The organism is Thermococcus nautili, assembly GCF_000585495.1.
In the GTDB taxonomy this organism is placed as follows: Archaea; Methanobacteriota_B; Thermococci; order Thermococcales; family Thermococcaceae; genus Thermococcus; species Thermococcus nautili.
Window position 1 is genome coordinate 380,300 of record NZ_CP007264.1, and the last position, 871,780, is coordinate 1,252,079.

Below are 871,780 nucleotides of genomic sequence, written 5' to 3' on the forward strand. Positions count from 1 at the left end.
GCTCCGATGATTACGTGGGGCTTAACAGTTCTGCCGAGGAAGAGTATCGCCCACAGGATTGCCCACAGCGGATATGTTGAGGTTATGGGCACGGTTCTTGACACGCCCATTCTCTTCAGGGCGTTGAAGTAGAAGTAGTCGCCGATAACGAAGCCGAACTGGGCGGATATGAAGGCCAAGATGAGCAACCTCGCGGGGAGCTTAAAGACGCTCAGGTTTCCGGTGAGCGCGAAGATGAGCAGGAAGAGAGTTGAGGCAACGTAGAGTCTGAATATGTTGGCGCCGATGGGGGAGAGTCTTCTAAGCCCTACCCTGACGAGTATGGTTGATGAAGCCCATGAGAAGGCCGATGCGAGTGCCAGTGCAACTCCGAGGATTAGCGTTTGCATGGTTCCCGCTCCGGGTGAAGCCTTAAAAAATTAGCGCTTTAACGTTTAGATGAAAGTATGAAAAAGGCCTTAATAATCACGCGCCAACTATCGGCGATGATGACCTCGGCAGGGCTGACGTCAGGATGATGACGATCTTGAGTGCTGAAAATGGAAAGGTCAGCGGAGGATTACGTTTATCTTCTTTGGCCTTATTGCAACGCTGTACTCGCTTGAGACGTCGCGGATGATTCTGTTTATCGTTTCCGTGATATCCCTCTTTATCCTCTCGTCCGAAACACCCGAGTACGCACCGAAGAGACCGCCAACGCTCTCCTTGACGAAAGAGGCTTCGATATCAACGTAAACCGTCGAGCCCTGAATCTCGTGGTTGAGCTTGAGCCACTTGAAGGTAACCCTCGGTATAAGCTTGAGCTCGGCGTGGATTCTGTTCTTGAGGGTTTCTATTGCCGGCTCGATTCTGCTCCTCAGCAGGGTCTCCTCGGCTTCTTTCTTCTTTTCCTCGGTGAGCGGGGCGAGCTCCTCTATTCCCGCTTCCTTCAGAAGCCTCTCGACTTCCTTCTCAAGCAGTTCCTTCTTGGCAAGTATCTCCGCCGCTTTTCCGCTCGTTACCGTCTTCTTCGCCGGCGCTGGTCTCTTGAGGGACCTCTCCACGAGCTCAACTTCAACGTTGTGGACGGTTATGTAGCGGTTTATTGAGCTTGAGAGCTCCTTGGCGTGCCTGCTGAGAATCGTTCTGATGGTTTTCTCCGTAGTCGCCTTGTCAAAGGGACCCTCGACGGCAATGGAAAGGTTTATCTCGAGCTCCCTCCTGCCCTTTATGTCAAAGTACGCCTTTGTGACCTTCATTCCGGCCGTTTCAAGCTCTTTGACGACGGTTCTCGCGAAGTTGCTGAAGTACGGCCAGACGTCTTCGAGAACCGAAAGCTGAATCCTTCCGTCCTTCGTTACGGCTCCGGTCTTCTTCTTGTCCTTCTCAACTATCTCCTGGGGTCTAGCCTCCTCGCCGTTGAGAACGACGCTTATGTCCCTGAGTATGGGCTTGTACTCGGCCTCCCTGAGGATTATCGGCGCGTGCTTGCTGACGATGTGGAACAGCCTCTTCTCGGCTATCTCAAGGCTTCTCTTGTCCGTGCTCTCGGAGCTTCCGTAGACGTGAACGTTGAGGTAAACGACTCCCTCACCTACGTTTGCGTCAAACTCTATCCTGTTTATTGAAACGCCCCTTATCCTACTCGCCTCTTTGATGATGTTCTCAGCGTACTTCTTGAAGGCTTCCTCTGGGATTCTTCCTCCGGTGAAGTTAACCACTATCTCTGGCTTTCCTCCAGCGGGTTTCGGAGCGGGTTTGGGGGCCGGTTTGGGGGTGGCGGTTGGAGCAGGTTTTTCCTCAATCGTGGGTTTCTCTTTGGGCTTTTCCTCTGGAATCTGTGTCGGTTGTGGTCTGGGAACCTCAATTTTCGGTGGCTGAACTGGCCCACCGGAGAAGAGCTCCTCCAGAGGTATCTTGGGGGTCTCAGAGTAAACGTCAAGGTTCTCAGCGATTGAAAGCTTCATTTCAATCTCGTCGAGGGAGTAAACGTCAACGACCATTGGCCTGCCGAGCAGAGATTTGAGAAGGTTGACTGCATCCTCTCCAATCAGCGTTTGCTTATTGTCAACTATAAGGCATTCCACCGCCAAAACCTTTGAGCTATCGAAGAGCACCGTTATGTAGTACTTCGCGTTCTTGTCCTTGGCGAATATCTTGAGGAAGGCTCCCTTGCCCTCACTGAGGGCTTTTTTGATGAGTTCATTGAGCTCGCCCGCCGACGTTACCACGACGTTCTCGACGAGCGGTGCCTTGTCCGGTAACTGCATCTCCACCACCATTAGCTATATATATCTCTATCCGCTTAAAGAACTCGGAAGGAATTCACGGCTTAGTATATCAAAGCCCCTATTTAAACATTGTTGTGCAGAAAACGGGTGATGCTGATGAGAATCCTCATCCTCGGTGGAGGGGCCCTCGGACGCTCGATAGCCGAGGCACTCAAGGGAGAGTTTGACATAGTCATCGTTGAGAAGGACGAAATCCGCGCGCGAGCCCTGGAAGAGAGCGGTTTCCACGTCGTCCAGGGCGATTTCTCCTACACCGCTACCCTCCTGAAAGCTGGAGTTGAGAAGTCGGAACTCGTAATAATCACAACCATGGACGTTGATACAATCAAGAAAACTGTCTACGTAATCCGGACCAACAACAAGGAGGTTCCCATTCTCACCGTTCTCCCTGATGAAATCAGCCTTGAGGAGCTCACCGAGAGCATAAAGGAGAGCTTTGAAGCCGACGTCAAAGTTGATTACGCCATCTCCCCGAGAACCGCCCTGAGGGATGCGCTCATCGGTATGGTGAAGCACATCGGCGAGCGGAAGAACGTCAACCTTCTCGTGAAGAAGCTCCGCGAGTTAAAGAACGAGAGCGATTCCCTTCTCATAGTCATGCACGACAACCCCGACCCGGATTCCCTTGCGAGCGCCGCCGCACTGAGCGTCATAGCCCAAACGCTCGGCTTCAAGACAAAGATAGTCCACGGGGGAGAGATAACCCACCACGAGAACCGGGCTTTCGTAAATCTCCTTGGAATCGAAGTTACACGCGTCTCAAGGGGTTCCTACGAGCTGAAGCGCTATCCCTTCATAGCACTCGTTGACTGTCAGCCCAACGGAAACCTAACAATCCTTGAAAGCTCCGACTACGGCAGGATTAAAATCGTCATAGACCACCACCAGGTTCTCCAGCATCTCTCGGACGTCATCCCCGAGGACGCGTTCCTTGACATCAGGCCGGACGTTAACTCCGCTTCGTCCATCCTGGTCGAGTACCTCAGGGGACTCAACATCTCGGTTTCGCCACCGCTCGCAACTGCCCTCTTCTACGGAATCTACATAGACACGAAGAAGTTCTCGAAGCTGAGCCCCGTTGACCTGAAGGCGATAGAGTTCCTGGCCGGTAAAGTTGACTACGAGCTCCTCGACAAGATTGAGCACCCAGACATCAGCACGGAAACTGCCGAAATCCTTGCGAGGGCCATAATGCACAGGAGGATTTACAAGAACGTCATAATAAGCAACGTGGGCTTCATAACGAACCGTGACGCCCTCGCGGAAGCCGCTGACTTCCTTCTTCGCCTTGAGGGGATAACAACGGTTCTCGTCTTCGGCATAGTGGACGACAAGATTGAGATTTCCGCGAGGACGAGGGACGTCAGGGTAAACATCGGTGCGGTGATGAAAGAGGCCTTCGGCGAGATGGGAAGCGGTGGCGGTCACGCCAGGGCCGGCGGTGCGAGGATAAGCCTCGGAATCTTCAAGCTCGCCAAGGACAAGAACTCCCTGCTGAAGCTCGTGGAAGAGGCTGTCACAGAAAGGTTCTTGGAAGCGTTAAAGGTGAAAGAGGGTTAATCCTCCTTCGCTTTCACGAGAACGATGTCGCCGATGGCCGTGACGCGGTCGTAGGGAACTCCGACCTTTTCACCGGGCAGGACGAGCGCGAGAACCTTTCCCCTTCCCTGGTCAATATCGATTAGAACCTCATCAACGTAACCAACGTAGTAGCCCTTTGTGTTGTAAATCTGCTTGCCGTAAAGCTTTGAGAGCCTCATCACCATTTCAATCACCGCCTTAGGTTATCAATGAGCATATTTAAGCGTTGCTACTTGCCTTTCTTGCCGAAGTTCCTGAACTTCTCGAAGCCCCACCTGCCGAGCGCTCCAAAGAAGGTGAGCGCCATCGCACTGCCGGTGACGATGAGTATCGCGGTAACTCCGTGCTCCACCGACTGCAGGGGGCCGTAGTCTTTCAGGAGGAGCAACACCGCAGACGCCCCTCCAAGGTACGTCGCGGGGCTTAAAAGGGCGTCCGTGAAGTTCGTGGGCTTGATGAAGAGGCTCGTTCCGAGGACGATTCCAAGCATTACGTTGGCGAAGGTCGCGTTTATTCCCCTGTTCGCCCACCAGAGGGCGAGGGCGAGCGTCACAACCGCGCCGAGGACGAAAGAAACGGCCGAAGTCCTGAATTCCCATTCTTCGTCGGCCCTCAGGCCGAGAACGGCTCCAATGATGAGACCCACGTAAATTCCGTATGCGAAGAGCTGGTTTTCGTAGGGCCCGTAGGCGAAGACCGCCAGGAGAAAACCGAAGAACGCACCAACCCCTGCAAACGTTAGAGTTGCCCCTACGTTGACCTTCATTCTACCACCTCAATCCTAATCCTGTCGCCGTCGTTGAGGCCGAGCTTTTTCCTCAGGTTTACCGGTGCCACTATCTCGGCAATCTTTGGGGGATGAACCGTTCTCGAGGGTACCACAATCGCCCCCTCAACGCCGTCAATCCTCACGCGGTAAGCCTTGACGTCGCCGAAGGTCCTTCCCTCCTTGGTAAAACCGGGGATTATAACGGGCCTCGCGTTGCAGAGGGCATCGAAGACCGTCTTCGGAAAGAGAACTCGGACGTTCAGCGTTCCGGGATAGGGCTCAAATCCAAGGTACTCCCTAATCAGAGGCGCGTACTGCCTGACGTAGTAGGCACCCTCCCCGAGGCCTGAAACAACCTCCCCGACAATTACGCCGGTCGAAAGGGCCTTTGAAATCTCGTCGCAGAGCCTCTGAAGGAAGCTTGCCCCCTCCGGTGTTACCTCTATGAGTGTCTTTTTACCCTCCACGTTTCTCTCGATTAATCCCTCTTCCTCCATCTCCCTGAGGAGCCTCAAAACGGTTTGAGGTGAGACCTCAAGCTCGTCCGCGAGCTCCCTTACAGTAACCCTTGTCATCTTTCCTACCGCTCCCCTTCTCGCGAGGGAAACGAGGAGTTTTATGTTCTTCATCTTCTCACCTTCGAGAGCTTATCGGCAATCCTGAGCGGTTTTGGATAGCCTTCACCAAGTGCCTTCACGACTTCAACCGCCGACCTCAAATCGACCAGATGTCCGACGCTTACATAAGCTTTTCCTACCCTTTCGTAGAGGTTCTCCGGCACACCGCGGAGCGGTCTCTTCGCCACGCCAATGACGGGCCTTCTGAGGATTAGTCCGATGTGGGAGGCCAGCCCGTAGCCCCTCGGGTGCGCCCTCCCGTGGCCCTCAACAAGAAGAACGTCGAAGTCCGCGTTTTTGACGACCCTCAAAACGGGCATCGTCTCCCTGAGGAAGAAATAAGTGGGGATGTAAGGAAAAGCTACCCTGACCCTAACCGTTCTCGTCTCGATTGGCTCGCACTCTGGAAAGGTGCATATTACGAGGGCCGAGACCGCATCATCTTCCCTGTAGGAGACGTCAACCGCCCCGACGGTCTTCACCCTGCTGAGGTCGAGTGGTCTCTCGACTATCCTTCTTGAGAGCCTCCTCTGGAGCTCGGCTATCTTTTTGAGTTTTTCGGTAATTAGGTAATCCTTTAATTCAGTCATTCTTTAGGGCCTTCTCAAGTTTCTCCTCAAGGCTCCTGTTGAGCTTGGCCCTCGTGAGGTCCTCAAGGGTTCTCTCCAGGGCGTAGCGGGCCTGGTCTTGCTTCTGTCTCACGTTAACAAGCCCCTTTGGATACTCAAGCGTTATGAGGGCGTTGTAAACCCTCTCCATCTCGCGGTAAACCGTCTCCGCGGTGTCGAGGTCTCCCTCAAGGAGCCTGTGGAGGAAGTACCTCCTGAGCTCACCTATGAAGTCCCCAACGCCGAGAACGTAGTCCGCCTCGGGAACACCGAGCTCACCTGGAGTTGGATAGGGCCTTCCGCGAACGTAGCTGAGGAGGAGGGACGCTTCAACGAACTCCTGGTGGGCGGTCTGAACGTAGCCGGAGTAGTAGAGGTCCGGGTGGTTTTTCAGCGTCTCCCTCAGCAAGTTCACCCGCTTTCCGGCTTCGCTCAACCGTTCCTCCGCAAGGTTTAAGTCGTTCCGGTGGACGGCTTTGACGGCGTCCCCGCTGAGTCTCACTATTTCCCTCGTGACCTTGAGCGCCTCTTCCCTCAGGGAATCCTTCTCATCAAGAACCTTTCTAACTGACTCGATTATCGCCTCTATCTCCATGTTCCCACCAGAGGAAGTTGGAGAACGGACTTAAAAATGTGGGCCCGACCCATCCCCCACCATCATCGAAGGCGTCGCCAGTCTCCGGCGGTCCGGAGGAGGCGGGCCCTGTCCGCCCGGCATCGTCCACGGGACTTCATCGAAGGCTCAGCCCACTCCGTCCGGCGGGCCAACCGGGCGGGACCGTCGTAGAAAATTCTTCGGCCAAAATTTTAAGACTTTCGAAGTTAATAACTCTCAGGAATGTTAGTTTTCCTAATTCATGCCGAAAATTATATAAGTAGTTCACCTGACCCGGCTTTGCTAAAAGGAAAGGTGGTGACGCTCATGGCTGAGAAGGTTAGGAACATCGTCGTTGAGGAGCTCGTCAGGACTCCGGTCGAGATGCAGGAGGTCGAGCTCGTCGAGAGGAAGGGCATCGGCCACCCCGACAGCATAGCCGATGGTATAGCCGAGGCCGTCAGCAGGGCCCTCAGCAGGGAGTACATCAAGAGATACGGCATAATCCTCCACCACAACACCGACCAGGTCGAGGTCGTTGGAGGTAGGGCCTACCCGCAGTTCGGCGGCGGTGAGGTCATCAAGCCGATTTACATCCTCCTCTCCGGAAGGGCCGTCGAGATGGTTGACCGTGAGTTCTTCCCGGTTCACGAGATAGCGATAAAGGCCGCGAAGGACTACCTCAAGAAGGCCGTCAGGCACCTCGACGTCGAGAACCACGTCATTATTGACTCCCGCATAGGACAGGGTAGCGTTGACCTCGTTGGAGTCTTCAACAAGGCCAAGGAGAACCCGATTCCGCTCGCCAACGACACCAGCTTCGGTGTCGGCTACGCCCCGCTCAGCGAGACCGAGAAGATAGTCCTCGAGACCGAGAAGGTTCTCAACAGCGACGAGTTCAAGAAGGAGTGGCCGGCCGTCGGCGAGGACATCAAGGTCATGGGCCTTAGGAAGGGCGACGAGATTGACCTCACCATAGCGGCAGCAATAGTTGACAGCGAGGTCGCGAACCCCGACGAGTACATGGCCGTTAAGGAGGCCATCTACCAGAAGGCCAAGGAGATAGTTGAGGCCCACACTGAGAGGAAGGTCAACATCTACGTCAACACCGCCGACGACCCGAAGAACGGAATCTACTACATCACCGTCACCGGAACGAGCGCCGAGGCAGGCGACGACGGTAGCGTTGGTAGAGGAAACCGCGTCAACGGCCTCATCACCCCGAACAGGCACATGAGCATGGAGGCCGCGGCCGGTAAGAATCCCGTCAGCCACGTTGGAAAGATTTACAACCTCCTCTCGATGCTCATAGCCAACGACATCGCCGAGCAGGTCGAGGGCGTCGAGGAGGTCTACGTCAGGATTCTGAGCCAGATAGGAAAGCCCATTGACGAGCCCCTCGTCGCCAGCGTCCAGATAATCCCGAAGAAGGGCTACTCAATTGACGTTCTCCAGAAGCCGGCCTACGAGATTGCCGACGAGTGGCTCGCCAACATAACCAAGATACAGAAGATGATTCTCGACGACAAGCTGAACGTTTTCTGAATTCCTCTTTTCTTCTACTGTTCTGGAGTCCAAAAGTTTAGAAGTCAGTAGGGAGCGCTCTGCTTCAGGGCTCTGAGAAGTCTGGCTTCCTCTTCCATTATGGCGAGCTTCTCGCTCTTAACTTTCGCGAGCTTAACGGCAACGTTCTTCTTCTGTTTGGCCATCCTGACGAGCCTTGCCTCCTCAAGGACGAGGAGCTCCTTCCTCTTCTTAACGACCTCAAGCCTCCTCTGGAGGATTGACTTAACCCTCTCCATGGTATCACCTACTCCATTAGGGGGCCCTAAACCTTATAAGGTTTTCGGTGAACGCCAAAGTTCATTTCGTCAATCAGCGAAGTAAAGCTTAAGCGCATTCAGTCTTCCCGGTTACGGGGGTGAAGGGGATGAGGCTCGTCGCGATAACAGACCTTCACGGCAATGTGAAGATGAGCCGAAAGCTCGCCGAGCTAATTGCAGAGGAGAAGCCGGATATCCTCCTAGTAGCGGGCGACATAACTCACTTTTCGGGAGCCGAAACTGCCAGGAAGGTTCTCCAGCCCCTCCTTGAGACGGGCGTTCCGATACTCTCGGTTCACGGCAACTGCGACGGCAGGGACGTTCCGGAGTTGCTCGACGAACTCGGAATCTGGGTTCACGACAGGAGGAGAGAGCTCAACGGAGTTGGCTTCGTCGGAGTTGGGGGTTCAAACATAACGCCCTTCAACACAATCTGGGAGCTCACTGAGGATGAAATTCGAGAAATCCTGCTGAGGAACTACCGCCCCGGCGATATAATTCTCTCCCACGTTCCGCCGAGGGACACGAAGGCTGACCTCGTCCATTCCGGCCTTCACGTCGGAAGCAGGGCCCTCAGAGAGTTCATCGAGGAGAACCAGCCGCCGCTTGTCATCACGGGCCACATCCACGAGGCGAGGAGCGTTGACCATGTTGGGAAAACGGTAATCGTGAACCCAGGCCCGCTCTTCAGAGGGTACTATGCAGAAATAATCTTGGCCGATAATGTCATTAACGTTGAACTGAAGTCCCTCTGAAGTGTTCGTCATTCTTCCCATTTACTTTGGGTCCTGTTTAGTGGTAATTTGGAAACTACCACTTGATAATCATAAAGTCTGTCGCCCGTTCAACACCTACATAAAGAAAGGTTATAACAAATTACCTCAACCCCCACGCGGTGGTAGTTGTGGAAGCGATGAGGGTGAAGCTGCCCGAGGAGACGGTTAAGCGCCTCAGGGCTGATTTGAGAGAGCTAAGAAGGGACATTCAGCGCCTGATGGTGGTTGATAACTATCCTCTCCTTCAAAGGCTTGAAAAAGGCCCCAGTCCCGCCGATTGGGCAACATTCAGTGCCTACCTGCGGATGATTCACCTCAGTGATGATGTAATTCCCCGTGAGGTCAGGGAGCGGATTTCGAGGCACAGAAAGAAGTTTTTAGATGAAATAAACAAACGTCTTGCTAAGACCGGTGGGGGCTACTGGGTGACGATTGAGAACGGTGATACCTTGCTCAACTATTACGATGAGGGGGGCGGTCTCCAGAAGGTCAAGCTTGGCTACGTTGACGTCATGAACATACTCGGTGCGAGAAACGTTGACAGAGTCGTTGAGATAATAATAAAGAGAAGCAGGGGGATTTTTGGAGATTAAACGAGCTTTTTCTCCCTCAAAACCTTCTCCATCCTGTCCATCGCTTCCTCAAGCTGCTCGTAAGCTGTTGCGTAGCTTATCCTTATGTACCCCTCACCGGCCTTTCCGAAGGCCGAGCCCGGAACGACCGCGACCCTGGCTTCCTTCAGCATCAGCTCGCTGAACTCCTTGTCAGTTAAGCCCGTGTCCCTAATCCTCGGGAATATGTAGAACGCTCCCTTGGGCTTAACCGTCGGAAGGCCCATCTCGTTGAGGCGCTTCCAGACGAGGTTCCTCCTCCTGTCGTACTCCTTCCTCATCTCTTCGACCGCCTTCCAGCTCCTCTCGTCCTCGAGGGCCTTCGCGGCGGCGTACTGGACGAAGGTAACCGGACAGGTGGCGTTGTACATCTGGAAGCGGGTCATCTTCTCGATTATCCAAGCCGGGGCCGCGACGAAGCCGAGGCGCCAGCCGGTCATGGCGAAGGTCTTGGAGAATCCGTTTATGGTTATCGTGCGCTCGAACATGCCGTCGAGAGATGCTATGCTGTGGTTCTTGACGCCGTCGTAGACGAAGTGCTCGTAAACTTCATCGCTGAAGACGATGAGGTCGTGCTCAACCGCGAAGTCTGCAATCTCCTCAACGTCCTTCTTGGTCAGAACCGCGCCGGTCGGGTTGTTGGGGGTGTTTATGATGAGCGCCCTGGTTTTGTCGCTCACGTGCTTCTCAAGGTCGTCAACGGAAAGGCGGAACTCGTTCTCCTCGTAGGTCGGGACCTCAACCGGTTTTCCTCCGGCGAGAATAACGGCCGGAGCGTAGCTGACGAACATGGGACTCGGGATGAGGACTTCTTCCCCGTCCTTGAGGAACGTTGCAAGGCCCATAATAAAAGCCTGGTTCGCCCCAACGAGCACCATTATCTCGCTCTTCGGGTCGGCCTCGATGCCGTTCTGCTCCTTGAGCTTCCTCGCTATAGCCTCGCGGAGCATCGGCAGGCCTGCGTTCGGGCCGTAGTGCGTCATGCCCTTGTCAAGGGCCTCCTTGGCGTACTCCTTTATATGCTCCGGCGTGTCAAAGTCCGGTTCGCCGATTCCAAGTGATATGAGACCCTCAACGCCCTGGGCAAGGTCGAAGAGCTTTCTAATCTCAGAAGGGTTGACGAGTTCGAGTCTGTCGCTCAGCGCCATGAACCTCACCGCTCTTCCTTCTCGCCAATGTTTATAACCTTACCTGGACGAAAAGATGAACATCGAAGTGCTGATATGGACGTTGAGGTATATCTAGGGGGTTGGAGTTTTCTCCTCGCTGGGAAACTTCCAGTTCTTGGTAATCTTCGCGACGTTTCTAACGATTGCTCTCTCCTCGCGGTTTCTCTCGACGAGCTTCTCGAGGAATGAAATTAGGTCGTCGTAGGTTCCCCTCTCGACCGGGAACGGAACGCGGTCCTTTCCGCCAACGGCGTAGGTGAACTTGAAGGGGTCCGGCGGGTGCGTCACCCTGTCCTTCCAGCTCGGGGGCGTCTCGTAGACCAGCTCGACCACGAGCGAAAGTGCCCTCAGCGTGCTCGGCCCGAGCCCCTTGAGGAGAAGAAGTTCCTCGTAGTTCCCGACGCCCAGCTCCCTCGCGAATTCAAGGGCTCTCGCGTTGAGCTCCAGCTTCCCAAGGCTCTCGTAGCGCTTTAAAATGACCCTCTCATCGACGTCCCTCGGGCGGTAGTACACCAGCGGGCGGTAGCCCTTTGCGATGGCCTTTATCGTCTCAACCTCGCGCGCCACCTTCTCCGGCCCCTCGCTCACGAGGTCGAGGAGCGTCTTCTGAAACTCCCTGGAGTCATTTGAAACCGTGTTGAGGGCCAACTCGGCGCGGATTCCCGCTATCGCCTTGTGGGGGTCGAGGGTGAATGTTTCGGCGTCAAACCAGTGGTAGCGCCTCGCGAGTTTGGCTTTCTCGTTCATTCCCTGCTGTACCACCGCCCAGTTGCCCTCTTCATCGAGAAAGAAGGCGTGGTGGTAGAGCTGATAACCTGCCTGAAAGGCAACGGTGTCAACCTTCGCGACGAGCCGGGACGTTCGGATGTAGGGTTCCGGGTCGAGTTCGTAGCGCTCCGCTATGGTTTTCAGCTCCTCCGGCGTTCTTCTGCTTGCTTTCCCTTTGCCACCTGCCACCTTAACGCCAAGCTCCTCCCGCGAGAGGGCCTCCTTTATCATGCCCACCGTCACCGTCGTCGAGCCCGAGGAGTCCCAGTCCATGCCGATGAGGTTGTTGAAGGCCTGGAACCAGACCGGGTCGGAGAGCCTCTCGAGGAGGCCTTTCGTGCCGTACTCGTCAACGGCGAGTATTAGAACTAGTCTCGTCAGCTTCCTCATCCTCTGAGCGAGCCACGCGGGAACATGGCCGCCGTGGAGGGGCAGTTCGGCAACGTTCCGCATTGAAGTTGAATAAGCCTTCGGGGTTTTAACCCTTATCCCGATAGATTTTTCGAGTTTTTCGGATGAGTCCTACGAATCTCCATAAAAGTGTTGGAGTTTTCAACGGAAAGCCTTTTTATTGAGCGGTTCGATTCTCATCTGCATAGTCATGGGGGGTTTGAGAATGGGAGTTGAAAAGGTTCCGAAGTACGACATCCCGACGGTCAAGGTGGACTACGTTTTTATCGAGCTTGACAAGATGAAGCCCCACGAGCAGCTCGTCCAGAAGGAGCTTGAGGCCTTCATCGAGAGCGTCACGGGAAGTGGCCTCTTCTGGAAGCCGATGCTCCTCGCGAAGATTCCGGGAACGGACGAGTACCTTATCGTTGACGGCCACCACCGCTGGGCCGGCCTTCAGAAGCTCGGCGCGAAGAGGGCTCCTTCAGTCATACTCGACTACTTCAGCGACGACGTTAAAGTCTACACCTGGTACCCGGCCTTCAAGGGCGACCTCAATGAGGTCATCGAGAGGCTCAAGAGGGAGGGCCTTGAGGTCGTTGAGGACCCCGAGGCCGAGGAAAAGGCCGAGCGCGGTGAGATTGCCTTCGCCATCGTCGGCGAGAAGGTTTTCGCGATTCCCGGAGGTCTTGAAGAGCAGAAGAAGGTCAGCAAGGTCCTCGATGAGATGAGCGTTGAGGGCAAAATTGAGCTCATCTACTACGGCCTCAAGGAGGACGCAAGGGAAGACATGGCCAAGGGCGAGATTGACTACGTCTTCATCAGGAAGGCCCCGACGAAAGAGGACGTCATGGAGCTCGTCAAACGCGGTGAGGTCTTCTCGCCGAAGACGACCAGGCACGTTCTGCCGTTCAACCCGGACAAGATTGACGTCAAGCTCGAGGAGCTCTTCTGAGTTCCAACAGGTTTTTAAATTTTGCATCTTTTATTCATTAGCTCCGATGACGATGGATTAACCGGCTGACGCGTGATGACATCGGCCTTGACTGAGGGCGCACCTACATAACCACTTACAAAAAAGGGATATAAACTCCAGCTCCCAAAACTGGACGGTGGGAAAATGCTGAAGGCGCTCGCTCCCCTTCTCGCGGGGGCCCTCGTGGACAGGCCCGGAATCGGCCATTTTAAAATAGTCCGCTCCATCAAAGAAGTTCCAGAGGAGAGGGCCGTCGTCGTTGGCAGGGCTGGCTCAAGGGTTCCTCGGGGATGGGAGCTCGTGACCGTGAGCGCCGCGAGGGGCTTCTTTGGCCCAAGGGAGCTCCACAGAATCCTTGAGGGCATCGTGGCAAGCCTTAAAGGTGACCCCGATAAGGCAATTGTCATAGCCTGTCCCGAGTACCTAGCGCTCCACAACGGTTTCAACGCGCTGATAAAGTTCCTAAACGACGTTCGCGACTACGCGATTCTCATGGGGGGCAGGGTTTACCTCGTCACCGACGAGCTCGCCTGGGACCCGAGGGAGTTTGCCCTTCTAAAGAGGCTCGAGGATTAGGCCTTTAAACCCTCTCTTCCAACTTCTCTGGGGGTCGTGATGCTTCGAGGTCTAATCTTTGATGTTGACGAGACTCTCGTCTACTATGAGGGTTACAACCTGAGACGTTGGTATGAGGAGGTCGGAAGACCTGCGATGGAAAAACTCGGCGTGGTTCTCGACTGGGAGACATTCAGGCGGATTGTTAAGGGCGAACTCTCGCGAACCTACGTTGAGCGCTTTGGAATAGGCCACGTCGAGTTCTGGAAGGCCATGGACAGAGCCAACAGGGCTTACCGTGAGAGGCTCCTTCGTGAGGGGAAAATCAAGCCGTTTCCGGACGTTGGGGCCCTTGAGGAGCTGAGAAAACTCGGACTGAAGATGGGGGCGGTCAGCAACGCCTCCCAGGACAACACTGAGCTCGTTCTGAAAGCTTTTGGCCTCGATAAGTATTTCGACGTAATCTTTGGAAAGGATTACCGCTATCTCGACGGCGTTAAGCCCAACCCGTACCTAATCAAAAAGGCCCTCAATGCCCTTGGCCTGAAGCCGGAGGAGGTTCTAATCGTTGGCGACAGCTCCAACGACGTTTTGGCTGGAAAAAACGCGGGTATAAAGACGGTGAACGTCGTCCGCTTTGAAAAAGTCCCGGGAGCGGACTACTACGTAAAAGACCTGTGGGAGCTCGTTGAAATGGTGAAAAATTGGAGCTCACATGCCCCCGCTGACCGCTAGCTCTATTATCTTCCTTATCTCGACGAGGAACTCCATCGGGATGTCCTTGAGCATCGGTTCGAGGAAGCCCTTGACTATGAGCTGTGTCGCCTTCTCCTCGTCGAGTCCCCTGCTCATGAGGTAGAACAGCTCCTCCTCGCGTATCTTGCCTATCGCTGCCTCGTGGCTCAGCTCGGCGTCGTCAACCTTGCTGACCAGCCCGGGATAGGTCTCCATCGTGGCCTTGTCGCTGAGGAGCAGGGCATCACAGCTTATGTGGCCCTTCGTCTTTGGTGCTTCTGCCCTTATAATTCCGCGCGTTATCACCGTGCTCTCGTCCATTATGACGGCCTTGCTCGCGTTTATTCCCCCGGCGCCTTTGCCCTGGAGGTACATCTCGCCCCCAAGGTCCACGAACCAGTCCTTCTGGCCGAGCAAGATACCGTTCAGCTCGACGTAGCCGTTCTCCTCCACCCAGTACTTCGGATTTGCGACGTTGCTCTTGCCGGTTCCGAGGCCGACGGTGGTGTTTATGAAGCGCGCCCCCTTTCCTATCTTTGCCCTCGTCATGGGCCTCGTGTGGACGTACTCCGGCCAGTTCTGCAGAACGGTCAGCTGGCCCTTCGCTCCCTCGTGGAAGTACGCCTCCGTCATGTCGAGGTGGAGCGAGTGCTTGACGAGAATTGGAGCGGTACAGCCCTCTATGAGGTGGAACTCCGTGTTCTTCTCGGCGATTATGATTATGTGCGGTGCCTGGGCCAGTGCGCTCTCCTGAATCAGGAAGAACAGGTGGAGCGGAAACGGAACCTTGAGGCCCTCCTTGACGTAGAGGAAGATTCCACCGTTCCACACGGCAGTGTGATAGGCCGTAAGCTTGCTCTCGTCAACGCGGAAGAGCTTGAGGAAGTGCTCCTTGACGAGGTCGGGATACTTTCTCACCGCCTCCTCGGTCGGAAGGACTATCAAGCCCTTCTTGGCCCACTCCTGGAGGAACTGGTTGTAGATGACCCCGGTGTCGGTCTGAACCGCTAAGCCGGCTATGTACTTCTGCTCGACCTCGCTGATTCCAAGCCTGTCGAGGAGAGCCTTCATCTCCGGTGGTAGGTCGTCGAGGCTCTCGATGTTCTCTGACAGGCCCTCGACTTCCGGTTTTGCTATGAACTGGAGCAGTTCCTCCTCGCTTATGACCGGGTCGTTCAGCGGGGCCCTCTCGAACGCTTCTAACGCCTTGTACCTTATCCTCGTCATCCACTCCGGTTCCCTGTTCCTCTTCGCGAGCTCCTCAATCTGGTTCTCGATTATAGCCTTGGCATCGCTCATGGTTATCGTTTCCGTCATGCTCCCACCTCCTCGAAGATTCCGGCGAAGCCTTCTCTGTCTATCCTGTCAACGAGCTCTCCCCCGCCGGTCCTCACAATCCTGCCGTCCTTCATGACGTGGGCGGTGATTCTGTTTTTGTCGATGTGCTCGAGGATTCTGCCGTAGTGGGTAATCAGGAGTATCGCGGTTCCCCTCTCGTGGAGCTCCTCAATCTTCCTGCTGATTACGCTGAGCGAGTCAACGTCAACACCGCTGTCGGGCTCGTCCAGAATCAGGAGCTTCGGCTCAATGAGAACCGCCTGGAGGAGCTCAAGCCTCTTCCTCTCGCCGCCGGAGAAGCCGACGTTCACGTAGCGGTGCAAATCCTCCTCTTTGAACCACAGCTCCTTCGCCTTCTCAACTATAAGGTCGTAGGCCTCCACCGGGTCGAGTCCCTTGAGCTCAACCAGAACCTGCTGGAGGAAGTCAATTATCCTAACGCCCTCGACCTCGGGCGGAACCTGAAAGGCCAGCAGAATCCCGCGCTTGGCCCTCTCGTCCGGGCCGAGTTCGGTTATGTCCTCGCCCTCGAAGAGAATCCTTCCGTTCCTGACCTCGTACTTTGGGTGACCCGATATCGTCAGGGCGAGAGTTGATTTACCGCTCCCGTTGGGCCCCATTATGACGTGGAATTCGCCGGGTTTGACCTCGAGGTTGACCCCCTTGAGTATCTCCTTGTCCTCAACGTTCACGTGAAGGTTCTCAACTTTGAGCATTAGCTCACCCCCGTGGGTAACGTAGATGGGACGTTTTTTAAGCATTACTGGACACGGATGTGAATTCCAAGAGGGGGAGAAACGAAAAGTAGAAAAGACCGCTCAGTGGGCGAGTGGAAGGGTCTCGCGAATCTTTCTGAGGAGCTCGTCCTTGGCCGGCGAGTCCTCGAGGGCTATCTCAAGCACCTCGTCAATCCGCTCGACCGGGTAAATCTCTATTTTCTCGGCCTTGTCCGGGCTCAGGAAGACGTCCTTCTCGTTGGCCTTGGGGATTATGACCTTCTTTATGCCGGCCTCTATGGCAGCTTCAATCTTCGGCGTCGCACCGCCTATCGGCAGGACCTCACCGCGAACGCTGAGCGAGCCCGTCATTGCAACGTCCTGCCTTATCGGAATGTTCTCAAGGGCCGAGATGACGGCGGTGGCAACGCTTATGCTCGCCGAATCACCTTCGACGCCCTCGTAGGTCTGGAGGAACTGGACGTGAATATCGTACCTGCTGATGTCCTCGCCCTTGTAGCGCTTGATTATGGCCGAGACGTTCTGAACGGCCTCCTTCGCTATCTCTCCGAGCTTTCCTGTGACGATTATCTTTCCTTCTTCCTTGCTCGCGGCGGGAGCAACAACCGCTTCAATCGGCAGGACGATACCGCTCTCCTCGCCGATAACTGCCAAGCCGTTGACGCGACCGATTTCGCTCCCCTCGCTCTTTATGACCTGGTACTCCTTCTTCCTCTCGATGTACCAGTCCGCGAGTTGCTTTTCAAGGGGCTTGGCGAGCTTGAGGGCCTCAAGAACGTCTTCCCGCTCGACAATCTTCTTGCCCTTCTTTATCGCGATGTCTCCGGCGGCCCTCACTATACCGCCGAGGTCGCGGAGGCGTAGCGTTAGGTGGCCCTTCCTGCCGGCCCTCTTCTGAGCTTCGCGAACGATTTCCTCAACGGCCTCGCGGGTGAAGTGCGGAATCTTGCCGTCGCGCTTTACCTCCTGGGCAACGAACTGGACGAGCTTTCTCCTGTTCTCTATCGTGTCCGGCATCGTGGTTCTCATGTAAACCTCGTAACCGTAGCCCCTAATCCTCGAGCGGAGCGCGGGGTGCATCTTCTCTATCGTGTCGAGGTTTCCGGCGGCAACCAGTATGAAGTCACAGGGAACCGGCTCGGTCCTCACCATGGCACCGCTTGAGAGCTCGCTCTGACCAGTAATCGGGAACTTCTTCTCCTGCATCGCGGTGAGAAGGCTCTGCTGCATCTTGAGGGTCAGCGTGGCTATCTCATCTATGAACAGGACGCCCTTGTGGGCGCGGTGTATCATTCCCGGCTCAACGCGCTCGTGGGCCGGGGTTCCAAGGCCTCCGGAGTTCTTGACGAAGAGGCCGTTGGCTATTAGGTTGCCCTTCTCCGTCGTCAGGTTGTAAGTTACCTCAACTTCCTCCCACGTCTCGATGAAGGCCCTCCTCTCGCCCTTCTTCACGCGCTCGAACCATTTCCTGAGCTCGTCGAGCCTGTCGGCGTGTCTCGAATCGCCCGCTTCGTTCAGGTACTTTTCAACTTCGGCGATGAACTTCTCCCTCTTCGCTGGGGAGAGGCTTATCGGAACAAACTCAAGGAACGTGAGAACGTTGTCTATGGACTGCGACAGGATGAGCCTGACCTTGTGCTTGCCCCTTGCTTCATCAACCCTGACCTTGGCGTCTATTCCAAGGAGGCCGAGGTGCCACGCGAGCTCCTCGAAGAACGGCAGCTTGTTGTCGAGCTCCTCCGTAAGCTGTGCCACTTCAAGCGTTCCGTTGAACTTTATGCCGTCCTTGTAGCGGGCGAACCTCGGAACGCTGCCGTCGCCACTGTAAAAGCCGTCGAAGAAGGCCAAAAACAGCGATGGCCTGAGCTTGACCCACCACGGGAGTTCAAGCCTGACCCTTGTCTTGTTGCCGACTGGAGCACCGAGGGCCACGAAGAACCGTATAATCCTTCTGTCCCAAGTCCTGAAGAGAACGCTACTGCCCTTTGCCTCCCTGTTCTCCTTGATTTCGTAGTCGAATTCGCCAAAGAGCTCCTTGAGTGCCCCAACAAACCTCTCAACGGCCTCTTTCTCGCTTGAGATGAAGCTCAACGTATTGAGGTTCCTGTCGATGTTGCCGTCGCTGAAGAGCGCCCCCATCAGGAGGGCGACCTTCTCAAGCCTCTCGTCGTCGCTTCTTAGGGGTAGGAGGCCGAGCCCCTTGAGCTCCTCCGCCATCTTGAGGGATTTTGGCTTTGCCCCCTTCTCCCACCAGCGGAGGGTGCTCGCCTTTATTCCGAGCTCCTTCGAGGCCCTCTTGTAGCCGTGGCCTGTCCTCTCGCGGTGCTCCATCCAGCGGAAGTAGTCCCTCAGCTTGTCCTCCTCACCGTAGGTTCTGGCTATCCCGAACTCGTCGAGCACCACAACAGGAACACTGATGAGCTCGTCCCTTTCTGTGAGCTCCCCGACTTCTTTGAGCCCGCTGGGGGTGTAGACCCTGTGGTCGGGGGTTAGGGCGAGCCAGTAGTCCTTCTCAAGGTTGACTATCCTCCTCAGCCTCTGCTTTCCAACCCTCTTGTTGGCGTAGAGGAGCTTTGTGAAGCCTTCTCTGGTGAGGACTTCAACGTTCTCATCCCTGAAGTCGTGGTAGATTACCCTGACGTCTCCGTCCATTCCTTCACCCGACGGGTTTTTCAGGGCATTCTCGACGAAGTTCCTGAGCTTTACGGCCCTGACCTTGCCGTTTTCCCTGATAACAACGCTCTCATTTCCGCTAAAGCACTGGAACGGGTCATGTCTTACGTCTCCAAGCAGTGCACCTGCGTGCGCTCCCGTTGCGTCTATGAACGGGGCCTTGGTTCTTCCGCAGTTGTCAACGAGGAGCTTGGGAACGAGGACGGTGTTCCTGAAGCGCATGTTCGAGAGCGCCATCATGGTGAGGATTATGACGAAGATTCCCATGAGGAGCGTCGTTGCCGTGAACTGCAGGAAGAGGGCGAACATGACGGTGAACATGACGAAGAGCAGTATGTAGGACTTCATGCTCTCCTGGCTCTTTGCCTTCTCGCGGTACTTCTCGACTATCCTCCTACCCTGGCACGCCGGAACAGTTTTGATTTTGGGCATGTTCTCGTCTTCTGGATTCGGGAAAACGAGAATGTCTTCGAGGTTCTCTGTTGGAAGGAGCTCCGCCATCGCCTGGCCGAGCATGGACTTGCCCGTTCCCGGTTCGCCGATTAGGAGGACATGCCTCCTCTGGGTTGCGGCGGTTTTTATGACCTCAACCGCGTGGTCCTGCCCGATGACCTGGTCTATGAGCTTCTCGGGAACCTTGATTTCCTCGGTCGTCTCAAACTCGACGCCAAGGTCCAGTTTTTCCCCGTACTCGCGCGGGAGGGGTTTTTCCTTAACCATCTCCTCCTCGCCCATCTCCTTTCCCTCTCTCATCTCTAAGACCCAATGAACCGGGCGATTTATAACCTTTTTCGACGGCGGTGGAAAAAGATAAAAGCCTGGACGAGAACTCAACTCAGGTGAGAGTATGAAGGTTGAGGAGCACGTTGCGTTCACGGCCAAACACGGGGACTGGAGCGTCGCCAAAAAGCTGACCGACATGGAGAACGAGGGGATAGCGCACTTTTTGGCCGGAGTTTCAAACACGGTCAACGCGAGGATTGGCGGCTACCTGAGCGATGCAGTAGACGTTGAAGGCATAAGGAAGCTCGCCGAGGAGCTCAGGAAGAGCTCACTGGCCGATACCGTCGTTGCCCTCAAGTCCCCCGGAACCGCGAGGAAGCTCGGCAACCTTGTGAACGAGACCGACAAGAAGCTCAGGAAGCTCCTCGTGGATGTTGCCAAGGCCTACCTCGTCAGGGAAACGCTCAGGCCCCTTGTCCCCATTGATTACCCTGAAGGAATCCTCGAAGGCGTTGACGTGGAGTTCCCCTTCGAGGATGAGCACGTCAACTTTACAGCCAAGCACGGACGCTGGATAGTCGTCAAGAGGCTCATCATAGACGAGAAGACCCCGATGCTCGACGTGGCGAGACTGCTCGCGAGCATAAACGAAACCGTTACCCTCAAGCTCCCCGTTTACGCGGACATAGACGTAGGGGGAATCGAGGAGGAGTTCTCGGCCTTCAAGAAGGTCAAGAAATCGGACATTCCAAAGGTCATAGAGGTTTACGAGGCGTTCGAGCCTTCACTCTACGCGGACGAGCCCTTCGAGGAGCACGCGAGGGTTTACGCCCTCAGGGTGGCGCTCGATAAAATCGGCCTCAACCTTGACGTTCCCGCCAAATCCCTCGAAAAGTACCTCGAAAAGAAAGGATGATGAGGCCGAGGACACCCGAGGAAACGATGAGGAATCTTCGCTTCGCTGACGGAGGTGATTGAGATGGAGAAGAGGGTTGTCTACACGGAGAAGGCCCCCAAGCCGATAGGGCCCTACAGCCAGGCGATACTGGTCGAGGGCGGAAAGTTCCTGTTCGTTTCCGGCCAGATACCGATTGACCCAGAGACCGGAGAGATAGTCGGCGAAACCATCGAGGAGCAGGCCGAGAGGGCCATAAGGAACATGCTGGCGATAGTTGAAGAAGCAGGGGGAAACGCTGAGAACGTGGTCAAGGTTACCGCCTTCCTCAGCGACATCAACGACTATCCAAAGTTCAATGAGGTCTACGAGAGGTTCTTCTCAAAGGCGAAGCCCGCCAGGGCTGTCGTTGAAGTGGCCAACCTGCCCAAGGGCGTTAAGGTCGAGATTGAGTGCATCGCCGTCCTCTGATTCTTTCCCTTTTGAGGTGGAAGCATGAAGGTAAGGATTAGACGCGAGCTCCTCGAGTACCTTCTCCAGCTCGCGAGAAACGCCTACCCAAACGAGTTCGCGGGTTTCCTGAGGGAGAAGGATGGAATCTTCGAGGAGGTCTTGATAGCCCCGAACCCGCATGCTGGGCCGAGGAGCATATTCTTCGACACGTGGATGCTCCCCTACGACGAGAGCATTAAAGGAACGGTTCACTCGCACCCGAGCCCGGCTCCTTGGCCGTCCGAGGGCGATTTGGAATTCTTCTCGAAGTTCGGCGGGGTTCATCTCATAATAGCCTGGCCCTTCACGGAAGATAGTGTAAGGGCCTACTCGAGCGACGGCGTTGAGTTGCCCATTGAGGTTGTGGATTAAGTTTCATATGAAAAGTTTTATTAATCCCCCTGGCGTTATTCTTTCTCGGTGATGCACGTGAAGGTCAGGGAGCTCTTTGAGAGGCTCGACGAAAGGCAGAAGAAGACCGTTATGCGGTGCGTCGAGAGGTGTGGAATCCCGGAACTGGAGGCTGAGATAGAGCCAAAAGTTAACGAGGATGCCGTTAAGTTCCTCAAGGTTCTATCGAACCCGCTCAGGCTTGCGATTCTGAAGCTCCTTCGCGACCAGTGGCTCTGCGTCTGCCTCATCTCCGAGGCGCTTCAGCAGGACCAGACCCTCATAAGCCACCACCTGAGGACGCTCAAGTCCCTCGGACTCGTTGAGGAGCGGAAAGAGGGAAGGATGCGCTTCTACAGGGCGAAGCGTGACGTTATCGAGGAGTACCTTGCCAAGGTCAGGGGGGAGCTCTTGGGTGAATGAATGGCAGAAGCTCGTGGATGAGCTAATCCAGGAGCTCGGCGGATACTGGGGTCCCTTTGAGATGCTCGCGGCCCTAATGGAGGAGCTGGGAGAGCTGGCAGACGCAATGCTTGGCTACGAGGGAATCAAGGGAAAGGCTGACGAGGAAAAACTCCGCGAGGAGCTCGGCGATGTTCTGTTCGCCATCCTCTGCATAGCCAACCACTACGGGATAGACGCGGGGGAAGCCCTCAAGCTGAGCGTTAAGAAATACCGGTTCAGAGATTCCAAATCAGTAGGTTCGAAAACTCGGTAATTACCAGGGAGTAAACGCCCTTCATTTTAACATCCTGTTCTACATTTTTCCTCAGGATTACCCCAGCTTTGGCGCTTTAGAATAACCGAATGACCCGAAAAAGTTTTTGAGAACGAAATATTTTTATAGGTGTTGGCAAACTTTCCCAGTAACTAAAACGGAGGTGAGCGGATGAGCGATAAAATAACCGCTGTTGACCTTCGGATTTTGAAGTTGCTCGCCAAGAACGCCCGTCTCACTTACAAGGAGCTTGCCGAGCTTCTCGGCACGACCAGGCAGAGGATTTCGAGGAGGATGAACAGGCTTGAGCAGAACGGGGTTATACTCAAGTACACCGTCATACCGAACTACGATGCCCTCGGTTACATTCATGTTATCCTTGGTGTTACCGTTAGACCTGACGTGGACGTCGGTGAGCTCATCGCGACCCTCAAGGAGGACGAGAACGTCAAGATAATCCAGCGCGCCCTCGGTTCCCACAACTTGGTTCTGCACATAATCGGCCCGAAGGACATGAGGGAGCTTGAGAAGATTATCGCCGAGGTCACCAAGAAGATACCGGGCATAGAGCACCTCGACATAACCTTTGTCACTGAGACCGTCAAGTTTGAAGCCCTCTGATTTTTCTTCCACTTCGTAAGGGGAAAGCGTAATAAACCCCATCCATAATTCAGCCCAGGTGTCAGGGATGCTCGAAAGGCTCATCACCGACGTTGCAGTCGTTGCAGTGCTCGGCGTTGGTTCCTACAAACTCGGCGCCCTCGACGGAAAGGGTGCCCTTTCAGCTGCACTTCTCGGACTGGCTGTCATTGAACTCGGTGGCATCTACCCGTTCCTCGCGCTCCTGACGTTCGTCGTCCTCGGTGTTTTGGCGACCAAATACCGCTACGATGAAAAGCGGAAGAAGGGCGTTGCCCAGTCCAACGGCGGGGTGAGGAGCTGGGGCAACGTGATTGGCAACGGTCTCGCGGTGGTTCTCTTCCTCGTCCTTGAGAAGCTCTCAATGATGGACACATTCTGGGCAGCGACCTTCTCGGCGATAGCGACCGTTAACGGCGACACACTCGCGAGCGAGCTAGGAAAGGTCTTTGGAAAAAGGCCGAGGCTGATAACTAACCTCAGGCCGGCGAAGCCGGGAACCAACGGCGCAATCTCGCTCGCCGGCGAGCTCTTCGCCCTCCTCGGTTGCCTGGTGATAGTGCTCTTCGCCCTTCCCTTAACCCAGCACAAACTTCAGATGTTCGTGGCGGTTCTTATAGGGGGCTTCATAGGGGTCAACCTCGACAGCCTTATCGGGGCGACGCTTGAGAACCGGGGAATCACCGACAACAACTCGACGAACTTCCTCGCGAGCCTGCTCGGTGGCCTCGCCGGAGCGGGGATATTCTACATCCTTTCGTGAGTTTTAAGAACTTCTTCTCTGAACCCTAGACGGCGGATGATGACTACGGCGGATTCCCGAGCGGTGAGGACGACCTTAGGGTCTGACGCCAGAAAAAAGGAAAGGGGTCACTCCCCCTTCTCGTTCTCCCTCAGAAACTCTTCGTAAACCTCCCAGAGGGAAACGAGCGTCGCCGGAATGCCGTGCTCGGTGGCAAAGGTCATGTACGGGGCCAAGTCGACGACGTAGTCAGCGAACCGGAACAGACCGCGCGGGATTCCCTCACGCGAGCCGATGAAGACAACCACCTCCCTCGCGTGGTGCATGTCCCTGGCGAGCTTATCTTTGACCTCAGCCAGGGTCGGCCCCTTCGGGTCTGTGATTATAAGCAGTCTCTTGTTCCTCCTCTTGTCGCGAATCACCTGGTAGATGTCCCAGAGCGAGACGGGAACCTTCTCAACCTTCCAGGGGTACGCCTCGCGCTGTATCTTGTAGCGGCTCTCCTGGCCGGCCTTGACGCCCCTCAGGAACTCCATCAGCTCAAAGGCGTCCATCTTCTCCTTGGGTGCTATTATGAGCTCCTTGACCTCGAAGGCCTGTGCCGCTCTGCCAATCTTCTCTCCGAACTTCCTGCAGGCCTTGTAGTCGCCCCAGTAGGGCATCTGGACTATCGTCAGCTTCCTGAAGAGCTTCCTCGCGTCAATCTTATCGGGAGTGTACTTCCTGTACTCCTCTCCCGGAAGGACGGAGATGTAGGCTTTGTCGCCAATTATCTCGACCTGAACGACCTTGTCGGGCCAGCTGAGGTTCACGTCGGCGTTGGTGAGCTCCTTGATTTTGGCCCCGAGAACCCGGTTCACGTCTATGCTTGAGAAGTCGTGCTTCCCGCGCCTCTTGGTTTTGACGGCATAAGTTTCATTCTCGCCGATGAGGTGTGCAATCTTCTCGGCGCTCTCGGCTATCCTATCGAGGTCGGCCTCGGTCTCGACCAGAACCGGGATTACCCTCTCGACCTCGGGAATCTCAAGAAGCTTTTCAAGGGCATTTTCATCAGCCTCGACCAGAACCAATCCCGTGTAGCCCATCGGTGCAATCCAGACCTCTGCCTCTGGGATTGCCTCCCTGATGTAGTTGCCGGCAACGGCCTCCATGTCGCGCTGGGTCTTGACGAGGAACTTCATTCTCTCACCCCCTCTGGAGTTGGAAGGGCTTTTAAAAAGGTTCTCGATTTCAAAGCTCCCTGAAAACCCTCTCAAGAACCGGGTCTGGGATTCTATACCCTCCCCCCGTCTTCTCGACGTAGCCGGACTTGACGAGGTTCTCTAGGAGCGCCGAGAAGTTGGAGTCATTTATGTAGCCGAGCTTCATCGTCACGTAGTCCTTGATGTCCCTCCAGCGGGAATAGCCGAGTGCCACCGCCTTCAGAATCACCCGATAGCGCGGGCTGTACGAGAACAGCCTTGAGAGCTCCCTGCCGACTACCGCCTTAGCTTCCTTCAGAACCTCCGCGATGGCATCGTCATGGCCAAGGTTGCGGGTTGTTCTGATGTAGCCGTAGAGGGCAAGCCAGCCGGGTATGCCGTCGAGTTCCCCCACGGCCATTCTGAGCTCGTCGTCTCCCACGGGGACACCTGCTTCCTCAAAGCCCTTTCTGAGGAATTCCTCACTCAGCTCGGGCGAGAACCTCTTGAGCTCGATGTCGTGGTGGTACCTGCCGAAGAGAGGTGCCTCAGGGTCGTGAAACTTCAGAAAGTCGAAGAGCAGACCGACCTCTGAACCGGTAAGTACGAAGGTCAGGTTCTCAAGGTTGTCCACGGCGTAGGCTATTATACCATCGTATCTCGTCGCACCGCCGAACCTGAGGTACTGAGCCTCGTCGAAGGCTATAATCACCCGGCCTTTTCTCTCCCCATACTCGTTAAGGGCCTCGAGCAGTTCCGTGAGCGAGAAACCTTTGGGGGAAACCTCAATCCTCAAGCCCGAAACGGCTATACCGCGAATTCTTGAGAGAAAATCCTTGAGCTCCTCCAGAAGCCGACGTCTGCCTTCCAAAGACGAGACAATCGCCCTTCCTATCGCGTACCTGCTCACGGAAGAATATTCGGAGTACGTCTTCCTCACATCAACCTTCACCGAAGGATAAGGAAGCTCGTTGAGCGCGACGTTAAGGAGCGAGCTCTTGCCAAGCCTCCTGATGCCCAACAGCAGTATAAGCCTTTCCCCGCGCTCAACGGCGTGTTTAATCTCTCTCAACTCTTCATCTCTGTCAAAGAGCTCCTCCCGTTTGGTCTTGGGGTAGGGTGAGAACAGCACAACTTGCACCCCCGCAAGTTACTTGTAGGGGTGCAAGTTAATAAGCCTTTTGGAACGCGTGGGTAATTTGCCAGAGTGGGACCAGAAAAGAGATTTTTCAGGAGGCCATCAGGCCTCCGGCTCGGCGAGGACTTTAATCTTCCTAATCTCGGCGCGCTTAATCGGGTATATCTTCCTCGCTTCCTTGGCAATCTCCTGGGCAATCTGACCGTTGACGGACTGGAGAACGAAGTCGGCGAAGTTGAGCTCCTCGGCCTTCTTGTAGATGATGTCCTGCATTATCTTCCTTATGGCCCTCTCCTGGCTGGTCTGTATGCGCCTGTAGGCTATGACCATGCCCATAACACGGAGCTTGTAGCCGTCCTTGGTGGTGATGTTGAAGATTCCGTCAACGCGAGTGGTTCTCCTCCTGACGAGACTCCTTATGTAGCTCCTCGCGAGGGTGTGGCCCTTGAACTTGGTGTACGCGTTCTGACCCTTAACGTCGTAAACCTGGAAGTAGAGCTTGACGTGGCTCTTGGTGAAGTCGCCGGTGAGGTCCCTAAGGGTGGTCTCGATAACCCTTCCGACGACCTTTTCCGGCTCGTCTGCCGGGGTGAGGCCAATCTCCTTGCTTCCGAAGAACTCCGGAGCGTAAATCACGAACCACTCTTTCATCTTCCACTTATCCTTGGTAGCGGCTGCCCTACGCCTTGGGTTACCCCTTGCCATCTTAACACCTCCAATTCACACCTTTTCGGTCATTTCCTCGGCGACCTTGACCGAAAACACCAAATCATCGAGCGCTTTGATGAGTGTCTCAATCTCACCCGAGTATTTAACCTTTGTTATGACGTCTCCATCAACCCATCGGGTTCGCACATTTAAACTTTTCTTTAGCTCCGCCGGCATGGCCTCGTTGTCGACCTCTATCGCCTCCGCTACTGCCCTTGCCCTGAGCTCATCGCCGTAGTGCCACCGTATCTCAACGTTCGCCTCAATCTTCATTGCTCTTCACCTGCTTCGCCAGAGCTTCATTGAACAGCTTTATGAACTCGTCTATCCTGCCCTTTGGGAATCTAATGCCCGCGGCAATGGCGTGGCCGCCTCCCTCGCCTCCAAGCTTCTCGGCGACCTCCTTCAGGGCCTCACCGAGGTGGTAGCCCTTTTTGAGCGCTTTCTCGGTTGTCCTTGCTGAGGCCTTAACGAGGTTCTCGTCCTCCTCGCTGTCAGCTATGACGACGACGGGCTTCTCGGGGTTGGCCAGGCCAGCGTTGATGGCCATGTTTGCCACTATGCCCACGAGCGTGTCGCGGATGTTCTTGCCGGCGTAGAAGACGTAGGCGTGCTCGCCTTCCTCGGCCATGCTCCAGTTCTGAATCAGGAACTTTCTCGCCTCTATCTGCTCCCTCTTGTAGTCCTCGAGCATCTTCCTGGCCTTCTTGTAGGCGTCTTCATCGCCGAGGCATATTGCCACTCCAAGCGTTCCCGCGTTCAAGCGACCGGTCGCGTTGAGGAGCGTCGCGAATTCCCTCGCCTCGTGCCTGACGTCGCCCTCGGGATAGAGCGGGCTGACGACGACGTCACCGATGAGCCTGTCGATGGCCTCTTTCGGCGCGGAGTGCTTTATCATGTGGACGAGAAGGGCCTCGTGGAGCTTCCGTTTTTCCTCCTCGCGGAGCTGCCAGTAGTGGACTTCCGGGTCGAAGCCCCTCGCGCGGAGCCATTCGATTGCCTTCCTCTCGTCGCCGGTAATCTCCGGTATTTCGGGATTGGTCGCGTAGGCGAGCATCTGGTAGAGTGGTCTGCTCTCCCTGCCGAAGAGCCTTAACTCCTTCCTGACCTCAAGGATGCCGAGCTTCTTGCCGTCCTCGAGGATTTCGAGGTTGAGGCCGTGGAAGGTGCCGTCTATCTCCTGCATGTCGCCGACCGCGCCAACGGTCGCTATGTAGGCCAAATCCCTGTTCTTCTCGTTCATCTCCCTTGCGACGAAGTAGGCGACGCCGGAACCGCTCAAATCGCGGACGCTGTTGGCCCCGAAGGGAACCGGGTTTACGAGGACCTTGGACTCGCTCGAAAAGTCGCCCTCCGGCGGGTGATGGTCGGCAACGACAACCGTTCCGTCGAGCTTCTTCTCAATGAGCTCTATGGAACCGCTTCCGAGGTCGCTGAAGACGTATATCTCCCTGTTCTCCCGCGCGAGCTCGTCGATGAGCTCTTCACTGACCTGCTTGACGATGCTGAGCTGAAAACTTCCGCCTTCCCTCGCCACCGCTTTGGCCAGAATAGCGCCGGCGGTAATCCCGTCCGCGTCGCGGTGCGAGATTAGCCTTATGGTGTGACCTAACTCGATGTGCATCTTAATAAGCTCGGCTCCCTCGCGAACCCTCTCCAGAAAGGCTTCCCTGTCCACGGGGCATCACCAAGGAAGAAGAAGGAGAGGGTCAGCGAACGAGGAGCTTTGCCTGCTCCGGGTCGTAGCGCCACTTCGCCGGAAGTTTTCCGGTTCTCCTGTAGTACTTGACGAGGCGCCTAATCTTGCTCTCGATGAGCTGGAGACCGCGCCTTGAGTGCTTGTCCTTCGGGTGCTGTTCGAGGTGCTTCCTGAGGTTGACCGCGCGCCTGATGAGGAACATCAAGTCCTCGGGAATCTCGGGCGCGAGGCCGTTCTCCTCGAGAATCTTGGTTATCTTCTTGCCGGTGACGAGCTTGACGCTCGGTATGCCGTACTGGTCGCGGAGAATCGTTCCTATCATGGCGGTGCTGTAGCCCTCTTTCCTGAGCTTGACAACGAGAGCCTCAACCTCCTCGGCGGTGTACTCCACCCAGGTCGGCGGAGCGGTCCTCGGAGGCCTCTTTGAGCCTGACTTACCCCTCTTTCTCGCGTGCATCCTTGCCATACAACCACCTCCCGGTGACGGCCAGCTCCCGCCAGCCGCCCCTTCGCGTTGGGAATTGAGGAGGGATTTAAAAACCTTTGCCCGTAAAAGCTCTGTCCGAATCATTCTGAAGAACAATTGAGAGGAGTTCAAAAATTAAAAAGAACCTCTAAAAAATCCAAATCCTCGCCTCGCGGTACTCCCTGAAGGGCAGGGCCTGGAGCGTGGGCTTTATCTTCTCAAACGTCTCCGTGGGGACGTAGAACTTCACCGAGCCGTTGGGGGCTTTAAGCTCGACCGGGGTCTGACCGTTGGCCTCGTTGCCAAGGAAGCCCTTTCCGCGCTTTACGGAGGTCTCTTCAATCCTCGCCACGAAGCTTTTCTCGCTCTCCCTCGCGTAGTCATCGGCGCGCTCTATGAAGTCCGGCGGAAGCTCAAGGGAGGAGAGGTACCTCTCAACGGCCTCCTGGTACTCCTGACCCGCCTGGAAGGCGACGTACATTGAGAGGTTCGCCCCTCCGTACATGAGTCCCCTGTTCAGGGCGTCGCCCCATGTTCCCTCCTTCATTCTGATGTAGTAGACCTTATCCCCCACAACGGCCCATATTCCAAACTTGGGCCTTCCCCTCGCTATCTCCTGAACGGGAACTATCAGCTGTGGCTCCATGGGTCTCACCCTTCACCTCTGTTTGAACGGCGTAAAAAAAGAAAGGACCGCGTCAGTCAACGTCGTAGGCGTAGCCCCTGACGGAGAAGCTGTAAACCCTACAGCCGAAGTCGTTGCAGGCTCTAACAGTCACGTGGTAGGTCGTTTCGTGCCTTCTGGCCTCGAGCTCGCTCTCATCCGCGTATTGCACGGCCTTCTCGGTGACGTAGTCGAAGGTTGCATCGACGAGCTTCTCCTTGACCCAGTCAAGCAGGCCCTCCTTGAAGGCCTTCTTCGAGAACTTCTTGGAGTCGCGCGCGTCGATACCCTCTTCCGCCGGCGCGTCCTCGTCCTCGGGAATGAAGGCCTCAACACCTCCAACGATTGTTTTTACCCCCTTGGCCGTTGCGACCATGCCGTAGACTATCTTCGAGCCTATGCTCCTCGCCTCGACCATCTTCGCCGTCAGGACGCCGATGTCCTTCCCGGTCTTCATTACCTCCACGCTGTCCTCATATTTCGTGTAAACGGTTCCAACGTCGCCCTCACCGGGGACGGTGTAGCGGTGGGGCACTATCCTCGCGTAGAAGAACCGCAGGCTTCCCGTGGTTCCGAAATTGATTGTCCTCTTCTCCTGTCCGTTGACGAGGGCCCCGGGGACGGTTATCGTCACGTTCTTGCAGAACCGGCACTCGAACCGTAGCTTTCCGACGTCGAGGTTTTCGTCCCACGTCGCGTTGAGGAGCTTTACCACGGGCTCTGTCCGGTACTTCGCCTCGATGTTGAAGGTGTAGAAATATCTTTTCCAGTCGCCGTAGTTCAGCTCAACACGGAAGGAAACGAAGGAGAAGCCTATTTCGGTCAGGTTCGTGAAGGTTATCGTGTACGTGCCGTTGGCTCCCTTAACGCGGTCATCGTCGTTGCCGTAAATGCCTATGTAGCTGAGATTGTACCGCTCTTCCCGCCCTTCCGGGTAGATGACCGTAACCGGGGGAGCTTCAATCCGGAACTCCGCCGTGTCGCCGTCAAGAACCACAGTTATGAACTCATTGGGCTCTATCTCTTTTCCGTTCAGCAAGAACTTCACTTCACGCTTCACCCTGGGCTTAGGGGGCTCAGTTAGCTTTTCTTGGACTTCTCCGTACTTCGGCACCTCTATCGCGGGCGGGGCCTTCGGGTGGGACAGCGGGTTGGTCGGGTCCGTTCCTTCCTTCCACTCCACGAAGTCCGAGAACCCGTCTCCGTCGGTGTCTGGTTTCGTTGGGTCCGTTCTTATCGAAATCTCCTCGAAGTCGGTTAATCCATCGCCGTCGGTGTCGGGCTTTCTCATGTCGGTGTGCCACCACGTAACTTCGGCGTTATCGCTTATCCCGTCCCCGTCGCAGTCCTGGAAGTAGGCGCAGGAGTCGCCCTCTATTATGCCGTCGGAGTCAAGGTCCTGCGCGCTCGATGAACCTGTGGAGGACCTGTAAACCTCGGTAACTCCCTCCGGGACTACCGGAACAACGTCAATCGAGTCCAGAAGTCCATCACCGTCCGTGTCCGGGTTTGCAGGGTTTAGATGAGTAATACGCGTCTCCGTGATGTTCGCGAAGAAATAGGCGTATTCAAAGTTCACCTCCTCGCCGTCGCTCAAGCCGTCCCCGTCGGTGTCGGGGGAGAGCGGGTTCGTTGCCGGCGGGATAAAGCAGACCTGGCCTTGGTACTCGAAGTATGAATCGTCCACGATGGGTTTGGGATAGGCTGAGAGCAGGTAGTCATAGTTCTGGGCACAGACCATGCTCCACGTCAGGCTGTAATCGAGTGTCCAGTTGTAGTAATATGCGAGTGCATCGGTTATAACGACCCAGTCTGGAGTTGCGTTGTGGTAGGCGTAATACGCGAGCTCCGGGAGGACTTCCTCAAGGTCGCTCAGTCCATCGCCGTCGGTATCACCTGCCAGCGGATTCGTGCCGAGCCTGACCTCCCAGCCGTCGTAGAGGCCGTCATCGTCGGAGTCTATCTCCACCGGGTTCGTCCCGGCTTCCAGCTCGTCCCTGTCGTTCAGCCCGTCCCCATCGCAGTCCGGGCTCGTGAAGCAGATGTAGAACTTCTGACCGTTGAGGAGGGGGCTCGGGTGAGAATCGCCGTCCCATTCATCTGCCGAATACGGGTAGACCGTTGGGTGATACGAGTCATCGTAGGGCAGAATCTCGTTGCCGTCAACTATTCCGTCGCCGTCCCAGTCGGGATTTAGGTAGAAAGGTCTCTCTTCAGCTCCGTTCCAGCTCAGGGACATTCGAACCTCGAAGTAGTCGTCTATCCCGTCGCCGTCAGTGTCCCAGGAAGTTGGGTCCGACGGGGGCAACTTGACTCCGAAATCGCCGTAGACCTCGAACTTGTCTCTCAGGTGGTCACCGTCTGTGTCCGGGCTCCTCGGGTTCGTCCCGTAGAAGGCCTCGATGGCATCACCCAGGCCATCGAAATCGGTGTCGCTCAGAAACGGACTGCTCCCGAACTTAAGCTCGAAGCCGTCTGAGAGGCCGTCGCCGTCGCTGTCGGGGCTGGCCGGGTTGAGGTGGTAAACTATACCGTAGTGGGTCTCGTTGTAGGCCAGCTCAAAGGCGTCGCTCAGGCCGTCCCCGTCGGTATCGAGGTAGGCCGAATAATCGGCGGTTGCTGGCACCGACCGGGCCAGTGAAGCCAGTAGGAGGAAGATGAGAAGGAGCGCTCTCTTCATTTTCCTTCCTCCGTCCAGACGATTTTGCAGGAGTCACCGGCGAGGAACGTTACGTAGTCCCGCTCTATGGTCTTCTCCTGGCCGTCTTTGACGAGAACGGCGCTGTAATGGTAGGAGCAGGCCACGAGGTTCGTGCTGACGACGGAGCAGTTGGGCTCGCTTACGCTCAGCTCCCTGAAGTCAACCGCCCGGTAGAGGGCCTCGTGGAGCTCGACGAGAGACCCTTCGTCCACGACGCTCAGGTCGAAGAAACCGCTGACGTTCTTCTCGTCCTTAACCGCCGAGTAGTAGGCCTTTATCAACCCGGGTCCCTTCGAGAGGCAGTCGAAGGTTGAATCCGGGACGAGGGAGGCGTTCACGGCGAGTGTTCTGTTGAAGACCTCCGCCGTCACGACCCTGCTGGGCTTTTCCTCGACTCCGGCGGGCGTTCCCCCTGTCTGCGTCTGTCCGCCGGTCTCGGTTGAAATGGAAGAGGTGCTCGATGAGCCCGTTCCAGTCGCGCCCTGCCCCTCGCCGGGGGTTCCGGTTGTCGGGCTCTGACCAGTGCAACCGCTCGCGATGAGAACGCCGGCGACGAGGAGCACGAGCAGAAGCCTTACCGCCCTCACTTCAGAATCTCCCCCTCGCGCTCAAGCATCTTCTCGTAGTTGGCGAGCGTCAGCCGTATTTCCACCTTGTCGTTGGGGTCCTTGTCCATCTTCACGATGTCGCTCTCGCGCCTGTACTCAAACCAACCGCGCTCTTCCTCCTCGTCCTCGTCGTAGTAGTCCTCGTAGCGCTCGATGTACTCGATGAAGACCCTCTTCACCTTCGACCTGCGTATGAGGCCGACCTCTTTCTCCGCCACGTAGACCCTTGAAATCTCCCACCACCAGTCCTGGTTGCCAGTCCGTATCTTAATCTCCGGCCGGTACCTGCTCAGGACGTTCCACTTCTCCGCGAGCTCGCCGGCCCTGAGCTTGAACTCCTTGTGCCGTATGTTTTTCACGATTGTTGATGTTGCCTTCTTCAGGGAATCCATAAATCCCATTTCAGCTCACCTTCCGAGTCTTGAAATTTGAAAAAAGAAAGCTCACCATCTCCTGTGGTTCGGTCCAAGGAGGACGTAGAAGTCGTTTCCGGCCCAGGCGTAGTAGTAGTTCGCGTGAAAGCTGACGTGGCAGTAGCACTCGTCCTCGCCGTAGACGTAGTCTGGCGTGAAGGGAACGCTGAAGGACTGGTCGAGCGTCAGGTTGAGGTAGTACACCCGGTTGTCGTTCTCGTCGTAGTAGTAGCCAGTCGTTACATTGTAGAGAGCTATCCTCCCGTCGAAGCCAACCGCCAGCTGGGTGTCGTAGGTGTTGAACATTATCGAGAACGTTTTGGCCCCTGGAACCGTGACCGTCGCCGGATAAACTCTGGCCACCGGGACGTAGATGTCGTTGGAATCGTATTTCCCAGTCAGCTCAATCCAGGTGAAGCGGTTGCCGTTGTATATCACCGCGTCCTCGGTGTAGTGCTGGTAGGCGAACCTTCCGGGGACGTTGGTGAGCAGAGTGTAGAGCTTTCCGGCCCCGTACTTGTAGTAGCCTGCGACGTCGTAGAGGTAGAGGCCGGTCTCGGTTCTTATCAGCAGACCTTCCCCGTACTTCATCGGGTAGACCGCCACGATGTCCTCGGGGAGCGTTATTGACTTGGGCGTGACCGCGGGCAGGCCGTCATGGCGGGCGTTGTAGAGCTGGTCGCTCGTGTAGGTAATCACGTAGAGCGTTTTACCCTTCCAGGCCGTGTAGTAATAGTTGCCCTTCCTCGCGAGGGCGGTCACGCCGTCGGCGTCTATGTTCCAGCTCACGTAGCCGGTGGTCTCATAATAACGGATTTTGCCCTTCGGCGTGTCCTCGCTCTTCAGTTCGTTGTCGTAAATCAGGTAGAGCTTTCCGTCGGTTCCCGCGAAGAAGGGCTCGTCGGAGTCGTAGATGTTGATGGAGATGTCCTTTGGCGTCGCGGGGAGAACGTAGACGGCACTCAGGCTGTACTTGTTGATGTCCTCACCGCTGTAATACAGGTTCTTTATCTCACCGCCCCTGACCCTGACGAGGTAATTCCCGAAGGAGAAGTAGACGTCGGGAAGCCCCGCCGCCGCGTACGAGGCCCAGCCCATCCAGTCGTGGACGTTCCGGTAGTCGGGGCTCTTCAGCAGGTGAATCCTCACGCCCTTGAGGTCTCCGAAGTTAACCTCCTCGAAGGTGAACGATTCGAGAACGCCCTCAAGGTTCAGCTCCCCAGGCGCGGAGGTAGAGGTGCCCGTCTCGCCTGCCGTCTCCGTTCCCGTGCTCTCGCTCAGCTCCTTTCCAACGCTGAAGGTGTGCTCACCTTTGAGCTCTGAAACGGGAACGACGATGTGGGCGAAGCCCCTGCTCCACGCCACTCCGATTTCAAGCGTGTTGTCGTCGGGCTGAACGAGTTTGACGTCGAGAACGAGGTCGGGGAAGGTTATGGTCCCAACGTAGTGATACGCGCTGTCTTCCCCAAGCTCGTAGAGGTAGAGCTTGTTCCCGTACGCGAGCGCGAGGTAGAACCAGCTGAGCGATGCCGATGACGGCCGTTTCTCGACCTTCAGGGGTTCGCTCACGTAAACCGCGTCGTCGTCCCAGTCGTAGTAGGCTGTGACCACCGAATTGGAGTCGCTTGAGTACAGAACCACGCTTCCAACTTCGTCGTGGTCGTTCGAGACAATCTGCCAGCTGTCATCGCCGAGGCCGGAATCGTGGACGTTGAGGTCGGGGTCAACGTAGTAGAACCCGCAGGTGGTCCCCATGTAGAAGCCCGCGATGGTTCCATCTCCAAAGGCCGGGTGCATCGAGAGGATGGTGCAGTCAAAGGTGTAATCCTCACTCTCGGCGTTGCCACCCTCAAAGGTCGTGACGGTGAGGTTGTCCTCGAAGGACGTCACTATCGCGAGCTTTCCGCCTATCACCGTGGTCGCGTAGGCCAGTACACCCTTCTTTTCGCGGTACTTGTTGAGGGAGCGCAGGTAAACGCGAACGACCCCGTTCTCCCAGCCGATGTACTTGTCATCGTCAAGTCGTATGAAGTCGAAGAGGTCGCCAACCACCCTTCCGGCCTCAGTGTAAACCCCATTGCCCCTGAGCTCGAAGTAGTAGACGTTCTTTCCGACCTGAAAGACCACGTTGTTGGCGGAAACCTCGTCCGGCGATGCCTCCCAGTTGGCGCTCGTCTTCGCGAAGTCCGCGGGCTTGTCAATGACTATGACCTCCACCTCGGCGTTCGTGCCCGACAGCGAACCCGTGTGAAGGGAATAGCCGAGCTCTTCCGTCGGCTCAAGGTTGAGGCTCTGGTATGCCCAGGGCTCCGCCTTTACGCTTTCCTCTGGCGTGGCCGTTGAACTGGTCGTGGGGCTCTCTCCCTGGTTGCCTATCGAGCTTGAGGTAGCGGATTGGCTCTCGGTGGTTGGCGTATTGGTTCCGCCCATACAGCCGGCGGATAGAACCACAAAAACGAGAAGGATTGCAATCAAAACCCTCTTCATGACACCACCCCAAGAAAACGCGGTCCGGAGGGTAATCCCACGGGAAGGTCAGAAGTGGCGGTCTCGGATTGTTGATGTCGTTTATCCCCCGCGCATTTCAGGGAAGCTGGAGGCGATGCGGAGGTATCCGGAGTCGCAAAGACATTGAGAACCGCAGGGTGCCCGGCTGGAAAGCCGGTAACCACTTCCGCCCATCCATCGTCGGGTGGAACCTGCAACGGGTCAGAGGATGGCCTTTCAATGAACTTCAGAAGAACGGATTCGGGGTCAGGACTATCCCCGTCGTTTCTTGGAGCCACCTCACGCCCCGGTTCCCGCGAATATCCGACGTAGACCGTCCCGGCGACGGCCCCGAGAACAATCAAAAGGGCGACCGCCACCACGACTACCTTCCTCATGGGAAGCCCTCCAAAGAACTAAACGGTACCAGCGCCGGTATTAAACTAACTTGGCCGAGGGGATATATTATCCTTTCCTTAGGTTGCCCTAATTCTCAAATCAGAAAGCGCAGGGCGATGAAAAGCCCGATGACGAGGAGCGTGAGCACGAAGGTTACGCTTATCGCTTCCTCAGCCTTTAGCCGGTATTGAGCCAGAATCGCGTTGGCCGCTATTGCCGGGGGCATGCTCGCCTCGACGAGAACCGAGTAGAAGACTTCAGGTCTGGCCCAGCGGAGGGTGAGGAAGACGAAGGCGAAGGGAATCGCAATCCTGAAGGTTCCAACCTCCAGGAGCTTTCTGACGTCGAAGGCCCTCAGCGTTATCCTCGAGCCGAAGTAGATAAGGAGGAGAGGTATACTGAGCCAGCCGATTGTTTTTATCGGCTCAATGATTCCGGCTGGGAGCTTTATCCCTGCGATAACGAGTGCCAGAGCGATTAAATTGGCCAGCGTCGGCGGGAACTTGAGGGCCTTTAGAAAGCTCTCCCTGACGCTCGCGCCCCCGCTGGAGTAGTGTGCCGCTATGAAAGTCACAATCGGTATGACTATCATCGAGTTGGTCGTCGAGTAGAGTATCGCAGGTGTTATGTCGCTGAGGAAGAGGCTCGCTATCGGGAAGCCCAGCGCGGCGGTGTTCGGGTAGATAGAGAGCACCATCAACGCGCCGGCCCAGGGGTCGTCCTTGAGCTTGAAGCGACCGTAGAGGTATGACGTTGACAGGCTTATGCCGATGACGAGGAAGACGTAGAGGAAAACGGTCTTTATGCTGAGGAGATAGGCCAAATCCTTGCTCGAGACGTTGCCGAAGATGAACAGGGCGAGCAGAACGTCGTTGACGAGAATCCGAAGGTAGTCGAAGGGCTTCTCCGATTTAATCAGCCTTTTGAGAACGTAGCCCAGAGCGATGAGCGCGAGCATCTCGGCGATGTTCATGGTTAGAACTAAAGCTCAGCGTTTAAAAGGGTGTCGAAGCCGTAACTTAAAATCCTCCAAGGATTGTGCTGAGCCTGTTTCGAGATTTTCTACAGGGACTGGAGGTATTCAGCGGGTGTGGTTATTCTGCATTTGGGAATCTCGCCGTTTAGCCTAAGGATGTCTGAGTCCCACGTTAAAAGAGCATCAAGTCCCATTTCAATGCAGTTGGCCAGTATTATGGCGTCTCCGGGAAGGAGACCATAACTCTCAATGAGTCCCTCCGCCTCCCACAAAGTGTGTTCGCTTATAGGGGAGTAATTGAGAACCTCAAACAGCCTGAGAGCTGGCTTTAGAGCAGGTGATGATTTAACAACAAGCTCCGGCTTCTTTTTGAGTGTGAACGGCCTTTCACCGGTCTCATTTCGAATGATTAGGTACAAAACCTCGGAATAAACGATGTCGTTGTAATACGGCTCCGTGAGGGCGAGAAGCTCTGAGATATTCCACTCACCGAAAAGATGCTTCAGTATAACGTTAGAATCTATCATCACGCGGTCCATGCCTCATCGGCCTCGGCGATAAGCTCGTCGGCGTTTCTCTTCGGCTTGAGGGTCCCAAAGGTCTCGTTGGCAACCTTCAGCCTCTTTAGTGCTCGTTCTATAGCGAGCTTTGCGAGCCTTTCATCTACTCCGTCAGGTATTTTCACAACTATCTCACTCATATGTGGGAGTAATCTCCAGATGATAATAAACCTTTCGCGTGGAGTCTTGCCAAACGCCTGTTCACGAAACAAAACGAGAAACGGAATGGGCAAAACCAAAAAGAAAAGAAGTGGGGGGGTCACTTCTTTTCCTTTTTCTCGGCCTTGTGAAGTGGCCACCAGGCCTTCTCGCCGAAGAGGCTCATCATGGCCGGGCCGAGGAAGTACACGGCGAGCGTTGCCGTTATGAGCACTCCAGCGGCCAGCGCGAATCCTATCTCCCTCGTTCCCCAGGTCGAACTGGTCATCAGCGCCCCGTAGGTCGTCGCCAGCACCGCCGCGAGACCGATGACGACGAGGTCCATGCTTCCGGCAGCGACTATGAGGGCCTCCTTCGGCGAACGGCGCTCGAACTCATCGCGGGCTTTGACGAGGTAGAAGCTGTTGTAGTCTATGCCGACTCCCATGAGCACTACGAAGACCATCAGTGGCAGGAACCACATTATCTCCTGGCCAAAGACCTTCTGGAAGAGCCACGTGGATATCGCTATGCTGAGGAGCACTCCGGTGCCGATGGTGGCCATCGTCGAGATGACCGCTGGAATGCCCCTGAGCGTCGGTATGAGGGACAGGAACATCAGCACGAGCGCCACTGGGAAGATTCTGTGCCAGAATATGTTGTTGATGAGGTTGCTGAGGTCGAGGTCCAAAGCGGCTCCACCGCCGACCATGCCCTTGGCTATCTTTCCGCTGGATTCGTAGCCCTTCATGAGGTCCCTAATCCCCTCGACCATCTGGTGGGCGGGCTTCGTCGTGGCCTCGTACTTGCTGACGACCTCGATGAGCACCATGTTTCCAGTGGTCGAGATGTACTTGTCCCCGCCGATGGCCTTGAGCTCCTCAAGGCTCGCGTTGACCGGCTTTCCGAAGGGCTGGGTAACGGTGTAGACGTACTTGACACCGTCAATCTTCTCGATGTCCCTGACAATCTGGTTGATGGTCGCGAGGTCCTTATCGGTAACCGGGTGGTTGAACTTGATGAGGACGTAGGTTGCGCCCATGACATCAGCACCAAGCTTGCTCTGGCTCACCTTAAGGAAGTGGTAGGTCTCGCTGTCCTTCGGGAGGAAGAGCTTGACGTCGTGGGTTCCGTTGAAGTTGGCGAAGGCGTAAACGGCCGGCGCGAGCAGGAGCAGGAATATGAGTATGACCGCCTTGGCGTGCTTGATTGACCACTTGGCGATTCTGCTCTCCTCGTGCACGTTGGTCTCCTGAACGTGCCTGATGTGCCTCGGCCACCAGAATATCGGCTTGTCGCCTATGAGTGCCGTAATGGCGGGTATGAAGGTCAGGCTCGCGAGGAGGACGACTATGACCGCTATGGGCGCAATGATACCCATCTGCTTGAATATCGGGAACTCCCAGGCAAGTATGAAGCTCGCGAAGGCTATGATGTCCGTTGACGCGCTCGCGAGGACTGCATCCTTAGCCCTCTTCAAAGCCTCGCTCGCGGCCCTGTCGTGGTCGTAGCCTTCAGCCAGGTACTCCTTGAAGCGGTGCAGGTAGTAGGTCGAGTAGTCTATACCGAGACCTAACGCGGTCGTCACGGTAATCATCTGGGCCCAGCTTCCGACGTTGATGATGTCCCCCTTGGCGAGCAGGTAGAGAATTCCGAGGGCTGTTAGCGTTGCCGTTGCGACGCCGGTGAACGGCAGGAGCGTTGCGAGGAGGGCAACCCCGAGGATTATGAGGAGCACTATCAGCGCACCGATGAAGCTGAACTTGGTCGTCTTGTTGTTGTCCTCCTTACCGTAGTGTATCATCTCGTAGGTCTGAACCGGCGTTCCGCTGATGTAGGCCTTTGCATCTGGGAAGTACTTCTTCATCTCCTTCAGGAGGACTTCCTTCGCCTTGAGGGTGTTCTCGTACTGGAACTTGCTCTGCTCCTCGAGATTGGTCGTGTTGAGGCTCTTCGGAACCATCGTTATCAGCATCGTCGTGTTGTCCGGGCTCTTGAGCATGCCGATGTAGCTTTCAGCGAGGCTGTAGATGGACGGATAAATCTGCTCCTCTATCGGCTTAACGTCCTCCCTGGTTATCTTTTCTGGGTCGTCCCTGAACTGGAAGGCAATATCCACGAGCTCTTTGGCGTCTATGTTGAGCTCAACTCCGAGGTTTATCTCCTTCACGAACTTCTCGACGAGCTTCGCCGTCTTCTCCTTGACGAGGGCCTCGATATCGGAGTCGCTCATCGGATAGTTCTTCGCGACCGCGAGCATTATCTCCTTCAGCGTCTCCTTGACGTCCTCGGGGGCCGTCACGTTGGCGAGCTTCTCGTTGACGCCCTGCTCAAAGAGCTCGTAGGCTATCGTGTAGGCGTCCTTTCCGGCATAAATGTCGTCAACGACCTTTCCAATGTCTATCGGCGCGTTCCCGGCGAGGCTCGTGATAATCTCCTTGACGGCTTCCTTCACGCCGACTCCCCTGGCGAGCTCCTCAGGGTTCTTGACGACGGCGTTGACCATAACCGTGGCTACATTCTCGTTGCGGAGCTTCTCCGCGGTCTTCTGAATTAAGATTTCCTTCGCTATCGGCGCGACGTTTCCGTTTGAGTCGTAGACCTCGCTTATGACGCTCTCCGGAAGCTCAACGCCTTTCTCCTTCACGAGCTCGGTGAGCAGTGAAACCGTTGCCTTTTTCAGCGCCTCAGGGTTCTTCGCCAGAACGCCGGTTGCGTTGGCGTCGAAGGTAACGACCGTCTTCGCTATCGGCTTGGCTAACGGCTTCTGTTCTGCTGGAAGCTTCTCGGCCAGCGCCCCTGCGAGGAGGTTCTCCTCAAGCTCCCTGGTCGGACCGTAGATGAGGAGCGTCCTCAGTACCTCGTCGGCGTTGGGCATCTGGAGGAGCGGACTGCCGGCCATAAGAGCCTTCGCGACCTCGATTGTGGCGTCCTCAACGGCCAGAGCGCTCGGGTCCCTTCCGAGGCTTATCGAGACGTTGACGATGTAGGCGAGAGTCTTCGCGGGAACCTCACCGAAGCCCGGAACGGTGTAGCTACCACCGGCCATCTCGATGACCGCCGGTAGGTTCTTGAGAGCGTTGCTCGCTATCTCCTCAACGGGTTCTACCGCGTTCTCGCCAAGCTGAATGAGGGCGTAATCGCTTCCAGCCTGCTCGTCAAACGCAAGAACTCCCTGGTAGAACGCAACCGAGTAAGCCTCCGCGAGGTTCTTCTGCATCGGGTCGGCTATCTGGGTCAGAACCATAGCCTTCGTGACGTTGGCCAGGAACGCGTCGGTTATGGCCGTCGCCCCGTAAGCAGTGTAGGCAGGATAGGTCGCGTTGTAGACCGCGTAGACGAATTCAACCGGAACGCCGAGCTGAGTCGCTATCGCCTGTGCCGTCATTTCGCTGAGTCCGCTCTGGTAAGCTCCTGCCTGGACGAGGGCCCCGTAGGTTCCGAGGATGCCGAGGTAGGTCTTGGCGTAGCCGTCGCTCAGGTTGTAGAGGCCGAGGTTGAGGCTCGCTATCGTTGCGTTCAGCGTTCTCAACTGCTCGCTTGCATTGGTGAGGTTCTGGTGAAGCTCAACGTAGGCCAAATCCGTCTGGTTAAGCGCCTCCCTGAGGGCGAGGCTCTGGTTGTAGAGGGTCGTCAGGTTGGCTTCGAGCGCGAGATAAGCCCTTGCCAAATCTGGAACGGTTTCGTTGAGAACCTTTACCTGGTTGGTCAGGTTCTCAATCTGGATTAGCGTCATTCTGTAAGCCATGCTGGCGTTGAGGGCCGAGGTGTAGAGAATACCCGTGAGATTTGCGGTTGTCTTCGTGAGGTTGAGGGCTATCTCGTAGGACTTGTTGTGGAGCAGTTCAACGGCATCGTAGTAGGAGGTAAAGTTGCTCCCGTAGGGTTTCGCTTCTGCTTTAAAGCGCTCATAGGCTTCTTTAGCCTGGGGACTGTTAACGTTGATTCCCGTGATGATTATGTACGTCATGTTGTCGTTCTGGGAGAAGCCCGGAAAGTACTCGCTCATGTTGTTCTGAACCTCAACGCTCTCCACGTGCTTGGGCATGAACTGGCTCATGCTGTAGTTGGTGACATCGCTCAGCTTCATCGCCAGCGGCGTTGCGAGCACTATGACCACTATCCACACCGCGACGATGAGCTTTGCGTGCTTCACAATCCAGTCGTTCCACGCCATCGTTCATCACCTATGTTGCCCTTCAACACTTCTCTTTTAAACATGTCTATTTCCGACATGTCGTCACAGGGAATAGTTTATAAAGGTTTTTGGTCATCCACATGTCAGGGGTGGTTGCGACGGAGTTCGAGAGGAAAATCATAAAGGGCCTCTTCACGGTCCCTTTGAAGAACATAATCCTCGTCATCGTCGGATTAAAGGGAGAAACACACGGCTACGAGATACTCAAGGAGCTGGAGAAGTTCACGGTTGGAATCTGGAAACCGAGCCACAGCAACCTCTACACGCTCCTCAACAAGATGGTGGAGGAAGGTCTCCTAGAACCGAGGGAGGAGTACCGCGGTAAGGTGAGGCGCGTAAAGTACAGGCTCACAGACAAGGGGTGGGAGTACCTGAGGACGTCGAACGACTTAGCTTTGCGCTCGCTCTACACCGCGATAAGCTACCATGAGAGGCTCAAGAAAAAGATTGAGGAAATGGGTCGCGAGAGGAAAATTGACAAGGAAACATTGAGAGAGTACCTTGAGCTCCTCAGGCAGATTAGGGACCTTCTTGACGACGAAATTAAGGCCATAGAATCCAGGCTCGGATGAATCCAGATATCTTTGGCTTTTTGGCCTTTTCTGACTTTGTTACTCCGTACCTCTTCAGTTTCTTCGATTCATAATTGAGCCGACAAACCGATAAACTTTTATATACCTTCAGCACCAGTTAAGTACAGAAAATTGTACTACAAAAGTCTGTACCTGGTGGTAGCATGGACGAGCTAAAGGCCCAGCTTGAGGAACTGAGGAGGAAGCTGGCCCTGCTTGAGGAGAGCGTTGACCCCGTTGACGAGGTCATGCTCTCCATAAAGGAGAGGCTCAGGAAGAAGCTGAGCGACGGCCAGCTCCCGGAACTCGACGAGGAGAAGGCCGCGAGGACCCTCAAAGCTCTGGCAAACCCGGACAGGATTAGAATCCTCAAAATGCTATCCAAACGGCCGATGGGCTTCAAGGAGATTAAAGAGGCCCTCGGCGTTGAAAGTCCAACCGTTTCTCACCATCTCAAGCTCCTTCTCAAGACGAGAATGGTCAGGAAGGGCGACAAGTACGAAATCTCGCCCGACGGACGTTTGTTTTTGCGCCTGCTTGAAATCATAACCGCACTTGAGGAGGTGGAAGAATGAGCTATCCGTTTTATACTGAAGAAAGCCCGCGCTTCAAGGTCGCGGAGTACCTGAAGAAGATAACGGCCGTTCTGCTGATAGTCTGGCTCTTCAAAGGTTATCTCGGCCTTGAGCCCTACAACCGCTACCTCGTTTACTCGATAATCGCGCTGATATTCGCCTTCGAGCTGCTGAGCGTTGGCAAATGGGTTGGGGTGACCGTTACGGGAATCGTCTTCGCGCTCGCCAAGGGCTTCCTGTGGACGAGCGTTTTTCTCTACTTCGGCGGCTGGCTCGGTATGCCGGATGACCTGCACGACTTAGCTGGAAGGGCCTTTGCCTACGCCGTCGTCCTCTCAATAGCGGGACTGCTCATCGGAAAGGGCGAAGAAAAGCGGTTCACTTGGAAGGTCGAGAAGAAGACTTACGAGTTCAGCGGTGCTGAGTTCGGGGACGTGAGGCTGAAGGGACGCGGGAAGGCATATCCCATCAAGTTCGGGAACAGGCGGGTTGGCTGGGCCATAGACGGCGAGGTGGAGGTTAAGGCCGAGACACCCCTCGGGACTATAAAAAAGGCCCTCTCAAGCCCCGTCGTGGTCTGGGGTGAGCTGACCGTCGGGAAGAAGACGAAGGCGGATGAGGGCTTTGTCGCTGAAGTGAGCAGGCTAATCAACCCGGACAGGCTCTACAAGAACAAAAAGGGCTCAACGGCCGTGGACCTCGGCATCGTCAAGGTCTACGAGGGCGAGGACTTTGAGTATGTCAAGGTTCCCTTCGTGGAGGTCATCGAGACACCCCACGGAGAAGAAGTGAAGATAGGACCCTTCAGAATCCGCGATGGGAACCCTAGAAAGCCGAAGGAAATGCTCACCATCAGGGAGCTCCGCAACGGCTTCCAGCTCACCAAGGTCGGCGACCGGCTGAAGATAGAGACGGAGGAGTTCTCGATTGAGGTCGAAGGGGGTAGAGTCGTTTACAGGAGCGGAAACGAAACGCTCAGCCTCGGCGATGCCGTCTCGCTCCGCTCCGGAGATATCTCCGTCACCGTCGGCAAGGGGCGGGCGAAGATACGCATCGAGGACGTTGTAATCTCCGCCAGGGACGGGGTCGTCAAGATTAGGGCGGGCGGAAGGACCCACACCATAGAGAACGAGGAAGCCTACCGCCTCGTGGTTAGGAAGGCGAAGGAAATCGTTGAGGAGCAGAGCGCGGGCCTCATCGAGGGCTTCGGCGTTGACAGGACCATGCTCACGCGGCGCGTTAAGGAGCTCCTAGACGAGCTGATGAACTACGTGGGGTGAGGGTATGGAGCCGGAGAAGCGTCTCAATGGTGCCGAGGAGGCCCTCTTCGACTTCCAGCCCGGGCCTCTGGAGGGATGGCTGTGAGGTTTGAGAACGTCGAAAGGGTCTGGATGAAGCTCGTCGATGCAGATGTGGAGATACTACCTTCGCCCAACGGAGCGGTTCACATTGAAGCCGCCCCGGAATCGGCGTTTTCCCTGAAGGAACGCTCCGGGAAGCTCAGCATCCTTACATCCACGGAATGGAAGCTCAAAAATCTTCCAAGGAAAGACAAAGAGCGCGCCCGGCTAGTCATGAGGGTCCCAAAGGGCGTAGAAATAGCAGGGGGAATGAAGCGGACCTCTCTGCACGCTGAGGCGGTGAGCTTCGACTCCCTCGCGATTGGAGAAGCCACCGCGGAGCTCTCGGAATGTTCCGTCAGAGACCTCGCGGTCGGTCCTGCAAGGCTTAATGGCTCTCTCTACGTTTGGAAGAAGACGAAGATAGCTCTCTCCATGGGGAGCCTTGAGCTCAAGGTGCTTGAACTGGAGGCACCAATCGACGCCTCGGTCGTCATGGGCTCCCTCAGACTGTCCCTGCCCGAGGACTGCGATGCAACTGTGGAGGTCGCGGGAAACGCTGACGGGGTCATCCTGAATTCGGGACGGCTCCTCGGGAGTGGCGAGCACAGGATTCGGCTCTCAAGCGCGAAAGGTGTCGTTGTGGTTGATACTTGGGGTGAGTTCGATGATGTTTGAAAACGTCCGGGAAGTTGACCTGAAGGCCACGAACGGCCGGGTTGAGATTGAGGGCTGGGAAAACGACTACGTTGAGGTTAACTACACGACACACGGCGAGGTGGAGGTGATAATCGAGAACGAAAACGGGAAGCTCGTCATAAGGGAGGAGCCGAAGAGAAGGTTCCGGTTCGCGGGCGTCCTCAAAGCGGAGGAAGGCTGGGCCGAGATAGAGCTTAAAGTGCCAAAGGGCGTCCCGGTGAAGGCCAAAAACGTGAACGGGGAGATTATAGCTGAAGGCGTCCGCTTCACCGGCGTGACCACGGTGAACGGTGAGATAACGCTCAGAAACTGCGAGGCCGAGCTGATAAAGAGCGTGAACGGCGAGATAGAGGCTCACCTTCCCGTTGCCGGCCCTCTAGAGGTTTCCACTGTGAACGGGGACATAGAGGTGACCCTCGAAGAGCTCGACGGTGACGTCTCGGTGAGCTGTGTCAACGGCGACATAACGCTCCGCCTCACCGAGTTCTGCGACGCGAGGGTTGAGGCAAGGAAAGTGAACGGGGACGTGAAGCTCATCGGAATCCAGGACAGGGTCATCGGCACCGGGGACTTCATAATCCGGGTGAAGACCGTGAACGGCGACGTTCGGGTTGAGCTGATTTGATTCTTTAATTCCATAATTATCTAATCCTGCAATTCAATGATTGTTGATGGCAAGGGGGTTAGCGGACATGCTCGACTCGAGAATGGGCCGGAACTTCTGGCTCTACGCGGTGGGCAGGTGGATTTCGCGGGCCGGATGGGTGGTTCAGGATGTCGCGGTCCCACTCTACGTGCTCGATAAGACGGGAAGCGGGGCAATGATGAGCCTCTTCGTGATGGCCGAGCTGATTCCGGGTCTTGTAGTCAACCCGATTGCGGGCGTTGTGGGCGACCGCTACGACAGGAAGAAGCTCATGTACGGTCTCGATATAGCTAGGGGGATTCTGCTCTTCGCCGTTATCGCCTTCAACCTTCTCGGCATCTATCAGCTCCTCGCGGTTCAGGTGGTCATGAGCGTCATGGGGGCCTTCTTCTCGGCGGGCATAGTGGGAATGTTCCCGGATTTGGTGGAGAGGGAGCAGCTGGCGAGAGCGAACTCGATACTGCAGAGCGGGGGACAGGTCATCAGGATACTCGGCCCGATTCTTGGAGGTCTAATCTACGCCCTCGGCGGAATTAAGCTTGCAATCCTGATAAACGCGGTCAGCTTCTTCGGCTCCGGCCTCTTCGAAGTTCTAATTGACTACCGCCGGGAGACGCGGGAGCTTTCAAGCCTGCGCGAGGTCTGGTCGGAGATGCTTGACGGCTTCCGCTTCATAAAGGGCTCAAAGAACCTGATGGTCTTCGTGAGCTTTGGCGTCCTTCTCAACACGCTCCTCAACCCTGTCCTCGTCGTGGTCATTCCCTACCTCACGAGGGTCGAGCTCGGCCTCTCCTCCGTTCAGTTCGGGAGCGTCGAGACGGTTGCAACGCTCGGCGCCCTCGCTGGGAACCTGCTCATCGCTTTGAAGCTCGGCCAGCGGTCGGAGGGTATGCTCTTCAGGGCCCTGTTTACAGAGCTCGCCTGTCTCACCGCCCTCGCCTTCGTGACGCGCTCCATACTTGGTGAACTTGCGTATCCGGCCCTCCTCGTGACTATCTGCCTCATAGGGTTCTTCAACACCCTTGTGAACGTTCCGCTGTTCACAAAGCTCCAGAAGGCGGTCCCGGACGATTTTCGCTCCCGCTTTTTCACGGCCCTTGAGACTGTCATGATGGCGACTACGCCGCTCGGCATGGCCCTCGTCGGTCCCCTGCTCGACGCCGCGGGAGTAACGCCGGTGGTCCTCGCGCTCACGATTCCGAGCGTGCTCATAGCGTTATACTACTACCTCCGCTTCGGGAGAATCGTTATAAGCATCGGTTCGGAAAAGCTGGAGGTGGTACCGTGAGCCTCGGCAGGAACTTCTGGCTCTTCGCCATCGGCCGCTTTATTTCCCAGCTCGGCTGGGCAGTTCAGGACGTCGCTCTGCCGCTCTACGTGCTGGACAAAACGCACAGCGGCTCAATGATGACGCTCTTCATCTTGGCGGAGATAATCCCCTCAATAATTGTCATGCCCTTCGCCGGCGTCGTCGGCGACAGGTATAACAGAAAGTGGCTCATGGTCGGCTTCGACCTGCTCAGGGGAGTTCTTCTCTTCGGCGTCATAGCCTTCAACTTCCTCGGAATCTACCAGCTCCTGGCGGTTCAAATCGTGATGGCAATCCTCGGTTCCTTCTTCTCCGCGGGAACCGGGGCGATGTTCCCGGATTTGGTTGATAAGGAGCTCCTTGAAAAGGCCAACTCGACGGTCGCCTCTCTGACCATAATAGCGCGCCTCCTTGGGCCGGCCCTTGGCGGTTTAATCTATGGAATCGGCGGGATTAAGCTCGCGATGCTGATAAACGCGGTCAGTTTCTTCGGCTCGGGCCTGTTTGAGATGCTAATTCGCTATGAGTGGAAGGCGAAGCCGATTGAGGGGCTCGGCCAGGTATTGAGCGACATAAAGGAAGGCGTCCGCTTCATTTTCAGACACAGCTACCTTAAGACTCTGATGACCTTCGCGATATTCATGGGAATCTTCGGTGCGCCCTTCGGTGCCGTCTTGCTCCCCTACGCGATGAGGGAAGTGCTCAAGTTCACGAGCGTCCAGTTTGGCCTCATGGAGAGCTTCTTCATGGGCGGGGCCCTGCTCGGAAACATCCTCATAGCAGTTAAGTTCGGTAAGAACGCCGGAAGGTTCCTGTTCAGGGCGATGTTCATAAACGGCTTCGTCATGGTGGTCTTCATTTGGCTCATATCCCCTGCTTCTGGCCTGGGAAGGAACGAAGCCTTCGCCCTTTTGATGGCCGTTTCAATCATCATGGGAGTGGCCGAGGCCTTCATAGACATTCCGATACAGTCGAAGATTCAGCGTGCCGTCCCGAGCGAGGTTCGCGGCAGGGTCTTCTCTGCCCTCGGAATCCTCACGAGGATTGCCACGCCCCTCGGTCTCGTCCTCGTCGGTCCCCTCCTGAACATCTACCCCGCGTGGCTCGTGGCGTTTGGGATGTGGTTTGGCATGGCAGTCGTGGTGGTCTACTACTGGGTGAAATACCGGGATGTCCTTCTAAAAGACGTTGACGGGCCACCAGCGGCAGAAGTGGAGAATCCGAGGCCGTAAAACTTTTAAATACTTTTTGTAACTTTTGTTGACGAGCTCGTGGGGGTGGTAAAATGAGCGCGGTGGACCTCGTGATGGGTAAAATACTCACGGACATGCTGGAAATAGACGGGGTCATAGGGACGATAGTGGTCGACAAGGACGGCCTCGTCATCGAGTCGGCGATGAAGAAGAACCTCGACCGCGAGGCCATCGCCGGGGTCCTCCACGAGCTCGTTTCTGCCATAAAGCTGATGGGCGACCAGTTCGGGGCAGGAGAACTCAAGGAGGCCATTCTTGAGTTCAAGAACGCCAGGATGTTCACCAACCCGATAGGAAGCGACTACTACCTGATAGTCATCGGCGACGCCGACCTCAACCTCGGCAGGATGAAGCTTGAGCTCAGGAAGGTCCTCCCGAAGCTCGAGGAGATGCTCTACTGAGGTGGTCGCCATGCCCATCCGTCTCCTTTCCTTTTTGTGGAGGGAGAAACCGGAAATCTACGAGATGGTCATCACCCAGGACGGCCTCAGCCTTGAGGGCAACGAGAGGCTCGGGGCGCACATAGAGGACGTTCTCCACTACATCGAGAAGAAGGCTGGAGAGCTGGGCCTTGAGGGGAGCGTAGAGGTCTTCATCCGCAACGGGAAGAAGGTGATAGCGATAAAGCGAATCGGCGGGCTCGGAGTTGCCGTCGTCAGCCCGAGCCTTGAAGAGGCCGAGAAGGCATTGAAAGACGTGGAAAGCAGGGCAAACGAACTCCTCAGCGACCGCTACGAGGAGGCAATGGAGGAGTACCGGCGCTCTATTTGACCTCCTTCAGCTTCCCCTCGCGCTTTTCTATGAGCCTCGCCATCACGAAGAGCAGGTCACTGAGCCTGTTGAGGTAGACGAGTGCCTTCTCCCCTATGCCGACCTCAAGGTAGAGCTTCGCGACCTTCCGCTCTGCCCTTCGCGCTATAGTCCTGCAGACGTCGAGCTTCGCACTTGCAATCGTTGAGCCCGGCAGGACGAAGGCCCTGAGCTGGAGCTCGTCCTCGTACTTCCTCGTTAGCTCCTCAAGCCAGCGAATCTCATTATCCCCGACCTTCACGTACTTTCCCTTGCTCGCGAGTTCTGCCATCAGGTCGTAGAGCTGGACTTGAACCCTCTCAAGAATTCCGGCCATTTCGTCCGGCACGTAGTGCTTTGCCTCGCCGATGAAGCTGTCGAGTTCGTCAATCGTTCCGTTGGCTTCCATTATCGGGGAGTTTTTGGCGACTCTTTCGCCCGTGAAGAGGCCGGTTAAACCTTTATCGCCAGTCTTGGTGGTTATCGGCATTCGCATCACCAGCGTTTTTAACATCTCCATGTTTATTAGGCTTCCGGAAAGCTTTTTAGGGTGACCGTGAAAGAACTGCGGGTGATGCTATGAAGCGCCTGGCGGTTGCAATCGTATTACTATTCTTGGTAGGGCTGATTCCGACGTCGTTTTCTGTCGGGGCAAGCACTACCCACGTTACAAAGACCGTTTCAATAGAACCGACCGATGATACGTGGATAGCGGAAAGCGGTTACGTGGACTACAAAACTTACAGACTCGCCGTCGGTACCTATTATGGCAAGGAGGAGAGAGCCTACCTTAAGTTCAACCTCAACGGGGTCATCCCCAAGGGCGCCGTTATAGTCAGCGCAACCCTCTGGTTGCACGCTTATAACCACTACGGTTACCGCACCCATAACATCTCTGTCTACGGCGTCCTCGATGACAACTGGAGCGAGGATACCCTTAGGTGGTACAATCAGCCCACCGATGCCGTCGGTCCCCTCGACTGGAGAGTCATCTCGCTTCCGGACGGCAACGTCAACGCCGATTTCACCTGGAACGTTACCGAGTTCGTCAGGGAGCAGTTTGAGACCGATGGCGTCGTCAGCTTCTACCTCCACTCGAACCTCAGCCACGTGGACGTCAAGGACTACATATACTTCACCTCCAAGGACAGCAAGTACATTGACGAGCACCCCAAGCTTATAATCGAGTACTACGTTCCCGTCGCCGTTAAGTCCCTCGAAATAAACGAGCCCCTCTACTCTGGAATCCCGGGCAAGGTTTATGTCAGCATTACCAACAGCGGAGACGCGGAGACCAACGTCACCTTCTACCTCAAGATAAACGGCGTTCCGCTCTACACCGAGAACATAACCCTCGGACCCAAGAGCACCGAGACCCTTGAGAAGACCTGGATTCCGATGGCCAAAGGAGAATACAACGTCACCGCAGAGGTCGTCGGCGATGGAATCAACGACTTCATCACCAAGCAGGTTCAGGTTTACGTTAACCCCTACAGGCTGTTCTACGGCCTCACATACCTCTACGAGAACGGCTACAACAGGATTGCACCCCAGCTCGATGAGCTCTACGAGAACCTGACCGCCACCGTTCAGGAGCTCCAGAAGTGCGGTGTGAACCTCGGCGACCTCTCCGACGACGTCAAGTGGATTGAGACCAACTACAACCTCACCAAGGCCGAGTACGCTAAGTTCCTTGAGATGAAGAACAGAACGGCGCTCTTCCTTTCGGGGAACAGGCTTTACACGTACTCCGTCATGGTTCACATAAGGAAGGCCCGCTTCCTTGCGCAGGACGTTGTTGAGAGAATCGAAAAGGTTCTCCCAATACTCCAAGAGACGCTCGTCAAGGTCGAGCCCCTCTGCCACCCGCCGGTGAACGAGACCAACCAGACCCAGACGAACCAGACGGCCGGAAACGTGACCGCGCCCTCGAACGGAACCGTGACAAACCAGACGATGGCCAACTACACGATTCACATCACCAAGGCCCTCATAGACCTCTCGCACGGCCAGTACTACTTCACCAAATACGGCTTCACCGGCCTCCAGGAGAACATCGAGAACCTCGGCTGGGAGGTTAACGTCACTTACGCCCCGCTCACCTACGACGAGCTGAAGAAGTACGACGTCGTCATACTCACCAACCCCAAGACGAAGCTGAGCGACGAGGAGATAAGCGCCCTCAGAAAGTACGTTGAGGAGGGAGGAGCACTCTTCGTGGCCGGTGACTGGTACAAGTACCTCAGCGAGGGCCTCAACGTACTCCTCGAAGGCACCGGCGTCCAGTTCGAGAAGACCGAACTCATGGACGATGACAGGAACAGTGGAAAGCCCTACTATCCGTTCATCGGAATCTACAACAGGAACTGCGCCATCACCAAGTACATCCCCGAGAACTGGACGATGTACTACAACGGCGACACCCTCAAGATTACCGGCGACGCGAAGTGGGTAATTAGGGGCTACGAGAGCGCCTACGCAGTTGACGCCGAGGGCAACACCGTCTACGAGAAGGGAAGCGAGCCCGTCGTTGCCGCGGCGGTAACCTTCGGAAAGGGCAGGATAGTCGTCTACGGCTCAAGCAAGGCCCTGAGTGACGCCTACTACAGCAAGTACATCAAGAGCAACTGGCCCTTCATCAAGGGCGCTCTCCTCTGGCTCGTCGGTGAGGAGAGCTGATTTCCTTCCTTTTCTTAAATTTCCCTCGGCGGGACGAGAATCCCGAGTTCCGTTATTATGCCCCGGATGTATTTCCAGGGCGTGATGTCGAAGAGGAAGTTCCTCACGCGGTAGCCCTGCCTTGCGTAAGGTCTCTCGAGTATTTCAACCTCGTCGCTCTTGAGTTCTGGGTGGAGCTTGAAGCTCTCGGTTGCAACGTAGAAGGGAACGCCGTTGTCGTGGCACGCAAGAGCGAGGAGGTAGGTGCCGGCTTTGTTCACAACCGCCCCATCGCGCGTTACGTTGTCCGCTCCCACAAGGGCTATCGTGGCGTTCCGGGCGAAGAGGCCGAGCTGAGCATCGGTTATGACCTCGAAGCGGATTCCTTCCCGTTCGAGGGCGCTCGCCAGCGCTATTCCCTCATAGTCCGGGGCGCTCTCGGTGAGGATTACCTTGAAGTTCGCCCCCTTGGCCTTTGCTGTCCTGAGTATCTCAAAGACCGCCGACGAGAAGGAGTGTGTTATAACCGTGTCGCCGTCCTCTATGAGCTCGCTTCCGATGTTGCCGATTGTCTTCTTCGCCTCGTCAATCAGACGGAGGAACTCTTCCGCCCGGGACTTGACGAGAAGGGGGTTGTCCGTTACGGGAATGAAGCGCGAGAGGTTGTAGAGCGAAGCCATCGTTGGGTTTATCCTTGGAAGCTCGTGCCTGAGCTCGATGAGGGCCTTCCTCAGCTCGTCGCCCTCAAGAAGGTCTGCCAGAATCAGGTAAGCTTCCGCTCCCCGTCTGGCCATCCAGCTTGCACCGCGTATCCTCTCGGCGCGGAGTTCTTCAAGAACGGATTTGACCTCGGGGGGAAGCATTTCGAACCCTCACGGCACGGTTCTGTCGGGGTGAACCACCATGCCGGTCTCGGTTATCTCGTAGGGTCTTATGACGTTGTCGAAGCCGCTTCCGCGGAACTTGGTGACCTTGATGGCCCTCATCAGCTTTCCATCGCGCTCGAGGAGTTTCATCTCGATGACACCGCTCACAAGGTACTCCTCGATGTCGGTCCTCTCGAGTTCAGACGTTATGAGAACCGTTACCTTGAGACGCATCATGCTCTTGACGAACGTCAGAAACGCCCTGCGGTAGTCAATCTCGTCCTTTGTGGCCAGCTTGAGCATCGTTATCGGGTCAACGACCACCCTCGAGTAGCGCCTGACCCTGAACTGCTCCTTTATTGATTCGGTGAGCTTGTTGAGGTTCTTGGCGAAGGTCTCGAAGAAGTCTTCAACCAAAACGTAGTGCTCGGTTGTTGGGGTAGCGTCAATTAGGGTGAAATCCTCGTGGTAAACGTCGAAGCCCATCCTCCCGAAGTCCTCTCTTATGTTCTCGGCGGGCTCTTCAAGGGTTATATACAGTACACTCTCCCCGTTTGCAACCCCCGCCATCGCAAAGTGCATGGCCAGGGTCGTCTTTCCGGTTCCGGGCGAACCCTTGACGAGGTAAACCCTTCCGGGAATCAATCCACCGTGAAGCATTACGTCAAGCCCAGGGACCCCGGTTGAAATCCTTCCTGCGACCATCGCCTCTCAGCCATAACTTTTAACGACGTTCCCAATATAAGCTTATCTCTTCCCGTGGACACCGAATACCCTTCGAAAGAACTTTGAAAAAGGGAAGGGACGGGAAAGTCCCAACTAACCTCGGTGGGAATCACGAAAGCGCCTTTAGGACGAAGGCGAGCAAATCGGCAAGCTCCCTCGCCCTCGTCTCAGGTGAAGCACCCATGTGCCCGCTCTTTGTCTCGACGCGGAGATAAACCGGTGCTCCTACCTCTTTCAGCTTCAGGAAGAACTTTATTGCATGGGCCGGGTGCACGCGGTCGTCGTGGAGGCCAGTGTAGATGAGCGTCGGCGGGTATTCTGCCGGCCTGACGTTGTGGTATGGAGAGTATCTCAGCAGGAACTCCCTGTCCCTCGGGTCGTCGGGGTTGCCGTACTCCGGAATCCAGACGCTACCGATGTAGAGTTTGTGGAAGCGCATCATGTCTATGACGGGGTAGCCTATCAGCGCCGAGTCCATTACGTCCGGCCTCTGGACGAGGGTTGCCGAGACCAGAAGACCGCCGTTGCTCCTGCCCCACGCCGCTACCCTGTATCCTTCGCCCTTCAGCTTCTCAAGGACGGCTATGAAGTCGTCGAAGACGTTCTGCTTATTTTCTCTCATCCCAGCCCTGTGCCACTCCTCGCCGTACTCGCTTCCGCCGCGCAGGTTGGCCATTCCGAAGGTTCCCCCGCGCTTTATGAAGGGAATCGCCTGCGGGAAAAAGCGTGGCGTCAGCGAGATGTTGAAGCCACCGTATCCGAAGACCCAGGCTTTCTTCTCGTCCCTCTCGCCCTTAACAAGGAAGTAGTGAACCCTCGTCCCATCCTTCGAGACCGCGAAGTCCTCTTCGACCCTGAAGTTCCCCTCGATTTCTTGTCCCTCGACGAGCTTGAGCTCTCCGTCGAACTCGTAGAGCCTGTAGGGAACGGTGAAGCTCTCGTAGCGGAGCAAAACCTTCTTTCCGTCGGCGTCGAGCGGGTAAACGCTCCCAGGGAGGTCGAAGGTCATCTCGTCGAGCTTTTCTCCGTCGAGCGAGTAAACCTCAAGCCTGTGGCTCGCGTGCACGAGCCTGCCCGCGAGGATTTTGTCCCCAACTAAGACGGCCCACTCAAGGGGGAACTCGCCCTCGGGAATTACCTCCTCGACTTTTCCGTCCTTGACCGCGATGAGCTTTCCCAATCCTTTCCCTTCCCTCGTCAGGAGGTAGAGCTTTCCGTTGATTACGTCAATCGGTTCAACCGGAACGTCCGCCGAGTAAACCTTCTCCCACTTCTCGGGCTCGTCTATCGGGCCGGCGTAGATTTCCGCACTGTTCCAGCCGAAGGTAACGGTAACCATCGCCCACTTTCCGTCGGTGCTCTTCCTCAGCGAAATGAAGTAGCCGGAGCCGAGGCCCTCTCCAAAGACCATCTTCTCCCCGTTTGCATCCTTTCGGAAGAACCTCTCGGCCGGCGCTTTAACTCCGTCAGGCGTTTCCCCGTGCCTGTAGAAGCGGGCGAAGTAGTAGCCGTCTTCAAGGAAGGTGACGTTCCACACCGACGGCCTGAACTCCTCGATTAGCTCGCCGGTTTCGAGGTCGACGATTCTCGTTATTCCCTCGTCGGCACCGCCTATCGAGAAGCTGTAGGCCAGAAACCTGCCCTTTCCGTCCGCAGTGAATCCCTGAAGGAGAACCTCATCGTTAAGCTCCTTTTCAAGCTCCTTCGAGTCAACTATATCCTCTCCGCCGAGCCACCTGATAATTTGCCTGTCCCTCTCGCGGTACATCGCTATAACGCCCTTCTCCGTCAGCTTCGCACCTGTTAAGACTGGAATCGAGTAGTACTCCCAGACCTCGGGAAAGAGTTCGTCGCTCAGCTCTCCTATGAACTCTCTAAACCTCCTGTTCTCCTCCTCGACGAGCTTTAGAACGCGCTCGTCCTTCAGGTTCTCGGCCCAGATGTAGGGGTCTTCCATGAAAATCACCGTCTTAACGTTCGGCCCGGGCCATAAAAATCTTTCGTTGTTCCAAGTAAGGAACAAAAAATTTAAAATTTTGGAACAAATGTCCAACCATGAGCAGTGAAGATGAGAGATTCATGCGCTTGGCACTCGAGCTGGCGAAGCACGGTGAGGGCTGGGTCAATCCAAACCCAATGGTAGGGGCAGTTATCGTCAAGGACGGGAAGATAATAGGCGTCGGCTGGCACCGGCGCTTCGGCGAGAAGCACGCGGAGATCAATGCCATAGAGGACGCGAAGAGCAAGGGGCACGACGTGCGGGACGCAACTATGTACGTGACCCTCGAGCCCTGCTCCCACTGGGGGAAGCAGCCGCCTTGCGCCGACAGGATAATCAGGGAAGGCCTCAGGCGCGTCGTCGTCGCGATGATGGACCCCAATCCGCTCGTCTCCGGAAGGGGAATCGAGAAGATGAGAAAGGCTGGAATCGAGGTCGAGGTTGGCGTTCTCGAAGACGATGCAAGAAGGCTCAACGAGATTTTCATCAAGTATGTGACTACCAAGATGCCCTTCGTTTCAATCAAGCTCGCCCTGACCCTTGACGGCTTCATCGCGACGGAGACAGGTTCCTCCCAGTGGATTACCGGCGAGAGGGCGAGGCTCAAAGTTCAGGAGCTCAGGAGGAGGCACATGGCGATAATGGTCGGCGCGGGGACCGTCTTAGCTGACAACCCGAGGCTCAACTGCAGGCTGGAGAACTGCCCCGAGAAGGTCAAGGTAGTCCTCGACCGCTCTGGCAGAGTCGCTGGGGCGGTGAAATCATGGAAGAAGTTCAGACTGTTTGAGGACGGCAGGGTCATCTTCTTCACCGAGAGGCCCGAGCTCTTCGAGGGAATAGCGGAAGCCTACCCTATAACCGAGCCCGGGGAAATCCTCAGGAAGCTCGGAGAACTTGGCATCGACAGCGTCCTGATTGAGGGTGGGAGGATAGCCTGCCAGTTTTTAAGCTACGCGGACAAGTTCTACCTCTTCTACGGCCCCAAGCTCTTTGGGAGGGGAATAAAGCCCTTCGAGTGCCTGAATGTTGAGAACGCGAACGAGGTGCCGCTACTGAGGATTGACTCAATCGAGAGGCTCGGTGAGAGCTTCCTCGTAACGGCTTACCCCGGTGGTGGAGATGTTCAGCGGAATCGTTGAGGGAACAGGCAAAGCCCGCTACTCGGCGGGAAAGCTATATGTTGAGCTCCCGTTCGAGGTCAAACCGGGCGACAGCGTCGCGGTGAACGGGGCCTGTTTAACCGTCGTCGAGTTCGATGGAAAAACGGCCGTCTTCGACGTCGGCGAGGAGACCCTGAGGAGGACCAACCTGCGCGAGGCAAAGCTAGTGAACCTCGAGAGGGCCTTAAAGCTCGGGGACAGGCTCGACGGCCACATAGTTACCGGCCACGTGGACGGGACGGTTCGCTTCATCACCGCGCGGAGGAGCGGGAACACGACCTGGATGGCCTTCGAGATGCCCAGCGAGAGGTGGGGAATAGCTGAGAAGGGCTCGATAGCGCTCAACGGCGTTTCTCTAACCGTCGCGAGGGTCGAGGCGAACCGCTTCTGGATTCAGGTTATCCCCTACACGCTCGAGGTGACGAACCTCGGCTCCCTGAGGCCCGGAGACAGGGTGAACTACGAGATTGACGTTTTGGCAAGGTACGTAAAGCGCATCATGGAGGCGGGAGTATGAACCTTGAAGAAATCCGGAGGGCGATCCTTGAGGGAAAACCCGTCGTGCTGATAGATGACAGAAGGGAATTCGAGGCCGATTTGATTTACCCGGCCGAGATTGCCTCTGCCGAGGTTGTGAACTTCATGCTCTCGGCCAAAGGCCTCCTCTGCCTCACGATGGATATGGATGAGGCCTCAAAGAAGGGCTTCTTCCGCCTGCCGAGCAAGGAAGGGGAGACGAACTTCCTCGTCCCCGTTGATTACCAAGAAACCTTCACGGGAATAACCGCGGAGGAGAGGGCTTTAACAGCTAAAAAGCTCGCCGAGGGGCTGGGGGTTGAAGCCTTCCGCTACCCCGGGCATCTGCACCTCCTCGGCGGGATAGGGCTCAACAGGCGCCGCGGCCACACGGAGAGCTCGCTCGAGCTCATGGAGTTCCTTGGATTCAGGCGCTACGCCCTGATAATCGAGATTCTCGACAAGAAAGGCGACTCCCACAACCGCGAGTACGCCCTCAAGTTCGCCGAGGAGCACGGCCTGCCGGTTATCACGACAGACGACGTCTGGAAGGAGTTCGTGAAGAGGAAGCAGCTCATTAGAGTTTACGTCAACGCGAGACTGCCGACAAGGTACGGGGAGTTCAGGATAATAGCCTTCGAGAACGAGCTGGACTTCAAGGAGCATGTCGCGATAGTCAAGGAACCATACGGCGACGTTCCTCTCGTCAGGGTGCACTCGAAGTGCCTAACCGGAGACACTCTTGCTTCCCTCAAGTGCGACTGCGGCAGTCAGCTGGCCAATTCGCTGAGGATGATAGCGCAGGAGGGCGGAATACTGCTCTACATGGACCAGGAGGGTAGGGGAATTGGCTTAAAGGAGAAGATTAAGGCCTACGAGCTCCAGGATAAGGGCTTAGATACCGTTGAGGCCAACGAAGCCTTGGGCTTTAAGGCCGACGAAAGGACCTACGAGGCGGCCTTCCAGATGCTTCGCGCCTTAGGCATTTCCAAAATCAGGCTCATAACGAACAACCCGGCGAAGGCCAAAGCCCTGGCGGAGTTCGGGGTTGAGGTGGTTGAGGTTATCCCCGCTCCGGGGGAGGTCACCGAGCACAACAGGCCCTATCTTAGGGTCAAGGCCAAAAAGCTCGGCCACAAGCTTCCCTTCGAGGTTTAGGGGGTGTGGTGATGGAGGTAAGAACAGTTGAGGGCGGTTTTATCGGAACCGGCCTGAGGATGGGAATAGTGGTTGCCCGCTTCAACGATTTGCTCACGGAGGGGCTCCTGAAGGGGGCACTCGACTGCTTCGAGAGGCACGGCGTTGAGAGGGTTGACGTCGTCAGGGTTCCCGGTTCCTTTGAGATTCCGCTGGTAGCCAAGAAAATGGCCGAGAGTGGAAACTACGACGCGGTTTTAGCCCTGGGAGCTGTCGTGAGGGGAGAAACCAAGCACTTCGACCTGGTCGCCGGTGAGGTTGCCAAGGGCGTTGCGAAGGTCTCGCTCGACACGGGCGTTCCAGTCATCTTCGGCGTCATAACCGTCGAGGACGAACTCCAGGGCTTCAACAGGGCGGGAGTGAAGAGCAACAAGGGCTTCGAGTACGCGATGGCCGCGCTCGAGATGGCGAACCTTATGAAAAAGTTATAAACCGCTTGTTTTTCGAAATATATTCAAATTTTTTCAAACATTTTTAGACAAATAGAAAAATTTAAGAGTTTGAATCCGAAAAAAAACGGTGAGATAATGAATTATTCCCCATTAAAGTTGTATCTTGAGGTAGTCAAGCTAGTTGCCGTTACGCTTATGTTGGGCCTAGTTGTTAAGAGGCATGAAGCTTTTACTTATTTGGTGCCCAAAAAGGTCGTGAAAAAAGCATTTTTCTTTCTTACTGTGTTTTGGCTTGGATTCGTGGCAGATGTTTCTAACGATATTTATCCCACTGAGTTTACAAAAGTTCTTGATGACATAATTATTTCTGTAGCACTCGTTTTCGGAGCATACTTAATGTGGTCAGCATCCTCACCGCTCAGAGAATCAGTTACGCCCAAGAAGCTTGGAACTCTAAATGGCGAGCCCAGAATTCAGAGGGGTGCCTATTTAGTTTATGCATCAACTTTAAAGGACGTGCTGGATATAGTTCGCGGTAGGAAAGTGCTTTTTGTTACACGACATCCAGAATTGTTGCAAGGTTCAAACTTGCCATATATATGGGTAAGCAAAATTCCGAGCAGGTACTCAGTGAATCCAACAAACTTACACATTCTCCTCCATGAAATCAGTAAGAGCGTTGACAGGAACACAGTTATTGTTTTAGATGCACTGGAATATCTGATATTAGAAAATGGCTTCAAATCAGTAATGAAATTTTTGACAACACTTAAGGACATCGTTATTGAGAAAAACGCGACATTGTTGCTTGTTGTTGAGAAAAATGCTCTTGACGAAAAAGAGAGAGCAATGCTGGAGAGCGAGTTTCAAGTTCTAGTTCTTTAAGGTCTATTAGATATTGCATAAAGCTAACTTCCACTTTTTATCGCTCATAACCCCAATGGCGAGCACCTTCTTTTCGAAGGGAAGCTCCAAAGCCTTTCTCGCGAGTTCTTCAGCACTCTCGAAAGCCGGGAACTCAAGCTCGGTGAAGCCAAGGTTGTACGTTGCCGTGACGAAGGCCTTTCCTTCCCTCAGTTCCAGCTCTCTCACCCAGAACTCCTCTTTTCCGGCGAAGCCGAGCCAGCCTTTACCGTCGGTTCCGATTATCCCGGCTATCCTTGGCGTGCTGTATTCATCTCTCTCGTAGTCAAGGGCATCAAGAACGTGGATTAGGGCCTTCTTCGGGCTTTCCCACTCGAGGGCCTGAGCTATGAAGTCCGTCTGGAGGCCGTTCGTGATTACGGCGTATTCGCTGAGGAGCCTCACCACCGGGTAGCTCACGTAGGGGTTGTCCGTCTTCGTTAGGTTCTCGATGTAGACGGCGTTTCCCCTTACGATTGCCCTCCTCCTCGGAAAGGAGCGGGAGCAGAGGAGGTAGAAGGCGAAGGGCTTCCCCCTCATCAGCCCGACCCCAAGGGTTCTGCCAGTGTAGGTCACGTTACCACCTCCCCGAGCCGGTCTTCATCGATTGCCAGCCTGATTTCCCTCGCTATCCTCCTTCCGACGCTCATGGGCTCGTTCCAGTAGAGCCTTCCGTACCAGTGGAGGGCGTTCGAACCGCCGTCGATGCGCGAGGCGAAGCCTATCGCCCTAAAGCTACCGTCGTAGGCGAAGTGGAGCGCGAAGGGGCCGATGATTCCGGGCGGTTCGAGCTTCTTCATGGCTTCCACGAATGCCAGACCGTAGTCGTAGAGCCTCGGAAGGAGCGACTCCCTCAAAGCGACGCCAACGTTCCCCGCTATCGTGTAGGGGAGCGGTTTCACCGGCCAGCGGGCGTTTCCATCGGCGATAACTACCCTCTCGTCGACGCCGAGGAGCTCGAGCCTTCCCAGAATCGGCGAGTAGAAGAAGTGGACGTAGAGGTAAACGCCTGGGATGAACTCCTCTATCCTGTGGGGTTCCTTAAGCTCCCCTAACTTCTCATCAAGCTCCTCCCCGCGCGCTATGAAGTGCCCGCTCCCTCCTCTCGGCCCCTCAAGGCGGACGAAGTAGAGCTTCTCCGGCTCAACCTCATCGGGCTCGATGACCCGAATCCTCGGAATTCCTGCCCCGTCGAGGGCTTTATCCTGGAGTTCAAAGGTAGTTTCCCACTTGAGGAAGCGCCTGTTGCCGAAGAACTTTGCTTTAGCTCTCTCTATCCCCTCAAGGCCGAGGTAGGCCACGAAGGAGCCGTGGGGGATTACTATTCCTTCGTCTTCGAGAATCGCGCCCATGTCTTCCGTGACGACAAGCTCGTCCGCGAGCCTCGTGGAGGCGTAGAATGCCTTCCTCTCGGGCTTCACGTAGAGTCTCGTCCTGAACACCTCGTCTTTGGCCCCGAGGAGAATCTGAAGGGAGGAATGAGACGCTATCGTCGAGATTATCATCCAACCACCTCCGAGAGTTCCTCGAGCGTCAGAATCTTCCCGTCCCTCGCGACGCGCATGGTATCTCCGCTCAGCTCGTCTATGACGATTAGCTCGCCGTCAAGCCTGCCGAACTCCAGCTTAAAATCAACGAGCTGAAGGCCCTTCGAGGAAAAGAACTCCCGCAGGATTCCCGCGACCTTTCTGGTGGTTTTCTTCATCGCCTCGACCTCTTCTCTGTTCGAGATTCCGAGGGCAATAACGGCTTCCTCCGCTATGAGGGGGTCGTCGAGCGAGTCGTCCTTCAGGGTGAATTCCACTATCCCGAGCCTCTGGAACGGCCTCACCCAGCCTTTGTAGCGCCGAAGGAAGCTCCCGTAGGCCAGCTCGCGGTAGATGACCTCCAGCGGAATCCTCTCTGCCTTCAGAAAACGGGCTTTTCTATCGTCAATCCTCTCCACAAAGTGCGTCTTCACGCCGTTTTCCTCAAGCAACCTGAAGAAGAACTCGGTCTGCTTCAAAACGAGGCTTCCCTTTCCTGCTTTCTCGCCGATTACCTCGTTGCCCCCGCTGTCTTCCCTGCCTTCCCTCCCGAGAACGTTGTCCTTGAAGTGGAAGACGAGATAGGGGCCGTCCTCGTAAACGTCCTTCGTCTTGCCGGAGTAGACGAGCCTCAAGCTCTCACCCCTTCCTCAGCATGTCGTTGATGAGCTTTATCGCGCATAAATCACCGCACATCGAGCAGGCCTCGGTTTTCGTCGGCCTCTCCTTCCGTATCTCGATGAACTTCTCCCTGTCCTGGCTCAGCTCGTACTGCTTCGCCCAGTCGAGTTTACCGCGCGCGAGGCTCATGAGGTAGTCCTTTTTAAAGTCGGCCTCGAAGCGGGTCAAATTGACCGCGTGGGCGGCTATCTTCGCCGCTATAACTCCCTCGCGGACGTGCTCAACAGTCGGCAGTCCGAGGTGCTCGGCTGGAGTAACGTAGCACAGGAAGTCCGCGCCGTTCAAAGCCGCTATCGCTCCCCCTATGGCAGACGTGATGTGGTCGTAGCCCGGAAAGATGTCCGTGACGATTGGGCCGAGGACGTAGAAGGGCGCGTTGTCAGTTGCAACCTTCGCGAGCTTTATCTGGGCCGGAATCTGGTCGATGGGCACGTGGCCTGGACCCTCGACCATCGTCTGGACTCCGGCTTCCCTCGCCCTCCTGACGAGCCTCCCGAGGGTGTAAAGCTCGGCTATCTGAAGCTCGTCGCCAGCATCTGGAAGGCCGCCGGGCCTAAGTCCATCGCCGAGGCTCAGAACAACGTCGTACTCCCTGGCGAGTTCAAGCAGGTAGTCGTAGTCCCTGTAGAACGGGTTCTCCTCGCCCCAGTGGAGTATCCACGCCGCGAGGAAGGTTCCTCCGCGCGAGACCATGCCAACGACTCTTTTCACCCTCTTCATCTTCTCGACGACTTCTTTAGTAACTCCGACGTGAATCGTCGTGTAGTCAACGCCGTCCCTGAAGTGCTTCTCAACGGCCTTCCACATGTCGTCCTCGGTCATCTCGATGATGGCCTTTCCCTTAGCCAGCATCTCCTCGGCGGCCTGGTAGATTGGAACTGTGCCAATGGGCACGTCAACGGCGTGCATGATGGCCTTCCTTATTGAATCGAGGTCACCCCCTGTGGAGAGGTCCATTATCGTGTCGGCGCCGTACTTGACGGCGACCTTCGCCTTCTCTATCTCCGCCTTAACGTCCACTATGTCGCGCGACGTTCCAATGTTGGCGTTGACCTTAACGCGGACGACGTTGCCCACCGCGACCGGCTTAACCCAGTCGTGGCGGACGTTCCTGAATATCACCGTGTGCCCCTTTGCCACGCTCCTCCTGAGCTTTTCGGCGCTTATCCCCTCTCGCTCGGCGATAAACTTCATCTCCTCGGTGATTACCCCGCGCCTTGCCTCTTCCAGCTGGGTCATTCCAATCACCCGGTTTTAAAACCTGCTTATAACAAAGTTTTTAAATTTCAAAACTCAGTTTTGAGCGGGACTTAAAAGGTTTTGGGTGGTCGTGATGCTGAGGGAGATAGAGATAAGCAGGGCGATAATAGAGGCCTACACCGCCGAGCTTCTCGAAAGCCTGAGCCTCGACGTCGCTATTGTAGGTGCCGGCCCCTCGGGGATGGTAGCAGGCTACTACCTCGCGAAGAACGGTGCGAAGGTGGTAATCTTCGAGAAGAAGCTCTCAACCGGGGGCGGAATCTGGGGCGGTGCGATGGGCTTCAATAAAATCGTCGTTCAGGAGGAAGCTAGAGAAATTCTCGACGAGTTCGGAATAAACTACAGACCCTTCAAGAACGGCCTCTACGTTGCCGACGCCATCGAGACGGCAACGACGATAGCGAGCAGGGCCGTAAAGACCGGCGTGAGGTTCTTCAACATGGTTGAGGTTGAGGATTTGGTTCTCAAGGAGAACCGCGTCGCAGGAATCGTAATCAACTGGACGCCGGTGATGATGACGGGCCTTCACGTGGACCCGCTCACGGTCGAGGCGCGCTTTGTTGTTGATTCAACGGGTCACGGGGCGCAGGTTACGCAACACCTTGTCAGGCGCGGTCTCCTCCAGGTTCCGGGGGAGGGGCCGATGTGGGCCGAGAGAGGCGAGGAGCTCACCGTAAAGCACACGAAAGAAATCTTTCCGGGCCTCTACGTTACGGGAATGGCCGCCAATGCCATCGCTGGAGCGCCGAGGATGGGGCCTATATTCGGCGGGATGTTCCTGAGCGGAAGGAAAGCGGCCCTCGAAATCCTTGAGAAGCTGAGGTGATGGGATGGCCGTCCTGATTGTGGCGGGCCTCGACACTGGTGGCGGGGCCGGTTTAAAGGCCGACATCGAGACGGTCTCTGCTCTGGGCGAGCACCCGCTCCCGGTTCTGACGGCGGTAACCTACCAGAACCCCTCGGAGGTGAGGGGCTACCACACCCTTCCGCCCGAGGTTGTAAGGGAGCAGATACGGGCCGTTAAGGACGGCTTTGAGGTTAAAGCTGTCAAAATTGGGATGCTCGGGAGCGGTGGGGTCGCCCGGGTCGTGAGGGAAGAGACGGAAGGCTTTACCCGGGTTTTCGACCCGGTGATTGCCTCAAGCACCGGAAAAAAGCTCATTGACGACGGCAAAATTCTCAAGACCCTCGTTCCCGGCTCGATAGTCACTCCCAACGTCCCGGAGGCCGAAGCGCTCACTGGAGTTAAAATTCGCTCGGTTGAGGATATGGGAAAAGCCGCGAAGGCCCTCGTGGAGGACCTCGGCGCCGAGGGTGCGGTCGTAACTGGGGGACACCTTAACCTCACCGACGTCCTCTACTGGCGCGGGAGATTCTACGAGTTCCCTGGAGAGAAGGCCGAGGGTTTCACCCACGGAACCGGCTGTGCCTTCTCCTCGGCTCTGGCGACGTTCCTCGCCAAGGGGCTTGAGCTTCCCGAGGCAGTTGAGAAAGCAAAACGCTTCGTTGAAAACTCCATCAGGTTTTCGAAGGAGGAAGCTAAGGCAGTTAATCCACTCTGGGAGCTGGAGAGGGACTTTTATCGCTGGAAAGCTGAGAAAGAGCTTGAAGGGGCCATTGAAGAGCTGGTAGCCTTTGGAGAAAGGCTCAACCCGCACGTTCCGGAGGTGGGAACAAACTTCGTCCTCGCGACGCCCTTTGGAGAAGTCTTCGCCGTCAAGGGCAGAATCGTCCGCTATGGGGAGACCGTAAAGCCCGTCGGTCCCGTTGAGCTCAACGCCAGCGACCACCTGAGAAGGGCCCTCCTCAGGATGCGCGAGTTCTATCCGGAGATTAAAGCGGTTCTGAACCTCCGCTACTCGGAGGAGCTGATAGAGAAGGCGAAGGAACTCGGCCTCGTCGTTTCGTTCTACGACCGCAGGGAAGAGCCTGAAGAGGTGAAGAGGGCAGAGAGGGGGACTATGGAGTGGGGCATCGAGAGGGCGGTGAAAAGGGCCGGAAAAAGGCCCGACGTGGTTTACCACCTCGGCGACTGGGGCAAGGAGCCGATGGTTCTGGTCTTCGGGAGGGACGCGGGGGAGGTCGTGGAGAGGGTGCGGAAGCTCTTGGGCTAACGTTTTAACTCCCTCTTCCCTATTTATCCCGGTGATTCTATGCTCATAAGGGGAAAGGTTACGGGTAGCGAAATCCCGCGCTTCAAGCACCGCTGGTTCGGAATCCTCGAAGTTGAAGCTGATGGCGAAAAGTATCGCCTCTACATGACGGGCAACGTTGCCCAGTGGTTTCTGAACGGCGATGAGGTTGAGGTTGAAATCCTCCACAAGCCAAAGGAGAAGGACGGCGTCAAGGTTCTCGACTTCGACGATTATAGGCTGTGGAAGTTCTACGAGGGCGATAGAATTCCAGTGTGGCCCCTCTTCGAGAAGGAAGTCGAGGCCAAGCGCTACTCGCCTTTGACCGGCGAGCTCCTCTACACCTACAAAATCAGGGCGAGGGAGGCGAAATACGAGTCCGACTTCGAGGCGATAGCAGAGCTGGAGCAGTACCACTACGCGAGCCAGAAGGAGAAAGTGGCGTTATGGCGCTGTGAGAACGGCCACATCTTCGAGGCCAACACCAAGCAGAAGTGCCCAATCTGCGGGGCTGAAAGCCACATACTCGAGATAAAGGGCTCAACTCCAGCGTCGCGCTTCCTTATCTTCGAGCTCGTCGAGAGGGAAGAATACGAGCCGAGGATTCTCAGCTACGTCCGCGTTGACCCGCCGATACCGCTCATGCACCGTCGCTTGCCGAACGGCGAGGTTGAGAAGAACATCCGCGAGAAGGTCTTTCCCGAGGACTGGTTCCATCCGGCCTTCTGGCCGGAGCGCATAATGAAGGAGCTCTACGAGGAGCTGAAGAGGAAGTACGGGAAGAGGAGAATAGCCCGCTCCTACCTCTGGGAGCAGGCCAAGTGGAAAGCTTTAGCGGAGACCAACACCGCTGGAGCGAGGATTGCGAGGGTTGTGGTTCACCCCGACTACCGCTCCGACGGGCTGGGGCAGTTGAGTGTCAAGTCGGCCCTCGAGTGGATAGCCGAGCGTAGGATTCCCGAGATGCGGAAGAGGAAGCACATAGTGGAAACCATAGCGCAGATGGCCCGTTACAACCCGTTCTTCGAGAAAGTTGGCTTCAAGTTCCTCTGGGAGACCGCGAGCGGAAGGCCGGTCCTCTTCTACCCTCTGACCGAGGAGGCAAAAGAGTACATCGAGCGCTTTTTGAATGAAGACCCCTATGCTCCAAAGGACGGAAGGCTCTGGAAGCCGAGCTACGGAAAGGTTGAGCCCTTAGCCGGGCCGATAGTCTTCAAGAACGTCAGCAAGGTCTTCGAGAGCGAGCTCGACATCAAGGGCCTGCCCGAGGAGATTCAGGAACTGCTCAAGGCCTTTGGAGTGAGACACCGCGTTATCCAGAGGCCCGTTTTACGGAATTTGAACTTCGAAATCCAGCCGGGCGAGCTCATAGCTGTTGTCGGCGCGAGCGGGGCGGGGAAGACGACACTGCTGAGGCTCATCCTCGGCTCTGCCAACGGCTGGTGGGAGGAGCGCTTCAGGCCGACGGAGGGTGAGATTGAGGTTCCGGACAACGCCAAGGTCTCGGTGATGATTCCCGGTGAGTTCGAGCCGACCTTTGGAACCGAGAGCATCTTGGAGCACGTTTACAGGAAGATAGGCGACCTCAACGCCGCCGTGGAGATACTCAACAAGGCGGGTTTGAGCGACGCCGTCCTCTACAGGGCGAAGTACGGCGAGCTGAGCACGGGCCAGAAGGAGAGGGCGAGGATAGCGTCCCTTTTGGCAGAGAAGCCCAACCTGCTCCTCATTGACGAGTTCGCGGCTCACCTCGACACGCTGACGGCGATGCGCGTCGCCAAGAAGGTCGCCCAGATAATCCGCGAGGCGGGGATAACGGCCCTGATAATTACCCACAGGCCCGAAGTGCTGAAGGCCCTCGACCCAGACAGGGTGCTCTTCGTGGGCTACGGAACGGCGAGGCTAAAGAACGCAAAGGATGTCGAAAAACGCTGAGCCGAGCCAGTGAAGGAGGAAGCTTGGGGCAAAGCTCTCCCCTTCCAAATCCATTTTTGCAAAGATGATTCCGGCCACCAACGCGTAGGGCACCTCTATTCCGGGCTTCCCTATGTGAACGAGCGTGTAGGGGATGTCCTGGAGGACTATTGCCAGCCACTCGTTCTTTCTGGCGAGGGGGAAGAGGAGGAAGCCCCTGTAAAAGGCCTCGTGGGCGAGCATTATCAACCCCATGCCGAGCTCCCCGAGGAGGAAGCTTCCCGGGCCGGAGTAGGGAAAGACCGGGTAGTAGTTTCGCATCGAGGGAATCGTAGCCCCGTAGAGGCTGAGCGGAATTGAGAGGGCGAAGAGCAGGAGGAACAGCTTGACGCCCTTACGGTTTGGGGGTTTGAGTCCCAGCTCCTCCGGCCTGAAGCCGAGGGCCATCGAGATTGCCAGGGGAACGAGCAGGTAGGCAACGAGAACAATCAGAACGTGCCCCCAGAAAGAGGCAGGGATTAGCCAGGGGACGAAGCTCAGGGGAAAGAGAAGGACGTAAAGAAGCGAAGCTCTGTCCATTCTTCACACCATAAAGCTTATCTGGACGGTGTTGGCATAGCGCCTGACCTCGATTCCGCGGTTTGTGAAGGCTATGCCTATCTCAAGGGGCCTCTTGGGGTTCGCCCTCCTGATGACGCGGATTCCGACCTCGTCGCCGATTCTGTCCTTGTTGAGCCTGTTGATGTGGTCGTAGAGCAGTCTAAGGAAGTTCCGGTAATCCTGCATCTCCTCCAGGAACTCCCTCTGTTCCGGGTTTAGTTTGGGGTATAGGTAGCGGTGGAAGAACCAGTCGAAGGAGCTGTAGGTCTCGGAGGCGTGGGCGAAGAGGAGCTTGTAAAAGTCTATGTTCTTGTTGCCGAATGCAGAGTCCATGTACTCAATGGCCTTGCCGAGGTAGTTCGCGGCCTCGCTGAGCTTCATCCTTATGAGCCTCACGTCAAGGTCGTTGCCCCTGAGGAGGAGCTGGATGTACCTTCCTCCACCGTAGTCCATGTAAATCGTGTTGTAGAACAGCACGAGCCTTGACGGGCGAACCGTCATGTACTGGGCGAGCCTCCGTATGACGTCCGAGAGCCTGTTAAGCCCACGCGGGTCCCCGATTAGGAGGGCCTCCATTCCGTAGAGGTTTTCCTGGATGACCACGTCGTTGTCGAGCCAGAACTCCACTTCCCTCCTCCAGCCCGGCATGTTGTAGCGGTTCAGGATTCTGAGGTCGAGTATCGAAACGGGAACCTCCTTCTGAACCCTGCCAAAGCGCTTCTTGAAGATGACGACGGGATGATAACCGCTTGAGGGGTTGAGGTACGATACTGGAATCTCCATAACGCGCCTGAGGGCTAAAAGGGCATCCTTAATCTTGGGTATGTCATCCTGAGTGAACCTGCTTCCCAAGTCCTGAAGGAGAATTTCAAAGCGACTCGCCATGCGCACCCCCTAAGAAAAAAGATGAGAGTTGGGGGTTAAAAACTTCACTCAGACTTCTCTTCCTTCTCCTCTGCGGCCTTGGTCTTCTTCTTGCTGGTGGTCTTCTTGGTGGTCGTTCTCCTGGTCTTCCTGCCCTTAGTGCTCTTCCTGGTTCTCTTCTTGGGCTTCTCTTCCTCCTCGGCCTTCCCGGCTTCTTCCTTTGGCTCCTCAGTCTCATTAGTTTCCTCGTCCTCTGCCTTCTCCTCGGCAGGCTTCTCCTCCTGAGTGGTCTCGGTGGTCTCCTCGGTGGCTTCGGCAGTCTCAGCAGGCTCGGCCTCTTCAACCTTTTCCTCAATGACCTCTTCCTCGGCTTCGGCCTCTTCCTCCGGAGGCTTGAGGAGCTCCTCCACGTTCGGCTTGAAGGTTATCTCCTCGTAGCCAAGGAACTTGAGGTCGCTCTCAAGGAGTATCTCACCGAGGGCAAGGGTTCCCCTGTCAACCTCGTCGAGAACCGGGGTGAAGTCAACTACGACGTCCTTCTCTCCGACCTCGATGATGACCTTGTTGGCGTCGACCCTTGGAAGGCGGAGCTCAATCATGCCCTTGACCTTCTCTATTGGGTCCTCGACCTTCTCGACTATCTCGACCTCATAGATAAGGTGCTTGCCGGCGTAGGGGTGGTTGAAGTCGACCCTGACGCGACCTCCGCTGACGGTGAGGACCCTTCCCTTTAGCTTCCTTCCGCCCTCGGTCTCAATCTCGACCGGCATTCCTGGGAACGGGATTATGCCCTGCCTCCTGAACTGGCCGAGGGTGAAGGTCTTGATGAGCTTCCTGTCGCGCTTTCCAAAGCCCTTCTCGGGCGGAATCTCAATCTCGTACTTCTTACCGACCTCAAGGCCCTCAAGGGCTTCGTCGAGACCCTGAAGGACGTGGCCTGCCCCAACCGCTATCGGAACGGGGCCATAAACGCCGTTTTCCTTGTAAATACCAGCCTGCTTGGCTATCTCCTCATCGGTAGTGTCGAAAATCTCGCCGGTTTCCTTAATCTTTCCGGTGTAGCGGAGCTTTATGACGTCTCCCTTCTCAACCTTGACCATCTTTACAACCCCCTTTTTCAGGCTCTAACCGGAGTTGTGGAGTTGGTTTTTAAGCTTTCCCGCAACGATAAGCTAATAAAAAGGCCCTCCCAAAAGGCCCCGGTGGTGGGAATGGCGATTAGGATATACAACACCCTCACGAGGCAGAAGGAGGAGTTCAAGCCCCTTCGCGAAGGCGAGGTTAGAATGTACGTCTGCGGTCCGACGGTTTACGATTACCCGCACCTCGGCCACGCGAGGACTTACATTGCCTTCGACGTCATAAGGCGCTACTTCGAGCACAGGGGTTACACCGTTCTCATGGTGATGAACTTCACCGACATAGACGACAAAATCATCAAGCGTGCCAACGAGACCGGCGAGGACCCGAAGGAACTGGCGGAGCGCTTTTTGAGGATTTTCCTTGAGGACATGAAGGCCCTGAAGGTCAAGCCGGCCGACGTCTACCCGCGCGTCACCGAGCACATGGAGGACATAATTAACTTCGTGAAGAAGCTCCAGGAGAAGGGCTACGCCTACGAAGGTAGCGACGGCGTTTACTTTGAGGTCAGAAAGTTCAAGGACTACGGAAAGCTGAGCAAGATAAAGCTCGAGGACCTCGTTAAAGGCGCGCGCGTCGAGCCCGGTGAAGGCAAGAGGAACCCCGAGGACTTCGCGCTCTGGAAGAAGGCGAAACCCGGCGAACCGAAGTGGGAAAGTCCCTGGGGCGAGGGAAGGCCCGGCTGGCACATAGAGTGCTCCACGATGAGCAGTAAGTACCTCGGTGAGAGCTTCGACATCCACGGCGGAGGAAACGACCTCATCTTCCCGCACCACGAGAACGAGATAGCCCAGAGCGAGGCCTGCTTCGGCCACGAGTGGGTTCACTACTGGATGCACACGGGTTTTCTGATGGTGAACGGCGAGAAGATGAGCAAGAGCCTCGGCAACTTCGTAACCGTTAGAGAGCTCCTCAAGCGCTACGACCCGGAGGTTATAAGGCTCTTCGTCCTCCAGAGGCACTACCGCTCGCCCCTCGACTACAGCGAAGAGGGCATAGAGCACGCCAAGAACAACCTCGAGAGGCTCTACAACACCCTTGAGAACATCCGCGTGGCGATGGAGAGGGCGGAGATTTCCTTCCGCTGGGACGAGCCCGAGTTCAGGGCCTACGAAGCCATAAGGGATGCGAGGAGAAAGTTCTACGAGGCCATGGACGACGACTTCAACACGGCCGAGGCCTTGAAGGCGGTCTTCGAGGTCAGCAACGCTATCAATAGATACCTCACCGAGGTGGAAAAGCCGAAGGAGAGCATCCTCAGGAAGGCCTGGGAGTTCTTCAAGGACGTCGGCGAGGTCTTCGGCCTGTTTGAGGACTACTTCAAGGAGCAGAAGGCCGGAAACGAGGAGGAACTCATAAACCTGCTCGTTGAGGTAAGGAGCCAGCTCAGGAAGGAGAGGAAGTTCGATTTGGCCGACAAAATCAGGGACGAGCTGAGAAAGCTTGGAATCCAGCTGGAGGACACACCGCAGGGAACGGTCTGGAAGAGAATTAAGGTTTGAGGGTTCCTTCTCCTTGAATGTCCTATTTTTTGTTCTGAGAACCCTTTGGTCTTATTGTAGCGTTTAACTTGATACCGCAAGCGAGGAATTCAAACTTCTTTCAATTCTCTTCGAGTCTTATTGCAACGTGAGCGCCATGGGTACAGGAGCCAGCCTGGTAATAGCTTTCAATTCTCTTCGAGTCTTATTGCAACCTTCTATTTACCGGCACCACCAAGACCAAGACAGAAACTTTCAATTCTCTTCGAGTCTTATTGCAACGCTCCTCTCTTAGCCAAGTGCTCTATCCTGCTCCTCCACTTTCAATTCTCTTCGAGTCTTATTGCAACTATAGGACGACGGTAACACTATCAGAGGTCCACGTGCTTTCAATTCTCTTCGAGTCTTATTGCAACTTCCCTGGCGGACGTGGCCATCGAGCTTGAGCTTCTCTTTCAATTCTCTTCGAGTCTTATTGCAACATACACGCCAACAAGTGTTGATACAACTTCAAACACTCTTTCAATTCTCTTCGAGTCTTATTGCAACGCTGGCGACAGGCTCTGAGGACGTTGAGAAGGTTTCTTTCAATTCTCTTCGAGTCTTATTGCAACAAGAAAAGTGGGGTCGTGAAGGGTAAGGAGTGGCTTACTTTCAATTCTCTTCGAGTCTTATTGCAACCCAGCTGTGGAGCTTCGCCCTCCAACCGCCTTTCTTGCTTTCAATTCTCTTCGAGTCTTATTGCAACGCGGACAACGCGCCTTCCAAGGCGCGCCTTGAGATACCTTTCAATTCTCTTCGAGTCTTATTGCAACAAAGGCGAGGTCTGGCTGGCTGAGCGTTTAGGCCCTGCTTTCAATTCTCTTCGAGTCTTATTGCAACCTATTTTCTTTGATTCTCCACCCTTGAGGTAGATGCCTTTCAATTCTCTTCGAGTCTTATTGCAACTTGTTCGCCGGGCATCCGCCTGACACTGACGGGACGACTTTCAATTCTCTTCGAGTCTTATTGCAACACTCAGTTCTGTTTTTATAGTATCCCTTCTCGACGACTCTTTCAATTCTCTTCGAGTCTTATTGCAACGTTATTTCAAGGACTTCGCCATGAACTTGCCCTACATTCCTTTCAATTCTCTTCGAGTCTTATTGCAACAGGCACATGTTTCGGTATTTTGTGAAGGCTCAACAACCTTTCAATTCTCTTCGAGTCTTATTGCAACACGCCACCACCATAACCGTAACTCTCTCAGATAACGACTTTCAATTCTCTTCGAGTCTTATTGCAACATAGCTCCCTCACCCGAGTAGGACCATCAGCACCTGCTTTCAATTCTCTTCGAGTCTTATTGCAACCTCTTTCAAGAAGTCAAGGACTGGGGAGCGGATCCCCCTTTCAATTCTCTTCGAGTCTTATTGCAACACCTCGGGAGGCTTCATAGACCTTAAGAAGTATTTCGCTTTCAATTCTCTTCGAGTCTTATTGCAACCCTCGACCGCGAGGCGCGAGAGATTGTTGATAAGGTGCTTTCAATTCTCTTCGAGTCTTATTGCAACGGATGGCCACCGCTCCCATGCCCAGAGCATCCTCCGCTTTCAATTCTCTTCGAGTCTTATTGCAACTCTGCATTGTGAGCGCTGATAGTGCTCCAGGTTTTTGCTTTCAATTCTCTTCGAGTCTTATTGCAACCTGTATGAGGGTGCTCATACACTCACTTTCGAGAAAAGCTTTCAATTCTCTTCGAGTCTTATTGCAACCCAGAGACTTAGAGCGGATCCTGATAATGTAGCTCCCTTTCAATTCTCTTCGAGTCTTATTGCAACTGGGTTTTGCTGGGTTCTCCTACGTGGACAGAAAAACCTTTCAATTCTCTTCGAGTCTTATTGCAACGTGGAGTGGCTGGTGGATATATAGGTGGAGCGATCCTCTTTCAATTCTCTTCGAGTCTTATTGCAACCATCACAATACGCTCGTTCGGCAAAACTGAGACCTTCTTTCAATTCTCTTCGAGTCTTATTGCAACCAGAGAAGGCCGTTCCAATTGGGTGAACATCATCAGCTTTCAATTCTCTTCGAGTCTTATTGCAACGCACAGCTGAAAGAGAAGCTGAGGAGTCAGCAGGACATCTTTCAATTCTCTTCGAGTCTTATTGCAACCTACTGAAGTCATTGCGTCGCTGAAATGGAAAATGCAGCTTTCAATTCTCTTCGAGTCTTATTGCAACTTTACGAGCCGAAGCAGAGGGTCATCATCTGGTTCAACTTTCAATTCTCTTCGAGTCTTATTGCAACTGCAATAAGCCCGTACTCTAATAACACCCGCTCTGCCACTTTCAATTCTCTTCGAGTCTTATTGCAACCGCGGTAATCAGCTTCCTGTTCAGTTTTGCTTTAGGGAGCTTTCAATTCTCTTCGAGTCTTATTGCAACATTTTCTCATTCAGCCCCTCCACAATCGTTTGAATATCTTTCAATTCTCTTCGAGTCTTATTGCAACCACTTTCAGCGCAGGGTATGCTTCGGCCTGGAGCCTCTTTCAATTCTCTTCGAGTCTTATTGCAACTTTTTCTCCCACTCGTAGCCGAAGCGTTCAAGCTCGTCTTTCAATTCTCTTCGAGTCTTATTGCAACCTCATTGATGAGGTTCAGAACCTCCTCCAGCACCCCGACTTTCAATTCTCTTCGAGTCTTATTGCAACACGCATGGCGTTGGAGATAGAAGGGGAAGCGAAACGCCTTTCAATTCTCTTCGAGTCTTATTGCAACAATCAACCGTGTAATACCTCAATCCCACGAAATGGACTTTCAATTCTCTTCGAGTCTTATTGCAACCAGGCCAAGGGACGAAAGCCTTGGGGTGAGTTCGTTCTTTCAATTCTCTTCGAGTCTTATTGCAACCCAGTTCTCGCTCTATGACGTTGACTCAGTCATCTTCCTTTCAATTCTCTTCGAGTCTTATTGCAACTCGAAGTCATCAACTTCATACAGGGCAGAGCAGAACGCTTTCAATTCTCTTCGAGTCTTATTGCAACTGGTCTCGTTAAAGAGAGTCGCCACGTTGCCGCTACTTTCAATTCTCTTCGAGTCTTATTGCAACTCTCCACATTGAGGCAAAGAAGTTAGATAATACGCCTTTCAATTCTCTTCGAGTCTTATTGCAACACGAACCTTCCTACTCCTGGCCTCCTGATAATAGAAGCTTTCAATTCTCTTCGAGTCTTATTGCAACAAAGGTTAAGGCCCTGGTCGAAAAGGGCCTCTTAATCCTTTCAATTCTCTTCGAGTCTTATTGCAACGGTAGCAATATTGCATTTTTCACTGCAAATGAGCACTTTCAATTCTCTTCGAGTCTTATTGCAACGCGGTTAAGGTGGGGTTGAGATGGGCGACATAACGCTTTCAATTCTCTTCGAGTCTTATTGCAACGAGGTTAAGGTAGGCTCGATGAGTCAGGAGAACATGACTTTCAATTCTCTTCGAGTCTTATTGCAACACGGGTCAGGGACGAGATGAAGGCTTTTTGCGTTGCTCTTTCAATTCTCTTCGAGTCTTATTGCAACTATTAGAATTTCCTTATCCTGTGCTGTGGCGTTGAACCTTTCAATTCTCTTCGAGTCTTATTGCAACGAGCGTTAAGGAGCTGGAGATAAACAGGGAACTAAACCTTTCAATTCTCTTCGAGTCTTATTGCAACAGGGGGTGGTTTGTTTGGTTAAGGTGCGTAACATCTTCTTTCAATTCTCTTCGAGTCTTATTGCAACAGGGCGCAAAACTCGTCCTTCCGCCCAACGAAGAGAAGAGAACACCAGAACATTTAAGCCTTTCTGGAAACCTGCGTTTACCCGGGGTCGGTCGTGCTGACCGTCACGTTGTCTCTCGCGGGGATTGGGTATCGTTCTCATGCCTGGCCCGGGGCACCGGTGGGATTTCTAGACTCACGAGAGCGTTTTAATGTCGGTTTTGAGGCAGTTTTGGTTTTGTCTGGCGGAATAATCGAACCTCATCAGGGTTCCAGTGGAAAGCTCCCCGCTCGTATCCAATCTGTTCGCTTCGAAAAAAACTTCGTAACATTCCACCTGGAATCTGGAACACTATGTCGCATTTAAGGATTTGTAAAATCCGATTTCCAACCGCCTCTTCCGCCCGCTTGTTTTGAATTTTCCTCTCTACCGGGGCCCTTCTGGTCTCGGCCCTTTCTCACCGTGATACTCCCCTGAGAAAAGTGCCGGCTGATTTTATATCAAACCATGCATATTTAGTGGACAACTTAATAACCCACCGTAATGTTTAAAACCCGCAGGTCTTATAAGCGCCAGAAACAACGGCCAACGGTGGTTGAAATGGTGCGCTACATGGTAACCTCGGCACTCCCTTACGCGAACGGGCCGATTCACGCGGGCCACCTGGCGGGAGCGTATCTCCCGGCAGATATATTCGTTCGCTATCTCAGACTGAAGGGCGAGGAAGTGCTCTTCATCTGCGGAACCGACGAGCACGGGACGCCGATAACCTTCCGCGCGCTCAAGGAAGGCAGAAGCCCGAGGGAAATCGTCGACGAGTTCCACGAGCACATAAAAACGACCTTCGAGAGGGCTAAAATCAGCTTCGACTACTTCGGGAGAACAGAGCTACCGGTGCACTACAGGATAAGTCAGGAGTTCTTCCTCAAGGCCCTTGAAAACGGCCACCTCGTCAAGAAGGTCACCAAGCAGGCCTACTGCGAGCACGACAAGATGTTTCTGCCGGACCGCTACGTCATCGGAACCTGCCCCTACTGTGGCGCCGAAAACCAGCGCGGAGACCAGTGTGAGGTCTGCGGGAGGCCCTTAACTCCGGAAATCCTAATCAACCCGCGCTGTAACATCTGCGGAAACCCGATAACATTCAAGGATTCAGCTCATTACTACATCAAAATGCAGGACTTCGAGGAGAGGCTCAAGAAGTGGGTCGAAAGCCAGCACTGGAAGCCCAACGTCAAGAACACCGTCCTCGGCTGGATTAACGAGGGCCTGGAGGAGAGAGCCATAACGCGCGACCTCGACTGGGGAATCCCGGTTCCGCTCGACGACGAGGACGTCAAGGGCAAGGTCCTCTACGTCTGGTTTGAGGCACCGATAGGCTACATCTCCATCACCATCGAGGCCCTCAAGCGCGCCGGAAAGGAGAAGGAGTGGAAGAAGTTCTGGCTCAACCTCGACGGCGAGACGAAGGTTATACACTTCATCGGCAAGGACAACATACCCTTCCACGCGATATTCTGGCCGGCGTTCCTGATGGCCTACGGCAAGTATAAGGACGAAGAAGTCGAAGCCGAGTGGAACCTCCCATATGACATTCCCGCCAACGAGTACCTCAATCTGGAAGGCAAGAAGTTCTCCACCAGCAGGAACTGGGCCATCTGGGTTCACGAGTTCTTAGATGCATTCCCGGCCGACTACCTGAGGTATTACCTCACCGCGATAATGCCCGAAACTCGCGACAGCGACTTCAGCTTCGCCGACTTCAAGGTGAAGATAAACGAGGAGCTGGTGAACAACCTCGGCAACTTCGTTCACCGCGCGCTTACCTTCGTGAACCGCTACTTCGATGGAATTGTCCCTGAGAGGGGCGAGCTAAACGAGCTGGACAAGGAAGCCTTTGAGGAAATCCAGAAGGCCTTCGAGGAGGTCGGCGAGCTTATAAGCCAGTACCGCTTCAAGGACGCGCTCAGAAGGGTAATGGAGCTGGCCATCTTCGGCAACCGCTACTTCGACCACCAGAGGCCCTGGAAGACGGCAAAGACCGACCGCGAGAGGACAGCCACCACTGTAAACGTCTCGCTCCAGATAGTCAAGGCCCTTGGAATCCTCCTTGAGCCGTTCTTACCGGATGCCAGCGAGAAGATATGGCACCTGCTCAACCTCGAGGAGCTCAAGCGCTGGGAGTTCACCGAGATTCCAGCTGGCCATCGCGTCAGGAAAGCAACGCCGATGTTCAGGAAGGTCACCGACGAGGACATCATCTACTTCATCCTCAACTACATCGCCAGAGGAAACCCGGAGAGCGCGAGGGTGCTCCTCGACAAGTACTACAAGCGCGACGATGTTGTGAAGGTCGCCCTGGAGCGCTTCAAGAACAAAGAGGAGGCGAGGGCAATACTTAAGAGCGTCTACGGCGAGGAACTCGAGGTCAAGTCCGAAAAGCCTGGAAAGGCCTCGAAGAAGGAGAAGGTGAAGAAAAAGGAGGGTGGAAAGATGGACTACGTCAGCTTTGACGACTTCGCGAAGCTCGACCTCCGCGTTGGAAAGATAATCGAGGTCAAGGACCACCCGAACGCCGACAGGCTCTACGTGGTCAAGGTTGATTTGGGCGACGAGGTCAGACAGCTGGTGGCTGGCCTTAAGAAGTACTACAAGCCGGAAGAGCTCCTCAACAAGACCGTCGTCATCATAGCGAACCTCGAGCCCAAGAAGCTCCGCGGTGTCGAGAGCCAGGGAATGCTTCTGGCCGCTGATGACGGAGAGAACGTCGCCCTGCTCATGCCCGACAAGGAGGTAAAGCTCGGCGCGAGGATTAGGTGAGGCCCTTTTCGAAACCCTTTTCTCTTCCTCCGTTCCTGTACGTGGGGCGTGGTGTTCCCTAAGGGAAGAAAAGCCAAAGAGGTTTCTCTCCAGACTCGGTCGAGAGACTAAGGGAGCTATAGGGCGAACAGGTCATCGAGTTCAAAGACTAAGAAACCATCCTCCCTGAGCTTTTCCGCGTTTTCCACTCTTTTACCAACGAGACCCAGCTTAATCTCTTCCGCCTTGAGCTTAACGAGGCCGCTCTTCCGCTCCAGCTCGGCCAGTATCCTCTCGGCGTCGCGTTTCCTCAAATCGCTCCACTTGACCTCGAAGAAGTATGCCCTGCCCCTTTTCAGCCCCACGAAGTCTATCTCTTCGCTCTTACTCCACCACCTCCCGCCCCTCTCGAAGGCAAACTTCCTCCAGAGAAAATCGGCAACGGCCCTCTCAAAGACCCGCCCCATGTGGTGGTCGAAGTTTGCTTTGACCTCCTCAAGAACCTCGCCGTAGAGCTCCCGCTCAATCCTCTCCCTGTTCGGATAGACGAAGCGGAACCAGAAGCGGAAGTAGTTATCGGCGAACTCGTAGCGGGTGTTTCTCCTCTTCTCTGGCTCAAAGGCTGGGTGAACCTTGGCTATCACCCTTATCCTCGCGAGGTTGTCGAGGTAGCGCGAGACGGTTCCCCTGTCGAAGCCGGTGAAGTTCACTATCTCCCCGAAGCTCGTCTTCCCGAAGGCTATCGCCTTTAGTATCGCGAAGTAGCGCGCCGGCTCCCGGAATTCCTGCCTGAGAAGGAACTCCGCCTCGGTGTAGAGGGGGCTCTCCTTCCGAAGGAAGAGCCTTTCAACGTTCTCCCAGAATGATAACTTTCCATCAAACTGCCTCAGATATGCCGGAATCCCGTCGGCCACTCCATAGACCCTCAGCCAGTCCTCCGGAGAGTAGCCCGGAAGGAACTCCCTAACGTGCCAATACATCAGCGGCTTCACGTCGAGCTGCATAGTTCTTCTCCCGTAGAGCGGGCTCTTATGACCAAGGAGTCTCTCCATCATGCCTATCGATGAACCCACGAGCACGAGCTTGACCTTTGAGTTCTGAATGTGTAAATCCCAGGCCTTCTGCAGGAGCGAGGGAAATGCTGGGTTCGAGGAGACAAGATAGGGAAGCTCGTCAATCGTTACGACGACTTTTTCTCCCCTCCTGGCTATGTACTCAAAGAGCTCGACCCAGCCGAGGTCGGAGCGGGCGAGGGGGAAGTCATCGAAGAACTCCCCGACCTTTCGTCTGAACTCCGCGAGGTTCTCCCGCTCGCTCCTCTCGTCGGCGAGGAAGTAAATCAGGGGAACGTTTTGGAATGCCTTAAGAACGAGTGCTGTTTTCCCAACTCTTCTCCTCCCATAAACTACTATCAACTCCGCTTTCTCACTCTCAAAGGCTCCCTTCAACGCCTCAATCTCGTGCTCCCTGTTCACAAATTGTTGTATCATGATTAGACTAATCACGTTGCAACTATTTAAGAGTTTCGATGGGTTGTCCCGTTTGCGGGGTCAGGTTTGTCAGAAAGTCGGCTCAAGCGCCGTTGAGAGTGAATGTCAATTAAGGAGAAGTTCTCACTATCTCGTCCACTATGTACTAGAACTCTCTGAGAACCTTTTATCCGACTGAATAAGGCAGGGAAACTCGTCTATCATAACAACGACCTTTCCCTTCTCGGCAAGATACCTGAAAACATCGGAAAAGCTTGAGAAAGAAGCCTCGCTGAGGAAAGCCGGGCTTGTGGGTCTTGACAGCTGGGGGAAGAGTTACGGCCTCATCGCCAAGAGTGTTAATGGAAAAGAAGGGCTGAGAAACGAGGGTTGCCTCGTCTGGGACTTGAGAGACTTCAATATCCCAACTAAGGGCCTCTAAAACACCAGCTCCACCCAGTTCTCCTTTCCCCTCTTATAGACACGCACGAGTCCCTTCTCCTCAAGGCGCTTGAACATCCTCCAGGCGGTCGTCTTCGGAATCCCGAGGGCTTTCCTGACGTCGGCCTGCTTGGCCCTTCCGCCCTGGTCGTAGACGTAGAGGAGCGCGTTGATTTCCTCGTCGGTGAGACCCATCGCTTCAAGCTTTTCCTTGAATTCCTCCCTTGAGAGGGGCAGGTTCCCAGGGTTTCCTCTCTTCTTGGCCCAGTATGCGACTGCTGGGATGCCAATGACCGCCAGAATGCCGAGTATGGGGAACAAGTCTCTCCCGCCGGACGCTGCTGAGGTGCCCGGTTCCTGGGGTGAGGTGTTTTCAGGGATTGTTGCCGGGGAAGTTGACGTGGATGCGGTTGAAACCGTGCTGGATGTTGTGGACTGCGTGTTTGAGATTGAGGTTGTCGTAGTGGAAGTTGTGGTGGTTGAGGGGGGCGAAGTAGTGGTGGTTGGGAGGGGCAGGATGTAGGAAACGCTCTGGTTTCCCGGCGGCATGGTTATCGTGTCGGAGGTTATTTTGAGGGGAACGTCGCTCAAATCAACGACCACCGCTCCGGGGGGGAGCTTTATCGTCACGGGGTATGGGAAGCTGTAGGTTAGGTTCCAGACTTCCCCTTCCTTTGATGTCAACGAAGCCGTAAAGTACGTGACAGTGATTTTAGTCGTCGAATTGAGGACGTAAACAGTTAGAACGCTCCCGTTCTTCTCGAAGAGGAGAGGGTTTCCGTTCTCGTCAAGCACAGCGAGGCCGGTGATGTCTTCGCTCAAAAGGGGAATTTCAACTGCCACTGAGTAGTTCGAGGGAACCACTACCTCAGTCACCTTAACGTATCCGCTGCCGTAAACTTCGACCGAGACGCTCTCAAAGGTACCCTGACCGAGGATTGGGGGTAGGGTTAAGAGCAGGAGCACTACTGCCAGGGCTTTTTTCACGGCTCTCCCTCCGGAGTTTATCTTTTATCCCCTGAGCCCTCTCCTGGAGTCTTCTTTGGGGGTGTACTTGGAGAGCCTTCAGTGGAACTTCCGGGGAACGAGGGATGTCCAGGGGTTGTGTGGGTGATTCCCCGTATCTTGCCCCTTCTTTCCAGTTCCACCAGAATCCTGGGAATTTCTTTGAGCAGTCTAAGAACCTCCTCGCTGTTTCCGCTCTTGATGGCGTTCTCAAGTTCTGCCCTTATGGTAAGGAGTTCGGTTGCGTTGGCCCCGCCTTTGATGAGCGCATCAATTCTGCGGAGCTGGGCCTGCCCCATAAGTCTAGCCTTCATCGTAACCGAGTTACGAACCGCCAAGTTCAGGGCCTCCTCAAGCTTCAGCCTAGATGTCTGGAGGAACGCCACCTTGTGAACTATGTCCTGGGTATCGTTCTCCTCAAGGGATTTTTTCAGTCCCTCGTAGACCCATAGCGTTTGGTTGTACTCGGCTTCGAGCTCCCTCAGCTCCTCTCCGCTCAGCTCGCCCGATTCAATTAGCTTCCTAGCATATTCCAGAACGTTCCCAGCGATGGCCACTTCTGTTTTGGCAATTGAAATCCAGTCGGTTTTCTCCGTCAATTCTTCCCCTCCAAACCGGCAGAACGTTATGGCCGAGTGATAAAGGTTCATCGCCTTTAGGGCCTCCTTAACGCTCTCGTTGTATTTTCCGTCCCTGTACAGCCCCCAGGCCTTTTCGCGAAGGGCGTCAGCCTGCTCGGAGGTGCAGTTGACGGAATGGGTGTAGTTGGCAAGCCTGTCCAGTGCAAGGAGCAGTCCGTTTGCTCTCGTTGACGCAGAGACGGTCTCGGAACTAACCCCGCCGACTGCCGGAACAAGTGAGACGAGGAGTATCCCGATAATCATGAACGCGATTTCCCTCACGGTTATCACCGCTTTAAGTTACGGCTCATCCCTAATTAGGGAAGCGGTGGAACAAAGGACTTAAAACGTTTCCGCAAGTTCCTTTCGATTTCAGGCGGATAGAATTAGGGGCGAGGGGGATATAACGTTTTCTCTAACGCTTCAACTCCACCCAGTTCTCTTTCCTCCCCCGGATGATTCTCACGAGTCCCTTCTCCTCAAGGCGCTTGAACATCCTCCACGCGGTCGTCTTCGGAATGCCAAGCGCGTCCCTTATCTCGGCCTGACTGGCCCGTCCGCCGTGCTCCAGCAGGTATTTCAGCGCAAGCTTTTCCTCCTCCCTCAGCTCGTCGCTTTTAAGGGCATCTTCAATGGGGTCAGCTTTGGTCTCACCGCCATCGTTTCCGGACCGTTTCCTCCACCATATGAAAAACACTCCTCCGACGAGAACAGCCCCGCCAAAGGCCAGGAGAACTTCAAGGGCACCGCTTTTCTGGTTCTTGCCCGTTGGGGGGTTTTCAATGATGTATGAGACGCTCTGGTTGCCCGGAGGCATCGTTATGGAGGTTCCGTTTATTCGAAGGGGGATATCGCTCAAATCAACGATGACGGCACCATCGGGGAGGACAACCTCAAAGGGGACCTCGGAGGAGAAGTTAACCGTCCAGACTATTCCCCTCTTGGAGGTGAGGTCGGGGGTGTAGTAGGAAATCCTAACGAGCTCGGCGCTTCCGGGGTAAATCAAGAGAGACCCGTTGGTTTCCTGGAAATCGATGGGGTTTCCCCGGGAGTCCTCAACGATGATGTCTTGGGCGTGTTCGGTAACCGGCACGATTAGCGGTTCGGTGTAGTTATCGGGCACTATCGAAATTTCCACCTTGACGTAACCGTCCTCGTAAACGAAGAGCTTTACTGTCTCCTGGGCGAGGACCGGGGAAGCCAGCAGAAGCAGTGCAAAGACGAGCGCCGTGCATCGGAGCCTTCTCATTCCTCCACCTCCAAAATGAAAGGGTCAGGAGTGCGCGTTGATGAAGGCCTCCACCTCCTTCAGGAGGGTGACGGCGGCCTCGAAGTGTTCTTTCGCCTTCTCAGGCTGTCCGGTGCGGAGCAGGCGGATTCCGAGCTTGTATTCGTTCATGGCGCTCTTAAGCTGGACTTCCGCCTTCGAGACGTCAACGCCCTCGCGCTTGAGCTTCATGAGCTCCCTGCCGTCGCGGACTATTCTCTCGCGGAGCTCCTTGAGCTTCTCGAAGTTTCCGTCCCACTTGAAGTGGCCCCTTGCCATGGTCCTTCCCCTTGTGAGCGTCATCTGGAACTCCTTGACCACGTCCCTCTTCTCGATTATGAGGTTAAGGGCTTCGTCCCACTTGCCCTCGTCCGCGAGGGTCTTGACGCTCGTGTAGAGCTCAAGGAACGCGGTGTAGGTCTCGTTCAGCTCCGGGTTCGGGTTCTCGCTCAGGGTCCTGTTGGCGAGCTGGATTGCCCTCTCGCCCTTTGCAAGGAAGCGCTCAACCACTTGCTCCGCATTCTGGTGGAGCATCTGGAGCCTCAGTTCCTTCAACGCGGAGTCGAGCTCGGCCTTCTTCTGGAGGGCAACCTCGTAGTCCCCCCTTGCCTTCGTCATGTTTCCAGAGCGTACGTCCTCCATCACGAGCTTGAACGCCTCAAGGGTCTCGTTGTAGAGTTCCCTCGCTTCGGTGACGTTTAGTCCCTTCTCACCGGCAACGTTGATGAGCCTCTCAGCGTAGCGCAGGTAGGCCCTGGTTCTCTCAACCTGTGCCCTGAACTGGGCTTCCACGTTGGCACCGGCTCCCTTCATCGGTGCCCTAATCTCCGACAGCACGAGCCGGTAGTAGTGCATCGCCATCAGCGCGTCCACCATGGAGGCGTTGTAGTTCCCCTCCTGGAACTCGCTCAGGGCTTTGTTGTAGTGTTCCTCAGCTAAGGCGAGGTACGTCGAGTTCGTCATGTTCTCAGGAACCTTCGCCTCGGTGAACTCGGCGAGCCTCTTGAGGTTGTCTATCAGCTTTTCAGCAACTACCTTCTCCTGCGGAACCTCGTTTGTCCCGGTGGAGTTCTCTGACCCGCTCGCGAGGGCGAAGGGCACCAAGCTCCCCACGAGCAGGGCCGTCAATATTACCACGAGCAACTTCCTCACGGCCATCACCGTTCCCCTCTTGGGGCCCAAATATTTTAGGGTCGCGGTGGAACGCGCGTTTCAAATCGTTCCTTTTTCCTCAAGCTCCTTAGCCAGGAGCGCAACTGTCAAGATGCCCTCAAAGATGCTCCCAAAGTTCGGGACCTCCCCGAACTGGGCAAAGAGAGTTCCGTAGCGCGGGTGCCACGCATCGACCTGCTTCCTGTTTTTGGCGGTTATGATGTAGACAACCCACTCCCTCTCCTCGAGCCACTCAACGAGCTTCCAAGCGTCGGCCATGTCTTTGACCTCAAGGCCAAACTTCTCGCGGACCTTCCCGGTGAGCTCCTCCATAGTCTCCACCGATTGAGCTTTGCATTGTGATTAATAAACCTTCACAGGAGCATCTTGAGCGCGACGAGGATTAAAACCCCAGCAAATGCCCTTCTAAGGGTCTCTGGATGGGCCCTGTGGGCCGCTAAAGCGCCGAGCCTGCCGCCGATTATGAGCCCCGGAGCAAGGAGGAGGGCCATGTGTAAATCAACCTGCCCAAGGCGGTAGTGCTCGAAGGCTCCAGCCAAGGCCGTGAAAAAGAGGGCAAAGCTCGAGGTTCCAACGGCGTACCTCATAGGTATGCCCACGAAGGTGTGAAAGAGCGGGACGTTGAGAACGCCGCCGCTTATGCCCAAAAGCCCGCTCACGAGGCCCGAGAGGATGCCCACAAGGGGAACGCGGGAGTAGTGGACGGTGCCGTCTTCGTCGTGCGGGTTGCCCTTTCCGCTCGCCATCGTGTAGGCAAGGTAAAAGAGGAGCAGCGCAAAGGCCAGTTTGAGTTCCTTTCCAGGGAGTTTAGAAGATAAGTAGGCGCCGATAACTGCGAATGGGACGGAAAAGACCTCCTTCAGGAGAACGACGCGGTAAAGGACCGCCCCCCTTCGAATGTGGGTCAGCGAGGCGGAGAGCGAGCTGAGGACTATGCATGTCAAACTCGTGCCGATGGCGAGGTGTATCGGCTCTCCGAGGAGGACGAGGGTCGGCACTATCAGAAAACCGCCGCCGACACCGAGGAGGCCCGCTATAAACCCAATGCCGAGGCCGATGATGAAGTCGAGGAGATACTGAAGCATGGAAACCCTTTTTAGGAGTCCGTTAAAAACCCTGTGGTGGTTTCGTGAAGACGTCGGAGTTGAAGTTCCTGCTCCTCGTACTTCTTGTACCCATCGTGACGTTCCCTGGCTCCATAACGTTTGCCAACTGGGACGCTCCCTACGGTTTTTACAAGGACGTATCTGCTTGGCTCGGCTCTATAGTGGGGGGCTGGCTTTTTCTCATCGTTTATGGAGCGTGGAACTGGAGAAAGGGGAGAATACGGGCGCTATGTCCTGTTGTCCTGGCCCTCCTCATCGTTGCGGCCTCAATTGTCGGCTACCGGGCGGAGCTCTCACTCCATGGAGAGAAAGGGTTTGGAAGCGAAAGCATTGTCAGTTACGTAGCGGGTGGAATCCTCGGCTTCCTCCTGTCTCTGATGCTTTTGCCTTCAATTGTCCACGTAATAGCGGGGGACATCTATCCCTACGATAGACCCCTGCTCTTTGTCTGGCTGGCAATGATAGTTGCAACGCTCCTCCTTGGGGCGGTGTATATGAAGGAAAGAAGAAAAGGGCTCAAGGAACCGCGAAGCCGAGGCCCTTGAGAATCATTCTCAGGGCCAGGAGGAACATCACAACGGCGAATGCCTTTTTCAGGGAGGAAGCCTTAGTTCTCTTGGCTATTCTGGCCCCCATCTGCGCCCCCAGTATGAGGCCCGGCACGAGGAGAACGAGCCACTGCGTTTCCACGTTTCCCATCATGTAGTGCTTGAGCGCTCCGGCCGTTGCGGTGAAGACTATGGCAAAGCTTGAGGTTGCGACAGCGTAATGAATCGGCAGTCCAAGGTAGGTCAGGAAGGGCACGTTGATGATTCCTCCGCCGACGCCGAGCAGACCGCTCGCGATTCCCGCGAAGAAGCCGCCGACCGGGACGAGCTTGTAGTTCACCTTAACGTCCTCAAGCCTGACCTCGCCCGGCTCTGCCGTTTTCTTTCTGTATATCCTCACTGCAACGACGATTAGCGCCAACCCGAAGATGACCTTCAGTCCGGAGGCGCTGATGAACGATGTGAGCCATGCCCCTATGTAGGCGCCTATAACGGCAGTTGAGGCCAGCAGAAGTCCGACCCTGTAGTGTATCCTCCTCTGCCTTGAGTAGGCTATCGCCGAGCTGAGCGACGTGAAAACCACAGCGGCGCTCGAAGTTCCGACCGCGTGGTGCATCTCGACGCCGAGTAAATTGAGGACGGGCACTATCAGGAAGCCTCCTCCGAGGCCAAACAGTGCCGCGAGGACTCCGATGAAGACACCGACCGCGAAGTAGCCGAGGTATTTCAGCATTAATCATCCCTCAAAATGCGTCGTATGGCGTCGCTTATGCTCCATACTTCAATAATACCCGCACGGGAAACCTTCTCAAAGTGCCTGTCGTTGGTCACGAGGATTGCCCCGCTTTTCAGGCACGTCGCCGCGTGGACGGCATCCGCAAGCTGGGTTTCAGGGAAATACGGAAGAACGCGGAGCACTTCCTCCCTGCTTGGGTTCACAATCGTAACCCTCCTTCTAATGAACTCATAGAAGTCCAGCGCGTTGAGCTTTTCGGCGTATTTTCGGTATTCGGCCATCAAGACGTCGTTTGCCACCAGAACGTAGCGTTTGCTGGTTAAAAAATAGAGTAAAAGCTCGGTAGTGTCAGTCCAGCCCCGTTTAACCGCCGCTATGAAGACGTTCGTGTCGAGCAGAAATTTACAGTCTGTAGAGCTCCTTCGCAACTCTGTTCCCCTCTTCCCTGGTTTCAGCCTCAAGCTCCTCTAAATTCACTTCTCTTGAGTTCCTGACGAGTTTTTCGAGCATTTTCTTGACGTTGAAGCGCCTCAAGACTATCGTATCGCCGTCTATCTCCGTAACGAGGAACTCTTCACCGGGCTTGATGTTAAGCTTTCTCCGAACGTCCTTTGGGATTACGACCCTGCCTTTGGAGTCTATCTTCGTTACTCCCACTTTTCCCACCATTCCCATGTTAAGCCGACGGTATTTAAAGGTTTACCACTCGAAGGCAACGGCCTCCACGAGCTTTACCAGGGCCTCAAAGTCCTCCTCCGTGAAGTCCTTCGGAAGGCCAAGCCCTTCCCCCTCTCCCCGCTGATACCTGAGTCCGTTGCGCTCCGCTATCTTCACGACCTTTTCGGGAACGTCCCCGATTACCGGCCCCTCTCCAGGTCTTCCGTCGAAGAGGCGGAGCCTGATGAGCGTTCCCTCAAAGTCCGGCCCGAAGCCGAAGGCAAAGACGTTTCTCCCCGGGACGTCGTGGTCGGTTAAATCGGCTATCGCTTTTACCGCAACTTCCACTAATGGCCACTCCTCGGGCTCCTCGATGACGAAGGAAAGCCTGTCAGAGAAGTCCCCCTCGTCATCGCCGAACTCGAAGATTAACCTCTTCCCGGTCTCAATAACTTCGCCGTAAGGTTCGAGAAGGCCCTTCAGCCTTTCCCTCCACTCCATTCAAACCACCTCAGAGCATCTTTACCTCCTCGGGCGGACGAACCTTAAGGACTTCGCGGTTCACAAGCGTCTCCGGAACCTCACCGCGCAGAACTGCTAAGAGGTTTCTAACCGCCTGAAAGCCCATGTCCTCCATAGCCTCCTTTGAGAGGCCGGCGTAGTGGGGCGTTAAAACAGTCTCCCACTCGTAGTCGAAAAGCTCGTGCTCCTGAACCGGCTCGTTCTCGAAGACGTCGCTCGCGTAGCCCTTCAGTTTATCCTCTTTGAGGGCTTTAACGAGGGCCTCTTCATCGACAAGGGTTCCGCGTCCGATGTTGACTAAATATTTGCCCTCAAGGAGCTTCAATCGCTCTTCGTTGATGATGTGATAGGTTTCCCTCGTCGCCGGGAGGGCGAGGATTACGATGTCGCTCTCCCTCAGCACGTCGTCGAGGGGAAGGTACCTCGCGCCAACTTCCTCCTCGATATCGGGCTTCCGCGAGCGAGACCAGTAGAGTATCTCCGTCCCCATCGCCTTCATTCTCCGCGCTATTGCCTTTCCTATCGCCCCCATGCCGAGGATTCCAACCTTTTTGCCGTAAACCGTCTCGATGCCCTTGAAACCGCTCCAGACCGTCCTGTGGGAGTCCCACTTTCCAGAGCGAATGAACCTGTCGGCGTAGGCGATTTTTCTCAGAAGAGCTACCGTTAAGCCGACGGCGAACTCCGCCACCGCCTCGCTGAGAACGCCTGCCACTTTGGTGACGTAGATTCCCTTCTTGGTTGCGGTCTCGATGTCAACGTGGTCGTAGCCTGCTGAATGACAGCTTATAACCTTCAGCCTTTCAGCTTTCTCAAGGACTTCACCTGAAACCGGATTGAGAGGGGAAACTATCAGCCCGTCGTACTTCCCGATGACCTCTTTAAGCTCCTCAACGCTCGGATAGAGGATAACGTCAACGTCCGCCCATTTCTTGAGTTCCTCAAGGGGTTTGCTCTTCATCTTGAAGAGGACGGCCACCTTCGGTCTCATGCTACCACCTTAAGACCCCTATCGAAACGAACCTAATAAGGTTTCTCCCGACGAAGTGGCGAATCTCACCTGAGAAAGCTTAAAAACTCCTTCCAGTTCTCCCTTTAGGTGGTGCAGATGGGGAAGGTAAAGCGTGAGAAGTGGAGCAACGAGTTCAGCGAGTGGTACAACGAACTCCTCGAAACGGCTGGAATTATCGACAAGCGCTACCCGGTCAAGGGAATGAACGTCTGGCTTCCGTACGGGCTGAAAATCATGCGCAACATCGAGGCCTTCATAAGGGCCGAGATGGACAGGACCGGTCACGAGGAAGTTCTGTTTCCGGCGCTCATCCCTGAAACCGAGTTCCAGAAGGAGGCCGAACACATAAAGGGCTTTGAGGACGAGGTTTACTGGGTAACGCATGCAGGTCTCGACCCCCTCGACGTCAGGCTCATTCTGAGGCCCACGAGCGAAACTGCCATGTATTCCATGTTCTCCCTCTGGATTCGCTCCCACGCGGATTTACCCTTCAAGGTCTACCAGATAGTCAACGTCTACCGCTACGAAACCAAGCACACGAGGCCCCTCATTCGCGTTAGGGAAATCAGCAGGTTCTTCGAGGCCCACACGGCTCATGCCGACTTCGAAGATGCCGAGAGGCAGATAAAGGAGGACCTTGAGATATTCGACCGCCTCGCGAAGTTCTTAGCTTTGCCCTACATAATCTCAAAGAGACCCGATTGGGACAAGTTCCCCGGCGCCTTTTACTCGCTCGGCGCCGAGATAATGATGCCCGACGGGAGGACGCTCCAGATAGGCACGATGCACAACTACAAGCAGAACTTCGCCAAGGCCTACAACATCCAGTACGAGACCGAGACGGGCGACCACGAGTTCGTTCACCAGACGACCTTTGGAATGAGCGAGCGCCTTTTAGCGGCGGTAATAGCGGTTCACGGCGACGACAGCGGAATGGTTCTCCCGCCGACGATAGCGCCGATTCAGGTCGTTATCGTGCCCATTCCGAAGAAAGACGCAAACGTTGACGTCTTCGCCTACGCGAGGGAGATAGCCGAGGAGCTGAGGAAGGCCGGCTTCAGGGTGCATGTGGACGAGCGCGACATAAGGCCGGGCAGGAAGTACTACGACTGGGAGCTGAAGGGCGTTCCCCTCCGCATAGAGGTCGGCCCGAGGGACGTCGAAGGAAGGAAAGCCGTCCTCGCGAGGCGCGACACCTTCGAGAAGGTAACCGTCGAGCGCGATGCCATCGTCGAGGAGGTGAAGAAGACCCTCGACGCGATTCACGAAAACCTCTACAACCGCGCCAAGGAGTTCCTTGAGAGCCACATCAAGCGCGTTGACACGATTGAGGAAGCCAAGGCCGTCTTCGAGGACAGACGTGGCATAGTCGAGATTCCCTGGTGCGGTGACGAGGAGTGCGGGCTTAAAATGGAAGAGGAGCTTGACGCGAAGATGCTCGGAACGCCCTACCCGGAGGAGAAGGCCAGAGAGGGCATCGAAGGCAAGAAGTGCCCGGTCTGCGGCAGGGAGGCGAAGTTCGTGGCGAGGTTTGCGAGGACCTACTGATTCTTTTTCCCTCCGCTATCCTTTTAAACAATTTACTGCAAAGTAAATTACTGGTGGGTAAATTGTCTCACAGGTTCATAGACAGGGAGCGGGAAATCGGGCTCCTTGAGAAGAGGCTTGAGAGCGGGAGTACGGAGTTCGTGGTAATCTACGGAAGGAGAAGGGTCGGGAAGACCGCCTTAATAACTGAGTTTTTAAGGAGACACGGGGGGATATACCTCCTTGCGAGGGAAACGAGCGAGCTTGAGAACCTCAGGCGGTTCTCGGAGAGGATTGCCTCTTACTTCAGGGACGACGTCCTTCTCAAAAATCCCTTCCGCAACTGGGATGCCCTATTTGAGTACCTCCATCAAAAAAGCAGGAAAGAAAGGCTAATCGTGGCAATAGACGAGTTCCCATACCTCGTCCTTTCGAACAAAAGCCTTCCATCTGTTCTTCAGGACTACTGGGATACCAAGTTCTCGGAGGGAAAGCTTTACCTTATAATAAGCGGCTCAAGCGTTTCGATGATGGAAGGCCTTTTAGGATACAAGAGCCCGCTTTACGGCAGGAGAACCGGCCAGCTGAGGGTAAAACCCCTCGACTTCTTCAGCGCGAGGGACTTCCTCCCCCGTTTTTCGATGGAGGACTTTGTGAGAGTTTATTCCATTCTCGGCGGGACCCCCGCGTACCTTCTTGAGTTCGACGACGGGCTCAGCGTTGAGGAGAACCTCACCGAGAACTACTTCAGACAGGACAGTCTCCTCTACGGAGATGCTGAGTTCGTCCTGAGGGAGGAGCTTGAGAGGCCAAGGCTCTACTTTGCCGTTCTTGAAGCGATTGCGCGGGGAAGAACGACCCTTGGCGAGATAATGAACGAGACCGGCCTCGAGAGGGGAACCGTCGGGAAGTACCTGTCGGTTCTTATGAACCTCGGAATAGTGAGGCGGGAAATTCCGGTAACGGAGAGCAAAAAGAGCAGAAAGGGACGGTACTACATCGACGACCCCTACTTTTCGTTCTGGTTCAGGTACGTTCACCCCAACGCCGATTTAATCGAGACCGGAAACGGCGGCATGCTCACGAGGCTCGTTATGAAGGATTTGGACGAACACGTCGGGAGGATTTTTGAAGACGTTGCCAGACAGTTTCTGCTGAAAATTAAGGACAAACTTCCGCTGAAGCCGACGAGGGTTGGCAGGTGGTGGCGGAAGGGCGAGGAGATTGACCTCGTTGCGATGGATGAGGTTGAGAAGAAGGTCCTCCTGATAGAGGTTAAATGGAGAGACCTGAGTGAGAGGGACGCCAGAAAGGTCTTTGATGGGCTCGATAGGAAGTCAAAGCTTATGGGCCTGGACGGATGGGAGTTCCACTTCGGGATAATCGCCAGGAAAGTGGAATCCAAAGGGAAGTTGAGGGAACTCGGCTTTGTATGGGACCTTGAGGATATGGAGGTGCTAAAATGATTCTTGGAGTCCACGACGGCCACGACGCCGGGGCCGTTCTGATAGACGGCGAGAGGATTTTCGCGGTGAATGAGGAGCGCTTGAACCGGGTCAAGAAGTACAGGGGCTTCCCCGAGCTGAGCATCAAGGCCGTTCTCGAGATGGCAAACGCTGACCCGGAGGACGTTGAGGTGATAGCCGTCGCCGGGATTTTCAGAAAGCAGAAGCGCCTCATCGAGCTTGAAAGAAGGTTGAAGGCCATCTTCGGCCCGGAGTTCAAGAGGAAGGTCCTCTTCGTCGAGCACCACTTAGCGCACTCGGCGAGCGCCTACTACACCTCGGGCTGGCGCGAGGCTTTAGCTGTTAGCATAGATGCGGCGGGAGACGGCCTGAGTTCCTCGATTTACGTGGCGAGGGACGGCGAGATGATTAGGATGGCGCAGAGCACCTACATTGACTCCCTCGGCGACTTCTACGCCTCGGTTACGGAGCTTTTAGGATTTAAGCCAATGCGCCACGAGGGAAAGGTGATGAGCCTCGCCTCATACGGACGGCCGACCTACGATTTGAGCGCGATAATCGAGCTCAGCGGGCTGACCTTTGACAACCACCTCAAGGTCATCGGCGTCGAGGCGACCAAGAAGCTGGCCGAGTTCTTTGGTTACCCCCTCTCAAAGGCGAAAGAAATTGCCAACCAGATGAAGCGCGGAAAGCTCGACGGCGAGCTCCAGAGGAAGGCCATCGAGATAGCGGCGAGCGCTCAGAGACACCTTGAAAAGCTCCTCGAGGAGCTCGGCGTTAAGCTGAGTTCGAAGGGCCTTCCCTTGGCCTACGCCGGTGGTGTGGCTCAGAACGTCAAGGCCAACGCGGTTTTGAGAAAAATCTTCGGGGACGACAATCTCTGGGTCTTCCCCGCGATGGACGACGGGGGGCTGGCCTTTGGTGCGGCAATCTTTGTAAAGGCCCAGCTCGAGAGGCTCGACGGAAGATGGAAGCCCTTCAAGCTCGAGCACGTCTACCTCGGCCCGTCCTACGGGAGGGCTTACGTTGAGGAGTTCCTGAGAAAAGAGGGGCTCGAGTTTGAGGAAGTCAACGAAAAGTTCGTTGCCGATATTCTTAGCGAGGGGAAGCTCGTCGGCTTCTTCCAGGGGGCGATGGAGTTCGGACCGAGGGCCCTTGGCAACCGCTCGATTCTGGCCAACCCCTCCGACGAGAATGTTAAGGGGAGGCTCAACTTAGCGCTCAAAAGGGACGTCTTCCAGCCCTTCGCGCCCTCCCTCCTCTGGGAGAAGGCCGGGGAATACCTTGAAGACCTTGAAGGCAGGCCGAACGAGTTCATGACGATGAGCTACACCGCGAGCGAAGAGTTCCAAAAGCTCGCTCCGGCGGTCGTTCACGTGGACGGCACGACGAGGCCTCAAGCAGTGAGGAAAGAGGTGAACCCGAGCTACTACGAAGTCATTAAGGCCTTCGAGAGGAGAACCGGCATCGGGGCCGTTCTGAACACGAGCTTCAACATGCACGGCGAACCGATAGTCTGCTCACCGGAGGACGCGTTGAGGACATTTAGAAAGGCCGGACTGGACGTTCTGGTAGTTGAGGGGTTCGCAGTGTGGAAAAAAGAATGAAATCACCCGCTCGCTACATCTATCAGCTTCCGCATATGGATTTCAACGGTGTCAAAGACTTCCGCCTTAACGTCGCCAGGCTTTATTATGAGGGGAAGCTCGGTGCAGCCGAGGATTACGCCCTCAATTCCTTCCATTTCTATGTAGCGGTTGATTAGCTCGACCACCCAGTCCCTGCTGGCGAAGTTCTCGAACATGAGCTCCTCCTTGATAATCCTGTCGAGCTCGTTCATCTCGTCCTCGCTCGGAGTGACCACGTCAAAGCCCGCCTCGCGGAGGGCGTTCTTGTAGAAGTCCGCGGTCATGGTTGTCTTCGTTCCGAGGAGGAGAACCTTCTTAACTCCCCTCTTCCTCATCTCCTCGATGAGGGCGTCTATTATGCTGACCATTGGGACGTTTACCGCTTTCTGGACGTCGGGAAAGACTATGTGGGGAGTGTTTGCCGTCAGGGCTATTATCTCCGCCCCGGCCCGCTCAAGGGCCTTCGCCGCTTTTATGAGTATCTCCTTTCTCCCCTCCCAGCCGTTCGGGTTGTGGATGAACTCCTTGAAGTTTATCGAGTAGATTATCAGCTCCGGGTAAACATAGGGTTCGAACTTTTCGCGGCTTATCTCAAGGTATTTCTTGTAGTAGTAGAGCGTTGATTCCGGGCTCGTTCCGCCGACGAGGCCTATCCTCCTCATGGCAATCACCGGGTGTAGTAGGTCGGCCCCGCTATCAACCTTTTGGTTAAAAACGAAAGGTTAGTGAAAGAAAAAGTTTACAAAAACGTGGAAAACGGGTGAGAACCCGAAAATCATTCGTTCTTCAGGTGGACGTCGAGCTGCGGGAACGGAATCTCTATGCCCTCCCGGGTGTAGAGCTCGTAGATTCCCCTCGTGAGGTCGCCCTTGACGGCCCAGTAGTCCTCGGTCTTCGCCCATGCCCTGAGCTGGAGGTTTATAGAGGAGTCCGCGAGGGCCGTTATGACGACGCTCGGTTCCGGCTCATTGAGAACCTTCGGGTGGCCCCTCATGAGGTCCATCGCGAGCTTTATAGCCCTGTCAAGGTCGGTTCCGTAGGCGACGCCTATGTCAACGTCCACCCTCCTCGTGGGCATCCGTGTGTAGTTGGTTATGACACTTCCCCAGACGAGCTTGTTGGGAATCGTTATCAGCTTGTTGTCCGGCATTAGGAGTTCGGTTCCCATCAGGCCGATGTTGTTTACTTTGCCCGTTTTGCCCGCGACTTCCACTACCTCTCCTATATCAACGGGCCTCAGCGCGGCGAGCCAGACGCCGGCCGCGAGGTTCGTAAGCGTGTCCTGCAGGCCGAAGCCGAGGATTAGGCCTACCACCGCCGACAGGCCGAGGATTACCGGCGACACCGAGATTCCAACGGCCCCAAGGGCCACGATGAGGACTATCAGGTAGAGGCCAATGGCCAGAAACCTGCCGAGGAACTCGACGACCAGCGGCGGGAGCTTGGTCTTTCTGAGGGCCCGTTTGAAGGCCCCAACGACGGCTCTCGCAATGACGTAACCCACGATGAGAATTGCGAGGGCAGAAATCAGCTGAAACGGCGTCACCCCAACGTAGGGGAGCGCCTGGTTTAGGTTCACCATACCAACAACCTCCATACGAAGTTTTATCAAGAAAGGTGGGAAAAAGGACTTAAAAAGGTTCGGGTTAGATAAGGCGCTCAACCTCGTCCCAGAGCCGCTCAGCAAGCTCGCGCTTGTCCATTCTCGGGAGCTTCTTAACACCATCGCGGGTGACGAGAAATACCTCATTCTCCTCGCTTCCGAACGCTTTGAGGGTGTTGGCAACGACTAAATCACTTCCCGCGCGCTCAATCTGCTTCCTGGCCTCCTCGATGAGCTTATCCTCGCTCGTCTCGGCCTTGAAGCCCACGAGGAAAACCTCCGGTTGGAGTTCCTTAACGCGGTCTATTACCTTCGGCGTCGGCTCGAGTTCGAGGGTTAAACTCCTACCGCTCTTGATTTTTTCGCTCGCCCTGTTCTTGACGCGGAAATCGCTTACGGCGGCGGCCAAGACGACAACGTCGTATTTCTTCGCCTTCAGCTCGTTTTCTATCGCCTCCATCATCTCCTCAACGGTTTCCACCTCAATCTGGTTCTCGACGAAGCTCGGGACGCTTCCCTTCGTCCTGATGAGCGTAACCTCCGCCCCCCTGAAGTCCGCCTCTTCGGCTATGGCAACTCCCATTCTGCCGCTGCTCGCGTTGGTGATGTAGCGAATCGGGTCTATGTACTCCCTCGTCGCGCCTGCCGTAACTAAAACGCGCTTCCCCGCGAGGCTCTTGGGGTGGAGCTTCCTGATGACGCGGTAGACTATCTCGTCTATCGAAGCTACCTTCGCTTTGCCCTCCTCGAAGCGGGGGCCGATAAACTCGACGCCCAGCTTTTTGAGCTTCTCGATGTTCTCAACGACTATCGGATGCTCGTACATGCTGGAGTGCATTGCGGGGGCTATCATAATCGGTGTGTGGGCAAAGGCTGTGGTAACAACGGTCGTGACGGGTGTGTCGTCTATGCCGCAGGCTATCTTGCCTATGGTGTTCGCAGTTGCCGGACAGACGAGAATCAGGTCGGCCTTGTTCTCGTGGTCTCCGGCCAGCTCGACGTGCTCTATGAATCCCGTAATCTCGGTCACGACAGGGTTCCCGGTGGCGAACTCCATCGCGTAGGGGTGGATTATTTTTTGAGCGTTCTCGCTCATCACCGCGTGAACCTCGGCGCCGTGCCTTATGAGCTCCCTTGCCAGCTTGACGCACTCGACAGCGGCTATGCTCCCGGGAATCGCGAGAACGATTTTCTTGCCGACGAGCTTCCGGCTCTTCGTGGCGTAAATCAGCTTGACGTGGTGAAGCATCGAGACCACCGAGAATAGTTGGAGAGAGGGGTTAAGAAGCTTCTGACTTAACCAATGGCTCAGACAAGGACTATCTCTTTGTCGGAGGTGCTGGGAACGTTTGCCCTGAGCTGGATGAAGAGCCCACCATCAACGATTGAGCTCCTAACCTTCTCGGTTTCAAGGAGGTTGACCTTACCGATTGTCAATTTAAGCACGGTGTCAACGAGTTCCTGAGGGGCGTCGGAGGAGGTGCCGACTATTATCGTATCCGGGTAAAACTTGCTGACGTTGTAGAGGAGCAGTATGACCACGGGATAAGAGCCCTCTGAAACGTCCACCCTGAGGAGAAATGCCTCATGGATTGCCCTGCCCGTTTCTCGCTCATCCACTATTGTGACTTCCACTGGCACATCCACAGCGGAGGCTAACCTCAGCAGGAACGTCTGAAGGGCGTTCTTTGATACCGTCGTCCGGACGACGACGCTCTGCGTATCCTCGCGGTAGTAGACCCACTGGAGCTTGGAGTCCTCCCTAAGTATGACGCCCATAACGTTGTTGAGCCTCTTCACGGGGACCTCGAACTCCAGCGACATCATAGTTAATCCCCTCGCAGGGGTAAGTGTAACTTTAGTTTGTGGGTGAGTCGTTTTGAGCCCTTATTAAGTTATTGGATGTCGGCCTGACTATTCCTCACGGACGGCATCTTCCTCAAATTTTTTGACCTCTTCCTCGGTTCCAACCCACACGACGAGCGTTGGTTCAACGGTTATCATCCCGTCCTTAATCATGGGCTTGATTTCGCATATCGCTTTCTCTATCTTGAAGCCCCTGTCAACTACCTCAATCACGATTGGCAAATCCGTTGAAAGCCTCATGATATCACTTGAGTGAATCCTGCTCTTCTTTCCAAAGCCGTAGATTCCCCGGTAAACGGTTGCACCGGCTATGTCCATCTCGCGGAGCTTCTCAACTATCGCCTTATACAGTGGCTTTCCGTTCCAGCGGTCGTTCTCGCCGATGTAGATTCTAAGCCTGAGCGTGTTCCAGTGTTCGACTTCAACCATACCCTCACCTCCTCGCCATTATAAACCCAAGAAACACTAGGCTTATGGTTACAAAAACGTTTGCCAGCACGTTGAGGCCCGCTATGAGGTACTCCCTCTCGCGGAGGAGCGAAAACGTCTCATAAGAGAAGGTTGAGAACGTGCTCAGAGCACCGCAGAAGCCCGTTCCAAGGAAGAGCCTCCACTCCGGCGTAACGTCAACGCCCCAGAAGAGCAGGCCGTAGAGGTAGCCGAGAATAAAGCTGGCCACGCTGTTCACGAGGAGCGTTCCAACTGGGAAATCCCGGTAAGTGGGGAGCAGTCCTGAGAGGTAGAACCTTGCGAGAGCTCCCAAGGCGCCGCCGAGTGCTATCAGCCCCATCAATCTCGCGTTCATTCCATCACCCCTGCCCTTTGCCTGTTAAATGTCTTCTTCAGCGAGAAAAACGTTCATCCCCAGGCGATTAGGAACCTTTAAAATCTTTTGGTTTTCGTCCAGGGCCATTCTTGTTCCCAAAGGCATAGGAGAGGTAGTAGTGTATCAGCTCCTCCACCTTCGAGAAGTCCCGCTCCTCAAGGCCCAGCATCTTCCTGAGGCGCCTGTTCTCGGCTATCAGCCCTGAAAGGGTTATGGCAAGGTTCTGGTTGTCCAGGGCGGAGTAGTACGTCCTGAACTTCAGGGGAGACCAGTGCCCCTCAAGTTCGTAAAGCCTCTCTTCGAGCCCCTTTATCTCCTCCTCCAGTCTCGCAAGTTCTTCCTCGTCAACTTCCTCATCAAGGTAGCCGTCAAGGAGTATTATCCTAAGGGCCTCCTCCGCTCGGAAACCGTTCCTCCTGCAGGTCTCCTCGATTCTCTTCCAAAGCTCGTCGGGGACGTTGAAATGAACCTTCCTCCACCTGCCCTTGGCCCATACCGTGACCTTCATCGCATATCCCCCAGGCGCTTTCTGAGCTCCGCGTTTTCCCTGCTCAGCTCGCTTCTCAGCTCAAGCATGTAACTCCGGTCCTCTTTCGCCTTCTTCTCGAACTCAACGAGTTCCCTGTAGTTGGTTTCCATCTCTTCAAGCTTCCTGAGCAGTCTTTCCCTCCTCTCGAGGAGGAGCCTGAGCTTTAGGGCCTTCAGTGTTCTTTCAAGGCCTTCTACATCCCTCAGCCTCTCTTCAATCTCCTTCCGGTTTCGCCTGATTCTATCAAGTTCTTCACCACTCACCTCAATCTCAACGGCCAACGTTTCTCCCTCCTCTCCCTCCGCCCGCGTTCTGGGCCGACTTCCCTACCTGCAAGGAATTCCACTGCTTCAAGTATCGCCTTCCTCTCTGCCTCCGTGGGTTTTCTTCCGGCCCGGTAGTCAAAGCTCTTTATGAGTCCTTCAAGCCTCTTCCTCAGCCCTTCGAGCTTTCTCTTCTGAACCTCTGAGAACCTTCTCCTCAGGCTTTCGTCGGTAATCTCCCTTAGAACTTCCCCGTAATGTCTCCTGCAGAGGATTGCGGGCGAGTTCTCGTAAGCCTCGATGAGATTTGGAAGCCTGTCGGCGAGGGATTCGATTAGGATTCGCTCCTTCTCTGCCGTGAGCCTGCAGAGGAGACACTCCTCGGTTTCATTCTCCCCGCGCAGGTAGCTCTCAAGAACGTCCTCGTAAATGACGGAAACCCCGTGGGGGCCAAGAAGGGGATTGGAGAGGGCCAGCCGGAGGACCTTCCAGGCGTGCCTCCTGCAGAGGCCCCCGCTCCTTCGAAAGGCCCTCCTGACGGCCGGGTCATTGGGGTGCTCGTAGAGTATGGTCTCAATCTCTTCATCCTCGAACTTCTCGACTAACCTGCAGACCGGACAGCCCGGTTCTTCCATTGCCCTTCGGAGTTCGGCCTCTATAACGTCCATAGGCTCCACTAAAGGTAACGCATCATCGAGTCAACGACCGCCAGCGCGCGGTAGGTGTTCTGGAAGTTGGATATTCCCAGTTCAAGGCTCCTCCTGAAGCCGCCGTTGGGGTTCTGGAGCTGGCGGATGAACCAGACGTGCCTCCTCGGACAGGTGGGGGTCTCGTTCTGAAGCTCAAGGCCTCTCGTTGCGTAGAACGTCGGCTCAAGGTACGGTGGAAGGCTGTAAGGCACCTCGGTGAACCCACCCCAGTCACCGCAGAGCTCACAGTTCCTGAAGTGGGGGCTCTTGGGCGGGCGGTAGCCGAGGGTGTAGAGCGTGAAGAGGGCCTGGTAGGTCATGGTCGTGGTTGGTTGCTTGACGCCGTAGCCGTTTCCGTTGCGGAACTTCATCACGAAGGCCCTAATCGCGTCCTTTTCTGTGGAATCGAACTTTAAGCCAATCTGGTTGAAGGCTTTGGTGACCCAGTAGGTGGCTTCGAGCGGTGTCGCCGTTCCGAACTCCTCGCTTCCTCCGAGTCCGACCGCGAACTTGCCTTCCGCGGGGTTGTACTTAGTGAAAACGATGTCGCTCTTCTCCCTTGCGACGTCCTTGGCCCCGAGCAGGGCGAGGCCTTCGAGCGCCATCGCTATTGCCACGACTGCAGTCTGGGGCTGGATGGCGTTGCTCAGGAACTCAATGGTTTTCTCAGGCTCGGGGAACTCAATGCCGAGGAGGTTGTAGATTTTAATCGCGTAGTAGGTATCGTTCACGTTGGTATCGTCGAGAACGCTAACGAAGCAGTAACCTCCATCTTCGTGTCGCCTGTCCGTGACGTATCGCAGGACGGCATCAACGTCAACGTAACGTCCGATTTCGTAAAGCTTCGAGCCCATTCTCTCACCTCCCGTGGAGAACAGGCGTCATCAGCCCCTTTCGGGCGGTTCGGGCTCGAAGCCCCGGGCGGACGCCATCGCCCGTATTCACTCGGAGTGGTGCCTTAAAAGCGTCGTGGTTCAACGCTCTAAAGAACGCTTATAAATCCAACCCTCCCTAGGTCTGAGCGAGGGTAGAATATGGAGTTCATAGGCTTCACCTACGTCACCAACTTCCTTGAAAACACCCTGAAGGACGCGATGTTCGAGGTCGTTGACGAGGCCAACAGGCTCTTCGCGGACTGGGGCCTGCGGGTGAGGTTCATCTACCTCGACAGCCTGACCCTCGAGCCGGGCTACCTGATAAACGTCAAAACCCCAGAGGGCACGGTAAGGCTTTACCCGCTCGAAGTCCTCGTTGATTTCCTCGACTACCGCCTCAAGGTTGAACTTGAGAAGGATGATGAAATCGCCATGAACAAAATCCTCGGCCTGATAAGCTTCCCGCTCGCGTCGAGGAACCGCTACTTCGACTTCTACGAGAGCTTCTTGGGATTCCAGGCAGAGAGACTCGGCAGGAGGATAATGGTGCTCTCCATGAGGCCCTTCGAGTCGGACGTTCTGAGAATGACTCTGAGAACCCTTGAGAACCCCCACGTGGAGGAGGAAGTTAAGCGTCTCGCAAGGAGAATTCTCTCGCGCGAGCTCGAGACCTTCAAGGGGCGCCTCCTCAAGGGCATCCTTCACGAGGTCGGTCACGCCTTCGGCCTTGAACACTGCTCCAACCCCTGCGTCATGAATCCTCCGGCAACGATGGAGGAGTGGGACTCCCGGCCGGCGGTCTTCTGTGATTCCTGCATGGAAAAACTGAACGAGAGCTTGGGGAGCTTCACCCTTTGAGTTCCCTGACAACCTTGAGAACCCTTCCTGCGTGTCCCTTTGCCCGGACGTTGCGCTTTTCCCACACGATTTCGCCCTCGGGGTTTATGATGAACGTGCTCCTTATGACGCCCTCGTACTCCTTTCCGTAGCGCTTCTTCTTGCCCCACGCGCCGAGGGCCTTGATGAGCCGAACCTCCGGGTCGCTCAGGAGCTTTACCTTTAGCCCGTGCTTCTCCTTAAACCTGCGGTGGCTCTCCACCGAGTCCTTGGAGACCCCAATCACCTGAAAGCCGAGCTTCTCGAATTCAGGAAGCAACTCGGTGAACTCCTTTGCCTCGGTCGTACAGCCCGGCGTGTTGTCCTTTGGGTAAACGTAGAGAACCGTCCACCTGCCCTTTACGATGTCCCCGAGCCTGACCTTCCGGCCCCCTTCGTCGTAAACCTCAACCTCAAGGAACCCCATGAAACCACCGGGGCTTTTAGGGCGCCCTAATTAATAAAGCTTCCGCGGGAAACGTTTTTTAGCGGGAGCGCGTAGTCCCTTCTTAGGTGGTAGCATGAGACTTCCGGGGCAGAAGACGAAGATTATAGCAACTCTCGGCCCGGCTTCGCTCAAGGAGAAAACGGTTTCTGCGATGGTCCGCGCTGGCATGAGCGTCGCGAGGCTCAACTTCGCCCACGGCGACCTCAAACAGCATGAGAGGGCGGTAAAGCTCGTCAGGAAGATTTCAGAGAAGCTCGACAGGCCCGTCGCGATACTCGGCGACCTCCCCGGCGTCAAGATTCGCGTTGGGGAGATAGAAGGTGGTTCCGTCAACCTGAGGCGCTGGCAGACGATAACGCTGACCACGAGGGACGTCGTTGGGAACGAAGCGGTAATCCCCGTCGAGTTCAAGGACTTCCCGAGGATGGTCTCCAAGGGCGACGTGATTTACCTCAGCGACGGCTTCATAGCGCTCCGCGTTGAGGAAGTCCGGGGTCAGGACGTTATCTGTAAGGTTCTCGTTGGAGGTACGCTGTTCTCCCACAAGGGCATAAACGTCCCGAAGGCGAGGCTGGCGATAGATGCCGTGACCGAGAAGGACTTGGAGTTCGTGGAGTTCTCCCTTGAGGTCGGCATCGATGCCGTAGGAATAAGCTTCGTGGGCTCGGCCTACGACGTCCTCAAGGTCAGGCGCTTCGTTGACTCCCACCACGGAAAGCTGTTCCTCATCGCGAAGATAGAGCGCCCCGACGCGGTCAGGAACTTCGACGAAATTCTCAACGCCTCCGACGGCGTGATGATAGCAAGGGGCGACCTTGGAGTCGAGATGCCCATTGAAAAGCTCCCGATACTCCAGAAGAAGCTAATTAAGAAGGCCAACTGCGCCGGCAAGCCCGTTGTGACGGCCACCCAGATGCTCGAAAGCATGACGCACGAGAAGCTTCCTACCAGAGCAGAGGTCACCGACGTTGCCAACGCAATCCTCGACGGAACCGACGCCGTTATGCTCTCCGAGGAAACTGCGGTTGGAAAATACCCGGTTGAAGCCGTCAAGATGATGGCGAGGATTGCCAAGACCACCGAGGCCTACCGCGACAGCCTCTGGACGAGCAGAACGGTCGAGTGGAAGATGAACGAGTGGAAGGGACGCGGACCGACGAAGGGAACGATAAAGGACGCGATAGCGAGGAGCATCATAGAGGCCCTCAACTCGATTGACATCAAGTACATACTGACGCCCACCAGAACCGGCCAGACCGCGAGGCTCATAGCGAGGTTCAAGCCGAAGCAGTGGATTCTGGCCTTCGTCACCAACGAGTGGGTCGCCAACACGCTGATGTTCTCCTACGGAGTCTACCCGTTCAAGGTGGAAGAAACGAGCGAAAGGGAGATAATCCGCCTCATAACGGGCCTCGGGCTCGTGAGCGAGGGCGACACCGTTCTGCTGACCAAGGGAACGCCGATAGGGAGGACCGCGGGAACGAACACAATAAGGATTTTCAACGTCTGACCCTTTCTTTTTTGCCTTCAGTACCTCAGCCTCGGGTTGTACTCGAGGAGCATGAGCCCGTTCTTAAAAATCCTTATCGTCCCGCTCTCCGAGAGGCTAATGGCCATCGCCTTCGTCAGCTTGGTTATTCCAGCGGCCGCGATGTGCCTGCTCCCCAGGCCCGGTGGAAGCATTAAATCGATGACCTTTGGCTCGACCTCGAGGTATCTCCCTGCTGACACTATCCGCCCATCCTCCCTTATGACGAACGCACCGTCGAGCTGGGCGAACTCCTTTATTATCTCCTTGCTGTCCCTGTCAAGAACGTTTATCCGGTGTCCCTTGAAGGGGTTTGGAATCAGCTGGTGCGAGTGCTTTAGAACCCTCCTCGTGTCGCCGATGACGAATATCGTTCCGACCGGCGTTCCTTCCCTGCCCTCTATGCTGAGCTCTATGGCAATCTCAAGCATTCTCTGAAGGACGCTCTGGTTCTGGGCGAAGAAGCTCTTCATCGCCGAGATTCCCTTCTTGACGGTCTTGATGCCTATCGCGTCCTCGGTGACGTAGACGAAGGAATCACCCTCGCTGACGATGTTGTGCTCCATGAGAAACGCAGAGAGAAGGTTGAGCACGTTGTTGAGGTCGAGGTTCTGGGGGATGGATACCTTCTTGACCTTCTCATCCTCAACGTCAAAAGACGAACCGACGAGGACAACGGGCAGGTCTGTGTCGGGTATCTTCTCTTCTTCTACTTCCTCCATTATCACGAGGGCTTTGGCACCGAGTCTCTTGGCTATCTCAAGGGCGCTCTCAATGAGAACGGGATGTATCTTCATGGCACTTCGATGTTTTTCGGCCAAAAAGGTATAAAAAGATAGCGGGGAAGCGATAGCGGTGATGTCATGAGGGTAGTGGTTGCAATAACCGGTGCGAGTGGGGCAGTGTATGGAATAAGGCTCGTTGAGGTTCTTCGAGAACTCGGCCATGAAGTCATTCTTCTTGCGACGGAGACCGGGATAAAGGTTGCCCGCCACGAGCTCGGCGTTGAACTCAAGCCGGATTACCCGGAAGACAATCTCTTCGCCCCAACCGCCTCGGGTTCTTACCCGTTTGACGCGATGGTAATCGCTCCCTGCTCGATGAAGACCCTCTCGGCGATAGCCAACGGTTACGCCGACAACCTGATAACCAGAACTGCGGACGTCGCTCTGAAGGAAAGACGAAAGCTCGTGCTCCTTATACGGGAAACTCCTCTCAACGCCATCCATATCGAGAACATGCTTCGCGTGACTCGCGCGGGAGCGATTGTAATGCCCGCCTCGCCTGGATTTTACACAAAGCCGAAAACTGTGGATGATATAATAAACTTTATAATCGGCAAAATCTTAGATATTCTGGAAATTAACAACGATATTTACCAGCGCTGGGGGATTCCCCATGGTACAGTTGGATGACCTTGATAGGGCTATACTCAGACTCCTCAAGGAGGACGCTCGCCTGACCATCTCCGAGATAGCGGAGAGGTTAAATCGGCCGGAATCAACGATACACTTTAGAATCAAGAAGCTCCTGGAACGGGGTGTAATCGAGCGGTACACGATTATTCTGGGTGATTCACTTCGTCCCAAGGCGGTTGCGCTGATTTACATTCAGGCCGAGACGCCAATCATCGAGGACTTCCTTGAGAAGTACATCAGCTACATCATGAAGACCCTCTCTATTCTCCCCAACGTTCTCGCGGTCGCGAGAAGCGGTAAGGACAGCGTCGTTGCCCTCGTCGGCGAGGAGAGCGAGGACAAGCTCAACAAGTTCATTGACGAGACGATAAAGGTATTACCAACGCTGAAGCGCGTGGAAGTGATTCCCCTCCAGGACTTCGTCAAGGGCGAGGACCTCGTGGGCTTCCTCGTGAGGGTCTGACATGGAGGTTGAAGTGAAGTTCAGGGTTGATTTTGAGGAAACGAGGCGGAAAATCGAGTCCCTTGGGGCCCTCTTCGTCAGGGAGGAGCTCCAGGAGGACGTTTATTTCTCCCTACCCCTCCCAAAGCTCCTCCGCGTGAGGAAGCTCGACAACCTCGGGAAAGCTTTTCTGACCTACAAGGAAATCAAGGATTTGGGCAGGAACGAGGAGTTCGATGAGTTTGAAGTTGAGGTCTCGGACTTCGAGGCAACCGTCGAGATTCTCAAGCGCCTCGGCTTTGAGGAAGACGTTGTGGTTAGGAAGAGGAGGCTCGTCTACCGCCTGGGCGATGTCACCTTCGAACTCAACGACGTTGAAGGCCTCGGCGGTTTCCTCGACATAGAGGTCATCTCAGATGACGTTGAGAAAGCGAAGAAGAAAATCTGGGATGTTGCAAAGCTCCTCGGCCTGAGCGAAGACGATGTGGAGCCGAGGCTTTACCAGGAGCTCATAAGAGAAGCTATGAGAAACGAGAAGAAGGATGAAAAAAGCTGACCTAGGGCCCGTTTCTCACTTGGCCGTCGCGACTATCTTGATTATGTCGTTGAACTGAAGCTCGTAGTCCTCCCCGACGCGCCTCTTCGTTCTGGCGTTTACCGCGTAGAGGAACGTCTTTCCGAGGTCGGTGTGGACCTTATACGCTAAATCCCTTGGCGTCGAGCCCTTCGGGAGCAGGTAGACGTGCGGTAGGACGTTGCCGAACTGGTCGGTGAGCTTGTTCTCGTCCTGAACCGGGTAAACCGGAATGAGGTTAAGCAACTCGAAGACCGCTCTGTTTATGACCTCCTGAACGCCGGTCGAGCCAAAGCGGTCGAGGACTTTCTCCTTAATCAGCTGAAGGGCCTTCTCCTGCTTGGGGTTCATCTTCTTGACGATTTTGAAGTCGCTCGAGCCCGGAATGTATTCGATGAAGCCCGCCTTTGCCGCCTTCCTGAGGGTCAGCTCCGCGGCCGCCGAAGTTGGAACGACGAGGTAGCCCCTCTTCTTTCCCTCCTCGATGAGCCTCTTGATTTGCTCGTCTGTGGCGACATCTGCCTTGTTTGCGGCTATTATTATCGGCTTGTTGATTTTTCTCAGCTCGCGGACGAAGGCGAGCAAATCCTCGTCGCTCCACTTGGTGGGGTCGCCCGGAAGGCCCACCTTGTGAATCGCTTCCCAGACGTCCTCCTCGGTTACACCAATTCCGGAGAGGTGGTCGGCTATTGCCTGCTCTAATTTCATGTGCTGGAGTTTAATCCTCTTCGCAAACTTCTCCCAGCCCTTCTTGAGGATTCCGTAAATCCAGTAGTCTATCTCCCTCTCAAGGAACTCGATGTCCTCAACGGGGTCGTGGTAATCCGTCGGCTGACCCTCGGCGTCGGTCTTTCCGGTGGCGTCTATGACGTGGATTAAGGCAGAGGCCATCCTCAGGTCGTCGAGGAACTTGTTGCCCAGACCGCGCCCCTCATGAGCTCCGGGAACGAGACCGGCAACGTCAATCATCTTTATCGGAATCAGGGCCTTCCCCTCGCGGTACTCGTAGTTCTGGGGGTTCGGCTTACAGCCGAGCTCCTTGCAGGGGTGCTCCGCTATGGCATAGCTCACGCCGACGTTGGCATCGATGGTGGTGAAGGGGTAGTTCGCTATATCAACGTCAACGAGCGTCGCCGCTGAGAAGAAAGTTGACTTTCCGACGTTTGGCTTTCCCACAACGCCTATCTCCATTCCTCCCACCGGCCTAAATTGGGGAGAGGGTTTTAAGGGGTTTCGGCCGAAAGGCATAAACGCTCCAGTGCCCATTATACCCGGTGGTTCCCTTGAGGGTTTACGTCCTAGTCGAGGACTACTCGGGCTATGAAAGCCCGTTCTTTGCACAGCACGGCGTCAGCTTCCTCATCGAGGCCGATGGAAAGAGAATTCTCTTCGATGCAGGTCAGAGCGCCGAGCCAGTGCTCCACAACATGAAGCTCCTCAGAATCGGGCCGGACTCGATAGACCACGTCTTCCTGAGCCACTGCCACTACGACCACACCGGCGGGCTCTTGGGGATTTTACAGGCCATCGGAAGGCGCGTTCCGGTTGTAGCGCACCCCTCGATTTTCAGAAGGCACTTCATCACGAGGCCATACCTCCGCGATGTTGGCATTCCCTTTGGACGGAAGAAAGTTGAAGAGCTCGCTGACCTCTACCTCACCGCCGACCCGCTTCCAATAACGGAGAACGTCCTCTCAACCGGCGAAATAACCGCGAGGGAGGACTTTGAAAGGGCCGAGCTTGAAGTTTACACCATCGAGAACGGAAAGGTCGTGAGGGACGAACTGAGGGACGACATGAGCCTCGTTGCCAAAACGCCGGAGGGTCTCGTTGTTGTGAGCGGTTGCAGTCACGCGGGGATAGTGAGCATAGTGAAGCACGCGGTACGGCTGACGGGGGAGGAGCGCGTCAGGGCAGTCATCGGGGGCTTTCACCTGATTGAAGCGAGCGATGAGAGGATAAAGAAAACCGTCGAAGAGTTTCAGAGGCTCGGCGTTGAGGAGGTCTACACCGGGCACTGCACCGGCCTGAGGGCGGAGGCAGAGTTCCTGAAGGCCTACGGGGGGCGCTTCCACAAGCTCCACTCGGGGATGGTCATCGAGCTCTGAGCTCCTCAAGTCCGAAGGCAAGCCTTACGGACTTTTCGGCTATGACGTCCATAGGGTCAATCAGGGGAACGCCCAGGTCGTCAGGCTTGAGCGCAACGCTGACTTCGGTACAGCCGGCTATTATTCCGTCCACTCTCTTTTCGAGCTTCTTCGCGACCCGTAGGAGGAGCTCCCGCCCGTAGGCAACGTTTCCGGCTTTGACTCCCTTGTATATCCCCTCCATTACGAGCTCCTGCCCCGTCCTGTCCGGCGTCGCGATGGCTATTCCCCTCCTAAGGAGCGCGCGGTGGTAGACGAGGCCCTTTATCGTTCCGTCAGTTGCGAGAAGGCCCACCTTCCTGAGGCCCATCTCCTTCACGCGTTCTGCAGTTTCTTCGACCATGCTGACGAGCGGAATCCGTATGGCCTTCTGAATGTCCTCGGCGAAGAAGTGAGCCGTGTTGCAGGGCATTATGATAAAATCAGCGCCCCAGCTCTCGAGCTTTCTAGCGCTATTTATGAGCTCGGGCCTCGGGTCCTCGCCCCTGCCGAGGATGTAGGCTGTTCTGTCGGGGATTTTCGGGTTGTTGTAGATGATGATTCGCGGGTGCTCCTGGTCCTTTTTAGCCGGGGTTTTCTCAACTATCCTCCGGAAGAGCTCTGCCGTCGCGAGCGGGCCCATTCCGCCGAGGATTCCGATGACCCTCTCGGCCATCTTCACTCCTCCAGCCACACCGAGTCGTCGCCTTTGTAGTTGAGCTTCACAACGAAGAGCCTGAAGGGCTCGTCCTTCTCGTTGATTACCCAGTGAACGGTCTTCGGCTTGACGAGGAAGATATCACCCGGCCTCGCGAGGTACTCGGTCTCGCCGATGCCCAGCCGGGCTTCACCGCTCATTATGTAGAACAGCTCGTACTGGTGGAGGTGGTAGTGCTTCTTAACCGCCTGTCCCGGCTTGACCTCGACTATCTGGGCGTATGAACCTTCAGGGAGTTCGCCCTCGAAGAGAGGTAGTTTCCTGTAGGTGCCCCTGTCTATGAGGTTCTTGATTTCGGCCTTCACCCTCTCACCCCACTAAAATTCGCTCAGGGGTCTGAAAAAGGTTTTCCTTTCGACCCTCATCGAAAGGCTCAAAAGACTTTTATAGTTGTCCATCCCACAATGGATTGGACAAACGTCAACGGTGGTGGACATGGAGGCACTTGAAAGGGCCCTTAAGTGGGCTGAAGAAAACCTGAAGGCTGAGTACATCGAGCTGCGCTACGAGGACCTCAGGAAGACCACGCTCGGCCTCAAGGATGGCGTCTTCACGAGCTTCACGGGGAAGCTCCACAGGGGCGTTGCCATAAGGGTTCTGGCCGATGGCGCGTGGGGCTTTGCCTCGACGAGCGAGCTTGAGAACCTTGAGAAGAAGATTGAAGAGGCCTACAAGCTCGCCAGAGCGGCCGCTCAGACGAAGAAGGAGAAAATCCAGCTGGCCGAGATAAAGCCGGTCGAGGACTTCGTGGAGAGCAAGATGCGCGTCAAGCCAAGGGAAGTGGACATCGAGGAGAAGGTTTCCCATCTCAGGGAGCTTGAGAAGCTCCTCAAGGAGGACAAGGCCGTAAAGAGCGTTCAGATTCGCTACGAGGACGGCGGTGGAAGGAAAATCCTCCTCACCAACGAGGGAACGAGGATAGAGTGGGACTACAACTACCTCTACCAGGGAACATACGTCACCGGTAAGGCCGACGGAAAGCTCGCGATGGCGAGGGACAGCATTGGAGCCGTTGACTACGGCTGGGAGCTCATGACCGAGATAGAGCCGAACGAGAAGGTGAAGGATAGACTCCTCAGGAAGATGCACAGCCAGCTGAAAGGAGTAGCCCCGAAGCGCGGTGAGTGGCCGATTGTGGCCGGCCCGATAGTCGTCGGAATCATCGCCCACGAGGCTTTGGGCCACCTCGCGGAGGCAGACCTCACGATAAACTCGCCCTTCAAGGACCTCATAGGCAAGCAGATTGCACCGGAGTACGTCACGATGAGCGAGCGCTACGTTGAGGGTGGCTTCGGAAACGACAAGTACGACGACGAGGGCGTTCCGGTCAAGGACATTCACATCATCGAGAACGGAATCCTGAAGGAGATAATGCTCAACCGCGAGTACGCCCACAAGTGGGGCATGGAGCCGAATGGCCACGCGAGGGCCGAGAGCTACCGCTACCCGCCGATAATCAGGATGCGCAACACGGTCTTCGAGCCCGGCGACCACTCCTTCGAGGAGCTCATCGAGGACATCAAGTTCGGCTACTACGTCGTCGACTTCCGCGGCGGGCAGGCCCAGCTCAACAGCGCCTTCCAAGTCGGAATCCAGGAGGGCTACGTCATCAGGAACGGAGAGATAGCCGAGCCGATAAGGGACACCTCGATTACCGGCGTCGCGATAGAGGCCCTCAAGAAGATAAGCGCCGTCGGCAAGGACTTCGGCCTCGAGGTTGGCTTCTGCGGAAAGGGACAGACCGCCTTCGTCAGCTCCGGTGGCCCGCACATGAGGTTTGACGGGGGAATTCTCATCGGGTGAGGTGGTGACGATGGAGAACCTCATACGCTACGCTGAGAAGCTCTTCGATGAGGTTGAGATTGCAGTTTACCGCTCGAGGGAGGTCAGCGCTAGCGTCGAGCTGAACGAGATTTCGATGGCCTCGACGAGGAGTGGTGCCGTAACGATAATCCGCGGAATCAAGGACAAGCGCCTCGGCCTGGCCATAGTGGACAGCGACGAGGAGAAGCGCGTTAAGGAGGCGATAGAGCAGGCCGCGAAGATGGCGAAGCTCAACAGCAGGGACGAGAGGTGGGTCTCCCTGCCGGAGCCGGGGAAATACCGGGAGAAGCCCAGGCCCAACCACGAGCTGAAGGAAACATCTCCAGACGTCCTCGTTGAGATGCTCGTCAAGGCAATTAAGCTCGCCCGCGAGAGGGACGAGCACGTTGTGGTTGCGGGCGGGGAAGGTGGCGTCAGCTGGGAGGAGAGGCACATAGTGAACTCCCACGGGATTGACGTCTTCCAGGAGGGCGGCGCGGCGTTCTTCTTCGTTGAGCTGGTGGGCAGGAAGGGCGACGTTGTAACGCCGGGCATCTTCGACTTTGACGCGAAGCGTGACCTAAACCTCGACGTTGAAGGGGTTGTCGAGAGGGCCGTCCAGAAGGTCAAGTGGGCCTACAGCGTCAAGCCGAGCAGGAACGAGGAGGTTCCGATAATCCTCGGTCCATGGGCGATTGCAGGCCTCTTCAGCTACGCGCTCCTTCCGGCCTTCAGCGGTGAAAGGCTCGTCAAAGAAACCACACCCTTGGCCGGCAAGGTGGGCGAGAAGATTGCGAGCGACGTGATAACGCTCTACGACGACCCCTTCCACGAGCTGTCGCTTGAGCCCGTCATAGCGGACGGCGAGGGCGTCCCGACGAGGAAGAACGTCCTAATCGAGGGCGGAACCTTCAAGGGCTTCGTCTGGGACAACTACTGGGCGAAGGTTTACGGAACCGAGAGCACCGGAAACGGGAAGAGGGATTTAAGGAGCGGCGGAATCAACATCGGCTTCCACAACGTCGTGATTGAGAGTGGCAAGCGCTCCCTTGAGGACATGATAGCCGAAATTGAGAGGGGCTACTTCGTGGACGGCTTCCAGGGCGCGCACTCCAGCAACCCGGACAACGGAAACTTCGCCGTAACTGCCAACCCCGCCTTCCTCATCGAGGACGGCGAGGTCGTCGGCTCGAGCGTCTTCCTTATCGCCGGCAACGTCTACGAGCTCCTCAGGCAGGCGAGCGAGGTAAGCAGGGAGCAGACCGTGATGCCCTTCATGAACACCATAACGACGCCCTTCATAAGGTTCGAGAACGTGAAGATAGCGGGGAAGTGAACCGGCCCTTCTGTCATTTTCAATCTTTCCGTTTTTCTAACCTTAAGGGTGTTTTATCGGAAAAACATCCGCTTTTAAAGTCCCCATCACTTCAAAACCCGGAAGTCAATCGCGATGTTGAACTGCCTCGGAGCGTAGGGGCGGACTTTCCTCCGCTCAAGGAACTCGACCGAGAAGCCCAGCTCCCGCGCGACGGCCTTAATCCTCGCCTCGTGCTCCGAGTAGAGGTCCTCCTCCGGACCGAATCCGTAGTAGTGAACAACACCCCCGTTCCTAACGCTCAGCATGGCCTCCTTCAAAAAGCGGTCAGCGAACTTGGGCAGGTTCATTACAACGCGGTCGGCTCTGAGCTTTCCGGCAACTTTTCTCACGTCTCCGAGGATGGGAACGACGTTGCTGGCTTTGTTCAGCCTGATGTTCTCCTCGAGGTAGCGAACCGCCCATGGGTTCAGGTCACAGGCAAAGACGAGCTTCGCCTTCCTCGCGAGGAGGATTGAGTAGGGCCCGACACCGGTGAACATGTCGAAGACGACTTCCCCAGACTTCGCTTTCTTAAAAATTCTCATTCTCTCGGTGGCGAGGCGGGGTGAGAAGTAGACTTTAGCAACGTCGAGCCTGAGCCTTATCCCGTTCTCGCGGTGGAGGGTTTCAGTTCTCTTCTCCCCTGCGAGGTGTATCAGCTCCCTAACTCGGTATTCGCCCTCGACTTTACTCCCCTTGGCGAAGACTGCTTTGATGTGCCGGTGGACTTTGAGAATTGCCTCGCCGATTGCATTGCCGTAGGGTATCAGTTCGTCGGGGAGCTCGATTATCGCGATGTCGCCGATTATGTCGAAGGAGCTTGGAAGGAGCGGTCTAACATCATCGGGGACGTCAACTACCTCGCGATAGCTGTGGGGTCGCTTCTCAAGCCTTTCAAACTCGGCCTCGACCAGCTCGAGGCCCTCAACCTCTCTCGTGATGGGAAACAGAACGAACTCACCCTCCCGCCTGACGGCGTATCCTTTCGCCAGAACGCCGAGCTCGATGAGCTTCCTCCGCACTTTCTCGGCCTCTCTCTTGGGAACTTTGACGGCGAGCATGACGGTTCACCATGATGGAGTTCAACACGAACATAGTCTTAGCTTCAAAAAAACTTTCCGCTGGTTCTCAAAGTTTGTGATTCTTCTCGGGCTTCTCTGCAATGGGATTTCAAAATCGGGGCAACTGTTGAAGGTTTGAATTTCCTGAGGTTGGAGTTTTTACGCGCGGGTTCTACTTAAACCGCGCTCCAAAGGAGCGCCTAAAAGCTTGAACCCCTTTAAAAGACGCTTTCAAAGGAATTCACTCCTCAAAGGAGCAACTCAAAAAGAAATCCACTTAAAAACTGCTCCTCAAAAGGGAATCACGAATTTTGATGAAACTTTGCCCAGCAAAGTTTCGATGGTGCCCCGGCCGGGATTTGAACCCGGGGCGCGGGCTCGAAAGGCCCGCATGTTTGACCGGGCTACACCACCGGGGCTCGATATTAGGGAAGGGTGAGCGTTTAAAAATCTTTCGTCAGGTCTCGGCAAACCTTTTTAAACCTCCCCCCGAGCCTCAACCGATGGCCATGAAGACCCTCGCGGACGTTTTCAGGGATGCATTGAGGGAGAGGGGTATAGAGAGCATCGGAACGCTCTCGAAGCGCTTCCGAAAGTCCAAAAACAAACTCCAGGACATCGCGGTTGAGATAGTCCACGGAAAGGGCGCAATCTTCCGCGTCCCCGAGAAGACGGCAGTTGCATGGGACCTGAACGGGAACCGCGTTGAAGGCTCTTACTACGCCTACGCCCCACTCTGCATGGCGGACAAGTTTGAAATGATTCTCTCCCCGGAGGAGCTCCGCTCAAAACTTCCGGAGTGGCCCTACTTCATAATCGACCTCCAGCTCTGGGACAAGCACACCCAAAAGGAGAAGGGCAAGGTCTGCCTCCAGGTTAACCAGAGCTACGGCCTTCTGCGCGACTACTTTACCGGAGGAGAGCTGGCGGTAACGTGGGCCAACGAGGAGTTTCAAGAGATGTTCCACGGCCCTCTCGACAGGATTATAGCCTATGATGGCCCAACGGCCGAGTTTTTGAAGGAGAAGGAGATATCCGAGGTCGTTCTCCTCGACCCCTGGGCGGATGAGGTTTTAAGCGAAAAAGACTTCGGCGTTAAGGCCTTTGTAATCGGCGGAATCGTAGATACCGGTCACGACAAAAAGCTGACGCCGAAAATAGGCGAGGAGCTCAAAAATGCTGGAATCCGGGTCAGACGAAGGAAAATAGTCCTCAGGGGCGACGTTACCGGCGTTCCTGATAGAATAAACAGAATCCTCGGCATAATCCTCAAGATGATGGTGGAAGGAAAGCCAATGGACGAGGCCGTTTACGAGTTCCAGGAACCGCTTCACGCGCGCTGGAGACTCAGAAAGGAGCTTCCGAAGAGGGCAACCCGCTACATGGTGGACGGGAAGACCTACCGCGTCGTCGAAAAGGAGCTGTTCGACGAGTACTCGAAGTGGCTCAAAATCCGCTGGGAGGACTTCGTTAAAGTTCTCAGGGAGCTTGACTTGGTCGCGCTCGATAGAAAGAGGATTCACCACCTTAACAAGATTTCGAACGCGAGGCTCATTCGCGGAAAGCTCTACCGTGTGATTCTGCTCAAAAAGGCCGCGATGCTCTGCTACAACTGCTGAAATCGTTAGATGAATGAACCAGATGGCATTTAAACCCTGTCTTCAACTTTCTTCGGGGGTTGACATGGGAGTAAGCGCGCTGATTCTCTTCCGGAATTACAACATTGGAACCCAGCAGGTTATGGGCGGCTCTCCGTGTGAGGTCATACCAAGAATTTACTCCAAGTTTAGAAAGGCTCACTGCCCGGAGCAGGCGATTCTGAACATAATAAAGGAGAACGGCAACGTTGTCTTCGGCGAAGGGGACAACAAGATGTTTACAGGCTACGACTTTGTCTACAAGGTGTGGTACACGGGAAAGACGCTCTTCATCGAGAACGAAGACCTGCTTGAGGATGATATGATTCAGGAAGTCCTTGATGAACTGAGGAAGGAGTTCGGAGAGATAAGGGTTGAGGTAATAAAGGAGAGAGACGCGACGCTCTTTGAGATTCAGCTCAGATAATCCGCTATCTTATGTATCCCCTCAGTATACCCGCCATCAGGAGCAACCCGAATAGGCCAACGCGTATCGCGAACTTTGTCTCGGGGGGCGTCTCAGGGAGGTCGATTCCGAACTGACCTCCTCCCCGTTCTGAAGGGCGAGGGTTCAGCTCAACCCCTCGCCAACGGCGGGGAGGTTTGAGGGGTTCTCATTAAGGAACCCGTTGGAACGGGTTCTTCGAACCCCTCTGGCCGGGCCTTCGGCCAATTACCCCTCCTCTGAGCGTAAAGCCCGCTCAGATTCGGGGTTATGGTTTTTACAGCCCTCTTCAAAATATTAAACGCTCCAACCAAGTCCGCATTAAAAACAAGCCCCGTCGCGGGACACTTAAACAAACCTCTGACAAACCTCGCCCTTTCGTGGAGCTTCCCGCAAACGGGACAGGTCTTAGAAGTGAAAGCCTCATTAACAAGCTCAACCTGAATACCATACTCCTCTGCAACCTCAGTCAAGCGTTTGATAACGTAATTAAACCGCCAGACGTGAGAGAGGATAAAATTCTGCTTTTTGCCCCGGTCAGAGTTCCTCGCAATTCCCTTTGGATAACCAACGACAATCTTAGAAACGCCCAACTCGTAAAGTTTCCTCACGGTTTGCCTTACCGCCGTGTTAAGGTAGTGTTTCGCCTGAAGTTTGGACCTCCTATGCATTCTCCTGAGTTTTCTACTCGTTTTGGCTCCACTCTTATTGAGTTTAGACTGGTAATCGGCAATTTTTCTCCTCCAATAAAAATCAATACTCTTCAAAGGCCTTCCATTCACGAGGAAGCTTTCCCCGTTTTCCACGTAAACGGCCATGAGATTGTTCACTCCCAAGTCAATTCCTGCTGAAAGGCTTCCCTTTGGAGTTCTCGGGAGTTTAACCCACTCACCACCCTCAAGCTTTTCCTCGACGGTAAAGCTCAAGTGGGCATACCACTTCCTCCTAACCGGGTCATAAGTGATTTCTAAGCGTCCCTGCTTGCCCTTCAGGTGAATTCTGCCTTTGAACTGAATTTCTAAGCGTTTGAATTTGCCAATGCCTTTTAGAATGAGTTTATTACCCTCAATTTTGTATTGGTCGTTTCTGAGGACGATTAAGGGTTTTCTCCTCCCGTTTTCTTTGAGGTAGTTTGGTGGTTTAGGCTTAAGCCAGTTGGGAAGTTCTCCATTTCTCTTCTTCCGGAGGAGTGAGAAGAAACTCCTCCAGCTTTCAGCGTTCTTCCTCGCTATTTGTTGAACGGTTGCAGAGCCAATTTCCCGTTTAAACTCTTCATAAACGGTTTTTTCGGTCGAATTGAAGTCCACGATTTTGCCCTCGAAGAACTGTTGTCTTCGCAGGTAGTTTACGCGGTTCCAGACTTTGGTTCCAGTATCGGCTAATTCGAAGAGGATTTTCGCTTGCTCTTTTGAAGGTTGGAGTTTAACCATTACTGTTCGCTTCATTTTAAAGTATGGTATGAATTTTAAGCTTTAAAAGAGTATCGCTTTCCTAATTGAAGGGCCGTTGAGCAGTTTACTGCATCCCCGCCCTAAAGGGCGAGACTTTCAAAAGAAAAATGTAATACACTACCCACTTTGCCATTGCACCACCGGAGGGATTAAAAAGTCATGCCTTAAAAGAATTACGACATGATGTATTACAAAGAGGACCCGGAAGGAGAGAAAGAAAGAACTCAGAAGAACACTATAACCGCGTCCCCAACTACTGCCGTCTCGACCTCTTCCCCTTCGCTGAACACCGCCTTCCTGATGACGACGTCGTCCTTGCTCAGTTCGACCTTTTCTCCATCGACCTCGAACTCGACCTGTCCGGTCTCCTTGAGCGCCTTGGCAACCTCATCGGCGTGCTCCTTGAGGTAGGCGGTAATCTTCGGAACGAGCTTTCCGTAGCGCGGCCCGACTGTCCTGAAGTTGGGCTTTATCTCGGTTATGCGCTCCTCTAAAGCCGGCTCGCCCCTGATGACCTCAAGCCTCTCGATGTTCATCGTTCCGGCTATGTCCCTCTCGATGGCCTTGAGCTTCTCGTAGGAGTCTGTTGCGTAGATGGCCACGTGCTTGAGCTTGGCGTTGAGGGCGAGGCCGTGGGAGTTCTTGTAGCGCCTTATCGCGCCGACTATTTCCCTCGCCAGCTCACCGAGCTTCTCGGCCTCTTCGTCAAGTCTGTCCTCCCTGAACTTCGGCCAGTCGAGGAGGTGGACGCTTTTAGCGCCAACCCGCTCGCGGAAGAGGTTCTGGTAGAGCTCCTCGGTGATGTGCGGGACGAAGGGCGCCATCAGGAGCATCAGGTTGTAGAGGAGCTCGTAGAGCGCCGTCTTAGCCTTCAGCTTGCTCTCCTCGTCGTCGCCGTAGAGGCGGTACTTAATCATCTCGATGTAGTCATCTGCCACCTCGTGCCAGACGAAGGTTATCAGCTCGCGCGTGAGCAGGTTGAAGCGGTAGCGCTCCATCTCCTCCGTGGCGAACTTGATGAGCCTGTGGAGCCTGCTGAGAATCCAGCGGTCGAGTGGTTCGAGCTCCTCGGGCGCTTTGGCCGGGTCGAAGTCGGCCAAATGGCGCTCGGCGAAGCGGTAGATGTTCCAGACCTTCTGCAGGAAGCGGAAGTTGTAGTCAACGGTCTCCCACTTGAACGGGTGGTCCTCTCCGGGCGGGGCGAGGGCCGTCCAGAGCCTCAGAGCGTCGGCGCCGTACTTCGGAATGACCTCGTCAGGGGCAACGACGTTGCCGTAGCTCTTGCTCATCTTCCTTCCATCGGGTCCGGCGACCATTCCGTTAATGAGGACGTCGCGCCAGGGCTTCTGGCCGGTGAGCATGTAGGTCCTGAATATCGTGTAGAATGCCCACGTCCTTATGATGTCGGTTCCCTGGGGCCTGAGCGCGGTCGGGAAGTTGTGCTCGAACCAGCGCTTCGCTTCCTCGTCGCCCTTAATCGCGTCGTGCCACCTGCTTATTATCAGCGGGGTTATGCTCGAGTCGACCCAGCAGTCGAGAACATCAGTTACCGGCTTCGGCTCGCTTCCGTCGGAGCACTTCCTCGGAGGCTTGTCAAAGCGCGGGTCAACCGGAAGCTCCTCCTCGTCGGGCAGTATTATCTCGCCGTTATCGCAGACCCAGAAGGGAATCGGCGTTCCAAAGACCCTCTGCCTGCTTATGACCCAGTCCCAGTCCATGCTCTCGGCCCAGTCCTTGAGGCGAAGGAACATGTCCTCGGGATACCAGTTGATTTCCTTCGCGACCTTGACTATCTCGTCCGTGAAGTCCTTGACCTTGATGAACCACTGCTTCTTGGGGAGTAACTCAATCGGGGCCATACAGGAGCTCCTCTCGGTGTGTCTGAGAACGCGGTGCCTTATCTTCTCCTTCTTGTACAAGAGCCCCATCTTCTCAAGGTCTTCCGCAATCTTCTTCCTCGCTTCCTCGGTCTTGAGGCCGGCGTAAGGCCCGGCGTTCTCGTTCATGGTTCCGTCCTCGTTGATTGCTATGATGACCGGCAGGTTGTAGCGCTTCTGCCAGACGACGTCCTGCTCGTCGCCGTAGGTACAGTTGTAGACCGCTCCGGTTCCAAAGCTCGGGTCAACGTCCTCGTCAGCCAGAACTGGCACTTCCCTCTCGAATATCGGGAGCTTGACCTTCTTGCCGACGACGTCTTTGTAGCGCTCGTCCTCCGGGTGGACGAAGACGGCAACACAAGCGGGCATCAGCTCGGGCCTCGTCGTCGCTATCGGGACGTAACCGGAACCATCGGCAAGCGGGAGCTTGATGTAGTAGAGGAAGCCGTCTTCTTCAACGTAGCCGACCTCAGCCTTGGCAAGGCTCGTCCTACAGCGCGGGCACCAGTAAACGGGGTGCTCGGCCTGGTAAAGGAGGCCCTTCTTGTAGAACTCGATGAGGGACTTTTGGACTGCTGCCTTGTACCAGTCGTCCATCGTGTGATACTCTAAGTCCCAATCCGCTGAATAGCCTATTCTGATGAACTGGTTGCGCATGGCCTCGATGGCCTGCCAGGTCCACTCAACGCACTTCTGGAGGAACTTCTCTGGTTCATCTTTGCTTATTCCGAACTCCTTCTCGACCTTAAGCTCGGTAGGAAGCCCGTGGTTGTCGAAGCCCTGCGGGAAGAGCACGTTGTAGCCGGTCATTCTCTTATAGCGCGCGATGATGTCAATCCAGGTGTGGCTGAGCACGTGACCGAGGTGGAGCGTTCCGCTAGTGAACGGGGGCGGGGTGTCAATCGCGTAGCTTGGCCTCTTCTCGTCGAGCTCGTACTTGTAGATTTTCTCATCGAGCCAGAACTTCTGCCACTTGGGCTCAATCTCGTTCGGGTTGTAGTTCTTCGGGAGCATCTTATCACCTTCCACAGGGTTTTTCCATGATGTTACCCCCTTCGCCGGGGGCGCTTAAAAAGGTTAATCCCCAGATTGGCAGGGCTGAAAGGGCCCCGGTCAGGCCGGCCACGAGGTAGGCCGTGCCGAGTCCGAACTTTCCGGCGAGCAGGCCTATCGCGACGTTTGCAATTGCCGTGAACCCGCTTCCTAAGGTGCTCAGCGTTGAGCTGACCGTCGAGCGGACTTCCGAGGGAATGAGGTCGTTCCTGAGGACGGCTATCAGCGGTCCCCTTGTCCCGAGGGTAACCTCGACCGCGAAGAGGAGGGCCACGCTCCCCCAGAGGTCGGGTACGAGGCCAAGGAGAGCAACCTCAACGCCGAGCAGGGCCGATGTCAGAGCAACGGTTTTCGGAGACGGTTCGAGCTTCTTCGCCAGCAACGCGCCGAGGGAAGTCGAGAGCAGCATCGTCGCGAAGAGCGGTCCGAGGGCTTCATCCGGCAGCCCTTTGGCCTTCAGCAGGAGCATCCAGAACGTGAAGAACGCCCGTCCAGTAAAGCTCAGCAGGAACGAAGAGAGGAGGAGCAGGTGCAGTCCCCTATTTTCAAAGACCACATGCAGGCCTCTGCGCAGTATCCCAGAGTAGCCAAGTTCCGCCTTGCCCCTGTTGTCTGGCAAGAGGAGGGAGGCCATAACGCTGGAGGCCATCGCGAGAAGCCCCGCAGTAATCACTGGGACGTTCGGAGCTAATCCCGCGAGTACACCGCCGAGGAAACCGCCTGCGAACCTGACCGGTCCGGAAAGGGCCTTCAGCCTGCTCAGGACGTCCTTTACCAGCTTTCTGTCTCCAAGGGCATCGTAGAGCCAGGGAACCATCGTCCCGCTGACGAGGGCGCTTCCAAGGCCGGAGAGGGACGCACCCGCGAGGACGCCCCAGAGCCCTCTTGAAAGGCCTATGACAACCAGTCCAAGGCCGAAGAGGGAGCTTCCGATTGAGTAAACCCGGACCCTGCCGTGCCTGTCCGCGAGACCGCCGGTCGGGAAGTCCGTGAGGAGCTGGGCAATCTCTGAAACGCTCTGAACCAGCCCAATCTCAGAAAAGCTCAGGCCAACCGACTTAAGCCAGAGGCTCAGGTACGGCCCAAGAACCGCTGAGCTCAGCGAGCCCACTAAAGCCGTCGCCGTGTAGCGCCATTTCAGACCACGCTCCCGTCTTTCCGTGGACGATAGGCATCACCCGTGCACTGAAATGGGGAGGGGTTTAAAAGTTTTTGCATTGCCCCTTATTTCACTGCCACCAGCCAGTACCTCCTGTCGTTGGGCCTCAGCTCGTGAAGGTTTCCGTAGATTTTAACCTTCCTGAAGTGCCTCTCAGCTAAAAGCCTCATCTCCCTCGGCGTGTATATGTTGAGTTCGTCGTCCACCATGAAGGCCCTAACGCTCCCGTTCGGTTTGATTATCTGCACGAGCCTCTTGAAGCGGAGCTTCTGAAAAGCCGGCTCCACCTCGCGCCAGTCGGTTATGACCAGCCTTTCATCACCCCTTCTCTCATCCCATACTATTGGACTGTCCCTTCCGCCGTAGTACCAGCATGGGAAGTCCGCTATGAAGACCCCGCCCGGTTTCAGCGCCTGTTTTACAGAATTAAATAATTGTTGAATTGCGGAATCATCGAAATACATGATTGATGAGAAGAAGGTCGTTACCGCATCGAACTCCCCCTCGAAATCGAGCTCAAGTGCGTTTCCTCGAATGAACTCGACATTAAGCCCTTCCCTTTCGGCCTTTCTTCTCGCAACTGCCAGCATCTCCTCGTGGAGGTCGAGGCCCGTAACTTCGTAACCGCGCCTTGCAAGTTCGAGCGTTGGAATCCCGGTTCCGCAGGCGAGGTCGAGGATTTTCTTTACTCCCCTTTCGGCCTCTTTCCGGAACAGCTCCTCCACGAAGTCAATCTCATCCTTAACCCGCTCGGCCCTTCGCCTGTAAATCGCGTCGTAGTACTCGGCCAGAACGGTGTAGAGCTCGTGCATGGTACCACCTAAGTGAAGTCGAGTTCAATCTTAACGAGTTCAATCTTAAAATCCTTCTCCCAGCTCCCTGAACGCTCCAATAAGCCTGTCGTTCTCTTCTGGCTTCCTCACCGAGAAGCGCACGTATTCCGGCAGTCCGAAGCTCGCACAGCTTCTCACGAGGATTCCGCGCTTCTTCATGGCTTCAACGAACTTCCCAGCGTTCCCGACGCGCTTGATGAAGAAGTTTGCGTCGCTTTTAACGTTTAAGGTTTTTTCAAGCCTCTCCTTTTCGCGCCAGATTATGGGCATCGTCTTCCTGAGGTGCTCGAAGCCATCTTCAATTAGGAATTCGAGAAAGGCAACTCCCGTTGAGCCTATGCTCCATGGCATCCTAACGCTCCTGAAGGCCTCTTCAAAGCCGAGAACGTAGCCGACCCTTATTCCCGGCAAACCGTAGCTCTTGGTAAAGGTTCTGAGCTTCACGATGTTCTCTCCCTCAGGACTCTCCGGTTTTTTCACGAAGTCTATGAAGGCCTCGTCGAGGACGAGGAGCGCCCCTCTGTCTTCCACCGCATCGAGGAGTGGCTTGAGCTCCCTAACATGGTAGAACCTGCCATCAGGGTTGTTGGGGTTGCAGAAGAAAACGACCGAGCCTCTCTTGACGAGTTCTGCCAGCTTTCCCGGCTCGTTCGGGCCTTTGACGACTCTCGCTCCAAAAATTCTCGCTGTTCTCTCGTACTCGCCGTAGGTGTGCTCCGGTATTATCGCCTTCTTCCCGCGGAGCGCGAGGATTCCGAGCAAATAGAGCGCCTCAGTGATGCCGGCCGTTACGGTTAGAGGCTCGCCAACAAGCCCTTCCAGCTCTTCCTCAAGCCTCTCGTAGTAGGGGTAGCGGTTGCTGATTTCTCTCGCGCGTTTGAACATCTCGCCGAGCCACTCCGGAGGGTAGGGGTTCAGCGACGCCGAGAAGTCGAGCAAACCTTCCTCCCTCGCGCCTCCGTGATAGGTCGAGAACTTCACGGGCTCAAGCATGGGCACACCCCCGTTGCGAGGAGTAAAAGGACGATTCCGACCCATTCGGCAACGACCAGCCAGTAGACCCTCAGGGCCCTCCTTATGTCCTCGTTTTTCGGCTCGCTCCCCGGAAAGCGGTAAACGCCGGGTTTCTCAAGCCAGACTCCAAGAACGGCGCTCATAGCTGACATCGGCTTGTCGGAGTTTATCTTGAACTTTGCAAGGCGGTAGTGCCCGAGAACCTTCAAACCGCCGAGCGGGAGGTAGAGGAGGACCGTTAGCCTCGCCGGAATGAAGTTAAGTACGTCGTCCAGCCTCGCTGAAAACTTGCCGAAGAACTCGTAGCGCTCGCTCCGGTAGCCGAGCATTGCATCGAGCGTGTTCACCGCGCGGTAGAGCAGAGCTCCCGGGAGGCCGAAGAGGAGGAAGTAGAACAGCGGAGCGATTACGGAGTCGTTGAGGTTTTCAGCCAAGCTCTCTATCGAGGCGGAGTTGAGGTGAGCTTCATCGAGGGTTTCAACGTTCCTGCTCACTATCATCGAGACGGCCCTTCTCTTTGCTTCGATGTCCTCAGTTACAGTCCTCGCTATGTGCTCGTGGAGGCTCCTTACCGCGAAGGAGCTTTTCAGGAGGTAAACCGCGAGGGCGTAGTTCAGCGGGAAGGGGAGGTAGCGAGGAAGGAGCGAGAGGGCTAACGCGAAGGCAATGACGAGCAGGGCCGTTAAAGCTCCTGCGAGGAAATCGGAGAGGGGGCCTTTTCTTTTCCACTTCCTGTCGAGAAAGTCCGCTATCCTCCCGAACCAGACTACGGGATGGAGCTTAACAGGTGGTTCCCCAAGGAGGAGGTCCCAGAGGAGCGCGAGGAGAAAAACGATTAGGGAGTCCATCCCCCAAAGGCCCCCCTGATTTTAGCGTACTCGGCGAGCATCTCATCATTCGGCTCGCGGACTCCGTGACGCACGTACCAGGCCGGATGTCTCAGGTACTCCACCTCAAAGCCGAGCTCCCTCAAGGCCCTTTCGGCGGTTCTGCCGAGGGCAAAGACGGCTTCCGGCTCGAGGATTTCGAGTTCCCTCGCGAGGAGCTCGTAGGCGCCTTCTGGAACGCGGGACAGCCTGTTGCTCGGAGGGTTGCACTTCACGACGTTGGTTATGTAAACGAAGTCCGGATTAATGCCGAGGTGGAAGAGAACTTTCCTGAGTAAACTCCCGGAGGCGTCACGGTAGAAGCACACGCCGGTTTTTCCGCAACCTCTCCTCCCCGGCGCTTCGCCCACGAGGACGACCCTGGAACCCGTCCAGCCGTTGGCAAAGGGCAGTCCCTCGAACTTACCGACCTGGAGCTGGTAGCGCAGGTTCTCTCTACCACAGAAGTACTCGGGGTCCGTTAGAAGGGAGCAGTAGAGGGCCGAGAGGTCTATCGCCCGGGCCTCTGAGGACTCATCGGTCACCAAAAACCTTTCCTTAGGGTTGTAAATCGTCCGAGCGTAGGTTCCGTAGGTTTTCTCATCCAGACTCAGGAAATCGCGCCAGGTTTTCAGCGAAAGCGGCCTGGTCAGAAAGTTTCGCGGGTTAACGTAGACGTCGCCGACCCTCTGGAGTTCATCAATCCGAATCAGCATAATGGATAAAAGCTCCAAACCCTTTATAGGCTTGGTGGTTGGATGAAGGGAGTCGCCTTTTTCTCCGGCGGTAAGGACGGCCTCTACGCGGTTCACCTTGCTGAGAGGAACGGAATCGAGGTTCCCCACCTCCTCGCGCTCAAAACGACTATAGGCCTCTCGCCCCACTGGGAGAACTTCTCAGCCCTCAAAACGCTCGCCGGTGCGATGGGGAAGGAACTGCTCACCTTCGACATGAGCAGAGGGAGCAAGGCACTAGCGGAATTCATAGCTTCGCTGGACGTTGACTACCTGATAGCGGGCGACGTTCTGCTTGAGGACCACCTGAGGTGGATTGAGCGCCTCGCGGAAGAAGCCGGAGTCAAACCCCTTGAACCGCTCTGGGGGCGAAACACTAAGGAGCTCGCCGAGGAAATCTTGAATGCGGGCTTTGAGTACGCGATAATAGCCGTGAACCGCGAAAAGCTCGGCAAAGAGTGGCTCGGCTACACCTTCCGCTCGGTCGCCGACCTAGAGCTTTTCCTCGAAAGAAACCCCGATGTTGACCCGGTCGGCGAGTTCGCGGAGTTTCACACCGTTGTTTTAGCGTCTCCGCTCTTTGAGGGGCGCTTTGCCCTTGAAATCCTCTCGACCGAGGAGAGCGAGAGGTATCACTGGGTTAGGTTCGAGCTAAGAAAGGAGAAAAGGTAAATATGGGCGGGGCTAAAATATTGTGGGTGATAGAATGGGTGAGATAGTGCTCAGGATAACCGTCCCTGAGGGCTGGAGTGAGGAGATGAGAAAGGCCCTAGAGCGAAGGCTTGTCGTGGACGTTGCGCGGGAGCTCCAGAAGAGGGTTGAAGAGGCGAAGCGGTTCGAGGAAATCGTGAGGAACATCAAGATAGAGGACGAAGAAGAGGCCAAGGCGCTTGAAGCCGAGATTGCGAGGGAGATAGCCAGGCGCTACGGAGTGGTCTGAATGGAGGTCGTACTGGACTATAACGTCGTTTTTTCGGCCCTTTACAACAGAGGCGTTGCCTACAAACTTTTCATGCTGAACCACGTGACGAGGGACGTTGAATTTTTAGTTCCCGACTACTTCTGGGAGGAAGTCGAGCGAAAAAAAGACCGCCTCGCCAGATTGACTCGCCTAACAGACGAGGACTTCGAATTCATTCTCAGGATTATCAAGTCCCAGACGATAACGATGCCGGAGCACGTTGTTAAGGCGGGCATAGGAGAGGCACTCCCCCTGTCTCCCGACCCAAAAGATGTCCCTTACGTTGCCCTTGCGCTCGCACTTAATCTTCCACTTGTTACGGGTGATTTAAAGCTGAAAAACGCCATCAAAGATAGAATCGTCGTCTATTCTCCGTCGGAGCTGTTAAAACTCATGGGTGGCTCGGTATGACCCCCGAAGAACTCCTCTTTAAGCTTGAATCCAAAGGAGTAACCCTCGAAAAGATGCTCGACACCGCGTTAGAGCTCTACATCGGCGACGAGCGCGAGAAAGTCAGGAAAAGGCTGAGGGAGCTGATGCTGAGGTATCTGGGCGACATCAACGTCCAGGCTCTGCTCCTTTCGGCTCTACTGCTCGAGGAGAACTTCAAGGTTGAGGGCGACCCCGTGAACCTCGTGGCCGACGAGCTCATCGGCATAAACATCGCCGAGCTCATAGGCGGGAAGATGGCGCTCTTCAACTTCTTCTACTACGACACCAGAAAGCCCGGAATTTTAGCCGAGCTTCCGCCTTTCCTCGACGATGCGATAGGTGGCTTTATAGCGGGCTGTATGACGAGGCTGTTCGAGGAGGTGTAGCGGTGCGTAATCTTCTACCCTTCTTCACGCGGATTCCGGTCAAAGGTGACTTCGAGAGGGTTAAAAATGAGCTCTGGGCTCTCCCGCTGTTGGCGCCCCTAACGTCGGCCCTGGCGACGCTCGTTCTTTACCTGAAACTCCCACTGAGCAACGTCTTAGCCCTCCTATCCCTCTACCTCACGATAGGCCTCCTCCACCTTGACGGTTTGGCTGACTGGGCCGACGGGGTTATGGTCAAGGGAGACCGCGAGAGAAAGATTAAGGCCATGAAGGACCTCAACACAGGCATAGCCGGGATTTTCGCCGTCGTCATGGTTCTCTTCCTGCAGGTTTACTCCCTTCCCTTCCTCCCGTTCTACGCACTCTACTTGGCTGAGCTGAACTCCAAGTTCGCCATGCTCTTCGCCCTCGCAACTAAAAAGCCCCTCGGTCGGGGCCTTGGGGCGTACTTCATGGAGGGCATGAACGGAAGGCAGCTGGCCATCGGAACGGTCCTCTACCTCCTCCTGCTCCTGCCAATAGTCTATATCGAACCCCTCTCGCTCGCGTCTCTCTTAGGCCTCCTTGCGGGAGCCTACGTCGTTCACCTCTCGCTGGAGAACTTCAGCGGGCTGAACGGTGACTGCATCGGGGCTGTGGCAGAGATAACGAGGGCCGGGGCGCTCCTGGGAATGGCGGTGGTTTGGCAAGTGATTTAAAGGAAAGACACTAAAGGTTGAACGGTGGGAGAATGGAGGACATAGAGAAGATATTCACAAAACTCCCCCCAGAGGCGAGAAAAGAGCTGTTGGATTACGCCGAGTTCTTGCTCGCAAAGTACGGGGCAAGGAAAAGAAAGGGGTTCAGCTTTACTTGGGCGGGGAAGCTGAAGGACGTTAAAATGACATCAGTGGAGCTTCAGCACAGGGCCCTGGAGTGGCGGAGCGATGTATCTGATTGACACCAACGTTTTCCTTGAAATCCTGTTGGGTCAGAAAAAATCCGAGGTTGCAAAGCGGTTTTTGAGTTCGCACGTTGGAGACCTTGCAATGAGCGATTTCACGCTTCATTCCATCGGAGTGATTCTTTTCAGGCTCAAGAGGCCAGAGTTATTTTTGGAGTTCATCAACGACACACTGCCCAATATCGAAGTTGTAACGCTTCCAACTCCCGACTATCCCCGTGTTGTTGAATTTCACGAAAAGTACGGACTCGACTTCGATGATGCTTACCAGTGCGCAGTCGCAACGACTCATGGTCTAACAATCGTAACCATGGACGAAGACTTCAGAAAGGCTCCCTACGCAGTTAAAGTAATTTTTCTCTGATTCAGGGGATTGCCGATGATAATCATCATGGCCGGCGGGCGTTCGAGCAGAATGGGGCGGGAAAAGCCCGTCCTGAAAGTGGGCGGAGTGCCGATGCTACTCCGCGTTTATAGCGAGGCCAAAAAGGTCGGTGAGACAGTTGTCGCCCTCTCAAAAAATGCGCCGAAAACGAGGGAGCTATGCCTCCACGAGGGGATTCCCTTCGTTGAGACGCCGGGAAGGGACTACGTTGAGGACGTTAAGTGGCTCCTCCGCAAGTTCGGGCCATTTATCAGCGTCTCCGCGGATTTGCCCTTCGTCAAGGCGAGCGACATAGCGCGGATTTCAAAGGCCTTTGATAGAAAAACGAGCCTGACTGGAGTTTTACCGCTAAAGCTGGTTCCGAAGGATTTGAAGCCCGTCGTTTACAGGGGCTACGTGATAGTTGGCTTAAACGCCGTCGGAACCGATGGCGAGAGGTTCTTCGAGCTGAGAAACCCGTTGCTCGCTTTGAACGTCAACACGCCGGAAGAGTTAAAGCTCGCGGAGAGGATAGCGGGGCTGGTGGGAAGATGAGGGGGAGCGAGGTTAAGGGAGCGGTAGCGTTCGTCATCTTCCTGGCGCTCGCCGTGCTGTTCCTCCTTGGTTTCCTGCTCTTTGCGGTGGTTTTAATCGCGGTTGGCCTGCTGGTCTTCATCGGGTTCTACATATACATTCGCCTGAAGCTCTGGTGGGTGAGGAGGCATCCGCCGAAGGAGCTTGAGAGGCCGGAGGATTATTTTTGAAGTCCCAGCTCCCCTAAAATCCTCTCAACGTCAAGGTTCTCCTCAACAACCCTCGCGAACCTCTCGATTTCTCCCTCGATGCTCCAGCGCTCAACTGAAATCGGCTCAAGGCCCTTCTCCGCCCGCAGAAAGTTGAGGAAGCGCTCCGTGAAGGCGAAGTTGTGGAATATTCCGTGAAGGTAAGTTCCAAAGGCCCTCTCGCCTATCGCCCCCTCCGGCTCGAAGGCTCTGACGCCGTTGATTGCCTTAATCACCGAGAACGGCCTTTTTGAGGCGCTCCTTCCGAAGCGTATCTCGTAGCTCTCGACGGCCATTCCTTTAGCGGGTTCCCAGAGGACTTCCGCACTCAGGTGGTTCGTCCTCTTGGTTTTCTCGAAGACGGTCTTGGCTGGAAGAAGGCCTATTCCCTCAACGGTTCCGCGCTTGGACTCGATTGTGTCGACAATCTTCTCCCCGAGCATCTGGAAGCCGCCGCAGATTCCGACTACAAAGGAACCCTCGCGGTGGGCCTCTATTATCGCGTCCTCAAAGCCCTCCCTCCTCAGCCATAGCAAATCCTCGACCGTGTTCTTGCTTCCCGGGATTATTATCACGTCCCCCTTGATTTCCTCCGGCCTCGTCACATAGTCAACGCCGTTCGCCCAGTGCAGGGGCTCGAAGTCGGTAAAGTTGCTTATGTGGGGAAGCTTGATTATCTGTATGTGAAGCTCGCCATTCACTTTGGGGAACTCCGCTAAGGAATCTTCTTCGGGAAGGCGGTGCTCGACGTAAGGAATAACACCGAGGGTCGGCTTTCCGTAGCGCTTCCCAAGGTAATCAAAGCCCGGCCTTAGGAGAGAAGCGTCCCCGCGGAACTTGTTGAAGACGAAGCCGATTATTGCGTCCCTTTCCTCCGGTTTCAGAAGCTCCATCGTGCCGACTATTGAGGCAAAGCTTCCTCCCCGGTCTATGTCGGTAACGAGGATTCCCTTCGCCTTTGCGTGGAGCATGACGCGCGTGTTGGCTATGTCGTAGTCCCAGAGGTTAATCTCGACAGGACTGCCGGCCCCTTCAATTATGACGAGGTCGTGGTTCTCCTTCAGCTCGTCCAGAACGGCCATCACCTTCCTGAAGAGTTCCTCCTTCCGCGAGAGCATGTATTCGCGAGCTGAGACGCTCCCAATCGGCTTCCCCATGAAAACGACCTGGCTCCTCATATTTCCTTCGGGCTTGAGCAGAATCGGGTTGAACCTAACGCTCGGCTTTTTCCTGCACGCTATCGCCTGCAGATACTGTGCCCTGCTTATCTCCCCTCCTTCAATGCTCGGGGCCGAGTTCAGGCTCATGTTCTGGCTCTTGAAGGGAACGACGTCGTAGCCGAGGTTCGAGAAAATCCTGCATAAGGCAGTAACGAGGAGCGACTTGCCTGCTCCCGAGGACGTTCCGAGGACCATTAGCGCTTTTCCCATCTCCAACCCCAAAGCCTATAAGCGGGACTGGATAAAAACTCCACGGTGGTTGGAATGGAGAGCCTCTTCCTTCTCGTCCTGGGCAACACCGAGATAAGCACCGTGCCGGGGATAAGCGTTGCCGGAGCGACGCCGGAGCTGACGAAGCTGACGCCGGTGGCCGACGCGGAGTACCTCTTCCACGAGAAGCCCCTGACTATTGACGTGATTCCCATAACGCCCGAAGGCCATCCAACGCCGGCCATAATCACCAAAGCCGCGAGGGAGCTTGCGGAGTTCCCGGTCCTCGTCGTCAGGGGAGGAACATATTTAGCCCCTCTCGTCCCGCACGTCCACATCAGCGACGCCGTCGGGCGGGACTTCAGGAAGGAGCCTGCACTTCCCGAGTTCGGCGATATAATCAAGCGCGCCAAGCTCTTCGGCGAGGAACTGAACAAGACGCCGGTGAAGGAGCTCGTAATCGGAGAATCGACGCCGGGAGGGACGACAACTGCTCAGGCCGTCCTATGGGCGCTCGGCTACGAGGCGAGAACCAGCTCGGCCTCACCGGACAACCCGCAGAGCCTGAAGGAGAAGGTCATCGCCGAAGCGTTCAAAAGGGCAGGAGTTGAGAAAGGTCAGCTGAAGGACAACCCCCTCGAAGCCCTCAGGCAGTTCGGCGACCCTATGATGGCCACCGTAATCGGCATTGCGCTCGGCTTTAGGAAGGATATCGTTTTAGCGGGCGGGACGCAGATGCTGGCAGTTTCGGCGCTCCTTAAGGCCCTCGGCGAGGATTTAAGCAGGTTCATGATTGCCACGACCAGGTGGGTCGTGAATGACAAGAGCGCAACCTTCATCGAGACCGCGAAGGAAATCGGGATAGTGACATATTCGGCCGATTTGGACTTCTCGAAGAGCGAATTCAAGGGATTGAGAGACTACGAGAGGGGCTACGTCAAGGAAGGCGTTGGAGCAGGAGGGGCGACGTGGCTGGCAGTTAAGGCCGGCTTCTCACCAGAAGATGTCAGCGCGAAGGTCGAGGAGCTGTACAGAAGGCTCATGGAGATGAAGTGAGTTCCCGCAGGAGTTCAGCTTTTATTTATCCAGCTTTTCCGACTTTTGTAAGGTTAGAAACGTCAGTACTCAAACTCATAGTCTCTCTCACTCATCTCGCGGATTACCTCTGTTATATCCTTCACGTCCTCTTCGACCTTCAGTTCCTCCTCCGCGAGTCGAATTAGGTCCTCAAGGGTTACCCTGCCCTTTCGAATCTCCTTCAGCCGTATTTTCAGCAGGAGGTTCTGTGCGTCGAGGAACAGCTTCTCTACCTGAGCCTCAACGTCCTCCATTCTCTCACCGGTCCTAATAGGAACCGAAACTATTTAACCCTTCCCGCATCACGGAAGCACGGCACTTCAAACCCCCGGTTCCCCCGCGCGCTCCTTCTTCAGGGCGTCCATCGCGTGGATAAGCACGAAGGCGAGGGTAGAGACGACGGCCACACCGACGGCCGGCTGGGAGCGCTTCGCGAGGAGGGCCGCGGGAATGGCAAAGGCGTAGAGAAGGGCAACGTCGAGGAGTGCCTTCTTCAGGTGTAGCTTCCGCCCAACGAGCGCGCCGATGTTGATGAGGATGTATCCTACCGCAAGTATCGTGCCGGCGTAGAGGGGAAGCAGGGCAATGCCTCTGCTTGAGCCCACGAGGTAGTAGAAGATTGCTCCGATGGCGATTGCTCTCGCGACGTTCACCAGTAACCGCCGCAAATGTCCCCACCAACGAAGCACTACTAAATAAAGTATTTAAATCTTTCCTTAGGTAGTAGGGCTTGACGGTGAGGCCTCAACATCTCGTCCTCTCCCACTTTCTTACGCTCTCCTCAAGCGCCCCCCTGACCGCCCTGCCGATGCTTATGCCGAGCTTCGTCGCCGTTCCAGCCCACTCCGTTTCGCCCTCGAATGCGAAAACCCCGATGCCGTCGCTCGTCGTCCCTGTGGCGCTGTATCCGAGGCTCAGGAGGGTGTAGGTTTTTGCCTCAGTTGCCGTCATTATCGCGTTCGCCATCGCGCCGACCGTAAGGCCCTCCTCGATGACGAGGGCGACGTTTATCGTCCCAGGCTCCCACGGTGGTGGCTCTTCGCCTGCTATTGCCGGGTTTGTGATTCCTGCGGTAATGTAGGCTGTAACGTTCCCGCTTCTTGAAACCGAGAGCACTTTGCCGATGTCCGCGGCCGTCATGAAGCCGACGAAGTTTTTCAAACCGTTTTCGCGCTCGAAGGCGAGGCAGTCGGCTTTGTAGTCGCCGGAGTAGTTCTTTGGAACCTTCATGAAGAAGAAGCCGTTTGCTCGGGTTAGACCTCCCCTATGGGGCGCGTTGCTGAGGGAGAGCATCAGCTCATCGAAGGGCAGGATGAAGTGGTTGGGCGCCATGATAATGCCCTAAACCTTGGGAGATATAACCCTTCCTCTGGTGAGGTTAAACGCTTCCATTTGCTGAAAGGTTATTAAGCCAGGCGAAGATTTTACCCCGGTGGTAATATGGGCGTTGAGGAGCACAAGAGAAAGGCACCCAAGAAGTTCCGCTTTGCTGTCATAACTGTGAGCGACACCGCGAGCAGGGGCGAGAAGGAGGATAAAAGCGGGAAGTTCCTCATCGAGGAGCTGGAGAAGGCGGGACACGAGCGGGTTCTCTACAGGGTCGTGCCGGACGAGAAGATGGCGATAATCGGGGCGGTCGTTGAGGCCTTCGAGAGGGGAGCAGAAGTCGTCGTTACCTCCGGCGGAACGGGGATAGCGAGCAGGGACGTGACGATAGAGAGCCTGAGGCCTCTTTTCGATAAGGAGCTAACGGGCTTTGGTGAAATCTTCAGGCTGATGAGCTACGAGGAGATAGGCACGGCCGCAGTCATGACGAGGGCAACTGCGGGCGTCATCAGGAGCTCGGGAAGGGTGATGGCGGTCTTCTGCCTCCCTGGAAGCCTTGGAGCCGCGAAGACCGGAATAAAGATTATCCTCAAGGAGGCCGGCCACGTCCTCAAGCACGGGAGGGAGTAACCTTATAGCTTGTTACTCCGTATCCCCGAAGGGTGAAGCTGATGGAGAGCGTTAATGATGTTAAGAAACACGTTCCCCCGAAGGACGAGAGAGTAAAGGCCCTTCGAAAGTTGCGGGGGGCACTTGGAACGTTCGACGAGGAGACGATTCAGTGGGCCATTCGGGAGGCTGAGGAGATTTGAAGGACGTTGTCTTCATGGAGAAATATCACCTAATGCCCTCCGATGCCCAGATAGTTCTCACCTGCAAGAGCTACGGCATTGATAAGATTGCAACCTTTGATTCCGACTTTATGAGAGTTGATTTTCTCAAAGTCTTGGGGGTGTGAAAATGAGAGAATTCAAGCGCCTCACTCCCTACAGAGAGGCACTGAAGTTGCTCCTCGACGACCTGAATGAGATTGGGGAAACCGAGGAAGTTCCGCTGGAAGAGGCTCTCGGCAGAGTTCTGGCTGAGGATATAGTTTCGCCGATAGACAGCCCACCCTTTGACCGTTCGGCAGTTGACGGCTACGCCCTCCGCGCAGAGGACACCTTCCCCGCGAGGGAATACAATCCTGTGGAGTTGATGGTCGTTGACGAGATTGTCGCCGGCGAGGAAAGTAAAGCGAAAGTGGAACCCGGGACGGCGGTAAAGCTCATGACAGGCTCGAAGATGCCCGAGGGAGCGAACGCGGTTCTGATGCAGGAGATGGCAGAGCGCGAGGGAGACGTGATAAGGGTTCTCCGCCCCGTTGCTCCGGGCCAGAACGTTGCCTTCGCCGGCGAGGACGTGAAGAAGGGGGAGGTAATCCTGCGGAAGGGACAGGTTCTCAGGCCTCAAGACTTGGCACTCCTCAAGAGCGTGGGTTTCAGGACTGTTAAGGTCAGGAGGAAGCCCCGGGTTGGGATAATCGTAACCGGCGACGAGCTGATTGAGGAGTTCGACGAGGAGGCGTTGAAAGCCGGTAAAATCCTCGAGAGCAACTCGGTCATGCTGAAGGGCCTCGTGAGGCAGTACTTCGGCGAGCCGGTTTTTTACGGCGTCGTTCCCGACAACGAAGACGCGATAAGGAATGCAATCGAGAGGGCGAAGGCCGAGAACGACCTCGTGCTCGTCACCGGCGGTTCGGCCTTTGGAGACAGGGACTTCGCCCACAGGTTCGTTAACCTGCTCTTCCACGGGACGACGATAAAGCCGGGCCGGCCGATAGGCTACGGCGAGAGGGTCTTCATAATGAGCGGCTATCCCGTGGCGGTCTTTGCGCAGTTCCACCTTTACGTCAAGCACGCCCTGGCGAAGCTCGTTGGGGTGAGGAACTATGAGGTTCGCGTTAAGGCAACGCTAACCGACAGGATTCCCAGCCAGCTTGGAAGGCACGAGTTCGTCAAGGTCTGGTACGAGAACGGAAGGGCAAGGCCTATCAGGAAGAAAGGTAGCGGGATAATAAGCTCGCTCGTTGAGAGCAACGGGTACGTGGAAATCCCGGAGGACAGTGAGGGGTATCTCGAGGGAGAAGAGGTTTGGGTAACGTTGTACTAAAGGTCCCCCACCAACATCCCGCTGTCCGGGACCTTTATAATTTCTCTAACATCCTCTGGAAGTTCTTCAATAATCTCCAATTCTTTTTGGGTAATATCCTGAATTATCTCCATGACCTCGCGCTTTCTCTGTTCCAATATGTCATAGACTGGATTATCCCTAAGCCAAGGTATAATTTCTTTAACATTTTGCTCGGGAGGTTTCATAAGACCACTCTCAGTCATGGCATTATCTATTATGCGTTTCGTATTAATAACATTTTCTGTTCACTTTTTGCACATTAATTTTAGTGGTAAGCAAAAATAGAAAACAAACCAATTAGGAACAGACTTGATAACCGGAACAAGCAGCGAAATGTCGCCCGCCCGTAACGCCCGCCCTCATCGAAGGCAACGCCACACTCAGGCGGGTTAACCCAGGCGGGCGAGAACTGTGCCCGGCCTGGGTTTCCCGCGGTCATCGTGCTCCGGGACGCGGAAGGCCCTCCCGCGGGGACCTCGCTGAGGCCGGGCTGTAGCCCCCGCATCGCCCCCCGGTTCATTCTCCCCGGGGTCCTCGCGCGGGGGCATTGTTAGGTAGGGGGCGCGGTTTATAAACCCTCACTCGAGGAGTTTTCTTAACTGGTTGAAGAGGCGCTCTTCAACGCTGTTCCTGTCTATTACGAGAATTAAAGTGCCTCCTTTGACCATAACTAGGTCCCTAAGCTTGGATAGAAACTTCATGAGGGAATCCCATGAGTTATACATGCTCAGGTATTCAATGCAATCAAGAACGACAACACCAGGAATTCCCATTCTAGCGGTTTCCTCCAGATATTGGAAGGTTATTTCAGTCATTTTTGCGAGCTCTGTTGGATTAAGCGTTCCTGCTATGTTCTCCCGTCTAAATGGAACCGCCGTTACAAAGTATGTTCTCCATCCTTCGCGGGAGTACTCCAAGTCCCTTAAAAACGCCAATACTGGTGCATTTTCAAGCTTTGGTAGCAGGGTCTCAAACTCTTTTGGCTGGACTATAATCGTGCCGCTGTGTATCTCCGGGGCCTTCACATCAATGCTTCCCTCAAGGAATTCCCTCGTGGATGTAAGCCGATACATTGAGTACGCCATCATAACCGTTAGGGCCGTTGAGAGGGTAAACCCTATGGGAAGGTACCACTCGTAGAGGCCAAAAAGCGCTGCTGGAACGAGATGGAGGCCAAAAAGAAGAACGCTGAGATAGAGCACCTTTGCGGGTTTCTTGTAAATGGCCTCTATGGGTTTCAGCAGAACACCACTCGCAAAAACAAAGGCACCGCTTACACCGAGAGAAACCCCAGCAGTTAGGGCCCAGTCGGCGTTACCCGTAAACCTATACACGGCAACGACGAATCCGTAGAATATCGGCGCCATCAGGCCCATTTTTTTGAGGGTTGAGTGGGACAGCGGTATCGATTCCTCCTCAAGGAGCCTAACTGCACCAACGAACATGAGCATTGCAAAAATTGTCAGAGAAAGTTCGGCTATTGTCTGTAGAACGCGATTCGTAGATGCAGAAAGGGCAACCATTATGAAATCCGCAATCCATGCCACAGAGAAAAACAGAGCCGACCTGCGCCTGCGCTTTAGGTACACCCTCATTATCAGTGCAAAGGCCGTGAGGTCAGCTATCATGACGAGAAGCCCGCTGACAAAGGGCATTATGTCATTTACCCCCATGAACAACCCTCCTCGGGTCGGTAAAGCCGTCCCATCTAAACGGTCCGGCCGGCGGAGCCCGGACGGCGGTTTCCTCTTCAATCTTCACAACGAGCACCTCCGGTCTGGCTATAACCACGGCCAGCAAACCCCTTTCTCCGTAGTCCACCACGCGGTACCCATCCTCGGTTTTCCTGACTGGGAAAATCAGGGTGAATGGCCAGTTGGGATAGTAGGATATCCCCCTTCTCCCGGGAACCCCAACGAGGTCACCGAAGAGGTAGTAGCCGTAGAGCGGGACTGCCCTGGCGTTTGGAAACTTCTCCTCAACTTCCTTAAGAAAAACGACGTCTGTTCCAACACCGCTTAGAATAACTGCCTCTATATCCTCCGATGCGCTTTCAAAGAGCCCGATTAAAGGTGGTGCGGTTCTCGCAAGGTTTATCCTGTCCCTCCTAAGCACGCGCTCGGTGTAGCGGACGAGCGGGTTGAGAATTCTCAGGACTTCCTCAACTCCTTTCTCCTCCAAAACCCTCTTCAGCCCGTCGGTTTCCATTCCTATGAAGTACAGGTAGCCACCGTAGCTCCACACGAGCTCGCTTATCTCGTCCTGATACCAGCCGTAGGGCCCGTGCGCAAGGGCACGCATCCTGCCCGGGGGAAACGTTTCGTTCAGGCCGTAAAGTTCGTCGAGGGCAGATTTAAGGTACGAGACGAGGTATCTCACGTATTCCCTGTCCCAGTGTCCGATGGCTCTCTCGCGCGTAGTCCCTGAGGACTGATAAAAGCGAACCCTGCCGGGGTAGCCCTCTGGTAGAAAATCGGGCCAGTTGGCACGTAGGTAATCTTCTTCTACGAGAAAGCCCCTGTTGAGCATGTTTTTGACTGTCTCAATGACGGTGTTCCCCACAATTTCCTCATCGGCAACATGGAAGCTCTTCCAATAGGGTGTGTGTTTGAGGTGATAACGGATGGTTCTTTTGAGGTGGCTTAGAACTTCGTCTTCTTCGACTTTAAGGGGTTCCTCGATTAGACCTTTCGGAACATCTTCGTACGTCATGGCATGTAATTGTTCACAGGAGAATATAAGCCTTTCTTAAACGTCTTTCTAAACGAGAGTTGCATTTTGAACCCATAGGGTTAAATAAACCAACGCCCAATGTTGATGGGTGACGCCATGCCCACCGTTATATATCGCAAAACCCTGCTGGAGGGGTTTAAATACACCCTGAGCAAGGCCGTGGAAACGACTCCGTTCTGGAAAGAGAAATTCGAGGGTCTTGACCTGGACGGGATTTCTCCAGAAACCCTCGGCGAACTAACGGCCAGGGTAACAATCAAGCCCCACGACCTTTACGAGAGGTCCCGCGTTTGGCCGGACTACATACGGGAGGGCCGTCTCTTCCACGCGGTTATGCGAACCAGTGGGACGACCGGCCGGCCGAAGAGGGTGCCTTTCACCCCGGACGACAAGAGACGAACCGCACGCCAGATGGCGCCGTGGGTCAACGAGTACTTCGAGAAGGGCGAGAGAGTTGCTTCCTTCTTCCCGCCGCTGCCGTCTTCATCGGGCACCTTCGCACTGAGCGGGCTTGAGAACAACAACGCTGGAGTTGCGTACTTCCAGGTGCCGATTACTTACCTCCAGAACAGGGAACTCCTTCTCAAGGAGCTTGAGGACATAAAGCCAACCTCGATATGGGCCCTAACTGCCACCGCCTACAACCTCGGCCTCATCCTGCCGGAGAAGCTCAGAGAGGACGTTAAAACGATAGTCGTCGGCGGTGAGACGCTCACACCAGAGCTGGCCAAGGCCACCCTTGAGCTGTTCCCTAACGCCGTCGTCATAGACAACTTTGGCTCGACGGAGGACGACGTTACCGGCTTCAGGATAGTTACAAAGAAAGGCACAACACCGTTCCACTTCGGGGAGTCCGTAATAGTCCTCGAAGATACAGGCGACGAGGATTATCCTGAATACAAGAGGCTCTACATCACAAAGGTCATGAGCGAGGGCGAGCTGACTGGATTACCTCTCTTCAACTACGACATCGGCGATTTGGCGAGGCTCGAAAACGGCGAAGTCGTCAGCATAATCCGCGTTAAAGACGTCGTCGTCCTCTCCGGGGCAAAGCTCCACATAGACCAGGTCATGGAGATAGTCTACGGCCATCCCGAGCTCAAGGACTTCGTGATGCTCTACCACCCGCTCTCGCCGGACAACCCGAGGCCCAAGGTGGTCATAAGGGTTGCCTACGAGGGCGAAAAACCGGCTGGAATCGAGGATGAGGTGAGGGAGCTCATCTACGAGGCCAACAATCCGGTTCGCTACGAGGTCGAGGAAGCGAAGAGCTCGGAGCTCATAATCGAGGCAGTCCCGCTGGAAAAGCTCCGTGAGGGCCTCACAGTCAGGCCTGGGAAGACCAAGAGAATATACGTCGCCGGAAAGGACTTCTGATTTTCTTCCCTTTAACCACCTTGTCATAATGCCGAAAAGTTATTTAAGGCCTTTCTCAGATTTCCAGCCGGTGGTGGGAATGGCGAAAGCGAAGATTATCCACGACGGAATTCACGGTAGCATGAAGGTCACGGGGGTAATCCTCGAACTCGTCAAAACGCCCGAGTTCCAGAGGCTCAGGCACATAAGACAGCTCGGTCTGGCGTACCTCGTCTATCCCGGCGCCAATCACTCGCGCTTCGAGCACTCCCTTGGAACGTGGCACATAGCAAAGCGCCTCTCCGACGAGGTCGGGCTCGATGAAGACGAAAGTCTGCTCCTCCAGGTCGGCGCTCTGCTTCACGACATCGGGCACGGGCCCCTAAGCCACACCTTCGAGGGAATCTACAGGCACTACGTGAAGGAGCGCGACCACATGCGCCTCGGCCAGGACATCATAACCGGAAGGATAAACATCACCGGCGATGAGGACGGGGGGAAGATTCCGGAGATACTGGAAAACCACGGAATTGAGCCGAGGGAAGTGGCGGACCTAATCCTCGGCAGGGCGAAGAAGCCCTACCTTGGCCAGATGCTCCACGGGGGAGTTGACGTTGACCAGCTCGACTACCTCATCAGAGACGCCCACTACACCGGCGTCGCGCACGGAATAATAGACCTTGAGAGGCTCCTCAAGGTGCTCGAAATCCACGATGACGAGCTCGTCGTCGACGAGAAGGGTGTTGAAGCCGTCGAGGGAATGATGGTGGCGCGCTCGCTGATGTACTCGCGCGTTTACTTCCACCACACGGTGAAGATTGCCGAGGGCATGCTGACAAGAGCCCTGGAGTTCGCCCTTGAAGAGGACCACCTATGGGACTTCTGGAAGATGACCGACTGCCGGGTTCTGGTCGAGCTAGAGGACTTGGAAGGCCTGCCGGCGGAGCTGACGAGGCGCGTCCTTTACAGGAAGCTCTACAAGGCCGCGGTTCTCGCGAGTGCGGAGGAGCTCAGTCCTGAGGAAAAGAGGGAGTTGCTATCGGCTTACAGAAACGTCAAGAGGAGGCAGGAGCTTGAGAGGGCCCTGGCGGAAGCCGTTGGTGCAAGCGAGGGAGAGGTAATCCTCGAGTTCAGCATAGCCGACCTGATGCTCAGCGAGCCGAGGCTGAAGGAGACCGGAATAAAGGTGCTCCTTGAAAACGGCGAGGTTCAGCCCCTCTCGAAGGTAACTCCTCTGGCGAACGCCCTCAAGAGGAGGCAGACCCCTAGGTGGGCCGTTCTCATAGCCTCACCGGAGAAGTACGTCGGAAAGCTTCGCGAGAGCTGGAGAAAGGTGCTCTTCAGCTGAAGAGCTTCGCCTTTATCTCCTTTTTGAGCTCCTCAATCATCTCAATGAGCTCGTCGGCGTCCCTGACTTCCCTGAGGCTCTCCTTCGGGATTATGGGAACCTCCTTGACGACTTCGGTCTTGGTCTTCTCAAGGATGAACACGCCGTCGGAGTTGATTATCCGACCAACCTCTGCCACCATCTCGGCCCTCTTCACCGTCGAGCGGGTCTTCCTCTCGTCTATCCCCGTCAGGATTCTGAACTCGTCGCCCTTTGAAACCGCGTTGAACGGGGCCTTCTTAACCTTCACGAGGCCGAGACCGAGGCGCTTCAGCCTCTCGAAGACCTCCTTTTCAAGGGGGCTCTCGGGCTTAACGTCGAGCTTCGCCTCGACCCTCGCGTTCAGAACGTCAATCGGCTCGGCTAAAGCCTCGTCGAAGAGCTCTTCGAGCCTAATCGCCACCTCAAGTGAAACGGCCTGCTCACCGCGCTCGTAGTTGAGGAGGGTCTTTCTTGAAACCCCGAGGAGCTGTGCCAGCTCGTTGACCGAGTAACCGTGCCTCTCGCGAAGCTCCCTGAGAAGTTCGCCGTTTATCCGGACGTAAAGCCCACCGCGCTCCGCGAAGATGGCCGGTAGCTCGTTGTTGGTGAGGACGTCGTAGAGCGTTTCAGGTCTCAAAGCGTAGATTCCGAAGCGCTCGTAAACAACTCCCTCCTCAAGCTCCGCGTTCTTTGAGCGGAGGCCCACTATGAGGGGGGAGGCGTTGAAGAACTTCGCGAGCCTCTTCAAATCCTCGGCCTGCTCCTCGGTAACGGTGTCTATGTTCGCGACGACCTTGAGGAAGAGAAGAACCACTAACCGGCTCGCGACTATGTCGAAGCAGGAACCTCTAAACTCAAGGCGGGCCGTTTTGTAGCCCGCGCTCCTGAGTATTGCCTCAACGGTTTTGATGAGCTTCTCCCTTTCCATCGGGTTTAAATACTCGTAAGGGCTTAATAAAGTTAAGGTGCACCCGATGAGGCCGGTCGTTCTCAAAGGCAACCTCGTTTCGCTCGCCGTTCCGCTGAGAGACGACGTGAGGAAAGCGTGGCTCTGGTTCAACGACAGGAGCGTGAGGCTCTTCTTAACGGCCCCAGAGGAAGTCTTCTTCTTTGAGGACGAGATGGAATGGTATGAGAGGATTAGAAAGGCAAAGGAGCGCGAGAAAGTCTTTTCGATAGTGGAGAACTCAACTTCTTCCCTCGTCGGTTTCATAGGGCTCCACAGGATAGACCACCGCGACGGAAGGGCAGAGCTTGGTTACTTCCTCGGAAGGGAGCACTGGGGGAGGGGCTATGGAAGCGAGGCGGTGAAGTTGGCCCTCGATTACGCCTTCAACTGGCTCAACCTCAGGAAGGTCTACGCGAGGGTTTACGAGCCGAACGTTGCCTCGATAAAGGTCCTTGAGAAGAACGGCTTCGAACTCGTTGGGAGGCTGAGAAAACACCACCACGTTCCGGGCTACGGCTTCGTGGACGAGCTGATTTTTGAAAGGTTTAGAGAAGAATAGGGAAAGAAGCTCACTCGAGCTTCTTGTAGCAGAACCACCAGTCGTAGCACTCGATTTCGCCCTTGGCCTTGGCCTCTTCCCTGGCCTTCTTCTCCTCGATAGTGCTGGCCGGCGGGATGATGACCTTGTCGCCGATGAGCTCGTTCTCGGGCCACTTGTGCGGAAGGGCAACTCCCTTCTCGTCGCTGACCTTGAGGGCCTTGACGAGCCTGAGTATCTCGTCCCAGTCCCTGCCGACCTCGGCCGGGTAGTAGACGATGGCCCTGATGACGCCCTTATCGTCGACGATGAAGACGGCCCTGGCGGTTATCGTTGCTCCGCTCGGAATCATGCCGAGCTTCTCGGCGAGCTCACCGCGGTCGTCGGCTATGACCGGGAACTCAATCTCGACGCCGAGGTTCTCCTTTATCCACTCCATCCACTTGATGTGGCTGAAGACCTGGTCAACGCTCAGTCCAATCGGCTCGACGCCGAGCTCCCTGAACTTGTCGAGCCTCTTCTGCATGGCGTAGAACTCGGTCGTACAGACCGGGGTGAAGTCGGCCGGGTGGCTGAAGAGTATGAACCACTTGCCCTTCTCGGCGAAGTAGTCGGGGAGCTTTATCACTCCGTGGGTGGTCTTAACCTCAACCTCTGGGAACTTTTCTCCTATGACGACCATCTTTCATCACCTCTTCTTTTTGTGTGTCGTCTTCACTATAAACCTCATAGGTTCGAATATATAAGTCTTTCGGTTCGTTTTTGGGCAAAAACTTGGCGGATAAACAAAGGCCTTTTAAACCCAGTGAGGAGAAGTCCAGACTCGCTTAAAAATGGTTGTCATTGTGTAAACTGACACAAATTTCTATTGTCAAAATTGGGGTCATTGTAATATTCATTCGCCTTTAAGCTTCCTAACCTCGACCCACGTTGAATGGTACGCTGAGCCGTTCCCGTAATCCTCGACCGTCTCATCAGTCGTCAGGAAGTTGGCGTTCCAGCCGAGGAGCCTGACCCAGAAGGCCTTGTAGAGCAGGACAACTCCTCTCGGAACGTCGTCGCTGAGCTTTGCAAGGGTTTTTATCCGGCCGTAGTCATTGAAGACCTCGACCGTCTCGCCGTCTTCAATGCCCCTCTCCTCCGCGTCAACAGGGTTGATATAAAGGTTGGGGTCAATCATTCCGTAGGTGTTGTGGTACTGGCTCGTTATCGTCATTCTATAGGTTGGCGTGAGCAGGCGGAGCGGATACTTTCCTTTAAACTTCCTGTATTGGGGAAACGGACTCAGGCCCCTCTCAACGGCCCTCCGCGAAAAGAACTCGATTTTTCCGCTCGGAGTTTCCCACCTTCTCGGCTTTTCCGGAATCTTGACGAAGCCCTTTGCCTTCAGCTCCTCCCAGCTCAGCCCGTTGAGCTCAAGGACCTTTCGAATTACCTCCTCGTCGCTCTCGTAGAGGTGGGGATTTTTAATACCCAGCGCTCTTGCGAGCAGTCTCGTTACCTCGCTGTTGCTCCTGCCGTACAGCCTCGCGACCGGCTCGTTTAAAGCTACGTAGCGGTGGTAATAGCTGTCAACTATGTCAAGCCTCTCGAAGAAGGTATTGGCGGGCAAAACGACGTCCGAGTAGAGGGCCGTGTCTGTGAGAAAGATGTCGTGCGTAACGACGAAGACGTCGCTCTCGCTTAAGGCCTTTCTCAGCCGGTTCTGGTTCGGCAGGCTCGCTAGGGGGTTGGAGTTGTAGACGTAGAGGAACTTAATCTCGCCCCGCTCGATGTACTCCGCCAGCTTCATCTGGGGGATTCTCTTTGCCGGCTTCGTCCTCAGGAACGCGCCTTCTGCGTAGGACTTGTCTATCGTTTTCATGTCGTAGATGAAGCCGAAACGGTGGCCGACGAGGGCGGGAAGGACTGCTATCGCCCTCACAGCCTCCCCTCCGGCAAGGGAGCGCTGGAATCCGTAGCCGATGTGAACCACTCCCCTCTTCTCCGCGAACTCCCGCGCGAAGGCCTCTATCTCCTCGACGCTCAGCCCGGTTTCCCTGCTTACATAATCAAGCGATAGCGTTTTTACATAATTCCTGAATTCCTCAAAACCGTAAACGTTCCCGCGGACGAAGGCCCTATCGTAAAGCCCCTCCTCGATGATGACCTTCGCAACTCCCAGAGCTAAAAGGACGTCCGTGTCGGGCCTCACCTGAAAGAACCTGTCGCTTCTCCTGGCCGTTTCGGTCCTGACGACGTCAACCGTCCAGATTTCAAGGCCGTGCCTCTTGGCGAGGGCGAAGCCGTGAAGGTTCGTCCAGAAGGCGTTTATCCCCCAGTAGACGACTAACCGCTGGTCCTTAAGCTCCTCCGGGTCGAGACCGACGGCGGTTCCATAGACGTCTTTTAACGCCTCCTGCCCGGCCCTGTCGCAGATTCCGTAGTCGAGCACGGCGGTGTTGAGGTAGTGGAAGAGCCTCAGCGGAAACGCGTAGTTCACGACTCCCCTGTCGCCGGCGTACTGGTAAACGAGAACGCTCTCGCTCCCGTGCTTTTCGATGGTCTCTTTAAGCTTCTTCGCTACGAGGCCTATTGCCTCTTCCCAGCTCGCTTCTCTGAAGGAACCGCTCCCCCTCCCGCTGGTTCGGATTAGAGGGTTCTTTAGCCTGTCCTCCGAGTGGAACCACTTCGGGAGCAGAGCGCCTTTGGGACAGAGAAAGCCGGCCGTTATCGGGTGCTCCGGATTGCCCCTAACCCTGAGCCTTCCGTCTCTGAGCTCGCTCACCATCGAGCAGGTGTCGTAGCAGTCCCGCATGCAGACGGAGAAGGGCATGGCAATCACGGGGAAATCTTGACCTTGAAGGCAATGTCCCTCTCGACGAGAACCTTTCCTATCTCCTCTGGCAGAACCGCCATGTCCCAGGCCTTGAAGGGTCCGTACTCCCTCAGGTCGGGCCCGAGAATCGCTGGAAGCTCGGCGGTGACGATGTAGGCTTCCCGCAGTGGTCTTTTAGTTGGTGTTTCAGCCTCGCCCGGCTCGGGTTCGACCTCCGGAAGCTCTTCCCCGACATCTGGAAGCTCCTCGCGCTCGACGAAGGCCCTGAGAATCCTGAAAATCCTCCTCTCCTCGTCGGTCATCTCAGCTATGGTCCCCTCGACGGCGAGGTCAACAATCTTGTGGAGGCGGAGCTTGATTATCTCCTTCATCAGCTCCTCCGCTATCTTGAGCTGGGCTAAGTAAAGTCTCTCCTCGACGCTTTCTCCCCTCTCGCGGGAGCTCTCGGCGCTCAGTTTGAGGGCCTTGATTAGGCTGTCGAACTCCCTGTAAAAGTCATCGTCTAACTCCGTCAGTTCGACGCTGGAAAGCTCTTGCTCAAGCAGTTCCCTGAGCTTGACGATGTCCATGCCACCACCTCAGAGAAAAGGAAAGGGAAATCACTCCTCGACGCGCGGGGCGAGGAGGAACACGAGCCTTCCTTCGTCCCTAATCATGTACTCCATCTGGAGGGGCATCTCGTTGCCGAAGCGGAGGATTACCTCATCGGCCTTGCCGATGCCCTTTATCATGTCGCTGAGGTAGCTGATTCCGTAGGCACTCTTGGTTTCCTCCTCGACCTCGAGGTCAAGCAAGCCTTCGTCCTCAAGGGTGAGCTTAATCTCAACCTCGTTGGTCTCGCCCTCGGCCTTCATGACGAACTCGCTCTCGGTGGCGATGAACTTTATGGCGTCGCTGACGAGGGAGGCGTCCTTAACGGCCTCCTTGAGGACCTCGCCGAGGACGACGACCTTAGCGGTGAACGGGAGCTCCGGGAGGTCGAGCTCAAGCTCCTCAACGTCTATGAGCGGAAGGCGGAACGTTCTCTTTGCCGTTCCCTCGAAGGTTATCTCAAGGAAGTTCTCGTCGCCCTTCCTGAGGATGAGCGTGTCCTTGGCCTTTCCGCGCTTGAGTATCTTCTTGAACTGGTCCATGTTGATTCCAACGGTTTCCGGCTCCTCGACTTCGTACTTGGAGAATATGCTCTCCGGGAGGTTGAGGTCTATGAGAACGACCCTGCTCGGGTCCATCGCGCGCATGCTTATGCCTTCCTCGGTGAACTTGAAGGCGGCCTCGTCTATCAGGTTGCTCGCTGTCGCGATAAGGTCGGCAAACTCCTTGGCACCGTCAAAAACGACCTCGAACGGCATCTTCATCCCTCCAGTATTTTAAGCATGAGTCTAACCCTTTCTTTTCCGCGGAATAAATAAGCTTTTCCGTTGTCGGTATCGGGAACCCTGCGGTAGGCTTCCTCAAGCTCCTTCAGGGCCTTCCTCGCGAGCCTGACGAGGGTTTCGCGCTCAAGCTCGTTCACTCGTAGGCCCTCCATACGTGGCCACACTTGGTGCACTTGTAGAATATCGTGCTCGGCTCATCGCCTGCCCTCGTCTGCATCTCCCACCAGTAGGCCGTGTCGTTACCGCACTTGGGGCAGGTGACCTTGGTGGTCGGCAGGGTCTTGACGTCCTGCTCGATGACTACTATCTCCTCGTCCGGCTTGTGCTCGACCTTCTGCGTTATCCTGGTTTTATCCCTGTCCTTCTCCTCGTCAAAGGGCTCCTCGTAGCCACAGACGCGACAGACCCAGACCTTCTTCTTCCGGTCCGGGAGCATAAGGTTACCGCACTTCGGACAGAACTTCATGAGCATCCCTCCAGCCGGGGGTTGGGTATGTGGGTGGAGAATAAAAAGTTTTGCCAGAAACTCTGGAGAAGACAGGAAAAATTAAGAGGTATCAGCCTTCGACGTAGAACTCGGCGCTCACGGTGAGGGTCATTTGTTGAGTTGAAACTTTCTTCACTATCTTATAATGGCCAGATGAGAGCTTCAGCTGGGAGAGGCTGACCTTCTGGGTCCAGCTCTTCCCGGGTTCAAGCTGAACAACCGACTGAATGAACATTAGGTCAACGTTTACCTTGACCCACTCGCCGTTTTCCTCCCGGTAGAGCTCGAAGGGATAGCCAACGGTAACGGTCTCGTTGCCGTTGTTGGTAACTGTCAGGACCATCGTGTCCGTCGGCGAGTAGCGCTCCCTATCGAGGGAAAGATTAATCGGGGCCTTCTTCCCCTGTGACGCTTCGGCCGAGCCGTTGGAACCAATGAGGAAATAACCCGCCACCAGCCCAGCGATTATTAGAACCGCAAGGACTGCCCTCTTCACGGACACCACCAAGATAAACTCACCACAAGAGTAATTAACGCTTTCGTTCGTTTCAAAATGATTTGAAGGGGTTTGATTTTAGCCGTGATTTAAGCCCCTTATTTGACCCCCTGATTTTACGCGCACGGTTACGGTGCCTGGCGGGGGTGCGCGGTGAATGAAGGCCAGGCACCGCTGGAAACGCCTTGAGAAGGAAGCTTATAACTTTTTCTTCAAGAAAATCCGAGACCGTTGGAGAATCCTTGGAAGTAAACCAAGGTAAGAATGGAAAAGCTGGAGGGAGCCCAATCACTCCCTGAGCGGCAGGCCATGGTCGAAGGAGTAGTAGACCTTCTGGAACTCGGCGCGGAAGCCGTAGACGTCGCGCCTGACCTTGGCCGGGTCCTCCTTGTCGATGAGGACGCGGCGGATGAACCTGGCAATCTCCTTCATGTCGTCCTCGAACATTCCAACCCTCGTCATCTCCTGGACGCCTATGCGCAGACCGCTCGGCTCGTTGACCTTCTCAAGCGGGTCCCAGGGCAGAAGGTTCTTGTTGAGGATTATGCCGGCCTCTTCAAGGAGCGGTGCCGCCCAGCCTCCGGCAGCGGGGTGGAGGTCGCTGACGTCAACGATGACCTGGTGGCTCTCGGTGTAGCCCTTGTCCTCACCGATGACCTTGAAGCCCTCCTCTGCAAGGGCCTCGGCCAGAGCTTTCGCGTTCTTGACTATCTGGGCGGCGTACTTCTCACCGTACTCGAGCATCTCGGCCGCGGTGAGGGTCTTTCCGGCCATGTGGTGGAGGTGGTGGTTGCTAAGAACTCCAGGGAAGATGGCCCACTGGAGCTTGGCTATCTCCTCGGTCTCGCCGAAGCGCTTGTAGATTATGACACCTCCCTGAGGTCCGGGGAAGGTCTTGTGGGTCGAGGCGGTGATTATGTCGGCACCCTCGCGAAGCGGGTCCTGGAACTGCTTTCCGGCGATGAGTCCAAGGACGTGGGCGCCGTCGTACATGACGTAGGCGCCGACCTCTTTAGCTACGGGCGCGAGCTCCTTGACCGGGTGCGGGAACGGGAAGAGCGAGCCACCGAAGACGACTATCTTGGGCTCGAGCTCGCGGATGAGCTTCTCGGCCTTGTCAACGTCGATGTTGAACTCCTCGTTGTCGAAGGGCCAGGTGTGAACTTCGAGACCCCTCATTCCAGCCGCTCCGAAGGGCATGTGGCTTATGTGGCCACCGTGGCTGGTGTGGAGAACTATCGCCTTGTCTCCCGGCTGGGTGAGGCCGAAGAAGACAGCCTGGTTGGCGTTGGTTCCGGAAATCGGCCTGAGGTCGGCGAAGTCGCTCTGGAAGAGCTTGGTGAAGAGCTCGACGCCGATGAGCTCGACCTCGTCAACGTACTTACAACCCTGATAGTACCTCTGCTTTGGCCAGCCCTCGGCGTACTTGTGCATGAAACCGCTCGCGACTGCCCTGGTAACCGTCGGAGAAGTCACGTTTTCGCTTGCTATGAGGTTTATCGTGTGGGCCCTCCAGTGCTCGTGGTCCTCAATAAACCCCAAAACCTTGTCGCGGTATTCACGGTAGCTCATCGCGGACACCTCGGTTGTGCTTCGAACGACGGGGATATAAACCTTACCACACCTGTGCACACGTGCAGAGTTGTGCATTATCGGCCTCGAAGGGTTCTTAAGCGGGACACTCAAGCGAAGAACATGCCCTCTGGAAGAATCCGCAAACTCAGCGACGACGGCCTCGGGGTTCTTTGTGCGGGGAGCAAGACCGTTTACATCCCCTTCGCTTACCCCGGCGACATGGTTAGGGTCAAATCAACGAGAAGGCGCTTCGGCAGACTAATCGCGAGGGACTTCGAGCTTCTTGAGCCTTCCCCGCTGAGGGTTCTTCCGAGGTGCCGGCACTTCGGGAAGTGCGGCGGCTGTCTCTGGCAGGGGCTGAAGTACAAGGCCCAGCTCAAACTCAAGGCCGAACTCTTCGAGCGAATCACCGGAATAAGGGCCGAAATTAAGGGCTCGCCCAAAATTTGGGGCTTCCGCAACTTCAGCAACTTCATCGTGACGACCAACGGCGTTGGCCTCAAGGAATACGGAAACCCCCTTGGCGTTGTGGACCTTTCGGAGTGCCCTGTCTTCTCGAAGAGAACCCCCGAATACCTGCGCGCCCTCCGCGACTTTCTGGCGGAAACGGGGCTTGGGCCGTGGGATTTGAGGAGAAAAGCCGGCGACGTTCACTACCTCCAGGTCAGGGAGGGCAAGTTCACTGGAGAGGTCATGGTAAACCTCATAGCCCATCGCAGGCCCGCTGAAGAAACAGCCGAGGCCTTCAGGGACTACTTCTCCTTCGCGGATTCCCTTTACTGGAGCCTCAAGGCCGACGACCGGGACGACCCGCGCGGAGAACCCCTGCACGTTGCGGGGAGCCACTTCATAAGGGAGCGGATTGATGACGTGGTGTATCTCATCCACCCCAACAGCTTCTTCCAGACCAACAGCCACGCCCTTGAGCTTCTCCTCAGGGCAGTTGGGAACTTCACCGACGGCGAAAGGGTTCTCGACCTTTACTCCGGTGTTGGCACCTTCGGTGTCTGGCTGGCGAAGAGGGGCTTTGCCGTTGAAGGGGTCGAGGTTAACCCCTTTGCGGTTGAAATGGCCAACAGAAACGCCGAGCTGAACTGGGTAAACGCCCAATTCCGCGTTGGGAGGGCTGAGGAGACCCCGATAGGCGACTACGACACCGTGATAGTGGACCCACCTCGGAGGGGACTGAAGGAAGCCGGGGAACTGCTGGTGAAAAGTGGAGCTGAAAGGGTCGTTTACGTCTCCTGCAATCCAAAGGCGTTCAGGCTCGACTATGAGAACCACCTGAAAAAGGCTTACCGTGTGGAGGAAGCGGTTCTCGTGGACATGTTCCCGCACACGCCCCACGTCGAGGCGATTGTTGAGCTCACCCGGAGACGTTAGGTTTTTAAATCCCCTTTTGTACTAACAACGGTGGGATTCTATGGTTTTGGGTGGGAGGAAGAAGTTAAAATTCATAAACGGAATACATCACGGGAGTCACCTCGACACCGTCTGCACCTCCCAGAGGGTGGGGTTGAATCTTATCGAGGATGCCGTTCTCGGGAAGTACCCAGCCAGGAGCGTTGAGTTCGAAAAGAAAAAGCTCCTCGGAAAGGAAAAGCTCTCCTATGAAGTTGTGGACGTCCCCCTAGCCCGCGGCCTGGTTCTCAGAGTCGTAAAGCGCGACATGGAACCGGTCACGGCTTTTCCTGTTCTTGAGGGGGTAACGGTTGAGTTCGAGGTTGAAGAAGTCCTTGAGTGGAAGAAGTGGCCCGAAGCTAACGTCTCGGGGGCGGTTTTAAACGAATATTCCCCCGCGGTTACATTCTATGCAACCGACTACATCGAAAGGAAGAAAGCCTATCTAAACTCCGAGAAGCTCAACGTTAAGCTGGCTTTCCTTGTGTACACGGGGACGGCGGAGGAGCTCAAGAGGGAAACCACGAAACTGCCCGACGGTAAAGAGGTCGTCATCGACCTCAACGAGGCCGAGATACTTCTTCCAGCGGCGGTAAGCGTTCAGGGGGCTTTTATAGACGACTACGTCATGACCGCTCATGTCCTTGAGCTTGAGGAAGTCGAAACGCCCTGCGGGGCTGGCTACATGATGCTCCTCAGCAACGAGCCCATCGGAAAGGTCAGGGCCTTCGCGCTGAAGGAGAACCTGGAGGGAGAAATCGAGAAAGGCGCGAGCCTGAAGCTCGCCGGATGGCTTCAGGGTGGGCTTTGACTTTGCTTTTCAATCGAAGTCCCATATAGTCCTTCCTTCGTAGAACAGCATCACGTAGCCGCAGTTTTTGCATATCACAATCTTGACCTTATGGGCGGTGAAGCCCCACTTGCTGTCGAGCTTTCCCTCCTCAACCTGGAAATCAGTTCCCCCACAGAGCGGGCACTTAAGCCGTCTGCCCTCCATAGTGTTCACCACGGATGATAGGAAAGAAGAATATAAAAGTCTGTCGGAATCAAACCGCCCTCCAGAAGGGGTCCTCCTTGGCCTTGACCTTGGCGGTCATCTTGAGGGCCCTCATGTCGCTCTCATCGAGCTCGTTCTTGAGCTGTTTGAGAAGTATTATGACGTCGTTCTTGGTGAGGTCAACGTAGAGGGTCTCGCCGGGGTGGATGTGCCTGCCGACGATGGCACCTTCAATGGCTATCGCGACGGCGTCGCCCTTCTTGGCCTCCTGAACGAAGTCGTTCTTGTTCTTGATGGACTTGATGACGCCGACTTTCTCGCCCGTTTCCTTGATGAGGGTCACTCCCGGCTTTATCCTGCCCTCAAGGACCTCAACACCGACTATTGCCGGCTTGCTCCTCCTGAAGACGTAGCGCTCGTCAGGGTAGAGCCTGATGACGCCCGGGAAGGTGACGTTCTTGAGGAGCTCGCGCTTCTTCTTTTCCTCTTCCGCCTTGACCCAGGCCTCGTAGTCCTCTATGAGCTTGTAGATGATGTTCCCGACGAAAATCGGCACCCCCTTGGCCTTCGCGACCTCTTCTGCATCTTCGTTCACCTTGACGTTGAAGCCGAGAACGACGCCGTACTTCGGCTCCTCCTCCCGGACGCTCAAAGCCTCCATGACGTCGGTCTTGCTGATGTTTCCAACGTCGGCCTTCCTTATCGGAATGCCCTTCTCCTGGAGCTCCTTGCTCAAAGCTTCGAGGCTTCCGAGGGTGTCGGCCTTGACGATGACGCCTATTTTACCAGTGCTTATGACGACGCTCTGTATCTGGTTCAGGATTTCCTGCTTGGCCCTCTCCACTTCCTCCTCGCTCCTCGCCGCTATTACCGGTGAACCGGCCAGAGCCTCTTCGAGACCCGGTGCGGCTATCTTCACACCGGCAGCGGCGGTGACCTCGTCAACTTGGTCAAAGCGGAAGCGCGGGTCGCGAATCTCGTCGAGGGGCTTCGGCTTGAGCAGGGCGCGGATTTTGGTCACTATCGCCTTGTCCTTTCCGCCGACCACTATTGTGTCGTCCTTCCTCAGCGTTCCATCGTAGATTATGACGTCTATCGTTGTTCCGAGGCCCATCTCCTCCCTGACCTCGAGAATCGTTCCGCGCGCCGGTCCCTCGACCTCTATCTTGAGCTTCTGCTCGAGGTACTTCTGGCTGAGACCCGCGATGAGAACGAGAAGCTCGGGAACGCCGATGCCGTATTTGGCCGAAATCGGGACTATCGCCAGCTCGCGCGTGAAGTCCTGAACGCGGTCGAAGCGGTTTGCCTGGAAGCCGAGCTCGTAGAACTTGCCGATGAGCTCCCAGAGCTTGGTTTCGAGCTCCTGAACGGCCCTCTGGTCCTGCTTCTTAATGTTGACCAAAAACGGCTCGTCCTCCTCGACCACCCAGCCCTTTATCCTGTCTATCTTGTTTGCTGCCACTATGAAGGGCGTCCTGTACCTCCTGAGTATCTCGATGCTCTCTATGGTCTGGGGCTGAAAGCCCTCGTTTATGTCAACGACGAGGACGGCCAAATCGGCTAAGCTACCTCCCCTCGCGCGCAGGCTTGTGAAGGCTTCGTGACCGGGTGTATCGATGAAGAGCAGGCCCGGAAGCTTTATCTCGCCCTTCCAGAGCTTTATGAGCGGTCCGGCGAGCTGTTTGACGACGTCAATCGGAACCTCCGTCGCTCCGATGTGCTGGGTTATTCCGCCCGCTTCCTTGCCGGCGACGTTCGTCCGCCTAATCCTGTCGAGGAGCGTCGTGTTGTGGACGAGTATCCCGTTGGCGACGAAGTTGTGGGTCTCGGTGGTTAGGTCGTAGACGTAGCCGTCGTAGTCGAACTCCTCGACTTCCTCAACGGGGATGAAAACGAAGTTCTCGGCGAGGTTGCGGACGTAGGCGACATCGCTTGAATCGAACTCCCTGTTGCGCCAGACCTCAAGGAGCTCCCTTCCGAGTTCCGTAAGCTTTCCGTCCTTTATCAGGCCGTCCTTTTCGAGGGCTTTGAGGTAGTTGTGGTCCCCGGACTTGCCCTCAAGCACCGCGAGCTTCCTCGCGAGCGTTGGGGAGCCCCTCTCGATTGCATCGAGAATCCTCATCAGGGTCTCGTAGCTCGGCGCCTCGCTGGACTCGTACTTTGAGTAGAACGGAACGAAGGAGTTGAGCTCCGTCCTCGTGAACCCGAAGAGGAGCCTGAGGCGCTTGAGCTCCTCAAATATCGGGTAGGTTTCGCTCTTCTTGCTCCTCTCTATCACCCTTTCAAGGCGCTCGGCCTTCTCCTTCACGGTAAACCCGATGAACCGCCTGAACGCCTCAAGGTTCCTCCTGCCCGAAATCACGAGGGTTGTGTATTCCGAACGGTAGAGCTTTGAAACTATGCCGAACCTGAGAAGGACGAGTGAAAGCCCCTCAAGGAACTCCCGAGATGCACTCGTCACTTCGATTCTGACGTCCTTGAGGCTTACGTGTCCGTCGGCGTCGAAGTATCCCCTGAGGAACTCGGCAACGTATTCCCTCGGTGCGACGAAGAGAACGTTCGGAACCTTTATGCTCCTCGCCTTCTGCCTCTCTGGATAGTCAAAGAGGGCGCGGATGAGCCTTATCAGGGCGTTCTTTCCATTCCTGATTTCAATCTCCCATGAGGTTTTTCTCCTCACTCTGACGAGCTCGACGCCAAGGGCCTCCACTGCCTTGAGCCTCTCAAATACCTCAACGTCGTTGTTGGCTATCTTCTCCTGGCTCCCGTCGCCAAACATGACGCCGGCGAAGTAGAAGAGGGCCTTCCATTCATCGTCCGTTTTCGGGAGTCTGATGTAGTGGACCGGCTTGCCTGAGCGGTGAATTCTCGGTGTGAACGCTATCCTCTCAACTCTCTCCCAGAGGCCTTCAAGGTCCTCGGCGCGGAAAACGTTGGAGCGGACCTTGTACTCCTTTTCTCCTTTGAACCTGTCCCTAATCTCATTGAGAACGTCTTCCTCAAGCTTCACTATAAGTTCTGGAGTCGAGAGCTTTCTTCTCACAAAGCGCTCAAAGACGTCCCTCTTCTCGTTGGCATGGATGAACCTCGGAACCGCGACGTAGTCGCCGGGCCTGAGCTGGTCCGCCCGTTTCCATCCCATCGTCGTGAGGAACGGATGCTCCGGAGTCACAGAAACGCTGTGCCAGTTCTTCAGTCTGACTCTCACCATCTTGCCCCTGTGCCTGATGCGCCACACGTGGGTTCCTGTGTGTAGAGAAACTCTTGCATCCCCTCCTGCAGACGTTATCGGGAGTGAAAGCTCCCTGATTTCCTTTTCATCGTCGCGCTCAACAACCCTCTTTCCAATCCTGAAGAGCTCTTCGAGCGTTATCCTCCCAAGGCCCGGGACGACGACGGTCTCGCTCGGGAGCAGGCACTTGCCGTGGTCAACATGACCGAGAACCGCTATGATGGGCTGTCTAATCCTCTTTGCCATCTTCATCACCTGAGCATAACTCATGGCTGGCCTTTTAAAGGGTTCGGGGCAAGGATTAAAAAGGCTGGTGGTAACTCTCGACGGTGGTGAGATGATAGCGCTCGCACTCGGCGTGATTGTTGGCCTTGGGCTCGCGTTCCTGCTTGGAAAGGTGAAGGGCAGAAGCTACGAGCTGACGATGGCCCTCTACACTCCTCTGTTCGTCTACATAATCGCCGACGGCCTTTCAATGAACGTGAGCGGAAACATATTTGTGAGCACGCCGTTCGGTGACTTTCAGCCAGGGGAGCTTGCAGGAGTCCAAACGTTTCTTGCGCTCATTCTGACTATTATCTACGCTGGCTTCCGAGGAAAGAGAGCCCTCACCGTTGATGAGTTCCCGAGCGTCTCACTTTTGACGTGGATACTAATCGCCTTTGGAATTGGGTTGGCCGCCAGTGAAAGCCAAGTACTGCTCATCCCGGGCCTTGCGCTTTATATTCTACTCGGGGCACTATCCCGGAGAAACCCCCTCGGGTGGCTCAGGGCAACTCCGTGTCAGGGAGAACTTGCCGACATCGTCGGTTCTCGCGGTCTATCGTGTCTAACTGATGAAGACGGTCTCACTATATATCGGGTTGAGAACACCCTGGTCGTCGGCGGAAGACTCCCGCGGGAGTTTTCCCGGTGGAAGGACGTGGTGGAGTGTATGGCTGACCCTGGAACCGGCCGGACGCTCCGTGTCATATCTTACCTCGTCCCGCTGGCACTTCCTTTCATCGGGGTTCTGATGGGCCCAGGAGTCCTCACGGCACTGGTTCTCGCGGTGCTCGCAGTTCCGCTTTACTTCGGCCTGCTGATAATCTCTGTCAGGAAGACGAGGTCGGCGATGGAACGGGAATGCGAGGAGGTCATTGATGAATATGCCAAGTTTGTCCGGGAGAGAAAGAGGGGAAAGAGGGAGTTCGTTATCGGCTAATCTTTCTTTTCTCATTTATCTCTCAAGGCAGTCCATCGTGTCAAGGTACTCCTTCCTTGCCCTCGCGTGGGTGTGGTAGAACCAGTCCGCCGCTTTACAGTAGCTGTAGAGCTCCTCCGGCTTGAAGTAGAGGCTTATCTCTCTTTCGGCGCTCTCTGGGCTGTCGGAGGCGTGGATGACGTTGTATATCGCATCGCCGACGTCGAGGCCGTAGTCGCCCCTTATGCTTCCGGGCTCAGCATCCTTCGGGTCGGTGGCGCCGGCCATCTTCCTGACGACGCTTATGGCGTATCTGCCCTCCACGACCATCACGACGCTCGGGGCCTTGGTGATGTAGTCTATCAGAGCCTCGAAGAAGGGCTTGCCCCTGTGCTCCTCGTAGTGCTTTTCGGCGAGCTCGCGGTCAATCCATATCATCTTCATTCCCACTATCTTGAGGCCCCTCTTCTCAAAACGGCTTATGATTTCGCCCATGAGGCCTCTGACAACGGCGTCCGGCTTCAGAATAACGAGGGTTCTCTCTATTTGCTTGTCGGCCATCGGCAACACCGCTTATAGAATGGGGCGCGCGGTTAATAGGTTTTTTGGAGTCCTGGTAGAAACGTCAAAGTGTAAAGGATTGAAAAGAAAGAAATCACTTCCTCTTGGCCCTCTGAAGGCGAGCCTCCTGGAAGGCCTTGGTCCACTTGAGCTTCCTCGGGTTCCTGCCCATGAAGTAGTACTTCTCGCACTTGCTGGAGCAGAAGAAGAGCACTCTGCCGTCGTTCCTGACGAACATCTTGCCCGTTCCCGGCTCGAACTCCCTTCCGCAGTAGGAGCAGACGTTCCAGCGGGCCATTTTCAACGCCTCCTCCTGATTTCTCTCGCCTCACGCTCGGTCTCCCTGAGGATGACTATGTCGCCGACGCGAACGGGACCCTTAACGTTCCTCCTGATGACGCGACCCTTGTCGCGCCCCTCGAGGATTCTGACCTTGACCTGGGTAACGCCACCGGTGACGCCGGTTCTTCCAACGATTTCGATAACCTCGGCGGGGTAGCCTTCGTCGCTCATACCTCACACCTCTGAAAGACTCGCGGGATGAACCTTAAACCTTTCGTGATAAGGAAGGAAAAGGAGCTCACTTCATGAGCTCCCTAACCTTCGTGGCAATCTCCTCAACGAGCTCGCGGGCCTTGCCGGGCTCGATGATGGCGACGCTCGCGGCCGGAACCTCGATTCCAGCGGCGGCGCCGAGTTCCTTCTTGCTCGGAACGTAGATGTACGGAATCTCCTTCTCCTCACAGAGCGGCGGAAGGTGGGCAACTATCTCCTCGGGGTCAACGTCCTCGGCAATTATAACGAGCTTGGCCTGGCCCCTCTCGACGGCCTTGGTGGTCTCGTTGGTACCCTTCCTTATCCTTCCGGTGTCGCGAGCAATCTCGACGGCCTCAAGGGCCTTCTCGGCAAGCTCCTGGGGAACCTCAAACTTCACGTAGCTCGGCTTCGCCATCTTTCATCCCTCCGAAACCTCATCGTTCATCCAGTTTTGCGAGGGGAGTTTGGGCGAGAATTTAAAAGGGTTTCGCTATCTCACCTTCCTCAAAACGAACTCGCAGTGTTCTGCCCCCATCGCCTCGCACTTGGTCTCTTCTCCCTCCCAGCGCTCTCCCGTGAATTCTGTGAGGAACTGGGCAAGCGAGCCGGCGTAGTTGGGGTGGAACGGATAAGGATAACCTTTTCCGCTCGGGAACAGGTTTGTGCCCCTAATTATTATCACGGAATCCGAGAGCTCAACGAGCTCAAGTTTTCCGCCCCCACTGGCAATCGTGAACTTGAAAATATCCTCAAGGGCTTCTTCTATGCTAGTGTTATGCCTCTTCGAGTACTCGCCATAACCAATAAACTGCTTCTTGCCCCAAGTGTAGAGGAGTTCTTTCCCTTTTTCGGGTCCGAGGAAGTCGTAAACAGTTTCTATGAGGCTCCTCTCGGTCACTTCCTCCAGTATTTGAACCCTTAAATCCTTCAGCCAGATAGTTCCGTTCTCACCAGCCCTGAGCTGAGCCTTCAACCCCTCAAGGCTCTGGTAGTGCTCTTTCATTGGACTAATACCATTCCGGGTTCTCATGTAGGCGAACTTTGGCTCAACGACACGAAGGGGCTGGAGGGAGCGCTTGACTTCCACTACTCCCTTGGAAACCTCAACAACGTAGTCAAAGGGGATTAATATTGCGGCTAGGTCTGATTTTTCGAACACATCAGAACAGACCGCGACAAAAGTCGTCTTTCCGAGGGACTTGACAGAATTAACGAGCCTCACAACGGCTTTTATGTAAATCTTCGGACTGGACTGAAGGGTGTACTGGGAGGTAACATCGTCTATGACCAGAATATCGTACTCGTCCCCCTGAAGGGCCTCCCTTATGATTGCCGTCGTTATGCCCAAATCCAGCGGGTTTGGAAGGACGTTCCGCCCGCCCTGAATGCCCTGGCCGTAGAGGTTCGAGTAGCCGTCCAGTATCGTCAGAGAGTCGTCGAGAAACGGCTCGTAGTCTATACCGTGATTCCTAAGCTCCTTGAGAAGCGTGGACGGCGGCTGTCTGAAGTCGACCACTAGAACCCGCTTGCCGGCTTTGAGGGCCTCAAGGACCGCCTGATGCATTAGGATGACGTTATCGTACTCTATTGAGCCTACGAAGGCAACGCTTGAGCCCTCCTCAACACCACCCCCCAGGATGTCGTCAAGCTGTCTCACTCCCAGTGATAGCATTTTATCACCTCTGGAGCCTCTGCAGGCCTTCTTATAACCTTTGCGTGTAGTACGATGCGCATTAGAAAAGGTGCATAAAGGTTCAGAATAAACCCAAAGAGGAAGCAGACGGGACGATATCAGTAGCGGCCAAGCTCATCATCCCTGGGGTCAGAAAATAAAGAAACTCATCACGGCATCACGCGGTTAACTGTTCTCCCTATCGTAGCCCCTGTAAATCTCAAGACTCCTCCTCGCCCTCGCGCGGGGAATGTGGTGTCCCATGAGGGCGACTATTCCATCGGCTTTGGCCTTTCCGTGGTGGAGCATCTTCCTCTCTGTCTTAATCTTCTCAATCCTGAAGGTGTAGCCCCCGACTTCAACCACCTCTCCGACCGCGAACTCCTCATCCCTCGGCACCTTGACGCGGAAGGACTGCGTGAGCCCCTTCGGCATGTAGATGGACACCTTGATGACCTTTGGATACGTCAGGCTCTCGCCCCAGAGAGTCACTATCTCGCCGACCTTCGCCCGGTTCACCCTCTTTCCGCCTTCAAGCTCGATTCCGGTAATCCTCACCTCGTCTTCCTCGGTCTCGACGATGTCGCCGACCCTAATCTCCTCGCCCTCCGGGAGCTCGGCCTCGCTCTTGAAGCTCCTCTCGTGCTTGCTGACGATGAGCGGAACCTTAACGAGCTTTGGAAGCGTCACGTGCCATACGTTGCCACATTCGTTACAGCGAAGGGTAAGCTCCCTTCCGCGCTCCTTGATGACCTCAACGTCATCGCTACCGCACTCGGGACAGATGAAGTACTCCTCCATGTCTCTCACCAGAGGGGAAGAGTGGCGGGGGACTTATAAAGGTTCTTTAAATGGTCAACTCAACTTTACCAAATTCTGCAAAAATTGTAAAGTCAAGTTTGCCAAAACCTAAGAAAGGAAGCAAGAACAGGCCGGCTCAGAGCTGGCTCCCTTCCTCGGGGTTCTTAATCTTCAACAGCGGGCAGACCTCCATGCACTCCCTGCAGTGCGTACAGCGGTTCCAGTCCACCACTATCTTCCTGCTGAGCGGGTCTATGCTCAAAGCTTCCTCCGGGCACTTGCCGACGCAGACGCCACAGCCAACGCACTCGTAGGCCCTCTTGACGAGGTGGTAGGCGCTGACCGCTTCCCCCTCGTCCGGCGCCTTAGCTTTCCTCGTCCCCGTGAAGAACTCGACGTTTCCAGCCCTTACGACGTCCCCCTCAACGCTCACCTCGCCAAGTATCGGCGCGACCTGGAGGAGGCGCTTCTTGTTGAGGATTGTGTTGAACTCCAGCTCGTAGCCCTCGCCTGTCTCCCCAATTTTAACCTTAACCGGCTCCCATGAGCGCTCCTCGGGAATATCGACGCCAAGCTTTCTCGCTATGGCCTTTTCCCCTTTACTCAGCTTCTTCCAGCGCCAGAAGCCGTAGGTAATCCACTCCTCCGGAAGGGCAAAGCGCTTCCTCCAGTGCTCCAGAGCCTTCCGCCACTTCTCCCAGAGCTCGGGCTTCTCCCTCTTGAGCCTCTCGAATTCTGCTAGCGAAGCGCTCGGGCAGAGGAAACAGCCTATCCTGTCGAAGCCCCTCTCGTAGAGCGGGTTGTAGGGCAGTTTCCTGCTGAAGATGTAGAGCCACACCTCAATCGCGCGCCAGTGGAATATCGGGGAAGCTCCAATCTCGTTGGGCACCCACTCGTTCCTCCACACGCGCGGCTGCTTAAACCTCTTTATGCTCTCGTATTTCCTCTGACCGACGAACATGAGCACTCCTTTCGGATAGTTCTCCTTTATCGCCAGAGTTATCGGGCCGAGCTTCGTGACCTTACAGCACCAGCGGTAGTCGCGGCCCGGCGGTGAGAAAACGTAGAGCGCCCTCCAGAAGGCGTCTCCAGCGTCCGCAACGACGAACTTTATACCCTTCGGCTCAAGCTCTTTCCTCAGCTTCTCCACGTACTCCACAGTTTCGGGGAACTCGATTCCGGTGTTGTTGAAGAAGACGGTGAAGTCCCCACCAAACTCCTCCAGGGCCAGCCCGAGAACGGCCAAGCTGTCCTTTCCGCCGGAGAAGGCAACGGCCACCGGCAGGTCTGAATATTTGTTCGCGACCCTTCGCATGAACTCCCGGCTTTTGGCAACCTTCTCCTCGAGTGCTATCGCATTCGCCCTTAGAACGTCCTCCATCGTCGCCTTTCTTCCCTCACGGTAGTTGACGCTCTTCTGCCTCTTGGGCTTGACCCCCGTTCCGCGTTCGCCCCGGATTAAAGCGGAATAGTCCTTCTTCGCTATTCCCGTCGCGAAGACCTTGCCGTCCTCGGAGACGAGAATCACGTCGTCGTTCACCCTTATGCTCGGGTCGGCTTCAAGGACGCCGACAGCCAGGAGGTTCGCACCGTTCTTTATCGGCTCGACGGCGCCTTTATCGACTATAACCCACTTCTTCATCTTCTTTCCAAAGCGCTTCCAGAGCGCTATGGCGCCTTCAACCTTCAGGCCTGCCCTCCAGCGGAGCTCAATCGGGTCGAACTTGACGTAACCAAAGACGTAGCCGTCCACAATGATTTCATAGGCCTCGTCCTCGCTCGGGAGCTTGTTGAGGAGGACGACCTTTCCGTCAAGGACTTCACCGATGTCAACGCCAAAGTGCTCCGCGAAGACCGACTTTATGAACTCCAGGTCCTTCTCAAAGGCGAACCTCAAATCGCCTGGAGGGGTTATGTTCAGCCTGAAGACGCCCTCCTTTCCGTGAACGGCACAGCTATCGCCTATGAGCGGGACGTTGCATTTCTCGCACCAGTTTATGTACGCCTTTCCAAGGAAAACCGGTCTCCCCATGCTCTCACCTGAGCCTGAGAGGGTGAGGGGGTTTATAAACCCGGTGGCGTCCTAAGTTTTACATCTTTGTAAAACTACGGACTGTGGTGGGAAAATAAAGTCTACACTTTCAATGAAGGAGCATTCAAAGACTTATTAATCCCACGCTTTAACTGCCAAGACATTAACGCCAAATTGTGTCTATTAGGGACATTTTAAGACTAAAAATGTGACAGCAAGATTTAAGAAGGTCCATAATTACGAGGAATAGCAGGCATGGAGGTGAGCACATGAAAAGGAGCATTGGGGTAGCGCTCGTGTTGTTGGTTCTCGCGAGCGCACTTGCGGTGTCAAATCCCGTTGGGGCACAGAGTGTTCAGGGAGATAAGCTCAGAATAGTACAGCTCGCCGCCCAGGGCAGTCTCTTCATGGGCGTCTTTAACCCGTCCCCGAGCGGAATGACTGACACGTACACGAGCAGGGTCTGGTACTTCCTCAACGACCCCGCCGTTGTTACCGGTTCGGACGTTCAGTATCACAGCTACAGGTGCCAGCTCGTTGACGTTAAGTACAACGTTCAGGTTCCAAGCGGTGCCGTGGTTTGGAACGGAACCCAGAAGAAGTGGGTTTCACCCAACACCGGAAAAATAGCCAAGAGTGCCGTTACTTGGAAGTGCGGCCTTGGAACCTGGGTTGACGGCCAGAAGATAACGCTCGCCGACTACTTATTCGCCTACGCAATGGACTGGGAGTGGGCATATCAGGACGATAAGGACGACAAGTACTACAGTGAAGACTGGGCAAACGCACTTCAGAGCGTTCTCTCGAAGGTTCTTGGTCTCAAAATTGACGAAGTCACCGATGACTACATCGAGTACACTATCTATCAGGACTACGTTGTCCCCTACAGCAAATGGGGAACTGCCGTTGGAAATTACTACGTCAAGCCGGCCCTTCCGTGGGAGCTTTACAACGTTATGAGCGAGATGGTTGCCCACGGCGTTAACGGTAAGGCATTCTCCTGGAGCGAGCAGCCCCAGAACGGATTCCAGATTGACATGATTGACCCCGACCAGATGAAGTACTTCAAAGCCGAAGCCCAGGCCCTTCTGGAGAATCCGATACCTCTATGGCTCGGCGAGAAGAGCGGCATAGATGCATACCTTCAGATGTGGGGCGTTGACGCTGCTAAGGCAGGAATAACCACCGACCTCGCCAAGGAGGGCTACGAGAGCGTCATCAGCTGGGTTGACAAGTACAACAACGCACTCATCAGCGACGGTCCGTACTACGTTGAGAAGTACGACCCCAAGGCAATGACGCTCGTTCTTAAGCTCGCCAACAACAAGAGGATTGGCTATCCGGGAGAGGTTGATGGAAAGAAGCTTCCGTGGGACCCGTACTGGAAGGAGATTGACATCTACGGAACCCTCAGCGCTCAGACCGCCGTCCTGGCAGTTGCTAAGGGCGAGTACGACCTCTACTGGTACGCGGTGACCTACAACGAGTTCCAGAACATTCTTGAGCAGTACGGCAAGAGCCTTAACCCAATCAAGAGCATCGCCGTCTGGTGGAGCCTTAACGTCAACTTCGCGGGCAACCAGAGCACTGGGCTCGTGGATACCCCCAGCGGAGTGCAGTTCAACCCGTTTGCACTTCGTGAGGTCAGGTTCGCCCTTAACTGGCTCATCAACAGGCAGTACATCGTCAGCCAGATACTCCAGGGAAGCGGTGCACCCCTTTATGGCCCCGAAGTCAGCGGACAGATAGATGCCTACGCCAGAATTTCAACCGTGGCGAAGGCCATGAGCATAACCCCGCAGGGTGACGAGAACTATGCAATTGAACTCATAGACCGTGCGATGAACGCCGCCGCGGAGAAGCTCAAGGTTGAGGGCCACAAGCTTGAGAAGAAGGATGGCGTCTGGTACTTTGATGGAAAGCCTGTCACAGTCAAGATTATCGCCCGTGTTGAGGACAAGAGGCTTGATGAGGGTAAGTACATTGCTCAGATACTTCAGAAGGCCGGCTTCAAGGTTGACCTCCTCCAGTGGCAGAGAACCCAGGCCAACAAAGCAGTTTACAGCAGTGACCCAACCACCCTCCAGTGGAACATCTACACCGAGGGATGGGTTGTTAGGGGAATTCACCCGGTGACCAGCACTGCCACCGACTTCTGGTTCCTCGACTACTACGTTGCCCCGAACTTTGGAGCAGGAAGCAAGAACCCATACACCCTGCGTCAGGTCGTTGATGTCGTCTCAAACGGCGACGTCGGTAAGTTCATAACTTCCCTTGGACTGACCTACTACAACACTCCGGATAAGCTCAAGCCGCTCCTTGACTGGACCGGCTACGACTTTGACATGCTCCTATTCCAGAACAGCTGGACGAAGGGCGGTAAAACCATCAGCATTGAGAGCCTCGACCAGTTCTGGGACCTCTACAAGCTCGCCTACGCACTCCACCTCTACAACGCCCCCAGAATCTACACAGTAGAGACCTGGAGGTTCTTCCTCACCAACAGCAGGATAACCGTCGAGATGCCCGACCCAATAAGCGGTGTTGGTAGCTTTGTCTCAGCCAGGTCAGTCAAGCCAGCATCTGAAGAAAAGCAGACTTCAACCGGTGAATCGGAGACCCCAGGAGAGCAGACCAGCACTCCGACCTCAACCGCTAAGGAGAAGGGCGGAATCTGCGGACCGGCCGCGATAGTCGGACTCGCCATAGCCCCGCTCCTCCTCAGGAGGAGGCGCTGAGCTTTCTTTTCTTTTCATTCCCACCGCAACTTTTATAAAACTGCCCCGGCACCTTAGGAGCGAGGGCCCGTAGCCTAGCAGGATAGGGCGCCGGCCTTCTAAGCCGGAGGTCGCGGGTTCGAATCCCGCCGGGCCCGCCAGAACTCTTTTCGGTGGTGACCATGGAGCTCAGGGAATTCCAGAATATGATTCGGGAGATTTACTTCCACAAGGATTCAAAGAGGGGAGTAGAGAAAACCTTCCTCTGGTTCGTCGAGGAAGTTGGAGAGCTGAGCGAGGCGATAAGGAAAAACGACCGCGAGGCTATGGAGGAAGAATTTGCCGACGTTTTGGCGTGGCTCGCGAGCTTAGCCAATCTACTCGGCGTTGATTTGGAGGAAGCGGCTAAGAAGAAGTACCCCGGCGTCTGCCCCTACTGCGGGAAGAAGCCGTGTGAATGCGAGGAGTAGTTCTGACACTCCAGTCCCAGCTCTTTCCTAGCTTCTTCCCAAAGAATCCAGTTTTCAGGGGTCTCTTGCTCATTTCCACCCCCATGCTCCTATCGTCATGGGTGCTTGAATCTTCCTCCCTTTTCGACCGCCATCTGAACGAAAAGACTTTTATACTCCTCCGTGAACTATTCTATGCAGTAATCCGAGGTGATGTGCATGGAGCTTTTGGAATTCGCGGTCGAAAAGGCCCTTGAGCTTGGGGCCAGCTACGCCGAGGCCCGCTACGAGGAGAAGAGCGGGACGCACTTAGCGATGAAGAACGGTTCTCCCGAGGGAATGGACATTGAGGCCGACAGGGGAATCGGGATAAGGGTTCTCGCCAACGGCGGAATGGGATTCGCGAGCACGAACGTTCTGACAAGGGAAAGCGTTGCCGAGGCCGTTAAGAGGGCCGTCAAGCTGGCGAAAGCGGCTTCCCAGGTTAGAAACGAGCCGATTGAGTTCAGCGAGGAGGACTTCCACCGCGTTTCCTACAAGGTCAAGATGAAGAAGGACTTCAGGGACATTTCCCCTGAGGAGAAGCTCGAAATCCTCAGGAAAATCGAGGAGGAGGTTAAGGCCACAGGCGTCAACGTGCCGATGCGCTATTTAATGTACTCCGACCAGCTCTGGAAGAAGGTCTTCGTCAACAGCGAAGGCGCCTACGTGAAGAGCAAAAATCCCGCGCGTTTCCGTTGTCTACAACCTCGTCGTCTTCGAGAACGGCCAGATGGAGCAGGCGCCCTTCGTCCAGAGGGCATTCTCGGGCGGTTTTGAGCTAATCGAGAAGGACGAGCCCTGGAACTGGGCGGTGAAGGACGTCAAAGCCCTGAAAAGGCTCATAACCGAGGGCAAGAAGCCACCGGAGGGAAGGGTTGACCTCGTCATAAGCCCCGAAGTTGCTGGCATAGCGGTTCACGAGAGCGTCGGCCACCCCTACGAGTCCGACAGGATTTTTGGCAGGGAGGCCGCCCAGGCTGGAGAGAGCTTTGTCAAGCCCGACATGCTCGGCGAGAGAATCGGGAGCGATGTAGTCACTGTCATAGACGACCCGACGATTCCAAACAGCTGGGGCTTCTACCTCTACGACGACGAGGGCGTAAAGGCGAGACCGCGCTACCTGATTAGGAACGGAATCATAACCGAGTTCCTAACCAACAGGGAGTACGCGGCAAAGCTCGGCCAGCGCTCGAACGCGGCCGCGAGGGCGATAAACTACAACCGCGAGCCGATAGTGAGGATGGCCAACACCTACCTCGCGCCCGGTGACCACTCCTTCGAGGAGCTGATTGAGGACATAAAGCTCGGCGTCTACATGGTGTCCTTCAACGAGTGGAACATAGACGACAGGCGCTACCAGCAGAGGTACATCGGCAGAGAGGCCTACCTCATCGAGAACGGCGAGATAAAGCATCCGGTCAGGAGGCCAATCCTCGAGATAACCACGAGAGCCCTTTGGAGCAGTGTTGACGCCGTAGGCAAAGACGTTGAGTTCTACCCCGGAACCTGTGGCAAGGGCGAGCCGGGACAGGGCGTCCCCGTCTGGATGGGTGGAGCGCACGCGAGGCTTAGGGACATACCTCTGAGGAGGCCGTGAGGTGGTGGCGATGTTCGAGCTTAACGAGTTCATACTCAAAAAAGCTGAAGAGCTTGGCTTCGGCGACGTCGTCGTTCTGAGCTATGAAACGAACCGTAGGCAGGTGCGCTTTGCGAACAACGAGATTACCGTTGCCAAGCACTGGCACGAGAGGAAGGTGGAACTCTTCGTGGAGAAGGACAAGAGGATAGCGAGCACAACCATAACCGAGCTGAGCGAGGAGAACGTCGAGCGGGTTTTGAAGACCCTCAAGAAGAACATCGAGAACCTCTCGCCCAAGGAGGACTACTACGGCATCGCCGAGGGGCCGTTCCAGTATAAAGACATCCCCGAGACCTTCGATAAGGCGATAGTTGAGCTCGACGAGCCGAACGACTACGTCGAGATTGCCATAAACACCGCCCTGAGTGAGGGAGCGAAGCGCGTCGCTGGCGTTCTCTACACCGACCACAACAGGCTTTACCTGACCACGAGCAACGGGGTGGAGGCCTTTGACGAGGGAACGGGGATAGAGATAAGCGTCAGGGCCTTCGTGGGCGACCTTGAGAGCGGACACGGAACCTGCTCCGCGAGGGTTCTGAAGAAGTTCGACCCCGAGCTTGCCGGAAGGAAGGCCGGCGAGATTGCCCACATGGCGAAAGACCCTGTTCAGGGGCCGGAGGGAAGGTTCGACGTCATCTTCGACCCGCTCGCCTTCGCGAACCTGCTCAGCTACATGGGCTTCATGCTCTCAGCCTACGCGGCCGAGGCGGGCTTCTCGTTCCTGGCCGGAAAGCTGGGCCAGAAGGTCGCGAGCGAGCTGGTAACGCTCAAGGATATAGGCAACCTGCCCAACGGCTATGGAAGCAGGAAGTTCGACGACGAGGGCGTTCCGACGAGGGAGACCACCGTCATAGAGAACGGGACATTCAAGACGTTCCTCCTCAACACGAGCCTCGCCAAGAAGTACGGAACGGAGACAACCGCCAACGCCGGCTTGATAATGCCGAGGCCCTGGAACCTCGTCCTCGAACCGGGCGACTACTCCAAGGCCGAGCTGTTCAGCGAGGTTAAGCGGGGCATCTACATCACCAACGTCTGGTACACCAGATTCCAGAACTACGTGACCGGCGATTTCTCGACGATACCGCGCGACGGAATCTTCCTGGTCGAGAACGGCGAGTTCAAGCCGATAAGGAATATCCGCGTCAGCGACAACCTTCAGAGGATTCTGAGCAACGTAGTTGCCATAGGCAACGAGCCGTTCCAGGTGCACTGGTGGGAGGTTTCGAGGCCTGTCATTACGCCCTACGTTCTCGTCAAGGACGTTGGAATAACGAGGGCGACGAAGTGATTCTCTTTATCCTTTTTCTAGCTATACCTCAGATGCTCAATTTTTCCCTGAAGGAGCTTAAAGAAAGCCCCCGTGGAGAGGAAAAACAGTGCAAACAATAATCTCGCCCTTGAAAGCCCGAGAAAGTCCGTTGCAAAGCCGTAGGCAGTGTAGAACGCCGATGTTGCGAGGGCCAGAACCATGTTCCTGAGCGATATGACCGTTGCCCTCTTCTCGCTTGAAACCCTTCTCTGGAACTCCACCGAGAAGTTGAAGGTGAAGGCGGAGGCGAAGAGCGTCGCGGTTATTCCAAGGAGCACTATGAGGAAGGGGTTTGGATACAGAACGGAGATAACCGTTGCAAGGGGCACTCCAACGGGCGCAGACTCGTGCAGGGCTCTGCCAACCCTTCCCCTGAGCGCCACGCCGAGGTATCTCGGAAGGACCTTCACGAGCACCTCAACGACCCCAAGGATTCCGAGGGTTCCCATAATCGTCGTGCCGAGGTAGAGGGCCAGGACGTTTCCAAGGTAGGGCTCGAAGAACTTCCTGAACTGGCTGAGGGCGAGGGTGACGGAGAGGAGGTAAGCGATAAGCCACGCTATTTCCGGTTTCTTCAACTCGCGCCACGCGCCGAGAACGTGGAGCGTGTAAGATGTCTCCGGCCGTGAGAACCCCATCTCGGGTATGCTGAAGGCAACTGGAATCGCCAGGACCTGAAGGAGGGCTGTGAGGAGTATCGCAACTTTAAAGCCCAAAAACTGAGCAATGAAACCTCCAAGGATTGTTGTTGTGGAGCTCACGATAAGTGAAATTTTCTGGGCCGACCTCCAGATTTCTTTGAACTGGCCTTCCAGGCCCTCGGCCTTGAGGTTGTCAAACAACCACGCCTGAAAGCTCCCGCTCACGAAGGACGCCCCAAGGGTTCCGAGGAGCTCCGAGGCGAGGAGAACCCAGAAATTCCTGAGGAAGAGCAGTAGAAGCGTCGCAAGAGGTATTATCGAAAGCCCGACGAGAACGCTCGCCTTTCGGCTCACCTTGTCGCCGACAACACCGGTGGGAACCTCGAAGAGGAAGAAGCCCAGCCCACCCAGGGCTGTGGCCAGGCCTATCTCACCGTAGCTCAGCCCCTGGGAGAGGTAGTAGATTACCGCAATGTTTCCGAGGAATCCCGCATAAGTGAGGGCGAAAAGGAGCTTAAAGCGCTTGAGCCACATTCTCTCACCCGAACAGCCCCAGTGCCGGCAGAACAGTTACCGCCATGCTCAAAAGCCCGCCGAGGATTAAGGCAGGAACCGTCTGCTTTTTCTCGATTCCGAGGAGGTAAGCGGCCAAAGCCCCGGTCCATATCCCGGTTCCCGGCAGTGGTATGGCAACGAAGATTGTGAGGCCGATGAAGCCCCATTTCTCCACGTAGGGGTGCGCCTTTTTCCTGACCCTCTCGACGTAGTAGAGGTAGAAGTGAGCCACCTTTCTGAGGGGCGTTTTTTCGAGCCAGAGCATGATTCGGTCTATGTAGGGGAGCAGTGCCGGCAGGAGGAGCGAGAGAAGCAGAACGCCGAGGGAAGCGCTCAGGAGGGTTTCCCAGAGGGGATAACCCCGCCCGATGCCGTAGACTATCGCGTACCTCCCTTCAAACGTTGGCACGAGGGAGAGCAGGAAGACCTCAAGAAAGCTACTCAACGTCGAACGCCCCCAGCCCGAGCCTTGAGATTACCCGCCTGTAGAGCGGAAGCCACGAGTCCTGGGTGGCCTTGACGATACTATAGACCCAGGGAGCGAGGAGCAGGCTGAAGAGGACGTCGCCGAACCAGTGGACGTGGAGGAGCAACCGCGTCATCGCAACGCCGAGCGCGAAGAGAACCGCCAGGGGAGTTGCCCGCTTCCAGCGGTTCGAGGCGTAGACCGCGATTATTGCTCCTCTGTAAGTGTGGCCCGATGGAAAGGAGAAGCCCCCGTGGTTGCGGGGTCTCGGCTCGTTGATTGCGACCTTGAGAACCCCGACTATGACAAGGCCGATGACTGCCGAGACGAGGAAAACGAGCGTCTCTCGCGATAGCTTTCCGGAGTTCCTGACGTCGAGGAGTACTGTGAGGAGGGAAAAGGCGATTAGAAAGACGTCACCCCCGAATGCCGTTAGGACGCTCAGCAAACTTGGACTTGGGGATGGAAGGAGAGAATCAACTTTGGTGTTGATGCCTTTCATTAGCCCCGCGAGCTGGAGGATAAGAACGAGCGCCAGCAGCGCCGTGTTCAGCAGGAGCTTTTCCCTTAATTTGAGCATGGTTGAGGAAAAGACGCCCTCCTAAAAAGCTTTTCTAAATCAGCCCCTCGTTGTAGAGGCCGTGGTAAACCTTGAGAAGGGCCTGCTGGACTCTCTTCGGTCCGAAGGTTCTGACGGCCTTTCCGAGGCCCTCGTTGTAGATACGGCGCATTATGAAGTCCGTTTCGCGGTTGAAGTTGAGCCTGTCCTGGTTTTCGAGGTAGAGGCGCGCTATCTCCTCCGGCTCGCGGTAGTTGAGGCCCTTGAGCCACTTGAGGGGGATTCCGTCTTTAAACCGCTTCACAACTTCGAAGCCTATTATCGTAACCTCGTCGTCCCCGTAGAGCTCGCCGTAGATTTTGTTCAGCTCCCTGAGGAGCTCCTTAACGTCGGAGAAGCCGTCGAGCTTGGCGTCTTCGTTGGTGAGTTCCCTAACCTTCTTCCGCTCGACCTTTGTGATTCTGACCTTCGCTATGGCAGTGTCGCTCGGCGTTATCACGAGGTAAACCTCGCTCCCGGGCTTCGCCTCGTAGCTACCGTAGCGTATCGTCGTGACCTTGTCTCCCCTCAGGATTCTCGACTTGTAGGCGGAGTCAATCAGCATGAACTTCCGAATCTGAACGCTCTTTTTCCTCATTGTTGAGTCCCCTCACAATCTTCGGAACCTCTTCAAGGCTCTCAATCGTGAAGTCGGCGTAGTCGAGGTAGTCGAGCTCCCGGTCGCGGTATTTTCCATACCTGAACCAGACGGTTCTCATTCCCACCTGCTTGGCCCCGTAGATGTCGGAGTAGAGCCTGTCGCCGACCATTATGGCCTCTTCCGGTTTAACACCGAGCTTCTTGAGGGCCCGCTTAAAAATCTTCGGATGGGGCTTCTTGACGCCAAGGTAATCCGAGATGAAGACGTCGTCGAAGAACTCGTCCAGCTCGAGGCGGAGTATCTTCTCCCACTGCTTTATCGGGTCTCCGTCGGTGATTATCGCGAGGATGTAGCCGTCCTTCTTGAGCTCGAGGAGAACCTTCCTCGCGCCCCGGACGCTCTTCAGGTAGGCGAACTTCGTGTTGTGGTAGGCTATAACGCCTGAAGCAACCCACTTAGGGTTGTTTGGAAGTTCCAAACGCCTCAGCAGATAGTCAAAATGCCTGTTGAAGTTGCTACCGTACTCCGCTATCAGCTCAAGGAGCTCGTTGTAAGCCGTCTCGAAGTCAACGGGAAGACCGTGGCGTATCATGTTCTCTATCGCGTTTCGACGCGCCATCTCAGCCAAGCGGGTGGTGTCAACAATCGTGTCGTCAAGGTCAAACAGGACGGCCCTAATCATACCCCGACCCCTTAGGTTTATTCTCGGCGGACTATTTAACGTTGCCGATGTCGAGAAAGAGGCCTCTCTTCCCTTTGGCCTGTTTTTTCGCCTCTCTCATGGCCCTGAAGTACTCATCCTCCCGTCTCAGCTCATCAAGGAGCTCCTCCAGTGTCCACTTGAGGTTCGTCTCGGTCGTCGTCGCAAAGATTACCCTTCCCTCGGCCAGCTTCCTGACCTCATTTATAACCCTCTTGATACCCTCGTTGTCGAGGCCGTGCATTATGACGAACCTTTCACCGGCCCAGTCAAGGTTCCCGCCCTCCGTTGTCCTCTCCAGTATCTCCGCCAGGGTGAGCTTTCTGAAGTGCTCGGGAACCGGCAGAACCGGGTAACCGAGCTCTGCAATCCTCTCGATTTCATCTTCGGTAAAACCTATCAGGAGCAACTTCATTTCAACCCCCTCACGAGCTCAACGAGCTTTGGAAGCACTTCGCCCGCCTTCCCGCGCAGGAAAACGTCCGCAATCGGCGTTATTCCGCTCCTCTCAACGTTTACCTCTATGACCCTACCGCCGTGCTCCTTAACGATGTAGGGGATGTATGCGGCGGGATAAACAACTCCGCTCGTCCCGACGACGATGACCACGTCGGCCTTCTCCGCCAGCCGAAAGGCCTCTTCCAGAGCATCCCTCGGCAGGGCCTCTCCGAACCAGACCACGTCGGGCCTGAGGAGGGAACCGCAACGGGGGCACCTCGGGAGGTCCTTTGAGTCCACGAACTCATAAACCCGACCGCTTTCCTTCAGGTTCTCCCTGTAATCGCAGGAAGTACAGCGAACCCGGAAGATGTTTCCGTGGAGCTCTATGAGGTTTCTGGTTCCAGCTTCTCTATGCAAATCGTCAACGTTCTGGGTTATCACCGCCCTTAGAAGCCCCATCCGCTCAAGCTCCGCCAGAGCATAGTGGGCTGGGTTCGGCTTCGCATCCAGAATCTTGCGCATCCTCCACCGGTAGAACTCCCAGACGAGGTGGGGGTCCCGCTTGAAAGCCTCGGGTGTTGCAAGCTCTTCCGGTCGGTAGCGCTTCCACAGGCCGTTGAAGCCCCTGAACGTTGGGACACCGCTCTCCGCACTGATTCCCGCGCCGGTAAAGGCTATCGCAAAGCGCGACCTTGCCAGGATTTTAGCGGCATGGCTCAGCATGGTGGTATCTCGACCGGAAACTTAAAAATTCTATCCAACCCACCGGGCGGTCGAAGGATATTAGAAACCTCCTTCAACCTTCCGAGCGAGGGTTTAAATTGTGTTCATCGGGACATTGAGCGGGGGTGAGAGAATGCCCGTTTCGGAAGGGGTTGAGAGAAGGAAGGTTACCACCTCACACGGTCGTTATTACTCAGCCCGTATAGCGGCGCAGAGGAGGAAAAAGCTCATCCTGATTCAGAACCTCAGGAAGAGGAAGTGCGTTAGGGGTCTTAGGATAAGCACGATTCGCGTTGAGAAGAAGCGCATAACCAAAGGGGAAGCGCTGGCCATCCTCGTGGGGACGCAGATAGGCGCGGGAGTGCTGGGACTGCCTTACGCGGCGAGCAAGGTCGGCCTCATACCTGCCCTGGCAGTGCTCATCGGCGTGATGTTCCTGATGCTCTGGACAGGCTTCATCGTCCTCAAGTTCTCAGCCGGAATGGGCGGGGCGCAGATGAGTACCATAGCCCAGCGCGTCCTCGGAAAGGCCGGCGGCTGGCTGATGTACGTCAGCATATTCATCATGAGCTTCGGAGCAATCCTCGCCTACATAGCGGGAATGGGAAGCGTCTTCGCGAGCCTCTTCGGGATAAGCGAAACGGCCGGAGCGTTCATATTCTGGGTTCTCGCCTCGATAGTCGTTTACCGCGGTCTTGAGGCAAGTGGAAAGACCGAGCTGGCGATGAGCTACGTCATGCTGGCGCTCTTCATAGCGGTCACCCTCATGCTCGTTCCCCACGCGAAGCTGAGCAACGGCCTCTACACCGACCTCTCGGGAATCCTCAGCATAACCGGTGTGGCAATCTTCGCCCTTGGTTGCCACACGGTGATTCCGGACGTCTACAAGGGCCTCGGAAGCTACGAGGAGACCAAGAAGGTCCTCGTCTGGGCATTCATCATTCCCACGGCCATCTACGCGATATTCATGGTCGCCTTCCTCCTCGCCTTCGGCAGGAACACGCCCCAGATAGCAACGCAGGGCCTTGAGAGCCTCTACGGCCACCTTGGAAGAATCGTCGGCAACCTCATCCCGCTCCTGGCAATAACCACGAGCTACATCGGAATCGCCCTTGCACAGCAGAGCAACAACGAGGAGTTCGTCAAGCTCAAGAGGCCGATAGCGTGGGGCCTAACGGTCATTCCACCTGCAATCGTGTACTTTGCCGGCGTCAAGAACTTCGCTGACGTCCTGGCCTTCGCGGGGGACACCGGAGACATGATGGCCTTCATAATCCTGCCGATACTCATCTGGCTCGTTGACAGGCTGAGAAAACGCTAAAAGCGTCCCTTCTTTTCTTTATCCGGTGGTGGTCATGCCGAAGGTCTTCATCACGCGCGCCATTCCCGAGAACGGCATCGAGATGCTGAAGGAGCACTTTGAGGTCGAGGTCTGGCCGGAAGAAAGGGAAATTCCCCGGGAGGTTCTCCTCGAGAAGGTTCGCGACGTAGATGCCCTCGTCACGATGCTCAGCGAGAGGGTTGATAAAGAGGTCTTCGACAACGCGCCAAGATTAAGAATAGTTGCCAACTACGCCGTCGGCTACGACAACATAGACGTTGAAGAGGCAACGCGGAGGGGAATCTACATAACGAACACTCCAGACGTCCTCACCGACGCGACGGCGGACTTCGCGTGGACACTTTTGCTTGCAACGGCGAGGCGTTTAATCGAGGCCGATAACTTCACCCGCTCCGGCGAGTGGAAGAAGCGCAGTATTGCCTGGCATCCGCGCTGGTTCTTGGGCTATGACGTTTACGGCAAAACCATCGGAATCATCGGCTTCGGCAGAATCGGACAGGCGGTGGCGAGAAGGGCTAAGGGCTTCGGCATGAGAATCCTCTACTACTCCCGCACGAGGAAGCCAGAGGCGGAGAAGGAACTCAACGCAGAGTTCAAACCTCTCTACGAGCTCCTGAGCGAGAGCGACTTCGTGGTTCTGGCCGTTCCTCTAACGAAGGAAACCTACCACATGATAGGCGAGCGGGAGCTCAAGCTCATGAAGGAAACGGCAATTCTCGTGAACATAGCGCGCGGAAAGGTCGTTGACACCGATGCGCTCATCAGGGCCCTTAGGGAGGGCTGGATTGGCGGAGCTGGTTTAGACGTCTACGAGGAGGAGCCGTACTACAACGAAGAGCTCTTCAGCCTGAGGAACGTGGTCTTGGCGCCCCACATCGGCAGCGCGACCTTTGGAGCGAGGGAAGGAATGGCCGAGCTCGTGGCGAGGAACCTCATCGCATTCAAGAACGGCCAGATTCCGCCGACGCTCGTGAACAGAGAAGTGGTAAATGTCAGGAAGCCGGGGTTCGAGGAACGTTAGAGCGAAAAGTCCCCCAGGTCCCAGACGAGCCAGCCTTCTTTCCTCAGCTTCTCTTTCCCTTCAACGCTCTTAGCAACCAAGCCGTAATAGTGCTCCCAGTCATCAAGTCCCACAAGCTCGGCCTTCCTCTCCAGGTCCTTCAGAATTCCCCGCGCTTCCCTTTCGCTCAGTTTCTTCCACTTCACCTCAACGAAGAGCGCCCGCTTTTCCCACTCGTTCAAAGCGACCAAATCGATTTCCTCACCCTTGCGCCACCATCTACCGATTTTTGTGAAGCGGAACGGAAGCTCCCCTCTTCTGTTCAGCTCGATGAGGAACTCCCTCGCAATTTGCTCGAAAACGAAGCCGAGGTACTCGTTGAAGTTCCGCTTAATGTCGTCAACAACGTCAATCCCCATCTCGATTTCGCTCCTCCGCGGATAGACGAAGCGGAACCAGAAGTTGAAGAGGTTGTCCGCTATGCGGTAGCGTCCCCGCTTTCCTCCAGTTACGGGCAGTTCCTCGGTAACGTAGCCCATCTCCTGGAGGACGAGCAGGTACTTGCCGAGTGAGTTTTTCTCTATTCTCGCTTTGTCCGCTATCTCCCCAAAGCGGGTGTAGCCGAGCGCTATCGCCCTGAGGATTGAGAAGTAGCGCGAGACGTCGCGGAGCTCCTCCTTGAGGAGGTATTTCGGCTCGTCGTAGTACTTGGCGCCCTTCGAGAGGAGCAGGAATCTGAGGTTGTCCCAGAAGTCAAGCTCGGGATTGTAGTCGGCCCAGTACTGGGGAACCCCACCGAAGACGGAATAGACGTAAACCGCCTCTTCAGTGCTCAGCGAGTGGAACTTCCTGACCTTAAAAAAGTTCATCTCCTCGACCTTCCACGCCCCGGTTCTCCGCCCGTATATCGGCGATTTGGCTGAAAGAACGCCCTCCATGAAGGAAACCAGCGAGCCGCAGAGAACGAGCATTATCTTCGTCTTCGAAAGGTGCAAATCCCAGTACTTCTGGAGGACGCTGAGGAATTCCCTGTGGGCCTTGGCCACATACTGAACCTCGTCTACCACCACGACGAGCCTCTCCCCGCTTTTTCCCGCGAGGTAAGTGAAAAACGCTTTCCAGCTCTGGAGCGGGTTCTCCCGCAGGAACGGGTCGTTGAAGTACTCCGCCAATCTCTCCGAGAAATCCTCCAAGATGGTCTCGCTCTCCTCCGCGAGGAGATAAATTCCCCCGACCTCTGAGAGGAACCTTTGAAGGAGGTACGTCTTGCCTATCCTCCTCCTGCCGTAGAGGATTATCAGCTCCGGCTTCCCCGAGGCGTACCTCGACCTCATGAACTCGAGCTCGCTCTCGCGGTCAATGAACTTACTCATGAGTATCATACTTGTGAGTACGTTTCATGGCTTATAAAGTTTTTGAGGTTCAGGGTTTTTAGTTTCGGTGGCGATGATGACGACACCCTCGGCTGACGGTGATGAGCTGGACCCGTGCCTGAGCCTATCGAATAACAGAGAGCTCATCAACGTCATCGAAGTCGTTGTCAAAGGTTGCTATTTTCTTTATTCCATTTAGAAGGCAGGTGGCGACAATCTGGGCATCTCTTGGCATCAAACCGTATTTGACGGCATAGCTTTGGACAAGCCCCAGACTCGTTGCGTCCTCAACGAGTTCAACGTCATATTGAAAAATCAATGCAAGTACCGATGTAAAAGCCTCGTCTATCAACGCCCTGCCCTCACGCGTCTTCAGATATCTTTTTGCATCATATCTGTTGCGAATCCCAGCTTTTTCCGAGAGAAACTTTCTTAAAACGACATAAGTTGCTTCTTCCACCGTTGAAAATGACGTGGCCAGCATTCCTCGGTTTTTCTCAAGAACTTGGAACGCCCGCTCCGTTAGGGAAGTCTCAAAGAGGTAGTTGTAAAACACGTTGGAATCAACGTAAATCACCGGCCTACCTCCCCGGCGTACTCCTCAAGCTCCTCGGCGCTTGCTCTTCCAAGCATTCCGGGGCGGACTTTCTTTTTCATTGCCTTTGCGAGAAACTCTGCGTCAACTTCAAGGAATTTTTTGAGCCGTTCAATGTCAACTCCCGCCGGAACCTTTATCGTTATCTCCTCCATGCTCCCACCTAATGGGAATTCAATGGAGTTGTATAAATTCCTATCGAAGTTTCACCCTTCTTCTATAATCGCCTTGAACCTCTTCGCGTCCCAGCACATGTCGGTGTTGTTGAAGAAGACGAAGCTCTCGCCCCTGTTCCAGCCGAGGACGCGCTCCCTGATTCTTTGCAGTTCCTCATCGCTGTAGGAGTGCCGGTAGATTATCCGCCCGTTCTCGTAGCGCCCGTGAAGGCGGTAGTAGTTCGTCTCACCGCTGTGGAGCGGAATCCTCACGAGCGGGTCGGTAACGTCTATGACGTCGAAGGCCCTAACGAATCTTTTCACGCCCTTCTCGCTCCAGCCCCTCAGCTCAACGGCTATCTCGAAGCTTCCCCTGTCAATCATCTCGAAGAACCTTTCCGCGTTGGTGAAGCTCTCCTCGCTCTCCTTGAAGCTCTTTGGCAATTGAATTAGAATGAAGCGCGCGCCAAGGATTTCGGCTTTCTTCAGCGTCAGGCGCCAGAAGTGAAGGACGTCGCCCTTGGGCCTCAAAAGGCCGACGTTTTTGCTCGGCTTCACGTTGCTTCTCCGCCACGTCGGGCTGTTTGGAGGGTGTGTTACGCCCTGAAAAGCCTTCATCGCGAAGGTAAAGCCCTCGGGAGCTTCCTTCCTCCAGCGCTCGAGGGTTTTCTCCCCAAGGATTCTGTAAAAGGTCTGCTGAACCTCAACGGCATCGAAGTCCCGGAAATACTTCGCCCTTCCCTCGCAGAAGCCACACGTTCCGACCCTAATCATCTCCATCACTCCAGCGGTTCCCTTCCGTAGCGCAGGAAGTTCAGGTAAGCCTCGTCCTCGCCAACTATCGCGCTCAGGATTGCATCAACGTACGCGTCGAACTCCCTCTTCTTGATTACGACTGAGTGGTGCGCGTACTCAAGCGGAATCACGTACTCATCTTCGGCCACTGAGAGGATTTTTGCCAGCGTCTCCTCGAAGTCCTGCCCCTCCGGAACCTCGAGGAGGTAAATCAATCCCCCGTCTGCGAAGCGGACGTAGGCCGGGTTAATTCTCGCGCCCTCTATCTTCCTCCCGTCGAGGACGAGAATCTCGCGAAGGTTCTCGAAAAAGCCGTGCTCCATGAGGTCGAGGATTAGTTGAGCAAGGGCCTCCTTCTTGCCGACCTTCGACGAGAAGCGCAGGTAACCGCTCCTATCGGTCAGCGAAGCAACGACCGGCGTGTCCACCATTATTGGAACTTTCTTCAGCTTCTCCCTCTCGGCCACCGTCCCTATGACGTCGGAGCGGTAGAAGGTCTTGGCTATCGAGGCTATCTCGTTTCCCAAAAGCCTGTCGAGGGCGTGGAGGTATTCAAGGTATTCAAAGAGGACTATCAGGTTTTCGGCATCAACCACCCACCAGATTTTCCCGCGAATGCTCCGTGAGCCCTTCTCCTCCAGTATCTTGAAGATTGACTTTCCTTCCCTCCCGCGGGCGAGCAGAGATGGACCCGAGATGACGCCCTTTTTGAGCTCCCGCTTCCACTCCCTCCACTTGAGGTTCAGGGCATCAAGGAAGTCCAGCGAGGCCTCCAAAAGCGTCCTCCCGTGCCTCTCGTAGAGCTGGTTCGTGGTCGAGTTCGCGTAGCTCGGCGGTCTTATGAGGGCCCCGCTTATCGTGCCGTCCATGAGCACTAGGTCCGACATTTCCCCGACGAGGGCACCCATTCTTTTTTCTAAGGTATCCATGTGAACCCTTATCCTGTCGTCCGCGTTGCTGTAGGGGAAGAGCGCCCCGATGTCGTTCCAGTAGTAGAGGTCATCGCCGACCGCCGATGCAGAGACGGCGTAGATTATCGCCCCACTGAGCCTCTTGGCCATTCTACTGCCGTCAACGGCGTAAACCTTAGCTTTCTTCGGCTCGGGCAGGCTCTCCCAGTGGTAGTGCTTCCTCACGAGGGGAACGAGCTTTCCGAGCTCTTTCCTGCTCTCCCTGAGGAAGTGCCTGATTTCCTCGAGGTGCCTGTCGTCAATACGCTCCAAGGCTCTCCACCTCCACCCTCGCTTCACCGGCGTTGGTAACCCTTATCACGTAATCGGCCGCGTCCTTCAGCTCCTCATCGTGCGAGACGATGATTACCTGCGGTATCTTCCTCAGCTGGCTCGATATAATCTCCACGAGCTTCTTCCTCCTCTCCTCGTCGAGGAAGGGCGTCGGCTCGTCCAATATGAGGAGCTCAAGGTTGCCCACCTTGTAGAGCGAGAGGGCCAGCCTAAAGGCCAGACCGAGCGCTATTCTTTCTCCACCGCTGAGGAAGTCTATTCCCACCTCGTTGCCCGCGTAGAGGACTTTGAGCTCAATCCTCTCCTTTCCGTACTTCTTCTCGCGCCTCAGCCTTATCCCCTGATACTTGCCCTCGGTCATCTCCGAGAACAGCTCTCCGGCCAGCTTCTGCACCTCTTCAAGACCCCTCAGCTCCTCCTCCGCCTTCAGCCGGGCTATCTTCTCCCTAAAGGCCGTTATATCCGCGAGGGCCTTCTCGATGAGCTCGAGCTCCCTCTCGGCCCTTTCAATCTCCCCGAGGTTTGCCTTCAGCTCGTCTATCAGGCGAGCTATCTCGTCCCTTAGGCTCTCCGCTCCCTCAAGCTCGGCCCTCGCCCTCTCGAGGGCTCTCGATTTCTCAAGGTATTCCCTCTCGGCCCTCTCAAATTCCTCCTCCGAGAAGTCCTTTTTGGCTTCCTCCAGCTCTTCTCTCGCCTTTCCGAGCTCGGCCTTCAGGCACTCCATGTTCTCCCTTGACTCGTCGGCCTTCCTCCGCTCGATGTCGAGCTTCTTCTCGAGGGCTTCAATCCGTCTCGGAACGTCCTTCAGCGAGAGGAACTCCCGGTAGGGCTTCTCAAGCTCCCCAATCCTCTCCTCGACCTCTTCAAAGGAGCCGAATCCCCTCTCGGAGAGCCTCTTTAGAATATCGGCCTTTCTCTCCTCGAGGGCGTGGAGTTCATTCTTTACTTCTTCCGTTTCCTTCTCAAGGCCCTCAAGCTCCTCAAGCCTCTCCCTCACGCCCCGAATTTCCTTCTTGAGACCGATGAGCTTCTCCCTCGTTTCCTCGAAGAGTTCGGCGTCCTTTTCCAGTTCTTCAACGCCAAGCTCCTCAAGCTTTTCCTCAGCTTCTCTGAGCAGGTCAGCCGTCTTCTTGAGGCGGATTAGCTTTGGCTCCCTCGCGAGAAGCTTCCTGAGCTCGAGCTCGCGCTTTTTCAGCCTTTCAAGTTCCTTCTCGAGGGTTTTAACTTCTCCCTCAATCCTTGATATCTCCGACCTGTATTCGGTCAGGATTTCGCCTTCCTCGTGCTCGTCTATGGGTCTCCTGCAGAGAGGGCAGATTTTGGCCCCCTCCAGCCTCTCCATGTTGGCCCTAAGCTCCGCCTTTTTCCCCTTCAGCGAGGCTATTTTCTCCCTGACCTTCGAAATCTCCTCCTGGAGTTTTTCAAGCTCCTCCTTGGCTTTCTCGATTTCTTTGAGTTCCCTCTCAAGCTTCTCGACGGTGTAGCCGGCCCTCTCGAGTTCCTTCCTGTGCTTCTCGGCCTCACCGAGGATTGACAGGGCACGCTGGTAGAGCCGGTGCCTCTCCTTGAGCCTCTCGTATTCCCTCCTCGTCTCGGCCTCTTTCTTCTTCAGCTCCTCAAGCTTTTTCTCCAGCTCAGCACGCTTCGCCGTTTCCCTCTCGAGGGAGCGGAGCTTTTCTTTCAGAGAGGAAAGCCCAACCTCGACCTTCGAGAGCTCGTCCTTCAGCTTCAGCAGTTTACCGAGCTCGGTGTACTCCTCGGCGAGTGGCTTCAGCTCCTCGAGTCTCGCCTTCTTCTCCTCCAGCTCCTCGAGCTCGAGCTTCAGCTCCTCAATCCTCTTCTCCCTTTCCCTGAGGAGCTTTTCCTCGCTCGCCAGCGATTTTTCGAGGAGAGCTATCTTCTTCTCGAGGCCGGCTATCAGCTCTTTCCTCTCCTTCATCTCTTGATAGAGCTTGGAAAGCTTCTCCACCTCGGCCGAAAGCTCCCTTTCCCTCTTCCTCAGCTCGCTAATCTTCCTCAGCGTCTCGGCGAACCTCTTCTCGGCATCGCGGAGGTTCCCCTCGATTTCAGCTTTCCTCTCGATGAGCCTCTTGAGGTTCTCCTTCCTCCTCTTCAGCTCGCGGATTACCTCCCCCGAGTTCCTCTCGGCGTTCTTGTAGTCCTCTATACCGAGGACCTTGCGCAGAACCTTCTCCATGACCTCGCGGTTGGTGATTATGCCCTCAATCTCGCCCTGTCGAATGTAGAGCGCGTTCGTGTAGACCTGAAGGGGGTAAACGTTCCGCTCGACCCAGCGCGCTATGTCGGAGCTCTTCTCCGCGATAAGCCTTCCGTTCTCGAGGAGCTCGCTCTTCTTCGTTGTTCGGGTTATGCGGTAGGTTTTGCCGTTGTGCTCGAACTCCAGGCTCAGGGAAAGCTCCCCGGTTCCGACGCGGGCGTTGGTAGCGAGATAACCCTTTGGGAAGCTCGGGTGCCCGAGGTAAAGCGAGGCGAAGATGGCCTCGAGGATTGAGCTCTTTCCCGCTCCATTCTGGCCGATTATCAGGTTTATGCCGTCGCTGAACTCGACAACGCTTTTCCTGTGGGCCCTGAAGTTCCGAATCTCAATTTTCCTGACCCTCATCGCCTACCACCCCTCAGCCACGCGTCGAGGCTCGACGGCTTTGCCGGCTTCGGTTTCTTTCCGGTCTTCTTCTCGGGTTTTGGCTTTTCCTGTTTCTCCCTCTTCGGAGTTGCTTTCACGTGCTTTTCCTCCTTCGGCGGTTTCTTTTCAACGTTTTCCGGTTTCCTCGGCTCTTCCGCTGGTTTACGGGCCCTTGCACTCATCTCCGCCGGAACGCCGAGGCGGTACTTCTCAAGGAGCCAGTCCATGAACTCGTCGAGCGGGAACTCCTTGGGTTCACTCCTCAGGTGGAGGAAGAGCTCCCTCTCCCACTCGGTCAGTATCTCCTCGCCCACGCGCTCCTTCGAGATTATCGCCTCGCCCGTGACCCTGCTCCTGAAGGCGTAGTAGGCTATGCCTGAATCCTTCAGCAGGTCGTTGAACTCCGCCAAACTAACGCCACCCTTCACAGTTCCCTCGAGGTAGATGATTGCAACGGCCTCTTTCGGAATCAGTCCCGCTACCTCCTCGACCTTCCACCTGAGTTCGGCCTTTGAGTTTCCCGAAACCGTAACGCGGTAGAAGGGCCTCGTTTCGACCTCAACGAACTCCGGCCGGAAGTCCTCAACGATGTAGAAGCCCTTCGGCTGGTTGTTTTCCCTGACCCTCGGCTTCTTGTCCTTCTCGCCGTAGACTATTACGTGGCTTGCCTCCCTAACGTCGGTTCTCTCGAGCGAACCGGGGTAAACGATTGGCCCGTTTAAGCCGGTCTGGTCTGGCTCGGCTATTTTCCTCACGTGGATGTGCCCGAGGGCGTAATAGGAGAAATTCTCGGGGAGTTCGTTGAGCTTGAGGTCAAAGGCATCCTGATAAGGGGTGTCCTTCGCGAGGTAGTCAACGGCCTGGTGGAGCATCAGGATGTCGCCTTTCTTGAAGAGGGCCCTCAGGACGTTGGTGTTGCCCCTTATAAGTTGCCAGCGCGTGTGGTGTCTCAGGCCGTAGATTTTGAGGTCTCCAACCTCGGCCCAGACGAGGTAGCGGTCCGCTATTTTCTTGCTCCGCAGGAACTCGTCCCTTTTTTCTTCCCTCCTGAGGCCGAGGGTCCTTAGAAGGCCCAGGTGTTCGAGCAGGTCGAAGACGGAAGCTTCCCGAATCGTCTTGTCGTGGTTGCCCTCGATGGCGAAGACCGGGATTTCCCTTCTCCTCGGGATTTCGAGTATCTCGACGGCATCGCGCAGGGCCTTCGGCGACGGCCTGCTCACGTGGAAGAGGTCTCCGGCGATGAGTATGAAGTCCACGTTCGCCTTAACGGCCTTCTCAACCGCCTCGCGGAAGGCCCTAACGTAGTCCTCGTAGCGGAAGGGCTGGTTGAACTGCTCCCTGCCGAGATGGGCATCGGCTATGTGCGCGAACCTCATCCTAACACCTCACAGCGGGAGGGACGCTATTGCCTCTTCCTCGCTAACCTCTTCCTCCTTCCCTTCAAGCCACTCCTCAACGATATCTATGTCCCTTCCTCCATAGTGGCCGTTGAAGTCCTTCTCGAAGTTATAAATCTTCACCATCGCCGGAATCGTGATGGCGTAGCCGACTATAACCGCTTCACCCACTCCTAAGGAGGCTATATCGCTCAGCAGGTCCTCGCTTATCTGCTCGCTCGCCTGCTGGACGTAGCGCTGGTCGTTGGGCTCAACCAGCTTGAGTATTATCTTGGTGTTGGTCTGGCTGAGTATGTCGTCGTCCAGCTTCTTCGGCCTCTGGGACACTATTCCAAGGCCGACGCCGAACTTCCTGCCTTCCCTGGCTATCTTGCCGAGCCACAGGGTTGCGGGGTTCTTCTCGCCCCTCGGCGCGAATATGTGTGCCTCCTCAACTATGACGAGGATTGGCTTCTTCACGGCCGGGTAAGCCTCCAGTATCTCCCTCGCGGTGAGCCTATCGTTGGTTCTGACGGCTTTGATGTACTCGATGCGGTTCTTGAGTATGCCCCTCAGAACGAAGCTCGCGAGCGTTATCATCTGCTCCTCTTCCATTCCGCTGAGGTCTATGACGTTCACCATGCCGGGTCTTATCTCGCCGAGGACATCTACCGGGCTTATGAACTCGCCGAAGTTGGCCTTCAGCTCGCCTATGTAGTCCTTCAGCCTTATCAGGGAGTCCAAATCCCTCGCCTGAATCTTCCTCGGCGTCTCTATGCCCTTCTCGTTGTAGTAGTAGATTACCTTGTCGTCGGTGTTCTCGTAAACCCTAATCCACTCCTCTATCTTGTCCTCCATCGCCTCGAGGAATGGCAGACCACCGACGACCTTTCCGTCCCTTCTCATCTCCTCCTTGACCGTCCTATAAATCAGCCCGAGGAAGCGCCTCTGAAGGCTCGCGTTCTCCGCTATTCCCAAAAGCGTTGCCAGTTCGCTCAGCCTTATTCTGCCGGGGTCTATCGTGGCCTTTATCGGGTTGACGCGCGCCCCGGGCCAGCTCAACCTCTGGTACTCGCCGTGGGGGTCGAGGATTACGACGGTCGCGTTCACGTTGTCCACAAGCTCCTTGGTGAGAACCGCTATCGTGTTGGACTTGCCGGCTCCAGTAACGGCCAGAACCGCAAAGTGCCTCGAAACGAGCCTGTTGGCGTCGAGGCGAACCTCTATACCTCCCCTCGCGATGAGCTTCCCAATCCTGAGGTGGCCGTTGGCGAAGATTCTCTCCAAATCCTCGTCTTTAGCTAGATAAACCCTCTCGCCCGGCTTTATGGGAACGCGGTTCGGTGCCGGTTTCACCAGAAACTCGCCGTCCCTCGTTCTGAGAACGCCGAGAACCTTGGCGGTAGCCAGTATCTCCTCGCTTTTGTCGAGGATTCCGCGCGAGAAAACGTTGACGGTTTTTTCAACGTAGTCGTAACTCCCTCTTCCGGCTTCCATAAGCCAGTTGAGGTTTCTGATGGACTTGAGGAGTGCCAAAACCTCGTCTCCCTCGCGGTTTTTGACGACGAGGAACTCGCCGAAGCGCGGGAGCTCGTTCCGGGGGTTGACTATGAAAGTGAAGTGGTCGGTACTCGATTCACCGAACACTATTCCAACCGAAGCGTCGCGACCCTCCATATTACCACCTTGAGTTGATTCGCCCGGCCGAAAACAAAAACCTTTCGATGCAGGTCAACCTTATAAACTCCAGGGCGTAGCTTCCGGGGATGAGGCCGAAGCTGAACCCAGAGGCGAGAACAGTTCACAGGGCAATCCTGTCTGAGATTCGGAGGAGGCTGAGCCTTCCGGGTAGCGAGGCCCATCTCGAGCGCTTTTCCCTCACGAACGACCCGGACGAGATAATGAGACGGCAGGAGTATCTCAGGGAGGGACTCTCGAAGGTAAAGCCCGAGATGAGGGGCCTAATCTCGAAGGTTAAACCGATACGGTTCCAGAGGGAGTTCCTGAACGACAGGGTTCTCCTTGTCGACGAGTCCGAGGTTGAAGAGGCCGAGTCTTTGAACCTGTGCCACGTCACGACCGAGGTCGAGGAGGCCCGCGAGTATCCGATTGTCCTGAGCACACTCGGCTACGGGGTTGACGTTGAGCTGAAACCTCAGGAAATCGCTCCTGAGCTTTACATTCTACCCCTCTGGAGGAACAGGGAGACGCTTGAGGCCCTCGCCAGAATCGGTGAGCTGACCGGCGAGGGTAGCGTTGCTCCGAGAATGCTTGAGGCCTTGAAGGAGTTCGAGGAGGTAATGGGGCGCCAAAAGGTTCTCGAATCCCTCGACGAACTGATAGCGGAGAAGGAGCGCGAGCTCAACGAGAGAATCGGCGAGAGGCTTGAGAACTTCAGTTTAACCCTCAGCGGGAAAGAACTCTTGAGTTTCCTCGCCCAGCTCCGTGAGGGGAACTACGATGCCATATTCCGGCACTTCAGCGATGTCGAGGAGGAAATCCTTGGGCTGATAAACGAGGCCGAGCGCGACCTCTCTGAGAGGCTCGGCGTTACGGTGGAGCTCTTCTCGCGGGAGGAGCTTTACCCGATTCGTGTTCCTGCAGAGAGGGTCGAAGAACTCAGAAACCTTCTCGAACGCGAGCTGGCCCTTGAACGCTACCTGAAGGCGAGGGAAATCCTTGAAGAGATAAGGGAACTCATTCCCAAGCTCAAGGAGGAACTTGAGAGGGTTCACGAGCTCGACTTTCTCTTAGCTGTGAGGGAATTCACCGAGGGCTTTTCGTTCCCGGAAATCTGGGGCGGTGGAATTGCGTTCCTTCGCGGGAGTCACCTCTTCATCGAGAACCCACAGCCGGTGAGCTACGTCGTAGGGAGGAAGCCCGAGGGCTTCAGCGCTCCCGGCGCGGAGAGGATTAACGATGAAGACGTTGTAATCCTCACCGGCGCGAACAGCGGTGGAAAGACGAGTTTGCTTGAGCTGATAACGCAGGTTGAAATCCTCTTCCACATGGGCTTTCCTGTTCCAGCGGAGAGGGCCTGGCTCGAACCCCTCGACGAGCTGTTCTTCTTCCGGCGTAAGAGGAGCGTTTACGGGGCCGGGGCTTTTGAGACCGCCCTTAAGTCCTTCGTGAGGGCCCTGCGCGGTAAGGGGAGGAAGCTAATTCTGATAGACGAGTTCGAGGCCATAACCGAGCCCGGTGCCGCTGTGAAGATAATCGGCGAGCTCCTCAAGGTGGCCCACGAGAGGGGCTTTAGGGTCGTTATTGTTTCTCACCTCGGCGAGGACCTCAAGAAAGAACTCCCCTTCGCGAGGGTTGACGGCATAGAGGCGAAGGGCCTCGACGAGAACCTTAATCTAATCGTTGACAGACAACCCGTCTTCGGAAAGCTTGGCAGGAGCACGCCTGAGTTAATAGTCGAGAGACTCGCGAGAAAGGCGAGAGGAAGGGATAGGGAAATATACGAGCGGATTCTGGCCTCTTTCGGACGGAATGTGTAGGTCCCTGTGTAGGTGGTTACTACACCTTTTTGGCGTTATGTTCTTACTTTGTTGAATTAGAAAGCTTTAAGTATTTTTAACGCGTACTCCCCTGGGGGATGAGACATGGATGAGAAGAGCGCGCTCATAGCGTCACCGGTTCTGGCCTTCGGCCTGACGATAGTGCCGGCGTTTTTAGCGGGCCCCATAGCGGGCCTGATCGGTGGTATCGTCGGAGTGGGAGCAGGGATAATGCTAACGAAGAACATAGCGGGGAAGGCAAAGATTCCTCCAGAGGTGGAGCAGTACCGCAGGGAGATAGAGGAGCAGATGAATGCCATCATTAGAATCCTCGACAGAATAGCAGAGGGAGACCTAACGGTTGAGGACGTTGAGCTCGATGGACATCTCAGGGAGATTCGGAAGGCCATAGAAAAGATGCGCCAGAACCTCCACAGAATGGTCTCATCAATCAAGGACGCGGCGGAGATTGTAAACGAGAGGAGTGCCCTCATCAAGGAGAACATAGACCAGATTAGCGAGGCCATACAGCAGGTCGCAGAGGCAATCAACCAGGTCAGCATTGAGGCACAGAGGGAGCAGGAGAACATCAACCACATGACGGAAACCATGCGCTACATTGACGAGATAGGAAAGGAGACCATAGACACAATGGAGGACTTCGAGAGGTCCATGAGCGAGGTTGTCGGACTTGCCAGGGAGGGTGGCCAGAAGGGTGAAGAGGCCGTCGGGCAGATTGAAGAGATAAGGAACATGATGCTGATGATTGAGGAGACCGTCAAGGGCGTTGCCGAGATGGGCAAGAACATAGCCAACATAACCAACGTGATTACTGGCATCGCGGAGCAGACGAATTTGCTCGCGTTGAACGCGGCTATCGAGGCGGCGAGGGCCGGTGAGGCTGGAAAGGGCTTCGCGGTCGTTGCCGAGGAGATTAGAAACCTCGCAGAGGAGAGCAAACAGGCCGCCGACGATATCAGGAACATCGTGGAGCAGATTATGGCCAAGATTGACGAGAGCGTTGAGGTCACCGGAAAGAGCGTCGAGACCGTTGCCCAGTCAACGGAAGTCCTCAAGGAGAGCGTCTCGTACCTCACCCACATAGCCGAGCTCATGGAGGAGATGGAGGTCAAGGCCAACGAGCTCAAGAACAAGGTCCTTGAGGAGGGCGAGAAGATAGACGAGGGCCTGCGCTTCCTCGAGAACCTCGCGGCATCCGCGGAGGAAACCACTGCTGCGGCAGAGGAGGTCAGCGCCGCGGCGGAGGAGCAGACCTCGGCGCTGGAGGAGGTCCGCGCAACGCTCGCGGACTTCGAAGAGGTCGTCCAGAGGCTCATGGAAGAGGTCAACAGGTTCAAGCTTTGAGCCAGCTCCGCTCCCTGTACCTTCCCCTGCTCTCTATCTCTTCTATCTTCTCCTCGATTTCCTTCCTCGCTTTCTCGCCGAGAACCTCGCCGTAGCCCTCAAGAACGGCCTTAAAGCCCTCTTCGAACCAAGTGTAGTGGGTGCTCTCCATGGCCCTTTTGAGCAGGTGTAAATCAACGCCCCTCGCCTCGAGCGTCGAATCAAAATCGGCCAAACCGAAGTCTATGAGGTAGACCTTCTCCCCGCGGAGAATCATATTGCTCGTTGTTAAGTCGCCGTGAACGATGCCGGCTTTGTGGAGCCTGCCTATCTGCCTTCCGACTTCCCGGCAGAGGTTTAAGCGTTCGTCCATCGGGACTTCCTCAAGGTGCTCCTTCAGCCGCTTTCCTTCTATGAACTCCATCACTATTACCATATCGCGCAGGTTGACCTCGTAGACGTAAGGGCAGTTCACGCCGAACTCCTTGGCCCTGTGGAGGATTCGGGCTTCCCTGACGCTCCGCTCCTTCCTAAGTTTGACGTCTATCTCCGGAATCCTGTACCTCTTAGGAACCCTGTGCTTCACGATTATCCTCTCGTTCAGCAGGTCAACGCCAAAGACTTCCTCAAAGGTTCCCTCATAGATTTTCGCCTCGGCGCCCTGAGCTATGAGCCTCATTCCACCACCCCTGCTTCCCGAAGCAACTTTTCATACTCCCCGAGCTCAACCCGAATCTCAACAACGTTCTCGACGTTTATCACGAGCGTTCCTATTCCATCTCGAACGACCAGCACGGCCTTATCAACGTTGCCCTCCTTCACCTTCTCCCGCGCGTACTTGAGCTTCTCCTCGTCCGATTTTAGCATGTCGTCGAGGAGGGAAACCCTGTTCTCGACGTCCACCGCGACAATCCCATAGCGTTCGATGTCCTCAATGGCTTTTCTCGCGAAGTCTGGGGGGAGGTTGTAGGTCTTTACGTCCATGGACTGCCCACCACCCGTCATTGTCCCCCAAGGTTTTAGCCCTTTCCATAATCGCTCCAGCTTTTTTCTGTCAATTGACCAAAATTAGACCGAAAATTTGAACAATTTGAACCAAAAATTTATATAGAGCGCTGACGAACTGATTCCGCAAAAAGGCAAAACGTTTGGAGGAATGTCAAAATGAGCATGAGCGGACAGCCCGTTATAATACTCCCGGAGGGAACCCAGAGGTACGTTGGAAAGGACGCCCAGAGGCTTAACATCCTCGCCGCGAGGATTGTCGCCGAGACGGTTAGAACCACCCTCGGCCCGAAGGGTATGGACAAAATGCTGGTTGACAGCCTCGGCGACATCGTCATCACCAACGATGGCGCGACCATTCTCGACAAGATTGACCTTCAGCACCCCGCTGCCAAGATGATGGTTGAGGTTGCCAAGACTCAGGACAAGGAGGCCGGTGATGGAACCACCACCGCCGTCGTCATTGCTGGCGAGCTTCTGAAGAAGGCTGAAGAGCTTCTCGACCAGAACATTCACCCGAGCATAATCGTCAAGGGCTACACCATGGCGGCCGAGAAGGCCCAGGAGATACTTGATGAGATAGCCATCAAGGTCAACCCCGACGACGAGGAGACCCTCCTCAAAATAGCGGGGACATCAATCACCGGAAAGAGCGCCGAGGCCCACCGCGAGCTCTTAGCTAAGCTTGCCGTTCAGGCGGTTATGCAGGTCGCCGAGAAGGAGAACGGAAAGTACAAGGTTGACATCGACAACATCAAGATAGAGAAGAAGCCCGGCGAGAGCGTTGACGAGAGCGAGCTCATTCGCGGTGTCGTCATCGACAAGGAAGTAGTCCACCCGAGGATGCCGAGGCGCGTCGAGAACGCCAAGATTGCCCTCATTGGCGACGCCCTCGAGGTCAAGAAGACCGAGACCGATGCGAAGATAAACATCACCAGCCCGGACCAGCTCTTCGAATTCATAGAGCAGGAGGAGAAGATGCTCAAGGATATGGTTGAGGCGATAGCCAAAACCGGGGCCAACGTTCTCTTCGTCCAGAAGGGCATCGACGACCTGGCTCAGCACTACCTGGCCAAGCACGGCATAATGGCCGTCAGGCGCGTTAAGAAGAGCGACATGGAGAAGCTTGCGAAAGCTACTGGCGCCAAGATAGTCACCAACGTTAAGGACTTGACTCCAGAAGACCTCGGTGAGGCTGAGCTTGTCGAGCAGAGGAAGGTTGCCGGCGAGAACATGATATTCGTTGAAGGCTGCAAGAACCCGAAGGCGGTAACCATACTCATCAGGGGTGGAACCGAGCACGTCGTTGACGAGGTCGAGAGGGCGCTTGAAGACGCCATCAAGGTCGTTAAGGACGTCATGGAGGACGGCGCAGTCCTTCCGGCCGGCGGTGCTCCTGAAATCGAGCTCAGCATCAGGCTCGACGAGTTCGCCAAGCAGGTCGGAGGTAAGGAGGCTCTGGCCATTGAGGCATTTGCAGAGGCCCTCAAGATAATCCCGAAGACCCTCGCCGAGAACGCCGGACTCGACCCGGTTGACATAATGGTCAAGGTCATCAGCGAGCACAAGAACAAGGGCCTTGGAATAGGCATCGACGTCTTCGAGGGCAAGCCGGCGGACATGCTTGAAAAGGGTATCATCGCTCCGCTCCGCGTTCCGAAGCAGGCCATCAAGAGCGCCAGCGAGGCGGCAATAATGATACTCCGCATCGACGACGTCATCGCCGCCAAGCCCAGCAAGGGCGGCGAGGGCAACGGCGGAATGGGCGGTATGGGTGGAATGGGCGGCATGGACATGGGTATGGGCATGTGATGCCCCCTTTTCTACCCAATTTTGACCAAAAAGATTTATTTTTCGCCATTGTATTCTTCTCCGGGGTGAGACCATGGGGCTCGAAATGTGGCTCCGAACGGGGCTGTTGATGGCAATCCTCACCGGACTGCTTATGGGAATCGGCTACCTCTTCGGAGGGCCCAGCTTAGCGTTCATAATGTTCCTCTTCGCCATGCTCTTCAATTTCATAACCTACTGGTACAGCGACAAAATCGTCCTGAGCTGGTACAACGCGAGGATAGTTGACGAAACCGAGGCCCCAGAGCTCTACGCGATAGTCAGGAACCTCGCCGAGAGGGCAGGGCTTCCGATGCCCAGGATAGCGATAATCCCGACCGAAACTCCAAACGCCTTCGCCACGGGAAGGGACCCGAAGCACGCGGTCGTCGCCGTAACCCAGGGACTCCTCAGAATCCTCGACAGGGACGAGCTTGAAGCAGTCCTCGGCCACGAGCTGACCCACATCAAGAACAGGGACATCCTCATCGGAACCATCGCCGCGGCCATGGCTGGGGCGATAATGCAGCTCGCCTACTGGGCGCGCTGGATAGCGATATTCGGCTCCTACGACGACAGGGAGGACGGTGGAAACATAATCGCCGCAATCCTCGTGGCCATACTCGCACCAATCGCGGCGATGCTGATTCAAGCCGCTATAAGCCGTTCAAGGGAGTTCCTTGCAGACGAAGGCGGTGCAAAGCTCAGCGGAAAGCCCTGGGCTCTGGCCAGCGCGCTCCTCAAGATTGAGCAGGCCGTTCGCTACAGGCCGATGCGCGAGGGCAACCCGGCAACTGCCCACATGTTCATCATCAACCCCTTCAGGGGAATGAGCATCGCCGAGCTGTTCTCAACGCACCCGCCGACGGAGAAGAGAATCGAGAGGCTCAGGAAGATAGCGGAGGAAATGGGCTACGTCCCCAACTTCTGATTCGATTTTTGCATAATCGTTTAATTCTTCAATCTCTTTATTTATGCAATTCTGCTGAAAACTGCAGGTTGCGCTTCTCGACGATATGCATTTAAACGTTAGCGCCCAACTCTTAACGGTGATGAACATGAAAGCCGTAAAGGCAACTCTTCTCTACGATGGCCTCGGCAACGTCCAGAGGGATGTTTACGTCGTTTTCGATAAAAACATCGTGGACGTAACGAAGGAGAAGCCAAAGGAAGCCGAGGTAATCGCCGAGGGTGTCGTTACTCCGGCCTTCATAGACGGCCACAGCCACATTGGAATGGACCGCTACGGAGAGCCCTACCAGGAGGGCGAGGCCAACGAGCAGATGGATTCGGTTCTTCCACTCGTCGATGCGCTCTACTCCATCTACATGGATGATAAGGCCTTCAAACACTCCATCGAGTTCGGCGTGCTCTACTCCTCGGTCCTGCCGGGAAGCGGTAACATCATCGGCGGAAAGGCGGTCTTCATAAAGAACTACGGGCGAGACATCGAGGACGCTTTCATCCAGTACGCGGGCGTTAAAGCTGCTTTCGGCTACAACCCGCGCTCGACCACGAGCTGGAAGGGAACGAGGCCGACCACGAGAATGGGCGCGATAGGAATCCTTCTCAACTGGCTCATCAAAACCCAGAAGACGATAGCGCTCCTCGAAAAGGGCAAGAAGGAGCCTGAGGAAGTCGAGCCGACCGTTGAAGCGCTAATCCCTGTCCTCAAGGGCGAACTCCCGCTCCGCGTCCACGTGCATAAAGAGGACGACATAGCTGCTCTGCTGATGATTAAGAGAAAGTTCGGGCTGAAGATTACCATCGAGCACGCCGGCGACGTCCACAGCAGGGAGACCTTCGAGAAGATTAAGGCCGAGGGCGTTCCGGTTATCTACGGCCCATTTGACAGCCACCCCTACAAGGTGGAACTCAAGCACGAGGACTGGAAGAACGCCAGGTACTTGCTCGAGGTCAGGCCCCTCTTCGGCCTCATGAGCGACCACCCGGTCACGCTCCAGGCGAACCTCTACCTCCAGCTCAGGCACTTCATAAGGCTCGGCATGAGCAAGGCGGAAGCTATAAAGGTAATCACCCACAACAACGCGAAGATACTCGGCGTCGACGACAGGCTCGGAAGCGTAGAGAAGGGCAAGTGGGCTTCTCTGGTAGTCTGGAACGGAGACCCGTTCAGTCTCGAGAACTACCCGACGCACGTCTTCGCTGAGGGCGAGCTTATTCACGAGGCGGACTGGTGAGTTAAGCCTTTTACCTCCTTTTTGTTATTCTGTTTCTTCAGAGGTCAACACTTCTCGTCATCGCGCCGTCTATGACGACTGTGGAGCCGAGCATGTATTCGGCATCATCGCTGAGCAGAAAGGCCACGAGCGAGCCGAGTTCGCTCCACCTCCCGGTTCTGTGGAGGGGCGTCCTGCCGAGCACCTCGCGTTCCCACGTCTCCTCGAAGGGCTCTCCTCTCGCCTCGGCAACCGCCCTGAGGTTCTCCCGCGCACCGGGCGTGTCAAAACTGCCGAGCAGAACGGAATAGGCCCGGATTCCCTTGCTTCCGTATGTCCTCGAAACGCTCTTCGCCAGCTGAACAAGTCCGGCGCGCGTTACATCGGCAAGAACGAGCGGCGGCATGGGCTCCTTTATCGAGACGGAGTTAAGGTAGACGAGAACGCCCTTCCGCTTCCTTTCGAGCCACGTTTGAACCAGGAGGGTCGTTAGATAGCCCGGCGCGACCGTGTGAAGGGCTGAAGCTTCAATCCAGTCGATATAACCCGCTTCGTGGAGGAGGCACGGCTCACAGCGGACGTTGCCGGCGTTCCAGACGAGGGCGTCAACTCCCCCAAGGAGCTCCCAGCTTTCTTTTACGAGGTTCTCAAGGTCGCGCTGGTCAAAAAGATTAGCCTCAACGGCGTAAACCTCGCCGTAGCCCGAGAGCTCGTCGAGGGCCTTTCTCAGGTTTTCCCTGTTTCTGGAGCTTATAACAACCCTCGCGTTCCTCCTCAAAAGCTCCCGCGCGACGTTGAAGCCTATCCCGCGCGAGGAAGCCGTCACTATTACGCCCATTCCCCCAAGGTCAACCTCAATCATGGTAGCGCATACGGGGGTGGGCTAATAACCTTTGTCCCCCTGACAAATTAGGCTTCCCGAATTTGGGAAATCTCCGTCACTATGGCAAAGTTTTTGAAGAAAGAAACTTAAATTGCAAAACCTTCGGTTTTCAACAGGTTTTTCGAAAAACTTTGGGGGTGATAAAGTGAGGTTCTACATCTGCAGGGAGAAGAGCGAGCCAAAGCCCTTCAAGGTCGCAATCATTGGCGCAGGCCCGGCTGGGCTGACGGCCGCCGGCTACCTTGCGTGCAGGGGCTACGAGGTTCACGTCTACGACAAGATGCCAGAGGGAGGAGGAATGGTAGCCTTTGCAATTCCAGAGGTTAGAATACCAATAAAGACAGTTAGAGAGGGCGTTAAAGACCTCGAAAAGCTCGGCGTGAACTTCCACTTCAGGGCGAAGGTCATCTACGACTCCCCGCGGGAGCTTGGAGACGAGTGGGCTGAGCACTTCGTATCGCTCGAGAGACTGCTCGGTGAGTTCGACGCCCTTCTCATTGCAACGGGCGCTTGGCGTCCGAGGAAGCTGAAGGTTCCGGGCGTTGATTTGCCAGGCGTTTACGACGCGCTTAAGCTGCTCCACCACATAAAGATGGCGAGGATAGGCTACTACCCCTGGGACCGCGTTCCCGACTTGAAGGGCAAGCACGTCGTCATAATCGGAGCGGGCTACACCGCGGTTGACGTGGCAATTGAATCGAGGCTCCTCGGTGCTGAAAAAGTCACGATGGTCTACCGCCGTTCCCTCGAGCGGAGCTACGCGAAGGCCGAAATCAGGAAGCTCATAGAGGAGGGTCTTGAGTTCATCGAGATGGCCTCACCCGTAAGAATCATCGGCGAAAGCAGGGCCGAAGGGGTTGAGTTTGCGAGGACGAAAATCGTCGAGGGAAGCGTCGTGACAACCGACGAGAGGTTCATCGTTGACGCCGATGTTGTGGCTTATGCCATCGGCCAGTTGCCAACGAGTCCGATTCGAGAAGTCGTTTGTGCGAATGAAGAAATCCTCAAGGAGGCGGGAATCTTCTTCGCAGGGGACGTCGTCGCGCCGAGGAACATCGGAACGGCGATGCGTGAAGGGAGAGCGAGGGCGAAGGAGATAGAGGAGTGGCTCACAAAGAAGGCGCCGAAAAAGGTCTTCCCCGTCCCCGTTACCGCCAGGCTGATAGGCTCCGTCCTGAGCGGGAAGTGCTGACGAAAGCTTTAAACGCCCCCTTCCCAACCCCCTTCCATGACGGAGCCGAAGGACATCGTGCTTAAGGAGAGCGAAGAGGTTGAGGGAGTTCCCGTTGAAGGGCCGTGGCTCGACGACGTTTCAAGCCTTGAGGAGGTTTTGGATTATTACGAGCGCATAGGCTTTCAGGCGACGCACCTCGGAAGGGCGATAGAAATCTGGCAGAAGGTCGAGGAGAAGAGGGCAAATGGAGAAGAAGTCCGCGTTTTCCTCGGATACACCTCGAACATCATCTCCTCCGGTTTGAGAGAGATAATCGCGTGGCTCGTAAAGGAGGGCAAGGTTGACGTCATCGTAACTACCGCCGGCGGAATCGAGGAGGACTTCATAAAGGCGCTCAAGCCCTTCATTCTCGGCGACTGGAACGTTAACGATGCCCTGATGCGCGAGAAGGGCATCAACAGGATAGGCAACATCTTCGTGCCCAACGACCGCTACATTGAGTTCGAGAAGTACATGATTCCCTTCTTCGAGCGGGTCCTTGAGATGGAGAAGGAGCGCGGAAAGCCCCTGACCGCGAGCGAGTTCATCTACGAGATGGGTCGCTACATGGACGAGAAGCTCGGAAAGGAGAAGGAGAGGAGCGTTATCTACTGGGCCTACAAGCGGAACGTCCCGATTTTCTGCCCCGCCATAACCGACGGCTCGATAGGGGACATGCTCTACTTCTTCAAGGAGGAGCGCGGGGACAGGGAGCTCATCATAGACATCGCCAACGACATAGTGAAGCTCAACAACCTCGCCGTTACCGCCAAGGAGACCGCCTCGATTATTCTCGGCGGTTCATTGCCGAAGCACGCGATAATCAACGCCAACCTCTTCAGGGGTGGAACGGACTACGCGATTTACGTGACGACGGCGATTCCGTGGGACGGCTCTCTGAGCGGTGCACCGCCGAGCGAAGGTGTCAGCTGGGGTAAGATAAGGGCGAAGGCAGACTACGTCGAGATATGGGCCGACGCGACGCTGGTCTTCCCGTTGCTGGTGTGGAAGGTGATGAAGGGATAGGGTTATATCCAGAAAAGGCAACTAAGAACTGGTGAAAGCATGGAAGAGGTCATCCTCAGAGTCAGGTTGCCCAAGGGCATTAACGAGGATACACGACGGGCTATTGAGAGGGAACTTGAACTTGAAGCGTTGAGGATATACCTTGAACTTAAATCAAAGAAAAAACGCGAGAAGCGCTCGATTGAAGAATACATGGGAGTATTTGGGCAGGCATCTCCTGAGGAGCTCGACGCCTACGCTCTGGAGGCTGAGGGCTTTGAGGACGTACATTGACGCAAACGTCATTTACAACTTTCTATTCACGACGCCTTTGACCGCGAGGGCAAAAGAGATACTGACTTTGGACGATGAGCTAATTATCTCCCCGATTTCAATCAACGAGGCAGTTTACGTCTCCTTCAGGAAGCTCGCCAAAGAGAAACATGGAATCTCCAATATCTACGATGCAAAGCGATTCTCAAGACACCAGCTGGTTCAAAACTGGTTGAAACGGCGTTTTCCATGGTCTTGGGCCTCGTTGGAGATGCGGGGATTGATATTCTACCCGATGAGGATAGGACTGAGATAATAAAGGAAGTTGCCACAATATACGGCCTCCTACCAAGCGATGCCACAATCCTTGCAACCTGCATAAAGCACGGAATTCCGAGGATAGCAACTTTTGACTCCGACTTTGAGAACATTGATGTGATTGAGGTCGTTAAATAGTTTGCATCACCACTGCAAGCTCTTTTCTCTTTGCGTAGAGAGCGCAAGTTCGAGTGTAGTGATAACTGCTATGATAATTCCGTTATCACTTTGAATTCTCCAGAGCCTCCAAAACCCTTTCCTCCCCCCCCGGCAACACCAGAGGCCTCGACAGGTGCTTCCTCGCGTCGGGGGGAACCTCGTAAATCTTCATCTCAAGCTCGCGGGGGACCTCCACCGGAATCAGCTTCTTCGGCATTCTGTAGCCACAGCGCTTGCACTTTAGGTAGTCGCCCTTGCTCTTCATCGTTCCTCCACAGCGCGGGCACTTGGGCTTTCTATACTCGATTTTCGGGACGAGCTTCACCGGGTAGAACTTCTCAAGGTTGAGGGTCAAGACGCCCTCGTGCTCCTTAACCCCTCCAGCGGCGATGATTTCATCACCGGGCAGGAGCTTCCGAACGTAGTTCCTGAACTTCTTCGTCGGCTCGAAGGCCGCCACCCTGATTTTTCCGGTCTCGTCCTCAAGCTCGAAGAAAACGTGCCTCCCACGCTCCCAGTATGGCCTGGAAACCCTTCCTCTGACGACCGCGCTGTCGTATAGCTTCAGCTCGCCGATTTTTTTGGGAGTCAGATGGTCGTCGGTGTTCTGGTTCGTCTTGTAGAGCTGGTAGAAGGCAACGGGCTCCTCAAAGCGAACCATCTCAAAGGTCTGGAGAACCCTTCCCCGGTCAATTCCCCTGATTCCGACGAGAACGGGGTCCTTGCCGTGGGGGGCTATGAGGACGGTTCTCTTGTAGGGGTCAACGTTATCGTAGGTGAAGGGATAGCTCCACCTGTCGGCCAGAAACACGCTCTCGGCGTCGACTTTTCTCTCCTTTCCCCAGTTCTCCGGCTCGCGGTAAGCTAAAAGCTCGTAGGTGAAGGTCTTTAAAGGGTAGCCGATTGAAGCAAGCGCGCCGATTATGCCCCTGCCGAGCTTGAACTTGAAGGTTTCCGCCCCAACCTCCCTCGCAACATTCTCGGCCTCCTCGATGGCAACGTGCTCCCTCAAAGCTTTGAGCGAGAACTCCCTCAGTCTTTCGGGGATTTCGCCTTCGAAAAAGGCGACGCCTGGGTTGGTGTTCTCGTGTGTGAAATCCGCAAGCTGATTAACGTAGAACAGCACGAGGTCCTTAACCTCAGGGACAATCTCCTCATCAACCTCGAAGGTCATCGCAACCGCTCCGTTCCCGCGCGTCTTGTAGGGGATGTTCGGGTTCAGCCTTATCAGCCTCGGCAGGTCAATGGGCTCGGCTAAGCGCGACAGCTCGCGGTAGAGGAGCGCGCCGAGGTAGGTCGTGCACATGCCGTTGGGTGAGTCCGTGTCGTCGAGTCCGATGTGGAGGAGCATGGTTGGAGAAAAGAGAGAGGGCTTAAAAATTAAACGCAAGGATGAGACCCGCGGAGATTACGAGGACGACGATGAAGTACGGCAGGGAGCACCTGTGGAAGTCTCTCAGCGAAACCCGTGCTATTCTAACCGCTATTAGGTTGGCAAGGGAGCCGACGACCGTGCCAGTTCCTCCCGCGTTCACACCCACAGCTAAGGGAAGCCACGCGGGTTTGGAGCCGAGGAAGACAACCGTCGCCGGGACGTTGCTTATCAGCTGACTTAATCCTGCAGACGCCAGAACGAGGCCGACCCCTCCGGTCGGGAGCGAGAGACCCGCTTTGATGAGAAGCGTCGAGAGCTCGTTGAAGTCGATAAAGATGAACGCGAAGGTGAGCACGAGCGCCCAGTCGAAGCTTAGAAGAACGTCCCGCTCAAGGAGAAGAAAGGCCAGCAGGGTGAGCGCAATCGAGAGCTCGTGCCTCCCCGTTTCGCCGAGGTAGACGTTGAGGCCGAGGAGAAGGGCCGAGACAAGAAACAGGTCCTTTCTGAAGGCAACCGGGGGAAGGGAGCGGACGGAGAGCGGTTCATCGGGAGTAAGGAAGACGATTGCCAGCAACAGGCTGAGCCAGAGGAGGACGAAGGGGAGCATACCCCTGATGAATGCAAAGAAGCCCAAACCGTACTCGCGCCAGATTATGATGTTCTGCGGGTTCCCTATCGGCGTCAGGGCGGAACCGACGTTCGCCGCTATCGCCGAGAGTGTTACCGCCCTCGCCTTGTCCATCCCGGAGAGCTCCGAGAGGGCCACGACAAGGGGAATGAAGACAAGCATTGCTGTATCGTTCATTATCAGTGCCGAGGAGAGGGCTATAGTTGGAAGCAGGAGGAGAAGCAGTCTTCTGCTCGAACCATTTGTCCGTTCAACGAGCCTCGGCGCGAGCCTGTTGAAGACTCCCGAAAGCTCGAGGCCCTTCGAGGTTATGATTAAAGCGGTGATGAGGCTCAGGCTTCCCCAGTCAACGAGGCCTGGCGTCCTTCCGGGGAGGGAGCGGTCTACCAGGACTAACCCGGCGTAGAGGAGGAGCAGAAGGCTCAGGAACCACTCCCTTTTCAGGAAGTCTTTCAGCCTACATGCCGTGTCGCCTCACCTCTTCGGTTAGATGGTAATCCGGAATCAGCTCGCTTCCGTCCGCCGAGACGCGGACGTGCAGGATTATAAAGCTTTTCCACGCCACCGGCACGACCCAGCAGTCCTCCGGCTCCCTGAACTCCGCCCCCTCGAGGACGTGGGCCTCTTTGAGAACCTCGTTTATCCTCTCGCGAGCACCATCTGCGCAGGGCTCCGCATGGGGCGGTGCGCCCTTGGGACTGGGATTGCCCGTTCGCGGGTCGTAGTGAACCCTGTCTATCGCGAAGTCGAGGTAGAGAACCGGAACGTCCACGTGGTCTGGGTGAACTATCGGCTCTCCCGCCCTGAAGAAGGGCAGTGCCTGCCTGACGAGCTCTATTGCTTTTTCAGCATCTTCCGGCTTGAGGATTCGGCTCTTCCTTTCGGGCGTTCGCCTTATCGGGGGAAACGGCGCGCTCACCTTTCACCACCTCCGGAAAGCGCAACGACGAGGGTGAAGACCATAACGAGGATAATTTCATAGGTTTCCAAGAGGGCCGTTGAGGGCCACTTGAAAAATGCCCCTATAACCGCGAGGGCAAAGAGAACGAGCGAGGCGACCCTAACGTTTCTCCTCGAGCCGAGGCCGTAAATCAAAGTCCCCAGGAAGAACTGGACGAAGAAGTACGTCGAGACGAAGACGTGGGGCTTCGTTCCCTCGTGGAATATCCCTATCAGGGCCAGGAAGATGGCCGAGACGCTTATGTAGGCTCCTCCAACGGTCTGGGCTTTGTTGAGTGCCGTTGAGATTAGATAGACCGCGAAGGCCAGCACGAAGAACGAGGTAACCACCAGGCCAGCGTTGTAAATCCAGGGCGAGTTCGCCCTAGCCCCTCCGAGGTCGCTCAGCGCGTTCCTCCAGAAGGAGAACCAGGGGTTTCGGCTTACGCTCCAGGCAACGAAGAGCCAGTAGACAAGACCGCCCGCAAAACCGCTCCATGCGAGTTTTTTCGAGACCATTTTAACCCCCTAATTCCTTCGAGCTTGTGCGTAAAAACCTTTTATGTTGGTTGAGGACTTCCGTTGGTGGTGGCATGGAGTTCTTCGAGGTTCTCAGGAAGAGGAGGAGCATCCGGAGGTTTCAGGACAGACCCGTTCCGAGGGAGCTTGTGGATAAGTTGCTCGAATCCACGTTCCTTGCTCCAAGCTCCTACAACAAAAGACCATGGCACTTCATCGTGGTTGACGACGGGGAGAAGCTCAAGGCCCTCTCGAAGGCAAAGCTCGGCGCGTCCGGCCTGGCGACGGCGCCGGTTGCGATAGTGGTTACCGCCGATGAAACGAAGAGCGACGTCTGGATTGAGGACTCGAGCATAGTTGCCGAGCACATACAGCTCTCAGCCTTCGCCCTCGGCCTCGGTGCGTTCTGGGTGCAGATAAGGAACAGGATGCACGACGAGACGAAGAGCGCGGAGGAGTACGTGCGGGAGGTCCTCAGCATTCCCGAAAACTACCGGGTTCTCTGCATAATAGGGGTTGGCTATCCGGCAGAGAAAAAGCCTCCGCACGGCGAGGAGGTCTTTGAGTGGGAGAAGGCGAGCCACAACACCTTTGGCAGGCCGTGGAAGAAACGATGAAGCCACATTCATTGAAATTTTCTCCAGAAAATCGTTTTTAAGCCTTCCCGGGTACTCACACAGGTGGCTGTGGTGAAGAAGGTTGCACTGCTCGGCCTGCTGTTGGTGTTCGCGACGGGTCTCGTGAGCGCGGGGACGGTAAAATACGGCAACCTGACCTTTTACACCGTTACCGACGAAAAGGACCTGCAGGCTCTCATCTCCCAGAACGACGGCCGTTACTTCTTCCTGTTCTACAACTCAGAGAGCTGTCCGGCCTGTAATTACATGAAAACGAGTGTGTTCCCAACTCCGACGGCAGAGGAAGCCCTAAAAAGCATGGTTCTCGTCTCGATTGACGTTTACAGGGCCCGTTCAATAACGACGCTCAAATATCGGGTTTATGGCCCCATCATCGTCATCCAGCCCGACAACGCCGGTTATTACCAACCCAAATCGCCGGGAGAGGAAATCAGCGTTGGAGTCCCGGGAACGCCGACGATGGTTATATTCAAGGCCGTCAACGGCACTATGGTGCTCCGGGGAGTGGCGGTCGGCGCCCTCAGTCCAGAAGGTCTGGCGTTCTTCGTTGACAGGGCCATCGGAAACGAAACCATCCCGGGCGCCAACGAAAACTCGGGAACGGGCCAGCAAACCGGTCAGACATCTGGGACAAATGAAACAAACCTTAGCCTCGCCGTCCTACTGCCAATATTCTCGGCCGGAATCTTGAGCGTCTTCTCACCCTGTGTGTTGCCAGTCGTGGTTGGAACCCTCTCCCTGACCTTCGCAAGGAGGAAGGTCGAGGCCATAATAGCGGGAATGGTGGCTTCCTTCGCCCTGCTCGGTGCGCTCGTTGGGAGTCTCGGCGAGTACGCCTCCCAGATACAGGGGGCGCTATATTTAATCGGCGGTGTCGGTTTCATCGTCATAGGCGCGGGATTCGTGAGCGAAAGGGTAAGCTCGAAGCTCGAAAGGTTTCTGAGCTTCTCACCCACCGACCGGGTGACGGGGAAGAGGGGTGTAATCTACGATTTCGCCCTGGGCTCTGCGTTAGGAGCTACCTGGCTCGGCTGTATAGCGCCGTACGTCGGCTTCGCGGTGATAACGGCCACCCTGAGCGGGGATACGCTGAGCGGGGTTATTGTAATGGGCACCTACGGCCTCGGGATGGGCCTTACCGTCTACCTGCTGACGGCATCGAAGGACCTCGGCGAGTGGGTTAACAGGAAGTTCCTCTCAGGAAGGTTGTCCCTGGGCGGAAAGGGCAAAGCAAGGTGGGAACAAGCCCTCGGTGTGATTTTAGTCCTGCTCGGCCTGCTGATGCTGACCGAACTCACACCGCTCAAGCTCTGGAGTTCCCTCTTCGAGTGGCTCTCACAGCTCTGAGGAGGTGGTTTGATGTACAGGTACAGGAGGAAACTCAGCCTGGGTCTCAAGGAGGCCGAGGAGAAGTTTAAAGCGAAGCTGGAGGAGAAGGGCTACAAGGTCGTGGTGGAGTTTACCCCGAGCGACGTCGTCAAGTCTAAGGTCGGCGTCGATATGGAGCCTTACAGAATTCTGTGGGTCTGCAACCCTAAGATATTCTACGAGATGACCAAGGAGGACTACGAGATAGGCTCCTTTGCCCCGTGCCCGGTGCTCTTCTACCAGAAGGACGGCGAGACCTACATCGCCATAAACACCGCCGACGACGTGCTGGAGGTCATCAAGGAGCCCCTTGAGGTCGTCAGGGAAGTCATTGAGGAGCTCTAATCCTTTCTTTTTATTTGAGAAAGCTTCCCGTAAGCTACTGGGTCATCTACTCTCAGTTCCTCTTTGAGTTATCCGGTTCGGAAAGTTAGAAATAGAAAAACTCAGTGGAGTGAGGAACTTATCACAGCCTCGCTCAGTTTCTTCACAGCCTCAACGTAACCCCCCCAGTCCATCGCCTGAACGGAAGCCGGGTGGAAAAACTTGTCGATTATCACCGGGGCGAAGAGGCCGAAAAGGACAACGAGGATTCCGAGGACTAAGTTAATTACTACGAAAAGCGGAACCTCGTGCCTCTCCGGTTCTTCATGTCCTCCGTGCTCGTGGTGGTGTCCCTCGACCGGCTTTCCGCGCCAGAGGGTTATGAAGAGCTGGAAGTAGGCCCACGCGGCTATGGCGCTCGTTATTACCACGACGGAAGCCACGAGCGGGCTCACCTGGAGGAGGGCGTTGAAAATCAGCATCTTGCTGAAGAAGACGTTGAGCGGGGGAACGCCGATGAGGCTGAGCGTCGCCAGGCCGAAGAGGAAGGTATTGAGGGGCATCTCCCTGCCGACTCCAGCTAAGTCCTCGACCTTCACCGCCCCCCTGCGGTAGATGAAAGCTCCAACCGTGAAGAACAGGAGCGTCTTCGCTATCGCGTGGTTGACGATGTGGAAGTCGATTGCCATCAGCGCGAGCTGGGTTCCGACGCCGAGGGTCATGAAGAGGTAGCCCATGTGGAGTATCGTAGAGTAAGCGATGAGCCTCTTGACGTTCTTCTGGACGAGCATCATAATCGAGCCGAGGAATGCCGTTGCAGTTCCGAGGACGAGGAAGACGAGCGAGAGGGTCCTCCAGAAGGGAAGCCCGTGGAAGAGCGTGTAGGTGTAGCGTGCGAGCAGGTAGATTCCGACGACCTCGACGAAACTGCTGAGTATCGCTCCAACGGGAATCGGCGCGCCTGAGTAGGCGCTCGGAAGCCAGTAGTGGCCGGGGAAGATTGCGCTCTTGACTACCACCATCGCCAAAGTCAGCGCGAAGAAGATGGCCAAAGCGAGCGTCGGGTCGCCAAAGAGCTTCGTCGTTACCGGGAATGAAACCCCGTGGAACTTGGCGCTTAGGTCGGCCATGTTGAGGGTTCCGAAAGATGCGTAGATGAAGCCGAGGGCAAGGAAGTAAAGACTTGTCGCTACTGCACCGCTTATTCCGTACTTGAAGGCCCCTTCAACGGCCTCGCTCCTGTTGCGGTAGAAGCCGACTATCGCGTAGGCGCTCGCGCCGATGACCTCGAGCATGACGAAGGTGTTGAAGGCATCCCCCGTCATAAAGGCTCCGAGCGTTCCTGCCTCAAGTCCGAGGAGGAAGGTGTAGTAGAACTCGAGGCCGTGCGTCCTTATGAACTTGGCGGAGTAGATTCCAGCGAGGAGGAAGCCGAATGTGGCCGTTAAAACGAGCGTCGCCGAGAGCTTGTCCACCTCGAAAACTATGCCTATCGGAGCTATCCAGTTACCGAAGGCGTAGACGAGGGGTTCATTGCTCGAATAGGCCCTATCGAACAGCCAGATTCCAGCGAGGAACGTAACGGTGAGGGCGGTGAGAGAGTAGGCTATTACAATTCCCCTTTTCCTACCGGTCATGAAGGCCACGAAGGGCAGAAAGAAGGCGAAGCCGAGCGGAATTACCGGAACGAGTCCGACCTGCATGCTATCACCTCAGTCGAAGATTTTCCTCGCGTAGTCCTCGAAGTAAGCGACGATGTTCTCTTTCACTTCCTTCTCGTCGAGCGTGGAAACGTCAATCCAGTGGACGTAGAGCCACTTTCCGTCGTCGCTTATGTCCACCACAACCGTTCCGGGCGTGTTAGTTATCGAGTTTGCAACGAGGACCTTTCCGTAGTCGCTCTCGACGTCGAGGGGAATTCGCACTATGCCGGGGTTGGCCTTGAGCGTGAAGACCCTCTTCGCCACGTCGATGTGCGTCTTGGTTTCCTCGATGAAGAAGTATCGGAGGGCGTAGACGATGGCATAAAACCACCGTCTCGGCGAGAAGAACTTGAGCTCGTTCTCCACCAGCCAGTGGCCGACGATGAAGGAAACTATGAGCGCGACTATCGAGCCCGTTATTATGTCGTACTCCGTGGCCGAGCCAGTGTAGAACAGGTACGTTGCCAGGACTATAAAGAACGTCGCCGGTGAAAACCTGAGCCTCATTCGCCCTCACCCCCCATTATCTCGGCCATGTCCCTCGCATCAACCGTCCCGTGGAGGCGGTAGAACTGTATCGCATAGGTAGCCAGCAGTATGTTCATGGCCATTCCGATGACTATCGCCGTCAGAACGAGCGCCTGCGGAACCGGGTCGACGGCCCTGCTCAGGAACTCCTCGAAGCTCAGGTGCTTCTCGTAAATCGGCGGGAAGACGGGGAAGACGAGGCGGTAGCCGATTAAGATGAAGAGCATGTTTATCGCGTCGCCCATGACGTTGAGCATGATGATTTTCTTAATCAGGTTGGAGCGAGTGGCAACTCCGTAGATTCCGAGGAGTATCATGCCGAAGAGCGTCAGCGTGATGTAGGCGAGGAGGAAGCTAATCATCGACCTCACCCCTGAGGACGGTCTTGAATATCCACTCCGAGACACCGAGCACGAGGAACACCGTCAGGAAGCCGAAGGTCACCGCTGTATACTCGCCCACGTCGAGGTTGAAGAGGCCGGTTTCCCCGGGCAGGAGGTTTATCTCAAGGACTTTGCCGCCGTAGAGGAAAACTGGAGCAAGCACCGTGGCGAGGATTAAAGCTAAGCCGAGGGCGTAGGCCGAAATCGTGTGCCTCAGGTTGAGGCCCTTTCTCTCAAGGGTGAACTTCGAAAACACCGCGAATAGCAGGAGGGAAGCAACTGCCATCGCCGAACCGCCCTGGAAGCCACCGCCCGGCGTCAGGTGGCCGTGGAGCGCTATCGAGGCAGAGATGGCGATTATCATTATCACGACGAGCTTGGTAGTTGACCTCGTGATTAAATCCATCTGCCTGTGCGGTTCCTTCGCCTCGAGCTCCCTTACAATCTTCTCCTGCTCGTCGGTGAGCCTGAGCACACTGAAGGCTCCCATTATCGCGAGGAAGAAGACGAAGGTCTCAAAGAGCGTATCGAAACCACGGTAGTTCCAGACTATGGCAGTAACGACTTCCGGGCTGTGGCTCGTGAGGCCCTCGTGGGCGAAGGCATGGCCCAGGTAGAACTCTCCGAGGGGTCTCAGCTCGGCCCCGCCGAGGCCCAGGACGTTGGCGTAGACTAAGGCGTAGGCGATGAACGCGAAGGCCCCAAGGAAGGAAACCGCGACGATAACGTCTCTCTTCATTCTCCCACCTCGTAGCGCTCCGTTTTGCTTATGGCGAGGATTACGAGGGCTGTGTAGGCACCAACCGCTATGGCGAGGTAGGCAAGGACTATGTCCGGGGCGGCCAAGATGTAGAAACCGAGGGCGAAGAACGTTGACTGGACGGAGCTCAAAGCGAGGGCCTTGAGCAGGTCGTGCTCCTTCATGGCCAGGTAGCTGAAGGCGAAACCGAAGGAAACGACTATCGCAAGTATTATCAGGTGAATCTCAATCATCTCGCCAGCCTCCTGAAGGTGAACTTGGGCTCTTCCTCCTCGCCGGGTAACTCTTCATGCTCGCGGACGAGTTCTGCAACGTCCTCTCTCGCCGGTAGGTCCTCCTCGAGCTGGTCAACGACGAGGGGCGGTTTCTTTCCGACCCTTCCGAAGTAAACCGCTGAGACGAGGGAGTGAGTTCCGGTGGGCGCTATGAGGAGGATTAAGACGCCGACGGTGAAGGCTATTCCGGCCATGAAGAACCTCTGGGCGCCGAGGGGGTGGTAGACGAGCGCCACCAAACCCGCACCGAAGACCGGCAACGCGGCGCCTCCGACGGTTCCAACGGTCGCGGCGTGGGTTCTCATGTAGAAGTCATTAAACCTGAGCAGGCCTATCGCCGCTATGAGGTCGTAGACCGCCCCAAGGAGTATCGCGACCGAGCCGATGACGAAGATGACGTCCTCGATAATCATACCTCCACCTCCCCGTAGAGGACGTACTTGGTGTAGTAGATGTCCAGCATGAAGGCCCACAGGGCCAGGATTATCGCACCGCTCGCGAGCATGATGGACTTGAAGTAGATTCCTAATATTACCATGAACGCCGCCATGTCGAAGGACAGGCAGTCAACCGCGAGGATTATGTCTGCCGTCGTCGGGCCCTTAATCGCGCGGATTCCGTAGAGCACGAAGGCGAGGGTGTAGATGACGGCCGCGAAGTAGAGGACGTTCAGGAAAACACTTTCAACGTTCATGTGAACACCCCCAGGAGGACTATGAGGATTGCCATAGCAATCGCGAAGCCACTTATGAGCGCGTTCATGTCGAGGTTCCTTGACCTGCCCCAGCGCGCGAGCCTTTCAACGGCCCTTATGAGTGGCATGAACATCGCCTCGTCAAGGTGCCTCACAGGGTAGTCGAGCGCGTCGTCGTAGTCCCTGATGAGCGGGAGCTCGTGCTTCGGAACGACCTTTATGACCGGGAGAATCCTGTTGAGGTAAAAGGTCTTGCCCAGAGAGAGGAAGTAGTCAGCCGTGAAGCGCAGTATGTCGCCCATGTTGTAGAAGATGAGCAGGAGCTCGCTGACGCGCTCCGTTGGCATCTTACCGATTCTCCAGCCGATGACCGCCATAGCCACGAGCGTGACGAGTGCAATGAGCGAACCGGGACTTCCCAGGAAGAGCTGTGACGGAGTCTCTGGCAGGGGGTAGCCGAGTTCTTCGAGTGAACCCGTCAGCCATGGGAGCAGGATGAACGGGAACACCGCCACGAGGAAGCTCGCGAGCGAGACTATTCCCGTGACGGTTCTTATCGCGAAGGGAACTTCATCCCTTTCAACTTCCCTCTTACAGATGAGCCTGTTTATCCTCCTGACCTGGATTATCGAGGCCAGCGGGAATATTCCCAGGAATGCTATCGTGACGACCATCAGCCAGAGGAGGACGTTGGTAGTGCCCATTGAAGCCGTGTAGATGAGCCACTTGCTCACGAAGGCCGAGAGGGGAGGAATTCCGGCCATCGAAAAGACGGAGAGCGACATCAGGAGCGCGATGACGTGCCCCTTGAGGAGCTTTCTCATCGAGCATATGTTCGGCTCCTCGCCGTAGTGCTCTATCGCGCCGAGGCCGAAGAAGAGGGAGCTCTTGTAGAGCACCTGATACAGGACGTGAAGCAAAGCTCCGAGGAGCGCAACGGTTCCGAGGAAGGTTCCCTGGAGCACGAGGGAGCTCCCGAGGGCGAAGTAGGCTATTCCAACGTCCATAACGCTGTGGTAGGCGAACTTGCGCTTGAGCCTGATTTCCTTGAAGGAGTAGAGCGTCGCAAAGGCCGTAACCGTGCCGATGAATGCCACAGCGTAACCGAGCGCCTCTCCAGACGGGAGAACGAAGTGGGCAACCCTGAGGAGCATGTAAACCCCAAGGGCCTCGCCGAGGAGGAAAACCGGAATGAAGGGGCTCGGAAGCGAGCGGTAAACCCTCGGAACCCAGACGTGGAAGGGGAACGCCCCGCTCCTGACGAGGGAAGCCGAGAGGAAGAGGACGAGGAGAAACGCAGGACTGACCGCGAGGTTTCCAAGGTTCTCGCGGAGGCCGTGGAAGGTCAGGTGGTGCAGGCTCCCGACGGCGCCGTAGGCCAAGCCGGTCGCCATAAGAAGAGGGATTATGCCGAAGACCTGCGTGAGGACGAGGTAACGCCATGTGGCCTTTCTCGAGCCCCTCGTCTCAGAGGCGAGCACCATTACGGCCGTAAAGACCGCGAAGAGCTCGTAAAACAGGGTGAGCCTCTCTATGTTGTTCGTTGACAGAAAGACCACCACCGAAAGGAGTGCCATGTTGGTGGCCATTGCCAGGAACCTCTCGTCCCCCTTCACCTCATAGGAGAGCAGGTAGAGCGAGAGGGTGAACGTGATGAAGGCAGTTACGAGCAGGAAGAGGGCTGAAAGGGAATCTATCCTGACGGTCGTGGGGAGGAAGGGGATTATCTCACCTGAGAGACCGTTCAACCCCTCAACGGCGCTCGCGAATAGGAAGACGGAAGAGACAAGGGTAACGTAGTAGGCCCGCTTTCCTGAGACGAGGCCAACGAGTGAAGCTATGAATAGCAGTCCGAGGGCCAGTTCCATGACGTAGAGGCTCATGGTATCACCCCGTAGAAGGTTATCTCCTCCACGAGCGGATAGGCGAGGTAAGCCGAGACCAGCGTCAGGACGATGAGGGTCACGAGCGACGCGGTTATTATCGGGTGGGTGCTGACCTTTTCGACGTTGGGCCTGCCGAAGACGTTCTTCGTTATCCACTTGAGGCCGACCCAGAGGAAGACGGCTGAATCGGTTAGAACCATGATAATCGGGAGCCAGGCCAGGGCGGAAACCTTGACGAGGCTCAGGTTGGTTATCAGCTCGGCCTTGCTGAAGGCTATTCCCATCGGAGGAAGACCTGCCAGTCCGAGGAGCGCCACCGTCCACGCGAGGCCGTTCACGGGCAGGATTTCCCTGAGACCGCTTATCCGCCTCAGGTCAAGGGTCCCGAGGGAGTACGTGAAGGTTCCGGCGGTGAGAAAGGCCAGGCCCTTCACGAAGGCGTGAGTAGTCAGCTGGAACATCGCCGCTTTGAGGCCGATGTCAAAGCCCGGTGCCTTACCCGTGAGGCCGAGGACGGCGTAGGTCAGGCCGGAGAACATTATTCCGGCCTCGGCAACCGTTGAGTAAGCGAGCAGTCTCTTCGCGTCCTTCTGAACCGGGTAGTTGAGTATCGGAATGAGGAGCGTGAGGGAGACCATGACGGCCATGAAGTAGAAGACCCAGACGGGGAGGGGGCCGATGAACTGGATAACCCTCGCTACGAGGTAAACGCCCATCTCAACCATCGCCGCGCCGTGAAGGAAAGCGCTCGCGGGGGTTGGGGCCTCCATAGCATCGGGAATCCACGAGTAGGTCGGAAACTGGGCGCTCTTGGTGTAGCCAGCTATGAGTAAAGCGAGGAACAGCCAGGGCTTTACCTCGGGGGAAACCTTTGAGAGCGAGAACAGACTCAAATCATGAAGCTGGGTGAGGCCAACGTAGATGGCCGTGTAGAAGCCTATCATCGCTCCAACGTTCGGGATTATGAAGGCCTTGAAGCCGGCCCTCCTCGCCTCCTTCGTGTTGTAATAGCTCACGACGCCCCAACAGGCAAGCCCCATCAGCTCGAAGAAGATGAGCAGGCCGAGGAACGTGGAGGAGTAGATGAATCCAAGGGTGGCACCTTCAAAGAGCGTCATCCAGGCGTAGAAGAGTCCCCTGCCCTTCCCTCCAGGATGGCCGACGTTCCTCTCGCTCATGTACTCGACTCCGTAGAACATGAATACGAAACCGGCAACGGCAACAACAGTGCCTATCAAAACGCTCATGGGGTCGATTATAAGGCCGTAAACCTCGCCGAACTGGGCGCTTTTGAGATAAGTGATGTGAATAAGCTCCTCGTGGCCGAGGAGATAGAGGACCGCAACGCCGAGCTGGGTAATCATCGCCGATATGAAGGAGGCGAGCATTATAACGTCCGCTTTTCTCTCGTCGAGCCTGAAGAGGATTAACCCGCCGATGAGAGGGACTGTGAAGGTTAGTGTTGTGAGAAGGCCTATCATGACTGACCCCCCAGTCGGGTTAAAATCCATTCGGTTTGTCTAACGAACCTTTTTAAAGTTTTTCATTGTTTTCCGAAAGATGTTCAAAAGCGGTCATTTAGTGGCGAAATTCAATTCATTGGAGGTGACGTTCTGTGGACATAATTGGGGAGCTCTCTGGGACGGCAGTTGTGGACGGGTTAAAAGGTGAGGGATGAAGGACTCACGGCCCATTCTGAGTCAGCAGATTCCTCAGTGCGGCCTTTCTCGCGCCCAGCTCCCGGTCGAGCATGAAGAGGCCGTTTGGACTGTCTCCAATTATCTTCAGCTTGTCCACTATCGCCTTTGTGCTCGCTTCTTCCTCGACCTGCTCCTCGACGAACCACTGGAGGAACTGATATGTTGCCCTGTCCTTCTCCTCCTCGGCCAAGTCAACGAGCTTGAAGATGGACTGCGTGACGCCAACCTCGTGGAGGTAAACCGCCTCAAAGGCTTTGAGCGGGCTTTCAAAGCTCTGCTTGGGCTTCTCAATCCTCTCAAGCTCAACGGTTCCTCCCCTGTTGAAGATGTAGTCGTAGAAACGCATCGCGTGTCCAAGCTCCTCCTCAGCCTGAGCTTCCATCCAGCTCGCGAAACCGTCGAGGCCCCTTTCCTTAAAGTAGGCCGCGATTCCAAGGTAGAAGTAGGCCGAGAAGAGCTCCTTGTTGAGCTGTTCGTTCAGAGCTTTAAGCATCCTTTCGCTCAGCATAATATCACCTCATTCGTTATTGTTTTCGAACCTTATAAGTTTATCTATCGAACTAAATGCGAGTTCAGCTTGTTTAGTTCTCCTTTGCTTTCCTCAATTTCCACAACCCAAGTCCCACCAAAACACCTCCAAGGGCTATCCAGTAGTACTCTAAAGAGTCTCGACTGTTTGAGGGCGCTTCACGGCAGAGTGGCAACCGCTCCCTCAGTCCCTCGGAGAGGTTGAGAACCTCAAGTGTTTTCCCATTGTAGTAGAGAATGCTGAGCTCGTTCCAGCTAAGAGGACTATCAAACCTCTCGGGATATGTGTACACTAGAACGCCCTTTCCCAGGAAAACAGCCCTAAGCGTTACGTTCGGAGGGACGGAGAGCGAAAGATTCTTGGGGAGCTGTATAGAATAGGTTGAGTTTTTTGAGGGTGGGAATTCGATTAAATCTGGGGACTCCACCCCAAGTATCTGAAGTGTGGAGCCGTTCAGAACCGCCGGATAGAATTTTGATTGAATTGAAACGTTGTCGCATGAACAGAGCTTTGGCCGGATTTCTTTGGGGATAGTGATGTTTTCTGCCATACAGAGGTTTTCCGGAGAAATCGCCCGTCCATCACTCAGGTACCAGACCCCTTTGTAGAGCTCATAGAACAGTTCATACGCTCCGGTGGTGTTTCCGAGGTAGTACAACTTTCCGTTCTTAAAATAGAAGTAGTAATCCCCGACCATACTTGGCGTCGGCAGGCCGGACATCCCTGGGCCGAGGGCACTCCAGGAGAGAACTATAATCGCATCGTTATTCCCCGCTTTCACAAACGTGGCAAAGGAGCAGTACTCACCCGGCGCGAGAACAGAGTGCGGGCCGCAGGTGACTCCTGATGCATAAGCAGGAGAGCACATAAACGATAGAACAACAAAAAGCAACAACATGTTGTCCCTTTTGTTCATCTCTGTCACCTGCAAAGGTTTGTTCCGCAGTTAATAAGTATTTCTGGTATCCGAAAACCAAAGCCCTCTTTTTCCGCGTGAAAACCTTTTTATTCGGAAAACCGAACTAAAACCGGTGATAGTTATGGTGAATGCCAGAGTTGAGCGGCTCTGCACCGACCCGGAGCTCTACATCATCAGGATTGACGATGACGAGATTAAGTACTTTGAGGCGGCCTGGTACATTCCTGAGGGAATAACCTACAACGCCTACCTGATGAAGCTGAAGGACGCGGTTGTGCTCTTCGATACGACCAAGGCGGACTACGCCAACCTGTTCCTCGAGAAGCTGAGGGAACTCGTGAACCCGGAGGAGATAACGCACATCATCGTCCACCACACCGAGCCGGACCACAGCGGGGCACTGCCGAAGGTTCTAGAGGCCAACAACTATAAAGCCCAGGTCATCGGAACGGCCTTCGCGAGGAACCTGCTCGAGGGCTTCTACGGAAAAGACGTCGTCAAGAACTTCAAGGTCGTCAAGGACGGCGAAGAGATGAGCATCGGCGGAAAGACCTTCCGCTTTATCACCGTCCCCTGGCTCCACTGGCCGGACACGATGATAACCTACGTCGTCGAGGACAGACTGATATTCAGCTGCGACGCCGGCGGTGGCTACTCGATTCCAGAGACGATAGACGACAGCGACGAGGAGGTCGTTCAGCGCTACCTGCCCCACGTGGCAAAGTACATCGTTACCGTCATCGGCCACTACCACAAGTACATCGTCCAGAACATCAAGAAGCTCAAGAACCTCGGAATAGTTGACAATGCCAGGATGATTCTGCCCGGGCACGGAATAGCGTGGTGCCACAATCCGAGGAGAATCTTCGAGTTCTACGAGCGCGTCGGGGCCGGCGTTCCCGAGAAGGACAAGGTTCTCGTCATCTACGACTCGATGTACGGCTTCGTTGAGCGGAGAATGGAGATAGTGCTCGACGAGCTCAGGAAGCTCGGAAAGAAGCCGGTAGTTTACCGCTTCACCGACAGGGAAGCTCCCGCCGTCAGCGACATCCTCGGCGAGGTTCCGAGTGCCGAAGCCATAATCATCGGTGCATCCACCTTCGAGGCAGAGATACACCCGCGCATACGCTATACGCTCTTCGAGATACTCGACAAGGCCAACTACGAGAAGCCCGTCCTTATCGTCGGAGCGTTCGGCTGGGGCGGGGTTGCAGGAAGGAAGATAGAGACGCTGATAACGAGGAGCAAGTTCGACCACGTTGCAACCGTAGAGAGCAAGGGAATGCCGACCGAGGAGGACGAGGCCAAACTGAGGGAAGCCGTCAGGAAGCTCGTCGAGTGGACCTCTTGAGTCCCTTCTATCCTTTTCCCATCTCTCTTACTCCACCCCCCTTCCCCGGAATCCCTGCAAACTTTGTTCGGCTTTTGGAACTTCCGGTTCGAAAAGTGTTATATACTTTCGCTCCCATCTTAGTACGGTGTTTTCCATGCCCGTTGAGAGAGCCATGACCAGGAAGTTTTTGGAGGACGCCTTTGCCGGCGAGAGCATGGCCCACATGAAGTACCTGATTTTTGCCGAGCAGGCCGAGAAGGAGGGTTTTCCGAAGGTTGCCAAGCTTTTTAGAGCGATAGCCTACGCGGAGTTCGTCCACGCGAAGAACCACTTCATAGCTTTGGGTAAGCTCGGGAAGACCGAGGAGAACCTGAAGGAAGCAATAGCGGGCGAGACCTTCGAGGTCGAGGAGATGTACCCCGTTTACAAGAACGCCGCCGAGTTCCAGGGTGAGAAAGAGGCCGTCAGGAGCACACACTACGCCCTTGAGGCCGAGAAGCTTCACGCCGAGCTTTATGAGAAGGCCAAAGAGAGTGTTGCTAAGGGCGAGGATATAGAGGTTGGGAAAGTCTACATCTGCCCGGTCTGTGGCTACACTGCCGTGGACGAGGCCCCGGAGCGCTGTCCCGTGTGCGGTCTGCCGGGCGAAAAGTTCGTGGTCTTTGAGTGATTCCTTCGCTTTTCCGTTTCACAAGTTTGAACCACAAACCTTATAAGGCCGAAGTGCCAACAGTAGAATGGTGAAAGAAGTGGCAAAGTGGAGATGCATAATCTGTGGATACATCTACGATGAAGACGAGGGCAACCCGGAGGACGGGATAGAGCCCGGAACCAGGTTTGAAGACCTTCCCGAGGACTGGGTCTGCCCGCTCTGCGGGGCTCCAAAGGACCAGTTTGAAAAGATAGAGTGAGGTGGTTGAGATGCTGAGCGAAACCATAAAGAGTGGAGACTGGAAGGGGGAGAAGCACGTCCCCGTTATAGAGTACGAGAAGGAGGGCGACCTCGTCAGGGTCGAGGTCAGCGTCGGCAAGGAGATACCGCACCCGAACACCCCGGAGCACCACATAGCGTGGATTGAGCTCTACTTCCACCCGGAGGGGGAGAACTTCCCGATTCTCGTCGGCAGGGTTGCCTTTACCAACCACAGCGACCCGCTGACCGAGCCGAGGGCGGTGTTCTTCTTCAGAACTCAGAAGAAGGGCAAGCTCTACGCGCTCAGCTACTGCAACATCCACGGCCTCTGGGAGAACGAGGTCGCGCTCGAGTGAGCTTTCTTTTTCCGCCCCAACCCCCGTTATTTTTCTCCCGAGAGCTGGAACGTCATGTTTGTCCAGTTCTCAACCCATTCCTGAGCGTAGCCTTCTAGGGTGTGCACGTACTTGACGTTTCGTACGCATACCATAACCGTCACGTTTTCAGGGCTCTTGAAGAGCTCCACGTGGTATCTTATAACCTCGTCGCCGGAGAGGGCGAGGAGTGACTGGAACGGGCCCCAGAATGTCATTGACTCGTACTTTTGCCCAACTTTAATGCCATCAACGTAAACCCCCGCCCCGCAGAAGTTCTCGGGAACCTTGATGAGAACGTCCACGACCGCAGGAGAGTCAGAGGTACTCCAGTAAACGGCAACGCCATTTGAGCGCGCCAAGCCATCGTAGCTTGGGAAGGGAACGTTGAAGAGAACCGGAGAGAGAAGCAGGGAAGCCACGAAAACCGCGAGGACTTTCCTCTTTGAGAAATTGAAGGGAACGTCCTTCCTGGCGGCTAGGGGCAGATTCCAATAGGAGTAGGCCTCCACGAGGCGGGCGATACTCATTAAAACGACGCCAATCAAGACGGGGAACAGCAGGGCACCGACGAGATACAGATTCCCGGCTAGGTTGAAGTTCAGCTCCCCGGTTGACTCCGCGAACAGGCCCATCCTGAGTCTATAAACGAGCGCGCTGGCAACAAAGGCAGGATACGCCGGTGCCAGTAAGTTAATGAGCTTGTAAATGTCCCACGAGGGTTTGAGGAGGACCCACTTCGGGCTCCAGCTGAGGAGGAAGACGGCAACTAGGAATAGAGCCGTCTCAAGCAGGAACAGCTTCAGAGGTCTTGAGTCAACGTCCACGCTCCAGAGGTAGAGACCAATCAGGTAAACCACGAGCCCGAGTCCAAAGGCTATAAGCGAGAAAATGCCGAAGAGATTGGACAGCACCATCAGCAGACTCCCGGCCAGCAGGTATTCTCTGCCACCAACCGGAGCAAACTTTCCTTTAACTGTCACTAATATCACCAATAAAACTTTAAGTTTTAACACTTAAAGCTTTTGGGCAAGGTTTAAAGGCTTAACGCCGTAGGTTCAATGGTTGAGAGTCATGGATTCGTATGCTCTTGTAATGTCCGTTGACGGTCCGCTCGTCTTGGTCGGCGTCTTTCTCACCTGGCACCTGACGAGGCTTGTCGAGCGGAACAGGCTTGGGAAAGAGAAGTTATCCCATTTGATACTCGCCGGAGGTTTAATGACGGCGTTCGGCTTTACGGGCCATATGATTGGCCTCAACGTCTCCTTCCTCGTAATATTTGGGCCCGCGCTTATAGTTTATGCTCTCTCTATGAGCGGCCTCGTTGGAGCAAAGCTTGAGATGCTTGCCCAAATTGCCTTGATGGTTCTTTCAATAGGTTTGAGCGAAGACCCTCGGAACTACGTTTTTTTGATGTTCTCGGATATCTCCCTTCTCCTGCTCATGGATGCGGTGGCTTTCTACTCGAACTCGCCGAAAAAACCTGCCTCAATGGCCCGCCTGTCCGCATGGCTCCTCGTGGCCTTCACGGTCGTGAACGCGATTTACTACCGCTCCCTGCCGGCGCTCCTGCTTTACACCGCCTCGGTGTCGCTGTGGATAACCTCTCTGCTCCTCTCGTATCCCTCGGCTAAAGTTCTCAACTCTGCCCAGGAAGGCTTATAACTGACCAGTCGAAGGGGGAATCGGTGAGGGAAATGAAGGTTTACAGTCCAGATAGGGAGTGGCCCGAGCCATACAGGGCCGTCATCGAGGAGCTGAAGAAAATAACCGACCCGGTTACCGGTGGCGACATCCTCGATTCTGGCGTTGTGGCGGGTCTTGAGGTCACCGACGACACGCTCAAAATCTGGCTTCGCTTCGAGAGCCACGCCGAGTACAACATCATAGGCGAGAGCCCCATAGCGTACTCCAAGATAATCGGCGACATAATGGAGCGGTTTGCACTGGTCAAGTTCGACAACGTCTACGTCTACGACCTCGGGAACAACGTTGTTGGAAAGTTCGAGAACAGGAAGGGCTACAGGCCTGAAGATATCTCGGGAGAGAGGGTTTGAATGCTCCTCCCGGACTTTTTACGGCCCAGAAAGAGACCGGAGCCGGGTCCGAGGAAGGACATCCCCGGGGAAGTCAAGCGCGTTGTGAAGTTGCTTGAGAGGGTTAAAGACCCTGAAACTGGCCTCAACATCGTCGGAGAGGGTCTCGTCTACGGCCTCACCGTTGAAGGGAAGCGCGTCGAGGTCTTTCTCCTCATGGCCCGCTCCACGCCGGAGTGTCATTTCTGCCAGATGCTGGCGATAAACGTCCAAAGGAAGATACTGGACGAGATAGTTTCGATTCTCAAAACGGAAGGGTTTAATACCGTGAAGGTGTATAACGAACTCGGACTGCTTTTAGCGGAGGGATGATGTATGGTTCCGCCCGAACTCGACGAGGGGCTTCCCCTCGAACGGATTAAGGACTTCTCGCTTGAAGAACTCCTCGGAATGGCCATAAAGGCCGAAATCGGTGCGAGGCAGTTCTACGAGAGCTTGGCCGAGAGGGTTGAGATAGGGGAGCTGAAGGAAAAGGTGAGCTGGCTCGCCGGCGAGGAGAAGAAGCACGAGGAACTGCTGAGGAAGATTTACGCTGACTTCTTCCCCGGAAAGGAAATGGTCTTTCCAAAGGAGCACATAGGACCGGAGCTCCAGCCCGTTGCCAGGAAGCTTGATAAAGTGGAAGACGTAATCGACCTAATCAGGTGGGCGATGAAGGCCGAGGAGATAGCGGCTAAGTTCTACGCCGAGCTTGAGAACATGGTCGAGGACGAGAGGAAGAAGAGGCTAATGCGCTACCTCAGCGACATGGAGTGGGGCCACTACTACAACCTCAAAGCTGAATATGAGCTCCTCCTCGACTGGGCGATGTATGACCAGATGATGCATGTGGGGCCTTGATATTTTGTTTTCCTATTTAGTAGTAAAGCATTTAAAGCCAGAAGTCGTTATTCCCATGAGTCAACATGGACTTCAGAAAGTTCGTGAGGTTGTTGGACTCGGGCAGTATTTCAGAAATCCTGCTGACCGACCACGTCAAGCTGAGATTAAAGCAGAGAAACGTTGACCCCAAACTCGTTGAGGAACTTCTACTGAAGAGGCAAAAGGCCCTTCGAGGGGTCGAACATCAAGGAGGCAACAGGTTTAAATTAACGTACGTACATCCAGAATCGAGAGGTATGGACTTGGTTATCGTCGTTGAAGCGAGGGAACGGAAGAGCAAGATGAGACTAACCGTGATTACCGCATTTCCACAGCCTGCAAGCAGACGTATCCGGGTGAGTGAAGATGGAGAGAAGTGTTAGAGGGATACAACCCATTGACTACGACCCGGTAGGGGATTCTCTGTTCGTGAGCGTTCCTAATCGGAAGTATGAGTACTCCATCATGGTCGGCGATGATTTAATCCTCGATTTTGGAAGGATTCCCCCCGGTGAAAAACAGACCATTGTGGGGTTTGAGCTGTTAAACGCTTCAGAAAAATTTGGAATTGATAGACACCTTTTGAAGAACATCAGGAGACTTCACGCGGAGATAACCATCGATGAAAAAACCGTTAAGCTAAAACTCTCGCTGGTCATCTCCCATCGTAGAAAAGAAAGAGAGCGCTCCAAGGTCTTAGAAGTGGCGAATTTAGGAGTTCCACCAATGGTTTCTTCCATCAACATCTGAGCTCAAAGCTCCACCTTTATCCCCGTTTCTTCTTCAACCTCCTCAAAGCCCTCCTTCATATACTTCGCGAGCTCCTCGTCAACGGCGAAGAGAACCGCCAGGAACTCTCCAAAGTGCTCCTTCTCCTCGTTGGCGACGTCAAGGAAGACGTGCCTAATCTTTTCGTCTTCAATGTGCTCCGCCAACTGCTCGTAGAAGCTTATCGCGTCGAGCTCGGCTTCTATGGCCCAGCGAAGGGCCTGGGCGATTTCCTTCTTGCTCAACGGCCGGTCCTTCGGCAACTCAAACGGGTATTTAGCCAGCATGGTATCACCTACCCCCACAAAACCTTCAGAATCCACAAAAGGAAAGCGTCAGTCCACCTCAAGGCTGAAGTCCTGGTAGTCCATCCAGATGCCGGTCTTCATCACCGAGTCATACTGCGCTTTGAGCAGCTCGTAGTGGGCCTTCTCTATCTTCGCCAGCTCCTCGAAGAGCCTTTTAACCGACTCGTGCATTGCTTCCTTCGCGGCCTTCTCGTAGAACTCCCACGTGAGCTTTTCCTGCTCCATTCCAATCCTCACGGCATCGACTTCGCTTTCAATCTCCCCGGCCTTGACGAGAAGCTTTTCGAGGAGCTCTTCACTTACGGCTGGCAACTTGCACTCCTCTGCGACGCGCTCAAGGAACTTCTCCTCGAACTCCGCCCAGTGGTCGGCCTCCTCCTTGGCCAGGAAAAGGAACATCTTCTTAGCTTTCTCGTCCTTAGTCCTCCCTGCGAGGTCGAGGTAAAAGCGCATCTCGGCCTTCTCAACCTCCAGGGCCAAAGCTAAAGCCTCAAGCTCGTCCATAAAACCACCACAGTTATTTTAACCCCAACCCTAATAACCTTTGGGGGACGGAGATGGGTATCGAGATGGTCAAAGACCCGCTCGCCCTGAAGGAAGAGCTTTTGAGGTTCGTCTTCGATGTTTACCGCTCAACGAACGGCGCTTATCCCGCCCTGGAGTGGGTTGAGGAGAAGCCCTCGCCTGACGACTTCGAAGGTTTCAGGCGGGTTTATGAGCCGTTTCTCGAGTTCAGACTCGGAGAGGAGTTCGACGAGCTCTACCTAATGAGGGAGGATGGAAGAATCGCCGGAACCGTGGCGCTCGTCTACAACCTCGAGGGCAAGGAAATCCACTGGGTTCCCGATGAGCTGAAGAACGAAAGAACGGGCCTAATTGAGTTCTTCATGACCGGCCCGGAATACAGGGGAAGGGGGTACGGAAAGGCCCTGCTCGATTTCGCGGTGAAGAGGCTCCTTGAGCTCGGAAAGACACCCTACGTTGTAACGTTTCCCTGGCTTGAAGCCTACAACTACTACCTCAGAAAGGGTTTCGAGAAGGTCATGGACTACGGGGAGTTCGTGGTGCTCAGGTGGGAACAACCTTAAAAACCCCTCATGGGAGGCTGGAACATGCTCTACGTTGAGATACTCGGAAACCTGCCGGAGATGGCGAGGGACGAGGTAAAGGCGATGCTCGAACTCGGGGGAGGGAAGATAGTCGGCCAGGACTACCTCTTTCTAAAGGTTGACGCTCCCGAGAGGGCCTTCCTCTTCCTCGACCGCCTCGGATTGGCTCACGAATACGGTGAGCTACTGGTGGAGGCAGAGTCCGTTGACGAGCTCCTCAGGAAGGCCAGAGAGGTGGATTGGCCGATTGAAGGCACGTTTAAGGTTGACACCGAGACGATGGCCAACTGCAGGCACGACGTCCTCGACCTGCCGAGGAAGCTCGGGGCGGTGATTCACTCCCAGGGCCACCGCGTGAACCTCTCAAGGCCTGACACGCTCGTCCGCGTTTACTGCGGTGAAAGGCTCTACGCGGGGATAAGGCTACGCTTCTTCGACCCCAAGGACTTTGAGAGGCGAAAGGCCCACCACAGGCCGTTTTTCCGGCCGATTTCGCTCCACCCGAGGGTTTCGCGCGCGCTGGTGAACCTGACGAAGGCCACCAAAGAGCTCCTCGACCCCATGATGGGAGCCGGCGGGATACTCATCGAGGCTGGCCTGCTCGGGCTCAAGGTTTACGGCGTTGACATAAAGCCCGAGATGGTTGAAGGGGCCGAGATGAACCTCCGGCACTACGGCGTGAAGGATTACGAGCTGAAGCTCGGCGACGCGACGAGGCTCGAAGAGCTCTTTCCAGGGAAGGAGTTCGAGGCGGTGGCGACGGACCCTCCCTACGGAACCGCTGCGACACTCGCGGGAAGGAGGCGGGACGAGCTCTACAGGGCGGTTTTGAGGAGCATCCACAGCGTCCTTAAACCCGGAGGAAGGCTCGCGGTAGCGTTTCCGACGAGCTTCGACGGAAAGGGTGAGGCCGAAAAGCTCGGCTTCAAAACGCTCGGACGCTACTACCAGAGGGTTCACAAGAGCCTTGAGAGATACTTCTACGTGTTCGAGAAGTGAAAGGGTGTCCTGAACTGATTACCAATCCAAAAAGTTTTTATTGTTCTTGACTACATGGGTAAATTATGAGACGCGGCGTGTTGCTCTTGGCACTCCTGCTGTCCCTTCCATGGGTTTCGGCATGGAACGCCACCTTTCAGTTTCACCCGTCACCTGGCCAGGAGCTCGACGACATTCTAATTAACTACACCTCGGAGTGCTCATCTTGGGTTTTCGGAACCTTTGATGATGGGAGTCTTGTTCAGGATTTTGCGTTTCCCGTAAACGGCAGTGGAAGCGTTGACCTCCAGGACTATCTGGATATGGGGGTTCCTTCCAACTCAACGCTCTACCTGGAATCAAACTGTGAGCTTAACGTCACCGTCCATCCACGCTACGGGATTTACATGCACCCTCCCGAAGTTAGAGCGCTCTCAACGGAGTTTCGTCTTGTTAAAATACCCTTCAAAAAGACTGGTGAAGGCAGGTTTGAGATTGAAACACCCTGGAAACTTGTTGCGGTTTACTTGGAGAGCCACACTATCTACGACAACGGAACCTATGTTTCCAACCTACCCCTAAGGGTCGAGGTCTCTTGGGAAAACCAAAGCGTTCTAAAAACACCTGAAGGGAGGGGAACGTATTACTGGGTGGATGTAAGCGATTGGAAGCCCCGTGGGAGGGTTATCCTTAAGCTATCGGGCAGGAGAGCGAAGTACATAGACAGCGCGTACGGATATGCCCTCGTTCCCCACAGGGAGAAAAGGCAGTGGTGGCTTGTCTACAACTACAAGGAAGGTTATTATTTTGGAGACGGCAGGCCGTGGAGAGAGATTCTAATCAAGCTGGAGTTTCTGTGGAAGGGCGAAGACTTCACGCTGGCCAGCTTCGTTACACAGGAGGAAGAAAAGCTAAGCCTCAAAGTGGAAGGTGGAAGGGTGTGCCTCGAAGGGCCCCATCTGAAAAAATGCGGTTCCAGAATACCCCGAGGTGCCCTAAAGCTCACTGTGGGCTTTCAAAGCGGATACCTGTGGGTTCTTGGCGGGGGAAATGTGTACTTCAACGAATACACCGGAACGGAGGCTGCCGCACTCATAAACCTCCTCTGGGGAGTACCAAAAGACGACAGATACAGCGTAGAGATTCACGCAAAGGATAGCTCCTACTGGAAGCCAAAGAAAAGGATGGAAATCGGATTGGCCGAGATTCTCGGCGGAAGTGCACTGGTGATATCGTTGCTGGCGCTTTACCTGTCGAGGAAGCATTAGTCCTCAAGCCAGATTTCGAGCCTCTGCTTTCCCTTTCCGAGGCTGGAGCGCTTGAATTTCTTCAGGTGGCCGATTTCCTTTATGTCCCTCACGTGGGTTCCCCCGCAGGGAATGACCTCGAAGTCCCTTATCTGGGTGTAGCGGGTGTCACCTTCCCACCATATTCTCATCTCTCCGCCTTCGTCAACGAGCCTGTTGAAGGTCTCGATTATTTCTTGCTTCCACTTGTTCACGTTCTCCGGGTAAACGATGTCGAGCCTGCCCTTCTCGGCGCTCATTCCGCTTCCGTAGGGCTCCCACTTCTCGGGCAGGACGACGTTGAGGACGTGCTCGAGGAGGTGCATGGCGCTGTGGATTCTCATTAGCTTGTAGCGGTAGTCCCAGTCGAGCTTGAGCTCAACCTCGTCACCGGGCTTGAACTTCTCCGGTTCCGCAACGACGTGCCAGACGTTGCCTTCATCGTCCTTGTAGACGTCCAGAACCTCAACGCCGTTTATCGTTCCCCTGTCGTGGGGCTGGCCTCCACCGGTCGGGTAGAAAATCGTCTGGTCGAGGAGCAGGGCGTCCTCCTTCACTTCGAGAACCTTCGCCTTGGCCTCCTTGAGGTAGGCGTCCTCGTAATAGAGCTTGCGGGTCATTTAAACCACCGTAGAAAAAGAGGGCACCGAGGTTTAAATGAATATCGAAAAAGGGAAGAAGGAAATCACTTCCTCCTCCTGAGGAGGAGCGGGGCTATGGCGAGTCCGACTATCGCGGCCGGTCCGCAGATTCCGCCCTTCTCTCTGGCAGTTGACGTCGGAGTAGTCGAGCCCGCGGATGGCTTGCTCTCGGCTATGTTGAGCTCCTTGGTGACGACGGCCTTGTTTCCGTAGAAGTCCTCGGCCACTATCTCAAGCTTGTACTTGCCTGCCTTGAGTCCCGGAAGCTCGACGATGTAGAAGGTGTCGCCGGGCTTTCCGCTTGAGGGCTCGGCCGGGAACTCCTCAACCTTGCCGTACTTGACGATGTTGCCGTTCGAGTCGTAGAGAACCGCGTAGAGGTCCCTGATGCCAAGGTTGTCCTGGGCGGTGAAGTAAACGGTGAACTGTGAGTCGGGCTTGGGGTGGCTGGGCTGGAGGTAGGCAATCTGAACGACCGGCTTCTCGGTGTCCTTTCCGGTGTCAACGACGAGCTGGGAGACTCCCTGTGGAATCGTCACGTTGAGGAGCATGTAGTACTGGCCGGCTATCTCCCTTGAGGCTATAACCTTGTAGGTGACGTTGGTGACGCTCGGGTCGACCTTGGCGTTGGCCGGAACCGGGATGACAATCGGGCCGGTAACGCTGTTGTTGAGCTCGTTGATGAACTTGAGGGCGGTTCCAAAGCCCGTCTGGTGCTTGAATATCATGAACTCCTGCGGAACGGGGACGCTGATGAAGTCGCTCCTGACCTTGTCGTTCTCAATCTTGACGGGGGTGTAGGGCATTTCTACGTTGCCGTTCTCATCTATGACGACCAAGTTGCTTCCGTACCAGGTCGGGCTGTGCCTCGGGTTGGCCGGTGGGTTCGGCTCCTTGTCGGGAGCACCGGTCGAGGTGAGGGTGAGGAAGTAGTGCTTGTGACCCTCCTTGTCAATGTAGAGCCAGTACATGTCGTGGTGAATGTGGCCGCTCATCGTGAGCGGGATGTTGTACTTAACGACGTCCTCAAGGAAGCGCTTCGCGACCTCCTGGTCGGCACCCCAGTAGCGACCAACGTACTCCTTAATCTGGTCCCAATCGGTGCTCGGGTCAAGGTCCTTGATAACACCGCCGAGGTAGTTCCAGCGCGGGTTGAAGAAGTACGGGTGGTGGTAGAGGACTATCGGAATGTAACCCTTGTGCTCGTCGAGAACCTTCTCCATCCACTCAATCTCGTCCATCGTCGGGTAACCGCGGTCTCCTCCGGTGTCAAGGCCGATTATGATGAACTTGCCGATGGTGACGTAGAAGTACTTGGGGCCGAGAACCTGGGTGTAAACGGTCGGCGGGTCGTCGTGGTTGCCCTTGATTCCAACGACAGGAAGGCCGGAAGCGGAGGCGAGCTTGGTTATGTTGTAGATTATCTGGTATCCGGTAACGTCACCGCTCGTGTCAACCTCATCACCGGTGTTTATCATTATGGTAGCACCGTTCATGGCCCAGTACTGGTAGGCGCTGTAAGTTGCCACAACGCTGTGGAGCGGAATCGGGTTCGAGCACATCTCCTCAAGCTTGTAGACGTTGCTCTGGAAGTACTGGTCGCAGACGAAACCGACCTTTGCACCGGTGGTGACGTGGGTGTCACTCGTCCAGGCAATCTTGAGGGTCTTCGGCCACTCCTTGAAGACCTTGAGACCGTTCGGGAGAACGAGGGTTCCCTTGTCGGTCTTTATGAGGAGGAAGTAGTCATCCGGGGCAATGTCGTCGGGGGTCTGCAGGGTGATGGACTTGTCGTCCTTCGAGACTATCTGAAGGTCGTACGGGCCGTGAAGGATTGAAACGGCAGTCACTGACTCAACCTGAAGGCCTTCCTTGGGGTAGAGCTTGAATGTGCCTCCAGGAATTGCGAAGGCCGGAACAACGGGCGCGGGCAGGTAAACGTAGTCGCTGTAGGTCGTTGAGTAGTCCTGAGCCAGCGCTGGAACCGCTCCAAGTGCAGAAAGTGCGGTCGCAAAAGCTATTAACAGAGCCAACAGCCGTCTGGCCATGGTATCACCGTTGAGAGGGGAGAGAATGCTCTTAAAACCTTTCCCGTTCGAAACCTGTCCAAAGGGACACCATTTAATGTCCCTTTTGAGTCTTCCCTGTCAAAAAAGATACCATGTGGTCGGCCGTTGCGGAGCGACCACCGAGGTGTCTATAGAGGGAGTGCATCTCCAGAATTCTGGCCCTTAGCTTCTCCTCCGGTTTCACGAGGTAGCGCGTGAAGAGGACTGCCATCTCAACGAGCAGGCAGTCGGCCCTGCTGAACGGTCGGAGTGGCGGAGTTCCCTCGATTTCGCCCTCTGGAATCAGCTCACAGAGCAGAACCTCTGTCTCGCCGAGTTCATCTTTCCAGCGCTCAACCTTCCACTCCACCCGCCCGTAGAGGCCGGGAAGGCCTTTAATCCAGCGGTGACCTTTCACCTCAACGAACTCCAGCTCGACGGGAAGGTTCAGAGCGGTTCTGACGAGCAGTTCGGGGTCGTTGGTGAGCTGAAGTGAGGCCTTACCGGTTTCAAGAACCTCGCGAAAGCTTTTCCCGGGGAAGAGCTTGAACCTCAGCCTTTCGCCCTCCCGGACGACGCCAACGGGGGTAACGTTCGAGCGCGTGACGAGAAGAACCTCGTAAACCTTCCCCTCCTCGAAAACGTCGAGCATTCCTACCACCGGGCCAAATGGAGGAGAAAAAATCAGAGGTTCTGCTTGGGGAGGACGATTATGTCGTCCCTGTCGATGTAGAAGGTAACCGGCTGGGTCGGCCTGAGGTTGGCTATCTCCTTGTCGCTTATGGCTCTGGCTATGATTCTCGTCTCGCCGAAGAGGCCGACGACCTCGGTGAAGAAGCCGTAGTACTCGATGAGGTCAACGGTTCCCTCGAGCGAGACGGTGTTCTCGCCGGGCCTGAACTTTATGCGCTCCGGCCTTATTACGAGGACGACGTTGTCGCTCTTCTCGGTGTAGTGGAGCCCGTCGAGGCGGAAGCTCTCAAACTCAACGGTGACCTTATCGCCGTTCCTCTCGACGACCTTAGCCGGAATGACGTTGGTCTTGCCCATGAAGCTCGCCACGAACTCGGTCCTCGGCCTCTCGTAGATGTCCCTTGGTGTTCCGACCTGCTCGACGGTTCCGACGTTCATGACGGCAATCCTGTCGCTTATGGCCATTGCCTCCTCCTGGTCGTGGGTGACGTAGATGACGGTGATTCCGAGCTCGCGCTGGATTCTCCTGATTTCCGAACGCATCTCAAGTCTCAACTTGGCGTCAAGGTTGCTCAACGGCTCGTCAAGGAGGAGAACCTTCGGCTCGACAACGAGCGCCCTAGCTATTGCCACACGCTGCTGCTGTCCGCCGGAAAGCTGTGTGGGATAGCGGTTCTCGAAGCCCTTGAGCTTGACGAGCTCGAGCGCCCACTCGACCTTCCTCTTGATTTCCTCCTTGGGCACCTTCCTAATCTTGAGGCCGTAGGCGACGTTGTCGAAGACCGTCATGTGGGGCCAGAGGGCGTAGTTCTGGAAGACGAGAACGGCACCGCGCTGGTAGGATGGGAGGTAGGTGACCTCCTCGTCGCCGAAGTATATGTGCCCGCTGTCGGGGTAGTCGAGGCCCGCTATAATCCTCAGGGTCGTGGACTTTCCACACCCGCTCGGGCCGAGCAGGGTGAAGAGCTCCTTGTGCTTTATGTGAAGGCTTATCCCCTTTAACGCGGTCGTTCCATCGAAGGTTTTCACGATGTTCTCAAGCTTAACGTCAACCATCTCAATCACCACCTCAGGTAAGACCGATGAACGAGTACCTCTGCTTGGTTATGATGTTGGCTATAACTATGGCCGTTATCTGCACGAGCATGAGGAAGACACCGAGGGCCGCGGCGAGGTTGGCGCTTCCAACGGCTCCGATGATGAGCTCCCTCATCTTGGCGGTTATCGGGTACCAGGTAGAGTTGATGGAACCGAGGGTGATGCCGACGCTGGTCTCGCTCATACAGTAGACGAAGCTCAGCATCGCTCCACCGAGCAGGTTGAGGGAAATCATGGGAAGGAGTATGCTGGTGAGGGCCTTCCACCTTCCGGCGCCGAGGTTCATCGCCGCCTCCTCAAGCGAAACGTGGACCTGCTGAAGGCCGGCGGAAATCGAGCGCGCCGCGAATGGCAGACGCCTGATGGAGTAGGCCAGTATGAGCGCCGCTCCCGGGAAGAAGTACAGCAGGTTGGTGGGGTCAAGGATTGTGCCCTTGAACGGCGGGACCGTCGAGAAGAAGAAGAAATAGCTCATTGCTATGACGATTCCAGGAACCGCTATTGGTATGGTGGCAAGGCTGTCGAGTATCGGGGCGAGCTTGGCCTTCTTGAACCTGCCGGAGGCGTATGATGCGGTAAGAGAGAGCAGGATGATGATGAATATGGCCACGGTCGAGTAGAGGAGGCTGTTGATGATGACGCGCTCTATGTCGGGCTGGGTGATTATGGCCTTCATGTTCTCGAGGGTGAACCCGCTCGGCCAGGTGCCGTACCAGGTTTCCGAGAAAGCGAGCAGGACGACACCAATCTGCGGGAAGATGGTTATCAGCAGGAGCGGGACGGCGACGAACGCGATGATAAGGGCCTGCCACGGCTTGGGCTTGGCAACCCTCGGCTTCCACCTGCCACCCTTGCTGAGCATGGCGTACTGCTTGAGGCCAACGTACCAGCGGACGGCGAGGAACATTATGAGGGCGATGGTGAGCATTATCAAGGCCAAAGCCGCCATCTGCGGGTTGCCGACGGCAAAGCCGGAGACGAAGGAGCTGTAAATCTGGTAGGACATGAGCTTCTTGGCTATGGCGCTTCCCTGGAAGACTATCGGCGCGGCGAGGTCCTCAAGGCTGAAGATGCCGACGAGTATCGCACCGGCCATTATTCCCGGCATCGCGAGGGGAAGCGTGACCGTTCTGAAGAGGTGGAAGCCCTTGCTGCCGAGGTTCTCGGCCTGCTCCTCGAGGCTTGGGTCGATGTTGATGAAGCTCGCGTAGGCGTTGAGGTAGACTATCGGGTAGTAGGTTATCGTCTGGGCGATGATGACACCGACGAGACCATCAATCCATATCGGCTTCGGGAAGAGGTGCAGGTGCTCGTAGAAAATCCAGTTGATGATTCCATCCGGAAGGAACATCTTCTTGACAACGACGACGTTGACGAAGGGGGTAACGAGGAGCGGGATGAACAGGAGGATTCTCATTATGTTCTTGCCCGGGAAGTCGTAGCGGGCCATTATGAAGGCGAAGAACGTTCCGAGGAGCGTGGTCAGAATCATGACGCTTATCGAGACGATTATTGAGTTGAGGATGACACCGAAGTCCCAGCCCGAGAAGTGATAGACCTCCTGCCCTCCGTAAATCGTTGTCTTGACGAGGTATCCGTCCGGGTGGAAGTTCACATAGTAGCTCGAGCTGAGGATGCTCTTGAACCAGTAGAGGGAGATGTGTCCGTTGTACTTGAAGGCCGTTCCGAGCATTACTATGACCGGAATCACGAGAAACGCCACCAGGTAGAGCAGCGGGAAGAGGAAGGAGACTATAACAACTGGGTCCGGCAACGGGGTTCCGAAGAGCTTTTCACTCCACTTGCTGACCTTCATTAGCGTTACCTCCTCGCGGTTTTTAACCACTCGCAACTACCTTAGGATTTGCGGGCTCGTTTTAAAGGTTTCTGAAAAGAGTCTGGAAAGTTTGGGGAGAGAGAATGGCTTTTCTTAACTTTGTCCTGTCAAAATGAAGAAAAGAAAGGTCAGCTTCCTTCCATCTTTTTGAGGTCGTCCATGACCTTCTGGTATTTGGCCTGGGCGGCGTTCCTCCACTCCTGGGTGAGCTGGCTCTGGAAGCCGGCGTCGGTGGCAATCTTGTCGTTTATCTTGGCCGCGTACTCCTCGGTGAAGGTGACCATCTTGCCGGTCTCGGGGTCCTTGAACTGAATCGGTGCGGTAAGCTCGTCCTTGAGCTGCTCAAACTGCTCCTTGGTTATCTTGCCGTTCTTGTAGGCGTTGACTATGGCAATCCAAGCCTGGTGGAGCGGGCCGTTGACGTCAATGAGGGTGGCCTTGAAGTAGTACTGGAGGGCGTTAACGGTCTTCAGAGCCCTGTTGTCGTCGAACGGAATGCCCTTGCTCGAGATGGAGAGTTTGTAGGCCTTGAGGAGGGTCGGGCGGGCCTTGGCAAAGGTCTCGCCGGCGTACTTGCCCTTGAAGAGAACCTTCGCCTCCTCCTCGGTGATGGTCTTGTTGAATATCTCGGCGTTAATCGGAAGCCTGTTGATGTCCGGGCTCATCCAGACGGCCTGACCCTCGGTAAGAACCCAGTAGATGAAAGCCTGAGCCGCCTCGGGGTGCTTGCTGTACTTGAGGAGCGCTATCGGGTCACCGTTGATGATACTCTCCCCCTCGGGGATAACGTAAACACAGTTCGGGTTCTGCTTCATGGCGGTGTAGCCGTAGAAGTCGATGGTGTTTCCGGCGGCAATCTCACCGTTGATGACGGCATCCCTGACGGCATCGCTCGCCTCGTAAACCTTGGAGTTGGCCGCGATGAGGGTCATAATTCTCCATCCCTCGTCCCAGCCAAAGGCCTGGAGGATAATCTGGTAAATCCTCGTGTTCGAAGTGCTCCTGGTCGGGTCGGCTATACCGTACATCGGCGGGTCGCGGGCCCAGTCGGCGGTGGCTATGTCCTCCCACTTGTGCGGGAACGGGAGCCCCTGCTTCTCGAGAACCTGCTTGTTAACGGTGAAACCGAACGATGAAAGCGCGGCGGCAATCCAGTAGACCTTACCGTCCTCCTCCCTAATCATGGGCATTCCGGCAAGCTCCTTGGGAATCTGCTTGCCGATGAGACCGAGAACCTTCTGGTCGGTTATCGGCGCGAGGTAGCCCATCTTGTACATGTCGTCGAAGAGGGTCGGGCCTCCACCCCAGCCGACGTCGGCGCCCTTCTTGATGTACTCAGGCCAGAGGGACTCGGGAACGCCTATGAACTTCAGGTCGGTGATGTGGTACTGCTTCGCAATGTCGCTCTTGAGGAAGAGCTCCTTGACCTTGTACTGGATTGTGGCATCGTGTCTGGTGACGATAACGAGGGTGATTCCACTGGTTCCACTACTGCCGCTGCTTCCTCCGCTAATACAGCCGCTGGCCACGACGCTGAGACCCAAAACGAGTATAAGGAGGATTCCAAGCATGCGCCTCATGGCAATCCCCACCCCTTTTTCGGACTCCCTTTAAAAAGCGTGTTGGTTCAAAGGTATAAAAAAGAGGGAAATCACTTCCTCCTCCTGAGGAGGAGCGGAAGGACGGCAAGACCAACGATGAAGGCCGGGCCGCAGATTCCTCCGCTGCTTCCGCTTCCGCTGCTCTCCTCGCTGGCCTTGGTCATCTCAAGGCTCCACTGGAGGATGTTCGTAATGACGGTCGGGCCGTCGAGCTTGACGCCGTAGTACTCGCTCGCCCACATGGGCTCGTAGCCGCCAATCGGGGTCTCACCGCTGACGATGATGACATCGTTCTTGCCGTTGACCTTGACAATCTGGGCGGCGACGATTGGGAACTCGCCGGTCTGACCGGCCTGGTAAGCGTTTGCAGCTGGAGCGTTGTTCTCGGTGATGTCAGAGCTTGAGTTGGAGTGGATTATAACGTAGGCGTTGTCGGGCTTGACGTCTGGCTTGAGCGGGTGCCAGTCACCGCTTCCATCCTTGCCGTCAACCCAGGCAACAACGCCCGGACCGTGAGCGAGAACCTTACCTCCGTACTTGAGGTTCTGAACGAGTATCTCCCTCTTCGGGGTGTCCTTCCAGGGGTCATCGTAGGCAACGACACGGTAGGACTTTCCACCTGCGTTGCTCTGGGCATCCTCAACAGAGGCGAGGTCAACACGAAGGTTGGTTATGTTGAGCTGGTCGAGGAGGCTGTTGACGAACTGCTGGGTCTTGGCACCGTTTCCGTAGTCGGAATCGCCGGCGACCCAAAGAACCTTGCCGCCTTCCTCAAGCCACTGCCTTATGGCCTTAATCTCCTCCGGGAGGAGCGGGCTGCTGGGCTGGCCAAGGATGAGGATGGTAACGTTGTTGTTCTTGAGCGCGTCGTAGGTGATTTTGTCACCGAGCCTCTTGATTCCAAGGTCGCTTTCGTACTTGGGGTCGCCGAAGTAAACGAAGGTGTAGTCCGTCAAGGTCTTAAGCATTCCCTGCGTCAGAACCTTGCCCTTGTAGGTAACGTCGTCGAGGCCCTTGGGGTTCTCGCCGTGGGCGAGGTCCACCGCTATAACCACCTTGCCGGTGTCAGCGGCGCTGACCGCTGGGCTGGCAACCACCCCAAAAACCGACAGCAGAACGACTGCCGCCAGGAACATTGCAACCTTCTTCATGGTATCACCGTCCCCTTTAGCGATAATGCGGTTATAAATCTTATCGCCCGAAAGTTTAACAGGGCGGAAAAACTTCCGCAAAGCCCTTAAAGCCTTCTGCCGTTTCAGGCTCAGGTGGTAGTGATGGACGTTGAGGAAAAGATTCAGCTCATAAAGCGCAAGCCGACGGAGGAGCTCCTCACCGAGGAGAATCTTAGGCACCTCTTCGAGGTTGGAATCCCGATGCAGCACTACATCGGCTTCGAAATCAGCGGTTACATTCACCTCGGAACCGGACTCATGGCCGGAGCCAAGATAGCCGACCTCCAGAAGGCCGGGATAAAGACGAGGATTTTCTTAGCCGACTGGCACAGCTGGATAAACGACAAGCTCGGCGGTGACTTGGAGACCATTCAGAAGGTCGCCCTCACCTACTTCAAGGAGGGAATGAAGCAGAGCATCAAGGTTATGGGCGGAGACCCCGACAAGGTCGAGTTCGTTTTGGCCAGCGAGATACTTGAGAAGGGCGACTACTGGCAGACGGTGATAGACATCTCCAAGAACGTCACCCTCGCGAGGATGATGCGCTCGATAACGATAATGGGGCGCCAGATGGGCGAGTCAATAGACTTCGCCAAGCTCATCTACCCGGCGATGCAGGTGGCTGACATCTTCTACCAGGGCGTCACCATAGCCCACGCCGGAATGGACCAGAGGAAGGCCCACGTCATAGCCATCGAAGTTGCCCAGAAGCTCCGCTACCACGCCCTCGAGTGGAAGGGCGAGAAGCTCAAGCCCGTTGCGTTACACCACCACCTCCTCCTTGGCCTGCAGGAACCGCCGGTCTGGCCGATAGAGAGCGAGGAGCAGTTCAAGGAACTCAAGACCCAGATGAAGATGAGCAAGAGCAAGCCCTACTCGGCAGTTTTCATTCACGACAGCCCCGAGGAGATTAAGCAGAAGCTCAGGAAGGCATTCTGCCCGGCGAGGGAAGTTAAGTACAACCCCGTCCTTGACTGGGCCGAGTACATAATCTTCCGCGAGGAGCCGACGGAGTTCACAATCCACCGCCCGGCCAAGTTCGGTGGCGACGTCACCTACACCACCTTCGAGGAGCTCAAGAGGGACTTCGCGGAAGGGAAGCTCCATCCGCTCGACCTCAAGAACGCGGTAGCGGAATACCTCATCGAGCTCCTCAAGCCGGTTCGCGAGTACTTCGAGAAGCACCCTGAGCCCCTTGAGCTGATGAGGCAGGTCAAGATTACCCGCTGATTTTCCTTTCCCTTTGCCGGTGATAAGATGCCAGGGATTGACGAAAAGGACAGGGAAATTCTGAGAACCCTCCGCTCAAACGGCAGGATTACGCTGACCGAGCTCGGAAAAAGGGTCAACCTCTCCCCAGCAAGTGTGAAGAGCAGGCTTGAGAAGCTCGAAAGGCTCGGCGCGGTTAAGGGCTACTCGGCGGTGATTGACCCGGCATTCCTCGGGAATCTCGTTACAGCCCTAATCTTCATCAGGCTCAAGGACGTTGACCCCTACACTAGGAGCATGCTCCGCGAGCTTGCCTCACTCGACAACATCGAGTTCCTCTACCTAAAAACCGGAGACCACAACGTACTGCTGAAGGGAGAATTCAGGGACATGGATGAGCTCAGGGAGTTCCTGAAGAGTCTGAAAAAGACCTTCGGCGTAAACGCGCTCTCAATCGAGGCGAACCTCGTCGTCGAGGAGCTCAAGAACTGCTGGCTCGCCGATGAGGACGCCTCCCGACTCTGAGGTGTGATGAGTGGACGGCTGGCCGAGGCGGTTAAGATGCTCTTCGTAATCAGGTCCGGAAGGAAGAAGAACGAGCTTGAGGCCTTCTTTATCGAGAACGAGCCAGAAAAGCTGAGCGAGATGAAGAACCTGAAGGCTGACAGGATATTCCGCCTCATAATGAGAGAGGGAAGGCTCTTCAAGGTCCTGGAGGGGAGCAACTACCGCAACCCAAAGGAGATTGAAAAGCTCCTTCGCCAGGCGAGAATCGTTCTCGTCAACGCGGACGAATGGGAGGACTACTTTAAGAGAAGGCTCCAGAACAAAAGAGTGGAAAAGGCCGAGCTGTGCCGTCTCTGCCTCCTTGAGGGCAGGATAACAGTCCTGACGCCCGGCAACAGGATAAAGTACCGCAACGAGTACATCTGCGAGCGCTGTGCGGAGGATGAGCTGAAGAGGGAGCTCAGGTTTAGGTTTAACAGCATAGCGATGTTCGAGCAGGCCAAGAAGCTCCTCGACAGGTTTAGAGACCTCGATAAGGTTTTGTATGCCTTCGACCCGCGCTTCGACCCGACGAAGCACCCGGAAGTTACCAAGTGGGACGAGCTGAAGGCCAAGCACGTCAAGGTCGAGAGGGTCAAGGTTGACGAGCTCCCGCTTCCGGAGAGGTTTAAGGAAGTTCTGAAGGCCGAGGGCGTGAAGGAGCTCCTCCCCGTTCAGAGCCTGGCCGTCAAGAACGGCCTCCTTGAAGGGGAGAACTTACTCGTCGTTTCCGCGACTGCGAGCGGTAAAACGCTAATCGGCGAATTAGCTGGAGTCCCCAAGGCGATGGAGGGCAAAAAGCTCCTCTTCCTGGTTCCGCTCGTGGCCCTGGCAAACCAGAAGTACGAGGACTTTAGGAGGAGGTACTCAAAGCTCGGTCTCCGCGTTGCCATTCGCGTTGGCATGAGCCGTATAAAGACCCGGGACGAGCTTGTGGTTGTGGATACCGGAATTGACGCCGACATCATAGTGGGAACCTACGAGGGAATAGACTACCTGTTGAGAGCAGGAAGGAAGATAGGCAACGTTGGAACGATTGTGGTAGACGAGATACACACGCTCGACGACGAGGAGCGCGGGCCAAGGCTGGACGGACTGATAGCCCGCTTGAGGAGGCTTTATCCAAAGGCCCAGTTCATAGGCCTGAGCGCTACCGTTGGAAACCCCGAGGAGCTCGCCAAGGAGCTTGGATTAAAGCTCGTCCTCTACGACGAGAGGCCGGTTGATTTGGAGAGACACATCATCATAGCGCGCAACGAGTCGGAAAAGTGGCGCCACATAGCCAACCTCTGCAGGGCGGAAGCGATGAGAAAATCCAAGCAGGGCTACAAGGGGCAGACGATAGTTTTCACCTTCTCAAGGAAGCGCACGCACGAGCTTTCGGCCTACCTCACGAGCAGGGGCCTCCGCGCGAAGCCCTACCACTCCGGTTTGCCCTACAAGCAGAGGAAGCTCACCGAGATGGAGTTTTTAGCCCAGAGGCTCGACGTCGTCGTCACGACCGCCGCGCTGGGAGCGGGCGTGGACTTTCCAGCGAGTCAGGTCATCTTCGAGAGCCTCGCCATGGGCAACAAGTGGCTCTCTGTTAGAGAGTTCCACCAGATGCTCGGGCGAGCTGGAAGGCCCCTCTACCACGAGAAGGGTAAGGTTTACCTCATAGTCGAGCCCGGGCGAAAGTATTCTGCCCAGATGGAGGGCACCGAGGAGGAGGTTGCCTTCAAGCTCCTTACCGCGCCGATAGAGCCCGTAACTGTGGAGTGGAGCGACGAGCTTGAGCAGGACAACGTTCTTGCTCATTCCTGCGTCTTCAACAGGCTTGACGTTATCGAGGAGGTTCAGGAGCGCTGCTTGGGGGCCAACCAGAGCGCCGAGAAGGTCTTGGAGAAGCTGGAGGAGTTTGAGCTCGTAAGGCTCAAAAAGCCCCTCGTCGAGGTCACGCCCTACGGAAGGGCCGTTAGCATGAGCTTTCTGCTTCCGAAGGAGGCTGAGTTCATAAGGAGGAACCTTCGGGAGAAGCCCGCAAGGTGGATTGCGCTCAAGCTTCACCCCTTCGAGAACCTGTATCTAAGCGGAACGCTCCAGCGGGAGCTTGAGGGGGCCGTGAGAGGCAGGATAAGCGCCAACGTCTTCTCGCCGAGCTTCGCCTCCATTCTCGAGGAGCTCGACAAGGTCATCCCGGAGCTTAGCCCGAACGCGGCCGAGAGGCTGTTCACGATTTATCAGGAGTTCTTCATGTGCGGTGAGGAAGACTGCACAGAATACGCGATGGAGCGCGTTGGGAACCTCATAATCGAGCTTCGCAGGAGCGGGAAGCACCCGACCCAGATAGCGGAGCACTTCAGGAAGGTTTACGGGCTGATAGTTTACCCGGGCGACGTCTTCACGTGGTTAGATGGCATCGTCAGGAAGCTTGAGGCTGTTGAGAGAATCGCGAGGGTCTTCCGCGTGAGGAGAGCGGAAGAAGAGGCAAAGCTCCTCAGAAGGGAAATAGAGGAGGGGAGAATTATCCGGAGTTAAAGAGGGCAAATTAAAGTGACACCCTCTTGATGAGGGCAGAAACGATTTTAGTACTTCATATCAAGGTATCCTAGGTGAGTGTAATGCGGCAGGAGATGGTCATTGTCTTGGAGCATCCTGAAAGCGGAGTACATCAAGAATTTAAAATTAGTTCAAAGAATGTTGAAGAGTTACTGCATTTTTTCAGTGTGTTTTCAGGGAAGTGCCGTAATCAGCTACCCAGTTGGAGATTTGTAGAACTCCGCCCTACACGTCCGCATCCCAACAAGTTTAAGCTACTTTTGAGACTTCTCCCAATCACGCATTATCTGATAAATCCATTTGATTTTGTTGAAAGTGTGAAAAATGCTGTTGGAAGTAAGTACCCGCCCCAGTTAATTGAGAAAATAGCCTTACTGTTCGAACCATTGTGCATGTTTGATTCCATGAGTGGAAGTTATATTATTATGCCCCCAGCACTATCTGTGAGAGAAAACGAGGGTGTCTTGGTTGTAAGCAGGGAAAAGGAGTATCTCAAACACTGCAGGAATATAGTTAAGGGGAATACGAGGGACAAAGTTGTCTGGTTTGTGCTGTATCATTGCCCCCATAGCCCTGCAATTATTCAGAAAGGAAACGTTCTAATAGAAAAGCGTGTCAGAGAACTTGGAGATAATATGAAACTTGTGGAGGTAGAAGTGTCTGAGGGGGAAAATTATATCGAGCGTTTCAGGGATGTGATTGTAGATGGCACTAGGCATGTGGATATGAGCACTCGCAAGTTACGGTTTGGTAAGAACGGAAAAATTCTAATTGATTTGAAAACCCCTCCAGAGGATGCATTCAAAATCTTGAGAACAGAACTCTCCCGTGATGTGGTGAAGCGTGACCTCAATATTGTGAAGTTGTTTAATTCTTGCCTTGTTTGGCCCAATACTGGTAAACTTTGCCTGCATACTAGAAAAATCCACGTGTGGCCAAAAGGTACCGGGGCAGTATCCCTCATAGTTGCTGAACTAATGCACATAGCTGATGCAGAAGTTCAGACGAAAGAACAATTTGTCTTTTCGCTAGTTGAGAGAGTTCCTCACAAGATTTTCAGAGATAACAGTGCAAAGGAACTCCTAAGGGTGTATTCCCAGCTGCAGGAGTTCTTTACAAGCAGGGAAGAACTGGTATTCTCCGAAAGCGTTCTTCCCCTCTCTCCTGACAAAATAATTCTTGTGATGAAACCAGTTTTCAGCAATCAGATAGTTCCAATAGTGGTCGCAGATGCTGTATTGGCAAGAGCCACATCCACATCGGTACTTCCTGGAACTGGAGAACCAATTCAGAGAGTTCAGCTTGAGTTTATACTTCCATGGGTGAATAGGAGGGTAGTCACTAACCTTCAGCTCGATGAATTTGAGTTGTTAAAATCTATATGGGACAAAACTTCAACAAGAAAAATAGGGGAGAACCTTCACACCTGAAGAATCATCTGGGCGGGGTCGCGGATTGCCGGACCGAGGCCAAGGACGTAAACGGCCAGGTACCAGAAGCGCCTCTCCTCCTCGTCCTGGACGAGCTCCTGGAGGGCGTAATAGACCACGATGAGGATTAGGGTTATCCAGGGGTAGTAGATGTAGGCCCCGAACCAGCTTACGAGATGGCTCTCAATCCAGTGGACCTCCCGGTAGCCGTAGAAGTGGATTCCAACCACAGTTGAGGCTATGTCGAAGTAGTGGGCCAGGACAGGATAGAGGTAGAGCCTGTCAAAGGGCCTCCACCTGTAGAAGGCGAGAACGACGGCCCAGCTGACGGCGGTGTGGATTAAAGTCAGCTCGTAGGGGCGCCAGTCCTTGGCGTGAGTGACGAGCACGTAGTTCGCCCAGAGGGCCAGAACCGTTCCCCAGACTATGGTGACCTTTGGGTAAGTCCTAAGCTTTGCATCGGCAACTATCGCCGGAACTATGAGGATGAACGCCGTGAAGAAGATTCCAGGGGTTAAGATTAGCGGGTTCTTCGGCAGAATGCCCCCGTCGACGAGCGCCCTGACCGTTGCTCCAAAGACCACCATCGGCGTTACCGCCCAGAACAGCCTCTCATCAACCTTGATTTTCAGGGGCTTGATTATGTAGCGGTAGGAGTAGATGACTCCGAGACCGAAGAGCAGTGCGTAGACGAAGGTGTTGACCGCGTTGTAGCCGCTCCTCGTGAACATGGGCTCCCAGAAGTAGTTGTAGAAGAAGTCCCACAGAGCCTTCTCGATGCCCATTTTAACCACCGGCTCCCGTTGGAGTCGAACCTTATAGGCCTTTTGGGACAACTTATTAAAGCAAACCACCGTAGGTTAACCGAGGTGATAGCATGTACGGTCATCCCGTTGAGCCCGCGCTTACCGGGCTTGGAACCCTTGCCCTCTTCGGATTTCTCTTCGCGCTCTTCGTCGCCGGACTAATCCTGGCCTTCAGCGCGAAGCTCGTCGGCATAAAGGACGCGTCCATAGTGGGTGCAATGGTGGCCATCGTCGGCGGTGGAATCCTCGGCGCGATAGTGGGGGGAATCGTGGCGCTTGTCTTCGCGATAGCCGGCCCAATGGGAATAGCGCTCGGCTGGCTCGCCTTCATGGTTACCTACGTCTGGGTCATCAAGGTGGTGTTCCACACGGACTGGCTCAGGGCGTTCCTGGCGTGGCTGATAGCGATAGTGGTTGAGCTCATCATAGCCGGATTCCTTGGCCTCGCGGGGGTTGCGACCCTTGGAATCCTTCACCCCTGAGTGGAAAAAGATAAATAGAACCTCCGCGAAGGATGAACGATGCCGGGCTTTTTCCAGCCAGTTGAAGAAATCAGCGGGATAAAACCCTTTGAAGGATTCCCGGTTGAATTCAGCCGGGGCTCGCTGTCGGCCCTCGTTTCGACGGACGAGTTAGCGGGTTCTATACTCGTTCACACCTTCCTCAGCGAGGCGCTCAAAGCTGGAAAGGCCTACCACGTCGGGCCCAAGAGGGCATTTTCTCCCTCAATCCTGAGGGCCCTTGAAGTCGAGCCGTCCACCCTATTATCGGCCAGCGTTTACAGCGCCGATGAACTCCTTCAGGCCCTCGATTACGTTGAAGACGGCTCAACGGTCCTCGTTTCCCAGTTTTCTGCACTAAGGGGCGTCTCCGGGGAAACCATTCTTGAGCTGAGGAGAAAAGCTGACGATGGTTCGCTCACGCTAGTCCTCCACCACGAAACCCTTACCTTCAACGAGCTCGACCTTCCGGGAGAATTTGCCCGGCTCTTCCTCCTGCCCGAGCTCTTTGATTCCCTCCTCGTCCTGAGAACCAGCTCCTACCGCGGGCACTACAAGCTGAACGCCACCGTCCTCAAGGCCCCGCCCGAGCAGATAGCGAACCTTGGAGACCACTCGATTCCCGTTGACTCGCTCGTCAAGGTCATCACCGGTAGATGACGACGTGCCCGAAGCCAAGGGCAAAGCGGAGGTACAGGAGGGACGCGAAGCAAACCAGCAGGATTCCAAGGGCCAGATAGTCCCTTCCCTTCATCGCTATGTCCTGGTAAAAGGTCCTCCTCCTGCTCGCCCCAAAGGCCCTGCTCTCAAGGGCTATGCTGAGCTCGTGGGCAGTTTTGAGCGAGGCCACGATGAGGGGAATCAGGATTGGAATCGTCTTCCGAATTCTCTCCAAAAGGTTTCCCCTGTCGAGCTCAAGCCCTCTGCTCCTCTGGGCGTCCATTATCGTGCCCGCAATGCCGTAGAGCGTCGGGATGTAGCGGAGCGCTATCGTGAGGGTTAGGCCAAGCTCGTAGGGGAGGCCGAGCCTGACGAAGCCGAGTATCAGCTCCCTCTGCCTCGTCGTCATCAGGAGCTGGAAGGTTATCAGTCCAAAACCGAGCAGGCGGAGCGAGAACGAGACGCCGAGCAGAAGGCCGGTAAGCCTCGGTTTGTAGACGAGCGGCCAGATTACGACGGTTAACGCAACGATGAAGAGGAGGGGCTTTAGGAGCCTCAACTGCTCCCCGATTCCCAGTCTTCCGAGGAGCCTGCCCGAGAGCAGGATGAGCAGGAACAGGGGGATGAGAACCTTCGGGTCGTTGAAGAGCATCAGCGAGGTTATTCCGATGAGCATACCGATTATCTTGACGCGGGGGTCGAGCGAGTGCAGGAGCGAGTCCCTTTCGACGTAGAACTGGTAAATCACTGCCTAACCCTCCCCGCAAGCTCCTCAACGCTTCTCACGAAGCCGGCGCCAAGTTTTTCCGCAAGGACGAGCAGTTCGGGCATCTCAAGCCCGTGGCGCTCAAGGTCAAGGCTGAAGAACTCCTCAACCGGGCCATCAAAGGCCTTCTTCCCGTTCTCAAGGAGAACCACGCGCTCGGCGAGCTCGAGCACCAAATCCATGTCGTGGGTTATGAGCAGAATCCCGTGACCATCCTCACGGAGCGATTTAATAGTCTCGACAACGCTCCTCTCGGCCTTCCAGTCGAGTCCCGTCGTCGGCTCGTCAAGGATTAGGTACTTCGGCCTCATCGCGAGCACACAGGCTATAGCCAACCTCTGCTTCTCCCCACCGCTCAGGGAGTACGGTGTTCTCTCCTCGAATCCCTCAAGGCCAACCGCTCCGAGGGTCCAGCGAACCCGCTCCTCGACTTCCGAATCATCCAGTCCAAGGTTCTTCGGCCCAAAGGCGACCTCCTTGAAGACGGTCTCCTCGAAAAACATGTGCTCGGGGTTCTGGAAGACGTAGCCGACTTTTCTGCTCAGCTCCGCCACTGTGTGCTCCCTCGTGTCCATCCCGTCCACGAGAACCCTTCCTCTGGTCGGCTTCAGAAGGCCGTTGAGGTGCTTGGCCAGTGTCGTCTTCCCGCTACCGTTCGGGCCAACTAACGCAAGGATTTCCTCCCCAAAGACAAGGTCTATTCCCCTGAGGACTTCCCGCCCGTTGTAGGCGAAGTGAAGGTTCTCTACCCGTATCATCCCACACCTACGGGAGCGCTAAGGCTTTTAAAGATAAGCCCCATCCCGTCAACATGAACGCGAGGGAAGTCGCTCTGACCGGTCTGTTCGTGGCGTTAACCGCTGTAAGCGCCCAGATTCAGGTTCCCCTCGGGCCCGTTCCCTTCACGCTTCAGGTCTTCGCGGTCATCCTCTCAGGCCTCTTACTCGGTTCGAGGCTCGGCTTCACAAGCCAGGCCCTCTATATCCTGGCCGGCGCCGTCGGCCTTCCAGTCTTTGCGGGCTTTACAGGCGGTTTCGCGCACCTCTACGGCCCAACCGGAGGTTACCTGCTCGCCTTCCCCATCGCCTCCCTCATGGCCGGACTCTTCGCGGAGCGCTCGGAGAGGGTAGAAGTGTGGCTCCTCGGGTCAATCCTCGGAATCGGCGTGATTTACCTCCTCGGCTGGCTTAGGCTGGGCCTCTACCTAAACGGCGACTTTGGAAAGGCCCTCGCCGTCGGAGTGCTTCCATTCATTCCCTTCGACATAGCGAAGGCGGTCCTGGCCGTTGGGGTTGCAAAGGCCGTTAAAAGGGCTCTCCCCTGGCTTTGAGCTCTTCAATCGTTTTCTCCGCGAAGGCGACGTCGAGGGAGTTCCTGACGCGGAAAAAGCTGAGCATAACCTTGGGGTTTCTCTTCGCCAGCTCTTCTATTGAGACCGGCTCGTAGTCGAGGAACTCGATAACCCTTGAAAAGCTCTTGTAACCCTCCGCGAGGGCCGATTCTATCGCATCCCTCAGCGCGTCCTGCTCGTAGACCGCGTGAAATACCTCGGCGCTCCCGTCGTTCCAGACGGGGATTAAAGCTTCCGGTTCGTTCTCGTAGAAGAGACCGACGAGATAGTTCACGAGGAAGGGCATTATCAGTGGCATGTTGCCCTCGACCAGGAAGAAGGGCTCGTCGGGGAGGGCTTTGAGGAGCGCCTCCATCTTGTTTCTCGCGGTCACCGGCACGGGGTTTGAAACGTGGAGCGAGTAAGTCTTCAGCTTGTCCCGTCTAACAATTGTGATGACCTCGTGGATTCTTTTGGCGGTTAAGAGCCTCCTCTCCGTGAGCCTGACGATGGGCTCTTCGTTTACTGGTAGGGTGTAGTTTTCCCACCTCTTCTCTGGAAACGCCAGTATAACGCCGAGCATGTTCACCGGAACGACAACGGCGTTAAAAAAGCTTTTGGCGAATTTCAACGCTTTTCCAGTTTTTCCGAGAAAATCTTAAAGTCCCAGCGGGGTTTTAATATTAGGGGGACGAATCATGCTCGCGGAGGCACTCTTCGGGTTCCTCTTCACGGTCGCCTGGGCGCTATCCTACGCCCTCGTTATCAAGCAGAAAAGCACGGTAAAGGCTCTTCTCGGAGTTTTTCTGCTTTTCGGAGCGATGCTGGCCGTCAACTCCCTCCGCTTTAGAGGAAGCCTCCTCGGATGGTTCCTCGGCATAGTCCCGGGTTTCTTCGCCGGCCTGTGGCTCGTCCAGAAGTACGGCCCGAAAAAACTCACAGAGGAGTCGGCGGTGGCTGTTCTCCTTTTCGGCCCCCTGATTATGGTCGGACTGCTCGTGGCTCTCCTGCTCCTCTGAGCGAAAGTTTTATATACTCAGAGTTACTAAAATTCACCGGCAAGAACGCGGAGGTGATGGGAAATGGCCGAGATGATAATACCCTATCCACAGCTCCAGAAGATTCTGGAGAGGACCTGTGAGCTCGCGGTCATCAAGCCGAGGGCCGAGGAGATGATGGACATCGTTGAGAAGAAGCTCAGCGACCTCTTCGAGGTTGCCTACGAGAACGCCAAGGCCGAGCGCTCGAGCACGATAAAGATGCGCCACATACCGATTACCAAGGGCTTCAAGAACAGCCTGAACCTCTTCAGGGCTGTCATCGAGGACGAGAAGGTCCAGATTGAGCCCATCAGGAAGTACGTCCTCAAGAAGATACCGGGCGACATTCCGCTCGAGGAGGACGTTGTCAACGAGCTTCCGATTATCGCGGGAACTCTCTTCGTGCTCATCGGAAGGGTCATCAAGGCTCTCCACCCGGAGATTAAGAACGTCTACCCGGAGCACATCGAGGAGGCCAAGAAGGTTCTGGACTACACACTTTAAAGTTGTAGGTCTCTTGAATTAATATTTTTATCCTGAATTAAAGAGAAAACCACACAATGTTAGACTTAGGCGAGGCATCTAAAGGGCGTATACTCTTCCTAAAAATCCGTATTTTGTTACTCTCCAAATTTACAGTAGTATTGGTGTTAGAACCTATAATAATTTGACTAATTTCTGCATGATACTCAGGATGAGAGATCTTAGAACTCTCAGAGACTAATATTTTGCGAGCTTGTTGTGGACTTATGCCGAAGAAAGCTTCAAGCTCTCTAAGAAGTTGTTCATTATTAAAATCGCCATTGGATTTAATCTCCCCTATATACATGTTAATTGCATTCTCTGATATACCCACTAGTAAGAAATCTATTTCTTGGTTTACATTATCAGTTCCATTACTTATAACTACATTGGGTGAATATATGAAAAACTTGGAAGTGTCTAGATTATGTATAATGTATTTCAGAGCTTTCTGTGAGTATTCACTCTCAATCTTTTTTGTGCCTTCAAATTGTAAAGCTTTTGCAGTAAATTTAATAAAACTGAGTGTATCATCCAAGTCGTATCTTGCAAAGAGTATTGGATAGGTTAAAAGTGACCCCTTTATAAAGTATTTCGGAAACCTTAAATCAGATCTTATTGTGGTCTTTAGAATATACTCTGCTAGTGGAGAGAACATAAAGTATGGGACATACCCTAATACAATTCTATAGTTTGGAGGAATTTCAAAAGATTTTTGACGAATGACATTATATAAATTCTCAAATATTAGCAAGGTGTTGACTATTAATTGAAAATTATTTTGGCTTTTATAGTTTTTTGGAAAAAACAGATCTACTGTACACATGTTTTTGGAAAGGTTAAACCCAACACCTCCGATAATACTAATTTTCTTAAGTTCGTGTAGTTCCCATGTAACAGGATTGGGGAAAAAGTTAGAAGGAATGTTTAATCTTACAATATTGTATTTATTTTCTATTCTTATGTGTTCTGTTTCCGATGTTTTCAGGTTCTCTAATACTTCGCGTATTTTGATATCTAACTCGTTATTTAGGAGTGCATCTATAAATACTTTGGAATCACTAAAATTAGAAAATATTTTCTGTTCAAACTCTTTTACAAGAACATGATGGTAATACATATTTTTGGGAGTTTGATATATTGTGGAAGTGTAGAATCTATGGATGCTGTTTAAGAGTTGTTTGTATTCGCGTGATACAACAAATTTTTCAATATCATGAATGACTCTTAACGGCTCAAATCTTAAATGGCTAGGAGCAAAGGATCCATCCAATATTGTAAATGCTAGCATTCTTATTGTGATAAAATAGTCAATAATCTTCTGCAATTTAAGCCGTTGTTCGGTGATTTTAACACTGTCCAGATATTTATGTCTTAAGAATATAAATGTTGTCAGTTCTCTCAATTTTTTGTAGTTTTCTTTTTCAGAGTCTTTTATTTTATCAAGAACATTTAACAACTTTAAAAGAGTGAATATTTTGTATACCCTCATTATATTCTCAGTTTTTATAATATTTTGGAGGTTACCCATTATGTTGTCTAAATATTTAAAACGGCCTCTGTTCTTGAAGTGCCGCTTTACCCTTTCTTCTACATCTTCATAAAACTCTTTGTGAAAATCGGGATTATTTAGTAAATATCTCAAAAAAGCATGCTCTGCAGTAAAAGTAGTATAAAGATGACCAAGTGAGTAAAGTAGACTCCAAGATTTTAAAAAGTCTTCAATTGAGGTATATTCCACATTGTTGTTCAATTTTATTGGGGTGCTAAATCTGGGGTTAGATACATGTTTTTTAATTTCTTGAACTAATGTCATCATTGTGATTATGTGATCATATCTTGTGTACATAGGAATTCCTAACGTTTGATGTATTATCCCTAAGTGAGGGACATTTTTGAGTCTCTCTATATCTCCCCTAAAAAGTTCATATATCATACTAGCGTCGTCATACAACTTAATCTCAACTTCTCCAAAAATCGGAAGAGAATGATAAAGTTCAAGCTCCATACTCTCACCAATAATAAAAGAAAGAAATCCAATATATAAGTTTTATTCCGTTAACTCATATCACTCCTTCAACCACCTCTCCATCCAACCGGCGATAAGCTCAAGCCTCTTAACCCTGTGCTTCGGCTTTCCGCTCCTGCTCAGGTCGTGATTCTCGCCCGGAAAGAGGGCGAGCTCAACGGTCTTGCCGAGGTATTTGAGGGCCGTGTAGAACTGCAGCGCCTCCGGGAGCCAGCAGCGGTAGTCCTCCATCGAGTGGATTATCAGGAGTGGCGTTTCCACGTTCGGCGCGTACTTCAGCGGGCTCTTCTCCCAGTAGCCGTCGGTGTTGCTCCAGGGGTCACCCCCTATCTGGTCTGGAGCAAAGAAGTAGCCGATGTCAGTCGTGCCGAAGAAGCTCACCCAATTTGAGATTGAGCGCTGGGTTACCGCAGCCTTGAAGCGCTTGGTGTGGCCAACTATCCAGTTGGTCATGAAGCCCCCGTAGGAACCGCCCGTGACGCCTATACGTTCAGGGTCGATGAAGTCGAAGCGCTTCAGAGCTTCATCAACGACCTCCATGAGGTCCTTATAATCCCTCTCCCCGTACTGGCCCCTTATATCGGCGAACTCCTCGCCGTAGCCGTCGCTACCGCGCGGGTTGGAGAATATTACCACGAAGCCTTTAGCTGTCAAAACGTGGAACTCGTGCATGAAGGCGTATCCGTAAGCCGTCTTCGGCCCGCCGTGAATCTCCAGAATGGCGGGATACTTCTTCCCGGCCTCGAAGTCAACGGGCTTCATAATCCAGGCGTCTATCTCTACTCCATCGCTGGCTTTAACCGTGAAATGCTCCGGCTTGGAGAGCTTGTAGTCCTTAATCCAGCCGTTGAAGTCCGTGATTTTCTTTTCCTTGCCGTCGCGGAGAACGTAGAGCTCCAGCGGAGTAACCGCGTCCTGGGCGGTGAAGGCTATGTAGTCGCCGATTGCAAAGCTCTCGACGCTCCTATCACCGCTGATAACGCGCTCTACCTTCCCATCGAGGTTCACCCTGAAGAGGTTCGCCCTCGGGCCGTCGGTTGCGACGTAGTAGACCCAGCCGTCCCTGAAGACCAGCTCGGCCCTCTGTGCCCCACGAACGTCACTGTTAAGGGAGTTGTAGGCCGAGCGGTCCAGGTCAGCGGTGAGCTTTCTCATCTCGCCCGTCTCGGGGTTGTAGTGGTAGATGTGCGTGTTCGTCGGAATCCCGCGCTCGCGCGTGTTGGCCTTGAGAATGAAAGTGCCGTCGTCGAGCGGAATGAAGTCGCTCACGCCCCACTCTCCGGGGGTCAGGCGCTTCGCCTTCCTGCCTTCGAGCAGGTAAAGGTCGCTCACCATCGGCTTTCTCTCGCGGTCTTCTTGAGCTATAAAGTAGAGCTTCCCGTTGTGGAAGCGGACCTGCGAGACATCGAGGTTCTTGGGCGTTACGCGCTTTTTCCTGCCGGTTTCGATGTCCACCAGATAAACAACGCTCCTCTTCCCGTAGACCCAGCCGACGCCGTTGAACCAGAAGGGAATCTCCTTGATAAGGTGAACGTCATCTTTGGGCTTCTTCTCGACGTCTATCGGCGTTATAACGGCTATGCTCTTACCGTCCTCGGTGAAGCGGAGGTTTTTAATCCCGTACTTGAACTTCGCTAAAAGCCTCGCCTCACCGCCGTCGGTTGGGATAACGTAGAGCTCGGACTCTTTGCCCTCCTTATCGCGCTTGGAAGTGAAGGCTATCAGCTTCCCGTCTGGCGAAAATCTCGGGTTTGAGTCCTTCTTTCCCGAGGTGAAGGGTTTAACCTTCCTGCCATCGTAGAGGTAGAGCCTTGAGAAGTAGTCGTCCTTCTCGACGCTTATCTCGGTGACCTGGAAGACGACCTTCCGCCTGAAGGCGTCGAGGTTGCCGACGAGCTTGAACTTTCCGAGGTCCTTCTCGGCCAGACCTTTCATAGAAACCACCGGGGTAAGTCGGTGTTTTTCGTATAAAAGCTTAGCGTTTCGATGGATATCGAGACATCTCGAAAGCTCCGAAGGTTTTTAAATTCCCCTTCTCCCCTTTAGCGGGGGAGGAGAGATGACCGTGAAGGTCAGATTTGACAAGGAAGTGAGAGACTACGCGAAGGGCGAGAAGGTTAAGGACTCAATCTTAAAGCTCACCGAGACCGCTTTAGCTCAGGCCCTTGAGAACTTCCACAGAAGAATGATTGTAATCGAGGGTGACACGCTGAGGAAAGCCGAGCTGGCCGGAATACTCGCGGGGGCCTCTGCGAGGGTTTTGAGCGAGGTTCTCGACGAGCTGATGAAGAAGCGCCTCCGCGACGAGAGCGAGGATAAAATAGAGGTTCTCTACGCCACCGACGCGCTCGGCGAGGAGACCTTTGGAAGGAAGCGCTACGAGGCCTTCAGGAAGCACTTCGACGTCTTAGCTGGCCCAAACGTCGAGGTAAAAGCCGTTACCTTCAAGCACACCCGCGACATCCTTGGAAGAACCTACGATTTGCTCATCCTCGATATGAGCTACGACTACTCGCCGAACGACCTCGGAAGGATTATCGAGACCGTTCGCGGTGGAGGGCTGATTTTCATCCTCGCTCATCCCTTCGAGAAGTGGAAGAACATGTGGACGGGCTTCCACAAGAGCCTCGTAACGCCACCTTACACGATAGACGACGTCAAGAAGCGCTTCAATAGAAGGCTCATCAGGAAGTTCACGGAGCACGAGGGCATCTACATCATCACCGAGAGCGGAAAGGCCAGGAAGAAGCCGAAGAGGAGCAAGAGCCAGGCGAGGATTAAGGCCAGAAAGGGCGTTCCCATTCCGGAGGAAACCCTCTTCCCGAAGGAGCTCTACGAGATGGCCTTAACCGAGGGTCAGGTTGAGGTTTTGAAGGCCTTCGAGGAGCTGGTAGAGGGCGGAATGCTCGTTCTTACAGCGGACAGAGGAAGGGGCAAGAGCGTTTCCGTTGGAATCGGCGCGATAGGTCTGGCCTTAGCTCTAAAGAAGAGGACGAGGATTGTCGTTACCGCCCCCGAGCTTGAGAACGTTCAGGCACTGTTCCGCTTCGCCAAGCGTGCCCTTGAGAGGCTCGGCTTCAAGCCCTACGTCGTTGAAGAGCGCGGGCTGATAAAGGAGCTCTACGCAAGGAAAATCGGCCTCCGCTATTATCCGCCGGCAGAAGGTTACAAGAAGAGCGCCGACCTCTACATTCTCGACGAAGCGGCAGGAATCCACGTCCCGATACTCCATAAGTATCTCAACAAGGATAGGGTGGTTTACTCCTCAACGATTCACGGCTACGAGGGAGCGGGAAGGGGCTTCTCGGTGAAGTTCCTCAAGAGGGCGAGGGAGAAGAGGGAGTTTAAGGAGCTCCACATGGACGAGCCGATTCGCTACGCGGAAAACGACCCGATTGAGCGGTGGCTCTTCGACGTTCTCCTGCTCGATGCCGAGCCTGTGGAGCTCACCGATGAGGACTTCGAGCTGATTGAGAAGAAGGAGGTCTATTTGGAAGAACCTGACCTCGACGACTGGTTCGAGAACGACCGGGAGGACCTCAGAAACTTCGTCGGAATCTATATCTTGGCGCACTACCGCAACAGGCCGAGCGACGTGGCGCTCTTAGCTGACGCACCCCACCACGAGGCCCGCGTGCTCAGGCTCAAGAACGGCAAGATAGTGACGGCGATACAGATTGCCAAGGAAGGAGGAATTCCGAAGAAGGTAATAGACAAGATGGCCAAGGGCTACAAGCCTCGCGGAAACATAATCCCGGACATGATGGTCAAGCACCATTATTTGAAGGAGTTCGCGAAGCTCAAGGGTTACAGAATAGTGAGGATTGCAACCCATCCGGATGCGATGGACAGGGGACTTGGAAGCAAGGCCCTGGAGCTCCTTGAGAAGGAGGCGAGGGAGAAGGGCCTCGACTGGATAGGCTCTGGCTTTGGGGCCAGTGAGGAACTCGTCCGCTTCTGGGTCAGGAACGGCTTTGCAGTAGTTCACCTCAGCCCCGCGAGAAACCCGGTCAGCGGTGAGTTTACGGCGATAGTACTCAAGCCGATAAGCGAGAAGGCCAAGAAGCTCATCAAGAAGGCCAACGACGAGTTCAGGATAAGGCTTACCGAGTGGCTCGGAGACACGCACAGGGAGCTTGAGCCCGAGATAGCGCGCTGGCTCTTCGAGACGCCTTTCGGCGAGGCCGTTGATTACCCGGTTCACCTCACGGAGATTCAGAAGAAGCGCCTCGATGCATTCACGGGCAAGGTTCTGACCTACGATACCGTGGTAGATGCCGTGAAGCCGATAGTGAAGCTCTACTTCCTCGACGGCTGGATGAAGCCCTACCTGGACGAGAGGCAGATAAAGCTCCTCATCTACCGCGTTCTCCAGGCCCACAGCTGGGAGGAGACGGCGAAGCTGATAGACAGAACAGAAACCTTTACCATGATTGAGGTGCGCGACATAATAAGGGGCCTCTGGTACTACTACAAGCGGCTCCTCTGACGAACATTTTTATATTATTGGCCCGTAAAAGGCCGTGTTGAGTTTCAGTGATTTCAACGGTGACACCTATGCCAGGCGGAAGCTGGGAAAAGATAATCTCAATGACGAAGGATGGAATCAAGAGTATAGGCATGATTAAGCGGAAGTCCAAGCGCGGGAAGAAGATAGCCCTTCTCATTGACGGGCCGAACATCCTGAGGAAGGAGTTCGGAATAAAGCTCGAAGACATCGTTGATGTTTTAGAGAGCATCGGAGACATCCGCGTTGCGAAGGTTATCCTCAACCAGTACGCCCCCCAGGGCCTCATAGAGGCGGTCTCGAATCAGGGGTTTGAGGCCGTTGTCGTTTCCGGCGAGACCGGGGTAAAGCTTGCCGTTGAGGCCATGCGCGAGATTTACAACCCCAACATAGACGTAATCGCCCTCGCGACGCGGAACGCGGAGTTTCTGCCGGTTATCCTCAAGGCCAAGGAGAAGGGGAAAGAAACGGTCGTCATCGGCGTCGAGCCCGGCTTTTCGGTTGCCCTCAAGCACGCGGCCGATTACACCATAGTTCTTGAGCCCAAGAGAGAGGGGAGGGAAGAGGAGTGAAGGAAACGCTCATCAAGGTTCTCAAGCGCGAGAAAGAACCGGAAGAGGAGATAAGCGGTAAAAGCATCGGGCTCATAATAGACGGACCGAACATCCTGAGGAAGGAGTTCGGAATAAAGCTCGAAGACATCGTTGAGGCCCTTGAGAGGCTCGGTCGGATAAGGGTCGCGAAGGTCGTTCTGAACCAGTACGCTCCCCAGGGACTCATCGAGGCGGTCGTCAACCAGGGGCTTGAGCCCGTTATAGTCGCCGGCGACACCGACGTGAGAATAGCGATAGAGGCCATGGAGCTCATCTACAACTCCGATGTTGATGTTATAGCACTGGCCACGAGGGACGCGGATTTTCTGCCCATAATCCAGGAGGCGAAACGGAAGGGGAAGGAAACCATAGTCATAGGCACCGAACCCGGCTTTTCTGTGGCCCTTCAGAACGCTGCTGACTACGTCATCAAGATGGTTAGCAAGGTAGAGGAGTGAACTCACCACTAACCAGAACTGGGAAGCAAACCTTTTTTAATCTCCCAATTATCGGGTTATGAAACGGAACAACCTGTTAATCGGGGGGGTGGTTCAATGAGGAAGGTTCTGGCATTGCTCGTGGTGACTCTGTTCGTCACCTCGCTCCTTGGGGCGAGGCCCGTTAAGGCCGAGGAAACTCTGACCGTTTACTCCTACGAGAGCATCGAGGGTTGGATGAAGGAAATCATTCCGATATTCGAGAAGGAATACGGCGTCAAGGTTCGTCTCGTGACGTTCGGCGACGCTGGAGAAGTGCTCAGCAAGCTGATAATCGAGAAGAACAACCCGCAGGCCGATGTCGTCGTTGGAATAGACAACAGCTACCTCCAGAAGGCCCTTCAGGCGGACATCTTAATCCCCTACAAGCCGGAGAACGCGAAGTACATCCCAGATTGGATTATAAAGGACTTTGACCCGACCTTCCACCTCACGCCCTACGACTATGGTGCTATAGCGATAGTCTACAAGAAGGACGTCGTGAAGAACCCGCCGAAGACCTTTGAGGACCTGACGAAGCCAGAGTGGAAGGGCAAGCTCATCGTCGAGAACCCGCTGACTAGTTCAACTGGAATGGCCTTTTTCCTCTGGACGATTGGCGTTTACGGCGACAAGTGGCCCTACTACTGGGAGAAGCTCAAGCAGAACGACGTGATAATCGTCAAGGGCTGGGGAGCCGGCTGGGAGATGTGGGACAAGAACCAGGCCCCGCTGTTCGTCAGCTACGCCACTGACCCGGCCTACGCGGCCTGCGAAGAGAACAGCACCAACATCGGTGCAATCTTCCTTAACAACACCGCCTACGTCCAGATTGAGGGAGCGGGAATCGTCAAGGGGACGAAACACCTCGAGTTAGCGAAGGAGTTCATAAACTTCCTGATAAGCAAAACCGCTCAGGAGAAGCTCCCGCTCAACCAGTGGATGTACCCGGTTAACAAAGAAGTCAAGCTCCCGGCCTGCTTCAGCTACGCCCTCAACGTCAGCTCGGCGAAGGTCATCACAATTCCCTCCGAAGAGCTCGCTAAGAACACAGACAAGTGGCTCAAGGAGTGGAGGGCTCTGATGGTTGAGGGCAAGAAGCCTGAGGAAATCTCGCCAACGCCGACTTCCACCGCTCCAAACACGAACAAAACCGAGAGCTCAAGCGGTAAGGGTTCGAGTATCTGCGGTCCTGGTTTGATAGTCGGACTTGCCATAGTGCCTCTTCTTCTCAGGAGGAGGCCTTGATTCCTCAATCCTTTTTTACTCAGCCTCAGTTTCACCAAAGTTGCCCATTCTTCTTTTTCTCCAAAATGGAGAAAACTTTAAATAGGCAACGACGCCAAATCTTAACGTTTGAGAGAACCAGGGTAGTGATGACGTATGAAGTACTTCGTCGTTGTTTCGTACGATGACGACGCCGAGCGAAAGCGCGTTGATTACCTGCTCTCCAAGTGGGCGGAAAGGGCGGACGTTGAGAAGCCCAGGGGGATGACGTTCATCATCGAAACAGAACAGGAGAAAGAGTTCTTCGAGGAGCTGTTCTCCAGGATAGAGGGCAACCCTTCAGAGAAAGTCAGGATTTACCGTGTAACCGAGGAATGGCCCGAACTCAGGAAGCGGAGCGCGACGAGGGAATATCTGCTCGCGGAGGAAGAGGGCTTCGTTCGAAGGTTTCTAGCGTACCTGTGCTCCAAGCTCGGAGGAACGTTCAGCCCAGAAGAAGGAACCTGCGAAGTCTACACAAGGAAAGGAAGGGGTGTAATCCAGTTTTCCCTTAGAGGAACACCGAGGGGAACCGTTGTCAGGGTCACGGTCTCGGGCTACGGCGAGGTCGTTGACTACCTCCTCTCGCGTGTGGATGAGGAGCTAAAACCTCTGGCGGGTGATTCCTATGGGACTCTTTGAAGAAGGAGACGCGAACTGCGTTAAGACACTCCTCCGCCCCGCTGAGCGTGTTCTGAGGCTCGGAACCGACGTTTGGCGGGAGAGCTACGGAACCAGGGCAGACCTCTGGGGAAGAATCGTTGAAGCCTACAACCGCTACCAGGAAGGCGAGTGCGGGGACTTTCTGCGCGACCTCGACAGACGCTTCAGGGCCAAGTTTGAGGGAGCACTCGCGTTGCTCGCCTGGTCCTTCGAGCGGAACGGAGAAGACTTCGAACCAGCTAAAAAGAGGTTCACCCCCGAGGAGCTGACCGCAATAGAGAGGCTCTTCCGCTACAACGTCTTCGAGATTTACTCCAAGGACGACATCATGAAGCTGATAATGCACAGGGACAACGAGGTTCTCTCACTCCTCAGGGAGTATTACTCCTTTGACAGATGGCTCCAGGAGTTCCTTCAGAGCCCAAGGCACGGCCTTGCCCTCAGGGACTTCCTGAAATCGACGTGGGACTCGTACAAGGAGAAGATAAACCTCGCGATAGCCGAAGCCACCGCACGTTTCGACTGGTTCAGAGACTTCCTCGAAGAGGCCAAAAAGGAGACAGAAGCCGTTGAGAGGATTTACAGGAAGAAGCTCGACGAGAAGGAGAAGGAAGTCGAGAAACTCAGGAAAGCGATGGAGCTCATCCGCGAGCGCTGGTACGAGGAGATAGAGAAGGCAAAGGCAGAAATCGAGTCCGCCAAGAGGGAGGAAATAGAGGCCCTCAGGAGGAAAAACGAAGAGCTCAGAAGGCGCTTTGAGGAGGAGAAGGCCAAGCTCATCGAGGAAATAGCCAGAATGAAGGACGAGGAGATGAAGGCCAGACTTGAAGAGGAGCTCAGGAAGGCAGAGGAAAGGATGAAGGCAGAGGTTAGGGCCCTTGAGGAGAAGCTGAGGAGAAGGGAGCTTGAGCTGAGGCAGAGGGAGATGGAGCTCAGGAGGAGAGAGCTTGAGCTGTCCAGGGCAGAAGAGGAAGTCCGGAAACGAATAGAGGAAGCCATGAAGATGGTCGAGAAGGCGGAGAAGGGCTCACGCTTTATCAGGAGCGATGAAGCGAGGATAATGGAGATGAACTTCGCCGGTAGGATTAGGAGCAAGCTGAGCGGCGAGCTGAAACTCCTCGGGAAGACCTTCAAGGTCGAGTCCGTTGAGGAGAGGGAAACCTTTGACCGCTCCAGGTACGCTGGAAAGCTCGACGAGGTCGCGCTCAAGAACGTTCCAACCAACGTCGTTGTTGAGGCAACGCTGAAGGAGAAGAAGCTCCTCGGAAGGAAAGAGAGCCTAACCCTGAGGGCGGTCTACCTTTCGAGGCCCGAGCGCTACGCGGAGTACGGCTTCGATACCGACCCGGTCGAGCTCGCCGAGCTGAACGCGCTCCTCGACGACGCGAGGAAAGCGAAGGAGAGGACGGTCCTGCTCGTTGCATCGCCAACCGGTTTCGAGAAGAGGATTCTCAGCTACGTTGCCTCAGATGATTTCCACAGGAACTTCGTGGCCGATAGGGTCTCTCTGCTCCTCCTCGACCTCGGTTCGGGTGAGATGATTCACAACCCCAACGACCCCTACGCGAAGGCCTTTGCCCCTCTCCTCAGGCTTGAGTTCGACGAGGAACTGCTTGAGAAGGCCAGGAGGTTCCTTCTCAACAGGCTGGCCTACAAGCACTACGTCCGCTTTGACGAGGCCATCAGCGAACTCGACCTGCCGGTTGAAATCGTGAGGAAGGCTTTCCTGTCCCTCGGGAAGGAGGGCTACGTTGCCAAGTACGTGGAGGGCGTTGGATACGTCCTCGTTTCGAAGGAGTTTGGAGGTGAATGAGATGGGAATACGCGACGTTTTTGGAAGGAAGAGCACCGTTGAGAGGCTCTCCCTTAGAGAGCTCCAAGAGGAGGAAATTAGGCTCAGGAACAGGCTTGAGAGGCTGAAGAAGGACATAAACGCCATAGAGAAGAAGAAAAAGGAGCTCTTCCAGCAGGGCATAGGCGCGGACAAGCTCAAGAAGAAGATGCTCGCTCAAGAAATCAAAAGCCTCGACATGGAGGAGAAGCTCAAGCTCAAGGAGTTCACGACGGCCCAGAAGCAGTACACCCTCATAAAGAACCTAATCGTCGTCAAGAAGTACGAGAAGGAGCTCCGCGAGGTAGGGGTCTGGGACAAGCTCAAGAAGGTCGAGCCCGGGGAGCTTGAGAAGGCCCTCATACGGATAAACCTCGACGGCAAGGAGTTCAACGAGATGGTGGAGAGCCTCAACAGGGTCTTTGAGATGGAGATAGCCGAGTTCGAGGAGGGCGAAGACGAGACCGAGAGGGAGCTCTTTGAGGCCTGGGCCCAAGTTGAAAGCGGTGAAGCGGAGCCGGACGAGGTTGTGGAGAAAGTTCTGAAGGCTGAGGCGGAGGAGGAGTGACATGGGGCTTCTCTCAAAGTTTTTTGGACCGAAGAACCCTCTAGACGTTCCCCTCAAGGACCTGCTTGAGAACCAGATGAAGCTCGAAGCCCAGATTGAGAAAATCGAGCGCGAGCTCAGGGCGATAGAGGCCGAGATAGCGGAGCTCTTTGAAAGGGCAAAGAAAGCCAAGAGCAGGAGCGAGGAGCTCACGATAGCGACGAAGATAAAGACCCTCAACAAGCGCAAGAAGAACCTCCAGGCAACGCACGCCCAGCTGAACAAGCAGTTGATGCTCGTCAGCAACCTGCTCATCATCAAGGAGAACGAGGAGCTCCTGAAGGGAACGCCAACCTGGGAGATGCTCAGGAAAATGTCTCCGAAGGAGCTTGAGGAGAAGCTAATCGAGATGGAGCTCGACGCCAGGAACTTCAACGAGAGCCTTGAGAAGATGCTCGGCATGACCGACAGGACGATAGGGGTTGAGGACTTTGAGGCCGACGAGGAGCTTGAGGAGATACTGAGCACAATAAGGGCTGTCAAAGAGGGCGAGCTTGAACCAGAAGAGGCCACGAAGAAGGTCGTCGAGGAGGAGACGGAGTGAATGCCGAGGAGGAGCCTTGAAGAGGACTTCGTTCGGAGGCTCATCATCTCGATTTTCCTGATTGCCCTTCTCCAGGGCTTCGGGTTACTCATATCGCTCTTCATATTCCTGCCGTGGATTGAGAGGTTCCTGAGGGAGACGGGCTCCTGGAAGCCCTATCCCGGGCCCGAACCGGTTCCGAGGCCGATGCCCAGGAAACCGCACAGTAGGGGTCCAAATCGTGGAATCTCCCTTACGGACGGGCTGATTTTTGAGGCGCCGAAAAAGCTAATCCAGGGAGCTGAGGCGCTGATAAAGGTCGGTTTCAGGAACAGGACAGGGAAAAGCCTTCGCGTCTCGATAGACCTGTCGGAGCTGGCCCTCTACGGAAAGCTGGAGAGGAGGACCCTCGACCTGTACCTCCTTCCGGGCGAGGAGAGGAGCGAGTACGTGCGCTTCGTGCCCTCGAAGGTTGGGAAGCACGCGCTTACCGTCCGCGTCCGCTCCGGGCCGTTTATGGGGAAGAAGGCCATTGAAATCGAGATTACCGGAGAAAAAGCCGGGGGCAACGGGTTGGAGGCCCTTCTGTCGAGATACGAGAGGGTCGAGCTAATTGGAGAGGGCGGCTTTGGCAAGGTCTACCGCGCCCTGAGGGACGGCCGGTGGGTCGCGCTCAAGGTTCCCCACGTCCTCAACGAGAGAACCGGAAAGCTCTTCCTGCGCGAGGTTTCCATATGGCGCGAGCTGAGGCACGGCAACATAGTGAAGCTCCACGACGCAAATCTGACGCCTTACCCCTACATAGAGATGGAGCTCTGCGACCGGTCGCTCGAAGACCTGGAGAAGCCCCTTCCGGCGGAGCGCGTGGCCGAGATAGCTTTTGAGGTAGCGGAAGGCCTGAAGTACGCCCACTCGAAGGGTATAATCCACCGCGACCTGAAGCCAAGCAACGTCCTCCTCAAGGGCTCCAAGCCGAAGATAAGCGACTGGGGGCTTGCGAAGGTTCTGTTCGAGAGCGGAACCACGACGGTAACGGCGATGACGCCCTACTACGCCTCGCCCGAGCAGATAAGTCCGTCGCGCTTCGGAGGGGTTGACGAGAGAACCGACGTATGGCAGCTGGGCGTTCTCATGTACGAGCTCGCGACGGGGAGGAGGCCCTTCGAGGGGAGCGACTTCGTCGAGGTCGCCGGGAGGATAATCATGGAGGAGCCGCAGAGGCCGAGCGAGCTTAATCCAGAGGCGAAGCCCCTTGAAGGAGTAATCCTCCGCTGTCTGAGTAAGGAGAAGGAGAGGCGCTACGGAAGCGTTGAAGAGCTCCAGCGGGATTTGTCGGGAATCCTCGGCGGGAAGTACCGGGAAGAGCTCAAGAAGAGCGTCGAGCCCTCGCGCTCGGCCTACTACGCGGGCCAGCTGTTCCTCCTCCACCTGCGGCTCGGGGACGCGAAGGAGGCCCTGAAGTACGCGAGGGACCTGCTGAGGTACGCGAGGGGGAGGGAGAGGGAAGAGCTGGAGAGGCTCATCGAACAGATTGAGCTGAGGGTTGAGGAGGGGCTCCCCGTTCCGAGGGAGCTCGTTGAGAAGGGGGAGGTTGTTGTTCACGGAGTTGGCGGCAATCCGTCCAATTGCTCTCATTCTTGAAGGAGGTGTATCAAATGCCCGTTGATTTGACAGGTCCGCTTATGGCGTCCTTCAGAAGGGCCAAGAAGGCCTACGAAAAGGCCCTAGCCGAGGGCGATTACGAGACCGCCAGGAGAAAGGCCCTTGAGTGCGCGAGGATTCTCAAACAGCTCGCCAAGCACGACCCCTACGGTAGGAGCTCCTACCTGGCAAAGGCAAGAAAGTGGGAAGACCTTGCTAAGGGTCTCGAAGAGGGAAGGATTCCGAAGAGGGAGGTCAAGGTAACCTCGGAGGGAACCGACGAGGATGAGCTAAGAACCTACGTCATGGGACTTATAGCAAGGTCAAACGTCAAATGGGGCGACATTGGAGGCCTTGAGGACGTCAAACGGCTCCTCATGGAAACGGTGGTCGTCTCGGCACTCCAGAGACCGGAAGCGGTTCAGCCCTGGAAGGGGGTTCTCCTCTTCGGCCCGCCGGGAACCGGGAAGACCCTGCTCGCTTCTGCTGCCGCCGGAAGTTTAAACGCAACCTTCTTCTCGGTCAAAGCCAGCAACGTCCTGAGCAAGTACTTCGGCGAGTCCGCGAAGATAATCTCGGCCCTCTACGAGGTCGCCCGCGAGAAAGCCCCGAGCATAGTCTTCGTTGATGAAGTAGATGCCCTCACAACCCGGCGCTCCGGCGAGACGAGCGAGGCCAGCAGGAGGATGCTCTCGACGTTTCTAGCGGAGCTTGACGGCTTTCAGGACAAGGGTAGCGACGTGCTCGTTCTAACCCTCGCGGCAACCAACACCCCCTGGGATTTGGACGAGGCGGTTCTCTCGCGCTTTCCGAGGAGGATTTACGTCCCGCTGCCGGACGAGAAGGCCACGAAGGAGATAATCAAAATCAACACGCGCGGGCTCGACATAAGCAGGCTTGACTTGGACGCAATAGCCGAGGAGAGCGTCAGGCGCCTGTACTCGGGGAGGGACATCAAGAACCTCTGCCAGGAGGCGGTATGGAACATGATTCGCGAGGAGAACAGAGACCTCCACAAGCTCGCCGAGCTCCCCTACGAGGAGCTCAAAAAGCGCTCGCTCAGGACGAGACCGCTTGAGATGAGGGACTTCGAGGAGGCATTCAAGAAAATTAAGAGCCCGCTAACGAGGAGAGATGTCGAGAGGTACGAGAAGTGGGCGGAGGAGTTTGGGGGATGAGAAAGGTTGAAATCGCAATTTTGCTCGTCTTCCTTCTCACGTTAAACCCTGCTTTTGCCGTTACAATCGGGATAGACCTCTTCCACGGCGAGAATCCCAAGGGACTCACACCGATGACCTATAAGAATCAGACGCTCGCCCCTGGAATGGTCGAAACGCTCAGCCAGTACACCTTCGTCTACTTTGGAAACGAGAGCTATCGGGACGAGCTGGGAATCCGCTGGCTGGGCAGGTCAATAACCCCGGGCCTGCTGGAAAACGTTGACGTCCTCATAATCGGACAGCCAACGGTCAACCTTTCAAGCGCCGAAATCTCGGCCGTGAGGGAGTGGTTCTATTCGGGAGGAAAGGTTCTGTGGGTTGCCGGTGATTCGGACTACGGAAACGGCGCCAAGACTCAAGAGATAGTGAACGGCCTGCTTGAAGCCCTCGGCGCACCCCTACGCCTTGACCTGTGCTCCGTTGAGGACCCTGTGAGCAACGCGGGAAGACCCTACCGCCCCATAGCCTACGACAGACCGAGCAACGATACCCCTTACAGGGTGCTTTTGATTCAGGGAGTGGCTTATGGCATCCTCGCGCACGGGCCCGGGCCGGTGGCGCTCTTCGCGAACGGCACTTGGAAGCCCCTGGGGGATGAAAACAAGCCTTCGGGGGTTTACATCATACTCCGGACGAGCAAAGATGCCCAAATCGTTGAGAACAGCGCACCCCCCGCGAAGGCTTACAGGGCGGGAGAAACCGGGGAATTCCCGATAGTGGCGGCATGGGTGTGGAGTTCGGGCAACAAACGGAGTGTTCTGATAGTCAGCGGCGAGACGCCCGTTGGGGGCTACGAGCCCATGTGGGTCAGTCAGTACTACGGTATCAAGCTCGACGGGCCAACCTTTGTCTCGAACGTAATCCACTGGGGCGTTACCGTTGCCTCACGTCCCCCTGAAAACAGGAGCTCACCATCAACAACGTTCACGACGGCCGCATCTCCAACGAACAACCAGGTTGTCCAGCCGTCGAGTTCCCAGCCCGCAACAACGAGTTTAGACGGCGTAGAAAAGAGCTCGCCGGTACCGGCCCTTCCTCTCGCACTCGGAGGTATTCTGGTGCTTCTCATCATTGGACTCGCCTTTCTGAAGGGCAGGAGCGGGGGTGAAAAAAGGGCCAACCTCAACGTCCCCGGATTTCCGCCGGAGCTTCTGGAGGGGTATGAGCCCCTTGAGTTCCTCGGGGAGGGCGGCTTCGCCAAGGTCTTCAAGGTCAAGCGCAAAAAGGACGGCAAAACAGTCGCCCTAAAAATCCCGCACCTAACTGAGAAGTCCAGGAAATCCTTCATTAGGGAAGTTCAGGCCTGGAACATGCTGGAGCATCCGAACATAGTAAAGCTCTACCGTGCGGAGGAGAAGCCGGCACCATACCTCGAGATGGAGTTCGTTGAGGGTGCTGAGGTTGATGGGAAGCTCGTTAGAACTCTTGAGGAACTGCCAAAGCCCGTTGATGAGAAAACTGCCCTAGAACTCATCAGAGGCATCGCAGAGGGATTGAAGCACGCGCACTCGAAGGGCATAACCCACAGGGACTTAAAACCCGGAAACATTCTCCTGAAGGCCGACTTAACGCCGAAGATAACCGACTGGGGACTCGCGAAAATCGGAACACATTCAACGACCACCACCTCGGGGGTAACGGTTCTCTACGCCGCGCCGGAGCAGCTTGACCCCGAAACCTACGGGCGCACCGACCCCAGGACTGACATTTACCAGCTCGGCCTCATCTTCTACGAACTCCTGACAGGAAAACTGCCCTACGGGGGGAAGGGCCCCGCAAGTGTAATCGCAAAGATTCTCAACCCAGAAATCAAGCCGAAACCGCCGAGTGCCGTTAGGCCAGAGCTTGCGAAGTACGATGGGCTCTTCGAGAAGTTGCTGGCGAAGAGGAAGGAAGACCGCTACGAAAGCGTCGAGGAGTTTCTGGAGGACCTTAAGCTCTTGGAGAGGCTTGAAGGAGAAAGGGCCGACCTCAGAGGGCAGATTGAGGAGCTCAAGAAAACCATCCAAGTAACGACGGACAGGTCGGAGGTTCAGAGGCTCGTCAGGAAACTCGTTGAAGGACTTGGGAGGAACGCGGTCCTTTCGGCGAGGCTCAACGACAAGGCAGGCCTGATTAGTGCGCTTGAGGAGCTCAAGGAGTTCACTCGGGAAGAAAGGGGAGAGGTTGAGCGGGCGATTGAAACCGTCGAGCTCCTCCTGAGGGAGGGTCTGCCGATTTCTCGGGAACTTGTTGAGAGAGTGGAAGTCCTTGTTGATAGGATTAAACGGGAGGTGGAGAGATGAGGCTAATACTGCCCGAAAATCCATGCGTGGACTTCAGCGGGGCCGGAACTGACTTCGTTTACGGAATAACCCACGTTGGAGGACGAAAGCACAATGAGGACGGCCTGCTCATCATGAAGCTCCCCGACGGCTACTTACTTGCCGTTGCGGATGGACTGGGCGGCCACAACGCCGGGGAAGTCGCTTCTAGGCTGGCCCTGGAAACCCTTGCAGAGGTCTTTGGGGAGGAGTACGTTGAAGGCCTTGAAGAAGACCTTCTCGCGATTCTCCTGAGGAAGGCCCACGAGATTGCCCACTCCGTTGTTAGGGAGCGCGCAAAGGGGCCACTTGAGGGAATGGGGACGACCCTCGTCTCGGCCGTAGTTAGGGGAAGAACCGTTATCGTTGCCAACACCGGCGACAGCAGGGCGTACCTGGTTTCCAGGGGGAGGCTCGTCGCGAGGACGCTCGACCACTCACCACTTCAGGAGCTCGTCCTCATGGGGCAGGTAAGTGAGGAGGAAGCCATGTACCATCCACTCAGAAACAGGGTGAGTTCTGCAATTGGGCGGCGTCTGATGGTTGACCTCTACCGCTGGGAGGTGGGGGCCAATCACATCCTCCTTCTCAGCACGGACGGCCTTCACGACTACGTTCCAAAGGAGGAAATCCTGCGGGCGCTCACCCCGGGGAAAACGGCACGTGACCTCGCCAAAACCCTCGTGGAAAGGGCCCTGCCTGCCACTGAAGACAACGTCACGGTGGTGGTGTGGAGATGGTGAGGAGATGGGCAGTATTCGTTGCGGTGTTGCTGTTAATATCACTCGTTCCACTAAGCCCGACTTTCGCCCAGTCCACTCAGGAGACCGCGCTTAGAATCGTGTACTTAACTGCCCAGGGCAGTCTCTTCACGGGCGTCTTCAACCCGTCCCCGAGCGGAATGACCGACGTTTACACCCACCGCATCTGGTACTTCCTCAACGACCCGCCCTACGTGATGGGGCCCGACGGAAGCTATCACAGCTACCGCTGTCAGCTTGTCAGTGTCAATTACAACGTTCAGGTTCCGGACGATGCTGTAATCTGGAACGACACCCTCGGCGAGTGGACCTCCCCTTACGCTGGCAGAACTGCCAAGAGTGCCGTCACCTGGAAGTGTGGCCTTGGAACCTGGGTTGACGGCCAGAAGATAACCCTCGCCGACTACCTCTTCGCCTACGCAATGGACTGGGACTGGAGTCATGAAGGGGGAGCGTACTACGACCAGAGCTGGAGCGCCAGCGTGGCCGGCAAGCTCCAAGGAATCTACGGTCTCGAGGTGAAAGCCGTCACATCCGATTACGTTGAGTTCACGGTCTACCAGGATTACGCAGTTCCATACAGCAGGTGGACCACCGCCGTTAACTACGTTCCCTACCCGGAGTTCCCCTGGCAGCTCTATTATGCAGCCTCCGAGCTCGTGGCAAAGGGATACGGTGGCAAGGTGTTCTCGTGGAGCTCAAAGCCCACCAACGGGTACCAGCTCAACCTGATAGACGGGGAGCAGATGGAGTACATTTCGGGCATGCTCTCAAGGCTAAAGGATGAAGCCCCGATTCCGGACCCCCTGTCGGAGCTTTCAAACGTTCTCGGAAAATGGGGTCTGGACTACTACCACTCCGGCCTTCAGGATGCAGAAAGCGGGTACTCAGCCCTGATAAGCTGGATTTCAAACCACAAAAATGCCCTCGTAACCAACGGGCCGTACTACGTTGATGACTACAACCCCGGTGCAATGAGGCTCGTCCTCAAGCTCGCGAACAACAGAAGGGTTGGATTCCCGGACACCGTTAATGGTAAGACCATCCCCTGGGAGCCGTACTGGAGAGAGATTGACGTTTACGGCGTTCTCAACGACTACACAGCTATCCTCTCCGTTGCTAAAGGCGAGTACGACCTGTACTGGTTCACCAGACCTTATGGTACTTTGTCCAGTGTGGTCCAGGAATACGGCAAGAACATCAACCTAATCAAGGCTATCCCCACTTGGTGGAGCATCAACCTCAACCTCGCAGGAGACCCCACGACAGGCCTCGTGGAAACCTCCAACGGAACCCGCTTCAACCCGTTCGCGCTCCGTGAGGTCAGGTACGCTATGAACTGGCTCATCAACAGGCAGTACATCGTCAGCCAGGTACTCCAGGGAAGCGGAGCACCTCTCTACGGTCCAAACCCTACAGGCCAAGTTAACGCACACGAGAATTACGTAACCGTTGCGAAGGCCATGGGCATAACCCCGCAGGGTGACGAGGCCTACGCCATCAAGATGATTGACGAGGCCATGAACAAGGCATCCTCGGAACTCTCAGACCTAGGACACACCCTTGAGAAGAGGAACGGTGTCTGGTACTTCGACGGCGAGCCGGTTACCGTGAAGGTTATCGCCCGCGTTGAGGACAAGAGACTTGACGAGGGCAAGTACATTGCTCAGATACTCCAGAAGGCGGGCTTTAAAGTGGAGCTCATCCAGTGGCAGAGAACCCAGGCCAACAAAGCAGTTTACAGCAGTGACCCAACCACCCTCCAGTGGCACGTTTACACGGAGGGATGGCTTGCAGGCGAAATTCGAGACGTTACGTCCCTTGCCCAGGACTTCTGGTTCTTCGACATCTACGTTGACCCGAACTGGGGTTCCAACTACCACAACCCGGTAACGGTCAGAGACGTTCTCAACGCTATCGCCAGCGGTGACGTTGCCAAGTTCATCAGCGAACTAAACCTCAAGTACTACAACACTCCAGATAAGCTCAAGCCGCTCCTCGACTGGACCGGCTACGACCTCGCCAGCCTGCTCGCTTACTCGAAGTGGACCAAGAACGGACTAACGGTAAGTATGTGGAACATCGACCAGTTCTGGGACCTCTACAAGCTCGCCTACGCACTCCACCTCTACAACTCCCCCAGAATCTACACGGCCGAGTTGTGGGACTTCTACATCACCAACAAGAGAGTGAAAGTTGGAATCCCCGACCCAGTTACGGGACTTGGAAGCTTCCTTGCCGTCCGTTCACTTGAACCCGCTGAAACATTGGTGTCAGGGGAAACAACGGGAACAGGAACAACGACTTCAACACCCTCACAGGTGCAGAGTGATAGGGGAACAATCGAAGTAGTCTCCGCACCTGCAGGCGCTGAGGTTTACGTTGACGGAGGCTACCAGGGAATAGCGCCAATAAACGTCAGTGTATCCCCTGGGACGCACAGGGTTCAGCTGAAGATGCCCGGCTATGAGGAGTACTCGACGACGGTCACGGTAGATGCTGGAAAAACCGTTGTTCTAAACGTAAACCTGGAACCCAAATCCGGAACCCTAGTAGTTGACTCAACACCTTCGGGAGCCAGCGTTTACGTGGACGGCACCTACCGCGGGACTACTCCCCTGACCGTTGAGCTACAGCCGGGCAAGCATACGATAAACGTGACTCTCGAAGGCTACAAGCCATACATGGGGACAGTCAATGTTCCTCCAGGCGAAACCGTAAAGATAACGGCGAAGCTTGAGAAGAAAATCGCGACGGGGACGGTTTGGATAAATTCCCAGCCCACAGGGGCGGACGTCTACGTTGACGGCACGTGGCGCGGGACAACACCGCTGACGCTCACCCTTCCACCGGGTACCCACACAATAGAAATCCGGAAGGAAGGTTATCAACCGACCAGAAAAACGGTTGACATTGCCCCAGGAGAAGAAAAGAAAATAACGCTAACCCTCTCGGTGGTGACCTCTCAGGATACCCAACCGAAAACGACCAGCGAATCCACGCCGGCCAACGCAGTTCCAAGGAAGGCCATCGCAGGTGTTCTGGCCGTGTTCATCCTTGTTGGGGCGGTGTTCCTTCTCAAGCGCTCGCGCTCTGGAGGAAAGACCCAAAATGAGCCCTCCAAGGGTTCAATTGAGGGCTTCCCGGCCGAGCTCCTAGACAGATACGAGCCCCTTGAGTTCCTCGGAGAGGGCGGTTTTGCCAAAGTCTTCAAGGTCAAACGCAAAAAGGACGGCAAAACAGTCGCCCTAAAAATCCCCAGAATCGACGAGAAAACCAGCAAGACCTTCCTCCGCGAGGTTTCAACGTGGTTCCAGCTCAACCACCCCAACGTCGTCAAGCTCTACGACGCGGACATCTTACCAGTTCCCCACCTTGAGATGGAGTTCGTTGAGGGTGCCAAGGTTGATGGGAAGCTCGTTAGAACGCTTGAAGAACTGCCAAAGCCCGTTGATGAGAAAACTGCCTTAAAACTAATCAGGGGAATAGCGGAAGGCCTAAAACACGCCCACTCGAAAGGCATCGTTCACCGCGACTTAAAGCCCGGAAACATCCTCCTCAAGTCAGACCTAACACCGAAAATAACCGACTGGGGACTCGCGAAAATAGGAACGATGAGCTCGGGAAGGAGCGTGATGGGCTACACCCCACTCTACGCCGCGCCGGAGCACCTGATGCCGAGCAAGTTCGGAAACACCGACCACAGGACAGACGTATGGCAGTTGGGGACGATTTTCTACGAGCTACTGACCGGCAGGGTTCCGTTTGAGGGCTACACCTACGAGGAGGTCTTCGGCAAGATAACTGACGAGAACTACCTCCACAAACCACCCTCAGAGTTCAACCCGGCCCTAGCGAAGTACGATGGGCTCTTCGAGAAGCTGCTGGCGAAGAGGAAGGAAAACCGGTACGGAAGCGTTGAAGAATTCCTGAGGGACCTTGAGAAGCTCGAAGAGAGCGAGAGGCGGAAGCAGGAGCTCGGGTTCCAGGTTGAGGAGCTGAAGAAAACCCTCGCAAGAAGCGTGGAGGCTCTGAAGAGGAGCAAGACCGCCGAGGAAATCAGGGAGAACAGCAGGCTCGTAGTCCAAACTCTCTCGAAGCTCGCTTTAGCCTACGCGGAGCTCAACAGGAAGGCAGAGCTTCTCAACACCCTGAGCGACCTGAAATTCTATACAACCCAGCACAGAGAGGAGCTCGGGAGGGCAATTGAAGCCCTTGAGCTCATGATTAGAGAAAACCTGCCCGTAAGAGAGGACTTCGTTGAAAGGCTCAAGGTGCTCCTTCACGAGATAGAGCGTGAAAACGGGGTGTGAACCATGAAGTTCTGGAAATCCAAAGAGGAGAAAGAGATAGAAAGGAGGATACGGGCCAAAAAGGCAAAGATGGCCCTGAAACAGTACATAAACAACCTCGAAGCCTTAAAGCGCAGGGTCTTCCTTCAGGGAAAGGAAGCGGCGAAGCTCGGCGACGAGGAACTGCTGAGAAGAAGCGCCGTAAAGTACCTTGTCCTTGAGAATCGAATAAAGCAGGCGAAGCGCCTTCTCCTCCTCATGGAGGAGGCAGAAATCCAGAGGGAACTCGTTAAGGTCTCGGCTGAGTTCCTCCGCTTCAGCAGGGACATCGTTGAGAGCATTGCGGAGGGGCCCGGAGCAGAGGACGTTGCCAAGATGCAGGTTGAGTTCGAAAAGGCGATGGCGAAGGTTGAAACCCTCGACGAGGCTCTGAGTTCCATGCTCGACGTAACGAGCGAAAGCATCCTGAGCGGAAACTTTGACGAAGAAACGATAAAAGAGGCAGAGGCGTTCTTCGACGTAGAGCCCTCCGGAGAGAGGCTCAAAGAGATTGAGAAGGCTATGAGGGCTTAGCCCAAGCCACTTTTCCATTTACCACAACCTTTTCCACGTCGCTTCCCCTCGCGGAGTAAACGAGGAGCGAGTAAACGTTTTCCAACGGCCTGAACCACGGTTTATCTGCGTTTATGAGAACCAAATCCGCGAGATAGCCGGGCTCAATGAGTCCGGCCTTTAATCCAAGGGCCCTTGCGCCTCCAACTGTCGCCATTCCGAAGAGCTCTCGAGCTGGAACCGCGTGCGCCTTTCCGGCGGTCAGGTTCGCGACGATTCCGGCTGTTCTCATCTCAATGAAGGGGTCGAGGATTCCGGTTGGATTGGGCGAGTCGTTGCCCAGGGCCACGTTGAGGCCAAGGTCAAGGAGTTTTCTCAGGTTCACGGTCCGCGCTTCAAGCTTGACGTTGCTGGTCGGGCAGTGGACGAGGGTCGAGCCGGCCCTGGCCAATCTCTCGAAGTCAGAATCGTTCAGGTAAACGCCGTGGACGCCGATTAGACTTTCGTTCAAAAGCCCGGCCCTTTCGAGAAGGCCAACGGGCGAAAGGCCGTAGCGCCTTTTAACCTCGGAAACCTCCGCCCTGCTCTGGGCGAGGTGGATGTGAACCCTCGCGCCGGTTTCCCGGGAGAGTTCTGCGAGTTCTTTCATCAGCTCAAGCGAGACGGTGTTCGTTGCGTGCGGTGCAAGTGTGGGCGTTACGAGCTCGCTCCGGTTCCGCCAGCGCTTGAAGAACCGGAAACCTTCCTCAGGACTTGCGAGAGGAAAAACAACCTCGTCCATGACCGTCTGGCCGATGAAGGCCCTTATGCCGAGCCTTTCGGCAACCTTCGCTATCTCGTCCGCGAAGAAGTAGTGGTCGTTTACCGTCGTCGAGCCGTTCATCAGGGCTTCTCTAAGACCGATTTCAGCCCACTCGCGGATTTCCTTCCGCGTCCACTCAAGTTCCATTGGCCAGATGATTTTCTCAAGCCATTCCCCCGTCGGCAGGTCCTCACCGAGACCCCTGAAGCGCGCCATCGCCACATGGGTGTGGGCGTTGATTAGGCCGGGAATCACGAGGTAGTTCTCCCCGCCGTAAACTTCGTCAACGCCCCACTCCCCCAATTCCCCCGCCGGAACGACGACCCGAATGATGTTATCCTCAACGATGACGGCCCCATCTCGAACGGAGCGGTAATCGACGAGCTTTCCGACCAGCGCAAACATCCTCCCACCGTTGAACATACGGCAGGGAAGAACTTAAACCTTTTGACGTTGTGACATTCAAATTCCCAAAGGATTTAAATCCTAAAACGAAAAACTCCGACCATGCCCCGGCTCGTTCGGATTGAGTCAAGGCTAAGGGCCCTGTCGCTCTGGCTGAATAGCCTCTTCTGATTGGGTTAGCGTTATAAACCCCGCTGAAAAGCTTTTGGAGGTGGTAAAGGTGATTGATAAGGTTTACTGTGCCGACGTTAAGCCCGAAATGGAAGGAAAGAGGGTTAAGCTCGCCGGATGGGTTTACAGAAAGAGGGAGGTCGGAAAAAAGGTCTTCATAGTGCTCAGGGACTCGAGCGGAATCGTTCAGGTGGTCTTCTCCAAGGAACTCAACGAAGAGGCCTACAGGGAGGCCAAGAAGCTCGGCATCGAGTCGAGCGTCATCATCAAGGGAACCGTTAAAGCTGACCCACGCGCTCCCACAGGGGCGGAGGTTCAAGCCGACAAGCTTGAAGTTATCCAGAACGTTGACTTCTTCCCGATAACGAAGGACGCGAGCCCGGAGTTCCTGCTCGACGTCAGGCACCTGCACCTCCGCTCGCCCAAGGTCGCGAGCATAATGAAGGTAAAGGCCACGCTCGTTCAGGCGGCGCGGGAGTGGCTCCTCCAGGACGGCTGGTACGAGGTATTTCCGCCGATACTCGTCACCGGGGCTGTTGAGGGTGGTTCGACGCTCTTCAAGCTCAAGTACTTTGACAGATACGCCTACCTAAGCCAGTCGGCCCAGCTCTACCTTGAGGCGGCAATATTTGGCCTCGAAAAGGTCTGGTCGCTCACACCGAGCTTCAGAGCCGAAAAGAGCAGGACGAGGAGGCACCTCACCGAGTTCTGGCATCTTGAGCTTGAGGGAGCCTGGATGGACCTGTGGGACATCATGAAGGTCGAAGAGGAGCTGGTAAGCTACATGGTTCAGCGCGCGCTTGAGCTCAGGAGGAGCGAGATTGAGACCTTCAGGAAGGACCTAACCACGCTCAAGAACGCCGTTCCGCCGTTCCCGAGGATAAGCTACGACGAGGCCATAGACATACTCCAGAGCAAGGGCGTCGAGATAGAGTGGGGCGAAGACATGGGTGCCGACGAGGAGAGGGTTCTTACCGAGGAGTTCGAGGCCCCGTTCTTCGTCTACGGCTATCCGAAGGGCATCAAGGCCTTCTACATGAAGGAGGACCCGGAGGACCCGAAAAAGGTTCTCGCTGCGGACATGCTCGCTCCCGAAGGCTACGGCGAGATAATCGGTGGCTCCCAGCGTGAGGACGACTACGACAAGCTCGTGCAGAGAATCCTTGAGGAGGGGATGAACCCCGAGGACTACCAGTGGTACCTCGACCTCAGGAAGTACGGCTCCGTTCCGCACAGCGGTTTCGGCCTCGGCCTTGAGAGGCTCGTCGCATGGGTTCTCAAGCTCGACCACGTGAGGTGGGCCACACTCTTCCCGAGGACACCGAGCAGGCTTTACCCGTGAGCTTAATCTTTTACTATTCTCTTCTCTGATTCCTATTTAGATTCGATAAAATTAATAGGATTAGTCCTCCAATACCTTCCAGGATAGATATTAGGAACACTACCATATTTTGTCTTGTAGACATGGCCCAATTCAGTAACTTTTCAATGTCAGTATTATTATTTGTCATCCCAAAATTAACACCCAAAATGACAAACATTCCCCCGCCAAGCACAATCAACAGCATTGAAATGACGTTCTGCAAGGTAAGGAATCTTGCAAGCATCAAATTTTCCTGACTCTCTTCCCAGAGAAGGAGAACAGATGTAAGGGTTATGCCAAGATAAAGAATGACTACACTCTGAAACTGTTGTACCAGTGTGTTGACTGTGTTGTCCGAAAGCCCCATTCCATTTGTGATAGCATAAGCAAAAATGAGAGAGCTAGGGACAATGAAAGCCCCTATAATAAGGTTGTAGAATGTATCTAAGATATCATTGCTCTCTCCTCGCCCAACAGTAGTTTTAATAAGGGCCTGAACAAATACAAGTCCATATCCCACCAGAGCCAGTAAAGCAAGGCCATAGGTAATGAAATTTATAGAAAACAGCGAAGTTACCATAGAAAGAAGAACAATGAGGAGGATACCTAGCGCCCCCAACAAAATAGTTTCCCAGCGGTTCCAGATTAAAACAAAGGTGATACCCGCCCCAAATACCATTGAGAAGACCCAGATGAGTATGGCAAAGTCTCCCGGATTAACCCCTACCCAAAGGAGAAGGGCAACATTACTAGTAAGAATAAATGTGACAATTAATGAAACAACACCTTCATAGGGAATTTCCTGTAATCCACTTAAGAGAATCAAAAAAGATACAGAAACCAGATATATAATCCAAATCCAAATTCCCATTAAAGTGCGTATATGGAAAAGTTTAGCCAAAGAGAGAGGAACAAATAGATAAACAAACACTCCACCAAAACTAAACAATGCAGTTCTCCCCTTTTCATTTAGTAAACTATCCGAGAACAGAAACGCTATCGTAGGTAATAAAATCAAAAGTAAAATCCACGTTAGAAGAAGGCCCGCTCCAACATAGCTTCGCGAGTTAGTAGAATTCGTAGAGCCTGAAGATACGTTAAATTCTTCACCATTTTCATTTGGTATAAATGTGTAGTTCTTTACTACTCTTTTGCCATCCTCAGTAAACGCAACAACTAGATGAACGGGATTTTTCTCTGGAACGAGCAGACTCATATTGGCTGAATTACTCACAAGAACTGCATATGCGTAATCAATGTATACGGTAGTGCCTGTTAAAGTTACATTTTTTAGAATAAAACCAATTTCAAGGGGGCGAGAACACATATCATTTTCGCAGAGAACTACGTTCCAGTGGTTTAAGTGGCCATAGCTGATGGTAGAATTTAAAATAATGTCTCTGGAACCTTGAGGGGAAATAACAAAAAAAGCTCTTTTGCTGTGAGGTTCATACAGAACTGCCTCAACTTTGAGAATATGTGAGGAGTTTAGAACGCCAACAGTGGCATAAATTGCAATATCGATATCTTGGGCATTTTTTGGAAAGTTAATTATTGTAACGTTGCTGATATTAAAAACAACGTACTTGCTGGTGGATACCACCGCAAATTGATTGTTACTCCTCCAGACTGTCTCAGCATTAGCATAAGAATGGGATATAGAACCTACAATTATGAATGCTAATATTATCGCTAAGATTATGATTTGTAGCTTTTTCATTTTAATCGTTGGTACATAGTATAAGCACAATTTAAAAACGTTTCGTTAGTTAATTAAAAAGTTTAATTTAAAAATTAAAAATCCTCAACGCCAGCGGCGGAAACAATATTGCAAGCCCCAATTAGCACTTTCGAAGAGGCTTTTCAAAAGTTTGTAGCTCTTGCTCAAGGCTTAAATAGAGCAGATTTTGCTCGTAAATCACATTTTCCAAAAAGAACACACCAAAAAGACTGGCGAGTTTGGAAGTAAACCCTCATGAGAACAAGCCATTCAAGAGGCATGCCAACTTTGATGAAACTTTGCGCAGGCAAAGTTTCCTAACGGGGGGCGAAGCCCCACTCCGGGGGTTTGAGAGTACAGAGCAAGCTTTAACAAAGCTTGACCAAAAGCTCGTGATTCCTCTTTATGGCTCCTCTTCAAAGGATTTTAAAATCAAGTCAACCGTTGAGAATTTGAATTCACCTTCTTAAGGACTCCTTCACACGGGTTCTACTTAAACCGCGCTCCAAAGGAGCGCTAAAGACCTGAACCCATTGTAAAAGGTACTATTAAAGGAATTCACTCATCTTTAAAGGGCAACTCAAGCAGAAATCCATTCACAGAATAGACTTTTTTCAAAAGAGAATCACAAACTTTGATGAAACTTTTGCTTGACAAAAGTTTCGATGGTGGGCCCGCGGGGATTCGAACCCCGGACCTCCACCTTGTAAGGGTGGCGTCATGACCATCTAGACCACGGGCCCGCCCACCTTCGAGGACGCTGGAAAATTTATAACGTTTTCGCATTATTCCCTTGGGGATTGGCATGGACAGGATTAAACTTCTCGCGGGACTCTCGGCGGTTCTCATCCTCATCGCAACGGGGGCAACGTGGGTCATTACAAAAGACATCAACACTACCATTGTAATTCTCACGCTTGCCTCGACCCTGGCAACCGTCATGATGGCCGTAACGATATACGAGCTGGACATAGCGCTGAAAGAGCTCAACTTCGAAGCGGTTAGTGCGGTTTACGAGATGATGGATGAGAAGGTCAAAGGCGACATTACAAAGATTAGAAAGTGGCACCAAGAGGATAGTGAAAAAGGGCTGATTTCAAAGGGAGACGAAGTGAAAGAGGAGTTCTACAGAGAGTTCTTTCGGGACAACGAAAAGGTAAAAACCGTAAGCGACGCCAGCAGGGTGCTCAATCGCATAGGATACTTCGTTTACAGGGACTTCGTGGGTGACTGGTTCATCCAGGAGCAGTACGCTGGTTTGATACTTGACTCATTTCTCGCCATGAAGCCATACCTCAAAGCCCTCAGAAACCGCAGAGAATGTGGCAATGAGGGTGAGAAAAGCGAAAAGGAAGGTTGCAAAAACGGACCCTGGTTCCTGAGGCGCTTCTACCTTCTTCTGGTCGTGATTAGCTACGACTACCTGTGCAGGGAATTTCAAGAGAACTGCAAGAAAACGTTCAGAAAGTATGGATATCCTGGGCACACAAATCCCATACCCAAAGAGTGGCTCGCAGAAGACGTTAGAAAATGGCTAAAGAAGAAAGGGTACAAAAATTACGTTTAACCAACGCCCCTCCTGACCTTCACGGCCAGGCCACTCTGGAAGACCTTCAGCTCCTCGCCGTTCAGGAGGGTCTGCCCGGTCGCGAGAAGCTCGTCTTTTTCGTTCACCACCAGAACCTCGTCGTAGGGCCTGATTGAGGGGTCGGCATCGACCACGAACTTTGCGAAGACGTTTTTTCCGCGCTTCGCGAAGGGTTCGGCATCTTCGTTGACAACGACACGCATCCTCGGGAACGGCAGGAGCGCGTGGAGTCTCTTTGCCCCTTCGATGCCGAGCGTTAACAGACCGTCCTCCGCTCTAAAGGTCGCAAGGTGCTTGCCCTTCGCCTTTACCTGCCTCGGCATTCCTGTCTTCCGGGAAAGCTCGACGAACGCATCTCTGAAAGCCTCGCCCGCCCCTTCGCCGAACTGATACTCCGCCACCGCCATGACGTACTTCCTCGCTTCCCCTTTCCTCGGCTTCTCTATCGTGAAGTCCTCCTCGCCCTCGCTCTGAGCGAAGGGGTAGCTCAAACTCAGATACTTTGGAATCTCGCCGAATATCGGGTGTTTTACCTTTTCGGGGAACTTTCTGGCAACGCGCTCGGCCCTCTCTTTGGCACGATAAACGATTGGCCATCTCATCGCCTCCTCGCTCACCTTGAAGAAGGCGCTCGCCTTGGTTACCGGCTCGTTCTTCTCAAGGTAGTCCCTGTACTCGAGCAGTCTCTTGTAAGCTGAGTAAAGCTTCGGGTGGCTCCTTGCCCTCTCGTCAACGAGGCGCCAGAGTTCCCCTTCCTTTATCGCCTGCTTGACCCTGTTTAGCTCCTCGCGTATCACCCAGAGGTTGTGGATGGCTAAAAGCCTCGTCCGCTCCTCCTTCGGCATCTCACGCAATTCCTGCGGGGTGTAGCGGGAGCAGACGGGGCAGGAGCAGGGGAAGTACTCAAGCTCTTCGAGCCTTTTCGTTCCCTCGGGTGTCAGATAGCGGTCGTCTTTAGCGTACAAAGCGTAGCTCGCCGAGTCGAATAGGTCAACGCCCATAGCGACTGCCAAAGCGAAAATCATCGGATGGCCTGCACCGAAGAGGTGAACGGGCCTGTCCGGCCTTAGACCGAGCTTGGAAGCTATAACAACGTCCACCAAATCGCGGTAGCGGTAGCTCTCCATTAGTGGGACGACCGCACCAATCGGATGTATCTCGAAGTTCATCCTGCTGAGCTCCCGCGCGGCGTAGGTTCTTAAGTCCGGATAAGTGGACCCCTGAACCGCCGCGTTCATGGCGATGTTCTTTATGCTCTCGGCTTCCTTCGCCCGCTCGAGGGTTATCCTCAGGTCCTCCTGGGCCTTCTCCCTCGGCGCGTCTGGAGGAGTCGGAATGTCGAGGAAAGTGCCTATATCAACGCCGATTTTCTCCTGGAACTCGATTATCTCGCGGTTGGTAACTTCAACCTCGCCGTAGCGCATGAGCTGGAAACTGCCAGAATCAACCTCGATTATCCCGTCGTAGTCGAGGAGCTTATGAATGCCCAGCTCAAGGGCCTTTTCCCTCAGCTCCGGCGTCTTGTAGATGATGTAGGAGTTGGTGATTATCATTCCAAAGCCCATCTCCTTGAGCTCCTTCGGCGTCACGATGAGCTGTTTCGGGTTGATGACGGGCATTATGGCGGGAGTTTCGATGCTCTTGCCGTTGACGGTGAGCTTTCCTATTCTTCCGGCCGCGTCGCGCGCCCTAACCTCGAACCTGAACTCCATGCTCTCACCTCTCAATGCCCTAACACTTCGACCTTAAAAGCCTGCCGAGAAGAGCTTGATGAGCAGGAAGGCAAGGATTCCGGCGAAGAGTGGCGCACGAACCCAGCTCTTCACGATGTCCACGAGGAGCTTTTTGTTCACGTGCTCTCCCTTGTATGCGCTCAGTCCGCTTATCGCCCCGACTATCGCCTGGCCCGAGCTGACGGGCAGACCGAAGAGGTTCGCGGTGCTGACCGCTATCGAGGCTCCGAACTGACTTGAGAAGGCCGAAGTCGGGCCGAGCGGTGCTATGTCCTTTCCTATCGTCATCATGACCTCGTAGCTGAAGGTGAGCGTTCCAAAGGCCATCACAAGGGCGAGGAGAGCATTTGGGTCGGACATTCCGCCGGCCTTTGCGAGGCCGATGACGTTCGAAACCTCGTTCGTGCCGAGGTTGAAGGCTGAAAAAGCTGAGGCGAGAAAGACGAGCCACTTCTGGGTGAGTTCGAGGTTCTTGAGGCACTTTATCCTCCTGAGGAATGGCTTGTAGAGCTTGTATATTGCTATGGCCAGGAGGGAAGCGAGGACCGGGGAGAAAAACCAAGCCGAGACGATTTTACCGATTGTCCACCAGTCGACGGGGAGACCGAGGGCGAGGGATGAACCTATGAGTGCACCGATTATTGACTGGGTCGTCGAGATTGGCCGTCCCCAGAGGCTCGCGATTGTAACCGCAGATGCCGCGCTGAAGAGCGCCAAAGCGACTTCTCCAGCCGATAAACCGCTCGCCAGTCCAGTTATCGTCCCTGACACGGCCGAGTGACCAATAACTGCACCTAACGTGGTGAAAACAGCTATTATTAGAACGGCCCGTTTGAAGCCCACTATCCCTGAACCGACCGCTGTGCCAACTGCCTTTGCGCTGTCGTTCGCTCCGACGGCCCATGCCATGAAGAACGCCGCTGCGATGAGAGCTATCATTCCCTCACCTCTCTATATTCTATATAGTCTATTTAGGCAGAGGGGCACTTTAAAAGGGTTTCGGCTTTAAAAGCGTTGCGGTGGTGGGATGGAAACCGGGGAACAAAAGCGGGATTTAGATTCGCAGTGAATCACAACCGCCCGGTGAGAAGCCTTGCGTAGCCGTAGACGTGGAGCGAGAGGTAGAAAAGCGCCCAGAACCAGACGATTAGGGGGAAGAGGAGGGCGTTGGAGAGCTTTCCGCCCTCAACGAGCGTTGGGAGGAGCATTGTGACAACCTCGAACCCCCACCAGAGGGCAAAGAGGCCAAAATTGCCGGTTGCGAGCAGTAGAACAGGAACCAGAACGTCGAGGAGGGCTACGAAGTCTCCGAGCAGGAGGAACGCCCAGTCCTTGGTAAAGCCACCGCCGAGGTTCTTGAGGTCGCCGAGGAACCAGCGCTTTCTCTGGCGCCAGAGAACTGAGAGGCTCCTCGGCATCTCCGTCCAGACCCTTGCCCTCGGCGCGTAGACCACCTTCCCGAGCCTCTTGACGGCCTTTGTGGTGGCGTAGTCCTCGACGATGTCCTCGACGAAACCCCCGATTCTTTCAAGAGCATCCCTGCGGAAGGCCGAAACCGGGCCTGGGGCGAGGCTTAAATCTTCAAGCTCCTTGGCCCTGCGGAACATCGCTATCCTAAGGTGCTCCGCGTCCTGCGCCCTCTCGAGGAAGGACTCCCCCGTGACCCTAACCTGTCCTCCAACGGCGAGCACTTCGTCGGAGTGGAAGCGCCTCACGAGCTCCCCAACCGCGGTCGGTTCGAGGTAGCTGTCGGCGTCGGTTGTTACTATTATCTCGCCAGAGGCTTTGGAAAGGCCGAAGTTCAGGGCTCTGGCTTTGCCCCCGTGCTCCTTCCGGTAAACCTTCAGGCGGGGGTTTTTCACCGATGAAGCAACCTCAAACGTGTTGTCCTCACTGCCGTCATCGACAACGATGACCTCAAAATCCGGATAATCCTGAGCAAGAGCCGAGCGTATGGCTCTAAGAACTCTCTCCCCCTCGTTGTAAGCCGGGATTATGATTGAAACCCCCGGCGTCCATTCTTTAGTTCTGTAGTTCTTGAAAAGGCTAATTATGTAATTGAAGAAGAAGTAGCCGTCCCAGAGGAAAATGAGGGCGAGCGCAACGGCGAGGAGAGGTGGGCTCATGTGTGAAAAATCTGCCCGAAGGTTTTAATTCTTACCGTCCACCGTGAGGACGGGCTTTCTCCCGAGCCTGTACCTCACGACGTAGCGACCGTGCTCGAAATCGTCTTCCTCGGCCTCGAGGACTTCGACCGGCTCAAGTTCAAGGCCCAAATCCATAGCCTCCCACTTGATGTCGTCGAAGTAGTCATACAGCCCGCAGGTGGCGCAGAAGGAACCCTCGAACTCTATGATGACCCCGTCTCCCTCGAGCTTTAGAATCCTCGCGCTGGCCTCGCTACCGTGGAGGCGGTTGAACTCCTCGAGAACCTTCCTGAGCTTCTCCTCGACCTCCATTCTCCCACCGGATTCAGTTCGCCAAGCCCACTTAAAAAGTTTGCTTAACCAACCGAATAGTTTAAAAACCGAAAGTCCAACGGGTGGCCGATGGCGAGGAAAAGGATAAGGTGGGCGAGACGGGAATACAGCGATGAGGAGATATTCTCAATCCTCAGCGAGCCGGTTAGGGAGTGGTTCAGGCGAAAGTTCGGGAGCTTCACGCCCCCACAGCGCTACGCGGTTATGGAGATTCACAAAGGCGAGAACGTGCTCATCTCCTCTCCGACCGGCTCTGGAAAAACGCTCTCCGCTTTCCTCTCGGCCATAAACGAGCTGATTCTCCTCGGAAAGGAGGGAAAGCTTGAGGATAAAATCTACGTTCTCTACGTCTCACCGCTGAGGGCTCTCAACAACGACATAAAGCGCAACCTGGAGGGACCCTTGGCCGAGATTAAGGAAGTGGCTAAGGAGCTCGGCTACGATTTACCCGAAATCCGCGTCGGCATAAGGACGAGCGACACGTCGAGCTACGAGAAGAGCAAGATGGTGAAGAAACCGCCCCACATTCTAATAACAACCCCGGAGAGCCTCGCGATAGCTCTAAACGCCCCCAAGTTCCGCGAGAGGCTGAAGACGGTTAAATACCTCATCATAGACGAGGTTCACGCTTTGGCTGAAAACAAGCGCGGTTCTCACCTGGCTTTAAGCGTTGAGAGACTTCAAGAGATGGCCGAGGAGAGGTTTGTGAGAATAGGTCTCAGTGCGACGATACACCCGCTCGAAGAGATAGCGAAGTTCGTCTTCGGCTTCGATGACGACGGGGAGCCGAGGCCGGGCCTTATCGTTGACGTCAGCTTCGCCAAGCAGACCGAAATTCAGGTCGAGAGCGTCGTCGAGGACCTAATTTATACTCCTGCCGGAGCGCTGAGCGAGGCGCTCTACAGGAGACTGGCGGAGCTTATCAGGGAGCACAGGACGACGCTAATCTTCACCAACACGAGGAGCGGTGCCGAGAGGGTCGCCTTCAACCTTAAGAAGCGCTACCCCGAGTTCGAGGGCCTCATAGAGGCGCACCACTCAAGCCTGTCGCGTGAGGTTAGGCTGGACGTTGAGGAGAAGCTGAAGAGGGGCGAGCTGAAGGCCGTTGTTACGTCAACGAGCCTCGAGCTCGGGATAGACATTGGAACGATTGATTTAGTTGTTCTAATCGGCTCGCCGAAGAGCGTGAACCGCGCTTTACAGAGAATAGGGAGGGCCGGCCACAGGCTCCACGAGGTCAGCAAAGGGGTTATTTTAGCCCTCGATAGGGATGACCTGGTCGAGGTTACCGTTCTGGCGCACAACGCGAGGAACAGGCGCTTAGACCGCGTCAGAATTCCAAGGAACCCGCTCGACGTCCTCGTCCAGCACCTCCTCGGAATGGCCCTGAACAGAGTATGGGAGGTTGATGAAGCTTACCGCGTTGTCAGAAGGGCTTATCCATTCAGGGATTTGCCCTTCGAGGACTTCATGAGCGTTTTGAGGTACTTGGCTGGAGAATACGCCGGACTGGAGGAGCGGAAGGTCTACGCCAAGATATGGCTGGAGGACGGGAAGTTCGGAAAGCGCGGAAAGATGACGAGGGCGATTTACTACATGAACGTCGGCACGATTCCCGATGAGGCCAAGATTAGGGTTTACACAATGGACAAAAAGTTAATAGGTACAGTTGAAGAGGAGTTCGCCGAGAGGCTGATGCCCGGCGACATCTTCGTCTTAGCGGGAAGAACCTACGAGTTCGTGAAGAGCAGGGGCAACAAGCTCTACGTCATTCCGCGCGAAGGTGCTAAGCCGACCATTCCGGCATGGTTCTCCGAGATGCTCCCGCTCAGCTTCGATTTGGCGGTGGATATTCAGCGCTTCAGGAGGGAGGTTAAGGGGTTACTCAGCAGGAAGGACGCCGTTAAAAGGCTCATGAGGAAGTACGGGATAGACGAGAAGGCCTCGCGCGCCATAATCGCTTACTTCCGCGAGCAGGCTAGGTATTCGGTGGTTCCCGACGACGAGACCCTTCTGGTGGAATTCGTTCCGGGAAACCGGAGGAACCGCTACTTCTTCCACACACTCATAGGAAGGCGCGCCAACGACGCTTTAAGCAGGGCCTTCGCCTACCTCGTGAGCAAGAAAAAGAACTGCAACGTCGGGATAGCGATAAACGACAATGGCTTCGCTTTGCTCCTTCCGCCGGAGGTTGAGCTGAGCGAGGAGGAAGTGATGGAGCTTTTCGAGGTTGATGACCTGAGGGAAACGCTGAAGAAAGCCTTGGACAACACGGAGCTTTTGAAAAGGCGCTTCAGGCACGTTGCCAACCGCGGGTTGCTAATTTTGAGGCGCTACGTCGGGAGGAGCAAGAGGCTCGGCAGGCAGCAGGTCATGGCGGTCTCGCTACTCAAGGTGCTCAAGGAGAACTATCCAGACTTCCCGCTCCTGAAGGAGGTCTACCGCGAGATTATGGAGGACAAGATGGACGTGGAAAACGCGGAACTGTTCCTGAGCTGGGTTCGCGAGGGGAAGATAAGGGTGGTCTTCCAGAGGAACGCCGTTCCGAGTCCCTTCGCCTTCAATCTGGAAGCTATTGGCTCGAGCGACGTGGTTCTGATGGAAGACAGAAGGGAGCTGATTAAAGCCCTGCACAGAAAGATAATGGCGATGATAGGGGAGGCTTAGATTAGCTCCCTCTCCGTCCTCGTCAGCCTCTTGGCCCCGTTTTCGGTTATGACTATCGTGTCCTCTATCCTTACCCCACCGAACTTGGGAATGTAGATGCCCGGCTCGACGGTGACGACCATACCGGGCTTGAGGACGGTCTCGTCGCTCTGGTTCACGCCGGGCCACTCGTGTATCTCAAGGCCGACACCGTGGCCGGTGGAGTGGATGAAGTAGTCGCCGTAGCCGTACTCCCTGATGACGTCCCTAACGATTGTGTCGAGCTCCTTCGCGGTTATTCCCGGCCTCGCCATCTCAACGCCCTTCATCTGGGCCTCAAGGACCGCCTGATAGATGTCCTTCTGCTTCTCGTTGGGACCGCCGACCACGATGGTCCTCGTCGTGTCGGAGTTGTAGTGCCTGTAGAGGGCGCCCTCGTCTATAACGACGAACTCACCCCGCTCGATTCTCTTGTCGCTCGCGACACCGTGGGGAAGGGCCGAGCGCCAGCCACTCGCGATTATCGTATCAAAGGCCGGCTTCTCAGCGCCGTTCATCTTCATGACGTACTCCATCTTGGCAGCTATTTCCCTCTCGCGCTTGCCCTCGCTTATCTCCTCTATGGCAACGAGCATCGCCTGGTCAGCTATCTCGCACGCGGCCTGAATGACCTCAAGCTCCTCCTTCGTCTTTATCATCCTGAGCTCCTTTATGACGTCATCAACGGTCACGAACTCCTCAACGCCGAGCTTCTCGCGGTAGCTCTGGACGGTTGAGTAGGCGGTTCTTCCCTCGATTCCGAGCTTCCTCAGCTTGAAGGACTTGAGCCTCTCGAAGAGCTCTGGCCCGCGCTTGAAGGCCTCAACGGGAACGCGCGAGGTTTCTTTGGCTTCCTCATACTCAAGCTGGGGAACGAGGAAGAGGGCCTCGTCAGCCGTTACGAGCAGGTAGCCACCAAGAACGGGGGCAGAGCCCGTGAAGTAGTAGAGGTTTGGTCTGTGGGTTATTATTACGCCGTCCAGTTCCTTTTCGGCTATGTATTCCCTGAGCCTTTCGATTCTCATGACCACCACCGGGTGAAGTTGGCCGGGCAGGATAAAACGGTTTCGGAAGGAATATAAACTCCGGGGCGAAACCCCGAACAGGTGTTAAGCGTGACGGTTTACCTCTTCGACTTCGACGGAACGCTCGTTGACAGCACCGGCGCGGTGGAGAAGGCGTTGAGGATAGCCATCGAGAAGACGATTCCAGCGGTGATTGAGAGCGACCTCTATGACGAGTATTACAAGGCGCTGTTCCTCTTTATCAAGGGCAAGCTCACCTACGGCCACCTCGGCGTCATACACGAGCTCGTGGCTCAGGGGACAATCCACGAGTACTACAAGCTCATGCCCAAGTACATCAAGGACTTCCCCTTCGCCCGTGAGGTTGTGAGGGAGCTCAGAAAGCGGGGACGGAAGGTAATAAGCTTCTCGGGCGAGCACACTTATCCGGGCGGAAAGGTCATCTTCATGAAGAAGACCAACTGGTACGACGAGTTCGACGAGGTCATAACCTTCAAGGGGACGAAGGACATGCTCAAGAAGTTCCAGACGCTGAGGGAGCTCTACCCGGATGAGCCCTTCGTGTGGGTTGACGACAGCCCGTCGCGCTTCACCTACGTCCTCGACGAGAACACGCTTCTCGTTCAGAAGGCCTCACCTTACAAGAGCGACGTTCCGCTCCTCTTTGACCGGGTGAACTTCGTGAAGATAAAATCCATCCGAGAGGTTCTCGAGATAGACGATGGCCTAAGCGAGTTCCTGGGCGATAAAACTTAAAAATCCAGCCCCTAAATCAAGGCCGGGTGAGGGCGATGGCGAGGGTGAAGGCTGTCGTCCTCTCCTACGCGGGTTCTCACGAGCACCAGGACAACCACAGAATGATTCTCAAGCCCATCGGAATCGACGACAGGGGAAGCGCGGCCCAGCTCATCGGCAGGAAGGTCGTCTGGAGGACCCCGACCGGCAGGAAGATGTTCGGCAGGGTCATCAAGACCCACGGCAACCGCGGTGAGGTCAAGGCCGTCTTCAAGCCCGGCCTTCCGGGGCAGGCCCTTGGAGACATCGTCGAGATTCTCTAAACCTTTAAAGCCCCTCAACCCTTTTCTTTAACGGGTGGGAAAATGGAGCTGATTGAGGTCAGTGAAGGTTCCGCGAGGTTCCTCGTACCGAAGGCCGAACGAATTTACGACGCACCGGTCTTCTACAACCCCGTGATGGCGCTCAACAGGGATATAAGCGTCCTCGTCGCCCGTGCTCTTGAACCCAAGAGGGTTCTCGACGCGCTCTCGGCGACGGGAATAAGGGGAATCCGCTACGCCCTCGAAAGTCCAGCGGAGGAAGTCTGGCTCAACGACATAAGCGACGAAGCCTACAGCCTGATGAAACAGAACGTCGCCCTCAACTTCGAGGGGGAGCTCTACGAAGAGGGCGACCGCTCCTACCTCTGGGGCGAGAAGCTAATAGTCATAAACAAGGGCGACGCCAACAGGCTGATGGCGGAGAACTTCCGCTACTTCGACCTGGTTGATTTGGACCCCTTCGGCTCGCCGATGGAGTTCCTTGACACCGCTCTAAGGAGTGTGAAGAGGAGGGGCGTTCTGGCCGTTACGGCAACGGATACCGGAGTTCTCTGCGGGGCCTACGCGAGGGCCTGCGTGAAGAACTACCTCGCGAGGCCGATACGGGGCGAGCTGTGCCACGAGGCCGGTTTGAGAATCCTCATCGGGACGGTGGTTAGATACTCTGCCAAATACGACCTTGGAGTTGAAGTTCTTCTCGCCTACTACCGCGACCACTACTTCAGGGCGTTCCTCCGGTTTAAGAGCGGGGCGAAGAAGGCCGAGAAGAGCCTCGCCCAGCTCGGCTACCTCTGGCAAGATGAGGACGGAAGGTTCACCTACGAGAAAGCCTTCCTCCCGGAGAAGCCCAAGGCCTTCGGCCCGATGTGGCTCGGCCCGCTGAAGGATTCGGAGTTCATGGAAAGGCTTTCAAAAGAGCTTGAGACCTTTAAACCGGCTCATAAGAAAACAAGGTCCTTTGTGGAGCTACTCGCGGGCGAGCTCGACGTTCCGTTCCACTACGACACCCACGCCCTCGCGCGGAGGAACGGCCTGGAAGTTAGGAAGGTGAGCGAGGTAATCGAAAGGCTCGAGAAACTCGGCTACAGGGCGAGCAGGACGCACTTCTCGCCGACCGCGGTAAAAACCGATGCCCCCTTCGAGGTGGTGCTCGATGTCCTCAGAGGCGATTGAGCTCGGGAAGCGCTTCTACCTCGACGAGTGGGCCGACGCGGAGCTGTACGAGAGGCTCGCCGAGTGGGAAAAGGACGAGAAGATAAAGGCGGAGTTCAAGCGTCTGGCCGAGCTTGAGCGCTGGCACGCCGAGTTCTGGAAGTCCTTCCTCGAGAGGAGGAACGAGAAACCGCCGAGGCCGAGGGTGAACCGCCTGACGGTATGGAGCGTTAAGCTCCTTCGGAAGCTCCTCGGGCCGGGTTCCGTCGCTTCTCTCCTTGAGATGGGCGAGAACAGCGCGATAGAGAAGTACTTCCGCTTCCTCAACGAATACGCCCGCGAGATGAGCGATGAGGAGCGCGAAACCCTGAGGAGGGTAATCCTCGACGAGATAGAGCACGAGAAGTTCTTCCGCGAGGAGGAGAAGGCCTTCCACGTGGAGAACATCAGGGACCTCGTCCTCGGAATGAACGACGGCCTCGTCGAGATACTCGGAGCGGTTACGGGCCTCTCGGCGGTTTACCCGAACAACCCCCAGCTCGTCGGGATAAGCGGTCTCATCGTTGGTGTAGCGGGAGCGCTCTCGATGGCGATAGGCACCTTCGTCTCGGTCCGCTCGCAGAGGCAGGTCAAGGAATCAATCCGCTCCAGGACCGAAGTCCTCTTCGAGGTCTCGCCCGAGAAAACGGCCGAGGAACTCAGGGAAAAGCTGATAGAGGGTGGAATGCCCGAGGACATGGCGAAGGAGATAGCGGAGAAGCTCAAGGGCAACCCCGATGCCGTTAAAAAGCTCCTTCTTCCAGAGGCCGAGGAGAACGAGGTTCGCGCCGCATTGTACACGGGCTTATCGTACCTTCTCGGCGTCGTCTTCCCGGTTACACCCTACTTCCTGGCCTCGAACTCGCTCACGGCGCTCGTCTTCTCGATACTCTTCGCGGGTTCGGCTCTCGCGATAGTGGCGACGCTGATTTCGCTCCTCTCGGGAATATCGGTCAAGAAGAAGGTCGCGGAGATGGTAACTACTGGCCTCGGCGCAGCGTTCCTGAGCTACCTCTTCGGAAGGGCGATGGAGGCAATCTTCCACGTCTCGGCGCTTTAGAGGTAAACCACCTCAACGCCGAGCTTTTCGGCTATTTTTCCCTGTTTCTCATCGGCCGTCGCGAGCTTTCCGTACTTGAGGGCCTGGGCGATGTAGAGGGCGTCGTAGATTGGTATGCGGTGCTCGACCGCTATTTTCCCTGCCTCCGTTAAGTAGTTGGTCCCGTCCTCGAGGAGAATGACGTTCGGGAGGAAGTCTATTACCTTTGACCGTCTCTCAAATTCCTCCCGCGATATCTCCCCGTACAGGACGTGGTGCTTCCAAAGGGCGTTGGAGACTTCCGCGAGGGCGTAGTCCAGCGAAACGGCGTCGCCCATCAGGAGTTTCTCTACTTCCTCCCAGCCCGGCTCGATGAGGACGTACTTCGCCAGAACGGAGGCGTCAATTACTATCACGGTCCTCCCTCACGTACCTTTTTGCGGTTCCTGCCTTGGCTGGCGTTCCACCCGCGAGCAGCTCGTGCATCATCTCGAGTGTCCGCTTTTTTTCCTCCTCGCTTATCCTAGTCGCTATGAACCGCCGTATCTCCTCGCTCCAGTTGATGTCGTACTTCTTCATCTTCTCCTTAAGCTCGTCGGGAACGCGGACGCTTATGACAGCCATACAACCACCGTTTACAGAAACGCATTACAAAGATATAAACGTTCCCGTCACACCTTCACGTGCTTCCACTTTCCTTTCTTGAAAATCCACCAGTACATGGCCGCGCTCGTGAAGGTCTCGAGGCTCATCGCAATCCACGCCGCTACCACGCCGAGACCTGAGAAGTGGAAGGAACCGATTGTAAAGCCGAAGCCGAGGAGGTAGGCAGGAATAATTCTGAAGAGGAGCTTGCTTATCGCGGTAACGTACATCGGGCTCTTGGTGTCGCCGGCTCCCCTTAGAGCCCCGCTGAGGACGAAGACCCACGCGAGGGGAACCTCGCTGATTCCAACGATTATAAGGTAAATCCGGGCGAGGCGGAGAACCTCTGCGTAGTTCGGGTCGTTCGGGTTGAGGAAGGGCATGACGAGGTAGCGCGGGAAGAGGATTAGCACCGCGCCCATGACACCCATAAAGAGGCCGGCCATCTTCATTGCCTCGTAAACCGTTTTCTCTGCTTCCTCAGGTTTCTTCGCCCCAAGGTTCTGGCCAACGAGGGCTGAAGTGGCGACGTTGAAGCCGAAGGCCGGCATGTAGGCGATGCTCTCAATCCTGAGGCCTATCTGGTGCGCCGCCAGAGCCACGTCGCCGAAGCGGGTGACTATGCTCATGTAGAGGAAGTTGTAGAAGCTGAAAAGGCCCCTCTCAATTAGGGCGGGAATTCCAATGCGGACTATCTTCCCCACTATCTCGGTGTCGAAGCGCCAGCTCGGCTCGAACTTAAGGATGAGCCTGTTAGAGAGAAGGAGAGCCAGGAGTACAACGAAAGCAGAACTTATGCCTATTCCAGAGGCCCATGCGGCTCCCACAGCCCCGAGCCTCGGAAAGCCGAGCTTCCCGTAAATTAGGAGGTAGTCAAAGAGGGCGTTGAGGACGTTCATCAGGATTCCTACCTTCATCGGGGTCTTCGTATCGCCCGCACCCCTGAGAGCGGAGTTAATTGTGAAGACCACGAAGCGGACGGGATAGAAAAGGAAAACAACCTTGAGGTAGGCGTAGGCGAGGCTCAAAAGCTCCCCCTTCGCACCCATAATCCTCAGCACGTCGTCGCCGAAGAACCAGCCGAAGAGCAGGACGGGGATTCCGAGGAGGAAAGAGAGGTAGAGGCTCTGCTCGAGAACGAGCTCCGCCCGTCTGAAGTCCTTCGCACCTACCGCACGCGCGACGAGGGCGAGGGTTCCGACGGAGACCGACATCATTATCGGGAACATGAACCAGCTGACCTGTCCGCCGAGGCCCACCGCGGCTATTGCCAAAGCACTCACGTGGCCGACCATCAAGGTGTCCACTAAGTTGAGAAGGGTCTGAGAGATGTTGGCGATGATAGCGGGCCACGCGAGTTGCCATATCCTGCGCTGGGTCTCGTTGCGGAGTATCATTAAGACGCCCCTCTAAACGAACAAAGGAGCGTTTTAGTTAATAAGGGTTGCGGTCTCGGGAACGAATGAACAGAATAGAACACGAGGAAACAAAAGAAAAAGGTTCAGAGGAGGTTCCTCTTCTTCTTCCACTTGTGGCTCCAGCTGTACTTCCTCATTCTCCTGCTCCTGCCGAAGCCACAGGCGGCGCAGTAGCCCTTCTTAACGTTGAAGGCCCTCCTACCACAGCGCCTGCACCTGATGTGGGTAGGAGTCCTGTTGCGCTTGCCCTTCGGCGCGGTTCCGGCTCCCATGGTATCACCCCGCTAAGCTCACTCTATCTCGACCGGGGAGATGGCCAAGACGTTGTCTCCCCTGATGACGATTTTACCGTACTTCTTAACCTCCTCGCCGTCCTGCATGAGCGAGGCGTCGGCGAGGACGACGTTCAGGTGGATGTCGTAACCGATGAGCCTTCCCCTGAACTCGCCACCCCTCTTGAGGAGCACGAGGACGTCCTTGTCAAGGGACCTGTGAATAACATCGAGTGGTCTTTCCGCCATTTTCACGCACCTCCAAACAATCAAAGCTCATAGCCTAAACGACGGGAACGGTTTATAACTCTTTCCGTTTTTGGGCTTCGTCAGAGTTCCAAATTGGGCCCCAAAACCTTTTTATGAAATTCGCCCGCTCAACTCTCAGGTGATAGAGCATGGGAGAGAAGCCCGACAAGTACGAGATTCTTCAGGATTTGATGAGGAGGCGAGGCTTCGCGTGGGGCAGCTTTGAAATCTACGGAGGTTCACGCGGATTCTACGACTACGGCCCGCTCGGCGCGACGATAAAGAGGAAGATAGAGCAGAAGATAAGGGAGGCCTTCCAGAGGGAGGGCTTTTTCGAGCTTGAAACTCCTGACATAACGCCCGAGAAGGTCTTCATAGCGAGCGGACACGTCGAGAAGTTCGTCGACCCGCTCGTCGAGTGTAAGAAGTGCGGCGCCCGCTTTAGGGCCGACCACCTCGTCGAGGAAGCCCTTGGCATGGACGTCGAGGGGTTATCCGCTGAAGAACTCACGAAGCTCATCCGAGAGCATGACATTCGCTGTCCCGAGTGCGGCGGCGAGCTGAGCGACGTCTGGTACTTCAACCTCATGTTCGAGACGAAAATCGGCCCCTACGGCGACCAGAAAGGCTACCTGAGGCCCGAGACGGCCCAGGGCATATTCGTGAACTTCAAAAGGCTGAACGCCTTCGCCCGAAACAAGCTCCCCTTCGGCGTCTTCCAGATTGGGAAGGCTTACAGAAACGAGATTTCGCCGAGGCAGGGCATGCTCCGCCTGAGGGAGTTCACGCAGGCCGAGGCGGAGATATTCTTCAACCCGAAGGAAACCGAACACCCCCACTTCGACGAGGTCAAGGACGAGGTTTTGAGGCTCTACCCGATAGAGCACCAGCTCAAGGGCCTTGGCGAGATTGAGCTCACCGCTGATGAGGCGGTAAAGAAGGGCTACATCATGAACACTTTCTTCGCCTACTACATGGTCATGGTGAAGCGCGTCCTCCTCGACATCGGCATCCCCGAGGACAAGATACGCTTCCGCCAGCAGTTGCCCGAGGAGCGCGCCCACTACTCGCGCGACACCTGGGATGCGGAAATCCACAGCGAGCGCTTCGGCTGGGTCGAGTGCGTTGGAATAGCGAACAGGGGAGACTACGACTTAAGCCGGCACATGCGCGAGAGCGGGGCCGACCTTACGGTGCTCATCCACTACGACGAGCCGAAAATCGTGAGAAAGCTGGAGGTTTCCCTCAACCTCAAGCGCGTTGGTCCGAAGCTGAGGAAAGACGCCAAGAGGATAAACGAGCTCATTAAAAGCTGGGACGAGGAGAAGAAGCGCGAGCTGATCGAAATCCTTGAGAAAGAGGGCAAAATCACGATAGAGGGCTACGAGCTGGAGAGGGACGACTTCATAATAAGGGAAGTCGAGGAGAAGATTACCGGCGAGAAAATAGTCCCGCACGTCCTCGAGCCGAGTTTTGGCATAGACCGTCCCTTCTACCTGCTCCTCGAGAACAGCCTCGTCATCGAGGAAGACAGGACGTACCTCAGGCTGAAGAAGGACATGGCGCCGATTGAAGTTGCCGTTCTCCCGCTCGTCGCCAAGGAACCGCTCAAGGGCATTGCATACAACGTTTTCAGGAAGCTCCAGAAGGCGGGCTTTATAGTCGTCTACGACGAGAAAGACACAATCGGAAAGCGCTACCTCCGCTACGACGAGATTGGAACGCCCTACTGTGTAACGATAGACAACCAGACGCCCGAGGACAACACGGTGACGATTCGCGACCGCGACACGAGGGAGCAAACGAGAGTTAGCATCGAGGAGCTACCTTCAAAGCTCAGGGAGCTGATTTTCGGGGAGGGAGTTTAACACAGGTCTTCGATTATTTTCTCCACACTTTTCTTTAGTTCTGGCAGTTGAAAGCGGATTATCGTCCAGACAATCCCCAAATCAACACCAAAATAGTGATGAACAACGACGTTTCTAAGCCCGACGACACGCCTCCATGGTACACTCGGGTAAGCACTTCTTATTTCATCGGGCACGTATCGGGAAGCCTCTCCGATTATTTCAAGGTTCCGGAGAACCGCATCCACAGTCTTTCGATCATTTATGAAGTCTTCAAAATCGTAACCCTCCGTATACTCCTCGATTCTGGAAATCGCCTCAAGCATATCGTTCAAGAAAAGACAGGGATCTCGCTCAGACATAGACAAGGTCCCCCTTTATGTGCTCCCAGAACCGTCCTCGGCTCATGGCGGCGTTTTTCGTGATTAAGTCCACCCTGACACCGAGAAGCGACTCAAGGTAGTCCTTCAAGTCCACTATCTCCCATCCGATGGGCCTCTCGAACTCCACGAGAATATCGACGTCGCTCAGCTCCGTCTGCTCTCCCCGGGCGTAGGAGCCGAAGATGGCAATTGAACTAACCCCAAACTTCTTATGAAGCTCCTCCTTGTGCGCCCTCAGAATTTCCTCAATCTCCACGAGATTCAGTTTTGCCATCATCATGATTCCGATATCAAAATATTAAAAGTTTCAGGTGTGTCAGCACTCTTGTTTTCCCCGGGGCGGATAAAAAGATATAAACCGCCTGTCAACAATGTAGCGTGAGCACTCATGCCCGTGTATGAAGTTGTGATAACTGTTGGGTTCGAAAACGATAAGATTGTATGGGAGGACGTCTTCCGGTACGTCGTCATGGCCTCCACCAGGGAGAGGGCCATCGAGCTGGGAATCGGTGCACTTCCAGACCCGTACTCCGAGATGGTTCTTGACGTTTCCAGCAGGGAACTTACCGGTGAGGGGGTCGTCTGCAAGGGGTGGCCACCGTGAGAGTCCACCTAATCTACCGCCGCCTTCCGAACCGGGTTCTCGAACGGGACGACGAGGTTGTGGCAGATTTAGGAGACATAATCGTCGCCAAAGCCAAGTTTGAGGGAATGCTCGCCCCACTGAGGGTGAACGGCGTTGAGGTCATCAGAAACTGCTACACCATGCTCTACTTCGCCTTCGTCGGAAAGAACTACGACATCTTAAAGGTCTACGATGAGCGGGGCAACTTCAAGGGGCTCTACGTCGATGTCTTAGCCTACACGAAGCGCGAGGGAAACACCTTAGAGATGCTTGACCTCTTCCTCGACGTCTTCATTTTCCCGGACGGGGGAGCGTTCCTCCTCGACGAGGACGAACTTGAGATGGCCCTCAACTACGGGCTGATTGACAGAGAGACTTTCGATTTTGCTTACTCCGTCGCGAGGGAGATACTCAAAAAGGCCGAGCGCGGTGAGTTTCCACCCGAAATCGTGTGGAAGTACGGGGAGGGTTCAAAATGAGCGCGAAATTCATAAAGGAGACGAAAGAGGGAACGCTCCTTCTCGTTTACGTCCAGCCAAAGGCAAAGAAGAACGAGATTGAGGGAATCGACGAGTGGCGTGGGAGATTGAAGGTCAAGGTGAAAGCGCCACCTGTTGGAGGAAAGGCGAACAAGGAGCTGGTTAAGTTCCTCTCAAAGGTCCTTGGGGCTGATGTCGAACTGGTTCGCGGGGAGACGAGCAGGGAGAAGGACTTGCTGGTCAGGTTGAGTGCTGAGAAGGTAAAGAAGAGGCTGGGATTTAACCAGAAGTCTTAAATACTAATCAGGATTAGTACTAATCATGATTGGTAAATTCATTGACAGGAAAGACGAACTGGGCCTGCTGGAGAGGGAATGGGAGAACACACCGTCCTTTGTCGTGGTGTACGGCAGAAGGAGAGTTGGGAAAACAAGGCTTCTGAGTGAGTTTGCAAAGGGGAAGAAGGTATTTTTCCATACGTTTACTGAGGGCACTAAAGAGGGGCAGATAGAGGCCCTCAGGAAGGAACTCGCGGAGTTTTTCGGGGATGAACTGTTCCTCAGCTTCTCGGACTGGTTCCCGCTCTTCAAGTACCTGGCCTCCAAGATACGCGGACGAACGGCGGTAATCCTTGATGAATTTACGTACGCGGTTAAATCCGACAGAGAAATCCTGAGCGCCCTCCAGAGGGCGTGGGACCATGAGCTCTCGCGGAGACCAGTAATGCTTGTTCTCTCCGGCTCGCTCCTCGGAATGATGCGAGATGAGGTTTTAAGCTATTCTTCCCCCCTCTACGGCAGAAGAACCGCGGGCTTCATGCTGAAACCGTTGAATTTCAGGCACTCCGTTGAGTTCTTTGGTGACTGGGATTACGGACTCAGGGCCTACCTGCTCCTCGGCGGTGTTCCGGCTTACCTTGCCATAGCATCGAGGAAACGGAGCATTGAGGAGCTTGTGGAAGAGGAGTTCCTCTCCCCCCTCGGCTATTTCTATGATGAGCCATACATAGTCCTCGCGGGAGAGTTGAGGGAGCTAAAGGTTTACTTTTCGATTCTCGCGACAATAGCGGGTGGAAAACACAGGCCGACGGAGATAGCAAACGGCCTCGGCATCGAGGGGAGGAGGATATACCCCTACCTCGAAACCCTAATCAGGCTGGGCTTCGTGAGGAGAGAGGTTCCCGTGGTAGGAAAGGAAAAGAGGGGCATCTACCGGATAAACGACCCGTTTCTGCTCACGTGGTTCTCGCTGGTTTACCCGAACAGAACCGCCATAGAGCTCGGTCTGGCCGATTTCGAAAGCGTTTTTGAGAACCTCCAGAGGGCCCACTCCGTGCGGTTTGAGGAACTCGCCAAAGAGTTTCTCGTCGAGCTGAGTAGGGCCGGGAAGTTGCCGTTCCGCTTTACGAAAATCGGCAGATGGTGGCGGAAGGGAGAGGAAATTGACCTCGTTGCCTTGAACGAGCGGGAGAAGAAGGTGCTCTTCGTTGAGGTGAAGTGGAAGGAGCTAAGTGAGCGGGAAACGAGAGGAATTTTGAGAGATTTGAAAAGAAAGGCAGGGCTTGTAGGGCTTGATGGCTGGGAATCGTTTTATGGTCTCGTGGCAAAGCGGGCTGAAGGAAAAGGGGAGATGAGAGAAGGTGGCTGGCTCGTCTGGGACTTGGAGGACTTTAAAAATACCATCCGCTGAGAATCACAGAAAAAGAGAAAAGCCCCTTCCGATAAAAGGCCAATCACTTCAAAATCCCCAAACTCCTGTTCGTCTTCTTTATGCTCTCCCACTTGTCTGCGAGCTCAAACATCGCCCTTATCGCGTCAATGTTCTCCGGAACGACGTCGCTCTCCTGGTGAACGGCCTGAATGTAAAAGAGCCTGTTTCCGCGGACGCTGATGCTCTCCTTCCAGACGGCAATCTCGTAGAGGTTGTTCCACTCGCGGTGCAGGTCGCGGGCGAACTCTATGAGCTGGGCGGTGCTTTCGAAGCCCTTCTCCTTCTCGAAGAGCAGAACGCGCGTGGTGTTCTCGAAGATATTGACGACGTCTTTCGCCTCGACCGGCTTCTTCAGCTCGACCATTACGCTGTGAACGTGCATGAGCGTCGTCGGAACGACGAAGGCGCTCGTCTCAATGTTAATCGGTATAACCGTCTGGACGTCCGGCCCGTGGTGCGAAGGCACCGTAACACTCGGCGTTATGGCGTTTATTGGACCGCGCTTCGTGTCGTTGGGGTCGGCCGCCCTTCTAATCATGACCGCGTAAACGTAGTCTATGTACTCCTGAATTGCGCTCAGCGTCCTTGTTAGGCCCGTCGTGTTGCAGGAGACGACGCGGACGTAGTCCTTTCCGAGGGCCTTCTCGTAGTTGGCCTGGGCCACGAAGGAAACATCGGCAACGCTTGCCTTCTCACCGCCCTGGAATACGGCTTTAACGCCGGCCTTCTCGTAGAGGGCCTTGTTCTTCGCCCCCATTCCTCCGGGGGTGGCGTCAACGATTACGTCAACCTCGTTGAGAAGGTCCTCCAGCGTTCCGGCGACCTCGAAGCCGGCCTTCTCAAACCTCGGCAGGAACTCCTCGCTCGCGGCGTAAACCGGGATTCCCAGCTCTCTCGCGCGGTAGGCCTCGAAGTCCGGCTTGGTCTTGGTTACGCCGATGAGCTTCATATCGTCCTGCTTCGTGACGGCGTAGGCGACGCGCTTTCCTATCGTGCCGTAGCCGTTGATTCCGACCTTAACCCTGGCCATGGCAACCACCGGCGGGTTTTACAGCGATAAAATACTTAAACCTTGTTTTCACTCGTGGTGAAAAGCACTTCAAGAAGTGGCCGTTTTGACATTCTCCTGCAAAATCCCTCCGCTGGCGTTATAAGTCCAGGAGTTGAAACATCTCCGGTGGTGGGAATGTTCGCGGAGATACTGACGGTAGGCGACGAGCTTCTCACAGGGAACACCGTTGACAGCAACTCCGCCTTCATAGCCCAGAGGCTCACCGAAAGGGGCTACTGGGTGCGTAGGAAGACGACTGTGGGGGACGACGTGGAGGAGATAACGACCGTCCTCAGAGAAATCCTCGGCAGAAAACCTGAGGTTCTCGTGATTTCGGGCGGTCTCGGGCCGACTCACGACGACGTTACGATGCTGGCGGTTGCGGAGGCCCTCAACAGGAAGCTCGTCCTCTGCGAGGAGTGCCTTGAGAGGATTAAAGCGTTTTACCGCGAGCTTTACGAGAAGGGTCTCATAGACGACCCCGAGTTAAACGAGGCGAGAAGAAAGATGGCCTATCTGCCGGAGGGCGCGGAACCGCTGGAGAACACCGAGGGTGCCGCGCCGGGGGCTTACATCGAGCACGGGGGTGTTAAGATATTCGTCCTTCCCGGAATGCCCCGCGAGATGAAGGCGATGCTCGAGAAGGAGGTCCTCCCGAGGCTCGGGAAGAAGAAGTTCGTCCAGAGGAAGCTTCTGGCAGAGATAACGGACGAGAGCAAGCTCGCGCCGATACTCAACGAGACGCTGGAGCGCTTTAACGTTAGAATTCACTCCTCGCCGAAGGGCTTCGGGAAGTACATCGGGATAATCCTCTTCGGCGAGAGTGAAGAGGAAATAGAGCGCGCGAAGGCCTTCATGGAGTCGAAGGGAATCCGCTTCGAGGAGGGCTGGTAACCTTTAAATCCTTCCCTCCAAGTTCGTTAGGGGTGAGAGGGTGCAGATACTCGAAGAGAAGCCCAAGGAGGGCATAGTGAAGGTAAAGGCCGAAACGCTGGACGACCTTTGGCACCTCTACCACGTCATAGACCCCGGGGATATAGTTTACGCTAAAACCCTTAGGAAGCAGGCCCAGAGAACGGACTCGCTGAGGGCCGAGAAGGTCGAGGTCATTCCCGTCTACCTTGGCGTCAAAGCTGAGAAGATAAACTTTCACAAGTTCGCGAACCAGGTCCGCGTTACCGGGCCGATAGTCTACGCGAGCAGAGAAGATGTCCCCCTCGGCAAGTACCACACGATAACGATTGAGGAAGGAACGGTCGTAACAATCCAGAAGCCCCGCTGGAAGGAGCACCACATAGAGCGCCTTAAGGAGGCGATTGAGGCCTCGAAGAGGGCCAAGGTCATGATTGTGGTGATAGACGAGGGGGAAGCCGACATAGCGCTCGTTCGCGAATACGGCGTCGAGATGGTGGCGAGCATAAGGAGAAACCTCGGCGGGAAGCGCTACAACACCGACCGCGAAAGCGAGGAGAAGCGCTTTTTCCACGACTTGGCTAAGACTATGGCCGAGCTCATGGAGAGGGAGAAGATTGAGAAGGCGATTGTAGCGGGCCCAGGCTTCGTCAAGGAGGACTTCCACAAGTTCCTGCGTGAAAACTACCCCGAGCTGGCGAAGAAGGTCGTCATCGAAGACACCAGCGTAACCGGAAGGACGGGCATCTACGAGGTCATCAAGCGCGGAACCGTTGACAGGGTCTACCATGAGAACAGGGTTGCCAAGGAAGTCCAGCTCGTTGAGAAGGTCCTTGAGAACATCGCGAGGAACACCGGGTTGGCCACCTACGGCCTCAGGGAAGTGGAGGAAGCGGTGAACTACGGGGCCGTTGAGACGCTTTTGGTTCTCGACGAGCTTTTGAAGGGCGACCTGAGGGAGAAGGTTGAAGAGCTCATGGACGCCGTAAGGTATTCAAGGGGTGAAGTTGTCATCGTCAGCTCGGAGCACGAAGGGGGAGAAAAGCTGAAGGCCCTTGGCGGCCTCGCGGCGTTGCTGAGGTTCAGGGTGAAGTGAGCCTGGAGCGCACGAAGGAGAGGGTGAGTTCGGCGAGCTTTATCGCGTTCTCCGCCTCTTCTTTATCCGGCTCGTGGAGGGTTGGATACCTCGCCTCAACGGCGTAGGCGGTTAGAACGTCAACATCATCATCGAAGAGCTTTAGGAATTCCGAATCCACTTCAGCGCACAGGAGTATGAGCTCTCCAATATCGTGGGTTCGCTTGATGGGCCTTCCTCTCGATACTAAAAACGCTTTTAGAGCTTTCTCTGCACACTGCTGGGCGTGAAAAGTTGCATAATCATAGAATTCGAGGGAAAGGCTGTTCTTGGCCAGCATAAGGTCTTTCTCGGCCTTCTGGAGCCACTCTCTGAAGCTCAAATTTTCACACCCTCCCTGAGGGCGTAGTAGTAGATGAAGCCGGTATCGTCTTTGACCTTCTCCAGCTCGTCCCTTGAGATGAAGAGGATATCCGCCTTGATTCCCTTCAACAGGAGCTCCCTGTGCATTCGTTTGTAGGCTTCGAGTTCCATTTTCCGTTCTACGGGCTCTGACAGAACAACCAAAACGTCCCAGTCGCTGTTGGCTCTAAAATCTCCCCTAGCCCGGGAGCCGAAGAGGATTATCTCGTCAACTTCAAGACCCAGTTCGCGAGATATTCTCAAAATTACATTGTGGATAAGCTCCGAGCTCATGGGTGATACTACACCTTCCCTCTATTTATCGTTTGCCATAAAGCTCCGCGTAGGGGTCGCCCTCGAACTCCGGGAATGGTCTTTCCTCGCTACCCTCCACGAGAACCCTCTCTTTCTCCTCCGTGAACTCGCCGAGCTCAAAGGCATTAATTCCATTTTTATGCAATTCTGCAATTAATGAATTAACCTTTTCTGGAGGCGTTATCGCTATCAGCGTTCCCGTCGAGGAGACGCTCCACGGTTCCAGCTTATAGAAGTCGAGAACCCTCTTCACGAGGGGGTTCAGCTCGAGCCTCTCGGCGTAGACCCTGAAGCCAACTCCCGAGTTGTCTGCAATCTCGTGGAGCGCCGTTAGTCCGCCCTCGGTAGCATCGTGCATCCCCCTGACGAAGGGCTTCGCTATCAGAGCATCTGGAAGGACAGTTTCAAGCCTGTAAAGCGAGCGGAGCTCCTCCATCTCCTCGGGAGTCAGAACCTTTCTCAGCTCTTCGGCGCGGAAGTAAGCTGAGGAGACCGCGAACTCAAGGGCAACTTTGTTCGTAACGATTATCCTATCTCCCGGCCTCGCGAGGGGAAGCTTGAGCTCCTCCTTCCTCACGAGCCCCATCGCCGTTGTGGTTGCGGTCGGCTCGGAAATCGGGGGATAAACTCCGGTGTGCCCGCCGATTACCGCCGTTTTATACCGCTCGCACTCCCGGTTGAGGTCTTCCATCGCTTTTCGGAGAAACTCCTTCGTTGTTCCCGGCGGGAGGAGCAAATCAACCACGAGCCACCTCGGTCTCGCTCCAAAAACAGCCACGTCGCTTGAGGCAAAATGGTATGTGAAGAAGCCGAAGGTCTCAGCGGGGACGCCGAGCGTCGGGTCGGTTGCGATTACGAGGTAGTTCTCATCGTCGTACTCGAGAACCGCCGAGTCAAAGCCCTCCCTCGGCCCGTAGATTACCTTGGCGTCCTCAACGCCGAGGTTTGGAAAGATTACCTCACGAAGAACGTCGTTCCTCAGCTTTCCGAACGGGAGCATTGGAATCACCCCGGAACTTCTTTATAACTTCCCTCACCTCTTCAAGGGTCTCCTCGTCCGGGCCCCAGGCCATTATCTCGAAGCTCGGCACGCGGACGCTTACCCTGACCTTCCGCCTCCTCGCGATTCTGCTGACCTCGTAGTTCACCCGGTAGGCCAGGTCCATCAGCTCCTTCGTGACGATTTCCTCGCGGTCTATATACTGCAACGGACAGCCCTCGCGCCACTGCCTTCTCCGGGCGTGCTCGTACATGCGATAGGGCCTTATACCTGCCTCCTCGGCGAGCCGTTCAACAACCTCGGCGGGGTATTTAATCAGGGGGCGGAAGAAGGGAACGCCTATCCTTGGAATCTCGCAGAGCCTTATGTCGCCGGGGCACTGGTCAAGCAGTGCACCGATTATCTTGTCGTTGGCGTTGTCGCCCTTCGCTAAGACGTCAAAGCCGTTGTTGAGGGCGAACCACTTGGCGTTCCAGAGCATGACCTTCTTGCAGTTTATGCACACCGGCCCCTTCCTGCCGGTAGCCTCACGGAGAAGGCCGTCCGTGATGTCAACCAAATAATGTTCAACGCTGAGGTTCTTCGTGAAGCGCATCGCCCAGTTGAGGGTCTCGCGCCAGCTCCAGCGGTGGAAGAACGTCAAAGCGGAAACGTCGAGACCCGCTTTCTTGAGCAGGTAGAGAACGAGCGAGCTGTCCTTTCCACCGGAGAAGAGGACGAGAACCTTCTTGCGGTGAACGCCGGACTTCCTGGAGAACTCCCGGATTTCCTCAACGACATTCTCAAGCATGGAAAAACGTAAAGGACGGGGCTTAAAAACCTGAGCCTTAGAGGTTGACCTTCTCAACCCACTGCTCGGCGAGGTCGCCGAAAACCGGGAACTTGTAGAGCTCGCCCTGATAGGCCTTGACCATGCCCACAATCCAGGCTATAATGGCAACGAGGGACAGCAAGTACGCGATGAGCCAGCCAATAATCGGTATGAACTCGAAAACTTTAATCGCCACCGTGAAGAACAGGAACATCACAGTTGACTGCATCGCATGGAAGCGGACAAAATAGCTTTCTTTCTCCAGCAACAGTAGAATTATTCCGGTTAGCCACCAGAGCAGGTAGGCAAGCAACCCCTCCAAGTTCTCATCCATCCCGAGGGATGTCCTTCCAATCTCCTCACCCATGGTGATACACCTCCATTCTTCTCTATCGGCGCCCCTATAAATACCTTTGCTACGGTGAATGAAAAATCAGGGCGGTTTTCCAACTTCCCCGGTCTGAATTCGAACCTCTGAGTTTTGTTAGGCTCACCAAAGATTTATTAAGGGTCTGAATGAGTTCAAATAGAATTAGGAAAACCTAACGGTGATGAACATGATTGTGCCTTTACTATCACTGGCTCCCGGCGAGAGGGGGGTTGTTGTTGACCTGCGTGGGGGGCCCAACTTCAGGAGCAGGCTCTACGCGATGGGGCTGGCTCCAGGGGCGATTGTCAGGGTTCTTGAGAACTACCCGAGGGGGCCCCTCATCGTCGAGGCAGGCGGAACGAGGCTGGCGCTTGGCAAGGGAATGGCGGCGAGGGTGTTCGTAAGGAAGCTCTGAGGTGATAGCATGGCGATGCGGGTGGTGGCCCTGGCAGGAAACCCGAACGTGGGCAAGACGACGATATTCAACGCCCTAACGGGTATGCGTCAGCACGTCGGCAACTGGCCCGGCGTTACAGTTGAGAAGAAGGAGGGCGTTTTCGAGCACAGAGGGGAGCGATTTCTCGTCGTTGATTTGCCCGGAACCTATTCGCTCACAGCCCACTCCGTTGACGAGCTCGTTGCGAGGAACTTCCTCCTCAACGGAAACCCGGACGTCGTTGTGAACGTGGTTGACGCAACGGCTATTCTGAGAAACCTCTACCTGACGATGGAAATCTTTGAGATGGGTCTGAAGAACGTAATCATAGCCCTCAACAAGGTTGACCTGGCCGAGAAGAAGGGCATCAGAATAGACACCCTCAAGATGTCAAAGGCCCTCGGCGTTCCAGTGGTTCCGCTCAGCGCCAAGGAAGGAACCGGAATCGAGGAGCTCAAGGAGAAGATATGGGAGATGGCGCACGGGAAGATAAAGACGAACCCCGTTTTACCGCGCTACGACCCCGAGGTCGAGAGGGAAATCGAGCACATCTCCAAGTGCCTTGAGGGAACCAAGCTTGCAGGCCGCTACCCGCTCCGCTGGCTGGCGATAAAGCTCCTCCAGCGCGACGACGAGGTTATGAAGCTCGTTTTGAGGTACCTCGGCGAGGAGAAGCTGAAGGAGATAATGACCCACATAGGCGAGGCCGAGGAGCGCTACGGGCGGGCGATGGACCTGATTATAGCCGGCCAGAAGTACGAGTTCATAGACGGCCTTACCCATGAGTTCATGAGCTACGGGAAGGCAAAGGAGACGCTCACAGACCAGCTTGACAGAATCCTCGTCCACCCCGTTTACGGCTTCATAGCGATGGCCTTCGTCTTCTACCTCGTCTTCAAGTTCGTCTTCGCCTTCGGAATGCCCCTTCAGGGGATTCTGGACGATGGCTTCAGCAGGTTCGGCGAGTGGCTCGCTCCCCACATAGCGAACGAGACCCTGCGCGGCCTCCTCGTGGACGGTGTGGTCAGCGGAGTCGGCTCGGTGCTGAGCTTCTTCCCGCTCGTCTTCCTCCTGTTCCTCGCGCTGTCCTTCCTCGAAGACCTCGGCTACATGGCGAGGGTAGCGGTGCTCATGGAGGGCATCCTCAGGAAGTTCGGCCTGCCGGGCAAGGCAATAATACCCCTCATCCTCGGTCTCGGCTGCAACGTTCCAGCTGTTATGGCCACGAGAACGCTCGACGAAGAAAGAGACAGGCTCGTTGCCATGTTCATCAACCCCTTCATTCCCTGCTCTGCCCGCTTGAGCGTCATCAGCTTCCTCGTCGGGGCATTCTTCGGCGGCGATGCACTCGTCGCTCTGGCAATCTATCTGCTCGCCTTCGCGGTGGCGTTGCTCTCCGCCAAGCTCGTGAGCAGGTTCGTTTCTGGCGAGGAGAGCCCCTTCGTCATCGAGCTCCCGGAGTTCCTCCTTCCAAGCTGGAGAAGTCTGCTCCTCCACTCGTGGGAAAGGAGCAAGGAGTTCGTCCAGAAGGCAGGAACGGTTATCCTCGTCGGCTCGATAGCGATATGGTACCTCAGCAACTATCCGGTACCTATGGGAACCGGGAAGAGCTACGCCGAGAGGCTCGGCCACCTCGTTGCGCCATACCTCAACCTCATGGGGCTCGACTGGAAGGCCGGGGTGAGCCTAATCTTCGGAATAATCGCCAAGGAGAACGTAATCTCAACCTACAGCATTCTCTACAGCGGTCTAAGTGGTGAGGCCCTCAAGGAAGCCATGATGAGCGCTATGAGCCCCCTGCAGGGCTTCGTCCTGGCGGTCGTTACCACACTCTACATCCCGTGCATAGCCACGATAGCGGCCATAAGGGCCGAGAGCAACTGGAAGTGGGCGCTCGCTGTGACCGTCTACATGGTAACTGTCGCCTCGCTCCTCGGAATCCTGATATGGCACGTTGGAACGGCGCTGGGGTTGTGAAGATGGGCAGGATGGAGGAAGTGCTGAGGCTCATCAACGGGGGCAAGCGGTTTCCCCAGGACATCGCGAGGGAGCTCGGGACTACCGTTGAGGAAGTGGAAGGAATAATCGAGCTCCTCAAAAGCCTCGGCTACATCGAGGAGGTTGAGCAGGGGCCGGCCTGCGAGACATGCCCGCTCAGGAAGGTCTGCTACGGGAAGTGCCTCGTGCCAAGGGTGAAGGTGCTTAGGCCGAGCTTTAGGGTGGACAGATAGGGGTATTTATGAACACTTTTTTTCATTTTGTTTTTATGTTCCCCATGACTCCTGAATGTGATAGGGAAGCCCAGTTCAGCCCCGTAAAATACACCCGTTTTCGCGATTGTCAGGATTTTTGCCGCATTCACGTCAAATTTTTGCAAGTAGTCACCGCCGGTTAAACGTTTCACCCTCGGTAATATATTTTATGGCCGTAAAATATATAAGAGTGCCGATAGTAGGCTTAAACGGTGAGTGCCATGAAAGCTGTCATCCTTGCAGGCGGTTTTGGAACGAGACTCAGGCCACTCTCATCAACGAGGCCAAAGCCGATGATTCCCGTCCTCGGGAAGCCCAACCTTCAGTACATCCTTGAAGCGCTCGAGAAGGTTCCCGAAATAGACGAGGTAATTCTCTCCGTCCACTACATGAGGGGCGAGATAAGGGAGTTCATAGACGAGAAGATGTCCGACTACCCCAAGGAAATCCGCTTCGTCAACGACCCCATGCCACTCGAGACCGGTGGCGCGCTCAAGAACGTCGAGGAGTACGTTAGTGATGACTTCCTCGTGATTTATGGCGACGTTTTCACGAACTTCGACTACCGCGAGCTCATAAAGGCCCACGAGGAGAAGGGCGGACTCATAACGGTCGCGGCAACCAAAGTCTACGACCCGGAGCGCTTTGGAGTCCTTGAGATGGACGAGAGCGGAAAGGTGCTCCACTTCGAGGAGAAGCCCAAGAGGCCCAAGAGCAACCTCGTCGATGCCGGAATCTACGTCGTGAACAAGAAGGTTCTCGAGGAGATTCCGAAGGGCAAGGAAGTCTACTTTGAGCGTGAAATCCTGCCGAGGTTCGTCGAGCGCGGCGAGGTTTACGCCCACAGAATGCCGAAGGGAACCTACTGGGTCGACCTTGGAACGCCGGACGACCTGTTCTACGCCCACCAGATTGCCCTTGATGAGATGGCGAGGGAGAACGGCTACTTCCACATAGCCGAGAGCGCGGAGGTTCCGGAAGACGTTGAGATTCAGGGGCCGGTCTACATCGATGAAGGCGTCAAGATAGGGCACGGCGTCAAGATTAAGGCCTACTCCTACATCGGCCCGAACACCGTGATAGAGGACAGGGCCTACATCAAGCGCTCGGTCCTCATCGGGAGCGACATAATCAAGGAGCGCGCCGAGCTGAAGGACACGATACTCGGCGAGGGAGTTGTAGTTGGCAGGGACGTAATCATCAAGGAGAACGCCGTCATCGGTGACTACGCAAAGATTTACGACGGGCTCGTGATTTACGGGGCGAAGGTCCTGCCCTGGAAGAAGGTCGAGGAGTACGAGGCCTACATCAAGATAAAGCTCGACCCGACTAAGGTCCGGCCCGGCCAGTACCCGGACCGCTGTCCTCTCGGCCTGCCGGAGTGTATCTACAAGAAGTTCAAGGCAATAGCCGGCGAGAAGCCGCCGTGCGACGAGTGTATTGAGAACCAGTGGCTCTTCTGAGCTTTTTAACCTCTTTTAGGTCTTCTTTGGGTCTTATTGCAACTAGCCGACCAGGAACTCTACCACGTCCCCAACCGTCGCCACCTTTCAATTCTCCTCGAGTCTTATTGCAACATTTTGTCCCACTGCGAGGCTATCATCACTAAATCTACTTTCAATTCTCCTCGAGTCTTATTGCAACCGAAAATTTTGATGATAGCCAACCCCACCAAAACGTTCTTTCAATTCTCCTCGAGTCTTATTGCAACGCATAAGCTAGAGTTTGTAAACACGGGTAGTGAAATAACTTTCAATTCTCCTCGAGTCTTATTGCAACACGTCCTGACGAATCGTGTAACTGGCCCCCGTGAAGTGTTTCAATTCTCCTCGAGTCTTATTGCAACGTCGCCAAGCCCCATGAGCATCACCGTTTATTCCTTAGTTTCAATTCTCCTCGAGTCTTATTGCAACTGCCGTAAAAAGAAGAACAGTGGTGATAGGGGTGGGAGTTTCAATTCTCCTCGAGTCTTATTGCAACACTCTTGCCACCCAGCAGAACCTCAACCAGACCTACGGTTTCAATTCTCCTCGAGTCTTATTGCAACACTCCTGAAGTAGCGGTCAACTTTCATCATATCATTGCTGTTTCAATTCTCCTCGAGTCTTATTGCAACGGGGAGCAAAACTCGTCCTTCCGCCCAACGAAGAGAAGAGAACGCCGGAATATTTAAGCCTTTCTGGAAAACTGTACTAATGCCCTGATGTGCTGGCCGTTTCCAGAGGCTCCAAAGCCCGTTAAAAAGGGTTTAAAACCTGCCACAAGATGTTTTTAAAAATTAATCGGTTTTGAGCACGCTTTCAATCCAACAGGGCTCTCTCGGAGAGTTATTTAATCCCCTCAAAAAATCTCGTCATGTTATCCATAGTTTGCTGTCACGAATCGTTACAAAACTGTTAACCCTATTTTCGATTTCAAATCCCTTGCCAAGCAAGAACCGGGAGAAATCCGTCTCGATAAACCGGAATTCCGCCAGGGGAAGAACCTATGCGGGCAGATACCGGAAGTTGCTTGCCACGTGTCATCTCGGGCTTTAAACACGCGCCCGTCAAAATCCCCGCCAAAAACCTTAAATAAAAGGTTGTTTTTGCTCCGTTAAGGGAAATCCAATGAAGAAGTTTCCGGCGTATCTCGCTTCTTGGGAGGACATTGAAAGGTGGGCCAAGGAAGGGGCCTGGAAGGTTCTGGAAGACGGCTGGAGACCTGATGTTGTAGTTGGCCTCGCCCGCGGTGGCTGGGTTCCGGCGAGGCTCTACTGCGACTACCTCGGTGTCAAGGACCTGGTCAGCCTGAAGGTCGAGCACTGGGGAGTAACGGCAACCCCGGACGGCAAGGCCAAGCTCAAGTACGGTAGCAACTACAACCTCGAGGGCAAGAAGGTCCTCATCGTCGACGACATCAGCGACACAGGCGAGAGCTTAACCCTCGCGAAGAACTACGTCGAGAGCCAGAAGCCGGCCGAGATAAGGACTGCCACGCTCCTGACAATCAAGGGCTCGCGCTTCAAGCCCGACTACTTCGGCGAGGAAATCGACTGGGCCTGGATAGTCTTCCCCTGGAACTTCGTGGAGGACATGATTAACCTCGTCGGCAACATCCTTGAGGAGAAGGAAGCGGTAAGCACCGACGAGATAGTCGAGCTCTTCAAGGAGCTCCACGGCATGGAAGTTCCAAAGGGCAGGCTCGAGGAAGCCCTCAGGATGGCCGAGCGCAGGAAGGTTTTTAAGTTCCGCGACGGGAAGTGGCGCAAAGCCTGAGGGTGTGGTACCTTGGACAGGGAAAAGAAGGTCCAGGAGATTCGAAACCACAGCGTCTACGCGCGGGAAATCTACGATATGCACAGCGAGAGCATTGACAGAGTTATCGACGACTACGAGAGCCTGAAGGAGGACTACCTCAGCGACCACTCGCGGGCGAGAATCGTCCGCATCGTCTTCAACGAGGACAACGGCCTTCCTTTAGCCATTGAGTTCAATAGGAAAGACGACAGCTTCAAGGGCTTCACCATAGCCATCGGCAAGCCCCACATAAAGAGCAACGGGCTCATGGAAAAAGAAAGTCAGGAAGACTGAAGCGGCTGGACGTAGAACCCAAGCTCTATTCCCTTTTTGCTCCATATCTCGTAACTGCTCAGGTAATAGGTAGGATTCTCGAACAGCGCGGTGAGGTTTGCGTTGGTTCCCGCTATCCAGACGACGTAGTTTTCTGGATTCACAGGATTCCGCACGGCGAGCAGGAGGGCAACGCTGGAGGTATCGTTCAGCCTGCCCCGGACTACGGGGTCATTCTTGTCGGCCGTCAGCACGAAGGAATCCACACTCCAGCCGGGGCTTCTCTCCAAGGCGAGAGACCCGTTTTCCAACTCAACGAAGCGCAACGGGAACTTCTCCTGGAGCTCCCGGGCGATGGAGTTCACTCTCGGATTGCCAACGAGAACGACGTTCTCTTTAAGGTCTTCCTGAGTCACGTCAACGTCTGCCTTGAGAACGATTTCCGTTCCTATGAACTCTTTTCCATAGAACTCACCAAGGATTTTCGCAACCCTCTCGGCCGTTGATTTAATTGCCGCGTTTTCCTCCCCTGCTCCACCAGTTCCGTAGATTACCAAGAGCTTCCTCGTGACCGAGGCCCTGTCAAAGGCCCTCAACGGCGTCACAGGGACGTTCATTTCGTACACCCTGCTAACGTTGTCGCTGGATGCAAACTTCCGGAGTTCCTCCAGTATCTCCGGGGCGTATTCGGCAAACGGTTTCCCTTCCTTCCTGGCAAGCTCAACGTACTTCCTCGTCAGGTTGTACTGGAACCCAATCCAGAACTCGCCCCAGGCCTTCTGCATGTTAATGGCCAGGAGAGCGTAATCGGGGTCGACCTGGCTTAGTGCGAAATCCGCCCACGCATCGGCGAAGCTCTCGTAGAACATGTTGACCGAGGAGAAATGACCGTCGTACCGGGTTAGGTAGGGCATGTCCTCCCGTATCGCCCAGATAAAGTACTCCATCTGGCCCAGCTCAAGGAGCCTCTCTCTGAGCACCGGGTTGATGATGTCGTGGCCGAGTTCATGGTAGATGAAGTTGAGGTAGAGGAGTTCATCAAGTCCGGGGTTGTCAATGTAGTCCCTGTTCAGAGGGAGTTCCATGAAGTCGTCCTTGGCTGTTTTGTAGCTCCAGAGTGTCCTCTGAGGGAATCGCCTGATAAGGGGCAGGTTGCCGCCGGCTCCCCACACAGTTGTTCCGTTGTCCTCCTCGATGAGGTTGTGGCCGTGGACTATGACGAAATACGGGTGAACGAAGAGGTACCGTATCCCCGAAACTCCCGCGTATTTCTCCATAAACTTATCTGGTGGCAACTTCTCAAGGGCGCCGGCGTAGATTGAAAGGTCCTCCCAGTAGGTATCAATGTGGCTCCGATAAAACGCCGAGAAGTTAGTAACCCTGGCAAAATCCCTCAAAGCGGGCAGAAATTCGGCCAGAAACTCCCTATCTCTGGGCGGTAGCGTCTGCGCGGTGCTGGTGTTGAGGATTTCTGAGACGTTTATCTCCTCAGGGTCTGGGTAGTTTCTGATGAAGTACTCAACCACGATGTTGGTGTGGCCCTTAACCCTTGGACCGGCATCCTTGAGCCACTTCCGGAGTATCAAAACGGCGCTTTGGTTTCTGAACGGCCCGAACCACGACTCAACGTCCCTCGCGTATGCCCCTCTGTCCGTCACGAATGTGTCGTTGCCAACGGCGAGGTAGTAAACGATTCCATAGAGCTCCAGTGATGGGGGAATCTCGACTGTAACGTTGGGTGTCACGTGGTGGATGGTAGTTCTTGGGGGCGCGTTCGTTGCAGGGGTGTTCGTTGGAGTGCCGGACTGCCCTGGACTTCCAACACAGGCGGAAGCAACGACGGCAAAAATCAGGAGAACAGCAACTACCACATCCCTTCCCTTCACAGCAACCACCGGCAAATCTCTTCTTAAACGGCCGGGATTAAAAAGTTTCCCCTATCTGCGTAAACTATTGACTCATCCAGAGCCTCCCAAAGATAGGCTTTCAAAAGAAAAAACTTAACTTCCCGTTCGTGTCAAAAGATGAAAGGAAACTCAGCTTGGCGGGAGCACGTAGAACCCCACCTCCACTTCTTTTCCCGTGTAGATTTCGTAACTGCTCAGGTAGTAGGTCGGGTTCGTGAAGAGCGCCGTTAGGTTCCTGTTCTCGCCTGCAATCCATACGAGGTAGTTGCTCTCGTTGTAGGGGTTCCTGATTGCCATCAGAACGCTCGCGTTGGCAACGTTTCCGAGGTTTCCGACGGCGACGCTCACGTTTCCGTAAATCCTCCTCCAGGGGCTCTTCTCGTCGAGGAGGACGAAGCTCGTGACGTTCTCGGTGTGGGTTAAGAGCCACGTTCCGTTGACCTTCTCGAAGCGGAGCGGGAACTTGCTATCGAGCTCCCTCACGAGACGGTTCGAGACCGGACCGCCGACGAGGACGACGACCCCTTCAAGGTCAGAGTCCGTGACGTTAACGTCCGCTTTCACCACGACGTCCACAGGTTCGACCCACTGGGAGTAGAACCGCCTCAGGTTCTCCGCTATCTCCTCGGCCGTCTCCTTATCCTTTTCAGTTCCGGTCGGGTCCGGGTTTGCCGTCCCGTAGACGATGACGACCCTTCCAAGCTCCGCGCCCCTATCAAAGGCCCTCAGCGGTGTGACCGGAACCTCGCGGGAGTAAACCTCACTGACGTTTTCCGGCGACGCGAAGTTTCTCATCTCGTCGAGGATGCTCCAGACGTAGTCCGAGAAGGGCTTGCCCGTTTTCCGGCTCAGCTCCGAGTAGTGGGCGGTTCTGTTGAGGAGCCACCCAATCCAGAACTCTCCCCAGGCCTTCTGCATGTTGATTGCCAGGAGCGTGTAGTTCTCGTTTATCCGGCTTATCGCGTAGTCCTCCCACGCGTCGGCGAAGCCCTCGTAGAGCATCCCCGTCCTGCTCCAGAAGTGCATATCGTAGCGCGCTAAATACGGCATATCGGCCCGTATTGCATCAACGAAGTAGGCGAGGCTGGTTAGATTCCTGTATGAGTTGATTGCCGGAACGGTGACGTCATGGCCGAGCTCGTGGTAAATAAAGCCGAGGTACAGCAACTCGTCGAGCCCCGTGCTCACAATGTAGTCCCCGTTCAGCGGAAGCCCGAACATCGTGTCCCTTGCGGTTTTATAGCTCCAAAGGGTTCTCTGGGGGGTTCTCCTGACTAGAGGAAGCATCCCGCCGGCGCCCCAGATTTCCGTGCCGTTAAGGGTCGGGCTGAAGCTGTGGCCGTGAACCGCAACGAGGTAGGGGTGAAGGAACTCGTAGGTAACTCCATGAACCCCCGCGTTCTCGGCCATGAACTCGTCGGGAGGGAGCATTTTAAGGGCGTTCTCGTAGATTCTGAGGTCTTCGTCGTAGTAGTCCATGTGACCCTCGTAGAAGTTCATGAAATCACTCTCTTCCGCGAACTCCCTGAGCGCGGGCAGGAACTCGTTTTCGAACCATGGGTATCCAAGGGTCGTTAGAGGTCTGAGCTCAGGCGGTTCAGAGCAGAGGAGCGTGTAGTACTCAAGGTTGAGGAGCAGGTAGTCTCTTTCAGGAACGTTTCTTGCCTGAGAGAGATAAGACTTCAAGAGGAGCACTGCCTTTGAGTTCCTGAACTTTCCGAAGTGTGCCTCGACTTCATCCAGGTAACTCCCCCTGTCGATGACAAAGGGGTCCTTCCCGAAGGCAAGGTAGTAAACGATTCCGAGGAGCTCGGCGTTGGGGCTTATCTCAACCATTACGTCGGGGCCTATTTTAACGGCCGAAGCCAGAGGGGCCGCGAGAGGTGCGAGCAACAGGGTTAGAATGGTTACCCAAATCAAGAGGCGCTTCATAACATCACCGGGTAGTAGTTAAGGGAACGGGTTATAAGGGTTGCGGGAGAAGTTTAAAAGGCGAAAGCCGAGGAGAATTAGGGTGACCTAAGATGAAGAGGCTCGCGCTCATAATCCTGCTGACGCTCGCGCTGGTTCCCCTCAACGGCGTCTCGGCTCAGGAGAACGTCACGGTTGTGGCGACGATAGCGCCAATAGGCTCAATAGTCCAGGAGGCGTTTCCTGGCGTTAGGGTCGAGGTGATAATCCCGCCGGGCGTTGACCCCCACGACTACCAGCTGACGGCCCAGCAGGTCGAACTGCTCTCAAAGGCCCAGGTCATAGTGACGACCGGAGGCCATCTACCCGTTGAGAAAAGGATTGCAGAACTTGAGAAGGAGGGCACCGTAACGGGGAAGGCCCTCTTCGTGGACGACTACGTGAAATACGGCTTCCACTACGCCAAAGAACACTGGTACAACGGCAAGGACAATCCGCACGGCGTCTGGCTCGACCCCTACAACGCGATAGCGATAGCCGAGGCCACGAAGGAGGCCTTAATCGAGGAGGACCCGGCGAACGCAATGACCTACGAGAGGGACTTTGAGAGGTTCCGCGAGAGGGTTCTGGCGATAGTCGAGGCCTACAAAGCTTTAGCCCCTAAAAACGCGACCGCTGTGATACAGATGCCCCCCGATGAGTACGCCATCGACTGGCTTGGGATAAAGGCCGTTGCCGCGATAAAGCCCGAGGAAGAGGTTCCTGCGATAGGGGTTGACCAGCTCGTCCCAACCGCGGAGAAGAGTTCGCTCATAGTTTACGGCTCCGACAGCCCGGAACAGCTCAAGAAGGCCTCAATTGAGCTCGCCCAGAAGAGCGGAAAGCCCCTGGTTGAGATAACAGTCTTCTGGGCCTCGGGGAACTACACCGACTGGCTAATCAAAAACACAGCCTCGATAATGAAGGCACTCTCGACCCCCCAAAAAACGGCGGAGAAGAACACCAGGGACAACACCGTAGTTACATACGCCCTTCTCGCCCTCATCACAGGCGTTGTCCTTGGAACAGCTCTGGGAGTGATATTGAAAAAATGAAAGGGGTCACTCGCGCTTGTAGGGCCTGCCGTCCCACTTGGGCGGCCTGGCCCTTCCTATTATTCCCGCGACCACTATGAGGGTCACGACGTACGGCAGGGTCGCTATGAACTGCCAGGGTATCGTTCCCGCGAGCCACGGGTTGTTCTGTATGTAGATGGCGAAGTTGTCGAAGAATCCGAAGAGGAACGCTCCTCCCAGTGCTATCAGCGGGTTCCAGCCACTGAAGACCATGTTTGCCAGGGCGATGAAACCCCTTCCGGCCGCTATCGTCTTAGTTACGGTTCCGAGCCAGTCAACGCTGAGGTAGGCACCGGCGACGCCCGCCAAGGCGCTGGCTATGAGGACCGCCGTGAAGCGGTAGAGCTCAACGTTTATTCCGAGGGCATCTGCAGCTTCGGGGTTCTCACCGACGGCCCTGATTCTCAGCCCGAAGGGCGTCTTGAAGAGCACCCACCAGGCTATTATGGCGACCGCTATGGTTATCGGCACCATCGGGCTGAGGGAGTTACCAAAGGCGTCCATCCACAGCGGACTAATCTGGGCGTTGCTTGGAACCTGGTGCTGGCCGGCGGTTCCCCAGTAGGCCCTTATTCCGAAGGCGACTGCACCGTAGCCGAGGAGGTTGAGGCCTATACCCGGAATGACGTGGTCTCCCTTGAGGTAAACCGTTAGAACGCCGTGAAGGACGCCGAACAGCAGTCCTACGAATGCCCCACCGAGAATGCCAACCCAGCCGTTTCCGGCAAGCTCCGCGAACATTGCCCCGAAGAACGCCGCGAACATCAGGATTCCCTCATAGCCGATGTTGACGACACCGGCCCTCTCGCTTATCACCGCGCCTATGCTCGTGAGAGCTATCGGAACCATCGCCGCGAGTGAACCAAGGAGAAGGCTGATTACCATGGTTTCGTTCATGCCTCACCCCTCCTGAAAAGCCTGGCGAAGAGGTCGAGCAACCCGGGCACGGCGACGGCTATGATGATGATTCCCTCGATGACCTTAATCATCTCGAGCGGAACGTGGGCGTGCTGCTGCATCGCGGTTGCTCCCGCGCTCAGGGCTCCGAAGAGGATTCCCGCGAAGATTATGCCGAGCGGATGGTTCCTTCCGACGAGGGAGACGCCTATTCCGTCGAAACCGTAGCCGTAAACGTTCGCCAATCCCTGGGTTATGGCGTAGCTCGGTGGCGTTCCCATGACGAGTCCAGCGCCCGCCAGTCCTGCGGTCATTCCACCGATGACGAACGACCATATGGCCGAGCGCTTGGGGTTGATTCCGCCGTATTCAGCCGCCCTCGGGTTCTGTCCGCTGGTTCTGAGCTCGTAGCCGAGCTTGGTGTGCCACATCACTATGAAGACTATTATCGCCGACAGTATTGCCACTATGAACGCCCAGGAGAGGCTTGTGTTCTTCACGAGAAGCGGGAGCCTGGCTGAAGGAGGAATCGGCAGGGTGCTGTTGGGGTCCTTTGGGTTGTAGTAGACGCTGACCGCGAGCCAGCTGACGAGGAAGAAGGCAATCCAGTTGAACATTATCGTGGATATGACCTCGTGGACTCCCCTGTAAACCTTGAGAACCGCCGCTGGAAGGGCCCACAGGGCTCCGATGAGAAGGCCAGCCAGAAGGCCCGCTATCGGGTTCTGGAGGTACTGGGTCACTATTATCGCCGCCATTGCGCCGAAGTAGACGGTTCCCTCGGCGCCGATGTTGAAGAGGCCCGTTCTCGCGCCTATCGCGAAGGTTATGGCAGTTAGGATTAGTGGAGCAGACTTTGCGAGGGTCTCGGCGATGCCGTCAACCGAGGTGAGAGAGCCCCTTATCAGCCAGTAGTAGGCCTCAAACGGACTGTACCCGCTGAACCATAGGACGAGGGCACCTATGAACGCTCCAATGAGTATCGCCAAAACGCTCTCGGCCACGGGTTTGGCGTATCCCCTGAGCTCATTTTTGAGGTTCACCCTTAACACCTCCCATCATGAGTCCAATCTGCTCCTCGGTAACCTCGTCGGGCCTGACTATTCCCATGAACTGGCCTTCGTACATTATCGCCATCCTGTCGCTGAGCTGGAGAACCTCATCCAGGTCGGCAGAGACGAGCAGAACGGCCTTGTCCTCGTTCCTCAGCTTGACGAGGTAGTTCCTGATGTATTCGGTCGAGGCGACATCAACACCGCGCGTTGGCTGTGCCGCTATGATGAACTCGGGCTTCTTGCTAACTTCTCTGGCAACGATGAGCTTCTGCTGGTTTCCACCGCTCAGGCTCTTCACCGGGGCCTTGGTTCCGGGCGCACTGACCTCGAACTCCTCTATGAGCCTCTTCGCGTGCTCCTCAACCTTGTCCCAGTCGAGTAGGAAGCCCCTCGAGAACTCCTTCCTCCAGTGCATTCCCAGAATGGAGTTCTCCATCACGCTCATCTCAAGGATTAGGCCCATGTGAGTCCTGTCCTCGGGGATGTGGGCCATTCCCATGTCGTAGAGCTCCCTCGGCTTCTTGCCGGTGATGTCAACGCCCTTGAGGTAGACCTTGCCCTTCTCGACCTTCCTCAAACCTGTTATGGCCTCTATGAGCTCGCTCTGGCCGTTGCCCTCGACACCCGCTATTCCAAATATCTCGCCGGCTCTGACCTCAAAGGTAAGCCCCCTGACGGCGTCTTCTCCCCTGTCTCCCTTCACCCAGAGGTTCTCGACGCGGAAGATTACCTCACCGGGCTCCTTCGGGGGCTTCTCAATCCTGAGAACCACGTCCCTGCCCACCATCATCCTCGCGAGGAGCTGGGGTGTTGCCTCACTCGTCTTGACGGTTCCGACGACCTCGCCCTTCCTTATGACCGTGACGCGGTCGGTTATCTCCATTACCTCGTTGAGCTTGTGGCTGATGAAGATTATCGTCTTCCCCTGCTCCTTGAGCTTCCTGAGAACCGCAAAGAGCTCCTTGACCTCTATCGGCGTGAGAACCGCGGTCGGCTCGTCGAGGATGAGTATGTCAACGTCGCGGTAGAGCATCTTGAGGATTTCAATCCTCTGCTGGACGCCGACGGGAAGGTTCTCCACGGGAACGTCGAGGGGAACCTGGAAGTTGAGCTCGTCCATCAGCTTCTGGAGCTTCTTTCTCGCGTTCTCGACGTCAATCTTGGACAGCAGGCTGTGCCCCTCCATTCCGAGGATGATGTTTTCGAGGGCGTTGAAGACCTCGACCAGGGTGAAGTGCTGGTGCACCATTCCGATTCCGTTCGCTATTGCATCGGCGGGACTCTTGAAGCGGACTTCTTTGCCCCTGAGAAAGATTTTGCCCTTCGTTGGCTTGAGCATTCCGAAGAGAACCTTCATCAGCGTCGTTTTTCCGGCACCGTTCTCGCCGAGAAGACCGAGGATTTCGCCCTCGTAGACCTTAATCGTGACGCCCTTCAGGGCCCTTGTGCCGTCGGGATAAACCTTGACTATGTCTCGCATCTCAAGCACTGGAGTTTGCTCTTCCATCCCTTTCACCTCCAAATCTCAAAAGGGAAACAAAAGAGGAAGAAGAAATCACTGCTTGTGGTTCTTGTAGTAGTCGAGGGCCCAGTAGGCACCGAAGCGGTAGCCACCCTCGAACTTGTAGAGAACCGGAATCTCCATACCGAGGACGATTCCTATGGTGTCCTTGTTGTCGTTGAGCGCTATCAGCGCGGCGAGCGCTCCGGCCAGGGCCGAACCCTCGTTCTCCTTGAAGAGAACCATCTGGACGTTGTGGGGCATCTCCGGGTCGTAGCCGTCAATGATAACGAACCTCTGGTTCGGGTATTCCTGGGCAACCTGCTTGACGGCGTTGGTCATCATGAAGCCGACCGCGATGATTATGTCGTACTCACCGCTCTTGGCGAGGCTCCTGAGGTTCGGAAGGTAGTCGTTCTCGCTGTTGCTCTGGAGCTCGGTGAGCTGGAGGTTAAACTCCTTGGCGGCCCTCTCGGCACCCATGTAGGCCATATCGTTGAAGCTGAGGTCGCCCCTGCCGCCGACATCGTAAACGATGGCTATCTTTCCGGTGTTCTGCCTCTGGTTGAGCTTCTCGTCGAAGTAGGTCTCGGGCTTGGGCTCCTTGGCGGCCCACTCCTTGGCGTACTGCTCCATTACCGTCCAGTTCTGGGCCTTCCTGAGGAGCTCAATCTGGTCCTTGGCGGTGGCCTTCGGAACGATTATCTGACCGCTGATTATCTGCTTCTGGAGCTCATCAACTGCCTGCCAAATCCAGTCCGGAACCTGCTTCCTGGTCTGCTCAAGGAACTGGATGAGTTCATCCTCGCTCTTGAAGCCGAGGTCCTTGAGCTTCTTCTCCCTGACGTCGGCCGGAAGGGAGTCAAACATCGCCTTGACGTCCTCTATGGTCGAGAGCTTGACACCGCCCTCCTTGAGGCCGAGCTCGACGACACCGCCCTTGAACTGGTTCTCCTCCGCCTCCTTGACGGCGTTGTAAACGCCGACGTCAACGCGCTTCATCATGCTCGCGATTATAACGCCGGGCTTAATCCAGTCCTGGGCGGAGTCAACGCCTATAGCGAACGGCGGACCCATCTTCTTGTTGTTGGCCTTCAGATAGTCACCGACGGCCTCGAAGACACCGAGACCGGTACCGCCGGCAACCTGGTAGATAACCCAGGCACCCTGCTGAAGCTGGGCCTGAGCGGCCTGCTTACCCTTGGCAGGGTCGCCAAATGACCCGGTGTAGGTGTAGAGGATGTTTATTTTAGTTTCTGCACTGCTGGAGTTTCCACTTATGCAGCCGCTGGCCACGATGCTAAGGGCCATCAGGCCCACCAACAACAAACCGAACAGCTTTCGCATAGCCTAACACACCCCGTCTTGGTTTGTAAAAGCTTATTCTTTGGGGCCCGATAAATACTTTGCGGTGCCTTTGGGTGTTCAAACGGTCGAAAAAGATTTAACTGCGCAATAAAAGTTAAAGGGAGGCGTATGCTGAGGGAAATACTTACGCTCGAATCCGGAACGGTGATGATTTCTGGCGGAGGTAAGAGGCTCGCACGGCTCTACTTCCAATCGTGGGCAGATAGAAAGGGGAGTGCTCTGGCGGAAGAACTTCCGTTCCCCGTTGAGGGAGAAATCTACGTCGGCAACCCCTTCAGGGCGGACTTTCCCGTTTACCTCATCGTCAATCCCCTCACCCGGAAGGGAACCGAGCGCGAGAAACTACTCCGCTGGCTCGAGATGAAGCGGGAGGAAGGAAAGCTCGTCCTCCTCTACGAGGAGCGCTACGTTGGAGATTCGATAGCTCGATACAGAATCAGAAACCACCTCGACTACCTCATAGCTTACAAACGGGAAACGATGGGAGCCGAGCTTTTAAAGGTTTATAAGCTCGAAAACGGTCGCGTCGTTGAGAGGAAGACCTACGTAAGGCGCCCGATGACGAGTGGCTTCGGGTCTGAGCAGTGATGACACCAGCTATCGCCGAGGGCTTTTTATAGGCCTTCCCCCTCTTTTCTCCGGGTGAGAGCATGTTCGGAAAGCTCAGGGAGAAGCTCAAGAAGTTCACCAAGCAGGTTGAGGAGAAGATTGAGGAGGAAGAGAAGAAGGTCGAAAAGACCGAGCCGGAAAAGAAGCCCGGCCTCATGGAGAGGCTTCTTCAGGTCGAGATTAAGGAGAAGGACGTTGAGGAAGCTTTGGACGAACTGGAGCTTGAGCTCCTCGAAGCTGACGTTGCCCTCGAAACCGTCGAGGCCCTGCGGGAGAAGATTAAGGAGAAGCTGGTCGGAAAGAAGGTCCGCATCGGAACCAACAAGGGCAAGCTGATAGAGGAAGCGCTCCGCGAGGCAATCCTCGAAATCCTCACTCCGGAGAAAAAGATTGACCTCCTCGAGATGATTCGCTCCAAAGAAGAGAAGCCCTTCGTGATAGTCTTCGTCGGATTCAACGGCTCGGGGAAGACCACGACCATAGCCAAGCTCGCCAACTGGCTCAGGAAGAACGGGCTGAGCGTCGTCATAGCGGCGAGCGATACCTTTAGGGCTGGGGCGATAGAGCAGATAGAGGAGCACGCGAAGCGCGTTGGGGTTAAGGTGATAAAGCACGACTACGGAGCGGACCCAGCAGCGGTTGCCTACGACGCAATCCAGCACGCCAAGGCGAGGGGAGTTGATGTGGTTCTCGTGGACACCGCCGGAAGGAACGAGCTCAACAGGAACCTCATGGACGAGATGAAGAAGATAGTCCGCGTCACCAAGCCGGACTTAGTAATCTTCGTCGGCGACAGCCTGAGCGGAAACGCCGTTGTGGAGCAGGCCAAGCAGTTCAACGAGGCCGTCAGGATAGACGGAGTAATCCTCACCAAGCTCGATGCGGACGCGAGGGGTGGAGCGGCTTTGAGCATAAGCCACGCGATTGGCGCGCCGATACTCTTCGTCGGCGTCGGTCAGGGCTACGACGACTTAAAGCCTTTCGACGAGAAGTGGTTCGTGGACAGGATTTTCGGGGAGGAGTGACTTCTCTCTTTTCTTACACGCTGACCGCAAGTTTCATGCAAACCACAAACCAGATGGCGAAGAGGCTCAGAACTGCCGAGACGGCCCAGAGGGTTTTCTCGCTTCTATCCGGTTGTATCTTCAAAATTCTTTCTCTCGCCCACTGGATGAGCGATGTGAGGAGAAGGATGAGGAGCATGGCGATTCCTCCGTCAAGGGCCAGGAGCGCCGTCCTGGCAAGCACCACAACCCCTGCCGAACCTAAAAGAATGGCAGTCTTTAGGGAAGTTCCTCCAGAGGGCAAAAAGGGCAACAATGATGAACGGAAGCGCGGCGGCGAGAGAAAGGCCAACTATGGGGTGAACTCGGAGGAGCGGGCCGGAGGATTTCTCGACCAGCAAACGGCCTTTATGTAGTCCTCCCACGGAACTGCAAAAGCAAGCACGAACTCGACGGAGAGAAAGAGGAGGGGATAAAGAAGAGAGCGGAGCTTCATCGGGCTCACCCAACCTCACCTGGGGAAAATTGAGTCGGCGAGTTTTTTGACGTCATCCTCTCCTCCCAAGGCGAGAATCAGGTACAAGTTGCCCGCGTCCCTTGTTTCAATCACAAGCAGGTAATCACCTCCTTTCTTGAACACCCAGCCCTTGGAAAGACCGCCGGAAAGCTCCTTGACTGCAGTATGGCCTGAGTGCTCAAGCTTGGAGATGTAGGCGTCCACAATCTCGCTGGGATTCTTCTCGTAATCAAGTCTAAATGCTTCGGTTATCTTCGACTTCTCCGGCGTTTCCCCATAGTCTACCTTGGCTATTATCGCCGTCCCCTCCAAGGGATACACGTAAACTGCAAGGTAAACCCTTCCCGAAAGAGTTACGTTTGAGAGAGCCACTCCCGACATGATGAAGCCAGTCCAGTTCTCAGAGTAACCCTCGAGCGCCTTAAAGTAGCACTGCGGCCTTTCATCGGTCCAGTTAGAGGGCCGAAAGTTAAAGAAGCCAATAAGCACGTGCCTTGGGCTTCCGTTCACAACTTCGTCGAGTGTTATACCCTTAAATCCTGCCCCGGGAGGAAAGCTTGGACCCACTACCATTGGGGGCTTAGCGTTGCTGACGTTTATAGGCACTCTTGAGAAACACTGACCTTTTTCATTCTTTTTTGTTTTGGCAATAAAAATACTTCCACTAATTAACGCCAAAAGTAAAATTAGAAGGAAAAAACGTAAAGTCTTTCTTTTCATTAATTCACCTCCTATGCACAAAGACAAACCATGCCTCTTTCCAATTTCCGTCTGCTATGTAATGACTTTTGTTGTCCCAAGTATCATGAATTTCCCAGTAGAATGATGATGAATATCCAACGTATCCGACCACTGTAACTGCATGGTTTCCGTAATTCTGAGTACGGTCTAATGCGGAACCTCCACCAATCATCAATAGCACTAGAGGATGATTATTGTTTATATCAGATACTGCATCATAGAAACCTTCTGAACTGCTTTCCAGCCAAGCGTTATAGTCATGCTGAACTACGTTGTTGAGAGATATCTTGCTAGATATGTATTGATATTCTTCATAGAGATTTTTTATACCTGGAACCACGTCAGATATCTGAGTGCCCCCATTTTCGTCTGTATTCATTGTATGATGTAGAACGTCAATTAAAGCTTCCCTGTCCCAGGAATCTTGAAGTTGCGGCTCATAGTATGCTATCACCATTGAAGCCGCTATCGGCGCACATCCATCCCACCATGACCATGGGTCTTCCTTGGGCCCTACATTATACGGATATGAAGTAGAGGAACTCCCCGGATCTGTTGTAGTCCACGCAGGTACGTTAGAGATATGTTTTTCGGCATATGTGGATGTGGACACAGTATATATGTTATCTATTCCCTCCCTTTCTAAAGACATCGTTGTGTAAGAACGAGCTAATGAAATTTCTTTTGGAACAGAAATCTGTCTGCCATGAATGTCCATAGCCTTTCCCTTATCCAGCTCTACGCTGTAGCTTAACGCCCCATAATAAAGCAGTCTGTGTTTCTCTACTGAGAATCCTCTAACTCTGGCCCTGCCTATTCTCCCCAGCCTCTTGCTCGGCGCCTCACCTTTGCCGAACTCAAGAATTGGGGGCATGTATCTCTGAGCTGCCACAAGTATAAAACCATCTGGCTTTCCGTTGACCAGCACGGTGAACTCGTAGGCACTCTTGGTTCCGTTGGGGAAGTAGTATATTACGGGCTGGGAAAGCTTTGCCCTCTTCCAGTCCTCGAAGCCCGGAACGTTTGACGATGCCCACTGGAGATGCCTCTGGGCAATAAGCTTGGCCTCGGCAGGTGTCACAAAACTACCTTGACCCTTCGTAGGAACAAACCTCAAAGCTCCCGCGAAGCTACTCAGAACCAAAACTGCAAAAAAAAACCGCCAATATTCGGACGCCTAATCGCATGGTAACCACCAAAGGTTGTATAATGTAATACCTTAAAAAGTTTCCTGTTTGTTTATTTTGTAACAAACCGCTATCCTACCTTTAACTAAAAATAATGAGCACATTTATGCGTCTATGTGTTATCAAAGAGAACGCTCTTTATCTCCTCGAAATCCACCCTCGCCGTCATATCGATGTTTATCGGCGTAACGCTGACTTTCCTCTCGACCTTCAGGGCGTAGGCATCGGTTCCCGGCTCGAAGTCCTGAACGAGCCTGCCGACAATCCAGTAGTAGGGGTTGCCCTTCGGGTCAATGCGCTCCTCGACCGTCGGGGAGTAGCGCTTCCTGGCTAAGCGGGTGATTGCTATCTCCGTCTCCTCCGTCGCGTCGCTCGGCACGTTGACGTTGAGCATGTCCACTCCCTCTGGAAGACCCCTCTCAAGGACAGCACCGGCTATTCTCCTGAGGAAGTGCGCCGAGACCGAGAAGTCAACCCCTTCACCCTCGCCGAGGGTCTTCTTCCACTCAACCTCGAGACTAATCGCTATGCTCGGAATTCCATGAGTTGAAGCCTCTATCGCCGCTGAAGCCGTTCCGGAGACGGTTATCTCCGTGCTGAGGTTCTCGCCGAGGTTAATCCCACTGACCGCTAAGTCGAAGCCACCGAAGCGAGCCAAGGCGAAAATCACACAGTCTGTAGGAGTTCCATCTATTCCGTAAGCCACTTTCGCCCCGGGGACGTCAACGCGCTTGGCCCTTATCGGCCTGTGGAGCGTCATGGCCCTGCCGCTCGCGCTCCTCTGGAAGAGCGGGGCAACGACGTAAACTTCGCCGAGCTCGCTCAGGGCTTTCACAGCGGCGCGCAGGCCGTTGGAGTAAATTCCGTCGTCGTTAGTGAGGAGGATTCTCAAGGCTACACCTCCAAGTCTTCAACTTTTGAAATCGCTAAAAGACCTTCCCGTGGTGCAACGGTAAGCAGGTCAGAATCGAGGCTCACTATCCCGTCAAGACCGTAGTATTTGGCTGTTGCCAAGATTAGCGCATCGCTGGGGAGGAGACCATAAGTGGTGACAATTGTGAGCGCCTCAACTATTATCTCATTCGTTGTATCCAAGAATTTCGGAAACGCGAGAAGGGGCAACACAAAGTCGACAAACTCATTGCCGACCTTTTTAACAAGCTCTGGATGCTTTTTTAAGCCCCAGTATCCCTTACCCGTTCTGTGCTTGAGATACATAAAAAGAACCTCGTTGTAAACCACGTCGTTTATAAACAGAGAGTATCTCCCTGTGAACAGCTTCTCGACGAGTTGTTCGGCTACATGATTTCCTCGAAAGTTCTCGATAAACACGTTGCTGTCAAGGAACAAGCTCATCATACATCTCCGCCTCCAGCTCCTGCCAGGATTTTGCTCCTTTCATGATTCCCTTTGCTCGTTTGAGGGCTTCTTCCACGTTTAGCTTGCCTTGTAGCATTGCCAGTTCAATCTTTAGCCGTTCAACGTTTTTCTGAGATGTTTTAATTACAATATGAACTTCGGTAACTTCTTCCATTTTCCCACCAACCATTTCTCGACGCAAGGAGATTTAAACCTTCACCACCCTGACATCGAGCTTTTCAAAGTCCCTATCGAACGTGTAAATCTCCTCTATGTCGAGTTCTTTCATCTTAACGTAGGCCAAAGCGTCGTTCACGCCGAGGTTTTTCTCCTCGGCTATGAGAGTTGCCTTTAGATAATCACTGGGAGAGACCGGAAGAACTTCAATGTTCTCACTCGTTAAAACCGCCAGAACGACCTCAACGGCCTTCTTCTTTCCTCCCCTGCTCTCGACGACGTTGGCAACCTCGCTCAGGTGGACGACCGTAGTTACCACGTGCTCACCATCGCTCACCCTCGTGAGTATCGCCTTGGCCCGCTCCTTGATTTCCTTAACATTCTCTGGTGGCTCCTTCTTCGGCCTTAGAAACGCGTATATGAAGACGTTGGCGTCGATGAACCTCATTCCATCCACAGCTCCTTTTTGAGCTCCTCCCATTCCTTCAGCTCATCAATCTCAACACTGTCGAAGAACTTCCGCAGGTTGGCTCTCCTCCTCGGAAGGAGCTCCACCCTATCGCCAAGGTCAACTATTATGACTTCGTCGCCAAGCTTCTCCCTAATCTCGCGGGGAATGAGAAGCCTGCCCTGGGAGTCGAGACGTTTCACCACTATTTCCATATCCTCACCATTTTTTGGATTTACTACCACCCTTAAATACGTTTTGACATAGCCTACCTTTAAAAACCCCTGCCCCAACGCCCCTCAGGTGAGAGCATGACCTACTGGACGAGTGAGGACAACGTTGCCGGAAAGCCGGGAACGGCGCTCTTCATAATCCTCCCCACGATAGGCTGCTACCGCTTCAGAATAGGGAAGGCCTGCTACATGTGCGCCTATCCAACTGCCGCGCCGAAGGTGAAGTGGAGCCAGGAAGCAATAGTGGACTACGTGAGGGAAGCGCTGGAGAAAATAAAAGGCAAAAAAGGCCCTTTCGCGGTCAGAATGTTCACATCGGGTTCTTTCCTCGACAACGGCGAGCTCAAACCTGAAACGAGAAGAAAAATCTTCGAGCTTCTGGCGGAGATGGAGAACGTTGAGGAAATCGTCATCGAGAGCAGGAGCGAGCTGGTTCGCTACGACGCGGTTAAAGAGCTGGCCGAGATAGTTCCGGATAAGCACTTCGAGGTTGCCATAGGGCTGGAAACGGCCAACGATGACATCGCCGACGTCTCGATAAACAAGGGCAACACCTTCGAGGACTTCGTGAGGGCCTCGGAGATAACGAGGAAGGCTGGAGCGAAAGTCAAAACCTACCTCCTGCTGAAGCCGATTTTCCTGAGCGAGAGAACCGCCATCGAGGACGTCAAGGAGAGCATAATCAAGGCCGAGCCCTACACTGATACCTTCTCGATAAACATCACGGACATTCAGAAGGGGACGCTCTACGAGAGGCTGTGGGAGAAGAGCGAGTACCGCCCGCCGTGGCTCTGGAGCGCGGTCGAGGTCCTAATCTGGGCGAAGAAAAAGTTCCCGAACAAGAGAATCCTGAGCGACCCCGTTGGAGCGGGCTCAAAGCGCGGACCCCACAACTGTCTGACAGACTACGACCGCGTTATCGGCAGGGCGATAAAGAAGTTCTCGGCGACGCAGGATTTGAAATACATCGAAAACCTCAAGCCGGAGTGCAGGGAGCGGTGGAGCTACATCGTCGAGAACGGGCTTTTGGACTGGCAGTTGGTTATGTGGTGATTCTTCGAAAGCCCCTTGCCTTCTCCAAAACTTTTATCCCGATGCACGTTTGCCCTCGAATGAACCTTTTCTGGACATCAATGTCCCCCCGCGAAAGCTTTAAATGTTGACAAACGTAAAAGGCCACGTCGAGAGGTGGTCCCGATGGCCGAAAACGCGAACACCGTTGTTGAAAAAAACGGCTACCTTGTCGTCGGAAAGGCGGAAGGAATCGTTGAGATTGACGTTGATACATTTCTCTGCAAGGGCTGTGGAATTTGTGTCGAGATGTGCCCGAGGAAGGTCTTCGAGTGGAGCAAGGAGCTGAGCGAGAAAGGTGTGCACTATCCAGTCCCTGTTCACGCGGAGAAGTGCGTCAAGTGCAAGCTCTGTGAACTGCTCTGCCCGGACTTCGCCATCGCGGTAAGGTGGTGACCATGATAATCCGCGGTGACGAGCCGGAGCAGATTAGGCTCCTCAGGAAGCTCTACAAGCCCGGCAACTACTTCATGCAGGGCAACGAGGCCGTAGCTTACGGCGCTCTGTTTGCGGGCTGTCGATTCTACGCTGGCTACCCGATAACCCCGTCGAGCGAGATAGCTGAAACCATGGCGCGCGAACTGCCGAAGCTCGGTGGCTACTACCTCCAGATGGAGGACGAAATTGGAAGCATAGCGGCGATGATAGGCGCCTCCTGGACGGGCTTCAAGGTCATGACGGCAACGGCCGGTCCGGGCTTCTCGCTGATGCAGGAAAACCTTGGCTACGCCGTAATGACCGAGACTCCGCTCGTTCTGGTCGACGTCCAGAGGAGCGGGCCTTCAACCGGCCAGGCCACGAAGGGAGCACAGGGAGACTTCTTCCAGGCCAGATGGGGAACGCACGGCGACCACCCGATTGTTGCCGTCTCTCCAACGAGCGGGCAAGACGCTTTCTGGGAAATCATCAGGGCTTTCAACATCGCCGAGAGGCTCAGAACTCCGGTGGTGTTCCTCTTCGACGGTGTTCTCGCCCACACTCGCGAGCTGGTGAAGATTCCGAGTGTGGACGAGGTGGAGATAACCTACCGTAAGCTTCCCCAGAACGAGGAGGAAGCCAAGCTTCCCTTCGGCGACCCGCACGGAGACGGCGTTCCGCCGATGCCCCTCTTCGGCCACGGCTACTTCACCCACGTGACAGGCTCGACCCACAAGGAGAACGGCCTGCGCGATGTTTACACGCCGGAAGTCCACGACAGGCTCGTCAGGAGAATCCACCGGAAGATAGAGAAGAATAGGCACGTCTACGAGAAGTACGAGGAGCACTTTACCGATGATGCCGAAATACTCGTCGTCAGCTGGGGTGTTACGGCGAGACCTGCCCTCGGAGCCGTTCTAAAGGCGAGGGAAGAGGGAATAAAGGTCGGCCTCTTCGTGCCGAAGACTGTTCACCCGTTCCCTGGAGAGAGAATGAGGGAGCTCGGAAAGCGCGTTAGGGCAATACTCGTCCCGGAGATGAACCTCGGCCAGATGATTCTTGAAGTTCAGCGCTACGTCAACGACGACGTTCTGCTCAAGGGCGTTAACAAGATTGGTGGCGTTCCCCTGACCGTTGAGGAAATCCTGCGCGAGATAAGGGGTGTTGCCTGATGCCCGAGATTTATTCCAAGTACCCGATGGTTAAGTACCTCCGCAAGGAGGCCCTGCCAACCGCTCTATGTCCCGGCTGTGGCGGTGGAACTGTGCTGAACGCCTTCGCCAACGCGGTTGACCAGCTCAAGCTCGACCCGAGGGACCTAGTGGTCGTGAGTGGAATAGGCTGTTCCGCGTGGATAGCCTCCCCCTACTTCCTCGCGGATACACTTCACACAACGCACGGAAGGGCGATAGCCTTCGCGACGGGAGTTAAGGTCGGTTTGCCGGACAAGAAGGTCGTCGTCATAAGCGGTGACGGCGATTTGGCGAGCATCGGTGGAAACCACCTGCTCCACGCCGCGAGGAGGAACATCGATATAACGGTGATTCTCGTCAACAACTTCATCTACGGAATGACCGGCGGGCAGGTCGCCCCGACGACGCCCTTCGGGGCAAAAACGACGACGACCCCCTACAGGAACATCGAGCATCCGCTCCAGATTTCCGAGACGATAGCAGCCGCTGGGGCGAGCTATGTAGCCAGATGGACAACAGCCCACGTTTACCAGCTCATCGAGAGCATCAAGAAGGCCCTAACCGTTAAGGGCTTCTCCCTCGTCGAGGTCATCTCGCAGTGTCCCGTCCAGTTCGGAAGGAGGAACAGGATGAAAGAACCCGCGGAGATGCTCCGCTGGTTCCTGAAGAACAGCGTCCCGATAAGCAAGGCGAAGAAGATGTCGCCGGAGGAGCTTGAGGGCAAGTTCGTCATCGGCGAGTTCGTCAACAGGCAGAGGCCGGAGTTCACGGAGGAGCTCAACAAGCTGATTGACGAGGTCCAGGAGCACTTTGGCCTTAAGGGTGGAGATGATGTTTGAGACTGTTGGGAAGAAAGTGAAGGAAGCCTTTGGGGACAGGGTGGAGGAGGTTATAGTCTTCGGCTCCCGGGCGAGGGGTGACGCTAAACCCGAGAGCGACCTCGACGTCCTCGTGGTGCTCGATAAGATAGAGCCTGAGGACTGGGACAGGGCAGGAGAGCTCAGCGCCGAACTAACGCTTGAGTTGGGGATTTCGGTCATGATTGTCCTTCACACGAGGAGGGACAGCCTCTACGAGACCGCCGCAAGGGAGGGCATAGCGGTATGAACGAGGAAATCGGGGCACTCATCAGGAGGGCGGAGGAGAGGCTCAAAGCTTCCTGGGAGCTTTACTCTAAAGGTTACTACGGCTTCGCAATCTCAAGCGCGTACTACTCGATGTTCTACTGCGCCAGGGCGCTTCTGCTCTCGAAGGGAGTCAATCCCAAGAGCCACGCGGGAGTTCATGCCCAGCTCGGAAAGGAGTTCGTGAAGACTGGGATGCTTCCGGCTAAGCTCTACACAGCGTATTCAAAGGCCCTGAACATGAGGCATACGGCCGATTATGACGTTTTCGTTGAATACACCGAGGGAGACGCCCGGGTCGTTTTGAAAGGTGCGGAGGAGTTTTTGAAGTTCACGAAGGAGTATCTGGGGGTGTAAACATGCAGATTAGACTCGCCGGAATCGGCGGTCAGGGAGTCGTTTTGGCTGGAGTGATACTCGGCGAGGCCGCCGCGATTGAGGGTTTGAACGTCCTTCAGACGCAGGACTACAGCTCCGCGAGCAGGGGCGGCCATTCCATAGCGGACGTCATAATCTCAAAGGAGCCTATTTACGACGTAATGGTCACTAGGGCGGACGTTCTGGTAGCCCTCGCCCAGCTCGGCTACGACACGGTTAAAGACTCGCTGAAGGAGGACGGGCTTTTAATCATCGAAACGGATTTGGTCAGGCCCGATAGGGACTACGTTGGCGCGCCCTTCACCAGAATCGCCGAAGAGACGACTGGGCTCGCCCTGACGGTCAACATGGTTGCGCTCGGCTACCTTGTTGCGAAAACCAATGTTGTGAAGAAGGAGAGCGTTGAGGAAGCGATTAGAAGGCGCGTTCCGAAGGGAACCGAGGAGATAAACATCAAGGCCTTCAGGGCCGGTTATGAGGAGGGATTGAAATGAGGTACCCGTTTCCGGTCGGCAGGTCGGACTTCATCCAGGGCGATGAGGCCATTGCGAGAGCGGCAATTTTAGCGGGTTGCAGGTTCTACGCCGGCTACCCGATAACCCCCGCGAGCGAGATATTCGAGGCGATGGCCCTCTACATGCCCCTCGTCGATGGAGTTAGCATTCAGATGGAGGACGAGATAGCGAGCATAGCGGCGATAATAGGCGCCTCCTGGGCGGGAGCGAAGGCGATGACGGCAACGAGCGGTCCCGGCTTCTCGCTGATGCAGGAAAACCTTGGCTATGCCGTGATGACTGAAACGCCGATTGTTGTCGTTGACGTCCAGCGCGGAGGACCTTCAACGGGTCAGCCAACTTTGCCGGCTCAGGGCGACATAATGCAGTCCATCTGGGGAACGCACGGCGACCACATGCTGATAGTTCTCTCCCCGTCAACCGTTCAGGAAGCCTTTGACTTCACGATTAGGGCCTTCAACCTCGCCGAGAAGTACAGGACGCCGGTCGTTCTGCTCACCGATGCGGAGATAGCCCACATGCGCGAGCGCGTTTACATTCCGAAGCCGGAGGAGATTGAGCTCGTTGAGAGAAAGCTTCCCCAGAACGAGGAGGAAGCGAAACTCCCCTTCGGCGACCCGCACGGAGATGGCGTCCCACCGATGCCGATTTTCGGGAAGGGTTACAGAACCTACGTTACGGGTCTCACGCACGACGAGCGCGGAAGGCCGAGGACGGTTGAGGCAGAAATCCACGAGAGGCTCATAAAGAGGATTTTCAGGAAGATACTCGACCACAAGGACGAGATAATCAGCATGGAGGAGTTCATGCTCGACGATGCCGAGGTTGCAATAGTCACGACCGGAATAGTTTCGCGCTCCGCAGTGAGGGCAGTTAAGATACTCCGCGAGAAGGGAGTCAAGGCCGGCCTGCTGAAGCTCAACACGATATGGCCCTTCGACTTCGACTACATCGAGGAGCTGGCAGAGCGCGTGCGGAAGATATACGTGCCTGAGATGAACCTCGGACAGCTCTACCACCTCGTCAAGGAAGGCGCCAACGGAAAGGCGGAGGTCGAGCTCATAGCCAAGATAGGCGGTGAGGTGCACACGCCGATGGAGATAGTCGAAAGGGTGGTGGGATGATGTACCTGAAGTCCGCTTACGAAATCCGCGACAAGTACCTGAGAAAGGACATGTTGCCCACTATCTTCTGTCCGGGCTGTGGAATCGGTAGCGTTCTCCAGTTCACACTAAGGGCCATAGACGACCTCGGCCTCAACCAGGACGAGATAGTCTGGGTGAGCGGAATAGGCTGTTCCTCCCGCGTTCCCGGATTTGTGAACTTCGACGGCCTTCACACAACGCATGGAAGGGCTCTGGCCTTCGCCACGGGCATAAAGCTCGCCAACCCCGATTTGAAGATAATCGCCTTCATGGGCGATGGCGACGCGGCCGCTATAGGCGGAAACCACTTCATCCACGCCATCAGGAGGAACCTTGACGTCACGGTAATCCTCATCAACAACTTCACCTACGGAATGACCGGCGGACAGGTAGCCCCGACCGCTCTAAAGGGCCTGCGCGGGACTACAGCGCCGTACGGCCAGTTCGAGAACCCCTTCGACATAGCCAACCTGGCGGTTTCTGCCGGAGCCAACTACGTGGCAAGGTGGACGGTCTTCAACTACCTCCAGGGAATCAACAGCATAAAGAAGGCCCTGCAGAAGGAGGGCTTCACCCTGGTCGAGTTCTTAAGCCCGTGTCCGATAAGCTTCGGAAGGAGAAACAGGATGAAGACGGCCCCGGAGCTAATCCGCTGGTACCAGAAGATAACCGTCCCGCTCGCCAAAGCTAAGAAGATGAGCGAGGAGGAGCTTGAGGGCAAGATAGTAATCGGCGAGTTCGCGGACAGGGACAGGCCCGGCCTTGTGAGGGAGTATCAGGAGTACATAAAGAGGGCCAAGAAAATGATGGGGTGGGAGCAATGAGGAAGGAGGTACTCTTCAGCGGGTTCGGCGGCCAGGGTGTCATTCTGGCGAGCGTTATCCTTGGAAGGGCCGCCGCTGTCTACGAGAACCTCTACGCGGTCCAGACCCAGAGCTACGGACCGGAGTCGAGGGGCGGTGCGAGCAGGGCCGAAGTGGTTATAAGCGACGAGCCGATTGACTACCCCAAGACACTCCACCCCGACTACGCCGTCTTCTTCTCGCAGGAGGCCTACAGCAAGTACCTCCACACCGTGAAGGAAGGCGCCACTGTAATAGTCGAGAAGGACCTCGTTCCCCACCGCGACGAGGAGTTCGAGAAGAAGCTCAACGTCATCGCTTTGCCCCTGACCGAGATAGCCGAAGAGACAACCGGATTAAGCCTGACGATGAACATTCTAACCCTCGGCATACTCGTCGGCGTGACAGGGATAGTGAGCAGGGAAGCGATAGAGAAGGCCGTCCGCGACGCCGTTCCGCGGGGAACCGAGGAAATAAACGTCAAGGCCCTCAAGAAGGGCTTTGAGATAGCAAAAGAGCTCAAGTCCTGAGCTTGGAGAGCTTCTCCATTATCTCCTTTTCCTTCTCCCTGAGCCTTTCGATTTCCCTCTTGTAGGCAAGGCGCATTCTCTCGATGTGCTCGATTGCCTTGTCCTTCGTTACCTCAACGAGCAGGTCTGCGAAGGAGCGGTATATCTTCCTCTCGGCCTTGGTTGCCGTTATGATTCCCTCGGCGTATTCAAGTTCCTTCATCTTGAGCTCTATCGCCTTCCTGAGCTCCCTAACCTGTCTGAGCTCAAGTTCGAGCTCGTAAGCCTTCACTGCCTCCACGCTCTCACCCCCTAAAAAAGAATGGCCGAGGAGGGGTCACTCCTTCTTGGGGCTCATCTCCTGGAGCTCCTTGAGGAGCTCGTTGACCTTCCTGGTGTCCTCCTCAATCTTCCTCAGCAGGGCCAGGCGGAGGTTCATAAGGGCGTTAATCCTCTTCTCGATGTTCTCTCTGGCCTCATCGATTGTGGCCCCGACGAGGATTCCGGCTCCAACATCCATGATAACGTCGTCGGGGTCTTCAATCTTGCCCTTTATCGCTATGCCGCTCCCGAGCGGGATGTAGATTGCCTTGCCCTTGCCCTTCTCCTTGATGTAGGCGAGGGTAGCGTCAACCGTTCTGAGGTCGGCGATGGTGGCGTCTATCGCTCCAACCTGACTCCTGAGGTACTCGATTTCACCGAGGTAGCTCCTAATCTCGTCCTGAATCCCCTCAAGGGTCCTGACCTTCTTCTCCTCGGCCATTCCCACCACCCCCTTCCCTTTTTCGCTCCCATATTTTAGTTACCTTTTGTATTTAAAAGTTTTTCGCCTCACAAGGCTTATTAAGGGACAAGAACAACCGTAGGACATGATAATCAACGAGACGAAGGGCAGGGTCTGGCATGGGCGCGTGGAGCTCGCGGATACCTTCTTCAAGCGCTTTAGAGGGTTAATGCTCGTGGGTAACGTGAGCTATGCCCTCGTTTTCGTCCTCCCGGTTGAAAGCCGGCTCAACGCTTCAATCCACATGCTCTTCATGCTGAGCGACATCGAGGTAATCTGGCTCGACTCGACGAAGAGGGTGGTTGACTTCAAGAGGGCAAAGAAGTGGCGCGTTTACGCTCCAAAGAAACCGGCCAAGTACATCATAGAGGGGCCCGTCGGCCTCATCGGGTCCCTTGAGGTGGAAGAAGGGGATTTGATAAGCTGGCAGGTCAGCGAGGAAAAGGGGAAGAGCGTTCCCGTCAGGGTCTCGCTCCCTGGAAGGGTCTCCTTTGACAAGGCCAACGGCTTCGCTATGGCGGAGAGCGTTAAGGAATTGAAAGCCGAGAAGAACTAACCCTGCGTAGTGAGTTTTTGCCAGAAATCTTCTGGAAAGAGCTCAATGATATCCTTCACGGCTCCAAAGTCTTCATCGAGAGTGGCAAGCTTGTCGCAGTTGTACTCGAGGGCAGTTGCTAAGATTCGAGCATCATGTGGAAGAAGAGAGTAATCGTGGATAAGGGTCGCAATTGTCAGCCAATCTCTGGAGTCAGAAACGAGTAAAATTTTCTTTGCATCGAGGAGTGCTAGAATATCCGAGATAACTTCAGAGGCGCGCTTTCTAAACTCAGAATTGCTTCTGAGAAGCTCTTTAACCTTCCAAATTGACCTTGCACCATACTCTTTCTCCCCAAGCTTTCGGATAAGCGCATAGAACAACTCATCAACGACGGTATCTGATGTTACTTTCCCTTCACGAGATTCAATGACCTCAACGGCATATTCGGTCAGACTGGTCTCGACAAGATAGTTGTATAGAACGCTTGTATCCACGAAAATCACTGCTCGTACACCTCGAGCCTGTACTGTTTGAACTCTTTAGCGTTTCCCTTTCCAAACATTCCCGGTCGGATTTCCTTCTTTTTCAGTTCAATGAGCAGTCTAAGCTCGAAGGATTCTTTGGAAAGATGAGAATACAGCCGTAACATCTTCTCAGAGGCAACCTCAGACATTTTATTCACCATTTCACCTTATCAAGACTACAAGATAAAAACATTTTCTCAGAACTCCAGTTCGACCCCGTTCTCGTCGCCCTCCCAGAGGGTCAGCCTCTTCAGAGAAACGCCCTCGGGGAGCTTCGCATTAACCTGCCCCGCAATCCAGAGCGCGATGTTCTCTGTCGTCGGGTTCTCAAAGAGGGAGTTGAGGTTCCTGTGGTCGAGTCTTCCAATGATTTCCTCCACGATGCGCCTCAGTTCGAGGAAGTCAATCACGTAGCCGTTTCTGAGGGGCCCCTCAACGGCAATCTCAAGCCGGAAAGTGTGCCCGTGAATCTCCTCCGGCTTTCCGTTGATGAGAACCGCGTGAGCGGATTCAAACCTGAAGCGTTCAACTACCCTGGCCTTCATTCAAACCACCGGGATAAGAAAACCCCCACCGCTGATAAGGGTTTCCCAGGTGGCAGTTATTTCGATTCTTTGAGTCTTATTGCAACTCATTTGGATAGTGAAAAGGCTCCATGAGCTGTTGTGCTTTCAATTCTCTTCGAGTCTTATTGCAACCTGTCCACAAGGGACGCCTTATCCAGCTCTATGTTCCTTTCAATTCTCCTCGAGTCTTATTGCAACATTACCGCCGAGGAAGCCTACAACCTCGTCCTCCAGTCTTTCAATTCTCCTCGAGTCTTATTGCAACTGAGCTTCGCAACGAAGGTTTCGTTACCGTGCTCCTTCTTTCAATTCTCCTCGAGTCTTATTGCAACTCGCGGGTCCTCCTTCTTTGCCTTCTTCCGTTTCTGCTTTCAATTCTCCTCGAGTCTTATTGCAACTCGTTGGCAAGCGGAAGAACAAAGCAGGCTTGTGGTCTTTCAATTCTCCTCGAGTCTTATTGCAACGAACATGGGAGAGTTTTTCCAGCTCGGGCTTTTCTTCCCTTTCAATTCTCCTCGAGTCTTATTGCAACCGAGGCGTGCGGCACGGGAGCGGTAGCGGTAACCCCAGCTTTCAATTCTCCTCGAGTCTTATTGCAACTTCCTCCTTCTGCAGGCCGATACCGCACCCCTTATCCTTTCAATTCTCCTCGAGTCTTATTGCAACACGCTCGAACAGCACATAAAAGCGATAGCTGACGCCTTTCAATTCTCCTCGAGTCTTATTGCAACGTTGGTCGGGGGTTCAAATCCCCTCCCCGGCTCCAGCTTTCAATTCTCCTCGAGTCTTATTGCAACGACAGAACCGTCCTTTTCGACTGAAATCACGTTATCGCTTTCAATTCTCCTCGAGTCTTATTGCAACCTTTCATTCCGGTCCTTGCACGAGCTTACAACGAACCTTTCAATTCTCCTCGAGTCTTATTGCAACGAGCACCGTGCTTTACGGGGGGGACGCCGTATGAGGACTTTCAATTCTCCTCGAGTCTTATTGCAACCGTCTCAGCCTTCAACTCCTGAATTAAACTCGCGATACTTTCAATTCTCCTCGAGTCTTATTGCAACAAAAGCGGGATTGGGGGCACACATTACGCGAAAATCGCTTTCAATTCTCCTCGAGTCTTATTGCAACATGACCGAAGGTAAGATAGATTACGACGCTCAGATTTCTTTCAATTCTCCTCGAGTCTTATTGCAACAGTATATTTCGCGTTTGAAGGCCGAAGCGGCTGAGGACTTTCAATTCTCCTCGAGTCTTATTGCAACCTCCGCTCCAGGTCGGCAGAGCGTTGATGCCGTCCACTTTCAATTCTCCTCGAGTCTTATTGCAACTAAACTAAGTAGCCCCCCACAAACAGGGCAACTACCCTTTCAATTCTCCTCGAGTCTTATTGCAACGAACTCTGACCATGTTGCCGCTGATGTCATAGACTTCTCTTTCAATTCTCCTCGAGTCTTATTGCAACCTTCTCCTTCTTATAACTCTCCTCCAGGCCCACCTTATCTTTCAATTCTCCTCGAGTCTTATTGCAACTTTTCTTTCCTTTGGAGAGCTCACGGATTGGGTACCCTTTCAATTCTCCTCGAGTCTTATTGCAACCGAGCTAAAGCGCGAACTCTACGAAACAATACTCAAATCTTTCAATTCTCCTCGAGTCTTATTGCAACATTACCGCCGAGGAAGCCTACAACCTCGTCCTCCAGTCTTTCAATTCTCCTCGAGTCTTATTGCAACTCCTTGCGGTTGAGCTCCTCGACAGGCTGAAAGAAATCTTTCAATTCTCCTCGAGTCTTATTGCAACGAAATTCAGAGAGATAGAAAAAGCCGCATGGCAACACTTTCAATTCTCCTCGAGTCTTATTGCAACCCAGGTGGTGGCCTATGAGTTAGTGAAGACTCTCACCTTTCAATTCTCCTCGAGTCTTATTGCAACCTGAAGGAGGAAGAGCGGAAGGCCTTGCACACGGCGACTTTCAATTCTCCTCGAGTCTTATTGCAACTATGCCTTTAACTCTGGAGTCTCATTTAAGGACGTTCCTTTCAATTCTCCTCGAGTCTTATTGCAACGCCCACCTTCCAGCTCGGGAGCGTAACCTTAAACGGCTTTCAATTCTCCTCGAGTCTTATTGCAACTTACCAACACCCTCCGCCTGCTCCTCAAGCGCCTTCGCTTTCAATTCTCCTCGAGTCTTATTGCAACTCAAGCGCTGGAGGGTGTGATATGGCTGAGAACGCGTCTTTCAATTCTCCTCGAGTCTTATTGCAACACTCTCCTCGACATCATTAGACTGCTCAATAAAGTCACTTTCAATTCTCCTCGAGTCTTATTGCAACTTCCCCCGAAATCCCCCGGTGAAATTTGGTGAAATCCTTTCAATTCTCCTCGAGTCTTATTGCAACTACCTCGAAACTCAAGCAGGGGATTCTGAAAAAGTACTTTCAATTCTCCTCGAGTCTTATTGCAACATGGCTAAGCCAAAGTATGTGTATCGGTTTAAGTTTGCTTTCAATTCTCCTCGAGTCTTATTGCAACTTCAGCACGTAGCGATTAAGCGCGTTGAGCTTTACGACTTTCAATTCTCCTCGAGTCTTATTGCAACACACGAGGGTGAGGGTGAACGGCTACGAGGTTCTAAGCTTTCAATTCTCCTCGAGTCTTATTGCAACCTTCAGCGCGCTTTTTCAGCCTATCAAAACTTTCTGACTTTCAATTCTCCTCGAGTCTTATTGCAACTGAGCTTTTTTCGTGGCTAAAGGGCTGGATTTTCAAGCTTTCAATTCTCCTCGAGTCTTATTGCAACACAGGTTAAGCCACAGGCGAGAACATCAGGAAAGGAACTTTCAATTCTCCTCGAGTCTTATTGCAACAGGGCGCGAAACTCGTCCTTTTGCCCAACGAAGAAAGAAGGATTACCGGATATTTAAGACTTTCTGGGGATTTCCCAAAAAAGAGCCACCTGGGCCCATGAATTAAGACTCCCGAAGGAAAATAGGAGCGTGTAGAGGTTCAACGGGCACTCAAAAACTTCTCCTCCATCGGGGATAATTAGTTTTCAGAGCCAGGATAAGCCAACAAATTTAAGACAAACCCCACTAAGAAGGTTAAACTCAGAAAGGCATGATTTCGCTAGGTTTTGGTTAAATCCATAGGCTCCCCGGGCTTTGTTCAGCATTTCGAAGAAAATTTGTTACATTAAATAGCATAAAGTATTACAAGAGGCAACACCAATGAAAAAGCAAAAATCAATTCCCAAACTCCACAGGACAGATTAAAACTGAAATGGGAGCAAGACATGCCTACACTTCAAAAACCCACGCACTTCAGCGTGATAACACATCAAAGCCAAGCTCCCTGAGCTTCCATATTATCTCCATCGGGAAGCCGACGACGTTGTAGTAGTCCCCTTTAATCCACTCGACAAAGAGGCCCGCTTTTCCCTGGATTCCATAGGCTCCGGCCTTGTCCATCGACTCGCCCGTTCTTATGTAGGCCCAGATTAGCTCGTCGTCAAGGTTTCTGAACTTGACTTCCGTCGTCACGGAACCGCTTATCTCTCTCCCCTCGTGGATTATGCAGTAGCCGGTCGTGACGTGGTGGATTCTTCCGCTGAGGGACTTTAACATCTCGTAAGCTTCATTCTCGTCCCCTGGCTTTCCAAGGATTTTTCCGTCGATGCTGACGACTGTGTCAGCCCCGATGACCGTTCCGCCGACGCGCGAATAAACTTCCCGCGCCTTCAGCCTTGCAAGCTCGACGGCGCACTCCTCTGGAACAGTGCTGGAACACTTCTCCTCGGCGTTGCTCGGGATTACGTGAAAGTCAGCGATGAAGCGCGACAGTATCTCCCGTCTCCTCGGTGAAGCCGACGCCAGAACGAGCATTCACTCACCCCCAAACGTTAAAAGGAAAGCGCCCAAGTTGAACGGGCGATGACGACAATTTCGCTAGCTGAACCGTGATGAGTACCCTCGCAACCGAGCCTAATCGAGGCACTCCTCTATTGCCTTCACTATGCACTCGACGTCCCTCTCGAACTCGAGGACCGAACAGCGGTTTCCGTCCACCGGCGGGCAGTTCTCGGCTATTCTCCTCAGCTTGACGTGGACGATGCCCTTCCTGCCGTCCTTTTCGAGTGTGTACTTCCTGTAGAGAACATCGCAGTCCTCGCCCTCAAGCTCCTCGACGCTCGCGTTGAAGTTTGCCTTTATGACCCTGTCAACGCCGTTCACTATCTCCATCGCTATGTCGTAGCTCCTGTCCCCGATGACCATCGGAGGGCAGATGTGCTCCATGTTGTGCTTGTCGAACTTGTGGAAGCTCTCCGGAATGATAACGACGTCGTACTTCATGGACACCACCAAAAAGAATTGGAAGGGGCATTAAAAAAGCTTTGGACTTCAGGTGCTGGCCCAGATTGGTATGCCAGCCTGGATGAGCCTCTTGAGTTCCTTGCCTATCGGCGTGCTCTTGCTCACCTTGACGAGGCCTTTCTTGCTCGGCGTCGCGGTGAAGACGTACTGCTCACCACCGTAGAACTTGAGCGGTTTCTTCGCGTAGTCGGGCGAGACGCGAAGGACAATCGTTTTCTTCTTCTCCTCGACCTCAACGGGTATCTTCTCCTTGGGCTTTTCAGCCTCGCGCTCGGCGAAGCTCTTGACGTCTATGCTTATGCCTATCTTCTTCTCCAGCTCGGTGATGCGCTTGCCCTTCTTGCCGATGATTGCTGGAATGTCGAACTCGTCGGCGTAAATCACGGCCTTGTGCGGGCTGACTATCTCGACCTCGGTGTAAACATCGGGCAGGAACTTCTTAATCTCCTGCTTGAGCCTCTTCTCGGCGAGCCTCAGTGCCGGGGCCTTCTCCTCCTTCTTGACCGGAACGACGCTTATCTCCTCGCCGTAGGTGTAGATTTCGTACTCAAGCTCGCCCGTCTCGAAGTCCCTGACCTCTATCACCGGCCTCGCGAGGTCCTCCTCCTTCATTCCGCTCGGCACCTTGACGAGATATTCAAGCGTCAGAACCTTCGCAACCCTGCCGGCCTTGATGAATATCACGGTGTCGACTATCTGCGGTATCATTCCGAGCTCGACCCTTCCGATGAAGCGCTGTATCGCGTCTATCGGCTTCGTCGCGTGAACCACCCCAACCATTCCGACGCCCGCGAGCCTCAAGTCGGAGTAAATCTTGAAGTCGCTAGTCTTCCTCATCTCGTCGAATATCGTGTAATCGGGCCTGACGAGAAGTAGTATGTCGCCGGTGAGTTCCATCTTGCCGTTTAGAGCGGTGTACTGCGTTATTTCCTCGTTCACCTGCAGGTCCCTTGGCTTCTCCATCGTCTTCACTATCTTGCCCATGCTCGCGTACCACTCAGCTAAAGCCTGGGCAAAGGTCGTCTTTCCCTCACCGGGAGCACCGGCTATGAGTATTCCCTCGGCCTTGTCCTTGAGCCTTTCGAGGAGCTTCTCGCTCAGCTCGTAGTCATCTATGCTGAGTTTTTTAACCGGCCTGACGGCGGTAATCTCTATCCTGTCGGCGAAGGGTGGCCTGGCTATGACGATACGGTAGTTCCTGAGCTGGACGACGGTAGCTCCGGGCTCGTCGAGCTCTATGAAGCTGTCGGGCTCGCGCTTGGCCCTCTCCACTATGTCGTCAGCTATCTCCTCCAGCTCCTCGTCGCTTAGCGGTTCGTCGCGGATTGGGACGAGCCTCCACTCGCCGGGCTTCCCCTTCTTGGCGAGGGGCTTAACTCCGGCCTTGAGGTGGACGCTCATCGTCGTCTCGTCGAAGAAGTCCTCGAGGCGGTGCCTTACCTCTTTCTTGGCGGTCAGGTAAATCACGTCGATGCCCTTGGCTACCGCTATGTCCCTCTGCACCTGGTCGCCGGTGATTAGCGTTGCGTTGAGCTGTTTTGCCGTCTCGCGGACCATGTGGTCTATCTCGCCGGCCTTGGCCCGTCTAATCTGCCAGAGCTCCGGCCTCTCGCCGTAGAACTCGAGGAGAATCTCTCCCCTGTCGGCCATGTCGCGGAGCTTTTTGAGCTCCTCAAGGCCCGTATGGCCTATCGCCTTCCCCTCGTTGGCCTGGTGTTCTATCTCGGCTATGACCGCTTCCGGAACGACAACCTTGACCTTCTCGTCGAGGGTTGAGAGGAACTGCGTTAGTCTTCCATCAACTATCACGCTCGTGTCTGGAACGAACACTCTCATCTCTCTCACCGCTCTTCGCTGAGGCTAAAGGTTCATAAAGGTTTAGGCCAACCTTAAAGGGGTGGGATGATGGGCCGATTAATCTCGATTGCGAGCGGGAAGGGTGGAACCGGGAAAACGACCACCACCGCGAACCTTTCGATAGCACTCGGCAAGATGGGCTACAAGGTTCTGGCGATTGACGCCGACCTGACGATGGCGAACCTGAGTCTCGTCATGGGAATAGACGACGCCGAGACGACGATTCATGACGTTCTGGCCGGAACGGCCCAGATTAATGATGCAATCTACGCGACGAGCTACGATAACGTTTACCTCGTTCCTGCTGCCGTTGACTGGGAACACGTCATAAGGGCCGACCCAAGGCGATTACCTGGCACGATAAAGCCCCTCAAGCCCCACTACGACTTCATCATCATTGATTGCCCCGCGGGGCTCCAGATGGACGCGATGAACGCGATGATGAGCGGGGAGGAGGTAATCCTCGTCACGAACCCGGAAATCTCGTGCATAACCGACACCATGAAGGTTGGAATCGTCCTCAAAAAGGCCGGTCTGGCCGTTCTCGGCTTCGTCCTGAACCGCTACGGCAGGAGCGACAACGACATCCCTCCAGACGTTGCAGAGGAGGTCATGGAGGTCCCGCTTTTGGTCGTCGTCCCGGAGGACCCGAAGGTCAGGGAGGCGACGCTTGAGGGAGTCCCCGTCGTCGAGTACGCCCCCGACTCCGACGGCGCAAAGGCCTTCTACGAGCTGGCCGAGACGGTCGTGAGGATAGCGGGCTTCAAGGCGAGGGTGATGGGATGATTCTGGCCTTCATAGGCACCGCGGGGAGCGGGAAGACAACCCTAACGGCCGAGTTCGGAAAGTATCTTGAGGAGAACGGCTACTCGGTCTCGTACGTCAACCTCGACACGGGCGTTAGAAAGCTCCCCTACCGGCCGGACGTCGATGTGCGCGACGACGTAACAGCGTGGGAGCTCATGGAGGAAGGTTTGGGTCCGAACGGGGCGATAGTCAGGAGCTACGACCTCCTCGTTCCGAAGGTCAATGACTACGCCGAAAGAATCAGGGAGCTCGATGGAAGAAGCGACTACGTTCTCATAGACACTCCCGGCCAGATGGAGACCTTCCTCTTCCACGAGTTCGGGGTAAAGCTGATGGAGGCCTTCCCCGACGCCCTGGGTGTATACCTCTTCTCACCGGAGATACTGAGGAAGCCGACCGACTTCTGCTTCGCACTCTTCTTCGGCCTCATGATAGACCTCAGGCTCGGAATAACGACCGTTCCGGCGCTGAGCAAAATAGACACGGCCAGCGTTGACGAGCTGAGGAAGTACCTCGACGACGTTGAGTATTTAACCGCGAGGCTCAAGCTCGAACCTTCAACCCAGGGGCTTTTGGCGTACAAGCTCTGCTCAACGCTTCCGGAGCTGGCCCCGCCGACGAGGGTTCTCTACCTCTCGGCCAAAACAAGGGAAGGCTTTGACGAACTTGAGACAGTGGCTTATGAGCATTACTGCACCTGCGGAGACCTGACGTGAACGGGCGTTCAAGGAACGCTTTTTTTCCCTGCAAACTCTCACAAGTGGGAAGGGCGAAGGCTTTTCTCCTCCCTCTCGAAGGAAGATGGGTGAGAGCATGTGCCTTATCGCCGGTGGAATCGGTGAGGTCAGGGAGAGGCTCATAAGGATGGCCTTAGCCGGAAAACACCGCGGGCCAGACAGCTTCGGCGTCTGGACGGACGGGGGAGTACTCAAGTCAAGCGACTTCTCAAGGCTGAACGAGGTTCCTGACGGAAGGATAGGCCTCCTCCAGTGCAGATTAGCTATGACAGGTTCAAAAACCTTCACACAGCCCTTCGTTAACGAGTTAGCTCTCGTTCACAACGGCGAAATCTACAATCACATCCAGATTCGGGGGTTCCTTGAGGGGAAGGGCGTTTCCTTTGAGAGCGACGTTGACACGGAGGTAATACTTCGCCTAATCGAGTTTTTGAAGGAGAAGGGTTTGAGCTTCCCCCACGCGGTTAAGGAGGCGATGCGCTGGCTTGAAGGCGACTACTCGGTGGCCTTCTCCGACGGAGAGAGGATTTACCTGTTCAGGGACCCGATGGGGATACGACCCCTTTACTTCTCACCCAACGGCTTCTTCGCCAGCGAGAAGAAGGTTCTCTGGGCGATTGGGGAGAGGGCAATTCCAGTCGAGCCCGGCGAGCTCGTCGTTCTGGGAGAAGGAATCAGGCGCGCGAGGCTGTTCTCACTGGAGTGCCTGAAGGGAAAGCCCCTTCCGGGTGAGAGTGTTCTAAAGGGACTTGAAAACGTTCTCAACTACGCGGTAAAGCTTAGAAGCGCCCAAAGGACAGGAATCCTCTTCTCCGGCGGGCTCGACAGCACGCTCATCGCTTATCTCGCGTCGAGGCACTCAGATGTCGTCCTATACACCGCCGGAACCGAGGACAGTCTGGACTTGGAGTGGGCGAGGAAAGTGGCAGATTACTTCGGCTGGGAGCTGAGGGAGAGGGTTTTTGATTTGAACGACGTGGAAGAAGCCGTCGAGAGGGTCATCTTCGCCATCGAGGAGCCGAATCCGATGAACCTCGCCATAGGGATTCCCCTTTACTTCGCCACCGGGCTTGCTAAAAGGGACGGTGTAAAGGTTCTCCTGAGCGGGCAGGGGGCGGACGAGCTCTTCGGGGGCTACGCGAAGTACATCGAGAGACCAGAGCTCATGTGGGAGGACCTGCTCAACATAGCCGAGCGGAACCTCGCGCGCGACGACAAGATAGCGATGCTCAACGAGGTCGAAGGGCGCTTCCCGTTCCTCTCGCTCCCGGTAGTCGGCATAGCCCTAAGGACCCCGGGCGAGCTCAAGATATCCGGAGGGGAGAGAAAGGTAATCCTCAGGAGGCTCGCTTCAAGGCTCGGAGTCCCGGAGTGGATAGCAAACCGGGAGAAGAAGGCCATGCAGTACGGTAGCAGGGCGCAGAAGCTCCTTGAAAAGCTCGCGAAGAAGGAAGGGCTCTCGCTGAGAGAATTTGCCGAAAGGCTCTTCCGCGAGACATTTCCAAACGCTTTTTAACCCCTTTTCCAATCCTGGCACATGAGAATCCTCATGGTCGGCCACTATCCACCGCACGGCGGGGGCGTCGCGAGGCACCTTGACAACCTCGTCCGAGAGTTGAGAAAGAGGCACGAGGTTCACGTTCTCACATACGGCCCGGTCGAGCCGAGGGACTTCGAGAAGGACTTGGTTCATCAGGTCAGGGTTCCGCCGGTTTACGGGCTGAGGGGGACGAGCTTCGCGTTTTTAGGTGCGAGGAAGATAGTGGAACTCCACCGGCGCTTCGGGTTCGATATAATTCACGCCCACTTCGTTGGAACGACCAGCTTCGCCGGAGTTCTGGCGAAGGAAAGACTAAACCTTCCGCTCGTGGTCACTGCCCACGGAAGCGATTTAGAGCACACTGCAAAGCTAACCCTCGGCCGGCTCTATGTAAGGAAGAGCCTCGAGAGGGCGGACGCCGTTATAACTGTCAGCCAATACCTCGCCAAGCTCGCCCAGAGACTTGGAGCAAAAAACGTCAGGGTAATCCCCAACGGCGTTGAAGGGCTGGAGGAAATTCCGGCGGAGAGGAGGTACATCACCTTTATCGGGGCACTCAGGGAGTACAAGTCGCCCGAAACCTTCATCGAGCTCGCGAGGCACTTTCCGGGGGAAGAGTTCCTCGTCGTTGGCGACGGCCCGCTGAGGAAGGAGCTTGAAGAGAAAGCCCCGGGCAACGTCCGCTTCCTTGGATACAGGAGGGACGTGGACAAAATTCTATCGGAGAGCAGGCTACTCGTCCTGCCATCGAGGAGGGAAGGCTTCGGTCTCGTGATTTTGGAGGCCAATTCCCTCGGTGTTCCGGCCGTTGGAAGGCGAGTGAGTGCGATTCCAGAGCTGATACGCGAGGGGAAGAACGGGCTGACCTTCGAGAGCTTTGACGAGCTCGTTGAGGCAGTGAGAACGCTCCTCGAGCCGAAGGTGAACCGGAAGGCAGGGGCAATTGGAAGGCGCGTCGCCCGGTTCTACTCAGGGAAGAAGGTCGCGATTGAGGTTGAAGCCCTTTACGAGTCCCTCACGGGATAGGTTTTTAACGGCTTTTTTAGGGATTTCCACGGGTGAGAGCATGACGATTGTGATAAACATGCGAGACGGTCTGGACGAGAGGAAGATTAAGGTCGCTGGGAGGCTCATCATAGAGGGAAAGCTGGTCGCGTTTCCAACGGAGACGGTTTACGGACTCGGTGCAGATGCGCTGAACGAAAAGGCCGTGAGGAGGATTTTTGAAGCCAAGGGTAGGCCAGCGGATAACCCGCTCATAGTCCACATAGCGGAGTTTGACGACCTTAAGAAGCTCGCGAGGGAGATTCCCAAGGAGGCCAAGCTCCTGGCGGAGAAGTTCTGGCCGGGGCCCCTAACCCTCGTCCTGCCGAAGAGGGAAGAGGTTCCGCTCGTTACAACCGGCGGACTCGACACCGTTGCCGTGAGAATGCCGGCCCACCCGATAGCGCTCGCACTGATAAGGGCCAGCACGCCTATCGCGGCGCCTTCCGCCAACATAAGCGGGAAGCCGAGTCCAACCCTAGCAGAGCACGTGGTCGATGACTTCTACGGCAGGATAGAGGCGATAATCGACGGCGGGCCAACGTGGGTAGGTGTCGAGTCGACGGTGATAGACCTCAGCTCCGAGAGGCCGACGCTCCTCAGGCCCGGTGGTTTACCGCTGGAGGAGATTGAGAAGGTCATCGGCCCTGTCGAGATTCACCCGGCCGTTAAGGGGAAGGCCGTTGACCTCGCGAGGGCGCCGGGAATGAAGTACAGGCACTACTCGCCGAACGCCCCGGTTGTGGTGGTCGAGGGGCCGAGGGAGAGGGTAAGAGAGAAGATTGAGGAGCTCATTGCGGAGTACCGCTCGAAGGGCTACCGCGTGGGAGTAATGGCCACCGAGGAGTTCGAGGCCGACGAGTTCTTCCACCTCGGGGAAACCCTTGAGGACGTTGCCAAGAACCTGTTTAGGGCTCTTAGGGAGCTCGACAGGCGCGGAGTTGACGTCATAATCGCCGAGGGGGTTGAAGAGCGGGGCTTGGGCTTAGCCGTCATGAACAGGCTGAGAAAGGCTTCGGGTTACCGAATAATTCGCGCTTAGGCAACGCTTAAATATTGCTTTCGATTAAATCAACCCGATTCGAGTGGGCGGGGTGAGGACTTTGATTTCGCCGGGTATTGACTCTTCACCTGAAGAACTTGAGGAGCTCGGGTTCAAATACGTAGATGAGGGTAAAGCCAAGGAAGGGCTTAAACTAATCCTTCGGGCGGCCAAGGGGTACGAGGCGAGAGGAGATAAGGAAAACGCCGCGAGACTGTACCGTTATCTGGGTTACTTCCTTGCCAAGCGAGCTGGAATCGAGAAGGCCAGGCCTTCGCTCCTCAAGAGTGCTTACCTCTACATAGACCTCATCGAGGAAGAGATTTCAAAGCCCGAGGTTGACATAGACGTTCTCGACGATTACTGCTTCAGCGTTCTTGAGGTCTTCGCTACCCTCAACGACACCCGCTTGCTTGGCAAGTATGCACTAGAGTTTGCCAGCATCTACGAGGACCTCGGAAACTCCTACGAGGAGGCGAGCGACATACCACTCGCAATAAGGGCCTACGAGTCAGCGTTCCGCTATTACAGGCTGGCGGGCTCTGAAGAAGAGGCAAGAAAGGTCGCGGAGAAGCTTATAAGCCTCTACGGCCAGATTGCCGAGGCAAAACTCGGAGAGGGGGACGCAGGCGCGGCGGCAGATGCGTTTTACGAACTGGCGCGCTACACGAAGGTAATATTCGGCTACGACGCCCACTTTAAGGAGATGATGGACACCGCCGCGAAGAACTACGAGAGGGCCAGCAAGCTGGCGTACTCCGAAGGAGACCTTGACGGAACCACCAGTTACCTCGTTAAGGCCCAGTACGCTTACCTGCTCGCGGGCAACAGCGGAAGGGCAAAGCTGATAGGCATCAACACAATAAGGATGCTCAACCAGGTCGTCAGTGCCCACCGCGCGTCTGGAAACGATAAGATGGCATCGCACAAGCTCATGGAGGTCACCGAGGCACTGATAGGCGTTGGAAAGGTCGAGGAAGCGATGAACGCCTACAAGAGCGCCCTCGAGCTGATGAGCGGACTTCACCACAGAACCCGCGTGAGGCTCGCGGTTGCGAAGGTCTACGCCTCTCAGAAAGGCTCCGCGGAGGTTCTTGATGAAGTTGACGTGGTGGAGTTCCACCTGAAGAAGAACAATCTCCCCAAGGCCTTTGAGGTCGCTGACAAGATACTAGAAAAGAGAGACGAACTGGCGGAGATAAGAAGGAAAATACTCGAGGCAGAGGGCATCACTGAGTTCTGAGCTCGGCCCTCGGAATTGGGACGTGGTAGGGAAGGCGCATCTCCTTTGCTATTACTACCAGCATCGGAGTAAGCTCCATTGAGAGGAAGTTAACGACCTCAACGAGCAGAACGGAGTCCAGCTTCTTTTCGTCCTCCCATGCTGTAAGTATGTCATCAATCTTGTCCTTCTGGGGAGGCATGTAGAGTATTGCCCCTTTCACAGAGGCCCTGGCAATCTGAGGATTGTACTCGACCTGGAAGTCGAAAAGAACCTCGATTCCGTTCATCTTCCCGGTCGGAGTCCTTATTTCACCGAGGCGAAGTTCCTCGATTTTCGGAGAGAGCTTGACCTCAATCTGCCCTGGGGGAATGTTCGACGTCAGCTTTTCCATCTCAACCTTCGTTATGTTGTAGCCCAACACCGGCATCTTCTTTCACCATCCCGAAGTCAACAGGGTTGTATAAAACGCTATCGGTAGGCCTTTAAAAGTTCCCGCCGAAGTTGCACCGATGCCGAGGGAAAAGGTTGTTCGCGTCTGGGACGAGAGGGAAATCATCTACACCCCGAAGAGGTGGCGCTACCTCTGGGAGAAGCGCGAGAAAGCCTTAGCTATAATGGAGCGCCTAACACAGTTCGACCCCCTGCTCTACGGAAGCGTCGCGAGGGGCGACGTGAGAAGGGACAGCGACATAGACATCTTCATCCCGATTAGGGTTCCGAGCTACCTCATAGAGCTGGCCCTCGAAGGGCTCGTGAGGAGAAGGAAGATAGTCATGGCAACTCCATGGCACCTGATAAAAGGCGTGATTGAGATTGATGAAGAAACGACCGTGACGTTTCCACTCATCGAGCCGACCGACAGGGAGCTGGACTTCTACCGCTGGGGAGGGGCAATTGATTTGTGGGGCGTCAAGACGAAGGAGCGCGTTCCGGGAGTGAACAAGAAGCTGATTCTGATAATCCCCACCGAGAGGGGCCACATCGAGCGCGAAGTCGTTGGAAGGGAGAGCGAGGTGGCGAAAATCCTCGGCGTTAGCGTTGACATAGTTACGGAGCGCGTCCACGTTCTCACGAGAAGGGACGCGATTGGAAGGACAGGCATCTACCTCAACGAGGAGGTTCCGGACTGGATGACCTTCGAGGAGGCCTTGAAGATAATCGCAGACCGCGACCCGAACGTCAGGAGGAAGGTGAGGGAGCGGGGAGGGGTTTAGCGCAGAAGCCACTCGTGGAGCGGGACAACCTCAATCCGTTTTCCGTTCAACTCAACGCTCCCCTTATCCGCGAAGGTAACGACCGTGAGCCTTTCGGCATCGGTTCTTTTCACGGCTTTCGCGAGCGCTCCAAGCTCACGCTCCCTGTTGAGCGGGTGAAGTTCGTAGCTAACCTGAATCAGCTCGTCTCCAGCGAGGAAATCCACCTCCCAGCCGTCGCCGGGGACGTAAAACAAATCCTCCTCCGGCTCAAAGCCCCTCCTGAGGAGCTCGACCATGACGAGGTTTTCGAGCAATCTCCCTCTGTCTTTGACCCCCATAATTCGGAGGAGGCCGTTATCAACGAGGTAAGGCTTGAAGCCGAGCAGTTCAGCCTTCTTATAGGACTTCACGTAGGGGGGAAGCCTGTGCAGTATGAAGGCATCGCTCAGGTATTCAAGGTAATCCGCAACCGTCCCCTTGCCTATCGAGATTCCGAGACTCTTCATCGTCGAATACGCTTTTGTGAGCGTGAGGTGGCTTGAGCGGGCGAGGATTTTGAGGAGCAAACGTAAAGCGGAGACGTTTCTAACATCCCAGCGCTCCACGATGTCGCGGTATATCGCGAGGTCGAGGATTCCCTTCAGGACTTCAATCCTCATGTGGGGGTTGAGCACGGCCTCGGGGTAGCCCCCCCACTCCAGGTACTCCCCAAGAAGCGCCCTGAGGCGGGCCTTTTCGGCGCTCGAAAGGTAGCGCTTGAACTGGAATCCCCTGGCCCTCAGGAACTCGCGGAACGAGAAGGGAAAGACGCGAACTCCTATAGAACGACCCCTCAGCTGGGTCGCTATCTCCTTCGAGAGGAGCTTTGAGGAGGAGCCGGAGACAAAGACCCTGTGCCCTGTGTCAAGAAGATATCGAACGAAGCGCTCCCAGCCCTCAACAGCCTGAACCTCATCGAGGAAGAGGTAGAACTTTTCTCCTCCCATCTCCCTCAGAACTTCGAGCAGGGTCATCAGGTCATCAAGGGAAGCTCCAACAAGCCTTGGGTCCTCGAGGTTCACGTAGGCGATGCTCTCCTCGGGGACGCCCTCAGCCTTAAGCCCCTCCATAATCTGGCGCATGAGGTAGGTCTTCCCCACCCTCCTCGGCCCGATTATCGCCACTGCCATCTGGGTGTTGGGAAGTTTAACCTCGATTTCTCGCTCTATGCCCTCGAAGGGAAGCGAACGGTAATCGAGAACGACCTCGGCCCAGGTTTCCCTCTCAATCATGACCCATCATGGACTACATACAGTACAACCCTTTATAAACCCTTGTACTGTACGCCGTCCAAGAAGCGCGAGACTACGAGCAAACAAAAGAAGAAAGGGATTCAGCCCTGACAGCACTTCTCCTTCATGCTCGCGGGCAGAATCTCCTTGAAGCCGGTGTACTTCCAGAGGGCCTTCGGGAGCTTTACAACGCCCTCCTCCGTCTGGTGGTTCTCGAGTATGGCGACGATTGCCCTCGAAGTCGCTATCGCCGTCGAGTTGAGCGTGTGGACGAACTTCGGCTTCTCGTGGGTCTTGTCGCGGAAGCGGATGTTGAGCCTCCTCGCCTGCCAGTCGGTGCAGTTGCTCGCGCTGACGACCTCGCGGAACTTGCCCTGGCCCGCCATCCAGGCCTCGATGTCGTACTTCTTGGCCGCGACGTAACCCAAATCGCCGGTGCAGATGTTCACGACCCTGTAGGGAATCTCAAGCTCCTGGAATATCTCCTCGGCGTTGGCTATGAGCTTCTCGTGCCACTCCCAGCTCTCCTCAGGCCTCGAATAGACGAACTGCTCGACCTTGTGGAACTGGTGCACCCTGAAGATTCCCTTGGTGTCCTTTCCGGCCGTTCCGGCCTCTTTCCTGAAGCAGGGGCTGACACCGACGTAGAGGAGGGGCAAATCTTTTCCGTCGAGGATTTCGTTGGCGTGCATTCCAGCGAGCGGGTGCTCCGCCGTTGGAATAAGGTAGAGGTCCTCGCCCTCAACCTTGTATATGACGTCTTCAAAGTCCTCGAAGGTGGTGGCACCTTCCTCGACGAAGCGGCGCACCATGTAGGGCGGGACAACCGGCGTGAAGCCCTTCTCGATGAGCTTGTCGAGGGCGAAGCGGATTAAGGCCAAATCCAGTATTACCAGTTCGTTGAGGAGGTAGTAGAACCTCGCACCGCTCACCTTCGCGGCCCTCTCGAGGTCTGCTCCCCTTAAAAGCTCAAGCATGTCAACGTGGAGCCTCGGCCTCCAGCTCAAAACCTCGTACTCCATCTTTCCAAGGCTCTGCTCCTTGAAGGTCTCAAGGAAGCCCTCCCAGACCTTGGCCTTGCCCCAGAACCTAATCGGCACGTTGTCCTCGTCGCTTTCACCAACCGGAACGCTCTCGTGGGTGATGTTGGGCAAACGCCACAGGTAGTAGTCGATTTTCTTCTTCAGGGCCTCAACTTCTTTCTCAAGCTCCTCAATCTGCTTCACTATCTCGTTGCTCCTCGCGAGGAGGTCGTCTATCGGCTCTCCAGCCTTCTTGCGCTTGCCTATCTGTATGGCAAGCTGGTTGCGCTCCTTCCTGAGCTGGTTGATTTTCTTCAGGTTCTCGCGCCACTTCCTGTCGAGTTCAAGGATTTCGTCAATCCATTTGACCTTCTCGGTTTCGCCCCTCTTGATGAGGTCCTTCTTGACGACCTCGGGCTTTTCGCGGATGAGCTTTATGTCGAGCATAGCCAACACCTAACCAAAGAACGGGGAGGCCTTTAAAAAAGGTTTCCTAAGCTACACAACCACCTACACAAAAGCGCTATAAGAGCGCGCGCCGAAGTCCTCAGAGGGGCCGGCGCGATGAAGGTGGCTTACTCGTCGCTTCTCCACAGGTACGAGCGCCTCTACGAGAGGGCCCTTGAGGAGGGCAACGCGGGAAAGGCGCGTTTCTTCGCCCTCCAGTGCGCCGGCCTCTTAAGGAAGCTCGCATCCGAGGAGTTGCAGTTTTCTCACTATTACCTCAAGCTGGCCGAGGACTGGGAGCGGAAGGCAGAGAACGTTGAGGTGGACGTTAAAAAGCGCTCGAACGGGGTTGAGAGGCTAATCACAAGCTCCAACGTAACCTGGGAGGACGTTGGCGGGCTGAAGGAGGCCAAAAAGCTCCTCGCCCAGGCCGTCGGAATGACGATGGCGAAGGTTCCGGGGGGCTTCAAGCCCTGGAAGGGAGTTCTCCTCTTCGGCCCGCCCGGGACGGGAAAAACGCTCCTTGCAAAGGCCCTCGCCGGCAGTATGAAAGCCACCTTCATCGGCGTCAAGGTCAGCGACGTCCTCAGCAAGTACTTCGGCGAGTCAAGCAAGATAGCGTCGTCAATCTACGCCCTCGCGAGGCAGAAGGCTCCAAGCGTCGTTTTCATAGACGAGTTCGATGCGCTCGCAATGAAGCGCTCTTCGATGGAGGACGCCGGGCGGAGGCTCCTGGGAACAATTCTGGCCGAGATGGACGGCTTTCAGGACTCCGGGGGGGTAATCACGCTCGCCTCGACCAACGCACCCTGGGACCTCGACGAGGCCATGCTATCCCGCTTCCCGCTCAGGATTTACGTGCCACTGCCGGATGAGGAAGGCGCGCGAGAAATCTTCGCGATTCATCTGCGGGGGCTTCCCCTGAGGGTAACGCTGGAATCCCTGGCTAGGGTGGCGGTGAAAAAGCTCTACTCGGGGAGGGAGATAGCTAACGCCTGCACCTTCGCGGTTCTCCACATGCTGGAGGAGATGAACCCCGAGCTGAGCGACCCCCTCAAGGTGGGCTCGATAGCGGGGAAGGAGCTCACGATAAGGCCCCTTGAGGCGAAGGACTTCCGCTACGCCTTCAAGAGGGTAAAGAGCCCCATCAAGAGGGAACTGCTGAAGAAATACGAAAGGTGGGCGAGGGAGTACGGCGTTTAGCCGAAGAAGGTAACCTCAACCTCTTCCCCTGCCTCAAGTATCTCCACGTTCTCAGGAACCTCGATGAAGCCGTCCGCATCAATGAAGCTCGTGACGGCCCCGCTTCCCTTGAGTATCGGAACGGCCTTTTCGCCCTCTATCCTCACCGGGAGGAACTGCCTCCTGCCCTTCACCGAGAAGACCTTGTGGGCGAGCCTCTTTTTGACCTTCCTGACCTCGCTCTCCCTTCCGATGAGCCTCCTCAGGAGCGGGGCGACGAGCAGGGTGAAGTTCGTCAGACAGCTTGTCGGATAGCCAGGGAGGCCGAAGACCGGTTTTCCGCCTATCAGGCCGATTATCGTCGGCTTTCCGGGCTGAATCGCTATGCCGTGTATCTTAACCTCGCCGAGCTCCTCGATTATCGAGCTGGTCAAATCCCTTATCCCACCGCTCGCGCCACCGCTGAGGATTACGATGTCACAGCACTCAACGCCCTTCTCTATCAGGGCCTTCAGGCTCTCTCGGTCGTCCTTCGCTATGCCGAGGAAAACCGCTTCACATCCAAGCTCCCTGACGGCGTCGGCTATGGCCCTCCCGTTGATGTCGTAAATCTGGCCCGGCTTCAGCCCCTCGCCCGGGAGAACCAGCTCGTTGCCCGTGCTTATGACGGCCACCTTCGGTTTCCTGAAGACCGGAACCTCGGCAAGTCCAACGGCAGAAAGCAGGGCGGTCTCCTTGAAGCCGAGCCTCGTCCCGCGCTTCAGGAGGGGCTTGCCCTTGGGTATGTCGGCTCCGGCTTTCATGACACCGAGACCGGGATAGGCGGGCTTGTAGATGATTACCTCGTCGCCGTCTCTGTCAACGTCCTCGAACTGTATCACCGCGTCGGCGCCTTTGGGCAAAGGAGCGCCGGTGGAGATGTAGACGCTCTCGCCGGGCTTCAGCTCGAAGTCGGGAAAGTCCCCGGCGTTCACCTCGCCGATTACCTTGAGCCTGACGGGCTCGCTCTCGCTTGCCATGAATGTGTCCTCTGCCCTAACCGCGTAGCCGTCAACGGTTGCCCTGTCAAAGGGGGGCACGTTTATCGGCGAAACGACGTCCTCAGCCAGAACCCTGCCGAGGGCTTCGCCCAGCGGAACCCTCTCGACCTTTGGTTCGAGCGGGAAGGAGTCTATGACCTCAAGGGCCTTTTCAAGGGGCACGACTTTGAGGAACGCCATTCTATCACCGGGAGAAAAGAAAAGTCTTGGCGTATAAATGGGTTGCGTAAACGAGAACGTTTAACCGGAAAGCTCACCACTCGTCCTCATCTTCCCAGTCTTCGTCCTCCCACTCTTCCTCCCAGTCCTCGTCCTCCCATTCCTCGAGCTCGAACTCCTCGTCAAGGAACTCCTCTTCCTCATCCACCACTTTCTTCTTCTTGGGTGGGTCCATACTCTCCCCTCGTAAGATGTTCGCGGGGGGAGCCTATAAATTTTACCGCCTCGAAAAAGGTTTATATCCCCCGTGAGAAGTGGAAACCATGAGGGTCGCGATTATCACAAACGACGCGCGGGTCTACTACACTGCCACGAAGGTCCTGAAGGAGTACCGAATTCCCTTCCTGAGCCTGCGCGTTGGCGAGAGGATTCCCTACGACGTTGAGGTCGTCCTGACAGGCGAGAGGGATAAGGTGGACTTCCCGGTCAAGGTCATCGTTCACGATGAGAACTTCATAGACGAACTCCTCGCGAAGCTCGAAGGGAGGGAGAGGTTTAAGAACGTCTTCATCGCAATAGACCCCGGAGCGAGGCCGGGTTTGAGCGTGGTGGCCGATGGAAGGGTTATAGAGGTTCACCGCCTCGGAAGCCCGAGGGACGTTGAAATCGTTGTTGACCTGCTTGAGAAGTACCCAGGTGCGAGGATAAAAATCGGCCACGGCGCTAAAAGGCACAGGACGATGACCCTCAAGGCCCTCGGCGAGATGCTCGGCTACGATTACCCGATAATCGTCGTCAACGAGTTCAGAACAACGCCGAAGGTTGGCGGAATCGAGAGCTCCTCCGTCGTTGATATAGTCGCTTCAATCAACATCGGCCTGAGGGGCGGAAGGGAGACGACGATAGGGGAGCTCCTCGAGGTAAAAGAACCCACGAAAAGGGAAATCGAGGATATTAAGAGAAGGAGTAGGGAGCTGAGCGGTAACATAACAATCCCCTCAAGCCTCGCGAGGGAGGTTGCCCTCGGGAACCTGACCCTTGAGGAGGCGATTGAACTTCACAGGAGGCGTTCAAGATGATATTCGGAAAGGGACCCGAGAGGGTTGATGAGGTTAAGCTCCGGGTTGCCGAGGCCCTGAAGAGGGACGTCGGCAGGGGCATAGTTAGATTTGACAGAAAGTACCAGAGGCAACTCGGTGTTGAACCGGGCGACATCGTCGAGCTCGTCGGCGAGAGGACGACGGCAGCGATAGTGGCGAATCCGCACCCGGACGACAGGGGACTCGACATAATCAGGATGGATGGCTACATTAGGAGGAACGCGGGGGTGAGCATAGGCGACTACGTGACTGTCAAACGCGCTGAGGTTCAGGAGGCGAAGAAAGTAGTGCTTGCACCGGCCCAGAAGGGAGTTTTCATCCAGATTCCCGGAGATTTGGTCAAACAGAACCTCCTCGGCAGGCCCGTCGTCAAGGGCGACCTCCTCGTTGCAAGCAACAGGAGCGAGACCTACTACGGCGGCTCCCCCTTCGACGACCTGCTGCGCGGTCTCTTCGAGGCGATGCCTCTCGGCTTCGGCGAGCTCAAGTTCGTTGTTGTAAACACGGTTCCCAAGGGAATAGTCCAGATAACCTACAACACTGAAGTGGAGGTTCTCCCGCAGGCCGTTGAGGTCCGCGAGGAGAGCATTCCAGAGGTCACCTACGAGGACATCGGTGGCCTGAGCGACGCGATTCAGAAGATTCGCGAGATGGTCGAGCTTCCCCTCAAGCACCCAGAGCTCTTCGAAAGGCTTGGAATCGAGCCGCCGAAGGGTGTCCTGCTCTACGGTCCGCCCGGAACCGGTAAGACGCTCCTCGCGAAGGCGGTAGCGAACGAAGCCAACGCCCACTTCATAGCCATCAACGGACCCGAGATAATGAGCAAGTTCTACGGCGAGAGCGAGGAGCGCCTAAGGGAGATTTTCAAGGAAGCCGAGGAGAACGCCCCGAGCATAATCTTCATCGACGAGATTGATGCCATCGCTCCGAAGAGGGAGGAAGTCGTTGGAGAGGTCGAGAAGAGGGTTGTTTCCCAGTTGCTTACCCTCATGGACGGTCTGAAGAGCAGGGGTAAGGTCATAGTCATCGCCGCAACCAACAGGCCCGACGCCATTGACCCGGCCCTCAGGAGGCCAGGAAGGTTTGACAGGGAGATTGAGGTCGGTGTCCCGGACAAGCAGGGCAGGAAGGAGATACTCCAGATACACACCAGGGGAATGCCCCTTGAGCCGGACTACGACAAGGCCACCGTCCTCAGGATTCTGAGGGAAATGAAGTCCAAGGGCTCCTTCGATGAGAAAAAGCTTGAATCGCTGATTCGCAGGGTTGAGGAGGCACGGGACGAAGGGGAGGTCAAGGAGGCCCTCAAGAGCGAGGGTGAAATCTACGCTGAAGTGCGGAGCAGGCTCATCGACAAGATGCTCGAGGAGATTGCCGACAAGACGCACGGGTTCGTTGGAGCGGACCTCGCGGCCCTCGCAAGGGAAGCCGCTATGGTCGTCCTGAGGAGGCTGATAAACGAGGGCAAGATAAGTCCCGAGCAGGAGAAGATACCGCCGGAGGTTCTTCAGGAGCTCCGCGTCAGGAAGGAGGACTTCTACGAGGCCCTCAAGATGGTCGAGCCTTCAGCGCTCAGGGAGGTTCTCATAGAGGTTCCCAACGTCCGCTGGGACGACATTGGAGGCCTTGAGGACGTCAAACAGGAGCTCAGAGAGGCGGTAGAATGGCCCCTCAAGTACCCGAAGGCGTTCGAGAGGCTCGGCATAACGCCCCCAAGGGGCATACTCCTCTACGGTCCGCCGGGAACGGGTAAAACGCTACTCGCGAAGGCCGTGGCGAACGAGAGCGAGGCTAACTTCATCGGAATCCGCGGGCCGGAAGTTCTGAGCAAGTGGGTTGGCGAGAGCGAGAAGAGGATAAGGGAGATATTCAGGAAAGCGAGACAGGCGGCTCCGACGGTGATATTCATAGACGAGATTGACGCGATAGCGCCCGCGAGAGGTGCTGAAGGCGACCGCGTTACGGACAGGCTCATCAACCAGCTGTTGACTGAGATGGACGGCATAGAGCGGAACAGCGGCGTCGTGGTTATAGCGGCAACGAACAGGCCCGACATACTCGACCCGGCCCTGCTCAGGCCAGGGCGCTTTGACAGACTCGTGCTCGTTCCGGCGCCCGACGAGAAGGCCAGGCTGGAGATACTGAAGGTCCACACGAGGCGCGTCCCCCTCGCGAAGGACGTCAACCTTGCTGAGCTGGCGAAAAGGACTGAGGGCTACTCCGGTGCGGACTTGGAAGCGCTGGTGAGGGAAGCGGCACTGATAGCGATGCGCAGGGTCATGCGCGAACTTCCGAGCGAGCTCGTTGAGAGCGAGAGCGAGGAGTTCCTCGAGAAGCTCAAGGTCTCAAGGAGGGACTTCGAGGAGGCCATGAAGAAGGTCAAGCCCAGCATAACGCCCTACATGATTGATTACTACAAGAACTTCGAGGAGGGCAGGAAGAGAAAGCCCGAGAGGGAGCGCGGGGGCGTGGACTACTACACCTTCTGACCGTTTTACAACCGGAAGTTTTTCTAACTTCCTTTTCTCCAAAAAAGGTTAATGATTTAAGGACTTTCCAGCAAGGAATTGCGATGGATTCAGTCAGGTTACTCAGAAGAACCCTCGCGGGCATCCTCGTTGCAATACTAACAGTTGGGTTAAGCTTGGCTGTGCCGGACATCAGCGTGAAGGTTCAGCCCCTCGGCTTGGGAGCATGCCAAGTTAAGAGCCCGATTACGTGGGCGACGATTACCCTTCACTGGTCAAAATCGGGGGGGATTATTCAAACGTGGACGCTCACTGGCGCATCCGTTGTTTTCTCCAACGACGTGAGTGGGCCGGTTAATTTCACCGCCAAAATTGAGATTTTAGGATACCGTTCCTTTGGTGATACTTATCCAACCCTCGATGTCGTCAGAGCCACGTTCTCGACGAACTCAGAGGTATCAGCGGGAATAGTTTATCCGCTCACTATTAGCAGTCACCCACAGTATGTAGTTCTTCCCTCCTTTTATCCCCAGCCAGAGATTCTTAACGTCACCAGTATCATCCTTGGGGGGTTGGCATCCTGCAATGGGAAGATAGGTGTTACGGTATTTGAAGTTGGGACTGGCTCAGGACATTACTCGCCGCCCCCTCTAAACGTCAGTGAGATTAGAATAACTGTAAACAACACTGGAAATCCAGAGCTGAGAAACTACGTGATTAACTTCACAGTTTCTCCATCGTGCGTTCCGGACCTCTCCAAGGTTTACGTAACGGATTCCTCCGGGAAACAGCTGTATTTCTGGGCGTTCAACGATTCAACCAATGGAAAAATATGGTTCTGGGTGAACTATACCGTGCCAGCAAACTCCGTGCGGGAGATAATAATACACCTCAACGGAACGGGGACAAGTCAGTACTTCAATCCAAACAGAGTGTTCTGGTACTTTAATGATACTCAAATATCACTGCGAGGAAGTCTAGGTAGAGGTAGGGTTTACCAGATAAATTATGACGTAAGCAACTTTTTACTATCTAGATATCCTGGATACGCAGTAGACACAAACGCTACTTTGGGCAAACCGTCATTGGGCAGTGTAGTTCTCCCTACATGGCTTGGGCCCTATTTCATATCGGTCGTAGATAACGCTGGATACTATTATGGCCTGGGAACCACGGGAAACGATTCAATCTATGTAGTTGAGGGAAGCGCACCGGACAGAGTCAACAACGGTGGAGCCCCAGTAGGAACGTTACCCTCATGGGGGCCTGGCGTTTATTCCATTGTCAACTACATTTACAATGCCAGCGTGCACACGAGGTTGTACTTTGAGCTGTCCGAGTTTATTGCTGGATACTGGACTGGTAGCCAAACTTTAGCAAGGTATTTCATGTTAGGACAGCGGTATGGTGGACCAAGCGTATATGAATGGGTAGGGATAAGGCCAATCGTATATCCTGCACCAAGGGTTATAGTCCCATCTGACTGTGGAGCGAGTATCGGAGGTGGGGCCTACACTTTCACCCTCTACTTCCGCCCCTGATACCACTCCACAGTCTTCTTAAGTCCCTCTTCGAGGCTCCACTTCGGCTCGAAGCCGAGCTTTTTGATTTCCGTTATGTCCGCGAGGCTGTGCCTTATGTCGCCGGGCCTCGGCTTGTCGAAGATTATCGAGCTCGTTGTCCCGGTTATCTCGATTATTTTCATCGCGAGTTCGAGGATGCTCGTCTGCTTTCCGGTTGCAACGTTGAAGACCCTCCCGTTGGCGCACCTGCTCTCGGCCGCGAGAATGTTCGCCCTAACGACGTCCTTCACGTATATGAAGTCGCGCGTCTGCTTGCCGTCGCCGAAGATCACCAGCGGCTCCCCTGCCAGTGCCCTGTTGATGAAGATGCTTATCACCCCCGCGTACTGGTTGGCACTTTGCCTCGGCCCGAAGACGTTGAAGTAGCGGAGAGAAACCACAGGCAAACCGTAGAGCTCGTGGTAAACGCGAAGGTACTCCTCGGCAGTTGCCTTCGTCACACCGTAGGGCGAGAGCGGTCTCGGCCGTTCCCTTTCCTTCAGCGGGAGGTTGGGGTTGTCTCCGTAAACTGCCGCCGATGATGCAAATATGAGCTTTCCGTGTCCATCAAGAAGAGCCCTGAGGATGTTGAGGGTTCCGAGAACGTTTACTTCCTCAGTGAAGACCGGGTCACGTATGCTCTCGACGACGCTCACCTGGGCCGCCTCGTGGAAGACGTAGTCGGCGTTGCTCACCAGTTCAGCTATCGCCTCGTAGTCCCTCACGTCGGCCTTAACCAGCTTTGCTCCGGGCGGAACGTTCTCAGCTTTCCCGGTGTAGAGGTTGTCAATAACGATGACCTCGTTGTCCCTGACCAGCTCCCAGGCTATGTGCGAGCCTATGAAGCCGGCTCCCCCGGTGACGACGATTAGCTTGTTCCTCATGTTCAACCCCAGGGGAGTAGAACCGGGCCCCTTAAGTCTCTTTCTCCGAGTAGCTCATCCTGAGCTTCACGGCCTTCATCAGGTCGTCCTTCGTGGGGGGTCTCTCGGGGACGTTTGAGTAAGCATCAACGAGGTCGTTTATGATTATGACGAGCTTTTCTAGGATATCCTTGCTCTTGTTCCAAGGCGTTGCGTAGCGGAACTCAATAATCTCCGCAAGGTCGTCCAGGGTGAACTCGCAGATTATCTCTTCACTTGGGCACTCAACGAGAAGCAACTTGCCGTTTTCCAGGACAACCCTAACGTTAACCTTTGGGGCCTTCACCATTGGGCATCACATTACTACATTGGGCACCAACGTACTTTAAGGTTGTGCTCCGGGACGTTGAAATTCTCAAGACCACCGGCAGAGGATTAACAAATTTCTGCCAATTTCGAAACCATTATAAGGCCCCTATTGACTTAAACATTGGTAAGGAGCCATGCCGAGCTACATCGTTGTTGGCGGTCAATGGGGAGACGAGGGCAAGGGTTCCATCATAGCATACCTTGCCCTGAAGGACGAGCCCGAAGTCATAGCACGCGGCGGCGTTGGGACGAACGCAGGACACAGCGTTTTTATCAATGGAAAGAAGTACGCGGTGAGACAGCTTCCAACCGGTTTCATGCAAAGGAAGGCAAGGCTTCTCGTCGGAGCCGGCGTCCTCGTTGACCCGGAGGTCTTCTTCCACGAACTTGAACACCTTAGGGATTTCAACGTCGCCGAGAGGGTTGGAATAGACCACCGCTGCGCGATAATCGAGGAAAAGCACAAGCAACTCGACCGCTCCAACAGCCACCTCCACGAGAAGATAGGAACGACGGGAAGCGGTTGCGGGCCGGCTAATGCAGACAGGGTCATGAGAAAGGCAAAGCTCGCAAAGGACATCCCCGAGCTCGAGCCCTACCTGACGGACGTGGCGGAAGAGGTGAACGACGCGCTCGACGAGGGCAAGCTCGTCCTCATCGAGGGGACGCAGGGCTTCGGGCTGAGCCTCTACTACGGAACCTACCCCTACGTTACCTCCAAGGACACCACAGCCTCCGCAATCGCGAGCGACGTCGGAATAGGCCCGACGAGGGTTGACGACGTCATAGTCGTTTTCAAGAGCTTTCCGACGAGGGTCGGTGCCGGGCCCTTCCCGACGGAGATGAGTCAGGAGGAAGCAGAGAGGCTCGGTCTCGTCGAGTATGGAACCGTAACCGGCAGGAGAAGGCGCGTCGGCTGGTTCGACTTCGAGTTCGCCCGCTACTCCGCGAGAATCAACGGGGCAACGATGCTGGCTTTAACGATGCTCGACAAGTACGATAAGAACGCCTTCGGCGTAACCGATTACGATAAACTGCCGAGGAAGGCGAAGGAGTTCGTGGAAGAAATAGAGGAGAGGGTTGGAGTCCCCGTCGGGCTCATAAAGACCGGGCCCGAACTGGAGCACATCATTGACAGGCGAGACGTCATTTGACGGCGTACTTGCCCTCGACCTGGGCCAGCTTGAACTTTGAGGTGATGCCGCTACCGGGAACGAAGTCGTGCTCGATTAGCTCTCCGGTGAGGGTGTTGTACTTGCCGAAGTATATTCCCCTCCTTCCGACTCCTTTTATTCCCGCGTAGCCCTCCTCAAGGTTGTGCGCTATCCACTCGACCTCTATAGTGTCTCCGTAGCTCTTCTTCACGAACTCCGTGAAGGCCTTGGTTATGACGCTCTCGATGTACTGGTAGTCAAAATCCAGAACCTCCCCGCTCGTCCTGTGAACCGTCAGCCGTCCAAAGGCCTTCACACCTGTGAACTCCACCTCCCAGTGGTCGGACAGCTTGAGGCCTTCAATTGAGGGGCTCGGTTCGACTTCGCGGATTTTGGAGAGCGCGATTTCCTCAACGACCTCCTTCTTGAGGAAGCGGTCGAGTTCCTGAATTTCGCCGGAGCGGGAGACGAATACCTTAACGACGTCCCTGTCGCCCTCAAGAGTGAGTGTGAACCCGTTCTCAACCTCCTCGGTGAAGAGGACGCTGTAACTGCGGTACTTCCTGACCGCGAGTTCAACCGCCACGCTGGAGCCTATCTCAAGGGCTCTCTCAAGGATTTCCCCGGTCTCACCGTCGTATGCCAGGTACGCCCTGAGGCCGTTACCCTCAAACTCGGCCCTGACGACCTCGTGGTCCATAACCTGACAGGACTTCAGCTCAAGGTCCTTGACGACCTCCAGGATTTCACCGGCGGTCTTTCTTAGAAACTCCTCCGGGGAGCCCAGGTCCCTCGTGTCAACGATTTCGCCCGTTTTCTGGTCGAGTTTTAGGACGAGAACCCTTCCCCCCGCCAGAAGGTCAACGAAGACCGCACTGGGGCGCCTCTCAACGCCTATGACGTGTCCATCGCTGTACTTTGAAAGAACGACCTCAAGCATCGCCTCCTCGGTAAGCGCTGGCTGAAATCTCCTAACGCTTCCGCTGTAGGAGTTCAGCTCTATCTCAAAGAGATACCTCCTGGTCTTGCCCCTCATCAAGGTAAAGCGTCCCCTGCGGACGATTTCCAGGGCAAGGGGTTCTTCACCGAGTTCCCTCCTGACGCGCTCCTTAGCCAGCTTAACGAGCCCCTCTTCGCTGAGTGGCTCCCCTTCAGCACTCACACGGCCAACCGTGAAGTCGAAGGAAACCCTAACAGTCCTGGGCCCAATGGAGAACAGGATTACCGCGCCCTCAGGCACGTAGGCTTTTCTTGAGTGAAGAACCCGCAGGTCGAGCCATCCCTTTCTAACGGCCTCCTCAACGACAGGCTTCGCTGGGTCTGTTTCCTCCCCGACCTCGACTTCGGTCGCCAGAACTGTTGCAACGTCCTCAAGGAGAACTTTCATCGCAAGCCCCTTGAGCTCGCCATCAACGTTCAGAACAAGCTTTTTGCCATCATAAAACGCCTTACCGCTCTCGTTTTCTCTTGACCATGAGACGACGTAGACAGGCCTGAACTTCAGTTTCAGACCCTCAATCTTGAGCTCCTCCGGCCGGACGCTGAATTTATAAGATACAACCCTCTTGGCTTCGTCCACGAGCTTTTGAGACGAAACGGGCTCCACGAGGGGACCATCGAGGACGAACTCCTTCAGCTGTTCAGGTCTCTCACGCTCGGGAATGAACTTCTCAAGAAGGGTTCGTGGGGGCTCTATGGAGTAGCGATTGAAGGCCTCCGCAAGCCACTCTGGCCCAAGCACAGTAATGCCCTCGAGACCGTAGTCAAGCCCGTCGAGGGCTATCAAAACAACCCTGCCGTGCCCGGACAGCGCCTTTTCAAGCCAGTCCCTCCGGGGCTTTCCGCGCAACAGTGCAACGGCAAGCGTCTCTTTTCCATGAAATGGGTCTTCTCTTTCCCCTGTGACTATTATGAGGCGCGATTTACCTCTCCTCTTGTATTCCCTTCCGGTTTCATTAAAGCCGGCCCTGCTGAGGAGCTCGGCTAGTCCCTCAACTATAAAATCCTCGGGTGCGAGCAGTATTATCGAAGGTTCCCATGGCATAGTGACTCCCCATAGAGATTGGGATGCGGAGAATAAATAGTTTATGGCCCGTAAAAAAGGGTTAATTATCACCCCGAGTAAGCCCTATCAACGAGCCACCTGACAATTGTTCTATGAAACTCATCCGCCCACTCGGGGTCTTCGAATATCTCATGATAGGCACCTTCGAACTCCCTGAGCGTTTTATCTTCCACTTTAAGCCTTTCAAAAAGCCTTTTTGAGCCTTCGGGGGGCGTTATTACATCTCCGGTTCCAACGAGCAGGAGAACCGGGACTTTTATCCTGTCAGCCTCCCGGTGAGCGAGCTCCATGTTAACGAAGATGCTCCTTCCGAGCTTCGCCGAAATCCTGTCGTGGACGAGCGGGTCTTCAACGTACCTTCTCACCGCCTCCTTGTTCCTTGAGAGAAGTTCCGGTTTTATGCCGTTGGAGAGAACAAGGCCGGGGGCGACCTTTCCGAGGAATTTCGCAAGGGACACCATGAAGCCCGGCGTCTCGGGGCTCTTGGCGAGGGCAGGAGATGAAGCTATTACGCCCCTTATTTTATCGGGCCTCGTCTCGGCGTATCGGATAACGGTCAAACCGCCGAGGCTGTGGCCGAAGAGGAAAGGCTTCTCACCTAATTCTTCAATTATGTAATCAATTATTTCCATGGCCTCTTCAATGCTTGTGTGCCCCCTCTTTCCGGGGCTCTTTCCGTGACCTGGCCAGTCGAAGGCGTAAACGGCAAAGCCGGCCTCGTTGAGCTCCCTAATCAGCCGTCCGTACCTTCCGCTGTGCTCCCCAAGGCCGTGAACAAGGACGACCCAACCGAGCTCCGGTTCGCCGAACTTGGCCTTGTAAACCTCCATCTCAATCACCCAGCCAAACCCGTTTGAGCGGGAGAACGTCAAAATCCTCATCCTCGCTAACTATGGCCTGCAGACCGTTGTTCTCTATAACCGCAACGTGAAGGGCGTCAGAGGGGCGGAGGTTGTATTTCGTGATTATCAGTCTGGCGGTTAGATAATCAAAGACCGTTAGTGGGAGAACTTCAACGTAGGGAAGAACCTTTTCGTCTATGAACTCAATCGAAAGCTCGTAATGGACGCCGTATTTCTTCTTTGCAACGTGAATGGTCTCGTCAAGAACCAGCGGACTTGTGTAAAGGTCGTGATTCTCAATCAGTTCGGCGTAGAACGTGACTATCTTCTTTTCGTCTTCAGGCGTCTTGGTCAGGAGGTAAACAAAAAGGTTGGTATCAATGAAGAGCTTCATTCCTCAATCCCCCAGACCTCATCGAACTCATCTTCGAGGCTTATTCCCTTCAGCTCTCCAAGTTTGGCGGGCTTGCCTTTGGCTCTCTTGTGCTTCCATTCGAGGAGCTCTTTAATCAGCTCTTCTTTGCTCTTCTTGGGCATAATTATCAGTCCCTTATCAGTGGGCTCAACTATAACTTCTCCTCCCTCTTTTATGCCATAAGCTTCACGGAAGACCTTGGGGATGACAATCTGCCCCTTGGGGCCGACCTTGAGGCGTATGCTAACCAAAGGTATCACCCTGTATAACTCGGGGTTCAACAAAATAAAGCTTTCGAGAGAAAAGAGCTCAGGAGGAAAACGGACTCTCCTTGAGCTTCTCGTTGGTGAAGCGGACGAGCTTTTCGACGTCCTTCTCTATCGTCTCGGGCTCGGGCTTCATGAGCACGTAGAAGACGTTGGTCTTGGGCGTCAGAGAAACGTGCTTGACGTTGTGGGGCTTTGAAAGGCTCTCAACGAGCTCCTTGAGCTTTACCACGTCCCGTTTCTTCTCGTAGAGGGCCTCGTACTCCTTGCCCGCTATCTCAATCGTCTCCCTCTGGAGAAATTCCTCGTTCTCGATGTTCGGCTTCAGCCTGTAGTAGCCCTTCTGAATGAGGTGGGCCTCGCGCTTAATCTCGGCGAAAGGTCTGATGACGAAGTAAATCTTGTCGTGCCTGCTCGTAAGGAGCGCTATCGGGAAGTAGAGGAGACTGTGCCTCGGCAGGAGCGTTAGCGTGTACTCGAACTTCCTGATGTTGTCTCGGTTCACCTTATAGCTCGCCCTGAAGCCAATGTAGCCGCCGAGCCACACGTAGTCCTTGTCCTCGGGCTTTACAACTTCCTCGATTGAGCGAAGGTAGTGTTCCATCAGCTGAATGTTGAGCTTTCGACCCTTGTAGAACTGGAGCGTTGAAGCGCCGGCGATTACGAATATTATCGCGAAAAGCGTTGCATTATCCATCGTCCTCATCCTCCGGGTAGTACCTCTGAAGGGTTCTCATGTCCAGTATCTCAAGGTTTGGGACGTCGGAGAGGGCTTTAACTATTTCCTCGACAATCCTCCTCTGGACGGGCCAGCTGAGGGCGTGCTGGAACGGATGACTGAGCCCCTCCGTAAGCCGTAGATAAATGACAACCCCATCCTCATCCGCCTTAACGTGAACGAGGTTCAGACCTACGATGTCCTCTCCCGTTAGGGGCTCCTTAACTTTCCTGAGGCGGGCGTAGATTTCCTCCTCCCTCAACTATTACCCCTCCAATCTTGCTGAGCCACTCCAGACCCCTGGGCTCCTCCGGAAGGACTGGAATCTCCACGAGGGCAACGTCCCTGAACTTCCGCCTTACCTCCTCAAGAACCCTTTCCTGTGCCTCAAGCTTTGCCTTTAGCTCGGGAACGCTGACACGGAGCACCTTGTTCATAACAATCATATTGAATGGAACCCTGAACTTCTTCAGGCTTTCGTAGGCCCTCTCGGTCTCGTAGAGGGGAAGCATTTCGGGATTCATGACGGCTATAACTGAAGTCCTGTCCGGGTCGGTTATGATTTTTTCCACAAACTCCACTTCGGAGCGGTAGGCCTTGAGCTCCTTCATAACGGGGTCCTTGTCCTCCTCGAAGGGCAGCTCACTTTTTCCGTGGATGTTCGCTATCGCGGCACGCCGTTCGAGTATCGCCCGCCGTATCTGAATCAGCTTGTCCGCCCAGATTATGGAAATCCTTGGCAGGGCCAAAACGCGGAGCGTGAGGCCCGTGGGAGGGGTGTCGAAAACTATCACATCCCACTCATCACCGCGCTCGAGGATTTCTCTGACGGCCTCGAGGGTGGCGTATTCCTCTATCCCCGGGGAGTACCTGAGGACTTCGAAGTACTTCTCAAGGTTTATCACCGTTAGATAGCGGTAGGTGTGCTTCATGCTCTCCTCTAAGTGCTTCAGGTAGGCCTTTATGAGGCCCTCCATATCGAGTTCGCTCGCGTAGAGGTTCTCCGCGATTTTCTTTGGTCTATCGCTCAGCTTAACCATGAAGACGTCACCGAGATTGTGTGCTGGGTCAAGGGAGACTATAAGCGTCCTGTACCCCCTCTCAGCCAGCGCTACTGCCGTTGCCGCGGAGCTCGTGGTCTTTCCGACTCCACCCTTTCCTATGAAGAACAGCACCCGGTAGCCCTTCTTTGGCTGAAGGAAGTCGAGCATGCTCCCACCTCACGTGATTTCAAACATCCCTGCCAGTTCCCCGAGGAGGTCGTCCATGTCAACGGCCCTCTCGTGCATAACCCTGAGCTCGCGCTCCATGTGAGGCAGAAGCCTTATGACCAGCGTCGTGGGAGGACTTGGGATGCCGACGAACGAGCCCATGAGGATTAGGGCAAAGACGTTCTCAAGTTCTCTCAGCTCGAACTCAAGGTACTCCGTTGACTGGTGTTTGAAGGCCCCGAAGAAACCCTCCAGGAACTCTTTAATACCCCTCAAAGGGTTGTCTCTCATTTTTATCACCCGAAAATAAATTGGAAAAGAAAGTCAGGCCGCGCTTGCGGTGTACTCCTCTGTTGGCCTCTTCCAGGCAACCCAGAAGTCCCAGGCGAGGAGCAGGTTGAGGACGAGGCTGACGACGAGCGCTCCCTTGACGGCTATGAGGTACTGACCGACCATTGGGACGTATATGAGGTACCAGATTATTGCGGCCGTTACGGTAATCCACAGGAAGAGCGCCGGTATGAGGACGGCCCAGCTCCACTTGCCAGCCCTCTGAACCTTCGCCACCCAGAGAGCGGCTGTCATCATGGCTATGCTGGCGAGCATCTGGTTCATCGCGCTGAAGGCAGGCCAGATGACCTTGTATCCAGCACCCCATGCGAGGTAGGTGCCGAGGCCCGCGATTATTATCGAGGCGACCCACTTGTTGGTGAGGGTCTTGGCTATTCCCTTGCTCGTGTCGGTAACCATTCCAAAGAGCTCCTGCCAGGCGAAGCGGCCAAGCCTCGTCGCGGTGTCGAGTGATGTCAGAGTGAAGGCCGAGACCCAGAGAGTTGCGAAGGTCTTTCCAAAGGTCTCGCTGACCCCGTAGAAGTCGTGGACACCCTTGGCGTAGCCCCCGATGAAGGTTCCAAGGCCACCTTTGGTTATGTACTCGGTGGCCCACTTGTCGGCGGGAATTCCGGTGAGGCCGACACCGTAAACGGCGATGGCAGTTATGACTATCGTGGCGAGGAAGCCCTCAGTGAACATTCCACCGTAGCCAACCATGAGGCCGTGAAGCTCGTTGTCGAGCTGTTTGCTTGTAGTTCCGGAGCCAACCAGGGAGTGGAACCCACTGAGCGAACCACAGGCGATTATAAGCGGAATCGTTGGCCAGAACGGTGAGGGAACTGCCTTGGTGCCCTCGCTGGTTATTCCCTTGACGACGTGGGCGCTCCAGCTGGTGAAGGCCGGTGCGGTGAAGTTCTTGGCGAGCAGTATGAAGGCAACACCTCCGAAGATGAGGCCGAACCAGAGGACGTAGGCGTTGAGGTAGTCCCTGGGCTGAAGCAGAATCCAGACCGGGAGCGAGGCCGCTATAATGATGTAGACCATCAGGATTATGTTCCAGTAGTGGTACGCAGTTGTATAAGCGGCTGAAGTTGTATCGGTCTGTCCCTCAACGAAGACGAGCGGATACTTGAGACCGAGCCAGACTGCCACTATGAGCAGGCCGATACCGATTAGGGTCGCAACCTTGAAGTCTATCTTGACCTTGTAGAGCAGGTATCCGAGTATCACCGCGACGACCAGGAAGAGCAGTGTAGCGGTTGCCGCCTGGGGAGTAATGGTCAGCAACTTTGCCGTCACCGCCACGAAGGCCGCAACGACGAGGAGCAGGGCGAACCAGATGTAGACCTCGAACGCCACTCCCGTCCTCTTGCTCATTAGCTTTCCTGCAATCCACTGGACGGACTTACCATCGTAGCGCACAGATGACATCAGGGCCAGATAGTCATGGACGGCACCGATGAAGACGTTTCCGAACCACACCCACAGGAGTCCCGGAAGCCAGCCCCACGCCATCGCCACCGCCGGACCGACGATTGGTCCTGCACCGGCTATTGAAGCGAAGTGGTGGCCGTAGAGAACCAGTGGGTTCGCGGGGACGTAGTCAACCCCGTCGTAGAGCCTGTGGGCCGGCGTTGGCCTGTTGGGGTCGGCCTTGACGACCTTGTTCTGAAGGGCCTTGCCGTAGGTGAAGTACATGCCCAAATAGATGGCGCCGGCCAGCAGTATTATTACAGCGGAGTTCATGGTTGCACCTCCAGGAAAGTTTTGCACTACAGTGTACATATTGCGTACTTAAATGCCTTTCGGCAAAAGCCCGAAAATGTTTCGACTTTTCACGGAAAGAAGGAGAAGAAAAGAGATTTTCAAGGAAGGGCGCTTAACACGGCCCCTCGTCACTCCAGTTCTACTAGTGGGTCGCCGGTGTTGACGGTGTCGCCTTCTTTGACGTAGATTTTTTTCACAACGCCATCTTTCGGAGCGGGGATTTCGTTCTCCATCTTCATAGCCTCAAGCACAACCAAACCCTGACCAGCCTTGACCTCCTGACCCTCGCTCACGAGAACCCTCAGGATTTTTCCGGGCATTGGGGCAGTGACGGTGTTGGGCGAAGCACTCGCGGGAGCAGGCGAGGGTGCAGGAGCACTAACCGGGGCGGGAGCAGATGTGGAAACCTGCGCGGGAACTACCGAGGGAGCGCTGACCTGAGCCGGAACGGCCCCCTGAACCCCCGAAAGGTACCTGAGCGCGTTCAAATCCACTCCCTCGATACCGACCTCGAACTCGACGCCGTTGACGTATATCTTCACCTTCGAGGCCTTCTTGGGCGGTTCGACCTTCACCCGTCCTTCAGCCCTTGCCCTGAAGAACTCAAGGGCGACCTCGGGGAAGAGGCAGTAGGTTAGAACGTCCTCCTCCTTGTGGAGGTAGCCGAGCTCCTCGAGCTTCCTCCTGCACTCCTCAAGTTGGGGCTTGAGCAGGCTTCCCGGCCTCTCCCTTATCGGCTCCTCGTCGCCGAGGACGAGCCTTTTGAGCTCGGGGTTTATCTCCGCGGGAGGCCTTCCGTAGAGCCCTCTGATGTAGTCCTTGACCTGCTGGGTTATCTGCTTGTACCGGCCAAAGAGGACGTTGAGGACGGCCTGGGTGCCGACTATCTGGCTTGTCGGGGTCACGAGCGGGGGCCAGCCGAGGTCTTCTCTAACGCGCGGAATCTCCTCGAGAACCTCATCGAGCCTGTCGAGGGCGTTCATCTCCTTGAGCTGGGCGATGAGGTTAGAGAACATTCCGCCGGGAACCTGGTACTTAAGGACGTAGGGGTTTACCATGAGCGTCTCCTTGTGAAGTAACCCCCAGTACTTCTCCTCAAGCAGTTTCTTCAGGTAGCGGGAAACCCGGTGGATTAGCTCCCTGTCGAGGTGGCTTCCAACGGCCTCGGGAAGGGCGTGCCATATCGTCTGTATTCCCGGCTGGGCCGTTCCAAAGGCGAATGGACTTATGGCGGTGTCGATGTAATCGGCCCCAGCCTCAACGGCCTTCATGTAAGTCGCCACCGCCATTCCAGTCGTGGAATGGGTGTGGACGTTAACGGGGACGCCGTAGGTTTCCTTTATCTCGCTGACCAGCTCGTAGGCTTTCCAGGGAGTAAGCAGGCCGGCCATGTCCTTAATCGTTATGACGTCAACGTCGAGCCTTAAGAGCTCCTCGACCTTTTTCATGTAGTACTCCAGCGTGAAGATTTTGCCGGTTGTGTAAGCTATCGCTCCCTGCACCTCGGCTCCGACTTCCTTCGCTTTCTTTATCGCGACCTCCATGTTCCTGACGTCGTTGAGGGCGTCAAAAATGCGGAAGATGTCTATTCCGTTCTTGTTGGCCAGCTCGACGAACTTCTCGACGACATCGTCGGGATAGTGCCTGTAACCGACGACGTTCTGACCGCGAAGGAGCATCTGGAGCTTCGTCTTCCTTATGTGCTCCCTGAGGAGGCGGAGCCTCTCCCACGGGTCTTCCTTGAGATAGCGTATGCAGACGTCGAAGGTCGCTCCACCCCAGACTTCCATCGAGTAGAAGCCTATTTTGTCCATTGTCTCCGCTATCTTCAGCATATCCTCCGTCGTCATCCTCGTCGCTATGAGCGACTGGTGAGCGTCACGGAATGTCGTGTCTATAATCTCAACCCTCGCCAACTCAATCACCTCCGGTGCGCAGAAAAGTACATAGCTTTAAAAGCCTTACGACGGGGAAAGAAGAAGAGTTAGACAGATGTCGAAATCAGAGCAGGCCCTCGGCCTTCGCCGCCTCCTCCGGGTCCTCGTTCCTGTGGATTACCCTGAGAAGGGCCTTTATGAAGGGCTCCGGGTTCTCGCGCTGGAAGATGTTCCTCCCGACGACCGCTCCAGAACCCCCGGCCTCTATGACATCCCACACGAGCTTGAGGAAGTCAACTGGGTTCTCGGTCTTGGCACCGCCGCTCAGCAGAACGGGAACTCCTGCGGCGGCATCAACGACCTTTGCAAAGGTCTCCTTTGAGCCGGTCCAGTAGGTCTTTATCATGTCCGCACCGCTCTCGGCGGCCGCCCTCGCCCCGTACATGACGACGCGGTAGTCCTCTTTCCTGCCATACTTCTCGTTTATGTACGGCCCGCGCGGGTAGGCGAACTGCACAACCGGGAAGCCGAGGTCGTGGGCGTAGCTCGCTATCTCCGCGAACTGGCGCATCATGACGTCCTCCTGAGGTGAACCCCAGTAGACGGTCGCCGCTATCGCGTCGGCGCCGAGCTTCACGGCATCTTCAACGAAGCCCAGCTGGCTCTGGAGGAGCTGTTCATCCTTCGGGCGGAGGTTGGTCTTGCTGGTGAGCTTTATCATCAAACCTACGTTGGGCTTGACCTCGTCGCCGGCAATCCTCGCGATTCCTGGGAGCATCATCACGCCGTCTATCCCGGCCCTGACGACCTTGCGGAGGATTATCCTCGGGTTAACGTGCTCCCAGTGCTCCTCAAAATCGGTTGGTCCGTGCTCGAAGCCGTGGTCCATCGCGAAGATTAACGCCCTCCCGTCCCTCCTGAAAAACCGCCTGAGCCTTCTCCTAATACCAACGCTCTGGTACGCGTCCATTTACATCACCGTGAGTGATATATTCAAGGAGGATTTAAGGTTTTCCCCAGGATAGGAGTTACTATGAGTAATGGTTTTCCGCAATCGTTTAAACTGCTTTCGACGAACGGTGAAATGGTGTTCAAGTATGGAGTGGCGGATAATTCGGCTCACGGAGGTCGGCTCGACCAATGATTACGCGAGGGAGATAGCGGAGGACGTCCCAGAGGGAACCGTTGTAATTGCACGGAGGCAGAGGGCGGGAAGAGGCCGAAAGGGGCGGAACTGGGTTTCCCCTGAGGGAGGCCTCTGGATGACGGCGATTCTGAAGCCGAGGTCGAGTCCGGAGCACATTCCAAAACTGGTCTTTGTTGGGGCTCTAGCGGTTGTAGACACGCTCGCGAGGTACGGAATTCCCGCGGAGATAAAGTGGCCCAACGACGTTCTCGTTGATGGAAAGAAGATAGCCGGAATCCTGAGCGAGTGCAAACTTAACTCCTTCGCCCTTCTCGGAATAGGACTGAACGTCAACAACAGAGTTCCCGAGGAGCTCAGGGACTTGGCAGTTTCAATGGCCGAGCTCATCGGTCGCGAGCTGAAGCTCGAAGGAGTTCTCGATGCCCTACTCAGGTCTCTCTCCTACTGGTACAGCCTCTTCAAGAGCGGTCAGCATGGGAAAATTCTGCAGTCAGTTCGAACTAGGAGTTCGGTTCTCGGAAAGGACGTTGTCATTCTTGAAGACGGAGAAGTGGTGCTTAGGGGAAGGGCCGTTGGAATAGACGACTCGGGGGCCCTTCTCGTGGACACGGGGGAAAGTGTTGAAAGGGTAATCTACGGCGATGTTTCCCTTCGCTTTCCATGAATTTCTGCTCATGTTTTGCCATTTTGTCAAAAATTCTGCGAAAAAGTTAAAATTCCTGCGCCTTAGATATTAATCCCGCCGATTAACTTTTGGTATGTTGCTTGAATAGCAGGGGGTGAAGGCATGGGACTGCTGAGAAAATACCTCGACTATCCTGTTCTGTGGAAGATACTCTACGGTTTGATTTTGGGTGCGATTTTTGGACTTGTAGCGGGCCACTTCGGCTGGATGGACTTCGTGGCAACGTACATCAAGCCCTTCGGTGACCTGTTCGTTAGACTGCTGAAGATGCTCGTGATGCCGATTATACTTGCATCGCTCGTCGTCGGTGCGGCGAGCATAAGCCCCGCCCGCCTCAGTCGCGTCGGTGTCAAGATAATACTCTATTACCTCGCTACGTCCGCTATGGCGGTGTTCTTCGGCCTCATAGTCGGCAGGCTCTTCAACGTTGGCGCCAACGTCAACCTCGGCTCAGGAACGGGCAAGGCGATTGAAGCTAAAAGCCCCTCCCTCGTTCAGACGCTCCTCAACATAGTGCCCACCAACCCCTTCGCCTCACTGACCAACGGGGCGGTCCTGCAGGTCATCTTCTTCGCCATAATCCTGGGAATCGCCATCACTTACCTCATGAACAGGCAGGAGGAGCGCGTTAGAAAGTCAGCCGAAACCCTTCTCAGGGTCTTCGACGGCCTGGCCGAGGCGATGTACCTCATCGTCGGCGGTGTCATGCAGTACGCGCCGATAGGCGTCTTCGCGCTGATAGCCTACGTCATGGCCAAGGAGGGCCTTAAAGTCGTCGGCCCGCTCACCAAGGTCGTTCTTGCCGTTTACCTCGGTCTCTTCCTGCAGATTGTCATAACCTACTTTATCCTGCTCAAGGTCTTCGGCATTGACCCGCTCAAGTTCATCAAGAAGGCCAAGGACGCAATGCTCACCGCTTTCGTCACGAGGAGCTCGAGCGGAACCCTGCCAGTGACCATGCGCGTCGCCGACGAGGAGATGGGCGTTGACAGGGGAATCTACTCCTTCACCCTGCCCCTCGGTGCCACGATAAACATGGACGGAACTGCCCTTTACCAGGGTGTCACGGTGCTCTTCGTTGCCAACGCCATCGGACACCCGCTCACGCTGAGCCAGCAGTTGATAGTTGTCCTCACAGCGGTGCTCGCTTCGATAGGAACCGCGGGCGTTCCGGGAGCTGGTGCCATAATGCTCGCCATGGTCCTCCAGAGCGTTGGCCTCGACCTAACCCCTGGAAGCCCCGTTGCCTTAGCCTACGCAATGATTCTTGGCATTGACGCGATACTCGACATGGGCAGGACGATGGTCAACGTTACCGGAGACCTCGCGGGAACTACGATAGTTGCCAAGACCGAGGGAGAGCTCGACGAGAGCAAGTGGCGCGACTGATTCTTCCTTCCTTTAATTTTGGGCAAACTTAATATACCCTCTCCCGTTTTTAAGGCCAGGACAACTGGAGGTAAAGTTACATGAGGAAGTTTGGATTTTTGGTGGTCGCTCTTCTGCTCGTCGGAATTATCGCGGGAGGAGTTTCAGCGTCCAACGACTACAAAGAGGTGCAGGAGAACGAGTACTGGGTTTCATGGGACGGAAGTGCCAACGTAACTCTGAAGACGATATTTTACAGTCCCGAAGAGATGCTGAACCAGACCAAGGAGAGCATACTCAAAATGGGGCTCAAAAACGCGACGCAGTTGTTCATCAGCCAGGAACAGCAGGCCCTCTCACAGCTCGGTCTAAGCCTAGAAAACGCAACCGCTGAAATCCTCGGCTACAACACAACCGGGCCCCTCGTGACCGTGATAAACGGCACCATACCCAACTTCGCGCGCTACTACTCCTACGATAACGCCTGGGAGATTTCACTAGATGCTTTACGCATAGTTGACCTTTCAAGGATTGACCCGACTGCAGTTAACGGCTCGATGTACCTCGAGAACTACTTCACCGTGCACCTTCCCCCGGGAGCCAAGATTGAAAACGTAACCAAGGGCTTCAAAGTTGAGTCCAACGGCAGTTACATCCAGCTGGACGTCAACGTTACCGGGGACACAGTTAAGGCCCACTCGATTATCTACCTTAAGAAGGGCATTACAAAGGACGACCTGAAGGTTCTGTACGCCAAGCTCGAGCCGGTCATGATTAAGTACACGGGAAAAGCCGGTGTGGAGAACTACACCACCTGGGAGATGAGGATATACAACAACATAACCGTCGAAGGCGACAAAACAATCCTCGACACCGTTGAGGAGTACGTCAAGCCGGAGGCATACATTAACTATATAAAAGTCCAGTTCGCCTACCAGGGACTTCAGCAGGCAGAGCAGAGTCTTTACCAGAGATACGCCCAGATGTTCCAGAGTAAAGGCATAAAGGTCATCTCCGGCAACGTCTCAATACTCAACGTCAACTCAACGGGGCCGCTGGTTGTGAAATACCACTGGGTTCTTCAGGGGTTCGTGAGCAAGGTCAACGACACGTACATCTACGACTACGACCCGAAGCTTGAACTCGGAAACATGAGCTTTCCATACAGGCTCAACGCGGCCATCAATGAGACGAAGGTTACCAGGATTAAGCTCCCCGAAGGCTACGAGTTCGTTTCACTCCCCAAGAGCATAGAGGTCAAAACAACGGCAGGCAGTGTCGTGATGAAGGTAACCAAGCTCAACGACCGCGAGGTTCTCATAGAGAGCAACGTGTACATTCGCTACGGCGTCCCGGCCGATGCTTACAAGGCTCTTATGGCCCAAGTTCCAGACAACGTCGAGTTCAAATACGTTGTCAAAGCCGAAGAAGGAAACGGCATCTGCGGACCGGCCCTTATAGTTGGCCTCGCCGTTCTGCCGCTCCTCCTCAGGAGGAGGCGCTGACCCTCTTTTCTTTCCCACACGAAAAAGCTTAAAAACGCATTCCCAAAGCATCAACAGGCATTGTGAGGGGAGGTGTGACCATGTCAAGGAACAAGCCGCTCGCCAAGAAGCTCAGGCTCGCGAAGGCTAACAAGCAGAACAGGCGCGTTCCCGTCTGGGTTATCGTTAAGACGAACAGAAAGGTTCTCACCCACCCGAAGAGGAGGCACTGGAGGAGAACCAAGCTCAAGGAGTGAGGTGATGTAGATGCCGATTGAACCCGGTCAGGAAGTCATATTCGTCGTTCCCATCAGGAAGATAAAGAAGCGCGTTCCGCGCTGGAAGAGGGCCCCGAGAGCGGCTCGCTTCGTCCGCGAGTGGATAGCGAGGCACGCCAAGGCCGAGGAGGTCAAGCTCGACCCGGCCGTCAACGAGAAGCTCTGGGAGCGCGGAGCGGAGAAGCCACCCAACAAGCTCCGCGTTAAGGTCGTGGTCGAGGTAGTTGACGGCAAGAGGGTTGCGAAGGTCTCCCTGGCCTGATTTTAACCACTTTTTAGAGGTGAAGAGATGCACATCGAGAGGCTCGATTTTGAAAACTCCCCATACCTCGGCGTTTACGGCTTCGCCACCGACAGGGTAGCGGTGATTAGAGAGGGCCTCGGCGAGAAGAAGCTAGAGGTCCTCAGGGAAGTTTTGAAGGTCCCGCTCATCGAGACGAGCGTCATGAAGTCGCGCATCGTCGGCATATTCGTTGCCGGCAACTCCAACGCCCTGATAGTCCCCTGGTACATCTGGGACGCCGAGCTCGACTTCATAAACGCCCGGCTCAGGGAGTACGGGATTGACATGGAGGTCGTCCCCTTCCAGAGCAGGCTCACCGCCTTCGGAAACTTGATTCTGGCCAATGACAAAGGCGCTCTGGTCAGCAAGGACTTCACGAGGGAGGAAGCGAGGAAGATTGAAGATATTCTCGGCGTTCCGGTTGAGAGGGGAGTCATAGCCGACTACACGGCGGTTGGAAGCGTCGGCGTCGTCACGAACAGGGGCGGTCTCGTGCACCCCGAGGCGACCGACGAGGAGCTTGAGTGGCTGAGCGACCTCTTCAAGGTCGATATATACGTCGGAACCGCCAACATGGGCGTTCCCTTCGTTGGCTCGTGCATGATAGCCAACTCACACGGCGTCGTCGTCGGACACCTGACGACGGGTCCGGAGATAGTGAAGATTGAAGAGGCTTTAGGCTTCCTCGGATAAAGCTTAAAAGTTCACCTTCAAAGGCCCGCTGAAGGAGGGATGGAAATGGAGGTCAAGGTCTACCGTGTTAAGGGAATCTTCCAGAGGGGTAAGCTCAAGCAGCCCTTCACCAAGGAGTACCGCGCTCTCAAGCCGGAGCACGTCGTCGAGCTCGTCTACTCCGAGATAGGGAGCAAGCACCGCGTCCCGAGAACCAAGATATGGATTGAGAGCATCGAGGAGATAAAGCCGGAAGAGGCGGAGAACCCGATAGTCAGGAGGCTCAGCCTCGAGCTCTGATTTCTCTTTTCCACCCCAGAACCCTCGACTGGTAGTGTCTCTTCGGAAAGATTTCGAGCGGGTCGATGCCATTCTCCCTGAGGAGATGCCTCAGCTCAACCTCGTAGTCAGCCTTCTCAAGCTCCTCGCTCTCCCGGATTTCGACGACGAAGAGCTTCTCGGTCAGCTCGCGTATCGTCTTGTAACCGAGGCCTAGGAGAGGCCTTATGTAGGCAACCCCAAACCTGTCCTCCAGCGACCTCGCTTTTGGCAGGTCGAGGAGCGGAACCCTGTCGTCTCTCCGCGTCCCATCGCTCACCCTTTCCACTTCGGGAAGGGACGCCAGAGCCTCCAGAGCCCTCTCGTGGATGAACTGTATCGCGTTGTTCGGGTGACCGTCGCTTATTGCCATCTCCCCGGCTTTTTCGAGGATTTCAACCGGAAGCTCCAGAACTCTATGCTTGAAGCCGAGCCTCTCAGCTGTTTCCCTCGCGTACCTCCAGTTGTCGAGCAGGCCGAAGGTGACCGTCACGAGCTCGACCTCGTAGCCGAGCTGGCTCAGAATCCACGCCGACAGACTTGAATCCTTTCCGCCGGAGTAGAGGTGGTGAACTTTCATCGTCATCACCTTTTCCCGGGCTTATTAGCGACCGCAGGGGTTATTAAGGGTTGAGGGTAATACCATATCGGTGAAGGTAATGCCAGTCGTCACGAAGAAATACCAGGTCACGATACCCAAGGAGGTTAGGGAGGCGCTTGGAATAAAGGCCGGAGACGAGGTGGTTTTCGTTAGAGAGGGGAATCGTTACGTTTTGATGAAGCTTACCGACCTCCTCAAGGAGCTTAGCGAGATAACAAGCGACATAGACGAGACAGTTGAAGAAGTTAGACAGGGACTGGCGAGGGGTATAGAACGCTCTCTGCGCGAGCTGGAGGGAGAGGAATGAACGTTGTACTCGATACCAACGTCTTCAACAACAGGACCTTTCTCGAATGGTTGAAGCACTCAGACCTTGAGCCAGTAACGAGTTCGGTGGTTTATATGGAACTGCTCTACAAATATGCCAGACGAAAGGGTCTCGCCGAAGCTAGGAGCAAGTTAATGGCCGTTTTCAACTCGCTGGCAATTGAGGTTATGGACTTTGATTGGGAATGTGCAGAGCTTGCGGTGGAATCTGCCCTCGGTCGCTGGGACTTCTCGAAGAACGCGAGGGATTACATGATAGGCTCATTGGCTCTGAAGCTCAACGCCCCGCTGGTTACCTACAACAAGAAGCACTTCAGCTGGCTTCCGGAGGTTCTAACGCCGGAGGAAGTCATGGAGAGGTTCGGCAAATAGCCTTAAAAGGCCAACCTTTTTAAGGCCCTTTCGGGCGAGAGGTTAAGAGGTGAGAGAGATGGAGAAACGCTTACCCGGTAAAGTGAGGAGGGCTCTGCGCGCGAGATACTACGACATCGAACCGCGAGCGTGGATTGGTAAGAAGGGTCTCGCCGAGAGCGTGATTGAGGAAATTGAGACACAGCTTGAGAAGGACGGTGTCCTTAAGGTTGAGATAAGGAAGGGAGCGCTCATCTCGACCGGAATGGACAGAAAGGCCATAGCGGAGAAGGTAGCCGAGCTCACCGACAGCGAGCTGATAGACGTCAGGGGCAAAAGGTTTATATTGTTCAAACCGAGGGAAGGCTGGGAAAGGTATTTAAGGCGCCTTGAAAGAAAGGCGTCGGCTGAGAGGCGGGAGAAGCCCGTCCGTAAAGTCAGGCTCGACATCGCTAACTTCAGGAAGAAGTTTAGGAAGGGGAGGGATTGAAAGATGGCGACTGTCTATGACGTTCCCGGTGACCTGCTCGTCGAGAGGGTCGCGCAGGCACTCAAAGAGGTTGAGGAGATAAAGCCCCCCGAGTGGGCGCCCTTCGTTAAGACCGGAAGGCACAAGGAGAGACTTCCAGAGCAGGACGACTGGTGGTACTACAGGGTTGCCAGCATACTCAGAAAGGTCTACATCGACGGCCCCGTCGGAATCGAGAGGCTCAGGACCTGGTACGGAGGCAGGAAGAACCGCGGACACGCCCCGGAGCACTTCTACAAGGCCGGGGGAAGCATAATCAGGAAGGCCCTCCAGCAGCTTGAGGCGGCCGGCTTCGTCCAGAAGGTTCCGGGAGAGGGAAGGGTCATAACCCCGAAGGGCCAGAGCTTCCTTGACAAGATTGCCACCGAGCTCAAGAAGGAGCTTGAGGAGCAGATTCCGGAGCTCAAGAAGTACTGAGCTCCCCTTTTCTCACATCCCACCCAATACCTTTTTAACTCCCGCTTCTGAGCCTGAACCGGAGGTGAGGGACATGGCCGAGGACATTGAGGAGATTAGGAAGCGCAAGCTCATGGAGCTTCAGAAGAGATACCTTGAACAGCAGAAGGCCCAGGAGGAGGCAATGAGGCAGGAGATGGAGCTCCAGGCCCAGCTCGATGCCATAATGAGGAAAATCCTGACGCCGGACGCGAGGGAGAGGCTAGGTCGCGTTAAGCTCGTTAGACCGGAACTCGCGAGACAGGTTGAGCTCGTCCTCGTTCAGCTCTACCAGGCCGGCCAGATAAGGGAACCGATAGACGACGCCAAGCTGAAGAGAATTTTAGCCCAGATTGACGAAAGGACGAGAAGGGAGTTCAGGATTAAGTGGTAGCGGACGGTGCATTAATGGACGCGCGGGAGATAGTGAAGATTCTCGACGAAAAGGGAGAGGTCAGTCTCGACACCTGGAAGGTCGTCTCCGTGAGGAAGAACGAGGACGGCACGGCGGACGTCCTCTACAAGAACCGGCACGTGGGTAGCGAGGAGAACCCCGTTTTCCTCTGGATTTACGCCAACATAGTCGAGGACGACTGGGACGTCCGGGTTTTGGAGAGGATAACCTTCCAGAAGGAAGACCTGCTCTGGCTGTTGAAGTTCGTCTTTCCGAAAGTTAAGGTTTATAAGGGGCTTGCAAAATAGCCCGCCGGCCGGGGGTGTTTGAGTGAGCGGGAAGAGAGTGTGTCCCGTCTGTGGCTCTACCGAGTTCATCTACGACCCCAGCAGGGGTGAAATAGTCTGTAAGGTTTGCGGTTACGTCATCGAGGAGAACGTTGTCGATGAGGGGCCGGAGTGGAGAGCCTTTGACCCCAGCCAGAGGGAGAAGAGGGCGCGCGTTGGAGCGCCGGAGAGCATACTCCTCCACGATAAAGGTCTCTCGACCGACATAGGAATAGACCGCTCCCTCACCGGCCTGATGAGGGAGAAGATGTACCGCCTCAGGAAGTGGCAGAGCCGCTTAAGGGTCAGCGACGCGGCCGAGAGGAACTTAGCTTTCGCACTGAGCGAGCTCGACAGGATAGCGAGCCAGCTCAAGCTCCCGAGGCACGTGGAGGAAGAGGCGGCAAGGCTCTACAGGGAGGCAGTCAGAAAGGGCCTCATAAGGGGTCGCTCGATAGAGGCAGTCATAGCGGCCTGCGTTTATGCGGCCTGCCGACTTTTGAAGGTCCCCAGAACGCTCGACGAGATAGCGGACATCTCGCGCGTTGACAAGAAGGAAATAGGAAGGAGCTTCCGCTTCATAGCGAGGCACCTCAACCTAACCCCGAAGAAGCTCTTCGTCAAACCGACCGATTACGTGAACAAGTTCGCCGACGAGCTCGGCCTGAGCGAGAAGGTGCGGAGGAGGGCAATCCAGATACTTGAGGAGGCCTACGAGAAGGGCCTCACGAGCGGAAAGAGCCCGGCCGGTCTGGTCGCGGCGGCGCTCTACATAGCGGGACTGCTCGAGGGAGAGAAAAGAACGCAGAGGGAAGTGGCCGAGGTCGCGCGCGTCACCGAGGTCACCGTTCGGAACCGCTACAAGGAGCTCGTTGACAAGCTGAACCTCAAGATACCGCTTTAGCGGAACCAGCTCTCGAGCGTTCTCTGTTTTCCTGCCTTTACGGCTTTCTTCAGTCTTTCAAGGCCGTTCTTAACGCGCTCCTCGCTGAAGTCGTGCTCGTCGCAGAGGAACCTGAGGATTCCTTCCTCGTCAGGCTCGCGCCACTTGAGCTCGTAATCGTCCGTGACAGGGGGATTCAGGAAGAACTCCTTTATCGCGTACAAATCAACGTCGCTCTCCTTCTGGTACTTCTTCAGGGGGTCCTTCGAGCGCTTGACTATCGTTAAAGCCTTCTTGGGCCCGATTCCCTTGATTCCGCCCGGGTTGTAGTCCGTTCCAACGAGAATTGCCAGCTCGATGAGCTTCTCCCTGTCTATGCCCAGCTCTTTTAGAACCTCTTCGAGAATTATGAGCTCGGGCTTAACCTCAACGTAGACGTTCTTGCCGGGGAGCTTCCTCCTTCCCGTTATCGTGAGGTTCCTGACGAGCCTCGGCGCCCCGAAGAGAAGGCTGTCGTAGTCCTGGCTCGCGGAGGCGTAGACGTCTTTCTTGGAGGCCATGTAGGCAGCTTGGGCCTCTCCCTCGCTCGGGGCCTGAACCACCGGAACACCCATTAGCTCAAGGAGCTTCTTGGCGTCCTCTATGAGGGTCTGGTTGAGCCTCGTCGCCCTCATCGCGTACTTCTTGGCCTCCTCTATGTCCCCCCTCTCGAGGGCCTCGTGCCACTTCTCCTCGGCCTCCTCCCTGGCTTCACGCCTCTTCTCAAGCTCCCTTTTCTTGAACGCCGGGGGTTCGCCGTCGAAGACATAAGCTGGCTTTATGCCCGCCTCCATCAGGTTAATCGTCCTGTAGAAGAACCCGCTCAGGTGAGAGGTTATCCTGCCCTTCGAATCCATTAGGGGCGTCCCGTCGCGCTGTCTTATGGTCGAGAGGAACTGGTACATGGCGTTGAATGCATCTATGGCCACTTTCTTTCCGTAAAGCCTCTCCAGCTCGATTTCCTTCCGCGGAACGAGCTCGCCGATTTGGACTCCCACCTTCACCACCCAAGAAAAGTTGGGAAAGGAGTATTTAGGGTTTGCCTCGGTCTACCGGGTTGTCATCACATCTCAGGGAGGGGAAGGCTCCTCATCGGCGGTAGAGACCCTTCTCGATGAGGAACTCCTCGTGCTTCGTCCTCCTCTGCCTCTCCTGCACGTAAATCCAGCCCATCACGAAAATCAGCGCCGCCATGCCGAGGAGCGTCTGCCAGCCGAGCTGGTTGTAGTCAAGGGTGATTATAATCTTTCGCACCATCGCCAGAACGCCGAGCTCAACGACGTTCCTCATGCTGACGTGGTGCTCCTTGACGTACATGGTGAGCAGTTCAAAGATTTCAAGGAAGATTACAACGAGAACTATCTGGTGCAGTACCTCCTCGATGTTGAAGGCGTGAAAAGTTTCCGTGACTAGCTGGAACATCAGGTACACAACGTAGCCCATAGTTACGGTTGCAAGACCTATGACAACTATGTCAAAGAGCACGCTGAGCCACTTCAGGAGGAGGTTCTCAATGATGCCAACGTCATGGTGCTTCCTTCCCATTTACACACCCAACCAATCCTGGGCCCATTCGCTAAAAACTTTTCGGCAAACCTAAGGGTTCTTTGAAAGCCTAAGAAATCCTCGCTGAGAATTTTGAAACATCAGTTGGGAACTTCAGGTGTTTTAACGTCCGTCGAGTCCGATATCGGCAAAAAGAGAAGGGAAAGGTTTTAACTGCCTTTTACAGACGTAAAAGCGTGAATGTCATCCGAGGTGATAAAAATGGTTGACCCGAACATCGAAGCCCTTTTCAGGCCGAAGAGCATCGCCGTGATAGGCGCCTCCGAGAAGCCGGGCAAGATAGGGTACGCGATTATGAAGAACCTCGTGGAGTACGGCTACGAGGGCAAAATATACCCCGTCAACATCAAGGGCGTTGAGATTAAGATTGGCAACCGCGTTTTCAAGTCCTACAAGAGCATTCTTGAGGTTCCCGACGAGGTCGACATGGCCGTTATAGTCGTTCCCGCCAAGTTCGTCCCGCAGGTCGTCGAGGACTGCGGAAAGAAGGGCGTCAAGGTTCTCCCGATTATAAGTTCCGGTTTCGGCGAGCTCGGAGAGGAGGGTAAGAAGATTGAGCAGCAGCTCGTTGAGACCGCCAGAAAGTACGGCATGAGAATCCTCGGTCCGAACATCTTCGGTGTCGTTTACACTCCAGATAAGCTCAACGCGACCTTTGGTCCGACCGACGTCCTTCCGGGCCCGCTCGCGCTCATCAGCCAGAGCGGAGCGCTTGGAATAGCCCTAATGGGCTGGACGATTCTTGAGAAGGTCGGCCTCTCAGCGGTCGTCAGCGTTGGAAACAAGAGCGACATAGACGACGCCGACCTGCTCGAGTTCTTCAAGGAGGACGAGAACACCAAGGCCATACTCATCTACATGGAGGGCGTCAAGGACGGAAGGAAGTTCATGGAGACCGCGAAGGAGGTCAGCAAGGTCAAGCCGATAGTCATCATCAAGGCCGGAAGGAGCGAGCGCGGTGCCAAGGCGGCAGCTTCCCACACCGGCTCACTCGCGGGAAGCGACAAGGTTTACGATGCCGCATTCAAGCAGGCAGGCGTCATAAGGGCCTACACCATCGGTGAGGCCTTCGACTACGCGAGAACCCTCAGCAACCTCCCCGAGCCCGAGGGAGAGAACCTCGTCATAATCACCAACGGCGGTGGAATAGGAGTCATGGCCACCGACGCCGCTGAAGAAGCCGGTCTTCACCTCTACGACAACATTGAGGAGCTCAAGGTCTTCGCCAACCACATGCCGCCCTTCGGTTCCTACAAGAACCCAGTTGACCTGACCGGTATGGCAGGTGCCGAGAGCTACGAGGGAGCCATTAGAGACGCCCTCGCACACCCGGAGATGCACAGCATAGCCGTCCTGTACTGCCAGACCGCCGTTCTCGACCCGAGGGATTTGGCAGACATAGTCATCCGCGAGTACAACGCCAGCGGAAGGAAGAAGCCCCTCGTCGTTGCCATCGTCGGCGGAATCGAGGCCAAGGAAGCAATTGACAGGCTCAACGAGGAGGGAATACCAGCCTATCCGGAGCCCGAGCGCGCTATCAAGGCCCTCGCGGCGCTCTACCGCTGGAGCAGGTGGAAGGCCAAGCAGAAGTGAATTTCGCTTCTTCTCCAAAATCTTTTTATACTTCCAACGCGTAATTCAGTGAGGGTCGTGATGAAGCGCTGGCTGAAACTTTTTGGAATCGTTCTCTTCACAATCGGTTTCGTCCTTGCCGCGACTTACGACCGGCCGAACTGCTCGGGAATTGCCTGTCCTTTCACGTTTCCCGCCCTTGAGTTAAAGGCTAACTCAGGGAATGTTTTCGTGTGGCCTCCAAATGCCACACCTCCAAACGTCACCTACGATGCCAACGGGGGCTATTTCGTCTTCCTGAGCGATTACTTCGTCCCCCTGCGGGAGTTCTACCTGAAAGTTTCAGGCAGGGTCGGATTCAACGTCAGCGGGACGCTAACGATTTTTCCGGGGAGGGACTTCAGGGAGCTTGAGGCAACCTACATCAACGGCACCCTCCACGTGGGGGACACTCTCTACGGAAGGCGCATTCGGGGAATACTCGTAGAAAACGGGACGAGGATAAGGGCCATGGCCGTTTACGACGACCCTGCGAGCTACTTTGAGTTCAAGAACTGCACCAAGCACCACCGAGAGATTGTTGAGGCCTGCCGCGCCAGTGGCTCCCCGGAGTACCAGCTTCCCCTCGGCGTCGGGCTCATGGTTCTTGGCTTTGGCCTGTTCTGGCTGGGGATGAAGCTTTAAGTTCCCACCCCAATTTTTCCACGGTGGCAGGCATGCTCATGGCACTCATAAGCGATATTCATTCGAACCTTGAAGCCCTCGAAGCCGTGTGGGACGAGATTAAGGATGCAGACGCCTTCCTCTGCATGGGCGACCTCGTTGGCTACGGGGCAAGCCCGAACGAGGTCGTTGAGTTCGTGCGGAAGCAAATGGGGAGGAGAACCTTTCCCTGCGTCAGAGGAAACCACGACAACGCCATAGCCTTCGGCGCGGACTGGAGCTTCAACCCATACGCGAGACAGGCCGTAAGGTGGCACCAGCGCGTCATGACCGTCGAGAACCTTGAGTTCCTCAGGCGACTTCCAGTAAGGCAACTCTTCACGGACGACACGGGCAGAAGCTACCTTCTCATCCACGGTTCGCCGAGGGCGCCCCTCGACGAGTACCTCTTCCCCTGGCTTCCCGAGAGCGAGTTTAGAGCGGTTCTGAGCTACGTCCGCCAGGACGACCTGCTTCTCGGCCACACCCACGTACCGATGCTGAAGGAAATCGGGGGAAGGAGAATAATAAACCCCGGCTCCGTCGGCCAGCCGAGGGACGGGGACTGGCGGGCGAGCTACGTGCTGATGGACACGGAAAGGGGAGAAGTGACCTTCCACCGGGTCGAATATGACGTCGAAGAGAGCGCGAGGAAGATAATAGAGGCAGGATTGCCAAGGTTTTTAGCGGACAGACTCTTTGAGGGCCTTTAGTCCTTTTTCTTCAGACCGCCCTCAAGGGTTCCCCTCGGTCTCGGGGAGGTTGCCTTCGGAAGGCGTTTGAGCTTGGAGCGGACTGCGAGCTTGTTGGTGTCTATTATTATGACCTCGCCTATGCTCTTCACTGCACTCACGGGGATGAGGAGAAGCCCCTCGTGGTCGGTAACGAACTCGCTCGTGTCGAGGTCCTCGTCGGGCTCGGCGACGATTACAAGGATTTCACCGGTCTCCTCGTCGAAACTGAGGTCGTAGACCCACCCGAGTCTTATTCCAGTGTCAGTTATGAGCTCAACATCCCTAAGCTTGGATGCCATTATCTTGACCATCTCCGCCACCTCTGGGATTAATCGTGTAACCCCTTGGGGATTAACGTATAAAACCTTTTTCCAAAGGAATCCAAAAACGGGAAGGGAATCAAGCCTTCTTGGCCTGCAACTCCTGCGCCTTCTTGGCGAGCTCCCCGAGCTGGGCCTCAAGCTTCTTCAGAGCTTCCTGGGTCTTCGCGATTGCCTCGTCGTACTCCTTTATGCGCTCCTCGAGGTACTCGATGGCGCTATCGAGGTTCTTCTCGACGGCGTAGCCGGCTCCAACGCTCACAATCGCGTTCTCCTTGTCGGTTATCTTACCCTTGAGGAAGGAACCGGCCCCAATCGGAACGAGGATTTCAACCTCTCCCTCGGTCTTCTTGAGCTCCTCCAGCGTCTCCTTGACGGCCTTAAACTCGTCCCTTCCGAGGGTGAGGAGCTCAAGGTTCTGGGCCAGCAACTGAGCCTGCGCCTGCAGGAGCTGATACTCGTAAGCGAGCTTCTCCATCTCCTTCTCAACCATCGCTACCACCGGAGAAACTACGGAGGGAGGCTTTTAAGGTTTGGGTTAAAAGAAAGGGGAAATCAGCCAAGGATTTCCTCAGCGATTCTCTCGGCAATCTCCTTGAGCGCTTTGCTCGCCGGGCTGTCGGGGAAGGCCTCAACGACGGGTTTAAGCATCGCCATGCTCTTTGGGATGGCCCTGTCGTAGGGGACCTCGCCGATAACGGGAATCCCCTCGGCCTCGGCCCACTCCCTAAGGGCGGTAAAGCCCGGGTTCAAGTCGGCCTTGTTGATTATCAGATAAGCCGGCTGTCTGAAGTGCTGAACGACCTTGTAAGCCCTCTGAACGTCGCTGAGCGAAGCAGGAGTAGGCTCGGCAATCAGTATCGTCAAATCGGCCCCACCTATGCTCGCTATCACCTGACAGCCGATTCCGGCCGCGCTATCAACAATCATGTGCTCCAGGTTGAGCTCGTCCATCAGCTTCTTCGCCCACTCCTTTTCCTCGGTGACGAGCTTACCGCTCTCGGGCCTGCCGACGTCGAGCTGGGCCGAGATTATCGGGAATCCGTACTTGGTGGTCGCCTTTCTGATAACGCCGGAGCGGGCCTGCTCAAGGGTTATCGTCCCAGGAACAGGGCAAACTAAACCGCAGACGTTGCAGCCCTCGCAGGTGAGCTCGTTGACGATGTAGTTGCCGTCCTCGTCGATGTAGATGCTCTCGTAGGGACAGCGCTCGTAGCAGATTCCACAGCGGACGCAGGTCTCGGTGTTTATCTTAGCCACCTTCGCGCCTATGTGCTCCCTCTCTTCCTCCCACTCCTCAACGCCGAGGAGCAGGCCGAGGTTCGGCGCCTCCGCATCGGCATCGACAGCGATGAGCTTATACCTATCCTTCAGGAAGTAGAGGAGCGAGGCCGTTATCGTGCTCTTCCCGACGCCACCCTTACCGCTCGCAATCGCTACCTGCATCACTCACCACCTCCAAGGAAGCCGGCAACCCTCTCGGCCAGCTCGCGGAAGATTTTCGCCTCGGGAACGTCCTCAAGGACGATAGGCCTTCCGCTTACGTAGCTCCTCACGATGTTTTCGCTGTAGGGGATTTCAGCGACGACCTCAGCGCCGTACTTCTCCGCTATCTCCCTCACCTTCCCGACGTCGCCGAGGTCTGCCCTGTTGACGACGACCCAGGTCTTGAGGCCCATCAGCTTCCCGAGCTGGAGAATGAGCTCGGTGTCGTGGATTCCGAGTGGGGTCGGCTCGGTTACCGCGATGAGGAGCTTCGACCCCTCTATGGCCTTCGAAACGGTGTTGCCGGTTCCCGCCGCCGTGTCAACCATCAGGAGCTCGTAGTCGAGGTTTCTGGCCCTCTTCTTGGCCTCAACGACGAGGGGCATCGAGCGCTCTTCCCCTTCCCTAAGCTTCCCGGTGACGAGGGTGAAGCCGTAGGGCGTTTCCGTCACGTAGGTGTGGCCGATGACGCGAAAGGCTTCCAGAATCGCCCCTGGAACGGGACAGACTATCTCACAGGCCCGACAGCCCGAACAGAGGTTCGGCATGAGGAAGGGCGTCCCGTCCTTCAGGGTTATTATCGCGTGCTCCTCGCAGACTTCTGCACACTTCCTGCACTTGGTGCACTTTGAGTAGTCGAACTTCGGCATGAACTGGTTCACAGGCTCCTCGCCGGCCAGCTCAACGCCGAGGAGCAGGTGGTCGTTCGGCGCCTCGACGTCCAGGTCAGCTAAGACCAGCTTGAAGCGCCTCGCAAGCTCGACCGCGAGGTTAATCGCGACGGTTGACTTTCCGGTTCCTCCCTTTCCACCGCTCACGGCTATCTGCAAGCTCTCACCTCCGGAAATTAGGGAAGCCGAATTCCTTTTAAGCTTTGTGCATAATCACGAAAGTCGCGAAAGATTTTTATTCACTCAAGGTTATTAAAACTCGGTGATGGGCATGGAGAGCGTCGTGAGGATAGAGAAAAAGAAGGCTGAAGTCTACAGGGCGCTGATTCCGCTCGTCCCGAGGGATTTCAGGGACGACCTCAAACTGCTCGCGAGCCACGCCGAGAGGAACGCGAAGCTCCTCGAGGGCGTTGAGTTGCCTGCAGACACGAGGGGACTGAAGGAAGTCGAGGTTGCCCTTGAGTTCCTTGAGAAGGCCCTCGCTGACCCCGAAGCGACCGTTGAGGACTACTACCGCTACGCTATCGACGCGGAGGAAGCGACGGCAAAGCTTTACTCGGAGCTGAGCATGAAGGCCAAATCAGAAAAGGCAAGGAGGCTCTTTCGCTGGCTGGCCGAGATAAGCAGGGAGCACGCCGAAATCCTGAGGAGGCACCTCGAGATGTGGGAGTTCATGCAGGAGAACGTTGGGGAGGAAGAAATTCCAGAAGATTTAATCGAACAGTGGTTCGAGGACATCGACCTGTGATTAGGCTCCCCTAAATCTTTTTAAAGGGCCCTTCGAGCTTTCAGCGGTGGTGCTCATGAGGTGCCTTAAGGTCGCGTTCGGAATGGAGGACGATGAACACCTGATAGACGCGCACTACGGCGACTCCGAGTTCTTCGCAATCTACGAGGTCTGCGAAGACGGGAGCGTAAGGCTCATCGAGAAGAGGCCGAACAAGGCTAAGGACTTCGAAGAAGAGGACGAGGGGCACGGCGACCCGAGGAAGTTTAAAGCAGTGGTGAGCCAGCTCCTCGACGTTGACGTCCTCGCCGCGTTCAGAATGGGGCCGAACTTCCTGAGAATTCGCGACAAGACCAACAAGGTTGCCTTCTTCACGAGGACGAGGGATTTGAAGCTCGCCCTTCAGAGGCTCATTGAGAACTTCGACGACCTCTGGGAGCAGGTACAGGCGAAGAAGGCTGAAAAGCCCCCAATCGAGGAGTGAGCCATGCGCTTCTGGGGCATAGAGCCGAAGGTGGCGCTTTTCGCTTTTCCCTACGCACTCCTCGCCTTCTACCTGAACTCCGCCCTTGGACTCCAGACTTTGCGATTCCCGGAAGTCGGGGCAGTTCTCGTTATCGTCGGAGTTGCACTGTGGCTCATCTGCTACCTTCAGGTTTCAAAAGCTTACAGGGAAGGAGAACTGCTGACGGAAGGCTGTTACTCCCGCGTCAGGCACCCGATATACTCAATCTGGGGCCTCCTGATAATCCCCGGCTTCTCCTTCACCATAGGGGGCTTCATGCTCGGCTTACCCATGGTTTACTGGTTCGCCGTGGTGAAGTTTATAGGCGATGAGGAGAAGGCTTTGGAGGAGCGGTTCGGCGATGGGTGGCGGGAATACGCGGAAAGAACGCCCCGGTTCCTACCGAGGCTTTGAGCTTCTGCCGGTTCACCTCTACGTTCTCGTCCATCTGAAGAAAGCGGGAGTTGACTACGCCAAGATGATGGCGAAGGTGAGCGGTTTACCCCTTGAGCTCATCGAAGATGCGATAAACGACCTCCTCGAGCTCGGGTTGATTGAGCGCGACTCGGGAAGCGCGATAAAGAGAAGCAGGGCGCGCTTCAAGAAGGCCTTCGAGGTTCACAAGCACCACACCTACTACCGCCTCTCCCGCGAGGGCGAGCTCTTCGTCCGCTCGATTGACGAGTGGTGGCTTAAGCGGTACTTCAACAGCCTCATTCCAGACGGCTGGAAGGTCGTTAACGCCCTTGTAGAAAGCAGGGACGTGAGGGAAGCGGGCAGGAAAGTCCAACTCAACGACAACATCATCGAGGAGCTCAAAATACTGCGCTTCGTGACGGAAAAGGGCAGAAAAACGGAGTTCTTCAAGAGGCTGTGGGAATTTCTCCAGTAAAGAGGCAACAAAAATAGACTAAAATCAGGAGCGGGTAACGTTCGCAACGGTGGCGTTCTGAATCGCAGTGGTGAGGACTTCGTAGGCGTCCCTGAGGGTGAAGTAAGCGTTCCTGACGAGTATCATGACGCGGTAGCTTCCAAGGCTCGCGAGGATGTTGCCCCCAGCAGAAACCTCAGTTGCCTTCTCCATGAAAGTCGTTGCGTTGGTGTAAAGCTCCATCGCCCTGGAAAGGGTGGTGTTGTCCACTCCAAGCTCAACTGCCTTCTGGTAGGTGGCGTTGAACTCAGGGAGCAGGGCGTTGTAGTTCCTGTAGTAGAAGTACGTCAGCATCATTATTGTCGTTGGGGAAACCCCGCTCGTCGTCGTCAATGAAACTGCACCGGCCTGTGGCACTGCCATTCCGAGGAGAAGCACTCCGAGTATTGCAAGGGCCACCTTTCTCATGGTCTCACCCAAAATGTGCACATTCATTCAGAAATATAAATCTAACGGGCCGGGTTCAGTCAAATATTGGACAGCGAAGACGAGGTTCCAAAGTACTACGGCACTTCAACCACGTACTTCTTGTTTCCCTCCTCAAAACCCTTGAAAGAGCCGAGTTTGAGACCGAGGAGGGCTTTTTCAAGGTCGGTAACCTTCATCGCGGCAAGATGAGTAACGCCCGTACCCTTTAGAAACTCCGGCAAGAGCTGTCCGGTTGGTCCGGTCAGAACGAAGAGCTTTGCTCTCTTAGACCTTTCAAGGAGCATGTCAATGGTTCCATTCACGAGGCAGGTTGCGCTCGCTATCACCGCGTCCATCTCGGGAAGCAGGTGGTACTCCAGGGCATCGCTAAAGGTATCCTTGTCCCAGAGGCGAGCGTTCCTCTCAAAGACGTATATCTCATAGCCCCTGGCCCGCAGTTCCCTTACGAGAGGGGGCATGTTGCCTATCAAGGCAACTTTTCCCGCGTTTTCGGGAATCAAGTCCAGTACATCAACCCACTCGGCATCAGCCAAGTCTATGTGATACTGTGAAACCGCGTTGATGGCCGCCAAGGCGAGGGTTCTCTCAATAGAGTTTATGCTGTCGGCCCGTTCTATGAACGCTTCAAGCGATGGTTCTGTTACTGAGTTTCGGTAGCGCTGAACCTCCTCGGGGAGGGTCATCGCAACTCCCAGGGCCCTTCCTTCCGGCCCTTGAACCAGAACCCACGTGTAGGGCAGTGCAAAACCAAAATCCACCAGCCTGAGACCCTTCGTGAGCTTCAAAGCTTCGCGCTTGATTCTCCCGAGCAGCATTCAACCACCTCCAGACTTTTCGCGTCGAGTTTAATAACGCTTTCCGTTAATAACATCGTTTGCAGTAAAACGCTTTTATTTGCCCCGGGGACGATGACCCTCCGCCCGGCAACCTCGATGACCTCAACCGGCATCTTGTAGAGACGTGAAAGGTTTTCTGGGGTTAGAACTTTTTGGGGTCTCCCAGAAACAAATATTGAACCGCTCCTCAGGAGGAACACGGAGTCACAGAAAGCCATCGCCTGGTTCGGGTCGTGGAGGGAAACCAGTATCAACCTCCCCCTCCTCAGCTCCCGTATTGCCGAAAGGACAACGTGCTGGTTTCTGAAGTCGAGGAAGGAAGTCGGTTCATCGAAGAGGAGAAGCCGGCCACCCTGGGCGATGGAACGGGCCAGCATAACTAGCCGCTTTTGACCCCCGCTGAGCTCGGTAAATGGTCTCTCAGCAAGTTCAGCCAGGCCGAGAACTTCAAGGGACTTCCAAGCGAGTTCTTCGTCTTCCTCCCCCGGCCCCCTCAGCGGATTTACGTAGGGGTTTCTGCCCATCAGAACGACCTCAAAGACAGTGTAGGGAAAACTCACAGAGAATTCCTGGGGGGAGTACGAGATTAACTTCGCACGCTCCCTCTCAGGCATTTTAAGGACGTCCCTGCCGTCAAGGGTGACCTTACCCTCTCCTTTCAGGATTCCGGCGATGCACTTCATCAGAGTACTTTTACCGGCACCGTTTGGTCCAAGGAGGCAGCCAACTCCCTCGTTGAAGTCGAAAGAGACACCTCTTAGGACTCTCCGGCCGTTGTAGGAAAACCAGAGGTTTTTAACCCTTAACATGCCACCGCCTCCTCGCGAGTATCGCCACGAGAACTGGAGCGCCGATTAGGGAGGTAACGACCCCAAGTGGGAGCTCAAACGTCGCAAGGCTCCTCGCTATGTCGTCGCAGAAGGCGAGCATCGAGGCCCCAACCAGCGCAGAAACCGGGGCGAGGGCCCTGTTGTCGTGCCCCACGAGGAGCCTCGCTATGTGGGGACTGACGAGGCCAACCCACCCTATCATTCCGGCCATTGCCGTCGAGGCCGATACACCGAGAGCCGCAAGGAGAACGAGAAACCTCCGATAGAGTGAGACGTTGAGGCCAAGGGCCTTCGCTTCCTCTTCGCTCAGGCTGAGGACGTTGAGCGACCAGCGCAGGAGCACTATTCCAACTATCGAAACCGCAAGGGGAGGGAGCATTGGCCAGAGGTTCTCCCAGCGCAGACCGGCAAAGCTCCCGAGGAGCCAGTAGACTATCTCCTGCAGTTTGTCGTAGGGGTCAGCCAGGTACTTGGCGAAGCCCACAAGGGAAGAGAAAAAGGCCGACACCGCTATCCCCGCGAGTACAAGGCCCAGAAGGCCGTCACCTATGAGCTTTGAGAGCCGCCAGACTATGAACACCGCCAATACACCAAAGAGGAACGCCGAGAACTGAATTAAAAGCCCTCCAAAGCCAAGGAGTATAGCCAGGACGGCCCCGAAGGCGGCACCGCTGGTAACACCAAGCAGGTTTGGGCCCGCGAGCGGGTTGCGGAAGACGTTCTGAAAGGTCAGGCCAGCGAGTGAGAGCGAGGCTCCGACGAGTGCGGAGGCAACCACTCGGGGAAGGCGGACGTTGAGGAGAACCGCTTTTTCGAGCTCACCCATTCCGAAGGGAGAAAAGTGCATCCTGCCCACAAAGGGGGATGTGAGAAAAACAAAAAGGGCCAGCAGAAGAACTCCTCTCCCCCTCACGGCATATCACCGACTATTCTGACTTTCTTTGGGTCCAGGCCATACCAGCGCTCGTAGAACTCATAGGCGATTGACTTGACGTCAATATCCTCAAAAAGCTCTGGATGGAGAATCTTGGCGGTCCAGTAAAGGCCCAAAACCCACTTCGGCGCCGGATAATCCCAGCTCTCTCCGTCGTTTGGCATCGCGTAGATTCTGCCCTCCTTTACCGCCTTTATCTGTGCCCATGCAGGGTCACCCATGAGCTCCTTCTTGAGTTCAGTGGCGGGCTTTTTGAGGGAGTAGCTGACGAGGATTATGACATCCGGGTTCCATTCGGCCACCTGCTCGACGTTGACCGTGTTCCATCCCCCAGGGAGGTTCTTGGAGACGCTCTCCCCACCGGCGGTTTCAATCATCCAGTTTTGGAAGAACTCCCTGCCGGGGGCCTTGAAGACCTTGTCCTTCGTGCTGTATTCAAGGAGGAGAACCCTTGGTCGATTTGCCCCAGAGGTTCTGTTTGCGATGAAAGAAACAGCGTTTGTGTAGTATTCAGCCGCTTCCCGGGCTTTTTCTTCTTTTCCAAGGATTCTGCCAATAATCTCTAGACTGTGAATGTAGTCATCAACCCCTTCCAGGTTGAGAACCACAACTGGAATGCCGAGTTCCTCAATAGCCCTGTTTACTCTCTCATCTCCCCAGTAGGCCGTTAAAACAACGTCCGGGTTAAGACTCTTGACCGTCTCTATGTTGGCGTTTTTAGGACTTCCAGTGAACTTCATCCTTTTCTTTACATCCGGGTCAAGAAGGGCTATGAATGCGTCGTTTATCGCGAGAGGGGTGCTCCCAACTATTTTCTTTCCATCTTCAACGCTCAGGAAGTAAACCATCTGAGTGGCCAGCCCGTAGAGCGAAACAATTCGTTCCACAGGAACCCCAACCTTCACGGTCTTGTTACTCCAGTCGGTCACGATAACGTAGTCGTTCTTTGAGCTGGACTGTGCAATGGAACTGGACTCTGGTTGAGATGCTGTACCCGAGGGCACACCTGGGCTCTTCGAGCTTATGCATCCCACTGACAGAACGCTCAGTACTAAAACCGCAGCCAGGATAACCGAAAGGACCCTCCTCATTTTAACCACCTACCCAGAAATGGCCAGCGACTTTTTAACGATTTGCGTAAACAAAAAAGTTTAAGTAAATAGAAACGTTTACCCAAAACCGATGGGAAGGTTCCTTTCCGCCCCATGGATGTAGTTAATAATGTTTGCACGATTCACATGTAGCTCCAGATGCCCTTGCCCCTGTAGTTCTTGACGATGGTCTTCGTCGTCGTGAGGGTCTCGAGGGAGTAGCCTATGCCCTCCCTGCCGATTCCGCTGTCCTTCATGCCGCCGAAGGGGTAGTAACCTATGCCGTGCCTCGGGAACTCGTTGATGAACACCGCGCCAACCTCAAGCTTCCTCGCGACCTTTCTCGCGCGCTCGTCGCTCCCGCTGAAGACCGCCGCGTCGAGCCCAAAGCGGGAGGAGTTGGCAACGCTTATCGCTTCCTCGTCGCTCCTGACCTTAACGAGGAGCGTCAGCGGGCCAAAGACGTCCTCCTGAAATGCCCTGAGCTTCGGGAGCGTTTCCCTGTCCACTTCAAGGAGGACCGGCCAGACGTAGGTTCCCTCACGCCTGAACTTCGTCAGCGGAACGGCGCCCTTGTCCACAGCATCCCTGTAGACTTCTTCAATCGCTTCGGCACTCTTCTCGTCAATCAGCGGGCCCATCACGGCGTTCTCATCCTCGAGCGGGTTCTTGGGCTCTATCTTTGACAGCTCCTCGACGAGTTTTGTCCTGAGGTCGGAGTAGATGCCGCTCTCCGCTATAATCAGCCTTATCGCGTCGCACCTCTGGCCGGAGTAGCTTACCATGCCCTTTACGAGCTTCTCAACGGTCTCTTCAAGCGGTGCGTCGTCGAGCACTATGGCCGGGTCCTTGCCGCCGAGCTCCATGTGGTAGGCCTTTATCCCTCCGACCGCGAGGATGTGCTCCCCGACCTCGGTGCTGCCGGTGAACGTGACCACCCTTATGCGCTTGTCCGCGACGACGGAGTCCATGAGCCTCCCAGGGATTGTGAGGAGCTGGTACGCCTCGGGAGGAACCCCGGCCAGCTGGAGAACCCTCGTGAAGAGCAGTGGCGCGAGCGGGTCGAGGGAGGCAGGCTTGAGCAGGACCGCGTTTCCGGCGAGGAGCGCGGGTATCACCTTCGCGGCCGAGATGAAGAGCGGATAGTTGTAGGGGCTTATCGCTAAAACCACCCCGTAGGGCTCCCTCTTGACTATGCCCTCGCTCTCCAGCGTTTCCTCACTCCAGTCGCCGGGTATGTAGTCGCCGACGAGCTTCCTGAACTCCATCGTTGTCTTCTCAAGCCTCTCAACCGTCGCCCTGACCTCACCCCTCGCGTTGGAGAGGGGCTTCCCGGCGTCAAGGACGAGCGCCGTGACGAAGTCCTCAAACGCGTCCCTCATGAGGCACGCCGCCTTGAGGAAGGCTTTGACGCGCCTGTCCCCGGGAGTCTCCCTGATGACAAACCTGCCCCTCTCGTATGCCGTGGAGACGGCTTTCCTCGCGAGGTCGCCGTCGGCGAGGCTCACGCGAGCTATGACGCTCCCGTCAATTGGACTCCTGACTTCCGCGGTTCTGCCGGTGAACAGCCACTCCCCATCCACGTAGGTGGCGAACTCGGGAACCCCGTCCTCGCCCTCGCGCCACACTCCCCTGAAGAGCTCGGACTTCGGTCTGAAGGGGCTAACCATGATATCACCCAAAGTGATACCGAGCTTGAGTTTAAACGTTTTTCGCAAACATTTCTGTTTTTGATAAGCATTATTGTTTACCCAAACGGGCTTAAGCCGGAGCCCCAAGAGAGGGCGGTGGTACCGATGGAAATCTGCTACCGGCCGATTGGGGTCATTCACAGCCCCTTCCGAGAGCCTAATGGAGTTCCGATTCAACCTTCTGCCGCGAAGGGGATTCGCGGAACCGTGGAGGTGTTCCCGGAGTACGCGGACGGGCTGAAGGACATCGAGGGCTTCTCGCACGTAATCCTGATTTACCACTTTCACCTAGCGAGGCCCGGGGAGCTAATCGTCAGGCCGTACATGGACGACGAGGGGCACGGCGTCTTCGCGACGAGGGCACCGGGCAGACCGAACCCGATAGGGCTCTCCGTTGTGCGTTTGCTCGAAGTTCGGGGAAGGCGGCTCACTGTGGGGAACATTGACGTCCTCGACGGGACTCCCCTGCTTGATATAAAGCCCTACGTGCCGGAATTCGATGTTCACCGGGTTGAAAGAATCGGATGGCTTGAGAAAAACGTCCACAAACTTCCAGAGGCGAGGGACGACGGGCGCTTCACGCGTTAGGGTCGCCGAAAAGTTTATAAGTCTGTGCATATGCACAAAATAACAGAAGGAAGGAGGTGATGGGCATGAGGATAGCAATCCCGACCAACGGCGGTGGGAGAAACGACACGGTTGCTCCCGTCTTCGCGAGGGCGCCCGCGTTCCTCATAGTTGACGTTGACGAGAACGGAAACGTCGTGAACGAGAAGGTCATCCAGAATCCTGCCATGAACGCCGCTGGAGGTGCCGGACCGCTGGCAGTTCAGACACTCATCAACGAAGGCGTTGAGGCAATAGTCGCCCCGCAGGTCGGCCCGAACGCCCTTGGAGCCATCCAGGCCGCGGGCATAAGGCTCTACCAGGTCGCTCCGGGAACCCCAGTCGAGGAGGCCATCAAAGCCGTTACCAGCGGAAGCGCCCCGAGCACCGCCGCCCCGGCGCCGGCCTACGGACCGTATCCTGCCGCTCCGGCAACTCCAGTGGCTCCAGCCGCACCGGTCTATCCGGCTTACCCAGCCTACGGCTTCGGCTACGGTTGGGGAAGAGGCTGGGGCCGCGGCTGGGGAAGAGGACGCGGATGGGGCCGTGGATGGGGCAGAGGAGGAAGAGGCTGGGGTGCAAGGCTCGGCTACTGCCCCTGGACCGGCCAGCCAAGCAGGAGAACCCTCCGCTGGCTCTACGGTTGGTGGTGAGTTCTCTTCTTTCTTTTAATTGACCGGAGGTTTAAAGATGCCGCGGGGAATGGGCAGGGGCTACGGAAGGAGAGGTTACTACGGCAGAACCTTTTACCCGTTTGGGGGTTTCTACGGAATCCTTGACCTGCTAATCCTGTTAGGGATACTCTACTTCCTGTTCAAGCTCTTCATAGTCGCCCTCCCGTACGCCCTCGGACTCGTCGTGTTGTTGCTCCTCCGCTCGTTCCTGAGGGGAAACCGTTTCCGGTTCTGCGGGCCTTTTTGAGCCTATGCAAAATTTTTTAAGTTCGGGTTACCTAAATCAACCGGAGGTGGTGTGAATGAGGATTATTGTGTCCACTATAAACGGCGGACTCGACGACCGCGTTAACCAGGCCTTTGGAAGAACTCCAACTTTCACGATTGTCGACGTCGAGAACGGAGAGATAGTGAACGTCCAGGTCGTCCCGAACCCGGGCTACTCCCAGCCGAGGGGAGCGGGCGTTACCGCGGCGCAGTTCGCCATTGACCAGGGAGCTGATGCAGTAATAGCGGGCCAGTTCGGGCCAAACTCCTACGGCGTCCTTCAGGCGGCAGGCATAAGAATGTACTCAGCTCCCCCGACCATGACCGTCAGGGAAGCCGTTGAGGCGCTCCTCCGCGGTGAACTCCAGCCCGGAATTCAGGGAGGTGCAGGAATGGGTCCCGGCGGTGGCATGGGAATGGGCCGTGGCATGGGTAGAGGCATAGGTCGCGGCGGAGGAATGGGAAGAGGTCGCGGTATGGGCCGCGGAAGGGGCGGCTGGTACTGAACCCTTTTATATCTCCTGTTTTCCACATATTCTGTGATGCCCATGGCGATTGTCAGGCTCTGGCACGGGAAGGTTCCGATTGAGAAGGCCGATGAGTATGAAAAGTTCCTCATCGAGAGGGCGGTTCCGGACTACGGCTCCGTTGAGGGCCTTTTGAAGCTCTACTTCACGAGGAGGGACGAGGAGAACGTTGCCCACTTTCCCCTCATAACGGTCTGGGACTCGATGGAGGCCATAAAGCGCTTCGCCGGCGAAAACCCCGAGCTGGCAAAGTATTATCCCGAGAACGATGAGTTTCTCCTTGAAAAGGAGAAATACGTCCAGCACTATCGGGTTTTCTACGAGAAATAATCGGCGCAACCCTTTTCTATTCTTTCGCCCTATTCTGATGTGGTGGCGATGAGAAAGAGTCAGCTCCTCGCCGGGGTTCTCGCACCGATAGTGGCCCTCACGGGCATAGGGACGGCGATTCTCATAAATCGCTCGTGGTGGAGGCTCACCGACAACGCGATAAGTGACCTCGGAAAGCTCGACCTGCCCAACAACTGGGTTCTAAACGTTTCCCTCGTAGTCTCGGCCATTATGGCGATTTACTACGCGGTTGGCCTCGTCGAGGAAGTCAGCAACACCGTCGAAAAGCTCGGGATTGGAGTTTTCATCGCTGGACTGGCCTTCCTCGCATTAATCGGCCTCTTCCCGGAGGGAACGAGCCCCCACTACTACGTCAGCTGGGGCTTCTTCATCTTCGCGAGCCTCGGTTTCCTTGTCACGGGTATTGGGATGGGCCTCTCTGGAGAAAAGGAGCTTGCGGTCTTCAGCATAGCCCTCTTCACAGTCGGCTGGGCGCTGGCCCTCTGGGCGAAGAACAGCTTCCCAGGGATAGCACCGGCAGAGTTCGTTGGCGTCTTTGGAGTGATTGCGTGGCACTACACAGTAATGTGGAAAAAGTTCAGAGGGGCTCCTCGTCCCAGAGGCTGAGGTTGTTCCCCCTCTCTTTTCTCACCAGCGGCTCCCCCAGGAGTTCCTGCACATACAGCTCCGCGACGAAGACCTCTCCCCTCATCAAATGTCCCCCGAAAACGTCGCCGCTGGCGTTGCCCAGAGTGACGTGGAGGTGCGCAAAGGGCCGTCCATCCTTGATGCTGACGTTGCCGAGCAGGGTCAGCAGCTCGAAGGTTCCCACGAGCTCAATCCGCTTATAGCCGCGAGTTTCCTCCGAGTAGTAGCCCACGACCGGGTTCCTGAGCGAACCTATGCCCTTAACAATCGCCGTCTTTATTCCCTTCTCCTCCGCGAACCTGTTTACAAAATAGAGCAGGTCCTCCCCCTCGGGAACCCTGAGCAAGAAAATTCGCCCCGGCTTGAACTCCATGCTTCCACCTCAAAGCTAATAAGACTGCCACTCTTTAACGCTTTGGGTGGTTCGATGAAGACCAAGGAGGCACTGCTCGCAATCCTGCCAGAGCTTGAGGAGCTGAACGATGTTGACTTCAGCCAGTACGCGCCACCGTATCCAAACCTACTTACCGCTTTCCTCGAAAGTGGGGAAAGAGGTCTTCCCGCCTTTCAACAGTTTGCGGAAAGGGCCGTCGGTAAGGAAGTCGTTGGTCAGGTGCTCCTCTCACTCCTCCAGTACCTGCTCATACGCTACCGCCGTTTCAACGAGTACGCCGTTGTTAAACCCGCGGTGAAGGTGTTCCTGACGCTCAAAGGCTGGCTCAACGAGAACGGCTTCGGGGAAGACTGGGACAGGGTTCTTGGCTCCTTCATAGGCTACCTCGTGAGCATGGTGCCCATGATAGCGGAGCATGAAGACAGGGAGACTGCTTTAGCGTATGCGAAGCTAATAGAAGACCTCGCAAGGGAAGCTTCCGAAAAGTTCAACAACGAGTACTACGACGAGCTTCTTGAGCGGGCCATGGAGCTGAGGAAAAAGGTTGAAGAAAGCTAACGCTCGAGGACTACCTGCGCGTAGCTCCTCGGGTCCTCCCAGACCTTAACGAGGATTCGCTTCACGTTCTCCCCGGCCTTCTCCGCTATTCTCTCCGCGAACCACTCGGCTATGTATTCAGCTGTAACGTTGGGCTTGTCGAGGATTACCACCTCGTCCTCGGGCAGTTCGAGCCTCTTGCCGTTCTTCTCGACCACGACTCTGCCATCTCTCCTATCGAGGACCCAATTCTCGCTGACGAGAATCCTGTGGTCGAGCCTTTTTATGAGGTTGCTGAGGTGGTTGAAGTCGAAAATCATGCCGTTCTCGTTCAGCTCGCCCCATATCTCCACGTCCACGTTGTAGGTGTGTCCGTGAATCCTAAGACACTTGCTGTCGTAGGGCAAGGCGAGGAAATGCGAGCTGTCAAAGTCCTTGTGCCAGCCGATTTTTCTCTCCACGAGCCTGAACATGCTCCCACCGATTGGGCTTCCCCGTTAAGGTTATAACTCTAACTGGACAAACCTGAGGGGAGGAGGCCGAAGAATGCCGATGGGAGGACCTGGATGGGGACGCGGTAGAGGAAGAAGGCGGAAGATGAGAATGATTGGGTTCATTCCCCAGGTTAGACACTTCTATCCTGCGTTGCCCCCGGTCAGCCAGCCGAAACCGCCGATTTTTATGACCTACGAGGAGTTTGAAGCCCTCAGGCTGGTGGATTACGAAGGGCTAACTCAGGAGGAGGCGGGAAAGAGAATGGGCGTCTCCCGCGGCACCGTCTGGAGGGCTCTCAATTCGGCCCGAAAGAAGGTTGCCCAGATGCTCGTTGAGGGAAGAGAGCTCATAATTTTGCCCCAAGGGAACGAGGTTCCCAGGAGATTTGAAGAGGAAATCTAAGGTTCTGTCTTTTTAAACTCCTTCTTGGGCATTTTCCTCAGTCCCCTTGCCAAACAGCCCTTTCTGATGTCTCCTTTGTTTTTAGGGCATCCTAATTGCCGGGTGCCTTAAAAATTTTCAGAGAATTTTTACTTTTAATAATCTTAAGATTGTGTTTTGTTTTGTGTTGATTATTATGACTTAATAAAATAACTTTTGAATACAATAAAAATTTGTAAATAAAAATTATCAAAATTAAGTCAATAATTCTTTTTGAAAAATATAATTTAAATACAACTTAAGAAAATTATATTTGGGGGAAAATCTACAAGAAAAAGTTGAAAATATGAAACAATAAACAAAAAAGAAGATGTTCTTATTCCCAAATCAAGAACCGCGATACGCTTTAAGGATTAGCTCGGGCAGGCAGGGGTCAATTGCAATCCCTTCCTTTGCAGGTATAACGAACGCAATGACGACGCCATTTCCAACCCGCACAGGCTTGGGGGAATACCCAACCGCCTTCAGGACTTCCCTCTCCAACCGATTCAGAGACCCAAGCGGAATGACAAGCTCAACCTCACCCGTGCGGGGATTCTCCTTGAAGAAAGGCCTGGTGCGGTTCTTTACGAATAGAACTTCTCCAAGCTTTGCCATTATAATCTCCCACGCCAAGGGACCAAGGTGTTTGTACTCGCCCATCTCAACTCCTCCCATATACGAAGAATTTTTCGTAGTCGAGTCTGTAGAGGATATAGACCGAACCGGTGAGCTCGCCCAGGCGTTTAACTTCTTGACAGAGGGGTGCAAGTAACGAGGTAAGTTACCTGGAATAATGCTTGATATAGGTTGATGCTCTTTAATTGAGCACGATTGGCAATGCATATTTTTATTCAATGTTTTTAGATATAAGGTACATTATATCTCAAACTAACGAGCAGAAAAGTGCATTAGCAAGAGAAACGCATGAAGAGTATTTCAGTATTGCCACTCATATCTAAAGGTGAACAGCAAAGGCACCCCCGTGTTCTCTATGTTCCCCGCACAAATCTAAGCCTTCCAGACGTTAACCGCAGCATTGACCACGATGAATTGTAATGGGAAAAATTGGAATTGATGCGGGCTTCACCACGTGTGATTCCCCTGCAAGAGCAAGCGGGACAGGTAGCCAAATATTTCGGCCAGCATTTTACCCACCAAATAAGTAGATTCTTTGGATTTTATACAACTTTTCATATGTGAAAATTTACTTGATATAGGGGTTTTAATTCTCTTTTAAATTAGAAAAAAACTAACTAAAATTAGAGCGTTATAAAAATGCTGATGAGAATAATAAAATCACTAAGAGAATTACAAAACATAATAAGAACATAAACAGTAAACACCCTCCCAAGAATCAAGAGAGTTTGTGGTAAAAATAAAGGAATCAGAGAGAACGCTCACGGATGTGGCGGAGCACATTGTCAACTATCTGAGGGGCAACACCGATGTAATTCTCGGGTCTCAGCGAGGCCAAGTCCTCATCGGTTAGATACTTTCTAACTTCCTCGCTCTCCTTCACGACCTCAAGGAAGTCCCTTCCCTCCTCAAAGGCCTTCATGGCCAATTGCCTAACGAGCTCGTGGGCCTCCTGCCTGCCCATGCCCCTCTCGGCAAGCTTCAGCATCAGCGGTTCGGCCATGATGAGGTTCTTCGTCAGGTAGAGGTTGCGCTCGATGTTCTCCGGGAAGAACTCCAGCCCCTTGAGAACGCGGATTGTGACGCGGAGCATCTCGTCAAGGAGAACGAAGCTCTCGGGAAGGATAACGCGCTCGACCGAGGAGTTCGTGAGGTCCCTCTCGTGCCACAGCGGGTTGTTGAGGAGCGCGGGAATAACGTTTGAGTAGAGAACCCTCGCCAGACCGCAGACCTTCTCCGTCCTTATCGGGTTCCTCTTGTGGGGCATCGTCGAAGAGCCAACCTGCTTCTTTCCAAATGGCTCGCTGACCTCAAGGATTTCCGTCCTCTGGAGGTTTCTGATTTCAAGGCCGATTTTATCGAGGGTTGATGCAACCAAGGCCAAAAACATCATCAGCTCTGCGTATAAGTCCCGCGGAACGAGCTGGTTGGTTATCAGCGCTGGCTTAAGGCCAAGGTCCTCCATGACGAGCCTTTCAATCTCAAGGGCCTTCTCTCCGAATGAAGCGGCGGTTCCAACGGCACCGCGCATCTTGCCAACAAGGACGCGCTTCTTGAGCTCTTCAAGCCTCTCAAGGTGTCTCTGAACCTCGTCGAGCCAGAGGGCGAACTTCATGCCGTAGGTCGTTGGAACCGCGTGCTGTCCATGGGTTCTGCCGATGCAGACGGTGTACTTGTGCTCCTCGGCGAGCTTCATTAGCACGTCGCGGAGCTCCCTAAGGTAGCGCTCGATGAGCTCAAGGCTCTCCTTTATGAGGAGCGCGTTGGCGGTGTCGATTATGTCGTTGGAGGTCGCGCCGAGGTGGACGTACTTCCCGTGCTCACCGCAGACCTCGCTTAAGGCCTTGACGACGGCCATTATATCGTGGTGTATCTCAGTCTCTATCTCCTTGACGCGTTCGAGTTTCACCCACTCCGTACTGGCCCTCTCGGAAATCACGCGGGCGCTTTCCTCGGGAATGTTGCCGAGCTTCGCGTGGGCCCTCGCCAAGGCCGCCTCAACGTCAAGGAGCTTTTGAAGCTTGTTCTCCTCGTCCCAGATGCGCCTCATTTCCTCGCTTCCATAGCGGTAGTCAATCGGGTGAACCGCCATTCCAATCACCATTCTCGTGATTATTTTGGATGTTAAAACGTTTTCTTTTGACAACTATACGTCAATATCAGCCGGGCAAACGAGCGTTTTTGAGATGCGCTCGTCACTTAAAAAGCCCTTCCCACAGATAGAACCGAAAAGTATTTAACCCTATGCCCGCGATAGGCTGATGACAAAACTTCCGGAGGTGCCAGAAATGGCTGAGGAGCACGTCGTCTACATCGGAAAGAAGCCGGTTATGAACTACGTCCTCGCCGTGATAACCCAGTTCAACGAGGGCGCTAAGGAGGTCAGCATCAAGGCTCGCGGTAGGGCTATCAGCAGGGCCGTTGACGTCGCCGAGATTGTCAGGAACAGGTTCCTCCCCGAGGTCAGGGTCAAGGAAATCAAGATAGGCACCGAGGAGCTCCCGACTGCCGACGGCAGGACCGCCAACACCTCGACCATCGAGATTATCCTCGAGAAGCCGTGAATTTGACCCCTTTCCTTTTCCTTCGGGTTTCTTCTGAGAAGCAAAGTTTAATAGCACCGCCCCGTACCCCTTCTGGTGGGCCCGTTGGAGTACGAGACCATAGACGTTACAGATGAGCGGGTTCGCGAGCTCGCGCAGGTTCTCGCCAACGAAAGGGCGATGGCCATTCTGAGGCTTCTCCGCGAGCGTGAGCTCTCGATGAGCGAGATTGCGAAGGAGCTCGACATGCCCATATCCACAGTTTCATACCATCTTGACAAACTTCTCCGCGTGGGTCTCGTTGAAGTGGCCGGGAAAAAGTACGGCAAAAGATTGCAAGAGGTAAAGCTCTACCGAGCATCGAGCCGGCCGATTCTTCTGCTCCCGCGCCCAGCCGAGCGGAGAACGTCACCGTTGGACAAACTGCGCGTCATAACCCTCTCAGTTGCAACGGGGCTTTCCGCACTCGTCTACTGGGCCGCGGAGAAAATGTTGTCGTCTGAGAGGAGTAGCGGGACGGGGACAATTAAAATGTTCTCGGCCGAGACGACAAGCAGGGCCGGCCACTCGGGGGATTACGTTCCTGTCCTCCTCGCGATAATGACGTTCGTCATCGTAATTTCCGCAGGGTGGTTTCTTAAGAAACGTTTTTAAGAAACTCAAATCAACCCCAACTCGTGGGGTGAGATTCCAATGATGGCCGTGGGACAGGTGGTCAAGAGAAAGGCAGTGATTGTGAAGCCCGACGACACCATCGAGAGGGTTGCAAGGATACTCTCAAGGCACAAGGTTGGGAGCGCCGTTGTCGTGGACGACGACGAGATAGTTGGGGTCATCACCGACCGCGACATCCTCGACAAGGTCGTTGCGAAGGGACGCGACCCTAAGACCGTCAAGGTGCACGAAGTCATGACGAGGAACCCGATAACGATTGAGGACGACTACGACATAAGCGATGCAATAGACAAGATGATGGAGAAGGGTATAAGGAGGCTCCTCGTAACGCGCCTTGGAAAGCCCCTTGGTTTCGTTACCGCGGCGGACCTGCTGGCAGCCCTCAACAGCATGAACAACGAGGAGGAAGAGGAAACCGTTGAGGAGACCGAGGTTTACGGCATCTGCGAGCTCTGCGGTCAGTACGGCCCGCTCTACAGGGTCTACATAGAGGGCCAGGAAAGGTGGATTTGTGAGAGCTGTAAGGACAGCCTCAACCTTTAGCCCCTCAGCTCTCTCATTATCTCATCGAGGATTATTCCGAATTCCCTGTTCCTGTTCTCAACGCTCAGAACGTGGGTCTTTCCAAGGGGCCTGAACTTGTCAATCATCCTCCTGTGGACAACCGCCAGAAGGGGTTTGTCCGAGTTCAGCACCTCGCCGACGACCTTCACGAACTCGTCGCTCTTGTACTCCATCGGGCCGATTTCGTCTATTACAACCAAATCCGCCTCGACCAGCGCACGCCTTATTGCCGACACCCCTACTCGCTCAAGCTCATCAACGTGGACGACGTACTTTCCGAAGGGAACCCCGGGCAAGTGAGATGTTCCGCGCAGGCTCGCGAGCGTTCCTTCTTCCCCGGTGTCGAGGGCGATGATTTTGAAGCCTATTCTCCTTCCGTTTCGCCTGACTTCCTTCGTTATCATGCCCCCAACGATGTAGCCCCATCTCTCGACTTCCCTTGCGACCCTCTCGACGAGCGTCGTCTTCCCAACCCCTGCCGGACCGGTCACGAAAACCCTGACCATTTTTCACCACCGAAGGAGCTTTAAGTTCAGCCCTTAAACCCTTTGGGGTGGTCGCTGTGGAGATAAGGTACAAGCCTGAAGAACTCACGAGGCTCCCGAGGAGCGTTCGCTACGAGACTGGAAGGGTCATCATGATTGACCAGACTCTCCTTCCGAGGGAGTTCAAGACCATCGAACTGAGAACAGTTGATGAAGTAGCTGAGGCAATCATCACGATGAAGGTGCGCGGTGCCCCGGCCATTGGAGCGGCAGCTGCTTTTGGTCTTGCCCTCTACGCGGACACGAGTAAAGCCAGAACCAAGGACGAGTTCATGGACGGCTTTTATCAGGCATACGACAGGCTGAGGAACACGCGCCCCACCGCCGTAAACCTCTTCTGGGCGCTCAACAGGATTAAGAAGCTCGTCGAGGAGAACGCCGAGAGCCCCCTGGAGGAAATAAAGAAGCTCATAGTTGCGGAGGCGCAGAGGATAGCGGACGAAGACGTCGAGGCGAACCTCAGGATGGGCCACTACGGGGCAGAGGCCCTGCCGGAGGGCAACGTTTTAACGCACTGCAACGCGGGGAGCCTGGCTACGGTCCAGCTCGGGACCGTTGGAGCCGTTCTGCGCGTGATGAACAAAGACGGAACGCTGAAGCTCCTCTGGGTGGACGAAACGAGGCCCGTCCTTCAGGGGGCCAGGCTTTCCGCCTGGGAGTACCACTACGATGGAATTCCGCTGAAACTGATAACGGACAACATGGCCGGCTTCGTGATGCAGCAGGGAAAGGTTGACGCGATAATAGTCGGCGCCGACAGGATAGTGGCCAACGGTGACTTCGCCAACAAGATAGGCACCTACACCCTGGCGGTTCTCGCGAAGGAGCATGGAATACCATTCTTCACGGTGGCACCGCTCTCGACGATAGATATGAGCCTGAAGAGTGGGAAGGAGATACCGATTGAGGAGCGGAAGCCGGAAGAAGTGCTCACCTGCGGCGGCTGCAGAATCGCCCCAGATGTAGATGTCTACAACCCGGCCTTCGACGTTACACCGCACAAGTACCTCACAGGGATAATAACCGACAGGGGCGTCGTCTACCCGCCGTTTGAGAGGAACCTGAAGAAGTTGTTCAAGGAAGAACCTTGAAGCCCTCTCTTCATATTTCCTCAGAACAGTGCCTCTCCCTTATGATGTCCTCACTCAGCTCACCCTTAACGGACTTTAGAAGCTCCTGAACTTCCTCTATTGAAGGGGCCTTCTTTAGGAACTTCTTCAGGTGAGGATACGTTATCATCAGCTGGACGCGCCTTGCCGAGAGACTCATGGAACCACTGTATCAGCTTTGGGGAAAGAAATACTAAAACGTTTTCCCAAGCAACTTCCTAATCATCCCCAGAACAGACCTTTTCCCCTCAACCACCTCTTCCACAAAAACACCCTCTATCTCGCCGAGGCGCTCCTCGAAGGCCGGCAGGAGAAGGCCAACGAGCTCAAGTGGTTCGAGGCATGGACAGTCAACGGAGTAGTCGAGCGGTTCTCCGCCAGGAAACTCCGCCCTAAGCGTTAGGCCTCCTCTCTCCTTCCGGACCTCAAAGCGAGCGGTGCCGTTCTTTCCGACGACCTTTCCCCTGACAAGCATCGGAAGTAGTGCGGAGAGAGAACTTAAAGGCCTTTTTTGAACGGAGGGTTGAAAACCTTGGGAGGGTGAAGCGTTTAAAGGTTTGAGTCTATTTCAAACCGGTGGTGGCGATGTTCTGGCTCAAGACGAGAATCATCGAGGGCAAAGGTTCTCTTGAGAAGCTCAGGAAGGAGGCGAGCGGACACGAGAAGGTCCTTATTCTGGCCAGCAACTCGATGAAAAAGCACGGCTTCCTGAGCGAGGCAGAGGACTACGTTAGGGACGAGAGAGCGGATGTTCTGTCCATAGCCGGCCTTCCGGCGGAGCCGAGCGTGGAAACGATAGAGGAGTTCCTGCCGAAGGTGAGGGAGTTTAAACCTGACCTGCTGATAGCGCTCGGCGGTGGAAGCGTGATAGACACGACGAAAGCGTTGAAGGTCTTCTACGATGCTCCGGGGCTGAACTTTGAGGAGATAGCCTTCATGGACCGCTTTTCAAAGCCCAAACCTGTCCCTAAGCTGAAGACGAAGCTCATAGCGATTCCCTCGACGAGCGGTGCAGGAAGCGAGGTCTCCGGAGCGAGCGTTCTGAAGAAGGGAGGAATCAAGTACAACATCGTTACGCCCGAGATAGCGCCTGAGGTTGCGATACTTGACCCCCGCCTGCCGATGACAATGCCGAGGGAAGTGGCGAGGAATTCCGGGTTAGACGTCCTCGTCCACGGAATAGAGGCCTACACCACGAAGGTCGCCAACGACTTCAGCGACGCGATGGCGATTAAGGCAATAAAGACCGTCTTCAGCTACCTTGAGAAGAGCCTCGAAGGCGACGAGGAAGCGCGCGAAAGGATGCACTACGCCTCTACAATGGCCGGAATCGCCTTTCTCAACGCGCGCCTCGGTCTCTGCCACGCGATGAGCCACAAGGCCGCTTGGCTCGGTCCGCACGGACTTCTCAATGCCATATTCCTGCCCTACGTTATGGAGTTCAACGCCGAGAGAAGCGACTACGCGAGGAGGCGCTACGACGAGATAGCGAGGGAGCTCGGGCTGAGGGACTGGAGGGCGCTGGTTGATGCCGTCAGGGAGCTCAACGAGCGGACGGGCGTTCCGAAGCTGAGCGAGCTCGTCGATGAAGAAACCTTCATGGCGAGGCTCGACGAGATGGCCGAGAAGGCCTACCGCGACGGCCTCTTGGCCTTCAACCCGGTCGAGGCGAAGCCCGAGGAGATAAGGGAGCTGTATTTGAAGGCTTTCAGTGGAGATTAAAGAGGGAAGAAAAGCAGAGTTCAGCCAACTTCCACTTCCTTTTCTCCCCCGTTCTCGACTTCGCGAATCTTTCCGCCCTTCATGACCTCGACGATGGCCAGGCTTAGTATCGCCAGGAAGAGGTAGATTCCGGCGGAGGTTCCGAAGAGCACCTCGTAGGCCTTCGTCGTCGGTATCTTTATCTTGACCCACGAAGGGGCGCCTGGCGGGTGGAAGAGGGTGTAGTAGGTGCTCATGACGGTTCCAGCGATGGCCGGCCCCCACGTCGAACCGAAGTTCCTGAAGAGACTGTTGGCACCGGTCGCGACGCCCATGACCCTCTGCGGGACGCTGAAGACGAGGACGTTGATGAATGAGATGTTCATCAGCGTTATTCCCGCGCCAACGTAGGTTATCATCGCCACGAAAGCCCAGAGGTGGTTCGGCGGGAATTCGGGGGCGTACTTCGCCAGAACGGCGAGGCCCGAGCTCGCGATGAGCGCTCCAGTTATCGCGAGCGGCTTTGCACCGACCTTCGGCATTATCTTTCCGGCAAGGGGGGCTATTACGAGCATGACGCCCGCCATTGGAGTCATGAGCAGACCGCTGTCGAGTATGCTCTTGCCGAAGCCGTACGGGGGCTTCATCTGGAAGATGTAGGTGTTCGCCTGGCTCATCATCGAGATTCCGAAGGCCGCGAACATGATTCCGAGGTTCACTATGGCAGGATTGCGAGATGTCACGATGTCAAGGGGAATCAGAGGGTTCTCCGCGCGTTTCTCCCAGAGGACGAGCAGGACCGCGCCGACTATCGAGACCGCGAAGAGGGCAAGGGTTTCTTTTGCGGTCCAGCCGACGTTCGGGGCGCGCGTTACCGCGACGAGTGCCGGAACGACAGCCCAGACGAGGAGCAGAGCGCCCTGCCAGTCGAGCTTTCCGGGGTTGATGTATCTGCTCTCGCGGAGTATCTTCCACGCGAGGATGAACATCAACACGGCGAATGGCGCCGCCGAGTGGTAGGTCCAGCGCCAGCCCCAGTGCTGGGTAACGTAAGCTCCGAGCGGGAGGGCTATGACCATACCGACGCCGAACATCGCACTTATCATTCCCTGAACCTGGGGCACCATCTCGGGCGGGAACTCCTCACGAACGAGGCTGAAGGCGAGCGGGAATATTGCCATTCCAAAGCCCTGGATTGCCCTGCTGAAGAGCAACCAGCGGAAGCTCGGTGCAAAGCCGTTGAGTATAACGCCGAGGGTGTAGAAGCCGAGGGCAACGAGAAACATTTTCTTCTTGCCGTACATGTCGCCGAGCTTTCCAAAGACCGCGACGCTGACCGTTCCGACGAGGAGATAAATCGTGAGAACCCAGCTGACGTCGTTGGGGTTTATCGCGAACTCCTTCTGAATCGTTGGCAGAGCGGGAGTTAGCATCGCCTCTGTATACATGACGAGGAGCGGGAGGAGAACCACGACGAGCGTGGCCTTCTTCGCATAGCTGAGGTCATAGGTTTCGCCGTTCCTCGTGACGTTCATATCTCTTCACCGATATGTCGAACGATATATCGTCTTATAAAGTTAGCGGTAGGGGTTGAAAGCGAGTAAGGTATATAACCACTATTGAGAAACACCAAACCATGAAAGTCATAAGCGTGAAAGTTCCAGAATGGGTTTCGGAACAGGAAGCCGAGCTCTGGATAGCGGAGGGGCTCGGGAAGAAGATATCAAGAAAGATAGTCCTTGAGGCCCTTGCCGAAGGAATACCCCTGGATAAGAAATTCTTTGAGGAAACAAGGGAAGAAGTCTGGGCCGAAGTAAAGCACAAATATATCAAAATGGGATTGATATGAGGGTCGTTGTTGATAGCAACATTCTGTTTTCCATCATAGTATCTGGAAGGAAATCAAAGGCATTCAGGCTTCTCGAAGAGCACGAGCTTACCCTCTTCGCCCCGGAAGAGGTCATCCTTGAGTTCAGACGACACTCCACTAAACTTAAGAAGTTTGCAAAGGACTTTGAATACCGAACGTTTCTGACCTTTTCACTGGTTCAGATAATCCCGCTTGAGTTTTATTCCAACAAAATCAGAGAGGCCTATCAGATAGCCTCCAAGTTTGATGAAAAAGATACGCCCTTCATAGCCTTGGCCATGAAGCTTGGTATTCCCCTATGGACGGGAGATAAAAAGATTCTGAGCGCGGCAATCTCAACGGAAAGATTTTTGGCCCTCGATTCTACTGCATTAGAGTCTCTGCTGAATGGAGATACGCTGGAAAACGTACTCAACGAAATGAAAACTCGACTTGGTATTTTGAGAACACAGTAAAGTTCAAGAACTGAAGGTTCTCCCTTAAACCATGCACCCCCTCCTCAGAAAGGCCATCAGGGAGCGCTTTGGGAAGCTCAACCGGCTCCAGCAGGACTCGTTCAGGGAGGTTAGCTCGGGGAAGAGCGTTCTAATCATCGCCCCGACCGGTTCCGGGAAGACGGAAGCCGCTGTTCTGCCGGTTTTCAATGAAATCCTTGAGGAAGGACTAAAACCCATTTCTGCTCTCTACATAGCCCCGCTCAAGGCGTTAAACAGGGATTTGCTTGAGAGACTCGAATGGTGGGGGAGGAAGCTCGGAATAACCGTCGAGGTCAGGCACGGCGATACATCAGCCTACAGGAAGGCTAAGCAGACTAAGAACCCGCCCCAGATGCTAATCATCACCCCCGAAACCCTCGGCGTGATTCTGACGGTTAAGTCCCTCCGGAAGCACCTGAGCAACGTGAAGTTCGTCATCGTTGACGAGATAGCGGAGCTTGTAGATAATAAGCGCGGTTCTCAGCTCCTTCTGAACCTTGAGCGACTGGCCGAGATTGCCGACTTCCGGCGAATCGGCATGACGGCGACGGTTGGCAACGAGAAAGAGGTGAGGGACTGGCTCAGAGCCGAGGCGATAGTAAAGCCGAACTGGAGGAAAGCCTACCGCTTCCACGTGCTCTATCCAAAGCCGAAAGAGGAAGACAGGGAGCTTGCGGAGAAGCTGAGCGTCTCGCCGGAGATAGCGTCGAGGCTTAGAACGCTGTGGGAAATCGTGGAGAGGCACGGAAAAGCCCTCATTTTCACCAACACCCGTCAGTTCGCCGAGGTCCTCGCGCACCGCCTCAAGGCCTGGGGGAAGCCCGTCGAGGTTCATCACGGCTCACTCTCGAAGGAGGCGCGCGTTAGGGCTGAGAAGGCCCTCAAGGAGGGGAAAATCAAGGCCCTAATCTGCACCTCCTCGATGGAGCTCGGCATAGACATCGGCGACGTTGACGTTGTGATACAGTACATGAGTCCGAGGCAGGTGAACAGGCTGGTTCAGCGCGTCGGCAGGGCGAAGCACAGGATTGGCGAAGTCAGCGAGGGCTACGTCATAGCGACGAACGTCGAGGACTACCTTCAGAGCCTCGTCATAGCGAAGAGGGCCTTAGAGGGGCGCTTCGAGGCGGTCGAGCCGATAGGAGGGCTTGACGTCTTAGCTCACTTCGTCGTTGGTCTTCTCATCGAGTATAAGAAGCTCCCCCGTGAGAGGCCCTACGAGATAGCGAAAAGGGCTTACGTTTACCGCGATTTGAGCTGGAGCGATTACCTCGACGTTCTCAGCGTTTTAGAGGACGCTCGTCTTGTCGGCTACGATGAGGAAAGCAACCTCCTCTACCTCAGGCGAGGAGCGTTCCAGTACTACTACGAGAACCTCTCGACGATTCCGGACGAGGTTTCGTGGCGCGTTTTCGACGCCAAAAGCGGGCACGTCATAGGGAGGCTCGACGAGAGCTTCGTTATGGACCTTGAGGAGGGTATGGAGTTCGTCATGAACGGGCGGAGCTGGATAGTGCTCAAGATAGACGACGAGGCGAGGCTTTTGAAGGTTCGCGAGAGCAAGAGCCTTGAGAGCGCGATACCGAGCTGGGAGGGCGAGATGATTCCGGTTCCCTTCGGGGTTGCATTCGACGTCGGCAGGCTGAGGAGGGAGTTAGCCTTCGACTTCAACAAAGCATTGGGCCTTCTGGAGGGCGTTGAGTTCAGCGAGGAGGAACTCAGAAGGGCCTTCGAGGAAATCAGGGACGAGCCGTTTCCAACCGACCGCGATATCGTCGTCGAGAGCACGCCCAAGGCGCTGATAATACACGCCGATTTTGGGAGCAGGGCGAACGAAGCGATAGGTAGGATATTCCACTCGCTCCTAATCCTCCGGTACGGCAGGGTTTTCTCGGTAAGGAGTCAGGGGCACGCGATAGTCTTCAAGACCCCGTTCCAGCTCAATCCGGAGGAGGTCAAGCGCTACCTCTATCAGGAACCCGAAAGCGTCGAGTTCATCGTTTCCCGCGCTCTGAGGGATTCCCACGCCTACCGCTGGAGAATGCTGAACGTGGCCAAGCGGTTCGGTGCCTTGAGGCGGGACGCGAGGATAAGGAGAATCGAGAGGCTCTTCGAGGGGACGGTAATTGAGAGGGAAACGCTCAACGAGCTCTACCACGATAAGGTTGACGTCAGGAAGACCGAGCTCGTGATGGAGCTGCTCAAGGCCGGCTCTCTGAGGGTGAAGACCGTCCTGAGAAAGCAGCCGTCAACGCTGGCGAGGCTCAACATGACGGTGAGCGGGGAGTTCCTGCTGTCGGGCGTTCTCGAGAGGGACGAGCTGATTGAGCTGTTCAGGAAGAGGTTGCTCGAGCACGAGGTCGTTCTCGTCTGCACCAACTGCGGGTGGCATTCGAAGACGAAAGTGGCGAGACTTCAAAACATCAAGCTGAGGCAGTGCCCCCGCTGTGGCTCGAAGATGTTAGCTGTGGCGCACCCGATTGACGCCGAGGAGTTTCTCTCGGTGCTTGAGAAAGTGAGGCACGGAAAACCCCTCGAAAGGAAGGAGGAGAGAGCTTACAGGAAGCTGCTGAAAGCGGCCGATTTGGTCGATACCTACGGCTTCGAAGCGGTGCTGGCCCTGGCGAGCTACGGAACGGGGCCCGATACTGCCGCGCGACTGCTTGCGCAGTACAAAGGGGACGCATTAATCCTCGCGCTCATGGAGAGGGAAAGGCAGTTCATAAGGACGAGGCGGTTCTGGGTCGATAGGAAGGAGAAGGAAGATACAGAAAACAGGAGTGCATCTTGATTTTGTGTCCAAACGGGTTCCTTTGACTGAACCCCCACCAGTTACTGGTGATGCCCTACCTGAACGCGTGTTCCACCAGGGGGTCGGGAATGAAGTAGCCCTCGATGGTCTTTTCCAGATAACCGTAGCGGACGAGGTTGTTGAGGACGTTGGAAAAATTCTTGTCGTCTATTCTCTTCCCTTCGAGGAGTTCAACTGTCTCCTTTATCTCCTTCCAGCGGTGTTTTCCGTTGGCTACCGCCCTCATTGCCAGTTCGTACCGAGGGGATAACCGTTTCAGAGCCGAAAACTCCGAAAGAATTAACCTTTTAGCGTCCTCTTTGAGTCTGTTCAGCGCTTCCCTGTGGGACATGCCGAGGTAGCGGTTGTAACCGTAGAGGGTCAGCCAGCCAACTATTCCATCAAGTTCGCCAACGGTTTCTTCAATATCATCCTCCGGAACGTTAAGCCCTATCTCCTCAAAACCCCGCCTAAGGAAGTCTATACTCTGCCTTCTCTCAAACCTTTTCAGTCTTATCTCCCTGTGGGCTCTTCCGAAGAGAGCCGATTCTGGGTTGTGGATGCCTAAAAAATCCTCCAGCAGGCCCACCTCCGAACCCGTCAGGATGAAGCTCACGTTTTGCAGTTCGTCCATAGCCCAAGCTATCAGCTCCGGGTACCTTGAATTTGAGAACCTCAGGTACTGGGCCTCATCGATGGCAATTATGAAGCGCTCTCCGATGGAGTCTATGCGCTCAAGAACCTCGTGAAGACTCACGCTCTTGTCAACGCTCAGTTCTATCCCCAGTCCCCCAATACGAACCCCTTTGAGGGATTTTAGGGTCTCTTTGGCACGTTCCTTCGTGGAGCCCCTGAGGTAGCCCTGGAGTATGAGCTTCCCGATGGCTTCTTTTGGAACGCTTCCGAACTCGGAGTATACCTTTCTCGCATCAATCTTAATGCTTCTGTAGGGGAGTTCGTTTAGTGTAACGTTCAGAAGGGAGCTCTTGCCGAGACGCCTAATTCCGAGGAGCACTATGAGTGGAAGACCCTTCTCTATCGAGTTTTCAATCAGAGAAAGCTCTTCCTCGCGGTCATATAGCTCCTCCCGCTTCATCTTGGGTTTAGGGTTGAACAGCATACCCCCCACCAGTTACTGGTGGGGGGGCCTGCTTAAAAAGATTGGGTCAAAGGGAAGAAGAAAATCTCACTCCTTCGGTTCGCTCCCGCCGTAAATCTCATTGAGGGCCTTGAGGAACTCGCTGGCGGTAACGACGTCCCTGACGTCTATGCGCTCGAACTTGGTGTGCGAGATGTCGAGGTTGCCGGGGCCGAAGACTATCGTCCTCGTTCCGTTGTACATGAAGTTTATCGCGTCCGTCCAGCTCCTCATTCCGCCGAACTCGTCGAGGCCCGTCTTCTCCATCGCCTTTTTGGCCAGCTGGACTATCTCCTCGTCGGGCTCGAGCCTGTAGCCGTCCCATATCTCGGTGTACTCGTAGCTCTTGGTGTATTCGTCGAGTATCGGGTCCATCAGGTCCAGAACGTCCTCGACCTCCTGCTCCGGCAGGAGCCTCGCCTCGAGCCTTCCCTTGCACAGGGCGGGGATTAGGTAGACGGGGTTCTCGCAGACGAGCTCCTGAATGCCTATGTGCGGGTCGAAGAACTCGCCCTTGGCCTTGAAGGGTTCGAGCTTTTTGAGCTCCTCCAGCATCTTGTAGGTCTCTTCAATCGCGTTCACACCGCTCTCCGGGCAGGCGCCGTGGGCTTCTTTGCCGTCCACCTCGAAGTAGGCCTCGATGTTGCCGGCGTGGGCGATGTGGACTTCGAGGTCGGTCGGCTCCAGAACGACGGCCATCTTGGGCCTGTAGCGCTCCATGAAGAGCGCGCTCCCGCGACCGCCGAGTTCCTCGTCGCTGACGAAGACGATGCCGACGTTGAGGTCTTTGCCCTCTTTTCTCAGCTCCTCGAGCATGAGCAGAATCGCGGCCGCACCGCCCTTGATGTCGCTCGCGCCGGTGCCGTAGATTATGTTGCCCCTGACGAAGGGCTCTGCGCGAATCGGTATGGTGTCAACGTGGACTTCGTAGAAAAGCTCCGCCTCGGGGTTCACAACGAGGTCTATTATCTCGCCGTCGCTCTCTATCTTGACGTCGTAGTCGAGCCTGTGCAGGAACTCCATGATGTGGAGCATGAGCCTGTCTTCCTGGCCCGAAGGCGAGGGTATCTTCAAAAGCTGGAGGAGTATCTCCTTCGCTCTCTCGGTCTTCATTTGGTTCACCTAATGGGTTTTGGATTGTGAGCTTATAAACCCCTCACCTCCTCATACCAATACCTTATAAACCACCGCCCCAAAACCACTCCGGGCGATGAAGAGATTCATCCCTCCTGACGGGGACTCGCTCCCCCCGAGATGAAGACGCGGTCCCCCCTCGAGCCCTTTTGGAGGTGGGAGCTTGGAGAACCTTGAGGTAATCTATCCGGACCTGTTCCCAATCGAGATTCCGCCCAACACGGTGATGCTGAAGGGCCTTAACTGGGACTCCAACGTCTACCTCTTCCGCTCCGGAAAGGAAGCCCTCATCATCGACACGGGCACGGGCGAGAACGTCGACCGCTATTTCTCCCTGTGGCTCGGTGAGGGCTACCTCAACGGCCTAAGGAAGGTCGTGATATTCAACACGCACGAGCACTTCGACCACGTCGGCGGAAACCTTGCAATGAAGGAGCTCTTCGAGAGGCTCGGCGTCGAGGTTCTCTTCGCTTCGCACAGGAAAACAGCAGAAGCCCTTGAGCGCGCTGATGAAAGGATAATCCTCGACTACGCCTACGGGAAGAGGTTTCCGGGGCATGATGTTGACATCAAGCTCGATGATGGCGACTACCTTAGGGTTGGCAAGAGAAAACTGCTCCTGCTCCACACGCCGGGCCACACAGCGGGAAGCTCCTGCCTCTACCTCGACGGCGAAGTTAAGCTAATCTTCACCGGCGACACGATATTCAATGGAACCGTCGGGAGGACGGATTTGCCAACCGGAAACAGGGAAGAGCTGAAGAGAAGCATCGAGAGGCTGGCGGAGCTTGAAGTCGACTTCGGCCTTCCCGGGCACGGGTGGGTGATAAAGGACTGGCGCGGGAACATAGAAACCGTGAGGAGGTTCCTATGAGGAAGGGTTCCCTGAAGGAGGTTCTGGCAAAGATTAAGCACGACCCGAGGGAGGACGAGAGGAACTACTACATCGTCATCGAGCATCGGGGAGCGTATGGAAACGAGAAGAGAATCCCGGTTGAGATGATTGAGCTGGGCCACGGCTACTTCTTCATCGGCGAGACGCAGATTCCATACCACAGGATAATCCGGGTTGTCCGGAAAGACGGGAAAGTGGTGTGGGAGAGGCGCTCAAGAGATTAGCTCGAGCTCCGACGTGAGAATCGCCCACTCCTTCTTTTCGAAAGCCTCTGGAATCGCCGTCACTATAAGGTAGCCGTCGTTGATGATTGCGAGGTCCTTGACGTAGAGAACGAAGTCAAGGGTGTCCTTGAAGCCGAGCTGGCTAACGAGGTAGCCGAGGTTCTGGAGGAACACGACGCCGCGCCGTTCCCGCGACGAGCATTCCCTGAAGAAGCGGGACAGCTCGTTCCTCATATCGGGCAGGAGTTCTGGGGGAACGGCACCCTCCACGTCCGTCTTTGTAATCCAGAACACCCTGCCGGAGCCCTCTATGAACTCCCTGAACCTGTGGGGATTCTCGCGGACGAGGGCAAGGAGCTCCTTCGGCTCGTCGAGAAAGTCGAGGAGGAAGTACCTCGCCTTGACGTCGTCCGTGAGCAGGTAAGCTCCGGAGTCGAGCTCCCAGGGAGAACTGTGCCTCCGCTCAAAGGCCTCCATAAGGTCGTAGACCCGCTTTATCTCCTCGTAATGCCCCTGCTCCATAGCCGCGAGGTCGAGTGCAAGCTTCCTGACCTCCTCGTCCCGGGCAACGCTCGCAAGGAGCTCGTAGGTCTGCTTTGCGAAGAGCTCGCTCTCCATACAGTAGCGCAGGGCGGAGACGTAATCCTCGGCGCTCTCGAACTCTGGGTAGAACGGGTAGACCTCCACCGGAGGGGCGTCCACCTTCACGGGCTCCTCACCGGGGAAGAGCTTTTTGAAGAGCTCGCGAAGCATGTTCTCATGAACTTTGCTCTCCTCGCTCATTTTCCTGAAGAGGACCTTCACGCTCCTGCGCTTGGCCCTCTTTGCGAGTTCGGCGTAGTACTCAACCTCATCCCTCTCGTTGAAAATCGCGTAGCTCAGCAACTCCTTGGCTGAAAGATTTTTCAGACGATTCACGATTTCCTTCATTACCTCACTCGGGTCCCGCTCCATGACCAACGCCCAAAGTTACTTGGACACACCAGGGGAAAAGCTTTTCTGTTCCCGGCTTAACGAGGGAGCATGATTGACGCACACGCCCACTTCGAGTTCTACAAAAAGGACGCTCCAAAGGTTATCGAAGAGTGCCGGAAAGAGCTCAGGGCAGTGGTAGACTCAATAACCGAGTACCGGAAGACCCACGTCTGGAAGAGCTGGGAACTGCTCAGGCCATACTTCGGCTTCATCTTTCCGACCCTCGGCTACCACCCGAACGAAGCGCGCAGGGGCAACTGGGAGAAGGTGAAAAAGGTCGAGGACTTCATCAGGGAGCACTCGAAAGAGATAGTCGCCATCGGGGAGATAGGCCTCGACTACCACTACGCCGAGAACGAGGCGCAGAGGGAAAACCAGCGCGAAATCTTCAGGCACTTCCTCGAGCTGGCCGTTGAGCTCGACCTTCCGGTCGTGATACACGCCCGCGAGGCCGAGGGAGAGGCCTACGAGCTGGTTCAAAGGGCGGGCGTTAGGGCTTACTTCCACTCCTACGCCGGGAGCGTCGAGCTTGCTAAAGAGATAGTCGAGAACGGCCACGTCATAGGGATAAACACAGGGATAGTCTTCATCCCAGAGGTGAGGGCAGTTGCCGGGGCTATAGACGTGGATTACCTTTTAGCCGAGACGGACAGTCCATACATGAGCCCCTTCAAGGGACAGCGCAACGTCCCGTGCAACGTTCGCGTTGCGGTTGAGTGGATAGCCAAGCTCCAAGGGCTGGAGTTTGAAGAGGTCGAGAGGGAAACAGAGAAAAACACGGTCGAGTTCTTTGCTCTGGAGGTGAAAGCATGAAGGTCGAAGAGGCCGAAAAGGTTCGGGCGCTTTTGAAGGAACTCGGTGAAGAGGCTTTAATAGCGAGGCTGGACTCATTCATCGCTTTAAACGAGGGTCTTGAGACCAAGAAGGGCGAGGACTACATAAAGCTCTCGATTCTGAGCTTCCTGGAGGGACTCCTGATGACACTGAAGATGAAGTACCCGGGGAAAGGTGAGGTTGCGGACTTATACGAGGAAATCAGGGCCAAGCGGGCGGAGCTCGACGAGCTCTTCAGGAAGCCGGCGATGCAGAACCTTCAGTGAGAATCGCGAGAATAAAACTCCGGGAACAGCTCAACCTCCTGAACGTAGCTCCTCCTCAATTTTAAGGCCGTGTAAGCCCTCTCTAGCTCACGGCCGAGGTAGAAGGCGTGCCTCGGGCTTATCTCGAAGCGCTCAAGAATCGTGTCGATTATCGCGTTTGGCTCGTCGCCGACGACCGTTAGAACGGCCTCCGTTCCCCGGTGGGCGTTCACCCAGATTCTTCCCCCCTCAACCCAGATGCGGAAGTAAACCGGCTCAAGCCCAACGGGTCTTTCCCTCGCCTCAACGACCTCCCGAGCCGGCTCGAAGCGCCACTCCCTGGTTCTCTTCTCCTTCAGGATGAGCAGGTCGAAGCCCAAATCCTTTGGAATCTCAAAGAGGTTCATGTCCACGGCCCTTCTGAGTTCCCTTACCGAGCCCTTAGCCTTTGCGCTCGTCTCCGTCGTGAGGAGAAGGCTTATCGAAAGCTCCTTCGCGATTCCTGCCAATAGGGCGTTCATTCCCACGCTGTCGGCGTCGTAGAGCTCAACCACGTTGCCGACTCCAGCGAGAAGAACGTCGTCCGGGTTCCTCTCGCGGTAGAGGTGGAAGGCCGTTATCGAGCGCGCCAGGTGGGGAACCTGCTCGAGGATTAAATCCGGGATTAGGGTCTTGTAGCCCAAATCCAGAGCTTTCTCCTTGAGCCTCTCAAGGAACTCAACTCTCTCCGAGGGCCTAGGGGGGAAGAAGCCTTCCCTCTGGTTCGTCGGGATTAGAACGACCGGTTTTTCAGTGACGAGCGCCTCAAGGTTGCCCTCGTCGACGCTCAGGAAGAGGTCTGCATAGCTCAAAGCTTTCTCGATTTCAACCGCGTTAAGGGAGTCGAAGCTAATCGGGACGTCGAAGCCTCTCTCTTTGAGCCTCTCGCGGATTTCAGGAATCAGCTCAATGAAATCGAGGTTCGTTTCTCCAGCAACCATCCCGATGTCGATTATATCTGCCCCCTCGCGGAGGTAGTAGAGGGCCTTCTCAACCGTCCCATCTACGCCGAGTCTCGGAGCGTCAACGACCTCGCCGAGAATCCTCGTCGGGAAATCTTTCCCGACAGGTAAGTTGCCGATGAGGACATTCCAGGGCTTCTTAAGGGCCCTCTCGATGTAGCGCCTGTCCTTAGTCTTGTTCCTGATGTCCTCGACCTTCTTTAGGCCGTCGAGGGAGAAAAGCTCGTCCGCCGGCTTCTCCTTGCTCAGCCTGAAACCCCTCTCCAATGCCCTCAGCACCGCGGGAAGGTCCATCGCGTTCCTCGGCCCTTTAAAGGTTGGAATCCCTATTTCATCCTCGATGGGTTGGGCTGAACCCCTGACGAGACCGGGAATCAGAATTAAGTCGTAGTCCTCGCTTCTCACGCCGGCCCTCTTCAGGTAGCGGACTATCAGCTCGGGAGTTAAGAAAGCCGCGACGCTGACCGGCGTGACGAGGACGTCGCAGCCTTTCCCGTACTTCCTCACGAGCGGTTCGGCGAGTTTACCTGTGACGAGGAGGATTCTCATGATTGAAACTTCGGGATTGGCCTTAAAAGCCCTCGGCCGGTAGGTGGCTCATCACCGCTCAGCCGGGAGTAGCTCGTCATCGGGCAGAGGAGGTAAGGAAGGGAGTATATAAAGCCTCGGAATCCTCCCCCGCACCCTCATCAATCGGTCCGCTGGGCTCTCCTCATCGGCCGGAATCACAGGTAGGGGGCAAAGAGCAAATCCTCAAGCTTTCCGCCGGCTTTTCGGAAGACCGCCACGCTCCAGCCGACGTTTCCAACCTTCTCCGGCCTGTGGGCGTCGCTGGCGAAGGTCAGCTTAACGCCCCTCTTTATGCACTCCCTCACGAACTCCAAATCCGGAACGCGGTAGCGGGAGCTTATCTCAAAGGCCTTTCCCCTTTCCTCGGCAAGCGCGATGAGTTCAAGGAGGTCCTCCCATGAGGGGTAGCCAATGTAGGGAAAGCTCGCCCCGAAGTGGCCTATTACGTCGACGTTCTCGTCGAGAAGGGCAACCCTAACGAGCTCGACGTACTGCTCCGGCCGGTCAACCCACTCGTGAACGCTCGCTATCACGAAGTCGAGCTTCTCTGCCATCCAGTCCGGCACGTCAACGCCGTTGGGAGTTATGTTGCCCTCGATTCCCGCTAAAACCGTTATCTCGCTATCCTCGCCCCAGCGCCTTATCTCGCTCAGGTAAGCGTTGAAGTTACCCCGCAGGAGGTAGTGGCTGTGGTCCGTTATCGCAACGAGCGAAAGGCCCTTCCGCTCGGCCTCCGCGATGTTCTCGAAGACCTCTCCGAGGCCGTCAGAGTGGAGCGTGTGGGTGTGCGAATCGTGAATCATGTTCGGGGCTATTCCGAGGCTTTAAAAAAGCTTGTGGACAAAAAATCCAACGTAAAGCTAAACCTTGAGTTTTGACAACCTTTAAATACGACAAGAAAGAAACCTTAGCCGGTGGTGTCAATGGTCGAGCGCTCAAAGGTTCGCGTCGTCATAGCGAAGCCCGGTCTTGACGGTCACGACAGGGGAGCCAAGGTTGTGGCGAGGGCCCTGAAGGAGGCAGGATACGAGGTTATCTACACGGGAATCAGGCAGACACCGGAGCAGATAGTCGAGACGGTTATTCAGGAAGATGCCGCAGTCCTTGGGATAAGCATCCTCTCTGGCGCGCACATGGTCCTTATTCCGAAGATTATCAAGCTCCTTGAGGAGAGAGGCATAAAGCCGAACGAGGACATCGTAATCTTCGCCGGCGGAATAATCCCGCCTGACGACGCGGAGGAGCTGAAGAAGATGGGCGTCGCGGAGGTCTTTGGCCCGGGAACGCCCCTGAGAACGGTGATAGAGTTCGTTGACAGGGCCGTCGAGAACCTCAAGCGCTTCAAGGCTTAACTTTATATTCTCCCTCTGGATAATTTCTCCAGTGATGAAAATGACGCTCGAGTCCCTAATTCAGTCGGCGCTATCGGGCGATAAAAAGGCCATAGCAAGGCTGATAACCCTCGTTGAAAACGACGAGGAAAAAGCCAGGGAGATAATACGGAGGATTTACCCCCACACGGGAAAGGCCTACGTCGTCGGCATAACAGGTCCGCCCGGTTCTGGAAAGTCCACCCTTCTCGACAAGCTCATTAAGCTCGCCAGAGACGAGGGACACAAGGTTGGAGTCATAGCCATTGACCCGACGTCGCCATTCACGGGGGGTGCACTGCTCGGCGACAGGCTGAGGATGCAGAGGCACTCGACCGACCCAGGCGTCTTCATCAGGAGCATGGCGACGCGCGGTTCCCTCGGCGGTCTGGCGAAGGCCACCAACGACGCGGTTAAGGTTCTGGACGCTTCAGGCTACGACCTGATATTCGTCGAGACCGTTGGAGTCGGCCAGATTGAGGTTGACATCGTCAAAACCGCGGATACCGTCGTTCTCGTAACCGTTCCGGGACTCGGCGACGAGGTTCAGGCCATTAAGGCCGGTTTAATGGAAGTGGCAGACATCTTCGCCATCAACAAGGCCGACAGGGAAGGGACGGAGATGGTCTATCTCGAGCTCAAGATGGCCCTCGAGTTCGAGAGGGACAAGTGGAGGCAAATCGGCTGGGAGCCCCCGATAGTCGAGACAACAGCTTTCACCCTCAAGGGCGTCAGGCCCCTCTGGGAGGCGATAAAGAGGCACAGGAAGCACATGGAGGAGAGCGGAAGGTTGAGGGAGAGGAGGGCCTTCCGCGCGAGGGAGGAAGTGAAGACGATTATCGCCTCAACGATAGCGAGCAAGGTGGAGGAGAGGCTTGCGAAGGGAGAGGCGAAAGAGCTCATCGAGGAGGTCGTTGAGAGGAAGCTCGACCCCTATTCGGCCTCTCAAATCGTGATGGAGAAGCTTAAGGAGGACCTCTGGAGGTGATTGCATGTTCAAGAAGATAGACCACGTTGGTATAGCCGTTAAGAACCTTGAGGAGGCCATAAAGGTCTGGGAGGGCCTTGGCCTGAAAGTTGAGGAAATCGAGGAAGTGCCAGACCAGAAGGTTAGAACCGCGATAATCCACATCGGCGAGAGCAGGATTGAGCTTTTGGAACCCACGGCCGAGGACTCGCCGATAGCGAAGTTCATAGCCAAGCGCGGTGAGGGAATACACCACATAGCCCTCGGCGTTACTAACATCGAGGAACATCTCAAGGAGCTCAAGGAGAAGGGCTACAGGCTTATAGATGAGGAGCCGAGGATTGGAGCCGGCGGAGCGAAGATAGCCTTCGTCCACCCGAAGGCCGTAACCGGTGTGCTTCTCGAACTCTGCGAGAGGAAGGAGTGAACTTCCAAAAAGCGACGATTGCACCTTTTTTCCTTTTCCCTAAAACTCAAAGCTTATTTGTTACATCAGTAAAATTTATAAGGAAACTGTCATAAGTGCCAATGAATCAACACAGCCGTTCCAATGTGTTCCATCGTTCATTGAGAAGTGATGTCCTATGTTCCTGAAGGGGAAAATTCGCGGAGGGCCCCAGAAGGTTTTGGATTACAGGGTTCTTCCAACAGTGCTGAGAGCCCTCCCAGACAGGAAAGTTCTGATAACTAGGAAAATGCCGGGCGAGGTTCCAGATTCGGACGTTGTGCACATCTGGGTCACCCGGGTCAGGCATCCTCAAGCGGTTGAACCCACAAACCTCTACGTCATCGAGCAGAGGGTCTGGGACTCCCTTTCCAAAGGTGCCAGGAACGTAATCCTCGACGCCTTTGAATACCTCCTGCTCGAAAACGGACTTGAGAGAACCCTCCGCTTCGTAGGAAAGCTTAGGGACATGACCCTTCTTTCCAACTCAAACTTCTACGTAACCGTCAGCGACGGTGTTGATGAGCGGGTTCTCGCGATGCTGAAGAGAATCGTTGAGTGAGGTTTATATATCACCCGTTCCTCTTCTCCACTTAGGTGTGAGCTATGCCTTACATTGAGAAGATAGAAATGAAGGGCTTCAAATCCTACGGTAACAAAAAGGTCGTCGTTCCGCTCGCAAAGGGCTTCACCGCAATCGTTGGAGCCAACGGTTCTGGAAAGAGCAACATCGGTGACGCTGTTCTCTTCGTTCTCGGCGGGCTCTCGGCCAAGGCGATGCGAGCCAGCAGGATAAGCGACTTAATCTTTGCCGGCTCGAAGGGGGAACCTCCAGCCAAGTACGCTGAAGTTGCGATGTACTTCAACAACGAGGACAGGGGCTTTCCGATTGACGAGGACGAGGTTGTAATCAGGAGGCGCGTCTACAAGGACGGCAGGAGCACCTACTGGCTCAACGGGAAGAGAACAAGCAGAAGCGAGATAATAGACCTTCTCAGCGCTGCGATGATTTCGCCAGAGGGATACAACATCGTCCTTCAGGGAGATATAACGAAGTTCATCAAGATGTCCCCCACCGAGAGGAGGCTCATCATAGACGACATCTCAGGCATAGCGGAGTACGACGCCAAGAAGGAGAGGGCCCTGAAGGAGCTCAAGCAGGCCGAAGAAAACCTCGCGCGCGTTGATTTGCTCATAAGGGAAGTCAAGGCCCAGCTCGACAAGCTTGAGAAGGAACGCAACGACGCCCTTCGCTACCTCGACCTGAAGGAGCGCGTTGAGAGGGCCAGAGTCACCCTCCTCCTCGGCGAGATAAGGAAGCTTGAACGGCTTATAGAGGACGAGGGCACGAGGGACAGGGAGATAGAGGCCGAGGTAAACGCTCTCAACGCCAAGCTGAAGGAAATCGCCAAGGAGATAGTGGCGAAGGAAAAAGAGCTCGCCGAAGTCGAGAGGGAACTCGAGGAGAAGAGCGAGGACGGAATACTCGAGGTTACGAGGCGGATAAGCGAGGTAAAGTCGAAGATTGAGATGGCGAAGAGGAACATTGAGAACGCCAACCGGGAAATCGAGGAGAGCCAGAGACGGCTCACCAAAGCAAAGGACGAGCTCAAGAGAATTGGCGAGGAGATAGAGAAGAGCAGGAACGCGATAAAGCGCTGGTCGAAGAGAAGAGAGAAGCTTCTGGCCGATATAAAAACCCTTGAGGCAAGCAGGAACGAGCTCGTCGTGAAGCTCGGCGAGATTGACAGGCGCTATTCCCTCGCGAGGGAGGAGTTTGACAAGGTCGTTGAGGAGCTCGAGGAAGCTAAGAAAGGCCTCTACATGAAGGAGAGCGAGATTGAGAAGTTCACCGAGGAAATCGAGAGGGCCAGAACGAGGATAACGCAGGCCAACCTTAAGAGAAACGCCCTCCGCGAGAGGATTGAGGAAACCAAGAGGGCCCTTGAGGAGAAGCGCTCCGAGCTTTCGGAAGTCGAAGGAAAGCTCTCGAAGGCAGAAGCGAGGCTCAGGAAGCTTGAGAAGGAACTTGAGGAGAAGACAAAGAAGCTCAGGAAGCTCGAGCCCGAGCTTGCAAAGGCCAAGGAGGAACTCATAAAGGCCGAGGCGCAGAGGGAAGTCCGCGGAAACAGGGCTGTGGAGTTCCTTAAGAAGAGCAACATTCCCGGTTTGTACGGCACGCTCGGCGAGCTGATAACCGTTAAGGACGGAAGATACGCCCTGGCGGTTGAGGTGGCCCTCGGAGGGAACTACGATAACGTTGTCGTTGAGGACGACAGGGTAGCTGAGAAGGCAATAAAACTCCTCAAGGAGAGGAAACTCGGAAGACTAACCTTCCTCCCGCTCAACAAGATAAAGCCCCGCTCGATGCGCGAGAGGCCGTCCCTCGGAATCCCTGCCATGGACGTCGTGAGCTACGACCCGCGCTTCAGGAACGCGGTAGCTTACGCCCTCGGAGATACTCTCATCGTTGAGGACATGGACGAGGCGAGGAGCGTAGGGATAGGAAAGGTCAGAATGGTAACCCTCGGCGGTGAGTTGCTCGAAAGGAGCGGTGCAATAACAGGCGGTCATTACAGGCCGAGGGGCAGGCTTGGGGTCAACGTTGACGAGATTAAGGCGAAGGTGGAGAGGCTTGAGCGCGAGAAGGAGGCCCTTGAGGCGGAGGTAAACTCGCTGAAGGCCGAGAGGAAAGGCATCGAGAACACGCTCTTCGAGCTCCGCATGAGGAAGAGCGAGCTGTCAAAGGATTTGCAGGTTCTCCAGCGCGACCTTGAAAGGCTTTTGGCCGAGGACAAATCGCTCAGAGAGGAAATCGAGGAGAGCGAGAAGCTCATAGAGACCCTCACCGCGAAAATCGAAGAAGCAAAGGGCGAGATGGCGAAGCTCCGCGGAAGGATTGAGAGGCTCGAACGGAAGAAGGAGAAGCTCAGGAAGGCCCTCGACAACCCCGAGGCGAGGGAGCTGAACGCGAGGATTAGGGAAGTGGAAGGGCAGATTGCGAAACTCAAGGAGGAGCTCAGCAGGGTCGAAAGCAAGCTCGAGAGCCTCGAGAGCAGGATAAACGAGGAACTGCTCCCGAGGAAGGCCGACCTCGAAGAGGAAATCGAGGGCTTAATCAACAGGATAAACGCCCTCCAGGCCAACATAAAGGAGAATGAAGAAGCGATAAAGAGGTTCGAGGCCGAGCTCGAGGAGCTGAAGAAGGCCGAGGAGAACGTGAAGGACGAACTGAAGGAGCTCCGCGAGAGGCGCGAGAGGCTGAAGAAAGAGATAGCCGAGCTGAGGAAGGAGAAGGACGAGCTGAGCTCGAAGCTCCAAGAGCTCAGGATAGAGGCCAACACCCTCAAGATAAAGCTCGCGCAGGCCGAGACGACGCTCAAGGAAAAGAGGGCCGAGCTCAAGCACTTCGACGCGAAGCTGATTAAGTCGATAAAGGAAATCCCGCTGGAGCTTGAGGCCTTGAGGGAAGAGATTGAGCGCATGGAGGAGGAGATACGTGCCCTCGAACCGGTCAACATGAAGGCCATCGAGGACTTCGAGGTCGTCGAGCGTCGCTACCTCGAGCTCAAGAGCAAGCGCGAGCAGGTTCTGGCCGAGAAAGAGAGCATAGAGGAGTTCATAGAGGAGATAGAGGGTCAGAAGAAGCAGGTGTTCCTGCAGACGCTCGAGGCCATAGCCAAGAACTTCTCAGAGCTCTTCGCCAAGCTCTCTCCAGGGGGAGAGGCCAAACTAATCCTTGAGAATCCAGAGGACCCGTTCGCGGGCGGCCTTGAGATTGAGGCGAAGCCGGCCGGCAAGGACGTGAAGAGGATTGAGGCGATGAGCGGTGGCGAGAAGGCGATAATCGCTCTGGCCTTCGTCTTTGCGATACAGCGCTACAAGCCGGCACCTTTCTACCTCCTCGACGAGATAGACGCGCACCTTGACGACGCCAACGTCAAGCGCGTCGCGGATTTGATTAAGGAAGCCTCGCAGGAGAGCCAGTTCATAGTCATTACCCACCGCGACGTCATGATGGCCAACGCGGACAGGATTATCGGCGTGACGATGAGGAACGGCGTCTCAAAGGTCGTCTCGCTCAGCCTCGAGAAGGCCAGGAAAATCCTTGAAGAAATCAGGCGGAGAAGCGACGAGGAGCACAGGGAGATGTTCGGCCGTCTGGAGGGCTGACGATGTTTGACATGGAAGAATATGAGAGATGGATGAACCAGGCAGAGTACACACTTAAGAGTGCAGAGAACGATATGAGGGCGAGATTTTACTCGTGGGCATGCTTTAAGGCTCAACAGGCTGGGGAATACGCCGTCAAGGCTCTCCTGTACGGAATGGGAATAATGGCCTATGGGCACTCGATAAAAAAGCTCCTCGATGTGTTATCGCAGAAAATAGACGTTCCCAGCGAACTGTTCAACAGGGCGAGGCTACTTGACAGACATTACATACCGCCAAGGTATCCAGATGCGTATATTGAGGGCTCTCCCTACGAGTACTACGGCGAGAATGACGCCAGAGAGGCAATAAACTCCGCAAGGGAAATAATAGAGTTCATCAGGAGGCTTGCCGATGAGAAGATTGAAAAATCCTGAGAGAATCCCCTACTGGGCAGAAATCCAGCGGTACGTCCAAGACATCGTTAGGGCACTTAACCCAAAGCTAATCATTCTCCACGGCTCAATTGCGCGGGGGACTTTTGGAATTGGAAGCGATGTTGACCTCTTCATAGTTGCTGAAAGCCTCCCTAAAAACCCCAACGAGCGTCTCAAACTCCTCTATTCCCTCGACAGAACGAGGGCACCCCTCGACCCGAAGGCGTACACCCCAACAGAGGTTCTAAAGATGCTCAGAAAGGGACACCCGCTCATTATGGACGCACTGGAAGATGGGATAGTAATTCATGCGGACGAGAGCTACCTCCGCGAACTAATGAAGACGTTCCAGTCCGCAAAGAGGAAATACAGGCGCTTTGATAGGGGCTGGATTAGGGTGGAGGGCTGACGATGGAATCGAGAAGGGAAGAGGAAATCACCCCGATTGACATACTGCTCCAGCTCGTCCAGATGGGACGCGTTGACCCGTGGAACATCGACATCGTTGATTTGACCGAGAAGTACATTCAAAGGCTCAGGGAGATGAAGGAGCTCGACCTCCGCGTTTCGGCGAGGGCAATCCTTGCCGCATCAATCCTCGTCAGAATGAAGAGCGAGGCTTTGCTTTACGAGGAAGATGAGAACGAGGAGGAAGAGAAGGAAGAAAAGATTCGCGTCGAGGTCGAGCCTTTAGCACCTCCGCTCAGGAGGGTGGAGCGCTACTACACCTTTGATGACCTCCTTGAGGCGCTGATGGACGCGCTTGAAGAAGCCGAGCGGAGGAAGCCGAGGAAGAGGAAGCGCGAGGAGATTGAGGAAGAGGTTTTCGTAGTGGATGACTTCCGCGTTGACATCGAGAAGCACGTCAACAGGCTCTACGAGATAGTCAGGAAGCTCTACGAGGAGACGAGGAAGCCTATAAAGTTCTGGGATTTGGTCTTCGACAACACACCCAAGGTCATCGCGAGAACCTTCCTCTACCTGCTGTTTTTAGCCAATATGGGCAAGGTCGACCTCGTGCAGGAGGAGCCCTTTGGAGAGATACTGGTCGTGCCGATGGTTGAGACCGCAAAGAGCGGGAGCTAGACCCTTTCCTTTACCCACTTCAGAAACTCCACGGGGGTCATGACCCAAATTTCCCTTTCAGCAAGCTTCTCGGAAATATAGTCTGAGACGTTCCACGTGAGTATCACTACCGTATCATATTCCTCACTAAGCATCAGCGCACAGGCTACAAACGGAGCATCGGCGACATCGTGCACGTATTCCTCCGCTACTTCTTTGTATCGACTGAGTTTGGAGGCAGAGACTGGAGCCATGGGCTCAAAAATGACTTCCATGGCAATTGAAAGCTCCCCTGGAGTTAGTTTTGATTTTTCGGCAAGTTCCTCAATGTGATTGGCAATCTCTTTTAGAACGACTTCTGGGTAAAAGAACGGAAACATCTCCGGAAAAAGTGTTAGGACGTACCTGTTAACCCCTCCAGAACGGATTAGTGAAGCGAAGACAACGTTGGTGTCCACAACTACAGCGATTTCCATGCGCCCTTCCCCACCTTCCGAGAAAGCTCCATTGCATCTTGGAGCTCGAGTTCAGAATTCATGGATATCGCCTCAAGAACGAGAAACCGCTGGACAGCCCTAACTAAGCGCTCCTCAGGAACGCCCCTGATTCGCGCCAAGGTTTTGAACTCCGGAGGAATTGGAACCTCGACCTTTCGAAACGATGCATCGCTCTCGATGCTCAATCCCCTTCACCCAACTAAGTTTCACTCGATTCCCTATTAACCTTTTCCCGCTCCCGTCTTTTCGCCGGCCTCAGAGTTATTGCGAGTAAGGGCTCCTCGCTCCCGATGTAAAGGTTTCTCTTTTCCCTGTTGATGTAGAAGCAGTAAACGCCGTCAGGAATCTCAGAAAGGAACTTGATTGGGGACGTTTCCCTCGCGAGCCTCTTATCCGGAAAGACGCACCGGTAGGTCCCTTTCAGGCCCTCAACGCGCCTTTTAATCTCCTCCAGCGAAAGCCTCTCGCAGTCGAGCCTGGCACAGACGAGGCTCTTCCTCCCGTCGGTGAAGATTACAACGCGCTCGTTGACGTCAATCCTCCGCGAGCGGTCGAGAAACGCCCAGAGTTCGGAGTAGACTCGCTCAAGCTTCCTCCTCTTTGCCAGCCTCTTCACGAGCCTTTCCTCAGCGTGCCTCGTCAGGAGCATGTTGGCTCATCCCCTGGAGCCTTGAAAAATTCTTCCCTGCACCTACACGTGCACATACACATGTAGGTTCGAACCATTGAAAAAGGTATTTAAGCATTCGAACCGAGTCATCAGTGGGAACATCATGCAGAGCAAATTTTACGTAATCACGTTCGTGCTCTTTGCGATAGCCGACGCACTTACAACGTGGTTTGGGGTTAAAATGGGCTTTGAAGAGGCAAACCCCTTTCTCGCGGGCAGGATATCAAGCGGGGCGGGATTCTTTGGGAGTTACAGCCTGTACACTGCTGTTGGCGCCGGCGTTATCGCCGTCTCACTCCGGCTGGAGAAGTTCAGCCCCGCGTTCAGGGCCGTGGCAATTGGAATGGTAATTCTCAAGGCGATTCCTGCCGTCAACAACATCCTTCTTCTTGCAGGTGCCCCCGTTTCAGGAATCATCAATTCCACCGTGGGCGCGGTGTTGGAGAATCTTTTTATTGGATGATGCGAGCTGTGTAATATGCAGTACCTTCGCAGGGATTTAATCGAGCCCCGCGTTTACCAGGAGGTCATCTACGCCCGCTGTAAGGAGCGGAACTGCCTCGTCGTCCTGCCAACTGGCTTAGGAAAGACGCTCATAGCGATGCTCATAGCGGACTACAGGCTCTCGAAGTACGGGGGAAAGGTTCTCTTCTTAGCTCCAACCAAACCGCTGGCAATGCAACACGCGGAGAGCTTTAGAAAACTCTTCAACCTTCCGCCCGAGAAGATTAACGTCCTCACGGGCGAGCTTTCACCCGAAAAGCGCGCTGAACTCTGGAGGAAGAGCGTTGTTATTACCGCGACGCCCCAGACCATAGAAAACGACATCCTAACGGGCAGGATTTCGCTTGAGGATGTCGTCCTGCTCGTCGTTGATGAGGCCCACAGGGCAGTTGGCAACTACGCCTACGTTTTCATAGCGAAGGAGTACCTCAAAACTGCAAAGCACCCGCTCGTTCTCGGGTTAACTGCATCTCCCGGTAGCGACGAGGAAAAGATTCGCGAGATAGTTGGGAACCTCGGGATAGAGCGCATAGAAATCAGAACCGAGAGCTCGCCGGATGTCAAGCCCTACGTCCAGAGGATAGCCTTCGACTGGGTTAAGGTCGAGATTCCGGGAATCTACAAAGATGTCAGGAAAATCCTGCGCGAGATGCTTAAGGATTCCCTAAAGCCCCTCGCAGATGCCGGACTTGTGAGCTCCTCCTCACCGGACATCTCGAAGAGGGAGGTCCTTCAGGCGGGCTCGAAGATAAACCAGGCGATGGCCAAAGGCGACTACTCCATCGGCTACCTCAAGAAGCACCAGGCCAAGGCCATGAAGCTCCACCACGCAATTGAACTTTTGGAGACGCAGGGGCTAACGGCGCTCAGGAGCTACCTCAAGAAACTCCGCGAGGACCGCTCAAAGTCCGGTAGAGAGCTTATGGAAGACCCACGCATGAGGAAGGTTACATATCTCCTCGTTCAGGCGAAGGAGCTCGGCCTCGACCACCCGAAGATGGAGAAGCTGAAGGAGCTTATCCGGAAACAGCTCGAGAAAAAGCCGGACTCGAAGATAATCGTTTTCACGAACTACCGCGACACGGGCAGGAAGATAGTCGAGGAGCTCCAGGAGATGGGAATCTCGGCGAAGCGCTTCATAGGACAGGCGAGCAGGGGAACGGACAGGGGGATGAGCCAGAGGGAGCAGAAAGAGGTTTTGGACAGGTTCTCGCACGGTGAATTCAACGTTTTAGTTGCCACGAGCGTCGGCGAGGAGGGGCTGGACGTTCCAGAGGTTGATTTGGTCGTCTTCTACGAACCTGTGCCTTCAGCAATAAGGAGCATTCAGCGCCGTGGCAGGACCGGAAGACACAGGCCCGGAAAGGTGGTAATCCTAATGGCCAAGGGAACGCGCGACGAGGCCTACTACTGGAGCTCCCGGAGGAAGGAGAAAGGCATGTTCGAGGCAATAAGGAAAGTCGCGAGGGAGCTCGAATCAAAGCTTGAGAGGGAATCAAAAGGCCGGGAGAGGGTTGAGGTGGGGAAGGGGAGGATAACTTCCCTTGATGCGTTCCTGAAGGTTGGCAAGAGCAAGAAGGCCGGGAGCGAGGAGAAGGCGGGAGAATCGGAGAAAACGGCCGAATCAAAAGCTCCGCAGGTTCAAGATGAGAAAAAAGCTGAGAGCAAGAGCGGGGAAGTCCCTGTTAAGCCGATATTCGTTAGGAAGCCGAAGGGGATAGTCGTCTACGTTGACTCGCGCGAGCTCAGGAGTGGAGTGCCGAAGATTCTGAAAGAGCTCGGGGCGGAGATTGAAGTTAAAACCCTTGACGTTGCAGATTACGTCGTCAGCGAGGAGGTGGGAATAGAGCGGAAGAGCGCCAACGACTTCATACAGTCAATCATAGACGGCAGGCTCTTCGACCAGGTTGAGAGGCTTAAGAGGGCCTACGAGAAGCCCGTGATAATCATCGAGGGCGAGCTCTACGGCATCAGGAACGTCCACCCCAACGCGATTAGGGGAGCCATAGCCTCGGTAACCGTTGACTGGGGTGTTCCGGTGCTCTTCTCCTCGGGGAAGGAGGAAACGGCCCAGTTCATTTACCTCCTCGCCAAGCGCGAGCAGGAGGAGCGGAAGAAGGAAGTGAGGCTGAGGAGCGAGAAGAAGGCCCTAACCCTGGCTGAGAGACAAAGGTTAATCGTTGAGGGCCTTCCAAACGTCTCCTCGACGCTGGCCAAGCGCCTGCTCAAACATTTTGGCAACGTCGAGCGGGTATTCACAGCAACGGAAGAGGAGCTTAAGGAAGTCGAGGGGATAGGCGAAAAGAAGGCGAGGGAGATAAGGAAGGTCATAACGGCCCCCTACGTTGAGGACGAGGAGTGAAGAACTGCCCTCAGAACCGGGAGCTTGTCTTGATACCACGTGAGGTTTTCAATGTTGAAAAACCAGACGTCTGCGTTGATGTCGTAGGGGATTCCGGCGTTCCAGAGGGCCGAAGCCATGACCTTCCCGAAATCCACGTCAGCCCGAATCGGGCACTGAACGCTTTTATCCTTCTTTGAAAACCAGAACGGCCTCCACGCACCGACCCACGTGGGAATTCCCGTCTTTTTCGACCAGGCAAGAGAAGCGTTTATCGCGCTCTCTATTAAGGTCATGTTGTAGGTGCAGTGCTTTGGGCCACCCGCGTAGATGTGCCACTCGGCGAGGATGTAGCCGTCATGGGTAACGTTGAGGTACTTGAGGTAGAAGGGACTTGAAACCCGCGCAGGAGTTATGAAAACGAGCCGATAGGGGTCGATTTTTCTGATTTCGGCTATCGTCTGGGCGTAGACCTTGTTGAGGACGTTGGGATAGTCCTTTATCGGCCCGCTTGACTCGATGAGGAGGTCGTAGGAGAGGAGGTAGGAGGTTCCTTTGAAGTACTCGGCGACGGTCTTCCACCAGAGGATGAAGTGCTCCTGGGCTTTCTCGCTCGTCGGGTCGTTCCTCAGCTCCGGTGCCGTATATGTGATAATTGGGATAAGGCCTGCTCTGAGGGTGTCGTTGACTATCTCGCCGAGCTGGGCCAACGCGGTTTTGTTGTTCACGACGTCGGCACCGACGCGTATCCTGACGTTGGAGAAGCCGACCTTTTTGAAATACTCGGGTATGTTAACTCCCTTCGAGCGCCAGTAGAAGTAGTAGCGGTGAACCCGGGGAAAGCTCATCCAGTCAACGTCGATTCCAAAGCCGAGGAGCTTCTTATACTGCTGGGCCGTTATAGGTTCGTTTCCAGGGGATTGAAGGGACGGGTTAGTAGCAGGGGTAATGGCGTGAGTATGAGTCCGGTTCTCGACGACCCGGGCGTGTATGCTCCACAAGAACGCGAGGAGGATGAGGAGTATGAGCGCGACGCCAAGCCTCTTCATGGAGAGAAGAACGCCCGAGAAAGGTTAAGCCTTTTGGTTCAACGTTCTCAGCAAGCATGGGAAGCCTGGCCAAAAGTTAAACCTCCTATAAAGAATAGAGGGAGAGTTGCATCTTCGTCAAGTAACCAAAATGGTTTGGGTCTAAGTCCATGACGCTTTGATGAGACTTTTCACCCAGCCGTTAAGAAAGGCTGGCGAAAGGAACGCCCTTCTCACCAAAGAGCAAGAAGTTAACCGTGCACTAATAGAAAAGCAAGTTCATACAGGGTTTACCACTACGACAAAACCCCTTTGAGATAGTTTCGATTTCAATATCGGCGCCCGAAGGGCGCCTTCTCCAAATGAAACACTTACAGATGGAGTGAATCCAATAGAAACCCACCTTCTAAAAACCTGCAATTTTTAGAAAGGCACTTAACCTTCCGCCAGCGCTTGCGAAGCAAGGGCTGTTGTGGTGCGGGGGCGGGGATTTGAACCCCGGAACCCCTACGGGACGGGACCCTCAATCCCGCGCCTTTGACCAGGCTCGGCAACCCCCGCGTTGCCAGATATAAGGGCGTTGGGGCCTTTATAAATTTTACGGTTTCTGGAGGGGCAACCTCTCGAACTCCCTCATCAGCATGTTCATCTGCCGGTCATCGAGGGTCTTTGGGTCAACTATCACCACCATTCCGGCATTCCTCGTGAGAAGGTTGTCCTTCAGGTTCATGAGGAACTTCATAACGGGCTCAAAACCGTTGTTCAGGATTAAGTACTCAAGTCCGTCCACGATTATGAAAGTGTTCCCATCGGCACTTGAGAGCACTTTGTGAAGGAGAGGGGCAAGTTCCGTGGGTCTTACGGCATTTTCAGCCGGAACGTTGCTAATCCAGATATAAGGAATACCATGCTCCTCGTACGGTTTTGGATGTCTCGTGATTGCAAGTAGCTGTCTTCCCTGAAGAAGAGGGAGTATCATAGAAGGCGCCACGAGCCCGGTTATGTATGCCCCGGGTTTTAAAAAGCTCGGTCCTTTGGTCACAACTTTTGGTTTCACTGCCCTGATTTGCTTTCTCATTTGAAACGCCGTCACGACAATTATTGTCATACCAACGGCAACCAAGATATCATCAAGAACCTTTGTGAGCTCCGTCTTGTATAGGTCATTAAAAACGTTCTCAAGATAGCCGAGCCAGAAGATAAATATTCCCAGAAAAACTCCCTTCAAGGTTCTCCTATCGACGTAGCCCGCCAGAACATCACGGAGCGAGTACGCTAACACAACGGCAGATGTAAGGGTAGCGAAGGCAACAATCTCGGCGAGAAGCTTTATAGTCTGAAATTCCCCAGCCAATTCCAGTGCCCCCATAATACTTGGGCCCCCGAACCTAATAACAGTTGCGAACAGACAGGACCGAAAAATTTATAAATACACTTCCCCTCTATGGTTTCGGGTCGTGGGCCGGTAGCTTAGCCTGGTTAGAGCGGCGGACTCTTAATCCGCAGGTCGGGGGTTCGAATCCCCCCCGGCCCGCCAAAACGCGTTTCTCCTCGGCGCGTTCTGAGAAGGAGCGCGTTTGAAACTTCAGCGTTAAGGAGACTTGAAAAATGAGTTTTAAGGAGCTTGGCTTATCTAAGGCCTCCGTTGAGGCCGTTGAGAGAAGGGGTTTCTCAGAACCCACAGACGTTCAGAGGGAAGTTATACCGCTCATTCTCGACGGAAAGAGCGACGTCGTTGGCCAATCAAAGACCGGAAGCGGCAAAACTGCGGCCTTTGGTCTTCCAATCCTCGACCTTGTTGATGAGAGTAGAAAGGAAGTCCAGGCGCTTATTCTAACGCCGACGAGGGAGCTGGCAATACAGGTAAGCGAGGAGCTTCGCTCACTCCGCGGGAAGCGGAAGATAGACATCTACGCAATCTACGGAGGTCAGCCCATAGGGCCCCAGATAAGGGCCCTTGAGAGGGCTCAAATCGTCGTTGGAACGCCCGGCAGGGTGCTCGACCACATAAGGCGCGGAACGCTTAGACTTGACTCGCTCCGCTTCTTCGTCCTCGACGAGGCCGACAGAATGCTTGATATGGGCTTTCAGGAGGACATTGAGGCAATCTTCCGGGCCACTCCGAGGGAAAAGCGCGTGATGATGTTCTCGGCGACGATGCCGATGGACGTTCTGCTGCTCGCCAAGAAGTACATGAAGAACCCCGAAGTCGTCATCGTGAGCAGGGACGAGCTGGTTCCAGGCGAGGTCGAGCAGGAGTTCATAGAGGCCGTCCCGACGAGGCGCTACGGAATCCTCAAGAAAATCCTGAGCGAGGACTTCTACGGCATAATCTTCTGCCAGACGAAGGTGGAAACTCGGGAGCTGGCGGAGAGGCTCAGGAAGGACGGGTTTAGGGCCGAGGCCCTCAACGGGGACATGAGCCAGCCCTCAAGGGAGAGAACCTTCGGAAGGTTCAAGCGCGGGAAGACCGAGATTCTTGTGGCGACGGACGTTGCCGCGAGGGGACTTGACGTCCCGGAGATAAGCCACGTTGTCAACTACTCAATCCCCATGAACGCAGAGCAGTACATCCACAGGATTGGCAGAACAGGTAGAATGGGGAAGAAGGGGAAGGCCATAACCTTCATCGCGCCCGGTGAGCTCAGGAGACTCAGGTACATAGCGAGGCAGGCGGGAGTTGACGTCAGGAAGTCGGAGCTGAGCGAAGAACTTCCGAAGGAGTACCGGGAAATGGTTCGGCGCGACGAGCTTGAGAACGAATACAGGCACAGGTGGGGCAAGAAGAGGCCGAGGCAGAGGAGAAGGCGCTACTGAGTCCACTTGGTCTCTGTTCTTTTATCTCCACACTTATTAACTCCACTCCATTGAGAATGTTGAATCAGAAAACGTGCTTTTCTATGTTTGGTATTTGCTCACTGACCTCCTCCCCTGCTAGGGCGAGGGTTCGGTTTAACCCCTCACCGTTGGCGGGGAGGTTTGAGGGGCCTCATTCAAACCCACTAAAAAGCGGGCTCTCAGCCCCTCGGGGAGGGCCTTCCCCCCGGTTACCCCTACCTCCCGATAAGGCCGGAAGGCTCGGGGTTATGGTTTTTATAGCCTTCCTCAAAATATTAAACGCTCCAACCAAATCCGCGTTAAAGACAAGCCCCGTCGCGGGACACAAATAAAGACCACGAACAAAACGAGCCCCCTCGTGGGGCCTCCCGCAAACGGGACAAGTTTTCGAAGTGAAAGCCTCATCAACGAGCTCAACCTGAACACCATACTCCTCAGCAACTTCCGTCAAGCGTTTGATAACGTAATTAAACCGCCAAACGCGAGAGAGGAGAAAATTCTGCTTTTTACCCCTATCAGAATTCCGAGCTATGCCCTTAGGATAGCCAATCACGATTTTAGAAACGCCCAACTCGTAGAGTTTCCGGACAGTCTGCCTGACTGCTGTGTTAATGTAGTGTTTGGCCTGAAGTTTCGCCTTCTCGTGCATTCTCTTGAGTTTCCTACTCGTCTTGACCCCACTCTTGTTGAGTTTTGACTGGTAATCGGCAATCCTCTTCCTCCAGTAGAAGTCAATACTCTTTAGTGGTCTCCCGTTCACGAGAAAGCTTTCTCCATTCTCAACGTAAACGGCCATTAAATTGTTCACTCCTAAGTCAATGCCAGCCAAGAGGCTTCCTTTAGGTTGCCTTGGGATGCTCACCCATTCTTCGCCCTCAAGTTTCTCCCCAACAGTAAGGTTGACGTGAGCATACCACTTCCACCTAACAGGGTCGTAGGTTATCTCTAAGCGCCCCTGCCTGCCCTTCAGGTGAATTCTTCCTTTGAATTGGATTTCCAAGCGTTTGAATTCCCCAATGCCTTTGAGAATTAGTTTGTTGCCCTCAATCCTGTACTGGTCGTTCCGGAGGACGATTAAGGGTTTTCTCTTTCCGTCCTCCTTCAGGTAGTTTGGTAGTTTGGGTTTAAGCCAGTCTGGTAGTTCACCATTCCTCTTCTTCCGAAGGAGGGAGAAGAACGAACGCCAAGCTTCAGCGTTCTTCCTGCAAATTTGCTGGACTGTGGCTGAGCCAATTTCCCGTTTAAACTCTTCATAAACGGTTTTCTCTGTTGAATTAAAGTCTACGATTCGCTCTTGGAAGTATTGCCATTTTCTCAGGTAGTTTACTCGGTTCCATGCTTTGGCTCCAAGGTCGGCTAACTGGTGGAGGATTTTTGCTTGTTCTTTTGAGGGTTGGAGTTTTAGCGTTACCGTTCGCTTCATTTCAATGAATGGTATGGTTTTTAGGCTTTAAAATAGTTTGCTTTCCTGTTTAAAGACTGGTTGGTGGTTTACTGCATCCCCGCCGTGAATGGCGAGGCTTTCGAGAGAAAAATGTAAATCACCACACGAGAACAGCCCCAATGAGGGGAGATGACAAAAGGAGTTTGGCGCCGGGGCAGGGATTTGAACCCTGGCGGGCATGCGCCCACGGACTCTCCAGGCCCGCGCCTTCCCAGGCTAGGCTACCCCGGCGCATAAAGGAAATCAGGAGATGAGCTCAATCTCGATGGTGACATCCTCGGGAACGCGGATGCGCATAATCTGGCGCATGGCCCTCTCGTCGGCCTCAATGTCAACGAGCCTCTTGTGAACGCGAAGCTCCCAGCGGTCGAAGGTTGCTGAGCCCTCTCCGTCCGGGCTCTTCCTGGTGGTAATCCTTATCCTCTTGGTCGGGAGCGGGATTGGACCGCTCATCCTAACGCCGGTCCTCTCGGCAATCTGCCTAATCTGGTCGGTGACTTCGTTGAGGGCCTTAATGTTGGTGCTCGCAAGCTTAATCCTCGCCTTCTGCATTTCCGTCCCTCCTAAAGTTTAGGAAGTAAAGGAAAGGTCAGAGAAGGCCTTCACTCGGCCTTCTGGATGGAGATAACCATACCGGCGGCAACGGTCTGGCCCATGTCACGGATGGCGAACCTGCCGAGCTGCGGTATCTCCTTGACCGGCTCGATGACCATGGCCTTGGTCGGCCTGAGGATGACGATGGCGGAGTCACCGGTCTTGATGAACTGCGGGTTCTCCTCGAGGACGTTACCGGTCCTCGGGTCGAGCTTGGCGAGGAGCTGCTCGAACCTGACGGCGACCTGGGTGGTGTGGGCGTGGAGGACCGGGGTGTATCCGACGGTGATGGCGGTCGGGTGGTTGAGGACGATTATCTGGGCCTTGAAGGTGTCCTTCGGCCTGACGACGGTCGGCGGGTTGTTGGTGTGTCCGGCAACGTCACCGCGCTTTATGTCGTTCTTACCAACGCCACGGACGTTGAATCCGATGTTGTCACCCGGGTAAGCTTCCTGCATGGGCTCGTGGTGCATCTCGATGGACTTAACCTCACCCTGGATGGGCTTGTGGAAGATGGTGCTGGCCGGCTCGAAGATGACGACGTCGCCAACGCGGAGGATACCGGTCTCGACACGGCCGACCGGAACGGTACCGACACCCTTGATGGAGTAGACGTCCTGAATCGGGATGCGGAGCGGCTTGTCGGTCGGCTTCGGCGGCTCGGGTATCTGGTCGAGGGCCTCGATGAGGGTCGGGCCGTTGTACCAGGGCATCTTGTCGCTCTTCTTGACGACGTTGTCGCCCTCCCAAGCGCTAATCGGGATGACCGGGAAGTCCTTGTAGCCGAGCATCTTGAGGAGCTTCTCGACCTGGGCCTTGACCTTCTCGAAGGCCTTCTGGTCGTAGTTGACCATGTCCATCTTGTTGATGGCGACTATGATGTGGCCGATACCGAGGGTCCTGGCAAGGAAGGCGTGCTCCTTGGTCTGGGGCATGACACCGTCGGTGGCGGCAACGATGAGAACGGCGGCGTCAGCCTGGCTGGCACCGGTAATCATGTTCTTAACGAAGTCCCTGTGACCGGGAGCGTCGATGATGGTGATGTACCTGTGCGGGGTCTCGAACTTGGTGTGAGCGACGTCAATGGTGATACCCCTCTCGCGCTCCTCCTTGAGCCTGTCCATGACCCAAGCGAACTTGAAGGACTTACCCTTCTCACCCATCTCCTCGAACTTCTTGATAATCTGCTCCGGAATGTTCGCGGTGTCAAAGAGCAGCCTACCGATGGTGGTGCTCTTTCCGTGGTCGACGTGGCCTATAAAGACGATGTTAACGTGCGGCTTCTCCTTCGGCATTTTCAAACACCTCCAGTTTTTGGTCTAGTCTCGTTGACTAGGACGGCTTTTTAAATCTTTCGAACCTCGGTCCCCTCGGGCGGGGAACCCGCCGTTTACGGGGGGACCTCATGAGTTCCGACCCTAACTTGCGGGGCGAGTTTAAAAAGTTAACTAATCGCTATTGAACGCGGATTTGTTAAAATTGGGCCCCCCGTTCTCGGAGCGACGGGATTGGACTGAAGAAAAGACCGGAATGTGAACCAAAGTCAAAATTCAAGAAAGGTGAAGAAACGAGAAGCCGGGACGGCTTCACTGCTGCGGGCAGACGTCCTTCTCGGTCGGCGGGTTCGGGTCGAGGCCCTTCCTCTGGCGTATCTGCCTGATGATGTTGACTGCCAGCTCGTTCGGGACGCGCTTGAATCCGGCGTGCTCGGTGCTCCAGAGGGCCCTTCCGCTGGTCGCTCCACGGATGGCTCCGGCGAATCCGAACATCTCGGCAACCGGGGCCTCGGCGATGATAATCATGACCTCGCCTTCCTGCCTCATGTCGATGAGCTGACCGCGCCTCTGGTTGATTTCCCTGCTGACGGCACCCATGTACTCGTAGGGAACGTTGATGATGACCTTCTGGTACGGCTCGTAGAGGACCGGACCGGCCTTCATCATGGCGCAGTGGATGGCAGTCCTGATGGCCGGGTAAATCTGGGCCGGACCGCGGTGGACGTTGTCCTCGTGTATCTTGGCATCGTGGAGCCTGACGATGACCTTCATAACCGGCTCCTTGGCGAGCGGTCCCTCGTCCATCGCCATGTGGAATCCGTCAACCAGGAGGTCCATGACCTCGTTGAGGTACTGGATACCCTTGGTGTTGTCGAAGAACATGTTGCCGTTGTAGACGTCGACGATGCCCTTGGCCATCTCGTAGTCCATGCCGAGCTCGGCGAGCTTCTTGGCGACCGCCTTCGGGTCCTTCGGCCTGCCCTCGGGGATGATGCCCTCCTTGATGGCCTGGTAAATCTCGTCCGGCATCGGCTCGACTGTGATGTAGAACCTGTTGTGCTTGTTCGGGGACTTTCCTTCGACGATTGGGCTCTTCTTGGTGACGCTCTCGCGGTAGACAACTATCGGCGGGCTGACGTCAACGTCAATCTTCCAGTCTTCCTTGAGCTTGACGAGCTTGACCTCGAGGTGGAGCTCACCCATACCGCTGAGGAGGTGCTGGCCGGTCTCCTCGTCAATCTTAACGTGGAGCGTCGGGTCCTCCTTGGCGAGCTGTCTAAGAGCCTCGATGAGCCTCGGGAGGTCCTTAACGTTCTTGGCCTCGATGGCGACGGTAACGACCGGCTCGCTGACGTAGTGGAGGGCTTCAAACGGCTCGATGGGTTCTTCAGCAACGGTCTCACCGGCCATGGCGTCCCTCAGACCGGTGACGGCGACGATGTTTCCAGCAGGAACGGCCTCCATGTTAATCCTCTCGGGACCCATGTAGATACCGACCTGCTGGATTCTGGCCTTCCTCTTGCTGTTGATGAGGTAAACTTCCTTACCGCTCTTGACGGTACCGCTCCAGACACGGCCGGTGGCAACTTCTCCAGCGTGCTTGTCAATGATTATCTTGGTGACGACCATGACCATCTTGCCCTTCGGGTCGCACTTGAGCATGGCCTGGCCGACCTCGCTGTTTATGTCGCCCTGCCAGAGGTGCGGAATCCTGTACTTCTGGGCCTCAAGCGGGTTCGGGAGGTGCCTGACGACCATATCGAGGACGACGACGTGGAGCGGGGCCTTCTGCCTGAGGGTCTTGAGGTCACCGGCGTTGGTGAGCTCGACGATGTCCTTGAAGGAAACGCCGGTCTTCTTCATGTACGGAACGCTGAGGGCCCAGTTGTAGTAAGCGCTTCCGAAGGCGACGCTTCCATCTTCGACCTTGACCATCCACTGGCTCTTGAACTCCTCGGGGGCGTAGCGCTTGATGAGCCTGTTGACGTCGGTGATTATCTTGGCAAAGCGGTTGAGTATTTCGTTCGGGCCGAGCTTGAGCTCCTTGATGAGACGGTCAACCTTGTTGATGAAGAGAACCGGCTTGACGTACTCGCGAAGGGCCTGCCTGAGAACGGTCTCGGTCTGGGGCATAACTCCTTCAACGGCGTCAACGACGATGATGGCACCGTCTATGGCACGCATGGCCCTGGTAACGTCACCACCAAAGTCAACGTGACCCGGGGTGTCGATGAGGTTGATGAGGTAGTCCTGACCCTCGTAGGTGTGAACCATCGAGACGTTGGCCGCGTTGATGGTGATACCCCTCGCCTGCTCCTGCTCGTCGAAGTCAAGGACGAGCTGCTTTCCGGCGAGCTCCTCGCTTATCATTCCGGCACCGGCGAGCAGGTTATCGCTCAGCGTGGTCTTACCGTGGTCAATGTGAGCGGCGATACCCATGTTCCTGATTCTCTCAGGCTGGGTCATGAGCTCCTTAATCTTCGCAATCATCTCTTCCCTTCTTCCCATAACGCACCACCTTTGGATGAGCTTGTCGGCTTAACTTAAAAGGCTCGGTTATAAAGCTTTTCCCGATTGGAAAATGGAACCGGGGAAGGGATTCAAAACTACTTAAGCCTTTTGGAGACAAACATCCTGACCTTCTCCACGAGGTCTCCTCTCGCGTAGACTCCCCAGCGCCAGTTGCTTTCCTTGGCCTCGACGAGCGCCCTGACAACCGGCGAGACCTCGCTCAGGCGTTTAATTTCCCCGTTGAACTCCACGAATGCGTTCCTCTCCTCAAACCTCGGCTTCTCGGGGTAGTCGAGCAACGCGAGGTGGCCGAACTCACTCTCCAGCTCTTTTCTCAGCTCCCCGATTGTCTCTTCATCGAGCTCCTTCCCGCTCCAGACGACGCGCTTGTACAGTCTTCTGTTCTCGATTGCACCGATGAGCTCGCGGACTTCCCTTCTCTCGCTCGCCCTCAACCTCGCCACGAGGTCAACCTCGTCCATTTTCCGGAGCTCCCCAAGCTCAACCCCTTCGAGCTCAACGGCCTTGCACAGCATCGCGCTCGCTATTCTAACGGTGTGGTGCTGGTAAACCGTCGGATACATCATGCTCCTCGATATCAGGAGGTTCTGACCGGCCATTATCCCCTTCTCGCCGAGAATTAGTCTCTCGCCGTCCCAGCGGAGGTTTCGTATAAGGCGCTCAAGGTCAACGAGTCCGTAGGCGACCCCGGTGTAGTAGGCGTCGCGCACAAGGTAGTCCATTCTATCGGCGTCTATGTCTCCGCTCACGAGCGGGTGCTTGAGAAGGCCAAGGAACTCCCCGAGCGAGAAGCGCTCCATCAGAACGTCGCCGATTTCGCCATGCCTTATGAGGAATCTCGTATTTTCCTCGTGCCTCGGGAAGAGGCATTCAAGGGTGTGACTGAACGGGTAGTGCCCGAGGTCGTGGAGCAGGGCCGCGTAAACCGCTTCCTCGTCAATCTCCGGGTTTCTTTCCCGTATAAGCCTCGCTATGTGGAAGGTCCCGAGTGAGTGCTCGAAGCGTGTGTGTCTGGCGGAGGGATAGACGAGGAAAGCCAAGCCGAGCTGGGTAATCCTCCTGAGCCTCTGGAACTCCGGCGTGTCAACCAGCTTTACCGCGAAGTCGTCGAGCTCTATTCCGCCGTGTATCGGGTCGTGGACGAGCTTCATGTTAACCGCCATGGGGGAGTAAGAAAAAAGCTAATAAACCTAACCGCCCAAAACTCAACCGTTGGCAGGGTGCGGACCCTCCTGCCCGGAAGGTGAGGGAGCCTCTGTGCTCCCTCCCCTCTTCCTTCTGATGTGCGGCTTGAACAGCCTCTCGACCTCTTCTTGAACCTCCTCGGCTTTTCCGCTCAGAACGAGCTTTCCGTTGCCTATCACGACGACCCAGTCAACGATGGGCATCAGAGGCTCCCAGATATGGCTTATGATTACGAAGTTGGTCTTCCCCCTCATATCCTCGATGATTTCAATGACTTTTTCCATGCTGTCAAAGTCTATATTGGCGAGAGGCTCGTCGAGGAAGACTAGCTCCGGCTTTCCGATGAAGGCCTGCGCGAGGCTCAGTCTCTTCAGCATTCCCGAGGAGTAACCGCTTATGCGCTTATCAATAAAGGTCTTCACCTCAAAGAGCTCCGCCACGCGCTCAATTTCGTCCTCTCCGAAGCCCCTGCTCTCCGCAAAGAGGTTCAACCATTCCCGCCCGGTTGTAAACTGCGGAAAAGCCGGCGGGTCGTAGGCAACGCCGAAGCGGGTTTTAACCCTCCAGTTGTTCCAGGGACTTTCTCCGAACACCTTTATCTCTCCAGAGGTTGGCCTGTAGACCCCGGTGGCAAGCTTAAGAAAGGTGCTCTTTCCACCGCCGTTGGGTCCGAGTATCAGCGTTACTCCCTCCGGAATGCTAACCGTAACCCCGTCAAGTGCGTGGATGCTCCCGAAGTATTTCTTCAAATCCCTCGCCTCGATAATCATTTCCTCCACCTCCAAATGACCAGGGCAAGGAGCAGTGCAAAAACGGTCCCTAGGCCGTAGATTGCGTTCTGAACGTCCTTCGTCGGGTAATTCTTGATGAATCGGAAGGCGCAGGTCAACTTCCCGGTTCCGTTGTTGAGGACAAGGTAGTCCCCTTCACGTGGCAGGACGAACTGATAAGTCAGATGCCCGTAGATGTTCTCCCTGTTCACGAGCTCGCCCGTTATGATGTCGTACACCTCAACGACCCCGTTGCCGTTGCAGGACGCTTCCACGAGGGAGCTCGTTGGGGTGTACATGGTAACCATCATTATGTCCGTCACGTTTCCCTGCCTCTCTATTGGTTGAAGGAAAACTGGGCCAACGGAGCCGACTTTGTTCTCGTATGAGTGGTAAATCCCAATGGAGCCGATTGTGAGTATCAACAGGCCAAGGAGCAACACTGTGAGGAAGCGCCTCATACCACATCCCTCCTCCTAATTAGAACCAGCGCGGCCCCGAGGAGGAGCAACGGGACTGCAATTCCCCAGCCAAGGTATTGGGCCGTGAAGGGAGTGAAGTCCGTGCTTCCGCATCTGTGAAGGGCGTAGGTGAAGAGTGCCGGGGGAATGCTCTCGAGTCCCAGGATTTTTGGTGCGTAGACTACGGTGAAGCCCACCATAAAGGCCAGGAAGGCGTTTGGAGATGCCAGGGAAACAAAGGTTGCGACGGCGACGAGGTATAATATCAGGAAGAGCGCAATAATGAGGGCATCGCTCATGAATCCCGAGGTTACCTCCGGCAGGTAGCCGGCTATGCTGGCGTAGCTCGTTACCGTGACGTATGCAAAGGGGAGAAGAACCATGAGGACGCTGTAGACGAGTATTGAGAGCAACTTGACTCCAAAGATTTCGGTGTTGGAGTACGGAAGCGAGTAAATAGAACGCGCAACCCCGCTGTCCCGGTCGTAGCGGAAAGATAAAGCGCCAAGGAGTAGGGTAAGGAATCCGACCAGCGTCCATACATCTTCGAGGGACATCATTCCTAGGATTGCATGTAAAACCCCAGTAGATTTAGAAGGACCAAACAGACTAATACTTATTCCAGATACAAAGCCCGCAGAATAATCAACGTCCATAATGGACTGTTTCATCGACATGCCAACGAGCACCAATCCCAAGAGAAAGAGGACGTCCTTTATAACGTCGTTAAACTCCCATTTCAGGAGTGTTTTAAGTCTACTCATTTTGTCCACCCCCTTGATTAAAATCTATCCCCATCCATCTCCAGTAAATGCCATTGCCACCAAAGATTGATAGGAGGATGTTTTTCATTTTGGCCACCCAAAACTTCTTTTTAACACAACAAAGCTAAGGAAAACTATCGATGTCCAAAATACATATTTCCAGATAGTCCTAGCCTTTGAAAAAGGAATTTCCTGGACTTTTTGGAACTCAGCGTTTGTATCATAGAAGACAAGCCCTGTAGGATACAAATAGTTGTTTTCCTGTTCGTTCTGTACCTTAAACTGGTAATATTCATCCGTAAACGATGCAAACGGAATTCCTATCGCCGCGAGGTCCGGAACGAGGGCCACTCCTACACTTCCGATGTTCAATACCAGTCCCGTTGAGGGGTCGTAGCGAAGGCTATCCGGGGTGACAGTTGTGAACTCAATCTTCCCGGGTATCTTAAACGGAGGGCCTATGACAGCCACCGTGACGATGGGAGGTTGAAAAAGCCCATAATAAGTTATCAACCCTCTTTGGTTGTCAGGGGATACACTCTTTACTGTAGCACTCCAGTTGTACATAGGGAACGTTACGAGCGTAATGTTCGGTGAAACGTTTTCCATCCATATGAACGTGTGGCCATAAGGCGTCCCATTCATTCCAAAGACCATTCCATCCTTCTTCCGTATGCGATATTCCCCAAATATCCGTAGGGAACGAAGTTTGACTTTCACACTGACTTTTCCATCTGCTAAGACTCTTTTTGACGTCGAGATTACATCTGCGCTGTTCCAAAAGGCACTAATCTGGGTACCATTTTGAGCCTCAAACTTGATTGTCACGTTTTTAAGGTTAAGGAGGACACCCATGGTGAGGTATTCCCCCCTCTCCGTGAGTATCTTGAATTTTATGAGAGTATCATTGTGACAGTCCACCCAGTAATAAGTTCCATTTCTGAAGTACAGAAGGGAAGCAGTAGTAACAAGTTCTGGCTTTATACCGCGGTTAACTTGACTTTCAATGTACGGGTTGTATCTTTTGGCGGTATACTCAATGTAAACTCCAGGCTTAGCCCAGTAGGGAGTTGCTGTTGAAATCGGAAGTGTGAAAAGGAAGAGCATTATTGTGACAAGTGCAAATAGACAATGCTTTTTCATCAGCGTCCCTCCTTATAGAAAAATTAGAAAATTTAAAAAGCAAGCTTCAGATGTACGGCCAGCCTGCAGTCGCTATATCTTCTTCGACTTCAGTAGCTCCAGAAAGAACGACAGTTATTGAAGTTATTGAGTCCCTATCAGGATACTTGTTGTAGTGGAAGTATGTATATCCTTTTTCCTTTCCTTTTTCAGTGAGTCCTCCATTTCCATACCTGTAAGTTATCTGGTAGTTGGTGTACGGGTGCTGGACATCGTACTTGACTCCCACCTCAGCGAGAGCCCAGCCATACTCGCCAGTACTTGTTTTATGGACCGAAGTAACAGCCCAAGTCGTCGCTGCCACGAGTCCGGTAGCCACTACCAAGAGTCCGAACAGTACGGCAACCAGCTTCTTCATGGTGTGGACCCTCCTGCCCGGGTACTATCTTGCCCCCGGGCAGTGTTAACTATCGTCCAACAATATTTAAGTTTTACTTCGAACTTTTGTGAACAATTATGAAAAACAATCGAAACTGGTCAAAATATCCACTAAAGATTTTCAAAGCTAGTTCACACTTTATTGTCAAATGAGAAAAGGTTCGGTAATAAAATTTTAAAATAAAATGGCAAACTCTCCATTTTAGTTTGAAAACTGTCGTTCCTTTCCACGCTCTGGCAATCATCTGGATTTTCCCCCAATTATTCTTTTAACCCCAGTTAGTGCAAGGGCTCCAAGGGAGACCATGAACACATACTTCAGTTGAGAACTAGGACTTTCGAATTTAACTTCCTTGACCTTCTGGAACTCAGCGTTCGTCCCGTACAGTAGTAATCCGCTCCACGTTGAATAGTCCCTTTTTACCTGGTTGAGGTAGGCTCCCCGCTGGTCGTTGAAAAACCCGAAGATGACTCCTATGGCCTGAAGGTCCGGAAAAGTGAACTCGGTTGGTGAATGTCCTATGATAATGCCCGAATTAGGGTCAAAGAGTACTGTGGAGGTGCTATTTGGGGAAACGGTTCGCTCAAATATCTTGAATATTCTGCCAATTGACACTTCGATTGTGCCCCCTTTGGATTCGAGATTGAGTACCCCAACTGGAGGACCAAAAGTTCCATAAGGTGTCCAGAAGCTTCTTTTCCATGAGCCTGTTTTTTGAATGTAATAACTAACGTTCCCAGGTTCAACTATAAAGGGGAGTGAGGGGTTCCAGTCTTCTGTGGCCTGGTACCACAGGCCGGTATGGCCGTAGAATTTACCGTTCAGGTCAAAAACTGCACTGTCATTAAGCCGGAGTTTATAGACTCCCGTTATGACCGCACGTTTTGTAAATATCTTATACCAGACCATGTCCTCCGGGATGCTTGGGTCGTGAGGCGGTTCTATGATGACATCTGAGGTGCCGACGTCCCAGAACTTGGGTGGTGTTGTGTTTTTCTTAACCAGTGTCAGTATAGAAACGTTGTTGAGCTCAATCCTAACTCCAATTGTGGCCAAGTTATTGCTTATTTCCAATACTCTGAACCTGATTTTAGTGTCGTTGAGTGTCAGAATCCTGAAAACCGTCCCGTTATACTCGTAAAAGATAACCGACGTGGCCTTCGAGATGTTGCTGACATAGCCTTTACCGTTTAAGTACTGGATATATGGGTCATATCTTTCGGCAATGTATTCAATGTAAACTCCTGGCTTGACCCAGTAGGGGGCGGCGGTTACTGCTTCCATTCCAGTCAAGATTAGTAGGAAAATCATAGTGACTCCAAGCAGATGATAGGTGTTGGGTTTCATCGTTTCAACCTCCAAAAATTAAAGAATAGAGGGCTCAGATGTACGGCCAGCCAGCAGAAGCGTAGACCTTTTCCATCACGAAGCCCTCGCTATTCTTGACAACTGTCTCAACAGTGATTCCATTGGGATCCCAGTACTTGTTAACGTTTGCTGTATATCCTGGCACAAGAAGGCCTCCAGTTCCATACCTGTAAGTTATCTGGTAGTTGGTGTACGGATGCTGGACGTCGTACTTAACTCCAACCTCTGCATAGGCCCAGCCGTAGTGTCCTTCGTTCCTTTGGTGCACTGCAGTAACTTCCCAGATGGTTGCTGCTGCAAATCCAGTAGCCACTACCAAGAGTCCAAACAGCAAGGCCACCAACTTCTTCATAATGCGGACCCTCCTGCCCGGGATTATGTCCTTCCGGGCGATTATTGTTATGTCTAGCCGATATTTAAGTCTTACTTAGAACCTTAGGATAAAATGCTGAAAAAAAACGAGCTTGGATAAAATATCCCGAAAAAAGCTCGGGAAGATGCCGTTTATGTTTGACATTAATATTGCTAAAAAGCTATTAATCAGTAATAACTTTGCCATTTTCAAGTCACATCACATTTGGCTATCACGCACGTATTCGGTTAGTTTGGAGTACCAACTTCCCCACCATCAAAGAACTCCCAAGGCAGTACGTGTTTTGGTTATATCTCGGGACGTCCAGACGTGCAAGAGAAAAAGAGGGTGACGCTTCATAGTCCATCGAAGCTTTTTCCCGTTCTCGCGAATCACAGGGAGGAGAGATAAGGAGGGGTAAATAAATCCGAGCTCATGCTTAGCTCCACGTCTCGGCTATGACGTCGTGCTTGTGAATGCTCTCGTTGCTGATTACGCGCACGTGGATTTTGCCCCTAAACTTCTCCCGGGCCTTGGCGAAAATCTCGCGTGCAACATCTTCAACGAACTTCGGGTTCGCGAACATGCCCTGCACAACCGCGTTCTCGTCAACCGTCTTCAGGAGCGTGTAGGTCGGGTGGCTGAAGGAGCTCTCGACAACGTCAATCATATCTTCGAGCGCTATCTCCTCGTCGAAGGCCGTCCTGACCTCGAGCTCGCCGATGGCGCGCTGTATGTGGGTCTTGCCGTTGTTGTTGGCCATCGCGTGCGGGCAGACCGTGTTCCCAATCACCTTGACGCGGAGGACCTTCTCAAAGGTGCCGTCCTCGTTCTTTATGACGCCGACCTCGACGTCGTAGGGCTCGTAGCTCGTCTTCCCGCTCGCCGGCGTTTCCCTGGGAATTATGAGGTGGGTCTTAATCCAGACCTCCGCCCTTCTGTGCGGGTGTTTGCTCTCAAGGCGCCTGATGACGGCTTTTCCAAGCTCCTCAAGCGAGCTGTGGGCCTCCCTAACCTCTTCCTCGACGGCCTCGCTCATGGCCTCGGTTATGCTCTCCACGAGCCTGCTCATGTGGATTCCCTTTTTCTCGGCCGGGACGTCTATCGTGACTTCAAAGAGCGGGAGGAACGTGTAGACCTTTCCCTTCCAGTTAATCTTGGCGACGCTCCTGAGGTTGGTTATGCCGACGCGCCTGAGGGGTTCCCTAATCTCCGGAACTTCTTCCTGGGTCTCAATCACTTCTCTCACCCGGGGTTGGCTTGAGAAAAGGTCTTTTAAAGTTAAGCCCGGAGCTCGTTCACCATGTAGTAAACGGTCCTCAGGGGAATGCCGAGGCGCTCGCTGATTTCCCGCATTGGAACGCCCTTCCTGGCCAGCTCGCGGACGAGCTTCACCGTTTTTTCGTCGTACTTCCTCGGCCTTCCCCTGGGCCTGTTCTCGGGGACGAGCTCTATACCGAGCTGACCGAGGGCGTAGATGACCCTCTTGGAGACCTTTGGATAGAGGCTCGGCGGACAGCTTATCCTCTTCACGTTGGGCGCGTTCTCAAGGATTTTAACAACGACCTCCTTGGTGGGTCTTAAACTAACGTAGACCTCGGTGACGTCCTCGTCGAGCTCGGAAAGCTTCCGCAGAAGCTCGTCGTAGGTTTTGGCACTCACCCGAACCTTCATGCCCTCACCCCTGCAGGAGGTCGAGGAAGCGCTTGGCCTTGTCGCTCTTCGGCATGAACTTCTCGAACTTCTTCAGCTCGCTCTCGCTGAACAGAACCTTGTGCAGGCCGGAAATCACGAACTTCTTTATGGCCTCCTCCAGCTCGGCCTCGTCAATTCCAAGGAGCTCCGCGACTTTTCCTTCGTCGTAGGGGCTCATGCCGTAGAGCAGAACCCCGCCGAGGAGGTAGTTGGGAATCGTTGTTATGTCCTTCCTCTTCCCGGTCAGCTGTTCCTCCATCTCGCACTTCCTTATGACGTAGATGCTCCCCTGCCCGGTCTTGAAGTCCTTCTCGTGCCTGAAGGGCAAATCGAGGATTGAGTAGTGGCAGTCGACGCAGAGCTTTATCCCCGGGAAGATGCCCAGGGTCTCGCGCTCCGTGGAAGAGGTGAGGAAGTAGTAGCGGAAGATGTCCAGGCCGAGCTTTTCGGCGCCGTTCTCGGGGTCGAGGGAGGCGTAGGCAAGTGCGAGGTTGTCAACGGTGTAGTGGTTGTTTATGAGAACCCCCCTCGTCTTCACGAACGTCAGAACGCGCCAGCGGAACCTTCTTCCGAAGCGCTTCCTGAGCTCCATCTCGATGTCGGCATCGGCCGGAAGGTCGAGGCGGGCCTTCTTCAGCCTGTTGTTCTCGAAGTACTCGACCTCAATCCTTATGCTCTTCGTCCTGACGGTTCCCTTCTCGCGGAGCTTGCCCTTGATGAACTTGAAGGTTTCCCTGACCTCAATGCTCTCCTTGGCCAGAAGCCTGAGCACGTCGCCGGAGTAGGCGAGGTGTGGAAGAACTTCAAGCCTGCCGAGCTTCACGGGCTTCTCAACGGCCCTGACCTTCTCAAAGTTCTCCTTCGTTATGGCATCTACCGGAATCTCCTTCCTGCCGAGCTTGAAGGTGTAGTTGGCCGAGAGCAGAGCTAAGGCCATCTTGTGGGCGGTTATAGCGGAGCGGAGTCTCTCAAGGGCCAAAGCCCTGTTGTGCTTCTTCCTGTAAATCCACTGGAGGTGGGGGTCCTTGTTCTTCTTGTCCATGAAGCGGACGGACGGAGCCGTTTCCCCAACGCGCCTCTCAAGCTCGTCCTGGAGGTCGTTCAGAAGGGAAACGTTGCGCTGGAGGGTGTAGGCTAACCTGGCCGGCTCGAAGTTCTCGAAGAGCTCGCCCAGGTCTATCCCGATATCGTCGAGTATCTTGTTGACCTGGGCGACGAGCTCTTCAGTCGTCGTCATGGCAGCAAATCACCGTTGTTTATCTTTTCTGGCAAATACTCCTTGGCGACGAACTCGAGGGACTTATTAGCTAAGGCCTGCTGTTCAATCCTGACGCCCCACTTGAGGGCCATCTTGAGCTGTCTCTGCCACTCCTTGTTCTGGAACCAGGGGTACTCCATCTCCTCAAGGATCCTCTTGTAGTCGCCCGTCGGGCCACCTTTCTTGTTGGGCGGGATTCCCTTGAGCTTCTCGGTGACGTTCTCTAAACCATAGCGCTTTATGTCGTCCATCGTCATGCCCACGAACCTCGCCTCGGGCGTTGCCAGCTTGTCGCTGAGGTAAGCGAGGTTTATCGAGCCCTGCTTTATGGTGGAGTAGATGTACCAACCGTAGGGGTCGCCATCGGTGAAGACGATGATTGGCAGGCCTTCTTCGTAGTGGAGCCTGTGGATAAGCCTTCTAACGCCACGCGAGGCCTGTCCCTGCGTCGCTATGATTAGGGCCTTCTCCTTCTTCGGGAACTTTTCCTCGATGAGACGGTCGGCCATAGCGGCGGTCTCGACAACGAGGGCGTAGTCAACGTTTATCTCCGGGAACTGAATGTGCTCCACCGTTCCAGGAACCGCCCAGCCGCCGCTTCCGAGCTTGCTCGCGTTGAACTCGTCCTCACCGTCGCGAATCACTATGTCGCCGTAGATGTAACCGCGCCTGTCCGCTGTGATGTGCATCTCCTCACGCAGGACTCCGAGCATTCTCTCAAGGTCTTCTATGATGGGGTCGCTCTCGCGCTGGTCCTCGAAGGTGTTCTCCTTCGTTCCAGGAATCGTGTGCTTGTTGGCGTAGTAGGCTTCACGAAGGCTCGCGTGCTTGCCCTCGGCGACGAGCCTCTTCACGTAGGCCATTATGAGTAAGGTTTGCATGAACTTTCTTGCGTGAGCCACGTTGAGGAAGTAACGCCTTGAGAGCTTGTCGCCCATCTTGATTAGCCTGCTCTTCTCGTCGAAGTAGACGTTGTTGAGTCCGCGCGTTGGTATATCGAAGTAGGGATTCTTACCGGCCTTGATAGCCTCAAGGACGCTCCTTCCGTACTCTTCGAGCTTGCTCAAGACCTTCTTGGGGTCGTAGGAGAACTTCTCCTTGGGCCTCTCGCGCTTTATTGCTTTAGGCATTCTCGCTCACCTCCGGGGCGGCACCCTCTGAAACGGCCTCCTTCGAGGCAAAGTGGCTCTCAATGAAGTTGAGGAAGTACTCCCTAATCTTCTCCTCCGGCTCGCCGGTCAGTATGCTTAAAGCCCTCGCTATCTCGGGCACGTACTTCTCGAAGGTCTTCTTCCTCTTGACCTGGTAAAGCCTTCTGTGCTTTCCGCTGAGGTAGGTCTGCAGCCTTCTCGCCGCGTCCATTATGGCCAGGCGAATCTCGTTGTAGATGTCCTCGTCGTTGGCTATGCTCTGCTTTCCGGTTCCGGTGTAGGGGACGTGGACTGAAACGACGTTAATCATGAGCACGAGCGGGGTTCTGTCGAGGTCGTCAACGCGGTAGCGCTTCCAGTCTATCGAACGGGCCGCCTGAGTGGTCACACACGAGCCGGCATCGAATAGGAGCGGAACGCGGTTCGCGTAGCGGAGGAGCTCAAAACCGCTCGGTATCTCACCGCCGTAGGCAAGGCCGACCTCGACCTGGAAGGGGATTCCGCCCGAGTAGACCTTCGGCGGTCTCGTTACGGCCGTTACGAACTCCGGCTTGAGGATTCCCTTCAAACCCTTCTCAATGTTCTCCTCGCCTATGGGCCTGAGGCCGTGCGTCGGCGGAGCGAGGAACTTCATGTACTTGAAGGCCTCGACTATCTCTTCAGCCTCGTGCCAGGTGAGCTTTTCAGGCGGCTTCTCCATCATCTTCGCGACCTGCTTGACGACCTTGGTGTAGCCCTTGAAAGAACGGAGAACGGCCTTGACTTCGCCCTTCATGAGCCTCTCGTAGAGCCCTTCCTGAACCTTCTTGTCCTCGACCGTCTTGATGAGCCTCAGCGCCGCTATGTACTCGACGAGCTCGTCAACCTTCTTGTCGCTTATCCTCGAGAATTCTCCAACGAGGAAGCGCCTCACCGTTGTTCTCTTCGTCTTCTTGGCCATCCTGTAAACGTCGTCCGTCAGGACGCCCTTCGGGTGGGGCTTCATCTCAACCGGCGGTTCCGGAATCTCGTCGCTCGAGCGCGGGAAGACGATTAGCCTTCCGTCGGGCTCGATGAGCTCGATGTGGGCGTGTGGATTGGCTATCGCGGTGAGCTTGAGGTACCAGTAAACGCCCTGCTTCGAGCGGATGTATTTAACGTTCTTAACCTCGAGCTCTATCCTCGTCCCGTGCCAGCCGTCCGGGTTCGGGTGCTTCTCCTTTTTGACGATTTTACCCTCGTTTCTGTCGACGTCTATCTTCACCCAGGCCTCTATTATCTCGTCTCCCGTTGAAGTAATCACGCGGGTCGCCTTACCGCTCGTAATCTGGGCGAACATCACAGCACCGCTTATACCGATACCCTGCTGGCCCCTGCTCTGTATGTTCCTGTGGGCCTTCGTTCCGGCCAGCATCTTTCCAAATACGTGGGTTATGTACTTCTCCGGGATTCCCGGGCCGTTGTCCTCAACGACAACCTTGTAGTGCTCCCTCCCGAGTTCCTCAATCTCGACCCTTATGTAGGGCGGAATTCCAGCCTCCTCACAGGCGTCGAGCGAGTTCGTCACCGCCTCGTGGACGAGCGTTGTAAGCGAGCGGACTTTTCCAGTGTAGCCGAGCATTGCCGCGTTTCGCCTGAAGAACTCGCTGACGCTCTGAATTTTGAACTCCTTAAAGAGCTGACTCGCCTCGGCCATCGTCATTCCTCCTCCCAATCCTCAAGCTCGGGCCCGCCCTCAAGGGCCTCGTAGTAGGCGGAGCTTTCGAGCTCCAAATCCTTCTTGCGCCTTTCGAGGTAGCGGTAAACGACGCCGTGGGGCGAGCCCTTGGCGAGCTTTTCTATAGCCGTTCTTGCCACCTCTACCTGAATCGGGTTGCCGATAATCGCGACGGTCTTTCCGTAAACGCTAACGTCAGCGCCACTCATCTCCTCAATAATCTCCCTCGTCCTTCCCTTCCGCCCGATGATTCTACCCCTGACCCTCGGCAGGGCGTTCTTCTCGTTCCCAACCACGATGTCGGTGAGGTTGACAACCTCGAGGATTTCACCCTCGTTGAAGAGCCTGAAGGCCCTCTCGGGGGAGAAACCCCTGCCTATGGCCAAAACCACGTCCCTCGCCTTCCAGACGGCAAGGGGGTCCTTGGTCTTCTTCGTGGCGGTGATGAAAACTTCTCCCGTCTCGCTGTCGACCTCTATCTTGGTTCCGGTGCGCTCCTCGATTTCCTTCTTGGTCTTGCCCTTCTTGCCTATGAGGACCGCTATCCTCTCCTTTGGAATCCTCACAAACTCTTCCTGCTCGCCCTCGGCCACGTAGTCAATCTCGCCGAACTCGGGTTCTTCAATCGGTTTTCCATCCTTATCAACGCGCTCGTACTTCTTCAGGAGTCTCTCAAACTCGTCCATGCTCTCACCTCTCAATCAGCTCGCGGAGCTTCACCTCGTAGTCCTCAACCTCAACCCCCTTCCTCGCGAAGTAGCTTGTAACGTTCCTCAGGTCGCGCTTTAAAAGCTCGACGCTCATGCGGTTCCTCCTGACGGTGGCCTGCGACCAGTCTATGACCACCGGCCCGTCCCAGAGCAGGACGTTGTACTCGCTCAAATCGCCGTGAACCATGTCACCGCGCTTCCAGAGCCTCTCGATGACGCCGATTAGGTAATCGTAGAGCTCCTCAAAGTCACTCCTCTCAAGCTCCCTCTCAACGTCCTTCAGCCTTGGAGCGGGCATCTCATCGCCAATGAACTCCATTACCAGGACGTTGTTGCGGAAGATTACCGGTTCGGGAACGCGAACCGCGTACTTTATCGCCCTCTGGAGGTTCTTAAACTCCCTCCGAGTCCAGACGAAGACGAGCTTCCGCATGTCCTTCGGCAGGTAGCCGATGCGGGGGTCAGCGGCTAAGTACTCCCATATCCTCCTGAACTCGGTGGTGTACGTCCTGTAAATCTTCACCGCTATCTTATTGCCCTCGGCATCAACTCCCGCGAAGACGTTTGCTTCCTTGCCGGTGCTTATTACGCCGTAGAGCTCCTCAATTTTACCGCGCCGGTGGAGGTAGGCCAGGGTTTCTTTCGTCGTCCTGTCGAAGACCTCGTTGGCTATCTTGTAGAGCTCGCTGTCCTTCTCCCGCTTATCCCTGAGGCCCAGTATCTCCTCGACTTCCCGCTCAATGGCTTCCTCGCGCATCTCCCATCACTCGGAATCAGAACAACAGCTCCCCGCCTGTGAGGAAGTCCTGGCTTATCTTGCCCTTCCTGAGGAGCCAGTCCACCTGGGTTCTCGTGTAGCGGTAAACTATGTCCCCGCGCTCGTCGGTCTGAACGGGCCAGGGCTGGACGATGACGACGTCGCCAACGCGCATCCACATCCTTCTCCTGAGCTTACCCGGAATCCTGCATCTCCTTATCTTGCCGTCCTCGCAGCGGACGTCCATCCATCCGGCGCCGAGGGCCTGCTCTATAACTCCGAAGAGCTGTCCCTGGCTCCTGTCCGGGAGGGGAACGCGAATAACCTCATCACCCTCCACCTGCCTGTTCTTTTTACCTTTTCCACCCTTGTACGCCATGAGCATCACCCCCAACCGCTCTGCGTGAGCCCTTATAAGCTTACCCCTGCAAAAATTCTCCAAGTGGCCTTTAGTCCCAAACTTTTAAAATTTTTGCAACGGGATTACCCAGACTTGTCCACCATAGGAACATTAAAGTTTAAAAACGGACCGAAATACTTGGAGTGGGATTGATATGACCGCGGTGGAAGCCGAAAACCTGACGATACTCTACGAGGGCAAACCTGCTTTGAGCGACGTGACGTTCAGGTTAGACGAGGGTAAAACCCTGCTCCTCCTCGGCCCGAACGGTGCGGGAAAAACGACGCTCCTCAAGACGATAGCCTGCTTCCACCGCGAATACCGGGGAAAGCTCCTCGTCTTTGGAAGGGACCCCTGCGACGCGAGGCATCTGATAGGCTACGTCCCCCAGAGCAGTTCCCTCAACGAGCGCGTTCCCCTAACGGCCCTCGAAGTTGTCGCGATGGGCGGGCTCTACAGGAGGGGCTTCGTCCACTTCAAGATTTCAGAGGAAATTCTAAGAAAGGCGGAGGAGGTTCTAACCTTTGTCGGCCTCGGGCACGTCAAGGACAGGCTCTTCCGCGAGCTTTCTGGGGGGCAGAAGCAGAGGGTTCTGCTCGCGAGGGCTTTAATGAGCGACCCCAAGCTGCTCCTCCTTGACGAGCCACTCTCGGCGTTGGACCCGAGCGCGAGGGCAGAGGTAACGAACGTCCTCAGCAAGATAAAATCCGAGAAGAACGTCACGATGATAATAACGACCCACGACATAAACCCGCTCCTTGAGATAGGCGACCTCGTGATGCTGATTAACAAGAGGCTGATAGCCTTTGGAAGACCGGAGGAAGTCCTCACCGACGGCGTCATCAAGTCCGTCTACGGCCCGCTGGCGAAGGTAATCCCCGTCGGCGGAAAGCTCTACTGCATAACCGGCGACTTCCACCTCCACAGGGACAGGGGGGGTGGGCTGTGATTCCGGAGTTCATACTGAGGGCAATCCTGGCGAGCATAATGGTCAGCGTCCTCCTCGGTCTGCTGAGTCCGTTGATAAATACCAAGGGCCTGGCTTTCCTCACCCACGCGCTCTTTCACGCCCTCCTCCTTGGAGCCGTCCTCGGGATGATTCTCGCGCTCCTCTTCAACAGCTACGCCCTCGTAACCCTTATCGCGCTCGTAGTGACGATTGCAATCGTCCTAATCATAGCCCAGCTCGAAAAGCTCGGCTTCACCCCGGATTCGGCCGTAGGAATAGTGGCGAGCTTCGTTGCCGGACTTACCGTTCTCGGCTTCGGAATCCTTTACAAGGTTATGGCGAGCAGGCCGTATTTTCCGCTTACCGAGAACATCGTGTCCTACCTGACCGGCGACATCTTTCTCATAACGCTCCAAGACCTAGCCGTTCTCATCCTCGGCGGTGCGCTCATCTTCTTCGTCCTCCTCTTCCTCTACCGCGACTTCCTCTACCTCAGCTTCGACCCGGAGGGAATGGAGAGCTACGGCGGGAACGCGAGGGCCTACCTCATGATTCTCTACGTCCTCGTGGGCGCTATCGGTGCCCTAATCGTCCAGACCGTCGGCCTGATAACCCTCCAGGTCGTTGCCGTCCTGCCCGGCGCGATAGCGCTGATGGTGAGCTCGGATTTGAGGAAGGTCCTCGCGGTGAGCCTGCTTTTAACCCTCACCGTCCAGCTCTCGTCGGTGGTTTTGGCTTACTTCACGGCAATCCCGCCGAGCGGTATAGCGACCATAATGCTGGGCCTAATCTACGGCGCGCTCCTCTTCCGGAGGTGAAACCTTGGGACGGAAGATAGCGGGCATCGACGAGGCTGGCAGGGGGCCGGTGATAGGCCCGATGGTCATCACGGCTATAGTCGTTGACGAGGAGAACCTGCCGGGGCTTGAGGAGCTAGGAGTTAAGGACTCGAAGAAGCTGACGCCGAAGAGGCGCGAAAAGCTTTTCAACGAGATTCTAAGCCTTGCGGACGATTACGTCGTTCTGGTCCTCTCGCCAGAGGAAATAAGCTCCCGCGAGGGAACGCTCAACGAGTTCGAGGTCGAGAACTTCGCGAAAGCCCTGAACTCCCTGAAGGTTAAGCCCGACGTGATTTATGCCGATGCCGCCGACGTTGACGAGGAGCGCTTTGGGAGGGAGCTGAAGGAGAGGTTGAGCTTTGAAGCCGAAATCATAGCGAAGCATCGAGCCGACGCGCTCTTTCCGGTGGTTTCCGCCGCTTCAATCGTCGCAAAAGTAACCCGCGACAGGGAAATCGAGAAGCTGAAGGCAGAATACGGCGAAATCGGGAGTGGCTATCCGAGCGACCCGAGGACGAGGGCGTTTCTTGAAAATTACTACAGGGAGCATGGTGCCTTCCCGCCGATTGTGCGGAGGGGGTGGAAGACGCTGAAGAAGATTGAAGAGAGGCTCAGGGCTGAGATGGAAACCAAAAAATCAAAGAAAGGCCAGCTCAGTCTTGAGGACTTTCTGAGGAGATAGATTTCTCGGAGCCAAGCTTTTGGAAGGCCCAGTCCTTGAACTCCTTCAGCTTCTCCCAGTAGAAGTCCAGGGAGCTTCTGAAGGCCTCCCACCTGAGGAGCTCGTTCAGCGCGACGCCCATGACGACCGAAGCGGGCGGAACGAGAACCGTTGCGTAGAAGCTGAACTGCGTCTTCCCGCCGAGGGCGTACTGGAGGGCGAAGAGGCCGATGGTGCTCCAGAAGACCATGAAGGGCGCAAGGATTCCCGGCTTTCTCCTGTGAAGCCAGGGCATCGCGAAGATTAGAACTACCATGCCGAGCAGAAGAACCGGGTCGGTGCTCGCGAAGACGTTGGGGTTGAAGTGGAAGGGAAAGGCCCTGTAGTTGACGAACCACTGCCAGAAGGGCGAGGTGTTCGGGTTCGGGCCCTTGTAGCTGAGGTGCCATCTAAAGCTTCCAAGGAACTCCCTGAGCCAGGGAATGAAGCCTATCGCCTTTATTATGGGGAGCTCCGGGAGCAGGAAAACGATGCCAGGAATTACCACGACGATTGAGAAGAACCTTACGAAGGACTTTTCCCTCCTGAGCGCCCTCCACAGGAGGACCGGCCAGCCGAAGGCACCGCTGAGCTTCGTTGCCCCGGCGAGGCCCAGGGATATTGAAGAGCCGAGCTCCATTTCGTAGGCCAGGGCGAAGACGAACAGCGCGACGAAAAACGCCACATGGATGTCGAGCATTGCCGCGACAGAGGTTGCCTGAAGCGTCGGGTCTGCAACCACGAAGGCGAGCGCTATGAGCGACGCGAGGTAGCTTTTGCTTATCCTGTAAGCGGCGAGAACGACGAGGAGCTCTATGAGGGCGAACTCGATTATACCCGGGAGGCGCCAGCTGATTGGCCTGTCCCCGAGCAGAACCATGCCCAGCATTATGAAGTCCTTTCCGAGGAAGGGGTGCTCCGTGTTGAGATAGTTCTGTATGTTCTCTTTGTCAGGATACCTGAAGCCTGGAACGATGTAGTAGCTCCCATCGGGCAGTTGGGTCGAGAGCTTTTCAAGGAAATCTCGATACTCCCCCTTGGGAATCTCGTAGTAGACACCGGGAAAGTTGTAGTACTCGATTCTAAGCCTCACACCACTGAAGGCCGCGATAGCATCGGCCGTGCTCAGGTACTTGAACTTGTCGCTCTCGTTTGCGAAGATGACGTTGACACCGTAGGTGCCGTTGAACTCGTAGGTAACGTTGACTCCGAGAAGGTGAAGGACGTTTCTGCTCGCGGGCACGTACCAGACCTCGTCGCCGATGTAGTCGTTGAGGCCTGGCTGAGAAGCGAAGTGATAGGCGAACCACACGGTACCGACCATCGTTAGGGCAACGATGAGCGCAAAAGCGGCCCTCTTCCAGTCCATTATTAACACCGCTCAAATTAAGCGGGCAACGTTTTTAAGCCTCTCCCCTTAGGCGAGAACATGTTGGCGGAAATCACCGAGGAAAAAGTCAGGGAGGCAATGGAGCTCATAAAGCGCGGTTTCGACGAGAAGAAGCTCCGCGCGAGGCTCGGCAAGAATTGGGAGCTGATAGCGGAGATAGCGAGGGCGAGGATTAAGGCTAAAGACAAGTTCTCGCGCGACGACCTGTGGATGGACCTTGAAGGCCTCCGCTACGCCACCCACGAGGTGGTTGCTAAATATCGCGCCGAGCGCCTGAAAGAGTTCGGAGTCCGGAGCATCGCCGACGTCTCCTGCGGAATCGGAATCCAGCTCATCTTCTACGCGATGAAGGTCGAGAAAGCTTATGGAATAGACATAGACCCGCTCAAGATAGAGTTCGCGAGGAGGAATGCCGAGCGCTATGGAGTTACCAACATCGAGTTCATAAACGCCGACTCTCTGGCCCCGGAGACCGTGGAGAAAATAGACGCAGAGGTAATATTCTCGGACCCGGCCCGGCCCCCGGAAATGCCCGAGAGGAGGCTTGAGGATTTGCTCCCAAGCCCGCTGGAAATCTACAACGCCTACAAAGCCAAAACAGACGCGTTCATATTCGATTTGCCCCCCCAGATGAGGCGCGAGAGGGTTCCATGGAAGGGCGAGTTCGAGTACGTTGATTTGCACGGCCACCTCAACAGGCTGACCTTCTACACCGAACCTCTCGCGAAAGCCGAGAGGAGCGCCGTAATCCTTCCGGCGGGAGTCAGACTTGAGAGCGACCCGAACCTTGAGAAGGTCGTCGAGTGGACTGAAAAGCCCGGCCAGTACCTCTACGAGATTCCGCAGGCCGTTGATTATGCCGATTTGCTCAATGAGCTCTTCCACAGGCTCGATGGCAACGCAAAGATGCTCCTTCGCGAGAAGAGGCGCGTTTTAGCTACGGGCGACGAGCCGATTAAGAGTCCCTACCTCAAGAGGACGTATTCAGTCGTCGCGGTTCTGCCGTTCCATCCGGTCAGGATTAACGACCTCCTGAGGAGAGAGGGCTTTGGAAGGGCGACGCTGAAGATGAGCGTCCCGCAGGAGGAGTACTGGCGGATAAGGCGGAAGATAGAGGCCGGCCTGAAGGGTGATAGGCGGGCCTTCGTCTTCAAGGTCGGGGAGAAAGCAGTCATAGCCGAGGCGCTATAGCTCCTCTATCCTCGCGTTCCTAATCTTCTTCGAGCCTATTCTCAGCCCTTTGAAATAGTTAACGTATTCCTCAGGGAGAAAAGAGTCGAGGTTCGTTGACTTCAGTCGTTTTTTCTTCCTTCTGGGCTTCTCATCGGATTTTATCCTGGGCTTCACGTCCCCGATGAACTCGTCAAGCTTCCTGTTCATCCGCCCACCCACCGAAGATTGAAGCCGTTGTATAAAGGCTTTTCCCTGGTTCAACCTTCTTAGGAAAGCTTTTAACTTCCGGGGTTTATCAGGGGAGAGAGTAAGGGCGGGTGGTTGCCATGTGTGGAATCATAGGCTACATCGGTGACAGAAAAGCCTGTGAAGTAATCGTCAAGGGCCTCAAAAGGCTCGAATACCGCGGTTACGATTCTGTTGGCGTTGTAACTGAGGAAAACGGGAAGCTGTACATCAAGAAGGGAGTTGGAAGCGTTGACGAGGTCACGGAGAGGTTAAAGCTCCTCGATATGCCCGGAAAGCGCGGTGTCGGGCACACCCGCTGGGCGACGCACGGCGTTCCGAACGATATTAACGCTCACCCCCAGAAAGACTGCACGGGAAAGATAGCGCTCGTTCACAACGGCATAATCGAGAACTTCGCGGAGCTGAAGAAGGAGCTGGTTGAGAAGGGTCACACCTTTGAGAGCGACACGGACACGGAGGTTATAGCCCATTTGATAGAGGAGGAGCTGAAATCGAGCGAGAACTTTGAGGAAGCCCTCCGGAAAGCTCTCCTTAAGCTTAAGGGTTCCTTTGCCCTCGGAATCGTCTACACGGAGGAACCGGACAGACTCTACTTCGTCAGGAACGAGAGCCCTCTCGTGCTCGGAATCGGCGAGGGCGAGAACTTCGCGGCGAGCGACGTCCCGGCTTTTCTCGAATACACAAACAGGGTCGTCTTCCTCGACGACATGGAGTATGCGGTCGTTACGAAGGAATCGTGGGTCGTGAAGAGGCTCGAAACCGGCGAGGAAGTCGAGAAGGAGGTCAAGACGATAGACTGGACGCTTGAGATGGCCGAGAAAGCCGGCTTCGAGCACTTCATGCTCAAGGAGATATTTGAACAGCCGAGGGTTCTGAGGGATGCCATTCACGGGAACGCGAAGGTAATCGGAGATGTCGCAAGGGAGATAGCGGATTACGAGAAAATCTTCATCGTAGCGATGGGAACCTCCTATCACGCCGGCCTCGTCGGCAAATACCTCCTCCAGAGGCTGGCGAAGAAGGTTCCAATCGTCGAAGACGCCAGCGAGTTCCGCTACGAGTTCGAGGATTTAATTGACGAGAACTCCCTCGTCATAGCGATAACCCAGAGCGGTGAGACAGCGGACACGCTTGCCGCTATGAAGCTCGCGAAGAGGAAGGGGGCGAAGGTTTTAGCCATAGTCAACGTGGTCGGCAGCATGGCGACGAGGATAGCCGATTTAACGCTCTACACCCACGCAGGGCCGGAAATAGGCGTCGCGGCGACGAAGACCTACACGACACAGCTCGCGGTTCTCACGATGCTCGCCATCGAACTGGCCAGAACCCTCGGAACGGCCGATGAGGAATATCTCAAAGAACTTGAGGAAAACCTGAGGAGAGTCCCAGACCTCATCGAGGATATCTTGAACCTGAACGAACCGCTCAGGGAGCTCGCAGAGGGTCTGAAGGACAGGGAGAACTTCTTCTACATAGGCAGGGGAATAGGCGTTCCGACAGCCCTTGAAGGTGCCCTAAAGCTCAAGGAGATAAGCTACATCCACGCCGAGGGATTGAGTGCCGGCGAGCTCAAGCACGGGCCGTTGGCGTTGATTGAGGACGGAGTCCCGGTCGTGGCGATAGCGCCGAAAGGGAGGACCTTCGACAAGATGCTGGGCAACATAGAGGAAGCAAAGGCGAGGGGGGCGCACATAATAGCCCTTGGCTCCTCCGAAAGGTTGCGCGAGGTCTCGGATGCGTTCATTGAAATGCCAGACCTTGATGAAATCCTGACTCCGATTCCCTACATCGTCCCGCTCCAGCTTCTGGCTTATCACCTTGCCGTGCTGAGGGGCAACGACCCCGACAAGCCGAGGAACCTTGCCAAATCCGTTACGGTTGAATGAGGTGGTGTGAATGAAGACAGACGTTAAAGAAAAAAGGAAACGTAAGGGAGCCAAAGCCGAGCTCTCCAAGTTTTACGTCCTTTTCAGGGAGTACGGGTTGCCGATTATAGTGCTCCTCTTCGCGTACGTTGGCTACAAGATAAGGGCAGTCACGTCGAGCTACAAGACGTTCCTTGACCCGGACACCTTCTTCCACTTCGAGATGTACAAACTGGCAATCCACGAGTGGATTCCCAAGTATTACGCCTACGCCGAGCCCCCGATGGGCATAAAGGCCAGCGGTTACCTGGCGCTCTACACGATGCAGGCGCTCTTCTACAAGATAACCCACGCCCTCTTTGGCTGGAGCGAGCTCCAGGCCTTCAAGGTCTGGCCACCGTTCGTCGGCGCGATGATAGTCATAGCCGTCTTCCTCGTCGGCAGGAAGCTCCACTCAAACTGGGCCGGCTTCTGGGGAGCAGGCTTAATGATGGGCTTCTACGGGGCGATAACAAAGACCTACTCCGGAAACAACCGTGGTGAAGGACCCTTCATGATGTTCTTCCTCTTCGCGTTCTACTTCCTGCTCGTTTACCTCGACGAAAAGGACTGGAACTGGAAGAAAATAGCCGGTGCGGCCGCATTCCTCATACTCAGCCCGATTTACATGGGAGTCTGGACCGGCAGTCCGCTCGGCGTCATGATTTTCCTCGCAACCGGTGCAATAGTCCCGGTCGTGTTCTTCGCATTCGGAAAGATAAAAGAGCTCAGGCGCTTCGTCTTCGAGTACTACCCGATACTTGGCGTCTCGATAGTCCTCGGACTCATCGGGGCCCACGTTGGGTTCGTTGGAATAAAGAACTTCCTAATCTTCTCCCTTGAGGTTCTCTTCGCGATGGTGGCCCTTGCCGTGGTCATGCTCTACGGCGAGAGGGTTGGCCTCAACTACTCTGACCTGGCGCACAGGCTCGGAACCGTTATCGGCGTCTCGATAGCGGGATTCCTTGCGATATACGCCTACTTCGGAAAGGACCTCTTCAACTTCCTCAAAGCGGCGACGCGCTCAACCCCGCTCTACCAAACTGTTGCTGAGCTCCAGGGTCTCAGCTGGAGCCAGGTCATCAAGACCTTCAGCCTCAAACCCGTTTACAGGAACGGTATCGTCGTCAAGGGCGACAGTATAATATTCCTCCTCTCAATAGCCGGCCTCGTCGTCCTCCTCTGGAGGTTCTACAGACACGTTAAGGAAGGGAGCTACGAGCTCTACAAGGACTTCATGCCGATATTCTACTACTTTGGCGTCCTCTACCTCTTCCAGCAGGCCGTCAGGTTCTCTTTCCAGGCCTCTGGCGCGGTCATACTCCTCGCGGGCATAGCCCTCGGTGAGGCCTTCATCTTCGTGGAGAACATGAAGGACACGACCACAACGAAGGCCCTCTACGCGCTCTTCCTGGTGCTGATTCTCTTCCCAATGCCATACATAAGCGCCGACTATTCCTACACCAATCAGAAAGTTATGATGAACAGCTACCGCACCATAAATCCCGAAATGCCCGGTAGCGTTCCCGAGGCGTGGACCGACGCCCTTCTCTGGCTCAGAAACAACAGTGACCCCTACGCGACCGTCCTCAGCTGGTGGGACTACGGCTACTGGGAGGAGTCGAGCCTGCTCAGCCACAGGAGGGCCGTCAGCGACGGTGGTCACGGCTACGACAGGAGGTACATAATAGCGAAGTTCTTCTCGCACTACGACGCGAAGGGCGAGGTCGACCTTGAGGCCTGGGAGGACAAGTACGTCATAACCTTCCTCGACCCCTTCGACGGTCAGAGCGACTTCGGCAAGTTCGGCGCCATTGCCTACCTTGGAGGTGCGATAACTCACGGCGAGAGCTTTGGAATGTTCGGCTACGTCCCAGCCCAGAACATCCTCATCCAGAACAACACCGTCTACGTCAACCTCGGCAACAACCAGTACATAAAGCCCAAGATGACCATTGACCTCGTCAACGGGCACTTCTACAAGGCCAACGGAAGCGCCTCGCCCTACGTGCTTTACGTCGTTCCTTACAAGACCTCCAACAACCAGGTTTACCCCGTTGGAATCCTCGCCTACGAGAAGATAGCCTTCAGCAACTACGTGAGGCTCGCCCTTCACCTCCCGTACTCGATTAACGAGTGGGACGCCCAGAAGCTCTTCGCCAACTTCAAGCTCGTCTACACCGGCTACAACGGCTACCTCAAGAGGCAGGGAATCTACGACCCGAGCGTCAGGGTCTACGAGTTCACCCCCTTCGCGATATACCGGATGGACTTCCTCCAGAACGGAACATGGAAGCCGTTCTACAGCACCATGGCAGGCGGAAAGCTCCCGCTTGGAAACCAGACGCTCAGGCTCTGGATTTCGGCCTTTGGAAGGGACGTCAAGAACGGCACCATAATCTTCGAGGCCTACAACGGAACCAAGCTCATCGAGAGGAAAGTGGTTGCGGAGAACGTCTACGTCAACCGCCTCAACGAGACGCCGGTTGAGGTTCACCTCTACGTGCCCAACGCCACCAAGTACCGCTTCCTCCTCATCCAGGACGGCCCCGTCGGCGTTACGAACGGCCCGGTCTACGTTGACGGAAAGCTCGCGAATCCAAGCTGGGTCATCGCCCCAGGCCAGAGCGGAACGATTAAGCTCACCGAGGCCTTCGACAGGAACTACACCAACGTTGAGTTCACCCTCAGGGGCGTCGTCTACTACTACATAGCCCCCAACGGGCCGGACATCTACAAGCCGGACTTCTACCTCGAACCGCACATGGACATCGTGGGCTACATCCCGGTGAAGACCATCCCGAGCGTCAAGAAAGGCGACAACGTAATCACCGGAAAGGCCAGCGTTCCCGCGGACTTCATTGATAGCTACATAAACGAGCTCAAGAAGAAGTACGGCGACAAGGTCGTCATCGTCAGCAAGAGGATTGAGCCGATATTCATCGCCAAGAAGACCTACGTCCTCTGGGAGGGGAGCTGAGCTTTCTCCCCTCTAACAGCTATGAAGGCTCCAAAGCTTTTGCATTTTTTGTAACACTTTTTATCCACTTTCTCCGCGAGGCCAAGGAACGGCCAGAACGAGGGGAAGAATATCACCCCGGCGCTCTCGACGTTCTCGAAGCCGGCGTTTCCTAGGAGGTTCTCAAGTTCCTTTGGCGTGTAGAAGCGCGCGTAACGGTAGGCGGTTTCAACGAAAATGCTCTTCAACCTCTTGAACAGGAACCAGAGACTCCGCCCGTTCATCGTTCCGATTAGGACTTCCCCTCCCGGCTTCAGGACGCGGTGGATTTCCCTTAAAACCCTCTCCGGCTCGTGAATGAACTCGAACATCGTGACGCTGAGAACGAGGTCAAAGCTCTCATCGGGAAAGGGAAGCGAGTAGGCGTTGCCCTTGATGCAGTTAAGGCCCTTCGAGCGCGCTATTCTGAGCATCCCCTCGCTCGCGTCGAGGCCGATTACGTCGAAGCCCCGCCTTTTGAGCTCGAGCGTGTAGTTGCCCGTTCCGCAGCCGAGGTCAAGGGCTTTGCCAGACCTGGTTTTGAGCATCGAGAAGACGAGCCACTTCTCGGTTCTGTCAACGTATTGACCAGTCCTCGTCCTGTACCAGTCGTCGTAGCGGTGGGCTATCTTATCAAAGTACTCCATCAAAGCTTCACCTTGCCCTCGATGGTGAGTTCCTTGTCGGTTCTGTCGTCTATCCTCAGGCTTATAACCACGCGCTTCGCTCCAGCCTTCAAAATCGCCTCGTGGCACTTCTTCACCAGCTCAAGGATTTCGTCTATTGAGCCCTCAACGACGGTTCCCATCGGGCAGAGCTGGTATTTGAGCCCGCTCTCCTCGATTACTTTGATAACGGGTTTAAGGTACTCGCCGACGCTCGGGCTTCCAGTTCCGAGGTGAAAGATGCAGAGCTCCGCGACGGCCATCAGCCACCACCCGCCGGCGGGAAGATGTGCACCTCATCATCGTCCTTGAGTTCGGTGTCGAGGCCGTTCAGGTGGAGAACGTTGTGACCGTTCACGAGAATCATGCCGTCTATCGGCTTGTTCGGCCCAACGCGCGGACTCTCAAGGAGCTCCTTTTTAATCTCGGGGCTGTAGTGTTCGGCAAGGTAATCTATGAGCTCTCTAACAGTTCTGACCCCACGAACCTCAATCTCCTTCTTTCCAATGAGCTCGCGAAACGTAGCGTAGAACCTCACCCTCATTAGACACACCTAAGGTTAATGGATGGAAACCCTTAAAGCGATTTCCACTTACTATTTTAAGGTGGCGAGAAAGTGCTGAACGTAGAGCCCGGAGAATATTACTCAATCGTTGATAAGCTGTTTGCATCGAGGATAGTTGAGGCAGTTGAACCACTCGGTGCAAGCGTTGAGAGAATTGATGCTAAAATCAGGCACGAGGGAAGGGTTCTCTTCTTGAGCTTCGAGGTGGAGGTTGTCCAGCACAGCCTCGCCGGGATAGTGGACATGGAAACCGTTATCCAGGGAATCGTTGAGAAACTCATTCAGGAAGCCAACTCATCCTTTGGAAAGCTCTACGGGGTTGCGTTTGCCCTCGAGTCCCTTAAGGTCAGGGAAAACGTGCCGAGGGGAACCGAAAAAACCGAAGTCAAGCTCGTGGTCAGCGGACCGCCCGAACTGGAGGATTCCCTTCGCAGGCTCGGGAGGGGTTTAATGATAACCCTGAAGGACTGGGGAGTGCCCCTCTCATCCCTAACCGTAACAACGGACCTCGTTTCTCCAAAAGTTGTCTCCATCGTCCTCAGGCTCACCAAGAAAATGAGCGAGGCCGAGAAGGATACCCTTAGGGACGCCGTTGAGGCCAAGGCCAGAAACTACGCAAAGGCGCTCCTGCCCGAAGACCTTGAGGTTCAGGTCAAGGTTCTCGACCCGAGCGACAGGAACATCGCCCAGGTTATGAAGCGCGCAAAGGATATAGAGAAGGAAATAGAGATGCTAACGCAGGACGAGGAACTCAGAAAGCTCATGGAAGCTTTAGGTAAGTCTCCCTCGCCCTGATGTAGTCGAGCAACGGCTGAATCCTCTTCCAGACCTCCTCAACGCTTCCGTCACCGTCAACCCTCACGTATATCCCCTTGTTGCGGTAGAACTTTATTATCGGCTCCATGTTCTTCGTGTAGATTCTGTACCTCCGCTCGACAACCTCACGCCTGTCATCCCGCCTCTGAATCAGCTCCGAGCCGCAGACGTCGCAGATTCCGGGCTTTTTGGGTGGGTTGTATTTAACGTGGTAAACCGCGCCACAGTTCGGGCAGATTCTCCTCCCGCTTATCCTCTCGACGCTGGTTTCGAGGTCTATGAAAATCTCAAGGGCCAGGTCAAGCCTTATCCCGTGGTCGTATAGGTAGCTCTCCAAGGCTAAGACCTGCTCGGGCGTCCTCGGATAGCCGTCGAGGATGAAGTTCTCCCTCTGACGCCTCAGCTTGGAGATTATGAGGGTGTTCACAATCGTGTCCGGAATCAACTCACCCCTGCTCAGGTAGGCTTCCATCTCCTTTCCAATCGGCGTTCCGCGCTCTATTTCGCGCCTTATCAGGTCGCCCGAAGAAATATACGTCAGCCCGTAGCGCTCCACTATCCTGTGGGAGTGCGTGCTCTTTCCGCTTCCAGGAGGGCCGAAAATCAGAATGTTCACCGCGCACCACCATTAAACATTTATGCACACGAGTTGAATAAACTTTTGGTGGTGGCCGTGAAGCTGAGCACCGGTTACGTCCGCGCGAGCGGTTACGCCCACAAGGTAAGGCGCGTTCTGTTCGCTCTCGCCAGAAAGAAGGTCGAGCCCAAGGAGATTATCCGTGCCTCGGCCGAACTCAACCAGAGGATTTTCGAGGAGTTCCAGAGGCTCAACGTCTCGAAGGAGGACGTTGTGAGGATTACCGTCGAGTTCCGAATCAAGGACGGCTCGATAGTCTGGGACTACGACTCGCTCAGGATTGAGGTCTACAGGAAAGGCGAGGAAGAGAGACTCGCGAAGGCGATGGAGGAAGTGGAGGAGCGCGAGAGAGAACTGGAGGAGAAGATTAAGGCCATCGAAGAGGTCGCCCTCAACCTCAAGAAGCTCAGCGACGAGCTAATCGAGAGGATTGAGGAGCTCAAGCAGGAGCACACCTCACTCAAGCTCAGGGAAGAGGTATAGAGTCGAGGAAGATGTTGACGTAGGCAACGACGTGCGAAGCAAGGTAGCTCTTTTTCCCGACGCTCACCTTTTCCGCTATTCCCTCCAAGAATGCCTCGTCCTCCCGGCTCAGCCCCTCGTGGTCGCCGAGGACAAAGGCGACGTTCCCCCCGAAGGAAACCCTCTCTATCGGCTTTCCCTCCTCGTGAAGGTAGTAGAGCCTTGAGTTCTTGAGCGTCAGCCGGATAACGTCTTCAAAGGTTCTGTTACTCACGTAGAGGCCGGGGTAAACCTCAACCTCCTTCCCGGGCTCCTTCAGTCCCTCACCGGCCTTGAGGGCTTTCATTATCAGCTTCGCCGTGCTCCTCTCGTCGGGATTGAGGCGGACCTTAAGCTGGGGCCCCTCGAAGCGTATGGCCTTCGGCGGGTTCGGCGGACCGTAGAGGAGGAGCCAGACGCGGACATTTTTCCGGAAGCCGTGCGAGAGCAGAAAAGCGGAGTTTAGAAACCGGCAGAGGACGTCTATCCTCCCGCTTGTGCCGGGTAAATCGCTCAGCTTGAAGTCGGGGCTCGTTCTGGCCTTGTTGGCCTTGATTATGAAGGTTCTCAACTCACCCCCTCCCGTGCCTCTCGTACCAGCCCCACTCCTTCTTCGGCCCGAAGGCCCTCACGCCTTTCTTCGCGAGCGTTATCCTCAGTTCTTTCGCAATCTCGGGCGTTATCTCGCCCCTGCTCTCCATCCAGTTGATTATCTCCAAAGCCTCTTCGTCGGTCTCGCATCTCCGGAGGAAGTCTATGACCGTCGGCTCGTAGCCGGCAAAGCTCCTCGGCTCGGCCTCCTGCTCCCCTTCCTCCTCGTCGGCCCTGAAGGCCTCTATCGGAACCCCACCTTCCTCGAGCTCCTTCGCGAGGGCAGGGAAGCGCTTCTCAAACTCCTCCTTATCGTACTCCTGCCACGCGAAGTCGTCAACTGGTCTCTTCTTCCGCTCCATAGGCACACCGATTGGGTTACGGCAGTGGGCTTATAAACCCCACCCCGAAGGGGAGAGCATGAAGGGTTCCTACTTTCTCGTCATAAGGCTCGAGGAAGAGAAGAGGATTCGCACGAAGGGGAAATCCTTCGAGCTCAAACCGGGTTACTACGTTTACGTCGGCTCGGCCATGAACTCCCTTGAAAAGCGCGTCGCGAGGCACTTCCGGCGGGAGAAAAAGCTACACTGGCACATTGACTACCTCCTCAAGGAGGCCGAGCTCCTGCGGGCCTACCTCATCCCGAGCGAGGTGAAGCTGGAGGAGGAACTCTCTCGCGAGGTTTCCAAGTTTGGGGAGCCGGTTCCGGGCTTTGGAGCTGGTGATGTTAAGGTGAGCACAAACCTCTACCGCTTTGAGGACGAGCCGGACGAAGTCCTGAGGGGAATTCTCGATAAGCTCGGACTGGGCTGGAAAATCGTTAAAAGCGAAGACGACATAGGAAAAATACGGTGGTAATATGACAGTCATTGAGGCCGTCTACGACGGCGAGACTTTCAGGCCCCTGAGAAAGGTAAACCTCCCAAAGGGGGCGAAGGTCAAGGTAATCGTCGGCGAGACGATATGGGACTTACTTGAGGAGATTGAGGGAATTCCCGTTGATGCAAACGTCGAGGAAGTGCTCGAAGATGTCAGGGGACGAAAGAGGGTTCGTTATTGACACTAACGTCATAGTCGGAGCGTTCTTTTACAAAAGGAACTATCCCCAGATTAGAAACAAACAAGCGGTGCTCAAAAAATGCAGATTGATACTCGACTTGGTGAAAGGGAAAAACGTCGCAATCCCACGAGTGGCAGTTGTTGAGGTCATAAGCGTTGTAAAAAGGATAAGCGGGGATACAAGTCTCGCCATCAGGCTTGGAAACGCCGTCGAGGCATCATTTGAGGTAGTGTCCGAGGAGGAAATCTATGGAATCGCCAAGGAAACTGCTTCCTTCGTTGCGCCTTCTGGATTCGATACTTATTTTCTTGCCCTGGCACTAACGAAGGGATACAGCCTAATAACACGTGATAAAGCCCTTTGTTCGCATTCAAAGGATTTAAACGTTCCCTGTCTTCTCATTGATGAATCTACCGATGACAACATGATTAAAGAATTCTTGGAGGTGTGAACATGCTCGAAATAGGCAAAGTCGAGCGCTACATTCACGAGAAGCTGAAGAAGGAGAAACTCCACTTCGTTCTACTCGACCCGGACGACGTTTCGCCGGAAACGGCTGGAAAGATAGCGGAGATGAGCGAAAGCATTGGCGTTGACGCGATAATGGTTGGAGGCTCGACCGGGGCCGAGGGAGACGTTCTCGACAACGTTGTCAAGGCTATAAAAGACTCCTCCAGCCTGCCAGTAATCCTCTTTCCCGGCTCGCACGGCGGGATAAGCAGGTACGCCGACGCGATATTCTTTATGAGCCTCCTCAACTCGAGGAACCCCTTCTTCATAACCGGCTCTCAAGCTTTGGGAGCCTTCACCGTCAAGCGCTACGGAATAGAACCGATTCCGATGGCTTACCTGATAGTCGAGCCCGGTGAAACTGTGGGCTGGGTTGGGGATGCAAAGCCGATACCGAGGCACAAGCCGAAGATTGCCGCCGCTTACGCTTTGGCCGGCCAGTACCTCGGCATGCGCCTCGTTTACCTCGAGGCGGGTAGCGGCGCGCCGCAGCCGGTTCCGCCGGAGATGATTGCCCTCGTTAGGAAGGTCATAGACGTTCCCCTCATCGTCGGCGGCGGCATAAGGACCGGGGAGCAGGCGAGGAGGGCAGTTGAAGCCGGGGCAGACATCATCGTTACCGGAACGGCGATAGAAAAAGCCGGCTCAATCGAGAAAGCAAGGGAAAAGCTTGAGGAGCTGAATGCAGGGATAAAGGGATAACGGCCTTCCAGGGGTTCACGTTTTGGCTTCCGCTTTTTTCTCAGTCCTTTTGACGGTTGAACCACAACCCTTTTTACTTCCCACCCAGACCAGCCCGCGGGGGTTCTAAGAAGGTCTCCGGAGGTGGTACTGTTATGGTGGCGAGAGGTGAGGACGATGACGGTGGTAAGGAGTGCAGTGGGGACTTCAAGGACGTTCAGGGGCAAGCTCAGGGACGCGTTTCTGCTGTCGTTTCCGGCCCTGTTCCTGTGCCTGATATTTGACTTCGTCGGCGGTGCTGTTCTCGGTAAGAACTGGGGCACGGTAATGAGCTACTTCCCGATTCTGGTCTTTATAATGCCCGGCCTCATGGATTTGAGGGGCAACATCTTCTCGGCCCTCGCGTCCCGCTTCACGACCAAGCTCAACCTCGGTCTCATCGATAGCGTTCGTGACCCGGAGGTGACCACTCAGATAGTCATGGCAATCCTCAGCAGTAAGATTCCCCTCATCGTGCTCTGGGTTGTCGGCCTGTTCCTCGTCCATAACTTTGTTCAGGACGTGGTAGTCCTGCTCATGGTTGTTGCGTCGGCGATATTCATTGGAGTTATCCTTGGCTATGGAACCGCCCTGATTACGATAATCCCCTTCAAGAAAGGCTACGACCCAGATTTAATCGCGGCACCGCTCATAAGCTCAATAGCGGACCTGATAACGATGCCGACGATGGTCTACTTCGCGCTCCTCTACCTCCACCACGAGCGGGCGTTCTACGCGCTGTCCTTCACAATGCTCGCCCTGCTCGTGCTCTTGGCACTAAAAGCCCGGTTTAAGGGGGAGCACAGGCGCGCCTTCGGAGAGCTGGCGGCGATAATCGGCGCGATGGCGCTCATAGAGACCGTAACCGGAGGTCTGCTCGTAACCTATGAGAAAATAATCAACGCGGTAATCATCGTCAGCGTCATGTGGCCGAGCGTGAACGACAGCATGGGCAACTTCGGCTCGATAATAGCGGCGAAGGTCTCAACCAAGATTCACCTTGAGGGCGTTGAGGCAGTCAAGAGTAGAGAAACGCTCTACGACTTTCTCTCGCTCCTAATCCTCGCGCCGATAATCGGCTACCTGACGAACCTTATCTCGACGTGGGTGGTGGTTCACTACATCCACAGGCCCGCGAGAATCCTCTGGAACTTCGTGCTCGGCTTCCCGGCGATAATACTCGTGGCGATGCTCATTGGACTCGTCGTGGCGATACTGGCCGACAAGTACAACTGGGACCCGGACAACGTGGCGATTCCGGTCGTCACGACGCTCAGCGACGTCATAGGAACGATGTTCCTCGTCTGGGTGGCGCTGAGTGCAATATGAAAAAAGTCAAGCCTCGGAGAGCACCTTGAAGGAAAGCTTTCCGTCCTTCACAATTTTTCTGAGCTCCTGAATGAGTTTCCTATCGCCAACGAGCTCCATTCTGACTTCGGACATACCGGTCGCGTCGGGAGGAAGGAAGTGTATGTCCTTAATCCTGCCACCGACCTTTGAGAGAAGACGACCAAGAATGCTCCCTCTTTCCTTGTAGGGGAGCCTCATGTTAACTTCGAGGATTTGCATACCCATCACCGTTTTATTCTTTGAAAGAAGTCCTATAAAACCTTTTTCATGAGCGGGGATTATCGGCCTTCGTCAAAAATATTCCCGACAGTTATCGAACTTCGTTAGATTTTTATCTCAGCGCTTCTACATTCCTCTGGTGATTGCCATGAGGGCCTTCATTTCTCTCGACCTTGAAGGGCTGCCCTATATCGTCAGCAGGGAGAACCTCTTCGTAAAGGGCGCCCTCTACGCGGAAGCGAGGAAGATAGCGACCGAGGTTGTAAGGGTCGTCGCTGAGACGCTCCACCATGAGCTCGGGGTTGACGAGGTCGTCATAGCGGACAGCCACGGCCCGATGGTTAACATCCTCGTGGACGAAACGCCGGACTACGTCAGGCTCGTCCGGGGCTTTCCGAGGCCGCTGAGCATGGTCGCCGGGGCGAAGGGCTCGGACTTCGCAATCTTCCTCGGCTACCACGCCAAGGCCGGAACCGGCCACGCTACGTTCGACCACACCTACAGCGGTGCAACCGTTGACAGGCTTGAGATAAACGGCGTCGAGGTCAGCGAGACCCTTTTGAACGCCTACCTGCTCGGCGAGTGGAACGTTCCGGTTGCGATGGTCGCCGGAGACAAAGCGCTGATAGAAACGGACGTGAAGACTCACCTCCCCTGGGCGGTCGGTGTTCCCCTGAAGGAGAGCCTTGGTAGGTACTCGGCAGTGAGCCCCGGAATGGAAGGGATAAAGAAGCTCCTCCGCGAAGGAACCGTTGAAGCCTTCAGGCGCGTCGAGCGCGGTGAGGTTAGGCCACTGAAAACCGAGAGGCCGGTTGAGGTCAAGCTCCGCTTCCTCAACAGCGCCTACGCGGAAGTCGCCGAGCTACTGCCCTTCGTCGAGAGGCTCGACGGGAAGACCGTTCGCTTCGAGGCGGGAAGCGTTGAAGAGGCCTACAAGACCTTTGAAGTTCTCATCCTTGCGGCCGCGGGGGTCAGCTCGATAGTGAACCGCTAACGATTTAAGAGGAAGTCCTCAACTTAAGTCGCCCCCGGGAAACCGCGGGGGATGAGCGCCTCGGCGAGCCGTGAGTCCCCTTCGCTCCCCGGGGGCACAACCACAAACTTCGCCTGCGCGAAGTTTGACCAAGGTCGGTAGCTCCTTATTTCAGAGTTAACTTTTGAGGGATTTTTCTCGTCAGTTGGCAGTTTTGAGTGGGAGAACTTATGACGCTACTTCTTGGTGTGAAGGGTTTAACTTTAAACCGACGCCCGAAGGGCGTCAAAAGAGAGTAAACCCTTTCAGAGGGTTATTTTGACTGGTTCTCTCCTAGAAAGCTCGATTTTCCCAGTAAAATCCGCTCTATTTGAGCCTTTGAGCGAGAGCTACTAACTTTTGGTGAAGCTTTTTTCAAAAGCTTCCTTCGCAAGCGCTGGCGGAGAAACTTTTCTTGTGAAAAGTTTCATCAAAAGCCGGCATGATTTTAAAAGGGTTCATTTTCAGGCAGGTTTGCTCTTAAATTTGCTATTCTCAAGCGTGTTTCTTCCATTAGCGCACTTCGGGCGCTGTTTTAAATTAAACACCTTTCCCAAGAGCCCTTATTAAAGCAAGCTCAAAACCAACGGGTTACTTGGGAAGGCATGCACTCTATCCTTGCCCCCCTGTGAGGGTTTAACACTTTTGGTCAAGCTTTTCCCAAAAGCTTGCTTGCGAGTGTTCAATTCTTTAAACGGCGTCCTTCGGACGCCAATAGCAAAGTTGGAACTGCTTGAAAAGCCTTGTTTGGTGTTAAACCCGCTCTAAACTTGCACTCGGCCAGTGCACGACTGACTTTTTGCCTATGAGTAAGAAGGACACTCTTTGGTCAAGCTTTGTTAAAGCTTGTTCGTCTGCGCGAAGTTTCATCAAAGTTTGTGATTCCTTTTGAAAAGGCAGATTTGGGAAGTTTTGGCTTCTTTAAACCCAAAATTCCTTTTCCGGGGCAGATGTCAGAGATTCGCTCTAGGGGCGTACTTTTAAAGTGGGCTAACACCGCATCGGTTGCATTTTAAAGTGAGCTCAGGGTTCCAATGAAACTCAGACAAACAAAATTCCCAACACAATGTACATGAAAGTTCGCTCAAGTTAACGAATGGACTTAACTCCCCCAGTTTTGTCAAATGTACCCCTTTTCGAAGCCCTTATATTCTCCTTCCCGAAAAATCTTCGAGGTGGTATCGTATGGAAGCCAAGGGTGGCTATTGGGGAAAGATTCTGAGGGTCAACCTGACGACAGGAGAGATTAAGGTCGAACCCCTTCCAGAGGAGTTCCCGAGGAAATACCTCGGCGGCGTTGGATTTGGAACGAGACTTCTCTACGACGAAGTTCCCGCGAAGGCAGACCCGCTCGGACCCGAGAACAAGATGATTATAACCCCTGGTCTCTTCGTTGGCACCGGAATCGGAACCGGTTCCAAGACGGCGTTCAACTTCAAGAGCCCGCTCACCGGCGGTTACGGCCGTTCGATGGCTGGCGCCAAGATGGGTGAGGAGCTCAAGAAAGCCGGTTACGACGTTCTCATAATCGAGGGGCAGAGCGAGGAGCCCGTTCTTCTCTACATCAAGGATGATGAGGTCAAGCTCGTTCCGGCTAACGAGTACTGGGGCCTCACCACCGGCGAGGCGAGAAAGAAGGCCAAGGAGGAGTATCCGGGCTTTGCGACCGCCTTCATCGGTCCGGCCGGCGAGAACCTCAGCCTCATCGCGACGATAGACACCGATGAGAGGCAGGCCGGTAGGGGCGGTCCAGGTGCAGTTCTCGGAAGCAAGAAGCTCAAGGGAATCGTCGTCAAGGGAACTAAGAAGATACCGATTGCCGAGCCCGAGAAGCTCCGCGAGCTCATAAAGAAGTGGGCAATGATATTCAAGGACCACCCAGCGACCAAGGCCGACATGGATTACGGAAGCGGTGAGTTCCTCGACTGGATGAACAGGGAGAGGGGAACCTTCCCGACCAGGAACTGGCAGATGGGCTTCTTCAAGAAGGCATACGAGAAGGCCAAGGAGGAGGGCAGGGAGCACATCTACATCGACCCCTACTACTGGGCACCCAAGTACCGCGCCGGCAGGAGGCCGTGCCCGCTCTGTAACAAGCCGTGCAGCCAGTACGTTAAGGTCGAGAGCGAGAAGTGGGGCACCTTTATGACCGACGGTCCGGAGTACGAGACCCTCTACTCCTTCGGCGGAGCCCTTGAGCTCGACGACTTCGAGACCGTTGCCTACCTCAACTACCTCGCCGACGAGCTTGGACTCGACACCATCTCAGCCGGTGTAACAATCGCCTGGGCCATGGAGGCCTACGAGAGGGGCCTCCTCACCAAGGAAGAGGCGGACGGCCTTGAGCTGACCTTCGGCAACGGCGAGGCGGCGGTTGAGGCGCTCAAGAAGATGGCCTACCGCGAGGGCAACCTCGGAAAGCTTCTCGCCGACGGTGTCAAGAGGGCCAGCGAGAGGCTCGGCAGGGGAAGCGAGAAGTTCGCGCTCCACGTCAAGGGCATGGAGCCACCTGCCTACGACGTCCGTGGTATAAAGGGAATGGCACTTGCCTTCGCGGTCAACGTCCGCGGCGCCGACCACCTCACCAGCGGTGCCTACGGAACCGAGCTCGTCGGCAAGTGGTGGAAGTTCGAGGGTGTTGACAGGACCAAGGGCGAGAACAAGGGCTTTGAGATTGCCTTCCACGAGAACCTCATGGCAATCTACGACGCCACCGGCGTCTGTAAGTTCTCAAGGCACATGTACTTCCTTGAGGGCTTCCCGGAGCTCGTTGAGGCCGTCACCGGCATGAACATCGGAGAGGCCGAGCTGATGGTCATCGGCGAGAGGATAATGAACATCGCTCGCGCCTTCAACGTCCGCGAGGGCTTCACCAGGAAGGACGACACCCTGCCTTACAGGATTATGTGGGAGCCGATTCCGGAGGGACCGAGCAAGGGCCTCCACGTCCCGCCCTGGGAGCTCGATAGGATGCTCGACGAGTACTACCAGGCTCGCGGATGGAGCAGGGACGGAATCCCGACCAAGGCCAAGCTCATGGCCCTCGACCTGCCGGACATCGCGGACGACATCGGAGCGGGAATCTGAAGGTTTTTATCCCTCCCCCTCTTATTCTCCTCCGGTGGGGGAAATGGACGAGAAGCTCAAGGCCTGCAAGAACTGTCGCTGGTTCGGGCCGATTGATTCCTACTTCCTGACCTACGGGATGTGCCGGAAGCACATGAAGACCGTTCACATGAACTTCGTGTGTGAGGATTGGGAGCCGTTATGGGGGACGCAGGAAGAAAAGAAAGGAGAGGAGTAGTATAACCACGGTTATACTAATGGGGATTATTCACCGCTTGAACACCCTAACGTCAACGACAACGTGCCAGACGCCGGGGGCATAGCGCTTGATAATTAGCTCGTTGAGCTTCTCGGCCTCGTAGCCGTGTTCCCTTGCTATCCTCCTGAAGGTCGCGAAGGGCTCTTCTGGCATTAACCTCTCAGGCACGGTGTTGTGGTAATGAACAATCGCCTCGTCCTTCGCTATGCTCAGAGCTTTCGGTATGAATTCGGCAGTTTTTACAACGTAGCCCATCAGAACCCTATCGGCTATGTTTTCAGCGGGAAAATCGCGGTTATCGATGTTGTAGGGCGTCATTAAGTCCTGGACGTTGTTGAGCCAGATGCTCTCGACCAGGAAGCGGAAGGTGTAGGGGTCCTTCTCAATCGCTATAACCCTCGCCCCCTTGTGGACGGCCATCGGGAGGCTCAGATGGCCTATTCCCGCGAACATGTCAACGACCAGCTCGCCCGGTCTCGCTACTTCCGCCATTCTGACGCGCTCCTTGACGTTGGCCGGCGAGAACATGATTTTGGCAACGTCGAGCTTGTATTTGACGCCGTTCTCAACGTGAACGGTAACGGTGTCCCCGCCGTAGAGAACCTCGTAGTCCGGCTTCCGGGTTTCGCCGTGTATGTGGCCCTTCCTGAGGACGGTTTTCACGCCCAGAACTTCCGCGTAAACCTCGGCTATCCTGTGTTTGTAGGGCTCAAGCTCCGGCCGGAGGGGCAGAATAAGGACGTCGCCAATCTGGACCCAGTGCTTGGGGAGCAAATTAACCAGCCCGGCCGGAAGCTCCTTCGAGAGTATCTCCCGTATGCGGGGTTTTATGACCTGGGTTCGCTTCGCTCTCATCTTGGTCCCTTCGTCAAAAAGCGATAGGAAAGCCTTAAAAACTTAAAGGACGGATTTAGGGTGAGAACCATCGGAGGTCGATGAACGATATGGAGGACGAGCCCCCGAATAGTGGGCTGTTTTCGAGGCTGTTTGGCCGTAAGGAGGAGGCACTTCTTGAGCAGAGGCTGAGCGAAGAGGCGTATGAAGACTACCGCAGGCTTCTCATGCGCGCCAGGCCCGAGGTGGACGGCTCGAAGCTGACGGTTCGCCTCGCTGATGGGGTTGTCGAGCTCGACAGAGGCGTCCTGAGGGTTAAGGCCCGGGACAAGAGGTCGGCCGAGAAGATTTTGAGGAACCTTCACCACTACGAGCAGCCCCCGAGCATCTGGCCGGCCTACGGGCTCAGCTATTCGATTAAGAGGAAGAGGCGCATGGTTCTCTAACCAACGGAAGCTTTAAATTCTTCCCTTCTACCTTCCTTCGCGGATGACGACCCTTGCCCAGTCTGAACTGTGATGACGTCGGTATTAGCTGACGCAGGGGCGGGGAGGTTCGCGGGCCGATGAACCGCCCACCGGAGGGAAGAGAAGTGGGAAACAACGGAAGCGCTGAAAACGACGGGCTGATAGAGTTCTACGCGAGCGAGGCTTTAACCTGTCCGAGGAGGATATACTTCCGCCTGAAGGGCTACCCTCCGAGGTGGCCCGAGAACGTCAAGGTTAGGCTTAATCAGGGCGTTAAAACCCACGAGGTTCTCGGGCAGATTCTTAGCAAACGCTTCGGCTTCGAGCTTGAGAGACATCTCGTCCTGCGCTCAAGGAAGCTCGGTTTCGAGATTCACGGGAGAATAGATGCGTTTCGCGAGTTCCCCATCGAGATTAAGGGGAAGACGAGCCTCCCGAAGGTTCCTTACGACTACCATTTGGCTCAGCTCAACGTCTACCTGCGGTGGGCCGAGGCGGAATACGGATACCTATATTATATCAAACTCCACGACGAGCCGACGAAGATAATCGGCAAGCTCGATATGTCGAACTTTCCGGTGATAAAGGGCCCGAACTTCAGGGCCTTTGAGATTCCCTACGACGGCAAGCTCTTCAAGGAAACGCTAAGGCACTTCTATTCGGTCAAAAAGGCCTACGAGAAAGGGAAACCCCCCGAGGGCTGGAGGAGCTATGCCTGTAAGTTCTGTCCCTACCGCTACCTCTGCTATCCCGGGGACGAGTGAGTTTTGTGGTTGGTAATCACAAAGTTCTGGCCAATCTTTGGGGTTGGTAACCGCAAAGCTACTCCTTTTTCACAACCCACCTGAGCCCGTTATCAACCACCGCCTCAATGAGCCCGCGGTTGTAGAGTTCAGCTACAAGGGCCCGGAGGGGCACGAGGTCCAGGGCGAGCTTTTGCGGGGTAATCTCGACGCGGTAGTTGCCCATTATCCCGAGCGCGAGCTCTTCAACGGTCATCGGCTTCCGAAGGAACTCAATGGCGAGCTTTTCAACTTCTTCCAGGCGATTGAGGTTGAATTCGAGCGTTTCAACGGCTTCGTCGCCCTTCACGGGCCTTCCGTGCGAGGGAATGAGCATGTAGCCTTTCTCGGCGAGGCCCCTGAGCGTTGTGAGGGACTCCCTGAAAAGGGCCCAATCCACGAGGTATGGAACGCCGACCGCACCGATGAGCCTTTCGCCGAAGAAGGAGTCTCCCGCGTAGAGCAGGCCGTTTTCCTCATCGAGGAACCCGGTCATTCCCGGGGAGTGGCCGTTCAGCTTTAAGGCCTTCAGTCCGAAAAACTCATCACCCCACTCGAAGACCGCGTGAACTTTCACTTCACCGGCAGAGTACGCCAGAAAACCCCTCGGTACCCTCGAACCGAAGGTCAGGATTTCCCTGTTGAGGGGGCTCTCAGCTATGGAAAACTCGAATCGGTGAACGAAAAGGGGAGCGTCGAGCTTCGAAGAAACGGCCACGTGGTCTGCATGGCCGTGCGTCACGAGCTGGGCTTTGAGGGGAAGGCCGAGCTTCCGCAATTCTCGCCTGATGTCCTTGTGTCTCCCGCTTCCGTGGCCAGGGTCAACGAGAACAGCCCCTTCATCGACGACCCGAATGAGAGTTGACGGACTTCCGGGATAAAGGTAAGCAGAATCGCCGAGTTTTCTCAACGCCATACTACCACCGAAGAAGTTAGGGACCAATCAATAAAAGGCTTTGGAAGGAATGGAAGGAAAGGAAAGGTATCAAACGTGCCTGGCGTAAAGGGTCTTCCTTCCCTCGGCCTTGGCCCTCTTGACGGCCTTCTCGACGAGGGCCTTGAGCTCCTCCTCAAGGGCGTCGTAGAACTCCGGGCTGACCCTCATCTCGGGGTCGAGGTTCTTAACGAGCTCCTTAACCTTGGACTTAACAAGCATCTCAGCCATTTTACACACCTCCTTATCTGGCCTTTGAGGCCGTCCTTAGTTCATCGTTCCCCTTTATAACTTTTCTCCTCCGAGAGTGCCTGGAAAAACGGAAAAGGTTAAATTAACCCGAGGTAATCGGATGTGGGGTGAAGAGATGAGGAGGCTCGCCCTAATCGACGGCGAGCACTACCCGCCCGTGACGAGGTGGGCGATTGAAAAACTCGGCGACGTGTGCTGTGCGGTCTTCCTCGGGGGTAGTGAGAAGATAGGTCCGCCCGAGAAGCTCGCGGAAGAGCTTGGGGTAAGGCTTTACGTTGACGATGACCCGATGAAAGCCCTTGAACTGGCGCTTTTAGAGAACGAGGTTGACGAGGTCGTTGACCTGAGCGACGAGCCCGTCGTCGATTACAGCGCGAGGTTTCGGATAGCGTCCATCTGCCTGCGCAATGGAGTTACCTACAGGGGAGCCGACTTCGAGTTCAGGCCCGGGGAACTCATAAGGCCAAAGAAGCCGACCATAAGCGTCCTCGGCCTCGGAAAGCGCGTCGGAAAGACGGCAATAGGGGGCTTCGTCGCGAGGGTTCTGAAGGAGAGGTACCGTCCCGTGGTTGTCACGATGGGCAGGGGCGGGCCGGAGAGGCCGGAGCTCATAGACGGCGAGAGGGAAGAGCTGACGCCCGAGAACCTTCTAAAACTCGCGGAGATGGGCAAGCACGCCGCTTCGGACCACTACGAGGATGCACTCGTCGCTGGAGTGACGACCATCGGATGCCGGCGCTGTGGGGGAGGAATGGCGGGCTTTCCGTTCTTCCACGTCGTCCACGAGGGAATAAAGCTCGCCGAGGGACTTCCACACGATATCATCATAGCCGAGGGAAGCGGGGCAACGATTCCGCCGGTTTTGGCGGACGGCTACATCACCGTCCTCAGCGCCCTCCAGCCGAGGGAAACCGTTGAGGGCTTCTTCGGGCCCTTCAGGATTGGTCTGGCGGATATAGCAGTAATCACCATGGCGGACGTTGAGCCCCGGAAGGCCGAGGAGTTCCGGAACTTCGTGAGAAGGGTTAATCCCAACGCTGACGTCCACTTGGTCAGGTTCACACCGAAACCGCTCGGCGAGGTCTCGGGGAAGAGGGTTGCGCTCTTCACAACATCGTGGAAGGCGATTGAGAGGGCCGTTGGGGATATCGAGAGCCTCGGTGCCGAGGTTGTCTTCGCCAGTGGAAACCTCTCGAAGAGGCCCCCACTTGAGGGTGACCTCGCGGAACTCGGAAGAAAAGCGGGAGTTGATGCAGTCCTCGTTGAGCTGAAAGCCGCGGCGGTTGACGTCGTGACGAGGTGGGCCCTTGAGAGGGGCATCAAGGTAATCTACCTCGCCAACGAGCCGGTCAACGTGGACGGCAAGGACCTGAGGAAGGCAGTTCTGGAGCTCGCCAGGAAGGTGATGGGGAGATGATAATCGTCACGGACCCCGAGAGAAGGGTTCAACTGCCGTTTTCGCGCGGAATCCTCACGCGCTCTATAACCCTGGCCGGGGTGGATGTGGGTATAGCCTACATAATCGCGAGTGAGGTTCAGAGGGAGCTCGTGGAGAAGAGGAAGCGCGTTGTGAGCACTGACGAGATAAGGGAGCTCACCTACCGGAAGCTCATCGAGCACGGGCTCAAGAAGGAAGCAGAGCGCTACCTCTTCTGGCGCGAATTCAGGAGGAAAAAGGTTCCGCTCGTCGTCCTCCTCGGGGGCGTTACCGGCGTCGGAAAGTCCACGATAGCGACGGAATTGGCCTTCAGGCTCTCGATAAGGACGATAATCGGCACCGACACCGTTCGCGAGGTCATGAGGAAGATAATCGCGAGGGAGCTTCTGCCCGATTTGCACGCCTCATCGTTTTTGGCATGGCGCGAGCTGAAGGCCAACAGCCTCATAGAGGGGTTCGAAAATCAGGTTAGGCACGTTTCTGTGGGCGTTAAGGCCGTCCTCGACAGGGTTCAGCGCGAGGGCTTCAACGCTATAATCGAGGGCATTCACCTCGTCCCGGGGTTCATAGAGGCCAACGGAAACGCCTTCATGTACATCCTGACGGTGAGCGACAGGAAGGCTCTGGAGGCCCACTTCTACGAGCGCTCGCGCTACAGCAAGAGGCCGGCCGAGTACTACCTCGAGCACCTCGACGAGATTCTCTGGCTTCAGGAGTACATAGTCAGAAGGGCCAAGGAGCACGGGGTAAGGGTCATAGAGAACGTCGAGCTCGAAAAAACCGTGAACGAAATAATGGAGGACCTCATGGAGCGCCTCCGCGAGAGCCTTTGAGCTTCCACACCCCGAGGAGCCTCCGGCTCCCCCACGTCGCCTGAACCTCGAAGGCTATCACCATGCACGGGTAGACGTCTATAACGTTGAAGCTGTTTCCAAAGGGGTTCCTGTGGAGCTCCCAGCTGACCGAGCCGGCGTTTATGACGATTGTGTTTTCTACGCGAACTGCAAAGGCGTTGCCCCCGTGCCCGGTCAGGACGAGCTCAGCTCCCTTCCCGGTCAGGAGCTTCAGCACGTCGCCCGCGTCCTCAAGGAACCCGCGCTCCCTGCTCCTTGGTATCGGAACGACGTTGTGGTGCATGAAAACGACCCGAAAGTTCTCGGCGTTGTCCAGCTCCTCCGCCAGCTTTCTCTGGCCGAACCTCCCCACGACGCCTATCTCTGTCTCGTACTGCGGCGTTGAGACGGGGATAAATGTGAATCCGTCGAAGGAGAGCGTCTCCGGTTCGCCGAAGTACTCTGAAAAGAGCTCGTAGCCGAGGTAGGTCATGTCGCTGTGGCCGGGGACGACGAGCTTTGGCCTCTCAATCCTATCCCAGAGCTCCCTGGCCCTCTCAAAGTTCCGCTCAATGCCCATGTCAACGACGTCTCCGTTGTGGACGACGATGTCGGGCTTCAGCTTCTCATTTATCAGGTTCACCACGTTCTCGAGCACCTTCCTCCTGAAGTAAACCCTGTCCGAGACCTTGCTCTCGCTGAGCTGGACTATCCTTAGGAGCCTTCTCCCCCTGGGGACGAAGAGCTTTGGCTTAACCGGCCTGTGCTGAGCTTTAACCTCCTCGCCCGTGACGCGCCGTATCGTGACTTCCACTTTGCCGTCGTCGTGTATCGTAACGATGTTGTAGCTGTTCACGTCACCACGCCTCGTCTTCCGGCAGGAGGTGCAGCCGGCGTTGTCAACAACCAAGTCCTCGACGCGGTAAACGTTGGGAACGTGCTTGTGACCGCAGAGGTAGAGCGTGACATCGTTCCTGAGAAGCAAATCGAGAACGTCACCAGCGTTGAAGAGGACGTTTCTCTCGCGTCCGGTGTTCGGGAGCGGGACGAGGTGGTGGTGCGCGGCCACTATCTTGATTCTCCTGTCGGAGTACTCCTCAAGCTTCTTTTTCAGCCAGCGGAACTTGTGCTTCCCGATTCTGCCGTCGCTTAAATCCGGAATCGTCGAGTCCACCCAGATTAGGACGCCGTCCCTGAACTCGTAGACGCCGTTGAGCGGGCCGATGAATTCTTCGAAGAGGTCGTAGCCGACGTTCCTGACGTCGTGGTTGCCCGGAACGACGACGAGGGGCTTCTGAATCTTCTTGAGCTCGTACTCGGCCCTCTCGTACTCCTCACGCAGGCCGTTGTTGGTGACGTCTCCTGTGTGGACGACGAAGTCAAAGTTCAGCCTGTTCACCTCGTTGGCTATCAGGTCATAGGCGTAGCCCTTGTAGGCACTCTCACCGGTTATGTGGGTGTCGCTTATGTGGGCAATCCTTATCATGGCACATCACTCCGCCGCTATGGCGGTTTCAAGCTTTCTCCTGCTCGCACTCAGCAAATCGCTGAGGCTGAATATCCCGACGATTTTCCGGTTCTCGCTCACGAGCATGTGCTTTATGCCCTTCTTGGCCATTATGTCGAGAACCTCGCGAAGCGGGGTGTTGGCGTCTACCGTAACGAGCTCCCGCGTCATTATCTCCCGAACCGGTGTCGTGTTGGGCTTCCCCGGAATCACAACGCGCCGTATGACGTCGGTTTTCGTGAAGAAGCCCACGACCTCATTGTTCTCCACAACGACGAGCGAGCCTATGTCGAACTCCATCATGACCTCACAGGCCCGCTTTACCGTATCTTCCGGCGAAACGCCAATGAGTTTCCGCGTCATGTAAACCCTAATCGGGGCGTTCTCGTCCATACCATCACCCCAGGGGAAGGCGTTCGATTCCACCGGGCGTTATTAGAAGCGCGGTGCCATTTGGAATGTTCTTCCAATCCGCTTTGTGGTGGAGCTCAAGGGTCGAGCTCGCAACCGCAAAAACGTCGCCGTCGAGCTCAATCAGCCTCGCGTAGTCCCGGTGAAGGTCGTTCTTCCAGTAATCGTCGGTCATGTATGCCGTCACGAAGGCCCTCCAGCCCCCGTCGGGAAGGAGGAAGAGCGTGGCCGTGTTGAAGGTTGTCTTCGCCAGCGAAGCCCCGAGTGAGTAGTGCTTCAGGAGTTCTTCCTTTTCAGGCCTCTGAAGGGCCCTGCACAGGTAGGCTGAAAAGGCGTAGCTGTCCGAGGTGTCCCTCAGGTCCTCTCCCTCGAACTCCGCCAGCTCGATAATCTTTTCCTTGTCGAGGTCGCCGTTGTGGAGGAACCAGAAGGAAAAACCGCGCCTCGTGGAGAAGGCAAAGGGCTGGACGTTGAAGAGCCCGAGCGAGCCCTGGGAAGACGCTCTCGCGTGGGTGAGGAGAACTGCGTTATCGCTTTCCCGAAGGAGCCCAACGAGCCCTGAGAACCCCTTCCCATCCTCAAAGACTGCCCTCGCCGAGCGGTAGTGATGAACGCTTCCATCACTCAGGAGGACGTAGCCCCAGCCGTCGCGGTGCTGGCTCTTTCCGCTCCTTCTCGCGCGGTAGGGGTCGTTCTCGGCGGACTTCATGAACGCCCTGGCGAGGGGCTCAATCCCCTCCCCCGGCCCCATGGCAAAGAGTATCCTGCACACGGTGTCCACCTCAATCATCTACGTCCCCAAACCCCAAAAGCTTTTAGGTGGCCTTACCAACGGGGAAAAGGTGAGGGGATGGAGCGCGCGATTCTCAACGTTATGTCTCGGATTGGCCTCCACAGGAAGCTCTACGAGAGGAACGAGGAAGCGGTAAAGCAACACCTGATAGGCGAGATAATGACGGCCCTCGGCTGGGACTGGAACAACCCAGAGGAGGTCAGGCCCGAGGAGAGGACCGAGGACGGGAGGGCCGACTACGCGCTCCTCCTCAACGGCGAGATTGTGGCTTTCCTTGAGGCGAAGAACCTTTCGGTGAACGTAATAAAGCGCGACGAACCGCTTCGCCAGCTCGCCCGCTACTGCTTCAGCAGGGGCGTCCGCTACGGAATCCTCACCAACGGCGCCAAGTGGGTGGTTGCCAAGGCATTTGCAGAGGGAACCTCGCTCAGGGACAGGATTCTCTTCACGGTGGATTTGGAGGAGGAACCCCTTGAGCGGGTGCTCGTAAAGCTCTCCCTGCTCTCCAAGGACAGGATAGGGAAATTGGAGCGCCTTGCCACGCTTCTCAACGCCTTTGAAATAGCTTACAAGAGCCTGCTCAACGAGGGGTTCGACGAAGAAACCCTGCTGAACTACCTCCGCGCGAGGGGCAAACCCTCTATAGTGCCCGTGGACAAGCTGTCGGGCGTTGAGGTTCCGAAGGCAGTCTACGTTCACGAAAACGGCTGGAGGCCCCTGCCCCTCGGCGACAGGAGCCTTAAAGGAGCCCTCCTGGCGGTTCTCGACTACCTTGAGGGAAGGTCAAGCGGGGAAAAGCGGGAAGAGGTTAGGAAGGCCAAGAAACTGCTCGCCGGGATGGAACTTCCGCCCGAGAAGGTCGTTCTCCTCCTCCGCGAGATAGAGAAGGACGAGGGAATAAAGATTGGGGTGGAAGTCTAAACGACCTTCCACAGCTCGTCGCTCTCGGGTCTCCACGCGGGCCTCTCTTCGTTCTCCTCGACTATGACGCGCTTCTCCTCGGCTAAAAACTCCCCTATGATGCTCGCGGTTATGCCGTGGCTCAAAAGCTCCTCGACGGTCTTTTTAGCATAATCCCTCGGAACCGAGGTGAGGAGGACGCCAGAGCTTATCAGGCCGAGCGGGTTCAGGTGGAGGTAGTTGCAGAGGGTTTTCGTCTCCTCGCGGATTGGAATCCTCTCGGCGTAAACCCTGAAGCCAAGACCCGAGGCATCGGCCATCTCGTGGAGGCCGTTGAGCACTCCGCCCTCGGTCGGGTCGTGCATCGCATTGGCGACCTTCCTGAGAATCCTCGCCTCGGGAAGAACGCTCAGGTACTCGATGAGAGACGATGCCCGCTCAAGGAACTCCTCCCCGAGTATGGGGGCGAGCCTTTCCCTGAGCTCCTCCGCGATTATGGCGGTTCCCTCGATTCCGGCCCACTTCGTCATGATTATTGCATCCCCCGGCCTCGCCCCATCGGGCCTGACGAGCCTCTCGGCCTCGCCAAGCATTGTTCCAACCACTATGGGCCTGTCGAGGCCCAGGGTTACCTCCGTGTGCCCGCCGACGACCGCAACACCGAGCTTTTCGGCCTCGCGCGAGATTTCGTCGATTATCTCGCTTAAAAGTCCCTCGTTCGCGTTCTCTGGAAGGAGCACCGTCGTTAGAAACCACCTCGGCTCCGCGCCCATAACCGCCACGTCGTTCGCGTTAACGTGGACTGCATAAAAGCCGATTCTCTTCGTTGCCCCGGTTATCGGGTCGCTGGATGCAACGAGAGTTCCCTCGACGTTTAAGGCTGTCCCGTCTATCCCCGTTCCCGGGCCGACGATGACACCTTTACCCTTAGATGGAAGCCTTGAGAGAACGAGCTTCTCAAGGAGTTCCGGCGGGAGTTTTCCGGGCTTCATACAACCACCAAGGAAAGTTGGAGGAGGAAAAGAAAAGCCTTTAGGTGTAGTAGTACTCGCCCCTCTCCTTCTGCTCCCTGTCCTTTACGGAGCCCTCCTTGTTGGCCCTCGGCCTTCCTGTGTCGGGGTCGCGCCTGAAGGTTATGCCCACCGATGCCAGGAAGCGGTTCATCCCCTCGCGCATACCCATCGGCTTGCTCGCCCTTCCGAACTTGCCGGGCTGGCCCTCAAAGACTATCAGCCTGTCGCTCAGGTAGTCAACCATCATGACGTCGTGCTCGACTATAAGCGCGGTCTTCTCGTTCTTGGCCATGAGCGAGCGGATTGCCTTCGAAACCGCCAGCCTCTGCTCGACGTCGAGATGCGCTGAGGGCTCGTCGAGGAGGTACAGGTCGGCATCGCGGAGCAGGCAGGCCACGATGGCAACGCGCTGGAGCTCACCGCCGGAGAGGTCGTTGACGTTCTTGTCGTAGAGCTCTGGAATTCCGAGCGGGTTGAGGAGCTCGCTCTTGTAGAAACTGCTCATGAGCTTGCTCGCGTCAATCTTGCTGAGGAGCTCGTAAACCGTTCCGTCGTAGTCGGTTTTTATGTACTGGGGCTTGTACGAGACGGTGAGGGACCAGTCTATCTCGCCCTCCGTCGGCTTCTCGACTCCCGCGAGCATCTTCACGAAGGTTGTCTTACCGATTCCGTTCGGGCCGACGATTCCGACGACCTCGCCGATGTAGAGCTCGCCACCCTCAGCCTCAAGCCTGAAGGAGCCGTAGTCCTTAACGAGACTCGGATACTCGACGAGGATTTCTCCCTCCTGGCTCTTGCGCTCGCTCTTCTTGCTGAAGTTTATCTCGTAGGGCCTGAACCTGACGTTCTCGTCCCTCAAATAGCCTCTGAGGAACTCGTTTATGCCGTTTCTCGTTGACTTGGGCTGTGAAAAGATACCGTAGGCACCGGGCTTACCGTAAACGACGTGAATTATGTCGCTCATGTAGTCGAGGATAGCGAGGTCGTGCTCGACCGCCAGAACGTTCTTGCCCGACTCGGCGAGCTTCCTTATGATTTTCGCAATCCTGAGCCTCTGCCTTATGTCGAGGTAGCTCGACGGCTCATCGAAGAAGTAGAACTCCGCGTTTCTCAGGAGGGCCGCGGCTATGGCAACGCGCTGAAGCTCACCGCCCGAGAGATGCCTTATGTCTCTATCGAGAACGTTTTCGAGCTCAAGCTCCTTAACAACCTCGTCGAACCTTCCGCTCTCGTCGGCCTTCCTGAGCAGGTCGCGGACCTTTCCCTTAACGGCCTTGGGAATCAGGTCAACGTACTGGGGCTTCACGACGGGTCGAATCTCCCCGTTCTTCAGCCTCTCAAAGTACGTCTGGAGCTCGTTTCCTCGGAAGGCCTTAATCACGTTATCCCAGGAGTCGTTGTCGCCGCAGAGGTTCGGCAGGAGCTGGCCGGAAAGGATTTTGACGGCCGTCGTCTTACCGGTTCCGTTGGGACCGAGGATTCCAACGACCATGCCCTCTTTGACAACCGGGAGGCGGTAGAGGACGAAGCCGTTGATTCCGTAGCGGTGGACGCAGTCCTCGTCAAGTTGCTCCGGCAGGTTGACTATCGTTATCGCGTTGAAGGGGCACTTGTGAACGCAGATTCCACAGCCGGTACAGCTGGCCTCCTGTATGACCGGCCTGTAGTTTTCTTCGTCTATGATTATCGCCTCACCGCCCATTCGGTTGACCGGGCAGACTCGCTCGCAGAGGAAGTGACCGCACTTGTCAGGGTTGCACTTGTCGTAGTCGATGACCGCGATTCTCATCTTCACCACCGGGCTAAGCTGAGGGCGAGGATTTTAAAGGGTTGCGGGATAGAGCATTGAGGATGCATATGCAGGCTCTAATCTCACTCCACGCGGAGGCCGAGAGGCTCTGCTGATGTTTCCCTTTATTTCTCCGGGAAAATTCCTAAAGGGCAGGAGCGACCCGGTCGAGGTTGAATTTCTTGACGGCCTCCCTAAGGAGGGGGTCTTCAATCCAGTACTTCCTTTCAGACGAGCGAATAAAACCGGCTTTTTCAAGGGTTTCAAGGTACTTATAGATGTGCTGAACCCTTGTAGGTGCTAAACCCAGAATTTTAAGCCTCCTGTAGATTTCCGCCCCACGGAGGGCGCTCGGATATGCCTCGGCCAGAACCCTGAGAACGCCGATATAAACCCTACTGTTGTAGACGTTCAGAAAAGCCTCTATGTCCTTTCTCCACTCCTCAAGCGCATACCTCCTGCTTTCCTCAAGGGCCACTGGGAGGGCTTCTTCTGGGCTTTTTCCTGTTCTCATGAGGTTAACCGCCGTAATGCCGTAGTGAGAGATAAACCCGGGAACTCCCCCCAGCTCTTCAACGGCTCTTGAGAGCTCCAGCTCGTTCGTTACCTTTATTCCGTAGCTTCTGAAGCCTTCGAGGAGATATCCCCTACCCTCCTCGATGCTCCACCGTGGAAGGGTGAAGATTTCCGCCGAGCGCATGAAGTTTGGCTTTTCGGCGCCCGGGTTTAGATACTCGACCAGCATACCCGGCATTGAGCCCGTGAAAACGAGAGAGATGTTTGGATAACTGTCTGTTATCTCCTGCAGTAGCCCCCTGAAGTCAAGATTCTTCAGCCTGGCCAGAACCTGGGCTTCGTCGAATATCAAAACACCCAACTCGGCATTCTGGGACAAAACCCGGACCAGCGTTGAAAAGTCCCTGCTGAACTCCTCAATGCTGGTCTTTCTTACCTCAACGCTCACCCCCCGAAATGATATTTTGTAGCTTTTGCTCGTCGTTATCATCTTGAGGGACGTCCTCTTGGGTTCTATGTCGGCTATTGATATCGCCCGAGAGCCTATGAAGCGAGAAAAGTTGAAATAAACGTAATGGTAACCCCTCTTTCGCCTCAGTTTTTCTGCCATTACACTAACCACACTTGTTTTCCCGACCCTCCTCGGGCCGAGGAGAACCGCGGTGTTCCCCCGTAACACTGCGCCAAGGATGTCCTCAACGGCTTTTCTATGGCCCTTTCCCCAGAGACATTCCTCCTCCATAACCGGCCTCGTCCTGAAGAAATTTTTACATACCATGAAATTTACACCCCGTGTAAATTACATGCCGTGTAAATTTAAAGGTTCCCCTCAAACGAACTCATGAGAGTGCCCCTAACCTCACCCTACCCCTCGTCCTTTCCCGCAAAAGCTCCATCAGTCCCTCGGCCTCGCCCTTCCTTACCTCAACGGTGAAGGTAACGTTATTGGAGTAGTCCTCGCCCACGACCCTCGCGCCGGCCTTCTCTATGGTTTCTCTGACCGTGTGGAACAGGCTGTAGGGGAAGGTAACCTGAAAGCGCTCCGTTTCGTAAACCTCAACGATTCCCGCGTTCTCAATAGCGAGACTCGCGGCCTCGCTGTAGGCCTTTACCAGACCACCGTAGCCGAGCTTTATCCCGCCGAAGTAGCGCGTGACCACGACGACCACGTTGCTCAGGCCTTTGTTCTGAATCACCTTCAGGACGGACTTTCCGGCGCTCCCCTTCGGCTCGCCGTCGTCATCGTAGCGAACCGCGAAGTTCCGCCCGTCGTTTATAACGTAGGCCGAGACGTTGTGGTTAGCGTCGCTGTGATGGGCCTTGATTTTTGTGATGAAGGCCTTGGCTTCCTCCTCGTTTTTAGCGGGCGAGGCGTAGCCTATGAAGACGGACTTCTTCACAACGAGTCGGGCCGTGCCTGGTCCTTTTAGGGTCTTCATGCTACCTCCTCAGAGTCGCTATTAGCTTCTTCTCGTTGAGGAGCATCTCTATCACATCCCTAACGTCCGTGACGACTACATCGCTCGCGAGGAGCGCATCAACGCTCCCCCCTTCCCGCCCAATCACGCAGAAGGCCAGTTCCGCCTTCTCAAGCATGGCAACGTCGTTGTTCCCGTTACCCACCGCGACGTAAGGTGCGTAGCCTTCGGCAATCTCGGCCTTTTCGGCACCGCTTGAGACCCTCTCGATTCTAACGGGCAACCCTCTGAATTCCTCCTCTAAGGTCCCAAAGGTGTCCGCGCTGAGAACGACCACGGTGTAGCGGTCGGCGAGCTTTGCGAGGAGCTCCTTAACGTCTTCTGGAACCTTTCCCTCAACACCGAGCGTTCCGTTCAGGTCGAAGAGAACCGCCCCAAACTCAAGCTTTCCGTAGCCGGGTATTTCCACAGTACCACCCTTCCGGGGTTAAGTGCAAAGTTTTTAAAGGATTGGCTCCAAATTGCTCCGATACATAACCAACGAGTTAAAGCATAACTCCGGGGGATAAGAAATGAACCCACTCCTCTCGAGGCTTCGCGACAAAGAAGTCCTCGTCAGGCTCAACGCCTTCATCCTCAGCTACTTCGGATGGATAGCGTTTGGCGTTTTATACGGGTACATCGGCAGGTGGAGCGTTGACATCACCCGTGACTTTTTAAAGCTCCCCCTAACCTCCAAATCCCTAGTTCTCGGGCTTCTTGACTATACCCGCTCACTCGTCCCCCTTTACACGACACTTCGGTGGGTGTACTACTTTGGATTCGCAGGGTCAATAGGGTTTATGGTGCTTTACGTTCTTCTCTATCTGCGCGACCTGCAGACGTCAGACGAGCTCCTCGCAAGGTACCTGATGGCATACGCAGGCGCCGGAACGATTTACCTTCTCGTCCACATTCACGCCCCTCACTACGTTTACCACATTCCAGGTTACTCGATGGAGAACACCCTCCTCACGAGACAGGAGTTCGTATTGCCTTCACTGCACAACACCTTCGCCGCCATAAACATCATAACAATCTGGAAGTACAGAAAGCGCCTTGGAGGAAAAGTGCTGATAGGGATAAACACTTTAATTCCCTTTGCGACAGTCTTCCTCGGCCACCATTGGATATACGATGTCCTCACGGGTTTCCTTCTTGCGTGGGCAGTTTCCCGCGTAACGGACGGATGGGCGGTAAGGATTCCCCAGAGCCTCTACCGTCTTGAGCTTAAGTCCCTCGGCGCCCTTACCATGTTCAACTTCGTCCTAGCAACGCTGATGCTCCTTATAGCCCTCGACCCCCAGAAGTGGCTGATGGTAATCCGGAGCATCCTCGGCCAGCCCTGAGAAAAGCTTATAAATCCCGGGCCTGTTCCTTAGAACGGTGCCGGGGTAGCCTAGCTCGGCAGGGCGGGGGACTCGTAATCCCCAGGTCCCGGGTTCAAATCCCGGTCCCGGCTCCATCATTTTACAAGAATTCCGCGCTCTATGGTAACCGTCGCTTCTGCGGGCTTGTCAGATAGTATCACGAGGTAGAACTGACCGTCTTTGGGGCTTCTCCAAACCCTCTTAATGTTCATAACGTCCTGGGCATAGAGATAGCACAGGGCCCTTCCACCCGCCTCCAACTTTGCAAGACCTGTAGAGTCGGTTATGCAAACCGTAACGGGCTCAGAAGAGGAAACGTCCAGGGAAAGGGTCAGGAAGCCACCTGAAATGGAAAAGTAATAAAGGGAGTTGGGGCTCAGGGTCACGTGGTAGGTGGCGCTCGAGCCAGTAGCCACTACGAAGCCGATGAACACCACTGCCACCACTGAGAACGCGAAGACCATCGCTAAGAGCCGCTTGTTGCCCCTCGCACCCCTCGTCACGTTGAACATTCCACTGCCACCATTGGATATTTCACAATAACCCCTTATAAACCTTGAAGTTTAAACAATCCAAAACCACGGAGTGGTTACAAAGAAGGGCTGGAAACACACAAAATTGGAAGGAATCCAAAAAGTCACCGAAAGAACTTAGAGGTCGAGCCTTCTGAGGGCGTTTTTCGCCTTCCTCTCAAAGTCTTCCTTGTCCTGATACTCCCAGTAGTGCTCGGAACTTGGAAATTCTCCAGCCTTGACCTCCCGGTTGTACTGACTCAGGGCCTCCAAGATAATCCCACCCAGCTCGGCGTAGCGCTTGGCGAAGGGAGGCGAGCTTTCGTAAATTCCAAGGAGGTCGTGCCAGACCAGAACCTGACCGTCAACGTATGGGCCTGCGCCAATTCCTATCGTCGGAATCGAGACCTCCTCAGTTACGAGCTTCGCAACATCGGCCAAAACGAACTCCAGAACGACCGCAAAGGCTCCGGCCCGCTCAAGGGCTTTCGCATCGCGCAGGATTTCCTCGATTTCCTCCTCCGTCTCGCCCGTGATTCTGTAGCCACCGAGCCTTAGATAGCGCTGGGGGGTTAGTCCGGTGTGGCCCATAACCGGAATTCCCATCCTTACGAGCTTCCTGACGAGCTTCTCGTGGTCGGCACCGCCTTCAATCTTCACCGCATCGGCTCCGGCCTGAATAAGCCGAACGGCGTTCTTAACACCCTCCTCGACGCTGACCTCGTAGCTGGAGAAGGGCATGTCAGCTAAAACGAGCGCCCGCTTGACGGCCCTTGCAACGGCCCTCGTATGGAAAACCATCTGCTCCATAGTCACGTTGAGCGTATTGTTATCGCCGTAAACGACCATTCCGAGGGAATCGCCGACGAAAACGATGTCAATTCCCGCCTTATCCGCCAGGAGCGCCGAGGGGTAATCGTATGCCGTCACCATCGTGATTTTCTCCTTCCCCTTCATCTCGCGGATTTTCTTCGGCGTTACCTCCCTCATACCACCACCTGCCTTCGTTTCGACGGCGGTCTAATTAACGGTTTCGATAGGGTTATATACCGACGTCGGTAGTTACCTACAGGTGGTGGCATGGGCAGGGTAAAGACGAGCGTTTACGTCGATGAGGAGCTCTGGAAGGAGTTCAAGGAGCTGGCCCTTCGGGAGGGGAGCGAGGTCAGCAGACTGCTGGAGGAGGCTCTGATGAACTACCTCATAAACGAGGTTTTGAAGGACGTTGACGACTCCGAGGTTCCCCTGTGGTTCGAGCCACTCGACGTTGGTGGCGAGAGCAGTGAAAAGCTCCTGAGGGAGATGAGGGATGAGCACGAGGAGCGTTTACTTGGACAGTAGCGCAATCTTGAAGAGGTATCTGAACGAAAACGGAAGTGACCTCGTGAAGAAAGCCTTCAGGGACGCCTACAGGGGTGAGGTGAAGCTGGCCTTCAGCTTCTGGAACATAGGCGAGGTAATTGGGATATTCGACAAAAAGCTGAGGAGGGGCCAGCTCACCGAGGAGGAGTTCAACTTCCTGAAGAGGGGCTTCCTTGCGGAGGTAAAGCGGTTCACGAGACTGGGTGTCCTTGAGGTCGTTCCCGTCCATTCCCTGCTCCTCGCCGATGCGTGGGAGCTGATTGAGAGGTATCACATTTATCAGGCAGACGCCTTGCAAATAGTTTCGGCGAAGTATGTAAAGGCCGATGCCTTTTACACCGCAGATAAGAGGCTTCACGAGGTAGCCCTTAAAGAGGGCCTGAACTCAATTCTCGTGGGGGTGAGAGAATGAGGACCTGGGAGCACTACGAGCACACGGCAGACATAGGCGTTCGCGGTTACGGCTCAACGCTGGAGGAGGCCTTTGAGGCTGTGGCGCTGGGCCTGTTTGACGTGATGGTGGACGTGAGGAAGGTCGAGCCGAGGGAGTGTCGCGAGATTGAGGTAGAGGAAGAGGACCTGGAGGCCCTCCTGTACAGCTTCCTTGAGGAACTCCTGGTGCTCCACGACATGGAGGGACTGGTCTTCGGCGACGTCAGGGTCAGGATAGAGAAGACAGAGAACGGCTACCGCCTTAAAGCGAAGGCCTGTGGAGAGGTTCTCGACTACGAGAAGCACGAGCCGAAAGAGGAAGTTAAGGCGATAACCTATCACGACATGAGGATTGAGAAACTGCCGGACGGGCGCTGGATGGCGCAGTTCGTTCCCGACCTGTGAGGTGGTCAGATGAGCGCGAGGGACGTTATTAAGGAAACCAATCCCCCATTTTACGAGCGCTACTCAAAGCTCGACGATTCGGACGAGTTCTGGGAGTTCATAGTTAAACCCCTCAGGCAGAGCATCAGGGTGAACACGCTCAAGGCACCGCTGGAGGTTGTTGTTGGGAGACTCGAAGAGGAGTTTGAGCTCGAGCCGATTCCCTGGGTCAGGGAGGGGTTCTTCATCAACGTTGACAACCTCGCGAAGGTTCCGGAGCACGGCTTGGGCTTAATCTTCGGCCAGGAAGCCAGCTCGATGATTCCGCCGGTGGTTCTCGAGCCGAGGCCGGGGGAGCTCGTCCTCGACATGGCCGCCGCGCCGGGCTCGAAGACCGGCCAGATAGCCCAGTACATGGAGAACGAGGGGTGCATAATAGCCAACGACCCCAACAGGGACAGGGCCAACGTTCTGATAGCGAACCTCAACAGAATGGGGGTTCTGATAGCGAGGGTGACGACGAGGGACGGGGCCAAATTCGCGCGCTTCGAGAATACCTTCGACAGGGTTCTATTAGATGCACCGTGCTCCTCTGTCGGAATGATACGAAAGAGCTGGCGCTTCCTGAGGGAGTGGCGTGAGAAGGCCGTCGTCAAGTACATGAACATTCAGAAGAGGCTTATCTTGGCCGGTTACAAGGCGCTGAAGCCCGGAGGGGTCATGGTATATTCGACCTGTACCATAGACCCGCTGGAGAACGAGGAGGTCGTTGACTACCTCCTGAGGAAGACCGACGCGAGGCTTGAAAAGATAGACCTGCCCGTGAAGACGAGCGAGCCCGTCCTCGAGTGGGAGGGGAAGACCTACTCGGACGAGCTGAAAAAGGCCCTGCGCATACACCCGAACGACAACGACACCGAGGCCTTCTTCATAGCGAAGATAGTCAAGCCGGGTGATGGGGAATGAGCAACCCGAGGGACGAGATTGGGAAAACCGGCGATGCCGAGCTCGTTAAAAGGCTCCTTATCGAGAACTACGGTTATGCTCCAGAGCTAATCTACGAAATCCGGGGCAACCACAGCAAGGTCTACGCCTACAAGCCTTGTCAGTTGAAGATAAGCGACACCGGCAGGAGGGGAATCTACTTCGGCAGGATAGAGAGCGACGGGATAAGGCTGACGATTGAGGGTGCCTTCCTCGTCGGACCGAAGGCGACGAAGAACGTCGTCGAGCTGGACGACGAGCGGGCGAGGCGCTATTTGGCCGGGGAGAGCGTGGAAGTTGACGCGCCGGACGGCTGGGTGCTCCTCAAATGGCGCTCCTACTACCTCGGTTCGGCCAAGGCCAAGAACGGGAGGTTGCTCAACTACGTCCCGAAGGAGAGGAGGTTAAGGATTGAGTAACATTTCCGTTCCTCGAAAGCTTAAAATAAATCTTAGGCCCACCTAAGGAGGGGGTGAGAGGATGGTTCCGCTGAAGAGGATTGACAAAATCCGCTGGGAGATTCCGAAGTTCGACAAGAGAATGCGCGTTCCGGGCAGGGTTTACGCTGACGACCAGCTCATCGAGAAGATGCGGCAGGACAGGACGCTGGAGCAGGCCGCCAACGTTGCCATGCTACCCGGCATCTACAAGTACTCCATAGTGATGCCCGATGGGCATCAGGGCTACGGCTTCCCGATTGGAGGCGTCGCGGCGTTCGACGTGAAGGAGGGCGTAATAAGCCCCGGAGGCGTCGGATACGACATCAACTGTGGCGTCAGGCTCATCAGAACCAACCTCACCGAGAAGGAGGTAAGACCACGCATCAAGGAGCTCGTTGACACGCTCTTCAAGAACGTTCCGAGCGGACTTGGAAGCAAGGGAAGGGTTAGACTCCACTGGACCCAGCTCGATGATGTCTTAGCGGACGGTGCCAAGTGGGCCGTCGACAACGGCTACGGCTGGAAGGAGGACCTGGAGCACCTTGAAGAAGGCGGAAGAATGGACGGAGCAGACCCAAGTGCGGTAAGCCAGAGGGCGAAGCAGAGGGGTGCTCCTCAGCTCGGCTCCCTCGGCTCCGGAAACCACTTCCTTGAGGTTCAGGTCGTTGACAAAATCTACGACGAGGAGATAGCTAAAGCGTACGGCCTCTTCGAGGGGCAGGTCGTCGTGATGGTCCACACCGGTTCGCGCGGTCTCGGCCACCAGGTGGCGAGCGACTACCTCAGGATAATGGAGAAGGCCAACAGGAAGTACGGAATCCCCTGGCCCGACCGTGAGCTGGTGAGCGTTCCCTTCCAGAGCGAAGAAGGTCAGAGGTACTTCAGCGCGATGAAAGCTGCCGCGAACTTCGCCTGGGCCAACAGGCAGATGATAACCCACTGGGTCAGGGAGAGCTTTGAGGAGGTCTTCAAGAGGAAAGCGGAGGACATGGAGATGCACATCGTTTACGATGTGGCACACAACATAGCCAAGGTGGAGGAGCACGAGGTCGACGGGAGGAAGGTTAAGGTCGTCGTTCACAGGAAGGGAGCGACGAGGGCCTTCCCAGCAGGCCACCCGGACGTGCCGAAGGCCTATCGCGACGTCGGCCAGCCCGTCCTTATTCCGGGCTCGATGGGAACCGCGAGCTACGTCTTGGCAGGTGCAGAAGGCTCGATGAGAGAGACCTTCGGAAGCTCCTGCCACGGCGCCGGAAGACTGCTCAGCAGGAAGGCCGCAACGAGGCAGTACCGCGGTGACAGGCTCAGGAACGAGCTCCTCCAAAGGGGTATCTACGTCCGCGCGGCTTCGTTAAGGGTCGTCGCGGAGGAGGCACCGGGTGCCTACAAGAGTGTCGATAACGTCGTCAACGTCGTCCACCAGGCTGGCATAGCAAAGCTCGTCGCGAGGATGCGTCCGATGGGCGTCGCGAAGGGCTGACTACGTGTGTTTTCCCTTCAATCTTGCACTTTTCCCTTCTGTTTCCCTATAGCATGTCACGCTCCAAAAAATGTATCAGTTGAGGTCCCTCGTCAGGAACCTCACGTAGGAGAACGCGAAGGGTAGGAGAAGCATTACCAGCAGGAGTGCAAGGTTGTTGAAGCCGTATGAGAGGGCATCTCTGAGCGGAGTGTAGTAGTTTGTAAACTCGTCGCCCCCGAAGATGTAAACTATAAGCTGAACGTAGTGGTGCGTCGGATTGAGCAGGTTGAACCGCAGAATCCACGCGTTTCTGCTCTCCTCCCACGCGTTGTAAGCCGGTGAGTCCCAGTAGGGCTCGGGGCCGACTATCTTATCTACAATAGCCCCCGCAATGAGGTTGTAAAATATCGGAACGAATATCGCCAGGAGAAGGCCCACTATAAGGGAGTTCTCCGGTTTCTTGAAGAGCGTTGACAGGAACAGGCCAAAGGAAAGGTAAACAAGGGTGTAAAGTGCAGTTACAAGCATCCCCATGAGCCCTCTGATGAATGAATCCATCGTTAGGGGCAATCCCAAGAGAAGTATTAAGCCGACTGTGAGGAGGAAAGTCAGGAAACTCGTAGACAGCACGAGGACCGCAAAGCCCAAGAACTTGCCGTTTATAACCTCGTCCCTGTATATGGGATGTCCGAAGAGCACCTTGGCGGTTCCCTCCTCGACTTCCCTGTTTATCGCGTCCGCCCCGAGGGAGACGCCGAGAACCGCCCCTATGATTGTGAGGAGGCTCATGTTCAGGAGAAACATAAGCGTAAATGGGGTATAATAGACGTCTCCTCTGACGGCCCACATGTCCCACAGTCCCACTGAACCAACTCTCGCCGAACCCATGTCCATGAGCTCCGACTTTGTTGAATAGACGATGAAACCGAAGAGAAGAAAATAAATGGCCATCACTATCAGGAACCTCTTGGTTCTAACGGCAATGTAGAGCTCCTTTTTGGCCACGTTCCATGAGGGGTTCATCTTCTCCCAACCCTCCTCATCATCAGAATGACCGCCCCAAAGACCACGACGAGCACAAGGACGCCGAGATACGTGCTTCCAGAGCCCCTCTCAACGCGAACGGTGAGCATCGACTTCGACCTGAGCTGGTCGCTGGTTATCTCCACTACGAGTGTGTAAGTGCCGGCGGGCGCCGAGGAGGGTACTGAAACGGTGACGTACACTGGTATTGAAGTTGATATCATGACGCTCCCAGAACTTCCGAGCCTTGAAAAGTGGTCGGGACTAACGTCGAGCTTCCAGCCGCTCGGTCCTCTGACGGTGATTTTCACGTTGGTCAAAACGCCGGAGACATCAAGGTTAAGCCTTATTGAGCCACTACCTCCGGGTCTGAGAACCAAGGTATCCCTGTCGGGGATGACGTCGAGCTGGGCGTTGCTGGACACTGCCACGTCAATTGGGTACTCGCGCTCCATTGAATAACCCGAAACGGTAAGCGTTAGCCGAAGAGAACCATGACCCGTGGAGAAATACGGGTAGAGTATGAGGTAAACCGTTTTTGATTCTCCCGGTGCCAGGGAAATTTCTTTAACGGTGTCCTGGCCAGCCGAATCGAGGCTCAGGGAGTAGTCCCATCCCTGGGGCAGACCCGAAAGGGAAACGCGGTATGTGTCCTTCTTGGAGCCTAGGTTCTTTATGGTGAGGGGGATTACTCCCGGCTGGTCAGAGGAAACCGTGAGGGAACTCCTACCGAGGGTCACTTCAAAGTAGTAGGGCTTTCTCTCAAGCCGAAGTGTTATGGTTTTTGTTTCACCGTCTAGGACTGTCACGTTTCTCAAAATCGCGTTGAAAGCATTGCCCCCTGCCCTGACCTCATGCACTCCGGGCTTTAGCCGGAACTCCGCCAACGGCCCGGAAACGTTCTTCCCATCAACCCAAATCCAGCCATCCACGGGAGAGCCTGCATCATCAACCAGCCTGACTGTTAGTGTTCCGGGCATTCCGAGGTATGTTTTGTAAACGGTTACGGTCAGGTCGTACGGCTTTCCATTGACGATGACCTCAACCCGGTGGTCGCCGAGGGTGGCGTTTCTGGGAACTGAAATGACCAGGGTAGTCCCCAGGTTGCCCTCAACATTAAAGGACGTTATCCGGTAGTTACCGGAAACCACGTAGGCATCCCATCCTGGAGGAGCGCTCACGGAAAGGTTAACGCCGCCATAGCCCGTAAACGTCAGGGGCACTGTTACGTTTGTACCAGCTGCAACTTCGATTCCCGAATACGGAAAGTTCATGGAGACACCGAGGCTCTGCACGTTCAAAACAAAAGTCTCGTCGCCGACTTCAAAAACCACGCTACCGCTTCCAGACGGCTCAACGTGGAGAACAACAGTGGTGGAACCCTCGGGGGGAAGAATCACCGAGCCAACGATGAGACCGCTCTCACGGAAGCTGGCATCCCAGCCGGCCGGCGTTGAAACGATTCTAAGGGGCACCCTAAGGGTATTCCTCGAGCGGCTTGTAATCGTGATTGGGACATCAACGGGGCCGCTAACAGTTATTGAGTCATAAGGAACGAAAACCGAGTAGTCCTCTGTCTCGGGAATCCTGACCTCGGGCCCGGCGTAAACCTCGAGACTTGAGTTGGCGTAGAGGAAGAGCAGTCCGTCGAACTGGGCCGTTCCATTGGCAGGAACACGAAACACATCGCCGCAGGACAGAACGAGATATTCATTGGTGACGTTCAGTATCGAGAATACCCTCCCAGAGAGCGAAAACTCAGTTCCAACCTTGGCAGGCACGGTTAGGACTTTTCTCCCCTCGGCAGAAACTATCAGAAACACGGAGTTGTCAAAGTAACTACCAACGGTGACTTCGAGCCCTTTAAGGGATATCGTTCTGCCAAATGTGGCAGGTGCGAGCGCAACAACTTCCTCTCCCCTAAGTACCATAACGTACGGGCTTCCGTTGGACGCGAGAGTTGGAAAGACTGTGTAGTTGCCGACGGCGAGCTTTTCACCGATGGAAATTCTGCCCTGATAAACGGTAACGTACGGATTTGCCAGGGCAAGAGAGGACAGCAACACAATCAAAAGGACGGCAAACCTTTTCAACTTATTCACCCCCGTAAACGGTCTTCAGGAAGACGTCCTCAAGGCTGGGCTCCTCCATCGTCAGCGAAACCACCGCGAGCCCCTTCGAGCACAGATACCGCGAAAGTTCCGCTCTTATGTCGCTTCTTGCAACAACCACGGCGCTGTTTTCGGAGGGACGCTCGATGGAAACAACCCCCGGGAGTTTGAGCTCGGGAATCGGGCCGTCGGTTTCTACCTTTATTACGTAGCCCTCCATCTCCATGAACTTCCTTTTAACTTCATCAAGCTTCCCAACGGCCCTGAGCTTGCCCCTAACTATTATGCCGACCCTGTCGCTGAGTTCCTCAACCTCACTGAGAACGTGACTTGAGAAGAAAACCGTCTTTCCCTCGCGCCGGTATTCTCGGATTATCTCCTTTACGAGAATTGCTCCCTCGGGGTCGAGGCCGCTCGTCGGCTCGTCAAATATCAAGAGCTCGGGGTCGTTTACCAGGGCCTGGGCCAAGAGGAGCCTCTGGCGCATTCCCTTCGAGAAAGTTTTGGCCTTCCTGTGGCGAGCCTCCCAAAGGCCAACGCGCTTGAGGAGCTCGGTGATTCTTCTCTCCATTTCCAGGTGGGGGATTTTGTAAAAGCTGGCGAAGAACTCAAGGTTCTTCCACGCCGTCAGCTCGCCATAAATCGTCGCACTCTCAGGAAGATAGCCGAGCTTTTCTTTGGCCTTGAGGGGTTCAACGGCCATATCATAACCCAAAACCTCAATTCTGCCGGAGTCTGGAACGACTATGCCCAGTATACTCAGTATTGTTGTTGTCTTTCCGGCACCGTTTGGCCCGAGAAACCCAAAGACTTCCCCCTCCTTGACTTCGAACGAGACACCGTCAACGGCCCGAAAGTTACCATAGCTTTTAATTAAGCTATCCACCATTATGGCTGTGGTTGGCATGGCAACACCTCGGGGTAGGTTCTCCCCAATTCAAAATCGAGACAAGATTTTTAAGAATTTTGTTGGGCCCGCCCAAACACACATTGACCGCAGCCGGAAGTTCACATCAGGGGCACGCTTTTTATATTCTACCTCGAATGAAGGGTGGTGGTCTTATGGAGCTGACGCACGTCGATGAAAAGGGCGTCAAGATGGTTGAGGTCGGCCACAAGGACGTCGTTTTTCGAAAAGCCGTTGCGAAGGGCAGGATTAAGCTCAGGCCCGAGACGATAGAGCTCATTAAGGCGGGAAAGACCAAGAAGGGCAACGTGATAGCGACGGCCCAGATTGCCGGGATTTTAGCGGTTAAGAAGACGCCCGAGTTAATTCCCCTCTGCCACCCGATACCTCTGACCGGCGTTGACATAACCTTCGAGTTCGGAGAAGATTACATCGAGGCCACCTGCGAGGTTCGCGCCTATTACAAGACCGGCGTCGAGATGGAGGCCTTAACCGGTGTGACCGTCGCGTTACTCACGATATGGGACATGGTGAAGGCCGTCGAGAAGGACGAGAACGGCCAGTACCCGGTGACCAGAATCGAGGGAATACACGTTGTGGAGAAGGTTAAACAGAAATGACCAGTAAGGGTTATAAATGGCACCTGTCGAGTACCCCCGGTGAGGAAAATGTACGAGGTCAAAAAGAGCAAGTCAGGCTACGTCTTCGACCTTCCGAGGGAGAGGATAGCCTTCATGTTCCTGAAGGACGGAACCTACATGATGTTTCACGACGAGGAGTTTCTCTGCTACTCAATGAAGCCCATCGAGATTTCGAGGGAGGAACTCGAACGCTTCGAAGAAACCGGGGAGATGCCCGAACTGATAAGGCGCGTAAAGGCCCACGATTTCCCAAACGAGTGCGTCGTCAAGAGACTGCCACCTATAGACGAGGATTTGAAGCCCTTCGACCCGAACAGGAAGTGCGTCGTAATCTTCACCGGCTTCCAGGACACGGTTATAGACTACGTTGAGAGGGACGGAATCACCTACGCGGTTGCCAAGCTGGTGGACGAGCCGGAAAAGGTCTGCAGGTTCGTCGGAAAGGGCAACTACAAGATTGCCGCGGTCAGGCTGAAGAGGAACCAGCCCTGCATGAGCAGGGAGGAGTTCAGAAAAGAACTTGAAAAGCTGAAAGAATGAAAGGCTCAGATGTTTCCGATTCGCTGGAGGACCATTCCCTCTATTCTTATCGGCTCTGTCCTTCTCGCGAGAACTATCGCCTGGTCGAGCCTCGCCTCGTGCTCGGCGTGAATCGTGAAGAGTGGGTCTCCTTCTTTGACCTTCTCACCGACCTTGACGTAGAGCTCCAAGCCGGCTCCCTTGTCCTCAGGAGCTCCAGCGGCCCTCGCGATGGCAGTTATCGCCCTGTTGTCTATCGCGGTGACGTAGCCGCTCGTTGGGGCGGTGAAGGTGTAGGTCTTGTCACCTATCGGAATCTCCTCTGGCTTGATGTTGGGGTCTCCTCCCTGGGCCTCGATGATTTCTTTCATCTTCTCCCACGCCTTTCCGCTTTCAAGGATTTCCCTCGCCATCTTCTTGCCCATTCCAGCCGGAGCAACTCCACCCATCTCGAGCAGGATTCCGGCAAGTCCGGTGGCCTTCTCTATGAGGCTTCCCGGCCCCTTGCCGGTCATCAGAGCCGAGAGGGCTTCCCTGGCTTCGAGCGCCGGGCCGACGGTGTGTCCTATCGGCTGGCCACCGTAGGTTATGGCAACCTCAACATACTGGCCGAGCCTCTTGCCGAGCTCTATGAAGTCCCTCGCGAGGGCCCTCGCCTGCTCGACTGTCTCGACCTTGACGCCCTTTCCGGTTGGAATATCTATGAGGACGTACTGGCTTCCCATGGCGTACTTCTTGGACATTATGCTCGCGAGCATGAGCCCGGTCGGGTCGATGCTGAGGGCGCGCTCGGCCTTGATTGTGATGTCGTCGGCGGGAGCGAGGTTTAAAGCCCCTCCCCAGACGAGGCACGCGCCGACCTTCTCAACTATCCTCTTGATTTCGTCGAGGGAGAAACTAACGTCGGCAAAGACCTCGACGACGTCGGCCGTTCCAGCGGCGCTGGTTATTGCCCTCGAGCTGGTCTTCGGGATTGTTAAACCGGCGGCGGCTACAATCGGAACGACAAGTATGTTGGTCTTGTTACCAGGAACGCCACCGATGCTGTGGACGTCCATTATCGGCTTCCTGTCGATGTCGAGCATGTCGCCGGTTTCGGCCATTGCTATCGTTAAAGCCGCAATCTCGTCCATGTCGAGGCCGTTTATCTCAAGCGATGTAACGAACGCGCTTATCTCGATGTCCCTGAGCTTCCTGTCGACGATGTCCCGTATTATTGCCTCAATCTCGACCTTCCTGAGCTTCGAGCCGTTCATCTTCTTCTTTATGTAGCGGACGCTCTCCGGGGTTCCCGCGGGAATAACCGCGACGGTCTCGCCCTCGGAGAAGCTGTGGAGCTCAAGGACGTCCCTGCTAACTCCAACTTCTCCCCGCTCCACGAGGTTGCTTATGACGACGCTTCCATAGACCGTCTTCTTCCCGGCTTCGAGCTTCACGAGGTCATCCGGGTGGAGCTTGGCCTCCTTGGCGTCCTCCTCGTTTATGAGAACCGAGTACCGGCCGCTGTAGAAGTCGAGAATCCTGACCTTTGCCCTCATTCTTTCACCCCCTGTGAATTTATCTTCTCTGTCAAAGCTTACTTAAATGTTTTCGAGAAGAGCGCGCCAAAAGGTTGTGACGTGAAAAATCCCAATAGTCAGAGACTTGTAGAATCAATCCGAAAGGCTCTCCCCGTACTGAACCTTTGACTGGATAATCGTCTCGAGCTCACCGGTTCTCAGAAGCAGTCTGATGACGTCGTTGGTCACATCCCTGATGGCAGGGGGCAGAACTCCTGAACCGGACAGGTAGTGTTTAATGACCTCCTCAAGGGGGGCGGTGTAGAGCTTTCCATCGAAGACCACAACCTCGTTTTCGGCTATCTCCACGAGTTTGTCTTCATACCCTAACTTGGTCCTCATCGCCCCCCACCTCCAGAATAGGAAGCACAACGGAGGTTTTAAAATTTAACGGCCCAGAAAAGTTTAATAACAGAGGGTAAAAGAAGCTCAGAGGTTCCTGACTTCCTCGTCTATTGACTCTTCGAGGGTCCTCTCCCAGTCGTCAACGTCAAACTGCTCCAGCTCGCCTTCGAGTTCCTCTTTGAGGCTCATAACACGCCTCTTGAGAGCAGTCTTGGTCTCCTCGTCGTAAACGACGTAGTACGGGTTGTTCTTCGCTGAGACGTAGAGGATTGCCAGTATTATGACGAGGATAAAGAGGATTATGACCAGCCCGTAGAGGATGACCTCCGCCATCACTTCTTCCCTCCGAATATGGCTTTGAAGACCCTCTTAATCGGGCTCTCGGGCTCGGGCGGCTGCCACTTGATTCCGGCAAGCTTGGCCGCGAGCTGTTTGATGGCTATGGCAGCAGGACTGGTGGGGTTCTTGATGACGAGCGGGATACCGTAGGCGGAGGCGCGCTTTACCTCCGGGTCCTCAGGAATCATCGCAAGAACCGGAACCTCGAGGATGGCCTCTATTTCCTCCTTGCTGAGTTCGGTCTTCTCGTTGGTGACCCTGTTGAGAACGACGCCGAGCGGAAGGGTTCCAAGCTTCTCGGCAATGAGCTTGGTCTTGAGCGAGTCAGTTATGGCGGAGATTTCCGGGTTGGTAACTATGATGAGCTCCTTACCGATGAGGAGCGCGGTAACAGAGGTCATCTCAAGTCCCGCTGGCGCGTCAATGAGGACGAAGTCTGCCATCTGACCGATTTCCCTCATGAGCTCCCTGAGCCTCTCTGGCTTGGCCTTCTTGACCTTTTCAAGGCTGAGTCCACCGGGGATTACCTTGACTCCGGCCGGTCCCTCGTAGATTGCGTCCTTAAGGTCAGCCTCCCTCGCGAGAACGTCGTGGAGCGTGATTGGTATGTCCTCCATTCCAAGGACGAGGCTGAGGTTTGCCATGGTCAGGTCAGCGTCGAGGAGAATCACTTCCTTGCCGAACTGGGCTAAAGCAACACCCAGGTTTGCCACGGTTGTAGTTTTACCGGTTCCACCCTTTCCGGATGCAAAAACTATTGAACGCCCTTCCAAAGCCGACACCTCCGGTAAAATCATGATAGGCATGTACTAATTTAAGGCCTATGGTGCACTGCGATTATCGCTTATGGAGAAGTGCTTTTAGCTTTTGCGGTGGAAATAAAAAGAAGTAATCGCCAGAAATGTTCATTCGGCTTTCTCTTCCTTCTCTTCCTTCGTCTTAGCGGTGTATGCCCTCGCGGCATCGCCAACTGCCTGGAACAGCTTCAGCATCTCCATCGGGAGCGGTAGAACTATGACGTTGCTCTTGTCGCTGGCAACGTCGCTTATCGTCTGGAGCGTCCTGAGCTGAAGGGCCATCGGGTGCTCGCTGATAATCTCAGCCGCCTCGCGGAGCTTCTCCGCGGCCTGCCTCTCGGCCTCGGCAAGGAGAATCCTTGCCCTCCTCTCCCTCTCGGCCTCGGCCTGCTTGGCCATTGCCCTCTGCATTCCGCTCGGGAGCTCAACGTCCTTTATCTCGACGGTGGTCACCTTGATGCCCCATGGGTCGGTTGCCTCGTCGATAATCTTCTGGAGCTGGAGGTTGAGCTTCTCCCTCTCGCTCAGCAGTTCGTCGAGGTGAGCCTGTCCAATGACGCTCCTCAGCGTCGTCTGAGCAATCTGGCTGGTGGCCATTATGTAGTTGCTGACCTGGGTGACTGCCTTAATCGGGTCAACGACGCGGAAGTAGACGACCGCATTGACCCTGACCGGAACGTTGTCCTTGGTTATGGTCTCCTGAACCGGAACGTCGAGAACCCTCGTACGGAGGTCAACTATGACTGCCTTTTCGAAAATCGGGATTATGAAGAACAGTCCGGGTCCTCTGGCACCAACGACCCTACCGAGACGGAATATGACGGCCCTCTCGTACTCCTTGACGATTTTTATGGCACTTGCCAGTATAATCAAAACAAAAAGCAAAACGATTCCCAAAACGATGGTCCCAATCGCCATCAGCTATCACCCCTAACCTTTTCAACTATGAGAGTCAAACCCCGAACCTCAAGAACCCTAACCCGTTCTCCAACTTTAATCGTTGAACCATCCTTTGATACGGCCTTCCAGAGCTCTCCGCGAACTTTGATTACGCCCTCTGGATTGAGGTCTTCGATGACCTTACCAACTTCCCCTATCAATTCTTCCCTGCCAGTCTCGGGCTTTCTGCGATGAGCCCTAACCACCGCCGCCATTCCGAAGAGGAAGAACAACGCCAGCAGGACTCCTGTAACGATTATTGCCACCCTGAGGGTCTCGAAGGTTGAAGCGCTCACGAGGTAAACACCTCCACCACCTTTGCCAAAGAGTATCAGACCGCCGAGGACGAAGCTAACGAGACCAGCAACTGTGAAGAGTCCGAACGTCGGTGTCAGCGCTTCCGCGATGAAGAAAATCATGCCCAGGATTACCAGCACGAGACCGGCTTCGTTGTAGCCAAAGTAGCCCATTCCAATGACGCCGAGAACGAGCAGAATTGCGCCGAGCGTTTCTGGAACGTGCCAGCCGGGCGTCAGGAAGCCGAAGACAAGGCCGAGCATTCCGACCACAAAGAGGAGGTACGACACAGCCGGATTCGCGAGGAACGTGACTATGCGATAGCTAAGCGATGGATTAAGCTCTCTCACTTCAACGTTCGTGAAATTAAGCGTGACATAGCCTTTCCCAGCAACCGGAACCTTGGTCCGCATGCCGTTGGCCTTCCTGAGAAGGTCGGGGACATCGTTTGCTATGACCTCAATCACATGGGCCTCCAGGGCCTCCTCAGGGGTTAAGCTCAGGTCTTCCAGCACAAACTTCTCCGCGGCGGTGACGTTTCTACCGCTCTCCTCAGCCAGGGAGCGCATGTAGGCGGTGTAGAAATTCCTAATCTTGTCGGGAGCGCGGATTATACTCCCGTTGGAAGCGTAGCCGAGTATCGGCTCGCAGGCTCCTATGCTGGTTGCAGGAGCCATTGCTATCAGATGAGAGCTCATTGCGATGTACGTCCCGGCGGAGGCCGCTATCGCTCCCCTCGGGTAAACGTAGATTATCACGGGAACTGTCGAGTTCTGGATGAGAGAAACGATGCGCATCATCGCGTCGCCCTGGCCGCCTGGCGTGTTGAGCTCTATAATCAGCGCCTCTGCGTTGTTTTCCTCGGCGGTCTTTATGTAGCTCGCGAACTGGTCTGCGGTGTACTGCGTTATCGTGCCCTCTATCTTACCAACGTAGACCACCTTCTTGTCAGCAGATACAAATGGAACCAGCAGCATCGAAACGAAGAGCATTACGAGCAAGGCGCGCTTCATGGCCCTCATCAGAGGAGATACCACTTAAACGTTTAAAACTTTTGCCTGCGGGCGAGAGTTAGGAAAGCCATTTATATGCCCGGCACCAAGGTGAACCATGCTCGCCGAAACCTACAGGAGTTACCGTCTCGCGAAGGGGGATAAGAAAAGGGAACTTGCGAGAAAGCTTGTAATGGAACTCGCAAGGTACTCACACAGAGAGCCCTTCTGGGAAACCGTTCGTGAGCTCGGTCTCAAGCCCGACAGAGTCAAGGAGGTAATGCTCTTCCTCGAGGAGAACGGGGAAATCGAGATAAGGCGCTCCTCCGACGGGAAGAGGCTCTGGGTCCTAACCCTAAGGGATATAAGGCGCAACCCCGTAAGGCTCGACCGATGGTTAGCGTTGAAAAAACCGCAAAGGAAATGATACGCAACGGCACCTGGACCTTCAGGGACGGCACTTTCTACCAGGCCCTGAGGCTGAGCAACGGGAAGACCGGGGTGGTCGCCTACGACGGGGACTTCCGCTTCCCCGAGGGCTGGGGGAGAAGCGAGAGGAGGGAAGCGAAGGAGAAACTGACCTTTATCCTTGGCCTCGACACGGATTTGGACTCATTCTACGCCGAGATAGGCGATTCGCCCTTCACATTCCTCATCGAGGAGTTCTACGGCCTAACTATTCCCGCATCCCCAAGCCCCTATCAGGCCCTCGTCGAGGTGATAGCCCAGCAGCAGGTTAACTACGAATTTGCCCAGCGGACGATTAGGAACCTCGTCAAACTCGCCGGAGAGCCCGTTGGAGAACTCTACGCCTTTCCCACCGCCGAGCGGATTGCAGGGCTGAGCGAGGAAGAGCTAAAGGAGGCCAGACTCGGCTATAGAGCGGGCTACATAAAATCCCTCACGGAGCTCTATTTAAAGGGCGAGCTGAATCTCGAACTCTGGGACCGGGACGTTGGAGAGGCCATCAAATACCTCACGAAGTTCAGAGGAATAGGGAAGTGGAGCGCGGAGCTGTTCCTTGCTTACGGCCTTAGGAAGAACGTCTATCCAGCTGGAGACCTCGGCCTGAGGAGGGGAATAGCGAAGATTTTCGGCAAAAGGCCGAAGGAGGTCAAGGAGAGGGACGTTAGGGAAATCATTGAACCCTACGGAAGGTGGAAGGGGCTTCTGGCCTTTTACATCCTCTGCTACGACAGGAAGACCGAGATGGAGAGGAGGAAGAGATGAGTGATGTAGTAATTATCCTGCCCCGCGAGAAGTTCAAGTCCCTGAAGGGAAGGGACGTTAAGGCCCTAATCGAGGAGAACCTTCCTAAAGTCGAGGAAACCCTCGGGGCCGAGCGGGAGGAGTTCCTTCGGGAGAAAATTGGGAAGCTCGAGGAGAAGCTCCGGGAAATGGAGAACCAGCTCGACGAGCTGAGGGAGTTTTACGAGAAGGCCCTGAGAGACAAGGAGCTAATGATGGCGGAGCGGGACAAGCTGAGAAAGGAGAACGAGGAACTCAGGAGAAGACTGGATGAGAAGGGAAGTTCAGGAAATGTGAACGAATCGTTCACGGAGCGTGAACTAAGATGAAGCTCACAATCAAACCAGACAGGGGCTTCGGGAAGGTTGAGGTCGAGCTCGGCGAGCTCTCGGCCGAGATTGAGAAGCTCGCGGAGCGATACGGCGTCCCTCCAGAGAGGATTATTGAAATCGCACTCATCGGAGAGTTCAAGGAGTCGAAGGGAGAGCTTGAGCAACTCGAGAAGAAAGCTGAGGAGCTTGAAAAGAGAGTCTGGAAGCTCGAAATGGAGTACGCTCCGCTCCGTTACAAAGCCTACGGCCTTAGCGAGGACAACAAAATCCTCGCAATCGAGCTTTCTGGTTTGATAGCGGAGAACAACCAGCTCAGGCGCTTCTTGAGGCTTCCACTTAACCGAAACATTGAGCTGAGAAAGCTTATATCCTACTACCTTCAAGGTTGAAGCGCGGATGATGACAGCGAATTGCACCGAACGCTGTGATGACGAGGACTGGCCCTGACGCCGTCCCGGGCCGGCCGTGAGGAATCCAAGACGGGATGAGCGAAGGCGATGATATACCCTATGAGCGCCGAGCCGGTCCGGGGCGCTAAATTGCCCCAACCTTCTCAAGAACGCGCGGTATCTCAACCGGCTCGAGGGCGCTCTCGACGATGTAGCCCTTCTCCACGAGGATTCTCGAAACGAGCTCCTCCCGCGTGAAGCCGTCCAGTGTTCTGTCGCCGTAGAACATCAGCTCCGGGAGCAGGACAAGGCCGAGGTCAACCTCCGGAAGCTTTTCAACGGTTCTGAGCACGTCCCTGCCCGTGAGCAGGCCGGCAGTTCCTATGTTCCCGCCGAAGAACTCGTTTTTAACCGCCACAACCGGAATCCTCGGGAAGATTCGCCTCAGCTCAGGATAGGCCAGCTCGCCGGTCAGTATGTAGGTCGGCATCCCGGGCTCGATTTCAAAGGGACCCACATCGAGCCGAAACTCGCCGAGGAGGGCCTTAAAGATGGGCGGAATCACGACCTTTATCCCGGTCTCCCTTCCAGCTTCGAGGGCCGTCTCCTTGACGAAGGTTAGCTCGTCCCTCGTTAGGGGCCTAACGTCCCTGTTGTATCTCGTCACCCCAACGGGGAAAAGCCTAACCTCGGCAACGCTCATCGAGGCCAAATCCTCTATTATCTCCCCGATGTCGTCAACGTTGTAGCCCGGAGTGAGGATTATGTCCGCTATAACCCTGAAAGTCTCTGCCACGAGGGGGAGGAGGTCTATAAGTTTACCGGCGAGCGGGCTTCTCATGAGGGCAATCCTCTTTTCCTTCTTTGTCGTGTGGACGGAAATCTGCATCTCGTCGAGGCCCGCTTTCTGGAGGCTCTCAATTCTCTTCTCGTCCAGCCCGACGTTTCCGGCAGTATCGGTAACTCGAATCCATAGCTCGGGATAGTGCTCTCTCACGTAGGCAATCCTTCTCTCGAGCTCCGGGTCGTTCAGGGTGTCGTGGAAGGAAACGCGGTAAATCATCTCGGGTGGATTCTGCCGGAGGTAGCAGAAGAGGCAGTAGCTCCCGCACGGGCCGGCCCTGCTCGACGGAGGAATGACTACCAAATCGTCCCGCTCATCGACGCCATCGAGCTCGTACTTGGTGATTCTCCTCAGCTTGAAGTCCTCGGTGAACTCGTACATGCTCGAAACTCGGGCTGGGTTTTTAAAAGCTTAAGGTGAAAGCTTAGGGGTGGTGGCATGATAATAGCGGTAACCGGAACGCCCGGGGCCGGGAAGACGACGGTTTCGAAGCTTTTGGCTCAAAAGCTCGGCTACGAGTACGTCAGCCTGAGGGACTACGCGATGGAAAAGGGCATCGGCGAGATGAAGGGAGATGAGCTCGAGGTCGAGGTGGACGAGCTGGCCTACAACTTCGAGCGAGACTTCAAGGGGAGGAACGTCGTCGTTGACGGGCATCTCAGCCACTTCCTCAACGCAGACCTCGTGGTTGTGCTGAGGGCACATCCAAAGCTAATCGGCGAGAGGTTAACCAAGAGGGGTTATTCGAGGGAGAAAGTTGGCGAGAACGTTGAAGCCGAGCTCGTTGATGTCATCCTAGTGGAAGCGCTCGAGGAGAACGAGAACGTCGTAGAGGTTGACACGACCGGAAAGACGCCGGAAGAGGTTGTGAACGAGATTTTGGGGCTGATTGAGAAAGGTGTCAGGAGAAGGGTCGGCATCGTGGACTGGAGCGAGGTCTACGACGAGGTGATTCCCTACCTGCGCCTCTGACGCCTCCTCTTTTTCCTCGGTATGAGCTTAACGGGACTGCCACAGTCAGGGCAGACTCCTCCAGGGGGCATCTCGGAAAAGCGCTTCCCACAGCCAATGCAGACGTAGTTCCAGCGGATTACGCGCTTTATCCCGCGCTTTAGGGTCTTGAAGGGAATCCCAAGGGTTCTGGCTATGTTCTGGAGGTTATAGTCGTCGGTGAGGAGAGTGGCTTTAAGCTCGTACGCCAGGGCGAGAACTTCAACGTCAGCCTCGCTGAGCTCGTTGAGCTCACCCGTCCTTCTTGCGGCTTCCATAACTGCTTCAACGCTCTCCTTTGAGGGAACGAGCACCTTAACCTTTCCCGCGCTTATCAGACCCTCAAGGAAGAGCTTCGACTCAGAGTCCTTGACCTCTTCAACGACCTTCGGCGTCGTGAAGCCCTCGACGTCTATCCCCTGGATGAAGATGGCGGCGTCAATTACCTGCATAGTTCAAACTCTGGGAAAGCCTTTTTTAGACTTCCGTCGAAACGCCATTGGTGGGAGCATGAGGGTGGATTTGAACTCCGACCTCGGGGAGAGCTTTGGCCGATACAAGTTAGGCCTCGACGAGGAAGTCATGAACTACATCACGAGCGCCAACGTCGCCACCGGCTGGCACGCCGGCGACCCGCTGGTAATGAGAAAGACAGTCAGGCTCGCGAAGGAGAAGGGGGTTGCAGTCGGCGCGCACCCGGGCTACCCGGATTTGATGGGCTTCGGGAGGAGGTACATGAAGCTCACGCCCGAGGAGGCAAGGAACTACATTCTCTACCAAATTGGAGCGCTCTACGCGTTCACTAAAGCTGAAGGCCTCGAACTCCAGCACGTCAAACCGCACGGGGCACTTTACAACGCCCTCGTTAAAGAGGAAGACCTCGCAAGGGCAGTTATAGAGGGGATGGCCGACTTCGATAAAAAGCTAATTTTTGTAACCCTCTCCGGTTCAAGGCCCGCCCAGATAGCCGAGGAGATGGGCGTTAAGGTTGCCCACGAGGTCTTCGCTGACAGGGCCTATAACCCCGACGGAACGCTCGTCCCGCGCTCGAAGCCTAACGCTGTAATCCACGACAAGGAGGAGATAGCGGAGCGCGTTATCTCGATGGTCAAGGACGGCGGTGTTAGGGCCATAAACGGCGAGTGGATTGAGCTTAAAGCCGATACAATCTGCGTCCACGGCGACAACCCGAAGGCCGTTGAGATAGCGAGGCACATCCGGGAGGTCCTTGAGCGGGAAGGGGTTAAGGTAGTGCCGATGAAAGCGTTCATCAGGTGAGACCATGAACTTCAAACCCCTCGGCGACTCGGCGTTACTCGTCTCCTTCGGAGAGGTCATCGACGAAGAGACAAACGACCGCGTTCACGCCCTCGCTGGGGCGATAGAAAAAGCCAACTTCGAGTGGCTCGTCGAAGTCGTTCCGGCCTACTCTTCCCTCGAGGTAATCTATGACCCCAAGCTCATAGACTTTGAAGGGGTCAAGCGGGCAATCCAGGGGCTTGAGTTCTCGGCCGAGAAGTTCGAGGGAAGGCTCGTTGAGATTCCGGTTCTCTACGGCGGTGAGCACGGCCCGGATTTGGAGTTCGTAGCGGAATACAATGGCCTGACTCCTGAAGAGGTCATCGAAATCCATTCAAAACCGGTTTACCGCGTCTACTTCCTCGGCTTCCTGCCCGGCTTCGCCTATCTGGGTGGAATGGACGAGCGCATAGCGACGCCCCGCCTTGAGAAGCCCAGACTGAAGGTGCCAGCAGGCTCCGTTGGAATAGCCGGAAAGCAGACCGGCATCTACCCCCTCGAAAGCCCCGGGGGCTGGAGGCTCATCGGCAGAACCCCGCTGAGGCTCTTCAACCCATCGAAGGAACCGCCGACGCTCCTTCAGCCCGGCGACAGGGTAAAGTTCGTGCCGATTGATGAAAAGACCATAAAATTTAAATTTGAGGTTTTCAGCAGGTAAGTAGCGTGATAGATATGGAAGAAAATAAAAAGAAAAATACTACTAACACATATCAGGCCCTTGTGATGCTAGGGAATATTAACAGAGAAACAGTCGACAGTGTGTTAAATATCGTTCAACAGAAGTACCCTACTATTGAGCATGTGTTTTTAATTGACACAAGAGATAGCTATAAGGCGAATTTGTTCGAACTAATACATAAAAGATTAGGAAGTCATGTGACGATAACCCATACTGTTTTACCAGAGGACGTGCGCTCTGCATACGAGCGCATAGTCAATGTTATAGAGGCAGCAGTTAAATTGTATCAGAAAGAAAGCATTCTTGTTGATTTGACAAATGGCACAAAGATACATTCATCAGCATTATATGCTATCTCTTCCCTGATTGGTATTGATTCTATGTATCAGCTTGTAAGGAGTTATGAAACTAAAGATGAAATTAAATACGAATTAGAATACAAACAAATTCCGAAATTTGATAAAATTGAAATTTTGCCCAAAGTTGGGTATTTTGAGATAGTATATTATTTATTAGAATTGGAAGAGGTGTTTAAGAATATACCCGAAGCATCATTCATTGAATATGCTTATACTAAAATTAGAGATGGGATACTCGAATATTTTGAAATAAAAACAAAAAATGACAATGATTACCAAAGAAGTCTTGCAGAAACGGTTAAATGGGTAGAAAGGTCCATTAATATTTTGTATGAATTTGTTGAAGAGATAACTAATAAAAAATTCAATGAGAACAACACTACCGGAAAACTAAGAAGGATAAAAACGGAGATTAAGAAAAACAACATTCCAATAAACCATCTAAAGTACCTTAGAGGCATTCCCCACTTACTCGAATTGTTGTGGGAATATCGCCATATCCCGGCACACCAATCAAATATCATGTATAAAATATCCTCACAAGAGGCTATGATTGCAATAGAGGCATCACTAGAGATATTCAGACGCATAAAACAAGATCACGACCTCTTTGAAAAATTTACCTCAGTTGAACTTTAATCTGTCAGAGATGATATGGTATGACGTACATATCGATTGACGGGGATAATATTGGAGCATTATTGGAAAAATTTATTTTACAAAATAAAAAAGAGGACTTAAAAAACATCAGCAAAACTATCTCTCTCTGTTTTCAATCATTTATCTCCAAGTTAGAAAGTGAGGTACTTATCCCTATTGAGGTTATAGTTCTCGGAGGAGATACTATTATAATTGAGGTGAATGAGAGAGAAATAACAACTGCAATAAATGTTATCATTAAACACTTCTCAAACTGTCCGTTTTCAGTGTCTATTGGTATTGGGGCATCTCTCCGAGAGGCATACCTAGCATTAAAATTTGCAAAGGCAACGGGAAAAAACAAGATTGTAATACACAAAGACAGCAAGTTTAAAATATTAGCTGAAAATATCACAAACCATGATTGAACTCCTCCGCGTTCCCTCGTTGCTGACGGTTCAGGACTCCGGTCGGAAAGGATATAGAAAGCTCGGCGTTCCCGTTTCGGGCTACATGGACGATTACTCCGCGAAGATAGCAAACTACATCGTCGGAAACCCCGGCGATGCCTCGCTTTTGGAGTTCCTCCTGAGCGGGCCAGCGATGCGGTTCAACGCCTCTGTAGTCTTCGCCATTGCCGGAGACGTTGATGTCAGACTCAACGGCGTTCCCATCGAGCCATGGACAAGCCATTGGGCGAAAAGGGGAGACGTTCTCGAAGTCGGGACGCTGAGGAGCGGTCTCTATGGCTATATTGCCTTTGCCGGGGGGATAAAGTGCGAGAAGCTCTTGGGCAGTTGCTCGACCTACGCCAAAGCGGGTCTTGGAAGGCCACTAAAGGCCGGCGATAAACTAACCCTCGACTACGCGATACTGACTGGCAAAGAGGGGCGCAGACTTCCTGAGGGGCTGAGACCGGACTACTCGGCTGAGGAGATAAAGGTAGGAGTCGTCCTCGGCCCGGATTTGGAGCACTTTACCGAGAAGGGAATTGAAACGTTCCTCAGTGAGGCCTACACCGTAACGCCGGAATCGGACAGGATGGGCTACCGCCTCGACGGAAAAGAGATAGAGCACTCCGAGAAGGGAGCGGGGATAGTCACTGGCCCGCTCGTCCCCGGAACGGTTCAGGTTCCGGCCAACGGAAAGCCAATCGTGATGATGCGCGACGCTCAAACCACCGGCGGTTACGCGAGGATTGGCGTCGTTGAGAGTGCACATCTGCACCGGCTCGCCCAGCTGAGGCCCGGTTTTAAGGTGCACTTTAGGGAGACGAGCGTCGAAGATGCCAGAAACGAGCTCCTGAAGAAGGAGAAAACGCTTGAGGCGATAAGGCTTTTCCTTGACGGGAGAATGAGGGCCTACAGAATAAAAACCGAAAAAGCGGAGACGATAGCATTCGCGGGGGAGTAATCACTCCTTCTTGCGCATTACCTTGGCAATCTTGTAGGTCTTTCCGTCGCACTCGATTTCTCCCGTTATCTCAATGATTTTCACGTGGTCGCCTTCAAAGAGGCCCTCCGGCTTGAAGAGGTCCCTCTTCTTGGGGTCACTGCACTCCTCGAACTTCAGCTGGATTATCGAGCCGACTATGGCCAACCTTGGCTCTATCGCCACCTCGACGCTCGGCTCGACGACTTCAACAACCCTAACCTTGCCCTCGTGCAGTGGACAGGAGTGCGACGGCATGCTCCTCACGCGCAGAATCTTGTACCTCCTGCCCGGTTCAAGGTTTCCGACGCAGACTCCAGCCAGCTTGCAGGTTTTGCACGGCTCGGCCGGTCCGTAGAATATGAACTCAACACCCGGTTTCGCAAGCTTTTCACCGACTAACGTGATTATGGCCATTCCAAACACCTCCTGAAGTTGTGAGAGATGATAGTCAGATAACTCCGGTGATTTTAGCGGCTTTCTCGGCCGCTTCGCGGGTGAGGCCGTCCTTTCCAAGGATTGTGTAGCGCTCGGGCCTTATCGTGTGGGCGATAGTTAGGGCCTCGATTATAATTTCCGGCTCGATTCCGAGCTCGTATGCTGTAGTTGGTGCCCCAACCCTCTTTAAGGTTTCCCTAACGCGCTCCCACTTCATGCCGTGAAGGTAGGCCATTATAATCGTCCCGAGTCCCGTCTGCTCGCCGTGCAGAGCGGGTTTGTCGAGGAGCATGTCAAGGGCGTGGCTGAAGAGGTGCTCCGCACCGCTCGCGGGTCTTGAAGAGCCGGCTATGCTCATCGCGACGCCCGTGGAGATTAGGGCCTTTATAACTTTCCTAACGCTCTCCTCGTTGCCGAGCCGTATTATGTCGGCGTTCCTCATGACCATCTTGGCGCTCATTAGACTGAGCGAGGCCGCATACTCGCTGTAGTACTCTCCCCGAATCCTGTGGGCCAACTGCCAGTCCTTTACGGCCGTCAGGTTGCTTATCGTATCGCCAACCCCCGCCGCGAGGTAGCGGTAGGGTGCGGTTTTGATGACCTTGACGTCCGCTATGACCGCTATCGGCGGGACGGCCTTGACTGAAGTTTTAGCACCCAAATCTCTTATCGAGGCGTTGGCGCTCGCTATGCCGTCGTGGGAGGCCGTAGTTGGGAAGCTGATGAAGGGAACGCCCGTTTTGAAGGAGGCGAGCTTGGCGACGTCTATTATGCTTCCCCCTCCCACCGCTATGACCCAGTCGGCGCTCTCGTCCTTTATCAGGTCTATCGTCCTCTCAACTTCCTCCATCGTCGCGCCCTTTCTGACGGTGAGCGAAACAACTTCGTACTCGGATTTAAGGCTATCCTCAACATCTTTACCCGCTATCCCCTTCGTTCTCGGCCCGTAGAGTATGAGGGCCTTCTCGCCGAGGCCCAGCCGTCTCGCAACGTTCACAACTTCCCCTTTAAGGTCCTCGCCCAGCAAAACCTCGCGGGGAAGCTGCATCAGGTGAAGTCCCTTCATTCTCCCACCCCTAACCTCTCGGAAGGAAAAGCTTTAAGGCTATCGGAACAACCGTCTATGGCGACCTTAAAAAGTCCAGAGACTTCCTGAGTCCCTTTGGAGACCCAGCGTGGCTTGCTCAAGGGTTCAATTTTGGTCTTCCACATAAGGAAATATTTAAATAATATTTCCTCCCATAAAAGACCATGATTGACAAAGATTTAACCCTCCAGTACCTGGCGGACTTCCAAGAGAAAAAGCTCCCAGAAACCGTCGAGCGCGAATTGAGAGTTCCCCTAAAGAGCGGGCAAATCATAACCCTAATCGGGCCGCGGCGGAGCGGAAAAACCTTCTACTTCTACCAGCTCATTAAAGAACTCCCGCGCGAGGACGTTCTCTACATAGACTTCGAGCATCCCATCTTCGAGGGATTTGAGTCAAGGGACATCATGGACGTCCTTAAACTCCATCGTGAGGCCTTTGGCGAGCCGGCTTACGTCTTTCTCGACGAGGTTCAGGCTGTCAAGGGCTGGGAGCGAATGGTCAGGTATCTCCACGACGAGGGGTATTCAGTTTTCGTAACCGGCTCCTCCTCAAAGCTCCTCTCCATGGAGATAGCCTCAAGGCTGAGGGGAAGAACGCTGACCTACACGATGCTCCCCTTCTCGTTTCGGGAGTTCCTGAGGGCGAGGGAATACCGTGTGAGACGACCCCTGAGCTCAAAGCGGGAAGCTGAGCTTAAGGCCCTGCTCAGAGAGTACCTCGAGTGGGGGGGCTTTCCAAGGGTCGTCCTTGAGGATAACGAGATGATTAGGGAGAAGCTCCTCGAAGAGTACCTCGACATGGTTCTCTACAAGGACGTCGTGGAGCGCTACGGCGTTAGAAACCTCCACGTGATGAAGCTCCTCCTCCGCTCGCTGATGCGTTCCTTCGCCAAGGAGTTCAGCGTTCACGCCTTCTACAATGCCCTCAAGTCCCAGGGGATAAAGGTCAGCAAGGGAGTCCTCTACGAGTACCTCAGCTATCTTGAGGATTCAATGAGCGTCTTCCTGGTGAAGAAGTTCAGCTACTCCCTAAAAACCTCGGAGCTTTCGATTCCAAAGGTTTACCCAGTTGACGCCGGCTTTCCACGGCTTTTCTCATTTACACCCGACACGGGCAGGCTCATGGAGCTCGCGGTGTTCCTTGAGCTGAAGAGACGGGAAGTGGAGGTTTACCACTACAAGAACCGGGGGGAGGTTGACTTCGTGGTAGCTAAGAGAGGCCAGCCCGTCGAGCTGATTCAGGTCACGTACGCGCTGGACTCTGGAGACGTAAGGCCGAGGGAAGTCGAGGCCCTGAAGTCCGCCGGCAGAAAGCTGGGCGTGGAGAGCCTAACGGTGATAACGTGGGACTACAGAGACGAGAAAGATGGAATCCGCTTCGTTCCGCTCTGGTGCTTCCTCACGGAAAAGCTTTAAGGCCATCGGAACAACCGTCTATGGTGGTCGAATGGGACTCTACGAGTTTTTTTACCGCTATTTCGTTGAACCCATAAAGTACAATCAGGGTTACAACGTCGTGAACACCCTCGTTTACGCCTTAATCCTCGGCGTCGCCGTTCTGCTCCTGTATAAGATGCTCAAGAGGATGAGGGTAAAGGTGGACGAGCGCTTCTTCGTGGCTCTCATGCCCTACATAATCCTCGGCCCGCTGATGAGGAGCATGACCGACATAGGCCTGCTCCCGAGGACATACTTAACAGTCAGCCCCGGTGGTTACTTCGTCATAGCGGGCTTCGCGATAGCGTCCCTCTTCGCCGTCTGGAGACATCTCGGGCCGGACGACAGGCTCTACCCCATATATCGCGACTTTGGGTGGGTTCTCGTCGCGGGCCTGCTCTTCATAATGGTAATTAACTGGGACAGGGTGTCCGTCAGATGGGACTACTTCAAGTACTTCCTCCCAAGCCTTCTCGTTGCGGAATCCTTCATCTGGCTCCTCTCAAGGAAGTTCGAGCTCGTGAGAAACAACAAGATACTATTCTACACCCACTTCTATGACGCGACGACCACCTTCGTTGGAATCCAGTTCTTCGGCTTCTGGGAACAGCACGTTCTCGCGAGGACGCTGATGAACCTGTTTGGAACGCCTGCCGTCATGTACCTTGAGAAGCTGGTTATAATCACGCTCGTGATTTACGTTCTCGACAGGCTGATGACCGATGAGGACCCCGAGCTTATAAACTTCGTCAAGCTGACGGTCTTCATCCTCGGATTCGGCCCGGGAACGAGGAACCTGCTCATAACGTTATTGAGGTGATTCGTATGGAGTTCGCCTGGAACGAGATTGCACTCAACATGGCAAAGGATTTGGAGAAAACGATAATGCCCCTCTTCGGCACGAAGAAGGCCGGTGAAAACGTTGGAACGAACGTGAGCGGTGACGTGACGAAATACGTTGACAAGGTCGCGGAGGACCTGATTATAAGGCACCTCAAACCGCTCGGCGTCAACATAGTGAGCGAGGAAGTTGGGGAGATAGATGTCGGGAGCGACTACACAGTTGTCGTTGACCCCCTCGACGGCTCCTATAACTTCTCGATGGGAATCCCGATATTCGCCTTCAGCTTCGCCGTCTTCAGGAGGAAGGAACCAGTTTACGGGGCAATCTACGAGTTCTTCCCGAAGGCCTTCTACGAGGCGATTCCGGGTGAGGGGGCTTACCTCAACGGAAGGCGGATTCACGTCAACGAGCCCGAGCCGGGGAAGGAGGCGATAAGCTTCTACACGCGCGGAAGATGCCTCGGACTCGTGAAGAGGGTTAAACGGGTCCGCGTTCTCGGAGCGATAGCGGTAGAGATGGCTTACACCGCCAAGGGCTCGCTCGACGGGGTCTTTGACATAAGGAACTACGTGAGGCCGACGGACATAGCGGCCGGAGTTATGCTCGTCAGGGAAGCCGGTGGACTGGTGACCGATGAGAATGGAAAGCCCCTTGAGTTCGAGCTGAAGGCTGAGGTGAACACCAACGTTATCGCAGTCGCGAACGAGAGAATACTCAAAATAATCCTGGAGGAGCTGGAGAATGAGCCTTGAGCGCTACTTCAATCGCTACGGGAAGGCAACCTTCACGCTCTTTCTCATAAACGTCGCCGTCTATGTGGTTGAGGCCATCCTGAGCAGGAACCCGATAAGCATCAGCGGGAACGTCTTAGCGACCCTCGGCCAGTGGAACTACGCTGTTCTGCACCTCGGGGCCTGGTGGCAACCCTTCACGGCGATGTTCGTCCACGTGAACATAATCCACATCTTCTTCAACACCTACTTCCTCCTCGTCATGGGAAGCCAGCTTGAGAGAATACTCGGGCCCAAGCGGGTCGCCATGATTTACATAGTCTCAGGCTTAGCCGGAAACCTCCTGACGCTGTTCCTCATGCCCCCCAACGTCGTCAGTGCGGGCGCGAGCGGGGCGCTCTTCGGTATCGCGGGGGCGTTGATAACAATCACCGGCGTCGTCGGAGGGAACATGCAGGGGGCCCTTATGAACGCCTTCGTGCTGTTCCTAATCAACAGCTTCCTGCCGAGGGTTAACGCCTACGCCCACCTCGGCGGACTTCTCGCCGGAATCCTCATAGGCTACTACTACGGCAAGGCCATAAAGAGGAAGCTAACGTGGGCCTACGCGTACGACTACTATTAGCGAAAGATTTAAAAACGCCCGCCGGAAGGTATAGGTCGAGCGCTCGGGCAGTGCCGGGGTAGCTTAGCCTGGTCAGAGCGCTCGGCTCATAGGGCCGCTCCCCCTCGGGGGAGCCTGAGAAACCGAGAGGTCCGGGGTTCAAAGCCCCGCCCCGGCACCACAGAAACTTTGCTGGGCAAAGTTTCATCAAAGTTAGTAGCTCCTTTTGGAAAGTGATATTTCGGGTGATTTTTTTCTTCAGTTGGCCGTTTTGAGTGTGAGAACTTCTCGAATTGCTCTTTTACTGCGGGTTTACCTTTAAATCGACGCCCGAAGGGCGTCAGAGAAGAATAAACCCTTTTGGAGATTGTTGTTTTGGTTGGTTCTCTCTTGTAAGGCTCGATTTTCCCAATAAAATCCCCCCTTCCCTTGAGCCCTTGAGCGAGGAGCTACTAACTTTTGGTGAAGCTTTTTTCAAAAGCTTCCTTCACAAGCGCTGGCGGAAGATGACGTGCCTTTTTTGGAAGTGCAAGTTTTGAAGGGGGGTTTCTATTGGATTCGCTCCTTTTGTGAGTGTTTCTCCCTTTGAAGGCGCCCGGAGGGCGCCGATGGTAAGTTGAACCTATCTTGGGAGGTTTTATTACAGTGTTAAACCCTCCACTGGCTTGCCCCTTGTTAGTGCACGACCGTTTTTCTGCTTCCCGAAGAGAAAGGTGCTTTTCACCGGCCTTCATTAAAGGATGCGCAAAGCTTCTTCCGGAAAGTTTATCTAAAAAGATGTCAATGTAGACCCTGATGAAGATTGTTAAAGTACCCTCCGATGACAAAGTCGGTGTCATAAACGTCGGCGCGCCACCGAAGGTCGAGCTCGACATCGACGTCAAGCCCCGGAAGGGAGAACTCGTCGTCTGGGTAACGAACCCAAACACCTTCAAGGTCGAGACGGACAACGAGATTGAGCTCTACGAGTACGTCGGTTTCTGGCAGAGGCTTGACCCGGGGATAGTGTTTCTAAACCGCAAAATCGTCCTAATCCCCGGTGAAACGATAGAGCAAAAGTTACCGGTAGAGCTCCCGCCAGGGAGATACAAGGTCGTCAAGGTAGCCTATGTGAACGGGGCCAAGGTCAGGGTCGAAAAGGAGTTCACGGTCCGCTGAGCCAGAACCTCTTCAGGTAAAGCCTCATCCTCGCCAGGTCAACGGGCCTCATAGTCTCCACCATCCAGTCTGGAAAGTCCTTCCTGACGTTCCTCCAGAGGACGCGGTAGTCGAGGATTATTATCGAGCCCTTCTCCTCCGCAGAGCGGTGAACCCTTCCGGCTGCCTGAACCAGTTTCCTGTGGGCGGGCAGGTAGTAGCCGTAGTAGCGGCCCTTTCCCGGGAACTTCCGCTCGAAGTACCTTATCTGGGCCTGCACGCGCGGAGTTGGCCTCGCGTAGGGAATCCCGACCAGTATAACCCCGTTCATCTCGTCGCCAGAGTAATCCTGTCCCTCACTGTTCCTCCCGCCCATGACGCCGAGCAGAACCGCCCCGTTGCCCTTCGCATGGGCTTTAAACGAAGCCACCATCGTGTCGTTCTCGGCCGAGCTCACCCCCTGCCTCTCGATGAATACCGCCTTTCCCGTTCCTTCAAGTCTGACCTCAAGGTTGGCCGAGAGGAGGCCCTGAAGGACTTCATAGGAGGCAGTGAAGACGCCGACGTTCTTGGGAATTAGCTTAACGGCCTCGACGATATAATCGACCATCTTCCTGTAAACCTGGAGCGAGCGCTCCTCACCGCGCGTCGATACATCTTTGGCGACCAGAACCTGCGCGTTTTCGCGCTTCACCATCCTCGGAAACTTCTTCAGCTTAGCTTTTTCGATGCCCATGACGTCGCGGAAGGCCTCAAGCGGGGTGAGCGTTCCGGAGATGAAGAAGGCGCTGTGGACTTCCCTGAGAAAGGTCAACGCCTTCGATGGGTCCAAAGCCACGAGCTCAAGGCTCAGGCCTTTTTCCCTGCTGAGCAGGAAGAGGTAGTCCTCCCTTCCGATGAGCGAGAACCAGAGGAGCAGGAACTCGCCAACGCGACCGATATAACTCCTTGGAGGTTTGCCCTTCTCTATCCTGTCCTCCCTTATCGCCTCGCCTATTGAGACCATCTCGTTCAGCGTTTTGACGAGCCAGCGCTCGCTTATCCCGAGGGTTCTCATGAGGTGGACGAAGACCAGCTCGGGCTGAATCGGGGTTTCCTGGATTTCCCTGTCGGCGAGCTTCTCACGGAAGAGCAACTCAAGACCCTTACCAAGTATGCTCAGGAAGTTGGCTATCTCGTTCTCCCTGTACTCGTCGGCCTCCTTAATGGCCCTGTTGAGGGTGTGTATGCTCAGCCTGTCGCTCAAAGCCGAGATGGCCTGGTCCGGCAGATTGTGGGCCTCGTCGAAGACGATTATCAGGTCCGAATAATCCACGCCGAGCGAGCTTATCAGGCTCTCCCTTATGCCCGGGCTTATCGCGTAGAGGTAGCTGGCAACGATGACGTCTGCCTTCTCGGCTATCTTCCTCGTCAGGTCGTAGGGGCAGAGCTCGAGCGTCTCTGCGTAGCTCAGGATTTCGGACGGGTGAGAAGGGCTTTCAAGGAAAAAATTCACCAGCTCGTTGAACTCGGCCTTTTTCTTCTTCTCGTTCTCGTAGAAGGGGCACTTTCCGAGCTTCTTCAGGTTCTTGCAGACGACCATAGCGGTGTAGGCGTCGCTCGTGAACTGGGTGAGGTAGTTGTGGAGGCACAGCTCCTTCCTGCCCCTGAGCTCAACCCCGGAAACCCTCGCCTTCCGGTTTATCGCCTTGAGCTCCTCTATAACTCTGTCCATCTGCCTGTGCGTTCGGGCTAAGTAGAGAACCTTGAGGCCGAGCTCTTCAGCTATTGGAAGAACGCCGGCCAGAACGCTCACGGTCTTACCGAAGCCGGTAGGTGCCTCGATTATGGCGTTCTCTCCCCTCTCGGCAGTTTCGCGCACGAGCTCGATGAACTCTGCCTGATTGGGCCTGAGGGTGTCGTAGGGAAAGTACTGGAGGTCTGGTTGCATGGGAAGAGTTTTTAACGGGTCGCTTTTAACCTTTCCCGTGGTGAAGATGGAGGAGCGAGAGAAGAAGCTGGTCGAATACGGCATCGAGGCAGTTATTATAGCGTGGCTCGGCTACCTGTTCCTCTACCAGAACTACCTGCTCCACGAGTGGCACCGCGGGCTCCCACTGCCAAGCAAATGGCCCTTCGCCTTGGGGGGAATAGCAATCGGATTGGCTTTTCTGGTTTACGAGCTGTGGAAGCTTGAGAAGAGGTCACCGACGGAGAACACTGAGGAAGTACTCTCCCCCGAGCTCGAGGCCTGAGAAGTCATCTTCACCGACGCCAAGCAGGGGCTTGTTAACTTCGACTATCGCGCTTCCACCCGAGCTCTCGTGCTCGATGCTTTTCACCACGTCGTTCTCGACGGTTATCCTGAACTCCTCGCCGTTGCCCTTTCCGCGGAGGGAGAACGTCCCGTTCCCGAGGCTGAAGCGGAGGTACCTGAGAAGGTGGGGAAGGTCATCAGATGCCATGTCCTTTATGTAAAACTCCCCCTCCCCCGTCGGAAGGATTTTTCCGACGATTCTCCGATAGCTTTCCGAGAAACGGCAGACCGCCAGGGCGAAGCCGTTGACAAGGGCTTCCAGCTTTCGACCGAGAAAGCGCTCGACGAGGTCGGCGGAGGCCCTTGACTGGAGGACATCACCGTCAACGGAAGCGGAGAGAATCAGCAGTCCCTTCGGGCCCTTCATCACGTAGGTGGCCGTTGAATCTGCAAATGCCACGTTCATTCGGCCGGAGAACTCAAACTTAAATAATCTCCTCCTGATTCGTATTTGAACGTCGAACGGCTCTTCTCCCGATACCTCGGCCTCGAAGGGCAGGGACTTGAAGAGTTCCCTTGGCTTCGATGTCACCCACCTAACGGCCTCCCAGTCCGCCGAGAAAGGCATCTCTGCCGTCCTTGATTCCATCGCTGGACACCCTTGAGCAGTGCTGGAGAAAATTTGAAGGGAGGCTTATAAAATTTAAGGGAGAATCAGAGCTTCAGGTTCGGAATCTCCTCGATGACCTTGGTCGTCAGCTTGACCGCGGCATCGACGTCACGCTCGTCGACGACCTCGGTGTTGGAGTGTATGTATCTTGCTGGAATGCTTATGCCACCGCTCGGGACGCCGGCCTTGTTGAGGTGTATGGCTCCTGCGTCGGTTCCTCCGCCGGTGAGGATGTCCCACTGGTAGGGTATCTCGTACTTCTTCGCAAGCTCCTCCATCCACCTCACAATCGTCGGGTGGCAGATGACGGAGCGGTCCATTATCTTAATGGCAACGCCCTTTCCGAGCTGGGTTATCTGCTTGTGCTCCGGAGTTCCCGGGACGTCGGCCGCTATGGTGACGTCGAGGGCGAAGCCGTAGTCCGGGTCAATGCCGAACGCCGAAACCTTCGCTCCCCTGAGTCCTACCTCTTCCTGAACGGTCGCGACGAAGTAAACGTCCGCATCGGTCTCGCTCAGCTGTCTCGCCGCCTCAACGAGGGTGTAAACGGCTATCCTGTCGTCGTGGGCGATGCTGACGAGCCTGTGCTTTCCAAGGCGCTCGAGCCTGCCGTCCCAGGTGATGACGGTGCCTATCTTTACGCCCATCTCCTCGGCCTCTTCCTTGCTCTCGGCACCGATGTCAATGAAAATCTGGTCCCAGGTCGGGGCCTTGTTCCTCTGCTCCGGCTTCTGGATGTGTGGCGGAACGCTTCCACCAACGCCGTAAATGAACTCGTTCGGGCCAATCCAGACCTTGAAGCGCTGGGCGATGAGGGTTCTCGGGTCAACACCGCCGACCGGTGCAACGCGGAGGAAGCCGTTCTTCTCGATGTGGGTCACCATGAGGCCAATCTGGTCCATATGTCCAGCGAGCATGACCTTCGGACCCTTTCCTTCCTTGTGCGCTATGACGTTTCCGAGCCTGTCGACCCTAATCTCGTCGACGTAGGGCTTGAAGGCCTCGATTACAACGTCCCTGACGCCGAGAAACTCAAAGCCGGAAACACCGGGGGCTTCAACGATTTTCTTGAGCAGTTCGAAGTCCACCATCGGCACCACCGTTTAGATAGTCATCGTAATGAGCTTTTAAGGGTTTAGGTGGGCCACCTCTTCATTATGGGGAGAAGAGCTGGCAAAAGAAAAGTCACGGGTATACTCTGACTCCCATTGCCTTCTCTCCATTGTCGTATATTTCCCGTATCTTGAACAGGTAAGCGGGCGTTTTAGTCCAATCCCGTGGCTCTTTTGGCCGATGAAACGTATCGTGTACCGCGTTTACAAACTCCCATACCGGACCGGACTCGTGAATCTCCACCTCACACCTGACCTCATAGGACGTACTTGGAGGGGTGAAAAAGAGTATCGTTGCCTCCTTTCTGCCTGTTCTCAGGTTTTCCCAAGTGTGTTTTCTGGCGAGCTCTAAGGAAACCAACTTGCTGAAGTCGATTTTCTCTCTCACGTAGATTTCATCTAGAAGAAATTTTAGGGCCCTTTTGGAATCGTAGGGTCTTTGAAGTTCCTCCCGAAGTTTTTCAAGAGCTTCCGGAAGATATTCTTGCCTGTGTATAAATCCAATCCCCTTTATCGAACCGTTTATCCCCGCTTTCCCGCAGGTTATGACGGCGGCGTTGTGCCGGGTAAAGCCGATGAGCGCCTCGGGCCCAAACTTCCCCTCAGCAAGCCTCTTAATTCCTTCCACCCTTTCTTCGAATGCGTATTTTATGAAGTCGTGGGGTATCATAGTATCACCGTTCCTTTTTAGGCCTTAACTTTAAAAGACACTTCTGTGACATTCGCCCATGTCACCGGTTTTGCTGAAGCTCAACGTGGTTCCGTGCAGGTTCGTGGAGAGGCTCAACCGCTTCGTTGCTCTGGTCGAGGTGAACGGCGAAATCAGAAAGGCCCTTCTCACCAACACCGGTCGCCTGGAGGAGTTTATGATTCCGGGACGAAAGGTCTTCTGCACGCCTAAGAGCGGGGGAAAGACAGACTTCGTTCTTATAGCCTTCGAGGATTTAGGGGGAAAGGGAGCGATAGTGGACACGAGGACTCAGGCGAAGGCCTTTGAAAGGGCGGTTGAGCTCGGCCTCGTCTCCTGGCTGAAGGACTGTTCGATAAAGCGGAAGGAAGTTCGCGTTGGCAACTCCCGCCTCGACTACCTCTTCGAGTGTCCCGGTGGAGAGCTCTACGGCGAGATGAAGAGCGCCGTTCTAAGGGGAGGCGAGAGGGGTGAATACGCGATGTATCCCGACTGCCCGACTTTACGCGGACAGAGGCACGTTAGGGAGCTGATTGAACTCGCCAGAGCAGGAAAGGACGCGATAATCTTTTTCATCGGGGCGATGCCCGGCGTCGAGAAGTTCAGGCCCTACGAGAAGGGCGACCCGGAACTCGCGAGACTTTTGAGGGAGGCGAAAAAAGCCGGTGTGAGAATTGAAGGCTTCTCGATTTCGCTCCTGCCCGACGGAAGGGTAATCCTCGAAAGGCCCGAGCTGAAGGTCGAGCTATGAGAACGGTTTTAAACCGGGGCGAGAATTATTGACGGTGGTGAGCATGGCGATAGTTGACGTTAGGATTCTCGTTGAAGGGGCGAGCGACGTTGAGGTCGTCAGCAAGGCCCTGCAGGGGCTCGCGCTGGGGAGCGAGTACAACATCACAATCTCCGCCATAATCCCGACGACCAACGTGGACATAGCCAAGAGTGCCGCGGCAGGAGCGGACCTTCTCATCATAGCGACCGACGCCGACCGCGTGGGAAGGGAGCTCGCGGAGAGGCTCTTCAACGAGCTCGGAGAGATGGTCGGGCACATCGAGAGGATGAAGCTCCCCCTCGGCCACGACCTTGAGCACGTCGATGTGGAGCTCGTGAGGAAGGAACTGAAGAACACCCTCGTCAGGGCCGGGCTGAAGAGCCTGCAGGTCCTTCCGGAGTACATGGAGCTCAGGAAACAGCTCCTCGACGTGAAGGGCAAGTACGACCAGCTCGCGAACGAGTACGAGAGCCTTTACAAGGAGCACGAGGAGCTTCAGAAGAAGTATGAAGAGCTTCACGCCGAGTACGTCAGGCTGAGGAACGAGAACGAGGGCCTGAGAGAGCTCCTCGACAAGAAGAGCAGGCCGGTCAAGATTGAAGAAGCGTGGACGAACCTCTTCCCGGCTGAACCCGTTCCGGACGAGAGGATTTTCGCCATAGCGGTTGAGAAGCTCGGCCTTGCAGGAAAGGTCGTGGTCGGCCAGGGCTACGTATTCGCCGAGGAGAGGGAGCTCGTGGAGGAGCTCATGAAAACAGTTTACCTGAGCCTCGCCATAAAGGAGGGCCTTGAGGAGAAAGCCGAGAGCGAGGAAACCGTTGAGCGGAAGGAGGAGAAGCCCGAACCCCAGGAGAAAGCCGGAGATGAAATCGAAATCATTGAGGCTGAGCTCAAACCGGACGAACTGCTCTAAGGGCTGAGCGATGGACGAGGTTATAGAGGAGTTCGAGACCTACCTCGACCTCGAGGGCAAGAGCCCGAACACAATTAGGATGTACTCCTACTACGTCAGGCGATACCTCGAATGGGGCGGGGCTTTGAACGCGCGCTCCGCCCTCCGCTTCCTGGCGAGGTTAAGGAGGGAGGGCTACTCCAACAGGAGCTTAAACCTCGTCGTCCAGGCTTTGAGGGCCTACTTCCGCTTCGAGGGCCACGATGAGGAAGCGGAGAAGCTGAAGCCACCGAAGGTGCCGAGGAGCCTGCCGAAAGCTTTGACGCGCGAAGAGGTCAAGAGGCTCCTCTCCGTCATCCCACCGACGCGAAAGAGGGACAGGCTGATAGTTCTGTTACTCTACGGGGCGGGTCTTCGTGTCAGCGAGCTGGTCAACCTGAAGAAGAGTGAAGTCGACTTGGAGAGGGGCATAATAGTCGTCCGCGGTGGAAAAGGGGCCAAGGACAGGGTCGTGCCGATTCCGGAGTTCCTGGTGGAGGAAATCCGTTCCTACCTCGAAACGCGCTCCGATTCGAGCGAATATTTACTCGTCGAGGAGCGGAGGAAGAACAAGGACAGACTCTCGACGAAGACCGTCTGGTACCTACTGAAGAAGTACGGGAAAAGGGCAGGCGTTGAAGTCACGCCCCACAGGCTCCGCCACAGCTTCGCAACGCACATGCTCGAGCGGGGAGTGGATATAAGGGCCATTCAAGAACTTCTCGGCCACTCCAACCTCTCGACGACCCAGATTTACACGAAGGTCACCGTCGAGCACCTCAGGAAAGCCCAGGAAAAGGCGAGGCTCATGGAGGGGCTGGTGGAGTGAGCGGTACACCATGCAGTACCGTCCCTTTTTAAAGACTGGTACGGCATACCGTACCAACCAAAAACCAAGCCTAACTGTCCCGGAGAGAACGAGAAAACATTAAGAAGACGTCAAAGCGCGCCCTTCTCCCTCAGAAGCGCGAGGTAGCTCGTGAAGGCTCCGGTTGAGATTGTGTCGCCGAGGCCGACCGTCGAAACCGGGTTCTTAACGAGCCTCGTCGGGATTATCACGACCTTGTATTCCCTCGTGCGGAGCCGTCTCTTGGCCTCCTCAAAGCGTAGTTTTACGTACTCCCCGCGCTCGTTGTAGGGGACGCTCAGACCGACCTTGAAGTCCTCGGGCGAGCGGACGTCGCCGAGTGAGGCCCTCGCCGCCGCTAAAGTCGTTGCTATCTCAAGGCTTCTCCTGAGCTCGTCCTCGCTCAACGGGTTGTCAGCGTGGGTGATGTACATGAGGTAGTAAATCGTGTGGATTTGCAAAACTTCGAGGTTCATCTCATCTATGAGGATTTTTCCGCCCAAGACAGTGTCCTCGATGCGGTTGTAGGTGAATATCCTGTCGGCGAGCTTGGAGTAGCCGAGGGCGCTCAGGACGTAGGCTATCTCCGACTCGTCCATGCCGACGCTGTCAACGAGCGGGAAGAGGTTGTAGATGACCTTCTTCCTGAGTTCTCTGCTCTGTATCGAAGCGAACTCCAGGTGGACCTTGACGTCCTTCTCGCGCTTGAGCAGGAGAATGTCCTTCTTGGCCTCCCTGAGATAGTAGTTCGCGTCCTTTCCGTCGGAATAGCGAAGCCTTATCCCCTGGTAGCCCGAGAGGATTGCACCATCAACTTGGAGGCCAATCTCGGGGAGAAACGGTTTGAGAGCCTCCTCCGTGTAAATCCTTATGCTCTCGAAGCGGGCCGAGACGATGAAGCGACCAGAGTAAGGAACTGTAATCGTCTCGTCGCCCAGCCTGAAGGTCGTTCCGGCGCGGAACTCGAAAATCCTGTTCACCTTGACCGGGTCGTTCTCGCGGTAGGCCTCGCGGGGGTGCTTCAGAACGAGCTTTCCGTTCCCAACGACGGGGTAGAAGAGGTTCTTCTTTGGAACGAACATCTCGGCCTGCCTCTTCGCGAGGTGTGGGGTGTAGACGATTACCTTCCTGAAGTCGAGGTTGGCTAAGAGGTTCGCTATTATTCCCGCCTGACCTCCAATCCTCTCAACGTCGTACTTGAAGTGGTCATCGAACCAGCCCTGGAGCTCCTCGTTGACGAGGGGAACGGCCATCGGCTTGCCTGTCTTGAGGGCGTGAACGAGCCTCGCGACGAAGTCAATCGGCTCCTCAATCTGCCGGGGAAACTCTTCCATCCTCCTCCTGACGGCATCGGCGCCGAACTCGTCTATGAGCCTCTGAACGGTCTCGCCCTTGAGGTAGACTATCGCGTCAACGTTAGCGTTGTAGGCCGTGAAAATCGACAGCTTCCTTGCCTCGTCGAGGAGCTCCACCATTTGTATCACCCTCAGTGACTAACTATGGAGGAGTTGAGGGAGGACTCTTAAAAGGGTTTCGTTTTAAATTAGGAAAGCAAAAAAGAGTTAGGGAAAGCCGGGTCAGTACTCGGTGAAGAGCCTTCCGAGGCTCGGAATCCGCTCCATGACATCCATCTCCCTTAAAGCCAGCCAGAGGGAGGCCTGGTTGCTGGTAACCACGGGCACGCCGAGGTCCTTCTCGAGGGTCTCGATGATTTCGAAGGTTCTCCAGTTGGTACAGCTTATGAAAATCGCCTCCGCCTCGTCGGTGAAGCTCGCCTTCGCGAGGCGGTAAGCGGTGTAGGGCTCGAGCTTGCCGATTGCCTGGTTGTCCTCGAGGCCGAGGCCCCTGATGTCGAGAACCGTGAACTCGTTGGCCTCAAGGAACTCCTTCTCGCGCTGGTTAATCTCGTCGGTGTAGGGCGTTACCACGAGTATTTCTCTCGCGTCGAGCATCTTGAGGGCCTCTATCACCGCGGTGCTCGTGCTTATTACCGGGACGTTCACCTCGTCCTCGATTTCCATCTCAAGCTTTTTCTCGTAGTCCTTTCCGCCGATGAAGGAACCGCTCGTGCACCCGTAGAGTATCAGCTCAACGCCCGCATCCCTGAGCAGTCTGGCGCTCTCGACTGCCAAAGTGTTCATCTTCACGAGCTCCTCTTCGGTGACGTTCCTGAGCGGAACCCTGGCGGTGTGAAGCGAAACGCCCTCCGGCAGGTAATCGTGAAGCTCCATCTCCATCGTGGTGTTCGAGGAGGGAACTATAAGGCCGAGCCTTCCTCTCCATCCGTACATGCTTTCACCCTCCGGGGTTTCTCGGCGCTTCTATTAAACCTTTGGTTTCGAAAAGGGATTAATAAAGGAATCCCCAACGGTGACCGGTGGGAACATGGAACTGGACGAGGCGATAATGAAAAGGACCTCCGTGCGCTACTTCCTCGAAAAGCCCGTGCCGGAGGAAGCCATTAGAAAGCTCATCGAGAGCGCAATAAGGGCCCCAACCGCGAGCGGACTTGAGAACTGGCTCTTCGTTGTCTTCAGGAGCGAGGAGGCGAGGAAGAAGCTCTACGAGCTCATAGCGGAGGGTATGGAGGTTTATTACCGCGCCGTCAACCTGCCGGAGGAGAAGATAGAGAAGCTCAGGAAGAGGATGTACAAGGAGGGCATGTTCAGGGCGCCGGTTTACATAGCGGTCTTCATAGACAGGCGCGTTCGCTTCCTTCCTGGAAAGGAGTTCGACGAGGTTGAGTTCATCTGGAGCGTCGAGAGCGCATCGATGGCCATTCAGAACCTCATGCTCAAAGCTGTGGAGCTCGGCCTCGGCACGGTCTACATCGGCGTGACGAGCTTCAAGGGCATCGAGGAGAGGGTTAGAGAGCTCGCGGGTCTCGACGAGAACCACTACCTCGTGGGAGTCATTCCCGTCGGCTACCCGAGGAGCGAACCCAAGCCGAGGAAGAGGAAGAAGGGCGTCGATGACGTGACGAGGTTCATCTAAACTTTTTTATCCCCTTTATCCAAGCAAGGACGATAGCCATGATAGAGTTCGTAATCCTCCTCGGGGTCATCGGTGGCTGGCTCGTGATGACGTCAACGCTCTTCCTAATGCTGGCCTTCGGCAAGATGATGGGCTTAGTCGGGGTGCTCTTCCTCGTGGGGTTCATCGTCATGAACCAGAGCTGGAAGGTTCGCTATATGCGCGCCATAGTCGACGCCACCCCGAGGGCGAAGGAGCTGGCGAGGCACATCTTTGAGATGAACGAGCTTATCCTGCTCTCGTCCTACCTGATGTCCCTCGTGCTCTACACGGTCATCCAGAAGTACATAGAGATTGTTGTCAAGTTCCCGGTGGCGAGGTGATTCCATGAACGTCGTCATAGTCCGCTACGGTGAGATTGGAACGAAGTCGAGGCAGACGAGGAGATGGTTTGAGAACATACTCATGAACAACATACGCGAGGCTCTGGTGAGCGAAGGAATCGACTTCAAGAAGGTCGAGGCCAAGCACGGGAGGATTCTCGTGAGGACGAACAAAGCCAAAGAGGCCGTTGAGGTCCTTACGAGGGTTTTTGGCATAGTCTCGCTCTCGCCGGCAATGGAAGTCGAGGCGAACCTTGAGAAAATAAACAAAACTGCCCTAAAGCTCTTCAGGAGGAAGAAGAGGGAACTAAACCTTGAGAGGCCGAAGTTCCGCGTCACGGCGAGGAGAATCACCAAGGAGTTCCCTCTGAAGAGCCCCGAGGTTCAGGCCAAGGTTGGGGAGTACATACTCGAGAACGAGGAGAGCGAGGTTGACCTTCACAATTACGATATCGAGGTCGGCGTCGAGCTGATGGAGGGTAAAGCGTACGTCTTCGTTGACAAGGTTAGAGCCTGGGGAGGACTGCCAATAGGCACGCAGGGCAAAGTTGTCGCTCTGCTGAGCGGGGGCATTGACTCACCCGTTGCTACCTTCCTGATGATGAAGCGCGGTGTCGAAGTGATTCCAGTCCACATCTACATGGGCGAGAAGACCCTTGAGAAGGTCAGGAAAATCTGGAACCAGCTGAAGAAGTACCACTACGGCGGAAAGGCCGAGCTTGTAGTTGTCAAGCCGAAGGAGCGCGAGAGAATCATTGAAAAGCTGAAGGAACTCGGGAAGGAGAAGTACACCTGCGTGTTCTGCAAGTTCATGATGGTGAGGCACGCGGATAAGATAGCCAAGGACTTCGGCGCGAAGGGCATCGTGATGGGCGACTCCCTCGGGCAGGTTGCCAGCCAGACGCTCGAAAACATGTACATCGTCAGCCAGGCGAGCGACTTACCGATTTACAGGCCGTTGATAGGCATGGACAAGGAGGAGATAGTTAGCATAGCGAAGAGAATCGGCACCTTCGAGCTGTCCACACTGCCGGAGGACGAGATACCCTTCATTCCAAAGCACCCAATAATCAGGGGCTCGTGGGAAGAGTTCAGGAAGCTCTACAGGGCGGTCTTTGACGAGGAACCGAGGAAGAGGGAGTGCTGAGGTGGTCGCGGTGGAACTCGAACGCTTCGCTTCCTACGTAGCCCTTTCCCTGCCCATCATCTTCATCGTGGGCCTTGCAGTAGTCATCCACGCCAACCCATGGTTCTCCTTCACGAACAACGCGCTGAGCGACATGGGCTCGCTCAAGAACCCCAACCGCTGGCTTTTCAACGGTTTCGTGATGTTCTTCGCGGTAGTTGCAATGATTCCGTCCGTTGTAGCCTTCAAGCACGGCCTCTCCTACCTGATGCCCCTCGCGCTGGTCTTCCTTTTCCTCGTCGGGGTTTTTCCGGAGGAGACCCCTTACCACACCCCCTCGGCGGTGCTGTTCTACGTTCTGGCGCTGGCAGATATAGCGCTCGTCGGGATAAAGCTCGGGCGGAAAAACCCTATCAACTACGTCTGGAGCGTTCTCTCGGTTGTCGTGTTCCTCACGATGCTCTACCTGATTAAGGCGAGGGTCTTCAAGGGGCTGGCGATTCCGGAGTTGATAGGGGCATCGCTAATCCTCGCGTGGTTCGTCTACATCAGCATTCTCCTTAAAGGTTTGAAACCCTGAGTTGAAGAAAGCCTCATAAAAGCCCGCCCGAAGTTCCGGTCATGAAGGCCGTCGCACTGCTCAGCTCGGGCATCGACTCACCCGTGGCAATCTACCTGATGCTCCGGAAGGGAGTCGAGGTAGTTCCGGTTCACTTCAGGCAGGATTCCATCAAGGAGGAGAAGGTTCACGAGCTCTGGGAGGTTCTGAGTAAATACGGCAAGCTCGACGAGTTAATCACGGTGGACTTCGCGGAGGAGCACGTGCCCGTATTTAAGAGGCTGAAGGAGCTCAAGAAGGAGCGCTGGACCTGCGTCTTCTGCAAGTGGCTGATGCTTAGAAGGGCCTGCAGGATTGGGCACGAGGTCGGAGCGAGTGCGATAATAACCGGCGACTCCCTCGGACAGGTCGCTTCACAGACGCTCGACAACCTGCTCATAATAAGCTCTGCCAGCGACCTGCCGGTTCTGAGGCCCTTGATTGGACTCGACAAGGAGGAAATCGTTCAGATAGCCAAGGAGATAGGAACCTTCGAGATAAGCGCCCGTGAGGAGCCAAGCTGTCCCTTCACGCCGAGGTATCCGATAGTCAGGGGCTCGCCGGGCGAGTTCGAGAGGATTAGGGGCCTGCTGTGATTACCCATTTTTGTCCACAACTGAACGTTTTAGGAAGGTTTTTAAGGAAAACTCCCTAACTCCACCCGGTGACGGCCATGAACGTGTTCGAGAACAGTATCGAGCTGTTCGAGAGATACAAGCCGACGCCCCTCCTCAGGCTGAGGACGAGGGGGGATGTCTTTTGCCAAGTTAGAGTTCTTTAACCCGTTCAGCAGGAGCATAAAGGACAGAACGGCCTACAAACTGCTCTTCTCGGCCCTTGAAAACGGAAACGTTGGGAGTGTTTTTGAGGCAAGCTCCGGCAACACGGCAATAGCACTCGCTTCGCTGAGCAACGTGCTCGGTGTAAAGTTCAGGGCCTACCTGCCGAGGCCAACGCCGAAAGCCACGCGCGTTCTGCTCGGCGTTCTCGGGGCGGAGGTCGTTCTAACGGACTTCGAGACGATAGACCGGGAAATGGTGGAGTTCGTCAGGGAAGAGGCCGGGAGAAGCGGGGCCTTGAACCTGAACCAGTACGAGAACGAGAACAACTTCCTGGCCCACAGGGAGACTGGAAGGGAGATAGCCGAGCAACTGGAGAGCATCGGGAAGAGACCCGACCTCCTCATAGCGGGGGTTGGCACTTCCGGACACATCGCCGGGATTGGGAGCTATCTGAAGGAACGCTACGGAACGAGGGTTGTGGGCGTCGTTCCTGCGAAGGGCGAGAGGATTCCCGGGATAAAGGGCCTTGACACCGGACCGAAGTGGATAAGCTATGTTGATGAGGTCGTCGAGGTTACCCTTGAGGAAGCTATTGCAGGGGTCAGGGAAGTTGCAAGGCTCAACGGAATCCTCGTGGGGTTGAGCTCCGGCGCCGTTTACCGGGCGATGAAGGAGCTAAAACCGGAAGGAACGACTGTCCTAATCTTCCCGGACGACGGCTTCAAGTACGTCGAGATTTTTGAGAGGTTCTCCTGACGGAGGAAAGGCTTTAAAGGCCCCCTCCAACTTTTTCCATGCTCAACCTCAAGCCACCAAGGCTCGCCACGTACCTGCTCACCATCAACGGAATACTCCTCCTCGGCTACGCCTACTACTGGAGCTCGGTTACGTACCTGTTCTTCGGCCTGCTCAACCTCGTCCTGGCTTACGGCGTCGGGCGGGAGAACAGGAGGGCGATAAAGGTCGCGCTGGTCTACATAGCGATAGAGTTCTTCTTCGCGTTGCTCTACTTAATCTCTGGAAACATCTACTCCGCCATCGATGCCGGCATAAGCTTCTTCATAATGCACGACCTTTTGAGCTACATCGAACTCGTCTACAAGGAGGAAAAAGAGGCCGAGGAAAGGGAAGAGAGGCCAGAAGGCGATTAAGCGCACCTCTCCTTGTACTCCGAGCTGACCTCGGGCTTCTTTTCCTTCGGCTCCTTGAGGATAATCCTCGCGTCGACCACAACCGCGCCCTTGCCCTTCTCGTAGACGAAGACGGGGTTGAGGTCCATCTCCTTAATGTAGTCCCTGAGCTCATCAACCAGCTGGCTGACCTTGAGGAGCAGGTCAACGATGGCGTCTATATCAGCTGGCTCCTCTCCACGCGCTCCTGCCAGAATCGGGTAGCTCTTGATTTCCTTAATCATCTTCCTCGCGTCGCGCTCCGTAATTGGGATAATGCGGAAGGTCACGTCCTTGAGAACCTCGACGAAGATTCCGCCGAGACCGAACATTATCGCGTGGCCGAACTGCGGGTCCTCGGTGACACCTATGATTATCTCCCTGCCGGGCCTGAGCATCGGGGCGACGAGAACGCCGAGGATTTCTGCATCTGGGCGGTATTTCTTCGCGTTCTCGTGTATCTCCTCCCACTTCTGCTTGAGCTCCTCGGGGCTCTTTATGTTCAGCATGACGACCTTCGCGTCGCTCTTGTGGAGTATCTGGGGCGACATCAACTTCAGGGCAACGGGGTAGCCTATCTCCTCCGCGTACTTGAGAGCCTCATCGAGGGTCTTGGCGAGCTTCTCGTTCGGAACGGGGAGGCCGTAAGCCTTTAAAACCTGCTTGGCCTCGTACTCAACCATGGCCGTCCTGCCCTGGGACAGGACGGACTCAATAACTTTAAGGGCTTCCTCCTTCATGCTACCACCACCGTAAGCGTTACTCCTTCGCCTTCTCCCGGTACTGGGCGTACCTCACGAGGCCTGCTAAAGCGCGGACGCCCCTCTCGGGGGTCGGGTAAACGGGAACGCCCTTCTCCTCCAGCATTCTCGCGTAGCGGTCGGTCTTCTTACCGCCCATCGCAACGGCCACAATCGGCTTGTCGCTCTTCTTCTGGTAGTCGGCTATGATGTCAATGACCTTCTCCTCCTCAAGGAGAGGAACCTGGAAGAGCACTATGACGAGTATCGCGTCAACGTTCGGGTCCTTGGTGAAGGCCTCCAAAGCGAGTCTGTAGCGCTCCGCGTCGGTGTCTCCAACGACGTCAGTGGGGTTGCCGACGACCGCGTGCGGTGGGAACTTCTCCTTGAGGAACTTGACGGTTTCCTCGCTGAGGTCTGCCATCTTGAGGCCGAACTTCGCCACCGCGTCGCTGGCCATGACTCCTGCTCCACCGCCGTCGGTGATGATGCCTATCCTGTCGCCCTTCGGGAGCTTGTGAACGAGCTGGGCAAAGGCCTTGGCCAGGTCGAACATGTGCTCGAAGTCCTCAGCCCGTATAATGCCCGTCTGCTTGAAGACCGCGTCGTAAATCGTGTCAGCACCAGCCAGAGAACCGGTGTGGCTCGATGCCGCTTTGGCTCCGTACTCGGTCCTTCCGCTCTTGAGGGCGATGACGGGCTTGACCTTCGTTATCCTCTTGGCAGCCTCTATGAACTTCCTTCCGTCCTTGACGCCCTCGATGTAGAAGGTAACGACGTTTATGCTATCATCGTGGATGAAGTAGTCCATCAAATCGGCGTCATCAACGTCGAGCTTGTTTCCGTAGCTGACCATCTTGCCGATTCCTATGCCCGCTCCTGCCGCCCAGTCAAGCATCGCGGCCGCGAAGGCACCGCTCTGACTGACGAACGCTATCGGCCCGCTCTCGGGCCTGTCCATCTTGCTCTCCGGCAGGAAGACGGTGTCAACGCCGGTATCTGGGACGTAAACGCCAACACAGTTCGGACCGATGACGCGTATGCCGTTCTCCCTGGCAATTTCAAGGATTTCGCGTTCGAGCTTCTTGCCCTCTTCACCGAGCTCTCCAAAACCACCGGTGATTATGATGACGGCCTTTATGCCCTTCTTCGCTATCTGCCTCATCGTATCGGGCACGAAGGGGGCCGGAATCGAAATAACCGCCAAATCGGTGTCATCAGGAAGCTCCTCAACGCTGTGATAAACCTTGTATCCGTCAATCTCGTCGAGCTTGGGGTTCACGGGGTAGATGTTGCCCTTGAATACCCCGCGCTCCTTGTTCATCTTGAAGTTCTCGAAGATAACGTTACCAACCTTCCCCTTCTTGTTGGTTGCACCGATGATAGCGACCGCCTTCGGGTCGAAGAAGGGTTTCATTTCCTCCACTATCTTCTCAGCCATGCTCGTCCCTCCAGAAGTTATCCGAGAGTTCCTTCGGTGGGGATGTATAAAAGGGTTGCGTTTTGTAAAAATGGACCTCAATGAACTTCAAAGCTCACCAATGTCTCTGAGAAAGGCCAGACTAACCCGGGCGTCGTCGAGACTCGAGACCTCCAGGGCACGGCTGAACTTTATAAGCTTGGGCAGGACCTTCCGCCAGGGGACGGTTCCCCTCCCGAGGGGCAGGTGCTCGTCGCTCTTCCCGGAGTTGTCGTGGAGGTGGACGTGAACGATTCTATCGCCGAGGAGCGCCATAAAGCGCTCGAAGGGAAAGCCGACGGTGTTGAGGTGGCCGACGTCGAGGGTGACGCCGAGGCCAATGCCATCTAAAAGCTCGGCCAGCCTCTCGGGAGTCTGGGCGTCGAGTATCGGAAAGCTCGGCATGTTCTCAACGCCGACCTTAACGCCGAACTCCCCCGAAAGCCCCTCAAGCTCCCGAAGGGAATCGCGGTGAACTCTGTTGTAGTCCTCCCTGAACTTTCTGCTCGCCGGCGAGCAGTGGCCAGGATGAACCGTAACCACGAGCGCGTTCAGACGGGAGGCAACGTCAAGCGTCTCCCGCAGGACTTCGATGGAAGCCCTCCTGAGCCTCTCGTTGAGCGAGCCGATGTTGACGTCGCTGAACGGGGCGTGGACGGTAACCCCAAGCTCGAAGCTCCCGAGAACGTCGGCGTAGGTTTTCCACGTTTCCCTCGTTAGGAAGTTCGGCCACTCGCTGACCAGCTCGACGAAGTCGAAGCCGAGCCCTTCAGCTCCCTCGAGCCAGCGTTCGAACTCCTCAGGAGTTCTACCCGTGTAAGACGTCATCGAGAGCCCTATCATGCTCCCACCATCAGCTTGGCTATCGCGACGACGTAAAGGGTTCCAAATATGTCGCTGTTGTTCGCTATCAGGGGAATGGCAACGCTGTCCGGGTCTATGTTGTGCTGGAAGAGGACGTAGGAGAGCGAGTAGGCGTAGAGCATTATGAAGAGGGCCATCAGGGGATAGGTGACGGCGAGCTCAAGGGCGAACCTTGGCTCAAGACCGAGGAGGAGATAGGCTATTCCCGCGCTGAAGAGGTTGATGAGAACGCCCATTATCGGGGCCGTCAGGAGGAGCGCGAGGATTTCCTCAAAGGGCTCCCGCGAGAAGTAGCTCTCAATCTCACCGAGGTTGAGCTTGGTTGAGGTTTTCGCGGCGATTATGGAGCCGTAGTTGCCGAAGGAGCTGAGGATTGAGGGGTAAGCGAAGCCGAGGATTACGGTAGAGGCTATAAGCCCGCTGAAGCGCTCGAGGGTGAAGCCCGAGATTAGGCTGAGCATCGCGAGGGCAGTTATCGTTGTGAAGAGCTGCTTGTACTTCAGGAACTCGGCAAACCTGACGCGGGAGAGGAACCAGAGGACGAGCAGGAGGAGGAGTGAAGCCCCGTTTAGTGTCCAGAACGCCTTACCGCTCGCCTCGAGGAGGAGAATGAACCCGATTAGCGTTGGAATCGTCAGCAAATCGCCCATCGAGGCGACGAGAGGTGCCGCGAGGCTGTCGGGGTCAACGTCCCTCTTGAAGGCCAGGATTGTTATTCCAGCCGTGAAGTAGCCGAGGATTAGCGAGACGAGTATCGTCGAGCCGATGACTATGAAGAGTATCTCGAACGCGTGATAGCGGATTCCCCTTATGACACCTATCGCCCAGAGGAGCGTTACGGGAATCAGCGAAAGGAGCATGGCGATGACGACGTTCTCGAGGACCTTTCTGTCCTTCATCGAGGGCTCGAGCTCACCGAGGTAGAGCATCGTGGAAAAGCGCGAGGCCATCGAGCTGAAAACGTTTCCGCGGAGACCCATCATTCCAGGGAGGATGACGAGCAGGCCCGGGTAGCTTTTCCTGATTCTGTCGAGGTATTTGCCGAGGAACGTTCCCCCGAAGAAACCTATGACTAGCGAAAGGACGAGTGAGGGAAGGGACACCCTGAAGGCGTTTCGAACCTTATCACCAAACGACATCGAGGGAAAGTCGCTGGAGGGCATTTAAACGTTTGTGCCGAAAAGTTAAATAATCGCCCGCCCAACTTAGACCGGTGAAGCGGGAGTGGAGGAATGGGACGAGGTTGAGGTTCCCAAGAACGTTAAGGACATCTTCATCGAGATGAAGAACACGGCCGAGCTCATGGTTGATTTGGCCTATTCGGCGGTTCTCTTCAAGGAGAAGGAGATGGCGGAGGAGGTTTTGGAGCTTGAGGAATACCTTGACATACTGAACTACAACCTCGCGGTGAGGGCCGTTTTGGCGGCGAGGAATATGAAAGAAGCGGAAAGGATAACGTCCATTCTCCAGATGGCCCGCTCCATAGACGACATCTCCGACGCGGCAGGGGATTTGGCGAAAATGGTCCTTGAGGAAAAGCTCCATCCGCTGATTACAGAAGTAATCCTGGAGAGCGAAGAAACCATAGGCAAAATCGTCGTTTCCCCCGAGTCTGTGCTGGTCGGCAAAACCCTTGAGGAGCTCGACCTCGCGACGAACACCGGGGTGAGGATAATCGCAATAAGGCGCGGAAAGAGGTGGATTTTCGACCCCGACGAGGACACCAAGATATTCCCCAACGACATCCTCATCGGCAGGGGAACGAGAACTGCCCTGGACTACCTGAAGGAGATAGCGAGGGGCAACATCAAGGTGATGCCCAATGAATGAGTTCGACGAGATTAGGAACTGCCTCGTCGAGATGAAGGATTTATCGGCCCTCATGATTGACCTGGCCTTTTCATCGGTCATGTACAACAGCGAGGACATAGCCGAGGAGGTCTATCTCTTAGAGGAGAAGATGGACGACCTGACTTTGAAGGTCAAGAAGCTTGCCCTCCGCGCGGCTAAGAGGGAAGAAGACCCCGAAAGCCTGCTGAGCATAATAGACCTGGCGGACATCAACGAGCGCATAAGCGATGCCGCCTACGGGATAGCGGACATAATCCTCCGCGACATCGAGCCCCACCCGATTATTCAGAAGATAATGGAGGACACCGAGGAGGAGCTCGGTCGCGTTACTGTAAGGGCCGGCTCGGTTCTCATCGGCAAGACCCTTGAACAGCTCAAGCTTCCGAGCAAGATAGGCACGAGGATTCTGGCAATAAAGCGCGGCGAGCGCTACATCTACAACCCCGGAAGGAAGGACACGATTGAAGAAGGTGACGTCCTCATAGCGGTCAGCTCGGACATGGACAAGCTGAGAAAGCTGGCGGGCGAGGAAGTGGAAGAGGAGGAGTGACCTCTTTCATTCGAAAACTTTTTATTCTCTGCTGTAGTTTCTCTTGCAGTGGTCGCGGTGAAGCTGAGGACTCTGGCGGTAGTGCTGGGTGTTCTCCTCGTAACTGCGTATTCCCTCGCGTGGCTCCACGAGAGAACCTTAGTGCATCACGGAAGCTCCCGCGTTTTCTGGCTTGAGGGAGAGAACATAACCTCAAACGGCTCCAACCTCTCAAGCATCCTCGGGGACTTCAGGACACTGGGGTTCGTCGAAAGAGAAGTTAACGGCTCCGTCGGCATGAGACTCCGGTATATCCCCCGGGCGCTGTGGGCCACCGCAGGGCAGTGCAGTATTGAAGGGCCACTCCTGATAACGCTGTCCCCAAACCGGACAACTTCAATAGAGCACATCTCGGTCAGGGCCACCCTCGCCGGCGATGGATGGGCCGACGAAATCTGGCCCGATTTTGCAGACCCCAACCCCATCGTCATCCCTCCCAAATTCGAAGGAGGGCCGAGCTGTCCCGGCGAAAGCGAGGAAAGTCTGTGCGCCCGGTTCTGGGCGGTTAAGCCCCTCTGGGGCAGGAAGGTAAGGCTGTATCTCCATCCGGACTTTACCCTGCTCCAAAACGGCTCCACATGCAACGGGAGCGTTCTCCTTGAGGTCCGCGTTGAATACCTGGTGAGAACGGGCTTTTTCACGTCCAGGCGGGAAGCGATGGTTGTCAGGCTCCCAGTGAAGCTCCACATCTACAACCTTCCAGAGCCGACATCCAGGATAGTTGTGAGGTACAAAAACGAAACTACCGTATATCCTCGTCCCTGACGAGCCCCTTCGCGTAGGGACAGAGCTCCTTCAGCGGACAGCTTTCGCACTTCGGCCTTATCGGCTTGCATATGCTCCTCCCGTGGTCTACCATCGCGTGGTTCACGTAAATCCACTTGTCCCTCGGAATCAGCTCCATCAAGTATTCCTCGACCTTCTCCGGAGGAACCCTCGGCGGGGCCAGACCGAGGCGCTTGCTTATCCTGTTCACGTGAGTATCAACGGGAATGGCCTGCCTTCCAAAGCCGTAAGCCAGAACGATGTTGGCGCACTTCCGGCCGATGCCGGGCAGTTTCATCAGCTCGTTGATGTCATCGGGCACTCTGCCACCGTACTTCTCAAGGATTATCCGCGAGGCTTCCACAATCCACTCGCCCTTCGTCTTCCAGAGGCCGACGCCCCTCTTCCTGAGGAACTCGCGCATCTCGTCAACCGGCGTGTTGGCTATCGTCTCGATGTCCCTGTATTTCTCAAAAAGCTCCTCCCAGACGCGATAAGTTACTTCGTCCCTCATGCGCTGGGAGATTATGCAGTGAACCAGCGTCCTGTAGGGGTCGCCGATTAGGAGCTTTTCCCTCGGGTGAGTCTTCATGAGGATTTCAACGATTTTTTCGGCCCTTTTCCTCTTCTCCTCCCAGCTCTCCTCGAAGGTGAAGCCCTCAAGGCTCAACGACCGTGACTTCCCTGCCATGCACTACCACCACCTTTCCCTCGGCCACTCTAACCTTTTTCAGGTTCTCGAACTCTCTGCTATAAACCTTTTGCCCGCTCCAGTTGTAGATTCGAACCTCGCTCCCGAGGACGACGACGAGCCCCTTCGCAAAGGGAACGGCATCATTTACCTCCCTCTCGAACTCGAGCGTGAACTCCTCGACCTCCCCAGCGGAGAACTCGATTTTTGTGGCCTTGTCCACCTTCAGGGGGCTCGGCTCCGCTAAGAGAACCTTAAACGGCAGGGGCTTTCCAAGGAGTTCCACCTCGACGGTCTCTCCAGTCTTCAGCTCCCTGCCCCTGAGCTTCTCCCTCACTATATCCTCGAAACCGGCTGGAAGTTCAGCCTCGAAGAGAGGTTTTAAAACGACCTTCATGGAACCACCAAAAAGGGATTGGGAGGTGAGGAAAAAAGGTTAGCGCCTCCGCGTGGTTAGCGGAAGGACTGCAAGGGCAAAGAGCAGGACTGCACCGGGTCCGCAGATTCCGCTGGACGTCTCTGGCGGCGAGGCCGTCGTCGGCCGCTGAACCCCGACGTGAACCCGCCTGCTGACCCCAAGGACGTGCTCATCGGGAATCCACGCCGGAGGCTTCTCGCCGAGCGTTCTAAGAATCGCGGCGAGCAGGGGATGGCTCTCCGTCTTCGGCTTCCTATCTGCGGTGATTTCCCAGACCATAACGCCCCCCAGGGTGTGGTTGAGGGCGTATTCCACCTTAATCGCTATGCTCTCGGGGTCGTCGTAGGTTATGAAAACGCCCCTGCAGTAGGCCCAGGGCACCTTTGAGGCGCTGCTCCAGTAGCGGGTGCACTTTCCGCTCGCTATCCTGCCGGCTATATCCCAGTAATCCATAACCCCATGCGTTTCCACAGCCGGCCCCCAGGTGCCGGAGGGAGTGCCATTAAAGGGCTGGTAGAGACCATGATTGGTCGGTGGAACGTTGGCGAAGCTCCTGCCGTAGAAGGGAACTCCGAGGACGAGCTTCTCGCCGGGAACCCTCTTCAGGTACCAGCTTATCGTTTCATTGACGCTCCCGAGCCCGGGCCCGCTGGGGTCCCGGTAGAGGGGCGCGTTGAAGTAGGTGACGTTCAGCCAAGGCCCCGCGTAGTCGTAGGCCATGACGTCTATGAAATCAACGATTTTTGAAACCTCCCCCCAGTTCACCCGGGACGCTATGGTCGTGTCAGCCGGCGCGGCGACGGTCAGGAGGTAATGCTTCCACGTGCTCGCGTTGTCGAGGGCTTTCCTGAGGGTTTTGAGAAGGAGGACGAAGTTCTCTCCGTCATCGGGCCGGACGTGGTTCCCCTCCATGCCCCCTCCGCCGGGGTACTCCCAGTCGATGTCAACGCCGTCGAAGCCGTACTTTTTGAGTATCTCAACGACGCTCCCCGCAAAGTTCTCGCGCTTGATGGGGTCTGCGGCTATGTCGGAGAAGTACTTGCTCAGTGTCCATCCTCCAACGGAGACGAGGATTTTGACGGCTGGATATTTCTTTTTAAGCCTTTGAAGTGCCTCAAAGTTCATTGGGTCCGCGTACGGGTCGGCCCACGTGACGGTTCCGTTCGGCAGGGGCTTCAGGAAGGCGTAGAGCACGTGGGTGACGTTCTCGAAGGGTATGCTGTAGGGTGAGAACGCCCTCGCGTAGATGCCCCAGGAGATGTAGTAGACGACGATGCGGTACGGCTGGGGAGGTGTTTTCACTATTAAGACGTTGGAGGGCCTTCCAAGCTTGCCACCCTTGAAAACCGGCCGGATGAAGTAGTAGTAAGTCGTGTTTCCCCTTAAGGAGTCGTCAACGAAGTTGGTGGCCGGGATTATTGGACCGAGCCTCTCCCAGTCCCCGCCCCCTGGAGGGCTGGACGTGACGTGCTTGGCCCGCCAGAGGGAACCGTTGTACTCCACTATCTCACCGGTGAGGTAGGCCTCCCCGGGATTGAACTTGGAGTAGTTGCTCCAGTTCACGGTGATGAGAAGGCTCTCCGTCAGGTTGTCCATGGAGGTGCTCCGATAAACGCGATACGCTATTGCACCTTTAACCGGGTTCCAAGTGAGGTTTACGGCGTCCCAGCCTAGGATGTTCCCGTTGAGCTGAGGGATGTTGTTTGCAGAAGCCCTTCCAGGAAGAGCCGTCCCGATAGAACAGACAACGAGAAAAACAAGGAGAATAGAGAGGACGCGGTTCATAGAACCACCCCTGAAAAGGAAAGGGAAATCAGACGGGGACGGCGACAGCCTGCGCTGAGGCGCTGGAATCGTTAACAAAGGCGTTCATGAACTGGACGAAGACGTGGCTGTAGGCCCAGTCTGGGTCGCTCGTGCCCCTGTGGAGCGGCGAAACCTGCCCCTCAGGACCGGGATGGTCGCGGTCAACGCTCCAGAAGGCCAGCGCGCGTATCTTGTGTTCCACGGCCCAGTCAACGAGCTTCTGAGCGTCGCTTAGGGTGAAGACGCTGTGGTCGTCGTTTACACCAATCATCGGGGTGAGGCCAATCATTCCCCATATCTCCTCGTCGCTCTTGCTGGGATAGAGGCTCTTGAGCTGGCTGAAGAGGTGCTCGGCAACCTTTATGGCGTTGTCCGCGTTTGATGGCGTCCAGTAGTAGTCCATCGTCATGACGTTGACCCTGTCAATCTTCACCCCCTTCTGAACCATCGTCTGGATTATCGAATAGCCGTTGCCAACGAGGCCCGCTCCAGGGTCGCTTGGGAGGGTGAAGCTTATGCTGACGTTTCTCTCGCGCTGGACTATGAGCAGGGCATCGGCGAGGAGGTCGGCGTTCACGGAGGACTCTATGTCGAAGTCGAGGTAAGTGGCGTTGTATAGGTCAATAACCTGGAGGTACCAGTTCGCGAGCTGTTCGGCATTCTGGGCCTGCTGGCAGAGGTACGGTCCGACCGCACCGCCGAAGGCTATTATGACGTCACCGCCGGCTTCTCTGAGCTCCTTAACCTCGTTGAGATAGTAGTCGAGCGGCAGCTTCCCTCCCCAGCTCGGCCCGTTCTGAGCTGAGCCGTAGAGAACGAAGGCGAGGGTGAAGTAGGGCGTCCCCGTGAGGTTGTAGTACTCGACGAGGGGCCTGTGGACATCGGTGAGGGTCATGTCAATGTATGGCGCGAAGAAGTGCTCTGGAAGCCCCGACCCGGCAGGAACGTAAGCCGTGCCGTTATCGGGAACGGTCTGGTTCTCAGACGGAGTTGAGGGGCTCTCCGAGGTCGAGTTATCAGATGTAGTCTGGTTCTCGGTGTTTTCTGAGGGAACGGAGCTTCCCTCGGGCCAGACGTCCCAAACCTGACCGTTCACCTCAAGGACCATCTGCTCAACGGGCTTGCTTCCGCTGGCTATGAATCCGAAGCTGGCGGTGGGGCCCTTGTTCCAGCTTACAGGGGTGAGCACAATCCATCCATTCTCCTCGGCCTTGTTGACGCTCCAAATGCTCGTTATCCTTGAGCCGTCTTTGAGCTTTACCCTGACGACCCAATCATACTGACCGCCCAAGTCCAGGGTCACGTCGTACTCCGTGCTTCCCCAGTCGGTAACCTTGACGCTTATCGCACCGGGCTTAACGAGGTCACCGGTCTGGTCCGCGGGAGTCTCAGAGCCTCCAGAGGTGGAGTCGTCCGGGGCAGTCTGGTTTGAGGGAGTGGTTTCGGTCTGGTTCGTTGGAGTTGTGTCTTGGGGCTCTTCCTGGACGGTCTGGTTGTCCGTGGTGGTTTGGTTGGATGAAGCGCCTCCGTCAGACTGGGTCTCGTTCACCGGAACTGCTTCGGTCTGGTTGTCCTCCCTTGGAACCGGACCGAGTTCGGGCGTGAAGCTCAGCGGCGGCAGGTTGCTCTGGTCCGTGTAGAGGTTGAATATCCTGCTGAACTCGTAGTCCTCGATGTCGGGAAGGCTGGAGTGGTGGGGCGAAACGGCACCGCTTCCCGGGTGGTCTCTCGTCATTGACCACATGGAGAGCATTCCAACTCCAGTCTCATTGGCCCAGTCAAGGAGCTTCCAGGCGTCGCTCGGGTAGAAGACCTCGCTGGTGACGTCGTTGACGCCAATCATCGGCGTTATGCTAATCATCTTCCAAATCTCGGCGTCGCTCTTGTTGGGGAACAGCTCCTTGAGCTGTTTAAAGGTGTTTTGAGCGGCTTGAATGGCGTAGTCGCCCATCTTGCCGTCAGGGTTTGGAGCCGCCCAGTCGCCGTAGTCCATCGCCATTATGTCAACCCTGTCAATCCTGACGCCGTTCTGGATTGCGTTCTTCAGGAGGTCTATTCCCGGCTGGGTGAGGCCACTCGGGAGAACAGGGAGGGTAAAGCCTATGTGAACGTTCGGGTACTTCCGCTGAATTATGGCAAGAGCCTTGGCGCGCCTGTCGTTCTGGGCAGTGTCCTGCAGGTATGAGCCCTCAACGTCGAAGGTGAGCCACGTGGCATTGTAGGTCTTGATGACCTCTTCAATGGCCTGGGCGAGCTCCTCGGGAGTTGAACACTTCTCCGCGAGGTACGGTCCGTTGGCACCGCCGAAGGCTATGAGGACGTCGCCACCCATCTGACGAACCTTGTTGATTTCATCGACGTAGAAGCCGTCGCTTACCTTGTAGGCTCCAGCCCACGCCGGAGTGCAGGTGCCGTCGCTCGATGCTATGATGAACGCCAAGTTGAAGAACCTTACACCGGTCTTCTTCATCATCTCGCTTATCGAGGGCGTCGGCCAAAGGGTTATGTCAACGTAGGGCGAGAAGACCCTGTCCGGCCAGCTGACCTTCGCGGCGATTGCCACGTTGGAGTTGTCGGTTCCGCCGTTGGTGGTTTCTGAGGGCACGGAAGAAAGGGAAGAGAAGTCGGCCGGGACGGGCCCCTCTGGCCAGACGTCCCAGACGACGCCGTTGATTACGAGAACCATCGTGATGTTCTCAACGCTTCCCTGATAGGTGAATCCAAAGCTCGCAGTTGGTCCCCTGTTCCAGCTCTTGGGTGTGAACACTATCCAGGTTCCGTTCGTGCTCTTGTCCGCGCTCCAGTAGCTCGCGAGGGTTGCCCCTTCGAGTTTAACGTAGAGCTCCCAGTCGTATTGGCCGCCGAGGTTGAGAGTGATGTCGTACTCACCGCCAGTTCCCCAGTTGGTGTGCTTAACGCTGATTGTTCCCGGTTTGTAGAGGGTGACGTTCTCCGCGGGAGTGCCCGGAGTGCTTCCGGTTTCATTGCTCGGGGTCGTCCCGGTCTGGTTGTCAGGCGTGGTGTCAGTCTGGTTGTCCGGGACTCCGGTGTCGCCAGAGGTCGAGTTGTCGGGGACCGTCTGGTTGTCGGACGGAGCGGAGCCCTCGGAAGTTGAGTTATCGGGGGTGGTCTGGTTGACCGGGCTCTCATTGCCCGTGCTCGGGGTCGTCTCGTTGTAAACGGGCTCAGGAACGGTCAGGTTGGCGGGAACGCTGGAACCGATGTAGTATGTGTCGGGAATCCAGGCCGGCGGTTTTTCCTTCAGGTGCTCCAGGATTGTATCGAGGAGCGGGTGGTCGCTGGTTCCGGGCTTCCTGTCTGCGGTGATTTCCCAGACCATGACTCCGCCTATGCCGTTCTTGAGGGCGTAGTCCACCTTTATTCCGATGCTCTCGGGGTCGTCGTAGCTTATGAAGACCTTCTTGGTGGGCGAGTAGGCGTAGGGAACCATCGCAATCGGGTCCCAGTGGCGCTCGTACTCGCCGCTCGCTATCTTGTCGGCGATGTCCCAGTAGTCCATGACGCCGTAGGTCTCGGAGGCCGGACCCCACGTTCCGTCGGGGGTTCCGCTGAAGCTCTGGTAGAGGCCGTTGTTGGTGGGCGGAACGTTGGCGAAGCTCCTGCCGTAGAAGGGAAGTCCGAGGGTTATCTTGGTCTTATCCGGAACGTGGCTGATGTACCACTGTATTGACGCGTTCACGTTGAAGTTCCACTTGACGTTGGGGTCGGTGTAGGGGGCGTTCGGGTCGGCGTAGAGCGGGGCGTTGTGGCCGGTCACGTTCTCCCAGGCGCCGTGGTAGTCGTAGGTCATGACGTTTATCGAGTCGAGGTACTTGCTCGCCTCGGTCCAGTTGATGCGGGAAGCTTTGAGCGGGTCGGCCGGAACGGCGGCGGTTATGAGGTAATCTTTGTGGTCAACCTTCTCGGCCTGGTCAAAGACCTCCCTTATGGTCTTGAGCAGGAGCACGAAGTTCTTCCCGTCGTCGGGGCTTACGTAGTTGCTCTCAAGTCCCCCTCCGCCGGGGTACTCCCAGTCGATGTCAACGCCGTCCAAGTTGTACTTCCTTATTATCTCCAGCACGCTCTCGGCGAACCTCTGCCTCTTGGCCGGGTCGGCCGCAACCGGTGAGAAGTACTTGCTCAGAGTCCAGCCGCCGACAGAAACGAGAACCTTGACGGCCGGGTACTTCTCCTTGTACTTCTTAATCTCCTCCAGGTTGAGCGGGTCGGCGTAGGTGTCGTAGTAGGTAACCGTTCCGTCCTCCTTGAGGTCGAGGAAGGCGTAGTTGACGTGGGTAACCTTGTCCCAGGGAATGTCGCTCACGTAGAACTTCCTCGCGTAGCGCGCCCATGAGATGTAGTAAACAATGACGCGGTACGGCTCGTAGGGAGTTGTGACCTGAAGGATTCCAGAGGGGGTTCCCTTCGAGCCGTCGCTAAGAACCGGAACGACGGCGTAGAAGTAGGTCGTGTTGGCCTTGAGGTGGTACTGGTCGAGATACTCCGTGGCCGGTGTTGCATCGCCTATAAGCTCCCAGGCATCCCCTCCGGGCGCGCTCTGGGTCCAGTACTTGGCGCGCCAGATTTTACCGTCGTACTCGACGATGTCGCCCTGAAGGTAAGTCTTCCCGGGCTCGTACTGGGGATAACTGCTCCAGTTGACGACGACAAGCAGGTTCTCGGGGCTGATTACGTTGGTCGGGTCGGTGGAGCGGTAGATTTCGTAGGCCTTGGCGTTCTCAACCGGCGTCCAGGTCAGGTTAACCACATCCCAGGCAACGGCACTGCCGCTCAGCTGGATTTGAGACGCGGAAACAAGGCCGAAGAAAGGCACTACCGCGGGCACCACCGCGAACAGCATAACAGCCACAACGGCCATGCTCAAAAACTGTCTCCGATTCAAATGTGGTCACCTCCGCATGGGTGCTCATTATTTATCAATAACGTCCACCTTATAAATTTCCCGGTTTTTGTAATCTTGTCAAAACTTGGAAATTTTCTTAGATTTGTGGACATAACCTCAACGGGTTGAAGGCAAAATCGCTCAATGAGAAAAGTTCCCAATGACCTCATGAAGGATGAACCACAATGCTTTTAAACAACATATCATCCGATATGTCGAAATTAAACATGTCCAAAAAATGAATATCTGGAGGTCGAGGCCATGGAGAAAGGGAAACCCGAGAACACACCGGACTGGAAGGAGTACTACGAGAGGATGAAGGAAACCGCCCCGCTCGTGATACACTACCCAATCTGCGGCGGAGGGGAGGAATGCATCTTCGTGTGTCCGTTCAGCGATAAAATCTGGGAAGTCGTCCCGATGAAGGTTAGCCTCTTCGGCTTCAAGTACAAGGTAAGGCTCAGGCCATTCATGGCCAATCCGGAAAACTGCAAGAAGTGCTACATCTGCGTTCAGGCCTGCCCAACGGGAGCGCTGAGGCCCGTCGAGAAGCCCGTAAGGCATCCAGCCCTCGTTCTGCTCTACAACACCCTGAAACTGCCCTTCAAGAAGAAGTACGGCGTCAAGTTTGTGTTCCGGAAGGAGCATGCCGAGAAGTTCAAGAAGAACAACTGAAAGCTTTTAAACCAACATGTCGAACGATATATCGGTGAATTATATGGAGCGGCCGAACTTCAGGGGTCAGCTCAAGCTCCTAATCCTTAAGATGCTCGACGAGAAGCCGATGCACGGCTACGGGATAATGGCCGAACTGGAGAGCCGATACGGCGTCCCCCACCCCAGTCCAGGAACCGTTTATCCAATTCTCGCATCGCTTAAGAGGGCCGGGCTCATCGAGACTGTCGGCTCGGGTAAGAGGGAGAAGAAGCTCTACCGAACCACTGAAAGGGGAAGGGAATACCTGCGGGAGCACGAGGAGGAGCTCAGAAGCGTTCTTGAGCTAACCGAGAGGTTCATCGAGTTCAGGAAAATAGGCGGGGTCGAGCTTGCCCGCGCCCTAAAAGACGTCTTCAACTCGATTAACGAACTGAGCGAGGAGCAGAAGAAGACCCTTGCCGAGGAGTTCATGGACTTCACCAAGAGGGTCAGGCTGATTCTCCTCGGGGAAACAAAAGGTCAGGAAAAGAGCTCGTAGCTTATCCTGAAGGCCTCAAGAACGGGAAGCTTTTCCCCTGCGAAGAAGCTGAGCATGGCCCCTCCGCCGGTTGAGACGTGGCTTATGCCCTTTATGTTGTACCTGTAGATGCTCGCGATGGAGTGACCACCGCCGACGACGCTGAAAGCTGGACTCTTGGCTATCGCCCTGAAGACGCCAACGGTTCCAATCGCGAACTCCTCTCTTTCGAAAACGCCCATCGGGCCATTGGCAACTATGATTTTTGCCTTCAGAAGAATCTCACGGTATTTCTCCACCGTCCGGGAGCCTATGTCAAGGATTGGGTAGCGGTCGAAGAGCCACTTCTCGTCGCTCAGCAGGTCAACCTCAACGCGCTCTCCGTCGCGGTCAACGGCGAAGTCAACCGGGGTTCTCACGTAGGGGTAGAACTCGTCGAGTATTCTCTCGGCCCAGTCAACAAGCTCGAGGAGGCCCTTCTTTTCCATGAACTCAAGGTTGGCATCGCCGAGGTTGAAGCCCTTCGCGAGGGTGAAGACGTGGCCGACTAGACCGCCGGTGAGTATTAAGTCGGCCTTACCCTTTCTCAGGACGTTTTCCGCCACCCTGAGCGAGTCGTCAACCTTCGCACCGCCGAGCACGTAAACCCTCGGCCTCTCGTCGCTCTCGTAGGCCTTGCTGAGGGCGTCTATCTCCTTTTCCATCAGGTGACCCATCACCATCGGCTTCAGCCGGGCGAAGCCAACTAAGGATGGCTGACTCCTGTGTGCCGCGGCGAAGGCGTCGTTGACGACGTAGTCTATGAGCGGGGCGAGCTTTCTCACGAAGAAGGTTTTCTCACACTCCTCAAGGGGCCTGTAGAAGACCTCCTCTGCCGAGAAGCGGAGGTTTTCAAGCATGAGAACTTCTCCGGGTTTCATGGCCCTTATTCTATCCCTCGCGAGCCTTCCAAAGATGTCCTCGACGTACTCAACTTCCCGCCCGAGAAGCTCGCCGAGGATTTCCGCGTGTTGCTCGGTCGTTATGTAGTCGCCCTTGTAGGGCCTGCTCTGGTGGGTTCCGATTACGACCTTTGCTCCGTCCTCGACGAGGTGTTTCACCGTTGGCAGAACCGCCCTGAAGCGCGCGTCACTTGTAATCCGTCCGTTTTCAACTGGAGAGTTCAAATCCACCCTCAGAAACACCGTTTTGCCGTGAAAGTTGAAGTCGGTGAGCCTGAACATTGCATCACCGGGAAAATGTTAAATATGGCCATTAATAAAGCTTATTTGGACACTCCCAGTGAATAACGGAGCTCAAGTAAGTTCTTAAGGGGAACGTATTATTCCTTTCGGAAGGTGAACGGCATGACCTGGACGGCCCAACTGGTGAGAAAGCTCCCCCGCGAGACGCTCATCGACTACATCATCGAGGTTCTCGGAAGAATGGGGTTTAAGAACTACGAGCGCGTCAGCGACCGGGGAAAGTGGGGCATAGACATAGTTGCAATCAGGGATGACCCGATAGCTGGAATGGAGAAGCTCATCATAAAGGTTCACACGGAGTCCCTTGCATCCGCCAAGGACATTAACGTCTTCGGCGACCTCCTTGACAAGTACAAGGCCGACAGAGGGATTCTCGTTGCCCCAATAGGCTTCACAAAGGACGCGAGGAGCACAGTCGCCAAGGAGTACCGCGGAAGAATAGTGATGTGGGACGCCGACAAACTGGCACAGACTTTCTCCAACTACGGCATAGAGGCACCGAAGATTGAAGAGGAGAAGGACGAGGAAGAGGAAAAGAGCCCGCTCGAAGAGTTCGAGCTTGACGCACCGCTCCTCTACGAGTTCTCTCCTGAGGAGATAACAAGGCTCATAGCAAAGAAGGCGAGCACCGAGTACCCCGTCAAGCCCGCCGAGCTGAGGATAAAATCAATGAAGGTCGTTCTCACGAGCGCTTACATACTCTCCTGGAGCGTTGACGAGAAAAACGAACGCGATAAAGCCGTCGTGTTCTCGAAGGAGAACGTGGTTCCGAAGGCCCTCTCAAGCGAACTCGCCACCCCGGTTAAGAAGGCCCTCCTCAACGACAGCTCCACGATAAAGGCCACCGAGAGGGAAATAATAAACCAGATAAGCCCCAGCGAGTCCGTGATAATCCTCAAGGAGAGACTCGCGAAGGAGCTCGGCGTTACAGAGGGACAGGTCAGGATACAGGACCGAAAGAAGGTGTACATCCCGGAGAGCGTTGAAGTCGAGCTCCAGGTCGGGGAGAACGAGGGGAAGGCGAGGGTCAACCCCGTCACCGGTGAAGTGGAGTTCGAGATGAAGCCCCTGCCGGAGGAGTTCTTTGAGGAGAAGGTAAGAGAAATAGTGGAAAATCGCATTGGCGAGAGTCCTGAAACGATGGAGCTCACTAGGGAGGGCTGGAAGGTAAAGGTAACCGGAAAAACAAAGCGCTTTACCTTCGAGTTCAAGTTCAACGCCTACACCGGAAAAATATTGATAGCAGAGACTGTTTTAACAGACGAAGCGCTGAAAGAACTTCTCACAAGGACGTATCCTGAGGGCGAAATCCTGAGCCTTGAGAAGGGCAAGAAGGTGGCCGTCGCCGACGTCAAGCTCAGGGACGGGATAGCGGTCGTTGAGGTCAACCTCGAGAACGGAAGCCTGAAGGAAGTCAGAAAGCTCCCCTCACCTGAGGAGGCCCTCGACAACGCAAGGAGGGTCATCGAGGAGAACTTCCCGCTGAGAAACCTTGAGATGAAGGGAAGCAGGGTCATAGAGCACAAGTTCCTTGAACTCGAACTTGAGGGCGAAGGTGGAAAGGCCCTCGTAAAGGTTGACGGCGCGACGAGGGACGTTCTTGACTACATCGTCGAGATAACCCCCGAGAAGGCGAAGGAGCTCGTTAAGGAAAGGTACCCGGACTTCAAGGTAAGGGACGTTGAGGAGAAGGAGGCTTCCTACCTCGTCACCGCAGAGAACGAAAGACACGCGATAAAGGTTAAGGTCAGCAAGGACGGCAAGCTGATAGAGGAAACCGACCGCGTTCTGCTCGAAGACGTTGCAAGGGAGATAGCGGTTGAGCGGATAAAGGGAATCGACGAGACGGCGGAGCTCAAGTCGCTAAAGCTTGAAAACGACTGGGTCGCGGAGTTCCAGGGCGGAACGAAGGTCGGAAAGCTAATCCTCGACAGGAAGACCGGCGAGGTCAAGGAGGAAGACGTCCGCTTCACGGAGGTTGCCCTTGAGAACAGCTTCCACGAGCACATACGGAAGATTTACGGCGAAACCGAGCTGAGAACCGAGAGGCTGACCCACTACAAGGAGCAGAATTACATCCACATAAAGGTCGCCGGAAAGGACCACCTCTACTACGCGAGGATTGACACGAGAACGGGGAAGATAATAAGCGAAGACAGGGCCCCAGCGAAGGGCCTGACGGCGAAGCTCAAACAGCTCCAGCTGGAGAGCAAGTACAAGTAACTAAGCCATCAGCATGTTCTCTATCATCTTTATTGCTTCCACTATCTTCTTCTCTGGCTTGTCCTCGTTGCGCGGTATCTCGAGGTTTATGACGAGCCTCTCCTCCTTGCCGTCGTCGAAGTCGTAAATCTCAAGCTCTTCAACCTCAACGTCCTCGAAGATGCTCTCAAGCTCTGGACTGAGTATTTTGCCCTCGTTGCCGTAGACTTCCACGCGAACAACGTCGTCGGTGGTTGAAGCCACCACGACAATCTCGTAGGGGCCGACCTTCTTGACGAAGCGGAGGACGCTTCCGTAGCCCTCGACTGCCTCTTTGAAGCCGAGCTGGAGCATCGTCGAGCGTATCGCCTCGGTCTTGCTCCTAATCCTGTTGAGTATCCTCTCGCGGAGCTTGTAGCTCTCCTCAAGGGCCTTCTTTATGCCCTCTCCCGCTTTTTCAACGGGCCCCTCCCATATGCCGATAACCTTTATACCGGATGAGGTCGGCTTGAGCTCAATCTTGAGGGAATCAACGTCAAAGTCTCTCAAATCATCAATCTTAAGCTCGCCGAGGGTGAGTATGTCGAACTCAATCCTCACGACGTTTCCGAAGGCCTTGCCTTTGAACTTCACCCCCATCACCAAGGGACGCTCAAAGCTACGGTTTAAAAACCCTTCCATGCCGGTCGGGTGAAAGCTATCTCTTCCGAAGGTTTTTCGAGAAAAAGCGGGAAAACGGCGGGGTTTGGAAAGGTCATCTCAGGCCAGATTTCCAAAAAACAAGGGCCAACACAGACAGAAGCAGAACGGCTCCGGGACCGCAGATTTCCCGGTTTTCTCCCCCCGCCGTGGACGTTTCCGAAAGGGCTGAGGGAGTGCAGTTAAGGCCGGGGCCAACCTTCGGCGGAACCGGAAGGAGCGTGCCGTTGACGGAACGGAACAGGGGGTAGAACTTTCCGTTCACCGTTACGGCAAAGGGAACGTGGGGAAGGACCTTTGAAATTTTCCCGTTCAGGATTATGACCGTGTGGTTGTCCGAAAAACCCAGGAATCCCGCTGGATAGCTCACCGTGAGGTTCCCCACCTTCACGGAAGTCCACTCAATGGGAACTTTCGGCACTTCAACGGGACTCACGTTGGAGTCGTTGAGACAGACGGGATTAAAGGTCGCGTTCTCAACGCTACCGTTCCAGAGGTGGAGCTTAAACCTCCAGAGGCCGTCTTCAAACTTCACCACCGGCTCTTCTGGATAGGCGCCGAGGAAGTACGGCCCGCTGGAGGAGACGTAGAAGAGATAGCTGGAAACCATGTCGGGAACGAGGGTGCAGTTGAGCGGATTTCCCGGACACATTCCCGGACTGAGAACCTCGTAATCGACCACGAGGATAACGCCTTCTCCTCCCCTGTAAACGTCCTCCACCCGAATCGCTGTGATGGGGAACCTAACGCTGGCGCTTCTGCAGACCGTCACGTTGACTGTTTTAACATCACTCGGGAACCAGAAGCCCTGAACGAGCATTTCGGGGTTTCTCGTGGTGTTCAGATAGAGGAGCGTTATCCTCCTCGTTGTACCGTCCCGTTTGAGGGTGAAGTAAGCCGGGAATGTGCTGGAGTTTGGAACCGTAATCGGCACAGAAAACCCTTTGCTCGCGTTTTCACTCAGGGCAATCCAGAGGTCGCTCACGTTCGCGTAACCCCACTCGCCGGGGCCGATGGACTGAAGTTCAATCCGCCAGCCGTCTATCGAATCGCTGACGTTTCCCCTCGGGAGCCCAAACCACTCCACGTCGGCGGGTTTGATGCAGAAGTCCTGGAAGTCGAGGCGATAAATCCTATCAACCAGCGTCAAGCAGGCCGGTGGATAGTACTCGGTCCAGACGTACCAGCTCCCGTTGAAGAAAGTAACCCCCCTGTAGGATACCCTCCACGTTGGAAGGCCCAGGGCGGGCGTGAAGTTGAGGAGGTAGAGCTGAGAACCGTTGAAGTAGAGCAGGTAATCGTGGTCGGAGTAGACCTCGGGCCAGCAATCGACCATGCCGCAGGTGATTCCCCACTGGAGGACGTCCAGATGGATTAGGGCGTCGGTTCCGTTCGAGAGAACTGAGTACTTCACCTCGTAGACGGGGCCGGGTGACCTAACTTGATACGCCGAGACGGGAACCGCGAGCAACAGGAGCGCGATGAGTGGAATCGCCTTCCGCATTCTCCCATCGTATTGGAAGGATAGATTAACACAGAGTGGCCCAGAGGAGTGGTAATCAACCATCGAGTTGCAGTTAGTGGCAGGACTTAAAAACGTTGCTGGGGGATAAGCGCGTTTAACACTAATGGTTGGAACATTGTATAGGCGGTTCAGCGCAGAATAGAAAGAGACCAAAAGGAAAGGAAATCAGAATATCAACGGCGCCCGGTACTCGCCCCAGACCTCGCGAAGGACGTCGGTGACCTCGCCGAGGGTCGCGAGGTGCCTGTGGGCCTCGATGATGTAGGGCATGAGGTTCTCGTCGTCGGTTTCGGCCGCGTTCCTGAGCTTGTCGAGAGCTTCTTCAACCTTCTTGCTGTCCCTCTCGGAGCGGAGCTTCTTTAGGCGCTCAATCTGCTTCTCGCGGATGCTCGGGTCAACCTTGAGTATCTCGACCTCGAGGGGTTCATCCGTCTGGAACTTGTTGACGCCGACGATTATCCTCTTCCCTTCTTCGATTTCCTTCTGGTACTTGTAGGCGGCATCGGCAATCTCCTTCTGGATGTAACCGCGCTCTATGGCCCTCATCATTCCGCCCATCTTCTGAATCTTCTCGATGTACTTCAGGGCCTCCTCGTAGATGTGGTCGGTGAGCCACTCGATGTAGTAGGCACCTCCGAGCGGGTCAACGGTGTCAACGACACCGCTCTCGTAGGCGATAATCTGCTGGGTCCTTAGGGCAATCCTTACGCTCTTCTCGGTCGGGAGCGAGAGGGCCTCGTCGTAGGAGTTGGTGTGCAAGCTCTGGGTTCCGCCGAGAACCGCCGCGAGGGCCTGAATGGCAACGCGAATGATGTTGTTCTCAGGCTGTTGAGCCGTAAGGGTTGAACCTGCGGTCTGGGTGTGGAAGCGGAGCATCATGGAGCGCGGGTTCTTGGCGTTGAACCACTCCTTCATGATGTATGCCCAGAGCCTCCTCGCGGCCCTGAACTTGGCAATCTCCTCGAGGAAGTTGTTGTGAGCGTTGAAGAAGAAGCTCAGCCTTCCGGCGAACTTGTCAACGTCCATACCGCGCTCGATGACGGCCTTGACGTACTCTATACCGTCGGCCAGGGTGAAGGCAACCTCCTGGACCGCGTTGGCTCCGGCCTCTCTTATGTGGTAACCACTTATGCTTATCGAGTTCCACTTCGGTATGTTCTCGGCGCAGTACATTATGATGTCCGTTGTAAGGCGCATGCTCGGCTGGGGCGGGAAGATGTAGGTTCCCCTCGCTATGTACTCCTTCAGGATGTCGTTCTGAACCGTTCCGCGGAGCTTCTCCTGGGGAACGCCCTGCTCTTCGGCAACCAGAATGTACATTGCGAGTAAATTAGCGGCGGTCGAGTTAATCGTCATGCTCGTTGAGACCTTGTCGAGCGGAATGCCGTCGAAGAGAATCCTCATGTCCCAGAGCGAATCAATGGCAACGCCGACCTTTCCGACCTCTCCCTCGGCCATGGGGTGGTCGGAATCGTAGCCGAGCTGAGTCGGCAGGTCAAAGGCGACGCTCAAACCGGTCTGCCCCTGTTCGAGGAGGTACTTATAGCGCTTGTTGCTCTCCTCTGCAGTGGCGTAGCCCGCGTACTGCCTCATCGTCCAGAATCTGCCGCGGTACATCGTTGCGTAGACACCGCGCGTGAAGGGATACTCGCCGGGGAATCCAAGCTTCTCAAGGTAGTCCCAGTCCTCGCCGAGGTCAGCGGGAGTGTAGAGCCTCTTAATCTCGAAACCGTCATCGGTCATGAACTTCTCCTTTCTCTCCGGCGCCTTCTGGAGGAACTTTTCAACAGTGGTCTCCTCCCAGCGCTTCTCCTCCTCGCGAATCTTGGCGAGCTTCTCCTTATCGAAGGTCATATCAACCACCGCTTAGGGTAGGGCGGGGAACTATAAAAACCTTTTACATAGCGAAAGGAAGCATTTGGCATTGGATAAAAAGTCCATCAATCCGGAAACTCCCCTTTGACGAGGAGGAGCCACGTGACTAATAGCAGGCTGGCGGAGGCAACTGCAAAGGCCACCGCAGTCTTCCAGGGCGTTCCGGTCACGCTCAGGCTTTCAAAGCCTGCCTTCAACATCACGAGGGCCTGGTAGCCGAGGGTCAGCCTCTCGGGGTGCTCGAAGTAGGGAACCTGCGGAAGGAGGAACTGGCCGAGGAAGAGTATCCCGAACGTGGCGAGGGTTGCGTAGAGGGGCCTCCTGACGAGGACCGCCAAAAACATCGAGAGCGCCCCGAGAAAGGCCAAAATTACGGCGGTCGAAGCGAGAACCGCCCCAAAGTCAACGGCGAGGGCCTTAACCCCGGCCAAACCCGCGCGGTAGGGAAGGGGAGCGTAGAGCCAGACCACCGCGTAGGGGATTCCGAAGAGCACGAGGAGTGCAGATAAACCCGCGAGGAACTTCCCGGCAAGGAACTCGCCGATTCCGATGGGCCTCGCGAGGATTAGCCTTATCGTGCCCCTGTCAATCTCTCCGGCGATGAGGTCGCTCATTATTATGACCGCTATGAGCTGGCCGATTATCCCGAGCCAGTAGTTTGGAAGCAGGTCGGCGAAGAGGTCCTCAAAGCCCTTCTTAAGAGGTTCAACCCCCGTCCCGCTCGCGTTGGGGCTGAGCAGGTAGATTACCGCCGGGAAAATCGTAACGAGGAAGAGCAGCTTGAACTTCCGCGAGCGGATTAGCCTTAGAAACTCGGTCTCGAAAACCGGCGTCATTCCTCCCACCCCGCGTTGAAGCGCTTCATGAGGATTCTCTCCAGCGGACTCGTGTGGGGCTTGAAGAGCTTCAGCGCGAGGCCGTTCTCGCCTATAAACCGAGGAACCTCCGTGAAGAACCTCTCCGCGAAGCGCTCGTCGAGGCGAACCCGCAGGATTCCCTCTTCCTCCCAGACCTCGCGCACGTAAACCTTGTCGCGCAGGAACTCCATCAGCCGGGCGTTGTCCGAGACGACCACGTCGTAGTCGTTGCTCTCGAACCTCGTCAGGTCTTTGACGCGCCCCTGCTCTATCATCTGGCCGTCCTTGATTATGCCCACGTAGTTGCACGTCCTCTCGATTTCGCTGACTATGTGGCTCGACAGGAAGACCGTCTTCCCGGCCTTCGCCAGCTCGAGAACCTTTCCTATGAACTCTATCCTGCCGATGGGGTCGAGGTTGCTGGTCGGCTCGTCGAGGATGAGCAGTTCGGGGTCGCCGATTAGGGCGGACGCGAAGGAAACCCTCTGCCTCTGCCCGCTCGAGAGCTCCCTCACCCTGTTGAAGGCGAGCCTTCCGACGCCGGTGTAGGCCATCAGCTCCCTCGCCCGCGCCCTCGCTTCCTCCCGCCCAAGGCCGGAGAGCCTGCCCATATAAACCAGAAACTCGAAAACAGTCATGTCCTCGTATGCCAAGGGCTTCTCGGGCATGTAGCCGACCTTCCTCATGATTTCAACCCTCTCGCGGGGCATCTCAAGGTCTAAAATCCTAATCTCGCCGTAGGTCGGCTTCAGCGCGCCGGTGAGCATCTTGATTGTCGTCGTCTTTCCTGCCCCGTTCGGCCCGAGAAAGCCGTAAACGACCCCCTTCGGAACCCTGAGGTCGAGGTTATAAACGATGTTGCGCTTTCCGAAGAACTTGGTGAGCCCGAGGGTCTCAATGGCGTAGTCGGCCATCTTAACACCTAAATTGAAATCGAAGCGATGCTAATAAGCTTTGTGCCGGCACATGTACAAAAACGGAGAGAATGGTTGGCGCTCTGACGGAAACTTTCCCAACGCCCCACAGTCGTTTGAACATTTTACAAAGATTGCGCCAAAAGACTAATATTTTTCGAACTTTATTCGAATTCTCGAAAACTTTGCGGAGGTGGTGGCGTGCAGACCGTGGCAAGGAGGGCCAGCTCCAAGTGGGTCACGGGGCTGAGGCCCCGGCTGGAGGAGGCCTTTTCGCGCGGGGCCTTCGAGGGGACCCTCTTTGGCAGGGCCGAGCTCAAGGGGCTCGACATGCTGGAGGTCGTTGAGGTAAAGCTCGTCCCAGGAAAGCCCGAGGGGCCGTCCTTCGAGGTCTCGGGTAGAATCGTGACGTTCAAGTTCCCCGTGGAGAAGGGGGAGAGCCTTGACGACATCTACTACCCCCTGATGGGCATGCTCAACAGGGTTTAAAGCTTTAAGCTCCCTCCCCAAGTTTTTCTGATGCTCGTCAAAGGTATAGGCCTCGACAGCTCGGCTCGCTTCACTTTCCAGAGCCACGCCCACAGCGACCACTTCGTCAGCGGGGAGGTTATCTTCGCGACCAGGGCGACCAAGTTCCTCAGCCACCTGCGCAAGGGCGGTTTCTACCGCGAGGTCAGCTTCGGGAAGAGGTTCTACATCGGCGACGTTAAGGCGAAGCTCTATCCAGCCGGCCACATGCTTGGTTCGGCCGGAATAAAGCTCTGGCTCGAGGCCGGAACGCTCTTCTACACCGGCGACACCAAGTGGTTCAAGCTGAGAACCGCTGAAAAGAGTCGCTTCCCGAGGGCGGACTTCCTGATAATCGAGGCCACCTTTGGCGTTCCAGCCTTCACGTTCCCCTCGCCGATGGAAGCTGAAAAGAAGCTAATCGCCTTCGTCGAGGAAGCCATTGACAGGGGGAAGAGGCCGGTTCTCTACGTGAACCAGACCGGGAAAGCGCAGGAGGTCATGAAGATACTCGACGTCCACGGAATAACCGTAAGGCCCTCGCGCGAGATGCTGAAAGTGGCGAGGGTTTACTCCAAGTTCGGGGTTCGCTTTGGCAACATCGAGAGGAATGGAGAGGTAATCCTCCGCTCCTACCGCTCGCCGAGGGTCGAGAACTCTTTGAGTCCCTGGGAGCTTACCGTTTCCGGCTTCGGGAGGCTGAGGCTCAGCAACCACGCCGACTTCTGGGAGCTGGTGAGGATAGTGGAAAGGGTGAAGCCTGAGAGAATCTTCACCGTCTACGGCTTTGCCAGGGAGTTCGCGGGAATCCTCCGGGGGCTCGGCTACGATGCCGAACCCGTGGAAAGAACATCAGAGCTCACAGTTTAACTAACCTCATGGAACTAAAATCGAAAAGTTTATAAAGGGTTGACTTTTTAGTAACTATCGGTAACCAAAATAAAGACCGTCGGGAGGTGATGCCCGATGGTCTGGAGGAGGGACCGCTACTGGGACCCGTTTGACATAATGAGGGAAATCCAGGAGGAGATTGACGCCATATTCCGCGACTTCATGAGGGGCCCAAGGCTCTGGAGCTACCGCGAGCCGGAGCGCATTGAAATCAGCGAGACCTGGAGAGAGCCCTTCGTGGACATCTTTGACAGGGGAGACAGGTTCGTTATCACCGTCGAGCTTCCGGGAGTCAGGAAGGAGGACATCAAGCTCAGGGTTACCGAGGACACCGTCTACATCGAGGCCCAGATAAGGCGCGAGAAGGAGCTCGAGGAGGAGGGCGCGATAAGAATCGAGCGCTACTACACCGGCTACAGGAGGGTCATCAGGCTTCCGGAGGAGGTCATTCCCGAGAAGGCGAAGGCCCGCTACAACAACGGCGTCCTCGAAATCGAGCTTCCCAAGAAGGCCCCGAAGAAGCCCGAGGGCGAGGGTGTCGAGATTAAGATTGAGTGAAATTGGCTCTTTCGTTGTTTTTCATTTGAAGGGGCTCCGCCCTCAGGTAAAATAAAGCCCGTCACAATCATCGCTCACAAAACGGAGGTGGTGTATATGAGCGAGAGGAAGGAAATCAAGCTTAAGGTCGCGTCCGCTTATCAGAGGGACGTTGGTAGGGGAATCGTTAGGATTGACAGGAAGGCCATGCGCGAGCTCAACGTCCAGCCCGGCGACATAGTCGAGATTATCGGAACCAAGAACACCGCAGCGGTCGTCTGGCCCGCTTACCCGGAGGACGAGGGACTCAACATCATCAGAATGGACGGAACAATCAGGAAGAACGCCGGCGTCGGACTCGGCGACGAGGTTACGGTCAGAAAGGCCGACGTTAAGGAGGCAAAGAAGGTCATCGTTGCTCCAACCGAGCCGATTAGGTTTGGAAGAGACTTCGTCGAGTGGCTCCACAGCAGACTCGTCGGCAGGCCCGTCGTCAGGGGCGACTACATAAAGATAGGAATCCTCGGTCAGGAGCTCACCTTCGTCGTCACCGCGACTACTCCGGCCGGAATAGTCCAGATAACCGAGTTCACCGACTTCCAGGTCAGCGAGAAGCCCGTCAAGGAGGTCGCCAAGACCGCAACGCTCGGCGTTACCTACGAGGACATCGGTGGCCTGAAGGACGTCATCCAGAAGGTCAGGGAGATGATTGAGCTCCCGCTCAAGCACCCGGAGATATTTGAGAAGCTCGGCATCGAGCCTCCGAAGGGTGTCCTGCTCTACGGTCCGCCCGGAACAGGTAAGACCCTCCTCGCCAAAGCCGTCGCCAACGAAGCCAACGCCCACTTCATAGCCATCAACGGCCCCGAAATAATGAGCAAGTACTACGGTGAGAGCGAGGAGCGCCTCAGGGAGGTCTTCAAGGAGGCCGAGGAGAACGCACCGGCGATAATCTTCATCGACGAAATTGACAGCATTGCCCCGAAGAGGGAAGAGACCCACGGCGAGGTCGAGAAGAGGGTTGTTTCACAGCTCCTGACGCTGATGGACGGTCTGAAGAGCAGGGGCAAGGTCATAGTCATAGGTGCCACCAACAGACCGGATGCAATAGACCCGGCCCTCAGGAGGCCAGGAAGGTTTGACAGGGAGATTGAGGTCGGCGTTCCGGACAAGCAGGGCAGGAAGGAGATACTCCAGATACACACTAGGGGAATGCCCATCGAGCCCGACTTCAGGAGGGACAGGGTGATAGAGATACTTGAGAAGCTCCGCGGTGACGAGAGGTTCAGGGACGTTATAGACAGGGCCATAGAGAAGGTCGAGAAGGCGAAGGACGAGGAGGAGATAAAGAGGGCCCTCAGGGAGCTCGACGAGAGGCTCTACGACGAGGTCAAGGCGAGGCTCATCGACGCCCTGCTGGAGGAGCTGGCCGAGGTCACCCACGGATTCGTCGGAGCGGACCTCGCGGCTCTGGCGAGAGAGGCGGCGATGGCCGCGCTCAGGAGGCTCATCAAGGAGGGCAAGATTGACTTCGAGGCCGAGCACATACCCAGAGAAGTCCTCGAGGAGCTCAAGGTCACCAGGAAGGACTTCTACGAGGCCCTCAAGATGGTCGAGCCCTCAGCGCTCAGGGAGGTCCTCCTCGAGGTTCCGAACGTCCGCTGGGACGACATTGGAGGCCTTGAGGACGTCAAGCAGGAGCTCAGAGAGGCGGTAGAATGGCCACTCAAGTACCCGGAGGCCTTCCAGGGACTTGGAATCACCCCGCCGAAGGGAATCCTGCTCTACGGTCCGCCGGGAACCGGTAAGACCCTCCTCGCCAAGGCTGTAGCGAACGAGAGCGAGGCCAACTTCATCGCCATCAAGGGTCCAGAGGTGCTCAGCAAGTGGGTCGGCGAGAGCGAGAAGAACATCAGGGAGATATTCAGGAAGGCTCGCCAGGCGGCTCCAACGGTGATATTCATCGACGAGATTGACGCGATAGCTCCGCGCAGGGGAACCGACGTCAACCGCGTAACCGACAGGCTCATCAACCAGCTCCTCACAGAGATGGACGGAATCCAGGAGAACAGCGGTGTCGTCGTCATCGGTGCCACCAACAGGCCGGACATCATAGACCCGGCCCTGCTCAGGCCAGGAAGGTTCGACAGGCTGATACTCGTGCCAGCGCCGGACGAGAAGGCCAGGCTGGAGATATTCAAGGTGCACACCAGGAAGGTCCCGCTCGCGGAGGACGTGAACCTCGAGGAGCTCGCCAAGAGAACCGAGGGCTACACCGGTGCCGACATAGAGGCCGTCGTCAGAGAGGCCGCGATGCTCGCCATGCGCAGGGCGCTCCAGGAGGGCATCATCAAGCCCGGCATGAAGGCCGACGAAATCAGGAGGAAGGTCAAGGTCACCATGAAGGACTTCGAGGAGGCACTGAAGAAGATTGGGCCGAGCGTCAGCAAGGAGACTATGGAGTACTACAGGAAGATACAGGAGCAGTTCAAGCAGTCGCGCGGTTGACCGCGTGGCACCTTCACATTTTTTAACTTCTTCCGCCTAACCTCTGAGGTGGTTCGATGAGGAGGAAGCTTGGGGTTTTGGTTTTTCTGGCGGTATTTCTGATGATGTACCTCTATCCACTCTCGATAGTCCCGCTCCTGCTCCTCGCGAGGGAGTGGGAGGAATTCCAGGAGGAGTGGAGAAAGTCGGCCCTCTTAATAGGGCTCTCAATACCGCTCTATGGGGCGAAAATTGCCCTCGGCATCTCCGGCTGGGCCAAGACCCTTGGAATAACGCCGGTTCACGTTTCGCCGGCAGTCTGGTGGGGTGTTTACCTAACCTTCACAGCGCTCCAAACGCTGGCGGTTTACTACGTCTACCGCGTTGGAAAGGGGCTGGGCGACTACGCGAGAACCGGTGGACTCGTAATGCTGATTGCCGTCCCGCTCCACCTGCTCAGCCTCAAGCTCTACTTCATCCTCACGTGGACCGGGTTGCTCCTGTTCCTGCTCGGTCTTGAAAAGAGAAAGGAGGTGATAGGATGATTTACGGAGTCCTGCTCAGCATACCCGAGAAGTTCGTGACCAAGTACGAGGACGAGGTCAGGAAGACCATCGGCTACGGCATAGCGAGGGGCGACATAATAAGCTTCACCGAGGCCCGCTACAAGGGCGACGTCGCCTTCGTGATGCTCGCCCGCTCCAACAGGGCCGCGGAGAGGGTTGTAAACGAGCTCAAGGAACTGCCGATAAACGTCAAGGTCATTGAGATTGAGGGCGAGAGCTGATTTGCTCCCCACTTTTTATTGCGCTCGTTTTCTTTTTAGGCAACCGGGAAAGAGAACGGGAAAAGTTCCGGCCAGGCCGCGCGGGGCATGAAGGACAGCAGGTTCAACAGGCTTGATTAAGCAACCCACTCGAGCTCGTAGCCCCTCGCACGGAGCTTCACCATCTCTTCCCTCGCTATTCTCTCGGCCTTCTTTATGTCGTTGGTGACGACTATCTTCTCCTTGGGCAGGGTGTTGTTCATATAGTAGACAATCCTCACGAGCATAACACCACCCCCAATGTATCACTGGTGGTGAGGGGTTTGTCGGAGGTTTTAAAAACATTATTGACCATAGCAATACATCAACGAACAGAATAGTGCGAACAGAATAGTACATTGCAGAACAATTATAGACACGAGAACCAATGTGCTGAAGCATGCAAGGAAGTTAAGAAAGGGGAGGTCACTCAAGCTTCTCAAGCTCGTAAACCACAGCGTCCTTCCGCCTGAGCTCCTGAACCGCGATTCTCCTTGCCTCGTCGGCCGTTTCGGCTTCAAACACTATCGTCTTCCCGCTCTCCTCTCCACCGTGGAGGGTGAGGGCCCACCTCATAGTATCACCGCGGGGTTTGTCATATTGCCAAACTTTATAAGTTTATTGGGGCCAGATTTGTCACATGAGGCTCATTATAGGGCGAGAGATTATCGAAATGCTCATCGAGATGACCAAAAACGCCAACGTTGAGGTCTGCGGCTTCCTCTTGGGCCGGAGAGATGGAGAGGGGGTTCTGGTTTCGGAAGTGAGGAAAGTCAGGAACAGGCTCAACTCCCCGAGCGCCTTCGAGATGGAGCCTGTGGAGATGGTCAGGGTCATTGACGAGGCCGAGGAGAGGGGCCTCGAAGTCGTCGGAATCTTCCACTCCCACCTCAAATGCCCACCAGTGCCGAGCGAGCGCGACTTGGAGGGAATGAGGAACTGGCCGGTTGTGTGGCTCATCGTCACACCGGAAGGGGAAGTCAGGGCGTGGGTTCTGAGAGAGGGAGAAGTGGAGGAAGTTGAAATCGTGGATGAGAGAAGATAAAGAAATTTCCTAAGGCTTAGGGTCAACGCTGCCTTCGTGATGCTCGCCTGCTCCAACAGGGCCGCGGGGATAATGGCGAGCGAATCAAAGAACTTTCGATAACCGTTAAGGTCATCGAAATTGCGGACGAGAGCTGATTTACTCCCTACTTTTTATTGTTGTGCCAATAACGTTAAAAGAGTTTGAACGCTATCCTCCCCGGTGGTCGTATGGACGCAGGCCATATTCTAATCATTGTGACCATCGCCCTGTATTCACTTGGAAGCGTTGGTGTGCTCCTGTGGTTCTGGTGGAGGGTTCGGCCAAAGCTACCCTCAGCCCTTGCAACAGGCATAGTGGTGGTCTTCGCTTTCTTTGTGGTGTTCTCCATAGAGCTGATTCTCGCCTTTGCGATAGCCCCTACAGAGAGAACAACTGCAATTCCTATAAAACAGGCGTTTAAAATTTCAATCACGGAGGAAACTGTAAAGATATTAATCGTATCGCTGGGCCTTTTTATAGCCAGGGACGATTCTCATTGGACCGATACGAAGCTTACACTCGCGCTCATTGCGGGGCTCGTATTTGGCGTTTCAGAGGGAATCGTATACGCGGCAAACCGGCACTACGCTCCCCTCAACCTTGTTATTCTCTTCACCACGAGGACATATCACGCAGTTCTGACAGTTACTCTGATGGCGGGGCTCATCCTTGTGTTAAAGGGCAGGAAACTTACCGGAGCACTCATAGCGGCCTCTCCGTATCTGACTCACGCTTTCTTTGATTACTTCGTGTCCCTAAGGAACTACGTTGGAGCGTCCGTCATGCTCATATTAACCTTTGCGCTGTTCCTCGCCGGGGTCTACCTTCTCCTGCCGGCAATCGAGGAGGAGAAGAGAACCAGGGAGAAGTTCCGGCACGAGGCCACCGTGAACATCGAAGACCACTGGCTTAAGAAAATGTAACAAAACCCGCAAAACCGTTCGAAGGGGAATGTTCGGCGAGGGAGGAACGAACGAGGAATTCAAAAGACTGAGACTTGAGGCACTCACACAGAGGGACCCGATTAATCCTCCCTAATCACTATCTCTATCCTCCTGCCCTCGCGGTAGCCTTTCATGGCCGAAAGCATGCCCTTTATCGTCTTCTCTACCAGTTCCTGAACCCAGTCCTTCATCGGCAGGACCTGTCCGTCTATCTTGACCGTGACTTTGGGCTTCGAGCTCAGCACAACGCAGTCCTTGAGCGTTTTCTCGCCCCTAACTATCATCCTCGCCATCTCGGCGCACTTGAAACCGCAGAGGCCGCAGTCTATGTTTGGCAACATAAATGCCCTTTTCTCGATGAGGTCGGCGAGCCTCTCGGGTTCCTTCGTCGCGTCAATAACGGGGAGGCCGTCTATCTCCTTAATCCCCGTCGAAGCTATGACCCCGCTCACCGCTATGGCGAGGCCGTCGTTAAGTTCTCTAACGTCCTCCTCGCTCCTCGCGCATATCACCTTGGGGACGTGCTGGATTGATTTGAAGCCCTCCAGCAGGAGGAAATCCGCCGAAACCATTGAGAAGAGCGCGTTTATGTCCTTGGCCTTGAAGAGCACCGCGTCGGTGTCGTGAGCCCTAACGAGAACCGCATCGGCAACCTTCGAGAACCGCCAGGTGTCGCTTCCCTCCCTGTCGAAGTCGGCGTGCATACTCTTCGCTATCGCGACGCGATAGTTTCTCTCCTTCAAAACCCTCGCGACGGCCTCAACCGTAGTCGTCTTTCCGCTCTTCTTGAAGCCGACGAAGGCAACGGCCTTCATGTTCTCACCTCACAGCAGGGTTATCCAGTTGAGGTCGTCTATCTTGACTATCAGCTCCTTGGCCCTGTTGCCCGCGTAATCGGTAACTTCCTTGAGAAGGATTACCTCCTCGTCAAAATCCTCAAGGATTCCCGAAAAGCTCGTCTCGCTTCCAATGCCCACCGCTACTCTCTTCCCCTTCCAGCGCTCCAGCGTCTTGTCGAGCAGGTACTGTTTCTCGCTCATGGCCACCCCCGCCGTTGCTATGTTAGGGACTTTTAATACTTTCCTGGTTGCCAGATACGATACCAAGACACTGTGACGAAAAGAGAACGGAAAAGTTTATTAACCTCAATGGTCGCCGATAATATGGTATCACTATCAGTGATACTAAAGGCCGCGGCCAGGTACCGTCACCCGCCTCCCCTTTCTTTTCCCTGCCCTTCTGCCGTGAAAGATAGGATTTCAAAAAGGATATAAACAAACCACCGTTCCCCATTCGGGTGGTGACATGAGACTCGTCACGAAGAACGAAGCCGTTAAGCGCGCGCTCATCGAGGAGCTCAGGAAGGAGGGAATACGCTTCGAGGTCCGCTCAAGGGAAAGCTATGAAGCCTTCGTCGGCTACCTCATCGAGGGAACGCTCAGGGAAATCGAGGAGAAGATTGAGAACCTTGAGGGGGCCGACGTCGAGGCGATAAAAGAGGGCTTCCTCTCGTTTAGGGAGAGCCTCAACCACGTCCTTGAGCACCTCAAGGCCGGCGAGAAGGCCGACGAGCTACTCAAAGAAGGCCTCTGGGTGGCTGAGCTTCTCGACCAGCTCTACCGCAACGGGGCAATAGAGTACGACGGCGTCAACGTCAAGCTCAAGGAGGGAATCAACGTCGATGAGCTAAAGTTCGAGTTCAAGTTCCCCTTCAACCTCGTCCACGACCCCGGAAAGGTTGAGGAAAAGGTCAAACAGTTCGCCTTCGTTGACCTCGTCATAGAGCACGAGTTCGAAATCCTTGAGCTGAACATCGCCAAGGTGAACGCCCTCGGAAAGATAGCGAGCAAGTACTTCCCCGAGGACTACCTGCTGAAAGCCTACTTCGCCCTCGTCGGCAGGGCAATCCTCGCGGAGGAAATCCTAAAGGCCCTCGGCGACAAGAAAATCCCCGAGGAGGAGCTCATTAAGGGCTTCCTGAGGGCCTCGCCGATAGCGGTGCCAACGCCGAAGGGAACCCTCGTCATCAACTACTCGCGCGACTCCTTCGAGGAGACCCTCAGGCTTCTCAAGAGGCTCGGCTACGTCGAGATAAAGGGCGGAAAGGTCAGGAAGCTCAAGGATTTGAGCTGATTTTCCCGTCTCTGATTTTAGAGTAAAACCACTTCCTCTCTCGTCTTTGTCCCTGTTTCAGCACTCCGACGTTTGCACCCTTGGGCAACCTTTATAAATCTGGTCATTCAAATGACCAAAATGGTGGTGTTATGGTTCAACCTGATGACTTTATTTTGGAGCACCTCCTCAACACCCAAAACCTGCTCGCTCCGTACAACAAGCCCCACAGAAGGGAGCTGTATCGCTGGCTTTCCTCAAAACTGAAAGCGTATCTTGAAAATGAAACTCCGGACACGGTTCTTCTGCTCGGCATAAGGGGAGTTGGGAAAACGACCCTTCTCGCCCAGCTGTACTTTGAGGCCATAAAGAGAACGAGCCCGAACAACATACTCTACCTCTCGCTCGACAGGCTGAAGGCCCTTGGTCTGGAACTGTTGGAGGTAATTGACGCCTACCGGCGTCTTGTTCGACCAAAAAACGCGGTGCTACTGCTCGACGAGGTGCAGTACGAAAGGGACTGGGATTTAAAGCTCAAACTCCTCCATGATGAGAGGCGGTTTCTCATAATTGCCACCGGTTCATCGGCGATAAAGCTCAGGGAGAGCCCGGACCTTGCGAGACGGGCACTGCACAGGGAGCTCTTTCCGATGACGTTCAGGGAATACCACCTCCTCAAAACCGGTCGCGAACTTCCCGAGCTAATGGAGAGAATCCTCTGGGGGCAGGAAGTTTCGATGCCCCCAATAACGGAAGATGTGGAACTCTACGTAAGGGCCGGCTCGATGCCATTGATTCTCGAAATGGAGGAGTGGGAAGTCTACGAGCGCCTGACCGCGATGCTCGACAGGGTTATCTACCGCGACCTCAGGGACGTGCACGAGTTCGATGCAGAAACTCTTGACAAAACCCTTGACCTCCTCCACCTGCTTGCAACGCCAAAAGGAGAACGCTTCAGCTACGAGAGGCTCTCAAAGACTCTCGGTCTTGCCAAGGGAACCGTTATGAAGCTGATTGATGCCCTTGAGAAGGCCGGCCTCGTGCAGAGGATTCCCCCTTGCGGTTCGCTCTCAAAAGCAAAGAGGAAAAGCCCGAAAATCAAGTTTATAGCGGTTCCGATAAAGTCAGCCCTGCTCTTTGGCTCCGGCTTCAGCCTGGGGAAGAAGGAAGTCTTTGCCTCGTTGCTTGAAGATGTCGTGGCGTTCTATCTGTTCCTCCTCGCAAAGTCCAGAAACGGCAAACTCTGCTACGAACCCGGCAAAGGAGGGGCAGACTTCGTTCTCGAGGTGGGTGGAGAGAAGGTCGTAGTGGAAGTCGGTCTCGGCAAGGTCAGAAAAGACCAAGTTGAAAGGAGTATGGAGCGCCTAGGAGCAAAGAAGGGCATCGTATTGGGTAGCAAGTATGAGGTGGGGGATAGGATAGCGTTTTATCCCTGGCAGATGTTTGTGGCAGGATTTTAATCCATGAGCTCCGGGGAAAGGTACTCAATCCTCGCCCTTCCGTTTTTCTCCAGCCACTCCAGCAGTTCCCTTGCAAACTCGAACTTCTTTCTCTTACTCTCCCAGACCAGCGAGTGCTCCTTCAGTGAGGGTTTGCTCCACTTCCCAACGATATCACCGAAGTCGAAGCCGACCAGCGTTATCTCCCTGGCCCCGAGCTCTTCCGCCAGAAAGACCGCCCTGTCTCCGTCGGTGAAGCCCCCGAAGTTGTAGATTATGTCCAGGGGCTCTGTCTGACAGGTGCCGAGGATTCTCGACAGGAACGGGACGTAGGAGACGAGCTTATCTCTGTTGTCCCCGTGGGCGTGGACGACGAGGAAGGAACCTTTGTCGTTGGCGAGTTTTATGTCAGAAATCCTTCCGTCGAGGTCCGTGACGATTACATCGGGGACGAGGCCGAAGTCGAGCAAAGCCGTCGTCGCCCCGTCTGCAGATATGAGCGTCCCGTCCGAGAAGTCGAACTCCTTCAATGCGTTTTCAAGGCTTGGACCCGCGCCGAAAACGTAGGCTTTCCGCCCGATTACCGCGTCAAGCTCCTCGCGGAGGATGTACTCATCGCCCTCGAGAAGGAGCGAGCGGAGTAGCTCAGCCGACTTCCGGTCTTCCTCGATTGAGTAGCCCATCTCCCTCACGATGCGGAGGTAGAAGGGCTCCCAGTCCTCCCACTTCATATGCGTACAATTGGACGGAAGGTTTATGAAGGTTTTCTGGAATGGAGCCAACTTCATGTTACAATCTTGTAAAGCTTAACCCATTGTCGTTTAGACAAATTCAGCCACGAAAGGTTTAAAACATCAACGAACTTAAAGGAACACTCGGTGACAACCATGAGCAGGTCAAAGCTTGGACTTTTGGTAGTTTTTTTGGTTGTTTTTTCGGTCGTGGCCAGCGGCTGTATAAGCGGCGGTGGTAGCTCTTCAACGAGCCCCTCTTCGACCCCAACGGCAACGGGCTCGGAGAAGGACACGATAATAATCGGCGTCACAGACAAGGTAACAGACCTTGACCCGGCAAACGCCTATGACTTCTACACCTGGGAGGTTCTCAACAACGTTATGGAAGGCCTCGTCAAGTACAAGCCGGGAACACTTGAGATAGAACCCGCTTTGGCTGAAAGCTGGGAAGTCAACAACGACTCAACAGTTTGGACGTTCCACCTCAGGAAGGACCTCAAGTTCGACGACGGAACGCCCTTAACGGCGAAGGACGTCGTCAGGAGCATAAACAGAGTAATGACCATTAAGGGTGACCCCTCCTGGCTCGTCACGAGCTTCGTCGAGAAGGTCGAGGCCAAGGACGACTACACGGTCGTCTTCTACCTCAAGCACCCCACAGCTTACTTCCTCGCGCTCCTAACAACTCCACCCTACTTCCCGGTCAGCCCGAAGTACGACAACGACAAGATTGACAGCGACGCCACCTACGGAGGTGTCGGGCCCTACAAGATAGTCAAGTGGGTCCGCGACCAGGAGCTCGTCCTCGAGGCGAACCCCTACTACTACGGCGAGAAGCCAAAGACCAAGAAGATAATCATCAAGTTCTACAACGACGCCTCAACCATGCGCCTTGCACTCCAGAACGGCGAGATTGACGTGGCTTGGAGGACGCTGAGGCCGACCGACATAAAGAGCCTCAAGGAGAGCGGAAAGTTCAACGTCATCGAGGTTCCCGGTGGATTCATCCGCTACGTCTGTTTGAACACCAAGATTGACCCGACCAAGGAGGTAAAGGTCAGGCAGGCCCTCGCGGCGGCCGTTGACAGGAACGAGATTTCCAAGATAGTCTACCAGGGAACGGTTGAGCCCCTCTACAGCCTGATTCCGAACGGAATGTGGAGCCACCTCGACGTATTCAAGGAGAAGTACGGCGACGGCAACATCGAGCTGGCAAAGAAGCTCCTCAGCGAGGCAGGTTATTCGGAGAGCAACCCGCTCAAGATAACCCTCTGGTACACGCCGACCCACTACGGCGACACCGAAGCCTCGTTGGCTCAGGTTCTCAAGAGCGAGTGGGAGAAGACCGGAATGATTAAGGTCACCATCAAGAGCGCCGAGTGGAACACCTACACCGACTACGCGAGGAAGGGCCAGATGATGGTCTACCTCCTCGGCTGGTACCCAGACTACCTCGACCCCGACGACTACACCACGCCGTTCCTCGACAGCGAAGCCAACAGCTGGGCCGGAACCGGCTACGAGAACGAGCAGGTGAACGAGCTCCTCAGGAAGGCCCAGACCATAACCGACCAGAACGAAAGGGCCAAGCTCTACGAGCAGGTTCAGCAGATACTCGCCCAAGACGTTCCCTACATACCGCTCGTCCAGGGCAAGCTCTTCGTCGTTACCCAGAAGAACGTCAAGGGCGTCGTAATCGGCCCGGACATGATATTCCGCTACTCCACCCTCTACAAGGAGTGATTTCCTTTTCTTTTCCCACTTTAGTGAGGTGATAGAATGGCAAGGGGACTCGGCAGGTACATCCTTATCAGGGCTTTAATGATAATCCCGATGATACTCATCCTCTACACGATTGTCTTCTTTTTCCTGAGAATCCTTCCCGGAAACCCGATTTTAGCCGTTGTCGGAACTAAGAACATCCCTCCAGAGCAGTTGAAGCATCTCGAACACCTGGCCGGCCTCGACAAGCCCCTCTACGTCCAGTACTTCGACTACCTCTGGAAGATGCTCCACGGAGACTTGGGCGTTACGCTCGCCTCCCCGATGGGCAAGCCCGTTTCGAGCTACATAGCGCTACGCCTTCCCGCGACGATAGAGCTGACCATATTCGCCTTCACAGTCAGCGTGCTCCTCGGAATAGCCACAGGCGTCCTCGGCGCCGTAAAAAAGGGCACGAAAACCGACACCACGATGAGAGTTTACAGCATAGTGGCCTACACCCTCTTCATCCCCTGGTTCGGCATGATGCTCCAGTACCTCTTCGGCGTCAAGCTCCACTGGTTGCCGACCTCGGGCAGGATTGACCCCTCGATAACGTCGTTCCACCCGATAACGGGCCTCTACATCCTCGACAGCATAATCCAGGGCAACTGGACGGCCCTCGGAAGCGTGCTCGAACACCTGATTCTGCCGAGCCTCACCCTCGGAATAGTGCTCAGCGGTGCCTACACGAGGCTCGTGAGAAACAACCTCGTTGACGTCCTCAGCCAGGACTTCGTGAGGGCCTACAAAGCGAGGGGCGTTCCCGATAGAAAGGTCCTGCTCTACGCGCTCAAGAACGCCTTCATTCCCGTCGTCACGCTCATGGGCCTCCAGTTTGCGATACTCCTCGGCGGAGCCGTTCTGACCGAGACCACCTTCAACTGGCCGGGGATGGGAACGTTCATAATGGACAGGATAAGCTACCGCGACTACAACTCGATACAGGGAGCGGTGATAGTGTTCGCCTTCTTCGTCGGCGTAATCAGCCTCATAGTGGACGTCATCTACGCCCTCCTTGACCCGAGGGTGGAGTACTGAGGTGATGGCAATGATGGTCATCGAAGGATTCGTCAAGCTCCTCCGCGAGAGGAAGCCCGGGAGGGGTCTCTTCATATTCGGCTTCTCCATAGTGCTCATCGTAATCCTGATGGCGATTTTTGCGCCCTGGATAGCGCCCCACAACCCGACGGAGATAAGTGCCGACGTATTCCAGCCCCCGAGCTGGAAGCACCCGATGGGCACCAACAACCTCGGCCAGGACGTCTTTTCAAGGATAGTCTGGGGCTCGCGCGTAATCCTCTACGTCGTCGCCGTTGCGACAACGCTCTCAATTGCCATAGGGGTCCCCCTCGGCCTGCTCTCGGGCTACCGGGGGGGCAAGATAGACAGGGTCTTGAGCATGGTAATGGACAGCATCTACTCCTTCCCCTCGCTCATCTTAGCCATAGTCATCGCCGTCGTCCTCGGCCCGAGCCCGATAAACACCGCCGTCGCGATAAGCTTCGTCTACGTGCCAACCTACTTCAGAATGGTTCGCGGGCAGACTCTCAGCCTGAAGGGCCAGCTCTTCGTAGAGGCCGCGAGGGCACTCGGCGTCAAGGACTGGGAGACCATGAAGAAGTACATCCTCCCCAACGTCCTGCCGACGGTTCTCGTCGTCTTCACCCTCAGCGTCGCCGATGCCATACTGACGGAGGCAGGCCTGAGCTTCCTCGGGCTCTCTGTAACCCCGCCAACGCCTGACTGGGGCTACGACCTGCGCGTTGGACAGCCCTTCCTGCTCGACGGCTACTGGTGGCTGGCCTTCTTCCCGGGAGTTATGATAATGCTCCTCGCGATGGGCTTTGCCATGATTGGAGAGGCCATCAACGAGAGGCTCTCCCTTGGAACGAGGTGATGGGAATGCTCCTTGAGGTCAGAAACCTTAGCGTTTACTACTACACCCTCTCCGGAGTCGTTAAGGGGGCGGAAGGGGTCAGCTTCAACGTCGAGGAGGGAGAGTGGATAACCTTCGTCGGCGAGAGCGGGAGCGGGAAGTCAACCGTTGCCCACGCCGTCATGAACCTCGTTCCCTCACCGGGAAAGGTCGTCTCCGGCGAGGTAATCTTCGAGGGGAAGGACATACTCAAGCTCTCCAAGGAGGAGCTGAGGCAAATCAGGGGGAAAGAGATGACGATGGTCTTCCAGGACCCGATGACGAGCCTCGACCCCCTGCGGACGATAGGCGACCAGATGATTGAGGCCATGACCGTCCACGGCGTCCCCGAGGACGAGGCGAGGGAGAGAGCCAAGGAGCTCCTCCAGAGGGTGAATCTGCCCCCGGACAGGCTCGATTACTACCCGCACCAGCTCTCCGGTGGCCAGAGGCAGAGGGTGAGCATAGCTATCGCGATGGCCTTCCGGCCGAAGCTCCTCATAGCGGACGAGCCGACGACTGCCCTTGACGTCATCGTTCAGGACTCGATAATGGATTTGCTCGACGAGATGAAGGCCGAAGGAACGAGCATCTACTTCGTAACCCACGACATATCGCTCGCGGTTGAGAGGAGCGACAGGATAGCGGTGATGTACGCGGGCAAGCTCGTCGAGCTCGGAACGGTTGAGCAGATAGTCGAGAACCCGCTCCACCCCTATACGAAGGCGCTGATAGAGGCAGTTCCAGACCTGTGGAGCGAGAGGCCGGTCAAGGCGATACCCGGCTATCCGCCGGACCTTAGGAACCCGCCGAAGGGCTGCCGCTTCCACCCGAGATGCCCGCTCGCAAAAGCCGGCATCTGCGACGCGGAGGAACCGGAGCTGAGGGAGGTCGAGCGCTATCACTTCGTCGCCTGCCACTTCCCAGGGGGTGCAAAGGATGAGTGAGCCACTCCTAAAAGTCGAGAACCTCAAAAAGTACTTCCCGGTCAGGAGAAGCCTCATCGAGTCACTGAAGAAAGTCCCACCGAAGTACGTGAAGGCCGTTGACGGAATAAGCTTCGAGATAGCGAGGGGAGAGGTCTTGGCTCTCATCGGCGAAAGCGGTTGCGGAAAAACCACCGCCGGGAGGACGGTGCTCAGGCTGATAGAGCCGACAGACGGGAGGGTAATCTTTGATGGGACCGACATAACGAAGCTGAGCCAAGAGGAGCTGAGGCCCTTCAGGCGGAGGATGCAGATTATCTTCCAAGACCCATACTCAAGCCTGAGCCCGAGGATGAAGATTGGCGACGCCATAGCGCACCCGCTCCTAGTTCACGGCCTCGCGGAGAAGGAAGAGGCCAAGGAGATGGCCCTGAAGATGCTCAAGCGCGTCGGCCTGACACCGGAGGAGGAGTTCTACGAGCGCTATCCGCACCACCTCAGCGGCGGCCAGAGGCAGCGCGTCGTCATAGCGAGGGCGATGATACTCAAGCCAGAGTTCGTGGTGGCCGATGAAGCGGTCTCGATGATAGACGTTTCAATGCGCGCCTCAATCCTTGAGCTCCTTGAGTCCTTCAGGGAGGAGTACAACCTCAGCCAGCTCTTCATAACCCACGACATAGCGGTCGGAAAGCTCATAGCCGACAGAATAGCCGTGATGTACCTCGGGAAGATAGTCGAGATTGGGCCGACCGACGAGGTGCTGAAGAACCCGGCTCACCCATACACGAAGGCCCTCATAGACGCCGTTCCCTCGATAGCGCGCAGGAAGAAGGGCAGGAAGTTCAGGGTGAAGGGTGAGGTCCCGAACGCTGTAGATGTTCCGCCCGGATGCCGGTTCCACCCGAGGTGCCCGTTCGCGACCGAGGAGTGCAGAACAAAGGAGCCGGAGCTCGTTGAGGTTAGCCACAACCACTTCGTCGCCTGCCACCACCCGCTTCACTGACCCCTCAGCTTTTTATCCATTTTCAGCATCTCCCGCCACTGTTTTCCGGGCCAGTAGATTTGTCCACAGTTCTGACAGACGTAGAATTCGTTGTAATTCTCGTAGACCCTCGGTGGAACCTTGCCTTTAACGGTCTCCTTTGGAACCGCCTTTATCGGTCCGTTGCACTTCGGACAGCGCGCGTTTGCGGGAAAGAGCTCCCCAAACTGGACGCCGAGGCGCTTCAGCTCTTCAACCTGTCCCTCAAGCGAGTTGGAGTGTAGCAGGAAAGCTTTGACGCCGAGCCGTTCAGCCCTCTCTGCAAGGGCGACGTCCTTGGTGAGGATTACCCTGCCCTCTTTCTGGGCAACCTCGATTATCTCGTCGTCGTCCTCGATTCCGTAGAGTGTGTCGTAGCCGTAGAGCCTAAGCCAGCGGGCGAGCCTTCCGAGCATCATGTCGGCGATGAACCTCATTCGCATCGGAAAAAATTGGAAATGGGGTTAAAGGCGTTTGCGGAGCAGGGGCAGAACCGTTAGGAGGACGATGAAGGCGGGCCCGCAGAGCTTTTCATTCACCTGCTCGCTGGTAGCGGTTGTTGTGCTTCCCGTGGTCGTCGAGACGTTTGAAGGTGCTTCTTCAACGGGCCGAATCGGCGCGCTTCCCCTCATGAAGACGTAGTAAAGCCAGCCCTTTTCGTCGAGCCTCGGCTGAAGAAGCGGATAGGTATAAACGGTACCGTTTTTGGAGATATGGCCGATAAGAGGTGGAAGTTCGCGAAGGGTCATGGTGTAGTCACCGCTGAAATGAGGGGAGAAGTAGTAGGTGCCGTTAAAGAAGACGACCCTGGGACAGCAGTAGTACACTATGAATCCGTCGTTCAGGGGGATGACGTAGAGGTATTTCACAAGCTCCCGGTTGGGCGCGAACTTGAGGAGGGTCTTCAGGGGCAGGTACAGCCTCCTCGGATTGGGCCGGGGTTCTATGAAGGCAACCGAGCCGTTATTGAGAAAGTCATCGAACCAGTAGACCCCTTGCATCTTCCCCGGCTCCACCCATTCCACTCTAACGAGATTGTTTCCCTCAATGCGGTAATAGCGGTCAACGGTGGTGTTGTAGACAAGCCCGGAGAGATACTCCTTTAACGTCGGTCTTGGCGAGGGAGGATACGGATTAACGAAATGGTCCTCTGTAACTTCTACGTAACTCCCTCCTTTGGAGCTAAAGAAGCCTATGAAAATGTTCGAAGCAATAACCGCATCCTCGCTCTCGCTGGTCGGAATCTTCGGAAGAAACCTCTCCCAGCTTCCCCTATGGCAGAAACCTATGTGAACGCTTTTCGGCTCAATCCCCCTCGAGGGAACCTCAGGAACACTAACCGCGAGAGGGGTTAGGTTCGAGCCAGAGTAATATATTACAATCGGCGGAACCTTCTCGTAAGGAATCGTTCTGTTGCCAAATTCGTTGGGGTTCCCAGAGGATGCCGTGAACACGAAGGTGCCGTTAAATCCCATCAGCGACCAGCCCGGCAGGTAGATTAAGTAACCGTTTCTCACAGGCACCGCCCGGAGGTAAGGCTGAATCCAGTCGAGGACGTAGCGGTCGAGGAGGTCTTTGGGAATCAAGAACGAGAAGCCGCCGCCGGAGAACTCCACGCTCCCGTTCTTTATGGTCGGGGAAAGCACGGGAAGAAGGTTCCCGGATTCCGGAACGTCCGAAACTCTAACGGCGCACATCTTATTCGTGTCGACTCTGTAGGCGTAAAGAATGCCGTGTATGGTGTCGCGCCCCCACAGATACCAGTCGCGGGAGAATGTGGCATTAACAACCTGAACCCCCGCTGGAAAAATTGTCTCGTTGAGGTAGTAGAACCCGCTGGAGTTCAAGAGGTAAAGCGTGCTCCTAACCAAGTCGGGTTCGAACTCGATTCTGGCCAGGTAATCGTCCCAGTCCTCAAGGGGGCCGTTGAGGATGGTGTAAGGGTAGATTACCAGTCTTATCACTGCCGTCGTGCCGTTCGAGAAAACGTCGGTCTGAACCTGAACCGGGTCCATGACGCAGGGCTGAGACTGAACGAATGGCAGGCTTAATGAGATGATTAGGACCATCAGTAAAATCATCGGTATGTAACGTTTCATGCCATTCACCACCAATACAAGGAACAAGCGGTATAAAAACATTGGCATCGCCGTGGAAACCCCACTAGCTCAGGGGGACAACTTTTATAAGCGCGCACCCTATTTTACAACCATAAAATAGGTGGTTGCTATGCTCGTCTACTTCATCGGCACCGGCGGAAGCGAGGGGATTCCTGCTCATCTCTGCACTTGCTCGACCTGCAACGAGGCGAGAAAGTTCGGCTTCGCCCAGAGGAAGCCCTCAACGCTCGCGGTAATTACTGGCAAGGGGAAGGCCGTTCTCTTCGACGTCGGGACAGACATAAGGGACTTTCTCAACGTCCCGCTGGAGGCCATCTTCCTGACCCACTGGCACCACGACCACATCTACGGGCTCTACAAGCTCCGCTGGATGGCGAGGGAAACTGTTCTCTACGCGCCTGAGGGGAGCGCCGACGCGCTAATTCTGCAGGACCCGAAGAACCTCCGCCCGAGAACGCTCAGGCCCTTCGAAACGGTCGAGCTCGACACGCTGAGGATTACTGCGTTAAAGCTCAACCACGGCGTTGAAACCCTCGGCTACCTCATCGAGGAGGACGGAAAGGGCGTGGCTCTGCTCTATGACACCAAGGGCCTTCCTGAGGAGACGCGGGAGTTTTTAGAAGAGAGGGCCCCGCTCAGGCTGGCGATTGTAGATGCGACCTATCCGCCGGGCCTCGACGACCCCTACCACAACAACGTTGACGAAGCGGCCGAACTCGGGCTTAGATTAGCTGAGAGAACCGTTCTGAGCCACATCTCCCACAAGAACCTGCCGTTCCTTGAGCTAACCGACTACGTGCGGAAGAGGTGGGGGAACAGGGTTTTAGTTGCCTACGACGGCATGGTTTTCTACGTTTAGTCATCCTCCGGAAATCCGAGAAAGGCTATTGCAGTCATGGAAGTCGTCTCGGTGTTCGGGTCTCCGACGGGAATTATCCTCCCATCTTTGACCTCGTAGCCCGTCACAATCCCGCCGTCCTTCGACTGGAGCGCCGTCAGAATCCAGGAGCAGGATAGGTAAACGCTTCTTCCATCCCCCGGTTCTCCAAGGGCCCGGTAGAGGTAGACGAAAAGGGCGCACTTGTAGGACTGGTAGACGCCGGAGAAGGCCCTGTCCCTGAAACCGCTGCCGTCCCACATGGAGAGCAGACGGGAGTAGAGGTGAAACGCTTCATCCCTCTTCCCCCGAAGGAGGTCGCTCAAGGCACCGTAAACGACCAAATCGGCGTAGGAGCGCCAGTCGCGCATAACGCACGAGCGGTTCGCGGTTTCGAGCTTCAGCGTGAAGGTCACGTTGAACCTCTTCGAATTAACCCTGCCGAGCGTTTTGACTTCGGGGCAGTAAAAGCCGTCGAGCGGTCTGCCGAGGAGGGGGTCAACCCTGCCGTTGTAGGAAACGCCGTAGGCCGTGAGCGAGCGGCTCACGTTCCTCCCGAGGTCTGAGTTGAGGAGTTTCAGCGCCCTAACGGCCAGAATGTTGTCGTTGGCGAGCCATATCGTCTCGTTATCCGGATAGGAGGTCACGGAAGCCCTCAGGAGGCCCGCTTCGGGGACGTACTGGGACTGGAGGAAGGCCCTCATCGCGGAGGCATCGGGGGTAGGAGCTCGGGCCGGGGGCTCGATTAGGGGAATGGCAACGAGGAGGATGAATAAGAGCGCGAGTAGAGCGAGCTTCCGGGTCATCAAAGGCACTTGGGGTAGGAGAATAAAGGGCTTGCGGTCGCTGACTTTACACCACGACCAAAAGATTATTAACTACCGCAGAGCTATGTGCGAATAACACTTTTTAAAGTACTGCGGGGAATCCACAAAATCCGGGTGACGGGGATGGGGGTTGGGGAGATTATAACCGCAGGAAGGCTCGAAGATGCGGAAACAATGCTCCGGAGCGTGAACCGAGCGGGGCTTGACGAAATGAAGTTGCTCAACTACACCCATAACGTTGTGGAGCTTGCACTCGCTTTCCTTCAGAGGGATGGGCTTGACAGGGCAGTCAATACGGTTCTATCACTCATCGATGCCCCCGATGATATTTCATGGGGACTCGAGCGGATTTTTGAGGAATACCTGGTGGAGTGCACACCCGAGCGCGCCCGCAGAGTGTGGAGGAGAGTTCACCTCATTCCAGAACCGGAGAAGAAGGTCGAAGTCCTGCTGAAAGTTTTGGACTGTCTGGATGGCGAAGAAGAGAGGAGGAAGGTTCTCTCTGAAGCGTTCGGATGGGCCCTTCGAGTTAGGGGACGCTCCTGGAGAACTTACATGCTCTCAAGGGTTCTCTACAGGGTTCACGACCTCGAATACTACGACCTGATGCTAGAGCTCTGCAGAAGGATAAGATGGCGGGAGAGGCGGCTCGTATTCGAGGACTTTCTCTTCGAAGACGAGAACGCGGAAACATGCGAGGAGTTCGTTGAGACCCTGAGGAAACGCCTCGAGGCCTCGGAGAACGCCCTCGATACAGTCATCGAGGTTCACCTGAAGTACGAAAAGGAGCTCCTGCGAGCAAAGGGGCTCAACCCGGGGTTTTACAGGCTCCTGCCCTGGAGAACCCCCGAGGGTGTTATCTTTTACGCGGTTCCAAAACCCCTCTATCCCCTGGCGGTGCTCTACCTGTGGCTGAGGGGTATCGCCGGGAGACGGAGAGTTCGGGTAGTGAAAGCCGATTAAAATCCCGATGAGGCCGAGGGGAAGGCACCTCGAATTGAGATGGCATGTTCATAGGGCTTTACAGGCCGTTACTTGAGCTGGCCGCTTGCGTGTGGGGTAGATGGGAGGTGAAGTTCCCGCTGCTTACCTTTTCCCAAAAAGGACATCATCTTTTCCCGCAGGGCAGGAGGTCGTAGTTCCCGGTGACGTGGGCGCGGAAGGTTTTCCTGACGAGGGAAAGCAGCTCATCATCGTGGACGGGCTCAAGCTCCTCCAGCGGAAGCAATGAAGCCCCCGTTAAATCGAGTGAGAGCCCCATCCCCTCACCGAAGGCGTCGCAGACCTCCTCAGGGTCGCGGAAGTCCACGGCTCCGGCAACCCACGTGACGGTGTAGCCATCGAGGGGTTCCACGAGAACGTAGCCGTAGCGCTCCCTCTCAGGGAGGAAAAACCTGTAGAGGCCGTAGCCGATGTCCAGAAGGTTCCCTTTAGCCAGCGTAAGGGAGGAAGGAACAACGGGCAGGCTCCCGAGGGCCGTCCACTCGGCGAGCTTGGCAACGAAGAGCTCCATATCGTCGAGCCTGAGCGCCCCTTCGAGGTCCGCCCAGTCGTTCAGGCCGGCAATCAGGAGGACGTCCCATTTGAAAAACTGCCTCAGGAACGCAATCACCTCGTGGCTGTAGGCGTCCCACCACCAGCTCCTCGGGTTCGGGTGAAGCTCAAGGACCGAAAGCCAGCCAACGCGGTAAATCGAGAAGTCCATATCACGGATTTCCTTTCCCTCAATCGTTTTGATGCAGCGCTTCGGGAAGAGCACCCCCGAGTACACCCTCACCGGCTCGGGCACTTTTATCCCGTGTCTGTGCCACTCCCGGACGAGCCGTTGCCTTATTTTCTCCTCAAACTCCCAGTCGACGGGTTTAAAGGTTACCCTGCCGAGCTTGTTGACGATGTTAAGCACTTCGTCCAGCATCCTGTCAAAGAAGAGATAAACGTAGTGGTCAACGCCCATTCTCCATCACCTGCGCCCTGAAGAACTCTTCGGCCCTTTTAAGCAGTTCTTCGTTCCCGACCTTCTGGCCAATGCGCTTAAGGGGAAGTCCAACGAGTTTCAAACTGAACCATGCTTTGTCCTCTAAGAGGTCGCGATAGCACTCCTCGTCGGTTAAATCACTCTCCCTAATTGAAACGAGCAGTTTGTAGCTGTCCAGACTTTTAATGAGCACGTACTCCCCCTCTTCCCTCCAGGGCCTTTCAAGTAACTCATAGAGCCCGTCCTCAAGGTCGAGGAGTTCTTTCTTCACTAGGGTAAGGCCAGATGGAAGAACCTCAAGCTTTCCCCGTTTCACGGTCTCGACTAACCATTCGTAGAGGAGGAACTGGTTGTCTTCTTCAAAGCCTGCATCTCTGAGGTCGTGGTCGTCCGTGTAACCGCAGATGAGAACCGCCCCAGTCCTCATCAGCTTTCTGAGGAACTTCATAAGTTCAGGGCTCAGGACGAACATCCACATGCCGGTGGAGACTCCAATCTGGAGGAGCGTCATGTTATCCTTCGAGTACGTTTCAACTTCAAGCCAGTCAAGGGAGTCCCCCTCGGTGGTTTTCAGCTCGTAGTGTAGTTCCCCCACTGCAACAAGTCTAAAGCCCCTCATGTCAAAGATGAACTTCAGGTGCTCCTCCCTTTCCTCCCGCTGGTACGCGAGTTCGCGGGTGTACCTGAACTCGCGGGGGAGGTTCTCAAGTACTTCCTCCCACGGTTTATCGAACACGGCGAGGGTATAATACGTGGTCCCCATGTCACTCCCCCGATTCATAAACGGAAAGAAGGTAAAAAGGTTTCAGTCAAATTCTGAAGCGTACGGAACCTGCCCATCCCTATTGGTCCGGGCGGTAAGCTGGCCAAGCCTTACAGGTCTCCCACGGCAGGGTGTAATTTCTGTCTGGGTATACAAAACCCCTAAAACTGCCGACCCCTATTTTATCCCGGTGATGCCATGCGAGTCCTTGAGCTGGCGAGGCGAAGGAAGACCGTGAGGAGTTTTCTTCCGGATAAACCGCCGAGGGAGGACATCCTAAAGGCCCTAAAGGCTGCAAAGGAAGCGCCGAGCGGAATGAACGCCCAGCCCTGGAGGTTTGTTGTTATTGACGACGACTGGCTGAAGGGGAAAATACGGGAGCTCTGCGAGAGGGAAGAGGAGAAGTTCTACTCAAGGACGAAGGGCGACCTGATGGCGTGGCTCAACGCCAAGGGCTTCAAACCGGAGAAGCCGTTCCTCAGCGAGGCACCATATCTGATTCTCGTCTTCGGCCACACCAGAGCGCCGTACTGGCTCCAATCGACCTGGATTGCCGTAGGATACCTACTCCTCGCGCTCGAAGAGCTCGGCCTCGGGACTGTAACATACACCCCACCAAATCCGAAGCCGGTCGAGGAGCTCCTGAACGTCCCGCAGGATTACAAGCTCCAGACGATTCTGCCCGTCGGCTACCCCGCGGACCCGAAGCCGAAGTACGAGAGGAAAAAGCTTGAGGAGGTCGTGAGTTTCAACGGGTTTTAATTGCCCTTTCCAGCTCCTGCAAAAGCTCAATCTGGGACTCGGTTTCGACGGCGCACGGTCTGAGCCTCCTGACGCGGTAGAGGGCCTCCCTGAGGGGCAAACGCTTGGAGTACATCAGCCACGCGACCGCTACCGTACCGCTCCGCCCGCAACCGCCGATGCAGTGAATCAGAACTTTCTTCCCTTCCAGAACCTTCGCTTCAATCCACTGGAGGACACTGAGCAGTTCTTCGAGTGAAGGCGCCGAGAAATCCGGAATTGGACTGTGAAATACCTCGACCCCCCTCTTTTCCCACTCATCAAGCGAATACGGGAGCTCGAAGTCCTCAACGAGAACGACCACAGAGTTAAAGACCTGCGACAGCTCATTCAAGCTTTCCTTCGGGGGCAGGGGACCGAATGCAACGTTTTTGTCAATAAAAGTTGCAGGATACCTCATCCGAACCACCGCTGAAAACTATGCAACGAAGTAGATAAGCTTTTGGAAAACCGTTAAAAATTCGAACGTCGAATTAGTATGGGTGGAATAGGGAAACCACAAGGTTTTTAAATAGCGAGACATATGTAATAACAAAGTTGCATATGGAGAGGTGAACGAACCATGAGAAGGATTCTTGCCCTGCTACTGCTGGGCATAGTGGCCATGAGCGTCCTCGGGGCAGGATGCATAAGCAGTGAAACTACCAGCAACACATCATCGTCTTCGTCCCCTACGGCATCACCAACCGAGTCCGACCAGATACCCGTTACAGTCAACGAAAACGGCAACATCAACACCGCCGACCTCAAGTCTTACATAGACTCCCTGCCCGCGGGAGAACTGACCCCAGAAGAGAAGAAGGGCCTGCTCTACATGGTTGAGGAGGAGAAGCTCGCCCACGATGTGTACACCAAGCTCTACGAGAAGTGGGGCCTGCCAATATTCAAGAACATCGCCGAGAGCGAGAGCACCCACGTTAACGCCGTCAGGCTGCTCCTTGAGAAGTACAACCTGACCGACCCGACCCAGAACGAGGGCGTTGGGGAGTTCCAGAACGAGGAACTTCAAAAGCTCTACGACCAGCTCATTGAGATGGGCTCAAAGAGCGAAATCGACGCGCTGAAGGTCGGGGCACTGATAGAGGAAACCGACATAAAGGACCTTGAGGAGTGGCTTGCGCTGACAGACAAGCTGGACATCATAACCGTTTACGAGAACCTGATGAAGGGAAGCAGGAACCACCTCCGCTCCTTCGTGAGCCAGCTCGAGAGCAGGGGCGTAACCTACGAACCGCAGGTTCTGCCCAAGGACGAGTTCGAGGAAATCATCAACAGCTCACTGGAAACTGGAGGAAAGGGCAACGGGCCGTGATTCCCCGCCCAATCCTTTTTCTGCTTTACACTTCGACAGCATCGAAGATAAGGACATCGTCCCCCGCAGCTGAAGCCAAGAGCCCACCGTTCCTATCGAAGACCCACGCACCTCCCGGAGGGTAGCTGTTGACGATGAAGGTTCTAACGCCAAGCAACTTTGCCCGCTCAGCCATCGCCCCAACGTCTTCATTGTTAAGCTCCCCGTAGTCAGGCGAGTACTCCATCGGCACGAACAGGTAGTCCGGCCTCTTCCGCTTAACCCACTTCGCTATCCTCTTGTTGTAGAGGTCGCCGCAGATGATTACCGCCACCTTTCCGAACTCCGTTCCGGCGGTCCTTACGGTGTTGCCTGTGCAGAACTTCATCGGCTCCTGGAACTTCCTGTGCTTGAGGAGAACCTCACCGTTGCGCCCGATGAGGAGGGCCGAGTTGTAGACGCAGTCCCTGTACGGCTCAAGGAGGCCGAAGACGACGTAAACCCCGACCTTCCGGGCGAGCGCGCTAACTTTCTCGACTATCTCGTTATAAAGCCCCGCCCCGCTGAAGTCCCACTCCTCAAAGCCGGTCAGGCAGTATTCGGGAAAGACGAGGAAGTCGGGCCCGTGTTTAAGCACCTCTCGAAAGCGTTTCTCGAACTCCCTCCAGTTGGCCTCAAAGTTTCCAGTTTCAACGCGCATAGGGATTAGCGCTACCCTCATTCTCCCACCGCGGGTTGTAGTCCTTTACCGACATAAATTTTTTGAGAACGGAAGGTGTTGGATGTTAGGTACATATGAACCTGCTCAACCGCTACCGCCTCCTGATGGTGCTGATGCACACAGGCTTCCTTGGGAACCTCGTGGTCATCTACTACCTCTCCAAGGGGCTGAGCTACGCCCAGATAGGACTCGCCACAGCCCTTACAGCGTGGGGAATAGTCCTCCTCGAGGTGCCCACGGGCATAGTTGGAGACCGGGTAAGCAGGAAGCTGAGCGTTCTAATCGGGCTGACGCTGAACGCCATCGCCACCCTCGTTCTGATATTCCTCAACGGCTTTGCAATGCTCCTCCTCTACGCCCTTCTGACGGCCCTGAGCGTTACCTTCGTCAGCGGGAGCCTGCAGGCGTGGCTCTTCGACACAATGAGGCACCTCGGCAGGGAGAGGGAGTTCCGGGAGTTCATGAAGGGCACCAAGAGCCTGACGATTCCCGTCTCGGCGCTGACGCTCGTAATAGGCGCCTTCCTCGCCCAGCTCTACGGATTCACCCTTCCGCTGGTTCTCTCTTTCATCATCGAGGTTGCGATGATAATTCTCGCGCTCTCAATTCCGGAGTACGGCTTCGAGCCGGTTAAGGAGAGCTACGGAAAGCACACCCTTGGAGCCTTCAGGGAGCTTTTCAGCGGAAGAATCTTCCCGCTCGTTGCCGTTTCAATCCTCGTCTCGCTGGAGACCAACCAGTTCAGGAAGTTCTTCGAGCCGTACCTCGGCAGGGTTTTGGCCATCTACCTCGGCACGACCCTAACAGGAACCCTCGGACTCCTTGGAATAGCCGAGGTCACCGTGAGAACCCTCCCGAAGTTCATTGGGATTAGAATACGGGACTCGTGGAGCCTCAGGCTCTATTCGGTCGCCCCGGTTCTCGTCCCAATCCTGACGATTTTATCGGTCCTCTACAAAAACCCGCTCTGGATTGTGCTCCTCGGCGTCGTCGCAACGGTCGTCTCAACGGCCTTTCAGTTCAACATTGCGATAGAGCTTCAACACAGGCTCCCGAGCGAGAAGAGGGCGACGATACTCTCGGCCGATTCGATGGTCTCGGCTCTGACCATGGGGAGCTTCTACACGGTTTACGGCTTCGCCGTGAACGCCCTCGGGCTTGCGAAGGCGAGGCTGGTCTTTGCACTCGGCCTTCTCGCGCTCGGCCTTCTCGTGAAGGTGCTTGAAGTTCTGGGACCTTTGGGGGAAGTTCTTAAAGTGGGACACATTAAACGGGAACATTGAAGGAACGGGAGGCTTGTAAAATGAGAACATACTCCTTCGGCACCGAGACCGTTCCTGTCGCCCTCGCCGGCGACTTGCTCGTCGGGAGCGTCCACGACGGGAAGCACTACAGAATCATGCTCGCGAGGCTTGATGGCGAAGAGATAATAGAGACCCGCTTTTTGGCGGGGGAGAACGACTGGGAAGGACACAGCGGAGTTAAGCTCGACGACGGCTACCTCATCGGTGGGGCGGTTGAGGGAATTGCAACGCCCGATGGCGGTGAGGGCTGGAAGGCATACCTCGCGAGACTTGATGAGAACTTAAACGTTCTCTGGGAGCTGAAGCTCGACGTTAGAAGCAACGGGGCCGTTCACTCAATCCTGCCCGCGGGGGATGGAATCATCATAGCGGACGAAACCGGGAGGCCAGGAAACAGGGGCTTCTTCGTGGGGAAGGTCTCCCCGGAAGGTGAGCTCCTCTGGCTGAAGGATTTTGGAAGCTGGGACGACATCCTCTTCACGGTCCTTCTCCCATCGGGAAACGGCCTAAAGCTCATCGGGAGCGTCAAAGATAGGCGCTGGGAGGTCAGGGCCTTTGACTTCGATGAAAACGGCGAGCTTCGTGGCGAGGAAGCCCTTGCGGAGGGGATAGCGCTGACGGCCTGCCTCTGGAACGGAGAACTCGTCCTGGCCGGCTACCGCGGGGAGAATTTCTGGCTCAGGATTGGTAAAAGGGATGTTGAGCTCGGGAAGGGTAGCGCGACCTCGCTTCTGCCCCTCAAAAATAAGCTCCTCGTTGGCGGCGAGCTCGAAGGGAACGCGGTCGTCGTTGAAATATCCGAGGGAAGGGAGCCCAAGGTTCGGAAGCTCTGGGAGAACGGCTGGGTAGAGGTTTTAGGGGAGGGAATTGTCGCGGGCGTGACGGAGGATTGGGAGATGGTCATCGCCCGCCTCTCCTCCTAATAGCCTTTATTCCAGCATAGACAAAGCCAAAGTGAAGACCGAGAGCGGGTTCACAAGTACCACTGAAACCAACGTCATGAAAAACGCTTAAAACTCCCTCATGGAGTAAACGCTTATAAAGGGTTTTTATTTTTATTAGGTTTTGGGGAGTGGGATGTTAAGAGAAAAGACCAAACAGCTGACTCTCTTCGCGCTCGTCTGGTTCCTCTGCATCAACTGGGGGCTTGAAATTGTAATCGGCATGGCTTTTAAAGGTGCAACCGGCTCGTGGATTTCAAAAACCGCTTACGTTTACCTTGCCAAGGTATGGACGATAAACCTTCTGAAGCTTTTGGCGGGAATTCTAACACTCAAATGGCTGGGCCTGAATTTCAGGGACTTAACAAGCGGAAAATTCGGAAGAAAAGAACTCGCCTACTCGACCGCGGTTGTCCTGCTGTTCCTCGCCGTTGAGATAGCGTATTTTGGAGGAAGTTACTCCTTTCAGATTATCCGTGAGTTCCACTATCACCTTCGCATCTCCCCAAACGAATGGCTTGCCGTCCTGTCGTTGGCCTCAGAGTATGTCTATTACGTCATTGAAATCATGATGGTAAACCTTCTCTACGTTGGGGCATTGAAGATTGGCGGTAAAAGGCCAGCGGTTTTACTGCCAACGTTCCTCTGGGGCTTTGCCCACGTTCTCAACATCATAATCGTCCCACCTATTCAGGCCTTCCTGCTTGGAGTGTACATGATGCTCTTCGCCCTGCTGACCTACGGACTAGCCCTAAAAACGAGGAGCCTTAAGGTTCCAATTTTCATATGGCTGGTTACGATGGCCCTGTGAAACGATAACCGGGGGGAGTGCGGTGATTAACCGCCTAAACCTTCACTTAAACCTTGACTTCAAAAAGGGAGCGCTGGAAGCAGAGGCGAAGTTAAAGCTGGCCGGAAAAGCGGGAACCTTCCTCCTCAACAGGGGCCTGAAAGCGGACTCCGCGAGCGTCCCGTTTTCATGGCGCTTGGAGGGTCTGGGGGGCTTTGAGGCCTTTAAGACCAGCGTCGTTCGGCTTAAAGAACCGCTCGAGGAAGTCGAGCTTAACTATTTGGGAAGGCTTGAGAGCTATGAAAGCGTCCTCCCCTACCTCAAGGACTCCATAAGCCGGGGGTACACCCTACTCAGAACGGACTCGCTCTTTTATCCAATCCCGTCGGAGCCGGACTTTGAAAGCATCATCAAGTCGGTCGTGGGCCCCGAATTTAACGCGGAAATAACGGTTGAGGGCGTTCCAGAGGGGTTGGTGGTCGCTTTTGGTGGAGAAATATGCGGGAACCGGCTGAGAATCGAGGGCACAAACAGGCTCGACATTGCCATAGCGCCCTTCACAGTGATTGAAGAGGAGCCCTTCAGGCTTTTCGTTCTCAGCGAGGAAGGAATTGAAAGAACGCTCAAACTGCTTGGGAAGGCATACGGGTTTTATTCGTCCATCTTAGGGCACAGAGCGGGAAAGTTCACCGTCATCGAGACGCCGGAGGACTACGGCGGGCAGGCCGGGAAGGGCTACGCGCTCGTCTCCGGAAGCTCGCTCAGGGCCGAGATACCTGCGAACCTCTACCATGAGCTCGCCCACCTCTGGAACCTGAGGGCAACGCCCGATGCACACCTAAGCAGGTTCTTCGATGAGGCCTTCGCCAACTACCTGGCGGCGCTGGCGATTAGGGAGATACACGGCGAGGAAGCGTTCAACAGCTTCATTGAAGGCCTGAAAAGGGACTACGAGGTCATCGTTAGGCGCTTTCCAGAGGCGGAGAAGCTCAGACCATCGGAGTGGGGGAGGCTCGGCCTCTGGGAGCTCTCCTACACGAAGGGCGCGCTGATTCTGTACGAGCTCCACCGGCGGGCAGGTGATGCGTTCTACGATGTCCTAAGGAGGCTCCTAAAAGAGGAGAAAGTGGGCTTCGAGAGGTTCAGGAGAATCGTGAAAGAGGTCGCGGGCATTGAGGTTACCGTTTGAAAAGAGACGGGAGCTGTGGGGAGAAATGCTCTCCAAGCTCATCAACCACATCCTCGGGAAGGCCCTCAGCCCTGAGAATACGCTTAAAGCTCCGCCTCGCCCGGTTGGTTATCCTCACTAGCCCGGCGATTTTAAACGCGAGCGATGGAAGGCGGAGAAAAAAGCGGAGAAAGGAAAGAGGGTTCATTCGCTACCCCCGTCGGTCTTTTTATCCCCTCCAAACCCCTGAGGAAAGCCCGGAACCTGGAACCTTCCGCCATGTCCCTTTATAAGGCCGCCTAGCATCTCCATGAGCTTCTTGCCGGGGTTTATCGAGTCCATGTACTCCTTGGTGAGCTCAAGCGCCGCTTCCTTGTCCATGCCCGCCTCGACGAGGTTCTTGTAGAACTCCGCCACGCTCCTACCCATTGCCTGAACCCTCTCCGGGCTGTAGAGCTCGTTGAGGAGCTCTTTCAGCGGCTGGAGGATGTCCTCCACCATGTCGCCAACCTTCTCCATGAGGAGGGGTATCTTCTCCAAATCCTTGTCGCCCTCGTAGGTCTGGATTAGGTCTTCCACTATCTCGGCCTTCTTTTTGAGAAGCTCGACCTCCTCCTCAGTTTTTGCGTTCCTTATCCCCTCGACCAGCTCGTCGAGGAGTTCCTCCAGCTTCTCCGGTGCTCCAACCTTCCCGTTCACCATATCAACCACCTCGATAATCATTAGCCCGGTCAAAGTTAATCGGGATTCCGATTATTTTGAGCCACTTTTTGACCACCTTTTTTGAGAGGGCGTAGGTCTTTCCCCTCTCGCCGGGAACCTCAACGACGATTCCCATCTCCTTAAGCTCCTTCAGCTTGGTCCTCACGGTGTTCCGCGAGGCCTTTCCGCGCCTGCCCTTCAGCTCCCGCGCTATCTCGCTCACGTTCGCCCGCTTGAGGTCGAAGAGAATCCGGACGATTTCCCTCGATATGGGGTCGGTAACCTCTGGAACGGCCACCTCTATTCCCAGCCCGCCGTACTGGGCGTAGAGGTTGATAAGGCGAAGATAAGCCTGCGCCAGCTGGGAAACGAGGGCAAAGCTCTCCCTGAGCTCTTCGAGCGCCTTCCTGAGCTCCTGTACTTCCCTAGCGAGTTCCTCATCGGGCATGGTTAATGATTGGGTGGTCAGTCCTTTAGCGTTTCCGGTCAGTGGTGAGCAGTTTAATGGCTCACCACGAGAGGCCTTCCGTCAGGTTGAGGAGCTGGGAAGCCATGCTTTTTGTGACGTTGCCCCTTGTCCACTCCCGGTACATCCCCGAAACCTCGCGGTCAATCTGCAGGAGGACGTCTAGGTTCTCGGCCACGGGTTTTCTCGGGTCTTCGCTGTTCTTAGCGTGGTTGAAGAAGTCGGCTAGGTTTGAGGCTGCAACGTGAACGTTCCAGTAAATTTCCTCCCCGGTGGCCTCGTAAAGGGACGAGGAAGCTTCACTGAGCATGAGGGAGCAGAAGGCGTACCTTCCAACCCTCTCCCTAACGAGTTCCTCGCTCGCGTTGTTTTCGAGCATCGTTTCGAGGGCACCCAGGTCCGACAGACAGAAGAGGGCGGTGTTGGAGACGGCCATTAGGCCAGCCCTGGCGTCATCAACCTTAGCGCTCTTCTCGTGGTAGGCGTAGCCAAGGGAAGCCGAGAGGACGAGCAGGGCAACGATGATTGCGATGAGGCGATTCATTAACACCACCCAGCGTAATTGGGAAAGGCCCTTAAAAGGTTTCCCCAACTTAGGGCGGTGATGTTCATGCTCATACGCGAGGCAAGGCCGGAAGATAGGCCCTTCATCGAGGAGATAGCGAGGCTGACCTGGGACGGCGAGGATTATCTAGCGCGGGTCTTCGACGAGTGGCTTGAGGACGGAGGTTTTTACGCCCTCGAGGTTGACGGAAAGGTCGTCGGAACGACAAAGCTAACCATTCTGCCCGGAAAGGTCGGCTGGCTCGAAGGATTGAGGGTTCATCCCGACTACCGGGGCAGAGGCTTTGGGCGGAAGCTCCACGACTTCATGCTCCAGCTCGGTGAGAGACTCGCGAGGGAAGGCAGGATTGAGGCCCTTGAGTTCGCAACCTACTTCCTCAACCGCGAGAGCATCTCGATGGCCGAAAAGACAGGCTTCCACGTCAAAGCGAAGTTCTTCGTTTTCGGGGCGAAAACCGGGGACTTCCAGCCGGAAGAGCCCGAGCAAATCGAGCCAGAGCTGAGCGACCTGACGCTCGGCCTCATTCCTGTAGGTTGGCGCTTCGTGAGGAGGAGCGAGGAGGCTTTAGACTGGATTCGGGAAAACGCCTACATTTACGACTTCAACGGCTTCCACTTCCTCGTCTCAAGGAAAGGAGCGATGTTCACGCCCCTCGACGTCGGCCTGGCCACGCTCAAGGCGATGCTTCCTGCTATGGCATGGGTGGCCCGCGAGAGGGGGAAGGAGAGATTTGATGTTATGCTCCCGAGCGGGGTCAAACCGCTCCTGCCCGGGCTCAAGAGACTCGGACTCCTTCCCTGGGACGGGACTGAGGAGCCGAACGTTCTGGTTTTCAGGAAGAAGCTCACGTGAGAGCAAAACAGGGGGACCATCATGATATTCGCCCTCTCAGCAGAGCGGATGAGAGAGCTGCTGCCTCCAGATAGCCCGGGGCCTTCCGGAGTGGTTCAACGAGGCCGGCCTTAGGGCCATTGAACGGGATTTAAGGACGGAGTAGACCCATATCCCGAGTGGAACGAGCCGGCGCCGATTTACGTAAAATGCCTGCGGTAAAAAGAAAACGGGCGGACGGTCATTCTTCTATAAACTTCTCTATCTTCTCCACCTTCTCCTCAATTCCCCCGAGCCTCTTCTCAATCTCCTCAAGCTTCCTCGCCAGCTGAGACGAGTCCCGGGACTCCTCCGGGATGGTACGAACAACTCCCCAGGACAGGGCCGACGAGAGCAGGAGGACGAACACAACGCCAAAAATCGCGTCATCCGGTGTGAGTTCCATTCCCCAGAGGATTCCTATGGAAACGACGATTGCGAAGGCCCAGATTCCCGCCAGGAAGATGGTCCTACTCCCCATCCAACCACCCCCTTATGGACTCGGGACTTACGTGAAGCTCAAAGGGAAGGAGCTCATAGAATCGAAGGGCCTTGCCCCTCTCCTCATCAATCACAAGCCTGCTTTTCACGATTCCGGCCTTTTCAAGCTTTTTCAGGTGTATCTTTGCCAGCCCCCTGCTTACTCCCAGGGAGCGGGCTATCTCGTTGAGGTACATTGGCCTTCCCTCTTCCGCGAGCAAGGCGACTATCCTGAGTCTGAGCGGGTGTCCAAGGCCGTCAAGGAGCTTCGCTATCTCCTCCAGCCGCATGTAATCACTCACTAACATGTAATCATTTGATTACATTTAAAGGTTTCGGCACTGACCAGTCGAACCACAGGGAAGAGAAAAATCTTTAAATCTGGAGCGTAATCTGAACGGGGCTTCAAATGCGCTGGAGCGAGATTCCGAAGGATGCCAAAGCCTACATGCTCTACCACACGCTCATTGCTCCCGGCCTGATAGTCTGGATACTCTTCCCGCTCTACCTCATGGAGACCGGCTACTCAATCTTAGAGGTCGGGGCGTTCTTCACAGCGGTCAACATAATCGCGATTCCCCTAACTTACCTCTTCGGCCGGCTCTTCAACCGCTGGGACATCAAGAAGGGCCTCATCGCGATAGACGTTTTAGACGGCATCGCCTACGTTTTGTACGGCCTTGCCAAGGGTGCGATAGCTCCAATTATGCTCTTCGCCGGCAGAACGATTGAGAAGCTCTCGACGGTTCTCTATCCGCTCTACCGGGCCTACGAGCAGGTAATCTACCCGGAGGACAAGTACGAGGAAATCTTTGCCTGGCATCTCCGCTTGCCCGAGATATCTCGGCTTATCACCTTCCCGATTATGGGCTACATCCTCGGCTACGTTTATCCGGGGCCGGAGAGCTACCGTTGGGCGTTTCTGCTCTTCGGCCTCTTCTCGGCCGTCACGGTAGCGTACATCTGGCGGTTCCTCCCTTCCGTTGGTCGGGAGGAGAGGATAACACCGGAGGGCTTCACCTTCAAGGCCGGCGAGTTCAAGCTTCTCCTCGCCTTCGAGGCCCTGCTGACGCTCGCTTGGTCTTTAGCTCCTGAAATCGTGCTGATTAACTACGTCGTCTTCGTGCTCCACAAGACCGTGTTCGAAGTGACGCTGATAGCCTGCGCGAGCAGTCTGGCTTCGATAATAGGAACCTACGCGAGCGAGAGGGTTCCGAAGGGGAAGGGATTCCAGGCGATAGGGGCTGGCATGCTGATTAACGCATTCTACGCGCTGGTGATGGCCCTCTCGCCACCCTTCTGGCTTGCCCTCCTCGTCTACGCGGTCGGCGACTTCGGGAGCACTTTCTGGTTCCCCTTCTACCGCTCCTGGATGTTCAAGTTGATTCCAAAGGAGAAGGCCAGCGAGTTTCACTCGGCGATATCGAGCTACCGGAAGCTCCTCGCCCTCTTTACGCCCTTCGTTGCGGGAGCGCTGGCAAGCCTTCACCCAACGCTGCCCTACGCTGTGAGCTTCGGGCTGTTCCTTTTGGCGGGGGCGATGTTCTGGTGGCTGGCTAGGAAAGGTATTTATTCAAGAACCGCGAGTTAGGAACGTGGTAGGGATGAGTGAGGTTGTGGTTTCAAAGAGAGACGTGTTGACATACGAGAGGCTAAGAGTAATCTCCGAGCTGGCACCCATACGTGAGAGAGTGAGAGCCTTCGAGAAGAAATACGGCATGACGCTGAAGGAGTTTGAGAGAAAACTTACGAACTCGGAAGAATCCTTCGAGGCCTGGGACGACTACATCGAGTGGAAGGCCTATGTCAAGAAGCTTGAGGAGCTGGAGAAGAGGCTAAAGGAGATTGAACATGCTGAGAGAGTTAGAATCGCTTGAGAAGAGCTCAGCAGTCAAAAGCTACGAAATCCTCGACTACAAAGAAGGGGACAGCTTTTATTTCCTGAAAATCAGGGCAGAGCTAATAGATGGGAGCGTTCTTTACATCCGGGAATTCGTATCGGAGGATGAGTATAACTACTCTTTTCAATGGCAGAAGGACGGAAAGCTTATAGTCCGCTGGGACAACGCTCCACACCACAAAGATGTTGAGACTTATCCCCACCACAAGCACGTCGGCTCAAAAGACAACGTCCAGCCTTCAAAAGAAATCTCTCTTGAGGACATCCTGAGAGTTATTGAGGAGAAAATTAAACCCCAGTCCTCAGCCTCCAGCCATCTATGCTGAAACCGCCCATCTTCTCAAGGACGTGGTTTACTAACACCTCGGCGTTCTCGGTTTTGACTTCTTTCATGGCCCTGAGGAAGAGGGCAACGAATTCATCATCCGGAAAATTCGGGAAGAGATAAGCCCTTCTGAAGGCCTTATCGCTGAAGAGCCGATAAACTTTGTCCGCAGGGGGTATTTCAGTCCCGAGAAATCGGGCGTAGGACTCAAGCGCCCTCTTCAGGGTCAGGTGATAGAGGTAAGCGTAGTCTGGGTTTCCCCTTTCCTCGGCGTTCTTTAAACTGTCCAGAGCGTCCCAGAGGAAGTACTTGGCCAGCTCGACTTTCAGAGGGTCCGGCTTTGGAAACGGCTTCCTCATGTACTCCTCGGCCTCGGCTCGAAGGGTCTCTACAATACCTGCCTTGTCGAAGAGGACTTTTCCGGTTAGGATTATCCTCGCGGTGCTCCTGCTGTTTTGAACCAGCTCCTCCTCGAAGTACCTCCTAACGGCCCGCACTGGGTTCGCGAAGTACTCAATCAAAAAGCCGTCCACGAAAACGTTTCCCCTCTCCCGCCAGTCCACATCGTCGGAGAGGATTACGTAAACGTCCACGTCCGAGCGGGGAGTTTGAAGACCGAGGGCGTAGCTTCCCGTGAGGATAGCGGCCTCGACGACCTCGCTTTCCTCCCAGGGCTTGAGGAACTTTCCGAGGGCAACTTCCCAGGGACGCACCGCAAATCACCCCTCATAAAGCCTCGCGTAGACCTCCTCAAGGCTCGGCTCCGTCCTTTTAATTTCCTCGACCCTCAGGCCGGCTTTCACAAGGAGTGCGTTCACCTCCGACGGCTCGACGTTCCTCAGGGCTATGTAACCATTCACGACCTCGGGGGAATAGCCCCTCTCCCGGAGAACCGCGATGGCCCTCTCAACATCGGCCACCTTCACGAGGACGGCCTCTTCCGCCGGCGCACTCTTCCTGAACTCCCCCAGGCTTCCGGAGAAGAGAACCCGACCCTCGCGGATTACCGTCACGGTGTCGCAGACCTCATCGACGTCGCTGAGGATGTGCGTCGAGAAAACGATGGAGGCATCCTTCTTCCTTGCGTACTCCCTCAGGAACCGCTTGAACCTCAGCCTCCACTCGGGGTCGAGGCCCCTCGTCGGCTCGTCGAGGATTAGAACCTCGGGGCTCCCGAGAAAGGCCCGCGCTATCGCAACCCTCCTCCGCGTCCCACTGGAGAGGGAGGAGACCTTTTTGTCCGCGTATTCTTCAAGTTCGAAGAAGTCGAGGAGCTCTCCAAGCTCATCCTCGTCGTAAACCCCCTTCAGCAGGGCGTAGCGCCTGAGGTTGTCGAGGACAGTGAGGTTTGGATAGAGGAGGTCGTACTCCGGAAGGTATCCAATTCTCGCCCTCACCTCTGGGTTCTTGAGCGGGTTGACTCCGAGTACCTCAATCCGGCCGGAGTCGGGGACGAGGAGACCGAGAATAAGGCGAAAGGTTGTCGTCTTGCCGGCCCCGTTGTGGCCGAGGTAGGCGTGGATTTCGCTCGGCTTTACGGTCAAGCTTACCCCGCGGAGGACTTCTTTTCCCCTTATGGCCTTCCGGACGTTCTCAAGGACTATCATGGAACCACCTCAGACGAGCACCATCCTCTCAGCGAGGCGGTCGCCCAGGGACCTCACGATTGTGAGTGAGGGAATTGAAATCCCAGCCGAAATGGCAAGGGACAATACGAGGGCGAGCTTCAAGGACAGAACGTTTCCAAAGTATTTCGGGACGTAGAGGGGAACAAAGAACGCCACGAAACCCACGGCAACTTTCACGGCGCTGAACCACGCGGACTGGAAGAGGAGCGTCGTTAGAATCACGAAGAAAGTGAAGGTGAAGAGCAGGGGCATTGAAATCAGCAGGCCAGAGAGCATGAGGGTCAACGGAATGTGAGCCCCGCTGTGCCAGGCGAGAAACAGTCCAATGAAGCTTCCCAGGAGGATTCCAGTCACTTCAATGACGAACCCGGCAAGCGTTTTGAGTAGAATGAGGCGCGTGGGAGGAAACGGGAGCGAGAGAAGGAGCTCGTGAATGCCAAGGAGCTTCTCCCGGAAAACCGCCCCGCTGAAGAAGAGCGGGAACATTATGGCGAGTGAAACGCTTGCAAGGCCGACGATTGTCCCGCTCGAAACTGGAAACCAGCTGGACAGCCAGTAGATTGTCGCCGTTACCCAGGGGATGGAAATCAGATTAAGCCCTATGTGCTTCGCGGTGTACTTTACTTCTTCGCGGAGCTGGGCGAGTGTTAGCTTCATTTCTTTGCCTCCGAATATTAAGTTAGGTGCTCACCATTCTAAAAACCCATATGTAAATGAGGCCAAGGAGAGCAAACACAGGTATCATAAGGGCAAAACTTCCGACGAGTCCAGAAAAATTCACCAATCTGCCAATTAGAGCGTAGAACAAGGCGCCAACCAAAGCGGAGGCGCTCATCCTCGTCGAGATTATTGTACTGCGGTACTCGTTTGGAATGACATCATTGATTAAGAGAGTGTAACCGGTGAAGTAAATCGTCTCTCCGAGGGAGTATAGAGCCAGTGCCAAGACACCTATAATTTTGGCGTGCATTCCAGCGAACAGCAGATAGGAGAGGAGCATCAATGAAAGAGAAACCCTAAACAGCGGAGCGTGGGATTCCTTCTTACCCTTTCCAACCCACAAAATCAGAAATCCTGCCAATATTCCCATCACGGATTTCAGAGAGTAGAGCAAGCCAAGAGTTTCCACTTTGAGGTTAAGAACGTTGGTAAAGTATAGTTGCCACACGTATATGAAGTGTAAGTGGGGAAGTGTAAAGAGCATATCCGCGATAAAAAGGTAGCGCAGAATGTGAGTGTGGATAATGAAGGAAATACCCTCCCTAACTATTGACAGGATACTCTTCCCCTTATCTCCGTAGTTTTCGTTAAGAAGGAGAACCGCAAGAAGGGCCCCGAGAAAGTTCAGGACGGCCGCGGCGTAGAAAACACTCCTCATCCCTGTGAGAGCAACGATTGTGGCAGTGATAATACCTATCAGGAGTGAATTCGCACTGTTTATCGACCTCAACAAACCGTAGGCCTTCTTGGTCTCATTCCTTTCCAAACCCCGGGTTTTGACCTCTGTGAAGTACCAAGCCTGAAGGGTCCCCGAGATGAAGGAAGAACCAAGAGCGGCAAGGGCATAGGCTGGAGCACATACGAAGAAGTTACGGAAAGCACCTATGAGTGCCATGCTGAGGCCGTAAAGGAGCAGACCGATGGCGAGGGTTTTCCTTCTTCCGTACCTGTCGGCAATTCCGCCTGTAAAAACGTCGGTTGCAAACATGACGAGAAGATAGAGCGAATACAGGTAGCCAACCTGTGAATAGCTCAGACCAAGGGCATCCTTGAAGTAAACTGTGAGAACAGGCGTTATGATGTTTCTGCTGTAAAAGATAACAACACTAACCAGAATCATTTTCATAGAGATTGAGTTCAGCGATTTGGAAGGGTGGGGAGGAAAGGGAATAGAAACACCCCCACATCAGATAATAGACAAATCCAAGAACCAAAAAGAATCTCGGAATTTAAAACTTTCTAGATACATGGGTTGACAACCGGACGTTAAAATGAAAATGCCGTCAGAACTCCGGAATCCTTATCGGTGCCTGGAGCTCCTTCTCGTTCTTCTCAAGGTTGGTCGCAAGCATTCTGATTCTCTCGCAGCCCTTGATTTCCCGAATGAAATCGGCGACGCTCCTCGGCACCAAATCCTCCCATGGCTTCCCCTCGACCATGCGCTTCCTTATCTCCGTTGCCGAGAGGATGTCCTTCCTGAACATCGGCTGAACGATGACCTCGTAGCCCTTCTCGCGGAAGAGCTGGGCGACGAGCGAGTTCCCTGTGAAGACGACGTCGAAGCGGGGCACCATACTAACCACGTAGGTCGCCCAGATGGCGTTGAAGTTGATGTCCGGGAGAGGAATCAGGTAGTAGCGCTTCTTTGGGAACTCCGCTTCATCGAGGGCCCTTATCAGCATCTCCATCCTCTCGCTCGTCGTGAAGGGATTCTTTAGGGTGTGGCTTGCCTGGGCGCTCCCGATTCCGATAATGACCTCGTCAACCTGCGAGAATACGAACTCCAAAGCTTTCATGTGCCCGTTGTGGACGGGCTGGAAACGACCGACGAAGAGACCGCGTTTGACCATGCAACCACCTCGTTCAACCTTTTTGAACAACCCGTTCAGTTTCGCCGAACGAATCACCTATGACAATTTCTATTCCCTCACTCTTGGCGGCATCGAGGAAGTCGGAATCGAGGGTAACCAGAGTTAGGTCATAGAATTTCGCAGTGGCAAGGATTAGGGCATCATTGGGGAGCAAGCCGTAATTCAGAACGAACTCAAAGGCCTTTTCTTCTATCTCCTCAGTGAGGGGAAGCTCCGAGAAATTGTCCCTGAGGTAGAGATATACCTTCTCAAGCTTATCCCTGTGTTTTCCAATCTCCTCAGGATTGCCCCTTAGCGTAAGGTAGCTCTTGCCAGTAACGAGTTTTAGAAAAACAAACAGGACTTCGCTGAAAATTATTGGATTTGTAAACTTTGGGTTGTTTTCAATGGACTGGAGCACTTGCTTGGCAACGGGATTGCCCTTTAAGACCTCAATAATAACCGACGAATCAACCAAAGAGCTCCTCATAGGCCTCCAACCTCAGCTCCTTGGCACTCTTCTCGCTCCTGACGATGCCGAACACATCATCGAGGGTAACCCTCGGTCCCTTCTTTCCGCCTTCAAACGACTTAACCAAGGCCTTTATCTCCCGCTCAAACAGTCGCTCCATGCCGTCTGGAACGCGAACCCGAAGGGTTATCTCTCCCATTTCGCCCACCTAAGTTAATTACACTATTTTCCTCAAAACACTTTCTAAACCAGCTTCACCCTCACGTCATCTCCAACATTCAGGCCGAGCCTCTCGCTCGCGCTCCCCTGGTTGACGGCAATCTCGAGGTAGTCGTGGCTTCCTGGGAGTGCAAGCAGTTCTCCGGGCTTCACGTAGCCGTAGGCGTCGAGGTAAGGAATCCTCAGCCCGAAGTCGGGTAATTCAACCGCCTTCGGCCTTCCGTAGTTCTCAAGGTTGAGTATTACGTTGCCAAAGTCGTCCACATAGATTACCTTCAGCAACCAGAGGTCGCCTTCCCTTCTCGGCTCGACGTCGAGCTTAACCATCGAATCGAGCGGAATCTCCTCCGCGAACTCCGCAGGGTGAATACCTTTCTCGATGAGCGCGCCGGCCGGCCCAAAGACGTCCCTGCCGTGGAAGGTAGAGCTTATCCTCCAGCCGGTGAAGCGCTTAATCCTCTCAAAGTCTATCTCCCAGGCGCGTCTCGGGTTTATGTGCTTGAGCGGAAGCGTTGCCAGCCCGTTGTCCGGAACGACCAGCCACTGGTCGCCCTCGATGATTACCGCCTTCCTCTCGGTCCCGACGCCGGGGTCTATGACGCCGACGTGAACCGTTCCGGGAGGCGAGTACTTGACCACCTGCTCCATGACGAAGGAGCCCTCGATTATCGAGTGCCTCGTTACCGCGTGGGTGACGTCAACGAGCTTCGCGTTCGGGTTGACGCGGAGCATCGCGACCTTCATCTCGCCGACGTAGGGACCCTTGAGCCCGAAGTCCGTTGTTAGCGTTATCACTCCCAACCACCCAAAGTTTAATTAACGGTTCGGCTTTAAAGGGTTTGGAGATGAAGGTGAAGAGAACGGCCGTCCTTCTGATACTCGCGCTCATCGTGCTCGCGTCCGGTTGCCTCGTGAAGCCACCGGCGAAGGTTACCTTCTCGATTGACAAGACGACTGTACCCCCCGGCGGAACGTTCCACATAATCGTGACCGTCAACAACACGGGAAAGGTCGGGCTCGTCGGGGCCACACTAATCCTGGGCAACGACAACTTTCAGATAGTCCAGGAGCCAAGGTTTCCGCCCGTTCTAAAGGTCGGCCAGTCAACCCAGCTCGTCTGGATAATCCGCGCTCCCTCAAGGCCCGGAATATACACCTTCCAGGTCTCCCTGGAACTGCGGGACGAACTTAAGAGAACCTGGACGGGTTTCTACGGCCACTTCAGGATAACCGTCTCCACAGAGGAGAACGTTCCGGTGAGGCTCTCGCTGAACGTGAGCGCACCCAAGAGGGTTTTCGGAGGCGACGAGATTCCCGTAACCGTTGAGATAACCAACGAGTACGACGAAGAGGTCGAGCTCCTCAAGGTGAGCTTCGTGCCCCTGCCAGGGATGAAAGTTCTCGGGGCGCCAACACCTCCGAGGGTTATCCCCCCAGAGGAGAGCGTGACCCTCCGCTACACCTTCAAGGCACCCTACGCCTACCGCGACGGTTTCGTCTCGGTTCTCGTCCAGTACCGCGTCGGAACAGCTGAGAAGAGCATGGCAAAGAGCTTTAGAATTCAGGTCGTCTGGCAACCCTGGGAGGCAACGGTCGAACAGCTGAAGGAAGCGTACGGGGAGAACTACGCCTGGACGGCCAGCGGGCACATCGTTGACAGGTACTGGGAGGAGAAGTACAACTCAAGCTCGGTTTTCAACGCAACGACGTTTAAACCCGCAACTCTGGCGATAATCGGGAACGCGAGCTCCGAGTACCAGGCGGCGGTTGAGCTTTACAAGTGGATTAAGGCAGTCTACAATTTCACGGACAACACGACGACCCTCAACCCGAAGGAGCTTCTCAGGATGGAAACCATAAGCCCGAGGGAGGCCCAAATCCTAATAACGGCGATGCTCAGGTCAATAAACGTTCCCGCCAGGGTTGTAGGCCTCTACAACGGCGTTGACTGCACTGCCCATCCAATTACGGAATTCTACACCGGCGACGGCTGGTACGTGATTGACTTCAGCCACGACTTCATAGGTCCCCTGGACGAGTACCTGGCCAGTCCATACTTCCCCAGGCTCTACCAGCTCATAACGACCAGGGGCTACCGTCTCGTGGCCCTCAAATACGGAACCGGCCTCCACAACCACGTTGACGTCACGACCCAGTTCACGAACGACCTCGAGGACAGGCTTATGAACGTGATTATGAACCGTGTAAAGCCGTCTCTCCGCTCCAAGCTTGACCTCGTCCTCAACGGCCTGAACGAGCAGGAGAAACTCTACGCGCTCTTCCTCTTTGCGTCGGCACCCAACGAGGCCGAGCTGAACGAGGTCCTCTCAGAGTGGAGCGCGGACAAAATCCAGAAAAACATAAAAGTCCTGTACGAGTTCTACAGGGACATACCCTGGCGCGATGATTTCACTTACTACTGGAGGGTCTTCACGGGTGAGGTGTGATGATAGCGGTGCTCAGACTCGGCCACAGGCCGGAACGGGACAAGAGAATAACCACTCACGTGGCCCTGACGGCGAGGGCCTTCGGAGCCGACAAAATAATCATCGCCGCCGAGGAAGACGAGCACGTCAGGGAGAGCGTTGAGGACGTCGTGAGAAGGTGGGGAGGGCCGTTCGAGATAACCTTCGACCCCAGCTGGAAGAAAATCCTGAGGGAGTGGCGCGAGAAGGGCGTTATAGTCCACCTGACGATGTACGGGGTGCACATAGACGACGCGATGCCGAAGCTTAAGGAGGAGCTTAGGGCTGGAAAGGACTTCCTCATCGTCGTCGGCGCCGAGAAGGTTCCCAGAGAGGTTTACGAGCTGGCCCACTACAACGTGGCAGTTGGCAACCAGCCCCACAGCGAGGTGGCGGCTCTGGCGGTTTTCCTCGACAGGCTCCTCGACGGTGAGGGCCTGAGGAGGGAATTCGAGGGAGCGAAGCTCAAAATAATTCCGCAGGAGAGGGGGAAGAAGGTAATCCAGCTCGACGGGTGAAGGAAATGGTCCTCAACAGGTATCGAGAGAACGTCAGGGGCTACCTTGAGGCGATAGTTAAACCCCTCGCAAAGGCCGGACTGACGCCGAACGCGGTTACTGTGATAGGCCTTCTCCTAAGCCTCCTCGCGGTCTACCTCTACTACCTCCGCGAGCCGAGGTTAGCAGCTTTAACCCTCCTGATAGGTTCTCTCATTGACGCCCTCGACGGAACTTTAGCGAGGCTGACAGGGAAGACGAGCCGCTTCGGGGCCTTCCTCGACTCGACCTTCGACAGGATAAGCGACGGCGCGGTGCTCTTTGGAATAGCGCTCGGAAGTCTCGTCGACTGGCGCGCTGCCTTCCTGACGTTCATGGGAAGCTACTTGGTGAGCTACGAGCGCTGCAGGGCCGAGCTGGCCGGCTCAGGAAAGCTCGCGGTGGGTATAGCCGAGAGGGCGGAGAGGCTGATAATCCTGATGGTTTTCTCGTTCCTCGGGGCGAAGATACGTCAAGTACGGCGTCTACATAGTCGGAATACTCGCGTGGATAACCGTCGTCCAGAGGTTTTACGCCGCCTACCAGAGGCTGAAGTGAAGAAGAGGGGAATGACGAAAATTTCGCTATCTGAGGCTCCGATGAAGAGCCCTGCCGTTGCCGACCCCCATCATTTTTCCATCAGGCCCTTCACTATTTCAACGACGTCGCCGAGTTTGGAGACCACGAAGTCGCAGTTGCCCCAGAGCTCCCTCTTCTCGGTCTTCGGGTCGAGGAGGACGCTCGTCATGCCGACGTTCTTGGCTCCAACGCAGTCTTTCTTCGGGTTGTCGCCGACGTAGAGGGCCTCCTCCGGCTTTACACCCGCCTTTTCGAGGGCCAGCTGGAAGGGCCTCGGGTGGGGCTTGAAGTAGCCCGCTTCCTCGCTGGTGGTTATCGAGTCGAAGAGGTCGTAGATTCCGAGTGCTTTTAGGTGGCTCTCGATGTAGTCGTTGTCCGAGTCGGTTATGATTCCCACGTGGAGGCCGAGCGCCTTGAGCGCCTCAATCGTCTCGACGGCATCGGGGAAGAGTTCCCCATAGCGAGCGTGCATTTCAAGGCTGATGTTCCAGAAGTCCTTTGGAACCGAGAAGCCGTAGCGCTCTGCGACGCGCCTTAAAGCTTCCGTATCGACCTCGCGGATTTTCCTCGCCTCTTTGCCTGCCAGTTCACTGAAGAGCCTCGAGCTCTCCTCCTCGTAGGCCCTCCAAACCTCCTCGGCGTTGAGCTCGGCGTTGGCCCTCCTGAGAACCTCGCGGATTATGTTGAGGTGCGTTACGTTTTCGCCGTCCTTCGTTATGAGCGTCCCGACGAAGTCGAAGAAGACCGCCTTCATTTTCACCACCGTTTTTAGGTTCCATAAGGGCGTTAAAACGCTTCCCGCCGGGAAGACGAATTTCACCCGAAAATATTTCGAATGGTTGTAGGTCTGACGGAAAAAGCTGAGAAAGGCTTTTATCGTAGGACAACCCCCTTTTATGGCGGAGGTGAGGAAAATCGAGGCCATACTCCTCGTCTGGGGCGTTAGGGACGAGGTTCTGGAGAAGCTCCCCGTGAGCGGGCAGTGGCTCTACGGGGAGTACGACTTCATAGCCAAGGTGGACTTCGCGGGAGAGGAGGAGATGGAGGAGTTTGAGAAGACCCTCAGGCACCTCATCAACGGAAACACCTTCAAGCTCATGCCGGTTAAGCTTTCAGCCGTTAAGAGGGAGGTCGAAGGGGAGGAGACTATAGCGCTCCTTGAGAGCGTTAAAGCTTCGGCCCCATGATTCCTTTCTTCTTCAGCTCCTCGTAGGCCCTTCTCAGCGCGTCCCTTATAAGGTAGCGCTTGTTCAGGCCGCCGAGCCTGTAGGCGGCTTTCCTGAGGCTTCCCGTTTTGAGGAAAAGCTCTATCAGCTTCCTGTCCTCCTCGGACAGGTCGAGGTACTTTAACGCCTTCTCGGCTATCTCAACCGGCAGGTTGCCCTCGTAGGCGTAGTCCGAGCTCATAACCGGTTTGTCAAACTTCTCCACGAGGCGGAAGACTATCACGTGGGCCTTGGAGTCGTCGTTTACGTACTTGTAGTGCTCCTTCAAAGCCCTAATCAGCTCCTCCCTGCTCGAGAAGCCGTCGAGGAATGCATCTTCATCGGTGAGCTCCTTCACAGTTTTGCTCTCGACCCTCTCGATTACGGCCTTTCCGAGGGCGTAGCCGCCGGCGTGGATTAGAACCGTGTCCCCCTCCCTGAGGTTCGGTTTTCTGCCCAGCCTGACGGTTGCTCTCTTCTTCCCTTTCAGTATAGCATCGGCGTACTTCCCATCGAACTCGAGGTGCTTCATCGCCCCTCACCGATGAGCTTGAACTTTATGGCGATAACACCGTAGCGGTTCTCCTTCCACTTGGGGTAGAGGTTGTGGAACCTCTTTACCGCCCTCTCGAAGCTCGGCTCGTCGGGAAAGATTTTCTTTATGGGCTCCTCGCGCAGAACCTGTCTAAACGTCTCGTAGCGCTTGACCTCGGTAACAACGGCCGGAACCGAGTCGTTGAAGATGAGCTTGTCCCCGGGCTGAATTTTCCTGAGTTGCGGGTAAGCGACGCGAACCTCTATCCGCTTCTGGCCGGACTTTATGAAGTCCAGATACTCTTCCTTGACGAACAGTCTGTAAACCTTCATCTTCGCTCCCGAAGAAAGTTCAGGGAAACTTTTAAAGGCTTTGGGGCGTAACCTTATTGGGAGTGACCATGAGAAGGGCTCAAACTGCACTGGAATACCTATTCATGCTCGCAGCGGTTCTCGTGCTCGTGCTCATGGCGACGAGGGTCGTCCTGAACTCAATGAGAGACCTCAACAGGAACGTTAACAACTACGTTGACAGCGTCAGGAAAGAGCTCCTCGAAAACCTGTGAGGTGGAAGCATGGACGCGGTTCCGCTTCTGGCCGGGCTAGTCATGGGTTTGGTGACCTCCTACACCGACCTGAAGACCGGTTTTATCTTCGACAACCACGTTTCCGTTCTTTTAGCGTTCGTAGGGAAGTTTCTCGGCTGGGATGAGGACGAGGAAGAGATTTCCCTCCCGAAGTGGCTCGTCAAACTGCCGGTCCCGGCCGTGGAAGTTGGCATAATCTACTACCTCTACAAGGGGCTGAGTGAGGGTAGCGTTCTGGTCGCGCTATCGGGAATAATAGCACTGTTCGTGGGGCTGATTCTTGGCCTGCTCCTCTTCTACATCGGGGCGTGGGCAAGCGGTGACGCCATCATCCTGGCCGGTTTCTCCGCCCTCCTTCCGTATCCACCGGACACAGCCAGGATAACTGCCCCGTACTACATCCACTACCCGCTCTATCCAATAGCAATTCTCCTCAACGGCCTCATTGCGGTGTTCCCATTCATTTTCATCTACGCTTTCGGTGTTATAATCGCAAGAAAGCGCTTCTCAGAGCTCAGGGAGATATTCGTCTCGGGAGCGGGCCTCACCATTGAGCTGTCCCTCTGGATTATGGGGGCCCTTGGAGTAAAGGTCATCCTGGAAGAGGGACTCGGCGTCTCACTGAACCCCATCCTCGGCTGGCTCCTCGCGATAGTCCTCATAACAATCTTCGGCAAGCTCAGGAGAATCGGAGACGTCGCCGGAGCGCTCGTCCTGGCGTACCTCCTCTACCTCTCCCCCGAGAACACACTCCTGGCATTCCTGAGGCTCCTCGCGTTTCTCTACGCCTTCAAGGTGTTCCTGGCACTCGTCAAGTTCATAAGGAGGAACGTCCTCATCGAGGAGGTTCCGGTTGAGGAGCTGAGGGAGTGGGACATACTGGGAGAAACAATCTTCGAGAAGGACGGGGAAATCGGGCGCGACAGAACCGACCCCTTCGAGAGGCTCAAGGTCGCGCTCCTGAAGGCGGACCTTTCGCTCCTCAAGCCGGACTACGGGAAGGTCATAGCATCACCAACGGCGGAGGGACTCACGAAGGAGCAGATTGAGGAACTCAAGAGGCTCGTGGAGAAAGGAAAGCTTGAGAACAGGTTCCTTAGAAAGAAGGCGATGCCCTTCGCACCGGCGATATTCCTCGGCTTCCTGATAAGCTACTTCATCGGTGACCTGTTCTGGCTCCTCGAGCTCAAGCTGATGGGCCTTTAAAGTTTTAAGGCCTTCCCCCCATTTTCCACCGGCCCGGCGCCCGCCCTCCCTGGGGAATCGTGAACCGGGGGTTCCGGCCGGGCCGACAGGGGGATGACGAGCTTTTGCTTTGCCGAGCGGTGAGGAGCACGCCCTTCACCGACCCCCTATCAGTCCCTCAACTATTTCCCGCACTTCTCTCAGGCTCTCGACGACGTGGTCGCCTTCGACTCCCTCGTGCGGGTTTATCGCTATCGCCACGTCCGCCTCGCGGAACATGCTGAGGTCGTTGAAGCCATCTCCAACGGCCACCGTCAGTTCCGGTTTGAGCTCTTCCTTGAGCCTTCTGAGTATCGCGCCCTTCCCCTCGAAGTCCACAGCGGGAATGACGCCGGCAACTTTTCCGTCCTTGAAGACCAGCTCGTTGGCGAAAACGTAGTCCGCTTTAAGCTCCCTCGCGACCCTTCCGGCCAAACACATCAGCCCGCTCGAGAGGAGGGCTATTTTGAAGCCGTTCTCGCGCAGGAAGTCCATCAGCTCAAAGGCGTAGTCGTTGTACTCAACCGAGTCCGCCCACTCGAGGATTTCTTCCTTTTTTCTGCCGAGCCAGAGGGAAGCGTCCAGCTCCGCCCACTTCGCGTAGTCTATCTTTCCGGCAAAGAAGAGCTCCGCGTACTCCTTCCCCTTCTCCCATGTGCCGAACTTCTTGTGGAGCTCGACCCAGCTCGAGCGCGCCTTTACAAGGGTCCCCTCCACGTCGAAAGCTATGAGCCTCATTCTATCACCAGGTTATGAAGAGGGACCGAACTTAAAAGCCTACTCCCTCCAGCCGTGTTCCCCGATGAGGGGCACGAAGGCAACGCCCCCGTGGTTCTTCACCTTAATCGAGCCATCTTCAAGCTTGATTACCTCAAGAAGGTCCTGCCAGAGGTGGTAGCTTCCGACGGGGATTATGAGCTTTCCGCCGGGCTTGAGCTGTTCCACCAGGGGCTTTGGTATGTCCGGCGCTCCGGCCGTTACGATTATCCTGTCGTAGGGAGCTTTCGGCGGGAAGCCGAGCGTCCCGTCGCCGGGAATCACGTGGACGTTTTTTACACCGGCACGCTCCAGGTTCCTCCTCGCGAACTCGACCAGCTCTGGAATCCTCTCGACGGTGTAGACGTCGGTCTTGACGAGCTCTGAAATCAAGGCTGCGTTCCACCCGCTCCCTGTTCCTATTTCGAGGACGTTCATGCCGGGTTTGAGTTCGGCAAGCTCGAGCATTATCGCGACCATGTGGGGGGCGCTTACCGTCTGCCCGGCCGGAATAGGCAACGGCTCGTCGAGGTGGGCGTACTTCCGGTACTTCTCCTCAACGAAGAGGTAGCGGGGGTACTTCAGAAAAGCCCGCCTAACCGCTTCGCTCCGTATGATTCCCTCGCGAACGAGGTTCTCAACTGTTCTCCTCCAGAGCTCGTCGAGGTTCATGGAAACCCCCTACCCCTCTGGAAAGAAAAGAATAAAAGGCTCACGACGACCTGGCCTGGTACCAGGCTATCGCTATTATTATCCCCGCGCCGATTACCACTCCGATGACCAACCAGATTAGCTTCGTCTTGAGCGGGGTGTAGGGGACGCTTGAGGTGGTCGTTGAGGTTACCGTCTTCGTTTTTATCTCCGTCTGGGTCTTGGTAACCGTTATCGTGACGGTGGAGTTTATCCTCTCCGTAATCGTCTTCGTGGTCGTGAACGTCGTCGGCGCCGTTTGGTTCTCCTTCTCAGTCCCGGCACTGAGGACGGTTATCGAGAGGCCGGTCTCGTTGACGACCCCTGGAACCGAAACCACCGCTATCTTGAAGGATTTCTCTCCGGGGGTGTAGGGAATCAGGACGAAGCTAACGACGCTCTCGTTGCCAGGAGGTAGGTAGAGGGGAAGGACTATCCTGCTTCCGCTGGCGAAAACGTTACCAGATGACGCCATCGCAACACCGGGCGGAACGGTTAGGGTCAGGTTCGCGGGAAGCGTCTCGTCCCCGGTGTTCCTGACAACGACAGTCAGGTTAACGGGCCGGTAGAGGGAGGCGTTGGCCGGGGCCGAAACCCTAAGGGAGTACTCGACCCTGGTCGGCTTAACGTTCAGGGTAAGTTCGTTGGAGGAGAACTTAAGGAGGGTGTATCCCCCGCAGGCGAGCTCGTACGGGGCCATGGCAGTGACGGTGACCCTTCCGGCGGAGACGTTGCCCGACTTCATCGGTAGAACCGCGAGCTTAAACTCCTTCTTTTCTCCCGGCGCCAGGGACTTCAGGAAGAACTCCGTTTCGGAGAGCACCTTGACGTCGCCCGGAACGAACTTGACGGTGAGGTTGGAGAGGGCAACGTTGCCCGTGTTTTCAACTTCAACTGTTAGGGTCGTTGGAAGGTACTGCCTGGCGTTTCCGTCCCGAAGGGAAACGAGAACGTTGGCAACCTTGTCAGGGGAGGGGAGCTCGTTGGGGTTTATGAAGCTCGCGAACTGGGCAGTTCCGTTGGCGTCAATGGAGAGGGGAATAACGGTGAGACCCTTGTGGTAAAGGAGCGTCGAGACGTTGGAAACTATGAGGGAAGTCGAGGCGAGAACGACCTGACATGGGTTGAGGAGGGAAACCTTGAGCTTGTTGCCGAGGTGGTAGTCGTAGCGGAACACGTAGGGACCGAGGGTCTTGGTCTGGCCCGGAGCGAGGGAGAAGACCTCGTTTGGAACGATTGTGAGGTTCATCGAAACGCCGAGGAAGTGAACGTCAACCTTGGTGTAGTTGAGCCCTATGAGGTCGTCCACCTTGACCAAGAACGGGCCGATGACGCTCTCGTTGCCAACGGGCAGGGCGTATGTCGTGTTGTCGTAGGAGAAGAACACCGTCTCGATGAACCCGCTCGTTGCGTTCTCAACCTTTGCCCCGGTGAAGGTTACGGTTTCACCTGCAAAGGAGAAGCTCTCGTTGAGCTTCAAATAGCCAGAGTAAACGGGAAGGAAGCCGGAAACGTTGGCGACGAGATTCTCGAACTTGAAGGAGGACTTAAAGGTCTTGCTCTCGTTTCCATAGGTGACCTTCAGCTCAACCCCGTCCTTGCCAACGGAGAGCACCTCTATCGTGTAGGGCCCGAGGGTGACGTTCTGGCCGGGCAGGACGTAGGGGAACTGGGCAGAGAGAAAAACGAGCGACCTGGAGCCAAGGAATACCTTTTCGAACGTCAGGTTCAGTTCACCAAGGGAAAGCACGCTGCCGAGAGGAAGCTTTTTCATCCCGCTCCAGTTGGGGGTGGAAACGTCGAGGAGGAGCGAGCCGTCGTCCAGCGAGACGTCCTTAACCGTCACCGTGTAGTTGCCCACCCCGACGGTCGAGGACACCCCTATGTAACCGGTGAACGTTGATGCCCCAACGAGCGGAAGGAGCAGGATAAACAGGAGAGCGACCAGCCTCTTCATGGAATCACCCCCAGGAGATAGGCCACAATCTCGGCGTTTCCGGCACCCATGCTCATCATCTTCGCCATGAGGCTCTGGCCGAGGTACATTCCAACCGCGAATATCCAGGCGAGTATGACGAAGTACCTCGCGGAGCCGAGGATGTGTCCGCCGTCGGCGAGCTTGATGACCATTGCCGCGAGGAGGGAGTGGAGAACCATCAGGGCGAGCATGATGTAGGTCAGGAACGCCATTCCGGAGGGCGGGATTATGTGGATGAGGTCTCCGATGTAGTTGTTGGCGAGGTTGAGGTTCATCTGGGAGAACATCTGGCTTATCGAGACGGCAACCTGGAACGACGCCGCGAGGGAGAACGCAAAGGCGCCGGTCAGACCGTAGATGATGCCTATGAAGCTCGCTATGCTCTGCTGTCTCTTCCTCCTGAGGCGGACGAGCCTCTCAAAGTTCCTGCTGATGATGAGACCGACGTAATCGGGCTCGGCACCCATCCTGAGGCTCTCGCGGAATATCTCCGAGAATATACCGATTAACCAGCTCCCGGTTCCGGCGATGAAGAAGTCCCAGGCCCTGTCCCTGTCAACGCGGATGGCGAGCCTTCTGTACAGTGCCTTGATGTCGTCGGTGAGCGAACCGAAGTCGTGGGCGCTGAGGTACTTAAGGACGAGCACGAGTGAGGCACCGCTCGCGGCAAGGGACGAGCTCAGACTCCTGATGAAGGCCGGAAAGTTCTCGTCCTTCCTGAATATGGATTTCTCCTCCTTGTCCACGACGCGCCCGAGGTAGTAGAACGGGGTCAGGATTAGCGCGAGAGCGAAGGGCGTTGGAATTGCGAAGCGGGGCCTTATAATCAGCATGTAGACCAGCGCGGTTATAATCATGCCCATGACTGAGTAAATCGCGGCGCGCTTTATACGCTCCCTGCGCGGGTCCCGTATTCCCCTGCTGTCCGCCCATATTGGGTCCTCGGGCATTCTGAACTTGACGACGAGCAGGATTCCCAGCTCGGCCGCGAGGGTCATGGCAACGGCGTAGAGGCCCATCCTGCCGATGTCCATACCGGTGATTATCGGACCGATGATGACGAACGAGGCTATGAAGACGACCGAGATGATGATTGACTCGTAAATCTCCTTGAAGATGTCGAGGTCGTAGAGGGCGCCCTCGTAGAAGGTCTGATAGTCATCCATAACGGTCTGCTGCTCCTGGAAGAGGTACTCCTTCAGGTCAACACCGCTGTCGAGGGAATACGCGAGCCTGTCAAGGAAGTCGGCGAACATCTGGCTCGGAGTTCTCCTAGCGAGGAAGCGGAAGGCCTCCGGCATCGAAAGGTGGAGCCTGTTGACTATGGTGTGAACCTTCTTGAGCTCGCTCGCTATTGCACCGAGTTTAGGGTCCTGGGCGAGGATTTTGATGAGGTCGGAACGGCCCATCTCGCTCGTTGAGAGCACGGCGAAGTAGGTTATGAAGTAGGGCATCTTCGAGTTGATTGATATCTTCTTCGAGTCCGCCACGATGTAGGGGTAAACGGCCGCGTAGATGAGGAGGATAATCGGAATTAGGAACATCAGCACCCTTAGGCCGGCGGGGATTGGAAAAAGCCTCGCCATCAGGCCGACGACTATGAAGAGAACCGCTGAGATTCCCATGTAGGGCAGCAGGACTTTCTTGAGGTAGGTTTCCATGTTTAGGTCGGCCTTGGTGAAGATGCTGATTTTCTCGTCGGCCATTGGCATCACCTCAGACCCTGAAGCTCAAGCCTTCGAGACCCCTGAGGTAGAAGGCCTTGATTTCCTTGTAGACGTCCCAGTAGTTGGTTATGCCGAGCTCGACCATCCTCTGGAGGATTCTCGCGCGCAGGAAGAGCTCATTGTAGATGTCCTTGGGGTCTTCGTAGCCGGCAATCTCGGCTATCTTCCTCTCAAGGATGTAGGAGTTGTTGAAACCCCTGAAGATGTGCTTGTCCGCAACGGGGTCCCACTCGAAGACGTTCCTCGTCGCAACTCCTCCGAGCTCCTCGTAGTAGCCCTCAATCTCGACGACGCTCACCGTTCTCCTCAGGAACTTACCCCTGACGTAGACCGCCTGCTGGAAGACCGCTATGTTAAGGTTGTCAATGAAGGTTATCGGGACGTTTATCGGATGGCCGGTGAAACGCTGTATCATCTTCTTGATGTCACCCGCGTGGAAGGTGCTCATGACCGGGTGACCGGTCTGCATTGCCTGGAACGCTATAGCTCCTTCGGCACCACGAATCTCACCGACGATGATGTAGTTCGGCCTCGAACGCAGGGCCGCCTTGAGGAGGTCGAACAGGGTAACACGGCTCTCCTCGGGACCGCGCTCACGCGTGATGAGCCTCTGCCAGACGGGGTGGGGAACCTGAACCTCCGGCGTATCCTCGGCGGTGAATATCTTTGAACCGGGCTTGATGAAGGGGATAATGGAGTTCAGCAGGGTGGTCTTACCGGAAGCCGTCTCACCACATACGAAGACGCTCATACCGTACTCGAGGGCTATCCAGAGGTAGGCGGCGACCTCTGCGCTGAGCGTTCCCCACGCTATCAGCTGGGTGATGCTTATCGGCGTCGCCGAGAACTTACGGATTGTCGCGCTCGGACCCTTGATGGAGATGTCCGGCGAGTAGATGATGTTTATACGGGAGCCGTCTGGTAGAGCACCGTCAACTATCGGGTTCCTGTCGCTGACGGGCCTTCCAATGCGCTCCGATATGTTCTTGAAGTAGTCAGCGAGCTTGACGTCATCGCCGAAGGTTATGTTGGTCTGCATCATCTCGAATATCTTGTGGACGAGGGAGACGTTGTTGGCACCGATGATGTGGATATCCTCAATGTACGGGTCCCTCGCGAGGGGCTCGAGGGGTCCGATACCTATGATGTCCCTCTTGATGAGGTAGCGGAACTTCTCCATCTCATCCTTGGTTATAACGAAGCGCTGGCCCTTGCCGAAGGGGCTTCCCTTACCGGACTTGACGAGGCTCAAGACGGCCTCATCGAAGAGGGCATCGAGGAACCTCTCAAACTCCTCCTGCTCCTCCGGAATGTCCCTGGTCGGGGCTATCTCAAGGATTTTGTCACGGATTTTGTTGTACTTCTCCTCCTCTTCCCTGCTCTCTATCCTTGGCTCGATGACGATGTAGCGCTTTTCGGCGGTGGCGGGGTCGGCGTAGATGTGGATGAATATCGGGTCTCCCACTGGGTAGATGATGTTGGGGTACATTATCTCCTTCATGTCCCTGCTGAGCTGGGCGTGGAACTCCGGCATCTTGCCGTACTTCTTCCTAAACTGGTCAACGTACTTGCGAAGGTGGGGGTTCCTCGCCATTGCCTCCTCAAGGGTGTCACTGACCACCTGCGCCATATCACACCACCGCCGCTATCTCTACTATCAGCCCCACCTTCGGCTCAACGCGGAAGGGTATAATCTTCTGGAAGACGCCCTTGGCGTTGTTGTACTTGACTATGGTTGCGGAGTTCTTCAGGTCACCACCGAAGACCTTCACGCTCAGCCTTATGAGCATCGTCGAGGCCTCTTCAAGGACGAAGAGCGAGTCGCGGTCAATTTCCTCGGTGTTCGCGGTGAGTATAATCACCTTGTCAAGTGAGGCCATCTTCTTCACGTAGAGGAGGAAGTCCCTAACGGCAGACGGGTCCTGCTCGCGCGAGAGGAGGGATGAGAATGAATCGATTATCATGACGTCGGGCTCCCAGAGGCGGGGCTCACCAAAAAGCCTGCTCAGGAACTTTCTCTTCTCGCTCACACCGCTCAGGAGGGGATAGAGGGAGACGAATATGAGCTTCTTTCTGATTAGAAAAGGGATTATCCCATAGCCCAGGGACTCCATCTGCTTTATGTACTCAACGGTGGTGTACTGGCTTGAGATGTAGCTCGCGGTGTAGCCGTTCATGAGGAACCCGTAGAGGAGCCTCTGGACGAAGATGGACTTACCGCTACCCCTGTCACCCTCGACGAGCATAATCGTCCCGGCAGGGATTCCACCGCCGAGACGCCTGTGAAGCTCGTCGCCCTTGAGCTCTATCTTGAGCAGTTCCTCGACCAATGTGACCACCACCGTCTCGCTTTATTTTAGCCGGTCAGTGGCTCACGGAGCCGTGAATACAAGGCTCCTCTTGACCCCGTTCTCAAGGACAACAGTTATCGTGTAGGTCTGACCTGAAGTCAGAGCCGTATCCAGGGTTACCTTAATCACGCCAACCTGGTATGGCTGAAGGGAGGTTATGGTGTTCCCGCTGGTGTCCTCAAAGGAGAGCTGGCTCGCTGGAACGAGGTTCCCGTCTATGAACACCTGAACGGCATCGCTCGTGAAGGGGATTATCTCCTTGCCCACGTTCTTGATGTAAAACGTGTAGGTGTAGGGACCGGTTCCGCTTACGGGAATGTGGTTCGGGTCGTTTATTATCGCGAAGTCCGTCCTCAGCCGGTCGGCCAGCATCGCGCCCCTGTCGTTGATTCCGTGGGCTATGTCGTTGGTGACGTAGGCCAGAGCGCCGGCAACGCTTCCGGCGACGAGTATTGCCACGATGAACATGATGAGCTCACTCGCTGGCCCTCCTGCCGCCATTAGCTCACCTCCGTTGGGCATTGAATATAGTACGGGCCAACCTTATACGTGGACGTACCGGTGTCGTAATAGTACTCAATCAGCAACGTACATCCGTTGTCAAAGCCCAGCAGGACGTAGTTGGTATTGCCGCTGGTATCGGCGCCGTTGGTGACGGTTACCGTGTAAGACTTACCGGGAATCAGATACCCGAGGTCAACAGACGACACGTAATCACCGTTGTGGAGGATTGCAATCCCGCCGGTTAGGGTCTGACCGCGATACTTAAAGGTGACATCAATGTCAGAGGCGCCCGAAGCGGTGACGCTAATATCACTAACATCAAAGTGAAGCCTCGAAAGCCTCATCTCATACCAATACTCCTGGGCGGCCTGAACGTTGGTGTAGGTGTTGTCCCAGGCTGTGTAGAGCGTCCCAGCCACCATTAAAAATGAAATGAAGATTATCGCTGCACTCGCTGAGACGCTGAATCCCATAGGCCGCCCCCCGGATTGCTCCTTTAGATGCCGTAGAACTCATCGAGCGTCTTCTCGAGCATCTTGATTTCCCTTTCCAGCTTGTCAAGGACGTTCCTGTTAATCCTGAGTCCCCTAAGGCGCTCGATGAAGAGCAGGCTTATGAGGTGGTCCTGAACGGTGAGCTTCTCGGCCGGCTTCCACTCGGGGTCCCTGTGGTGCGGTCTGGTGCCCTTGGCGTAGCGGAGCAGCTGGTTGAGCACCTCCTCGCTTATCCAGCCGATTTCGTAGTAGAACTCAAGCACCCTTTCAAGGTTCTGTATGCCGACCCTGTCTATGAGGAACCCGAGCCACTTGAGCGCTATCATGGTGGAAACGATGTCCTCGGGTAGCTTCTCAAGCCTGGCCTTCCTTGGCTCCTCCTCGAAGAGAAGGCTCGCGATGTCCTCGGGAATCTGGAGCTTTTCAGCCATGCCAACACCACCTTCCTCCTTCTTTTCTTCAACAACTTCATGAGCGGGAACCTCTTCAATCGAAACTTCACCAACTTCCTCGGGAAGGGCTTCCGCGACTTCCTCAGCCCCCTCCTCAGGGGCCTCAACTACCTCCACTTCCTCCGGGGCCTCGACCTCAATCTCCTCAACTTCTTCAGCCTCGGGAGCTTCTGGAGCCTCTTCAACGACTTCAAGCTCTTCGCTCGGCGCCTCGACTTCCTCGATGGCCTCTGGAACCTCCTCAACCTTGAGCTCCTCAACTTCCTCGACCTCGGGGACTTCGGTTACCTCCTCAACCTCGGGAACTTCCTCGATTTCCGTGACTTCCTCGGCCTCTTCGGCCTTCTCCTCGGCCTGGGCGAGCTCGGCCTGGGCCTCGGCGACAGCCTGCTCCGCCGCGGCAAGCTCCTCTTCGCTGACCTCTTCGCCGGCCTCAATCTTGGCCTGGAGCTCTTCAAGCCTCTCCTGCGCCTCCTCAAGCTTCTCGGCGGCGGTCTTCTCCTCAACCTTCTCCGCGAGCTCCTCAACCTTCTTGTGGAGCTCCTCAAGCTTCTCAACGAGCTCGGATGGGGCCTCCTCTTTCTCCTCCTCTTCAAGGAGCTCCTCAAGCTTGCCAATCTTCTCGTGGACTTCCTCAACCTTCTTCGAGACGGTTTCGGCCTTCTTCTCGTGGACGTCGAACTTGGCCGTTTCAAGGGTCTCAACGAGCCTGCTCAGCTGCATGCTGAGGTCGGTTAGCCTCTTGCCGAGCTCGTCAACGCGCTTGCTGAGCTGTTCGTACTTGGTAACCTGGTTGCCGTAGGTTTCGAGGACCTTCTGGATTATCTTCTCGAGCTGTTCGTAGGTAAGGTTCTCCTTTCTCGCTATCAGCTTCTCCCTGAGGTCGTTGATGATGACGCTGGGAACCTTGCCCTTGAGCTCCGCGAGCTTTGCGTTGATGTCTGCCTCAGTGACGAGCCTTGCCATCTCCATGCGTCACACCTCCGCGAGCACCTCATAGATTATCGAATCGAGGTCAACGCCGTAGCCGGCGAGCACCTTTATGTCATTCTTTATCTGGGCAATTTCAAGCTTTAAGTCTTCCAGTTCCTTCCTGAGCTCCTGTATCTCACTGGTGAGCGGGTTCTCCTGTCCCATCTGCTCCTTGAAGGGGTTTATCTCCTGGCTGATGACCTCGTAGAGCATCATGACGTCCTTGATGGTCTTGTCGAGCCTGTCTATGTCGTCGCGGAGCTCCTGTATCTGCTTCTTGAGGGTGTCAATGCTTATCTTTATCCTCGGGATGTCGTTCTCAATCTCGTTTATCCTCTCGAGTATCTGCGTAATCTGCTCGTTCTCCTGCCTGCTCTCAACTTCCTCTTCGAGCTCCTCAACTTCCATCGGCTCGGGGGTGGTGGGGGTGGGTTCCTCCTTGGGCTTCTTCTTGAATAAAGATGAAAGGAAGTCAAGGGCCATTTTCCCACCCCCTCACTGGAGCTCCATCAGGTTGTCTGTGTAGGTGCTCGGGGTGGTGAAGTCTATGACGCCACCCGCTCCCGTCTCGGGTATGACCTTACCGGTAACCTTGGTTCCGGGGCCGATACCGTAGCCGTCAGTGTAATCGTTGTTGTCGTCAAAGGGTATAGTCCAGAGGGCTATTCCCGCGATGTCGCCCCAGCTCAGGGTCGGGTGCTGCCAGCTTCCGCTGAGGCTCTCGTCGTTGTCCGAGACGACTACAATTCCGAAGAGCATCTTCTTATCGTTGGTCATGGCGTAGTAGAGGTTCTTCCAGAGGTTCTCGACGGTGTTGTCCGTGCCGGTAAGCGCTGTGTACGCAGTAGGAGCAGCGGCAAGGACGCCATTGCTGTTCTCTCCAACGTCAGGGAACACGTTGCTGACGTCTCCGCTGTAGAGGAAGTAGTTTTCAGTAACCCCATCCTCCTGGGGGTCAACGTACCTGTAAACCGCCATCACCTTGCCGTCGCTGAGGACGACCTTGACGTGGGCGAGGTCAATTCCACCGCTTCCCGCGTTGGGGCTGACGTAGATGACCATCCTGGTTATCTTACCGCTCCCGGGCGGGTCGGCGGGGGTGTAGCCGTAGATGTTGAGCACCTTTATACCGCTCGCCACCTCCTGGGTGGTCTCCCTGCCGGTGGCCATAGCTTTCTGCTGGAGGTAGCCGCTGGTGCTTATGAGCACTCCAGCGGCAACTGCCGCCACTAGTACCATCGCGATGAAGACGATGAGCGTGCCGATACCTATCGCACCTCTCCTCATGGTCACCACCTCACTGCAGCACCATCACGTTGTAGTTGAACGTCGCCGGGGTGGTGAAGTCTATAACACCGGCCGCCCCGACCTCGGGAATGACCTTACCGACTATCTTGGTCGCTGGACCAATGCCCTCCTTGCCGTCCTCGGTCTTGAAGACGACCGTCTTTATGAGCAGAGCAACCATGTCGCCCCACTCAAGGTTCGGGTGCCTCGTGTCCATCTCGCTCCCGCCGTCGTGGATTACAGCGATGGCGAAGTTCGTGTCGGTGAGGCTGGTGTTCTTCCATATCTTGGTCGTTATCTCGGTGCTGTTGAAGAGGTCGTCTATGACGCCCCTGTAGAGGATTCCGCTGTAGTTGTAGACGACGAGCTTGAGGCCGTCGCTGAGGACAATCTTAACGTTGCTCAGGTCAATGCCCTCGCTGCCCGAGTTGGGGGCTATGAAGATGGCCATCTTGGTTATGGTTCCCTTGCTCGGAGGGGTCGTGTTGACGTAGCCGTAGATGTTGATTACCTTGAGACCGCTCGCGACCTCCTGGGTGGTCTGCCTTCCAGCCGCTTGAGCCTTCTGCTCAAGGTAGCCCGCTGTACCGATGATGACACCCGCTGCCACCGCTGCCACGAGGACCATTGCGATGAAGACTATCAGCGTGCCGATGCCTATTGCTCCCCTACGCATAGCATCACCTCCGAAAAATCTTCAAAGAACGAAAGGGAAAGGGGGCAGAATCACTGGAGCTCCATGACGCTCTGGGTGTAGGTGCTGGGGGTGGTGAACTCGATGACTCCTGGGGCACCGAACTCGGGGACGACCTCACCGGTTATCTTGGTGTTGGGGGCAATTCCGTTGCCAAAGACGCCCGGGTCAGTGTAAGTGTTAGTACCATCGTTCTTGTATATTCCAACCCTAACGGCAATTATGGCAAGGTCGCCCTTGGTGAGGGTCGGGGTGGCCTCCTTGAGTGAGCCGTCGCTGTCCTGGACGACGATTATTCCGAAGGTCTTGGCGTCAAGCTGTCCCCAGTTTATGTACTGGTCTCCATCGTAGGCGGTTGCATCATCATCGGTAAAGACGTCGTCAGGCATTCCAACGGCGAAGATGTCTTTGTCATTGGTCTCTCCAATAATACCATCACCATCACTGTCAGGGTTGTACCTGAGCACAGTCTCAATGTTTCCATCGCTGAGGACGACACGGACCTTCTTCATGTCAATGCCGGCCGAACCGGCGTTTGGACTGACGTAGATGGCGAGCTTGCTGATTGGCTTATAAGTAGTGCCGTCATACGGAGCATAGCCGATGACACTATCAACCTGTATGCCGCTGGCGACCTCATTGGTGGTCTGCCTGCCCGTGCTGGAAGCCTTCTGCTGGAGGAATCCACTGGTGTTGATGAGCACCGCGGCGGCAACTGCGGCGACGAGCACCATAGCGATGAACACTATCAGGGTGCCAATACCAACGGCACCTTTCCTCTTCCTACCGAACATCTCACCTCACCTCCATAAAATTTGGAAAGGAAATCACTGCAGGGTGATAACGTTGGTGTTGAAGCTGGTCGGGGTGGTGAACTCGATGACGCCCGGAGCACCGAACTCTGGGATGACCTTACCGGTCACCTTCTGCCTCGGCTGGAAGCCGCCGAAGACGTTGCCAACGTCAATGGTTATGATGGCGATGTCGCCGTTGTTGAGGGTCGGAGTGGTGTCCTTGAGGCTGTTGTCGTTGTCCTGGACGACCATGATACCGAAGTTGGTGATGGCCCTTATGCCGGCCCAGGCATCGTTGGTCTCACCGAAGATTCCTCCGCTGATGCTGTCGAAGCCAGTGAAGGCGGCGCCGACGAGCTTGGGAGTGCTATCTGTGACGGTGAGGCTGATAGACAGTGAGGTAACCTGGTTGGCAGTATCTGTCTTCTCGTCCACGAGGGTGTCGTCAATGTAGAACGCCATGTAGTCTGGGCTGTCCTCTCCGGTACCATCGCTGGCAAGGTCCGCGGCAACTATCTTTATGGTGTGGATTCCTGGCCCAACGGCAACGCCGTTTATGGTGGCGTTTTCGGCGATGTAAACAGTCTTGGTAGCAGTAGCTACGGTATCAGCGTTTCCGTCACCATCAATATCTACGGTGGACTGAGTAAAGTCTGCATCCGCAAAGGTCCAAGTGGTGGTGCCGACAGTTACTGTGATTGAATCGTCAGTACCACCACCTATGAGGCCATCTCCAGTAGTAGTGCCCTCAGAGTACGCGATAGTAATGGTTCCACCGTTGGTAAGTGCAAGGGGTGCGTTGTTAGTCTCAGTGGTCTCAAAGAGGTTCGCGTCATCGTCAACACTCACGCTGTTAGCAGTTGTGACGTCGAGGACTGTGACCGTTGAACCATCGGCGGGAGCGGAGGTTCCCTGGTCACTCTGCTTACCCCACGCAATGTAGTGAGTCGGATACTTCTCGTTGTAGACCTTGATGTAATCTATGTTGGCAAAGGTCGTAGCACCATAGTCGCGGGCCTCAACGACGATGGTGTTAGCGCCCTTGTCTAGGACAAGGCTACCGACGACCTTGTTGTTGTAGGTTATAGCGATGACGGCATCCTTGTCGGAGTAAACTGTGACAGTGAACTTCTTACCCACATAGACACCAGTTTCGGAGATATCAGTTGCGGTAGTCGTTGTGAATGATATAGTGTTGGTACCATCGGTGAACGAGATTTCGTAGGAGGGTGTTGCTGTATCAACCTTCACATTTATACCCAAGGCACTAGCAATTGTTAGCGGGTTCTGACCCGTTTCGGTGGTCTCATCAAAGTTTTCATCGTCATCAATCTGGAAGCTTCCGCTTGGGAAGTCCCCGACGAAGTAGTTGAATATCGCCTGCTTGTCGCCGTCGCTGAGGACGACGCGGACCTTCTTCATGTCAATGCCGGCCGAACCGGCGTTCGGGCTGACATAAACGGCCAGTCTCTCAATCTTACCACTAGCCGGCGGGGTGGCCGGGTCGTAGCCGACGACCTTGACGACCTTGATTCCGCTCGCAACGTCCTGGGTGGTCTCTCTACCTGTGCTGGAAGCCTTCTGCTGGAGGTAACCGCTCGTGTTGATGAGCACGGCCGCCGCTACGGCCGCGACGAGCACCATGGCTATGAACACAATCAGGGTACCGATACCGACGGCACCCCTCCTTCCCTTCCTCATTCTCTCACCTCCCTCCTAAAATTTGGAAAGGAAACGAAATCACTGGAGCTCCATAACGGCCTCGGTGTAGGTGCTCGGGGTAGTGAACTCGATGACGCCCGGAGCGCCGAACTCCGGAACGACCTCACCGGTAATCTTGGTGCCCGGAGCGATTCCATAGACGTTGTTGGCAAGGTCGGCGAAGACACCAACAGCATCAGTTCCAGTTCCATATCCATCGTTACCAAGGTCCAGGGCACCAACGAGCACGGTGAGAACGACGAGGTCGCCCTGGTTGAGAGTCGGGTAGTCAGCGCTAAGGCTCTGGTCAGCGTCTTGGAGAACTATGATACCAAAGTTCTTAGCCGGGTCGTGCCCAGTAGCCCAAAGGTTGCTCCACGCAGCAAGGGTAGTGCCAAAGATATCATCAGTCACGCCGTTATAGAAGGCATCGTTTGCATCGTCTGGACCACCGGCGTACTGGAGAACGGCCTCCTTGGTTCCGTCGCTCAGGATGACCTTGGTGTTACTGAGGTCAATGCCAGCGCTACCAGCGTTCGGAGAAACGTATATCGCGAGCTGCCTGATGTAGTCGAGCTCAGTGGTACCCGTAGTATATGGGTCGTCGGTCTTACCAACAACCCTCTCAACCTGCAAGCCACTGGCAACCTCCTGGGTGGTCTCCCTGCCGGTGCTGGAAGCCTTCTGCTGGAGGTAACCGCTCGTGTTAATCAGCACTGCCGCGGCAACTGCCGCCACTAAAACCATGGCTATGAACACAATCAGGGTACCGATACCGACGGCACCTCTTCTGGTCCTGGCCTTCATTCACCACGCACCCCCGTAGGGTTTTCTGCGTTAGGGGTTACGCCCGGAAAATATAAAGCCCTTTTTTGTTCTTAGTAGTGTAGGTGGTTATGTAGGTGCATATGTAGGTACTAACTACGATGGCCTCGGCGAAACTACCGCTAAGGTATATAAAGGGGACAAGAGCATAAGGTTACGGTGATTCCCATGGTAAGAAGGCAGGGAGCAATAGTGGTGGCATTAATACTGTTGCTCCTCGGCAGTGGTGTGCCCGCTGTCATGGGAGTGAGTTACGCCTACAGCAGAACTGAGAACGTCCAGCTCTTCATCTGGCCGTCGAGCAGGCTCGTTGAGCCGAACCAGACCGTGACGATTGCGGTCGTGCTCTGGAAGCCCGGCGAGGGCGGAATAGCGAACGCGACGGTAACCATCGAAACCGAGGACGGGCTCTACAACGTCACCACCAACGAGGACGGCTTTGCGAGCCTGAACCTGACCTTCGCGGAGGAAGGCGGCTACTGGGTAAGGGCCGCGTACGGAAACCTCTCAACGGGCACCTGGATTGACGTCGAGAAAGTTCCGCCGTACCTCTTCATCGAGAAAGACCTGGAGCTCCAGGTCAACAGAAGCTACAGCATCGAGTGGACGCTCGTCACGCCCTACGTCCTCACGCCCTACAGCGGAGCCGTCAACGTGACGGTGTTCTTCAACGGGAGGGAAGTCAGGAGCGAAGTCGTGAACGTCACCGACGGAAAGCTGAAGCTCACCCTCAGGTTCAACGAGACCGGAGCCGGTGAGGTTCTCTTCGACGGCAGAACGGCGTCCCACTTCGAGGTTCGTGAGAAAATAATCCTCGCCAAGCTCATAGGCCCGGATAAAGCATACGTCGGCCAGAACGTGACAGTTCACCTTCTCGTCTGGGACGCCGGGGCAAACGCGCCCTACAGCGGAAACCTCACCGTTGAGCTGAAGAGGTGGTACTACAGCAACTGGACAACCATCACGGACAACATAACGGTTGGCGTGAGGGACGGCTACGCCAACTTCACCCTGACCGTTCCGGACTGCGACAGGATTGAAATCCTCGCGGGGGTCGGCTCCCACGACATAAGAATTGAAAAGTCCGCCCCAGCTCCCCAGCCGCCAACCAACGAGACCTCAAACGAGACGCCGCTAATCTTCACGATAACGCCCGACAGGGTTCTGGCGGAGCCGGGCCAGAGCATTTCCCTCGTCGTCAACACTACCAGGGAAGGCACCTACAACATGACCATCACGTGGTACCCCTGGGAGTTCCGCTCCTGGGTGTGGGACTGGAGAGGAGAAACCAACACCACCCTCGTGACCTTCAACGGCACCAAGAGCGTCATCAAGAGGATAACCGTTCCGGAGTGGGCATACTACGGCGAGGTCAGGATTGGGGATGCAATGGCAAGGATTTACACCCTGAGGCCGAACCTATGGGGCAGCGCCTGGGTCAACCTGACGTACAGCCCCGAGACGGGACTTAAGACCGGAGACACCCTCATGATTAGCGGTGGCCTCGAGAACAGAACCAAGGACTGGTTCTACGACTGGGAGAAGTTCTACAGGGGACTCGCCAACGAGACCGTGTACATCTTCACCCCCTGGGGCGTTAAAACTGTGAAGACAGACGAAGACGGCAGGTTCAGCGCCAACGTTTCGGTTCCTTCGGAGAGACTGCCGAACACGGTCTGGGACAGGAAGCCCGAGGTTCTCTTCATCCACAGGTCGGGAGCGTACGAGGACACGACCGTTGACACGCCGAGGGCGAGGGTCTTCGTTAACATGACCTCCGACGGAGTCAGGATAAACATCGAGCCGGCGGACGACAGGGGAATTGACTGGGGCCTCAAGACCCCGACCGTTGTTGAGTTCGGCCAGTACTTTGACTGGAAATACATCGGAAACGTGACTTCCCTGTACGTCACCTCGAACGCGACCGTTCCCGGCAACGTAAGCCCAGGGGTTTACCTGTTCAAGATTCTCCCCAACAACTGGCTCTGCTACAGGGACCCGGAGGGCGGCGTTGGTTGCAGTGCAGGAAGTCACACCACCGAGAGGATTTACTACGTAACCAGCGGGCTTGAGCTTCCCAGGGACGTCGAATACACCGGCGGTGAGCTGGAGGTTCCAATTAAGCTCCCGGGAAAGGGCGTCTTCTACTACTCCTACGAAATGAACGGGCAGAGATACTACGGAATAGGCTTCACCGACGAGAACGGAAATGGAATTGCCAGGATAAAGGTAGAAGACCTTCCGCTGGGTGTATGGAGATGGCTTATCATCAAATTTGGATTTGTCAGCGATAAAGGGGCGCTCTTTGACATAGACTGGGACCTGTGGGTGCACAGCACCGTTGACACCCTCCCGCCGGCAGTAACCGCAACGGTGACGCCCCAGGTTCAGGAGGTCGGAAAGAACGTAACGATTAACATAAGCGTCTGGGACAACGGAGGGATTAAGCAGGTGAACTATACAATCACGAACGTAACGGACGTCATAGAGCGGAACAGCCTGAATTTCACCTATGCAATAAACGGCTATTCGGTCATGTTCAACTTCACCATCAGGGGCCTCGAAGACTACATCCTGAACGTCACCGCGGTGGATGAAGCCGGCCACGTCACAACTAAGCTCGTCAACTTCTTCGGAAAGGCCGTCGAGACGAGGGAGCTCAACCTCACAGCCAACGAGACCCACGAGGTCAACGTCGAGAACCAGACCCAGATAGTCGTCGCCCCGGCCCAGAACGAGAGCGTCACCATGAACGTCACCGTCGCCTCAGGAGTTGAAAACGAAGACGCGAGGGTGAAGATGACTGCCAAGGGCTACGAAGACCTCAAGTACGTCAAGGTCGAGACCAACGAGACGGTAAAGTACTCGTGGGTAATCCTCAACCTGACCTACAGCGACGAGATGCTCAAGAGGCTCGGCATAAGCGAGAACGCCGTGACGCTCCTCTACTGGAACGGAACCGAGTGGATTGACCTCAGCAAGCACGTCGGAGAGACCATCCCGGACAACTCGCCGTACGGCAACATAACCGTCTTCGGCTTCGGAAGGGACCCGGTGCACAACTACGTTTGGGCCAACGTCAGCCACCTGAGCGAGTACGCCCTCGGCGTGAAGTTACCCGACCTCAAGGTCGAGGCCATCGGCCCGACTAAGTTCTACGTCGGCGTCCCACAGACGATAAACGTCACGATAAAGAACCTCGGCGGACCTGTTGACAGGCCCTTCGACGTCGTTCTCTACGTCAACGGAACCGAAGTCGGAAGGGTGACCGTCAGCGAGGTTTCGGAGGGAGCGGAGTTCTCACTGCCCTTCAAGTGGACGCCCGAGAAGGAGGGCAACTACACCATAAAGGCCGTCGTTGACCCCGACAACAGGATTCAGGAGAGCAACGAGAGCAACAACGAGCTCATCGTCCTGGCGGAGGCAACCAGGGGAGCGTCACTCAGCGCTAGCGGGCTCGTTCTGACGCTGATGAGGGTCAACTACCTCTACTACCTCTACTACACCAGAAACATCGAAACCTTCGAAAAGCTCTACCAGGAGGCTGTAAAGGCCAACGTCTCAAACGCAACGCTCCAGGAGGCCCTCAAGCACAAGGAGCTGGCCGAGGGCTACTACAAGGAAGCCGCCAAGTACGGCCCGGTTCTCAGCAACATCGGCAACATAAGGCTCTTCCCGTACCTGCGCAAGGCCTACGTCGAGCTCAAGAAGGCAATAGAAATCCTGGAAAAGGCCCTCAAGGCCTGAACTTTCCCTTCTTTAAACTTTTTCCACGACGAGAATGCTTCTTCCAGGGCGCTCGGTTTTGAAGTCGAAGCCCATCTTTTCCAGGGCCCTCGTCACTTCCCTCACCGTCGGGAAGCCCGTGAAGTCCCTGTTGAGGGCCTCGAAGAACTCAAGGGCCGAGACGTTCTCAAAGGCGTCCCTGAAGGGCTCGACTATCACCAGCTTGCCCCCGCTCTTCAGCGTCTCGAAGGCGTTCTTGAGAACCTTCGCCCTGTCCGGAATGTACTCAAGGACGAAGCTCATCAGAACGGCATCGTACTCGTTGACGGGCCGTATGAGCCTGGCGTCGAGCTCTTTAAGGGAAACGGGGAGGTTCTTTTCCTCGGCCCTGGAGCGGGCTATCTCAAGGAGCGCCGGCGAGTAGTCGAGGCCGAGGTAGAGGCCATCGTAGCCCACAATCCTGCCAAAGAACTCCGGCGAGACGGAACCGCAGCCTATGTCGAGAACCGCCGAACCCGGCCCCAGGTCGGCGACGTCGGCCATAACCTCACGGTAGGCCCTCGCAAAGGAGGTGCTCATCCTCATGTCCCAGAAGTCGGCGTCCTTGTCGAAGTCCATGAGAATGTGCGGATGAGTGGGCGTTATGAAGGCGTAGTCCACCATTCGATAAATCTCCTCGTGGATTGACACCCAGTCCGGGAGAAGGAGGTCGTACTTGTCGGGCGGAATCTCAAGGGTATATGAAAAACCGTTGAGGTGGAGCCTCCCGGCGCGAACCTCGACGATTCGGAGGTCCTGCAGGGTTGAGACGAACTTAACTAGGAGAGCCCTGTTTGGGAGGCCAACCCTGTCAAGGAGCTCCTGAAGGGTGGGTTCCTTCGCGAGGAGGGAAAATATACCGTGCTTCGTGCCGAGGGAAACAATCTGGAGTATGGCAATCCTAACCATGTGGTCAATGTTGGTGTCCACGACCCTCGGGGAGGACATCTCCCCACCTCACAGGAACCGCCTGTAGTAGCGGTAGTATTCCTTCAGGTAATCCACGACCTTCTTGCCGTATTCCGTGAGGCGATAGTACTTGAAGCCGTTGCTTGCTATCTCCTCAACGAGGCCGAGATAGACAAGGGAGCTCTCACCGTTGTAGCGGTTACCAAGACCAACGAGAGCGCCCCTAACGTTGGAGGGGTCAGAACCGACGACCCTCGCAATCTCGGACAGGTACGTCGCGGACGGGTATATCTCGTTCAGGTACATCAGTATCTTCTTCCTGAGCTCACTGCGGTGCAATGACCTGAGCACCTGCGGGTCTATCACCACCGAGTTCATCCTTCCACCACCCCGGGCTTTTTCTGAGCTGATTGTACCCCTCTGAACTTTATGTAGCTGGCCATGCAGGTGCATCGTGTTAGTACTAACGATTGGAAGATATATAACGTTTTCGCATGGATAATGTCCCTGATACAACGAAAATCTCATCGAATTGGGGAATCATCACAACATTTCGATACTCGTGGAAGGTTGGTACATCCCTCTATGATTTTGGATAAAATCCAAGGCAGTTTCACAAAACATTTAAAGCATTGGTGCGCATATTAGTTCCACGGGCTCCGGGTGGTAATCATGTGGGAAGCGATTGCAGTAACGGCAGCGGTCGCAGTGGCGCTCGTTCTCTACGTTAGGGACGTCACGAACAAGGTTCTCGCGAGGTACTTCGAACTCAAGGACGACCTCATGGAGCTCGAAGAGAACTTCACCGGCTTCCGTTCTGCCATTGAAAAGAGGATTTCAGAACTGAGAAGCTCCGAGAGAAGTCCCACCCAAATCCCGGAGCTGAAGGAGATAAGGGAGAAGCTGGCTTCACTTGAAAAGTCCCTGAAGGAGTTCAAGAAGTTCGAGACGAAGTTTGACTTCGAGATTGGGAGCGTTAAGAACGGCCTTGAGAGGCTTGAAGGCAGGGTCGAAAAGCTGGAAAGGGAAGTCGAGGAGAGCAGGGAGCTTATAAAGGAGGAGCTGAAAGAGGAAATCATCAGGGAGCTTGAGGAGGAGATAGAGCACCTCGAAGAGGTCATCGAGAGGAGGAAGAACGAGGAAGTGGAGGAGTTCCTTGAAGTCATCAAGGCCGCCATAACCCTCCAACCAGAGAAGCTCCGCGAGGGCCTTCTCGAAGCCAAGCGCGCGCTCCTCTCGCTCAGGGACATAGCGAAGGTGTACGTCCTGACCGGAAAGGGGCAGAAGGAGTTCCAGGAGCTCAAAGAGAACCTCGTCGAACTCCTCAAGAACCTGAGGAAGCTGGCCATCGTTTCCGTCCCGGACGAGAACGTTTACTCCAAGTTCAACGAGGTCATAGTCAAGACCAAGAGGCTCGAACTCCCGATGAAGCGCGGGGACAAAGAACTCTCGCCCGAGAAGAGCTTCATCGAGATACACAGGATAACCTACGAGCTGGCCGGTGAGATTGACAGGATTGCCGAGATGCTCGGAGAGCCCGTCCCCGTGACGCCGGTAGAGAAGGAGTTCTACGAGAAGCTGCGCTACCAGTTCGAGGAGCTGAGAAGGCTGGAGGAGCAGGTGCAGAAGTTAATGCTCAAGCTCGGAGCCGTTGAGAAGGAGCCCGAAGAGAAGAAAGACGACATAGAGGAAATTCTAAAGGACCTCAACCTCCTCTAAAACTCGTCGCCGAGGAGCTTGTCGAGGTCAATCATTATGAGAAGCCTCTCGCCGTCGTTTATCTTGGCGATGCCCTTTATGTAGCGTATGTCCACCCTGCTGGCAAGGGTCTTCGGAGGCTGTTCTATCTGCTCGTCGGTGAGGGTTATGACGTCCGAGACGGCGTCAACGATTATGCCGACAACCTCGTCCTTGACCTCGGCGATGATAATCTTCTTCTTGGAGAGGTCCTCGTCCGGGTCGTAGTAGCCGAGGAGCTTTTTGAGGTTGACGACGGTGGTAATCTGACCGCGCAGGTTTATGACGCCCTCAACGAAGTCCGGCGCGTTGGGAACGCGGGTTATGGGCATCATCTCCTTGATTTCCCTGACCTTGGAGATGTCAAGGCAGAACTCTTCGTTGCCGACCATGAAAGCCACAACCTGAATCTCCCCCAAGGTATCACCCCCCAACCCTTTCAAGGAGTTCACGTGAACGCGAAACCGATTCGGCAAGCTCCTTAAGACCCTTTCTAATCTCCTCCAGCCTCGTCTGGACGTCCGCGACGAAGGTGGTGAAGCCGTCAATCTCAGTCGAGAGGTCTTCCTGAACCTTGTAAACGCTGTCCAGGGTGTCCATCAGCATCTGAACCGACTGGGCCTGGCCCTCGATGCTGTCGGAGAGCTCCTTTATCATGTTGGCCGTCTCGTTGGCGCGTCTCGCTATATCGTCGAAGGCCGCGATGAGCTCTTGAACGGCGTCCTTTATCTCCTCTGTGACCGTGAACTCCTTCTTTATTGAGCCGACGACCTTGTCAATGCTCTCCTGCATGTTCCTAATCAGCTCTGCAATCTGGTCGGTTGACTTCTTGGACTGGTCTGCCAGCTCGCGGATGTTTTCAGCGACCACAGCGAAGCCCCTTCCGTGCTCTCCGCTCCTCGCGGCCTCTATTGCGGCGTTGAGGGCCAAAAGGTTCGTCTGCTCCGCGATGTTGCCGATGACCTCGACGATTTCGCCGACCCTCTTGGAGTGCTCGACGAGGAGCGAAAGGGCCTTCTCCATGTCCTGGTTGACCTCGTTGATGCTCGCGACGTTCAAAGCCACGTTGTCGGAAATCTGCTTGCCCTTCTCGGCCATGTTAGCCGTTTCGAGGGCGTAATCGGTCAGCGCCTGAGCCTGGGTGTTCATCTCTTCAATGCCTGCGGTGAGGGTCTGGATGTAGTCTCCGAGCTCCGCCACGCGGGAGCGCTCGTCCTGAATGAGGGTGAGCAGTCCATTGGAGTCGAGGGAAACCTCAAAGTCGGTGCTCTCAAGAAGCGATGTTGCCTTCTCGTCGGCGTTCCTGAGCTCCTCAAGGGCCTCGCGAACCTCCTCCGGAACGCCGACCCTTTCAATCCTGACCTCCCTCTTTGATTTTGCCTTTTCGGCTATGCGGAGAAGACGGGAGGCCGTCTCCTGGTCAAAGCCCTCAAGGGGAACGTGCTCCCCCTCGATTAGCTTCTCAAGAACGTCGAGGAGGTCTTCCCTTCGGGAGCCGGAGGAGAGGTAGAGTCCAACGACCAGAGCAGTGCCGATGCCCGCTATTGCACCCACCGCTAGAGAAACCGCAGAACCCGCGAGCGTGACCACTGGAACCGATAGCACCGAGGCGAGAGTTACTGACCTGCCCATGGGCGCACCCCCTGACTGGTACTTATTGTCACTTCGGGGATAAAAGACTTTCGTATGTATGTAATAACCAGTGCTACGAGTCACTATAATAACCCTTCGATTCGTAACGACCTGCGTATGCACCTACACAACCATCTACACTAAAGGCTTTTTATGAGAAAAGGCCCATAAACTTGTAGGGAATTTCGTTGAGCCCCCAACGGGCTCGCCTTCATCCCGGACATTCACCAAGGTGAGTGGGCCGTATGATGGACTACAGGGACCCCGGCTATCTGAAGATTAAGGAGGAGCTCTTTCGGCACCTCAAGGTTAGCAGTGACGCCTACAAGGATTCCTACCTTATGAGGAGAATCCGCGCGAGGATGAGAAAGCTGGGGATTACGAACTTCATGGAGTATTACCGCCTGATAAAGACGAACAAGAAGGAGCTTGACGAACTGCTCTTAACGGTCGCTATAAACGTCACCGAGTTTTTCCGCGACCCAATCGTCTGGAAGACCTTCGAGAAGAAAGTCATCCCCGAGCTCGTGAAGATAAAGAAGGAACAGCACAGCTCCTCGCTCAAGATATGGAGCGCGGCCTGCTCCACGGGACAGGAGCCCTACTCAATAGCGATGACCCTCTATGAGGCCCTTGGAGAGAACCTCGGCGGTTTCAGGGTTCAGATACTCGCGACCGATATAGACAGAGAAGCCCTCGCGGTCGCGATGCGCGGCGAATACCCGGTTGACGTCGTTGAGAAGCAGGTTCCGAGGCACATGATACCTAAGTACTTCACGAGGGTCAGCGACGAGCGCTACCGCGTCTCACCGAAGGTGAAGAGGCTCGTTAAGTTCCAGCAGTTCAACCTCTTCAGCCCGAGGTATCCAACGGGTTTCGACGTCATATTCATCCGCAACGTGCTGATTTACATCAAGAGGGAGGCGCAGGAGGAGATATTTGCCAAGCTGTACGACTCCCTCGAAGACCACGGTTTCCTTATTCTGGGTAAAACTGAGACGATACTCGGAAACGCGGCAAAGCTGTTCAAATTGTACGACCTCGTCGCGAGGATTTATCGCAAGAACCTGGAGGTGAAGAAGCATGGCTCGGGTTTTGGTCGTAGATGACGCCGCCTTTATGCGCATGCTCCTGAAGAAGATACTGACCCAGGGCGGCCACCAGGTGGTTGGCGAAGCCAGCAACGGAAAGGAGGCCGTTCAGAAATACCAGGAGCTCAAGCCCGACGTGGTAACGATGGACATAGTCATGCCGGAGATGGACGGAATAACGGCCGTCCGCGAGATAAAGAAAATCGACCCCAACGCCAAGATAATCATGATTACCGCCGTCGGGCAGGAGAGCAAGGTCATGGAAGCCCTCAAGGCCGGCGCCTCTGGATACATCGTCAAGCCCTTCCAGGCCCCGAAGGTGCTTGAGGAAATCAACCGCGTACTGTCGAGTTAGGGTGAGTGATGATGCCCCTGAGCTCACCCAAGAAAAAGATTAGGGTACTCGTCGTTGATGACTCCGCCTTCATGCGCAAGATACTCAGGGATATAATCAACTCCGACCCCGAGCTAGAAGTCTGTTGCGAAGCCCGTGATGGAATCGAGGCCATAAACATGGTCAAGCTCCACAAGCCCGACGTGGTAACGCTCGACATTGAGATGCCACGAATGAACGGCCTCGACGCCCTCAGGGTTATAATGAAGCAGAGCCCGACGCCGGTAATCATGGTGAGCGCACTCACGCAGGAGGGGGCCGAGGCAACGATAAAGGCCCTCGAGTACGGGGCGATTGACTTCATCCCCAAGCCCAGCTCTTCCATTTCCCTCAGCATGAAGGAGATGAAGGACGAGATAATCGCGAAAATCAAGGAGGCGGCGAAGGTTCCAAAGAGGTTCCTTGAGCTCAAGAGGACGAGACTGCTGAGGGCCCAGAAGAGCAAGGTCAAGAGGAAAGGGGTTCCCGCGAGGATTGCGGTTGCAATGGCGGCCTCAACCGGTGGACCGCAGTCCCTCCTCAAGGTTTTCCCCAAGTTCCCCGAGCACCTCGGCGCGGCAATCCTGCTCGTCCAGCACATGCCCCCCGGCTTCACGAAGTCATTCGCCAAGAGGCTCGACAGCGTCAGCAAGCTCAACGTGAAGGAGGCGGAAGACGGAGAACCGATAGAGGAGGACTGGGCCTACGTTGCACCGGGCGACTACCACATGGAGGTCGAGCTGAGGCGTGGAAAGCCCGTGATAACCCTCAACAAGAAGCCGAAGATACACGGCGTAAGGCCCGCGGCCGACCCGATGATGATTACCGCCGCGGAGGTCTTTGGAAGGAAAACCGTCGGCGTCGTCATGACGGGAATGGGACGCGACGGGGCCCAGGGAATAGTCGCCATCAAGAAGAAGGGCGGAATCACCATCGCGCAGGACAAGGAGACCTCGATAATCTACGGAATGCCAAAGGCGGCCGCCGAGACGGGCATGGTTGACTACATCGTGCCGCTCGATAAAATCGCCGACACCGTTGTGATGGCAGTGAACAAGATAAAGCGGGGTGGTGGCGGTGGAGGACCTTTCACAGTACCTTGATGAGTTCCTCGCCGATGCGAGGGATAGGATAGACAGCCTCAGCAACGCCATACTCACGCTGGAGAAGATAGTCAAGGAAGGCGGCAGCGAGGAAGAGAAGAAGGCAATGATAGACCAGATTTTCCGCGACGCCCACACGCTCAAGGGTACGGCCGCGACGATGGGTTTCATGAAGCTCAGCGAAGTGGCCCACAAGATGGAGAACCTCTTCGACCTCGTCAGGAGCGGTAAGATTGAGCCAACTCCCGAGCTTATAGACGTCCTCCTCGAATTCCTCGACATCATCGAGGCCATGGTTGACAACATCGAGGAGACGGGGGAGGAGGGCGACTTCGACGTTGATTCGCTCTTCGAAAAGGCCCAGAAGTTCTTCGACCAGGCGGGGGCAGGCGGCGGAAAGAAGGAAGAGGAAAAGGAGGAGAAAGAGGAGAAAGCCCCCGAAGAGGGAGAAGGGGAGGAAGCCGAGGCGCCAGAAGCTCCCCCCGCCGGCAACCGCTACCTCGTGAAGGTCTACTTCCAGAAGGACGCCCCACTGAGGGGGGTCAGGGCTTTTCTCATCCTCTCTGACCTGGAGGAGCTTGGAGTCGTCGTCGAGACCAACCCCGAGAGGAAGGTCATCGAGGACGGAAAGGCAGACGTTGATGTGCTCGAGTTCGTCATAGAGACAGAAGAGGACCCGGAGAAGATTAAAACAGTCGTTTCTCGGCATCCCGAGGTTGAGAAGGTCGAGGTTCAGACGCTCGGCGGCGAGACCGTTGCGAGCGGAGAAGGTAGAGGAGAAGGAGGAGAAAGGAAGTACGAGGTCACGGTTTACCTCCAGAAAGACGCACCGCTCAAGGGGGTTCGCTCTTATCTCGTTCTCCAAGACCTTCAGAAGGTTGGAGTCGTTGAGAAGACCGAGCCCAACGCGATTGACATCCAGAACGGCGAGCTGATTGACGGCTACTACTTCAGGGTCATTCTGAGGACGAACCTCAACAAGGAGGACATAGTTAAGATAATCACCAAGCACCCGGACGTCGAAAACGCCGACGTTAGGGAGATTGGGGAAGAGGCCCCGGCTCAGGCCCAGCCCAAGCCAGAAAAGAAGGAGGAAAAGAAGGCAGAGAAGGCCGAAAAGAAGGAGAAAAAGGCCGCAAAGGGCCCGATAAAGACCCCGAAGGTCAAGATTTCCAAGATAATCAAGGTTGACGTCAGCCACCTCGACAGGCTGATGAACCTCGTCGGTGAGCTGGTCATCACCAAGGGCCGGCTGGAGCAGATAGCCGAGAGGCTCGGCGACAGAGAGCTTCTCGAGACGCTGTCAACGCTCTCAAGGCTTCTCACCGAGCTGCAGGACGAGATAATGGAGATGCGCCTCACACCGGTCGCCGAGGTCTTCAACAAGTTCCCGAGGATGGTCCGCGAGCTCGCGAGGAAGATGGGCAAGGAAGTCGAGTTCATCATCGAGGGAGCGGACATCGAGGTTGACAGGACGATACTCGACAAGCTCGGCGACGTCCTCGTCCACCTCCTCAGGAACGCCATAGACCACGGTATTGAGCCGCCGGAGGAGCGTGAGAAGCTCGGCAAGCCGAGGGCAGGAAGGCTTGAGCTCATAGCAAGGCGTGAGAGGAGCCACGTCGAGATAATCGTCAGGGACGATGGAAGGGGTATAGACCCGGAGAAGATTAAGAGGAAGGCGATAGAGAAGGGCCTCATCACGCCGGAGCAGGCAGCTGAGATGAGCGACGAGGAGGCGATAAACCTAATCTTCCTGCCTGGATTCAGCACCAAGGACCAGGTCACGGACGTTTCAGGAAGAGGAGTCGGTATGGACGTCGTCAAGGAGGTCGTCAAGAGCCTCAACGGAAGCATAGCCGTTTACAGCGAGGTCGGAAAGGGAACGACCTTCGTGCTCAAGCTGCCCGTGAGCATGGCCATCATCCAGGCGCTCCTCATCAAGGTGCAGGACGAGGTCTACGCGGTTCCGATAAACAACATCCTTGAGAGCATCGAGATAAAGCGCGAGAACCTCAAGAGCATCGGCGGAAAGGAGGTCATAGTTCTCCGCGGCGAGATTATACCGGTCATAATGCTCCACGAGCTCTTCGGCCTGCCGATGCCGGAGCTTGAGGAGTTCCCGGCTTTGGTTGTTGACCTCGGCGCCCAGAAGGTGGCCATAGGAGTTGACGAGCTTCTCCACAAGAAGGACATCGTCATCAAGAGCCTCGGCAAGATGCTCTCGCACATCAGCGGCTTCGCAGGAGCGACCATACTCGGTGACGGTAGCGTCGTGCTGATTATCGAGATTAACGGTCTCCTCGGAGGTGGACGTGGTGGAATCTGAGAACTACGAGGAGTACATAAAGAACCTCGACGAGTTCGCCAAGAGCGCGTTAGTTGAGACCTTCAACATAGGCGCCTCCAGGGCGGCCGATGCCCTCAGCGAGATGACAGGTTTGACGGTGAACATCACGGTTCCGGAGATAGAGATAACCTCCATCAAGTCCGTCCCAGAGAAGGTCGGTGAGGACGTTAAGGTGGCGGTTTACATACAGCTCAGCGGGGGCTTTGAGGGCCACGCGTTCTTTTTCCTTGACTTTGAGGACGCGCTGAGGATATTCGACCTCATGATGGGCCAGGAGCCGGGAACAACAACGGAGTTCGACGACATGGTTGCGTCGGCCGTTATGGAGATGGGAAACATCCTAATCTCGGCCTTCGCCAACGCCCTCAGCGAGTTTCTGGGAACGGAAATCAACCAGACGCCGCCGGACATCGCGATTGACTTCACCCCGGCGATACTGGACTTTGCACTGGCCGACGTTGCCCAGCACTGCGACTACACGATGCTCCTCAAAACCGAGATGAAGATTGAGGGAATCGAGTTCAAGGAGCACTTCACGATTATCCCGCACCCGGCCTCGATGAAGAAGGTTGTTGAGACCCTGCTGGGGGGATTCGTATGAGCGGGCACAAGAACTGGTTTTCGGAGTGGTATCAGGACATATTTAGGGAAGCCTCCAACATAGCGATGAGCCACGCTCTCACGGCGCTCTCGAACATGATAGGCGAGATAGAGATGGAGCCCCCTACTGTAAGCGTTCTTCCAAGGGCAAAGTTCCTCCACGAGCTCGCGAGCAGGGGCATAAAGAACAGCTTCGTCGTCATGTTCGACATAACCGAGGGGCTCAGCGGTCTGACGATACTCCAGTTCCCCAAGGAGAGCGCCAAAGCTCTCGTCATGACGCTCCTTGGAATGGACCCCGGCGACGAGGGGATAGACGAGATGGGACGCTCGGCGATAATGGAGATAGGCAACATACTGATTTCGGTTTACACCGACATCCTCGCCAAGCTCATCGAGGAGCCGGTGTCGCTGAGCCCGCCGAAGCCAGCCGAGAGCCTCTACGACGTTGAGAAGGAGCTGTCGAGGCCCGACCTCAGGGACGTCACCGAGGTCATAATGTTCAAGACGCGCTTTTACCAGAAGGACACTGGAATAGAGAGCCTGTTCTATCTAGTGCCGACCAAAGACGCCTTTGACAAGCTCGTCGGCAAGCTTGAGGCTCAGGTGAAGGACGTCGAGCCCGAGATACCGCCCGAGGAAACGATAGAGCCGGGCGAAGAGGTGAAGGAGAGCAAGGTTGAGGAAGTCACCGAAAACGCCCCGGAGGAAGCCCAGGAAAGCCCCACTGAAGGTTCCGAGCCTACAATCAACGAGAAAACCGAGGGTTGAACCTTGCCAGCGGAGATAAAGGTCGGTATCGGCGACTACGCGGTCGGCAAGAAGGAGGGGATAATCAGCACCTACGGGTTAGGTAGCTGTGTCGGTATAACCCTCTACGACCGCCTAACCAAGGTCGGCGGCCTGCTCCACGCGCTCCTGCCCGAGGCGAGCTACTACGGCAACAAGGGAAACCCTGCGAAGTACGTTGATACCGGCCTGCAGCTGCTCATCAGGGACATCCAGAAGCTCGGCGGGAATCCAAGGCGAGCTGAGGCAAAGCTCTTCGGAGGGGCGCACATGTTCACCAACGTGACCAGCGAGAAGCTGATGATAGGCAAGAGGAACGTCGAGGTCGCAAAGAGGGAGCTCAAGAAGTACGGCATACGACTTGTCGCGGAAGACACGGGTGGAAAGGGTGGAAGGACTATCTACCTCGACCTCTCGACGGGTAAAGTCAGGATGAGGCGTGTTTCCGGCGGAAAGGTCATCGAGAAGATTTATTAAATCAGGAGCTCACGGGGGTGATTCGATGAACTTCAAGACAAAGATGGTGGGCATCGTCGTCGTGGCGTTGCTCCTCGTAACGGTGGTCGCGAGTGCAATGATGCTCTACACCGGCGACCACACCAGCAACATCATAGAGGAGAAGCTCGCGCCCGAGATAGACCAGCAGGCGAGGGACATGACCCTCGCCCAGGCAGAGGCGCTCGCCAATCAGTTCAGCGGGTTCTTCAAGGAGGTCGAAGCCCTGGGAACCGCGACGTCAGAGATGGTAATCCAGGCAATCACGGAACTTAACGAGCAGGGAGTCTCCTTTGGAAGTCCAGGATATGCTGAGAAGCTCAAGCCGGTCCTCCTCGACCACTTCAAGGCCATAGCCAAGGCCGAACCCCTGCTCAGCGGCGTTTACTTCGGCGACGTTAACGGCAACATGTACATCTACCCCGAGCAGGAGCTTCCCCAGGGCTACGACCCGAGGAAGAGGCCCTGGTATCAAGAGGCCGTCGCGAAGAACGGCCCCGTCTGGAGTCAGCCGTATAAGGATGCCTCCAGCGGAAAGTGGGTTATAACCTACGCCGTTCCCGTTTATCTCAACGGTAAGCTCATCGGTGTCGTTGGTCTGGATGTCTTCATTGATACCCTCGCGCAGGCGGTTAAGAAAGTCAAGGTCGGAGAGACGGGCTACGCATACGTTGTCGGTCCGGATGGAACCATAATCATGCATCCCAACGAGAAGTACGAGATGACCCTGAACGTCTTCAAGGAACCCACCCTCAAGCCCGTTGCGGAGATTATCCAGAGCGGAAAAGATGAGGCAACCACGATATACACCTTCAACGGAGTTAGAGCGGTAGCCGCTGGTGTTAAAGTGCCCGAAACCGGCTGGTACGTCTTCGCCAAGGTCCCAGTCAACGAGATAAGCGCAGGAATAATAAAGGCGGTTAACGACACCCGCGAAGCGACAAAGAAGTCAACGGTATTCCTAACCGTGATAATACTAGCCATGTCAGCGATTCTCGCGGGCATATCATACAAGCTCGTCTCAAACTCGCTCAAGCCGCTTGAAAAGCTCAGCGAAGTTGCCAGAGACCTGGCCGAGGGCAGGCTGAGCGAGGTGAGCAGGAAGCTCAAGGGCATCCGCTACCTTGAGGACGATGAGATTGGTGCACTCATCAGGGCCTTCGAGTCCGTTGGAAAAGACCTCGTTGGAACGCTGACGGTAATAGGAGAGAAGCTTGAGCGCTTGGCTGAAGGCGACCTGAGCAACGGCCTAACGGCCGAGGCCAAGGGCGAGCTCAAGGAAATCCTTGAAGACCTCCGCGACACAACCCACAAGCTCAAGGGACTCATAGGAGAAATCGTCAACGTCACTGACGAACTCGAAAAGAAAGCCAACGTGCTGGCGCAGATAGCGACCGACGTTACTGAAGCCATCAACCAGGTTAATGAGGCCGTCCAGCAGGTGAGCATAGAGGCGCAGAGACAGCAGGAGAGCATCAACGAGATTACCGAGGGAATGCGCTTTGTAGCAGAAACCAGCGCCGAAAGCGTCAGGGCAATGGAAGAGTTCGAAGGCGCGGTGAGTGAAGTCGTCAGCATAGCAAACGAGGGAAGGGAGAAGAGCGAGGTCTCGGCCCAGCAGATAGAGAGCATACAGGAGACCATGAGCAAGATTGAGCACGCCGTTACGAAGGTCGCGGAGATGAGTAGGAGTATTGAGGAGATTACGGATGTGATTACGAATATTGCTGAGCAGACTAACTTACTCGCCCTCAACGCGGCTATTGAAGCAGCGAGGGCTGGGGAAGCTGGTAGGGGTTTTGCCGTCGTTGCTCAGGAGATTAGGAAGCTTGCCGAGGAGAGCAAACAGGCTGCAGACAACATCAAGAACATCATCGACCAGATAACCACAGAAATCAAAGACGCAGTGGAGAGCACCGAGAAGGGCGTCCAGGTCGTCGGCGAGAGCGCCGAGACCCTCAGGGAGACGATAACCTACCTCGGCAACATTGCTGACCTTCTCCAGGAGGCTAGTGGTCGGATGGGTGAGGTTAAGGAGCAGATTATTCGTACGCAGGAGGAGGTTGATAAGGCGTTGCGTGCTTTGGAGAATTTGGCTGCCAGTGCTGAGGAAACTACTGCCAGTGCTGAGGAGGTTAGTTCTGCCGTTGAAGAGCAGACTGCAGCAACAGAAGAACTCGAAAGAGCAGCAAACGACCTCAAAAACATCGTGGCCCAGTTGCGCGATATTATCAGCAGGTTCAAGCTCTGATATGGTTTCTCTCGTATTTTCCTTTTCTTCTGACCTCTTCCGAAAGGTCTTTTTGGAGAAGATGCGTACCATAATCCATGAAGCCCTATCGAGGACTGGCGATAATATTCGGTTTCTACGCGCTCGGCGAGATGGTAAGCTCTGCCCTTCACCTCCCGGTCCCGGGTAGCGTTCTCGGGATGCTGTTCCTGCTCTCGGCGCTTCTGAGCGGTGCTGTGAAGCTTGAGTGGGTCGAAAACGAAGCCGAGCTCTTCGTGAAGAACATGAGCGTCCTCTTCATCCCGCCGGGAGTCGGGATAGTCACTTACCTCGGCCTGATAAAGGCCCAGCTCGTTCCGATATCGGTCGCGCTGGTTCTCAGCTTCGTCGTCACCCTCTTCGTGACTGCAAAAACCGTGGAGGTCGTTCGGAGATGAACCCCTACGGGATAGCCCTAACGCTCGTGGTGTTCTACGTCTTCTCGGAGCTCCACGCGAGAAGAAAGGCGTTCTACACGAACCCAGTCCTGCTCTCGATACTTACAATCGCCGTGGTTCTCAAGCTTGGAAACGTTTCCTACGACTCGTATATGGAGAGCGCGGTTTTCCTCAAGTTCCTGCTCGGACCGGCAGTCGTGAGCCTGGCAATCCCGGTCTACAAGAACAGGGCGCTTATAGCCAGGTACGCAAAGGAAATCTCGCTGGGAATTCTAATCGGTGGAACCACCGCGGTGCTGAGCGCCTACTGGACGGCACAGTTACTCGGCGCGAGCGAAACCGTTCTTCGAAGCATAGCCCCCAAGAGTGTAACGACTGCCATAGCCATAGGCGTGAGCGCGAAGATAGGCGGAATCCCATCGCTGACGGCGGTTCTGGTGATAACGACCGGACTGCTCGGCAACGCCTTCGCGCCGGAGTTGCTGAACGTCTTTGGGGTGGGGGACAGAATAGCGAGGGGTTTGGCAACGGGGGTTTCCTCACACGGCCTTGGGACGGCGAGGATAATAACCGAGGACGAATTGGCCGGAGCCGTGAGCGGGTTAGCCATGGCCCTGAACGGGGTCTTTACCGCCATCCTTCTTCCGTATCTCATCGAAGTCATCTAAGATGCACTCGCTGACGCGAAGCCTGTCGTTGGCGTCGAGGAAGAGAGTGAAGTCCCTCTTCGCCAGCCTGTCGTCAACTGGTGCGTGCTCGACGAGGAAGGCTATTATTTCGGCCGTGCTGTAGGGCACCTTGACGCCGAGCTCGTCGGCCTTGCTGAAGAGCTTGTCGGGAACGTCAAATATGTCCTCGCCGCGTTTGACTTCGACGCTCACCTTCGAGTTAATCTGCTCCCAGATTAGGAGGGTGTTTCGGGCCTTCTCAATTTTCTCCAGGGCCCTTCTCTCCAGTATGCTAACGTTGGCCCTGCTCGTGCCGAGAAGCTCGGCAATCTCGCTCTGCTTGAGGCCCCTCGCGCGGAGGCGGAGAATCTTAATCTGCTGTTCGGTTAGAAAGCTCTTCATTGTAAACACCAAAGCTTAACAGAACGTAGAAGGTTAAAAGTTTTTAGGTCTGGGCAGCGGTGGGGCATTCTCAATGGTACCTCTAACTCCGATGAAACTTTTGTACAGCCTTGGGAAGGTTTGGCAAAAGGAGCGCCCTTCTATCCAAGGAGCCGAAAAACAGTCGTGCACTCTCTTGAAAATATCGCCTCTTGAGAGTGCAAACCTCTTAGAATTGCATTCTTAGAGGGAGAATCACGAACCTTGGTCAAACTTCGCGCAGGCGAAGTTTGTAGTTCTGGGGCCGGGGCCGGGATTTGAACCCGGGCTAGGGGATCCACAGCCTGAAAGAGCTTTATTCGCCAAAAGAAGGCAGGAAATAGCAGAGAAATTCGAAGGGCAAAACGTTGCCATGCCGACATTTGTACATAAACGAGCGGACGACAACCAATACATAATAACAAAAAGACACCTCGACATTCTTTTGCTTGAACTAAAGGCCAATAACGTCGCTGAACATCACCTAAAGTTCGTAAACCGCGTGGTTCACAAATTCCTTGACAAAACAACCCAACACGGCGATTACTGGTCATTCACGGTCGAAGACCTGATTTCACACCTCCAGGAGCTTCAGAAGCAGTATTCGCCTTCAATGTACCGCAAGCACATTACATATCTCAAAAAGCTCTTCAGAATCGCCAACCTTCCGCTTGAGCACCACCTCAAGAGTCCGAGATACGTTGGAGTGGATATGACGGTCATCACCGTTCAGGACGTTCAAGCTCTCCTAAAGATAATACGCAGGGTGCAGTTTGCAAAAAGGGAGGAAGTCTCAAAAAGGATTGCCAACAAAATGACCCTGGGTCTCCTCATAATGGCAACAAGTGGTTTGAGAGTGTATGAGCTCACCAAGTTGCCACTCTCGTACATCGACCTGGACAAGAGACTCATTAGAGTTCCTCCAAGCGTCGCCAAGACAGGCCAGCCGAGAGTGACGTTCATAACGAAAGAAGTTCAGGGCCTTCTCAAGAAATATATCGAGAGATACAACCCAGAACCCGATAAGCCCGTCATCTCTTACTTCAGCCTCGAAAAGCCATTCATTCGGAGAGCGGAGTTAATCAACCAGCCAATTCGGCCTAAGCACATGAGGAAGTTCTTCTCTCAGGAGTGGGACAGGCGGAACGGCAATGCAACCGTTAAGAAGCTCCTTATGGGCCACTCAATCAGGGGCGATATAAACGTACTCCATTACTCCCATCACACGCCGGAGAGTCTTCAGAGCGTTTACGATGAGGTCTTCAAAAAATTGAAATTCGGGGCAAAGCTCGTGTGAGTGCCTTAGATGGGTTTCTCAATTTCTTCCAATCTTGTTTCGAGAACCGCCTGCCGTAGGGGGCGCTCTGGAATCTGGTAAACGCCTCGTTTTGACAAAGTCGTGATAAATGATTCTGAGCGGTGTTTGTTGAAAGATTAGTAGTGGTAACGTTGGTTTTGTGACCCTCTTTGGGACTCAAAATCGCAACGAAGTCACTGTCATCAACGGCTTTCTAAGTTCCTAAACGCCTTCCTGTGGACTTTTCCATGGAGGTTTTCCCAAACCCAATATCAATTGGATGCTGAACAAAGTGAACACCCCATCACTAGTGACGGGCCGTCACTTTTACAAGGTTTCCATACAAAGCCGTTGAGTTCAGAAAAAGGCATTACAAGGCGAGCACCAATCACAGAACTTAGAAAAAGAAAAGCCACAAGAAAATCTCACCTTCTTCTCCTGCGCTTTCTCCTGCCTGTCTTCCTGGGGAGATACCGTGAAACCATCGCCCGCTGTTTCTTCGTCAGGAAACGAACGTTGCCGAAGACCCTGTTGTATTCCTCAAAGAGCTTCTTGTGGTGCAATCCTCTTGCATAATGGAGCTCGTGAACCGTGCTCGGCGAGTGCCCAACGAGTTTCTTGAGTATAAGCTCGTTTCCGCCCTTCTCATACCAGAACTGAATGAAGAACTTCCTGAACATGCCTGCCGTGAGCGTCCCCGGGCTGTAAATGAGCTTCACCCTCAGGCTCTTGTGCTTTTTGATTAGTGCATCAAAGAACGTCGGGTTCTCGGATTTCCTGGTCGGCACGGCGAAGAGATATCCGTCGTTGGCTTCGATTGCATATCTGAATTTAGTCGTGTACATTTTAAGGCAGGCCCTTGCCTCTGGATGCAACGGAAGAATCTCGAATCCCTCCACTTCCTTTAGCTGCCTGCCGACTTTCGTCGCTGAGTGGGGAAGCTTAATCATATTGTGCTCGAAGTCGAACCAGCTGATGTGGGCCCTCGCGATTTCTTCTTTCCTTCGGCCCGTCGTTGCAAGCAACAGCAGGAACGCAAGCGTCTTGCAGTACTGCTCTTCTTTTATCTCGTAATCCTCAAAGAGGTCTTCAAGGGCCCGAAAGAGGTTGTCAATATCCTCTTTGGTGACCGTTTTGGTGTTCATTGCCACGTGCATCTTCCACTTTCTCCTGAGCTCTGTTTCCACGGCTTTGAGCCGGTTTATTATCTCTGGGTCGTTGACGCCAACTGCCGTCAGGAACCTTCTCACGGTTGCGATTCTGTCTTTCTTTACCTTGTATCCGAGACTCTGACCGTCTTTGCCCTTGAGGGACTCCAGGTACTCCAAATATTCCTCGATGGTCACAGCACTTACCACGTAAATCTGCTCCGATGACTGGCCGAGCACGGGCAGGACAGAGAGAAACTCTTTGAGGAACTGGATTTGCTTCTTCTTATGCTTCTCACTGATGTCCTTGAGCTCCAGCTCGTTAAGGTATCTCTCGATTTCACTGGCGGGTATTCCGTATCTTTCCCCGCTTGCCCTCCTAACGATCTGGATTCCAGCTGGAAGCTGGGCCTCGTATGCATCTTTCACCATCGCCTCTCCCATACACCTCCACCCAAAATTGGGAGTTGGAAGTGGGCAATTAAATATAACTCCCCTAATTGAATGAAAGAAAAGTCATGTAAACTTGGGCGACAGGAATGTTGAGGGATAAACAGACGAAGGAGAAGGGTATATAAGCTTCAGGGGGCTTGCTCCTCACTCAAAAATTAAAAATTGGAAAGGAGCTTAACTTCCAGGCCCTTCGTGGCGTGGTTGAGTATCTTTGAAAAGACCTTTTCGCGGTTGCCATCGCTTAAATGCAGTGTCATCAGGATGATGTTTTTGGCTTCGGGGGCTTTTATCAGGACATTTCGTCGTCTGTTGTGTCCATCTCTGACGCCCTGAATCTTCCATATTCTTGCCTCAATGCGGGTATCAACCCTGAATGCTTCGGCATATATAATTAAGGTATCAAACTCTCTGTCCTGGATGGCGCTGGCGAGGGCAGTTACCGATTCTGGTGGCAGGCGCAGGGTGGTTACTCCTGCGAAGTATTCTGCAATGTCTGTGGCTTCAAGTATTGCATTTGGTTTTGGCTCAAGTTCAAGATTTATTGAGCCAATTTTTCTAATTTGCCCGGTCATGGCTAACACCTCGGCCCCGAGCGGGGGATGGTGAGTTAAAACTAACGGATCACCCGGGTGTTTAACTTACGGCCATAAGCCAGCAAAATAAACACTAACAAGTAAAACTTAAAAGCATAATTTGCATTTAAATCAAACAAAAATCCAATCAGGTGGTTCACGTGGGCTGGGACATGGGACTCGATTATGAAGAAACATACAAGCTCCTTCTCAAAGACCTCACCGAGGCGAGAAGAAAAGACGGCATAAAAGCACTCAAGAGAAGGCTTTACCTGATAATCCTCCTTACTCAGCTCAGGAATGGCTCGCGGATTGGTGAGGCGATTGAGTTCATATCGAAAGTCTCGCAGGAATACTCGCGAGAGGCCCTTATAACGGTGGAAAAGCGAACCGATGGGTACCAGAGGCTGATGGTGTTGCCCAAAGAAGTCAAGAAGGCAGATTTATTGACTGTCAAAGGCCTTCTTGAGGAGGAACTCCAAAAGCATGGCAGAAAGGGCATGGTTGCTAAAATCTCGACTTGGGTGAAAAAGACATACGGCTTCAACACTCACAGCCTAAGGTATGCCTTTGTGAGTTATCTCGCTCAAAAGAAGTACCCACCGCAGATTATTGCAAAAATAACGGGTCATAAGAGGCTCGATTACATTCTTCATTATACTCAGGAAAAGGCCGCTCAAGAATTGCTTGTGAAGCTGGATTTGATTTAGCTTCCAAAAATACCTTTCTCAATTTTAAAAATACTAATATTAGTATTAATTCAGTGTAAGGTAAGTGCCTTACCGAAAAATTTTTAAACTCCTCAAGGGTTATATGTTCTCGTAGGGACGACCCAGTGGGCGTCCCGTCCGTCCGACGGCTCCGCGGGCGGTTCGATGACCCCCGTGTAGGGAGAGGGGTGCGCAGGCCGTGCCCTCCTGAAGCGGGGCGAGGTAAAACATGAGGACCCCTCGCGAGGGGGTCTGATGCTCAGCAGGGACTTCGTGGCAGGGAATCCAGCGGCTGGAGCGGGGGCCACCCCCTCTTACTCTTCCCAGGGAACTTTATACGAGTTTTAAAGTTTTAAAACTCTTGATTTACTCTTCAGAACCTCCAAAAACCTGGAAGCAACAACTCAAAATTCAGTGTAAGGTAATCACCTTACACCGGCTCCACCCGCTTTATCTTTCCGACCAGCATTGCCACGAGCTCATCAACACTCTTATCCCTGAACGTGGGAACGTCTTCTTTAGAGTGAACTTCGATAACGTGCCATCGAGCGCTCTCAAAGTCGTCAAAAGCGTCCAGGCAGGCCTTACAGTAAAACTTCGAGCTTGAGGGGACCTCAAACACGAGGGCGCCAATGGCAACCTCCTCATCAAAGCCTAACTCCTTGAGCTTTTCAGTCGTCAAACCCATCTCCTTTTTGACAGCCTTGAGCAGGACTCCGTAATCCTCACTTGCCAGCCCGGTTTCAATGTGAAGGAACACCATCTTTAATTCCCTCCCTAATTACGGTCGAATCTCAGTCGTCTAAATAATACACCATAAAATCAATGAGGCTGTCCTCTTCGAGTTCATCAAGATAATCGTAGTAATAATCATCGTCATCATAAACTGTGGGCTGGATGTTATGCTGTGAATTCTGCTCTTCATGGCCTCCACCAAAAATCCCTGCCATGGCGATTAAGAGGGCAATACCAAGCACAACTTCTCCCGCAATGAAGCTGAATATCGCCATTGCTAAAAAGAACAACCCTAAAAGCAACTTAAGTAATGCCCAAATTGTTTGACCCCAGTTACGCCTCTTCTGGATTTTATGCGACTTTGTGTATGTTTTTGATTGTACTCTCATGGGTTTCGCCGAGGCCCGGGTTACATTGGTGGCTTGGCTTTCTTTTTGAACGTTTGGATTTTTCTCTTGGAGTTTTTGTTTTGGTCTGGTAATAACTTCGAAAACAAGCTTCTTGGGAGTTCGTTCAATTAATCTTACGCGTATTCTTTTGGGGTGAGGTTTATTCGGAACCCAAAAAATATACATTTCTCCCTCTTTAAATTTGTCCACGACCCAGAACGCTCTCTTTCTGTCTTTTACGACCTCTTCTCTCCTGAAGAAACTTCCCAACTCTAACCAGATTGTCTCGCTTCACAAGTTCCAGCCTTCTCATTTAATCACACACCCCTGAACATCAAAAAGAAGGTATGAAAAAGGACCTAAACCAGTTAAATCCAATCTCCACTTGTCACCTTATTAGACATCATTGCGAAATTAGCATGCCCCTAGCCCACTAGCATAACCATCATCATATCCAATGTCATACCAGTCTCCCCAGGTCCTTTCCCAAGTAATCTTGTTATTTACATCAATTAGCTTAATATAAGTGCGACCCTCCGTACTGTATCCCATGTTTTCATATCTTAAAATCTTGGCTTTATTTGTGTTGACATTGACGGCTAGTACCACGATATATTTTATTGTTAAATCCGTTCCAAGGATAAGCTTGTCTGGATTGTGGTCCTTGAGGATTATCCTGTTTTCAATATAAATGGGGAATTCCACATTGACTCTTGCTAAATACATTCCTTCATATTTATCGGATTTTTTAATATTTATTATTTTTATTGAAATATCCTCACTGGCAGGATAATAATAGTAAATATGTGTTGCGATGACAGTTTTCACATAGTAATCGACCATAACCCTTTTCAGTGGACCTGATATGGAGTTGAAAACAATCTCTTGGACCTTTTTCTTTTTGTTCCATTCTTGAAACTTGTTTTTTACTTTATCCATTACCCCCATAAAAATCCCCCCAGGGATTATGGTCCCTAAAGACTAAAAATAAGAGATGTTTACCTGCCAAGGCTAATTCTGTCTGGTTTTATTATCCATAACAGCCATGCCAGTGGTTCAATGGTAGCCCACAGTATCACTATCCCTCCAAGCCACATAATAAGGGCAGCAAGCCCTATCAATATGTGGAAACCAGGTGTTGCAATCCATCCCTCAGTTGCATTCTTAGCATTTCTCTTGATGTTGTTATATATTTTCCATACAAAATTTAACATTGTGGACGATGTCGCCACCTCGGAAGATGTCTTATACTTTAGGTACGTTCCAAGTGCAAAAACTGCCATAACAAGGATCCACAATTCTTCAGTAGTCCACCCCGACCCCAAATAATCCGCAGGATCTTTTATTAGTTCCACCCACAACCATATCCATCCAATTCCGATTATTGCAGAAATTGCTCTGGAGATTTGAATTTTCATGTTAGGCTTTGATCCAAAGTACTCAATTGCAAATGATGCTAAGGCCGCGAATATTGCAGATAACCCCAAAGCCAATGCCGGGCTTGGGCCCCCTGCTAAGATTCCCCATATGAACAATGGGCCCGACAACATTCCTCCAATTCCAACTGGTATCCTCATCAAGCTTCTGTGTTTTATAACTATGTCTGTCTTTGACCACATCTGTTCGGCCATGGCATCACCAGTTTAAGTCAGAAATCTGCCCAATATATAAAATTTATCAATGAAAAAATTATCACACTTTTAAAAATAAAAACTTATTGAACATAAAAATAAGTTTTTAACTAAACCCAATCTCTTTCAAGAGTTCAACGACCCTGTTGAATGGCTCTGCCAGAACCTCTTCGTCCCAGAACTCGTCGGGAACGGCCATCTTAGCGTGGACCTTGCCGTCCTCCTCATAAAGGAGCAGGTGGCACGGGGCGACCATTCCGATTTCCTCATTCCTCGTCCAGAGGTCGTAAAATATCTTGGCGTTGCAGAGGCCAAGAGTCTTGTACTTGGGCATATCAATGCCGAGCTTATTCTTCACAACGGCAGTGAAGTCCTGCTCCCAAACAACGGCGAAACCGGCCTGCGGAAGAACCTCCTTCACCTTGGCCTCAGCCTCATCGAAGGTTCCGTTAAACACCAACTTTGCTTCAATCATTCAATACACCCTCCACTAACCCTTGTTGGTTTGTAGGAAGGCTGTTTGTCGAGTAAACGCCTAAACGGCAGAAAAAAATCGGGATTTCAGACTTTATAAAACTTACGTGTAAGGTAGTTGCCTTACACAGATAAAAGATTTTTTACTTGACACAATTTAACAAAATGGGTCCGAGCAATCCTGCTTGTTAGGTTCGAAAATGAAACAAAATGCACAGGGAATTTCAGTCATCTCGAATCGGTGTGAGACTTCTCTCGCCATAATCCTTGAGGAATATCCCAGCCGCGTGAAGGAGCGCGTCAATGAACCATTCACTCGGTTCGACTTCAAAGTATGCCATAATCGGTTTTCCGTTGAGTGCGCCCCTCAGAAGAACCCTGTCCTCAGAGAGTCTAATGAGAAACAAATCGACAATTGCACCTCTTCCGTGATTTCTTATGACCATCCCTCGGGAGATGGGCATAAAACCATTAATCCAGAAGGCGTTAATGTCTTCTCCGTTGTGAACCTTGAATATTTTCACTTTTTTGATATTGATACTCACGTTGAGGTCTGGCGAGAAGTATCCATCCGCGATTGGGTCAATACCAATGTCTTTTGGCTGGGCCTCTTCGAGCTTGAGGCGTGGATTGTCCTTGATTAACCTGGCAATGATTTCGGCGGGCATTAAGTTTTCCCCATTCATCGACACCACCCCATTTGACCCTAAAGAAGACTGTAAACGGTCAAAGTTTAAAAAGACTGCGTCAGGCTTTTGCCTTACACTGAATCAAAGCCGGAGAATTTAAATACACATAAAAACGCCGTTTTTATGTGCATGAAAATTATATAAACCTGTTCCCTGTAAAGTTTTTTAAATTTTGTAAAAAATCCAAAGAGAACATCGCGTGTACTCTTTAGTGCAGTATATACCCAAGTTTGTACCTGTACCCTTGGATTTTTGAAAATCGAAAAAAATCGTTGAGGGAACCAGAGAACATTACGATGAACAATCGTATTGCATTGTGGGGCAAATTTGTGGATTTTGCTCGTGAAACTCCCCTCTTACCACTCCTTTGGTGTATATAAGGTGGACAGGGACCCCCCAGTTTTGCGAAAAATTCGAAGGGTACGGAGAACAGGGAACGAGAATTTGAATACATTTGTACAGCAAAACTTGTACACCCGTGCGTTACTCTGATGAGTGTTATGTTCCCTGTTCTCCGTACCCTAATATTTTTTCGCGTACTTTCGCTGACACCCCCCTGTATATAGGCCCATTTTTGCAAAAATTCTGCATTTTTCACTCTCCCCTGCACCACCCGTGTATAACCCCACCAGTCGAGCAGTTCAGCGTAAGGCACTCACCTGACACCGCCGGTGTAAGGCAAAAACCTGACACTAACCACGGGACATCAGTGTAAGGCACTTGCCTTACACCAGCGACCAGCTTGTTTTAATTGCTCATACCTAACTCCCTCTTTTCGGGTGAAGGGCATGGCTGTGGGAGCTGAGAATATTAACATTAAGGACGTCCTTTCAAGGGCTGAAGAGCTGGACCTGAGTGTTGAGGACCTCTTCAGGAGTCACGAAGAAATCAAAAAGGAGATTGATAAGAAAGGTGCTTTGAACATTGGGAGCTTTGATTTCCTTGCCCGGAAGGCCATAAAGGCGGTTTTTGGTGAGGAGATTGGGGTCATAACCCAGGAGCACCTTGAGGTTTTTGCAAAAATTTTGCACCAAATTAAGAGCGAGATATTAGATAACGATTCGAGGAAAAAATTTTTTCCTCCTTTTCCTGAAGGGGAAAAAGGCAAAAAAGACACAGAATCTTTTCCTTTCCAAAAGGAAATGGAGGAAAAAGATAATATCCAAAAGGAAAAGCAGGAAAATCTTAGAGATACTATTGAACTTCAGCTTCAGGCAATCAAGAGGACAGTTGAGTTGAACAAGCAACATGATTCTCTTGTGATATTAGCCTTATGTCATGAGCGAGATTATGTTGCATATTCTGACCTGATTGACAAGGTTACTCAAATCAACAAGGTTCTCGGAAAGAGGTATGCAAACTCTTCCCTAAGACAGGCCGTCTCAAGAGTCGGGAATGATACCAATATTGTGGAGAAAAAGGTCTCACGAGACGTGAGATACTTTCGCCTGCTCCCTGAAGTCAGAGACGAAATATGTGAAACCTTCACAAAACTTCTGGAACACGAACAAGCGAAGAAAGGTCTCAAATCCCTTGATGGAGGAGACCGGAAAGCAATGATTGAGGCATTTAAAACGTTCATTCTCAGTTACACTGAGGGGAACGGAGAAAAGATTTATCGAGAAAAACTCGCCAGTCTGCTGACAGAGGAAAGCAAGAAAAGCCTTGAGATTGACTTTGTCCATCTCAGCTCAGTTCTTGAACGTATCCCCAAGAAGCTCTTAGAAGAACCCGAAGAAGTCATCTCGGCTGCTGAAGACGCTGTTGAACTTATACTGAAAGAAGAATTCTTCAAGGATAATCCACCCCACATTCACGTCCGGTTTTACAACCTCCCCAAAACGCTTGAACCACGCTTTGTGAGCCCAGAACACATCAACCGCTTCATTCAAGTAAGGGGAGTCGTCACGAGGCTCTCAAGCATTGAGCCTTTCATATCCGAAGCTGTTTTCGTATGCAGAGACTGTGGAAATGAGATGCCCAGAATACAGAGAGAGTACTCACTAAAGCTCGAAAGACCAGTTAAGTGTAACGCCTGTGGCTCCAAGAGCATCGAGCTCAATCCAGAAAAGAGCACTTTCCGGAAGTATCAATCCGCAACAATCCAGGACCTTCCGGAGAGGCTCAAGGGTGGGCAGTTACCCAGACAACTTAACGTTATTCTCCTCGATGACCTCTGCGACACCATAACCCCCGGCGACAGGGTCATCATGAGTGGGACCCTCCGACTTATCGAAGGTGAAGAGGAAAACAAGCCCGTTCGAAAAGTTGTATTAATCGTGAACCACGTCGAGAAAGAGAGTAAGGACGAGGAGGACATCAAGATAACGCCGGAGGAGGAGCGGAGAATCCTTGAGGAAGTGAAGTCACCAGATTACAAGAAAAAGCTAATTCAGTCGTTTGCCCCCACAGTTCACGGTTACGAGAACGAGAAGCTGGGCATACTGCTCTCCCTCTTCGGAGGCCATGACGAGTATTCGCCAGCCGGAGAAAGAAAGAGGAAGCGGATTCACGTCCTCCTCATCGGAGACCCTGGAACGGCGAAGTCTCACCTGCTCGACTTCACGGCCAGGATTGCACCGAGAGCCGTTAGGGCTTCAGGAAAAGGAGCGAGCGGGGTGGGTCTTATGGCCGCCGCCAAAAAGGACAACATCACCGGGCGTTGGACAGTTGATGCCGGAACCCTCGTGTTAGCAGACAACGGCTTCGCGATTATTGACGAACTGGACAAGATGAGCAAAGAAGACAGGAACAGCCTTCACGAACCGATGGAACAGGGCAGTGTTTACTTCGCCAAGGCCGGCCTCAACATGGTTCTTAACGCAAGGGCAACCGTCATCGCCGCGGCAAATCCGAAGTTCGGCAAGATTAACAGAAACAAAACGATTCCCGAGCAGATTGACCTTCCGCCTTCACTGATGAGCAGGTTTGACTTGATATTCACCTTCATAAACACGGTTGATGAGGAGAAGGATCAGCTGGTGGCTGAAGCGATTCTGAAGAGGTGGTATGAGGGTGAGCGTGTTAGACCTCCGTACTCGCCGGAGTTCATGAGGAAGCTGATTGTTTACGCTCGGAAGAAGATTAAGGCGACGAGGCTCGACCCCCAGCTGAAGGAGGAAATCCAAAAATATTATGCAGAGCTGAGGAAGAGGCTGAAGAACAAGGAGGGCTTTTCGATAACTCCGAGACAGCTTGAAGCCATCCTGAGACTTGCGGAAGCTCACGCGAGAATGCACCTTAGAGATACAGTAACTAAGGAGGACTTTGATGTTGCAGTGAATCTGCTTGAGTATTCTCTTCAAAAAGCAGCGATTGATGAAGAAGGAGACATTGACGTTTCGATACTTGAGATTGGACAGTCATCAAAACGACGGAATTTGAAGCAAAGGGTTCTTGAGGTCATCGAGAAGCTTCAGGACTCCGGTGAGTGGGGAGCTTCGAGGGAGGACATCATTGAGGAAGTTCAACAGTTCGGCTTCAAGCGCGTTGAGGTTGAGAAGGCACTCAGGGAACTCATGGAGTCAGGAGAGGTTTACCAACCAAAGGGTGGGTATTACAAGATAAATCCTGAGGAAAACTAAGTCAGTTTTTAGTTCATATATCTGAATTTCTTCCCAAAACCTTTTCTTATTTTGAAGATTTATCAAGTTGGGTTGAGTTATGCATAAATATGAGTTACTAATGTGAACAGTTGGGTGGATCAATTATGGATATAGGGTATGTAGATATTACGAGAGGGTATGGATTCGACGCTAAGGAGGCCCAGCAGGTTAGAATTGCCTGGGAAATCGCGAACGAACTGATCGACATTGTTCCGGAGCCCAAGGTATGGGTCGAGCTCCATAACGAAATCCTGAAGAATTTCATTGAAACATCAGAGCTGTATTCCCTAAAAACATACCTCGACTTTATCCACGACTTCTTCGCTGAGAAAATCGACGAGGAAACGGCCGAGGAAGTAATTGAAGTGTTCAAGAAGCACTCGGAGGCATTGTTCTTCAAGCTCAACGAGGAATTCGTGGCCCCCTCCTTATTGATGGCCCAAGTGTTCGGGTTCATAGAGCACGGGGAAAAGTTCTTGGAAATTCTTATGGCAATTGGAATTCCTCAAGTCAAGAGATACGAAAGCACCGCCGAAATGCTTAGAGATGTTCCGCCAAAGATGAGAGGCGCGATAATCGCAGGAATCCTCCTTAACAGAGTTCCCGATGTTGAATCATGGGTTTATGCAATCAGCAAAATTCAAGATGAAATTCAGGCCAGGGGAGGCATTATATCCAAAAACAAGGCTGGAAAAATCATAAGGAATGCGTTTGAAGAACTTGGAAACAAGGAAGGCGCGGTGCAGGCCCGCAAGGTATTCATCGAGTACATTGGGGAGATTCTAGAAGAGGTGCAACCGGAGATTTATGCGGCAACACCCGTGCTCCTCGACGTCAACACGGCGCTCACCGTGATACTCTCAGACAAGCATCCGGACGTACTTTCCCATCTCGTTGGTCTCCGCTTCTGACCCTGCACCTTTTCCTTTTGCTATGACTCTCACACCCAGATGTATAAGCTAAAATATTTTAGCTTATTAATTAAGTTCAATCAAAACCAAAAAGCTTTTAAGTTAAATTGCCCACAATATGTTGGTGGTCCACATGGCAAGGCCCAAATCCAAAACCAATGGTAAAGATGAGTGGGCAATTCTTGAGGAACTCCAGCCCTGGGTTCGTGAAAGGTACTTCCTTATAAAAGAGGCGTTTAAGGACAGAGAATTCACCCAGGAAGACGTTGAAAAGCTCTTTGAGGCCAAAAGGAAAGAGCTCCTTGAGAAGGGCATAAAGGAACCCAAATTCACGACCAAGAACGTTGGTGAAGTTCTCTCAATCCTCCGCAAGGCCGGCCTCATAACGGCCAGAAAGGACCTTTACGATTACCGCAAAACGTATTACCGCCTGAAGTTCCCTGGAGAAACAAAAATCACCCGCGACAGGCTCATCTCACTCCTCAAAGCGGCCGCCGACCAGATAAGGGGAGGCCTCGATTACAAGGCCCTGCTCGTGTTCCTGTTCTACAAGGCCATAAGCGACCGCTGGATGAAGAGGGCTCAGGAGCTGATGGCTGACGGCAAGAAGCCCTTCCAGGCTTACATGATTGTAAACAGGGAATATTACGTCCTCTTCGACGAAGGCACTGGAAAACTCTACACCTGGCACCAGGTCGTTAAGACGAGGGACAGCATAAAGGAGATGGCCAACGCCCTCATAAAAATTGCCGAGATGAATGAGGAGCTTGCCGACCTGAAGAAGCTCGTCGAGGTTCTCGGCCTAATCGGCTTCATCAAAGAGGACAACCTCCACAAGCTTGAGGAAATCGTGAAGATATTCAACCGCGTCGATTTTGCGGAGTTCGACAGCGACATACTCGGCGATGCCTACGAGTGGATTCTCTCATACTTCGCCCCCCAGAAGGCCAAGGAGGGCGAGGTTTACACGCCGAGGGAGGTTATCAGGCTCCTCGTCGAGTTGCTCGACATCGAAGACGAGAGCGATGTCCTCGACCCGGCGAGTGGCTCGGGTGGAATGCTCATCGAGGCTTACCGTTACGTGAGGGAAAAGGTCAAGAAGGAAAACCCGGACGAAGAGCCTGCGGTCATGCTTTACGGCCAGGAGCTCAACGAGACGACGGCGGCGCTCTCAAAGCTCAACCTAATCCTGCACGGAATCCAGGACTTCGTAATCTTCGAAGGCTCCGACAGCCTCGTTAACCCTCGCTGGGAGGAGGAGCTCAAGGAGAACGGGGTCGAGGACGGAAAAGTTGATTACGTTATTGCCAACCCACCCTGGAACCAGGACGGCTACGACGAGACCCGCTTGAGCGACAGGAGGATAAAACACATTTACAAGTACGGATACACAACGAAGCAGTCCGCCGACTGGGCGTGGGTTCAGCTGATGCTTTATTACGCGAGGAGGAAGGTTGGCATCGTCCTCGACAGCGGGGCCCTCTTTAGGGGAGGTGCTGAAAAGGCAATAAGGCAGGGCATCGTCGAGGACGACCTGATTGAGGCGGTAATTCTGCTCCCGGAGAAACTGTTTTACAACACCGGCGCGCCGGGAATCATAATGGTTCTCAACCCAAATAAGCCCGAGGAGAGGAAGGGGAAGATACTCTTCATCAACGCCTCCCGTGAATACCGCAAGCACCCCGAGGTCAGGAAGCTCAACCAGCTCGGCCCGGAGCACATAAGGAAAATCGTTGATGCTTACAGGGAGTTTAAGGATGTTGAGGGCTTCTCAAGGGCCGTAAGCTTGAAGGAGATACGGAAGAACGATTACAACCTGAACGTCAGCCTTTACGTGTTCCCTGAGGAGGAGAGGGAGAAAATCGACTTAGCTAAGGAGTTCGAGGAGTTCAGGAAAATCGAGGAGAAGGAGAGGGAACTGGTGGAGAAGGCCAAGGCCTACATCGAGGGCATAATCAAGGTGATGGGCAATGAGTGAGGCCCTCCCCGCTTTTCAGTTTTACAGGGAGACGAGGCTCAAGGAGGTCGAGCTGAACGGCAGGAAGGTCCGGATTCCAGAGGAGTGGGAGGTTAAAAAAGTTGCTGATCTTTTTGATGTTAAGACTGGAACAACACCCTCAACTAAAAAGACAGAGTACTGGGAAAATGGAGAAATCAACTGGTTCACTCCAGTGGATCTAAGCAAGCTGGGAAACTCTCTTTATCTTAAAGAAAGCGAGAGAAAGATAACTAAGCTCGCTCTCCAGAAGACAAACCTAAACTTGATTCCTCCAGGCTCAATAATTCTTTCCACTCGCGCACCGGTTGGATATGTTGGAGTAACCACTATTGAGGCAACTTTTAACCAGGGTTGCAAGGGATTAGTCCCCAAATCCGAAGTTTCAATTGAATACTTCGCTTATCAATTGCAGTTGTTCAAGAAAGACTTAGAGAACAGAAGCGGGGGAGCGACATTCAAAGAGCTTGCCAAGAAAATGCTTGAGGGATTTGAGCTAATAACGCCACCCCTCCACGAACAAAAGAAAATCGCCGAGGTGCTCCGCTCCATTGACGAGGCGATTCAGGCCGTCGAGGAGAGCATTGCGAAGCTTGAGAGGCTTAAGAAGGGCACGATGGAGCAGTTGCTCACGAAGGGCATCGGCCACACCAAGTTCAAGACCGTCGAGCTGAACGGCAGGAAGGTCGAGATTCCGGAAGAGTGGGTGGTCGTCAAGGTTGAGGACATTATCACAGAGGCTAAGCCTGGCTTTGCAAGTGGAAAACGAGACGAGAACGGCATAATTCAGCTCAGAATGAACAACATAACAACAGACGGGCGAGTCGTACTTGACCAGTATCTGAAAGTTCCAATACCCAAAAACAAGGACATTAACGATTATCTCCTAAAGCCTGGCGATGTGTTGTTCAACAATACCAACAGCGTTGATTTACTGGGTAAGAGTGCCGTCTTTAGAGGAGAATGCGAGTTTTGCACATACAGCAATCATATAACACGTCTCCGCGTTAAAGAGGGCGTTACGATACCCGAGTGGCTTGTTTACAATTTCATTAGACTTTGGCAGATGCAATATTTCAAGCAAATCGCCATAAGGCACGTGGGACAGGCAGGAATACGGAAATCTGACCTTTTGAACATAAAACTCCCCCTCCCGCCCCTCGAAGAGCAGAAGCAAATCGCCGAAATCCTTCGCACGATTGACGAGGCCATCGAGGCCAAGAGGCAGAAGAAGGAGAAGCTCGAACGCATGAAGAAGGCAGTGATGGAAAAGCTCCTCACGGGGGAGATAAGGGTTCGGTCGGACGGCTAGTCCCAACTGGCGACCCCCGTCCTCATTCCTTTTTGTCCTTTTCACTTCCCCTTTATGTGGCTTTTGATGTCTCAAAAACCCAAATGTTTTTATAAAATCGTTCGGAGATTTGAGACATGACACTCACAAAGGCTGAGCTTAAAACGCTCCTCGCAATCGAAGAACCAATTACAATGACCGAGTTGGCCAACAAACTCGGCCTCTCAAAGGGCACCCTCTCCACCCTCCTTCACTCGCTCAAAAAGACGGGACTCATCGAGCTTGAGGGGAAGAAACCGATGATTATAAAGCCCGCAGAGAATAAAGCACTGCATCTTCTCAGAAGAATCGCCACAGATTTTCCCCACGTTAATCTCGAAGTCCTCACAGGGAGCAGTTTAAAGGTCGTCTCGGCCTTAGATGTAAAGCCCCAGCCCCTCTGGCTCATTCAGTTGAAAGCAAACGTGAGCAGGGCGACGCTCCACAGGAGTCTAAGCCAACTTATGGAGAGACTCATTGTGGGAAAGAAAGAGGGAGGTTACTTCATAAGCAAACGTTTTGCCCCCTTCAAGGCCTTCGCTGACGAGTACTTTTATCTGCAGAACTCCATTAAGGCGAAAGAGTTTGACCCCAACGCCTCGGTCGTCTGGAGCGGTGTTGAAGAGCTCATACTCGCGACTGGGGGTTTTAGGGGAAAAAGCGTCGGAGAGTTTCAGCTGACTGGTCTGGCTCGATTCTCTGACTTTGGGCTTCCCCTAATCTCATCGGGGATTTATCATTATTACTGGCCGGCCAGGGAGCTCAGCCTCGAAGATGTCGTTGTGCATACGTTAACGCTCGGAAAGGATGCGAGGGAACTGCTTTACGCCACCGTCCTTCTCAAAGGAAAAGGTTTCGATGAGCGCAAACTCAAAAAGCTCGCCGCTAAATTTGGCGTTTCCGATGCTGTTAATGAAGTACTTGAATACCTCCAGGGAGCAAATAAGCCGTATCCGTTCCCGTCAATGGAAGAGGTTGAAGAGCTCTGCCGTCAGTATTTTGGAGGTTCCTGCGATGATAACGAGGGAGAGGCTGATTGAAGAGTTTGCCCTGCTCGATGAAAAGGCCAGGCTCATGGATTCCGAGGAAATCCACATTTACCTCATCGGCGGAGGGAACCTCGCTTTGAGAGGCATCAAGCCGGCAACGGCTGATGTTGACGTTGTCGTTGAGAACGTTGGAGTCTTGAACCGTCTGGAGAGGGTTCTCACTGACCCCTCGCCGGAGTTGAAGACGAGCAAGGGGCTGGTTATTTACATTAAGGTCGTTGAACACGAGTACAGGAGAAAGCTCGGAGCTTATTCGGTTTACAGAAAGCTGGACCCTGAGCTTGAGGATTTCAACCTCGACGTTTTCGTAAGGAGGGTTTTGAGAGGAATAACACTCACTGAGGGCATCATGAAGAGGGCATTCGTTCCCAAAGAGTTCAATGAGCTGGAAAAGCTTAAGGTTCACCTCGTTTCTCCCGAAGACATATTCCTGTTTAAGGGTGTCACCTCCCTGGGCCGTTCGAAGGACATTGACGACATCATGAGACTCCTCGAGCTGGGGATTGACTTTGACGTGGTTTTAGATGAAGTTAGGGCGCAGAAGGAATTTATTGAACCGGAGCGGTTTGAACACCTTGCGGGCCTTTTGCTTGAGAAGCTGATAAGCGTTCAAAGAATCCTTGAAGAGAGGGGCCTGAGGAGTTCCGGCTTGGATAAGTTTATTAGTTCCCTGGAGAAGTTGTTGTTCGGGTAAGAGGTGAGAGAGTATGGCCATGAAGCCCGAGTCTGTGGTTCATAAGGAGATTGCCGACGGTCTTCTGAAAATCGGCTGGGAAAACGGCAACGAAAAGTTTGGAATCGAGGAGCACAGACTTCTGACCAACGTTGAGAGGCTAACCCTTCTTGGCGACGTGATTATATGGGACGTTCTGGAGAGAAAAATTAAGGAGCTTAACAGGTCATTCTTTGTGAACCTCACCGATGAAGAAGAGGAGAAGGTTTGGGAAGAGATAAAGCTCAAGCTTGAGTCCTCTGACGAAGTTGAACTTCTTGAGGCCCTAAAGTATGGCCTCCACTTAACTGCCCTCGGGAAATACGACCGGATTAAACTCATCGACTACGAGAATCCCGACAACAACGAATTCTTCTTTCTCCATGAGGCTAAGTACCCGGGCTCTCCTGACAACATAAAGCCTGACTTCAGCCTGTTCATCAACGGTATCCCCGTCGTCATAATCGAGGCCAAGGCCCAGGGAATAATCGAGCTCGATGAGATTGACTGGAGAAGATGGGCCCACGTCCACGGCACGGAAGAGGAAGCTTTAACTCAGATACGGAAATATGAGAAATATTCGCCAAGGCTCTTCCGCTTCGTCCAGTTCGCGGTCGCTTACGGGGATAAGCAGGTTTACACTCCCACGATGCCCGGGAAGCATTACGCTCCCGCCTTCGAGTGGAGGTACCCGAACGAGGACGTTTCGAACATCTTCGACCTCCTGGCCCCTGAAAGGCTTCTTGACGTCCTCCGATACTTCACGTTCTTCTTCAAGAGAAACGAGAAGGGCGCAAAGAGGATTAAGGTTATCACCCGTTGGAACCAGTATCGGGCGACGAAGAGGGCCATTGAAAGGATTACCAGTTACCTTTCCGGCAACGACGAGAAGAGCAACGGTTTAATCTGGCAGTGGCAGGGAAGCGGAAAGACTTTCATAATGTTCTTCATCGCCAACTGGTTCCTTAACAATTACAAGGACAGGAACCCCGTCGTTTTCTTCATTGTTGACAGGAACGACCTTGAGGAGCAACACTCGGGCGTTTTCCAATCCGTTGAGGACAGGGAGTTCTTAGAGCATTTTGATGTTATCGAGAGAATTAACGAGCTCAGGACGAGGATTGAGGAGATGATAAAGGCCGAGGACACTGGAAGGGTTATTCCCACAGGGCTTTACATCGCAAAGATTCAGAAGTTCCAGTACTCCAAGTTCAAGGACATGGTCAAGGTTCGGAAGGTTAAGGGGGAAGAGCGGTTCGAGGCAGAGAAGGCCGTCAGGAAGCGGGAGGTTCTCTTTCTCGTTGATGAGGCCCACAGAACCCAATACGGCCGGCTTGCCTCCGTCATGCGTGCCCTCTTCCCGAGGGCAATGTTCTTCGGCTTCACCGGAACGCCGATTTTCAAGAGGAGTAGGAACACCTTTTACGAGTTCGCTTACCCCAAGGAGGGTGAGTACTTCCTCGACGTTTACTTCATCAAGGACTCCATTAGGGACGGCTTTACCCTCGACATAACCCACGCCATCGTCGAAGAGGAAGACGTGAGACTCAAGATTGATGAGAACCGGCTGAGAGCCTTTATGGAGGCTTACGAGAACAACGACCCCGAGGATTTCGAAGCGTTCCTTCTGGGGAAGAGGAAGACCCTCAAAATGACGTCAAAGGAGTTGCTTGAGGAGCTGAGGAAGTCAAGGGTCTTCCTTGAGAGTCCCAAGGAGATTGAGCGCTTCGCCGAATACATCGCCAAGCGGATTTACGACGACACGATGGGCTTTCAGTTCAAGGCGATGGTTGTCGCCGTCAACAGAAAGGCCTGTGTGCACTTCAAAAAGGCCCTTGATAAGGCGTTTAGGAATTACTTCTGCTCGAAAATTGAAGAGCTTGAGAATGAAGGCAGACATGAGGTTGCCAAGCACTTCAGGGAGCTTTGCGAGAACGCTGAAAGGCTTTCCGAGGTTGTCATGACGTATCCTTACAACGAGGACGATGAGGACATCATTGAGTTCAAGCGGTGGCTCAAAACCAGGAGGGAGTTCCAGAACAAGAGTTACAATGAAATGAATAAGGTCATCGTGGACTGGTTCAGGGAGGAAGAGTATCCAAAGGTCCTCATCGTTACGGACATGCTTCTCACGGGCTTTGACGAGCCAAAGCTGAGGGTGATGTACCTTTACAAGCCGATTTTCGAGCACAGGCTCCTTCAGGCCGTTACGAGAGTGAACCGACCATACCCCGGCAAGGAAACGGGCCTTGTCGTTGATGCCGTTGGCCTCTGGAACGCGGTGATTAGGGTCAAGGGAATTTATGAGATGCTGGCCGAGCAGGATCCCAGGGTGCTCAAAGACTTTGAGAGAAACTTCGCCAGGAGCATCGAAGAGAAGGTGAAGGAGTTCGAGGACAAGCTTTCAGATATCAAAGAGGAACTTTCTGCGATTGGGATTGAAGTTGAATTGATAAAGGCACTCAGGAAGCAGGGGCGGTGGGAAGAGCTTGAGCGGGAAATTAACAGGGTGAGGGAAACCCTGGCCCCAATTGCACTGGCGTTCAAGGGCAATGACCCGCAAGCGGTCAGGCTCCTTAACGACCTCAGGGAAGTGGTTTCCCTTTACCGGTCCCTCGGTGCTCATCGGGCGAGATTAGCTTATCTTGAGGACATGATGGCAGTGGGAGCGGTGTATTCAACGTTCATACGGCTAATCGGATTCACTGGAAAGAAGAGCAGGTTCTGGGACGAGTTGCTTCGCTTTGTCCACGAGAACATGGAAGTTGGTCCAATGAGGGAAATCCTCCAGATTAAACTGGGGGAGCTCTCTGGAACAGGTTCTTCGTTTGATACTGTGGCTCGGTTTTACAAGCTGTATTACCGGGCCGAGGACAACTCTCACGACCCGGTGTACAAGGCCATTCTTGAGCGCTTGAACAAGCTCCTTGAGCAGTGGCTCAACAGGAACATTGACCTGAAGACTCTTGCAAAGGAAATAAAGGCCCTTGAGAGCCAGGCAGATGAGTACGATAAAAAGAGAACCGAGAGGGGATGGAAAGAGTCCTTGGTCGAATCGGTCAGGTTTTATCTTGCCAAATACATGGGACTGGAAAACGTTGAGCTGAAGAAATTCCAGAGGGAGCTAAAACGGCTCAAGCGGTTCACAAAGGGAACGAGTAAGAAGCTTTCTGGGGCTCTTATTCAGGATATTATGAGTTCGATTGAAGCGGATGACAATGAAACGTACCGCAGGATTTCAAGGGAGATTGACAGGTTGATGGAGGACTCAATAATTCCAGCGGTGCGGAGGTATGCTGGAGGACGTTCTTGAGAGAGCCAAAGAACTCACCAAATATCAGGGAGAATTCAGGGTTAAGGTCAGGCCCCTCAAGACATCGATTGCGAGGGTCTCGTTCAGGCACGGCACGATTACTGTTGACCCGTCTGTGCTTAATCTAAGTGAGGAAGAGATACTTTACATCTTAGTTCACGAGCTTGCTCACCTGAAGGCTGGGACTGTTTACCATTCTTCCCTCTTTTGGGAGGTGGTCTCCCAGGTGTTTCCGAAGGAAATTGCAGTGGAAATGGAGGACAGGATTATCCTGAAGCTTAGAAAGAAGCTGGTGTGAGGTGATTGGATGGGACAGAGGAGGATATTCGTAATTCTCCTGCTTTTAACGTTCCTAACTCCTCTGGTTTTTTCTGGGAATTTCCAGTCGACTTCGCCTCAGCAGGCTGTTCAAGATTCCGACGAACTTGCAAAGTGCGAGCAGAACCTCTCGATTCTGAGACAACAGCTTCAGGAGCTTAATCAGACCTTGGAGAACGTTACCAGGGAGAGGGATTATTACAAGACCCGGTACGAGAACATGACCGTGAACGTTACGAACCTTGAATTGATTGAGATTAAGCAGAATATAACCATTCTCAACCAGCAGATACAACAGTTGAACGTCTCAATTTCAATGCTCGAACGCAAGACCGAAAACATCCTCGTTAAAATGTGGTATCTGGAACTTGGGGTTGGAGCACTTGTTAGTGTGACCATTGTTGAGACCGTCATTAAGATTGCAAAAGAATACAAAAAGAGGAAAGAGAAGAAAAATGAAAAGCTAAAAGTAGGCCCGGGTGAGGAAAATGCCCCTAATAAAGAAAACAAAGAGGGAGAAAGCGGTAAAGGGGAGTAAATCCATCAGGGGCATACTTGTTAGGTGGCTTATCCTTAGCCTTCTGCTCGTTGTTGGATTAAGTTTAGTCCTCTTCGTGGTTCCTGGGGCGTACGAGGTTGTTAGGGGCGATGAAATTACACGGCAAGTTCTGTCCCAGCTTGAAACGGAGGCAGATAACCCAAACCAGATGGCGATTAAGATACACAAGTGGGAGCAGGAGAATTTTCTCTCCCCTTACTCAATCAACCCAAAAGATTTGTCCTTCTTTGAGCAGGTTCTTGCCGGTTGGGGATTTTATGAGAACAAGGAAGGGGAGATACACCTTTTCCGTCCTGGGTTTGGCCTTTACTCGGTTCCTCCCCAGTGGGTGCTTCACTCAAAGCTTGCAAACTGCAAAGAATATGCAGAGGTCTTTGTTTATCTTATGAACAAAGCGGGATTCAAAGCGAGGGTTGTAAGGGCTCCTGGCGAGGACCACACTTGGGCCGAGTATTACATTGGAAGTTACAAAATTATTTTTGACCCGAGCAACCCCGTAAATCCGGTTATTGTGAACCCCAAGAGCTTTGGGGAGAGAAGACATTTTTCGTACGTTGAAGCTTACGACCTCCAGAATCCCAACCAACGTGAGGACGTTTCCGATGAGTACATCGAGAGGGGTATTCTTGTTGTCGAAGTCGTCAGGGATAACAGACCCGTTTCGGGTGCAACGGTTGAGGTTCTGAGTATGTATCTAATGGAGAGATATCCTGAAAGATACAAAAAGCCGAGACCAGTCATATCCAATAAGACACACGAAGATGGACTCGTTCAGTTCAAACTTGGGCCCAACAATTACACTCTTGTTGCCAAAAAGTGCTCTCTTCTCGTATGCTGGAAAGGGGAGGTCTCCGGAAACGTTAGCGTTGGTAAATCAACTCATGTACTTGTGGAGCTCCATGTTGATTATCTGAATACTGGTCTGAGAGGGGTTTTGGTGCTTGGGGTTCTCGGAGTGGTTTTGGTTAAGTTCCGCAAAAGATATTGGGGCAAACTTCCAAAGTGAAAGTGGTGACTCAAGATGAGGTACTGGCTCTGCATCACCAACCGCGACAATTGGGAAGTTGTGAAAACGAGGAATGTTTGGGGTGTGGCGAAGAGGCATAAAAACACCCTTGCCAAGGTTAAACCGGGCGACAGGCTCGTCTTTTACGTTAAGCAAGAGCGGAAGGACAAAGAAATTCTTGAGCCGAGGATTGTTGGCATCTTTGAAGTCGTGAGCGAGCCGTACACTGACCCGTCAAAGATATTCAAGAGCCCGCCACACCTCAATGAGACTTACCCACTTAGGGTTAAAATCAAGCCCGTGAAGCTCGGCGAGCTTGAGTTCAAGCCTCTTATTCCAAAGCTGAAGTTTATCACCAACAAGAAGCGCTGGAGTGGGCACTTGATGGGCAAGGCGATGAGGGAGATACCAGAGGAGGATTATAAGCTGATTGAGAATTCCCTTTGATGGGTTGATGAAAAATGTATTGAGAAAAATCTCATGAGCGCTAAATTTTTCCCTTCTCTTGGAGTTCTTCTAGGAATTCCCTCGGGGTTAGTATCTTAAGTCTGCAGACTTCGTTTCCATTCTCGTCTTCAATGATGACTTCCTTGGTTTTAGGGTCTCTCAGTGACAAGATATCGTTCCAATCTTGGGTTATTACGTACTCAACGCCTGCATCACAAGCGACTGACAGCACTTCGTTGTCTTCATAATCATCGCTAGCCTCAACCCAGACTTTCGGGTCGATTATCACAGACTTCTTTCGGTATACTTCCATAATTGCGTACGGCTTGTATCTTAGCAGTTCGCCGGTTTCACCGTAAGATTTGTTGGCGAGATACCTTTGAATGCGCTAACTGCTCAATTTAGCCGCAAGGCGTTCCAGCATCTGATTTGATGCAAAGTTTACAAGTCTGCCCTCAATCAGCAGTTGCATTATCCTTGCTGGTGCCGCGGTTGGTCCTCCTAACGCGGAGGACACGACGACGTTCAGGTCGGTTACTACCAGAACTAAGCTTGGCTTTAACTTCTCGCTCGACATCAGCTAACACCTCTCTAACCTCGTTCTCGCTGGGAGGTGATTCTGGCCCTAAGGCCATCATCTTTAGCAGGTCATCATCGGATACCGGGAGATTTATTGAGGCGAGTTCAAAGAGAGTCTTTTGAATTGCATAATTTATGAAGTCAGTTCTGCTTGAGAACACTCCAAGCTCGACCAGGGCCTCGATTTGCTCGTATGCGAACTCTGGGATTCTGACACTAATTAACTTGGTTTTGGGGCGGTTTTTATTGGTTTTTTGGGTTATCTTGATGGAATATGCCATATTAATCACCCTCCAAAAGGTGTTTCTCTTTCAATTCTCGACGAGTCTTATTTAACCCATGTTTTTGTATTACATTTGTGATACACAACTTAAAAATATTTTGGTCAAGTTGCCGTCAATTTTCCCTCGGATTGTGGGCGTTATTGTCTTTTGCTGACAATTCTGTGTAAGGCAAACACCTTACACCAGCACTCCAAGAGTACATCTCTGTACACTCATTTAACAAAGAGGCCTTCTGAGGACCCGTTTAATCCATTGTCGCGTTACAAACTGCCTGGTGTGGTCGCCCAAGAGTTATGGGAAAGCTCATTATCGCGCCCTTCAGGAGACTTTTTGTTTTTACATTGTTTTTCGGCCAATTCAAGCCCTCTCGTGCCTTCTTTTTGGAGTATGGTTTTGTGAATGTACAAGTTTATGCGTTGCCTTTTTTGCAACTCGCGCTTAAATGCAAAAATTAATGAAAACAGCTCTCGAAAAGAAGCTTTCTCCTGCCCCCCTTGTCTTCCACGAGTTTCCAAAAATGAAACTCGGAGGCGTTCGAGTTATCAAATCTGCTAACTCGTGCGAAATTTGGGTTTCTTAGTGACTCTGTGTGGTGATAAGGAGTTATGTTTAATTGCTCGTCCTGTGCGTGGGGCGTTGGTGGTCAGTGATGGAAGCTGTTGAAGTTGTATTAGCTGAAGTCTTTAGAAAGATTCAGGAACTGAACCTCGAAGAAGTCGATGGAAAGATTGTTGGGGCATTGGTTGAGCGTTTGGAAGACCTTGGCGCGCCGAGTGAGTTCTGGCAGGAGGTTTACTCTTTCATGCAAGGCGGTTATGATGGGCGTAAGTCCCTCATTGATGCACTGGACCTTTTCAAGTACCTCCTCGATGATTTTGTGAAGCAGGGGCTAATTGATGCGGAGACTGTTCTTAATTTGAGGATGTTCGTTGAGCGATTCAAGGACACATTGTTCCCGAGGAGTGAGAACTGTGTGAGGATGCCATCGGTGACTGCCTTGGAAACGTTTTTCGTCCTCGCTTATGGGAATGTTGAATGAGTTTTTTCTTCTTTTTTAGCCTTCAGTGTAAGGCACTGACCTTACACCGGTTTCTGCGTGCGAAATTTGTTTAAATCGGGATTCCTCACTCTTTTTGGTGCCAGGCTATGGGACTTGACACGGGTAATTACACGTGTATTTACACGGGTGATGTACAGAACCGTTCAAAGAAGCGGAATGTTACCGTGACAATCCGGGCTGATCTGGTGGAGTTTGCGAAGAGAGAAGGCATTAATATGTCGAAGTTGCTTGAAGAAGCTTTGAAAGCGTTTTATTCTGGAAAAGCGGTTCTTCTGGGGCCGGGGCCGGGATTTGAACCCGGGCTAGGGGATCCACAGTCCCCTGTGCTGACCAGGCTACACCACCCCGGCCACGTCCAGCTTAAGCTTTTGGGTTAGCTTTATAAAGTTTTCGTCAGATGGCGGGAGCAGAGGTGGCAAATCCCGTCTTCACCCGAGATTAAGGCGTGCGTGCAGTTAAACACCGATTGAAAACCTCACTGGGGGCTGAGGAATGAAGGCAAAGCGGGAAGCGCTGGTCAGCCTCTTCACGGCGATGAGAGAGGGCAAGGTTGACGAGGACATAATAGACCTCCTCCTGCTCATCAACTCCATCAGGGGAATCTACACGACGAGCTCGTGCTCGGGCAGGATTGGAATCATCGAGGAGCCAGCTTTGGGCGCCAAACCCCTGAGCAGGTGGCTGATTAAGGTTCACCGCGAGATGACGTTCCCCGAGGCAAAGAAGGCCCTTGAAAAGGCCAGGGAGGGCTTGATATTCCTCAAGAGCCAGCCCCCGATTTTCCACGTCGTAGCCGAGGACCTTGAGAAAGCGAAGAGGCTCCACGAGCTCGGCCTCGCCAGCGGTTTCAAGTACACGACCTTCAAGGTAATCTCCAACCGCTACCTCGTCGAGATAAACGCCACCGAGTATCTAACCGCTCCACTTGGCAGGGATGGAAAAATCCTCGTAAGCGACGACTACCTGCGCTTCGCCCTCGAAATCGGCAACTCGATGTTGAGACGCTCGAAGGGCAGGCTTCCGAGGCTGATGAAGAACTTTGAAAAACTCCGCGAGGAGCTCGGTGAGGACGAGCTGTTCTACGAGCTGGCGGGGGAGTTTGGTGTGAGGTTCTGAACTGCGTAAACTTTATCCCTCCTTAATCAGACTCTCAACCATGAGGACATTGAAGGAGATTGAGGAAATTCTGAGGGCCCACAAGCGGGAGCTTGAAGAGCGCTTCGGCGTCCGTGAAATCGGCATATTCGGGTCGTACGTACGGGGGGAGGCAACCGAGGCGAGCGACGTGGACATTCTCGTGGATTTCTACGAGGTGCCATCCCTTCTGAAGTTCATCGAGCTTGAGGAGTACCTTGAGAGCCTTCTCGGGATTAGGGTAGACCTCGTCCTGAAATCCGCCCTCAAACCAAAGATTGCCGAAGGTGTGGGCAGGGAGGTCGTTTACGTATGAAGAGGACCCACGAGGATTATCTCAACGACATTGTAGAAGCGATAACCCTCATTGAAGAGTTTACTGAGGGAATGTCCTTTGAGGAGTTTCGGCTGGATAAAAAAACTCAGTTTGCCGTTATCCGTGCGTTGGAGGTTATTGGAGAGGCATCAAAAGCAATCCCGCCCGAATTTAAGGAACTGCACCCTGAAGTGCCCTGGAGGGAGATGGCACGAATGCGGGACAAGCTCATCCACGCGTATTTTGGCGTTGACCTTCGAGTTGTGTGGAGAACAATTAAAGAGGACATCCCTCGGTTGAGGGAGATTTTTAAGGGACTCCTTTAGCGTGTCTCACCTCATCTCGTTCCACTCTGGATTTCCGTAGCGCTTCTCGATGAGCTCCTCGGCAAGCTCAAGCTCGTAATCCGTCAGCTCGCCCTCCTCTAGCTCGAAAGCGCTGAAAAAGCTCTCCCTCAACAGCTCGTAGGCCTCCCAGCGGTTCAGCTTTATTCCCTCGCGCTCCAGGGTTGTAACGCGCTCCCAGATGCTCGAAACGCCCTTGTCAGCGAGCTTCGCCTTGGAAGCCCTCAGGACTTTTCCGAGGATTTCAACGCGCGTCGCGTACATGAACGTCCCGTGCTGAAGGATTACCCCCTTCCTCCTCGTCTGTGCCGAACCGCTTATCTTCTTCCCGTTGGCAACGATGTCGTTTAGGCCAGAGAAGCCAGCCTTAAGCCCGAGGTCGTTGAGGGCATCTACAAGCGGGCCCGCCAGATAGCGGTAGCTCGTCTCGACGTTCCTCAACGCTGGATGAAGGTCTTCACCAACGACGACTGAATAGGTTATCTCGCCGAACTCGTCGTGGAAAACGCTTCCTCCGCCGGTTATCCTGCGCACGACGGGAATGCCGAGCCTCCTGGCCTCTTCAAGGTTGACGTCGTGGACGACGCTCTGGAAGCGGCCTATCGTCACCGAACTCGGTGAGAAGGCGTACAGCCTCACCGTGTCGGGAACCTTCCCCTCGATTCTGGCAATCATTATCGCCTCATCTATTGCCATCTGAACCTCCGGTTTGGCAACGATGAGCGGGATGAAGCGCATAGCGACCACCAGGGTTAAAAGGTTCCATGAGCTTTTAAGCCCAGCGATGATGACGCCCAAGCCCTCCTGAGGGAGTGATGAGAGCGGTCACCACTGAGCACATGGCATATACCAAAACTTTTTAAAACCCCGGGCACTCCACTATAACCGGGAGTGGGCCGGTAGCTCAGCCTGGTACGAGCGCCGCCCTCGCAAGGCGGAGGCCGCGGGTTCAAATCCCGCCCGGTCCACCAACAAAACGTTTTTACGCACCTTTTCCAACTCCATTAAGGTGGTGCCATGGGCTCCCTTGAGGGGTTCTTTGAGTCCAGAGACACAACAGAGTTGCTCGAGCTCGTGTCCAAACTTCCCCCAGAGGACGTTTTAGGGTACCTTCTTTCGACGTCCAAACGTGTTCTCGCAGTTTATGCCACGATGAGGGATTCACTTCCCCGGGGTTACGGTAGAGTGAAGTTCTCACGCTTCGTTGAGGCAAAGGGGCGGCAGGTGGAGGAGCTCTGCAGAATCGCACTCAAGCTGTATCCTCAGGCGCTTTCTTCCGAGACCTCCGGTGAGGATGTTAAGGTCTCCCTCTCCACGGTCGGAGATTACCTCGACGTCCTCAGGGAGGCGGTAAAGCTTGAGGAGCTCCAGCTTCGAGCCGCCAGGTATCTGGCCGGAAAGGTCGGGGACTCTGATATGAGGGCAATACTTGAGGACCTTTCAGCCGAAATCGAAGAGAACATATCGCTTCTCAAGAAAGAGCTGGAGAGGGCAGAAAACTTTGATAGAAAGGCCAAGTTCTCCGATTTCGTTAAGGAGCTGGTTGGTGATAGGGATGGACGAGTTTGAACTCCTTAAAAAGCTCGTTGCCATTGAGTCTCCCTTCGGCAGGGAAGGGGAAATTTCACGCTTCATAGCGTCCCTGCTGGAAGAACACGGTTTTGAGGTCGAAACACTTCCCGTTGAGGGCTTTGGCGACGACGTGCTGGCATATCTCCCCGGCAGGGGCCTAACGGTCGTGCTCAACGGCCACATGGATACGGTAAACCTCTCGCCGGGCTGGACGAGGAATCCGAAGGGAGAGCTCGACGGCGACCGCTTCTACGGCCTTGGAAGCGCGGACATGAAAGCCGGATTGGCCGTTCTGCTGAGCCTCTTCGTAGAGATGGGTGAGCTTTCAAAGCGGGAGAGGCCGAACCTAATCTTTACAGCGGTGAGCGACGAGGAAGGTTACTCGCGCGGAACCTGGGAGCTGATAAAGAGCGGAAAGCTCGAGAATGCAGATTTGGTTCTCGTGGCGGAGCCGACGCGTGAGAGGCTGATGCTCGGCGCGAGGGGTCGCTTCGTAATCACCGTTAGGGCCAAAGGAAAGAAGGCCCACGCCGCAAGGCCGGGGCTGGGAATAAACGCCATCGAGGAGCTGGCAAAGTTAGTTTCGAACCTTGGGCGGATAAAGACGAAGAGCCACATAAAGCTCGGCAGGGGCTCGTACTGCACGCTCTATATGAAGGGCGAAGCCGACGGCCTGAGCGTCCCGGACTACGCGGAGGCGATAATTGACAGGCACACCGTCATAGGGGAGGACTGGGAGCGCGTTGAGGCCGAGCTGAGGAAGCTCGCGGACCGGGTTGGCGTTAAAGCTGAGCTCGAAATTGAGAAGTTCCCGAGGCCAACGCCGGACATGCTCCCCTACGTTGTGAGGGAGAACCTCCACGAGGTCCGGCTGTTTAAGAGGGCGTATTTCTCTGTAACGGGCCTCGACCCGGAGGTGACCTACGGCAGGAGCGTCGGCGACTTCAACTACTTCGCGACCTACCTCGGCAAGCCAACCTTCGTCTTCGGGCCGGAGGGAGGCAACTGGCACGCAAGCGACGAGTGGGTGAGCGTTTCGTCGATGAGAAGGGTGAAGGAAGTTTACAGGGCCTTCCTTGCGTCGCTGGTGTAGCCTCGGAAAAGCCGGTCTCATCACCGCTCAGGGCAGGGAGTTTTCCTCATCGGCGCGAAGACTTTTAAGCTTCCCCTTTTAACCCCTTCCATGTTCGCGCTCATAGCGAGGGCAAGGAAGGACGCGAAGGCCCTAAGCTACATAAACGAGAGAAACTACGGGGGCTTCCTGAGGGTTGAGAGCCTCGGCGGGGGCAGAACCAAGGAGGAAGTCCTTGAGAACCTTGAGAGAATTCTTGAGGGGCCATACATTCCGGTTCTCCTCCTCGGCGAGAAAGAGAAAGACCTCATGGAGGAGCTTTTGCCGGTTCTGAGGGATTCAGGAAAGCCCTTCTACGCGAGGGTTCTGAGGACGAAGCGCGTTAGAAACATGCGCGTTGACGAGCTCTACTCCCACATCGAGGAGATAAAGGCCCGCTTTCGCCTCGGCATCGAGTGGAAGGGAACCTACGCCCTCAACCCCGAGAATCCCTTCGGTCTCGAAATTAACCCTGACTACGACGTTTACCTCGCCCTTGGCGACGGCTTCAGAAAAGCTATGATTTCGCTCCTCGACGTCGAGCTCGGCGAGAACTCGCTCGTCCTGAGGAAGACTATGAACCAGGAAATTTACTTCTCCGGCCCGAACAAGGTGGCAGAGATTAGCAAGAAGCTCGGCTTTCCGACTGAAGTCCTCTGGAAGTGCCCCTGCACCGAGGACGTCTCGCTCGACTCGCTCATTTCCGCCAACAGGGAATACATAGAGGCCTTTGCCAGCGCATCGAAGGCTTTTCTCAGGGCCTTTGAAGACTACGACATCGTCGTTCCCTGGAGCGGGGGAAAGGACTCGACGGCCACACTTATTTTAGCGAAAGAGGTCTTCGACGAGGTTACCGCTGTCTACGTCAGGATGGAGTACGAGATGCCCGGAACGGACGAATACGTTGAAGAACTCGCGAAAAGGCTCGGCGTTAAGCTCGTCCGCGTCGACGTCCCGATGCCCATCGAGGAGTACGGCATGCCGACCCATCGGAACCGCTGGTGCACGAGAAAGAAGGTTGAGGCCCTCTATTCGGTCGTTTCGGAGTTTGAAAACCCGGTTCTCCTCGTCGGCGACAGAGATGGGGAGAGCGCGAGGAGAAGGCTCAAGCCACCGGTCGTTGAGAGAAAGACGGACTTCGGAAGAATCCTTGAGGTTATGCCGATAAAGTTCTGGAGCGGGTTCATGGTCCAGCTCTTCATACTCATGAGGGGCTTTAATCTTCACCCGCTCTACTACGAGGGCTTCTACCGGCTCGGCTGTACAATCTGTCCGAGCCTTGCCGAGTGGGAGGTCGAGCTGTTAAAGAAGAGGGGAGTGAAGGCCCTTCCGGGCTAAAGCTTCCTTCCAACCGCCAGACCGACGACGAAGGCAACTATCGCGAAGAGGCCGATGAGCCCGTAGTCTGCCTCGCCCGTTGCAGAGCCGGTGGAACTCTGGGCCGGGGAGCTGGTTGCAGTTGGGATGCTTACCTCGGGAACCGTTGAGTTTCCGGCTGGCACTTTCGGAACCGGATTGAGGGGCGTTGAAAGGAACAGGTTCGCGGTTTCCTTGGCGTACATGTAGAAGGTCATCGCAGTCTGGAGGTCGTCCGTGCTCTGGTTCTTCTTCGCGAGCTCTTCAAAGCTCTGGGCGAACTCGTAGTAGGCTATGGCAAGTATGGGGGTTATTCCCTTCTCCTCGGCGATGCCTATCGCGGCCTTGGCGTCGCCCTTGACCATGTTGAGTTTGTCCATCAGAACGGTCCAGTTGGTTATCGCGAGGGTGTCGAGGAAGACCTCACCCTGAACGCGCGCCTGCATGGCCGTGAACAGCGCCGCGGAGTACTTTCCGTCGTCATAGTACTGCTGGGCCTTCTCTATCGTGTCGGTGAGGCTGTTTCCGAGGACGTCGCCGTACATGGACTCGATGTAGGCGACGATTAGGTCGGACTCGTCTATGTAGTCTCTCGCCGTGGCTTTGATTAGGTCTTTCTTGATGGGCTCGCCCTTGGCGAAGCGCTTTCCGAGGTCTGTCCACAGGATTGCGGTTTTTGCCCTTTCGTAGGCGTAGGCCGCCTTTCCTATTGCGTCCCAGTAGTCCCCCGAGTAGTAGGACTTCCACGCCTGGTCAAGGTTGCTCTTTGCGTCCTCTATCCTCTGTTCGGCCGCGGCAACTGCCTGGAGCATCGTGATTCCTCTAATGCTCTGGTTCTCGACGTAGGCTTCGGCGCTCTTGATTGTCTCGCTGGTGTTCTTCAGGAGCTCCTCAACGTCCTTTGGGGTGTTGGTCTGGAGGTACCAGTCAACGTGCCTTATCACTATCCTCGCCTGGAAGTCCTTGCTAAGGGCGGTGTAGTAGAGACCTTCGTCTATGTACCCCTTCGACTGGTTGAGCAATTGCCCAGCGTTGTTCAAAGCCGCGAGGAGCGTCATGTAGGTGTCGTAGCCGACGTTGCTTTCCTTCAGTTCCTTCATGACCCTCTGGTAGTAATCGGTTGTGTTCTTGTAGTCGCTCAGGGCGTCGTTTCTGAGGAAGGAGGTGTCAATCTGGACGTTCTGGGGGGCCTTCGGTTTCGGGAGCCTGTGTCCCGTGAAGTAGTATACCGCCTCGTAGATGTCCTTAACTTCCACCACTTTGAGCCCCCAGCGCTCCTCCGCGTACTTGACGACGTCAACTGGCTTGGTCTCGGTGTTTATCTCGATAACGCCGCCGATTTCCTTCTTCTGGGTTTCCTGGACGTACTGAATCCTCTGGCCTTCGGGAATCAGGAAGAGCTTTACCCCTGCCTGGTGAGCGGCGGCCGCCTTCTCAAGGATTCCGCCGACTGGACCGATACTGCCGTCCGGGTTAATCATTCCAGTCATCATGACGTTTGGGTTTACCTTCCAGCCCATCAGTGCCGCGATTATTCCGACGGTCATTGTTCCTCCAGCCGAAGGGCCGCCGATGATTGAGGTGTTCGCGCGAACCTGGATAAAAACGTCGTAGTGACTCATGTTGACTCCGAGAACCCTTCCTGCCACTTGAGTGGCCAATCTGGCGCTGGCCTGCATGTCGACCTGGGCCAATGGCCAGGTCTCTATGTAGACGTGTCCGCTTCCTGGAGTTACCGTAATCACGAACTCCGTGACGACACCGGTCAGCTCGCCGGTTGAGGTCTTGGCGACGGCTGGAGCGTGCATTATCACAGTGTGTCCCTCGCTTGGACACTGGGCCATCACTGGCGTCGCTAACGGAAGCAGAAGGAGTACTGCCAGAACTAAAACGACCGCTCTCTTCATCCTTTCACCCGTTTGGAGAATTAGAAAGGCCAAATAAAGCGTTTGTGGTTCAACAGTTTAACGCCTCCAGAGGGCCAGGAAGAACAGCAGGAGGACGAGCACCTCAAGGAAGTCAACGATTAATCCGATGTCCCTTCCCAGCGCCCTGCTCTCCGCTGAAATCTCGACGACCTTCTTAAAGGCGAAGAGCAGGAACGCCAGCGCCAGGTAGAGCGTTGCCCTGAGGTGGCTCTTGCGGTAGGCCAGGTAGCTGACCCCAACCAGCGCCATTGCAAGCAGGATTATCGCAACGTCGAGGAGCATCTCCATCATTCACCCTCACCCATTCCAGCGAGGAGGTCTATAAGGCTATCTGCCAGCCTCTCCCACAGTCCCGGCCTGTAGTCCCTAATCAGTCTCACCAGGGTTTCCGGGTCGTAGTTAATCGTGTATATCACGCTCTTTCCGGTCCTTTCGGCCTTCACGACGCCGAGCTTCTCGAGTTCACGCATATGGTAGCTCACCGTCGGCTGGCTGACCTTCAGCCTTTCCGCTATTTCGCCCTGACTCATAGGGCCTTCCATGAGCAGGAGCAGTATCTTCCTCCTTGTCTCCGTTGATATCGCCATCAGCAGTCTCTGGGCCTCTTCCTCGAAGCCGGCCGGAAAGATGTAGCGCCTCCTGCCAACCTTCCGTGAAAACACCTTGCCCTCCTTTTCGAGCTTTCCGAGGTGGTACTGAAGGTCGCCGATGCCCAGTCCCAGCTCCCTTGCTAGCTCTCTGAACGTCACGCCGGGCCTGTTTCGGATGTAGTTCAGTATCTCGTTCCTCCGCTCCATCTTTCAACCCTTAAACCCTGTGGTTCATCCCTCTATGGCAAGTGATATAAGGCCTTCCCCTTTTATGCCCTGCGGTGAGAGTATGGAGTGGCTGATTAAAAAGGCTGAGGAGCTTGCGAGAAAACACGGTCTCGATTACTATGAAATCAGGCTCGTTAAGGTCACCTCAAGGAGGCTCGTCATGAGCAACGGCCAGCTGAGAGAGCTCTCAAGCAACTCCGAGCTCGGCATCGGCGCGAGGGCCTTCAACGGAACGTGGGGCTTTTCGAGCGCCAACGACCGCGAGAGGTTTGAGAAGGCAATAGAAACGGCGATGAAGATAGCGAAGCTCTCTCGCGGGAACGCGAGGATTTACCTCGGCGAGCCCGTGAGAGACGAGGTCGAACTTAAGGTCAAGAAGCCCTTCACTGAAGTTGACATCGAGGAGAAGCTCTCGCTCGTCAAGGAAATCGACGGTCTTCTTAGGGGCGAGAAAATCGTCAGCAGGACCGTCAACTACGGCGACTCAATCGTCGAGACCTTCTACTTCAACTCCCTCGGGAGCGAGATAAGAACCGTCGTCCCGAGGATACGGCTCGGCTTCTCGGTAACGGCCAAGGAAAACGGCGAGATGCAGGACTTCTGGAAGAGCTTCGGCGGAACCCTCGGCTGGGAGCTGGTTGAGGGTATTGACCTCCACTACTGGACGGCCCACGTAAAGGAGAAGGCCCTTGAGCTTCTGAGGGCATCTTCGCCGCCCTCCGGAGAGATGGACGTCATAGCCGACCCAGAGCTGACTGGGGTTTTCATCCACGAAGCCCTCGGCCACGCCGTCGAGGCAGACTCCGTCAAGAACGGCGACAGCATCTTAGCTGGAAGGCTCGGGGAGAAGATAGCGGTCGATGGTCTGAACGTCGTTGACGACCCCACTCTGCCGGGCAAGTTCGGGAGCTATCCGTACGACGACGAGGGGATTAAAGCGAGGCGCGTTGAGATTATCAAGGACGGCGTTCTCGTCAGCTACCTCAACGACAGGGAAACTGCCGAGTATTTCGGCCTTGAGCCCAACGGCCACGCGAGGGCTGAAAGCTACTCCCATCAGCCCCTCGTGAGGATGGGCAACACCTACGTCGAGCCCGGCGACTGGTCCTTCGAGGAAATCCTTGAGGCGGTTAAGAACGGCCTCTACATGCTCGGCGACAAGGGTGGCGAAGTTGACACCGCCAACGGGACGTTCACCTTCGGGGCGAAGCTCGGCTACATCGTGGAGAACGGCGAGATTAAGGAACCGGTCCGCGACGTCGCGCTCTCGGGCAAAATCCTCGACGTTTTGAAGAACATAATGGCCATCGGAAACGACACGCGCGTTGAGTTTCCGGGCTACTGCGGAAAGGGCCAGTGGGTCCCGGTTGACGACGGCGGGCCACATATACTCACGAGGGCCCTCGTGGGGGGATTGAGATGATTGAGGCCGTTGAGAGGCTCGTGAAGCTACTTGAACGCGAAAACGTCGAGTGGGAGGTATTCTACCAGTTCGGGCGCTCGGGCTCGTTCAGAATCGAGAGGGAAACCCTTGAGCGCTCCCAGAGGAAGTTCTACTCCGGAATAGGTCTCAGGGTTGGTTTAAAGGGTAGGCTCGGCTTTTCCTATATAACGGGCCTCCACCCAAGCGAGGAGGAGCTTAAGAAGCTGGTGGAGAGGGCGGTAAAGCTGGCGAAGATAAGCGAGGTTCCCTTCAGGGGCTTTCCGGCCAGTGGAAGGGTGAACCGCGTCAAGGGAATCTACGACGGGGAGATAGACGAGATTCCCTTCGAGGAGGCTCATAAGCTCGCCCTCGAATACGCTGAGCTGATGCGGGAGAAGAAAGGTAAGGAGACGCTCTCGGGTTCGCTCTCTCTCGCTGTCGGGACGAGCGGGGTCGTCAACTCCAACGGAATCGAGCTTGAAGAGCGCTCCACCTACATGGGAGTTTCGGCCTACGCGGTGCTCAGCGAGCCTCCGGGGACAGGCTCCTACAGGCAGAGCTTCACCTCCCTCCAGCCGGTTGAGGAGCTTGAGCGCGCTGTTGAGAAAGCCATTGACGAGGCGAGGCTGAGCGCGAGGGCGAGGAAGCTCGAACCCTACTCGGGGGAACTCGTTCTGGAGTCCAACGCTCTGGCTTCAATCATGGAGGTCTTCCTGAGCAACCTCTACGGCGATGAAGTGTATCACGGCAGGAGCAGGTTCTCGAAGCCCGGCGACGAGGTAGGTTCCTTCACGCTCGTGGACGACTCGACCCTTCCGGAACTGCCGGGGAGCTACTCCTTCGACGGGGAAGGAAGTCCGGGCCAGAGAACTGTTCTCGTCGGGGACGGAATAGTTAGAAACTTCCTCCTCGACCACACCTATGCCTCTTTCCTCGGCATGGAGAGCACGGGGAACGCGCTGAGAACCTTCAGGAGCGTCCCGTACATCGGAACGAGCAACCTAATCCTCGAGCCCGGGGAGGAGAGCCTTGAGGACTACGAGGGTGTCATCGTTAGAAAGGTCTTCGGTGAGCACACGGCCAACCCTGTGAGCGGTGACTTCTCGCTGACGGTCGAGCTCGGCTACGTGGTTGAGAACGGTGAGCTGAAACCGTTCAAGGACAACATGCTCGTCGGCAACGTCTTCGAGCTCCTTAGAACGCTGAAACCCGGAAAAGAGATTGAGAGAATTTCGAGTTTTCTTTCACCGAGGGCAATCGTCGAGGGGAGGCTCGTTTGACAACGTTTTTATATTTTCTCGCTTAACCCTATTTAGGGGATGCCCCATGACCAGCGATGAGCTTGATGAGATTCTATCCCTTCTCAAACCCGGTGAGACAGTGCTCGTTGAGTACACTCAGGATTCTCCCTCTGAGCTCCTCCTGTGGTTGCTCGTGGGGTGGGCAAAGGCAAACGACAGGGCGATTCTCATTGATGACGTCCTCGACACTTTTCCAGAGGTGCTTGCCAGACTCGAAGTTCTCGGCTTCGACGTCTCTGGCTTTGAAGAACTGCCCGTAGTCAAAATCGGCGGTTCAAGGAACGTTGGAAACGTAATAGGGACAATAGACGTTGACAGGCATTCAATCGACTTCCGCTACTACGAGAGGATATACTCCAAGGCCACCGATGGCGTCATGGTGAACCCCGTCCTTGGGTTCCACAAGCTCTTTCTGGTTCTTACGGACCGGGAGCTCCTGAGGTTAATCCGCAACGTTGCAGGCTTCGTTGGGAAGAAGGACAGGATAGCCCTGTACCTCGTCAATTCCGACGTCATAGCTTCAAAGCCCGGTGGCTTCGGAGCCCTCTTCAGGGAAATCGCAACGACAGTCTTGGCACTTTACCCAACGGAAAGGGGCTATGTTCTCGGCGTTGTAAAAACATCGAGAAGAGAACTTCTCGGGAAGGAGGTCGTAATCCTCTAAATCTCCTCCAGCAGTTTCTTCCTCTTTTCTTCGTACTCTTCCTGGCTTATGACGCCCATGTCGTAGAGTTCCTTCAGCTTCTTCAGCCTGTCCATCGGGTCTTCCTTCTTCTCCTGAACCGGTGCAGTGTGTGAGATTGGGGCCGTTCTCGTGACGAGCTCCTTCGGCTTGTTGAGAACCCATTCCTCGCTGGTGAGGCCCTTTTTGACCGCTATGCTCACTGGCTCGACCGCTATCGCGTTGAGGGCCTCCTTGATGGCGTTTATCGTCTTCCTGGCCTCCTCCTTGTCCATCCAGCCGAGCTTCAGCGTTATGCTCTCCTCGCCCTCTATTATGAACTCGGAGCTCATTATGCCGAGCTTGACAGTGACCCTCTCGAGCTTCTGGTAGGGCAACGCCCTGACGTCGTACCTCCCGAGAATCTTCTCATCAAGGTAGATAATCCTCCTGTCCGTAACGAGAAGCCACTTGGGCTTTTCAAGGCTCATCTTCTTCTTGACCGAGTAGAGGACGCGCTCCCCGGGTTCAATAATCTTCCCGAGGGCCTTCGGAAGTTCGGGCTCTCCCATGGACAACACCTAACCTAATTTGGCGGTGGAATATATTAACCTGCCGGAAACCGTTTAAGGAGAAGCCCCCTACGGTTGGGGAGGTGTTGGTATGGACTTCGAGAGGAAACCGCTCATCGGGATGGTTCACCTCAAGCCCCTCCCCGGCTCGTACCTCTACGACGGCAACCTTGAGACCGTTATTGAGCTCGCCCTGAAGGATGCGAAGACCCTTGAAGAGGCGGGCTTCGACGCGATAATGATTGAGAACTTCGGCGACGTTCCGTTCCCAAAGACCGTTGACAAGGTGACGGTTGCTTCCTTCACCGCCGTAGCAAAGGCAGTCAGGGACGAGGTGAGCGTTCCGGTCGGGATTAACGTCCTCAGGAACGACGGGATATCGGCCTATTCAATAGCCTACGCGATTAAAGCGGACTTCATAAGGGTGAACGTGCTGAGCGGAGTTGCCTTCACCGACCAGGGAATCATCGAGGGCATCGCCCACGAGCTTGCAAGGCTGAGGAAGCTTCTCCCGAGCGGAATCAAGGTTTTCGCCGATGTGCACGTCAAGCACGCGGTTCACTTCTTCGACTTTGAAGATGCCATAAGGGACACCGTCGAGCGCGGTCTGGCCGATGCGATAGTGGTGAGCGGAAAGGCAACCGGAAAGCCCGTGGATTTAGAAAAGCTCGCCCTCGCGAAGAGAATCTCGCCAGTTCCGGTCGTTGTCGGCTCCGGAACGACCTACGACAACCTGCCGGAGCTGTGGAGGTATGCGGATGCCTTCATCGTCGGCACGTGGCTCAAGCGCGATGGAAAGGTCGAGAACGAGGTTTCCCTTGAGAGGGCCAGAAAGCTCGTTGAGCTGGCGGAGAAGTTGAGGAGAAGTTCTTAGCTTTTCCTTCAGAATTCTTCGAATTTTCTTCTCCGAAAGTCTTATTACGATTGGGCGCGTATCTTCTAGAAGCCCTGTCCCGCTTTTCTCTTCCGCGAGATGGGTTGTTGTTTGGAGGTGCTAAGTTTGGGAATCCCGAAGAAACTTGTGGTTGGGTTTTTCCTGCTCATCTTCCTCGGCGTCGCGGCAATCTTCGGAATGCAGTACTACTACGAAACCGCTTACGACAAGGTTCCGGTCGAGGTCAAGACCGAGACGGTGAGCGGAGACGTCTTCTACCTCAGCCACGTGCTCGAGCCGGGAAAGTACAAGATAACGGCCGAGAGCGAGGGGACGGTCGAGAAGATAACGATACTCGACGAGAACGGCAACGTGCTGACCGAGTCCGAGACGGACAGCCTCATCTACGGCTCCAGCGTGCCGTTTCAGGTGCGGGTTGACTACAAGGCGCCCGTTAACGTGGACAGCTACACTGTCTCGGTCGGCATATACCGGCTTGTCAAGAAATGACGAAAGCGTTATATTTTCTTTCCTTTACTTCTTCTCGTCTCATTACTCACTCTTACCTTGGGTGATGCTCATGGGGAAGTACTTCGGCACGAGCGGAATCAGAGGGCTGTTCAACGAGTGCGTTACCCCCGAGCTGGCGTTGAAGGTTGGAAAGGCTGTCGGGACTTATCTCGGGGGAGGAAGGGTCGTCGTTGGAATGGACACGAGAACGAGCAGTGAGACCCTCAAGTCGGCCCTAATCAGCGGGCTTCTCAGCACGGGCGTCGAGGTGATAGACATAGGTCTGTCCCCAACGCCGCTCACGGGCTTTGCGATAAAGCTTTACGAAGCCGATGCGGGTGTTACGATAACCGCCTCCCACAATCCTCCGGAATACAACGGGATAAAGGTGTGGCAGTCCAACGGGATGGCCTACACCCCCGACATGGAGGCCGAACTTGAGGGAATCCTCGAATCCGGGAACTTTAGAAAGGTCCCCTGGAACGAGATTGGGACGCTCAGAAGGGCCGACCCCAGAAAGGAGTACATAAGAAAGGCCCTCGAGATGGTGAAGCTCAACGATTCCTATACGGTTGTCGTCGATTCCGGCAACGGCGCCGGCTCAATCCTCAGCCCATACCTCCAGCGCGAGCTGGGCAACAGGGTTATTTCGCTCAACTCTCACCCGAGCGGTTTCTTCGTGAGGGAGCTCGAGCCGAACGCGAAGAGCCTTTCAGGACTGGCGAAAACCGTTAGGGTCATGAAAGCGGACGTTGGGATAGCGCACGACGGCGACGCCGACAGAATCGGCGTGGTGGACGACGAGGGAAACTTCGTCGAGTACGAGGTCATGCTCTCGCTCATAGCCGGCTACATGCTCAGGAAGTTCGGGAAGGGAAAGATAGTTACCACCGTCGATGCCGGCTTCGCTCTGGACGACTACGTCAGGCCCTTGGGCGGGGAAGTTATAAGAACGCGCGTTGGAGATGTGGCGGTTGCCGATGAACTGGCCAAACACGGTGGAATCTTTGGTGGCGAGCCGAGCGGGACGTGGATAATCCCCCAGTGGAACCTGACGCCGGACGGGATATTCGCGGGGGCACTCGTCCTCGAGATGATAGACAGGCTCGGGCCGATAAGCGAGCTCGCCAGAGAAGTCCCGCGCTACGTAACTTTAAGGGCGAAGATACCCTGCCCCAACGAGAAGAAAGCTAAGGCGATGGAAATCATAGCGAAGGAGGCTTTGAAGAGCTTCGACTACGAGAGGCTCATAGACATCGACGGCATAAGGATTGAGAACTCTGACTGGTGGGTTCTGTTCAGGCCGAGCGGAACCGAGCCGATAATGCGCATAACCCTTGAGGCGCACACCGAGGAGAAGGCGAAGGAGCTGATGGGAAAGGCTGAGAAGCTCGTCAGGAGCGCGGTGGAGCGGGCTTGAAATGAAAACCTACATCATCTACGCCTTCCTCTCTGCCTTCTTCGCTTCCCTCGTTCCAATCTTTGGAAAAATCGGCCTCAGGGACGTTAACCCAACGCTCGCGACCGCCGTGAGGGCCGTCATAATGGCGGTCTTCCTCGTCGGCGTCGCCCTCGTGAGCGGTGTAACTCGGGAACCGCTGGGTGGAAAGGCGTTGCTTTTCATAGCGCTCTCAGGAATAGCGGGCGCGCTCTCGTGGCTCTTCTACTTCATGGCCGTTAAAGCCGGCCGTGTTCCCGCTGTAGTTGCGATAGACAAGACGAGCGTCGCGCTGGCAATCTTCCTCTCGTGGCTCATCCTCGGAAGCAGGATGGACGTGAAAACAGCGGTGCGCGCTCCTCATAGTCCTCGGCGCGATTCTGGTGGCCCTTTAGGGCTTCAGGGTCTTTCTGAGCCTTTTAACGCTCTCCTCAACGTCGTCCTTGTCGAACTCTAAAAACTCCGCCTCCGGGAAGCGCTCCATGAGCTCCTCAAAGAGGAGTCCCGGCCCTTCTTTAACCTCGAAGGAAAAGCGCTCGATGATTTTCCTGCTCTCCTCAAGCCTCTTCTCCTTGTCCATGTAGAAGAACGCAGGAATCAGACCGTAGTCAAAGGAATCAGGGTCGTTCGAGGTTGTGTGGAAGACACCGCAGGTTGGGGAGCCTTTAACGCCGATGAAGACCACCCGCTCCGGCTTCTCTTCAGTCAGAACCCTCCCTATGAAGTCCGCTATGACCTGAACCCTCTCGCGCATGCCGAGTCTCTCAAAGCTCTCCCTTCCCATCGGGGGCCTCGGCCAGCCGATTAGCTCGAACTCGGGGCAGGGGTAGGCAAGAACCTGCCATTCCTCGCCGAGTTCGCCAATCAGCTTCCTCAGCTCTCTTGCCGTCCTGTATTCCTTCTCCTTCGGCCCGCGGTAGACGTAAAACGGACTCAACAGGCAGGGGGCTACGATTAGGAGGTTCATGGTAATCACCCGATAACTTTTATCAGAGGAACTTTCTCGAAATCCGAGTCAAAGGTTAGAATGCGCTCAATTTCGTGTTCCGCGCAGGTTGCAACGATGAGGGCATCGTTGGGAAGCAGTTGATACTTCTCCCCAATCTCAGAGCGACTCATAGTATGCCTCCTTAAGGCGCTTGTAGTCGATTTTTTCGACCTTTCTGATGAGCATGGAGTCGAGTATCTCATCAACGTCTGGGGTTATCACTATCCTCACCCTCGCGTGCTCCGGCAGGTTGAGCTTCTTCAGGGGCTTCAGCACGCCGTTCTCGTAAACCGCCTCCACAACCTCCATGTTCCCACCAGTTACCCTTACTCCCCACTCCCTTTAAGCCTTGCTCAGCTCCTCGATAATCCGCTCCACCTTCTCCTTCAGCTCCTCCAAGGTTCCCTCGTTGACTATAACGTAGTCAGCCAGGTCCTTGAGTTTGCTCGTGTGGTAGAGCCTTTCCTCGGCGTCGTCCATCTCCTTGAAGTCTTCAAATGTCTTGATTCCCCTGTCCTTACTGGCCTTCCTTCTCATCAGGCGCTCGAACCTTATCTCCGGCCTTGCCTCGACGTAGATGACCTTCCCGCCGAGCCTCTTTATCGCCTCGATTTCCTCACGCGAGCGGACGCCGTCTATGACGATATTTTCGCAGTTCCTCTTCTTGTCAACGGCGAGACGAATTAATATATCCCCGCCGTATTTGTCCTTCAGGTACTTTCCGAACTCTATGAGCTTCTCGCGCGTCGGCTCTGCCTTCTCTGGCAGTTCCGGAATCCACGAGTAGTCGGAAACGTTGTGGGTAAGCAGGTCAATCAGCGGCTCACTGCAGGAAACCCTGCAGAAGCCCTTCTTCTCGAAGAATTTAGCGATTGTCGTTTTTCCAGCGGCAATCTTTCCAACGACCCCGATTATCATCTCCTCCGCCTCCAGTAGCGCCATACAACCTTGGCCCCATCTGTCGACTCCATGAGGCCGTCGTAGGTGAGTTTGGCGACGAACTCAAGGAGGGCCTTCTCATCGACCATCGTGGGGAATTCGAAGCCAAAAAGGTATTTCAGCTCGAAGAAGCCGATGTGGAGAAGCCTGAAGGGATTGAGGAGGTAAACTCCACCCTTCTCGTCCAGCGGGAATGGAAAATCTGCCAAAACAAGTCTTGCGCCCCTTTCCCCCGCGATTCTCACGAGCTTGTCCTCATTTGGGAAGAACAGCTCCCTGGGGCCCCCTTCAACGGCTTCGTACTCGAGCCTTGGAAAGGTGTACCTCAGTCCGATTGCCCCGTAGGGGAGCTTGAGGGCTTTGGCAAAGCCGAGGAGCGGTTTGGCAGAGAAGCTCAGGAAGACGAGCGTTTTCAGGTTTCCCGTAACTTCGGGCCACTCCCTCGGCGGGAACCTACGCTCTGCCTCGATTATCGGCGTTAGGAACTCGAGCTCTTTGGGAAGGAGCCTTTCAGCCTCGTCCAGCGTTTTCCGCTTTATCTCGAGGTCGAGGTTTGAATAGACGGTAACCTGCTTGACTCCGAGCCTCTCGCGGAGCTTCCCTATGACGAGGCTGTTGCCGATGACGACGCTCTTGTCCGTCCTGTCGTGGGCTATTATGAAGAGCTTGTCCCCCTTTGGGTCGTAGCGGACCTCGTCTATCCTGAAGGGGCTCTCCGGAAGGCCGTGCTCAAGCCTTATCTCCCGAACGAGCTCAGATATTGCTTCCGGTGTGAACATCGGGCTCCCTTATCATGGGAGCTTTTAAGGAGATTGTTCCTTTTTTGGAACAAAGATTTTAAAATTGTGGAACAAACTTGGGTCGGTGGTGGGGATGAAAATTGGGCCCAAGGAGATAGCGATTTCAGGTGTGATGCTCGGCCTCGCGCTCCTCCTTGACGTCGCTCCAATAGACTTTCCGACGGTCTGGGGCATGAAGATTGACGTCGTAGCTGTGCCCATAGTAATCGTTTACTTCATCCTGAGCTTCTGGGGAAGCCTCTTCGCCCTCGGCCTGCTCTTCATAGGCCTCAGCGTGGTTTCATCTGCGAGCTGGCTTGGGGCGATGATGAAGGTAACGGCAACCTTCGCCGTCATACTCGGCCTTGAGTTCGCGAGGAGAGCGGTCGGTCTGGACTTCAGGAACCCGCGCAGGTTGCTCTTCTTCGGTGCCGTCGCATACATCGTCGGCGTTGCCATAAGGGTTCCGCTTATGCTCCTGTTGAACTACTACGTGGCCCTTCCGATATGGCTTGGCCTTCCAAGGGAGCAGGTTGTTCGGGCCGTCGAGAACTGGACTCATGTTCCCTTCTGGGTGGCTATAGGCCTTCCGAACGCGGTTCAGAGTGCCATAGACGTCTTCCTGAGCCTCACGGTTGCGGTTCCGGTTCTCAAAAGACTCCCCCACCTTGGCACGGTGGACGTTTCAACCGGTGACATCGAGGAGAACGCCTTTTGATTCTCAATTTTTGAAAAAAGAGAAGGAATTCAGAGGTTCCCCAGGATTTCATCTCCCTCAATCGTTCTCTCGCAGTAGTGGCAGCGGAGCTTTAGTGGGTCCCTGCTCTCGACCTTGAAGCGTGGCCTCACGTACTCGTGGTTGCTGACGCAGTTTGGATTGGGGCAGGTGAGGATTCCGACTATCTCGTCCGGAATCGAGACCTTGAACTTCTCCACTATCTTGTAATCCCGGACGATGTTGACGGTAGCGTCCGGCGCGATGAGGGCAATCTTGTTGACCTCCTCCTCGCTCAAATACCTCCCTTCGACCTTTACGATGTCCTTCCTGCCGAGCTTTTTGCTCGGAACGTTCGAGGCTATGAGGAGGGTCCCCCCGTTCGGTTTCGTCAGGCCGAGGATTTCGATGACCTTGAGCCACTTTCCTGCCGGAATGTGGTCTATTACCGTTCCCTCGGGGATTACCTCAACCTTCAGCTCGGGCATTTTAGAGCACCCCCAGCGTTAGGCCCAAAAGCGCCATTCTAACCGGCACGCCGGAGAAGACCTGACGGAAGTAGAGCGCGTGCTCGCTCTTGTCAACCTCTGGGTGAATCTCGTCCACCCTCGGGAGCGGGTGCATGACCTTCAGCGTTTCCTTGGCGTTCTTCAAAAGCTTGCAGTTCACCTGGTAGCTGCCCTTGACCTTCAGGTACTCCTCCTCGTCAGGGAAGCGCTCGCGCTGGATTCTCGTGACGTAGAGCACATCAAGCTCTGGAATCGCGCCCTCGAGGTCGGTCGTCTCGTGAACCTCAACGCCCCTCTCCTTCAGCTCCTCGACGATGTGCTTCGGCATCCTCAAGAGCTCCGGCGATATCAGGTACAGCTCGACGTCGTAGAACGCTAAGGCCTCCGCGAGGCTGTGGACGGTTCTTCCGTATTTGAGGTCGCCGAGCAGGCCAATCTTGAGGCCGTCAATCCTTCCGAAGGCGCGCTTTATCGTGTAGAGGTCGAGGAGGGTTTGAGTCGGGTGCTGGTTGCTCCCGTCGCCGGCGTTGATGACCGGAACCTCCGCCACCTCAGCCGCCAACCGGGCGGCTCCCTCAAGTGGATGCCTAATCACAATCACGTCGCTGTACTGCTCGACGGTTCTTATCGTGTCGGCCAAACTTTCACCCTTCTTGACGCTCGTGCTTGAGGCCGAGGAGAAGCCTATCACCGAGCCGCCGAGCCTGTGCATCGCGCTCTCGAAGCTCAGCCTTGTTCTCGTTGAGGGCTCGAAGAACAGCGTCGCCAGAATTTTCCCGCGCGCGTATTCGAGCGAGCCCTTCTCCTTGAGTTCTTCCTCGAGCCTCTCTGCGACCTTCAAAACAAACTCGATATCGCTTTTCGAGAAGTCCCTAATGCTTACAACGTCCCTTCCTTTCCAGTCCATAAGAGCCCTTCCGGTGTAAAAAACGATGGGTTTTTAAGTCTTTTTTGACATCTATCTGTTGAGTCAATGATTTAAACCCTGGTTAGAACATCCAATAACCTGGTTTTAGGGTGATGGTATGAAGACGCCGAGCGTTTACATTGCCGAGGAGCTTATGCCGTATCTGCGCGCGAGGATAGCGGGAATCCTGTACCGTGAGGGGTTCAGGCAGTCGCGTATAGCGAGCTACCTTGGCATAACTCAGGCGATGGTGAGCAAGTATCTTGGGGGCACCTACAAGCGCCCTCCCGAGGAAGTTGCCGTGCTCTTAGATGCGATAGCCGAGGAGATTGCCGGGCTAATTCTAACGGGTGCTACGAAGGATGAGATTATAGTCTTCACCTCAAGGAGGCTCTTTGAGCTTTTCTCTTCCGGTAAACTCTGCAGATACTATGCCAAGTACGCCGGGGTGAGCGAAGATACCTGCAGGTCTCTCTTTGCTTCCACCCACTCTTCGGCAGTTGAAGAGATGAGGCTGGCCCTCCGCGAGCTCCTCTCGTTGCCTGGGCTTCCAAAGCTCATCCCCGAGGTCAGGAGTAACCTGGCCTACGCGCCCCCGGGAGCGAAGAGTCCAGCCGATGTAATCGCGATTCCCGGGAGGATAACCCTCGTCAAGGGCAGGCCCTACGCCCTTCCGCCGGAGCCCGGCGCGAGTAAGTTCACGGCTTCGCTAATCCTCTCCGTTTCCGAGAGGGCTCCGGAAGTGCGGAGCGTCATGAACGTCCGCCTCGACCGCGAGATTGCCGAGGCAGTTGAGAAATTGGGTCTCAAATACTCCGAGATAAGGACCGGCGGCCTGAGTGACGAAGATGCCATAGAAAGGATGGCGGGCCTGTTTGAGAACGATTCCCCTGACTTCGTCCTCGACTGGGGCGGGGAGGGCGTTGAACCACTCACCTACGTCTTCGGCAGGAATCCTCTAGACGTCGTCGGGAAGGTTAAGGCGCTGTTGGAGGTGATGAAATGATTTACACAAAGGAGCTCCGGTTTTCAACGAGGGGCGAGATTGACCTCGTGGACATAACGGCCGAGGTTGAGAGGGTCGTCGAAGAGTCCGGAATCCAGAACGGGCACGTTCTGGTCTTCGTTCCTGGGGCAACGGGTGCGATAGTCACGATAGAGCACGAGTCGGGCCTCTTAGAAGACTTTAAGAGGGCGTTGATGGAGCTGCTACCAAAAGGTGCCGGCTACCTCCACGACAGGATAGACGACAACGCCCACAGCCACCTGCGCGCGACCCTTCTCGGTGCGAGCGAGTGCTTTCCGGTCGTAAACGGCCGGCTCGTTCGCGGAACGTGGCAGCAGATTTTCTTCGTCGAGCTGGACGTCAGGCCGAGGCACAGGCGCGTTATCGTGCAGGTCGTTGGTGAGTGAGAACTTCTGGTTCTCACCTATTTATACACCTTGAGAAGTGTGAGTTCTCAGGATTATAAACGCTTCAATGCGAAGGCGTTAAACAGTTCAGAGATTAAAATGAGAGTGGTGGGAGGATAGGAAAGAGAATAGTTGTCGAGCTTCCTGAGACAGTAAAACTACCCGAGGACGAGATAGAGGAGAGAGTCAAGGTTGAGTTGGCCATAAGACTTTACGAGAGGGGAATCGACCTCAAAGTTCTGGAGGAGCTATCATGAGGGTTGCCGCAAACTCGTCACCACTCATATTTCTCGCCAAGCTCAGACTGCTCCACATTGTTGATGAACTCTTTGACGAGGTCTACATTACCGATGCCGTCTACTATGAAGAATATCTGGGAGGAGGCAGAACTCTCAGCCTTCCCACAGCTCCAGCAGGAAGAAGGGCACGTCCTCCCTTTCGAGCACGATTACGTTCCGTGGATATCTCCTGTGGGCTTTTCCGGCTTTCACCTCCACCTTCAGGTTCCCAGCTATCGCGTCAACCTCGTAGGAGTTCCGGTAGTAGTAAACCTCCCCGAACTTCCTGTGCAGGTGCTCCTGAACGAGCCACTCATAGAGGGCATCTTCCCTCAGCTCAGCCCCGCTCCAGGCAGAGAAGAGCCTCGCAAGTAGAGGGTCGCGGAAGAAGAACTTCTTCTCCCTCTTGTACAGGACCCTGTTTCCCTCCCTCAGGTATGCGATTCCGATGATGTACAGCTCCCGGAAGAACTCGATGTAGTCCTGCACGACCTTGTAGGAGTAGCCGGAAGTCATTCCCGCTAAAGCCCGAAAGCTCGTAGCCGAGGGCGCGCTCTGAATCAGAGCATAGAACGTTTCCCTCGCTATCTCGAGGCTCTTCCCAAAGCGGACGAATTCACCTATGTATGCTCCGAGCAGGTCTTCCATCGGTAGACCGTTTATTGAACCGGGGAATCCGCCGGTTTTCAGGTACTCCTCGAACAGTCCCAGTGTTTTTTCTCTGTGAAGTTCTGGCCTCTTCAGGCCCATGACCTCAGCGTATTCCGCAAATGAAAGAGGCATGACTTCGAGCGTCTTTCCCTCTCCTCTCCTGCCCGGAAACATCTCGATGTCTCTCTTCACCCTTAGGGAGCTTGAGCCAGTAACCGTGACCACGTCGTTCTCCAACATGCCAGCATCGATGAGCGGTTTGAGGCCCCTCCACCAGCCGTCGAGCGACGTTACCTCATCGAGGAAGATGTATCCCGTTTTGATTCCTTCCCGCTTTTTCATCCCTTCGAACTCCCTAAGGAGAGACGCTAGTTCCCTGTGGTCTGGGAGAATCTCCACGTTAACGTAGAGAATCGACTCCGGCGGGTTTTCCTTCAGGAGTTCCTTGATAAGAAGCTTTATCCCCGTCGTCTTTCCCACCTGCCTCGGGCCGAGGACGAAGTTGAGCGAGAACGGTTCGAGCGATAGCTCATCGGTCCATTTAGGCCACCAGTGGATTTTCTGCTCTCTCCAGCGTTTAACATGGTAGTCCTCTTTTCCCTCCCACCAAGGGTTCATGTAAACTAAGTCCCCCAATCTCATGCCCTCACCTGAGAATTTCTAGTTCTCACACCTTTATAAACTTTGAGAACTTGCACTTCTCATGATTTGTGACTCTTAAAGAGACACCCTCAGTTTCAGTATTGAACCTCCAAAAACGCCGTGAAAGGGGGTAATAACCCGCCCGAGTTCATTGACTCCGCCCTCGGCGGTGCTCCCCGGGCGATTTAGGTTGGACCTTTCACCATAAAAGGCTTTCTACCACACTTTGACCTCTTCTTTTTCGTTCTCCTCGAGCTCGACCTCCTCGTACTTCCCGTTCAGCTTGATTGAGATGGCATAGACGAGGGCAACGAACGAGCCGAAGAGAAACGCCATGAAAATCCAGACGAGCCTCTCAGATTCTGGCATAAGTTTCTGATTCTTAACGACGTCGTAGGTAACCCACGCGAAGCCCGCGATGTTGAGAACCCAAATCAGACCCCAGATTCCGATGACCACGTCGAACATGAAGAAAAATTAGGAGTGGAGGTTAAAAACTTCACTCCTTCTTGAGCTTCTCGCAGTTCTTGACCCAGTTCTCGAGGATGTCCTTGAGCTTGGGCTGGCCGATTTCCTCGAGCTCGTAGCGGACCCTTACAGCTGGCTTGTTGAGGTTCATGAACCTGCGCAGGTCAACCGGGGTTCCGAGTATGACGACGTCGGCATCGGCCCTGTTGATGGTCTCCTCAAGTTCCTTAATCTGCTTCTTGCCGTAGCCCATGGCCGGCAGAATGAGGTCGAGGTGCGGGTACTTCTTGTAGGTCTCGACGATTGAGCCGACGGCGTAGGGCCTCGGGTCAATGATTTCCTTCGCTCCAAACTTCTTGGCGGCGACGTAGCCGGCTCCGTACTTCATGCCGCCGTGGGTGAGGGTCGGACCGTCCTCGACGACGAGAACGCGCTTGCCCTTGATGAGCTCGGGGTTATCGACGAATATCGGCGAGGCAGCCTCGATGACGGTGGCGTTCGGGTTGATCTTCTCAATGCTCTCGCGAACCTTCTGGATGTCGTCCCTGTTGGCGGTGTCAATCTTGTTGATGATTATGACGTCAGCGGCCCTGAAGTTGGTCTCACCTGGGTGGTACTTGAGCTCGTGGCCGGGCCTGTGCGGGTCGGTGACGACTATCCAGAGGTCGGGCTCGTAGAACGGGAAGTCGTTGTTTCCGCCGTCCCAGAGGATTATGTCGGCCTCCTTCTCGGCCTCGCGGAGAATCTTCTCGTAGTCAACGCCCGCGTAAACCACCATGCCGCGCTCGATGTAGGGCTCGTACTCCTCGCGCTCCTCGATGGTGCACTCGTACTTGTCGAGGTCCTCGAAGGTGGCGAAGCGCTGGACGACCTGCTTCCTGAGGTCGCCGTAGGGCATCGGGTGCCTTATGGCAACGACCTTGTAGCCCATCTCCTGGAGGAGCTGGGCGACCTTTCTTGAGGTCTGGCTCTTTCCACAGCCGGTTCTGACGGCGGTAACGGCTACAACCGGCTTGCTGGACTTGAGCATGGTGCTCTTCGGGCCGAGGAGCCAGAAGTCGGCGCCCGCTGAGTGTGCCCTGCTGGCGAGGTGCATGACGTGCTCGTGGGAGACGTCGGAGTAGGCGAAGACGACGATATCAATGTTGTGCTCCTTGATTATCTTCTCCATGTCGTCCTCACTCCATATCGGAATGCCGTTCGGGTAGAGCTCCCCGGCGAGCTCGGGCGGGTAGAGCCTGCCCTCGATGTCCGGAATCTGAGTGGCGGTGAAGGCGACGACCTCGTAGTCAGGGTTGTCCCTGAAGAACACGTTGAAGTTGTGGAAGTCCCTTCCGGCCGCTCCGAGAATCAGAACCCTCTTCTTTTTCTTCTCGGCCATTTTCGTTCACCTCTAAAACTTTGTTCGTTGGTGTATTGAGCTTTACACTTATAACGGTTTTCGTTTAGCGATGAAAGGCATTTACGTAACTCCTTCGAAATCTTTTAACGTTTCCTGAAAAACCTTCAAAAAACGCTGAACCTCTCCCGTTCCTGAATTACCCGGTGGGTTAATAAACGATTGCCGAAGACGCTTTCGGGGATTGTCATGGTGAGTGGAGACGTTGAAGTTCGAACTCACACGGCCCTGCACGTCCTCAAGGGGGCCGTTGTGAAGGTTCTTGGCGAAAAGGCCAAGTGGACGGCCTCGACCTACGTCAACGGCAACCGTGGGGTTTTAGCGGTTAAGTTCGACCGGAAGCCGACGCCCGAGGAGGTAGAGGAAATAGAGCGCCTCGCCAATGAGAAAGTTAAGGAGAACGTTCCAGTTGAGGTTTACGAGCTTCCGCGTGAGGAAGCGGAGAAGCGCTTCGGCGAGGATATGTACGACCTGTTTCCCGTTCCCGAGGAGGTTAAAACACTTAAAGTGGTCGTCATCGAGGGCTGGAACGTCAACGCGTGCAATAAGGAGCACACGAGGACGACGGGCGAAATAGGGGAGATAAAAATCAGAAAGGCCCGCTTTAGGAGGAGCAGGGGGCTTTTGGAGATTAGCTTTGAGGTGCTTTAATCTATGGAACCATAACGAAGCCGTGAACCGCAAAGTCGCTGTCGAAGGTGAACGCCTTCCTGATTCCAAGCCTCTCCATTATCGCAAAGGCCAGGCTGTCGAATAAGTCTATTCCCTGCTGGTCGCGGTACTTGAAGAAAAGCTCCCAGGCCCTTTCCCAGTCCGCTTCGGTTTCCTTCTCGATGAAGATGAACCTGCTCGCGGTGTAGAGGCGGTACTGCTCCTCGGCAACGTCCTTTCCAACGTGCTTTGCAACGCCGTTTAGGAACTCCATCAGCGTGGGCCTGCCGATTACGAAAACAGACCCCTCCCTAACGGCGTCCTTAAAGAAGCCCAAGGCCCGCTCGTGCTCAGGGTCGTCCCTGACGAGGAGAGCTATCATGGCGCTCGTGTCCATGTAGAAGAGCTCTGGCCTCAGTGGCTTCGCCATTCGACCACTCCCCAGTCTTCATCGTGGCTCGTCTTCTTGCCTTTAAGCTCTACCACGCCGAACGCCTTCCAGATTGGGTCTTTTTCTACTTCCTCCTCGGTTATCCCTGCGTTCCTCCTGAGGTATTCCTCTATGGCCTCCTTGAGTATCTCCTTTATGGGCTTTCCCTCCCTGAGCGATAGGGCCTTGAGCATTGAGTACAGGCTCTCATCAATCTCGGTCTGTACATGTTTTGTAGATGACATGGAATCACCATAAACATGAAGAAGAGAGGAACATTTAAACCTTCACTTCCGCACCCACAGCGCCCCTGCCATGCCGAAGTAGGTGGGGCAGGCGTAGGCGCTCGCCTTCAGCTCGAACTCGGCCTTTCTCATAGCTCCAAGCATTATCAGCATCTGCCAGTAGCTGTCCACGAGGGCCTTCCTAACGAGGTCCTCGGGAATGCTGAGAAGCTCCTCAAGGCGGTCTTCGTTGATGAGCTTCATTATCAGCCTGTCGTACTCCTCGCTCTCCTTCACCTTCCCGTAGGGGCCTTTTTCATCGTGTCCATGTCCGTGGTCCGCGCTGATTATCAGCGCAACCCTCTTCTCCTCCCGCTCAAGGACTTCGCCGAGGATTTCGCCGAAGCGGACGAGCGTTTCTCTGCTCACTCCCCTCGACGGCGTCATCAGGACGAGCGGTTTCCTTTCGAGAAACTGGAGCGGAATCAGCTCGCCCCAGCTCAGGGGCCAGCGCGAGTACTCCCCACTGAGCGCGGCAAAGTTTAAATCCACCACTGGCATTCCAGCCTCTTTCTCGGCCCTGTAAATCTTCTCCGCCAGCTCTCTATCTGTTTTCCACTCGCCGGGCAGTTCCTTCCCCTCGAAGCCGAGCCACGAAACGAGGTTTTCAGCAAGGACGACGCCGAGGTGGTCGCTAATCCTCACGTTGTGGGGGCTTATCAGGACGTAGGAGTCCGCATCTCTGAACTCCCCGCCGATTCTCCTCAGGACTTCCGCGAGCCTCTCGGTTTCCTCGTCCGGAGGCTCAAGAACGGGGTTGCCGTGGGGCATCAGGCCTATTCCGACGAGCATCTCAATCACCTCAGACAGTTTTCAAGCCCTTCAAGCGGGCACTCCGTTATCTTCCCCGCCGGGGCATCTTTCAGGGTTCTCAATCCAGAACCTGTGAGAATCGAGACAACCTTAACTCCCTCGGGAAGGTTTAGCTTTCCTAGGGCCGCTATTCCCGTCGCGCTCGCCGGCTGGGCGAAGAGGCCCTCGAGGGCGAGCCTTTTCTGGGCTTTCCTTATTTCATCGTCCGAAACTGAAACGCACCCTCCGCCAAGTTCTCTCAGGAGTTTCAGAACCGCGTTCCCGCTCGGCGGGCAGGGGTTCGCTATTGCCTTCGCTATCGTTCTCGGGTTCTCGAAGCGCTCTACTTTTTCCTTCCCTTCACGGAAGGCTTTGCATATCGGGGAGCAACCCTCAGCCTGAACCGCTATCAGCTTTGGAAGGCCATCAATAAGCCCATTCTCGTAAAGCTCGATGAAGCCTTTGGCTATTCCCCTGAAAAGACCGCCCGAGCTGGTTGGGATTAGAACGTAGTCCGGGGTAAGCTCCTCGGCTATCTCAAACGCGATACCCTTGTAGCCCTCGATTCTGAAGGGGTTGTCGGAGTTCATGAAGTAGACCCCAAGCTTTTCTCCAAGCTTGAGGCTCTCGAAGTAGAGCCTCCCGTAGTCCCCGAGAACCCTTATCACTTCTCCGCCGTAGACAGAGACGGCCTTTAGTTTCTCGTCGCCCGCGCTCTCGGAGACGAGAATCTTGGCTTTAAGTCCGAAGCGTGAAGCGTAAGCCGAAACGCTCGCCGCCATATTGCCGGTTGAGACCGTCCCGACGGTCTTGTAGCCGGCTTTGAGTGCGTAGCTCATCGCCAGAAACGTTCCCCTGTCCTTGAAGCTCCAGGTCGGGTTGACGGTCTCGTTCTTGAGGTAGAGCTTAACGCCGAACTCGTCGCCGAGCCTCGACTTCATAAGCGGGGTGTCGCCCTCGCCAAGCGAAAACTCAAGGGCCGGCTCGACCGGCCAGAAGTCCCAGAACCGCTCCCAGACGCTCTTTCCGATGTAGGGTTCTCCCTTAAAGAGCTCGAACTCGACCGGCTCACCGCACTCGCACCTCTGGACGGGCTCATCGTATGTTTTTCCGCAGATTGGACACCTAAGCTTCAACCCGAACCCTCCTCACGGCTTTTAGGGTGACGGTCTTTCCGTCGAGGGTGATTGTGAACCTCGCGTAGGTGTCTTTTTCGGCGAGGCTCTTGAGGGTTTCGGCAAAGGTTTTCGAGGCGTTCTCGTTTGAGAACTCAACCTTCCACAGGAGGACGTAGTCGGTACCGTTGGTCGCGAGGATTAGATGGTCGCCGAGCCACGCGCTTGAAACGTTCCAGACCGTTTCGTTGTCGAGCCTGGCGACGTCCCTGAGGAGGACGTAGACGTAGAACTCGCCCATCCTGTCGTCCCTCATGACGCTCCAGTTCGCTGGAACGCTCAGCGAAACGTTCACGGGCGTCACGTTCTCCAGATAGAGTTCGGGGTGCATTATCTGGGCCGTTGAGAGGGGATAGTGCCTGTAGGCCTTGTTTACAAGATTCCAGCCACCTTTCTCGTAGAGGTAGCGGACGAACCTGTCACCGAAGACGTAGGGGAAGATACCGATGTCCGTTAGAGGGTTCCCGCTGAGGGAGCGTATCTTGTATATGGGAATCCCGTTCCGCTCGCAGTAGAGGTCGGCCACGAGGTCTGCATCTCCCTCAACCAGCGCCCTCACCGCGAGGGTTCCGTCGAAGGTGCTGGCACCGTACTTTGCATCGAACCACTGCTTTTGCAACACGTGCGTGAGCTCATGAGCCAAAGCCCTCTTCGCAATCGCGGGGTTTCCCTCAAAGTTCTCCTCGATGACGTAGATGGTGTTTCCAACCGTGAGGGCAATCCAGCCGGCGCTCTGCTCCTCCTTCGCCTTGATGAAGGAGTAGTTCCCCGGCAGAAGGAGGGTCATCTTGTAGGTGAGCTCCTGAACCTTCAGCTCCTCCTCGTTCTGGCTACCTGGCCCGAAGAGCCTTATCGCCTCCGCCCTGCTGATGACGATTACCTTCGGCTTCTCTTTGAAGTGTAATCCCCTGATTTCCTGAACCTGCTCGATGATGTCGTTAATCTGGTCGAGAATCGCGTCGGTGGAGTAAGCTAGGTCAACGGCCGAGTAGAGCGACAGAACGACCGTCGCGATGAGAAGAACCGCGAGCGCTTTCTCCTTCATTCCCCTCGGAGAAGGTTGGAGGGGGAGTTAAAAAGGGATTTGGTGCAAATCTAAAACTCGACGAACTCCTCCTTCATGCCGTCCTTCGTGATGACGACGACCTGCACCTTCCTGTCCCCCGTGTAAACGTCGCGCTTTCCGGCGGTTCTGACGGCCCTAACCGCGAGCTCCTTGGCTTCTTCGACGCTCATGTCCTTCCGGAAGCCCTCTTCGAGGACGGCTATCGCGAAGGGACTGCCGGAGCCAGTGGCCGTGTACTCGTCGAAGATGAGACCTCCGAGCGGGTCGAGGTTGGCCAGCGTTGGCTCTTCCACGTAACCACCGATGATAATCTGCACCATGTAGGGGAACCACTTGTTCTCGTTGAGGATGTTGCTGAGTAGGTGTGCCATCGCCTTGGCCGTCATCGGCCTTCCCCACGTGAACTGGTAGTAGCGCGCCTCGGCTTCCAGCATTCTCGCCAGAGCCTGGACGTCTCCGACGCTTCCCGCGGTGGTTATCGCTATCCTGTCCGTTATCGGGATTATCTTTTTGATGTTCAGGGTTTCAACCATGTGGTCAAGCGAGGCCTGAGTGTCAGCCGCGAGAACCACCCCGTCTTTGGCCTTTATTCCCACCGTTGTTGTTCCGGTCTTCTTCTCCACCTTCTCTCACCTGAAGTAAGAAACGCGCCGAAGTTTTAAACCTTAGCCCTTCAGTCCCGGCACGAGGAGGCGCTTCCCCTCGACCTCGATTATCCTCGCCCTTATCCCGTAGGTGGTCTCTATCACCGCTGGCTCCAGCTTCCTCGACGGCCCCTCCCAGACCTTTTCGCCGTCCTTCAGGACGAGAACCCTGTCGGCGTAGCTTAACGCGAGGTTGAGGTCGTGGAGGACCGCAACGATAATCTTCTCCCCTTTGAGCTCGTTGAGCAACTCCATCACCATGAGCGCGTGGTTTACGTCGAGGTGGCTCGTGGGCTCGTCGAGGAGGATTGCCCTGCTCCCCTGTGCCAGAGCCCTCGCTATGAGGACGAGCTGGAATTCCCCACCGCTCAGGCTCGTTACCCTTTCCCTTCTCCTCTCCCAGAGGCCGACCCTCTCGAGCGCTTTCCTGACGCTCCCCCGCGTTATGTAGGCACCCATCTCCACGAACTCCTCAACTGTGAAGGCGAACTGGGGAAGGGAGCTCTGGGGGACGTAGGTTATGAACTTAGCCCTTTCAGCGGGCCTGAGCGATGTCAGCTCAACGCCGTCGAGCCTTGCCGTTCCCCTTGGCCTTAAAATCCCGACGAGGCACTTGAGGAGTGTGCTCTTCCCTGCTCCGTTGGGCCCGATTACCGCGAGAAGTTCGCCCCTCTCGGCTTTGAGCTCTACGTTTTTCAAAACCTCCCTCTCGCCGTAAGCGAAAGAGATTCTCGCCTCAAGCAACGAGCTCACCCCTCTTGTGCCTCATCAGGAGGTAGAGGAAGAAGGGCGCGCCCATGAGGGCCGTCACTATGCCGACCGGGATTACTGTCGGCTTCGCCACAGTTCTCGCGAGCAAATCTGCGATGACGAGCAGAACCCCACCGAAGAGGGCCGTTGCTGGCGTTAACTCCCTGTGGTTCGGCCCGAGGAGAAGTCGCATTATGTGGGGGCTTACCAGTCCGATGAAGCCGATTATCCCGGCGGTGTAAACGGCGAAAGCAGTAAGCGTCGCTATGACGCCGAGGAAGATTTTCCGGTAGAGATGAAGGTCGAGGCCGAGGGCTATGCTCTCCTCGCCGAGGAGTATTAGGTTGAGCTCGCGCCAGCGCCAGCTGAGGAAGCCGACGCCGAGAAGTGAGACTATGAGCATTATCCCGACGTCCCGCCAGGTGCTCCCGTTGAAGCTCCCGAGGAGCCACATCCAGCTTAGATGGCTCTCCTGGGGGTGCGTGACGTAGATGTACCACGTTATCGCGTTTGCAAGGAAGCCGTAGGCTATTCCCGCCAGGAGGAGGGTGTCAACGGGAACCGCGCCGTTCGTTCTCGCTATCGCGTAGACGATGAAGACCGAGAGGAAGGAAAAGAGGAGCGCGAGGGGGGCCATGTAGGCCGGGTTAATCAGCGTCCCTATGGCTGAGCCGAGCGCGGCGCCGGAGCTTATTCCGATTATGTATGGGTCGGCGAGGGGGTTTCGAAAGAGAGCCTGGCTCGCGACTCCGGCACTCGCCAGCGCGAGGCCGACGAAGTAAGCTAGGAGGACCTCCGGAAGGCGGAGTTGCCACACTATGGTGAAGTACTCTGGGGGTTGGCCTGAAACAATCTCCACTACGTACTTGGCCTCCTCCGCGAGGACGTTCGAGTGGATAACCAGGGCGAGTTTGTCGAGAACCCACGAGAGCCAGCTCGCGAGGGTTGTTTTTACTCCGTAATCCACGCTCTCGGCGACGTCGTGAAGGCTCAAACTAACCGGGCCGAAGTAAACGCCGAGGAAAATCGAAAGTGCTGAAAGGATGAGCAGGGCCGGAAGCCATTTCCGCATGTGCTGGAGTTTTTGTCCAGCCTTTTAAAGTTGATGTATCAGCCAGGAATCCGGTCATCATCCCGGGGTCAGGTTCGAGAGTGCTCATCACGTTGGGGTGGCCACCCCATAGGGAGTCCCCTCAAGCCTTAAAAGCCTTGGGGGAGAGTTATTAACATGAGCGTCTCAGCGAGGGAAGTGAAGGCCAGAATACCGCTGGCACTCGTCACGATACGGCCGGCGAAGCTCTTCGACATAAGCGACGTGATGAGAATCGAGAGGGAATCCTTCCGCGAGGCCTACCCGAGGGGAATCTTCCTCGTCTTCCTCGAGAACAACCCCGAGACCTTTCTCGTTGCCGAGTACAACGGCAGGGTAATCGGCTACGTCATGGCCTACCTGAGGCCCGACCTCGAGGGACACATAATGAGCATAGCCGTTGACAAGCGCTACCGCGGGAACGGCATAGGCTCGGCCCTGCTCGCCGAGGCGATAGACAGGCTCATCGCACGGGGGGCCCGCTACATCGGCCTCGAAGTTCGCGTGAGCAACGAAAAGGCCATAAAGCTCTACGAGCGCTTTGGCTTCCGAAAGGTGAAGCGGATTATCGGCTACTACTCGGACGGCGAAGATGCATACTACATGCTCCTGCCTGCCGAGGAATGGAGGGGAAGCTGATGATAGTCTTTTACCTGAGCGGGGACAGGGTCTTCTCGACCGACCAGAACGCGATAAACGGCCTCTACAACAAGCGCCACTTCGGGAAGTTAGTCGAGGGCAAGCTCTTCCTCTCTCTCCTTGAAGCCACCTACCTCGTCGAGAGGGGCAAGATAGAGGTCAGGGACGGGAAGAGAAAGCTAACCGTAGAGGAGCTCATGAACCTCGGGAGGAAGAGGGACGAGCTGTTCGACGCCAAGTACCTCGTCTACAAGGACCTGCGCGACAGGGGCTACACCGTCAAGTCCGGCCTCAAGTTCGGCTCGCACTTCCGGGTTTACAGGCGTGGAATGGACGAGCACTCCCAGTGGCTCGTGTGGGTCCTGCCTGAGAACTCCCGCCTGAGCCCGAACGACATAACCGCTCGCGTTAGAGTAGCTCACGGTGTCAGGAAGAACATGGTGATGGCGATAGTGGATGAGGACGCGGACGTTACATACTACAAGGTCGAGTGGACGAAGTTCTGAGGCTTTCTTCAAAAATGAAATTGAGCGATTTACTGGAGGGCCCTTTGAGGTTTTTTCTTGGGAGCCGCTTCCCATGAAAAAGTCCAGATGACGAGGTAGTACCACAGGATAAAGAACAGCGTTGCCACCAGCTGGCTCCTCGTTAGGGAAACAAAAGGGAACATGAACATTCCTACCACGGTCAAAATCCACCCGTAGCGGTACGGGGAAGGTTTGTCGCCCCTCAACCTTCTGACCACTAACACTAGGATTACCGCTGTGAAAGCCTCAATAAGTGCCCTGGGATGCGTTATACCCCCGAAGAATTCGCGAGGATTCACGACAATTCCCTTTGAAAGGGCCCACATCACCACCATATACAGCCAGAAAAGAAAAACAAAGGAGATAATGACCTCCTTTCCTATCTTCTCAACCCCCTCCTCGTGGGGTAGAAGCTTAATCCAGTCCATTGGATGACCCCCCTATGCTTGTAGGACATATTCCATTCCAGCACGGAGGAAGATTACCCTCTGGATATAAAATCAGTGTCTTGGTTTCTGTCTTTTTCCATGAGCCATTGAACTTCTGGAATATGAATAGGTCTGCGGCTGTCCAGGTAACAGAAGTTGCTAAATTTATTCCAGTTGGAGCGGAATATAACAAGAACGGAAGAGTTAGAGAGCCTATCGTTGATATAGCATCTCCAGTACCCCATGAGTGGAGATAGATAAAGTTGGTTTTTAGCTCAAGTCCACGGTATTCTTTTTTGAGGGTCATGTAAACCCACACTCCTTCCGCTGCAACGTCATCGTTCACTGTGGCAATAATCCTTAGCAACTTGTATGTACCTTGCCATTGACTGTAATGACTGGGAAGCTAATTTGCAATGCTAACTATGTAACTTATTCTTATAAATTTTTCCTTTGTAATTCGTAAAGTCTCTTTCCTTTTTTCGAGTATAAATTCGTTTCAACGTAAGTTTTCCTCACAGAACTCTCCAAAAGAAGCCTGAGTAAATGAGTTGCATGATGATACAACCGGTGAGTCTCGGCTTATGGGTTTGCAGGTGGACTAGGAGAATGTAGAAGAATATGAGGAGAAGAAACCTCACTTCAAGAATCCGGTCTTCTTCCCCAAATCCTCGAACGCATCTATGACGTACTGGAGGTCCTCCTTGCTGTGGGCCGCTGAGGGCTCGAGCCTTATTCTGGCAGTTCCGAGCGGGACGGTCGGGTAAACTATCGCCTGCGCGAAGATGTTGTACTCGTCGTATAAGCGTCTGCTGAACTCCTGGGCGAGCTTCTCGTCGTAGAGCATGACCGGCGTAATTGGGTGCTTGGTGTTGCCGAGGTCGTAGCCGAGGTCTCTGAGACCGTTCTGGAGGAAGTGGGTGTTGTCCCAGAGCTTCTTAACAAGCTCGTCGCTCCTCTGGAGAATCTCAACGGCCGCTATGGCCGCGGCGACGTCGGGTGGGTTGGGCGCACTCGAGAAGAGGAACGGCCTCGCCCTCTGGCGGAGGTACTCGATGGCCTCCTCAGGACCGGCAACGTAACCGCCGATGACACCGAAGGCCTTGCTCAGCGTTCCCATCTCGAAGTCAACGCGGTCGTGAAGCTTGAAGTGGTCGACGATACCCCTTCCGCTGTCTCCGAGGACTCCTTCACCGTGCGCGTCGTCTATGTAGAGTATCGCGTCGTACTGCTCCGCAAGCTCTGCCATCTCCGGGAGCGGGGCAAGGTCGCCGTCCATGCTGAAGACACCGTCGCTGACGATGATTTTCTTCTTCTTGTCCTTGTTCTCCTTGAGCCTCTTCTCAAGGTCTTCCATGTCGATGTGCTTGTAAATGACCTTCGGCGCACCGCTGAGGCGCATTCCGTCTATAATGCTCGCGTGGTTGAGCTCTTCGCTGATGAAGACTCCGTCTTCCCCTTTCTTGAGGAGGGCGCTTATCGCTCCGAGATTCGCGTTGTAACCGCTCTGGAAGAGTATGGCCGCTTCGCGCTTCTTGAACTTCGCCAGCTTTTCTTCAAGTTCGACGTGAAGCTCCATAGTTCCCGCTATCGTTCTAACAGCCCCGGCGCCAACACCGTAGTCGAGAATGGCCCTTATGGCCGCGTATCTAATCTCCGGGTGAGCCGCCAAACCGAGGTAGTTGTTGGAGCACATGTTGAGAACCTTCTTGCCGTCGACGATGACCCACGGGCCCTGGGCGCTCTCAAGCTTCCTTATGGTCACGTAGAGGCCCTTATCCTTGAGCTCCTGGAGCTCTTCCCTAATCCAGTCAAGCTTCCCCATGAGAACCACCGTTTATAGATGGCCATCGAAGTATAAAAGTTTTGCACTGAACCGGTTAGTGCAGTCTAATTATCGCCGTGAGGATTGCCAAAAGGGCGAGTGCGAAGCTTCCGCCGATTTCCAGCCTGTAATCGTGCTTCCTGTCCGGATATCTTTCGATTAGTCTGAGCTCAACCCTAAAATTCCTCGGCCCGGTGACGATAATTGATAATCCCCAGCCCCTCCGCGAGAGCGGGTAAGCAACGGGCACGACGCCGGTGAAGAAGTCGAGGAACAGATGACTCCCCCAGCCGAGGGCGAAGAGCAGGAACGGACCGCCGAGGTTCAGGCCGAGGAGAAGAGCCGGGAGAAAGGGCAGGAGGGAGTGGAGGTATGAGCGGTGCTCCTCAGCCAAAGCATCGAGGTCAGGAAAGACCGCGCCGAGGACGAGGGCGGTGAGTCCAGCTATCGTCGGCTCGCTTGAGAGGGAGAGATAAACGAGGCTCGGAATCGAGGCGTGCTCAAGAGGGTCCATGGCAAAGCCCTTAAACTCTTGGCTCTCATAAAGGTTTAGGTGGAATACATGGCCGAGGAGATTAGAGAGGTTAAGGTTCTCGAGAAGCCCTGGGTTGAAAAGTACCGCCCTCAGAGGCTCGATGACATCGTTGGTCAGGAGCACATAGTCAAGAGGCTCAAACACTACGCTAAAACCGGTTCGATGCCCCACCTGCTCTTCGCTGGGCCGCCAGGCGTTGGAAAGTGCCTTACGGGAGACGCCAAGGTCGTAATCAACGGTGAGCTGACCACCATAGGTGAACTCGTCGAGAAGCTGAGCAACGGTAGATTTGGTCCAACCCCAGTCAAGGGCCTAACGGTTCTCGGCGTTGATGAGGATGGAAAACTCAGGGAGTTGCCAGTCGAGTACGTTTACAAGGACAGAACCGATGAGCTCGTCAGGATAAGAACGAGACTCGGCAGGGAGCTCAAGGTAACCCCGTACCACCCGCTCCTCGTGAACAGGAAGGACGGGAGAATAGAGTGGGTCAAGGCCGAGGAGCTCAGGCCCGGAGACAGGTTGGCAGTTCCGCGCTTCCTCCCGGCGATTCTCGATGAGGACCCCCTGGCTGAGTGGCTCGGCTACTTCATCGGCGACGGCCACGCCGACGCCCAAACAAACGCCATAACCTTCACTAACACGGACGAGAAGCTCAGGAAACGTTTCATGGAGCTCACCGAAAGGCTCTTCCCGGACGCGAGAATTAAGGAGAGAATCCACAAGGACCGTGCCCCTAACGTTTACGTGAACTCAAGGATGGCAAAGGAGCTCGTTGAGAGCCTCGGCCTTGCCGGCAGGAAGGCTGATAGGGTTTACATACCCGGGCAGGGCTGGAAGGGTCTGCGCTCCTTCCTCAGGGCCTACTTCGACTGCGACGCGGGCGTTGAGAAGAACGGGATAGTTCTCTCAACCGCGAGCAGGGAGATGGCAGAGCAGGTCTCTTACGCGTTGGCGGGGCTTGGAGTGGTCGCCAAAGTGAGGAGCAAGGTCGTCAAAGGACGCACCTACTACTACGTCGTCATCTCGGGCTCCGAGAACATATCGCGCTTCCTCAGGGAGGTCGGCTTCTCGGTCGAGGAGAAGAGGAGGAAGGCTGAGGCGCTCGTGAAGAAGCCGAACCCCAACATCGGCTCGCTCTACGCTGACAGGGAGCTGATTTCCTACGTCAGGGACAGGCTCAAGCTGAACTTCTACGATGACAAGGCCCGGTGGAGCCCGGAGAAGGCCAAGCGGATAGCCTGGGAGCTTATGAAGGAAATCTACTACCGCCTTGACGAGCTCGAAAAGCTTGAAAAGGCCCTGTCGAGGAGCATCCTCGTAGACTGGAACGAGGTCGCGAGGAGAAGGAAGGAGATAGCTGAGAAGACCGGTATAAGGCATGACAGACTTCTTGAATACATTAAGGGCAAGCGGAAGCCGAGTCTGAGGAACTACCTTAAGATTGCTGGTGCCCTTGGAATTCAGCTGGAAGAAACGATAGAGGCCATGCGCACCTTTGCGAGGAAGTACTCAAGCTATGCCGAGATTGGAAGGCTCGTCGGAACCTGGAACTCAAGTGTGAGGATTGTCCTTGAGAGCAACACCGAGAAGATAGAGGCCCTTGAGGAGATTAGAAAGGCCGAGCTGAAGCTTTTAAGGGAGATACTCAACGACGAAAAGCTCAAGAGGGGTGTCGCTTACCTGATATTCCTCGCCCAGAACGAGCTCCTCTGGGACGAGATAATTGAGGTCGAGAAGCTTAAGGGCGACTTCGTAATCTACGACCTCCATGTGCCCGATTACCACAACTTCATAGGCGGCAACCTTCCGACGGTTCTCCACAACACAACGGCTGCTCTGGCCCTTGCAAGGGAGTTATTTGGCGAAAACTGGCGCCACAACTTCTTAGAGCTCAACGCGAGCGATGAGAGGGGCATAAACGTGATTAGGGAGAAGGTCAAGGAGTTCGCAAGGACGAAGCCGATAGGCGGGGCGAGCTTCAAGATAATCTTCCTCGACGAGGCAGACGCTCTAACGCAGGATGCCCAGCAGGCCTTGAGGAGAACGATGGAGATGTTCTCCAACAACGTTCGCTTTATCCTCAGTTGCAACTACTCCTCAAAGATAATCGAGCCGATACAGTCGAGGTGTGCAATCTTCCGCTTCAGGCCCCTCAACGATGAGGACATAGCGAAGCGCATAAAATACATCGCCGAGCAGGAGGGGCTTGAGCTCACCGAGGAGGGCCTTCAGGCGATTCTCTACGTTGCGGAAGGCGATTTGAGGAGGGCAATCAACGTTCTTCAGGCGGCGGCCGCTCTGGACAAGAAGATAACCGATGAGAACGTCTTCCTCGTTGCCAGCAGGGCCCGTCCCGAGGACGTTCGCGAGATGATGACCCTGGCTCTGGAGGGCAACTTCCTGAAAGCTAGAGACAAGCTCAGGGACATACTCCTCAAGCAGGGCCTCAGCGGTGAGGACGTGCTGATTCAGATGCACAAGGAAGTGTTTAACCTGCCGATTCCCGAGGACAAGAAGGTCGCTCTGGCGGACAAGATAGGCGAGTACAACTTCCGCCTCGTTGAAGGGGCCAACGAGATGATACAGCTCGAGGCGTTGCTCGCTCAGTTCACGATTATGGGTAAGTGATTCCTATGGTGGAAGTTCCCTGGGTTGAGAAATACCGGCCGAGGAAGCTGAGCGAGATAGTGAACCAGGAGAAAGCAATAGAGCAGGTGAGGGCCTGGGTCGAGGCCTGGCTCCACGGCAACCCTCCGAAGAAGAAGGCATTAATCCTCGCCGGCCCTCCAGGCGTCGGCAAGACGACGACCGTCTACGCCCTGGCCAACGAGTACGGCTTCGAGGTCATCGAGCTGAACGCGAGCGACGAGAGAACCTACGAGAAGATAGAGCGCTACGTTCAGGCCGCTTATACGATGGACATCCTTGGAAAGAGGCGGAAGCTAATCTTCCTTGACGAGGCGGACAACATAGAGCCGAGCGGTGCCCGCGAGATAGCGAAGCTCATCGATAGGGCCAAGAACCCGATAATCATGAGCGCCAACCACTACTGGGAGGTTCCCAGGGAGATTAGGAACAAAGCCCAGATAGTTGAGTACAAGCGGCTAACGCAGAGGGACATCATAAAGGCCCTCGTGAGGATTCTAAAGCGTGAAGGAAAGACAGTTCCAAAGGAGATACTCTACGAGATAGCCAGGCGCGCGAACGGCGATTTGAGAGCGGCGATAAACGACCTCCAGACGGTGGTTACGGGTGGTGTCGAGGACGCGAAGGATGTTTTAGCTTACCGCGACGTCGAGAAGAGCGTCTTTCAGGCTTTAGCTCAGGTCTTCGCGACCGACAACGCCAAAAGGGCAAAGATGGCGACGCTCGGCGTGGACATGTTCCCGGACGAGCTCCTACTCTGGATTGACGAGAACGTGCCCTACGTCTATTACAAGCCCGAAGATATAGCGAGAGCTTACGAGGCCCTCAGCAGGGCCGACATATATCTCGGCAGGGCGAAGAGGACGGGCAACTACTCGCTCTGGAAGTACGCAACGGACATGATGACCGCTGGAGTGGCGGTTGCGGGAGTCAAGAAGAAGGGCTTCGTGAGGATTTACCCGCCGAAGACGATTAAGCTCCTCACCGAGAGCAAGACCGAGAGAACGCTAAGGGACTCGATAGTCAAGAAGGTCATGAAGGAGATGCACATGGCCAAGCTCGAGGCCCTGGAGACCCTCCACTACCTCCGCGTCATCTTCGAGAAGGACCCGGATTTAGCGGCACACTTCACGGTCTTCCTCGACCTTAGCGAGAAGGAGGTTGAATTCCTCGCTGGAGATTCGGAGAAGGCCAAAACGATATGGGGCAAGGCTATGAACATCGAGAAGAAGCTCAAGGAGCGGGGCAGGCTGGAGACGAGCGTCCGCGAGGGTCTCAGGAAGGCGAAGGAGAAGGAAGAGGCTGAGGAAACCGAAGAATTTGAAGAAACTGAAGAGCCTGAAGAAAAGCCCGAGAAGGAAGAGGAGCTCACAGAGGAGGAGCTTGATGCTGCGGAGAGGGAGATAGAGCCCGTGGGGAAGAAGGAGAAGAAGCCCGAAAAGAAGAAGGGTAAGCAGGCGACGCTGTTTGATTTCCTGAGGAAGTGAGTTTCGCTTTTTGTATTCTTTGCGATACAAATTTTTGCCATTTTTATATTCCAAAAAATATAAAATCTCAAGCGTTCTATATCCCCTGGTGGGAAGAAGTGCTCACACGGGAGGAAATAGTGGAGGTTTTAGCGCCCTACAACCTCTGGGGCGGTAGAAAATGGAACGCCCTGCCGAGGGACGAATACCTCTTGGGGATTGAGAGAAAACTATCTGCTGGGGCGGTTGCGCTCATAGGAACACGCCGTTCCGGAAAAACCACACTCGCAGGCTTGTTTTTAGGGAAAGCCGTTGATGAGGGTTTTCCGCCCGAGGGGACGCTCTACGTGAACCTTGAAGACCCGCGTTTTTCCCCCTATCTCTCACCAGAGTTCCTTGAGGAGGTGTTCTCTGCCTACAGGACGTACGTTTACGACGGCGATAATCCCATCGTGGTTCTCGACGAGGTTCAGAACGTTCCGGGCTGGGAGAAGTGGGTTAGAAAGGTTCTTGACCTCGGTGAGGCGAGGGTCATAGTTACGGGCTCTACTTCCTCACTCCTTCGCTCCGAGCTCTCAACGCTCCTGACGGGCAGGGTTCTTCCGGTGGAGGTTTACCCGCTCAGTTTTGGGGAGTTCTTGATGTTCAGGGGATTCTCCACCGACATCAAACGCTTACTGGGTAAACGGAGAAAGGTTGAGGCGCTTCTCAGGGAATACCTTGAATTCGGTGGGTTTCCTCAGGTTGTTCTCACGGAGGTTGAGGTTCTCAAGCTTGACCTTCTGAGGGAGCTTTTTGAGGGCATAATCCTGAGGGACATCGCCTATAGGCATGGCTTCCGCGATGCAAGGGCCGTTAAAATCGTCGCCGAGCTGGCGTTGAGCAGGTTTTCCTCTCTGGTGAGTGCCTCACGGCTTAGGAACGAGCTGGCCGGAATACTGGGTAGGAAAGTCTCCCCGAACTTCGTTGATGGTGTTCTTGACGCAATGGATGAAGCTTACTTGAGCTTCCGCGTTCCAATCCTCTCGCCAAAAGTTAAGGACGCGATGCGCTACCCGAAAAAGATGTACGCGATTGACACGGGAATAGCGAACGTCGTGGGAATACGCTTTACCGAGAACATTGGAAGGCTCGCCGAAAACGCCGTCGCGAGGCACCTCCGCCAGCGCTTCCGCGAGGTCTATTATTATCGCGGAAAGGGAGAGGTTGATTTCATCGTTAAGGAGGGTCTCAAGGTAACGCGTGCCATTCAAGTTACCTGGGACATCGATGAGAGCTGGGAGAGAGAAGTTGAAGGCCTTCTGGAGGCTATGGACGTCTTTGGCCTGAGGGAGGGCACAATAGTCACGGGCTGGCGTTCCTGCGAGGAGAGGTTTGGGGAGAAAACGGTGAAGTGCGTCCCGCTGTGGAGGTTTTTGGTTTCTATCCTTTAATTTCAACATCCGCGCAGACCTTAAACACGTGGGGCTTGAAGTCGCTTACTTTCTTCACCCTCACGGAGCACTCCCTTCCGAGCTTTTGGCATTCCTCGAGTATTCTCCGCCTGAAGGCTTCAATCTCGTTTTCGTGAACGAAGTCGTAGTAGTGAAGCCAGCGCTCGGCCTTTGAAAGCGTTAAACTTAACGCGTCAACGCCCCTCGGCGTCGGACTAATGACCCTGTCGTAGTTCGGAAGCTCGGGCAGAACCTTGAAGGCGTCGCCGTGTATGAACTCTATCTCGCCCTTCAGCCTCTTCCTGTTGCGCTCTATGTTCTCCAGCCCGAGTTCGTAGGCTTCTCTGTTCAGCTCGACGGCCGTTATCTTGACTTTTCTATACCTCGCTATCACGAGGGCGTAAGGCAGAACGCCGGCGAAGGGAATTAAAATCCTCTCGCCGTCTTTCACCAACTGGGCCAGCCGATAGCGTTCCCCCTTCATTCTCGGGTTGAAGAAGGCTTTGCTCAAATCAACCTTAATCTCGACGCCGTTCTCCTTATGAACGGTTTCAAGTCTCTTCTCGCCCCAGATTATCGAGTAGTCCCTGATTCGAAAGGCCCCCTCGTGGAAGCCCTTCCTCGCTATCACCCTAAGGAACGGGTGAACCTTCCTCAACGCGAAAACGATGTCCCCAACGCGGTGCTCCAGCTCGGGCGGAATTTGAATAACGGCTATGTCACCTATAACGTCGTAGCGCCTGAGGTATCTCAGCTCCTCCCCGCTCAGTCTCTCCGCCAGAACACTTTCGAGGTTCTTGTATATCTGCCTCTCGGGCCGAAGCGGAAGCTCAACGGACAAAACCTCGTAGCCGAGGGTGTAAATCCTCTCGTCCTCGATGACGGGTAAGAGAACGAAATCATCTTCCCTCTTCGGCCGTCTCTTCCCGTCGTAGAGGCCGAGCTTCTTCAGCCTTCTCTTCACCGGCTCCGCTTCCCTCCTCGGAACCCTCAGCGCTGGCATTGAAATCCCTCCGCTTCCTGCTCGGAATAGCCCCGAACAACGCGGGCCCCATGAGCTTTTCGAGGATTTTCTCGACGTCTATCTCCTCAAACTCCTTTTTCAGTATTGCCATCTGCTCTGGGCTGAGGGTGTCCTCGTTGGCTAGTATGAGTACGTGGGCGCTCTCTATCATCGCCGCGTCTCTGATTGAAAACAGAAACTTCGCAACGGCCTTGAAATCCGAGTAGAAGAGCATGTACTCGATACCCTCGATGTAAACTACCCCACCGGGGTTGTCCCTTATGAATCCTATTACCTTCCCGCTGAGAACGTGCAGGCTGCTCGGGCTTACCGCCTTTTTGTGCTCAACCCTCGTGAGCCAGATGTAATCGTCGGGTTCTACTCCCGTTTTGTTTCTCCACTCCTCTGGATGTTCCCTTCCGATGACGAGCAGTGGGAGGTCAGCATAGCTGTCTATTGCCTTCAGCAATGTGATTGCGTCATCACGAGACTTAATGATTCCGGCAACGGGGAGGGCGCATTTTACTTTCCTCCTTTCGTGTCTCTTCTCTGGGGTCCGTAGCTTTTCAAGCATGCTCAGAGATTCGTTAGCAAGAAGAAGGTATCCCAGGGTTACCACGATTGCCTCGGCAATCCAGAATTCCGGGTCAACTGCGATAGTTAAAAACACGGCAATGCCCCCGATGACCCCGAACAGGGCGAAGGACACCATTAGGGTCAATGCAAGCCTGCGAATGGGTTCATCGTGGCCCTTCCACTCCCAGTACGATTTAACCATTCCGTAGATGCCTATGACTATCAGCATCGCCCCGGAGAAGTAGGGGGCTAGGTTGCCGAGTCCCACAGTCCCACCGTTCAAAACTGCGCGCTACTCCACAAAAACCTTTCTACCGCCAGTAGGGCTCGCGTTTTAACACAGCTCTCCTGAAAATATCGACCAGTTCGGCGTCGCTCGCGCCGTTCCTCATGGCCGTCAAAAAGTCTATCAAATCGTCGTTCCTCAGCAGGCAGGTCTTGAACTTCCCGTCGGAGGTGACCCTCAGGCGGGTGCAGTTGGCGCAGAAGACCGTGTTGTGCATCGCCCTAACGACCTCGACCTCGGCTATTCCGTAGTCCGTCGGAATGAAGTACTTCTTCCTCCTGTGCATCCTCCTCTCGCGGATTTCGACAGCCCTCTTTTCGAGCTCCTTCTCAACCGGCCTGAGTGGGTAGAAGTACTTCCGGAAGAAGGCCGTCTCCGTCATCTCCCTCGGCGCTTCGAGCTCTATGAGCTGGAGTATTGCCCCTGTCTTTGCCGAGAAGTCTATCATGTCCCAGATTTCACCATCGTTGAGGCCCCTCATGACTGTCATGTTGAGCTTGACTGGAGAGAGATACTTTACCGCCTCCTCGATGCCTTCAAGAACGGTTTCGAGCATATCAACGCCCGTGATTCTCTTGTAAACATCTGGCTTGAGGCTGTGGAGCGAGACGTTCACCCTGTCCAGTCCTGCCTTCGCGAGCGGTTCTGCGAGCTCCTTAAGCCTGCTCCCGTTGGTCGTCATGCTCAGGTCTCTAACGTAGGGCTTAATTCTCCGGACGATTTCAATGATGTCCTCCCGAACGGTTGGCTCACCGCCCGTGAGCTTGACCTTCCTTATTCCGAGGCGCGAGGCTATTCTAACGAGCCTTTCTATCTCCTCGGGCGTCATCTCGTTTTTGGCTAAAAACCGCTGGCCCTCGCGGTGGCAGAAGAAACAGCGGAAGTTGCACTCCTGCGTGAGCGAAATCCTGAGGTTCGTCACTGGTCTTCCGAAGCGGTCGTAGAGGGTCATGGCAACACCTTAACCCGGTACACGAGCTTTTAAAAAAGGCTTTCGGGTAAGCGGTTTCGTTTAACTCAGCCAATCGAAAAGTAAAAGTAGGCCTACGGTCAAGTCCTACCTTAGGGGGTTTCGGGGATGGACGTTGACGAGCTCAGGTCACTTCTCGGGGAGCTTGAGAAGCTTCACTCCCGTTTTGAATCAAAGTTCTCCGAGCTCTACGGTGAGAAGAGCGTTGAGGAACTTGAAGCTGTTCTCAGGTCACTGCACGAGCTCTCGGCCGAGAAGCTTGAGAGGGCCTCGTCGCTCTACCGTGAGCTGGCGAAGTTCGGTGGAAGGCTGGAGGAGCTCTCAAAGGAGCTCTACAAGAACGAGCACCAGATGAAGTTCCGCATTGAGGAGGTCCTCTCGCTCCTCCGCGGTGACGACTTCAACTCGCGGGCGAGGCTGAAGGCTTCCTTCGACAGACTGGTCCAGTTTCACAGGCTCTACGACTACGCGGTGAGGAAGGCGATAGGCGAGCTCTCGGCCGAGGTTGAGGGGTTGGCCTTCCTGGGCGAAAACCACAAAAAGGTTCCCGTTGGCATACTGGAGGAAATCCACAGAACGAGGTACCTTGAGGAGAGGCTCGACTCACTCGTTCGCTTCGTTTACAGGCTCTACGCTCATCCTTCCGATGTTCACCGCGTCGAGAGGGCCCTGCTCGAATGGCACTCCAAGGGCCTGCTCTGGGTTGAGGCGAGAAACGTGGAGAAGCTCAGCGGAGTGAGAGACGCTGAGGAAATCCTTGAAGGACTGGCGCTCATTGGAGTGGTGGAGAAGAAGATGAGGGGTGGTGAAGGTGTCTACAGACACAGGGCTTACGGTTAGGATTCGGGGCATCTACTCAACGGCCCTAACGAAGCTCTTCCTTGACAGGGGCTTCGGCATAAGCCAGCCGAGCAACAAAATTGTTGAGCGCTTCGGCCTCGAAAAAACCTACGATGAGTTCGACGTTGACATCTACGACAAGAAGGACAGACACGGCGTCGTTCTCGTTGGAAACGCCGTTGAAGAGGCCAAAGCCGTTCTCGAAGACGAGCTCATCGACGTCTTCTTCAGGAGGCTCTCCTACCAGCTTTACGGCATCTACAAGGGTCTCGTTGTTAAGGTTGATGATAGGTACGTTTACGTTGACCTCGGGAGCGCGATAGGAACCCTCCCCAAGAACGAGCTCCCGAGGGCGAACGAAGGGGACGAGGTTCTCGTCCAGGTGAAGAAGCACAACCTCCTGCCACACCTCAGCACTACCCTCACGATTCCGGGTGACTACGCGGTCCTGATTCCCAAGCCGATAGGCGCGCAGAGGCACGTGAAGATTTCAAGGAAGATAAGGGACAACCAGGAGCGCGAAAGGCTCAGAATCCTCGGCCTGAGCATAGACCTCGGCGAGTGGGGAATCCTCTGGAGAACCGCCGCGGCCTACAAGGACTGGAACACCCTGAGGGACGAGATAGTCAGGCTCTCAAAGCTCGCTGACAGGTTAGCCAAGGCCGACACCTACTTCGCCCCGTCGCTCATCATCGAGGGCAGGAACATCTACGAGGTCGAGTTTGGTGGAGGGGCGAAGAAGAAGCTCGACGAGATAAGGAACAAGGTCGTCCCGACCGTTGAGGGCCACCACCAGCTCAAGGCTAAAGACCCCGAGCTCGGCTTCGCGGTTGAGATAGCGGAGGGAATCCTCGCCAAGGTTCCCGGCCAGAGGATGAAGGTGAACCAGGGCTTCTGGGAGGCTCTGATAGAGAACAAGGGGCCGAGGAGGGGCTGGCTCTTCAGCCTCGACCACGTCAAGCCCGACGGCCAGAGGATAAGGATTGGGCCGGGGGAGGTCGTTGAGGTAAGCCACAACCCGCTCAAGGTCACGATAAAGAGGCACCTCAAGCCCGGCAAGTTCTACGACGGCCTCGACCTTCCGATAGAGTTCGGCGATTATGCCATAACTGAAATCGAGGCCGGCAAGTGGTGGTTCGTGCACAGGTATTACGACAAGAACGGCAACCTGAAGGGCGAGTACTACAACATCAACACGCCGGTCGAGATTTACCCCGATGGAGCGCGCTACGTTGACCTTGAGGTTGACATCGTCAGGTGGCCGGACGGAACGAAGGAGATAATCGACAAGGAGAAGTTGGCAGAGCACTACGAGGAGGGCATAATAAGCGAGAAGCTCTACAAGGCCGTGCTGAGGATTACGCAGGAGGTTTACGAGAGGATTTAGGGTAGCACTTTGATTCCAAGTTTTTCCGCCTCTTTTCTCAGCTTTTTATCATAGGTTGCGAGCCTTCCAAAGTCCTTCGCAGTTGCAAGAATTACCATGTCGTTGAACCGCTTGGGGTTCTTAGTCAGCTTCAGGGCTTCCTTCGTGTATTTCCCGTTGTCGCCGACGACCTTTGTTCTGGGACTTGAGAGAACCGCGGAGATTACCCCGTTGATGTCTTCCACCGAGTACTCCCTCTTCTTCAAAAACCAGTAGAGTTCGTATAGAACCATGCTCGGAACGACCCATCGCTCCAGTGACGCCAGCAGGTTCCTCGCCTCTTCGTTGAGCTCCGAGTCCTTCAGGACCGCATAAAGAAAAACGTTGGTGTCTATGACCGTCATTCATCATCACCGATGCCTTCGATGATGGTTTCTTCGATTTCCTCAACAGTCAGCCCCTTTCCACCCGGGAGTAGTGGAAGTTCAAGCTCGCTCTTTTTGAGAACCACCTTCCCGTCTTCAACCTCAACGAGCAGTATGTCGCCAACTTTGATGCCAAGCTTTTTCCTAACGTCGCTTGGTATAGTAATCTGGTAGTTTCTAGTTACTTTTGTCAGACTCATAGTCTCACCGAATATAGTTGGGACTTTGAAGACTAAAAAGCTTTCCGAGAATGGCCGGTTTGCTTTGCAAATATTACGGCTTCAGTAATATACCAAATTGGCAATATCTCACTCGCCCACGTCCTCTATTCCCTTCTCCGTAATCCTGAAGTAGACCATCGTCCCCTCTGGGCGGAAGCGGTGCCTTTCGAGAATGGCCAGTCTCAAGCCTGGCTTCGGAAGCTTGTCGAGTCTCAAAATGTCCTTACAGCGGTAGCCGAGGGTTTGTTCCGCCACTGGCCTCGTCCTTTCGAGCTTGCTGTCGTAGTGCACCTGGTTGATGACGAGAACCGGAATGTTCTGCTTCCTTGCAATCCAGAGGAGGACCTGCAGTTGTCTGCTAAGGTCAGTTAGGAGGCCCATCCTGTTCTCCTCGGCACGGTAATGGGCGGTTATGGAATCCACCACGACGAGCGAGAACGAGTCGTCAACGACCTTCTTGAGCGAGCCTATAATCCTCCTCTGCTCCTTGAAATCGGCGGGAGTGAACAGTATGAAGCGTGATAGGGTTTCCTCGGGGTCGAGGTTTCTCGCCTCTGCCATCTGCTTCAGCCGTTCGGGAGAAAAGCCCCCCTCCGTGTCCACGTAGGCGACCTTCTTACCGCTCAGAATTCCGGTTTGAACCGCTAAGGTTGTCTTACCTGTCGCGTAGGGGCCGTAAATCTGGGTGAGCACGCCGGGGGCGAAGCCTCCCCCGAGCAGTTCGTCGAGCTTCCGCGAGCCTGTGGAGAGCATGCCTTTCCCTCAGAAGGACATCTCCTCGTAGAGCTGGGGCTCTCTGACGAGCGTCCAGATGCGTCTCTTCCTGAGCTCCTCGGCCAGCTTTGATGGGTCAGCGTCGTTGTAAACGCCGTAGTGCATCGGGATTACCACCCTCGGTCTCACGTCTTCAACTATCTGAGTTGCTTCCCTCGCGTTCGCAGTTGAGCGACCGCTTATCGGGACGAGCAGGATGTCCACCTTACCGCGAAGCCTCTGGAACACGGGGCCTGCGTAGGTGTCGCCTGGGTGGAGGAGCCTCTTGTCGCCCTCTATCAGGTAGCCGAGCGGGTACTGGCTCGACGGGTGCTCGACGTAGATGGCCGTAACCTTCACGCCGTTTTCGAGCTCTATCGTCTGTCCCGCCTCAATTTCCCTGACCTTCGTAACGCCATCTGCCACCGCCATCAGGTAGACCTGCTTGGGGCCTATTACCGTGGCGTCGCGGAGCCTTGAGAGGAGCTCGACCTTTCCGTAGTGGTCCGTGTGCTCGTGGGTTATCAGGATGTAGTCAACCTCGCCAATTCGGTCGTCGTCCACTTCAGGGTAAGGGTCTATCAGTATCTTCACCCCGTTCGTCTCAATCCAGAAGCATGCGTGACCGTACCAGATGACCTTCATCGGTTCGACCTCCTCAAGTGCCTTTGATAAAGCGGACTTAAAGTTTTCCCAGCGTTGGTTTTATTAAGCTCGAAACCTACTAAGGGCGATGGCGATGGAGAGGAAAAAGGGCCTCATCGTGAGGGAACCCTACGCGAGCCTAATCGTAGAGGGCAAGAAGGTGTGGGAGATTAGAAAGACGAGAACGAAAATCAGAGGGGAGATTCTGATAATCAGCAACGGGAAGGCCATCGGGAAGGCGGAGCTCGTCGACGTTCTCGGGCCGTTCACGCCGGAGGAGTTAGCTGAACACGAGGACAAACACCGCGCGAGCGTTTCTTTCCTCCGCGAGTACTCCAACGGGAAGCCACTCTACGCGTGGGTGCTCAGGAACGCCGAGAAGTTCGACCGCCCCAAGGAGGTGGAGATGGCCAAGGGAGTCCAGATTTGGGCCAACGTGGTGGTTAAAGATGAATAAGGTCCGGCGCTTCCTGTTTCCTCCCCTCAACTGGCCGTTTCTGATTCTCATAGCGGTTGCCTTCGTCCTCGTCTTCGTTTTCTTCTCCGGTGCGGTTCTCATGGCCTTCGACAGGCTCGGCCTTCCGCCCGGTGTGGCGGTCACCCTCTTCGTCTTTGCGCTCGTCGGGAGCTTCATAAACATACCCATAGCGGAGGAGGTAACTTATGAGCCCGTGATTAGGGTTAGAGAAGTCGGCTTCTTTGGAATCCTCTACCCCATGCCCTACTTCGACTGGGAGGAGCGGAAGACGGTCATAGCGGTCAACGTCGGCGGTGCCTTGGTCCCGCTGAGCATAGTTCTCTACGAGCTCTTCCGCCTCGTCCACCTCGGGGAGTACGGCCTTCTCCTGAACACCCTTCTCGCGGTTTTCATCGCCTCGCTTCTCAGCAACGCCGTCGCGAGACCAGTTCGTGGCCTTGGAATCGCGATGCCGACGCTCTTTCCCCCGCTCATAGCTGTTCTCCTCGGCTGGCTCCTCGGGGACGGGAACCCGACGCTGGTTGCCTACGTCAGCGGAACGCTTGGGGTTCTCATAGGGGCCGACCTGATGAACTGGGAGAAAATCAAGCGCCTCGGGGCGCCGATGGTCAGCATAGGTGGCGCCGGAACCTTCGATGGAATCTTCCTCGCGGGGGTTATTGCCGTTCTCTTGGTATGACGGTGGGTTTATAAGGCGGTAATTCAACAGGAAGCCGTCAAAGGAGGTGGCGCTCATGTTCGTTATCGGGAGCGGTGGGAAGCACCTTGAGGGGGAGCTCAGGGAACTCGGTGGAGAAATCATCGAGGTCGAGCTGAGGAAGTTCCCAGACGGGGAGAAGTACGTTCGGGTTCTCGGTTCCGGCAACGAAGCAACGGTCGTCAGTTCTACCTTCGCACCTCAGGATGAGAAAATCGTTGAGTTGCTTCTCATTGGGGACGCGCTCAGGGAGAAGGGCTTCAAGAAACTCCGTGCCGTCGTTCCCTACTTCGCCTACAGCAGGCAGGACAGGGTCACGAAGGAGGGTGAGCCGGTAAGCGTAAGGGCGATAATGAAGGCGCTCGGCATCTACTACGATGAACTCTACATCTTCGACCTCCACAACCCCGAGACACTGAAGTACTTCCCTGGTAAAGGCGTCAACGTTTCTCCGGCGAGGGTCATAGCGGACTACTTCCGCGAGAAGCTTGGCGACGGCATAGTCCTTGCCCCGGATAAAGGCGCCCGCGAGAGGGCAAGGGCAGTCGCCCAAGAGTTTGGTCTTGAGTACAGCCACTTCGAGAAGAGGCGCATATCCCCAACTGAGGTTGAGATGAGACCGGTTGATATAGACGTTAAGGGCAAGAACGTTCTGATAGTTGATGACATCATAAGTACCGGGGGGACCATGGTCAAAGCCGCACAAATTTTGAGAAAATTAGGTGCGGGGAAAATATTCGTTGGGGTCACTCACGGGGTCTTTGCCGAGGGTGCCATCGAGAGGGTTAGTGGTGCGGTTGACGAGCTCGCAGTCACGAACACAATACCCACTCCCGTCTCGAAGATAAGCATTGTGCCGGAAATACTCCGCCTCTGATTGCAAAAATTTTTAACATTTTTATGTCTATTTTTGTGCATTTTGGTTCTCGATTTTAACAGGTTCTTTTTCAAAAATCTCCCCCGTGAGGGGTTTTGCAAAAATTTTTCACTGCGGGGGTTCGTCCCTATTGGGTGGAGCCCCCGAACAGGGGGCGACGAAGACCCGGACGCCAAGACGGCGGCGTCGGGGGGAACGGGTGCAAAGCACCCAAAGATGAACCCCGCCCTCCAGTCCGGGTCACACCAGGTGCGCTCCCGAGGAAACGCCGAAAGGCGGACCCCTCGGGGGTAAGGCAGGCCCGGCACCCCGACCAAACCCCCGGACGGGAATCGGTACTCCCCCATTTGAGGGGAGTTCCACCGGCCGTACTCCTTGCTCAATTCCGGTTGATCCTGCCGGAGGCCACTGCTATGGGGGTCCGACTAAGCCATGCGAGTCATGGGGCGCGCTCTGCGCGCACCGGCGGACGGCTCAGTAACACGTCGGTAACCTACCCTCGGGAGGGGGATAACCCCGGGAAACTGGGGCTAATCCCCCATAGGCCTGGGGTACTGGAAGGTCCCCAGGCCGAAAGGGGCTCTGCCCGCCCGAGGATGGGCCGGCGGCCGATTAGGTAGTTGGTGGGGTAACGGCCCACCAAGCCGAAGATCGGTACGGGCCATGAGAGTGGGAGCCCGGAGATGGACACTGAGACACGGGTCCAGGCCCTACGGGGCGCAGCAGGCGCGAAACCTCCGCAATGCGGGAAACCGCGACGGGGGGACCCCCAGTGCCGTGGCACAGCCACGGCTTTTCCGGAGTGTAAAAAGCTCCGGGAATAAGGGCTGGGCAAGGCCGGTGGCAGCCGCCGCGGTAATACCGGCGGCCCAAGTGGTGGCCGCTATTATTGGGCCTAAAGCGTCCGTAGCCGGGCCCGTAAGTCCCTGGCGAAATCCCACGGCTCAACCGTGGGGCTTGCTGGGGATACTGCGGGCCTTGGGACCGGGAGAGGCCGGGGGTACCCCTGGGGTAGGGGTGAAATCCTATAATCCCAGGGGGACCGCCAGTGGCGAAGGCGCCCGGCTGGAACGGGTCCGACGGTGAGGGACGAAGGCCAGGGGAGCGAACCGGATTAGATACCCGGGTAGTCCTGGCTGTAAAGGATGCGGGCTAGGTGTCGGGCGAGCTTCGAGCTCGCCCGGTGCCGGAGGGAAGCCGTTAAGCCCGCCGCCTGGGGAGTACGGCCGCAAGGCTGAAACTTAAAGGAATTGGCGGGGGAGCACTACAAGGGGTGGAGCGTGCGGTTTAATTGGATTCAACGCCGGGAACCTCACCGGGGGCGACGGCAGGATGAAGGCCAGGCTGAAGGTCTTGCCGGACGCGCCGAGAGGAGGTGCATGGCCGCCGTCAGCTCGTACCGTGAGGCGTCCACTTAAGTGTGGTAACGAGCGAGACCCGCGCCCCCAGTTGCCAGTCCTCCCCGCTGGGGAGGAGGCACTCTGGGGGGACCGCCGGCGATAAGCCGGAGGAAGGAGCGGGCGACGGTAGGTCAGTATGCCCCGAAACCCCCGGGCTACACGCGCGCTACAATGGGCGGGACAATGGGAACCGACCCCGAAAGGGGAAGGGAATCCCCTAAACCCGCCCTCAGTTCGGATCGCGGGCTGCAACTCGCCCGCGTGAAGCTGGAATCCCTAGTACCCGCGTGTCATCATCGCGCGGCGAATACGTCCCTGCTCCTTGCACACACCGCCCGTCACTCCACCCGAGCGGGGTCCGGGTGAGGCCTGGTCTCCCTTCGGGGAGGCCGGGTCGAGCCTGGGCTCCGTGAGGGGGGAGAAGTCGTAACAAGGTAGCCGTAGGGGAACCTACGGCTCGATCACCTCCTATCGCCGGAAACCCGTCCGGGGGGGTTTAAGGGGTGCCGGGCCTGCCAACGTGGGCCGGTAGCTCAGCCTGGGAGAGCGCCGGCTTTGCAAGCCGGAGGCCCCGGGTTCGAATCCCGGCCGGTCCACCACGAAGAGGTGCACATCCCGAGCTCGGCTCGGGGTGGAAGGGCCTGAGACCCCGAACAGGGGTCACGATGAGGGCCGTGCATAGGCGAGCTGGTCCAGAAAACGCCCCGCCCGGTGGCAACTAAGCCGCCTGGTGGATGGCTCGGCTCGGGGCGCCGACGAAGGGCGTGGCAAGCTGCGATAAGCCCCGGCGAGGCGCAGGCAGCCGTCGAACCGGGGATGCCCGAATGGGACCTCCCGCGGCTTTGCCGCACTCCCAGTTGGGAGGGGGAACGCGGGGAATTGAAACATCTTAGTACCCGCAGGAAAAGAAAGCAAAAGCGATGCCGTGAGTAGGGGCGACCGAAAGCGGCACAGGGCAAACTGAACCCCGGGCCGAAAGGTTCGGGGGATGTGGTGTTGTAGGGCCCCCGAAGGAGCCCTGGGGGCGAAGCCGAAGTCCGCTGGAACGCGGCGCCGTAGAGGGTGAAAGCCCCGTAGGCGTAAGCCCCCGAGCTCCTGGGGTGTCCCTGAGTACCGTCGGTCGGATATCCGGCGGGAAGCTGGGAGGCATCGGCTCCCAACCCTAAATACGTCCCGAGACCGATAGCGAACTAGTACCGTGAGGGAAAGCTGAAAAGCACCCCTGGCGGGGGGTGAAAAGAGCCTGAAACCAGGCGGCGATAGGAGGGTGCGGCCCGAAAGGGTTGACCCTCCCCGAAGGAAACACGGGCGACCGTGGAGTACGAGGGGAGGTGACCGGGGTTGCACCGTCCGTCTTGGATCACGGGGCAGGGAGTTCACCCGAGCGGCGAGGTTAAGGGGGTCAGCCCCGAAGCCGCAGGGAAACCGACAGGTCCGCAGCCCGTAAGGGCGAGGGACGGGGTGTGAAAGCGCCCGGAGTCGCTCGGGTGAGACCCGAAGCCGGTCGATCTAGCCCGGGGCAGGGTGAAGTCCCTCAACAGAGGGATGGAGGCCCGATAGGGGTGCTGACGTGCAATTCGCTCCCGTGACCCCGGGCTAGGGGTGAAAGGCCAATCGAGGCCGGCGATAGCTGGTTCCCGCCGAATTATCCCCCAGGATAGCCCGGCCGGAGGTAGGCGGTGGGGTAGAGCACTGATTGGGGGTTTAGGGGGAGAAATCCCCCGGCCCCCTGTCAAACTCCGAACCCACCGCCGCCGTAGATGGCCGGAGTAGGGGGGCGGTGTAAGCCGTCACCCGAGAGGGGAACAACCCAGACCGGGGTTAAGGCCCCAAAGTGCCGGCTAAGTGTTACTCCAAAGGGTGTCCCTGGCCTTAGACAGCGGGGAGGTAGGCTTAGAAGCAGCCATCCTTTAAAGAGTGCGTAACAGCTCACCCGTCGAGGTCAGGGGCCCCGAAAATGGACGGGGCTCAAGCCGGCCGCCGAGACCCCGGCGCACGGACCGATTGGTCCGTGATCGGGTAGGCGGGCGTGCCGATGGGGTGGAAGCCGGGCCGTAAGGTCCGGTGGACCCGTCGGTATTGCGGATCCTGCCGGGAGTAGCAGCATAGCCGGGTGAGAATCCCGGCCGCCGTAGGGGCCAGGGTTCCACGGCAATGTTCGTCAGCCGTGGGTTAGTCGGTCCTAACCCGACCCGTAACTCGGCGTCGGGGAAAGGGAAACGGGTTTATATTCCCGTACCGCGGTGGTAGGCGCGGCAACGCAAGCCCGAGGGGTGACGCCTCGGGGTAGGCGGACCGGCCCACAAGGCCGGCTAAGCGTATAAGTCCGGGGAGTGCCGTAATGGCGAGAACCGGATGAAAGCGCGAATGGCCTCCCGTAAGGGGGGTTCCGCCGATCCCTGGGGCCCGTGAAAAGCCCCTCGGGAACGATCCACCGCGACCGTACCGAGAACCGACACTGGTGCCCCTGGGTGAGAAGCCTAAGGCGTGTCGGGGGAAACCCAGCCGAGGGAACTCGGCAAATTGGCCCCGTAACTTCGGGAGAAGGGGTGCCTGCGGGTGCGTAACCCGCAGGTCGCAGTGACTAGGGGGGCCCGACTGTTTAGTAAAAACACAGGTCCCAGCTAGCCCGAAAGGGTTTGTACTGGGGCCGACGCCTGCCCAGTGCCGGTATGTGAAGCCCGGGTACAACCGGGTGAAGCACCGGTAAACGGCGGGGGTAACTATAACCCTCTTAAGGTAGCGAAATTCCTTGTCGGTTAAATGCCGACCTGCATGAATGGCGTAACGAGGTCCCCACTGTCCCCGGCTGGGGCCCGGCGAAACCTCTGCCAGGCGCATATGCCTGGGACCCCCGGTGGGAAGCGAAGACCCCATGGAGCTTTACTGCAGCCTGCCGTTGCCGTACGGCGGGGGGTGCGCAGCGTAGGCGGGAGGCGTCGAAGCCCGCCCTCCGGGGCGGGTGGAGCCGTCCATGAGACACCGCCCACCCTCTGCCGTACGGCTAACCCCCGGAAGGGGGGACAGCGGTAGGTGGGCAGTTTGGCTGGGGCGGCACACCCTCGAAAAGGTATCGAGGGTGCCCTAAGGTCGGCTCAGGCGGGTCAGGAATCCGCCGTAGAGTGCAAGGGCAAAAGCCGGCCTGACTGGACCCGTAACAGAGGCGGGTCCAGCCGCGAAAGCGTGGCCTAGCGAACCCCTGTGCCTCCCCGGTGGGGGCCAGGGATGACAGAAAAGCTACCCTGGGGATAACAGAGTCGTCTCGGGCGAGAGCCCATATCGACCCCGAGGCTTGCTACCTCGCTGTCGGCTCTTCCCATCCTGGCCCTGCAGCAGGGGCCAAGGGTGGGGGTGTTCACCCATTAAAGGGGAACGTGAGCTGGGTTTAGACCGTCGTGAGACAGGTCGGATGCTATCTACCGGGGGTGCTGGCCGCCTGAGGGGAAGGCTCCCCCAGTACGAGAGGAACAGGGAGCCGCGGCCTCTGGTCTACCGGTTGTCCTACAGGGCATAGCCGGGCAGCTACGCCGCGTCCGATAAGGCCTGAAAGCATCTAAGGCCGAAGCGGTCCCCGAAAATAGGCGGCCATTCCTGGGCGTTTGGGCCTGGGCGACCGGTCCGTTGCCCAGGACGAGGGCTCGGGAAGAAGACCCGTTTGATGGGGCGGGGGTGTAAGCGGGAAGGGAAACCGACCCGTTCAGCCTGCCGCTCCCAACAGCCCGAGTGCCCCGGGCGGGGCGTCTGAGAGACCAGCTCGCCTATGCACGGCCCTCATTATGACTTAACTTAACTCGACTCTTCTGCAAGAATCCATCCGTAAAAATTAAAATTCTCTGTGATACCTTCTCCTGGTGATTTCCATGAGACTGCTCGTTCTTGATTTGGACGGCACCCTCTGGGACCACGAGGACGCTTCTGCCTTAGTTCCGCCATACGAGTTCAACGGCGATTGTTTAACTGATTCCCTCGGCCAAAAACTCCGCCTCTTTCCCGGTGTTCGCGAGTTCCTCGAATGGGCGAGCGAAAGGTTCATTCTAAGCATTGCGAGCTGGAACATCGAGGAGAGGGTAAGGCCGATTCTCGAGGGCTTTGGTCTATGGGACTACTTCATGTTTCCAAAAATCGAAGGCCATCCTGACAAGGGCGATATGATTCGAAGAACCATCGAGGAGCTTCGCTCCATCGGCTACGACATCGACGACGTCATTTACATTGACGACCGAGTGATTCACATCAACGGCGTCAAAATGGCCGTTCCCTACGTTGATTTCATTCACATGTGGGTGGATGTAAAGAGTTTTGAGGAGCTTAAACAACTACTCCAAAAGCTGGGGTGATAGCATGGAGTTGCTAGTCGTTAAAGACAAACGCATAGACTACGACGGCTCCGCGATAGGAAGCCACTGGACCTACAGGAACTTCGGAATCCTCGGAAACTCGCTCGTCGTCTTCCGCGGAAAGTGCGACGTCAAAGTCGAGGAGATGATTGACATAGAGGACCTCCGCGCGAGCAAGGAAATCAAGAGCGACGACATGGTGCACTACATAATCGAGGTTTTCGACTTGGTGAACACGCTCTTCGCCTCGACTCTCCAGAAGCTCTTCATAGCCAAGCTCTGCGAGGTTCTCAACGACTACGGGGTGAAGACCGAGAGAAAGAGCGACGATATCTACGTTAACGGAAAGAAACTAAGCATCTCGATAGCAACCGTTTCCCCAGTAAGCGTCAAAATCCACATTGGGATAAACGTCGAGGCCAAGGGCATTCCCGAGGGCGTGGAGGCAATAGGCCTCAAGGAAGTTGGCATCACCGACGTTGAGGGGTTCATGGAGAGGACTGGAAGAGCACTCGTTGAGGAGTTCAAAAAGGTGAAGAAGGACAGCCTGAAGGTCAGGTGGGCTCAGTAGAGAAGGAACAGCAAACTTCCAACCATCGGCACGGCCAAGTTGTCGTCGAGCCACGGCTGGTACTCCGCTAAGGCCAGTATCACTGCCCACATCACTTTTCTTATTGTATCCGCGTCGAGGTAAATGAGTGCTATCACCACGGCCGTTGCCAAGTATGCCAGGCTTCCTGTCCAGTGCTTCTTGAGCTTCACGTTGAAGCCGTGCCGTCTGAAGTAGTAGTGCCTTACCACCCCGGTTACCCCATCACTGATTGCCATCGCGAGGAGGAGCGCCGTTGCATACTCCCTCGGCAAAACAATAGGTATTATCGATGCCGAAAACGCGAAGAAGACCTCCCCGTAGTTGTGCTCTATCTGGTACCACGAGAACTCCCGCTTTTTGATGTGGGGCCACAGCTGGAACAGGGCAAAGGCGAAAGCAGAGGCGCTGAAAACCTCCGCGGGAATTTTTCCGTAGTAGAACATCAGAACGGCCGGAACGATGCTGAAGTGAATTATCTTCCTGTTTATCCACGCCCATTCCTCGCCCAGCTTCCTCGTGAAGCCGATTGCAAGCAGTATGAGCAGGGCCGCTAAACCCGCGTAGGGCAACCACTCGAACATCCATTCCACCAAAAAATGAAAGGGATTGAGGCTAATAACTTTATCCGAACGTTCCTCCAACGGTTTCAAGGGCGGTGATGAAGTCGGAAGCGCGAACGGCTATATACCAGTCGTCCGTTCTCGTCAGCTCTCCCCTCGACTTCCCAACCAGCTCGCCGTAGAGGCCCTGAATTCTGACCCTAGGCTCCGTTGTCGAGAGCTTTAGGGTAACTTCAACGGGAGTTCCGTTCTCCCAGACTATTCCGACCCTGAGGCCGGCCTTGGTTTCCTTCCTCTTCCTCAGGCCGAGCTTGAGGTAGCGGAGCCTCTCCTCGGGGACGCCGTGTTCTTCCGCCTTTTCCCTCAGGTACTCCTCCGCCAGGGTTAGGCCGTGGAGCCCAAAGGAGTAGCCGAAAACAGGAATTCCGAGGTCCTTCCTAGTCCTCCCCTTGTAGGCGTAGACCTCAATCCTTCCCCTTGAGCCTTTTGAAGCTGTGTAGAAGCCCCGGTTCTCCCCTTTAAACTCTTTCAGTTCTGAGAGGAGCGCGTCGTAAGCTGAGAAGGGCAGTGAGAAGCTCACCCACGTTCCCCAGAGCCTCGGCGGAACCGAGAGAAAGCCGAGCTCCTCGAGGTGGTACTCCAGTGGCTTAGGCCTTATCACTAGGAAGCCCTTCTCAGTGACTTCGAACTCGATGAGAGCCCTCTCCTCGGGAATCACCGCGAACTTATCTTTCATTTCAACATCTTTGGCCTTCAGCAGTCTTCTCCGTCTCAGCTTTCGTCCCTCCATCGAGCTTGAAACCACCGGAACCGGAGTTTTCTTCCCGGTTTCCTTGTCGTAGGGCACCTTAAAGCCTGCCTTGAGAAGCTCCTCCTGAATCTCCAGCGACGCTGGGAAGAAGACGTTCATTCTCATTAGTTCGAACTCCATGGCGTCCACCTGTTACATTGTTCAGTAGTTTTTACTTTTTGTGCTTATAAATGTTTCTCTTTGAAAGTTGTTCAAATGGAGGCTAACCTTAAAAGCCCTTTCGAGGAGCTAAGCGCGGTGGTGAGAATGGTTCACTGGGCTGACTACATGGCCGAAAAGATAATCCGCGAAAGGGGCGACAAGGAGGAGTACGTGGTCGAGAGCGGAATCACGCCGAGCGGTTACGTTCACATAGGCAATTTTAGAGAGTTCTTCACGGCCTACATAGTGGGCCACGCCCTGAGGGACAGGGGAAAGAAGGTCAGGCACATCCACATGTGGGACGACTACGACAGGTTTAGGAAGGTCCCCAAGAACGTCCCGCAGGAGTGGAAGGAGCACCTCACTAAGCCGGTCAGGGAAGTCCCCGACCCGTGGGGCTGTCACGACAGCTACGCGGAGCACTTCATGGAGAAGTTTGAGGAGGAAGTGAGAAAGCTTGGCATTGAGGTTGATTTCCTCTACGCGAGCGAGCTGTACAAGTCGGGTGAATATGCCGAGGAGATTAAGCTGGCTCTCGAAAAGCGCGACGAAATCAAGGCGGTTCTCGACAAGTACCGTGAGAGGGCTAAACAGCCGCCCCTTGAGGACGACTGGCAACCTGTTATGGTCTACTGCCCGAAGTGCAGGCGCGAGGCGAAGTTCGTCTCGTGGGACGGCGGGTGGAAGGTTAAATATCGCTGTGAGCACTGCGGAAGCGAGGGGGAGACCGACATAAGGGAGGGCAACGTTAAGCTCCGCTGGCGCGTCGACTGGCCGATGCGCTGGGCGCACTTCAGGGTGGACTTCGAGCCAGCTGGAAAAGACCACCTCGCCGCCGGAAGCTCCTACGACACAGGAAGGGAGATTTCCGAGAAGGTCTTCGGCTGGAAGGCACCGATAGACCTCATGTACGAGTTCGTTGGAATCAAGGGGCAGAAGGGCAAGATGAGTGGCTCTAAGGGCAACGTTATCCTCCTCAGCGACCTCTACGAGGTGCTCGAGCCGGGAATAATCCGCTTCATCTACGCCAAGGCGAGGCCCAATAAGGAGCTCAAGATAGACCTAGGCCTCGGCCTGCTCAACCTCTACGACGAGTTCGACAAGGTCGAGAGGATTTACTTCGGCCTTGAGCACGCAAAGAACCCGGAGGAGGAAGAGGAACTCAAGAGAACCTACGAGCTCTCGATGCCGAAGGTTCCGGAGAGGCTTATCGCTCAGGCCCCCTTCCGCTTCCTCGTCACTCTCGTCCAGATGCCCCACCTTGACGAGGAGGGAATAATCAGGGTTCTCCAGGAGCAGGGTCACGTTCCCGAGAACCTGAGCGACGAGGACATTGAGAGGATAAGGCTCCGCATCAGGCTCGCCAAGAACTGGGTCGAGAAGTACGCTCCTGAGAACGTCAAGTTCAGCCTTCTCGAAGAACTTCCCCAGCTCGAACTCAAGCCCGAAATCAGGGAGGCGATGAGAGAGCTCGCCGACTGGATTGGGGCCAATACCTTCACCGTGGATGAGCTCAACAACGCAATCTTCGACGTTGCCAAGAAGCGCGGAATCCCGAGCAAGGAGTGGTTCAAAGCACTCTACAACCTCTTCATAGGAAAGGACCGCGGGCCGAGGCTGGCCCCGTTCTTGGCTTCCCTCGATAAGGAGTTCGTGGTCAAAAGGCTTCGCTTCGAGGCCTGATTCATTTTTTCGGTGTGTAAACCTGGAGGTAGGTGTGCTCGTTTATCTTTTCTTCTCCGACCTTCCGGAAGTAGAGCTTCGCTAAGAGTTCCACCGCTGTCTTTCCCCAGACGTTGAAGCGAACCCTGAAGGACTTCTCCTCGCTCTGGAACTCTATCAGGACGGTTTTTTCGTCCTTATCCGGCAAAACCTTGCTAATCCAGTATTCAGCGCCGATTACCTGTCCGTTCATGAGAACCGGAAGGAGTGCCCTAAGGTCAGTGAACTGGAGGATTAGCTTTCCTCCCGGCTTCAGAACCCTCGCCATCTCGCGGAACGCCTTTCCGAGGTCGAGGGGTTCGAAGTGGACGAGGTTGTCGATGAAGAGGACGTAGTCAAAGGTGTTATCTTCGAAGGGTAACTCCCTCGCATCTGCCTTGATGAACTCCACCCTCGAGCCCTTCTCTCTGGCAAAACCCTTCGCGAGGGAGAGCATGTAGTCGCTGTTGTCAACGCCAACGACAGTGAAGCCCAAATCCTCAAGCAGGAACGAGAAGCCCCCCGCCCCACAGCCGAGGTCGAGGACTTTCCCCTTTTCCTTCATGAACTTCATCAGGAGCGGTTCAAGGTCCTCAATCCTCTTTCTGTACTCGTCGGAATAGATGTCGCTGTAGGCTTTGAAGGCCGAATAGTACTCCTCGAACGTCATGTTTTTGAGTCCTCACGAGTCCTTAAATAGGTATCCGAAGTTTCCGGTGATGAACATGATGGTGAGGATTAGCGCGCCGGCTCATCTGCATACTGGAAACCCCGACCTGAGCGGGGACATGGGACGGCTCTACGGAACGGTTGGCTTCGCCATAGAAAAGCCACGCCTCGAAATAGAGGTCAGAGAAGCTGAAAAAGACTGCTCCAACGACGAAGATGCGTTGAAGTTCTTGGCGAGGCTCCGCGAGCGCTACGACTTCCCGCCCGTTGAGGTTACGGTGAGGAGCTACATCCCGAAGTGGGTTGGAATAGGCTTTCATACCACCCTCGCCCTGAGTATAGGAATGGCCGTGAGCGAACTATATGGCCTAAACCTCTCGCTTGAGGAGGTGGCGTTGGCTGTGAGGCGCGGTCTCATAACTGCCCTCGGCTTCTACGCCCTTAAGGTCGGCGGTTTCATCTACGAGGGTGGCTTCCCTGTGGACAAGCGCGAGAAGGTCGTTCCACCGCTGATTTTCAGGGGCGACTTTCCAAGCGATTGGCTCTTCGTTGTGGCAATCCCCGAGACCCCGAGGAAGACCCTCGCCGAAATCAGGAAGCGCGAGGACGAGATACTCGGAAACCTCAAGAAGATGCCACCGGAGCTGGCCGACAGGCTGTCGAGGATAGTGCTTATGAAAATCCTGCCCGCGTTCATCGAGCGGGACATAAAGACCTTCGGGGAGGGCCTCTACCAGTTCAACCACCTTCTCGGGGAGTTCTGGAGCGACTACCAAGAGAACGTTTACTGTTGCGAAATCGTGAACGAGGGGATAAGGCTGATGCTGAAGGAAGCCTACTGCGCCTGCCAGACGAGCTGGGGGCCGACCTTCTACGGCCTCGTCAAAGGTCAGGCTCAGGCGGAAAGGCTAAAATCCATCGTTGAGGATTTCCTCCGCGAGAACGGCGACGGCGGAGAGGTCTTCGTTACGGGCGTTGACAACAGGGGGATGGTGGTGGAGCGTGGTTAAGGCAGTTGGTATAGACTCCGGGACGAAGAGCATGGATTTGTTCGGCTTCGACGACGAGACCGGGGAGGTGATAGTCGACGTCTCCGTGGACAGGAACAGGGTAACCGAGAACCCAGCTATAATCGTTGAACTCCTCCGCGAGGTTCAGGAGGAGCACGGGAAGATTGATGCCATCGTCGGTCCCTGTGGCTACGGGATACCGCTCAAACCCGCGAGGGAAGCCACCGATGCCGAGATAGCTTTAGCTACGTTCATAACCGAGGCCGATGTGAGGAGAAGGCTCAAGATAGTCGGTTTGAGGGAGCTCATGCTCCTCCTCAGAGAAGCTAAGGACCTCAACGTTTACTTCACCCCCGGCGTCATACACCTCCCGACCGTCCCGGAGTGGCGGAAGGCCAACAGGATAGACCTCGGAACGGCCGATAAGGTCTTCACCGTTGCCCTCGCGATGGTGAGGGAAGCCGAGAGAAAGGGAATCCCCTACTCCGAGACAAACCTCATAGCGGTTGAGGTCGGCTTCGCCTACACCTCCGCGATGGCAGTCAAGAACGGCCAAATCGTTGACGCCATGGCCGGAACGGCCGGCTTCCCCGGCTACCTCGGAATGGGCTTCATGGACGGTGAATTAGCCTACGCGCTGGCCAACGCCCTCGACGACTTCGGAAAGCTCGTCCTCTTCCAGGGCGGTGCGTCCTACGTTGCCGGAATAGACCCGTTCTCGGTTTCGCCAGAGGAGTTCGTAAAGCTCGCGAAGGAGGATGAGAATGTCGCGAAGGGCTACAGCGCCATGATAGAGGCCATCGTCAAGGACGTCTTCTCACTGCTTCCCTCCGTCAGGCCTGAGAGCATCTACATCAGCGGTCGCTTCTCGCGGATTCCGGAGTTCTTCAGCGACGTCAAGGAAGCCCTTGAGGATGCCTTTGGGCGCTACGGCTTCTCGGTCGAGGTTCTCAAACTCGAGAGCAGGGCGAAGGCTAAAGAAGCGGCCGAGGGGAGCGCGATAATAGCCAACGGCATAGCAGGTGGAATCTACAAAGAACTCGTTGAGAGCCTCAGGTTGGGGGAGAGCAGTGGCTCAATCTTTGACTGGGTAAACATCAAAGGCCGTGAAAAGCTCAGAATTTTCGAGGAGCTAATCCTCTGAGCGAATTTTTTTGAGCTTAGCTTTTTATTCTCCTCCTCCAACTCCCTAAGGTGGTGCTCATGGAGTTCAACCTCATCATTACCGGAGTCGGCGGTCAGGGGGGTCTTACCCTTTCGAGAATCGTTGGAAACTCTGCTATGGTCGAGGGCTACAACGTTCGCATCGGCGAGACCCTCGGAATGAGCCAGCGCTACGGTAGCGTTCTCAGCTACCTCCGGTTCGGAGAGGAGGTCTATTCTCCCCTCATCGAGGAGGGCAAAGCCAACCTCATGCTCGCCCTTGAGCCGGCCGAGGCGTTAAGGAACGCGCGCTTTCTCGGAAAGGACAGCGTTGCCATAGTGAACGCCTACCCCATTCACACGGCGACGACCCTCGTCGGGAAGGAGCGCTATCCGGAGCTCGATGAAATCGAAAAAGCCCTCGGAAGAATCTGCCCGGTTCACATGATGAACTTCCAGCGTGAGGCAGACAGGATAAACCCGAGAACTTTGGGCGTCCTGATGCTCGGCTACGCCTACGGAAAGGGCCTGATACCCCTCAAGCGCGAGAGCCTTCTTGAGGGAATAAGGCTGACCCTCCGCGAGAAGCTCTGGGAGATGAACTTTAAAGCTTTTGAGCGCGGTGAGGAGCTGGCCAAAGCTTGATTTCTGGTTTTTTCCGCCCGGTTTTCTCATTCTTCGTTGTGCTTTATGAAGAAGGCGTAGAACAGCCCAGTCGCGAGGGCGTAGAGGAGCGCGGTGGCGTAGAAAGGATAGGCCAATGAAACCGCGAAGAGGGTCCCGCCGAGTGAGTTGCCCACTCCGCGCATGAAGGTCGAGAAGGCCTGCCTTATGCCATTGGCTGTTGCTTTTTCCTCAGTCCTGAAAAAGCCCATCATGAAGGAGTCGTTTATTGGCCAGATGATGTTCATGAGTATGGCCCTGAGGACGTAGACCGCCCCCGCGAGTGCAAACGTCTCTATCGAGGGAAACACAGCGAAGAGGAAGGTGGCGAGTCCTTGAAATGACGTTATGACCTTTACTGGGCCCCATTTCCTAACGAGTTCTGGTAATCCAAAGGAGCCGAGACCCATCGCCAGTTGCTGGAAGAAGAAAATCCAGCTTATCGCTTGGAGCGTTTCCCCAAACTTGAGCTTGAAGTAGATGCTCATGAATGGTATAGTTATCCCCGCGCCGAGGCCTATGAGCGCGCTCGGGAGCGAGAACTTGAGGATTTTGAGGACTAAGCTTCTCTCCCACTTTATCCTCTTCTCCCTGACCTCAACGTCCCCCACGAGGAGCAGAGCCGGAACGACGAAGACGAACTGGAGTATCGAGAGTGAGAAGGTTATCCTGTAGGCTGTCTCCTCCGCCAGCGACAGCCCCATGAGGTAGCCCGGCAGAAAGCCAGCCAAGAGAACGCCGAGGGAGTTGAAGAGCGTTCCCAGTCCAAAGCTCTTGGAAAACGCCTCGTGCCTCCTTTCATCGGGCACCAGCTCGCTCAGGTAGGCGTTGTAGTTCGGCTGTCTCAGCCCCATGTTGATTCCCACCAGGACGAAGCCGAGGAAGAGGACCGTTGCGTTCAAAGCGAGCACCTGGAGGAGCCTTCCGATGAGTCCGATGAGTGCGCTCAGGAACAGGGTCTTTCGGTAGCCGAGGCGGAGCGAAAGGTAGCCCGCCAGAAGAAAGAAGAGGCCACCGACTATCGTCTGGGCTGAGAAAAATGCTCCCATAGCCTTCATGTCGTAGCCGAGGGCCTTGAGGTAGAAGGGCATTATGAAGAACGAGAACCAGAGGAAAGTTTGACCTAAGGCGTTGGCCGTAATGAGTATCTTCGCGTCCCTGCCGTACTCCGAGAGCATGATGAAACGTCCCTCATAGCGTTTATAAGTCTATCGAAGTGAAGCCTTTAACGCCTACCACTATATAGCGTTCGGTGCTGGCTATGGAGTTCAGGAAGATACAGTTTACAGGGCGGAGCTCATACATAATTTCTCTTCCAAAGAAGTGGGTCAAGGAGCACAACCTCAAGCAGGGCGACACAATACCGCTGACTATAAACCCCGACGGCAGTATAACCATCTTCCCCAGCGAGCCCAGAGATGTGAGCGAGAAGAAGATACTGCGCCTCTCCAAGGAGTTCTCGCCGGACATGGCCATAAGGCTCGTGATTTCCGCCTACATTCAGGGCTACGACGTCCTTGAGATTCACTTCACGGAGGAGATGCCCATCTACAAGGTCAAGATAAGGAAGGTTCTCCAGAGCCTCCCTGGCGTTGAGATAATCCTCGACGAGCCCAGCAGGATAGTGGCGAAGAGCCTCCTCGACGAGGACGAGGTGAACCTCGTTGAGCTCCTCAGGCGGATTCGCTCCCTCGTGGTCTCGATGCTTGGCGACCTCGAACTGCTCATTCAGGGCGAGGACGGCGAGATAAGGCGCGACATAAACGACCTTGAAAACGAGCTTGACCGCTTTTACTTCCTCATCGTCAGGACCGTTAACAGGCTTCTCAGCAAGCACACGGTTACAGAGGAGAGCGGAATCGTCAAGAGGACCTTTGACCTCATGGGAATCCTCTTCATAGCGAGGGAAATCGAGAGGATAGGCGACCACATCATCAGGATAGCCGAGAACCCCGGCGAGGTTGACGTGCCCTACCTGAGGGAGAAGTTTGAAGCGATGGTGGCCCAGATAGAGAAGCGCGACCTCAAGGCGATAGACAAGCTCATGCTCGAACTCCGCGCCACGATTAAGGCAACCGACTACAGGCAGTCCATAGCCAAGGAGAGCTTCCGGAGAATCCTCGAGTACATCGAGAACATCGGCGAGACGATAATCAACATGGCCCTCAGCTGATTTCTTCTCGTTTCCACAACCCTTTTAACCCTTCGAGGGAACTTTTTTCGGTGGTTTTCATGGCCGCGATAATAGTTCACGGGGGAGCGGGCACGATAAGGAAGGAGGAGAGGATTCCAAAGGTCATCGAGGGCGTTAGGGAGGCTGTTTTAGCGGGCTGGCGCGAGCTGAAGAGGGGTTCCGCTCTCGATGCGGTTGAAGAGGCCGTTAAAGCCCTTGAGGACAACCCGATTTTTAACGCCGGAACCGGGAGCGTTTTAACCCTAGACGGCAGGGTCGAGATGGATGCCGCCATAATGCGCGGGAAGACCCTTGAAGCGGGAGCCGTTGCCGGAATCTGGGGCGTCAAGAACCCGATAAGCGTCGCGAGGAAGGTCATGGAGAAGACCGACCACGTTCTTTTAATCGGTGAAGGCGCCGTGAAGTTCGCTCGCCTTCTCGGCTTCGAGGAGTACGACCCGGTAACGGAGGAGAGGCTCAAGCAGTGGGAAGAGCTGAGGAAGAAACTTATTGAAAAGGGCGAAACGAGGCACTGGAAGAAGCTCAACGAGCTCATCAAGGAGTACCCCGAGGTTCTAAGGAGCACCGTTGGAGCGGTTGCCTTCGACGGTGAGGAGGTCGTTGCCGGAACGTCAACCGGTGGGGTCTTCCTCAAGATGTTCGGTCGCGTTGGCGACACGCCTATAATCGGTGGCGGAACCTACGCCAACGAAGTGGCTGGAGCTTCCTGCACCGGCCTCGGCGAGGTTGCCATAAAGCTCGCCCTCGCTAAAAGCGCCACCGACCTCGTCAGGCTCGGCCTCGACGCCCAGTCGGCGAGCGAAGCCGCGATAAGCCTCGCCACGAAGTACTTTGGCAGAGACACCATGGGCATAATCATGGTTGACGCAAGGGGCAACGTGGGCTTCGCCAAGAACACCAAGCACATGAGCTACGCCTTCATGAAGGACGGCATGGACGAGCCGGAGGCTGGTGTTTAGTGGCCTCGATGAGGAACGTCTGGCTCCTCAACATCTCGACCTTCTTTTTCTTCCTCGGGATAAGCGTCGTTACCCCTGTCGTTTCCCCGTTCCTCGTCAGCCTTCACGCCGAGCCCTTTCTCGTCGGCCTCGTCGCCGGCGTCACTTCTTTCCTCGCCCTCGTCTCCAAGCCCATAGGAGGTGCAGTCGGCGACAGAGGTTATCGCTTCCACGCCCTCGTCGGCGGGAACCTGCTCGGCCTTCTCGCTGGAGTTCTCTACGTGGTCTCGGCAATAAGTGCCAACGTTTACCTCTTCGCCTTCGCAAGGGCCATTCACGGCTTCTCGATGGGCCTCTTCTTTCCTTCAAGCCTCTCAACGGCCGTTGATTTAGCCCCAGAGGGAAGGGTTGGCGAGACCCTCGGCTGGCGTGGCATGATGTTCTCCCTCGGCAACATAATCGGGCCGGCCATAGGTGGCTACGCCTCCGACGTAATAGGCTTCGCCGGAGCTTTCGCTCTCACCGCTCTCTTCTCAGGAGTTGGAGCACTCTTCGCGCTCACAGCTTGGCGCGAGGCAGGTGAAGTCGTCAAGCCGAGGGAGCACGAGAAGGCCAACTACCGCGAGCTGTTAAGGGTAACCTTCGTTTCCGCCTCGCTGACGCTCTTCATGTTCTCCGTTAGTTACGCGGGGGTTACCACCTATCTACCGGCCCTTTACAAGTCCCTCTCCCTGCCCCAGAGCCTCTTCGGCTACTACATGATGGTCATCGGAATATTCTCCCTCATGACGCGCGTTGTTGGCGGTAAGAGCGCCGACAGGCGCGGGCCTCTTCCAGTGATAACCCTCGGCCTCACCCTGCTCCTCCTCGGCTACGTCCTGCTCAACCTTTACACCCTCCCGCCCCGCTCCTACGTCAGCGCCGCCTTAATCGGGGCCGGCTTTGGCTTGGCGGTTCCCGCGATGCAACTGATGGCCCTCGGCAACCTTCCGAGGAGAATCAGGACGATGGGTTCGGGAATCTACACGATGTTCTTCGACCTCGGAACGCTCGCCGGTCAGGTCAGCCTCGGCTACGTCGCCCAGCTCTACGGTTACGCCGGCGTCTTCCCGCTCCTCCCGCTCATCCTGGGGGTCGGGTTTATAACCCTCTACGCGCCCGTCATCTGGGGGAAGGTCAATGCTCGTTAGGGTCTCCTACGGAACGGCGATAGCGATGGGCCTAATCAGGGCGAAGCTCCTGGCCAAGCCGACGACCGCGTATCTGATGACCTACTGGCCCGGCAAGTGCGCCAACGACTGTGCCTTCTGCGCCCAGGCGCGCTCCAGCAGGGCAAACCTCGACAGGCTCTCCCGCGTCATCTGGCCGGCCTTTGAGCTCGAAAAAGTCGTTCAAGCTCTTCCCAACGGCCGTTTCGGGAGGATATGCCTCCAGACGATAGACTACCCCGGAATGCTCGACGACGTTCTGGCACTTCTGAGGGCGTTCAAGCCCCTCGGCTTGCCGGTCTCGGTCTCGATAACGCCCGTTTCGAGGGAAACGCTTGAGGAGTTCAAAGGGCTCGGCGTCGATTACGTTGGAGTTGGCCTTGACGTTGCGAGCGAGAGGCTCTTTAGCGAGATAAAACCCGACTTTGAGTGGGATGAGATGTGGGACTTTGCGGAGAGGGTAGTTGACGTCCTCGGTCATGGAAAAGCTCTGATTCACGTCATAGTCGGCCTCGGCGAAACCGACAGGGAGCTGGTAGAGGTCTTCAAGAGGGCCTACGCTATTGGGGCTGATGTTTCACTCTTCGCATTCACCCCCCTGAAGGGAACGGGGCTTGAGAACCTTGAACCGCCGAGTATCGAGCGCTACAGGAAGGTCCAGCTGGCGAGGTGGCTCGTTGAGAAGGGCCTGGGCGACAGGATAATCTTCGACGGGGACTCGATAGGGGGCTTTGATTTAGCTGACATCGAGGTTTCGCCGGCGGTTTTCGCAACGCACGGCTGTCCTGCCTGCAACAGGCCCTACTACAACGAGAGGCCAAAGAAAGAGCCCTACAACTTCCCATTTCTGCCGGAAAAAGAGTACGTAAGGGAGTTCCTCACTCGATTAGGCTCTCGAAGACCTCGTTGAACTCGGGCAGGATGAACTTCTCCCTCACCCTTTCTCCCCTCGCGAGCTTCACGAGGGCGAGCGTAAAGCGGTGTAGCTCCTCGTCCTCCTCGATGAGCCTGAGCGTCGCGTCCATGTTCTCGGCCAGCTCCCCCAGGCGGTTCTCCTTCTTGATTATCGCGAGTATGTCTCCTAACCTCTTCACGCCGAGCCTGTAGTGGTCTTCGCTCGGTGCCCTCAGGATGGCCCGCAGGGCGCACTTGACCGCTCCCCGGTAGTTGTCCTCCTGGAGGAATATGTCTGCCAGGCGGAAGCAGGCCTCGAAGTAGAACTCCGGCTCAACGTCGAGGCTCTCGTGAAGTATCTCGTCGAGCTTTTTCTTCGCGGTTTCGAGGTCCTTCCTGTTCTCGGCCTCGATTGCCTCGCGGAAGAGCTTAACAATCCTCTCGCGCCTGTTAAGGGGTTCGTACTTAATCGTCATACCCCTCCCCCCTGCTCTCGTGCCAGGCCCTCTCGAAGGCCGGCCAGATTTCATCAAAGCTCCTCTCAACCCGCCACCTCCGCTTGAAGGCGTTGATTATGACCGCTAAATCCCTCTTCAACAGCTCGTAGCTCTCCGGATGGGCGGTGGTCAGGTGCTGGGCCCAGTCTATTATCAAGATGTCGTCGCCCGTTAAAACGACGTTGAACTCACTTAAATCCGAGTGGACTATACCAAAGCGCACTATCTTGAGGTACTCCTCGAGGATTCTGTCAAGGACGTTCTCTGCCTCTTCCCTCGTCAGCTCGTCGTCCCTCAGCTCCGCCAGCTCGGTTCCCTCAACGAACTCCATGACGAGGACGTGCCTGTTCCAGGCTATCGGCTTAGGAACCCTCGCAATCGGACTGAGCAGAACCAGAGCGTCGTATTCCTTCTTCGCGATGAGCCTTGAGACGTAGAGCCAGCTCGTGTGGTGCTTATCGGCGAAGACGTGGGAGTGGTAGGTAGCCCTCCGCGAAGCCGTTCTGCCCCCTATCCTGTTGAACTTAACGGCAACTTTCTCGCCGGCTGGCGTTATTCCGACGTAAACGTCCGCGTCCTTTCCAACGCCAATCTGCGTCGTGCTTATCGCCTCTACGACGCCTTTCCTCGCGAGGGCCCTTATGGCTAAAACGTCGTAGCCGTGTATCGTGAGCTGGTAGCCGATGTAGCCTATGTCGCTCCTCCGCCTGACGAGGGACATGTCATCGAGCTTGCCGAGCCTGAACGATGCGGTCTCAACGTCCACCCTGGCGAAGCGCGCTATGTCCTCTAACGGCACCCACTTGTGGTGCCTCATGTTGAGCTCTACTCCCCTGAGGATTCTGAAGTCCAGGTCGCGGAGGCTCGGATAAGCCTCGAGCGCCAACAGCTTGCTGACCATTCGCTCTCTCCTCCCCCGTTACTACCGCTCGGATTCTTATAAACTTTCGTCGGCCACCTTTGTCCAACAAACTTTTAAGCGCTCAATTCCTCATCGAAACATGCTCGTTCCGCTTATCCTGATAACCCTCGGCTGGATATTCAACTACGCCCACAGGATGGCCGTTTCCCCGCTCCTTCCAATGATAAAGGCAGAGTTCCATCTGAGCAACGCCCAGGCGGGACTTCTAATGACTGCCCTGCTCCTCCCCTACGCTCTCATTCAGGTTCCAGCAGGCTACCTCGGCGACCGCTTCGGGAGGAAGAGGCTCCTCGCTTTGAGCATATTCGGGTACTCAATCTCCTCCGCGATGCTCTTCTTCGCTTCCCAGTACTGGGAAGTCCTGGCCTTTAGAGCGCTCTACGGCTTTTTCTCTGGCCTCTACTACGCCCCCGCAACGGCTTTGATAGCCGAAACCTATGGAACGAGAAAGGGCTCCGCCCTCGGCGTCTTCATGCTCGGCCCGCCCGTCGGTTCCGGAATAGTTCCGCTCCTCGTCGTGTCTGTGGCTTTGAACCTCGGCTGGCGCTACGCCTTCCCGATTCTGGCCGTTATGAGCCTAACCGTTGGAGTCCTGCTCGTAATCTCCCTCAGGACCCTTGAGGAAAGAAGCGGTAAGGCGAGGCTCTCAATCGAGGTCGGCTCGGTGAACTTAGCGATTGCGAACTTCCTCGCCCTGATGGCCTTCTTCGGCGTTCTAACATTCCTCGTTGCCTTCCTGACCTCAACGGGGATGGGCGTTGAAAAGGCTTCTTACCTCTTCTCCCTCCTCTCGCTGGTCGGCATCGCGGGTTCCCTCACCGGAGGAGTCCTCTACGACAGGCTCGGAAGGAAGGCCCTTGAACTCGCCTTCCTCTCAAACGCGCTCCTAATCGTTCTCCTCGTCTTGAAGCCAGGCTTCCTCTCTGCCCTCGTCCTCGGCCTGACCTTCTACTCGGTCGGCCCGATGGTTACGGCTTTCACCGCCGAAACTGCAGGAAAGGACAACCTTGGACCGGTTATGGGCTTCGTTAACATGGTGGGCTTCTTCGGGGCAACGGTCGGACCGTACTTCACGGGCTGGCTTATAGACAGGCTTGGCTACAGGGAGGCCTTCTTCGCCATAGCGGTTCTCTACGCCCTGGCGTGGAGTGTAATAAAGGGAACGAAGAGGGCAGAAAAGGTCAGCCGTACATGACCTCGTGCATCGCTATCGCCTGGGCGAGCCTCTTCTCAGCTCCAAGAACCTTCTCTACAGCCCTGAGGAAGTCGTCCTGTGTAACGTATTCGCGCCTGTCCCTGATGGCGAACATTCCAGCCTCGGTCGCTATGGCCTTCAAGTCCGCTCCGCTCGCGCCCTCGGTGAGTTCCGCTATGATGCGCAGGTCAACGTCCCTCAGGTTCATCTTCCTCGTGTGGACCTTGAGTATCTCGAGCCTTCCGCGGAAGTCCGGGAGCGGGACTTCAATCAGCCTGTCGAATCTTCCCGGCCTCAGCAGGGCTGGGTCGAGTATGTCGGGCCTGTTGGTTGCCGCTATGACCTTGACGTTCCCGCGCGGGTCGAAGCCGTCCATCTCAGCGAGGAGTTGCATCAGGGTCCTGTTGACTTCCCTCTCGCCACCGGTCGTCTCGTCCATTCTTTTAGCGCCTATGGCGTCAATCTCGTCGATAAAGATTATCGTTGGGGCCTTCTCCTTGGCGAGCTCGAAGAGCTCGTGGACCAGGCGAGCACCCTCTCCGATGAACTTCCTGACCAGTTCGCTTCCAACGACGCGAATGAAGGTTGCGTTGACCTCTCTCGCGAGGGCCTTCGCCATGAGGGTCTTTCCACAGCCAGGTGGCCCGTAGAGGAGGACTCCCTTCGGGGGCTCGATTCCAACCTTCTCGAAGAGCTCGGGGTGCTTGAGGGGGAGCTCTATGGCCTCGCGGAGCTCCTGCAACTGCTTGTCGAGACCGCCGATGTCCTTGTAGGTAACGTTGGGCCTCTCTATGACCTCGAAGCCGAGGACGCTCGGGTCCTTCTCCGTTGGAAGGAGCTCGACTATCGCCATCGTCCTCTGGTCCAGGGCGACCCTTGAGCCGGGTTTCAGCTTGTCCCTCTCTATCCAGGGGGCGATTCTGACGACGAAGCGTGGACCGTTGTAGTTCTGGACTATGGCCCTCTCATCGTCGAGAACCTCGATGACGTTGCCCGCGAAGGCAGGGGGCTGGCGAAGCCTCGACATTTCCATTCTGAGCCTCGAAAGTTCCCTCTCAAGCCTCTCCTTATCGGCCTCGAGCGTCCTCACCTGGAGCTCGAGTTGCCTTATGCGTCTCTTCAAGAAGGTGATGTAATCATCGTAACCTTCGTGAATGTTTGCATCCTCAATGCTCATGCTCTCTCACCTCTCCACTGTGTCATTATCACCGGAGTCCTTTTTAACCTTGTTGGGTCGTCTGTTGTCTCTGCTGGTGTTACTTGATATTCAACATCCATTGCTGACTCTTTAGAGTTGTAACTGAATCGACGTTTGACATGCGAAATTCTTATTAACCTTGAGTTCCAATTCTTCCTGGTTGAAACCGGGGTGGGGTGGAATGAGAATCGAAATCAAGCTGAGACCCGCTGAGGAAGGAACGATACTGCCCTTCAACTACAACTACGAGGTCTACACACAGATTTTAGAGAAGATATACCTCGTTTCTCCAGAGCTGGCCCACGAAGTAGAAACAAGTCACGCGGACCACTTCACGTTCTCCCGTATTATGGTTCGTAAGAGAGAGCTTCTTCCAGAGGCTGGCATTAAGGTTCTCTCGGACGACGTTTCCCTCTACGTCTCGTCCCACTCCGGGGAGCTCATCAAGGCCATCGCCGAGGGCTTCCTCGACGACCCTCTCCTTAAGATTGGGGACGCGACGTTCATAGCGGACAACGTTAAGGTTCTCAAAGAGCCCGAGCTCAAGGACGAGGTCCTGTTCTCGACGCTCAGCCCGATAATGGTCAGGACTGTCAAGTTCGTCAACGGAAGAATGAAGATATGGGACCTGTATCCCGGCGACGAGATGTTCTTTGACAAGCTCCGCAAGGTAATGCTGATGCGCTACTCGGCCATCTACGGCCACATGCCTGAGGACAAGGAGTTCAAGCTTGAGGTTCTCAAGTTCAAGCCCGTGAGGATTCTTGTTAGGGACACCTACTTCAGGAGCTCCCTCATGGTGTTCCGCTACACCGGCTCGCGGGAGCTCGCGAAGTTCGGCTATGAAACCGGCTTTGGAGAAAAAACGAGGTATGGCTTTGGAATGGTCAAAGTAATTGACTCAGAGCCCAGGCGAGAAGACCGAGTGTGAACTCTATTCCCCACACGATTGCCACGAGCTTCGGCTCCGTTACCCTGACCCTTCTCATTATTGTTCCCAGGAAGCTTGGATAGGGTGGGGCCTTCAGAGTCCCGTCCGGCATTACCTCCGTTCTCCCGTGCCTTCTCACACCAAAGCGGACGCTCAGGGCCTTTATCGTGAAGTCGAGGAAGTGCGGAATCAGCAGGATGGCGGTATAGACCTCAACCTTGCCGAGGATTCCGACGAGGCCTATCAAAGCTCCGAGGCTGAGCGTCCCAGTGTCGCCGGGGAAGACCCTGGCTGGATACCTGTTCCACCAGAGGAAGCCGAGGGAAGCTCCGAGCCCTATCAACGCGAGCTCTCTTGCCGTTCCGTCCGTCATCAGCGCGAGGAAGCCGAGTGCGATGGCGCTCGTGCCCACCTCAAGTCCGTTGAACCCGGCCAGCATGTTCACGAGGTTCGCCGAGCCTGTGACGAACAGAACCGCGAAAACCGGATATAGGATTCCGAGGTTGAGGTTGTAGCCGAAGATGTCAACGCTCCTCCCCACGTCCAGGAACGCCACCGGAATCGAGACAAGGAGTGAGAGGACTACCTTGTGGGACTGCCTGAGGGCAGTTAGGTCGTCTATGACGCCGACGAGGCCAAAGAGCAGGAAAACTGGGAGGACGTCGGGCTTCACCAGCGCTCCGAGGACTCCAACGGTCAGGACTATAGCAATTCCCCCCATCTCGGGAACTTCCGGCCTTTCCGGCTTGTGGATGTCCCTGCCAACGATTCCCGCTTTCCTCATGAGCTCCCTGACGTATCCAGTGAGGACGAGCGAAAGGATTAAAGCTATAAGCGCGAGGAACGTTATCATCTCTGACACCGGCTTCCCTACGCGGGAGCGAAAATAAACCCTTCGGTGGTAGCATGGACATCAGGGCGGTCCTTTTCGACCTCGATGGAACCCTCGTGGGTGCGGAAAAACCCTTCAGCGAGATAAAGTCAGAGCTCAGGGAGAGGCTAATCTCCCTCGGAATCCCTGAGGAGCTCATAGGCGACCTAACGCCGATGTACGAGGGCCTTATAGAGCTGTCTAAAAAGACGGGTAGGCCCTTCGAGGAGCTCTACTCGATTCTCATCGAGCTTGAAGCCGAGAGAATGAACGAGAGCTTCGTCTTTGAGGGTGCGAGGGAGCTCCTTGACTTTCTCAGGAATCGGGGGATAAAGCTCGCCCTTATGACGAGGAGTTCAAGGAAGGCCACGATGAAGGCCCTTGAGCTTCACGGCCTCAAAGACTACTTCGACATAATCTCGACGCGGGACGACGTTCCTCCGGAGGAGCTGAAGCCCAACCCCGGCCAGCTGGGGAGAATCCTCGACAAACTCAACGTCCCGCCGGAGAAAGCGGTTGTCGTTGGAGACCACGGCTACGACATCATACCAGCTAGGAAGCTCGGCGCGCTCAGCGTTCTCGTTACTGGCCATGACGCGGGCAGGATGAGCTTTCAGGTGGAGGCCGAGCCCAACTTCGAGGTTGAGAACCTCCTTCACCTTAAGGAGCTCTTTGAAAGGCTGTTCTCAAGCTACGTCGTGGTGCCGGCCTACAACGAGGAGAAGACCATCGGCGCGGTCATTGAGGACCTTCTCCGCTACTTCAGGCGGGACGAGATAATCGTCGTGAACGACGGCTCCCGCGACAGGACGGAGGAGATAGCACGTTCCTACGGCGTTCACGTTTTAACGCACCTCGTCAACAGGGGACTCGGCGGTGCCCTCGGAACGGGTTTCGCCTACGCCGTCAGGAGGAACGCGAAGCTCGTCCTGACCTTCGATGCCGACGGTCAGCATCTCCTAAGTGACGCGCTCCGCGTCATGAAGCCGGTCGCTGAAGGAAAGGTGGACTTCGCCGTCGGTTCGAGGCTTAAGGGGGACACGAGTGAGATGCCCTTCGTGAAGAAGTTCGGCAACTTCGTTCTCGACGCGGTGACCGCTGTTTTTGCCCGGAAGTACGTCAGCGACAGCCAGAGCGGGCTGAGGTGCCTCAGCGGGGACTGCGTGAGGAAGATAAGGATAACCTGCGACCGCTACGCCGTGTCGAGCGAGATTATAATCGAGGCCTCCAAAGCCGGTTGTAGAATCGTCGAGGTTCCGATTAAGGCCGTCTACACTGAGTACTCGATGAAGAAAGGAACCAACGTTTTGGAGGGTGTTAAGATAGCGCTCAACCTTCTCTTCGACAAGCTGAGGTGATGGGAATGTACGTCGTTCAGATGATTACACTTGTAATCGTGCTCGCCCTTATGGTCTATGTCCTCGGTAAGTACAGGAGGGGCGATTTTGAGTGGGGGGACTTTCTGTTTTGGGAAGTTCTTCTTCTGGGTTTGCTCCTAGTTGCCCTGTTTCCCCTTAGAATTGCCCTTGAAATTAAGGACATCCTAGGCCTCGGCAGGGGACTCGATGCCCTCTTCGTCGTGGCGATTGGAGCGGCATACCTGATAATCTTCAAGGTCTACCTCGCGGTGGACAAGACCGAGCGCGAGATAACCGAGCTGACGAGGAAAGTTGCCATAGAACTCGAGGAAATAAACAGAAGGCTGGAGGAGATTGAGAAAAAGCTCAAATGAACTCCCCGAAGAGCTCTTCAAGGAACGCCCTAACGCGCTCCTTCGGCAGTTTGAACTGCCTTATCTTCACTATCCCCTTCTCCTGGGCTTCCTTAAGCAGTATCTCGGTGGCCTCGTTGGGGTACATCTCCTCGTAGACTATCTCCTTGATTCCCGCGTTGATGACGAGCTTGAAGCAGGTGTCGCAGGGGAAGTGCGTGACGTAGAGGGTAGCGCCTTCGAGGCTTATTCCCTTCCGAGCGGCCATCGCTATGACGTTCTGCTCCGCGTGAACCGCCCTGTGGCAGTGGCCGTCAACTATGAGACAGCCCACGTCAATGCAGTGGTCCATTCCCCTCGGTGCGCCGTTGTAGCCGGTGGCGAGTATGTAGCCGTCCTTCACAGCCACTGCTCCGACCCTGAGCCTCGGACAGGTTGCCCTGAGCGAGACGAGCTTCGCTATGAGCATGAAGTACTCGTCCTTTGTTGGCCTGATTCGCCTTATCCTCTCGGCTTTCTCTGGGTCGAGGAAAATCTCAACCGTCATATCACTGCACCTGCTTCATCCTCATCAGGTTGTTCATCTCAAACGTTATCCTAAGGATTCTTTCCTCGTAGCTTGGGTGGGTTTCGGTGAAGAACGCGAAGCGCTTTTCCCTCTCTATGCCCGGCTCTATGCTCGGAACCGCGTTGACCTTGACGTTCATCCTGAGGTCTTCGTAGTACTTGAGCTCCTCAAGGGCCCTCTTGAGACTCATGGGTATGGTGAGCAATCTGAGGGCCGTTTCATCTGCCAGGAATTCCCTCTTCTTCATAAAGTCGCTCCTTGCAAGCTCGTACGCTATGTAGAGGACAGTTGCAGCCCCCTTGACCGGGATGCTTCCTGCTATGAGGAGTGCCAGCGTTGTTATCATCATGAGGCACCTTCCGTAGGTTACCATCGGGAACCACTTGGTGTCGCGGTTCTTTATGTGACCCAGCTCGTGTGCGGCGACGGCGATTATCTCATCCTCGTCGAGCACTTCAAAGAGACCCAGGGAGAGGACTATCGTGTTGCCGAAGGAATACGCGTTGGGTATGTAATCATCGAGCAGGTAGACCTTGGGCATTGGGACTTTGGCTTTCTCGGCGAGCTCGGCTATGCCGTCGTAGAGCCAGGGCATTTCCTCCCTCTCGAGGGGAATTAGGTTCTCTCCGAACTTGTGTCTCGTTGCCCAGATGTAGAGTGCACCAAGGAACGCCATTGCGCCGCCGGCCATCGCAACCCCGAGGTCTCCGAGGGCTTCAACGACTAGGAGAACCTCAAGGGCGAGTATCACGTAGAGCATCGCCCATCACTTCTTTATCCTTGACAGGTAGGCGTAGGTTGCCTCCCTGAAGTTCGTCATCAGAGCGTCGAGGATGCTCTGGACGACCTTCTGTTCGAACTCCTCTCTCGTCGTCGTTATTGAGTAGACATACCTCATACCGCCCCTGCCTTTCTCAACACTTCTCTGGAGGAGCCCTTTCTCGCAGAGGCGGTTCATCAGGATGCTTATCGTAGAGCGCCTTATCTCAGGGTGCTTCTCCTTCATGTACTCGTAAACCTGGCCTGCCGTTGCCACTTTTACCTTCCACATGTGCTCCATTATCTCGGCTTCGAGGGGCGGGAGAACGGCTTTGATGCCCTCTTCGGTGAGCTTGAATTCGTGGGGCTCCATGACGTTCACCTAGTTTATTCTTCTCGCGAACTCTAAAAAGCTTTATCCCGGGTTAAGATTTTTAAGTCCCGGCCTGTATTTATCCCGGGGTGGGCCGGTGGCTTAGCCTGGATAGAGCGTCGGCCTCCGGAGCCGAAGGTCGCGGGTTCAAATCCCGCCCGGCCCGCCATAGAAACTTTGCTGGGCAAAGTTTCATCAAAGTTGGTAGCTCCTTCTGGAAAGCTATTTTGAGTGATTTTCTTATTGAATGGCCACTTTGAGAGTGAGAACTTTTCAAATTGCCCCTTGCTTATGGGTTTACATTTAAAATCGACGCCCGAAGGGCGTCAAGAAGAGAGCAAACCCTCTTTTGTAGGTGTTCTTTGGATGTGTTCTCTATTGAGGATGCGCGATTTTGTGAGCAAAATCTGCTCTACTTGAGCCCTCGAGCAGGAGCTACTAACTTTTGGTGAAGCTTTTTTCAAAAGCTTCCTGTGCAAGCGCTGGCGGAAGGTTAGGTGCTTTTTTGGAAGTGCAGGTTTTGAAGGGGTTTCTATTGGATTTGCTCCTTTTTGTGAGGATTTTCTCTCTTTGAAGGCGTCCGAAGGGCGTCGGTAGGAATTTGAAACAATCTCAAGGAGTTTTGGTGTTAAACCCTGTATGAACTTGCTCTTCGTTAGTGCACGACTGTTCTTTGCTCTTTTGGAACGAAGGACGCTCATTTCATCAGCCCTTCTCAAAGGCTGTAGGCAAAGTTTCCTTGGTCACGCTTTCTCAAAGGCCGTTGTGAATCTTGCCCGGGGAAAAGCTTATAAATCGGCCGGGCAACGCTCACCAGAGATTTAAAAACCACCTTTCTTGGAGGTGTTCGCAGTGGAGATGAAGTTCGAGATACCCGTATGCACCTCATGCGGAAAGGAGATAACCCCAAGGGAGCACGCCACTCACTTCGTCTGCCCGAACTGTGGCGAGGCGATAATCTGGCGCTGCGAATCCTGCAGGGTCCTCAGCGTTCCCTACAAGTGTCCCAAGTGCGGATGGGAGGGGCCGTGAACTAGGAGGTGAAAAAGATGAGCGACTACAATATGGTTGCGGTTGTTAAGGTCATGCCGACCGACCCCGAGGTCAACCTCGACGAGCTCGAGGCCAAGCTCAAGGAGGCTCTTCCTGAGAAGTTCGGTCTTGCCAAGGTCGAGCGCGAGCCCATAGCGTTCGGTCTCGTCGCCCTCAAGTTCTACGTCCTGGCCAAGGACGAGGAGGGCTACGACCTCGACCAGGTTCTCGAGGCCTTTAGGAACGTCGAGAACGTCGAGAGCGCCGAGGTCGAGACCGTTTCGAGGATTTGAATTCCCTCTATTTCTTATTGAGTAACATTTTTGAGCTCTTTTTGTGATTTGCTCGTTATGAAGATTAGATACGACCCTAAGGCCGATATTCTCTACATTCTCCTCAAGGAGGGCCCGGTAGCGGATATCGATGAGGTGGATGAGGACATCTGGTTCGAGTACGATGAGCAGAGAAACGTAATCGGGATAGAGATTTGGAACGCCGGCGAGAACGTAATTCGGAGGAGTCTCCTTGAGATAGAGCGTTATGCAAAGGGATTGAAAGAAGAGGCAAAAACTTAAAGCCCCAAACTCAGGCTCAGCTTCGGCCTCTTCCACTCGTCGAGTATCGAACGAAGCTCCTCGTTTTCCACCTTCGCGTAAAGCTCGTCGAAGCGCTTCTTTGCTTCCTCGTCCCCAGCGCGCCAGCGCGCCAGCTCTGCTATTGCCCTGAAGAAATGCCTTGTGTCGTCCTCGAAGAGCTCGGCAAAGGTCTCCATGTTCCTCGCTATCGTGTCGTAGGCGTTCTCGTTGAACAGCCCCTCGATGAAGTCAACCAGCGTGTCGAAAACGACGCCGAATATATCGTCGCTCACGTTGATTGCCTTCAGCAGGGCCTCGCGAAGGGCCTTGAAAGCTTTGTCGTAGTCCTCTCTACCAGCGTGAATCTCGGCCTCGACAAGCTTGGCGTTTATCTCAATCTCGTCGTCGCGCGGGTTCCTTAAGACTTCCTTAATCAGCGCCTCTGCTGTGTCGTAGTCCCCGAGCTCGTAGTGGAAGTGCGCCAAGTCGAGGAGGCTTATGAGCCTGTTCTTCTCGTCGTTTATGCGCTCGAATATCTCTCTCGCACGCTCCATCAGCTCTATGGCCTTCTCCGTTTCGCCGAGCTCGTCGTAGTTCACCGCGAGGTTCGCTAACGTCAGCGCTATCTCCTTGTCGTTCTTCAGGATGTTCTCCTCGTGCTCAAGGAGTTTCTGGTACGTCTCTATCGCCTTCTCCGGCATTCCGAAGTGCTCGTAGGCATCGGCGAGATAGTAGAGCGCCGTCGCGTACTCCTCGGGGTCGTCCTTCTTCTTCTCAACGACCCGCTTGTAGAGCTTTATCGCGCTCTCGACGTCGTCGAGGTGAGCGTAAACGTGTCCAATCTCGTGGAGCAGGTCGTAGGGGTCGTCGCACTGAACGGCAACTTCTCCAAGCCTCTTGAGCTCTTCCCTGAGCTCCTCCTCGGTCTCTATCGAGTCGATGTAATCGTCAAATAGCTCGAGCAGTTTCTCGCAGTCCTTCTCGCTCAAAGCTTTCTCCCACTCTTTCTTGATGTCCATTTCACATCACCGCCCTTCGGTTGGCCGAACCCGTTAAAAAGCTATGGTATCCATAAAACCAAAAAAGTTTGGTAAAATTTTCGAGCTAATTTTGGATATTCGACAAGTTACCGTCGCATTCACTCCCTCAACCCGACAGGATTGTCATTTTGTTCGTCGTCTGTTCATTGATTTTTTACTCAGTTCATCGTTTCACCGCACTTCTTCCCGGGTAATGGATATTATGTCCAAGTATCCAAAGGGAAGGGTTATAGGCCGTGGCCACAATTCAGGAACCTGGACAATTTATCCAGGTGGTCGAGATGGAGGCAGTAAAGAAGGACATCATTCAGGAGTACGCGGGCTGGAGCAGTCTGGACGTTCTGGAGAACGCCAACCGATACCCTGGCCCGACGGGTTTCTTCGCCTACGTGATGGAGGAGGCCTTAAAGGAGAGCATCTCACTGGTCCCGAAGGAGGGCAGGGAGGCGCACTTCTCTGGCGATATATACATCCACAAGCTCCCCTACAGCCTCTACATCCCCTACTGCACTGGCCACAGCACCGCGAGGCTACTCGAAAAGGGCCTCAAGACTCCGACCATAGTCTCAAGACCTGCCAGGCACTTCGACACCTACGTCGACCACATAGCGAACTACCTCATAACGATGCAGCACTACTTCAGCGGTGCCCAGGCTTTGAGCTCGGTCGAGTGGTACGCTGGGCCCTTCATCAGGAAAGAAAGCTTAGACAGGCGTAAAATCAGACAGCAGATTCAAAGGCTGGTTTACAACCTCAACTACCCGAGCAGGGTGGGGATGCAGACTCCATTCACTAACTTCACCGTAACGCTTGACGCTCCCAAAAAGATGCTCGAGGGCGACCACGCGGTTTACGCTGGAGAGAAGGCCGAACCCCTCGGCGAGTATGAGAGGGAGGCGAAGGAGTTTTTCATAGCCCTAACTGAGGTCCTCCGCGAGGGAGACGCGCTCGGCCAGCCCTTCACCTTCCCGATTCCGACGCTGATGGTCACTGCCAAGATGCTCTGGGACGACCCAGAGATATTCGAAGCGGTCTTTGCGACGGCGTCGAAGCGCGGGAGCTTCTACTGGCTGAACACGAACGTCGTTGACCCGGACGCGAGCTACGCGATGTGCTGCAGGATTGCAATAGACAAGACCGAGATGGCCTTTGCCTTCGGAGTCTCAGGAAAGAACGCCGAGGAGGAAGCGCTGGAGAGGCTTGAAAGGGGGCGCTTCGGCGGGCTCTGGGCGATGCCCGACGTTACAGGCTCGGTGAACGTGACAACGGTAAACCTCCCGAGGCTTGCCCTTAAGGCGGGAGGAGACGACGATAAATTCTGGGAGGAGTATGAGAGGGTTCTCGAAGTCGTGAGGAGAACAACGGACTGGTTCAGGGAGCGCTACGTGAGGCTTATCACCGCCTACCGGCACATGTACAGCATGATTCACCTCTACCTCGAGGAGTTTCCGAGCAGTCACTTCAACACCGTCGGAATCCTCGGCCTTCCGGAGGCGGCCTCGATTTACCTCAACGAGCCGAAGCTCTGGGAGGAGGGAACGAGAAAGGACTGGCTGAGAGCGGCCGAGCTGATGAAGGAGATGGTGGAGTTCGCAACGACCAAAGCGAGGGAGTGGATGAAGGAAACGGGAACGCCCTGGAACGTCGAGGAGGTTCCCGGTGAAAGCGCCGCGGCGAAGTTGGCTATAAAAGACCTCCGCGAGTTCCCGGAGCTTAAGGAGTACCTCAGCGACCCGGAGAACCCCATTTACTCGACCAGCGTGGCGCCCTACTACGGCTCTCTGGAGCTGGCCGACAGGATAAGGGTGGAGGAGAAGGTCCAGAGGAGCTTCACAGGTGGAGTGATGATGCACATCTTCCTCGGCGAAGAGCCGGACCCCGAAGCCCTTGCAAAGCTCACTAAGAGGCTCATGAGGACGGAGCTCGTCTACTGGAGCTACACTCCCGCAATAACCGTCTGCAATGCCTGCGGGTACTCAACGACGGGCCTGCACACCCACTGCCCGCGCTGTGGAAGTGAGAACGTCGAGGTGTGGAGCAGAATAATCGGCTACTACAGACCGCTCAAGAACTGGAACCCATTCAGGAAGAAGGAGTTCTGGACGAGGAGGCACTACTCCTCCTGATTTCTTTTCTGGAGGTGGTTCCATGCTCACGAGCGGGTGGAAGAGCGTCAGCATGGTCGACGTTCATGGAAAGGTTACCTTTACGCTATGGCTCTGCGGGTGTAATCTGAGGTGCCCCTTCTGCCACAACTGGCGCATAGCTGAAGGCCTCGACTGCTTCCCCCTCGACAGAAAAGCCCTCCTCGACGAGCTTGAGGCGAGCGCGTTTCTCATTGACTACTTCCACGTCACCGGGGGCGAACCGCTGATGCAGTGGCGAGAGCTAAGCTCGCTCTTCGCGGAGGTTAAGCTTCTGGACGTCCCAGTAAGCCTCAACACGAACCTCACCCTCGTCGGACCCCTTGAAAAGCTCCTGAAGGCTGACCTGGTGGACCATATAGCGACAGACCTCAAGGCTCCTCCGGCACTATACGGTCTCCCCGAAAAGCCCGCGGAAAAGCTCTGGAGGCTCTTCCTGAGGGGTCTTGAGGTCGTTTCGGACTACGGAATCCCTCTCGAACTCAGAATTCCTGTGGCGAAGGGCTTTGACGCGTGGCCTTACATTGAAGAGGGTCTTAGGAGGGTGAAGACTGACTTCTACGTTGTCCTGAATCCACTCGTTGGAAGGCCTTTAACGAACCCCAGGGACGAGGACTGGTGCTCGGAACACTGCTGGCCGGGGAGAGAGGTAGAGGAACTGCGGGAGAGGCTTGAGGAACTTGGCATTGCCGTTCATGTTAACCAGTTTATGGAGGGTTCCCCTGGACAGGCCCTTAGCAGTTCCGTGTAGCGCTCCACAACGCGCGCTTTCAGCTTTTCGTAGTCTTTTTCTCCCCGATACACGATTTCTATCTCGACCCTGACGGTGCTTGTGCTGAAGTTGAAGTAGTCCGGGTACCTTGCGACCACTACCGCCTTCCTTAGCCTCCCGTCCGAGACTGTTAAGTTGGCCCTAATCCAGTCGTTCACTGGGATTTGCAACGTCTGAGGGCCGTATTTGGTGTCATTTATTGTGACGTTCTCGTAAGGTGGAACTCCGGGTTTTCTGACGAGTGTGACCTCAATCGGGTTCCCCCAAGTGACGTTCCTGTCGTAGAGTGGACTTCCGTTGAGGACCGGAAGGAGGTAGTTCATAAAGACAATCGGCCCCAGAATCTCTTGGGTTCCGTTGTTCTGGCCGCCTCTGCCGCATATCGTCCACCTGACTGTCTTCCCGGTCCCGTTGAACAGGCTCCATATTCCCGATGCGTCGGGTTCTTCAACCACGAGATAGTGATTTTCCTCTTTGAGGACGAGGGTCGTGAAGTTGTCTACTCTGACGACGGCTACGTAGTCGAGGTTTTGGTTGATGTCCTCAAGGTATTTTTCCAGCCCGCCAGCTTGAAATTGGCTATACGCTACCAATGCCACGGCGAGGGTGAGTACCACAATTGGGATTAGCTTCCTCATGCTCATGATTACTCTTTCTAGTAGGGATTTATAAGTCTTGTCTGACAGTTCACCGAAAAGCTTATAAATAGGCCAAAGGAATGATAACGCGGAAGCACTTAAGGTTACTAAAAGACCTCATCCCGCAAAAAAGAAAAAGGGAGGGGGTGAGGGGAGATGGCCCAGCTCGCTGGACAGCCGGTCGTTATTCTGCCTGAGGGAACCCAGAGGTACGTTGGAAAGGACGCCCAGAGGCTTAACATCCTCGCCGCTAGAATCGTTGCCGAGACCATAAGGACCACACTCGGCCCGAAGGGTATGGACAAGATGCTCGTCGACAGCCTCGGAGACATCGTCATCACCAACGACGGTGCCACCATACTTGACGAGATGGACATCCAGCACCCGGCCGCGAAGATGATGGTTGAGGTCGCGAAGACCCAGGACAAGGAGGCCGGTGATGGTACCACCACTGCTGTCGTCATTGCTGGCGAGCTCCTCAAGAAGGCTGAGGAGCTCCTTGACCAGAACATTCACCCGAGCATAATCATCAAGGGTTACGCCCTTGCCGCCGAGAAGGCCCAGGAGATTCTTGAGGGCATCGCCAAGGAGGTCAGCCCGGACGACGTTGAGACCCTCAAGAAGGCCGCTGTGACTTCAATCACCGGAAAGGCCGCCGAGGAGGAGCGCGAGTACCTCGCCGAGATTGCCGTTGAGGCCGTCAGGCAGGTCGCCGAGAAGGTCGGCGACAAGTACAAGGTCGACCTCGACAACATCAAGTTCGAGAAGAAGGAGGGTGCCTCCGTTAGGGAGACCCAGCTCATCCGCGGTGTCGTCATCGACAAGGAGGTCGTTCACCCCGGCATGCCCAAGAGGGTTGAGAACGCCAAGATTGCGCTCATCAACGACGCCCTTGAGGTCAAGGAGACCGAGACCGACGCCGAGATAAGGATTACCAGCCCGGAGCAGCTCCAGGCCTTCCTCGAGCAGGAGGAGCGCATGCTCAAGGAGATGGTTGACAAGATTAAGGAGGTCGGAGCGAACGTCGTCTTCGTCCAGAAGGGCATTGACGACCTCGCCCAGCACTACCTCGCCAAGTACGGCATAATGGCCGTCAGGCGCGTTAAGAAGAGCGACATGGAGAAGCTTGCCAAGGCCACCGGCGCCAAGATTGTAACCAACGTCCGCGACCTGACTCCTGAGGACCTTGGTGAGGCTGAGCTTGTCGAGCAGAGGAAGGTTGCCGGCGAGAACATGATATTCGTCGAGGGCTGTAAGAACCCGAAGGCCGTCACCATACTCATCAGGGGTGGAACCGAGCACGTCGTTGACGAGGTCGAGAGGGCCCTCGAGGACGCCGTCAAGGTCGTCAAGGACATCGTTGAGGATGGCAAGATACTCCCGGCCGGCGGTGCTCCGGAGATTGAGCTCGCCATCAAGCTCGACGAGTACGCCAAGGAGGTCGGCGGCAAGGAGCAGCTCGCCATCGAGGCCTTCGCTGAGGCCCTCAAGGTCATCCCGAGGACCCTCGCCGAGAATGCCGGACTCGACCCGGTCGAGACCCTCGTCAAGGTCATCGCCGCCCACAAGGAGAAGGGTCCGACCATCGGTGTCGACGTCTTCGAGGGCGAGCCGGCCGACATGATGGAGAAGGGCGTCATCGCTCCGCTCCGCGTTCCGAAGCAGGCCATCAAGAGCGCCAGCGAGGCGGCAATAATGATACTCCGCATCGACGACGTCATCGCCGCCAGCAAGCTCGAGAAGGACAAGGAGGACAAGGGCGGAAGCAACGACTTCGGTAGCGACCTCGACTGAAGGCTTTGATTCTTCTCCCCTTTAACTTCCAAAATCCTTTTTAGTTCCGCGAGAACTCTTCTCGTATGTTCGCCGTTGAGGTTCAAGGCCTTTCGAAGTTCTACGGCCCAAAGGTGGCCCTCGACCGCGTTTCCTTTTCCATCGAGGAAGGCGAGATAGTCGGCGTAATCGGGCCGAATGGTGCTGGAAAGACGACGCTGATACGAATTCTGACGTGCCTCCTGAAGCCCGACTCTGGAGAGGTTAGGGTTTTTGGAAGGAACCCCTGCGAGGCGAAAGAACTCTTCGCCCTCCTTCCGCAGGACGTCAAAGCCCACTTCTACACGCTCACGCCGAGGGATTACGTCTATTACTATCTCAGAATGCGCGGCGTTGGGAGAAAAGAGGCTCGAATAAGGGTTAAAAGGGCGCTCGAGGAGTTTGAAATAAGCTACGCGGACGAGGCCGTCTCAACGCTCTCCGGCGGTATGATGAGAAAGGTTCTCCTCGCGATGGTGCTATCTACCGATGCCGGGCTGTACTTCCTCGACGAGCCGACCGTTGGCCTTGACGTGGAGAGCAGGCTCAAGCTCTGGGAAGTTCTCCGCGAGAGAGCTAAGGGAGCGACTATAGTTCTCACCAGCCACTACCTCAACGAGATATCCAGCGTCTGCGACCGCGTTCTTCTCCTAAGGGAGGGAAGGGTTGAGGCCTTCGGAAGGTCGGAGAGAATTGCGGGTGAATACCTCAGGGGGCTTCATTCAAAGGTCGTCGTCTTCGGCGAGGTCCGTCTTGATGGCTTCCTGACGAGGAGGGCCGGGAGGAATACCTACGTCTACACCCGCTCGAAGGCTGAGGAGAGAGAAGCCGTTGAGGTCCTTGAAAGGGCCGGCGTGCCCTTTAAGGTCGAGGAACTCACCATAGAGGACGTTTTCATTGCGGGTGGTCTCGATGGTGGCCATCGTTGAGTACTACGCCAGGGCACTCACGAGGGGCAGGTTCTCGCTCCTCAGCTTTGCACTTCAGCCCCTCTCCTTCATCTTCATAGTCTACGTTGTCAGCGGGGGAAGGTTTCTTAACACTGCCTTGGCCGGTGCACTTGTGAGCTTCGTCGTTGGAGTTGGTATAGCGGACCTTGCGATAGAGCTTGTCGGGATGAAGACCCGCTCGCGGTTCTACGACATAATCATGAGCCTACCTGGAAGCAACTGGAGAAAGGCCCTCGGCATTTCCATCGGGATGAGCGTTCCGGCTTTGCCCTACGTCGTCCTGTTAACGGCGATACTCGTCTGGAGGCTCGGAGTTTGGGCGTTTCCAAGAATGCTCGCGGCGATAGCGGCGCTGTGGCTCTGGAGCGCCGGAATTGGCTTCCTCCTGGGCGTTAAGGGAAAGGAGCCGATTAGGGTGATGAGGCTCTCGAACCTTCTCGTTGCTGGACTGACGGTCTTTCCACCGGTTTACTATCCGGCGAGCGTCCTTCCGGGGTGGCTTGCAAAAATCTTGGTATTCCTCCCGACCGTGAGTGCCTCCCAGGTTCTCTCTGGGACGGGAGGAAGGGCATCCCTCATAACAACGTTCCTCTGGGGAGTTCTTGGTCTGGCATTCCTACTCAGGTTCGCGGGGATTGAGGAGTGAAAACGGCTTTAAAACCGCTTTTCCAATTGAAGTTTGGAGGTGTGTGGATGTCCGTGCCGAATTTCAAGGATATATCCACAGGAGACCCCAAATGGTTTGGTCTTTCCAAAAGGTACTGGAGGATTGTCCTGATTGAACTTGTTATTTCGCTCGTTCTCTCGGTGCTCTCCTCGGGCAAACCCCAGTTTCCGTTTATCAGACTTAACCTTGACACGCCCTACGGTCCCGTTCTGGTTACTATCGTTGGAATCATCGTCTTTGCCAAGCCCGCAACTAACCTCATTGAGAATCTGGAGCGCTGGAGGAAGGAAGATTCACGTTCTAGAGAGGCCAATCGAGGCGTTGAGCTCTTAGGTATCCCCAAGGAACGTTTAAAAACATGGGAGTACCATGATAAAATTGTCCTGGGTTCTGTACTCGTAATGATTGGTGTTATCCTTCTTGACATCCTTCGTTTGGGTCTCAGCGGCTGGGTGGACTTTCTTGGTTACCTTTCCCCGTACGTTAGGGCCTACGCTCCTTGGGCGTTTTATCTTCGTGTTATCCTAAGTCTAACCTACTACGCCCTTTTGGTGTGGATATACGCATACTGGGCCTCATTTATGGCGTATTTTGTTGGTTACCTCTCTGTCATACGGTCCCTGAACTCGACAAAGGTTTCACCCGTTGTGGAACTCGGTAAGCTTGCTGATTCAAAGAAAAGCCCCTGTTTGATGACTCCCACCAACTGTATCAAGCCTTTGACGAATATCGCCGAGAGTTTTGTTGAGCTTGGAAGGCAGATTAAAATGCTGTTTGGACCAGGACTTTCGGTGGCTTCCGCTCTGCTCGCCGTTTCAGTACTCTCGGCTGTTTACGTGGTGGTTACAAAGTATACGAGCATACCCCAAAACGATGCAGGACTAATCTCCGGTTGGGGCTTTTTATTGGGTTCTTTAGTGCTCTTTGGGGTGCTAATGCACATGGCGTCGAGTTTTGTCTCAGCGATAAAAGAAGAGACCATTACTTACCTTCACAAAATCAGGATTGGCTTAATAAACTCCGGTGGGAACGAGAAGGCCTACGAACTGCTCGACGAAATCGAGAGGGCTCTTGAAACGATAAGGGCAATTCCCCTGCGCTCCGATGAGCTGCTGGAACTCGTTTCGATAGCGATAAGCGTAATAATGGCCCTTCTTACTGGCTCTGGCTGAGCTTTCCAACCTCTTCCTCCAGTCTCCTCAGCTTTCCCTTAAACCTCCTCAGCTGGTCGTTCGCTATGCCCACAATTCTCCTGATGTAGTCCTCGCTCACCCACAGCTCGCCGTCCGCGCCGAGCGGGACGTCCATTCTCTCGGTCGAGCGAATCTCGACGAGGAGCTTCCTGTGGCTTACGCTCTTGATGTTGCTGTACTTGAAGCCCAGCCCTATGGCAAGGTTGAGCAACTTAACGGCGTCCTCCAGAGTTCTCGCCCCAACGTGGAGGATAGGACTCCGGACAAGAAACCAGAGCTGGCCGGACTTGTGCTTTCCAATCGCTTCAAAAACCTCTTCGATGGTAACTTCCCTGTGCCACTTGCCGAGCCAGACGGAATTGACCTTGTCGCCGAAGTGGGGCATCTCCATGACCGAAATCCTGCCCGAGCAGGAGGAGGTTGTGAAGTAGTTCTCAAGCGCGTTGATTTTCTCGAGCAGGGTTATTATGTCCTCGTCAACCTTGCCCTCCGCCAAGGCCTTGCTCAGACCCTCCATCGCCTTCGCCTTCTGCTCTTCGAAGTTCTTCGTGTAGAGGAACATGGTTTCGAGTTATGGAAGAAGTTTAAAGGCTTAACGTTTGAGGAGAATCAATTTCAGAGAAGAGACTTTCGCTATCTCTTCAAAGTCGGAATCGTATGTTATCAGCTCTTCGCCCCGATTAATACATATAGCCGCTATGAGCAAATCTGCAAAGCCTTGAGGACTGCCTCGCTTGAGGAGTTTTTCCTGAAGCTCATGAGCGAGAAGATAATCGTCAAGGTTTGGAAACAGAACGTCCCCTTTAAAGCGTGAGTACCTCACAATCCTCGGAAACTCAACGAATGTAACCCCGGTTATGTTCTCGTGGATTTTCTCTCCCCTTCTGAGACGCTCTATGGCAACGTTTGTGTCTATGACAGCCATTTAACCCGCTCCCGGTCCTTTTTTCTTAAATTCTCAACCCCTTCAGGAACTTCGATTTCGTCTTCGGTCTCTTTAATCCCGAGTAACTTTCTCAGCTCCTCCCCGTTCATTCTCTCGGGGGTACTCTCAAGTAACGCCCTCATAAAGGCCTCCCTGAACTTCTTCTCATCAACCCAGTCTGGAACGGAGAGAGTTATGATTTTCCCCATCTCAACACCCATAACAACTTTGCTCTATTTGATTTTAACTTTTCCTATTAACCTTTTGGCATCAACCACCGTCTCCCTCTCCCTCACGAACTCCACCAGTCTCCTGTAAGTCGGGTGCGAGCTCAGCGTCGAGGAGTCGCCTATCAGAATCAGCTTTCTCTTCGCCCTCGTCAGCGAGACGTTCAACCTCCTCAAATCCTTCAAAAAGCCCAGCTCACCCTTCCTGTTCGAGCGGACGAAGGAGAGAACTATGACTTCCTTCTCTCTGCCCTGATAGCCGTCCACCGTCTTGACCTCTATTTCTTCAGGCAAAAGCGAGCTTATCAAATCGCGCTGGTCGTCGTAAGGCGTTATGACGCCAATCCATTCAGCCTTAACACCGAGTCTCAGGAGACCCTCAACGGCTTCCTTCACGAGCCTCGCCTCGAGCGGGTTCTCCCTGCTCTCGCTTCCATACCTCTGCCTCTCGAAGCGGTCTTCTCTTCTGGCAGTATCTATGAAGACGAGCACGTTCTCTGGTTTAAGCACCTCAGCCCATGCATCTCCATCTTCCGGCGATTTCACTCCCAAATCGGCTAGCGTTATTCTCCTGATGCTCTCGTCCGCCTCGATTCTACCGTCGTAAAATTCCCTGCTGGGAAACTCCATTAGGCGTTCGTTCATTCTGTACTGGACGGTCAGCATCTCACTCTTTCCGGGATAACGCTCGATTAAGCCCTCGAAGAGAGTCTTGCTCAGCTCCTTTGCCTTCTCGCTGAGTATCGTGGGGGGCAACTGCTTGTGGTCGCCTGCCAAAACGAAGCGCCCTGCGCGGTTGATTGGGATGAGCACGCTCGGTATCGTCGCCTGCGTGGCCTCGTCTATTATCGCAACGTCATAGGAGCCGTAGTCAACCACTTCCAGCCCGGCCGAAGAGTTCGTCGTCAGAACGACGTCCGCTTCCCTTATTATCTCCCTCGCTATCCTCTCCTCCAGCTTCCTCGCATCGTCGAAGGTCTTCTGCACCTGCTCGTTGATTTTAAGCCACTGGGCCATCTCGCGGATTAAGCGAGCTGGAACGCCCCTCGTTCCTATTCCCTTCTCGGCCAGGCGGAGAATCTGCCTGTCGGTCAGCCCGCGCCTGTACTTCGGAGCGGGCTTCGTGAAGGTGTCTCGCTTCTCCTTCAGGTTCTCCCCGATTACGCGAAGCTCCCTCAGCTCGCCGTAAAGCTCGTGCTGGGTCATTAGGTAAGCTAAGGTCGTCTCGTGCAGGCCCCTTGAGACCCTGCTTGGGTGTCCGACGCGGACGACCTTCAGACCGGAATCAACCAGTCTCTCGACGAGGTTATCAACGGCCACGTTGCTCTCGGCAGTTGCTAAAACCCTGTTCCCCCTCGCCACCTCCTGCCGTATCAGCTCGACGAGTGTCCTCGTCTTTCCAGTCCCGAACGGCCCGTGAATCAGGAAGAAGTCCGGGCTTCCAAGGGCCTTCGCTATTGCCCTCCTCTGGCTCGCGTTCAAACTCTTGTCAAAGGGCGTGAACTCGACTTCCTCACCCCCTTCAGGCTCCCTCAGGCCGAGGTAGAGCTCTAAAGCCCTTCTCCCGCTCTCCCGGAGGTTTTCAAGGTTCTCAAGCCAGCGCTTGAAGGTTATGTCGTTGGCGTAGAGGTCTATCCTAACGCTTTTCAGCGCCCATTCCGGGACGGTCTCCAAAGCCACTGTTATGAACCGCTTCCCCTTCTCGACGACGGTTCCAACCAAATCGCTCTTCAGCGGGTCTCGTTTGCTTATCACGACCAAGTCGCCGACGCTTATCTCCGTCTTGATTTCCCTCTCGCGCCCGTATCTGACGAGGAAGTAGCCGAGCTCCTCGCCGATTACCTTTCCGTTGAGGCCGAGAACAGCCCTTCCAACCTTCTCCCTCTCGCGACCGCTGAGCCGTCTCATCTCGGCTCTCATGGCCTCTATCTCAGCCTTCCGCTCCATCTCGATGAGAACCTTGAGCTTGGCGATGAACTTTGAGAGCTTCTCGTTTTCGTTCATTTTTCTTCCCGAAGGGCGAAGAGAAGAGCCGTTTAAAAGGTTGAGGGTGGTCAGCCCATGCGAGTTTCCTCACCGCTCGGACGAAACTTCCCTCATCATCCCTGAGAGGGTAGAAGGAAGGGGTTAAAAAGCTAAGCCCCGTCCGTCTCTATCACCGAGACGATGTCCCTGTGGAAAGACCTGATTGCCCTGACGTGCCTTTCCTCAACCCTGCCGCAACAGGCGACGCGCTCGTAGAACCTCTCAAGCTCGTCGAGAAGCCACTCGAGCTGTCTCTTGGAGCTCTCGCCCAATCCGTTGCCCAGCAACTTTCCCCTCAGAAACGGCATGACCTCCGACGGTTTTCCGAGGGCGGCCCAGAAGAGACCTTCCTTTAGAATCTCGAAAAGCAACTCCTCGGACCTTGCGCTAACGAATGGTTTGGCCCTCCCCCCTGAGCTTTTCTGAAGCCCTCCTTTGAATTTCGTAACCCCTCCTCATGGCAATCACCGTAGAGCGGACTACAATGTTCTATATTGGTTTTTCGGGAGCTTTTTTGTACACTAGACGGAATCTTCACCGAAAATCCTACCCCCTTTGTCATAATGTCACATTACTGCGGTTAGACGTGACGAATTTACAGGCCATCACTCGCTCGAAACCCTTAAAAATGCCCTCCAAGTTCATGTTAAAAAGGACGCGGAGGTCCGAGAGGAATGGGGAAGTTTGAACACAAACTTGTTAATGCTATTAAGGGCTACACCTTCGACGACGTTCTTCTCATACCCCAGCCGACCGAGGTCGAGCCGAAGGACGTTGACGTCTCGACGAGAATCACGCCGAGGATAAGGCTTAATATTCCAATTCTCAGCGCCGCGATGGACACGGTGACGGAGTGGGAGATGGCCGTCGCGATGGCGAGGGAAGGTGGACTAGGAGTAATCCACAGGAACATGAGCATAAGCGAACAGGTCGAGCAGGTCAGGAAGGTCAAGCGCGCCGAGCGCTTCATCGTCGAGGACGTCATCTCGATTTCACCCGACGAGACGATTGACTACGCCCTCTTCCTGATGGAGAAAAACGACATCGACGGCCTGCCGGTTGTCGAGGACGGAAAGGTCGTGGGAGTAATCAGCAAGAAGGACATAGCCGTCAAGCCTGGAAAGCTCGTGAGGGAAGTAATGACCGGCGAGCCGATAACGGTTCCAGAGAGCGTAACGGCAGAGGAAGCCCTCAATCTAATGTTCGAGCACAGGATTGACAGGCTTCCTGTTGTGAACTCTGAAGGGAAGCTCGTTGGCATAATCACGATGAGCGATTTGGCGAGGAGAAGAAAGTACAAGAACGCCGTCAGAGACGAGAACGGCGATTTGGTGGTTGCTGCTGCTGTTGGTCCATTTGACCTTGAGCGTGCAAAGGCCCTCGACAGGGCTGGGGTTGACGTCATCGTCATCGATACCGCTCACGCCCACAACCTCAAGGCTATCAAAGCCATGAAGGAGATAAGGAAAGCGGTCGATGCAGACCTTATCGTTGGAAACATCGCCAACCCGAAGGCCGTCGATGATTTAACCTTCGCCGACGCTGTTAAAGTCGGAATAGGACCGGGAAGCATATGCACCACCCGTGTCGTCGCTGGCGTCGGCGTCCCGCAGGTTACAGCGATAGCGCTCGTAGCGGACAGAGCGAGCGAGTACGGGCTTCACGTCATCGCTGACGGCGGAATCCGCTACTCCGGTGATATAGTCAAGGCCATAGCGGCCGGAGCAGACGCGGTCATGCTCGGCTCTCTCCTTGCTGGAACGAAAGAGGCGCCGGGCAAGGAGGTCGTAATCAACGGACGGCGCTACAAGCAGTACCGCGGAATGGGATCGCTCGGGGCTATGATGAAGGGCGGGGCCGAGAGGTACTACCAGAAGGGCCACATGAAGACGAGGAAGTTCGTCCCGGAGGGTGTTGAGGGCGTCGTTCCCTACAAGGGAAGCGTGAGCGACGTTCTCTACCAGCTCGTCGGTGGCCTGCGCTCGGGAATGGGATACGTCGGGGCGAGAAACATCGAAGAGCTAAAGGAGAAGGGCGAGTTCGTCATCATAACGCAGGCGGGAGTTAAGGAGAGCCACCCGCACGACATACTCATCACAAACGAGGCCCCGAACTATCCGCTTGGGAAGTGATTCTCAATCCCTCTTTGTTCCACTTCTTTTCTCTGGAAGTCTTAAAAGATTAAAAGAAAAACAATTCAAGAATCATGGGCATGCTAAGAAATTCAAACGCCAGAGAGGAGGAATGAGAGTGCCCCGGGCCAAACACGTGCTCGTCCCCCTGTCTCTGCTTGCGCTCCTCTTCGCCTTTTACCTTGCCCAATCGCACGTTCCACCGAAGCCGGACTTTCAGCTCAACCTCTCCCCGGTTTCCGAGTGCTCCGGCAACGTCTGCGTCGAGGTGAACCCCTACACCGAGCTGACAAACGTTGTTTTCCACCTCGCTGGCTGGAACTCCAACAACGCTACTCCCTACTCCCGGGAGGCTGGGTCTTACTTTTCCCCCTACGGAAATCACAGGGCGGTGCTCCTCGCTAAAAAAGCCCTGAGGGAGGGTTTGGGGTACGACGCCATTCCCAAGTTTGCAATGGAGCTGAACTCCACGGAGTGGAGTGCATACCTAGTGAGAAGAGTTCACGGGGATAAAAAGCTCCTCAACGAACTCGCCACAGCCATAAAAGATTTCGCCCGGGACTCGAACTTTTCAGCCTTCTACGAGAGCCACAAAGAGTTTTACAGGGAGCAGATAGGGCTGTTCCTTAAGGAGAATCCGGACGTTTTCAGCCTCCCCCGCTTCGAGGAGAATTTCTTTAGGGAGAAAAAGAGCCGCTGGATTTTTGTCCTTCAGCCTCTGGAAGTGTACTACAGCTACGGCGGGTGGACGAACAATACCGTTTACGCGTTCCTCGGCGTCTGCTCGTTCTCCAACGGGACTTATTCCTACTGCAGTGCTTCCACCCACGAGCTTGCCCACAGCTTCGTCAATCCCGCGGTGGGGAGACACTACCGGGAGTTTAAGGAGTATGAGGAAATGTTCTCGCCGGTGAAAGACGTCATGACTTCTATGGGATACGCCAGCTGGAAGACCTACCTTGATGAGACCTTTGTCCGGGCGTTTGAAGCTTACTACATCCTCAAAACGGAGGGAAACCAGAGCGCTGAGAGGTTCATAAAGGGCCAGGAAGCCCTTGGGTTCTACCTCGTTGGGAGGGTTTATCGGGCGTACCTAACGGAATACATACCCAATAAAGAAAAATACCCCACCTTCGAGAGCTTCATGCCCGAGCTCGCGAAGCTTATGGGGAGCTGGTATAAGGAGGGCTTCTGGAGGAACGTTTCCCCGGAACCGACCATTAGAATGGCCTTCATGGCGTTTAAAACGGAAGGCGTTAAGCTGTACGTTGCCGGAAATCTCTCGAACAGCGAATACGTTAAAAGCTACGTTGAGACCCTCAAAAAGGCTGGTTTTAAGGTAACCTTCACGAAGGGGCTCGAAAGCGGCAACGTTATTGTCATCGCACCTCTGAACTCCCCCGCTGTCAGCAAGCTCAAGGGATACATGGAGATACGGGGTAATTCTGTCGTTCTCGATGGGGTTGAATATTCTAAAGGAGTTTTCCTCGTTGAGGTCCTGAGGAACCCGAAGGGAGGGGGTTATATCCTGCTGATAACCGGGACGCCTGATGTTTTCAACAGAAAGCCCTCGGGAAACAGCAGCGAGGACCTGATGAACTACCACTACTTCGTCTATCTAACAAGCCTAAAGAGGGCCGTTGCGTTCGGGTGAAAAAGGGAAGCGGACACACAAGAAACGCAATTCTTATAAGTAATCCTATCCAACTCTCAGTCTGACATCTTTGGAACCCCCAGAGGTGGGCGGAGTGTCCAGCGAGCCTGCGGTCCTCGTGAGAAACCTCGAAAAGGCCTACGGGCGCGTTTGGGCCCTGAAGGGTGTGAGCTTCTCCATCCGGGAGGGCGAGATATTCGGCCTCATCGGGCCGAACGGAGCAGGGAAGAGCACCACCCTGAAAATCCTCGCAACGCTTCTCCCGCCGGACCGGGGAAAAGCTGAAGTGATGGGGCACGACGTCGTTAAGGAGCCTGAGAAGGTCAGGAAGCTGATAAGCTACCTGCCGGAGGAGGCGGGAGCCTACAGGAGCATGACGGGGCTTGAATACCTCCGCTTCATGGCCGGGCTGTACTCCCAGGCGACAGGAAAAGACGCCGGTGAGATGCTTGAGCTCGGAATCGAGATAGCGGGCCTCGGAGCGAGGCTCTACGACAGGGTCGCGACGTACTCGAAGGGAATGGTGAGGAAGCTCCTCCTCGCGCGGGCTTTAATGGTCAAACCGGAGCTGGCCATCCTCGACGAGCCGACGAGCGGCCTCGATGTGGCAAACGCCTATGAAATCAGGAAGCGTATAAGGGAGTTCTCCAGTGAAGAAGGCGTTTCAGTCCTCGTTTCGAGCCACAACATGCTCGAGGTCGAGTTCCTATGCGACAGGGTGGCAATAATACACAGGGGGCTGATTGTGGAAGCCGGGACGCCGGAGGAGCTGAAGGAGAGGCACAACGCCGAAAACCTCGAAGAGGTCTTCATGAGGGTCTCCGGGGGTGTTGTCAGTGGGTGAGCTGTGGCTAATGTTCCGGAAGGAGCTTATGGACATCCTCCGGGACAGGCGTCTCGTCACGGCCGTAATCCTCCCCCTAATCCTCCTACCAGCTATGTTTGGGGTTTTCCAGTCTTCCTCGCATTCATCTCGGCTTGCCATCGGCGTTATCAACGAGGACTCCGGGAAGTACTCAAAGGCCCTCGTCGCGTTCCTCGAAAGGAACGGAATCGCTATCGATGAGAACTCGCCGGTTACGCTCGTAATCCCCGCGGGCTTCTCCGAGGCGATTGAAGAAGGTCGCTCCCCGCACCTGCTCATAAGGACGAGGCTCTCGTCCGTTTTTGATTTCAAGACTGTCAAGCTCGCCGGCACGCTGAAGGCGCTGGTTCTGCGCTTTGGGGAGGGCGTTCTGCCATCGATACGGCCCGAGTTCAGGCTCTACGTCGGAAACGATGTCCTCAGCATAGAGCCATCACGCTACGTCTCAGCCCTCCTTAGGGGCGCCTTCGCGGTTCCCTTCGTGCTCTTTGCCATTGGAATCTACGCCGCCCAGGCGATAGCGGCCTCGGTCGCGATGGAGAAGGAGGGCAAGACCCTCGAAACCCTTTTCACGCTCCCGGTCTCGCGCAGGTCAATAATCCTTGGAAAAATCCTCGCCTCTGTGGTTTTTAGCCTGCTCGTGCTCGCTTCCTTATCAGCTTCGTTCTGTCTGGCCTCGCTGTTTTCAAAGCATTCTTCAGGGCACTCCGCCGGCGTTTCGGTCGGGACAGTTCCTCTAATCTTCCTCTCCGCCGGGACCTTCCTGCTCTTCGTCCTGATGCTCCTGACGAGCCTCTTAGTTTCCCTCTTCACCCTCGACGTCAGGAGCGCCCTCAGCGTGGCCGGGCTCGTCGAGGTGCTCTATCTCATCCCCCTCTTTGTCATCTTCATGGGGCTCGACGTTTCTGGTGTGGCCGCTCTGCTCGTGAAGGCCGACCCCGGCTACGCCCCGATACTTGCGTTCCTGAGCGCAACGAGTGGCAACTACATAACGGCCCTCGGGGCGCTCATCTACCTCCTCCTGTGGAACGCGGTGGTGCTCAGGCTCGCGGTGTGGGTCTTCGAGAGCGGCGCGCTGATGACGAAGAGCATAGACGCGGGCAAGCTCAGGTGGCTGGTAAGGGTGAAGATTTGATGTTCCGGAGGAATTATGCATAAAAGAAGCTTCATATCATAAATCTTATCTGTGGTGATGACCGGTGAAGGGGTGGAGGTGTTTCCTTGTACTTTCACTCGTTCTGGTGCTCTCTCAATTTCAGTTTGTTTCCTTACCTGGAGTTTTGTCTTCGGAGGAGAGTTCCCAGAGTTCCAGCGGATGCTATGTGGCCCCCTCCATTGAAATCAACCCCAATCTTGAGCTCTTCGCCGTCCTTTACATTCTCGCCTTCAACGGAAGCGATTACTTTATAACGGCGCCAAAAGACTATATCAACGATGTTTTGACGTATTTCGCGCCTTACAGGGACGACCCGGCCGTTGAGTACATCCGCGAGGTCTTCAACAGCTCCCTGCCACTCTATGCTAGAGATAACAAAATCGCGGAATTCAGTAGCAGACTGGCCCTGATGGGTTACCTACCTAACGAGACCAACCTTGGTGAACTGGAACTGCTGGCGAATTTTGCCCGAAAAAGCGATTTCATGGCCTTCTACAGCGCCCATCGGAGTGAGTATGAGGAGATAACCCGCCCTCTGGTGGGATACCTTGAACGTGCCCCAGAGGAATACGAAAGGCTCTTTGGCCACACCTACGAATCCTTCAAGGTTGAGGCCTCGTATTCGCTTCACATACATCCTCACGTCGTCTTTGAGAACGGGACGGTGTACTACGTTGGAGGGCTATACTACAGGAACAACGTCGTGATGCTTTCGTATGTCGTGGCGATACTCCACGAGTTCACCCATCCGTTTGTTCGAGAATTTCTCGACCGGAACTTCAGAACCTTCGAGAACATGAGCTACTACCTCCAGGAAGTGCGGAACGAACTTCCAACCACCACGACCTACGACCCGGCTCACTACGGTTCCTTTTACACGTACCTCAACGAGCTCTTCACCGAGAGCATTGCGGAGTACATTGCCCTGAGGTGTGGGGTGCCAAGGGATTACGTTCTTTTTAGGGCTAAGGCAATGTCGGCCATGTTCCTGCCCTTCTGGAACCTGTTTGATGAGTACAGAAAGGCGGAGGAGCTCAATGAGACCCTCTACCAGTATGCACCAACTCTGGCCCGGCGCATGGGTGGGTGGGCAACTCCCGAGAACGTGAGCGCATTTTACAGGAAGGTTGCTCCCGTTGTGGAGCCCAGCGTACTGGACAGGGCAAGTTACCTGGGAAAGCTTGTCATCGTCTACGGGACGCAGAACCCCGACGAGAGCGGGAACGAGTACGACAGGGAGACGGCTTACTCCCTCGCCGACCGCCTCAGGGAAACCTACATGAGGCTCTACGGTGGGGCCCATTCAATCGTGGTCAAGGCGGACGGAAATTTGACCGATGGGGATTTGAGGGGCAACCTTATACTCATCGGCGGTCCCGTTGCCAACGCCATAACCGCCCGGCTCAACGAAAACCTGCCCGTGCGCTTCGCCTTCAACGGCTCCTGGGTGCTGGAGAGGAACCCGAACGCGGTGGAGAACTTCACGGCCTTTCGGGTAACCGAGAACAACATAAGCGTAATCCCACCCAACTCGTCAGTTCCTTTGGGGGTCTTTGGAGTTATTGAGACGATTCGGAACCCCTGGAACTCGAAAGAATACGTACTCATTATTGCGGGTCTCGACCGCTACGGAACCAGGGAGATGACCAAGTGGATACAATGGCAAAGCTATATGATTAGAGGGGAAACTTATTGGGAAGTTGGGTTCTACTCGATGGGCTGAGCTTGGCCGTTCCTCCGAGAATCAGAAAACCGTTTAAGCACCTCTCCTCTTCTTTCCCCGGGTGGTGGGATGAAAATTGGAATCGTTGGCGATGGAATAGCCGGTCTGACCTCGGCCATAGCGCTCGCCAAGAGGGGTTTTGAGGTCACTCTCATCGGCCCCGGAATAAAGCGAAGCAACTCCTACCTCGCTCAGGCCGGGATAGCCTTTCCGGTTCTCGAAGGCGATTCGCTTGAAGCTCATGTTCTCGATACAATCAAAGCCGGAAAGTATATCAACGACCGCGAGGTCGTTTGGAACGTAATCTCGAAGGGGAGCGAGGCCTACGACTTCCTGCTCTCCCTCGGCCTGAAGTTCGAGGCGAGCGAGACTGAAGGTGGCCACTCGTTCGGCAGGGTCTTCACGATTAGGAACGAGACCGGCAAGCACATCACAAAGCTCCTCCACCTCCGCGCTAGGGAGCTTGGTGTCCATTTCGTCAGAGGAAAGGCAGATGAGCTCGTGATAAAGAGGGGAAAGGCCTACGGCGTCTTCGTCGAGGGTGAGTTCCTCCGCTTCGACGCGACTGTTATAGCTTCCGGCGGTTTCTCGGGGCTCTTCAAGTTTACAACGGGCTCCCCGGAGAACACCGGCCTTCTCATCGGCGACGCGCTCATGAAAGGCGTCCCCGCTCGCGATTTGGAGTTCGTCCAGTTCCACCCAACCGGGTACATCGGAAAGAACGGCGTCTTCCTGATAAGCGAGGCCGTTAGGGGAGCCGGTGCTAAGCTCGTAACGGACGAGGGAGAGCGCTTCGTGAACGAATTGGCGACGAGAGACATCGTGGCGAGGGCAATCTACCGCCAGATGCAAACTGGAAAGAAAGTTTTCCTCGACGCGACCGGGATAGAGAACTTCAAGAAGCGCTTCCCGCAGATATACGCTTTCCTGCGGAGGGACGGGATAGACCCCTCTAAGGACCCAATACCCGTCTCACCGATAGCCCACTACACGATGGGGGGAATAGCGGTTGACCTCTGGTATAGAACGCCCGTGAGGAACCTCTACGCGATAGGCGAGGCCATGAGCAACGGCTTCCACGGGGCAAACAGATTAGCGAGCAACTCCCTCCTCGAGTGCCTCGTTTCCGGCCTTGAAGTTGCGAGGACGATAGCGAGGGAAAGGCCGAGGTGCAGGGAAGTTAAGGAGCCGGCATATCACGGCTACGAGCCCGGGGACGTTGACGCGCTGAGGGAACTGCTCTGGAATCGCGCCGGAATCGTCAGGAGCGCGAAAACCCTCAGGGATGGCCTCAGGGAACTTGAGGGAATCGAGGCCGACCCGAGGCTGAAACTGCTCGCGAGGGGGCGTTCTCGAGTGTGCACTCGCGAGGGAAGAAAGCAGGGGAAGCCACTACCGCGAGGACTTTCCGGCTATGAGAAAGGCCTTCGAGAGGCCGAGCTTTTTCGATGGGAAGTGCAGGCTCTGACCATTCACCTTTTAAATTCTCAAGTCGAAGTTTCGATGGTGAGAAAATGCCTAAGGTGATTGAGGCCGTTTATGAGAACGGTGTTATAAAGCCCCTCAAACCCCTCTCGCTTCCATCAAAGCGAATAGTGATTTACATTGAAGAGAAAAGGTTCTCTGAGCTTATTGATGAGCTGGAGCTTGAGGCTAAGGAGAACGTTGATGAAACCATTGATTCTGTGAGGGGTAGAGATGAGGGTGATTCTTGACACCAGTGTCTTGGCAAAAGCTCTGTTACTCCCTCGGAAAGGTCTGCCTGAGGATATTTATCAAAGAGAGCTGGAAACACACAGAAAGGCAAAACTCGTTGTTAAACTGTGCGATAATCACAAGGTCTCTCTTCCAAGAGCCGGGCTTGTGGAAATTGCCAGCGTGCTCAGGAGAAACGGCCACAGAGACGTCATTCCTCAAGTTGTTGAATCCCTTTCGATTTCTTACTCAGTAATTGGAGAAGATGAGATTTTTGAGGAAGCCCTCGATGTTGCCTCCCTTACTGGAGCTTCTGGATTCGATACATACTTCATTGCACTTGCAAAGCTAATGGGTGGCCTTCTGATAACCGATGACGTTAAGATGGCAAGACACGCGGAAAGCATTGGGGTCACCCCACTGCTCCTGAGGGAGACCACAGAAGAACATCTCAGGGATGTCCTGAGTCCCCCATAACCAAAGGTGTCCAAAAACCCTTTTAATTCCCCTCTTCTACCCCCGCTGAGGGGTGGGAAATGGACAAGGAGAAGCTGATTGCCGAGATTGAGAGGCTTAAGGAGGAGCGCAACGCGATAATCATGGCCCACAACTACCAGCTCCCCGAGGTTCAGGACGTAGCGGATTTCCTTGGGGACAGCCTTGAGCTCGCGAGGAAGGCCATAAACGTTGATGCCGACGTCATAGTCTTCGCGGGCGTTGACTTCATGGCCGAGACCGCTAAAATCCTCAACCCCGAAAAGACCGTTCTCCTGCCCGAGAGAAGGGCCACCTGCGCGATGGCCAACATGCTCAAGGTCGAGCACATACTTGAAGCTAAGAGGCAGTATCCTAACGCTCCCGTCGTCCTCTACGTGAACACAACCGCCGAGGCGAAGGCCTACGCCGACGTAACCGTCACCTCGGCCAACGCTGTCAAAATCGTCGAAAAGCTCGATTCCGACGTCGTCATCTTCGGCCCGGACAAGAACTTAGGAAGCTACGTCGCGAGGATGACGGGCAAGAAGGTAATTCCAGTCCCTCCCAACGGCCACTGCTACGTCCACAGGAAGTTCACCGTCGAAGACGTCGAGCGCGCGAGGAAGCTTCACCCAAACGCCAAGCTCATGGTTCACCCCGAGTGCGAGCCAGCTGTGCAGGAGAGGGCCGACATAATCGTCTCCACCGGCGGAATGATACGGCACGCGCCGGAGTGGAGCGAGTGGGTCGTCTTCACCGAGAGGGAGATGGTTTACAGGCTGAGCAAGCTCTACCCGAATATAAAGTTCTATCCCGCGAGGGAGGACGCCGTCTGCGTTGGAATGAAGGCGATAACGCTCCAGAGCGTTTACGAGTCGCTCAGGGACATGAAATACCGCGTGGAAGTGCCAGATGAGATAGCCGAGAAGGCCAGGAAGGCCATCGAGAAAATGCTTGAGATGAGCTGAGGTGTTAAGTTGAGAGTGCAAGATTCCTGGATTTTTGTTAAGTTGAGAGGGAAACTTTTTAAGGATTTTTACCTTTTCATTTAACATGAGCCGTGAGGAAGTCATAGCCCAGGTAGTGATGGACTATCTCAATCTCAGCGTCGATGGCATCGAACGTGAACTCAATGTCCCCGATGACCTGGCGGTGAACAAGGCAGTAACTATAATCGGGCCGAGGAGGGCCGGAAAGACATTCTACATCCTACAGAAGTTCTCCAGGCTGAGGAGTGAAGGTAAGGCGGCCATTTTCTTCCCCCTCGACGACGACAGGATATATCCGCCGCGCCTTGATGACCTCTCGACCCTTGTAAAGGTCTTCTACGAGCTCTTTCCCGATGCCGAGGAGAAGTATCTCTTCCTCGATGAGGTTCAGGAGGTTGAAAACTGGGAGCTCTTCGTCAAGAGAGCCCTTGAGAGGGACGGCTTCAGGGTCTATCTGACGGGTTCTTCTTCAAAGCTCCTGAGCAGGGAAATCGCAACGGCACTGCGGGGAAGAACGCTTACCTTTGAGATGTTTCCATTCTCCTTCCGTGAGTTCCTGAGGGCAAAGGGCTTTAACCCGGGCAGATACCTCTCCACGAGAGACGAGGCAAGGATAAAGGCCTTTCTGAGGGAGTACCTTGAGTTTGGTGGCTTTCCCGAGGTCGTTCTGCTCGATGACCCCTTCCTAAAGAGGAAGACCCTATCTGAGTACATTGACGTGATGCTCTACCGCGACGTGGTCGAGAGGCACAACGTGAAGAATCTGAAGGCAATTCGACTGTTTTTGAAGCTCCTCATGGCATCCTTTGCCAAGGAGTTTTCGGTAAACAAAACGGCCAGATACATGAAGGGAATGGGGGTCGAGGTGAGCAGAAACACCCTCTACAGCTACTTCGAGTACTTTAAAGAGGCCTATCTCGTTTTCCCGCTCAGGAAGTTCTCCCACAACCTTAGGGAGATTGAGAAGAGCATCCCAAAGGTTTACATCATTGACTCCGGTTTGATAAACGCTTACTCCCCCCGTTCGGGAGGGAGCATCGGTAGACTTATGGAGAACGCCGTTTTCCTTGAACTCAGGAGGCGGGAGAGGGAGCTTTACTACTTCAAGGACGAGCGGGGCAGGGAAGTTGATTTTGTCGTGGTTGAGGACGGCATTGTTTCCGGGCTGATACAGGTGAGCTATTCCATTGACGAACCCGAAACGTTTGAGCGGGAGGTTTCGGCGCTTATGAGCGCCTCTGAGAAGCTCGACTGTGACAGCCTAACGATAATAAACTGGGAGCGAGACGATACCATCGAGGTGGAGGGGAAGAAGGTTCGGCTCTTGCCCCTTTGGAAGTTCCTGCTGGGAGGTGAATGGGAATGATGCTGGTTTCATACCTGCTCAGATTTCTTGAGGAAGATGCCCCCTTTGGAGACGTCACGAGCGAGGCTGTGATTCCTGAGGGAACCAGAGCCAAAGCGGTAATCATCGCAAAGCAGAACGGCGTTATAGCGGGCGTTGAAGAAGCTAAAGCCCTCTTCGAGCACTTTGGCGTCAAGGTTTCGGTCAGAAAACGCGACGGCGAGGACGTGAGGAGGGGAGACGTAATCCTCGAGCTTGAGGGAGACGCGAGGGCCATTCTGCTCGTCGAGAGGACAGCGTTAAACGTCATGGGCAGGATGAGCGGTATCGCGACCGAGGTCAGGCGGCTCGTCGAGAAAGTTAAGGCGGTAAACCCGAAGGTCCGTGTAGCCGGCACGAGGAAGAGCCTTCTCAGGCCGATAGACAAGAGGGCCATTCTCATCGGCGGTGGAGAACCTCACCGCTTCTCGCTGAGCGACGCGATACTCATCAAGGACAACCATCTGGCTTTAGTCCCCCTGGAAGAAGCAATAAGGCGCGCTAAAGCCTTCAGCGTTTACAAGGTCGTGGAGGTCGAGGTCGAGAGCCTTGAAGATGCTCTCAAAGCGGCAAGGGCCGGGGCGGACGTGATAATGCTCGACAACATGAGCCCCGAGGAGATAGCGGAGACGATTGAGGCTCTAAAGCGCGAAGGCCTGCGCGATAGGGTGAAAATCGAGGTCTCTGGGGGCATAACGCCGGAGAACATTGAGGAGTATGCAGGGCTCGACATCGACGTCATAAGCCTCGGCTACCTCACCCACTCGGTTAAGAACTTCGACGTGAGCCTTGAGGTTCTGTCAAAACTTGAGTGAACCTTTTCGGCTTTTCGTGCCATTTTTTGAACATTTTTAAAAGCCTCGCCCTTTAGGGTGAGGATGCTGTAAACCACCCGACAAGCCATAAAGCAGGAAAGCAACACTCTTTTAAAGCCCAAACTCCATACCATACTTTGAAATGAAGAGAACAGTAACAGTAAAACTTCAACCATCAAAAGAACAAGCAAAAATCCTCCACCAGTTAGCTGACCTTGGAGTAAAAGTCTGGAACAGGGTAAACTACCTGAGAAGGCAACAATTCTTCAAAGAGCAAATCGTGGACTTTAATTCAACCGAGAAGACTATTTACAGAGAATTCAAGCGGGAAATCGGTTCTGCAACCATCCAACAAATCTGTCGTAAAAATGCGGAAGCTTGGCGAAGCTTCTTTTCGCTCCTCCGGAAGAATAGGAACGGGGAACTCCCTAACTGGCTCAAACCAAAACCACCAAACTACCTGAGAGAAGACGGGAAGAGAAAACCCTTAATCATTCTCAGAAACGACCAGTACAAGATTGAAGGAAACAAGCTCATTCTAAAAGGCCTTGGGAAGTTCAGACGCCTCGAAATTCAATTCAAGGGCAGAATACACTTGAAGGGTAAGCAAGGGCGGTTGGAAATAACCTTTGACCCCATAAAGCGAAAATGGTATGCTCACGTGAGCCTCACCGTTGAGGAAAAACTTGAGGACGAGGAATGGGTTAGTGTTCCAAGGCAACCTAAAGGAAGCCTCTCAGCAGGAATTGACTTGGGCGTGAACAATCTCATGGCCGTTTATGTGGAGAACGGACAAAGCTTTCTGGTCAATGGAAGACCGCTTAAAAGCATTGACTTCTACTGGCGGAGAAAAATCGCTGAGTATCAGTCAAAACTCAACAAGTCTGGGGCTAAAACGAGTAGGAAACTCAAGAAAATGCATGAGAAGGCCAAACTTCAGGCTAAACACTACATCAACACGGCGGTGAGGCAAACGGTTAAGAAGCTCTATGATTTAGGCGTTTCTAAGATTGTCGTCGGCTATCCGAAAGGAATAGCGAGGAATTCTGATAGAGGCAAGAGGCAGAATTTTCTCCTTTCCCACGTTTGGCGGTTCAATACGGTTATCAAACGCCTTACAAAGGTTGCTGAGGAGTATGGTATTCGTGTTGTGATTGTTGGTGAGGCCTTCACTTCGAAAACCTGCCCTGTTTGCGGGAAGCCTCATGAGGGGGCAAGGTTTGTTAGGGGATTATTTAAGTGTCCCGCAATGGGGCTTGTTTTTAACGCGGATTTAGTTGGAGCGTTTAACATTTTGAAGAAGGTTGTGGAAACCATAACCCCGAATCTGAGCGGGCTTTACGCTCAGAGGAGGGGTAATTGGCCGAAGGCCCGGCCAGAGGGGTTCGAAGAACCCGTTCCAACGGGTTCCTTAATGAGAACCCCTCAAACCTCCCCGCCGTTGGCGAGGGGTTGAGCTGAACCCTCGCCCTTCAGAACGGGGAGGAGGTCAGCCTTCCAAGCCTTTTGAGGCTCTTCCAGATTTTTCCGGTGAAAAGCATCGCCAACATGAAGCCCGCCGGCCAGTAAACGAGGTTGAACTTCCAGCTTGGGTTTAGAAGGCCGATTATCACGTAGTACAGGAGCATTATCGATGACCACACCGCAAAGTTCATGGCCCCGTATATTTTCCCCGCGGCTATGAGTCTGCCCTCCACGCGCTCAAGGACACTTTTGAGTTCTTTAACATCCTCCATTCTCACCACCGGTAGGTTATTCGCGCTTAATCTATTTATAACGTGGAGTTTTTCTGAGCTTCAGAACGGTTAAACCGGCAAAGTTCGCTGAGGAGTGCAGGATGAAGGCCGGAACCAGTCCACCGAGCGCGAAGAAGTAGCCCGCCAGAGAGCCGATGACGAAGGCTCCAAGCACGGTATAGGCCCTTTCTCCTTTGCTCCCCTCGACGGCCATCCAGTGGGGCAGGGCGAAGAGAAAAGCGGAAAACAGGATAGCGCTCCAGAGGTGGCCGTGGCTGAGTAAGTAACCTTCCACGAGACCCCTGTTGAAGACCTCCTCACCAAGCGGGGCGAGCAGTAAGAGAAGGGCGAATCTTCCGATGCCCTCAGGCAGAAACTCCGGAACTCCAGCGTCCCTCTGGGACAGGTTCAAGACGAGCGAAACTCCGAATCCGAGGAGAAAAGCAGGGAAAACGAAACTCCATCCCTGGAAGAGACCGAATTTCCCGGGCCCGCCCATGAGCCATATTGCCGCCGTGGAAATCAGGAGCATTGAGACCTGCATAACTGAGCCGGCCCTCTGCGGGTTTCTTTTCGCTGTGATGGAAGCCAGCATGGAGGAGGGCACGAAAACGGAGAGCCAGAGAAGGAGTGCGAGGAAGAACTCAACCATCCCCAACCGCCTCCCTCAGGACTCTGAGGACTTCGCTCAGCTCCTCAACTCCCTCTTCCGTCAGCTCGACGAACTTCCTCGGCCTCTTCCCGAATCCGTAGTACGTCCTTACAATCCCGGCATCTTCTAGGGCCTTTAGATGGAACTCAAGGTTCCCCGCGGTGAGGTTCAGCGCCTTTCTCAGGCCAGCGAAGGTCGCCCTCTCCCTCGACAGCAGGTAAAGGGCTATCGCCAGCCTCGTGGGGTTGCCGAGCGGTGACTTTGAGAGCTTCGCGAGTTCTTCAATCATCTCACTCCCTCATCGCCTTCCTGAGCACCAGGTAAGCGCCGAGTGCGAACGCCAGCGACAGTACGAGCGTCGCGTATGCGCCCTTAGTAATTGAAACCCTCCCGTACGGAACGCTGAGGAGCAGAATCGTTGCTCCAACAATGGCCTTGTCCCAACCCCCCCGAAGGAAGGCGTAGTCAACGACCGCTAGGGCGAGCATTCCTGAACCTATCGCAAGGAGTGAGGAGAGCCAGACGTCCTCGACAAGAACGCCGGCAATCACAATCACGACCGGCCAGATGAGAGCTTGGGCGAGTAGGTACCTGCGGTTGAGTGGCGTTTTTCTCCCGAGGGCCTTTTCTATCCCCCTTACCTTCTTAGATGCCTTCAGCTCCTCGAAGACGAAGAGCAGTATCGCGAGGGCCGAGAAGATAACCACGAGGGAATTCGCGGACGCCCCCGTGCATGCTGAGAGTATTGATGAAGTCAGATAGACGACCGGGAACGCCACTGCCCAGTAGAGGTAGACTATCGAGTTGTAGGCTTTCCTCGCGAAGTTGAGCTCCCTCTCGATGGCCTTTAGAGCTTCACTGAGTTCCTCCATGCTCCCACCGAGAAAAGTTTGAGTGAACCTTTAAATACCCGCCCGGAAGTTTGGGGCGCAAACTAACCGCCGGCCCTCGCCAGGCGGAGCTTCCCCATGAAGCGCTCGATTTCCGAGGGAGGGCCTTCCAGGAGAACCCGGCTAAGGGTTATCCCGTTCCTCTCGAAGGTTTCGAGGAGGATTAAGCTGACCCCTGCCCCGCTTTTTCGCCTTATCTCCTCCAGCTCCTCAAAGGGAACGGCCGTCTCGATAATCAAGGAGGAACCTCCACTGAAGTTTGACAAGTTGTTCAGTATACTAAACAAGTCTTTATAAATAGCTGTTCAGTTTACTCAACCCTGAACGTCAGTCCCCTTTCCCTCGCCTTCCTCTCGACCTGAAGGCGGAACTGACAGGCCTTGCATATCTCGCCCGTCGTCGGCTGGCCGCATATCTTACAGCGGTTCAGCTCGCTGGTCTTCTTCGTGTATGTCTTCGCTATAAGCGGGAAGAGCTTGTCGTAGCTCCTGAGTATCTGGTACTTCGTTCCCGGGTGCCTCTCCTCCATCTCGTTGAGCCAGTCGCGGATTTCCGCTCTGAAGGCCTCGACCGCGTAGGGGCACTCGCTCAAATCGACCTCTATGTTGTTCAGAACCGCGTAGAGGACTATCTCCTTCTCGGGAATCTCGCGGAGGGGCTTTATCCTCGGGACGAGCTCCGGGTGAATTTCCTCGTAGTAGGGGCCCGTTCTTCCCAGTCTCGCTATATCGCCCCGGAGGATGTTCATTATGAACATCTGCACCTCGTCGTCGAGGTTGTGGCCGACGGCCAGCTTGTCCGCCCCGACGTCCTTGGCCGCGTAGTTGAGGAGCCAGCGTCTCCAGACACCGCAGTAGGAGCAGGCACCGACGCGCTCGCCCCTCTCAAAGCTCCCCATTATCTCAACCGTCTCGTCGAGGGTGAATCCGATGTATTCCTTGAAGGAATAAACGCGGTGCTCTATTCCGAGCTTCTTCGCGTTCCTCTTCGCTATCTCAACGCTTGGAGGTCGGTAACCGGCTATGCCTTCGTCAATCGTTATCGCGACCAGCTCGAAGGGGAACTTCTCCCGGAGTTTAGCCAGGAGATGCATCAGAACTACGCTGTCCTTTCCTCCGGAAACCCCAACCGCTATCCTCTCGCCCTTCTCGATGAGGCGGTACTTCTTCACGGTCTCCTTGAACTTCTTCTCGACCATCTCGTTGAAGTGCTTGTGGCAGTAGTATCTTCCCGTGTAGCGCGCGTGGTAGACCGCTGGACGACCGCACTTGGAGCAGACCGCTGGCATGGGTTGCCCTAAGAAAAGGCTTTTAAAAAGGTTGGGTGCCCATTCAATTGGGAATGGTTATGGGGTATAAGGTTTTTAGGACTGGTGTTGGTGCCCTTGACGAGATGCTCGGTGGGGGTATAATCGAGGACGGAATTCTTCTCGTTGTCTACAACACGGGTTCTTATGGCTGGGCGCTTGGAGTGGAGGTTTTCAAAGCCTTCCTCTCTAGGGGCTGGTACGGGGTTGTAACGGATTACTCCCTGCCATACAGCATCCTTAGAAAGTACGCGACGGCCGTTCGCTTTGCCCTTCAGACCCTTGGCAGGGAAGACCGCCTGGCCGTCGTTGACGTCTTTGGCTCCGTTAACGGTATCCAGCCGAGGGAGCCCTTTGTCTATACGTTGGGGAGGGTTGATGGGAGCACATTCCTTCCGAAGATTCTTGCAATCTACAAGAAGCTGATTGAGGGAAGGCCGAGGAGAATAGGCCTCGCCGTTACGATGGACGGTTTTGTTGAAGTCTTCGGCGAGGACACCGGAATGAGGATTCTGAAGAAGAACATGGCCCTGAAAGAGAGCTATCCCCGCTCAGAGGGGGAGGAGGTTCTCAACGTTTTCCTCATAAACAGGGACAGAGTCTCCCCGAGGTTCCTCTCGTGGCTCTCACAGTACGCGGAGCACATAGTCGAGCTCAGACCAACCGAGAGACCCGGCGTTGAGAACATGCACGTTGTTAAGTCCCTGCTCCCGGACTTTGAGCCCTCAACCGGAATCTTCAGGTTCAAAAAGGGAAGGGTGGAAATCCGGCCTACTTCGCGAGATTGAGTATCGCCGGCAGGACGTTCAGGGCCAGAAGGAACAGGCCGATTCCTATCGTTGCGTACCGTATAGGCTTGGCAACCCGCTCTGGTAAGTACTCCTTTATCACGTCGTCGAGCATTCTTCCTCCGTCCAGCGGAACCAGCGGAAAGAGGTTCATGAGGCCTATTCCTATGTTGAGGAGGTAAATCCAGTAGAGGGAGAAGAACAGCGGCAGGATTATTCCGTCGTGCCCCACCTTGGAGGTAACGTGCTGGTTTGGACGTATCCCTATGAAGCCCTTTCCAGGGTTGTCCGGGTTTTCCGCGAGGGTTAGCTTAAGGTTCAGCTCCTTTCCATCCCTCAGAACCGTGAGCGCTATGGTTTCGCCGGGCTTCGTCTTGTTCATTAGGGCTATGAACTCGTCCATGGTTTTGACGCTCTGGCCGTTTATCGCGATTATTACATCTCCCTTGTGGAGAACTCCGTCGGCGGGGGCGCCTTTTATGACATCCCCTACCTCTATGCCGTTCGGCACGAGAAGGGGAGTTATCGCGTAGCTCAGAATGAGCGCCGTAATGATTGCCGTCACGACGTTCGCCATTGAGCCGGCTCCGTAAACACGGAGCCTAGAGCGTAAGGGGGCCTTCGATAGCTTTTCCTCGTCGGGCTCGACGAAGGCACCGGGAATCACCGCGAGGAGAACCAGACCAACGGACTTCAGCGGGAGCTTTTCAGCCCTCGCGACCACACCGTGGCTGAGCTCGTGGACGACCATGACGACGGCAAGGCCTATCAGTCCGTACCAGAGGGGAATCGTTACGCCAGGGATGACGAGCTGAACTCCGGAGGGGCTCTTCTTCGTCTGGAGGGTTTTCAGCGCGGTCATGAAGAGCGCGTAGAAGACGTAGGCCATGCCCATGTAACCGAGGGCAATTCCAATGTCGCCGTAAACTTTCCAGAAACGCCTATTAACTCTGGAAAGCCGGTCTATAAAGCCGAGGAGTCTCTTGGTTCTCCACATAGCCACGAGGAAGTCAACGCTCAGCCCCTCTTCCTTCTCCACCGGCTCTCCCGTTTCGGGGTCTATCTCTTTCTTCCCGAACAGGGAGTATAGAACGAGCCAGAACGCAGTGAGTGCGACTACTACGATGACCGCGGTGCTCACCATGGTTCAACACCCTTTTTCCGCTGGGCTAACTTCATTAGATGGTCTTATAAACGTTAGCGGACAACCATGTGGCGATGGAGAGCCTCAGGATAGCCTTCGTCTACGACGTCATCTATCCCTGGGTCAAGGGAGGGGTTGAGAAACGGATTTACGAGCTCGCGGTCAGGTTAGCCCGGTTTCATGAGGTCCACGTCTACGGCTACAAACACTGGGAAGGAAAAGATGAAATCGAGCGGGATGGGATTCACTACCACGGTACCGTTCGCGTTGGCAACCTGTACTCCGGCGGGAGGCGTTCAATCATTCCTCCCCTCCTCCACTCGCTCTCGCTCGTTTCCCGGCTCAAGGGCGAGCGCTTCGACGTCATAGACTGCCAGGCGAGCCCTTACCTCCCAGCTTATTCGCTCAGGGTTCTCAAGGAGAAGAACGTCTTCATAACCTGGCATGAGTTCTGGGGAGACTACTGGCTCGACTACCTCGGATGGGCCGGTTTAATCGGGAGAGCCACTGAGAGGGGCCTGTTCTCCTTCGAGAGGCACATCTCGGTCTCCCAAAAGACAAGGCTCGACCTCTTAAACGCTGGCCTCAGGAAGCCAGTTTATCTCGTTCCCAACGGCATAGATATTAGCCTGATTCGCTCGGTGAAGCCGTCGTCGCTGGAATCGGATTTTCTCTTCGTCGGCAGGCTTATCCCGGAGAAGGGGGTTGACTTCTTCCTGCGCTCCTTAGCTTTACTCAGGCGCGAGTTCCCGGACTTCAGGGCGCTCATAGCCGGCGACGGCCCCGAGAGGAGGAAGCTTGAGCGCCTCGCACGGGAACTGGGAATCGGTGATAACGTCACATTCACGGGGTTTTTGAAGGATTACAGAGACGTCATCGCGCTCATGAAAGCGTCGAGGGTCTTTGCGTTTCCATCCCGGAGGGAGGGCTTCGGCATGGTCGTCCTTGAGGCTATGGCCTCGGGCCTTCCGGTTGTCACAGTTGAGCACACGATGAACGCTTCCATGCACCTCGTCGAGAACGGCAAGACAGGCTTCGTCGTCCCCATAAACGAGGAATCCTTCGCCAGGGCGTTGATGCTCGCCCATGAGAACTCCGCGAGGCTTGGAGGGATTGCGGGGAGAAAAGCCGAACGCTACGACTGGAACGAGGTCGTTGAGGGGCTCCTTGCTGTCTACAGGGGTGGTTGAATGAGGGTTTGCCTAATCGTCCGACGCCTGAGCACCAAGGCCGGTGGAATAGCGGTTTACACCCGCAACTTAATCAGAACCCTTGAGCGTGAGGGGCACGAGGTTGAACTATCGTCCGGCGAGAGGTTTTCATACCTTCTCTGGCAGTTCTTCAAGGTTCCCCTCTGGCTCGTCCGCTCCAGGTGCGACGCCTACCATGCGGTTGGTGTTATAGAGAGCATAACCCTCCCGCTTTTCAAGCCAAAGGCAGAGAAGAGGGTAACCATCCACGACCTCATCCCGCTGAAGCACCCGAGGAAGGGACTCAAGGGCCTCTTCGAGCGCTTCTTCATTCGCCTCGGCCTTCTCTCGGCGAGGAAATGCGATGTGATTTATGCTGTCTCACACCTGACGAAGGTTGACCTCGTCCGCTTTGCGGGAATCCCGGAGGATAAGATAACCGTCATTCACCAGCCGATAGACGAGCGCTTTCTCATCGAACCGCCCCGCGCTGGAAAGTTCCGGGAGCCGGGGAAGTTTATGGTGGGCTACATTTCAAGGATGGACTACCACAAGAGGCACGCCCCCCTCGTTGAACTGTTTAAGCAATGGGACAATCCGAACGCGAGGCTCCTTTTAGCTGGAACCGGAGAGGAGTTCGAACGCGTTAAAAAGCTGGCTGAAGGTGATGAACGGATAAAGCTCCTCGGCTTCATACCCGATGAGGAGCTGGTTGATTTCTACGACTCGCTCGACGTCTACGTCCACGCCTCAAAGTACGAGGGCTGGGGCCTGCCGATTGTTGAAGCGCTGGCGAGGGGAAAGCCGGTTATCGTTTTCGACGATGCGGAGATACCGAAGGAGGTCAAGGAGTTGTGTTTGAGGGTCTCTTCACTCCGATTTATGGAGGCTCTAGAGGTGCTCTATCTGAACAGGAAAACCCTGAGAAAGCTTCTTGCCAGAAAGTCCCGCGGTGGTGACGATGAGATTCCTGTTCGTGAGTGAATATTACCCCCCAATGCATATGGGTGGGGCGGAGATAAGCCTTAAACTGCTTGTTGAGGGACTCGCCGAGCTTGGTCATGACGTTACCGTGTTGACGCCCAACTACAGTTCCCCTTCCACCTCGGTTGAGAGAATGGAGCACCTTCGCGTGATAAGGTTCAAATCCCCAAGAAGGCTCCTGTTCAGGGAGAGGGCGAGAAAGGCCTCCTCCGAGGCTTACAGGGGGAACAGGCCCCTCTTTTATCTTCAGCTTGGGCAGTACATCAGGTTCTCGTCCGCGGAGCTCATGAGGAGGACGATGGAGCTCCTTAGGAGAGAGGATTTTGACGTTGTTCACGCCAACAACCTCGAATCAATTCTGGCGGTTTCTCAAATTGAAACCAACGCCCTGAAGGTTGCCCATCTCAGGGATTTTGCCCTCCTCTGCTGGAACAGGGGACTAAACAAGGGGGGAACCCTGTGTCCGGGCTGTTCAGCTGAGCAGGTGCGCGAATGCATGGGTGCAAGGCTAACCGCGCCGCTCCTCTCGTATCAAATTCACCGCAGAAGGGCGGTTCTGGAGAACTTTGACGTCCTTATTGCCATAAGCGAGTTCGTAAAGGGTCAGTTCATGAGGAGGCTGGGGATGAAGTCTTCCAACATTAACGTTCTTTACAACCCAGTTGGGGATAGAGTTCTCTCAAATCTCTCAAAGGACGAGGCAAGAAGGTTACTCGGGCTTCCTGAGGATGGAAAAGTTGTCCTTTTCGCCGGAACACTGAGCGAGATGAAGGGGGCCCACTTGGTACTCCGTCTTGCTGAAAGGCTTCCTGAGTATCTCTTCGTTGTCGTCGGGACTGGTCCCCTAAGGAGTGCCTTTGAAAGTTCCCGTCTGCCTAACCTTCTTTACGTGGGGTATAAACCAATAGAAACCCTGAGGCACTACTACAGGGCTTCCGATGTTCTCGTGGTTCCATCGCTCTGGCATGAGCCCTTTGGCAGGGTGGTGGTTGAGGGACTTGCCAACGGGAGCTTTGTCATAGGGAGCAACAGGGGGGCTATTCCAGAGGTAATCCGCTGGGCGGGTGGAGGTGTGGTTGTTGAGCCCGAGGTCGAGAGCATCGGCAGGGCCGTTGAATCGTATTTTGACTCCCCCGTCTCAGTAGAGCGCGCCAGAAGGCGGGTGTTGAAGTACTCAGAGGAGTATTCCCTGAGATTCACAAGGTTGATGCGCTAAAGCCTCTCAATGATGGCGTTCATGACTTCCTCAAGGGCTCTCTCCTTTGAGTCACTCTTCACCCTCAGGTCGAAGACGTTGCTCATGAGCTCAAAGTCCCTCAGCTGGTTTTCAATAAGCTCCCTCGACAGTCCCTTTCTCCTTTCAACGAGAACGTCGGGGTCGTTGTAAACGTAAACCACGAGCGTTGGCTTAGGGAGCAGTTTTGATAGTGTTCTCGTCAGGCCCTTTGATGCGTTTGGGGAGGTTATGAGGTCGTAGAACCATCTGTCAGTAACGACAAGCTTGTATTTTAGCCTCTTCGGATAGATACAGAGCGTTCTGAGCAGGTATTCGATGTAGTAGATGAAGGGTATTACCAGACGAATAGCTCGGGAGTTATACCGCACTATCTCCTTTTTCCTTCCTCCATCGACTGCGGTCTCGACGTTCTTTGCCTCTTTTTTTGCCTTGCTTCTTGCCCAGTTCAGGGGTTTGAGGCATCTGAAGGTATATCTCCCTCCATACTCGTAGTAGGGCTTGAACTTTCCTTTCTTTGCAACCTCTACCACTGCCTTTGCGAGGGTCGTCTTCCCGCTTCCGTTGGGTCCGAGGAAGACCACGTGGGGTGCGGGGTGAAAGAGCCTCCAGAACCAGCGCAGGGTCTTGAAAAGGGTGTTCCTTCCAAAGTACAGTCCCCGGGTAAGGGTGTGTTTCAGTCTGTGTTCGGGCTTTAGCTCATTGAAACGTTCTCCCTTGAGCTTGTCCACGAGTTCTTTGCTGTTCCTGAAGTAAACCCGTAGGTAACCCTCAAGCCTGTTGAAATCAACGCGCGGAAGGTGCATTTTCATGTACTTCTCGTACTTGGTAATCGGCTCCCCCAGCCCAATGCGATAGATGTAGTAGAAAACCTGTCTCGTTGGGTCGAGCCAGTAACTTTCCCCGAAGCCGAGTATCTCTTGGGAAACTCCCTCATATTTTCCAAGGTGGACATCAAGGAGGATTATATCGCCGCTTCTGTAGGTAACGTAAAACCTCTTCCATGGGGGGAACTTAGAAAGGAATCTGAAGCCCATCTTTCTCGCGATTTTATCGAACTTTTCGGTATCTTCTCTGTGAAGGCACAGGTCAATGTCTCTCCCCTCGTCTATCCAGCGTTCATCGAGGAAGAAGAACCTAACGTTTTCCCGCCTGAGTTCTTCTGCCATATCAAGGATGAACTCAACGTTTGACTTCTCCATGTTAATCACCGATTTCTTCATAGAGGTTTAGATAAGACTGGAGCATGGTTCTTTCGTCGTAATTTTTTCTAACAAGGTGTTTTGCACGCCTCCCTAGTTTCTTCCTGACCTTGGGATTCTCTATCAGGTACTGAACCTTCTTCACGAAATCGGCAACGTTACCTGGCTCTGCGTAGAGGACGGCGTCTTCTCCAGCCTCCTTAAGGTGTTCTATACTGGACGTAACCACCGCCACTCCACAGGCCATCGCTTCGAGCAGAACGAGAGGCGTTGCTATACTCGACAGCTCGTGCCTGTATGGAAGAATCAGAACGTCAATGGAAGAGTACATGGCTTTTAGGTCCTCCTGGGGTCCCTTAACCTCGATGTCCCCGTCAGTTCCCGTAAGTTTTTCGGCTTTAATCCTTGCGGGATTCGAGAGGAACAGAACCTTCCTGACGCCCTTCAGTTTCTTCATAATCTCGACTACCTCAAGGATGCCCTTGCTTGTGGAGGGGTGACCAACGTATCCAATGGTTATGCTTCTTTTCCTTTTTTTGGGACACTCTTGGAATTTCCTGAGGTCTATTCCTATCCTGATAACCCGTCCGTTTCTAGCCCCTATCCTCCTGGCCGTATACCTGTTTGAGAACACTGCCACACTAACGGTCTTCTCAACGAGCGACCTTATGAATGCAGTGGGCGTTGAACATACAGCCATTGTGAGGGCTGTTCTAATGATTATGTTCTTCAGCGAGTTTTCTCTAATCTCCGGATTCCGAATTCTCAGAAAATCGAGTGTGTCCCTAAGCACGTTCAGGGGGTTCGTTTTCAGGTTGGAGTACAGGGAGTAAATTTTACGCTCTTGGGGGAGCTTTGAATATTTTATCAGCTCAAAGATGCCGGAGGAGTTAATATGGATGATTGAGCAGTTCTCAAGGTTCGTCGAGACAGGTATCCCAGATTCCTGAAGGAATCGGTAGAGGCGGGCTATCATCTTCGTTCTGCCCTCGTGCTTCTTGTTGGGCTCATCGAAGCTGGGTGCAACTATACAGACCTTTCCCCTTTCTTTAGCCATGAATTTCACCCTACCAGTCCGAAAACCCTTCCAAGCTCCATGTTGGCCTTTAACCATCCTTCGGGTGTCCCGACGTCGTATCTCCTCCCTTCTATTATCCTAGCGTACATACTCGCTCCACCCTTCACAAGAATCCTGAGGGCATCTGTGAGCTGTATTTCTCCCCTCTTGTCCGGCTTAACCTCCCGCAGGGCGTCGAAGACCTCTGGTGTTAGAACGTACCTACCAACAATCGCAACGTTACTCGGGGCTTCCTCCTTTTTCGGCTTTTCAACGAGGTCCCTAACTAGGTACAGGCCATTCTCGATGTTCTCAACGTCCACAATGCCATACTTTTCGACGTCTGCCCATTCAACGGTTTCCACGCCGAGAACTGGTGCCTTGAACCTGTCATAAACCTCGACCAACTGGCCGATTCCAGGTCTCTCACTCATGATAATGTCATCTCCTAGGAGAACGGCGAAGGGCTCTCCGTTTACGTGTTTCTCCGCGTGGAGTATTGCATCTCCAAGGCCGAGGGGCTTCTTCTGCCTGACATAATAGATGTCAACCATTTCGCTTATCTCCCTAACGAGCTTGAGCTCCCGTTCCTTTCCCCTTTCCCTGAGGTAGTACTCCAGCTCAAAGTTTCGGTCAAAGTAGTCCTCAATTGCCCTCTTTCCCTTTCCCGTTATTATAAGAATGTCATCAATGCCTGCCTTAATAGCCTCCTCGACAACGTAGTGAATAACCGGTTTGGTGCCCACTGGTAGCATCTCCTTCGGCATTGACTTGGTTATCGGGAGCATTCTCGTACCGAGGCCTGCGGCAGGTATTATCGCCTTTTGAATCTTTGCTTTTCCCACGAGTTTTCACCTCGCCATTTTATACTCTTGTACCAAATATGTTTTATAGCTATCTCCAACTGGATACTCTGGCGAGTGTTATGAAAGTAATAGCCTCCCCAGCGTATAGCAATAGGTTGTTAAATCCATACAACTACCTCCTCTATAGCCATGTCTCAAAGTTTGGGGTTGAAGTAGAGGACTTCTCGGTGTCTCGGATTTTGCTAAGCCGCTGGAATGTATGGCATCTTCACTGGCCCGAGGGTTATTTAAACAATCCATCACTTTTAAAGGCTAGTTTGTTTACAGAAGGTCTGTTGGCCCTTTTACGCCTTTCCCGGAAGCGGGGAATTAAAATAGTCTGGACCGTCCACAACTTGCGTTCTCATGAGCGCTATCATGAGCTTCTCGAAAACAGATTTTGGAAACACTTTACGAGTCTTGTTGATGGGTATATTGTACTGAGTGAAACTGGACGTAGAGAACTTCTAAAACACTATCCCCACTTGGAAAACGTCCCTGGTTTTGTTATTCCCCACGGACATTACAGAGGTGTGTACCCCAACGAAATCTCCCGCGAGGACTCTAGAAGGTTGCTGGGTTTGCCTTCTGATGCTGTTGTGATATCATTTATTGGTCAGATTCGAGCTTACAAGAACGTCCCGCGTCTAATGGACGTTTTTATGGAGCTCAGCGATAACAACGTCTATCTTGTCATAGCAGGTAAACCTAGGAACTCTGAGATTCGTAGTGTTATAGAGCATAAGGCAAGACTTTGTCAAAGGATTAGGCCATATTTGGGATTTATCCCTCCTGAAAAAATCCAAATTTTCTTGAATTCTGCAGATTTAGTCGTTTTGCCTTATTCGGAGATTTTCCACTCTGGAACAGCGTTGCTGGCGTTGTCCTTCAACAGGCCAGTTCTGGTACCCAATCGTGGTGCCATGTATGAGCTTCAGCGGGCTGTTGGCAGGAAATGGGTGATGGTTTACGAACCCGAATTAACACCAGATACTCTGGAGCATGCTATAAACTGGGCACTTAAAACTACCCGCTCGAGGGAGGCACCTTTATCCAAGTTTGAATGGGAAAATATAGCGAGGGAGACAGTGAATGCTTACCGCGTGATACTCCAAAAATGAGCCCTACCAGCATACCCCCTCATAAATTTCAGCCGTCTCCTCGGCCTTCCTTACACGCCTCCCGTCAATCACGATTTTCCCAGAGTAATCCAGCTCCTCAAACTCCCTCCACTCGGTTACAATGAGAACGGCATCACTCCCCTCAAGAACTTCTCTTCCAGAGCTCGCGTACTCTATCTGCTCACCAACGTCCGGATAAAAGCGCTTGAAATTCTCCATTGCCTGTGGGTCGTAAGCAACAACCCTCGCACCCTCCTCAAGGAGCTTCTTGATAATAACATACGCCCTCGTCTCCCTAACATCATCCGTGTCCGGCTTAAACGCCAAACCGAGAACGCCAATGGTCTTACCCCTCAACTCGGGGACATGCCTCCTGAGGAGCTCAATCAACTTCAACGGCTGCCTCTCATTAACCTCAACAACGGCTTTAAGGATGATGGGATTCTCTCCAATTTCTTCCGCCTTCCTGATGAGTGCCTTAACGTCCTTCGGGAAGCACGAGCCACCCCAACCAATTCCCGTCCTGAAGAAGTACGGACTAATCCTATGGTCCAACCCAACACCCTCAAACACCTTCCACGAGTCAATGCCAAGCCTCTTACAAATGTTCCCAATCTCATTGGCAAAGCTAATTTTTGTTGCCAGGAAGGCGTTTGAAGCGTACTTAATCATCTCAGCAGTCTTAATGTCCGTGAAGAGTTTAGGCGCGTCAATAGGCGCGTAAAGCTCCCCCAAAACCTCCCTCGTCCGCTCATCCAGGACTCCAATTACAATCCTATCCGGGTTGAGGAAGTCCTTCAAAGCCACGCCCTCACGCAGGAATTCAGGATTCATCGCAAGGCCGAAGTCTTTGAAAGCCTTTTTGCCCGACTCCCTTTCGATTATGGGTTTAACAACATTCTCTGTTGTCCCGGGAAGGACAGTGCTCTTGACGACGACAACGTGATAGTCATCCTTCTCGCGGAGGGCTCTTCCGATTTCCCTCGAAGCCTGCTCGACGTAGGTCAGGTCGATTGACCCGTCCTCGCGCGATGGAGTTCCAACGGCAATAAAAGTCACGTCCGAGTTGAGGATGGCCTCACGGTAGTCCTTGGTTGCCCGGTACTTTCCCCTGAATTCTCTCATGAGTTCTTCGAGGCCTTCCTCGTAAATTGGGGGTTGAGCCTTGTTTATCATCTCGATTTTCCTCTCGTCAACGTCCACGAAGATGACTTCGTTCCCCAGCTTGACAAAACCCATCCCAGTTACCAGACCAACGTAACCCGAACCGATAACCGAAACCCTCATCAACCACACCCTGGGAAGGTAGGGGATTAGGCTTAAAACTCTTCACGTGATGTTCTACCGAGTATCCTTATTAACCAGTCTACCGGCACGCCGTATTTCTCGCCCGCGCTCTTTATCAATTCAACGTCTTCTTTCTCGGGAACGCCCACGAGCACGGCGATTCCATAGAACAAGAGTGTTGCAACTGCAGTTGCAACGAGAGCTTGGATTATTCCAGTGACTTTAATGAAGTGGAATATTGCCAAGATGACCCCGGCATCTGCGAGGAGGAGGGCGTGCCGTTTTCCGTAGGGTTTAATCCCAGACCTTATTAAGACTGAGAGTTTGTACGTTGTTGTTGTCGCGTATGATGCGAAGGTTGCTATGGCGGCTCCAATCATTCCAAACGACTGAATCAGAGTGTAGTTTAGGAATATATTCAGCATTGCCCCCATAATGTCGCCTTTCATGTTGTCTACAGTTTTTCCCATCGTTACTAACGTCTGGATGAGAGGGCCGGCAATTGCAACGAGGGCAAACCCGAGGGAGAGGATAACGAGAACCTTAGAGGCCTCCGTGTAGCTAGGTCCAAACAGCGTTCCAATGACCTGCTCGGGATATTCAACGAAGAGGAACAGTAGGGGAAAGGTCAAGAGGACTGACCATTTAGAGGTTATAGCGTAGAACCTTTCCACGAGCTCAAGTTTGCCCTCGGCGAAGAACCCAGTAACCACTGGGGTATAAATCGTCATAAGCGCCATCACAGTCATTGAGATAAATCTCGCCAGGGGGCTGGCTGAAGTGTAAAGTCCAACCACCCCGCTTCCGAGGTAGTGTCCGAGCATCAGGGAGTCAGTCCACGTGAGAACCATGGCCACTATGTTGGACGTCAGTAAGGGGAGGGAGAAGAGAACAATAACTCCTACTAGGTCTCTGGAAAAGGAGATTCCCGGCACGATTCCTGCCCTTCTGAGGTCCCTTAGCAGCATCATCAGGATTATCAGGTACGACACGACGTAGGCAATAATAACTGACCTCAAGCTCCCTATAACGTATACCGCGAGGAATGCAAGCACCAGATACGTCAGGGGAAATCCAATTTTGCCGTAGTAGACGTATTCGCGTACCCTTTTGTACCCCTGGGCAACGGCTATGAGGGTGTTCATGAGGGCCGCAAAGGGCAGTCCCAGAAGCACGAGGGGAAGGAGGGACTTTAGCAGCTCCCTACCTTCAGGATTTGCGGTTAGCAGGCCGGCAAGCCTCTCCGTTAGTGGGAGAAGGATTGCAAGTGTCAGCGTTGATGTTATCGTTACTAGGATGAGTGTCGTTGATACGAGTTCCCCCACCCGTTTCCTGTTCTTCGTGAAGAAGTACGAGACCTGCCTTGGAAGCCCCGTTGGCAGGCCGAACATTGCCAGAACGAGTGCTATCGAAAAGACCGTGAGGGTTAGGCTATAGGCACCGTACTGTACCGGTCCGAACGTTCGTCCCACTAACGCTCTGGCGAGGAAGGCAAAAATCGCCGACGCGACGAGTCCTATTAGCGAGAGCACTCCTCCCCTTGCAACTTTCCCGAGTTCGCCCTTTATTCTATCACTCATCCCGTTTCCGTTGAGCCCGTGTCGTCTTAAACCTTTTCTTTCCTCAATATCAAAAGGGTTTTAGAGTTCACAATACTAGGAAATGGCCGTGGTGATGTTCATATGAACCTAAGAGGGATGCTCCGAGGATTTCGGTACCTGGTTTCGGAGACGAAGAACCCCCTTGAACTTCTTCGCCAATACCGCCGGGGAGGAACACTTCAAGTGAGATGCAGGGATGGTTTTGAGTTTGAAGTGGAATCCATGGATGTGTACTTTGTGTCGTCTGTTGCGGCACTGTGTAGTCTTCTTAAGAAAGGCATCGTTGAGCTTCGAGAAGGTGTTCCTGTAATTGGGGACTGCCCTGTTAACGTGAACGTTGGGGTTACGATGTTGGAAATCTCTGAGAGTTCAAGGTTCCTGTGCGTTAGTGGCGTTCCCTTCATTGAGTTCACTTATAGAGAGCCCCTTCGGTTTATGCTTCTTCCGGGGTTTATGGGACTTCAAGGCATAAAGGAGACTTTCTTTGAAGGCAACTATGGAGTCTTTGACTTCAATAAAAAGCGAGTTCTTGACGTGGGGGGATTCATAGGAGACACGACGGTATACTTCGCTAAAAGTGGCGCCAGAGAAGTCGTGGCAGTTGAACCGCTTTTCCATGAAGTTCTTGCCGAAAACGTTCGACTGAATGGAGTGGAAGAACGCGTAACTCTTGTGAAGGGAGCTTTTAGCAACGCGCCCGGAACAACGACGGTTCACCTTAATGAGAACTGGGCGGGAGCATCGTCCGAGTTTATTAATCGGCTCAGGGGAGATGGAAGGGAAGTGATAGTTCCAAACGTCCCCGCCACCGAATTTTTTGAAAAGTTTGGAGAATTTGACATTGCGAAGATTGATTGCGAGGGCTGTGAGTACCGTGTTCTGGGGGAGGTCCTCATGCATGTAACTGAAGGTGCTGTTGTTGAGTTTCACTTCTGGACGAATGAACTGAGAAACCTGTACAACAAAACGCTGGCTGAGCTCAGGAGTAGAGGGTATTCGGTTGAAGTCTACAGGAAGTCGAGTTCAGTTTCACTGGCTAGGATAATTCCCCGATGAATCTCAAAGTGCTATCCCACTGAAACCTTTTTATATTCCTGCCGTTGATTATAAATCCAGCGATGTTTATAATTGAGGTGGTGCACATGTTTGAGGACGTGAACGACTTTGAGACGGCATTCAGGAGGCTCCTCGACGAGGTTCTTGAGTTCGACCTCAGCAACCCCTTCGACGAGGTGGATAAAATCCTCTGTATCGAGCCCCATCCAGACGACTGCGTTATAGGAATGGGCGGAACGATAAGGAAGCTGACCGAGGCTGGTAAGGATGTGGTATACCTCTGCCTCACAGACGGCTCGATGGGGACGACGGACGAGAACGTGAGCGCCCACGAGCTGGCGTTAATCCGGAAGCGCGAGGAAGAAGAGAGCGCCAGAATGCTTGGCGTGGACAGAATCATCTGGCTCGGCTACAAGGACACGGAGCTCCCCTACACCGTTGAGGCGAGGAACCAGATAATCAAGGTCATCCGGCGGGAGAAACCGGACGCCGTTCTCGCCCCCGACCCCTGGTTGCCCTACGAGGCCCATCCGGACCACGTGACCGCTGGAAGGCTCGCCCTTGAGGCGGTATCGTTCTCCCCGTTGCCAAACGTCGTTCCGAGCGACGTCCAGCTCGGCATAAAACCACATCAGGTCGAGGTCTTCGGCTTCTACTACACCGCCAAGCCCAACTACTTCGTCGACATCACCGACGTTATGGAGCTCAAACTGAAAGCAGTTAGGGCCCACAGGAGTCAGTTCACCGACGATGTGTGGGAGCAGTGGGAACCGTTTTTGAGAACGATAGCGCTCTACTACGGGAAAAAAGCGGGAACGAAGTACGCGGAAGGCTTGCGCTTCATGCCCGGCTTGTTCCTGCACATAACTCCCTTTGCGGAGCTCATTTGAGTTCCTTCTTCACTATCCTTTCGAGCTCGCCGAGGAACTTCTCAAGGGGCATCGTGTCGAGGCCGAACTGCCTCATCGGCTCGTAGCGCTTCGGGTTGTCTGTTATCAATAGGCTGTTGGTGCATATCGCCGTCGATGCCGTCAGCACGTCCTCAAGGTCGAGCATGACGCCCCTCTGGAGGAGCTGGCCCTCAATTTGGGCTCCCTTCGCTATTATCCTGTCGTCGAGGGGGACTATGTTGTAGATGTCCTTGAGGACTTCAAGCTCCCTCTCGACGTTCCTCTTGAGGTAGGCCTTGGCCGAGAGGTAGCGGTAGACGGTGATGATTGACAGGGAGACGTTGAACTTGGCGAGGGTTATCTCGAGCTGTCTCTTCCTCTTGGCGGTATGCATCTTGAGGAGCGTTATGCTGTCGAATGTTATGTCCGGTGGCAGTGGCATCTTCAACTCCCCTTCTTCTTTTCGAGTATGCTAATCAGCGTTTCAGCTTCTTCCTCGTCAACGACGACGTTGTCGACCTTCTTGTCGAGCTCGACGAGGTGCCAGGTCTCTATGAGCTTCTGGAGAACCTCATCGTAGGAGCGGGCCTCTAGCTTGTCCTTGAGCATCTTAATCTTCTTCCAGGTGGTCTCGTCAACGGCTATCGTCTTCATTCCACTCCCTCCCTCACGACCTTACGGTAGGTTTCAACGCTGTTCCTCCTCGGTATGCGCTCCTTGGTTATCATATCGACCTCGTAAAGGCCGAAGCGAATCTTGAAGCCCATCGCCCACTCGTAGTTATCAGTTAGAGCCCAGTGGAAGTAGCCCCTGACGTCTATACCGTTTTCGAGCAGTCTCTTCACTTCCTCAACGTGCTCGATTATGTACCTCGGGCGGAGTATGTCCTTGGAATCGGCCACGCCGTTCTCGGTTATGTAAACCGGCCTCCCGTATTCCGCCCCCTCGGCGGTGGAGTCGTATAAACCTTTCGGATATACCTCCCAGCCGAAGTCGCTCGTCGGGTTGTTGTCCGGGGAAACGCCGTTCGGGTTTCCGGAGTAGCCGTAGCCCTCGACGCCGACGAAGGTAACCATTGGAAGCTCCTCGAAGCGTGGCTCGGTCCATTTCACGACTTCCCTCGTGTAGTAGTTGTTGCCGACCCAGTCGTTCCTCTCGAGGTGGGGAATCTTCACAGGATTCCAGTCGAGCTCCAGGTCGACCCTTCCCCTGTTCAGGGCCTCTAAGAAGAGCCTGTTGTGGAAGTAGTCGTAGTTCTCGGCCGCCTTAACGTCCCTCGCGTCGTGGGGGTTGAGCGGGTAAGCGGGGATTATGTTGAGGATTATTCCCACCGGCGCCTTCGTGTGCTCCTTTATGGCGTCGTAGGCCCTCGCGTGGGCCACCATCTGGTTGATGATAACTTTTTTGGCCGCCTTCGGGTTAAGGATTCCCGGGGGCCAGCCGACGTAGGGGGCCAGATAACCGAGCTCGACCGTAACCATCGGCTCGTCGAAGGTGGCCCAGAAATCAACCAGTTCGGAGAACTTCCAGGCGGAGTAGGCTGAGAACTTGACGAACTCGATGATGTTCCTCTCGTCAACCCAGCCTCTCGCTCTGCTTCCCTCGAAGTCGCTCCTCGTCCAGAGCGGGTCGTGAACCCATACCGGCAGCGTCTGGTGGTTCAGCGTCACGAAGGTCGTGAAGCCGAGCTTCTTCAGGTTTTTAAGGACTGCTAAGTAGTGGAGAACCTCCCTCCTGTTCGCCAGGCCATCGAGTTCCTCAAGCGCTTCCTTCGGAACCTTCACGCGCTTTATCAGCCCGTAGGAGTCCCTCTCAACTTTCACCTCGACGCCCCAGGTCGGGCAGGGGAAGATTCTGCTCCACTCGATGGTGAGCTGGTAGGCATTCAGCCCGAGGTCTTTGGCCAGGCGGTGGTCTATCTCGTAGAGCTCGTAGTTGTTTATGCCCTCCTCGGGCAAATCACCGCTCACGAGGTCGTTCTTGATGTTGAATGGGTCGCGAACCCAGTGCCACCAGTCGCTTCTGGCATCTATGTTCCGTCTGAGCGGGTCACCCATCTCGAACTGAAATGCAGACTGCACAACTCCCCAGATGAAATTGGACATGCCTGTTCACCGCTCCCCTACTTTATAACTTTGTATGAATTTGTGGTTTTCATGGTTTTTATAGTTTTTGAGTGGGGCCCGGGAACACCTTTGTAATTTGCACACAATTTATACATCCGGGGACAGTGTCGTCCACCAAAAAGCTTATATAGAATCCTCGAATGTTATAAAATTGACATCCTTTATAATGAGGTGACGAACTATGAAACGGTACCTGGCCGTGGCCGTTATGGCCCTGATGCTCGGGAGCGTTTTTGGTTTTGCTTCCGTTAGCGCCGCTTCGGACTATCCGAGGAACGAGACGCTGTACACCGCCAACAGCGCCCCGCCGACCAACGCAAACCCCTTCCAGGGTGGCAACATCATTGGTCTCGACGGTCTCATCTTTGAGCCCTTGGCAATGCTGAACTTCATGACCGGTGAGCTGAAGCCCTGGCTCGCCGAGAGCTGGAAGTGGGTCAAACCAAACGTTTTCGAGGTTAAACTCAGGCCCGGACTCAAGTGGCAGGACGGTCAGCCCCTCACAGCCGAGGACGTTAAGTTCTCCTACGAGTACTACCAGGAGATTGGCCTCAGGAACTGGACAAAGCTCGGCCTCAAGGAGATAAAGGTCGTTGACGACAGAACCGTTGACTTCATCTTCGACGGTACCCCCAACTACCAGCTCTGGCAGCTCCAGCTCTTCTACGGATGGGGACAGGGCGCCCTCATAATCCCGAAGCACATCTTCCAGAACATTGACCCCAAGCAGATACCCAAGATGACCTTCCTCGGTGACGAGAAGAAGTACCTCGTCGGTTCTGGCCCCTACAAGCTCAAGGAGGTCGTTCAGCAGCAGAAGGCCATTCTTGAAAGGAACGACGACTGGTGGGGCAACAAGGTCTTCGGCAAGCCTGCTCCGAAGTACATAATCCAGCTCTACGTTAAGGACAACTCCCAGGCCGCGAACATGTTCATCAAGGGCGACCTCGACGTCGGAACCTACTACATAGACATCGTCCAGGCCAAGAAGCAGAACCCGAACCTCGTCAGCTGGCTCGACAAGCCGCCCTACTTCCCGCCGGTGGCCCCTGTTCTGCTCTACTTCAACACCAAGAAGCCCCCGATGGACAACCCGCAGTTCAGGCGCGCCATAGCTATGGCGATAAACCCCGAGCAGATAACCAAGAACGGTCCGATAAGCGGAAAGCCCGCCGAGATTCCCTTTGGAACCGGTCTCCTCCAGAAGTGGGCCGGCAAGATAGGGCTTGACGACCTCGTCAAGAAGTACGGCTGGCAGTACGGTAACATCGCCGAGGCCAACAAGATACTCGACCAGCTCGGCATGACCAAGAACGCCGACGGCTGGAGAACCTACAACGGCAAGGTCATAGAGCTCCACCTCGTCACCTGTGCCGGCTGTTCCGACTGGATTTCGACCGCAGAGATAATCCAGAACCAGCTCAGGGCCCTTGGAATCAAGGTCGTCATTGATAAGTACGACTGGGGAGCGATGATGGACAAGTACCACAAGGGTGACTTCGACCTCGGTCTCCACTGGGCCGGAACCTTCCAGCCGACCGCCTACGCGGTTTACAACGCCCTCCTAAGCAAGGATGGTGCCGCCAACTTCGGTGCCTACTACAATGAGCAGGCCGAGAAGATACTCGACGAGTTCGCCAAGACCACCGACCCGAACAAGGAGGCCGAGTACATAAAGGAGCTCAGCGAGATATGGCTCAAGGACGTCCCGGCCGTTCCGGTTTACATGGCAACGCTCTTCTACGAGGCCAACACCAAGTACTGGACCAACTGGCCCAACGAGAACAACCCCTACGGCGTCCCGATATTCTGGGCCAAGTACGGAACCTGGGGAACGGCTCTGGCACTGCTCGGTGTCAAGTCTGCCAGCGAGGCTCCGGCAACTACCAGCCAGCCGGCAGAGGAGAAGACCACCACTCCCACCAGCTCAACCAGCAAGGAGAGCAAGGGACTCTGCGGTCCGGCCTTCATCGTAGGCCTTGCCGTCGTTCCGCTCCTGTTGAGGCGCAGAAGGTGATGCCCCCTTTTTCCTTTCTCTTATCCTGACAATCAACGCGGTGGAGGGTAGACAATGGGGTTCAAGAAGTACCTCGCGCGCAAGACCTTCGTGTATGGAATTACTTTCATATTTGCCGTGACCCTCAACTGGTTGCTCCCGAGGCTCATGCCCGGAAACCCGATTGAGGCAATGATGTCCAAGAGCGGTGCCGTTAACGACGCCCTGGTTAAGTTCTACGAGGAGCTCTACGGCTTAAACCAGCCCCTCTGGAAGCAGTTCGTCAACTTCTGGGTCAGCCTCTTCCACGGAGATTTGGGCTACAGCATGCTGTACAACGCCCCAGTTTCGAGTATAATCAGGCACGCCCTCCCCTACGATATAGCAATCCTCCTTCCTGCAATCGTTCTGAGCTGGCTTGTTGGAAACTGGCTCGGTGCAATCGCGGGTAAGAACAAGAAGTATGACAAGTACACGATGCCGATATTCTACTTCCTCGCGAGCATGCCCTACTTCTGGTTCGCGATGATTCTCGTCTACGTTATAGGTGTTAAACTCGGCTGGCTCCCCTATTCTGGCGCCTACGCGCCGGATTTGGTGCCGAGCTTCTCCTGGACGTTCATCAAGAGCTTCCTCTCCCACTGGATTCTGCCCTTCCTGAGCCTGTTCATAGTCATGATTGGTAGCTGGGCAATTGGAATGCGCAACATGATAATCTACGAGCTCGAAGCAGATTATGTCCGCTACCTCGAGGCCCTTGGTGCGAGCGAGAAGCTCATGACCAAGCACGCCTACAGGAACGCAATCCTGCCCCAGGTAACAGGACTGGCCCTTCAGCTCGGAATGATGGTAGCTGGAGCGATTGCAACGGAGATAGTCTTCAACTACCCCGGAATCGGCGTGCTCATAATGAACGCGGCACTCAACCAGGACTACTTCCTCCTCCAGGGGGCGTTTCTCATCGTCGTAATCTCAGTCCTCGCGGCCAACTTCCTGATTGACATAGTCTACGCCTTCATAGACCCGCGCGTCAGGGCGAGCTACACGGAGGGTTGAAGATGGCGAGGAGAAACAAGTTCGAGGTCGTTAGAATCGCCTTCAAAAACAGGAAGTTCCAGTTCGGCTTCGGCCTTCTGGCCTTTTTCGTGATATTCGCCCTAATCGGCCCGCTCTTTACGCCCTTCGCGTGGGACGGCCTCTACTACGAGAAGGTCGGTGGAATAAAGATAGCCTCCTACGGCGAGAAGACCCTTCCGCCGATGAGCCACGAGGTCATAACGACCTACACTGGCAAGGAGGTTGAAGTCCTCCACATCCTTGGAACGAACATCAACGGTCAGGACCTCTACGCGAGGCTCGTCTACGGTCTGAGAACGAGCCTGTGGATAGCGTTCCTCGCGGCAGTCATCGGAACGATACTCGGAATAACGATAGGTCTCGTAGCCGGCTACAAGGGGGGCTGGGTCGACGAGCTTCTCATGATGTTCACCAACATAATGCTCGTCATCCCCTCGATAGTGCTCCTCATCCTGGTCGCCGCTTACCTCTCTGCAAGAACTCCCGGCATTCAGGCGGTCATCATAGGTCTCACAGGCTGGCCCTGGGTCGCGAGGGCCGTTAGAAGTCAGACCCTTTCGCTCAAGAACAGGGAGTTCGTCCACCTCGCGAAGCTCGCCGGGCTGAGCGACTTCAAGATTATCTTCACCGAGGTAATGCCGAACATGATTTCCTACATCTTCATGGCCGGAATCCTGCAGTTCAGCGGTGCAATCCTCGCCTCGGCGACCCTCGACTTCATAGGCCTCGGGCCGACCACGATGGTCTCGCTTGGAAACATTCTCCAGAGGGCCATAGCCTACAACGCCCTCCAGTTCGGCTGGTGGTGGTGGTTCATCCCGCCGGGACTCATTATAACCCTCATCATCACGGCGTTGTTCTTCGTGAACATCGGCCTTGAAGAAGTGTTCAATCCGCGCCTCAGGAGGGAGTGAGATGGCAATGCTCACCGTTGAAGACCTTAAAATCTACTACTCAACGCCCCTCGGCCACGTTAAGGCCGTTGACGGGGTTTCCTTTGAGGTTAGGGAAGGAGAAGTCTTCGGAATAGCCGGCGAGAGCGGTTGCGGGAAGTCAACGCTCGTCCACTCCCTAATCCTCAGGAAGCCCCCGATGGTGCACATGGGCGGTAAGGCCCTCTTCAAGGGCAAAGACCTCATGACGATGAGCCCAAAGGAGTCCAGAAAAATCCGCTACACCGAGCTCTCAATAATCCCCCAGTACGCGATGAACGCCCTCAACCCGACGAAGAAAATCAAGGACATCGTGTGGGACTTAGCTAGGGAGCACGGCTACACCGATAGAAACGAGATTGAGAAGCTCCTCCGCGAGAGGCTTGAGATGGTCAAGCTCTCCCCCAAGGTCGCCGAGATGTACCCCGTCGAGCTGAGCGGTGGAATGCGCCAGCGCGCGACGATGGTTGTCTCGACCCTTCTCAACCCCGACCTGCTCATCGCGGACGAGGTCACCTCTGCCTTAGACGTCACGACCCAGCGCGTCGTCATTGAGCTCCTCCATCACTTCATGAAAGAGGGAATCGTCAAGTCCATCATCTTCGTCACCCACGACTTAGCGTTGCTCGACAAGATAGCCGACAGGATAATGATAATGTACGCGGGCAAGGTCGTCGAGATAGGTCCGACCGACGAAGTCATCAACGAGCCGAGCCATCCCTACACCCAGCTTCTCCTCAACTCCCTGCCGAGGATGGGGGTGCAGTACAAGAGGCAGAAGCTCAAGGGAATCCCCGGTTACCCGATTAGTTTGCTCAACCCGCCGAAGGGCTGTCGCTTCTACACGCGCTGTCCCTACGCCCTCGACAAGTGCCCGCACGTCGAGCCGAAGCTCGTGAAGGTGGGCGAGGAGCACTACGCGGCCTGCCATCTCCTCGGGGGTGAAAGCCAATGAGCGAACTTTTGAGGGTCGAGCACCTGACCAAAATCTTCACCTCCGGCTTCATCGGTGGCTTTGAGATTAGGGCCGTTGACGACGTCAGCTTCACCATACGGAAGGGCGAGATAGTTTCCCTCGTTGGTGAGAGCGGTAGCGGAAAGACCACCACCGGAAAGCTCATTCTCCGCCTCATCCAGCCTACATCTGGCAGGATACTCTTCGAGGGTAAGGATATTCTCCAGATGAGCAAGAACGAGCTCAAGAAGAACTACTACCGCCAGGTTCAAGCCGTCTTCCAGGACCCCTTTGCGAGCTTCAACCCGCTCCACCCGATTGACAGGGCCTTCGACCTGATATTCGACTCCTACCTCCCCGACGTTAGCAAGGGCGAGCGCGACGAGATGATTGACAAGGCCCTCATCCAGGTCGGCCTCAATCCTGACCAGATTCGCGGAAAGTTCCCCCACCAGCTCAGCGGCGGCCAGCTCCAGAGAATCCTCATAGCGAGGGCCTTACTGCTGAAGCCGAAGCTCCTCATAGCTGACGAGGCCGTTTCGATGCTCGACGCCTCGACGAGGATTGACGTCCTAAACTTACTCGGCGACTTCAGGGACAAGTACGGAACCTCGGTTCTCTTCGTAACCCACGATTTGGCTCTGGGCTACTACATCAGCGACACGACCATCATCATGTACCGCGGGACGATAGTGGAGATGGGGGACACCGAGAAGGTCTTCCACAACCCGCTCCACCCCTACACCCAGATGCTCCTTGAGAGCGTCCCCGATTTGAACGTCAAGTGGGAGTTCAAGGGAATCGAGCCCGAAAAGGAGGAGGGAACCGTTTATTCTCTCCAGGGCTGCCGCTACGCCCCGAGATGCCCCAAGGCCAAGGAAATCTGCTTCAGAACCCGTCCCGAGCTCCACGAGGTTGAGAAGAACCACTGGGTTGCCTGCCATCTTTACGGAGGTGAGTGAGATGCACTCGACGATTAGGGAGATTAGGAAGACTCCAGAGGGAATAATGAAGGCCCAAAAGGCCTTTGAAGATTTCATAGCCAATCACGACTTCCGGTTACCGAGAGAGATAGTTTACACTGGCTGTGGCAGTTCACACTTCCTGTCGCAGCCGCTGGCCATGGCAACCACCCGCCTCGGGGGCAGGGGAGCGGCCCTCCCCTGCTCCGAACTTCTTTATTCGCGCGAATGGTACAGCATAGGAAACCCCGAGCTTCTGGTGGCAATCTCGCGCTCCGGGGAAACGACTGAAGCTATTAAAGCCCTAAAAGCCCTTGACGTCCCCAGGTTCGCTCTCACGGCCTACGAGAGCACCCTTTCGAGGGAAGCGGACTACGCGCTAATCGTTCCCGCCCACGAGGAGAGCGTCGTCATGACTCACTCTTTCCCGGCCTTCTACTTCGCCTACCTCCAGCTGCTCCTTCACTCGTACGGGAAGGAAACCTTGGACGCCGGGCACGTATCTTCCCTCACCGATGACGTGCTAAAGAACGAGAACCACGTGAGGGAGATTGTGGAAGGCTTTGACTTCAGGAACGTCATCTTCCTCGGCTCGGGGATACTCTATCCAATAGCCCTTGAGGCCATGCTCAAGATGAAGGAAATGGCCCTCTTCTGGAGCGAGGCTTACCACACCTTCGAGGTCAGGCACGGCTTCAAGTCCATAGCGGACGAGGGAACGCTCGTCGTCCTCCTCGTGAACGAGCCCTTCGACTGGCACGAGAAGCTGACGAAGGAATTCCAGGGGCAAAAGGCCAGGGTTCTCACCGTCGGAAGGCGCGACACCGGGGCAGACTACTTCATTAAAATCCCCGAACTGGACGAGCTTGCAAGTCCAGTCCTCTACCTCCCGATAATTCAGCTCCTCGCCTACTACAAGGCCGTATCGCGCGGTTTGAATCCGGACAATCCAAGGTTCCTCAGCAAGGTGGTCAAGTGGTGATGGTGATGAAAGTTGGCCACGATGGTAAGACTTACCTACTGGATGGGGAGCGCTTCCAGGTCTACGGGGGAACGCTCCAGTTCTTCAGAGTCCCAAGGGAGAGCTGGAAGGAAAGGCTGGAGAGGATGAAGAGGCACGGCCTCAACACGGTAGACACCTACGTCGCCTGGAACTGGCACGAACCCGAGAAAGGGAAGTTCGACTTCACCGGCGAGACGCACCCCCAGAGGGACTTAATAGGCTTCCTTGAGCTGGCAGATAAAGTCGGCCTGAAGGTCATCATAAGGCCCGGTCCCTACATCTGCGGCGAGTGGAGGAACGGCGGAATACCTGAGTGGCTCATCGATGAGCATCCAGAAATCCTTGCGAAAGGCCCCAACGGACCCCTGCCGAGGGACATCTACTACCCCCCGATTACCTACCTCCACCCTACATACCTCAAGGCCGTCTCTGAGTGGTACGATGAAGTTCTCCCGATAATCAGGGACTACCTCTACACCAACGGCGGGCCGATAATAAGCGTCTCCATAGACGACGAGCCGTCCTACTGGGAGACTATCTTCCAGCCCTTCCTCACCGACTACAACGAGGTCATCACCCGTCCGGGCGGCCTGTGGGAGGAGTGGCTTCGCTCCAACTACTCCCTCGACGAGCTGAGCGAGCGCTACGGAACGCCAATAAGTGATTACTCCGAGGTCTACGCGCCGGCGAGCGAGAACGAACCCCTGCCAAAGATACTTGACTGGCACCACTTCAAGATATGGATGACCAACCGCTACGTGGAAATCCTCTACGGGCATCTAAAGCGCTACATCGACGTCCCGATAAGCATCCTCGACCCCTACCTGCTCCTCGCGGCCTGGAGACACTTCTACCGCTACGTTAAGAAGAGAAACCTCGACATCCACCTCTGGACAGAGTTCTGGTACTCCTTCTACCGCTCCTTCGACCTGAAGGAAGACAGGCTCGGCCACATCTACTACAAAACCGGGGTCTACCGCTTCTACCAGAGGAGGCTCGGAACGCCGCCCCTCAGCATAGAGACGCAGGTTTCCCTCGCCCACACCATCGAGCCCGATGAAGCGGAGCACCTCTACTCGCTGATAGCCTCGCTCGGAATCCACAACATCAACTACTACCTCTACGTCGGCGGTGAAAATCCAAAAGGCTACGAGTCCCACAACGGCGTGACCTGGGACGTCTACTCGCCGATAGGCCTCGACGGGAGCGAGAGGCCCCACGTTGAGCCGATAAAGTGGCTCGGCGAGTTCCTGCTCAACAACCCGGACTTCGGCAATGCCGAGCTGAGGCCGAGGGTGGCTTTCGGAACCTACGAGCCCTATGAGGCGGTCTCGACCTTTGGCCTGAGGAAGGGCATGACCGAGAGCGTGAACCTCAACGAATACCTCTTCGGTGAGAGGGGCCTCTTAACGCTCCTCGCCATGAGCAACGTCCCCTTCGACGTTCTTGACCTTGAGGAGACGAGCGTTGAGGAGATGCTCTCCTACGGCCAGCTCTGGGTGTACAGCCTCGATTTCATGTCCCGAGAGGTCCAGGACAAGTTAGTTGAGTTCGTTGCGAGGGGCGGGAACCTCGTAATCCTGCCGATGCTTCCATATCTCGACGAGAACATGAAGCCATACTCCGCCCTCGCCGAGTTCCTCGGCGTCGAGGTTGAGAGGGCCGAGGCGAGGGACAACGTGAGGCTGATTCAGTTCACGAGCGTCGAGAGCGAGGGAATAGACAGAATGCTCGTCAGAAACACCGTCAGAGAGGTCAAAGGCGGCGAGCCGTTCGTCTTCCACTACGGCAGGCCGGTCGGAACGCTCGTTAGGAAGGGGAAGGGAAGCGCAATCGTGCTCGGCTTCAGGCTCCAGTACTACAACAGCTACCACGACCTCCACAGGAAGTTCGTTGACAAACTGCTTGAGATGCAGAACGTGAAGAGGGACTTCGAGGTCACGGACAGGGACATGATAGCGATTCCGCGCGGCAACTACCTCGTCCTGCTCAACCCCAGAGGCCACAGGGTCTTCGGAAAAGTGCGGTACAGGGGAATCGAGGTTCCCCAGCTCCTCGACGGCATCGAGATGGAGAAGCGCGGTGCTCTCTTCCTGCCCTTCGGCGTTAGAGTCGGAGACGTTGAGGTGGTCTACGCAACGGCCACACTCCTCAGTGGGGACGGAAAAACGCTCCGCTTCAGGAACCACCTGAGCGGTTCCAGCGAGGTCGCTTTGCGGGGCGTTGAGGAAGTCAAGGCGATTGAGGGTAGAATCGTGGACGAGAGCTTTGAGAACGGAATCCTGAGGGTCGTCGTAGAGCATGATAATGAGTTCGAGCTGGGCCTCTGACTCCACTGCCTCCTTCACTTTTTGCTTTTGAAACCTTTTTAAGGCCCCTCCTCCTATTTTTCCCCGCGATGATGAGTGATGGGCGAACCGAAGGGTGAGGAAGGAAAGGTGATCGCTGAGCAACCCTTTTAAGCGCCCGTTCCAACTTTTTTCGGGATGATGAGTTCAGCCTTGTCCGAGCTGTGACGAGGGAGTGACGGACTGACCGCCACTTTTTTAAATTAGACTAATTGAATTCGAAAACCTAATAACCTTAGGGGGCTGAAGGGAATTAGAAAGGTTTAAATATTTTGTGCATATGCACAAAAAGGTGATACGATGGAGGAGATTTACAAGCCCATATGGGTCAGCATAATCGGCAACGTCCTCCTCGCGGTTATCAAGCTCATCGTCGGTTTCCTATACTCGAGCATAGCGCTGATTTCGGACGGCGTTCACTCCCTCAGCGACGTGGTAACGAGCGTCGCCGGCTACTTCGGCATAAAGGTGGCGTCAAAGCCTCCTGATAAAGACCACCCCTTCGGCCACTCCCGCTTCGAGCCCCTCGTGGCCTTTCTCATCGGTGAGGCCCTGCTCGTTGTTGCCTATGAAATCGGAAAGGACTCCCTGCTGAGGCTCCTCCACGGCGAGACGATAGAGGTTAACTCGGTAATGCTCGGGGTCACGGTGGTGTCAATCCTCGCGAAGGAACTGATGTTCCGCTACTCCGTCTACGTGGGCAGGAAGCTCAACAGTCAAATCCTTATTGCCGACGCCTACCACCACAGGAGCGACGTTTTGAGCAGTGTCGCGGTTTTAATCGGCCTCGGCCTCCAGAAGTTCGGCTTCCAGTACGGCGACGCTTTGGCCGGCCTCGTCGTCGCGGTCTTCCTCGTTAAGGTTTCGCTTGAGATAATCCTTGAGAACGTCGGCTACCTGACCGGAAGGGCGCCCTCGTTCGAGGTCTGCGAGGAAATCAAGAGGCGCGCGCTGAGCGTGCCCAACGTCCTTGGAATCCACGATTTGAGGGCCCACTACGTTGGGAACAGGCTCCACGTCGAGCTCCACATCGAGGTTCCTCCAAACCTGTCCCTGAAAGAAGCCCACGACGTCAGCGAGGAGGTGAAGAAGAGGATAGAGGAAATCCCCGAGGTCGAGAGGGCCTTCGTTCACGTAGACATCAAGGGGGTTACGGAGTGATTTCACACTTTTAGTATCGCGATATTAAATCCTGCGTTATTAACCCTGCACAATCTCCCTCAAATCCCTCAAAAACTCCTCCAAGTGCCCCCGCCTCACGTGGGGCATCAGGACAATTCTGATGTAGCCCCTGTGCGCGCTGATTCCCCAGCCCCTCCTCTTCAGCTCCTCCTCGACCCACTCAAGGTTCTCAGTGCCGAAGGAGACGATGTTGAGAACCGGCTCGCGGATGAGGTAAACGCCCGGTATCTTCTTCAGCTCTCCCGCGAACCACCGGCTCAGCTCCATGGCCTTCCTCACGATTTCCTTGTAGCCCTCGAAGCCGAGGTGCTTAATCATCGCCCAGACCGCTAATGCGTTTGCCCCGGGCCTCGTTCCCGTTATAGTGGCCTGCCATATCCTTCCTCCTGCTAAGTAAGGGGCCAAAACGCTTATCGCGTCTATATACTTCTTCTCGCGGAAGATTATCCCGCCCGCTGGAATCGGCACCATGCCCATCTTGTGGGGGTCTATGGTTACGCTCTTCACGCCTTTAAGCCGGAAGTCAAAGTCCGGGATATCGTAGCCTAAAGCCTTCGCGAAGGGAATGACGAAACCGCCAAATGCCGCATCGACGTGGAGCGGAAGCCCGTAGTCCAGAGCTAAATCGCTCAAAGCGGGTATGTCGTCAACCACCCCGAGGCCCGTCGTTCCCGCTATTCCGACGATTCCAATAGTGTTGTCCGTAATCTTCTCCTCTACGTCCCTCACGTTGACGGTGTAATCATCGTTCAGCTCCGCCCAGACGAGTTTAACTCCGAGCATCTCGCCGGCCTTGATGAAGGAGAAGTGGGCGCTTTTCGGAAGAATCAGCTCCGGCTTTTCCACCTCCGCTAGGTTGCGGAAGGCCCTCACAGCCAGGATGTTGGCCTCTGTTCCGCCGGAAACTATGTGTCCGTAGCCCCTTTCGAGGCCGAGTAGGTTTGAGAGCATCTCGACGGCCTCTTCCTCGACTTTACGGCTCCCCGTGTGCAGGCCGGGGTCGCCGAGGTTCCTGTCTATGAACTCCGTGATGATTCTAACCGCGAAGGGATGTGGATACGTGCACATCGAGCCGAGAATCTTCCCGGAGTCGAAGGTCAGGTCTTCGGCAGTCTTCAGCCGTAGCTCGTCGAGCACTTCATCCTCGTCCGCTCCCCTCTCTGGAAACATGCTCTCACCTGGGGGCGGTAGGGTTCGTTGAATTTAAGCTTTTACCTTTTCGATATACTTCTTAAAGAATATTGGTGTCGTCAGCGCCGTCAGCATCGAGACCGTTACGACGCTTGCGAAGAGGGCTTGGTCTATTATTCCACTGCTGAGTCCGAAGGTGAGTATCGCGAGCTCAAGGCTTCCCCTTCCGCCCATTCCTATGCCGACGGTGATGGAATCGTCCCAGCTGAGGCCCGAGAGCTTCGCGCCGAGACCGCACCCGAGGAGCTTTCCGAGGACTGCCGAGAGGTAGAGGAGGCCTATGAGGGTTGGGTCGAGGGCTTTCACGGGCGGGTTGAAGACGAGACCGACGTAGATGAAGAACAGCGGTATGAAGAACTCGGTGAGGACGACCTGGAGGTCTTCAATCAGCTCGTTGAGCTTAATCCTCGTGACGACGAGCGGGTCTTTCCTCTCGCGAAGCCTGCTTATTGTGAGTCCCGCTAAGTAAGCCCCGATTATCTGGTTGAGGCCGACCCACTCCGCTATTATGGCCAGGGTGAAGGTGAGGATGAGCGTGAAGGTGAAGAAGACGTTGAGGTTCCTGACTATGGAGTAGAACCACTTGGCCCGCTTGAAGACGAGCTCCGAGACGAGGAGGGTGAAGGCTATGAAGGCGAATATCTTGACCGTCAGGATTCCAAAGGAGACGGCGTCGAGGCCTCCCTTCGTCATACCGGTTATTATACCGATGAGGTAAACCGCGACGATGTCGTCAACGAAGGCCGCACCCATGAGAATCGAGGAAACCTCCCTCTTCACCCTCTCCTTGACGAGGACACCGCTCGTGACCTCTATCGCGGTGTTTCCGAGGGTCGCGCCTATGAATATGGCCGCGGCTATTCCCTTTCCGAAGGCGTAAACCGTGAGGAAGCCGAAGAGGAACGAAAAGGCAACGCCGAGGATTGCCACCAGAACGGCCTTGCCCGTGTTCTGGGCTATCGCCGAGAAGTTGCTCGTCAGGCCCATGTAAAGCATCATCATTATGAGTCCGAACTCCGCTAAAACTTTGAGCTCTTCCCCCGGCTCAACGATTCCAAGGATGAAGGGCCCGAGGAGTATTCCGGTAACCACGTGGGCTATTATGGGGTGTATCTCAATCCTCTCGAAGGCCCACTCGAGGCTCTTTGCAACGACCAGGAGAAGGGCGAGGTAGCCGAGGTACACTTCATCCCCTCCTCGCCAGGAGAACCCCTGTTATCCAGAGGAGCATGAGGACGAGCGCGATTACTGAGGCAACGGTTACCGCGCTTTTGCTCGTACCGAATACGATGGGTATCGGGCCAATCATTATCACTCCCCCGCCCTCGACGTCGCCGCTCCCGAGGGCTGAAATAAGCGTCCCCAGAAACACTAACAGAAAGCCGATGAGTATCAGCACTATTCCCGCTCCGATGAGAACTTCTCCCTTCATCGGCGTGAAGTTGAGGTTCCGGTTTTTAAACTTTCCCGCCCACCGGAAGGGTTTAAAGAGTTCCCTCCAACTCCTAACATGCTCGTGCTCGTTGACCTCGACGATACCCTGTGCAACACGTGGGAAGCTGGAAAGAGGACGATGCTCCACGCGATTCCTTTCCTCCTGCGCAGGGGCAAGCTCAGGGCCCTTCTCTACCTCCTGACTGCCAAGTACCGCGGTCTTGAGGGTTCAAAAAAGCTCCACACCCTTGACCTTCACGAGCTCGTTGAAGAGCTTTTCAGGAGGATATACCCCAAAATAACCGAGGAGGAGCTTGCCGAGCTATCCTCATTCGTGGAGGAGCACTTCTTCAGGTATCTCCGGCTTTACGATGATGCCCTGCCTTTCCTTCGAGGCCTTCGGGAGCTCGGTGCGAGGGTCGTTCTCGTCACTGACTCCTCCACGAACTGGCAGAGGAAGAAGCTTGAGGTGCTCGGGATAGGGGCTTACTTCGACGACGTAATAATAAGCGGTGAAACCGGCCACAGCAAGTTTGAGGACTACAACTTCCGCCTCGCCCTGAAGAGGTTCCCGGACAGGGAAGTCTACGTCGTCGGCGACCGCGACGAGACTGACATGGCCGGTGCGAGAGCCCTCGGTGCCGTCGGAATACTGGTGAGGAGGGGCTACTTCAGCGGAAGAAAGGTCAGGAATGCCAACTATATTGTCAGGAACCTTTATGAGGCCCTGGAGGTGATTAAACGTGAGCATCAAAAGAGAGCTGAAGCGTAAGGCCCTTCACATCACCGGCCTGACGGTTCCGACCGTTTACCTGCTCCTCGGGAAGACATACACGCTCACCTTTGTGGGAGTCGCGTTCATCCTCTTCGTCGTTCTGGAGCCTTTCCGTGTAATCGAGGAGTGGAGAGACCGGATAAAGGAGAAGCTGAACCTCTACGTTTCTCCAGAGGTCGTGGAGAAGATAGAACTCCTCGAAAACCACATCAACGACATAACGCGCGAACACGAGAGGAACCGGGTTGCGGCGCACATCTACTTCGCCGCCGCGTCTTTCATAGTGGTCTACTTCTTCCCCGAGGAGGTTGCCATAGGTGCGATAGCACTCGCCACCCTCGGCGACGCGCTCGCGGCGATAATCGGGAAGACCTTTGGCAGGCACCGCTTCTCCAACGGGAAGAGCGTCGAGGGAAGCCTCGCCTACTTCATTACCGGAATGGCGCTACTGACTCCCCTCGTGGGTCCGGTTCCAGCCTTCGCGGGTTCGCTCGCCGGAACGATAGCGGAGTTCTACAACCTCCCGCCGGACGACAACTTCTCCAACCAGCTCGCGGTGGCGCTCGCGCTCTACCTCTTCCTCCAGCTCTGAGGGAAAAGGTTATATCACCTTAGGTGATACTGGTACTGGTGGGGGGCGTGAAGTTCATATTCGGAATCCACAACCACCAGCCCCTCGGGAACTTCGGGTGGGTGTTCGAGAGCGCCTACGAGAGGGCTTACAAACCGTTCCTTGAGACGCTCGAAGAGTATCCAAACATGAAGGTTGCCGTCCACTACTCCGGCCCGCTCCTGGAGTGGATAGCCGACAACAGGCCAGAGCACATCGACCTCCTCAAAAGCCTCGTGAGGAAGGGTCAGGTCGAGATTATCGTTGCCGGCTTCTACGAGCCGGTTCTGGCGTCCATCCCAGAGGAAGACCGGGTCGAGCAGATTAACCTTCTGAAGGACTTTGCGAGAAAGCTCGGCTATGAGGCGAAAGGTCTCTGGCTGACCGAGAGGGTCTGGGAGCCCGAACTCGTGAAAACCCTGCGGAAGGCGGGGATAGAGTACGTCGTCGTTGACGACTACCACTTCATGAGCGCCGGCCTGCCGAAGGAGAGCCTCTACTGGCCCTACTACACGGAGGACGGCGGTGAAACTGTGGTGGTCTTTCCGATTGACGAGAGGCTCCGCTACCTGATTCCCTTCCGTCCGGTGGAGAAGACGATTGACTACCTCCACTCCCTCGACGACGGCGACGAGAGCAAGGTCGCGGTCTTCCACGACGACGGTGAGAAGTTCGGCGTCTGGCCCGGAACCTACGAGTGGGTTCACGAGAAGGGCTGGCTCAGGGAGTTCTTTGACAGGATTTCGAGCGATGAGAGGATAGAGGTTCTCCTTTACTCCGAGTACCTGGGGCAATTCAGGCCAAGGGGCCTCGTCTACCTGCCGATAGCTTCCTACTTCGAGATGAGCGAGTGGTCCCTACCGGCAGAGCAGGCGAGGCTTTTCGTCGAGTTCGTGAACCTGCTGAAGGCCGAGGGGATTTTTGACCGCTACCGCGTCTTCGTAAGGGGCGGAATCTGGAAGAACTTCTTCTTCAAGTACCCCGAGGGCAACTACACCCACAAGAGGATGCTGATGGTCAGTAAACTCGTGAGGGACAACCCCGAGGCGAGGCGGTTCCTGCTGAAGGCCCAGTGCAACGACGCCTACTGGCACGGCGTCTTCGGCGGAATCTACCTCCCGCACCTCCGCAGGGTCGTCTGGGAGAACATCATACGGGCGAACAGCTACGTTTCCACTGGAACGTTCGTCCGCGACATCGACTTCGACGGCCACGAGGAGGTCTTCATCGAGGGAGAGAACTTTTACTACTCCTTCAAGCCCGGCCTCGGCGGTTCTCTCGTCGAGCTGAGCTCGAAAGAACGGGCAGTTAACTACGCCGACGTCCTGGCAAGGCGCTACGAGCACTACCACTCCACCGGAAGCGCCGTCCCGGAGGAAGAGGGCGACGGTGTCGAGAGCATTCACGAGCTTTCGGGCGAGGTTCCGGAGGAGATTAGGAAAGAGGTCGCCTATGATTCAGTCAGGAGGGTGCTCCTCCAGGACCGGTTCCTGAAGCCTGAAACGACCCTCGATGGCTTCAGGCTGAACCGCTACAAACCTTTAGCTGACTTCGCCGGAAAGCCCTACTGGTATTCGCTCGACGGAAACGAGCTGAGGCTCTGGAGGAATGAGGGAGACTTCTCGGTCGTCAAGGTCTTTAGACCCCATGAGAAGGGCTTCACCGTTGACTACACCGTCTCGGGAAGGGGGACCTTCGCGGTCGAGCTTAACGTTGCGGTCCACAGCGTGATGGAGACGCAGGGGGAGCTGGAAGGCTCGAGGGTTGAAGTGAACGACCGCTACGCCGTCGGGAGGTTTTCCATTGAGCTCGATAGAAAAGCGAGGATGTGGAAGTTCCCGGTAAAAACGCTGAGCAAGAGCGAAAGCGGGTGGGACTTCATTCAGCAGGGAGTGAGCTACACCTTCCTGTTCCCGCTCGACGGGGAGCTGAAGTTCAGGCTCTCCTTCAAAGAACGCTAGACCCTGAGGGAGACCCCCTCCATGTCCTTTCTTATTGACTTGACGACGTTGAATTCCGTCATTCTTCCCAGGGACGATACCCGGATGACCGTCGTGGCAACGTCTTCTAAGAGCCCCAAGAGAAACTTTCTGCTCTCATCTAGCAGGGACGTCTTGATGAAGTGAACCGCCAGTCTGTTCTCGTTTCCAACGTATTGGGATAGGAGGCTGAGAAGCAGGTGAACGTTTTTGGGCGCTACCTCTGAAGTCGCGAAGAGCTTCTCGATGCCCAAGGCTATCGTTAGAACGGGTGCATTTTCCTCAACAAACTTCTCATACGCCTCTCTGAACTTCCCCACGAGTATAACCGGCTCGCTGAGGTCGCTTATCCAGGCGATTACCTTTCCGGTCTTTATCTTCCCGCCTATCTTTATGACGTTAACGTTCTCAAACGTCTCCCCATCGAAGCCGGCCAGCTTGGCCTTGGCCTTGAGGAGGTGGAGGGAATCAACAACGTCCACAACGAGGATTGTGTAACCCTTGGAGAGGCCCCAGGTTATGAGCTGGTGCATGCCAAAATACTGGTCTTTAACGTCCGTTCTCTCTATCAGAACTATTTCCCCGGGTTTCAGGGAGTTCCAGAGCCCGGTGATGATGTCGCCGAGCATGCGACCACCCCTTTGGTAACTTTGGGTTAGTTTATATCGCCGGGGGTATATAAACGATTCGAAATACCACCGCAGGGGGCTAAATGAAAAAGAAGGCCCGTTTGCAAGCCGTTACTCCCCTCTAACGGTTCACGCCCTCAACCCTCGCGTGAACCTCGGATAGGGTGGCCCTCATCACGGCTCAGGGCCCGAAAGTCTCCTCATCGGTTCAGCCTGAAGTCTATCGGCTTCTCAAGCCTCCAGAACCTGCAGAACGAACAGACATCACCGCTCGACGGCATTCCGCAGACTCTGCACTCCCTCAGCTCGGCCTCCTGGAGTTCGGCCTCGAAGAGGTGCTTCTTCCGCAGGAAGCCCTTGACGAAGTTGATTTTCGTTCCGGGCCTCTTCTCCTCCATCCCGTTGAGTATCTCCTTGTACTCAATCGTCGTCGCTCCAACGGCGTGCGGACACTCCTCCATCATGTAATCGATGCCGTTGGCGAGGGCGTATGCAACAACCTCCCTCTCGGTGACCTCGTAGAGCGGTTTGACCTTCTTCACGAGCTTGCCGTTGAATTGACTCGGCGTCACCGGTCCCTGCTTCGCCAAGTACTGCGTGTTCCAGTGCATCATGTTCGAGAAGATGAAGCTCGCCTCGTCGTCGAGGTTGTGGCCGGTCGCTACGGCATCGAAGCCGTTGTCGTAGGCGAACTTGTTGAATATGTACCTCTTCGTCAGACCGCAGTAGGAGCACGTTGGTCTTCTCGTCCTGACCTCGCCGATTCCCTTCCCGAGGAGTTCCCTAACGCGGACGATGTGGAGCGGAACACCTAAGGCCTCGCACTGCTTTTTAGCATAGCTCTCGCTCTTCTCGCTGTACTCGCCGATGCCGAGGTTTATGTGAAGGCACTCAATGTTGTAACCGAGCTTCTTGAGGATGTAAGCGGTAACGGCCGAGTCCTTTCCGCCGCTGACGACGACCAAAACCCTCTCGTCTGGCTTTAGCATCTTGTAGCGCTCTATCGTCCGCTTGACCTTTCTCTCGAAGTATTCTTTGAAGTGCTCCGGGCAGAGGTACATTTTTGGGTAGTGGAGCTTGATGAAGGCTGGTTTCTCACAGAACTTGCATCTCATCGGCATTCTTTCCACCGGAAATAGAAGAGAGGGGTGGCTTTTAACGTTAACCTTTGGCCTGTTCGATGAGCTTCAAACCTGCTTTTTAAATCCCAAGTTCAGCTCTATCCCTTCCTCCTCCATCTCCGGCGATTTCAGGACCCGGAGATTTCTTTTTCCTGTGAAGCAAAGAACCCTCGTAAAGGCTTCCTCGAGGAGGGCCAAGTAAATTCCTTCCGTCATCTCTCTGTTGACGAAGTAAAAGGTTATCCGCCGGGGGTTCCCTAAGAAGGCTGATGCCATGTTTGAAAGCATGAGTATGAAGTTTCTGTTTCCATTTTGGAGGGGGACGAGCCTTTCGGGATTCATTATGACCGTGACCGTGAAGTCGCTTTTGGAGTAAACTTCGCGTATCTTCCTGCTGAACTTGCTCAGGAATATCCCCGGGTCTTTGTGGGGGTCAATCTCCAGTATTATGTTGCCCCAGTCGGAAACGCCTCCGGCCTTTATCCTCGTCACGTTTTCCGGAACACTGAGGCCCGAGAGTCGGAGCCACCTCACCGCAGGGACGCTTGAGTCTATTACGTCAACTAACAGAACCCTGTCCCAGCCGTACTTCTCGCCTATCGCGTAGAATGCAAGCGCATGCATTGACAGGGAGGTGTGCTCTATGAGAACGCTCTCTCCGGGTGAAACTTTGGAGAGGTAGTCGTTAAAGTTCATTCACCATCACCCCCGGCGACTTCAGAACGCGGACTTCCCTGCCCCTCACCCTCAGCACGTAGTCTGAATCCTGTTCCAGTCCCTTCCTGAGGTACTCCGAAGCAACGTCCGTGTTAAGGAAGAGAAAGCTTGTCCTTCCTTTGATGGACAGGTACCTTCTCGTTACGGTTTCAAAGTATCTCTCCAGCTTCGGAGGGTCGTCTATGAACGTGAAGGAGAACTTCTCCATTCCAACCACTATCGTGTGGTCCCTTGACTCCTTTGGAACCTTCTTGGCCAGCTGGCCGTAGGTTGCCAGGTGGTAGTCAAAATCCTCGATGACCTCAACGTATCCCAGAACTTTCCCGACCTCAACCATGCCCCTTTCCTTTATCACGGGGATGTCATCAACGCTCAGGTCTATTCCTTCGAACCGCAGGTTTTGAAGGAAGACGTGAAGGGTGTCCCCGATGTCCACTATCAGGGGCGTGATTCCCTTCTCCCTCCATCCGTTGAGAACCTCAAAGAACGTCAGCTCAGGGTGGCCCGTTGCAGGATACTCGACGAGGAGAACGCCCTCTGTGACGTTTAAGAGGGTATCTATGATGTGAGTCATGACCTTCACCGTTTTGAATTAGTGCTTGGTGCATAAATACCTTTTCAAACTTCAAAGAAGGGGGGAAGTTAGCTAAGGGCCTCTATTCTCTCCTTCCAGTTGCCAGGCTTCCTGAAGTCTTTCTCCGTGTATAACCCTTCTTTCTTGAGTATCCCCCTCGCCGCCAGAAGTCCGGTAGCGGCCGCGTTGACGATGTCCCTGCTCAAACCGGCTCCGTCGCCAGCGGCAAAGATTCCCTCGATGCTGGTCTCAAGGTTCTCGTCGACCTCGACCTTCATGGCGTAGTACTTGATTTCCGGCGCGTAGAGGAGCGTGTGGTCGCTGGCAACGCCGGGCAGAACCCTGTCAAGCTTCTCAAGACCCTCTATGATGTTCGTCACAACGCGGTGCGGTAAAGCCATCGCTATGTCGCCGGGCGTTACGTTCTTCAGCGTCGGCTCGACGTCGCTCCTCCTTATCCTCGCCCACGTGCTCCTCCTTCCCCTCCTTAAATCCCCGAGGCGCTGAATCAGGGGTTTTCCACCGCCTATCGTTGTTGCCAGCTGAGCTATGCTCTTGCCGTAGGCCGTCGTGTCCTCAACCGGCTCGGTGAGCTCTATCCTGCTCAGGAAGGCGAAGTTGGTGTTGTTGCTCTTCTTCTCGTGCATCGAGTGGCCGTTTACACCGACGTAGCCGTCGTAGCGCTCCTCGACGACGAAGCCGTTCGGGTTGGTGCAGAAGGTTCTAACGAAGTCGTCGTAGGTGTCGGTGTAGATGTGGAACTTGGGGTCGTGGTTTATGCTCGTTATGGGCTCCATGACTATCGCAGGAACCTCGACGCGGACGCCAACGTCAATCGGACCGTGACGGGCCTTGAGGCCTATTTTCTGAGCCACCTCGTGGAACCAGTCCGCCCCACCCCTGCCGGGGGCGACGATGATGTACTTCGCCTTAATCTCGAAGACGTCCTTTCCGCGCCTTACCTTCACCCAGCCCTTTCCGAACTCCAGGGCCTTCGTCCAGAGGAGGAACTCCACACCTTTGCTCTCGAGGTGCCGCTTGATGTCGTCTATGACGTCGGGCGTCCTGTCCGAACCGATGTGCCTCTGGATTATCGGGATGAACTTGACGCCGGCCTGCGCCGCCTTTTGCTCCCAGTATCTAACCTGCTCGGGGTCGCCCTTGTAGAGGTTCCTCGGGGCTTTATGTTTCAGAAAAATCTGGTCGACCTCCCAGACGAGCTGCCAGGCGTAGTTCTCGTCGTTGGTCAGCTCGCTTAAATCGCCTCCGATGTCCGGGCGGAGGTTTATCGTGCCGTCGCTTAATCCGCCGGCTCCTCCAACGCCGCTCATTATGTGGCAGGGCTTGCACTCTATGCAGTAGCCGAGCTCGAACATGGGGCAAACTCTCTGCTTGACGTCGCCACCTTCGTCAATGACGAGAACGCTCAGGTCGCTCTTTTCAGCCAGCTCGTAGGCCGCGAAAAGCCCGGCCGGGCCGGCTCCGATAATAACAACGTCGTAGAACCTTTCGCCTCCGTTTCCGGAAACCATATTTCCCTTGCCGAGTTCTATGGGTTCCCCCTTAAAAAGTTTTTGGCAAGTTTTTGGTTAATTAATCCTTATTTTTGTTGATTTTTTGACTTTTATCTGTCAAACAATAACCGAAGCATTTAATACCCCCTGCGAGAACTCATTGGAACGTGATAGCATGGAGCGTCCGCTGAGAATTAAGGCCAAAAAGGCTAGGGTTCTCCACACAAAGAAGAAGCTCCTCAAGCTCAAGCGCAAGGAGGAGCTCAGCCACAACATCCGCTACATCGGTAAGGTTCCCGTTGATATAGTCATGGACCGCGATTTTGTCAGGGTTAAACCGACGGATTCTCTGGCGGCTCTAATCTCCCTTCTTCGCGACGAGGAGAGCTCTGCCGTCGTCGTGGACGATTCGGGAAGGCTCGTCGGCTTCGTTACCATGAAGGACATACTCCACCTCTTCGCCCCGCCGAGGCATCACTCCGTCGTTGGCCTCTCGCTCCTCAAGCGCTACTCCATCAACAGGGCCACGAGCGTCGGGGACGTCATGGTGACGAGGCCGATAACGGTTCGTTCCGGCGACACGCTCGGCCACGCTATAGAGGTCATGCTCGAGAGCGGAAAGCACCACCTCCCCGTCGTTGACGATGAGAACCGCGTCGTCGGATTACTTGAGGTCAAGGACATAATACGACTTATAAGACTCGTTTCGCTGTGAGGTGTTAGAATGGACCCCTTCCTGGAGCTCGCTTTAATCCTCGTAACCGCAAAGCTGTCCGGCTATCTGAGTTCCAGGGTGGGCCTTCCATCGGCGATGGGCCAGATAATTGGAGGAATCCTCATTGGAGTCAGCTTCCTCGATTTGGTGACCTACGGGGAGGGGATAAGGTTAATCTCGGACATCGGCGTGGTGATGCTCCTCTTCTTGGCCGGGCTTGAGACCGACATCGAGGAGTTCAAGCGTGTTGGGCTTCCTTCCTTCGTGATTGCTTCCCTCGGTGTAATCGTTCCCTTCGTCTTCGGCTACGCCCTCGCGGTCGAGTGGGGCTATCCCAAGATGGAGGCCCTCTTCCTTGGGGGCGTGATGACGGCCACGAGCGTCAGCTTGACCGCCAACGTGCTCCTTGAGATGAAGCGTCTCCGTTCAAAGGTCGGCTCGACGATTTTAGCGGCGGCCGTCGTTGACGACGTCCTGGGCATAATCATTCTGACTATTCTCGTCGCCATGAGCACGAAGGGGACGGTTTCTCCCCTCGACGTTGGGGTTATCCTCGCCGAGGTCTCGGCGTTCTTCCTGCTCAGCTACCTCCTCGGCAGGGGAGTGATAAAGGGAGTCCTCCGCTCGTCCCACAGGATAAACCTTCCCGAGACCGTGACGAGCATCGCGATAGTTATAATGCTCCTCTTCGCCTACCTCGCGGAGCGCTTTGAGATAGCGGCCATAACAGGCTCTTATTTAGCGGGCGTTCTCGTTGCCGGGAGCGAGGACGCGAAGAAGATAACCGACAAGATGATAACCCTCGGCTACTCGCTCTTCATCCCCGTCTTTCTCGTCGGCGTTGGGGCCGAGACGGACGTTAGGGTTCTCCTCGTGGCGGGTTCCTTCACGCTCCTCTATTCCCTCCTGGCGGTAATCGGAAAGGTTCTCGGCTGCGGCGCCGGTGCGCTCCTTACCGGCTTCAGAAAGCTTGAGGCACTTCAGATAGGCGTTGGAATGATTCCGAGGATGGAGGTGGGTCTCATAATGGCCAACATCGGCCTCGCCGAGGGCGTTCTGACCCCGGGAAGCTTTTCCATAGCTATAGCGATGGTTCTTGTGACGACCCTCGTGACGCCGCCGCTGCTTAAGGTGGTTTTCTCGGCAGGCCGCTGATTCTTCCTATGACATTGGTCATTTATGTTACGTTTTGACCGTTGAAGCTCCGTGTTGGTTACAAACCTTTATAAATTCTTGTTCGATAACTCAGTTATCGGGGGGTGATGTTATGGAGGCGAGACTCGTTGGTGAGCTCTCACTCATCATGAGAACTTCAGAGAGGGGAATACTTGAGGCAATCAGAAGGGTGCGGCTTCGGCCTCGCGTGTCCGGCCTGCGGTTCGAGGGAAGTGGTTAGGATAGGCTACGTTGGCAGGGGAAGCTTTAGAGTCCAGCGCTTCCAGTGCAGGCGCTGTGGCAGGACGTTCACTGAACTCGAGGGTACTCCCTTCAAGGGCGTCCACGACCCCAAGGCCCTAGTGGCGGTTGCTTACCTGCGCCTCAGGGCAGGTCTCAGCGAGTCCAGTATAGCTAGGCTCCTCGGGATTCCGTATCCAACTGTGAGGCGGCTGTCAAGACGAGTGCTTGAACACAAGGGCTTCATGGAGCGGCTGCTGGACGTGTTACTGGAGGCTCACATCTGAACTTCCTGAAGAAATACTGTTTAGTGTTCCACTTTATTTATTCCCTGTTTCGACTTTTATATGCCCATGGTTTCCTGTTCTTTCAGCTCTTGTTGTTGAGTTCTACGCTTGGTTTGAACGTTGAATTCCCCACATTTTTTGAATTTGCGTTCGTTTCGTTTTGTTAATAAAGAAATTGGGTCACTTAATTCGAGATTCTGTTATTTAAATGTTCCAAAAAATTGCAATAAAACCTAAAAAATGTAAACTTAAGCTCGGCTTGGTGGAGAGCGTGAGAGGGGGAGAGGTTTTAAGGGCGCTGAGGCGAATCCTTGCTACACCAGAGGAGATAATTGTAATGAAGGCATCGGCTATAGCCCCGCCGAGATGTCCGGACTGCGGCTCAACGTCCCTGGTAAGAATAGGGGGAGTCATCAAAGCGAACGGTCTAAGAGTTCAGCGGTTCAGGTGCAGGGTCTGCGGTAGAACCTTCACCGAATTGGAGGGGACTCCATTAAAGGGACTCCATGACATTCGTTTTGCCCTAGTAGTTGCGTATCTCTTTTTATGTCTTGGAATGGAGCCGAAGATAATAGCCAGAGTGACGGGGCGTTCTTATTCTACTGTGATTAGACTGGCAAAGCGGGTGAAGCAACATGAAACTTTTTTCAGGGACCTATTGGTTTCGTTGGGTGTTACTTTGGGAACAGAGTGTTACCTTAAATAACAAATTTTGTTGAGCTTCCTTTGAAATTCATTTTTGTGCCGTGCATGTGCATTGCTTCTGTCCATGATGGTTAAAACTTCGACGTTTTGTGGGTTTATCCTCGAACTCTTAAACATATTTTGGCAGTATTTTCTATTTGTTCTATATTGTAAAATTTTTAGCCTATTTTGGCGATATTTGGATGATTTTTATAACAAAAATATGCAAAAATGCTTAAAAATGTTACATCCTACTCAAAACCATCAAGAGGGGAGGGTGATGTGACGTGGGAATAGCGGAGATAGTGATGACCCGAAGGACGAGTGCCCTTGTTGAGCACACCTCCGAGGACATCGTGGGGTACGCCTTCGTTAAGTTCCTGAAGGAGACCATGGACCGCTACGACGGCTCTATGGACGTTGTTGTCACCGACTTCGTTGATGCACTGCCGGTTTACCTCTATCAGGCAGAGCTTCTCGGCTTGGACGTTGACTTCATCGGCAACATCTCAGTAATCAAGGTCGGGGGCAAGATAAACGTTGGAAACGTCCTCTACAAGGTGCCAATATCTCCCTACCCGGTTTACAAGACCCGCTACGAGGATGCGCTCTCAAAGATAGTCGAGAGCAGGGCCGGCAGGGTTCAGCTCAACGTACAGCTCGGCATCGAGATGGTCATGAACCTCTTCGACAGGAAGGAGCTGATTGAGCAGATACACGACATCGGCAGGCAGATAATCCAGAACAAGGACGTTATCAACGTGGTCTTCGTCAACGTCGAGGCCGTTGAGCGGGCTTCCTCCGAGGCCCTGCCCCTTCTGAGGGTGATGTTCCCCATGGTTCTCCAGCTCAGGGGCGGGGGTGAGACGTTTACCGTGAGAAAGAGTGTCTTCCCGAGACTCAGGGGAATAAGCGGGGAGGTGTGAGCAATGAACTTCCGGCGGAAGCTCCTCCTCTCCATTGCCCTTCCCCTCGTCCTCGTGCTTGTGAGTGCAATCCTCACCCAGCAGTTCGCCATGAGGGAGCTCACGAAGTCCCTGTCCTCGTCGGGGGCCTCTGTGCAGTCCGCCCTCAGCTCCCACGAGCAGGTTCTCTGGATGAGCGTGGGGATAATGGCCCTTACCGCCCTCGTCTCGGGAGGAATCGCCTACAGGTTGATGGGTTCTGCCCTCGAACCGGTCGTCGAGGTGACGCGCGTCGCCGGTGCAATCTCAGAGGGCCGGCTCAAAGAGGCTGAGAGGATGATAGAGAGAATCCGCTACCACGAGAGGGACGAGATAGGCCGGCTTCTTGACGCTTTTAGAGTCATCTCAACCGACGTCCTTGAGACGCTTGAGCTCATCGCGGAGAGAATGGAGAAGCTTGCTGAGGGTGACATTTCGGAGGAGCTGACCGCCCATGCCAAGGGAGATTTCGAGGAGATTCTCAACTCAATGCGCTCCGCGATAGGAAACCTGAAGAACCTGATGGTAACGGTTAAGGAACTCGCCACGACCCTTGAAAACCGCGCTGACGAGCTCACCCGCATTACTGCGGAGATAAGCGAAGCTGTAAACCAGGTCGCCGAGGCGATAAGCCAGGTAAGCGTCGAGGCCCAGAGACAGCAGGAGAGCATAACCATGGTGATGGACAGCGTCAATCTAACGGCTGACCTGACCCGGAAGACCCTGGATGCCGTTGAGGAGTTCAGCGGTGTCGTCAGCGAAGTTCTCAGCATAGCGAGGGAAGGTGAAGAGAAGGGGGACAGGGCGATATCCCAGATTGAGCAGATTCAGAGCTCTATGCGCTCCATAAGCGAGGCCGTTTCAGAGGTCGCCGACAGGAGCAGGCGGATTGACGAGATAATAAACGCAATCAGCGCAATAGCTGAGCAAACCAACCTCCTGGCGCTCAACGCGGCGGTGGAAGCGGCCCGGGCAGGAGAGCTCGGAAAGGGATTTGCGGTCGTTGCAGATGAGATTAGGAAGCTCGCCGAGGAGAGCAAGCAGGCAGCGGAGAGGATAAAGAGCATCGTCAACGAGATTCAGGACAAGGTGGAGAACGCGGTCGTCGAGACCAGAAACGGCTCCAGGGTTATAGACGAGTCGGTGGACTTCCTGAGGGAGACCGTTGGATACCTCGTTAACATCGGCGAGCTCCTGAGGGACGTTGAGGAGCGCTTCTCCGAGCTCAAGTCCGAGATAGAGCGGACGAGCGAGGAGGTTGACGAGGCCAAGAAGGCCCTTGAGAACCTCGCCGCGAGCGCCGAAGAAACAACCGCCAGCGCCCAGCAGGTCAGCGCGAGCGCCCAGGAGCAGGCCTCCGCCCTTGAGGAGGTCAGGAGGAACATCCTTGACCTGAGGAAGATAGTCGGCGAGCTCAGGGGTGCCGTGGACTTCATAAAGGTGGAGGCCTGAGAACATGGAGCGCGTTGTTGGTGTCAACGTGATAAACGAGCTCATTGGAGGAAGCATGGAGAACGGCTCCGTGATGTCCATACTCTACGACGCCTATTCCCTAGGCTGGGTACTCGGCTTTGAGGTTTTCAGGGCCCTCCTCGATGAGGGCTTCTTTGGTGTTATCCACAATTATTCCCTTCCCGTCCCAAGGCTCGTCTCCAGGGCTTCCTTTGTGGGTTTAAACATCCCAGAGCTCGCCAAGAAGGATTCTCTAAGAATCGTTGACATCTTTGGTTCCAGGTACGGCATTCCCCCCGCTGATTCGTACGTTATCAAGGTGGACAACCCTAGCGAGGACACGCTGACGCCCAAGATAGAGAAGGTCTACCGGGACGTTATATACCCCGTCTCGGGGGGCAGGGGTATAATCAAGCTAATCTACACCCTGGATGGGGCAGTTATAATGTTTGGTGAGCGGCCGACGCTCAGGCTCCTCAACTCGGAGGTGGCCTTCCTCGCAAGGGAGTCCGTCAGCAGGAGAATTTCAACGATACTCCTCCTCAACACGGACGTTGTCTCCGAGCGCCTCGTTGCGTGGGTTTCGAGCATTTCAGACACGATGGTCGCCTTCAGGTCCAGCATAAGGGAAGACACGCTCGTTGAGAGAATGCTCATACTCAAAACACCGAGCCCGAGCTTCGAGCCGACGACTTACGAGTTCCGGCTCTCAACGAGGAATGGCAAGGTTCACCTGCTCCACTTCGAGAGGCTCAACTAGCTCCGCCAACCGAGTGTTCATCACGACTCAGCCAGTGCCGGTCTCGTCATCGCCATCCAGAGTTGGCATAGCTTTTTAAATCGCTTTCCCCAGCTTTCGGTATGAGCGAGCTGTCAACGATACTGAGTTCGGCGCTGCTGATGCTCATCATGATTGACCCGAGCGACAAGATACTCCTCGTCAGCTTCCTGCGCGAGGACTTTCAGATTGACGACATCAAAGCCTTAATCGTGAGGGCCAACCTGATAGGCTTCCTTCTCTTGGCGAGCTTTGCGATAGCGGGCCAGATAATCCTCCAGGAGATTTTCCACATCAACATAAACGCCCTGAAAGTTGCCGGCGGCTTCGTTCTCTTCAAAATCGGTCTCGAAGCTCTGGAAGGCGGTGGAATGTTCACCCTCAAGAGGGAGCGCGATATACTCGCCTTGGCGGCAGTCCCGGTCGCGATGCCCCTCATAGCTGGCCCCGCCGCTATAACCGCGGTAATAACCCTCACCGCCGAGTACGGCTATCTCGTCTCCCTTTCAGCGACGGCCATAGCGATTGCAGTCGTTGCGCTCTCGATGTTCGTGGCGCTCTACATGATGAAGTCCGTCAACAAGACCTTCCTGAGCGTCACAATCAGGATAATCGGTCTCTTCATAATGGCCATCGGCGCCCAGATGATGGTCGAGGGCGTCGTCGGGATATACCTCCTCATGACCTCGGCTGGATAAACGTCAAAACCGGCCGGGATAACCTTTTAACTTCTCCCTCCTCTCTTCCGAAAAGGTGAGAGGAATGAAGGTTGAGCGCGTTAAAGGGACGAGGGATTTTCTGCCCGAGGAGATGGCGAAGAGGAGATGGGTCTTCGAGAGGATTCGCGAGGTCTTCGAGCGCTACAACTTCCACGAGGTTCTAACTCCAACCTTCGAGTACACCGAGCTCTTCAAACTCAGGAGTGGTGAAGAAGTCGTAAAACAGCTCTACGCCTTCCTTGACAAGGGCGGAAGGGACATCTCGCTCCGCCCGGACATGACGTCGAGCGTCGCGAGGCTCTACGTTTCGGCCTTCCAGACGGCTCCGAAGCCAATCAAGTGGTACTACATGGCCAACATGTTCCGCTACGAGGAACCGCAAAGCGGTCGCTACCGCGAGTTCTGGCAGGCAGGGGTTGAGCTCATCGGGAGCGACAGGGTTGAGGCCGATGCTGAAGTTATAGCGCTCTTCACCGAGAGCTACCTCGCGACCGGTTTGGAGGACTTCACCGTCAACATCGGCGACAGGGTTCTGCTCGACGAGTTCGCCAGGATGCTCGGCGTCAAAGACGACATCGGGCTCATGAGGCTCATAGACAAGAAGGACAAGCTTACCAGAGAGGAGTTCGTAAATGCTTTGAAGAACTTCGGGCTGAGCGATGAAGGAGTTGAGAAGGTCCTCTCGCTGGTTGAAATCAAGGGCGAACCGAACGAGGTTCTCCCGAAGGCCGAGGAGCTGTTCACAAGCGAGGAAGCTAAAGCCGAGATAAGGCGCCTCTACGAGCTCGTCGATTTGCTCGACGCCTACGGGGTCTCGAAGTGGATTAGGATTGACCTCGGCATAGCGAGGGGCTTCGACTACTACACGAGCGTCGTCTTCGAGGCGATAGCGCCGAACGACCTTGGAATCGGCTCGATTGGCGGCGGCGGTCGTTACGACAACCTCATCGAGGTCTTTGGCGGAAAGCCGACCCCGGCGACGGGCTTCGCGATTGGAGTGGAGAGGCTCATTCCAATCCTTGAGTGGAAGGGTCTGATTCCGGAAGTCAAGCTCAGGCCCGACGTTTACGTGATTCCTATTGGCAAGGAAGTCGAGCTCAGGAAGACGGCCGTCGAGGTGGTATCTGCCCTCAGAAGGGCGGGCGTTAAGGCCGACGTCGAGCTGACTGGAAGGAAGCTGAGAAAGGCCCTCGACTACGCTGGCAGGCTTAACGTCCCCTATGTCGTCCTCATCGGGAAGAGGGACCTCGAGAACGGCAATGTCACGGTAAGGGACATGGAAACGGGCGAGCAGAGGGTCGTGAAGAAAGAAGACGTTGTGAAGGAGCTAGTGGGAGCGCTGGGGCTTTAAAGCTTGAATTCTTTTGCCTTCCTCCTCATCCTCCACTCCTCAAGCCTTCTGACGAAGGGACAGCGGGCGCGCCACCTCTGGAGTGCCCTCCTCAGAAACCCGCACATCTCGACCACCAGATTTTATAAGAGGCAACCGTTAAAACCCTTTGTGCCGTAGGGATGATGAGTCTGGAGCCCCCTGATTGGTGACGACGTTTCGCGGGGCTGACCGGCATGAAGAGGCGCCTCTGCCGTGAGTACATAGAGGAGATTGAGAGGCTTGAGCGCTCGATTCGCGAGCTTGAGGAGGAGATAATAGAGCTGAGGATGCAGTTGAAGCTCAAGGTTGATGAAGCCAACAGGCTTGCCATCGAGAACGCGAGCCTAAGGCACAAGCTTGAGATGCAGAAGAAGACTTACCAGCGCATGGTCGAACTGCTGAAGAAAATGAAGTTCCCCATAATCTTCCTTCCAGATGATGAGTGATTCGGATGTAGTCTTGTATTCTTGTATGTATTTGTGTATCATTGTGGTTTTGCCATGTTCCTTAGTATTTAATTGTGTTGTTCCCAATGTAACTAGCTGAGCTCGGGTTGTCCCTACTCCGAATGTTGGAGATTATCCAAATTACTATTGAAAATTTTGGGCATTATATAACCCGCAAAGTTTAAATAGAACTTCGACGTTACTCTGTTTGGTATAACCAGGTTGTGCTACAATCTGTTCTCTAAAATACGGTTTGCAATCTTTCCTGTTGGGGGTTGGGGCATGAGGCGTTCGAGAGTTGAAATTATTGCTGATATCCTAGAGTCAGCCAACGGTAAGGGTGCGACGAAGACCCAGATAGTTTACCGAGCGAATCTGAACTTCAAGCTGGCCACGAACTACATACGGTACCTCCTCCGAAAGGGGTACCTTATTGAGGCCATAGAAGGTAACCGGCGGATATACAGGGTCACGGACAAGGGAAGAACGTTTTTACGCAGTTTCTCAACGATTTACCGTGAACTAGGTGATTTTGATTCCTTCGATGGCTTTTGATTTCTTCCAATGTCTCTGAACTCCGGGGTCCTTTCGTTTTCTTTTCCGTAACAAAGTTACGGATTTCATGTCAGAACGTTCTGTTCTAAACTCATTTTCTCGGAGCTTATAAAGCTGAAAAATAACATACAGTACGGGCATATTGCCCGGAGGTGCATGGAATGAAGAGTGGAATCCTGGCCCTGTTGGTTGTTGGTGTTGTACTGTTTGGACTTGGAGCAGGAACCTGGGCGTACTTCGACGACACGGAGTCAAGCACGGGGAACTACATAACGGCGGACATCCTTAACCTTAAAGTCAGCCCGGATAACAGCACCTGGTATGATGGAACTGACGTTCCTTCGAACATCGATTTTGGAAAGGTTTATCCCGGTTGGAGTGGTAGCGATGACGTTTACGTCATGAACGAGGGCGGACTGCCCGGTGAAGTCTATCTATACCTGAACTACTCCCTCGATGAGAACATCAACCCGGAGTCAGAGACCAACGGCGGGCAGACCCTTGCGGATGTTATATACGTCAAGATTTACTACAACGATGAACTCGTTTGGGATGGGTATCTCAAGGACTGGACTTATGACGACCCCGGAAACATGCTTGACCTCGGTCCTCTCGATGGCGGAAAGACCGGAAAGATAACTGTTGAGGCTTCTATTGACTACGAAGACGCTGGAAACGACATCCAGGGTGATAAGCTTACCTTCGATGTCCACCTGTACCTTAAGCAGGTGCAGGGGTGATTTCCCCTTAACCTTTTTACTGGGGTGAGCAGGGATGCGCAGTGCCTTCTTTGCCTTTTTCTTGGCTGGAATCGTTGTATTGGCCGTGGGTTACGGCACATGGGCCTACTTCAGCGACCTTGAGGTCAGTGCCGGAGACTATGTAACTGCTGATACTCTTGACCTTGTGCTTACAGACCATACTAGCGATGCTAACGCTCAGTGGGGTTACTTTTACATAGCCCCCGGCAGGGTACCCGGGGTGAACGGAGGGTATAGTGAGGGCGATAGGGCAATTCATATCTTCAACAATGGTACCTATCCTAATACTACAGTTGAGATATGGTTCACATTTGAGTGCTATGAAGACAACGATGGTAATTACACAAATGGACTTCAGCCGGGTCCTGAATCAGATACCCTGCAGACAAACGAGAGCGCTTATCTGATGCTGAGTGAGATAACATTGAACACTATGGAATACACGGATAGTCAGACTATTCGCCTTATCTATGACAAAAAACTCACTGAAACTGGATATGAATATCTTGCTCCAGAACTCAAAAGTGAGTTCAGTCCCGGACAGGAAATTACCCTTGCGGACTTGGCCAGAATGAGATTCGTGGGATTGCCAGGTCCGGAGCCTCTCTACGGGACGTTAGACACTAGCAGTATCCAGTACTTGGACGAGCCCAACACTCAGCTTTCCTTTGATGGCCCAGAAGGAAAAATGCTAGACTCCAGCCAGAACTACTGGCAGGGCGACGTCTGTATAATGACCGTCCACGTGAGGTTATTGCAGTCGGAGCCGTGAGCCCCATGCGGGTCCTCTACGCCATCTTTTTCTTTGTTGCAGTTACGTTCACCCTCTACCTCCTTGCCATGTATGAGGTAGGCAACACTGAACCTCAGGCTTCTAGTGTCTTTGATAACGTGACCCAGAACGTTAGTGCTTCCCCGGCCGAGATGACGATGGCCCTTGGAACGATTTCGTTCCTCGCGAGGGTTGGCCTTGCCGTGGTGTTCCTGAGCATGGCCGTCTACGTAATCTCCGAGCTGGTGATGAAATGATGAGGACTCTCTTGGCATGGCTCGTGGTCGTTTCAATTTTCGTCTACTCGTACTTCGGCTCGTTTGCTTACTTCTCGGATTCCGCTTCAATAAGGCTGTCGCTTCAAATGGAGCAGACTTCGGTTCAAATCAGCTGTGAAAACCTTACCCTCGTTCACTGTCACTGCCCCTGCTCCTGCTCCTGCGGCTACTACATCCTCAGGGGCATCATCGTTAACACCACCGGCAACTCCACGCTTGATGGAATCTATTTCAGTAGCAGGGGATGGGTTTTGGGCGGTGTGATTGTTGACAATTCAAGCTTTAATGCCGGGGCCGGTCTGTACCTACCTCTGAACGCTACTCTATCCCCTGGGGTTCACGACGTTTCCCTAATCCTCTACAAGACGAATTCCCGCGGAAATAGGCATGCCATGTACTTGGTGTTCTACATTGATGGTAGAGAGTACCCTCTGTCAATCGTTCCAAGGTGGTGTCGGCGATGAGAAGGCTTCTCTCATTCGCGGTCATCCTCGTGCTCCTGCTGACCTTTCCAAGGCTCAGGACGCTAACGCCACTCGTGGTTCTAAGCGGGAGCATGGAGCCCTACTTTAACCCCGGTGACATGGTCTTAATCGAGCCGGTGAACGCCTCCGGTGTTCAAATCGGGGACGTGGTGGCCTTCCATCCGGCGTGGGCTAAGGGAGAAGAGGCGCGCAATACACTGTACACCCATAGGGTCGTTGGCATAATCAGGAACGCAACCGGTTTATACTTCGTCACCAAGGGGGACAACAACGAGGAAAATGACCCCGCGCCAGTTCCCGCCCAGAACGTCGTCGGGAAGGTCACCATCGTCCTTCCTTATCTTGGCTATATGACGAGGCACAATCCGGATAGGAGGGTGCTCCTGGCTGTTTACGTGCTGTTCATTTTGCTCCCGGGAATTTACATACTCGTGTCTACGCTTCGAGAGCTCTCTGAGCGTCCAGTAGTGGCGCGGAGGAAAGAACGCCTCCAGCTAATTAGCTCAAGGTATTCCCGTCTTGTTTTCCCCAAGAAAGCTCTCTCCATCTTCATAGGTTTTCTGCTGTTTTTCACTGTCTTACTAACCCCCCGGCTTGATTCGGCCAGGGATGGGTTTGCCAACGGCGGAAAACTGCCGGTGCTCCTAATCTCCGGGGGAGTTCCTGGATACGTTTACCTCAACCCCGGCGACTCCTGCGCCTGCAACTACACCTACGCAGTAAACGCCGTCCTGCCGGTTCAGTGGCTTGTCCTTCTCTCCGGGATTCCTCTTTTTCCCCGGTCGCTCGCTCTTCTCCTAGCTCTGCTCTCAACTCTCATGCTGTATCCTCTCTGGACGTCCAGGTTCCCGAACGTGGAGGTGAAAAGGCATGGACCCCGCTTTATTTGAAGTCCTTCTTAAAATTAGGCGGAACTGGCTGGCCGTTTTCCTCGTTTCCCTGCTACTCTCCGGGGCGCTGGCGTACGCCTACACGGTGACCCCTGCCGTCGTCCGGGAAACCTCAAAGGTCTCCAAGCCCCTCTACCGCTGGGGCGGTGTTCTCAACGCTTCCGCCGTCGTTGCAAAGGAGAACCCCATCTGGTCTTTGGGGGAGAGGGTTAGCCTTCCCATTTACCCCCTCGACGTCACCCCCGTGCTTGAGCCTACGCTAACATGGAAAATCTACGCCAAATCCGCCGACGTCAACGTCACCGCTCACATGGAAGTTCTCTATTACGTCTCCTACAACGGCGAAAGGCTGTTTGAGAAGGTGTACAACGCCTCTTCGGCATCGGGACGTAACGGAGTTGTCCTTTCAATTCCGGTCAACGTCTCCGATGTCGTTTCAAGGATTGAGGCCGATGTGGCTTTCCTGAAGTTGCCCCGCTTTGAGAGCGGTATCGAGGTGAAAGGGGACTTCTCCTACTCGGGAACCGTCGAAGGAAGGCCCGTTTCGGGAAGCGGTTCCCTGAACGGAAACGTTAAGGTGTCCTATGGCTCGGTCTACACCTTCACCGGTGACGCCGTCAACGGCACGGGCACGTACACTGAAACCGTAACCTTCACGAGGCCGGTCAACCGCGTAAAGCGCACACTGCTCCTCGGGGGCTCTGTCCTGGCCCTCGCCCTGGCCATTGTGGCGCTTGTGTTGAGGTTCCGTTTCAACCCCTCCCCGGAGGAGGTGGAAAGGGTCAGGGCCATGGCGGAGCTCAGGCGGTACGGCAAGTGGATAAGCACTGGAAAGCTCCCTGAAAGCTACGTCCACTCACCGCCCAAGGTGGAGTTCCCAAGCCTTGGAGACCTCGTTGAAACGGCCATTGACCACGGGAAGAGGGTAATCCACGACCCGGAAAGGGGACTTTACTTCTTCGTTGACGGGGGAGTTCTCTACATCTTCTCTCCGAAATCCTAACGAAAGCCTTTTTTACATCCCCTTTCAGTTACCCCCAGGTGAGAATTATGAGCATGGACATGACCACGAGAATGTTTAAAGAGGAAGGCTGGATAAGGAAGCGGTGCCCCAAGTGTGGGAAGTTCTTCTGGACGCTCGACCCGGACAGGGAAACCTGCGGCGACCCGCCCTGTGACGAGTACCAGTTCATAGGAAAGCCCGGCATACCGAAGAAGTACACCCTCGACGAGATGCGTGAGAAGTTCCTGAGCTTCTTCGAGAAGCACGGCCACGGAAGGGTCAAGCGCTACCCTGTTCTTCCGCGCTGGAGGGATGATGTCCTCCTCGTCGGCGCTTCAATCATGGACTTCCAGCCCTGGGTCATCAGCGGTGAGGCCGACCCGCCGGCGAACCCGCTCACGATAAGCCAGCCATCGATTCGCTTTACCGACATAGACAACGTCGGAATAACTGGCAGGCACTTCACGATTTTCGAGATGATGGCCCACCACGCCTTCAACTACCCGGGCAAGCCGATTTACTGGATGGACGAGACGGTTGAGCTCGCCTTCGAGTTCTTCACCAAGGAGCTGAAGATGAAGCCCGAGGACATAACCTTCAAGGAAAACCCCTGGGCAGGCGGAGGAAACGCCGGACCGGCCTTTGAGGTGCTCTACCGCGGTCTGGAAGTGGCAACGCTCGTCTTCATGCAGTACAAGAAGGCCCCGGAGAACGCCGACCCAAGTCAGGTGGTCGAGATAAAGGGCGACTATTACGTCCCGATGGAGACCCGCGTTGTTGACACCGGCTACGGCCTTGAGAGGCTCGTCTGGATGAGCCACGGCACTCCAACGGCCTACGACGCCGTTCTTGGCTACGTCATCGAACCGCTCAAGAAGATGGCCGGCGTTGAAAAGATAGACGAGCGCATTTTGATGGAGAACTCTCGCCTTGCCGGAATGTTCGACATCGAGGACATGGGCGACCTGAGGTATTTGAGGGAGCAGGTGGCAAAGCGCGTTGGCATAACCGTCGAGGAGCTTGAGAAGGCCGTTAGGCCCTACGAGTTAATCTACGCCATAGCTGACCACACGAAGGCCCTAACCTTCATGCTCGCCGACGGCGTAATCCCGTCCAACGTCAAGGCCGGCTATCTGGCGAGGCTTCTCATCAGGAAGAGCATAAGGCACCTCCGCGAGCTCGGCCTCGAGATACCGCTCGCTGAAATCGTCGCGATGCACATAAAGGAGCTCTCACCGACGTTCCCCGAGTTCAAGGAGATGGAGGACGTTATACTAGACATCATCAACGTCGAGGAGAAGCGTTACCACGAGACCCTCAGGCGCGGAAGCGACCTGGTGAAGCGCGAGATAGCCAAGCTCAAGAAGAAGGGCATCAACGAGCTCCCGCTCGAAAAGCTCATTCTCTTCTACGAGAGCCACGGTCTAACGCCGGAGATAGTGGCAGAAGTGGCGCAGAAGGAAGGTATAAAGGTCGAGATTCCGGACAACTTCTATACGCTCGTGGCGAAGCAGGCCGAGAAGACCGAGAAGAAGACCGCCGCTGAGTACGTGGTGGACTTCGAGCTCGTTAAGGACTTACCCGAGACGAGGACGCTCTACTACGAGGACCCCTTCATGAAGGAGTTCGATGCGGAAGTCGTTAAGGTCATAGACGACTGGGTCGTGCTCAACCAGACGGCCTTCTATCCGGAGGGTGGCGGTCAGCCCTACGACACCGGAACGCTCGAGGTTAACGGCGAGGAAGTCAAGGTCACCAACGTCCAGAAGGTCGGAAAGGTAATCCTCCACAGGGTCGAGAAGCCGGAGCTCTTCAAGCCGGGCGTTAAGGTTCATGGAAAGCTCGACTGGGACAGGAGAATCCAGCACATGCGCCACCACACGGGAACGCATGTCCTCATGGGCGCGCTCGTCAGGGTTCTTGGAAAGCACGTCTGGCAAGCTGGAAGTCAGCTCCACAAGGACTGGGCGAGGCTGGACATCTCCCACTACAAGCGCATAACCGAGGAGGAGCTCAGGGAGATAGAGCGCCTCGCCAACCGCGTCGTCATGGAGAACAGGAAGGTGACCTGGGAGTGGCTTCCGAGGACCGAAGCAGAAATGAAGTACGGCTTCCGCCTTTACCAGGGTGGCGTCGTTCCGGGAAGGGTCATCAGGGTGCTCAAGATAGAGGACTGGGACGTTCAGGCCTGCGGTGGAACGCACCTGCCGAACACGGGCTTAATAGGTCCGATTAAGATTCTCCGCACCGAGAGAATCCAGGACGGCGTTGAGAGGATAATCTTCGCCGCTGGAGAGGCCGCGATAGACTGGATGCAGGAGACCGAGAAGTTGCTCAAGAAGACCGCTGAAATCTTCCGCGTGCCGCCGGAGAAGGTACCGGAGACAGCCGAGAGGTTCTTCAACGAGTGGAAGGAGGCCAGGAAGGAGGTCGAGAAGCTCAGGAAGGAGCTTGCCAAGCTCCTCGTCTACGAGCTGGAGAACAAGGTTGAGAAGGTAGGTGAGGTAGAGTTCATCGGCGCGGTCGTTGAGGGCACGATGGACGACCTCCGCGAAGCGGCCAACAGGCTCAGGAAGGAGAAGCGCGTCGTTGTCCTCATAAGCAGGGAGGGCCACTTCGTTGTTGCAGTCGGCGATGGCCTCGACCTTAAAGCGGGAGAGCTGGCGAAAATAATAACCTCCGTCGCCGGCGGTGGCGGTGGTGGAAGGAAAGAACTCGCGCAGGGCAGGATAAAGAACCCGCTGAAGGCCGAGGAGGCGATAGAGGAGGTTAAGAAGAGGCTGTCGGGAAGTTAGGTTTTTATACTGTATTTTATTACTTAACTTGTCATAATGTTGAAGAATTAAAGGTGAGTAATATGAAAGAGGTTATCATTTTATTTAGATGCTCAATAATTCAGGGAAATAGAATTAAAGTGAAAGAAGTGAAAGTTACCAAGGAATATGCAAACAGGAAGTGTGAAACTCTAGTAAAATTCCCAGAGGGTTGGTCTCTTAATGATATTGAAAGATGTCTATTATACACTTGGGGATGCTATAAACTCAATGGTAAGTATGTGGGAGATAACTTTTATTTAAGCTTTGATTGTTCTGAGTCTTATCACTTTGATTTTGATTATAATGAGTGTTACGTAGAGTTGATATTATAAGGGGGGTTAAGCACTTAGAGGTGTCCTCAATCAAGGTCAAAACCCTAACCCGTCAGATAATCGCGCTCGCCGATGAGCTCGGCTTCAAGGCCGTTCCCGAGTACCGAACGCCGGACGGCACGAGGATAGACGTGGCGATACTCGACGGTGAGAGGAAGCTTTTGGCGATAGAACTCGAAGCATCTTTTAAGTGGTTTCCTCAGAGGGTTCTCTACGACGTTGTCAAGGCCCACCGCGCCGGCTTCCCCGAGCTGTGGGTGGTAACACCTTTTAGAGCTAGTCCCGGCTGGGTTCTCAAATACGCAGAGGAACTCGGCATTTCTGTCAGGATAATGGGAGAAGAAAAGGTTCTCTCGGAGCTCAGGACTTCTCTTCCTTCCGGTACTTGATGTAAATGACGTCTTCGGCGTGCCAGAACGGGGCCTTTTCGCCGATAACCTTTATCTCGGGGCTCTCGCCTTCGTAGATTATCCTCCGCGTGAGCTCCTCCGGGAGCTGGAACTGAACGTACACCTCGGCGGGAACGCTGTCCTTGTCAACGGTAATCTTGAACGTATCCGTTCCCCGGTAGTCCCTGTCTCCGTAGCGGACGAGGTAGCTCGTTCCCTCCGGGAACTGTATCGTCAGCTCGAAGGAGCTTATCTTGGGCTTTATGTGCATTGTGAAGAGTCCATAGCCGTCTTTTGTGATAAATGTGATGCTCTGGTTGTCTATATAGAACACTTCTTTGTATTCAATGGTCGCTGGCGGCAGCTGGGCTGTCTCAAATGCGTACGCGACGAGTGCAATCGTGATAATCGCCATGATAGCGAGGGCCTTGTTCATCCCTGTCACCCAAGAAACTTTGTTTCGGCCGGTTATTAACGCTTTTGTGTAGGTGGTTACGCCGAAAAAACGAAATTAAAGGCCCGTTGGTTCGTCTATGAAGAAGACGCTCAGCCCAAAGCGCTCCCTAACGAGCTCCATCAGGGCCTTAACGCCGAGAGTCTCGGTCTTGTAATGCCCTGCAACCAAAACGCTCTGGGGCAGGTCGAGGGCCGTCAGATAGTCCGCGTGCGTGAACTCTCCCGTTATGAGGAGGTCTATTCCCCTCCTGCGGGCCTCCTCCAGTGCAAAGGCTCCGGCCCCGCTTATCGCGCCGACGGTTTTAATCTCCCTCTCCCCGAACTCGTAGGTTTTGACGGTCGTGTCGAGCTTTTCAGCTATAACCTGAGCCACTTTCTCAATCGGCTGTGGCTCTTCGAACTCGCCGTAGAAGCCTATGCTCAGTCCCCTGTACTCGCCGAAGGGCTCTTTGGGCTCCAGACCGAGGAGTTTGAGCAGGCCGACGTTGTTGCCGACTTCCGGGTGCGCATCGAGGGGCAGGTGAGCCACGTAGAGGTTCAGGCCGTTTTCGATTAGCGCTTTCAGCCTTTTGTAGTGGATACCTGTTATATAATTAAGGCCTCCCCAAATCATTCCGTGATGCACTACCAGCATGTCGGCCTTTCCCTTAGCGGCCCTCTCGATTGTTCTGAGCGTCGTATCAACGGCAAACGCTACCCTCTCAACCTCAGTCTTTCCCTCCACCTGCAGTCCGTTGCTCGACTTGTCGGGATAAGCCGAAACCTGAAGGTATTCGTTGAGGAAAGCGACCAGCTCGTCGCGGTTCATGGCTATCACCTATTCACTTGGTGAATTATTCAGTAACTGAATATGCCCCACAAACCCTTTTAAAACCCCGCCCTACATCGAGCGAGAGGTGTCGCTATGGATGAGAGATTCCAAGAGGCAGTTAGAGAGCTTGCGAGACTCGTGATGGAGGGCGAGATTAAGAGCAGGGACGAGCTCAACCGCTGGAAGATTAAAATAGCTAGGAAGTATCATCTCTCAAAGATTCCGGGCAATTCCGATATCCTGAAGGCCATTCCTGAGGAGAGGCGCGAGGAGTTCAGGGACTTGCTGAAGAGAAAGCCAACGAGGACGATAAGTGGCGTCGCGGTCGTTGCCATGATGACGAAGCCCTTTCCCTGCCCCCATGGCAGGTGTATATACTGTCCCGGTGGGCCGAGCGTCGGTTCGCCCCAGAGCTACACGGGAAGGGAGCCTTCCGCTTTGAGGGCGATTCAGAGCGCTTACCATCCTTACATCATCATGATGCGTCGCCTTAAACAGCTCACCGACATAGGCCACGACGTTGACAAGGTCGAGGTCATAATCCAGGGCGGGACCTTTCCGGCGGTTGACCTGGACTACCAGGAGTGGTTCATCAAGTGCGCCTTTAAGGCTATGAACGACTTCCCGCACTTCAAAGATGTAGAGAACCTCGAGGAGAAGCTGATTAGGCTGATAGTGAAGAAGGACGAGTCCGTTTTTGAGGAGGACCCGAAGTTCCGCGAGGCGTGGCTCAAAACTCACTCCAAGCCCTACTACTACCTTGAAGACGAGCAGAGGAAGAACGAGAAAGCTAAGGTCAGGATGGTAGGCCTTACGATAGAGACAAGGCCCGACTGGGCCTTCGAGAGGCAGATTGACAGGATGCTCAAGCTCGGAACGACGCGCGTTGAGCTTGGAGTCCAGACGGTCTTCAACTTCATCCACGAGAGGACCAAGCGCGGTCACGGCGTCGAGGAGATAGTGAAGGCCACACAGCTCCTCCGCGATGCTGGATTGAAAATCAACTACCACATAATGCCTGGTCTGCCGGGGAGCAACTTCGAGCGTGACCTATACACCTTCAGGACGATTTTCGAGGATTCCCGCTTTAGACCGGACATGCTCAAGGTTTACCCGACGCTCGTAACCAAGGACGCCCCCCTTTACCGCTGGTGGAAGGAAGGTAAATATCGCCCATACCGCACGGAAGAAGCCGTTGAGCTCCTCGTTGAGGCTTACAAGCTCTTCCCGAAGTGGGTTAGGGTAATGAGAATCCAGCGCGACATTCCAGTTCAGCTCATCGTTGACGGCGTCAAGCACTCGAACCTCGGCCAGCTGGTCTTCAACGAGCTGATAAAGCGCGGTATAAGGCCGAGGGAGATTCGCTTTAGGGAAGTCGGCCACATGATGGAGAAGTTCGGAATCCAGCCGGAGGTTGAGCATATAAAGCTCCTCCGCGAGGACTACGGGGCATCTGGCGGAAGGGAGATTTTCCTAAGCTTTGAAGATACCAAGAACGACATCCTAATCGGATTCCTCCGCCTCAGAATTCCGAGCGAAAAGGCCCACAGAAAGGAGATAAACTGCTGTTCCTCGGCGATAGTCAGGGAACTCCATGTTTACGGCCCGCTCGTGCCGATTGGCGGGAAGCCACGCTATGAGTGGCAGCACCGCGGCTATGGAAGGGAGCTTCTGGCCGAGGCTGAAAGAATCGCCCGCGAGGAGTTCGACGTCAAGAAGATGCTCGTAATCAGCGGCGTTGGCGTCAGAGAGTATTACAGAAAGTTCGGCTACCGGAAGAACGGCCCCTACGTTGCAAAGAGGCTCGATAAGGGCTACGCCGAATATAAAAAGAGCGGGGAGTTCGACGCGCACCTGAACACTTAAGCAGGAACCCCGCTTTTCTCCCCTTCTGCCTTCGCCGCCAGCGCTATCGCTATGAAGTTGGCACCGCTCATTATGAGGTCAACGGACACGAACAGTCCAATCGCCCAGAGGCTCGACCAGGGCCACTGGAGCACTATCAGGACGCCGAGGAATATCGTCAGGACTCCCGAGAGTGTCATCAGCGCCCACTGGCTTATATCTCTGTTCTGGAAGGCAACGCCAATCCTTATCGCGCCTATTGCAATCAGCGAGAACCCGAGGACGAGCGTTAGTATCGTCGTCGCGAGAACGGGGTTCTCAAGGGTCGCTATACCGCCGATGACGTAGATAACGCCCATGAGGATGTGCAGGCCCCTGCTCTTCCAGTCCCTGGCCTTTGCTATTCCCTGCACAATCTGGAGCGCTCCGGCGACGAGCATGAAGGCTCCGAAGATGGCAACGCTCGTTATCGTCACCAGCGGCAGGAGGAGCAGGCCGGCGAATCCGAGGGTTACGAAGATTATTCCAAGGCCCAGCAGCCATGCCCAGTTCTTCTTGAGCTCACCGTACTCCATTCTACCACCTCCAAGTTTTTTCACAAAAAGTAACTTTAACTGCTTAAAAAGTTTTCTGTAATTTAGTTACTAAAATATCGAGAGCTTTATAAAGGGAGAGCCCAACACTCGCCCATGCGCTTCAAACCGAGACCCTTCACAGAGCCGGTCGGCTTCCGCTGTCTCTACTGCCTCGACTGCTGCAGGGGAAGGCACGTCTACCTGACTCTGAAAGACGTCGAGCGAATAGCCAAAGCCGGCCACGACCCCCAGGACTTCGTGACGTTCTCGGTCGAGGGGGATAAGATACGCTTCGTTCTCGCCGTCCGGGAGTGGGATTTGGGTTGCGTCTTTCACGACCCGGAAACCGGTAAGTGCAGGATTCACGAGGTCAGGCCGGTTATCTGCCGCATCTACCCCTTCATGGTCTCCAGAAAACCGCTCGGCATCGAGGGTGAGAAGCCGTTCAATTACAAAGGCGAAACCCTGTGGCTCTACTACGACGAGAGCTGTCCCGGGATAAACGCCGAAAACCCGGAAACGACGATAACGCCCGAGGAGATAGCGGAGCTCGGGCTTGAGTTCGAGAGGGAGTTCGAGAAGACCGATATGGACGGCTTTGCAAGGCTTCTCGACGAGCTCGAAAAGTAGATATACAACTTCTCCCTAACACCTCTTATGAGGGGTCTCCTGCTGACTTCCATTTATCTCGTTCAGGGCGTTCTCAACCTCGTCTTCTACGGGATTCCCTTAGTAATGTTCTCGGTTCTCCTACCCCAGTGGGTGTTTCGTGAAGTTGCGTGGCTCCTTCCGTTCCTGGTTCTCCTGTACTTTGCCCTCGGGGCTTTCTCACTCTATTTTCTTGGTTTCACCCCACGGCCCGGTATGGGGAGGCGCATTGGAGTCGTTTACTTCTCCATTGGGCTGGTTGGTTCAACGGCGGTCTCCCTTGAACCCTTCGGTGAGACTCCCCTCCTGAGGGTTCTTTTCGTTGCCTGGGCTCTCCTCTCGCTCCTCGGCCTGTTCCTCCTGCTCCGCACGGAAAACCTTGGGGAAGTCTCGCCCCTGCTCATCGTTTCGGCGCTCCTGATTCTGCTGTTCTCGGGCGCGGTGAGCTTTCTGACGGCCCAGTGGATTGTTGAGGATTACTACGCCCACATTCATATGAACGAAAGCGTTCCCGAGAACGCGACCGTTATAGTTGCCTACCCAGAAAACGTCAGCCCTCCCAACGGAACGGGCTAAGCTTTTAAGTTCCGCACCAAGCATAGTGACATGAGCCAGGAACTCCGCTACCGCCGTGCCTCCGCATGGGAATACGACCTCATACTCCGCGAGGCCGAAAAGTACGGCGAGTTAAAGCACCATTTTTTCGCCGTCGTCGAGGGTAAGTTCAGGGACGTCTACGCCGTCAACGAGCGGGTCTGGAGGGAGCTTGAGGGATTAAAGGTTAAGCCCTACGCCTACGGAACCTTTGTCGGCACGATTAAGGTTGACAACCTTGTTGAAAAGTTCTACCCCAACGTCGAGTTCTTCTACTTCGTTGAGGTCGAGAAGAACTACGCGGTGCTGAGTCCGAAGGCCGGCTTCCTCTTCACCACGGGCAAGGACGTCCCGAGGAGTGGCGTGCGAAAGTACGTCTGGCAGGGGACGAAGAAGCTCGTAATATACGACGAGAACGGGATTATCCTCGGCATTGGCAGGATAAACCCCGAAAGCAGGAGGAAGTTCATCCTGAACGTTACCGACATTGGGGAGTTTTTGAGGCGGAAGCGCTGAATTTTCTAACTGCACGTAACCTTTTTAAGACCTTTTGCGTAGAGCCTAATGGTAACTAAAGGTTACTAAAGGGGGTGACGCTCATGATTAAGAAGGTCAAGACCGGCATTCCTGGCATGGACGAAATCCTTCACGGCGGAATTCCCGAGAGGAACGTCGTCCTGCTCAGCGGCGGGCCGGGAACCGGCAAGTCCATATTCAGCCAGCAGTTCATCTGGAACGGACTCCAGATGGGCGAGCCCGGCATTTACGTCGCCCTTGAGGAGCACCCGGTTCAGGTCAGGCAGAACATGGCCCAGTTCGGCTGGGACGTGAGAAAGTATGAGGAGGAAGGTTTATTCGCGATGGTTGACGCCTTCACCGCTGGAATCGGCAAGAGCAAGGAGTACGAGAAGTACATCGTCCACGACTTAACCGACATCAGGGAGTTCATAGACGTCCTTAGAACGGCCGTTAAAGACCTCGGGGCCAAGCGCGTCGTTATCGACTCGGTTACAACTCTCTACATCAACAAGCCGGCGATGGCGAGGAGCATCGTCATGCAGCTCAAGCGCGTCTTAGCTGGTCTCGGGGTTACGAGCATACTCGTGAGCCAGATAAGCGTCGGCGAGCGCGGATTCGGCGGACCGGGAGTTGAGCACGGCGTAGACGGCATAATAAGGCTCGATTTGGATGAGATTGACGGTGAGCTCAAGCGCTCACTCATAGTCTGGAAGATGCGCGGAACGAGCCACAGCATGAGGAGGCACCCCTTCGAGATAACCGATAAGGGAATCGTGGTTTACCCCGACAAGGTGCTGAAGAGGAAGACCGTTGTTGAGATTGAGTGAAAACTGAAGGGAGGTGAGAGGTATGGAGGTTCCGCTGAACCCGATGGGAAGGGAGGAGATACACAGGCTCGAGAGCATACTGCTCTTCGCGACGCTCTTCAGGCCCGAGGTCATAGAGCTCATCAAGGACCCGGCCGAGAGGCTCACCTGGGTCGACAGCCTCGCGGTAGCAGCCGGAGCGATAGCGAGGGAGAAGGCAGGCATGACAGTCAGGGAAATCGCCGAGGAACTCGGCAGGACGGAGGCGACCATAAGGAAGCACCTCAAGGGAGAAACTAAGGCCGGTCAGCTCGTCAGAGAAACCTACGAGCTCATAAAGCAGGGCAAGCTCGATGAGCTGGTTAAGAACGTTGAGGTTCTAGCTAAAGGCGGTCAGCTCGTTGCCATGGAGGAGTACGAGAAGCTCAAGAAGGAGAAGGAGGAGCTTGAGGCGAAGCTCAACGAACTCAGGGAGCAGGTCAAGAAGCTTGAGGAGCAGAACCGCGAGCTCCAGGCGAAGCTTGAGAACGTCAGAAAGGTACTCAGCGATGCCCTAGAAAGGATAAGGGAAATAGAGAAGCTCCTTTAACTTCCGTTTCCGTTTTTCCTGAGGCTCTCTTCCCAGGTCATTATCATGTGGGTGAAGGTGTCGTCGTCTTCCTCGATTCCGCGCTTTATCTCGGAGACGTGGGCGTACTTGGCCTTCAGTTTGTCGAGGATGTAGTCAACGGCCTTCTCGGGCTCGGCCTTGGTTCCGCAGGTGTAAACGTCCAGAGCCGCGTAACCCTTCTCCGGCCAGGTGTGGATTGAGATGTGGCTCTCCGCGACGATGACGACGCCACTGACGCCGGTCGGTGAGAACTTGAAGAAGTAGCTCGACTTGACCTCCATGTTGCCTACCTTTGCCGCCTCAAGGAATATCTGTCTTATCTTGTCAGCGTCACCGAGTATCTCTGGGTCACAGCCAGCGGCTTCAACAACGTAGTGAAAGCCAATGGTCTCTATCTCGCTCATGGCCTCTCACCTGAGGGGTGGGTAGTGCGCTCCCTTTTTAAAGTTAATCCCCGAAGTGAACGGGAATGGCCGGGCCGTTTCGGTTCTGAACTAACCGGAGCGGAGCTTTATTGATTTAAACTGAAAGTTTCTGGCAGTTTTCGGAGAATTCTGTTACTCTCTGCCAAAACGGACTTTAAGGCTTGTGAAGCCGTTTAAACCTTTCTGGTGAGCGGTGCTCAACTTAAACCAGCGAACCACTAATTTTAAAACTCGCCCTTCAAATTAACCACAAGTTGGGATTAAAAACTCTCAGGGGTGAACGTATGGCCAGGAAGAAGGCTAAAAAGCCCGGGGAGGCCAACGAGTTCCGGGCAAAAAAGCGCGAAAAGCTCAGGTTTTTGGCCGAGATGGAACCAAGGAAGATGATAATCTACCCGCTCGCGGTTTTCATAGTCGCACTGCTCCTGCTGGCGGTGCACTTCCCTCCACTCGGCATTGACCTCAAGGGCGGTGTCGTGGTTACTGGTTACGGGATAAACGCAAACCCCGACCAGGTGGAGAAGTGGCTCAGCAGTGAGCTCGGCGTCAACGTCAACGTTGAAAGCTTCACAAGCGTTGAGGGAACGAAGGGAATCCGCGTTTACGCTCCCGCCGGAGTTGACCCGGTTAAGATTATTAACCTCCTCAAGCAGAAGTACCCCAACGCCGAGTACACCCACAGCGAGGTTCTTCCGACGTTTGGAGAGCTCGCCAAGAAACAGGGAATCAAGGCAATAGCCTTCGCCTTCCTTGCGATGGCGGTGGTGGTTTTCCTGTTCTTCAGGAACCCCGTTTCATCGCTGGCAATAATATTCTCGGCCCTCTCAGACATGACGATAGCGGTTGCCATGATGGGCGTCTTCGGAATCCAGCTGACGACCGCGACTATAGCCGCGTTGCTGATGCTCATAGGTTACACCGTCGACAGTAACATCCTCCTGACCACCAAGCTCACGCGCAGGAAGGAGGACACAATAGAGGAGGCCTATCTAAGCGCGGTATCGACGGGCTTTACCATGAGCACCACAACGCTTGGAGCCCTCTTCATGCTCTGGCTCATCTCAACGTCGCCGACGATAGACAACATAGCCATAGTCCTCATCTTCGGTCTCCTCGCGGACTTCATGAACACCTGGATTTTCAACGCCGGCGTTCTCAGGTGGTATCTCTCCACAAGGGGGGTTAAGGCATGAACAGGAAGCTTAAGAAGTTGCTCTTCAACTGGAGGATAATCCTTCTCATAATATTCCTCTCGGGCTCCATAGCAACCCTCGCCACCCGGCCCCTGACCTTTGGAATAGACATCTCGGGTGGAGTTGCCCTCATAGCGCAGACCGAGCACCCCGTTGACTCCAAGACGATGGAACTCGTCGTGGATTCCCTCCAGAAGCGTTTGAACACCTACGGCCTCCGCGACGTCCAGGTTCAGGGACAGGGTAACGACATAGTCGTAGTCAAGGTTGCGAACGTGACGAGCGCTGAGGAAGCAAACGCCCTCAAGAAGGTCATTGAGAGCCAGGGTGTCTTCTACATGGAGTTCGACGGCGTAATCTTTGGAACGGGTAAGGACATAACCTACGTTGGCGTCTATAAAATTAACCCCGACAACAGCTGGGAAGTGCCGTTCCGTATCTCCAAGACTGCCGCCGAGAAGTTCGCCACGCTTGCAAAGGGCAAGGCCGGCTGGCCCGTTGACATGTTCCTCGACCCGCCTATCAACTCGCTCCTCGTTGTTCCCAAGAGCATGTACGACCTCATGAACAGCACCGCCTTCAACGCGAACGCCCCGCAGGCGCCTTATCTTGTGGAGAGAATCCACGATGCTTTCAACATAACCACGATAGCCTACGCCAACCAGAGCGCCGAGGAGCTCAAGAAGCTCGCCGACGGTAAGCCGATAGTTCTCGTTGACGTTGGAGCGAGCCTCGTTGACAAGCTCAGGGCAATGAACGTGAGCGTCCGCTACGTACCGAGACAGAGCGGTGTTAGTGATGCGGAGCTCGTTCGCAGCGTTCTCGGTCTCTACGGCCCGTATTCACTTGGCGAGGGCCTTGCCAACGGGGTTCCTCAGACCGACGTTCAGATAACCGGCCACGCGGCAAACAGGCTCCAGGCTGAGCAGGAGGCCAAGACCGTCTACACCGTCCTCAAGAGCGGTTCGCTCCCGGTCAAGCTCAAGGTCATCGGAATGCAGTTTATCTCGCCCAAGCTTGGTGAGAGCTTCAAGACCCAGGCCCTCTACGCTGGAATAGCGGCTTTGATAGCCGTCCTGCTGATAGTTTACTTCCACTACCGGAACTGGAAGATAGCCATACCCGTCGCCAGCACGAGCCTCTTCGAGGTCACGATAATCCTCGGAATCGCCGCCTTAATCAAGTGGAACCTCGACCTCCCGAGTATAGCCGGTATCATAGCGGCCATCGGTACGGGAGTAGACCAGCAGATAGTCATAACCGACGAGCTTCTCGGAGGCGAAAAGCTCACGAAGATAACGAGGCGTTCAAGCACGCTCAAGAGGATTGGAAGGGCGTTCTTCATCATATTCGCCTCGGCAGCAACCACGATAGCGGCCATGAGCTTCCTCCTGGTTTACTTCGTCGGAACCCTCAAGGGCTTCGCGGTGACGACCATTATCGGCGTCCTCATCGGAATCTTCGTCACGAGGCCTGCCTACGCCGAGATAGCCAAGTACCTCGTCGGTGAGGACTGATGTACGTCATAATAATGGGTGCCGGAAGGGTTGGCTACCTCGTCGCCAAAATGCTCGAGGAGGACGGCCACGACGTCACGATAATCGAGATGGACAGGGACAGAGCGAAGGAGCTCTCGATGCAGATAAACGGCCTCGTCATAGAGGGCGACGCAACGGACCCGAAGACACTGGAAGAAGCAAACATAAAGCAGGCCGACGCCTTCGCGGCTTTAACGGGCAAGGACGACGCCAACCTGCTCGCCTGCATCTTGGCTAAGAACCTCAACCCGAACGTCAAGACCTCGCTGAGGATAAGCAACCCCAAGAACAGGAGAATCTTTGAGGAAGTCGGCGACCTGAAGAAGTACTTCGACTTCGTGATTTCGCCGGAGGAGATAGCTGCCGAGTACATCAGCAGGAACATAGTCACACCGGGCTTTGACCGCGTTCTCTTCCCCAAGGAGGGGGCCGAGATAGTGAGGTTCACGATAGACGAGAACAGCAGGATTGCTGGAAAGCTCGTTAAAGAGCTCAACCTCCCCAAGGACGCGCTGATTATAGCGGTTTACGACGAAAAAGGCAACCTAATCATTCCCTCCGGAGATACGAAGTTGCCCGAGAAAGGTCAGGTCATCGTCTTTGCCAAGAACTCCGTCCTCAAGGAAGTGAAGGAACTTTTGGAGGGCGGGGAGTAGACCTAAAATCCGACGAAAATGCGTGCACCCCTCTAATCATTTTTCCATGTTCCTTATCCCAAACCATAAACTATTTAAACCAGTTAGGGAAGCCAAAGGTGGCGAAAAGCTCAACTGTTTTCAGGGTCATCGGAGGGACGGCTCATGGAGGACGTCATCAAGCGGATTGTTGATGCAGAAAAGGAAGCAGAGGAGCGTATTGAGCGCGCCAAAGAGGAAGCAAAGGCCATCGTCCTCAGGGCCAAGGAAGAAGCAAAGGCCGTTGAGGAGGAAATACTTGCCAAGGCCCAGGTCGAGGCCGATTCCCTCGTTCAGAAGGCGAGGGAAGAGGGGGAGGCCGAGGCTAAGAAGATTCTTGAGGAGGGCGAGAGGGAAATTGAGTCCCTCCGTTCGAAGGCCGAGGCCAACTTCGAGAGCGCAATAACCCAGGCAATAGAGCTTGTGAGAGGGGGCTGAGATGTTCAGGCCCGAGGAGATGGTCAAGCTCGACGTCATAACGCTCAACCGTTACAAGGACGAGCTGCTGACCTACCTTCACGAGGCCGGGCTCGTGGAGATTCGCGAGCTCGACGTTAAAATCGCCCAGAAAGATACTCCAAACGAGTACCATCGAAAGGCCGCTTCCTACAGCATAACAATCTCAAGGCTCGTTGATTTCCTGAAGGCCCACAAGAAGGCTCAGGGAGGGGGAATAAAGGAGTTCTTCTTCCCCAAGGAGAAGGCTAAGAGAACCTACCGCTACGAGGGCATTGAGAAGCTCATCAAGGACGTTGAGGAGTTCCTCGCAAAGGCTGAGCCCGAGATAAAGGCCGTCGAAGGGAAGCTCAGCTCTCTCCAGTCGGAGATAGAGAGGATTAAAGAGGCGATATCAACCCTTGAACTGCTCTCCGTCTTCAAGCTCCCCGTTCAGTACCTCAGGCACAGCGGTCTCGTCGAGGTTTCCGTCGGTTCCGTTGAAAGGCTAAAGCTCCCGGCGCTCATCGAGGACCTTAGGAAAATCACAGAGGGTAGGGTCGCCCTTGTGAGCAAAGAGCTCGGAGACAAGGCGCTTCTCGTCGTTGCGAACCTCTCAAAGGACCACGACAAGGTCAACTCCGTCCTGGCCAAGCACTCCTTTGAGAGGATTGAGGTTCCCGAGGGAGAGGGAACGCCCGAGGAACTCGTCAGGGAGTACAGGAAGAAGCTCGATGCCAAGCTCAGGGAGCTCGACGAGGCTAAGAAGGAAGCCGAAAAGCTCGCCGAGAAGTACTACGACGACGTCGTCTTCTACCAGGAGCTGATGGAAAACGAGCGCGACAAGGCCTCAGTGCTCCCGATGCTCGCGAGGACGAACATGACCTTCGCCCTAACCGGCTGGCTCCCGAGGGTTGACGTTCCAAAGGTTCTCGAGGGGATAAAGAAGGTCACCGAAGGGAAGGCCTACATAAACGTACGTGAGCCGAGGAAGGAGGAAATTGAGGAGATTCCGATTAAGCTCAAGAACCCCGGCTGGGCGAGACCCTTCGAGATGCTCACCGAGATGTACGGCGTTCCGAGGTACGACGAGATAGACCCGACGCCGATTATAGCCTTCACGTACTCGTTCTTCTTCGGCTTCATGCTCACCGACTTCATGTACGGTCTCATCGTCGGCATCGTTGCGGCACTCCTCGTCAAGGGCCACAAGAAGTTCAACGACGGAACCTACAAGTTCGCATATACACTGCTCGTCAGCTCGTTCTTCACGATGCTCATGGGAATCCTCTTCGGTAGCTACTTCGGCAACGCCGGAGACATAGTCCTCCAGTACGTCACGGGCAATCCGAACGCCCAGTTCTGGCGCATAGCGGATGCATTGAAGGACCCGATGTTCGTCCTAATGCTCGCACTCGCCATAGGTCTCGCGCACCTCTTCACCGGCTACACCATAGGCTTCATAGTTAAGTGGAAGAACGGCGACGCCAAGGGGGCAGTACTTGAGCAGCTTCCCTGGATGCTCATAATACTCAGCATAGTCTTCTTCGCGACCAAGAACGCCTCGCTGATGCTACCGGCCAAGGCACTCTTCGGAATCGGCATAGTCCTCTTCGCGGTCGGCGAGATAGTTGCCAACGGCGGACTCGCGGCGCTGATGATAATCTCTGACTTCTTTGGCTTCGTCGGAACTTGGCTCAGCTACGCCAGGCTTATGGCCCTCGCACTGGCAACCAGCGGAATAGCGATGGTCATCAACGTCCTTGCCGCGATGGTCTGGGGAATCAAGATAAGCGTCGTTCCGCTCGGAATTATCATAGGTTTGATTATCTTCGTCGGCGGTCAGCTGTTTTCGACCGCCATAAACGCCCTCGGAGCGTTCGTTCACTCGCTCCGTCTCCAGTACGTTGAGTTCTTCGGAACCTTTTACTCGGGCGATGGAAAGCCCTTCACCCCGTTCAAGTCCAAGAGGGAGGTTTCGAAACTCGAGTTGAAAGCTGATGGAGGTGCATGAAGGATGGACCCGATAGTTTACGTTGCCCTCGGTGCGGCGCTCGCGAGCGGAATAGCGGGTGCCGCCTCGGCCTTCGGTGTTGGTATAGCAGGTGCCGCAGCTGCAGGAGTCGTTGCAGAGGACGAGAAGAACTTCAAGAACGCGCTGATACTCGAAGGTCTGCCGATGACCCAGAGTATCTACGGTCTCATTACGCTGTTCCTCATCCTGCTCAGCGCGGGAATCATAGGCGGCGGCTTCAAGTTCGCCCAGGCCACCACAGACAACATAGTTAAGAGCGCCATACTCTTCGGTGCCGGCCTTACCGTCGGCCTCACCGGTCTCTCCGCCATACCGCAGGGTATCATCGCGAGCGCTGGAATCGGTGCCGTTGCCAAGAACCCGAAGACCTTCACCCAGGGCATCATCTTCGCCGCTATGGCCGAGACCATGGCCATCTTCGGTCTCGTCGGTGCGCTCATCATGATTGCCACCGGCGTCGGTCTCTGAACCCTCTCCTTTTTACAGCTTGAGGAGGATTGAAGATGGAAGGGGCTGAACTGATAATTCAGGAGATAAACAGGGAGGCCGAGCAGAAGATACAGTACATACTCAGCGAAGCCAAGGAAGAGGCCGAGAAGCTCAAGGAAGAGGCCAGGAAGAGGGCGGAGGCCAAGGCCGAGTGGATACTCCGAAAGGCCAAGACGCAGGCCGAGATAGAGAAGCAGAGGATAATCGCCAACGCCAAGCTCGAGGTCAGGAAGAAGAAGCTCGCCGTTCAGGAGGAGCTCATAAGGTCCGTCATTGAGTCCCTCAAAGAGAGGCTCTCGAACCTTCCCGAGGACGAGTACTTCCCGATGCTCGTTGAACTCACCGTCAAGGCCGTTGAGGAGCTCGGAACCGATAAGGTCGTCGTCCGCTCCAACGAGAGGACCCTCAAGCTCATCGTTGAGAGGCTTTCCGAGTTCAGGGAGAAGCTCCGCGAGGCCCTTGGAAAGGACGTCGAGGTCACCGTCGGTGAGCCGATTCAGACCATCGGCGGAATCCTCGTGGAGAGCTCCGACGGAACGGTTAGGGTTGACAACACCTTCGAGTCCAGGATAGAGCGCTTTGAAAGTGACCTGAGGGCTACCATCGCCAAGGCCCTCTTCGGGTGATTGAGATGGAGGCAGTAACGGGAATCCTCAACACCACCATTGCAGTCGTCTTCACGTGGGTGGGCTACAAGACCGCCAGGATAATCTGGAAGTACACCCCCTACTCGTATCCGAACGCCAGAATCAAGGCCATGGAAGCGAAGCTCCTCACAGAGCAGAAGTTCAACGAATTGGCCGAAAGCAGAACCCTCCAGAACTTCGTCGTGAACCTGGAGGACACCGACTACAAAGACTACCTCGCCGACGTTTCGAGCTACACCGTTGAGGAGGTTGAGAAGGCCCTTGAGAGGGCCTTAGCCGGAACTTACGAGCTCATGTTCAAGATACTCCCCAAGCGCTCAAAGGGCTTCTTTGAGCTCCTCCTCGAGGGCTGGGACGTCAGGAACATAGCCAACGTCGTCAAGGCCAAGCTCGCCAACGAGCCCGCGAGCGACTACGTCGTCGAGCTCGGAACGATGCTCCCCAAGGTCAAGGCGATGGCCGAGGCGAAGACCCTTGAAGAAATCCTCGTAATCCTCGAGGGAACCCCCTACGAGGAAGTTTACCAGAAGCTCCTGCTCGGCGAGATAGACGTTACCCGCTTCGAGACCGAGCTCTACAGGATGCACTACGGAAAACTGCTGAGCTATGCCCTCTCAAGGAAGGACGACGAGAGGATTATCTTAGAGGAGTTCGTGAGGCTCTCGATAGACAGGGTCAACATCCTTACCGCGCTCAGGGCAAAGAAGGCCGGTCTCTCGGCGGAAGAGATAAAGCCGATGCTGATTCCGGGCGGAACCATCAAGCTTGACCCGCTCCTGCACGTTGACTCCTTCGACATGGCCTTAGCCGAGCTCGACTCGACCAAGTACGGCCAGGTAATCAGGGACGTCAGGGAGGAAATAGAGAAAGACCTGAGCGTCCTCGAGAAGGCACTCAACGACCACATAATCGAGAGGATTTCAGAGCTTGAGCGCTTCTACCCGCTCAGCATAGCCACGCCACTGAGCTACGTCCTCAGGAAGGAGAGGGAAATCAGGAAGCTGAGGGCAATAGCCAAGCTGATAGAGAACGGCGTTGAGCCCGAAAGGATAAAGGAGCTCGCGGGTGAGGTGGCATGAAGATAGCCGTGCTCGGCGACAGGGACACCGCTCTGGGCTTCAAGCTTGCCGGGGCCCACGAGGTTTACGCCTTTGAAGACACCCCCCTTGAGATGGAGAGGCTTAGGAACAAGCTTAAGGAGCTCGTTGAGAGGGGCGACGTGGGAATCATACTCATAACCGAGAGGTTCGCCCAGAGGGTTGAGATTCCGGACGTTACGATTCCAATCATCCTTCAGGTGCCCGATAAGTCGGGCTCTAAGTTCGGTGAAGAGGCCCTCCGCGAGATAGTCAGGAGGGCTATCGGTGTTGAGCTCAAGAGGTGAAGGGAAATGGGAAGGATAATTCGTGTTACGGGACCACTCGTCGTTGCGGACGGCATGAAAGGAAGCAAGATGTACGAGGTCGTTCGCGTCGGTGAGATGGGTCTCATCGGAGAAATCATCCGTCTCGAAGGCGACAAGGCAGTCATCCAGGTCTACGAGGAAACCGCTGGTATAAGGCCCGGTGAGCCGGTCGAGGGAACCGGTTCGTCGCTCAGCGTCGAGCTCGGTCCCGGTCTGCTCACTTCGATGTACGACGGAATTCAGAGACCGCTCGAAAAGCTGAGAGAGCTCAGCGGTGACTTCATAGCGAGGGGTCTTACCGCTCCTGCCCTTCCTAGGGACAAGAAGTGGCACTTCACGCCAACCGTCAAGGTCGGCGACAAGGTCACCGGTGGAGACATCCTCGGTGTCGTTCCGGAAACGAGCATCATCGAGCACAAGATACTCGTTCCGCCCTGGGTCGAGGGTGAGATAGTCGAGATAGCCGAGGAAGGCGACTACACCGTCGAAGAGGTTATCGCCAAGGTCAAAAAGCCCGACGGGAGCATAGAGGAGCTTAAGATGTACCACAAGTGGCCGGTCCGTGTCAAGAGGCCCTACAAGAACAAGCTCCCGCCCGAGGTTCCGCTCATCACCGGACAGAGAACGATAGACACCTTCTTCTCGATAGCCAAGGGTGGAACTGCAGCAATTCCGGGTCCGTTCGGTTCAGGAAAGACCGTCACCCAGCACCAGCTCGCTAAGTGGAGTGACGCGCAGGTCGTCGTCTACATCGGTTGCGGTGAGCGCGGAAACGAGATGACCGACGTCCTTGAGGAGTTCCCCAAGCTCAAGGACCCGAAGACCGGTAAACCGCTCATGGAGAGAACCGTCCTCATAGCCAACACCTCGAACATGCCGGTCGCGGCTCGTGAGGCTTCAATCTACACCGGAATCACCATAGCGGAATACTTCCGCGACCAGGGCTACGACGTCGCTCTGATGGCCGACTCCACCTCAAGATGGGCCGAGGCCCTGCGTGAGATTTCCGGCCGTCTCGAGGAGATGCCCGGTGAGGAAGGCTACCCGGCCTACCTCGCGAGCAAGATAGCGGAGTTCTACGAGCGTGCCGGCCGCGTTGTGACCCTTGGAAGCGAGCCCAGGGTCGGTAGCGTCTCCGTCATCGGTGCCGTTTCACCGCCGGGTGGTGACTTCAGCGAGCCCGTCGTCCAGAACACCCTGCGTGTCGTCAAGGTCTTCTGGGCCCTCGATGCCGACCTCGCTAGGAGGAGGCACTTCCCGGCAATCAACTGGCTGAGGAGCTACTCCCTCTACCTCGACTCGATACAGGACTGGTGGCACAAGAACGTTGACCCCGAGTGGAGGAAGATGCGCGACACCGCTATGGCCCTCCTCCAGAAGGAGGCTGAACTCCAGGAGATTGTCAGAATCGTCGGTCCAGATGCCCTGCCGGACAGGGAGAAGGCCATACTCATCGTCACCAGGATGCTCCGTGAGGACTACCTCCAGCAAGATGCTTTCGACGAGGTCGACACCTACTGCCCGCCGAAGAAGCAGGTCACCATGATGCGCGTTATCCTCAACTTCTACGAGAGGACAATGGAGGCCGTTGACAGGGGCGTTCCAGTTGACGAGATAGCCAAGCTCCCGGTCAGGGAGAAGATAGGTCGTATGAAGTTCGAGCCCGATATCGAGAAGATTAGGGCGCTCATAGATGAGACGAACGAGCAGTTTGAAGAGCTCTTCAAGAAGTACGGGGCGTGATGCTCATGCCGGGAATGGAGTACTCCACCGTTAGCAAGATTTACGGCCCGCTGATGATTGTCGAGGGCGTCAAGGGAGTTGCCTACGGTGAGGTCGTCGAGATAGAGACCGAGAGCGGAGAGAAGAGGAAGGGACAGGTGCTCGAGGCCAGGGAGAACCTTGCGATAGTCCAGGTCTTCGAGGGAACCCGCGATTTGGACGTCAAGACCACCAGCGTCCGCTTCACCGGCGAGACCCTCAAGGTTCCCGTTTCAATGGACATGCTGGGAAGAATCTTCAACGGTATCGGTAAGCCCATCGACGGCGGACCGGAAATCATCCCCGAGGACAGGAGAGACGTTCACGGTGCTCCCCTCAACCCGGTCGCCCGTGCCTATCCGAGGGACTTCATCCAGACGGGTATCTCGGCCATAGACGGTATGAACACCCTCGTTCGCGGTCAGAAGCTTCCGATATTCAGCGGTTCAGGTCTGCCACACAACATGCTCGCGGCACAGATAGCGAGGCAGGCGAAGGTCCTCGGTGAGGAGGAGCAGTTTGCAGTGGTCTTCGCGGCGATGGGTATCACCTACGAGGAGGCCAACTTCTTCAAGAAGAGCTTCGAGGAGACCGGAGCAATAGAGAGGGCCGTCCTGTTCCTCAACCTCGCCGACGACCCGGCAATCGAGCGTATCATCACCCCGCGTATGGCCCTGACCGTTGCAGAGTATCTCGCCTTCGACTACGACATGCAGGTTCTGGTTATCCTCACGGACATGACCAACTACGCCGAGGCCCTGCGTGAGATTTCAGCTGCCAGAGAAGAGGTTCCCGGAAGGCGCGGTTATCCGGGTTACATGTACACTGACTTGGCCACAATCTACGAGCGTGCCGGCCGTGTCAGGGGCAAGAAGGGAAGCATAACCCAGATGCCAATCCTCACGATGCCCGACGACGATATCACCCACCCGATTCCAGACCTTACCGGTTACATTACCGAGGGCCAGATAGTCCTCAGCAGGGAGCTCCACAGGAAGGGTATCTACCCGCCGATAGACGTCCTCCCGAGCCTCAGCCGTCTGATGAAGGACGGTATTGGTAAGGGAAGAACCAGGGAGGACCACCCGCAGCTCAGCCAGCAGCTCTACGCGGCCTACGCCGAGGGACGCTCCCTTAGAGACCTCGTCGCCGTCGTCGGTGAGGAAGCTCTCAGCGAGACCGACAGGAAGTACCTCAAGTTCGCAGACAGGTTCGAGCGCGAGTTCATCGCCCAGCGCTACGACGAGGACAGGAGCATCTTCGAAACCCTCGACCTCGGCTGGGAGCTCCTGGCGGAGCTTCCGGAGAGCGAGCTCAAGCGTGTCAGGAAGGAGTACATCCTCAAGTACCACCCCAAGTACAGGAAGAGGGGCGAGTGAGCCCCTACCAACTTTTTAGGTGGTCGAGATGGCAGAACTGCTCAACGTGAAGCCGACGCGAATGGAGCTCCTCAACCTGAAGAGGCGCATCCAGCTGGCCAAGAAGGGCCACAAGCTCCTCAAGGACAAGCAAGATGCTTTAGTCATGGAGTTCTTCACAATCTACGACGAGGCGCTTCAGCTGAGGCGCGAGCTCAACCTCAAGATGAAGGAGGCCTTTGAGGCCCTTCAGATGGCCGAGATTGACGTCGGAACGCTCCGCCTTAAAGAGATAAGCCTCTCCGTGAAGCCCAACAGGGAGGTTGAGATTAGGAAGAGGAACGTCATGGGCGTTCCGGTTCCCCTCATCGAGGCCGAGAGCTTCAGGAGGAACGCGGGGGAGAGGGGTTACGCCTTCGTTTCGAGCTCCGCCAAGGTTGACCTCGTGGCCGAGAAGTTCGAGGAAGTTCTTGATTTAGCGGTCCGCCTTGCAGAGGTCGAGGAGACCCTCAAGAGGCTCGCGAGGGAAATCGAGGTCACCAAGAGGCGCGTCAACGCGCTCGAGTACATCATAATCCCGCGCATGGAGGCAACGGTTAAGTTCATCAAGCAGCGCCTTGATGAGATGGAGCGCGAGAACTTCTTCAGGCTCAAGAGGGTTAAGGCGTTAATCGAGGCCAGGGGCGGTTCCTGAGCCCTTTGCGCTCTCCTTTTTCTGAGGGACGTTTATGTAGGTGCTTGTGTAGGCAAATCGCTTAAATATACCCTTCTCGTAATTAAGCTGGGGGTGAGCGATGGGAGAGTACTTTATTGAGCCCGGACTCGACCCGAGAAAAGACCACGTTCTCTACCGCGATGACGAGCACCTCGTCGTTTACCTTGGAACACAGGAGGGCGGCGAGGACGTTGACGTCAACAGCTACCTCATAGTCAGCAGGGGGAAGGGAGTTCTCATAGACCCCGGAGGATACAAGATTTTCTCGAAGGTTCTCGCCAACATATCCAAGTACATCGACCCGAGGGACATCGAGTACATCTACATATGCCACCAGGACCCGGACGTTGCCGGTAGCTTGCCCCTGTGGAGGGAGGTGAGCAACGCGAAAATCATAGTCCACTGGCTCTGGACGAGGTTTTTGCCGCACTTCGGCTTTGAGGATGCCAAGGCGGTGACCCACGAGCTGCCGGACGAGGGCGAGACGATGCCCTTCGGCGCGACCACGCTCGAGTTCATACCTGCCCACTTCCTCCACAGCCCGGGACACTTCACGATATACGACCACAGGAGCAAGTTCCTCTTCACCGGTGATATCGGCATAGCGCTCCTGGACGAGCCCTACATAGTCGTTGAGAACATGGAAAGGCACATTCAGGCGATGAGGCCGGTTCACGAGAGGCTTATGGCCAGCAACAGGGCCATAAAGGCCTGGCTCGACAGGGTGAAGTTCCTTGACGTCGAGGCGATACTGCCCCAGCACGGGGCGATAATACCGAAGAGGTTCATACCGCGCTTTTACGACTTCCTCGAGAACCTGAAGTGCGGCGTTGACCTCTACCGCTGAGGTGGTAGCATGAACGTCAGGAGCATCGAGAAGGCATCGAACGCCCTGGCCCAGTCGGTTCGTATAAAAACCTCCAGCAGGGAGTCCAGCAAAATCATAGACGAGCTGGCGGAGCAGATTAGCGGGCAGTTCCTTGAGAACAACATGGTGATTATTGAGAACATTGAGAAACTGTCTCAGGTCATGAAAGAGCTTGAGCGCTTTCAAGAGGAGTTCCTTCCCTTCTTCCAGCGCTTTGAGGTCTTTGCCAAGGAGTTCAACACCCTCGTCGAGAACCTTGAGTACGTGTCGAGGATAAGCGACTCGATAGCGAGCGTGGCGAAGCAGACCAACCTCGTTGCCCTGAACGCCTCGATAGAGGCCGCGAGAGCCGGGGAAGCGGGAAGGGGCTTCGCGGTTGTCGCCGATGAGATTCGAAAGATGGCCGTTCAAACGATGAACCTCGCCAAGGAGATAAAGGACTTCAACACCCGCGTCATGGGCCAGCTCGAGACGCTCCGCGACGCTTTAGCCGTAATGGACAGGATTAAGGAGGGTACCGAGATACTCGGCAGGGACATTGAAGCGATGGTTGAGATTAGCTCCGTCCTCGACGAGATTTCGCGCGAGCAGGAGGAGATAGTGAACGACATCAAGAGGCTCAAGGGAATAGCCTTAGCTTTGAGGAAGTTCGCCGACATGCAGGACAAGTACAACAAGGAGCTGGCTTCACTCCTCAGGATGATGGTCAGCGAGTATGCGAAGGAGCAGAAGGATGAGTTGTGAGGTGTTGGGAATGACGGAGAGGCTTTACTACTCCGACCCCTACCTCAGGGAGACCACCGCAAAGGTGGTTGAGGTTAAGGATTTGGGCAACGGCCTCGTTGAGGTTCTCCTTGACAGGACGATATTCTACCCTGAAGGCGGTGGCCAGCCCTCAGACAGGGGGCTTATAGAGGGCGACGGGTTCACGATAGAGGTCACCAAGGTTAAGGAGCGGGAGGAAATCTGGCACGAGGGCGTTATCGAGGGCAGGTTTCCTGAGAAGGGCGAGGAAGTTAAGCTGAAGCTTGACTGGGACTGGAGATACGAGAACATGAAGAACCACACCGGCCAGCATATCCTCTCGGCCGTTCTGAAGAAGCTCTACGACCTCGACACGACGGGCTTCCAGATTTTTGAGCACTACAACAAGATTGAGGTCAACGGCCCGCTCGACTGGGAGATGATTACCGAGGCCGAAATCGAGGCCAACAGGGTGATAGCGGAGGGAATTCCCGTAACGGTCGAGGAGTTCAAGTACCTTCCCGACGACATCGTCAAGACCCTCAGGAAGCACGTGAGCAAGGTAACTGACAGGGTCAGGATAGTGAGCATCGGCGACGTTGACAGGACTCCCTGCGGTGGAACCCACGTTAGGAACACCTCCGAGATAGGGTTCATCAAGGTTCTCCGCTTCTACAAGAAGTCCAAGAACCTCTGGAGAATAGAGTTCGTCGCCGGAAACAGGGCTTTAAGGACGCTCAACGAGCTCCTAGAAGACTACTGGAGCGCTCTGGATGAAATGCCAAACAAGAACAGGCCGCTCGTTGAGAGGGTCAGAGAGCTGAAGGAGGAGATGGATTCCCTTGAGGAAAAGCTCGACGAGCTCAGGCACGAGCTCTGGCGCTGGAAGGGACTGGCCTTGATTGACAAGGCTGAGGAGATAGGTGATTACAACGTGGTTGCCCTCGTCGAGAAGTGGCCCATGAAGGACGCCCAGGCATTTGCAGTCAACTTTGTCGAGAACAATCCCGGTTCGATACTCCTCCTCGCGAGCGAGGATTACGTCCTCTTCGCCCGGAACGAGGAAGTCGATGTGTCAATGAAGGAGCTCCTCTCGAAGGTCATCGAGGAGCTCGGCGGCAAGGGCGGTGGAACCGACAACCTAGCCAGGGGAAGGGTTGAGGCGGAACCGGAAGACGTTCTCGACGTTGCAAAGGAAAAGCTGAGGGAGCTCATAGGCTCTCCCAGGGATTGATGAACCTCTCCTCCACTTCGCTTTTTATCAGCAGGAGGGCTATCGCTATCACCGTTATGGCCACTCCAACGGGCAGGACCATCCACCAGGCGCCGTTGTAGATGGCCCTCTGAGTTACCACCATCGCGAGCAGTTCTCCCCAGTTGAAGCCGAAGTTGACGTTGAAGAATCCGAGGATTGAGATTATGGCTATTACCTTGGCCGCCGTTAGTATGAGCTGGGAAACCGCGTAGGGTAGAACGGCCTTCAGAACGTGCCTTCTGAGAATCCAGAGCTCACTTCCACCAACGGCCTTTGAGGCGAGGATGTGTTCTTTTGAGAGTTCTGTCATGGTTATCGTTCTGACGTTCTGGCTGACCTTACCGAAGAGGAGGAGCGACAGGGCAAAGACGAACGCACCGGTTGATATCTCTATGGTTCCATAGTAGCTGACGCTTCCGAGGATTGGAACGAGGAGAATCATCGCTGGAACAAGGGGGAGCATCGAGGAAACCTTTGCAAAGCCTTCCACTAGGGCTCCCAGCTTTCCTGAGAGGGCCCCGAACAAACCGGTTGCAGTGCCGAGGAGAACCGTTGTCAGGGCGGTCAGGAAAACTATCACAAGGGTCTGGGGTAGTCCGCCGAGGAATATAACCGCTATGTCCCTCCCGTCCGAGTCCGTTCCGAGGGGACCGTAAGTTCTTCCAACGACGCGGAGGGTTATTTTTGATGATGCGTTGACTCTAAAGGTGTACTTTCCTTTTACTGGAACCCACTCGTCTCCCTCCTTCCTGAAAAACAGAATCTTAAGACCCTCCCCCTTGACTATCATGTCCGAGATGTCGTCGTTGACTCCCATCTGCCTTGCGAGGTCAAAAACTGTGAAGAAAGCCTTTCCTGTGGACGTTATTCCCGTTATGGTGCCGGAGTAGAGCGTTACTTTCTTCCCGTCCGGTGTCAGCACCGTTACCTCTACGAAGCCGGACCAGTTTGCCGGGGGTATTATTAGGATGTCCTGTGGTGGCTGGTCGTAGTGGAAGTTGTACACGTACTCTCCGGGCTTTTCCTCCCTGAGGTTTCCCGTTGGAGGGAGGCTTTTTCCAAAGAGGTTAACCCACTCTGGTGGGGCCATTCTGGGATTCTTCAGCCAGTAGGTTTTGTAGTTCCAGTTCTTGACGTCCTCCACTGGAATCACGTGGGGTGAGATGAGTGCGAGGAGGACGTAGATTAAGAGAATCGCAAAGCCCGCCTTCATCTTCCTCATTGTCTTCTCACCCTTGGGTCAAGGTATACGTAGACTATCTCGGTTAGGAGCGAGTTGATGAAGTAAATCAACAGCATGGCAAAACCAACGACGAAGATGGCCTCTGGGTAGTAGACGAACTCAACGCCCTCCGGCGGCTTGTTGATTACCCTGAAGGAGTGCAACAGGATGTATCCGAGGCCTGGAACGTCGAAGACGAGCTCTATGACGAGGACGCTCATGAAAACGTCCATGAAGTTGTAGGTTGTGTAGGTTAGAAAACTCGGAAAGACCACACGGAGGAGCTTTTTCATGATTCTGCCGTCAGGCAGGCCCCTTGCGATGTCGTAGGTTATGTGGTCGCTCTTCCTTTCACTCACGACGATGTTCCTCAGCGTGAAGGCGTACTCCCACGTTGCCGAGAGAATCATTGCGATAGCGGGCAGGGCGAAGCCGACGGCGTACTCACCCAGCCCTGGGGAACCGTCAGTTGAGGCGAGCTGGATTCTCATGGCGAAATCAGGAAGGACTGAAAACCTCCAGGCGAGCAGGAACACAACGGCGCCTATAAACCACACCGGGATTGCGGAGAAGAGCTGGGCCATGGTGGAAATCAAGGAATCAAGGCGTCCGCCCCTGTAGCCTGCCCGCAGGCCGAGGTACGTTCCAACCGCGAGGATGCACAGTTCCACGAGGATTAGGATTACGATGGTGTTCTTGAGGTAATAGCCCATAGGGTGGCTGAAGCCCTTGAGTCCTGCGCTCCCGAGGTCTTTGAAAACTGATAATGAGGTTTTGAAGTAGTACTCAAGGGTTCCCGTGAAAGTTGGCTTTATCCTGAGCACCTTATAGGTCCAGTACCATGCGTACTCCGTTTCGTTCATTCCCAGCTTTTCCATCTGGGCCTCAAAGTACTGCCTGTTCTCATGTATGACCTTGAGGTTCTGCGTAAAGACGTCCTGTATTTTGTACTGCGTTAACTTCCACTGGGCGGACGTCACGAGAATTAGGAACACGAGGACGGCAACGGTAAAAAACACGAAGTTTTTGACTATTACTTTTCCAACTTGTCTTCGCGCACCCACTTATTCCACCATGAGAAATACTCGCCATGAGTTTAAAAGTTTTGACATTTTTCTTTTTCAGGCCTCGTTCCCTTCCGTAAGAAATTGAAAAATTTCAAAGGGCTCCCTGGGAGTTTGTGAACTTTTTCTCGATTTCCCTTTTTATCAGGATGAGTGCAACCGCCAGGAGGGTTATGGCGACTCCCACGGGAAGAATCATCCACCAGGCGCCGTTGTAGATGGCCCTCTGAGTCACCACCATCGTGAACAGCTCCCCCCAGTTGAAACCAAAGCTCACACCGAAGAACCCGAGTATCGATATTAGCGCTATTACCTTGGCGCTCGTCAGGACGAACTGGGAGCTCACGTAGGGCAGGACCGTTCTCAAAACGTGTCTTCTGAGAATCCACACTTCGCTCGCGCCGGCCGCCTTTGAGGCGAGGATGTGTTCTTTTGAGAGTTCTGTCATGGTTATCGTTCTGACGTTCTGGCTGACCTTGCCGAAGAGGAGGAGCGACAGGGCAAGGACAATGGGCCAGATGGATACTTTAATCGCCCCGTAATAGCTGACCCCTCCGAGTATCGGGACCAGGAGAATCATTGCAGGAACCAGCGGGAGCATCGAGGAAACCTTACCAAACCCTTCTACGAGCCTTCCGGCCTTTCCGGAGAGGGCCCCGAAGATGCCGATAAGTGCACCGAGGAAAACCGTTAGGAACGCCGTGGCGAAGACTATAACCAGGGTTTCCGGCAGTCCGGCAAAGAAAATGACGCTTATGTCTCTACCGTACAGGTCAGTTCCCAGTGGGCCGTAAACCCTTCCAACGACGCGTAATTTCACGTGGACACTTGAATTTACCGTAAAGGTGTACGTCCCGTGAACAGGAACCCATCTGCCGTTGTCCCGCCTTTCAAAGAGTATTTCGATGCCGTTTCCGCCCATCACCAAGCTCGTGGCGGTGTCCTCTGGTACCCCCAGCTCCTTGGCCGCCTGGAGCATCGTGTACAGGGATTTCCCGATGAAGGTTGGGCCCGAGACAAGACCGGAGTATAGAACCACCTCCTTTCCGTCGGGGGTTTTAGCTGAGACTGTCACATCTCCGCTCCAGTTTGCTGGGGGGATTATTAGGATGTCCTGTGGTGGCTGGTCGTAGTGGAAGTTGTACACGTACTCTCCGGGCTTTTCCTCCCTCAGGTTCTCCGTTGGGGGAAGGCTCTTTCCAAAGATGTTGACCCACTCCGGAGGGGCAAGTTTGGGGTTTCCCTCCCAGTACGTGGCGTAGTGCCAGTTCTCGATGTCGTTCGGATTTACCAGAATCGGAGAAAGCACTGCCAGGAGCAGGTAGGCGGCGATTATCGCGGTTCCGGCTTTGAGCTTTCCGCTCATGTTCTCACCCTCGGGTCGAGGTAAACGTACAGCAGGTCAACGAGGAGGGAGTTGATGTAGTAGAGCAGTATCATGAAGAAGCCGACCGCGAATATTGCCTGGGGATAGTAGTAGTACTCGACGCCGTGAGGGGGTATGTTGACGGCTCTGAATGAATTCAGCAGGATGTAGCCCAGGCCTGGAACGTCAAAGACAACCTCGACGACGAGAACGCTCATGAGAATGTCCATGAAGTTGTAGCTCGTGTACGTCAGAAAACTCGGAAAGACCAGCCTCAAAAGTTTCCGTCTAATCCTGCCTTCTGGAAGCCCCCTGGCCCTGTCGTAGATGACGTAGTCGCTCCCCTTCTCAGTTGTCACTATGTTCCTGAGTGTGTAAGCGTACTCCCATATTGAGGCGATGCCCATCGTTATCGCTGGCAGAATGAAGCCGACGATGTACGCGCTCGCCTTTCCAATTGTGTCCGTTGCGGCGAGCTGAACCCTTATTGTGAAATCGGGAACGATGGAAAACCTCCAGGCGAGCAGGAAAATTAGGGCTCCGATGAACCACACCGGCACCGCAGAGAAGAGCTGGGCGAGCGCTGAGACGAGTGCGTCAAGCCGTCCACCGTTGTAGCCCGCTTTGAGACCGAGGTAAGTTCCGAGTCCGAGGACGGTGAGTTCAACCATTATGAGGATTACAACCGTGTTTTTGAGGTAGTACCAGAGGGGATGACCAAAGCTTCCAAACACTGGACCGTACTCGACCTTTCCGAAAATCGAAAAGGCCGTTCTTGCGTAGTACTCAAGGGTTCCCGTAAAGGTCTGCCTTATGTTGAGTTGCTTGTAGGTTAAATACCAAGCGTACTCCGTCTCGTTCATTCCAAGCTTTTCCATTTCTCCTTCAAAGCGTTCCCTGTACTCGCGGATAAATATGAGGTTGCTGATGAGCATATCGTTCATTTTGAACCTCGTGACGCTCCACTGGGCGGCGGTCACCAGTGTCAGAAAAATGAGTGTCGCTATCAGAAACAACGCCGTGTTCTTGAGTATAACTCGTCCTACTTGGTTTCTTTTCCCCACGGTCTACACCGAATTATCTATCACATGAAAGTTAAAAAAATTTATGTGTGTCAAAGTTTGAACCGGTTTCTATCCAGTCCAAGCTTTTCCAGCACGACCTTCCACTGCTCCTCAGGTACCTCCGGCTTTTGGAGCTCTTTCTCCGCCCTCTCCCTGCTCATGAGGCCGTAGCGAACGAGGGCCGCTATCCGTCTGTGCTCGAAGCTGTGGCCGTGCCTCTCCCAGTAGAGTTGCAGAGCCGGCCCAAGAACGAGGCAGTTGGTGGTGTAGCCCGGAAGCTCCGGGAACTCGAAGGGAAGCTTTTCCAGGATTTCAAAGCGCTCTTCCTCGGTCATCATTGAGAGGAGCCTAATCTGAACGACTCCACCGCTCATGAGCCTGTATGGATGGTGGCCGAATGGAAGCTCGTGGCCCGTTATTATGTACCTGTAGCCGTTCCTGAGGGCGTACTTCCTCAGCTTCTCCATCGTCCTCTTCGAGCAGGCCCGGCACGGGCTCTGGCCCTTCAGGAGGGCGTTTCTGAAGATGTCGGAGTAGTCGTAGCGTAAGACTTTGAAGGGAACTCCAAGATGCTCGGCTATTCGCTTCGCGTTCTCTATAGCTTCCTCGGCCATGAGCCCGTGGTCTATCATCACCGCTTCGAGCTCCGGGATTCTGTAGACCTCCTTGGCCAGGTAGAGCGCTACGACGCTGTCCTTTCCACCGGAGTAGGCAACCACTGCCCTGTCGACGTCCTTCATGAGTTCTTCGAGTTCCTTTCTGATTTTCTCCCTGTCGAGGGGGTGCTTTAGGTAAACCTGGCATTCACGGCATATCGGCTTTCCGTTTACGATGTCTATCCTCGACGTTCTCTCATCGTTGACGCAGAGTGAGCACTTCAGCATGGCGAGAGAAAAGAAAGGCCCTTTAAATCATTTTTTGAAGCGCGAGGCCAGTGAATTTTTCTTGGACTTTATGAGCTCGACTTTTTCCTCGGTCTTTTCAACGCCCTTCTTTCCCGCGAAGAGGAGTACGAGGGCAATCTGGTCCCTCAGCAGGATTCCCCCGTTGTTTCTAGCGACGAACCACCCAAAGACAAAGCCCGAGAGCAATCCTAGAAGCCATAGTTTGAGAATGAAAATTCCAACGGGGCCTCTGGACGTTGAAAGGGTGGAGAGGGCTTTGTAAGCCAGGGCTAGGGCCAGGATGAAAGTTCCTTCGAGGAGAAGTCCGAGCCTCGTGACCCTTGCAAGGGTTCCGAGGAGCCTTCCCCTTAGATTCTTCAGGATTTTTCCATCGTGGTGGCTGTAGACGAGGAGCTTAGATACGTTTGCTCCGCTTCTGAACGCTAGAAAAGCAAAGAGCATCGCCAAATAGTCCCAGCGGACCTTCCAGGCGCCGTAGAGGCCAACCCCAATCCAAATCGGCGTGAACAGCCTTTCGATGGCTTTCTTTTCGTTCTCTGGGAGCTCCACGCGGAGGGCCTTCCGGACGAGCTTTCCGGTTATCCTCGTCATCAGCCGCGTTAGCGAAAGCCATAGGTTTGTCCCAATGAATACCAGCAGGATGAACAGGGAGAGAGCGTTTTGGACTCCCATGGGCGCCACCTACTGGGATTTACTGCTCATGTTTTAGACCTTTTGAGGAACCTCGCCTCGACGAACCTTCCGAGGTCTATGAAAGCGTAGGCTATCAGACCGAGGGAGAGGCCGAGGGGGACTATCTGCCACCAGTACGGAACGTACTTCGCTATTCCTGCCATCAGGGGCGTGCTCATTATGGTGCCCCAGTTGAACCCCGGAACGACGTTAAAGAACCCGAGGAGGGTTATGAAGGCTATTATCCCCGGTACTGAGATTGCGAAGAGGTAAACCACGTACGGGAGCAGAACCGGAAATATGTGGAACCTCAGGATTTGGAGCGGGCTTGCTCCCATTGCCCTGCTCGACTCTATGTAATCCTTTCTCAGCTCTTCCTCGACTATGGAGCGGATTTCCCTCGAAGAGGTGCCTATGAAGACTATGGCGACTATGAGCGCCATCACGTAGGGGTTGACGTGTATCTTGATGTCATTGGGAGTTAGACCATACTCGATATGGCCGAGAACTACGACGAGGAGCACTGCCAGTGGTAGGGAGGGGGTTGAGGTTAAAATCTTGGAGGCCGCGTTTACTACGGAACCGAACTTCGTTGAAATGACGCTCAGGGAACCTACGGCAAAGGCGAGGAGCGCAAGAATGCCCGCGCCGAGTATTGAAATCATTATCGTTTCCCTCGCGCCGTAGGCGTAGCCGGTCCACACGTCCCTTCCGTAAACATCCGTTCCCAGCCGGCCGTAGCTTAACCCCAGGATTCTAACCTTTGGCTCGTCGTTGGATTCGAGCTTTCCGAAGGTGCCGGTTATTACGATTTTGTAGGTTCCCTTTAGCGGGACGAAGTGAAAGACGCAGTCCGTTCCTGGTTCGGCGAATACTGCCTTGAGCGGGTTGTGGAACAGGAGCTGGGACCATGTTGGCTTTGGATTGCACTTTTCTTCTGCGATACGCATTATCGATGAACTGATGGTGCCTAGGTTGAGGGAATCGGGAACTATTCCGTTCCAGATGGAATACTCCTTTCCGTGCGGGTCAACGATTGATATCCTCAGGCTCTTGGTGAGGTTTGGGATGACCAAGATGTTCTGGGGAACGCTCTCATAGTGAAAGTCGTAGTAGTACACGAAACTGCCGTTCTGGTAGGTCCCCTCAAGCCATTCCGTCTTGGGGAGCCCTGTTAGCTTACCGTACCACTCAGGGGGAACCCCGATGGGGTTGTACTTCCAGTAGGAGGCGTTGTTCCAGTTCTCGGCGTTTTTTTCGACAACCATGTGGGGCCCAATGATTGAGAATGCAACGAAGAATGCTATTATAAGAACCGAGAGCTTACGCATCCCGCCTCACCCTCGGGTCGAGCTTTAGGTACAGGCCTTCAAGGATTGAAGCGTTCACGAAGTACAGGGTGGACATTACAAGACTCGCAAAGAAGAGCATGCTCCCGTTCAGGGAGAAGATTAACTTCCCGACTCCCATCATAAACGTCCTGCCGATTCCTGGAACGTTGAAGAGAACCTCCACCGCCATGTCGTTCATCAGCAGGTTTAGGAAGCTGTAGCTCGTAAAGGTCAGGAAGCTCGGAAGGACAACGCGGAGGAGCTTGCGCTCTATCCTGCCGTCTGGGAGACCCTTCAGGACGTCGGTTATGACGTAGTCTTCCTCCCTTGCCCTGATGATTAGGTTCCTGACGGTCATTGCATAAACGGGAATGTTGACTAGGGTTAGGGTGAGAATCGGCAGGGCCAGGCCCTTCAGGTGGGTGAAAATGGTAACCCTGCCCTCAACGCTTGCCCTATGAATGTAGTCGAGGTAGCTCAGGGGGAGAACGCTAAGCTTCCACCAGAGAATCCAGAGGAGTGCAACTGCCCAGAACCAGCCTGGGATGGCGGAGAAAGAGGGCCCGAGAATTCTAAGGATTCTATCTGAGATTCCCTCCCGATAACCGGCTCTCAAGCCCCACAGGGCCCCGAAGATGAGAATCAACAGGAGCGAAACCGAAAGAATTGCCAGGGTCAGGAGAATTGACGTGCCCGGGGTTGTTCCAACTGTGGAAGTGAAGATGCTGTGTGGGGTTGGGATGTAGTATATGAGAGTTGAGTTGCCCCTGGTTATCTTTACTACCTTCTCATCTTCATTTTTGAAGACGTCGGCCGAAAACTGGAAGTACTCTTTTGTTTTGTTGACGAGGTTCGCGGGGTGCAGTGCACTTCCAATGGATTCCCCACGTAGAGTGGCTTCTGAGGAGGCTATGAGAGCCGACAGTATCATAACCACCGTTATAAATATGACCAACTCTCTGAGGATAACTCCAATTATTCTGGTGGTCATCGGTTTAATTACACAAAAGATGAATAAAAAAGTTGCGGTCGCTACTCAAGTCTCGTCCTCTTCACAACCGGCGCTACCTCTCTCGCGACCCTCCTGACGCTGAAGAGCGTGAGCGCGTCCATTTTCTTGAGCTGGGCTAAAAGGCAACCGCTTATCCTGACGTCTATGTACTTCTTTGCCTCCATCGCCGTTTTGAGAAGCTCCCTCATGCTCTCGGCCCTCTCGAAATCGAGGCCCGCCCTCTTAAGTCGGTCCACGTTGAGCTCGTGAACCGTCAGCGGCTGTAGGTGCATCTCGTCTATTCCAAGGGAAGCTGCCAGCTCCGCTATCCTCGGTATGTCCTCATCGTTTATCCCGGGCATGAATATTGTTCTCACAACCGAGCGGACGCTTTTGTCCGAGCCAACTATCCTCAGCGCGTTGACGACTGCGTCGAACGTGTCGGCGTTCGTAATTTTGAGATGCTTTTCGCGCGTCGAGGCGTCGAGGCTTATCATGACGATGTCGAAGTCGAGCTTTTGCCAGAGCTCCTCGGTGAGGAGCGAGCCGTTGGTCTGGAGGTCGAGCCTCGCCTCCGGAAACCTCTCGCGGAGCATTCTGTTGACCTCTACTATTCGCTTGCTCAGCAGTGGCTCCCCGTACTGCGAAACGGTTATCGCTTTCGGGTTCTCCCAGCCGTAGTAGCCCGGTTTTGGCGCCTTTCCGAGCTTCACCGCGACGTTCGAGTAGCAGAAGATGCAGTCGTGGTTGCAGGCGGGCGTTAGCTCGTAGCTCGGGTGATGAACGGGGTTTGGATTGCTCAAATCGAGGCCCTGGCAGTATCTGCAGTGGCTCGGGTAGAGCATCTCGTCAACGAACTTCTTTAGGAGTCTCGCCTCCTCGTTCTCAAGAATCTGGGGCTCGACGCCCATCTTCCTCGCAAACTCCTCCCAGCTGTACCTCATCCTCTCACCGGCCGGAGCGGATAAAAGGGGCTTAAAAAGGTGATTGGTCAGAGAAGCCCCCTGAGCTGAACCCCGTCGAAGACCGGGCCGTCCCTGCATACGAGGTACTTTCCGAGGTTGCAGGAACCGCAGACACCGATTCCGCACTTCATGTAGCGCTCCGCCGAGACCTGGACGTTTCCGTAGTCCATGACCCTCAGAACGGCCTTGAGCATGGGCTCCGGACCGCAGGCGTAAACCCCGTCAAATTCGCCCTTCCTCTCGGCTAAGACGTCAGTTGGGAAGCCCCTTCTGCCGGCCGAGCCGTCGTCAGTAGTGATTACAACCTCGTCCACGTAGTCTTCGATATCGAGAAGGGCCAGCTCTTCCTTCGAGCGGGCGCCGTAGATTAGGGTTACCCCCTCGAAGTCCTTTCCCCAGGCCCTCGCCAGCGCGTAGAGCGGTGGAATCCCAATTCCTCCGGCGACGAGCGCTACTCTCTTCCATTTTCTCTCGAAGCCCCTCCCGTAGGGCCCGCGAACCCAGAGCCTCTCGCCTTCGCTTAGCTCGAAGAGCTTCGAGGTGAAGGGTCCGACGCGCTTGACGACGAGCAGGTCTTTCCAGGCTAAACTGAAAGGTTTTTCTCCGACTCCTGGAAGCCAGACCATCACGAACTGTCCCGGCGTGAAGTCGAACCCCTTTGAGAGCCTGAAGGCCCTAACGTCCTTTGCAACATCCCAGGTTTCCCTCAGCTCAACCACGCTGTACATCCAAACGAACCCCCTCCGGCTTTCCTACGATTTCGTCATCCTCCATAACGACCTTTCCGCGGAGAATCGTCATCACAACCTTTCCCTTCAGCTTCCGCCCCTCCCAGGGGCTCCACTTGGCCTTGGTGTAAAACTCCTCCGGTTTGACCGTCCACTCCCGCTTAAGGTCAACGACCGTAAAGGTGGCCTCGTTTCCGATGGCAAAGTTCCTACCTCTGATTCCGAAGACCTTAATCGGGTTGTCGTGCATTTTCTCAACGATGTCAAAGATATCTATAATCCCTCTGTTCACCGCATCGAGGAGGAGTGCAACCTCCGTCTCGAGCCCCGGAATCCCCGCCGCTCCCGCTTCCTTGTCCTCGAGTGTGTGCGGTGCGTGGTCGCTCGCTATTATGGGAATCCGCGAGAAGTTCTCCCAGAGCGCTTTAACGTGCTCCTCCGTCCGCAGAGGGGGGTAAACCTTGAGGAGCGGGTTCCTCTCGTAGTTCCTCCTCGTCAGGAACAGGTGGTGGGGCGTGACCTCGAAGCTCACCCAGGGGAGGTTTTTTCGGAGTATGGCTTCAATTCCCCCCTTCGTTGATACGTGGCAGATGTTCAGCGGTTTTTTAAGTTTCTCAGCGCTTTCAAGGGCTCGCTTTATGGCAACTTCCTCGACTTCCGGTGGCCTCTCGGGTTTCTCGTGGATTAGCTCCGCATCTTCCGCGTGGACGCTCAGAACGCCGGGTGAGCAGGCGTAATCGCTCTCAAAGTCCTCTGAGTAGATTCCGCCTGTGGAGGCGCCCATAAAGGCTTTGTAGAAATCTGCCCGGGCTTTTTTAGCCTCCCCGCAGTTGCTCCTTATCAAAAAGCTGAGGGCGTAGTCGGCGTAGGCCTCTCTCTGGAAAAGCTCAAGGCGCTTCTCAAAGGTCCTGGAGTCCATGACAGGTGGCTTCGTGTTGGGCATGTCAAAAACTGCCGTGATTCCCCCGTGGAGGGCCGCTTTCGTCCCACTTTTGACCGTTTCTTTGTCCTTCTGCTCGAAGTCTCTGAGGTGGACGTGGGTGTCCATGAGGCCTGGAAGGATTAGATACCCGGATAAATCCAGCTCTTTTTCTCCACGAAGCTCTTGAACAGATATCTTTGATATTCTGCCGTTATCAATACCCACGCTGCCATCAAAGGATTCCCCTCTGAGAATGAACTTTCCCTTTAAAACGAGCTCGTGCATTGAAGCCCGCACGGGGTTTTTTCGGTCAGGGTTTTAAGATTTTTGATTGTGAAATCGGGAGGAGATACTTTTTCCGGCTTTCTATAGGAAGAGTATCTAGTTATTTTGTGTTTAACCAACCGGTACTACCGATTGCTTTCTCCTGGGAATGCTCGATATCGCATTGCTGTGTTCCTCCTTAGGCTTCTTTCCAATTTTGAATAGCGCCGTTGTCCTCTTGGTTGCATTCTAGTTCCTTTTACATTAACGTAACCCTTAAATAGGGCTCGGATGTATAGCTTCATGCCATTATACCCCGTATATGGCAACGTTGCCAAAAAGTGAAGGAGGCAGTGGAGTATGAATAGGAAAGCCCTAAGCCTGTTCGTTATGGGCTTGATGTTGTTTAGCGTTTTCTTGGTTGCCAAGCCAGCAAGCGCGCAGACGGTCCAGGGAGATAAGCTTAAAATCGTGTACCTTGCCGCTCAGGGCAGCCTCTTCATGGGTGTCTTCAACCCGTCCCCGAGCGGAATGACCGACGTTTACACCAACCGCATCTGGTACTTCCTCAACGACCCCATGATAATGATGGGCCCGGACGCCCAGAGGCACAACTACAGGTGCCAGCTCGTTGACGTCAAGTACAACGTTCAGGTTCCGGACGATGCTGTAATCTGGAATGGAACCGAGAAGAAGTGGGTCAGCCCCTACGCGGGCAAGACCGCTACCAGCGCCGTCACCTGGAAGTGCGGTCTCGGAACCTGGGTTGACGGCCAGAAGATAACCCTCGCCGACTACCTCTTTAGCTATGCTATGACCTGGGAGTGGGCCTACCAGGACGGCAAGGACGACAAGTACTACGATGAGGAGTGGGGCAACAACTACCAGGGAACCCTCGAGACCATAATGGGTCTCAAGGTCAACAAGGTCACCGACGACTACATCGAGTACACCGTTTACCAGGACTACATAGTTCCCTACAGCAAGTGGGCTACTGCCCTCAACTTCGGTGTGAAGCCGAGCGTTCCGTGGGAGCTCTACAACGTTATGAGCGAGATGGTTGCCAACGGCGTCGAGGGCAAGGCCTTCTCCTGGAGCGAGCAGCCGCAGGGCGGATACCAGATTGATATGATTGACCCCGACCAGATGAAGTACTTCAAGGCCGAAGCCCAGGCCATCCTCAACAGCGGAAAGCTCATCCCGGTCTGGCTTGAGACCGCCAAGGACGTCCTCCAGAAGTGGGGCATCAGCGAGGAGCAGGCTGGAATAACCACCGACCTTGCCAAGGAGGGCTACGAGAGCGTCATCAGCTGGGTTGACAAGTACAACAACGCCATCATCGGCGACGGTCCGTACTACGTTGAGAAGTACGACCCGAAGGCTATGACCGTCGTTCTCAAGATGGCCAACAACAAGAGGATTGGCTATCCGGGAGAGGTCAACGGCAAGAAGCTTCCGTGGGACCCGTACTGGAAGGAGATTGACATCTACGGTAGCCTTAACGACGACACCGCTATCCTCGCCGTTGCCAAGGGCGAGTACGACCTCTACTGGTACGCCAGGCCCTACAACAAGATAGCCAAGGCCCTTCAGGAGTACGGTGACAACCTCAACCCGATGAAGACCATCGCCGTCTGGTGGAGCGTCAACCTCAACCTCGTCGGCGACCCGCAGACTGGTCTCGTCAACTCGAGCGGCCAGACCAAGTTCAACCCGTTCGCGCTCCGTGAGGTCAGGTACGCTATGAACTGGCTCATCAACAGGCAGTACATCGTCAGCCAGGTCCTCCAGGGAAGCGGTGCTCCGCTCTTCGGTACCGCCGTCAGCGGTCAGGTTGACGCTTACAGCAACTACATGATGGTTGCCAAGGCCCTCGGCTTCACCCCGCAGGGTGACGAGGCCTACGCCATCAAGATGATTGACGAGGCCATGAACAAGGCCGCCCAGGCCCTTAAGGCCAAGGGCCACACCCTTGAGAAGAAGGACGGCGTCTGGTACTTCGACGGCGAGCCGGTTACTGTGAAGGTTATCGCTCGTGTTGAGGACGAGAGGCTTGACGAGGGTAAGTACCTCGCCCAGATACTCCAGAAGGCCGGCTTCAAGGTTGACCTCCTCCAGTGGCAGAGGAGCCAGGCCAGCAAGGCCGTCTACCTCAGCGACCCGACCACCCTCCAGTGGCACGTCTACACTGAGGGTTGGGTCGTCAGCGGAATCCAGGATGTTGCCAGCCTTGCTTGGGACTTCTGGTTCTTCGACATCTACGTTGACCCGAACTGGGGTACCGACTACCACAACCCGATGACCGTTAAGGACCTCGTTGACGCTACCGCCAACGGTGACCTCAACAAGTTCATAAGCACCATCGGTCTTAAGTACTACAACACTCCGGACAAGCTCAAGCCGCTCCTTGACTGGACCGGCTACGACCTTGCTAACTTGCTCGCCTACGCCAAGTGGACCGGACCGAACAACGACACCGTCAAGCTCCAGAGCCTCGACCAGTTCTGGGACCTCTACAAGCTCGCCTACGGTACCCACTCACTCAACGCTCCGCGTGTCTACACCGCCGAGACCTGGAACTTCTTCCTCCTCAACAAGAGGATAAAGGTCGAGTTCGTTGACCCGATAAGCGGTGTTGGCAGCATACTCTCAGCCAGGTCCATTGAGCCCGCCCCGAAGGAGACCCCGACCACCACCCCGCAGACCACCAGCAGTGAGGAGAAGCAGACCACCAGCAGCCAGCCGACCAGCACTCCGACCAGCTCAACCAGCGAGGAGAGCAAGGGACTCTGCGGTCCGGCCTTCATCGTCGGCCTTGCCATAGTGCCGCTCCTCCTCAGGAGGAGGAAGTGATTTCCTTCCCCTCTTTTTCTTGTTCCTGCCTGATGAACACGGCTGTTCTTATGTTCAAAATGTGTACATTTGTGCTCGTTTTGGGGAAAACTATTTAAACTTTAACTAGCACGTAAAAGTTGACTTCATGGAGAGCCAGTAGTATCGTTGCTGGAGGGGATAGAATGGGGATGAGCTTTGGAAAGTACGTGGCGTACCGTTTGATAAACGCTGTGATAATCCTCTTCCTGGCGGTCCTATTGATGTCCGCCCTCTTCACGAAGCTCGCAACAATACAGCTGACTGCCCAGGTGAACGAGGAAGTGCAGATGTGGGTTAGGTCTTACACGCAGACCCACCACACCCAGCCTTCCCAGGAGCTCATTGAGCAGTACAAGCAGACCAGGATTAAGTACTACCACCTCGACCAGCCCTACTGGAAGAGAACGTGGGAATACGCGATAAATACGTTCACGTTCAATTGGGGACAGTCGTTCCAGAAGGTCTTTGGAACCACCGTTATAACAGACCAGATTAAAACGGCCCTTGGCAGGACGATACTCCTGTTTACGACTGCAGAAATCCTGGTTATCATCATAGGTCTTGCCCTTGGTATCAAGAGCGCTCGCAGTCCGGGAAGCCTGCTCGACAGAACCATATCCATTCTGGCAATGGTCACCACGAGCCTTCCGATGTGGTGGCTCGGAATGCTCATGATACTCGTCTTCGTTGTCTACCTCGGCTGGCTGCCGATAACGCTCTACTCACAGGTTCAGGTCTCCGGATGGGTTAACATTCTCAAGAAGATGAGCCTCCCGGTCGTTACAATAGTCATCAACCTCTTCGGTGGCTGGGCCTGGACGACCAGAAACATCATGATTGGAACCATGCAGGAAGACTTCATTATGGTTGCCAGGGCAAAGGGTGTTCCCGAGAGGAAGATTATCTACGGCCACGCCCTCAAGGCTGCCGCCCCGCCGATTATCACCATGGTCATCTTCGGTCTCATAGGCTCCCTCGGCGGTGCAATGATTACCGAGATAGTCTTCAACTGGCCGGGAATGGGACGTCTCTACTACGAGGCGCTTCAGCTCAACGCCGTTAAGACGATGATGGCACTGAACTACATGTTCGCAATGATGACCGTCTTCTCGATGGTGCTCGCGGACATACTGTACGCGTACCTCGACCCGAGAATCAGAATCGGCGCCGCTGCCCGCTCGTGAGGTGGTGTAAATGAGATGGGTTGATTTCAAGGACAGCGTCAAGAGGTTTTGGGAGGATTTCAAGCACCAGAAGAGTGGAATGTTCGGATTATTTTTCCTCATCGTCCTCATAGTCCTCGCAATCGCTGCTCCTTACATTACCAGTCCCAACATACCCAAGGAGTGGCAGACTGGAACCGCGTGGGTTACTAACCCCAAGAATGCCCCGCCGGCATGGGAGAACTACTTCGTTAGCGAGAAGAGGGCGTCTCAGGTTGAGTACACCATAGACGACCTTCACCTAAGCAAGACCCAGAACGGTAGCTACACCGTTTACACGATGACGTTTACCTATGATATGAGATACGACATTCCGCCCAAGGACATAGTCATTACCGGCCTTAACTCGACCGCTAAGAGGCCCCAGGACAACCCACTGGTCACGATGTACGTTGAGAGGCCCAAGGAAAACGGCCTTAAGTACAACTCCCTCATGCTCCTCTACAACGTCCAGCTCCCATCAAGCGGTGTCGTCCAGCTTGCCTACACCCAGGAGGTCAAGAGCCTCATCTTCTACTGGCTCTACGAGAACGGCATATTCACTCTTCCAATGCAGCTTCCGGACAGCCTCCCGATGGACATGAAGATGATGTACCTCACCCAGCAGGTTCAGATGAACTCGACCCTCTACGGTTACTACCAGTCAATGGACCCGATGAAGGTCATCTTCGGTAAGATGACCGACAACGGAAAGCTCCGCACCCTCGACCAGATAGTTAACTCCCCTGAAGCCCTCCAGGGCACGTACAAGTTCACCATAGTCGTCACCGTTCCCAGCGACGTTCAGGTTGACTTCAGCAACTTCAAGGTTGCCCTTGTTGGTAGAACCTACGGTCTCCTCGGAACCGACCAGTACGGTAGGCCGATTGCCGTTGGCCTCCTCTGGGGTATCCGCGTTGCCCTGGCCATAGGTATCGCCGTTTCAGTCAGTACCGTCCTCATTGGAATCCTCGTGGGTGTTACCAGTGCTTACCTCGGCGGATGGGCGGATGAGGCGATACAGAGGTTCACCGAGTTCATGATGACCCTGCCGGTGCTTCCGATGCTCATCCTGCTCTCGCTGTACTTCGGAGGTAAGATTAACCTCAAGCAGCTCGTCTTCATCCTGGTGCTCTTTGGATGGATGGGAACCACCAAGGTCGCGAGGAGTATGGCGCTCCAGATTAAGGAGCAGACCTACGTTGAGGCGGCAAGAGCCCTCGGTGCGAGCACCGGAAGGATAGTCTTCAAGCACATAGTGCCACAGCTCCTACCGTACGCGTTCGCTAGCATAGCCCTCAGCGTTCCGGGAGCAATCCTCAGCGAGGCCGGACTGAGCTTCCTTGGCCTTACGAGCAACAACATGATTACGTGGGGTCAGATGCTTAACGCTGCCAACGCCAACGGTGCGACCCTCAACGGATACTGGTGGCAGGTCATCCCGCCCGGACTTGCAATCGCCTTCGTCGGACTGATATTCGTCCTGATTGGTGTCTCGCTCGACACCGTGCTCAACCCGAGGCTCAAGCGCGCGTGAGGTGGTTTAGATGGCTAAGAACGTCCTTGAAGTTAGGAACCTCAAGATGTATTACTTCACCAGCAAGGGTGTCGTCAAGGCCGTTGACAACATCAGCTTCGACCTCAAGAAGGGTGAGGTCCTGGGACTTGCCGGAGAAAGTGGATGTGGCAAGTCCTCCCTTGGTTTTACCCTTTTGGGTATGCCCACCCCGCCAGGAAAGATAGTTGACGGAAGCATCAAGATTGACGGCAGGGAGATAGTTGGCCTTCCTGAGGACGTCCTCAGAAGGGAAATCCGCTGGCAGAAGATTTCGATGATATTCCAGGGAGCAATGAACGCCCTCAACCCGGTTTACACCATCGGTTTCCAGATGACCGAGCCCCTCATATACCACAAGGGAATGAGCCAGGAGGAGGCCCTTGACAGGGCTCAGAAGTACCTTGAACTCGTCGGTCTCGACCCGGAAATCGTTTACCGCTACCCCCACGAGCTCTCGGGTGGTATGAAACAGCGTGTCGTTATTGCTATGGCCCTCCTCATGGAGCCGAGCGTCGTCATAGCCGACGAGCCGACGACGGCCCTCGACGTTATCGTTCAGGCGCAGATTATCAACCTCATGAAGAGGCTCAAGAAGGAACTCAACCTCTCGATGATATTCATCACCCACGACCTCAGCATCCTCGCCGAGATTAGCGACAAGGTCGCCATCATGTACGCGGGCAAGATTATCGAGATTGGTGACAGCGAGAAGATTTACTACGAGCCGGCCCACCCGTACACCCAGAAGCTCCTCGCGGCTATTCCGAGGCTTCACGAGGACGTTGAGAGGCTCGAGTTCATCCCCGGACAGCCGCCCAACCTCATCAACCCGCCGAAGGGATGCCGCTTCCACCCGAGGTGCCCCTATGCGATGGACGTTTGTAAGGAGCAGGAGCCCGAGCTGAAGGAGATTGATAAGGACCACTACGCGGCATGCTGGTTGCTGTGAGGTGTTGAGAATGGCCGAGCCGATACTCAAGGTTGAAAACCTCAAGAAGTACTTCCCGCTCAAGAGGGGTCTCCTCGCCAGCCTGCGCGGTGAGCCTCAGCGCTTCGTCCACGCGGTTGACGGAGTCAGCTTCGAAATCTACAAGCAGCAGGTCTTTGCACTCGTCGGTGAGAGTGGCTGTGGTAAGTCCACCACCGGAAGGCTCATTGTTAAACTCCTCGAGCCAACCGACGGTAAGATTTACCTGGAGGGCGAGGACGTCACCGAGATTAAAACCAAGGAGGAGCTCCTTGCCTACAGAAGAAGGGTGCAGATGATATTCCAGGACCCGTTTGCCTCCCTCAACCCGCGCTTCAGAATCTTCGACGTCCTTGAGGAGCCCCTCCTCATCCACGGCATCGGTGAAACCAGAGCCGAGCGTGAGGAGCTCATCTATAAGGCCCTTGAGATGGTCAAGATTATTCCACCCGAGGACTACGTCAGCAGGTTCCCGCACATGCTCTCCGGTGGACAGAGGCAGCGTGTGGCTATTGCAAGGGCCCTCATCCTGAACCCGACGTTTATCGTCGCCGACGAGCCGGTCTCGATGCTCGACGTGTCAATTCGTGCAGAAATCCTTGAGCTCATGAAGAGCCTCAAGGACAAGATGGGCGTCACGTACCTCTACATCACCCACGACCTCTCAACGGCCAGGTACTTCGCCGACTGGATTGCCGTCATGTACCTCGGTAGAATCGTCGAAATGGGTCCGGCTGAGAAGGTCATTGACAACCCGCTCCACCCATACACGAGGGCGCTGCTCGCTGCCGTTCCGGAGCCGAAGCCCGAGAGGAGAAACGTCATCAAGGAGCTTCCGATTAAGGGTGAGGTTCCGAGCGCCGTCAACATTCCGCCCGGATGCCGCTTCCACCCGAGGTGTATCTACGCCAAGAAGGGTCTCTGTGACGTTGAACAGCCGAAGCTCATAGAGTACGAGCACAACCACTTCGCCGAGTGCCACCTCGTCGGCAAGTTCTGACCCCTTTCTTTTTTCTCGGTGATGCCCATGAACGAAGCCCTCAAAGTGTTTCTGAGCTCAAGGCTCGTTGTTGCGGGTTTTATAATGATACTGCTCGCCATGATTCTGTCGGCAATAGCCGTTTTCCAGACGGGGCATCCTTCGTATTACTCAAGCGGAACCCTCGGTCCTGGCAATCATACGCTTGGCAACGATACCTTTGAGAACAGGTACTTCTACTGCAACAGGAGCCTCTCCCTCAGCTCGAAGAACGCGACCGTTGAGGTCTCCTGGGGCAACTTCACGGCCGTATATAACATAACCGGAAACGCCACGTTCATCCCAACCGACAGGCCCGAGGTAAGGGTTATTAACGGCACCGTCACCTACACATACAGGGCGAAGGCCATAAGCTACCCCTACTCCGACCTCGCGATACCCGCGGCAATCCTTGCCTTCGCCGGCACCGTTGTCCTGTGGGTTGGATACACCCACGCCCTCAGGGGGAAGAGGAAATGAGGGAGCTTGACTTCAACTCCGTCGTCGAGATAATCACGGCCTTTATCCGGGAGAAAGTTGAGGAGGCTAACGCCGAGGGCGTCGTGATAGGGATAAGCGGGGGCATAGACAGCGCAACAACGGCTTACCTTGCCGTCAAAGCCCTCGGGAAGGAAAAAGTTCTCGGCCTGATAATGCCCTACTACCAGAACCAGGACGTTGAAGACGCTAGACTGGTCTGCTCCTCCCTCGGAATCGAGTGCAGGGAGATAAACATAAAGCCCCTCGTTGACTCGTTCGTTTCTCAGCTCGGCTTCCAGCCCGACAGGAGGAGCCTCGGCAACATAATGGCGAGAACGAGAATGGTACTCCTCTACGCTCACGCCAATGAGAAGAACTGCCTCGTCCTTGGAACAAGCAACAGGAGCGAGTTCCTCACCGGCTACTTCACCAAGTGGGGCGACGGGGCGAGCGACTACGCGCCTCTCATAAACCTCTACAAAACCGAGGTCTGGGAAATAGCGAAGCTCATCGGCGTTCCCGAGAGGATAATCGAGAAGAAACCCACCGCCGGCCTCTGGGAGGGCCAGACTGACGAGGACGAGCTTGGCATAAGCTACCGCCTCCTCGACGAAATCCTCTGGCGCCTCGTTGACCTGCTGAAGGACAAGAAGGAAATAGCCGAGGAGCTGGGCATACCAATCGAGCGGGTCGAATACGTCGAGAACCTCGTTAAGAGGAGCGAGCACAAGCGCCGTTTGCCACTGGGCCCGAGCTTCTGAGGTGAGCCGATGAAGCGCGGTTACCTTCTCGTTTTTCTCGCCGCCTCAATGTGGGGAACGATAGGGATATTCGCCACCTACATCTACCGTTATAACGTTGATTCCTTCACGATGGTCTTCTGGCGCGTTCTCTTTGCTCTGATAATTCTCGGAACCTACATCTCGCTCTTCCTGCGCGAGAATCCCTTCACGCGCGAGAAATTGTGGTTCTACGCGGTTTACGGCCTCGTTGGAGTTTTTGCCTTCTACACCCTCTACTTCTACACCGTCAAAATCTCATCGGTCGGCTTCGCGGTTCTGCTCATCTACACCGCCCCGGCCTTCTCGGTAATCCTCGGCAGATTAATCTTCAAGGAGCCCATAACAACCGAGAAGGCAATCGCACTGGTAATGGTGCTGGCTGGAGTGCTTCTCGTTGCTGGCAACGTGGACTTCAACGTGAGCCACTTGGCTTTACTGACAGGCATAGCGACCGGCTTCACCTACGCCCTCTATGGAGTCCTCGCCAAGTTCGGTGTCAGAAACGAGAGGCCCGAGAGGGTTCTCTTCATGACCCTGCTCTTCGGCCTGCTCTTCCTCGCTCCCTTCTCTAAGTTCTCCGTTCCGAGGGGAGCGATTCCCTACCTCCTCGGTTTAGCGTTTTTCCCGACGTTCCTCGGCTACACCCTCTACAACCACGCCCTCAAAGAAGTAGAGGTCAGCAGGGCCAGCATAGTTGCGACCGTTGAGCCGGTGGTTGCAATAGTTCTCGCGTACATCCTGTTTGGCGAGGCCTTAACGCCCCTCCAGCTCCTCGGCGGGGCGCTCATAATCGGGGCATCAATCCTCGTGCACATGCGGGAAGGAAAGAACTGAGAAGGGCTCAAACGTAGAAGTACCTCTCGAGCTCCCACTCGGTAACCTTCTTGGTCTCCAGCGGGAGCTCTCTGCTCTCGAGGTAGGCGACGTACTCGCTCCACTCCCTCTCCTTGTAGGCGATGAAGTTCTCGTAGGCCTCTCCGAGCGCCTCCCGGACAACCTTGTCCTTCTTCAGCTCCTCCAGCGCCTCCCCGAGGCTTTCAGGAAGGGTCTCGATTCCAGCTTTGGCTCTCTCCTCCTCGCCCATCTCGTAGACGTTGGTTTCAACGTACGCCTCCGGCTCAAGCTTCCTCTTGATTCCGTCGAGTCCAGCTAAGAGTATCGCCGAGAAAGCTAAGTACGGGTTGGCGCTCGGGTCCGGACAGCGGTACTCTATCCTCGCCCCGTTGCCCCAGAAGGCCGGGACGCGGATTAGCGCGCTCCTGTTCCTGTAGCCCCAGCTGATGTAGACCGGAGCCTCATAACCCGGAACGAGGCGCTTGTAGCTGTTCACCGTCGGGTTGGTCAGGGCCGTTAGGGCTTTCGCGTGTTTGAGTATTCCGGCTATGAAGTGAAGTGCCGTCTCGCTCAGCCCGTCCTCGCCGATGAAAGCGTTTTCTCCGTCCTTCCAGAGGCTTATGTGGAGGTGCATTCCGTTGCCGGGATAGCCGTAGAGGGGCTTCGGCATGAAGGTGGCGTATAAACCGCGCATCTCGGCGATGGCCTTGACGACGTACTTGAAGCTCACGATGTTGTCGGCGGTCTTGAGGGCCTCGTCGTAGCGGAAGTCAATCTCGTGCTGGGCCCTGCCAACCTCGTGGTGGAGAACCTCCGGAACGAGGCCGAAGGCCGGCATGTAGAGGGCTATCTCCCTCCTCAGCTCCCTCGCCTTGTCGAGGGTCACGAGGTCGAAGTAGCCCCCGCTGTCGGGTATGTGGAGCTCCCAGGTTCCGTTCTTCTTGAAGAGGTAGAACTCAGGCTCTGGCCCGATGTAGGCCTTGTATCCCTCTTTTTCGAGCCTCTCAAGGGCCCTTCTTAGGACTCCCCTCGGGTCCGCCTTGTAGGGCTTCCCGTCCTTGTATATGTAGCCGTAAACCCTCGCTATGCCCTCCCAGGGGACCTCGGCGTAGGTGCTCGGGTCAGCCTTGAAGATAAGGTCGCTGTCCTCTATGCCCTGGAAACCGGGAATCGAGGAGCCGTCAAAGGAGATGCCCTCCTCGATTGCCTCCTCGTACCTCGCTATCGGGACCTCCATTCCCTTTGGAACGCCGTTTATGTCCACGAATATGAGCTGGAGGAACCTCGGGCCCTTTGCGCTGACGCCGAGGAGCTTTGCACTTTCGTTCATTTTTTCATCACCTCATTGTTTGAACGTTCAATTATTTCCGCCACATGCTGAACATATACCCCTAATTAACCCTTTCCCCTGAATTTTTGAACGCCTGACGAAAAACGGCCTATGGGCGTTATCGTTTTGACGTAAACAAGTCTATCTACTCGCTTAATTTTGAACTTTTTGACAAGAGAATGTTAAATAACGTTTATCTGCTCCGGCTCGAATTGACACCCGTATGAACCCCGAAAACGCCCTCTTGAGGGAAATCTACCGCATAAACAGCCACCTTCCGGCGAAGAGGCCAACCCTCGTCCAGTTGCTCGCCTCAGAGGAGCCCTCCGTCAGGCTGAGGGACGGGAGCAGGCATTCCTTCCGAAAGGCAGAGCTCGAGAGGATTAGGGGTCTTCTTGACCCCGGCGACGAGGAGAAACTGCTCCTCCCGATAGTCCTTGAGATAGTCAGCGACTTCAGGGGCTACTTCAGGGTCAGGGGAAAGGTCGCGGTCAAGGTGATAGACAGGCTCCTTGGCTCCTACGACCCCCTCGACGAGCCAGAGGAGAGGCTTTATCCGAGATATCTGCTCTCCAGGGTGAGGCGGGAGTTGCCGACGACCACAACCTACGCCTTCATAGCGGAGTGATGGGTATGGACGACGATAGGAAGGTTTTCCTCAACTACCTCGCCTTCACGGTTCCCCACGTCACGGTTTTCGCCGGGGCGGTCTTTGGAATCCTCGTGCTCCTCGGCATAAAGACGTCGCTCGCCCTTGGAATCTTCGCCCTCCTCTACGGGGTGATGCTCCTGGCAATAGCCCTCGTTGCAAGGGAGCACTTCTCCGACCTGGGACTCTACCGCCTTTATCTGGCGTTCTCCGCGTTTCTCGTGGCTACTGGCCTGTTCCTGCTATACCGTGCCCTCGTGCACAGCTGACTTTTAATGGGTAAGTTTAAATTCGAGGGCGCCTTATTATCTGGGGTGGTGATTGTGAGGCGGGCACTACTGCTCATCGCTATCATACTAGTTTCGATGTTCCTTCCGTTTACCAGCGCCCAGTTTGGAACTATATCAGTGGCGGGTTCGATAACCGTTGTGAGAGGTGACT

935 protein-coding genes, 12 tRNA genes, 2 rRNA genes, 6 pseudogenes, 3 CRISPR repeat arrays and 1 riboswitch (2 of these 959 cut by a window edge) are annotated in these 871,780 nt (G+C 55.0%); of the genes and pseudogenes, 484 read left to right on the plus strand and 471 right to left on the minus strand.

Going from position 1 to position 871,780, the window contains the following annotated elements:
* A protein-coding gene (locus BD01_RS02170) for a DMT family transporter (RefSeq protein WP_042689462.1) crosses the window boundary here: on the minus strand, positions 1 to 389 show its 5' end (the start). The gene continues 478 nt to the left of window position 1, outside the view; only the first 389 of its 867 coding nucleotides appear in the window; it begins with the start codon at positions 387 to 389; its stop codon lies off the left edge, out of view.
* Positions 390 to 548: 159 nt separating this feature from the next.
* Entirely contained in the window at positions 549 to 2,249 is a 1,701-nt protein-coding gene (locus BD01_RS02175; protein WP_042689464.1) for a DUF2226 domain-containing protein, read from the minus strand.
* A 117-nt stretch (positions 2,250 to 2,366) separates the two neighbouring features.
* Here BD01_RS02175 and BD01_RS02180 point away from each other — a divergent pair, with 117 nt between their 5' ends.
* Complete coding sequence (locus BD01_RS02180; protein ID WP_042689467.1) at positions 2,367 to 3,830, plus strand: DHH family phosphoesterase; 1,464 nt, start codon at positions 2,367 to 2,369, stop codon at positions 3,828 to 3,830.
* Here BD01_RS02180 and BD01_RS02185 read toward each other — a convergent pair.
* From BD01_RS02185 to BD01_RS02205, 5 genes are read right to left on the minus strand one after another with little or no spacing between them, the layout of a single operon-like run.
* On the minus strand, positions 3,827 to 4,036 hold the full coding sequence (locus BD01_RS02185) for a PRC-barrel domain-containing protein (RefSeq protein WP_042689469.1): 210 nt from the start codon (positions 4,034 to 4,036) through the stop codon (positions 3,827 to 3,829). The two genes, BD01_RS02180 and BD01_RS02185, sit on opposite strands and share 4 nt — an antisense overlap.
* Before the next feature lie 44 nt (positions 4,037 to 4,080).
* A complete protein-coding gene (locus BD01_RS02190; protein WP_042689471.1) occupies positions 4,081 to 4,617 on the minus strand; it encodes a hypothetical protein in 537 nt (178 codons plus the stop codon).
* Entirely contained in the window at positions 4,614 to 5,249 is a 636-nt protein-coding gene (locus BD01_RS02195) for a DUF120 domain-containing protein (protein ID WP_042689473.1), read from the minus strand. The genes BD01_RS02190 and BD01_RS02195 overlap by 4 nt, the downstream gene beginning before the upstream one ends.
* The gene (locus BD01_RS02200; RefSeq protein ID WP_051482151.1) at positions 5,246 to 5,827 is read right to left on the minus strand and encodes an endonuclease V; all 582 of its coding nucleotides are present in this window, start codon (positions 5,825 to 5,827) and stop codon (positions 5,246 to 5,248) included. The genes BD01_RS02195 and BD01_RS02200 overlap by 4 nt, the downstream gene beginning before the upstream one ends.
* Complete coding sequence (locus tag BD01_RS02205) at positions 5,820 to 6,440, minus strand: translin family protein (protein WP_042689475.1); 621 nt, start codon at positions 6,438 to 6,440, stop codon at positions 5,820 to 5,822. Before BD01_RS02205 ends, BD01_RS02200 begins: the two co-directional genes overlap by 8 nt.
* 327 nt (positions 6,441 to 6,767) lie before the next feature.
* Between BD01_RS02205 and BD01_RS02210 the strand changes: the two genes are divergently transcribed.
* Complete coding sequence (locus BD01_RS02210) at positions 6,768 to 7,985, plus strand: methionine adenosyltransferase (RefSeq protein ID WP_042689478.1); 1,218 nt, start codon at positions 6,768 to 6,770, stop codon at positions 7,983 to 7,985.
* Between the two features lie 44 nt (positions 7,986 to 8,029).
* Here the strand turns inward: BD01_RS02210 and BD01_RS02215 are convergent, their stop codons facing one another.
* Complete coding sequence (locus BD01_RS02215) at positions 8,030 to 8,242, minus strand: hypothetical protein (protein ID WP_042689481.1); 213 nt, start codon at positions 8,240 to 8,242, stop codon at positions 8,030 to 8,032.
* 128 nt (positions 8,243 to 8,370) lie between these two features.
* On the opposite strand from BD01_RS02215, the gene BD01_RS02220 reads away from it, so the two are divergent.
* Both BD01_RS02220 and BD01_RS02225 read left to right on the plus strand, forming a co-directional pair.
* Entirely contained in the window at positions 8,371 to 9,018 is a 648-nt protein-coding gene (locus BD01_RS02220; RefSeq protein WP_042689484.1) for a metallophosphoesterase, read from the plus strand.
* Positions 9,019 to 9,167: 149 nt separating this feature from the next.
* Positions 9,168 to 9,632, plus strand: coding sequence for a hypothetical protein (locus BD01_RS02225; RefSeq protein WP_042689486.1), 465 nt, complete (start codon positions 9,168 to 9,170; stop codon positions 9,630 to 9,632).
* On the opposite strand, the gene BD01_RS02230 is transcribed toward BD01_RS02225, so the two are convergent.
* Positions 9,629 to 10,798: a pyridoxal phosphate-dependent aminotransferase gene (locus tag BD01_RS02230; protein ID WP_042689489.1), complete on the minus strand. Its 1,170-nt coding sequence runs from the start codon at positions 10,796 to 10,798 to the stop codon at positions 9,629 to 9,631. The genes BD01_RS02225 and BD01_RS02230 overlap by 4 nt on opposite strands.
* 93 nt (positions 10,799 to 10,891) lie before the next feature.
* Entirely contained in the window at positions 10,892 to 12,040 is a 1,149-nt protein-coding gene (locus BD01_RS02235) for a DUF763 domain-containing protein (RefSeq protein WP_042689491.1), read from the minus strand.
* Between the two features lie 163 nt (positions 12,041 to 12,203).
* Between BD01_RS02235 and serK the strand changes: the two genes are divergently transcribed.
* The 3 genes from serK to BD01_RS02250 all read left to right on the plus strand — a co-directional run bounded on the left by serK (position 12,204) and on the right by BD01_RS02250 (position 14,243).
* The gene (gene serK, locus BD01_RS02240; protein WP_042689492.1) at positions 12,204 to 12,932 is read left to right on the plus strand and encodes an L-serine kinase SerK; all 729 of its coding nucleotides are present in this window, start codon (positions 12,204 to 12,206) and stop codon (positions 12,930 to 12,932) included.
* A 165-nt stretch (positions 12,933 to 13,097) separates the two neighbouring features.
* Positions 13,098 to 13,529 (plus strand): DUF835 domain-containing protein, encoded by a 432-nt coding sequence (locus BD01_RS02245; RefSeq protein WP_042689494.1) that lies wholly within the window; start codon positions 13,098 to 13,100, stop codon positions 13,527 to 13,529.
* A gap of 39 nt (positions 13,530 to 13,568) precedes the next feature.
* A complete protein-coding gene (locus BD01_RS02250; RefSeq protein ID WP_042689495.1) occupies positions 13,569 to 14,243 on the plus strand; it encodes an HAD family hydrolase in 675 nt (224 codons plus the stop codon).
* On the opposite strand, the gene BD01_RS02255 is transcribed toward BD01_RS02250, so the two are convergent.
* From BD01_RS02255 to lonB, 3 genes are all read right to left on the minus strand, one after another.
* Positions 14,220 to 15,560, minus strand: a complete 1,341-nt coding sequence (locus BD01_RS02255) for an SUF-like minimal system protein SmsB (protein WP_042689498.1) — start codon at positions 15,558 to 15,560, stop codon at positions 14,220 to 14,222. The genes BD01_RS02250 and BD01_RS02255 overlap by 24 nt on opposite strands.
* Complete coding sequence (gene sufC / locus BD01_RS02260; protein WP_042689501.1) at positions 15,557 to 16,297, minus strand: Fe-S cluster assembly ATPase SufC; 741 nt, start codon at positions 16,295 to 16,297, stop codon at positions 15,557 to 15,559. The genes BD01_RS02255 and sufC overlap by 4 nt, the downstream gene beginning before the upstream one ends.
* Before the next feature lie 102 nt (positions 16,298 to 16,399).
* Entirely contained in the window at positions 16,400 to 19,726 is a 3,327-nt protein-coding gene (lonB, locus tag BD01_RS02265) for an ATP-dependent protease LonB (RefSeq protein ID WP_042693108.1), read from the minus strand.
* Between the two features lie 112 nt (positions 19,727 to 19,838).
* Here lonB and BD01_RS02270 point away from each other — a divergent pair, with 112 nt between their 5' ends.
* The 7 genes from BD01_RS02270 (at position 19,839) to BD01_RS02300 (ending at position 23,611) form a co-directional block, all read left to right on the plus strand.
* Positions 19,839 to 20,630 (plus strand): DUF2666 domain-containing protein, encoded by a 792-nt coding sequence (locus tag BD01_RS02270; protein ID WP_042689502.1) that lies wholly within the window; start codon positions 19,839 to 19,841, stop codon positions 20,628 to 20,630.
* Positions 20,631 to 20,693: 63 nt separating this feature from the next.
* Positions 20,694 to 21,080, plus strand: coding sequence for a RidA family protein (locus BD01_RS02275; RefSeq protein ID WP_042689504.1), 387 nt, complete (start codon positions 20,694 to 20,696; stop codon positions 21,078 to 21,080).
* A gap of 24 nt (positions 21,081 to 21,104) precedes the next feature.
* Positions 21,105 to 21,473, plus strand: a complete 369-nt coding sequence (locus tag BD01_RS02280) for a Mov34/MPN/PAD-1 family protein (RefSeq protein WP_042689505.1) — start codon at positions 21,105 to 21,107, stop codon at positions 21,471 to 21,473.
* A 57-nt stretch (positions 21,474 to 21,530) separates the two neighbouring features.
* On the plus strand, positions 21,531 to 21,914 hold the full coding sequence (locus BD01_RS02285) for an ArsR/SmtB family transcription factor (RefSeq protein ID WP_042689508.1): 384 nt from the start codon (positions 21,531 to 21,533) through the stop codon (positions 21,912 to 21,914).
* Positions 21,907 to 22,209 carry a MazG nucleotide pyrophosphohydrolase domain-containing protein gene (locus BD01_RS02290; protein WP_042689510.1) on the plus strand — a complete coding sequence of 101 codons (303 nt, stop codon included), beginning with the start codon at positions 21,907 to 21,909 and terminating at the stop codon, positions 22,207 to 22,209. The genes BD01_RS02285 and BD01_RS02290 overlap by 8 nt, the downstream gene beginning before the upstream one ends.
* Positions 22,210 to 22,380: 171 nt before the next feature.
* Complete coding sequence (locus tag BD01_RS02295) at positions 22,381 to 22,830, plus strand: Lrp/AsnC family transcriptional regulator (RefSeq protein WP_042689512.1); 450 nt, start codon at positions 22,381 to 22,383, stop codon at positions 22,828 to 22,830.
* Between the two features lie 67 nt (positions 22,831 to 22,897).
* The gene (locus BD01_RS02300) at positions 22,898 to 23,611 is read left to right on the plus strand and encodes a DUF92 domain-containing protein (protein ID WP_042689514.1); all 714 of its coding nucleotides are present in this window, start codon (positions 22,898 to 22,900) and stop codon (positions 23,609 to 23,611) included.
* 107 nt (positions 23,612 to 23,718) lie between these two features.
* On the opposite strand, the gene BD01_RS02305 is transcribed toward BD01_RS02300, so the two are convergent.
* The 16 genes from BD01_RS02305 to BD01_RS02375 form a co-directional block, all read right to left on the minus strand.
* On the minus strand, positions 23,719 to 24,771 hold the full coding sequence (locus BD01_RS02305; RefSeq protein ID WP_042689516.1) for an SPOUT family RNA methylase: 1,053 nt from the start codon (positions 24,769 to 24,771) through the stop codon (positions 23,719 to 23,721).
* A gap of 49 nt (positions 24,772 to 24,820) precedes the next feature.
* Positions 24,821 to 25,903 carry an AAA family ATPase gene (locus BD01_RS02310; RefSeq protein WP_042689517.1) on the minus strand — a complete coding sequence of 361 codons (1,083 nt, stop codon included), beginning with the start codon at positions 25,901 to 25,903 and terminating at the stop codon, positions 24,821 to 24,823.
* 108 nt (positions 25,904 to 26,011) lie between these two features.
* Positions 26,012 to 26,614, minus strand: coding sequence for a 30S ribosomal protein S3ae (locus BD01_RS02315; protein WP_042689519.1), 603 nt, complete (start codon positions 26,612 to 26,614; stop codon positions 26,012 to 26,014).
* 15 nt (positions 26,615 to 26,629) lie between these two features.
* Entirely contained in the window at positions 26,630 to 26,890 is a 261-nt protein-coding gene (locus tag BD01_RS02320; protein WP_042689520.1) for a KEOPS complex subunit Pcc1, read from the minus strand.
* Positions 26,880 to 28,295: a DHHA1 domain-containing protein gene (locus BD01_RS02325; protein ID WP_042689523.1), complete on the minus strand. Its 1,416-nt coding sequence runs from the start codon at positions 28,293 to 28,295 to the stop codon at positions 26,880 to 26,882. The genes BD01_RS02320 and BD01_RS02325 overlap by 11 nt, the downstream gene beginning before the upstream one ends.
* 31 nt (positions 28,296 to 28,326) lie before the next feature.
* On the minus strand, positions 28,327 to 28,782 hold the full coding sequence (locus tag BD01_RS02330; protein WP_042689525.1) for a 30S ribosomal protein S15: 456 nt from the start codon (positions 28,780 to 28,782) through the stop codon (positions 28,327 to 28,329).
* Between the two features lie 148 nt (positions 28,783 to 28,930).
* On the minus strand, positions 28,931 to 29,437 hold the full coding sequence (locus BD01_RS02335; RefSeq protein WP_156927372.1) for a hypothetical protein: 507 nt from the start codon (positions 29,435 to 29,437) through the stop codon (positions 28,931 to 28,933).
* A gap of 43 nt (positions 29,438 to 29,480) precedes the next feature.
* The gene (locus BD01_RS02340; protein ID WP_042689530.1) at positions 29,481 to 32,126 is read right to left on the minus strand and encodes a thrombospondin type 3 repeat-containing protein; all 2,646 of its coding nucleotides are present in this window, start codon (positions 32,124 to 32,126) and stop codon (positions 29,481 to 29,483) included.
* The gene (locus BD01_RS02345; RefSeq protein WP_042689533.1) at positions 32,123 to 32,734 is read right to left on the minus strand and encodes a hypothetical protein; all 612 of its coding nucleotides are present in this window, start codon (positions 32,732 to 32,734) and stop codon (positions 32,123 to 32,125) included. Before BD01_RS02345 ends, BD01_RS02340 begins: the two co-directional genes overlap by 4 nt.
* Entirely contained in the window at positions 32,731 to 33,156 is a 426-nt protein-coding gene (locus BD01_RS02350) for a hypothetical protein (protein ID WP_042689536.1), read from the minus strand. Before BD01_RS02350 ends, BD01_RS02345 begins: the two co-directional genes overlap by 4 nt.
* 42 nt (positions 33,157 to 33,198) lie before the next feature.
* Positions 33,199 to 35,655, minus strand: a complete 2,457-nt coding sequence (locus tag BD01_RS02355) for a hypothetical protein (protein ID WP_042689539.1) — start codon at positions 35,653 to 35,655, stop codon at positions 33,199 to 33,201.
* The gene (locus BD01_RS02360; RefSeq protein ID WP_042689541.1) at positions 35,652 to 36,053 is read right to left on the minus strand and encodes a hypothetical protein; all 402 of its coding nucleotides are present in this window, start codon (positions 36,051 to 36,053) and stop codon (positions 35,652 to 35,654) included. The genes BD01_RS02355 and BD01_RS02360 overlap by 4 nt, the downstream gene beginning before the upstream one ends.
* 95 nt (positions 36,054 to 36,148) lie before the next feature.
* Positions 36,149 to 37,027 carry an AEC family transporter gene (locus BD01_RS02365; protein WP_042689542.1) on the minus strand — a complete coding sequence of 293 codons (879 nt, stop codon included), beginning with the start codon at positions 37,025 to 37,027 and terminating at the stop codon, positions 36,149 to 36,151.
* 89 nt (positions 37,028 to 37,116) lie between these two features.
* A complete protein-coding gene (locus tag BD01_RS02370) occupies positions 37,117 to 37,569 on the minus strand; it encodes a type II toxin-antitoxin system VapC family toxin (protein WP_051482152.1) in 453 nt (150 codons plus the stop codon).
* Complete coding sequence (locus BD01_RS11210) at positions 37,557 to 37,730, minus strand: hypothetical protein (RefSeq protein WP_156927373.1); 174 nt, start codon at positions 37,728 to 37,730, stop codon at positions 37,557 to 37,559. The genes BD01_RS02370 and BD01_RS11210 overlap by 13 nt, the downstream gene beginning before the upstream one ends.
* Positions 37,731 to 37,849: 119 nt before the next feature.
* Positions 37,850 to 41,905: an MMPL family transporter gene (locus tag BD01_RS02375; protein WP_042689545.1), complete on the minus strand. Its 4,056-nt coding sequence runs from the start codon at positions 41,903 to 41,905 to the stop codon at positions 37,850 to 37,852.
* Positions 41,906 to 42,006: 101 nt separating this feature from the next.
* Here BD01_RS02375 and BD01_RS02380 point away from each other — a divergent pair, with 101 nt between their 5' ends.
* From BD01_RS02380 to BD01_RS02420, 9 genes are all read left to right on the plus strand, one after another.
* Positions 42,007 to 42,498 (plus strand): PadR family transcriptional regulator, encoded by a 492-nt coding sequence (locus BD01_RS02380; RefSeq protein WP_042689548.1) that lies wholly within the window; start codon positions 42,007 to 42,009, stop codon positions 42,496 to 42,498.
* 164 nt (positions 42,499 to 42,662) lie between these two features.
* Positions 42,663 to 43,073 (plus strand): ArsR/SmtB family transcription factor, encoded by a 411-nt coding sequence (locus BD01_RS02385; protein WP_042689551.1) that lies wholly within the window; start codon positions 42,663 to 42,665, stop codon positions 43,071 to 43,073.
* Complete coding sequence (locus BD01_RS02390; RefSeq protein WP_042689554.1) at positions 43,070 to 44,353, plus strand: hypothetical protein; 1,284 nt, start codon at positions 43,070 to 43,072, stop codon at positions 44,351 to 44,353. The genes BD01_RS02385 and BD01_RS02390 overlap by 4 nt, the downstream gene beginning before the upstream one ends.
* 81 nt (positions 44,354 to 44,434) lie before the next feature.
* Positions 44,435 to 45,091: a DUF4097 family beta strand repeat-containing protein gene (locus BD01_RS02395; protein WP_042689557.1), complete on the plus strand. Its 657-nt coding sequence runs from the start codon at positions 44,435 to 44,437 to the stop codon at positions 45,089 to 45,091.
* Entirely contained in the window at positions 45,081 to 45,737 is a 657-nt protein-coding gene (locus BD01_RS02400; RefSeq protein ID WP_042689560.1) for a DUF4097 family beta strand repeat-containing protein, read from the plus strand. The genes BD01_RS02395 and BD01_RS02400 overlap by 11 nt, the downstream gene beginning before the upstream one ends.
* A gap of 67 nt (positions 45,738 to 45,804) precedes the next feature.
* Positions 45,805 to 47,046 carry an MFS transporter gene (locus tag BD01_RS02405; protein WP_042689563.1) on the plus strand — a complete coding sequence of 414 codons (1,242 nt, stop codon included), beginning with the start codon at positions 45,805 to 45,807 and terminating at the stop codon, positions 47,044 to 47,046.
* Positions 47,043 to 48,299 carry an MFS transporter gene (locus BD01_RS02410; RefSeq protein WP_042689566.1) on the plus strand — a complete coding sequence of 419 codons (1,257 nt, stop codon included), beginning with the start codon at positions 47,043 to 47,045 and terminating at the stop codon, positions 48,297 to 48,299. The genes BD01_RS02405 and BD01_RS02410 overlap by 4 nt, the downstream gene beginning before the upstream one ends.
* Before the next feature lie 53 nt (positions 48,300 to 48,352).
* On the plus strand, positions 48,353 to 48,721 hold the full coding sequence (locus tag BD01_RS02415) for a roadblock/LC7 domain-containing protein (RefSeq protein ID WP_042689568.1): 369 nt from the start codon (positions 48,353 to 48,355) through the stop codon (positions 48,719 to 48,721).
* Positions 48,722 to 48,731: 10 nt separating this feature from the next.
* A complete protein-coding gene (locus BD01_RS02420; protein WP_042689570.1) occupies positions 48,732 to 49,091 on the plus strand; it encodes a hypothetical protein in 360 nt (119 codons plus the stop codon).
* Here the strand turns inward: BD01_RS02420 and BD01_RS02425 are convergent.
* Positions 49,084 to 49,599, minus strand: a complete 516-nt coding sequence (locus BD01_RS02425) for a cob(I)yrinic acid a,c-diamide adenosyltransferase (RefSeq protein WP_042689573.1) — start codon at positions 49,597 to 49,599, stop codon at positions 49,084 to 49,086. The genes BD01_RS02420 and BD01_RS02425 overlap by 8 nt on opposite strands.
* A gap of 89 nt (positions 49,600 to 49,688) precedes the next feature.
* On the opposite strand from BD01_RS02425, the gene BD01_RS02430 reads away from it, so the two are divergent.
* Positions 49,689 to 51,788 carry a DUF4350 domain-containing protein gene (locus BD01_RS02430; protein ID WP_051482153.1) on the plus strand — a complete coding sequence of 700 codons (2,100 nt, stop codon included), beginning with the start codon at positions 49,689 to 49,691 and terminating at the stop codon, positions 51,786 to 51,788.
* Between the two features lie 14 nt (positions 51,789 to 51,802).
* Here BD01_RS02430 and BD01_RS02435 read toward each other — a convergent pair whose 3' ends face one another.
* The 3 genes from BD01_RS02435 to BD01_RS02445 form a co-directional block, all read right to left on the minus strand.
* Positions 51,803 to 52,630 (minus strand): translation initiation factor eIF-2B alpha/beta/delta subunit family protein, encoded by an 828-nt coding sequence (locus tag BD01_RS02435; protein ID WP_042689575.1) that lies wholly within the window; start codon positions 52,628 to 52,630, stop codon positions 51,803 to 51,805.
* Between the two features lie 9 nt (positions 52,631 to 52,639).
* Complete coding sequence (locus BD01_RS02440; protein WP_042689578.1) at positions 52,640 to 53,338, minus strand: RAD55 family ATPase; 699 nt, start codon at positions 53,336 to 53,338, stop codon at positions 52,640 to 52,642.
* A 130-nt stretch (positions 53,339 to 53,468) separates the two neighbouring features.
* Positions 53,469 to 55,316 carry a prolyl oligopeptidase family serine peptidase gene (locus BD01_RS02445; RefSeq protein ID WP_042689580.1) on the minus strand — a complete coding sequence of 616 codons (1,848 nt, stop codon included), beginning with the start codon at positions 55,314 to 55,316 and terminating at the stop codon, positions 53,469 to 53,471.
* Between the two features lie 98 nt (positions 55,317 to 55,414).
* On the opposite strand from BD01_RS02445, the gene ribD reads away from it, so the two are divergent.
* The 5 genes from ribD (at position 55,415) to BD01_RS02470 (ending at position 59,508) form a co-directional block, all read left to right on the plus strand.
* Complete coding sequence (gene ribD / locus BD01_RS02450; protein ID WP_042689582.1) at positions 55,415 to 56,497, plus strand: bifunctional diaminohydroxyphosphoribosylaminopyrimidine deaminase/5-amino-6-(5-phosphoribosylamino)uracil reductase RibD; 1,083 nt, start codon at positions 55,415 to 55,417, stop codon at positions 56,495 to 56,497.
* On the plus strand, positions 56,478 to 57,035 hold the full coding sequence (locus BD01_RS02455; RefSeq protein ID WP_042689583.1) for a riboflavin synthase: 558 nt from the start codon (positions 56,478 to 56,480) through the stop codon (positions 57,033 to 57,035). The genes ribD and BD01_RS02455 overlap by 20 nt, the downstream gene beginning before the upstream one ends.
* Positions 57,032 to 58,192 (plus strand): bifunctional 3,4-dihydroxy-2-butanone-4-phosphate synthase/GTP cyclohydrolase II, encoded by a 1,161-nt coding sequence (locus tag BD01_RS02460; protein ID WP_042689586.1) that lies wholly within the window; start codon positions 57,032 to 57,034, stop codon positions 58,190 to 58,192. The genes BD01_RS02455 and BD01_RS02460 overlap by 4 nt, the downstream gene beginning before the upstream one ends.
* An 11-nt stretch (positions 58,193 to 58,203) precedes the next feature.
* Entirely contained in the window at positions 58,204 to 58,662 is a 459-nt protein-coding gene (gene ribH / locus BD01_RS02465; protein WP_042689589.1) for a 6,7-dimethyl-8-ribityllumazine synthase, read from the plus strand.
* 96 nt (positions 58,663 to 58,758) lie between these two features.
* Positions 58,759 to 59,508 (plus strand): DUF835 domain-containing protein, encoded by a 750-nt coding sequence (locus BD01_RS02470; protein ID WP_042689591.1) that lies wholly within the window; start codon positions 58,759 to 58,761, stop codon positions 59,506 to 59,508.
* Positions 59,509 to 59,514: 6 nt separating this feature from the next.
* On the opposite strand, the gene BD01_RS02475 is transcribed toward BD01_RS02470, so the two are convergent.
* The 4 genes from BD01_RS02475 to thiC are packed head-to-tail and all read right to left on the minus strand — an operon-like array spanning position 59,515 to position 62,972.
* A complete protein-coding gene (locus tag BD01_RS02475; RefSeq protein ID WP_042689594.1) occupies positions 59,515 to 60,102 on the minus strand; it encodes an IMP cyclohydrolase in 588 nt (195 codons plus the stop codon).
* Positions 60,099 to 61,031, minus strand: a complete 933-nt coding sequence (locus BD01_RS02480; protein WP_042689597.1) for a formate--phosphoribosylaminoimidazolecarboxamide ligase — start codon at positions 61,029 to 61,031, stop codon at positions 60,099 to 60,101. The genes BD01_RS02475 and BD01_RS02480 overlap by 4 nt, the downstream gene beginning before the upstream one ends.
* A complete protein-coding gene (locus BD01_RS02485; RefSeq protein WP_042689600.1) occupies positions 61,028 to 61,687 on the minus strand; it encodes a phosphoribosylaminoimidazolesuccinocarboxamide synthase in 660 nt (219 codons plus the stop codon). The genes BD01_RS02480 and BD01_RS02485 overlap by 4 nt, the downstream gene beginning before the upstream one ends.
* Positions 61,688 to 61,691: 4 nt before the next feature.
* Positions 61,692 to 62,972 (minus strand): phosphomethylpyrimidine synthase ThiC, encoded by a 1,281-nt coding sequence (gene thiC / locus BD01_RS02490; RefSeq protein WP_042689602.1) that lies wholly within the window; start codon positions 62,970 to 62,972, stop codon positions 61,692 to 61,694.
* A gap of 94 nt (positions 62,973 to 63,066) precedes the next feature.
* Between thiC and BD01_RS02495 the strand changes: the two genes are divergently transcribed.
* From BD01_RS02495 to BD01_RS02505, 3 genes are read left to right on the plus strand one after another with little or no spacing between them, the layout of a single operon-like run.
* Positions 63,067 to 63,819 (plus strand): sulfide-dependent adenosine diphosphate thiazole synthase, encoded by a 753-nt coding sequence (locus tag BD01_RS02495; RefSeq protein ID WP_042689604.1) that lies wholly within the window; start codon positions 63,067 to 63,069, stop codon positions 63,817 to 63,819.
* A gap of 4 nt (positions 63,820 to 63,823) precedes the next feature.
* Complete coding sequence (thiD, locus tag BD01_RS02500) at positions 63,824 to 65,107, plus strand: bifunctional hydroxymethylpyrimidine kinase/phosphomethylpyrimidine kinase (RefSeq protein WP_042689606.1); 1,284 nt, start codon at positions 63,824 to 63,826, stop codon at positions 65,105 to 65,107.
* Positions 65,108 to 65,146: 39 nt separating this feature from the next.
* Positions 65,147 to 67,060 carry an ATP-binding cassette domain-containing protein gene (locus BD01_RS02505; protein WP_042689607.1) on the plus strand — a complete coding sequence of 638 codons (1,914 nt, stop codon included), beginning with the start codon at positions 65,147 to 65,149 and terminating at the stop codon, positions 67,058 to 67,060.
* On the opposite strand, the gene mrtA is transcribed toward BD01_RS02505, so the two are convergent.
* Genes mrtA through BD01_RS02520 form a run of 3 tightly spaced genes read right to left on the minus strand, consistent with a single transcriptional unit; the run spans position 67,028 to position 69,603 of the window.
* Positions 67,028 to 67,618: a CPBP family archaeomyxosortase MrtA gene (gene mrtA, locus BD01_RS02510; protein ID WP_042689609.1), complete on the minus strand. Its 591-nt coding sequence runs from the start codon at positions 67,616 to 67,618 to the stop codon at positions 67,028 to 67,030. The two genes, BD01_RS02505 and mrtA, sit on opposite strands and share 33 nt — an antisense overlap.
* 3 nt (positions 67,619 to 67,621) lie before the next feature.
* Complete coding sequence (locus BD01_RS02515; protein WP_042689611.1) at positions 67,622 to 68,524, minus strand: hypothetical protein; 903 nt, start codon at positions 68,522 to 68,524, stop codon at positions 67,622 to 67,624.
* 44 nt (positions 68,525 to 68,568) lie between these two features.
* Entirely contained in the window at positions 68,569 to 69,603 is a 1,035-nt protein-coding gene (locus BD01_RS02520) for an FKBP-type peptidyl-prolyl cis-trans isomerase (RefSeq protein ID WP_042689613.1), read from the minus strand.
* Between the two features lie 111 nt (positions 69,604 to 69,714).
* Here BD01_RS02520 and cysS point away from each other — a divergent pair, with 111 nt between their 5' ends.
* Together cysS and metG are read left to right on the plus strand one after the other, a co-directional pair.
* Positions 69,715 to 71,145, plus strand: coding sequence for a cysteine--tRNA ligase (gene cysS, locus BD01_RS02525; RefSeq protein WP_042689615.1), 1,431 nt, complete (start codon positions 69,715 to 69,717; stop codon positions 71,143 to 71,145).
* Positions 71,146 to 71,242: 97 nt separating this feature from the next.
* Positions 71,243 to 74,880: direct repeats of the CRISPR family, unit length 30 nt; unit sequence CTTTCAATTCTCTTCGAGTCTTATTGCAAC.
* A 579-nt stretch (positions 74,881 to 75,459) separates the two neighbouring features.
* Positions 75,460 to 77,679: a methionine--tRNA ligase gene (gene metG, locus BD01_RS02530; protein ID WP_042689618.1), complete on the plus strand. Its 2,220-nt coding sequence runs from the start codon at positions 75,460 to 75,462 to the stop codon at positions 77,677 to 77,679.
* Positions 77,680 to 77,795: 116 nt separating this feature from the next.
* On the opposite strand, the gene BD01_RS02535 is transcribed toward metG, so the two are convergent.
* The 7 genes from BD01_RS02535 to BD01_RS02565 form a co-directional block, all read right to left on the minus strand.
* Positions 77,796 to 79,163, minus strand: coding sequence for an ATP-binding protein (locus BD01_RS02535; protein WP_245599264.1), 1,368 nt, complete (start codon positions 79,161 to 79,163; stop codon positions 77,796 to 77,798).
* A 402-nt stretch (positions 79,164 to 79,565) separates the two neighbouring features.
* The gene (locus BD01_RS11375) at positions 79,566 to 80,555 is read right to left on the minus strand and encodes a helix-turn-helix transcriptional regulator (protein ID WP_042689623.1); all 990 of its coding nucleotides are present in this window, start codon (positions 80,553 to 80,555) and stop codon (positions 79,566 to 79,568) included.
* A gap of 17 nt (positions 80,556 to 80,572) precedes the next feature.
* On the minus strand, positions 80,573 to 81,475 hold the full coding sequence (locus BD01_RS02545; protein WP_042689624.1) for a hypothetical protein: 903 nt from the start codon (positions 81,473 to 81,475) through the stop codon (positions 80,573 to 80,575).
* 133 nt (positions 81,476 to 81,608) lie between these two features.
* A complete protein-coding gene (locus BD01_RS02550) occupies positions 81,609 to 82,442 on the minus strand; it encodes a helix-turn-helix transcriptional regulator (RefSeq protein ID WP_042689626.1) in 834 nt (277 codons plus the stop codon).
* A gap of 24 nt (positions 82,443 to 82,466) precedes the next feature.
* The gene (locus tag BD01_RS02555) at positions 82,467 to 83,618 is read right to left on the minus strand and encodes a hypothetical protein (RefSeq protein ID WP_042689628.1); all 1,152 of its coding nucleotides are present in this window, start codon (positions 83,616 to 83,618) and stop codon (positions 82,467 to 82,469) included.
* Between the two features lie 54 nt (positions 83,619 to 83,672).
* Complete coding sequence (locus BD01_RS02560) at positions 83,673 to 83,945, minus strand: hypothetical protein (protein WP_042689631.1); 273 nt, start codon at positions 83,943 to 83,945, stop codon at positions 83,673 to 83,675.
* A 41-nt stretch (positions 83,946 to 83,986) separates the two neighbouring features.
* Complete coding sequence (locus BD01_RS02565; RefSeq protein WP_042689634.1) at positions 83,987 to 84,718, minus strand: sulfite exporter TauE/SafE family protein; 732 nt, start codon at positions 84,716 to 84,718, stop codon at positions 83,987 to 83,989.
* Between the two features lie 44 nt (positions 84,719 to 84,762).
* On the opposite strand from BD01_RS02565, the gene BD01_RS02570 reads away from it, so the two are divergent.
* The gene (locus BD01_RS02570; protein WP_042689637.1) at positions 84,763 to 85,284 is read left to right on the plus strand and encodes a membrane protein; all 522 of its coding nucleotides are present in this window, start codon (positions 84,763 to 84,765) and stop codon (positions 85,282 to 85,284) included.
* On the opposite strand, the gene BD01_RS02575 is transcribed toward BD01_RS02570, so the two are convergent.
* The 5 genes from BD01_RS02575 to BD01_RS02595 are packed head-to-tail and all read right to left on the minus strand — an operon-like array spanning position 85,256 to position 88,193.
* Entirely contained in the window at positions 85,256 to 86,020 is a 765-nt protein-coding gene (locus BD01_RS02575; protein WP_042689639.1) for a sulfite exporter TauE/SafE family protein, read from the minus strand. The genes BD01_RS02570 and BD01_RS02575 overlap by 29 nt on opposite strands.
* On the minus strand, positions 86,020 to 86,451 hold the full coding sequence (locus BD01_RS02580) for a type II toxin-antitoxin system VapC family toxin (RefSeq protein WP_042689641.1): 432 nt from the start codon (positions 86,449 to 86,451) through the stop codon (positions 86,020 to 86,022). Before BD01_RS02580 ends, BD01_RS02575 begins: the two co-directional genes overlap by 1 nt.
* The gene (locus tag BD01_RS02585) at positions 86,426 to 86,680 is read right to left on the minus strand and encodes an AbrB/MazE/SpoVT family DNA-binding domain-containing protein (RefSeq protein ID WP_042689644.1); all 255 of its coding nucleotides are present in this window, start codon (positions 86,678 to 86,680) and stop codon (positions 86,426 to 86,428) included. Before BD01_RS02585 ends, BD01_RS02580 begins: the two co-directional genes overlap by 26 nt.
* 42 nt (positions 86,681 to 86,722) lie before the next feature.
* Complete coding sequence (locus BD01_RS02590; protein WP_042689646.1) at positions 86,723 to 87,181, minus strand: hypothetical protein; 459 nt, start codon at positions 87,179 to 87,181, stop codon at positions 86,723 to 86,725.
* Positions 87,182 to 87,191: 10 nt separating this feature from the next.
* Positions 87,192 to 88,193 carry a 2-hydroxyacid dehydrogenase gene (locus BD01_RS02595; RefSeq protein WP_042689649.1) on the minus strand — a complete coding sequence of 334 codons (1,002 nt, stop codon included), beginning with the start codon at positions 88,191 to 88,193 and terminating at the stop codon, positions 87,192 to 87,194.
* Between the two features lie 117 nt (positions 88,194 to 88,310).
* Between BD01_RS02595 and proS the strand changes: the two genes are divergently transcribed.
* The 3 genes from proS to BD01_RS02610 all read left to right on the plus strand — a co-directional run bounded on the left by proS (position 88,311) and on the right by BD01_RS02610 (position 92,814).
* Entirely contained in the window at positions 88,311 to 89,762 is a 1,452-nt protein-coding gene (proS, locus tag BD01_RS02600) for a proline--tRNA ligase (protein ID WP_042689651.1), read from the plus strand.
* A 62-nt stretch (positions 89,763 to 89,824) separates the two neighbouring features.
* On the plus strand, positions 89,825 to 91,207 hold the full coding sequence (locus BD01_RS02605; RefSeq protein ID WP_042689653.1) for an ATP-binding protein: 1,383 nt from the start codon (positions 89,825 to 89,827) through the stop codon (positions 91,205 to 91,207).
* The gene (locus BD01_RS02610; RefSeq protein ID WP_042689655.1) at positions 91,204 to 92,814 is read left to right on the plus strand and encodes a carbamoyltransferase family protein; all 1,611 of its coding nucleotides are present in this window, start codon (positions 91,204 to 91,206) and stop codon (positions 92,812 to 92,814) included. Before BD01_RS02605 ends, BD01_RS02610 begins: the two co-directional genes overlap by 4 nt.
* 2 nt (positions 92,815 to 92,816) lie before the next feature.
* On the opposite strand, the gene BD01_RS02615 is transcribed toward BD01_RS02610, so the two are convergent.
* From BD01_RS02615 to BD01_RS02660, 10 genes are all read right to left on the minus strand, one after another.
* Positions 92,817 to 93,497 (minus strand): aspartate/glutamate racemase family protein, encoded by a 681-nt coding sequence (locus tag BD01_RS02615; RefSeq protein ID WP_042689658.1) that lies wholly within the window; start codon positions 93,495 to 93,497, stop codon positions 92,817 to 92,819.
* Between the two features lie 113 nt (positions 93,498 to 93,610).
* Entirely contained in the window at positions 93,611 to 94,417 is an 807-nt protein-coding gene (locus BD01_RS02620; RefSeq protein ID WP_042689660.1) for a mechanosensitive ion channel family protein, read from the minus strand.
* A 64-nt stretch (positions 94,418 to 94,481) separates the two neighbouring features.
* The gene (gene coaBC, locus BD01_RS02625) at positions 94,482 to 95,687 is read right to left on the minus strand and encodes a bifunctional phosphopantothenoylcysteine decarboxylase/phosphopantothenate--cysteine ligase CoaBC (protein WP_042689663.1); all 1,206 of its coding nucleotides are present in this window, start codon (positions 95,685 to 95,687) and stop codon (positions 94,482 to 94,484) included.
* 59 nt (positions 95,688 to 95,746) lie between these two features.
* A complete protein-coding gene (locus BD01_RS02630) occupies positions 95,747 to 96,265 on the minus strand; it encodes a hypothetical protein (RefSeq protein ID WP_042689666.1) in 519 nt (172 codons plus the stop codon).
* Positions 96,266 to 96,352: 87 nt separating this feature from the next.
* Positions 96,353 to 96,733, minus strand: a complete 381-nt coding sequence (locus BD01_RS02635) for a DUF190 domain-containing protein (RefSeq protein ID WP_042689668.1) — start codon at positions 96,731 to 96,733, stop codon at positions 96,353 to 96,355.
* 4 nt (positions 96,734 to 96,737) lie between these two features.
* On the minus strand, positions 96,738 to 97,109 hold the full coding sequence (crcB, locus tag BD01_RS02640) for a fluoride efflux transporter CrcB (protein ID WP_042689671.1): 372 nt from the start codon (positions 97,107 to 97,109) through the stop codon (positions 96,738 to 96,740).
* A gap of 67 nt (positions 97,110 to 97,176) precedes the next feature.
* Positions 97,177 to 97,638 carry a hypothetical protein gene (locus tag BD01_RS02645; RefSeq protein WP_051482155.1) on the minus strand — a complete coding sequence of 154 codons (462 nt, stop codon included), beginning with the start codon at positions 97,636 to 97,638 and terminating at the stop codon, positions 97,177 to 97,179.
* Positions 97,635 to 97,940 carry a hypothetical protein gene (locus BD01_RS02650; protein WP_042689674.1) on the minus strand — a complete coding sequence of 102 codons (306 nt, stop codon included), beginning with the start codon at positions 97,938 to 97,940 and terminating at the stop codon, positions 97,635 to 97,637. The genes BD01_RS02645 and BD01_RS02650 overlap by 4 nt, the downstream gene beginning before the upstream one ends.
* Positions 97,919 to 98,590 carry a hypothetical protein gene (locus tag BD01_RS02655; protein ID WP_042689676.1) on the minus strand — a complete coding sequence of 224 codons (672 nt, stop codon included), beginning with the start codon at positions 98,588 to 98,590 and terminating at the stop codon, positions 97,919 to 97,921. The genes BD01_RS02650 and BD01_RS02655 overlap by 22 nt, the downstream gene beginning before the upstream one ends.
* 8 nt (positions 98,591 to 98,598) lie before the next feature.
* Positions 98,599 to 99,465 carry a prenyltransferase/squalene oxidase repeat-containing protein gene (locus BD01_RS02660; protein ID WP_042689678.1) on the minus strand — a complete coding sequence of 289 codons (867 nt, stop codon included), beginning with the start codon at positions 99,463 to 99,465 and terminating at the stop codon, positions 98,599 to 98,601.
* Between the two features lie 14 nt (positions 99,466 to 99,479).
* A riboswitch (Fluoride riboswitch) is annotated at positions 99,480 to 99,556 on the minus strand.
* 89 nt (positions 99,557 to 99,645) lie between these two features.
* Here BD01_RS02660 and BD01_RS02665 point away from each other — a divergent pair.
* Complete coding sequence (locus BD01_RS02665; protein WP_042689681.1) at positions 99,646 to 100,344, plus strand: zinc metalloprotease; 699 nt, start codon at positions 99,646 to 99,648, stop codon at positions 100,342 to 100,344.
* Here the strand turns inward: BD01_RS02665 and BD01_RS02670 are convergent.
* A complete protein-coding gene (locus BD01_RS02670; protein WP_042689685.1) occupies positions 100,334 to 100,789 on the minus strand; it encodes a peroxiredoxin in 456 nt (151 codons plus the stop codon). The genes BD01_RS02665 and BD01_RS02670 overlap by 11 nt on opposite strands.
* 94 nt (positions 100,790 to 100,883) lie before the next feature.
* Between BD01_RS02670 and pyk the strand changes: the two genes are divergently transcribed.
* Positions 100,884 to 102,320, plus strand: a complete 1,437-nt coding sequence (gene pyk / locus BD01_RS02675; RefSeq protein ID WP_042689686.1) for a pyruvate kinase — start codon at positions 100,884 to 100,886, stop codon at positions 102,318 to 102,320.
* A 17-nt stretch (positions 102,321 to 102,337) separates the two neighbouring features.
* On the opposite strand, the gene BD01_RS02680 is transcribed toward pyk, so the two are convergent.
* The gene (locus tag BD01_RS02680; protein ID WP_042689689.1) at positions 102,338 to 103,135 is read right to left on the minus strand and encodes a DNA integrity scanning protein DisA nucleotide-binding domain protein; all 798 of its coding nucleotides are present in this window, start codon (positions 103,133 to 103,135) and stop codon (positions 102,338 to 102,340) included.
* Positions 103,136 to 103,201: 66 nt separating this feature from the next.
* Between BD01_RS02680 and BD01_RS02685 the strand changes: the two genes are divergently transcribed.
* From BD01_RS02685 to cyaB, 3 genes are read left to right on the plus strand one after another with little or no spacing between them, the layout of a single operon-like run.
* The gene (locus BD01_RS02685; RefSeq protein ID WP_042689691.1) at positions 103,202 to 103,753 is read left to right on the plus strand and encodes a UbiX family flavin prenyltransferase; all 552 of its coding nucleotides are present in this window, start codon (positions 103,202 to 103,204) and stop codon (positions 103,751 to 103,753) included.
* Positions 103,737 to 104,219, plus strand: coding sequence for an Lrp/AsnC family transcriptional regulator (locus tag BD01_RS02690; RefSeq protein ID WP_042689695.1), 483 nt, complete (start codon positions 103,737 to 103,739; stop codon positions 104,217 to 104,219). The genes BD01_RS02685 and BD01_RS02690 overlap by 17 nt, the downstream gene beginning before the upstream one ends.
* A gap of 1 nt (position 104,220) precedes the next feature.
* Entirely contained in the window at positions 104,221 to 104,754 is a 534-nt protein-coding gene (gene cyaB / locus BD01_RS02695; protein ID WP_042689698.1) for a class IV adenylate cyclase, read from the plus strand.
* 15 nt (positions 104,755 to 104,769) lie between these two features.
* Here cyaB and BD01_RS02700 read toward each other — a convergent pair whose 3' ends face one another.
* Positions 104,770 to 105,963: a redox-regulated ATPase YchF gene (locus BD01_RS02700; RefSeq protein ID WP_042689701.1), complete on the minus strand. Its 1,194-nt coding sequence runs from the start codon at positions 105,961 to 105,963 to the stop codon at positions 104,770 to 104,772.
* 83 nt (positions 105,964 to 106,046) lie between these two features.
* Here BD01_RS02700 and BD01_RS02705 point away from each other — a divergent pair, with 83 nt between their 5' ends.
* Positions 106,047 to 106,880 carry an MBL fold metallo-hydrolase gene (locus tag BD01_RS02705; RefSeq protein ID WP_156927374.1) on the plus strand — a complete coding sequence of 278 codons (834 nt, stop codon included), beginning with the start codon at positions 106,047 to 106,049 and terminating at the stop codon, positions 106,878 to 106,880.
* Here BD01_RS02705 and BD01_RS02710 read toward each other — a convergent pair.
* Positions 106,867 to 107,574, minus strand: a complete 708-nt coding sequence (locus BD01_RS02710) for a cysteate racemase (protein WP_042689706.1) — start codon at positions 107,572 to 107,574, stop codon at positions 106,867 to 106,869. The genes BD01_RS02705 and BD01_RS02710 overlap by 14 nt on opposite strands.
* Before the next feature lie 2 nt (positions 107,575 to 107,576).
* The gene (locus tag BD01_RS02715) at positions 107,577 to 107,921 is read right to left on the minus strand and encodes a cupin domain-containing protein (RefSeq protein ID WP_042689709.1); all 345 of its coding nucleotides are present in this window, start codon (positions 107,919 to 107,921) and stop codon (positions 107,577 to 107,579) included.
* A gap of 130 nt (positions 107,922 to 108,051) precedes the next feature.
* Here BD01_RS02715 and BD01_RS02720 point away from each other — a divergent pair, with 130 nt between their 5' ends.
* Together BD01_RS02720 and BD01_RS02725 are read left to right on the plus strand one after the other, a co-directional pair.
* A complete protein-coding gene (locus tag BD01_RS02720) occupies positions 108,052 to 109,419 on the plus strand; it encodes a TldD/PmbA family protein (RefSeq protein ID WP_042689712.1) in 1,368 nt (455 codons plus the stop codon).
* A 10-nt stretch (positions 109,420 to 109,429) separates the two neighbouring features.
* Entirely contained in the window at positions 109,430 to 110,755 is a 1,326-nt protein-coding gene (locus tag BD01_RS02725) for a TldD/PmbA family protein (RefSeq protein ID WP_042689714.1), read from the plus strand.
* A gap of 86 nt (positions 110,756 to 110,841) precedes the next feature.
* On the opposite strand, the gene trm5b is transcribed toward BD01_RS02725, so the two are convergent.
* Both trm5b and BD01_RS02735 read right to left on the minus strand, forming a co-directional pair.
* Positions 110,842 to 111,837, minus strand: coding sequence for a tRNA (guanine(37)-N1)-methyltransferase Trm5b (trm5b, locus tag BD01_RS02730; RefSeq protein WP_042689717.1), 996 nt, complete (start codon positions 111,835 to 111,837; stop codon positions 110,842 to 110,844).
* 341 nt (positions 111,838 to 112,178) lie between these two features.
* Positions 112,179 to 112,256: transfer RNA gene (locus BD01_RS02735), tRNA-Glu, on the minus strand.
* Between the two features lie 90 nt (positions 112,257 to 112,346).
* Between BD01_RS02735 and trm10 the strand changes: the two genes are divergently transcribed.
* Both trm10 and BD01_RS02745 read left to right on the plus strand, forming a co-directional pair.
* A complete protein-coding gene (gene trm10, locus BD01_RS02740) occupies positions 112,347 to 113,456 on the plus strand; it encodes a tRNA (guanine(9)-/adenine(9)-N1)-methyltransferase (protein ID WP_042689720.1) in 1,110 nt (369 codons plus the stop codon).
* Between the two features lie 64 nt (positions 113,457 to 113,520).
* Positions 113,521 to 113,901, plus strand: coding sequence for a hypothetical protein (locus BD01_RS02745; RefSeq protein ID WP_042689723.1), 381 nt, complete (start codon positions 113,521 to 113,523; stop codon positions 113,899 to 113,901).
* Positions 113,902 to 114,050: 149 nt separating this feature from the next.
* Here BD01_RS02745 and BD01_RS02750 read toward each other — a convergent pair whose 3' ends face one another.
* From BD01_RS02750 to BD01_RS02780, 7 genes are all read right to left on the minus strand, one after another.
* On the minus strand, positions 114,051 to 115,364 hold the full coding sequence (locus BD01_RS02750; protein WP_042689725.1) for an RNA-guided endonuclease InsQ/TnpB family protein: 1,314 nt from the start codon (positions 115,362 to 115,364) through the stop codon (positions 114,051 to 114,053).
* Positions 115,365 to 115,594: 230 nt separating this feature from the next.
* Positions 115,595 to 118,261, minus strand: a complete 2,667-nt coding sequence (locus tag BD01_RS02755; RefSeq protein ID WP_042689728.1) for a valine--tRNA ligase — start codon at positions 118,259 to 118,261, stop codon at positions 115,595 to 115,597.
* Positions 118,262 to 118,265: 4 nt separating this feature from the next.
* Positions 118,266 to 119,411, minus strand: coding sequence for an MFS transporter (locus BD01_RS02760; protein ID WP_245599265.1), 1,146 nt, complete (start codon positions 119,409 to 119,411; stop codon positions 118,266 to 118,268).
* Between the two features lie 113 nt (positions 119,412 to 119,524).
* Complete coding sequence (locus tag BD01_RS02765; RefSeq protein WP_042689731.1) at positions 119,525 to 120,271, minus strand: class I SAM-dependent methyltransferase; 747 nt, start codon at positions 120,269 to 120,271, stop codon at positions 119,525 to 119,527.
* A 45-nt stretch (positions 120,272 to 120,316) separates the two neighbouring features.
* Positions 120,317 to 121,285, minus strand: coding sequence for an aminotransferase class I/II-fold pyridoxal phosphate-dependent enzyme (locus tag BD01_RS02770; protein ID WP_042689734.1), 969 nt, complete (start codon positions 121,283 to 121,285; stop codon positions 120,317 to 120,319).
* Positions 121,270 to 122,154, minus strand: coding sequence for an adenosylcobinamide-phosphate synthase CbiB (gene cbiB / locus BD01_RS02775; RefSeq protein ID WP_042689736.1), 885 nt, complete (start codon positions 122,152 to 122,154; stop codon positions 121,270 to 121,272). Before cbiB ends, BD01_RS02770 begins: the two co-directional genes overlap by 16 nt.
* On the minus strand, positions 122,142 to 122,888 hold the full coding sequence (locus BD01_RS02780) for a uracil-DNA glycosylase family protein (RefSeq protein WP_042689739.1): 747 nt from the start codon (positions 122,886 to 122,888) through the stop codon (positions 122,142 to 122,144). Before BD01_RS02780 ends, cbiB begins: the two co-directional genes overlap by 13 nt.
* A 42-nt stretch (positions 122,889 to 122,930) precedes the next feature.
* Here BD01_RS02780 and BD01_RS02785 point away from each other — a divergent pair, with 42 nt between their 5' ends.
* Genes BD01_RS02785 through BD01_RS02825 form a run of 9 tightly spaced genes read left to right on the plus strand, consistent with a single transcriptional unit; the run spans position 122,931 to position 126,756 of the window.
* Positions 122,931 to 123,578 carry a PAB0415 family putative ATP pyrophosphatase gene (locus tag BD01_RS02785; protein WP_042689742.1) on the plus strand — a complete coding sequence of 216 codons (648 nt, stop codon included), beginning with the start codon at positions 122,931 to 122,933 and terminating at the stop codon, positions 123,576 to 123,578.
* 34 nt (positions 123,579 to 123,612) lie between these two features.
* Positions 123,613 to 123,846 (plus strand): hypothetical protein, encoded by a 234-nt coding sequence (locus BD01_RS02790; RefSeq protein WP_042689745.1) that lies wholly within the window; start codon positions 123,613 to 123,615, stop codon positions 123,844 to 123,846.
* Entirely contained in the window at positions 123,847 to 124,278 is a 432-nt protein-coding gene (locus tag BD01_RS02795; RefSeq protein WP_042689747.1) for a PIN domain-containing protein, read from the plus strand.
* A complete protein-coding gene (gene cobZ / locus BD01_RS02800; protein ID WP_042689750.1) occupies positions 124,275 to 124,685 on the plus strand; it encodes an alpha-ribazole phosphatase CobZ in 411 nt (136 codons plus the stop codon). The genes BD01_RS02795 and cobZ overlap by 4 nt, the downstream gene beginning before the upstream one ends.
* 2 nt (positions 124,686 to 124,687) lie before the next feature.
* Positions 124,688 to 125,383, plus strand: coding sequence for an adenosylcobinamide-GDP ribazoletransferase (gene cobS, locus BD01_RS02805; RefSeq protein ID WP_042689753.1), 696 nt, complete (start codon positions 124,688 to 124,690; stop codon positions 125,381 to 125,383).
* 32 nt (positions 125,384 to 125,415) lie between these two features.
* Entirely contained in the window at positions 125,416 to 125,625 is a 210-nt protein-coding gene (locus BD01_RS02810) for a DUF2281 domain-containing protein (protein WP_042689755.1), read from the plus strand.
* The gene (locus BD01_RS02815; protein WP_042689758.1) at positions 125,612 to 125,992 is read left to right on the plus strand and encodes a type II toxin-antitoxin system VapC family toxin; all 381 of its coding nucleotides are present in this window, start codon (positions 125,612 to 125,614) and stop codon (positions 125,990 to 125,992) included. The genes BD01_RS02810 and BD01_RS02815 overlap by 14 nt, the downstream gene beginning before the upstream one ends.
* Before the next feature lie 15 nt (positions 125,993 to 126,007).
* Complete coding sequence (locus BD01_RS02820; protein ID WP_042689761.1) at positions 126,008 to 126,547, plus strand: NTP transferase domain-containing protein; 540 nt, start codon at positions 126,008 to 126,010, stop codon at positions 126,545 to 126,547.
* Positions 126,544 to 126,756 carry a hypothetical protein gene (locus tag BD01_RS02825; RefSeq protein ID WP_042689763.1) on the plus strand — a complete coding sequence of 71 codons (213 nt, stop codon included), beginning with the start codon at positions 126,544 to 126,546 and terminating at the stop codon, positions 126,754 to 126,756. The genes BD01_RS02820 and BD01_RS02825 overlap by 4 nt, the downstream gene beginning before the upstream one ends.
* Here BD01_RS02825 and BD01_RS02830 read toward each other — a convergent pair.
* Positions 126,747 to 128,204, minus strand: coding sequence for a cobyric acid synthase (locus tag BD01_RS02830; RefSeq protein WP_042689766.1), 1,458 nt, complete (start codon positions 128,202 to 128,204; stop codon positions 126,747 to 126,749). The genes BD01_RS02825 and BD01_RS02830 overlap by 10 nt on opposite strands.
* 54 nt (positions 128,205 to 128,258) lie before the next feature.
* Here BD01_RS02830 and cobT point away from each other — a divergent pair, with 54 nt between their 5' ends.
* Complete coding sequence (gene cobT / locus BD01_RS02835) at positions 128,259 to 129,260, plus strand: nicotinate mononucleotide-dependent phosphoribosyltransferase CobT (protein ID WP_042689767.1); 1,002 nt, start codon at positions 128,259 to 128,261, stop codon at positions 129,258 to 129,260.
* A 62-nt stretch (positions 129,261 to 129,322) separates the two neighbouring features.
* On the opposite strand, the gene BD01_RS02840 is transcribed toward cobT, so the two are convergent.
* The 3 genes from BD01_RS02840 to BD01_RS02850 all read right to left on the minus strand — a co-directional run bounded on the left by BD01_RS02840 (position 129,323) and on the right by BD01_RS02850 (position 130,613).
* Positions 129,323 to 129,535, minus strand: coding sequence for a hypothetical protein (locus tag BD01_RS02840; protein WP_042689770.1), 213 nt, complete (start codon positions 129,533 to 129,535; stop codon positions 129,323 to 129,325).
* A 66-nt stretch (positions 129,536 to 129,601) separates the two neighbouring features.
* A complete protein-coding gene (locus tag BD01_RS02845; protein WP_042689772.1) occupies positions 129,602 to 129,934 on the minus strand; it encodes a hypothetical protein in 333 nt (110 codons plus the stop codon).
* A gap of 91 nt (positions 129,935 to 130,025) precedes the next feature.
* Positions 130,026 to 130,613 carry an adenosylcobinamide amidohydrolase gene (locus tag BD01_RS02850; RefSeq protein WP_042689775.1) on the minus strand — a complete coding sequence of 196 codons (588 nt, stop codon included), beginning with the start codon at positions 130,611 to 130,613 and terminating at the stop codon, positions 130,026 to 130,028.
* Between the two features lie 108 nt (positions 130,614 to 130,721).
* Here BD01_RS02850 and BD01_RS02855 point away from each other — a divergent pair, with 108 nt between their 5' ends.
* Genes BD01_RS02855 through BD01_RS02860 form a run of 4 tightly spaced genes read left to right on the plus strand, consistent with a single transcriptional unit; the run spans position 130,722 to position 132,758 of the window.
* A complete protein-coding gene (locus tag BD01_RS02855; RefSeq protein ID WP_042689777.1) occupies positions 130,722 to 131,237 on the plus strand; it encodes a MogA/MoaB family molybdenum cofactor biosynthesis protein in 516 nt (171 codons plus the stop codon).
* Between the two features lie 41 nt (positions 131,238 to 131,278).
* Entirely contained in the window at positions 131,279 to 131,419 is a 141-nt protein-coding gene (locus BD01_RS11215) for a hypothetical protein (RefSeq protein ID WP_156927375.1), read from the plus strand.
* Positions 131,416 to 131,565 (plus strand): PIN domain-containing protein, encoded by a 150-nt coding sequence (locus BD01_RS11130; protein WP_342665200.1) that lies wholly within the window; start codon positions 131,416 to 131,418, stop codon positions 131,563 to 131,565. The genes BD01_RS11215 and BD01_RS11130 overlap by 4 nt, the downstream gene beginning before the upstream one ends.
* 2 nt (positions 131,566 to 131,567) lie before the next feature.
* Positions 131,568 to 132,758, plus strand: coding sequence for a molybdopterin molybdotransferase MoeA (locus BD01_RS02860; RefSeq protein WP_042689779.1), 1,191 nt, complete (start codon positions 131,568 to 131,570; stop codon positions 132,756 to 132,758).
* On the opposite strand, the gene BD01_RS02865 is transcribed toward BD01_RS02860, so the two are convergent.
* The 3 genes from BD01_RS02865 to BD01_RS02875 all read right to left on the minus strand — a co-directional run bounded on the left by BD01_RS02865 (position 132,755) and on the right by BD01_RS02875 (position 135,491).
* Positions 132,755 to 132,964, minus strand: a complete 210-nt coding sequence (locus BD01_RS02865) for a hypothetical protein (protein ID WP_042689781.1) — start codon at positions 132,962 to 132,964, stop codon at positions 132,755 to 132,757. The two genes, BD01_RS02860 and BD01_RS02865, sit on opposite strands and share 4 nt — an antisense overlap.
* Positions 132,965 to 133,357: 393 nt before the next feature.
* Entirely contained in the window at positions 133,358 to 134,452 is a 1,095-nt protein-coding gene (locus tag BD01_RS02870) for a DUF835 domain-containing protein (RefSeq protein WP_051482156.1), read from the minus strand.
* Entirely contained in the window at positions 134,439 to 135,491 is a 1,053-nt protein-coding gene (locus BD01_RS02875; protein ID WP_042689783.1) for a hypothetical protein, read from the minus strand. Before BD01_RS02875 ends, BD01_RS02870 begins: the two co-directional genes overlap by 14 nt.
* Before the next feature lie 117 nt (positions 135,492 to 135,608).
* Here BD01_RS02875 and BD01_RS02880 point away from each other — a divergent pair, with 117 nt between their 5' ends.
* Positions 135,609 to 136,889 carry a phenylacetate--CoA ligase family protein gene (locus BD01_RS02880; protein WP_042689786.1) on the plus strand — a complete coding sequence of 427 codons (1,281 nt, stop codon included), beginning with the start codon at positions 135,609 to 135,611 and terminating at the stop codon, positions 136,887 to 136,889.
* Between the two features lie 79 nt (positions 136,890 to 136,968).
* Positions 136,969 to 138,216: an HD domain-containing protein gene (locus BD01_RS02885; RefSeq protein ID WP_042689787.1), complete on the plus strand. Its 1,248-nt coding sequence runs from the start codon at positions 136,969 to 136,971 to the stop codon at positions 138,214 to 138,216.
* Here the strand turns inward: BD01_RS02885 and BD01_RS02890 are convergent.
* Positions 138,209 to 139,165, minus strand: coding sequence for a transcriptional regulator (locus BD01_RS02890; protein WP_042689790.1), 957 nt, complete (start codon positions 139,163 to 139,165; stop codon positions 138,209 to 138,211). The two genes, BD01_RS02885 and BD01_RS02890, sit on opposite strands and share 8 nt — an antisense overlap.
* 46 nt (positions 139,166 to 139,211) lie before the next feature.
* Here BD01_RS02890 and BD01_RS02895 point away from each other — a divergent pair, with 46 nt between their 5' ends.
* Positions 139,212 to 139,745, plus strand: coding sequence for a GNAT family N-acetyltransferase (locus BD01_RS02895; protein ID WP_042689792.1), 534 nt, complete (start codon positions 139,212 to 139,214; stop codon positions 139,743 to 139,745).
* A 10-nt stretch (positions 139,746 to 139,755) separates the two neighbouring features.
* On the opposite strand, the gene BD01_RS02900 is transcribed toward BD01_RS02895, so the two are convergent.
* The 8 genes from BD01_RS02900 to glyA all read right to left on the minus strand — a co-directional run bounded on the left by BD01_RS02900 (position 139,756) and on the right by glyA (position 146,473).
* On the minus strand, positions 139,756 to 140,406 hold the full coding sequence (locus BD01_RS02900) for a peroxiredoxin (RefSeq protein ID WP_042689795.1): 651 nt from the start codon (positions 140,404 to 140,406) through the stop codon (positions 139,756 to 139,758).
* Between the two features lie 213 nt (positions 140,407 to 140,619).
* Positions 140,620 to 142,539 carry a molybdopterin-dependent oxidoreductase gene (locus BD01_RS02905; protein ID WP_042689798.1) on the minus strand — a complete coding sequence of 640 codons (1,920 nt, stop codon included), beginning with the start codon at positions 142,537 to 142,539 and terminating at the stop codon, positions 140,620 to 140,622.
* A 5-nt stretch (positions 142,540 to 142,544) separates the two neighbouring features.
* Positions 142,545 to 143,111, minus strand: coding sequence for a DNA replication complex subunit Gins51 (locus BD01_RS02910; protein WP_042689801.1), 567 nt, complete (start codon positions 143,109 to 143,111; stop codon positions 142,545 to 142,547).
* A gap of 30 nt (positions 143,112 to 143,141) precedes the next feature.
* On the minus strand, positions 143,142 to 143,891 hold the full coding sequence (locus tag BD01_RS02915; protein ID WP_042689803.1) for a DNA polymerase sliding clamp: 750 nt from the start codon (positions 143,889 to 143,891) through the stop codon (positions 143,142 to 143,144).
* 2 nt (positions 143,892 to 143,893) lie between these two features.
* Positions 143,894 to 144,055, minus strand: a complete 162-nt coding sequence (locus BD01_RS11285; protein WP_167914929.1) for a hypothetical protein — start codon at positions 144,053 to 144,055, stop codon at positions 143,894 to 143,896.
* Positions 144,052 to 144,384 carry a transcription factor S gene (locus BD01_RS02920; protein WP_042689806.1) on the minus strand — a complete coding sequence of 111 codons (333 nt, stop codon included), beginning with the start codon at positions 144,382 to 144,384 and terminating at the stop codon, positions 144,052 to 144,054. The genes BD01_RS11285 and BD01_RS02920 overlap by 4 nt, the downstream gene beginning before the upstream one ends.
* Positions 144,385 to 144,475: 91 nt before the next feature.
* The gene (locus tag BD01_RS02925) at positions 144,476 to 144,901 is read right to left on the minus strand and encodes an immunoglobulin-like domain-containing protein (protein WP_042689808.1); all 426 of its coding nucleotides are present in this window, start codon (positions 144,899 to 144,901) and stop codon (positions 144,476 to 144,478) included.
* Between the two features lie 288 nt (positions 144,902 to 145,189).
* Entirely contained in the window at positions 145,190 to 146,473 is a 1,284-nt protein-coding gene (glyA, locus tag BD01_RS02930) for a serine hydroxymethyltransferase (RefSeq protein WP_042689810.1), read from the minus strand.
* A gap of 123 nt (positions 146,474 to 146,596) precedes the next feature.
* Here glyA and rlmD point away from each other — a divergent pair, with 123 nt between their 5' ends.
* Positions 146,597 to 147,859 carry a 23S rRNA (uracil(1939)-C(5))-methyltransferase RlmD gene (gene rlmD / locus BD01_RS02935; protein WP_042689811.1) on the plus strand — a complete coding sequence of 421 codons (1,263 nt, stop codon included), beginning with the start codon at positions 146,597 to 146,599 and terminating at the stop codon, positions 147,857 to 147,859.
* 40 nt (positions 147,860 to 147,899) lie between these two features.
* On the plus strand, positions 147,900 to 148,688 hold the full coding sequence (locus BD01_RS02940) for a hypothetical protein (protein ID WP_042689813.1): 789 nt from the start codon (positions 147,900 to 147,902) through the stop codon (positions 148,686 to 148,688).
* Between the two features lie 9 nt (positions 148,689 to 148,697).
* On the opposite strand, the gene BD01_RS11290 is transcribed toward BD01_RS02940, so the two are convergent.
* Both BD01_RS11290 and infB read right to left on the minus strand, forming a co-directional pair.
* Positions 148,698 to 148,874 (minus strand): zinc ribbon domain-containing protein, encoded by a 177-nt coding sequence (locus BD01_RS11290; protein WP_169730284.1) that lies wholly within the window; start codon positions 148,872 to 148,874, stop codon positions 148,698 to 148,700.
* Between the two features lie 49 nt (positions 148,875 to 148,923).
* Positions 148,924 to 152,352 (minus strand): intein-containing translation initiation factor aIF-2, encoded by a 3,429-nt coding sequence (gene infB / locus BD01_RS02945; RefSeq protein WP_042689816.1) that lies wholly within the window; start codon positions 152,350 to 152,352, stop codon positions 148,924 to 148,926.
* Positions 152,353 to 152,443: 91 nt separating this feature from the next.
* On the opposite strand from infB, the gene BD01_RS02950 reads away from it, so the two are divergent.
* Complete coding sequence (locus BD01_RS02950) at positions 152,444 to 153,310, plus strand: hypothetical protein (RefSeq protein ID WP_042689818.1); 867 nt, start codon at positions 152,444 to 152,446, stop codon at positions 153,308 to 153,310.
* Positions 153,311 to 153,325: 15 nt separating this feature from the next.
* On the opposite strand, the gene ndk is transcribed toward BD01_RS02950, so the two are convergent.
* From ndk to BD01_RS02985, 7 genes are all read right to left on the minus strand, one after another.
* The gene (gene ndk / locus BD01_RS02955) at positions 153,326 to 153,850 is read right to left on the minus strand and encodes a nucleoside-diphosphate kinase (protein WP_042689821.1); all 525 of its coding nucleotides are present in this window, start codon (positions 153,848 to 153,850) and stop codon (positions 153,326 to 153,328) included.
* Between the two features lie 94 nt (positions 153,851 to 153,944).
* The gene (locus BD01_RS02960; RefSeq protein ID WP_011250260.1) at positions 153,945 to 154,148 is read right to left on the minus strand and encodes a 50S ribosomal protein L24e; all 204 of its coding nucleotides are present in this window, start codon (positions 154,146 to 154,148) and stop codon (positions 153,945 to 153,947) included.
* A 2-nt stretch (positions 154,149 to 154,150) separates the two neighbouring features.
* Positions 154,151 to 154,363, minus strand: coding sequence for a 30S ribosomal protein S28e (locus tag BD01_RS02965; protein ID WP_011250261.1), 213 nt, complete (start codon positions 154,361 to 154,363; stop codon positions 154,151 to 154,153).
* 67 nt (positions 154,364 to 154,430) lie between these two features.
* Positions 154,431 to 154,802, minus strand: a complete 372-nt coding sequence (gene rpl7ae / locus BD01_RS02970) for a 50S ribosomal protein L7Ae (RefSeq protein WP_042689830.1) — start codon at positions 154,800 to 154,802, stop codon at positions 154,431 to 154,433.
* 75 nt (positions 154,803 to 154,877) lie between these two features.
* On the minus strand, positions 154,878 to 156,059 hold the full coding sequence (locus BD01_RS02975; protein WP_042689833.1) for a V4R domain-containing protein: 1,182 nt from the start codon (positions 156,057 to 156,059) through the stop codon (positions 154,878 to 154,880).
* A 186-nt stretch (positions 156,060 to 156,245) separates the two neighbouring features.
* On the minus strand, positions 156,246 to 156,860 hold the full coding sequence (locus BD01_RS02980; protein WP_042689836.1) for an HVO_0476 family zinc finger protein: 615 nt from the start codon (positions 156,858 to 156,860) through the stop codon (positions 156,246 to 156,248).
* Positions 156,861 to 156,996: 136 nt separating this feature from the next.
* Complete coding sequence (locus tag BD01_RS02985) at positions 156,997 to 158,892, minus strand: phosphoadenosine phosphosulfate reductase domain-containing protein (RefSeq protein WP_042689838.1); 1,896 nt, start codon at positions 158,890 to 158,892, stop codon at positions 156,997 to 156,999.
* A 269-nt stretch (positions 158,893 to 159,161) separates the two neighbouring features.
* Here BD01_RS02985 and BD01_RS02990 point away from each other — a divergent pair, with 269 nt between their 5' ends.
* The 5 genes and pseudogenes from BD01_RS02990 to BD01_RS03010 all read left to right on the plus strand — a co-directional run bounded on the left by BD01_RS02990 (position 159,162) and on the right by BD01_RS03010 (position 165,030).
* Positions 159,162 to 161,630 carry an ABC transporter substrate-binding protein gene (locus BD01_RS02990; protein ID WP_042689840.1) on the plus strand — a complete coding sequence of 823 codons (2,469 nt, stop codon included), beginning with the start codon at positions 159,162 to 159,164 and terminating at the stop codon, positions 161,628 to 161,630.
* Positions 161,631 to 161,693: 63 nt separating this feature from the next.
* Positions 161,694 to 161,770, plus strand: a tRNA-Arg gene (locus BD01_RS02995).
* A 21-nt stretch (positions 161,771 to 161,791) separates the two neighbouring features.
* Positions 161,792 to 162,079, plus strand: coding sequence for a MazG nucleotide pyrophosphohydrolase domain-containing protein (locus BD01_RS03000; RefSeq protein ID WP_042689842.1), 288 nt, complete (start codon positions 161,792 to 161,794; stop codon positions 162,077 to 162,079).
* 198 nt (positions 162,080 to 162,277) lie between these two features.
* Positions 162,278 to 163,697: pseudogene (locus BD01_RS03005) on the plus strand (TldD/PmbA family protein).
* A 10-nt stretch (positions 163,698 to 163,707) separates the two neighbouring features.
* Positions 163,708 to 165,030 carry a TldD/PmbA family protein gene (locus BD01_RS03010; RefSeq protein WP_042689845.1) on the plus strand — a complete coding sequence of 441 codons (1,323 nt, stop codon included), beginning with the start codon at positions 163,708 to 163,710 and terminating at the stop codon, positions 165,028 to 165,030.
* A 17-nt stretch (positions 165,031 to 165,047) separates the two neighbouring features.
* Here BD01_RS03010 and BD01_RS03015 read toward each other — a convergent pair whose 3' ends face one another.
* From BD01_RS03015 to cobB, 7 genes are read right to left on the minus strand one after another with little or no spacing between them, the layout of a single operon-like run.
* Positions 165,048 to 166,226: an MFS transporter gene (locus BD01_RS03015; protein WP_042689848.1), complete on the minus strand. Its 1,179-nt coding sequence runs from the start codon at positions 166,224 to 166,226 to the stop codon at positions 165,048 to 165,050.
* Positions 166,227 to 166,230: 4 nt separating this feature from the next.
* On the minus strand, positions 166,231 to 166,692 hold the full coding sequence (locus BD01_RS03020; protein WP_042689849.1) for a COG2426 family protein: 462 nt from the start codon (positions 166,690 to 166,692) through the stop codon (positions 166,231 to 166,233).
* On the minus strand, positions 166,685 to 167,293 hold the full coding sequence (locus tag BD01_RS03025) for a phosphatase PAP2 family protein (RefSeq protein WP_042689852.1): 609 nt from the start codon (positions 167,291 to 167,293) through the stop codon (positions 166,685 to 166,687). Before BD01_RS03025 ends, BD01_RS03020 begins: the two co-directional genes overlap by 8 nt.
* Before the next feature lie 34 nt (positions 167,294 to 167,327).
* On the minus strand, positions 167,328 to 167,909 hold the full coding sequence (locus BD01_RS03030; protein WP_042689854.1) for an ASCH domain-containing protein: 582 nt from the start codon (positions 167,907 to 167,909) through the stop codon (positions 167,328 to 167,330).
* Positions 167,866 to 168,594, minus strand: a complete 729-nt coding sequence (locus BD01_RS03035) for a TIGR02253 family HAD-type hydrolase (protein WP_042689856.1) — start codon at positions 168,592 to 168,594, stop codon at positions 167,866 to 167,868. Before BD01_RS03035 ends, BD01_RS03030 begins: the two co-directional genes overlap by 44 nt.
* Before the next feature lie 31 nt (positions 168,595 to 168,625).
* Positions 168,626 to 169,027, minus strand: coding sequence for a DUF3783 domain-containing protein (locus BD01_RS03040; RefSeq protein WP_042689859.1), 402 nt, complete (start codon positions 169,025 to 169,027; stop codon positions 168,626 to 168,628).
* Positions 169,024 to 169,776: an NAD-dependent protein deacetylase gene (cobB, locus tag BD01_RS03045; RefSeq protein ID WP_042689861.1), complete on the minus strand. Its 753-nt coding sequence runs from the start codon at positions 169,774 to 169,776 to the stop codon at positions 169,024 to 169,026. Before cobB ends, BD01_RS03040 begins: the two co-directional genes overlap by 4 nt.
* Before the next feature lie 133 nt (positions 169,777 to 169,909).
* Here cobB and BD01_RS03050 point away from each other — a divergent pair, with 133 nt between their 5' ends.
* Positions 169,910 to 171,097: an aromatic amino acid transport family protein gene (locus tag BD01_RS03050; RefSeq protein ID WP_042689864.1), complete on the plus strand. Its 1,188-nt coding sequence runs from the start codon at positions 169,910 to 169,912 to the stop codon at positions 171,095 to 171,097.
* 34 nt (positions 171,098 to 171,131) lie between these two features.
* Positions 171,132 to 172,139, plus strand: a complete 1,008-nt coding sequence (gyaR, locus tag BD01_RS03055) for a glyoxylate reductase (RefSeq protein WP_042689867.1) — start codon at positions 171,132 to 171,134, stop codon at positions 172,137 to 172,139.
* On the opposite strand, the gene BD01_RS03060 is transcribed toward gyaR, so the two are convergent.
* The 8 genes from BD01_RS03060 to BD01_RS03090 form a co-directional block, all read right to left on the minus strand.
* Complete coding sequence (locus BD01_RS03060; protein ID WP_042689869.1) at positions 172,136 to 173,500, minus strand: ATP-binding protein; 1,365 nt, start codon at positions 173,498 to 173,500, stop codon at positions 172,136 to 172,138. The genes gyaR and BD01_RS03060 overlap by 4 nt on opposite strands.
* A 115-nt stretch (positions 173,501 to 173,615) precedes the next feature.
* Positions 173,616 to 174,068, minus strand: a complete 453-nt coding sequence (locus tag BD01_RS11135) for a PIN domain-containing protein (protein ID WP_084606311.1) — start codon at positions 174,066 to 174,068, stop codon at positions 173,616 to 173,618.
* Complete coding sequence (locus BD01_RS11295; protein WP_169730285.1) at positions 174,065 to 174,241, minus strand: hypothetical protein; 177 nt, start codon at positions 174,239 to 174,241, stop codon at positions 174,065 to 174,067. The genes BD01_RS11135 and BD01_RS11295 overlap by 4 nt, the downstream gene beginning before the upstream one ends.
* A gap of 51 nt (positions 174,242 to 174,292) precedes the next feature.
* A complete protein-coding gene (locus tag BD01_RS03070) occupies positions 174,293 to 175,015 on the minus strand; it encodes a DUF72 domain-containing protein (protein WP_042689871.1) in 723 nt (240 codons plus the stop codon).
* A gap of 5 nt (positions 175,016 to 175,020) precedes the next feature.
* Positions 175,021 to 176,259: a DNA double-strand break repair nuclease NurA gene (locus BD01_RS03075; protein WP_042689874.1), complete on the minus strand. Its 1,239-nt coding sequence runs from the start codon at positions 176,257 to 176,259 to the stop codon at positions 175,021 to 175,023.
* Entirely contained in the window at positions 176,246 to 178,903 is a 2,658-nt protein-coding gene (rad50, locus tag BD01_RS03080) for a DNA double-strand break repair ATPase Rad50 (RefSeq protein ID WP_042689878.1), read from the minus strand. Before rad50 ends, BD01_RS03075 begins: the two co-directional genes overlap by 14 nt.
* Positions 178,900 to 180,300, minus strand: coding sequence for a DNA repair exonuclease (locus BD01_RS03085; RefSeq protein WP_042689880.1), 1,401 nt, complete (start codon positions 180,298 to 180,300; stop codon positions 178,900 to 178,902). The genes rad50 and BD01_RS03085 overlap by 4 nt, the downstream gene beginning before the upstream one ends.
* Positions 180,301 to 180,309: 9 nt before the next feature.
* Positions 180,310 to 181,977, minus strand: coding sequence for an ATP-binding protein (locus BD01_RS03090; protein WP_042689883.1), 1,668 nt, complete (start codon positions 181,975 to 181,977; stop codon positions 180,310 to 180,312).
* 89 nt (positions 181,978 to 182,066) lie between these two features.
* On the opposite strand from BD01_RS03090, the gene BD01_RS03095 reads away from it, so the two are divergent.
* Both BD01_RS03095 and BD01_RS03100 read left to right on the plus strand, forming a co-directional pair.
* Positions 182,067 to 183,800, plus strand: a complete 1,734-nt coding sequence (locus BD01_RS03095) for a MutS2 family protein (RefSeq protein WP_042689886.1) — start codon at positions 182,067 to 182,069, stop codon at positions 183,798 to 183,800.
* Positions 183,801 to 183,905: 105 nt separating this feature from the next.
* Positions 183,906 to 185,165 (plus strand): methyl-accepting chemotaxis protein, encoded by a 1,260-nt coding sequence (locus BD01_RS03100; protein WP_042689888.1) that lies wholly within the window; start codon positions 183,906 to 183,908, stop codon positions 185,163 to 185,165.
* Here the strand turns inward: BD01_RS03100 and BD01_RS03105 are convergent.
* Positions 185,155 to 185,823 carry a Kae1-associated kinase Bud32 gene (locus BD01_RS03105; RefSeq protein WP_042689891.1) on the minus strand — a complete coding sequence of 223 codons (669 nt, stop codon included), beginning with the start codon at positions 185,821 to 185,823 and terminating at the stop codon, positions 185,155 to 185,157. The two genes, BD01_RS03100 and BD01_RS03105, sit on opposite strands and share 11 nt — an antisense overlap.
* Complete coding sequence (locus tag BD01_RS03110; protein ID WP_042689892.1) at positions 185,820 to 186,128, minus strand: hypothetical protein; 309 nt, start codon at positions 186,126 to 186,128, stop codon at positions 185,820 to 185,822. The genes BD01_RS03105 and BD01_RS03110 overlap by 4 nt, the downstream gene beginning before the upstream one ends.
* A gap of 180 nt (positions 186,129 to 186,308) precedes the next feature.
* On the opposite strand from BD01_RS03110, the gene thsB (BD01_RS03115) reads away from it, so the two are divergent.
* The 3 genes from thsB (BD01_RS03115) to BD01_RS03125 all read left to right on the plus strand — a co-directional run bounded on the left by thsB (BD01_RS03115) (position 186,309) and on the right by BD01_RS03125 (position 190,180).
* A complete protein-coding gene (gene thsB / locus BD01_RS03115; RefSeq protein WP_042689895.1) occupies positions 186,309 to 187,961 on the plus strand; it encodes a thermosome subunit beta in 1,653 nt (550 codons plus the stop codon).
* 73 nt (positions 187,962 to 188,034) lie between these two features.
* Complete coding sequence (htpX, locus tag BD01_RS03120; RefSeq protein ID WP_042689897.1) at positions 188,035 to 188,910, plus strand: zinc metalloprotease HtpX; 876 nt, start codon at positions 188,035 to 188,037, stop codon at positions 188,908 to 188,910.
* 127 nt (positions 188,911 to 189,037) lie between these two features.
* On the plus strand, positions 189,038 to 190,180 hold the full coding sequence (locus BD01_RS03125; RefSeq protein ID WP_042689900.1) for an amidohydrolase: 1,143 nt from the start codon (positions 189,038 to 189,040) through the stop codon (positions 190,178 to 190,180).
* Positions 190,181 to 190,217: 37 nt separating this feature from the next.
* Here the strand turns inward: BD01_RS03125 and BD01_RS03130 are convergent, their stop codons facing one another.
* Complete coding sequence (locus tag BD01_RS03130; protein WP_042693124.1) at positions 190,218 to 190,997, minus strand: SDR family oxidoreductase; 780 nt, start codon at positions 190,995 to 190,997, stop codon at positions 190,218 to 190,220.
* A 190-nt stretch (positions 190,998 to 191,187) separates the two neighbouring features.
* Between BD01_RS03130 and BD01_RS03135 the strand changes: the two genes are divergently transcribed.
* From BD01_RS03135 to BD01_RS11430, 5 genes are read left to right on the plus strand one after another with little or no spacing between them, the layout of a single operon-like run.
* Positions 191,188 to 192,234 (plus strand): FAD-dependent oxidoreductase, encoded by a 1,047-nt coding sequence (locus tag BD01_RS03135; RefSeq protein WP_042689902.1) that lies wholly within the window; start codon positions 191,188 to 191,190, stop codon positions 192,232 to 192,234.
* A 36-nt stretch (positions 192,235 to 192,270) separates the two neighbouring features.
* A complete protein-coding gene (locus tag BD01_RS03140) occupies positions 192,271 to 193,281 on the plus strand; it encodes a deoxyhypusine synthase (RefSeq protein ID WP_042689904.1) in 1,011 nt (336 codons plus the stop codon).
* A gap of 39 nt (positions 193,282 to 193,320) precedes the next feature.
* On the plus strand, positions 193,321 to 193,554 hold the full coding sequence (locus BD01_RS11300; protein ID WP_042689906.1) for a hypothetical protein: 234 nt from the start codon (positions 193,321 to 193,323) through the stop codon (positions 193,552 to 193,554).
* Between the two features lie 37 nt (positions 193,555 to 193,591).
* Positions 193,592 to 193,849 carry a hypothetical protein gene (locus BD01_RS11465; RefSeq protein WP_394296087.1) on the plus strand — a complete coding sequence of 86 codons (258 nt, stop codon included), beginning with the start codon at positions 193,592 to 193,594 and terminating at the stop codon, positions 193,847 to 193,849.
* The gene (locus tag BD01_RS11430) at positions 193,783 to 193,989 is read left to right on the plus strand and encodes a PIN domain-containing protein (RefSeq protein ID WP_042689909.1); all 207 of its coding nucleotides are present in this window, start codon (positions 193,783 to 193,785) and stop codon (positions 193,987 to 193,989) included. Before BD01_RS11465 ends, BD01_RS11430 begins: the two co-directional genes overlap by 67 nt.
* 85 nt (positions 193,990 to 194,074) lie before the next feature.
* Here BD01_RS11430 and tiaS read toward each other — a convergent pair whose 3' ends face one another.
* From tiaS to BD01_RS03170, 4 genes are all read right to left on the minus strand, one after another.
* Positions 194,075 to 195,361, minus strand: a complete 1,287-nt coding sequence (gene tiaS / locus BD01_RS03155; RefSeq protein ID WP_042689912.1) for a tRNA(Ile2) 2-agmatinylcytidine synthetase TiaS — start codon at positions 195,359 to 195,361, stop codon at positions 194,075 to 194,077.
* Between the two features lie 22 nt (positions 195,362 to 195,383).
* Positions 195,384 to 196,403 (minus strand): SLC13 family permease, encoded by a 1,020-nt coding sequence (locus BD01_RS03160; RefSeq protein WP_245599277.1) that lies wholly within the window; start codon positions 196,401 to 196,403, stop codon positions 195,384 to 195,386.
* A 67-nt stretch (positions 196,404 to 196,470) separates the two neighbouring features.
* Positions 196,471 to 196,932 (minus strand): hypothetical protein, encoded by a 462-nt coding sequence (locus BD01_RS03165; RefSeq protein ID WP_042689916.1) that lies wholly within the window; start codon positions 196,930 to 196,932, stop codon positions 196,471 to 196,473.
* The gene (locus tag BD01_RS03170; RefSeq protein ID WP_042689919.1) at positions 196,929 to 197,471 is read right to left on the minus strand and encodes a DUF998 domain-containing protein; all 543 of its coding nucleotides are present in this window, start codon (positions 197,469 to 197,471) and stop codon (positions 196,929 to 196,931) included. Before BD01_RS03170 ends, BD01_RS03165 begins: the two co-directional genes overlap by 4 nt.
* A 74-nt stretch (positions 197,472 to 197,545) precedes the next feature.
* On the opposite strand from BD01_RS03170, the gene BD01_RS03175 reads away from it, so the two are divergent.
* From BD01_RS03175 to BD01_RS03185, 3 genes are all read left to right on the plus strand, one after another.
* Positions 197,546 to 198,088 carry a nitroreductase family protein gene (locus BD01_RS03175; protein WP_042689922.1) on the plus strand — a complete coding sequence of 181 codons (543 nt, stop codon included), beginning with the start codon at positions 197,546 to 197,548 and terminating at the stop codon, positions 198,086 to 198,088.
* A gap of 72 nt (positions 198,089 to 198,160) precedes the next feature.
* Positions 198,161 to 199,456, plus strand: coding sequence for a cytochrome c biogenesis protein CcdA (locus tag BD01_RS03180; RefSeq protein ID WP_042689924.1), 1,296 nt, complete (start codon positions 198,161 to 198,163; stop codon positions 199,454 to 199,456).
* Between the two features lie 12 nt (positions 199,457 to 199,468).
* A complete protein-coding gene (locus tag BD01_RS03185) occupies positions 199,469 to 199,822 on the plus strand; it encodes a DUF302 domain-containing protein (RefSeq protein ID WP_042689927.1) in 354 nt (117 codons plus the stop codon).
* A 101-nt stretch (positions 199,823 to 199,923) separates the two neighbouring features.
* Here the strand turns inward: BD01_RS03185 and BD01_RS03190 are convergent, their stop codons facing one another.
* From BD01_RS03190 to BD01_RS03240, 11 genes are all read right to left on the minus strand, one after another.
* Positions 199,924 to 201,504, minus strand: a complete 1,581-nt coding sequence (locus tag BD01_RS03190; protein WP_042689930.1) for a proton-conducting transporter transmembrane domain-containing protein — start codon at positions 201,502 to 201,504, stop codon at positions 199,924 to 199,926.
* 9 nt (positions 201,505 to 201,513) lie between these two features.
* Complete coding sequence (locus tag BD01_RS03195; RefSeq protein ID WP_042689933.1) at positions 201,514 to 202,011, minus strand: Na+/H+ antiporter subunit E; 498 nt, start codon at positions 202,009 to 202,011, stop codon at positions 201,514 to 201,516.
* The gene (locus BD01_RS03200) at positions 202,008 to 202,394 is read right to left on the minus strand and encodes a sodium:proton antiporter (protein WP_042689936.1); all 387 of its coding nucleotides are present in this window, start codon (positions 202,392 to 202,394) and stop codon (positions 202,008 to 202,010) included. The genes BD01_RS03195 and BD01_RS03200 overlap by 4 nt, the downstream gene beginning before the upstream one ends.
* Entirely contained in the window at positions 202,387 to 203,154 is a 768-nt protein-coding gene (locus BD01_RS03205) for a Na(+)/H(+) antiporter subunit B (RefSeq protein ID WP_042689939.1), read from the minus strand. Before BD01_RS03205 ends, BD01_RS03200 begins: the two co-directional genes overlap by 8 nt.
* Entirely contained in the window at positions 203,151 to 203,408 is a 258-nt protein-coding gene (locus tag BD01_RS03210; RefSeq protein WP_042689942.1) for a hydrogenase subunit MbhD domain-containing protein, read from the minus strand. The genes BD01_RS03205 and BD01_RS03210 overlap by 4 nt, the downstream gene beginning before the upstream one ends.
* Positions 203,405 to 203,863, minus strand: a complete 459-nt coding sequence (gene mnhG, locus BD01_RS03215; RefSeq protein WP_042689944.1) for a monovalent cation/H(+) antiporter subunit G — start codon at positions 203,861 to 203,863, stop codon at positions 203,405 to 203,407. The genes BD01_RS03210 and mnhG overlap by 4 nt, the downstream gene beginning before the upstream one ends.
* The gene (locus tag BD01_RS03220) at positions 203,860 to 204,144 is read right to left on the minus strand and encodes a monovalent cation/H+ antiporter complex subunit F (protein ID WP_042689947.1); all 285 of its coding nucleotides are present in this window, start codon (positions 204,142 to 204,144) and stop codon (positions 203,860 to 203,862) included. Before BD01_RS03220 ends, mnhG begins: the two co-directional genes overlap by 4 nt.
* The gene (locus BD01_RS03225; RefSeq protein ID WP_042689950.1) at positions 204,141 to 206,027 is read right to left on the minus strand and encodes a complex I subunit 5 family protein; all 1,887 of its coding nucleotides are present in this window, start codon (positions 206,025 to 206,027) and stop codon (positions 204,141 to 204,143) included. Before BD01_RS03225 ends, BD01_RS03220 begins: the two co-directional genes overlap by 4 nt.
* Entirely contained in the window at positions 206,024 to 207,511 is a 1,488-nt protein-coding gene (locus BD01_RS03230; protein WP_042689953.1) for a hydrogenase 4 subunit D, read from the minus strand. Before BD01_RS03230 ends, BD01_RS03225 begins: the two co-directional genes overlap by 4 nt.
* A gap of 202 nt (positions 207,512 to 207,713) precedes the next feature.
* Positions 207,714 to 208,238, minus strand: a complete 525-nt coding sequence (locus BD01_RS03235) for a ferritin (protein ID WP_042689955.1) — start codon at positions 208,236 to 208,238, stop codon at positions 207,714 to 207,716.
* A gap of 73 nt (positions 208,239 to 208,311) precedes the next feature.
* Positions 208,312 to 209,175, minus strand: a complete 864-nt coding sequence (locus BD01_RS03240; RefSeq protein ID WP_042689958.1) for a hypothetical protein — start codon at positions 209,173 to 209,175, stop codon at positions 208,312 to 208,314.
* A gap of 124 nt (positions 209,176 to 209,299) precedes the next feature.
* Between BD01_RS03240 and BD01_RS03245 the strand changes: the two genes are divergently transcribed.
* The 4 genes from BD01_RS03245 to BD01_RS03260 all read left to right on the plus strand — a co-directional run bounded on the left by BD01_RS03245 (position 209,300) and on the right by BD01_RS03260 (position 211,780).
* Positions 209,300 to 210,529, plus strand: coding sequence for an FprA family A-type flavoprotein (locus tag BD01_RS03245; RefSeq protein ID WP_042689961.1), 1,230 nt, complete (start codon positions 209,300 to 209,302; stop codon positions 210,527 to 210,529).
* A 136-nt stretch (positions 210,530 to 210,665) separates the two neighbouring features.
* Positions 210,666 to 211,181, plus strand: a complete 516-nt coding sequence (locus BD01_RS03250) for a rubrerythrin family protein (protein WP_042689964.1) — start codon at positions 210,666 to 210,668, stop codon at positions 211,179 to 211,181.
* A 79-nt stretch (positions 211,182 to 211,260) separates the two neighbouring features.
* The gene (gene rd, locus BD01_RS03255; protein WP_042689967.1) at positions 211,261 to 211,422 is read left to right on the plus strand and encodes a rubredoxin; all 162 of its coding nucleotides are present in this window, start codon (positions 211,261 to 211,263) and stop codon (positions 211,420 to 211,422) included.
* 10 nt (positions 211,423 to 211,432) lie between these two features.
* Positions 211,433 to 211,780 carry a class II SORL domain-containing protein gene (locus tag BD01_RS03260; RefSeq protein ID WP_042689970.1) on the plus strand — a complete coding sequence of 116 codons (348 nt, stop codon included), beginning with the start codon at positions 211,433 to 211,435 and terminating at the stop codon, positions 211,778 to 211,780.
* A gap of 26 nt (positions 211,781 to 211,806) precedes the next feature.
* Here the strand turns inward: BD01_RS03260 and BD01_RS03265 are convergent, their stop codons facing one another.
* On the minus strand, positions 211,807 to 212,781 hold the full coding sequence (locus BD01_RS03265) for a DUF996 domain-containing protein (RefSeq protein WP_042689973.1): 975 nt from the start codon (positions 212,779 to 212,781) through the stop codon (positions 211,807 to 211,809).
* Positions 212,782 to 212,872: 91 nt separating this feature from the next.
* Here BD01_RS03265 and BD01_RS03270 point away from each other — a divergent pair, with 91 nt between their 5' ends.
* From BD01_RS03270 to BD01_RS03295, 6 genes are all read left to right on the plus strand, one after another.
* On the plus strand, positions 212,873 to 213,463 hold the full coding sequence (locus tag BD01_RS03270) for a hypothetical protein (RefSeq protein WP_051482158.1): 591 nt from the start codon (positions 212,873 to 212,875) through the stop codon (positions 213,461 to 213,463).
* Between the two features lie 32 nt (positions 213,464 to 213,495).
* A complete protein-coding gene (locus BD01_RS03275; RefSeq protein ID WP_042689977.1) occupies positions 213,496 to 213,855 on the plus strand; it encodes an iron-sulfur cluster assembly protein in 360 nt (119 codons plus the stop codon).
* Positions 213,856 to 214,206 (plus strand): iron-sulfur cluster assembly protein, encoded by a 351-nt coding sequence (locus BD01_RS03280; protein WP_042689980.1) that lies wholly within the window; start codon positions 213,856 to 213,858, stop codon positions 214,204 to 214,206. It abuts the gene before it with no gap.
* A 3-nt stretch (positions 214,207 to 214,209) separates the two neighbouring features.
* Positions 214,210 to 214,734 carry a ferritin family protein gene (locus BD01_RS03285; RefSeq protein ID WP_042689983.1) on the plus strand — a complete coding sequence of 175 codons (525 nt, stop codon included), beginning with the start codon at positions 214,210 to 214,212 and terminating at the stop codon, positions 214,732 to 214,734.
* A 65-nt stretch (positions 214,735 to 214,799) separates the two neighbouring features.
* A complete protein-coding gene (locus BD01_RS03290) occupies positions 214,800 to 215,138 on the plus strand; it encodes a hypothetical protein (RefSeq protein ID WP_042689986.1) in 339 nt (112 codons plus the stop codon).
* A complete protein-coding gene (locus BD01_RS03295; protein ID WP_042689987.1) occupies positions 215,122 to 215,505 on the plus strand; it encodes a DUF2283 domain-containing protein in 384 nt (127 codons plus the stop codon). Before BD01_RS03290 ends, BD01_RS03295 begins: the two co-directional genes overlap by 17 nt.
* A gap of 2 nt (positions 215,506 to 215,507) precedes the next feature.
* Here the strand turns inward: BD01_RS03295 and BD01_RS03300 are convergent, their stop codons facing one another.
* On the minus strand, positions 215,508 to 215,810 hold the full coding sequence (locus BD01_RS03300) for a ferritin family protein (RefSeq protein ID WP_042689990.1): 303 nt from the start codon (positions 215,808 to 215,810) through the stop codon (positions 215,508 to 215,510).
* Between the two features lie 48 nt (positions 215,811 to 215,858).
* Positions 215,859 to 216,335 (minus strand): ferritin-like domain-containing protein, encoded by a 477-nt coding sequence (locus BD01_RS03305; RefSeq protein WP_042689992.1) that lies wholly within the window; start codon positions 216,333 to 216,335, stop codon positions 215,859 to 215,861.
* A 53-nt stretch (positions 216,336 to 216,388) separates the two neighbouring features.
* Between BD01_RS03305 and BD01_RS03310 the strand changes: the two genes are divergently transcribed.
* The 3 genes from BD01_RS03310 (at position 216,389) to BD01_RS03320 (ending at position 219,186) form a co-directional block, all read left to right on the plus strand.
* Positions 216,389 to 216,919: a GNAT family N-acetyltransferase gene (locus BD01_RS03310; protein ID WP_042689994.1), complete on the plus strand. Its 531-nt coding sequence runs from the start codon at positions 216,389 to 216,391 to the stop codon at positions 216,917 to 216,919.
* A gap of 24 nt (positions 216,920 to 216,943) precedes the next feature.
* Positions 216,944 to 217,939, plus strand: a complete 996-nt coding sequence (locus tag BD01_RS03315) for a TIGR01177 family methyltransferase (RefSeq protein WP_042693130.1) — start codon at positions 216,944 to 216,946, stop codon at positions 217,937 to 217,939.
* Between the two features lie 86 nt (positions 217,940 to 218,025).
* Positions 218,026 to 219,186, plus strand: a complete 1,161-nt coding sequence (locus BD01_RS03320) for a hypothetical protein (protein WP_156927376.1) — start codon at positions 218,026 to 218,028, stop codon at positions 219,184 to 219,186.
* On the opposite strand, the gene BD01_RS03325 is transcribed toward BD01_RS03320, so the two are convergent.
* From BD01_RS03325 to BD01_RS03355, 7 genes are all read right to left on the minus strand, one after another.
* Positions 219,183 to 219,824 carry an alanyl-tRNA editing protein gene (locus BD01_RS03325; RefSeq protein ID WP_042689999.1) on the minus strand — a complete coding sequence of 214 codons (642 nt, stop codon included), beginning with the start codon at positions 219,822 to 219,824 and terminating at the stop codon, positions 219,183 to 219,185. The genes BD01_RS03320 and BD01_RS03325 overlap by 4 nt on opposite strands.
* A gap of 65 nt (positions 219,825 to 219,889) precedes the next feature.
* Complete coding sequence (locus tag BD01_RS03330) at positions 219,890 to 221,893, minus strand: metallophosphoesterase (protein ID WP_042690001.1); 2,004 nt, start codon at positions 221,891 to 221,893, stop codon at positions 219,890 to 219,892.
* Positions 221,894 to 221,966: 73 nt separating this feature from the next.
* Positions 221,967 to 222,545, minus strand: a complete 579-nt coding sequence (locus tag BD01_RS03335; protein WP_042690005.1) for a DUF447 domain-containing protein — start codon at positions 222,543 to 222,545, stop codon at positions 221,967 to 221,969.
* 32 nt (positions 222,546 to 222,577) lie between these two features.
* Entirely contained in the window at positions 222,578 to 223,642 is a 1,065-nt protein-coding gene (locus BD01_RS03340; RefSeq protein ID WP_042690008.1) for an ABC transporter ATP-binding protein, read from the minus strand.
* 13 nt (positions 223,643 to 223,655) lie between these two features.
* On the minus strand, positions 223,656 to 225,500 hold the full coding sequence (locus BD01_RS03345; RefSeq protein WP_042690010.1) for an ABC transporter permease: 1,845 nt from the start codon (positions 225,498 to 225,500) through the stop codon (positions 223,656 to 223,658).
* 149 nt (positions 225,501 to 225,649) lie between these two features.
* The gene (locus BD01_RS03350) at positions 225,650 to 227,101 is read right to left on the minus strand and encodes an ABC transporter substrate-binding protein (protein WP_042690012.1); all 1,452 of its coding nucleotides are present in this window, start codon (positions 227,099 to 227,101) and stop codon (positions 225,650 to 225,652) included.
* A 71-nt stretch (positions 227,102 to 227,172) separates the two neighbouring features.
* Positions 227,173 to 228,273: a CGP-CTERM sorting domain-containing protein gene (locus tag BD01_RS03355; RefSeq protein WP_042690014.1), complete on the minus strand. Its 1,101-nt coding sequence runs from the start codon at positions 228,271 to 228,273 to the stop codon at positions 227,173 to 227,175.
* Between the two features lie 123 nt (positions 228,274 to 228,396).
* Here BD01_RS03355 and BD01_RS03360 point away from each other — a divergent pair, with 123 nt between their 5' ends.
* From BD01_RS03360 to BD01_RS03375, 4 genes are all read left to right on the plus strand, one after another.
* The gene (locus BD01_RS03360; protein ID WP_042690018.1) at positions 228,397 to 229,524 is read left to right on the plus strand and encodes a tyrosine--tRNA ligase; all 1,128 of its coding nucleotides are present in this window, start codon (positions 228,397 to 228,399) and stop codon (positions 229,522 to 229,524) included.
* A 27-nt stretch (positions 229,525 to 229,551) separates the two neighbouring features.
* The gene (locus BD01_RS03365; protein ID WP_042690020.1) at positions 229,552 to 230,028 is read left to right on the plus strand and encodes an Lrp/AsnC family transcriptional regulator; all 477 of its coding nucleotides are present in this window, start codon (positions 229,552 to 229,554) and stop codon (positions 230,026 to 230,028) included.
* 36 nt (positions 230,029 to 230,064) lie between these two features.
* On the plus strand, positions 230,065 to 232,566 hold the full coding sequence (locus BD01_RS03370; RefSeq protein ID WP_042690023.1) for a DEAD/DEAH box helicase: 2,502 nt from the start codon (positions 230,065 to 230,067) through the stop codon (positions 232,564 to 232,566).
* Between the two features lie 83 nt (positions 232,567 to 232,649).
* Entirely contained in the window at positions 232,650 to 234,017 is a 1,368-nt protein-coding gene (locus BD01_RS03375) for a hypothetical protein (RefSeq protein WP_042690025.1), read from the plus strand.
* On the opposite strand, the gene BD01_RS03380 is transcribed toward BD01_RS03375, so the two are convergent.
* Positions 234,008 to 234,802 (minus strand): DUF63 family protein, encoded by a 795-nt coding sequence (locus BD01_RS03380; RefSeq protein WP_042690028.1) that lies wholly within the window; start codon positions 234,800 to 234,802, stop codon positions 234,008 to 234,010. The two genes, BD01_RS03375 and BD01_RS03380, sit on opposite strands and share 10 nt — an antisense overlap.
* Positions 234,803 to 234,894: 92 nt before the next feature.
* Between BD01_RS03380 and BD01_RS03385 the strand changes: the two genes are divergently transcribed.
* A complete protein-coding gene (locus BD01_RS03385; protein ID WP_042690031.1) occupies positions 234,895 to 235,305 on the plus strand; it encodes a hypothetical protein in 411 nt (136 codons plus the stop codon).
* A gap of 39 nt (positions 235,306 to 235,344) precedes the next feature.
* Positions 235,345 to 235,983, plus strand: coding sequence for a hypothetical protein (locus BD01_RS03390; RefSeq protein WP_042690033.1), 639 nt, complete (start codon positions 235,345 to 235,347; stop codon positions 235,981 to 235,983).
* Here BD01_RS03390 and BD01_RS03395 read toward each other — a convergent pair.
* Both BD01_RS03395 and BD01_RS03400 read right to left on the minus strand, forming a co-directional pair.
* Complete coding sequence (locus BD01_RS03395) at positions 235,970 to 236,731, minus strand: energy-coupling factor transporter transmembrane component T family protein (protein ID WP_042690036.1); 762 nt, start codon at positions 236,729 to 236,731, stop codon at positions 235,970 to 235,972. The two genes, BD01_RS03390 and BD01_RS03395, sit on opposite strands and share 14 nt — an antisense overlap.
* Positions 236,728 to 237,507, minus strand: a complete 780-nt coding sequence (locus BD01_RS03400) for an energy-coupling factor ABC transporter ATP-binding protein (RefSeq protein WP_042690038.1) — start codon at positions 237,505 to 237,507, stop codon at positions 236,728 to 236,730. The genes BD01_RS03395 and BD01_RS03400 overlap by 4 nt, the downstream gene beginning before the upstream one ends.
* Positions 237,508 to 237,560: 53 nt before the next feature.
* Here BD01_RS03400 and BD01_RS03405 point away from each other — a divergent pair, with 53 nt between their 5' ends.
* On the plus strand, positions 237,561 to 238,079 hold the full coding sequence (locus tag BD01_RS03405; RefSeq protein ID WP_042690041.1) for a biotin transporter BioY: 519 nt from the start codon (positions 237,561 to 237,563) through the stop codon (positions 238,077 to 238,079).
* Here the strand turns inward: BD01_RS03405 and BD01_RS03410 are convergent.
* Entirely contained in the window at positions 238,054 to 238,662 is a 609-nt protein-coding gene (locus tag BD01_RS03410) for a molybdopterin-guanine dinucleotide biosynthesis protein MobA (protein ID WP_042693133.1), read from the minus strand. The two genes, BD01_RS03405 and BD01_RS03410, sit on opposite strands and share 26 nt — an antisense overlap.
* A gap of 115 nt (positions 238,663 to 238,777) precedes the next feature.
* Here BD01_RS03410 and BD01_RS03415 point away from each other — a divergent pair, with 115 nt between their 5' ends.
* Both BD01_RS03415 and BD01_RS03420 read left to right on the plus strand, forming a co-directional pair.
* Positions 238,778 to 239,098, plus strand: coding sequence for a hypothetical protein (locus BD01_RS03415; protein ID WP_042690044.1), 321 nt, complete (start codon positions 238,778 to 238,780; stop codon positions 239,096 to 239,098).
* 63 nt (positions 239,099 to 239,161) lie between these two features.
* Positions 239,162 to 239,623, plus strand: a complete 462-nt coding sequence (locus BD01_RS03420) for a DUF1931 family protein (protein ID WP_042690046.1) — start codon at positions 239,162 to 239,164, stop codon at positions 239,621 to 239,623.
* Positions 239,624 to 239,660: 37 nt separating this feature from the next.
* Here the strand turns inward: BD01_RS03420 and BD01_RS03425 are convergent, their stop codons facing one another.
* Complete coding sequence (locus tag BD01_RS03425; protein WP_042690049.1) at positions 239,661 to 241,649, minus strand: hypothetical protein; 1,989 nt, start codon at positions 241,647 to 241,649, stop codon at positions 239,661 to 239,663.
* Between the two features lie 60 nt (positions 241,650 to 241,709).
* A complete protein-coding gene (locus tag BD01_RS03430; protein WP_042690051.1) occupies positions 241,710 to 243,605 on the minus strand; it encodes a S9 family peptidase in 1,896 nt (631 codons plus the stop codon).
* A 124-nt stretch (positions 243,606 to 243,729) separates the two neighbouring features.
* Here BD01_RS03430 and BD01_RS03435 point away from each other — a divergent pair, with 124 nt between their 5' ends.
* From BD01_RS03435 to BD01_RS03500, 14 genes are all read left to right on the plus strand, one after another.
* Positions 243,730 to 246,159 (plus strand): tRNA(Met) cytidine acetyltransferase TmcA, encoded by a 2,430-nt coding sequence (locus tag BD01_RS03435; protein WP_042690054.1) that lies wholly within the window; start codon positions 243,730 to 243,732, stop codon positions 246,157 to 246,159.
* A gap of 68 nt (positions 246,160 to 246,227) precedes the next feature.
* Entirely contained in the window at positions 246,228 to 246,749 is a 522-nt protein-coding gene (locus tag BD01_RS03440; RefSeq protein WP_042690057.1) for a TIGR00288 family NYN domain-containing protein, read from the plus strand.
* A complete protein-coding gene (locus tag BD01_RS03445) occupies positions 246,746 to 247,228 on the plus strand; it encodes a TIGR00288 family NYN domain-containing protein (protein ID WP_042690059.1) in 483 nt (160 codons plus the stop codon). Before BD01_RS03440 ends, BD01_RS03445 begins: the two co-directional genes overlap by 4 nt.
* A gap of 96 nt (positions 247,229 to 247,324) precedes the next feature.
* Positions 247,325 to 248,494 carry a thiamine ABC transporter substrate-binding protein gene (locus BD01_RS03450; protein WP_042690062.1) on the plus strand — a complete coding sequence of 390 codons (1,170 nt, stop codon included), beginning with the start codon at positions 247,325 to 247,327 and terminating at the stop codon, positions 248,492 to 248,494.
* Positions 248,495 to 248,629: 135 nt separating this feature from the next.
* A complete protein-coding gene (locus tag BD01_RS03455; protein ID WP_042690065.1) occupies positions 248,630 to 249,154 on the plus strand; it encodes a hypothetical protein in 525 nt (174 codons plus the stop codon).
* A complete protein-coding gene (locus tag BD01_RS03460) occupies positions 249,141 to 250,988 on the plus strand; it encodes a hypothetical protein (RefSeq protein WP_042690068.1) in 1,848 nt (615 codons plus the stop codon). The genes BD01_RS03455 and BD01_RS03460 overlap by 14 nt, the downstream gene beginning before the upstream one ends.
* A gap of 1 nt (position 250,989) precedes the next feature.
* Positions 250,990 to 251,574, plus strand: coding sequence for a hypothetical protein (locus tag BD01_RS03465; protein ID WP_042690069.1), 585 nt, complete (start codon positions 250,990 to 250,992; stop codon positions 251,572 to 251,574).
* A gap of 1 nt (position 251,575) precedes the next feature.
* Positions 251,576 to 252,157, plus strand: a complete 582-nt coding sequence (locus BD01_RS03470; protein ID WP_042690072.1) for an SNF7 family protein — start codon at positions 251,576 to 251,578, stop codon at positions 252,155 to 252,157.
* A complete protein-coding gene (locus BD01_RS03475) occupies positions 252,158 to 253,777 on the plus strand; it encodes a serine/threonine-protein kinase (protein ID WP_042690075.1) in 1,620 nt (539 codons plus the stop codon).
* Positions 253,778 to 253,791: 14 nt separating this feature from the next.
* Positions 253,792 to 254,955 carry an ATP-binding protein gene (locus tag BD01_RS03480; RefSeq protein ID WP_042690078.1) on the plus strand — a complete coding sequence of 388 codons (1,164 nt, stop codon included), beginning with the start codon at positions 253,792 to 253,794 and terminating at the stop codon, positions 254,953 to 254,955.
* On the plus strand, positions 254,952 to 257,282 hold the full coding sequence (locus BD01_RS11385) for a serine/threonine-protein kinase (protein WP_245599266.1): 2,331 nt from the start codon (positions 254,952 to 254,954) through the stop codon (positions 257,280 to 257,282). Before BD01_RS03480 ends, BD01_RS11385 begins: the two co-directional genes overlap by 4 nt.
* The gene (locus BD01_RS03490; RefSeq protein ID WP_084606313.1) at positions 257,279 to 258,043 is read left to right on the plus strand and encodes a PP2C family protein-serine/threonine phosphatase; all 765 of its coding nucleotides are present in this window, start codon (positions 257,279 to 257,281) and stop codon (positions 258,041 to 258,043) included. Before BD01_RS11385 ends, BD01_RS03490 begins: the two co-directional genes overlap by 4 nt.
* Complete coding sequence (locus BD01_RS11145) at positions 258,037 to 262,374, plus strand: PEGA domain-containing protein (protein ID WP_084606314.1); 4,338 nt, start codon at positions 258,037 to 258,039, stop codon at positions 262,372 to 262,374. Before BD01_RS03490 ends, BD01_RS11145 begins: the two co-directional genes overlap by 7 nt.
* Before the next feature lie 3 nt (positions 262,375 to 262,377).
* Positions 262,378 to 262,926 (plus strand): hypothetical protein, encoded by a 549-nt coding sequence (locus BD01_RS03500; RefSeq protein WP_042690081.1) that lies wholly within the window; start codon positions 262,378 to 262,380, stop codon positions 262,924 to 262,926.
* Here the strand turns inward: BD01_RS03500 and BD01_RS03505 are convergent.
* Positions 262,913 to 264,112, minus strand: a complete 1,200-nt coding sequence (locus BD01_RS03505; protein ID WP_042690084.1) for an amidohydrolase family protein — start codon at positions 264,110 to 264,112, stop codon at positions 262,913 to 262,915. The two genes, BD01_RS03500 and BD01_RS03505, sit on opposite strands and share 14 nt — an antisense overlap.
* Before the next feature lie 220 nt (positions 264,113 to 264,332).
* Here BD01_RS03505 and asnS point away from each other — a divergent pair, with 220 nt between their 5' ends.
* Entirely contained in the window at positions 264,333 to 265,625 is a 1,293-nt protein-coding gene (asnS, locus tag BD01_RS03510; protein ID WP_042690086.1) for an asparagine--tRNA ligase, read from the plus strand.
* A gap of 13 nt (positions 265,626 to 265,638) precedes the next feature.
* Here the strand turns inward: asnS and BD01_RS03515 are convergent, their stop codons facing one another.
* Positions 265,639 to 267,366, minus strand: coding sequence for a hypothetical protein (locus BD01_RS03515; RefSeq protein WP_042690089.1), 1,728 nt, complete (start codon positions 267,364 to 267,366; stop codon positions 265,639 to 265,641).
* Between the two features lie 666 nt (positions 267,367 to 268,032).
* A tRNA-Val gene (locus tag BD01_RS03520) sits at positions 268,033 to 268,109 on the minus strand.
* A 62-nt stretch (positions 268,110 to 268,171) separates the two neighbouring features.
* Here BD01_RS03520 and BD01_RS03525 point away from each other — a divergent pair.
* Positions 268,172 to 268,933, plus strand: coding sequence for a hypothetical protein (locus BD01_RS03525; protein WP_042690092.1), 762 nt, complete (start codon positions 268,172 to 268,174; stop codon positions 268,931 to 268,933).
* On the opposite strand, the gene tgtA is transcribed toward BD01_RS03525, so the two are convergent.
* The 4 genes from tgtA to BD01_RS03545 all read right to left on the minus strand — a co-directional run bounded on the left by tgtA (position 268,930) and on the right by BD01_RS03545 (position 273,146).
* Positions 268,930 to 270,666: a tRNA guanosine(15) transglycosylase TgtA gene (gene tgtA / locus BD01_RS03530; RefSeq protein ID WP_042690095.1), complete on the minus strand. Its 1,737-nt coding sequence runs from the start codon at positions 270,664 to 270,666 to the stop codon at positions 268,930 to 268,932. The two genes, BD01_RS03525 and tgtA, sit on opposite strands and share 4 nt — an antisense overlap.
* A 33-nt stretch (positions 270,667 to 270,699) precedes the next feature.
* Positions 270,700 to 271,626 (minus strand): inorganic phosphate transporter, encoded by a 927-nt coding sequence (locus BD01_RS03535; protein WP_042690097.1) that lies wholly within the window; start codon positions 271,624 to 271,626, stop codon positions 270,700 to 270,702.
* Between the two features lie 131 nt (positions 271,627 to 271,757).
* Complete coding sequence (locus BD01_RS03540) at positions 271,758 to 272,813, minus strand: glycosyltransferase family 2 protein (protein WP_042690100.1); 1,056 nt, start codon at positions 272,811 to 272,813, stop codon at positions 271,758 to 271,760.
* Between the two features lie 24 nt (positions 272,814 to 272,837).
* Positions 272,838 to 273,146, minus strand: a complete 309-nt coding sequence (locus BD01_RS03545) for a hypothetical protein (protein ID WP_042690103.1) — start codon at positions 273,144 to 273,146, stop codon at positions 272,838 to 272,840.
* Positions 273,147 to 273,236: 90 nt separating this feature from the next.
* Between BD01_RS03545 and BD01_RS03550 the strand changes: the two genes are divergently transcribed.
* The gene (locus BD01_RS03550) at positions 273,237 to 275,834 is read left to right on the plus strand and encodes an ATP-dependent helicase (RefSeq protein WP_042690105.1); all 2,598 of its coding nucleotides are present in this window, start codon (positions 273,237 to 273,239) and stop codon (positions 275,832 to 275,834) included.
* Here BD01_RS03550 and pepQ read toward each other — a convergent pair.
* A complete protein-coding gene (gene pepQ / locus BD01_RS03555; protein WP_211233898.1) occupies positions 275,831 to 276,883 on the minus strand; it encodes a Xaa-Pro dipeptidase PepQ in 1,053 nt (350 codons plus the stop codon). The two genes, BD01_RS03550 and pepQ, sit on opposite strands and share 4 nt — an antisense overlap.
* 84 nt (positions 276,884 to 276,967) lie before the next feature.
* Between pepQ and BD01_RS03560 the strand changes: the two genes are divergently transcribed.
* The 4 genes from BD01_RS03560 to BD01_RS03575 are packed head-to-tail and all read left to right on the plus strand — an operon-like array spanning position 276,968 to position 280,186.
* Entirely contained in the window at positions 276,968 to 277,633 is a 666-nt protein-coding gene (locus tag BD01_RS03560) for an HAD family hydrolase (RefSeq protein WP_042690110.1), read from the plus strand.
* Positions 277,634 to 277,668: 35 nt separating this feature from the next.
* Positions 277,669 to 277,935 (plus strand): 50S ribosomal protein L35ae, encoded by a 267-nt coding sequence (locus BD01_RS03565; protein WP_042690112.1) that lies wholly within the window; start codon positions 277,669 to 277,671, stop codon positions 277,933 to 277,935.
* Positions 277,936 to 277,977: 42 nt separating this feature from the next.
* The gene (locus tag BD01_RS03570) at positions 277,978 to 279,108 is read left to right on the plus strand and encodes a tRNA (guanine(10)-N(2))-dimethyltransferase (RefSeq protein ID WP_042690115.1); all 1,131 of its coding nucleotides are present in this window, start codon (positions 277,978 to 277,980) and stop codon (positions 279,106 to 279,108) included.
* Positions 279,089 to 280,186 carry a VIT1/CCC1 transporter family protein gene (locus BD01_RS03575; protein WP_042690118.1) on the plus strand — a complete coding sequence of 366 codons (1,098 nt, stop codon included), beginning with the start codon at positions 279,089 to 279,091 and terminating at the stop codon, positions 280,184 to 280,186. The genes BD01_RS03570 and BD01_RS03575 overlap by 20 nt, the downstream gene beginning before the upstream one ends.
* On the opposite strand, the gene BD01_RS03580 is transcribed toward BD01_RS03575, so the two are convergent.
* The 5 genes from BD01_RS03580 to BD01_RS03600 all read right to left on the minus strand — a co-directional run bounded on the left by BD01_RS03580 (position 280,183) and on the right by BD01_RS03600 (position 282,749).
* Positions 280,183 to 280,581: a type II toxin-antitoxin system VapC family toxin gene (locus BD01_RS03580; RefSeq protein WP_042690121.1), complete on the minus strand. Its 399-nt coding sequence runs from the start codon at positions 280,579 to 280,581 to the stop codon at positions 280,183 to 280,185. The genes BD01_RS03575 and BD01_RS03580 overlap by 4 nt on opposite strands.
* Positions 280,568 to 280,789 carry a type II toxin-antitoxin system VapB family antitoxin gene (vapB, locus tag BD01_RS03585; protein WP_042690124.1) on the minus strand — a complete coding sequence of 74 codons (222 nt, stop codon included), beginning with the start codon at positions 280,787 to 280,789 and terminating at the stop codon, positions 280,568 to 280,570. The genes BD01_RS03580 and vapB overlap by 14 nt, the downstream gene beginning before the upstream one ends.
* A 47-nt stretch (positions 280,790 to 280,836) precedes the next feature.
* A complete protein-coding gene (locus BD01_RS03590; protein WP_042690127.1) occupies positions 280,837 to 282,207 on the minus strand; it encodes an MATE family efflux transporter in 1,371 nt (456 codons plus the stop codon).
* Positions 282,208 to 282,311: 104 nt separating this feature from the next.
* Entirely contained in the window at positions 282,312 to 282,500 is a 189-nt protein-coding gene (locus BD01_RS03595) for a 50S ribosomal protein L37e (protein WP_042690131.1), read from the minus strand.
* 18 nt (positions 282,501 to 282,518) lie between these two features.
* Entirely contained in the window at positions 282,519 to 282,749 is a 231-nt protein-coding gene (locus tag BD01_RS03600) for an LSm family protein (RefSeq protein WP_042690133.1), read from the minus strand.
* Between the two features lie 149 nt (positions 282,750 to 282,898).
* Between BD01_RS03600 and glyS the strand changes: the two genes are divergently transcribed.
* Positions 282,899 to 284,617: a glycine--tRNA ligase gene (gene glyS, locus BD01_RS03605; protein ID WP_042690136.1), complete on the plus strand. Its 1,719-nt coding sequence runs from the start codon at positions 282,899 to 282,901 to the stop codon at positions 284,615 to 284,617.
* Here glyS and BD01_RS03610 read toward each other — a convergent pair.
* Both BD01_RS03610 and BD01_RS03615 read right to left on the minus strand, forming a co-directional pair.
* Complete coding sequence (locus tag BD01_RS03610) at positions 284,614 to 284,958, minus strand: HepT-like ribonuclease domain-containing protein (protein ID WP_042690138.1); 345 nt, start codon at positions 284,956 to 284,958, stop codon at positions 284,614 to 284,616. The genes glyS and BD01_RS03610 overlap by 4 nt on opposite strands.
* Complete coding sequence (locus tag BD01_RS03615; protein ID WP_245599267.1) at positions 284,951 to 285,259, minus strand: nucleotidyltransferase family protein; 309 nt, start codon at positions 285,257 to 285,259, stop codon at positions 284,951 to 284,953. The genes BD01_RS03610 and BD01_RS03615 overlap by 8 nt, the downstream gene beginning before the upstream one ends.
* A gap of 108 nt (positions 285,260 to 285,367) precedes the next feature.
* Here BD01_RS03615 and BD01_RS03620 point away from each other — a divergent pair, with 108 nt between their 5' ends.
* Genes BD01_RS03620 through BD01_RS03635 form a run of 4 tightly spaced genes read left to right on the plus strand, consistent with a single transcriptional unit; the run spans position 285,368 to position 287,772 of the window.
* Positions 285,368 to 285,583 (plus strand): hypothetical protein, encoded by a 216-nt coding sequence (locus BD01_RS03620; RefSeq protein ID WP_042690141.1) that lies wholly within the window; start codon positions 285,368 to 285,370, stop codon positions 285,581 to 285,583.
* Positions 285,580 to 286,083, plus strand: coding sequence for a DUF402 domain-containing protein (locus tag BD01_RS03625; protein ID WP_042690144.1), 504 nt, complete (start codon positions 285,580 to 285,582; stop codon positions 286,081 to 286,083). Before BD01_RS03620 ends, BD01_RS03625 begins: the two co-directional genes overlap by 4 nt.
* Positions 286,080 to 286,379 carry a DUF167 domain-containing protein gene (locus tag BD01_RS03630; RefSeq protein ID WP_042690146.1) on the plus strand — a complete coding sequence of 100 codons (300 nt, stop codon included), beginning with the start codon at positions 286,080 to 286,082 and terminating at the stop codon, positions 286,377 to 286,379. Before BD01_RS03625 ends, BD01_RS03630 begins: the two co-directional genes overlap by 4 nt.
* Positions 286,380 to 286,404: 25 nt before the next feature.
* Positions 286,405 to 287,772: an ATP-binding protein gene (locus tag BD01_RS03635; RefSeq protein ID WP_042690149.1), complete on the plus strand. Its 1,368-nt coding sequence runs from the start codon at positions 286,405 to 286,407 to the stop codon at positions 287,770 to 287,772.
* 43 nt (positions 287,773 to 287,815) lie between these two features.
* Here the strand turns inward: BD01_RS03635 and BD01_RS03640 are convergent, their stop codons facing one another.
* Complete coding sequence (locus tag BD01_RS03640; protein WP_042690151.1) at positions 287,816 to 288,823, minus strand: phosphorylating glyceraldehyde-3-phosphate dehydrogenase; 1,008 nt, start codon at positions 288,821 to 288,823, stop codon at positions 287,816 to 287,818.
* 156 nt (positions 288,824 to 288,979) lie between these two features.
* Between BD01_RS03640 and BD01_RS03645 the strand changes: the two genes are divergently transcribed.
* Positions 288,980 to 289,738: a molybdopterin-binding protein gene (locus tag BD01_RS03645; protein ID WP_042690154.1), complete on the plus strand. Its 759-nt coding sequence runs from the start codon at positions 288,980 to 288,982 to the stop codon at positions 289,736 to 289,738.
* Positions 289,739 to 289,778: 40 nt separating this feature from the next.
* Positions 289,779 to 290,852 carry an mRNA surveillance protein pelota gene (locus tag BD01_RS03650; protein ID WP_042690156.1) on the plus strand — a complete coding sequence of 358 codons (1,074 nt, stop codon included), beginning with the start codon at positions 289,779 to 289,781 and terminating at the stop codon, positions 290,850 to 290,852.
* Here the strand turns inward: BD01_RS03650 and BD01_RS03655 are convergent.
* Genes BD01_RS03655 through BD01_RS03675 form a run of 5 tightly spaced genes read right to left on the minus strand, consistent with a single transcriptional unit; the run spans position 290,839 to position 293,726 of the window.
* A complete protein-coding gene (locus BD01_RS03655; RefSeq protein WP_042690159.1) occupies positions 290,839 to 291,213 on the minus strand; it encodes a HEPN domain-containing protein in 375 nt (124 codons plus the stop codon). The genes BD01_RS03650 and BD01_RS03655 overlap by 14 nt on opposite strands.
* A complete protein-coding gene (locus tag BD01_RS03660) occupies positions 291,210 to 291,527 on the minus strand; it encodes a nucleotidyltransferase domain-containing protein (protein WP_042690162.1) in 318 nt (105 codons plus the stop codon). Before BD01_RS03660 ends, BD01_RS03655 begins: the two co-directional genes overlap by 4 nt.
* 25 nt (positions 291,528 to 291,552) lie before the next feature.
* Complete coding sequence (locus BD01_RS03665; RefSeq protein ID WP_042690164.1) at positions 291,553 to 292,548, minus strand: AIR synthase family protein; 996 nt, start codon at positions 292,546 to 292,548, stop codon at positions 291,553 to 291,555.
* A complete protein-coding gene (locus BD01_RS03670) occupies positions 292,508 to 293,338 on the minus strand; it encodes a DUF7411 family protein (RefSeq protein ID WP_042690166.1) in 831 nt (276 codons plus the stop codon). The genes BD01_RS03665 and BD01_RS03670 overlap by 41 nt, the downstream gene beginning before the upstream one ends.
* Before the next feature lie 37 nt (positions 293,339 to 293,375).
* The gene (locus BD01_RS03675) at positions 293,376 to 293,726 is read right to left on the minus strand and encodes a DUF4870 domain-containing protein (protein ID WP_042690169.1); all 351 of its coding nucleotides are present in this window, start codon (positions 293,724 to 293,726) and stop codon (positions 293,376 to 293,378) included.
* A gap of 190 nt (positions 293,727 to 293,916) precedes the next feature.
* Between BD01_RS03675 and BD01_RS03680 the strand changes: the two genes are divergently transcribed.
* The 6 genes from BD01_RS03680 to BD01_RS03705 all read left to right on the plus strand — a co-directional run bounded on the left by BD01_RS03680 (position 293,917) and on the right by BD01_RS03705 (position 299,989).
* The gene (locus BD01_RS03680) at positions 293,917 to 294,144 is read left to right on the plus strand and encodes a FeoA family protein (protein ID WP_042690171.1); all 228 of its coding nucleotides are present in this window, start codon (positions 293,917 to 293,919) and stop codon (positions 294,142 to 294,144) included.
* Between the two features lie 9 nt (positions 294,145 to 294,153).
* Positions 294,154 to 296,142, plus strand: a complete 1,989-nt coding sequence (feoB, locus tag BD01_RS03685) for a ferrous iron transport protein B (protein ID WP_042690174.1) — start codon at positions 294,154 to 294,156, stop codon at positions 296,140 to 296,142.
* Positions 296,143 to 296,144: 2 nt separating this feature from the next.
* Positions 296,145 to 296,396, plus strand: a complete 252-nt coding sequence (locus BD01_RS03690) for a DNA-binding protein (protein ID WP_042690177.1) — start codon at positions 296,145 to 296,147, stop codon at positions 296,394 to 296,396.
* Positions 296,397 to 296,638: 242 nt separating this feature from the next.
* Positions 296,639 to 297,880, plus strand: coding sequence for a nucleotidyltransferase family protein (locus BD01_RS03695; RefSeq protein WP_042690180.1), 1,242 nt, complete (start codon positions 296,639 to 296,641; stop codon positions 297,878 to 297,880).
* An 84-nt stretch (positions 297,881 to 297,964) separates the two neighbouring features.
* Positions 297,965 to 298,533: a CRISPR direct-repeat array (repeat unit 30 nt; unit sequence CTTTCAATTCTCCTCGAGTCTTATTGCAAC).
* A gap of 493 nt (positions 298,534 to 299,026) precedes the next feature.
* Positions 299,027 to 299,674 carry a phosphoribosyltransferase gene (locus tag BD01_RS03700; protein ID WP_042690183.1) on the plus strand — a complete coding sequence of 216 codons (648 nt, stop codon included), beginning with the start codon at positions 299,027 to 299,029 and terminating at the stop codon, positions 299,672 to 299,674.
* Positions 299,675 to 299,686: 12 nt separating this feature from the next.
* On the plus strand, positions 299,687 to 299,989 hold the full coding sequence (locus BD01_RS03705) for a hypothetical protein (RefSeq protein ID WP_042690185.1): 303 nt from the start codon (positions 299,687 to 299,689) through the stop codon (positions 299,987 to 299,989).
* Here BD01_RS03705 and BD01_RS03710 read toward each other — a convergent pair.
* Entirely contained in the window at positions 299,977 to 301,854 is a 1,878-nt protein-coding gene (locus BD01_RS03710) for a DUF4932 domain-containing protein (protein WP_051482159.1), read from the minus strand. The two genes, BD01_RS03705 and BD01_RS03710, sit on opposite strands and share 13 nt — an antisense overlap.
* Before the next feature lie 150 nt (positions 301,855 to 302,004).
* Entirely contained in the window at positions 302,005 to 303,807 is a 1,803-nt protein-coding gene (locus BD01_RS03715) for a DUF4932 domain-containing protein (RefSeq protein WP_042690188.1), read from the minus strand.
* Positions 303,808 to 303,899: 92 nt separating this feature from the next.
* On the opposite strand from BD01_RS03715, the gene BD01_RS03720 reads away from it, so the two are divergent.
* Complete coding sequence (locus BD01_RS03720; protein WP_042690191.1) at positions 303,900 to 304,880, plus strand: metal ABC transporter solute-binding protein, Zn/Mn family; 981 nt, start codon at positions 303,900 to 303,902, stop codon at positions 304,878 to 304,880.
* A gap of 6 nt (positions 304,881 to 304,886) precedes the next feature.
* On the opposite strand, the gene BD01_RS03725 is transcribed toward BD01_RS03720, so the two are convergent.
* Genes BD01_RS03725 through BD01_RS11450 form a run of 4 tightly spaced genes read right to left on the minus strand, consistent with a single transcriptional unit; the run spans position 304,887 to position 309,665 of the window.
* A complete protein-coding gene (locus BD01_RS03725; protein WP_042690193.1) occupies positions 304,887 to 305,798 on the minus strand; it encodes an ABC transporter permease in 912 nt (303 codons plus the stop codon).
* Entirely contained in the window at positions 305,795 to 306,841 is a 1,047-nt protein-coding gene (locus BD01_RS03730) for an ABC transporter permease (RefSeq protein WP_042690195.1), read from the minus strand. Before BD01_RS03730 ends, BD01_RS03725 begins: the two co-directional genes overlap by 4 nt.
* Complete coding sequence (locus BD01_RS03735) at positions 306,825 to 308,360, minus strand: ABC transporter ATP-binding protein (protein WP_042690197.1); 1,536 nt, start codon at positions 308,358 to 308,360, stop codon at positions 306,825 to 306,827. Before BD01_RS03735 ends, BD01_RS03730 begins: the two co-directional genes overlap by 17 nt.
* Before the next feature lie 48 nt (positions 308,361 to 308,408).
* The gene (locus BD01_RS11450; protein WP_342665201.1) at positions 308,409 to 309,665 is read right to left on the minus strand and encodes a BMP family lipoprotein; all 1,257 of its coding nucleotides are present in this window, start codon (positions 309,663 to 309,665) and stop codon (positions 308,409 to 308,411) included.
* A 165-nt stretch (positions 309,666 to 309,830) separates the two neighbouring features.
* Here BD01_RS11450 and BD01_RS03745 point away from each other — a divergent pair, with 165 nt between their 5' ends.
* Entirely contained in the window at positions 309,831 to 310,310 is a 480-nt protein-coding gene (locus BD01_RS03745; protein ID WP_042690202.1) for a hypothetical protein, read from the plus strand.
* A 62-nt stretch (positions 310,311 to 310,372) separates the two neighbouring features.
* Positions 310,373 to 311,356 carry a signal recognition particle-docking protein FtsY gene (gene ftsY, locus BD01_RS03750; protein WP_042690205.1) on the plus strand — a complete coding sequence of 328 codons (984 nt, stop codon included), beginning with the start codon at positions 310,373 to 310,375 and terminating at the stop codon, positions 311,354 to 311,356.
* 13 nt (positions 311,357 to 311,369) lie between these two features.
* Here ftsY and BD01_RS03755 read toward each other — a convergent pair whose 3' ends face one another.
* The 9 genes from BD01_RS03755 to BD01_RS03790 form a co-directional block, all read right to left on the minus strand.
* Positions 311,370 to 311,579 carry a hypothetical protein gene (locus BD01_RS03755; protein WP_042690208.1) on the minus strand — a complete coding sequence of 70 codons (210 nt, stop codon included), beginning with the start codon at positions 311,577 to 311,579 and terminating at the stop codon, positions 311,370 to 311,372.
* A 108-nt stretch (positions 311,580 to 311,687) separates the two neighbouring features.
* The gene (locus BD01_RS11220) at positions 311,688 to 311,840 is read right to left on the minus strand and encodes a hypothetical protein (RefSeq protein ID WP_156927378.1); all 153 of its coding nucleotides are present in this window, start codon (positions 311,838 to 311,840) and stop codon (positions 311,688 to 311,690) included.
* A 6-nt stretch (positions 311,841 to 311,846) separates the two neighbouring features.
* Complete coding sequence (locus tag BD01_RS03760) at positions 311,847 to 312,572, minus strand: hypothetical protein (protein ID WP_042690211.1); 726 nt, start codon at positions 312,570 to 312,572, stop codon at positions 311,847 to 311,849.
* A 4-nt stretch (positions 312,573 to 312,576) separates the two neighbouring features.
* The gene (locus BD01_RS03765) at positions 312,577 to 313,674 is read right to left on the minus strand and encodes a C39 family peptidase (RefSeq protein WP_042690213.1); all 1,098 of its coding nucleotides are present in this window, start codon (positions 313,672 to 313,674) and stop codon (positions 312,577 to 312,579) included.
* Positions 313,675 to 313,892: 218 nt separating this feature from the next.
* Positions 313,893 to 314,672, minus strand: a complete 780-nt coding sequence (gene surE, locus BD01_RS03770) for a 5'/3'-nucleotidase SurE (protein ID WP_042690216.1) — start codon at positions 314,670 to 314,672, stop codon at positions 313,893 to 313,895.
* A gap of 2 nt (positions 314,673 to 314,674) precedes the next feature.
* Positions 314,675 to 315,139 carry a type II toxin-antitoxin system VapC family toxin gene (locus BD01_RS03775; RefSeq protein ID WP_042690218.1) on the minus strand — a complete coding sequence of 155 codons (465 nt, stop codon included), beginning with the start codon at positions 315,137 to 315,139 and terminating at the stop codon, positions 314,675 to 314,677.
* Entirely contained in the window at positions 315,120 to 315,314 is a 195-nt protein-coding gene (locus BD01_RS03780) for a hypothetical protein (protein WP_042690221.1), read from the minus strand. Before BD01_RS03780 ends, BD01_RS03775 begins: the two co-directional genes overlap by 20 nt.
* Positions 315,315 to 315,347: 33 nt before the next feature.
* Positions 315,348 to 315,764 (minus strand): type II toxin-antitoxin system VapC family toxin, encoded by a 417-nt coding sequence (locus BD01_RS03785; protein ID WP_042690224.1) that lies wholly within the window; start codon positions 315,762 to 315,764, stop codon positions 315,348 to 315,350.
* Entirely contained in the window at positions 315,761 to 315,979 is a 219-nt protein-coding gene (locus BD01_RS03790; protein WP_042690226.1) for an AbrB/MazE/SpoVT family DNA-binding domain-containing protein, read from the minus strand. The genes BD01_RS03785 and BD01_RS03790 overlap by 4 nt, the downstream gene beginning before the upstream one ends.
* A 96-nt stretch (positions 315,980 to 316,075) precedes the next feature.
* Between BD01_RS03790 and BD01_RS03795 the strand changes: the two genes are divergently transcribed.
* The 10 genes from BD01_RS03795 to BD01_RS03840 all read left to right on the plus strand — a co-directional run bounded on the left by BD01_RS03795 (position 316,076) and on the right by BD01_RS03840 (position 323,212).
* The gene (locus BD01_RS03795; RefSeq protein WP_042690229.1) at positions 316,076 to 317,050 is read left to right on the plus strand and encodes an archaeosine biosynthesis radical SAM protein RaSEA; all 975 of its coding nucleotides are present in this window, start codon (positions 316,076 to 316,078) and stop codon (positions 317,048 to 317,050) included.
* 144 nt (positions 317,051 to 317,194) lie between these two features.
* The gene (locus BD01_RS03800) at positions 317,195 to 317,464 is read left to right on the plus strand and encodes a 2-oxoglutarate ferredoxin oxidoreductase subunit delta (protein ID WP_014121915.1); all 270 of its coding nucleotides are present in this window, start codon (positions 317,195 to 317,197) and stop codon (positions 317,462 to 317,464) included.
* Positions 317,465 to 317,466: 2 nt separating this feature from the next.
* Complete coding sequence (locus BD01_RS03805) at positions 317,467 to 318,657, plus strand: 2-oxoacid:acceptor oxidoreductase subunit alpha (RefSeq protein WP_042690232.1); 1,191 nt, start codon at positions 317,467 to 317,469, stop codon at positions 318,655 to 318,657.
* A complete protein-coding gene (locus BD01_RS03810) occupies positions 318,657 to 319,517 on the plus strand; it encodes a 2-oxoacid:ferredoxin oxidoreductase subunit beta (RefSeq protein ID WP_042690234.1) in 861 nt (286 codons plus the stop codon). The genes BD01_RS03805 and BD01_RS03810 overlap by 1 nt, the downstream gene beginning before the upstream one ends.
* Positions 319,510 to 319,785 (plus strand): nucleotidyltransferase family protein, encoded by a 276-nt coding sequence (locus BD01_RS03815; RefSeq protein WP_042690236.1) that lies wholly within the window; start codon positions 319,510 to 319,512, stop codon positions 319,783 to 319,785. Before BD01_RS03810 ends, BD01_RS03815 begins: the two co-directional genes overlap by 8 nt.
* The gene (locus tag BD01_RS03820) at positions 319,782 to 320,159 is read left to right on the plus strand and encodes a HEPN domain-containing protein (protein ID WP_042690238.1); all 378 of its coding nucleotides are present in this window, start codon (positions 319,782 to 319,784) and stop codon (positions 320,157 to 320,159) included. The genes BD01_RS03815 and BD01_RS03820 overlap by 4 nt, the downstream gene beginning before the upstream one ends.
* A gap of 2 nt (positions 320,160 to 320,161) precedes the next feature.
* Positions 320,162 to 320,674, plus strand: coding sequence for a 2-oxoacid:ferredoxin oxidoreductase subunit gamma (locus BD01_RS03825; RefSeq protein WP_042690241.1), 513 nt, complete (start codon positions 320,162 to 320,164; stop codon positions 320,672 to 320,674).
* Entirely contained in the window at positions 320,671 to 321,819 is a 1,149-nt protein-coding gene (locus tag BD01_RS03830; RefSeq protein WP_042690243.1) for a 2-oxoacid:acceptor oxidoreductase subunit alpha, read from the plus strand. Before BD01_RS03825 ends, BD01_RS03830 begins: the two co-directional genes overlap by 4 nt.
* A complete protein-coding gene (locus tag BD01_RS03835) occupies positions 321,819 to 322,664 on the plus strand; it encodes a 2-oxoacid:ferredoxin oxidoreductase subunit beta (protein WP_014121907.1) in 846 nt (281 codons plus the stop codon). Before BD01_RS03830 ends, BD01_RS03835 begins: the two co-directional genes overlap by 1 nt.
* Positions 322,661 to 323,212, plus strand: coding sequence for a 2-oxoacid:ferredoxin oxidoreductase subunit gamma (locus BD01_RS03840; protein ID WP_042690245.1), 552 nt, complete (start codon positions 322,661 to 322,663; stop codon positions 323,210 to 323,212). Before BD01_RS03835 ends, BD01_RS03840 begins: the two co-directional genes overlap by 4 nt.
* Here BD01_RS03840 and BD01_RS03845 read toward each other — a convergent pair.
* Positions 323,202 to 323,492 (minus strand): prefoldin subunit, encoded by a 291-nt coding sequence (locus BD01_RS03845; RefSeq protein ID WP_042690248.1) that lies wholly within the window; start codon positions 323,490 to 323,492, stop codon positions 323,202 to 323,204. The two genes, BD01_RS03840 and BD01_RS03845, sit on opposite strands and share 11 nt — an antisense overlap.
* A 36-nt stretch (positions 323,493 to 323,528) precedes the next feature.
* Entirely contained in the window at positions 323,529 to 323,954 is a 426-nt protein-coding gene (gene pfdA, locus BD01_RS03850) for a prefoldin subunit alpha (protein ID WP_042690250.1), read from the minus strand.
* A gap of 106 nt (positions 323,955 to 324,060) precedes the next feature.
* Here pfdA (BD01_RS03850) and BD01_RS03855 point away from each other — a divergent pair, with 106 nt between their 5' ends.
* Positions 324,061 to 324,531, plus strand: coding sequence for a DUF192 domain-containing protein (locus tag BD01_RS03855; RefSeq protein WP_042690252.1), 471 nt, complete (start codon positions 324,061 to 324,063; stop codon positions 324,529 to 324,531).
* Here BD01_RS03855 and BD01_RS03860 read toward each other — a convergent pair.
* From BD01_RS03860 to BD01_RS03880, 6 genes are all read right to left on the minus strand, one after another.
* Positions 324,528 to 325,016, minus strand: coding sequence for a PIN domain-containing protein (locus BD01_RS03860; protein WP_042690255.1), 489 nt, complete (start codon positions 325,014 to 325,016; stop codon positions 324,528 to 324,530). The two genes, BD01_RS03855 and BD01_RS03860, sit on opposite strands and share 4 nt — an antisense overlap.
* Complete coding sequence (locus tag BD01_RS11225; protein WP_156927379.1) at positions 325,013 to 325,186, minus strand: hypothetical protein; 174 nt, start codon at positions 325,184 to 325,186, stop codon at positions 325,013 to 325,015. Before BD01_RS11225 ends, BD01_RS03860 begins: the two co-directional genes overlap by 4 nt.
* Positions 325,187 to 325,234: 48 nt before the next feature.
* Positions 325,235 to 325,582, minus strand: a complete 348-nt coding sequence (locus BD01_RS03865; protein WP_042690258.1) for a 6-pyruvoyl trahydropterin synthase family protein — start codon at positions 325,580 to 325,582, stop codon at positions 325,235 to 325,237.
* Positions 325,583 to 325,705: 123 nt separating this feature from the next.
* Positions 325,706 to 328,471: a CRISPR direct-repeat array (repeat unit 30 nt; unit sequence CTTTCAATTCTCCTCGAGTCTTATTGCAAC).
* 453 nt (positions 328,472 to 328,924) lie between these two features.
* Positions 328,925 to 329,485, minus strand: coding sequence for a Maf-like protein (locus tag BD01_RS03870; protein ID WP_042690261.1), 561 nt, complete (start codon positions 329,483 to 329,485; stop codon positions 328,925 to 328,927).
* Positions 329,486 to 329,584: 99 nt separating this feature from the next.
* Positions 329,585 to 329,953, minus strand: a complete 369-nt coding sequence (locus BD01_RS03875) for a hypothetical protein (protein ID WP_042690263.1) — start codon at positions 329,951 to 329,953, stop codon at positions 329,585 to 329,587.
* A gap of 48 nt (positions 329,954 to 330,001) precedes the next feature.
* Positions 330,002 to 331,810, minus strand: a complete 1,809-nt coding sequence (locus BD01_RS03880) for a PINc/VapC family ATPase (protein WP_042690264.1) — start codon at positions 331,808 to 331,810, stop codon at positions 330,002 to 330,004.
* A 69-nt stretch (positions 331,811 to 331,879) separates the two neighbouring features.
* Here BD01_RS03880 and minD (BD01_RS03885) point away from each other — a divergent pair, with 69 nt between their 5' ends.
* The 6 genes from minD (BD01_RS03885) to BD01_RS03910 all read left to right on the plus strand — a co-directional run bounded on the left by minD (BD01_RS03885) (position 331,880) and on the right by BD01_RS03910 (position 338,244).
* Positions 331,880 to 332,617: a cell division ATPase MinD gene (minD, locus tag BD01_RS03885; protein ID WP_042690266.1), complete on the plus strand. Its 738-nt coding sequence runs from the start codon at positions 331,880 to 331,882 to the stop codon at positions 332,615 to 332,617.
* Complete coding sequence (locus BD01_RS03890) at positions 332,614 to 333,354, plus strand: ATP/GTP-binding protein (RefSeq protein WP_042690269.1); 741 nt, start codon at positions 332,614 to 332,616, stop codon at positions 333,352 to 333,354. Before minD (BD01_RS03885) ends, BD01_RS03890 begins: the two co-directional genes overlap by 4 nt.
* Positions 333,355 to 333,451: 97 nt before the next feature.
* Complete coding sequence (locus BD01_RS03895) at positions 333,452 to 334,891, plus strand: DUF7411 family protein (protein ID WP_042690271.1); 1,440 nt, start codon at positions 333,452 to 333,454, stop codon at positions 334,889 to 334,891.
* A gap of 21 nt (positions 334,892 to 334,912) precedes the next feature.
* The gene (locus BD01_RS03900) at positions 334,913 to 335,941 is read left to right on the plus strand and encodes a glycosyltransferase family 4 protein (protein WP_042690274.1); all 1,029 of its coding nucleotides are present in this window, start codon (positions 334,913 to 334,915) and stop codon (positions 335,939 to 335,941) included.
* Positions 335,942 to 335,981: 40 nt separating this feature from the next.
* Positions 335,982 to 337,001, plus strand: coding sequence for an L-threonylcarbamoyladenylate synthase (locus BD01_RS03905; RefSeq protein WP_042690277.1), 1,020 nt, complete (start codon positions 335,982 to 335,984; stop codon positions 336,999 to 337,001).
* Positions 337,002 to 337,053: 52 nt separating this feature from the next.
* Positions 337,054 to 338,244, plus strand: coding sequence for a hypothetical protein (locus BD01_RS03910; protein ID WP_042690279.1), 1,191 nt, complete (start codon positions 337,054 to 337,056; stop codon positions 338,242 to 338,244).
* Here the strand turns inward: BD01_RS03910 and BD01_RS03915 are convergent.
* Positions 338,231 to 338,653: a hypothetical protein gene (locus tag BD01_RS03915; protein ID WP_042690282.1), complete on the minus strand. Its 423-nt coding sequence runs from the start codon at positions 338,651 to 338,653 to the stop codon at positions 338,231 to 338,233. The genes BD01_RS03910 and BD01_RS03915 overlap by 14 nt on opposite strands.
* An 82-nt stretch (positions 338,654 to 338,735) precedes the next feature.
* Here BD01_RS03915 and BD01_RS03920 point away from each other — a divergent pair, with 82 nt between their 5' ends.
* A complete protein-coding gene (locus tag BD01_RS03920) occupies positions 338,736 to 339,440 on the plus strand; it encodes a nucleotidyltransferase domain-containing protein (protein ID WP_042690284.1) in 705 nt (234 codons plus the stop codon).
* Here the strand turns inward: BD01_RS03920 and BD01_RS03925 are convergent.
* Together BD01_RS03925 and serS are read right to left on the minus strand one after the other, a co-directional pair.
* Positions 339,437 to 340,693, minus strand: a complete 1,257-nt coding sequence (locus BD01_RS03925; RefSeq protein ID WP_042690287.1) for an ATP-binding protein — start codon at positions 340,691 to 340,693, stop codon at positions 339,437 to 339,439. The genes BD01_RS03920 and BD01_RS03925 overlap by 4 nt on opposite strands.
* Positions 340,694 to 340,794: 101 nt before the next feature.
* Positions 340,795 to 342,162 carry a serine--tRNA ligase gene (gene serS / locus BD01_RS03930; RefSeq protein ID WP_042690290.1) on the minus strand — a complete coding sequence of 456 codons (1,368 nt, stop codon included), beginning with the start codon at positions 342,160 to 342,162 and terminating at the stop codon, positions 340,795 to 340,797.
* 117 nt (positions 342,163 to 342,279) lie between these two features.
* Here serS and BD01_RS03935 point away from each other — a divergent pair, with 117 nt between their 5' ends.
* Positions 342,280 to 343,365, plus strand: coding sequence for an ATP-binding protein (locus BD01_RS03935; RefSeq protein WP_042690293.1), 1,086 nt, complete (start codon positions 342,280 to 342,282; stop codon positions 343,363 to 343,365).
* Here BD01_RS03935 and BD01_RS03940 read toward each other — a convergent pair.
* Complete coding sequence (locus BD01_RS03940) at positions 343,362 to 344,564, minus strand: molybdenum cofactor synthesis domain-containing protein (protein WP_042690294.1); 1,203 nt, start codon at positions 344,562 to 344,564, stop codon at positions 343,362 to 343,364. The two genes, BD01_RS03935 and BD01_RS03940, sit on opposite strands and share 4 nt — an antisense overlap.
* Before the next feature lie 73 nt (positions 344,565 to 344,637).
* A complete protein-coding gene (locus BD01_RS11230) occupies positions 344,638 to 344,778 on the minus strand; it encodes a hypothetical protein (RefSeq protein WP_156927381.1) in 141 nt (46 codons plus the stop codon).
* Positions 344,779 to 344,866: 88 nt separating this feature from the next.
* Between BD01_RS11230 and BD01_RS03945 the strand changes: the two genes are divergently transcribed.
* The 3 genes from BD01_RS03945 (at position 344,867) to BD01_RS03955 (ending at position 349,652) form a co-directional block, all read left to right on the plus strand.
* Positions 344,867 to 345,622, plus strand: a complete 756-nt coding sequence (locus tag BD01_RS03945) for a hypothetical protein (RefSeq protein ID WP_042690297.1) — start codon at positions 344,867 to 344,869, stop codon at positions 345,620 to 345,622.
* Positions 345,619 to 348,132 carry a CDC48 family AAA ATPase gene (locus BD01_RS03950; protein WP_042690299.1) on the plus strand — a complete coding sequence of 838 codons (2,514 nt, stop codon included), beginning with the start codon at positions 345,619 to 345,621 and terminating at the stop codon, positions 348,130 to 348,132. Before BD01_RS03945 ends, BD01_RS03950 begins: the two co-directional genes overlap by 4 nt.
* 83 nt (positions 348,133 to 348,215) lie before the next feature.
* Positions 348,216 to 349,652, plus strand: coding sequence for a DUF2341 domain-containing protein (locus tag BD01_RS03955; protein WP_042690301.1), 1,437 nt, complete (start codon positions 348,216 to 348,218; stop codon positions 349,650 to 349,652).
* Here BD01_RS03955 and BD01_RS03960 read toward each other — a convergent pair.
* Together BD01_RS03960 and BD01_RS03965 are read right to left on the minus strand one after the other, a co-directional pair.
* Positions 349,637 to 350,557, minus strand: coding sequence for an SDR family oxidoreductase (locus tag BD01_RS03960; RefSeq protein ID WP_042690303.1), 921 nt, complete (start codon positions 350,555 to 350,557; stop codon positions 349,637 to 349,639). The genes BD01_RS03955 and BD01_RS03960 overlap by 16 nt on opposite strands.
* Positions 350,558 to 350,588: 31 nt before the next feature.
* A complete protein-coding gene (locus BD01_RS03965; protein WP_156927382.1) occupies positions 350,589 to 350,882 on the minus strand; it encodes a hypothetical protein in 294 nt (97 codons plus the stop codon).
* 157 nt (positions 350,883 to 351,039) lie between these two features.
* On the opposite strand from BD01_RS03965, the gene BD01_RS03970 reads away from it, so the two are divergent.
* Positions 351,040 to 352,059, plus strand: coding sequence for an adenylosuccinate synthetase (locus BD01_RS03970; protein WP_042690310.1), 1,020 nt, complete (start codon positions 351,040 to 351,042; stop codon positions 352,057 to 352,059).
* Here BD01_RS03970 and BD01_RS03975 read toward each other — a convergent pair.
* The 11 genes from BD01_RS03975 to fba all read right to left on the minus strand — a co-directional run bounded on the left by BD01_RS03975 (position 352,052) and on the right by fba (position 362,523).
* The gene (locus BD01_RS03975) at positions 352,052 to 354,103 is read right to left on the minus strand and encodes a hypothetical protein (RefSeq protein ID WP_042690312.1); all 2,052 of its coding nucleotides are present in this window, start codon (positions 354,101 to 354,103) and stop codon (positions 352,052 to 352,054) included. The two genes, BD01_RS03970 and BD01_RS03975, sit on opposite strands and share 8 nt — an antisense overlap.
* A 68-nt stretch (positions 354,104 to 354,171) precedes the next feature.
* Positions 354,172 to 354,954, minus strand: coding sequence for an alpha/beta hydrolase (locus BD01_RS03980; protein ID WP_042690316.1), 783 nt, complete (start codon positions 354,952 to 354,954; stop codon positions 354,172 to 354,174).
* 1 nt (position 354,955) lies between these two features.
* Complete coding sequence (locus tag BD01_RS03985) at positions 354,956 to 355,360, minus strand: type II toxin-antitoxin system VapC family toxin (RefSeq protein WP_042690319.1); 405 nt, start codon at positions 355,358 to 355,360, stop codon at positions 354,956 to 354,958.
* Entirely contained in the window at positions 355,357 to 355,641 is a 285-nt protein-coding gene (locus tag BD01_RS03990) for an AbrB/MazE/SpoVT family DNA-binding domain-containing protein (protein ID WP_245599268.1), read from the minus strand. Before BD01_RS03990 ends, BD01_RS03985 begins: the two co-directional genes overlap by 4 nt.
* Positions 355,642 to 355,690: 49 nt before the next feature.
* Positions 355,691 to 356,344 (minus strand): hypothetical protein, encoded by a 654-nt coding sequence (locus BD01_RS03995; RefSeq protein WP_042690324.1) that lies wholly within the window; start codon positions 356,342 to 356,344, stop codon positions 355,691 to 355,693.
* Complete coding sequence (locus BD01_RS04000; protein ID WP_042690328.1) at positions 356,337 to 356,627, minus strand: iron-sulfur cluster assembly protein; 291 nt, start codon at positions 356,625 to 356,627, stop codon at positions 356,337 to 356,339. Before BD01_RS04000 ends, BD01_RS03995 begins: the two co-directional genes overlap by 8 nt.
* The gene (locus BD01_RS04005; protein ID WP_042690330.1) at positions 356,587 to 357,576 is read right to left on the minus strand and encodes an ArsA family ATPase; all 990 of its coding nucleotides are present in this window, start codon (positions 357,574 to 357,576) and stop codon (positions 356,587 to 356,589) included. Before BD01_RS04005 ends, BD01_RS04000 begins: the two co-directional genes overlap by 41 nt.
* 9 nt (positions 357,577 to 357,585) lie before the next feature.
* Positions 357,586 to 357,867 (minus strand): hypothetical protein, encoded by a 282-nt coding sequence (locus tag BD01_RS04010; protein ID WP_042690333.1) that lies wholly within the window; start codon positions 357,865 to 357,867, stop codon positions 357,586 to 357,588.
* Positions 357,868 to 357,900: 33 nt separating this feature from the next.
* A complete protein-coding gene (locus tag BD01_RS04015) occupies positions 357,901 to 359,655 on the minus strand; it encodes a carbon starvation CstA family protein (RefSeq protein ID WP_042690336.1) in 1,755 nt (584 codons plus the stop codon).
* A 149-nt stretch (positions 359,656 to 359,804) separates the two neighbouring features.
* The gene (locus tag BD01_RS04020; protein WP_042690339.1) at positions 359,805 to 361,592 is read right to left on the minus strand and encodes a pyruvate/oxaloacetate carboxyltransferase; all 1,788 of its coding nucleotides are present in this window, start codon (positions 361,590 to 361,592) and stop codon (positions 359,805 to 359,807) included.
* Between the two features lie 85 nt (positions 361,593 to 361,677).
* Positions 361,678 to 362,523, minus strand: coding sequence for a class I fructose-bisphosphate aldolase (fba, locus tag BD01_RS04025; protein ID WP_042690342.1), 846 nt, complete (start codon positions 362,521 to 362,523; stop codon positions 361,678 to 361,680).
* A 127-nt stretch (positions 362,524 to 362,650) separates the two neighbouring features.
* On the opposite strand from fba, the gene BD01_RS04030 reads away from it, so the two are divergent.
* From BD01_RS04030 to rpl18a, 7 genes are all read left to right on the plus strand, one after another.
* Complete coding sequence (locus tag BD01_RS04030) at positions 362,651 to 363,364, plus strand: biotin--[acetyl-CoA-carboxylase] ligase (protein ID WP_042690343.1); 714 nt, start codon at positions 362,651 to 362,653, stop codon at positions 363,362 to 363,364.
* 123 nt (positions 363,365 to 363,487) lie between these two features.
* Positions 363,488 to 364,774 carry a dicarboxylate/amino acid:cation symporter gene (locus BD01_RS04035; protein WP_042690345.1) on the plus strand — a complete coding sequence of 429 codons (1,287 nt, stop codon included), beginning with the start codon at positions 363,488 to 363,490 and terminating at the stop codon, positions 364,772 to 364,774.
* An 80-nt stretch (positions 364,775 to 364,854) separates the two neighbouring features.
* Positions 364,855 to 366,258 (plus strand): CGP-CTERM sorting domain-containing protein, encoded by a 1,404-nt coding sequence (locus BD01_RS04040; protein ID WP_042690347.1) that lies wholly within the window; start codon positions 364,855 to 364,857, stop codon positions 366,256 to 366,258.
* Between the two features lie 80 nt (positions 366,259 to 366,338).
* Entirely contained in the window at positions 366,339 to 366,494 is a 156-nt protein-coding gene (locus tag BD01_RS04045) for a 50S ribosomal protein L39e (protein ID WP_042690350.1), read from the plus strand.
* 10 nt (positions 366,495 to 366,504) lie between these two features.
* A complete protein-coding gene (locus tag BD01_RS04050; RefSeq protein WP_042690353.1) occupies positions 366,505 to 366,777 on the plus strand; it encodes a 50S ribosomal protein L31e in 273 nt (90 codons plus the stop codon).
* Between the two features lie 27 nt (positions 366,778 to 366,804).
* Entirely contained in the window at positions 366,805 to 367,491 is a 687-nt protein-coding gene (locus BD01_RS04055) for a translation initiation factor IF-6 (protein ID WP_042690355.1), read from the plus strand.
* A 45-nt stretch (positions 367,492 to 367,536) separates the two neighbouring features.
* Positions 367,537 to 367,770: a 50S ribosomal protein L18Ae gene (rpl18a, locus tag BD01_RS04060; RefSeq protein WP_042690358.1), complete on the plus strand. Its 234-nt coding sequence runs from the start codon at positions 367,537 to 367,539 to the stop codon at positions 367,768 to 367,770.
* Here rpl18a and BD01_RS04065 read toward each other — a convergent pair.
* Positions 367,754 to 368,368 (minus strand): DUF7411 family protein, encoded by a 615-nt coding sequence (locus BD01_RS04065; protein ID WP_042690361.1) that lies wholly within the window; start codon positions 368,366 to 368,368, stop codon positions 367,754 to 367,756. The two genes, rpl18a and BD01_RS04065, sit on opposite strands and share 17 nt — an antisense overlap.
* 79 nt (positions 368,369 to 368,447) lie before the next feature.
* Between BD01_RS04065 and BD01_RS11045 the strand changes: the two genes are divergently transcribed.
* The 7 genes from BD01_RS11045 to BD01_RS04100 all read left to right on the plus strand — a co-directional run bounded on the left by BD01_RS11045 (position 368,448) and on the right by BD01_RS04100 (position 371,655).
* Positions 368,448 to 368,696 (plus strand): AbrB/MazE/SpoVT family DNA-binding domain-containing protein, encoded by a 249-nt coding sequence (locus BD01_RS11045; RefSeq protein ID WP_014121793.1) that lies wholly within the window; start codon positions 368,448 to 368,450, stop codon positions 368,694 to 368,696.
* A complete protein-coding gene (locus BD01_RS04075) occupies positions 368,693 to 369,088 on the plus strand; it encodes a type II toxin-antitoxin system VapC family toxin (RefSeq protein ID WP_042690363.1) in 396 nt (131 codons plus the stop codon). The genes BD01_RS11045 and BD01_RS04075 overlap by 4 nt, the downstream gene beginning before the upstream one ends.
* 58 nt (positions 369,089 to 369,146) lie before the next feature.
* The gene (locus tag BD01_RS04080; protein ID WP_014121791.1) at positions 369,147 to 369,557 is read left to right on the plus strand and encodes a YhbY family RNA-binding protein; all 411 of its coding nucleotides are present in this window, start codon (positions 369,147 to 369,149) and stop codon (positions 369,555 to 369,557) included.
* Positions 369,558 to 369,560: 3 nt separating this feature from the next.
* The gene (locus tag BD01_RS04085) at positions 369,561 to 370,013 is read left to right on the plus strand and encodes a 30S ribosomal protein S19e (protein ID WP_042690366.1); all 453 of its coding nucleotides are present in this window, start codon (positions 369,561 to 369,563) and stop codon (positions 370,011 to 370,013) included.
* Positions 370,014 to 370,086: 73 nt separating this feature from the next.
* Positions 370,087 to 370,425: a DNA-binding protein gene (locus tag BD01_RS04090; RefSeq protein WP_042690369.1), complete on the plus strand. Its 339-nt coding sequence runs from the start codon at positions 370,087 to 370,089 to the stop codon at positions 370,423 to 370,425.
* A 14-nt stretch (positions 370,426 to 370,439) separates the two neighbouring features.
* Positions 370,440 to 370,733, plus strand: coding sequence for a hypothetical protein (locus tag BD01_RS04095; protein ID WP_042690371.1), 294 nt, complete (start codon positions 370,440 to 370,442; stop codon positions 370,731 to 370,733).
* Positions 370,734 to 370,755: 22 nt separating this feature from the next.
* Positions 370,756 to 371,655, plus strand: a complete 900-nt coding sequence (locus BD01_RS04100) for a transcription initiation factor IIB (RefSeq protein ID WP_042690374.1) — start codon at positions 370,756 to 370,758, stop codon at positions 371,653 to 371,655.
* On the opposite strand, the gene fen is transcribed toward BD01_RS04100, so the two are convergent.
* The gene (gene fen / locus BD01_RS04105) at positions 371,652 to 372,671 is read right to left on the minus strand and encodes a flap endonuclease-1 (RefSeq protein WP_042690376.1); all 1,020 of its coding nucleotides are present in this window, start codon (positions 372,669 to 372,671) and stop codon (positions 371,652 to 371,654) included. The two genes, BD01_RS04100 and fen, sit on opposite strands and share 4 nt — an antisense overlap.
* Before the next feature lie 91 nt (positions 372,672 to 372,762).
* Positions 372,763 to 373,218 carry a phosphate-starvation-inducible PsiE family protein gene (locus tag BD01_RS04110; RefSeq protein WP_042690379.1) on the minus strand — a complete coding sequence of 152 codons (456 nt, stop codon included), beginning with the start codon at positions 373,216 to 373,218 and terminating at the stop codon, positions 372,763 to 372,765.
* A gap of 222 nt (positions 373,219 to 373,440) precedes the next feature.
* Between BD01_RS04110 and acs the strand changes: the two genes are divergently transcribed.
* From acs to BD01_RS04125, 3 genes are read left to right on the plus strand one after another with little or no spacing between them, the layout of a single operon-like run.
* The gene (gene acs, locus BD01_RS04115) at positions 373,441 to 374,832 is read left to right on the plus strand and encodes an acetate--CoA ligase alpha subunit (RefSeq protein WP_042690382.1); all 1,392 of its coding nucleotides are present in this window, start codon (positions 373,441 to 373,443) and stop codon (positions 374,830 to 374,832) included.
* A gap of 60 nt (positions 374,833 to 374,892) precedes the next feature.
* Complete coding sequence (locus BD01_RS04120) at positions 374,893 to 375,495, plus strand: hypothetical protein (protein ID WP_042690385.1); 603 nt, start codon at positions 374,893 to 374,895, stop codon at positions 375,493 to 375,495.
* Positions 375,496 to 375,527: 32 nt separating this feature from the next.
* Complete coding sequence (locus tag BD01_RS04125; protein WP_042690387.1) at positions 375,528 to 376,226, plus strand: metallophosphoesterase family protein; 699 nt, start codon at positions 375,528 to 375,530, stop codon at positions 376,224 to 376,226.
* Here BD01_RS04125 and BD01_RS04130 read toward each other — a convergent pair.
* From BD01_RS04130 to BD01_RS04145, 4 genes are all read right to left on the minus strand, one after another.
* A complete protein-coding gene (locus tag BD01_RS04130) occupies positions 376,223 to 376,558 on the minus strand; it encodes a PRC-barrel domain-containing protein (RefSeq protein ID WP_042690390.1) in 336 nt (111 codons plus the stop codon). The genes BD01_RS04125 and BD01_RS04130 overlap by 4 nt on opposite strands.
* A gap of 88 nt (positions 376,559 to 376,646) precedes the next feature.
* On the minus strand, positions 376,647 to 377,060 hold the full coding sequence (gene pfdA, locus BD01_RS04135) for a prefoldin subunit alpha (RefSeq protein ID WP_042690391.1): 414 nt from the start codon (positions 377,058 to 377,060) through the stop codon (positions 376,647 to 376,649).
* A gap of 62 nt (positions 377,061 to 377,122) precedes the next feature.
* Entirely contained in the window at positions 377,123 to 378,013 is an 891-nt protein-coding gene (locus tag BD01_RS04140) for a nucleotide-binding protein (protein WP_042690394.1), read from the minus strand.
* Complete coding sequence (locus BD01_RS04145; protein WP_042690396.1) at positions 378,013 to 378,882, minus strand: P-loop NTPase; 870 nt, start codon at positions 378,880 to 378,882, stop codon at positions 378,013 to 378,015. The genes BD01_RS04140 and BD01_RS04145 overlap by 1 nt, the downstream gene beginning before the upstream one ends.
* A gap of 106 nt (positions 378,883 to 378,988) precedes the next feature.
* Between BD01_RS04145 and BD01_RS04150 the strand changes: the two genes are divergently transcribed.
* The 4 genes from BD01_RS04150 to BD01_RS04165 are packed head-to-tail and all read left to right on the plus strand — an operon-like array spanning position 378,989 to position 380,847.
* Positions 378,989 to 379,471: a ferritin family protein gene (locus BD01_RS04150; RefSeq protein ID WP_245599270.1), complete on the plus strand. Its 483-nt coding sequence runs from the start codon at positions 378,989 to 378,991 to the stop codon at positions 379,469 to 379,471.
* Between the two features lie 55 nt (positions 379,472 to 379,526).
* Entirely contained in the window at positions 379,527 to 379,934 is a 408-nt protein-coding gene (locus tag BD01_RS04155; protein ID WP_042690401.1) for a NifB/NifX family molybdenum-iron cluster-binding protein, read from the plus strand.
* Between the two features lie 3 nt (positions 379,935 to 379,937).
* Positions 379,938 to 380,369 carry a methyltransferase family protein gene (locus BD01_RS04160; RefSeq protein ID WP_042690404.1) on the plus strand — a complete coding sequence of 144 codons (432 nt, stop codon included), beginning with the start codon at positions 379,938 to 379,940 and terminating at the stop codon, positions 380,367 to 380,369.
* Complete coding sequence (locus tag BD01_RS04165; protein ID WP_042690408.1) at positions 380,317 to 380,847, plus strand: DUF2250 domain-containing protein; 531 nt, start codon at positions 380,317 to 380,319, stop codon at positions 380,845 to 380,847. The genes BD01_RS04160 and BD01_RS04165 overlap by 53 nt, the downstream gene beginning before the upstream one ends.
* A gap of 24 nt (positions 380,848 to 380,871) precedes the next feature.
* Here BD01_RS04165 and BD01_RS04170 read toward each other — a convergent pair whose 3' ends face one another.
* From BD01_RS04170 to gapN, 6 genes are all read right to left on the minus strand, one after another.
* Positions 380,872 to 381,294 carry a hypothetical protein gene (locus BD01_RS04170; protein ID WP_042690411.1) on the minus strand — a complete coding sequence of 141 codons (423 nt, stop codon included), beginning with the start codon at positions 381,292 to 381,294 and terminating at the stop codon, positions 380,872 to 380,874.
* 95 nt (positions 381,295 to 381,389) lie between these two features.
* Positions 381,390 to 382,130: a Rossmann-like domain-containing protein gene (locus BD01_RS04175; protein ID WP_042690414.1), complete on the minus strand. Its 741-nt coding sequence runs from the start codon at positions 382,128 to 382,130 to the stop codon at positions 381,390 to 381,392.
* Entirely contained in the window at positions 382,097 to 382,960 is an 864-nt protein-coding gene (locus BD01_RS04180) for an ABC transporter ATP-binding protein (protein WP_084606315.1), read from the minus strand. Before BD01_RS04180 ends, BD01_RS04175 begins: the two co-directional genes overlap by 34 nt.
* On the minus strand, positions 382,947 to 383,894 hold the full coding sequence (locus BD01_RS04185) for a FecCD family ABC transporter permease (RefSeq protein WP_042690417.1): 948 nt from the start codon (positions 383,892 to 383,894) through the stop codon (positions 382,947 to 382,949). The genes BD01_RS04180 and BD01_RS04185 overlap by 14 nt, the downstream gene beginning before the upstream one ends.
* On the minus strand, positions 383,891 to 385,006 hold the full coding sequence (locus BD01_RS04190; RefSeq protein ID WP_084606316.1) for an ABC transporter substrate-binding protein: 1,116 nt from the start codon (positions 385,004 to 385,006) through the stop codon (positions 383,891 to 383,893). Before BD01_RS04190 ends, BD01_RS04185 begins: the two co-directional genes overlap by 4 nt.
* A 143-nt stretch (positions 385,007 to 385,149) precedes the next feature.
* Complete coding sequence (gapN, locus tag BD01_RS04195) at positions 385,150 to 386,676, minus strand: NADP-dependent glyceraldehyde-3-phosphate dehydrogenase (protein ID WP_042690420.1); 1,527 nt, start codon at positions 386,674 to 386,676, stop codon at positions 385,150 to 385,152.
* A gap of 126 nt (positions 386,677 to 386,802) precedes the next feature.
* Here gapN and tsaA point away from each other — a divergent pair, with 126 nt between their 5' ends.
* The 6 genes from tsaA (at position 386,803) to BD01_RS04225 (ending at position 389,728) form a co-directional block, all read left to right on the plus strand.
* Complete coding sequence (gene tsaA, locus BD01_RS04200) at positions 386,803 to 387,285, plus strand: tRNA (N6-threonylcarbamoyladenosine(37)-N6)-methyltransferase TrmO (protein WP_042690421.1); 483 nt, start codon at positions 386,803 to 386,805, stop codon at positions 387,283 to 387,285.
* A 65-nt stretch (positions 387,286 to 387,350) separates the two neighbouring features.
* Positions 387,351 to 387,956: a NifB/NifX family molybdenum-iron cluster-binding protein gene (locus BD01_RS04205; protein WP_042690423.1), complete on the plus strand. Its 606-nt coding sequence runs from the start codon at positions 387,351 to 387,353 to the stop codon at positions 387,954 to 387,956.
* Between the two features lie 37 nt (positions 387,957 to 387,993).
* Positions 387,994 to 388,224 (plus strand): hypothetical protein, encoded by a 231-nt coding sequence (locus BD01_RS04210; protein WP_042690424.1) that lies wholly within the window; start codon positions 387,994 to 387,996, stop codon positions 388,222 to 388,224.
* A 55-nt stretch (positions 388,225 to 388,279) separates the two neighbouring features.
* Complete coding sequence (locus BD01_RS04215) at positions 388,280 to 388,750, plus strand: NifB/NifX family molybdenum-iron cluster-binding protein (protein WP_042690426.1); 471 nt, start codon at positions 388,280 to 388,282, stop codon at positions 388,748 to 388,750.
* A 36-nt stretch (positions 388,751 to 388,786) separates the two neighbouring features.
* A complete protein-coding gene (locus BD01_RS04220) occupies positions 388,787 to 389,101 on the plus strand; it encodes an antibiotic biosynthesis monooxygenase (RefSeq protein ID WP_245599272.1) in 315 nt (104 codons plus the stop codon).
* Between the two features lie 48 nt (positions 389,102 to 389,149).
* Complete coding sequence (locus BD01_RS04225; protein ID WP_042690432.1) at positions 389,150 to 389,728, plus strand: DUF998 domain-containing protein; 579 nt, start codon at positions 389,150 to 389,152, stop codon at positions 389,726 to 389,728.
* Here BD01_RS04225 and BD01_RS04230 read toward each other — a convergent pair.
* A complete protein-coding gene (locus BD01_RS04230; RefSeq protein ID WP_042690435.1) occupies positions 389,700 to 390,122 on the minus strand; it encodes a PPC domain-containing DNA-binding protein in 423 nt (140 codons plus the stop codon). The two genes, BD01_RS04225 and BD01_RS04230, sit on opposite strands and share 29 nt — an antisense overlap.
* A 54-nt stretch (positions 390,123 to 390,176) precedes the next feature.
* Between BD01_RS04230 and BD01_RS04235 the strand changes: the two genes are divergently transcribed.
* Complete coding sequence (locus tag BD01_RS04235; RefSeq protein WP_042690438.1) at positions 390,177 to 390,701, plus strand: hypothetical protein; 525 nt, start codon at positions 390,177 to 390,179, stop codon at positions 390,699 to 390,701.
* Here BD01_RS04235 and BD01_RS04240 read toward each other — a convergent pair.
* Positions 390,698 to 391,153 carry a 6-pyruvoyl trahydropterin synthase family protein gene (locus BD01_RS04240; RefSeq protein WP_042690441.1) on the minus strand — a complete coding sequence of 152 codons (456 nt, stop codon included), beginning with the start codon at positions 391,151 to 391,153 and terminating at the stop codon, positions 390,698 to 390,700. The genes BD01_RS04235 and BD01_RS04240 overlap by 4 nt on opposite strands.
* A 73-nt stretch (positions 391,154 to 391,226) precedes the next feature.
* Between BD01_RS04240 and BD01_RS04245 the strand changes: the two genes are divergently transcribed.
* Entirely contained in the window at positions 391,227 to 391,577 is a 351-nt protein-coding gene (locus BD01_RS04245) for a DUF134 domain-containing protein (RefSeq protein WP_042690444.1), read from the plus strand.
* Between the two features lie 366 nt (positions 391,578 to 391,943).
* Here the strand turns inward: BD01_RS04245 and BD01_RS04250 are convergent, their stop codons facing one another.
* Positions 391,944 to 392,258, minus strand: a complete 315-nt coding sequence (locus BD01_RS04250) for a hypothetical protein (RefSeq protein WP_042690447.1) — start codon at positions 392,256 to 392,258, stop codon at positions 391,944 to 391,946.
* 724 nt (positions 392,259 to 392,982) lie between these two features.
* Positions 392,983 to 394,326, minus strand: a complete 1,344-nt coding sequence (gene purB / locus BD01_RS04255) for an adenylosuccinate lyase (protein WP_042690450.1) — start codon at positions 394,324 to 394,326, stop codon at positions 392,983 to 392,985.
* A 196-nt stretch (positions 394,327 to 394,522) separates the two neighbouring features.
* Between purB and albA the strand changes: the two genes are divergently transcribed.
* The 3 genes from albA to BD01_RS04270 all read left to right on the plus strand — a co-directional run bounded on the left by albA (position 394,523) and on the right by BD01_RS04270 (position 395,995).
* Positions 394,523 to 394,798 (plus strand): DNA-binding protein Alba, encoded by a 276-nt coding sequence (gene albA, locus BD01_RS04260; protein ID WP_013467275.1) that lies wholly within the window; start codon positions 394,523 to 394,525, stop codon positions 394,796 to 394,798.
* Between the two features lie 75 nt (positions 394,799 to 394,873).
* Positions 394,874 to 395,431: an ArsR/SmtB family transcription factor gene (locus BD01_RS04265; RefSeq protein ID WP_394296084.1), complete on the plus strand. Its 558-nt coding sequence runs from the start codon at positions 394,874 to 394,876 to the stop codon at positions 395,429 to 395,431.
* Between the two features lie 39 nt (positions 395,432 to 395,470).
* Positions 395,471 to 395,995 (plus strand): CBS domain-containing protein, encoded by a 525-nt coding sequence (locus tag BD01_RS04270; protein ID WP_042690456.1) that lies wholly within the window; start codon positions 395,471 to 395,473, stop codon positions 395,993 to 395,995.
* Here BD01_RS04270 and BD01_RS04275 read toward each other — a convergent pair.
* Entirely contained in the window at positions 395,992 to 396,522 is a 531-nt protein-coding gene (locus BD01_RS04275) for an NTPase (RefSeq protein ID WP_042690458.1), read from the minus strand. The two genes, BD01_RS04270 and BD01_RS04275, sit on opposite strands and share 4 nt — an antisense overlap.
* A 56-nt stretch (positions 396,523 to 396,578) precedes the next feature.
* Here BD01_RS04275 and mtnA point away from each other — a divergent pair, with 56 nt between their 5' ends.
* A complete protein-coding gene (gene mtnA / locus BD01_RS04280; RefSeq protein WP_042690460.1) occupies positions 396,579 to 397,652 on the plus strand; it encodes an S-methyl-5-thioribose-1-phosphate isomerase in 1,074 nt (357 codons plus the stop codon).
* A gap of 10 nt (positions 397,653 to 397,662) precedes the next feature.
* Here mtnA and BD01_RS11235 read toward each other — a convergent pair whose 3' ends face one another.
* Both BD01_RS11235 and BD01_RS04285 read right to left on the minus strand, forming a co-directional pair.
* Positions 397,663 to 397,830: a hypothetical protein gene (locus BD01_RS11235; protein WP_156927383.1), complete on the minus strand. Its 168-nt coding sequence runs from the start codon at positions 397,828 to 397,830 to the stop codon at positions 397,663 to 397,665.
* Positions 397,831 to 397,863: 33 nt separating this feature from the next.
* Complete coding sequence (locus BD01_RS04285; RefSeq protein ID WP_042690462.1) at positions 397,864 to 398,145, minus strand: hypothetical protein; 282 nt, start codon at positions 398,143 to 398,145, stop codon at positions 397,864 to 397,866.
* 110 nt (positions 398,146 to 398,255) lie between these two features.
* On the opposite strand from BD01_RS04285, the gene BD01_RS04290 reads away from it, so the two are divergent.
* Positions 398,256 to 399,392 (plus strand): iron-containing alcohol dehydrogenase, encoded by a 1,137-nt coding sequence (locus tag BD01_RS04290; RefSeq protein WP_042690465.1) that lies wholly within the window; start codon positions 398,256 to 398,258, stop codon positions 399,390 to 399,392.
* Positions 399,393 to 399,412: 20 nt separating this feature from the next.
* Here BD01_RS04290 and BD01_RS04295 read toward each other — a convergent pair whose 3' ends face one another.
* On the minus strand, positions 399,413 to 400,906 hold the full coding sequence (locus BD01_RS04295) for an MFS transporter (protein ID WP_042690467.1): 1,494 nt from the start codon (positions 400,904 to 400,906) through the stop codon (positions 399,413 to 399,415).
* A 116-nt stretch (positions 400,907 to 401,022) separates the two neighbouring features.
* On the opposite strand from BD01_RS04295, the gene BD01_RS04300 reads away from it, so the two are divergent.
* From BD01_RS04300 to BD01_RS04310, 3 genes are read left to right on the plus strand one after another with little or no spacing between them, the layout of a single operon-like run.
* Complete coding sequence (locus BD01_RS04300; protein ID WP_211233899.1) at positions 401,023 to 401,220, plus strand: hypothetical protein; 198 nt, start codon at positions 401,023 to 401,025, stop codon at positions 401,218 to 401,220.
* Complete coding sequence (locus tag BD01_RS04305; RefSeq protein ID WP_042690471.1) at positions 401,217 to 401,696, plus strand: PIN domain-containing protein; 480 nt, start codon at positions 401,217 to 401,219, stop codon at positions 401,694 to 401,696. Before BD01_RS04300 ends, BD01_RS04305 begins: the two co-directional genes overlap by 4 nt.
* Positions 401,697 to 401,727: 31 nt before the next feature.
* The gene (locus BD01_RS04310; protein ID WP_042690474.1) at positions 401,728 to 404,508 is read left to right on the plus strand and encodes a DEAD/DEAH box helicase; all 2,781 of its coding nucleotides are present in this window, start codon (positions 401,728 to 401,730) and stop codon (positions 404,506 to 404,508) included.
* A gap of 55 nt (positions 404,509 to 404,563) precedes the next feature.
* Here the strand turns inward: BD01_RS04310 and BD01_RS04315 are convergent, their stop codons facing one another.
* Both BD01_RS04315 and BD01_RS04320 read right to left on the minus strand, forming a co-directional pair.
* Positions 404,564 to 405,628: an AAA family ATPase gene (locus BD01_RS04315; protein ID WP_042690477.1), complete on the minus strand. Its 1,065-nt coding sequence runs from the start codon at positions 405,626 to 405,628 to the stop codon at positions 404,564 to 404,566.
* A gap of 66 nt (positions 405,629 to 405,694) precedes the next feature.
* Positions 405,695 to 406,759 (minus strand): M20/M25/M40 family metallo-hydrolase, encoded by a 1,065-nt coding sequence (locus BD01_RS04320; RefSeq protein ID WP_042690480.1) that lies wholly within the window; start codon positions 406,757 to 406,759, stop codon positions 405,695 to 405,697.
* Between the two features lie 247 nt (positions 406,760 to 407,006).
* Here BD01_RS04320 and BD01_RS04325 point away from each other — a divergent pair, with 247 nt between their 5' ends.
* Together BD01_RS04325 and BD01_RS04330 are read left to right on the plus strand one after the other, a co-directional pair.
* Positions 407,007 to 407,654, plus strand: a complete 648-nt coding sequence (locus tag BD01_RS04325) for an MBL fold metallo-hydrolase (RefSeq protein WP_084606348.1) — start codon at positions 407,007 to 407,009, stop codon at positions 407,652 to 407,654.
* Positions 407,651 to 407,899 carry a DUF504 domain-containing protein gene (locus BD01_RS04330; RefSeq protein WP_042690486.1) on the plus strand — a complete coding sequence of 83 codons (249 nt, stop codon included), beginning with the start codon at positions 407,651 to 407,653 and terminating at the stop codon, positions 407,897 to 407,899. The genes BD01_RS04325 and BD01_RS04330 overlap by 4 nt, the downstream gene beginning before the upstream one ends.
* Here BD01_RS04330 and BD01_RS04335 read toward each other — a convergent pair.
* Positions 407,888 to 408,853, minus strand: coding sequence for a DUF835 domain-containing protein (locus tag BD01_RS04335; RefSeq protein ID WP_042690489.1), 966 nt, complete (start codon positions 408,851 to 408,853; stop codon positions 407,888 to 407,890). The two genes, BD01_RS04330 and BD01_RS04335, sit on opposite strands and share 12 nt — an antisense overlap.
* Positions 408,854 to 408,922: 69 nt before the next feature.
* Between BD01_RS04335 and BD01_RS04340 the strand changes: the two genes are divergently transcribed.
* A complete protein-coding gene (locus BD01_RS04340; RefSeq protein WP_042690492.1) occupies positions 408,923 to 409,687 on the plus strand; it encodes a YchF/TatD family DNA exonuclease in 765 nt (254 codons plus the stop codon).
* Complete coding sequence (locus BD01_RS04345; RefSeq protein ID WP_042690494.1) at positions 409,684 to 409,974, plus strand: DUF3216 domain-containing protein; 291 nt, start codon at positions 409,684 to 409,686, stop codon at positions 409,972 to 409,974. The genes BD01_RS04340 and BD01_RS04345 overlap by 4 nt, the downstream gene beginning before the upstream one ends.
* On the opposite strand, the gene BD01_RS04350 is transcribed toward BD01_RS04345, so the two are convergent.
* Together BD01_RS04350 and BD01_RS04355 are read right to left on the minus strand one after the other, a co-directional pair.
* Positions 409,968 to 411,503, minus strand: a complete 1,536-nt coding sequence (locus tag BD01_RS04350; protein WP_042690497.1) for a dihydropteroate synthase-like protein — start codon at positions 411,501 to 411,503, stop codon at positions 409,968 to 409,970. The genes BD01_RS04345 and BD01_RS04350 overlap by 7 nt on opposite strands.
* Before the next feature lie 176 nt (positions 411,504 to 411,679).
* Complete coding sequence (locus tag BD01_RS04355; RefSeq protein ID WP_042690500.1) at positions 411,680 to 412,327, minus strand: PHP domain-containing protein; 648 nt, start codon at positions 412,325 to 412,327, stop codon at positions 411,680 to 411,682.
* A gap of 120 nt (positions 412,328 to 412,447) precedes the next feature.
* Between BD01_RS04355 and BD01_RS04360 the strand changes: the two genes are divergently transcribed.
* The 8 genes from BD01_RS04360 to BD01_RS04395 all read left to right on the plus strand — a co-directional run bounded on the left by BD01_RS04360 (position 412,448) and on the right by BD01_RS04395 (position 419,981).
* On the plus strand, positions 412,448 to 412,876 hold the full coding sequence (locus BD01_RS04360) for a cobalamin B12-binding domain-containing protein (RefSeq protein ID WP_042690502.1): 429 nt from the start codon (positions 412,448 to 412,450) through the stop codon (positions 412,874 to 412,876).
* Between the two features lie 40 nt (positions 412,877 to 412,916).
* Positions 412,917 to 413,882: a methylmalonyl Co-A mutase-associated GTPase MeaB gene (gene meaB, locus BD01_RS04365; RefSeq protein ID WP_042690505.1), complete on the plus strand. Its 966-nt coding sequence runs from the start codon at positions 412,917 to 412,919 to the stop codon at positions 413,880 to 413,882.
* A gap of 4 nt (positions 413,883 to 413,886) precedes the next feature.
* Positions 413,887 to 414,288 (plus strand): methylmalonyl-CoA epimerase, encoded by a 402-nt coding sequence (mce, locus tag BD01_RS04370; protein ID WP_015859537.1) that lies wholly within the window; start codon positions 413,887 to 413,889, stop codon positions 414,286 to 414,288.
* A gap of 157 nt (positions 414,289 to 414,445) precedes the next feature.
* Positions 414,446 to 414,868, plus strand: a complete 423-nt coding sequence (locus tag BD01_RS04375) for a DUF835 domain-containing protein (RefSeq protein WP_042690509.1) — start codon at positions 414,446 to 414,448, stop codon at positions 414,866 to 414,868.
* A 44-nt stretch (positions 414,869 to 414,912) separates the two neighbouring features.
* Positions 414,913 to 418,479, plus strand: a complete 3,567-nt coding sequence (gene smc, locus BD01_RS04380) for a chromosome segregation protein SMC (protein WP_042690512.1) — start codon at positions 414,913 to 414,915, stop codon at positions 418,477 to 418,479.
* A gap of 2 nt (positions 418,480 to 418,481) precedes the next feature.
* The gene (locus tag BD01_RS04385; RefSeq protein WP_042690514.1) at positions 418,482 to 418,895 is read left to right on the plus strand and encodes a HEPN domain-containing protein; all 414 of its coding nucleotides are present in this window, start codon (positions 418,482 to 418,484) and stop codon (positions 418,893 to 418,895) included.
* Positions 418,873 to 419,304 carry a nucleotidyltransferase domain-containing protein gene (locus tag BD01_RS04390; protein ID WP_042690517.1) on the plus strand — a complete coding sequence of 144 codons (432 nt, stop codon included), beginning with the start codon at positions 418,873 to 418,875 and terminating at the stop codon, positions 419,302 to 419,304. The genes BD01_RS04385 and BD01_RS04390 overlap by 23 nt, the downstream gene beginning before the upstream one ends.
* A 2-nt stretch (positions 419,305 to 419,306) precedes the next feature.
* Entirely contained in the window at positions 419,307 to 419,981 is a 675-nt protein-coding gene (locus tag BD01_RS04395; RefSeq protein WP_042690518.1) for a segregation and condensation protein A, read from the plus strand.
* Here BD01_RS04395 and BD01_RS04400 read toward each other — a convergent pair.
* Genes BD01_RS04400 through BD01_RS04410 form a run of 3 tightly spaced genes read right to left on the minus strand, consistent with a single transcriptional unit; the run spans position 419,978 to position 421,106 of the window.
* Positions 419,978 to 420,436 (minus strand): PIN domain-containing protein, encoded by a 459-nt coding sequence (locus BD01_RS04400; protein ID WP_042690521.1) that lies wholly within the window; start codon positions 420,434 to 420,436, stop codon positions 419,978 to 419,980. The genes BD01_RS04395 and BD01_RS04400 overlap by 4 nt on opposite strands.
* A complete protein-coding gene (locus BD01_RS04405; protein WP_042690523.1) occupies positions 420,421 to 420,642 on the minus strand; it encodes a hypothetical protein in 222 nt (73 codons plus the stop codon). The genes BD01_RS04400 and BD01_RS04405 overlap by 16 nt, the downstream gene beginning before the upstream one ends.
* Before the next feature lie 14 nt (positions 420,643 to 420,656).
* On the minus strand, positions 420,657 to 421,106 hold the full coding sequence (locus tag BD01_RS04410; protein WP_042690526.1) for a hypothetical protein: 450 nt from the start codon (positions 421,104 to 421,106) through the stop codon (positions 420,657 to 420,659).
* 124 nt (positions 421,107 to 421,230) lie between these two features.
* On the opposite strand from BD01_RS04410, the gene BD01_RS04415 reads away from it, so the two are divergent.
* Both BD01_RS04415 and BD01_RS04420 read left to right on the plus strand, forming a co-directional pair.
* Positions 421,231 to 421,590: a DUF5658 family protein gene (locus tag BD01_RS04415; protein WP_042690529.1), complete on the plus strand. Its 360-nt coding sequence runs from the start codon at positions 421,231 to 421,233 to the stop codon at positions 421,588 to 421,590.
* A gap of 15 nt (positions 421,591 to 421,605) precedes the next feature.
* Entirely contained in the window at positions 421,606 to 423,993 is a 2,388-nt protein-coding gene (locus BD01_RS04420; protein WP_042690532.1) for a DEAD/DEAH box helicase, read from the plus strand.
* Here the strand turns inward: BD01_RS04420 and BD01_RS04425 are convergent.
* The 3 genes from BD01_RS04425 to BD01_RS04435 all read right to left on the minus strand — a co-directional run bounded on the left by BD01_RS04425 (position 423,972) and on the right by BD01_RS04435 (position 426,369).
* The gene (locus tag BD01_RS04425) at positions 423,972 to 425,021 is read right to left on the minus strand and encodes a glycoside hydrolase family 5 protein (RefSeq protein WP_042690535.1); all 1,050 of its coding nucleotides are present in this window, start codon (positions 425,019 to 425,021) and stop codon (positions 423,972 to 423,974) included. The genes BD01_RS04420 and BD01_RS04425 overlap by 22 nt on opposite strands.
* A gap of 452 nt (positions 425,022 to 425,473) precedes the next feature.
* Positions 425,474 to 425,561 (minus strand) — tRNA-Leu (locus BD01_RS04430).
* A 37-nt stretch (positions 425,562 to 425,598) separates the two neighbouring features.
* Complete coding sequence (locus BD01_RS04435) at positions 425,599 to 426,369, minus strand: DUF835 domain-containing protein (protein WP_042690538.1); 771 nt, start codon at positions 426,367 to 426,369, stop codon at positions 425,599 to 425,601.
* Positions 426,370 to 426,459: 90 nt separating this feature from the next.
* On the opposite strand from BD01_RS04435, the gene BD01_RS04440 reads away from it, so the two are divergent.
* Positions 426,460 to 426,537: transfer RNA gene (locus tag BD01_RS04440), tRNA-Lys, on the plus strand.
* Positions 426,538 to 426,608: 71 nt separating this feature from the next.
* The gene (locus BD01_RS04445; RefSeq protein WP_042690540.1) at positions 426,609 to 427,817 is read left to right on the plus strand and encodes a DEAD/DEAH box helicase; all 1,209 of its coding nucleotides are present in this window, start codon (positions 426,609 to 426,611) and stop codon (positions 427,815 to 427,817) included.
* A gap of 135 nt (positions 427,818 to 427,952) precedes the next feature.
* On the opposite strand, the pseudogene BD01_RS04450 reads toward BD01_RS04445, so the two are convergent.
* From BD01_RS04450 to eif1A, 21 genes and pseudogenes are all read right to left on the minus strand, one after another.
* Positions 427,953 to 429,261 (minus strand): annotated as a pseudogene (locus BD01_RS04450) (RNA-guided endonuclease InsQ/TnpB family protein).
* 165 nt (positions 429,262 to 429,426) lie between these two features.
* Positions 429,427 to 429,513, minus strand: a tRNA-Ser gene (locus BD01_RS04455).
* 12 nt (positions 429,514 to 429,525) lie between these two features.
* Positions 429,526 to 429,834: a 30S ribosomal protein S10 gene (gene rpsJ / locus BD01_RS04460; RefSeq protein WP_042690543.1), complete on the minus strand. Its 309-nt coding sequence runs from the start codon at positions 429,832 to 429,834 to the stop codon at positions 429,526 to 429,528.
* A gap of 50 nt (positions 429,835 to 429,884) precedes the next feature.
* Positions 429,885 to 431,171, minus strand: coding sequence for a translation elongation factor EF-1 subunit alpha (gene tuf / locus BD01_RS04465; RefSeq protein WP_042690545.1), 1,287 nt, complete (start codon positions 431,169 to 431,171; stop codon positions 429,885 to 429,887).
* 291 nt (positions 431,172 to 431,462) lie between these two features.
* The gene (locus tag BD01_RS04470) at positions 431,463 to 433,661 is read right to left on the minus strand and encodes an elongation factor EF-2 (protein ID WP_042690548.1); all 2,199 of its coding nucleotides are present in this window, start codon (positions 433,659 to 433,661) and stop codon (positions 431,463 to 431,465) included.
* Positions 433,662 to 433,759: 98 nt separating this feature from the next.
* A complete protein-coding gene (locus BD01_RS04475) occupies positions 433,760 to 434,836 on the minus strand; it encodes an HD domain-containing protein (RefSeq protein ID WP_042690551.1) in 1,077 nt (358 codons plus the stop codon).
* Positions 434,837 to 434,890: 54 nt separating this feature from the next.
* Entirely contained in the window at positions 434,891 to 435,640 is a 750-nt protein-coding gene (locus tag BD01_RS04480) for an ABC transporter ATP-binding protein (RefSeq protein ID WP_051482160.1), read from the minus strand.
* Positions 435,637 to 436,101, minus strand: a complete 465-nt coding sequence (locus BD01_RS04485) for a hypothetical protein (RefSeq protein ID WP_042690553.1) — start codon at positions 436,099 to 436,101, stop codon at positions 435,637 to 435,639. The genes BD01_RS04480 and BD01_RS04485 overlap by 4 nt, the downstream gene beginning before the upstream one ends.
* Positions 436,098 to 436,865, minus strand: coding sequence for an ABC-2 transporter permease (locus BD01_RS04490; RefSeq protein ID WP_042690556.1), 768 nt, complete (start codon positions 436,863 to 436,865; stop codon positions 436,098 to 436,100). The genes BD01_RS04485 and BD01_RS04490 overlap by 4 nt, the downstream gene beginning before the upstream one ends.
* Before the next feature lie 84 nt (positions 436,866 to 436,949).
* The gene (locus tag BD01_RS04495) at positions 436,950 to 438,008 is read right to left on the minus strand and encodes a hypothetical protein (protein ID WP_042690559.1); all 1,059 of its coding nucleotides are present in this window, start codon (positions 438,006 to 438,008) and stop codon (positions 436,950 to 436,952) included.
* Positions 438,009 to 438,054: 46 nt separating this feature from the next.
* The gene (locus BD01_RS04500) at positions 438,055 to 438,405 is read right to left on the minus strand and encodes a hypothetical protein (protein ID WP_042690560.1); all 351 of its coding nucleotides are present in this window, start codon (positions 438,403 to 438,405) and stop codon (positions 438,055 to 438,057) included.
* Between the two features lie 261 nt (positions 438,406 to 438,666).
* Positions 438,667 to 439,773 carry a hypothetical protein gene (locus BD01_RS04505; protein WP_042690563.1) on the minus strand — a complete coding sequence of 369 codons (1,107 nt, stop codon included), beginning with the start codon at positions 439,771 to 439,773 and terminating at the stop codon, positions 438,667 to 438,669.
* A 34-nt stretch (positions 439,774 to 439,807) separates the two neighbouring features.
* Positions 439,808 to 440,146 (minus strand): hypothetical protein, encoded by a 339-nt coding sequence (locus tag BD01_RS04510; RefSeq protein ID WP_042690565.1) that lies wholly within the window; start codon positions 440,144 to 440,146, stop codon positions 439,808 to 439,810.
* A 439-nt stretch (positions 440,147 to 440,585) separates the two neighbouring features.
* The gene (locus tag BD01_RS04515) at positions 440,586 to 441,386 is read right to left on the minus strand and encodes a GTP cyclohydrolase IV (protein WP_042690568.1); all 801 of its coding nucleotides are present in this window, start codon (positions 441,384 to 441,386) and stop codon (positions 440,586 to 440,588) included.
* A 41-nt stretch (positions 441,387 to 441,427) separates the two neighbouring features.
* Positions 441,428 to 441,820: a DUF1699 family protein gene (locus BD01_RS04520; protein ID WP_042690571.1), complete on the minus strand. Its 393-nt coding sequence runs from the start codon at positions 441,818 to 441,820 to the stop codon at positions 441,428 to 441,430.
* Between the two features lie 4 nt (positions 441,821 to 441,824).
* Positions 441,825 to 443,078, minus strand: a complete 1,254-nt coding sequence (locus BD01_RS04525) for a DUF530 family protein (protein WP_042690573.1) — start codon at positions 443,076 to 443,078, stop codon at positions 441,825 to 441,827.
* Positions 443,075 to 444,229 carry a DNA topoisomerase IV subunit A gene (locus BD01_RS04530; protein ID WP_042690575.1) on the minus strand — a complete coding sequence of 385 codons (1,155 nt, stop codon included), beginning with the start codon at positions 444,227 to 444,229 and terminating at the stop codon, positions 443,075 to 443,077. Before BD01_RS04530 ends, BD01_RS04525 begins: the two co-directional genes overlap by 4 nt.
* Positions 444,222 to 445,925, minus strand: coding sequence for a DNA topoisomerase VI subunit B (top6B, locus tag BD01_RS04535; RefSeq protein WP_042693152.1), 1,704 nt, complete (start codon positions 445,923 to 445,925; stop codon positions 444,222 to 444,224). The genes BD01_RS04530 and top6B overlap by 8 nt, the downstream gene beginning before the upstream one ends.
* A 2-nt stretch (positions 445,926 to 445,927) precedes the next feature.
* A complete protein-coding gene (locus BD01_RS04540) occupies positions 445,928 to 446,632 on the minus strand; it encodes a KH domain-containing protein (protein WP_042690577.1) in 705 nt (234 codons plus the stop codon).
* 4 nt (positions 446,633 to 446,636) lie between these two features.
* On the minus strand, positions 446,637 to 447,413 hold the full coding sequence (locus BD01_RS04545) for a serine protein kinase RIO (RefSeq protein WP_042690580.1): 777 nt from the start codon (positions 447,411 to 447,413) through the stop codon (positions 446,637 to 446,639).
* A gap of 16 nt (positions 447,414 to 447,429) precedes the next feature.
* The gene (gene eif1A, locus BD01_RS04550) at positions 447,430 to 447,792 is read right to left on the minus strand and encodes a translation initiation factor eIF-1A (protein WP_042690582.1); all 363 of its coding nucleotides are present in this window, start codon (positions 447,790 to 447,792) and stop codon (positions 447,430 to 447,432) included.
* Between the two features lie 175 nt (positions 447,793 to 447,967).
* Here eif1A and BD01_RS04555 point away from each other — a divergent pair, with 175 nt between their 5' ends.
* The 3 genes from BD01_RS04555 to rnhB all read left to right on the plus strand — a co-directional run bounded on the left by BD01_RS04555 (position 447,968) and on the right by rnhB (position 450,283).
* On the plus strand, positions 447,968 to 448,762 hold the full coding sequence (locus BD01_RS04555; RefSeq protein WP_042690585.1) for a metal ABC transporter ATP-binding protein: 795 nt from the start codon (positions 447,968 to 447,970) through the stop codon (positions 448,760 to 448,762).
* On the plus strand, positions 448,759 to 449,580 hold the full coding sequence (locus tag BD01_RS04560) for a metal ABC transporter permease (RefSeq protein ID WP_042690588.1): 822 nt from the start codon (positions 448,759 to 448,761) through the stop codon (positions 449,578 to 449,580). The genes BD01_RS04555 and BD01_RS04560 overlap by 4 nt, the downstream gene beginning before the upstream one ends.
* Positions 449,581 to 449,641: 61 nt before the next feature.
* Positions 449,642 to 450,283 carry a ribonuclease HII gene (gene rnhB, locus BD01_RS04565; RefSeq protein WP_051482221.1) on the plus strand — a complete coding sequence of 214 codons (642 nt, stop codon included), beginning with the start codon at positions 449,642 to 449,644 and terminating at the stop codon, positions 450,281 to 450,283.
* Here rnhB and BD01_RS04570 read toward each other — a convergent pair.
* A complete protein-coding gene (locus BD01_RS04570; protein ID WP_042690593.1) occupies positions 450,255 to 451,670 on the minus strand; it encodes a dolichyl-phosphate-mannose--protein mannosyltransferase in 1,416 nt (471 codons plus the stop codon). The genes rnhB and BD01_RS04570 overlap by 29 nt on opposite strands.
* A 60-nt stretch (positions 451,671 to 451,730) precedes the next feature.
* On the opposite strand from BD01_RS04570, the gene BD01_RS04575 reads away from it, so the two are divergent.
* A complete protein-coding gene (locus BD01_RS04575) occupies positions 451,731 to 452,882 on the plus strand; it encodes a methyltransferase domain-containing protein (RefSeq protein ID WP_042690594.1) in 1,152 nt (383 codons plus the stop codon).
* On the opposite strand, the gene BD01_RS04580 is transcribed toward BD01_RS04575, so the two are convergent.
* Positions 452,877 to 453,071 carry a PCNA-inhibitor gene (locus BD01_RS04580; protein WP_042690597.1) on the minus strand — a complete coding sequence of 65 codons (195 nt, stop codon included), beginning with the start codon at positions 453,069 to 453,071 and terminating at the stop codon, positions 452,877 to 452,879. The genes BD01_RS04575 and BD01_RS04580 overlap by 6 nt on opposite strands.
* A gap of 119 nt (positions 453,072 to 453,190) precedes the next feature.
* On the opposite strand from BD01_RS04580, the gene glmS reads away from it, so the two are divergent.
* Both glmS and BD01_RS04590 read left to right on the plus strand, forming a co-directional pair.
* Complete coding sequence (gene glmS, locus BD01_RS04585) at positions 453,191 to 454,999, plus strand: glutamine--fructose-6-phosphate transaminase (isomerizing) (protein ID WP_042690600.1); 1,809 nt, start codon at positions 453,191 to 453,193, stop codon at positions 454,997 to 454,999.
* A gap of 10 nt (positions 455,000 to 455,009) precedes the next feature.
* Positions 455,010 to 457,997, plus strand: coding sequence for a peptide transporter (locus tag BD01_RS04590; protein WP_042690602.1), 2,988 nt, complete (start codon positions 455,010 to 455,012; stop codon positions 457,995 to 457,997).
* Here the strand turns inward: BD01_RS04590 and BD01_RS04595 are convergent.
* From BD01_RS04595 to BD01_RS04605, 3 genes are read right to left on the minus strand one after another with little or no spacing between them, the layout of a single operon-like run.
* Complete coding sequence (locus BD01_RS04595; RefSeq protein WP_042690605.1) at positions 457,973 to 458,662, minus strand: class I SAM-dependent methyltransferase; 690 nt, start codon at positions 458,660 to 458,662, stop codon at positions 457,973 to 457,975. The two genes, BD01_RS04590 and BD01_RS04595, sit on opposite strands and share 25 nt — an antisense overlap.
* A complete protein-coding gene (locus tag BD01_RS04600) occupies positions 458,662 to 458,943 on the minus strand; it encodes an MTH1187 family thiamine-binding protein (protein WP_042690608.1) in 282 nt (93 codons plus the stop codon). The genes BD01_RS04595 and BD01_RS04600 overlap by 1 nt, the downstream gene beginning before the upstream one ends.
* On the minus strand, positions 458,943 to 459,224 hold the full coding sequence (locus BD01_RS04605) for a ubiquitin-like small modifier protein 1 (protein WP_042690611.1): 282 nt from the start codon (positions 459,222 to 459,224) through the stop codon (positions 458,943 to 458,945). The genes BD01_RS04600 and BD01_RS04605 overlap by 1 nt, the downstream gene beginning before the upstream one ends.
* Positions 459,225 to 459,296: 72 nt before the next feature.
* Between BD01_RS04605 and BD01_RS04610 the strand changes: the two genes are divergently transcribed.
* Complete coding sequence (locus BD01_RS04610; protein ID WP_042690614.1) at positions 459,297 to 460,040, plus strand: hypothetical protein; 744 nt, start codon at positions 459,297 to 459,299, stop codon at positions 460,038 to 460,040.
* Here BD01_RS04610 and BD01_RS04615 read toward each other — a convergent pair.
* Positions 460,006 to 460,677, minus strand: coding sequence for an adenylate kinase (locus BD01_RS04615; RefSeq protein WP_042690616.1), 672 nt, complete (start codon positions 460,675 to 460,677; stop codon positions 460,006 to 460,008). The genes BD01_RS04610 and BD01_RS04615 overlap by 35 nt on opposite strands.
* A gap of 57 nt (positions 460,678 to 460,734) precedes the next feature.
* On the opposite strand from BD01_RS04615, the gene BD01_RS04620 reads away from it, so the two are divergent.
* Positions 460,735 to 461,181, plus strand: coding sequence for a single- stranded DNA-binding family protein (locus BD01_RS04620; protein ID WP_042690618.1), 447 nt, complete (start codon positions 460,735 to 460,737; stop codon positions 461,179 to 461,181).
* On the opposite strand, the gene trmY is transcribed toward BD01_RS04620, so the two are convergent.
* Entirely contained in the window at positions 461,165 to 461,770 is a 606-nt protein-coding gene (gene trmY, locus BD01_RS04625) for a tRNA (pseudouridine(54)-N(1))-methyltransferase TrmY (protein ID WP_042690621.1), read from the minus strand. The genes BD01_RS04620 and trmY overlap by 17 nt on opposite strands.
* 1 nt (position 461,771) lies before the next feature.
* Entirely contained in the window at positions 461,772 to 462,152 is a 381-nt protein-coding gene (locus tag BD01_RS04630; RefSeq protein WP_042690623.1) for a DUF2095 family protein, read from the minus strand.
* 58 nt (positions 462,153 to 462,210) lie between these two features.
* Here BD01_RS04630 and BD01_RS04635 point away from each other — a divergent pair, with 58 nt between their 5' ends.
* The 5 genes from BD01_RS04635 to BD01_RS04655 all read left to right on the plus strand — a co-directional run bounded on the left by BD01_RS04635 (position 462,211) and on the right by BD01_RS04655 (position 465,409).
* Positions 462,211 to 462,648 (plus strand): GIY-YIG nuclease family protein, encoded by a 438-nt coding sequence (locus BD01_RS04635; RefSeq protein ID WP_042690626.1) that lies wholly within the window; start codon positions 462,211 to 462,213, stop codon positions 462,646 to 462,648.
* Position 462,649: 1 nt separating this feature from the next.
* Positions 462,650 to 462,850, plus strand: a complete 201-nt coding sequence (locus tag BD01_RS04640; RefSeq protein WP_042690628.1) for an antitoxin family protein — start codon at positions 462,650 to 462,652, stop codon at positions 462,848 to 462,850.
* A complete protein-coding gene (locus tag BD01_RS04645) occupies positions 462,819 to 463,301 on the plus strand; it encodes a PIN domain-containing protein (protein WP_042690631.1) in 483 nt (160 codons plus the stop codon). Before BD01_RS04640 ends, BD01_RS04645 begins: the two co-directional genes overlap by 32 nt.
* Before the next feature lie 2 nt (positions 463,302 to 463,303).
* Positions 463,304 to 464,062, plus strand: a complete 759-nt coding sequence (locus BD01_RS04650; RefSeq protein WP_042690633.1) for a geranylgeranylglyceryl/heptaprenylglyceryl phosphate synthase — start codon at positions 463,304 to 463,306, stop codon at positions 464,060 to 464,062.
* Between the two features lie 156 nt (positions 464,063 to 464,218).
* A complete protein-coding gene (locus tag BD01_RS04655; RefSeq protein WP_042690634.1) occupies positions 464,219 to 465,409 on the plus strand; it encodes a magnesium transporter in 1,191 nt (396 codons plus the stop codon).
* A gap of 6 nt (positions 465,410 to 465,415) precedes the next feature.
* On the opposite strand, the gene BD01_RS04660 is transcribed toward BD01_RS04655, so the two are convergent.
* Positions 465,416 to 465,649, minus strand: coding sequence for a hypothetical protein (locus tag BD01_RS04660; RefSeq protein ID WP_042690636.1), 234 nt, complete (start codon positions 465,647 to 465,649; stop codon positions 465,416 to 465,418).
* Positions 465,650 to 465,797: 148 nt separating this feature from the next.
* Here BD01_RS04660 and BD01_RS04665 point away from each other — a divergent pair, with 148 nt between their 5' ends.
* From BD01_RS04665 to BD01_RS11305, 3 genes are all read left to right on the plus strand, one after another.
* Positions 465,798 to 466,643 (plus strand): M55 family metallopeptidase, encoded by an 846-nt coding sequence (locus BD01_RS04665; protein ID WP_042690638.1) that lies wholly within the window; start codon positions 465,798 to 465,800, stop codon positions 466,641 to 466,643.
* Positions 466,644 to 467,846: 1,203 nt separating this feature from the next.
* Positions 467,847 to 469,748, plus strand: a complete 1,902-nt coding sequence (locus BD01_RS04670) for an aldehyde ferredoxin oxidoreductase family protein (protein ID WP_042690639.1) — start codon at positions 467,847 to 467,849, stop codon at positions 469,746 to 469,748.
* 43 nt (positions 469,749 to 469,791) lie between these two features.
* The gene (locus tag BD01_RS11305) at positions 469,792 to 469,965 is read left to right on the plus strand and encodes a hypothetical protein (protein WP_169730287.1); all 174 of its coding nucleotides are present in this window, start codon (positions 469,792 to 469,794) and stop codon (positions 469,963 to 469,965) included.
* A 30-nt stretch (positions 469,966 to 469,995) separates the two neighbouring features.
* Here the strand turns inward: BD01_RS11305 and taw2 are convergent, their stop codons facing one another.
* Positions 469,996 to 470,841, minus strand: a complete 846-nt coding sequence (gene taw2, locus BD01_RS04675) for a tRNA(Phe) (4-demethylwyosine(37)-C(7)) aminocarboxypropyltransferase Taw2 (RefSeq protein WP_042690640.1) — start codon at positions 470,839 to 470,841, stop codon at positions 469,996 to 469,998.
* Positions 470,842 to 470,930: 89 nt separating this feature from the next.
* Between taw2 and BD01_RS04680 the strand changes: the two genes are divergently transcribed.
* Both BD01_RS04680 and cas4 read left to right on the plus strand, forming a co-directional pair.
* The gene (locus BD01_RS04680; protein WP_042693154.1) at positions 470,931 to 471,266 is read left to right on the plus strand and encodes a hypothetical protein; all 336 of its coding nucleotides are present in this window, start codon (positions 470,931 to 470,933) and stop codon (positions 471,264 to 471,266) included.
* Positions 471,267 to 471,385: 119 nt separating this feature from the next.
* Positions 471,386 to 472,051, plus strand: coding sequence for a CRISPR-associated protein Cas4 (gene cas4 / locus BD01_RS04685; RefSeq protein ID WP_051482161.1), 666 nt, complete (start codon positions 471,386 to 471,388; stop codon positions 472,049 to 472,051).
* A 58-nt stretch (positions 472,052 to 472,109) separates the two neighbouring features.
* On the opposite strand, the gene BD01_RS04690 is transcribed toward cas4, so the two are convergent.
* Both BD01_RS04690 and BD01_RS04695 read right to left on the minus strand, forming a co-directional pair.
* Positions 472,110 to 472,985 (minus strand): MBL fold metallo-hydrolase, encoded by an 876-nt coding sequence (locus BD01_RS04690; protein ID WP_042690642.1) that lies wholly within the window; start codon positions 472,983 to 472,985, stop codon positions 472,110 to 472,112.
* A gap of 69 nt (positions 472,986 to 473,054) precedes the next feature.
* On the minus strand, positions 473,055 to 473,234 hold the full coding sequence (locus BD01_RS04695; RefSeq protein ID WP_042690644.1) for a hypothetical protein: 180 nt from the start codon (positions 473,232 to 473,234) through the stop codon (positions 473,055 to 473,057).
* 136 nt (positions 473,235 to 473,370) lie between these two features.
* Between BD01_RS04695 and BD01_RS04700 the strand changes: the two genes are divergently transcribed.
* Both BD01_RS04700 and BD01_RS04705 read left to right on the plus strand, forming a co-directional pair.
* A complete protein-coding gene (locus tag BD01_RS04700) occupies positions 473,371 to 474,672 on the plus strand; it encodes a 2,3-phosphoglycerate synthetase (RefSeq protein WP_042693159.1) in 1,302 nt (433 codons plus the stop codon).
* The gene (locus BD01_RS04705) at positions 474,669 to 475,526 is read left to right on the plus strand and encodes a 2-phosphoglycerate kinase (protein WP_042690645.1); all 858 of its coding nucleotides are present in this window, start codon (positions 474,669 to 474,671) and stop codon (positions 475,524 to 475,526) included. Before BD01_RS04700 ends, BD01_RS04705 begins: the two co-directional genes overlap by 4 nt.
* Here BD01_RS04705 and BD01_RS04710 read toward each other — a convergent pair.
* Genes BD01_RS04710 through BD01_RS04720 form a run of 3 tightly spaced genes read right to left on the minus strand, consistent with a single transcriptional unit; the run spans position 475,498 to position 478,234 of the window.
* The gene (locus BD01_RS04710; RefSeq protein WP_211233900.1) at positions 475,498 to 477,012 is read right to left on the minus strand and encodes a metallophosphoesterase family protein; all 1,515 of its coding nucleotides are present in this window, start codon (positions 477,010 to 477,012) and stop codon (positions 475,498 to 475,500) included. The two genes, BD01_RS04705 and BD01_RS04710, sit on opposite strands and share 29 nt — an antisense overlap.
* Before the next feature lie 6 nt (positions 477,013 to 477,018).
* Complete coding sequence (locus tag BD01_RS04715) at positions 477,019 to 477,426, minus strand: CBS domain-containing protein (RefSeq protein WP_042690647.1); 408 nt, start codon at positions 477,424 to 477,426, stop codon at positions 477,019 to 477,021.
* Between the two features lie 4 nt (positions 477,427 to 477,430).
* On the minus strand, positions 477,431 to 478,234 hold the full coding sequence (locus BD01_RS04720) for a class II glutamine amidotransferase (RefSeq protein ID WP_156927384.1): 804 nt from the start codon (positions 478,232 to 478,234) through the stop codon (positions 477,431 to 477,433).
* 60 nt (positions 478,235 to 478,294) lie between these two features.
* On the opposite strand from BD01_RS04720, the gene BD01_RS04725 reads away from it, so the two are divergent.
* Complete coding sequence (locus tag BD01_RS04725; RefSeq protein ID WP_042690649.1) at positions 478,295 to 479,158, plus strand: type I restriction endonuclease; 864 nt, start codon at positions 478,295 to 478,297, stop codon at positions 479,156 to 479,158.
* Here BD01_RS04725 and BD01_RS04730 read toward each other — a convergent pair.
* The 5 genes from BD01_RS04730 to BD01_RS04750 all read right to left on the minus strand — a co-directional run bounded on the left by BD01_RS04730 (position 479,155) and on the right by BD01_RS04750 (position 484,342).
* On the minus strand, positions 479,155 to 480,129 hold the full coding sequence (locus tag BD01_RS04730; protein ID WP_042690650.1) for an AIR synthase family protein: 975 nt from the start codon (positions 480,127 to 480,129) through the stop codon (positions 479,155 to 479,157). The genes BD01_RS04725 and BD01_RS04730 overlap by 4 nt on opposite strands.
* Positions 480,130 to 480,169: 40 nt before the next feature.
* Positions 480,170 to 481,939: a ribosome biogenesis/translation initiation ATPase RLI gene (locus BD01_RS04735; RefSeq protein WP_042690652.1), complete on the minus strand. Its 1,770-nt coding sequence runs from the start codon at positions 481,937 to 481,939 to the stop codon at positions 480,170 to 480,172.
* Between the two features lie 145 nt (positions 481,940 to 482,084).
* The gene (locus tag BD01_RS04740; RefSeq protein WP_042690653.1) at positions 482,085 to 483,233 is read right to left on the minus strand and encodes an AAA family ATPase; all 1,149 of its coding nucleotides are present in this window, start codon (positions 483,231 to 483,233) and stop codon (positions 482,085 to 482,087) included.
* 61 nt (positions 483,234 to 483,294) lie between these two features.
* A complete protein-coding gene (locus BD01_RS04745; protein WP_042690654.1) occupies positions 483,295 to 483,894 on the minus strand; it encodes a YigZ family protein in 600 nt (199 codons plus the stop codon).
* 1 nt (position 483,895) lies between these two features.
* On the minus strand, positions 483,896 to 484,342 hold the full coding sequence (locus BD01_RS04750; protein WP_042690656.1) for an HAD family hydrolase: 447 nt from the start codon (positions 484,340 to 484,342) through the stop codon (positions 483,896 to 483,898).
* A 103-nt stretch (positions 484,343 to 484,445) separates the two neighbouring features.
* Here BD01_RS04750 and BD01_RS04755 point away from each other — a divergent pair, with 103 nt between their 5' ends.
* Together BD01_RS04755 and BD01_RS04760 are read left to right on the plus strand one after the other, a co-directional pair.
* Positions 484,446 to 485,261, plus strand: a complete 816-nt coding sequence (locus BD01_RS04755; RefSeq protein WP_042690657.1) for a phosphatase PAP2 family protein — start codon at positions 484,446 to 484,448, stop codon at positions 485,259 to 485,261.
* 39 nt (positions 485,262 to 485,300) lie between these two features.
* Positions 485,301 to 485,377, plus strand: a tRNA-Thr gene (locus BD01_RS04760).
* On the opposite strand, the gene BD01_RS04765 is transcribed toward BD01_RS04760, so the two are convergent.
* Both BD01_RS04765 and panB read right to left on the minus strand, forming a co-directional pair.
* Positions 485,378 to 485,794 (minus strand): hypothetical protein, encoded by a 417-nt coding sequence (locus BD01_RS04765; protein ID WP_042690659.1) that lies wholly within the window; start codon positions 485,792 to 485,794, stop codon positions 485,378 to 485,380.
* Between the two features lie 138 nt (positions 485,795 to 485,932).
* Positions 485,933 to 486,784 carry a 3-methyl-2-oxobutanoate hydroxymethyltransferase gene (panB, locus tag BD01_RS04770; protein ID WP_042690660.1) on the minus strand — a complete coding sequence of 284 codons (852 nt, stop codon included), beginning with the start codon at positions 486,782 to 486,784 and terminating at the stop codon, positions 485,933 to 485,935.
* A 90-nt stretch (positions 486,785 to 486,874) separates the two neighbouring features.
* On the opposite strand from panB, the gene BD01_RS04775 reads away from it, so the two are divergent.
* The 6 genes from BD01_RS04775 (at position 486,875) to BD01_RS04800 (ending at position 490,876) form a co-directional block, all read left to right on the plus strand.
* A complete protein-coding gene (locus BD01_RS04775; RefSeq protein WP_042690662.1) occupies positions 486,875 to 487,135 on the plus strand; it encodes a ribbon-helix-helix protein, CopG family in 261 nt (86 codons plus the stop codon).
* Positions 487,104 to 487,568 (plus strand): type II toxin-antitoxin system VapC family toxin, encoded by a 465-nt coding sequence (locus tag BD01_RS04780; protein WP_042690663.1) that lies wholly within the window; start codon positions 487,104 to 487,106, stop codon positions 487,566 to 487,568. The genes BD01_RS04775 and BD01_RS04780 overlap by 32 nt, the downstream gene beginning before the upstream one ends.
* Entirely contained in the window at positions 487,565 to 487,993 is a 429-nt protein-coding gene (locus tag BD01_RS04785; RefSeq protein WP_042690665.1) for an archease, read from the plus strand. The genes BD01_RS04780 and BD01_RS04785 overlap by 4 nt, the downstream gene beginning before the upstream one ends.
* 9 nt (positions 487,994 to 488,002) lie before the next feature.
* The gene (locus BD01_RS04790) at positions 488,003 to 488,938 is read left to right on the plus strand and encodes a tRNA (cytosine(49)-C(5))-methyltransferase (protein WP_042690667.1); all 936 of its coding nucleotides are present in this window, start codon (positions 488,003 to 488,005) and stop codon (positions 488,936 to 488,938) included.
* Positions 488,935 to 489,375, plus strand: coding sequence for a methyltransferase RsmF C-terminal domain-like protein (locus BD01_RS04795; RefSeq protein ID WP_051482162.1), 441 nt, complete (start codon positions 488,935 to 488,937; stop codon positions 489,373 to 489,375). The genes BD01_RS04790 and BD01_RS04795 overlap by 4 nt, the downstream gene beginning before the upstream one ends.
* A gap of 169 nt (positions 489,376 to 489,544) precedes the next feature.
* A complete protein-coding gene (locus BD01_RS04800; protein WP_449449570.1) occupies positions 489,545 to 490,876 on the plus strand; it encodes an RtcB family protein in 1,332 nt (443 codons plus the stop codon).
* A 75-nt stretch (positions 490,877 to 490,951) separates the two neighbouring features.
* On the opposite strand, the gene BD01_RS04805 is transcribed toward BD01_RS04800, so the two are convergent.
* From BD01_RS04805 to BD01_RS04815, 3 genes are read right to left on the minus strand one after another with little or no spacing between them, the layout of a single operon-like run.
* Positions 490,952 to 491,881, minus strand: coding sequence for an ABC transporter permease (locus BD01_RS04805; protein ID WP_042690669.1), 930 nt, complete (start codon positions 491,879 to 491,881; stop codon positions 490,952 to 490,954).
* Positions 491,878 to 493,974 carry a COG1470 family protein gene (locus tag BD01_RS04810; protein WP_042690670.1) on the minus strand — a complete coding sequence of 699 codons (2,097 nt, stop codon included), beginning with the start codon at positions 493,972 to 493,974 and terminating at the stop codon, positions 491,878 to 491,880. The genes BD01_RS04805 and BD01_RS04810 overlap by 4 nt, the downstream gene beginning before the upstream one ends.
* 1 nt (position 493,975) lies before the next feature.
* Positions 493,976 to 494,899, minus strand: coding sequence for an ABC transporter ATP-binding protein (locus BD01_RS04815; RefSeq protein ID WP_042690671.1), 924 nt, complete (start codon positions 494,897 to 494,899; stop codon positions 493,976 to 493,978).
* A gap of 155 nt (positions 494,900 to 495,054) precedes the next feature.
* Between BD01_RS04815 and moaC the strand changes: the two genes are divergently transcribed.
* Positions 495,055 to 495,519, plus strand: a complete 465-nt coding sequence (gene moaC, locus BD01_RS04820; RefSeq protein ID WP_245599273.1) for a cyclic pyranopterin monophosphate synthase MoaC — start codon at positions 495,055 to 495,057, stop codon at positions 495,517 to 495,519.
* A gap of 48 nt (positions 495,520 to 495,567) precedes the next feature.
* The gene (locus BD01_RS04825; protein ID WP_042690673.1) at positions 495,568 to 496,080 is read left to right on the plus strand and encodes a hypothetical protein; all 513 of its coding nucleotides are present in this window, start codon (positions 495,568 to 495,570) and stop codon (positions 496,078 to 496,080) included.
* A gap of 5 nt (positions 496,081 to 496,085) precedes the next feature.
* On the opposite strand, the gene BD01_RS04830 is transcribed toward BD01_RS04825, so the two are convergent.
* The 6 genes from BD01_RS04830 to BD01_RS04855 form a co-directional block, all read right to left on the minus strand.
* Positions 496,086 to 497,597: an AMP phosphorylase gene (locus tag BD01_RS04830; RefSeq protein ID WP_042690675.1), complete on the minus strand. Its 1,512-nt coding sequence runs from the start codon at positions 497,595 to 497,597 to the stop codon at positions 496,086 to 496,088.
* 114 nt (positions 497,598 to 497,711) lie between these two features.
* Positions 497,712 to 497,960 carry a hypothetical protein gene (locus BD01_RS04835; RefSeq protein ID WP_042690676.1) on the minus strand — a complete coding sequence of 83 codons (249 nt, stop codon included), beginning with the start codon at positions 497,958 to 497,960 and terminating at the stop codon, positions 497,712 to 497,714.
* 87 nt (positions 497,961 to 498,047) lie between these two features.
* Positions 498,048 to 498,296, minus strand: coding sequence for a hypothetical protein (locus BD01_RS04840; RefSeq protein WP_206205054.1), 249 nt, complete (start codon positions 498,294 to 498,296; stop codon positions 498,048 to 498,050).
* The gene (gene minD, locus BD01_RS04845; protein WP_042690680.1) at positions 498,296 to 499,075 is read right to left on the minus strand and encodes a cell division ATPase MinD; all 780 of its coding nucleotides are present in this window, start codon (positions 499,073 to 499,075) and stop codon (positions 498,296 to 498,298) included. The genes BD01_RS04840 and minD (BD01_RS04845) overlap by 1 nt, the downstream gene beginning before the upstream one ends.
* A 132-nt stretch (positions 499,076 to 499,207) precedes the next feature.
* Positions 499,208 to 500,017 (minus strand): slipin family protein, encoded by an 810-nt coding sequence (locus tag BD01_RS04850; protein WP_042690681.1) that lies wholly within the window; start codon positions 500,015 to 500,017, stop codon positions 499,208 to 499,210.
* Positions 500,017 to 501,357, minus strand: coding sequence for an NfeD family protein (locus BD01_RS04855; protein ID WP_042690683.1), 1,341 nt, complete (start codon positions 501,355 to 501,357; stop codon positions 500,017 to 500,019). The genes BD01_RS04850 and BD01_RS04855 overlap by 1 nt, the downstream gene beginning before the upstream one ends.
* An 88-nt stretch (positions 501,358 to 501,445) precedes the next feature.
* Here BD01_RS04855 and BD01_RS04860 point away from each other — a divergent pair, with 88 nt between their 5' ends.
* Genes BD01_RS04860 through BD01_RS04875 form a run of 4 tightly spaced genes read left to right on the plus strand, consistent with a single transcriptional unit; the run spans position 501,446 to position 503,296 of the window.
* On the plus strand, positions 501,446 to 501,754 hold the full coding sequence (locus BD01_RS04860; protein WP_042690684.1) for a hypothetical protein: 309 nt from the start codon (positions 501,446 to 501,448) through the stop codon (positions 501,752 to 501,754).
* Positions 501,721 to 502,557 (plus strand): DNA-3-methyladenine glycosylase family protein, encoded by an 837-nt coding sequence (locus BD01_RS04865; protein ID WP_042690685.1) that lies wholly within the window; start codon positions 501,721 to 501,723, stop codon positions 502,555 to 502,557. The genes BD01_RS04860 and BD01_RS04865 overlap by 34 nt, the downstream gene beginning before the upstream one ends.
* Positions 502,554 to 502,904 carry a hypothetical protein gene (locus tag BD01_RS04870; RefSeq protein ID WP_042690686.1) on the plus strand — a complete coding sequence of 117 codons (351 nt, stop codon included), beginning with the start codon at positions 502,554 to 502,556 and terminating at the stop codon, positions 502,902 to 502,904. The genes BD01_RS04865 and BD01_RS04870 overlap by 4 nt, the downstream gene beginning before the upstream one ends.
* Positions 502,901 to 503,296, plus strand: a complete 396-nt coding sequence (locus tag BD01_RS04875; RefSeq protein WP_042690687.1) for a hypothetical protein — start codon at positions 502,901 to 502,903, stop codon at positions 503,294 to 503,296. Before BD01_RS04870 ends, BD01_RS04875 begins: the two co-directional genes overlap by 4 nt.
* 145 nt (positions 503,297 to 503,441) lie before the next feature.
* On the opposite strand, the gene BD01_RS04880 is transcribed toward BD01_RS04875, so the two are convergent.
* Positions 503,442 to 504,521, minus strand: a complete 1,080-nt coding sequence (locus BD01_RS04880) for a DUF512 domain-containing protein (RefSeq protein WP_042690688.1) — start codon at positions 504,519 to 504,521, stop codon at positions 503,442 to 503,444.
* A 57-nt stretch (positions 504,522 to 504,578) separates the two neighbouring features.
* Here BD01_RS04880 and BD01_RS04885 point away from each other — a divergent pair, with 57 nt between their 5' ends.
* Positions 504,579 to 505,112, plus strand: a complete 534-nt coding sequence (locus BD01_RS04885; RefSeq protein WP_042690689.1) for an adenylate kinase family protein — start codon at positions 504,579 to 504,581, stop codon at positions 505,110 to 505,112.
* Here BD01_RS04885 and BD01_RS04890 read toward each other — a convergent pair.
* Positions 505,097 to 505,582 (minus strand): type II toxin-antitoxin system VapC family toxin, encoded by a 486-nt coding sequence (locus BD01_RS04890; protein WP_042690690.1) that lies wholly within the window; start codon positions 505,580 to 505,582, stop codon positions 505,097 to 505,099. The genes BD01_RS04885 and BD01_RS04890 overlap by 16 nt on opposite strands.
* Before the next feature lie 58 nt (positions 505,583 to 505,640).
* Here BD01_RS04890 and BD01_RS04895 point away from each other — a divergent pair, with 58 nt between their 5' ends.
* From BD01_RS04895 to BD01_RS04915, 5 genes are read left to right on the plus strand one after another with little or no spacing between them, the layout of a single operon-like run.
* Entirely contained in the window at positions 505,641 to 506,408 is a 768-nt protein-coding gene (locus BD01_RS04895) for a LamB/YcsF family protein (RefSeq protein WP_042690691.1), read from the plus strand.
* 4 nt (positions 506,409 to 506,412) lie between these two features.
* Positions 506,413 to 507,087: a 5-oxoprolinase subunit PxpB gene (pxpB, locus tag BD01_RS04900; protein ID WP_042690692.1), complete on the plus strand. Its 675-nt coding sequence runs from the start codon at positions 506,413 to 506,415 to the stop codon at positions 507,085 to 507,087.
* A gap of 5 nt (positions 507,088 to 507,092) precedes the next feature.
* The gene (locus tag BD01_RS04905; RefSeq protein ID WP_156927385.1) at positions 507,093 to 508,106 is read left to right on the plus strand and encodes a hypothetical protein; all 1,014 of its coding nucleotides are present in this window, start codon (positions 507,093 to 507,095) and stop codon (positions 508,104 to 508,106) included.
* 20 nt (positions 508,107 to 508,126) lie between these two features.
* On the plus strand, positions 508,127 to 508,534 hold the full coding sequence (locus BD01_RS04910; protein WP_042690694.1) for a mCpol domain-containing protein: 408 nt from the start codon (positions 508,127 to 508,129) through the stop codon (positions 508,532 to 508,534).
* Positions 508,527 to 509,519 carry a 5-oxoprolinase subunit C family protein gene (locus tag BD01_RS04915; protein ID WP_042690695.1) on the plus strand — a complete coding sequence of 331 codons (993 nt, stop codon included), beginning with the start codon at positions 508,527 to 508,529 and terminating at the stop codon, positions 509,517 to 509,519. The genes BD01_RS04910 and BD01_RS04915 overlap by 8 nt, the downstream gene beginning before the upstream one ends.
* Here BD01_RS04915 and BD01_RS04920 read toward each other — a convergent pair whose 3' ends face one another.
* Both BD01_RS04920 and BD01_RS04925 read right to left on the minus strand, forming a co-directional pair.
* A complete protein-coding gene (locus BD01_RS04920; RefSeq protein ID WP_042690696.1) occupies positions 509,520 to 509,954 on the minus strand; it encodes a UPF0179 family protein in 435 nt (144 codons plus the stop codon).
* A 34-nt stretch (positions 509,955 to 509,988) separates the two neighbouring features.
* Positions 509,989 to 511,041, minus strand: a complete 1,053-nt coding sequence (locus tag BD01_RS04925; protein WP_042690697.1) for an NAD(P)-dependent glycerol-1-phosphate dehydrogenase — start codon at positions 511,039 to 511,041, stop codon at positions 509,989 to 509,991.
* Positions 511,042 to 511,226: 185 nt separating this feature from the next.
* Between BD01_RS04925 and BD01_RS04930 the strand changes: the two genes are divergently transcribed.
* The 6 genes from BD01_RS04930 (at position 511,227) to BD01_RS04955 (ending at position 515,838) form a co-directional block, all read left to right on the plus strand.
* Positions 511,227 to 512,480: an ATP-binding protein gene (locus tag BD01_RS04930; protein ID WP_042690698.1), complete on the plus strand. Its 1,254-nt coding sequence runs from the start codon at positions 511,227 to 511,229 to the stop codon at positions 512,478 to 512,480.
* 31 nt (positions 512,481 to 512,511) lie between these two features.
* Entirely contained in the window at positions 512,512 to 513,321 is an 810-nt protein-coding gene (locus BD01_RS04935) for a DUF63 family protein (RefSeq protein WP_042690699.1), read from the plus strand.
* A gap of 5 nt (positions 513,322 to 513,326) precedes the next feature.
* A complete protein-coding gene (locus tag BD01_RS04940) occupies positions 513,327 to 514,097 on the plus strand; it encodes a bifunctional fructose-bisphosphatase/inositol-phosphate phosphatase (RefSeq protein ID WP_042690700.1) in 771 nt (256 codons plus the stop codon).
* Positions 514,087 to 514,701: a rhomboid family intramembrane serine protease gene (locus BD01_RS04945; protein WP_042690701.1), complete on the plus strand. Its 615-nt coding sequence runs from the start codon at positions 514,087 to 514,089 to the stop codon at positions 514,699 to 514,701. The genes BD01_RS04940 and BD01_RS04945 overlap by 11 nt, the downstream gene beginning before the upstream one ends.
* Before the next feature lie 52 nt (positions 514,702 to 514,753).
* Positions 514,754 to 514,861: transfer RNA gene (locus BD01_RS04950), tRNA-Met, on the plus strand.
* 614 nt (positions 514,862 to 515,475) lie between these two features.
* Positions 515,476 to 515,838, plus strand: coding sequence for a hypothetical protein (locus tag BD01_RS04955; protein WP_042690702.1), 363 nt, complete (start codon positions 515,476 to 515,478; stop codon positions 515,836 to 515,838).
* On the opposite strand, the gene BD01_RS04960 is transcribed toward BD01_RS04955, so the two are convergent.
* Complete coding sequence (locus BD01_RS04960; protein ID WP_042690703.1) at positions 515,825 to 517,747, minus strand: helicase C-terminal domain-containing protein; 1,923 nt, start codon at positions 517,745 to 517,747, stop codon at positions 515,825 to 515,827. The genes BD01_RS04955 and BD01_RS04960 overlap by 14 nt on opposite strands.
* A gap of 46 nt (positions 517,748 to 517,793) precedes the next feature.
* Between BD01_RS04960 and BD01_RS04965 the strand changes: the two genes are divergently transcribed.
* Positions 517,794 to 518,051, plus strand: coding sequence for a hypothetical protein (locus tag BD01_RS04965; RefSeq protein ID WP_051482222.1), 258 nt, complete (start codon positions 517,794 to 517,796; stop codon positions 518,049 to 518,051).
* Here BD01_RS04965 and BD01_RS04970 read toward each other — a convergent pair.
* From BD01_RS04970 to BD01_RS04980, 3 genes are all read right to left on the minus strand, one after another.
* The gene (locus tag BD01_RS04970) at positions 518,001 to 518,702 is read right to left on the minus strand and encodes a hypothetical protein (RefSeq protein WP_042690704.1); all 702 of its coding nucleotides are present in this window, start codon (positions 518,700 to 518,702) and stop codon (positions 518,001 to 518,003) included. The two genes, BD01_RS04965 and BD01_RS04970, sit on opposite strands and share 51 nt — an antisense overlap.
* 65 nt (positions 518,703 to 518,767) lie before the next feature.
* Positions 518,768 to 519,814 carry a M42 family metallopeptidase gene (locus BD01_RS04975; RefSeq protein WP_042690705.1) on the minus strand — a complete coding sequence of 349 codons (1,047 nt, stop codon included), beginning with the start codon at positions 519,812 to 519,814 and terminating at the stop codon, positions 518,768 to 518,770.
* 94 nt (positions 519,815 to 519,908) lie between these two features.
* Positions 519,909 to 520,505 carry a hypothetical protein gene (locus BD01_RS04980; protein WP_042690706.1) on the minus strand — a complete coding sequence of 199 codons (597 nt, stop codon included), beginning with the start codon at positions 520,503 to 520,505 and terminating at the stop codon, positions 519,909 to 519,911.
* Positions 520,506 to 520,563: 58 nt separating this feature from the next.
* Between BD01_RS04980 and sfsA the strand changes: the two genes are divergently transcribed.
* The 3 genes from sfsA to xerA are packed head-to-tail and all read left to right on the plus strand — an operon-like array spanning position 520,564 to position 523,055.
* Positions 520,564 to 521,274, plus strand: a complete 711-nt coding sequence (gene sfsA / locus BD01_RS04985) for a DNA/RNA nuclease SfsA (RefSeq protein ID WP_042690707.1) — start codon at positions 520,564 to 520,566, stop codon at positions 521,272 to 521,274.
* A 43-nt stretch (positions 521,275 to 521,317) separates the two neighbouring features.
* The gene (locus BD01_RS04990; RefSeq protein WP_042690708.1) at positions 521,318 to 522,208 is read left to right on the plus strand and encodes a toprim domain-containing protein; all 891 of its coding nucleotides are present in this window, start codon (positions 521,318 to 521,320) and stop codon (positions 522,206 to 522,208) included.
* A 10-nt stretch (positions 522,209 to 522,218) separates the two neighbouring features.
* Positions 522,219 to 523,055: a site-specific tyrosine recombinase/integron integrase gene (gene xerA, locus BD01_RS04995; RefSeq protein WP_042690709.1), complete on the plus strand. Its 837-nt coding sequence runs from the start codon at positions 522,219 to 522,221 to the stop codon at positions 523,053 to 523,055.
* 110 nt (positions 523,056 to 523,165) lie between these two features.
* Here xerA and pfkC read toward each other — a convergent pair whose 3' ends face one another.
* Positions 523,166 to 524,548: an ADP-specific phosphofructokinase gene (gene pfkC, locus BD01_RS05000; protein WP_042690710.1), complete on the minus strand. Its 1,383-nt coding sequence runs from the start codon at positions 524,546 to 524,548 to the stop codon at positions 523,166 to 523,168.
* Between the two features lie 102 nt (positions 524,549 to 524,650).
* On the minus strand, positions 524,651 to 525,364 hold the full coding sequence (locus BD01_RS05005; protein ID WP_042690711.1) for a maleate cis-trans isomerase family protein: 714 nt from the start codon (positions 525,362 to 525,364) through the stop codon (positions 524,651 to 524,653).
* Positions 525,365 to 525,458: 94 nt separating this feature from the next.
* Between BD01_RS05005 and BD01_RS05010 the strand changes: the two genes are divergently transcribed.
* The 7 genes from BD01_RS05010 to BD01_RS05040 all read left to right on the plus strand — a co-directional run bounded on the left by BD01_RS05010 (position 525,459) and on the right by BD01_RS05040 (position 530,086).
* Complete coding sequence (locus BD01_RS05010; RefSeq protein ID WP_042690712.1) at positions 525,459 to 526,067, plus strand: nitroreductase family protein; 609 nt, start codon at positions 525,459 to 525,461, stop codon at positions 526,065 to 526,067.
* 38 nt (positions 526,068 to 526,105) lie between these two features.
* Positions 526,106 to 526,429, plus strand: a complete 324-nt coding sequence (locus tag BD01_RS05015; protein ID WP_042690713.1) for a hypothetical protein — start codon at positions 526,106 to 526,108, stop codon at positions 526,427 to 526,429.
* Positions 526,430 to 526,433: 4 nt separating this feature from the next.
* Entirely contained in the window at positions 526,434 to 527,576 is a 1,143-nt protein-coding gene (thiI, locus tag BD01_RS05020; protein WP_042690715.1) for a tRNA uracil 4-sulfurtransferase ThiI, read from the plus strand.
* A gap of 10 nt (positions 527,577 to 527,586) precedes the next feature.
* Positions 527,587 to 528,135, plus strand: a complete 549-nt coding sequence (locus BD01_RS05025) for a DUF998 domain-containing protein (protein WP_042690716.1) — start codon at positions 527,587 to 527,589, stop codon at positions 528,133 to 528,135.
* Positions 528,136 to 528,176: 41 nt separating this feature from the next.
* A complete protein-coding gene (locus tag BD01_RS05030; RefSeq protein WP_042690719.1) occupies positions 528,177 to 528,749 on the plus strand; it encodes an adenine nucleotide alpha hydrolase family protein in 573 nt (190 codons plus the stop codon).
* Positions 528,750 to 528,905: 156 nt separating this feature from the next.
* A complete protein-coding gene (locus tag BD01_RS05035; RefSeq protein WP_042690720.1) occupies positions 528,906 to 529,691 on the plus strand; it encodes a PLP-dependent cysteine synthase family protein in 786 nt (261 codons plus the stop codon).
* Between the two features lie 38 nt (positions 529,692 to 529,729).
* Positions 529,730 to 530,086 carry a hypothetical protein gene (locus tag BD01_RS05040; RefSeq protein WP_042690722.1) on the plus strand — a complete coding sequence of 119 codons (357 nt, stop codon included), beginning with the start codon at positions 529,730 to 529,732 and terminating at the stop codon, positions 530,084 to 530,086.
* On the opposite strand, the gene BD01_RS05045 is transcribed toward BD01_RS05040, so the two are convergent.
* From BD01_RS05045 to BD01_RS05060, 4 genes are all read right to left on the minus strand, one after another.
* The gene (locus BD01_RS05045; RefSeq protein ID WP_042690724.1) at positions 530,083 to 530,844 is read right to left on the minus strand and encodes an acetate--CoA ligase family protein; all 762 of its coding nucleotides are present in this window, start codon (positions 530,842 to 530,844) and stop codon (positions 530,083 to 530,085) included. The genes BD01_RS05040 and BD01_RS05045 overlap by 4 nt on opposite strands.
* Before the next feature lie 19 nt (positions 530,845 to 530,863).
* Positions 530,864 to 532,285 carry an acetate--CoA ligase family protein gene (locus BD01_RS05050; protein ID WP_042690726.1) on the minus strand — a complete coding sequence of 474 codons (1,422 nt, stop codon included), beginning with the start codon at positions 532,283 to 532,285 and terminating at the stop codon, positions 530,864 to 530,866.
* 87 nt (positions 532,286 to 532,372) lie between these two features.
* Positions 532,373 to 533,146 (minus strand): sugar phosphate isomerase/epimerase family protein, encoded by a 774-nt coding sequence (locus BD01_RS05055; RefSeq protein WP_042690727.1) that lies wholly within the window; start codon positions 533,144 to 533,146, stop codon positions 532,373 to 532,375.
* Complete coding sequence (locus BD01_RS05060; protein WP_042693172.1) at positions 533,143 to 534,306, minus strand: magnesium transporter; 1,164 nt, start codon at positions 534,304 to 534,306, stop codon at positions 533,143 to 533,145. Before BD01_RS05060 ends, BD01_RS05055 begins: the two co-directional genes overlap by 4 nt.
* A gap of 85 nt (positions 534,307 to 534,391) precedes the next feature.
* On the opposite strand from BD01_RS05060, the gene BD01_RS05065 reads away from it, so the two are divergent.
* The 3 genes from BD01_RS05065 to BD01_RS05075 are packed head-to-tail and all read left to right on the plus strand — an operon-like array spanning position 534,392 to position 536,372.
* Complete coding sequence (locus tag BD01_RS05065) at positions 534,392 to 534,997, plus strand: potassium channel family protein (RefSeq protein WP_042690728.1); 606 nt, start codon at positions 534,392 to 534,394, stop codon at positions 534,995 to 534,997.
* On the plus strand, positions 534,990 to 535,568 hold the full coding sequence (locus BD01_RS05070; protein WP_042690730.1) for a potassium channel family protein: 579 nt from the start codon (positions 534,990 to 534,992) through the stop codon (positions 535,566 to 535,568). The genes BD01_RS05065 and BD01_RS05070 overlap by 8 nt, the downstream gene beginning before the upstream one ends.
* Positions 535,569 to 535,625: 57 nt before the next feature.
* Positions 535,626 to 536,372: a hypothetical protein gene (locus BD01_RS05075; protein WP_042690731.1), complete on the plus strand. Its 747-nt coding sequence runs from the start codon at positions 535,626 to 535,628 to the stop codon at positions 536,370 to 536,372.
* On the opposite strand, the gene BD01_RS05080 is transcribed toward BD01_RS05075, so the two are convergent.
* The 4 genes from BD01_RS05080 to BD01_RS11400 are packed head-to-tail and all read right to left on the minus strand — an operon-like array spanning position 536,350 to position 544,190.
* On the minus strand, positions 536,350 to 537,063 hold the full coding sequence (locus BD01_RS05080; RefSeq protein WP_042690733.1) for an endonuclease III domain-containing protein: 714 nt from the start codon (positions 537,061 to 537,063) through the stop codon (positions 536,350 to 536,352). The two genes, BD01_RS05075 and BD01_RS05080, sit on opposite strands and share 23 nt — an antisense overlap.
* Positions 537,032 to 537,460, minus strand: coding sequence for a DUF6849 domain-containing protein (locus BD01_RS05085; RefSeq protein ID WP_042690734.1), 429 nt, complete (start codon positions 537,458 to 537,460; stop codon positions 537,032 to 537,034). Before BD01_RS05085 ends, BD01_RS05080 begins: the two co-directional genes overlap by 32 nt.
* 39 nt (positions 537,461 to 537,499) lie before the next feature.
* Positions 537,500 to 539,266 (minus strand): glycosyl hydrolase family 18 protein, encoded by a 1,767-nt coding sequence (locus BD01_RS11150; RefSeq protein WP_084606319.1) that lies wholly within the window; start codon positions 539,264 to 539,266, stop codon positions 537,500 to 537,502.
* A gap of 28 nt (positions 539,267 to 539,294) precedes the next feature.
* A complete protein-coding gene (locus BD01_RS11400) occupies positions 539,295 to 544,190 on the minus strand; it encodes a glycosyl hydrolase family 18 protein (protein ID WP_245599275.1) in 4,896 nt (1,631 codons plus the stop codon).
* A 261-nt stretch (positions 544,191 to 544,451) separates the two neighbouring features.
* Between BD01_RS11400 and BD01_RS05110 the strand changes: the two genes are divergently transcribed.
* Positions 544,452 to 544,865, plus strand: coding sequence for a 4Fe-4S dicluster domain-containing protein (locus BD01_RS05110; RefSeq protein ID WP_042690735.1), 414 nt, complete (start codon positions 544,452 to 544,454; stop codon positions 544,863 to 544,865).
* 43 nt (positions 544,866 to 544,908) lie between these two features.
* Positions 544,909 to 545,385 carry a PadR family transcriptional regulator gene (locus BD01_RS05115; protein ID WP_042690736.1) on the plus strand — a complete coding sequence of 159 codons (477 nt, stop codon included), beginning with the start codon at positions 544,909 to 544,911 and terminating at the stop codon, positions 545,383 to 545,385.
* Here BD01_RS05115 and BD01_RS05120 read toward each other — a convergent pair.
* Positions 545,367 to 546,587: a phosphoglycerate kinase gene (locus BD01_RS05120; RefSeq protein ID WP_042690737.1), complete on the minus strand. Its 1,221-nt coding sequence runs from the start codon at positions 546,585 to 546,587 to the stop codon at positions 545,367 to 545,369. The two genes, BD01_RS05115 and BD01_RS05120, sit on opposite strands and share 19 nt — an antisense overlap.
* A gap of 123 nt (positions 546,588 to 546,710) precedes the next feature.
* Here BD01_RS05120 and BD01_RS05125 point away from each other — a divergent pair, with 123 nt between their 5' ends.
* Positions 546,711 to 548,831 (plus strand): restriction endonuclease, encoded by a 2,121-nt coding sequence (locus tag BD01_RS05125; protein WP_042690739.1) that lies wholly within the window; start codon positions 546,711 to 546,713, stop codon positions 548,829 to 548,831.
* On the opposite strand, the gene BD01_RS05130 is transcribed toward BD01_RS05125, so the two are convergent.
* From BD01_RS05130 to BD01_RS05150, 5 genes are all read right to left on the minus strand, one after another.
* Entirely contained in the window at positions 548,832 to 549,443 is a 612-nt protein-coding gene (locus BD01_RS05130) for a hypothetical protein (RefSeq protein ID WP_042690741.1), read from the minus strand.
* Between the two features lie 121 nt (positions 549,444 to 549,564).
* Positions 549,565 to 551,013: a CGP-CTERM sorting domain-containing protein gene (locus BD01_RS11050; RefSeq protein ID WP_051482163.1), complete on the minus strand. Its 1,449-nt coding sequence runs from the start codon at positions 551,011 to 551,013 to the stop codon at positions 549,565 to 549,567.
* Between the two features lie 186 nt (positions 551,014 to 551,199).
* Positions 551,200 to 552,888 carry an acyl-CoA mutase large subunit family protein gene (locus BD01_RS05140; RefSeq protein WP_042690743.1) on the minus strand — a complete coding sequence of 563 codons (1,689 nt, stop codon included), beginning with the start codon at positions 552,886 to 552,888 and terminating at the stop codon, positions 551,200 to 551,202.
* An 86-nt stretch (positions 552,889 to 552,974) separates the two neighbouring features.
* The gene (locus tag BD01_RS05145; RefSeq protein WP_042690744.1) at positions 552,975 to 553,745 is read right to left on the minus strand and encodes an ABC transporter permease; all 771 of its coding nucleotides are present in this window, start codon (positions 553,743 to 553,745) and stop codon (positions 552,975 to 552,977) included.
* A complete protein-coding gene (locus tag BD01_RS05150; protein WP_042690746.1) occupies positions 553,742 to 554,680 on the minus strand; it encodes an ABC transporter ATP-binding protein in 939 nt (312 codons plus the stop codon). The genes BD01_RS05145 and BD01_RS05150 overlap by 4 nt, the downstream gene beginning before the upstream one ends.
* 201 nt (positions 554,681 to 554,881) lie before the next feature.
* On the opposite strand from BD01_RS05150, the gene BD01_RS05155 reads away from it, so the two are divergent.
* The 6 genes from BD01_RS05155 (at position 554,882) to BD01_RS05180 (ending at position 559,889) form a co-directional block, all read left to right on the plus strand.
* Positions 554,882 to 555,169: a hypothetical protein gene (locus BD01_RS05155; RefSeq protein ID WP_042690747.1), complete on the plus strand. Its 288-nt coding sequence runs from the start codon at positions 554,882 to 554,884 to the stop codon at positions 555,167 to 555,169.
* A 30-nt stretch (positions 555,170 to 555,199) separates the two neighbouring features.
* The gene (locus BD01_RS05160; protein WP_042690749.1) at positions 555,200 to 556,057 is read left to right on the plus strand and encodes an MBL fold metallo-hydrolase; all 858 of its coding nucleotides are present in this window, start codon (positions 555,200 to 555,202) and stop codon (positions 556,055 to 556,057) included.
* Positions 556,058 to 556,153: 96 nt separating this feature from the next.
* On the plus strand, positions 556,154 to 556,636 hold the full coding sequence (locus tag BD01_RS05165; protein WP_042690750.1) for an Hsp20/alpha crystallin family protein: 483 nt from the start codon (positions 556,154 to 556,156) through the stop codon (positions 556,634 to 556,636).
* Between the two features lie 96 nt (positions 556,637 to 556,732).
* Positions 556,733 to 559,123: a CDC48 family AAA ATPase gene (locus tag BD01_RS05170; RefSeq protein WP_042690752.1), complete on the plus strand. Its 2,391-nt coding sequence runs from the start codon at positions 556,733 to 556,735 to the stop codon at positions 559,121 to 559,123.
* 56 nt (positions 559,124 to 559,179) lie between these two features.
* Entirely contained in the window at positions 559,180 to 559,647 is a 468-nt protein-coding gene (locus BD01_RS05175; RefSeq protein WP_042690754.1) for a hypothetical protein, read from the plus strand.
* Positions 559,644 to 559,889 (plus strand): hypothetical protein, encoded by a 246-nt coding sequence (locus tag BD01_RS05180; RefSeq protein ID WP_042690755.1) that lies wholly within the window; start codon positions 559,644 to 559,646, stop codon positions 559,887 to 559,889. The genes BD01_RS05175 and BD01_RS05180 overlap by 4 nt, the downstream gene beginning before the upstream one ends.
* A 116-nt stretch (positions 559,890 to 560,005) precedes the next feature.
* Here the strand turns inward: BD01_RS05180 and BD01_RS11310 are convergent, their stop codons facing one another.
* Positions 560,006 to 560,155: a hypothetical protein gene (locus BD01_RS11310; protein WP_167728081.1), complete on the minus strand. Its 150-nt coding sequence runs from the start codon at positions 560,153 to 560,155 to the stop codon at positions 560,006 to 560,008.
* Positions 560,156 to 560,333: 178 nt separating this feature from the next.
* Positions 560,334 to 560,483 carry a hypothetical protein gene (locus tag BD01_RS11315; protein WP_167728080.1) on the minus strand — a complete coding sequence of 50 codons (150 nt, stop codon included), beginning with the start codon at positions 560,481 to 560,483 and terminating at the stop codon, positions 560,334 to 560,336.
* A gap of 64 nt (positions 560,484 to 560,547) precedes the next feature.
* Between BD01_RS11315 and BD01_RS05185 the strand changes: the two genes are divergently transcribed.
* Both BD01_RS05185 and BD01_RS05190 read left to right on the plus strand, forming a co-directional pair.
* Entirely contained in the window at positions 560,548 to 560,952 is a 405-nt protein-coding gene (locus BD01_RS05185; protein WP_042690757.1) for a M67 family metallopeptidase, read from the plus strand.
* Between the two features lie 209 nt (positions 560,953 to 561,161).
* Positions 561,162 to 561,896, plus strand: a complete 735-nt coding sequence (locus BD01_RS05190; RefSeq protein WP_042690759.1) for a PrsW family glutamic-type intramembrane protease — start codon at positions 561,162 to 561,164, stop codon at positions 561,894 to 561,896.
* A gap of 101 nt (positions 561,897 to 561,997) precedes the next feature.
* Here the strand turns inward: BD01_RS05190 and mobB are convergent, their stop codons facing one another.
* Entirely contained in the window at positions 561,998 to 562,732 is a 735-nt protein-coding gene (mobB, locus tag BD01_RS05195) for a molybdopterin-guanine dinucleotide biosynthesis protein B (RefSeq protein WP_042690760.1), read from the minus strand.
* 9 nt (positions 562,733 to 562,741) lie between these two features.
* Positions 562,742 to 562,957, minus strand: coding sequence for an LSm family protein (locus tag BD01_RS05200; protein WP_042690762.1), 216 nt, complete (start codon positions 562,955 to 562,957; stop codon positions 562,742 to 562,744).
* Between the two features lie 265 nt (positions 562,958 to 563,222).
* Between BD01_RS05200 and BD01_RS05205 the strand changes: the two genes are divergently transcribed.
* Both BD01_RS05205 and BD01_RS05210 read left to right on the plus strand, forming a co-directional pair.
* Positions 563,223 to 564,050: a hypothetical protein gene (locus tag BD01_RS05205; RefSeq protein WP_042690764.1), complete on the plus strand. Its 828-nt coding sequence runs from the start codon at positions 563,223 to 563,225 to the stop codon at positions 564,048 to 564,050.
* Between the two features lie 131 nt (positions 564,051 to 564,181).
* Positions 564,182 to 565,489, plus strand: coding sequence for an ATP-binding protein (locus tag BD01_RS05210; protein WP_042690765.1), 1,308 nt, complete (start codon positions 564,182 to 564,184; stop codon positions 565,487 to 565,489).
* Here the strand turns inward: BD01_RS05210 and BD01_RS05215 are convergent.
* Positions 565,486 to 566,199, minus strand: a complete 714-nt coding sequence (locus tag BD01_RS05215) for a 6-hydroxymethylpterin diphosphokinase MptE-like protein (RefSeq protein ID WP_042690767.1) — start codon at positions 566,197 to 566,199, stop codon at positions 565,486 to 565,488. The genes BD01_RS05210 and BD01_RS05215 overlap by 4 nt on opposite strands.
* A gap of 156 nt (positions 566,200 to 566,355) precedes the next feature.
* On the opposite strand from BD01_RS05215, the gene BD01_RS05220 reads away from it, so the two are divergent.
* Genes BD01_RS05220 through BD01_RS05240 form a run of 5 tightly spaced genes read left to right on the plus strand, consistent with a single transcriptional unit; the run spans position 566,356 to position 571,810 of the window.
* Entirely contained in the window at positions 566,356 to 567,945 is a 1,590-nt protein-coding gene (locus tag BD01_RS05220) for an ABC transporter substrate-binding protein (RefSeq protein ID WP_042690769.1), read from the plus strand.
* 36 nt (positions 567,946 to 567,981) lie between these two features.
* The gene (locus tag BD01_RS05225) at positions 567,982 to 569,004 is read left to right on the plus strand and encodes an ABC transporter permease (RefSeq protein WP_042690770.1); all 1,023 of its coding nucleotides are present in this window, start codon (positions 567,982 to 567,984) and stop codon (positions 569,002 to 569,004) included.
* Positions 569,005 to 569,008: 4 nt separating this feature from the next.
* The gene (locus BD01_RS05230; protein ID WP_245599276.1) at positions 569,009 to 569,863 is read left to right on the plus strand and encodes an ABC transporter permease; all 855 of its coding nucleotides are present in this window, start codon (positions 569,009 to 569,011) and stop codon (positions 569,861 to 569,863) included.
* Between the two features lie 5 nt (positions 569,864 to 569,868).
* Positions 569,869 to 570,828: an ABC transporter ATP-binding protein gene (locus tag BD01_RS05235; protein ID WP_042690773.1), complete on the plus strand. Its 960-nt coding sequence runs from the start codon at positions 569,869 to 569,871 to the stop codon at positions 570,826 to 570,828.
* Positions 570,821 to 571,810, plus strand: a complete 990-nt coding sequence (locus tag BD01_RS05240) for an ABC transporter ATP-binding protein (RefSeq protein WP_042690774.1) — start codon at positions 570,821 to 570,823, stop codon at positions 571,808 to 571,810. The genes BD01_RS05235 and BD01_RS05240 overlap by 8 nt, the downstream gene beginning before the upstream one ends.
* Here BD01_RS05240 and BD01_RS05245 read toward each other — a convergent pair.
* Positions 571,804 to 572,265, minus strand: coding sequence for a DUF5615 family PIN-like protein (locus BD01_RS05245; protein WP_042690776.1), 462 nt, complete (start codon positions 572,263 to 572,265; stop codon positions 571,804 to 571,806). The genes BD01_RS05240 and BD01_RS05245 overlap by 7 nt on opposite strands.
* 27 nt (positions 572,266 to 572,292) lie before the next feature.
* Entirely contained in the window at positions 572,293 to 573,927 is a 1,635-nt protein-coding gene (locus BD01_RS05250; RefSeq protein WP_042690777.1) for a CGP-CTERM sorting domain-containing protein, read from the minus strand.
* A 130-nt stretch (positions 573,928 to 574,057) separates the two neighbouring features.
* Between BD01_RS05250 and BD01_RS05255 the strand changes: the two genes are divergently transcribed.
* Positions 574,058 to 574,807 carry an MBL fold metallo-hydrolase gene (locus BD01_RS05255; RefSeq protein WP_042690779.1) on the plus strand — a complete coding sequence of 250 codons (750 nt, stop codon included), beginning with the start codon at positions 574,058 to 574,060 and terminating at the stop codon, positions 574,805 to 574,807.
* Here the strand turns inward: BD01_RS05255 and BD01_RS05260 are convergent.
* Complete coding sequence (locus BD01_RS05260) at positions 574,804 to 575,631, minus strand: hypothetical protein (RefSeq protein ID WP_042690781.1); 828 nt, start codon at positions 575,629 to 575,631, stop codon at positions 574,804 to 574,806. The genes BD01_RS05255 and BD01_RS05260 overlap by 4 nt on opposite strands.
* Before the next feature lie 144 nt (positions 575,632 to 575,775).
* On the opposite strand from BD01_RS05260, the gene BD01_RS05265 reads away from it, so the two are divergent.
* Complete coding sequence (locus tag BD01_RS05265) at positions 575,776 to 576,615, plus strand: hypothetical protein (RefSeq protein ID WP_042690783.1); 840 nt, start codon at positions 575,776 to 575,778, stop codon at positions 576,613 to 576,615.
* 145 nt (positions 576,616 to 576,760) lie between these two features.
* Here BD01_RS05265 and BD01_RS11350 read toward each other — a convergent pair whose 3' ends face one another.
* Positions 576,761 to 577,606, minus strand: coding sequence for a hypothetical protein (locus BD01_RS11350; protein WP_211233901.1), 846 nt, complete (start codon positions 577,604 to 577,606; stop codon positions 576,761 to 576,763).
* Complete coding sequence (locus BD01_RS05275; RefSeq protein ID WP_042690785.1) at positions 577,596 to 578,390, minus strand: hypothetical protein; 795 nt, start codon at positions 578,388 to 578,390, stop codon at positions 577,596 to 577,598. Before BD01_RS05275 ends, BD01_RS11350 begins: the two co-directional genes overlap by 11 nt.
* 198 nt (positions 578,391 to 578,588) lie before the next feature.
* On the opposite strand from BD01_RS05275, the gene BD01_RS05280 reads away from it, so the two are divergent.
* On the plus strand, positions 578,589 to 579,152 hold the full coding sequence (locus BD01_RS05280) for a nitroreductase family protein (RefSeq protein ID WP_042690787.1): 564 nt from the start codon (positions 578,589 to 578,591) through the stop codon (positions 579,150 to 579,152).
* On the opposite strand, the gene BD01_RS05285 is transcribed toward BD01_RS05280, so the two are convergent.
* The gene (locus tag BD01_RS05285; RefSeq protein WP_042690789.1) at positions 579,139 to 579,591 is read right to left on the minus strand and encodes a protein-tyrosine phosphatase family protein; all 453 of its coding nucleotides are present in this window, start codon (positions 579,589 to 579,591) and stop codon (positions 579,139 to 579,141) included. The genes BD01_RS05280 and BD01_RS05285 overlap by 14 nt on opposite strands.
* Positions 579,592 to 579,753: 162 nt before the next feature.
* Here BD01_RS05285 and BD01_RS05290 point away from each other — a divergent pair, with 162 nt between their 5' ends.
* A complete protein-coding gene (locus tag BD01_RS05290) occupies positions 579,754 to 580,503 on the plus strand; it encodes a DUF2202 domain-containing protein (protein ID WP_042690791.1) in 750 nt (249 codons plus the stop codon).
* Positions 580,504 to 580,528: 25 nt separating this feature from the next.
* On the opposite strand, the gene BD01_RS05295 is transcribed toward BD01_RS05290, so the two are convergent.
* Complete coding sequence (locus BD01_RS05295; protein ID WP_042690792.1) at positions 580,529 to 581,203, minus strand: carbon-nitrogen hydrolase family protein; 675 nt, start codon at positions 581,201 to 581,203, stop codon at positions 580,529 to 580,531.
* Positions 581,204 to 581,277: 74 nt separating this feature from the next.
* Here BD01_RS05295 and BD01_RS05300 point away from each other — a divergent pair, with 74 nt between their 5' ends.
* The 4 genes from BD01_RS05300 to BD01_RS05315 all read left to right on the plus strand — a co-directional run bounded on the left by BD01_RS05300 (position 581,278) and on the right by BD01_RS05315 (position 585,427).
* The gene (locus BD01_RS05300) at positions 581,278 to 582,486 is read left to right on the plus strand and encodes an MFS transporter (RefSeq protein ID WP_042690794.1); all 1,209 of its coding nucleotides are present in this window, start codon (positions 581,278 to 581,280) and stop codon (positions 582,484 to 582,486) included.
* Positions 582,487 to 582,506: 20 nt separating this feature from the next.
* On the plus strand, positions 582,507 to 583,430 hold the full coding sequence (locus tag BD01_RS05305; RefSeq protein WP_042690796.1) for a hypothetical protein: 924 nt from the start codon (positions 582,507 to 582,509) through the stop codon (positions 583,428 to 583,430).
* Positions 583,431 to 583,584: 154 nt separating this feature from the next.
* A complete protein-coding gene (locus BD01_RS05310; protein ID WP_042690797.1) occupies positions 583,585 to 584,259 on the plus strand; it encodes a hypothetical protein in 675 nt (224 codons plus the stop codon).
* A gap of 22 nt (positions 584,260 to 584,281) precedes the next feature.
* Positions 584,282 to 585,427, plus strand: a complete 1,146-nt coding sequence (locus BD01_RS05315; protein WP_042690799.1) for a gluzincin family metallopeptidase — start codon at positions 584,282 to 584,284, stop codon at positions 585,425 to 585,427.
* A 183-nt stretch (positions 585,428 to 585,610) separates the two neighbouring features.
* On the opposite strand, the gene BD01_RS05325 is transcribed toward BD01_RS05315, so the two are convergent.
* The 3 genes from BD01_RS05325 to BD01_RS05335 all read right to left on the minus strand — a co-directional run bounded on the left by BD01_RS05325 (position 585,611) and on the right by BD01_RS05335 (position 587,118).
* Positions 585,611 to 586,108 (minus strand): hypothetical protein, encoded by a 498-nt coding sequence (locus BD01_RS05325; RefSeq protein ID WP_042690803.1) that lies wholly within the window; start codon positions 586,106 to 586,108, stop codon positions 585,611 to 585,613.
* A gap of 1 nt (position 586,109) precedes the next feature.
* A complete protein-coding gene (locus BD01_RS05330) occupies positions 586,110 to 586,556 on the minus strand; it encodes a winged helix-turn-helix domain-containing protein (protein ID WP_042690804.1) in 447 nt (148 codons plus the stop codon).
* A 61-nt stretch (positions 586,557 to 586,617) separates the two neighbouring features.
* Positions 586,618 to 587,118 carry a hypothetical protein gene (locus BD01_RS05335; RefSeq protein WP_042690805.1) on the minus strand — a complete coding sequence of 167 codons (501 nt, stop codon included), beginning with the start codon at positions 587,116 to 587,118 and terminating at the stop codon, positions 586,618 to 586,620.
* Between the two features lie 60 nt (positions 587,119 to 587,178).
* Between BD01_RS05335 and BD01_RS05340 the strand changes: the two genes are divergently transcribed.
* On the plus strand, positions 587,179 to 587,991 hold the full coding sequence (locus tag BD01_RS05340) for a GNAT family N-acetyltransferase (protein ID WP_042690807.1): 813 nt from the start codon (positions 587,179 to 587,181) through the stop codon (positions 587,989 to 587,991).
* A 220-nt stretch (positions 587,992 to 588,211) separates the two neighbouring features.
* On the opposite strand, the gene BD01_RS05345 is transcribed toward BD01_RS05340, so the two are convergent.
* The gene (locus tag BD01_RS05345) at positions 588,212 to 588,490 is read right to left on the minus strand and encodes a hypothetical protein (RefSeq protein WP_042690808.1); all 279 of its coding nucleotides are present in this window, start codon (positions 588,488 to 588,490) and stop codon (positions 588,212 to 588,214) included.
* Positions 588,480 to 588,779, minus strand: coding sequence for an ArsR/SmtB family transcription factor (locus BD01_RS05350; protein WP_042690810.1), 300 nt, complete (start codon positions 588,777 to 588,779; stop codon positions 588,480 to 588,482). Before BD01_RS05350 ends, BD01_RS05345 begins: the two co-directional genes overlap by 11 nt.
* A 119-nt stretch (positions 588,780 to 588,898) precedes the next feature.
* Between BD01_RS05350 and BD01_RS05355 the strand changes: the two genes are divergently transcribed.
* The 3 genes from BD01_RS05355 to BD01_RS05365 are packed head-to-tail and all read left to right on the plus strand — an operon-like array spanning position 588,899 to position 590,715.
* Positions 588,899 to 590,080, plus strand: a complete 1,182-nt coding sequence (locus tag BD01_RS05355) for an MFS transporter (protein ID WP_042690812.1) — start codon at positions 588,899 to 588,901, stop codon at positions 590,078 to 590,080.
* 13 nt (positions 590,081 to 590,093) lie between these two features.
* A complete protein-coding gene (locus tag BD01_RS05360; protein ID WP_014121649.1) occupies positions 590,094 to 590,366 on the plus strand; it encodes a hypothetical protein in 273 nt (90 codons plus the stop codon).
* Positions 590,341 to 590,715 (plus strand): toxin-antitoxin system TumE family protein, encoded by a 375-nt coding sequence (locus tag BD01_RS05365; RefSeq protein ID WP_042690815.1) that lies wholly within the window; start codon positions 590,341 to 590,343, stop codon positions 590,713 to 590,715. Before BD01_RS05360 ends, BD01_RS05365 begins: the two co-directional genes overlap by 26 nt.
* Here the strand turns inward: BD01_RS05365 and BD01_RS05370 are convergent.
* From BD01_RS05370 to BD01_RS05405, 8 genes are all read right to left on the minus strand, one after another.
* Complete coding sequence (locus BD01_RS05370; RefSeq protein ID WP_042690817.1) at positions 590,678 to 591,427, minus strand: nucleotidyltransferase domain-containing protein; 750 nt, start codon at positions 591,425 to 591,427, stop codon at positions 590,678 to 590,680. The genes BD01_RS05365 and BD01_RS05370 overlap by 38 nt on opposite strands.
* Before the next feature lie 6 nt (positions 591,428 to 591,433).
* Positions 591,434 to 592,321: an ABC transporter ATP-binding protein gene (locus tag BD01_RS05375; RefSeq protein WP_156927387.1), complete on the minus strand. Its 888-nt coding sequence runs from the start codon at positions 592,319 to 592,321 to the stop codon at positions 591,434 to 591,436.
* 9 nt (positions 592,322 to 592,330) lie between these two features.
* Entirely contained in the window at positions 592,331 to 592,999 is a 669-nt protein-coding gene (locus tag BD01_RS05380; protein ID WP_042690820.1) for a hypothetical protein, read from the minus strand.
* 22 nt (positions 593,000 to 593,021) lie between these two features.
* Positions 593,022 to 594,188 (minus strand): MFS transporter, encoded by a 1,167-nt coding sequence (locus tag BD01_RS05385; protein ID WP_042690822.1) that lies wholly within the window; start codon positions 594,186 to 594,188, stop codon positions 593,022 to 593,024.
* A gap of 157 nt (positions 594,189 to 594,345) precedes the next feature.
* Positions 594,346 to 594,912 carry a nicotinamide-nucleotide adenylyltransferase gene (locus BD01_RS05390; protein WP_042690823.1) on the minus strand — a complete coding sequence of 189 codons (567 nt, stop codon included), beginning with the start codon at positions 594,910 to 594,912 and terminating at the stop codon, positions 594,346 to 594,348.
* A 13-nt stretch (positions 594,913 to 594,925) separates the two neighbouring features.
* Entirely contained in the window at positions 594,926 to 595,402 is a 477-nt protein-coding gene (locus tag BD01_RS05395) for a type II toxin-antitoxin system VapC family toxin (RefSeq protein ID WP_042690825.1), read from the minus strand.
* Complete coding sequence (locus BD01_RS05400; RefSeq protein ID WP_042690827.1) at positions 595,383 to 595,583, minus strand: hypothetical protein; 201 nt, start codon at positions 595,581 to 595,583, stop codon at positions 595,383 to 595,385. Before BD01_RS05400 ends, BD01_RS05395 begins: the two co-directional genes overlap by 20 nt.
* A 44-nt stretch (positions 595,584 to 595,627) precedes the next feature.
* A complete protein-coding gene (locus tag BD01_RS05405) occupies positions 595,628 to 596,398 on the minus strand; it encodes an SAM hydrolase/SAM-dependent halogenase family protein (protein WP_042690829.1) in 771 nt (256 codons plus the stop codon).
* 50 nt (positions 596,399 to 596,448) lie between these two features.
* Here BD01_RS05405 and BD01_RS05410 point away from each other — a divergent pair, with 50 nt between their 5' ends.
* The 3 genes and pseudogenes from BD01_RS05410 (at position 596,449) to pgsA (ending at position 599,162) form a co-directional block, all read left to right on the plus strand.
* Positions 596,449 to 598,050 carry a transglutaminase domain-containing protein gene (locus BD01_RS05410; protein ID WP_042690831.1) on the plus strand — a complete coding sequence of 534 codons (1,602 nt, stop codon included), beginning with the start codon at positions 596,449 to 596,451 and terminating at the stop codon, positions 598,048 to 598,050.
* On the plus strand, positions 598,050 to 598,586 hold the full coding sequence (locus tag BD01_RS05415; RefSeq protein ID WP_042690833.1) for a tRNA (cytidine(56)-2'-O)-methyltransferase: 537 nt from the start codon (positions 598,050 to 598,052) through the stop codon (positions 598,584 to 598,586). Before BD01_RS05410 ends, BD01_RS05415 begins: the two co-directional genes overlap by 1 nt.
* A gap of 5 nt (positions 598,587 to 598,591) precedes the next feature.
* Positions 598,592 to 599,162 (plus strand): annotated as a pseudogene (pgsA, locus tag BD01_RS11155) (archaetidylinositol phosphate synthase).
* 70 nt (positions 599,163 to 599,232) lie between these two features.
* On the opposite strand, the gene BD01_RS05420 reads toward pgsA, so the two are convergent.
* Complete coding sequence (locus tag BD01_RS05420) at positions 599,233 to 599,937, minus strand: TIGR02253 family HAD-type hydrolase (protein ID WP_042690835.1); 705 nt, start codon at positions 599,935 to 599,937, stop codon at positions 599,233 to 599,235.
* 142 nt (positions 599,938 to 600,079) lie between these two features.
* Between BD01_RS05420 and BD01_RS05425 the strand changes: the two genes are divergently transcribed.
* Complete coding sequence (locus tag BD01_RS05425) at positions 600,080 to 600,370, plus strand: hypothetical protein (protein ID WP_042690836.1); 291 nt, start codon at positions 600,080 to 600,082, stop codon at positions 600,368 to 600,370.
* Here BD01_RS05425 and BD01_RS05430 read toward each other — a convergent pair.
* Together BD01_RS05430 and BD01_RS05435 are read right to left on the minus strand one after the other, a co-directional pair.
* Positions 600,351 to 600,920: an ASCH domain-containing protein gene (locus BD01_RS05430; protein ID WP_042690837.1), complete on the minus strand. Its 570-nt coding sequence runs from the start codon at positions 600,918 to 600,920 to the stop codon at positions 600,351 to 600,353. The two genes, BD01_RS05425 and BD01_RS05430, sit on opposite strands and share 20 nt — an antisense overlap.
* Positions 600,917 to 601,255: an ASCH domain-containing protein gene (locus BD01_RS05435; protein WP_042690839.1), complete on the minus strand. Its 339-nt coding sequence runs from the start codon at positions 601,253 to 601,255 to the stop codon at positions 600,917 to 600,919. The genes BD01_RS05430 and BD01_RS05435 overlap by 4 nt, the downstream gene beginning before the upstream one ends.
* Before the next feature lie 68 nt (positions 601,256 to 601,323).
* Between BD01_RS05435 and BD01_RS11160 the strand changes: the two genes are divergently transcribed.
* Together BD01_RS11160 and BD01_RS05440 are read left to right on the plus strand one after the other, a co-directional pair.
* Positions 601,324 to 601,488, plus strand: a complete 165-nt coding sequence (locus BD01_RS11160; protein WP_084606322.1) for a class III signal peptide-containing protein — start codon at positions 601,324 to 601,326, stop codon at positions 601,486 to 601,488.
* Positions 601,489 to 601,497: 9 nt separating this feature from the next.
* The gene (locus tag BD01_RS05440) at positions 601,498 to 602,715 is read left to right on the plus strand and encodes an A24 family peptidase C-terminal domain-containing protein (protein ID WP_042690841.1); all 1,218 of its coding nucleotides are present in this window, start codon (positions 601,498 to 601,500) and stop codon (positions 602,713 to 602,715) included.
* A 135-nt stretch (positions 602,716 to 602,850) separates the two neighbouring features.
* Here BD01_RS05440 and BD01_RS05445 read toward each other — a convergent pair whose 3' ends face one another.
* The 15 genes and pseudogenes from BD01_RS05445 to BD01_RS05515 form a co-directional block, all read right to left on the minus strand.
* Complete coding sequence (locus tag BD01_RS05445) at positions 602,851 to 603,471, minus strand: HAD-IB family phosphatase (RefSeq protein WP_042690842.1); 621 nt, start codon at positions 603,469 to 603,471, stop codon at positions 602,851 to 602,853.
* A gap of 39 nt (positions 603,472 to 603,510) precedes the next feature.
* Positions 603,511 to 604,161 carry a protein-L-isoaspartate(D-aspartate) O-methyltransferase gene (locus BD01_RS05450; RefSeq protein ID WP_042690843.1) on the minus strand — a complete coding sequence of 217 codons (651 nt, stop codon included), beginning with the start codon at positions 604,159 to 604,161 and terminating at the stop codon, positions 603,511 to 603,513.
* 40 nt (positions 604,162 to 604,201) lie between these two features.
* Positions 604,202 to 606,136, minus strand: a complete 1,935-nt coding sequence (locus BD01_RS05455; RefSeq protein WP_042690844.1) for a CARDB domain-containing protein — start codon at positions 606,134 to 606,136, stop codon at positions 604,202 to 604,204.
* Positions 606,133 to 607,863: an archaellar assembly protein FlaJ gene (gene flaJ, locus BD01_RS05460; RefSeq protein WP_042690847.1), complete on the minus strand. Its 1,731-nt coding sequence runs from the start codon at positions 607,861 to 607,863 to the stop codon at positions 606,133 to 606,135. The genes BD01_RS05455 and flaJ overlap by 4 nt, the downstream gene beginning before the upstream one ends.
* A 10-nt stretch (positions 607,864 to 607,873) precedes the next feature.
* Entirely contained in the window at positions 607,874 to 609,514 is a 1,641-nt protein-coding gene (locus BD01_RS05465; RefSeq protein WP_042690848.1) for a type II/IV secretion system ATPase subunit, read from the minus strand.
* Between the two features lies 1 nt (position 609,515).
* Positions 609,516 to 610,214 (minus strand): ATPase domain-containing protein, encoded by a 699-nt coding sequence (locus BD01_RS05470; RefSeq protein WP_042690850.1) that lies wholly within the window; start codon positions 610,212 to 610,214, stop codon positions 609,516 to 609,518.
* A gap of 42 nt (positions 610,215 to 610,256) precedes the next feature.
* Entirely contained in the window at positions 610,257 to 610,736 is a 480-nt protein-coding gene (locus BD01_RS05475; protein WP_042690851.1) for a flagellar protein G, read from the minus strand.
* Complete coding sequence (locus BD01_RS05480) at positions 610,736 to 611,212, minus strand: flagellar protein (RefSeq protein ID WP_042690853.1); 477 nt, start codon at positions 611,210 to 611,212, stop codon at positions 610,736 to 610,738. Before BD01_RS05480 ends, BD01_RS05475 begins: the two co-directional genes overlap by 1 nt.
* A 23-nt stretch (positions 611,213 to 611,235) precedes the next feature.
* Positions 611,236 to 612,657 carry a FlaD/FlaE family flagellar protein gene (locus tag BD01_RS05485; RefSeq protein ID WP_042690854.1) on the minus strand — a complete coding sequence of 474 codons (1,422 nt, stop codon included), beginning with the start codon at positions 612,655 to 612,657 and terminating at the stop codon, positions 611,236 to 611,238.
* Between the two features lie 3 nt (positions 612,658 to 612,660).
* Positions 612,661 to 613,140: a flagella accessory protein C gene (locus BD01_RS05490; protein ID WP_042690856.1), complete on the minus strand. Its 480-nt coding sequence runs from the start codon at positions 613,138 to 613,140 to the stop codon at positions 612,661 to 612,663.
* Between the two features lie 12 nt (positions 613,141 to 613,152).
* Positions 613,153 to 613,944, minus strand: a complete 792-nt coding sequence (locus BD01_RS05495) for a flagellin (protein WP_042690857.1) — start codon at positions 613,942 to 613,944, stop codon at positions 613,153 to 613,155.
* A 10-nt stretch (positions 613,945 to 613,954) separates the two neighbouring features.
* The gene (locus BD01_RS05500; protein ID WP_042690859.1) at positions 613,955 to 614,620 is read right to left on the minus strand and encodes a flagellin; all 666 of its coding nucleotides are present in this window, start codon (positions 614,618 to 614,620) and stop codon (positions 613,955 to 613,957) included.
* Positions 614,621 to 614,670: 50 nt separating this feature from the next.
* On the minus strand, positions 614,671 to 615,432 hold the full coding sequence (locus tag BD01_RS05505) for a flagellin (RefSeq protein WP_042690860.1): 762 nt from the start codon (positions 615,430 to 615,432) through the stop codon (positions 614,671 to 614,673).
* Positions 615,433 to 616,671: 1,239 nt separating this feature from the next.
* Positions 616,672 to 617,133: pseudogene (locus tag BD01_RS11470) on the minus strand (archaellin/type IV pilin N-terminal domain-containing protein); the annotation flags it as partial.
* Positions 617,134 to 617,172: 39 nt separating this feature from the next.
* The gene (locus tag BD01_RS05515; protein WP_042690864.1) at positions 617,173 to 617,940 is read right to left on the minus strand and encodes a flagellin; all 768 of its coding nucleotides are present in this window, start codon (positions 617,938 to 617,940) and stop codon (positions 617,173 to 617,175) included.
* 186 nt (positions 617,941 to 618,126) lie between these two features.
* On the opposite strand from BD01_RS05515, the gene BD01_RS05520 reads away from it, so the two are divergent.
* The gene (locus tag BD01_RS05520; RefSeq protein ID WP_042690865.1) at positions 618,127 to 621,705 is read left to right on the plus strand and encodes a CARDB domain-containing protein; all 3,579 of its coding nucleotides are present in this window, start codon (positions 618,127 to 618,129) and stop codon (positions 621,703 to 621,705) included.
* A gap of 12 nt (positions 621,706 to 621,717) precedes the next feature.
* On the opposite strand, the gene BD01_RS05525 is transcribed toward BD01_RS05520, so the two are convergent.
* Positions 621,718 to 622,671 (minus strand): class I SAM-dependent methyltransferase, encoded by a 954-nt coding sequence (locus tag BD01_RS05525; protein ID WP_042690867.1) that lies wholly within the window; start codon positions 622,669 to 622,671, stop codon positions 621,718 to 621,720.
* 9 nt (positions 622,672 to 622,680) lie between these two features.
* Positions 622,681 to 623,010, minus strand: a complete 330-nt coding sequence (locus BD01_RS05530; RefSeq protein WP_042690868.1) for a helix-turn-helix domain-containing protein — start codon at positions 623,008 to 623,010, stop codon at positions 622,681 to 622,683.
* Between the two features lie 294 nt (positions 623,011 to 623,304).
* On the opposite strand from BD01_RS05530, the gene BD01_RS05535 reads away from it, so the two are divergent.
* Positions 623,305 to 624,351 (plus strand): hypothetical protein, encoded by a 1,047-nt coding sequence (locus BD01_RS05535; protein ID WP_042690869.1) that lies wholly within the window; start codon positions 623,305 to 623,307, stop codon positions 624,349 to 624,351.
* Here the strand turns inward: BD01_RS05535 and BD01_RS05540 are convergent.
* Together BD01_RS05540 and BD01_RS05545 are read right to left on the minus strand one after the other, a co-directional pair.
* On the minus strand, positions 624,348 to 624,788 hold the full coding sequence (locus BD01_RS05540; protein WP_042690870.1) for a chemotaxis protein CheW: 441 nt from the start codon (positions 624,786 to 624,788) through the stop codon (positions 624,348 to 624,350). The genes BD01_RS05535 and BD01_RS05540 overlap by 4 nt on opposite strands.
* A gap of 4 nt (positions 624,789 to 624,792) precedes the next feature.
* The gene (locus tag BD01_RS05545; RefSeq protein WP_042690872.1) at positions 624,793 to 626,001 is read right to left on the minus strand and encodes a methyl-accepting chemotaxis protein; all 1,209 of its coding nucleotides are present in this window, start codon (positions 625,999 to 626,001) and stop codon (positions 624,793 to 624,795) included.
* A 245-nt stretch (positions 626,002 to 626,246) separates the two neighbouring features.
* Between BD01_RS05545 and BD01_RS05550 the strand changes: the two genes are divergently transcribed.
* The 10 genes from BD01_RS05550 to BD01_RS05595 all read left to right on the plus strand — a co-directional run bounded on the left by BD01_RS05550 (position 626,247) and on the right by BD01_RS05595 (position 636,137).
* Positions 626,247 to 627,110 carry a CheR family methyltransferase gene (locus tag BD01_RS05550; RefSeq protein ID WP_042690873.1) on the plus strand — a complete coding sequence of 288 codons (864 nt, stop codon included), beginning with the start codon at positions 626,247 to 626,249 and terminating at the stop codon, positions 627,108 to 627,110.
* Complete coding sequence (locus BD01_RS05555; RefSeq protein WP_042690875.1) at positions 627,085 to 627,447, plus strand: response regulator; 363 nt, start codon at positions 627,085 to 627,087, stop codon at positions 627,445 to 627,447. The genes BD01_RS05550 and BD01_RS05555 overlap by 26 nt, the downstream gene beginning before the upstream one ends.
* An 11-nt stretch (positions 627,448 to 627,458) precedes the next feature.
* Complete coding sequence (locus BD01_RS05560) at positions 627,459 to 628,568, plus strand: protein-glutamate methylesterase/protein-glutamine glutaminase (RefSeq protein WP_042690877.1); 1,110 nt, start codon at positions 627,459 to 627,461, stop codon at positions 628,566 to 628,568.
* Positions 628,543 to 630,897 carry a chemotaxis protein CheW gene (locus tag BD01_RS05565; RefSeq protein WP_042690878.1) on the plus strand — a complete coding sequence of 785 codons (2,355 nt, stop codon included), beginning with the start codon at positions 628,543 to 628,545 and terminating at the stop codon, positions 630,895 to 630,897. Before BD01_RS05560 ends, BD01_RS05565 begins: the two co-directional genes overlap by 26 nt.
* The gene (locus BD01_RS05570; protein WP_042690880.1) at positions 630,887 to 631,519 is read left to right on the plus strand and encodes a chemotaxis protein CheC; all 633 of its coding nucleotides are present in this window, start codon (positions 630,887 to 630,889) and stop codon (positions 631,517 to 631,519) included. The genes BD01_RS05565 and BD01_RS05570 overlap by 11 nt, the downstream gene beginning before the upstream one ends.
* Positions 631,516 to 632,289 carry a chemotaxis protein CheC gene (locus BD01_RS05575; protein ID WP_084606323.1) on the plus strand — a complete coding sequence of 258 codons (774 nt, stop codon included), beginning with the start codon at positions 631,516 to 631,518 and terminating at the stop codon, positions 632,287 to 632,289. The genes BD01_RS05570 and BD01_RS05575 overlap by 4 nt, the downstream gene beginning before the upstream one ends.
* Before the next feature lie 3 nt (positions 632,290 to 632,292).
* Positions 632,293 to 632,784 (plus strand): chemotaxis protein CheD, encoded by a 492-nt coding sequence (locus BD01_RS05580; protein WP_042690881.1) that lies wholly within the window; start codon positions 632,293 to 632,295, stop codon positions 632,782 to 632,784.
* A 25-nt stretch (positions 632,785 to 632,809) separates the two neighbouring features.
* Entirely contained in the window at positions 632,810 to 635,053 is a 2,244-nt protein-coding gene (locus tag BD01_RS05585; protein WP_042690883.1) for a methyl-accepting chemotaxis protein, read from the plus strand.
* A 77-nt stretch (positions 635,054 to 635,130) separates the two neighbouring features.
* Positions 635,131 to 635,469, plus strand: a complete 339-nt coding sequence (locus BD01_RS05590) for a CidA/LrgA family protein (protein WP_042690884.1) — start codon at positions 635,131 to 635,133, stop codon at positions 635,467 to 635,469.
* Positions 635,466 to 636,137, plus strand: coding sequence for a CidB/LrgB family autolysis modulator (locus tag BD01_RS05595; protein ID WP_042690886.1), 672 nt, complete (start codon positions 635,466 to 635,468; stop codon positions 636,135 to 636,137). The genes BD01_RS05590 and BD01_RS05595 overlap by 4 nt, the downstream gene beginning before the upstream one ends.
* Here the strand turns inward: BD01_RS05595 and BD01_RS05600 are convergent.
* Positions 636,072 to 636,539: a Tfx family DNA-binding protein gene (locus BD01_RS05600; RefSeq protein ID WP_042690888.1), complete on the minus strand. Its 468-nt coding sequence runs from the start codon at positions 636,537 to 636,539 to the stop codon at positions 636,072 to 636,074. The two genes, BD01_RS05595 and BD01_RS05600, sit on opposite strands and share 66 nt — an antisense overlap.
* 520 nt (positions 636,540 to 637,059) lie before the next feature.
* Between BD01_RS05600 and BD01_RS05605 the strand changes: the two genes are divergently transcribed.
* Entirely contained in the window at positions 637,060 to 637,854 is a 795-nt protein-coding gene (locus BD01_RS05605) for a tyrosine-type recombinase/integrase (protein WP_042690889.1), read from the plus strand.
* Between the two features lie 425 nt (positions 637,855 to 638,279).
* Here BD01_RS05605 and BD01_RS05610 read toward each other — a convergent pair whose 3' ends face one another.
* Both BD01_RS05610 and BD01_RS05615 read right to left on the minus strand, forming a co-directional pair.
* Positions 638,280 to 639,446 (minus strand): tyrosine-type recombinase/integrase, encoded by a 1,167-nt coding sequence (locus BD01_RS05610; RefSeq protein WP_042690890.1) that lies wholly within the window; start codon positions 639,444 to 639,446, stop codon positions 638,280 to 638,282.
* 164 nt (positions 639,447 to 639,610) lie between these two features.
* Positions 639,611 to 640,027 carry a hypothetical protein gene (locus tag BD01_RS05615; protein ID WP_042690891.1) on the minus strand — a complete coding sequence of 139 codons (417 nt, stop codon included), beginning with the start codon at positions 640,025 to 640,027 and terminating at the stop codon, positions 639,611 to 639,613.
* A 161-nt stretch (positions 640,028 to 640,188) separates the two neighbouring features.
* Here BD01_RS05615 and BD01_RS05620 point away from each other — a divergent pair, with 161 nt between their 5' ends.
* The gene (locus BD01_RS05620) at positions 640,189 to 640,737 is read left to right on the plus strand and encodes a site-specific integrase (protein WP_245599207.1); all 549 of its coding nucleotides are present in this window, start codon (positions 640,189 to 640,191) and stop codon (positions 640,735 to 640,737) included.
* Positions 640,738 to 641,167: 430 nt separating this feature from the next.
* Here BD01_RS05620 and BD01_RS05625 read toward each other — a convergent pair whose 3' ends face one another.
* From BD01_RS05625 to BD01_RS05650, 6 genes are all read right to left on the minus strand, one after another.
* Complete coding sequence (locus tag BD01_RS05625; RefSeq protein ID WP_042690893.1) at positions 641,168 to 641,500, minus strand: hypothetical protein; 333 nt, start codon at positions 641,498 to 641,500, stop codon at positions 641,168 to 641,170.
* 31 nt (positions 641,501 to 641,531) lie between these two features.
* The gene (locus BD01_RS05630; RefSeq protein WP_042690894.1) at positions 641,532 to 642,131 is read right to left on the minus strand and encodes a hypothetical protein; all 600 of its coding nucleotides are present in this window, start codon (positions 642,129 to 642,131) and stop codon (positions 641,532 to 641,534) included.
* Between the two features lie 144 nt (positions 642,132 to 642,275).
* On the minus strand, positions 642,276 to 642,809 hold the full coding sequence (locus tag BD01_RS05635; RefSeq protein ID WP_042690896.1) for a hypothetical protein: 534 nt from the start codon (positions 642,807 to 642,809) through the stop codon (positions 642,276 to 642,278).
* Between the two features lie 50 nt (positions 642,810 to 642,859).
* Entirely contained in the window at positions 642,860 to 643,492 is a 633-nt protein-coding gene (locus BD01_RS05640; protein ID WP_042690897.1) for a hypothetical protein, read from the minus strand.
* A gap of 106 nt (positions 643,493 to 643,598) precedes the next feature.
* Positions 643,599 to 643,967, minus strand: coding sequence for a DUF302 domain-containing protein (locus BD01_RS05645; RefSeq protein ID WP_051482164.1), 369 nt, complete (start codon positions 643,965 to 643,967; stop codon positions 643,599 to 643,601).
* Between the two features lie 223 nt (positions 643,968 to 644,190).
* The gene (locus BD01_RS05650) at positions 644,191 to 644,652 is read right to left on the minus strand and encodes a hypothetical protein (RefSeq protein ID WP_042690898.1); all 462 of its coding nucleotides are present in this window, start codon (positions 644,650 to 644,652) and stop codon (positions 644,191 to 644,193) included.
* Positions 644,653 to 645,443: 791 nt separating this feature from the next.
* Here BD01_RS05650 and BD01_RS05655 point away from each other — a divergent pair.
* The 11 genes from BD01_RS05655 (at position 645,444) to BD01_RS05705 (ending at position 659,901) form a co-directional block, all read left to right on the plus strand.
* A complete protein-coding gene (locus tag BD01_RS05655; RefSeq protein WP_051482165.1) occupies positions 645,444 to 648,239 on the plus strand; it encodes a minichromosome maintenance protein MCM in 2,796 nt (931 codons plus the stop codon).
* A 125-nt stretch (positions 648,240 to 648,364) separates the two neighbouring features.
* A complete protein-coding gene (locus BD01_RS05660) occupies positions 648,365 to 649,171 on the plus strand; it encodes a hypothetical protein (protein ID WP_042690899.1) in 807 nt (268 codons plus the stop codon).
* A 133-nt stretch (positions 649,172 to 649,304) separates the two neighbouring features.
* Positions 649,305 to 651,149, plus strand: coding sequence for an HsdM family class I SAM-dependent methyltransferase (locus BD01_RS05665; protein ID WP_051482166.1), 1,845 nt, complete (start codon positions 649,305 to 649,307; stop codon positions 651,147 to 651,149).
* Positions 651,142 to 652,479, plus strand: coding sequence for a restriction endonuclease subunit S (locus BD01_RS05670; protein WP_051482167.1), 1,338 nt, complete (start codon positions 651,142 to 651,144; stop codon positions 652,477 to 652,479). The genes BD01_RS05665 and BD01_RS05670 overlap by 8 nt, the downstream gene beginning before the upstream one ends.
* 116 nt (positions 652,480 to 652,595) lie before the next feature.
* Positions 652,596 to 653,537 (plus strand): MarR family transcriptional regulator, encoded by a 942-nt coding sequence (locus BD01_RS05675; protein ID WP_042690900.1) that lies wholly within the window; start codon positions 652,596 to 652,598, stop codon positions 653,535 to 653,537.
* Entirely contained in the window at positions 653,512 to 654,240 is a 729-nt protein-coding gene (locus BD01_RS05680; protein WP_042690901.1) for a hypothetical protein, read from the plus strand. Before BD01_RS05675 ends, BD01_RS05680 begins: the two co-directional genes overlap by 26 nt.
* A gap of 13 nt (positions 654,241 to 654,253) precedes the next feature.
* Positions 654,254 to 657,571, plus strand: a complete 3,318-nt coding sequence (locus BD01_RS05685; RefSeq protein ID WP_051482168.1) for a type I restriction endonuclease subunit R — start codon at positions 654,254 to 654,256, stop codon at positions 657,569 to 657,571.
* Complete coding sequence (locus BD01_RS05690; RefSeq protein ID WP_051482169.1) at positions 657,552 to 657,869, plus strand: M48 metallopeptidase family protein; 318 nt, start codon at positions 657,552 to 657,554, stop codon at positions 657,867 to 657,869. The genes BD01_RS05685 and BD01_RS05690 overlap by 20 nt, the downstream gene beginning before the upstream one ends.
* Positions 657,870 to 657,878: 9 nt before the next feature.
* Positions 657,879 to 658,427, plus strand: coding sequence for a hypothetical protein (locus BD01_RS05695; protein ID WP_042690903.1), 549 nt, complete (start codon positions 657,879 to 657,881; stop codon positions 658,425 to 658,427).
* A complete protein-coding gene (locus BD01_RS05700) occupies positions 658,378 to 659,454 on the plus strand; it encodes a transglutaminase domain-containing protein (RefSeq protein ID WP_042690905.1) in 1,077 nt (358 codons plus the stop codon). Before BD01_RS05695 ends, BD01_RS05700 begins: the two co-directional genes overlap by 50 nt.
* A 15-nt stretch (positions 659,455 to 659,469) precedes the next feature.
* Positions 659,470 to 659,901 (plus strand): EVE domain-containing protein, encoded by a 432-nt coding sequence (locus BD01_RS05705; protein WP_042690906.1) that lies wholly within the window; start codon positions 659,470 to 659,472, stop codon positions 659,899 to 659,901.
* 40 nt (positions 659,902 to 659,941) lie between these two features.
* Here BD01_RS05705 and BD01_RS05710 read toward each other — a convergent pair whose 3' ends face one another.
* The gene (locus BD01_RS05710) at positions 659,942 to 660,214 is read right to left on the minus strand and encodes a hypothetical protein (protein WP_042690907.1); all 273 of its coding nucleotides are present in this window, start codon (positions 660,212 to 660,214) and stop codon (positions 659,942 to 659,944) included.
* 142 nt (positions 660,215 to 660,356) lie between these two features.
* Positions 660,357 to 660,761 (minus strand): hypothetical protein, encoded by a 405-nt coding sequence (locus BD01_RS05715; protein ID WP_042690909.1) that lies wholly within the window; start codon positions 660,759 to 660,761, stop codon positions 660,357 to 660,359.
* 652 nt (positions 660,762 to 661,413) lie between these two features.
* Here BD01_RS05715 and BD01_RS05720 point away from each other — a divergent pair.
* Both BD01_RS05720 and BD01_RS11475 read left to right on the plus strand, forming a co-directional pair.
* A complete protein-coding gene (locus tag BD01_RS05720; RefSeq protein ID WP_042690910.1) occupies positions 661,414 to 661,803 on the plus strand; it encodes a hypothetical protein in 390 nt (129 codons plus the stop codon).
* 107 nt (positions 661,804 to 661,910) lie between these two features.
* A pseudogene (locus BD01_RS11475) lies at positions 661,911 to 662,060 on the plus strand (type II toxin-antitoxin system CcdA family antitoxin); the annotation flags it as partial.
* A gap of 37 nt (positions 662,061 to 662,097) precedes the next feature.
* Here BD01_RS11475 and BD01_RS05725 read toward each other — a convergent pair.
* Positions 662,098 to 662,174: transfer RNA gene (locus BD01_RS05725), tRNA-His, on the minus strand.
* Positions 662,175 to 662,316: 142 nt separating this feature from the next.
* Between BD01_RS05725 and taw3 (BD01_RS05730) the strand changes: the two genes are divergently transcribed.
* From taw3 (BD01_RS05730) to BD01_RS05740, 3 genes are read left to right on the plus strand one after another with little or no spacing between them, the layout of a single operon-like run.
* Positions 662,317 to 662,940: a tRNA(Phe) 7-((3-amino-3-carboxypropyl)-4-demethylwyosine(37)-N(4))-methyltransferase Taw3 gene (taw3, locus tag BD01_RS05730; RefSeq protein WP_042690911.1), complete on the plus strand. Its 624-nt coding sequence runs from the start codon at positions 662,317 to 662,319 to the stop codon at positions 662,938 to 662,940.
* A gap of 40 nt (positions 662,941 to 662,980) precedes the next feature.
* On the plus strand, positions 662,981 to 663,274 hold the full coding sequence (gene mntA / locus BD01_RS05735; RefSeq protein WP_042690912.1) for a type VII toxin-antitoxin system antitoxin protein adenylyltransferase MntA: 294 nt from the start codon (positions 662,981 to 662,983) through the stop codon (positions 663,272 to 663,274).
* A complete protein-coding gene (locus BD01_RS05740; protein WP_042690913.1) occupies positions 663,271 to 663,600 on the plus strand; it encodes a HepT-like ribonuclease domain-containing protein in 330 nt (109 codons plus the stop codon). Before mntA ends, BD01_RS05740 begins: the two co-directional genes overlap by 4 nt.
* A 6-nt stretch (positions 663,601 to 663,606) precedes the next feature.
* Here BD01_RS05740 and BD01_RS05745 read toward each other — a convergent pair whose 3' ends face one another.
* A complete protein-coding gene (locus BD01_RS05745) occupies positions 663,607 to 664,356 on the minus strand; it encodes a lipoate--protein ligase family protein (protein ID WP_042690914.1) in 750 nt (249 codons plus the stop codon).
* Between the two features lie 155 nt (positions 664,357 to 664,511).
* Here BD01_RS05745 and BD01_RS05750 point away from each other — a divergent pair.
* From BD01_RS05750 to BD01_RS05765, 4 genes are all read left to right on the plus strand, one after another.
* Positions 664,512 to 664,589, plus strand: a tRNA-Ala gene (locus tag BD01_RS05750).
* Between the two features lie 46 nt (positions 664,590 to 664,635).
* Complete coding sequence (locus tag BD01_RS05755) at positions 664,636 to 665,187, plus strand: hypothetical protein (protein ID WP_042690915.1); 552 nt, start codon at positions 664,636 to 664,638, stop codon at positions 665,185 to 665,187.
* Positions 665,174 to 666,283, plus strand: coding sequence for a M20 family metallopeptidase (locus tag BD01_RS05760; protein WP_042690916.1), 1,110 nt, complete (start codon positions 665,174 to 665,176; stop codon positions 666,281 to 666,283). The genes BD01_RS05755 and BD01_RS05760 overlap by 14 nt, the downstream gene beginning before the upstream one ends.
* 90 nt (positions 666,284 to 666,373) lie before the next feature.
* Positions 666,374 to 667,639, plus strand: coding sequence for a phosphoadenosine phosphosulfate reductase domain-containing protein (locus tag BD01_RS05765; RefSeq protein WP_042690917.1), 1,266 nt, complete (start codon positions 666,374 to 666,376; stop codon positions 667,637 to 667,639).
* Here BD01_RS05765 and BD01_RS05770 read toward each other — a convergent pair.
* Genes BD01_RS05770 through BD01_RS05780 form a run of 3 tightly spaced genes read right to left on the minus strand, consistent with a single transcriptional unit; the run spans position 667,636 to position 670,382 of the window.
* Positions 667,636 to 669,564 (minus strand): S16 family serine protease, encoded by a 1,929-nt coding sequence (locus BD01_RS05770; RefSeq protein ID WP_042690919.1) that lies wholly within the window; start codon positions 669,562 to 669,564, stop codon positions 667,636 to 667,638. The genes BD01_RS05765 and BD01_RS05770 overlap by 4 nt on opposite strands.
* 57 nt (positions 669,565 to 669,621) lie before the next feature.
* Positions 669,622 to 669,876 carry a hypothetical protein gene (locus tag BD01_RS05775; protein ID WP_042690920.1) on the minus strand — a complete coding sequence of 85 codons (255 nt, stop codon included), beginning with the start codon at positions 669,874 to 669,876 and terminating at the stop codon, positions 669,622 to 669,624.
* Positions 669,873 to 670,382: a winged helix-turn-helix transcriptional regulator gene (locus BD01_RS05780; protein WP_042690922.1), complete on the minus strand. Its 510-nt coding sequence runs from the start codon at positions 670,380 to 670,382 to the stop codon at positions 669,873 to 669,875. The genes BD01_RS05775 and BD01_RS05780 overlap by 4 nt, the downstream gene beginning before the upstream one ends.
* Positions 670,383 to 670,464: 82 nt before the next feature.
* On the opposite strand from BD01_RS05780, the gene BD01_RS05785 reads away from it, so the two are divergent.
* The 3 genes from BD01_RS05785 to BD01_RS05795 are packed head-to-tail and all read left to right on the plus strand — an operon-like array spanning position 670,465 to position 673,791.
* Positions 670,465 to 671,826, plus strand: coding sequence for a TldD/PmbA family protein (locus BD01_RS05785; protein WP_042690923.1), 1,362 nt, complete (start codon positions 670,465 to 670,467; stop codon positions 671,824 to 671,826).
* A complete protein-coding gene (locus tag BD01_RS05790) occupies positions 671,823 to 673,106 on the plus strand; it encodes a TldD/PmbA family protein (protein ID WP_042690925.1) in 1,284 nt (427 codons plus the stop codon). The genes BD01_RS05785 and BD01_RS05790 overlap by 4 nt, the downstream gene beginning before the upstream one ends.
* Positions 673,107 to 673,152: 46 nt before the next feature.
* A complete protein-coding gene (locus tag BD01_RS05795) occupies positions 673,153 to 673,791 on the plus strand; it encodes a DUF257 family protein (protein WP_042690926.1) in 639 nt (212 codons plus the stop codon).
* Here the strand turns inward: BD01_RS05795 and BD01_RS05800 are convergent.
* On the minus strand, positions 673,788 to 674,360 hold the full coding sequence (locus BD01_RS05800) for a PH domain-containing protein (RefSeq protein ID WP_042690928.1): 573 nt from the start codon (positions 674,358 to 674,360) through the stop codon (positions 673,788 to 673,790). The two genes, BD01_RS05795 and BD01_RS05800, sit on opposite strands and share 4 nt — an antisense overlap.
* Positions 674,361 to 674,451: 91 nt before the next feature.
* Here BD01_RS05800 and BD01_RS05805 point away from each other — a divergent pair, with 91 nt between their 5' ends.
* The 4 genes from BD01_RS05805 (at position 674,452) to BD01_RS05820 (ending at position 677,639) form a co-directional block, all read left to right on the plus strand.
* Positions 674,452 to 675,234 (plus strand): BtpA/SgcQ family protein, encoded by a 783-nt coding sequence (locus BD01_RS05805; protein ID WP_042690930.1) that lies wholly within the window; start codon positions 674,452 to 674,454, stop codon positions 675,232 to 675,234.
* Between the two features lie 126 nt (positions 675,235 to 675,360).
* A complete protein-coding gene (locus tag BD01_RS05810; RefSeq protein ID WP_042690931.1) occupies positions 675,361 to 675,744 on the plus strand; it encodes a hypothetical protein in 384 nt (127 codons plus the stop codon).
* Between the two features lie 70 nt (positions 675,745 to 675,814).
* Positions 675,815 to 677,164, plus strand: a complete 1,350-nt coding sequence (gene glmM / locus BD01_RS05815) for a phosphoglucosamine mutase (RefSeq protein WP_042690932.1) — start codon at positions 675,815 to 675,817, stop codon at positions 677,162 to 677,164.
* A 1-nt stretch (position 677,165) separates the two neighbouring features.
* Positions 677,166 to 677,639, plus strand: a complete 474-nt coding sequence (locus BD01_RS05820; protein WP_342665186.1) for an EamA family transporter — start codon at positions 677,166 to 677,168, stop codon at positions 677,637 to 677,639.
* On the opposite strand, the gene BD01_RS05825 is transcribed toward BD01_RS05820, so the two are convergent.
* Genes BD01_RS05825 through BD01_RS05845 form a run of 5 tightly spaced genes read right to left on the minus strand, consistent with a single transcriptional unit; the run spans position 677,574 to position 679,888 of the window.
* The gene (locus BD01_RS05825) at positions 677,574 to 678,149 is read right to left on the minus strand and encodes a DUF523 domain-containing protein (protein WP_042690933.1); all 576 of its coding nucleotides are present in this window, start codon (positions 678,147 to 678,149) and stop codon (positions 677,574 to 677,576) included. The two genes, BD01_RS05820 and BD01_RS05825, sit on opposite strands and share 66 nt — an antisense overlap.
* A gap of 5 nt (positions 678,150 to 678,154) precedes the next feature.
* Complete coding sequence (locus BD01_RS11175; protein WP_042690935.1) at positions 678,155 to 678,301, minus strand: PIN domain-containing protein; 147 nt, start codon at positions 678,299 to 678,301, stop codon at positions 678,155 to 678,157.
* On the minus strand, positions 678,288 to 678,479 hold the full coding sequence (locus BD01_RS05835) for an antitoxin family protein (protein ID WP_042690937.1): 192 nt from the start codon (positions 678,477 to 678,479) through the stop codon (positions 678,288 to 678,290). The genes BD01_RS11175 and BD01_RS05835 overlap by 14 nt, the downstream gene beginning before the upstream one ends.
* A gap of 33 nt (positions 678,480 to 678,512) precedes the next feature.
* Positions 678,513 to 679,088 carry an AAA family ATPase gene (locus BD01_RS05840; protein ID WP_042690938.1) on the minus strand — a complete coding sequence of 192 codons (576 nt, stop codon included), beginning with the start codon at positions 679,086 to 679,088 and terminating at the stop codon, positions 678,513 to 678,515.
* A complete protein-coding gene (locus tag BD01_RS05845) occupies positions 679,085 to 679,888 on the minus strand; it encodes a hypothetical protein (RefSeq protein WP_042690939.1) in 804 nt (267 codons plus the stop codon). Before BD01_RS05845 ends, BD01_RS05840 begins: the two co-directional genes overlap by 4 nt.
* 94 nt (positions 679,889 to 679,982) lie before the next feature.
* Here BD01_RS05845 and BD01_RS05850 point away from each other — a divergent pair, with 94 nt between their 5' ends.
* The gene (locus tag BD01_RS05850) at positions 679,983 to 680,606 is read left to right on the plus strand and encodes an ECF transporter S component (protein ID WP_042690940.1); all 624 of its coding nucleotides are present in this window, start codon (positions 679,983 to 679,985) and stop codon (positions 680,604 to 680,606) included.
* Between the two features lie 29 nt (positions 680,607 to 680,635).
* Here the strand turns inward: BD01_RS05850 and pyrI are convergent, their stop codons facing one another.
* Together pyrI and pyrB are read right to left on the minus strand one after the other, a co-directional pair.
* Complete coding sequence (gene pyrI / locus BD01_RS05855; protein WP_042690942.1) at positions 680,636 to 681,091, minus strand: aspartate carbamoyltransferase regulatory subunit; 456 nt, start codon at positions 681,089 to 681,091, stop codon at positions 680,636 to 680,638.
* Position 681,092: 1 nt separating this feature from the next.
* On the minus strand, positions 681,093 to 682,019 hold the full coding sequence (pyrB, locus tag BD01_RS05860; protein ID WP_042690943.1) for an aspartate carbamoyltransferase: 927 nt from the start codon (positions 682,017 to 682,019) through the stop codon (positions 681,093 to 681,095).
* Between the two features lie 118 nt (positions 682,020 to 682,137).
* On the opposite strand from pyrB, the gene BD01_RS05865 reads away from it, so the two are divergent.
* The gene (locus tag BD01_RS05865; RefSeq protein ID WP_042690944.1) at positions 682,138 to 683,025 is read left to right on the plus strand and encodes a thiamine-phosphate synthase family protein; all 888 of its coding nucleotides are present in this window, start codon (positions 682,138 to 682,140) and stop codon (positions 683,023 to 683,025) included.
* Positions 683,022 to 683,432, plus strand: coding sequence for a secondary thiamine-phosphate synthase enzyme YjbQ (locus BD01_RS05870; protein WP_042690945.1), 411 nt, complete (start codon positions 683,022 to 683,024; stop codon positions 683,430 to 683,432). The genes BD01_RS05865 and BD01_RS05870 overlap by 4 nt, the downstream gene beginning before the upstream one ends.
* A gap of 392 nt (positions 683,433 to 683,824) precedes the next feature.
* On the opposite strand, the gene BD01_RS05875 is transcribed toward BD01_RS05870, so the two are convergent.
* The 3 genes from BD01_RS05875 to BD01_RS05885 all read right to left on the minus strand — a co-directional run bounded on the left by BD01_RS05875 (position 683,825) and on the right by BD01_RS05885 (position 686,852).
* Positions 683,825 to 685,003 (minus strand): ATP-binding protein, encoded by a 1,179-nt coding sequence (locus tag BD01_RS05875; RefSeq protein ID WP_042690947.1) that lies wholly within the window; start codon positions 685,001 to 685,003, stop codon positions 683,825 to 683,827.
* Positions 685,004 to 685,219: 216 nt separating this feature from the next.
* On the minus strand, positions 685,220 to 685,471 hold the full coding sequence (locus BD01_RS05880) for a hypothetical protein (protein ID WP_051482170.1): 252 nt from the start codon (positions 685,469 to 685,471) through the stop codon (positions 685,220 to 685,222).
* 31 nt (positions 685,472 to 685,502) lie between these two features.
* Positions 685,503 to 686,852: a cyclic 2,3-diphosphoglycerate synthase gene (locus tag BD01_RS05885; RefSeq protein ID WP_042690948.1), complete on the minus strand. Its 1,350-nt coding sequence runs from the start codon at positions 686,850 to 686,852 to the stop codon at positions 685,503 to 685,505.
* A 207-nt stretch (positions 686,853 to 687,059) separates the two neighbouring features.
* On the opposite strand from BD01_RS05885, the gene BD01_RS05890 reads away from it, so the two are divergent.
* A complete protein-coding gene (locus tag BD01_RS05890) occupies positions 687,060 to 687,521 on the plus strand; it encodes an alanyl-tRNA editing protein (protein WP_042690950.1) in 462 nt (153 codons plus the stop codon).
* Between the two features lies 1 nt (position 687,522).
* Here the strand turns inward: BD01_RS05890 and BD01_RS05895 are convergent, their stop codons facing one another.
* From BD01_RS05895 to BD01_RS05930, 8 genes are read right to left on the minus strand one after another with little or no spacing between them, the layout of a single operon-like run.
* Complete coding sequence (locus tag BD01_RS05895) at positions 687,523 to 687,951, minus strand: type II toxin-antitoxin system VapC family toxin (RefSeq protein ID WP_042690952.1); 429 nt, start codon at positions 687,949 to 687,951, stop codon at positions 687,523 to 687,525.
* A complete protein-coding gene (locus BD01_RS05900) occupies positions 687,936 to 688,196 on the minus strand; it encodes a hypothetical protein (RefSeq protein ID WP_042690954.1) in 261 nt (86 codons plus the stop codon). The genes BD01_RS05895 and BD01_RS05900 overlap by 16 nt, the downstream gene beginning before the upstream one ends.
* Positions 688,197 to 688,238: 42 nt before the next feature.
* Positions 688,239 to 689,027, minus strand: coding sequence for a DODA-type extradiol aromatic ring-opening family dioxygenase (locus tag BD01_RS05905; RefSeq protein WP_042690955.1), 789 nt, complete (start codon positions 689,025 to 689,027; stop codon positions 688,239 to 688,241).
* A 5-nt stretch (positions 689,028 to 689,032) separates the two neighbouring features.
* Complete coding sequence (gene thrC, locus BD01_RS05910; protein ID WP_042690957.1) at positions 689,033 to 690,163, minus strand: threonine synthase; 1,131 nt, start codon at positions 690,161 to 690,163, stop codon at positions 689,033 to 689,035.
* Positions 690,153 to 691,247, minus strand: a complete 1,095-nt coding sequence (locus BD01_RS05915) for an eCIS core domain-containing protein (RefSeq protein ID WP_042690958.1) — start codon at positions 691,245 to 691,247, stop codon at positions 690,153 to 690,155. Before BD01_RS05915 ends, thrC begins: the two co-directional genes overlap by 11 nt.
* 50 nt (positions 691,248 to 691,297) lie before the next feature.
* Entirely contained in the window at positions 691,298 to 691,891 is a 594-nt protein-coding gene (gene psmB, locus BD01_RS05920) for an archaeal proteasome endopeptidase complex subunit beta (protein ID WP_042690959.1), read from the minus strand.
* Between the two features lie 42 nt (positions 691,892 to 691,933).
* The gene (locus tag BD01_RS05925) at positions 691,934 to 692,656 is read right to left on the minus strand and encodes an ABC transporter ATP-binding protein (protein ID WP_042690960.1); all 723 of its coding nucleotides are present in this window, start codon (positions 692,654 to 692,656) and stop codon (positions 691,934 to 691,936) included.
* Positions 692,649 to 693,734, minus strand: coding sequence for a FecCD family ABC transporter permease (locus BD01_RS05930; protein ID WP_042690962.1), 1,086 nt, complete (start codon positions 693,732 to 693,734; stop codon positions 692,649 to 692,651). Before BD01_RS05930 ends, BD01_RS05925 begins: the two co-directional genes overlap by 8 nt.
* Before the next feature lie 156 nt (positions 693,735 to 693,890).
* Here BD01_RS05930 and rimI point away from each other — a divergent pair, with 156 nt between their 5' ends.
* Positions 693,891 to 694,391 (plus strand): ribosomal protein S18-alanine N-acetyltransferase, encoded by a 501-nt coding sequence (gene rimI, locus BD01_RS05935; protein ID WP_042690964.1) that lies wholly within the window; start codon positions 693,891 to 693,893, stop codon positions 694,389 to 694,391.
* Positions 694,391 to 694,897 (plus strand): tRNA-intron lyase, encoded by a 507-nt coding sequence (endA, locus tag BD01_RS05940; RefSeq protein ID WP_014122621.1) that lies wholly within the window; start codon positions 694,391 to 694,393, stop codon positions 694,895 to 694,897. The genes rimI and endA overlap by 1 nt, the downstream gene beginning before the upstream one ends.
* A 29-nt stretch (positions 694,898 to 694,926) precedes the next feature.
* Here endA and BD01_RS05945 read toward each other — a convergent pair whose 3' ends face one another.
* The 4 genes from BD01_RS05945 to BD01_RS05955 all read right to left on the minus strand — a co-directional run bounded on the left by BD01_RS05945 (position 694,927) and on the right by BD01_RS05955 (position 697,685).
* Positions 694,927 to 695,346, minus strand: a complete 420-nt coding sequence (locus BD01_RS05945) for a hypothetical protein (RefSeq protein ID WP_042690965.1) — start codon at positions 695,344 to 695,346, stop codon at positions 694,927 to 694,929.
* A complete protein-coding gene (locus BD01_RS11245) occupies positions 695,333 to 695,713 on the minus strand; it encodes a hypothetical protein (protein WP_156927389.1) in 381 nt (126 codons plus the stop codon). Before BD01_RS11245 ends, BD01_RS05945 begins: the two co-directional genes overlap by 14 nt.
* A gap of 270 nt (positions 695,714 to 695,983) precedes the next feature.
* The gene (locus BD01_RS05950) at positions 695,984 to 697,171 is read right to left on the minus strand and encodes a glycine C-acetyltransferase (RefSeq protein ID WP_042690966.1); all 1,188 of its coding nucleotides are present in this window, start codon (positions 697,169 to 697,171) and stop codon (positions 695,984 to 695,986) included.
* Between the two features lie 55 nt (positions 697,172 to 697,226).
* Positions 697,227 to 697,685, minus strand: a complete 459-nt coding sequence (locus BD01_RS05955; RefSeq protein WP_051482171.1) for a metal-dependent hydrolase — start codon at positions 697,683 to 697,685, stop codon at positions 697,227 to 697,229.
* A 48-nt stretch (positions 697,686 to 697,733) separates the two neighbouring features.
* Here BD01_RS05955 and BD01_RS05960 point away from each other — a divergent pair, with 48 nt between their 5' ends.
* The 3 genes from BD01_RS05960 to BD01_RS05970 all read left to right on the plus strand — a co-directional run bounded on the left by BD01_RS05960 (position 697,734) and on the right by BD01_RS05970 (position 703,251).
* A complete protein-coding gene (locus tag BD01_RS05960) occupies positions 697,734 to 700,334 on the plus strand; it encodes a replication factor C small subunit (protein WP_042690969.1) in 2,601 nt (866 codons plus the stop codon).
* 5 nt (positions 700,335 to 700,339) lie between these two features.
* Complete coding sequence (locus BD01_RS05965; RefSeq protein ID WP_042690971.1) at positions 700,340 to 701,839, plus strand: replication factor C large subunit; 1,500 nt, start codon at positions 700,340 to 700,342, stop codon at positions 701,837 to 701,839.
* 98 nt (positions 701,840 to 701,937) lie between these two features.
* The gene (locus BD01_RS05970; RefSeq protein ID WP_042690973.1) at positions 701,938 to 703,251 is read left to right on the plus strand and encodes an ATP-binding protein; all 1,314 of its coding nucleotides are present in this window, start codon (positions 701,938 to 701,940) and stop codon (positions 703,249 to 703,251) included.
* Here BD01_RS05970 and taw22 read toward each other — a convergent pair.
* The 3 genes from taw22 to moaA are packed head-to-tail and all read right to left on the minus strand — an operon-like array spanning position 703,241 to position 706,068.
* The gene (gene taw22 / locus BD01_RS05975) at positions 703,241 to 704,254 is read right to left on the minus strand and encodes a tRNA (guanine(37)-N1)/4-demethylwyosine(37)-methyltransferase Taw22 (protein ID WP_042690974.1); all 1,014 of its coding nucleotides are present in this window, start codon (positions 704,252 to 704,254) and stop codon (positions 703,241 to 703,243) included. The two genes, BD01_RS05970 and taw22, sit on opposite strands and share 11 nt — an antisense overlap.
* A complete protein-coding gene (locus tag BD01_RS05980; protein ID WP_051482172.1) occupies positions 704,151 to 705,098 on the minus strand; it encodes a DUF835 domain-containing protein in 948 nt (315 codons plus the stop codon). Before BD01_RS05980 ends, taw22 begins: the two co-directional genes overlap by 104 nt.
* Positions 705,099 to 705,141: 43 nt before the next feature.
* Entirely contained in the window at positions 705,142 to 706,068 is a 927-nt protein-coding gene (moaA, locus tag BD01_RS05985; RefSeq protein WP_042690975.1) for a GTP 3',8-cyclase MoaA, read from the minus strand.
* A 126-nt stretch (positions 706,069 to 706,194) separates the two neighbouring features.
* Between moaA and BD01_RS05990 the strand changes: the two genes are divergently transcribed.
* The gene (locus tag BD01_RS05990; RefSeq protein WP_042690977.1) at positions 706,195 to 706,926 is read left to right on the plus strand and encodes a hypothetical protein; all 732 of its coding nucleotides are present in this window, start codon (positions 706,195 to 706,197) and stop codon (positions 706,924 to 706,926) included.
* Positions 706,898 to 708,313, plus strand: a complete 1,416-nt coding sequence (locus BD01_RS05995; protein ID WP_042690978.1) for a DUF402 domain-containing protein — start codon at positions 706,898 to 706,900, stop codon at positions 708,311 to 708,313. Before BD01_RS05990 ends, BD01_RS05995 begins: the two co-directional genes overlap by 29 nt.
* Here BD01_RS05995 and BD01_RS06000 read toward each other — a convergent pair.
* The 4 genes from BD01_RS06000 to BD01_RS06015 form a co-directional block, all read right to left on the minus strand.
* Complete coding sequence (locus BD01_RS06000) at positions 708,310 to 708,696, minus strand: PIN domain-containing protein (protein ID WP_042690980.1); 387 nt, start codon at positions 708,694 to 708,696, stop codon at positions 708,310 to 708,312. The two genes, BD01_RS05995 and BD01_RS06000, sit on opposite strands and share 4 nt — an antisense overlap.
* The gene (locus tag BD01_RS06005) at positions 708,693 to 708,917 is read right to left on the minus strand and encodes an AbrB/MazE/SpoVT family DNA-binding domain-containing protein (protein WP_042690981.1); all 225 of its coding nucleotides are present in this window, start codon (positions 708,915 to 708,917) and stop codon (positions 708,693 to 708,695) included. The genes BD01_RS06000 and BD01_RS06005 overlap by 4 nt, the downstream gene beginning before the upstream one ends.
* A gap of 108 nt (positions 708,918 to 709,025) precedes the next feature.
* A complete protein-coding gene (gene radB, locus BD01_RS06010; RefSeq protein ID WP_042690983.1) occupies positions 709,026 to 709,691 on the minus strand; it encodes a DNA repair and recombination protein RadB in 666 nt (221 codons plus the stop codon).
* Positions 709,692 to 709,700: 9 nt separating this feature from the next.
* Complete coding sequence (locus BD01_RS06015; protein WP_042690984.1) at positions 709,701 to 710,336, minus strand: MBL fold metallo-hydrolase; 636 nt, start codon at positions 710,334 to 710,336, stop codon at positions 709,701 to 709,703.
* Positions 710,337 to 710,424: 88 nt separating this feature from the next.
* On the opposite strand from BD01_RS06015, the gene BD01_RS06020 reads away from it, so the two are divergent.
* From BD01_RS06020 to BD01_RS06055, 8 genes are all read left to right on the plus strand, one after another.
* Positions 710,425 to 710,793 carry an ASCH domain-containing protein gene (locus BD01_RS06020; protein ID WP_042690985.1) on the plus strand — a complete coding sequence of 123 codons (369 nt, stop codon included), beginning with the start codon at positions 710,425 to 710,427 and terminating at the stop codon, positions 710,791 to 710,793.
* Positions 710,786 to 711,493 carry a DUF1614 domain-containing protein gene (locus tag BD01_RS06025; RefSeq protein ID WP_042690986.1) on the plus strand — a complete coding sequence of 236 codons (708 nt, stop codon included), beginning with the start codon at positions 710,786 to 710,788 and terminating at the stop codon, positions 711,491 to 711,493. Before BD01_RS06020 ends, BD01_RS06025 begins: the two co-directional genes overlap by 8 nt.
* 55 nt (positions 711,494 to 711,548) lie before the next feature.
* The gene (locus tag BD01_RS06030) at positions 711,549 to 712,388 is read left to right on the plus strand and encodes a ribose-phosphate diphosphokinase (RefSeq protein ID WP_042690988.1); all 840 of its coding nucleotides are present in this window, start codon (positions 711,549 to 711,551) and stop codon (positions 712,386 to 712,388) included.
* A gap of 382 nt (positions 712,389 to 712,770) precedes the next feature.
* Positions 712,771 to 714,258, plus strand: a 16S ribosomal RNA gene (locus BD01_RS06035).
* Positions 714,259 to 714,310: 52 nt separating this feature from the next.
* Positions 714,311 to 714,387 (plus strand) — tRNA-Ala (locus BD01_RS06040).
* A 107-nt stretch (positions 714,388 to 714,494) separates the two neighbouring features.
* Positions 714,495 to 717,523: ribosomal RNA gene (locus BD01_RS06045) — 23S ribosomal RNA — on the plus strand.
* Together the 16S and 23S rRNA genes with 1 tRNA gene alongside form the textbook arrangement of a ribosomal RNA operon.
* A gap of 125 nt (positions 717,524 to 717,648) precedes the next feature.
* Positions 717,649 to 718,125: a magnesium-dependent phosphatase-1 gene (locus BD01_RS06050; protein ID WP_042690989.1), complete on the plus strand. Its 477-nt coding sequence runs from the start codon at positions 717,649 to 717,651 to the stop codon at positions 718,123 to 718,125.
* Positions 718,126 to 718,129: 4 nt separating this feature from the next.
* Positions 718,130 to 718,696 carry a DUF366 family protein gene (locus tag BD01_RS06055; RefSeq protein ID WP_042690991.1) on the plus strand — a complete coding sequence of 189 codons (567 nt, stop codon included), beginning with the start codon at positions 718,130 to 718,132 and terminating at the stop codon, positions 718,694 to 718,696.
* Here the strand turns inward: BD01_RS06055 and BD01_RS06060 are convergent.
* Together BD01_RS06060 and BD01_RS06065 are read right to left on the minus strand one after the other, a co-directional pair.
* Complete coding sequence (locus tag BD01_RS06060; RefSeq protein WP_042690993.1) at positions 718,690 to 719,298, minus strand: diacylglycerol/polyprenol kinase family protein; 609 nt, start codon at positions 719,296 to 719,298, stop codon at positions 718,690 to 718,692. The genes BD01_RS06055 and BD01_RS06060 overlap by 7 nt on opposite strands.
* 40 nt (positions 719,299 to 719,338) lie before the next feature.
* Positions 719,339 to 720,208: a hypothetical protein gene (locus BD01_RS06065; RefSeq protein WP_042690995.1), complete on the minus strand. Its 870-nt coding sequence runs from the start codon at positions 720,206 to 720,208 to the stop codon at positions 719,339 to 719,341.
* Between the two features lie 126 nt (positions 720,209 to 720,334).
* Between BD01_RS06065 and lysS the strand changes: the two genes are divergently transcribed.
* Positions 720,335 to 721,912, plus strand: a complete 1,578-nt coding sequence (lysS, locus tag BD01_RS06070) for a lysine--tRNA ligase (RefSeq protein WP_042690996.1) — start codon at positions 720,335 to 720,337, stop codon at positions 721,910 to 721,912.
* A gap of 1 nt (position 721,913) precedes the next feature.
* Here lysS and BD01_RS06075 read toward each other — a convergent pair whose 3' ends face one another.
* Complete coding sequence (locus BD01_RS06075; RefSeq protein WP_042690997.1) at positions 721,914 to 722,600, minus strand: class I SAM-dependent methyltransferase; 687 nt, start codon at positions 722,598 to 722,600, stop codon at positions 721,914 to 721,916.
* A gap of 58 nt (positions 722,601 to 722,658) precedes the next feature.
* On the opposite strand from BD01_RS06075, the gene BD01_RS06080 reads away from it, so the two are divergent.
* The 3 genes from BD01_RS06080 to BD01_RS06090 are packed head-to-tail and all read left to right on the plus strand — an operon-like array spanning position 722,659 to position 725,397.
* Positions 722,659 to 723,609: a beta-ribofuranosylaminobenzene 5'-phosphate synthase family protein gene (locus tag BD01_RS06080; RefSeq protein WP_042693211.1), complete on the plus strand. Its 951-nt coding sequence runs from the start codon at positions 722,659 to 722,661 to the stop codon at positions 723,607 to 723,609.
* The gene (locus BD01_RS06085) at positions 723,602 to 724,753 is read left to right on the plus strand and encodes a DUF1464 family protein (RefSeq protein ID WP_042690999.1); all 1,152 of its coding nucleotides are present in this window, start codon (positions 723,602 to 723,604) and stop codon (positions 724,751 to 724,753) included. The genes BD01_RS06080 and BD01_RS06085 overlap by 8 nt, the downstream gene beginning before the upstream one ends.
* 59 nt (positions 724,754 to 724,812) lie before the next feature.
* On the plus strand, positions 724,813 to 725,397 hold the full coding sequence (locus BD01_RS06090; protein ID WP_014122604.1) for an indolepyruvate oxidoreductase subunit beta: 585 nt from the start codon (positions 724,813 to 724,815) through the stop codon (positions 725,395 to 725,397).
* 26 nt (positions 725,398 to 725,423) lie between these two features.
* Here the strand turns inward: BD01_RS06090 and BD01_RS06095 are convergent, their stop codons facing one another.
* Complete coding sequence (locus BD01_RS06095; RefSeq protein WP_042691000.1) at positions 725,424 to 726,593, minus strand: MFS transporter; 1,170 nt, start codon at positions 726,591 to 726,593, stop codon at positions 725,424 to 725,426.
* Between the two features lie 83 nt (positions 726,594 to 726,676).
* Between BD01_RS06095 and BD01_RS06100 the strand changes: the two genes are divergently transcribed.
* The 4 genes from BD01_RS06100 to BD01_RS06115 are packed head-to-tail and all read left to right on the plus strand — an operon-like array spanning position 726,677 to position 730,665.
* Positions 726,677 to 727,588: a phosphate signaling complex PhoU family protein gene (locus tag BD01_RS06100; RefSeq protein ID WP_042691001.1), complete on the plus strand. Its 912-nt coding sequence runs from the start codon at positions 726,677 to 726,679 to the stop codon at positions 727,586 to 727,588.
* A gap of 59 nt (positions 727,589 to 727,647) precedes the next feature.
* The gene (locus BD01_RS06105; protein ID WP_042691004.1) at positions 727,648 to 728,568 is read left to right on the plus strand and encodes an isoaspartyl peptidase/L-asparaginase family protein; all 921 of its coding nucleotides are present in this window, start codon (positions 727,648 to 727,650) and stop codon (positions 728,566 to 728,568) included.
* Between the two features lie 8 nt (positions 728,569 to 728,576).
* Complete coding sequence (locus BD01_RS06110) at positions 728,577 to 729,737, plus strand: MFS transporter (RefSeq protein WP_042693213.1); 1,161 nt, start codon at positions 728,577 to 728,579, stop codon at positions 729,735 to 729,737.
* Positions 729,727 to 730,665: a radical SAM protein gene (locus BD01_RS06115; RefSeq protein ID WP_042691005.1), complete on the plus strand. Its 939-nt coding sequence runs from the start codon at positions 729,727 to 729,729 to the stop codon at positions 730,663 to 730,665. The genes BD01_RS06110 and BD01_RS06115 overlap by 11 nt, the downstream gene beginning before the upstream one ends.
* On the opposite strand, the gene BD01_RS06120 is transcribed toward BD01_RS06115, so the two are convergent.
* Both BD01_RS06120 and BD01_RS06125 read right to left on the minus strand, forming a co-directional pair.
* Entirely contained in the window at positions 730,634 to 731,125 is a 492-nt protein-coding gene (locus BD01_RS06120) for a tetratricopeptide repeat protein (protein ID WP_042691006.1), read from the minus strand. The genes BD01_RS06115 and BD01_RS06120 overlap by 32 nt on opposite strands.
* On the minus strand, positions 731,115 to 732,047 hold the full coding sequence (locus BD01_RS06125) for a serine/threonine-protein kinase RIO2 (protein WP_042691007.1): 933 nt from the start codon (positions 732,045 to 732,047) through the stop codon (positions 731,115 to 731,117). Before BD01_RS06125 ends, BD01_RS06120 begins: the two co-directional genes overlap by 11 nt.
* Before the next feature lie 100 nt (positions 732,048 to 732,147).
* Between BD01_RS06125 and BD01_RS06130 the strand changes: the two genes are divergently transcribed.
* Positions 732,148 to 733,263, plus strand: coding sequence for an MFS transporter (locus tag BD01_RS06130; RefSeq protein WP_042691008.1), 1,116 nt, complete (start codon positions 732,148 to 732,150; stop codon positions 733,261 to 733,263).
* Here BD01_RS06130 and BD01_RS06135 read toward each other — a convergent pair.
* Positions 733,250 to 734,440 (minus strand): proteasome-activating nucleotidase, encoded by a 1,191-nt coding sequence (locus BD01_RS06135; RefSeq protein WP_042691010.1) that lies wholly within the window; start codon positions 734,438 to 734,440, stop codon positions 733,250 to 733,252. The genes BD01_RS06130 and BD01_RS06135 overlap by 14 nt on opposite strands.
* 202 nt (positions 734,441 to 734,642) lie before the next feature.
* Between BD01_RS06135 and cas6 the strand changes: the two genes are divergently transcribed.
* On the plus strand, positions 734,643 to 735,392 hold the full coding sequence (gene cas6, locus BD01_RS06140; RefSeq protein ID WP_042691012.1) for a CRISPR-associated endoribonuclease Cas6: 750 nt from the start codon (positions 734,643 to 734,645) through the stop codon (positions 735,390 to 735,392).
* Here cas6 and BD01_RS06145 read toward each other — a convergent pair.
* On the minus strand, positions 735,349 to 736,245 hold the full coding sequence (locus BD01_RS06145) for an MraY family glycosyltransferase (protein WP_042691013.1): 897 nt from the start codon (positions 736,243 to 736,245) through the stop codon (positions 735,349 to 735,351). The genes cas6 and BD01_RS06145 overlap by 44 nt on opposite strands.
* 53 nt (positions 736,246 to 736,298) lie before the next feature.
* On the opposite strand from BD01_RS06145, the gene BD01_RS06150 reads away from it, so the two are divergent.
* Positions 736,299 to 737,621, plus strand: coding sequence for an HAD-IA family hydrolase (locus BD01_RS06150; protein WP_042691015.1), 1,323 nt, complete (start codon positions 736,299 to 736,301; stop codon positions 737,619 to 737,621).
* A 5-nt stretch (positions 737,622 to 737,626) separates the two neighbouring features.
* Complete coding sequence (locus BD01_RS06155) at positions 737,627 to 737,995, plus strand: DUF2304 domain-containing protein (protein WP_042691017.1); 369 nt, start codon at positions 737,627 to 737,629, stop codon at positions 737,993 to 737,995.
* On the opposite strand, the gene BD01_RS06160 is transcribed toward BD01_RS06155, so the two are convergent.
* The 3 genes from BD01_RS06160 to BD01_RS06170 are packed head-to-tail and all read right to left on the minus strand — an operon-like array spanning position 737,988 to position 739,674.
* The gene (locus tag BD01_RS06160; RefSeq protein WP_042691018.1) at positions 737,988 to 738,521 is read right to left on the minus strand and encodes a deoxycytidylate deaminase; all 534 of its coding nucleotides are present in this window, start codon (positions 738,519 to 738,521) and stop codon (positions 737,988 to 737,990) included. The two genes, BD01_RS06155 and BD01_RS06160, sit on opposite strands and share 8 nt — an antisense overlap.
* A gap of 1 nt (position 738,522) precedes the next feature.
* On the minus strand, positions 738,523 to 739,302 hold the full coding sequence (locus BD01_RS06165; RefSeq protein ID WP_042691020.1) for a M48 family metallopeptidase: 780 nt from the start codon (positions 739,300 to 739,302) through the stop codon (positions 738,523 to 738,525).
* 6 nt (positions 739,303 to 739,308) lie between these two features.
* Positions 739,309 to 739,674, minus strand: a complete 366-nt coding sequence (locus tag BD01_RS06170; RefSeq protein WP_042691021.1) for a BlaI/MecI/CopY family transcriptional regulator — start codon at positions 739,672 to 739,674, stop codon at positions 739,309 to 739,311.
* A 91-nt stretch (positions 739,675 to 739,765) separates the two neighbouring features.
* Between BD01_RS06170 and BD01_RS06175 the strand changes: the two genes are divergently transcribed.
* Positions 739,766 to 739,843: transfer RNA gene (locus tag BD01_RS06175), tRNA-Arg, on the plus strand.
* A gap of 157 nt (positions 739,844 to 740,000) precedes the next feature.
* On the opposite strand, the gene BD01_RS11250 is transcribed toward BD01_RS06175, so the two are convergent.
* Entirely contained in the window at positions 740,001 to 740,375 is a 375-nt protein-coding gene (locus BD01_RS11250; RefSeq protein WP_156927390.1) for a hypothetical protein, read from the minus strand.
* A gap of 157 nt (positions 740,376 to 740,532) precedes the next feature.
* On the opposite strand from BD01_RS11250, the gene BD01_RS06180 reads away from it, so the two are divergent.
* The 3 genes from BD01_RS06180 to BD01_RS06190 are packed head-to-tail and all read left to right on the plus strand — an operon-like array spanning position 740,533 to position 741,281.
* Positions 740,533 to 740,706 carry a zinc finger domain-containing protein gene (locus tag BD01_RS06180; RefSeq protein WP_050003902.1) on the plus strand — a complete coding sequence of 58 codons (174 nt, stop codon included), beginning with the start codon at positions 740,533 to 740,535 and terminating at the stop codon, positions 740,704 to 740,706.
* A 17-nt stretch (positions 740,707 to 740,723) separates the two neighbouring features.
* Positions 740,724 to 740,999 carry an elongation factor 1-beta gene (locus BD01_RS06185; RefSeq protein WP_042691023.1) on the plus strand — a complete coding sequence of 92 codons (276 nt, stop codon included), beginning with the start codon at positions 740,724 to 740,726 and terminating at the stop codon, positions 740,997 to 740,999.
* A gap of 57 nt (positions 741,000 to 741,056) precedes the next feature.
* Entirely contained in the window at positions 741,057 to 741,281 is a 225-nt protein-coding gene (locus tag BD01_RS06190; protein WP_042691025.1) for a DUF2283 domain-containing protein, read from the plus strand.
* On the opposite strand, the gene BD01_RS06195 is transcribed toward BD01_RS06190, so the two are convergent.
* Positions 741,278 to 742,300, minus strand: coding sequence for a tetratricopeptide repeat protein (locus BD01_RS06195; RefSeq protein WP_042691027.1), 1,023 nt, complete (start codon positions 742,298 to 742,300; stop codon positions 741,278 to 741,280). The genes BD01_RS06190 and BD01_RS06195 overlap by 4 nt on opposite strands.
* A gap of 302 nt (positions 742,301 to 742,602) precedes the next feature.
* Here BD01_RS06195 and BD01_RS06200 point away from each other — a divergent pair, with 302 nt between their 5' ends.
* Positions 742,603 to 744,447 (plus strand): anaerobic ribonucleoside triphosphate reductase, encoded by a 1,845-nt coding sequence (locus BD01_RS06200; RefSeq protein ID WP_042691029.1) that lies wholly within the window; start codon positions 742,603 to 742,605, stop codon positions 744,445 to 744,447.
* A gap of 22 nt (positions 744,448 to 744,469) precedes the next feature.
* Complete coding sequence (locus BD01_RS06205) at positions 744,470 to 745,216, plus strand: anaerobic ribonucleoside-triphosphate reductase activating protein (protein WP_042691030.1); 747 nt, start codon at positions 744,470 to 744,472, stop codon at positions 745,214 to 745,216.
* On the opposite strand, the gene BD01_RS06210 is transcribed toward BD01_RS06205, so the two are convergent.
* Positions 745,159 to 745,881: a hypothetical protein gene (locus BD01_RS06210; RefSeq protein WP_042691032.1), complete on the minus strand. Its 723-nt coding sequence runs from the start codon at positions 745,879 to 745,881 to the stop codon at positions 745,159 to 745,161. The genes BD01_RS06205 and BD01_RS06210 overlap by 58 nt on opposite strands.
* A 150-nt stretch (positions 745,882 to 746,031) precedes the next feature.
* Between BD01_RS06210 and thsB (BD01_RS06215) the strand changes: the two genes are divergently transcribed.
* The 4 genes from thsB (BD01_RS06215) to BD01_RS06230 all read left to right on the plus strand — a co-directional run bounded on the left by thsB (BD01_RS06215) (position 746,032) and on the right by BD01_RS06230 (position 750,476).
* On the plus strand, positions 746,032 to 747,669 hold the full coding sequence (gene thsB / locus BD01_RS06215) for a thermosome subunit beta (protein WP_042691034.1): 1,638 nt from the start codon (positions 746,032 to 746,034) through the stop codon (positions 747,667 to 747,669).
* Between the two features lie 65 nt (positions 747,670 to 747,734).
* Positions 747,735 to 748,616, plus strand: coding sequence for an ABC transporter ATP-binding protein (locus BD01_RS06220; RefSeq protein ID WP_042691036.1), 882 nt, complete (start codon positions 747,735 to 747,737; stop codon positions 748,614 to 748,616).
* Positions 748,600 to 749,283 (plus strand): sterol desaturase family protein, encoded by a 684-nt coding sequence (locus BD01_RS06225; protein ID WP_042691037.1) that lies wholly within the window; start codon positions 748,600 to 748,602, stop codon positions 749,281 to 749,283. Before BD01_RS06220 ends, BD01_RS06225 begins: the two co-directional genes overlap by 17 nt.
* A 47-nt stretch (positions 749,284 to 749,330) precedes the next feature.
* Complete coding sequence (locus BD01_RS06230; protein ID WP_156927391.1) at positions 749,331 to 750,476, plus strand: hypothetical protein; 1,146 nt, start codon at positions 749,331 to 749,333, stop codon at positions 750,474 to 750,476.
* Here BD01_RS06230 and taw3 (BD01_RS06235) read toward each other — a convergent pair.
* The 5 genes from taw3 (BD01_RS06235) to BD01_RS06255 all read right to left on the minus strand — a co-directional run bounded on the left by taw3 (BD01_RS06235) (position 750,460) and on the right by BD01_RS06255 (position 754,045).
* Positions 750,460 to 751,059 carry a tRNA(Phe) 7-((3-amino-3-carboxypropyl)-4-demethylwyosine(37)-N(4))-methyltransferase Taw3 gene (taw3, locus tag BD01_RS06235; protein WP_042691041.1) on the minus strand — a complete coding sequence of 200 codons (600 nt, stop codon included), beginning with the start codon at positions 751,057 to 751,059 and terminating at the stop codon, positions 750,460 to 750,462. The two genes, BD01_RS06230 and taw3 (BD01_RS06235), sit on opposite strands and share 17 nt — an antisense overlap.
* Positions 751,060 to 751,089: 30 nt before the next feature.
* Complete coding sequence (locus BD01_RS06240) at positions 751,090 to 751,422, minus strand: PIN domain-containing protein (RefSeq protein WP_042691043.1); 333 nt, start codon at positions 751,420 to 751,422, stop codon at positions 751,090 to 751,092.
* Positions 751,410 to 751,631, minus strand: coding sequence for a hypothetical protein (locus BD01_RS06245; protein WP_042691044.1), 222 nt, complete (start codon positions 751,629 to 751,631; stop codon positions 751,410 to 751,412). The genes BD01_RS06240 and BD01_RS06245 overlap by 13 nt, the downstream gene beginning before the upstream one ends.
* A gap of 24 nt (positions 751,632 to 751,655) precedes the next feature.
* On the minus strand, positions 751,656 to 753,653 hold the full coding sequence (locus BD01_RS06250) for an IGHMBP2 family helicase (protein WP_042691046.1): 1,998 nt from the start codon (positions 753,651 to 753,653) through the stop codon (positions 751,656 to 751,658).
* A 131-nt stretch (positions 753,654 to 753,784) separates the two neighbouring features.
* Positions 753,785 to 754,045, minus strand: coding sequence for a hypothetical protein (locus tag BD01_RS06255; protein WP_042691047.1), 261 nt, complete (start codon positions 754,043 to 754,045; stop codon positions 753,785 to 753,787).
* Between the two features lie 303 nt (positions 754,046 to 754,348).
* Between BD01_RS06255 and guaB the strand changes: the two genes are divergently transcribed.
* The 12 genes and pseudogenes from guaB (at position 754,349) to BD01_RS06315 (ending at position 768,020) form a co-directional block, all read left to right on the plus strand.
* A complete protein-coding gene (guaB, locus tag BD01_RS06260) occupies positions 754,349 to 755,806 on the plus strand; it encodes an IMP dehydrogenase (RefSeq protein WP_042691049.1) in 1,458 nt (485 codons plus the stop codon).
* A 112-nt stretch (positions 755,807 to 755,918) separates the two neighbouring features.
* Positions 755,919 to 757,460 carry a DUF4932 domain-containing protein gene (locus BD01_RS06265; protein WP_084606327.1) on the plus strand — a complete coding sequence of 514 codons (1,542 nt, stop codon included), beginning with the start codon at positions 755,919 to 755,921 and terminating at the stop codon, positions 757,458 to 757,460.
* A 94-nt stretch (positions 757,461 to 757,554) separates the two neighbouring features.
* Positions 757,555 to 758,304: an ABC transporter ATP-binding protein gene (locus BD01_RS06270; protein ID WP_042691052.1), complete on the plus strand. Its 750-nt coding sequence runs from the start codon at positions 757,555 to 757,557 to the stop codon at positions 758,302 to 758,304.
* A complete protein-coding gene (locus BD01_RS06275; protein WP_042691054.1) occupies positions 758,297 to 759,460 on the plus strand; it encodes an ABC transporter permease in 1,164 nt (387 codons plus the stop codon). The genes BD01_RS06270 and BD01_RS06275 overlap by 8 nt, the downstream gene beginning before the upstream one ends.
* A gap of 187 nt (positions 759,461 to 759,647) precedes the next feature.
* Entirely contained in the window at positions 759,648 to 761,204 is a 1,557-nt protein-coding gene (locus BD01_RS06280; protein ID WP_042691056.1) for a DUF4932 domain-containing protein, read from the plus strand.
* Between the two features lie 69 nt (positions 761,205 to 761,273).
* A pseudogene (locus tag BD01_RS06285) lies at positions 761,274 to 762,672 on the plus strand (L-aspartate oxidase).
* A gap of 46 nt (positions 762,673 to 762,718) precedes the next feature.
* On the plus strand, positions 762,719 to 762,919 hold the full coding sequence (locus BD01_RS06290) for an antitoxin family protein (protein ID WP_042691058.1): 201 nt from the start codon (positions 762,719 to 762,721) through the stop codon (positions 762,917 to 762,919).
* Complete coding sequence (locus tag BD01_RS11180) at positions 762,903 to 763,376, plus strand: type II toxin-antitoxin system VapC family toxin (RefSeq protein WP_042691060.1); 474 nt, start codon at positions 762,903 to 762,905, stop codon at positions 763,374 to 763,376. The genes BD01_RS06290 and BD01_RS11180 overlap by 17 nt, the downstream gene beginning before the upstream one ends.
* A gap of 59 nt (positions 763,377 to 763,435) precedes the next feature.
* On the plus strand, positions 763,436 to 764,344 hold the full coding sequence (nadA, locus tag BD01_RS06300; RefSeq protein WP_042691061.1) for a quinolinate synthase NadA: 909 nt from the start codon (positions 763,436 to 763,438) through the stop codon (positions 764,342 to 764,344).
* A gap of 118 nt (positions 764,345 to 764,462) precedes the next feature.
* Positions 764,463 to 765,731, plus strand: a complete 1,269-nt coding sequence (locus BD01_RS06305) for an ATP-binding protein (protein WP_245599209.1) — start codon at positions 764,463 to 764,465, stop codon at positions 765,729 to 765,731.
* Positions 765,728 to 766,564: a carboxylating nicotinate-nucleotide diphosphorylase gene (gene nadC / locus BD01_RS06310; RefSeq protein ID WP_042693214.1), complete on the plus strand. Its 837-nt coding sequence runs from the start codon at positions 765,728 to 765,730 to the stop codon at positions 766,562 to 766,564. The genes BD01_RS06305 and nadC overlap by 4 nt, the downstream gene beginning before the upstream one ends.
* Before the next feature lie 142 nt (positions 766,565 to 766,706).
* Positions 766,707 to 768,020: an RNA-guided endonuclease InsQ/TnpB family protein gene (locus tag BD01_RS06315; protein ID WP_042691063.1), complete on the plus strand. Its 1,314-nt coding sequence runs from the start codon at positions 766,707 to 766,709 to the stop codon at positions 768,018 to 768,020.
* A gap of 16 nt (positions 768,021 to 768,036) precedes the next feature.
* Here the strand turns inward: BD01_RS06315 and BD01_RS06320 are convergent, their stop codons facing one another.
* From BD01_RS06320 to BD01_RS06345, 6 genes are all read right to left on the minus strand, one after another.
* Entirely contained in the window at positions 768,037 to 768,306 is a 270-nt protein-coding gene (locus tag BD01_RS06320) for a hypothetical protein (RefSeq protein ID WP_245599210.1), read from the minus strand.
* A 25-nt stretch (positions 768,307 to 768,331) separates the two neighbouring features.
* Positions 768,332 to 768,952, minus strand: coding sequence for a CPBP family intramembrane glutamic endopeptidase (locus BD01_RS06325; RefSeq protein ID WP_042691064.1), 621 nt, complete (start codon positions 768,950 to 768,952; stop codon positions 768,332 to 768,334).
* Positions 768,945 to 769,241, minus strand: a complete 297-nt coding sequence (locus BD01_RS06330) for a transcriptional regulator (protein WP_042691065.1) — start codon at positions 769,239 to 769,241, stop codon at positions 768,945 to 768,947. Before BD01_RS06330 ends, BD01_RS06325 begins: the two co-directional genes overlap by 8 nt.
* A 1-nt stretch (position 769,242) precedes the next feature.
* Complete coding sequence (locus BD01_RS06335; protein ID WP_042691068.1) at positions 769,243 to 769,824, minus strand: hypothetical protein; 582 nt, start codon at positions 769,822 to 769,824, stop codon at positions 769,243 to 769,245.
* 62 nt (positions 769,825 to 769,886) lie between these two features.
* Positions 769,887 to 770,081, minus strand: coding sequence for a TIGR04140 family protein (locus BD01_RS06340; protein WP_042691069.1), 195 nt, complete (start codon positions 770,079 to 770,081; stop codon positions 769,887 to 769,889).
* A 71-nt stretch (positions 770,082 to 770,152) separates the two neighbouring features.
* Positions 770,153 to 771,130, minus strand: a complete 978-nt coding sequence (locus BD01_RS06345; protein WP_042691070.1) for a TIGR00269 family protein — start codon at positions 771,128 to 771,130, stop codon at positions 770,153 to 770,155.
* A gap of 59 nt (positions 771,131 to 771,189) precedes the next feature.
* Between BD01_RS06345 and BD01_RS06350 the strand changes: the two genes are divergently transcribed.
* Positions 771,190 to 771,936: a hypothetical protein gene (locus BD01_RS06350; RefSeq protein WP_042691072.1), complete on the plus strand. Its 747-nt coding sequence runs from the start codon at positions 771,190 to 771,192 to the stop codon at positions 771,934 to 771,936.
* Here BD01_RS06350 and BD01_RS06355 read toward each other — a convergent pair.
* Positions 771,920 to 773,080 (minus strand): site-2 protease family protein, encoded by a 1,161-nt coding sequence (locus BD01_RS06355; protein WP_042691073.1) that lies wholly within the window; start codon positions 773,078 to 773,080, stop codon positions 771,920 to 771,922. The two genes, BD01_RS06350 and BD01_RS06355, sit on opposite strands and share 17 nt — an antisense overlap.
* A gap of 74 nt (positions 773,081 to 773,154) precedes the next feature.
* On the opposite strand from BD01_RS06355, the gene BD01_RS06360 reads away from it, so the two are divergent.
* Genes BD01_RS06360 through BD01_RS06370 form a run of 3 tightly spaced genes read left to right on the plus strand, consistent with a single transcriptional unit; the run spans position 773,155 to position 776,470 of the window.
* Positions 773,155 to 774,270, plus strand: a complete 1,116-nt coding sequence (locus tag BD01_RS06360) for a glycosyltransferase family 4 protein (RefSeq protein WP_042691075.1) — start codon at positions 773,155 to 773,157, stop codon at positions 774,268 to 774,270.
* Positions 774,271 to 775,254 (plus strand): glycosyltransferase, encoded by a 984-nt coding sequence (locus BD01_RS06365; RefSeq protein WP_042691077.1) that lies wholly within the window; start codon positions 774,271 to 774,273, stop codon positions 775,252 to 775,254. It abuts the gene before it with no gap.
* Positions 775,232 to 776,470 carry a glycosyltransferase gene (locus BD01_RS06370; RefSeq protein ID WP_042691079.1) on the plus strand — a complete coding sequence of 413 codons (1,239 nt, stop codon included), beginning with the start codon at positions 775,232 to 775,234 and terminating at the stop codon, positions 776,468 to 776,470. Before BD01_RS06365 ends, BD01_RS06370 begins: the two co-directional genes overlap by 23 nt.
* On the opposite strand, the gene BD01_RS06375 is transcribed toward BD01_RS06370, so the two are convergent.
* The 3 genes from BD01_RS06375 to galU are packed head-to-tail and all read right to left on the minus strand — an operon-like array spanning position 776,467 to position 779,592.
* Positions 776,467 to 777,690, minus strand: a complete 1,224-nt coding sequence (locus tag BD01_RS06375; RefSeq protein ID WP_042691080.1) for an ATP-binding cassette domain-containing protein — start codon at positions 777,688 to 777,690, stop codon at positions 776,467 to 776,469. The two genes, BD01_RS06370 and BD01_RS06375, sit on opposite strands and share 4 nt — an antisense overlap.
* A gap of 1 nt (position 777,691) precedes the next feature.
* Entirely contained in the window at positions 777,692 to 778,747 is a 1,056-nt protein-coding gene (locus BD01_RS06380; RefSeq protein ID WP_042691081.1) for a glycosyltransferase family 4 protein, read from the minus strand.
* A 5-nt stretch (positions 778,748 to 778,752) separates the two neighbouring features.
* Positions 778,753 to 779,592 carry a UTP--glucose-1-phosphate uridylyltransferase GalU gene (galU, locus tag BD01_RS06385; RefSeq protein ID WP_042691082.1) on the minus strand — a complete coding sequence of 280 codons (840 nt, stop codon included), beginning with the start codon at positions 779,590 to 779,592 and terminating at the stop codon, positions 778,753 to 778,755.
* Between the two features lie 80 nt (positions 779,593 to 779,672).
* Here galU and BD01_RS06390 point away from each other — a divergent pair, with 80 nt between their 5' ends.
* Positions 779,673 to 780,713, plus strand: a complete 1,041-nt coding sequence (locus BD01_RS06390; protein ID WP_042691084.1) for a glycosyltransferase family 4 protein — start codon at positions 779,673 to 779,675, stop codon at positions 780,711 to 780,713.
* Between the two features lie 3 nt (positions 780,714 to 780,716).
* On the opposite strand, the gene BD01_RS06395 is transcribed toward BD01_RS06390, so the two are convergent.
* A complete protein-coding gene (locus tag BD01_RS06395) occupies positions 780,717 to 782,000 on the minus strand; it encodes a UDP-glucose dehydrogenase family protein (protein ID WP_042691085.1) in 1,284 nt (427 codons plus the stop codon).
* A gap of 32 nt (positions 782,001 to 782,032) precedes the next feature.
* Entirely contained in the window at positions 782,033 to 783,580 is a 1,548-nt protein-coding gene (locus tag BD01_RS06400; protein ID WP_042691087.1) for a flippase, read from the minus strand.
* A gap of 102 nt (positions 783,581 to 783,682) precedes the next feature.
* Between BD01_RS06400 and BD01_RS11060 the strand changes: the two genes are divergently transcribed.
* Together BD01_RS11060 and BD01_RS06410 are read left to right on the plus strand one after the other, a co-directional pair.
* Positions 783,683 to 784,657: an FkbM family methyltransferase gene (locus BD01_RS11060; protein ID WP_051482173.1), complete on the plus strand. Its 975-nt coding sequence runs from the start codon at positions 783,683 to 783,685 to the stop codon at positions 784,655 to 784,657.
* Between the two features lie 86 nt (positions 784,658 to 784,743).
* Positions 784,744 to 785,547, plus strand: a complete 804-nt coding sequence (locus tag BD01_RS06410) for a PIG-L deacetylase family protein (protein WP_042691088.1) — start codon at positions 784,744 to 784,746, stop codon at positions 785,545 to 785,547.
* Here the strand turns inward: BD01_RS06410 and BD01_RS06415 are convergent.
* The 3 genes from BD01_RS06415 to bgaS are packed head-to-tail and all read right to left on the minus strand — an operon-like array spanning position 785,540 to position 787,652.
* Positions 785,540 to 785,989: a type II toxin-antitoxin system VapC family toxin gene (locus BD01_RS06415; protein ID WP_042691090.1), complete on the minus strand. Its 450-nt coding sequence runs from the start codon at positions 785,987 to 785,989 to the stop codon at positions 785,540 to 785,542. The genes BD01_RS06410 and BD01_RS06415 overlap by 8 nt on opposite strands.
* A 2-nt stretch (positions 785,990 to 785,991) precedes the next feature.
* On the minus strand, positions 785,992 to 786,201 hold the full coding sequence (locus tag BD01_RS06420; RefSeq protein ID WP_042691091.1) for a hypothetical protein: 210 nt from the start codon (positions 786,199 to 786,201) through the stop codon (positions 785,992 to 785,994).
* The gene (gene bgaS, locus BD01_RS06425; protein ID WP_042691092.1) at positions 786,198 to 787,652 is read right to left on the minus strand and encodes a beta-galactosidase BgaS; all 1,455 of its coding nucleotides are present in this window, start codon (positions 787,650 to 787,652) and stop codon (positions 786,198 to 786,200) included. Before bgaS ends, BD01_RS06420 begins: the two co-directional genes overlap by 4 nt.
* A gap of 202 nt (positions 787,653 to 787,854) precedes the next feature.
* Between bgaS and BD01_RS06430 the strand changes: the two genes are divergently transcribed.
* From BD01_RS06430 to BD01_RS06465, 8 genes are all read left to right on the plus strand, one after another.
* Complete coding sequence (locus BD01_RS06430) at positions 787,855 to 789,690, plus strand: ABC transporter substrate-binding protein (RefSeq protein ID WP_042691094.1); 1,836 nt, start codon at positions 787,855 to 787,857, stop codon at positions 789,688 to 789,690.
* A gap of 54 nt (positions 789,691 to 789,744) precedes the next feature.
* Positions 789,745 to 790,725 carry an ABC transporter permease gene (locus BD01_RS06435; protein WP_042691096.1) on the plus strand — a complete coding sequence of 327 codons (981 nt, stop codon included), beginning with the start codon at positions 789,745 to 789,747 and terminating at the stop codon, positions 790,723 to 790,725.
* Between the two features lie 2 nt (positions 790,726 to 790,727).
* On the plus strand, positions 790,728 to 791,660 hold the full coding sequence (locus BD01_RS06440) for an ABC transporter permease (RefSeq protein WP_042691097.1): 933 nt from the start codon (positions 790,728 to 790,730) through the stop codon (positions 791,658 to 791,660).
* A 1-nt stretch (position 791,661) separates the two neighbouring features.
* Complete coding sequence (locus BD01_RS06445) at positions 791,662 to 792,633, plus strand: ABC transporter ATP-binding protein (protein ID WP_042691099.1); 972 nt, start codon at positions 791,662 to 791,664, stop codon at positions 792,631 to 792,633.
* Positions 792,630 to 793,595: an ABC transporter ATP-binding protein gene (locus tag BD01_RS06450; RefSeq protein WP_042691101.1), complete on the plus strand. Its 966-nt coding sequence runs from the start codon at positions 792,630 to 792,632 to the stop codon at positions 793,593 to 793,595. Before BD01_RS06445 ends, BD01_RS06450 begins: the two co-directional genes overlap by 4 nt.
* A 1-nt stretch (position 793,596) precedes the next feature.
* Entirely contained in the window at positions 793,597 to 794,577 is a 981-nt protein-coding gene (gene glmD / locus BD01_RS06455; protein ID WP_042691102.1) for a glucosamine-6-phosphate deaminase, read from the plus strand.
* 5 nt (positions 794,578 to 794,582) lie between these two features.
* Complete coding sequence (gene glmA / locus BD01_RS06460) at positions 794,583 to 796,928, plus strand: exo-beta-D-glucosaminidase (RefSeq protein WP_042691104.1); 2,346 nt, start codon at positions 794,583 to 794,585, stop codon at positions 796,926 to 796,928.
* A 318-nt stretch (positions 796,929 to 797,246) separates the two neighbouring features.
* Positions 797,247 to 798,107 carry a cation diffusion facilitator family transporter gene (locus BD01_RS06465; RefSeq protein WP_042691105.1) on the plus strand — a complete coding sequence of 287 codons (861 nt, stop codon included), beginning with the start codon at positions 797,247 to 797,249 and terminating at the stop codon, positions 798,105 to 798,107.
* A 39-nt stretch (positions 798,108 to 798,146) separates the two neighbouring features.
* Here the strand turns inward: BD01_RS06465 and mfnA are convergent, their stop codons facing one another.
* Genes mfnA through BD01_RS06480 form a run of 3 tightly spaced genes read right to left on the minus strand, consistent with a single transcriptional unit; the run spans position 798,147 to position 800,751 of the window.
* A complete protein-coding gene (gene mfnA, locus BD01_RS06470; protein ID WP_042691106.1) occupies positions 798,147 to 799,298 on the minus strand; it encodes a tyrosine decarboxylase MfnA in 1,152 nt (383 codons plus the stop codon).
* Positions 799,299 to 799,331: 33 nt separating this feature from the next.
* Complete coding sequence (locus BD01_RS06475) at positions 799,332 to 800,504, minus strand: cation:proton antiporter (protein WP_042691108.1); 1,173 nt, start codon at positions 800,502 to 800,504, stop codon at positions 799,332 to 799,334.
* 1 nt (position 800,505) lies between these two features.
* Positions 800,506 to 800,751, minus strand: a complete 246-nt coding sequence (locus BD01_RS06480; RefSeq protein WP_042691110.1) for a TIGR00304 family membrane protein — start codon at positions 800,749 to 800,751, stop codon at positions 800,506 to 800,508.
* Between the two features lie 78 nt (positions 800,752 to 800,829).
* Here BD01_RS06480 and BD01_RS06485 point away from each other — a divergent pair, with 78 nt between their 5' ends.
* The 3 genes from BD01_RS06485 to BD01_RS06495 are packed head-to-tail and all read left to right on the plus strand — an operon-like array spanning position 800,830 to position 804,099.
* Positions 800,830 to 801,525, plus strand: coding sequence for an HAD family hydrolase (locus BD01_RS06485; RefSeq protein WP_042691112.1), 696 nt, complete (start codon positions 800,830 to 800,832; stop codon positions 801,523 to 801,525).
* On the plus strand, positions 801,497 to 802,120 hold the full coding sequence (locus BD01_RS06490; protein WP_042691114.1) for a diacylglycerol/polyprenol kinase family protein: 624 nt from the start codon (positions 801,497 to 801,499) through the stop codon (positions 802,118 to 802,120). Before BD01_RS06485 ends, BD01_RS06490 begins: the two co-directional genes overlap by 29 nt.
* A gap of 38 nt (positions 802,121 to 802,158) precedes the next feature.
* Positions 802,159 to 804,099: an alpha-amylase/4-alpha-glucanotransferase domain-containing protein gene (locus tag BD01_RS06495; protein WP_156927392.1), complete on the plus strand. Its 1,941-nt coding sequence runs from the start codon at positions 802,159 to 802,161 to the stop codon at positions 804,097 to 804,099.
* Here the strand turns inward: BD01_RS06495 and BD01_RS06500 are convergent.
* From BD01_RS06500 to BD01_RS06520, 5 genes are all read right to left on the minus strand, one after another.
* A complete protein-coding gene (locus BD01_RS06500) occupies positions 804,096 to 804,746 on the minus strand; it encodes a DUF257 family protein (RefSeq protein WP_042691118.1) in 651 nt (216 codons plus the stop codon). The genes BD01_RS06495 and BD01_RS06500 overlap by 4 nt on opposite strands.
* 200 nt (positions 804,747 to 804,946) lie before the next feature.
* On the minus strand, positions 804,947 to 805,861 hold the full coding sequence (gene ttuA / locus BD01_RS06505; RefSeq protein WP_042693227.1) for a tRNA-5-methyluridine(54) 2-sulfurtransferase: 915 nt from the start codon (positions 805,859 to 805,861) through the stop codon (positions 804,947 to 804,949).
* Between the two features lie 72 nt (positions 805,862 to 805,933).
* On the minus strand, positions 805,934 to 806,563 hold the full coding sequence (locus BD01_RS06510; RefSeq protein ID WP_042691120.1) for a DUF257 family protein: 630 nt from the start codon (positions 806,561 to 806,563) through the stop codon (positions 805,934 to 805,936).
* A complete protein-coding gene (locus BD01_RS06515; RefSeq protein WP_042691122.1) occupies positions 806,553 to 807,158 on the minus strand; it encodes a DUF257 family protein in 606 nt (201 codons plus the stop codon). The genes BD01_RS06510 and BD01_RS06515 overlap by 11 nt, the downstream gene beginning before the upstream one ends.
* A gap of 68 nt (positions 807,159 to 807,226) precedes the next feature.
* Entirely contained in the window at positions 807,227 to 808,690 is a 1,464-nt protein-coding gene (locus BD01_RS06520) for an NAD(P)/FAD-dependent oxidoreductase (protein ID WP_042691124.1), read from the minus strand.
* Positions 808,691 to 808,847: 157 nt separating this feature from the next.
* On the opposite strand from BD01_RS06520, the gene BD01_RS06525 reads away from it, so the two are divergent.
* The 20 genes from BD01_RS06525 (at position 808,848) to BD01_RS06620 (ending at position 825,745) form a co-directional block, all read left to right on the plus strand.
* Positions 808,848 to 809,387, plus strand: a complete 540-nt coding sequence (locus BD01_RS06525; RefSeq protein ID WP_042691126.1) for a CBS domain-containing protein — start codon at positions 808,848 to 808,850, stop codon at positions 809,385 to 809,387.
* Positions 809,388 to 809,396: 9 nt separating this feature from the next.
* Positions 809,397 to 810,542, plus strand: a complete 1,146-nt coding sequence (locus tag BD01_RS06530; RefSeq protein ID WP_042691128.1) for a cation:proton antiporter — start codon at positions 809,397 to 809,399, stop codon at positions 810,540 to 810,542.
* Positions 810,543 to 810,715: 173 nt separating this feature from the next.
* On the plus strand, positions 810,716 to 811,069 hold the full coding sequence (locus BD01_RS11480; RefSeq protein WP_042691130.1) for an IS1/IS1595 family N-terminal zinc-binding domain-containing protein: 354 nt from the start codon (positions 810,716 to 810,718) through the stop codon (positions 811,067 to 811,069).
* Positions 811,070 to 811,340: 271 nt separating this feature from the next.
* Positions 811,341 to 811,775: an IS1/IS1595 family N-terminal zinc-binding domain-containing protein gene (locus BD01_RS06540; protein WP_156927393.1), complete on the plus strand. Its 435-nt coding sequence runs from the start codon at positions 811,341 to 811,343 to the stop codon at positions 811,773 to 811,775.
* 265 nt (positions 811,776 to 812,040) lie between these two features.
* Positions 812,041 to 812,679, plus strand: a complete 639-nt coding sequence (locus tag BD01_RS06545) for a DUF257 family protein (protein ID WP_042691132.1) — start codon at positions 812,041 to 812,043, stop codon at positions 812,677 to 812,679.
* Positions 812,680 to 812,682: 3 nt separating this feature from the next.
* Positions 812,683 to 814,149, plus strand: a complete 1,467-nt coding sequence (locus tag BD01_RS06550; protein ID WP_042691133.1) for a methyl-accepting chemotaxis protein — start codon at positions 812,683 to 812,685, stop codon at positions 814,147 to 814,149.
* A 4-nt stretch (positions 814,150 to 814,153) separates the two neighbouring features.
* The gene (locus BD01_RS06555) at positions 814,154 to 814,909 is read left to right on the plus strand and encodes a hypothetical protein (protein ID WP_042691135.1); all 756 of its coding nucleotides are present in this window, start codon (positions 814,154 to 814,156) and stop codon (positions 814,907 to 814,909) included.
* 101 nt (positions 814,910 to 815,010) lie between these two features.
* On the plus strand, positions 815,011 to 815,625 hold the full coding sequence (locus tag BD01_RS06560; protein ID WP_042691137.1) for a MarC family protein: 615 nt from the start codon (positions 815,011 to 815,013) through the stop codon (positions 815,623 to 815,625).
* Between the two features lie 64 nt (positions 815,626 to 815,689).
* Positions 815,690 to 816,997, plus strand: a complete 1,308-nt coding sequence (hisS, locus tag BD01_RS06565) for a histidine--tRNA ligase (protein ID WP_042691139.1) — start codon at positions 815,690 to 815,692, stop codon at positions 816,995 to 816,997.
* 215 nt (positions 816,998 to 817,212) lie between these two features.
* Entirely contained in the window at positions 817,213 to 817,464 is a 252-nt protein-coding gene (locus BD01_RS06570; protein WP_042691141.1) for a hypothetical protein, read from the plus strand.
* Between the two features lie 282 nt (positions 817,465 to 817,746).
* Positions 817,747 to 818,019, plus strand: a complete 273-nt coding sequence (locus tag BD01_RS06575) for a winged helix-turn-helix domain-containing protein (protein ID WP_042691143.1) — start codon at positions 817,747 to 817,749, stop codon at positions 818,017 to 818,019.
* A gap of 161 nt (positions 818,020 to 818,180) precedes the next feature.
* Entirely contained in the window at positions 818,181 to 818,759 is a 579-nt protein-coding gene (locus BD01_RS06580) for a SipW-dependent-type signal peptide-containing protein (protein WP_042691145.1), read from the plus strand.
* 34 nt (positions 818,760 to 818,793) lie between these two features.
* Complete coding sequence (locus BD01_RS06585; RefSeq protein ID WP_042691147.1) at positions 818,794 to 819,552, plus strand: hypothetical protein; 759 nt, start codon at positions 818,794 to 818,796, stop codon at positions 819,550 to 819,552.
* Positions 819,549 to 819,809: a hypothetical protein gene (locus BD01_RS06590; RefSeq protein WP_156927394.1), complete on the plus strand. Its 261-nt coding sequence runs from the start codon at positions 819,549 to 819,551 to the stop codon at positions 819,807 to 819,809. Before BD01_RS06585 ends, BD01_RS06590 begins: the two co-directional genes overlap by 4 nt.
* Positions 819,806 to 820,294 (plus strand): hypothetical protein, encoded by a 489-nt coding sequence (locus BD01_RS06595; protein ID WP_042691150.1) that lies wholly within the window; start codon positions 819,806 to 819,808, stop codon positions 820,292 to 820,294. Before BD01_RS06590 ends, BD01_RS06595 begins: the two co-directional genes overlap by 4 nt.
* Positions 820,291 to 821,205 (plus strand): signal peptidase I, encoded by a 915-nt coding sequence (locus tag BD01_RS11065; protein ID WP_051482176.1) that lies wholly within the window; start codon positions 820,291 to 820,293, stop codon positions 821,203 to 821,205. Before BD01_RS06595 ends, BD01_RS11065 begins: the two co-directional genes overlap by 4 nt.
* Complete coding sequence (locus tag BD01_RS06605; RefSeq protein WP_042691152.1) at positions 821,186 to 822,208, plus strand: DUF5305 family protein; 1,023 nt, start codon at positions 821,186 to 821,188, stop codon at positions 822,206 to 822,208. The genes BD01_RS11065 and BD01_RS06605 overlap by 20 nt, the downstream gene beginning before the upstream one ends.
* A gap of 47 nt (positions 822,209 to 822,255) precedes the next feature.
* Complete coding sequence (gene alaS, locus BD01_RS06610; RefSeq protein ID WP_042691154.1) at positions 822,256 to 825,003, plus strand: alanine--tRNA ligase; 2,748 nt, start codon at positions 822,256 to 822,258, stop codon at positions 825,001 to 825,003.
* 62 nt (positions 825,004 to 825,065) lie between these two features.
* The gene (locus BD01_RS06615; protein WP_042691155.1) at positions 825,066 to 825,356 is read left to right on the plus strand and encodes a hypothetical protein; all 291 of its coding nucleotides are present in this window, start codon (positions 825,066 to 825,068) and stop codon (positions 825,354 to 825,356) included.
* Positions 825,357 to 825,376: 20 nt separating this feature from the next.
* Complete coding sequence (locus tag BD01_RS06620; protein ID WP_042691156.1) at positions 825,377 to 825,745, plus strand: hypothetical protein; 369 nt, start codon at positions 825,377 to 825,379, stop codon at positions 825,743 to 825,745.
* On the opposite strand, the gene BD01_RS06625 is transcribed toward BD01_RS06620, so the two are convergent.
* Both BD01_RS06625 and BD01_RS06630 read right to left on the minus strand, forming a co-directional pair.
* Positions 825,717 to 826,181: a hypothetical protein gene (locus BD01_RS06625; protein WP_042691157.1), complete on the minus strand. Its 465-nt coding sequence runs from the start codon at positions 826,179 to 826,181 to the stop codon at positions 825,717 to 825,719. The genes BD01_RS06620 and BD01_RS06625 overlap by 29 nt on opposite strands.
* A 75-nt stretch (positions 826,182 to 826,256) precedes the next feature.
* Positions 826,257 to 827,009 carry a Nif3-like dinuclear metal center hexameric protein gene (locus BD01_RS06630; protein WP_042691158.1) on the minus strand — a complete coding sequence of 251 codons (753 nt, stop codon included), beginning with the start codon at positions 827,007 to 827,009 and terminating at the stop codon, positions 826,257 to 826,259.
* 96 nt (positions 827,010 to 827,105) lie between these two features.
* Here BD01_RS06630 and BD01_RS06635 point away from each other — a divergent pair, with 96 nt between their 5' ends.
* On the plus strand, positions 827,106 to 828,878 hold the full coding sequence (locus BD01_RS06635; protein ID WP_042691160.1) for a tRNA uridine(34) 5-carboxymethylaminomethyl modification radical SAM/GNAT enzyme Elp3: 1,773 nt from the start codon (positions 827,106 to 827,108) through the stop codon (positions 828,876 to 828,878).
* Here the strand turns inward: BD01_RS06635 and BD01_RS06640 are convergent.
* Entirely contained in the window at positions 828,875 to 829,432 is a 558-nt protein-coding gene (locus BD01_RS06640; protein WP_042691162.1) for an HdeD family acid-resistance protein, read from the minus strand. The two genes, BD01_RS06635 and BD01_RS06640, sit on opposite strands and share 4 nt — an antisense overlap.
* A 114-nt stretch (positions 829,433 to 829,546) precedes the next feature.
* On the opposite strand from BD01_RS06640, the gene BD01_RS06645 reads away from it, so the two are divergent.
* From BD01_RS06645 to BD01_RS06665, 5 genes are all read left to right on the plus strand, one after another.
* Positions 829,547 to 830,062, plus strand: a complete 516-nt coding sequence (locus tag BD01_RS06645) for a YkgJ family cysteine cluster protein (protein WP_042691164.1) — start codon at positions 829,547 to 829,549, stop codon at positions 830,060 to 830,062.
* 27 nt (positions 830,063 to 830,089) lie between these two features.
* Positions 830,090 to 830,656, plus strand: a complete 567-nt coding sequence (locus BD01_RS06650; protein ID WP_042691165.1) for a hypothetical protein — start codon at positions 830,090 to 830,092, stop codon at positions 830,654 to 830,656.
* A 30-nt stretch (positions 830,657 to 830,686) separates the two neighbouring features.
* The gene (locus tag BD01_RS06655) at positions 830,687 to 831,190 is read left to right on the plus strand and encodes a PUA domain-containing protein (RefSeq protein WP_042691166.1); all 504 of its coding nucleotides are present in this window, start codon (positions 830,687 to 830,689) and stop codon (positions 831,188 to 831,190) included.
* A gap of 83 nt (positions 831,191 to 831,273) precedes the next feature.
* A complete protein-coding gene (locus tag BD01_RS06660; protein ID WP_042691167.1) occupies positions 831,274 to 832,020 on the plus strand; it encodes a KaiC domain-containing protein in 747 nt (248 codons plus the stop codon).
* A gap of 22 nt (positions 832,021 to 832,042) precedes the next feature.
* Positions 832,043 to 832,588, plus strand: a complete 546-nt coding sequence (locus BD01_RS06665; RefSeq protein WP_042691169.1) for a hypothetical protein — start codon at positions 832,043 to 832,045, stop codon at positions 832,586 to 832,588.
* On the opposite strand, the gene speD is transcribed toward BD01_RS06665, so the two are convergent.
* Positions 832,585 to 833,004 carry an adenosylmethionine decarboxylase gene (gene speD, locus BD01_RS06670; RefSeq protein ID WP_042693233.1) on the minus strand — a complete coding sequence of 140 codons (420 nt, stop codon included), beginning with the start codon at positions 833,002 to 833,004 and terminating at the stop codon, positions 832,585 to 832,587. The genes BD01_RS06665 and speD overlap by 4 nt on opposite strands.
* A gap of 314 nt (positions 833,005 to 833,318) precedes the next feature.
* On the opposite strand from speD, the gene BD01_RS06675 reads away from it, so the two are divergent.
* The 15 genes from BD01_RS06675 to BD01_RS06745 all read left to right on the plus strand — a co-directional run bounded on the left by BD01_RS06675 (position 833,319) and on the right by BD01_RS06745 (position 848,130).
* Positions 833,319 to 834,227 (plus strand): protein translocase subunit SecF, encoded by a 909-nt coding sequence (locus BD01_RS06675; protein ID WP_042691171.1) that lies wholly within the window; start codon positions 833,319 to 833,321, stop codon positions 834,225 to 834,227.
* Positions 834,224 to 835,744 (plus strand): preprotein translocase subunit SecD, encoded by a 1,521-nt coding sequence (locus BD01_RS06680; protein ID WP_042691172.1) that lies wholly within the window; start codon positions 834,224 to 834,226, stop codon positions 835,742 to 835,744. Before BD01_RS06675 ends, BD01_RS06680 begins: the two co-directional genes overlap by 4 nt.
* Positions 835,744 to 836,421 (plus strand): potassium channel family protein, encoded by a 678-nt coding sequence (locus BD01_RS06685; RefSeq protein WP_042691173.1) that lies wholly within the window; start codon positions 835,744 to 835,746, stop codon positions 836,419 to 836,421. The genes BD01_RS06680 and BD01_RS06685 overlap by 1 nt, the downstream gene beginning before the upstream one ends.
* A 144-nt stretch (positions 836,422 to 836,565) precedes the next feature.
* Entirely contained in the window at positions 836,566 to 836,877 is a 312-nt protein-coding gene (locus BD01_RS06690; protein WP_042691175.1) for a V-type ATP synthase subunit H, read from the plus strand.
* Between the two features lies 1 nt (position 836,878).
* On the plus strand, positions 836,879 to 838,888 hold the full coding sequence (locus BD01_RS06695) for a V-type ATP synthase subunit I (RefSeq protein WP_042691177.1): 2,010 nt from the start codon (positions 836,879 to 836,881) through the stop codon (positions 838,886 to 838,888).
* Positions 838,889 to 838,891: 3 nt separating this feature from the next.
* Positions 838,892 to 839,377, plus strand: a complete 486-nt coding sequence (locus tag BD01_RS06700) for an ATP synthase subunit K (protein ID WP_042691179.1) — start codon at positions 838,892 to 838,894, stop codon at positions 839,375 to 839,377.
* Positions 839,378 to 839,412: 35 nt separating this feature from the next.
* Positions 839,413 to 840,024 (plus strand): V-type ATP synthase subunit E, encoded by a 612-nt coding sequence (locus BD01_RS06705; RefSeq protein ID WP_042691181.1) that lies wholly within the window; start codon positions 839,413 to 839,415, stop codon positions 840,022 to 840,024.
* On the plus strand, positions 840,024 to 841,124 hold the full coding sequence (locus BD01_RS06710) for a V-type ATP synthase subunit C (RefSeq protein ID WP_042693234.1): 1,101 nt from the start codon (positions 840,024 to 840,026) through the stop codon (positions 841,122 to 841,124). The genes BD01_RS06705 and BD01_RS06710 overlap by 1 nt, the downstream gene beginning before the upstream one ends.
* A complete protein-coding gene (locus tag BD01_RS06715; RefSeq protein ID WP_042691183.1) occupies positions 841,121 to 841,429 on the plus strand; it encodes a V-type ATP synthase subunit F in 309 nt (102 codons plus the stop codon). Before BD01_RS06710 ends, BD01_RS06715 begins: the two co-directional genes overlap by 4 nt.
* 6 nt (positions 841,430 to 841,435) lie before the next feature.
* A complete protein-coding gene (locus BD01_RS06720) occupies positions 841,436 to 843,193 on the plus strand; it encodes an ATP synthase subunit A (protein ID WP_042691185.1) in 1,758 nt (585 codons plus the stop codon).
* A gap of 5 nt (positions 843,194 to 843,198) precedes the next feature.
* Positions 843,199 to 844,590: an ATP synthase subunit B gene (locus tag BD01_RS06725; protein ID WP_042691186.1), complete on the plus strand. Its 1,392-nt coding sequence runs from the start codon at positions 843,199 to 843,201 to the stop codon at positions 844,588 to 844,590.
* 28 nt (positions 844,591 to 844,618) lie between these two features.
* On the plus strand, positions 844,619 to 845,263 hold the full coding sequence (locus BD01_RS06730) for a V-type ATP synthase subunit D (RefSeq protein WP_042691187.1): 645 nt from the start codon (positions 844,619 to 844,621) through the stop codon (positions 845,261 to 845,263).
* A gap of 100 nt (positions 845,264 to 845,363) precedes the next feature.
* Positions 845,364 to 846,131, plus strand: coding sequence for an oxygen-binding di-iron domain-containing protein (locus BD01_RS06735; protein WP_042691188.1), 768 nt, complete (start codon positions 845,364 to 845,366; stop codon positions 846,129 to 846,131).
* 9 nt (positions 846,132 to 846,140) lie between these two features.
* Positions 846,141 to 846,896, plus strand: a complete 756-nt coding sequence (locus BD01_RS06740) for a methyl-accepting chemotaxis protein (protein ID WP_042691190.1) — start codon at positions 846,141 to 846,143, stop codon at positions 846,894 to 846,896.
* A gap of 10 nt (positions 846,897 to 846,906) precedes the next feature.
* Complete coding sequence (locus BD01_RS06745; protein WP_042691192.1) at positions 846,907 to 848,130, plus strand: alanyl-tRNA editing protein; 1,224 nt, start codon at positions 846,907 to 846,909, stop codon at positions 848,128 to 848,130.
* Here the strand turns inward: BD01_RS06745 and BD01_RS06750 are convergent.
* From BD01_RS06750 to BD01_RS06800, 11 genes are all read right to left on the minus strand, one after another.
* Positions 848,108 to 849,373: an ABC transporter permease subunit gene (locus BD01_RS06750; RefSeq protein WP_042691194.1), complete on the minus strand. Its 1,266-nt coding sequence runs from the start codon at positions 849,371 to 849,373 to the stop codon at positions 848,108 to 848,110. The genes BD01_RS06745 and BD01_RS06750 overlap by 23 nt on opposite strands.
* Positions 849,370 to 850,437: an ABC transporter permease subunit gene (locus tag BD01_RS11070; RefSeq protein ID WP_051482177.1), complete on the minus strand. Its 1,068-nt coding sequence runs from the start codon at positions 850,435 to 850,437 to the stop codon at positions 849,370 to 849,372. Before BD01_RS11070 ends, BD01_RS06750 begins: the two co-directional genes overlap by 4 nt.
* A 94-nt stretch (positions 850,438 to 850,531) precedes the next feature.
* Positions 850,532 to 851,803 (minus strand): ABC transporter permease, encoded by a 1,272-nt coding sequence (locus BD01_RS06760; RefSeq protein ID WP_042691195.1) that lies wholly within the window; start codon positions 851,801 to 851,803, stop codon positions 850,532 to 850,534.
* Positions 851,800 to 852,867, minus strand: coding sequence for an ABC transporter permease subunit (locus tag BD01_RS06765; protein WP_042691197.1), 1,068 nt, complete (start codon positions 852,865 to 852,867; stop codon positions 851,800 to 851,802). Before BD01_RS06765 ends, BD01_RS06760 begins: the two co-directional genes overlap by 4 nt.
* Before the next feature lie 50 nt (positions 852,868 to 852,917).
* Positions 852,918 to 853,751, minus strand: a complete 834-nt coding sequence (locus BD01_RS06770) for a 7-cyano-7-deazaguanine synthase (RefSeq protein WP_042691199.1) — start codon at positions 853,749 to 853,751, stop codon at positions 852,918 to 852,920.
* A gap of 27 nt (positions 853,752 to 853,778) precedes the next feature.
* Complete coding sequence (locus BD01_RS06775) at positions 853,779 to 854,444, minus strand: hypothetical protein (protein WP_051482178.1); 666 nt, start codon at positions 854,442 to 854,444, stop codon at positions 853,779 to 853,781.
* A gap of 26 nt (positions 854,445 to 854,470) precedes the next feature.
* Positions 854,471 to 855,775, minus strand: coding sequence for an ABC transporter permease subunit (locus tag BD01_RS06780; protein ID WP_042691201.1), 1,305 nt, complete (start codon positions 855,773 to 855,775; stop codon positions 854,471 to 854,473).
* Positions 855,768 to 856,706, minus strand: a complete 939-nt coding sequence (locus BD01_RS06785; protein WP_051482179.1) for an ABC transporter permease subunit — start codon at positions 856,704 to 856,706, stop codon at positions 855,768 to 855,770. The genes BD01_RS06780 and BD01_RS06785 overlap by 8 nt, the downstream gene beginning before the upstream one ends.
* A gap of 101 nt (positions 856,707 to 856,807) precedes the next feature.
* Positions 856,808 to 857,710: a radical SAM protein gene (locus BD01_RS06790; RefSeq protein ID WP_042691206.1), complete on the minus strand. Its 903-nt coding sequence runs from the start codon at positions 857,708 to 857,710 to the stop codon at positions 856,808 to 856,810.
* A gap of 47 nt (positions 857,711 to 857,757) precedes the next feature.
* The gene (locus BD01_RS06795) at positions 857,758 to 858,459 is read right to left on the minus strand and encodes a dihydroorotate dehydrogenase electron transfer subunit (protein ID WP_042691209.1); all 702 of its coding nucleotides are present in this window, start codon (positions 858,457 to 858,459) and stop codon (positions 857,758 to 857,760) included.
* Entirely contained in the window at positions 858,443 to 859,666 is a 1,224-nt protein-coding gene (locus BD01_RS06800; protein ID WP_042691210.1) for a dihydroorotase, read from the minus strand. Before BD01_RS06800 ends, BD01_RS06795 begins: the two co-directional genes overlap by 17 nt.
* Before the next feature lie 339 nt (positions 859,667 to 860,005).
* On the opposite strand from BD01_RS06800, the gene BD01_RS06805 reads away from it, so the two are divergent.
* The 8 genes from BD01_RS06805 (at position 860,006) to BD01_RS06840 (ending at position 869,360) form a co-directional block, all read left to right on the plus strand.
* A complete protein-coding gene (locus BD01_RS06805; RefSeq protein WP_042691213.1) occupies positions 860,006 to 862,498 on the plus strand; it encodes an ABC transporter substrate-binding protein in 2,493 nt (830 codons plus the stop codon).
* Positions 862,499 to 862,662: 164 nt separating this feature from the next.
* Positions 862,663 to 863,703, plus strand: coding sequence for an ABC transporter permease (locus BD01_RS06810; protein ID WP_342665188.1), 1,041 nt, complete (start codon positions 862,663 to 862,665; stop codon positions 863,701 to 863,703).
* A 10-nt stretch (positions 863,704 to 863,713) separates the two neighbouring features.
* Positions 863,714 to 865,258, plus strand: a complete 1,545-nt coding sequence (locus BD01_RS06815; protein WP_042691214.1) for an ABC transporter permease — start codon at positions 863,714 to 863,716, stop codon at positions 865,256 to 865,258.
* Positions 865,259 to 865,268: 10 nt separating this feature from the next.
* Positions 865,269 to 866,228 carry an ABC transporter ATP-binding protein gene (locus BD01_RS06820; RefSeq protein ID WP_042691217.1) on the plus strand — a complete coding sequence of 320 codons (960 nt, stop codon included), beginning with the start codon at positions 865,269 to 865,271 and terminating at the stop codon, positions 866,226 to 866,228.
* 10 nt (positions 866,229 to 866,238) lie between these two features.
* Positions 866,239 to 867,246, plus strand: coding sequence for an ABC transporter ATP-binding protein (locus BD01_RS06825; RefSeq protein ID WP_042691219.1), 1,008 nt, complete (start codon positions 866,239 to 866,241; stop codon positions 867,244 to 867,246).
* A gap of 21 nt (positions 867,247 to 867,267) precedes the next feature.
* The gene (locus BD01_RS06830; RefSeq protein ID WP_156927396.1) at positions 867,268 to 867,744 is read left to right on the plus strand and encodes a hypothetical protein; all 477 of its coding nucleotides are present in this window, start codon (positions 867,268 to 867,270) and stop codon (positions 867,742 to 867,744) included.
* Positions 867,741 to 868,505, plus strand: coding sequence for an NAD+ synthase (locus tag BD01_RS06835; protein ID WP_042691222.1), 765 nt, complete (start codon positions 867,741 to 867,743; stop codon positions 868,503 to 868,505). Before BD01_RS06830 ends, BD01_RS06835 begins: the two co-directional genes overlap by 4 nt.
* 9 nt (positions 868,506 to 868,514) lie before the next feature.
* Entirely contained in the window at positions 868,515 to 869,360 is an 846-nt protein-coding gene (locus BD01_RS06840; protein ID WP_042691224.1) for an EamA family transporter, read from the plus strand.
* A gap of 7 nt (positions 869,361 to 869,367) precedes the next feature.
* Here the strand turns inward: BD01_RS06840 and glnA are convergent, their stop codons facing one another.
* Positions 869,368 to 870,690, minus strand: a complete 1,323-nt coding sequence (gene glnA / locus BD01_RS06845) for a type I glutamate--ammonia ligase (protein WP_042691233.1) — start codon at positions 870,688 to 870,690, stop codon at positions 869,368 to 869,370.
* A 223-nt stretch (positions 870,691 to 870,913) separates the two neighbouring features.
* Between glnA and BD01_RS06850 the strand changes: the two genes are divergently transcribed.
* The 3 genes in view from BD01_RS06850 to BD01_RS06860 are tightly spaced (at most 54 nt apart) and all read left to right on the plus strand, a layout consistent with a single transcriptional unit that may run on beyond the window.
* Positions 870,914 to 871,318 carry a DUF61 family protein gene (locus BD01_RS06850; RefSeq protein WP_042691236.1) on the plus strand — a complete coding sequence of 135 codons (405 nt, stop codon included), beginning with the start codon at positions 870,914 to 870,916 and terminating at the stop codon, positions 871,316 to 871,318.
* A complete protein-coding gene (locus tag BD01_RS06855) occupies positions 871,318 to 871,608 on the plus strand; it encodes a hypothetical protein (protein WP_342665189.1) in 291 nt (96 codons plus the stop codon). The genes BD01_RS06850 and BD01_RS06855 overlap by 1 nt, the downstream gene beginning before the upstream one ends.
* A gap of 54 nt (positions 871,609 to 871,662) precedes the next feature.
* A protein-coding gene (locus BD01_RS06860) for a COG1361 family protein (RefSeq protein ID WP_042691241.1) crosses the window boundary here: on the plus strand, positions 871,663 to 871,780 show its 5' portion. 1,499 nt of this gene lie beyond the right edge of the window; 118 of the gene's 1,617 nt are visible here — the first part of the coding sequence; it begins with the start codon at positions 871,663 to 871,665; its stop codon lies off the right edge, out of view.

What these genes read in the sequence shown, in the direction of transcription:
- BD01_RS02175 (WP_042689464.1), bottom strand. Translation starts at nt 2,249, where the DNA reads ATGCAGTTACCGGACAAGGCACCGCTCGTCGAGAACGTCGTGGTAACG.
- BD01_RS02180 (WP_042689467.1), top strand. Translation starts at nt 2,367, where the DNA reads ATGAGAATCCTCATCCTCGGTGGAGGGGCCCTCGGACGCTCGATAGCC.
- BD01_RS02185 (WP_042689469.1), bottom strand. Translation starts at nt 4,036, where the DNA reads ATGGTGATGAGGCTCTCAAAGCTTTACGGCAAGCAGATTTACAACACA.
- BD01_RS02190 (WP_042689471.1), bottom strand. Translation starts at nt 4,617, where the DNA reads ATGAAGGTCAACGTAGGGGCAACTCTAACGTTTGCAGGGGTTGGTGCG.
- BD01_RS02195 (WP_042689473.1), bottom strand. Translation starts at nt 5,249, where the DNA reads ATGAAGAACATAAAACTCCTCGTTTCCCTCGCGAGAAGGGGAGCGGTA.
- BD01_RS02200 (WP_051482151.1), bottom strand. Translation starts at nt 5,827, where the DNA reads ATGACTGAATTAAAGGATTACCTAATTACCGAAAAACTCAAAAAGATA.
- BD01_RS02205 (WP_042689475.1), bottom strand. Translation starts at nt 6,440, where the DNA reads ATGGAGATAGAGGCGATAATCGAGTCAGTTAGAAAGGTTCTTGATGAG.
- BD01_RS02210 (WP_042689478.1), top strand. Translation starts at nt 6,768, where the DNA reads ATGGCTGAGAAGGTTAGGAACATCGTCGTTGAGGAGCTCGTCAGGACT.
- BD01_RS02215 (WP_042689481.1), bottom strand. Translation starts at nt 8,242, where the DNA reads ATGGAGAGGGTTAAGTCAATCCTCCAGAGGAGGCTTGAGGTCGTTAAG.
- BD01_RS02220 (WP_042689484.1), top strand. Translation starts at nt 8,371, where the DNA reads ATGAGGCTCGTCGCGATAACAGACCTTCACGGCAATGTGAAGATGAGC.
- BD01_RS02230 (WP_042689489.1), bottom strand. Translation starts at nt 10,798, where the DNA reads ATGGCGCTGAGCGACAGACTCGAACTCGTCAACCCTTCTGAGATTAGA.
- BD01_RS02235 (WP_042689491.1), bottom strand. Translation starts at nt 12,040, where the DNA reads ATGCGGAACGTTGCCGAACTGCCCCTCCACGGCGGCCATGTTCCCGCG.
- serK (WP_042689492.1), top strand. Translation starts at nt 12,204, where the DNA reads ATGGGAGTTGAAAAGGTTCCGAAGTACGACATCCCGACGGTCAAGGTG.
- BD01_RS02245 (WP_042689494.1), top strand. Translation starts at nt 13,098, where the DNA reads ATGCTGAAGGCGCTCGCTCCCCTTCTCGCGGGGGCCCTCGTGGACAGG.
- BD01_RS02250 (WP_042689495.1), top strand. Translation starts at nt 13,569, where the DNA reads ATGCTTCGAGGTCTAATCTTTGATGTTGACGAGACTCTCGTCTACTAT.
- BD01_RS02255 (WP_042689498.1), bottom strand. Translation starts at nt 15,560, where the DNA reads ATGACGGAAACGATAACCATGAGCGATGCCAAGGCTATAATCGAGAAC.
- sufC (WP_042689501.1), bottom strand. Translation starts at nt 16,297, where the DNA reads ATGCTCAAAGTTGAGAACCTTCACGTGAACGTTGAGGACAAGGAGATA.
- lonB (WP_042693108.1), bottom strand. Translation starts at nt 19,726, where the DNA reads ATGGGCGAGGAGGAGATGGTTAAGGAAAAACCCCTCCCGCGCGAGTAC.
- BD01_RS02270 (WP_042689502.1), top strand. Translation starts at nt 19,839, where the DNA reads ATGAAGGTTGAGGAGCACGTTGCGTTCACGGCCAAACACGGGGACTGG.
- BD01_RS02275 (WP_042689504.1), top strand. Translation starts at nt 20,694, where the DNA reads ATGGAGAAGAGGGTTGTCTACACGGAGAAGGCCCCCAAGCCGATAGGG.
- BD01_RS02280 (WP_042689505.1), top strand. Translation starts at nt 21,105, where the DNA reads ATGAAGGTAAGGATTAGACGCGAGCTCCTCGAGTACCTTCTCCAGCTC.
- BD01_RS02295 (WP_042689512.1), top strand. Translation starts at nt 22,381, where the DNA reads ATGAGCGATAAAATAACCGCTGTTGACCTTCGGATTTTGAAGTTGCTC.
- BD01_RS02300 (WP_042689514.1), top strand. Translation starts at nt 22,898, where the DNA reads ATGCTCGAAAGGCTCATCACCGACGTTGCAGTCGTTGCAGTGCTCGGC.
- BD01_RS02305 (WP_042689516.1), bottom strand. Translation starts at nt 24,771, where the DNA reads ATGAAGTTCCTCGTCAAGACCCAGCGCGACATGGAGGCCGTTGCCGGC.
- BD01_RS02315 (WP_042689519.1), bottom strand. Translation starts at nt 26,614, where the DNA reads ATGGCAAGGGGTAACCCAAGGCGTAGGGCAGCCGCTACCAAGGATAAG.
- BD01_RS02320 (WP_042689520.1), bottom strand. Translation starts at nt 26,890, where the DNA reads ATGAAGATTGAGGCGAACGTTGAGATACGGTGGCACTACGGCGATGAG.
- BD01_RS02330 (WP_042689525.1), bottom strand. Translation starts at nt 28,782, where the DNA reads ATGGCAAGGATGCACGCGAGAAAGAGGGGTAAGTCAGGCTCAAAGAGG.
- BD01_RS02340 (WP_042689530.1), bottom strand. Translation starts at nt 32,126, where the DNA reads ATGAAGAGAGCGCTCCTTCTCATCTTCCTCCTACTGGCTTCACTGGCC.
- BD01_RS02350 (WP_042689536.1), bottom strand. Translation starts at nt 33,156, where the DNA reads ATGGGATTTATGGATTCCCTGAAGAAGGCAACATCAACAATCGTGAAA.
- BD01_RS02355 (WP_042689539.1), bottom strand. Translation starts at nt 35,655, where the DNA reads ATGAAGAGGGTTTTGATTGCAATCCTTCTCGTTTTTGTGGTTCTATCC.
- BD01_RS02360 (WP_042689541.1), bottom strand. Translation starts at nt 36,053, where the DNA reads ATGAGGAAGGTAGTCGTGGTGGCGGTCGCCCTTTTGATTGTTCTCGGG.
- BD01_RS02365 (WP_042689542.1), bottom strand. Translation starts at nt 37,027, where the DNA reads ATGAACATCGCCGAGATGCTCGCGCTCATCGCTCTGGGCTACGTTCTC.
- BD01_RS02370 (WP_051482152.1), bottom strand. Translation starts at nt 37,569, where the DNA reads ATGGACCGCGTGATGATAGATTCTAACGTTATACTGAAGCATCTTTTC.
- BD01_RS11210 (WP_156927373.1), bottom strand. Translation starts at nt 37,730, where the DNA reads ATGAGTGAGATAGTTGTGAAAATACCTGACGGAGTAGATGAAAGGCTC.
- BD01_RS02375 (WP_042689545.1), bottom strand. Translation starts at nt 41,905, where the DNA reads ATGGCGTGGAACGACTGGATTGTGAAGCACGCAAAGCTCATCGTCGCG.
- BD01_RS02380 (WP_042689548.1), top strand. Translation starts at nt 42,007, where the DNA reads ATGTCAGGGGTGGTTGCGACGGAGTTCGAGAGGAAAATCATAAAGGGC.
- BD01_RS02385 (WP_042689551.1), top strand. Translation starts at nt 42,663, where the DNA reads ATGGACGAGCTAAAGGCCCAGCTTGAGGAACTGAGGAGGAAGCTGGCC.
- BD01_RS02390 (WP_042689554.1), top strand. Translation starts at nt 43,070, where the DNA reads ATGAGCTATCCGTTTTATACTGAAGAAAGCCCGCGCTTCAAGGTCGCG.
- BD01_RS02400 (WP_042689560.1), top strand. Translation starts at nt 45,081, where the DNA reads ATGATGTTTGAAAACGTCCGGGAAGTTGACCTGAAGGCCACGAACGGC.
- BD01_RS02405 (WP_042689563.1), top strand. Translation starts at nt 45,805, where the DNA reads ATGCTCGACTCGAGAATGGGCCGGAACTTCTGGCTCTACGCGGTGGGC.
- BD01_RS02415 (WP_042689568.1), top strand. Translation starts at nt 48,353, where the DNA reads ATGAGCGCGGTGGACCTCGTGATGGGTAAAATACTCACGGACATGCTG.
- BD01_RS02420 (WP_042689570.1), top strand. Translation starts at nt 48,732, where the DNA reads ATGCCCATCCGTCTCCTTTCCTTTTTGTGGAGGGAGAAACCGGAAATC.
- BD01_RS02425 (WP_042689573.1), bottom strand. Translation starts at nt 49,599, where the DNA reads ATGCCGATAACCACCAAGACTGGCGATAAAGGTTTAACCGGCCTCTTC.
- BD01_RS02430 (WP_051482153.1), top strand. Translation starts at nt 49,689, where the DNA reads ATGAAGCGCCTGGCGGTTGCAATCGTATTACTATTCTTGGTAGGGCTG.
- BD01_RS02435 (WP_042689575.1), bottom strand. Translation starts at nt 52,630, where the DNA reads ATGCTTCCCCCCGAGGTCAAATCCGTTCTTGAAGAACTCCGCGCCGAG.
- BD01_RS02440 (WP_042689578.1), bottom strand. Translation starts at nt 53,338, where the DNA reads ATGGTCGCAGGAAGGATTTCAACCGGGGTCCCTGGGCTTGACGTAATG.
- BD01_RS02445 (WP_042689580.1), bottom strand. Translation starts at nt 55,316, where the DNA reads ATGGAAGACCCCTACATCTGGGCCGAGAACCTGAAGGACGAGCGCGTT.
- ribD (WP_042689582.1), top strand. Translation starts at nt 55,415, where the DNA reads ATGAGCAGTGAAGATGAGAGATTCATGCGCTTGGCACTCGAGCTGGCG.
- BD01_RS02455 (WP_042689583.1), top strand. Translation starts at nt 56,478, where the DNA reads ATGTTCAGCGGAATCGTTGAGGGAACAGGCAAAGCCCGCTACTCGGCG.
- BD01_RS02460 (WP_042689586.1), top strand. Translation starts at nt 57,032, where the DNA reads ATGAACCTTGAAGAAATCCGGAGGGCGATCCTTGAGGGAAAACCCGTC.
- ribH (WP_042689589.1), top strand. Translation starts at nt 58,204, where the DNA reads ATGGAGGTAAGAACAGTTGAGGGCGGTTTTATCGGAACCGGCCTGAGG.
- BD01_RS02470 (WP_042689591.1), top strand. Translation starts at nt 58,759, where the DNA reads ATGAATTATTCCCCATTAAAGTTGTATCTTGAGGTAGTCAAGCTAGTT.
- BD01_RS02480 (WP_042689597.1), bottom strand. Translation starts at nt 61,031, where the DNA reads ATGATAATCTCGACGATAGCGTCTCATTCCTCCCTTCAGATTCTCCTC.
- thiC (WP_042689602.1), bottom strand. Translation starts at nt 62,972, where the DNA reads ATGACCCAGCTGGAAGAGGCAAGGCGCGGGGTAATCACCGAGGAGATG.
- BD01_RS02495 (WP_042689604.1), top strand. Translation starts at nt 63,067, where the DNA reads ATGCTGAGGGAGATAGAGATAAGCAGGGCGATAATAGAGGCCTACACC.
- thiD (WP_042689606.1), top strand. Translation starts at nt 63,824, where the DNA reads ATGGCCGTCCTGATTGTGGCGGGCCTCGACACTGGTGGCGGGGCCGGT.
- BD01_RS02505 (WP_042689607.1), top strand. Translation starts at nt 65,147, where the DNA reads ATGCTCATAAGGGGAAAGGTTACGGGTAGCGAAATCCCGCGCTTCAAG.
- mrtA (WP_042689609.1), bottom strand. Translation starts at nt 67,618, where the DNA reads ATGGACAGAGCTTCGCTTCTTTACGTCCTTCTCTTTCCCCTGAGCTTC.
- BD01_RS02515 (WP_042689611.1), bottom strand. Translation starts at nt 68,524, where the DNA reads ATGGCGAGTCGCTTTGAAATTCTCCTTCAGGACTTGGGAAGCAGGTTC.
- BD01_RS02520 (WP_042689613.1), bottom strand. Translation starts at nt 69,603, where the DNA reads ATGGTCAAGGTTGAGAAGGGAGACGTCATAAAGCTCCGCTACACCGGA.
- cysS (WP_042689615.1), top strand. Translation starts at nt 69,715, where the DNA reads ATGGCGATTAGGATATACAACACCCTCACGAGGCAGAAGGAGGAGTTC.
- metG (WP_042689618.1), top strand. Translation starts at nt 75,460, where the DNA reads ATGGTGCGCTACATGGTAACCTCGGCACTCCCTTACGCGAACGGGCCG.
- BD01_RS02550 (WP_042689626.1), bottom strand. Translation starts at nt 82,442, where the DNA reads ATGAGAAGGCTCCGATGCACGGCGCTCGTCTTTGCACTGCTTCTGCTG.
- BD01_RS02555 (WP_042689628.1), bottom strand. Translation starts at nt 83,618, where the DNA reads ATGGCCGTGAGGAAGTTGCTCGTGGTAATATTGACGGCCCTGCTCGTG.
- BD01_RS02560 (WP_042689631.1), bottom strand. Translation starts at nt 83,945, where the DNA reads ATGGAGGAGCTCACCGGGAAGGTCCGCGAGAAGTTTGGCCTTGAGGTC.
- BD01_RS02565 (WP_042689634.1), bottom strand. Translation starts at nt 84,718, where the DNA reads ATGCTTCAGTATCTCCTCGACTTCATCATCGGCCTCGGCATTGGGTTT.
- BD01_RS02575 (WP_042689639.1), bottom strand. Translation starts at nt 86,020, where the DNA reads ATGCTGAAATACCTCGGCTACTTCGCGGTCGGTGTCTTCATCGGAGTC.
- BD01_RS02590 (WP_042689646.1), bottom strand. Translation starts at nt 87,181, where the DNA reads ATGGAGTGGAGGGAAAGGCTGAAGGGCCTTCTCGAACCTTACGGCGAA.
- BD01_RS02595 (WP_042689649.1), bottom strand. Translation starts at nt 88,193, where the DNA reads ATGAGACCGAAGGTGGCCGTCCTCTTCAAGATGAAGAGCAAACCCCTT.
- proS (WP_042689651.1), top strand. Translation starts at nt 88,311, where the DNA reads ATGGGGAAGGTAAAGCGTGAGAAGTGGAGCAACGAGTTCAGCGAGTGG.
- BD01_RS02610 (WP_042689655.1), top strand. Translation starts at nt 91,204, where the DNA reads ATGATTCTTGGAGTCCACGACGGCCACGACGCCGGGGCCGTTCTGATA.
- BD01_RS02615 (WP_042689658.1), bottom strand. Translation starts at nt 93,497, where the DNA reads ATGAGGAGGATAGGCCTCGTCGGCGGAACGAGCCCGGAATCAACGCTC.
- BD01_RS02620 (WP_042689660.1), bottom strand. Translation starts at nt 94,417, where the DNA reads ATGGTGAACCTAAACCAGGCGCTCCCCTACGTTGGGGTGACGCCGTTT.
- coaBC (WP_042689663.1), bottom strand. Translation starts at nt 95,687, where the DNA reads ATGCTTCACCACGTCAAGCTGATTTACGCCACGAAGAGCCGGAAGCTC.
- BD01_RS02630 (WP_042689666.1), bottom strand. Translation starts at nt 96,265, where the DNA reads ATGATGTCGCTGGAGTTCGAGGTCCCCGTGAAGAGGCTCAACAACGTT.
- BD01_RS02635 (WP_042689668.1), bottom strand. Translation starts at nt 96,733, where the DNA reads ATGGTTGAAGTCGAACACTGGAACACGCTCAGGCTTAGAATCTACATC.
- crcB (WP_042689671.1), bottom strand. Translation starts at nt 97,109, where the DNA reads ATGAACGCGAGATTGATGGGGCTGATAGCACTCGGCGGCGCCTTGGGA.
- BD01_RS02645 (WP_051482155.1), bottom strand. Translation starts at nt 97,638, where the DNA reads ATGAAGGTCACGGTATGGGCCAAGGGCAGGTGGAGGAAGGTTCATTTC.
- BD01_RS02655 (WP_042689676.1), bottom strand. Translation starts at nt 98,590, where the DNA reads ATGGACGTTATAGAGGCCGAACTCCGAAGGGCAATGGAAGAACCGGGC.
- BD01_RS02660 (WP_042689678.1), bottom strand. Translation starts at nt 99,465, where the DNA reads ATGGGCTCGAAGCTTTACGAAATCGGACGTTACGTTGACGTTGATGCC.
- BD01_RS02665 (WP_042689681.1), top strand. Translation starts at nt 99,646, where the DNA reads ATGGAGTTCATAGGCTTCACCTACGTCACCAACTTCCTTGAAAACACC.
- BD01_RS02670 (WP_042689685.1), bottom strand. Translation starts at nt 100,789, where the DNA reads ATGGGGTTCCTTGAGGTTGAGGTTTACGACGAAGGGGGCCGGAAGGTC.
- pyk (WP_042689686.1), top strand. Translation starts at nt 100,884, where the DNA reads ATGAGACTTCCGGGGCAGAAGACGAAGATTATAGCAACTCTCGGCCCG.
- BD01_RS02680 (WP_042689689.1), bottom strand. Translation starts at nt 103,135, where the DNA reads ATGAAGATACATCCCGTTCTCATTGAGAGCGCCCTTGAGATAGCCAAG.
- BD01_RS02685 (WP_042689691.1), top strand. Translation starts at nt 103,202, where the DNA reads ATGAGGGTAGTGGTTGCAATAACCGGTGCGAGTGGGGCAGTGTATGGA.
- BD01_RS02690 (WP_042689695.1), top strand. Translation starts at nt 103,737, where the DNA reads ATGGTACAGTTGGATGACCTTGATAGGGCTATACTCAGACTCCTCAAG.
- cyaB (WP_042689698.1), top strand. Translation starts at nt 104,221, where the DNA reads ATGGAGGTTGAAGTGAAGTTCAGGGTTGATTTTGAGGAAACGAGGCGG.
- BD01_RS02700 (WP_042689701.1), bottom strand. Translation starts at nt 105,963, where the DNA reads ATGGAGATAGGCGTTGTGGGAAAGCCAAACGTCGGAAAGTCAACTTTC.
- BD01_RS02710 (WP_042689706.1), bottom strand. Translation starts at nt 107,574, where the DNA reads ATGGCCGAGAGGGTCATCGGAATCCTCGGCGGAATGGGCCCGCTCGCG.
- BD01_RS02720 (WP_042689712.1), top strand. Translation starts at nt 108,052, where the DNA reads ATGGAGGCACTTGAAAGGGCCCTTAAGTGGGCTGAAGAAAACCTGAAG.
- BD01_RS02725 (WP_042689714.1), top strand. Translation starts at nt 109,430, where the DNA reads ATGGAGAACCTCATACGCTACGCTGAGAAGCTCTTCGATGAGGTTGAG.
- trm5b (WP_042689717.1), bottom strand. Translation starts at nt 111,837, where the DNA reads ATGCTCGCCGTCAAAGTTCCCAAGAGAGAGGCCGAGAAAGTGCGGAGG.
- trm10 (WP_042689720.1), top strand. Translation starts at nt 112,347, where the DNA reads ATGAAGACCCTCGCGGACGTTTTCAGGGATGCATTGAGGGAGAGGGGT.
- BD01_RS02745 (WP_042689723.1), top strand. Translation starts at nt 113,521, where the DNA reads ATGGGAGTAAGCGCGCTGATTCTCTTCCGGAATTACAACATTGGAACC.
- BD01_RS02750 (WP_042689725.1), bottom strand. Translation starts at nt 115,364, where the DNA reads ATGAAGCGAACAGTAATGGTTAAACTCCAACCTTCAAAAGAGCAAGCG.
- BD01_RS02755 (WP_042689728.1), bottom strand. Translation starts at nt 118,261, where the DNA reads ATGCTCCCGAAGAACTACAACCCGAACGAGATTGAGCCCAAGTGGCAG.
- BD01_RS02765 (WP_042689731.1), bottom strand. Translation starts at nt 120,271, where the DNA reads ATGCACGAGCTCTACACCGTTCTGGCCGAGTACTACGACGCGATTTAC.
- BD01_RS02770 (WP_042689734.1), bottom strand. Translation starts at nt 121,285, where the DNA reads ATGCTTGAGCCCGTGAAGTTCTCGACCTATCACGGAGGCGCGAGGGAG.
- cbiB (WP_042689736.1), bottom strand. Translation starts at nt 122,154, where the DNA reads ATGGACTCCCTAATCGTTTTTCTCCTCGCGCTCCTCTGGGACCTCCTC.
- BD01_RS02780 (WP_042689739.1), bottom strand. Translation starts at nt 122,888, where the DNA reads ATGCTGATTCGGATTGATGAACTCCAGAGGGTCGGCGACGTCTACGTT.
- BD01_RS02785 (WP_042689742.1), top strand. Translation starts at nt 122,931, where the DNA reads ATGAAGGGAGTCGCCTTTTTCTCCGGCGGTAAGGACGGCCTCTACGCG.
- BD01_RS02790 (WP_042689745.1), top strand. Translation starts at nt 123,613, where the DNA reads ATGGGTGAGATAGTGCTCAGGATAACCGTCCCTGAGGGCTGGAGTGAG.
- BD01_RS02795 (WP_042689747.1), top strand. Translation starts at nt 123,847, where the DNA reads ATGGAGGTCGTACTGGACTATAACGTCGTTTTTTCGGCCCTTTACAAC.
- cobZ (WP_042689750.1), top strand. Translation starts at nt 124,275, where the DNA reads ATGACCCCCGAAGAACTCCTCTTTAAGCTTGAATCCAAAGGAGTAACC.
- BD01_RS02810 (WP_042689755.1), top strand. Translation starts at nt 125,416, where the DNA reads ATGGAGGACATAGAGAAGATATTCACAAAACTCCCCCCAGAGGCGAGA.
- BD01_RS02815 (WP_042689758.1), top strand. Translation starts at nt 125,612, where the DNA reads ATGTATCTGATTGACACCAACGTTTTCCTTGAAATCCTGTTGGGTCAG.
- BD01_RS02820 (WP_042689761.1), top strand. Translation starts at nt 126,008, where the DNA reads ATGATAATCATCATGGCCGGCGGGCGTTCGAGCAGAATGGGGCGGGAA.
- BD01_RS02825 (WP_042689763.1), top strand. Translation starts at nt 126,544, where the DNA reads ATGAGGGGGAGCGAGGTTAAGGGAGCGGTAGCGTTCGTCATCTTCCTG.
- BD01_RS02830 (WP_042689766.1), bottom strand. Translation starts at nt 128,204, where the DNA reads ATGGGAAAAGCGCTAATGGTCCTCGGAACGTCCTCGGGAGCAGGCAAG.
- cobT (WP_042689767.1), top strand. Translation starts at nt 128,259, where the DNA reads ATGGAGAGCCTCTTCCTTCTCGTCCTGGGCAACACCGAGATAAGCACC.
- BD01_RS02840 (WP_042689770.1), bottom strand. Translation starts at nt 129,535, where the DNA reads ATGGAGGACGTTGAGGCTCAGGTAGAGAAGCTGTTCCTCGACGCACAG.
- BD01_RS02850 (WP_042689775.1), bottom strand. Translation starts at nt 130,613, where the DNA reads ATGGCGCCCAACCACTTCATCCTGCCCTTCGATGAGCTGATGCTCTCC.
- BD01_RS02855 (WP_042689777.1), top strand. Translation starts at nt 130,722, where the DNA reads ATGGGCGTTGAGGAGCACAAGAGAAAGGCACCCAAGAAGTTCCGCTTT.
- BD01_RS11215 (WP_156927375.1), top strand. Translation starts at nt 131,279, where the DNA reads ATGGAGAGCGTTAATGATGTTAAGAAACACGTTCCCCCGAAGGACGAG.
- BD01_RS02860 (WP_042689779.1), top strand. Translation starts at nt 131,568, where the DNA reads ATGAGAGAATTCAAGCGCCTCACTCCCTACAGAGAGGCACTGAAGTTG.
- BD01_RS02865 (WP_042689781.1), bottom strand. Translation starts at nt 132,964, where the DNA reads ATGAAACCTCCCGAGCAAAATGTTAAAGAAATTATACCTTGGCTTAGG.
- BD01_RS02870 (WP_051482156.1), bottom strand. Translation starts at nt 134,452, where the DNA reads ATGGGGGTAAATGACATAATGCCCTTTGTCAGCGGGCTTCTCGTCATG.
- BD01_RS02875 (WP_042689783.1), bottom strand. Translation starts at nt 135,491, where the DNA reads ATGACGTACGAAGATGTTCCGAAAGGTCTAATCGAGGAACCCCTTAAA.
- BD01_RS02880 (WP_042689786.1), top strand. Translation starts at nt 135,609, where the DNA reads ATGCCCACCGTTATATATCGCAAAACCCTGCTGGAGGGGTTTAAATAC.
- BD01_RS02885 (WP_042689787.1), top strand. Translation starts at nt 136,969, where the DNA reads ATGGCGAAAGCGAAGATTATCCACGACGGAATTCACGGTAGCATGAAG.
- BD01_RS02890 (WP_042689790.1), bottom strand. Translation starts at nt 139,165, where the DNA reads ATGGAAAGGGAGAAGCTCATCAAAACCGTTGAGGCAATACTCAGGAGC.
- BD01_RS02895 (WP_042689792.1), top strand. Translation starts at nt 139,212, where the DNA reads ATGAGGCCGGTCGTTCTCAAAGGCAACCTCGTTTCGCTCGCCGTTCCG.
- BD01_RS02900 (WP_042689795.1), bottom strand. Translation starts at nt 140,406, where the DNA reads ATGGTCGTCATAGGAGAAAAGTTCCCAGAGGTTGAGGTTAAGACCACC.
- BD01_RS02905 (WP_042689798.1), bottom strand. Translation starts at nt 142,539, where the DNA reads ATGCCCTTCTCCGTCTGCATGCGGGACTGCTACGACACCTGCTCGATG.
- BD01_RS02910 (WP_042689801.1), bottom strand. Translation starts at nt 143,111, where the DNA reads ATGGACATCGTCAAGCTCAGGGAACTGCTTGAGCAAGAGCTTTCCAGC.
- BD01_RS02915 (WP_042689803.1), bottom strand. Translation starts at nt 143,891, where the DNA reads ATGCCGTTCGAGGTCGTTTTTGACGGTGCCAAGGAGTTTGCCGACCTT.
- BD01_RS02920 (WP_042689806.1), bottom strand. Translation starts at nt 144,384, where the DNA reads ATGAAGTTCTGTCCGAAGTGCGGTAACCTTATGCTCCCGGACCGGAAG.
- glyA (WP_042689810.1), bottom strand. Translation starts at nt 146,473, where the DNA reads ATGAGCTACCGTGAATACCGCGACAAGGTTTTGGGGTTTATTGAGGAC.
- rlmD (WP_042689811.1), top strand. Translation starts at nt 146,597, where the DNA reads ATGCCCTCTGGAAGAATCCGCAAACTCAGCGACGACGGCCTCGGGGTT.
- BD01_RS02940 (WP_042689813.1), top strand. Translation starts at nt 147,900, where the DNA reads ATGGTTTTGGGTGGGAGGAAGAAGTTAAAATTCATAAACGGAATACAT.
- BD01_RS11290 (WP_169730284.1), bottom strand. Translation starts at nt 148,874, where the DNA reads ATGGAGGGCAGACGGCTTAAGTGCCCGCTCTGTGGGGGAACTGATTTC.
- infB (WP_042689816.1), bottom strand. Translation starts at nt 152,352, where the DNA reads ATGGCAAAGAGGATTAGACAGCCCATCATAGCGGTTCTCGGTCATGTT.
- BD01_RS02950 (WP_042689818.1), top strand. Translation starts at nt 152,444, where the DNA reads ATGATAGCGCTCGCACTCGGCGTGATTGTTGGCCTTGGGCTCGCGTTC.
- ndk (WP_042689821.1), bottom strand. Translation starts at nt 153,850, where the DNA reads ATGGCCGACAAGCAAATAGAGAGAACCCTCGTTATTCTGAAGCCGGAC.
- BD01_RS02960 (WP_011250260.1), bottom strand. Translation starts at nt 154,148, where the DNA reads ATGGCCCGCTGGAACGTCTGCTCCTACTGCGGAAGGGAGTTCGAGCCG.
- BD01_RS02965 (WP_011250261.1), bottom strand. Translation starts at nt 154,363, where the DNA reads ATGAGCGACGAAGGCTACCCCGCCGAGGTTATCGAAATCGTTGGAAGA.
- rpl7ae (WP_042689830.1), bottom strand. Translation starts at nt 154,802, where the DNA reads ATGGCGAAGCCGAGCTACGTGAAGTTTGAGGTTCCCCAGGAGCTTGCC.
- BD01_RS02975 (WP_042689833.1), bottom strand. Translation starts at nt 156,059, where the DNA reads ATGCTATCACTGGGAGTGAGACAGCTTGACGACATCCTGGGGGGTGGT.
- BD01_RS02980 (WP_042689836.1), bottom strand. Translation starts at nt 156,860, where the DNA reads ATGGAGGAGTACTTCATCTGTCCCGAGTGCGGTAGCGATGACGTTGAG.
- BD01_RS02985 (WP_042689838.1), bottom strand. Translation starts at nt 158,892, where the DNA reads ATGGGGAGACCGGTTTTCCTTGGAAAGGCGTACATAAACTGGTGCGAG.
- BD01_RS02990 (WP_042689840.1), top strand. Translation starts at nt 159,162, where the DNA reads ATGAAAAGGAGCATTGGGGTAGCGCTCGTGTTGTTGGTTCTCGCGAGC.
- BD01_RS03000 (WP_042689842.1), top strand. Translation starts at nt 161,792, where the DNA reads ATGGAGCTCAGGGAATTCCAGAATATGATTCGGGAGATTTACTTCCAC.
- BD01_RS03010 (WP_042689845.1), top strand. Translation starts at nt 163,708, where the DNA reads ATGTTCGAGCTTAACGAGTTCATACTCAAAAAAGCTGAAGAGCTTGGC.
- BD01_RS03015 (WP_042689848.1), bottom strand. Translation starts at nt 166,226, where the DNA reads ATGTGGCTCAAGCGCTTTAAGCTCCTTTTCGCCCTCACTTATGCGGGA.
- BD01_RS03025 (WP_042689852.1), bottom strand. Translation starts at nt 167,293, where the DNA reads ATGCTCAAATTAAGGGAAAAGCTCCTGCTGAACACGGCGCTGCTGGCG.
- BD01_RS03030 (WP_042689854.1), bottom strand. Translation starts at nt 167,909, where the DNA reads ATGAGGAAAAAGAGCGTTCAGATTCGGAAGTTCATGCTGATTGACTCC.
- BD01_RS03035 (WP_042689856.1), bottom strand. Translation starts at nt 168,594, where the DNA reads ATGATTAGGGCCGTCCTGTTTGACCTTGACGACACGATTGTTGACACC.
- BD01_RS03040 (WP_042689859.1), bottom strand. Translation starts at nt 169,027, where the DNA reads ATGAAGTTGCTCCTGATAGGTTTTACCGAAGATGAAATCGAGAGGATT.
- cobB (WP_042689861.1), bottom strand. Translation starts at nt 169,776, where the DNA reads ATGCTGAGCCATGCCGCTAAAATCCTGGCAAGGTCGCGCTTTGCGATA.
- BD01_RS03050 (WP_042689864.1), top strand. Translation starts at nt 169,910, where the DNA reads ATGCCCGTTTCGGAAGGGGTTGAGAGAAGGAAGGTTACCACCTCACAC.
- gyaR (WP_042689867.1), top strand. Translation starts at nt 171,132, where the DNA reads ATGCCGAAGGTCTTCATCACGCGCGCCATTCCCGAGAACGGCATCGAG.
- BD01_RS03060 (WP_042689869.1), bottom strand. Translation starts at nt 173,500, where the DNA reads ATGATACTCATGAGTAAGTTCATTGACCGCGAGAGCGAGCTCGAGTTC.
- BD01_RS11295 (WP_169730285.1), bottom strand. Translation starts at nt 174,241, where the DNA reads ATGGAGGAGATAACGATAAAGGTTCCGGCGGGAGTTGACATTGAACGG.
- BD01_RS03070 (WP_042689871.1), bottom strand. Translation starts at nt 175,015, where the DNA reads ATGATTAGGGTCGGAACGTGTGGCTTCTGCGAGGGAAGGGCGAAGTAT.
- rad50 (WP_042689878.1), bottom strand. Translation starts at nt 178,903, where the DNA reads ATGAGGGTCAGGAAAATTGAGATTCGGAACTTCAGGGCCCACAGGAAA.
- BD01_RS03085 (WP_042689880.1), bottom strand. Translation starts at nt 180,300, where the DNA reads ATGAGGTTCGCGCACATAGCCGATGCCCATCTCGGCAGGGAGCAGTTC.
- BD01_RS03090 (WP_042689883.1), bottom strand. Translation starts at nt 181,977, where the DNA reads ATGGAGGGTCGCGACGCTTCGGTTGGAATAGTGTTCGGTGAATCGAGT.
- BD01_RS03095 (WP_042689886.1), top strand. Translation starts at nt 182,067, where the DNA reads ATGAGGCCGAAGCTGAACCCAGAGGCGAGAACAGTTCACAGGGCAATC.
- BD01_RS03100 (WP_042689888.1), top strand. Translation starts at nt 183,906, where the DNA reads ATGGATGAGAAGAGCGCGCTCATAGCGTCACCGGTTCTGGCCTTCGGC.
- BD01_RS03105 (WP_042689891.1), bottom strand. Translation starts at nt 185,823, where the DNA reads ATGAGGCTCATAGCTCAGGGCGCCGAGGCGAAAATCTATGAGGGAACC.
- BD01_RS03110 (WP_042689892.1), bottom strand. Translation starts at nt 186,128, where the DNA reads ATGGACGTAAAGACCTACAACCTCCCCCCAGACTTCGCGAGAAAAGCC.
- thsB (WP_042689895.1), top strand. Translation starts at nt 186,309, where the DNA reads ATGAGCATGAGCGGACAGCCCGTTATAATACTCCCGGAGGGAACCCAG.
- htpX (WP_042689897.1), top strand. Translation starts at nt 188,035, where the DNA reads ATGGGGCTCGAAATGTGGCTCCGAACGGGGCTGTTGATGGCAATCCTC.
- BD01_RS03125 (WP_042689900.1), top strand. Translation starts at nt 189,038, where the DNA reads ATGAAAGCCGTAAAGGCAACTCTTCTCTACGATGGCCTCGGCAACGTC.
- BD01_RS03130 (WP_042693124.1), bottom strand. Translation starts at nt 190,997, where the DNA reads ATGGGCGTAATAGTGACGGCTTCCTCGCGCGGGATAGGCTTCAACGTC.
- BD01_RS03140 (WP_042689904.1), top strand. Translation starts at nt 192,271, where the DNA reads ATGACGGAGCCGAAGGACATCGTGCTTAAGGAGAGCGAAGAGGTTGAG.
- BD01_RS11300 (WP_042689906.1), top strand. Translation starts at nt 193,321, where the DNA reads ATGGAAGAGGTCATCCTCAGAGTCAGGTTGCCCAAGGGCATTAACGAG.
- BD01_RS11430 (WP_042689909.1), top strand. Translation starts at nt 193,783, where the DNA reads ATGGTCTTGGGCCTCGTTGGAGATGCGGGGATTGATATTCTACCCGAT.
- tiaS (WP_042689912.1), bottom strand. Translation starts at nt 195,361, where the DNA reads ATGCTCCTCCACATCGGACTCGACGACACGGACTCACCCAACGGCATG.
- BD01_RS03170 (WP_042689919.1), bottom strand. Translation starts at nt 197,471, where the DNA reads ATGGTCTCGAAAAAACTCGCATGGAGCGGTTTTGCGGGCGGTCTTGTC.
- BD01_RS03175 (WP_042689922.1), top strand. Translation starts at nt 197,546, where the DNA reads ATGGAGTTCTTCGAGGTTCTCAGGAAGAGGAGGAGCATCCGGAGGTTT.
- BD01_RS03185 (WP_042689927.1), top strand. Translation starts at nt 199,469, where the DNA reads ATGTACAGGTACAGGAGGAAACTCAGCCTGGGTCTCAAGGAGGCCGAG.
- BD01_RS03190 (WP_042689930.1), bottom strand. Translation starts at nt 201,504, where the DNA reads ATGCAGGTCGGACTCGTTCCGGTAATTCCGCTCGGCTTCGCCTTCTTT.
- BD01_RS03195 (WP_042689933.1), bottom strand. Translation starts at nt 202,011, where the DNA reads ATGAGGCTCAGGTTTTCACCGGCGACGTTCTTTATAGTCCTGGCAACG.
- BD01_RS03200 (WP_042689936.1), bottom strand. Translation starts at nt 202,394, where the DNA reads ATGATTAGCTTCCTCCTCGCCTACATCACGCTGACGCTCTTCGGCATG.
- BD01_RS03205 (WP_042689939.1), bottom strand. Translation starts at nt 203,154, where the DNA reads ATGAAGAGAGACGTTATCGTCGCGGTTTCCTTCCTTGGGGCCTTCGCG.
- BD01_RS03210 (WP_042689942.1), bottom strand. Translation starts at nt 203,408, where the DNA reads ATGATTGAGATTCACCTGATAATACTTGCGATAGTCGTTTCCTTCGGT.
- mnhG (WP_042689944.1), bottom strand. Translation starts at nt 203,863, where the DNA reads ATGATTATCGAGGACGTCATCTTCGTCATCGGCTCGGTCGCGATACTC.
- BD01_RS03220 (WP_042689947.1), bottom strand. Translation starts at nt 204,144, where the DNA reads ATGAACGTTGAAAGTGTTTTCCTGAACGTCCTCTACTTCGCGGCCGTC.
- BD01_RS03225 (WP_042689950.1), bottom strand. Translation starts at nt 206,027, where the DNA reads ATGAGCCTCTACGTCATGGAACTGGCCCTCGGACTGCTATTCATAGCT.
- BD01_RS03230 (WP_042689953.1), bottom strand. Translation starts at nt 207,511, where the DNA reads ATGATAGGCCTTCTCACAACACTAACCTTCACAGTCCCTCTCATCGGC.
- BD01_RS03235 (WP_042689955.1), bottom strand. Translation starts at nt 208,238, where the DNA reads ATGCTGAGCGAAAGGATGCTTAAAGCTCTGAACGAACAGCTCAACAAG.
- BD01_RS03240 (WP_042689958.1), bottom strand. Translation starts at nt 209,175, where the DNA reads ATGAACAAAAGGGACAACATGTTGTTGCTTTTTGTTGTTCTATCGTTT.
- BD01_RS03245 (WP_042689961.1), top strand. Translation starts at nt 209,300, where the DNA reads ATGGTGAATGCCAGAGTTGAGCGGCTCTGCACCGACCCGGAGCTCTAC.
- BD01_RS03250 (WP_042689964.1), top strand. Translation starts at nt 210,666, where the DNA reads ATGCCCGTTGAGAGAGCCATGACCAGGAAGTTTTTGGAGGACGCCTTT.
- BD01_RS03260 (WP_042689970.1), top strand. Translation starts at nt 211,433, where the DNA reads ATGCTGAGCGAAACCATAAAGAGTGGAGACTGGAAGGGGGAGAAGCAC.
- BD01_RS03270 (WP_051482158.1), top strand. Translation starts at nt 212,873, where the DNA reads ATGGATTCGTATGCTCTTGTAATGTCCGTTGACGGTCCGCTCGTCTTG.
- BD01_RS03275 (WP_042689977.1), top strand. Translation starts at nt 213,496, where the DNA reads ATGAAGGTTTACAGTCCAGATAGGGAGTGGCCCGAGCCATACAGGGCC.
- BD01_RS03280 (WP_042689980.1), top strand. Translation starts at nt 213,856, where the DNA reads ATGCTCCTCCCGGACTTTTTACGGCCCAGAAAGAGACCGGAGCCGGGT.
- BD01_RS03285 (WP_042689983.1), top strand. Translation starts at nt 214,210, where the DNA reads ATGGTTCCGCCCGAACTCGACGAGGGGCTTCCCCTCGAACGGATTAAG.
- BD01_RS03290 (WP_042689986.1), top strand. Translation starts at nt 214,800, where the DNA reads ATGGACTTCAGAAAGTTCGTGAGGTTGTTGGACTCGGGCAGTATTTCA.
- BD01_RS03295 (WP_042689987.1), top strand. Translation starts at nt 215,122, where the DNA reads ATGGAGAGAAGTGTTAGAGGGATACAACCCATTGACTACGACCCGGTA.
- BD01_RS03300 (WP_042689990.1), bottom strand. Translation starts at nt 215,810, where the DNA reads ATGCTGGCTAAATACCCGTTTGAGTTGCCGAAGGACCGGCCGTTGAGC.
- BD01_RS03305 (WP_042689992.1), bottom strand. Translation starts at nt 216,335, where the DNA reads ATGGACGAGCTTGAGGCTTTAGCTTTGGCCCTGGAGGTTGAGAAGGCC.
- BD01_RS03310 (WP_042689994.1), top strand. Translation starts at nt 216,389, where the DNA reads ATGGGTATCGAGATGGTCAAAGACCCGCTCGCCCTGAAGGAAGAGCTT.
- BD01_RS03315 (WP_042693130.1), top strand. Translation starts at nt 216,944, where the DNA reads ATGCTCTACGTTGAGATACTCGGAAACCTGCCGGAGATGGCGAGGGAC.
- BD01_RS03325 (WP_042689999.1), bottom strand. Translation starts at nt 219,824, where the DNA reads ATGACCCGCAAGCTCTATTACGAGGACGCCTACCTCAAGGAGGCCAAG.
- BD01_RS03330 (WP_042690001.1), bottom strand. Translation starts at nt 221,893, where the DNA reads ATGGCCAGACGGCTGTTGGCTCTGTTAATAGCTTTTGCGACCGCACTT.
- BD01_RS03335 (WP_042690005.1), bottom strand. Translation starts at nt 222,545, where the DNA reads ATGCTCGACGTTTTCGAGGAGGGGAAGGTTTACGAGGTTCTTCTCGTC.
- BD01_RS03340 (WP_042690008.1), bottom strand. Translation starts at nt 223,642, where the DNA reads ATGGTTGACGTTAAGCTTGAGAACATCGTGAAAACCTTCGATGGAACG.
- BD01_RS03345 (WP_042690010.1), bottom strand. Translation starts at nt 225,500, where the DNA reads ATGAAGGTCAGCAAGTGGAGTGAAAAGCTCTTCGGAACCCCGTTGCCG.
- BD01_RS03350 (WP_042690012.1), bottom strand. Translation starts at nt 227,101, where the DNA reads ATGAGGCGCATGCTTGGAATCCTCCTTATACTCGTTTTGGGTCTCAGC.
- BD01_RS03355 (WP_042690014.1), bottom strand. Translation starts at nt 228,273, where the DNA reads ATGAAGAAGGTTGCAATGTTCCTGGCGGCAGTCGTTCTGCTGTCGGTT.
- BD01_RS03360 (WP_042690018.1), top strand. Translation starts at nt 228,397, where the DNA reads ATGGACGTTGAGGAAAAGATTCAGCTCATAAAGCGCAAGCCGACGGAG.
- BD01_RS03365 (WP_042690020.1), top strand. Translation starts at nt 229,552, where the DNA reads ATGCCAGGGATTGACGAAAAGGACAGGGAAATTCTGAGAACCCTCCGC.
- BD01_RS03370 (WP_042690023.1), top strand. Translation starts at nt 230,065, where the DNA reads ATGCTCTTCGTAATCAGGTCCGGAAGGAAGAAGAACGAGCTTGAGGCC.
- BD01_RS03375 (WP_042690025.1), top strand. Translation starts at nt 232,650, where the DNA reads ATGCGGCAGGAGATGGTCATTGTCTTGGAGCATCCTGAAAGCGGAGTA.
- BD01_RS03380 (WP_042690028.1), bottom strand. Translation starts at nt 234,802, where the DNA reads ATGGGCATCGAGAAGGCTCTGTGGGACTTCTTCTACAACTACTTCTGG.
- BD01_RS03385 (WP_042690031.1), top strand. Translation starts at nt 234,895, where the DNA reads ATGTACGGTCATCCCGTTGAGCCCGCGCTTACCGGGCTTGGAACCCTT.
- BD01_RS03390 (WP_042690033.1), top strand. Translation starts at nt 235,345, where the DNA reads ATGCCGGGCTTTTTCCAGCCAGTTGAAGAAATCAGCGGGATAAAACCC.
- BD01_RS03400 (WP_042690038.1), bottom strand. Translation starts at nt 237,507, where the DNA reads ATGATACGGGTAGAGAACCTTCACTTCGCCTACAACGGGCGGGAAGTC.
- BD01_RS03405 (WP_042690041.1), top strand. Translation starts at nt 237,561, where the DNA reads ATGAACGCGAGGGAAGTCGCTCTGACCGGTCTGTTCGTGGCGTTAACC.
- BD01_RS03410 (WP_042693133.1), bottom strand. Translation starts at nt 238,662, where the DNA reads ATGCTCGGCGTTATACTGGCGTTTCCAGAGAAGAGGTGGGAAAACTAC.
- BD01_RS03415 (WP_042690044.1), top strand. Translation starts at nt 238,778, where the DNA reads ATGCTCGCGGAGGCACTCTTCGGGTTCCTCTTCACGGTCGCCTGGGCG.
- BD01_RS03420 (WP_042690046.1), top strand. Translation starts at nt 239,162, where the DNA reads ATGGCCGAGATGATAATACCCTATCCACAGCTCCAGAAGATTCTGGAG.
- BD01_RS03425 (WP_042690049.1), bottom strand. Translation starts at nt 241,649, where the DNA reads ATGGAGCTTGAACTTTATCATTCTCTTCCGATTTTTGGAGAAGTTGAG.
- BD01_RS03430 (WP_042690051.1), bottom strand. Translation starts at nt 243,605, where the DNA reads ATGAAAGGTCTGGCCGAGAAGGACCTCGGAAAGTTCAAGCTCGTCGGC.
- BD01_RS03435 (WP_042690054.1), top strand. Translation starts at nt 243,730, where the DNA reads ATGACCGTGAAGGTCAGATTTGACAAGGAAGTGAGAGACTACGCGAAG.
- BD01_RS03440 (WP_042690057.1), top strand. Translation starts at nt 246,228, where the DNA reads ATGCCAGGCGGAAGCTGGGAAAAGATAATCTCAATGACGAAGGATGGA.
- BD01_RS03450 (WP_042690062.1), top strand. Translation starts at nt 247,325, where the DNA reads ATGAGGAAGGTTCTGGCATTGCTCGTGGTGACTCTGTTCGTCACCTCG.
- BD01_RS03455 (WP_042690065.1), top strand. Translation starts at nt 248,630, where the DNA reads ATGAAGTACTTCGTCGTTGTTTCGTACGATGACGACGCCGAGCGAAAG.
- BD01_RS03460 (WP_042690068.1), top strand. Translation starts at nt 249,141, where the DNA reads ATGGGACTCTTTGAAGAAGGAGACGCGAACTGCGTTAAGACACTCCTC.
- BD01_RS03465 (WP_042690069.1), top strand. Translation starts at nt 250,990, where the DNA reads ATGGGAATACGCGACGTTTTTGGAAGGAAGAGCACCGTTGAGAGGCTC.
- BD01_RS03470 (WP_042690072.1), top strand. Translation starts at nt 251,576, where the DNA reads ATGGGGCTTCTCTCAAAGTTTTTTGGACCGAAGAACCCTCTAGACGTT.
- BD01_RS03475 (WP_042690075.1), top strand. Translation starts at nt 252,158, where the DNA reads ATGCCGAGGAGGAGCCTTGAAGAGGACTTCGTTCGGAGGCTCATCATC.
- BD01_RS03480 (WP_042690078.1), top strand. Translation starts at nt 253,792, where the DNA reads ATGCCCGTTGATTTGACAGGTCCGCTTATGGCGTCCTTCAGAAGGGCC.
- BD01_RS11385 (WP_245599266.1), top strand. Translation starts at nt 254,952, where the DNA reads ATGAGAAAGGTTGAAATCGCAATTTTGCTCGTCTTCCTTCTCACGTTA.
- BD01_RS03490 (WP_084606313.1), top strand. Translation starts at nt 257,279, where the DNA reads ATGAGGCTAATACTGCCCGAAAATCCATGCGTGGACTTCAGCGGGGCC.
- BD01_RS11145 (WP_084606314.1), top strand. Translation starts at nt 258,037, where the DNA reads ATGGTGAGGAGATGGGCAGTATTCGTTGCGGTGTTGCTGTTAATATCA.
- BD01_RS03500 (WP_042690081.1), top strand. Translation starts at nt 262,378, where the DNA reads ATGAAGTTCTGGAAATCCAAAGAGGAGAAAGAGATAGAAAGGAGGATA.
- BD01_RS03505 (WP_042690084.1), bottom strand. Translation starts at nt 264,112, where the DNA reads ATGTTTGCGCTGGTCGGAAAGCTCGTCGATTACCGCTCCGTTCGAGAT.
- BD01_RS03515 (WP_042690089.1), bottom strand. Translation starts at nt 267,366, where the DNA reads ATGAAAAAGCTACAAATCATAATCTTAGCGATAATATTAGCATTCATA.
- BD01_RS03525 (WP_042690092.1), top strand. Translation starts at nt 268,172, where the DNA reads ATGGACAGGATTAAACTTCTCGCGGGACTCTCGGCGGTTCTCATCCTC.
- tgtA (WP_042690095.1), bottom strand. Translation starts at nt 270,666, where the DNA reads ATGGAGTTCAGGTTCGAGGTTAGGGCGCGCGACGCGGCCGGAAGAATA.
- BD01_RS03535 (WP_042690097.1), bottom strand. Translation starts at nt 271,626, where the DNA reads ATGATAGCTCTCATCGCAGCGGCGTTCTTCATGGCATGGGCCGTCGGA.
- BD01_RS03540 (WP_042690100.1), bottom strand. Translation starts at nt 272,813, where the DNA reads ATGAGCCCACCTCTCCTCGCCGTTGCGCTCGCCCTCATTTTCCTCTGG.
- BD01_RS03545 (WP_042690103.1), bottom strand. Translation starts at nt 273,146, where the DNA reads ATGGAGGTCGAGGAGAAGCTCAGGAAGGTTCTCGAGGAGTTCAACCGC.
- BD01_RS03550 (WP_042690105.1), top strand. Translation starts at nt 273,237, where the DNA reads ATGGCGAGGAAAAGGATAAGGTGGGCGAGACGGGAATACAGCGATGAG.
- BD01_RS03565 (WP_042690112.1), top strand. Translation starts at nt 277,669, where the DNA reads ATGGCGAGGGTGAAGGCTGTCGTCCTCTCCTACGCGGGTTCTCACGAG.
- BD01_RS03570 (WP_042690115.1), top strand. Translation starts at nt 277,978, where the DNA reads ATGGAGCTGATTGAGGTCAGTGAAGGTTCCGCGAGGTTCCTCGTACCG.
- BD01_RS03575 (WP_042690118.1), top strand. Translation starts at nt 279,089, where the DNA reads ATGTCCTCAGAGGCGATTGAGCTCGGGAAGCGCTTCTACCTCGACGAG.
- vapB (WP_042690124.1), bottom strand. Translation starts at nt 280,789, where the DNA reads ATGGCTGTCATAAGCGTCCGCGTTCCCGACGAGCTTAAGGAGAAGATG.
- BD01_RS03590 (WP_042690127.1), bottom strand. Translation starts at nt 282,207, where the DNA reads ATGATACTCCGCAACGAGACCCAGCGCAGGATATGGCAACTCGCGTGG.
- BD01_RS03595 (WP_042690131.1), bottom strand. Translation starts at nt 282,500, where the DNA reads ATGGGAGCCGGAACCGCGCCGAAGGGCAAGCGCAACAGGACTCCTACC.
- BD01_RS03600 (WP_042690133.1), bottom strand. Translation starts at nt 282,749, where the DNA reads ATGGCGGAAAGACCACTCGATGTTATTCACAGGTCCCTTGACAAGGAC.
- glyS (WP_042690136.1), top strand. Translation starts at nt 282,899, where the DNA reads ATGGGAGAGAAGCCCGACAAGTACGAGATTCTTCAGGATTTGATGAGG.
- BD01_RS03610 (WP_042690138.1), bottom strand. Translation starts at nt 284,958, where the DNA reads ATGTCTGAGCGAGATCCCTGTCTTTTCTTGAACGATATGCTTGAGGCG.
- BD01_RS03615 (WP_245599267.1), bottom strand. Translation starts at nt 285,259, where the DNA reads ATGATGATGGCAAAACTGAATCTCGTGGAGATTGAGGAAATTCTGAGG.
- BD01_RS03620 (WP_042690141.1), top strand. Translation starts at nt 285,368, where the DNA reads ATGCCCGTGTATGAAGTTGTGATAACTGTTGGGTTCGAAAACGATAAG.
- BD01_RS03630 (WP_042690146.1), top strand. Translation starts at nt 286,080, where the DNA reads ATGAGCGCGAAATTCATAAAGGAGACGAAAGAGGGAACGCTCCTTCTC.
- BD01_RS03635 (WP_042690149.1), top strand. Translation starts at nt 286,405, where the DNA reads ATGATTGGTAAATTCATTGACAGGAAAGACGAACTGGGCCTGCTGGAG.
- BD01_RS03640 (WP_042690151.1), bottom strand. Translation starts at nt 288,823, where the DNA reads ATGGCCAGGGTTAAGGTCGGAATCAACGGCTACGGCACGATAGGAAAG.
- BD01_RS03645 (WP_042690154.1), top strand. Translation starts at nt 288,980, where the DNA reads ATGTTCGCGGAGATACTGACGGTAGGCGACGAGCTTCTCACAGGGAAC.
- BD01_RS03660 (WP_042690162.1), bottom strand. Translation starts at nt 291,527, where the DNA reads ATGAGCTCGGAGCTTATCCACAATGTAATTTTGAGAATATCTCGCGAA.
- BD01_RS03665 (WP_042690164.1), bottom strand. Translation starts at nt 292,548, where the DNA reads ATGCTCCCGTTCGGAAAGCTGAGGAACGACGTTCTTCGTGAGGTAATC.
- BD01_RS03670 (WP_042690166.1), bottom strand. Translation starts at nt 293,338, where the DNA reads ATGCTTGAGAATGTCGTTGAGGAAATCCGGGAGTTCTCCAGGAAGTCC.
- BD01_RS03675 (WP_042690169.1), bottom strand. Translation starts at nt 293,726, where the DNA reads ATGGGTGAGGAGATTGGAAGGACATCCCTCGGGATGGATGAGAACTTG.
- BD01_RS03680 (WP_042690171.1), top strand. Translation starts at nt 293,917, where the DNA reads ATGATTGTGCCTTTACTATCACTGGCTCCCGGCGAGAGGGGGGTTGTT.
- feoB (WP_042690174.1), top strand. Translation starts at nt 294,154, where the DNA reads ATGGCGATGCGGGTGGTGGCCCTGGCAGGAAACCCGAACGTGGGCAAG.
- BD01_RS03690 (WP_042690177.1), top strand. Translation starts at nt 296,145, where the DNA reads ATGGGCAGGATGGAGGAAGTGCTGAGGCTCATCAACGGGGGCAAGCGG.
- BD01_RS03695 (WP_042690180.1), top strand. Translation starts at nt 296,639, where the DNA reads ATGAAAGCTGTCATCCTTGCAGGCGGTTTTGGAACGAGACTCAGGCCA.
- BD01_RS03700 (WP_042690183.1), top strand. Translation starts at nt 299,027, where the DNA reads ATGAAGAAGTTTCCGGCGTATCTCGCTTCTTGGGAGGACATTGAAAGG.
- BD01_RS03715 (WP_042690188.1), bottom strand. Translation starts at nt 303,807, where the DNA reads ATGAAGCGCCTCTTGATTTGGGTAACCATTCTAACCCTGTTGCTCGCA.
- BD01_RS03720 (WP_042690191.1), top strand. Translation starts at nt 303,900, where the DNA reads ATGAAGAGGCTCGCGCTCATAATCCTGCTGACGCTCGCGCTGGTTCCC.
- BD01_RS03725 (WP_042690193.1), bottom strand. Translation starts at nt 305,798, where the DNA reads ATGAACGAAACCATGGTAATCAGCCTTCTCCTTGGTTCACTCGCGGCG.
- BD01_RS03735 (WP_042690197.1), bottom strand. Translation starts at nt 308,360, where the DNA reads ATGGAAGAGCAAACTCCAGTGCTTGAGATGCGAGACATAGTCAAGGTT.
- BD01_RS11450 (WP_342665201.1), bottom strand. Translation starts at nt 309,665, where the DNA reads ATGGCCCTTAGCATCGTGGCCAGCGGCTGCATAAGTGGAAACTCCAGC.
- BD01_RS03745 (WP_042690202.1), top strand. Translation starts at nt 309,831, where the DNA reads ATGCTGAGGGAAATACTTACGCTCGAATCCGGAACGGTGATGATTTCT.
- ftsY (WP_042690205.1), top strand. Translation starts at nt 310,373, where the DNA reads ATGTTCGGAAAGCTCAGGGAGAAGCTCAAGAAGTTCACCAAGCAGGTT.
- BD01_RS03760 (WP_042690211.1), bottom strand. Translation starts at nt 312,572, where the DNA reads ATGAAAAGAAAGACTTTACGTTTTTTCCTTCTAATTTTACTTTTGGCG.
- BD01_RS03775 (WP_042690218.1), bottom strand. Translation starts at nt 315,139, where the DNA reads ATGATGAGCTTGTTCCTTGACAGCAACGTGTTTATCGAGAACTTTCGA.
- BD01_RS03780 (WP_042690221.1), bottom strand. Translation starts at nt 315,314, where the DNA reads ATGGAAGAAGTTACCGAAGTTCATATTGTAATTAAAACATCTCAGAAA.
- BD01_RS03785 (WP_042690224.1), bottom strand. Translation starts at nt 315,764, where the DNA reads ATGAGGTTCATCGACGCCAACGTCTTCATATACGCGTTTCTAAGGCCG.
- BD01_RS03790 (WP_042690226.1), bottom strand. Translation starts at nt 315,979, where the DNA reads ATGGAAATAGTGGTGAAACGTCTCGACTCCCAGGGCAGGCTTCTCATT.
- BD01_RS03795 (WP_042690229.1), top strand. Translation starts at nt 316,076, where the DNA reads ATGACCTACTGGACGAGTGAGGACAACGTTGCCGGAAAGCCGGGAACG.
- BD01_RS03800 (WP_014121915.1), top strand. Translation starts at nt 317,195, where the DNA reads ATGGCCGAAAACGCGAACACCGTTGTTGAAAAAAACGGCTACCTTGTC.
- BD01_RS03805 (WP_042690232.1), top strand. Translation starts at nt 317,467, where the DNA reads ATGATAATCCGCGGTGACGAGCCGGAGCAGATTAGGCTCCTCAGGAAG.
- BD01_RS03810 (WP_042690234.1), top strand. Translation starts at nt 318,657, where the DNA reads ATGCCCGAGATTTATTCCAAGTACCCGATGGTTAAGTACCTCCGCAAG.
- BD01_RS03815 (WP_042690236.1), top strand. Translation starts at nt 319,510, where the DNA reads ATGTTTGAGACTGTTGGGAAGAAAGTGAAGGAAGCCTTTGGGGACAGG.
- BD01_RS03820 (WP_042690238.1), top strand. Translation starts at nt 319,782, where the DNA reads ATGAACGAGGAAATCGGGGCACTCATCAGGAGGGCGGAGGAGAGGCTC.
- BD01_RS03825 (WP_042690241.1), top strand. Translation starts at nt 320,162, where the DNA reads ATGCAGATTAGACTCGCCGGAATCGGCGGTCAGGGAGTCGTTTTGGCT.
- BD01_RS03830 (WP_042690243.1), top strand. Translation starts at nt 320,671, where the DNA reads ATGAGGTACCCGTTTCCGGTCGGCAGGTCGGACTTCATCCAGGGCGAT.
- BD01_RS03835 (WP_014121907.1), top strand. Translation starts at nt 321,819, where the DNA reads ATGTACCTGAAGTCCGCTTACGAAATCCGCGACAAGTACCTGAGAAAG.
- BD01_RS03840 (WP_042690245.1), top strand. Translation starts at nt 322,661, where the DNA reads ATGAGGAAGGAGGTACTCTTCAGCGGGTTCGGCGGCCAGGGTGTCATT.
- pfdA (WP_042690250.1), bottom strand. Translation starts at nt 323,954, where the DNA reads ATGGCCGAGGAGAAGAAGGTCAGGACCCTTGAGGGGATTCAGGACGAG.
- BD01_RS03855 (WP_042690252.1), top strand. Translation starts at nt 324,061, where the DNA reads ATGATAATCAACGAGACGAAGGGCAGGGTCTGGCATGGGCGCGTGGAG.
- BD01_RS11225 (WP_156927379.1), bottom strand. Translation starts at nt 325,186, where the DNA reads ATGTCTGAGGTTGCCTCTGAGAAGATGTTACGGCTGTATTCTCATCTT.
- BD01_RS03865 (WP_042690258.1), bottom strand. Translation starts at nt 325,582, where the DNA reads ATGAAGGCCAGGGTAGTTGAACGCTTCAGGTTTGAATCCGCTCACGCG.
- BD01_RS03870 (WP_042690261.1), bottom strand. Translation starts at nt 329,485, where the DNA reads ATGCTCGTTCTGGCGTCGGCTTCACCGAGGAGACGGGAGATACTGTCG.
- BD01_RS03875 (WP_042690263.1), bottom strand. Translation starts at nt 329,953, where the DNA reads ATGAAGTACGACGTCGTTATCATTCCGGAGAGCTTCCACAAGTTCGAC.
- BD01_RS03880 (WP_042690264.1), bottom strand. Translation starts at nt 331,810, where the DNA reads ATGAGAGTGTTCGTTCCAGACACGAGCGTGATAGTTGATGGAAGACTA.
- minD (WP_042690266.1), top strand. Translation starts at nt 331,880, where the DNA reads ATGGGCCGATTAATCTCGATTGCGAGCGGGAAGGGTGGAACCGGGAAA.
- BD01_RS03890 (WP_042690269.1), top strand. Translation starts at nt 332,614, where the DNA reads ATGATTCTGGCCTTCATAGGCACCGCGGGGAGCGGGAAGACAACCCTA.
- BD01_RS03895 (WP_042690271.1), top strand. Translation starts at nt 333,452, where the DNA reads ATGTGCCTTATCGCCGGTGGAATCGGTGAGGTCAGGGAGAGGCTCATA.
- BD01_RS03900 (WP_042690274.1), top strand. Translation starts at nt 334,913, where the DNA reads ATGAGAATCCTCATGGTCGGCCACTATCCACCGCACGGCGGGGGCGTC.
- BD01_RS03905 (WP_042690277.1), top strand. Translation starts at nt 335,982, where the DNA reads ATGACGATTGTGATAAACATGCGAGACGGTCTGGACGAGAGGAAGATT.
- BD01_RS03915 (WP_042690282.1), bottom strand. Translation starts at nt 338,653, where the DNA reads ATGCCGGTGTTGGGCTACAACATAACGAAGGTTGAGATGGAAAAGCTG.
- BD01_RS03920 (WP_042690284.1), top strand. Translation starts at nt 338,736, where the DNA reads ATGCCGAGGGAAAAGGTTGTTCGCGTCTGGGACGAGAGGGAAATCATC.
- BD01_RS03925 (WP_042690287.1), bottom strand. Translation starts at nt 340,693, where the DNA reads ATGATTGAGAGGGAAACCTGGGCCGAGGTCGTTCTCGATTACCGTTCG.
- serS (WP_042690290.1), bottom strand. Translation starts at nt 342,162, where the DNA reads ATGCTCGACATAAAGCTCATCCGCGAAAAGCCCGAGGTCGTCAAGAAG.
- BD01_RS03935 (WP_042690293.1), top strand. Translation starts at nt 342,280, where the DNA reads ATGAAGGTGGCTTACTCGTCGCTTCTCCACAGGTACGAGCGCCTCTAC.
- BD01_RS03940 (WP_042690294.1), bottom strand. Translation starts at nt 344,564, where the DNA reads ATGGCGTTCCTCAAAGTCGTGCCCCTTGAAAAGGCCCTTGAGGTCATA.
- BD01_RS11230 (WP_156927381.1), bottom strand. Translation starts at nt 344,778, where the DNA reads ATGGACCCACCCAAGAAGAAGAAAGTGGTGGATGAGGAAGAGGAGTTC.
- BD01_RS03945 (WP_042690297.1), top strand. Translation starts at nt 344,867, where the DNA reads ATGAGGGTCGCGATTATCACAAACGACGCGCGGGTCTACTACACTGCC.
- BD01_RS03950 (WP_042690299.1), top strand. Translation starts at nt 345,619, where the DNA reads ATGATATTCGGAAAGGGACCCGAGAGGGTTGATGAGGTTAAGCTCCGG.
- BD01_RS03955 (WP_042690301.1), top strand. Translation starts at nt 348,216, where the DNA reads ATGGATTCAGTCAGGTTACTCAGAAGAACCCTCGCGGGCATCCTCGTT.
- BD01_RS03960 (WP_042690303.1), bottom strand. Translation starts at nt 350,557, where the DNA reads ATGAGGAACAAGCTAATCGTCGTCACCGGGGGAGCCGGCTTCATAGGC.
- BD01_RS03970 (WP_042690310.1), top strand. Translation starts at nt 351,040, where the DNA reads ATGCCGAGCTACATCGTTGTTGGCGGTCAATGGGGAGACGAGGGCAAG.
- BD01_RS03975 (WP_042690312.1), bottom strand. Translation starts at nt 354,103, where the DNA reads ATGCCATGGGAACCTTCGATAATACTGCTCGCACCCGAGGATTTTATA.
- BD01_RS03980 (WP_042690316.1), bottom strand. Translation starts at nt 354,954, where the DNA reads ATGGAGGTTTACAAGGCCAAGTTCGGCGAACCGGAGCTCGGTTGGGTC.
- BD01_RS03985 (WP_042690319.1), bottom strand. Translation starts at nt 355,360, where the DNA reads ATGAAGCTCTTCATTGATACCAACCTTTTTGTTTACCTCCTGACCAAG.
- BD01_RS03995 (WP_042690324.1), bottom strand. Translation starts at nt 356,344, where the DNA reads ATGGATAATGCAACGCTTTTCGCGATAATATTCGTAATCGCCGGCGCT.
- BD01_RS04005 (WP_042690330.1), bottom strand. Translation starts at nt 357,576, where the DNA reads ATGCTCGACTTCCTTCAGCCAAAGAAGGGCTACCGGGTGCTGTTCTTC.
- BD01_RS04010 (WP_042690333.1), bottom strand. Translation starts at nt 357,867, where the DNA reads ATGAGAGACAACCCTTTGAGGGGTATTAAAGAGTTCCTGGAGGGTTTC.
- BD01_RS04015 (WP_042690336.1), bottom strand. Translation starts at nt 359,655, where the DNA reads ATGAACTCCGCTGTAATAATACTGCTGGCCGGCGCCATCTATTTGGGC.
- fba (WP_042690342.1), bottom strand. Translation starts at nt 362,523, where the DNA reads ATGGACGCGTACCAGAGCGTTGGTATTAGGAGAAGGCTCAGGCGGTTT.
- BD01_RS04030 (WP_042690343.1), top strand. Translation starts at nt 362,651, where the DNA reads ATGGAGTGGCGGATAATTCGGCTCACGGAGGTCGGCTCGACCAATGAT.
- BD01_RS04035 (WP_042690345.1), top strand. Translation starts at nt 363,488, where the DNA reads ATGGGACTGCTGAGAAAATACCTCGACTATCCTGTTCTGTGGAAGATA.
- BD01_RS04040 (WP_042690347.1), top strand. Translation starts at nt 364,855, where the DNA reads ATGAGGAAGTTTGGATTTTTGGTGGTCGCTCTTCTGCTCGTCGGAATT.
- BD01_RS04045 (WP_042690350.1), top strand. Translation starts at nt 366,339, where the DNA reads ATGTCAAGGAACAAGCCGCTCGCCAAGAAGCTCAGGCTCGCGAAGGCT.
- BD01_RS04050 (WP_042690353.1), top strand. Translation starts at nt 366,505, where the DNA reads ATGCCGATTGAACCCGGTCAGGAAGTCATATTCGTCGTTCCCATCAGG.
- BD01_RS04055 (WP_042690355.1), top strand. Translation starts at nt 366,805, where the DNA reads ATGCACATCGAGAGGCTCGATTTTGAAAACTCCCCATACCTCGGCGTT.
- rpl18a (WP_042690358.1), top strand. Translation starts at nt 367,537, where the DNA reads ATGGAGGTCAAGGTCTACCGTGTTAAGGGAATCTTCCAGAGGGGTAAG.
- BD01_RS04065 (WP_042690361.1), bottom strand. Translation starts at nt 368,368, where the DNA reads ATGAAAGTTCACCACCTCTACTCCGGCGGAAAGGATTCAAGTCTGTCG.
- BD01_RS11045 (WP_014121793.1), top strand. Translation starts at nt 368,448, where the DNA reads ATGCCAGTCGTCACGAAGAAATACCAGGTCACGATACCCAAGGAGGTT.
- BD01_RS04075 (WP_042690363.1), top strand. Translation starts at nt 368,693, where the DNA reads ATGAACGTTGTACTCGATACCAACGTCTTCAACAACAGGACCTTTCTC.
- BD01_RS04080 (WP_014121791.1), top strand. Translation starts at nt 369,147, where the DNA reads ATGGAGAAACGCTTACCCGGTAAAGTGAGGAGGGCTCTGCGCGCGAGA.
- BD01_RS04085 (WP_042690366.1), top strand. Translation starts at nt 369,561, where the DNA reads ATGGCGACTGTCTATGACGTTCCCGGTGACCTGCTCGTCGAGAGGGTC.
- BD01_RS04090 (WP_042690369.1), top strand. Translation starts at nt 370,087, where the DNA reads ATGGCCGAGGACATTGAGGAGATTAGGAAGCGCAAGCTCATGGAGCTT.
- BD01_RS04095 (WP_042690371.1), top strand. Translation starts at nt 370,440, where the DNA reads ATGGACGCGCGGGAGATAGTGAAGATTCTCGACGAAAAGGGAGAGGTC.
- BD01_RS04110 (WP_042690379.1), bottom strand. Translation starts at nt 373,218, where the DNA reads ATGGGAAGGAAGCACCATGACGTTGGCATCATTGAGAACCTCCTCCTG.
- acs (WP_042690382.1), top strand. Translation starts at nt 373,441, where the DNA reads ATGGTTGACCCGAACATCGAAGCCCTTTTCAGGCCGAAGAGCATCGCC.
- BD01_RS04120 (WP_042690385.1), top strand. Translation starts at nt 374,893, where the DNA reads ATGAAGCGCTGGCTGAAACTTTTTGGAATCGTTCTCTTCACAATCGGT.
- BD01_RS04125 (WP_042690387.1), top strand. Translation starts at nt 375,528, where the DNA reads ATGCTCATGGCACTCATAAGCGATATTCATTCGAACCTTGAAGCCCTC.
- BD01_RS04130 (WP_042690390.1), bottom strand. Translation starts at nt 376,558, where the DNA reads ATGGTCAAGATAATGGCATCCAAGCTTAGGGATGTTGAGCTCATAACT.
- pfdA (WP_042690391.1), bottom strand. Translation starts at nt 377,060, where the DNA reads ATGGTTGAGAAGGAGATGGAGAAGCTCGCTTACGAGTATCAGCTCCTG.
- BD01_RS04140 (WP_042690394.1), bottom strand. Translation starts at nt 378,013, where the DNA reads ATGCAGGTAGCGATTGCGAGCGGTAAGGGTGGCGTCGGGAAGAGCACG.
- BD01_RS04150 (WP_245599270.1), top strand. Translation starts at nt 378,989, where the DNA reads ATGGGCATGGAGAGCGTCGTGAGGATAGAGAAAAAGAAGGCTGAAGTC.
- BD01_RS04155 (WP_042690401.1), top strand. Translation starts at nt 379,527, where the DNA reads ATGAGGTGCCTTAAGGTCGCGTTCGGAATGGAGGACGATGAACACCTG.
- BD01_RS04160 (WP_042690404.1), top strand. Translation starts at nt 379,938, where the DNA reads ATGCGCTTCTGGGGCATAGAGCCGAAGGTGGCGCTTTTCGCTTTTCCC.
- BD01_RS04165 (WP_042690408.1), top strand. Translation starts at nt 380,317, where the DNA reads ATGGGTGGCGGGAATACGCGGAAAGAACGCCCCGGTTCCTACCGAGGC.
- BD01_RS04170 (WP_042690411.1), bottom strand. Translation starts at nt 381,294, where the DNA reads ATGAGAAAGGTGGCCCTTGCAATACTCGGAGTGCTTCTCCTCGGAATG.
- BD01_RS04175 (WP_042690414.1), bottom strand. Translation starts at nt 382,130, where the DNA reads ATGCTGCTCGGGAGAATCAAGCGCGAAGCTTTGAAGCTCACGAAGGGT.
- BD01_RS04180 (WP_084606315.1), bottom strand. Translation starts at nt 382,960, where the DNA reads ATGTTAAGGGTTAAAAACCTCTGGTTTTCCTACAACGGCCGGAGAGTC.
- BD01_RS04190 (WP_084606316.1), bottom strand. Translation starts at nt 385,006, where the DNA reads ATGAGGAGGGTCCTTTCGGTTATCCTGGCTGCGGTTTTAGTACTGAGC.
- gapN (WP_042690420.1), bottom strand. Translation starts at nt 386,676, where the DNA reads ATGGTTAGCCCCTTCAGACCGAAGTCCGAGCTCTTCAGGGGAGTGTGG.
- tsaA (WP_042690421.1), top strand. Translation starts at nt 386,803, where the DNA reads ATGGAAATCTGCTACCGGCCGATTGGGGTCATTCACAGCCCCTTCCGA.
- BD01_RS04205 (WP_042690423.1), top strand. Translation starts at nt 387,351, where the DNA reads ATGAGGATAGCAATCCCGACCAACGGCGGTGGGAGAAACGACACGGTT.
- BD01_RS04210 (WP_042690424.1), top strand. Translation starts at nt 387,994, where the DNA reads ATGCCGCGGGGAATGGGCAGGGGCTACGGAAGGAGAGGTTACTACGGC.
- BD01_RS04215 (WP_042690426.1), top strand. Translation starts at nt 388,280, where the DNA reads ATGAGGATTATTGTGTCCACTATAAACGGCGGACTCGACGACCGCGTT.
- BD01_RS04220 (WP_245599272.1), top strand. Translation starts at nt 388,787, where the DNA reads ATGCCCATGGCGATTGTCAGGCTCTGGCACGGGAAGGTTCCGATTGAG.
- BD01_RS04225 (WP_042690432.1), top strand. Translation starts at nt 389,150, where the DNA reads ATGAGAAAGAGTCAGCTCCTCGCCGGGGTTCTCGCACCGATAGTGGCC.
- BD01_RS04230 (WP_042690435.1), bottom strand. Translation starts at nt 390,122, where the DNA reads ATGGAGTTCAAGCCGGGGCGAATTTTCTTGCTCAGGGTTCCCGAGGGG.
- BD01_RS04235 (WP_042690438.1), top strand. Translation starts at nt 390,177, where the DNA reads ATGAAGACCAAGGAGGCACTGCTCGCAATCCTGCCAGAGCTTGAGGAG.
- BD01_RS04240 (WP_042690441.1), bottom strand. Translation starts at nt 391,153, where the DNA reads ATGTTCAGGCTCGTGGAGAGAAAAATCGGCTGGCACAAGGACTTTGAC.
- BD01_RS04245 (WP_042690444.1), top strand. Translation starts at nt 391,227, where the DNA reads ATGCCGATGGGAGGACCTGGATGGGGACGCGGTAGAGGAAGAAGGCGG.
- BD01_RS04250 (WP_042690447.1), bottom strand. Translation starts at nt 392,258, where the DNA reads ATGGGCGAGTACAAACACCTTGGTCCCTTGGCGTGGGAGATTATAATG.
- purB (WP_042690450.1), bottom strand. Translation starts at nt 394,326, where the DNA reads ATGGCGGTTCACCCGATTGACTACCGCTATGGAAGCGAGGAAATGAGG.
- albA (WP_013467275.1), top strand. Translation starts at nt 394,523, where the DNA reads ATGGCTGAGGAGCACGTCGTCTACATCGGAAAGAAGCCGGTTATGAAC.
- BD01_RS04270 (WP_042690456.1), top strand. Translation starts at nt 395,471, where the DNA reads ATGATGGCCGTGGGACAGGTGGTCAAGAGAAAGGCAGTGATTGTGAAG.
- BD01_RS04275 (WP_042690458.1), bottom strand. Translation starts at nt 396,522, where the DNA reads ATGGTCAGGGTTTTCGTGACCGGTCCGGCAGGGGTTGGGAAGACGACG.
- BD01_RS11235 (WP_156927383.1), bottom strand. Translation starts at nt 397,830, where the DNA reads ATGAGTCTCTCGGCAAGGCGCGTCCAGCTGATGATAACGTATCCTCAC.
- BD01_RS04285 (WP_042690462.1), bottom strand. Translation starts at nt 398,145, where the DNA reads ATGCTTGTCAGGGGAAAGGTCGTCGGAAAGAACGGCACCGCTCGCTTT.
- BD01_RS04290 (WP_042690465.1), top strand. Translation starts at nt 398,256, where the DNA reads ATGTTCTGGCTCAAGACGAGAATCATCGAGGGCAAAGGTTCTCTTGAG.
- BD01_RS04295 (WP_042690467.1), bottom strand. Translation starts at nt 400,906, where the DNA reads ATGAACGTCACGAGGAACGGCGAAACCTATGACCTCAGCTATGCGAAG.
- BD01_RS04305 (WP_042690471.1), top strand. Translation starts at nt 401,217, where the DNA reads ATGAGGGTCGTTGTTGATAGCAACATTCTGTTTTCCATCATAGTATCT.
- BD01_RS04310 (WP_042690474.1), top strand. Translation starts at nt 401,728, where the DNA reads ATGCACCCCCTCCTCAGAAAGGCCATCAGGGAGCGCTTTGGGAAGCTC.
- BD01_RS04315 (WP_042690477.1), bottom strand. Translation starts at nt 405,628, where the DNA reads ATGCTGTTCAACCCTAAACCCAAGATGAAGCGGGAGGAGCTATATGAC.
- BD01_RS04320 (WP_042690480.1), bottom strand. Translation starts at nt 406,759, where the DNA reads ATGAAGACCGAGAGAGCGAAGGAGATACTCCTCCAGCTTTTGAAGATA.
- BD01_RS04325 (WP_084606348.1), top strand. Translation starts at nt 407,007, where the DNA reads ATGCTGAAGGGCCTTAACTGGGACTCCAACGTCTACCTCTTCCGCTCC.
- BD01_RS04330 (WP_042690486.1), top strand. Translation starts at nt 407,651, where the DNA reads ATGAGGAAGGGTTCCCTGAAGGAGGTTCTGGCAAAGATTAAGCACGAC.
- BD01_RS04335 (WP_042690489.1), bottom strand. Translation starts at nt 408,853, where the DNA reads ATGGAGCGGGACCCGAGTGAGGTAATGAAGGAAATCGTGAATCGTCTG.
- BD01_RS04340 (WP_042690492.1), top strand. Translation starts at nt 408,923, where the DNA reads ATGATTGACGCACACGCCCACTTCGAGTTCTACAAAAAGGACGCTCCA.
- BD01_RS04345 (WP_042690494.1), top strand. Translation starts at nt 409,684, where the DNA reads ATGAAGGTCGAAGAGGCCGAAAAGGTTCGGGCGCTTTTGAAGGAACTC.
- BD01_RS04350 (WP_042690497.1), bottom strand. Translation starts at nt 411,503, where the DNA reads ATGAGAATCCTCCTCGTCACAGGTAAACTCGCCGAACCGCTCGTGAGG.
- BD01_RS04355 (WP_042690500.1), bottom strand. Translation starts at nt 412,327, where the DNA reads ATGATTCACGATTCGCACACCCACACGCTCCACTCTGACGGCCTCGGA.
- BD01_RS04360 (WP_042690502.1), top strand. Translation starts at nt 412,448, where the DNA reads ATGGTCGAGCGCTCAAAGGTTCGCGTCGTCATAGCGAAGCCCGGTCTT.
- meaB (WP_042690505.1), top strand. Translation starts at nt 412,917, where the DNA reads ATGACGCTCGAGTCCCTAATTCAGTCGGCGCTATCGGGCGATAAAAAG.
- mce (WP_015859537.1), top strand. Translation starts at nt 413,887, where the DNA reads ATGTTCAAGAAGATAGACCACGTTGGTATAGCCGTTAAGAACCTTGAG.
- BD01_RS04375 (WP_042690509.1), top strand. Translation starts at nt 414,446, where the DNA reads ATGTTCCTGAAGGGGAAAATTCGCGGAGGGCCCCAGAAGGTTTTGGAT.
- smc (WP_042690512.1), top strand. Translation starts at nt 414,913, where the DNA reads ATGCCTTACATTGAGAAGATAGAAATGAAGGGCTTCAAATCCTACGGT.
- BD01_RS04385 (WP_042690514.1), top strand. Translation starts at nt 418,482, where the DNA reads ATGTTTGACATGGAAGAATATGAGAGATGGATGAACCAGGCAGAGTAC.
- BD01_RS04390 (WP_042690517.1), top strand. Translation starts at nt 418,873, where the DNA reads ATGAGAAGATTGAAAAATCCTGAGAGAATCCCCTACTGGGCAGAAATC.
- BD01_RS04395 (WP_042690518.1), top strand. Translation starts at nt 419,307, where the DNA reads ATGGAATCGAGAAGGGAAGAGGAAATCACCCCGATTGACATACTGCTC.
- BD01_RS04400 (WP_042690521.1), bottom strand. Translation starts at nt 420,436, where the DNA reads ATGGAAATCGCTGTAGTTGTGGACACCAACGTTGTCTTCGCTTCACTA.
- BD01_RS04410 (WP_042690526.1), bottom strand. Translation starts at nt 421,106, where the DNA reads ATGCTCCTGACGAGGCACGCTGAGGAAAGGCTCGTGAAGAGGCTGGCA.
- BD01_RS04415 (WP_042690529.1), top strand. Translation starts at nt 421,231, where the DNA reads ATGCAGAGCAAATTTTACGTAATCACGTTCGTGCTCTTTGCGATAGCC.
- BD01_RS04420 (WP_042690532.1), top strand. Translation starts at nt 421,606, where the DNA reads ATGCAGTACCTTCGCAGGGATTTAATCGAGCCCCGCGTTTACCAGGAG.
- BD01_RS04425 (WP_042690535.1), bottom strand. Translation starts at nt 425,021, where the DNA reads ATGAAGAGGCTTGGCGTCGCGCTCATACTCCTCATCCTCCTCGCGTTC.
- BD01_RS04435 (WP_042690538.1), bottom strand. Translation starts at nt 426,369, where the DNA reads ATGGGGGCACTGGAATTGGCTGGGGAATTTCAGACTATAAAGCTTCTC.
- BD01_RS04445 (WP_042690540.1), top strand. Translation starts at nt 426,609, where the DNA reads ATGAGTTTTAAGGAGCTTGGCTTATCTAAGGCCTCCGTTGAGGCCGTT.
- rpsJ (WP_042690543.1), bottom strand. Translation starts at nt 429,834, where the DNA reads ATGCAGAAGGCGAGGATTAAGCTTGCGAGCACCAACATTAAGGCCCTC.
- tuf (WP_042690545.1), bottom strand. Translation starts at nt 431,171, where the DNA reads ATGCCGAAGGAGAAGCCGCACGTTAACATCGTCTTTATAGGCCACGTC.
- BD01_RS04470 (WP_042690548.1), bottom strand. Translation starts at nt 433,661, where the DNA reads ATGGGAAGAAGGGAAGAGATGATTGCGAAGATTAAGGAGCTCATGACC.
- BD01_RS04475 (WP_042690551.1), bottom strand. Translation starts at nt 434,836, where the DNA reads ATGAAGCTCGTCCACGACCCGATACACGGCGGAATAGAGCTCGACGAC.
- BD01_RS04480 (WP_051482160.1), bottom strand. Translation starts at nt 435,640, where the DNA reads ATGATTATCGAGGCGAGGGATTTGAAGAAATACTTCGGGAGCATCCAC.
- BD01_RS04485 (WP_042690553.1), bottom strand. Translation starts at nt 436,101, where the DNA reads ATGAGGCGCTTCCTCACAGTGTTGCTCCTTGGCCTGTTGATACTCACA.
- BD01_RS04490 (WP_042690556.1), bottom strand. Translation starts at nt 436,865, where the DNA reads ATGAGTAGACTTAAAACACTCCTGAAATGGGAGTTTAACGACGTTATA.
- BD01_RS04495 (WP_042690559.1), bottom strand. Translation starts at nt 438,008, where the DNA reads ATGAAAAAGCATTGTCTATTTGCACTTGTCACAATAATGCTCTTCCTT.
- BD01_RS04500 (WP_042690560.1), bottom strand. Translation starts at nt 438,405, where the DNA reads ATGAAGAAGCTGGTTGCCGTACTGTTCGGACTCTTGGTAGTGGCTACC.
- BD01_RS04505 (WP_042690563.1), bottom strand. Translation starts at nt 439,773, where the DNA reads ATGAAACCCAACACCTATCATCTGCTTGGAGTCACTATGATTTTCCTA.
- BD01_RS04510 (WP_042690565.1), bottom strand. Translation starts at nt 440,146, where the DNA reads ATGAAGAAGTTGGTGGCCTTGCTGTTTGGACTCTTGGTAGTGGCTACT.
- BD01_RS04520 (WP_042690571.1), bottom strand. Translation starts at nt 441,820, where the DNA reads ATGAAGGTTCGGGTGAGTGCCAAAACCTACGACGAGCTTCTGCGGAAG.
- BD01_RS04525 (WP_042690573.1), bottom strand. Translation starts at nt 443,078, where the DNA reads ATGACGACGACTGAAGAGCTCGTCGCCCAGGTCAACAAGATACTCGAC.
- BD01_RS04530 (WP_042690575.1), bottom strand. Translation starts at nt 444,229, where the DNA reads ATGCCTAAAGCAATAAAGCGCGAGAGGCCCAAGGAGAAGTTCTCCTAC.
- top6B (WP_042693152.1), bottom strand. Translation starts at nt 445,925, where the DNA reads ATGGCCGAGGCGAGTCAGCTCTTTAAGGAGTTCAAAATTCAGAGCGTC.
- BD01_RS04540 (WP_042690577.1), bottom strand. Translation starts at nt 446,632, where the DNA reads ATGGACGAGTTTGAGAGACTCCTGAAGAAGTACGAGCGCGTTGATAAG.
- BD01_RS04545 (WP_042690580.1), bottom strand. Translation starts at nt 447,413, where the DNA reads ATGCGCGAGGAAGCCATTGAGCGGGAAGTCGAGGAGATACTGGGCCTC.
- eif1A (WP_042690582.1), bottom strand. Translation starts at nt 447,792, where the DNA reads ATGGCGTACAAGGGTGGAAAAGGTAAAAAGAACAGGCAGGTGGAGGGT.
- BD01_RS04555 (WP_042690585.1), top strand. Translation starts at nt 447,968, where the DNA reads ATGACCGCGGTGGAAGCCGAAAACCTGACGATACTCTACGAGGGCAAA.
- rnhB (WP_051482221.1), top strand. Translation starts at nt 449,642, where the DNA reads ATGGTCATCACGGCTATAGTCGTTGACGAGGAGAACCTGCCGGGGCTT.
- BD01_RS04570 (WP_042690593.1), bottom strand. Translation starts at nt 451,670, where the DNA reads ATGGACTGGAAGAGGGCCGCTTTTGCGCTCATCGTTGCCCTAACGATG.
- BD01_RS04575 (WP_042690594.1), top strand. Translation starts at nt 451,731, where the DNA reads ATGTTGGCGGAAATCACCGAGGAAAAAGTCAGGGAGGCAATGGAGCTC.
- BD01_RS04580 (WP_042690597.1), bottom strand. Translation starts at nt 453,071, where the DNA reads ATGAACAGGAAGCTTGACGAGTTCATCGGGGACGTGAAGCCCAGGATA.
- glmS (WP_042690600.1), top strand. Translation starts at nt 453,191, where the DNA reads ATGTGTGGAATCATAGGCTACATCGGTGACAGAAAAGCCTGTGAAGTA.
- BD01_RS04590 (WP_042690602.1), top strand. Translation starts at nt 455,010, where the DNA reads ATGAAGACAGACGTTAAAGAAAAAAGGAAACGTAAGGGAGCCAAAGCC.
- BD01_RS04595 (WP_042690605.1), bottom strand. Translation starts at nt 458,662, where the DNA reads ATGGAGTACTTTGATAAGATAGCCCACCGCTACGACGACTGGTACAGG.
- BD01_RS04600 (WP_042690608.1), bottom strand. Translation starts at nt 458,943, where the DNA reads ATGGCCGTCGCGGAGCTCTGCATCTTTCACCTCGGAACTGGAAGCCCG.
- BD01_RS04605 (WP_042690611.1), bottom strand. Translation starts at nt 459,224, where the DNA reads ATGAGGGTGAGGTTCTACGCTACGTTTCGCGAGCTCATTGGAAAGAAG.
- BD01_RS04630 (WP_042690623.1), bottom strand. Translation starts at nt 462,152, where the DNA reads ATGGAGCGGAAGAAGAGACCAGTTGACGACTTCGCGTGGCAGGAGTAC.
- BD01_RS04635 (WP_042690626.1), top strand. Translation starts at nt 462,211, where the DNA reads ATGAAGGGTTCCTACTTTCTCGTCATAAGGCTCGAGGAAGAGAAGAGG.
- BD01_RS04640 (WP_042690628.1), top strand. Translation starts at nt 462,650, where the DNA reads ATGACAGTCATTGAGGCCGTCTACGACGGCGAGACTTTCAGGCCCCTG.
- BD01_RS04645 (WP_042690631.1), top strand. Translation starts at nt 462,819, where the DNA reads ATGTCAGGGGACGAAAGAGGGTTCGTTATTGACACTAACGTCATAGTC.
- BD01_RS04650 (WP_042690633.1), top strand. Translation starts at nt 463,304, where the DNA reads ATGCTCGAAATAGGCAAAGTCGAGCGCTACATTCACGAGAAGCTGAAG.
- BD01_RS04655 (WP_042690634.1), top strand. Translation starts at nt 464,219, where the DNA reads ATGACGGTGGTAAGGAGTGCAGTGGGGACTTCAAGGACGTTCAGGGGC.
- BD01_RS04660 (WP_042690636.1), bottom strand. Translation starts at nt 465,649, where the DNA reads ATGCAAATCCTCGAAGTTAACATGAGGCTCCCCTACAAGGAAAGAGGG.
- BD01_RS04665 (WP_042690638.1), top strand. Translation starts at nt 465,798, where the DNA reads ATGAGGGCCTTCATTTCTCTCGACCTTGAAGGGCTGCCCTATATCGTC.
- BD01_RS04670 (WP_042690639.1), top strand. Translation starts at nt 467,847, where the DNA reads ATGGAAGCCAAGGGTGGCTATTGGGGAAAGATTCTGAGGGTCAACCTG.
- BD01_RS11305 (WP_169730287.1), top strand. Translation starts at nt 469,792, where the DNA reads ATGGACGAGAAGCTCAAGGCCTGCAAGAACTGTCGCTGGTTCGGGCCG.
- taw2 (WP_042690640.1), bottom strand. Translation starts at nt 470,841, where the DNA reads ATGAGAGCGAAGCGAACCCAGGTCATAAAACCCCGCATACGGGAGATA.
- BD01_RS04680 (WP_042693154.1), top strand. Translation starts at nt 470,931, where the DNA reads ATGGAGGACGAGCCCCCGAATAGTGGGCTGTTTTCGAGGCTGTTTGGC.
- cas4 (WP_051482161.1), top strand. Translation starts at nt 471,386, where the DNA reads ATGAACCGCCCACCGGAGGGAAGAGAAGTGGGAAACAACGGAAGCGCT.
- BD01_RS04690 (WP_042690642.1), bottom strand. Translation starts at nt 472,985, where the DNA reads ATGGCGTTGAGAAAACTCGGCGATTCTGCTTACCTTTATCCCGGAAGT.
- BD01_RS04695 (WP_042690644.1), bottom strand. Translation starts at nt 473,234, where the DNA reads ATGGCTGAGATGCTTGTTAAGTCCAAGGTTAAGGAGCTCGTTAAGAAC.
- BD01_RS04700 (WP_042693159.1), top strand. Translation starts at nt 473,371, where the DNA reads ATGAGGAGGCTCGCCCTAATCGACGGCGAGCACTACCCGCCCGTGACG.
- BD01_RS04705 (WP_042690645.1), top strand. Translation starts at nt 474,669, where the DNA reads ATGATAATCGTCACGGACCCCGAGAGAAGGGTTCAACTGCCGTTTTCG.
- BD01_RS04710 (WP_211233900.1), bottom strand. Translation starts at nt 477,012, where the DNA reads ATGATAAGGATTGCCCACATAAGCGACACCCACATAACCGGTGAGAGT.
- BD01_RS04715 (WP_042690647.1), bottom strand. Translation starts at nt 477,426, where the DNA reads ATGGACGAGAACGCCCCGATTAGGGTTTACATGACGCGGAAACTCATT.
- BD01_RS04720 (WP_156927384.1), bottom strand. Translation starts at nt 478,234, where the DNA reads ATGATTGAGGTGGACACCGTGTGCAGGATACTCTTTGCCATGGGGCCG.
- BD01_RS04725 (WP_042690649.1), top strand. Translation starts at nt 478,295, where the DNA reads ATGGAGCGCGCGATTCTCAACGTTATGTCTCGGATTGGCCTCCACAGG.
- BD01_RS04730 (WP_042690650.1), bottom strand. Translation starts at nt 480,129, where the DNA reads ATGAAGCCCGGAAAACTCCCGCCGGAACTCCTTGAGAAGCTCGTTCTC.
- BD01_RS04735 (WP_042690652.1), bottom strand. Translation starts at nt 481,939, where the DNA reads ATGAGAATCGCGGTCATCGACTACGACAAGTGCAACCCTGACAAGTGC.
- BD01_RS04740 (WP_042690653.1), bottom strand. Translation starts at nt 483,233, where the DNA reads ATGGTATGTAAAAATTTCTTCAGGACGAGGCCGGTTATGGAGGAGGAA.
- BD01_RS04745 (WP_042690654.1), bottom strand. Translation starts at nt 483,894, where the DNA reads ATGAAGACCCTAAAAGGACCAGGCACGGCCCGACTCGTTGTGAAGAAG.
- BD01_RS04755 (WP_042690657.1), top strand. Translation starts at nt 484,446, where the DNA reads ATGAACCCACTCCTCTCGAGGCTTCGCGACAAAGAAGTCCTCGTCAGG.
- BD01_RS04765 (WP_042690659.1), bottom strand. Translation starts at nt 485,794, where the DNA reads ATGTTCAACGTGACGAGGGGTGCGAGGGGCAACAAGCGGCTCTTAGCG.
- panB (WP_042690660.1), bottom strand. Translation starts at nt 486,784, where the DNA reads ATGAGGGAGGTAACGCCGAAGAAAATCCGCGAGATGAAGGGGAAGGAG.
- BD01_RS04775 (WP_042690662.1), top strand. Translation starts at nt 486,875, where the DNA reads ATGGGCAGGGTAAAGACGAGCGTTTACGTCGATGAGGAGCTCTGGAAG.
- BD01_RS04780 (WP_042690663.1), top strand. Translation starts at nt 487,104, where the DNA reads ATGAGCACGAGGAGCGTTTACTTGGACAGTAGCGCAATCTTGAAGAGG.
- BD01_RS04785 (WP_042690665.1), top strand. Translation starts at nt 487,565, where the DNA reads ATGAGGACCTGGGAGCACTACGAGCACACGGCAGACATAGGCGTTCGC.
- BD01_RS04790 (WP_042690667.1), top strand. Translation starts at nt 488,003, where the DNA reads ATGAGCGCGAGGGACGTTATTAAGGAAACCAATCCCCCATTTTACGAG.
- BD01_RS04795 (WP_051482162.1), top strand. Translation starts at nt 488,935, where the DNA reads ATGAGCAACCCGAGGGACGAGATTGGGAAAACCGGCGATGCCGAGCTC.
- BD01_RS04800 (WP_449449570.1), top strand. Translation starts at nt 489,545, where the DNA reads ATGCGGCAGGACAGGACGCTGGAGCAGGCCGCCAACGTTGCCATGCTA.
- BD01_RS04805 (WP_042690669.1), bottom strand. Translation starts at nt 491,881, where the DNA reads ATGAACCCCTCATGGAACGTGGCCAAAAAGGAGCTCTACATTGCCGTT.
- BD01_RS04815 (WP_042690671.1), bottom strand. Translation starts at nt 494,899, where the DNA reads ATGCCAACCACAGCCATAATGGTGGATAGCTTAATTAAAAGCTATGGT.
- moaC (WP_245599273.1), top strand. Translation starts at nt 495,055, where the DNA reads ATGGAGCTGACGCACGTCGATGAAAAGGGCGTCAAGATGGTTGAGGTC.
- BD01_RS04825 (WP_042690673.1), top strand. Translation starts at nt 495,568, where the DNA reads ATGTACGAGGTCAAAAAGAGCAAGTCAGGCTACGTCTTCGACCTTCCG.
- BD01_RS04830 (WP_042690675.1), bottom strand. Translation starts at nt 497,597, where the DNA reads ATGAGGGCAAAGGTCAGGATTCTCGACTTCTACAGCGGCCGGTACTCG.
- BD01_RS04835 (WP_042690676.1), bottom strand. Translation starts at nt 497,960, where the DNA reads ATGAGGACCAAGTTAGGGTATGAAGACAAACTCGTGGAGATAGCCGAA.
- BD01_RS04840 (WP_206205054.1), bottom strand. Translation starts at nt 498,296, where the DNA reads ATGGCGGAGGTCATCCTCTACGGGCTGGTCATAATCCTCTTTATCCTC.
- BD01_RS04850 (WP_042690681.1), bottom strand. Translation starts at nt 500,017, where the DNA reads ATGGCGATTGGGACCATCGTTTTGGGAATCGTTTTGCTTTTTGTTTTG.
- BD01_RS04855 (WP_042690683.1), bottom strand. Translation starts at nt 501,357, where the DNA reads ATGAGGGCCATGAAGCGCGCCTTGCTCGTAATGCTCTTCGTTTCGATG.
- BD01_RS04860 (WP_042690684.1), top strand. Translation starts at nt 501,446, where the DNA reads ATGCTCGCCGAAACCTACAGGAGTTACCGTCTCGCGAAGGGGGATAAG.
- BD01_RS04865 (WP_042690685.1), top strand. Translation starts at nt 501,721, where the DNA reads ATGGTTAGCGTTGAAAAAACCGCAAAGGAAATGATACGCAACGGCACC.
- BD01_RS04870 (WP_042690686.1), top strand. Translation starts at nt 502,554, where the DNA reads ATGAGTGATGTAGTAATTATCCTGCCCCGCGAGAAGTTCAAGTCCCTG.
- BD01_RS04875 (WP_042690687.1), top strand. Translation starts at nt 502,901, where the DNA reads ATGAAGCTCACAATCAAACCAGACAGGGGCTTCGGGAAGGTTGAGGTC.
- BD01_RS04880 (WP_042690688.1), bottom strand. Translation starts at nt 504,521, where the DNA reads ATGTACGAGTTCACCGAGGACTTCAAGCTGAGGAGAATCACCAAGTAC.
- BD01_RS04885 (WP_042690689.1), top strand. Translation starts at nt 504,579, where the DNA reads ATGATAATAGCGGTAACCGGAACGCCCGGGGCCGGGAAGACGACGGTT.
- BD01_RS04890 (WP_042690690.1), bottom strand. Translation starts at nt 505,582, where the DNA reads ATGCAGGTAATTGACGCCGCCATCTTCATCCAGGGGATAGACGTCGAG.
- BD01_RS04895 (WP_042690691.1), top strand. Translation starts at nt 505,641, where the DNA reads ATGAGGGTGGATTTGAACTCCGACCTCGGGGAGAGCTTTGGCCGATAC.
- pxpB (WP_042690692.1), top strand. Translation starts at nt 506,413, where the DNA reads ATGAACTTCAAACCCCTCGGCGACTCGGCGTTACTCGTCTCCTTCGGA.
- BD01_RS04910 (WP_042690694.1), top strand. Translation starts at nt 508,127, where the DNA reads ATGACGTACATATCGATTGACGGGGATAATATTGGAGCATTATTGGAA.
- BD01_RS04915 (WP_042690695.1), top strand. Translation starts at nt 508,527, where the DNA reads ATGATTGAACTCCTCCGCGTTCCCTCGTTGCTGACGGTTCAGGACTCC.
- BD01_RS04920 (WP_042690696.1), bottom strand. Translation starts at nt 509,954, where the DNA reads ATGGCCATAATCACGTTAGTCGGTGAAAAGCTTGCGAAACCGGGTGTT.
- BD01_RS04925 (WP_042690697.1), bottom strand. Translation starts at nt 511,041, where the DNA reads ATGAAGGGACTTCACCTGATGCAGCTTCCCCGCGAGGTTTTGCTGGGC.
- BD01_RS04930 (WP_042690698.1), top strand. Translation starts at nt 511,227, where the DNA reads ATGATTGACAAAGATTTAACCCTCCAGTACCTGGCGGACTTCCAAGAG.
- BD01_RS04935 (WP_042690699.1), top strand. Translation starts at nt 512,512, where the DNA reads ATGGGACTCTACGAGTTTTTTTACCGCTATTTCGTTGAACCCATAAAG.
- BD01_RS04940 (WP_042690700.1), top strand. Translation starts at nt 513,327, where the DNA reads ATGGAGTTCGCCTGGAACGAGATTGCACTCAACATGGCAAAGGATTTG.
- BD01_RS04945 (WP_042690701.1), top strand. Translation starts at nt 514,087, where the DNA reads ATGAGCCTTGAGCGCTACTTCAATCGCTACGGGAAGGCAACCTTCACG.
- BD01_RS04955 (WP_042690702.1), top strand. Translation starts at nt 515,476, where the DNA reads ATGAAGATTGTTAAAGTACCCTCCGATGACAAAGTCGGTGTCATAAAC.
- BD01_RS04960 (WP_042690703.1), bottom strand. Translation starts at nt 517,747, where the DNA reads ATGCAACCAGACCTCCAGTACTTTCCCTACGACACCCTCAGGCCCAAT.
- BD01_RS04965 (WP_051482222.1), top strand. Translation starts at nt 517,794, where the DNA reads ATGGAGGAGCGAGAGAAGAAGCTGGTCGAATACGGCATCGAGGCAGTT.
- BD01_RS04970 (WP_042690704.1), bottom strand. Translation starts at nt 518,702, where the DNA reads ATGGAATCAAGGACGGCAGAGATGCCTTTCTCGGCGGACTGGGAGGCC.
- BD01_RS04975 (WP_042690705.1), bottom strand. Translation starts at nt 519,814, where the DNA reads ATGGTGGACTTCGAACTGCTCAAGAAAATCGTTGAAGCCCCCGGTGTT.
- BD01_RS04980 (WP_042690706.1), bottom strand. Translation starts at nt 520,505, where the DNA reads ATGATACCCCACGACTTCATAAAATACGCATTCGAAGAAAGGGTGGAA.
- sfsA (WP_042690707.1), top strand. Translation starts at nt 520,564, where the DNA reads ATGTCACCGGTTTTGCTGAAGCTCAACGTGGTTCCGTGCAGGTTCGTG.
- BD01_RS04990 (WP_042690708.1), top strand. Translation starts at nt 521,318, where the DNA reads ATGGCGATAGTTGACGTTAGGATTCTCGTTGAAGGGGCGAGCGACGTT.
- xerA (WP_042690709.1), top strand. Translation starts at nt 522,219, where the DNA reads ATGGACGAGGTTATAGAGGAGTTCGAGACCTACCTCGACCTCGAGGGC.
- pfkC (WP_042690710.1), bottom strand. Translation starts at nt 524,548, where the DNA reads ATGGTGGAGCTCCTCGACGAGGCAAGGAAGCTGTCGATTTTCACGGCC.
- BD01_RS05005 (WP_042690711.1), bottom strand. Translation starts at nt 525,364, where the DNA reads ATGTACGGATGGAGAGGAAGGCTCGGCCTTATAGTTCCCTCCTCGAAC.
- BD01_RS05010 (WP_042690712.1), top strand. Translation starts at nt 525,459, where the DNA reads ATGGAACTGGACGAGGCGATAATGAAAAGGACCTCCGTGCGCTACTTC.
- BD01_RS05015 (WP_042690713.1), top strand. Translation starts at nt 526,106, where the DNA reads ATGATAGAGTTCGTAATCCTCCTCGGGGTCATCGGTGGCTGGCTCGTG.
- thiI (WP_042690715.1), top strand. Translation starts at nt 526,434, where the DNA reads ATGAACGTCGTCATAGTCCGCTACGGTGAGATTGGAACGAAGTCGAGG.
- BD01_RS05030 (WP_042690719.1), top strand. Translation starts at nt 528,177, where the DNA reads ATGAAGGCCGTCGCACTGCTCAGCTCGGGCATCGACTCACCCGTGGCA.
- BD01_RS05035 (WP_042690720.1), top strand. Translation starts at nt 528,906, where the DNA reads ATGTCTTTTGCCAAGTTAGAGTTCTTTAACCCGTTCAGCAGGAGCATA.
- BD01_RS05040 (WP_042690722.1), top strand. Translation starts at nt 529,730, where the DNA reads ATGCTCAACCTCAAGCCACCAAGGCTCGCCACGTACCTGCTCACCATC.
- BD01_RS05045 (WP_042690724.1), bottom strand. Translation starts at nt 530,844, where the DNA reads ATGAAGGAGGAAGCCCTTAAAGTTATTGAGTCCGTCCTGTCCCAGGGC.
- BD01_RS05050 (WP_042690726.1), bottom strand. Translation starts at nt 532,285, where the DNA reads ATGGCTGAGAAGATAGTGGAGGAAATGAAACCCTTCTTCGACCCGAAG.
- BD01_RS05055 (WP_042690727.1), bottom strand. Translation starts at nt 533,146, where the DNA reads ATGATAGGGCTCTCGATGACGTCTTACACGGGTAGAACTCCTGAGGAG.
- BD01_RS05060 (WP_042693172.1), bottom strand. Translation starts at nt 534,306, where the DNA reads ATGTCGTTTGGTGATAAGGTTCGAAACGCCTTCAGGGTGTCCCTTCCC.
- BD01_RS05070 (WP_042690730.1), top strand. Translation starts at nt 534,990, where the DNA reads ATGAATGAGTTCGACGAGATTAGGAACTGCCTCGTCGAGATGAAGGAT.
- BD01_RS05080 (WP_042690733.1), bottom strand. Translation starts at nt 537,063, where the DNA reads ATGGCAGGGAAGTCACGGTCGTTGAGCCTTGAGGGCTTCACCTTCGAG.
- BD01_RS05085 (WP_042690734.1), bottom strand. Translation starts at nt 537,460, where the DNA reads ATGAAGGTCGTTTTAAAACCTCTCTTCGAGGCTGAACTTCCAGCCGGT.
- BD01_RS11150 (WP_084606319.1), bottom strand. Translation starts at nt 539,266, where the DNA reads ATGAACCGCGTCCTCTCTATTCTCCTTGTTTTTCTCGTTGTCTGTTCT.
- BD01_RS05110 (WP_042690735.1), top strand. Translation starts at nt 544,452, where the DNA reads ATGGAGAAAGGGAAACCCGAGAACACACCGGACTGGAAGGAGTACTAC.
- BD01_RS05115 (WP_042690736.1), top strand. Translation starts at nt 544,909, where the DNA reads ATGGAGCGGCCGAACTTCAGGGGTCAGCTCAAGCTCCTAATCCTTAAG.
- BD01_RS05120 (WP_042690737.1), bottom strand. Translation starts at nt 546,587, where the DNA reads ATGTTCAGGCTCACCGACTTCAACTTTCACGGCAAAACGGTGTTTCTG.
- BD01_RS05125 (WP_042690739.1), top strand. Translation starts at nt 546,711, where the DNA reads ATGACCTGGACGGCCCAACTGGTGAGAAAGCTCCCCCGCGAGACGCTC.
- BD01_RS11050 (WP_051482163.1), bottom strand. Translation starts at nt 551,013, where the DNA reads ATGCGGAAGGCGATTCCACTCATCGCGCTCCTGTTGCTCGCGGTTCCC.
- BD01_RS05140 (WP_042690743.1), bottom strand. Translation starts at nt 552,888, where the DNA reads ATGACCTTCGATAAGGAGAAGCTCGCCAAGATTCGCGAGGAGGAGAAG.
- BD01_RS05145 (WP_042690744.1), bottom strand. Translation starts at nt 553,745, where the DNA reads ATGACGCCGGTTTTCGAGACCGAGTTTCTAAGGCTAATCCGCTCGCGG.
- BD01_RS05150 (WP_042690746.1), bottom strand. Translation starts at nt 554,680, where the DNA reads ATGGCCGACTACGCCATTGAGACCCTCGGGCTCACCAAGTTCTTCGGA.
- BD01_RS05160 (WP_042690749.1), top strand. Translation starts at nt 555,200, where the DNA reads ATGCTCGTCAAAGGTATAGGCCTCGACAGCTCGGCTCGCTTCACTTTC.
- BD01_RS05165 (WP_042690750.1), top strand. Translation starts at nt 556,154, where the DNA reads ATGGTCTGGAGGAGGGACCGCTACTGGGACCCGTTTGACATAATGAGG.
- BD01_RS05170 (WP_042690752.1), top strand. Translation starts at nt 556,733, where the DNA reads ATGAGCGAGAGGAAGGAAATCAAGCTTAAGGTCGCGTCCGCTTATCAG.
- BD01_RS05175 (WP_042690754.1), top strand. Translation starts at nt 559,180, where the DNA reads ATGAGGAGGAAGCTTGGGGTTTTGGTTTTTCTGGCGGTATTTCTGATG.
- BD01_RS05180 (WP_042690755.1), top strand. Translation starts at nt 559,644, where the DNA reads ATGATTTACGGAGTCCTGCTCAGCATACCCGAGAAGTTCGTGACCAAG.
- BD01_RS11310 (WP_167728081.1), bottom strand. Translation starts at nt 560,155, where the DNA reads ATGCTCGTGAGGATTGTCTACTATATGAACAACACCCTGCCCAAGGAG.
- BD01_RS11315 (WP_167728080.1), bottom strand. Translation starts at nt 560,483, where the DNA reads ATGAGGTGGGCCCTCACCCTCCACGGTGGAGAGGAGAGCGGGAAGACG.
- BD01_RS05185 (WP_042690757.1), top strand. Translation starts at nt 560,548, where the DNA reads ATGAGGCTCATTATAGGGCGAGAGATTATCGAAATGCTCATCGAGATG.
- BD01_RS05190 (WP_042690759.1), top strand. Translation starts at nt 561,162, where the DNA reads ATGGACGCAGGCCATATTCTAATCATTGTGACCATCGCCCTGTATTCA.
- mobB (WP_042690760.1), bottom strand. Translation starts at nt 562,732, where the DNA reads ATGAAGGCCGTTGCCTTCGTCGGCTTCAAGAAGAGCGGAAAGACGACT.
- BD01_RS05200 (WP_042690762.1), bottom strand. Translation starts at nt 562,957, where the DNA reads ATGAGCGAGAAACAGTACCTGCTCGACAAGACGCTGGAGCGCTGGAAG.
- BD01_RS05205 (WP_042690764.1), top strand. Translation starts at nt 563,223, where the DNA reads ATGAGACTCGTCACGAAGAACGAAGCCGTTAAGCGCGCGCTCATCGAG.
- BD01_RS05210 (WP_042690765.1), top strand. Translation starts at nt 564,182, where the DNA reads ATGGTTCAACCTGATGACTTTATTTTGGAGCACCTCCTCAACACCCAA.
- BD01_RS05215 (WP_042690767.1), bottom strand. Translation starts at nt 566,199, where the DNA reads ATGAAGTGGGAGGACTGGGAGCCCTTCTACCTCCGCATCGTGAGGGAG.
- BD01_RS05220 (WP_042690769.1), top strand. Translation starts at nt 566,356, where the DNA reads ATGAGCAGGTCAAAGCTTGGACTTTTGGTAGTTTTTTTGGTTGTTTTT.
- BD01_RS05225 (WP_042690770.1), top strand. Translation starts at nt 567,982, where the DNA reads ATGGCAAGGGGACTCGGCAGGTACATCCTTATCAGGGCTTTAATGATA.
- BD01_RS05230 (WP_245599276.1), top strand. Translation starts at nt 569,009, where the DNA reads ATGGCAATGATGGTCATCGAAGGATTCGTCAAGCTCCTCCGCGAGAGG.
- BD01_RS05235 (WP_042690773.1), top strand. Translation starts at nt 569,869, where the DNA reads ATGCTCCTTGAGGTCAGAAACCTTAGCGTTTACTACTACACCCTCTCC.
- BD01_RS05240 (WP_042690774.1), top strand. Translation starts at nt 570,821, where the DNA reads ATGAGTGAGCCACTCCTAAAAGTCGAGAACCTCAAAAAGTACTTCCCG.
- BD01_RS05245 (WP_042690776.1), bottom strand. Translation starts at nt 572,265, where the DNA reads ATGAGGTTCATCGCCGACATGATGCTCGGAAGGCTCGCCCGCTGGCTT.
- BD01_RS05250 (WP_042690777.1), bottom strand. Translation starts at nt 573,927, where the DNA reads ATGAAACGTTACATACCGATGATTTTACTGATGGTCCTAATCATCTCA.
- BD01_RS05255 (WP_042690779.1), top strand. Translation starts at nt 574,058, where the DNA reads ATGCTCGTCTACTTCATCGGCACCGGCGGAAGCGAGGGGATTCCTGCT.
- BD01_RS05260 (WP_042690781.1), bottom strand. Translation starts at nt 575,631, where the DNA reads ATGACCCGGAAGCTCGCTCTACTCGCGCTCTTATTCATCCTCCTCGTT.
- BD01_RS05265 (WP_042690783.1), top strand. Translation starts at nt 575,776, where the DNA reads ATGGGGGTTGGGGAGATTATAACCGCAGGAAGGCTCGAAGATGCGGAA.
- BD01_RS11350 (WP_211233901.1), bottom strand. Translation starts at nt 577,606, where the DNA reads ATGGGCGTTGACCACTACGTTTATCTCTTCTTTGACAGGATGCTGGAC.
- BD01_RS05275 (WP_042690785.1), bottom strand. Translation starts at nt 578,390, where the DNA reads ATGGGGACCACGTATTATACCCTCGCCGTGTTCGATAAACCGTGGGAG.
- BD01_RS05280 (WP_042690787.1), top strand. Translation starts at nt 578,589, where the DNA reads ATGCGAGTCCTTGAGCTGGCGAGGCGAAGGAAGACCGTGAGGAGTTTT.
- BD01_RS05285 (WP_042690789.1), bottom strand. Translation starts at nt 579,591, where the DNA reads ATGAGGTATCCTGCAACTTTTATTGACAAAAACGTTGCATTCGGTCCC.
- BD01_RS05290 (WP_042690791.1), top strand. Translation starts at nt 579,754, where the DNA reads ATGAGAAGGATTCTTGCCCTGCTACTGCTGGGCATAGTGGCCATGAGC.
- BD01_RS05295 (WP_042690792.1), bottom strand. Translation starts at nt 581,203, where the DNA reads ATGAGGGTAGCGCTAATCCCTATGCGCGTTGAAACTGGAAACTTTGAG.
- BD01_RS05300 (WP_042690794.1), top strand. Translation starts at nt 581,278, where the DNA reads ATGAACCTGCTCAACCGCTACCGCCTCCTGATGGTGCTGATGCACACA.
- BD01_RS05305 (WP_042690796.1), top strand. Translation starts at nt 582,507, where the DNA reads ATGAGAACATACTCCTTCGGCACCGAGACCGTTCCTGTCGCCCTCGCC.
- BD01_RS05310 (WP_042690797.1), top strand. Translation starts at nt 583,585, where the DNA reads ATGTTAAGAGAAAAGACCAAACAGCTGACTCTCTTCGCGCTCGTCTGG.
- BD01_RS05325 (WP_042690803.1), bottom strand. Translation starts at nt 586,108, where the DNA reads ATGGTGAACGGGAAGGTTGGAGCACCGGAGAAGCTGGAGGAACTCCTC.
- BD01_RS05330 (WP_042690804.1), bottom strand. Translation starts at nt 586,556, where the DNA reads ATGCCCGATGAGGAACTCGCTAGGGAAGTACAGGAGCTCAGGAAGGCG.
- BD01_RS05335 (WP_042690805.1), bottom strand. Translation starts at nt 587,118, where the DNA reads ATGAATCGCCTCATCGCAATCATCGTTGCCCTGCTCGTCCTCTCGGCT.
- BD01_RS05340 (WP_042690807.1), top strand. Translation starts at nt 587,179, where the DNA reads ATGTTCATGCTCATACGCGAGGCAAGGCCGGAAGATAGGCCCTTCATC.
- BD01_RS05345 (WP_042690808.1), bottom strand. Translation starts at nt 588,490, where the DNA reads ATGGGGAGTAGGACCATCTTCCTGGCGGGAATCTGGGCCTTCGCAATC.
- BD01_RS05350 (WP_042690810.1), bottom strand. Translation starts at nt 588,779, where the DNA reads ATGCGGCTGGAGGAGATAGCGAAGCTCCTTGACGGCCTTGGACACCCG.
- BD01_RS05355 (WP_042690812.1), top strand. Translation starts at nt 588,899, where the DNA reads ATGCGCTGGAGCGAGATTCCGAAGGATGCCAAAGCCTACATGCTCTAC.
- BD01_RS05360 (WP_014121649.1), top strand. Translation starts at nt 590,094, where the DNA reads ATGAGTGAGGTTGTGGTTTCAAAGAGAGACGTGTTGACATACGAGAGG.
- BD01_RS05365 (WP_042690815.1), top strand. Translation starts at nt 590,341, where the DNA reads ATGCTGAGAGAGTTAGAATCGCTTGAGAAGAGCTCAGCAGTCAAAAGC.
- BD01_RS05375 (WP_156927387.1), bottom strand. Translation starts at nt 592,321, where the DNA reads ATGATAGTCCTTGAGAACGTCCGGAAGGCCATAAGGGGAAAAGAAGTC.
- BD01_RS05380 (WP_042690820.1), bottom strand. Translation starts at nt 592,999, where the DNA reads ATGAAGCTAACACTCGCCCAGCTCCGCGAAGAAGTAAAGTACACCGCG.
- BD01_RS05385 (WP_042690822.1), bottom strand. Translation starts at nt 594,188, where the DNA reads ATGAAAATGATTCTGGTTAGTGTTGTTATCTTTTACAGCAGAAACATC.
- BD01_RS05390 (WP_042690823.1), bottom strand. Translation starts at nt 594,912, where the DNA reads ATGGTCAAACGCGGTCTCTTCGTCGGTCGTTTCCAGCCCGTCCACAAC.
- BD01_RS05395 (WP_042690825.1), bottom strand. Translation starts at nt 595,402, where the DNA reads ATGAGGAGCTCTTTGGTTGATTCGTCGGTTATTATTGAGGTCTTAAAG.
- BD01_RS05400 (WP_042690827.1), bottom strand. Translation starts at nt 595,583, where the DNA reads ATGGGAGAGATAACCCTTCGGGTTCGCGTTCCAGACGGCATGGAGCGA.
- BD01_RS05410 (WP_042690831.1), top strand. Translation starts at nt 596,449, where the DNA reads ATGAAGGTGAAGAGAACGGCCGTCCTTCTGATACTCGCGCTCATCGTG.
- BD01_RS05415 (WP_042690833.1), top strand. Translation starts at nt 598,050, where the DNA reads ATGATAGCGGTGCTCAGACTCGGCCACAGGCCGGAACGGGACAAGAGA.
- BD01_RS05420 (WP_042690835.1), bottom strand. Translation starts at nt 599,937, where the DNA reads ATGAAGGCGGTCTTCTTCGACTTCGTCGGGACGCTCATAACGAAGGAC.
- BD01_RS05425 (WP_042690836.1), top strand. Translation starts at nt 600,080, where the DNA reads ATGGCGGAGGTGAGGAAAATCGAGGCCATACTCCTCGTCTGGGGCGTT.
- BD01_RS05430 (WP_042690837.1), bottom strand. Translation starts at nt 600,920, where the DNA reads ATGAAGCACCTCGAGTTCGATGGGAAGTACGCCGATGCTATACTGAAA.
- BD01_RS05435 (WP_042690839.1), bottom strand. Translation starts at nt 601,255, where the DNA reads ATGAAGGTTTACAGACTGTTCGTCAAGGAAGAGTATCTGGACTTCATA.
- BD01_RS11160 (WP_084606322.1), top strand. Translation starts at nt 601,324, where the DNA reads ATGAGAAGGGCTCAAACTGCACTGGAATACCTATTCATGCTCGCAGCG.
- BD01_RS05440 (WP_042690841.1), top strand. Translation starts at nt 601,498, where the DNA reads ATGGACGCGGTTCCGCTTCTGGCCGGGCTAGTCATGGGTTTGGTGACC.
- BD01_RS05445 (WP_042690842.1), bottom strand. Translation starts at nt 603,471, where the DNA reads ATGAGGCTCATAGCTTTCGACGTGGAGGGGACCCTTGTAAAGGCGCGC.
- BD01_RS05450 (WP_042690843.1), bottom strand. Translation starts at nt 604,161, where the DNA reads ATGAACCTCGACGAGCTCTGGAGGAGAACAGTTGAGAACCTCGTTCGC.
- BD01_RS05455 (WP_042690844.1), bottom strand. Translation starts at nt 606,136, where the DNA reads ATGAAGAGGCTGGTCGCTCTCCTGTTTATCCTGCTCCTTCCGCTCGTT.
- flaJ (WP_042690847.1), bottom strand. Translation starts at nt 607,863, where the DNA reads ATGGCCGACGAGAAAATCAGCATCTTCACCAAGGCCGACCTAAACATG.
- BD01_RS05465 (WP_042690848.1), bottom strand. Translation starts at nt 609,514, where the DNA reads ATGGCGCAGGTGGTCAGTGACACCCTTGAGGAGGCAATGGCGAGGAAC.
- BD01_RS05475 (WP_042690851.1), bottom strand. Translation starts at nt 610,736, where the DNA reads ATGGCGGCAGGAGGGCCAGCGAGTGAGCTCATCATGTTCATCGTGGCA.
- BD01_RS05480 (WP_042690853.1), bottom strand. Translation starts at nt 611,212, where the DNA reads ATGGGATTCAGCGTCTCAGCGAGTGCAGCGATAATCTTCATTTCATTT.
- BD01_RS05485 (WP_042690854.1), bottom strand. Translation starts at nt 612,657, where the DNA reads ATGGAGATGGCAAGGCTCGTCACTGAGGCAGACATCAACGCAAAGCTC.
- BD01_RS05490 (WP_042690856.1), bottom strand. Translation starts at nt 613,140, where the DNA reads ATGGCCCTTGACTTCCTTTCATCTTTATTCAAGAAGAAGCCCAAGGAG.
- BD01_RS05495 (WP_042690857.1), bottom strand. Translation starts at nt 613,944, where the DNA reads ATGAGGAGAGGTGCGATAGGTATCGGCACGCTCATCGTCTTCATCGCG.
- BD01_RS05500 (WP_042690859.1), bottom strand. Translation starts at nt 614,620, where the DNA reads ATGCGTAGGGGAGCAATAGGCATCGGCACGCTGATAGTCTTCATCGCA.
- BD01_RS05505 (WP_042690860.1), bottom strand. Translation starts at nt 615,432, where the DNA reads ATGTTCGGTAGGAAGAGGAAAGGTGCCGTTGGTATTGGCACCCTGATA.
- BD01_RS05515 (WP_042690864.1), bottom strand. Translation starts at nt 617,940, where the DNA reads ATGAAGGCCAGGACCAGAAGAGGTGCCGTCGGTATCGGTACCCTGATT.
- BD01_RS05520 (WP_042690865.1), top strand. Translation starts at nt 618,127, where the DNA reads ATGGTAAGAAGGCAGGGAGCAATAGTGGTGGCATTAATACTGTTGCTC.
- BD01_RS05525 (WP_042690867.1), bottom strand. Translation starts at nt 622,671, where the DNA reads ATGTCCTCCCCGAGGGTCGTGGACACCAACATTGACCACATGGTTAGG.
- BD01_RS05530 (WP_042690868.1), bottom strand. Translation starts at nt 623,010, where the DNA reads ATGAACTCGGTGGTGATAGACCCGCAGGTGCTCAGGTCATTGCACCGC.
- BD01_RS05535 (WP_042690869.1), top strand. Translation starts at nt 623,305, where the DNA reads ATGTGGGAAGCGATTGCAGTAACGGCAGCGGTCGCAGTGGCGCTCGTT.
- BD01_RS05545 (WP_042690872.1), bottom strand. Translation starts at nt 626,001, where the DNA reads ATGGGCAGGTCAGTAACTCTCGCCTCGGTGCTATCGGTTCCAGTGGTC.
- BD01_RS05550 (WP_042690873.1), top strand. Translation starts at nt 626,247, where the DNA reads ATGATGGACTACAGGGACCCCGGCTATCTGAAGATTAAGGAGGAGCTC.
- BD01_RS05555 (WP_042690875.1), top strand. Translation starts at nt 627,085, where the DNA reads ATGGCTCGGGTTTTGGTCGTAGATGACGCCGCCTTTATGCGCATGCTC.
- BD01_RS05560 (WP_042690877.1), top strand. Translation starts at nt 627,459, where the DNA reads ATGCCCCTGAGCTCACCCAAGAAAAAGATTAGGGTACTCGTCGTTGAT.
- BD01_RS05575 (WP_084606323.1), top strand. Translation starts at nt 631,516, where the DNA reads ATGAGCGGGCACAAGAACTGGTTTTCGGAGTGGTATCAGGACATATTT.
- BD01_RS05585 (WP_042690883.1), top strand. Translation starts at nt 632,810, where the DNA reads ATGAACTTCAAGACAAAGATGGTGGGCATCGTCGTCGTGGCGTTGCTC.
- BD01_RS05590 (WP_042690884.1), top strand. Translation starts at nt 635,131, where the DNA reads ATGAAGCCCTATCGAGGACTGGCGATAATATTCGGTTTCTACGCGCTC.
- BD01_RS05595 (WP_042690886.1), top strand. Translation starts at nt 635,466, where the DNA reads ATGAACCCCTACGGGATAGCCCTAACGCTCGTGGTGTTCTACGTCTTC.
- BD01_RS05600 (WP_042690888.1), bottom strand. Translation starts at nt 636,539, where the DNA reads ATGAAGAGCTTTCTAACCGAACAGCAGATTAAGATTCTCCGCCTCCGC.
- BD01_RS05610 (WP_042690890.1), bottom strand. Translation starts at nt 639,446, where the DNA reads ATGGGAGAGGCGATGGTGAAAGATGCATACGAGGCCCAGCTTCCAGCT.
- BD01_RS05615 (WP_042690891.1), bottom strand. Translation starts at nt 640,027, where the DNA reads ATGACCGGGCAAATTAGAAAAATTGGCTCAATAAATCTTGAACTTGAG.
- BD01_RS05625 (WP_042690893.1), bottom strand. Translation starts at nt 641,500, where the DNA reads ATGGTGTTCCTTCACATTGAAACCGGGCTGGCAAGTGAGGATTACGGA.
- BD01_RS05635 (WP_042690896.1), bottom strand. Translation starts at nt 642,809, where the DNA reads ATGGGGGTAATGGATAAAGTAAAAAACAAGTTTCAAGAATGGAACAAA.
- BD01_RS05640 (WP_042690897.1), bottom strand. Translation starts at nt 643,492, where the DNA reads ATGGCCGAACAGATGTGGTCAAAGACAGACATAGTTATAAAACACAGA.
- BD01_RS05645 (WP_051482164.1), bottom strand. Translation starts at nt 643,967, where the DNA reads ATGATTGAAGCAAAGTTGGTGTTTAACGGAACCTTCGATGAGGCTGAG.
- BD01_RS05650 (WP_042690898.1), bottom strand. Translation starts at nt 644,652, where the DNA reads ATGAATGGGGAAAACTTAATGCCCGCCGAAATCATTGCCAGGTTAATC.
- BD01_RS05655 (WP_051482165.1), top strand. Translation starts at nt 645,444, where the DNA reads ATGGCTGTGGGAGCTGAGAATATTAACATTAAGGACGTCCTTTCAAGG.
- BD01_RS05660 (WP_042690899.1), top strand. Translation starts at nt 648,365, where the DNA reads ATGGATATAGGGTATGTAGATATTACGAGAGGGTATGGATTCGACGCT.
- BD01_RS05665 (WP_051482166.1), top strand. Translation starts at nt 649,305, where the DNA reads ATGGCAAGGCCCAAATCCAAAACCAATGGTAAAGATGAGTGGGCAATT.
- BD01_RS05670 (WP_051482167.1), top strand. Translation starts at nt 651,142, where the DNA reads ATGAGTGAGGCCCTCCCCGCTTTTCAGTTTTACAGGGAGACGAGGCTC.
- BD01_RS05675 (WP_042690900.1), top strand. Translation starts at nt 652,596, where the DNA reads ATGACACTCACAAAGGCTGAGCTTAAAACGCTCCTCGCAATCGAAGAA.
- BD01_RS05680 (WP_042690901.1), top strand. Translation starts at nt 653,512, where the DNA reads ATGATAACGAGGGAGAGGCTGATTGAAGAGTTTGCCCTGCTCGATGAA.
- BD01_RS05685 (WP_051482168.1), top strand. Translation starts at nt 654,254, where the DNA reads ATGGCCATGAAGCCCGAGTCTGTGGTTCATAAGGAGATTGCCGACGGT.
- BD01_RS05690 (WP_051482169.1), top strand. Translation starts at nt 657,552, where the DNA reads ATGCTGGAGGACGTTCTTGAGAGAGCCAAAGAACTCACCAAATATCAG.
- BD01_RS05695 (WP_042690903.1), top strand. Translation starts at nt 657,879, where the DNA reads ATGGGACAGAGGAGGATATTCGTAATTCTCCTGCTTTTAACGTTCCTA.
- BD01_RS05700 (WP_042690905.1), top strand. Translation starts at nt 658,378, where the DNA reads ATGCCCCTAATAAAGAAAACAAAGAGGGAGAAAGCGGTAAAGGGGAGT.
- BD01_RS05705 (WP_042690906.1), top strand. Translation starts at nt 659,470, where the DNA reads ATGAGGTACTGGCTCTGCATCACCAACCGCGACAATTGGGAAGTTGTG.
- BD01_RS05710 (WP_042690907.1), bottom strand. Translation starts at nt 660,214, where the DNA reads ATGGAAGTATACCGAAAGAAGTCTGTGATAATCGACCCGAAAGTCTGG.
- BD01_RS05715 (WP_042690909.1), bottom strand. Translation starts at nt 660,761, where the DNA reads ATGGCATATTCCATCAAGATAACCCAAAAAACCAATAAAAACCGCCCC.
- BD01_RS05720 (WP_042690910.1), top strand. Translation starts at nt 661,414, where the DNA reads ATGGAAGCTGTTGAAGTTGTATTAGCTGAAGTCTTTAGAAAGATTCAG.
- taw3 (WP_042690911.1), top strand. Translation starts at nt 662,317, where the DNA reads ATGAAGGCAAAGCGGGAAGCGCTGGTCAGCCTCTTCACGGCGATGAGA.
- mntA (WP_042690912.1), top strand. Translation starts at nt 662,981, where the DNA reads ATGAGGACATTGAAGGAGATTGAGGAAATTCTGAGGGCCCACAAGCGG.
- BD01_RS05740 (WP_042690913.1), top strand. Translation starts at nt 663,271, where the DNA reads ATGAAGAGGACCCACGAGGATTATCTCAACGACATTGTAGAAGCGATA.
- BD01_RS05745 (WP_042690914.1), bottom strand. Translation starts at nt 664,356, where the DNA reads ATGCGCTTCATCCCGCTCATCGTTGCCAAACCGGAGGTTCAGATGGCA.
- BD01_RS05755 (WP_042690915.1), top strand. Translation starts at nt 664,636, where the DNA reads ATGGGCTCCCTTGAGGGGTTCTTTGAGTCCAGAGACACAACAGAGTTG.
- BD01_RS05760 (WP_042690916.1), top strand. Translation starts at nt 665,174, where the DNA reads ATGGACGAGTTTGAACTCCTTAAAAAGCTCGTTGCCATTGAGTCTCCC.
- BD01_RS05765 (WP_042690917.1), top strand. Translation starts at nt 666,374, where the DNA reads ATGTTCGCGCTCATAGCGAGGGCAAGGAAGGACGCGAAGGCCCTAAGC.
- BD01_RS05770 (WP_042690919.1), bottom strand. Translation starts at nt 669,564, where the DNA reads ATGAAGAGAGCGGTCGTTTTAGTTCTGGCAGTACTCCTTCTGCTTCCG.
- BD01_RS05775 (WP_042690920.1), bottom strand. Translation starts at nt 669,876, where the DNA reads ATGATGGAGATGCTCCTCGACGTTGCGATAATCCTGCTTGCAATGGCG.
- BD01_RS05780 (WP_042690922.1), bottom strand. Translation starts at nt 670,382, where the DNA reads ATGGAGCGGAGGAACGAGATACTGAACTACATCCGAAACAGGCCCGGC.
- BD01_RS05785 (WP_042690923.1), top strand. Translation starts at nt 670,465, where the DNA reads ATGGAGTGGCTGATTAAAAAGGCTGAGGAGCTTGCGAGAAAACACGGT.
- BD01_RS05790 (WP_042690925.1), top strand. Translation starts at nt 671,823, where the DNA reads ATGATTGAGGCCGTTGAGAGGCTCGTGAAGCTACTTGAACGCGAAAAC.
- BD01_RS05795 (WP_042690926.1), top strand. Translation starts at nt 673,153, where the DNA reads ATGACCAGCGATGAGCTTGATGAGATTCTATCCCTTCTCAAACCCGGT.
- BD01_RS05800 (WP_042690928.1), bottom strand. Translation starts at nt 674,360, where the DNA reads ATGGGAGAGCCCGAACTTCCGAAGGCCCTCGGGAAGATTATTGAACCC.
- BD01_RS05805 (WP_042690930.1), top strand. Translation starts at nt 674,452, where the DNA reads ATGGACTTCGAGAGGAAACCGCTCATCGGGATGGTTCACCTCAAGCCC.
- glmM (WP_042690932.1), top strand. Translation starts at nt 675,815, where the DNA reads ATGGGGAAGTACTTCGGCACGAGCGGAATCAGAGGGCTGTTCAACGAG.
- BD01_RS05820 (WP_342665186.1), top strand. Translation starts at nt 677,166, where the DNA reads ATGAAAACCTACATCATCTACGCCTTCCTCTCTGCCTTCTTCGCTTCC.
- BD01_RS05825 (WP_042690933.1), bottom strand. Translation starts at nt 678,149, where the DNA reads ATGAACCTCCTAATCGTAGCCCCCTGCCTGTTGAGTCCGTTTTACGTC.
- BD01_RS11175 (WP_042690935.1), bottom strand. Translation starts at nt 678,301, where the DNA reads ATGAGTCGCTCTGAGATTGGGGAGAAGTATCAACTGCTTCCCAACGAT.
- BD01_RS05835 (WP_042690937.1), bottom strand. Translation starts at nt 678,479, where the DNA reads ATGGAGGTTGTGGAGGCGGTTTACGAGAACGGCGTGCTGAAGCCCCTG.
- BD01_RS05840 (WP_042690938.1), bottom strand. Translation starts at nt 679,088, where the DNA reads ATGATAATCGGGGTCGTTGGAAAGATTGCCGCTGGAAAAACGACAATC.
- BD01_RS05845 (WP_042690939.1), bottom strand. Translation starts at nt 679,888, where the DNA reads ATGTTCACACCGGAAGCAATATCTGAGCTCGTTCGGGAGATAAGGCTT.
- BD01_RS05850 (WP_042690940.1), top strand. Translation starts at nt 679,983, where the DNA reads ATGAAAATTGGGCCCAAGGAGATAGCGATTTCAGGTGTGATGCTCGGC.
- pyrI (WP_042690942.1), bottom strand. Translation starts at nt 681,091, where the DNA reads ATGCCCGAGCTGAAGGTTGAGGTAATCCCCGAGGGAACGGTAATAGAC.
- pyrB (WP_042690943.1), bottom strand. Translation starts at nt 682,019, where the DNA reads ATGGACTGGAAAGGAAGGGACGTTGTAAGCATTAGGGACTTCTCGAAA.
- BD01_RS05865 (WP_042690944.1), top strand. Translation starts at nt 682,138, where the DNA reads ATGAAGACGCCGAGCGTTTACATTGCCGAGGAGCTTATGCCGTATCTG.
- BD01_RS05870 (WP_042690945.1), top strand. Translation starts at nt 683,022, where the DNA reads ATGATTTACACAAAGGAGCTCCGGTTTTCAACGAGGGGCGAGATTGAC.
- BD01_RS05875 (WP_042690947.1), bottom strand. Translation starts at nt 685,003, where the DNA reads ATGAGATTGGGGGACTTAGTTTACATGAACCCTTGGTGGGAGGGAAAA.
- BD01_RS05880 (WP_051482170.1), bottom strand. Translation starts at nt 685,471, where the DNA reads ATGTTCGACGTGGTCATCGGAATCTGGGGTCTGATTTGGGTTCTCAAC.
- BD01_RS05885 (WP_042690948.1), bottom strand. Translation starts at nt 686,852, where the DNA reads ATGGCCGAGAAGAAAAAGAAGAGGGTTCTGATTCTCGGAGCGGCCGGA.
- BD01_RS05890 (WP_042690950.1), top strand. Translation starts at nt 687,060, where the DNA reads ATGGTGAGTGGAGACGTTGAAGTTCGAACTCACACGGCCCTGCACGTC.
- BD01_RS05895 (WP_042690952.1), bottom strand. Translation starts at nt 687,951, where the DNA reads ATGGCGAAGCCACTGAGGCCAGAGCTCTTCTACATGGACACGAGCGCC.
- BD01_RS05900 (WP_042690954.1), bottom strand. Translation starts at nt 688,196, where the DNA reads ATGTCATCTACAAAACATGTACAGACCGAGATTGATGAGAGCCTGTAC.
- BD01_RS05905 (WP_042690955.1), bottom strand. Translation starts at nt 689,027, where the DNA reads ATGCTCGTCGGAATAGGCCTGATGCCCCACGGCAACCCCGTTCTTGAG.
- BD01_RS05915 (WP_042690958.1), bottom strand. Translation starts at nt 691,247, where the DNA reads ATGAAGGAGAAAGCGCTCGCGGTTCTTCTCATCGCGACGGTCGTTCTG.
- BD01_RS05930 (WP_042690962.1), bottom strand. Translation starts at nt 693,734, where the DNA reads ATGCGGAAATGGCTTCCGGCCCTGCTCATCCTTTCAGCACTTTCGATT.
- rimI (WP_042690964.1), top strand. Translation starts at nt 693,891, where the DNA reads ATGAGCGTCTCAGCGAGGGAAGTGAAGGCCAGAATACCGCTGGCACTC.
- endA (WP_014122621.1), top strand. Translation starts at nt 694,391, where the DNA reads ATGATAGTCTTTTACCTGAGCGGGGACAGGGTCTTCTCGACCGACCAG.
- BD01_RS05945 (WP_042690965.1), bottom strand. Translation starts at nt 695,346, where the DNA reads ATGGACTGGATTAAGCTTCTACCCCACGAGGAGGGGGTTGAGAAGATA.
- BD01_RS05950 (WP_042690966.1), bottom strand. Translation starts at nt 697,171, where the DNA reads ATGGGGAAGCTTGACTGGATTAGGGAAGAGCTCCAGGAGCTCAAGGAT.
- BD01_RS05955 (WP_051482171.1), bottom strand. Translation starts at nt 697,685, where the DNA reads ATGGACCCTCTTGAGCACGCCTCGATTCCGAGCCTCGTTTATCTCTCC.
- BD01_RS05960 (WP_042690969.1), top strand. Translation starts at nt 697,734, where the DNA reads ATGGCCGAGGAGATTAGAGAGGTTAAGGTTCTCGAGAAGCCCTGGGTT.
- BD01_RS05965 (WP_042690971.1), top strand. Translation starts at nt 700,340, where the DNA reads ATGGTGGAAGTTCCCTGGGTTGAGAAATACCGGCCGAGGAAGCTGAGC.
- taw22 (WP_042690974.1), bottom strand. Translation starts at nt 704,254, where the DNA reads ATGCCAGCGCTGAGGGTTCCGAGGAGGGAAGCGGAGCCGGTGAAGAGA.
- moaA (WP_042690975.1), bottom strand. Translation starts at nt 706,068, where the DNA reads ATGACCCTCTACGACCGCTTCGGAAGACCAGTGACGAACCTCAGGATT.
- BD01_RS05990 (WP_042690977.1), top strand. Translation starts at nt 706,195, where the DNA reads ATGGACGTTGACGAGCTCAGGTCACTTCTCGGGGAGCTTGAGAAGCTT.
- BD01_RS06000 (WP_042690980.1), bottom strand. Translation starts at nt 708,696, where the DNA reads ATGACGGTCATAGACACCAACGTTTTTCTTTATGCGGTCCTGAAGGAC.
- BD01_RS06005 (WP_042690981.1), bottom strand. Translation starts at nt 708,917, where the DNA reads ATGAGTCTGACAAAAGTAACTAGAAACTACCAGATTACTATACCAAGC.
- radB (WP_042690983.1), bottom strand. Translation starts at nt 709,691, where the DNA reads ATGCTCTCCACAGGCTCGCGGAAGCTCGACGAACTGCTCGGGGGAGGC.
- BD01_RS06015 (WP_042690984.1), bottom strand. Translation starts at nt 710,336, where the DNA reads ATGAAGGTCATCTGGTACGGTCACGCATGCTTCTGGATTGAGACGAAC.
- BD01_RS06020 (WP_042690985.1), top strand. Translation starts at nt 710,425, where the DNA reads ATGGCGATGGAGAGGAAAAAGGGCCTCATCGTGAGGGAACCCTACGCG.
- BD01_RS06025 (WP_042690986.1), top strand. Translation starts at nt 710,786, where the DNA reads ATGAATAAGGTCCGGCGCTTCCTGTTTCCTCCCCTCAACTGGCCGTTT.
- BD01_RS06030 (WP_042690988.1), top strand. Translation starts at nt 711,549, where the DNA reads ATGTTCGTTATCGGGAGCGGTGGGAAGCACCTTGAGGGGGAGCTCAGG.
- BD01_RS06050 (WP_042690989.1), top strand. Translation starts at nt 717,649, where the DNA reads ATGAGACTGCTCGTTCTTGATTTGGACGGCACCCTCTGGGACCACGAG.
- BD01_RS06055 (WP_042690991.1), top strand. Translation starts at nt 718,130, where the DNA reads ATGGAGTTGCTAGTCGTTAAAGACAAACGCATAGACTACGACGGCTCC.
- BD01_RS06060 (WP_042690993.1), bottom strand. Translation starts at nt 719,298, where the DNA reads ATGTTCGAGTGGTTGCCCTACGCGGGTTTAGCGGCCCTGCTCATACTG.
- BD01_RS06065 (WP_042690995.1), bottom strand. Translation starts at nt 720,208, where the DNA reads ATGGAGTTCGAACTAATGAGAATGAACGTCTTCTTCCCAGCGTCGCTG.
- lysS (WP_042690996.1), top strand. Translation starts at nt 720,335, where the DNA reads ATGGTTCACTGGGCTGACTACATGGCCGAAAAGATAATCCGCGAAAGG.
- BD01_RS06075 (WP_042690997.1), bottom strand. Translation starts at nt 722,600, where the DNA reads ATGACGTTCGAGGAGTACTATTCGGCCTTCAAAGCCTACAGCGACATC.
- BD01_RS06080 (WP_042693211.1), top strand. Translation starts at nt 722,659, where the DNA reads ATGGTGAGGATTAGCGCGCCGGCTCATCTGCATACTGGAAACCCCGAC.
- BD01_RS06090 (WP_014122604.1), top strand. Translation starts at nt 724,813, where the DNA reads ATGGAGTTCAACCTCATCATTACCGGAGTCGGCGGTCAGGGGGGTCTT.
- BD01_RS06095 (WP_042691000.1), bottom strand. Translation starts at nt 726,593, where the DNA reads ATGCTCTCGGAGTACGGCAGGGACGCGAAGATACTCATTACGGCCAAC.
- BD01_RS06100 (WP_042691001.1), top strand. Translation starts at nt 726,677, where the DNA reads ATGGAGTTCAGGAAGATACAGTTTACAGGGCGGAGCTCATACATAATT.
- BD01_RS06105 (WP_042691004.1), top strand. Translation starts at nt 727,648, where the DNA reads ATGGCCGCGATAATAGTTCACGGGGGAGCGGGCACGATAAGGAAGGAG.
- BD01_RS06110 (WP_042693213.1), top strand. Translation starts at nt 728,577, where the DNA reads ATGAGGAACGTCTGGCTCCTCAACATCTCGACCTTCTTTTTCTTCCTC.
- BD01_RS06115 (WP_042691005.1), top strand. Translation starts at nt 729,727, where the DNA reads ATGCTCGTTAGGGTCTCCTACGGAACGGCGATAGCGATGGGCCTAATC.
- BD01_RS06120 (WP_042691006.1), bottom strand. Translation starts at nt 731,125, where the DNA reads ATGACGATTAAGTACGAACCCCTTAACAGGCGCGAGAGGATTGTTAAG.
- BD01_RS06125 (WP_042691007.1), bottom strand. Translation starts at nt 732,047, where the DNA reads ATGGTCAGCAAGCTGTTGGCGCTCGAGGCTTATCCGAGCCTCCGCGAC.
- BD01_RS06130 (WP_042691008.1), top strand. Translation starts at nt 732,148, where the DNA reads ATGCTCGTTCCGCTTATCCTGATAACCCTCGGCTGGATATTCAACTAC.
- BD01_RS06135 (WP_042691010.1), bottom strand. Translation starts at nt 734,440, where the DNA reads ATGAGCATTGAGGATGCAAACATTCACGAAGGTTACGATGATTACATC.
- cas6 (WP_042691012.1), top strand. Translation starts at nt 734,643, where the DNA reads ATGAGAATCGAAATCAAGCTGAGACCCGCTGAGGAAGGAACGATACTG.
- BD01_RS06145 (WP_042691013.1), bottom strand. Translation starts at nt 736,245, where the DNA reads ATGATAACGTTCCTCGCGCTTATAGCTTTAATCCTTTCGCTCGTCCTC.
- BD01_RS06150 (WP_042691015.1), top strand. Translation starts at nt 736,299, where the DNA reads ATGGACATCAGGGCGGTCCTTTTCGACCTCGATGGAACCCTCGTGGGT.
- BD01_RS06155 (WP_042691017.1), top strand. Translation starts at nt 737,627, where the DNA reads ATGTACGTCGTTCAGATGATTACACTTGTAATCGTGCTCGCCCTTATG.
- BD01_RS06160 (WP_042691018.1), bottom strand. Translation starts at nt 738,521, where the DNA reads ATGACGGTTGAGATTTTCCTCGACCCAGAGAAAGCCGAGAGGATAAGG.
- BD01_RS06165 (WP_042691020.1), bottom strand. Translation starts at nt 739,302, where the DNA reads ATGCTCTACGTGATACTCGCCCTTGAGGTTCTCCTAGTCGTTGAAGCC.
- BD01_RS06170 (WP_042691021.1), bottom strand. Translation starts at nt 739,674, where the DNA reads ATGGAGCCCCACGAATTCAAGCTCACCGAAGAGGGCATCAAAGCCGTT.
- BD01_RS11250 (WP_156927390.1), bottom strand. Translation starts at nt 740,375, where the DNA reads ATGAGCGTCCTTCGTTCCAAAAGAGCAAAGAACAGTCGTGCACTAACG.
- BD01_RS06180 (WP_050003902.1), top strand. Translation starts at nt 740,533, where the DNA reads ATGAAGTTCGAGATACCCGTATGCACCTCATGCGGAAAGGAGATAACC.
- BD01_RS06185 (WP_042691023.1), top strand. Translation starts at nt 740,724, where the DNA reads ATGAGCGACTACAATATGGTTGCGGTTGTTAAGGTCATGCCGACCGAC.
- BD01_RS06190 (WP_042691025.1), top strand. Translation starts at nt 741,057, where the DNA reads ATGAAGATTAGATACGACCCTAAGGCCGATATTCTCTACATTCTCCTC.
- BD01_RS06195 (WP_042691027.1), bottom strand. Translation starts at nt 742,300, where the DNA reads ATGGACATCAAGAAAGAGTGGGAGAAAGCTTTGAGCGAGAAGGACTGC.
- BD01_RS06200 (WP_042691029.1), top strand. Translation starts at nt 742,603, where the DNA reads ATGGAGGCAGTAAAGAAGGACATCATTCAGGAGTACGCGGGCTGGAGC.
- BD01_RS06205 (WP_042691030.1), top strand. Translation starts at nt 744,470, where the DNA reads ATGCTCACGAGCGGGTGGAAGAGCGTCAGCATGGTCGACGTTCATGGA.
- BD01_RS06210 (WP_042691032.1), bottom strand. Translation starts at nt 745,881, where the DNA reads ATGAGCATGAGGAAGCTAATCCCAATTGTGGTACTCACCCTCGCCGTG.
- thsB (WP_042691034.1), top strand. Translation starts at nt 746,032, where the DNA reads ATGGCCCAGCTCGCTGGACAGCCGGTCGTTATTCTGCCTGAGGGAACC.
- BD01_RS06220 (WP_042691036.1), top strand. Translation starts at nt 747,735, where the DNA reads ATGTTCGCCGTTGAGGTTCAAGGCCTTTCGAAGTTCTACGGCCCAAAG.
- BD01_RS06225 (WP_042691037.1), top strand. Translation starts at nt 748,600, where the DNA reads ATGGTGGCCATCGTTGAGTACTACGCCAGGGCACTCACGAGGGGCAGG.
- BD01_RS06230 (WP_156927391.1), top strand. Translation starts at nt 749,331, where the DNA reads ATGTCCGTGCCGAATTTCAAGGATATATCCACAGGAGACCCCAAATGG.
- taw3 (WP_042691041.1), bottom strand. Translation starts at nt 751,059, where the DNA reads ATGTTCCTCTACACGAAGAACTTCGAAGAGCAGAAGGCGAAGGCGATG.
- BD01_RS06240 (WP_042691043.1), bottom strand. Translation starts at nt 751,422, where the DNA reads ATGGCTGTCATAGACACAAACGTTGCCATAGAGCGTCTCAGAAGGGGA.
- BD01_RS06245 (WP_042691044.1), bottom strand. Translation starts at nt 751,631, where the DNA reads ATGGGGAAAATCATAACTCTCTCCGTTCCAGACTGGGTTGATGAGAAG.
- BD01_RS06250 (WP_042691046.1), bottom strand. Translation starts at nt 753,653, where the DNA reads ATGAACGAAAACGAGAAGCTCTCAAAGTTCATCGCCAAGCTCAAGGTT.
- guaB (WP_042691049.1), top strand. Translation starts at nt 754,349, where the DNA reads ATGGGGAAGTTTGAACACAAACTTGTTAATGCTATTAAGGGCTACACC.
- BD01_RS06265 (WP_084606327.1), top strand. Translation starts at nt 755,919, where the DNA reads ATGAGAGTGCCCCGGGCCAAACACGTGCTCGTCCCCCTGTCTCTGCTT.
- BD01_RS06290 (WP_042691058.1), top strand. Translation starts at nt 762,719, where the DNA reads ATGCCTAAGGTGATTGAGGCCGTTTATGAGAACGGTGTTATAAAGCCC.
- BD01_RS11180 (WP_042691060.1), top strand. Translation starts at nt 762,903, where the DNA reads ATGAGGGTGATTCTTGACACCAGTGTCTTGGCAAAAGCTCTGTTACTC.
- nadA (WP_042691061.1), top strand. Translation starts at nt 763,436, where the DNA reads ATGGACAAGGAGAAGCTGATTGCCGAGATTGAGAGGCTTAAGGAGGAG.
- BD01_RS06305 (WP_245599209.1), top strand. Translation starts at nt 764,463, where the DNA reads ATGGACTATCTCAATCTCAGCGTCGATGGCATCGAACGTGAACTCAAT.
- nadC (WP_042693214.1), top strand. Translation starts at nt 765,728, where the DNA reads ATGATGCTGGTTTCATACCTGCTCAGATTTCTTGAGGAAGATGCCCCC.
- BD01_RS06315 (WP_042691063.1), top strand. Translation starts at nt 766,707, where the DNA reads ATGAAGAGAACAGTAACAGTAAAACTTCAACCATCAAAAGAACAAGCA.
- BD01_RS06325 (WP_042691064.1), bottom strand. Translation starts at nt 768,952, where the DNA reads ATGGTTGAGTTCTTCCTCGCACTCCTTCTCTGGCTCTCCGTTTTCGTG.
- BD01_RS06330 (WP_042691065.1), bottom strand. Translation starts at nt 769,241, where the DNA reads ATGATTGAAGAACTCGCGAAGCTCTCAAAGTCACCGCTCGGCAACCCC.
- BD01_RS06335 (WP_042691068.1), bottom strand. Translation starts at nt 769,824, where the DNA reads ATGGAGGAACTCAGTGAAGCTCTAAAGGCCATCGAGAGGGAGCTCAAC.
- BD01_RS06345 (WP_042691070.1), bottom strand. Translation starts at nt 771,130, where the DNA reads ATGCCAGCGGTCTGCTCCAAGTGCGGTCGTCCAGCGGTCTACCACGCG.
- BD01_RS06350 (WP_042691072.1), top strand. Translation starts at nt 771,190, where the DNA reads ATGGGGTATAAGGTTTTTAGGACTGGTGTTGGTGCCCTTGACGAGATG.
- BD01_RS06355 (WP_042691073.1), bottom strand. Translation starts at nt 773,080, where the DNA reads ATGGTGAGCACCGCGGTCATCGTAGTAGTCGCACTCACTGCGTTCTGG.
- BD01_RS06360 (WP_042691075.1), top strand. Translation starts at nt 773,155, where the DNA reads ATGGAGAGCCTCAGGATAGCCTTCGTCTACGACGTCATCTATCCCTGG.
- BD01_RS06365 (WP_042691077.1), top strand. Translation starts at nt 774,271, where the DNA reads ATGAGGGTTTGCCTAATCGTCCGACGCCTGAGCACCAAGGCCGGTGGA.
- BD01_RS06370 (WP_042691079.1), top strand. Translation starts at nt 775,232, where the DNA reads ATGAGATTCCTGTTCGTGAGTGAATATTACCCCCCAATGCATATGGGT.
- BD01_RS06375 (WP_042691080.1), bottom strand. Translation starts at nt 777,690, where the DNA reads ATGGAGAAGTCAAACGTTGAGTTCATCCTTGATATGGCAGAAGAACTC.
- BD01_RS06380 (WP_042691081.1), bottom strand. Translation starts at nt 778,747, where the DNA reads ATGGCTAAAGAAAGGGGAAAGGTCTGTATAGTTGCACCCAGCTTCGAT.
- BD01_RS06390 (WP_042691084.1), top strand. Translation starts at nt 779,673, where the DNA reads ATGAAAGTAATAGCCTCCCCAGCGTATAGCAATAGGTTGTTAAATCCA.
- BD01_RS06395 (WP_042691085.1), bottom strand. Translation starts at nt 782,000, where the DNA reads ATGAGGGTTTCGGTTATCGGTTCGGGTTACGTTGGTCTGGTAACTGGG.
- BD01_RS06400 (WP_042691087.1), bottom strand. Translation starts at nt 783,580, where the DNA reads ATGAGTGATAGAATAAAGGGCGAACTCGGGAAAGTTGCAAGGGGAGGA.
- BD01_RS11060 (WP_051482173.1), top strand. Translation starts at nt 783,683, where the DNA reads ATGAACCTAAGAGGGATGCTCCGAGGATTTCGGTACCTGGTTTCGGAG.
- BD01_RS06410 (WP_042691088.1), top strand. Translation starts at nt 784,744, where the DNA reads ATGTTTGAGGACGTGAACGACTTTGAGACGGCATTCAGGAGGCTCCTC.
- BD01_RS06415 (WP_042691090.1), bottom strand. Translation starts at nt 785,989, where the DNA reads ATGCCACTGCCACCGGACATAACATTCGACAGCATAACGCTCCTCAAG.
- BD01_RS06420 (WP_042691091.1), bottom strand. Translation starts at nt 786,201, where the DNA reads ATGAAGACGATAGCCGTTGACGAGACCACCTGGAAGAAGATTAAGATG.
- bgaS (WP_042691092.1), bottom strand. Translation starts at nt 787,652, where the DNA reads ATGTCCAATTTCATCTGGGGAGTTGTGCAGTCTGCATTTCAGTTCGAG.
- BD01_RS06430 (WP_042691094.1), top strand. Translation starts at nt 787,855, where the DNA reads ATGAAACGGTACCTGGCCGTGGCCGTTATGGCCCTGATGCTCGGGAGC.
- BD01_RS06435 (WP_042691096.1), top strand. Translation starts at nt 789,745, where the DNA reads ATGGGGTTCAAGAAGTACCTCGCGCGCAAGACCTTCGTGTATGGAATT.
- BD01_RS06440 (WP_042691097.1), top strand. Translation starts at nt 790,728, where the DNA reads ATGGCGAGGAGAAACAAGTTCGAGGTCGTTAGAATCGCCTTCAAAAAC.
- BD01_RS06445 (WP_042691099.1), top strand. Translation starts at nt 791,662, where the DNA reads ATGGCAATGCTCACCGTTGAAGACCTTAAAATCTACTACTCAACGCCC.
- BD01_RS06450 (WP_042691101.1), top strand. Translation starts at nt 792,630, where the DNA reads ATGAGCGAACTTTTGAGGGTCGAGCACCTGACCAAAATCTTCACCTCC.
- glmD (WP_042691102.1), top strand. Translation starts at nt 793,597, where the DNA reads ATGCACTCGACGATTAGGGAGATTAGGAAGACTCCAGAGGGAATAATG.
- glmA (WP_042691104.1), top strand. Translation starts at nt 794,583, where the DNA reads ATGAAAGTTGGCCACGATGGTAAGACTTACCTACTGGATGGGGAGCGC.
- BD01_RS06465 (WP_042691105.1), top strand. Translation starts at nt 797,247, where the DNA reads ATGGAGGAGATTTACAAGCCCATATGGGTCAGCATAATCGGCAACGTC.
- mfnA (WP_042691106.1), bottom strand. Translation starts at nt 799,298, where the DNA reads ATGTTTCCAGAGAGGGGAGCGGACGAGGATGAAGTGCTCGACGAGCTA.
- BD01_RS06480 (WP_042691110.1), bottom strand. Translation starts at nt 800,751, where the DNA reads ATGAAGGGAGAAGTTCTCATCGGAGCGGGAATAGTGCTGATACTCATC.
- BD01_RS06485 (WP_042691112.1), top strand. Translation starts at nt 800,830, where the DNA reads ATGCTCGTGCTCGTTGACCTCGACGATACCCTGTGCAACACGTGGGAA.
- BD01_RS06500 (WP_042691118.1), bottom strand. Translation starts at nt 804,746, where the DNA reads ATGCTCGGCGACATCATCACCGGGCTCTGGAACTCCCTGAAACCCGGG.
- ttuA (WP_042693227.1), bottom strand. Translation starts at nt 805,861, where the DNA reads ATGAGATGCAAGTTCTGTGAGAAACCAGCCTTCATCAAGCTCCACTAC.
- BD01_RS06510 (WP_042691120.1), bottom strand. Translation starts at nt 806,563, where the DNA reads ATGAACTTTAACGACTACCTCTCCAAAGTTTCACCCGGAGAGAGCGTT.
- BD01_RS06515 (WP_042691122.1), bottom strand. Translation starts at nt 807,158, where the DNA reads ATGACTCACATCATAGATACCCTCTTAAACGTCACAGAGGGCGTTCTC.
- BD01_RS06520 (WP_042691124.1), bottom strand. Translation starts at nt 808,690, where the DNA reads ATGGTTTCCGGAAACGGAGGCGAAAGGTTCTACGACGTTGTTATTATC.
- BD01_RS06525 (WP_042691126.1), top strand. Translation starts at nt 808,848, where the DNA reads ATGGAGCGTCCGCTGAGAATTAAGGCCAAAAAGGCTAGGGTTCTCCAC.
- BD01_RS06530 (WP_042691128.1), top strand. Translation starts at nt 809,397, where the DNA reads ATGGACCCCTTCCTGGAGCTCGCTTTAATCCTCGTAACCGCAAAGCTG.
- BD01_RS06550 (WP_042691133.1), top strand. Translation starts at nt 812,683, where the DNA reads ATGAACTTCCGGCGGAAGCTCCTCCTCTCCATTGCCCTTCCCCTCGTC.
- BD01_RS06555 (WP_042691135.1), top strand. Translation starts at nt 814,154, where the DNA reads ATGGAGCGCGTTGTTGGTGTCAACGTGATAAACGAGCTCATTGGAGGA.
- BD01_RS06560 (WP_042691137.1), top strand. Translation starts at nt 815,011, where the DNA reads ATGAGCGAGCTGTCAACGATACTGAGTTCGGCGCTGCTGATGCTCATC.
- hisS (WP_042691139.1), top strand. Translation starts at nt 815,690, where the DNA reads ATGAAGGTTGAGCGCGTTAAAGGGACGAGGGATTTTCTGCCCGAGGAG.
- BD01_RS06570 (WP_042691141.1), top strand. Translation starts at nt 817,213, where the DNA reads ATGAAGAGGCGCCTCTGCCGTGAGTACATAGAGGAGATTGAGAGGCTT.
- BD01_RS06575 (WP_042691143.1), top strand. Translation starts at nt 817,747, where the DNA reads ATGAGGCGTTCGAGAGTTGAAATTATTGCTGATATCCTAGAGTCAGCC.
- BD01_RS06580 (WP_042691145.1), top strand. Translation starts at nt 818,181, where the DNA reads ATGAAGAGTGGAATCCTGGCCCTGTTGGTTGTTGGTGTTGTACTGTTT.
- BD01_RS06585 (WP_042691147.1), top strand. Translation starts at nt 818,794, where the DNA reads ATGCGCAGTGCCTTCTTTGCCTTTTTCTTGGCTGGAATCGTTGTATTG.
- BD01_RS06595 (WP_042691150.1), top strand. Translation starts at nt 819,806, where the DNA reads ATGATGAGGACTCTCTTGGCATGGCTCGTGGTCGTTTCAATTTTCGTC.
- BD01_RS11065 (WP_051482176.1), top strand. Translation starts at nt 820,291, where the DNA reads ATGAGAAGGCTTCTCTCATTCGCGGTCATCCTCGTGCTCCTGCTGACC.
- BD01_RS06605 (WP_042691152.1), top strand. Translation starts at nt 821,186, where the DNA reads ATGGACCCCGCTTTATTTGAAGTCCTTCTTAAAATTAGGCGGAACTGG.
- alaS (WP_042691154.1), top strand. Translation starts at nt 822,256, where the DNA reads ATGAGCATGGACATGACCACGAGAATGTTTAAAGAGGAAGGCTGGATA.
- BD01_RS06615 (WP_042691155.1), top strand. Translation starts at nt 825,066, where the DNA reads ATGAAAGAGGTTATCATTTTATTTAGATGCTCAATAATTCAGGGAAAT.
- BD01_RS06625 (WP_042691157.1), bottom strand. Translation starts at nt 826,181, where the DNA reads ATGAACAAGGCCCTCGCTATCATGGCGATTATCACGATTGCACTCGTC.
- BD01_RS06630 (WP_042691158.1), bottom strand. Translation starts at nt 827,009, where the DNA reads ATGAACCGCGACGAGCTGGTCGCTTTCCTCAACGAATACCTTCAGGTT.
- BD01_RS06635 (WP_042691160.1), top strand. Translation starts at nt 827,106, where the DNA reads ATGGATGAGAGATTCCAAGAGGCAGTTAGAGAGCTTGCGAGACTCGTG.
- BD01_RS06640 (WP_042691162.1), bottom strand. Translation starts at nt 829,432, where the DNA reads ATGGAGTACGGTGAGCTCAAGAAGAACTGGGCATGGCTGCTGGGCCTT.
- BD01_RS06645 (WP_042691164.1), top strand. Translation starts at nt 829,547, where the DNA reads ATGCGCTTCAAACCGAGACCCTTCACAGAGCCGGTCGGCTTCCGCTGT.
- BD01_RS06650 (WP_042691165.1), top strand. Translation starts at nt 830,090, where the DNA reads ATGAGGGGTCTCCTGCTGACTTCCATTTATCTCGTTCAGGGCGTTCTC.
- BD01_RS06655 (WP_042691166.1), top strand. Translation starts at nt 830,687, where the DNA reads ATGAGCCAGGAACTCCGCTACCGCCGTGCCTCCGCATGGGAATACGAC.
- BD01_RS06660 (WP_042691167.1), top strand. Translation starts at nt 831,274, where the DNA reads ATGATTAAGAAGGTCAAGACCGGCATTCCTGGCATGGACGAAATCCTT.
- BD01_RS06665 (WP_042691169.1), top strand. Translation starts at nt 832,043, where the DNA reads ATGGAGGTTCCGCTGAACCCGATGGGAAGGGAGGAGATACACAGGCTC.
- BD01_RS06675 (WP_042691171.1), top strand. Translation starts at nt 833,319, where the DNA reads ATGGCCAGGAAGAAGGCTAAAAAGCCCGGGGAGGCCAACGAGTTCCGG.
- BD01_RS06680 (WP_042691172.1), top strand. Translation starts at nt 834,224, where the DNA reads ATGAACAGGAAGCTTAAGAAGTTGCTCTTCAACTGGAGGATAATCCTT.
- BD01_RS06685 (WP_042691173.1), top strand. Translation starts at nt 835,744, where the DNA reads ATGTACGTCATAATAATGGGTGCCGGAAGGGTTGGCTACCTCGTCGCC.
- BD01_RS06690 (WP_042691175.1), top strand. Translation starts at nt 836,566, where the DNA reads ATGGAGGACGTCATCAAGCGGATTGTTGATGCAGAAAAGGAAGCAGAG.
- BD01_RS06695 (WP_042691177.1), top strand. Translation starts at nt 836,879, where the DNA reads ATGTTCAGGCCCGAGGAGATGGTCAAGCTCGACGTCATAACGCTCAAC.
- BD01_RS06700 (WP_042691179.1), top strand. Translation starts at nt 838,892, where the DNA reads ATGGACCCGATAGTTTACGTTGCCCTCGGTGCGGCGCTCGCGAGCGGA.
- BD01_RS06705 (WP_042691181.1), top strand. Translation starts at nt 839,413, where the DNA reads ATGGAAGGGGCTGAACTGATAATTCAGGAGATAAACAGGGAGGCCGAG.
- BD01_RS06715 (WP_042691183.1), top strand. Translation starts at nt 841,121, where the DNA reads ATGAAGATAGCCGTGCTCGGCGACAGGGACACCGCTCTGGGCTTCAAG.
- BD01_RS06720 (WP_042691185.1), top strand. Translation starts at nt 841,436, where the DNA reads ATGGGAAGGATAATTCGTGTTACGGGACCACTCGTCGTTGCGGACGGC.
- BD01_RS06725 (WP_042691186.1), top strand. Translation starts at nt 843,199, where the DNA reads ATGCCGGGAATGGAGTACTCCACCGTTAGCAAGATTTACGGCCCGCTG.
- BD01_RS06730 (WP_042691187.1), top strand. Translation starts at nt 844,619, where the DNA reads ATGGCAGAACTGCTCAACGTGAAGCCGACGCGAATGGAGCTCCTCAAC.
- BD01_RS06735 (WP_042691188.1), top strand. Translation starts at nt 845,364, where the DNA reads ATGGGAGAGTACTTTATTGAGCCCGGACTCGACCCGAGAAAAGACCAC.
- BD01_RS06740 (WP_042691190.1), top strand. Translation starts at nt 846,141, where the DNA reads ATGAACGTCAGGAGCATCGAGAAGGCATCGAACGCCCTGGCCCAGTCG.
- BD01_RS06745 (WP_042691192.1), top strand. Translation starts at nt 846,907, where the DNA reads ATGACGGAGAGGCTTTACTACTCCGACCCCTACCTCAGGGAGACCACC.
- BD01_RS06750 (WP_042691194.1), bottom strand. Translation starts at nt 849,373, where the DNA reads ATGAGGAAGATGAAGGCGGGCTTTGCGATTCTCTTAATCTACGTCCTC.
- BD01_RS06760 (WP_042691195.1), bottom strand. Translation starts at nt 851,803, where the DNA reads ATGAGCGGAAAGCTCAAAGCCGGAACCGCGATAATCGCCGCCTACCTG.
- BD01_RS06770 (WP_042691199.1), bottom strand. Translation starts at nt 853,751, where the DNA reads ATGCTGAAGTGCTCACTCTGCGTCAACGATGAGAGAACGTCGAGGATA.
- BD01_RS06775 (WP_051482178.1), bottom strand. Translation starts at nt 854,444, where the DNA reads ATGGGAGTCCAAAACGCTCTCTCCCTGTTCATCCTGCTGGTATTCATT.
- BD01_RS06780 (WP_042691201.1), bottom strand. Translation starts at nt 855,775, where the DNA reads ATGCGTAAGCTCTCGGTTCTTATAATAGCATTCTTCGTTGCATTCTCA.
- BD01_RS06785 (WP_051482179.1), bottom strand. Translation starts at nt 856,706, where the DNA reads ATGATACTGTCGGCTCTCATAGCCTCCTCAGAAGCCACTCTACGTGGG.
- BD01_RS06790 (WP_042691206.1), bottom strand. Translation starts at nt 857,710, where the DNA reads ATGAGGTACAGCTGGGAGGAGTTTGCGAGGAAGATGGGCGTCGAGCCC.
- BD01_RS06795 (WP_042691209.1), bottom strand. Translation starts at nt 858,459, where the DNA reads ATGTACAGCGTGGTTGAGCTGAGGGAAACCTGGGATGTTGCAAAGGAC.
- BD01_RS06800 (WP_042691210.1), bottom strand. Translation starts at nt 859,666, where the DNA reads ATGCACGAGCTCGTTTTAAAGGGAAAGTTCATTCTCAGAGGGGAATCC.
- BD01_RS06805 (WP_042691213.1), top strand. Translation starts at nt 860,006, where the DNA reads ATGAATAGGAAAGCCCTAAGCCTGTTCGTTATGGGCTTGATGTTGTTT.
- BD01_RS06810 (WP_342665188.1), top strand. Translation starts at nt 862,663, where the DNA reads ATGGGGATGAGCTTTGGAAAGTACGTGGCGTACCGTTTGATAAACGCT.
- BD01_RS06815 (WP_042691214.1), top strand. Translation starts at nt 863,714, where the DNA reads ATGAGATGGGTTGATTTCAAGGACAGCGTCAAGAGGTTTTGGGAGGAT.
- BD01_RS06820 (WP_042691217.1), top strand. Translation starts at nt 865,269, where the DNA reads ATGGCTAAGAACGTCCTTGAAGTTAGGAACCTCAAGATGTATTACTTC.
- BD01_RS06825 (WP_042691219.1), top strand. Translation starts at nt 866,239, where the DNA reads ATGGCCGAGCCGATACTCAAGGTTGAAAACCTCAAGAAGTACTTCCCG.
- BD01_RS06830 (WP_156927396.1), top strand. Translation starts at nt 867,268, where the DNA reads ATGCCCATGAACGAAGCCCTCAAAGTGTTTCTGAGCTCAAGGCTCGTT.
- BD01_RS06835 (WP_042691222.1), top strand. Translation starts at nt 867,741, where the DNA reads ATGAGGGAGCTTGACTTCAACTCCGTCGTCGAGATAATCACGGCCTTT.
- BD01_RS06840 (WP_042691224.1), top strand. Translation starts at nt 868,515, where the DNA reads ATGAAGCGCGGTTACCTTCTCGTTTTTCTCGCCGCCTCAATGTGGGGA.
- glnA (WP_042691233.1), bottom strand. Translation starts at nt 870,690, where the DNA reads ATGAACGAAAGTGCAAAGCTCCTCGGCGTCAGCGCAAAGGGCCCGAGG.
- BD01_RS06850 (WP_042691236.1), top strand. Translation starts at nt 870,914, where the DNA reads ATGAACCCCGAAAACGCCCTCTTGAGGGAAATCTACCGCATAAACAGC.
- BD01_RS06855 (WP_342665189.1), top strand. Translation starts at nt 871,318, where the DNA reads ATGGGTATGGACGACGATAGGAAGGTTTTCCTCAACTACCTCGCCTTC.